This is a genomic window from Pseudomonas bubulae (assembly GCF_900618535.1).
Classification (GTDB): Bacteria; Pseudomonadota; Gammaproteobacteria; order Pseudomonadales; family Pseudomonadaceae; genus Aquipseudomonas; species Aquipseudomonas bubulae.
On sequence record NZ_UYJA01000002.1, the window covers coordinates 111,986 to 896,194 of the forward strand.

General features: G+C 58.2%; 701 protein-coding genes, 23 tRNA genes, 1 other RNA gene, 7 pseudogenes and 2 riboswitches. Of the genes and pseudogenes, 423 read left to right on the forward strand and 309 right to left on the reverse strand.

Annotated elements, in window-relative coordinates; genetic code table 11:
* Window positions 1-36: 36 nt before the first annotated feature.
* On the reverse strand, window positions 37-705 hold the full coding sequence (locus PPTH39_RS07170) for a DNA-3-methyladenine glycosylase (protein WP_094999968.1): 669 nt from the start codon (window positions 703-705) through the stop codon (window positions 37-39).
* A 176-nt stretch (window positions 706-881) separates the two neighbouring features.
* Here PPTH39_RS07170 and PPTH39_RS07175 point away from each other — a divergent pair, with 176 nt between their 5' ends.
* The 13 genes from PPTH39_RS07175 (at window position 882) to PPTH39_RS07235 (ending at window position 13,299) form a co-directional block, all read left to right on the forward strand.
* Window positions 882-2,153 (forward strand): glutamate-5-semialdehyde dehydrogenase, encoded by a 1,272-nt coding sequence (locus PPTH39_RS07175; protein WP_095019051.1) that lies wholly within the window; start codon window positions 882-884, stop codon window positions 2,151-2,153.
* Window positions 2,122-2,844 carry a nicotinate-nucleotide adenylyltransferase gene (gene nadD, locus PPTH39_RS07180; protein ID WP_232527619.1) on the forward strand — a complete coding sequence of 241 codons (723 nt, stop codon included), beginning with the start codon at window positions 2,122-2,124 and terminating at the stop codon, window positions 2,842-2,844. Before PPTH39_RS07175 ends, nadD begins: the two co-directional genes overlap by 32 nt.
* Window positions 2,845-2,916: 72 nt before the next feature.
* Window positions 2,917-3,411: a ribosome silencing factor gene (gene rsfS, locus PPTH39_RS07185; RefSeq protein ID WP_016779261.1), complete on the forward strand. Its 495-nt coding sequence runs from the start codon at window positions 2,917-2,919 to the stop codon at window positions 3,409-3,411.
* 9 nt (window positions 3,412-3,420) lie between these two features.
* A complete protein-coding gene (rlmH, locus tag PPTH39_RS07190; RefSeq protein WP_003444191.1) occupies window positions 3,421-3,888 on the forward strand; it encodes a 23S rRNA (pseudouridine(1915)-N(3))-methyltransferase RlmH in 468 nt (155 codons plus the stop codon).
* A gap of 12 nt (window positions 3,889-3,900) precedes the next feature.
* Complete coding sequence (mrdA, locus tag PPTH39_RS07195) at window positions 3,901-5,796, forward strand: penicillin-binding protein 2 (RefSeq protein WP_095023459.1); 1,896 nt, start codon at window positions 3,901-3,903, stop codon at window positions 5,794-5,796.
* Window positions 5,797-5,827: 31 nt separating this feature from the next.
* On the forward strand, window positions 5,828-6,931 hold the full coding sequence (gene rodA / locus PPTH39_RS07200; protein WP_165446508.1) for a rod shape-determining protein RodA: 1,104 nt from the start codon (window positions 5,828-5,830) through the stop codon (window positions 6,929-6,931).
* A gap of 17 nt (window positions 6,932-6,948) precedes the next feature.
* A complete protein-coding gene (mltB, locus tag PPTH39_RS07205; RefSeq protein ID WP_094999436.1) occupies window positions 6,949-7,959 on the forward strand; it encodes a lytic murein transglycosylase B in 1,011 nt (336 codons plus the stop codon).
* The gene (locus PPTH39_RS07210; protein ID WP_094999435.1) at window positions 7,959-8,948 is read left to right on the forward strand and encodes a septal ring lytic transglycosylase RlpA family protein; all 990 of its coding nucleotides are present in this window, start codon (window positions 7,959-7,961) and stop codon (window positions 8,946-8,948) included. The genes mltB and PPTH39_RS07210 overlap by 1 nt, the downstream gene beginning before the upstream one ends.
* 176 nt (window positions 8,949-9,124) lie before the next feature.
* A complete protein-coding gene (locus PPTH39_RS07215) occupies window positions 9,125-10,282 on the forward strand; it encodes a D-alanyl-D-alanine carboxypeptidase family protein (protein ID WP_094999434.1) in 1,158 nt (385 codons plus the stop codon).
* Between the two features lie 79 nt (window positions 10,283-10,361).
* On the forward strand, window positions 10,362-10,637 hold the full coding sequence (locus PPTH39_RS07220; protein ID WP_016779266.1) for a DUF493 domain-containing protein: 276 nt from the start codon (window positions 10,362-10,364) through the stop codon (window positions 10,635-10,637).
* Window positions 10,637-11,290, forward strand: a complete 654-nt coding sequence (gene lipB, locus PPTH39_RS07225) for a lipoyl(octanoyl) transferase LipB (RefSeq protein WP_094999433.1) — start codon at window positions 10,637-10,639, stop codon at window positions 11,288-11,290. Before PPTH39_RS07220 ends, lipB begins: the two co-directional genes overlap by 1 nt.
* 1 nt (window position 11,291) lies before the next feature.
* Window positions 11,292-12,332: a lipoyl synthase gene (gene lipA / locus PPTH39_RS07230; protein WP_094999432.1), complete on the forward strand. Its 1,041-nt coding sequence runs from the start codon at window positions 11,292-11,294 to the stop codon at window positions 12,330-12,332.
* Between the two features lie 4 nt (window positions 12,333-12,336).
* The gene (locus PPTH39_RS07235; RefSeq protein WP_130871818.1) at window positions 12,337-13,299 is read left to right on the forward strand and encodes a S66 peptidase family protein; all 963 of its coding nucleotides are present in this window, start codon (window positions 12,337-12,339) and stop codon (window positions 13,297-13,299) included.
* A 138-nt stretch (window positions 13,300-13,437) separates the two neighbouring features.
* On the opposite strand, the gene PPTH39_RS07240 is transcribed toward PPTH39_RS07235, so the two are convergent.
* The 5 genes from PPTH39_RS07240 to leuS all read right to left on the reverse strand — a co-directional run bounded on the left by PPTH39_RS07240 (window position 13,438) and on the right by leuS (window position 19,504).
* The gene (locus PPTH39_RS07240; protein WP_095020953.1) at window positions 13,438-14,748 is read right to left on the reverse strand and encodes a lytic murein transglycosylase; all 1,311 of its coding nucleotides are present in this window, start codon (window positions 14,746-14,748) and stop codon (window positions 13,438-13,440) included.
* Window positions 14,749-14,798: 50 nt separating this feature from the next.
* Complete coding sequence (gene arfA / locus PPTH39_RS07245) at window positions 14,799-14,948, reverse strand: alternative ribosome rescue factor ArfA (RefSeq protein ID WP_003444166.1); 150 nt, start codon at window positions 14,946-14,948, stop codon at window positions 14,799-14,801.
* Between the two features lie 174 nt (window positions 14,949-15,122).
* A complete protein-coding gene (gene holA / locus PPTH39_RS07255; protein ID WP_094999429.1) occupies window positions 15,123-16,160 on the reverse strand; it encodes a DNA polymerase III subunit delta in 1,038 nt (345 codons plus the stop codon).
* A gap of 42 nt (window positions 16,161-16,202) precedes the next feature.
* The gene (locus PPTH39_RS07260) at window positions 16,203-16,808 is read right to left on the reverse strand and encodes an LPS-assembly lipoprotein LptE (protein WP_130871820.1); all 606 of its coding nucleotides are present in this window, start codon (window positions 16,806-16,808) and stop codon (window positions 16,203-16,205) included.
* A gap of 89 nt (window positions 16,809-16,897) precedes the next feature.
* The gene (leuS, locus tag PPTH39_RS07265) at window positions 16,898-19,504 is read right to left on the reverse strand and encodes a leucine--tRNA ligase (RefSeq protein ID WP_095039136.1); all 2,607 of its coding nucleotides are present in this window, start codon (window positions 19,502-19,504) and stop codon (window positions 16,898-16,900) included.
* A gap of 235 nt (window positions 19,505-19,739) precedes the next feature.
* Here leuS and PPTH39_RS07270 point away from each other — a divergent pair, with 235 nt between their 5' ends.
* Window positions 19,740-20,024 carry a hypothetical protein gene (locus tag PPTH39_RS07270; RefSeq protein ID WP_094999426.1) on the forward strand — a complete coding sequence of 95 codons (285 nt, stop codon included), beginning with the start codon at window positions 19,740-19,742 and terminating at the stop codon, window positions 20,022-20,024.
* A 157-nt stretch (window positions 20,025-20,181) separates the two neighbouring features.
* Entirely contained in the window at window positions 20,182-20,943 is a 762-nt protein-coding gene (locus tag PPTH39_RS07275) for a YdcF family protein (protein WP_130871821.1), read from the forward strand.
* Between the two features lie 153 nt (window positions 20,944-21,096).
* Here PPTH39_RS07275 and lnt read toward each other — a convergent pair whose 3' ends face one another.
* The 5 genes from lnt to miaB form a co-directional block, all read right to left on the reverse strand.
* A complete protein-coding gene (gene lnt, locus PPTH39_RS07280) occupies window positions 21,097-22,620 on the reverse strand; it encodes an apolipoprotein N-acyltransferase (RefSeq protein WP_130871822.1) in 1,524 nt (507 codons plus the stop codon).
* A 21-nt stretch (window positions 22,621-22,641) separates the two neighbouring features.
* Window positions 22,642-23,481: an HlyC/CorC family transporter gene (locus PPTH39_RS07285; protein ID WP_016779277.1), complete on the reverse strand. Its 840-nt coding sequence runs from the start codon at window positions 23,479-23,481 to the stop codon at window positions 22,642-22,644.
* Window positions 23,482-23,519: 38 nt separating this feature from the next.
* The gene (ybeY, locus tag PPTH39_RS07290) at window positions 23,520-23,981 is read right to left on the reverse strand and encodes an rRNA maturation RNase YbeY (RefSeq protein WP_016779278.1); all 462 of its coding nucleotides are present in this window, start codon (window positions 23,979-23,981) and stop codon (window positions 23,520-23,522) included.
* Window positions 23,974-24,993, reverse strand: coding sequence for a PhoH family protein (locus tag PPTH39_RS07295; protein WP_094999423.1), 1,020 nt, complete (start codon window positions 24,991-24,993; stop codon window positions 23,974-23,976). Before PPTH39_RS07295 ends, ybeY begins: the two co-directional genes overlap by 8 nt.
* A 194-nt stretch (window positions 24,994-25,187) precedes the next feature.
* A complete protein-coding gene (gene miaB, locus PPTH39_RS07300) occupies window positions 25,188-26,516 on the reverse strand; it encodes a tRNA (N6-isopentenyl adenosine(37)-C2)-methylthiotransferase MiaB (RefSeq protein WP_094999422.1) in 1,329 nt (442 codons plus the stop codon).
* Between the two features lie 132 nt (window positions 26,517-26,648).
* On the opposite strand from miaB, the gene PPTH39_RS07305 reads away from it, so the two are divergent.
* Window positions 26,649-26,975 carry a DUF1820 family protein gene (locus PPTH39_RS07305; RefSeq protein WP_016779282.1) on the forward strand — a complete coding sequence of 109 codons (327 nt, stop codon included), beginning with the start codon at window positions 26,649-26,651 and terminating at the stop codon, window positions 26,973-26,975.
* A gap of 35 nt (window positions 26,976-27,010) precedes the next feature.
* Here the strand turns inward: PPTH39_RS07305 and PPTH39_RS07310 are convergent.
* From PPTH39_RS07310 to PPTH39_RS07350, 9 genes and pseudogenes are all read right to left on the reverse strand, one after another.
* A pseudogene (locus PPTH39_RS07310) lies at window positions 27,011-28,129 on the reverse strand (succinylglutamate desuccinylase/aspartoacylase family protein).
* 10 nt (window positions 28,130-28,139) lie between these two features.
* Window positions 28,140-28,850 carry an ABC transporter permease gene (locus PPTH39_RS07315; protein WP_095024987.1) on the reverse strand — a complete coding sequence of 237 codons (711 nt, stop codon included), beginning with the start codon at window positions 28,848-28,850 and terminating at the stop codon, window positions 28,140-28,142.
* Window positions 28,847-29,539, reverse strand: coding sequence for an ABC transporter permease (locus PPTH39_RS07320; protein ID WP_095019043.1), 693 nt, complete (start codon window positions 29,537-29,539; stop codon window positions 28,847-28,849). Before PPTH39_RS07320 ends, PPTH39_RS07315 begins: the two co-directional genes overlap by 4 nt.
* Window positions 29,536-30,333: a transporter substrate-binding domain-containing protein gene (locus PPTH39_RS07325; RefSeq protein ID WP_095020948.1), complete on the reverse strand. Its 798-nt coding sequence runs from the start codon at window positions 30,331-30,333 to the stop codon at window positions 29,536-29,538. Before PPTH39_RS07325 ends, PPTH39_RS07320 begins: the two co-directional genes overlap by 4 nt.
* An 86-nt stretch (window positions 30,334-30,419) precedes the next feature.
* Window positions 30,420-32,474 carry an oxidoreductase gene (locus PPTH39_RS07330; RefSeq protein WP_130871823.1) on the reverse strand — a complete coding sequence of 685 codons (2,055 nt, stop codon included), beginning with the start codon at window positions 32,472-32,474 and terminating at the stop codon, window positions 30,420-30,422.
* Window positions 32,475-33,273: 799 nt separating this feature from the next.
* On the reverse strand, window positions 33,274-33,822 hold the full coding sequence (locus PPTH39_RS07335) for a tetratricopeptide repeat protein (RefSeq protein WP_094999416.1): 549 nt from the start codon (window positions 33,820-33,822) through the stop codon (window positions 33,274-33,276).
* Between the two features lie 223 nt (window positions 33,823-34,045).
* Window positions 34,046-35,329 carry a glutamate-1-semialdehyde 2,1-aminomutase gene (gene hemL, locus PPTH39_RS07340; protein WP_095019041.1) on the reverse strand — a complete coding sequence of 428 codons (1,284 nt, stop codon included), beginning with the start codon at window positions 35,327-35,329 and terminating at the stop codon, window positions 34,046-34,048.
* Between the two features lie 31 nt (window positions 35,330-35,360).
* Entirely contained in the window at window positions 35,361-35,984 is a 624-nt protein-coding gene (gene thiE, locus PPTH39_RS07345; protein ID WP_094999414.1) for a thiamine phosphate synthase, read from the reverse strand.
* 17 nt (window positions 35,985-36,001) lie between these two features.
* Window positions 36,002-36,799 (reverse strand): hydroxymethylpyrimidine/phosphomethylpyrimidine kinase, encoded by a 798-nt coding sequence (locus PPTH39_RS07350; RefSeq protein ID WP_094999413.1) that lies wholly within the window; start codon window positions 36,797-36,799, stop codon window positions 36,002-36,004.
* Window positions 36,800-37,084: 285 nt separating this feature from the next.
* On the opposite strand from PPTH39_RS07350, the gene PPTH39_RS07355 reads away from it, so the two are divergent.
* From PPTH39_RS07355 to PPTH39_RS07375, 4 genes are all read left to right on the forward strand, one after another.
* Window positions 37,085-39,463 carry a hybrid sensor histidine kinase/response regulator gene (locus tag PPTH39_RS07355; RefSeq protein WP_095023448.1) on the forward strand — a complete coding sequence of 793 codons (2,379 nt, stop codon included), beginning with the start codon at window positions 37,085-37,087 and terminating at the stop codon, window positions 39,461-39,463.
* A 74-nt stretch (window positions 39,464-39,537) separates the two neighbouring features.
* The gene (locus PPTH39_RS07360) at window positions 39,538-41,187 is read left to right on the forward strand and encodes an acyl-CoA dehydrogenase family protein (protein ID WP_095023447.1); all 1,650 of its coding nucleotides are present in this window, start codon (window positions 39,538-39,540) and stop codon (window positions 41,185-41,187) included.
* 230 nt (window positions 41,188-41,417) lie between these two features.
* Window positions 41,418-42,890, forward strand: coding sequence for an AMP nucleosidase (amn, locus tag PPTH39_RS07370; RefSeq protein WP_153327098.1), 1,473 nt, complete (start codon window positions 41,418-41,420; stop codon window positions 42,888-42,890).
* A gap of 136 nt (window positions 42,891-43,026) precedes the next feature.
* On the forward strand, window positions 43,027-43,593 hold the full coding sequence (locus PPTH39_RS07375) for a pseudouridine synthase (protein ID WP_165446510.1): 567 nt from the start codon (window positions 43,027-43,029) through the stop codon (window positions 43,591-43,593).
* Here the strand turns inward: PPTH39_RS07375 and PPTH39_RS07380 are convergent.
* The gene (locus tag PPTH39_RS07380) at window positions 43,588-43,797 is read right to left on the reverse strand and encodes a DUF2788 domain-containing protein (protein ID WP_016779292.1); all 210 of its coding nucleotides are present in this window, start codon (window positions 43,795-43,797) and stop codon (window positions 43,588-43,590) included. The two genes, PPTH39_RS07375 and PPTH39_RS07380, sit on opposite strands and share 6 nt — an antisense overlap.
* A 349-nt stretch (window positions 43,798-44,146) precedes the next feature.
* Entirely contained in the window at window positions 44,147-44,626 is a 480-nt protein-coding gene (locus tag PPTH39_RS07385; protein ID WP_029611209.1) for an Lrp/AsnC family transcriptional regulator, read from the reverse strand.
* A 415-nt stretch (window positions 44,627-45,041) separates the two neighbouring features.
* On the opposite strand from PPTH39_RS07385, the gene PPTH39_RS07390 reads away from it, so the two are divergent.
* The gene (locus PPTH39_RS07390; protein ID WP_094999408.1) at window positions 45,042-45,878 is read left to right on the forward strand and encodes a DUF6515 family protein; all 837 of its coding nucleotides are present in this window, start codon (window positions 45,042-45,044) and stop codon (window positions 45,876-45,878) included.
* Between the two features lie 11 nt (window positions 45,879-45,889).
* Here the strand turns inward: PPTH39_RS07390 and PPTH39_RS07395 are convergent, their stop codons facing one another.
* Together PPTH39_RS07395 and PPTH39_RS07400 are read right to left on the reverse strand one after the other, a co-directional pair.
* Complete coding sequence (locus tag PPTH39_RS07395; protein ID WP_094999407.1) at window positions 45,890-46,792, reverse strand: cation diffusion facilitator family transporter; 903 nt, start codon at window positions 46,790-46,792, stop codon at window positions 45,890-45,892.
* A gap of 29 nt (window positions 46,793-46,821) precedes the next feature.
* Entirely contained in the window at window positions 46,822-47,241 is a 420-nt protein-coding gene (locus tag PPTH39_RS07400; RefSeq protein ID WP_094999406.1) for a polyribonucleotide nucleotidyltransferase, read from the reverse strand.
* Between the two features lie 79 nt (window positions 47,242-47,320).
* Between PPTH39_RS07400 and PPTH39_RS07405 the strand changes: the two are divergent.
* The 4 genes and pseudogenes from PPTH39_RS07405 to PPTH39_RS07420 all read left to right on the forward strand — a co-directional run.
* A pseudogene (locus tag PPTH39_RS07405) lies at window positions 47,321-47,740 on the forward strand (DEAD/DEAH box helicase); the annotation flags it as partial.
* 277 nt (window positions 47,741-48,017) lie between these two features.
* Complete coding sequence (gene hrpB / locus PPTH39_RS07410) at window positions 48,018-50,540, forward strand: ATP-dependent helicase HrpB (protein WP_086795795.1); 2,523 nt, start codon at window positions 48,018-48,020, stop codon at window positions 50,538-50,540.
* Between the two features lie 137 nt (window positions 50,541-50,677).
* The gene (locus PPTH39_RS07415) at window positions 50,678-52,297 is read left to right on the forward strand and encodes a dsDNA nuclease domain-containing protein (RefSeq protein ID WP_086795796.1); all 1,620 of its coding nucleotides are present in this window, start codon (window positions 50,678-50,680) and stop codon (window positions 52,295-52,297) included.
* Window positions 52,294-54,483 carry a DEAD/DEAH box helicase gene (locus tag PPTH39_RS07420; RefSeq protein ID WP_086795797.1) on the forward strand — a complete coding sequence of 730 codons (2,190 nt, stop codon included), beginning with the start codon at window positions 52,294-52,296 and terminating at the stop codon, window positions 54,481-54,483. Before PPTH39_RS07415 ends, PPTH39_RS07420 begins: the two co-directional genes overlap by 4 nt.
* Window positions 54,484-54,542: 59 nt before the next feature.
* Here PPTH39_RS07420 and PPTH39_RS07425 read toward each other — a convergent pair whose 3' ends face one another.
* Window positions 54,543-55,007, reverse strand: a complete 465-nt coding sequence (locus PPTH39_RS07425; RefSeq protein ID WP_165446502.1) for a helix-turn-helix domain-containing protein — start codon at window positions 55,005-55,007, stop codon at window positions 54,543-54,545.
* Window positions 55,008-55,326: 319 nt separating this feature from the next.
* Between PPTH39_RS07425 and PPTH39_RS07430 the strand changes: the two genes are divergently transcribed.
* The 6 genes from PPTH39_RS07430 (at window position 55,327) to PPTH39_RS07470 (ending at window position 59,847) form a co-directional block, all read left to right on the forward strand.
* A complete protein-coding gene (locus PPTH39_RS07430) occupies window positions 55,327-55,632 on the forward strand; it encodes a hypothetical protein (RefSeq protein WP_169844806.1) in 306 nt (101 codons plus the stop codon).
* 144 nt (window positions 55,633-55,776) lie between these two features.
* Window positions 55,777-56,505: a metallophosphoesterase family protein gene (locus PPTH39_RS07435; protein WP_086795799.1), complete on the forward strand. Its 729-nt coding sequence runs from the start codon at window positions 55,777-55,779 to the stop codon at window positions 56,503-56,505.
* A gap of 113 nt (window positions 56,506-56,618) precedes the next feature.
* Complete coding sequence (locus tag PPTH39_RS07440; protein ID WP_086795800.1) at window positions 56,619-57,023, forward strand: DUF6957 family protein; 405 nt, start codon at window positions 56,619-56,621, stop codon at window positions 57,021-57,023.
* Between the two features lie 49 nt (window positions 57,024-57,072).
* Window positions 57,073-57,429 (forward strand): hypothetical protein, encoded by a 357-nt coding sequence (locus PPTH39_RS07445; RefSeq protein WP_003444074.1) that lies wholly within the window; start codon window positions 57,073-57,075, stop codon window positions 57,427-57,429.
* A gap of 1,335 nt (window positions 57,430-58,764) precedes the next feature.
* Window positions 58,765-58,869 (forward strand): hypothetical protein, encoded by a 105-nt coding sequence (locus tag PPTH39_RS23700; protein ID WP_228795940.1) that lies wholly within the window; start codon window positions 58,765-58,767, stop codon window positions 58,867-58,869.
* Window positions 58,870-58,935: 66 nt separating this feature from the next.
* On the forward strand, window positions 58,936-59,847 hold the full coding sequence (locus tag PPTH39_RS07470) for a cation diffusion facilitator family transporter (RefSeq protein ID WP_086795802.1): 912 nt from the start codon (window positions 58,936-58,938) through the stop codon (window positions 59,845-59,847).
* A gap of 136 nt (window positions 59,848-59,983) precedes the next feature.
* Here PPTH39_RS07470 and PPTH39_RS07475 read toward each other — a convergent pair whose 3' ends face one another.
* On the reverse strand, window positions 59,984-61,420 hold the full coding sequence (locus PPTH39_RS07475) for a heavy metal sensor histidine kinase (RefSeq protein ID WP_086795803.1): 1,437 nt from the start codon (window positions 61,418-61,420) through the stop codon (window positions 59,984-59,986).
* Window positions 61,417-62,091, reverse strand: a complete 675-nt coding sequence (locus PPTH39_RS07480) for a heavy metal response regulator transcription factor (protein WP_086795804.1) — start codon at window positions 62,089-62,091, stop codon at window positions 61,417-61,419. Before PPTH39_RS07480 ends, PPTH39_RS07475 begins: the two co-directional genes overlap by 4 nt.
* Before the next feature lie 547 nt (window positions 62,092-62,638).
* Between PPTH39_RS07480 and PPTH39_RS07485 the strand changes: the two genes are divergently transcribed.
* From PPTH39_RS07485 to PPTH39_RS07505, 5 genes are all read left to right on the forward strand, one after another.
* A complete protein-coding gene (locus PPTH39_RS07485) occupies window positions 62,639-63,862 on the forward strand; it encodes a TolC family protein (protein ID WP_232527626.1) in 1,224 nt (407 codons plus the stop codon).
* Between the two features lie 87 nt (window positions 63,863-63,949).
* A complete protein-coding gene (locus tag PPTH39_RS07490; RefSeq protein ID WP_003444054.1) occupies window positions 63,950-65,176 on the forward strand; it encodes an efflux RND transporter periplasmic adaptor subunit in 1,227 nt (408 codons plus the stop codon).
* Between the two features lie 26 nt (window positions 65,177-65,202).
* Complete coding sequence (locus PPTH39_RS07495) at window positions 65,203-68,367, forward strand: CusA/CzcA family heavy metal efflux RND transporter (protein WP_003444052.1); 3,165 nt, start codon at window positions 65,203-65,205, stop codon at window positions 68,365-68,367.
* 140 nt (window positions 68,368-68,507) lie between these two features.
* Window positions 68,508-68,705 carry a co-regulatory protein PtrA N-terminal domain-containing protein gene (locus PPTH39_RS07500; RefSeq protein WP_003444050.1) on the forward strand — a complete coding sequence of 66 codons (198 nt, stop codon included), beginning with the start codon at window positions 68,508-68,510 and terminating at the stop codon, window positions 68,703-68,705.
* A gap of 74 nt (window positions 68,706-68,779) precedes the next feature.
* A complete protein-coding gene (locus PPTH39_RS07505) occupies window positions 68,780-69,106 on the forward strand; it encodes a DUF2790 domain-containing protein (RefSeq protein ID WP_086799539.1) in 327 nt (108 codons plus the stop codon).
* Window positions 69,107-69,465: 359 nt separating this feature from the next.
* Here PPTH39_RS07505 and PPTH39_RS07510 read toward each other — a convergent pair whose 3' ends face one another.
* Window positions 69,466-70,791 (reverse strand): OprD family porin, encoded by a 1,326-nt coding sequence (locus PPTH39_RS07510; protein WP_086795806.1) that lies wholly within the window; start codon window positions 70,789-70,791, stop codon window positions 69,466-69,468.
* 303 nt (window positions 70,792-71,094) lie between these two features.
* Between PPTH39_RS07510 and PPTH39_RS07515 the strand changes: the two genes are divergently transcribed.
* Window positions 71,095-72,257, forward strand: a protein-coding gene (locus PPTH39_RS07515) for an IS3 family transposase (protein WP_085994787.1) whose coding sequence is annotated in 2 segments (ribosomal slippage) — window positions 71,095-71,350 and window positions 71,350-72,257 — 1,164 coding nt in all. Because the reading frame shifts where the segments join, the coding sequence is not laid out codon by codon here.
* Between the two features lie 306 nt (window positions 72,258-72,563).
* Here PPTH39_RS07515 and PPTH39_RS07520 read toward each other — a convergent pair.
* The 5 genes from PPTH39_RS07520 to PPTH39_RS07540 form a co-directional block, all read right to left on the reverse strand.
* A complete protein-coding gene (locus PPTH39_RS07520) occupies window positions 72,564-73,226 on the reverse strand; it encodes a COG5 family protein (RefSeq protein WP_086795807.1) in 663 nt (220 codons plus the stop codon).
* Between the two features lie 533 nt (window positions 73,227-73,759).
* Window positions 73,760-75,166 carry a tyrosine-type recombinase/integrase gene (locus PPTH39_RS07525; RefSeq protein ID WP_086795808.1) on the reverse strand — a complete coding sequence of 469 codons (1,407 nt, stop codon included), beginning with the start codon at window positions 75,164-75,166 and terminating at the stop codon, window positions 73,760-73,762.
* Window positions 75,159-75,767: a hypothetical protein gene (locus PPTH39_RS07530; RefSeq protein WP_086795809.1), complete on the reverse strand. Its 609-nt coding sequence runs from the start codon at window positions 75,765-75,767 to the stop codon at window positions 75,159-75,161. The genes PPTH39_RS07525 and PPTH39_RS07530 overlap by 8 nt, the downstream gene beginning before the upstream one ends.
* The gene (locus PPTH39_RS07535; RefSeq protein WP_086795810.1) at window positions 75,754-77,850 is read right to left on the reverse strand and encodes a site-specific recombinase; all 2,097 of its coding nucleotides are present in this window, start codon (window positions 77,848-77,850) and stop codon (window positions 75,754-75,756) included. Before PPTH39_RS07535 ends, PPTH39_RS07530 begins: the two co-directional genes overlap by 14 nt.
* Window positions 77,837-80,110, reverse strand: coding sequence for a hypothetical protein (locus tag PPTH39_RS07540; RefSeq protein WP_086795811.1), 2,274 nt, complete (start codon window positions 80,108-80,110; stop codon window positions 77,837-77,839). Before PPTH39_RS07540 ends, PPTH39_RS07535 begins: the two co-directional genes overlap by 14 nt.
* 88 nt (window positions 80,111-80,198) lie before the next feature.
* On the opposite strand from PPTH39_RS07540, the pseudogene hrpB (PPTH39_RS07545) reads away from it, so the two are divergent.
* Window positions 80,199-82,337 (forward strand): annotated as a pseudogene (gene hrpB / locus PPTH39_RS07545) (ATP-dependent helicase HrpB); the annotation flags it as partial.
* 103 nt (window positions 82,338-82,440) lie between these two features.
* Here the strand turns inward: hrpB (PPTH39_RS07545) and PPTH39_RS07550 are convergent.
* The 3 genes from PPTH39_RS07550 to PPTH39_RS07560 form a co-directional block, all read right to left on the reverse strand.
* Window positions 82,441-83,886 carry an aldehyde dehydrogenase family protein gene (locus PPTH39_RS07550; protein ID WP_130871827.1) on the reverse strand — a complete coding sequence of 482 codons (1,446 nt, stop codon included), beginning with the start codon at window positions 83,884-83,886 and terminating at the stop codon, window positions 82,441-82,443.
* Window positions 83,887-84,069: 183 nt separating this feature from the next.
* Complete coding sequence (locus PPTH39_RS07555) at window positions 84,070-85,152, reverse strand: endonuclease/exonuclease/phosphatase family protein (protein ID WP_095018410.1); 1,083 nt, start codon at window positions 85,150-85,152, stop codon at window positions 84,070-84,072.
* A 91-nt stretch (window positions 85,153-85,243) separates the two neighbouring features.
* Entirely contained in the window at window positions 85,244-85,903 is a 660-nt protein-coding gene (locus tag PPTH39_RS07560) for a YciC family protein (RefSeq protein WP_094999402.1), read from the reverse strand.
* A 175-nt stretch (window positions 85,904-86,078) separates the two neighbouring features.
* Here PPTH39_RS07560 and PPTH39_RS07565 point away from each other — a divergent pair, with 175 nt between their 5' ends.
* The 5 genes from PPTH39_RS07565 (at window position 86,079) to PPTH39_RS07585 (ending at window position 90,427) form a co-directional block, all read left to right on the forward strand.
* On the forward strand, window positions 86,079-86,747 hold the full coding sequence (locus tag PPTH39_RS07565; RefSeq protein WP_094999401.1) for a DUF2076 domain-containing protein: 669 nt from the start codon (window positions 86,079-86,081) through the stop codon (window positions 86,745-86,747).
* 124 nt (window positions 86,748-86,871) lie between these two features.
* The gene (locus PPTH39_RS07570) at window positions 86,872-87,348 is read left to right on the forward strand and encodes an NYN domain-containing protein (protein ID WP_094999400.1); all 477 of its coding nucleotides are present in this window, start codon (window positions 86,872-86,874) and stop codon (window positions 87,346-87,348) included.
* Between the two features lie 28 nt (window positions 87,349-87,376).
* Window positions 87,377-87,988, forward strand: coding sequence for a 3'-5' exonuclease (locus tag PPTH39_RS07575; RefSeq protein ID WP_095018408.1), 612 nt, complete (start codon window positions 87,377-87,379; stop codon window positions 87,986-87,988).
* Between the two features lie 143 nt (window positions 87,989-88,131).
* Window positions 88,132-89,022, forward strand: a complete 891-nt coding sequence (gene yedA / locus PPTH39_RS07580) for a drug/metabolite exporter YedA (RefSeq protein WP_094999398.1) — start codon at window positions 88,132-88,134, stop codon at window positions 89,020-89,022.
* A gap of 67 nt (window positions 89,023-89,089) precedes the next feature.
* Entirely contained in the window at window positions 89,090-90,427 is a 1,338-nt protein-coding gene (locus PPTH39_RS07585; protein WP_094999397.1) for a DEAD/DEAH box helicase, read from the forward strand.
* Window positions 90,428-90,513: 86 nt separating this feature from the next.
* Here PPTH39_RS07585 and PPTH39_RS07590 read toward each other — a convergent pair whose 3' ends face one another.
* Together PPTH39_RS07590 and PPTH39_RS07595 are read right to left on the reverse strand one after the other, a co-directional pair.
* Window positions 90,514-91,755 carry a TIGR03862 family flavoprotein gene (locus PPTH39_RS07590; protein WP_130871828.1) on the reverse strand — a complete coding sequence of 414 codons (1,242 nt, stop codon included), beginning with the start codon at window positions 91,753-91,755 and terminating at the stop codon, window positions 90,514-90,516.
* Between the two features lie 223 nt (window positions 91,756-91,978).
* Entirely contained in the window at window positions 91,979-92,899 is a 921-nt protein-coding gene (locus PPTH39_RS07595) for a histone deacetylase family protein (RefSeq protein WP_095018406.1), read from the reverse strand.
* Window positions 92,900-92,990: 91 nt separating this feature from the next.
* Between PPTH39_RS07595 and PPTH39_RS07600 the strand changes: the two genes are divergently transcribed.
* From PPTH39_RS07600 to PPTH39_RS07610, 3 genes are all read left to right on the forward strand, one after another.
* Window positions 92,991-93,560 (forward strand): GNAT family N-acetyltransferase, encoded by a 570-nt coding sequence (locus PPTH39_RS07600; protein ID WP_095031771.1) that lies wholly within the window; start codon window positions 92,991-92,993, stop codon window positions 93,558-93,560.
* An 85-nt stretch (window positions 93,561-93,645) separates the two neighbouring features.
* Window positions 93,646-94,515 carry an acyl-CoA thioesterase II gene (gene tesB / locus PPTH39_RS07605; RefSeq protein WP_094999393.1) on the forward strand — a complete coding sequence of 290 codons (870 nt, stop codon included), beginning with the start codon at window positions 93,646-93,648 and terminating at the stop codon, window positions 94,513-94,515.
* Window positions 94,512-95,102, forward strand: a complete 591-nt coding sequence (locus PPTH39_RS07610) for an HAD family hydrolase (protein WP_130871829.1) — start codon at window positions 94,512-94,514, stop codon at window positions 95,100-95,102. Before tesB ends, PPTH39_RS07610 begins: the two co-directional genes overlap by 4 nt.
* Before the next feature lie 166 nt (window positions 95,103-95,268).
* Here PPTH39_RS07610 and PPTH39_RS07615 read toward each other — a convergent pair whose 3' ends face one another.
* Together PPTH39_RS07615 and ypfJ are read right to left on the reverse strand one after the other, a co-directional pair.
* On the reverse strand, window positions 95,269-96,255 hold the full coding sequence (locus PPTH39_RS07615; protein ID WP_130871830.1) for an alpha/beta fold hydrolase: 987 nt from the start codon (window positions 96,253-96,255) through the stop codon (window positions 95,269-95,271).
* Window positions 96,256-97,149, reverse strand: a complete 894-nt coding sequence (gene ypfJ, locus PPTH39_RS07620) for a KPN_02809 family neutral zinc metallopeptidase (protein ID WP_094999390.1) — start codon at window positions 97,147-97,149, stop codon at window positions 96,256-96,258. It lies immediately after the preceding gene.
* 201 nt (window positions 97,150-97,350) lie between these two features.
* On the opposite strand from ypfJ, the gene pcaQ reads away from it, so the two are divergent.
* The 3 genes from pcaQ (at window position 97,351) to pcaG (ending at window position 99,715) form a co-directional block, all read left to right on the forward strand.
* The gene (gene pcaQ, locus PPTH39_RS07625) at window positions 97,351-98,280 is read left to right on the forward strand and encodes a pca operon transcription factor PcaQ (RefSeq protein ID WP_095024975.1); all 930 of its coding nucleotides are present in this window, start codon (window positions 97,351-97,353) and stop codon (window positions 98,278-98,280) included.
* A 98-nt stretch (window positions 98,281-98,378) separates the two neighbouring features.
* Window positions 98,379-99,098, forward strand: a complete 720-nt coding sequence (pcaH, locus tag PPTH39_RS07630) for a protocatechuate 3,4-dioxygenase subunit beta (protein WP_016779340.1) — start codon at window positions 98,379-98,381, stop codon at window positions 99,096-99,098.
* 11 nt (window positions 99,099-99,109) lie between these two features.
* Complete coding sequence (gene pcaG, locus PPTH39_RS07635) at window positions 99,110-99,715, forward strand: protocatechuate 3,4-dioxygenase subunit alpha (RefSeq protein WP_094999387.1); 606 nt, start codon at window positions 99,110-99,112, stop codon at window positions 99,713-99,715.
* A gap of 65 nt (window positions 99,716-99,780) precedes the next feature.
* Here the strand turns inward: pcaG and PPTH39_RS07640 are convergent, their stop codons facing one another.
* The gene (locus PPTH39_RS07640) at window positions 99,781-100,665 is read right to left on the reverse strand and encodes a DMT family transporter (protein ID WP_094999386.1); all 885 of its coding nucleotides are present in this window, start codon (window positions 100,663-100,665) and stop codon (window positions 99,781-99,783) included.
* 23 nt (window positions 100,666-100,688) lie between these two features.
* Window positions 100,689-102,017, reverse strand: coding sequence for an MFS transporter (locus tag PPTH39_RS07645; protein ID WP_094999385.1), 1,329 nt, complete (start codon window positions 102,015-102,017; stop codon window positions 100,689-100,691).
* Between the two features lie 244 nt (window positions 102,018-102,261).
* Between PPTH39_RS07645 and quiC the strand changes: the two genes are divergently transcribed.
* The 9 genes from quiC (at window position 102,262) to PPTH39_RS07690 (ending at window position 114,783) form a co-directional block, all read left to right on the forward strand.
* Window positions 102,262-104,172, forward strand: a complete 1,911-nt coding sequence (gene quiC / locus PPTH39_RS07650; RefSeq protein ID WP_095021299.1) for a 3-dehydroshikimate dehydratase QuiC — start codon at window positions 102,262-102,264, stop codon at window positions 104,170-104,172.
* 67 nt (window positions 104,173-104,239) lie between these two features.
* A complete protein-coding gene (locus PPTH39_RS07655) occupies window positions 104,240-104,917 on the forward strand; it encodes a TetR/AcrR family transcriptional regulator (protein WP_095039262.1) in 678 nt (225 codons plus the stop codon).
* 103 nt (window positions 104,918-105,020) lie between these two features.
* Entirely contained in the window at window positions 105,021-105,527 is a 507-nt protein-coding gene (locus PPTH39_RS07660) for an RNA polymerase sigma factor (protein WP_095018398.1), read from the forward strand.
* An 89-nt stretch (window positions 105,528-105,616) separates the two neighbouring features.
* Window positions 105,617-106,615, forward strand: a complete 999-nt coding sequence (locus PPTH39_RS07665) for a FecR family protein (protein ID WP_095023435.1) — start codon at window positions 105,617-105,619, stop codon at window positions 106,613-106,615.
* A gap of 128 nt (window positions 106,616-106,743) precedes the next feature.
* Window positions 106,744-109,515: a TonB-dependent receptor gene (locus PPTH39_RS07670; protein WP_130871831.1), complete on the forward strand. Its 2,772-nt coding sequence runs from the start codon at window positions 106,744-106,746 to the stop codon at window positions 109,513-109,515.
* 102 nt (window positions 109,516-109,617) lie between these two features.
* Entirely contained in the window at window positions 109,618-110,247 is a 630-nt protein-coding gene (locus tag PPTH39_RS07675; protein WP_095018395.1) for a heme acquisition protein HasA, read from the forward strand.
* A 149-nt stretch (window positions 110,248-110,396) separates the two neighbouring features.
* Window positions 110,397-112,142, forward strand: a complete 1,746-nt coding sequence (locus tag PPTH39_RS07680; RefSeq protein WP_095023432.1) for a type I secretion system permease/ATPase — start codon at window positions 110,397-110,399, stop codon at window positions 112,140-112,142.
* On the forward strand, window positions 112,139-113,467 hold the full coding sequence (locus tag PPTH39_RS07685; RefSeq protein WP_130871832.1) for an HlyD family type I secretion periplasmic adaptor subunit: 1,329 nt from the start codon (window positions 112,139-112,141) through the stop codon (window positions 113,465-113,467). Before PPTH39_RS07680 ends, PPTH39_RS07685 begins: the two co-directional genes overlap by 4 nt.
* The gene (locus PPTH39_RS07690) at window positions 113,464-114,783 is read left to right on the forward strand and encodes a TolC family outer membrane protein (RefSeq protein WP_232527621.1); all 1,320 of its coding nucleotides are present in this window, start codon (window positions 113,464-113,466) and stop codon (window positions 114,781-114,783) included. The genes PPTH39_RS07685 and PPTH39_RS07690 overlap by 4 nt, the downstream gene beginning before the upstream one ends.
* A gap of 118 nt (window positions 114,784-114,901) precedes the next feature.
* On the opposite strand, the gene trmA is transcribed toward PPTH39_RS07690, so the two are convergent.
* Together trmA and PPTH39_RS07700 are read right to left on the reverse strand one after the other, a co-directional pair.
* A complete protein-coding gene (trmA, locus tag PPTH39_RS07695) occupies window positions 114,902-115,990 on the reverse strand; it encodes a tRNA (uridine(54)-C5)-methyltransferase TrmA (protein WP_095018391.1) in 1,089 nt (362 codons plus the stop codon).
* Window positions 115,987-117,282 carry an NCS2 family permease gene (locus tag PPTH39_RS07700; protein WP_094999374.1) on the reverse strand — a complete coding sequence of 432 codons (1,296 nt, stop codon included), beginning with the start codon at window positions 117,280-117,282 and terminating at the stop codon, window positions 115,987-115,989. Before PPTH39_RS07700 ends, trmA begins: the two co-directional genes overlap by 4 nt.
* A 210-nt stretch (window positions 117,283-117,492) precedes the next feature.
* Between PPTH39_RS07700 and PPTH39_RS07705 the strand changes: the two genes are divergently transcribed.
* A complete protein-coding gene (locus tag PPTH39_RS07705) occupies window positions 117,493-117,930 on the forward strand; it encodes a DUF4879 domain-containing protein (protein ID WP_094999373.1) in 438 nt (145 codons plus the stop codon).
* A gap of 102 nt (window positions 117,931-118,032) precedes the next feature.
* Here the strand turns inward: PPTH39_RS07705 and PPTH39_RS07710 are convergent, their stop codons facing one another.
* Window positions 118,033-119,262 (reverse strand): MFS transporter, encoded by a 1,230-nt coding sequence (locus PPTH39_RS07710; RefSeq protein ID WP_130871833.1) that lies wholly within the window; start codon window positions 119,260-119,262, stop codon window positions 118,033-118,035.
* 392 nt (window positions 119,263-119,654) lie between these two features.
* Between PPTH39_RS07710 and PPTH39_RS07715 the strand changes: the two genes are divergently transcribed.
* The 3 genes from PPTH39_RS07715 to PPTH39_RS07725 are packed head-to-tail and all read left to right on the forward strand — an operon-like array spanning window position 119,655 to window position 122,330.
* Entirely contained in the window at window positions 119,655-121,094 is a 1,440-nt protein-coding gene (locus PPTH39_RS07715; protein ID WP_094999371.1) for a cytochrome ubiquinol oxidase subunit I, read from the forward strand.
* A gap of 3 nt (window positions 121,095-121,097) precedes the next feature.
* Window positions 121,098-122,105: a cytochrome d ubiquinol oxidase subunit II gene (gene cydB / locus PPTH39_RS07720; RefSeq protein ID WP_095018389.1), complete on the forward strand. Its 1,008-nt coding sequence runs from the start codon at window positions 121,098-121,100 to the stop codon at window positions 122,103-122,105.
* A gap of 57 nt (window positions 122,106-122,162) precedes the next feature.
* A complete protein-coding gene (locus tag PPTH39_RS07725) occupies window positions 122,163-122,330 on the forward strand; it encodes a DUF2474 domain-containing protein (RefSeq protein ID WP_016779358.1) in 168 nt (55 codons plus the stop codon).
* A gap of 180 nt (window positions 122,331-122,510) precedes the next feature.
* Here the strand turns inward: PPTH39_RS07725 and PPTH39_RS07730 are convergent, their stop codons facing one another.
* A complete protein-coding gene (locus PPTH39_RS07730; protein WP_130871834.1) occupies window positions 122,511-123,635 on the reverse strand; it encodes a methyltransferase in 1,125 nt (374 codons plus the stop codon).
* 152 nt (window positions 123,636-123,787) lie between these two features.
* A complete protein-coding gene (locus PPTH39_RS07735; RefSeq protein ID WP_130871835.1) occupies window positions 123,788-124,501 on the reverse strand; it encodes an autoinducer binding domain-containing protein in 714 nt (237 codons plus the stop codon).
* Window positions 124,502-124,868: 367 nt separating this feature from the next.
* On the opposite strand from PPTH39_RS07735, the gene PPTH39_RS07740 reads away from it, so the two are divergent.
* Window positions 124,869-125,645, forward strand: coding sequence for a ferredoxin--NADP reductase (locus PPTH39_RS07740; RefSeq protein WP_094999367.1), 777 nt, complete (start codon window positions 124,869-124,871; stop codon window positions 125,643-125,645).
* Between the two features lie 70 nt (window positions 125,646-125,715).
* Here PPTH39_RS07740 and mscL read toward each other — a convergent pair whose 3' ends face one another.
* On the reverse strand, window positions 125,716-126,129 hold the full coding sequence (gene mscL, locus PPTH39_RS07745; protein WP_094999366.1) for a large-conductance mechanosensitive channel protein MscL: 414 nt from the start codon (window positions 126,127-126,129) through the stop codon (window positions 125,716-125,718).
* Window positions 126,130-126,395: 266 nt separating this feature from the next.
* Here mscL and katB point away from each other — a divergent pair.
* The 6 genes and pseudogenes from katB to yjiA all read left to right on the forward strand — a co-directional run bounded on the left by katB (window position 126,396) and on the right by yjiA (window position 133,562).
* Window positions 126,396-127,937: pseudogene (gene katB, locus PPTH39_RS07750) on the forward strand (catalase KatB).
* 71 nt (window positions 127,938-128,008) lie between these two features.
* Entirely contained in the window at window positions 128,009-128,539 is a 531-nt protein-coding gene (locus tag PPTH39_RS07755; RefSeq protein ID WP_095018386.1) for an ankyrin repeat domain-containing protein, read from the forward strand.
* A gap of 45 nt (window positions 128,540-128,584) precedes the next feature.
* Window positions 128,585-129,952, forward strand: a complete 1,368-nt coding sequence (radA, locus tag PPTH39_RS07760) for a DNA repair protein RadA (RefSeq protein ID WP_083369766.1) — start codon at window positions 128,585-128,587, stop codon at window positions 129,950-129,952.
* Between the two features lie 215 nt (window positions 129,953-130,167).
* Window positions 130,168-132,234, forward strand: coding sequence for a carbon starvation CstA family protein (locus PPTH39_RS07765; protein ID WP_094999363.1), 2,067 nt, complete (start codon window positions 130,168-130,170; stop codon window positions 132,232-132,234).
* Window positions 132,235-132,249: 15 nt separating this feature from the next.
* On the forward strand, window positions 132,250-132,447 hold the full coding sequence (locus PPTH39_RS07770; protein ID WP_007937254.1) for a YbdD/YjiX family protein: 198 nt from the start codon (window positions 132,250-132,252) through the stop codon (window positions 132,445-132,447).
* 146 nt (window positions 132,448-132,593) lie between these two features.
* Window positions 132,594-133,562: a GTPase gene (yjiA, locus tag PPTH39_RS07775; RefSeq protein ID WP_094999362.1), complete on the forward strand. Its 969-nt coding sequence runs from the start codon at window positions 132,594-132,596 to the stop codon at window positions 133,560-133,562.
* A gap of 100 nt (window positions 133,563-133,662) precedes the next feature.
* On the opposite strand, the gene PPTH39_RS07780 is transcribed toward yjiA, so the two are convergent.
* The 3 genes from PPTH39_RS07780 to PPTH39_RS07790 all read right to left on the reverse strand — a co-directional run bounded on the left by PPTH39_RS07780 (window position 133,663) and on the right by PPTH39_RS07790 (window position 139,575).
* Window positions 133,663-134,217 (reverse strand): hypothetical protein, encoded by a 555-nt coding sequence (locus PPTH39_RS07780; RefSeq protein WP_130871836.1) that lies wholly within the window; start codon window positions 134,215-134,217, stop codon window positions 133,663-133,665.
* A 142-nt stretch (window positions 134,218-134,359) separates the two neighbouring features.
* On the reverse strand, window positions 134,360-135,613 hold the full coding sequence (glyA, locus tag PPTH39_RS07785) for a serine hydroxymethyltransferase (RefSeq protein ID WP_088378929.1): 1,254 nt from the start codon (window positions 135,611-135,613) through the stop codon (window positions 134,360-134,362).
* A 98-nt stretch (window positions 135,614-135,711) separates the two neighbouring features.
* Entirely contained in the window at window positions 135,712-139,575 is a 3,864-nt protein-coding gene (locus PPTH39_RS07790) for a bifunctional diguanylate cyclase/phosphodiesterase (RefSeq protein WP_130871837.1), read from the reverse strand.
* A gap of 256 nt (window positions 139,576-139,831) precedes the next feature.
* Between PPTH39_RS07790 and ettA the strand changes: the two genes are divergently transcribed.
* Together ettA and gdhA are read left to right on the forward strand one after the other, a co-directional pair.
* Window positions 139,832-141,499 carry an energy-dependent translational throttle protein EttA gene (ettA, locus tag PPTH39_RS07795; RefSeq protein WP_094999360.1) on the forward strand — a complete coding sequence of 556 codons (1,668 nt, stop codon included), beginning with the start codon at window positions 139,832-139,834 and terminating at the stop codon, window positions 141,497-141,499.
* Between the two features lie 282 nt (window positions 141,500-141,781).
* Window positions 141,782-143,119, forward strand: a complete 1,338-nt coding sequence (gdhA, locus tag PPTH39_RS07800; protein WP_094999359.1) for an NADP-specific glutamate dehydrogenase — start codon at window positions 141,782-141,784, stop codon at window positions 143,117-143,119.
* A 46-nt stretch (window positions 143,120-143,165) separates the two neighbouring features.
* Here gdhA and PPTH39_RS07805 read toward each other — a convergent pair whose 3' ends face one another.
* The 3 genes from PPTH39_RS07805 to PPTH39_RS07815 form a co-directional block, all read right to left on the reverse strand.
* Window positions 143,166-143,459 (reverse strand): chorismate mutase, encoded by a 294-nt coding sequence (locus PPTH39_RS07805; RefSeq protein ID WP_095018382.1) that lies wholly within the window; start codon window positions 143,457-143,459, stop codon window positions 143,166-143,168.
* A 14-nt stretch (window positions 143,460-143,473) separates the two neighbouring features.
* Window positions 143,474-145,327 (reverse strand): Lnb N-terminal periplasmic domain-containing protein, encoded by a 1,854-nt coding sequence (locus PPTH39_RS07810; protein ID WP_094999357.1) that lies wholly within the window; start codon window positions 145,325-145,327, stop codon window positions 143,474-143,476.
* A 79-nt stretch (window positions 145,328-145,406) separates the two neighbouring features.
* On the reverse strand, window positions 145,407-145,895 hold the full coding sequence (locus PPTH39_RS07815) for a DUF3015 domain-containing protein (protein WP_029611228.1): 489 nt from the start codon (window positions 145,893-145,895) through the stop codon (window positions 145,407-145,409).
* 273 nt (window positions 145,896-146,168) lie between these two features.
* On the opposite strand from PPTH39_RS07815, the gene PPTH39_RS07820 reads away from it, so the two are divergent.
* Window positions 146,169-148,607, forward strand: coding sequence for a Lon protease family protein (locus PPTH39_RS07820; protein ID WP_130871838.1), 2,439 nt, complete (start codon window positions 146,169-146,171; stop codon window positions 148,605-148,607).
* A 258-nt stretch (window positions 148,608-148,865) separates the two neighbouring features.
* Window positions 148,866-149,177, forward strand: a complete 312-nt coding sequence (locus PPTH39_RS07825) for a PA4575 family protein (RefSeq protein ID WP_094999355.1) — start codon at window positions 148,866-148,868, stop codon at window positions 149,175-149,177.
* Window positions 149,178-149,185: 8 nt separating this feature from the next.
* On the opposite strand, the gene PPTH39_RS07830 is transcribed toward PPTH39_RS07825, so the two are convergent.
* Window positions 149,186-151,018: a hypothetical protein gene (locus PPTH39_RS07830; RefSeq protein WP_095024964.1), complete on the reverse strand. Its 1,833-nt coding sequence runs from the start codon at window positions 151,016-151,018 to the stop codon at window positions 149,186-149,188.
* Between the two features lie 142 nt (window positions 151,019-151,160).
* Between PPTH39_RS07830 and PPTH39_RS07835 the strand changes: the two genes are divergently transcribed.
* Both PPTH39_RS07835 and PPTH39_RS07840 read left to right on the forward strand, forming a co-directional pair.
* Entirely contained in the window at window positions 151,161-151,649 is a 489-nt protein-coding gene (locus tag PPTH39_RS07835) for a TIGR00645 family protein (RefSeq protein ID WP_016779412.1), read from the forward strand.
* A 124-nt stretch (window positions 151,650-151,773) separates the two neighbouring features.
* Window positions 151,774-152,391, forward strand: coding sequence for an FKBP-type peptidyl-prolyl cis-trans isomerase (locus PPTH39_RS07840; protein WP_016779413.1), 618 nt, complete (start codon window positions 151,774-151,776; stop codon window positions 152,389-152,391).
* 62 nt (window positions 152,392-152,453) lie between these two features.
* Here PPTH39_RS07840 and PPTH39_RS07845 read toward each other — a convergent pair whose 3' ends face one another.
* The 3 genes from PPTH39_RS07845 to PPTH39_RS07855 form a co-directional block, all read right to left on the reverse strand.
* Window positions 152,454-152,726 (reverse strand): PA4570 family protein, encoded by a 273-nt coding sequence (locus PPTH39_RS07845; protein ID WP_094999353.1) that lies wholly within the window; start codon window positions 152,724-152,726, stop codon window positions 152,454-152,456.
* 190 nt (window positions 152,727-152,916) lie between these two features.
* Window positions 152,917-153,258 carry a zinc ribbon domain-containing protein YjdM gene (locus tag PPTH39_RS07850; RefSeq protein WP_130871839.1) on the reverse strand — a complete coding sequence of 114 codons (342 nt, stop codon included), beginning with the start codon at window positions 153,256-153,258 and terminating at the stop codon, window positions 152,917-152,919.
* Window positions 153,259-153,380: 122 nt separating this feature from the next.
* Window positions 153,381-154,349 carry a polyprenyl synthetase family protein gene (locus tag PPTH39_RS07855; RefSeq protein ID WP_095021257.1) on the reverse strand — a complete coding sequence of 323 codons (969 nt, stop codon included), beginning with the start codon at window positions 154,347-154,349 and terminating at the stop codon, window positions 153,381-153,383.
* A gap of 240 nt (window positions 154,350-154,589) precedes the next feature.
* On the opposite strand from PPTH39_RS07855, the gene rplU reads away from it, so the two are divergent.
* From rplU to PPTH39_RS07880, 5 genes are all read left to right on the forward strand, one after another.
* Window positions 154,590-154,904, forward strand: coding sequence for a 50S ribosomal protein L21 (gene rplU, locus PPTH39_RS07860; protein ID WP_007901869.1), 315 nt, complete (start codon window positions 154,590-154,592; stop codon window positions 154,902-154,904).
* Window positions 154,905-154,938: 34 nt separating this feature from the next.
* Entirely contained in the window at window positions 154,939-155,214 is a 276-nt protein-coding gene (rpmA, locus tag PPTH39_RS07865) for a 50S ribosomal protein L27 (protein WP_003443913.1), read from the forward strand.
* A gap of 197 nt (window positions 155,215-155,411) precedes the next feature.
* Complete coding sequence (gene cgtA / locus PPTH39_RS07870; RefSeq protein ID WP_094999350.1) at window positions 155,412-156,638, forward strand: Obg family GTPase CgtA; 1,227 nt, start codon at window positions 155,412-155,414, stop codon at window positions 156,636-156,638.
* Between the two features lie 123 nt (window positions 156,639-156,761).
* Window positions 156,762-157,880 carry a glutamate 5-kinase gene (gene proB / locus PPTH39_RS07875; RefSeq protein WP_019824017.1) on the forward strand — a complete coding sequence of 373 codons (1,119 nt, stop codon included), beginning with the start codon at window positions 156,762-156,764 and terminating at the stop codon, window positions 157,878-157,880.
* Between the two features lie 14 nt (window positions 157,881-157,894).
* Window positions 157,895-158,356, forward strand: coding sequence for a CreA family protein (locus PPTH39_RS07880; RefSeq protein ID WP_094999349.1), 462 nt, complete (start codon window positions 157,895-157,897; stop codon window positions 158,354-158,356).
* Between the two features lie 274 nt (window positions 158,357-158,630).
* On the opposite strand, the gene rpsT is transcribed toward PPTH39_RS07880, so the two are convergent.
* Window positions 158,631-158,909: a 30S ribosomal protein S20 gene (rpsT, locus tag PPTH39_RS07885; RefSeq protein ID WP_003443902.1), complete on the reverse strand. Its 279-nt coding sequence runs from the start codon at window positions 158,907-158,909 to the stop codon at window positions 158,631-158,633.
* 250 nt (window positions 158,910-159,159) lie between these two features.
* Between rpsT and murJ the strand changes: the two genes are divergently transcribed.
* The 6 genes from murJ to ispH all read left to right on the forward strand — a co-directional run bounded on the left by murJ (window position 159,160) and on the right by ispH (window position 166,549).
* Window positions 159,160-160,698 (forward strand): murein biosynthesis integral membrane protein MurJ, encoded by a 1,539-nt coding sequence (gene murJ / locus PPTH39_RS07890; protein WP_095018378.1) that lies wholly within the window; start codon window positions 159,160-159,162, stop codon window positions 160,696-160,698.
* A gap of 118 nt (window positions 160,699-160,816) precedes the next feature.
* Window positions 160,817-161,767, forward strand: a complete 951-nt coding sequence (ribF, locus tag PPTH39_RS07895; RefSeq protein ID WP_094999347.1) for a bifunctional riboflavin kinase/FAD synthetase — start codon at window positions 160,817-160,819, stop codon at window positions 161,765-161,767.
* The gene (gene ileS, locus PPTH39_RS07900) at window positions 161,764-164,595 is read left to right on the forward strand and encodes an isoleucine--tRNA ligase (protein ID WP_095018377.1); all 2,832 of its coding nucleotides are present in this window, start codon (window positions 161,764-161,766) and stop codon (window positions 164,593-164,595) included. The genes ribF and ileS overlap by 4 nt, the downstream gene beginning before the upstream one ends.
* Entirely contained in the window at window positions 164,588-165,106 is a 519-nt protein-coding gene (gene lspA, locus PPTH39_RS07905) for a signal peptidase II (RefSeq protein WP_094999345.1), read from the forward strand. The genes ileS and lspA overlap by 8 nt, the downstream gene beginning before the upstream one ends.
* Complete coding sequence (fkpB, locus tag PPTH39_RS07910) at window positions 165,099-165,536, forward strand: FKBP-type peptidyl-prolyl cis-trans isomerase (protein ID WP_086795845.1); 438 nt, start codon at window positions 165,099-165,101, stop codon at window positions 165,534-165,536. Before lspA ends, fkpB begins: the two co-directional genes overlap by 8 nt.
* 65 nt (window positions 165,537-165,601) lie before the next feature.
* A complete protein-coding gene (ispH, locus tag PPTH39_RS07915; RefSeq protein ID WP_094999344.1) occupies window positions 165,602-166,549 on the forward strand; it encodes a 4-hydroxy-3-methylbut-2-enyl diphosphate reductase in 948 nt (315 codons plus the stop codon).
* On the opposite strand, the gene PPTH39_RS07920 is transcribed toward ispH, so the two are convergent.
* Complete coding sequence (locus tag PPTH39_RS07920; protein WP_232527622.1) at window positions 166,546-167,067, reverse strand: GspH/FimT family pseudopilin; 522 nt, start codon at window positions 167,065-167,067, stop codon at window positions 166,546-166,548. The two genes, ispH and PPTH39_RS07920, sit on opposite strands and share 4 nt — an antisense overlap.
* A gap of 234 nt (window positions 167,068-167,301) precedes the next feature.
* Here PPTH39_RS07920 and pilV point away from each other — a divergent pair, with 234 nt between their 5' ends.
* Genes pilV through thiO form a run of 5 tightly spaced genes read left to right on the forward strand, consistent with a single transcriptional unit; the run spans window position 167,302 to window position 170,323 of the window.
* Complete coding sequence (gene pilV / locus PPTH39_RS07925; protein ID WP_094999343.1) at window positions 167,302-167,544, forward strand: type IV pilus modification protein PilV; 243 nt, start codon at window positions 167,302-167,304, stop codon at window positions 167,542-167,544.
* The gene (locus PPTH39_RS07930; protein WP_130871840.1) at window positions 167,541-168,224 is read left to right on the forward strand and encodes a PilW family protein; all 684 of its coding nucleotides are present in this window, start codon (window positions 167,541-167,543) and stop codon (window positions 168,222-168,224) included. The genes pilV and PPTH39_RS07930 overlap by 4 nt, the downstream gene beginning before the upstream one ends.
* A 40-nt stretch (window positions 168,225-168,264) precedes the next feature.
* Window positions 168,265-168,777: a pilus assembly PilX family protein gene (locus PPTH39_RS07935; protein ID WP_306452861.1), complete on the forward strand. Its 513-nt coding sequence runs from the start codon at window positions 168,265-168,267 to the stop codon at window positions 168,775-168,777.
* Window positions 168,778-168,787: 10 nt separating this feature from the next.
* Window positions 168,788-169,189 (forward strand): type IV pilin protein, encoded by a 402-nt coding sequence (locus PPTH39_RS07940; RefSeq protein ID WP_095018373.1) that lies wholly within the window; start codon window positions 168,788-168,790, stop codon window positions 169,187-169,189.
* Window positions 169,190-169,222: 33 nt separating this feature from the next.
* Window positions 169,223-170,323, forward strand: coding sequence for a glycine oxidase ThiO (gene thiO, locus PPTH39_RS07945; protein WP_095018372.1), 1,101 nt, complete (start codon window positions 169,223-169,225; stop codon window positions 170,321-170,323).
* Between the two features lie 154 nt (window positions 170,324-170,477).
* Here the strand turns inward: thiO and PPTH39_RS07950 are convergent, their stop codons facing one another.
* Together PPTH39_RS07950 and PPTH39_RS07955 are read right to left on the reverse strand one after the other, a co-directional pair.
* The gene (locus tag PPTH39_RS07950; RefSeq protein WP_094999338.1) at window positions 170,478-170,708 is read right to left on the reverse strand and encodes a PP0621 family protein; all 231 of its coding nucleotides are present in this window, start codon (window positions 170,706-170,708) and stop codon (window positions 170,478-170,480) included.
* 118 nt (window positions 170,709-170,826) lie between these two features.
* On the reverse strand, window positions 170,827-171,840 hold the full coding sequence (locus PPTH39_RS07955; RefSeq protein ID WP_094999337.1) for an outer membrane protein assembly factor BamD: 1,014 nt from the start codon (window positions 171,838-171,840) through the stop codon (window positions 170,827-170,829).
* A gap of 148 nt (window positions 171,841-171,988) precedes the next feature.
* On the opposite strand from PPTH39_RS07955, the gene rluD reads away from it, so the two are divergent.
* The 9 genes from rluD (at window position 171,989) to PPTH39_RS08000 (ending at window position 177,375) form a co-directional block, all read left to right on the forward strand.
* Entirely contained in the window at window positions 171,989-172,951 is a 963-nt protein-coding gene (gene rluD, locus PPTH39_RS07960) for a 23S rRNA pseudouridine(1911/1915/1917) synthase RluD (protein WP_094999964.1), read from the forward strand.
* Entirely contained in the window at window positions 172,948-173,682 is a 735-nt protein-coding gene (gene pgeF, locus PPTH39_RS07965; RefSeq protein ID WP_130871841.1) for a peptidoglycan editing factor PgeF, read from the forward strand. Before rluD ends, pgeF begins: the two co-directional genes overlap by 4 nt.
* Before the next feature lie 120 nt (window positions 173,683-173,802).
* Window positions 173,803-176,370, forward strand: coding sequence for an ATP-dependent chaperone ClpB (gene clpB / locus PPTH39_RS07970; protein WP_094999335.1), 2,568 nt, complete (start codon window positions 173,803-173,805; stop codon window positions 176,368-176,370).
* 306 nt (window positions 176,371-176,676) lie between these two features.
* Window positions 176,677-176,752, forward strand: a tRNA-Asn gene (locus PPTH39_RS07975).
* 9 nt (window positions 176,753-176,761) lie between these two features.
* Window positions 176,762-176,838: transfer RNA gene (locus tag PPTH39_RS07980), tRNA-Pro, on the forward strand.
* Between the two features lie 5 nt (window positions 176,839-176,843).
* Window positions 176,844-176,919 (forward strand) — tRNA-Lys (locus tag PPTH39_RS07985).
* 92 nt (window positions 176,920-177,011) lie between these two features.
* Window positions 177,012-177,088 (forward strand) — tRNA-Pro (locus PPTH39_RS07990).
* 119 nt (window positions 177,089-177,207) lie between these two features.
* Window positions 177,208-177,283, forward strand: a tRNA-Asn gene (locus tag PPTH39_RS07995).
* Window positions 177,284-177,299: 16 nt separating this feature from the next.
* A tRNA-Lys gene (locus PPTH39_RS08000) sits at window positions 177,300-177,375 on the forward strand.
* Between the two features lie 118 nt (window positions 177,376-177,493).
* Here the strand turns inward: PPTH39_RS08000 and PPTH39_RS08005 are convergent.
* A complete protein-coding gene (locus PPTH39_RS08005; RefSeq protein WP_095001626.1) occupies window positions 177,494-179,026 on the reverse strand; it encodes an amino acid permease in 1,533 nt (510 codons plus the stop codon).
* Between the two features lie 15 nt (window positions 179,027-179,041).
* Window positions 179,042-179,995, reverse strand: a complete 954-nt coding sequence (gene glsA, locus PPTH39_RS08010) for a glutaminase A (RefSeq protein WP_095001625.1) — start codon at window positions 179,993-179,995, stop codon at window positions 179,042-179,044.
* Window positions 179,996-180,166: 171 nt separating this feature from the next.
* On the opposite strand from glsA, the gene PPTH39_RS08015 reads away from it, so the two are divergent.
* Complete coding sequence (locus tag PPTH39_RS08015) at window positions 180,167-181,564, forward strand: glutamate decarboxylase (RefSeq protein ID WP_095001624.1); 1,398 nt, start codon at window positions 180,167-180,169, stop codon at window positions 181,562-181,564.
* A 147-nt stretch (window positions 181,565-181,711) separates the two neighbouring features.
* Here PPTH39_RS08015 and PPTH39_RS08020 read toward each other — a convergent pair whose 3' ends face one another.
* The 4 genes from PPTH39_RS08020 to PPTH39_RS08035 form a co-directional block, all read right to left on the reverse strand.
* The gene (locus PPTH39_RS08020; RefSeq protein WP_130871842.1) at window positions 181,712-183,013 is read right to left on the reverse strand and encodes an NAD(P)/FAD-dependent oxidoreductase; all 1,302 of its coding nucleotides are present in this window, start codon (window positions 183,011-183,013) and stop codon (window positions 181,712-181,714) included.
* Window positions 183,014-183,079: 66 nt separating this feature from the next.
* The gene (locus PPTH39_RS08025; protein WP_130871843.1) at window positions 183,080-183,253 is read right to left on the reverse strand and encodes a DUF3094 family protein; all 174 of its coding nucleotides are present in this window, start codon (window positions 183,251-183,253) and stop codon (window positions 183,080-183,082) included.
* A 54-nt stretch (window positions 183,254-183,307) separates the two neighbouring features.
* On the reverse strand, window positions 183,308-183,835 hold the full coding sequence (locus tag PPTH39_RS08030; RefSeq protein WP_130871844.1) for an MOSC domain-containing protein: 528 nt from the start codon (window positions 183,833-183,835) through the stop codon (window positions 183,308-183,310).
* Window positions 183,832-184,461, reverse strand: coding sequence for a DUF1780 domain-containing protein (locus PPTH39_RS08035; RefSeq protein WP_095001620.1), 630 nt, complete (start codon window positions 184,459-184,461; stop codon window positions 183,832-183,834). The genes PPTH39_RS08030 and PPTH39_RS08035 overlap by 4 nt, the downstream gene beginning before the upstream one ends.
* 109 nt (window positions 184,462-184,570) lie before the next feature.
* On the opposite strand from PPTH39_RS08035, the gene PPTH39_RS08040 reads away from it, so the two are divergent.
* Window positions 184,571-185,260 carry an energy-coupling factor ABC transporter permease gene (locus PPTH39_RS08040; protein WP_095001619.1) on the forward strand — a complete coding sequence of 230 codons (690 nt, stop codon included), beginning with the start codon at window positions 184,571-184,573 and terminating at the stop codon, window positions 185,258-185,260.
* A 112-nt stretch (window positions 185,261-185,372) separates the two neighbouring features.
* Here the strand turns inward: PPTH39_RS08040 and yacG are convergent, their stop codons facing one another.
* Genes yacG through PPTH39_RS08060 form a run of 4 tightly spaced genes read right to left on the reverse strand, consistent with a single transcriptional unit; the run spans window position 185,373 to window position 188,278 of the window.
* A complete protein-coding gene (yacG, locus tag PPTH39_RS08045) occupies window positions 185,373-185,576 on the reverse strand; it encodes a DNA gyrase inhibitor YacG (protein WP_016779444.1) in 204 nt (67 codons plus the stop codon).
* Window positions 185,573-186,196 (reverse strand): dephospho-CoA kinase, encoded by a 624-nt coding sequence (gene coaE, locus PPTH39_RS08050; RefSeq protein WP_095018262.1) that lies wholly within the window; start codon window positions 186,194-186,196, stop codon window positions 185,573-185,575. The genes yacG and coaE overlap by 4 nt, the downstream gene beginning before the upstream one ends.
* Window position 186,197: 1 nt before the next feature.
* On the reverse strand, window positions 186,198-187,064 hold the full coding sequence (locus PPTH39_RS08055; RefSeq protein ID WP_165446503.1) for a prepilin peptidase: 867 nt from the start codon (window positions 187,062-187,064) through the stop codon (window positions 186,198-186,200).
* Complete coding sequence (locus tag PPTH39_RS08060) at window positions 187,061-188,278, reverse strand: type II secretion system F family protein (protein WP_095020321.1); 1,218 nt, start codon at window positions 188,276-188,278, stop codon at window positions 187,061-187,063. The genes PPTH39_RS08055 and PPTH39_RS08060 overlap by 4 nt, the downstream gene beginning before the upstream one ends.
* Window positions 188,279-188,489: 211 nt before the next feature.
* On the opposite strand from PPTH39_RS08060, the gene PPTH39_RS08065 reads away from it, so the two are divergent.
* The 4 genes from PPTH39_RS08065 (at window position 188,490) to PPTH39_RS08080 (ending at window position 191,230) form a co-directional block, all read left to right on the forward strand.
* A complete protein-coding gene (locus PPTH39_RS08065; RefSeq protein ID WP_095001615.1) occupies window positions 188,490-188,897 on the forward strand; it encodes a pilin in 408 nt (135 codons plus the stop codon).
* Window positions 188,898-189,054: 157 nt separating this feature from the next.
* Window positions 189,055-189,130 (forward strand) — tRNA-Thr (locus PPTH39_RS08070).
* A gap of 115 nt (window positions 189,131-189,245) precedes the next feature.
* Window positions 189,246-190,736: a DNA-3-methyladenine glycosylase 2 gene (locus tag PPTH39_RS08075; RefSeq protein WP_130871845.1), complete on the forward strand. Its 1,491-nt coding sequence runs from the start codon at window positions 189,246-189,248 to the stop codon at window positions 190,734-190,736.
* Window positions 190,737-190,738: 2 nt separating this feature from the next.
* Window positions 190,739-191,230, forward strand: a complete 492-nt coding sequence (locus PPTH39_RS08080) for a methylated-DNA--[protein]-cysteine S-methyltransferase (protein WP_130871846.1) — start codon at window positions 190,739-190,741, stop codon at window positions 191,228-191,230.
* Between the two features lie 122 nt (window positions 191,231-191,352).
* Here PPTH39_RS08080 and nadC read toward each other — a convergent pair whose 3' ends face one another.
* On the reverse strand, window positions 191,353-192,201 hold the full coding sequence (nadC, locus tag PPTH39_RS08090) for a carboxylating nicotinate-nucleotide diphosphorylase (RefSeq protein ID WP_095001607.1): 849 nt from the start codon (window positions 192,199-192,201) through the stop codon (window positions 191,353-191,355).
* A 402-nt stretch (window positions 192,202-192,603) separates the two neighbouring features.
* Between nadC and PPTH39_RS08095 the strand changes: the two genes are divergently transcribed.
* The 3 genes from PPTH39_RS08095 (at window position 192,604) to ampE (ending at window position 195,526) form a co-directional block, all read left to right on the forward strand.
* Window positions 192,604-194,046: a DUF1631 family protein gene (locus PPTH39_RS08095; protein WP_370824315.1), complete on the forward strand. Its 1,443-nt coding sequence runs from the start codon at window positions 192,604-192,606 to the stop codon at window positions 194,044-194,046.
* Between the two features lie 83 nt (window positions 194,047-194,129).
* The gene (gene ampD / locus PPTH39_RS08100; protein ID WP_095001605.1) at window positions 194,130-194,693 is read left to right on the forward strand and encodes a 1,6-anhydro-N-acetylmuramyl-L-alanine amidase AmpD; all 564 of its coding nucleotides are present in this window, start codon (window positions 194,130-194,132) and stop codon (window positions 194,691-194,693) included.
* Window positions 194,690-195,526: a regulatory signaling modulator protein AmpE gene (gene ampE, locus PPTH39_RS08105; RefSeq protein ID WP_095001604.1), complete on the forward strand. Its 837-nt coding sequence runs from the start codon at window positions 194,690-194,692 to the stop codon at window positions 195,524-195,526. The genes ampD and ampE overlap by 4 nt, the downstream gene beginning before the upstream one ends.
* 57 nt (window positions 195,527-195,583) lie before the next feature.
* Here the strand turns inward: ampE and PPTH39_RS08110 are convergent, their stop codons facing one another.
* Together PPTH39_RS08110 and cra are read right to left on the reverse strand one after the other, a co-directional pair.
* On the reverse strand, window positions 195,584-196,366 hold the full coding sequence (locus PPTH39_RS08110; protein WP_130871847.1) for a TatD family hydrolase: 783 nt from the start codon (window positions 196,364-196,366) through the stop codon (window positions 195,584-195,586).
* Window positions 196,367-196,368: 2 nt separating this feature from the next.
* Complete coding sequence (gene cra, locus PPTH39_RS08115) at window positions 196,369-197,364, reverse strand: catabolite repressor/activator (protein ID WP_130871848.1); 996 nt, start codon at window positions 197,362-197,364, stop codon at window positions 196,369-196,371.
* A gap of 339 nt (window positions 197,365-197,703) precedes the next feature.
* Between cra and ptsP (PPTH39_RS08120) the strand changes: the two genes are divergently transcribed.
* The 3 genes from ptsP (PPTH39_RS08120) to PPTH39_RS08130 are packed head-to-tail and all read left to right on the forward strand — an operon-like array spanning window position 197,704 to window position 203,254.
* Window positions 197,704-200,565, forward strand: a complete 2,862-nt coding sequence (gene ptsP / locus PPTH39_RS08120; RefSeq protein ID WP_095026378.1) for a phosphoenolpyruvate--protein phosphotransferase — start codon at window positions 197,704-197,706, stop codon at window positions 200,563-200,565.
* On the forward strand, window positions 200,565-201,506 hold the full coding sequence (gene pfkB, locus PPTH39_RS08125; RefSeq protein ID WP_130871849.1) for a 1-phosphofructokinase: 942 nt from the start codon (window positions 200,565-200,567) through the stop codon (window positions 201,504-201,506). The genes ptsP (PPTH39_RS08120) and pfkB overlap by 1 nt, the downstream gene beginning before the upstream one ends.
* 11 nt (window positions 201,507-201,517) lie before the next feature.
* A complete protein-coding gene (locus PPTH39_RS08130; protein ID WP_095038603.1) occupies window positions 201,518-203,254 on the forward strand; it encodes a PTS fructose-like transporter subunit IIB in 1,737 nt (578 codons plus the stop codon).
* A 246-nt stretch (window positions 203,255-203,500) separates the two neighbouring features.
* On the opposite strand, the gene PPTH39_RS08135 is transcribed toward PPTH39_RS08130, so the two are convergent.
* A complete protein-coding gene (locus tag PPTH39_RS08135) occupies window positions 203,501-206,047 on the reverse strand; it encodes a PepSY domain-containing protein (RefSeq protein WP_130871850.1) in 2,547 nt (848 codons plus the stop codon).
* A 118-nt stretch (window positions 206,048-206,165) separates the two neighbouring features.
* Window positions 206,166-208,478, reverse strand: a complete 2,313-nt coding sequence (locus PPTH39_RS08140) for a TonB-dependent receptor (RefSeq protein WP_130871960.1) — start codon at window positions 208,476-208,478, stop codon at window positions 206,166-206,168.
* 218 nt (window positions 208,479-208,696) lie between these two features.
* Between PPTH39_RS08140 and PPTH39_RS08145 the strand changes: the two genes are divergently transcribed.
* From PPTH39_RS08145 to PPTH39_RS08160, 4 genes are all read left to right on the forward strand, one after another.
* Window positions 208,697-209,377 carry a Fe2+-dependent dioxygenase gene (locus PPTH39_RS08145; RefSeq protein WP_095001596.1) on the forward strand — a complete coding sequence of 227 codons (681 nt, stop codon included), beginning with the start codon at window positions 208,697-208,699 and terminating at the stop codon, window positions 209,375-209,377.
* Between the two features lie 3 nt (window positions 209,378-209,380).
* On the forward strand, window positions 209,381-210,142 hold the full coding sequence (locus tag PPTH39_RS08150; RefSeq protein WP_095024064.1) for a tetratricopeptide repeat protein: 762 nt from the start codon (window positions 209,381-209,383) through the stop codon (window positions 210,140-210,142).
* A gap of 155 nt (window positions 210,143-210,297) precedes the next feature.
* Window positions 210,298-211,563 carry an alpha-xenorhabdolysin family binary toxin subunit A gene (locus PPTH39_RS08155; RefSeq protein WP_232527624.1) on the forward strand — a complete coding sequence of 422 codons (1,266 nt, stop codon included), beginning with the start codon at window positions 210,298-210,300 and terminating at the stop codon, window positions 211,561-211,563.
* A gap of 15 nt (window positions 211,564-211,578) precedes the next feature.
* Window positions 211,579-212,592 carry an alpha-xenorhabdolysin family binary toxin subunit B gene (locus PPTH39_RS08160; RefSeq protein WP_130871851.1) on the forward strand — a complete coding sequence of 338 codons (1,014 nt, stop codon included), beginning with the start codon at window positions 211,579-211,581 and terminating at the stop codon, window positions 212,590-212,592.
* A gap of 37 nt (window positions 212,593-212,629) precedes the next feature.
* Here the strand turns inward: PPTH39_RS08160 and PPTH39_RS08165 are convergent, their stop codons facing one another.
* Both PPTH39_RS08165 and PPTH39_RS08170 read right to left on the reverse strand, forming a co-directional pair.
* A complete protein-coding gene (locus tag PPTH39_RS08165; protein WP_130871852.1) occupies window positions 212,630-213,793 on the reverse strand; it encodes a type III PLP-dependent enzyme in 1,164 nt (387 codons plus the stop codon).
* Window positions 213,794-214,206: 413 nt separating this feature from the next.
* Window positions 214,207-216,441 (reverse strand): TonB-dependent siderophore receptor, encoded by a 2,235-nt coding sequence (locus PPTH39_RS08170; protein WP_130871853.1) that lies wholly within the window; start codon window positions 216,439-216,441, stop codon window positions 214,207-214,209.
* 184 nt (window positions 216,442-216,625) lie between these two features.
* Here PPTH39_RS08170 and PPTH39_RS08175 point away from each other — a divergent pair, with 184 nt between their 5' ends.
* From PPTH39_RS08175 to PPTH39_RS08190, 4 genes are all read left to right on the forward strand, one after another.
* Entirely contained in the window at window positions 216,626-217,384 is a 759-nt protein-coding gene (locus tag PPTH39_RS08175) for a response regulator (RefSeq protein ID WP_095001591.1), read from the forward strand.
* 19 nt (window positions 217,385-217,403) lie between these two features.
* Entirely contained in the window at window positions 217,404-218,810 is a 1,407-nt protein-coding gene (locus PPTH39_RS08180) for an ATP-binding protein (protein ID WP_165446511.1), read from the forward strand.
* A 182-nt stretch (window positions 218,811-218,992) separates the two neighbouring features.
* A complete protein-coding gene (locus PPTH39_RS08185) occupies window positions 218,993-219,868 on the forward strand; it encodes an alpha/beta fold hydrolase (protein WP_095001589.1) in 876 nt (291 codons plus the stop codon).
* A gap of 39 nt (window positions 219,869-219,907) precedes the next feature.
* Window positions 219,908-220,816, forward strand: coding sequence for a LysR substrate-binding domain-containing protein (locus tag PPTH39_RS08190; protein WP_198417404.1), 909 nt, complete (start codon window positions 219,908-219,910; stop codon window positions 220,814-220,816).
* Window positions 220,817-220,837: 21 nt separating this feature from the next.
* Here the strand turns inward: PPTH39_RS08190 and leuD are convergent, their stop codons facing one another.
* The 6 genes from leuD to PPTH39_RS08220 all read right to left on the reverse strand — a co-directional run bounded on the left by leuD (window position 220,838) and on the right by PPTH39_RS08220 (window position 226,495).
* Window positions 220,838-221,452 (reverse strand): 3-isopropylmalate dehydratase small subunit, encoded by a 615-nt coding sequence (gene leuD / locus PPTH39_RS08195; protein ID WP_130871855.1) that lies wholly within the window; start codon window positions 221,450-221,452, stop codon window positions 220,838-220,840.
* Entirely contained in the window at window positions 221,449-222,870 is a 1,422-nt protein-coding gene (leuC, locus tag PPTH39_RS08200; protein WP_130871856.1) for a 3-isopropylmalate dehydratase large subunit, read from the reverse strand. Before leuC ends, leuD begins: the two co-directional genes overlap by 4 nt.
* Window positions 222,871-223,037: 167 nt before the next feature.
* Window positions 223,038-224,195 (reverse strand): osmoprotectant ABC transporter ATP-binding protein OsmV, encoded by a 1,158-nt coding sequence (locus PPTH39_RS08205; RefSeq protein ID WP_095001585.1) that lies wholly within the window; start codon window positions 224,193-224,195, stop codon window positions 223,038-223,040.
* The gene (locus PPTH39_RS08210) at window positions 224,192-224,845 is read right to left on the reverse strand and encodes an ABC transporter permease (RefSeq protein ID WP_095001584.1); all 654 of its coding nucleotides are present in this window, start codon (window positions 224,843-224,845) and stop codon (window positions 224,192-224,194) included. Before PPTH39_RS08210 ends, PPTH39_RS08205 begins: the two co-directional genes overlap by 4 nt.
* Before the next feature lie 14 nt (window positions 224,846-224,859).
* Window positions 224,860-225,753, reverse strand: a complete 894-nt coding sequence (locus PPTH39_RS08215; RefSeq protein ID WP_095001583.1) for a glycine betaine ABC transporter substrate-binding protein — start codon at window positions 225,751-225,753, stop codon at window positions 224,860-224,862.
* A gap of 25 nt (window positions 225,754-225,778) precedes the next feature.
* The gene (locus PPTH39_RS08220) at window positions 225,779-226,495 is read right to left on the reverse strand and encodes an ABC transporter permease (RefSeq protein ID WP_095001582.1); all 717 of its coding nucleotides are present in this window, start codon (window positions 226,493-226,495) and stop codon (window positions 225,779-225,781) included.
* Between the two features lie 339 nt (window positions 226,496-226,834).
* Between PPTH39_RS08220 and PPTH39_RS08225 the strand changes: the two genes are divergently transcribed.
* Both PPTH39_RS08225 and PPTH39_RS08230 read left to right on the forward strand, forming a co-directional pair.
* A complete protein-coding gene (locus PPTH39_RS08225; RefSeq protein WP_130871857.1) occupies window positions 226,835-228,418 on the forward strand; it encodes a peptide chain release factor 3 in 1,584 nt (527 codons plus the stop codon).
* Window positions 228,419-228,724: 306 nt separating this feature from the next.
* Complete coding sequence (locus PPTH39_RS08230; protein ID WP_130871858.1) at window positions 228,725-229,009, forward strand: hypothetical protein; 285 nt, start codon at window positions 228,725-228,727, stop codon at window positions 229,007-229,009.
* Window positions 229,010-229,172: 163 nt separating this feature from the next.
* Here the strand turns inward: PPTH39_RS08230 and PPTH39_RS08235 are convergent, their stop codons facing one another.
* From PPTH39_RS08235 to PPTH39_RS08275, 9 genes are all read right to left on the reverse strand, one after another.
* The gene (locus PPTH39_RS08235) at window positions 229,173-230,147 is read right to left on the reverse strand and encodes a peptide ABC transporter ATP-binding protein (protein WP_095001579.1); all 975 of its coding nucleotides are present in this window, start codon (window positions 230,145-230,147) and stop codon (window positions 229,173-229,175) included.
* Window positions 230,147-231,115: an ABC transporter ATP-binding protein gene (locus tag PPTH39_RS08240; RefSeq protein WP_095001578.1), complete on the reverse strand. Its 969-nt coding sequence runs from the start codon at window positions 231,113-231,115 to the stop codon at window positions 230,147-230,149. Before PPTH39_RS08240 ends, PPTH39_RS08235 begins: the two co-directional genes overlap by 1 nt.
* Before the next feature lie 10 nt (window positions 231,116-231,125).
* Complete coding sequence (locus tag PPTH39_RS08245; protein ID WP_095001577.1) at window positions 231,126-232,037, reverse strand: ABC transporter permease subunit; 912 nt, start codon at window positions 232,035-232,037, stop codon at window positions 231,126-231,128.
* Window positions 232,038-232,047: 10 nt separating this feature from the next.
* Window positions 232,048-233,058, reverse strand: a complete 1,011-nt coding sequence (locus PPTH39_RS08250; protein ID WP_095001576.1) for an ABC transporter permease subunit — start codon at window positions 233,056-233,058, stop codon at window positions 232,048-232,050.
* Between the two features lie 74 nt (window positions 233,059-233,132).
* Window positions 233,133-234,728: an ABC transporter substrate-binding protein gene (locus PPTH39_RS08255; protein WP_095026385.1), complete on the reverse strand. Its 1,596-nt coding sequence runs from the start codon at window positions 234,726-234,728 to the stop codon at window positions 233,133-233,135.
* A gap of 88 nt (window positions 234,729-234,816) precedes the next feature.
* Window positions 234,817-236,181 carry an OprD family porin gene (locus tag PPTH39_RS08260; RefSeq protein ID WP_130871859.1) on the reverse strand — a complete coding sequence of 455 codons (1,365 nt, stop codon included), beginning with the start codon at window positions 236,179-236,181 and terminating at the stop codon, window positions 234,817-234,819.
* Between the two features lie 281 nt (window positions 236,182-236,462).
* Complete coding sequence (locus tag PPTH39_RS08265) at window positions 236,463-238,061, reverse strand: ABC transporter substrate-binding protein (RefSeq protein ID WP_095001573.1); 1,599 nt, start codon at window positions 238,059-238,061, stop codon at window positions 236,463-236,465.
* A 297-nt stretch (window positions 238,062-238,358) separates the two neighbouring features.
* Window positions 238,359-239,984: an ABC transporter substrate-binding protein gene (locus PPTH39_RS08270; protein ID WP_095018283.1), complete on the reverse strand. Its 1,626-nt coding sequence runs from the start codon at window positions 239,982-239,984 to the stop codon at window positions 238,359-238,361.
* 414 nt (window positions 239,985-240,398) lie between these two features.
* Window positions 240,399-241,115 (reverse strand): SIMPL domain-containing protein, encoded by a 717-nt coding sequence (locus tag PPTH39_RS08275; RefSeq protein WP_130871860.1) that lies wholly within the window; start codon window positions 241,113-241,115, stop codon window positions 240,399-240,401.
* Between the two features lie 382 nt (window positions 241,116-241,497).
* Between PPTH39_RS08275 and PPTH39_RS08280 the strand changes: the two genes are divergently transcribed.
* The 5 genes from PPTH39_RS08280 (at window position 241,498) to PPTH39_RS08300 (ending at window position 246,058) form a co-directional block, all read left to right on the forward strand.
* Window positions 241,498-242,760, forward strand: a complete 1,263-nt coding sequence (locus PPTH39_RS08280) for an ATP-binding protein (protein WP_095001569.1) — start codon at window positions 241,498-241,500, stop codon at window positions 242,758-242,760.
* A complete protein-coding gene (locus tag PPTH39_RS08285) occupies window positions 242,753-243,313 on the forward strand; it encodes a response regulator transcription factor (RefSeq protein ID WP_016779485.1) in 561 nt (186 codons plus the stop codon). The genes PPTH39_RS08280 and PPTH39_RS08285 overlap by 8 nt, the downstream gene beginning before the upstream one ends.
* Window positions 243,314-243,453: 140 nt before the next feature.
* Window positions 243,454-245,169: an ABC transporter ATP-binding protein/permease gene (locus PPTH39_RS08290; protein ID WP_130871861.1), complete on the forward strand. Its 1,716-nt coding sequence runs from the start codon at window positions 243,454-243,456 to the stop codon at window positions 245,167-245,169.
* A gap of 55 nt (window positions 245,170-245,224) precedes the next feature.
* On the forward strand, window positions 245,225-245,719 hold the full coding sequence (locus PPTH39_RS08295; RefSeq protein WP_095001567.1) for a hypothetical protein: 495 nt from the start codon (window positions 245,225-245,227) through the stop codon (window positions 245,717-245,719).
* 51 nt (window positions 245,720-245,770) lie between these two features.
* Window positions 245,771-246,058: a PA4642 family protein gene (locus PPTH39_RS08300; protein ID WP_095018285.1), complete on the forward strand. Its 288-nt coding sequence runs from the start codon at window positions 245,771-245,773 to the stop codon at window positions 246,056-246,058.
* A 262-nt stretch (window positions 246,059-246,320) separates the two neighbouring features.
* On the opposite strand, the gene mqo is transcribed toward PPTH39_RS08300, so the two are convergent.
* On the reverse strand, window positions 246,321-247,829 hold the full coding sequence (mqo, locus tag PPTH39_RS08305) for a malate dehydrogenase (quinone) (protein WP_095001565.1): 1,509 nt from the start codon (window positions 247,827-247,829) through the stop codon (window positions 246,321-246,323).
* Window positions 247,830-248,521: 692 nt separating this feature from the next.
* Complete coding sequence (locus PPTH39_RS08310) at window positions 248,522-248,755, reverse strand: hypothetical protein (protein WP_095018287.1); 234 nt, start codon at window positions 248,753-248,755, stop codon at window positions 248,522-248,524.
* 156 nt (window positions 248,756-248,911) lie between these two features.
* Here PPTH39_RS08310 and PPTH39_RS08315 point away from each other — a divergent pair, with 156 nt between their 5' ends.
* Window positions 248,912-249,496 (forward strand): YajG family lipoprotein, encoded by a 585-nt coding sequence (locus PPTH39_RS08315; protein WP_095001563.1) that lies wholly within the window; start codon window positions 248,912-248,914, stop codon window positions 249,494-249,496.
* A gap of 59 nt (window positions 249,497-249,555) precedes the next feature.
* On the opposite strand, the gene PPTH39_RS08320 is transcribed toward PPTH39_RS08315, so the two are convergent.
* Window positions 249,556-249,762 (reverse strand): hypothetical protein, encoded by a 207-nt coding sequence (locus tag PPTH39_RS08320; protein ID WP_016779492.1) that lies wholly within the window; start codon window positions 249,760-249,762, stop codon window positions 249,556-249,558.
* A gap of 146 nt (window positions 249,763-249,908) precedes the next feature.
* Window positions 249,909-251,075, reverse strand: coding sequence for a 1-acyl-sn-glycerol-3-phosphate acyltransferase (locus PPTH39_RS08325; protein ID WP_095020337.1), 1,167 nt, complete (start codon window positions 251,073-251,075; stop codon window positions 249,909-249,911).
* Between the two features lie 105 nt (window positions 251,076-251,180).
* Here PPTH39_RS08325 and PPTH39_RS08330 point away from each other — a divergent pair, with 105 nt between their 5' ends.
* From PPTH39_RS08330 to PPTH39_RS08345, 4 genes are read left to right on the forward strand one after another with little or no spacing between them, the layout of a single operon-like run.
* Window positions 251,181-251,363: a CPXCG motif-containing cysteine-rich protein gene (locus tag PPTH39_RS08330; protein WP_095001561.1), complete on the forward strand. Its 183-nt coding sequence runs from the start codon at window positions 251,181-251,183 to the stop codon at window positions 251,361-251,363.
* Window positions 251,364-251,375: 12 nt separating this feature from the next.
* The gene (locus tag PPTH39_RS08335) at window positions 251,376-251,636 is read left to right on the forward strand and encodes a putative signal transducing protein (protein ID WP_095001560.1); all 261 of its coding nucleotides are present in this window, start codon (window positions 251,376-251,378) and stop codon (window positions 251,634-251,636) included.
* 51 nt (window positions 251,637-251,687) lie between these two features.
* Window positions 251,688-252,314, forward strand: a complete 627-nt coding sequence (locus PPTH39_RS08340) for an SOS response-associated peptidase (RefSeq protein WP_130871862.1) — start codon at window positions 251,688-251,690, stop codon at window positions 252,312-252,314.
* Between the two features lie 34 nt (window positions 252,315-252,348).
* Window positions 252,349-253,167 (forward strand): M48 family metallopeptidase, encoded by an 819-nt coding sequence (locus PPTH39_RS08345; RefSeq protein WP_095001558.1) that lies wholly within the window; start codon window positions 252,349-252,351, stop codon window positions 253,165-253,167.
* Window positions 253,168-253,272: 105 nt separating this feature from the next.
* On the opposite strand, the gene PPTH39_RS08350 is transcribed toward PPTH39_RS08345, so the two are convergent.
* From PPTH39_RS08350 to PPTH39_RS08360, 3 genes are all read right to left on the reverse strand, one after another.
* Window positions 253,273-253,857: a TMEM165/GDT1 family protein gene (locus tag PPTH39_RS08350; protein WP_086799543.1), complete on the reverse strand. Its 585-nt coding sequence runs from the start codon at window positions 253,855-253,857 to the stop codon at window positions 253,273-253,275.
* A 90-nt stretch (window positions 253,858-253,947) separates the two neighbouring features.
* A riboswitch (yybP-ykoY riboswitch) is annotated at window positions 253,948-254,069 on the reverse strand.
* Between the two features lie 49 nt (window positions 254,070-254,118).
* A complete protein-coding gene (locus PPTH39_RS08355) occupies window positions 254,119-255,117 on the reverse strand; it encodes a class I SAM-dependent methyltransferase (RefSeq protein WP_095001557.1) in 999 nt (332 codons plus the stop codon).
* 30 nt (window positions 255,118-255,147) lie between these two features.
* A complete protein-coding gene (locus PPTH39_RS08360) occupies window positions 255,148-256,113 on the reverse strand; it encodes a 2-hydroxyacid dehydrogenase (protein WP_130871863.1) in 966 nt (321 codons plus the stop codon).
* Window positions 256,114-256,193: 80 nt separating this feature from the next.
* Between PPTH39_RS08360 and PPTH39_RS08365 the strand changes: the two genes are divergently transcribed.
* The 3 genes from PPTH39_RS08365 to PPTH39_RS08375 all read left to right on the forward strand — a co-directional run bounded on the left by PPTH39_RS08365 (window position 256,194) and on the right by PPTH39_RS08375 (window position 259,600).
* Complete coding sequence (locus tag PPTH39_RS08365) at window positions 256,194-256,823, forward strand: LysE family translocator (protein ID WP_016779501.1); 630 nt, start codon at window positions 256,194-256,196, stop codon at window positions 256,821-256,823.
* A gap of 141 nt (window positions 256,824-256,964) precedes the next feature.
* Window positions 256,965-258,722: a DUF1302 domain-containing protein gene (locus PPTH39_RS08370; RefSeq protein WP_130871864.1), complete on the forward strand. Its 1,758-nt coding sequence runs from the start codon at window positions 256,965-256,967 to the stop codon at window positions 258,720-258,722.
* 155 nt (window positions 258,723-258,877) lie between these two features.
* The gene (locus tag PPTH39_RS08375) at window positions 258,878-259,600 is read left to right on the forward strand and encodes a YiaD family glycine zipper/OmpA-like lipoprotein (protein WP_095001554.1); all 723 of its coding nucleotides are present in this window, start codon (window positions 258,878-258,880) and stop codon (window positions 259,598-259,600) included.
* 207 nt (window positions 259,601-259,807) lie between these two features.
* On the opposite strand, the gene PPTH39_RS08380 is transcribed toward PPTH39_RS08375, so the two are convergent.
* A complete protein-coding gene (locus PPTH39_RS08380; RefSeq protein WP_016779504.1) occupies window positions 259,808-260,242 on the reverse strand; it encodes a Z-ring associated ZapG family protein in 435 nt (144 codons plus the stop codon).
* A 139-nt stretch (window positions 260,243-260,381) separates the two neighbouring features.
* Here PPTH39_RS08380 and PPTH39_RS08385 point away from each other — a divergent pair, with 139 nt between their 5' ends.
* From PPTH39_RS08385 to zapE, 3 genes are all read left to right on the forward strand, one after another.
* Window positions 260,382-261,017, forward strand: coding sequence for an alpha/beta hydrolase (locus PPTH39_RS08385; protein WP_095001553.1), 636 nt, complete (start codon window positions 260,382-260,384; stop codon window positions 261,015-261,017).
* Window positions 261,018-261,041: 24 nt separating this feature from the next.
* Complete coding sequence (locus PPTH39_RS08390) at window positions 261,042-262,397, forward strand: tryptophan--tRNA ligase (protein ID WP_095001552.1); 1,356 nt, start codon at window positions 261,042-261,044, stop codon at window positions 262,395-262,397.
* 91 nt (window positions 262,398-262,488) lie between these two features.
* On the forward strand, window positions 262,489-263,583 hold the full coding sequence (zapE, locus tag PPTH39_RS08395; protein WP_095001551.1) for a cell division protein ZapE: 1,095 nt from the start codon (window positions 262,489-262,491) through the stop codon (window positions 263,581-263,583).
* Between the two features lie 42 nt (window positions 263,584-263,625).
* On the opposite strand, the gene PPTH39_RS08400 is transcribed toward zapE, so the two are convergent.
* From PPTH39_RS08400 to PPTH39_RS08410, 3 genes are all read right to left on the reverse strand, one after another.
* On the reverse strand, window positions 263,626-264,648 hold the full coding sequence (locus PPTH39_RS08400; RefSeq protein ID WP_095001550.1) for an asparaginase: 1,023 nt from the start codon (window positions 264,646-264,648) through the stop codon (window positions 263,626-263,628).
* A 135-nt stretch (window positions 264,649-264,783) separates the two neighbouring features.
* Window positions 264,784-265,719 (reverse strand): GlxA family transcriptional regulator, encoded by a 936-nt coding sequence (locus tag PPTH39_RS08405; RefSeq protein WP_169916835.1) that lies wholly within the window; start codon window positions 265,717-265,719, stop codon window positions 264,784-264,786.
* Between the two features lie 268 nt (window positions 265,720-265,987).
* Window positions 265,988-267,028, reverse strand: a complete 1,041-nt coding sequence (locus PPTH39_RS08410; RefSeq protein ID WP_095001548.1) for an NADP(H)-dependent aldo-keto reductase — start codon at window positions 267,026-267,028, stop codon at window positions 265,988-265,990.
* Window positions 267,029-267,274: 246 nt separating this feature from the next.
* On the opposite strand from PPTH39_RS08410, the gene rplM reads away from it, so the two are divergent.
* The 7 genes from rplM (at window position 267,275) to PPTH39_RS08445 (ending at window position 272,184) form a co-directional block, all read left to right on the forward strand.
* The gene (gene rplM, locus PPTH39_RS08415) at window positions 267,275-267,703 is read left to right on the forward strand and encodes a 50S ribosomal protein L13 (protein ID WP_007917032.1); all 429 of its coding nucleotides are present in this window, start codon (window positions 267,275-267,277) and stop codon (window positions 267,701-267,703) included.
* A gap of 14 nt (window positions 267,704-267,717) precedes the next feature.
* Window positions 267,718-268,110: a 30S ribosomal protein S9 gene (gene rpsI / locus PPTH39_RS08420; protein ID WP_003216038.1), complete on the forward strand. Its 393-nt coding sequence runs from the start codon at window positions 267,718-267,720 to the stop codon at window positions 268,108-268,110.
* Between the two features lie 255 nt (window positions 268,111-268,365).
* Window positions 268,366-268,959 (forward strand): ubiquinol-cytochrome c reductase iron-sulfur subunit, encoded by a 594-nt coding sequence (gene petA, locus PPTH39_RS08425; protein ID WP_083369776.1) that lies wholly within the window; start codon window positions 268,366-268,368, stop codon window positions 268,957-268,959.
* Window positions 268,959-270,170 (forward strand): cytochrome b, encoded by a 1,212-nt coding sequence (locus PPTH39_RS08430; protein ID WP_016779512.1) that lies wholly within the window; start codon window positions 268,959-268,961, stop codon window positions 270,168-270,170. Before petA ends, PPTH39_RS08430 begins: the two co-directional genes overlap by 1 nt.
* On the forward strand, window positions 270,170-270,949 hold the full coding sequence (locus PPTH39_RS08435; protein WP_095020341.1) for a cytochrome c1: 780 nt from the start codon (window positions 270,170-270,172) through the stop codon (window positions 270,947-270,949). Before PPTH39_RS08430 ends, PPTH39_RS08435 begins: the two co-directional genes overlap by 1 nt.
* Before the next feature lie 186 nt (window positions 270,950-271,135).
* Window positions 271,136-271,753, forward strand: a complete 618-nt coding sequence (locus PPTH39_RS08440) for a glutathione S-transferase N-terminal domain-containing protein (RefSeq protein ID WP_016779514.1) — start codon at window positions 271,136-271,138, stop codon at window positions 271,751-271,753.
* A 17-nt stretch (window positions 271,754-271,770) separates the two neighbouring features.
* On the forward strand, window positions 271,771-272,184 hold the full coding sequence (locus PPTH39_RS08445; protein WP_095001547.1) for a ClpXP protease specificity-enhancing factor: 414 nt from the start codon (window positions 271,771-271,773) through the stop codon (window positions 272,182-272,184).
* 53 nt (window positions 272,185-272,237) lie between these two features.
* Here the strand turns inward: PPTH39_RS08445 and PPTH39_RS08450 are convergent, their stop codons facing one another.
* The 4 genes from PPTH39_RS08450 to PPTH39_RS08465 form a co-directional block, all read right to left on the reverse strand.
* Complete coding sequence (locus PPTH39_RS08450) at window positions 272,238-272,819, reverse strand: BON domain-containing protein (protein ID WP_095001546.1); 582 nt, start codon at window positions 272,817-272,819, stop codon at window positions 272,238-272,240.
* Window positions 272,816-273,409, reverse strand: coding sequence for a phosphoheptose isomerase (locus tag PPTH39_RS08455; protein WP_095001545.1), 594 nt, complete (start codon window positions 273,407-273,409; stop codon window positions 272,816-272,818). The genes PPTH39_RS08450 and PPTH39_RS08455 overlap by 4 nt, the downstream gene beginning before the upstream one ends.
* A gap of 134 nt (window positions 273,410-273,543) precedes the next feature.
* On the reverse strand, window positions 273,544-273,909 hold the full coding sequence (locus tag PPTH39_RS08460; RefSeq protein WP_095001544.1) for a YraN family protein: 366 nt from the start codon (window positions 273,907-273,909) through the stop codon (window positions 273,544-273,546).
* The gene (locus PPTH39_RS08465) at window positions 273,909-275,681 is read right to left on the reverse strand and encodes a penicillin-binding protein activator (RefSeq protein WP_130871865.1); all 1,773 of its coding nucleotides are present in this window, start codon (window positions 275,679-275,681) and stop codon (window positions 273,909-273,911) included. The genes PPTH39_RS08460 and PPTH39_RS08465 overlap by 1 nt, the downstream gene beginning before the upstream one ends.
* Window positions 275,682-275,916: 235 nt before the next feature.
* On the opposite strand from PPTH39_RS08465, the gene rsmI reads away from it, so the two are divergent.
* The 18 genes from rsmI to lpxC all read left to right on the forward strand — a co-directional run bounded on the left by rsmI (window position 275,917) and on the right by lpxC (window position 295,450).
* The gene (rsmI, locus tag PPTH39_RS08470) at window positions 275,917-276,771 is read left to right on the forward strand and encodes a 16S rRNA (cytidine(1402)-2'-O)-methyltransferase (RefSeq protein ID WP_130871963.1); all 855 of its coding nucleotides are present in this window, start codon (window positions 275,917-275,919) and stop codon (window positions 276,769-276,771) included.
* 140 nt (window positions 276,772-276,911) lie between these two features.
* An RNA gene (rnpB, locus tag PPTH39_RS08475) (RNase P RNA component class A) lies at window positions 276,912-277,265 on the forward strand.
* Between the two features lie 358 nt (window positions 277,266-277,623).
* Window positions 277,624-278,079 (forward strand): division/cell wall cluster transcriptional repressor MraZ, encoded by a 456-nt coding sequence (mraZ, locus tag PPTH39_RS08480; RefSeq protein ID WP_095001541.1) that lies wholly within the window; start codon window positions 277,624-277,626, stop codon window positions 278,077-278,079.
* On the forward strand, window positions 278,076-279,023 hold the full coding sequence (gene rsmH / locus PPTH39_RS08485; protein ID WP_165446504.1) for a 16S rRNA (cytosine(1402)-N(4))-methyltransferase RsmH: 948 nt from the start codon (window positions 278,076-278,078) through the stop codon (window positions 279,021-279,023). Before mraZ ends, rsmH begins: the two co-directional genes overlap by 4 nt.
* Window positions 279,020-279,313, forward strand: coding sequence for a cell division protein FtsL (ftsL, locus tag PPTH39_RS08490; protein WP_019823808.1), 294 nt, complete (start codon window positions 279,020-279,022; stop codon window positions 279,311-279,313). The genes rsmH and ftsL overlap by 4 nt, the downstream gene beginning before the upstream one ends.
* On the forward strand, window positions 279,310-281,058 hold the full coding sequence (locus PPTH39_RS08495) for a peptidoglycan D,D-transpeptidase FtsI family protein (protein WP_095018295.1): 1,749 nt from the start codon (window positions 279,310-279,312) through the stop codon (window positions 281,056-281,058). The genes ftsL and PPTH39_RS08495 overlap by 4 nt, the downstream gene beginning before the upstream one ends.
* Window positions 281,058-282,521 (forward strand): UDP-N-acetylmuramoyl-L-alanyl-D-glutamate--2,6-diaminopimelate ligase, encoded by a 1,464-nt coding sequence (locus PPTH39_RS08500; protein ID WP_130871866.1) that lies wholly within the window; start codon window positions 281,058-281,060, stop codon window positions 282,519-282,521. The genes PPTH39_RS08495 and PPTH39_RS08500 overlap by 1 nt, the downstream gene beginning before the upstream one ends.
* On the forward strand, window positions 282,514-283,881 hold the full coding sequence (locus PPTH39_RS08505; RefSeq protein WP_130871867.1) for a UDP-N-acetylmuramoyl-tripeptide--D-alanyl-D-alanine ligase: 1,368 nt from the start codon (window positions 282,514-282,516) through the stop codon (window positions 283,879-283,881). The genes PPTH39_RS08500 and PPTH39_RS08505 overlap by 8 nt, the downstream gene beginning before the upstream one ends.
* Window positions 283,881-284,963, forward strand: a complete 1,083-nt coding sequence (gene mraY / locus PPTH39_RS08510; RefSeq protein ID WP_095001537.1) for a phospho-N-acetylmuramoyl-pentapeptide-transferase — start codon at window positions 283,881-283,883, stop codon at window positions 284,961-284,963. Before PPTH39_RS08505 ends, mraY begins: the two co-directional genes overlap by 1 nt.
* 5 nt (window positions 284,964-284,968) lie before the next feature.
* Window positions 284,969-286,315, forward strand: a complete 1,347-nt coding sequence (murD, locus tag PPTH39_RS08515; RefSeq protein ID WP_095001536.1) for a UDP-N-acetylmuramoyl-L-alanine--D-glutamate ligase — start codon at window positions 284,969-284,971, stop codon at window positions 286,313-286,315.
* Window positions 286,312-287,526 carry a putative lipid II flippase FtsW gene (gene ftsW / locus PPTH39_RS08520; RefSeq protein ID WP_095001535.1) on the forward strand — a complete coding sequence of 405 codons (1,215 nt, stop codon included), beginning with the start codon at window positions 286,312-286,314 and terminating at the stop codon, window positions 287,524-287,526. The genes murD and ftsW overlap by 4 nt, the downstream gene beginning before the upstream one ends.
* A complete protein-coding gene (murG, locus tag PPTH39_RS08525) occupies window positions 287,516-288,586 on the forward strand; it encodes an undecaprenyldiphospho-muramoylpentapeptide beta-N-acetylglucosaminyltransferase (protein WP_095001534.1) in 1,071 nt (356 codons plus the stop codon). Before ftsW ends, murG begins: the two co-directional genes overlap by 11 nt.
* Window positions 288,579-290,039 carry a UDP-N-acetylmuramate--L-alanine ligase gene (gene murC / locus PPTH39_RS08530; protein WP_095001533.1) on the forward strand — a complete coding sequence of 487 codons (1,461 nt, stop codon included), beginning with the start codon at window positions 288,579-288,581 and terminating at the stop codon, window positions 290,037-290,039. Before murG ends, murC begins: the two co-directional genes overlap by 8 nt.
* On the forward strand, window positions 290,036-290,992 hold the full coding sequence (locus PPTH39_RS08535) for a D-alanine--D-alanine ligase (protein WP_088379010.1): 957 nt from the start codon (window positions 290,036-290,038) through the stop codon (window positions 290,990-290,992). Before murC ends, PPTH39_RS08535 begins: the two co-directional genes overlap by 4 nt.
* Window positions 290,993-290,996: 4 nt before the next feature.
* Window positions 290,997-291,863, forward strand: coding sequence for a cell division protein FtsQ/DivIB (locus PPTH39_RS08540; protein WP_095001532.1), 867 nt, complete (start codon window positions 290,997-290,999; stop codon window positions 291,861-291,863).
* Window positions 291,864-291,878: 15 nt separating this feature from the next.
* Window positions 291,879-293,138, forward strand: a complete 1,260-nt coding sequence (ftsA, locus tag PPTH39_RS08545; protein ID WP_016779533.1) for a cell division protein FtsA — start codon at window positions 291,879-291,881, stop codon at window positions 293,136-293,138.
* 73 nt (window positions 293,139-293,211) lie between these two features.
* Window positions 293,212-294,426, forward strand: a complete 1,215-nt coding sequence (gene ftsZ, locus PPTH39_RS08550) for a cell division protein FtsZ (RefSeq protein WP_095001531.1) — start codon at window positions 293,212-293,214, stop codon at window positions 294,424-294,426.
* A gap of 112 nt (window positions 294,427-294,538) precedes the next feature.
* Window positions 294,539-295,450, forward strand: a complete 912-nt coding sequence (lpxC, locus tag PPTH39_RS08555; RefSeq protein WP_019823785.1) for a UDP-3-O-acyl-N-acetylglucosamine deacetylase — start codon at window positions 294,539-294,541, stop codon at window positions 295,448-295,450.
* A gap of 50 nt (window positions 295,451-295,500) precedes the next feature.
* On the opposite strand, the gene PPTH39_RS08560 is transcribed toward lpxC, so the two are convergent.
* From PPTH39_RS08560 to PPTH39_RS08595, 8 genes are all read right to left on the reverse strand, one after another.
* Complete coding sequence (locus PPTH39_RS08560) at window positions 295,501-297,045, reverse strand: GGDEF domain-containing protein (protein ID WP_332835829.1); 1,545 nt, start codon at window positions 297,043-297,045, stop codon at window positions 295,501-295,503.
* Window positions 297,046-297,080: 35 nt separating this feature from the next.
* On the reverse strand, window positions 297,081-298,574 hold the full coding sequence (locus PPTH39_RS08565) for a sensor domain-containing diguanylate cyclase (protein ID WP_130871868.1): 1,494 nt from the start codon (window positions 298,572-298,574) through the stop codon (window positions 297,081-297,083).
* 85 nt (window positions 298,575-298,659) lie between these two features.
* Window positions 298,660-299,979: an OprD family porin gene (locus PPTH39_RS08570; RefSeq protein ID WP_095031980.1), complete on the reverse strand. Its 1,320-nt coding sequence runs from the start codon at window positions 299,977-299,979 to the stop codon at window positions 298,660-298,662.
* A gap of 191 nt (window positions 299,980-300,170) precedes the next feature.
* Window positions 300,171-300,395, reverse strand: coding sequence for a hypothetical protein (locus PPTH39_RS08575; RefSeq protein WP_095001528.1), 225 nt, complete (start codon window positions 300,393-300,395; stop codon window positions 300,171-300,173).
* Window positions 300,396-300,624: 229 nt separating this feature from the next.
* Window positions 300,625-301,968 carry a heavy metal sensor histidine kinase gene (locus PPTH39_RS08580; RefSeq protein ID WP_095018366.1) on the reverse strand — a complete coding sequence of 448 codons (1,344 nt, stop codon included), beginning with the start codon at window positions 301,966-301,968 and terminating at the stop codon, window positions 300,625-300,627.
* A 28-nt stretch (window positions 301,969-301,996) separates the two neighbouring features.
* Entirely contained in the window at window positions 301,997-302,671 is a 675-nt protein-coding gene (locus tag PPTH39_RS08585; RefSeq protein ID WP_095001527.1) for a heavy metal response regulator transcription factor, read from the reverse strand.
* An 8-nt stretch (window positions 302,672-302,679) separates the two neighbouring features.
* Window positions 302,680-305,775, reverse strand: a complete 3,096-nt coding sequence (locus tag PPTH39_RS08590; RefSeq protein WP_095018300.1) for a multidrug efflux RND transporter permease subunit — start codon at window positions 305,773-305,775, stop codon at window positions 302,680-302,682.
* Entirely contained in the window at window positions 305,772-306,917 is a 1,146-nt protein-coding gene (locus tag PPTH39_RS08595; protein WP_130871869.1) for an efflux RND transporter periplasmic adaptor subunit, read from the reverse strand. Before PPTH39_RS08595 ends, PPTH39_RS08590 begins: the two co-directional genes overlap by 4 nt.
* 270 nt (window positions 306,918-307,187) lie before the next feature.
* Between PPTH39_RS08595 and PPTH39_RS08600 the strand changes: the two genes are divergently transcribed.
* From PPTH39_RS08600 to PPTH39_RS08605, 3 genes and pseudogenes are all read left to right on the forward strand, one after another.
* Window positions 307,188-307,415, forward strand: a complete 228-nt coding sequence (locus PPTH39_RS08600; protein WP_095001524.1) for a hypothetical protein — start codon at window positions 307,188-307,190, stop codon at window positions 307,413-307,415.
* A gap of 152 nt (window positions 307,416-307,567) precedes the next feature.
* A pseudogene (locus tag PPTH39_RS23845) lies at window positions 307,568-307,849 on the forward strand (PAS domain-containing protein); the annotation flags it as partial.
* Between the two features lie 258 nt (window positions 307,850-308,107).
* Window positions 308,108-309,154: a methyl-accepting chemotaxis protein gene (locus PPTH39_RS08605; protein WP_416068814.1), complete on the forward strand. Its 1,047-nt coding sequence runs from the start codon at window positions 308,108-308,110 to the stop codon at window positions 309,152-309,154.
* Here PPTH39_RS08605 and PPTH39_RS08610 read toward each other — a convergent pair.
* The 3 genes from PPTH39_RS08610 to norR all read right to left on the reverse strand — a co-directional run bounded on the left by PPTH39_RS08610 (window position 309,151) and on the right by norR (window position 312,400).
* Entirely contained in the window at window positions 309,151-309,624 is a 474-nt protein-coding gene (locus tag PPTH39_RS08610) for a GNAT family N-acetyltransferase (RefSeq protein WP_095001522.1), read from the reverse strand. The genes PPTH39_RS08605 and PPTH39_RS08610 overlap by 4 nt on opposite strands.
* Window positions 309,625-309,629: 5 nt before the next feature.
* A complete protein-coding gene (locus PPTH39_RS08615) occupies window positions 309,630-310,529 on the reverse strand; it encodes a chemotaxis protein (RefSeq protein WP_095001521.1) in 900 nt (299 codons plus the stop codon).
* A 323-nt stretch (window positions 310,530-310,852) separates the two neighbouring features.
* Window positions 310,853-312,400: a nitric oxide reductase transcriptional regulator NorR gene (gene norR / locus PPTH39_RS08620; RefSeq protein WP_095018304.1), complete on the reverse strand. Its 1,548-nt coding sequence runs from the start codon at window positions 312,398-312,400 to the stop codon at window positions 310,853-310,855.
* A gap of 154 nt (window positions 312,401-312,554) precedes the next feature.
* Between norR and hmpA the strand changes: the two genes are divergently transcribed.
* The 12 genes from hmpA (at window position 312,555) to PPTH39_RS08685 (ending at window position 326,318) form a co-directional block, all read left to right on the forward strand.
* Window positions 312,555-313,727: an NO-inducible flavohemoprotein gene (hmpA, locus tag PPTH39_RS08625; protein WP_095018305.1), complete on the forward strand. Its 1,173-nt coding sequence runs from the start codon at window positions 312,555-312,557 to the stop codon at window positions 313,725-313,727.
* 168 nt (window positions 313,728-313,895) lie between these two features.
* Window positions 313,896-314,405, forward strand: a complete 510-nt coding sequence (locus PPTH39_RS08630) for a disulfide bond formation protein B (protein WP_095001518.1) — start codon at window positions 313,896-313,898, stop codon at window positions 314,403-314,405.
* A gap of 811 nt (window positions 314,406-315,216) precedes the next feature.
* The gene (cyoA, locus tag PPTH39_RS08640) at window positions 315,217-316,155 is read left to right on the forward strand and encodes a ubiquinol oxidase subunit II (RefSeq protein WP_095001517.1); all 939 of its coding nucleotides are present in this window, start codon (window positions 315,217-315,219) and stop codon (window positions 316,153-316,155) included.
* Window positions 316,156-316,158: 3 nt separating this feature from the next.
* Entirely contained in the window at window positions 316,159-318,183 is a 2,025-nt protein-coding gene (cyoB, locus tag PPTH39_RS08645; protein ID WP_095001516.1) for a cytochrome o ubiquinol oxidase subunit I, read from the forward strand.
* A 3-nt stretch (window positions 318,184-318,186) separates the two neighbouring features.
* Window positions 318,187-318,810, forward strand: coding sequence for a cytochrome o ubiquinol oxidase subunit III (locus tag PPTH39_RS08650; protein ID WP_095001515.1), 624 nt, complete (start codon window positions 318,187-318,189; stop codon window positions 318,808-318,810).
* Window positions 318,810-319,136: a cytochrome o ubiquinol oxidase subunit IV gene (cyoD, locus tag PPTH39_RS08655; RefSeq protein WP_016779556.1), complete on the forward strand. Its 327-nt coding sequence runs from the start codon at window positions 318,810-318,812 to the stop codon at window positions 319,134-319,136. Before PPTH39_RS08650 ends, cyoD begins: the two co-directional genes overlap by 1 nt.
* An 11-nt stretch (window positions 319,137-319,147) precedes the next feature.
* On the forward strand, window positions 319,148-320,035 hold the full coding sequence (gene cyoE / locus PPTH39_RS08660) for a heme o synthase (protein ID WP_095001514.1): 888 nt from the start codon (window positions 319,148-319,150) through the stop codon (window positions 320,033-320,035).
* A 249-nt stretch (window positions 320,036-320,284) separates the two neighbouring features.
* Complete coding sequence (locus tag PPTH39_RS08665) at window positions 320,285-321,022, forward strand: hypothetical protein (protein ID WP_095018306.1); 738 nt, start codon at window positions 320,285-320,287, stop codon at window positions 321,020-321,022.
* A 696-nt stretch (window positions 321,023-321,718) separates the two neighbouring features.
* Window positions 321,719-322,411, forward strand: a complete 693-nt coding sequence (locus PPTH39_RS08670) for an ABC transporter ATP-binding protein (protein WP_095018307.1) — start codon at window positions 321,719-321,721, stop codon at window positions 322,409-322,411.
* A 5-nt stretch (window positions 322,412-322,416) separates the two neighbouring features.
* The gene (locus PPTH39_RS08675; RefSeq protein ID WP_095018367.1) at window positions 322,417-323,610 is read left to right on the forward strand and encodes an ABC transporter permease; all 1,194 of its coding nucleotides are present in this window, start codon (window positions 322,417-322,419) and stop codon (window positions 323,608-323,610) included.
* Window positions 323,611-323,647: 37 nt separating this feature from the next.
* Window positions 323,648-325,066 (forward strand): TolC family protein, encoded by a 1,419-nt coding sequence (locus tag PPTH39_RS08680; RefSeq protein WP_095025470.1) that lies wholly within the window; start codon window positions 323,648-323,650, stop codon window positions 325,064-325,066.
* Window positions 325,067-325,112: 46 nt separating this feature from the next.
* A complete protein-coding gene (locus tag PPTH39_RS08685) occupies window positions 325,113-326,318 on the forward strand; it encodes an efflux RND transporter periplasmic adaptor subunit (RefSeq protein WP_232527628.1) in 1,206 nt (401 codons plus the stop codon).
* A gap of 129 nt (window positions 326,319-326,447) precedes the next feature.
* Here PPTH39_RS08685 and PPTH39_RS08690 read toward each other — a convergent pair whose 3' ends face one another.
* The 7 genes from PPTH39_RS08690 to PPTH39_RS08720 all read right to left on the reverse strand — a co-directional run bounded on the left by PPTH39_RS08690 (window position 326,448) and on the right by PPTH39_RS08720 (window position 336,541).
* On the reverse strand, window positions 326,448-327,791 hold the full coding sequence (locus tag PPTH39_RS08690; protein ID WP_095025469.1) for a spinster family MFS transporter: 1,344 nt from the start codon (window positions 327,789-327,791) through the stop codon (window positions 326,448-326,450).
* Window positions 327,792-327,831: 40 nt separating this feature from the next.
* Window positions 327,832-329,292, reverse strand: coding sequence for an amidase (locus PPTH39_RS08695; RefSeq protein ID WP_095025443.1), 1,461 nt, complete (start codon window positions 329,290-329,292; stop codon window positions 327,832-327,834).
* A gap of 80 nt (window positions 329,293-329,372) precedes the next feature.
* Complete coding sequence (locus PPTH39_RS08700) at window positions 329,373-330,671, reverse strand: carbohydrate porin (RefSeq protein WP_130871871.1); 1,299 nt, start codon at window positions 330,669-330,671, stop codon at window positions 329,373-329,375.
* A 282-nt stretch (window positions 330,672-330,953) separates the two neighbouring features.
* Window positions 330,954-332,465: a MocR-like pyridoxine biosynthesis transcription factor PdxR gene (gene pdxR, locus PPTH39_RS08705; RefSeq protein ID WP_095020354.1), complete on the reverse strand. Its 1,512-nt coding sequence runs from the start codon at window positions 332,463-332,465 to the stop codon at window positions 330,954-330,956.
* 14 nt (window positions 332,466-332,479) lie between these two features.
* Window positions 332,480-333,874: an efflux transporter outer membrane subunit gene (locus PPTH39_RS08710; RefSeq protein ID WP_130871872.1), complete on the reverse strand. Its 1,395-nt coding sequence runs from the start codon at window positions 333,872-333,874 to the stop codon at window positions 332,480-332,482.
* A 2-nt stretch (window positions 333,875-333,876) separates the two neighbouring features.
* Window positions 333,877-335,466 (reverse strand): MDR family MFS transporter, encoded by a 1,590-nt coding sequence (locus PPTH39_RS08715; RefSeq protein ID WP_095038581.1) that lies wholly within the window; start codon window positions 335,464-335,466, stop codon window positions 333,877-333,879.
* The gene (locus tag PPTH39_RS08720) at window positions 335,459-336,541 is read right to left on the reverse strand and encodes an HlyD family secretion protein (RefSeq protein ID WP_095018314.1); all 1,083 of its coding nucleotides are present in this window, start codon (window positions 336,539-336,541) and stop codon (window positions 335,459-335,461) included. The genes PPTH39_RS08715 and PPTH39_RS08720 overlap by 8 nt, the downstream gene beginning before the upstream one ends.
* A gap of 107 nt (window positions 336,542-336,648) precedes the next feature.
* Between PPTH39_RS08720 and PPTH39_RS08725 the strand changes: the two genes are divergently transcribed.
* Window positions 336,649-337,344, forward strand: coding sequence for a CerR family C-terminal domain-containing protein (locus PPTH39_RS08725; protein WP_095001503.1), 696 nt, complete (start codon window positions 336,649-336,651; stop codon window positions 337,342-337,344).
* Between the two features lie 40 nt (window positions 337,345-337,384).
* On the opposite strand, the gene PPTH39_RS08730 is transcribed toward PPTH39_RS08725, so the two are convergent.
* The 3 genes from PPTH39_RS08730 to tauA are packed head-to-tail and all read right to left on the reverse strand — an operon-like array spanning window position 337,385 to window position 340,132.
* A complete protein-coding gene (locus PPTH39_RS08730; protein ID WP_095018315.1) occupies window positions 337,385-338,254 on the reverse strand; it encodes an ABC transporter permease subunit in 870 nt (289 codons plus the stop codon).
* The gene (locus tag PPTH39_RS08735; RefSeq protein WP_095001501.1) at window positions 338,254-339,090 is read right to left on the reverse strand and encodes a taurine ABC transporter ATP-binding protein; all 837 of its coding nucleotides are present in this window, start codon (window positions 339,088-339,090) and stop codon (window positions 338,254-338,256) included. The genes PPTH39_RS08730 and PPTH39_RS08735 overlap by 1 nt, the downstream gene beginning before the upstream one ends.
* Before the next feature lie 43 nt (window positions 339,091-339,133).
* Entirely contained in the window at window positions 339,134-340,132 is a 999-nt protein-coding gene (gene tauA / locus PPTH39_RS08740) for a taurine ABC transporter substrate-binding protein (protein WP_130871873.1), read from the reverse strand.
* Between the two features lie 184 nt (window positions 340,133-340,316).
* Between tauA and pdxR (PPTH39_RS08745) the strand changes: the two genes are divergently transcribed.
* Complete coding sequence (pdxR, locus tag PPTH39_RS08745; RefSeq protein ID WP_130871874.1) at window positions 340,317-341,831, forward strand: MocR-like pyridoxine biosynthesis transcription factor PdxR; 1,515 nt, start codon at window positions 340,317-340,319, stop codon at window positions 341,829-341,831.
* A 21-nt stretch (window positions 341,832-341,852) separates the two neighbouring features.
* On the opposite strand, the gene aptA is transcribed toward pdxR (PPTH39_RS08745), so the two are convergent.
* Window positions 341,853-343,163 carry an omega-aminotransferase AptA gene (gene aptA / locus PPTH39_RS08750; RefSeq protein ID WP_130871875.1) on the reverse strand — a complete coding sequence of 437 codons (1,311 nt, stop codon included), beginning with the start codon at window positions 343,161-343,163 and terminating at the stop codon, window positions 341,853-341,855.
* A 191-nt stretch (window positions 343,164-343,354) separates the two neighbouring features.
* Between aptA and PPTH39_RS08755 the strand changes: the two genes are divergently transcribed.
* Both PPTH39_RS08755 and PPTH39_RS08760 read left to right on the forward strand, forming a co-directional pair.
* Complete coding sequence (locus tag PPTH39_RS08755; RefSeq protein WP_130871876.1) at window positions 343,355-344,092, forward strand: sulfite exporter TauE/SafE family protein; 738 nt, start codon at window positions 343,355-343,357, stop codon at window positions 344,090-344,092.
* Between the two features lie 20 nt (window positions 344,093-344,112).
* Window positions 344,113-344,871, forward strand: a complete 759-nt coding sequence (locus PPTH39_RS08760) for an SDR family oxidoreductase (RefSeq protein WP_130871877.1) — start codon at window positions 344,113-344,115, stop codon at window positions 344,869-344,871.
* Here PPTH39_RS08760 and PPTH39_RS08765 read toward each other — a convergent pair.
* The gene (locus PPTH39_RS08765; RefSeq protein ID WP_095020361.1) at window positions 344,807-345,649 is read right to left on the reverse strand and encodes a hypothetical protein; all 843 of its coding nucleotides are present in this window, start codon (window positions 345,647-345,649) and stop codon (window positions 344,807-344,809) included. The two genes, PPTH39_RS08760 and PPTH39_RS08765, sit on opposite strands and share 65 nt — an antisense overlap.
* Window positions 345,650-345,801: 152 nt before the next feature.
* A complete protein-coding gene (gene kdgR, locus PPTH39_RS08770) occupies window positions 345,802-346,587 on the reverse strand; it encodes a DNA-binding transcriptional regulator KdgR (RefSeq protein WP_095018322.1) in 786 nt (261 codons plus the stop codon).
* Window positions 346,588-346,798: 211 nt separating this feature from the next.
* Between kdgR and PPTH39_RS08775 the strand changes: the two genes are divergently transcribed.
* The 6 genes from PPTH39_RS08775 (at window position 346,799) to uxuA (ending at window position 354,207) form a co-directional block, all read left to right on the forward strand.
* Window positions 346,799-347,800, forward strand: a complete 1,002-nt coding sequence (locus PPTH39_RS08775) for a sugar kinase (RefSeq protein WP_095001488.1) — start codon at window positions 346,799-346,801, stop codon at window positions 347,798-347,800.
* Between the two features lie 4 nt (window positions 347,801-347,804).
* Window positions 347,805-349,016 carry a D-mannonate dehydratase ManD gene (gene manD, locus PPTH39_RS08780; RefSeq protein WP_095001487.1) on the forward strand — a complete coding sequence of 404 codons (1,212 nt, stop codon included), beginning with the start codon at window positions 347,805-347,807 and terminating at the stop codon, window positions 349,014-349,016.
* A 76-nt stretch (window positions 349,017-349,092) separates the two neighbouring features.
* Complete coding sequence (locus PPTH39_RS08785) at window positions 349,093-350,121, forward strand: Zn-dependent oxidoreductase (RefSeq protein ID WP_095026411.1); 1,029 nt, start codon at window positions 349,093-349,095, stop codon at window positions 350,119-350,121.
* Window positions 350,122-350,258: 137 nt separating this feature from the next.
* Window positions 350,259-351,551 (forward strand): MFS transporter, encoded by a 1,293-nt coding sequence (locus PPTH39_RS08790; RefSeq protein WP_095001485.1) that lies wholly within the window; start codon window positions 350,259-350,261, stop codon window positions 351,549-351,551.
* Window positions 351,552-351,562: 11 nt separating this feature from the next.
* Complete coding sequence (locus PPTH39_RS08795) at window positions 351,563-353,014, forward strand: mannitol dehydrogenase family protein (RefSeq protein ID WP_095020363.1); 1,452 nt, start codon at window positions 351,563-351,565, stop codon at window positions 353,012-353,014.
* 17 nt (window positions 353,015-353,031) lie between these two features.
* Window positions 353,032-354,207 (forward strand): mannonate dehydratase, encoded by a 1,176-nt coding sequence (uxuA, locus tag PPTH39_RS08800; protein ID WP_095018325.1) that lies wholly within the window; start codon window positions 353,032-353,034, stop codon window positions 354,205-354,207.
* Between the two features lie 87 nt (window positions 354,208-354,294).
* Here uxuA and PPTH39_RS08805 read toward each other — a convergent pair whose 3' ends face one another.
* A complete protein-coding gene (locus PPTH39_RS08805) occupies window positions 354,295-355,182 on the reverse strand; it encodes an SDR family oxidoreductase (RefSeq protein WP_095025431.1) in 888 nt (295 codons plus the stop codon).
* A 117-nt stretch (window positions 355,183-355,299) separates the two neighbouring features.
* On the opposite strand from PPTH39_RS08805, the gene PPTH39_RS08810 reads away from it, so the two are divergent.
* Window positions 355,300-356,217, forward strand: coding sequence for a LysR family transcriptional regulator (locus PPTH39_RS08810; protein ID WP_130871878.1), 918 nt, complete (start codon window positions 355,300-355,302; stop codon window positions 356,215-356,217).
* A gap of 122 nt (window positions 356,218-356,339) precedes the next feature.
* Here PPTH39_RS08810 and PPTH39_RS08815 read toward each other — a convergent pair whose 3' ends face one another.
* Window positions 356,340-356,792 (reverse strand): Lrp/AsnC family transcriptional regulator, encoded by a 453-nt coding sequence (locus tag PPTH39_RS08815; protein WP_095018326.1) that lies wholly within the window; start codon window positions 356,790-356,792, stop codon window positions 356,340-356,342.
* 170 nt (window positions 356,793-356,962) lie between these two features.
* On the opposite strand from PPTH39_RS08815, the gene PPTH39_RS08820 reads away from it, so the two are divergent.
* From PPTH39_RS08820 to PPTH39_RS08830, 3 genes are all read left to right on the forward strand, one after another.
* Window positions 356,963-357,580 carry a LysE family translocator gene (locus PPTH39_RS08820; protein ID WP_016779589.1) on the forward strand — a complete coding sequence of 206 codons (618 nt, stop codon included), beginning with the start codon at window positions 356,963-356,965 and terminating at the stop codon, window positions 357,578-357,580.
* A 29-nt stretch (window positions 357,581-357,609) separates the two neighbouring features.
* The gene (locus PPTH39_RS08825) at window positions 357,610-358,170 is read left to right on the forward strand and encodes a DUF924 family protein (RefSeq protein ID WP_130871879.1); all 561 of its coding nucleotides are present in this window, start codon (window positions 357,610-357,612) and stop codon (window positions 358,168-358,170) included.
* Between the two features lie 91 nt (window positions 358,171-358,261).
* Entirely contained in the window at window positions 358,262-358,645 is a 384-nt protein-coding gene (locus PPTH39_RS08830) for a c-type cytochrome (RefSeq protein ID WP_095020368.1), read from the forward strand.
* Here the strand turns inward: PPTH39_RS08830 and PPTH39_RS08835 are convergent, their stop codons facing one another.
* On the reverse strand, window positions 358,646-358,975 hold the full coding sequence (locus tag PPTH39_RS08835; protein ID WP_095001478.1) for a hypothetical protein: 330 nt from the start codon (window positions 358,973-358,975) through the stop codon (window positions 358,646-358,648).
* Window positions 358,976-359,114: 139 nt separating this feature from the next.
* Here PPTH39_RS08835 and PPTH39_RS08840 point away from each other — a divergent pair, with 139 nt between their 5' ends.
* Window positions 359,115-359,492 (forward strand): hypothetical protein, encoded by a 378-nt coding sequence (locus tag PPTH39_RS08840; RefSeq protein ID WP_130871880.1) that lies wholly within the window; start codon window positions 359,115-359,117, stop codon window positions 359,490-359,492.
* Window positions 359,493-359,639: 147 nt separating this feature from the next.
* Here the strand turns inward: PPTH39_RS08840 and PPTH39_RS08845 are convergent.
* Window positions 359,640-359,724: transfer RNA gene (locus tag PPTH39_RS08845), tRNA-Leu, on the reverse strand.
* A 106-nt stretch (window positions 359,725-359,830) separates the two neighbouring features.
* On the opposite strand from PPTH39_RS08845, the gene queA reads away from it, so the two are divergent.
* The 6 genes from queA (at window position 359,831) to PPTH39_RS08875 (ending at window position 365,905) form a co-directional block, all read left to right on the forward strand.
* The gene (gene queA / locus PPTH39_RS08850) at window positions 359,831-360,892 is read left to right on the forward strand and encodes a tRNA preQ1(34) S-adenosylmethionine ribosyltransferase-isomerase QueA (RefSeq protein WP_095025428.1); all 1,062 of its coding nucleotides are present in this window, start codon (window positions 359,831-359,833) and stop codon (window positions 360,890-360,892) included.
* Window positions 360,893-360,903: 11 nt separating this feature from the next.
* A complete protein-coding gene (gene tgt / locus PPTH39_RS08855) occupies window positions 360,904-362,019 on the forward strand; it encodes a tRNA guanosine(34) transglycosylase Tgt (protein WP_083369874.1) in 1,116 nt (371 codons plus the stop codon).
* A gap of 42 nt (window positions 362,020-362,061) precedes the next feature.
* The gene (gene yajC, locus PPTH39_RS08860; protein WP_095001475.1) at window positions 362,062-362,397 is read left to right on the forward strand and encodes a preprotein translocase subunit YajC; all 336 of its coding nucleotides are present in this window, start codon (window positions 362,062-362,064) and stop codon (window positions 362,395-362,397) included.
* 66 nt (window positions 362,398-362,463) lie between these two features.
* Window positions 362,464-364,332 carry a protein translocase subunit SecD gene (gene secD / locus PPTH39_RS08865; RefSeq protein ID WP_095001474.1) on the forward strand — a complete coding sequence of 623 codons (1,869 nt, stop codon included), beginning with the start codon at window positions 362,464-362,466 and terminating at the stop codon, window positions 364,330-364,332.
* 9 nt (window positions 364,333-364,341) lie between these two features.
* Complete coding sequence (secF, locus tag PPTH39_RS08870) at window positions 364,342-365,256, forward strand: protein translocase subunit SecF (RefSeq protein WP_095001473.1); 915 nt, start codon at window positions 364,342-364,344, stop codon at window positions 365,254-365,256.
* Window positions 365,257-365,377: 121 nt separating this feature from the next.
* The gene (locus tag PPTH39_RS08875; protein ID WP_095001472.1) at window positions 365,378-365,905 is read left to right on the forward strand and encodes a glycine zipper 2TM domain-containing protein; all 528 of its coding nucleotides are present in this window, start codon (window positions 365,378-365,380) and stop codon (window positions 365,903-365,905) included.
* A 159-nt stretch (window positions 365,906-366,064) separates the two neighbouring features.
* Here the strand turns inward: PPTH39_RS08875 and suhB are convergent, their stop codons facing one another.
* The gene (gene suhB / locus PPTH39_RS08880) at window positions 366,065-366,880 is read right to left on the reverse strand and encodes a type III secretion system regulator SuhB (protein ID WP_016779599.1); all 816 of its coding nucleotides are present in this window, start codon (window positions 366,878-366,880) and stop codon (window positions 366,065-366,067) included.
* 144 nt (window positions 366,881-367,024) lie between these two features.
* Here suhB and trmJ point away from each other — a divergent pair, with 144 nt between their 5' ends.
* The 21 genes from trmJ (at window position 367,025) to PPTH39_RS08985 (ending at window position 385,830) form a co-directional block, all read left to right on the forward strand.
* Window positions 367,025-367,795 carry a tRNA (cytosine(32)/uridine(32)-2'-O)-methyltransferase TrmJ gene (gene trmJ, locus PPTH39_RS08885; protein ID WP_095018331.1) on the forward strand — a complete coding sequence of 257 codons (771 nt, stop codon included), beginning with the start codon at window positions 367,025-367,027 and terminating at the stop codon, window positions 367,793-367,795.
* Window positions 367,796-367,797: 2 nt separating this feature from the next.
* The gene (gene cysE, locus PPTH39_RS08890) at window positions 367,798-368,574 is read left to right on the forward strand and encodes a serine O-acetyltransferase (RefSeq protein ID WP_095001471.1); all 777 of its coding nucleotides are present in this window, start codon (window positions 367,798-367,800) and stop codon (window positions 368,572-368,574) included.
* A gap of 251 nt (window positions 368,575-368,825) precedes the next feature.
* On the forward strand, window positions 368,826-369,317 hold the full coding sequence (iscR, locus tag PPTH39_RS08895; RefSeq protein WP_003443378.1) for a Fe-S cluster assembly transcriptional regulator IscR: 492 nt from the start codon (window positions 368,826-368,828) through the stop codon (window positions 369,315-369,317).
* A gap of 49 nt (window positions 369,318-369,366) precedes the next feature.
* Window positions 369,367-370,581: an IscS subfamily cysteine desulfurase gene (locus PPTH39_RS08900; protein ID WP_019823684.1), complete on the forward strand. Its 1,215-nt coding sequence runs from the start codon at window positions 369,367-369,369 to the stop codon at window positions 370,579-370,581.
* 96 nt (window positions 370,582-370,677) lie between these two features.
* The gene (gene iscU / locus PPTH39_RS08905) at window positions 370,678-371,064 is read left to right on the forward strand and encodes a Fe-S cluster assembly scaffold IscU (protein ID WP_007929523.1); all 387 of its coding nucleotides are present in this window, start codon (window positions 370,678-370,680) and stop codon (window positions 371,062-371,064) included.
* Window positions 371,065-371,132: 68 nt separating this feature from the next.
* Window positions 371,133-371,456: an iron-sulfur cluster assembly protein IscA gene (iscA, locus tag PPTH39_RS08910; protein WP_016779604.1), complete on the forward strand. Its 324-nt coding sequence runs from the start codon at window positions 371,133-371,135 to the stop codon at window positions 371,454-371,456.
* Between the two features lie 8 nt (window positions 371,457-371,464).
* Window positions 371,465-371,986, forward strand: a complete 522-nt coding sequence (gene hscB, locus PPTH39_RS08915; RefSeq protein ID WP_095001470.1) for a co-chaperone HscB — start codon at window positions 371,465-371,467, stop codon at window positions 371,984-371,986.
* 50 nt (window positions 371,987-372,036) lie between these two features.
* A complete protein-coding gene (gene hscA / locus PPTH39_RS08920; RefSeq protein ID WP_095018332.1) occupies window positions 372,037-373,899 on the forward strand; it encodes a Fe-S protein assembly chaperone HscA in 1,863 nt (620 codons plus the stop codon).
* A 3-nt stretch (window positions 373,900-373,902) separates the two neighbouring features.
* Window positions 373,903-374,244 (forward strand): ISC system 2Fe-2S type ferredoxin, encoded by a 342-nt coding sequence (gene fdx / locus PPTH39_RS08925; RefSeq protein WP_003443365.1) that lies wholly within the window; start codon window positions 373,903-373,905, stop codon window positions 374,242-374,244.
* 12 nt (window positions 374,245-374,256) lie between these two features.
* Window positions 374,257-374,457: a Fe-S cluster assembly protein IscX gene (gene iscX / locus PPTH39_RS08930; protein WP_016779607.1), complete on the forward strand. Its 201-nt coding sequence runs from the start codon at window positions 374,257-374,259 to the stop codon at window positions 374,455-374,457.
* A gap of 94 nt (window positions 374,458-374,551) precedes the next feature.
* Window positions 374,552-374,977, forward strand: coding sequence for a nucleoside-diphosphate kinase (ndk, locus tag PPTH39_RS08935; RefSeq protein WP_016779608.1), 426 nt, complete (start codon window positions 374,552-374,554; stop codon window positions 374,975-374,977).
* 28 nt (window positions 374,978-375,005) lie between these two features.
* A complete protein-coding gene (rlmN, locus tag PPTH39_RS08940) occupies window positions 375,006-376,154 on the forward strand; it encodes a dual-specificity RNA methyltransferase RlmN (RefSeq protein ID WP_130871881.1) in 1,149 nt (382 codons plus the stop codon).
* A 12-nt stretch (window positions 376,155-376,166) separates the two neighbouring features.
* Window positions 376,167-376,925, forward strand: coding sequence for a type IV pilus biogenesis/stability protein PilW (pilW, locus tag PPTH39_RS08945; RefSeq protein WP_130871882.1), 759 nt, complete (start codon window positions 376,167-376,169; stop codon window positions 376,923-376,925).
* A complete protein-coding gene (locus PPTH39_RS08950; protein ID WP_130871883.1) occupies window positions 376,925-377,920 on the forward strand; it encodes a RodZ domain-containing protein in 996 nt (331 codons plus the stop codon). The genes pilW and PPTH39_RS08950 overlap by 1 nt, the downstream gene beginning before the upstream one ends.
* A gap of 3 nt (window positions 377,921-377,923) precedes the next feature.
* On the forward strand, window positions 377,924-379,033 hold the full coding sequence (gene ispG, locus PPTH39_RS08955) for a flavodoxin-dependent (E)-4-hydroxy-3-methylbut-2-enyl-diphosphate synthase (RefSeq protein ID WP_086795918.1): 1,110 nt from the start codon (window positions 377,924-377,926) through the stop codon (window positions 379,031-379,033).
* 22 nt (window positions 379,034-379,055) lie between these two features.
* The gene (hisS, locus tag PPTH39_RS08960) at window positions 379,056-380,345 is read left to right on the forward strand and encodes a histidine--tRNA ligase (RefSeq protein WP_095001465.1); all 1,290 of its coding nucleotides are present in this window, start codon (window positions 379,056-379,058) and stop codon (window positions 380,343-380,345) included.
* A 40-nt stretch (window positions 380,346-380,385) separates the two neighbouring features.
* Complete coding sequence (locus PPTH39_RS08965; RefSeq protein ID WP_095001464.1) at window positions 380,386-381,027, forward strand: tetratricopeptide repeat protein; 642 nt, start codon at window positions 380,386-380,388, stop codon at window positions 381,025-381,027.
* Window positions 381,020-382,171 (forward strand): outer membrane protein assembly factor BamB, encoded by a 1,152-nt coding sequence (gene bamB, locus PPTH39_RS08970; protein ID WP_095018336.1) that lies wholly within the window; start codon window positions 381,020-381,022, stop codon window positions 382,169-382,171. Before PPTH39_RS08965 ends, bamB begins: the two co-directional genes overlap by 8 nt.
* Window positions 382,172-382,309: 138 nt before the next feature.
* Window positions 382,310-383,779, forward strand: coding sequence for a ribosome biogenesis GTPase Der (gene der / locus PPTH39_RS08975; RefSeq protein WP_016779615.1), 1,470 nt, complete (start codon window positions 382,310-382,312; stop codon window positions 383,777-383,779).
* 123 nt (window positions 383,780-383,902) lie between these two features.
* Window positions 383,903-385,051 carry a pyridoxal phosphate-dependent aminotransferase gene (locus PPTH39_RS08980; RefSeq protein ID WP_095024169.1) on the forward strand — a complete coding sequence of 383 codons (1,149 nt, stop codon included), beginning with the start codon at window positions 383,903-383,905 and terminating at the stop codon, window positions 385,049-385,051.
* Window positions 385,039-385,830, forward strand: a complete 792-nt coding sequence (locus PPTH39_RS08985; protein WP_130871884.1) for an amidohydrolase — start codon at window positions 385,039-385,041, stop codon at window positions 385,828-385,830. Before PPTH39_RS08980 ends, PPTH39_RS08985 begins: the two co-directional genes overlap by 13 nt.
* Window positions 385,831-386,041: 211 nt before the next feature.
* Here PPTH39_RS08985 and leuA read toward each other — a convergent pair whose 3' ends face one another.
* From leuA to xseA, 3 genes are all read right to left on the reverse strand, one after another.
* Entirely contained in the window at window positions 386,042-387,721 is a 1,680-nt protein-coding gene (leuA, locus tag PPTH39_RS08990; RefSeq protein ID WP_095001460.1) for a 2-isopropylmalate synthase, read from the reverse strand.
* A gap of 345 nt (window positions 387,722-388,066) precedes the next feature.
* Window positions 388,067-388,891 (reverse strand): peptidoglycan DD-metalloendopeptidase family protein, encoded by an 825-nt coding sequence (locus PPTH39_RS09000; RefSeq protein WP_095018339.1) that lies wholly within the window; start codon window positions 388,889-388,891, stop codon window positions 388,067-388,069.
* Window positions 388,892-388,894: 3 nt separating this feature from the next.
* A complete protein-coding gene (gene xseA, locus PPTH39_RS09005; protein ID WP_095001630.1) occupies window positions 388,895-390,274 on the reverse strand; it encodes an exodeoxyribonuclease VII large subunit in 1,380 nt (459 codons plus the stop codon).
* Window positions 390,275-390,354: 80 nt separating this feature from the next.
* Between xseA and PPTH39_RS09010 the strand changes: the two genes are divergently transcribed.
* The 5 genes from PPTH39_RS09010 to PPTH39_RS09030 all read left to right on the forward strand — a co-directional run bounded on the left by PPTH39_RS09010 (window position 390,355) and on the right by PPTH39_RS09030 (window position 396,781).
* The gene (locus PPTH39_RS09010; RefSeq protein ID WP_130871885.1) at window positions 390,355-391,101 is read left to right on the forward strand and encodes a sulfite exporter TauE/SafE family protein; all 747 of its coding nucleotides are present in this window, start codon (window positions 390,355-390,357) and stop codon (window positions 391,099-391,101) included.
* 172 nt (window positions 391,102-391,273) lie between these two features.
* The gene (locus PPTH39_RS09015) at window positions 391,274-391,822 is read left to right on the forward strand and encodes a sugar ABC transporter ATPase (protein WP_095001456.1); all 549 of its coding nucleotides are present in this window, start codon (window positions 391,274-391,276) and stop codon (window positions 391,820-391,822) included.
* Window positions 391,823-392,105: 283 nt separating this feature from the next.
* A complete protein-coding gene (guaB, locus tag PPTH39_RS09020; RefSeq protein ID WP_016779630.1) occupies window positions 392,106-393,575 on the forward strand; it encodes an IMP dehydrogenase in 1,470 nt (489 codons plus the stop codon).
* Between the two features lie 103 nt (window positions 393,576-393,678).
* Complete coding sequence (guaA, locus tag PPTH39_RS09025; RefSeq protein WP_130871886.1) at window positions 393,679-395,256, forward strand: glutamine-hydrolyzing GMP synthase; 1,578 nt, start codon at window positions 393,679-393,681, stop codon at window positions 395,254-395,256.
* A 307-nt stretch (window positions 395,257-395,563) separates the two neighbouring features.
* Window positions 395,564-396,781 (forward strand): tyrosine-type recombinase/integrase, encoded by a 1,218-nt coding sequence (locus PPTH39_RS09030; RefSeq protein WP_003443327.1) that lies wholly within the window; start codon window positions 395,564-395,566, stop codon window positions 396,779-396,781.
* Between the two features lie 23 nt (window positions 396,782-396,804).
* Here the strand turns inward: PPTH39_RS09030 and PPTH39_RS09035 are convergent, their stop codons facing one another.
* On the reverse strand, window positions 396,805-397,635 hold the full coding sequence (locus PPTH39_RS09035; RefSeq protein WP_003443326.1) for a helix-turn-helix domain-containing protein: 831 nt from the start codon (window positions 397,633-397,635) through the stop codon (window positions 396,805-396,807).
* 109 nt (window positions 397,636-397,744) lie between these two features.
* Between PPTH39_RS09035 and PPTH39_RS09040 the strand changes: the two genes are divergently transcribed.
* Both PPTH39_RS09040 and PPTH39_RS09045 read left to right on the forward strand, forming a co-directional pair.
* On the forward strand, window positions 397,745-397,972 hold the full coding sequence (locus PPTH39_RS09040) for a helix-turn-helix transcriptional regulator (protein WP_003443325.1): 228 nt from the start codon (window positions 397,745-397,747) through the stop codon (window positions 397,970-397,972).
* Between the two features lie 108 nt (window positions 397,973-398,080).
* Window positions 398,081-399,193 (forward strand): replication initiator protein A, encoded by a 1,113-nt coding sequence (locus PPTH39_RS09045; protein WP_003443324.1) that lies wholly within the window; start codon window positions 398,081-398,083, stop codon window positions 399,191-399,193.
* Window positions 399,194-400,157: 964 nt separating this feature from the next.
* Here the strand turns inward: PPTH39_RS09045 and trbL are convergent.
* From trbL to PPTH39_RS23850, 3 genes are all read right to left on the reverse strand, one after another.
* Window positions 400,158-401,831 (reverse strand): P-type conjugative transfer protein TrbL, encoded by a 1,674-nt coding sequence (gene trbL, locus PPTH39_RS09050; RefSeq protein ID WP_003443313.1) that lies wholly within the window; start codon window positions 401,829-401,831, stop codon window positions 400,158-400,160.
* 195 nt (window positions 401,832-402,026) lie between these two features.
* Window positions 402,027-402,767 (reverse strand): P-type conjugative transfer protein TrbJ, encoded by a 741-nt coding sequence (gene trbJ / locus PPTH39_RS09055; RefSeq protein ID WP_003443308.1) that lies wholly within the window; start codon window positions 402,765-402,767, stop codon window positions 402,027-402,029.
* Complete coding sequence (locus PPTH39_RS23850; protein WP_003443306.1) at window positions 402,764-402,997, reverse strand: TraK family protein; 234 nt, start codon at window positions 402,995-402,997, stop codon at window positions 402,764-402,766. Before PPTH39_RS23850 ends, trbJ begins: the two co-directional genes overlap by 4 nt.
* Before the next feature lie 373 nt (window positions 402,998-403,370).
* Between PPTH39_RS23850 and PPTH39_RS09065 the strand changes: the two genes are divergently transcribed.
* Both PPTH39_RS09065 and PPTH39_RS09070 read left to right on the forward strand, forming a co-directional pair.
* A complete protein-coding gene (locus tag PPTH39_RS09065; RefSeq protein ID WP_003443304.1) occupies window positions 403,371-403,745 on the forward strand; it encodes a plasmid mobilization protein in 375 nt (124 codons plus the stop codon).
* Window positions 403,746-403,846: 101 nt separating this feature from the next.
* Window positions 403,847-404,443, forward strand: a pseudogene (locus PPTH39_RS09070) (restriction endonuclease); the annotation flags it as partial.
* Window positions 404,444-404,792: 349 nt separating this feature from the next.
* On the opposite strand, the gene PPTH39_RS09075 reads toward PPTH39_RS09070, so the two are convergent.
* The gene (locus PPTH39_RS09075) at window positions 404,793-405,668 is read right to left on the reverse strand and encodes a LysR family transcriptional regulator (RefSeq protein WP_003443297.1); all 876 of its coding nucleotides are present in this window, start codon (window positions 405,666-405,668) and stop codon (window positions 404,793-404,795) included.
* 132 nt (window positions 405,669-405,800) lie between these two features.
* On the opposite strand from PPTH39_RS09075, the gene lldD reads away from it, so the two are divergent.
* The gene (gene lldD, locus PPTH39_RS09080) at window positions 405,801-406,940 is read left to right on the forward strand and encodes an FMN-dependent L-lactate dehydrogenase LldD (protein ID WP_003443295.1); all 1,140 of its coding nucleotides are present in this window, start codon (window positions 405,801-405,803) and stop codon (window positions 406,938-406,940) included.
* 13 nt (window positions 406,941-406,953) lie between these two features.
* Window positions 406,954-407,982, forward strand: coding sequence for an FUSC family protein (locus PPTH39_RS09085; RefSeq protein ID WP_003443292.1), 1,029 nt, complete (start codon window positions 406,954-406,956; stop codon window positions 407,980-407,982).
* 508 nt (window positions 407,983-408,490) lie between these two features.
* Here PPTH39_RS09085 and PPTH39_RS09095 read toward each other — a convergent pair.
* The 3 genes from PPTH39_RS09095 to PPTH39_RS23705 are packed head-to-tail and all read right to left on the reverse strand — an operon-like array spanning window position 408,491 to window position 409,721.
* On the reverse strand, window positions 408,491-409,033 hold the full coding sequence (locus PPTH39_RS09095) for a hypothetical protein (RefSeq protein WP_095018342.1): 543 nt from the start codon (window positions 409,031-409,033) through the stop codon (window positions 408,491-408,493).
* A 25-nt stretch (window positions 409,034-409,058) separates the two neighbouring features.
* Window positions 409,059-409,385, reverse strand: coding sequence for a hypothetical protein (locus tag PPTH39_RS09100; protein WP_130871887.1), 327 nt, complete (start codon window positions 409,383-409,385; stop codon window positions 409,059-409,061).
* A 24-nt stretch (window positions 409,386-409,409) separates the two neighbouring features.
* Complete coding sequence (locus PPTH39_RS23705; protein ID WP_010655636.1) at window positions 409,410-409,721, reverse strand: hypothetical protein; 312 nt, start codon at window positions 409,719-409,721, stop codon at window positions 409,410-409,412.
* A 116-nt stretch (window positions 409,722-409,837) separates the two neighbouring features.
* On the opposite strand from PPTH39_RS23705, the gene PPTH39_RS09110 reads away from it, so the two are divergent.
* Window positions 409,838-410,395 carry a putative periplasmic lipoprotein gene (locus PPTH39_RS09110; RefSeq protein WP_095018344.1) on the forward strand — a complete coding sequence of 186 codons (558 nt, stop codon included), beginning with the start codon at window positions 409,838-409,840 and terminating at the stop codon, window positions 410,393-410,395.
* Window positions 410,396-410,696: 301 nt separating this feature from the next.
* Complete coding sequence (locus PPTH39_RS09115) at window positions 410,697-411,353, forward strand: trypsin-like peptidase domain-containing protein (RefSeq protein WP_095001449.1); 657 nt, start codon at window positions 410,697-410,699, stop codon at window positions 411,351-411,353.
* 43 nt (window positions 411,354-411,396) lie between these two features.
* On the opposite strand, the gene treR is transcribed toward PPTH39_RS09115, so the two are convergent.
* The gene (gene treR, locus PPTH39_RS09120) at window positions 411,397-412,101 is read right to left on the reverse strand and encodes a trehalose operon repressor (protein WP_095001448.1); all 705 of its coding nucleotides are present in this window, start codon (window positions 412,099-412,101) and stop codon (window positions 411,397-411,399) included.
* 195 nt (window positions 412,102-412,296) lie between these two features.
* Here treR and treP point away from each other — a divergent pair, with 195 nt between their 5' ends.
* From treP to tadA, 7 genes are all read left to right on the forward strand, one after another.
* Window positions 412,297-413,739, forward strand: coding sequence for a PTS system trehalose-specific EIIBC component (gene treP, locus PPTH39_RS09125; protein WP_095001447.1), 1,443 nt, complete (start codon window positions 412,297-412,299; stop codon window positions 413,737-413,739).
* Between the two features lie 130 nt (window positions 413,740-413,869).
* Complete coding sequence (gene treC, locus PPTH39_RS09130; protein ID WP_130871888.1) at window positions 413,870-415,513, forward strand: alpha,alpha-phosphotrehalase; 1,644 nt, start codon at window positions 413,870-413,872, stop codon at window positions 415,511-415,513.
* 38 nt (window positions 415,514-415,551) lie between these two features.
* Window positions 415,552-416,775, forward strand: coding sequence for a maltoporin (locus PPTH39_RS09135; RefSeq protein WP_095001629.1), 1,224 nt, complete (start codon window positions 415,552-415,554; stop codon window positions 416,773-416,775).
* 59 nt (window positions 416,776-416,834) lie between these two features.
* Window positions 416,835-419,360 (forward strand): phosphoenolpyruvate--protein phosphotransferase, encoded by a 2,526-nt coding sequence (gene ptsP / locus PPTH39_RS09140; protein ID WP_130871889.1) that lies wholly within the window; start codon window positions 416,835-416,837, stop codon window positions 419,358-419,360.
* A 2-nt stretch (window positions 419,361-419,362) separates the two neighbouring features.
* Entirely contained in the window at window positions 419,363-419,638 is a 276-nt protein-coding gene (locus tag PPTH39_RS09145; RefSeq protein ID WP_130871890.1) for a PTS transporter subunit EIIB, read from the forward strand.
* 233 nt (window positions 419,639-419,871) lie between these two features.
* On the forward strand, window positions 419,872-421,248 hold the full coding sequence (locus PPTH39_RS09150; RefSeq protein WP_095001443.1) for a multicopper oxidase family protein: 1,377 nt from the start codon (window positions 419,872-419,874) through the stop codon (window positions 421,246-421,248).
* Complete coding sequence (gene tadA, locus PPTH39_RS09155) at window positions 421,248-421,736, forward strand: tRNA adenosine(34) deaminase TadA (protein WP_130871891.1); 489 nt, start codon at window positions 421,248-421,250, stop codon at window positions 421,734-421,736. Before PPTH39_RS09150 ends, tadA begins: the two co-directional genes overlap by 1 nt.
* Window positions 421,737-421,766: 30 nt before the next feature.
* Here the strand turns inward: tadA and cmoB are convergent, their stop codons facing one another.
* From cmoB to lon, 6 genes are all read right to left on the reverse strand, one after another.
* Window positions 421,767-422,723, reverse strand: a complete 957-nt coding sequence (gene cmoB, locus PPTH39_RS09160; protein WP_095020384.1) for a tRNA 5-methoxyuridine(34)/uridine 5-oxyacetic acid(34) synthase CmoB — start codon at window positions 422,721-422,723, stop codon at window positions 421,767-421,769.
* On the reverse strand, window positions 422,720-423,463 hold the full coding sequence (gene cmoA / locus PPTH39_RS09165) for a carboxy-S-adenosyl-L-methionine synthase CmoA (protein ID WP_095001440.1): 744 nt from the start codon (window positions 423,461-423,463) through the stop codon (window positions 422,720-422,722). The genes cmoB and cmoA overlap by 4 nt, the downstream gene beginning before the upstream one ends.
* 84 nt (window positions 423,464-423,547) lie before the next feature.
* Complete coding sequence (locus PPTH39_RS09170) at window positions 423,548-424,183, reverse strand: lysoplasmalogenase (RefSeq protein ID WP_130871892.1); 636 nt, start codon at window positions 424,181-424,183, stop codon at window positions 423,548-423,550.
* 1 nt (window position 424,184) lies between these two features.
* Window positions 424,185-424,577, reverse strand: coding sequence for a protease inhibitor I42 family protein (locus tag PPTH39_RS09175; RefSeq protein WP_130871893.1), 393 nt, complete (start codon window positions 424,575-424,577; stop codon window positions 424,185-424,187).
* Between the two features lie 75 nt (window positions 424,578-424,652).
* Entirely contained in the window at window positions 424,653-425,147 is a 495-nt protein-coding gene (locus PPTH39_RS09180) for a hypothetical protein (protein WP_095001438.1), read from the reverse strand.
* Window positions 425,148-425,357: 210 nt separating this feature from the next.
* Window positions 425,358-427,787, reverse strand: a complete 2,430-nt coding sequence (gene lon / locus PPTH39_RS09185; RefSeq protein WP_095018352.1) for an endopeptidase La — start codon at window positions 427,785-427,787, stop codon at window positions 425,358-425,360.
* Between the two features lie 460 nt (window positions 427,788-428,247).
* On the opposite strand from lon, the gene PPTH39_RS09190 reads away from it, so the two are divergent.
* Window positions 428,248-430,590 carry a putative bifunctional diguanylate cyclase/phosphodiesterase gene (locus tag PPTH39_RS09190; protein ID WP_095031954.1) on the forward strand — a complete coding sequence of 781 codons (2,343 nt, stop codon included), beginning with the start codon at window positions 428,248-428,250 and terminating at the stop codon, window positions 430,588-430,590.
* 65 nt (window positions 430,591-430,655) lie between these two features.
* Here PPTH39_RS09190 and PPTH39_RS09195 read toward each other — a convergent pair whose 3' ends face one another.
* The 3 genes from PPTH39_RS09195 to PPTH39_RS09205 form a co-directional block, all read right to left on the reverse strand.
* Window positions 430,656-433,076 carry a glucose/quinate/shikimate family membrane-bound PQQ-dependent dehydrogenase gene (locus tag PPTH39_RS09195; protein WP_095031953.1) on the reverse strand — a complete coding sequence of 807 codons (2,421 nt, stop codon included), beginning with the start codon at window positions 433,074-433,076 and terminating at the stop codon, window positions 430,656-430,658.
* A 131-nt stretch (window positions 433,077-433,207) separates the two neighbouring features.
* Window positions 433,208-434,572 (reverse strand): carbohydrate porin, encoded by a 1,365-nt coding sequence (locus PPTH39_RS09200; RefSeq protein ID WP_095001628.1) that lies wholly within the window; start codon window positions 434,570-434,572, stop codon window positions 433,208-433,210.
* A 285-nt stretch (window positions 434,573-434,857) separates the two neighbouring features.
* Complete coding sequence (locus PPTH39_RS09205; protein WP_095001434.1) at window positions 434,858-436,894, reverse strand: TonB-dependent receptor; 2,037 nt, start codon at window positions 436,892-436,894, stop codon at window positions 434,858-434,860.
* Window positions 436,895-437,112: 218 nt separating this feature from the next.
* On the opposite strand from PPTH39_RS09205, the gene PPTH39_RS09210 reads away from it, so the two are divergent.
* The gene (locus PPTH39_RS09210; RefSeq protein ID WP_095001433.1) at window positions 437,113-437,343 is read left to right on the forward strand and encodes a VF530 family protein; all 231 of its coding nucleotides are present in this window, start codon (window positions 437,113-437,115) and stop codon (window positions 437,341-437,343) included.
* Between the two features lie 7 nt (window positions 437,344-437,350).
* Window positions 437,351-437,992: a Pr6Pr family membrane protein gene (locus tag PPTH39_RS09215; protein ID WP_095018356.1), complete on the forward strand. Its 642-nt coding sequence runs from the start codon at window positions 437,351-437,353 to the stop codon at window positions 437,990-437,992.
* A gap of 156 nt (window positions 437,993-438,148) precedes the next feature.
* On the opposite strand, the gene PPTH39_RS09220 is transcribed toward PPTH39_RS09215, so the two are convergent.
* From PPTH39_RS09220 to PPTH39_RS09230, 3 genes are all read right to left on the reverse strand, one after another.
* Window positions 438,149-438,931 (reverse strand): siderophore-interacting protein, encoded by a 783-nt coding sequence (locus tag PPTH39_RS09220; protein ID WP_095031951.1) that lies wholly within the window; start codon window positions 438,929-438,931, stop codon window positions 438,149-438,151.
* Window positions 438,928-439,506 (reverse strand): PadR family transcriptional regulator, encoded by a 579-nt coding sequence (locus PPTH39_RS09225; protein WP_095001430.1) that lies wholly within the window; start codon window positions 439,504-439,506, stop codon window positions 438,928-438,930. Before PPTH39_RS09225 ends, PPTH39_RS09220 begins: the two co-directional genes overlap by 4 nt.
* A gap of 113 nt (window positions 439,507-439,619) precedes the next feature.
* Window positions 439,620-442,730, reverse strand: a complete 3,111-nt coding sequence (locus PPTH39_RS09230) for a transglycosylase domain-containing protein (protein ID WP_130871894.1) — start codon at window positions 442,728-442,730, stop codon at window positions 439,620-439,622.
* Between the two features lie 395 nt (window positions 442,731-443,125).
* Here PPTH39_RS09230 and PPTH39_RS09235 point away from each other — a divergent pair, with 395 nt between their 5' ends.
* The gene (locus tag PPTH39_RS09235) at window positions 443,126-444,532 is read left to right on the forward strand and encodes an amino acid permease (RefSeq protein ID WP_095001428.1); all 1,407 of its coding nucleotides are present in this window, start codon (window positions 443,126-443,128) and stop codon (window positions 444,530-444,532) included.
* 100 nt (window positions 444,533-444,632) lie between these two features.
* Here PPTH39_RS09235 and PPTH39_RS09240 read toward each other — a convergent pair whose 3' ends face one another.
* Both PPTH39_RS09240 and PPTH39_RS09245 read right to left on the reverse strand, forming a co-directional pair.
* Window positions 444,633-445,736, reverse strand: coding sequence for an OpgC domain-containing protein (locus PPTH39_RS09240; RefSeq protein ID WP_130871895.1), 1,104 nt, complete (start codon window positions 445,734-445,736; stop codon window positions 444,633-444,635).
* A 190-nt stretch (window positions 445,737-445,926) separates the two neighbouring features.
* Complete coding sequence (locus tag PPTH39_RS09245; protein ID WP_095020390.1) at window positions 445,927-447,546, reverse strand: FMN-binding glutamate synthase family protein; 1,620 nt, start codon at window positions 447,544-447,546, stop codon at window positions 445,927-445,929.
* Window positions 447,547-447,853: 307 nt separating this feature from the next.
* Between PPTH39_RS09245 and PPTH39_RS09250 the strand changes: the two genes are divergently transcribed.
* The 3 genes from PPTH39_RS09250 to PPTH39_RS09260 are packed head-to-tail and all read left to right on the forward strand — an operon-like array spanning window position 447,854 to window position 449,454.
* Entirely contained in the window at window positions 447,854-448,291 is a 438-nt protein-coding gene (locus tag PPTH39_RS09250) for an NUDIX hydrolase (RefSeq protein ID WP_095001627.1), read from the forward strand.
* A complete protein-coding gene (locus PPTH39_RS09255; RefSeq protein WP_095001425.1) occupies window positions 448,291-448,929 on the forward strand; it encodes a LysE family translocator in 639 nt (212 codons plus the stop codon). Before PPTH39_RS09250 ends, PPTH39_RS09255 begins: the two co-directional genes overlap by 1 nt.
* Before the next feature lie 12 nt (window positions 448,930-448,941).
* Window positions 448,942-449,454: a GNAT family N-acetyltransferase gene (locus PPTH39_RS09260; protein ID WP_130871896.1), complete on the forward strand. Its 513-nt coding sequence runs from the start codon at window positions 448,942-448,944 to the stop codon at window positions 449,452-449,454.
* Window positions 449,455-449,506: 52 nt separating this feature from the next.
* On the opposite strand, the gene metR is transcribed toward PPTH39_RS09260, so the two are convergent.
* Window positions 449,507-450,424, reverse strand: coding sequence for a transcriptional regulator MetR (gene metR, locus PPTH39_RS09265; protein ID WP_095001423.1), 918 nt, complete (start codon window positions 450,422-450,424; stop codon window positions 449,507-449,509).
* 107 nt (window positions 450,425-450,531) lie between these two features.
* On the opposite strand from metR, the gene metE reads away from it, so the two are divergent.
* Window positions 450,532-452,844 carry a 5-methyltetrahydropteroyltriglutamate--homocysteine S-methyltransferase gene (gene metE / locus PPTH39_RS09270; RefSeq protein ID WP_095001422.1) on the forward strand — a complete coding sequence of 771 codons (2,313 nt, stop codon included), beginning with the start codon at window positions 450,532-450,534 and terminating at the stop codon, window positions 452,842-452,844.
* Between the two features lie 42 nt (window positions 452,845-452,886).
* Here the strand turns inward: metE and PPTH39_RS09275 are convergent, their stop codons facing one another.
* Genes PPTH39_RS09275 through PPTH39_RS09300 form a run of 6 tightly spaced genes read right to left on the reverse strand, consistent with a single transcriptional unit; the run spans window position 452,887 to window position 460,120 of the window.
* Window positions 452,887-454,278 (reverse strand): sigma-54-dependent transcriptional regulator, encoded by a 1,392-nt coding sequence (locus PPTH39_RS09275; RefSeq protein ID WP_130871897.1) that lies wholly within the window; start codon window positions 454,276-454,278, stop codon window positions 452,887-452,889.
* Window positions 454,275-456,035: a sensor histidine kinase gene (locus tag PPTH39_RS09280; RefSeq protein ID WP_095001420.1), complete on the reverse strand. Its 1,761-nt coding sequence runs from the start codon at window positions 456,033-456,035 to the stop codon at window positions 454,275-454,277. Before PPTH39_RS09280 ends, PPTH39_RS09275 begins: the two co-directional genes overlap by 4 nt.
* Window positions 456,035-457,159 (reverse strand): GNAT family N-acetyltransferase, encoded by a 1,125-nt coding sequence (locus PPTH39_RS09285; protein ID WP_095020393.1) that lies wholly within the window; start codon window positions 457,157-457,159, stop codon window positions 456,035-456,037. Before PPTH39_RS09285 ends, PPTH39_RS09280 begins: the two co-directional genes overlap by 1 nt.
* 15 nt (window positions 457,160-457,174) lie before the next feature.
* A complete protein-coding gene (locus PPTH39_RS09290; RefSeq protein ID WP_095001418.1) occupies window positions 457,175-458,041 on the reverse strand; it encodes an alpha/beta hydrolase in 867 nt (288 codons plus the stop codon).
* The gene (locus tag PPTH39_RS09295; protein ID WP_095001417.1) at window positions 458,038-459,432 is read right to left on the reverse strand and encodes an aspartate aminotransferase family protein; all 1,395 of its coding nucleotides are present in this window, start codon (window positions 459,430-459,432) and stop codon (window positions 458,038-458,040) included. Before PPTH39_RS09295 ends, PPTH39_RS09290 begins: the two co-directional genes overlap by 4 nt.
* A complete protein-coding gene (locus PPTH39_RS09300; RefSeq protein WP_130871898.1) occupies window positions 459,425-460,120 on the reverse strand; it encodes an MtnX-like HAD-IB family phosphatase in 696 nt (231 codons plus the stop codon). Before PPTH39_RS09300 ends, PPTH39_RS09295 begins: the two co-directional genes overlap by 8 nt.
* Before the next feature lie 228 nt (window positions 460,121-460,348).
* Between PPTH39_RS09300 and PPTH39_RS09305 the strand changes: the two genes are divergently transcribed.
* Complete coding sequence (locus tag PPTH39_RS09305) at window positions 460,349-461,113, forward strand: MipA/OmpV family protein (protein WP_130871899.1); 765 nt, start codon at window positions 460,349-460,351, stop codon at window positions 461,111-461,113.
* Window positions 461,114-461,175: 62 nt separating this feature from the next.
* On the opposite strand, the gene PPTH39_RS09310 is transcribed toward PPTH39_RS09305, so the two are convergent.
* The 14 genes from PPTH39_RS09310 to PPTH39_RS09375 all read right to left on the reverse strand — a co-directional run bounded on the left by PPTH39_RS09310 (window position 461,176) and on the right by PPTH39_RS09375 (window position 475,573).
* Window positions 461,176-461,595 (reverse strand): DMT family transporter, encoded by a 420-nt coding sequence (locus PPTH39_RS09310; RefSeq protein ID WP_095001414.1) that lies wholly within the window; start codon window positions 461,593-461,595, stop codon window positions 461,176-461,178.
* 11 nt (window positions 461,596-461,606) lie between these two features.
* Window positions 461,607-461,981 (reverse strand): DMT family transporter, encoded by a 375-nt coding sequence (locus tag PPTH39_RS09315; RefSeq protein ID WP_095001413.1) that lies wholly within the window; start codon window positions 461,979-461,981, stop codon window positions 461,607-461,609.
* A complete protein-coding gene (locus tag PPTH39_RS09320) occupies window positions 461,972-462,898 on the reverse strand; it encodes an arginase family protein (RefSeq protein ID WP_130871900.1) in 927 nt (308 codons plus the stop codon). The genes PPTH39_RS09315 and PPTH39_RS09320 overlap by 10 nt, the downstream gene beginning before the upstream one ends.
* Window positions 462,899-463,077: 179 nt before the next feature.
* Window positions 463,078-463,404 (reverse strand): GlpM family protein, encoded by a 327-nt coding sequence (locus tag PPTH39_RS09325; RefSeq protein ID WP_198417407.1) that lies wholly within the window; start codon window positions 463,402-463,404, stop codon window positions 463,078-463,080.
* Window positions 463,405-463,412: 8 nt separating this feature from the next.
* On the reverse strand, window positions 463,413-464,738 hold the full coding sequence (aauR, locus tag PPTH39_RS09330) for a two-component response regulator AauR (protein WP_095001411.1): 1,326 nt from the start codon (window positions 464,736-464,738) through the stop codon (window positions 463,413-463,415).
* Window positions 464,735-466,639, reverse strand: a complete 1,905-nt coding sequence (gene aauS, locus PPTH39_RS09335) for a two-component sensor histidine kinase AauS (protein WP_130871902.1) — start codon at window positions 466,637-466,639, stop codon at window positions 464,735-464,737. Before aauS ends, aauR begins: the two co-directional genes overlap by 4 nt.
* A gap of 168 nt (window positions 466,640-466,807) precedes the next feature.
* Window positions 466,808-467,542: an amino acid ABC transporter ATP-binding protein gene (locus PPTH39_RS09340; RefSeq protein ID WP_016779681.1), complete on the reverse strand. Its 735-nt coding sequence runs from the start codon at window positions 467,540-467,542 to the stop codon at window positions 466,808-466,810.
* Window positions 467,539-468,213 carry an amino acid ABC transporter permease gene (locus PPTH39_RS09345; RefSeq protein WP_019823564.1) on the reverse strand — a complete coding sequence of 225 codons (675 nt, stop codon included), beginning with the start codon at window positions 468,211-468,213 and terminating at the stop codon, window positions 467,539-467,541. The genes PPTH39_RS09340 and PPTH39_RS09345 overlap by 4 nt, the downstream gene beginning before the upstream one ends.
* A complete protein-coding gene (locus PPTH39_RS09350) occupies window positions 468,213-468,959 on the reverse strand; it encodes an amino acid ABC transporter permease (RefSeq protein WP_016779683.1) in 747 nt (248 codons plus the stop codon). The genes PPTH39_RS09345 and PPTH39_RS09350 overlap by 1 nt, the downstream gene beginning before the upstream one ends.
* A gap of 202 nt (window positions 468,960-469,161) precedes the next feature.
* Window positions 469,162-470,091, reverse strand: a complete 930-nt coding sequence (locus PPTH39_RS09355) for a glutamate/aspartate ABC transporter substrate-binding protein (protein WP_095001409.1) — start codon at window positions 470,089-470,091, stop codon at window positions 469,162-469,164.
* A gap of 330 nt (window positions 470,092-470,421) precedes the next feature.
* On the reverse strand, window positions 470,422-471,960 hold the full coding sequence (gene glpD, locus PPTH39_RS09360) for a glycerol-3-phosphate dehydrogenase (RefSeq protein WP_130871903.1): 1,539 nt from the start codon (window positions 471,958-471,960) through the stop codon (window positions 470,422-470,424).
* 286 nt (window positions 471,961-472,246) lie between these two features.
* Window positions 472,247-473,002, reverse strand: coding sequence for a DeoR family transcriptional regulator (locus tag PPTH39_RS09365; RefSeq protein WP_019823558.1), 756 nt, complete (start codon window positions 473,000-473,002; stop codon window positions 472,247-472,249).
* Between the two features lie 124 nt (window positions 473,003-473,126).
* Entirely contained in the window at window positions 473,127-474,632 is a 1,506-nt protein-coding gene (glpK, locus tag PPTH39_RS09370; RefSeq protein ID WP_095001407.1) for a glycerol kinase GlpK, read from the reverse strand.
* Window positions 474,633-474,721: 89 nt separating this feature from the next.
* Entirely contained in the window at window positions 474,722-475,573 is an 852-nt protein-coding gene (locus tag PPTH39_RS09375) for an MIP/aquaporin family protein (protein ID WP_095001406.1), read from the reverse strand.
* 370 nt (window positions 475,574-475,943) lie between these two features.
* Between PPTH39_RS09375 and ybaK the strand changes: the two genes are divergently transcribed.
* A complete protein-coding gene (ybaK, locus tag PPTH39_RS09380; RefSeq protein ID WP_095001405.1) occupies window positions 475,944-476,414 on the forward strand; it encodes a Cys-tRNA(Pro) deacylase in 471 nt (156 codons plus the stop codon).
* Between the two features lie 16 nt (window positions 476,415-476,430).
* On the opposite strand, the gene PPTH39_RS09385 is transcribed toward ybaK, so the two are convergent.
* Both PPTH39_RS09385 and argF read right to left on the reverse strand, forming a co-directional pair.
* Window positions 476,431-477,540 carry an ABC transporter ATP-binding protein gene (locus PPTH39_RS09385; protein ID WP_095001404.1) on the reverse strand — a complete coding sequence of 370 codons (1,110 nt, stop codon included), beginning with the start codon at window positions 477,538-477,540 and terminating at the stop codon, window positions 476,431-476,433.
* Window positions 477,537-478,457, reverse strand: a complete 921-nt coding sequence (gene argF, locus PPTH39_RS09390; RefSeq protein WP_130871904.1) for an ornithine carbamoyltransferase — start codon at window positions 478,455-478,457, stop codon at window positions 477,537-477,539. Before argF ends, PPTH39_RS09385 begins: the two co-directional genes overlap by 4 nt.
* 512 nt (window positions 478,458-478,969) lie before the next feature.
* Between argF and grxD the strand changes: the two genes are divergently transcribed.
* A complete protein-coding gene (grxD, locus tag PPTH39_RS09395) occupies window positions 478,970-479,311 on the forward strand; it encodes a Grx4 family monothiol glutaredoxin (protein WP_016779691.1) in 342 nt (113 codons plus the stop codon).
* A 91-nt stretch (window positions 479,312-479,402) separates the two neighbouring features.
* On the opposite strand, the gene bfr is transcribed toward grxD, so the two are convergent.
* Window positions 479,403-479,873 (reverse strand): bacterioferritin, encoded by a 471-nt coding sequence (gene bfr / locus PPTH39_RS09400; protein ID WP_016779692.1) that lies wholly within the window; start codon window positions 479,871-479,873, stop codon window positions 479,403-479,405.
* A 198-nt stretch (window positions 479,874-480,071) separates the two neighbouring features.
* Complete coding sequence (locus PPTH39_RS09405) at window positions 480,072-480,290, reverse strand: bacterioferritin-associated ferredoxin (protein ID WP_016779693.1); 219 nt, start codon at window positions 480,288-480,290, stop codon at window positions 480,072-480,074.
* A gap of 278 nt (window positions 480,291-480,568) precedes the next feature.
* Between PPTH39_RS09405 and PPTH39_RS09410 the strand changes: the two genes are divergently transcribed.
* Window positions 480,569-481,171: a peroxiredoxin gene (locus tag PPTH39_RS09410; protein WP_095001402.1), complete on the forward strand. Its 603-nt coding sequence runs from the start codon at window positions 480,569-480,571 to the stop codon at window positions 481,169-481,171.
* 77 nt (window positions 481,172-481,248) lie between these two features.
* Here PPTH39_RS09410 and rnt read toward each other — a convergent pair whose 3' ends face one another.
* Window positions 481,249-481,923, reverse strand: coding sequence for a ribonuclease T (rnt, locus tag PPTH39_RS09415; protein ID WP_016779695.1), 675 nt, complete (start codon window positions 481,921-481,923; stop codon window positions 481,249-481,251).
* Window positions 481,920-482,966 (reverse strand): dihydroorotase, encoded by a 1,047-nt coding sequence (pyrC, locus tag PPTH39_RS09420; RefSeq protein WP_095001401.1) that lies wholly within the window; start codon window positions 482,964-482,966, stop codon window positions 481,920-481,922. The genes rnt and pyrC overlap by 4 nt, the downstream gene beginning before the upstream one ends.
* A gap of 155 nt (window positions 482,967-483,121) precedes the next feature.
* On the opposite strand from pyrC, the gene PPTH39_RS09425 reads away from it, so the two are divergent.
* Window positions 483,122-484,027, forward strand: coding sequence for a flagellar protein MotY (locus tag PPTH39_RS09425; RefSeq protein ID WP_095001400.1), 906 nt, complete (start codon window positions 483,122-483,124; stop codon window positions 484,025-484,027).
* Window positions 484,028-484,154: 127 nt separating this feature from the next.
* Window positions 484,155-485,372 (forward strand): argininosuccinate synthase, encoded by a 1,218-nt coding sequence (locus tag PPTH39_RS09430; RefSeq protein ID WP_016779698.1) that lies wholly within the window; start codon window positions 484,155-484,157, stop codon window positions 485,370-485,372.
* 57 nt (window positions 485,373-485,429) lie between these two features.
* Here PPTH39_RS09430 and PPTH39_RS09435 read toward each other — a convergent pair whose 3' ends face one another.
* Entirely contained in the window at window positions 485,430-486,221 is a 792-nt protein-coding gene (locus tag PPTH39_RS09435) for a hypothetical protein (protein ID WP_130871905.1), read from the reverse strand.
* Window positions 486,222-487,212: 991 nt separating this feature from the next.
* On the opposite strand from PPTH39_RS09435, the gene PPTH39_RS09440 reads away from it, so the two are divergent.
* Window positions 487,213-487,839 carry a response regulator transcription factor gene (locus PPTH39_RS09440; RefSeq protein WP_095002959.1) on the forward strand — a complete coding sequence of 209 codons (627 nt, stop codon included), beginning with the start codon at window positions 487,213-487,215 and terminating at the stop codon, window positions 487,837-487,839.
* Window positions 487,840-487,924: 85 nt separating this feature from the next.
* Here PPTH39_RS09440 and PPTH39_RS09445 read toward each other — a convergent pair whose 3' ends face one another.
* From PPTH39_RS09445 to metG, 4 genes are all read right to left on the reverse strand, one after another.
* On the reverse strand, window positions 487,925-488,107 hold the full coding sequence (locus PPTH39_RS09445) for a PA3496 family putative envelope integrity protein (protein WP_016779702.1): 183 nt from the start codon (window positions 488,105-488,107) through the stop codon (window positions 487,925-487,927).
* Between the two features lie 106 nt (window positions 488,108-488,213).
* A complete protein-coding gene (gene nth / locus PPTH39_RS09450; protein WP_095002960.1) occupies window positions 488,214-488,852 on the reverse strand; it encodes an endonuclease III in 639 nt (212 codons plus the stop codon).
* Window positions 488,853-488,910: 58 nt separating this feature from the next.
* The gene (gene rsxB, locus PPTH39_RS09455; protein WP_130871906.1) at window positions 488,911-489,903 is read right to left on the reverse strand and encodes an electron transport complex subunit RsxB; all 993 of its coding nucleotides are present in this window, start codon (window positions 489,901-489,903) and stop codon (window positions 488,911-488,913) included.
* 204 nt (window positions 489,904-490,107) lie between these two features.
* Entirely contained in the window at window positions 490,108-492,159 is a 2,052-nt protein-coding gene (metG, locus tag PPTH39_RS09460) for a methionine--tRNA ligase (protein ID WP_095019461.1), read from the reverse strand.
* Window positions 492,160-492,340: 181 nt separating this feature from the next.
* Here metG and apbC point away from each other — a divergent pair, with 181 nt between their 5' ends.
* The gene (gene apbC / locus PPTH39_RS09465) at window positions 492,341-493,435 is read left to right on the forward strand and encodes an iron-sulfur cluster carrier protein ApbC (protein WP_095002963.1); all 1,095 of its coding nucleotides are present in this window, start codon (window positions 492,341-492,343) and stop codon (window positions 493,433-493,435) included.
* Window positions 493,436-493,633: 198 nt separating this feature from the next.
* On the opposite strand, the gene PPTH39_RS09470 is transcribed toward apbC, so the two are convergent.
* Entirely contained in the window at window positions 493,634-493,843 is a 210-nt protein-coding gene (locus tag PPTH39_RS09470; protein WP_002554837.1) for a cold-shock protein, read from the reverse strand.
* A gap of 352 nt (window positions 493,844-494,195) precedes the next feature.
* Here PPTH39_RS09470 and dcd point away from each other — a divergent pair, with 352 nt between their 5' ends.
* Complete coding sequence (gene dcd / locus PPTH39_RS09475) at window positions 494,196-494,762, forward strand: dCTP deaminase (protein WP_016779707.1); 567 nt, start codon at window positions 494,196-494,198, stop codon at window positions 494,760-494,762.
* Between the two features lie 93 nt (window positions 494,763-494,855).
* Window positions 494,856-495,062, forward strand: a complete 207-nt coding sequence (locus PPTH39_RS09480; protein WP_095002964.1) for a hypothetical protein — start codon at window positions 494,856-494,858, stop codon at window positions 495,060-495,062.
* Between the two features lie 12 nt (window positions 495,063-495,074).
* On the opposite strand, the gene PPTH39_RS09485 is transcribed toward PPTH39_RS09480, so the two are convergent.
* The 7 genes from PPTH39_RS09485 to PPTH39_RS09515 form a co-directional block, all read right to left on the reverse strand.
* Window positions 495,075-496,196, reverse strand: coding sequence for a succinylglutamate desuccinylase/aspartoacylase family protein (locus PPTH39_RS09485; RefSeq protein ID WP_095019460.1), 1,122 nt, complete (start codon window positions 496,194-496,196; stop codon window positions 495,075-495,077).
* Window positions 496,197-496,361: 165 nt separating this feature from the next.
* On the reverse strand, window positions 496,362-498,824 hold the full coding sequence (locus PPTH39_RS09490) for a penicillin acylase family protein (RefSeq protein ID WP_130871907.1): 2,463 nt from the start codon (window positions 498,822-498,824) through the stop codon (window positions 496,362-496,364).
* An 80-nt stretch (window positions 498,825-498,904) separates the two neighbouring features.
* Complete coding sequence (locus PPTH39_RS09495) at window positions 498,905-499,546, reverse strand: glutathione binding-like protein (RefSeq protein ID WP_095002967.1); 642 nt, start codon at window positions 499,544-499,546, stop codon at window positions 498,905-498,907.
* A 202-nt stretch (window positions 499,547-499,748) separates the two neighbouring features.
* Window positions 499,749-499,958, reverse strand: coding sequence for an SEC-C metal-binding domain-containing protein (locus PPTH39_RS09500; protein ID WP_086795965.1), 210 nt, complete (start codon window positions 499,956-499,958; stop codon window positions 499,749-499,751).
* A 7-nt stretch (window positions 499,959-499,965) separates the two neighbouring features.
* Window positions 499,966-500,451, reverse strand: a complete 486-nt coding sequence (locus PPTH39_RS09505) for an LEA/WHy family protein (RefSeq protein WP_095002968.1) — start codon at window positions 500,449-500,451, stop codon at window positions 499,966-499,968.
* A 22-nt stretch (window positions 500,452-500,473) separates the two neighbouring features.
* On the reverse strand, window positions 500,474-500,950 hold the full coding sequence (locus tag PPTH39_RS09510; protein WP_095002969.1) for a YchJ family protein: 477 nt from the start codon (window positions 500,948-500,950) through the stop codon (window positions 500,474-500,476).
* 4 nt (window positions 500,951-500,954) lie between these two features.
* The gene (locus PPTH39_RS09515; protein ID WP_095019457.1) at window positions 500,955-501,452 is read right to left on the reverse strand and encodes a DUF6231 family protein; all 498 of its coding nucleotides are present in this window, start codon (window positions 501,450-501,452) and stop codon (window positions 500,955-500,957) included.
* A 157-nt stretch (window positions 501,453-501,609) separates the two neighbouring features.
* Here PPTH39_RS09515 and PPTH39_RS09520 point away from each other — a divergent pair, with 157 nt between their 5' ends.
* The 3 genes from PPTH39_RS09520 to PPTH39_RS09530 all read left to right on the forward strand — a co-directional run bounded on the left by PPTH39_RS09520 (window position 501,610) and on the right by PPTH39_RS09530 (window position 503,458).
* Window positions 501,610-502,302, forward strand: coding sequence for a PA1041 family peptidoglycan-binding anchor lipoprotein (locus tag PPTH39_RS09520; RefSeq protein WP_095002971.1), 693 nt, complete (start codon window positions 501,610-501,612; stop codon window positions 502,300-502,302).
* Between the two features lie 126 nt (window positions 502,303-502,428).
* Window positions 502,429-502,707 (forward strand): DUF1145 domain-containing protein, encoded by a 279-nt coding sequence (locus tag PPTH39_RS09525; RefSeq protein ID WP_095002972.1) that lies wholly within the window; start codon window positions 502,429-502,431, stop codon window positions 502,705-502,707.
* The gene (locus PPTH39_RS09530; protein ID WP_095032388.1) at window positions 502,700-503,458 is read left to right on the forward strand and encodes a hypothetical protein; all 759 of its coding nucleotides are present in this window, start codon (window positions 502,700-502,702) and stop codon (window positions 503,456-503,458) included. The genes PPTH39_RS09525 and PPTH39_RS09530 overlap by 8 nt, the downstream gene beginning before the upstream one ends.
* A gap of 743 nt (window positions 503,459-504,201) precedes the next feature.
* Here the strand turns inward: PPTH39_RS09530 and PPTH39_RS09540 are convergent.
* Window positions 504,202-504,666 (reverse strand): CopD family protein, encoded by a 465-nt coding sequence (locus tag PPTH39_RS09540; RefSeq protein WP_095027020.1) that lies wholly within the window; start codon window positions 504,664-504,666, stop codon window positions 504,202-504,204.
* A gap of 98 nt (window positions 504,667-504,764) precedes the next feature.
* Between PPTH39_RS09540 and dinG the strand changes: the two genes are divergently transcribed.
* From dinG to PPTH39_RS09575, 7 genes are all read left to right on the forward strand, one after another.
* Window positions 504,765-506,909, forward strand: a complete 2,145-nt coding sequence (dinG, locus tag PPTH39_RS09545; RefSeq protein WP_095002975.1) for an ATP-dependent DNA helicase DinG — start codon at window positions 504,765-504,767, stop codon at window positions 506,907-506,909.
* A 95-nt stretch (window positions 506,910-507,004) separates the two neighbouring features.
* A complete protein-coding gene (locus tag PPTH39_RS09550; RefSeq protein WP_130871909.1) occupies window positions 507,005-509,356 on the forward strand; it encodes a beta-galactosidase in 2,352 nt (783 codons plus the stop codon).
* 113 nt (window positions 509,357-509,469) lie between these two features.
* Entirely contained in the window at window positions 509,470-510,615 is a 1,146-nt protein-coding gene (locus PPTH39_RS09555) for a serine hydrolase domain-containing protein (protein WP_095002977.1), read from the forward strand.
* A gap of 341 nt (window positions 510,616-510,956) precedes the next feature.
* On the forward strand, window positions 510,957-512,102 hold the full coding sequence (locus tag PPTH39_RS09560; protein ID WP_095002978.1) for a serine hydrolase domain-containing protein: 1,146 nt from the start codon (window positions 510,957-510,959) through the stop codon (window positions 512,100-512,102).
* Window positions 512,103-512,212: 110 nt separating this feature from the next.
* The gene (locus tag PPTH39_RS09565) at window positions 512,213-513,331 is read left to right on the forward strand and encodes an OmpA family protein (RefSeq protein ID WP_130871910.1); all 1,119 of its coding nucleotides are present in this window, start codon (window positions 512,213-512,215) and stop codon (window positions 513,329-513,331) included.
* Between the two features lie 23 nt (window positions 513,332-513,354).
* Window positions 513,355-514,002, forward strand: a complete 648-nt coding sequence (pdxH, locus tag PPTH39_RS09570; RefSeq protein ID WP_095002980.1) for a pyridoxamine 5'-phosphate oxidase — start codon at window positions 513,355-513,357, stop codon at window positions 514,000-514,002.
* A 190-nt stretch (window positions 514,003-514,192) separates the two neighbouring features.
* On the forward strand, window positions 514,193-514,657 hold the full coding sequence (locus PPTH39_RS09575) for an outer membrane lipoprotein (protein ID WP_095002981.1): 465 nt from the start codon (window positions 514,193-514,195) through the stop codon (window positions 514,655-514,657).
* Window positions 514,658-514,730: 73 nt separating this feature from the next.
* On the opposite strand, the gene PPTH39_RS09580 is transcribed toward PPTH39_RS09575, so the two are convergent.
* From PPTH39_RS09580 to PPTH39_RS09600, 5 genes are all read right to left on the reverse strand, one after another.
* On the reverse strand, window positions 514,731-515,330 hold the full coding sequence (locus PPTH39_RS09580; RefSeq protein WP_130871911.1) for a hypothetical protein: 600 nt from the start codon (window positions 515,328-515,330) through the stop codon (window positions 514,731-514,733).
* A gap of 74 nt (window positions 515,331-515,404) precedes the next feature.
* A complete protein-coding gene (gene nhaA / locus PPTH39_RS09585) occupies window positions 515,405-516,583 on the reverse strand; it encodes a Na+/H+ antiporter NhaA (protein ID WP_095002983.1) in 1,179 nt (392 codons plus the stop codon).
* A 358-nt stretch (window positions 516,584-516,941) separates the two neighbouring features.
* Window positions 516,942-518,552 carry an NAD(P)/FAD-dependent oxidoreductase gene (locus PPTH39_RS09590; RefSeq protein WP_095002984.1) on the reverse strand — a complete coding sequence of 537 codons (1,611 nt, stop codon included), beginning with the start codon at window positions 518,550-518,552 and terminating at the stop codon, window positions 516,942-516,944.
* A 90-nt stretch (window positions 518,553-518,642) separates the two neighbouring features.
* Complete coding sequence (locus PPTH39_RS09595; RefSeq protein WP_170943756.1) at window positions 518,643-519,314, reverse strand: COG3650 family protein; 672 nt, start codon at window positions 519,312-519,314, stop codon at window positions 518,643-518,645.
* Between the two features lie 60 nt (window positions 519,315-519,374).
* Complete coding sequence (locus tag PPTH39_RS09600; RefSeq protein WP_095002986.1) at window positions 519,375-519,974, reverse strand: short chain dehydrogenase; 600 nt, start codon at window positions 519,972-519,974, stop codon at window positions 519,375-519,377.
* 104 nt (window positions 519,975-520,078) lie between these two features.
* On the opposite strand from PPTH39_RS09600, the gene PPTH39_RS09605 reads away from it, so the two are divergent.
* Window positions 520,079-520,987, forward strand: a complete 909-nt coding sequence (locus tag PPTH39_RS09605; protein WP_095002987.1) for a LysR family transcriptional regulator — start codon at window positions 520,079-520,081, stop codon at window positions 520,985-520,987.
* On the opposite strand, the gene PPTH39_RS09610 is transcribed toward PPTH39_RS09605, so the two are convergent.
* The 9 genes from PPTH39_RS09610 to PPTH39_RS09650 form a co-directional block, all read right to left on the reverse strand.
* Window positions 520,984-521,487: a DoxX family protein gene (locus PPTH39_RS09610; protein WP_095002988.1), complete on the reverse strand. Its 504-nt coding sequence runs from the start codon at window positions 521,485-521,487 to the stop codon at window positions 520,984-520,986. The two genes, PPTH39_RS09605 and PPTH39_RS09610, sit on opposite strands and share 4 nt — an antisense overlap.
* Window positions 521,484-522,257: an HvfC/BufC N-terminal domain-containing protein gene (locus PPTH39_RS09615; protein WP_130871912.1), complete on the reverse strand. Its 774-nt coding sequence runs from the start codon at window positions 522,255-522,257 to the stop codon at window positions 521,484-521,486. The genes PPTH39_RS09610 and PPTH39_RS09615 overlap by 4 nt, the downstream gene beginning before the upstream one ends.
* Window positions 522,254-523,132, reverse strand: coding sequence for an MNIO family bufferin maturase (gene bufB / locus PPTH39_RS09620; protein ID WP_130871913.1), 879 nt, complete (start codon window positions 523,130-523,132; stop codon window positions 522,254-522,256). Before bufB ends, PPTH39_RS09615 begins: the two co-directional genes overlap by 4 nt.
* 22 nt (window positions 523,133-523,154) lie before the next feature.
* Window positions 523,155-523,457 (reverse strand): BufA1 family periplasmic bufferin-type metallophore, encoded by a 303-nt coding sequence (locus tag PPTH39_RS09625; protein ID WP_095002991.1) that lies wholly within the window; start codon window positions 523,455-523,457, stop codon window positions 523,155-523,157.
* 294 nt (window positions 523,458-523,751) lie between these two features.
* Entirely contained in the window at window positions 523,752-524,453 is a 702-nt protein-coding gene (locus PPTH39_RS09630; RefSeq protein WP_095002992.1) for an ABC transporter ATP-binding protein, read from the reverse strand.
* Window position 524,454: 1 nt separating this feature from the next.
* Entirely contained in the window at window positions 524,455-525,222 is a 768-nt protein-coding gene (gene livG, locus PPTH39_RS09635) for a high-affinity branched-chain amino acid ABC transporter ATP-binding protein LivG (protein WP_095002993.1), read from the reverse strand.
* Complete coding sequence (locus PPTH39_RS09640; protein WP_095002994.1) at window positions 525,219-526,475, reverse strand: high-affinity branched-chain amino acid ABC transporter permease LivM; 1,257 nt, start codon at window positions 526,473-526,475, stop codon at window positions 525,219-525,221. Before PPTH39_RS09640 ends, livG begins: the two co-directional genes overlap by 4 nt.
* Entirely contained in the window at window positions 526,472-527,395 is a 924-nt protein-coding gene (gene livH, locus PPTH39_RS09645; protein ID WP_016779736.1) for a high-affinity branched-chain amino acid ABC transporter permease LivH, read from the reverse strand. The genes PPTH39_RS09640 and livH overlap by 4 nt, the downstream gene beginning before the upstream one ends.
* A 249-nt stretch (window positions 527,396-527,644) precedes the next feature.
* Window positions 527,645-528,772: a branched-chain amino acid ABC transporter substrate-binding protein gene (locus PPTH39_RS09650; protein WP_095002995.1), complete on the reverse strand. Its 1,128-nt coding sequence runs from the start codon at window positions 528,770-528,772 to the stop codon at window positions 527,645-527,647.
* Window positions 528,773-529,132: 360 nt separating this feature from the next.
* Between PPTH39_RS09650 and PPTH39_RS09655 the strand changes: the two genes are divergently transcribed.
* A complete protein-coding gene (locus PPTH39_RS09655; RefSeq protein ID WP_095002996.1) occupies window positions 529,133-529,438 on the forward strand; it encodes a DUF2288 domain-containing protein in 306 nt (101 codons plus the stop codon).
* Window positions 529,439-529,593: 155 nt separating this feature from the next.
* On the opposite strand, the gene PPTH39_RS09660 is transcribed toward PPTH39_RS09655, so the two are convergent.
* The gene (locus tag PPTH39_RS09660; RefSeq protein WP_095039332.1) at window positions 529,594-531,582 is read right to left on the reverse strand and encodes a putative bifunctional diguanylate cyclase/phosphodiesterase; all 1,989 of its coding nucleotides are present in this window, start codon (window positions 531,580-531,582) and stop codon (window positions 529,594-529,596) included.
* 262 nt (window positions 531,583-531,844) lie between these two features.
* Entirely contained in the window at window positions 531,845-534,691 is a 2,847-nt protein-coding gene (gene rapA / locus PPTH39_RS09665; RefSeq protein ID WP_095002998.1) for an RNA polymerase-associated protein RapA, read from the reverse strand.
* Between the two features lie 172 nt (window positions 534,692-534,863).
* On the opposite strand from rapA, the gene PPTH39_RS09670 reads away from it, so the two are divergent.
* The 3 genes from PPTH39_RS09670 (at window position 534,864) to ccoM (ending at window position 535,677) form a co-directional block, all read left to right on the forward strand.
* Window positions 534,864-535,178 carry an aspartate-semialdehyde dehydrogenase gene (locus tag PPTH39_RS09670; RefSeq protein ID WP_095002999.1) on the forward strand — a complete coding sequence of 105 codons (315 nt, stop codon included), beginning with the start codon at window positions 534,864-534,866 and terminating at the stop codon, window positions 535,176-535,178.
* Between the two features lie 79 nt (window positions 535,179-535,257).
* On the forward strand, window positions 535,258-535,419 hold the full coding sequence (locus PPTH39_RS23520; RefSeq protein ID WP_095003000.1) for a hypothetical protein: 162 nt from the start codon (window positions 535,258-535,260) through the stop codon (window positions 535,417-535,419).
* A gap of 147 nt (window positions 535,420-535,566) precedes the next feature.
* Window positions 535,567-535,677: a cytochrome c oxidase subunit CcoM gene (ccoM, locus tag PPTH39_RS23810; protein WP_016779744.1), complete on the forward strand. Its 111-nt coding sequence runs from the start codon at window positions 535,567-535,569 to the stop codon at window positions 535,675-535,677.
* A 255-nt stretch (window positions 535,678-535,932) separates the two neighbouring features.
* On the opposite strand, the gene PPTH39_RS09675 is transcribed toward ccoM, so the two are convergent.
* Together PPTH39_RS09675 and PPTH39_RS09680 are read right to left on the reverse strand one after the other, a co-directional pair.
* Window positions 535,933-537,405 (reverse strand): inorganic phosphate transporter, encoded by a 1,473-nt coding sequence (locus PPTH39_RS09675; RefSeq protein WP_095003001.1) that lies wholly within the window; start codon window positions 537,403-537,405, stop codon window positions 535,933-535,935.
* A gap of 352 nt (window positions 537,406-537,757) precedes the next feature.
* The gene (locus tag PPTH39_RS09680; RefSeq protein ID WP_095003002.1) at window positions 537,758-537,958 is read right to left on the reverse strand and encodes a hypothetical protein; all 201 of its coding nucleotides are present in this window, start codon (window positions 537,956-537,958) and stop codon (window positions 537,758-537,760) included.
* Window positions 537,959-538,659: 701 nt separating this feature from the next.
* Here PPTH39_RS09680 and pcaR point away from each other — a divergent pair.
* From pcaR to pcaC, 9 genes are all read left to right on the forward strand, one after another.
* Window positions 538,660-539,502 (forward strand): pca regulon transcriptional regulator PcaR, encoded by an 843-nt coding sequence (gene pcaR / locus PPTH39_RS09685; protein ID WP_095003003.1) that lies wholly within the window; start codon window positions 538,660-538,662, stop codon window positions 539,500-539,502.
* Between the two features lie 265 nt (window positions 539,503-539,767).
* Window positions 539,768-541,114: a 4-hydroxybenzoate transporter PcaK gene (gene pcaK / locus PPTH39_RS09690; RefSeq protein WP_095019443.1), complete on the forward strand. Its 1,347-nt coding sequence runs from the start codon at window positions 539,768-539,770 to the stop codon at window positions 541,112-541,114.
* Between the two features lie 156 nt (window positions 541,115-541,270).
* A complete protein-coding gene (locus PPTH39_RS09695; protein ID WP_088379144.1) occupies window positions 541,271-542,128 on the forward strand; it encodes a CoA transferase subunit A in 858 nt (285 codons plus the stop codon).
* Entirely contained in the window at window positions 542,125-542,907 is a 783-nt protein-coding gene (locus tag PPTH39_RS09700; protein ID WP_169916892.1) for a CoA-transferase subunit beta, read from the forward strand. The genes PPTH39_RS09695 and PPTH39_RS09700 overlap by 4 nt, the downstream gene beginning before the upstream one ends.
* Entirely contained in the window at window positions 542,904-544,109 is a 1,206-nt protein-coding gene (gene pcaF, locus PPTH39_RS09705; protein WP_170943755.1) for a 3-oxoadipyl-CoA thiolase, read from the forward strand. The genes PPTH39_RS09700 and pcaF overlap by 4 nt, the downstream gene beginning before the upstream one ends.
* Before the next feature lie 134 nt (window positions 544,110-544,243).
* The gene (locus tag PPTH39_RS09710; protein ID WP_016779752.1) at window positions 544,244-545,536 is read left to right on the forward strand and encodes an MFS family transporter; all 1,293 of its coding nucleotides are present in this window, start codon (window positions 544,244-544,246) and stop codon (window positions 545,534-545,536) included.
* A gap of 46 nt (window positions 545,537-545,582) precedes the next feature.
* Complete coding sequence (locus PPTH39_RS09715; protein WP_095003007.1) at window positions 545,583-546,935, forward strand: 3-carboxy-cis,cis-muconate cycloisomerase; 1,353 nt, start codon at window positions 545,583-545,585, stop codon at window positions 546,933-546,935.
* 11 nt (window positions 546,936-546,946) lie between these two features.
* Window positions 546,947-547,738: a 3-oxoadipate enol-lactonase gene (pcaD, locus tag PPTH39_RS09720; RefSeq protein ID WP_095003008.1), complete on the forward strand. Its 792-nt coding sequence runs from the start codon at window positions 546,947-546,949 to the stop codon at window positions 547,736-547,738.
* A gap of 10 nt (window positions 547,739-547,748) precedes the next feature.
* Window positions 547,749-548,141: a 4-carboxymuconolactone decarboxylase gene (gene pcaC, locus PPTH39_RS09725; RefSeq protein WP_095003009.1), complete on the forward strand. Its 393-nt coding sequence runs from the start codon at window positions 547,749-547,751 to the stop codon at window positions 548,139-548,141.
* An 82-nt stretch (window positions 548,142-548,223) separates the two neighbouring features.
* Here pcaC and PPTH39_RS09730 read toward each other — a convergent pair whose 3' ends face one another.
* Genes PPTH39_RS09730 through PPTH39_RS09740 form a run of 3 tightly spaced genes read right to left on the reverse strand, consistent with a single transcriptional unit; the run spans window position 548,224 to window position 553,988 of the window.
* Window positions 548,224-549,675, reverse strand: a complete 1,452-nt coding sequence (locus PPTH39_RS09730; RefSeq protein WP_016779756.1) for an AdeC/AdeK/OprM family multidrug efflux complex outer membrane factor — start codon at window positions 549,673-549,675, stop codon at window positions 548,224-548,226.
* On the reverse strand, window positions 549,672-552,833 hold the full coding sequence (locus PPTH39_RS09735) for an efflux RND transporter permease subunit (protein WP_095003010.1): 3,162 nt from the start codon (window positions 552,831-552,833) through the stop codon (window positions 549,672-549,674). The genes PPTH39_RS09730 and PPTH39_RS09735 overlap by 4 nt, the downstream gene beginning before the upstream one ends.
* Before the next feature lie 3 nt (window positions 552,834-552,836).
* Entirely contained in the window at window positions 552,837-553,988 is a 1,152-nt protein-coding gene (locus PPTH39_RS09740; protein ID WP_095003011.1) for an efflux RND transporter periplasmic adaptor subunit, read from the reverse strand.
* A gap of 265 nt (window positions 553,989-554,253) precedes the next feature.
* Between PPTH39_RS09740 and PPTH39_RS09745 the strand changes: the two genes are divergently transcribed.
* From PPTH39_RS09745 to PPTH39_RS09755, 3 genes are all read left to right on the forward strand, one after another.
* Window positions 554,254-554,910 (forward strand): TetR family transcriptional regulator, encoded by a 657-nt coding sequence (locus PPTH39_RS09745; RefSeq protein ID WP_095003031.1) that lies wholly within the window; start codon window positions 554,254-554,256, stop codon window positions 554,908-554,910.
* A gap of 393 nt (window positions 554,911-555,303) precedes the next feature.
* On the forward strand, window positions 555,304-556,002 hold the full coding sequence (locus PPTH39_RS09750; protein ID WP_095020417.1) for a CoA transferase subunit A: 699 nt from the start codon (window positions 555,304-555,306) through the stop codon (window positions 556,000-556,002).
* A gap of 2 nt (window positions 556,003-556,004) precedes the next feature.
* Window positions 556,005-556,634 carry a CoA transferase subunit B gene (locus tag PPTH39_RS09755; RefSeq protein ID WP_095019809.1) on the forward strand — a complete coding sequence of 210 codons (630 nt, stop codon included), beginning with the start codon at window positions 556,005-556,007 and terminating at the stop codon, window positions 556,632-556,634.
* A gap of 135 nt (window positions 556,635-556,769) precedes the next feature.
* On the opposite strand, the gene fdxA is transcribed toward PPTH39_RS09755, so the two are convergent.
* Together fdxA and mutS are read right to left on the reverse strand one after the other, a co-directional pair.
* Entirely contained in the window at window positions 556,770-557,093 is a 324-nt protein-coding gene (fdxA, locus tag PPTH39_RS09760; protein ID WP_016779762.1) for a ferredoxin FdxA, read from the reverse strand.
* Between the two features lie 129 nt (window positions 557,094-557,222).
* Window positions 557,223-559,802 (reverse strand): DNA mismatch repair protein MutS, encoded by a 2,580-nt coding sequence (gene mutS / locus PPTH39_RS09765; RefSeq protein WP_095003014.1) that lies wholly within the window; start codon window positions 559,800-559,802, stop codon window positions 557,223-557,225.
* A gap of 188 nt (window positions 559,803-559,990) precedes the next feature.
* On the opposite strand from mutS, the gene PPTH39_RS09770 reads away from it, so the two are divergent.
* The 5 genes from PPTH39_RS09770 to recX all read left to right on the forward strand — a co-directional run bounded on the left by PPTH39_RS09770 (window position 559,991) and on the right by recX (window position 563,560).
* Window positions 559,991-560,716 (forward strand): XRE family transcriptional regulator, encoded by a 726-nt coding sequence (locus PPTH39_RS09770; protein WP_095019810.1) that lies wholly within the window; start codon window positions 559,991-559,993, stop codon window positions 560,714-560,716.
* 280 nt (window positions 560,717-560,996) lie between these two features.
* The gene (locus PPTH39_RS09775) at window positions 560,997-561,341 is read left to right on the forward strand and encodes a phage holin family protein (protein WP_095003016.1); all 345 of its coding nucleotides are present in this window, start codon (window positions 560,997-560,999) and stop codon (window positions 561,339-561,341) included.
* Window positions 561,342-561,363: 22 nt separating this feature from the next.
* Entirely contained in the window at window positions 561,364-561,894 is a 531-nt protein-coding gene (locus PPTH39_RS09780) for a CinA family protein (protein WP_186348334.1), read from the forward strand.
* 83 nt (window positions 561,895-561,977) lie between these two features.
* Window positions 561,978-563,084: a recombinase RecA gene (recA, locus tag PPTH39_RS09785; protein ID WP_016779767.1), complete on the forward strand. Its 1,107-nt coding sequence runs from the start codon at window positions 561,978-561,980 to the stop codon at window positions 563,082-563,084.
* 8 nt (window positions 563,085-563,092) lie between these two features.
* On the forward strand, window positions 563,093-563,560 hold the full coding sequence (gene recX / locus PPTH39_RS09790) for a recombination regulator RecX (protein ID WP_095003018.1): 468 nt from the start codon (window positions 563,093-563,095) through the stop codon (window positions 563,558-563,560).
* Between the two features lie 167 nt (window positions 563,561-563,727).
* On the opposite strand, the gene PPTH39_RS09795 is transcribed toward recX, so the two are convergent.
* Window positions 563,728-564,843 (reverse strand): LOG family protein, encoded by a 1,116-nt coding sequence (locus PPTH39_RS09795; RefSeq protein WP_095003019.1) that lies wholly within the window; start codon window positions 564,841-564,843, stop codon window positions 563,728-563,730.
* A 207-nt stretch (window positions 564,844-565,050) separates the two neighbouring features.
* Window positions 565,051-565,461 (reverse strand): PA3611 family quorum-sensing-regulated virulence factor, encoded by a 411-nt coding sequence (locus PPTH39_RS09800; protein ID WP_095003020.1) that lies wholly within the window; start codon window positions 565,459-565,461, stop codon window positions 565,051-565,053.
* 207 nt (window positions 565,462-565,668) lie between these two features.
* Here PPTH39_RS09800 and PPTH39_RS09805 point away from each other — a divergent pair, with 207 nt between their 5' ends.
* The 3 genes from PPTH39_RS09805 (at window position 565,669) to PPTH39_RS09815 (ending at window position 567,816) form a co-directional block, all read left to right on the forward strand.
* A complete protein-coding gene (locus tag PPTH39_RS09805; protein WP_095003021.1) occupies window positions 565,669-566,424 on the forward strand; it encodes a tRNA-uridine aminocarboxypropyltransferase in 756 nt (251 codons plus the stop codon).
* 303 nt (window positions 566,425-566,727) lie between these two features.
* Window positions 566,728-567,378: a response regulator transcription factor ErdR gene (gene erdR, locus PPTH39_RS09810; protein WP_095003022.1), complete on the forward strand. Its 651-nt coding sequence runs from the start codon at window positions 566,728-566,730 to the stop codon at window positions 567,376-567,378.
* A gap of 75 nt (window positions 567,379-567,453) precedes the next feature.
* Entirely contained in the window at window positions 567,454-567,816 is a 363-nt protein-coding gene (locus PPTH39_RS09815; RefSeq protein ID WP_016779774.1) for a diacylglycerol kinase, read from the forward strand.
* Here the strand turns inward: PPTH39_RS09815 and PPTH39_RS09820 are convergent.
* Window positions 567,813-568,739, reverse strand: coding sequence for a LysR family transcriptional regulator (locus PPTH39_RS09820; RefSeq protein WP_095003023.1), 927 nt, complete (start codon window positions 568,737-568,739; stop codon window positions 567,813-567,815). The two genes, PPTH39_RS09815 and PPTH39_RS09820, sit on opposite strands and share 4 nt — an antisense overlap.
* Before the next feature lie 117 nt (window positions 568,740-568,856).
* Here PPTH39_RS09820 and fpr point away from each other — a divergent pair, with 117 nt between their 5' ends.
* Window positions 568,857-569,636 carry a ferredoxin-NADP reductase gene (gene fpr / locus PPTH39_RS09825; RefSeq protein ID WP_019827846.1) on the forward strand — a complete coding sequence of 260 codons (780 nt, stop codon included), beginning with the start codon at window positions 568,857-568,859 and terminating at the stop codon, window positions 569,634-569,636.
* Window positions 569,637-569,757: 121 nt separating this feature from the next.
* Here fpr and tsaA read toward each other — a convergent pair whose 3' ends face one another.
* From tsaA to rimO, 5 genes are all read right to left on the reverse strand, one after another.
* Window positions 569,758-570,453: a tRNA (N6-threonylcarbamoyladenosine(37)-N6)-methyltransferase TrmO gene (gene tsaA / locus PPTH39_RS09830; protein ID WP_095019814.1), complete on the reverse strand. Its 696-nt coding sequence runs from the start codon at window positions 570,451-570,453 to the stop codon at window positions 569,758-569,760.
* A 134-nt stretch (window positions 570,454-570,587) separates the two neighbouring features.
* Window positions 570,588-571,049, reverse strand: coding sequence for a YehS family protein (locus tag PPTH39_RS09835; RefSeq protein WP_095003025.1), 462 nt, complete (start codon window positions 571,047-571,049; stop codon window positions 570,588-570,590).
* 80 nt (window positions 571,050-571,129) lie between these two features.
* Window positions 571,130-571,840, reverse strand: a complete 711-nt coding sequence (locus tag PPTH39_RS09840) for an rRNA pseudouridine synthase (protein WP_130871914.1) — start codon at window positions 571,838-571,840, stop codon at window positions 571,130-571,132.
* Between the two features lie 71 nt (window positions 571,841-571,911).
* Window positions 571,912-572,376, reverse strand: coding sequence for a GNAT family N-acetyltransferase (locus PPTH39_RS09845; protein ID WP_095019816.1), 465 nt, complete (start codon window positions 572,374-572,376; stop codon window positions 571,912-571,914).
* A gap of 104 nt (window positions 572,377-572,480) precedes the next feature.
* The gene (gene rimO / locus PPTH39_RS09850; RefSeq protein WP_130871915.1) at window positions 572,481-573,821 is read right to left on the reverse strand and encodes a 30S ribosomal protein S12 methylthiotransferase RimO; all 1,341 of its coding nucleotides are present in this window, start codon (window positions 573,819-573,821) and stop codon (window positions 572,481-572,483) included.
* A gap of 304 nt (window positions 573,822-574,125) precedes the next feature.
* On the opposite strand from rimO, the gene PPTH39_RS09855 reads away from it, so the two are divergent.
* Window positions 574,126-576,027 (forward strand): potassium transporter Kup, encoded by a 1,902-nt coding sequence (locus PPTH39_RS09855; RefSeq protein WP_130871916.1) that lies wholly within the window; start codon window positions 574,126-574,128, stop codon window positions 576,025-576,027.
* Between the two features lie 170 nt (window positions 576,028-576,197).
* On the opposite strand, the gene PPTH39_RS09860 is transcribed toward PPTH39_RS09855, so the two are convergent.
* From PPTH39_RS09860 to PPTH39_RS09880, 5 genes are all read right to left on the reverse strand, one after another.
* Window positions 576,198-577,478: a virulence factor family protein gene (locus tag PPTH39_RS09860; protein WP_095019817.1), complete on the reverse strand. Its 1,281-nt coding sequence runs from the start codon at window positions 577,476-577,478 to the stop codon at window positions 576,198-576,200.
* Window positions 577,478-580,120 carry a bifunctional lysylphosphatidylglycerol flippase/synthetase MprF gene (mprF, locus tag PPTH39_RS09865; protein ID WP_130871917.1) on the reverse strand — a complete coding sequence of 881 codons (2,643 nt, stop codon included), beginning with the start codon at window positions 580,118-580,120 and terminating at the stop codon, window positions 577,478-577,480. The genes PPTH39_RS09860 and mprF overlap by 1 nt, the downstream gene beginning before the upstream one ends.
* Before the next feature lie 259 nt (window positions 580,121-580,379).
* Window positions 580,380-580,456: transfer RNA gene (locus PPTH39_RS09870), tRNA-Met, on the reverse strand.
* A gap of 161 nt (window positions 580,457-580,617) precedes the next feature.
* Window positions 580,618-580,694 (reverse strand) — tRNA-Met (locus tag PPTH39_RS09875).
* A gap of 193 nt (window positions 580,695-580,887) precedes the next feature.
* Window positions 580,888-580,964: transfer RNA gene (locus PPTH39_RS09880), tRNA-Met, on the reverse strand.
* Window positions 580,965-581,253: 289 nt separating this feature from the next.
* On the opposite strand from PPTH39_RS09880, the gene dinB reads away from it, so the two are divergent.
* A complete protein-coding gene (gene dinB / locus PPTH39_RS09885) occupies window positions 581,254-582,315 on the forward strand; it encodes a DNA polymerase IV (RefSeq protein WP_130871918.1) in 1,062 nt (353 codons plus the stop codon).
* Window positions 582,316-582,428: 113 nt separating this feature from the next.
* Here dinB and PPTH39_RS09890 read toward each other — a convergent pair whose 3' ends face one another.
* The 4 genes from PPTH39_RS09890 to PPTH39_RS09905 all read right to left on the reverse strand — a co-directional run bounded on the left by PPTH39_RS09890 (window position 582,429) and on the right by PPTH39_RS09905 (window position 587,159).
* Window positions 582,429-583,382: a hypothetical protein gene (locus tag PPTH39_RS09890; RefSeq protein WP_095003346.1), complete on the reverse strand. Its 954-nt coding sequence runs from the start codon at window positions 583,380-583,382 to the stop codon at window positions 582,429-582,431.
* A gap of 17 nt (window positions 583,383-583,399) precedes the next feature.
* Entirely contained in the window at window positions 583,400-585,115 is a 1,716-nt protein-coding gene (locus PPTH39_RS09895) for a proline--tRNA ligase (RefSeq protein ID WP_095003347.1), read from the reverse strand.
* Between the two features lie 103 nt (window positions 585,116-585,218).
* Entirely contained in the window at window positions 585,219-586,763 is a 1,545-nt protein-coding gene (locus PPTH39_RS09900) for an AmpG family muropeptide MFS transporter (RefSeq protein ID WP_095003348.1), read from the reverse strand.
* A 42-nt stretch (window positions 586,764-586,805) separates the two neighbouring features.
* Window positions 586,806-587,159, reverse strand: a complete 354-nt coding sequence (locus PPTH39_RS09905; RefSeq protein WP_095003349.1) for an MGMT family protein — start codon at window positions 587,157-587,159, stop codon at window positions 586,806-586,808.
* 141 nt (window positions 587,160-587,300) lie between these two features.
* Here PPTH39_RS09905 and PPTH39_RS09910 point away from each other — a divergent pair, with 141 nt between their 5' ends.
* Window positions 587,301-588,314, forward strand: a complete 1,014-nt coding sequence (locus PPTH39_RS09910; protein ID WP_095003350.1) for a DUF481 domain-containing protein — start codon at window positions 587,301-587,303, stop codon at window positions 588,312-588,314.
* 178 nt (window positions 588,315-588,492) lie between these two features.
* Here PPTH39_RS09910 and PPTH39_RS09915 read toward each other — a convergent pair whose 3' ends face one another.
* The 5 genes from PPTH39_RS09915 to PPTH39_RS09935 form a co-directional block, all read right to left on the reverse strand.
* Window positions 588,493-589,482: a fimbrial protein gene (locus tag PPTH39_RS09915; RefSeq protein WP_095019393.1), complete on the reverse strand. Its 990-nt coding sequence runs from the start codon at window positions 589,480-589,482 to the stop codon at window positions 588,493-588,495.
* A gap of 10 nt (window positions 589,483-589,492) precedes the next feature.
* Complete coding sequence (locus tag PPTH39_RS09920; RefSeq protein ID WP_130871919.1) at window positions 589,493-592,084, reverse strand: fimbria/pilus outer membrane usher protein; 2,592 nt, start codon at window positions 592,082-592,084, stop codon at window positions 589,493-589,495.
* A 99-nt stretch (window positions 592,085-592,183) separates the two neighbouring features.
* On the reverse strand, window positions 592,184-592,861 hold the full coding sequence (locus tag PPTH39_RS09925) for a fimbrial biogenesis chaperone (RefSeq protein ID WP_095003365.1): 678 nt from the start codon (window positions 592,859-592,861) through the stop codon (window positions 592,184-592,186).
* A gap of 93 nt (window positions 592,862-592,954) precedes the next feature.
* Complete coding sequence (locus PPTH39_RS09930) at window positions 592,955-593,476, reverse strand: fimbrial protein (RefSeq protein ID WP_095019395.1); 522 nt, start codon at window positions 593,474-593,476, stop codon at window positions 592,955-592,957.
* Window positions 593,477-594,259: 783 nt separating this feature from the next.
* Window positions 594,260-595,018 (reverse strand): SDR family oxidoreductase, encoded by a 759-nt coding sequence (locus PPTH39_RS09935; RefSeq protein ID WP_095019396.1) that lies wholly within the window; start codon window positions 595,016-595,018, stop codon window positions 594,260-594,262.
* Between the two features lie 52 nt (window positions 595,019-595,070).
* On the opposite strand from PPTH39_RS09935, the gene PPTH39_RS09940 reads away from it, so the two are divergent.
* The 4 genes from PPTH39_RS09940 (at window position 595,071) to groL (ending at window position 598,563) form a co-directional block, all read left to right on the forward strand.
* Complete coding sequence (locus PPTH39_RS09940) at window positions 595,071-595,796, forward strand: HugZ family pyridoxamine 5'-phosphate oxidase (protein ID WP_095003355.1); 726 nt, start codon at window positions 595,071-595,073, stop codon at window positions 595,794-595,796.
* Window positions 595,797-595,867: 71 nt separating this feature from the next.
* On the forward strand, window positions 595,868-596,338 hold the full coding sequence (locus PPTH39_RS09945; protein ID WP_095003356.1) for an FxsA family protein: 471 nt from the start codon (window positions 595,868-595,870) through the stop codon (window positions 596,336-596,338).
* Window positions 596,339-596,579: 241 nt separating this feature from the next.
* Entirely contained in the window at window positions 596,580-596,873 is a 294-nt protein-coding gene (locus PPTH39_RS09955; RefSeq protein WP_016779794.1) for a co-chaperone GroES, read from the forward strand.
* A gap of 49 nt (window positions 596,874-596,922) precedes the next feature.
* On the forward strand, window positions 596,923-598,563 hold the full coding sequence (gene groL, locus PPTH39_RS09960) for a chaperonin GroEL (protein ID WP_016779795.1): 1,641 nt from the start codon (window positions 596,923-596,925) through the stop codon (window positions 598,561-598,563).
* Window positions 598,564-598,789: 226 nt separating this feature from the next.
* Here groL and PPTH39_RS09965 read toward each other — a convergent pair whose 3' ends face one another.
* The gene (locus tag PPTH39_RS09965) at window positions 598,790-600,739 is read right to left on the reverse strand and encodes an LTA synthase family protein (RefSeq protein ID WP_095020922.1); all 1,950 of its coding nucleotides are present in this window, start codon (window positions 600,737-600,739) and stop codon (window positions 598,790-598,792) included.
* Between the two features lie 203 nt (window positions 600,740-600,942).
* Between PPTH39_RS09965 and colR the strand changes: the two genes are divergently transcribed.
* The 5 genes from colR to PPTH39_RS23710 all read left to right on the forward strand — a co-directional run bounded on the left by colR (window position 600,943) and on the right by PPTH39_RS23710 (window position 604,714).
* Window positions 600,943-601,626 carry a two-component system response regulator ColR gene (gene colR / locus PPTH39_RS09970; RefSeq protein WP_016779797.1) on the forward strand — a complete coding sequence of 228 codons (684 nt, stop codon included), beginning with the start codon at window positions 600,943-600,945 and terminating at the stop codon, window positions 601,624-601,626.
* Complete coding sequence (locus PPTH39_RS09975) at window positions 601,616-602,896, forward strand: sensor histidine kinase (RefSeq protein ID WP_095003358.1); 1,281 nt, start codon at window positions 601,616-601,618, stop codon at window positions 602,894-602,896. The genes colR and PPTH39_RS09975 overlap by 11 nt, the downstream gene beginning before the upstream one ends.
* 196 nt (window positions 602,897-603,092) lie before the next feature.
* Complete coding sequence (locus PPTH39_RS09980; RefSeq protein ID WP_130871921.1) at window positions 603,093-603,773, forward strand: class I SAM-dependent methyltransferase; 681 nt, start codon at window positions 603,093-603,095, stop codon at window positions 603,771-603,773.
* Between the two features lie 3 nt (window positions 603,774-603,776).
* Complete coding sequence (locus PPTH39_RS09985) at window positions 603,777-604,493, forward strand: lipopolysaccharide kinase InaA family protein (RefSeq protein ID WP_130871922.1); 717 nt, start codon at window positions 603,777-603,779, stop codon at window positions 604,491-604,493.
* Window positions 604,493-604,714 (forward strand): hypothetical protein, encoded by a 222-nt coding sequence (locus PPTH39_RS23710; RefSeq protein ID WP_095003361.1) that lies wholly within the window; start codon window positions 604,493-604,495, stop codon window positions 604,712-604,714. The genes PPTH39_RS09985 and PPTH39_RS23710 overlap by 1 nt, the downstream gene beginning before the upstream one ends.
* Window positions 604,715-604,890: 176 nt before the next feature.
* On the opposite strand, the gene PPTH39_RS09995 is transcribed toward PPTH39_RS23710, so the two are convergent.
* The 7 genes from PPTH39_RS09995 to PPTH39_RS10025 form a co-directional block, all read right to left on the reverse strand.
* Window positions 604,891-605,988 (reverse strand): DUF1513 domain-containing protein, encoded by a 1,098-nt coding sequence (locus PPTH39_RS09995; protein WP_095003362.1) that lies wholly within the window; start codon window positions 605,986-605,988, stop codon window positions 604,891-604,893.
* 14 nt (window positions 605,989-606,002) lie between these two features.
* On the reverse strand, window positions 606,003-607,067 hold the full coding sequence (locus PPTH39_RS10000; RefSeq protein WP_095019400.1) for an imelysin family protein: 1,065 nt from the start codon (window positions 607,065-607,067) through the stop codon (window positions 606,003-606,005).
* Window positions 607,068-607,093: 26 nt separating this feature from the next.
* The gene (locus PPTH39_RS10005) at window positions 607,094-608,509 is read right to left on the reverse strand and encodes a di-heme oxidoreductase family protein (RefSeq protein WP_095019401.1); all 1,416 of its coding nucleotides are present in this window, start codon (window positions 608,507-608,509) and stop codon (window positions 607,094-607,096) included.
* A 946-nt stretch (window positions 608,510-609,455) separates the two neighbouring features.
* Entirely contained in the window at window positions 609,456-610,802 is a 1,347-nt protein-coding gene (locus tag PPTH39_RS10010; protein WP_095003032.1) for an imelysin family protein, read from the reverse strand.
* Between the two features lie 161 nt (window positions 610,803-610,963).
* A complete protein-coding gene (locus PPTH39_RS10015) occupies window positions 610,964-613,039 on the reverse strand; it encodes a putative bifunctional diguanylate cyclase/phosphodiesterase (RefSeq protein ID WP_416068813.1) in 2,076 nt (691 codons plus the stop codon).
* Between the two features lie 219 nt (window positions 613,040-613,258).
* Window positions 613,259-613,855, reverse strand: a complete 597-nt coding sequence (locus PPTH39_RS10020) for a superoxide dismutase (RefSeq protein WP_130871924.1) — start codon at window positions 613,853-613,855, stop codon at window positions 613,259-613,261.
* A gap of 205 nt (window positions 613,856-614,060) precedes the next feature.
* The gene (locus PPTH39_RS10025; RefSeq protein ID WP_095003035.1) at window positions 614,061-614,663 is read right to left on the reverse strand and encodes a LysE/ArgO family amino acid transporter; all 603 of its coding nucleotides are present in this window, start codon (window positions 614,661-614,663) and stop codon (window positions 614,061-614,063) included.
* A 103-nt stretch (window positions 614,664-614,766) separates the two neighbouring features.
* Between PPTH39_RS10025 and PPTH39_RS10030 the strand changes: the two genes are divergently transcribed.
* The 4 genes from PPTH39_RS10030 to PPTH39_RS10045 all read left to right on the forward strand — a co-directional run bounded on the left by PPTH39_RS10030 (window position 614,767) and on the right by PPTH39_RS10045 (window position 619,133).
* Window positions 614,767-615,663, forward strand: a complete 897-nt coding sequence (locus PPTH39_RS10030; protein ID WP_130871925.1) for a LysR family transcriptional regulator ArgP — start codon at window positions 614,767-614,769, stop codon at window positions 615,661-615,663.
* A 38-nt stretch (window positions 615,664-615,701) separates the two neighbouring features.
* Window positions 615,702-616,700 carry an NAD-dependent epimerase/dehydratase family protein gene (locus PPTH39_RS10035; protein WP_130871926.1) on the forward strand — a complete coding sequence of 333 codons (999 nt, stop codon included), beginning with the start codon at window positions 615,702-615,704 and terminating at the stop codon, window positions 616,698-616,700.
* 29 nt (window positions 616,701-616,729) lie between these two features.
* Window positions 616,730-617,551 carry an ATPase gene (locus PPTH39_RS10040; protein ID WP_095027034.1) on the forward strand — a complete coding sequence of 274 codons (822 nt, stop codon included), beginning with the start codon at window positions 616,730-616,732 and terminating at the stop codon, window positions 617,549-617,551.
* Window positions 617,552-617,810: 259 nt separating this feature from the next.
* Window positions 617,811-619,133 carry an MFS transporter gene (locus tag PPTH39_RS10045; RefSeq protein ID WP_095003039.1) on the forward strand — a complete coding sequence of 441 codons (1,323 nt, stop codon included), beginning with the start codon at window positions 617,811-617,813 and terminating at the stop codon, window positions 619,131-619,133.
* A gap of 82 nt (window positions 619,134-619,215) precedes the next feature.
* On the opposite strand, the gene PPTH39_RS10050 is transcribed toward PPTH39_RS10045, so the two are convergent.
* Window positions 619,216-619,971 (reverse strand): COG4705 family protein, encoded by a 756-nt coding sequence (locus tag PPTH39_RS10050; protein WP_095019407.1) that lies wholly within the window; start codon window positions 619,969-619,971, stop codon window positions 619,216-619,218.
* 379 nt (window positions 619,972-620,350) lie between these two features.
* Here PPTH39_RS10050 and PPTH39_RS10055 point away from each other — a divergent pair, with 379 nt between their 5' ends.
* Both PPTH39_RS10055 and PPTH39_RS10060 read left to right on the forward strand, forming a co-directional pair.
* Window positions 620,351-620,647: a hypothetical protein gene (locus PPTH39_RS10055; protein WP_095003040.1), complete on the forward strand. Its 297-nt coding sequence runs from the start codon at window positions 620,351-620,353 to the stop codon at window positions 620,645-620,647.
* A gap of 188 nt (window positions 620,648-620,835) precedes the next feature.
* Window positions 620,836-621,456 (forward strand): flavin reductase family protein, encoded by a 621-nt coding sequence (locus tag PPTH39_RS10060; RefSeq protein ID WP_095003041.1) that lies wholly within the window; start codon window positions 620,836-620,838, stop codon window positions 621,454-621,456.
* On the opposite strand, the gene PPTH39_RS10065 is transcribed toward PPTH39_RS10060, so the two are convergent.
* The gene (locus PPTH39_RS10065; RefSeq protein ID WP_095003042.1) at window positions 621,457-621,690 is read right to left on the reverse strand and encodes a hypothetical protein; all 234 of its coding nucleotides are present in this window, start codon (window positions 621,688-621,690) and stop codon (window positions 621,457-621,459) included.
* Between the two features lie 34 nt (window positions 621,691-621,724).
* Window positions 621,725-622,039 (reverse strand): putative quinol monooxygenase, encoded by a 315-nt coding sequence (locus tag PPTH39_RS10070; RefSeq protein ID WP_095003043.1) that lies wholly within the window; start codon window positions 622,037-622,039, stop codon window positions 621,725-621,727.
* Between the two features lie 319 nt (window positions 622,040-622,358).
* On the opposite strand from PPTH39_RS10070, the gene PPTH39_RS10075 reads away from it, so the two are divergent.
* Entirely contained in the window at window positions 622,359-623,288 is a 930-nt protein-coding gene (locus PPTH39_RS10075; RefSeq protein ID WP_095003044.1) for an AraC family transcriptional regulator, read from the forward strand.
* On the opposite strand, the gene PPTH39_RS10080 is transcribed toward PPTH39_RS10075, so the two are convergent.
* On the reverse strand, window positions 623,283-624,914 hold the full coding sequence (locus tag PPTH39_RS10080) for a 5-guanidino-2-oxopentanoate decarboxylase (RefSeq protein ID WP_130871927.1): 1,632 nt from the start codon (window positions 624,912-624,914) through the stop codon (window positions 623,283-623,285). The two genes, PPTH39_RS10075 and PPTH39_RS10080, sit on opposite strands and share 6 nt — an antisense overlap.
* A 111-nt stretch (window positions 624,915-625,025) precedes the next feature.
* Between PPTH39_RS10080 and PPTH39_RS10085 the strand changes: the two genes are divergently transcribed.
* Together PPTH39_RS10085 and PPTH39_RS10090 are read left to right on the forward strand one after the other, a co-directional pair.
* The gene (locus tag PPTH39_RS10085; protein ID WP_095025568.1) at window positions 625,026-625,910 is read left to right on the forward strand and encodes a LysR substrate-binding domain-containing protein; all 885 of its coding nucleotides are present in this window, start codon (window positions 625,026-625,028) and stop codon (window positions 625,908-625,910) included.
* A 141-nt stretch (window positions 625,911-626,051) separates the two neighbouring features.
* Window positions 626,052-627,104, forward strand: coding sequence for a Fic family protein (locus PPTH39_RS10090; RefSeq protein WP_095003047.1), 1,053 nt, complete (start codon window positions 626,052-626,054; stop codon window positions 627,102-627,104).
* A 3-nt stretch (window positions 627,105-627,107) separates the two neighbouring features.
* Here the strand turns inward: PPTH39_RS10090 and PPTH39_RS10095 are convergent, their stop codons facing one another.
* Both PPTH39_RS10095 and PPTH39_RS10100 read right to left on the reverse strand, forming a co-directional pair.
* Window positions 627,108-627,725 (reverse strand): NAD(P)-dependent oxidoreductase, encoded by a 618-nt coding sequence (locus PPTH39_RS10095; protein WP_130871928.1) that lies wholly within the window; start codon window positions 627,723-627,725, stop codon window positions 627,108-627,110.
* Between the two features lie 29 nt (window positions 627,726-627,754).
* On the reverse strand, window positions 627,755-628,639 hold the full coding sequence (locus PPTH39_RS10100) for an MBL fold metallo-hydrolase (protein ID WP_130871929.1): 885 nt from the start codon (window positions 628,637-628,639) through the stop codon (window positions 627,755-627,757).
* A gap of 112 nt (window positions 628,640-628,751) precedes the next feature.
* Here PPTH39_RS10100 and PPTH39_RS10105 point away from each other — a divergent pair, with 112 nt between their 5' ends.
* On the forward strand, window positions 628,752-629,657 hold the full coding sequence (locus PPTH39_RS10105) for a LysR family transcriptional regulator (RefSeq protein ID WP_095027038.1): 906 nt from the start codon (window positions 628,752-628,754) through the stop codon (window positions 629,655-629,657).
* 387 nt (window positions 629,658-630,044) lie between these two features.
* Here the strand turns inward: PPTH39_RS10105 and PPTH39_RS10110 are convergent, their stop codons facing one another.
* Window positions 630,045-630,926 carry a helix-turn-helix domain-containing protein gene (locus tag PPTH39_RS10110; RefSeq protein ID WP_095019411.1) on the reverse strand — a complete coding sequence of 294 codons (882 nt, stop codon included), beginning with the start codon at window positions 630,924-630,926 and terminating at the stop codon, window positions 630,045-630,047.
* Between the two features lie 173 nt (window positions 630,927-631,099).
* On the opposite strand from PPTH39_RS10110, the gene pobA reads away from it, so the two are divergent.
* Complete coding sequence (pobA, locus tag PPTH39_RS10115) at window positions 631,100-632,284, forward strand: 4-hydroxybenzoate 3-monooxygenase (protein WP_095003052.1); 1,185 nt, start codon at window positions 631,100-631,102, stop codon at window positions 632,282-632,284.
* A 57-nt stretch (window positions 632,285-632,341) separates the two neighbouring features.
* A complete protein-coding gene (locus PPTH39_RS10120) occupies window positions 632,342-633,859 on the forward strand; it encodes an MDR family MFS transporter (RefSeq protein ID WP_095019413.1) in 1,518 nt (505 codons plus the stop codon).
* A 49-nt stretch (window positions 633,860-633,908) separates the two neighbouring features.
* Here PPTH39_RS10120 and PPTH39_RS10125 read toward each other — a convergent pair whose 3' ends face one another.
* From PPTH39_RS10125 to PPTH39_RS10135, 3 genes are all read right to left on the reverse strand, one after another.
* On the reverse strand, window positions 633,909-635,243 hold the full coding sequence (locus PPTH39_RS10125) for a sigma-54-dependent transcriptional regulator (RefSeq protein ID WP_130871930.1): 1,335 nt from the start codon (window positions 635,241-635,243) through the stop codon (window positions 633,909-633,911).
* A gap of 3 nt (window positions 635,244-635,246) precedes the next feature.
* Window positions 635,247-637,001 (reverse strand): ATP-binding protein, encoded by a 1,755-nt coding sequence (locus tag PPTH39_RS10130; protein WP_130871931.1) that lies wholly within the window; start codon window positions 636,999-637,001, stop codon window positions 635,247-635,249.
* A gap of 73 nt (window positions 637,002-637,074) precedes the next feature.
* Window positions 637,075-637,800, reverse strand: a complete 726-nt coding sequence (locus PPTH39_RS10135; protein ID WP_095024303.1) for a 4'-phosphopantetheinyl transferase family protein — start codon at window positions 637,798-637,800, stop codon at window positions 637,075-637,077.
* Between the two features lie 132 nt (window positions 637,801-637,932).
* On the opposite strand from PPTH39_RS10135, the gene PPTH39_RS10140 reads away from it, so the two are divergent.
* From PPTH39_RS10140 to PPTH39_RS10150, 3 genes are all read left to right on the forward strand, one after another.
* The gene (locus tag PPTH39_RS10140) at window positions 637,933-638,610 is read left to right on the forward strand and encodes a response regulator (RefSeq protein WP_016779832.1); all 678 of its coding nucleotides are present in this window, start codon (window positions 637,933-637,935) and stop codon (window positions 638,608-638,610) included.
* Complete coding sequence (locus PPTH39_RS10145; RefSeq protein WP_130871932.1) at window positions 638,607-639,953, forward strand: ATP-binding protein; 1,347 nt, start codon at window positions 638,607-638,609, stop codon at window positions 639,951-639,953. Before PPTH39_RS10140 ends, PPTH39_RS10145 begins: the two co-directional genes overlap by 4 nt.
* Window positions 639,954-640,276: 323 nt before the next feature.
* Window positions 640,277-641,611: a dicarboxylate/amino acid:cation symporter gene (locus PPTH39_RS10150; protein ID WP_095003057.1), complete on the forward strand. Its 1,335-nt coding sequence runs from the start codon at window positions 640,277-640,279 to the stop codon at window positions 641,609-641,611.
* Between the two features lie 50 nt (window positions 641,612-641,661).
* Here the strand turns inward: PPTH39_RS10150 and PPTH39_RS10155 are convergent, their stop codons facing one another.
* A complete protein-coding gene (locus PPTH39_RS10155; protein ID WP_095019416.1) occupies window positions 641,662-642,156 on the reverse strand; it encodes a SprT family zinc-dependent metalloprotease in 495 nt (164 codons plus the stop codon).
* A 145-nt stretch (window positions 642,157-642,301) separates the two neighbouring features.
* Window positions 642,302-642,904, reverse strand: a complete 603-nt coding sequence (locus PPTH39_RS10160; protein ID WP_095003059.1) for a Yip1 family protein — start codon at window positions 642,902-642,904, stop codon at window positions 642,302-642,304.
* Between the two features lie 268 nt (window positions 642,905-643,172).
* Here PPTH39_RS10160 and ttcA point away from each other — a divergent pair, with 268 nt between their 5' ends.
* Together ttcA and PPTH39_RS10170 are read left to right on the forward strand one after the other, a co-directional pair.
* Window positions 643,173-643,997 carry a tRNA 2-thiocytidine(32) synthetase TtcA gene (gene ttcA, locus PPTH39_RS10165; RefSeq protein WP_095003060.1) on the forward strand — a complete coding sequence of 275 codons (825 nt, stop codon included), beginning with the start codon at window positions 643,173-643,175 and terminating at the stop codon, window positions 643,995-643,997.
* 19 nt (window positions 643,998-644,016) lie between these two features.
* On the forward strand, window positions 644,017-644,688 hold the full coding sequence (locus PPTH39_RS10170) for a DNA-3-methyladenine glycosylase I (protein ID WP_095020929.1): 672 nt from the start codon (window positions 644,017-644,019) through the stop codon (window positions 644,686-644,688).
* Window positions 644,689-644,769: 81 nt separating this feature from the next.
* Here the strand turns inward: PPTH39_RS10170 and PPTH39_RS10175 are convergent, their stop codons facing one another.
* From PPTH39_RS10175 to arsC, 3 genes are read right to left on the reverse strand one after another with little or no spacing between them, the layout of a single operon-like run.
* The gene (locus tag PPTH39_RS10175) at window positions 644,770-645,177 is read right to left on the reverse strand and encodes a DUF2069 domain-containing protein (protein WP_095003062.1); all 408 of its coding nucleotides are present in this window, start codon (window positions 645,175-645,177) and stop codon (window positions 644,770-644,772) included.
* Window positions 645,170-645,775 carry an NAD(P)H:quinone oxidoreductase gene (gene wrbA / locus PPTH39_RS10180; RefSeq protein ID WP_095003063.1) on the reverse strand — a complete coding sequence of 202 codons (606 nt, stop codon included), beginning with the start codon at window positions 645,773-645,775 and terminating at the stop codon, window positions 645,170-645,172. The genes PPTH39_RS10175 and wrbA overlap by 8 nt, the downstream gene beginning before the upstream one ends.
* Window positions 645,772-646,125: an arsenate reductase (glutaredoxin) gene (gene arsC, locus PPTH39_RS10185; protein WP_130871933.1), complete on the reverse strand. Its 354-nt coding sequence runs from the start codon at window positions 646,123-646,125 to the stop codon at window positions 645,772-645,774. Before arsC ends, wrbA begins: the two co-directional genes overlap by 4 nt.
* A 126-nt stretch (window positions 646,126-646,251) precedes the next feature.
* Here arsC and PPTH39_RS10190 point away from each other — a divergent pair, with 126 nt between their 5' ends.
* Complete coding sequence (locus PPTH39_RS10190; RefSeq protein ID WP_095003065.1) at window positions 646,252-646,716, forward strand: TlpA family protein disulfide reductase; 465 nt, start codon at window positions 646,252-646,254, stop codon at window positions 646,714-646,716.
* Between the two features lie 86 nt (window positions 646,717-646,802).
* Here the strand turns inward: PPTH39_RS10190 and PPTH39_RS10195 are convergent, their stop codons facing one another.
* The 4 genes from PPTH39_RS10195 to PPTH39_RS10210 form a co-directional block, all read right to left on the reverse strand.
* Window positions 646,803-647,207, reverse strand: coding sequence for an META domain-containing protein (locus PPTH39_RS10195; RefSeq protein ID WP_095003066.1), 405 nt, complete (start codon window positions 647,205-647,207; stop codon window positions 646,803-646,805).
* A complete protein-coding gene (locus PPTH39_RS10200) occupies window positions 647,204-647,641 on the reverse strand; it encodes a hypothetical protein (RefSeq protein ID WP_095003067.1) in 438 nt (145 codons plus the stop codon). Before PPTH39_RS10200 ends, PPTH39_RS10195 begins: the two co-directional genes overlap by 4 nt.
* Window positions 647,642-647,692: 51 nt before the next feature.
* Complete coding sequence (locus PPTH39_RS10205; protein WP_095003068.1) at window positions 647,693-648,682, reverse strand: 2-hydroxyacid dehydrogenase; 990 nt, start codon at window positions 648,680-648,682, stop codon at window positions 647,693-647,695.
* Between the two features lie 134 nt (window positions 648,683-648,816).
* Window positions 648,817-651,582 carry a response regulator gene (locus tag PPTH39_RS10210; protein WP_095003069.1) on the reverse strand — a complete coding sequence of 922 codons (2,766 nt, stop codon included), beginning with the start codon at window positions 651,580-651,582 and terminating at the stop codon, window positions 648,817-648,819.
* Between the two features lie 202 nt (window positions 651,583-651,784).
* On the opposite strand from PPTH39_RS10210, the gene PPTH39_RS10215 reads away from it, so the two are divergent.
* From PPTH39_RS10215 to PPTH39_RS10245, 7 genes are all read left to right on the forward strand, one after another.
* Window positions 651,785-652,513, forward strand: a complete 729-nt coding sequence (locus tag PPTH39_RS10215; RefSeq protein ID WP_095003070.1) for a response regulator transcription factor — start codon at window positions 651,785-651,787, stop codon at window positions 652,511-652,513.
* The gene (locus PPTH39_RS10220) at window positions 652,503-653,864 is read left to right on the forward strand and encodes a sensor histidine kinase (RefSeq protein ID WP_130871934.1); all 1,362 of its coding nucleotides are present in this window, start codon (window positions 652,503-652,505) and stop codon (window positions 653,862-653,864) included. Before PPTH39_RS10215 ends, PPTH39_RS10220 begins: the two co-directional genes overlap by 11 nt.
* Before the next feature lie 244 nt (window positions 653,865-654,108).
* On the forward strand, window positions 654,109-655,011 hold the full coding sequence (gene cysM, locus PPTH39_RS10225; protein WP_095003072.1) for a cysteine synthase CysM: 903 nt from the start codon (window positions 654,109-654,111) through the stop codon (window positions 655,009-655,011).
* Window positions 655,011-656,363, forward strand: coding sequence for a 23S rRNA (uracil(1939)-C(5))-methyltransferase RlmD (rlmD, locus tag PPTH39_RS10230; RefSeq protein ID WP_095019421.1), 1,353 nt, complete (start codon window positions 655,011-655,013; stop codon window positions 656,361-656,363). Before cysM ends, rlmD begins: the two co-directional genes overlap by 1 nt.
* A 118-nt stretch (window positions 656,364-656,481) precedes the next feature.
* Window positions 656,482-658,737 carry a GTP diphosphokinase gene (gene relA, locus PPTH39_RS10235; protein WP_095003074.1) on the forward strand — a complete coding sequence of 752 codons (2,256 nt, stop codon included), beginning with the start codon at window positions 656,482-656,484 and terminating at the stop codon, window positions 658,735-658,737.
* A gap of 123 nt (window positions 658,738-658,860) precedes the next feature.
* The gene (gene mazG / locus PPTH39_RS10240) at window positions 658,861-659,694 is read left to right on the forward strand and encodes a nucleoside triphosphate pyrophosphohydrolase (RefSeq protein ID WP_095003075.1); all 834 of its coding nucleotides are present in this window, start codon (window positions 658,861-658,863) and stop codon (window positions 659,692-659,694) included.
* A 22-nt stretch (window positions 659,695-659,716) separates the two neighbouring features.
* Window positions 659,717-660,262, forward strand: a complete 546-nt coding sequence (locus tag PPTH39_RS10245; protein ID WP_019827734.1) for a DUF2058 domain-containing protein — start codon at window positions 659,717-659,719, stop codon at window positions 660,260-660,262.
* A 153-nt stretch (window positions 660,263-660,415) separates the two neighbouring features.
* Here PPTH39_RS10245 and PPTH39_RS10250 read toward each other — a convergent pair whose 3' ends face one another.
* The 4 genes from PPTH39_RS10250 to purM all read right to left on the reverse strand — a co-directional run bounded on the left by PPTH39_RS10250 (window position 660,416) and on the right by purM (window position 663,295).
* Window positions 660,416-660,598 (reverse strand): hypothetical protein, encoded by a 183-nt coding sequence (locus PPTH39_RS10250; RefSeq protein ID WP_016779856.1) that lies wholly within the window; start codon window positions 660,596-660,598, stop codon window positions 660,416-660,418.
* A 266-nt stretch (window positions 660,599-660,864) separates the two neighbouring features.
* On the reverse strand, window positions 660,865-661,578 hold the full coding sequence (locus PPTH39_RS10255) for a DUF3108 domain-containing protein (protein ID WP_095019423.1): 714 nt from the start codon (window positions 661,576-661,578) through the stop codon (window positions 660,865-660,867).
* Window positions 661,579-661,586: 8 nt separating this feature from the next.
* Complete coding sequence (gene purN / locus PPTH39_RS10260) at window positions 661,587-662,237, reverse strand: phosphoribosylglycinamide formyltransferase (RefSeq protein WP_095003077.1); 651 nt, start codon at window positions 662,235-662,237, stop codon at window positions 661,587-661,589.
* Window positions 662,237-663,295, reverse strand: a complete 1,059-nt coding sequence (gene purM / locus PPTH39_RS10265) for a phosphoribosylformylglycinamidine cyclo-ligase (RefSeq protein WP_016779859.1) — start codon at window positions 663,293-663,295, stop codon at window positions 662,237-662,239. Before purM ends, purN begins: the two co-directional genes overlap by 1 nt.
* A 371-nt stretch (window positions 663,296-663,666) precedes the next feature.
* Here purM and PPTH39_RS10270 point away from each other — a divergent pair, with 371 nt between their 5' ends.
* The 5 genes from PPTH39_RS10270 (at window position 663,667) to PPTH39_RS10290 (ending at window position 668,276) form a co-directional block, all read left to right on the forward strand.
* Entirely contained in the window at window positions 663,667-664,701 is a 1,035-nt protein-coding gene (locus tag PPTH39_RS10270; RefSeq protein ID WP_095003078.1) for a DUF2066 domain-containing protein, read from the forward strand.
* Between the two features lie 35 nt (window positions 664,702-664,736).
* Window positions 664,737-665,810, forward strand: a complete 1,074-nt coding sequence (locus tag PPTH39_RS10275; RefSeq protein ID WP_095003079.1) for an AI-2E family transporter — start codon at window positions 664,737-664,739, stop codon at window positions 665,808-665,810.
* Between the two features lie 224 nt (window positions 665,811-666,034).
* The gene (hda, locus tag PPTH39_RS10280) at window positions 666,035-666,739 is read left to right on the forward strand and encodes a DnaA regulatory inactivator Hda (protein ID WP_016779862.1); all 705 of its coding nucleotides are present in this window, start codon (window positions 666,035-666,037) and stop codon (window positions 666,737-666,739) included.
* A 225-nt stretch (window positions 666,740-666,964) separates the two neighbouring features.
* Window positions 666,965-667,591, forward strand: coding sequence for a C40 family peptidase (locus PPTH39_RS10285; protein ID WP_130871935.1), 627 nt, complete (start codon window positions 666,965-666,967; stop codon window positions 667,589-667,591).
* A 145-nt stretch (window positions 667,592-667,736) separates the two neighbouring features.
* Entirely contained in the window at window positions 667,737-668,276 is a 540-nt protein-coding gene (locus PPTH39_RS10290; protein WP_095019425.1) for a C40 family peptidase, read from the forward strand.
* Window positions 668,277-668,342: 66 nt separating this feature from the next.
* On the opposite strand, the gene PPTH39_RS10295 is transcribed toward PPTH39_RS10290, so the two are convergent.
* Window positions 668,343-669,650 (reverse strand): PQQ-dependent sugar dehydrogenase, encoded by a 1,308-nt coding sequence (locus PPTH39_RS10295; RefSeq protein ID WP_095003082.1) that lies wholly within the window; start codon window positions 669,648-669,650, stop codon window positions 668,343-668,345.
* Between the two features lie 122 nt (window positions 669,651-669,772).
* Window positions 669,773-670,017, forward strand: a riboswitch (cobalamin riboswitch).
* Window positions 670,018-670,095: 78 nt separating this feature from the next.
* Between PPTH39_RS10295 and cobO the strand changes: the two genes are divergently transcribed.
* From cobO to PPTH39_RS10360, 14 genes are all read left to right on the forward strand, one after another.
* Window positions 670,096-670,707 (forward strand): cob(I)yrinic acid a,c-diamide adenosyltransferase, encoded by a 612-nt coding sequence (gene cobO / locus PPTH39_RS10300; RefSeq protein ID WP_095003083.1) that lies wholly within the window; start codon window positions 670,096-670,098, stop codon window positions 670,705-670,707.
* A 10-nt stretch (window positions 670,708-670,717) separates the two neighbouring features.
* A complete protein-coding gene (locus PPTH39_RS10305; protein ID WP_130871936.1) occupies window positions 670,718-672,031 on the forward strand; it encodes a cobyrinate a,c-diamide synthase in 1,314 nt (437 codons plus the stop codon).
* The gene (gene bluB / locus PPTH39_RS10310; protein ID WP_095003085.1) at window positions 672,028-672,678 is read left to right on the forward strand and encodes a 5,6-dimethylbenzimidazole synthase; all 651 of its coding nucleotides are present in this window, start codon (window positions 672,028-672,030) and stop codon (window positions 672,676-672,678) included. Before PPTH39_RS10305 ends, bluB begins: the two co-directional genes overlap by 4 nt.
* Window positions 672,675-673,583 (forward strand): adenosylcobinamide-phosphate synthase CbiB, encoded by a 909-nt coding sequence (gene cbiB, locus PPTH39_RS10315; protein WP_095019427.1) that lies wholly within the window; start codon window positions 672,675-672,677, stop codon window positions 673,581-673,583. The genes bluB and cbiB overlap by 4 nt, the downstream gene beginning before the upstream one ends.
* Complete coding sequence (gene cobD, locus PPTH39_RS10320; protein WP_095003087.1) at window positions 673,576-674,568, forward strand: threonine-phosphate decarboxylase CobD; 993 nt, start codon at window positions 673,576-673,578, stop codon at window positions 674,566-674,568. Before cbiB ends, cobD begins: the two co-directional genes overlap by 8 nt.
* Complete coding sequence (locus tag PPTH39_RS10325) at window positions 674,565-676,016, forward strand: cobyric acid synthase (protein ID WP_095019428.1); 1,452 nt, start codon at window positions 674,565-674,567, stop codon at window positions 676,014-676,016. The genes cobD and PPTH39_RS10325 overlap by 4 nt, the downstream gene beginning before the upstream one ends.
* Before the next feature lie 94 nt (window positions 676,017-676,110).
* A complete protein-coding gene (gene cobU, locus PPTH39_RS10330; protein ID WP_130871937.1) occupies window positions 676,111-676,632 on the forward strand; it encodes a bifunctional adenosylcobinamide kinase/adenosylcobinamide-phosphate guanylyltransferase in 522 nt (173 codons plus the stop codon).
* Complete coding sequence (cobT, locus tag PPTH39_RS10335; RefSeq protein ID WP_130871938.1) at window positions 676,629-677,684, forward strand: nicotinate-nucleotide--dimethylbenzimidazole phosphoribosyltransferase; 1,056 nt, start codon at window positions 676,629-676,631, stop codon at window positions 677,682-677,684. The genes cobU and cobT overlap by 4 nt, the downstream gene beginning before the upstream one ends.
* Window positions 677,681-678,259 carry an alpha-ribazole phosphatase family protein gene (gene cobC / locus PPTH39_RS10340; protein WP_095019430.1) on the forward strand — a complete coding sequence of 193 codons (579 nt, stop codon included), beginning with the start codon at window positions 677,681-677,683 and terminating at the stop codon, window positions 678,257-678,259. Before cobT ends, cobC begins: the two co-directional genes overlap by 4 nt.
* Window positions 678,259-678,990: an adenosylcobinamide-GDP ribazoletransferase gene (locus PPTH39_RS10345; protein ID WP_130871939.1), complete on the forward strand. Its 732-nt coding sequence runs from the start codon at window positions 678,259-678,261 to the stop codon at window positions 678,988-678,990. The genes cobC and PPTH39_RS10345 overlap by 1 nt, the downstream gene beginning before the upstream one ends.
* 88 nt (window positions 678,991-679,078) lie before the next feature.
* The gene (locus tag PPTH39_RS10350; RefSeq protein WP_095003093.1) at window positions 679,079-679,492 is read left to right on the forward strand and encodes a MarR family winged helix-turn-helix transcriptional regulator; all 414 of its coding nucleotides are present in this window, start codon (window positions 679,079-679,081) and stop codon (window positions 679,490-679,492) included.
* 52 nt (window positions 679,493-679,544) lie between these two features.
* Window positions 679,545-680,753, forward strand: a complete 1,209-nt coding sequence (locus tag PPTH39_RS10355; protein WP_130871940.1) for an MFS transporter — start codon at window positions 679,545-679,547, stop codon at window positions 680,751-680,753.
* Window positions 680,750-680,872 carry a hypothetical protein gene (locus PPTH39_RS23785; RefSeq protein ID WP_254925250.1) on the forward strand — a complete coding sequence of 41 codons (123 nt, stop codon included), beginning with the start codon at window positions 680,750-680,752 and terminating at the stop codon, window positions 680,870-680,872. The genes PPTH39_RS10355 and PPTH39_RS23785 overlap by 4 nt, the downstream gene beginning before the upstream one ends.
* Window positions 680,873-680,926: 54 nt before the next feature.
* Window positions 680,927-681,478: a glutathione peroxidase gene (locus tag PPTH39_RS10360; RefSeq protein WP_165446506.1), complete on the forward strand. Its 552-nt coding sequence runs from the start codon at window positions 680,927-680,929 to the stop codon at window positions 681,476-681,478.
* Window positions 681,479-681,564: 86 nt separating this feature from the next.
* Here the strand turns inward: PPTH39_RS10360 and PPTH39_RS10365 are convergent, their stop codons facing one another.
* From PPTH39_RS10365 to PPTH39_RS10375, 3 genes are all read right to left on the reverse strand, one after another.
* Window positions 681,565-682,866 (reverse strand): OmpP1/FadL family transporter, encoded by a 1,302-nt coding sequence (locus PPTH39_RS10365; RefSeq protein ID WP_095003096.1) that lies wholly within the window; start codon window positions 682,864-682,866, stop codon window positions 681,565-681,567.
* Window positions 682,867-683,012: 146 nt separating this feature from the next.
* The gene (locus PPTH39_RS10370; protein ID WP_095003097.1) at window positions 683,013-683,492 is read right to left on the reverse strand and encodes a hypothetical protein; all 480 of its coding nucleotides are present in this window, start codon (window positions 683,490-683,492) and stop codon (window positions 683,013-683,015) included.
* Window positions 683,493-683,758: 266 nt separating this feature from the next.
* On the reverse strand, window positions 683,759-683,983 hold the full coding sequence (locus PPTH39_RS10375; protein WP_019407963.1) for a hypothetical protein: 225 nt from the start codon (window positions 683,981-683,983) through the stop codon (window positions 683,759-683,761).
* A gap of 972 nt (window positions 683,984-684,955) precedes the next feature.
* Between PPTH39_RS10375 and PPTH39_RS10380 the strand changes: the two genes are divergently transcribed.
* Window positions 684,956-685,279 (forward strand): SEL1-like repeat protein, encoded by a 324-nt coding sequence (locus PPTH39_RS10380; RefSeq protein WP_095003098.1) that lies wholly within the window; start codon window positions 684,956-684,958, stop codon window positions 685,277-685,279.
* Window positions 685,280-685,451: 172 nt separating this feature from the next.
* Window positions 685,452-686,816: a DNA recombination protein RmuC gene (locus PPTH39_RS10385; protein ID WP_165446514.1), complete on the forward strand. Its 1,365-nt coding sequence runs from the start codon at window positions 685,452-685,454 to the stop codon at window positions 686,814-686,816.
* Between the two features lie 113 nt (window positions 686,817-686,929).
* Here PPTH39_RS10385 and PPTH39_RS10390 read toward each other — a convergent pair whose 3' ends face one another.
* The gene (locus tag PPTH39_RS10390) at window positions 686,930-690,400 is read right to left on the reverse strand and encodes a hybrid sensor histidine kinase/response regulator (RefSeq protein ID WP_130871941.1); all 3,471 of its coding nucleotides are present in this window, start codon (window positions 690,398-690,400) and stop codon (window positions 686,930-686,932) included.
* Between the two features lie 241 nt (window positions 690,401-690,641).
* Between PPTH39_RS10390 and PPTH39_RS10395 the strand changes: the two genes are divergently transcribed.
* Together PPTH39_RS10395 and PPTH39_RS10400 are read left to right on the forward strand one after the other, a co-directional pair.
* Window positions 690,642-691,793, forward strand: a complete 1,152-nt coding sequence (locus tag PPTH39_RS10395; RefSeq protein WP_095019435.1) for a TDT family transporter — start codon at window positions 690,642-690,644, stop codon at window positions 691,791-691,793.
* A gap of 115 nt (window positions 691,794-691,908) precedes the next feature.
* A complete protein-coding gene (locus PPTH39_RS10400; protein ID WP_130871965.1) occupies window positions 691,909-693,783 on the forward strand; it encodes an MFS transporter in 1,875 nt (624 codons plus the stop codon).
* A gap of 96 nt (window positions 693,784-693,879) precedes the next feature.
* Here the strand turns inward: PPTH39_RS10400 and sugE are convergent, their stop codons facing one another.
* The 3 genes from sugE to rdgC all read right to left on the reverse strand — a co-directional run bounded on the left by sugE (window position 693,880) and on the right by rdgC (window position 696,331).
* Window positions 693,880-694,194 (reverse strand): quaternary ammonium compound efflux SMR transporter SugE, encoded by a 315-nt coding sequence (gene sugE, locus PPTH39_RS10405; RefSeq protein ID WP_095003103.1) that lies wholly within the window; start codon window positions 694,192-694,194, stop codon window positions 693,880-693,882.
* Window positions 694,195-694,312: 118 nt separating this feature from the next.
* Window positions 694,313-695,278, reverse strand: a complete 966-nt coding sequence (locus tag PPTH39_RS10410; RefSeq protein ID WP_095003104.1) for a bile acid:sodium symporter family protein — start codon at window positions 695,276-695,278, stop codon at window positions 694,313-694,315.
* A gap of 132 nt (window positions 695,279-695,410) precedes the next feature.
* The gene (gene rdgC, locus PPTH39_RS10415) at window positions 695,411-696,331 is read right to left on the reverse strand and encodes a recombination-associated protein RdgC (protein WP_088379231.1); all 921 of its coding nucleotides are present in this window, start codon (window positions 696,329-696,331) and stop codon (window positions 695,411-695,413) included.
* Between the two features lie 160 nt (window positions 696,332-696,491).
* Here rdgC and PPTH39_RS10420 point away from each other — a divergent pair.
* The 6 genes from PPTH39_RS10420 to PPTH39_RS10445 all read left to right on the forward strand — a co-directional run bounded on the left by PPTH39_RS10420 (window position 696,492) and on the right by PPTH39_RS10445 (window position 697,392).
* Window positions 696,492-696,567: transfer RNA gene (locus PPTH39_RS10420), tRNA-Val, on the forward strand.
* 19 nt (window positions 696,568-696,586) lie between these two features.
* Window positions 696,587-696,663: transfer RNA gene (locus PPTH39_RS10425), tRNA-Asp, on the forward strand.
* A 219-nt stretch (window positions 696,664-696,882) separates the two neighbouring features.
* Window positions 696,883-696,958: transfer RNA gene (locus tag PPTH39_RS10430), tRNA-Val, on the forward strand.
* Between the two features lie 19 nt (window positions 696,959-696,977).
* Window positions 696,978-697,054: transfer RNA gene (locus PPTH39_RS10435), tRNA-Asp, on the forward strand.
* A 166-nt stretch (window positions 697,055-697,220) separates the two neighbouring features.
* Window positions 697,221-697,296 (forward strand) — tRNA-Val (locus PPTH39_RS10440).
* A 19-nt stretch (window positions 697,297-697,315) separates the two neighbouring features.
* A tRNA-Asp gene (locus tag PPTH39_RS10445) sits at window positions 697,316-697,392 on the forward strand.
* Window positions 697,393-697,488: 96 nt separating this feature from the next.
* On the opposite strand, the gene PPTH39_RS10450 is transcribed toward PPTH39_RS10445, so the two are convergent.
* The 8 genes from PPTH39_RS10450 to rloA form a co-directional block, all read right to left on the reverse strand.
* Complete coding sequence (locus PPTH39_RS10450; RefSeq protein WP_095027255.1) at window positions 697,489-699,894, reverse strand: TonB-dependent siderophore receptor; 2,406 nt, start codon at window positions 699,892-699,894, stop codon at window positions 697,489-697,491.
* 77 nt (window positions 699,895-699,971) lie between these two features.
* Complete coding sequence (locus PPTH39_RS10455; RefSeq protein WP_095019620.1) at window positions 699,972-700,958, reverse strand: FecR family protein; 987 nt, start codon at window positions 700,956-700,958, stop codon at window positions 699,972-699,974.
* A gap of 6 nt (window positions 700,959-700,964) precedes the next feature.
* Entirely contained in the window at window positions 700,965-701,483 is a 519-nt protein-coding gene (locus PPTH39_RS10460) for a sigma-70 family RNA polymerase sigma factor (protein WP_130871942.1), read from the reverse strand.
* A gap of 205 nt (window positions 701,484-701,688) precedes the next feature.
* Window positions 701,689-702,423, reverse strand: a complete 735-nt coding sequence (locus PPTH39_RS10465; RefSeq protein WP_095003109.1) for a phosphoadenylyl-sulfate reductase — start codon at window positions 702,421-702,423, stop codon at window positions 701,689-701,691.
* 68 nt (window positions 702,424-702,491) lie between these two features.
* The gene (pabB, locus tag PPTH39_RS10470; protein WP_130871966.1) at window positions 702,492-703,835 is read right to left on the reverse strand and encodes an aminodeoxychorismate synthase component I; all 1,344 of its coding nucleotides are present in this window, start codon (window positions 703,833-703,835) and stop codon (window positions 702,492-702,494) included.
* 188 nt (window positions 703,836-704,023) lie between these two features.
* On the reverse strand, window positions 704,024-705,007 hold the full coding sequence (locus PPTH39_RS10475) for an alpha-L-glutamate ligase-like protein (RefSeq protein WP_095003110.1): 984 nt from the start codon (window positions 705,005-705,007) through the stop codon (window positions 704,024-704,026).
* Complete coding sequence (rloB, locus tag PPTH39_RS10480; RefSeq protein WP_095003111.1) at window positions 705,007-706,539, reverse strand: osmotic stress tolerance membrane protein RloB; 1,533 nt, start codon at window positions 706,537-706,539, stop codon at window positions 705,007-705,009. Before rloB ends, PPTH39_RS10475 begins: the two co-directional genes overlap by 1 nt.
* Before the next feature lie 5 nt (window positions 706,540-706,544).
* A complete protein-coding gene (rloA, locus tag PPTH39_RS10485; RefSeq protein WP_095003112.1) occupies window positions 706,545-707,081 on the reverse strand; it encodes a retropepsin-like aspartic peptidase RloA in 537 nt (178 codons plus the stop codon).
* Between the two features lie 280 nt (window positions 707,082-707,361).
* On the opposite strand from rloA, the gene PPTH39_RS10490 reads away from it, so the two are divergent.
* The 6 genes from PPTH39_RS10490 (at window position 707,362) to prpD (ending at window position 715,811) form a co-directional block, all read left to right on the forward strand.
* On the forward strand, window positions 707,362-708,084 hold the full coding sequence (locus PPTH39_RS10490; protein ID WP_095003169.1) for a GntR family transcriptional regulator: 723 nt from the start codon (window positions 707,362-707,364) through the stop codon (window positions 708,082-708,084).
* A complete protein-coding gene (gene prpB / locus PPTH39_RS10495) occupies window positions 708,081-708,968 on the forward strand; it encodes a methylisocitrate lyase (protein ID WP_019827683.1) in 888 nt (295 codons plus the stop codon). Before PPTH39_RS10490 ends, prpB begins: the two co-directional genes overlap by 4 nt.
* A 165-nt stretch (window positions 708,969-709,133) precedes the next feature.
* Entirely contained in the window at window positions 709,134-710,261 is a 1,128-nt protein-coding gene (gene prpC / locus PPTH39_RS10500; protein WP_095032471.1) for a bifunctional 2-methylcitrate synthase/citrate synthase, read from the forward strand.
* A 75-nt stretch (window positions 710,262-710,336) separates the two neighbouring features.
* Window positions 710,337-712,928 carry a Fe/S-dependent 2-methylisocitrate dehydratase AcnD gene (acnD, locus tag PPTH39_RS10505; RefSeq protein ID WP_095003114.1) on the forward strand — a complete coding sequence of 864 codons (2,592 nt, stop codon included), beginning with the start codon at window positions 710,337-710,339 and terminating at the stop codon, window positions 712,926-712,928.
* Window positions 712,929-712,975: 47 nt separating this feature from the next.
* Window positions 712,976-714,166 carry a 2-methylaconitate cis-trans isomerase PrpF gene (prpF, locus tag PPTH39_RS10510; RefSeq protein ID WP_095027251.1) on the forward strand — a complete coding sequence of 397 codons (1,191 nt, stop codon included), beginning with the start codon at window positions 712,976-712,978 and terminating at the stop codon, window positions 714,164-714,166.
* Between the two features lie 160 nt (window positions 714,167-714,326).
* On the forward strand, window positions 714,327-715,811 hold the full coding sequence (gene prpD, locus PPTH39_RS10515; protein ID WP_130871943.1) for a 2-methylcitrate dehydratase: 1,485 nt from the start codon (window positions 714,327-714,329) through the stop codon (window positions 715,809-715,811).
* Window positions 715,812-715,900: 89 nt separating this feature from the next.
* Here the strand turns inward: prpD and ppsR are convergent, their stop codons facing one another.
* Window positions 715,901-716,719 carry a posphoenolpyruvate synthetase regulatory kinase/phosphorylase PpsR gene (gene ppsR / locus PPTH39_RS10520; protein ID WP_016779906.1) on the reverse strand — a complete coding sequence of 273 codons (819 nt, stop codon included), beginning with the start codon at window positions 716,717-716,719 and terminating at the stop codon, window positions 715,901-715,903.
* Window positions 716,720-716,896: 177 nt separating this feature from the next.
* Here ppsR and ppsA point away from each other — a divergent pair, with 177 nt between their 5' ends.
* From ppsA to PPTH39_RS10570, 9 genes are all read left to right on the forward strand, one after another.
* Window positions 716,897-719,272: a phosphoenolpyruvate synthase gene (gene ppsA / locus PPTH39_RS10530; RefSeq protein ID WP_130871944.1), complete on the forward strand. Its 2,376-nt coding sequence runs from the start codon at window positions 716,897-716,899 to the stop codon at window positions 719,270-719,272.
* A 104-nt stretch (window positions 719,273-719,376) separates the two neighbouring features.
* Window positions 719,377-720,336 carry an alpha/beta fold hydrolase gene (locus PPTH39_RS10535; protein ID WP_130871945.1) on the forward strand — a complete coding sequence of 320 codons (960 nt, stop codon included), beginning with the start codon at window positions 719,377-719,379 and terminating at the stop codon, window positions 720,334-720,336.
* A 298-nt stretch (window positions 720,337-720,634) separates the two neighbouring features.
* Entirely contained in the window at window positions 720,635-721,126 is a 492-nt protein-coding gene (gene rraA / locus PPTH39_RS10540) for a ribonuclease E activity regulator RraA (protein ID WP_095003119.1), read from the forward strand.
* Window positions 721,127-721,150: 24 nt separating this feature from the next.
* Window positions 721,151-722,146 (forward strand): CorA family divalent cation transporter, encoded by a 996-nt coding sequence (locus tag PPTH39_RS10545; protein ID WP_130871946.1) that lies wholly within the window; start codon window positions 721,151-721,153, stop codon window positions 722,144-722,146.
* A 62-nt stretch (window positions 722,147-722,208) separates the two neighbouring features.
* Entirely contained in the window at window positions 722,209-722,454 is a 246-nt protein-coding gene (locus PPTH39_RS10550; protein WP_095003121.1) for a CrfX protein, read from the forward strand.
* Window positions 722,455-722,456: 2 nt separating this feature from the next.
* The gene (locus PPTH39_RS10555; RefSeq protein ID WP_095003122.1) at window positions 722,457-723,281 is read left to right on the forward strand and encodes a mechanosensitive ion channel family protein; all 825 of its coding nucleotides are present in this window, start codon (window positions 722,457-722,459) and stop codon (window positions 723,279-723,281) included.
* A 91-nt stretch (window positions 723,282-723,372) separates the two neighbouring features.
* A complete protein-coding gene (gene sigX / locus PPTH39_RS10560; RefSeq protein WP_029611289.1) occupies window positions 723,373-723,963 on the forward strand; it encodes an RNA polymerase sigma factor SigX in 591 nt (196 codons plus the stop codon).
* 106 nt (window positions 723,964-724,069) lie between these two features.
* Window positions 724,070-725,044: an OmpA family protein gene (locus tag PPTH39_RS10565; RefSeq protein WP_095003123.1), complete on the forward strand. Its 975-nt coding sequence runs from the start codon at window positions 724,070-724,072 to the stop codon at window positions 725,042-725,044.
* Between the two features lie 121 nt (window positions 725,045-725,165).
* Window positions 725,166-726,188, forward strand: coding sequence for a quinone-dependent dihydroorotate dehydrogenase (locus PPTH39_RS10570; RefSeq protein ID WP_095003124.1), 1,023 nt, complete (start codon window positions 725,166-725,168; stop codon window positions 726,186-726,188).
* 117 nt (window positions 726,189-726,305) lie between these two features.
* On the opposite strand, the gene rmf is transcribed toward PPTH39_RS10570, so the two are convergent.
* On the reverse strand, window positions 726,306-726,521 hold the full coding sequence (rmf, locus tag PPTH39_RS10575; protein ID WP_095003125.1) for a ribosome modulation factor: 216 nt from the start codon (window positions 726,519-726,521) through the stop codon (window positions 726,306-726,308).
* Window positions 726,522-727,061: 540 nt separating this feature from the next.
* Between rmf and rlmKL the strand changes: the two genes are divergently transcribed.
* Window positions 727,062-729,332 (forward strand): bifunctional 23S rRNA (guanine(2069)-N(7))-methyltransferase RlmK/23S rRNA (guanine(2445)-N(2))-methyltransferase RlmL, encoded by a 2,271-nt coding sequence (gene rlmKL, locus PPTH39_RS10585; RefSeq protein ID WP_095025762.1) that lies wholly within the window; start codon window positions 727,062-727,064, stop codon window positions 729,330-729,332.
* A 190-nt stretch (window positions 729,333-729,522) separates the two neighbouring features.
* On the opposite strand, the gene dacB is transcribed toward rlmKL, so the two are convergent.
* Window positions 729,523-730,989, reverse strand: coding sequence for a D-alanyl-D-alanine carboxypeptidase/D-alanyl-D-alanine endopeptidase (gene dacB, locus PPTH39_RS10590; RefSeq protein ID WP_095003128.1), 1,467 nt, complete (start codon window positions 730,987-730,989; stop codon window positions 729,523-729,525).
* A 233-nt stretch (window positions 730,990-731,222) separates the two neighbouring features.
* On the opposite strand from dacB, the gene PPTH39_RS10595 reads away from it, so the two are divergent.
* Window positions 731,223-731,567, forward strand: coding sequence for a YggL family protein (locus tag PPTH39_RS10595; protein ID WP_095003129.1), 345 nt, complete (start codon window positions 731,223-731,225; stop codon window positions 731,565-731,567).
* Between the two features lie 118 nt (window positions 731,568-731,685).
* Here PPTH39_RS10595 and PPTH39_RS10600 read toward each other — a convergent pair whose 3' ends face one another.
* On the reverse strand, window positions 731,686-732,444 hold the full coding sequence (locus PPTH39_RS10600; RefSeq protein ID WP_095003130.1) for a hypothetical protein: 759 nt from the start codon (window positions 732,442-732,444) through the stop codon (window positions 731,686-731,688).
* Window positions 732,445-732,775: 331 nt separating this feature from the next.
* On the opposite strand from PPTH39_RS10600, the gene PPTH39_RS10605 reads away from it, so the two are divergent.
* The 13 genes from PPTH39_RS10605 (at window position 732,776) to PPTH39_RS10665 (ending at window position 743,606) form a co-directional block, all read left to right on the forward strand.
* A tRNA-Glu gene (locus tag PPTH39_RS10605) sits at window positions 732,776-732,851 on the forward strand.
* 2 nt (window positions 732,852-732,853) lie between these two features.
* Window positions 732,854-732,929: transfer RNA gene (locus PPTH39_RS10610), tRNA-Gly, on the forward strand.
* Window positions 732,930-733,030: 101 nt separating this feature from the next.
* Window positions 733,031-733,106: transfer RNA gene (locus tag PPTH39_RS10615), tRNA-Glu, on the forward strand.
* Between the two features lie 5 nt (window positions 733,107-733,111).
* Window positions 733,112-733,187: transfer RNA gene (locus tag PPTH39_RS10620), tRNA-Gly, on the forward strand.
* A gap of 101 nt (window positions 733,188-733,288) precedes the next feature.
* Window positions 733,289-733,364 (forward strand) — tRNA-Glu (locus PPTH39_RS10625).
* Between the two features lie 5 nt (window positions 733,365-733,369).
* Window positions 733,370-733,445 (forward strand) — tRNA-Gly (locus tag PPTH39_RS10630).
* A 185-nt stretch (window positions 733,446-733,630) separates the two neighbouring features.
* Window positions 733,631-734,572: a fatty acid desaturase gene (locus PPTH39_RS10635; RefSeq protein ID WP_130871947.1), complete on the forward strand. Its 942-nt coding sequence runs from the start codon at window positions 733,631-733,633 to the stop codon at window positions 734,570-734,572.
* 18 nt (window positions 734,573-734,590) lie between these two features.
* Window positions 734,591-735,382 carry a phosphate/phosphite/phosphonate ABC transporter substrate-binding protein gene (locus PPTH39_RS10640; RefSeq protein ID WP_130871948.1) on the forward strand — a complete coding sequence of 264 codons (792 nt, stop codon included), beginning with the start codon at window positions 734,591-734,593 and terminating at the stop codon, window positions 735,380-735,382.
* Between the two features lie 130 nt (window positions 735,383-735,512).
* A complete protein-coding gene (locus tag PPTH39_RS10645; RefSeq protein ID WP_095003133.1) occupies window positions 735,513-736,061 on the forward strand; it encodes a sigma-70 family RNA polymerase sigma factor in 549 nt (182 codons plus the stop codon).
* The gene (locus PPTH39_RS10650) at window positions 736,058-737,077 is read left to right on the forward strand and encodes an ABC transporter substrate-binding protein (protein ID WP_095003134.1); all 1,020 of its coding nucleotides are present in this window, start codon (window positions 736,058-736,060) and stop codon (window positions 737,075-737,077) included. The genes PPTH39_RS10645 and PPTH39_RS10650 overlap by 4 nt, the downstream gene beginning before the upstream one ends.
* A gap of 21 nt (window positions 737,078-737,098) precedes the next feature.
* Window positions 737,099-737,950, forward strand: a complete 852-nt coding sequence (locus tag PPTH39_RS10655) for an ABC transporter permease (protein ID WP_130871949.1) — start codon at window positions 737,099-737,101, stop codon at window positions 737,948-737,950.
* Window positions 737,947-738,768 carry a quaternary amine ABC transporter ATP-binding protein gene (locus PPTH39_RS10660; RefSeq protein WP_095003136.1) on the forward strand — a complete coding sequence of 274 codons (822 nt, stop codon included), beginning with the start codon at window positions 737,947-737,949 and terminating at the stop codon, window positions 738,766-738,768. The genes PPTH39_RS10655 and PPTH39_RS10660 overlap by 4 nt, the downstream gene beginning before the upstream one ends.
* 113 nt (window positions 738,769-738,881) lie before the next feature.
* Window positions 738,882-743,606 (forward strand): dermonecrotic toxin domain-containing protein, encoded by a 4,725-nt coding sequence (locus PPTH39_RS10665; RefSeq protein ID WP_130871950.1) that lies wholly within the window; start codon window positions 738,882-738,884, stop codon window positions 743,604-743,606.
* A gap of 5 nt (window positions 743,607-743,611) precedes the next feature.
* On the opposite strand, the gene PPTH39_RS10670 is transcribed toward PPTH39_RS10665, so the two are convergent.
* Window positions 743,612-744,238, reverse strand: a complete 627-nt coding sequence (locus PPTH39_RS10670) for a hypothetical protein (RefSeq protein WP_095019633.1) — start codon at window positions 744,236-744,238, stop codon at window positions 743,612-743,614.
* Window positions 744,239-744,326: 88 nt separating this feature from the next.
* Between PPTH39_RS10670 and PPTH39_RS10675 the strand changes: the two genes are divergently transcribed.
* Entirely contained in the window at window positions 744,327-745,268 is a 942-nt protein-coding gene (locus PPTH39_RS10675) for a LysR family transcriptional regulator (protein WP_095019651.1), read from the forward strand.
* Window positions 745,269-745,382: 114 nt separating this feature from the next.
* On the opposite strand, the gene PPTH39_RS10680 is transcribed toward PPTH39_RS10675, so the two are convergent.
* Complete coding sequence (locus PPTH39_RS10680; protein WP_083369822.1) at window positions 745,383-745,799, reverse strand: PA2817 family protein; 417 nt, start codon at window positions 745,797-745,799, stop codon at window positions 745,383-745,385.
* Between the two features lie 63 nt (window positions 745,800-745,862).
* A complete protein-coding gene (locus tag PPTH39_RS10685; protein ID WP_095021014.1) occupies window positions 745,863-748,310 on the reverse strand; it encodes an acyl-CoA dehydrogenase in 2,448 nt (815 codons plus the stop codon).
* A 151-nt stretch (window positions 748,311-748,461) separates the two neighbouring features.
* Here PPTH39_RS10685 and PPTH39_RS10690 point away from each other — a divergent pair, with 151 nt between their 5' ends.
* The 3 genes from PPTH39_RS10690 to PPTH39_RS10700 all read left to right on the forward strand — a co-directional run bounded on the left by PPTH39_RS10690 (window position 748,462) and on the right by PPTH39_RS10700 (window position 750,930).
* Window positions 748,462-749,088 carry a glutathione S-transferase gene (locus PPTH39_RS10690; protein WP_095003140.1) on the forward strand — a complete coding sequence of 209 codons (627 nt, stop codon included), beginning with the start codon at window positions 748,462-748,464 and terminating at the stop codon, window positions 749,086-749,088.
* Window positions 749,089-749,221: 133 nt separating this feature from the next.
* Window positions 749,222-750,154 (forward strand): ABC transporter ATP-binding protein, encoded by a 933-nt coding sequence (locus PPTH39_RS10695; RefSeq protein WP_095003141.1) that lies wholly within the window; start codon window positions 749,222-749,224, stop codon window positions 750,152-750,154.
* Window positions 750,151-750,930: an ABC transporter permease gene (locus tag PPTH39_RS10700; protein WP_095003142.1), complete on the forward strand. Its 780-nt coding sequence runs from the start codon at window positions 750,151-750,153 to the stop codon at window positions 750,928-750,930. The genes PPTH39_RS10695 and PPTH39_RS10700 overlap by 4 nt, the downstream gene beginning before the upstream one ends.
* 45 nt (window positions 750,931-750,975) lie before the next feature.
* Here the strand turns inward: PPTH39_RS10700 and PPTH39_RS10705 are convergent, their stop codons facing one another.
* Window positions 750,976-751,491, reverse strand: coding sequence for a DUF2062 domain-containing protein (locus tag PPTH39_RS10705; protein ID WP_095003143.1), 516 nt, complete (start codon window positions 751,489-751,491; stop codon window positions 750,976-750,978).
* Between the two features lie 133 nt (window positions 751,492-751,624).
* Between PPTH39_RS10705 and PPTH39_RS10710 the strand changes: the two genes are divergently transcribed.
* From PPTH39_RS10710 to PPTH39_RS10745, 8 genes are read left to right on the forward strand one after another with little or no spacing between them, the layout of a single operon-like run.
* On the forward strand, window positions 751,625-753,841 hold the full coding sequence (locus PPTH39_RS10710; RefSeq protein ID WP_176465218.1) for a DNA internalization-related competence protein ComEC/Rec2: 2,217 nt from the start codon (window positions 751,625-751,627) through the stop codon (window positions 753,839-753,841).
* Window positions 753,842-753,889: 48 nt separating this feature from the next.
* Window positions 753,890-754,525: a MotA/TolQ/ExbB proton channel family protein gene (locus PPTH39_RS10715; protein ID WP_095003171.1), complete on the forward strand. Its 636-nt coding sequence runs from the start codon at window positions 753,890-753,892 to the stop codon at window positions 754,523-754,525.
* On the forward strand, window positions 754,522-754,950 hold the full coding sequence (locus PPTH39_RS10720) for an ExbD/TolR family protein (protein ID WP_095003145.1): 429 nt from the start codon (window positions 754,522-754,524) through the stop codon (window positions 754,948-754,950). Before PPTH39_RS10715 ends, PPTH39_RS10720 begins: the two co-directional genes overlap by 4 nt.
* Window positions 754,950-755,960: a tetraacyldisaccharide 4'-kinase gene (lpxK, locus tag PPTH39_RS10725; protein ID WP_130871951.1), complete on the forward strand. Its 1,011-nt coding sequence runs from the start codon at window positions 754,950-754,952 to the stop codon at window positions 755,958-755,960. The genes PPTH39_RS10720 and lpxK overlap by 1 nt, the downstream gene beginning before the upstream one ends.
* Window positions 755,961-755,981: 21 nt before the next feature.
* Window positions 755,982-756,167, forward strand: a complete 186-nt coding sequence (locus PPTH39_RS10730; protein WP_086796064.1) for a Trm112 family protein — start codon at window positions 755,982-755,984, stop codon at window positions 756,165-756,167.
* The gene (gene kdsB / locus PPTH39_RS10735; RefSeq protein ID WP_095019638.1) at window positions 756,164-756,928 is read left to right on the forward strand and encodes a 3-deoxy-manno-octulosonate cytidylyltransferase; all 765 of its coding nucleotides are present in this window, start codon (window positions 756,164-756,166) and stop codon (window positions 756,926-756,928) included. Before PPTH39_RS10730 ends, kdsB begins: the two co-directional genes overlap by 4 nt.
* Window positions 756,925-757,944, forward strand: coding sequence for a UDP-N-acetylmuramate dehydrogenase (gene murB, locus PPTH39_RS10740; RefSeq protein ID WP_095032537.1), 1,020 nt, complete (start codon window positions 756,925-756,927; stop codon window positions 757,942-757,944). The genes kdsB and murB overlap by 4 nt, the downstream gene beginning before the upstream one ends.
* 15 nt (window positions 757,945-757,959) lie before the next feature.
* Window positions 757,960-758,571: a transglycosylase SLT domain-containing protein gene (locus PPTH39_RS10745; protein WP_198417405.1), complete on the forward strand. Its 612-nt coding sequence runs from the start codon at window positions 757,960-757,962 to the stop codon at window positions 758,569-758,571.
* A gap of 69 nt (window positions 758,572-758,640) precedes the next feature.
* Here the strand turns inward: PPTH39_RS10745 and rne are convergent, their stop codons facing one another.
* Window positions 758,641-761,904 (reverse strand): ribonuclease E, encoded by a 3,264-nt coding sequence (gene rne, locus PPTH39_RS10750; protein ID WP_130871952.1) that lies wholly within the window; start codon window positions 761,902-761,904, stop codon window positions 758,641-758,643.
* Between the two features lie 720 nt (window positions 761,905-762,624).
* On the opposite strand from rne, the gene rluC reads away from it, so the two are divergent.
* The 3 genes from rluC to PPTH39_RS10770 are packed head-to-tail and all read left to right on the forward strand — an operon-like array spanning window position 762,625 to window position 765,249.
* Window positions 762,625-763,587: a 23S rRNA pseudouridine(955/2504/2580) synthase RluC gene (rluC, locus tag PPTH39_RS10760; RefSeq protein WP_095003150.1), complete on the forward strand. Its 963-nt coding sequence runs from the start codon at window positions 762,625-762,627 to the stop codon at window positions 763,585-763,587.
* Window positions 763,574-764,239 carry an HAD-IA family hydrolase gene (locus PPTH39_RS10765; protein WP_095003151.1) on the forward strand — a complete coding sequence of 222 codons (666 nt, stop codon included), beginning with the start codon at window positions 763,574-763,576 and terminating at the stop codon, window positions 764,237-764,239. Before rluC ends, PPTH39_RS10765 begins: the two co-directional genes overlap by 14 nt.
* A 20-nt stretch (window positions 764,240-764,259) precedes the next feature.
* Complete coding sequence (locus PPTH39_RS10770) at window positions 764,260-765,249, forward strand: S49 family peptidase (RefSeq protein WP_095003152.1); 990 nt, start codon at window positions 764,260-764,262, stop codon at window positions 765,247-765,249.
* Window positions 765,250-765,585: 336 nt separating this feature from the next.
* On the opposite strand, the gene PPTH39_RS10775 is transcribed toward PPTH39_RS10770, so the two are convergent.
* Entirely contained in the window at window positions 765,586-766,164 is a 579-nt protein-coding gene (locus PPTH39_RS10775) for a Maf family protein (RefSeq protein WP_130871953.1), read from the reverse strand.
* Between the two features lie 105 nt (window positions 766,165-766,269).
* Here PPTH39_RS10775 and PPTH39_RS10780 point away from each other — a divergent pair, with 105 nt between their 5' ends.
* The 16 genes from PPTH39_RS10780 to PPTH39_RS10855 all read left to right on the forward strand — a co-directional run bounded on the left by PPTH39_RS10780 (window position 766,270) and on the right by PPTH39_RS10855 (window position 779,513).
* Window positions 766,270-766,797, forward strand: a complete 528-nt coding sequence (locus PPTH39_RS10780) for a YceD family protein (protein WP_016779948.1) — start codon at window positions 766,270-766,272, stop codon at window positions 766,795-766,797.
* 13 nt (window positions 766,798-766,810) lie between these two features.
* Window positions 766,811-766,993: a 50S ribosomal protein L32 gene (rpmF, locus tag PPTH39_RS10785; RefSeq protein ID WP_003442519.1), complete on the forward strand. Its 183-nt coding sequence runs from the start codon at window positions 766,811-766,813 to the stop codon at window positions 766,991-766,993.
* 4 nt (window positions 766,994-766,997) lie between these two features.
* Complete coding sequence (gene plsX, locus PPTH39_RS10790) at window positions 766,998-768,008, forward strand: phosphate acyltransferase PlsX (RefSeq protein ID WP_095003155.1); 1,011 nt, start codon at window positions 766,998-767,000, stop codon at window positions 768,006-768,008.
* A gap of 126 nt (window positions 768,009-768,134) precedes the next feature.
* A complete protein-coding gene (fabD, locus tag PPTH39_RS10795; RefSeq protein WP_095019641.1) occupies window positions 768,135-769,073 on the forward strand; it encodes an ACP S-malonyltransferase in 939 nt (312 codons plus the stop codon).
* 16 nt (window positions 769,074-769,089) lie between these two features.
* The gene (fabG, locus tag PPTH39_RS10800; RefSeq protein ID WP_016779951.1) at window positions 769,090-769,833 is read left to right on the forward strand and encodes a 3-oxoacyl-ACP reductase FabG; all 744 of its coding nucleotides are present in this window, start codon (window positions 769,090-769,092) and stop codon (window positions 769,831-769,833) included.
* Window positions 769,834-770,024: 191 nt separating this feature from the next.
* Window positions 770,025-770,261 carry an acyl carrier protein gene (acpP, locus tag PPTH39_RS10805; protein ID WP_016779952.1) on the forward strand — a complete coding sequence of 79 codons (237 nt, stop codon included), beginning with the start codon at window positions 770,025-770,027 and terminating at the stop codon, window positions 770,259-770,261.
* A 111-nt stretch (window positions 770,262-770,372) separates the two neighbouring features.
* Window positions 770,373-771,617 (forward strand): beta-ketoacyl-ACP synthase II, encoded by a 1,245-nt coding sequence (gene fabF / locus PPTH39_RS10810; RefSeq protein ID WP_029611296.1) that lies wholly within the window; start codon window positions 770,373-770,375, stop codon window positions 771,615-771,617.
* Window positions 771,617-772,435, forward strand: coding sequence for an aminodeoxychorismate lyase (gene pabC / locus PPTH39_RS10815; RefSeq protein ID WP_130871954.1), 819 nt, complete (start codon window positions 771,617-771,619; stop codon window positions 772,433-772,435). The genes fabF and pabC overlap by 1 nt, the downstream gene beginning before the upstream one ends.
* 3 nt (window positions 772,436-772,438) lie before the next feature.
* Complete coding sequence (gene mltG, locus PPTH39_RS10820) at window positions 772,439-773,533, forward strand: endolytic transglycosylase MltG (protein WP_095003158.1); 1,095 nt, start codon at window positions 772,439-772,441, stop codon at window positions 773,531-773,533.
* 12 nt (window positions 773,534-773,545) lie between these two features.
* Window positions 773,546-774,178 carry a dTMP kinase gene (tmk, locus tag PPTH39_RS10825; RefSeq protein ID WP_095003159.1) on the forward strand — a complete coding sequence of 211 codons (633 nt, stop codon included), beginning with the start codon at window positions 773,546-773,548 and terminating at the stop codon, window positions 774,176-774,178.
* Window positions 774,171-775,157: a DNA polymerase III subunit delta' gene (locus PPTH39_RS10830; RefSeq protein ID WP_095019644.1), complete on the forward strand. Its 987-nt coding sequence runs from the start codon at window positions 774,171-774,173 to the stop codon at window positions 775,155-775,157. Before tmk ends, PPTH39_RS10830 begins: the two co-directional genes overlap by 8 nt.
* Before the next feature lie 33 nt (window positions 775,158-775,190).
* Window positions 775,191-775,973 carry a TatD family hydrolase gene (locus PPTH39_RS10835; RefSeq protein WP_095019645.1) on the forward strand — a complete coding sequence of 261 codons (783 nt, stop codon included), beginning with the start codon at window positions 775,191-775,193 and terminating at the stop codon, window positions 775,971-775,973.
* A gap of 446 nt (window positions 775,974-776,419) precedes the next feature.
* Window positions 776,420-777,061, forward strand: coding sequence for a TetR/AcrR family transcriptional regulator (locus tag PPTH39_RS10840; RefSeq protein ID WP_019827947.1), 642 nt, complete (start codon window positions 776,420-776,422; stop codon window positions 777,059-777,061).
* Window positions 777,062-777,186: 125 nt separating this feature from the next.
* On the forward strand, window positions 777,187-778,155 hold the full coding sequence (locus PPTH39_RS10845) for a GTP 3',8-cyclase MoaA (RefSeq protein ID WP_130871955.1): 969 nt from the start codon (window positions 777,187-777,189) through the stop codon (window positions 778,153-778,155).
* A 173-nt stretch (window positions 778,156-778,328) separates the two neighbouring features.
* Window positions 778,329-778,934 (forward strand): DUF4823 domain-containing protein, encoded by a 606-nt coding sequence (locus tag PPTH39_RS10850; RefSeq protein WP_095003163.1) that lies wholly within the window; start codon window positions 778,329-778,331, stop codon window positions 778,932-778,934.
* A gap of 15 nt (window positions 778,935-778,949) precedes the next feature.
* Window positions 778,950-779,513, forward strand: coding sequence for a DUF1285 domain-containing protein (locus tag PPTH39_RS10855; protein WP_095003164.1), 564 nt, complete (start codon window positions 778,950-778,952; stop codon window positions 779,511-779,513).
* Between the two features lie 46 nt (window positions 779,514-779,559).
* On the opposite strand, the gene PPTH39_RS10860 is transcribed toward PPTH39_RS10855, so the two are convergent.
* Window positions 779,560-780,624: an NAD(P)-dependent alcohol dehydrogenase gene (locus tag PPTH39_RS10860; protein WP_095003165.1), complete on the reverse strand. Its 1,065-nt coding sequence runs from the start codon at window positions 780,622-780,624 to the stop codon at window positions 779,560-779,562.
* 179 nt (window positions 780,625-780,803) lie between these two features.
* Here PPTH39_RS10860 and PPTH39_RS10865 point away from each other — a divergent pair, with 179 nt between their 5' ends.
* Window positions 780,804-781,697 (forward strand): AraC family transcriptional regulator, encoded by an 894-nt coding sequence (locus PPTH39_RS10865; RefSeq protein ID WP_130871956.1) that lies wholly within the window; start codon window positions 780,804-780,806, stop codon window positions 781,695-781,697.
* A 155-nt stretch (window positions 781,698-781,852) separates the two neighbouring features.
* Here the strand turns inward: PPTH39_RS10865 and PPTH39_RS10870 are convergent, their stop codons facing one another.
* The gene (locus PPTH39_RS10870) at window positions 781,853-783,517 is read right to left on the reverse strand and encodes an electron transfer flavoprotein-ubiquinone oxidoreductase (RefSeq protein WP_095019830.1); all 1,665 of its coding nucleotides are present in this window, start codon (window positions 783,515-783,517) and stop codon (window positions 781,853-781,855) included.
* A 546-nt stretch (window positions 783,518-784,063) separates the two neighbouring features.
* Between PPTH39_RS10870 and PPTH39_RS10875 the strand changes: the two are divergent.
* Window positions 784,064-784,209: pseudogene (locus tag PPTH39_RS10875) on the forward strand (electron transfer flavoprotein subunit beta/FixA family protein); the annotation flags it as partial.

The following is a 784,209-nucleotide window of genomic DNA, read 5'->3' on the forward strand; positions in this document are numbered from 1 at the left end:
GGCGATGCCATCGCGAGCAAACCCGCTCCCACAGGATCAGTTGTGCTCCAGGGTGATGAAATCCCGCCCCTCAACCTGCCCGCGACGCAGCGGATTACGCGTGCAATACGCAGCGTAGTCAGCATCGACAAAGCGGTACATCAAATGCTCGTCGCGCCCGTGGGGGATGCCCAGACGGGTGGTCTGGATAATTTTCGAAGGTTGTTCTCTGACGTCATCGACCCACAAGCGTTCGGGGTCGAAACATTTTGCATCCCATTCGCGCACCTTCAACCCCAGCGCTTTGCACAGCAGGGTTTGCCCCGCGCACAGTTTGTGTGCAGGCCGGGGGTTGCCTTGGGCGTCCGGGTTGTTGCGTTGCATCTGCGCCAGGCTGTCCGGGCCCGCCAGCTCATCAAGCCAGGGATGGGCCGATTTGATCAGCACTGCGTTGCCGGGGCCGTGGGCGCTGAAATTCAGCGAGTCGCCGCCGCGGGCGTAATACATGTAGATATGCCCGCCATCGAGAAACAGCGCCTTGCGCTTGTCGGTATAGCCCAGCGAGGCGTGGCTGCCTTTGTCGGTGAGGTAATAGGCTTCAGTTTCGATAATCCGGGCGCTGAGCCACAGCCCGTTGACCCGATGGCGAATGACTTTGCCCAGCAGTTGGCAAGCAACAAGCTGGGCATCTCGATCGAAAAAGGCATCAGGCAGCATCATGGGCATGTGCAGGACGGTCAGTGGATAGCTGAAAAGGTGCAGATCATAGCAAGTCATGCTTAATCGGGGCTGAACGCAGTGTATTTGTGGTCCATTTCGACCATCCGCCTGCCACCGCTGTGCGTGAGGCGGCGGGACCGCTATAATCGGCCGCTTTCCTCCCTGCCAAGACCCTTGAGACCATGACTGAGTCCGTTCTTGACTACATGACCCGCCTGGGTCGCGCTGCTCGCGAAGCCTCCCGCGTGATCGGCCGTGCCAGTACGGCGCAGAAAAACCGTGCCCTGCACGGCGCTGCTGCTGCATTGGATGCCGCACGTCTGGAGCTGGTTGCTGCCAACGAACTGGACCTGGCCGCCGGCCGGGCCAACGGCCTTGAGCCGGCCATGCTGGAGCGCCTGGCGCTGACCCCTGCACGCATCGACAGCATGATTGTCGGTTTGCGTCAGGTGGCAAGCCTGCCAGACCCCATCGGCGCGATTCGCGACATGAGCTACCGCCCTTCGGGTATTCAGGTCGGCAAGATGCGTGTACCGCTGGGTGTAGTCGGAATCATCTACGAGTCGCGTCCTAACGTGACCATTGATGCTGCCAGCCTGTGCTTGAAGTCGGGCAACGCAACCATCCTGCGCGGTGGCTCCGAGGCGATTCACTCCAACCGTGCCATTGCAGTGTGCATCCAGCGCGGCCTGGCCGAAGCCGGTTTGCCGCCCGCCGTGGTGCAAGTGGTTGAAGTGACCGATCGTGCCGCTGTCGGCGCGCTGATCACCATGCCCGAGTACGTTGATGTCATCGTGCCTCGCGGCGGCAAGGGGCTGATCGAACGGGTCAGCCGTGATGCCAAGGTGCCGGTGATCAAACACCTGGACGGCATCTGCCATGTATACGTCAGTGCCCATGCCGATCTTGCCAAGGCGCAGCGCATTGCGTTCAACGCCAAGACCTACCGTTATGGCATTTGCGGCGCGATGGAAACCCTGCTGGTGGATCAGGCCGTCGCGGCAGAATTTTTGCCGGCAATGGCTGAACAATTTCGCGCCAAGGGCGTCGAACTGCGCGGTTGCGAGCGTACCCGGGAGTTGATCGACGTGGTTGCCGCCACTGAAGACGACTGGAACACCGAGTACCTGGACGCCATCCTGTCGATTCGTATCGTGGAGGGTCTGGACCAGGCGATTGAGCATATCAATCACTATGGCTCCCATCACACCGACTCGATCGTCACCGAACACCAGGGCGATGCCCGGCGTTTTATGGCCGAAGTGGACTCCAGTTCCGTGATGCTCAACACACCAACCTGCTTTGCCGATGGATTTGAATACGGATTGGGTGCGGAGATTGGCATTTCTACTGATAAGCTGCACGCCCGCGGCCCGGTGGGTCTCGAAGGTCTGACCTGCGAGAAGTACATTGTGGTCGGCGATGGCCAGTTGCGCGGTCAGGAGCCAGTCTGACTTGGTCAAGCTGAAAGCGTCAGCGCCGGCACCTGTGATCGACGTGTTACCCCAGCGCATAGGCGTACTGGGCGGAACCTTCGATCCGGTGCATATCGGTCATCTGCGTGGCGGGCTGGAAGTGGCGGAGATGATGGGGCTCGACGAGCTGCGTCTGACCCCCAACGCCAGGCCGCCGCACCGTGACACCCCCCAGGTGTCAGCCCACGACCGTTTGGCGATGGTCGAGTGCGCTGTCGCAGGAGTGGCTACGCTGGTAGTGGACGCCCGGGAGCTGCAAAGGGACAAACCGTCCTACACGATCGATACACTGGAATTGATGCGGGCCGAGATGGCCGCGTATGACCAGTTGTTTTTACTGTTGGGTTGGGACGCGTTTTGCGGCCTGCCCACATGGCATCGCTGGGAAGAGTTGCTCCAGCATTGCCATATCCTGGTGCTACAGCGCCCGGATGCCGACAGCGAACCGCCGGATGCCTTGCGCAACCTGCTGGCAGCGCGCTCGGTAAGCGACCCGCTGGCCCTGAAGGGGGCAAGCGGACAGATTGCATTCGTTTGGCAGACGCCGCTCGCGGTATCCGCCACCCAGATCCGCCAACTGCTGGCCAGCGGTAAGTCGGTACGTTACCTGGTGCCCGACGCGGTCCTGGCCTACATCGATGCGCACGGGCTTTACCGTGCGTCGAACTGAAAAAGGGTGTGTTTCAAGGCGCCAATTGTCGTGTATTGAAACACCCGAACATACGAGCAAAACGAGTTTTATATGACTGACAAAGATGTAAGCAAAGTAAAGCGCAAAGGCACCTTCAAAAGCGCGCCATTGCCGGAAAAAACCTTCAGCGCCGAGCCTCTCAAGGGTGAAGAGCTGGTCAAGGTTGCTGTTGCCGCCCTGGAAGACGTCAAGGCCCAGGATATCCAGGTCATCGACGTGCGTGACAAGCACAGCATCACTGACTTCATGATCATCGCTACCGGTACTTCGAACCGTCAGATCGGTGCGATGCTCGACAAGATCCGCGAAGCGGTGAAGGCTCTGGGCGTCAAGCCGCTGGGCGAAGAAGGCAAGGGCGACAGCGACTGGGTTCTGCTGGACATGGACGACGTGATCGTTCACATGATGACCGCCAGTGCCCGTCAGTTCTACGACCTGGAGCGTCTGTGGGCCGGTGCTGAACAAAGCCGTGCAGGCAGCGCTGCTCACCACAGCCCGGAAAACACCCATGAGCACTTCCTGAAGCTCAACAAAGACCAAGAGTAAGGGTTCGCTGTGCGCCTGCGTTTGATCGCTGTCGGTTCGCGTATGCCCAAGTGGGTGGAAGAAGGCTGGCATGAATATGCCAAGCGTCTGCCATCCGAGCTGGCACTTGAACTGGTGGAAATACCGCTCAACACCCGTGGCAAGAATGCTGACGTGGCCCGCTTCATCCGCCAGGAAGGCGAAGCCATGCTGGCCAAGGTAGGCCCGGGCGAGCGCATCGTAACCCTCGAAGTGCACGGCAAACCGTGGAGTACCGAGCAGCTGGCGGTTGAGCTTGACCGCTGGCGCCTGGATTCGCGCACGGTGAACTTTATGGTCGGTGGCCCGGAAGGGCTGGCGCCGGAAGTCTGTGCCCGCGCTGACCAGCGCTGGTCGCTGTCGCCATTGACGCTGCCGCACCCGTTGGTGAGGATTCTGATCGGTGAGCAGTTGTATCGCGCCTGGACAGTGCTGTCCGGGCACCCGTATCACAAATAGTCAGCGCTCTGAATGACTCAGCCGATCCGCCTTAAAGACCACGAGAAAGACGCACGCCTTGTGCGCGGACGAGTCGTGGTCGGTGCGATTGTGGTCGTGACGCTGATTTGTGTGCTGCTCGCGCGGCTTTATTACCTGCAGGTGGTGCAGTACGACTACCACTCCACCTTGTCAGAGAACAACCGGGTGCATGTGCAGCCGATCCCGCCTACCCGCGGTCTGATTTTTGACCGTAATGGCGTGGTGATCGCAGACAACCGCCCCAGCTTCAGCCTGAGCATGACCCGCGAACGCTCTGGTGACTGGCAGCAAGTGCTCGACGTTATTGTTGAAGTGTTGCAGCTTGCGCCCGAGGATCGCGCCCTGTTCGAAAAGCGCATGAAGCAGGGGCGGCGGCCGTTTGAGCCGGTGCCCATTCTGTTTGAGCTCAACGAAGAACAGATCGCCCGGATTGCCGTAAACCAGTTCCGCCTGCCCGGGGTTGAAGTGGTTGCGCAACTGGTGCGGCATTACCCTCAAGGCGCGCATTTTGCGCACTCGGTGGGTTACATGGGGCGGATCAACGAAAAAGAGCTTAAAACCCTCGATCCGGTCAATTACAGCGGCACCCACCATATCGGCAAAACCGGCATCGAGCGTTTCTACGAAGCCGAGCTGCATGGCCAGGTGGGTTACGAAGAAGTCGAAACCAATGCCCGTGGCCGCGTGTTGCGAGTACTCAAGCGCACCGACCCGATCCCTGGCAAGGACATCGTGCTCAGCCTCGATATCAAACTGCAGGAAGCAGCTGAAGAGGCGCTGGCAGGGCGTCGTGGTGCAGTGGTGGCACTCAACCCGATGACGGGGGAAGTGCTGGCCATGGTCAGCCAGCCGAGTTTTGACCCCAATCTGTTCGTGACCGGCATCAGCTTCAAGGCCTATGCCGAGCTGCGTGATTCGATAGACCGACCATTGTTCAACCGCATCCTGCGCGGCCTGTATCCGCCGGGCTCGACGATCAAGCCTGCAGTGGCGATTGCCGGCCTGGACAGCGGCGTGATCACCGGCTCCTCGCGGGTGTATGACCCCGGCTATTACCAGCTGCCCAATTACGATCACAAATACCGTAACTGGAACCGTACCGGTGATGGCTACGTCGATCTGGATACCGCAATCATGCGCTCCAACGACACCTATTTTTATGATCTGGCCCACAAGCTGGGGATTGACCGTCTGTCGAGCTACATGAACCAGTTCGGTATCGGCCGCAAGGTCTCGCTGGACATGTTCGAAGAGTCCGCCGGGCTGATGCCGTCCCGCGAGTGGAAACGTGCCACCCGACGCCAGGCCTGGTTCCCGGGCGAGACGCTGATTCTGGGGATTGGCCAGGGCTATATGCAGTCCACCCCCTTGCAACTGGCCCAGGCCACCGCGTTGATCGCCAGCAAAGGCAAGTGGATCCGTCCGCACCTGGCCAAGACCATCGAGGGCGTACCGCCGGTGGACCCGGACCCGGTGCCGGATATTGTCCTGCGTGACCCGTCCAACTGGGCCAAGGTCAACCACGGCATGCAGCAAGTGGTGCATGGCGCTCGCGGCACGGCGCGGGTGGCGGGCGTTGGCGCGCAATACCTGATTGCCGGCAAGAGCGGTACGGCCCAGGTGGTGGCGATCAAGCAGGGCGAAAAATACGACCGTTCCAAGGTGCAGGAGCGTCACCGCGACCACGCCTTGTTCGTCGGCTTCGCGCCGGCCAACAACCCGCAGATCACCGTCTCGGTGATGATTGAAAACGGCGAAGCCGGCAGTCGTGTCGCCTCGCCCGTGGTGCGCAAGGTCATGGATGCCTGGTTGCTGGGTGAAGACGGCAAACTCAAACCCGAGTACGGCGGCCCCGTAAAGGCAGAGGTTCCGGCCAATGATGAGTAATTTTGACCGCATCCTCTCCAGTGAGGACGTGATGCGTCGCCGTGCCACGCTGCTTCAGCGTTTGCATATCGATGGCCCGCTGCTGATTCTGCTGCTGACCCTGGCGGCTGGCAGCCTGTTTGTACTGTATTCGGCCAGCGGCAAAAGCTGGGACTTGCTGAGCAAACAGGCGACTTCGTTCGGTATCGGGCTGGTATCGATGTTTATCATCGCCCAGCTGGAACCGCGATTCATGGCACGCTGGGTACCGATCGGCTATCTGATCGGGGTGATGTTGCTGGTGGTGGTGGATGTCATGGGCCACAACGCCATGGGCGCCACTCGCTGGATCAATATCCCCGGGGTGATTCGCTTTCAGCCCTCCGAGTTCATGAAAATCCTGATGCCCGCGACCATCGCCTGGTACCTGTCCAAGCGAACCTTGCCGCCGCAACTCAAGCATGTGGCGGTCAGCCTGATGCTTATCGGGGTGCCTTTTGCCCTGATTGTGCGCCAGCCCGACCTGGGTACGGCGCTGCTGGTACTGGCAGGCGGTGCATTTGTATTGTTCATGGGCGGTCTGCGCTGGCGCTGGATCCTCAGCGTACTGGCAGCGACGGTTCCAGTGGCGGTGGCCATGTGGATCTTCGTGATGCACGACTATCAGAAGCAGCGCGTGCTGACCTTCCTCGACCCTGAAAGCGACCCGCTGGGCACTGGCTGGAACATTATCCAGTCCAAGGCCGCGATTGGTTCGGGCGGGGTGTACGGCAAGGGCTGGCTACTGGGTACCCAGTCGCACCTGGACTTCCTGCCCGAGAGCCATACCGACTTCATCATCGCGGTGATGGGCGAAGAGTTCGGTCTGGTCGGCATTTGCGCGCTGCTGCTTATTTATCTGTTGTTGATTGGTCGTGGCCTGGTGATCACTGCCCAGGCCCAGACCCTGTTCGGCAAATTGCTGGCAGGCAGTCTGACCATGACGTTTTTTGTTTATGTTTTCGTCAACATCGGTATGGTCAGTGGCCTGCTGCCGGTGGTGGGCGTGCCATTGCCCTTTATCAGTTACGGCGGCACTTCGCTCGTGACGCTGTTATCAGCGTTCGGGGTTTTGATGTCGATCCACACACATCGCAAGTGGATCGCACAAGTTTGATTAAGGTGAATTATTCAATGCAAGCAATGCGTGGCTGGGCTGCTCGATACGCGTCGTGGGTAGGCCTGCTGGGTCTGTTCGGGACCGCACAGGGTGCGCTGGCCGGTGACTACGAAGGCTCGCCCCAGGTGGCTGAGTTCGTAGGCGAAATGACCCGTGATTACGGATTTGCCGGCGAGCAGCTGATGGGCGTGTTCCGCGAAGCCGAGCGCAAGCAGAGCATCCTCGACGCCATTTCGCGCCCGGCCGAACGGGTCAAGCAGTGGAAAGAATACGGCCCGATGTTCTTGACCGACGCTCGCGTCGCCCGCGGTGTAGATTTCTGGCGTGAGCACGAAGCCGTACTGGCCCGCGCCGAGCAGGAATATGGCGTTCCGGCCCAGGTGATTGTGTCGATTATCGGCGTCGAAACCTTTTATGGTCGCAACACCGGTAACTACCGCGTGATCGATGCCTTGTCGACCCTGGGTTTCGATTACCCGCCTCGCGCCGAGTTTTTCCGCAAGGAACTGCGAGAGTTCCTGTTGCTGAGCCGCGAAGAACAGGTTGACCCGCTGACCCTGAAGGGTTCCTATGCCGGAGCCATGGGCTTGCCGCAGTTTATGCCGAGCAGCTTTCGCGCCTATGCCGTGGATTTCGACGGTGATGGCCATATCAATATCTGGAGCAACCCGGACGATGCCATCGGTAGCGTTGCCAGCTACTTCAAACGTCATGGCTGGGTAGCCGGTGAGCCGGTGGTGATTCGCGCCGATGTGACCGGTGATCGCGCCGATGAAGGCCTGACCCAGGGGATCGAACCGGTCAAGACCGTCGGGGAGTTGCGAGCGCTGGGCTGGTCGAGTCATGATGCGTTGCGCGACGATATGCCGGTCACGGCGTTTCGTCTGGAAGGCGCCGACGGCCCTGAATACTGGATGGGCCTGAAAAACTTTTATGCGATCACACGCTATAACCGAAGCGTGATGTACGCCATGGCAGTGCATCAACTGTCCGATCTGCTGGTTCAAGCACGGGGCAACAAGTAATGCCGTTTCTAGCGACCCGTACACCTTTGAAACTCGCCGCCTGCGCCGCTGTTGCGTTGCTGCTGGTGAGCTGCTCGAGCAGTCGCTCGACGCCCCCGCAAACATCGACCGCGGTCAGTTCCAAGCCGGGCCTGGATATCAACCGTGCCCACAAGGACGGTGCGCCGTGGTGGGATGTTGACGTTTCGCGCATCCCCGACGCCACGCCGACCCTGCACACCGGGCCTTACAAGGCGGCGCCGTACTCGGTGCTGGGCAAGACCTATTTCCCGATGCAAGAGTCCAAGACCTATGTGGCCTCGGGCACCGCGTCCTGGTACGGCACCAAGTTTCACGGCCAGAACACCGCCAATGGCGAGGTCTATGACCTGTACGGCATGAGCGCGGCGCACAAGACGTTGCCGCTGCCCAGCTACGTCAAGGTGACCAACCTGGATAACGGCAAGGCCGTGATCCTGCGCGTCAACGACCGTGGCCCGTTTTATTCGGATCGTATTATCGACTTGTCCTACGCTGCTGCCAAAAAGCTCGGCTATGCCGAAACCGGTACGGCCCGGGTCAAGGTTGAAGGTATTGACCCTCAGGCCTGGTGGGCTCAGCGCGGTCGCCCTGCGCCGCTGATGCTCAACGAACCGAAAGTGGCCCAGAACACCGCCCCGACCGTGTCCACCGGTAAGGTTGAACAATGGACGCCGCCCGCACAGCAGCATGCTGCCGATGTGGTTCCGGTCAGTCCAATGGCCAAGGGCCAGGGTACCTACCTTCAGGTCGGTGCCTTTGCCAATCCGGACGCTGCCGAGTTGCTTCGTTCCAAACTCAGTGGCATGGTCAGTACCCCCGTGTTTATCAGTTCGATTGTGCGCAATCAGCAAACCTTGCACCGTGTACGCATGGGGCCAATAGCCTCGGCGGGTGAGGTGGCACAAACACAAAACAGCGTGCGCCTGGCCAATCTGGGCCAGCCGAGCGTTGTGACGTCGGATCAGTAACACCGAACAAAGCGTTGGGCCCTGAGCAGTCGGGGCCCAAACGCAGTTGCAGAGGTCAAGAATAAAAGCCCTTCCAGGGGCCGGGACTGCAACTGAATACGCGGCAGTCAGTCAAACGACTGCCTGTACAGTTTTGCCCGCGAGGGTAAGTTTCCATTAACAACTTCGAGAGACGGATGAACATCACCACCTTTGCCAAACGCCTGTGCCTGCTAGTACCGCTGATCGTCACTCCTGCCGCCTGGGCAGTCGAGATGATGCCGTCGCCACCACAACTTGCAGCCAAGTCCTATGTTCTGATGGATGCCAGCAGCGGTAACGTGCTGGTCGAGAACAACGGCGACCAGCGTCTGCCGCCAGCCAGCCTGACCAAGCTGATGACCGCTTACATCGCGACTCTGGAAATCCGTCGTGGCCAGATCGGCGAAAACGACCCGGTAACTGTCAGCGAAAACGCATGGCGCACCGGTGGTTCGCGGATGTTCATCAAGGTCGGCACCCAGGTCTCGGTCAGCGACCTGCTGCATGGCATCATCATCCAGTCGGGTAACGACGCCAGCGTCGCCCTGTCCGAGCACATTGCCGGCAGCGAAGACGCTTTTGCCGACATGATGAACAAGACCGCCGGTGAGCTGGGCATGTCCAACAGCCACTTCATGAACCCGACCGGCCTGCCGAACCCGGATCACTACTCGTCGGCTCACGACATGTCGTTGCTGGCTCGCGCCATCATCCACGAAGACCCGACTCACTACGCGATCTACTCGCAGAAAGAGTTCTTCTGGAACGGTATCAAGCAGCCTAACCGCAACCTGTTGTTGTGGCGCGACAAAACCGTTGATGGTCTGAAAACCGGTCACACCGACGAAGCCGGCTATTGCATGGTGTCTTCGGCCGTACGTGATGGCATGCGCCTGATCGCCGTGGTGTTCGGCACCAACAGTGAAGCGGCCCGTGCTGCAGAGACCCAGAAGCTGCTGACCTACGGTTTCCGTTTCTTCGAAACCCAGACCTTCTACCAGAAGGGCACCGAGCTGGCTCAGGCTCCGGTCTGGAAAGGCACCACCAACCAGGTCAAGGCTGGCCTGGCGGATGACCTGACCATGACCCTGCCAAAAGGCCAACTGAAAAAGCTGGCTGCAAGCATGACCATGAACCCGCAACTGATGGCCCCTATCGCCAAAGGCGATGTGATCGGCAAGGTTGAGGTCAAACTTGACGACAAGGTTGTGCACAGTGCTGACCTGATCGCCCTTGAGCCCGTCGAGGAAGGTGGTATTTTCCGACGCGTGTGGGATAGCATCCGTCTATTCTTCTACGGGCTGTTCAACTGATTGCACCCACCTGTGTGACCCCGCGCCTACCCTGCGCGGGGCCACCTTTGTTGTTCCGGGCTTACGAGGCCAATACGCCATGAGCGATACCGAAGTAAAGGCGCCAAAGATCGAATTCCCCAACGTGGATTACCCGGTTAAGGTGATCAGCGACACGGGTGTGGGCAATAAGGACAAAATCATCGATATCGTCAAGAAACACGCGACGGTCAACGATGATCGTGTCGATGAGCGCCAGAGCACCAACGGCAAGTACACGACGATCCAGCTGCATATCGTGGCAACTGATCAGGATCAGCTCTACAACATCAACAGCGAATTGCGAGCCACCGGCTTCGTACATATGGTGTTGTGATGTCGCAGGTCTTGGGTATTCGTGAGCTGGGCCAGCTTGATTACGAGCGCACCTGGCTGGCGATGCAGCGTTTTACCGATGAGCGCAAGCTGGTGCCGGACACGCAAGACGAAGTCTGGCTGGTGCAGCACCCGCCGGTGTTTACCCAAGGCCAGGCAGGCAAGGCCGAGCATCTGCTGCTACCGGGAGATATCCCGGTGGTGAAGTCGGATCGCGGTGGCCAGGTGACCTACCACGGCCCCGGCCAATTGGTTGCCTACCTGATGCTCGATGTGCGCCGGCTGGGCTATGGCGTACGTGAGCTGGTCACGCGGATGGAACAGTGCCTGATCGACTTGCTCGCCAGCTATGGCGTGAGCGCTGCAGCCAAGGCCGATGCGCCGGGCGTGTATGTTGATGGCGCGAAAATCGCCTCTTTGGGCCTGCGTATCCGCAATGGCTGCTCCTTCCACGGTCTGGCCCTGAATGTGGACATGGACCTGGAACCGTTTCGACGGATTAACCCCTGTGGCTATGCGGGGCTGGCGATGACCCAGCTGCGTGACCATGCAGGGCCGATTGAATTTGCCGAGGTTGGTGCCCGGCTGCGCTCGCAGCTCGTCAAACACCTCGACTATGCTGAGCAGACGACCCTGACGGGCGGAATCGATTGATATGACTACTGCGCAAGACGCTGTTCAAACCCTGATCCCAACGCTGGATATCTCAGAACGTGCGGCCCGCGCCAGCGAGGCCCGTTCCAAGGTTGAGACCGGCGTCAAGTTGCGCGGTGCCGAGAAGGTTGCGCGTATCCCGGTAAAGATCATTCCGACCACCGAACTGCCGAAGAAGCCTGACTGGATTCGCGTACGCATTCCGGTTTCTCCGGAAGTCGACCGTATCAAGTCCCTGCTGCGTAAGCACAAGCTGCACAGCGTGTGCGAAGAAGCCTCCTGCCCGAACCTGGGCGAATGCTTCTCGGGCGGTACCGCGACCTTCATGATCATGGGTGACATCTGCACCCGTCGTTGCCCGTTCTGTGACGTGGGCCACGGCCGACCGAAGCCACTGGACACCAATGAGCCGGAAAGCCTGGCGATTGCCATCGCTGATCTGCGCCTGAAGTACGTGGTGATCACCTCGGTAGACCGCGATGACCTGCGTGACGGTGGTGCCCAGCACTTTGCCGACTGCATTCGCGAAATCCGCAAACTGTCGCCGGGCGTGCTGCTCGAAACACTTGTTCCGGACTACCGTGGGCGCATGGATGTTGCGCTTGAAATCACCGCAGCCGAGCCGCCAGACGTGTTCAACCACAACCTCGAAACTGTGCCGCGCCTGTACAAGGCTGCGCGTCCGGGCTCCGATTACCAGTGGTCGCTGACCCTGCTGCAACGCTTCAAGCAGATGATGCCGCACATTCCGACCAAGTCGGGCCTGATGCTGGGGCTGGGCGAGACAGACGAGGAAGTGATCGAAGTGATGAAGCGCATGCGCGAACATGACATCGACATGCTGACCCTGGGTCAGTACCTGCAACCGTCGCGCAACCACTTGCCGGTCCAGCGTTTCGTGCACCCGGACACCTTCGCGTGGTTTGCCGAGGAAGGCTACAAGATGGGCTTTAAAAACGTGGCATCCGGTCCGCTGGTACGTTCTTCGTACCACGCTGATGAACAGGCCAAGCTGGTCAAGTCCATGCTGGTGAGTGCCTGATCCCATGAACAACCGGCTCACCGCGCCAGTGTCTTTCAAGGCTCACAGCGCGGTGCCCGCGTTGCCCGCTGGCGGGGTGATCGGCCTGATCGCTCCGGCAGGGCCTGCCGAACTTGATCTGAACCTCGCGACCCAATGGATGCATGCCCGTGGCTATCAGCTGCGGGTATATCCGGGGGTGTGGCAGCGGGAGGGTTATCTTGCCGGCTCTGATGCAGAGCGCTTACGCGACCTGCATGATGCTTTTGCCGATGACAGCGTCGATGCCATTTTCTGCCTGCGTGGCGGTTATGGCAGCCCGCGTTTGCTTGATGGTATCGATTTCGAGCTTCTACGCTCTCACCCCAAGCCTTTTGTCGGCTATAGCGATATCACCGCGCTGCATCTGGCGATCACTCGTTACGCGGGCTTTGTGACCTTTCACGGGCCAATGGTGAACGCTGATCTGCTGGGCAACAAACAACCGCCTACCGAAACTTCATTGCTGCGTATGCTCGGCGGGCAACAGCCGCCCGTGCTGGAGCATCCCGCGGCCTGGCCGTTGACGACCATTGCCCCGGGCTGCGCCAGTGGCCGTTTGCTGGGTGGCAATCTGTCGATGATCTGCGCGGTGATGGGCACGGCGTTTGAACTGGACAGCGAAGACATCATCCTGTTTATCGAAGACGTCAACGAACCGTTGTACCGGGTCGACCGTCTGCTGACGCATTTGCGCCTGGCGGGCAAGCTCGACAGGTTGCGCGGAGTGCTGGTGGGGGACGTGGCCGGGGTTGATGTCGCGGCGCTGGAGCGGTTGCTCACCCAGGAGCTGGGCGGTCTGGGTATTCCGGTGCTGGCCGGTTGGCGCAGCGGGCATTGCGATCCGAACCTGACCTTGCCGATGGGTGCGCAGGTCAGGCTGGATGCGGATCTGCAAGTGTTGGTGCTTGAGCAGGATGTTGTGAAGGTCAAAAGCCCCTCACCCTAACCCTCTCCCGGAGGGAGAGGGGACAGACCGAAGTGATGCAGGATTCAACTCACAACTGTCAGACTGCAGCGATTCTGAAATATCCCCCAATCAGGCCCCCTCTCCCTTCGGGAGAGGGTTGGGGTGAGGGCAGTAACCTCACCGATTACGCAAACTCTCCAGCAGCTTGTGGCTCGGATAGCCGTCTGCTGGCCAACCCATGGCCTGCTGCGCGCTGCGAATAGCCTTGCGGGTATTGGCGCCGATAATGCCGTCTGCATTACCCGCATCATAATTGCGCTGGCTCAGCAGCATTTGCAGTTCGACGCGCTCGGAGCGGCTCAGCGGTCGGTCGTCTTTTGGCCAGTCGGCCAAAATGGTCCCGCCACCGTTGAAACGTTGCGACAACAAGCCCACGGCCAGTGCATAGGATGATGAGTTGTTGTAACGCAAGATGGCGCGGAAGTTATCCAGTACCAGAAACGCCGGGCCACGATAGCCTGCAGGGAGCAGCAGGGCAGCGCTTAACTGCTCTGAGCCTGCCGCGCTGGCAGGTACCTTGACTCCCAGTTTTTGCCATTCGGCAACGCTCTTTTTGATTGCGCCATCTGCCAGGGCGTAATCGAACCCGGCAGGTAGCGTCACTTCAAAGCCCCACGGCTGGCCTTGCTTCCAGCCCGAACTTTGCAGGTAGTGGGCAGTCGAGGCCAGGGCATCTGCCGAGCTGTTCCATATATCACGACGGCCATCACCATCGAAATCCACGGCGTGGGTTTCATAGGTGGTGGGGATGAACTGGGTCTGGCCCATTGCGCCCGCCCACGAGCCGAGCATTTTCTCGGGGCTTATATCGCCTTCCTGAATGATCTTCAGTGCAGCGATCAATTGGCTTTGAGCAAACTCCGGGCGACGCCCTTCATAGGCCAGGGTCGCGAGGGAGCGAATGACTGACTTGTTGCCCTGGAACGAGCCAAAATTGCTTTCCATGCCCCAGACCGAAACCAGCGCCTGGCGATCAACGCCATAACGCTGCTCGATGCGGCCCAGCAGTTCGGCATTCTGCTCCAGCAAACGCTGGCCATTACGTACACGCAAAGGCGACAGGGCACCGTCCAGGTACTCCCAGACCGGGCGGCTGAATTCGGGCTGGCTGCGGTCGGCCTTGATCACGCTCATGTCTGGCGTAATGCCGGCAAAGGCGTTATCGAATACCAGCGGGTTGATTCCGGCTTTAAGCGCCTGGGCGCGGAAATCGGCTTGCCATTCGCTGAAGCTTTGAGTGGGCTGAACAAGAGGGGTGTCGGTGCCTGGCACTGGCGCGCTGCTGATGACCGCAGGTGCCGGAGGTACCACAGGCAAGGTTTGAGCATCGGCTGCGGTCGGTTTCTCTGCGCAGGCGACTAAAAGGATGACGCTGGAAGCAGCGATCAGTTGGCGCATCGGCCAACGGCGTGTATGACGTGAGAGCATGCGCAGGTCCAGGTAATGCAAAACAGAAGCAGACCTTATCATCCCCGCCGTCAGGCAGCCAGAAAGTAAAAAGCCTCCCGGTCTCTCGACTGGAAGGCTTCGCGGCGGTAGCTGCCTTTGCCTTTGGCGGGGCGTTCCTGGCGGCTGCGGAACAGGGGTTGGGCAACAATGGATTTGGCCTTGTTGGGGCGCTTGCTCATGGCATGTGCTCTCGCTTGAGTTGAACAAGCGCAAATCATCGGCCGGTTTTTTCGTATTGTCCACAGGATAGTGATCGGTGGGAGCGGGCTTGCTCGCGTTAGCATCAACGCTATCAGCCTGTCAGGCCGCGACGCCCGTATCGCGAGCAAGCCCGCTCCCACAGAAAGCAGTGTTTATTCAGCTGGCAGATTCAGGCGTTGCCCGCACATCAGCAGCACCAGACGACTCAGGCTGCTCCAGGCAGACCCTGCTGCCTGGCCCTTGATCTGGGCATCGATACGCTGCGCGTCCAACAACAATTGTGCCCAGCGCTGCGCCGAATAACGCTGCAAGGCTTTGCTCATCAACGGTTTGCGCTTGTCCCACACCGGTGGTCGCGCCTGGCTGAACGCCTTGTCCAATGGCGTGCCCTGGCTGTACTGCAGGGCAATATTGGCCAGTACCCGCAGCTCACGCGCCAGGGCCCACAAGATCACAGGAGGCTCTACGCCTTCACCGCGCAAGCCTTCGAGCATACGCAGAGCATGGGCAGCTTCGCCGTTAAGTACCGCATCCACCAGGCCAAACACATCAAACCGCGCACTGTCAGCCACTGCGGCTTGCACGGTTTCGACAGTGATTTGCCCGTCTTCAGCCATTAACTTGAGCTTTTCGATTTCCTGCGCAGCAGCCAGAAGATTGCCTTCGACCCGGGCTGCTATCAGTTCCACCGCATCATGGGTGGCCGACAGCCCGGCCTGCGACAAGCGCTGGCGAATCCATTGCGGCAACTGGTTGGCGTCCACCGGCCAGATCTGCACGAACTGGGTTTGCGCCCCTTCAATCAGCGCCTTGCCCCACTTGGTCTTTTGCGCACTGCCGTCGAGTTTGGGCAGGCTGATCAGCAGCAGGGTGTCTTCGGCAGGGCGCGAGCAGTATTCGATCAACGCCGCAGCACCCTTGTCGCCAGGCTTGCCCGAAGGCAGGCGCAGTTCCAGCAGGCGCTTTTCGGCAAACAGCGACATGCTGGCACCGGCTTGCAGCAGCGTGCCCCAGTCAAAGCTGGCGTCGGCGCTGAACACCTGGCGCTCATCGAAACCCTGCTTGCGGGCGGTACTGCGGATGGCGTCGGCGGTTTCCTGACACAACAACGGGTCATCGCCGCTGATGATGTAGACGGGCGAAAGAGGGCCTTGCAGATGCTTGGCGAGTTGGGCGGGAGCGAGTTTCATAGGACCATAACGATAGCGGGGCGCTTGAGCGCCCCGTATGCCTTACTGGTTTTGCAGTTCGAGAGGCGACTGTTGAGGAGTTTCCTCTTGAGCCTTGCGTGCAGCTTCGATGGCATCGGCTTCAGCCTTGGCCTTCGCTTCGGCTTGCTGTTGCAGTACTTCCAGCTGGGCCGGGGTCAATTGCTCCAGGCGCAGAACCAGTTGCTGGATCAGGTCGCGGCGCATTTCCTTACGGATCATGTCGCCTTCCTGGGTGCTGCCTGCCACGTTACTGCCATCCTGCAGGTAGACTTTGTAGGCTTCAACCTTGTCGCTCAGCAGCGTCAGATGGCTAGGCCCCTGAATTTCGTATTTCACTACGTTGTTCAACTGATACTCGGCGGTACCCGAATTGCCGGTGTAGCTGGCAGAACGCTGGGTTTCCTTCTCGTCGGTCAGAATCAGTTTGTATGGTGCGTTGGCAGTGATTTTCACGCCGCTGTTTTCCAGCACCTGACGCAGCTGGCGCACAGTGTCGCCATAGGCGTTGCGCGCGCTGACATCGAGTTCGGTGATCGTCAGCTGGTTGGTGCCGGTACCGCGCAGTTGAAAGCCGCAGGCGCTCAACAGAACTGCGAGACCCATCACCAGCAAGTTGCGTTTGATCATGTGTTGCTCCCCTTGAAACCAGATGGGCCGACCACGCGGCCCTGAAGGTCTTGTTGGGCGCCCGCGCATGACGCGGGCGCCTGTTCCAGTTAGCTGGCGACGATATTGACCAATTTGCCTGGTACCACGATCACTTTGCGAATCGTCAGGCCTTCTGTAAAGCGCAGTACGTTTTCGTTGGTGCGGGCAGCAGCTTCAACCTCTTCACGGCTGGCAGCAGCTGGCATTTCAATATGCCCGCGCAGCTTGCCGTTGACCTGAATAACCAGTTGCAGGGTGTCTTGAACCAGCGCGGTTTCATCCAGGGTTGGCCATGCAGCGTCGATGATTGCACCTGCATGCCCCAACCGGTTCCACAGCTCATGGCTGATGTGCGGTGTGATCGGCGCCAGTACCAGAGCTACAGTCTCGAGACCTTCCTGCAGCAGGGCACGGTCTTGTTCAGTCGCTTGCGGTGCTTTTTCGAGCACGTTCATCACGGTCATCACCTGGGCGACGGCGGTGTTGAACTTGTGGTGCTGGCCGACGTCCTGGCTGGCTTGCTTGATAGCCTGGTGGATGGCACGGCGAATGACTTTTTGCTCATCGTTCAGGCTGGCGATATCCAGCGCGCCCGGCAGGCCTTGGCCTACATGGGCATGGGCCAGGCGCCATACACGCTTGAGGAAGCGGTGGGAGCCTTCAACACCCGAGTCGGACCATTCCAGGCTTGCGTCAGGCGGCGAAGCAAACATCATGAACAGGCGGCAGGTGTCTGCGCCGTACTGTTCGATCATGTATTGCGGGTCAACACCGTTGTTGAGCGACTTGGACATTTTCTGCGTGCCGCCGATTTCCACCGGCAGGCCGTCACTCTTCAGCGTGGCGCCGATGATCTTGGCCTTGGCATCACGTTCGATTTCCACGTCGTCCGGGTTGAAGTAATCCTTGCCGCCGTTGTCCAGCGTACGGAAGTAGGTCTCGGCGATTACCATGCCCTGGGTCAACAGGTTCTTGAACGGCTCGTTGGAGCTGACCAGGCCTTCGTCACGCATCAGCTTGTGGAAGAAGCGCGCGTACAGCAGGTGCAAAATGGCGTGTTCGATACCGCCGATGTACTGGTCCACCGGTAGCCAGTGGTCTGCTGCCGATTTCTCGACCAGACCACCTTCATAGTGCGGCGAGGCGTAGCGTGCGTAGTACCACGACGACTCGACGAAGGTGTCCATCGTGTCGGTTTCGCGTTTGGCCGGTGCGCCACATTTAGGGCAGCTGCACTCGTAGAATTCAGGCATGCGTGCCAGTGGCGAACCGGCGCCATCGGGTACGACATCTTCTGGCAAGACCACTGGCAGCTGGGCTTCAGGCACTGGTACGTCACCGCAGGTATCGCAATGCACGATCGGGATCGGGCAGCCCCAGTAGCGCTGGCGGCTGATGCCCCAGTCACGCAGGCGGAACTGGGTGCGCGCCTGGCCCAGGCCTTTGGCAGTCAGGGCGGCTTCGATGGCGGCGAATGCGGCGTCGAAATCCAGGCCGTCAAATTCGCCGGAGTTGATCAGCGGGCCGTGCTCGTTGTAAGCGTCCTGCCACGGTGCCGGTGACTCGTCGCCAGCACTGGTACGCACAACCGGCTTGATCGGCAGGTTGTACTTGGTGGCGAATTCGAAATCACGCTCGTCGTGTGCTGGTACAGCCATCACCGCGCCGTCGCCGTAATGCATCAGTACATAGTTGGCGACCCATACAGGAAGCTTTTCGCCGGTCAGCGGGTGCTCGACGAACAGGGAGGTTGGCAGGCCCATTTTTTCCTGGGTTGCCATGTCGGCTTCTGCCACGCTGCCGCCTTTGCACTGGGCGATAAACGCTTGCAGCTCGGGGTTGCCCTGCGCTGCCTGGGTGGCGAGCGGGTGCTCGGCAGCCACAGCGACATAGGTCGCGCCCATCAAGGTATCAGGGCGGGTGGTGAAGACCTTGAGCGCGCCTGCTGCGCCGATGGACTCGACGTTGTAAGGGAACTGCACTTCCATGCCGCGGGATTTGCCAATCCAGTTGCGCTGCATGGTTTTAACCTGCTCGGGCCAGCCCGGCATGTCGTCGAGGCTTTCAAGCAGCTCATCCGCGTAAGCGGTGATCTTGAAGTAGTACATCGGGATTTCGCGTTTTTCGATTACCGCGCCCGAACGCCAGCCACGGCCGTCGATCACTTGCTCGTTGGCCAGAACGGTCTGGTCCACCGGGTCCCAGTTCACGGTGCCGTTTTTACGGTAGATCACACCTTTTTCGAACAGGCGGGTGAACAGCCATTGTTCCCAACGGTAGTAATCCGGCTTGCAGGTCGTGATTTCGCGGGACCAGTCAACGGCCAGACCCAGGCTGCGCAGCTGGGTTTTCATGTAGGCGATGTTTTCGTAGGTCCACTTGGCCGGCGCCACCTTGTTCTTCATGGCGGCGTTTTCAGCCGGCATGCCGAAGGCGTCCCAGCCCATGGGCTGCAGGACGTTCTTGCCAAGCATGCGCTGGTAACGGGAGATCACGTCACCGATGGTGTAGTTGCGCACGTGCCCCATGTGTAGCTTGCCGCTTGGGTACGGGAACATCGATAGGCAGTAGAACGTCTCTTTGCCTAGATCTTCGCTGACTTCGAAGGACTTTTGGTTGTCCCAGAATGATTGGGCGGCGGCTTCTATTTCACGGGGCTGATATTGTTCGTGCATGGCTACTTGTACTGATAAAGGGTGGCCTAATCCTCTTCAACATAGACCGGCGACAGTGTTGCCCGGTCAGGTTGGAGCAGGGGTTACAGGAAGTCCCGTAGCATACATGACCCCGCTCTATCGAGGGAAACCCTGATTGCCTCATCACTCCGTTGGTCGCAGCAGCACGCCGCTTTTACAAGCGCAGCTAAGCTCTCCTGTGGGGGAGATTCATTTCCTTAAATGAGGTGGACGGATGGCAGAGTTGCAACGCAGCGTAGCAACATCGCAAGTGTATGAGCGGCTGATTGATCGTTTGAGTGTGGCTCTTGATTCAGCAAAGACGGCTGTCCAATTACGTGATGAACGCCCAGTCGAGTTGGAATTGCGAGGCTTGAGTCATGCCGAGCTGGAGTTGATCAACCTCTATTTGAACCGGATCGGGCGTGAGGCAATTAAACGCTCGCAAGGCAGCGTGAACATGCAGGATGCCCCCAGGGCCAAGGTTATCTGGCTTAAAGACAGGGTGCAGGGAGCTTAGGCCATACGGCGATTCAAGCCCGGCCTTCAACAAAGCCGCATCAAGAAAGTTGTACCTCCGGGTTGATGCATTACACGTTTGTGTTTGGGTTTCTCACCTGCGTTGTTGATGCGCTCAATCAACCCCCTTAGGCTTCGGGCATCTTTGGAGATGCTCGATGCCTATTCGATACTTTTTAAAACAGCTTCTATTACCCCCTGGCATTTTTCTGTTGCTCCTGGCGCTTGCCTGGTGGCTACGGCGTGCGCGCCCGCGAGTGGCGGGTGTGTTGTTTGCCCTGGGGCTGGGCGGCTTCTGGCTGATGAGTTTGCCAATAATGGTGGAGTGGGGCGCCCGTGTGCTGGAGCGCGAACCACCGCTGGCGCAGAGCGAGTGGTCGACGCTGGCCGCGCGTGCCGATGCCATTGTGGTGCTGGGCTCGGGGCGTGAGCGGGGGGATCCGGCCTGGGGCAGCGATCAGCCCACCGGCATCGGTCTGGAGCGCCAGCGCTATGCCGCCCGACTGGCGAAGGCTTCGGGCTTGCCGGTGTTGACCACTGGCGGTTTGCACTACGGCTCGCCGCCCAGTGAGGCGCAGTTGATGGCGGATTCATTGCGTGATGATTTCGGCGTGCAAGTACGGTGGAAAGAAGAGCAAAGCCGCACAACGTGGGAAAACGCCAAAATGACCGCAGACATTCTGCTGCCGCTGGGGGTCAAGCGGGTGGTCGTGGTGACGCACGGCTGGCATATGTCGCGTTCGGTGTGGAGTTTTGAAAAGGCTGGTTTTGACGTGGTGCCTGCGCCGGTCGGATTTTTCAGTGCCGACAATGCGCGACCGCTGGGGGGCTGGATGCCTGAGTACAAAGCGTTCTGGCAGTCCGGGCTATTGATCAATGAAGCGGTAGGGCAGATTGCCTATCCGTTGTTTTATCGCTGACCCATTAAGCAAAAGCCCCTCACCCTGGCCCTCTCCCGGAGGGAGAGGGGATTAAAGGCAAAAGCAGCTCAACGCAACACCACCTGTCAGCACCCTAACCCTCTCCCTCCGGGAGAGGGTTAGGGTGAGGGTAGAAGACGCAGAAGCACAAGGCTAGACCGTCTTGGCAATCCGGCTGGTGACCAGGGCCCAGCCAATCAGCAGGCTGCACAGGATGATCAGTGGCCATGAGCGCCATTGCAGGTAAGGCGTGAGGTTGTGCATGGGCACCACTTCGCCGTACAGGATGCCTTGCTCGAACTGCGGAATTTGCGTGGTGATTTGCCCAAACGGGTTAATCAATGCCGTGACGCCATTGTTGGTCGCCCGAATCATCCAGCGCCCGGCTTCCAGGGCGCGCATCTGCGCCATTTGCAGGTGTTGCAGCGGCCCAATCGAGGTGCCGAACCAGGTGTCGTTGCTGATGGTCAGCAGGATGTCGCTCTGGGCAGCAAGCCCGGCCACGAAGTCCGGATACACCACTTCATAGCAAATCAATGGCGCGATTTGATAACCTTTGGCCTGCAACATGGCCTGGTCCGCCGGGCCACGGGCAAAGTCCGACATTGGCAGATCAAAAAATGCGATCAGGCCGCGCAGTACATCCTGCAGCGGCACATATTCGCCAAATGGCACCAGCTTCTGCTTCAGGTAAACACCATCGCCCTCGCCCACGGCGGTGATGCCGTTGAAGTAGCGCGGTTCATGTCGCACTTCCTGGCGGATCGGCACGCCGGTAATCAGCGCTGAGTTACGATCGGCGGCAAACCGGCCCATCATGCTCAAAAAGCCTTCAGCGTTCTCTTTGAGGACAGGGACAGCGGTTTCCGGCCAAACGATCAGGTCGACACGTTTGGAACTGAAGGTCATGTCACGGTAAAGGGCCAGCTGTGCATTGACCTGGGCCGGGTCCCATTTCATGCTTTGTTCGATATTGCCCTGGATCGCCGCCACGCTCAGCGGGTCACCTGAAGGGCTGGTCCAGGCGTGGTGCTTGAGGGCCTGGCCGACGGCCCAGGGGCCGATCAGCAAGACCACCCCTGCGGCGACAAAAGCCTTGCGTCTGGCCTTGATCAGGCGTGGCAAATTGCACAGCAGGGCAGCGGTCAGGGCCAGAGTGAAAGACACCAGCCACATGCCGCCCAACGGTGCGAGCCCGGCCAAAGGGCCGTCCAGCTGGCTGTAACCGGAGTACAGCCATGGGAAACCGGTGAGGAACCAGCCGCGGAACGCCTCTTGAGCAACCCATAGCGCAGCAAATGCCAGGGTATCGGCCAACGGCGCTTCATTGCGACGGATCCAGCGCGCCCACACCCAGGCGGGCAGGGCAAAGAACCAGGCGATGGCTGCCGTGAACAACAACATCAGGAAACCGGCCAGCAGCACCGAAGCGCCGCCGAAGTGGTGGATGCTGTAGTAGATCCAGCTGGTGCCCGCGCCAAACAGGCCAAAACCGAAACACCAGCCTCGGCCCAGCGCCTGTTTTGGCGACAGGTCGCGCAAACCGAGATAGAACAGGGCCAGGGCAACCAGTGCCAATGGCCAGATATCGAAGGGGGCCAACGCCAGGGTTGTCAGTGCGCCGGCCACCACGGCCAGCAAGTTACCGGGCCAGCCGGGGGAGGTTATCCAGCGCATTTCAATCCTTGGTATTGAGATTTAGCGGGCAATAGGCGTGAGACGAATCAGATGGATCCGGCGGCTGTCAGCATTGAGGATGCGGAAGCGGTAGGGGCCGATTTCAGTGGTTTCGTTGCGTTTGGGCAAGTGCCCGAATGCGCTCATGACCAGGCCGCCCACGGTGTCGAACTCGTCGTCGGAGAATTCGGTGTCGAAGAACTCGTTGAAGTTCTCGATCGGGGTCAGGGCCTTGATCAGGAAGTCACCGCTGGGCAACGGCTTGATATAGCTGTCTTCTTCGACGTCGTGCTCGTCTTCGATGTCGCCAACGATCTGCTCGAGAACGTCTTCAATCGTCACCAGACCCGCCACGCCGCCGTATTCGTCAATCACGATGGCCATGTGGTTGTGGTTGGCGCGGAACTCGCGCAACAACACGTTAAGGCGCTTGGACTCGGGGACAAATGTCGCCGGACGCAGCAAATCCTTGATGTTGTACTTGTCGCCGTTCTCTTGAAGGATCAGCGGCAGCAGGTCTTTGGCCAGGAGGACGCCAAGGACGTCGTCGTGGCTTTCGCCGATCACCGGGTAGCGCGAGTGCGCCGCGTCAATGATCGCCGGGAGAAATTCGCGGGGGGTCTGGGTTGCCTTGATGCTGATCATCTGCGAGCGAGGAACCATGATGTCCCGTACCTGCAGGTCAGCCACTTGAATGGCACCTTCGACGATGGCCAGCGCTTCACTGTCCAACAGTTTGTTCTGGTGTGCTTCGCGCAGCAGCTCAAGCAGCTCCTGGCGGTTTTTCGGCTCATGGGCAAAGGCCTGGGTCAGCTTACCTAACCATGACTTTTGCCCGTTGCTCGATCGGTCTTCGCTCATAGCGATTTACTCGTATCCCTTGGTAGTTTCAGTGGGTGTTATTCGGTTTCGTCGTCTGCATACGGGTCAGGATGACCCAGTTCTGCAAGCAACGTTCGTTCCAGTGCTTCCATTTCTTCGGCTTCTTCGTCTTCTATATGGTCGTAACCCAGAAGATGCAAGCAACCGTGTATCACCAGATGGGCCCAGTGGGCCTCAAGGCTTTTGCCTTGTTCGGCAGCTTCGCGCTCGACCACGGCCACGCAAATCACCAGATCGCCCAATAGCGGGATATCGAGGAACTCATCAGGCACGTCGGCGGGGAAGGACAGCACATTGGTGGCGTAGTCTTTTTGGCGCCAGGTGTGGTTCAGTTCACGACCTTCGGGTTCGTCTACCAGACGAATGGTCATTTCCGAATCGGCGCTGCGCTGGCGCAAAGCCAGTTCACACCATTGGCGGAACTGGGCTTCGCTGGGGGCACTGGCGTCGGTCGCCAGTTGCAGGTCAAGCTCAAGCATCGTGGCGGTAATCCTTTGCAGCGGGCAGCGCGGCCAGCTTGTCGGCGGCTTCCTGTTCGTAGCGACCGTAGGCCTCGACGATGCGCTGCACCAGCGGGTGGCGCACGACGTCCTTGGACTGGAAGTGGGTAAAGCTGATGCCCGGCACGTCCTTGAGCACTTCAATGACATGGTTCAGCCCCGATTTCGTGCCTTTGGGCAGGTCGATCTGGGTGATGTCACCGGTGATCACGGCGGTCGAGCCGAAGCCGATGCGGGTCAGGAACATTTTCATCTGCTCGACCGTGGTGTTCTGGCTTTCGTCGAGAATGATGAAACTGTTGTTCAGCGTGCGGCCGCGCATGTAGGCCAGTGGCGCGACTTCGATCACCTGGCGCTCGATCAGCTTGGCCACGTATTCAAAACCAAGCATTTCGTACAGTGCGTCGTAGAGCGGGCGCAGGTACGGGTCTATTTTTTGCGACAGGTCACCCGGCAGGAAACCGAGCTTCTCACCGGCCTCAACCGCCGGGCGCACCAGCAGGATGCGGCGGATCTGCTCGCGTTCCAGGGCATCAACTGCGCAGGCCACAGCCAGATAGGTTTTACCCGTACCCGCCGGGCCAATGCCGAAGTTGATGTCGTTGCCCAGGATCTCTTTGACGTAACGCTGCTGGTTGATCCCGCGAGGGCGGATCATGCCCTTTTTGGTGCGCAGCGAAACACTGGCTTCAGCCACCGGGTTGCTGGCGAGGTCTTGTACCGCAGACTCTTGCAGGAACAGGTGAACCATGTCCGGCGAAAGCTCGGTGGCCTTGGTTTCGCGGTACAGGCGGCGCAGCAGGTTTTCTGCCGAAGAAGTGATTTTCGGGTCGCCGATCAGCTCGAACTGGTTACCGCGATTGCGGATTTCGATCGTCAGGCGTTGCTCGATCAAGCGCAGATGCTCGTCGAATTGCCCGCACAGATTGGCGAAACGGCGGGCCTCAAAGGGCTCGAGAAGGAAGCGATGTGGTTCGATGGGTGCGTTCAAGGTCGTATTTAGCCGCCCTTAGGCAATTGATATGAAATTAAGGATAACGCTAGCAGGTCAAGCGTGAAAGGACTTCACCAAATGTTTGATGTGGGAGCGGGTTTGCTCGCGATTGCACCACCGCACTCATCCAGTCGGACCGTGTTGCGTGCATCGCGAGCAAGCCCGCTCCCACAAGGGACGATGGCGTGTGGTCAGTTCAGCAGCGAGCCCCGCAACGAGTGCGGCTGGGCCGCATCAATATGCACATCGGCGAATTGCCCGATCAACTGCGGGTTGTCGCAGCGGAAGTTGACGATGCGGTTGTTCTCGGTCCGGCCCTGCAACTCGCCCGGGTCTTTTTTCGAGTAGTCGGTTACCAGGATCCGCTGGGTCGACCCTACCATCTGGCGGCTGATCTCGAAGCCCTGTTGGTTGAGACGATGTTGCAGCGCGTTCAGACGCTCTTTCTTGCGCTCTTCCGGGGTGTCGTCCGTCAGGTCTGCTGCCGGGGTGCCCGGGCGCTGGCTGTAGACAAAAGAGTAGGAAAAGTCGAAACCCACGTCTTCGATCAGCTTCATGGTCTGTTCAAAGTCTTTTTCGGTTTCGCCCGGGAAGCCGACAATAAAGTCGGAGCTGATGCAGATCCCCGGTACGGCAGCGCGCAGTTTGCGCAGCTTGGACTTGTACTCCAGCGCCGTGTGATTGCGTTTCATCGCCGACAGAATGCGGTCGGAGCCCGATTGCACCGGAAGATGCAGGTGTTTGACCAGTTCCGGGACTTCGGCGTGGGCCTGGATCAGGCTGTCGGAAAACTCCAGCGGGTGGGAGGTGGTGTAGCGGATACGCTCGATACCGTCGATCGCCGCAACCACACGGATCAGCTCGGCAAGGTCGGCGAGGCGGCCACCTTCGGTCAGGCCGCGATAGCCGTTGACGTTCTGGCCAAGCAGGGTCACTTCACGCACGCCGTTTTCAGCCAGGTGGATCACCTCGGCCAATACATCATCGAAGGGCCGGCTGACTTCTTCGCCGCGGGTGTAAGGCACCACGCAGAACGTGCAGTACTTGCTGCAACCTTCCATGACCGACACGTAGGCGCTTGGGCCGTCGATGCGAGGCTCTGGCAGGTGATCGAATTTCTCGATTTCAGGGAATGACACATCAACCTGCGGCAGTTTGGTGATGCGCGCGGCGTCAATCATTTCCGGCAGGCGGTGCAGGGTTTGCGGGCCGAATACCACGTCCACATACGGGGCGCGATCGCGGATCGCCGCGCCTTCCTGGCTGGCCACGCAACCGCCCACGGCGATAACCATGTCGGGGTTGGCCAGTTTCAGTTCGCGCCAGCGACCCAGTTGGGAGTACACGCGGTCCTGGGCACGTTCACGGATTGAACAGGTATTCAGCAGGATGACATCAGCGTCTTCGGCGCGCGCTGTGACTTCCAGGGCCTGATGTTCACCCAGCAGGTCGACCATGCGCGAGCTGTCGTACTCATTCATCTGGCAACCGTGGGTTTCGATGTAAAGCTTCTTGGCCATGGGTGTTCATCAAGTGGTTCAAAGAACCGCACATTATAGGGGTCATAGCCGTTGCTTCCTAGCGTTGTGCGTCTGATGGCTATGCTATAGTTCGCGCCCTCTTTTTTACCTTCAGATGCTTACCCGCCCACCATGACCAAACGTGAAGCTCCAATCTACAAGGTGATTTTCCTCAACCAGGGCCAGGTGTTCGAAATGTACGCCAAGCAGATCTATCAAAGTGATCTGTGGGGGTTTCTGGAAGTAGAGGAATTCGTCTTCGGTGAGCGCACACAAATGGTTGTCGACCCCAGCGAAGAAAAGCTCAAGGCTCAGTTTGAAGGTGTGGTGCGCAGCTTTGTGCCGATGCACTCGATTGTCCGTATCGATGAGGTTGAGCGGCTGGGCACGCCTAAAATCAGTGAAGCCCGTGGTGTCAGCAATGTGATGCCGTTTCCGTTTCCGATGCCGGACAAGTAAGGGCTTTTCTTTCCCTTCCCGCGCTCGCAATTCCTTCATGGCGACAGCAAGTCCCCTTGTCGATACGCCTGCGCCCCGGCGACATGGGCAATGGTCATTCCCGCAGTCGCCATGCGCCGCAATGAGCGGACATAGAGCAAGCCTTCGCGTTGACAGACCACTGGAGTAATACGGTCCGTGATGGGGTCAATGATGTCTGCCACCACAGCCCCCGCCTGCAGGTAGTCACCCACTTGCGCATAAAACACCAGCAAACCCCCCGTGGGGCTGTTCAACGGCTCGACGCCCGCTAGCGGGGTCGGCGGGTTGAGCAATGCCGGAAGTGCTTTTGGCTGCCCTTCGACTGCACCCGCATGGATCAAGTAGTCGATCAGCGCCTGGCTATCGTCACGCGCCAGTTCGTGGGTCACATCCGCCACCCCTCGCAGCTCAACGGTCACGGCAAAGCTGCAGCACGCCAGGGGGAAGCGTGGCGCAAAGCGCGCTTGCATCTGCGCCTAGAACAGGGTGAACCATTCATCGAAGGACTGCCCGCCCGACTCGGTGGCCATAAAGCAGGCTCGGGCCCCCAGGTAACGGGCCAGGGGCTCTACCTGCGGCCAGAAGGCCGGGGCCAGGTACAGGTGCTGCACGGCTTCGAAGTCGCAGTGCAGGTCCAGGACCATATCGGCATCGCACGCCAGGGTCTGCAGGGTCTGACGCAGGGCCTGCACGTGGGTCAGCGGCTGCGTGGCGACCAGGACACGGCGCAAGGCCGAGCGGATCAGTTGCGTATTGTGCTCTGGATCCTGGGTCAACTGGCCCTCGACACTATCGCCCACCTCCTGACTGACATCCACAAAGAAGCGGTTGAAATTCTGTCGGCTTTCGTTATCAAAACGCCCCTGGGGCACGTCCATCAGCACCTGCTCCAGCCCCGCGGGGTTGGCCACGGGCACCAGCACTATGTGCTTGCGCAACAGGCCGGCCTGCTCGAGCTCCAGCATGCGCTGCTTGAGATGCCAGATCACCAGCATGCCCGGCAGCTCGTCCGCGTGCAGCGACGCCTGGATATAGATTTTCCCGTGCTCTGGCGCTGGTCCGTAATGAAAACTATGGATTTGCCGACAGGTGCCCGGTACGGCGGCCAGCACATCATGACGTTGGTGGTGCATGGGGGTTCTCCTATCGGCGCGGGCCGAGAAATGCCAGCCAGCGCCGCTCGGCCAGGCGAAACAGGCCCACCAGGGCAAAGGTGGCGATAAGGTACAGCCCGGCAGCGATGACAAACGAAGGGAAGGTCTGAAGGGTGGCCGCGTTGGCATCCCGGGCGACTTTGAGAATGTCAGGGACCGTGGCGGTGAAGGCCAGGGTGGTGGAGTGCAGCAACAGGATCACTTCGTTGCTGTAAACCGGCAAGGCGCGGCGCAGTGCCTGGGGCATGACGACGCGGCAGTAGAGCTTCCAGCCATTGAAGCCATACGCCCGGGCAGCTTGTACCTCCCCCCGGGCGATTGAACGGATCGCACCGGCGAAGATTTCCGTGGTGTAGGCGCACGTATTGAGGGTGAAGGCCAGCAGGGTGCAGTTGATGGCATCGCGAAAAAATGCGCCCAGCAACGGCTGCGACTGAACGGCGGCAAGGCTGTAGATGCCCGAGTAGCAGATCAACAGCTGGATATACAGCGGCGTGCCGCGAAACAGGTAAGTAAAGCCATGCACCGGCCAGCGCACCCAGCGGTTTTCAGAAACCCGGGCAATGGCCAGCGGGATCGAGAGTACAAAACCCATGCCGATGGAAGCAGTGGTCAGCCACAAGGTCATGGCCAGACCGCTGATCTGCTGGCCATCGCTATACAAAAAAGGCTGCCAATACGACAGCAATACTTCGATCATCGCGCACCCCGCTCGAACCCCACGGCGAAGCGCCGCTCAAGCCTGTGCAATACGCTGTTGGAGGCAACGGCTATCAGCAGGTAGATCACTGCCGCCAGCACCAGGAAGTTAAACAGTTGAAAACTGCTTTTTCCCGCGTCGCTGGCTGCCTTTACCAGCTCGGCCAGGCCGATGATCGACACCAGCGAGGTTGCCTTGAGCAGCACCAGCCAGTTGTTGCCCAACCCCGGCAGCGCAAAGCGCATCATCTGCGGGAACAGCACACGACAAAAACACTGCATCGGGCTCAGGCCGTAGGCCCTGGCAGCCTCAATCTGCCCAAAGGGCACTGCGAGAATGGCGCCGCGCAAGGTTTCAGTGAAGTAAGCACCGTAGATAAAGCCCAGGGTCATCACCCCGGCAGTGAAGGCATCTATCTCTATATAGGCCCAGCCCAGCCTGTCCGTGAGTTGGCCGAGCCAGGTTTGCAGGCCGTAGAAGATCAGCAGCATCAGCACAAGGTCGGGCACGCCGCGGATCAGGGTGGTGTAAAGCCGGGCCATCCATCGCGCCGCACGGCTTGTGGATAACTTGGCTCCTGCGCCCAGCAGCCCCAGAAACAGGCTCAGCAGCAGTGATATCAGCGCCAGCTTGATCGTCATCCAGGTGCCCAGTGCCAGCAATGGCGCGTAAACCTGAAGGCCGCTCATTTATTGCTGTACAGAACAAGATCCCCGAAATACTGCTTTTGCAGCCGTGCGTAGGTGCCATCGGCATGCAGTTGGGCGAGGCCTTTATCGAGCATAGCCTTGAGTGCTTGATTGCCCTTGAGGATGCCAATGGCGCTGGTGCCCGGCATCAGGTCGCTTTCAATCGCCTTGCCGGCCTCAAAGGCAGCACCCTGGGGAGAGCGCAAAAAGCCCAGCTCGGCTTGAACCAGATCCTGGAGGGCCGCGTCCAGTCGCCCGACTTGCAGATCAGCGTAGGCCCGATCCTGATCCGGGTATGCCACGAGTTTCGCCCCGGCCTTGGCCAGCACCGCCTTGGCATAGACCTCCTGGGTGCTGCCCTGCAGGTAGCCGATGGCTTTGCCTTTTACCGCCTGCAGGCTGGCATCCAGGCCAGCGCCTTTTTTGAACACCAGCGCATTGGGCGTGGTCATCACCTCGGACGAGAAATCAATGACCCTTTGCCGCGCCGCCGTCACGGCCATAGTGGCCAGAATGCCGTCGATCTTGCGAGCATTGAGGCTGGGGATCATGCCGTCAAAATCGATTTCGACCCACTTGCAGCTTGCCTGCACGCGCTCGCACAGGGCGTTGCCCAGGTCAATTTCAAAGCCCACCAGTGAGCCGTCGGCACTTTTCGAGGCAAAGGGCGGGTAGGTCGGGTCGGTGCCAAAACGTATGACTTGGTAATCCTTGGCCAGCGCCGGGGCAATGACTACGACACAAGCCAGCACGGCCACCACCAGCAGTGCCAGCATCCACAGTATCTTTTTCATGGGTTGATTCCTTATTGTTGTTGTAATAACCGCCCGTCGGGTCGCTATTGCCCGTCGGGCGACAGGTTGACCACTCAAGAAAGAATTCAAGGCGCCGGCCAGTCTTCCAGCGCCACCAACTCCCGGCGCATGCGAAGCAACCCGGGGGGGGCGTCGAACTCCCGGGCAAAGCGATGCCCGGAGTACACCGCGGCAGCAATTGTGCCCGGAGCCAGGCAATCACCGATCTGGATCACCTGCTGCACACCCCGGGGCTCCGCCTGCAGGGCGTCGAACAGACCCTGCTCAGGCTCGCGGGAGGTCACCAGCAGCACCCCTGCGGCAGGAATGGAACGCGGGCGCCCGGTGTAGGTGCACGCTGCCTGTACACCGTACGGCGTGAGGCTGCACAGCGTATGGGAGGTGATGATGGTGACATCCAGTTCCAGCAAGCGGCGCTGGATCCGGTGCTGTTCAAGGGTATTGTGGGTCCAGGGGGCAACATCTGCGGCCGGGGTGACATACAGCACCTCGACTCCCCGGGCAATCAGGCTCTCGGCCAGTACGCTGCCCATGTAGTAGTGGTCATCGTCGAACACCACCACGGGCGAAGGCAGCACAGCGCCTGCCATCACATCATCCGGCGTGAATACGGGCAGGTTTTCCAGCCCAGGGAGAGGCTGGCGCAACACACGGCCCAGGCCATCGTTGCGCCAACGCGAACCGGTGGCGACAAACACGTGGCTGGCTTCAATGTCGAGAACGTCCTGCACTTCAAGGCGGCTTTCACGGTAGATCTCGACATTGCCCAGACGGCTCAAGGCATCCACCCTGTAATCGACCACCCGCGACCAGCTCGCCAGCCCCGGTAGCCGGGACTCGCTGGCCACGCGTCCGCCCAGGGTGCGAGTGGCTTCAGCCAGCATCACTTCCAGGCCGCGAGCGCCGAGTACCCGGGCACACTCAAGACCGGCAGGGCCTGCGCCGATTACCAGCGCTCGCCCCTCGGCACGCCGGACCGGAACCTGCTCCGGATGCCAGCCGCGTCGCCATTCCTCGCCCATAGTCGGATTTTGTGTGCAGCGCATTGGCGTGCTGGTGTGATCGCCGCTGACGCAAACATTGCAGCCGATGCACTCGCGAATTTCGTCGGTGCGCCCCTGGTCGATTTTGTTGGGCAGGAAAGGATCGGCTATAGAAGGGCGGGCCGCGCCGATCAGGTCCAACACCCCGCGGCGCACCAGCGAGGCCATGGTATCGGGCGAGGTGAAACGTCCTACACCCACCACCGGCTTGCTGGTCAAGGCCTTGAGCCCGGTGAGGAATGCCTCCTGATAACCCTCTGGGGCAAACCGCGAGGTCACGCTGTCATTGGCCCAGTCGGCAACGTTGATATCCCAAAGGTCCGGCAGCTCGGCCAGCATGGAAAACACTTCGACGCCTTCGCTGTCCCGGGTCAGGCCGGCGCAGCCCTGCTGCTCGTCAACGGCCAGGCGCACGGCAACGGCGCAGCGGTCACCGACGGCATCCCGGGTGTCTTCTATCAACTCGCGCAGCAGGCGCACACGATTGAACAGCGCTCCGCCATATTCATCCGTGCGGCGATTGTTGCGTTGCGTCAGAAAGTGGAACGGCAAGCCCAGATCATGGCCAGCGTATACATAAATGATGTCAAACCCTGCATCACGGGCACGCAAGGCCGCAGCCCTGTGCAGCTCGCGCAGTTGCTTGATGTCGGCGCGGCTCATGGCGCGGGCCTGCACCGGGTCGTAGCCGCGCACGGGGGTATTGGAGGGGGCCCAGGGGATTTCGCGGCTGGTGCGATTGGGCGCGGAATAGCCATTGAAGGCCAGTTCCACACCCGCCAGGCTACCGTGCCGGTGAACCGCGTCACACATGCGAGCCAGCGCCGGTATGTCGCGCTTGTCCCACAGGCGTGCTTCGATATAAGGCGAGAATTCGCTCAAGGGGCTGATTTCGCACTCTTCCGTGCAGACAACACCCCACCCGCCCTCGGCCTTTATTGCGCGCATACGTGCCATAGCCGAAGGATGTACATGCCCCATGCCATTACAGTGCGGTACCTGGTAAAAACGATTGCGCGTACGCACGGGCCCTATCTGGACCGGCTCAAACAAAATGTCATATCTCGGATCACGCACAGGTATTCCCCCGTGCCCAAATAGATCGACGCATTTGATACAAAAACAAAGAACAGCGCGTCAATCAAATGAACACACTATTGCCACGTTTAAAGAGTGAACTGCGTGATGACACGCCAATAGCTACTGCGCAGCGCAAGACCGTGGGCAGCGAGAGGAAATCATGAGTTGTTTCTTGTAACGGGTCAAACCCGTTAAATCGAGGGTCGCGGCCTATCATCATATTCTGTTCAAGGCTCTAAAACAGGGCTTTGAACAATGATGGGCATAATAATCATGGGTGAAAACAACGTAATCAAGTTAACTTAAGCTTAAGTAAGGTTAATCTTTATTTGGCGTAAGAATAATTACCTAGATATATATTTAACAGCTTCAAGCTGCAGCGCTCAGCCCATGAATCACCCCGTGTGCATAATGCATAAGACGAGGTTGGTCTTCACGTAGCGTTTGAGGTTGTGCAGGCGCAGCATTAAGTTGAGTTGGGTAAAAAATGTTTTCGGTGGAGGGTTAAGTGATGCGCTATGAAAAATTCATGCGTCGCTCTATTAGTGCCACTCACCATCAGTCGAGTCATGCCCTATTACGGAATAACATTCTTGCGGACTTTGGTGGCTCACAAGCACGCGAGTGACCTGGCGTTGATTTCGTATGTGCTGGCGATTTTTTCTGTAGTGGCCGTGATGCTTTCAATGTCATTGGGGCGACGGGTAATTTAATCGCTGAACATCCGGATGACATCCAGGAAAAGCCGTATCCGGCACAGGCACGTTGTCGCCAGCAAACCAGTAAGGGTTTGAAATCAGGGCAATGGTGAAAACGGCGAGCGGGCGTCGGTAGATTGCAGCTCCTGCAAATACTTGCGGAAGATCTGTCCGAGTATCTGGGTAGCCGTTTCGAGCTGGTCGCGCGGCATTTGCTCGGCCACCATGTCGGCGGTGTCCAGGGCGTCTTCGGCGCCGTTGACCGCAGCCATTTTCAGCACGATATAGGCCTGAATGTTGTTGGCCGGCACGCCTTCGCCTTTGAAAAACATGGTGCCGAGCTGGAACTGGGCCATGGCGTGGCCTTGCAGCGAGGCTTTTTCGAAGTAGCTCAGCGCCTTGTTGAAGTCTTGCGGGGTGTTTTTACCGTCGTAATAGAACTCGCCCAACTCGTATTCGGCTTCTGCATCCCCGGCTTTGGCCGCCTCTTCACAGGCTGCAAGCGCCTCGGCGAGGTCCTCAGGCTGAGTATTGAGGGTGCAGCGACCCATCGCTGGGATCAACAACGAGTTACCGCCTGCCTGGGCAAGCAACGGCTGTAGGAGCAACAGGCAGCCCAGTGCAAGGGCGCGGCCGGTGCGGTTCATGGGAATCGACGTACCTCTGGATGACGGGTTAACCCGATCATGGGATGTATAGGCGCGCATTATGAAATAAGCAGAGGCAACCTTACAAAGTCTTTACTCGTTTTTCTGCTGCCTGAGCGCGATATCCATTGATTTAAGACGATTATGGACGGGTGGGCTAAAAGATCTGCTCATTACTGGCATAAAAGAACGGCAAGGGCGCTCGCCCTTGCCGTTTCTTGGATTATTTCAGTGCAGCAAATGCGCGTTCTGCGGCGTCCAGGGTCAGTTGCAACTCGGCTTCGCCGTGGGCGATCGAGGTGAAACCGGCTTCGAAGGCGCTGGGTGCCAGGTATACGCCTCCTTCGAGCATCAAATGGAAGAAGCGCTTGAACAGGTCGGCATCGCTGGCCATGACGTCGTCAAAGGTGACAATGTCATCGGCGCCGCTGAAGTACAGGCCAAACATACCGCCGGCCTGTGTGGTCACGAAGGGGATGCCGGCCGCGTCGGCGCGCTGTTGCAGGCCATCGAGCAGGCGGGTGGTGTAATCGCTCAGCTCGGCGTGGAAGCCCGGGCGGCTGATCAGGCGCAAAGTGGTCAGGCCGGCGGCCATGGCCAGCGGGTTGCCGGACAGGGTGCCCGCCTGGTAAACCGGGCCCAGCGGCGCGATGTGCTGCATGATCTCGCGTTTGCCGCCAAAGCAGCCGACGGGCATGCCGCCACCGATGATCTTGCCGAAGGTACTCAGGTCCGGCGTCACGCCGTAGTGGGCTTGGGCACCGCCGAGGGCGACGCGGAAGCCGGTCATCACTTCGTCAAAGATCAGAACCACGCCGTGCTGGTCGCACAGGCTGCGCAGACCTTCAAGGAAGCCTGGCGCAGGCGGCACGCAGTTCATGTTGCCGGCAACCGGTTCGACGATGATGCAGGCCACGGTGTCGCCGACTTCGCTCAGCAGCTGTGCAACCGCGTCGATATTGTTGAACTCGGTGGTCAGGGTGTGCTTGGCGAAATCTGCCGGCACGCCAGCCGAGCTTGGCACGCCCTGGGTCAGCAGGCCGGAACCGGCTTTTACCAGCAGGCTGTCGGAGTGACCGTGGTAGCAGCCTTCAAACTTGAGGATATTGTCGCGACCAGTGAAGCCACGGGCCAGACGGATCGCGCTCATGGTCGCTTCAGTGCCGGAGCTGACCATGCGCACCATTTCCATTGACGGTACGATGGAGCACACCAGATCGGCCATTTCGGTTTCCATGGCGGTCGGGGCGCCGTACGACAGGCCGTGCTCCAGTTGCGCACGTACTGCGTCCAGCACGTCAGGGTGGCTGTGCCCAAGAATCATCGGGCCCCATGAGCCGACGTAATCGACATAACGCTTGTCGTCCTCGTCAGTCACGTAGGCGCCTTCGGCGTGTTTGAAGAACAACGGCGTGCCGCCCACGCTTTTGAAGGCACGCACTGGCGAGTTCACGCCACCGGGAATGTGTTTCTGGGCGTTGGCAAACAGGGTTTCGGAACGAGACATGGTGGGCTCTCTCAGAATCAGGATTCGGTATTTAAATAGACAACAAGGTGTTGAAGGCCTTGGCGCGCAGGGTGACTTCCCGGGCACTTTCGGCGCCAAACAGGCCATGCACCACGGCCAGCAGGTCGGCACCGTGGGCCACCAGCGGCGCGGCATTGTCCAGGGTAATTCCGCCTATCACGCAGATCGGCAGGCTGAGGCGGGCGCGGGCCTGGTCCAGGGTCTCAAGGGTAGCGGTTGGCGCCCCGGGTTTGGTGCTGGAATTGAAAAAGCGGCCAAAGGCGACATAACTCGCACCTTCTTTGGCGGCTTGCTCGGCCAGTTCGACCTGGCTGTGGCAGGTCGAACCGATAATTGCCTGTGGCCCCAGCAGGGCGCGGGCAGGGGTCAGCGGGCCGTCGGTCTGCCCCAGGTGCACGCCGACACCCAGGCGGGCGGCCAGCTCGCCATCATCGTTGATGATCAGGTGTGCCTTGTAGCGTTCGCACAACCCGCGCAAGGCTTCGGCCTCGCGCAGTCGGCGGGCGTCGTCAGTGCTTTTGTCGCGATATTGCAACAGGGTCAGGCCGCCATCGAGGGCCGCCTCCACATAGGGCAGCAGTTTGCCAGCCAGCAACTGGCTATCAGTGATCGCATACAGGCCGCGAAGCGTCATGGGGTGAGCCTCATTGGTTACGAGCAAAAATCCAGCGGCAAGCGGCGCGGTACAAATTGCCCTTGCCCCAGTTGCTCTGCATCACGCAGGGTGCGCCATGTGTAATTGAGCGCGGTTTGCACGGCGCTGACCAGTTCTTCACCGATGGCCAGGCGCCCGGCCAACGTGCTGGCCAGGGTGCAACCCGAGCCGTGATAACTGCCCGGCAAGCGATGGCAGGTAAAGGTGTGGCGGCTGCCGTCGCGGCTGTACAGGCGGTTATGCACTTCGTGCTCATCACCGTGACCGCCGGTGATCAGCAGGTGCCGACAAAATGGCAGGAGTTTTTCAGCGCACTCATCGGCGCTGCCATCGGGCAGTTCGGCCAGGATGCGGGCTTCGGGAAGGTTGGGGGTGGCAATGGTGGCCAGGGGGAGCAGGCGTTCGCGCATGGCGTAACCCACTTCGTCCTTGCCCAGTCGTCCGCCACCGCCTGCACGCAGCACCGGGTCACAGACCATCGGCAGATGCGGATTGGCCTGAAGCAGTTCGACTACGGTATCGACCATCTCCAGTGAACCGAGCATGCCCAGCTTGACCGCCGCAACGGTGGAGTCGCCGAGCACGGCATCGGCTTGCGCCAGTACCCACTCGCGATCCAGCACGCGGAAGTCGCGGACATTGACAGTGTTCTGCACAGTCAGGGCGGTCACTACCGGGGCGGCGTGACAGCCTTGAGCCAGCAGGGCTTCGATATCTGCCTGCAAGCCGGCACCACCACTGGGGTCATGGCCGGAGAGACAGAGGACAACGGGGCGAGAACTGTAGATATTCATGGTGCGCGAGCTTACCACCAAACAGTTTTTACGGGCGCTTGCTCGGTGTCAGGTTAGCGGAAGTTTGTAAGCCGTTGCCTGGCCTTAAGAATCTTCGGTCTCAGCGCTTATTTAGCTCTGTAATGCCCGTACTAGAGCCTTTGTGATGAATTGTTAGATGGTGTGTATGTGCCATTAATGGCTATGTTAAAGTGCCTTCAAATTATTAACCGGTCATTCGGTCGACGCGATCTCAAAGGGAATATGGGGTTGCCCGCGTCTTCGAGTGAGCTACGTTGGGGCTGTATGCGCTATTTGCTGATGATGTTGTTGGGCTGGCTACCGATGCTGGCCAGCGCAGTCGCTTTTGACGAATCCACACAAAGCCTGCCCTTGGGCCGCGTGATGCAGGTGTTCGAAGACGCGGGCGGCGAAGCGACTCTGGCAGATGTCACCGCACACGGCGAACTGTTCGAGCCCCATACCAAAGACACGCTGAACAAGGGCTACTCGCACTCGGCCTTCTGGATCAAAGTGGATTTGCACTACCAGCCACAAGACCCGCAGGTGCATCGCACCTGGCTGCTGGAGCTGGCATACCCGCCGCTTGATTCCATCGAGCTTTACCTGGCAGACGCCGCGGGCAATTACCGGCTGGCCGAACGAACGGGCGATGCACTGCCCTTCGACAGTCGTCAGATCAAAGAAAACAACTACCTGTTTGAGCTCAACTTCAGCCCGGGGCAAAGCCAGACGGTGTACCTGCGTCTGGCCAGCCAGGGTTCGGTTCAGGCGCCGCTGACGCTATGGTCGGCCCAGGCCTATCTTGAAGAGCAGCCCGTGCGGATTTACATCCTGGGCCTGATTTATGGCGTGTTGCTGGGGATGCTGGTCTACAACCTGTTTATTTACCTCAGCGTGCGTGACACCAGCTACCTCTACTACATCTTTTATATTGCCTCGTTCGGCCTTTACCAGCTGTCGGTCAACGGTGCGGCAGTGCAGTACTTCTGGCCTGACAGCCCGTGGTGGGCCAATGCCTCCACCCCGTTCCTGATTGGTGCATCGGCGTTTTTTGGTTGCCAGTTCGCCCGCTCCTTCTTGCACACCGCCTCCCACAGCCGCTGGCTTGACCGGGCACTGATGTTGCTGATGGGCGTGGGTGCTCTGGTGATGGTGCTCGCACTGACCACCAGCTATGCCGTGTCGTTGCGCCTGGCCACCGGCCTGGCGCTGGCGTTTATTGTCACCATTTTTACCGCTGGTGTGGTGGCATGGGTACGAGGCCTGCGGGTCGCGCGTTATTTTGTGATCGCCTGGTCGGCCTTCCTGCTCGGGGGGCTGGTCAATACGCTGATGGTGCTGGGTTACCTGCCGAACGTTTTCCTGACCATGTACGCCAGCCAGATAGGTTCGGCAATCGAGGTGGGGCTGCTGTCGCTGGCGCTTGCCGACCGGATCAACGCCATGCGTGACCTGCAGGCGCGTACGCTGCAGGAATCGGGACAGAAACTGGCCGCCATGAACCAGCAACTGGCCCGTACCAACCAGCTCAAAGACGAGTTTCTGGCAACCGTTACCCACGAATTGCGCACGCCCATGAACGGTGTCATTGGCTCTCTGGAATTGATCAAAACCCTGGACATGAGCCCTGAGCTGGAGCAGTACACCAAGACTGCGCAAGGTTCAGCACGAGAAATGATGCACATGGTCAATGGCATCCTGACCCTGACCGAACTGCAGGCCGGACGACTGGTCGCGCAACCCCGGCCCTTCAGCCTGAATGAACTGCTGCAGGGGCTGAGCGATCAGTTCAGGCCGGCGGCACGCAGTAAAGGGCTGGAGTTTTCGTACGAAGTGGGCCGCAACCTGCCGGATCAATGGGTAGGTGATGCGGATAAAATTCGCCAGTGCATGGAGTGCCTGCTGGATAACGCGATCAAGTTCACCCGTGAGGGCGGGGTGATTTTGCGTGTTACCGGTAAACCCGCAGAGACCGGGCGCTGGGCGCTGGCGTTCAATGTAATCGACAGCGGCATTGGTTTTGTTCACCAGGAAGAGGCCGAACTTTATCAGCACTTCTTTCAGGTTGATGGCTCCATGACCCGTGAATATGGCGGCCTGGGTATCGGCCTGGCGATTTGCCGGCGCCTTGTGGAACTGCTCGGCGGGCGCCTGACCCACCATTCCCAGCCGGGGCAAGGCTCACAGTTCCAGCTGTTGCTGGAGCTTGAACCCTCGGTGCAAACCCCGTCGCACACGACTCATTCGGCGTTGCAGCTGAGGGCGCCCGGGGAGTGTGTGGTCTTGCTGGTAGAAGGCCCGGAAAACCCTGTGGTAGTGCGCGCCATGTTGCTCAAACTGGGTTATCGCGTGCTCGGCGTTGACACGGGGCAGGCGGCCATAGAAGCGTTGCGCCGCGAGCGGGTCGATGCGGTGCTGCTGGCGTGCCCGTTGGCCCAGGTCTGTGCTACGTCGATGGGCAGCCAGCTGCTGACATTGGCCGCCTGTGCGCAGTTGCCCGTGCTGGCGCTGTTCGAGTCGCAAGCCCAGGCGCAGCAAGCCCGCGAGCAGGTTGACGGGATCACGGATTATCTGCTGAAACCGCTGCGTTTTGAGGACTTGCAACAGACCTTGGCGCAACGCCTGCTGATCGACAATAACGATAAAAACGCCGAGTTTTAGGCGTTTATGCCCCTTGTTTAGCCGCAGATGCGTGCTTCACTGGCTCATTGGTACGATCCCAAGGAGCCCGCGCAATGAACTTGCATCAATACGCAGAAACCCATCAGGTGACCAATCAACCGCCGTCAATGGACGGCGTGAACCTGTACCGCATTGACCTGCCGTTGCAGTATTGGAGCCAGCATTTCGGCGCGGGATGGGCGCAGGCGCGGATTGACGAGTACGGTGCCCTGGCGGGCGGCCCGCTGATGGCTGCGGGTTTTCTGGCCAATGAAAACAAACCGCAGTTTGTCAGCCATGACCGTTTCGGGCATCGGATTGATCTGGTGGAGTTTCACCCGGCTTACCACGAACTGATGCGCACGGCGATTGAGCATGGTTTGCCGTCCTTGCCCTGGGCCCACCCGCAACCCGGTGCCCATGTGGCCCGCGCATCCATGACCTACCTGCACAGCCAGGCCGAAGCGGGCAGCGGCTGCCCCTTGACCATGACCTTCGCCAGCGTGCCGGCCTTGCGTCTGCAACCGGACCTGGCTGCCATCTGGCTGCCCAAAGTGCTGGCCACTGAATATGACCCGCGTAATGTCGATATCAGCCAAAAGGCCGGCGTGACCCTGGGCATGGCCATGACTGAAAAACAGGGCGGCACCGATGTGCGTGCCAATACCACGCGGGCTTACCCCGTAGGGGCCAAAGGGCCGGGGCAGGCCTATGAACTGCTGGGGCACAAATGGTTCTGCTCGGCACCCATGTGTGACGGCTTTCTGACCCTGGCCCAAACCGAAAAAGGCCTGAGCTGCTTTTTGCTGCCGCGCCATCGCCCGGATGGCCGCCGCAACGAATTCTATATTCAGCGCCTGAAGAACAAACTGGGCAATAGCTCCAACGCCTCCAGTGAAGTTGAGTTTCGTGGGGCATTGGCCTGGATGATCGGCGAAGAAGGTCGTGGCGTGCCGACCATTATTGAAATGGTCGCCATGACCCGGTTCGACTGCATGGTCGGCTCCAGTGCCTTGATGCGTCAGGCGCTGACCCAGGCCAGCCATCATTGCGCCCATCGACTGGTGGGCGGTCGGGTGTTGGCAGACCAGCCACTGATGCAGAACGTATTGGCTGACCTGGCGCTGGAAAGCGAGGCAGCACTGGCCCTGAGCCTGCGCATGGGGCGGGCGCTGGACAATCCGGATGACCCGCATGAGGCCAGGTTTTCCCGGTTGGTGACAGCGGTGGGCAAGTACTGGATCTGCAAGCGGGCTCCAGCCATGATCAACGAAGCGGCCGAATGCATGGGGGGCGCAGGTTATGTCGAAGACAGCATCCTGCCGCGCCTGTATCGCGAGGCGCCGGTCAATTCGACGTGGGAAGGGTCGGGTAATGTGCAGTGCCTGGACGTGTTGCGAGCCTTGTCCAAAGAGCCGGGCGTGCTCGATGCGCTGTTTGCCGAGTTGGGCGACGGGCATGGCGATGTGTGCCTGGGGCAGCACATTGTGCAGCTTAAGGCGGCGCTCAACGACACTGACGATATCCAGTATCGCGCTCGCCAACTGACAGAAGACATCGCCCTTGGCCTACAGGCAAAACTGCTACTTGAGGCTGGTAACAGTGATGTCAGCGACGCCTTTATCGCCAGCCGGCTACAGGGCAGCGGCCGGGTTTACGGCACATTGCCGCGGGGTTTGAATGTGGCAGCCATCGTTGCCCGCGCCACCCCGCAGGTTGCCTGAATATCCCCAACCCTGTGGGAGCTGGCTTGCCTGCGATGCAGACTACGGGTTTTATCTGCCAGACCCGGTCGATGCCATCGCGGGCAAGCCCGCTCCCACAGGGATTTGCGTGAGGCAGCCTATATTCTGTTTATCCCCAGCAGCCACAGGAAATCTTCGGCAGGCAATTTTGTAGCTGCCTTTAGCCATCGATACAGGCAAGATAAAAGCCTGCCCGCTCAGAAGACAGGATGCTTATCGTGACCGAAGCTTTTATTGTCGTTTCCACCGCTGAAGAGGCCGTTGACCGGCTTGCTGCCTTGCACGAGCGCGCAACCACGGCCTTGAGCCAGGCACTCAAGCGTTATCTCAAGGATCGGGTTGAACCCTCTGCGCAAGAACGCGCGCTGTTTCGCTACCCCGAACTGCGTTTGACCTACCGTATCAACGGTGAAGTGCCGACCACCACCCGTGCTTATGCCAAGGTCCAGTTACCGGGCACCTACAGTGTGACCGTCACCCATCCCGCCTCTTTCCGTAATTACCTGCTGGAACAGCTGGTGCCCTTGATGCGCGACTTCACCGTTGAAGTAGAAGTCGGCGTCAGTGAGCAAAATATTCCTTACCCTTATGTGGTCGAGCAAGGTGATGAACTGGCCGGCTCCGGCGTTACCGCTGCCGCGCTGGCGCGGGTGTTTCCGAGCACCGACCTGTCTGCTGCCACCGACGGCATCGCCGATGGCCTGTACGACTGGGAAAACACCGATCCGTTGCCCCTGGCGCTGTTCGACGCCGCCCGGGTCGACTTCTCCCTGCGCCGCCTGGTGCACTATACCGGCAGCGACTGGCGCCATGTGCAGCCGTGGATTCTGCTGACCAACTACCATCGCTATGTTGACCAGTTCATCCTCCATGGCCTTGAGCAATTGCGCGACAACCCGCGCTTTGTACGCATGGTGATGCCGGGCAATGTGATCATCGAAAAATCGATGGACTACGGCGAGGCCCAGGCCATCGCGGCGGGGGTGGTGTGGCATCGCTACCAGATGCCGGCGTATCACTTGCAGGCCAGTGATGGTCATGGCGTGACGCTGGTCAATATTGGCGTCGGCCCGTCCAATGCGAAAAACATTACCGACCACCTGGCCGTGCTGCGTCCGCATTGCTGGCTGATGATTGGTCACTGCGGCGGTCTGCGCCAGTCGCAGACCATCGGCGATTATGTGTTGGCCCACGCCTACATGCGTCGCGATGGCATTCTTGATCGGGTCGTGCCGCCGAACATTCCGATTCCGGCCCTGGCTGAAGTCCAGCTGGCGCTGCAGGAGGCTGCCGCACAGGTTACCGGTGAGCGCGGCGATGAGCTGAAAAAACGCCTGCGTACCGGCACCGTACTGACCTATGACGATCGTAACTGGGAGCTGCGCTGGGCTCAGGAACGTCCGCTGATCAACCTGTCCCGTGCTGTTGCCGTGGACATGGAAAGCGGCACCATTGCTGCCCAGGGTTATCGCTTGCGCGTCCCGTATGGCACGCTGTTGTGTGTGTCGGACAAACCGCTGCACAGTGAAATCAAACTGCCAGGTTCGGCCAATGCCTTCTATGAGCGCGCGGTCAGCCAGCATTTGAAAATCGGCATTGCTGCCGTGGACTTGATGCGCAGCCAGCTCAACTCCCTGCATTCGCGCAAGCTGCGCAGCTTTGATGAACCGCCGTTCCGTTGATCGGTGATGGTCATTTAGCGATCGGGGGACTAGCATTGCCAGCCCTGATCGCTAGATAGCCTTTTTTGTCATGTCTCGTCCCGCCCCACGCCGCCCGGCCTCGAAAACCCCCACCGCGCCAGCTGCCAATCGCCGCGTGGCCAAAGCGCCGCCGTCTGATCCCAAGCTGTACCTGTTCAATAAACCCTTCGATGTGCTGACCCAGTTCAGCGACGAAGGCGGGCGCGCCACGCTCAAGGACTTTATCCCGATTCCGGGCATCTACCCGGCCGGGCGGCTGGACAGGGACAGTGAAGGTTTGCTGCTGTTGACCAATGATGGCCAGCTGCAGGCGCGGATTGCCGATCCCAAGCACAAGTTGCCCAAGACCTACTGGGTGCAAGTCGAGGGCGAGCCCACTGAGGAGCAACTGCAGCAGTTGCGCGATGGTGTCGAGCTCAATGATGGCAAGACCCTGCCTGCCGAAGCGCGTGCCCTGGACGAGCCGCACCTATGGCCGCGCAACCCGCCGGTACGCTTTCGCAAAAGTATCCCGACCGCCTGGCTGGAACTAGTGATTCGTGAAGGTCGCAACCGTCAGGTGCGGCGCATGACCGCGGCAGTGGGCTTGCCGACCTTGCGCCTGGTGCGGGTACGCATTGGTGACTGGAGCATTGAAGGGCTGGAGCAGGGGCAGTACCGGGAAGTTCCGGCGCGGCTATAGGGCTCCGGATTCGATCAGGCCGATGACCACGCTTTTGATGATAAACGCGGCAACGCCCAGGCCGAGGACGAAAAACAGGATCATGGAGCCGAAGCGTCCAGCTTTGGACTTCTTCGCCAGATCCCAGACGATAAAGGCCATGAAAATGATCAGCACGCTGACCAGAATCGTCATCATCCATTCTTCAAGTACGGCAGGATCCATCGGTATTCTCCGGCGATATCGTGGGAAAAAGCCGTAGGAGTATACGCCAGGGAAGTGTGGGGATATTGATCTGGGTAGTGAGAGGATGTCGCTACACCCGTAGCAGCTGCTGAAGGCACGAAGCTGCGTTCGATTGTGAAGCAATCGCAAGATCAGAGTGCGCGTTACAACTGAAGAATCGCGTGGGCTGATTTTACGACTGCTTCGCAGCCGAACGCAGCCTTCGTTCCTCGGCAGCTGCAGGAACACTGCAACTGTGGGAGCGAGCCTGCTCGCGAAGGTCGTTCGCGAGCAGGCTCGCTCCCACAATAGGGCTTGACCTGCAACAGAGTATCTACAGGTTCTATTTTTACGTGCGCAAATGGGTCAGCGGCAGCTCGGTGCTGTTGAGCACCTGATTGAGCACAAAGCTCGAACGCACGCTGGTTACGCCTTCGATACGGGTCAATTCACCTAACAGCAGCTTCTGGTAGTGGTCCATGTCGGCAACCACCACTTTCAGTTGGTAGTCGGCGTCCATGCCGGTCACCAGGCTGCATTCCAGCACCTGCGGCAGGGCGCGGATGCAGGCTTCGAAGTTCTCGAAACGCTCTGGTGTATGTCGGTCCATTCCGATAAGCACGTAGGCTGTAAGGCTCAAGCCCAGCAGTTTGCGGTCGAGCAGCGCCACCTGACGGCTGATGTAGCCGTCATCCTCAAGCTGTTTAACGCGGCGCGAGCAAGGAGATGGCGACAGGCCAATACGTTCGGCCAGTTCCTGGTTAGAGATGCGTGCGTCACGCTGCAATTCCGCCAAAATGCTCAGGTCATACCGGTCGAGTTTGCTCACGAAGTTACCCTTTGTCATAACTATTGCGTGAAAGTATCCACCTTAAGTCAAAAATTGCGCAAGTAATGTTTTATCGAGCAATCTTCGCAATCGCCTGCCGCGGCCAAACGCCTATTCTTTAAACCAGAATCACTGCCCGGACATAGAGTCCACTGCGGCCCGCCGAATCAGGCCAGCCGCGGCCGCCAACCCCACAGGGTTGCCCCGGCCCCCGGGCTACGCACTGTCCAGAAGACGGAGCGAGGTGAGCCAACATCACAAGTGTTGAGCCAGGACAGAAAATTCAAGGGGCGACCGACGGGTCGCCCTTTTTTCGTCTGGCAAAAAATAAGTTGCGTTATGCACTGCCTGGCGTAGAACCGCTTCCTGAAACCCCAGTCTTATCTATAAGCCCTGTCCTTCAGTGAGAAACAGCATGAAATCGCGTATCTGGCGTTTGGCTACAGTTGGCGTGCTCTTTGTGAGCGTCAGCGGCCAGGTGTTGGCCGATGAGCGTGGTGATGGCGGCTGGCAAGGTCGGCCACAGGGTGCAGACAATCATCAGCCGCGGCCGAATCAACAAGGTAATAACCTGCCGATCCAGCCGCGCCCCGACAGGGTTCAGCAGACTCAGTCGCCGAACCGGGGCGGCAATCAGAATTGGTATGGCGGCGGTTACGCTCCTGGCCCGAATAACCGTCATCCCAACGACCAGCGCTGGGCCGGTCGCCCGTCCGGGCATGGCAATGGCTGGGGCCCGGGGCCGCAATATCGCCCGGGTAATGTGGTAGAGCGCTTCCCCGGTCAGCACTGGCAAGTGCCGTATCGCGGCCAGAATTACTACTTTTCAGGCGGCTACTGGTATCGCCCTCAAGGCCCGCGTTACATCGTGGTGCAGCCGCCTTATGGACTGCGCGTAGGGTTTTTGCCTGATTACGCTAGGGAAGTGTGGTTTGGCAGTACCTTGATGTTTCTCGCGGCGGGGGCGTATTACGCCTATCAACCTGCAACTCGCGATTACATAGTGGTCCAGCCGCCGACGGTCTACCAACAGCCCGCGAGCAACAACTATGAGATGGTGGCTTACCCGATGAACGGTCAAAGCCCGGCCCAAATCGGTCAGGACCGTTATGACTGCTATCGCTGGGCTGTGGAGCAAAGCGGCTTCGACCCTGCCAAGGCGACATACGCCCCAGCGGCGCAAGTGGTGCAAGCCTATCGGCAGGCGCAGGGCAGTTGCCTGAGCAGTCGTGGTTATCAAGTGACGTATTGATCTGAAGCCTGCTACGGAGCCTTGCTCAGCCTCGGTTTGACCACTTCCTTCGGGTCTGCATGCACCAGTACTTCGGCCCGCGGATAGACCTGTTCAATGGCTTCAGCCGCGCGGTCACAGATGCTATGGGCTGCGGACAACGTCAGTTCACCCGGCAGCTCCAGGTGAAACTGCACAAACCAGGTATTGCCCGAGATCCGTGTGCGCAGGTCGTGGGCGCCGAGCACGCCGGGCACGCTGCAGGCCAGATTCAGCATGTTTTCACTGACATCCGTGGGTAACTCCTGATCCATCAACACGGCAAAACTCTCACGGGCGATCTGCAGTGCGCTCCACAGGATATACACCGCAATCCCCAGGCCAAACCAGGCGTCCAGCTGCGGGAAACCTACACTGGCCAGCACCAGCGCCAGCAAAATACTGCCATTGAGCATCAGGTCCGAGCGGTAATGCAGCGAGTCGGCGCGCACCGCGTTGGACCCCGTGGCCTTGATCACCCGGTGTTGCAGCACCAGCAGTGCCACGGTCATCAGCAACGAAAAGACAATGACGCCAATTCCGATCCACGGTGCGCCTACCGGCTCCGGGTTTTTCAGCCGTTCCACTGCCTGAAAGGCAATCAGCACTGCACTCACGCCAATAAACAGCGCTTGCGCCATGCCCGCCAGGGACTCGGCTTTTCCGTGACCATATCGGTGATCCTCATCGGCGGGACGCAGCGCGTAATGCACGGCCAGCAAATTGAGAAACGAAGTTACGCCATCGAGCAGCGAGTCGGTCAGGCCGGCGAGCATGCTGATCGAACCACTGAGCCACCACGCGATGGCCTTGGTTACGATCAACAGGCTGGCCACCGCCACTGATGCGCGGGTAGCCAGACGTAACAGGCGGGCGTGTTCCGGGCTGCTGGTCATGGTGCTTTCCTGATGAATGATGACGTGCTTCAGGCTGCTGGCTGCAAGCCATACATAGCCAGTTGCTGGGCACTGCCCCGGTGCTGGATCAGGCGTGGATCGTTCAGCGGGAAGCTGCGGCCCAGTTCGCTTTCAAGGATGGCCTGGAGCTTGGCGTTATCCACCTTGCCGTCTGCGCCGATGGCTTCGCGCAGTTTTTCCGGGGCGATTTGTGCGGTCTTGCCCGGCGGGAAATAAATTGCGCCGGTGGCGAAGTCGACACCGAAGGCGATCAGCCCCGGGATCACATAAAACAGCAGGCCCACGGCATCCAGTACGACGATCATGGGGTCGATCTTGCCGTCGATCTGGCCGCGGCGGTCTGGAAAGAAAATACTGCCGCAAGCAGTCAATTGGGTGAACAGTGCCGCAACCACGACACCGCCGATTACTCGCGAAGGCATACGCATACTTAAAACCTCAAACATGTTCAAAGGACTGGATCATTACTGTTCGCCGTTATACTCGCCGCTCTGTTCTGGAGCCACCATGATTTCTTTGCCGATTGATGAAGTTTTACCTGCACTGCGCCTGGCCCTGGCCGAGCGCCATGAAACCGTGCTCGAAGCGCCGCCCGGCGCCGGTAAAACCACCCGTGTGCCGCTGGCCCTGCTCAACGAGCCCTGGCTGGCCGGGCAGAAGATCCTGATGCTCGAACCCCGGCGCCTGGCGGCCCGTGCGGCGGCCGAGCGGCTGGCCAGTGAACTGGGTGAAAAAGTCGGCGAAACCGTAGGTTACCGTATACGCCTCGACAGCAAGGTCGGCCCCAACACCCGTATCGAAGTGGTCACCGAGGGCATCCTTACTCGACGTCTGCAGCACGATCCGTCGCTGGAAGGGGTGGGCCTGCTGATTTTTGACGAATTCCATGATTTGCTGATTGGTTCGCTTTTAGGCATTTTCTTGTCAGGCTTTAAAGGCAACGCCCACAAGGCGTTGCCTGCTTTTGCTCTTGCTTGAAAGTCAAAGCCCACAAGGCTTTGATGCTCCTGCTCCTGCTCCTGCTCCTGCTCCTGCTCCTGCTCCTGCTCCTGCTCCTGCTCCTGCTTTTGCCCTTGCTTCCGCTCTCGCTATTCCTATCTATAAATCGTGCGCTTAGGTAGCTCACTGATCCTGACTGGCACTATCAAGTCTAAATCATCACTCAACGCCCAGCGTATACTGCTTCCCTGATTTGGGAGCCTTGATGATTTCTCTACCTATTGACCTCGTATTGCCAGAGCTAAGAGACGCCCTGGCCAACCGCAATGAAGTGATCCTTGAAGCGCCACCTGGTGCGGGTAAGACCACCCGAGTGCCTCTGGCGTTGCTGAACGAACCTTGGCTTGGTGGCCAGAAGATCATCATGCTTGAGCCCCGTCGATTGGCTGCTCGGGCTGCTGCTGAGCGATTAGCGAGTGAATTAGGTGAGAAGGTTGGCGAGACGGTCGGATACCGCATTCGCCTTGAAAGCAAGGTAGGGCCGCGCACCCAGATCGAAGTGGTCACCGAAGGTATCCTGGCTCGCCGTCTCCAGGATGACCCTGCGCTGGATGGTGTGGGAGTGGTCATCTTCGATGAGTACCACCTGCGAAACCTCGACTCCGACCTTGCTTTGGCCCTTTGCCTGAGTGGTCGCGAACTGCTGCGCGATGAGCCTCCGCTGAAACTGCTTCTGATGTCCGCAACACTTGAAGGTGCTCGCCTTTCAAAGGTACTGAATGATGCGCCTGTCGTCACTAGTGAGGGGCGGATGTATCCGGTCTCAACGGTTTGGGGCAGTCCTTATCAGCCGAGCGAGCGAATCGATGCGCGAGTAACGGACACCTGCTTGGCAGCCATCAACGAGCAGTCTGGAAGCGTTCTGGTTTTCCTTCCTGGACAGGCCGAGATTCGGCGGGTGGCAGAGACCCTCAAAGAGCAACTGAGCAACCGCCCAGAGGTGATCGTATGCCCGCTGTACGGAGATCTCGACCTGAACGCACAGCGTGCTGCGATAGACCCTGCACCAAAAGGCTCCCGAAAAATCGTGCTGGCCACGAACATCGCCGAGACCAGTTTGACCATCGAAGGGGTGAGGGTAGTGGTGGATAGTGGTCTTGAGCGAGTACCGAAGTTCGATCCTCGCAGTGGGATGACCCGACTCGACACACAGCGTATCTCGAAGGCCAGTGCAACTCAGCGTGCGGGGCGGGCAGGGCGTTTGGAGCCAGGTGTCTGCTATCGCCTGTGGTCGGAGTCCCAGCACGAGCAAGTGGCTGGTTACAGCACCCCTGAGATCCTGCAGGCGGATCTTGCAGCCCTGGCTCTCCAGTTAGCCCTGTGGGGAATGAAGCCGGAGGAAATGACCTGGCTCGACCAACCTCCAACAGCTCCCTTCGCTCAAGCCAGAAACCTGCTGAAGCGACTGGGCGCACTAGACGATTCTGGGCAGCTCACACAACACGGATCAGCCATGAGCGAGCTTCCAGCGCATCCACGGATCGCTCACATGCTCATCAAAGGCAACGCGATGGGGCTGGATGACCTGGCGTGCAACATCGCGGCGCTATTGGGTGAGAAGGACATCTTGCGTGGAGCTGGCGCCGATCTTCATACCAGGCTGAATGGCTTATCAGGCGAGCAACATTCACGTCGAGGTAGTGGCTCCTTCCAGCGGGTGAAACAGTCAGCTCGGCAGTATCGATCCATATTACGTGGAAGGGCCTCCAGCCCTATCAGCGAGCCCGATCACCCACGATGGGTAGGGTGCTTACTGGCGTTCGCCTATCCCGACAGGATCGGCCTCCAGAGACGTGCAAGTGCATCTGAATACCGTCTCTCCAATGGGAGGGCTGCTGTGTTTTCAGAGCCCGATGCTCTCACTAAATATGAGTGGCTAGTAGTGGCTGACCTGGGTAGCCGGCAAGGTCAGCGCGAGGAGCGGATCTACCTGGCGAGCGATCTCGATTCGGCTTTGTTCGATGACGAGCTGGCTGACCTTGTAAGGTCAGTCGATGAGGTTGACTGGGACGAGAGGGAGGGGGTACTCAAGGCTGAGCGGCAACTCAAGGTGGGGCAGTTGGTACTGTCCGCAACCCCTTTGCCAAGTCTTGATGAGCAAGCTCGTTCGCTAGCCTTGGTCAATCTGGTGAGGCGCAAGGGCATCGAGCTTCTGCCTTGGAACCCTGAGTTGCGCCAATGGCAGGCGCGGGTCAATCTGCTGCGTCAGTTGGATATCCAAAATGACCAAGCAGAAAGCAAGTGGCCTGATCTCAGCGATACCAACCTTCTGGACACGCTGGAAGAATGGCTCGCACCGTACCTGGGCAAAGTCTCGAGGCTCAGCCACTTCAGCCAACTGGATCTGTCATCGATTGTCAGGAATCTTCTGCCTTGGCCGCTTCCACAGGAACTAGAGACACAGGCACCTCAGACCATCCAGGTGCCATCTGGGTCGAATATCCGAATCGACTATTCGCATCATTCTCCGATATTGGCTGTAAGGCTGCAGGAGCTTTTTGGTCTGTCAGAAACACCTCGGATTGCCCAAGGTAAACAGCCCCTGACGTTGCATCTTTTGTCGCCGGCGCGGAGGCCTGTACAGGTTACCCAAGATCTAGCCAATTTCTGGCGTAGCACCTACGTGGAAGTGAAGAAGGATCTTAAAGGCAGATACCCGAAACACTACTGGCCCGAAGATCCATTAGTGGCTGAGGCGACTGCCAAAGCCAAGCCCAGGAAGTCCTGACTTTCGGGCCAAATCAGCCTCACGTTAAGCCCGCTTTTTCTCCTCACGTCGCAGGCAAAATAGCCTAAGGCCATTAGGCGTGGACGCCACATGTCTTTTCCCATAGCCTTGGGCATCAAAAATCATGGAAGTAGGTGATGGACTCAAGCAATGCGGGGGGCGTAGCAGCCAAGCTTGGATTCTTGTATCAGGACTGTGCGGCGGCGCTTTTCGTAACCCAGATGCTACTCAACAAGAAGATCCAGGCTGTCAGATGCGAAGTTACAGACGACATCGATATCCTATACGATACTCATACTGAGTTCGTTCAAGTTAAGACTTCTGACAAGCCTCGCTGGTCTATTAGCACGGTTACAAGTCGTACTCGTGGAGCTGATAAAAATCTTATTGCCAACAGTTCAATTGTACACAAGTCGATGCAGTGTGCATTCTCGCCTATTGAGAAATGCAAGTTTCGGATCTTATCTCCTAGAGACTGCAAAGCGCCACTCGACTACTTAGAAATTGAGCTCTCAAAGCGAGACGGTAAGCCTGGCCGACAAAGCCTGATCGATGAGCTCGACGTAAAATTGCGAAAATATATTGCGCCAGCAGGCAATTCTATATCCGACTGGGTTGACTCGTGTTCGTGGGAGGTAATACCTAGCTTAAGGCAAATAGAACTTACAGGTCTTAGTAATATCAGAAATGCTGCCCTTAATCTGTATGGCGTAATTCTAAGTTCGGATTCAATGGTTGAAAGTATCTGGGTTAATATTTTAGTAGCTATGACTAAAATAAGTGCACTCGATAGGCGTGTGTACGTTGAAGATGACAAAACCTACCATAGAGATAATTTTCTTGCTTGGTTCAAGGCCGAGGTCTTGTTTTATGATCGCGGAAATTCTCATTGCAAAGTTTATGTTCATCGCAAACTGCCAGATATCTTAATTCAACTTCAAGCGCCTTTTTTAAGTTCGATTCCAACCAGGAATGGGGTGGCCCTACATCAGCGTTATCAGATGGGGCAGTACCGCTATGAGCACATCGCCAAAAATATTTGTTGTTGGTTTGACGAGCTCCTGTTGAGACCAGGTGAAATTGCTGACTTCATCAGTTCGACTGCTACGGAAAAATACAAATTATTGAGGTCACGTCTCGCTGATAATGCCAGAGACCTTGAGCGGTTTCTTGGAAATGCATTGCTGCATTCGGTCATGAGGCTAAGACATAACAGTCAGCCTATTCCGGCTACCCTTTACCTTGATTCTAAAGATGAAATGCGGGTTTTTGAGAATGTTCACATCGTACAGCGTGCTAAGGGGGGTGATGAGTTATGGCTTGGCATCAGCAAGTTAACAAAAGCCAAGACGTTATCACAGGTTTTAAATGATCTTAGAGATACACTGTACAATGATATTGTAAGCGGTCTGGACGGAGTTAGAGAAAAGGTTCTGGATGTTAAGGAGGACTCATATCTACTTAATCACGATATCGATGATATTCTAGATACCAGTAATTCGTTTGAAGATCATTTAGAACGCCTTCGATTTGTAATTTTTTTCGGCTATGAGTCAAGTTTTCTCACTATTCCTGAGACTAAAGGTCATGAGGCTGATCTGTACCAGGAAGCTTATGACCTCTTCGTTGATTTTATTTCCGATATCACCAAGAGTCCGGAATATTCACAATTTAATTTCGAACTCTATCTCTATCCTGCCCCAAGCTTTGACGACTTATGTGGGTTGGTGGAAAAGAAAATGAGGGATGACATGTGAACAGGGTTTACGACACAGCTCGGCTTCTGCTCGAAACAGAAGGAACATCGGCATTTAGCTATCTTCATGCTGCTGACAAGCTGTTGTCGAATCCCGTTTCATTGCATATGGGTAGGGATTTAGTTATCCGAGCCTTGGACGCTAGGCTGAAGTTTACGAACTATACGCCTTTGCTTCGCAACCTGGTACGCAAGTCTGGGCTGTATCCGTATTTGAAGAAAGAGTTTCAAGAAGTAACGGTCAGCGAAAAAGCGGCTTTAGGGATCTATCAGACTCCATTTTCGGATGAAATTGTTTTCCATTCAATGCAGTTTCAAGTTTTTGAACTGCTTCGATCTGGACGCAACGTTGTTCTAAGTGCACCGACCAGCATGGGAAAGAGCGCAATTGTAGATTCGATAATTGGCTTGGGAATAGTGAGTAGAGTGGTTCTAGTTGTTCCTACTATCGCGCTAGCCGACGAAACGCGCAGGCGCCTTCAGGAGCGGTTCGGCGAACTCTATCAAATCATCCATCACAGTTCTCAGGAAGCGAATGGTGATAAGGTGATTTACGTTCTCACGCAGGAAAGGGTTAATGAACGACAGGATATTTTTGGAATTGATTTCTTCGTAATTGATGAGTTCTACAAGCTTGCATTTCAGCAGCGGGCCAGTGGGAAGATAGACTATGAAAATGAGCGAGTTATCGAGCTTAATATCGCTTTGAGTAAGCTGTTGAGGGCATCTAAGCAGTTTTATATGACCGGGCCTTTTATTAACAGTGTGACAGGCTTAGCGAGTCTCGGCTTCGAGTATACCTTCATCTCCTCCGATTTTAATACCGTGGCTTTGGATGTTGAGTCCTTCGACCTGTCTCCTAATGATGAGGAAGGTAAAGAGGAAGCGGTTCTCTCTATTGCAGACCTGTGTCGTGGTGAGGCGACAATAATTTACTGTAAGTCTTCTGCTGTTGCTGGAGGAGTTGCAAGGTCTTTAGTCAAGTATGGGTTTGGTACTGAGTTTCATAGCCCTCATCTCGACTGGGTCGCCCAAGAGTACGATTCTGATTGGGATTATTGTGTCGCTCTACGAAGCGGAATCGGTCTTCACTTTGGGGGGTTGCCGCGTGCTTTGCAGCAGTACACTATTGATCTTTTTAATCGGGGGGAAATTAACTACCTTATTTGTACTTCGACGATAATCGAGGGGGTGAATACGATTGCAAAAAATGTTGTGATACATGACAACAGGGATGGCAATTTTAGCATTGATAAATTCACACATGGCAACATCAAGGGGCGCGCTGGTCGCATGGGTGTCCATTTCGTAGGAAAAGTTTATTGCCTAGAGGCGATTCCCCAGGACTCATTCAACCAAGAGGTGGATATCCCTCTCGGAATTCAAGATGATACGACGCCAATGAATCTTCTAGTTGGCGTTCAGCCTGAGCATCTTAGTGATTACTCTCAGTCTAGATTCGAACGAGATGAAAATATCGATGAATTTGGTGTGGACTTGTTGAAGCGCCATAGCTCATTCACTCTGGAGGCATTCAGAGAGTTGTATTCTTCTGTCGAGATGTTATTTGAGGAATCCTTTCAGTCGACCATCTTCCATTGGATGCCTTCAAGTGAGTTTCTCAATGTTTTGGCTGAGGCACTAACGAGTTTCCAATCCGGCGCGCTTCGCCGAGTGCGTATCCCAACTAAGAATAGTTCGGTTATCCATGCAAAACTCACAAGTTATCTGTATACCCCTCAGTACGCAGAATACTTTAAGTCACAGATTGTTCAGTCGAAGGCGCGCTTAGAGAAGGGCGAGGTCGATAATCTTTCCACATGTATTAATGATGACCTCAAGGTGGTGGTCAATATTCTGGGGCACACAGTTCCAAAGCTACTCGGTATTCTTGAGGATGTCGTTAAGTTGCATGCTAAAAGGCGTAATATTAATGCGAAGATTGATTATTCAAAACTTCGTGGGGTTTTTGAACATTACCACCTCCCATCTGGCCTGGCTGGCTTGGAGGAAATGGGCGTGCCGGTACAGACGCTCCAGAGGCTCAACACTCTCATGGATGCCCCTCATGACCTAGATGTGGATGAGATGGCTCAATACCTAAGAAACAACGAAGACCGTTGGCGTGGCTTGGGCACTGTGGATCGTTCCTTTTTGACGAGGACGCTTTATCCAAGCTCGAGATGATTGTTTACCGGTTGGCAGTTGATGGAGCGTGGCGCAGTCAAAGGTCAGCCCCCGAAGGATCAATCCTTCTGCCAATACCGCTGAACCGTCGATGTGGGCAGGCCTAGTTCACGGGCAGCTTCCGCTTGGGTCTTGCCCTGCTTTCTCAGGTTAATCACGGCACTGACGCTCTGGGCGTTCGCTCGAGTGCCACGACCGCGCTTTTTCAACGCGCCATCCTGCATTTGATCCTCCATGATATTGAGCCCCCCCGACTCTATGAAGCAAAGGAGTTCCTTTTGCGCCTTTTTCAACTCGGACTCGGGAGATTCTTTGTCACGGATCGCCAAGCACAACGCCATGAGCGTAAGAAGGTTGATGCCGAGCGTCTCGGCCACTTTTACAAGGGTCGGTAGCGTAGCCTGGATTTTCCCTTGTTCCAGCAAGCTTAGGTTGCTCTGGCTGATAGTCCCTGCTAGGGCTTCATAACCTAATCCTTTCAGTTTCCGAATGGTGCGTAGGGTGATGGCTAGCTCTTCCTTCATGTTCAGTATCTCAAAAGGAAGAATAGAGCCACAGTCGTGTAGGCCTACCAAATATCATCTGTTGTTATTGGTGGGCTGCCTCCTTATCATGTCCATTCAATGGGCGGCGCGCTGACCCGCAAATTGGGGATGCTTCAGCAGCTTCCCTATCTGGCTGCCAAATGTATTAGCAGCGTTTATCTAGAGGATCGCCTTGAGCTAAGCCGATCAAAGGTTTGGCAGGGCAAGGACTGGGTTTTTTACCGTGTTTGTAACTTATAACAGTGAGCTGCAGGGGCAATTTAAAGCGCCGGAGAGTGTTCGGATGCTCTGGAGATCAGTGGACATCAGTCGTTGTGAATACTCATTTCTGATCGAAGGCATGGGATGGGAGGATGGATGCATAGGCCCGGTTGCGCATCTCGTCACGGATGTGAGCACCATCCAAATGATGCGCGCAGCAGAGGTTGGTAATTTCCTGAGCGTGAGCAAAATCCATCTTATCCAGCCGCCTGCAACGAATAATCAGGGCTCATACACCATGGAGCCCCTATCCGATATTCGGATTCAGGCCGGTACCGAAAGGAATCCGGTCTACGAGTTCGTAACGGATGTAGGCCGGATCTACACGAGCGCAAGGCAATGAAGTTCCATGATCAGGAGGACACATGGCTGTGACTCTGGATGATGCCACTTAATCTTTTTACGGCGCATCAGCGGTCGCACTAGGCTGGCATGGAACTGCGAGCGGGCTCGTTAGCTACTACCGCTACATAAAGAGAAAAATGCTATGAAGCTGCAAATTTATTCAGATTTGCATAACGAATTCTCGCGATTCGAACCTCCTACCAGCGATGCGGACGTAGTGATTCTCGCTGGCGATATTGATATCAAATCGCGTGGAGTCTCATGGGCGAACGACACATTCCAGTGCCCTGTTATCTATGTGTGTGGCAATCACGAGTATTACGGTGGGCACATAGGTCACACACTGCGAAAGATGAAAAACGCTGCATTGCCCCATGTGCATGTACTCGAAAACGAGATGCTCATTCTCGATGGCACACGCTTTTTGGTCACAACTGCCTGGACGGATTATTCGTCTACGGGTGATGTGGTTGCGGCAAAGCGCGTTGCTTGGGATTCGATGAACGATTTCTTGGTGATTCGAGCCGACTTGGATTACAGGCGCTTACGTCCAGACGATTTGGTCGCTAAATCAATGAGGGCTCGCCGCTGGTTAGCCCAGGAACTCGATAAACCCTTCGACGGTAAAACCGTGGTGGTCACACACCATGCACCAGTGTTGGATCATCTGGGTGACGATCATCCCGGACATCTGGCTGCAGCCTATGCGAACGATTGGTCAGAGTTACTTAGCAAGGCTGATCTTTGGATACATGGGCACACGCATTTTGCAGCAGACTTTTTCAGGAATGGGTGCCGAGTTGTTTCCAATCCGCGGGGTTACCCAGGTCAAAGCACAGGCTTCGATCCTGAGTGCTTGGTGGTGGTTTGAGGGTAAATAGATCTCGTCAGTGTCCTTCATTGGGCTCCGAGTTGATAGATCAAAATTAGCGGGTGTGAGCTTGCTCGAACGGTTGATATTTAGTGTGAATCTAAGGTTTTTGAATGGTCACTTTGAATGAAATCTCGCAGTTACTATACGGAACCGGAGAGGAATCGCCTGGCTGGCAGGACTCTGAAGAAGGACTGATCTCTTTGGCAGCAAAGTCTTTCCCTGGCAAAGCCTTCTGTGTGGTCAAACAGTGGATTTTGATCGATCTCACTGTGACGCCTGAGGAAAGGGAAAAACTGGCGAAGCTCGGTTTACTCCCGGCAACTCTATACGCTCACGAAGTCGTCCTAGACAGTAGAGGCCGCTTTCAGCCTCGGATGTGGGTGCGCAGCAATTTTGGCGTGTCTTTTAGCCAGGGGTGCATGTTTGAAACCAAAAGTACGGTCTACCTTCTCTGGGGATCGGGCCTGAGAAAAGAGGCCAGCGTGGCGACTGCCTTTTCGATGAAGGCAGGGTAAGCGATGCTCTCCGACAATTTAAACAGAGTCGTTTTGGAGCTTGGGTTGGATGCCTGAAGTAATTGAGCTGGAATTTCATAGTAAAGATGTCAGCGAATTTCAGCTGCACCGTTTGGTGCGAGCAAGCTTTCGCAAATACACGGTGCCTGTCACGGCATTCATCAGCGACGCTTTTATTGCAGATGACACATGCGTCGGGGTGTCCTTCGACCATTCGAAGCGTGACGATGCATACCACAGGGTGGATGGTTCCATTCTTCTCACAGGTAAAATTCAGTCAGCGAGAAAAGAGGGCCGGTTTTGGTTGCTCGAGACTCAAGATGGTAATTACGTCATCACTAGCTTCAGGCGAGACCTGGGCAGAGCTAGCTTTTTGAAGCTTCTCCAGTCCGCCGATAGATCCTAATCGGTAGTATGAAAGCCATCATTTGATAACCTGGTAGGGCCGTGTCATATGCCAGATGAACGATGGTCAGTCGTTAGGGCAATAGCCCATTTTGACGAGTTGCTCGACCAGGTGATCACGACTCGCAAACCAGTTTTCGTTGATGGAGAACGCAGGACTGCGGTGTTCATTTCAATGGAGGAGTGGCTGTCGATTCAGGACAAACTCATTGCTCGAGCTCCCTCAAACCTCTGAACTTTCGCTTGCTAGGCCTCTTACGGTTTTAGTCTGCTGCGCTCCGAGTCCACCATGCGGAGCGCTTCAAGCGGCATCTGTCCTGTAACGCTCGCCTTAGCTCAGTAACCGAGCTCGTTCAGCAGCTGTTGCAAAAAAACCACGGCGCCTACGAATCGCGCACAGGATTAGATAGTCGCGGTCGGTATCGGTTGTTGAAATATGCCCGGCGTCCACCAAGCCATGGATGTAGCCTTCAGCTTTTCCTCTCGCCTCCAGCAGGGCTTCGATGGAAGTGCTTTGAAAATGTCGCCAGCAATGAGCTGCCACCGCTTCTTCTGGCGGTTCCCAACGGGGTCGTCGGAAAATTTCGGTGCGTTGATAAGTGTGTTGAAATCGGCAAGTGCGTCAGGTGTGTTCAAAGCGAATTCTCGGAACGGTGATAACTGAGTTGAGGCTATCATGCGCACACTAAGTCGCTTGTTGTTAGCTGGTTTTTGTAGGCGCTGGCGCGAAGGGACGACTTCAATGATGGTGCACGCTATCGGTGGCACCTTTGAACATTGCGGAGCGTACAGGCAGTGTTATTCAGCGATTACATTCTTAGCCCGGAGTTGGTATGGGATATCTCAGCCTAGAGGACATCTACCCGGATGACGTACACAAATATGGCCATATGCGGGTAGGAATGACCGATCTCTACGTTAAAGACAATCACGCCGCTTATGGTGTGGTGACGCGTGGCGAATGCCGCGAGCTGACCAGTAGGTTACTGCGTGACGAAACAGTGCAAATGATCGTTAGCGCTAATCTCGCCGCATTGCCAGAGGACTACGATCCGTGGATTAGGCGGATCGAACGCAATCGCGCCTTACACGCTAGGTATAGGGACAAATTCGATCCATGGGGAGACGACAGACCTTCATGAGGGCTTCGGCGAAGCCCGTATAGCGGTTCGTTCCAAGGATTATGGGGGCGGCTACTGTTGGCTGGAACGTGCGCATATCCTTACGTAACGTCGTACCCTCTTGCATACATAATCCCATGTTTGGATGTTGCGCGTAGGCATCATGACAGGTGGGGTTTCGGGAAGTTTTGGTACAAATAATACGCGTATTTGCAGTGCTGCTATTTTCTAGAGTATGGGTGCCTTGGGGGAACACAGGTCGTGCCAAAATAAGCGCTTTTCAGTTGATGCCTCTCTCCAAAACCGAAATCTCTTCTTGACGAAGATTGACCCGCTGACGATCTTTTGAGTAGTTGCCGCATCCTTTCACCCGCATGGAGAGTCATATGAGCGCTGGTCATAGTCACGGTCAAGCTCGTGCAGGACACGAGAAAAAATTGTGGATCGCTTTGGTGTTAACGACAAGCTTCATGATCGCGGAGGTCATTGGGGCTTTTGTGACAGGCAGCTTGGCGTTGTTATCCGATGCGGCTCACATGCTAACCGATTCCACTGCCTTGGCTATTTCATTGATAGCTATTCAAATTGCCAAACGCGCTGCGGATAAAAAGCGGACATTCGGCTATGCACGATTTGAGATCCTCGCAGCTGCTTTTAACGCGATTTTGTTGTTCATGGTGGCGGTGTACATCTTGTATGAAGCTTATCAGCGGTTTAAAGCCCCGACAGAAATCCAATCGACAGGGATGCTGATCGTCGCAGTGATCGGACTAGTTGTGAACCTTGTTTCAATGCGGTTGCTAATGTCTGCCAGTGCCGAAAGTCTTAACGTAAAAGGCGCGTACCTAGAAGTATGGAGCGACATGTTGGGCTCCATGGGCGTAATAGGGGCGGCATTGATCATTCGTTTTACCGGATTCACTTGGGTTGACTCGATCGTTGCCGCAGCTATCGGCCTGTGGGTGCTTCCCAGAACCTGGGTTTTGCTCAAAGAAAGCATGAACATCCTGTTGCAAGGGGTTCCGGATGGCATCGATATCGCTGAAGTGGAAGCGTGCATCAGGGCGGTTGAAGGCGTTGAGGATATCCATGACCTGCATATCTGGGCCCTGACCAGCGGCAAGAATGTCATGAGTGCTCACCTTGTAATCTTGCGTAGCTCCCGAGCTGAGCAAGATATATTGGCTGAGGTGACTCGGCTGATGAGCGAGGTATTCCATATCAGCCATACGACTCTTCAACTGGAAAACTTGCAGTTTCATGCAACGCTTGAAGAAAACGAAGGCATGCAGCACTAGAGCGGGATCCTGCAAACATCTCATGTCGGAGTAGGGGTTGCTGCGATTTACTCAGAACTCAGCGGACATTAAAAAACCTGACCACAGGCGCATGTCCAGTGGTGCAGGGAGGGTTGCACAGGTTTGTTGCGGGAATTTACCCTTGAACCTTTCTAGCCTGTTGCCAAGTGGTCTGTCCGTCGAGGTTTGGGAAGCTCAGCCTGAAAACGGTCATGCTGCCAGGCATGCTTTGAACATCCGCAGTTCCCTGGTGGAGGCTCATGATCGATCGAACAATAGCTAAGCCAAGACCAGTGCCACCTTCAGCACGCGAGCGACTTGTATCAATCCGATAAAAGCGGTCAAACAAGTGCAACAGATGCTGAGGTTCGATTCCTGCTCCAGGGTTGCCTACAAGTAGCGATACCTGTTCGGCATAGTTTTCAATAACAATTGAAATAGATTGTCCCGCAGGGCAATGGCGAATTGCGTTGGACAATAGATTGGATATTGCTCGCTGTATCATTAACCTGTCGCCAATCGTCTTGCCAGTTCCGGTAACATTCAGGGTGATACGTTTCTCTTCCGCAGACAGTGAAAACAGATCGACCACCTTAAATGCTTCATCTTCTAAGGTAATTGTTTCGAACGGGACAAGTGCCGCGGGATGGCTGACCTGAGCTAAGAAGAGCATATCCGAGACAATTCGCGTGACACGCCCCAACTCCTCGGTGCATGACTCCAGCACAGCTTTGTATTCTTCTGCCGGACGCTCCCGAGAAAGGGTAACCTGGGCCTTGCCCATCAAATTGGTGATCGGGGATCGTAATTCATGGGCTAAGTCATCTGAAAATTGCGACAACTGCTGAATACCGCTGTCGAGCCGGTGCAGCATGAAGTTGATGCCATGAGCCAACTCACTAAGCTCCTGAGGCATTTTAACAACAGAAAGTCGATGGTTGAGATCTTGAGCCGAGATCATGGCGGCGACCTTCCGGAACTCTCTCAGTGGAGAAAGTCCTTGTTGTACTACGGCCCAAGCACTTGCTCCGATGAGTATTAGTAAAAGCGGTAGTGCAATAATCGTCGACCTAAGGTACGCGCTGAGCAGCGCTTCATCGTTCGCACAATCCATCGACAGCAATACGGGAACGCTTACACCGTTCTTTAATGGGATGAGCTTGGATGCGGTAAGGAAGTGTCGACCTTCACCATCTGAATTGGTGGAATAGGAAACCTTGTCAACGGCAGCAGTCGCAGCTTTCAACTCAGTCCGCGGATCCGACAATCCAGGCCCAAATTTCAGTAAGGGCGTCCTGAGGTTTTTCAGATCATAGATGGTCAGATTCAGATTGTCATGTCCCATGACTTGATCCAGTAACGAATGCGGTTTTGAATTTACGTCGGCCGTGTCATCGTATAGCGAGAGGCTATGTTCAACCTGCTTCATCTTATTGATCAGGCTGTTTTTTGCCAACTTATCCAGCTCATGCGTCAGCGCAAAAAAGGCCAAGACAGCCAAAAAAACTACCAACAACGCCCCCAAGATACTTACTGTCAAACCTAGTCGCATTGACAGGCTGACCGGCTTCATACTCGCGCCTCTAATACGTAACCAACACCGCGAAGGGTGTGGATCAACTTGTTATCGAAGGGGTCATCTATTTTGGCCCTCAGCCTACGGATTGAAACCTCGACAACGTTAGTGTCGCAATCAAAATTCATATCCCAGACCAGTGAAATGATTTGGGTGCGAGAAAGCACTTCTCCAGTCTGGCGCATCAGCAAGTGCAACAGCGCAAACTCCTTGGTTGTCAGATCTATGCGCTGCTCACCGCGAAAAGCACGATGACGTCCTTGGTCTAGTTCCAGGTCGGCTACTTTTAGTACATGCGGGACAGGTATGTGCTCACTGCGTCGCATCAGGGTTCGTACCCGTGCAAGTAACTCAGGAAACTCAAACGGTTTAACCAGATAATCATCGGCACCCAAATCTAGTCCGCGTATCTTGTCCGCTAGGCGCCCTCGGGCCGTCAACATCATGACCCGGGCATTACTGCTTTGTCGTAGACGTTCAAGAACACCCCAGCCATCAAGTTCGGGAAGATTAACGTCAAGTATCACCAAATCATAAACATGTTGGCGCGCCAGATGTAGTCCATCCGCGCCATTTATCGCACGATCAACAATGTAGCCACTTTCAGTCAGTCCCTGATGTAAGTATTCGGCAGTTTTGAGCTCGTCCTCAACTACAAGGATTCGCATAACATTTCACCTTCTTAATGACTAGAGTTAAAGGGGGTCAGAAAAGTAATAAACGTATACTGTGGTTTTCTGATTGGTATTGTCTTTTTATAGGATTTTCAATCTTCATATGGTTTGAATAACTTACGAGATGACAGCCTTCACTCTAAAGCCTGTAGCTGCTTTAGGGTCAAGCCAAAGCTGCGGTTTTGAGGCGCCAAAGCTAGGGTTGCGACAATCTGTCGCGGGAAATAATCCAGAGGCTATATATCCATAGAGAGCTCATATGAATACCCCAATTCGACAAGTGCGCTTCGGCAGATAATTGCTGAATTTTTGTTTCATCATATTTCCGCCTTAAGTTTTTCTTTTTTAACACCTCCTATATTAGAGCAAAACCTACAGCAGTAGAGCTGGATAACATATTTGTAATTCTTCAGTCACCTTGTTGATAGATGAAGAACTCTACAGTTATCACGTTGAGAAAATTCGCTTTAAAGGAAGTATAAAATTGCGTTGGCTTAGAAAGTTAATTACCCCCTTGCGTACCATAAAATCCTTGTTGGTAATAGGCCTAAGTTGCACGTTTGCACTATCAGGCACGGCTTTTTCCGCTGGTTCGGTTTCACAGGCGCTGACAATGGATCAAGTGCTTCAAATGGCGTTTGCCAACAACCCTGACCTAGCGGCAGCACAGTGGGAAATTGGTATCACTCAGGGAGATCGGCAGCAGGCGAGCTTGATTCCCAATCCTGAGTTGTCTTGGGAGGCTGAGGATACCCGGCGTAATTCGCGCACTACGACGGTGATGATCAATCAGCCGATCGAGCTTGGTGGTAAGCGAGGCGCTAGGATCGAAGTGGCAAGTCGAGCGCAAGATGCAGCCGAGATTGAATTGGAGCGCAAGCGTAATGTTCTACGTGCCGATGTCATTCAGGCGTTTTACAACACATCTACGGCTCAGCAAAGGTTGCTGTTATCACGTCAATCACTTGAGCTCGCAAAGCGTGGCTTGAATGTAGCTCAAGGTCGCATCAGTAGTGGCAAGTCATCGCCTGTTGAAGGTACGCGAGCAGAAGTCCAGTTGTCGGAGGTACGCCTAGAGCTGAAACGGGCAGAGCGAGAGGAGGCAAATGCCTATCAACAACTCGCTCGAGTCATGGGTGTGCCTTTGCCGGCGTTTGCGTCTGTAAGTGATTCAAGTCAGCCAATGCCAACTGTACCGGAACCTTCGCTGCTCCTTAATCGCATCGGTCAGACTGCGGAGTTACGGTTGGCAAAGCTGCAAATTGACCAGCGTGAAGCCTCACTTGGCTTGGAGAAAGCCCAGCGCATTCCTGACCTAACCGTAAGTTTAGGTAGCCAATACGATGAACGGGAGCGTGAGCGCGTGAATGTCGTAGGGCTGTCGATGCCCATCCCATTATTCAATCGTAATCAGGGCAATGTGTTGGCAGCCGCCCGCCGAACTGATCAGGCCCGCGACCTTCGCAATGCCAGCGAGTTACGCCTGCGCACAGAAATTCAGACCACTCTAGCTCAGTGGAAGACAGCGAACACTGAAATCACGTCGTTCAATCAAACCATCCTGCCTGCCGCGCAAAGTGCTGTAGATACCGCTACCCGTGGTTTCGAAATGGGGAAATTCAACTTCCTAGATGTGCTAGATGCCCAGCGCACCTTAATCAGCGCGCGCGGCCAGTACATCCAGGCCATTGCCGAGGCGACAGACGCCTGGGTGCGTATCGAGCGAATTTTCGGTGATGTCGACAAGCTCACTCATACCCCTTGAATTTCATACAACACTTTTTTAACCGCTACTCAGCATCGCAGTGCCACGGTAATCCGTGACTGCCCACTGAGCTGCGTAGGGAGTCCCATGGATAAAAAACAAATCCTTGTCACCGCACTGACCCTCACGGTGGGCATATGTGTTGGTTCGCTCTGGATGGGTAGCACGTCAACAGCGTCCACCGGCGTACAGACGCAAGAAGAGCAGGGCCACGATGCTGATCACAGCAACGAGGGTGCGGCCAAGGAGTCAGTTGATGGCGGGCATGAAGAAGGGGAAGCAGAAGAAGGTCACCTGACTCTGAGCGACGATCAGATCAGATCTGCCGGCATTCAGTTAATCGAAGCTAAGGAACAGAGCATCAGCCTCTCATTGCCGTTTCCTGGAGAAGTCCGTTTCGATGAAGACCGTACTGCGCATGTGGTACCCCGGGTTCCTGGTGTCGTCGAGTCGGTACATGTCAATCTTGGCCAAACAGTGAAAAAAGGTCAGCTACTAGCCGTGATTGCCAGTCAACAAATTTCTGATCAGCGCAGTGAGCAAGCCGCAGCGCAACGTCGTCTAGAGTTGGCGCGCACTACCTACGAGCGTGAACGCCAGTTATGGCAGGACAAAATCTCTGCCGAACAGGATTTCCTTCAAGCCCGTCAGGCTCTGCAAGAGGCCGAAATCGCTGTCAGCAATGCCCGACAAAAAATCAGCGTACTTAGTGGCAGCTCGGTGATCAGTGGTGGCAACCGGTATGAGCTGCGTGCACCGTTCGATGGCGTTGTGGTCGAAAAGCACTTGGGCCTTGGTGAGGTTGTCAGTGAAACCAGCAATGCTTTTACGCTCTCGGACTTGTCGCATGTTTGGGTGACTTTTGGCGTTTCCCCTAAGGATTTGAGCAAAGTCCTGGTGGGCAAGTCTGTCACGGTTAGTGCCGCTGAGTTGAATGCGGAAGTTACGGGTGCCGTGGCCTACGTTGGGAGTTTACTGGGTGAGCAGACTCGTACCGCCACTGTCCGTGTGTCCATAGCGAATCCGCAAGGGGCTTGGCGTCCCGGGCTGTTCGTAACCGTACTGGTTGATACCGATACCCGGCTGGCGAAAGTCGCAGTACCAGAAGCAGCAATCCAGACGGTCGAGGATAGGCCAACAGTTTTCGTTCGAACTGATGACGGGTTTAAGGCGCAAGCAGTAGTAATAGGTAGTCGTGCAGCAGGTCTGGCTGAGATCACAGAGGGCCTGGAGCCCGGAGCTCAAGTCGCTGCTGCCGGCAGCTTCATTCTGAAATCAGAACTGGGTAAAGCCTCGGCTGAACACGCCCACTGATCCGCCACTTCCACGAGAAGGTTCTCATGTTCGAACGCCTAATCCAATTTGCCATCGAGCAACGCATAATCGTCCTGCTCGCGGTTCTCCTCATGGCCGGACTCGGCATTGCTAGCTACCAGAAGCTGCCGATCGACGCCGTGCCCGACATCACTAACGTCCAGGTGCAAATCAATACTGGTGCCGCAGGTTTCTCGCCACTGGAGACTGAGCAGCGCATCACTTTCCCTATTGAAACCGCCATGGCAGGTCTGCCGGCACTTGAGCAGACGCGTTCACTCTCACGCTCGGGGCTTTCACAAGTCACGGTGATTTTCAAGGAAGGCACCGACCTATTCTTCGCCCGGCAATTGGTCAATGAACGATTGCAGATGGCAAAGGAACAATTGCCCGAAGGCGTGGAAGCTGTCATGGGGCCGATTTCTACCGGTTTGGGTGAGATTTTTCTGTGGACTGTCGAGGCCCAAGAAGACGCCGTAAAAGAGGATGGTAGTCCCTATACGCCGACCGACCTGAGGGTAATCCAAGATTGGATTATTAAACCTCAGCTGCGCAACGTTCCTGGGGTCGCCGAAATTAACACCATTGGCGGATTCGCCAAGGAATACCAGATTGCTCCGGATCCAAAACGCTTGGCCGCTTACAAGCTGACCCTGACAGACATTGTGACCGCGCTGGAAAGCAACAATGCTAACGTAGGAGCCGGCTACATTGAGCGCAGTGGCGAACAACTACTGATTCGTGCCCCTGGCCAAGTGGCGACCACCGACGACATCGCCAATATCGTGATCGCCAACGTCGATGGCACCCCTATACGTATTAAAAATGTGGCGACCGTGGATATTGGGCGTGAAATGCGTACCGGTGCGGCGACCGAAAACGGTCGTGAAGTGGTACTCGGCACGGTGTTCATGCTGATAGGCGAGAACAGCCGTACCGTCTCTCAGGCCGTTGCAGTCAAGCTAGAGCAAATCAACCGTTCACTGCCCAAAGGGGTGGTTGCGATCACTGTTTACGACCGTACTAACTTGGTAGACAAGGCTATTGCCACGGTCAAGAAGAATCTGATTGAAGGTGCAATCCTAGTAATCGCGATTTTGTTCTTATTCCTAGGCAATATTCGCGCAGCACTGATCACTGCCATGGTCATTCCTCTAGCCATGCTCTTTACCTTCACAGGCATGTTCACCAACAAAGTCAGCGCCAACCTGATGAGCCTGGGGGCTCTGGACTTCGGTATTATCGTCGACGGTGCAGTGGTTATTGTCGAAAATGCTATACGGCGCCTCGCCAATGCGCAGCACCATCACGGGCGCCTCCTCACTCGCTCCGAGCGCTTTCACGAAGTGTTTGCAGCAGCCAAGGAAGCCCGTCGACCACTGATTTTCGGGCAGTTGATCATCATGGTCGTTTATCTACCTATTTTTGCCCTGACCGGTGTCGAAGGGAAAATGTTCCACCCCATGGCGTTCACCGTCGTGATCGCCTTGCTAGGCGCGATGCTGCTGTCCGTAACCTTTGTTCCTGCGGCAATTGCCATGTTCGTGACGGGCAAAGTCAAGGAAGAAGAGAACGTGATAATGCGAGGAGCGCGACGGGCTTATGCCCCCGCGCTGGATTGGGTCATGAGTCATCGATCGCTGGCATTTGCCATGGCATTAGGTGTCATCGCTGCGAGTGGCGTGGTCGCCAGTCGAATGGGCAGTGAGTTTGTACCTAGTCTCAGCGAAGGCGATTTTGCACTGCAAGCATTACGAGTACCCGGTACAAGTCTGACGCAATCGGTGGAAATGCAGCAGCGCCTGGAAAAGCTTGTGCTGGAAAAAGTGCCTGAAGTCGAACGGATGTTTGCTCGAACCGGTACTGCAGAGATTGCTTCCGATCCAATGCCGCCGAACATCTCTGATAGTTATGTGATGCTCAAGCCGAAGGATCAATGGCCTGATCCAAGCAAGTCCCGGGAGACGTTGACAGAAGAGATCCAGAAAGCAGCGGCTGCTATGCCCGGTAGCAACTATGAGCTTTCCCAGCCTATCCAACTACGTTTCAACGAGTTGATTTCAGGCGTGCGAAGTGATGTGGCGGTCAAGGTCTTCGGTGATGACATGGCAGTGCTTAACAGTACCGCTGCGAAAATTGCCGCGTCAATGCAGGGGGTCGATGGCGCCTCCGAGGTCAAAGTCGAACAGACAACGGGGCTACCTGTACTGACCATAAACATAGACCGCGACAAAGCCGCACGTTACGGTCTGAACGTTGGAGACGTTCAAGACACCATTGCGGTGGCTGTCGGTGGCCGCCAGGCCGGGACGATGTATGAGGGAGATCGCCGCTTCGACATAGTGGTGCGTTTATCCGACGCCATGCGTAAGGACGTTGAGGGGTTGTCCACACTGCTGATTCCAGTCCCGGCGCTGCTCAATGGCAATGCCGATCAGATCGGTTTTATTGCCCTTTCAGAAGTGGCGACCCTCGATCTTGTACTTGGCCCGAATCAGATCAGTCGTGAGAACGGTAAGCGTCTGGTCATTGTCAGCGCGAATGTACGTGGACGGGATATCGGCTCATTCGTTAAGGAGGCTAGCATCGCCATTGATCAACAGGTAGAGATTCCGGCCGGTTATTGGGCTACCTGGGGTGGGCAGTTTGAACAACTTCAATCAGCTGCCAAACGCTTGCAGATAGTTGTCCCTGTGGCTCTGCTCTTGGTATTCACTCTGCTGTTCATGATGTTTAACAATCTCAAAGACGGCATGCTGGTATTCACCGGGATTCCATTCGCATTGACGGGTGGTGTTATGGCTTTGTGGCTACGTGATATCCCGCTGTCGATCTCGGCGGGTGTTGGTTTCATTGCATTGTCGGGTGTGGCAGTGCTGAACGGTCTGGTGATGATTGCTTTTATCCGCAACCTTCGAGAAGAGGGACATTCGTTGAGTTCTGCGATCAATGAAGGAGCGCTGACGCGGTTGCGCCCAGTATTAATGACAGCTTTGGTGGCATCCCTTGGCTTTATCCCCATGGCTCTAGCTACTGGAACAGGCGCGGAAGTCCAGCGGCCCCTAGCTACCGTTGTGATCGGCGGAATACTGTCCTCAACTGCGTTGACCCTACTGATACTTCCTGCGTTATATCACTGGGCACACCGTAAAGATGAAGAAGCAGACAGCGAAAAACAAGAAATAGTATAGCAGTTTGTTTTTAAAGCCCGCTGCTGATCCTCATTAGCGGGCTATTTATATCAATGATGACGGATATGTAATCTTAGTGCCACCGTATTGATAGCTTCGTATTGATACTCTAATACCAGTATTTAATATGAGGTGTCGAAATGAAAATCGCACAAATTTACGCTCTTGTAGGAGCATTGATTCTTTCTTCCACTGCATTGGCTGAGGGTGGTGGAGACCGGACTATTGCTAGAGCTACTCAAGCTACCGAGCAGGCTATGGAGAAGTTTTTAGCCAAAGAGCTGAAAAAAACTCCTCCGAAAATGTCAGGCGGTGAGAAGGGCCCGATTAGTAAGTAAATGTAGTGGTGCTACACATAAGCCCCGCCCCGATTCCGGTTGCGGGGTTTTTATTGACATGTGAGGTGCAAAAAGTGAAGACTATTAATTATGTTATTTTTATTGTGGTCGCTGCGATCTCTTCAAGCGTATTTGCTAAAGATAGTGACAAGGTTTTTGAAAAAAGAATGAGTGCCAACTCCGTAGCTATGGAGCAGTATGCGATTAGGCATGGAAAAAAAATTCCCGTAGCTAAGCAATATAAATACGGAATGAAATTAGATGTTGTGAATGTAGTTAGCATGGTACGACCAGCGGAAGGGTGCGGGGTGATGCCCGCAGCTATGACATACGAAGACTCTGAAGGAGTACTGAATACAGTCAGATACACAGTGGCCGGAACATGCCGTAAAGGTGGTTAGCCTCTACGCTCTTGGCATAGGGGGTCATATTTTTGACGTGCGTCATAAGACATAAAATGTGGGGGGTGTTTACTGCAGGCATAAAAAAGACGCCCCGAAGGGCGTCTTAAAATACATCGTATTTAGATGAGTAATCTAAAAGTGGATGCGGAGCTTCAACTTGACAGCAGTGAGTTCCAGGTTTTTGCAAGGGTGTTACTTACCTGTAGCAGTCTAGCCAGATGCGCTAGCAGATTGCTATGAACTCCAGTTTACTATAGGTGACTTAAGCTAACAGGAAGATGATTGAAAAATTACATTTTTGAAATTTTCCAGCTAAAACGGAATGTTCGTCTAGGACGATTCATCCTGCGCAGATCTTAAAGAATAGCTAATGGATACTCAATAATCACACGAACCTCATCCAGATCCGACTCAAATGTGGTTGCGCGAGTATTAGCTTGCCGTAGGCGGAAAGACATATCTTTCAAGGTACCTGTCTGAACGACATATTTTACTTCGATGTCACGCTCCCAACGTTTCTGGTCAGTAAGTGGGTTTCCATCCGCATCGCGTCTCATGTACGTCGTATTGGCGTTAGAGTAATCAGCATCAGTGCCACGACCGTAACGCGTCATAAACGACAAGCCAGGCACACCATACGATGTCATGTCGAGGTCGTAGCGAACCATCCAAGAGCGTTCTTTAGGTGAGTTAAAATCACTGTACTGAATTGAGTTATCAAGAAATATTGAGTCCGACTGACGCAGGTAATCGAAGTCGTTATTTCCATTATTTCGCTGATGGGATAGTGCAAGTGTGTGCGCGCCATACTTCACGCCTACTTTACCGCTCCATATGTTATTGTCGAAATCGCCAAGTAATTTTTTTCCTTCATCGACAGCCTTATAATAGTTAAGGCCTCCGAATACGGAAAGCTCATTTGATAATGAGTAGTTTAGCCCGGTGCCAGCATAGTATTGATTCCATGCGTCCTTGAGGCGACTGGAGTAAAGACTAAGGGTGACGTTTTTGTTCAAGTTATAATCGCCACCAAAGTAGCCTACCCAAGGCGAGTTAACAGGCCCGGCATAGAAGGTCGCAAAGTTGTCGCGCATGTTGCTCGAAGCTGGCTGGCTCATGGCATGTAGGCGACCGCCCTGAACGGTCAAACCTTCAATGCTAGTATTTGTTGCTGTGACACCAGTGAAACTTTCCGGTAGTAGTCTTGAGTCGCCAGCAGCCACAACTGGGGTGGATGGGAATACGTCACCGACTTTTACTACGGTGTCAAAGGCGCGAATTTTTGCAGCACCTCCCACTTTTGTGTATTCGTTCCTTGCTTCTCCGTTGCTATTGACTGGAAGGACATCAAATGTACTACGGCCGCCATTACGGCCGCCACCCGTGTCGAGTTTTATTCCAATCATAGCAAACGCATCCACTCCGACACCGATTGTGCCCTGGGTAAATCCAGACTCGAATTTAGCAATAATCGCGTTTGCCCATGCTTCGGAATATCCATTGCCTGTAGGGCTTGACTCACCATTACGATGTTCGCGATTGAAGTAGTAGTTGCGGTTAAGGACGGTAAGACTACTATCCTCTATAAAACCGCCGTTATTTTCTTCCGCACTCACCATGGGCGGCACAGAGCTGACAATCATTGCCATAGCGGCTATCGAAAATTTTGTATTGTTAATCATTAATCACTCCTTCGGTTCGGCAGAACTAGAAAGCTCTTCGGCTGGAATTGTTGTTTGAAGGAAGCTGGTCGCTCCTCCTGTATCATCGCCGAGTTGTATCGTTGCAATCTGTAGATAACGGGGGCATGATTGAGAAATTACAATTTTGTAATATTCGGCGGCTTTCTTGAAGTGTTCACGCGCGTACCGTGCGATCAACCGTTTACGGTTCTGAGTTTTTACAATGCTAGTTGCTACACTGTAGTGGTCTAATGATTCCGGACACCCATTTAGGCGAGAATGTTCGCCAGAACGAGGTGTCAGATGACCAAACAACGCCGTACCTTTTCCGCTGAATTCAAACGCGAGGCTGCTGACCTCGTACTCAAGCAAAATTACAGCTTCATCGAAGCCAGCCGCTCACTAGGCATTGGCGAGTCGGCTCTGCGCCGTTGGGTTGGCCAGCTTCAGCAGGAGCGCGGCGGAGTCACTCCGACCAGTAAAGCGCTGACGCCCGAGCAGCAAAAAATCCAAGAGTTAGAAGCTCGAATCAACCGGCTGGAACGGGAAAAATCTATATTAAAAAAGGCCACCGCGCTCTTGATGGCCGAGGAACACGAGCGTTCGCGTTAATCGATCAACTGCGGGCTCAAGAGCCTGTTGATCTGTTGTGCTCGGTATTTGAAGTAACCCGATCCTGCTACTACACGTACTGCCGAAAACGTCGATTTCCAGATGCCGAGCGGGTGGTTTTGCGCAGCCGTGTGAACGAGCTATTTACCCAAAGTCGAAGCGCTGCGGGCAGCCGAAGCATCATGTTGATGATGAAAGAGGACGGTATACAAATCGGGCGGTTCAAAGTACGTAAGTTGATGCGGGAGATGAACTTGATCAGCAAGCAGCCGGGCTCCCATGCCTACAAAAAGGCTACCGTGGAACGACCTGATATTCCGAACGTGCTTGATCGAGGGTTCACCGTTGCATCTCCAAACAAGGTCTGGTGCGGTGACATTACGTACGTCTGGGCTGAAGGCCGATGGCAATATCTGGCAGCCGTTATAGACCTTTGTGCCCGCCGTGTTGTGGGTTGGGCATTCTCATCCAAGCCCGACGCTGACTTGGTAATCAAGGCGTTGGATATGGCTTACGAGCAGCGTGGCAGGCCGAAAAACGTATTGTTTCACGGCGACCAGGGCAGCCAATACGGCAGCCGAAGTTTCCGCCAGAGACTCTGGCGATACCGCTTCACACAGAGCATGAGTCGACGCGGCAACTGCCATGATAATGCGCCCATGGAACGGCTATTTCGCAGCCTAAAAACTGAATGGATACCGGCAGCGGGCTACATGAGCGCCGCGCAAGCACAACGGGATATCAGCCGGTTCCTGATGGAACGGTATAACTGGCGGCGACCGCATCAATTCAACGAGGGCCTAGCGCCTGCCGTTGCCGAGGAAAAACTTAACGCAGTGTCCGGGATCAGTTGACCACTACAGGTCGCCTCTCTTGGCACTCAGAAACAATCTCCCGCTTTGTTCATGAGTACTCCGCACCTGAATACAAAGCGCCCTTGCTTGCAGCTGGATTTGCCCTCGGGAGTGAAAGCTACCTTCAGCGATTCCTAGAGGGATTGACGCGTTTGTCTAGGTGGTGAGGTAAGTGAGGAGCTGGCAACCTAGGTGCATCATTTCAGTACAACATCCGCTGCTGCGCCGGGATGACATTCGACGTATCAAGCCTGCAGTCCCGTAAAGTCAGGAAATCACTACCGCAATGGGCGAAGCCGCTGGTCGTCAAGCGGCGAAGAAAGTTCTGAATCCATCTTTCAGGGGTAACCAGTTACTGATAGCCAGAGAGATCGCTGTCGAAATCAGAATGCTGAGAATGGCCCATTTCACTGTAGCTTTGACGCCAGACTTACCTTCTTCTTGAACAGGGCGAATGATGTTTTTGTAGATGTGCTCGTAGCCCTCTGAAACGACGCTGATGCTGTCAAAGTGGCTCTGGATCTCGCGCAAAGGGCCAGCCAGAGGCTTGAGAAGGTCGTTTGATGCCACATGTTTTTTGACCTCTTCAATCTGACGCTTTGTGTCGGTGATTCGATTAGTCAGCGAGCTGGGATTGAAGGTAAGGATGTCGGTGATGCGCTTGTCTAGGGCAACGTAGACCGACTCAGTTTTCTCAGCCAACCTGGCTACGTACTGATGCGTGTCATCGTTGACGATGCACAGAATGATTGGCTTGAAGCCGTCCTCGCCGATTTCGGAATAATCAATCACCCCAGCCTCATCGAGCTTATAGAGCAGAAACTCCACTGCATTCCAGTTCCAGACTAGGCTACCCAGGGTGGCCGTGACGTCGGGGTTGTCGAAATCAACGCTTCCTTTTGCGTCTGCATGACGGATCAAGCAGAGAAGGATTCTGAGCTCCTGAAGTGGTGTAATTTGATCGTCCATCGTAGTTCTCATACTTAACCGCTACTCAGCTGTCCAAAAAATAGTCATGAGCGCCCTGAATGCTGCGGCGAACACCGAGCAGCCCCTCGACATACTCGTAGATCGGCAAGCCTATCTTTCGCGAACGGTCTTTTCTTGGAAGGCAAGACGGGTGATTGCAATTGCTATCGATATAGTGCCCAGGCGCTGTGCCGCATTTATCGCACACCCTAATAAAAACTCATAGGTGGCAATGCACTTTAGGTAGAGCGGCATCCGTGTGGACAGTACAGGGATTATCAGTTGGCGCAACCGATGAGCACCTCGACATAATTGTTCCCGATACCATCCTGCAACTTGTGGCCAAAAGCGCAAGCGGAGCGCGCCGGCCCACGATGGGCCAGAGGCTTGAGAATGGAAGCCCGAAGCGTATGGCGTAATGCCCCCGATACGGAACATTAAGTTCCTTTTACCCGTTATGTACCCAGATGGGGGGCACTACGGGGGTCACTGTCCTGCGTGTAGCAGTGGACGGTCGTCATCACCGCCAGGCGTTAAAGAGACTTAAGCTGGCCGTCATACCTAGAAAGCTCCAGATCCCGCAGCGCCATCAACTCGTCACTCCGTCGCATAAACTCATCTGGAGTTATTTTTTTGAGCTTGAATTCGTTGTAAAGAGCATCGGAGTTCTTCTGATAAAGCGTTAACGTATTAGTCTTGTGCACGCTTTCAGCCGCATCACCTATGCTCTTATCTCCTTCGAATACCTTTGTTAGATAGTCTCTGAGAGACTCAATGCTCTTGTGGCCTGTCCACTCCCTAACTTTGCGTAAGAACTCCTTGTCGCTGATAAGTGCTGCTTGGAACTCATCCTTGCTTTCATACTTGTGTCGTTCGACGAGCAATCTGAACAAGTTCGTGATAAAGGCATGGCGGAACATATGCGCGCATGCTTGCTCTTCAATTCCAGCCGATTCTCTGATCTTCGAGACTATCGACGTTATAGTCTCAGGTGCGATCGGTTTTGCTGTTGTTTCAGATATGAGCAAGTAGTCGTTTTGGTTTTCTGGGTATGCTTTGATCAACTTCTGTCTTGCGGCTAAGTATTTTTTGACCTCATTCAATGCAATCGCATTCACCGGAACTTCACGGACAAATGCTTCGCCGCGCTTAAGCGTTACCAGCTTTAGCATTGGATACTTCATCAGCAGGGCATCACGCAGTGACGATGTTGTCAGGGATGCGATTTCCGATCGCCGAGCGCCTGTATGCTGAAGAAGTGTGAGCAGTGCAACGTGTCGCGCTTTGAGGAACTCGGACTTGCCGCTATCATTTACCGCCTGCACCATCTTGTCAATGTTATGCTCAGAAATTGGGCTTCGTGTGTGCTCGCGGAAAGGTAGGGGGAAAGAGTGGTGCGAGATGGTAGTTGTTACTTTGTGTTGATTGTTGAAGGTGCGAATTACTTCTTCGGTGGTTAACTTGATGGTGCCTTTTGGTGATGCGAAGTTGAGGTCGCCATAAAACTCGCCAATCCAAGCTAGGAACTTTAAGCACTCTCTACCTATGTTGATGGTGGTTCTGTCTGCTCTTTTTGGTTTATCAGGTTTTCTAGGGTTGGGCTCTTCAATTAGCTCAATGATGAAATCTTCAAAAAACTTGTCGGTTATGTGATAAGGGTCGACCCTGTAATGCCAGCAGCGTCTTATCAGCTGGCTAATGTTGCTCGCGTACTGGCCTATCGTTCCACCCTTGCTGTCCTGCCTTCGGCCATCAGCAGAAATTTGCTCATGCTTCTTGGATAGTTTTAGCAAATAGAGATTGGCGATATGGCATGGCTCGTTATTTGGCCACTTTATGTATGGGAATTTGTAGAAGGCATGCTTGCGCGTCTTACCTCCGGAAAATCTCTGGAACAGATCTACATGATCTAGCGTTTCCACCAGAAATTCTTCATTCATTTTTCTTACCCTTGGCCGTGATAGATACGACCGATGCCTTCTGTATAGGCGGGATTTGATACATTTCAGGGTTTAGACTGGTTATTGCAGTGATACGCTTTAATATTTCCGCAGCGCGAATCTTGCGCGTAACTTCATCTTGTGCGCTGACTACGCCATCCAGCTTACTGCGGACATCCGATAAGGTTTGCAGGAGTATCAAGTTTGAGCGCTTCTGTACATCAAGGCTGAGATTAAGCTCCGCCAATTGCGCCAGTATCGCCTCTCTAGTTCTATTGTTTTTCGTGGGTGTTTTTTTTTCTTCCTTGTTGATAACCGACGCAGCATTTTTACGTAGGCGATCTATTGCAAGGAATCCACCCGGTATTCGCTCTTCGCTTCTTTGCTTAAATGTGTTTAAACTTATGGGTGATATATGTAGCGTCTCTCCCTCAACGATCGTTTCCAAAGCGAGCTTCGCCAGAGATGCCTGGCTAATAAGGGAGTCCCTTATAACGGCATTTTTGAGGTACTTGTAAGGCGTCGCGATTATCGCTAGTAATAACTTTCTCGTGTTCTCAATCGAGGCGGCTTGAATGGTTTTTCCCTCATCCCATTTCATCTTGTTTCCTCACAACAACAAGTATGTCAACCCGTAAACCGTTATCACTCTCCAGGAAAACTGGCTCCATGGTCATTTGGCCGCTTTCCATAAGAAAGTCAAAGTATTCTGCGAGCTGTTCTGCATCCATTAATGACACGTTTCGGGTGCCGAATTTAGCCTCAATCAGATCAACCACATCAGTATAGTACGTGGCGCCGCCAGAGGCGATACGCTCGCTGAGGGCTTGCGACAAGGTGTTTTGAAGCTCCTTGCCTGGCAGCTCCTCCGTAATGTAATTCCAGATGTGCGCCGGGTCAGTGTGCCCGAACATCCACTGCAGGATGCCTACGTTTGCCCCGTACCCACAATGGAGGAAGATTAAGGCAAAGAACCGCCTCAGTTGGTGTTGGCGGATGTAGTAGCGACGCCCCAAACTGTCGCGCTCGACCTCAAAGTAATCACAAAACAGATCAATATTTTTGTAGTAGAGGTAAACGTCGCAAGGCGTCAAAGAACTTGTGCCTATGATGCCTGGGGACGAAAACAAGGGAAGGTGCTGATCGATGAAGCCGATGCTGATCAGCTCTGTCTGGAAGTCAATGAGCGTCTGAACCATTTCCGCCGCTAGGGGATCAATGGGGCGGGCGTTTCGAGCCCTGCGACCTTTTAGACCCCGACTAGACTTGGCGATAGGGGCGATCAGCCACTTTTTGTCCGCGCTGAGACAGTTGGCAGGATCGAGGCCGCGTAGTTCACAACCCCGTTTCGCCATCGTTGCTCCTACCAACAACTGGATAGATCCGTAATAGACCGCGATGAGTTCCAGTAGCCCTACATTGCCCCGTAGCTTGCTGAAATACAGTTCCTTGCTTTCTTTTAGTTCAGTACCAGGATCCCTTCCGTTGGAGCGAGTTGAAATTCCTAGGTACTGGACGCCAAGTTTAGCGATGGAGGGTTCGAGTAGCGAGAGGATAGTTGTGTCTGGGATGCCTGTGATGTTGACCTTGTGTTTCACGGAATATTTGGCGATGTTCACATAGCTTTCAAGAAGCTGCGGGCCGTATTCAAAGTGGAACTCAATGCCATCTTTGATCGCCTTGAAAATGATTGGGGTTGGGACATTTTTAAAACGGCCCATCGCCGCCCCTGTTACTTTATAGGTTGCAATCTCTCTAAGATCTTCTGGGGTAGGGAGTGGAAAATCTAGGGCAGAGATCTTTTGTAAGATGGTAAAGGCGGTGCGGTACAAGACCAAGTCTCGTTTGGTCATGCGGTCTGGGTTGCCGTTGGTGACCGGGGCGCCATCGACCTCACGAATAAAGCGATCATTACGCCAAATGAAACCTAATATGCTATGCAGGGGCTTGAGTCGCCTTTTTCCAGCCAAAGTATCGTTGTATAGTTGTGCACTGACCCATACTGAGTTGACGTTCACTCCACCATTTGGATGGGTGTGGTACATCTTGTTGATATAAAGCGCGGCTCTTATACGCGGGATCAGCTCCAGAGGGATATCAAGCACGTTCTCTTCGAGCTGAAGAGGTGTTATGTCGGAGATGGAAGGGTAATCCTCCAGGCATTTATCAATTGCCGCTGGGCTAGTTTCCTCCAGAAGCGAAATGCAGTAGTTCGCGAGACGATTGTTCCAATCGTAGGTACTCACAGCGACGTAGCTACTAGTCCCGACCTGCTCGATGATGTCACACATCACGTCATAGGTAAGTGCGCTCAGGCCATGCTCGACCAGCTCCAAGGCTTCGGCGCCTTGAAGGATATGGTCAATGAGCGTGAGCGTTCGTCGAAAAGATGCCGCCTGTGAGGCCCAGCTATTGGTGAAGCCCGGCCCAGCTGAATTTTGAGTCGCTGCTATCAGCCAGCATTGCAACGAGTTGAGTAATTTGACGTGCTGCGGATCCGTTAATAACGAGCCGTTATACAGGTGAACACGCCAATCCAGCTCTTGGTCGTTCTTGAAACCAAAATTATATTTCCACAAAGGATCCCTGAAACTTGAGACAAGCCACGGGGCCGACATGAAGTGTGATATGTCACGTTTCTTGAACAGGCTAGCGAAATGGGCGAGATGTTCAGGATACTGCATGGATCATGCTCTCGTAGGCGCTAGGGTTGCAATTTTTGACGGCGATATCCAGATGCGCTTGCAGTAGCTTGTCGCGACTTTTGAGGATGTATTTCTCGACCGTGTCGCAAACCGCAGCCCAGTATTTGGCCAACCCTCGAACAGTGTGTGGCGTCCTACTGAGATTGATGGCTTCTCTGATGGACATCAGCGCGGTCATGCTTTCAGCAGACACGGAGACACCCACCTCTACAATCTCACCATTGGCTAAGCGATTTTCTTCCCTAGTTTTGAGGTTCTCCGGAACCTCCTTGAGAGTGTACCGGCTCAAAAACTCGTGCAGTTGGTCGAAATCGTCAAAGTTAGAAGCACGAAGCAAATATTCACTGTCTTTCATGGCCTCACAGATGATTCCCTTCTGGAATATGCGCACATATCTGGTCGCGAAGAAGTCGTAGATAGCGGTGGGTAGGTAGGAGTCCAGCAGGTCTCTGTTCATGAAGGCGTGACCGAGCTTTCTGGCAAGTCTTGGCAGGCTATGATTTTGAATGTAATCCGCTACAGCTGACTGAGAGCGAACCCTAGTAATCGAGAGCTTCTTGATAAAGTCCACCAATTCGTCGCCTCTTTTCGCGGTGTGGGGAGACAACCGCTCAATGAAAAATTGTCGCATCATTGCATTCTGTTCGACTGCCGTTCGATTCAGAACGTTGCTGTTAGCAGTTCTCGGATAGTTAAAGCTTGTTCCGCATGTTAGAAATAGTTTTTGCCAAGTCGGATCGCCTTGCTTTTTAAGGTATTGACGGAGTGGTTCCGTGATCTCCTCCACCATACGAACGAGCGCAGCTGCCTTGGGATGCAGCAATATTTTTTGTTCGGAGTTCTTGCTCCCGCGCCTATCCTTGAATCCAATAAGTTCATACCCTTTGTCAGTCTTCAAGAACGAAACCCTTTTGGGGCCGTCCCAAATCACCAAGTCGTCCATGAAGGTAGTAGTAATTTCCGAGTGATATAGGGTGAGTAAGCACTGAAACGGAAGCATACTGTAGGTTGTGGGTAGGCCGAGTTTTAGTGCTAGCGCCGGAAGCCTTATTCCGTAACGACGACGCGAATCATTCGTTGTACACATGCCTTCGTCTTCGAAGGTGCGACAAATATTTGCGAAGCCTAGCTTTTCGAAGTTAAGGCGATTTTGGGGGTTGCGGACAACACGCTCCAGAAGCATGCCGTTCCCAGCTTCTCTGACTCGAATTCGTTGCGCTTTGCGAATTGCCAACGCCTCTGATAGTCCCCATTTTTCGATGCACGACAGATCACTGGTAATCTCTCCATAAAGGAGGTCGATTGCCTGGATGTCCGTGACATGCACGGGTACTTCTGTCAGAAGTTTGTCTTTGATCTCAATGCCATGCTTGTTCTTCTTGATGTTGAACTCGGAGCCTGCCTTACTCTTCCCTGCAGGCAGAACTATTGCGTCTTCGTCAGCCGACCAAACATCGGTTTTGAGGAAGCATCTTATGATCAGGTTTCGCATAGTTCTGAAAGTTCGAGCATTGAGTTCTGGGTCTTCGTTGCGCTCGTATTCAATGTTCTGGTAGTGCCAGAAATAGTGCTCGAAAAAGTCTTCCATCATCTCCGGTGACTGGAACGCTGCCGGAGGGAAACGAAAGCTTTGCTCAGATATGTATTTGGCGAGCTTATTGACCATCGCGCTCGACACTTTGGCGCGCTTCAAAGAGTCGCGTCTGATCGCTTCATGGAAAGCTTTGGTGAACTCAGGGCCGTGCGAGTGATACATCGCAACTAGCTTGAGATAAACCGATTTTCCTTTCTTGCCCTTGACCTTCCACCCACTCCAGAAGGAGACGATCTCCGGGTCTAGCTTGTGCTTGCTCTCTTGCCATGTCTGTTCAAAGTAAGGCAACCGGGCACGAGACCAGATCACTGGCTGCAAGCCGGGAACAAGGTCGACCAGACCAGAAATCATCTCAGTAACAGCAATTGATCGTTGACGAACTATGTACTCTTCAAGCACAGCTATGTCGCCAACGTGAAGGCTTCCAAGAAAGCTTTCGACCAGCCACGTGAGTTTTTCAGCATCAAGGTTTGTCAGGCTGAGGTACTCGCCCAAGCAGTGGCAGTGACAGTCGAAAAGCTGCAGAGCATTCCTATTGTCTCTATCAAGTGTGGTCGGTGACATCAGCAGCTTGTATGCCAGCTCTTCATCAATGGCCTGCAGCGGGTAGTGGGTGACGTAGCCTTTGCTTTTGATGATTGTCACGGTTTTATTTACCCTTGAAGGCTGACTTTATCCTTAAAATGTAGCGGATTTTAAGTATTTGACAATGTGTCAAATCAGCAAACTCAGCGAGCGTAGTCTGGATGCCGATCTGGCGTTGGCCTTGAGCCTCAATGGGCGTGAGCTGTTTCGGGATGAACAGCCGCTGAAAATTCTGCTGATGTCCGCCACTCTTGAGGGCGAACGACTGGCGAGCATTCTCGACGATGCGCCGATCTTGCGCAGTGAGGGCCGCATGTACCCGGTGGCGATGCGCTGGGGGCGGCCGTTTGTGCCCGGTGAATTTATCGAGCCGCGAGTGGTGCAGACCGTACTTGATGCCATCAACGATGAAAGCGGCAGCCTGCTGGTGTTCCTGCCCGGGCAGGCGGAGATTCGTCGGGTCAATCAGCAACTGGCCGACGCGCTGGGTTCGCGCAGCGATATTCTGCTGTGCCCTTTGCATGGAGAACTGGATCTGACGGCCCAGCGTGCGGCCATCGAGCCTGCGCCAAAAGGCCTGCGCAAGGTGGTGCTGGCCACCAATATTGCCGAGACCAGCCTGACTATCGACGGCGTGCGCGTGGTGATCGATGCCGGGCTGGCGCGTGTTCCGCGGTTTGACCCGGGCAGCGGCATGACCCGCCTTGATACCCAGCGCATTTCCCGCGCCAGTGCCACCCAGCGTGCCGGCCGCGCCGGGCGTCTGGAACCGGGTGTGTGTTATCGGCTGTGGTCCGAGGACCAGCACGCGCAGTTGGCGGCCTATGGCAGTGCGGAGATCCTGCAGGCTGATCTGGCCGGGTTGGCGCTGCAACTGGCACGCTGGGGTGTCACTCCCGAGCAACTGATCTGGCTCGATATGCCGCCCTCGGCCAGTTATGCACAGGCCCGACAATTGCTCGATCGGCTGGGTGCCTTGCACGGAGCAAAACTCACCCCCCACGGCGAAGCGATGGCTGAACTGCCTGCACATCCGCGGATTGCCCATCTATTGCTGCGCGGTCAGGACCTTGGGCTGGCCGACATGGCCTGTGATATCGCGGCGTTGTTGGGGGAGCGCGATATCCTGCGCGGCGTCGGAGCGGACCTGCATAGCCGGCTGGCCCTGCTGTCAGGCGAAAGCCGCGCCGCACGGGGCGGGCAGGGCGGTGTGCAGCGGGCCAAACAACTGGCCCGGCAGTATCGCGGGTACTTGCGTGGCAAGGCCAGGCAGCCGGTCGCCGACCCCGACCACCCGCGCTGGCTGGGTGCCTTGCTGGCGCTGGCCTACCCCGATCGGGTCGCCCAACAGCGTAAACCCGGTGGGGCGGAATATCGTCTGGCCAATGGCCGTGCGGCGTTGTTCAGCGAAGTGGATGGCCTGATGAAACAGCCCTGGCTGGTCATCGCCGATTTGGGCAGCCGTCAGGGGCAACGTGAAGAACGCATTTATCTGGCGGCCGAGTTTGATCCTGCCTTGCTCGAGGGTGTTTTGAGCGAGCAGGTCAGCGTTGTCGATCAACTGGACTGGGATGAGCGCGAGGGTGTGCTGCGTGCCGAGCGCCAGCGCAAGGTCGGCGAGCTGGTCCTCAGTCGCGAGCCATTGACCGGGCTCGACGAAGCGGCCCGTACGCAAGCGCTGATCAATCTGGTGCGACGCAAGGGGCTGGAGCTGTTGCCGTGGACGCCCGAGCTGCGCCAGTGGCAGGCGCGGGTAGCGTTGTTGCGTCAACTGGACCTGCAGATCCAGGGGCACAGTGAATGGCCCGACGTCAGCGATGCCGCCTTGCTGGCCGGGCTTGAAGACTGGTTGGGGCCGTATCTGGGGCGTGTGTCGCGGCTCAGTCACTTTGCCAGCCTCGACCTGTCGAGCATTGTGCATAACATGCTCAAATGGCCGCTGCCCCAGCGCCTGGACGAACTGGCGCCCCACCATATCAAGGTGCCTTCAGGGTCTTCGGTGCGGCTGGACTACAGCGAACACCCGCCGATTCTGGCGGTGCGCCTGCAAGAGTTGTTTGGGCTGGCGGACACCCCGCGTATTGCGGGCGGGCGCCAGGTGGTCAAGTTGCACCTGCTTTCTCCGGCAAGGCGTCCGGTGCAAGTAACCCAGGATCTGGCCAACTTCTGGCGAAGTACCTATGCCGAGGTGAAAAAAGATTTGAAGGGGCGCTACCCCAAGCATTACTGGCCCGATGATCCGCTGGTGGCCGAAGCCACGGCGCGGATCAAGCCGCGGAAGCCGTAGCGACCGGGCGTACGCATCGCGAGCAAGCCCGCTCCCACAAAAATTGCGCAGTTCTTGTGGGAGCGGGCTTGCTCGCGATGGCATCAACGCGGTGAGTAAAGCTTCACGACCCGATATAGCTGGTCTTGACCACGGTGTAGAATTCTTGCGCATAGCGGCCCTGCTCGCGCGAGCCATAGGACGAGCCTTTGCGCCCGCCAAACGGCACGTGGTAATCCACCCCCGCCGTGGGCAGGTTGACCATCACCATCCCTGCCTGGGAATGACGCTTGAAGTGATTGGCATATTTGAGCGAGGTCGTGGCAATACCCGCCGACAAGCCAAACTCGGTGTCATTGGCCATCGCCAGGGCGGCTTCGTAGTCTGCAACCTTGATGATATTGGCCACCGGGCCGAACACTTCTTCGCGGCTGATGCGCATGTCGGCCGTGCTGTCGGCAAACAAGGCCGGGGCCAGGAAATAACCCTCGGTATCGCAGGTCACCAGGCTGCCTCCGGCAACCAGGCGGGCGCCTTCGTTGCGGGCGATGTCGATGTAACCCAAATCCTGGTCGAGCTGCGCTCGGGACACCACCGGGCCGATATCAATCCCGGCCTGCAAGGCATGCCCGACCTTGATCGAACGCATGCGCTCGGCCATCGCCTCGACGAATTTGTCGTGGATGCCCGCGGTAACAATCAGGCGGCTGGAGGCGGTGCAACGCTGGCCGGTGGAGTAAAACGCACTCTGCACCGCCAGTTCGACCGCTTGCTTGAGGTCGGCATCGTCGAGGATGACCTGTGGGTTTTTACCGCCCATTTCCAGCTGCACCTTGGCCTGGCGCGACACACAGCTGATGGCGATCTGGCGACCGACGCTCACCGAGCCGGTAAAGCTTATACCGTCCACTTTCGAGCTGTTGACGATAGCGTCGCCGACCACGCGGCCGCTGCCCATCACCAGGTTGAACACGCCTGCCGGGAAGCCTGCGCGAGCAATGATCTCGGCCAGTGCCCAGGCGCAACCCGGTACCAGATCGGCCGGCTTGAACACTACACAGTTGCCATAGGCCAGGGCCGGGGCGATCTTCCAGGCGGGGATGGCGATGGGGAAGTTCCATGGCGTGATCAGGCCAACCACGCCCAGGGCTTCACGGGTGACTTCTACATGCACGCCCGGGCGTACCGAGGGCAGGTAATCACCCGACAGGCGCAGGCATTCACCGGCGAAAAACTTGAAGATATTGCCGGCACGGCTCACTTCACCGATGGCTTCGGGCAGGGTCTTGCCTTCTTCGCGAGCCAGCAGGGTGCCCAGTTCTTGCTTGCGGGCGAGGATTTCGCTGCCGACCTTGTCCAGCGCATCGCTGCGCGCCTGGATGCCGGAGGTCGACCAGGCAGGGAACGCAGCCCGTGCCGCATCAATGGCAGTCTGGACCTGGGCGACGTCAGCCTTGGCATATTCGCCAATCACATCGCTCAGGTCGGAGGGGTTGATATTGGTGCTGTATTCAGTGGCTGTTACCCACTCGCCACCGATGTAATTGTCGAAACGCTTTGAACCAGTCATCAAATTTCTCCACACGTGGACAGGCATCGATTTCCAGTAGTTATACGTCATCGTACGACTTCAGGCAAAAATAATCGGCGCGGCGAAACTGAGCGAGGGAGGGAACCGTCTGATTGGGTTTCAACTGTGGGAGCTAGCCTGCTCGCGAAGACTGTATTCGCGAGCAGGCTAGCTCCCACAGGGTCAGTCTGCAGGCAGCAGCAATCGGGCCAGCACCGGCAGGTGGTCGGAGATGGTCTGGGTGTCTTCCTGGCGCACATAGCCTTCGATGCGCTGCAGCTTGGGGCTGTGGAAGAGGTAGTCGAGCGTACGGTCGGGCTCGTCCGCGTCGGGGAGATTGGGAAAGTGGGTCAGCCACAGTTCGCGGTCGATGCCGGTAGCTTCAGGGTTGCTGGGGATCATCGGGTACTTTTCCCAGAGCAGGTGCAACTCGCTGTCTTGCGAGTAGCCCTGGCGCAATGGCTCGGGCAGGCGCAAGTACTGGCCGATGGGCAGCAGGTTGAAGTCCCCGCCGATCAACCACGGCGTGCCCTGGCCTTCCAGCTTGTCGGCCAGTTCGGCGACAGTCTGCATTTGCAGGCGCAGGTTGCTGTTGTTGGCGGAGGGCGCATCCAGTTGTGTATTGATTGCTGCCAGTTGCCCGCCATCATTGAGCGGCAGGTAGTTGACCAGCAGCGCAGGCCTGGGCTGGAACTGACGGCTGAGAAAGTTGGTATCGGCCAGGGGCAATTGCAGACGTTCTGCGTGTTCGATCTGGAAGCGGCTGAGGGTGACCAGAGAGCGTCCGACACTGCCGAAAATATGCCAGTCGGGCACAAAGTCGGCCTTCCAGGTAAAGGCCTGGGTGCTGCAGGGGTAGAGGTCGATCAGGCGTTCTTGCAGCAGGGCCAGCTGGTTCTGGTAATCGCTGGCCTTGGCGTTGTCATCGACTTCCTGCAACAGCACGAGATCCGGGCGTTCGTCACGTATGACCCGCGCTACCTCATCAAGGCTGAAGGCCATGTCTTCCCGGGTGGGGCGGGTGTCAGGGCCGCTGCCGTCAGCCAGGTTGTACCAGAATACATAGCGCTTGCCGGCCAGGTACTGGATGTTCCACGTCATTACCTTGAGCGCCTGGCCTGGTACCAGCACCGGGGCGGTGCCGGGGCACGTCAGGGGCAGCACCTCGCGGGCACCGGGCCGCCATGTAACGCTATAAACCAGACATGCCAGCAGCGCTGAGATCAGCAGCAAACCTGATGCGGTGCGGCGTAATAAACGTGACATGAGCTCGACTTAATAACGTTACAGGGAAGGCTCGAACATACCCGACGGCAGTGCGGCCTTCCAAGGTTCTTTGTGTAGGAAATTTCTGTTTTTATAGTTCTGACTTTTCGCTGATCAACATAAATAAACGAAACAGTACGACGGAAACAAACAACTGCAAGAAGCTGTTGGCGCTATCGAGTGCCAGCGATAGCAGTGTGTTGTCGTCTTTGGAAAACAGGGTGTAACTGAATTCCTTGAGCAACATCAGAGGGCCCAGTACGGCCAGTATGCAAACGAAAATCCGCCAGAAATGCCCGCGGGTCAGGGTGAAGCTCGACTTCATGGCCGCCAGCGGAGCATCACCACGCAATACCAGTCGGTACTCGGAGAAGGCCAGTACCACGGTCAGGAAAATGCCCGGAATAAAAAACATCGAAAGCCCCAGCACGATCAGCAGCGTGCTGATTGCCGAGAGCAGGGCGAACTTGGGCCAAAGATTAACCGCCGAGGCCAGCAGGTCGCGGTTGCGCGGGCTTTCGCCCTGGCTGCGGGCATCGAGAAACAGGATCAGGGCGGCGGTGTACAGAGGGTACAGCAGCAGCCCGACAACCAGGCCATAACCGGGCGATGCATCCGGGCCTGCGGCGTTGTCGACAATGTGCTGCAGCACAGCTTCAAGGATGACCAGCGGCAGGCACAGCGTTACGATTTGGCTCAGATTGCGCTGGAAGAAGTACAGGGAGTCGCGAAGAACAGTCAGCGGATTCATTGGCAGTTGTCAGCAGTCAAGAGCGGTGCGTCACTTTAACCGATGAGACGCCAAGATGAACAAAAGTTCACGCAGGCCTGATGCTGTTGAAACGGGTTGTAGTGCCCCAATAACGCGTTTGAGCTTCTGCGTAATGCAAGGGGCAGGTTTCTATCTGCAATCGAAAGAGGTTGTCATGAACAGCGAAGAGCAAAGCCTGATTGACGGGTTGTTTACACGGTTGCAGCAGGCCGAGGCAGGATCAGCCCCGCGCGATGCCCAGGCCCAGGCGCGGATCAATGAACATCTGGCGCGTCAGCCTGCGGCAACGTACTACATGGCTCAGGCGCTGCTGGTGCAAGAGGCTGCGCTCAAGCAACTCGACCAGCAGAACAAGCAATTGCAGGCAGAACTGGCTCAGGCGAAGGCTGCTGCGGCACCTGCGCCATCTGGGGGGAGCTTTCTGTCGGGACTTTTTGGCGGTGGCGATCGGGTATCGGCCCCCACGCCCGGCCCAACGTCGGGCACCGGGGGCTGGCGTGATGGCCCGGCAGCGGCTCCTGTCGTGGCCCCTCAACCAGCAGCAGCGGCGCCGGCCCCAGCATTGGGCAGCGGCTTTTTGGGCGGAGCCCTGAAAACGGCAGCGGGTGTGGCGGGCGGCGTGATGCTGGCGCAAGGCATCAGTAGCCTGTTCCACCACAATCAGCAGCCGCAGATTGTCGAGGAGATCATCGAACAACCAGGTTCTGTCAGCGACGCTGGCTGGGGCAGCGGCAACCAGCAATACGCCAATAGCGGCTCGGGAATTGAAGACGTCGGCCTGGACGATGACGGCTTCTTTTCTGACGACGACTCCTACGTTTGACTTCATCGCCCGGTGCCTTATTGCACGCCGGGCGGTTTATCCGCGCAAACCCCCGGCAGGCTGGCATACTGCAGCCTTGTTTTTCAGTTGCGTGCCCGCTGCCCGGGCGCCATGAGGTTTGCCGGTGAAAAAAATTGCGGTCTTCGCGGATGTGCAGAACCTTTATTACACGGTTCGCCAGGCCTATGGCTGCCATTTCAATTACGCCGCCCTGTGGGCTGATATCAGCAAGCGCGGTGAAATTGTCGAAGCCTATGCCTATGCGATTGACCGGGGTGACAGCAAGCAGCAGCAGTTTCAGCAGATCCTGCGCAACCTCGGTTTTATCGTAAAACTCAAACCCTATATCCAGCGCAGCGATGGCTCGGCCAAGGGCGACTGGGATGTGGGCATTACCATCGATATCATGGACTCGGCAGCCAATGTCGACGAAGTGGTACTGGCCTCGGGTGACGGTGATTTCGACCTGCTCCTGGAGCGTATTGCCAGCAAGCATGGGGTTGAAACCGTGGCCTACGGTGTGCCCGGTCTGACGGCCAACTCATTGATTCGCGCTGCCAGCCGCTATGTGCCGATTGAAGGCAATTTGCTGCTTAAGTAACCCTTATTTTTTACAGGATTGACCAGGTTTGGAACGCATCGCGGTAATTGACTTTGAGACCACCGGCATCTCCCCGAGCAGCACCTGCCGGGCCACTGAAATTGCCGTGGTGATTCTTGAGCGCGGTCGCATTGTCGAGCGTTATCAAAGCCTGATGAATGCCGGTGTGCGGGTGCCTGGGTTTATCGAGCAGTTGACCGGCATCAGCAACGCCATGTTGCGCACCGCGCCGTCGGCTGAGCAGGTGATGAACGAGGTCAACGAGTTCGTCGGCATTACCCCGTTGCTGGCGCACAATGCTGCGTTTGACCAAAAGTTCTGGGATTTTGAAATGGGCCGCATCAAGCGCACCCGTTTACAGAACTTCGCCTGTTCATTGTTGCTGGCGCGTCGCCTGATGCCTGCGGCGCCTAACCACAAGCTGGGCACGCTGACCACCTTTGCCGACTTGCCCCACACCGGCAAAGCTCACCGGGCCATGGCCGATGCGGAAATGGCGGCCAACTTGACGGCTCACCTGGCTGAGCAACTGCGCCAGAAGCACGGGTTACGTGAATTGAACCACGACCTGTTGTGCAGCTTGCAGAAAGTCCCGGCGGCGAAGATCAATGAGCATCTCAAGCGGTATCGCGGGTTTTAAAAGCGACCCTCTCCCTTTGGGAGAGGGCTATTTGATCTCCATCGAAAAGTGTACGGCCCCTTTTGGTGCGTTCTGTTACTTATTATTTCCCGGCGCCCTGTCTAAACTCTCCAGTCCCCTGCCTCTGCCCTTGAGCTGCCTTCATGCCTGCCGCACGTCGTTTTCCGCTACAACTGATCGGTGCTTTTTTTGCCTTGTACATCATTTGGGGCTCGACTTATCTGGCTATCCGCATCGGTATTGAGTCCTGGCCCCCGTTGATGATGGCTGGCGTGCGCTTCCTGATTGCGGGCAGCCTGATGTATGGCTTTATGCGCTGGCGCGGTGCCCCCGCACCCACTGCCGTGCAATGGCGTTCGGCAGCCATGATCGGCTTTCTGTTGCTGGCGTGCGGCAACGGCGGTGTGACCCTGGCCGAACACTCGGGCGTAGCTTCCGGCGTCGCCGCCCTGGCCGTAGCCACCGTGCCCCTGTTCACCCTGCTGTTTGGTTACTTCTGGGGCAACCGCAACACCCGCCTGGAATGGGCCGGGATTGTCCTGGGGCTGATCGGCATCGGCATGCTCAACCTGGGCTCCAACCTGCAGGCCAGTCCTATGGGCGCGGCGATGGTGATCTTTGCCGCCGCGGCCTGGGCCTTTGGTTCGGTGTGGAGCCGCCACTTGCCACTGCCAGCCGGGCCAATGGCCAGCGCTGCTGAAATGCTCACCGCCGGTGCCGTATTGCTGGCGGGCAGCCTGCTCAGTGGCGAGCGCATGACTCAAATGCCCACCGCTGCAGGCTGGGGTGCGCTGCTGTATCTGGTGTTCTTCGGCTCGATCATCGCCTTCAGCGCCTATATGTACCTGCTTAAGAATGTGCGTCCGGCGGCGGCCACCAGCTATGCCTACGTCAATCCGGCGGTGGCGGTCATGCTGGGGATTGCCTTTGCCGGCGAGAGCATCGGTTTTGAGGAGTGCCTGGCCATGGCGGTCATCATCAGTGCGGTGGTGTTGATCGGTTTGCCACAGTGGCGCAAGCAGAAACCGGCCTGAATTAGGGTAAACTGCGCGCCATTGCAACTTATGCACCCACGCGCTGACCTTTTTCGACGGTATCCCCATGACATTCGCCACCCTTGGCCTGATCGAACCCCTGCTGCGCGCCCTTGAGACGCTCGGCTACAAGACCCCAACCCCGGTTCAGGCCCAAGCGATTCCCGCAGTACTGGCTGGTCGCGACCTGATGGCTGCGGCCCAGACCGGTACCGGCAAAACTGGCGGTTTCGCTTTACCGTTGCTGCAGTCGCTGACCATGGAAGGCCCGAAAGTGGCCAGCAACTCGGTGCGTGCACTGGTGCTGGTGCCGACCCGCGAACTGGCCGAACAGGTTCACGAAAGCATCCGCCAGTACGCCGAACACCTGCCGTTGAGCACCTACGCGGTGTACGGCGGTGTCAGCATCAACCCGCAAATGATGAAAATGCGCAAAGGCGTTGATGTACTGGTGGCCACACCGGGCCGTCTGCTGGACCTCTATCGCCAGAAAGCGATCAAGTTCAACCAGCTGCAAACCCTGATCCTCGACGAAGCTGACCGCATGCTCGACCTGGGCTTCTCCGAAGAGCTGCGTGATATCTACCGCGCCTTGCCGAAAAAGCGTCAGACCCTGCTGTTCTCGGCGACCTTTTCTGACGCGATCCGCCTGTTGGCCGAGCAGATGCTCGACAACCCGCTGAGCATCGAAGTCAGCCCGCGCAACGTGGCGGCCAGCAGCGTCAAGCAGTGGGTCATCCCGGTCGACAAAAAGCGCAAGGCCGAGCTGTTTTTGCACTTGTTGCGCACCCAGCACTGGAAGCAGGTCCTGGTGTTCGCCAAGACCCGCAACGGTGTCGATGAATTGGTAGGCAAGCTGCAAGGTCTGGGGATCAACGCTGACGGTATTCATGGCGACAAGCCACAGGCCACGCGCCAACGGGCGCTGGACCGCTTCAAGGCCAGCGAAGTGCAGATTCTTGTGGCTACCGATGTGGCTGCCCGTGGCCTGGACATCGAAGACCTGCCGCTGGTGGTCAACTTCGACCTGCCCATCGTGGCCGAAGACTACATCCATCGCATTGGCCGTACCGGTCGTGCCGGTCAGAAAGGCGAGGCCATTTCCCTGGTCTGTGCTGATGAAGTAAACATGCTGTCGGCGATCGAGATGTTGACCCGTCAGACGTTGCCACGCCACGAAGAGCAGGATTTCGAGCCTGAGCACCGAGTGCCTGAAACTGATGCTTCGGGGCAGGTGATCAAAAAGCCGAAGAAGCCGAAAAAACCGAAAACCTCGGGCGGTGGCGGCAAGCGCAATCTGGGCAAATGGGTGGATAGCGGCGAAGCAGCACCTGCCGAGCCATCGGTAAAGCCGGTGCGCAAAGTGCCTGTATTCAACACCGGCCCGCGCAAGCGCAAGCCGTAAGCCCGGTCGAGGCTAAAAACTCCAACTGTGGGAGCGAGCCTGCTCGCGAACGGCCTTCGCGAGCAGGCTCGCTCCCACAGGGACGGTCAACGTTTAGCCTTCAACCAGCTTAATACCCCTAACCCTGCGGCACGACCACTGGCAAAACAGCCCGTGAGCAAGTAGCCGCCGGTGGGTGCTTCCCAATCCAGCATCTCGCCTGCACAAAACACGCCGGGTAATTGCCTGAGCATCAGATTTTCATCCACAGCCTCGAACCGCACGCCACCGGCGCTGCTGATGGCTTCGTCCAAGGGGCGGGCTTTTATCAGCTTCAACGGTAGCGCCTTGATGGCCTGAGCCAGTTGCGCCGGGTCATTGAAGCATTCTGCAGGCGCCAGCTCGCGCAACAGCGCCGCTTTTACCCCATCAATCCCCAGCTGGCTGTGCAAATGCTTGCTCATCGAGCGTGAGCCGCGGGGTTTGGCCAAGGCTACCTGGATTTTATCCACAGGCTTGCCCGGCAGCAGGTCGATCAGGATCGTCGCTTCACCCTGTTGATTGATCGCTTCACGAATCGGCGTCGACCAGGCGTAAATCAAGCTGCCTTCAATGCCTGTGGCGGTAATCACGCATTCGCCCAGGCGCGGCGTGCTGTGTTCCAGGGCAATGGCGATGTTTTTCAGCGGGGCGCCGGCGAACTTGCTGCGCAGCACCTCGCTCCAGCCCGCCACATCAAACCCGCAATTGCTCGGCTGCAAGGGGGCCAGGTCAACGCCGCGCTCAGCCAGCAAGGGCAACCAGGCACCGTCCGAGCCCAGTCGCGCCCAACTGCCACCGCCCAGGGCCAGTAGCACCGCGTCGGGGTTGAGCTGCTTTTGGCCTTCGGGACTGTCCACCAGCAACTGGCCATCGGCCTGCCAACCCAGCCAGCGGTGGCGGGTGTGGATAACTACACCGGACTCGCGCAGGCGCTTGAGCCATGCGCGCAGCAGCGGCGCGGCTTTCATATCGGTGGGGAACACCCGGCCGGAACTGCCGACAAAGGTTTCGATCCCCAACTCATGAATCCACTGGCACAACGCATCGGCATCGAAGGCGCGCAGCAACGGTGCCATCTGCGGTGCGCGTTCGGCGTAGCGCGACAGGAAAGCCGGGTAGGCTTCGGAATGGGTGATATTCATGCCGCCGACCCCGGCCAGCAGAAACTTGCGGCCCACCGACGGCATGCCATCGTAGAGATCGACCTTCATCCCAGCCTGACTCAACACTTCGGCGGCCATCAAACCGGCGGGGCCACCGCCAATAATGGCGACGTGACGGGAAGGGAGTGTGGAGGGTTCAGTCATGGCAGGGCTGCAAATCGGCGAAATAGGCCGGGCATTCTACCTGACTGGGCGGAGCAGATCCCCTGTAGCAGCAGCCTTCGTCCCTCGGCAGCTGCTACAGAGATAGCGATGGCTGTACGAAAAACATACAGCCCTCTGGAGGCCATGTTCTCTGTGCCCTGCAGGCGCTTTCACTCAGGTTATCCACAGGCAGTTCCACAGGCATTGTGGGTAAAATCACACCTCAGTGACAACCTGATGACAGCCAGACCTTCTGTGCACTGTGATGCAATATCCCGTGGCGGCGCGCCAGGGCCTTGCGATCCTTGCTGTATCCGCCGCCAATCACCCCGACCACCGGTATGTCGCGACCCAGGCAGTGGCGCATCACGCTCTCGTCACGGGCCGCCACACCTTCATCGGTGAGCTTCAAATAGCCCAGGGCGTCGTCTTTATGCACATCGACCCCGGCGTCATACAGCACCAGATCCGGTTGATACAACGGCAGCAGGTAATTGAGCGCCTCGTCCACCACTTGCAAATATTCAGCATCGCCCATACCCATAGGCAGGCCGATGTCCCAGTCGCTTTGCGCCTTGCGTGCCGGAAAGTTTTTTTCGCAGTGCAGGGAAACGGTAATGGCATCCGGCGTATGTTCAAGAATTCGCGCAGTACCGTCGCCCTGATGCACATCGCAGTCAAAAATCAGTACGCGGTTTACCCGGCCGCTTTCCAGCATATAGCGGCTGATGATCGCCAGATCGTTGAAGATGCAAAAACCCGCCGGGTGATCGTAGTGCGCGTGATGAGTGCCGCCCGCCAGATGGCAGGCCAGGCCGTGTTCAAGCGCCTGCTCGGCGGCCAGCAGAGATCCGCCCACGGCGCGAACGGTACGTCGCGCCAGTGCCTCGCTCCAGGGCAGGCCCAGGCGGCGTTGATCTTCGCGGGCCAGCTCGCCTGCCATATAGCGCTCGATATAGCTGCGGTCATGGGCCAGGGCGAGGATATCCACAGGGCATAATTCGGGACGCAGCAGCTCTGCATCAAGGGTCAGCCCGGAGTCGACCAGGTGATCGCGTAACAGGCGGAACTTATCCATAGGAAAACGATGCTCCGCTGGAAACTGCGGGCTGTAGTCATCGTGGTAAATCAGCGGCACTGGCATAGGGATTTTCGCGTCGTAACGAGCGCTGGATATTACCAGCGCTGTACACTCTCATCATATGTAAAGCCCGGTAACAAATCGGAGAGGACGGATGGAGCAGATCAAAGAGCTCGAAAGTGCCCGTTTGCACTTGCGCCCCTGGCGTGACACAGACTTGCCCGAGTTCGCTGCCATGTGCGCCGACCCTCAGGTGATGCGCTATTTTCCGGCGCCCCTGAGCCGCCTTGAAAGCGCCGCGCTGATTGGCCGGGTTCGTGGTCACTTTGCCGAATATGGCTACGGGGTATGGGCATTGGAGCGCAAGGACACCGGCGCCTTTATCGGCTTTACCGGGCTGATGAATGTGTCGTTCGAGGCGCCGTTTACCCCTGCCGTAGAAATCGCCTGGCGTCTGGCTCCCGAACACTGGGGCCTGGGTTACGCCAGTGAGGCGGCCTGGGCCGCGTTGCGCTGCGCCTTTGATCGCCTGGCCCTGGACCAGGTGGTGTCGTTTACCAGCGAGCTGAACCTGCCCTCGCAAAAAGTCATGCAGGCGATTGGCATGCAGCACGATGTCGACGGTGATTTTGAACACCCCTTGCTGCCCGCAGGCGACCCGCTCAGGCCCCATGTGCTGTACCGGATCACGCGGGCACAGTGGCTGGAAACCCTGCACGGCTAGGCGGTGTGTTTAGCGGCGCAAGCCGAAAATTTTGACCTGCGTAACGAAGATTACGACGGTAATGCTCTGTGTGAGGAGAATCTGAATGAGCCAAGTGTTGGATGATCTGGTCAATTTGCTGACCCTGGAACCGATCGAAGAGAACCTCTTTCGCGGCAGCAGTCAGGACTTGGGCTTTCGCCAGTTGTTCGGTGGTCAGGTGCTCGGTCAATCGCTGTCGGCCATGAGCCAGACGGTTGAAGACGCCCGCCACGTGCATTCCATGCACGGCTATTTCCTGCGCCCTGGTGATGCCGGTTTGCCCGTGGTGTATCAGGTTGATCGCGTGCGGGACGGCGGCAGCTTCAGCACGCGCCGGGTGACCGCGATCCAGAAGGGCCAGCCGATTTTTACCAGCAGCGCCTCGTTTCAGTACGACGAAGGCGGTTTTGAACATCAGACGACTATGCCCGACGTTGTGGGCCCTGAGAATCTGCCCTCGGAACTGGACATGATGCGCCTGCGTGCGCACCTGATCCCCGAGTCGATGCGGGAAAAACTGCTGTGCGCCAAGCCTATCGAGTTCCGCCCGGTGGTAGGAGAAGACCCGTTCAACCCCAAGGTTACTGATCCGATCAAGTACGTGTGGTTTCGCGCCGACGGCACCTTGCCCGATACCCCGGCGCTGCATAAGTACCTGCTGGCCTACGCCTCGGACTTCGGCTTGTTGACCACGTCCTTGCTGCCCCATGGCAAAGGGGTATGGCAAAACGATATGCAGGTCGCCAGCCTTGATCACGCACTGTGGTTCCATGCCGACCTGCGTGCCGATGACTGGTTGCTCTACGCCATGGACAGTCCATGGGCGGGCAATTCCCGTGGATTCTCCCGTGGCAGTGTCTACAACCGCGCTGGCCAACTGGTGGCTTCGGTCACGCAGGAAGGGTTGATCCGCCATCGCAAGGACTGGGCATGACACTCAAGGACGTCAAACACTGGGTTTTCGACATGGACGGCACCCTGACTGTTGCCGTGCATGACTTTGCCCTGATCCGCCGTGAGCTGGAGATCCCGGCGGATGCCGATATCCTCACTCATCTCAACGGCCTGCCCACCGAGGTGGCGGCGGCCAAACACGCCTGGCTGCTGGAGCATGAACGCGAGCTGGCACAGGCCTCCACCGCCGCGCCGGGCGCGGTTGAGCTGGTGCGCGACCTGGCGGCTCGTGGCTGTCGTCTGGGGATACTGACCCGAAATGCCCAGGAGCTGGCGCATATCACCCTCAAGGCCATTGGCCTGGGCGAATGCTTTGCGCCCGAGGATGTACTGGGCCGGGACAACGCGGCGCACAAACCCGACCCGGACGGCCTGCTGCAACTGGCGCGGGCATGGGATGTAGCAGCGGCGCACATGGTAATGGTGGGGGATTACTACTTTGACCTGGCGTGTGGTCGCGCGGCAGGCAGCAAAACCGTACTGGTCAATGTTCCTGAAAACCCGTGGCCGGAACTGACCGACTGGCATGCCAAAGACTGCTACGCGCTGCGCCGGTTGCTCGGTTAACGAAATACGCGTAGCAGCTGCCGAAGGAACGAGGCTGCGTTCGACGGCGAAGCCGTCGTAAATCCAGGCAGCGCGGTGAGTCAGTTAAACCGTGCACTCAGACTTCACGATCGCTTTGCAATCGAACGCAGCCTCGTTCCTTCGGCAGCTGCTACACAGGGTGCTCTTACTCGCCAAACAACGCCTTCTGACCTTCAGGCGAGGTAAACATCTGATCGCCGTTGTGCCCCACCCCGGGCACTTCAATCAACCGTTGATTGAGCCCTTGTGGATGGCGCTGGGTCAAATACTCAAAGTAGTTCTTGCCCCTTACCAGCCTGAACGCCCCCTGGGCCTCGGCTTCGCAGCCTTTATCAAGCGCCGGGTGGTTGGGGTCGATGTCCTTGGCGCCTAGCAGATAGGTAATGTCGCGCTCTATATAGGCCTGTTCCAACTGTCGGTGTTTTTGCCCATCTGCGTAGGCTGGCAGATCCTTGAGCCCGTATTTCCAGGTATTGAAGCCCGGGCAGTTTGCAGCATCAAAGGTCGGAATCGGTCGCTGTGCATTGAAGTAGGCATAAGAAGACGGGTTGGCCACTACATAGCGCACCTTGATCCCGTCTGCCTGCAAGGCCTTGTCGGCCTGGGCGGTCAGGGCATAGCGCTGCACCACTTGGGCGCCGCCGGAGTGCCCGGCAATCACCACCTCGCGCAAGGCCGGGAAGCGCTTGCGGTCATCAAGACGCTCAAGGATCTGATCCAGTGCCGCGTAGGAACTCAGTGCCTGTGGGCTCACAGCAGGGGCACCGGCCATCCAGTCATTGGCATGCCAGCGCAGCACATTGTCGGGCAAGGTATGGCGCGAGCCATCGCTTTCATTGAGAAACTGCGGTGCAATGACCAGGGTTGTGGACAGCTGCCCGGCCTGCGTCGCGGCTTGCTCGGCGCTGTGTAAATATGTCTGGGCGTTGCGCAGACGACCATGAATCACGATCAGTGCGCGTTGCACCTGAGGCAGTGGCTGTTTCCAGTCCTGACTCACCCCGACACTCAACTCGCCGGGGCCGATCTTGAGATGTTCGGGGCTGAGTTCTTTAACTCCGTGCTCGGCTGCTTGAACCACAGAGCAGGCCAGCATCAGGCCTATTAATGAAGCGATAGAGCGTATTCCCATTTAAAGCCTCGCTGCCGAGAAGGTATCGCACTGGTTGATATTGCCTTGGGCAAAACCGGTCTTGAACCACTTCACCCGTTGTGCCGATGTGCCGTGGGTAAAAGAGTCCGGCATCACACGGCCCTGGCTTTGCTGCTGCAAGCGATCATCGCCAATGGCATTGGCGGCGTTCAAGGCCGATTCTATATCGCCTGCTTCCAGCCAATTGTGACGTTTTTGCGCAAGGTTGGCCCACACCCCGGCCAGACAGTCGGCCTGCAGCTCCTGGCGCACCAGCAAGCCACCATCGCCTTCCATACGCTTGCCTTGTTGACGGGCCATCTGCATTTTCGACGACACACCCAGCAAGGTCTGCACATGATGGCCAACTTCGTGAGCGATCACATAAGCCTGGGCAAAATCGCCAGCAGCCTTGAAGCGTTGGGCCATTTCCTGGAAGAAACTCATATCCAGATAGACCTTTTGGTCGGCCGGGCAATAAAACGGCCCGCTGGCAGCTGTTGCAAAGCCGCAGGCCGAATTGATCTGGCCGCGAAACAGCACCAGGGTCGGGTCTTTATAGCTGCGTCCGGCTTGCTGAAACACTTGGCGCCAGGTGTCCTCTGTGTCACCCAGAATCGCCCGTACAAAATCGGCCTGCTCGTCATTGGCCGCCGGTGCGCGACCGGCTGGCTGGGTGACCTGAGGCGAAGACTGTTCGGTGAGCTGGCCGCTTAACTGTCCGAGGATCTGCATGGGGTCCTGCCCGGTCAACAAACCGATGCCAACAATCACCACCACGGCCATCAAACTCAGACCTTTGCCGCCGCCAAACCGCATCCCGCCACCACCACCGGTGCCTTGATCGCGTACGTCTTCGACATTATCGCTACGTCGACCTTTTTTCCAAAGCATGGGGGAGTCCTCTGATAAATCGTGTGTTCAAGTGTTGTTGCTGAGTCGGGACAATGCCAGCCCGGCTGTCAGACGTTTCTTGGGTGGGGGGCGAGTATGGCATTGCGCTAAAAAGACCTGAACGCCTTAATACAGTTCCGGGCATCGGGCTGAAGTGGTTGAATACGCCACGCCAATCCCCGCCCCGGAGTTGTTAGCCCTGTGAATATCGATACCCGTATCAAGTACCGCCACCTCGTATGCTTTTTGGAGATGGCGCGCCAGGGCAGCCTGGCGCGGGCGGCGGATGTGCTGGCGGTAAGCCAGCCGGCGATGTCAAAAACCCTCAAGGAGCTTGAGGAGTTACTGACGGTCAGCCTGTTTGTACGCAGTAAAAGCGGGGTCACCCTGACCGAGGCCGGGGTGGCCTTTCTGCGTTATGCGACACCTTCGGTGCAGGCCTTGCGTGAAGGTGTGAATGCTCTGCGGGGTGGCGAATACGTGGGCGGTATGGTGCGTCTGGGGGTGTTGTCGACGGTAGAAAGCCTGCTGATACCCGAGTTGGTGCAGCGCCTGCACGCCAGGCATTCGTCGCTGGTGGTGAGCGTCGTGACCGGGCCCAGCGCCTATCTGTTATCGCAGTTACGGGTAGGCGATGTCGATTTGGTAGTGGGGCGCATGACCGATAGCCCGGAAATTCAGGGTATGAATTTTGAGCATCTCTACAGCGAATCCATGACCCTGGTGGTGCGCGCAGATCACCCCTTGATCCGGGGACCGCTGGACCGCAGCCAGCTGGAAAATTACCCGCTGGTTTTGCCATTGGCCAACACCACCATTCGCACCTTTGCCGACAGCCTGTTTGTGCAGTGCGGCATCAGCCAGTCCCGCCAGCGCCTGGAAACCCTGTCGATCACCCTCAGCCGGCGTTATGTGCTGCGCAATGATGCGGTGTGGATCGCCCCGCTGGATGCCGTGCGCCTGGACCTGGCCAGTGGCGAGCTGCAAGAAATCGACCTGGGCCAGCGTGAGCCGGGCGGTTCGATCGGTATTTGCAGCAACGCCCATGTGCCGATGTCGGTGGCAGCGCAAGGGTGTGTCGAGGTTTTGCGTGAATTGGGCCAAGCTTACGGCGAAGGCATTTATCCATAACCATTTAGTTATGGATAGGCCTGGCCTTTTCAATAGTCGTTACGCCCCTGTTGGTTAAAACTGGCGCCCAGCCTTTATAAAAACAACAGGAGATCGACATGTCTGATGCAGACAGCCGGCGCTTTATCATCCGTGACCGCAACTGGCACCCCAAAGCTCTGACCCCTGACTACAAGACTTCCATTGCCCGTTCCCCGCGTCAGGCGCTGGTGAGCATCCCGCAATCGGTGAGTGAGACCAGCGGGCCTGACTTTTCCCACCTTAAGTTCGGCAAGTTCGACAACGACTTGCTGCTGAATTTCAATAATGGCGGTTTGCCGATAGGCGAGCGGATCATCCTGGCAGGTCGCGTGCGCGATCAATATGGCAAGCCGATTCCTCATACCTTGGTGGAAATCTGGCAGGCCAACGCAGGCGGTCGATATCGTCACAAGAACGACCGCTACCTGGCGCCGCTGGACCCAAACTTCGGCGGCGTAGGCCGCACCTTGACCGACAGTGAAGGTTATTACAGCTTTCGCACTGTCAAGCCAGGGCCCTACCCGTGGCGCAACGGGCCAAACGACTGGCGCCCGGCGCATATCCACGTTTCCATCAGTGGCCCCTCGATTGCCACGCGCCTGATTACCCAGCTGTACTTCGAAGGTGATCCGATGATCCCCATGTGCCCGATCGTCAAATCGATTACCAACGCCGATGCCGTGCAGAGCCTGATTGCCCGGTTGGACATGGGCGCGGCCAATCCGATGGATTGTCTGGCCTATCGTTTTGACATTGTGCTGCGCGGTCAGCGCCAGACTCACTTCGAAAACTGCTGAGGAGCCCCGTCATGCCTATCGAACTGCTACCGGAAACCCCATCGCAAACTGCTGGTCCCTACGTGCATATCGGCCTGGCGCTGGCTGCGGCCGGCAACCCGTCGCGTCCAGAGGAAATCTGGAGCGAAATGGCCAGACCCGATGCTGCGGGCGAGCATATTGTGCTGTTTGGCAACGTTTATGACGGTAATGGCCACCTGGTGCGCGACTCTTTTCTGGAGCTTTGGCAAGCCGACCATAAAGGGGTCTATGACGAAAACTTCGACTCGGAAAAAGCCTTCAACAGCTTTGGTCGCACCGCCACCACCTTCGATGCGGGTGAGTGGACACTCAATACTATCAAGCCGGGCGTGGTGAACAACGCAGCTGGCGTGCCGATGGCGCCGCATATCAACGTGTCGCTGTTTGCCCGGGGTATCAACATCCATTTGCAGACGCGGCTGTACTTTAGCGATGAGCCAGAAGCCAATGCCAAGTGCCCGGTGCTTAACCTGATCGAACAGCCGCAACGGCGTGAAACCCTGATCGCCCAGCGTTGCGAAGTAAATGGCAAAACGGCCTATCGGTTTGACATCCGCATTCAGGGCGAAGGCGAGACGGTGTTCTTCGACTTTTAAAAGGATATGAGGCAAATGCAAAATCTGTAGCAGCTGCCTCGTTCCTTCGGCAGCTGCTACGGGAATTATGTGCGGCTGCGCCGCTGCTGCCACGCCGCCGCCAACCCGCTGGCACAGATAATCGCAATACCGACCCGGCTGGCCAGATCTGGTGTGTGGTCAAATAGCAACCAGCCCAATATCCCCGAGAATACGATCTGGCAGTAACTGAATGGCGCCAGCAATGCCGGTGCAGCAACGCGAAACGATTGGGTCAGCAGCAAGTGCGCAGTCATGCCCAGGCTGCCCAAAGCCAGCATTTGCAGGCCGTGGGTCAGGGTTGGCGTTTGCCAGAAAAAAGGCACCAGCGCACTCATCACCAGCACATTGAACAGCCCGGCAAAAAAGTTGCTGGTGGTAGGGCTGTCGTACGCGCTGAGTTTGCGCGTGAGGATTTGATAGCAGCTAAAGCACAACGCCGCCGCCATCGGCAATAACACCGCTGGGGTAAACAGTTCGCCACCCGGGTGGATGATGATGACCACGCCGATAAAGCCGCACACCACCGCCAACCATTGCCCCCGCGTGACCGTCTCGCCCAGCAGCGGCCCGGATAAGGCCGCCACCAGCAGCGGTGCCAGAAAGTTGACCGCGGTATTTTCAGCCAGCGGGATAAACAGCAAGCCATAGGTGAAGAACAGGCCCGAGCCCAGCAGGCAGATAGCCCGCAACACCTGAAGCAAAGGCCGTTTGCTGCGTAGTACACGCAACCCCGACTGCGGCAGAAAGATCCCTGCCATCAATACGGTATGCACCAGGTAACGTGCCCACACCACCATCACCACCGGGTAAAAACCACTGAGGTACTTGGACAGCGCATCGTGGCTGGAGAACAGCGCTGTGGCCGTCACAATCAGCAAGATGCCCTTCAAGGGTTGGTTCACCCCCGAAAGGGGTGTGGGTAATGTCATCGAATACCTCGGTGTTCTATGCGCTAAACCTGCGGGATTTTTCGCGGTGCCATGAAGTACATCCACACTAACGCAATGAAGTACATCGCTGGAATCATGGTGAACAGCAAGGTGTAATTATTGTTGGTGACCGTCAGCACATAGCCCACGAACTGGGTCATAAACATCCCGCCGATCGCAGCGCACATGCCGCCAAAGCCGAACACGGTGCCCATCATATGTTTGGGCGTGTAGTCCATCACCATGCTCCACACGTTGGCCGTCCAGGCCTGGTGCGCACCTAGGGCCAGGGCAATGGCGCCCACGGCGACCCACAGCTGGCTGGAGCCTGCGGCCATGACCACGCCGATGATGCTGATGGCACACAACAGCATCGACACCAGGCGCGCCTTGACTGCCGCCATGCCGCGTTTGATCAGAACCGATGACAGGATCCCGCCGCCCACACTGCCGAAATCGGCAGTGATGTAGATGATGATCAGCGGGATGCCCATTTGCGTCACGCTGATGCCCAGGTTGTATTGCTGGTTCAGGAACGGCGGCAGCCAGTACAGGTAGAACCAGAACACCGGTGCCGTCATGGCGTAGGACAAGGCGAATGCCCATGTGCCGCGCATCTTGAGGATGGTGCCGAACGAGACGGTGGTTTGCTCAGGCTCTTTCTCTTGTTGGATGTAGTCCAGCTCGGCCTTGGTGACGGTCGGGTGCTCTTCCGGGTTGTAGTACTTCAAACCCCAGAAGATCAGCCAGATACCGCCCAAGGCTGCCATGCACAAAAAGGCCGCCTGCCAGCCCCACACATGCAGTACCAGCGGCAACATCATCGGCGTGAACATGGCGCCTACGTTGGTGCCGGCGTTGAAGATGCCGCTGGCCACGGCGCGCTCGCTGGCCGGGAACCACAGGCGCGTGGTTTTTACGCAGGCCGGGTAATTGGCGGCTTCAGTGATGCCGAGGATAAAGCGGCAGATCATAAAGCCCACCGCCGAAGTGGCCAGGCCATGGGCGCCGGTGGCCAGGCTCCACAGCAACACGGCGCAGAAGAACACGCGCTTGACCCCGACACGGTCGATCAGTCGGCCTTGCAGCACGAAGCCGATGGCGTAGCCCACCTGAAACCAGAAGTTGATGTTGGCGTAATCCATCGCCGTCCAGCTCATCTCCTTGGCCAGGATCGGTTGCATTACGCCCAGGGCAGCACGGTCGATAAAGTTGAGGGTGGTGGCGAAAAACACCAGTGCGAGCATGCCCCAACGGGTTTTGCCAGTCGCCAGGGTGCCGCGAATCTTGTCACCGATTCCTGCGTTTGGAGCATGGGCAGAAGTGGTGCGTGCAGTCGGAGAAGGGACCATGGATGTTTACCCGTTTCTTGGAATTTTTATGTGGTGTTGCACAACAAGTGACGCAGGGAGTACGGGCTTGATGGTGGCGAGTGGACAAAAAGTCGTCAATTCAAGATAGGCCATATTGTTCGATAATCGCACGCAAAACTAACCGGTTGGTACAGATTGGTTGCTCAATAATAGGGCGCCCTTAATAATCAAGCCATTAAGAAATGCCGTCGCCTGCAGGCTGCGCCAATCCTGGGAGTTATAAATGAAGCGTTCGATCGCCACGGTTTCCTTGAGCGGCACCCTGCCGGAAAAGCTCGATGCCATTGCGGCGGCAGGTTTTGACGGGGTCGAAATTTTTGAAAACGACCTGCTGTATTATGACGGCAGCCCCCGAGAGGTGCGTCAGATATGTACCGATCTGGGGTTGGAAATAAGCCTGTTTCAGCCGTTTCGTGATTTTGAAGGCTGCCGCCGCGATCGTTTGGCCCGCAACCTCGACCGCGCCGAACGCAAGTTTGACCTGATGCAGGAGCTGGGCACCGATCTGGTGCTGGTGTGCAGCAATGCCGCAACGGATTCGGTGGGTGACCGGCAGATTCTGCTCGATGACCTGAGCCTGCTCGCCGAGCGCGCCGGGGCGCGCAATCTGCGTATTGGTTACGAAGCCCTGGCCTGGGGCCGTCATGTCAACACCTGGCAACAGGTCTGGGACCTGGTGCGCGAGGTCGATCACCCCAACCTCGGCGTATTGCTCGACAGCTTCCACACCCTGTCCCTCAAGGGTGACCCGAGTGGCATTGCGCAGATTCCCGGTGACAAAATCTTCTTTGTACAGATGGCAGACGCCCCGATTCTGGCGATGGATGTGCTGGAGTGGAGCCGTCACTTCCGCTGTTTCCCGGGGCAGGGCGAGTTCGATCTGCCAGGCTTCCTGGCACCGATCATACAAAGTGGCTACACCGGGCCGCTGTCGCTGGAGATCTTCAACGACGGTTTTCGCGCCGCTCCGCCCCGCGCCAATGCGGCCGATGGCTTGCGTTCGTTGCTGTATCTGGAAGAGAAAACCCGCGAGCGGCTTGCCCTGCAAAATGCCCCGGTCGCTACCTTGGAGCCATTGTTCGCCCCGCCCGCTGCCAGCCCGTACGACGGCATCGAGTTTCTCGAATTTGCCGTGGATGAAAGCCAGGGCGCGCAACTGACCCACTGGCTCGAGCGACTGGGTTTCAGCAAGGCCGGGCAGCACCGCTCAAAAAATGTGAGCTTGCTGCGCCAGGGTGATATCAACCTGATCCTCAACGCCGAACCCTATTCTTTTGCCCATAACTTTTTTGAGGCCCACGGTCCATCTTTATGTGCCACTGCCATTCGGGTGCAAGACAGTGCCAGCGCACTGGCCCGTGCCGTGGCCTACAAGGGGCAGCCTTATCGCGGGCTGGTCGGCCCTAACGAACTGGAGCTGGCGGCAGTGCGTGCGCCCGATGGCAGCCTGATTTATCTGGTGGACAAAGACGCTACCGGCAAGCCGTTGTATGAATCTGACTTCAACCTCACGTCAGCCCCATCACCCCAGGGCGGCCTTAAACGCATCGATCATATGGCGATGGCATTACCCGCCGACAGCCTCGACAGCTGGGTACTGTTCTATAAGAGCCTGCTGGATTTCGAAGCCGATGACGAAGTGGTGCTCCCCGACCCCTATGGTCTGGTAAAGAGCCGCGCGCTGCGTAGCCGTTGCAGCTCGATTCGCTTGCCGCTGAACATTTCCGAAAACAGAAACACCGCGATCTCACATGCTCTGTCGAGTTATCGCGGCTCGGGTGTGCACCATATCGCCTTTGAGTGTGACGACCTGTTCGCCGAAGTCAGTCGCGCCAAAGCCGCAGGCGTGCCGCTGCTGGATATCCCGCTCAATTATTACGACGACCTGGCTGCACGCTTCGATTTCGATGACGAATTCCTGAGCAAACTGGCCTATTTCAACGTGCTGTATGACCGCGATGCCCAGGGTGGCGAGCTGTTTCATGTGTACACCGAGGCGTTTGAAGGGCGGTTTTTCTTCGAGCTGCTGCAACGCAAAAATGGCTATGCCGGGTATGGCGCGGCGAACGTTGCGGTGCGCCTGGCGGCGATGGCCAAGTCACGCAGTGGTGCGGTGCGTCAGGCAAAGTTGTAGGGCGACTTCCTTCATGGGGCGGGGCGCCCCATAATCCCGGGCACTCCAACCTGGCCGTGAGCCTTAAATGACCAATACTCCAGAAGTCGATACCGGCGCCACGGCACCGCTAGTCGAACCGCGCAAAAGCCGTAAGAACAACCCTGAAAAGACCCGGGAAAATATCCTGCAAGAAGCCATTGTCGAGTTCGTCGAACAAGGCCTGGCGGGGGCGCGGGTGGATGCGATTGCCGAGCGCACTAAAACCTCCAAGCGCATGATCTATTACTACTTCACCAGCAAGGAGCAACTCTACGTCGAGGTGCTGGAGAAGTTGTACGGCGAAATCCGCAGCATCGAAAGCTGCTTGAATCTGGATCAGCTTGAGCCGGTTCTGGCGATTCAACGACTGGTGGAATTCACCTTCGACCACCACGACATGAATGCGGATTTTGTGCGTATCGTCAGCATCGAAAATATCCACAAGGGCGAGTACATCAAGCGCTCCGAAGGCATCAAGGCCATGAACGACACGATCGTGCAGGCACTTGAAAACATCCTGCAGCGCGGGGTTGAACAACGGGTGTTCCGTGCCGGGCTCAACCCGCTGGATGTGCATTTGCTGGTCAGCTCATTCTGTTTTTACCGCGTATCAAATCGCTACACCCTGGGTGAAATTTTCCAGGTCGACTTCTCTGATCTGCAGGTCAAGCAGCGTCAGCGCGACATGATGTGTGATGCCGTATTGCGCTATTTGCAGGCGTGAACAGGCGGCACACTTTGTACTAATGAAACACAATACCAATTGAAAATCATTCTCGACAAAAAGTAAGATAGCGGCCCCTTTCCTTCATGCTCAGGGAGTCGGTTTGTTGGATACGGATCTCAAGGGCTTGTTCCTCAAGCATGCCAGTACCCTGCGCGGGTATCTGGCGCGCAAGGTACGAGACCCACAGCTGGCCGCGGACCTGGTGCAGGAAAGTTTTCTGCGCATGGCCGAGCGTGACCGCAAAGAGCACATCGACAACTCCCCCGGTTACCTCTATCGCATTGCTGGCAACCTGCTGGTCGATCACATTCGTCAGGAAACCCGGCGCAAGACCGATACGGTCCCCCATGAAGCACTGGCCGAAATCGAAGACGAAATGGCAGGGCTGGAGGCCCAGGCGATGGCTGAACAACAGCGCATGGCTCTAAAGCAGGCATTGTCCGAATTGCCCGAACGCACCCAGGAAATCTTCCGTCTCAACCGCATCGAGGGCATGACCCATGCTCAAGTTGCGCGCCATCTTGAAATTTCCGACAGCTCAGTGCAGAAGCATCTGTCGAAAGCTTTGGCTTACGTCATGCAGCGTCTACAAGAGCCCGAGAAATAACTTTCAAATATGTGGATGAACGGCTTACTGAGTTTTAGCCGGCGAGACGTCACTGCTTATATATAACGAGAAATAGAGATTCACACCTGATGAGCCAAGGCCCCGAACAGCAGAGCATTACTGAAGCGGCCGCCGAGTGGGCGGTGCGTCTGCACGCGGGTGCGTTGAGCGAGGAGGCGCAGGCGCAGCTGGAGCAGTGGCTGGCGGCCGATAAGCGCCATCCAGAGGCCTTGCGCTTTGCCGAGCAGACCTGGGCAGCGCTGGGGGATTTGGCGCTGGAGCCGCGGCCTGTTGCCCATCGCCAGCGACCAGCAGAAGCCCGACCCGCGCCTGTGAGCCGACGTCGACGGCCGTTGCGCTGGGCCGGACGTGCTGCAGTGCTGTCGTTGGTAGTCGCAGTTGGCTGGTTTAGCGGCCCGACGATACTGATACAGATGCAGGCCGACTACCGCACAGGTGCGGGAGAAATCCGCACGGTTCAGCTCGACGACGGCAGCTCGGTACAGCTGGATGCCTCCAGTGCCATCAGCATCGACTACGACACTGGCGAGCGGCGTATCAGCCTGCTGGCGGGTTCGGCGGTGTTTGACGTGGCGCCCATGGACGAAGCCGAAACCCGGCCTTTTGTGGTGCAAAGTGCGGGCGGGCGTACCCGAGCGCTGGGCACGCAATTTGTGGTGGGCCGCGAAAGCCGCGATCAGGCCTGGGTCGGCGTGTTGCAACACAGCGTTGCCGTGAGCCTGCAAACGCCGCCGGCCCAAGGCGCAGCGCAGCAAACCCTTGAGGAGGGCCAGAGCGCCCGCTACAGCGCAGCGCAGGGTGTAGAAAAACTGCCCGGTTTCGACTTGAGCGCAGCCACCAGCTGGCGCCGTGGTGTGCTGGTATTTGACCGCCAGCCATTGGGCCATGTGATCGAGCAGCTCAACCGCTATCGCCCCGGCCAGATCATCTTGGCCAACCCGGCCCTGGCCAGTCGACAGGTCAGCGGCGTATTCCGCCTCGAAATGCTCGACAGCGCCCTGCACACCCTTACCCAGGAGTTGCAGGTGCAGCGCGTCGAACTGGCGGGCGTGAGCCTGGTGTATTGAGCCACCACAAAGCTCTGCAGCGCTTTTTGAAAATTAATCGCAAAAACCTTTACTGACTTTTCCCCCATCTTACGTCTTGCTATTGAGATTCATTCGCAAAGCAGCTCGTAAGCCTGGGGAAAATAAAAATGATGGGTAGTCAGCGCAAAGGGGTGCAATCCGCAAGTCGGTTAGCCTTTGCAGTTCATGTCGGGATTGTCGCCCTGTTGGCGGCGCAAATGCCGGTGCAGGCCGCAGAAAAAGTCAGCAGCGCCGTTCAGCAAGAATTTATCGCCTTCCATATTCCGGCCCAGCCGCTGGACAAGGCCGTGCTGATCTTCGCCGAACAGGCGGGCCTGCAAGTGCTGTTTGACAGCCAGATGCTGCGCGGCCTGAGCTCCGTGGCGCTGAATGGCGACCTTGGCGTGCAGGAAGGCCTGGCGCGCTTGCTGGGCAACAACCCGGTGGAATATCGCTTTACCGGCGAACGGCAGATCACCCTGACCCGCGTCAGCGGCGAACACAACGGCGCCCTGGCCCTGGGCACCACCTCGGTGACGGCCAGTGAGGGTAATACGGCGGATTGGGTTTATCAGACGCCTGAAGGGGTGTCCGTGATTACCAGCGAGCAAATCAACAAGCGCGCCCCCCGCCACACAGCCGACATGCTCGAAGAAACCCCCGGTGTCTACACCGCAGTAGACCAACGCGACCCAGGCTTGTCGGCCAATATCCGGGGTCTTCAGGACTATGGCCGGGTCAACATGAACGTTGATGGCATGCGCCAGGACTTCAGCGTCAATGGTCACCAGCATCGCAACGGCGTGATGCTGATCGATCCGCAGATGATCTCAAGTATTGAAATTGATAAAGGCACTCAGTCGGGCATGGGCGGTGCTGCAGTACTCGGGGGGATCGCCACCTTTAAAACCATCGAAGCCAGTGATTTTTTGAAAAATGGCAAAGAGTTCGGCGGACGTATCCGGGCAGGTAGCGGTATCGGTGAATTGGGCAACGGTACTTATTTCAACGGTGGTGGAGTGTTCGCCATTGGAAACGACATTGGCGATGCCTTGTTTGCCTACAGTGAACGACACTTCGGCAACTACCGTAGTGGCCGGCAAAACGCTGACAACCTGGGGGATGAAATCCGCGTCAAAAAAACTCGCCGCGAAGCCTGGAACAACTGGCTGAACAATGAGGTGGGGGATGCAGGCAGTGTGACGCGCTCGCAGATGGTCAAGTTCGGCCTCAACCTGCCCAATGATCAGCGTGTACAACTGAGCTATCTGAATACCGACAGCGACAGCAATGATTCATGGACCTACGCGATCAACAACGAGACGGACTATGACTACGTCCGCCATAGCAAGAACAATCTGGGCACCGCCAACTTCGGGCTGGACTACAGCTTTAATCCCGACAACGAACTGATCGATTTCAAGGCCAAGCTGTATTACGTCACCACTGAACTGGTGCGTTCCAACGCCGGGCACCAGACAAGCGAAGTAAGGAACAACTACGACCCGTACAAGGACTATTTCCGTACCGATACCTGGGGGCTGCAAGGCGAGAACACCTCACGCTTCAACTTCGATACCTACGGTCTTTTGACCTGGAATTATGGCCTGGAGATGTACCAGGACACCTTCAAGCCAAAGAGCAATAAAGTTGCGGCCTTGAGTGAAGCGGTAAAACCTTATGTTGATGGTGCCGACCCTTCTGGCAAACGCACTATGGCCAGCCTGTTCAGCAATCTGGAGTACAACTACAACGACTGGCTGACCCTCAATGGTGGCTTGCGCTATGACCGTTATCGTCTTGAAGGCAAGACGGGGATGACGCTGTATCGTCAAGAAATCATTCGGTATGAGAATGGTGTGCCGGTGGTTAATCTGGATCCGGCAAAGCGTGTCGAAGATACCTACGACCTGGACGAAGAGAGCGGCCAGTTTTCACCGACGTTCGGTCTTGCGATCAAGCCGGGTGTGGACTGGCTTCAGTTGTATGCACGTTGGGGCAAGGGATGGCGCCCACCGGCGGTGACCGAAGTATTGATGACGGGGCGGCCTCATGGCGGCAATGCCCCTGAACGGGTGTTCCCAAACCCCTTTCTCAAGGCAGAGGAATCCAGAGACTGGGAAGTCGGCTTCAATATATTTAAAGAGTCGTTATTTTTTAATAATGACCGTCTGGGTATGAAGGTTTCTTATTTTGATAACCGAATCAAGAACTTTACGTTTATGCAGTACGGTATCGCGCTGCCTGAAGCATCAAATAATTTTGGTGATCTGGCATACGTTAATAACTTGAATGATACCCGTTTTAGGGGGCTTGAGTATCAGCTCAACTATGATATGGGGCGTGCGTATACCAATTTAAGCTACACCCATATGATTGGTGCTAACGATTTTTGTGCAAATGATCACTATCTTGGGGGCGCCAAAAAAGCCGGAAAAATCCTGAAGAGTTATTTGGAGCGTTATGTAAAGCCGGATGGGACAATGGGCTTTAGAAAAGTGAGCGAGTATGAGTACCTGGATGATGATAAAAGCAACAGCTACGTCGCGTGCGGCGGGATCATGGGCAGCGCGGCGCATATGCCCGCAGACCGGGGATCTTTAACCGTTGGTGCACGCTTTCTGGAGCGACGCCTGGACACGGGTATTCGTTTGCGCTATAGCCGCGGTAACGGTGCCGATATGAATGCCCATAACTATTACAGTATCGAGCAAGCGACCTGGCCTAAGTACAGTGTGTATGACCTGTATGCCAGTTACTGGCCCACTAATGATGTGAACCTCACGTTAGTGCTGGAGAACGCCACTGATGAGGCATATTTCGTTGCCATGGGCGATGCCAATAACTTGAGTTTGGCTCGGGGTCGTACATTGAGCGGAATGCTCGAATACAAATTTTAAAAAACAGCGATTCTGTCGTTGTTAAAGATTTTGCTCGTATTGAGCAAAAGCACGCAGACGTGTGCAGGTTGTCACTAAATCTATCAATGGAAGAAAGTAAATATGACTATCTCAGTAACTTACAACTCTCTGTACGGCGATATTTCGGTTAAGGATGTGTTAAGCGAATGGTCGACCGGTTTCCGCACTGCCGATCATGGCACAGTGAATACCGGTGGTTTCAACACCGGTGGTCGTGCAATGACAGGCGAGCAGTATGCAACTCAGGGTGCCAATGGTTCGAAATACGCCTTTGTGGCTGAGAGCAATACGGATAATGGTTTGAACTACGTGTTTAACCCGAAACTGTCTGCGGGCGACAACATGAACCACTACCTGTGGGGCAACCTGGATAACGTGCAGTTGGGTGAAGTGCTTGGCGGTGGTAAGGGCAGCGACTTTACCTTGGGCGACTACACCGCCTCCTTCAACGGCCTCGACCTGTCTGCCGCCAGCGATGCCGGCCGTGCGGGCAACGCTGTTCAGGACGTGATCTACGGCCTGATGAAAGGCGACGTATCGGGTCTGGAAGGCGTGCTCAACAACCTGCTGAGCGGGTTCGGCCTGAGCACCGATTCAACCTTCGACCAACTGGCGGCAGCTGGCCTGGCTCACGCCGATGCACCACTGGCGGCTGATATCAGCCTGGTGGGCGTGCTGGATGTGGCTCAGGACTGGGCACTGGCGGCGTAACTCCCGCCCACCTCAGTGAACTCCAATCCTGTGGGAGCCGGGCTTGCCCGCGATGGCATCGGCATGGTCTGGCAGTCAGACCGCGCCGCTTGCATCGCAGGCAAGCCAGCTCCCACAGGGTTTTCGGCCCATATCCTCGGAACCTTTCCATGACCCGGCCCAAAGCCAACGAGATGCTGGCTGCCTTGACGGCCTACAAACGTGCTTTTTTCAATATCGGCCTGTTCTCGGCCGTGATCAATTTACTGATGCTGGCCCCGGCCCTGTACATGCTGCAGGTATATGACCGGGTGCTGGCATCGGGCAATCAAATGACCCTGTTGATGCTGACGCTGATGATCCTCGGCCTGTTTGGCCTGATGGGGGCGTTGGAGTGGGTGCGTAGCCAGGTGGTGATCCGCCTCGGCACGCAGATGGACATGCGCTTGAATCAGCGCGTCTACGACGCCGCTTTCGAGGCGCAATTGCGCACCGGCAGTCCGGCAGCAGCGCAGGCGTTGAATGACCTCACCAGCCTGCGCCAGTTCGCGACGGGCAATGCGCTGTTCGCGTTTTTCGACGCGCCGTGGTTTCCGGTGTATCTGTTTGTGATCTTTATGTTCAGCCCCTGGCTGGGGCTGTTGGCCTTGGGCGGCGCGGTACTGTTGATGATTCTGGCGTGGGTCAATCAGCGCGTTTCCCAAGCGCCGCTCAAGGCCGCCAGCGAGTTGTCGGTGCAGGCCACCCAGCAGGCCAGCGCGCATCTGCGCAATGCCGAGGCCATTGAAGCCATGGGCATGCTCGACACCTTGCGCGGGCGTTGGCTGGCGCAGCACACGGCCTTTTTGGCGCAGCAGAATCTGGCCAGCGAAAAAACCGCCACCGTCAGCGCCTGGTCCAAGGGCGTGCGTCTGGCCCTGCAATCCCTGGTGCTTGGCCTCGGTGCCTTGCTGGCGGTGCAGGGGCAGATCACGGCCGGGATGATGATTGCCGGCTCCATTCTGATGGGCCGGGTGTTGAGCCCCATCGATCAGTTGATCGGCGTGTGGAAACAGTGGAGTTCGGCGCGGCTGGCCTATCAGCGTCTCGAAGCCTTGCTGCACAGCTATCCGGCTCGGGCGCAACGCATGGCTTTGCCCGCGCCACGGGGCGAGCTGGCGGTGGAGCAATTGAGCGCCAGTGCGCCCGGCACCCGTCGCGCCACCCTGGCCAACCTGAGTTTTACCCTGCCGGCCGGGCAGGTGCTGGGGGTGATCGGGCCTTCTGGTTGCGGCAAGTCAACCCTGGCCCGGCTGCTGATCGGCGTATGGCAGCCGCTGGCGGGCAAGGTGCGGCTGGACGGTGCCGAGCTGTCGCAGTGGGACAAACACCAGCTTGGCCCGCACTTGGGTTATTTGCCCCAGGACATTCAGCTGTTTGCCGGCACCATCGCGCAAAACATCGCACGCTTTGCCGAGGTGGATGCCGACAAGGTACTGGCCGCCGCGCAACTGGCGGGTGTGCATCAGCTGATTCTGCAATTGCCCGACGGTTATGAAACGCGCCTGGGCGAGGGTGGCGCTGGTTTGTCCGGCGGGCAGAAGCAGCGCATCGGCCTGGCCCGCGCGCTGTACGGTCTGCCTGCGGTGATCGTGCTCGACGAACCCAACTCCAACCTCGATGAAGCCGGGGAGCAGGCCTTGTTGCAGGCCATTACCCAGCTCAAACAGCACAAGCGAACCCTGATTTTGATCACCCACAAACCCAATGTGCTGACCCTCACCGACCAACTGTTGATCCTGCGCGAAGGCCAGCTACAAGCCTTTGGCCCCACGGCCAAGGTGCTCGGCGCGCCCGCTGCAGCTAAACCTGCGGCGCCCAAGCCGGCGATGAACGTGAGCTACCGGCTCGGTACGGCAGAGGCGAACAAGGCATGACGCAGTTAAATGCCAAGGCCGTTGGCGACAGCAATGTGCTGCAACTGGATGACACCCGATATGCGCGCCTGGGCTGGTTGTTGATGCTCGGCGGCTTTCTCGGATTTCTCGGCTGGGCCGCATTGGCACCGCTGGATAAGGGCGTTGCGGTGTCGGGCAAGGTGATGGTTTCGGGCCATCGCAAAGTGGTGCAACACCCCAGCGGCGGGATTGTTGAGCGCATCGATGTGCGCGACGGCGACAAGGTGGTCGCAGGCCAGGTACTGATTCGCTTGAAGGAAACCCCGCTGCTGGGTCAGGCCCAATCCTTGCGCAGCCAGTTTTATGGCTCGCTGGCCAGTGAAGCGCGGCTTAATGCCGAGCGCGACGGTGTGGCCAGTGTGAGCTTTCCCACCGAGTTGACGGCATTGGCGAGCGAGCCGGAGGTGGCGTCCAATCTGGCTTTGCAACGGCAATTGTTCGATAGCCGGCGTCAGGCATTGCTGCTGGATCAGCAGGGTATCGATGAAAGCATCGCGGGCGCCGAGGCGCAGTTGCGTGGGGTACGTGACTCCCAGGCCAGCAAGGTGCTGCAGCGCACGGCCCTGGCCGAGCAGTTACAAGGTTTGCGTGAGCTGGCCCGTGAAGGCTATATCCCGCGCAATCGCCTGTTGGACAGCGAGCGGGTGTACGCCCAGGTGCTGGGTTCGATCAGTGAAGACTACGGTCGCATCGGCCAATTACAGCGACAAGTGCTGGAGATGCGTCTGAAAATTCGGCAACTGGCCGAGGAGTATCAAAAGGAAGTGCGTACGCAACTGGCCGATACCCGGGTTCGCACTGAAGACCTGCGCAATCGGCTGGCGTCGGCCGAGTTTGAGTTGGCCAACAGTCAGTTGCGCGCGCCGGTGGCCGGGATTGTGGTGGGCCTGGATGTGTTTACCGAAGGTGGGGTGATCAAGCCCGGTCAGGCGCTGATGGAAATCGTGCCCCAGGGCGAGCCCCTGCTGGTCGAGGCCCGGGTGCCGGTCGAGCTGGCCGACAAGGTGCACGCCGGGTTGCCGGTGGAGCTGATGTTTTCGGCCTTTAGCCAGAGCACCACGCCGCGGGTGGCGGGGGAAGTGATGCTGGTGTCGGCGGATCGCCAGGTCGATGAACGCACGGACGAGCCGTATTACACACTGCGTGCCCAGGTCACTGAAGCAGGCATGGCCCAGTTGGCAGGGTTGCAGATTCGCCCGGGCATGCCGGTTGAGGCATTTGTGCGCACGGGCGAGCGCTCGATGCTCAATTACCTGTTCAAACCGCTGCTCGACCGTACTCACATGGCATTGGTGGAAGAATGACCGTGCGCCAGTTTGTATGTGGATTATTGATGGTGTGCACGGGGCCGGTGCAGGCATTGGGGTTGCTGGACGCCTACGATCTGGCCGTGCGCAATGACCCGACCTTCCAGGCCGCCATCGAAGAGCGTGCCGCCGGTGAGGAGAACCGCGCCCTTGGCCGCTCCGCGTTGCTGCCGACCCTGTCGTGGAACTACAACAACTCACGCAACGAGTCTGAAGTCACCCAGGCCAGCACCCGGACCGATCGCGACTACCGCAGTTATGCGGCAACCTTGACCTTGCAGCAACCACTGCTGGACTACGAAGCCTACGCACGATTCCGCCAGGGCGCGGCGCAGGCGTTGTTTTCTGATGAACGCTTTCGCAGCAAAAGCCAGTATCTGGCGGTGCGGCTGCTTAATGCCTATAGCCAGGCCTTGCTGGCACAGGAGCGCATTGAACTGAGCCGTGCGCAAAAGCGTGCTTTTGCCGAGCGTTTGCAGCTTAACCAGCGATTGCTCAAGGGCGGCGAGGGCACCCGCACAGATGTGCTGGAAACCCAGGCGCGCCTGAGCATGGCGGTGGCCGAAGAAATCGAGGCGCAAGACAATCAGGACGCAGCCCTGCGGGAGCTGGAGGCGATGCTTGGCGAGCCGTTGCAGATCGGGCAACTGGCCCCGCTGGCGGCGCACTTTGCGATTGCGCCGCTGGAGCCGCAGCGCTTTGAAAGCTGGCGCGAGCTGGCCCTGGCCAATAACCCGGAACTGGCCTCGCAGCAGCATGCGCTGACCTCGGCCGAGTACGAGGTGGAGCGCAAGCGCGCCGGGCATCTGCCCAAACTCAGCTTGTATGCCAGCAGCCGTCAGACCAGTTCTGACTCCGAAAGTACCTATAACCAGAAATACGACACCAACAGTGTCGGCATTCAGCTCACCGTGCCGTTGTTTGCGGGGGGATCGGTGTCGGCATCGACCCGCCAGGCCGCGCGGCAATTGTCCCAGGCCCAGTATGAACTGGACGCGCAAACAGCCAGCACGCTGGTGGACCTGCGCAAGCAGTACAACCTCAATAGCAGTGCTGCGGCCAAGGTGCGGGCCTATGAAATGGCGGTGGAGTCCGCCGGTGCCCTGGTGCAGGCGACGCAGAAAAGCGTGAGTGGCGGCGAGCGGGTCAATCTGGATGTGCTGGATGCCGAGCAGCAGTTGTTCAGTGCCAAGCGGGATCTGGCCGAGGCACGCTATGCGTATTTATTGGCACGGGTACAGCTCAGGTATTACGCGGGGGTATTAAACGAGGGGGATTTGCGGCAGGTGGCGGGGTATTTTCGGGCCCATTAAACATGGCCATATTGCGGCCTTACCATCGCGGGCAAGCCCGCCCCCACAGGTATTGCGCTGATCCTGTGGGAGCGGGCTTGCTCGCGATTCGGTCGACACGGTGTATCAGAACCTGTGTTTACCGACGAACCAGCAACACACCCGATTCCATATGGTGCGTCCACGGAAACTGGTCAAATACCGCGCAGCGCTGGATACGGTGAGTATCGTGCAGTTGGGCGATATTCTCGGCCAATGTCGCCGGGTTGCACGAGATATACAGGATGTTGTCGAAACGGCGGGTCAGCTCACAGGTGTCCGGGTCCATGCCCGCGCGAGGCGGGTCGACGAAGACGCTGCCGAACTCGTAGCTTTTCAGGTCGATGCCCTGCAAGCGACGGAACGGACGTACTTCGTTCAGGGCTTCGGTCAGCTCTTCGGCCGACAAGCGTACCAGCGTGACGTTATCCACAGCGTTGTCGCGCAGGTTGTTCAGCGCGGCGTATACCGACGTCTTGCTGATTTCGGTGGCAAGTACCTTACGCACACGGGTAGCCAGCGGCAGGGTGAAGTTGCCGTTGCCGCAATACAGCTCCAGCAGATCATCCGAACGCTCGCCCAGTGCGTCGTATGCCCAATTGAGCATCTTCTGGTTGACCGTACCGTTTGGCTGGGTGAACGCGCCTTCAGGCTGTTGATACGTGAAGGTGCGGCCTGCCACTTCCAGCTTCTCGACTACATGATCGCGGCCAATCACAACACGTTTGCCCTTGGAGCGACCGATCACGCTGATATCCAGGTCTTTGGCCAACTGCTCGGCGGCGGTTTGCCAGTGCTCGTCCAGCGGGCGGTGATAGCACAAGGTGACCATTGCATCGCCTGCCAGGGTGGTCTGGAACTCCACCTGGAACAACTTGTGGCTCAGGGCCGAACTGGCTTGCCAGGCAGCCTTGAGCTGGGGCATCAGTTGGTTGATGCGCAGGCTGGCGATCGGGAAGTCTTCGATCAGAATCGGTGTGCGCTTGTCGTCCTGGGCAAACATGGCGTAGTGACGCTCACCACCCTCGCGCCACAGACGGAACTCGGCCCGCAGGCGAAAGTGCTTGAGCGGCGAGTCGAACACCTGCGGCTCAGGCGCATCGAAGGGCGCCAGCAGCTCACGCAGACGGTTGGCCTTGGCTTCAAGCTCAACGGCGTAGGTAGCAGAATCAAACGGCAAGGCACTCATGCGTTAAACCAACCCAGCTTGACCACAAACAGAACCGACAAAATGATCAGCGGTGCATTCAACTCGCGGGCGCGGCCCGACAGCAGCTTGATCACGGTCCAGGAAATAAAGCCGAAGGCGATGCCGTTGGCGATGGAGTAGGTGAACGGCATGGCCAGGGCGGTGATTACCACCGGGGCGGCGACAGTTACGTCGTCCCATTCGATTTCTGCCAGGCCGCTCATCATCAGTACGGCCACGAACATCAGCGCAGGCGCGGTGGCGAAAGCTGGAACGCTGGCCGCCAATGGCGAGAAGAACAGCGCCAGCAGGAACATGATGCCAACCACAATGGCGGTCAGGCCGGTACGGCCACCGGCGCTCACGCCCGCTGCCGACTCGATGTAGCTGGTGGTGGTCGAAGTGCCCAGCAGCGAACCGGCCATGGCCGCGGTGCTGTCGGCGATCAGGGCGCGGCCCATTTTCGGCATGTGGCCGTCCTTGCCCATCAGCCCGGCGCGCTTGGCAACGCCGATCAGGGTGCCGGAGTTGTCGAACAGGTCAACAAACAGGAAGGCAAAGATCACGCTGATCAGGCCGATATCCAGCGCGCCTTTGATATCCAGCTGCAGGAAGGTCGGAGCCAGGGAGGGCGGCATCGACACGACACCACCGAAATCGGTCACGCCCATGGCAATCGAGGCAATGGTCACGGCCAGGATGCCAATCAGCACCGCCCCGCGCACTTTCATCGCTTCAAGGGCCACGATCAGGGCAAAGCCCAGGGAGGCGAGGATCACTTTTGGCTGAGCCAGATCGCCCATACCTACCAGGGTAGCCTTGTTGGCAACCACGATACCGGCGTTGCCCAGGGCGATCAGCGCCAGGAACAGGCCGATACCGGCGGCAATGGCCGAGCGCAGCGGTAGCGGGATGCTGTTGATGATCCATTCGCGGATGCGAAAGATCGACAGCAGGAAGAACAGCACTGCCGAGATAAACACTGCGCCCAGCGCGACCTGCCAGGTATGGCCAAGGTGCAGCACCACGGTGTAGGTGAAAAAGGCGTTCAGGCCCATGCCCGGTGCCAGTGCAATCGGGTAGTTGGCGATAATGCCCATGGTGGCTGAACCGATGGCGGCCGCCAGACAGGTGGCAACAAACACGGCGCCCTTGTCCATGCCCGTTTCACCGAGGATGCTCGGGTTTACGAACAGGATATAGGCCATCGCCAGGAAGGTGGTGATACCCGCAAGTATCTCGGTACGCACATTGGTGTTGTGTGCTTTGAGTTGAAACAGCCTTTCCAGCATGCCAGTCCCCGTGGCGCCAAATGCGCCGTGATTAAATCGTTTTCAACAGCAAAGCACAGACGCGGACCGCCTGAAGATTTTCTGTCTGTCGGAAAAAGCCGCGCATCATACCAGCAGCTCGTGGATATGGCTGCTTTGGTTACCTTGCGAGGCCATGTTTTATAACCTTGATGTGGCAGGCATACTGCGTGCCAGTTTTCGGAGGGACCCATGAAGCACTTCATCAAACCTGTTTCAGCCTGTTTTGGCCTCTTTATAAGTGCCGCTGTCAGCGCTGCGCCTGCCATGCCTTTGAGCACTGTCGAGATCCTCAAGGTAGCGTCTGTTTCCTGTGCGGTGGAGGATGTGTCCGATGGTCGCGAGCAGACCCGCTGCGACCATAACGGCCCCCATATCAAGGTCTATGTGCTGGAACGCGGTTACGGCGGCCAGCCGAATGTGACTCTGGACGGCCAGGAAGTGGATGGCGTACGGGCGCCGGTATGCAATCAGGGCGAGGGGCTGGTGGCCTGTAACGGTTCAGGCACCACCGTGGGGCACTTGTACACCTTTGATCTGGGTAACAAGAACGGTGGCTGGTTCGAGTTCAGTAACAGTTCGCTGGTACCGCCGCACAATCGGCTGGGTGTGAAGCTATATATAAGGTAGCAGCGGCTGCAGAAAACCTCCGCCGTGGGAGCGAGCCTGCTCGCGAACGCTTTTCGCGAGCAGGCTCGCTCCCACGGAAGGGCTTGATCGGGAACAGAATATCTAGAGGGTATTGCGCTCTTCCACCATCCGGTCCCGATTGGCCAGCCCCGGGAACAGTTTTATCCACAGCCCGGTAACAATCAGCGTACCGACGCCGCCCAGCACGACAGCAGGCACTGTGCCCAGCCAGTGAGCCGTGGCCCCGGATTCAAACTCCCCCAACTGGTTGGACGCGCCGATAAACAGACCGTTAACCGCGCTCACCCGGCCACGCATCTCGTCCGGGGTCTCCAGTTGCACAAACGAGGCGCGAATCACCATGCTGATCATGTCCGCCGCGCCGAGTACCACCAGTACCGCCAATGAAAACCAGAACGAGGTCGACAGGCCGAAGGCAATGGTGGCAACGCCGAAGACCCCCACAGCGGTGAACATCACGCGCCCCACCTTGCGCTCCACCGGGAATCTGGCCAACCACAATGACATCAGCAAGGCGCCGATCGCCGGTGCCGAACGCAACATGCCCAGACCCCAGGGGCCGGTCAGCAGAATATCCTTGGCAAACACCGGCAGCAGCGCCGTGGCCCCGCCCAGCAGCACGGCAAACAGGTCCAGGGAGATAGCGCCCAGCACGTCCGGGCGACTGCGAATAAAACGTATGCCCGCCAGCAATGAGTCCAGCGTGGCCTTGGCCTTGTTCAACGGCAACTGACGGGCTGGCAGGTTGCTCATCAGCAGTGCCGCAATCAGGTACAGCGCCACGCTCGGGCCATACACCCACACGCTGCCAAAGGCATACAACAGGCCGCCAAACGCCGGTGCGACGATGGTTGCCGATTGTTGTGCCGCTTGTGCCGCCGCCACGGCCCGGGGAAACAGCTCAACTGGCACGATGGAAGGCAGCAGCGCCTGGGTGGCAGGCATTTCGAAGGAGCGGGCCGCGCCGAGCAAAAACGCGAGGATAAAGATCATTTCCCGGGTGATATGGTCGCTGGCACTGCTAATGGCCAGTGTCAGGGCAATCATCGCCTGCAGTGACTGGCACACGGCGGCCACCCTGCGGCGGTCATAGCGGTCGGCCACATGCCCGGTGTGCAGCATGAACAGCAGGCGTGGAGCGAACTCGATCAAGCCCACCCAACCCAGGTCCATCACGTTGCCGGTGAGCTGATAGAGTTTCCAGCCGATGGCCACTGTCAGCATCTGAAATGCACTGGCGGTGAAGATGCGAGCAAACCAGAAGGCCACAAAGGGTCGGTGATGGCGTAGCAGAAGGGGCTGGCTGGTCATGTGGGAGGATCGTGCTGAAGGGTTGGGGGAGGCCGAGATTATCACTGTTTTGTAACAAATAATGACTCAAAACATCATGATCTCCGGGAGCCTGATAAGGGATTTCTGCGATTCCCTGCACTTCTTGCAACGGTCTATATCAAGGGCTGAGGCATCGTGTCACGCGACAACAAACCACATTAGCCGTGTGTCAGGAATGGACTACTCTTTCCACCATGCTTGATCCAGATCAAAACCTCTCCGGTTTTGTCTGAGTGGCCAGTCGGCCAGATCCCTTTTTGTTGTGGTTAAAAAGCGAGCAGCGATTCGCAGCGGCCATGGCTTGCGGGGAAGTTGGATCCGGGCGCGACGCTCGGGTCCTCAACGACCTGATACCTGATAGAGGAAGACTTATGTTCGGTTTGGAGGCTCTCGATCTCGCCCGAATTCAGTTCGCGTTTACCGTGTCGTTCCACATTCTTTTTCCCGCCATTACCATCGGTCTCGCCAGTTATCTCATGGTGCTCGAAGGCATGTGGCTGAAAACCCGTGACGACACCTACCGCGACCTGTACCACTTTTGGTCGAAGATATTCGCCGTCAACTTTGGGATGGGCGTGGTGTCGGGCCTGGTCATGGCCTATCAGTTCGGTACCAACTGGTCGAGGTTCTCGGACTTCGCCGGTGCTGTTACCGGGCCGCTACTGACCTATGAAGTACTCACCGCATTCTTCCTTGAAGCAGGTTTTCTGGGGGTCATGCTGTTTGGCTGGAACCGCGTCGGTCGCGGGATGCACTTTTTCTCGACCGTCATGGTGGCCATCGGCACACTGATCTCGACCTTCTGGATCCTGGCCTCCAACAGCTGGATGCAGACCCCGCAAGGTTTTGAAATCATCGATGGCCGAGTCATTCCGGTGGACTGGCTGGCGGTGATTTTCAACCCGTCGTTCCCTTACCGTCTGGCGCACATGGCCACGGCCGCCTTTGTTGCCACGGCATTTTTCGTCGGTGCCTCGGCCGCCTGGCACCTGTTGCGCGGTCGCAATACACCGGCCATTCGTCGCATGTTCTCGATGGCGATGTGGATGGCCCTGGTGGTTGCGCCGGTGCAGGCCTTTATTGGTGACGCCCACGGCCTGAATACCCTTGAGTATCAGCCGGTGAAAATCGCCGCGATCGAAGGTCACTGGGAAAACAAGCCGGGTGAACCGACGCCGCTGATTCTGTTCGGCATTCCCAACATGAAAACCGAGACCACGGACTACAAGATCGAGGTGCCATACCTGGGCAGCCTGATCCTGACCCATAGTCTGGACAAGCAGATCCCGGCCATGAAGGACTATCCGGCAGCGGATCGTCCGAACTCGACCATCGTGTTCTTCACCTTCCGCATCATGGTTGCGCTGGGCATGTTGATGATCTTTATCGGCCTGTGGAGCGTGTGGCTGCGTAAACGCGGCACCCTCTACGAGAACCGCTGGTTCTTGCGCCTGGTGCTGTGGATGGGGCCATCGGGCCTGATCGCGATCCTCGCGGGCTGGTTTACTACCGAGATTGGTCGTCAACCGTGGGTGGTCTACGGGCTGATGCGCACGGCTGATGCTTCGTCCAACCACAGCGTCACGCAAATGAGCATCACGCTGGTCATGTTTGTCGTGGTGTATTTCTCGCTGTTCGGTGTAGGTCTGGGCTACATGATGCGTCTGGTACGCAAGGGTCCGATCACCCACGAAGGCGATGACGAAACCCACGGTGGCCCAGGCCAGCAACGCACGCCTGCCCGTCCTCTGTCTGCAGCCCATGAGGGTACAGATGAAGGCCACAGCGACAGCCTGACGAAGGGGAATTGAGTCATGGGTATTGATCTGCCACTTATCTGGGCAATCATCATCATCTTCGGGATCATGATGTATGTGGTCATGGATGGTTTCGATCTGGGGATCGGCATCCTCTTTCCCTTTATCAAGGGCGAGAAAGATCGCGATGTGATGATGAACACGGTCGCCCCTGTCTGGGACGGTAACGAAACCTGGCTGGTACTGGGCGGCGCGGCGCTGTTCGGTGCCTTCCCGCTGGCCTACTCGGTCGTGTTGTCGGCGTTGTACCTGCCACTGATCCTGATGCTGATGGGCCTGATCTTCCGCGGCGTGGCCTTTGAGTTCCGCTTCAAGGCACGCCCGGAAAAACGCCATATCTGGGACAAGTCCTTTATCGGCGGTTCGCTGGTGGCGACGTTCTTTCAGGGCGTGGCATTGGGGGCCTTTATTGATGGCCTGCCGGTAGTCAACCGCCAGTACGCCGGTGGCGGGCTGGACTGGCTGTCACCGTTCACGGTGTTCTGCGGTATTGCCCTGATCGTGGCGTACGCCCTGCTGGGTTGCACCTGGCTGATCATGAAGACCGAAGGCGAACTGCAAGAGCGCATGCACAAACTGGGTCGCCCGCTGGCACTGGCCGTACTGGTGCTGATGGGCATTGTCAGCCTGTGGACGCCGCTGGCCCACACAGACATCGCGGCCCGCTGGTTTACCCTGCCTAACCTGTTCTGGTTCCTGCCGGTGCCGATCCTGGTGCTGGTGACCATGTACGGTCTGCTCAAAGCAATCGCGCGCAAGGCCCACTACACGCCGTTCCTGCTGACCCTGGTGCTGATATTCCTGGGTTACAGCGGCCTGGGCATCAGCCTGTGGCCGAATATCATTCCGCCTTCGATCTCGATCTGGGACGCGGCGGCACCGCCGCAAAGCCAGGGCTTCATGCTGGTGGGCACCCTGTTTATCATCCCGTTCATTCTGGGCTACACCTTCTGGAGCTACTACGTGTTCCGCGGCAAGGTGACCCACGAAGACGGTTATCACTAGTAGCAAGTGCCGCTGTGGCCTGAGGGCCACAGCCTTTTCCCCAAGAGGAGGCCCCACATGGCTGGCAAGGATTATCTACACGACGTGCAAGAATGCGAAAAGAAGCCTTTATGGCAACGCATAGGCTGGCTGCTGGTGATCTGGACCGGCAGTGTGGCCACCCTGGCAGTATTTGCCTGGCTGATCCGCATGTTCATGACGGCGGCAGGCATGAAAAGCCACTGACTTCCCATCCCGTTGCCTTGCGGCTACGGTTTTATGACCCGCTTCGGCGGGTTTTTTTTTGTACTGTCTTCTGTGGGAGCGAGCCTGCTCGCGATACAGGCGCTGCGCGCTTGTCGGTTCAATCGAGTCGGCGCTTTCGCGGGCACGCCCGCTCCCACAAGGGGCTTGCAAGGATCAGGTTTACTTGCGCGCCTTGAGGATCACGAACTTGGGCGTGGCGGCCACTTGCTCGACACCACGAAACAGCTTGGCCAGCTTGTTGTGATAGCCCAGGTGGCGATTGCCGACGATATACAGCGCCCCGCCCACCACCAGCGCTTCACGCGCCTGCTGGAACATGCGCCAGGCCAGAAAATCCCCCACCACCTGTTGCTGGTGAAACGGCGGGTTGCACAGCACCACGTCCAGTGAGTCCGGTGCCTGGCTCGCCAGCCCGTCATCGGCCCGCACTGTCACTTCGCGATCACCCAGGGCCGCTTGCCAGTTTTCCCGGGCGGACTGCACGGCCATAAACGACTCGTCGACCAGCGTGTACTGCGCCTGCGGGTTGGCCAGTGCGCTGGCAATGGCGAGCACGCCGTTGCCGCAGCCCAGGTCGGCAACCCGGGCCGAGCCCAGGTTTTTCGGCAGGTGGGGCAGGAACGCCCGGGTACCGATATCCAGGTCTTCGCGGCAGAACACGTTGGCATGGTTGAGCAGCTCGATGGCCGGCTTGTCCAGTCGATAGCGGGTAGGGTAGGGCGAGGTAAATGGTCCCAGGCCCTGTGCTGTGGCGATCAGCAGCCGGGCCTTCTTGACCGCCAGCGAGGCATGCATCGGGCCGATATAACGCTCCAGCAAATCGCCAGCAGCCCGCGGCAGGTGCTTGACCATCGCGCCCGCGATCACTTGGGCACCCGGTGCCAGCTGACCTTGCAGGCGGATCAGTTGTTCTTCAAGCAAGGCCAGGGTCTTCGGCACGCGTACCAGCACGCAGTCGAATGGCCCTGCCAGTGGTTCACTGGCCGGAATGATCGAGACCGCATCGTAGGCATGGCCGTTGCGCACCAGGTTTTTTTCCAGCGCTTGCATGGCCAGGAAGGAGTCACTGCTGCTGGTGACCTGCATTGTGCCCACCAGGCTGATCGCCAGGGCCCCAAAGCTGTCATTGAGCACCAGCACCCGGCTGTTTGCGGGCAGCGCCTGTTCGGCCAAGTGATTAAGCAAATACTCATCCGCCGCATCAAAGGCCTGCAAGGGCTCGTTCTGCTGCTCGGGTTGGCGGATCAGGCGAAGTTGGGCGAAAGGGCTTTCTAGCACGGGCATTTATACAAACTCTGAGGAATCAACTGTTGCATGGCCTGCCCCTGAGGGCGTCTGGCAAGCAGAAGCGTCCGTGGGTTTTACAGGTGGCGGTGATTTTACTTTTTTTTACCGAAGATTACCTGATGGGTTTATTGCCGCTGCGCAGGTCAGGCCTACAACAGGCCTGACTTGGCCGCCATGACCACCGCGGAGGTTTTGTTGTTGGCCCCCAGTTTTTTCATGGCGCTGCTGATGTGAAAGTTCACGGTACGGGTGCTCAGGCCCAGAATCATGCCGATGTCGGAAGCGATTTTACCTTCGGCAGTCCATTTCAATATCTCCAGCTCGCGACAAGACAGGCGGATGATATGAATCTCCAGCCGGTGATGAAGGTGGCAGCGCTCGAGCATGGCACTGTGCAGTTGGTTGCAGAGCCACAACACATTGGCAGCCTTATCTGAAAACTCGTCCTCGGTGACTGGCGTGCTTTTTCTGGCGAGGCTCAACATGCTCACAGCGCCATTGGGGTCGTGTACCGATTGCGACCAGCCATAGGTCAGCCCGCAGTTTTGCGTGGCTCTCCACTGGTCAGGCGTCTCACGAAAGACATCAGAACTCCAGATAATGGGCAGGATCGATAACTGGCAGTGGGTCAGCAGAGGGTTTTTTTGCGAGAGGTGACCTATTTCATATCTATCGACATAGTCATTTGGATGGTTTGTAATTACTTTGCTATTCGTTGTGATGTTTCCAAGGCGAGGAATCATTCGAAAGAAGAAAAAGTCAAAGCCGTATTCTTCTATTCGTTTGAGTGTGTTTGAACAGAGTTCAGCCTCGCTTATGCAAGAAAGGTAATGGTTTTTACTGATTGAATGATGTGCGGTCATAAGGCGCTCCTGCGGCCCGGCAGTAAGTAAGCGGTGTTGTGAGATGGCCCGTTAAGAAGATTTTAGGTGCTGTTTCGAATAATGCTAATTATTCGAAAGTAGGGGTTGGTATGTGAAAACTTTGTTAGTTGTAGATGTGGGTGCTCATGTAATAACAGCATCTAATTATACGTTTTCGGGTGTTTCTATATAGCAGTTGCGTGGGGTTAACGGCACCGGATCCAAAAGCTCAATGCAAAGCTATCTTTCCGGCTGCAGTCCGGGCGGTGTTTGCGATGCGGCTGGATGCCGTAAAGCCATCACAAACCATCGGTTTTTCTCAGGCCCTCTTTGCGCGACACTAGGGCATTCGCCATTGGAGTGCCCCATGACTGCCACTGCAGAAAAATTCACCCAACAGACGCTTCTCGACGTCACACCGCTGACGCCCAGCCTGTTCACGTTGCGTACCACACGTGATCCGGGTTTTCGCTTTCGCGCAGGGCAATTCGCCAGGCTGGGGGTGACCAAGGCCGATGGCAGCACGGTGTGGCGCGCCTATTCAATGGTCTCTTCCCCCCATGACGAGTTTCTGGAGTTCTTTTCGATCGTGGTGCCAGGCGGGGAATTTACCAGTGAGCTCAGTCGCCTGGAAGTGGGTGACACCTTGTTGGTGGAGCGTCAGGCCTACGGCTTCCTGACTCTTGACCGCTTTGTCGACGGTCGTGACCTGTGGCTGTTGGCAACCGGCACTGGCATCGCGCCTTTCCTCTCGATCCTGCAGGATTTTGAGGTGTGGGAAAAGTTCGAGCGCATCGTGCTGGTTTACAGTGCCCGCCATGCCTGCGAAATGGCCTATCAGGAACTGATCGCCGGGTTATGCAGCCGTGAATACCTGGCCGACTATGCGCACAAATTTATCTACATACCGGTGGTTACCCGGGAGCAGGTACCCGGTGCATTGAACGGGCGCATTACTGCATTGATCGAAAATGGCGAACTTGAACACGCCGCAGGTATTGAATTGAGCAGTGAGCACTCACGGGCCATGTTGTGCGGTAATCCGCAAATGATCGATGACACGCGCAAGTTGCTCAAGGCACGGGACATGCAGTTGAGTCTGAGCCGCCGGCCAGGTCAAGTTGCTGTTGAGAACTATTGGTAGTTGTTTTGTATTGTGTGTGACATGAAAAAACAAAGGCGCCCCTGAGGGCGCCGTTGTTTTTATTGAGCACTTATGGCCGGTTATTTTGAACTTTGAGCAAGTCGCGAATTTCGCCCAGTAGTTCCTCTTCTTTAGAGGGCAGCGGTGGTACGCTCGGAGCGACCGCCTCTTCGCGTTTCAGGCGGTTGATTGCCTTTACACCCATAAAGATAGCGAACGCGACGATGATAAAGTCGATCACGCTCTGGATGAATTTGCCGTAGGCCACAACCACTGCTGGCGCATCGCCAACGGCGGCTTTCAGCGTAATGGCCAGGTCACTGAAGTCGACTCCGCCAATCAGCAACCCCAGTGGTGGCATGACCACGTCCCCCACAAAGGACGAAACGATTTTGCCGAATGCCGCGCCGATAATGATACCGACGGCCATATCGACCACGTTCCCTTTGACCGCGAAGGCCTTGAACTCACTTATCACGCCCATAGGTTATTCCTTGTTACAGATGAGGTTGGTGGGTGCAGTGTAAATCAGCATGGCTGATCTTGCCCGTACAGCTGTTTGCGGGTAAGCAATCGACCCGTTTGGCCGTGAGAAGTTTTCTATTGGCTTTCACTACGCGATTGAGTGGCGCAATACCAGACCTTTTTCTCAATGGCCGGCTTGAGACCTTTCTATTTAGAGTTTGCGTTGCATGCCTCTAGCCTTTGGTCAGCGCTCCATTGCGCAACCAATAACCAGAGGACTTACGCATGACCACCCCCCTAGGCTTCGGCGCGCTTTCACAGCGCCGCCTGCTGTGTGTATTAAGCGCCAGCCTGCTGTCGGTTACAGCCCAGGCCGCCACACTGACCCGTGACAACGGTGCCGCTGTCGGTGACAACCAGAACTCCCAGACGGCAGGGGCCAATGGTCCGGTTCTGCTGCAAGACGTGCAGCTGCTGCAAAAGCTGCAGCGTTTTGATCGCGAGCGTATCCCGGAGCGAGTTGTTCACGCTCGTGGCACAGGCGCACACGGCACGTTTACAGTCACCAATGACTTGAGCGACCTGACCAAGGCCAAAGTATTTGCCAAAGGTGAAACCACCCCGGTATTTGTGCGTTTCTCGGCCGTGGTACACAGCGCCCACTCACCAGAAACCCTGCGTGACCCACGGGGTTTTGCCACCAAGTTCTACACCGCGGACGGCAACTGGGACCTGGTGGGTAACAACTTCCCCACCTTCTTTATCCGTGATGCGATCTAGTTCCCGGACATGGTTCACGCCTTCAAGCCTGACCCGCGTACCAACCTGGATGACGACTCGCGCCGTTTCGACTTCTTCTCTCACGTACCGGAAGCCACACGCACCCTGACCGAGCTGTACTCCAACGCGGGTACCCCCGCCAGTTACCGGGAAATGGATGGTAACGGTGTACACGCCTACAAACTGGTCAATGCCAAGGGGGACGTGCGCTATGTGAAGTTTCACTGGAAGAGCCTGCAGGGGTTGAAAAACCTTGATCCGAAACAAGTGACGCAGGTTCAGGGCCAAGACTACAGCCACATGACCAACGATCTGGTTACGCATATCAATAAGGGTGACTTCCCCAAGTGGGACTTGTATGTGCAGGTCCTCAAGCCTGAAGACTTGAAATCCTTTGATTTCGACCCGCTGGATGCCACCAAGATCTGGCCTAACGTGGCTGAGCGAAAAGTCGGGCAAATGGTCCTGAACCGCAACCCGGCCAATGTCTTCCAGGAAACCGAGCAGGTCGCCATGGCCCCGGCCAACCTGGTGCCAGGTATCGAGCCTTCCGAAGACCGTCTGTTGCAGGGCCGGGTGTTTTCTTATGCCGATACGCAGATGTACCGCCTGGGTGCCAATGCCATGCAATTGCCGATCAACGCCCCCCGGGTCGCGGTAAACAATGGCAACCAGGACGGCGCGATGAACCTGGGCCACACCACGTCGGGGGTGAACTACCAGCCAAGCCGCTTGATGCCGCGTGAAGAGCCGCAAGCTGCGCGCTACAGCGAAATGCCATTGGCGGGTACTACCCAGCAAGCGAAGATTCAGCGTGAGCAGAACTTCAAGCAGGCCGGTGATCTTTACCGTTCATTCAGCCAGAAAGAGCGTCAGGATTTGATTGAAAGCTTCGGTGGTTCGCTGGCAACTACAGACGATGAAAGCAAGCACATCATCCTGTCGTTCCTTTACAAGGCCGACCCTGAGTACGGCACTGGCGTAGCCAAAGTGGCCAAGGGCGATCTGAGTCGGGTCAAGGCGCTGGCTGCCAAGCTGGCGGATTAACCCGCAGCCCTCACCCCGATCCTCTCCCTTTTGGAGGGTCGGGGTGAGGGCTTTTGATTCAGGAGAGAAGCATGCGAACGTTTATTTCCCTGGCCTTGCTGTTTTTCAGCGGCCTGAGCCTGGCCGATGGGGCCGACACCCGGGGCCAGCTTCAGGATTACTTTTTTGATGCCGCCCGTCGTGGCGATGTGCCAATGCTCGAGACCTTTATCGAATCCGGCTACACCCTCGATATTCAAGACAGCAAAGGCTATACCGCGCTGATTCTGGCTGCCTATAACGGCCAGCCCAAGGCGGTGGAGCATTTGCTCAAGGCAGGCGCCAATGCCTGCGTGCAGGACAAACGCGGTAACACGGCCCTGATGGGGGCGATTTTCAAGGGTGAACTCAAGATTGCCCACCGCCTGATGGCAGCCGACTGCAACCCTGATCAGCGCAATGGTGCAGGGCAGACGGCGGCCATGTATGCAGGCCTGTTCCAGCGGGTCGAGTTGCTCAAGGATTTATCCCGCAAAGGGGCTGACCTGAATGCCGTAGATGCATCGGGCAACAGTGCCGCTCGGCTGGCCAATGGCGAAATCCGCATGCCCGTAGCGCGCTGACCAAAGCCTAGTGGGCTATCATCGCGGTTTTTCCGTGGAGTTCAGATGGCCAAGCCCAAGCGCATTTACGGCTGCACCGAGTGCGGCGCAACTTTCCCCAAGTGGGCCGGGCAGTGCGGCGAGTGCGGCGTCTGGAACACCCTGGTGGAAACCATCGTTGAAAGCGGGGCTGCGGCGCCGCCCAGCGGCCGTACCGGCTGGACCGGACAACAGGCCCAGCTCAAGACCCTGGCTGAAGTCAGCATCGAGGAACTGCCGCGCTTCTCCACCGCTTCTGGCGAGCTGGATCGGGTGCTTGGCGGCGGTCTGGTGGATGGCTCGGTGGTGTTGATTGGTGGCGATCCGGGGATCGGCAAATCCACCATCCTGCTGCAAACCTTGTGTCAGATGGCTACACGCATGCCTGCGTTGTACGTCACTGGCGAGGAGTCCCAGCAGCAAGTGGCCATGCGCGCCCGGCGCCTGGGGCTGCCGCAGGATCAGCTCAAGGTGATGACCGAAACCTGCATTGAAAGCATCATCGCCACTGCCAAGCTGGAAAAGCCCAAGGTCATGGTCATCGACTCGATTCAGACCATCTTTACCGAGCAACTGCAATCGGCCCCCGGCGGCGTGTCGCAAGTGCGTGAAAGTGCGGCCTTGCTGGTGCGTTATGCCAAGTCCAGCGGCACGGCGATTTTCCTGGTGGGCCATGTGACCAAAGAAGGCGCATTGGCCGGGCCGCGGGTGCTGGAGCATATGGTGGATACCGTACTGTATTTCGAGGGTGAATCCGACGGGCGGCTGCGCTTGCTGCGGGCAGTGAAAAACCGTTTTGGCGCGGTCAACGAGCTGGGCGTATTCGGTATGACCGACAAAGGCCTGAAGGAAGTTTCCAACCCTTCCGCAATTTTCCTTACCCGCGCCCAGGAAGAAGTCCCTGGCAGTGTGGTGATGGCCACCTGGGAAGGGACTCGCCCGATGCTGGTGGAGGTGCAGGCGCTGGTGGACGACAGCCATATGTCCAACCCGCGGCGGGTGACCCTGGGCCTGGACCAGAATCGTCTGGCCATGTTATTGGCCGTATTGCATCGACACGGCGGTATTCCAACCCACGATCAGGATGTTTTCCTGAACGTGGTGGGCGGGGTCAAGGTGCTGGAAACCGCATCGGACCTGGCGCTCATGGCCGCCGTGATGTCCAGCCTGCGTAATCGTCCGTTGCCCCATGATCTGCTGGTGTTCGGTGAAGTCGGCCTGTCGGGTGAGGTGCGCCCTGTGCCAAGCGGCCAGGAGCGGCTCAAGGAAGCGGCCAAGCACGGTTTCAAGCGCGCCATCGTGCCCAAGGGCAATGCGCCCAAGGAGTCGCCGCCGGGGCTGAAAGTCATTGGCGTTACCCGTCTGGAACAGGCGTTGGATGCGTTGTTCGAATAAGCGTTCAAAGGTGTAAAAAATCTGCAAGGGTTGGGCGCGGTATCGGGCTGACAGCCTGGGACAGACAGCGGCGTTGCACGGAAAAAATGTGCAGCACCGCCTGCCAAAAAACCGCAAAAGAAGGCTCTAGACCAATGTTGGGGGCTGGTCTTTAAAGCCAGTAGCGCTAAACTCCGGGTGCAGTCTTTCTTGTCCAACTGGCCGGAATTAAAAAAATGAATAATAAAAATAGCCTGCTCCGCCACATCCCGTGGCTGGTGCTGGCAATTGTAGGAGCCTGCGCCCTTGGCGTAGTGGCATTGCGCCGGGGCGAGGCGATCAACGCCTTGTGGATTGTTGTGGCAGCTGTTGCCATTTATCTGGTTGCTTACCGTTATTACAGCCTGTTTATCGCCACCAAGGTGATGCAACTGGACTCCAGCCGCGCAACACCTGCGGTGCTCAACAACGACGGTCTGGACTATGTGCCGACCAACAAACACATTCTCTTTGGTCACCACTTTGCCGCCATTGCTGGCGCTGGCCCTCTGGTCGGGCCGGTATTGGCCGCGCAAATGGGTTACCTGCCGGGCACACTCTGGCTGATCGCCGGCGTGGTACTGGCCGGTGCGGTGCAGGACTTCATGGTCCTGTTCATGTCCACCCGCCGCAACGGTCGCTCCCTGGGCGACATGGTGCGCGAGGAAATGGGCAAGATCCCGGGCACCATCGCGCTGTTTGGCTGCTTCCTGATCATGATCATCATCCTCGCGGTGCTGGCGCTGATCGTGGTCAAGGCCCTGGCCGAGAGCCCGTGGGGCATGTTCACGGTGATGGCGACCATCCCGATCGCGATGTTCATGGGCATTTACATGCGCTACATCCGCCCGGGCCGCATCGGTGAAATCTCCATCGTCGGTGTGCTGCTGCTACTTGGCTCCATCTGGCTGGGGGGCCAGATTGCGGCGAGCCCCGAGTGGGCGCCGGTGTTCACCTTTACCGGTACGCAAATCACCTGGATGCTCATCGGCTACGGCTTTGTTGCGGCGGTTCTGCCGGTATGGCTGGTACTGGCACCTCGTGACTATCTGTCGACCTTCCTCAAGATCGGCACTATCGTTGCGCTGGCCATCGGCATCCTGGTCACCATGCCCGAGCTGAAAATGCCCGCGCTGACCCAGTTCACCGACGGCACCGGCCCGGTCTGGAAAGGCGGCCTGTTCCCGTTCCTGTTCATCACCATTGCCTGCGGTGCGGTATCGGGCTTCCATGCGCTGATTTCTTCGGGTACTACGCCAAAACTGCTGGATAACGAAAGCAACGCCCGTTATATCGGTTACGGCGGTATGCTGATGGAGTCCTTCGTGGCCATTATGGCGATGGTTGCTGCTTCGGTGATCGAGCCGGGTGTGTACTTCGCCATGAACAGCCCGGCAGCGATTGTCGGCGGTGACGTGGTTACCGTTGCGCAAAACATCACCAACTGGGGCTTTGCCATTACCCCGGATGCGTTGACCGCGCTGGCCAAGGACATCGGTGAAACCACCGTCCTGGCACGTGCCGGCGGTGCACCGACCCTGGCGGTGGGTATCGCGCAGATCCTGCACAACGTGTTGCCGGGTGAAAACACTATGGCGTTCTGGTATCACTTCGCCATTTTGTTTGAAGCCCTGTTTATCCTGACCGCAGTTGACGCCGGTACCCGTGCCGGTCGCTTTATGCTTCAAGACTTGCTGGGCAGCTTTGTGCCTGCACTCAAACGTACCGAGTCCTGGGGCGCCAACTTGCTGGCCACCGGCCTGTGTGTGGCGATGTGGGGCTACCTGCTGTATCAGGGCGTGATCGATCCACTGGGCGGCATCAACACCCTGTGGCCGCTGTTCGGTATCTCCAATCAGATGCTGGCGGGTATCGCGCTGATGCTGGCAACCGTTGTGCTGATCAAAATGAAGCGCCAGCGCTACATTTGGGTGACCATGCTGCCAGCCGTCTGGCTGCTGATCTGCACCACCGTGGCAGGCTTTATCAAGCTGTTCGACGCCAACCCGGCAGTGGGCTTCCTGTCCCTGGCCAACAAATACAGCACTGCGCTGGAAGCCGGCCAGGTGATTGCCCCGGCGAAAAACATCGACCAGATGCAACATGTGATCATCAACGCCTACACCAACGCCGGTCTGACCGTGCTGTTTCTGTTCGTGGTGTTCAGCATTCTGTTCTTTGCGATCAAAGTGGGTGTCGCTGCATGGGGCAGCAAAGAACGTACGGATAAAGAGTCGCCGTACCAAGCCATGCCAGATGCTTGATAGAGGGTTGCAACCATGTTCAATGACCTGAGTCGCCTCGGTAAATACCTCGGTCAGGCCGCACGCCTGATGGTCGGCATGCCCGACTACGACAACTACGTCGAGCATATGCAAACCAAGCACCCGGACAAGCCGGTGATGAGCTACGAGGCGTTCTTTCGTGAACGCCAGGAAGCGCGTTACGGCGGCAAGGGCGGGCCCAAGTGTTGTTAACCCGTCAGGGCTGAGCTGTATCTGACTGTGGGAGCGGGCTTGCTCGCGATAAGAGCGGCGCGGTGTGTCAGTGACACCGTGTCGCCTGAATCGCGAGCGAGGCCGCTCCCACATTTGTTTTTGCGTTATGTTTAAGGAGGCACTGCATGACCTCTCCAATCCCCGTCACCATTCTCAGCGGCTTCTTGGGGGCCGGTAAAACCACCTTGTTGCGTTATTTGCTCAAGGCAGAACACGGCCTGAAAATCGCCGTGATCGAAAACGAATTCAGCGATGCCGGGATCGACACCCAACTGTTGGGGGACGAGCCGGTGCAAGTCATGACCCTGGCCAATGGCTGTGTGTGCTGCACCATCCACACCGACCTGACCAAGGCGCTGTACCTGCTGCTTGAGCGTCTGGACAATGGCGAAATTGCCTTCGACCGCCTGGTGATCGAGTGCACCGGCCTGGCCGACCCGGCACCGGTGGCGCAAACCTTTTTTATCGATGAAGAGCTGCGCGAGCGTTATCTGCTGGACGGCATTATTACCCTGGTGGATGCAGCCCACGCCGATGTGCATTTGAGTCAGACCATTGCCCAGGCGCAGATCGGTTTTGCTGACCGCTTACTGGTGAGCAAGCGCGATCTGGTGGATGACGCCACCTTTGATGCCTTGAGCGAGCGTTTGACCCGTATCAACCGCCGGGCGCCGATCCGCGTGGTTGAGCACGGCAAGATCGATCTGGCCGAATTACTGGATGTGCGCGGGTTTAACCTCAACGCAGACTTGGGGGGTGGCCTGAGCTTGCGCCCGGTACAGCCTGCGGCCTCTATCGACCGTATCTCCAGTCTGGTGCTACGCACCGATAAGCCGCTGGATATCGACAGCCTTAGCGCCTTCATGAACGAGCTGCTGGAAGAGCACGGCAAGCAATTGCTGCGCTACAAAGGCGTGCTGAGCATTGCCGGTGAAGATCGCAGACTGGTGTTTCAGGGGGTGCTCAAGTTGTATGGCTTTGATTGGGACACCGAGTGGGCCGAAGGTGAAGCCCGTGAAAGTGTGATGGTGTTTATTGCCGATGATTTGCCAGAGGCCAAGATTCGCGAGGGTTTTGCCCGGCTTGGGGTTTGAGTGATAGCTGACCCTCTCCCTCCGGGAGAGGGTCAGGGGCTTTTGATTTTTTTGTCTTACTGCAATAACAGCTATTTCGCACAACTTCACGGTTGTAAAATCAATAGGGCACATTTCTTTCAATAATATTTAAAAGAAATACCATTTTTTTATGTTCGGCTGTTTCACCAAGATAGTAATGAGGTGAGCCTTTGGCTTTTCTTACGCCGATATACTTGTTGTTATGGGTTTTAAGTGTGATGAGGGTATGGGCTTCACTCAAGTTCCTCTCTGTCACTGTTCGGTTGTTTTGATCGAGTAGTGTGAAGGCAAGTGGATGCTTTAGTGTCGGACTTCTCGCATAGAGTATATCCATATGGTTCATGGCCAGCCGGTGCCGGTCATACTGGCCAGGGTGTTTGATATGTATTTCATAGCCCTTGGCGGTATGCCGGAAATAAAGCTTGAGCGTAGCCTTGATCCCGCCTGTGGCGTGGGCTTGAATGCCCAAGGCTGCGGAGTCGTCCCTCAACTGGGGTTTGCCGGAGAAGACACCGCCACTGCCCAGCAAGTCAGTTACTATGACCGATTGGCCATGAAGAGCCCCTAAAAGATAAAGGTTATGGTTCGGTATATGCAAGGTGGCGATAAAGGAGTGTTGCGAATCGTTAGTCATTGTCTGAACTCTGCAGTTGATAAGAATGCATAAATTCAGACTAGGCTGTTATTGTTCGGGGGGAGCGGCCAAGTGTTTCAAAATAACAGATGCAATAAAAAGCCCGGCTTGAAAGCCGGGCTTTTTATTCAGCTATTTGCGATCAGTTGCCGTATACCGGCAGCTTGGCGCAGATGGCTTTGACTTTCTCGCGAACGGCGTCGATAACGGCTTCGTTGTTGATATCTGCCAGGATGTCGCAGATCCAGCCAGCCAGCTCACGGCACTCTTCAACTTTGAAGCCGCGAGTGGTGACAGCTGGAGTACCGAAACGCAGACCCGAAGTGACGAACGGGGAGCGTGGATCGTTTGGTACGGAGTTTTTGTTTACGGTGATAAAGGCTTTGCCCAGAGCAGCGTCGGCGTCTTTACCGGAGATTTCCTGCTTGATCAGCGACAGCAGGAACAGGTGGTTTTCAGTACCGCCCGAAACCACGTCAAAACCGCGTTCGATAAATACCGAAGCCATGGCCTGAGCGTTTTTTACCACTTGTTGCTGGTAAGCCTTGAACTCTGGTTGCAGAGCTTCTTTGAAGCACACGGCCTTGGCCGCGATAACGTGCTCCAGCGGGCCGCCTTGCGAACCCGGGAAAACAGCCGAGTTCAGCTTTTTCTCGATGTCGGCGTTGGCCTTGGCCAGGATCAGGCCACCACGTGGACCGCGCAGGGTCTTGTGGGTAGTGGTGGTCACTACGTCAGCGAATGGAACCGGGTTCGGGTAAACGCCAGCAGCCACCAGACCGGCTACGTGTGCCATGTCCACGAACAGGTAGGCGCCAACCTTGTCAGCGATGGCACGGAAACGTGGGAAGTCCAGAACCTGCGAGTAGGCAGAGAAGCCAGCCACGATCATTTTTGGCTTGTGCTCAACGGCCAGGCGCTCAACTTCGTCGTAGTCGATCAGGCCATTGGCGTCGATGCCGTACTGGATGGCGTTGTACAGCTTGCCCGAAGACGAAACGCTGGCACCGTGGGTCAGGTGACCGCCGTGAGCCAGGCTCATGCCCAGGATGGTGTCGCCAGCCGACAGCAGGGCCAGGTAAACGGCGCTGTTGGCCTGGGAACCGGCGTGCGGTTGAACGTTGGCGTAATCGGCGCCGAACAGTTCTTTTGCACGGTCGATAGCCAGTTGCTCTACCACGTCTACGTATTCGCAGCCGCCGTAGTAGCGCTTGCCAGGGTAGCCTTCGGCGTATTTGTTGGTCAGAACCGAGCCTTGAGCTTCCATCACCGCTGGGCTGGTGTAGTTTTCCGAAGCGATCAGCTCAATATGTTCTTCCTGGCGCTGAGCTTCTTGCTCCATGGCGGCAAAAAGGTCGGCGTCGAACTTGGCAAGTGTCAAATCACGGCTGAACATGGCGGTCCTCAAGGATCGGGGGCAGAAAAGGAGGGCATTCTAACTCAATGGGTTTTATCTGGCATATGAATGCGATTCACGGTGAGCAACTATGAGCTTCAAGCTTGTAGATCCGCGCTTGCCGCTTGCAGTTGCTCCACCAATTGGCCCGCCGGCATCGGTCGCCCGAACAGATAGCCTTGCACTTCGTCGCAACCGTGTTCACGCAAGAAATCCAGCTGCTCGTGGGTCTCTACACCTTCGGCGATTACCGCAAGGTTCAGGCTGTGGGCCATGGCGATAATGGCCCTGGCGATTTGCGCGTCCTGCTCGCCGGAGGGCAGGCCGTCGACAAAGGTACGGTCGATTTTCAGTACGTCGATGGGGAATTGCTTGAGGTAGTTGAGCGACGAATAACCGGTGCCAAAGTCGTCCACGGCAATGCTCAGGCCGAGGTTTTTCAGGCTGGCCAGGATATGCAGCGCTTCGCTGACCTCGCGCATGAGGATGCTTTCGGTCAGCTCAAGCTCCAGGCAGGCCGGGGACAGGCCGGTTTCCTTGAGGATATTGGCAATGCGCGTACCCAACTGGCCGTCGGAGAACTGGCGCGCCGATATGTTGACCGAGACTTTGGGCACGCGAACCTTGGCCTGATGCCAGAGCTTGAGCTGGCGACAGGCCTCGGCCAGCACCCAGTCGCCGACTTCGACCACCAGTCCCAGTTCTTCGAGTACCGGGATAAAGTCGCCGGGTGGCACCAGCCCGCGCCTTGAGTGATTCCAGCGCAACAGTGCCTCAACGCCGGTCAGACGTTTGCCGTCGCCGCTGAACTGCGGCTGGTAATAAAGAATGAATTCCTGCTGCTCCAGGGCATGACGCAGGTCGCTTTCCAGTTCAAGGCGCTCAAGAGCGCTGGCGTTCATGTCTGCCTGGTAGAACTGGAAGTTGTTTTTGCCGCGCTCCTTGGCGTGATACATCGCGGTATCGGCGTTTTTCATCAACTGGCTGAGTTCGTTGCCGTCTTGCGGGCTCAAGGCAATACCAATACTGGCAGTTACAAAGAACTCGCGGCTTTCGAGTACAAAGGGCTTTACCAGACTGGCGAGGATCTGTTCGGCCACATTGATAGCGCGGTTCAAGGCCTTCTGACGGGTGGTGCGAGGCTGCAGAAGCAGGGTGAACTCGTCACCGCCCATGCGCGCCACAGTATCGTCGTCACCCACACAGGCAAGCAGGCGGATGGCCATGTCCTTGAGCATGCGGTCGCCGGCTGCGTGGCCCAGGGAGTCGTTGATCGGTTTGAAGCGGTCGAGGTCAAGAAACATCAGCACCACCCACGACTTGTTGCGCTCGGCCTGTTGCAGCGCGGTGTGCAGACGGTCCTGGAACAGGGTGCGATTGGGCAGGTGAGTCAGGGCGTCGTAGTAGGCCAGGCGGTGGATTCGCTGTTCGCTGGCCTTGCGCTCGCTGATATCACTGAAGAAGCACACATAGCTGGCCAGATCGCCTTCATCATCGAGCACTGCCGTGATGCCGACCCAGGCCGGGTAGTGTTCGCCGTTCAGGCGCTTGAGCCAGACTTCACCCTCCCATGTGCCGTGCAAATGCAGTTGCTTGAGCACATAGGCGAGGTGTGCGCGTTGTTGGTCATCGACAGTGAACATGCTTGGTAGCTGGTCGAGGACTTGTGCGACGGCGTAACCGCTGACCCGGCTGAAAGCCTCGTTGGCTTGCACGATATAGCCTGCAGGGTCGGTAATAAGGATGGCCGAGGTGGAGTGTTCAAAAACCGTGGCGGCCATGCGCAGGTCTTTTTCGGCACGGCGTTGCTGGCTCATGTCGCGACCAACACCCAGAATGCCTTCAAAACCGTCGTCTTCATCCCATACCAGCACCAAACGCAGTTCGATGGGCACCTTGTGCCCGTCAGCGCGCAGGCAGTCGAACAGAAACAGCTGGGTTTGTACCTGGGCACGCAAAGCCGACAGTTGCTGGGGCTTGTGCAGTGCGCCACGGATACGCTCGATCAGGTTGTAGATACCCTCCAGCTGTTGCGGCGTGGCAATAATAGACTGCCAGCCATTGTCGAATACCCATTGTGCGTCATAGCCCAGTACAGTCTGTATGGAGGGGCTGAGGTAGTTCATGCGCAGCGAGCTGTCAGTGGAGAAAATCACGTCGCTGATGCTTTCGGCCAGCATCCGGTAGCGTTGCTCGCTGTCGCGCAATGACTCGCTGGCTTCGATCTGGTCGGTGATGTCCTTGGCCACCCCTACAATTCGCGAGACTTGATCACCGGTATGACGGGCAAAGGCTTGCTCACGGATGTCAAAGCGCCGCCAGGTGCCCTGCTGATGGCGAAACCGCAGTTGGCATTGCATCAGTTGCTTGTAGCCGTTTTCCTGCTGCTCTTTGCGCAACTGGTGATAGCGCTCGGCGTCTTCAGGGTGCAACAGCAACTCCCAGAAGTAAGCGCCCATTTCCTGCAGTTCAACAGCGCTATAGCCCAGGGTCTGGCCAAGGTGATGGTTGCTGAAAATGATCCGCTGGCTGATTACATTTTGTACATATAGATGGTCGGGAACGGTTCGCACCACATCGGACCAGAAGCTTTCGCGCTCTTGCAGGGACAGTTCGATCAACTTGCGGCTGGTGATATCACTGATGCTCAAAATGACTGCATGGTAGTCCTGCTGATCCACAGGCAGACGCAGCACCAGCCATAAGTGCTGGTCGCGACCGCTGGCATCGGTCAGTTTTATTTCCAGCTCAAGCTGTTGCTGCTGGTCGAGCACGGCCTCGACGACCTGATAGCCAATGGCTGAACTGCTCAGCGGGCAGCCGTTGATCAGCTTGTGCCAGGCACCTTCTCCTGAATCGACCTCCAGCAGTTGCATGGCTACCTGGTTGACTTCGGTGATGCGCAGTTGCTCGAATAACTGGCGACGATGTTCCGGATGATCGCTGAGCCAATGCTTGAGGGCATCAGTGTCATGGAGTTTTTCGCGCTCAAGAAACCCTGGCAGGCTGGACAGGTCGAGCACGCAGAGGGCGACCCCGGTGCCTTCAAAAATATCGTGGTAACGCCGGCGGCCTTCATGCACCTGGCGCTGGCGGCGGCGCATGTTCAACAGCGCCATAATGGGCAGCAACGAAAACACCAAGCCGAGCAGGCATTTGCCGATCAGTCCGGGCAGCAGCTGCTCGATTGCCTGGCGGTCATTGAACAGCCCGCGCAGTTGCCAGTCGCTGTGGCTGATAGCTGCCAGCAGTACGGTGTCGTCTTCATCGCGCTGGCTCAGGGCCGAGGGGGGCGAGACGTTTTTATCCGCGCGGCTGAGTACCTTGCGGGTCTGGCTGTTTTCCACCAGCCACTGCGGCCGGTTGCTGCTGTTGGCGTTCTGATGCGTGAGGTTTTGCAGCAGGTCCGGGCTCATGCGCAGCAGCCAGTAGCCGTCGATGGCGCCGCTGGGCTGGCGCAGCAACAGGTAGATGATGCTGGCATCACTGTTGTTGCTGAAGTAGTAACCTTCAGTGCGGTTGCGCGACGGGCTGCGTTTGACCCAGTCGGCCAGATACGCAGCGTCGGGGCTGGTCCCGGTACTGTCGAGCAACACTTCGCCGGCTGGACTGAGCAGGGCCAGGCTTTGCAGGGATGGCAAGGACTGGCCCAGTTGCTTGACCAGCGCCTGTTGCTGGCGCTGGTTTCTTGGCGACTTGTCTACGGGCAGCAGATTGAGCGCGGTTTCGGCCCGCAAGGCCATGCTCAGGCCGATATGGTCGGCCAGGTCGGCGCTGTAGTTGATGCTGGTCTGGCGCTCTTGCTGCAGGGTTTCCTGAAACTGCTCGACCAACAGCCAGAACAGCATCGCCAGCAGCAGTAAAACCAGGGTCGCCAATGCACTTTTCAACGTTCCGCGCACAGGTGTCCCGAGTAATTGGCTGGACGCTTTGACACGAGTGGGCGGGGTGACATTGGGCAACTTGTGATCCTGCGATTTGGCGGCAATGGCGCGAGGCCCCCTAAAGGCGCCAAGCATGCCTTGGGTTGTGGCAAAGTGCCAGTCCTCTGGTCTGCGCTGGTTTGCCCTGCATCACGCATTCAGGTAGATTCTGGGGTCTACATTTGTGCTTTTTCTGCGAGCAGGCATTGATCTCGATCAGTCCCTGACTTTCTGCTATGGCCTGATCCGGGCATTGCTCGCGCCTTATTCACCCGTCACTGACCCTAGGTTATCCATGGCTCAATACGTTTTCACCATGCATCGGCTGAGCAAAGTTGTTCCGCCGAAGCGGGAAATCCTGAAAAACATCTCCCTGTCGTTTTTCCCGGGGGCCAAAATCGGCGTACTCGGCTTGAACGGTTCGGGTAAATCCACCCTGTTGAAAATCATGGCAGGCGTTGACACCGAGTTCGACGGCGAAGCCCGTCCGATGCCGGACCTGAACATCGGTTACCTGCCGCAGGAACCGCAGCTGGATCCGAGCAAAACCGTACGCGAAGTGGTTGAAGAAGCCGTTAGCGTGATCAAGGACGCTCAGGCGCGTCTTGATCAAGTGTATGCCGAATATGCCGACCCTGATGCCGACTTCGACAAGCTGGCCGCAGAACAGGCCAAGCTCGAAGCGATCCTGCAAGCAAGCGACGGGCACAACCTTGAGCGCCAGCTGGAAGTTGCAGCCGATGCGCTGCGCCTGCCAGCCTGGGATGCCAAGGTAGAGCACCTGTCGGGTGGTGAGAAGCGCCGTGTTGCCCTTTGTCGCCTGCTGCTGTCGGCCCCGGACATGCTGCTGCTCGATGAACCGACCAACCACCTGGATGCCGATTCGGTCGCCTGGCTGGAGCACTTCCTGCACGACTTCCCGGGTACCGTGGTTGCGATTACGCACGACCGTTACTTCCTGGACAACGTAGCGGGCTGGATTCTGGAGCTTGACCGCGGTGCGGGCATTCCTTACGAGGGCAACTATTCGGGCTGGCTGGAAGCCAAGTCCGATCGTCTGGCCCAGGAATCCAAGCAGCAGTCGGCCCATGAAAAGGCCATGAAAGACGAGCTGGAATGGGTTCGCAAAGGTGCCAAGGCGCGTCAGTCCAAGTCCAAGGCCCGTCTGCAACGTTTCGAAGAACTGCAGTCGCAGGAATTCCAGAAGCGCAGCGAAACCAACGAAATCTACATCCCGGCCGGTCCGCGCCTGGGTGACAAGGTTATCGAGTTCAAGAACGTCTCCAAGGGTTACGGCGATCGCGTGCTGATCGACAACCTGTCGTTCGCCATGCCCAAAGGCGCCATCGTTGGCGTGATCGGTGGTAACGGTGCCGGTAAATCGACCCTGTTCCGCATGCTGATGGGCAAGGAACAGCCGGATTCGGGCAGCATCGAAATCGGTGAAACCGTGCAACTGGCGTGCGTTGACCAGAGCCGTGACGACCTGGATGGCAGCAAGACGGTGTTCCAGGCGATTTCTGACGGTTCCGATGTGATCCGTATTGGTAACTATGAAATCCCGTCGCGTACCTATGTAGGTCGTTTCAACTTCAAAGGTGGCGATCAGCAGAAGTTCGTCAAGGATCTGTCCGGTGGTGAGCGTGGTCGCCTGCACCTGGCCCTGACCTTGAAAGAGGGCGCCAACGTGCTGCTGCTCGACGAACCGTCCAACGACCTTGACGTTGAGACATTGCGTTCGCTTGAAGAAGCACTGCTGGACTTCCCTGGCGCCGCCATTGTGATCTCTCACGATCGGTGGTTCCTTGACCGCGTCGCGACTCACATCCTGGCGTACGAAGACGACTCGCAGGCGATCTTCTTCGAAGGTAACTACACCGAGTACGAAGCTGACCGTAAAAAGCGCCTCGGCGAAGCGGCTACCCTGCCGCACCGTGTGCGTCACAAAAAACTGGCCCAGTAAGGGCGGTTTGCATCACAGAACGGCGCCTTCGGGCGCCGTTTTTTTTGCGCATCACAAACCTTGCCCGCTCCCACAATGGGATTTTGGCGTTTATAAGTTGGTGCGAAACTGGGTACAAGAAGTATTTTTTTGGTGCGCAAAAGCCCGATAAATCGGTGCTATTTATATAAATGCACCATTTAAATTCATAACTGCGACATTTTGCGCTGTCGCGGTGCCACATGAATTGATAAAGTTCCGGTCAATCTCCGTTTAACGACAATAAATTTGCCGAGACTTACCATGATCGAATCCGTCGACCAGTTCCTTGCCCGCCTGAAAAAACGTGACCCGGACCAACCAGAATTCCACCAGGCAGTGGAAGAGGTCCTTCGCAGTCTGTGGCCGTTTCTTGAAGCCAATCCGCATTATCTGACTTCAGGGATTCTTGAGCGCATTTGCGAACCAGAGCGTGCGATCGTGTTCCGCGTTTCGTGGGTAGATGACGAAGGCAAAGTGCGGGTTAACCGCGGCTTCCGTATCCAGATGAACAGCGCCATTGGTCCGTACAAGGGCGGTCTGCGTTTTCATCCGTCGGTGAATCTGGGCGTCCTCAAGTTTCTGGCCTTTGAGCAAACCTTCAAGAACTCCCTGACCTCCTTGCCCATGGGCGGCGGCAAGGGCGGTTCGGACTTCAACCCCAAGGGCAAGAGCGACGCCGAAGTCATGCGTTTCTGCCAGGCCTTTATGAGCGAGCTGTATCGCCATATCGGTTCGGATGTTGATGTGCCAGCAGGCGACATCGGTGTCGGCGCCCGCGAAATCGGCTTTATGTTTGGTCAGTACAAGCGCCTGAGCAACCAGTTCACCTCCGTATTGACCGGCAAAGGCATGAGCTACGGTGGCAGTCTGATCCGTCCTGAAGCTACCGGCTTTGGTTGTGTGTACTTCGCCCAGGAAATGCTCAAGCGCAGCGGCCAGCGCATCGACGGCAAGCGCGTGGCGATTTCGGGCTCGGGTAACGTGGCGCAATACGCCGCGCGCAAGGTCATGGACCTGGGCGGCAAGGTTATTTCGCTGTCGGATTCCGAAGGCACGCTGTATTGCGAAGCCGGTTTGAGCGAAGAGCAGTGGGAAGCGCTCATGGAACTGAAAAACGTCAAGCGCGGCCGTATCAGCGAGTTGGCGGGGCAGTTCGGGGTTGAATTCCTGGCAGGGCAGCACCCGTGGAGCCTGGCGTGTGATATCGCGCTGCCATGCGCTACCCAGAATGAACTGGACGCTGAAGCGGCCCGTACGTTGCTGGCCAATGGCTGCGTGTGCGTGGCTGAAGGTGCGAACATGCCGACCACCCTGGAAGCGGTCGATCTGTTTATCGAAGCAGGTATTTTGTTTGCACCGGGCAAGGCATCCAACGCCGGTGGCGTGGCGGTGAGCGGGCTGGAAATGTCGCAAAACGCCATGCGTCTGCTGTGGACGGCCGGCGAAGTGGACAGCAAGTTGCACAACATCATGCAGTCGATCCACCACGCTTGCGTGCACTACGGCGAGGAAAACGGGCGGATCAACTACGTAAAAGGCGCGAACATTGCCGGTTTCGTCAAAGTTGCCGACGCAATGCTGGCGCAGGGCGTGGTGTAACCCCATCCTGTGGGAGCGGGCAAGCCCGCTCCCACATTGGGGCTGTCTATTTTGCAAGCGTCTTGTGTTCAGCCAGTTCCTGTTCGATAAAGGCCGCGATCATGGCGCGGTAGACGCTTTCAGTGACGTCCGGGTTGGCGCCCAGCTCATCGGCCAACGTCCGCACTTTGCCAATCACCTGCTCAACCCGCTGCGGCGCCCTGACCGCATCGCTGTCTTTTTTAAACCGCGCCGCCTGCGATACGTAAGCCCCGCGCTCGGCGATCAGGCCGACAATCTGGCGATCCAGCCCGTCGATTTTCTCGCGCACCTGCTCGAGGGAATCACAATTAACAACCATGTCTTGAAAACTCCTTAGTAGTGATACCACTTCAGCTCCAGCATCACTTCGTTGATAGGGGTGGTCAGTTTGCTGAACTCACGCTGTGCGCTCAGGCGCAGACCAAGATTTCGCGAAACTTCCCATTGCTGATTAAGGCTCAGGCTACGACGGACTTCACCGTTGGTGAAGTAGTCGCCCTTGGCTTCCAGGCTCAGGTTGCCCACCGGGTTACGCCAAAGAAGCCCGGTATTGAAGCCCGCTGCCGGTGATACAAACGCCGCGAAGTCGTTGTTGTGCTCGATGCGTACCGTACCGAGAGCGAAACCGAGCATATTGTCCGCCAATTGCCAGGTGCCGCCTGCACCGCCATTGACATGACTGACCAGGTTTTCGTCGCCATGTTTGCCGAGTACCCGTTCCAGCCCGCCGCCCACTTGCCATGACCAGGGTTGCAGCAGGTCATTGCGCGGGGTCAGGGAGCGGATATTGGCCAGGTCCAGTTGTTGCACTTGCCACTTGTTGCCTTCGTACTGGCGCAGTTTCAGTTGCAGAATTTCAATCTGCGCGCCCAGGGGAAAGCCCGGTGCGTTGTCGTTGAGGTCGTGGTAAGCCATGCGCAGGCCATATTCGGCAAAGGCCTTGTCGTCACGGCTACCGGCGCCCAGCTGCCAGGTACGCGACTCGTGGCCGTTTTCAGGCAGTTCGGGTTTGTCGACTTGCAGTTCTGGCGCGGGGTTCTGATTGATCGCCCGTAGCAGTTCGAAACTGCGCTGCGAGCGTGCAGGATCGCGCTCAAGGCCATTGGCCCGGTACCGTTCAAGCCGGTAAGCCGCGTCGATAATCAGCGCCTGGCGCGCTTTGGGCAGAGCCTTGAAGGCCGGGGTTTGCAATTGGGCCTGATCGGCGCTGACCTGCAATACCCATTGCTGCTCTTCTGGATCGAGGGCCTTGGCCCGGTCCAGCAGCTCCCGTTCGCGGGACGGGCGGTACTCGATACTTTCAACCAGTCCGGCTTCCTTGACCGCTTTCACGGTGTCGGTGGGGATCGCGGTCAGCGGAAACTGGGTGGTCAGTTGCAGGCCCGGGCGGGCCACTTGCAGCAGCTCCAGCAGGCGGTAGGAGCAGTTTTCGTCAAAGAAGAAATAGTCGAACTGGATCTGTTTGAGTTCCCACACATGTTCAACCATGCGTTGGGTTTCTTCGGGTGTCAGATTAAGGCGGTATTCCCACAGGTCGCGGTTTTCAAGGCTCCGGTACTCCGAGAGTTTCTCTTGATAGGGCACCAGGGCGAACAGGCCCGGATAGCCACCGGCCAAGCCCTTCCAGGCGTACAGGATGCTGTTGTCGGAACCTTCGATATAGGCACCGAAGTTGATCGCGTAGCTGAGCAGGGCGGTCTTGTTGTCCTGCACATCGGCCTGGTCGATGCGTAACAGGGTATGGCCGAACATGGAGGACGGGCTGTTGAGGTAGGCCGCCGGGAAAATCATCACCGTGCTGTGGGGTGCCACGTCCTTGAACCATTGGCTGAACTCTGCGCATTCGGCCTTGGGCAGATCGGTCAGATTCAGTTGGGCCTTGAGCCAGCGGGTACGGGCCGGGTACACGCACTGCGGGTGTTTGTCGCCCAGGCTCAAGGGCGCATACAACGCCTCAACCGTGGCACGCAGTTCGGCATCAGGGTGATGGGCACCCTCGGCGGCGAGAAAGAATTTGTCGTCGCTGACATAGCTTCGCCAGCCGCTCAGCTTGCCGGCTTCGTAGTGCCCCAGCGAAATCCAGAAAGGGTCGTTGGCCAACTGTTGCACACGTTGATCGTCGATATGGGGTGCGGCATACAGCGGGGCGCAGGCACAGAGCGCCAGATAGGCAAGGCGTTTGAGCATGTTCGGCAACTGTTGTCAGACGAAGAGAAGTGAAGCAGGAGAATACCCGCTCCGAGAGGAGCGGGCGGGTCTCATTTACTTACGCAGCGGTGGCGTATTTGGCCAGGCGTGCATCGCCCTTGAGGATGGCCAGAGTATTGCTGTGTACGTCTTCAGCCGTGACATCGGCTTTGCTGAAGATTTGCTGGAAGTGCTCGTGGGTGACGGCGGCGAAATGCTCGCGGTCTTCAGGGGCGACGCCCAGTACCACAGCGTAGGTGGTCAGTGCTTCGCCATTGCCTTTGGCCATGTCTTCGGACAGCTCGTTCATCATGCCATTCATGGCAATCCACGATTTGCCGCCGTAAGTCAGGGCGTCCTTGGTGGTACAGCCGTTGGTGCCGGAGGTCATGCCGAAGGTGGCGTTGCCGGACGTGCCGTTTGTGGTGGATGCCAGGAAGTGGGCAGGAGTGCCGCGCTGGCCTTCAAACAGCATGTTGCCCCAACCGCAGTTAGGGCCGCCCGGTGCCTGGGCCATGGCGTTGAGGGAAACAACTGTAAAGAGAGTACCAAGAAGAATCCGTTTCATAAGCTTTGTTCTCTATAGGTATGCAACCAATGGACAAGGGTTTCTGGCCCTGAAGCGCCAGTACGGGCCGGTTATACCGTCCAGCCGCGTAACAGCTTGGAGTCTAGGCACGATCGGGGGGTTCCGTGGCTTTTTGTAAAACAATCGCTGTTGCTGCACATTTTTGGCCCCTAAACATTGGGGGGCGAGCTTTCCCGTGTTGTTCGCCTTGCCAGTGATGTACAGCCAGCGCCAGAATGCTGCCATCTGCCCCGCCCGATGTAAGGAAGCCCGATGCCTGATTCTGTTGCCACCAGCTTGCGTCTAGCGCCTGATGCGCTAACCCGTCCTTTTTCTGCTGAACAGTTCAGCTTCTCGAACACCAATGATCTGGAGCCTTTTCGCGGCATTCTCGGCCAGGAACGTGCGGTCGAGGCCTTGCAGTTCGGCGTGGCCATGCCACGTCCGGGTTACAACGTTTTTGTCATGGGCGAGCCGGGAACCGGTCGTTTCTCGTTCGTCAAACGCTACCTCAAGGCCGAGGGCAAGCGCCTGAAGTCGCCGAGCGACTGGGTCTACGTCAACAACTTCGATGAGCCCCGTGAGCCGCGAGCCCTGGAGCTGCCGTCCAGTAGCGCTGGTGCCTTTATTGGCGATATCAATCACTTGATCGACAACCTGCTGGCGACCTTCCCGGCAGTGTTTGAACACCCGACGTATCAACAACGCAAAAGCGCGATCGACCGCGGCTTCAATCAGCGTTACGACCGTGCGCTGGATGTGATCGAGCGTCTGGCCCTGGAAAAAGGCGTGGCGCTCTATCGCGACAGCAGCAACGTGGCATTTACGCCGATGAGTGATGGCAAGGCGCTGGATGAGGCCGAGTTTTCGCAATTGCCTGAGGCTGATCGTGAACGCTTCCATGAAGATATTTCCGAGCTGGAGGAGCGACTGAACGAAGAGCTGGCCAGTCTGCCGCAGTGGAGGCGTGAGTCGAACAATCAGCTGCGCCAACTGAACGAAGAAACCATCACCCTGGCCCTGCAGCCGTTGCTGTCGCCGTTGTCGCAAAAATACGCCGAAAATGCCGCGGTTTGCGGTTATCTGCAGGCGATGCAGGTTTACTTGCTGAAAACCGTGGTCGAGCAACTGGTCGACGACAGCAAGACCGACGCCCAGGCGCGCAAGCTGCTTGAAGAGCAGTACCTGCCGAGCCTGGTGGTAGGGCAGCCGCTAAGCGGCGGTGCGCCGGTAGTGTTCGAGCCGCACCCGACCTACGACAACCTGTTTGGCCGTATCGAATACAGCACCGACCAGGGCGCGCTCTACACCACTTATCGGCAGTTGCGTCCGGGCGCCTTGCACCGTGCCAATGGCGGCTTTTTGATTCTTGAAGCCGAGAAAATGCTCAGCGAGCCTTTTGTCTGGGATGCTCTCAAGCGTGCCCTGCAATCGCGCAAGCTGAAGATGGAGTCGCCGCTGGGCGAAATGGGGCGCCTGGCCACCGTGACGCTCAACCCGCAGGTCATCCCCCTGCAGGTCAAGGTCATCATCATCGGTGCCCGCCAGCTGTATTACACGCTGCAGGACCTGGATCCGGACTTCCAGGAAATGTTCCGGGTTCTGGTGGACTTCGACGAAGATATCCCGATGGTTGATGAGAGCCTTGAGCAGTTTGCCCAGTTGCTCACTACACGCACTTCGGAAGAAGGCATGGCACCGCTGACCGCCGGTGCGGTGGCGCGGCTGGCGACCTACAGCGCGCGTCTGGCCGAGCACCAGGGACGTTTGTCGGCGCGTATTGGCGATCTGTTCCAACTGGTCAGCGAAGCGGACTTCATCCGTCACCTGGCGGGCGATGAAATGACCGATGCGGGTCATATCGAGCGTGCGCTCAAGGCCAAGGCAACCCGTACCGGACGAGTCTCGGCGCGTATCCTGGATGACATGCTGGCGGGGATCATCCTGATCGATACCGATGGCGCGGCCGTGGGCAAGTGCAACGGCCTGACGGTGCTGGAAGTCGGCGACTCGGCCTTTGGTGTGCCTGCGCGGATTTCCGCCACGGTGTATCCGGGCGGCAGCGGTATTGTCGATATCGAGCGCGAAGTTAACCTGGGGCAGCCTATCCACTCCAAGGGTGTGATGATTTTGACCGGATACCTGGGCAGCCGTTATGCCCAGGAATTCCCGCTGGCGATTTCGGCCAGCATCGCGCTGGAGCAGTCCTACGGTTATGTCGATGGCGACAGTGCGTCGCTGGGGGAGGCCTGTACGCTGATTTCGGCACTGTCAAAAACCCCGCTCAAGCAGTGTTTTGCCATTACCGGCTCGATCAACCAGTTCGGCGAAGTGCAGGCCGTGGGTGGGGTCAACGAGAAGATCGAAGGCTTCTTCCGACTCTGCGAAGCACGCGGGCTGACAGGCGAGCAGGGCGCGATCATTCCGCAGGCCAACGTGGCTACCCTGATGCTGGACGAGAAGGTGCTGCAGGCAGTGCGTGATGGCAAGTTCCACGTCTATGCCGTGCGTCAGGCCGATGAGGCCCTGAGTTTGCTGGTGGGTGAGCCTGCGGGAGAGCCGGATGCAGAGGGACAATTCCCTGAAGGCAGCGTCAATGCCCGGGTAGTCGAGCGGTTGCGGGTGATTGCTGAAATGATCAACGACGACGACCTCAAGGAAGCCGAAAAGGAGTTGCTGGCGGAAGCCCTGGCAGCGAAAAAACCGGCCTGATCCCTTAAAGCGAAACCTGTGGGAGCGGGCTTGCTCGCGATGCGAACGACGCGGAGGAATGGTTACACCGCGGCAATCCAATCGCGGGCCAGCCCGCTCCCACAGATCTGCGATGCCAATCGACAAAGCCGTTGGTCATTGGTGACTTTTCATACGCAAATTTTCTTCTATTCTCAGGTCATGGACACCACTGTCGTCACCGGATCGATGCAGCCCGTAGTCTGCGGCTGAAGACAGACTCTACCGAGGGTCGCCGTCATGTCGCGCAACCTTTGCCTTACTCGCCAATGCTTGGGCCTGGTGACCCGTATTGAATGCAGCATTCGACCGCTGGCAGGCAACAACGGGATGTGGACACTGCTCTTCGCCGCCGGCCTGGCAGGCGAACAACCCTCAACGATCAAGGCGCAGGGCCCGTTTCCCGGGCCGTTCGTGGCCGAAACCATTCTTGAATCAATCGTTGAAAGCCTGACCCTGCATGGTTATGAACTCGCCAACGACCCGCAGATCTGGTGCCTGCATGTGCAGGCCCAGTTGCGGCAGATCAATGGTGGGCGTTGCCACGGCTAGGCAGCGTTTTATTGTGGCGTGCTGGCTTCAGGGGCTTTGTCGAGTTTGACTTCAAATCCGTACTCGACAGGGTTCAGCGCGGTGCGGGCATAGCTTTCCAGTCGGGTCGGCTGGCCATAAAAGTAGTGCACGTCAAATACGGCCGCCCCATCGGGTTCGCTGCTATGGCTGACTGCGGCCACTTCCTTCAGATAATTACCCGTGTCGTCCTTGGCATAAAAGCGCCAGGCCTCGGCCGGGAACACTTTTTGATCAACGATCAGGGCATTGCCCTTGAGTTCAAGGCCTTTGGGCAGGCGAGTGATATCCAGCTCTTGTTTGTCGATGTCGGCAATAAACAGGGGGATTGAGCCCACCGCATAGGCTGGCGTCTCGGGGAACAGGTTGAGGTCGTAGGTGATAACGCCTGCATGCGGGTCCACATCGAAGGCTTCGGCGGGCAGTTCCAGTGGCTCGCTGCGATTACCGTTGTCGTCTTCAGCAAAAAAGGTCACCGGCGCGTCAGACGTGTCCGGGAGCGTACCGAGCATTTCACCGTTGAAAGTGGCAGGGTGGCTGAACTCAAGGGACGCGGCACTGGCATCGTCCACCGACTGGCTGATCACCACGCTTTTTTCCAGTTGCTCGGGTGCCAGCGTGGCGTCTTTCAAATAGTTGGCGGCCTGATCGTCATACACCACGACGTTGAGCGGCAGGGGCTGTATGTCTTTGCCCAGCACGTTTTTGTCCAGTGTGCGCACAGGCAGGTCGAGGGACTTGCGGGTGACATTGGCGGTGGAGAAATCGAGCACGTTGATGTCGACATTTTCCACTGTACCGTTGAAGTACACCTTGCTGTAGTGATGCGGGTGCTGCTGATCGAAGGCCTTTTGCTCGTTATCCAGTTGTTGCTCGAAAGCGTCACTCCAGGCAGTTTGCTTGAGCATTTCGGCCAATTGCTGCTGATAAAACGCCAGTTGTTCGGCGTTTTCGTTGATTGAGCCTGAGCGTGTCAGGAACTGCCCGGTACGGTCGCGGGCCTGGATGATCAGCGGATTGAGCGGGGTGTCACGCACTTGTTCGGCCAGTGCAGCGCTGTTGACGATATCCACTTCGGCAAAGTTCTTGCCCAGTGCCAGCAGGGTTACGCTGATCGTGCCGTGGGTGCTGGTTTTACCCACGTCCTTGGCAGTGAGGTTGAAATTGACCACTTTGCCCGGCGCGATGACTTCGACTTTGCCGTGCAGTGTCAGGGGTTGAGGTTGTTGGGTGTTGGCGGTTTCAACCCCGTCGATATAGGGGTAAGTGACGGTCAGGTCGTCAGGGTTGCTCAGGTTGGCGCTGGAGGGGCTCAGCTGGATGCCGGGATCGCTCTCGGACCATTCCGGCGCAAAAGGCACCTCTTGCTTGTTGCTCAGGGTTACCGACTGCCATTCCAGCGCATGGGGGAACGGGAACTCGGATGCACTGTTAAGCGGGAACGGGAAGACCGGCTCCAGGTCCGTCAGGTAATCGGAACTTGTATTTTTGCGCAGTACAAACAAACCGTTGATATAGGTATCGGTAAGCGCCTGGCTGCTCGGGTAGTGCTTGAGCACCGCCAGGTCGTCGGCACCGTATTCGGTTTCTATCGGCTTGTCTTGCAGCTTGAGGCGTGCCCGTTCGAGCAACAACAAGGAGCCGCCGAGGTCGGCCACAGCATCCTTGAGCTGCTGATCCTTGATCCCGTCCAGGCTCTGTTCGAACGCTGCGCTGCGTTCCTCAAGGCTGGCCTGCTGATGTTCGTCGTCAGGAGAGCAGCCGCCGACAGCGAGCAAAGCCATCGAAAGCCCAAAACAAGCCAGGGGGAATCGCAGATCCATGGTTCGGTTTTCCTGTCCGTAAACAATGCTGAGAGGGTGGACACTAGCAGAAAATGTTTTTACAGGCTGTTTCCAAGCCTTTAACACAGTGCTTTTCGCACTGATATACTCGCGCCCATTTTGTAATAGCCTGTGAGATTCAATGGAACGCTTTATCGAAAACGCAATGTACGCCTCGCGCTGGATTTTGGCGCCTATTTACTTCGGGCTCTCACTGGGCCTGCTGGCTTTGGCATTGAAGTTCTTTCAGGAAGTGTTTCACGTAATCCCCAACGTGTTTGCGCTAACTGAGTCTGACTTGATCCTGGTCATTCTGTCGCTGATCGACATGGCGCTGGTAGGCGGTTTGCTGGTCATGGTGATGATTTCCGGTTATGAGAACTTTGTTTCGCAACTGGATATCGACGAGCACAAGGAGAAGCTCAGCTGGTTGGGCACCATGGACTCCACCTCGCTGAAGATGAAAGTCGCGGCATCGATTGTGGCCATTTCGTCGATCCACCTGCTGCGGGTGTTTATGGACGCGCGCAATATCGAGACCGAGTACCTGATGTGGTACGTGATTATTCACATGACCTTTGTGGTGTCGGCGTTTGCAATGGGCTATCTGGACAAGCTGACCAAACACTGAAGCCAACCCCGGGCTGCGAAGGCTTTGGGGGCTGTGGTAGTCTGCTGGCCCTTTTTTGGTTCAGGGTGTTCGGGGTCGCGGTTGACGCGGCTTCTTTCCGGCCCCTCCACAGCGGAGCAGTGTTATGTCCGAAGTAAATCTGTCGACCGACGAAACCCGCGTCAGCTACGGCATTGGCCGCCAGTTGGGCGACCAGTTGCGCGACAACCCGCCACCTGGCATCAGCCTGGATGCAATCCTGGCTGGTCTGACTGACGCCTACGCAGGCAAGGAAAGCCGTGTAGGCCAGGAAGAAATGTCGGCTAGCTTCAAGGTGATCCGCGAGATCATGCAAGCTGAAGCCGCTGCCAAGGCAGAAGCTGCTGCGGGCGAAGGCAAGGCTTTCCTGGCTGAAAACGCCAAGAAAGACGGTATCACCACCCTGGCTTCCGGCCTGCAATTTGAAGTGGTAACCGCGGGTGAAGGCGCCAAGCCATCCCGTGAAGACACCGTACGTGTTCACTACCACGGCACCCTGATTGATGGCACTGTGTTCGACAGCTCCTACGATCGTGGTCAGCCGGCTGAATTCCCGGTTGGCGGCGTGATCGCTGGCTGGACTGAAGCCCTGCAACTGATGAACGCCGGTAGCAAATGGCGCATCTACGTGCCGAGCGAACTGGCCTACGGCGCCCAGGGCGTTGGCAGCATTGCTCCGCACAGCGTGCTGGTATTCGACGTAGAGCTGCTGGACGTTCTGTAAGAACCCCGCGTTTTAACGTTGGCTGCGGGTTTGCTGGCAAACCCGCAGCTACACCGGTGCCGTCATATCTGTATCTTGGCGTGGTGCGGGTGAGTGTCAGTCGTGCCGCAAGGGCGCAATGCCCGGGCATAGCAGAACAGAAACAGATTGCGCACCAACTCCTTGAGCACCACCGGCTCGCTGGAATTGAGGCCGTTGAAATCCAGGTCGCCCTGATCCTGTAGCTCGCTTAGTGCTTCTTCTTCCAGTACCGCACAGACTTCCCCGGTTTCCCGATGCAGGATTCGCAGATAAGGGTGTGGACGGTCCAGCCAGGCATCAATTAAATAAGTCATGGTCGTCATCTCCTTGATGAATACCAATGAGAATAATTCTTATTCAATTAATAGCAAGTGCCTATTGGCGGATTTCTGATCTTTCTGCGTTAGAACTGCTGGGGATCAAGGTTGCTGGCTTTTTGATGTTGCTGGGCGGGGGAGGGTGTAGCACCTTCCTGCGCAGGGCACAGGAAGGCATGCAGCAGAATCAGACCTTGCGTACGAACTCGGATTTGAGTTTCATCGGGCCAATGCCATCGATCTTGCAGTCGATATCGTGGTCGCCGTCGCACAGGCGGATATTCTTGACCTTGGTGCCCACTTTAACCACCAGGGAAGTACCCTTGATTTTCAGGTCCTTGATCACGGTGATGGTGTCACCGTCGGTCAGTACGGTGCCTGCGGAGTCTTTGTAGACTTTCATGTCATCGGCTGTTTCAGCGTCGCCACTGGCAGACCACTCGTGGGCGCATTCCGGGCAGATCAGCTGGGCGCCGTCTTCGTAGGTGTATTCGGAATTGCATTTTGGGCAGGGTGGCAACGTGCTCACTCAAAGCTCCTTAAGAGTCAGGATGGCTAAAAGGCACGTATTGTATAGGGTTTTAGTGCGAGGCGGGTAATGGCGGGGCAGATTGACCCTGTGGGAGCGGGCTTGCCCGCTCCCACAGGCAGTCAGTGCGTGCGTGCTACAGCAAACTCGCTCAGCTCAACCAGCGCATCGCGGTATTCGCTTGGCGGCAAGGCTTCGAGGCACACAATGGCGCGGGCCACGAAGTCGCGAGCCAGCCGGGCGGTGTAGTCCAGGGAACCAGAGGCCTCAACGGCTTCGCGAATGCTCTCCAGGTCCTCGATACCGCCTTTCTGGATCGCTTTGCGCACCAGGGCTGCCTGTTCAGGCGTACCTTCACGCATGGTGTAGATCAGCGGCAGGGTCGGTTTGCCTTCGGCCAGATCGTCACCGACGTTCTTGCCCAGGGTTTCGGCATCGCCACGGTAGTCGAGCAGGTCGTCCACCAGCTGGAATGCCACGCCCAGGTGATCGCCAAAGGTGCGCAGCGCTTCGCTCTGCTCTGGCGTGGCACCGGCCAGCGCTGCAGCGCTGTGGGTCGAAGCCTCGAACAGCATCGCGGTCTTGCCGCGGATGACTTCCATGTAGGTTTCTTCGGTGGTGCTGGCGTCGCGCACTTTGGACAGCTGCAATACTTCGCCTTCGGCGATGATGCGGGTGGCTTGCGACAGGATTTTCATCACTGGCATCGAGCCCAGCTCAACCATCATCTCGAAGGAGCGCGAGTACAAAAAGTCGCCGACCAGTACGCTGGGGGCATTGCCCCAGGTAGCATTGGCAGTCTTGCGGCCACGGCGCATGCCCGACATGTCGACCACGTCGTCGTGCAGCAGGGTGGCGGTGTGCAGGAACTCAATGGTGGCGGCCAGCAGGCGCAAGTCGTCGCCTTCGCGACCCAGGGCCTTGCCACACAGCAACACTAATAAAGGACGCAGGCGCTTGCCGCCGGCCGAAGTAATGTAGTCGCCGATTTTTGAGACCAGCGGTACGCGTGAAGTCAGCTGCTTCTTGATGATGCCATCGACGGCGCTAAAATCGTCCGCCACCGCGCGGTAGAAAGCTTGGGGTTGCATCAGCGACAGGTGCTCCAGAAGGGTTGCGCGGCATGCTAGGTCGGGGGGCTGGGCCTGTCAAGGCGGATGGACGGCCCCTTGCAAGCCTGACTTGCCTTGCGTACAATCGCGCACCCTGAACTTCCTGGGCAGCACCTGCCTTACGCAATTGCATCTGGGCCGTTCCAGCCCCATGCAGCCATGCCAGCCAATACCTTTACCTATAAAGCGCTGGGTGAGCAGGATTATCGGAGAAATACCATGTCGTACGCAGTAATCGTTACTGGTGGCAAGCAATACAAAGTAGCTCCAGGTGAATACCTGAAGATCGAAAAACTGGAAATCGCTACCGGCGAATCCGTAACTTTTGATCGCGTTCTGTTGGTCGCCAATGGCGATGACGTGAACATCGGCGCTCCAGTTGTACCTGGCGCCACTGTTGTGGCTGAAGTGATCTCCCAAGGTCGTCACGATAAAGTCCGCATCATCAAGTTCCGTCGTCGTAAGCACCACATGAAGCGTATGGGCCACCGCCAGTGGTACACCGAGATCAAAATCACCGGTATTCAGGCTTAATTTCAGCCTAATTCCTCACTAGGAGAATTGACTCATGGCACACAAAAAAGCTGGTGGTAGTACCCGTAACGGTCGCGACTCAGAAGCCAAACGCCTTGGCGTGAAGATGTATGGCGGCCAGGCTATCATTCCGGGCAACATCATCGTGCGTCAGCGCGGCACCCAATTCCACGCTGGCTACGGCGTTGGTATGGGCAAAGATCACACCCTGTTCGCGAAAGTGGAAGGCGTGATCAAGTTCCAGGTTAAAGGCGCCTTCGGTCGTCGCTATGTAAGCATCGTTCCGAAGACTGCAGTCGTCGCGGCGTAATAGCTTGGTAGCTGGAAGAGCCCTGTCTTGCGACGGGGCTTTTTCGTTTGTGGGGTGAGTCTCTTGCAAAACTGTTTGTATGGGCTGCTGGCGCTGGATTTAACGGTCGTTGATTGAGGTCGCTGCGCTCATTTTTGCAAGAGTCTTATGTCTTGGTTTTTATCGGCTCGTCCTGATGACGAGAGGCGCGTTTTGTTATGAAGTTTGTAGATGAAGTATCGATCAAAGTAAAAGCAGGCGACGGTGGTAACGGTTGCATGAGTTTCCGTCGTGAGAAGTTCATCGAAAACGGTGGGCCAAACGGTGGTGATGGCGGTGATGGCGGCTCGATCTACATGGTCGCCGACGAAAACCTCAACACCCTGGTTGACTACCGTTACACCCGTCACTTTGACGCCCAGCGTGGCTCGAATGGCGGCAGTACGGATTGCACCGGTCGCAAGGGTGAGGATCTGGAGCTGCGTGTTCCGGTCGGCACTACCGTGATCGACGCTGGCACCCAGGAAATCATTGGCGACCTGACCAAGGCCGGCCAGCGTTTGCTGGTGGTGCATGGCGGTTGGCACGGTCTGGGTAATACCCGATTCAAATCCAGTACCAACCGTGCGCCACGCCAGACCACGCCGGGTAAGCCGGGTGAGCAGCGTGACCTGAAACTGGAGTTGAAGGTGTTGGCTGACGTTGGCCTGTTGGGCTTGCCGAATGCCGGTAAAAGTACCTTTATTCGTTCGGTGTCTGCGGCCAAGCCAAAAGTGGCGGATTATCCGTTCACCACCCTGGTGCCAAACCTGGGTGTGGTCAGCGTGGATCGCTGGAAGAGCTTTGTGATCGCCGATATTCCGGGTCTGATCGAAGGGGCTTCCGATGGTGCTGGCCTGGGGATCCGTTTCCTCAAGCACCTGGCGCGTACCCGTCTGTTGTTGCACCTCGTTGACATGGCGCCGGTTGAGGGTAGCGAGAGCGCTGCTGATACCGCGGAAGTCATCGTTAACGAACTGACCAAGTTCAGCCCGTCGCTGGCTGAGCGTGATCGTTGGCTGGTGCTGAACAAGTGCGATTCGCTGCCACAAGACGAGCACGAAGCGCGCGTCAAGGAAGTGGTTGATCGCCTTGAGTGGACTGGCCCGGTTTACGTGATCTCGGCCATTGCCAAGATCGGTACCGAAAAGCTGTGCCACGACATCATGCGTTATCTGGAAGATCGTGCTGATCGTCTGGCTGCTGACCCTGCCTACAAGCAAGAGTTGGCCGAGCTGGATCAGCGTATCGAAGATGAAGCGCGTGCGCAGTTGCAGGCGCTGGATGACAAGCGTGCCCTGCGTCGCAGCGGCGTGAAGAGCGTCCATGACATCGGTGAAGATGACTGGGACGAAGAAGATGTTGATGATGAAGATGGTCCGGAAATCATTTACGTCCGCGACTGATTCGTTGCAGTAAACTACAGCGCCGCTCAATGAGCGGCGTTTTAGCATCTACGATTTGGTAATCAAAAATAATTCCATGGGTGGCGCTCGGTCGCGCTGCTCTCAGGCATAGGTTGGATGATGATGCGGAGCAAGGTGACGGGTGCGCAGCGCTGGGTCGTGAAGATCGGCAGCGCGTTGCTGACAGCGGATGGCAAGGGCCTGGATCGCGCGGCGATGGGCGTTTGGGTTGAACAGATGGTGGCGTTGCACGAGGCTGGCGTAGAGCTGGTGCTGGTGTCTTCGGGTGCGGTTGCGGCCGGAATGAGCCGCTTGGGCTGGACGGTGCGACCGAGTGCCATGCACGAGCTGCAAGCTGCTGCGGCTATTGGTCAGATGGGGTTGGTGCAGGCCTGGGAGTCGAGCTTTGCCGAGCATTCCCGGCATACCGCGCAGATCCTGCTGACCCATGACGATCTGTCTGATCGCAAACGCTACCTCAATGCCCGCAGCACCCTGCGTGCGCTGGTGGAATTGGGCGTGATCCCGGTCATCAATGAAAATGACACGGTGGTCACGGACGAAATCCGCTTCGGTGACAACGATACGCTGGCCGCGTTGGTGGCTAATCTGGTCGAGGCTGATCTGCTGGTGATCCTGACCGATCGCGACGGCATGTTTGATGCTGATCCGCGCAACAATCCTGATGCCAAGATGATCTACGAGGCGCGTGCCGATGATCCGGCGCTGGATGCAGTGGCAGGCGGTACCGGTGGTGCGTTGGGGCGTGGCGGCATGCAGACCAAGTTGCGTGCGGCGCGCCTGGCGGCGCGTTCCGGTGCGCACACGATCATTGTGGGTGGGCGTCTGGAGCGGGTGCTGGATCGTCTCAAGGCGGGCGAGCGACTGGGTACCTTGCTGTCCCCGGAGCGTGGCCTGCTGGCTGCGCGCAAGCAGTGGCTGGCCGGGCACTTGCAGACCCGTGGCACGCTGGTGCTGGATGAAGGCGCTGTGGCGGCCTTGTCCAAGGGCAATAAAAGCCTGTTGCCTGTAGGGGTCAAGGCGGTTCAGGGCGGTTTCCGTCGTGGCGAGATGGTGGTGTGCGTCGCGCCGGACGGGCGGGAGATCGCTCGTGGCCTGGCGAACTACAGTGCTGCCGAGGCGCAAAAAATTATCGGGCAATCGTCGGATGCGATTGTCGGTTTGTTGGGTTATATGGCGGAACCTGAGCTGGTTCATCGCGATAACCTGATTCTGGTTTGAATTTGAGGTGTGGTATGCGCTTGATTGGCGGTTTATTGGGTTTGATGTTGGCGATGCCGCTAATGGCCTCGGCGGAAGAAATTGGCTCGGTGTCGACGGTCTTCAAATTTGTCGGGCCTAATGATCGTATCGTCGTAGAAGCATTCGATGATCCCAAGGTAGATGGCGTGACTTGCTACCTTTCTCGTGCCAAGACGGGTGGCATGAAAGGTGGTCTGGGTTTGGCTGAAGATCGTGCCGAGGCGTCGATTGCCTGCCGTCAGACCGGGCCGATCAGCTTCAAGGGTGACCTGAAAGAGGGTGATGAGGTGTTCAAGGAGCGGACTTCGCTGGTCTTCAAGACCATGCAGGTGGTGCGTTTCCTGGATAAAAAGCGCAATACGCTGGTGTATCTGGTGTACAGCGACCGTCTAATTGAAGGTAGCCCGCAGAATGCGGTGACGGCAATTCCGATTTTGCCGTGGCCACACGAGTAACGGTCTTCAAGAAAAGCCGCGCTGGTCGCGGCTTTTTATTGTGCGGATTTTACCGGCTCTGTAGCAGCTGCCGAAGGAACGAGGCTGCGTTCGGCGGCGGAGCCGTCGTAAAACCGGGTTTTGCTGTGTGTCAGACAAGCTTGGGTTTGAATATTTGCGGTCGCTGCGCAACCGAACGCAGCCTCGTTCCTTCGGCAGCTGCTACAAGGGTGTCGCTTAAATCGCAGGCAATAAAAAACCGACCCTAAGGTCGGTTTTTTAAAAAGCTTATCGCTTAAGCAGCAGTCGCAAGGTTCAACGCCTTGACGTGGCCATTCAGGCGGCTCTTATGGCGAGCAGCTTTGTTCTTGTGGATGATACCTTTATCGGCCATACGGTCGATAACAGGAACAGCCAGAACATAAGCAGCTTGCGCTTTAGCAGCGTCTTTTGCGTCGATGGCTTTAACTACATTCTTGATGTAGGTACGAACCATGGAACGCAGGCTGGCGTTGTGGCTGCGACGCTTCTCAGCCTGTTTTGCACGTTTTTTGGCGGAAGGTGTGTTGGCCACCGTCGAGCTCCTCGAAAGACTTTTGGGAAATAACAAACAAAATAGGCCGCGAATCATGCCGATGACGAGAACTCTTGTCAAGGGCGTTTGATGCGTTCCGCTGAGTGGTGGATCGAGGCAGACGGGATATTTATTTCCGGCGCTTGACCTGTAAACTCGCGAGCTTGGCTCTGTGCTGTTGCGGCGCGCAGTATCGCATAAGTGGGCGCTTTGTTCGCCTGCTCTTTCTCTATAGGCAAAAACTCTTTCAATGAATTTGCTCAAGTCGTTGGCTGCCGTCAGCTCAATCACCATGATTTCCAGGGTTCTGGGCTTCATTCGCGACACCATTATTGCCCGTGCCTTCGGTGCCGGAATGGCCACGGATGCATTCTTTATTGCCTTCAAACTGCCAAACCTGCTGCGCAGGATCTTCGCCGAGGGCGCTTTTTCCCAGGCCTTTGTGCCGATTCTGGCCGAGTACAAAAGCCAGCAGGGCGAGGAGGCGACCCGCACTTTTGTCGCTTATGTCGCCGGGCTTTTGACCCTGGTGCTGGCCATTGTCACCGTGCTGGGCATGGTGGCGGCCCCCTGGGTCATCTGGGCAACGGCCCCGGGGTTCGCCACGACCCCTGAAAAATTCGAGCTCACCAGCGACATGCTGCGGGTCACCTTCCCTTATATCCTGCTGATCTCGCTGTCATCCCTGGCGGGGGCGATCCTCAATACCTGGAACCGTTTTGCGGTGCCGGCCTTTGTGCCGACCCTGCTTAACGTCAGCATGATTGTGTTTGCGTTGTTCCTGACGCCGTATTTCGATCCGCCGGTGATGGCTCTGGGCTGGGCCGTGCTGGTGGGTGGTCTGGCGCAGTTGCTGTTTCAACTGCCACACCTGAAAAAGATCGGCATGCTGGTGCTGCCAAGGCTCAATTTGCGCGATACCGGCGTGTGGCGGGTGATGAAACAGATGCTGCCAGCCATCCTTGGGGTCTCGGTCAGTCAGATCTCTCTGATCATCAATACGATATTTGCCTCATTCCTTGTGGCTGGATCGGTGTCATGGATGTACTACGCGGACCGTCTAATGGAGTTGCCTTCAGGAGTGCTGGGGGTGGCGCTGGGCACCATCCTGCTGCCAACCCTGTCCAAGACCTACGCCAACAAAGACCGTCAGGAGTATTCGCGTATTCTCGACTGGGGCTTGCGCCTGTGTTTTGTGCTGGTGCTTCCATGTTCCCTGGCGCTAGCCATCCTGTCCGAGCCGCTTACCGTTTCGCTATTCCAGTACGGCCAGTTCACGGCGCTGGATGCGGCCATGACCCAGCGTGCATTGATCGCTTATTCGCTGGGCCTGCTCGGAATCATCATTATCAAGGTGTTGGCGCCAGGCTTTTATGCACAGCAAAACATTCGCACGCCAGTCAAAATAGCGGTATTCACCCTGGTGGTGACGCAGTTGCTCAACCTGGTCTTTATCGTTCCGTTGCAGCATGCGGGGCTGGCGTTGGCCATCAGCGTAGGCGCCTGTATCAATGCCGGGCTGCTGTTCTGGCAGTTGCGCCGGCAAAAGCTGTTTGTCGCCCAGCCGGGCTGGACCAAATACCTGTTCAAGCTGGTGCTGGCCGTAGCCGTGATGTCGGCGGTATTGCTGGGCTTGATGCACCTGATGCCGGCCTGGGATCACGGCAATATGCTGGAGCGCTTTATTCGTCTGGGCGGCTTGGTTGTCGCGGGCGTGCTGGCGTATTTCGGTATGCTGCTGCTGTTGGGGCTGCGTTTGAAGGATTTCGCCCGCAAGTCACTTATGTAAGCTAATGACGGGTCAGACGTCGATTTTGTCGAATTGACCCGATTTGCCTTGCGCTGTTGCCTGTCGTACTGGGCCGGGTGTGGTTATAATCGACCACTTTATGAGCAAGAAGCGCGTTATGCAGCTGGTTCTAGGCCTTCACAATCTGCGGCCCCAGCATCGGGGCTGTGTCGCCACTATTGGCAACTTTGACGGTGTACACCGTGGTCACCAGGCTATCCTGGGCCGGCTGCGTGAGCGTGCACTGGAGTTGGGCGTGCCCAGCTGCGTGGTGATTTTCGAGCCGCAGCCGCGCGAATTCTTCGCCCCGGATACGGCTCCTGCACGTCTGGCCCGGTTGCGCGACAAGCTGCAACTGCTGGCAGACGCCGGAGTCGACCGGGTGCTGTGCCTGGCGTTCAATCAACGTCTGTGCAAGCTCAGCGCCGCCGAATTCGTCGATACCATTCTGGTCGACGGCCTGGGCGTGCAGCATCTGGAGGTCGGTGACGACTTCCGTTTTGGCTGCGATCGCGTCGGCGATTTTGACTTTTTGCAGCAGGCTGGCCAGATGCAGGGTTTCACCGTCGAGGCGGCGCAAACGGTTGAGCTTGATGGCGTACGCATCAGCAGCACCAAGGTGCGTGATGCTCTGGCCAGTGCCGACTTCTCCCTGGCAGAGCGTTTGCTGGGGCGCCCTTTTCAAATCGCTGGCCGGGTATTGCACGGGCAAAAACTGGCGCGCCAGTTGGGCACGCCGACCGCCAATATCCAGCTCAAGCGTCGTCGTGTGCCGTTGACCGGGGTGTACCTGGCCAGCGTCGAGATCGACGGTAAAACCTGGCCCGGCGTCGCCAATATCGGCGTGCGGCCAACCGTAGCAGGGGATGGCAGCGCCCATCTTGAAGTACATCTGTTGGATTTCGCCGGCGATCTGTATGGTCGGCGTTTGAACGTGGCATTCCACCACAAGCTGCGTGATGAGCAGCGTTTCGCCTCCCTGGAGGCGCTCAAGACGGCGATCAATGCGGACGTCGCCGCCGCCCGAGCCTTTTGGCTGGGTCAACCGCTTAAAAAGAGCCTGAAATGACCGACTACAAAGCCACGCTAAACCTCCCGGACACCGCCTTCCCAATGAAGGCCGGCCTGCCACAGCGCGAACCGCAAATTTTGCAGCGCTGGGACAGCATTGGCCTGTACGGGAAGTTGCGCGAGATTGGCAAGGATCGTCCGAAGTTCGTACTTCACGACGGTCCTCCGTACGCCAACGGCACTATCCATATCGGTCATGCGCTGAACAAGATTCTGAAAGACATGATCATCCGCTCCAAGACCCTGTCGGGTTTTGACGCGCCGTATGTGCCGGGCTGGGATTGCCATGGTTTGCCGATTGAACACAAGGTCGAAGTGACCCACGGTAAAAACCTGAGCGCGGATAAAACCCGCGAGCTGTGCCGTGCCTACGCCACCGAGCAGATCGAGGGGCAGAAATCCGAGTTCATCCGTCTGGGTGTGCTGGGTGATTTCGCCAACCCGTACAAAACCATGGACTTCAAAAACGAAGCCGGTGAAATCCGTGCTTTGGCTGAGATCGTCAAGGGCGGTTTTGTGTTCAAGGGCCTCAAGCCGGTGAACTGGTGCTTCGATTGCGGTTCGGCCCTGGCTGAAGCTGAAGTTGAATACCAGGACAAGAAGTCTGCGGCCATCGACGTTGCCTTCCCGGTTGCCGACGAAGCCAGGCTGGCAGAGGCCTTTGGTCTGGCGGCACTGAGCAAACCTGCTTCGATCGTGATCTGGACCACCACCCCGTGGACCATTCCGGCCAACCAGGCGCTTAACGTACACCCGGAATTCACCTACGCGCTGGTCGACGTGGGCGACAAGTTGCTGGTACTGGCTGAAGAACTGGTCGAATCGAGTCTGGCGCGTTACAACCTGCAGGGTTCGGTCATCGCCACCACCACTGGCTCAGCGCTTGAACTGATCAACTTCCGTCACCCGTTCTATGACCGTCTGTCGCCTGTTTATCTGGCCGACTACGTTGAGCTGGGTGCTGGCACTGGTGTGGTTCACTCGGCTCCAGCCTACGGCGTAGACGACTTCGTGACCTGCAAAGCCTATGGCATGGTCAACGACGACATCATCAACCCGGTGCAAAGCAATGGCGTTTACGTGCCGTCGCTGGAGTTCTTCGGTGGCCAGTTCATCTGGAAGGCCAACCAGAACATCATCGACAAGCTGATCGAAGTCGGTTCGTTGATGTTCACCGAGACCATCAGCCACAGCTATATGCACTGCTGGCGCCACAAGACGCCGCTGATCTACCGTGCCACCGCCCAGTGGTTTATCGGTATGGACAAGCAGCCGACTGATGGCGATACCTTGCGCACCCGTGCGCTGCAAGCGATCGAAGACACCCAGTTCGTTCCGGCCTGGGGTCAGGCGCGCCTGCACTCGATGATCGCCAACCGCCCGGACTGGTGCATCTCGCGTCAACGCAACTGGGGCGTGCCGATCCCGTTTTTCCTGAACAAGGAAAGCGGCGAGCTGCACCCGCGCACCGTCGAAATGATGGAAGAAGTGGCCAAGCGCGTTGAAGTCGAAGGCATCGAGGCGTGGTTCAAGCTGGATGCTGCCGAGCTGCTGGGCGACGAAGCGCCGCTGTACGACAAGATCAGCGATACCCTGGATGTATGGTTCGATTCGGGCACCACGCACTGGCATGTTCTGCGCGGTTCGCACCCGATGGGTCACGAGACCGGCCCGCGTGCCGACCTCTACCTTGAAGGCTCCGACCAGCACCGTGGCTGGTTCCACTCGTCGTTGCTGACCGGTTGCGCCATCGACAACCACGCGCCGTACCGCGAGCTGCTGACCCACGGTTTTACCGTGGACGAAGCGGGCCGCAAGATGTCCAAGTCGCTGGGCAACGTGATTGCACCGCAAAAGGTCAACGACACCCTGGGCGCCGACATCATGCGTCTGTGGGTTGCCTCGACCGACTACTCGGGCGAAATCGCGGTTTCCGACCAGATCCTGCAGCGCAGTGCGGACGCCTACCGACGTATCCGCAATACCGCACGCTTCCTGCTGTCGAACCTGACCGGTTTCAATCCAGCCACCGACATCCTGCCTGCCGAAGAAATGCTGGCACTGGACCGCTGGGCGGTGGATCGTGCGTTGCTGCTGCAACGTGAGCTGGAGCTGCATTACGGCGAATACCGTTTCTGGAACGTGTACTCCAAGGTGCACAACTTCTGCGTTCAGGAGCTGGGCGGTTTCTATCTCGACATCATCAAGGACCGCCAGTACACCACCGGCGCCAACAGCAAGGCTCGCCGTTCGTGCCAGACCGCGCTGTTCCACATCTCTGAAGCGCTGGTGCGCTGGATCGCTCCGATCCTGGCGTTCACCGCTGATGAGTTGTGGCAGTACCTGCCGGGCGAGCGCAACGAATCGGTGATGCTCAACACCTGGTACGAAGGCCTGACTGAACTGCCGGAAGGCACCGAACTGGATCGCGCCTACTGGGAGCGAATCATGGCGGTCAAGGTTGCGGTCAACAAGGAAATGGAAAACTTGCGCGCAGCCAAGGCCATTGGCGGTAACTTGCAAGCAGAAGTGACCTTGTTCGCCGAAGATCAGCTGGCTGCTGATTTGTCCAAGTTGAGCAACGAGCTGCGTTTCGTGTTGATCACCTCCACTGCCAGCGTTGCGCCTTTTGCGCAGGCTCCAGCAGATGCCGTGGTTACCGAAGTGGCTGGCCTCAAACTCAAGGTGGTCAAGTCGGCCCATGCCAAGTGCGCCCGTTGCTGGCACTGCCGTGAAGACGTAGGCGTTAACCCCGAGCACCCTGAAATCTGCGGTCGTTGTGTAGACAATATCAGCGGCGCTGGTGAGGTACGTCACTATGCCTAATACCAGCACTACCGGGCGCTTCGGGCGCCTGGGCTGGCTCTGGTTGACTGTGCTGGTCCTGGTCATTGACCTGACCAGCAAGGTCTACTTCGACAATTCGCTGCAGATGTACCAGCAGATTGTGGTGATTCCCGACCTGTTCAGCTGGACCCTGGCTTACAACACCGGTGCGGCCTTCAGCTTCCTGGCGGACAGTGCCGGCTGGCAGCGCTGGCTGTTTGCCCTGATCGCGGTCGTGGTCAGTGCCGTGCTGGTGGTCTGGCTCAAGCGTCTGGGGCGCAATGACACCTGGTTGGCCATTGCCCTTGCCCTGATTCTGGGCGGCGCACTGGGTAACCTGTATGACCGTATTGTCTACGGTCATGTGGTCGATTTCATTCTGGTGCATTGGCAAAATCGCTGGTACTTCCCTGCGTTCAACTTCGCCGACAGTGCGATTTGCGTAGGTGCCGTGATGCTGGCACTGGATATGTTCAAAAGTAAAAAGCCCGAGGAACCCGCTCATGACTGAGCAGCGTATTGGTCAGAACACGCAGGTCACTCTGCATTTTGCTTTGCGTCTGGAAAATGGCGACACCGTTGACAGCACCTTCGACAAATCCCCGGCCACTTTCAAGGTGGGTGATGGCAGCTTGCTGCCAGGGTTTGAAGCGGCGTTGTTCGGTTTCAAGGCGGGTGACAAGCGCACACTGGAGATTCTTCCGGAAAACGCCTTTGGCCAGCCTAACCCGCAAAACGTGCAGATCATTCCGCGTTCGCAGTTCAAGGACATGGAGTTGTCGCAAGGTTTGCTGGTGATCTTCAACGATGCGGCCAATACCGAGCTTCCGGGTGTGGTCAAAGAGTTCGATGACGAGCAAGTCACCATTGATTTCAACCATCCGCTGGCAGGTAAAACCCTGACCTTCGACGTGGAAATCAAAGACGTTCAAGCGCTGTAATCCAGTGCCCGGCTGCGGCCGGGCCTGATTGGCATTATTTTTCTGCGCGTCCCACGAGGCCCAGCATGCATATCAAACTCGCCAACCCCCGTGGCTTCTGCGCCGGGGTGGACCGTGCGATTGAAATCGTCAATCGTGCTCTGGAAGTTTTCGGTCCGCCTATCTATGTTCGCCACGAAGTGGTGCACAACAAATTTGTCGTTGAAGACCTGCGTTCCCGTGGCGCTATTTTCGTCGAAGAGCTGGATCAGGTGCCGGACGACGTCATTGTGATATTCAGTGCCCACGGCGTTTCCCAGGCCGTGCGTACAGAGGCTGCCGGGCGTGGTCTCAAGGTGTTCGACGCGACCTGCCCGCTGGTGACCAAGGTGCATATCGAGGTCGCGCGCTATAGCCGTGATGGCCGTGAGTGCATTTTGATTGGCCATGCCGGTCACCCGGAAGTCGAAGGCACCATGGGCCAGTACGACGCCAGTAATGGTGGTGCGATCTACCTGGTCGAAGATGAAAAGGATGTTGCGAACCTGCAGGTCAAAGACCCGGAAAAACTGGCCTTTGTAACCCAGACAACCTTGTCGATGGACGACACCAGTCGTGTGATCGACGCCCTGCGTTCGCGCTTCCCGGCCATTGGCGGACCGCGCAAGGACGATATCTGCTATGCCACGCAAAACCGTCAGGATGCGGTCAAGCAACTGGCTGATGAGTGCGATGTCGTGTTGGTAGTGGGCAGCCCGAACAGCTCCAACTCCAACCGCCTGCGCGAACTGGCGGAGCGTATGCAGACCCCCGCCTACCTGATCGACGGTGCTGAAGACCTGCAAAAAAGCTGGTTCGACGGCGTAAACAGCATCGGTATCACCGCCGGTGCATCGGCCCCAGAGGTACTGGTACGTGGCGTGATTCAACAGCTGCATGCCTGGGGCGCAACCGGTGCCGACGAGCTGGCCGGCCGTGAAGAGAATGTTACGTTCTCCATGCCCAAAGAGTTGCGCGTTCGCGCCATTACCTAAGCGTGCCTGCATAAGGCCTGTGCAGTTTTATCGCTGCGCAGGCTGATGCGCCCGCTCTTGGCCAGCACCACTTGATAGTGGCTCTGTGCAGTCCTTGCCTGACAAACATGCAGTGTCCCGGCTTGAAAGGCGCCTCCAATCAGTTGTGGCTCGCCCAGCGGGTTGAAGCGCACATACCGTTTAACCGGTGTATTGCCCGCAATGGGTATGCGCCCACTGCCCTGTGACTCGACCAGCACCGGGTTGCCCTTGTCCAGATGGCCTTGGCCGCTCAAGTCCAGAATCGTCCTCCAGCCTCGGCTCCAATCTTCTTCGTACGGATAAACCACCACAAATTGTTGGCGTAGCAGTGCTTGTGCGCGTGCATTGCGCAGGCTGCTGGCCAGTTGTTCGGCAGTGATCTGGCGCTGATGCTGCTCGACAAGGGCGCTATAGGCCGGGCTGGCAAAACGGGCCGTAAGCGCCACGATCGTCAGCGTCAGTAGCAGCTGGATCAGACTCATGCCACGTTGATGCATAGCGTCCTCCCTGGACGGTTCAAGTGTGTTTTCTCTGTATAGCGAACTCTGGCACTACAGGTTCACGGCAATGGTTTCATCATGTTTTCTCACCGTTAACAGCTTACGAAGTCAGGCGAAAAATCCGGCTGGTTTGCTTGGCTTCGTCCTGCCGTGCAGAGCAGCGGGGGAGGCTAGGCTTTTGTCTGGGCGGCACAGGGCGTGCCGTCGAACCCTCTGATATGGACGATTCGGATGCCTCGATTAGTTAAAAGTCGACAAGACGGGATGAGCTTGATCGAAGTGCTTATCGCGCTGTTGATTCTGTTTATCAGCCTGATGGGCTCTGCTGCTATGCAACTCAATGCCTTGAAACATACGGCAAGCGCGCTGATAAGCACCCAGGACAGTTTTATTGCCTACAGCAGGCTGGATCAGATGCGCGCGGAGGTTGTCCACCCCTTGTCGAGCGGTCATGCCGGGGCCGGGTCATCATGAGCAATCCCCGTTCAGGTTTTGGCCTGATCGAGCTGATGGTGGCTCTGGCGCTGGGAATGCTGGTAGTGCTGGGCATGACGCAGATTTTCTCAAGCAGCCGTGAGGCTTACTTAAGCCAGCGGTCGTCGGCAAGGCTGCAGGAGGATGCGCGTTATGTGCTGAGTAAACTGGCTCGGGAGATTCGCATGGCGGGCATGTTTGGCTGCCTGTCAGTCGATCGTATTGTTGATGCGCCCTCTGTTTTTAAGACACCGGTCTCCTGGCAGAGGGGGGTGTTGCGCATGATCAGTTCGGACGTGGCGCTTCAGGTTGCCAAGCCTGACTGGACTGTGGTCTCGGACTGCACAAGTTTCGCCCGGGCACATCCCGGGGCAAGGTCGTTTTTGGCTCCCGGTGAAACGGCATTTCCCGTGCGTGAATTGTTTTACCATCATGAGCACGGGCAGTTAAAGATCGGGCCCAATAAAGCGGTGCTGCTCGATAATGTGGCTGCCTTTGACGTGAGTTTTGGCGTGGCCGGGACGGCAGGTTCGCACTCCGTGCTGCGTTATGAGAGTCGTCTGGTCAAAGGTTCCAGCCTGCGCAGCATCCGTATCGGCCTGACATTGCGAGACCGCGCCGGGCGGGTCAAGGACCAGGTCTATCAATTGGAAATCGCTTTGCGTAACCGGCTGGCTTAGGGCACGCATCATGCCTTTGCCATCGATTTGTCAGCGCGGCATGGCACTGCTGGTCAGCCTGGTTTTCATGCTGTTGCTGAGCCTGATCGGGATGGCTGCAATGGTCAGTGCGACCCTTCAGGAAAAAATGTCTGCAGGCGTTCAACATGCCAACCACTCATTTCAGGCCGCAGAAGCGGCGCTTGGCAGCGGGGAGGCCTGGCTTCAGATCCAAGGGGGCAGGGTAATGCCTTGCACTTCGCCAGCAAGCTGTAACCCGCCCCCAGAGGCGCGTACTCAGGCTGTGCCAGGCATCGATCCAGCCTCCGGGGTACGTTGGATAAGCGTTGCGAACGGGCTGTATGGTGTTCAGAACCTTGGGCCAAGCATTACGCCAGCCCATTTGCCAGTGACCACCACTACCCGTTTGTATCGAGTTACCGGTATTGGCTGGCACGGGCAGTCGCGCACCGTACTGGAGAGTATTTATGCGCGTTATCAAGGGCCGGATAACGCTTCGCAAGAGCGTGTTGCCAGGGGTTTTCACCGGGTCATGTGGCGACAGCTGCAATAGGACGCACGAAATGTACAGGTATGCAGCAGGTTTTACCCTGATCGAACTGATGATCGTCGTGGTGATCACCGGTATCCTTGGCGCATTCGTTTATCCGTTGTACGGCGATTATGTAAAGCGGGCTTACCGCTCTCAAGTTGTTGTCCTGTTGACGGAGCAAGCCCAAAGTCTTGAGCGCTTTTACACAAAGAACGCGGTATATAGCGGTATGAAAGACCTTAGTTCAGGCAATCAGCACTACGACATCAGTGCCGATCTCGTCGACCACGGCTACTGGCTGAAGGCGACGCCCAAACAAGGTTCGGCAATGGCGGGGGATTCGTGCGGGAGCTTTACGCTGGCTCACACCGGTATGGCAACGATAACCCAGGCCGCCCCTGGCCTGACACTGCAGCAGTGTTGGGGGCGCTAACGATTGATTTTGAATGACGGGCTGGATTAACAGATGGCTAGGCAGCAACGGGTGGTGATTGTCGGGGGCGGTGTCATAGGCCTGCTGACTGCGTTTAATCTGGCGGCTGATGTAGAGCAGGTGATTGTGCTGGAGCGTGGCGGGGCGGGCCAGGAGTCCTCCTGGGCCGGCGGCGGTATTGTTTCGCCGCTTTATCCGTGGCGCTATAACTGTGCTGTAACGGCCCTGGCGCACTGGTCTCAGGACTTTTATCCGCAATTGGCCGAGCGTCTGTTTGCTTCGACGGGTATTGATCCTGAAGTACACACCACCGGGCTGTACTGGCTGGACCTGGACGATGAGGCTCAGGCGCTGGAGTGGGCCGGGCGCGAAGGGCGACCTCTGGGGGCGGTCGATATGTCGGCAGTCCATGACGCCGTGCCCGTGCTGGGCGGTGGTTATGCACACGCAATTTATATGGCTAATGTGGCCAATGTGCGTAATCCGCGGTTGGTGAAATCGCTGAAGGCTGCACTGCAGGCGATGCCGAATGTCACTGTGCATGAGCAGTGCGAGGTGCTCGGTTTTGTTCGCGAAGGCGAAAGAGTTTGCGGGGTCAATACGGCCCGGGGTGAGATCCGCGGCGATGAGGTGGTGTTGTCGGCGGGGGCCTGGAGCGGTGAGTTGTTGAGCGGGCTGGGGCTGGAGTTGCCTGTGGAGCCGGTCAAGGGGCAGATGATCCTGTACAAATGCGCATCTGACTTTTTGTCGTGCATGGTGCTGGCAAAAGGGCGTTATGCCATTCCCCGCCGCGACGGTCATATCCTGATCGGTAGCACGCTGGAGCATGAAGGCTTTGATAAAACCCCGACCCTTACGGCCCTTGAGAGCCTCAAGGCCTCGGCAGTCGAATTGATCCCGGCCCTGGCCGATGCTGAAGTGGTGGGGCACTGGGCTGGGCTGCGGCCAGGTTCGCCCGAGGGCATTCCGTATATTGGGCGGGTGTCAGGTTTTGATGGTCTGTGGCTCAACTGCGGGCACTATCGCAACGGGCTGGTATTGGCACCGGCGTCCTGCCAATTATTCGCGGACTTGCTGCTGGGGCGTGAGCCGATTATCGACCCGACGCCTTATGCGCCAGAGGGGCGGATTTAAGCGGCTACAAACACAGAGGGATTTCTGTCGATACTCTGTTGTAGATCAAGCCCTATTGTGGGAGCGAGCCTGCTCGCGAACGACCTTCGCGAGCAGGCTCGCTCCCACAGTTGCCGTTTTCCTGTCGTAGCCTGCGGCAGCGACCGCAGGTGGCTTAACCCCTTGGTTTTGGCCCTTGCTCCAGATGCTGCTGGGTGCAATACCACTCTTGTTGCTGGCTCAGGGCGCGGTCACGGGGCAGGTGTACGCCACAGTGGGCGCAGCGCACCATTGGCTGAGCGCTCGGGTCGACCGGTTTTTTGGTCGCGGCCATACCGGTCTTGTATTTGCGCCACAGCCAAACGCCTGCAGCAATCAGCGCTGCCCAGATCAGTAAACGAAGCATGGTAATTCGCTATTCGAGAAAAGATGCACCAGTTTAGCCAAGGACCTGGCAGGCGCACAGCGGTAAATCAAACATAAAAAAAGAGCTCCGAAGAGCTCTTTTTTTATGTGCTGAACGATCAGTCGAACAGGCCCAGGGTCATGTAGCTGAACCAGGAGCGGCTTTTACCTTCAGCTTGCGGTTCTTCGATGATGTCGCCATCGGCATCCTTTGGCTTCAGTTCTGCCGGGATTGCATCCTTGGCATCCTGGTACTGCTTCTGGATATCCATGTTTGCACGGGTTTCACCCGGTGGCAGCGGTGTGCTGGATTCGATCAGGCCCAATGTGGCCTTGCTCAGCCATGAACGGTTGTCCGACTCGGAAACCTGCGGCACAAACTGGCCGTCTACCAGGCTCGGGTGGTCCGGGTAGTTGGTCTTGAGCACTTCAAGGCTGGTGTTGGCCAGCTGGTCGAGATGCATGCGCTGGTAGGACTCAACCATTACCGCCAGGCCGTCGCCGACCGAAGGAGTTTCCTGGAAGTTTTCGACCACATAGCGGCCACGGTTGGCAGCGGCTACATAAGCCTGACGAGTCAGGTAGTAATCGGCTACGTGGATTTCATACGCTGCCAACAGGTTGCGCAGGTAGATCATGCGCTGCTTGGCGTCGGGTGCGTAGCGGCTGTTGGGGAAGCGGCTGGTGAGCTGGGCGAACTCGTTGTAGGAGTCGCGTGCAGCGCCCGGGTCACGCTTGCTCATGTCCAGCGGCAGGAAGCGCGCCAGCAAGCCAACGTCCTGGTCAAAGGAGGTCAGGCCCTTGAGGTAGTAGGCGTAGTCAACGTTCGGATGCTGTGGATGCAGGCGGATAAACCGTTCGGCAGCCGACTTGGCCGCTTCGGGCTCGGAGTTCTTGTAGTAGGCGTAAATAAGTTCAAGCTGGGCCTGGTCGGCGTAGCGACCGAACGGGTAGCGTGACTCAAGGGCCTTGAGTTTGGCGGTAGCACTGGTATAGCTGTGGTTGTCCAGGTCGGCCTGTGCCTGCTGGTACAGCTCCACTTCGCTGAGGTTTTCGTCAACGACTTCTTTAGTCGACGAGCAAGCGGCGGTCAGTGCGAGGATGGCGATCAGCAGCAGGTGTCTCACTTGCATGGCGGCTTGCGTCCCTATGACGGCCGCTGTCTTGGGCGGGTCCGTCCTGTTATGATGAGTGCCCCGTGAAAAGCCTCGGGGCAAAAGACGCCGTATTTAACCACAAGCGCGCAGCCGAAACCAAAGGCTTGGCGCGGTCCTGATGAGCATGTCCGAGAAAATTCAACTTCGCGAAGAGGTGCCGTCCGAACTGGGTGGCCAACGCCTCGATCAAGTCGCCGCACAATTATTCGCTGAGCACTCGCGCTCGCGCCTTTCCGCCTGGATCAAAGACGGCCGCCTTACTGTGGACGGAGCCGTCATACGCCCCCGTGACATCGTACACGGCGGTGCCATCCTGGAGCTGACTGCAGAGCAGGAAGCCCAGGGTGAGTGGATCGCTGAAGACATCCCCCTGGATATCGTCTACGAAGACGATGACATCCTGGTCATCAACAAGCCTGCGGGCCTGGTGGTGCACCCGGCTGCAGGGCATGCCAGTGGTACTTTGCTCAATGCCTTGCTGCATCACGTACCGGACATTATCAATGTGCCGCGTGCGGGGATCGTGCATCGCCTGGACAAGGACACCACCGGTCTGATGGTGGTCGCCAAGACCATTCAGGCGCAGACACAACTGGTTACACAGTTGCAGAGCCGCAGTGTCAGTCGTATCTATGAGTGCATCGTTATCGGTGTCGTGACCGCCGGGGGCAAGATCGACGCGCCTATCGGCCGTCACGGCCAGCAGCGCCAGCGCATGGCGGTAATGGAAGGCGGCAAGCAGGCGGTCAGTCATTACCGTGTGCTTGAGCGTTTCCGTTCCCACACCCATGTGCGGGTAAAGCTGGAAACCGGTCGTACGCACCAGATTCGTGTGCATATGTCTCATATCAACTTCCCGTTGGTCGGAGACCCTGCCTACGGCGGTCGCTTCCGTATTCCGCCGTCTGCCAGCGTGACGATGGTCGAGTCCCTGAAAAACTTCCCGCGTCAGGCGCTCCATGCCCGTTTCCTCGAGCTGGATCATCCGACGACCGGTAAGCGCATGAGCTGGGAATCAGCACTGCCTGACGACTTTGTCTGGCTGTTGACGCTGCTCAAGCAAGACCGTGAGGCATTTATCGGGTGAACACCTTCCTGATTCCTGACTGGCCAGCGCCGGCAGGCATCCGGGCCTGTGTGACCACCCGTGCGGGCGGCGTCAGTGTGGCGCCGTTCGACAGCTTCAACCTGGGCGACCATGTAGGCGACGACCCTGTTGCCGTTGCGCATAACCGCCATCGCCTTACCCATATTTTTGACGTACAGCCCGCCTGGCTTAGCCAGGTTCACGGGGTTGTGGTCGCACCTGCCAATCCCGAACTGATTGTTGAGGCCGATGCCAGCTGGACGGCCACCCCCGGTATTGCCTGTACGGCAATGACGGCGGATTGTTTGCCTGCATTGTTCTGCGATCGTGCTGGCACTCGTGTTGCGGCAGCCCATGCCGGTTGGCGCGGGCTGGCGGCCGGGGTGCTTGAAGCCGCCGCACTAAGCCTCAATGTTGCGCCACAGGAGCTGCTTGTGTGGCTGGGGCCGGCCATTGGCCCCAAGGCATTTGAGGTCGGGGCCGAGGTGCGGGAGGTCTTTGTAAAAGACATGCCCCAGGCCGAAGCCGCCTTTGTGCCCAGCATCAATGCCGGGCGTTTTATGGCCGATATCTATGAGCTGGCGCGTTTGCGTCTGGCCCGCTTCGGTATCACGGCTGTGTACGGCGGGGTTTTTTGCACCGTGACCGACCCGCGTTTCTTCTCCTATCGGCGCAGTCCCAATACTGGCCGCTTCGCATCACTGGTTTGGATCGAAAGACCGTCCAGCTGATCTGCGTCATTTTCCAAACGCTTGAAACTCTCGTAATCGCCCGCATCTACTATGGTATCTGGCAGGTTTCTTCATTCAGGAGTTTCCATCCCTCCGGCCTGCTCATAAGGAAGGTGACGAATGCGTATAGATAGATTAACCAGCAAGTTGCAATTGGCGTTGTCCGATGCTCAGTCATTGGCCGTTGGCCTCGATCATCCGGCCATCGAGCCTGCGCACTTGATGCAGGCATTGCTGGAACAGCAGGGCGGTTCGATCAAGCCGTTGCTGATGCAAGTCGGTTTCGATGTAAACAGCCTGCGTAAAGAGCTGACCAAAGAGCTCGATCAGCTGCCAAAAATTCAGAATCCGACTGGCGACGTAAACATGTCGCAGGATTTGGCACGTCTGTTGAACCAGGCGGATCGTCTGGCGCAGCAAAAAGGCGACCAGTACATCACCAGCGAAGTTGTATTGCTGGCGGCGATGGACGACAACAGCAAGCTGGGCAAGTTGTTGCTGGGTCAGGGCGTGAGCAAGAAAGCCCTGGAAAATGCCATCAACAACCTGCGTGGCGGCGAAGCGGTCAATGACCCGAACGTTGAAGAGTCACGCCAGGCGCTGGACAAGTACACCATTGACCTGACCAAGCGCGCCGAAGAGGGCAAGCTCGACCCGGTGATCGGTCGTGACGATGAAATTCGTCGCACCATTCAGGTCTTGCAGCGCCGTACCAAGAACAACCCGGTACTGATCGGTGAGCCTGGCGTGGGTAAAACCGCGATTGCCGAAGGTCTGGCACAACGGATCATCAATGGCGAAGTGCCTGACGGCCTCAAGGGCAAACGTCTGCTGTCCCTGGACATCGGTGCGCTGATTGCCGGTGCCAAGTTCCGCGGTGAGTTCGAGGAGCGCCTGAAAGCAGTGCTTAACGAGCTGTCGAAGCAGGAAGGGCAAGTCATCCTGTTTATCGACGAATTGCATGTCATGGTTGGCGCCGGTAAAGGCGAGGGTGCCATGGATGCGGGCAATATGCTCAAGCCTGCATTGGCTCGCGGTGAGTTGCACTGCGTGGGTGCGACCACGCTCAACGAGTACCGCCAATACATCGAGAAGGACGCAGCACTTGAGCGTCGCTTCCAGAAAGTACTGGTGGACGAGCCGAGCGAAGAAGACACCATTGCGATCCTGCGTGGCCTTAAAGAGCGTTATGAGGTTCACCACAAGGTAGCGATTACCGACGGTGCGATCATTGCTGCGGTCAAACTCAGCCATCGTTACATCACCGACCGGCAGTTGCCGGACAAGGCGATTGACCTGATGGACGAGGCTGCCAGCCGTATCCGCATGGAGATCGACTCCAAGCCTGAGGTACTGGACCGTCTTGAACGTCGTTTGATTCAACTGAAGGTTGAAGCCCAGGCGTTGAAGAAAGAAGAAGACGAGGCCGCGAAAAAACGCCTCGAGAAATTGCAGGAAGAAATCGAGCGTCACGAGCGCGAATATTCGGACCTCGAAGAGATCTGGACCTCGGAAAAAGCCGAAGTGCAGGGTTCTGCCCAGATCCAGCAGAAAATCGAGCAGGCGCGCCAGGAGCTTGAAGTGGCCCGCCGCAGCGGCAACCTCAACCGCATGGCCGAGTTGCAGTACGGGATCATCCCTGATCTGGAACGCAGCCTGCAGATGGTCGACGAGCACAGCGGCAAAACTGAAAACCAGTTGTTGCGCAGCAAAGTGACTGAAGAGGAAATCGCGGAAGTGGTATCGAAGTGGACGGGTATCCCGGTCTCCAAGATGCTCGAAGGCGAACGCGACAAGCTGATGAAAATGGAAAGCCTGTTGCATGAGCGCGTGATTGGCCAGGACGAGGCCGTAGTGGCTGTGTCCAACGCCGTGCGGCGCTCCCGTGCCGGCCTGAGTGACCCGAACCGTCCTAGCGGCTCGTTCATGTTCCTCGGCCCGACTGGTGTGGGTAAAACCGAGTTGTGCAAGGCGCTGGCCGAGTTCCTCTTTGATACTGAAGAGGCGATGGTGCGGATCGATATGTCCGAGTTCATGGAGAAACATTCCGTGGCTCGACTGATCGGTGCACCACCAGGCTATGTGGGCTACGAAGAAGGCGGTTATCTGACCGAAGCGGTACGGCGCAAGCCTTACTCGGTGATCCTGCTGGATGAAGTCGAGAAGGCTCACCCGGACGTGTTCAACGTGTTGCTGCAAGTGCTGGAAGACGGTCGCCTGACTGACAGCCACGGCCGTACCGTGGACTTCCGCAACACGGTGATCGTGATGACCTCCAACCTGGGCTCTGCACAGATCCAGGAACTGGTAGGCGATCGCGAAGCGCAACGCGCAGCGGTGATGGATGCGGTCAGCACCCACTTCCGTCCGGAGTTCGTGAACCGGATCGACGAAGTGGTGATCTTCGAGCCTCTGGCCCGTGATCAGATTGCTGGCATCGCCGAAATCCAGTTGGGTCGTCTGCGCAGTCGTCTGGCTGAGCGTGACTTGAGCCTTGAGCTGAACCAGGATGCTCTGGACAAGCTGATTGCGGTTGGTTACGACCCGGTTTATGGCGCACGCCCTCTGAAACGTGCGATCCAGCGCTGGATCGAAAACCCGCTGGCACAACTGATCTTGTCCGGTCAGTTCTTGCCTGGCACCACCGTGACAGCCAGCGTGAAGGACGACGAAATCGTCTTCGCATAAGGTTTGAAAGCGGTGTTTTAAGAGAGGCCTCGCTTTGCGAGGCCTTTTTTTTCTAGGGTGTTGATCTGTAAGGAAAACGCTTGTAATATGCGCCCCGCAGCAAGCAACCCGTAATAGCGACTTGGCCCAAACCGAGAAGCCCGCTGGAAGAGCTAAGTAATTGTCTTCTAACGAAAAATAAGGGTTGACAAGGCTTTTAAAGCTTGTAGAATAGCCGACCTCAGAGACGCCAACGCAGCGATGCGAAGAACTCGAAGAGTGTTGCTAAGCAGTAAGGCAGCAACGTTACAAATTGAAATATGTAGTTCCGCGATAGCTCAGTTGGTAGAGCAAATGACTGTTAATCATTGGGTCCCTGGTTCGAGTCCAGGTCGTGGAGCCATTTTCAAGCCGGGGTATAGCGCAGTCCGGTAGCGCGCCTGCTTTGGGAGCAGGATGTCAGGAGTTCGAATCCCCTTACCCCGACCATTTTTGGGTCGTTAGCTCAGTTGGTAGAGCAGTTGGCTTTTAACCAATTGGTCGTAGGTTCGAATCCCACACGACCCACCATTTTTGGCTCCAGTTCGCTGGGGTTAGATCTTAAGATCAGAGGCCAAAAGCACTGATCGAAGAAGGCGCCTCTTGAAGGTGCTTTTTTTTACCGGGGTATAGCGCAGTCCGGTAGCGCGCCTGCTTTGGGAGCAGGATGTCAGGAGTTCGAATCCCCTTACCCCGACCATTTTCTGCCCGGCAGTAATGGGTATAGAAAATAAGGCGCTGATGCCAGTTGCATCAGAGGCCATAAAAGAGCGTCCTTACGGACGCTTTTTTATTGTTGTAAAAGTTGAAATATGCAGTTCCGCGATAGCTCAGTTGGTAGAGCAAATGACTGTTAATCATTGGGTCCCTGGTTCGAGTCCAGGTCGTGGAGCCAGTTTCAAAGAATTTTTGGGTCGTTAGCTCAGTTGGTAGAGCAGTTGGCTTTTAACCAATTGGTCGTAGGTTCGAATCCCACACGACCCACCATGTTCGGCTCCAGTAGCCATAAAAAAAGCGTCCATTGGACGCTTTTTTTATGCCTGTAGGAAACGTAACCCTGTAGTCGCAGCCTTCGTTCTTCGGCAGCTGCTACGAGGTTTTTGCTTCAGCTTGGGTTTGCAGCCTTGTTGTCCGCGTCCTGAAGATCCTGCAGCGCGGCCGAATACTGATCTGCTTCTGCCTTGGGAACCATCTGCCATGACGGCTTGCGCAATGCATAGAATATAAACGGCGGCACGCCTGCGACGATCAATCCCAGCAACAAAATCCCCGCATATTCGAAAAACGGCATGCTGCTGAAACTGTTGGGCGGAATAAAGCCGAAAATCAGCGCCACGCAGGTTGAAAACAACCCCAAGTAGCACCAGCCATGCAGCCCCTTGAGCACATAGCCGCGTTTTACATTGGGCTGTGTTTTACGCAGTTTCATGGCCGCCATAAACATGAATACGTAGATGATCAGGTACATCAGCGCCGCCATCGCACTGATCATCCAGAAGGCATCGGATACATTGTCGAGAAAGATGTAAATCGTCGACAGCAGCGTGACGATAACGGCCTGTAAATACAGAATGTTTTTTTGCACACCTTTTTTGTTCACTTCCTGCATCACAGGTGGAAGCATTCCGGCCTTACCGACGAACAGCAAGCCGGTAGACGGCCCGGCAGTCCAGGCCAGTACCCCGCCCAACGCACCGATAATCAGCAAAATGGCCATGATCGGGGTTGCCCATGGCATGTCGAAGCCCTGGAAGAACGCAGCGTAAGCCTGGATAACCCCGGCGGTAAGGCTGGTTGAGTCAGCGGGTACCACCAGCGAAATCGCCACCGTGGGCGGGATAAACACCAGCAGGATCATAAAGAAGGCCAAGAGAATCGCCCGGGGCATTTCCTTTTGCGGGTTACGCAATTCACGGGCGTGAATGGCGTTCATTTCGATACCGGCAAACGCCAGGAAGTTACTCACAATCAGTACCAGGCCGGTAATGGCGCCGGTAAATTCCTGCCAGAAGTCCGGGTGCAGGTTGCGCGAGCCGGATTTGACTGTGGAGTGGGTATCGAAAATGGCCGGGATCAAGGCATCCCAAGTCAACGGGGTGGCTGATTTATGCCCCAGCACCAGCCAGGCGACGCCGAGCAAAACCAGCAGCGCGGCGGGTAATGCGGTGCCCAGCAGCATGAACCATGACGTCAGCTTCGACAGTGCTGTCAGCCCGTTAAGTGCCACAAATGTCGATAGCCAGTATAAAACGATGATGACGGCGGCAGTAAATACACCGCTTTTGGCCAGTTCAGGGTTGATCAGATACGCCATGGTGCTGGCGCCAAACCCGAGCACAATCGGGTACCAGACCACCACTTGTACCCACATGAACCACATGATGAAAAAGCCCGGGCGGTCGCCGTAGGCTTGTCTTACCCAGCCATAAATCCCGCCGTTCCAGCCTGTGCCCAGTTCAGAAGCGACCAGGGATACCGGAATGAAAAACAGCAGTGCGGGGATGACATAGAGAAAGACCGAGCCCAGGCCATAGACGGCCATGCTGGGTAACGAACGAATACTGGCAACAGCGGCAACCATCATAAAGCAGATGGTCAGCCAGGACATGTAGGTTTTAGCTTTGCTGGTGGTGGCCATAAGTATCCCGCTCCCTTACGCGAATTCGTGCAACAGGCTCAGATTGAGCGTGCGGCTAAGGTATTCGGCGGCCAGTTGACCGCGAACGCTGTTACCGGCTCCGTCCAGTGGCGGGGCAAAGGCGGCGATGGCGCACACCCCCGGAACCACAGCCAGAATGCCGCCGCCGACCCCGCTTTTTCCCGGCAGGCCGACTTTGTAGTACCAGTCCCCGGTGGTGTCATACAGGCCATTCAGGGTCATCTCGGAGAGGATTGGCGCCACGTTGTTGGCCCGAACCGCGCGTTTTCCGCTGATCGGGTTGACGCCACCATTGGCCAGGGTAGCGCCCATGGTCACCAGGTCATGGCAGGTGATCGCCACGGAACATTGACGGGTGTAGACGGCGCACACTTCCATCGGGTCGGCGTACATATAGCCGTAACTCTGCAATAGCCAGGCAATGCCGCGGTTGTGCTGGTTGGTCTTGGCTTCCGATTGATAAACCTCGTCGTTGACCGTCAGTTCACGCCCGGCGAAAAGGTTGTAAGTCGCCTGGATCTGGTCCCAGCGCGCTTGCGCCGTATCGGCTTCGAGGAGGCTGACAGTGGCCATGGCGCCTGCGTTTACAAAGGGGTTGAGCGGTCGGCCCTTATGCAGTTCCAGGGCAATCACCGAGTTGAACGGCTCACCTGTGGGGTCGCAACCGATCTTGCTGCGCAAGGCTTGCGGTCCCACTTCATCGAGTACATGGGCGAGGGTGAATACCTTGGAAATCGACTCGATGGCGAAGGCGTAATCGGTGTCGCCGACTTCTGCATGGGTACCGTCGCAGAACATGATGCTGATGCCGAACAGATGGGATGGCACTGAGGCCAGGTAAGGGATGTAGCTGGCGTTCTTGCCGTGCTGATTGCTGGCAAACCGTTGCAGGGACTGGTCCAGCGCCTGTTTTACCGTGCTGTCTACGGTCGTGGGTCTTTGCTTCATCGTGCTCGCTCCGTGAGTACTATCGAGAATCGAGACTATAGATCGGAAAATGCACGGTGGTCGGAAATCGGACGGCAGACCTCAAATGCTTGGCTATGCTGGCTGGGCCGAAGCTGAGCCAGAGTTGCAACGGCGGGCTCATAGATTGACCAATACTCAAGGAGAGTTCACATGGCACTGCACCGTATCAAGCGCAACAAGGACGTCGACCCCGTATTTGGTTCTTCTGCGCTGGCTCATGCCGCTGCAATCAAGCTGTTCCCCGAGGCTGAGCAAGCGCCGGGTGAGGTTTTCCAACTGGTCCACGATGAGTTGTATCTGGATGGAAACTCCAGGCAGAACCTCGCGACCTTTTGCCAGACGTGGGAAGAGGACGAGGTCCACAAGTTGATGGACCTGTCGATCGACAAGAACATGATCGACAAGGATGAGTACCCGCAGTCTGCGGAGCTGGAAAACCGCTGTATTCATATGCTGGCGGACTTATGGCATTCGCCGGAAGCGGCTACCACCATCGGTACTTCCACCGTAGGCTCCAGCGAAGCCTGCATGCTGGGTGGTCTGGCTGCATTGTGGCGCTGGCGTGCGGTGCGCAAGGCGGCAGGCAAGCCGACAACTACGCCGAATATGGTGTGCGGTCCGGTGCAGGTGTGCTGGCACAAATTTGCCCGTTACTGGGACGTCGAAATTCGTGAAGTGCCGATGTCGGAAGGGCATTGGTTTATGACCCCCGAGGACATGCTGGAGCGGGTCGATGAAAATACCATCGTCGTAGTGCCGACCTTTGGCCAGACGTTCACCGGGCTGTATGAAACCGTAAAGCCGTTATCCGATGCTCTGGATGACTTGCAAAAAAGCACGGGTCTGAATATTGATCTGCACGTCGACGGTGCAAGTGGCGCGATGCTGGCTCCGTTTTGTGCGCCGGATATTCTTTGGGATTTCCGCGTGCCGCGGGTCAAGTCCATCAGTACCTCCGGGCACAAGTTCGGTCTGGCTCCGCTGGGCGCGGGCTGGGTGGTTTGGCGGGATGAAAAGGAACTGCCTGAAGGGCTGGTGTTTCATGTGAATTATCTGGGGGGTGATATGCCTACGTTCGCCCTTAACTTTTCACGTCCGGCCGGGCAGATCATCTCGCAGTACTACAACTTCTTGCGTCTGGGGCGTGAAGGCTATGAGCGTATTCATTCAGCCTGCTACCAGACGGCACAGTTTCTTGCGGCTGAACTGGTCAAGGTCGGACCGTTCGAGATGCTCTATAACGGTGACCCGCAGCTGGGGATTCCGGCGTTGACCTGGCGTCTGAAGCCAGGGGCGAAAACTTCATATTCGCTGTATGACCTGGCAGACCGGTTGCGCACCCGTGGCTGGCTGGTACCTGCGTATAGCTTGCCGGCAAATGTCGAGAACGTAGTGGTGCAGCGGATTCTGGTGAAGCAGGGTATGTCGATCGACATGGCCAAGTTGTTGCTGGAGGACTTTGTGCGCGCGGTGAAATTCTTTGACGAGCATCAGCCCCACGGCTTTAAAGGCCGTGAAGCCGAGGCGGGTAATCACGCGGGGCGCTGATTGCGCGGCGCTGTAGATACTCTGTTGTAGATCAAGCCCTATTGTGGGAGCGAGCCTGCTCGCGAACGACCTTCGCGAGCAGGCTCGCTCCCACAGTTGCAGTTTTTACTGTCGCAGCCTTCGGCAGCGACTACAGAGTAGTCGCACTTAGTGCAGTTTCAGGCGCGGCTCGGTGCCGCGTCCGATCCTGCTGCCCAGCATCAGCATCAAGGTGCGGAAGGTGCCGTACAGCGCCATCTGGTGCATGCGATATAGCGAGATGTAGAACATCCGCGCCAACCAGCCTTCCAGCATAACGGTACCCATCAGGCTGCCCATCAAGTTACCCACAGCCGAAAAGCTCGACAGGGAAATCAGCGAGCCATAATCGCGGTAGGTGTAGTCCGGCAGCTGAGTTTTACCTTCAATGCGCAATTTCAGCGACTTGGCCAGCAACGACGCCTGCTGGTGAGCAGCCTGGGCGCGAGGCGGCACCAGCTTGTCGGTGCCGGGTTGCGGGCAGGCGGCGCAATCGCCAAAGGCAAAAATATTCTCGTCACGGGTGGTTTGCAGGGTAGGGCGTACCACCAACTGGTTGATGCGGTTGGTTTCCAGCCCGGCAATTTCCTTCAAGAAGCCAGGTGCACGAATGCCCGCAGCCCAAACCTTAAAACTTGCAGGAATCACCTGACCATCTTTGGTTATCAAGCTGTCAGCAGTTACTTCGCTGACTGCGGAGTTGGTCAGCACGGTGACCCCGAGTTTTTCCAGGGTTTTATGCACAGGCCCGCCGATACGGTCCGGCAGGGCAGGCAATACCCGTGGGCCCGCTTCGATCAGGGTGATATGCATGTTTTCCGGCTTGATCCGGTCCAGGCCATAGGCTGCCAGTTCGTGGGCGGCATTGTGCAGTTCGGCAGCCAGCTCGACTCCGGTTGCACCTGCGCCGACAATGGCCACGCTGATCTGTTCGAGCGTATCGCTTTGCCCTGCGTGGGCACGCAGGTAATGATTGAGCAGTTGCTGATGAAATTTCTCGGCCTGCTTGCGGGTATCGAGGAACAGGCAGTGTTCGGCCGCGCCTTTGGTACCGAAGTCATTGGTGGTACTGCCCACCGCAATCACCAGGGTGTCGTAACCCAACTCGCGGGCAGGTACCAGTTCCTGGCCGTTTTCGTCGAGGGTTGCCGACAATGAGATCTTTTTCAGTTCACGATCCAGCCCGCTCATGCGGCCCAGCTGGAACTGAAAGTGATTCCATTTGGCCTGGGCGACGTAGTTGAGCTCGTCTTCCGATGAGTTCAATGAGCCGGCAGCAACTTCATGCAGCAGCGGTTTCCAGATATGGGTCAGGTTGGCATCGACCAGCGTGACGCTGGCCTTGCCGCGCTTACCCAGAGTCTTGCCCAGGCGGGTCGCCAACTCCAGGCCGCCGGCGCCGCCGCCGACGATAACAATACGATGGGTCATGGATATCACTCACAAGGCTTGAAAAAAATTCTGTGCCTGAGTGGCCCCGGGCGAGCGCAATGCAGCTCATAGCACCAGGTAACTCAGGAAACGGCTCAAAAGGCCCATGCCGATCACCGCGATCACCACTATGGCAAGGAGCAGCCAGGGCCTGAAAGGGCGGCGCTCAACCTGATTTTGTGGCAATTGAAGGTACTCTTCGACACGCTTCAGATCATCGGGGTTCAGGCGACTGGGCATATTTTTGGCCTCGTCAAATAGACGTTGCTGGGTATGTAAAAGCTACAGCATTGATCAACCGGGATGAAATGAAGCATAGCCGTGCGGGCCTAACGGCTCGACCCGCAGTTCGTCGTCTAGACGAATGATCCCGCTTTCGATTACCCGGGCCGTGATCCCGCCGTGGCCACGTACCGCCTGAAAAGTCCCCTGGCCCAGACGCTGCTCCAGTCGGGCACAAGGCTGACACCAGCCAGTGGTTTCGAAAATGGCCTGGCCAACCTTGAAGCGCCGGCCTTTGAGGCTGAACAGGTTGATTCCGCGGATCACCAGGTTGCGGCGCAAGTCCTGCGCCAGGATCGGTTGATCCGCCGTGCGCCCCAGCAGTGAGCTGATAACGGCCAGGTGTTCCCATTGTATCAGCGTCACCTGGCGAGCATTGCGGGCGCCGGGCCGGGCATGATCGCCGGTCAGCCCGGCGTCGCGGCGGGCTTCAACCGCGTCGAGTTCGAGCATGTCTGCCCGGGACTCGGGGCGTACGCCGATCCAGCACACGCGCCCGGTTTGCGGCACATTGGCAATAAGCGCCTGCAACGGGCTCACAGGCTGATACCCACATCAAAAATAATGCTGCGTCCCAGGTTGTTGCGCAAAAAATCCGGTGCGTCCGGTTGGGCAAACAGCACCCGGGCAAAGGTCGGCCCTACCAGCGACAGCGAGCGCCAGCCCTGGCGCAAATATTCAGTCGGCGGCGGAAAGTGGCTGTTAAGGTCCAGCACTTCGCGCTTGAGGCTGGAAAACGCAATGATATCCAGCTGCCCCAGGTCGATATCGCGCTCTTTGTAGTTAGTGGCTTTTTTATGCAGGGTGGGGCCCAGCCGCTGCAACAGCTTGCTCGCCGGAATCCGTTTGGGCCGTGCTTCGCGACGGACCAATTGGCTCAGGGAGTAGGCGCTGCGCCTGCGCTGCAGTTCCGCGCGCCATTCATCGTTCAGGCGCCGGCCCTCATCGAGGACAAAGAACACCTCGAAGCGTGCATCGCCGAACAGCACATCGGGAGGCTCCTGGCCCGCCTGCCGGAAGTCTTCACTGTGGTAGGGGATATTCAGGCCTTGCAACAGGCGCTGGCAGACCCAACGCTCACGCTCCCATTTGCGGGCATTGGATAAAAAGGCATTGGCTTGCTCGGCCTGAATGGTGAGCAGGCGTAAATAATCTGAGTCGTCCATGCACGCAGCTTAGCCTTGAAACAGGTGTTACTGAAAGTCCGGGTGTAGACTCAGTCGCATCCGACAGGGAGGGTTGAACGGTGTGTTTTGACAAGGCAGGGCAAGGCCGATGATAAGTACACAGGTGTTATCCACACAAACGCTGGTCATCGGCTGGCTGATCTATGTTCCCGTTGTGCTGTGGGCCATCTGGCGTGCTCCCTGGGTTGAGCTGTTTACCGATACGCGGCGCCAGCACCTGTTGTTTGGCACGGTGTTCGGGCTGTTTTTGCTCTGGCTGGTACGGCGTGACTTTGAAGGCGGGGTGTCTTACCACTTTATTGGCCTGACGGTGGTCACGTTGCTGCTCGACTGGCCGCTGGCAGTCGTCGGTGCGCTTCTGGCGCAAGTCGGACTGGTGTTGCTGGGGCGTCAGGAGTTGGCCGCGATGGGTGTCAACGGCGTGCTGCTGATTCTGTTGCCGATAGCAGTGACCGAAGGGTGTGCGCGTATGGTCGAGCGTGCGCAACCGCGTAACCCCTTTGTGTATATCTTTTGCTCGGGTTTTTTTGCCGCAGCGTTGGCGGCGTTGCTGTGCATAGGGGCGGTGCTGGGTGTGTTGTGGCTGGACGGGTTGTTCGTCATGCCGTATTGGCTGGAGGACTTTGTCGGCTATCTGTGGCTGATCATCTTTCCCGAAGCGTTTATCAACGGGATGCTGGTAACGGCACTGGTGGTGTTCTGCCCGGAGTGGCTTGAGACCTTTAACCGCACCCGCTACCTGGCGGCGCCATGGAAGGATGATGGAGAAAAGCCGTAATCGCCGACGCAGGCTGCGAGATGGACCGCAGGGCCTGTGCTCTTTAAAAGCACGACCCCTTCGGGCTCGATCGCAGCCTTCGTACCTAGTCAGCGACTACAGGATTTGGCTTTTAATGTAAGCGCTCGCTCAGGTCTTCGGAAAACAGATCATCTTCAGCATCCGGGCTGACCGGGATCTTGTGTTCCTCGCTGGCCCAGGCACCCAGGTCGATCAGCTTGCAGCGGTCCGAGCAGAACGGGCGAAAAGCGTTGGTGGTATCCCATTGCACGGCTGTGCCACAGGTCGGGCAGTCGATGGTCATAGGTTTGGTCATGGTTGGCCTCCACGCAAAGTTAAATAAAAGTGATGCAGGCGCTCGACCTCAGTCTGCAGCGCCTTCAGATCCTTGTCATTGACCAGCACATCGTCAGCGTGACGAAGGCGATCTTCGCGGCTGGCCTGTGCCTTGAGAATGGCCTGGACTTGCTGTTCGGTGGTGTTGTCACGCACAAGGGTGCGCTGCATCTGCAGGGCTTGCGGTGCATCGATCACCAGGACACGTTGAGTTGTGGTGTATTGGCCGGACTCGATCAGCAGCGGCGAAACCAGAATGGCGTAAGGCGATTTTGCCTGTGCCAGATTGTTTGCGATCTCTTCACGAATCAGTGGGTGCAGCAGTGCTTCAAGCCAGCGGCGTTGCTCGGGGTCGGTGAAGATCAGATGGCGCAATGCGCCACGATTGAGTTGCCCGTCGGCTTGCAGCACCTGTGCTCCAAAGTGTTCGGCAATACTGGCCAGCGCCGGGCGTCCCGGCTCAACGACCCAGCGCGCCGCATGATCGGCGTCCACCACATGTATGCCCAACGCGGCAAAGTGCTCGGCAGCGGCACTTTTACCACTGCCGATACCGCCGGTAAGCCCGAGAATCCAGGGTTTGGAGGGTGGAGTCATCATGTCAAACCGAAACCTGCCAATAGAAGCCGGTTATTTGACCACCCCAGAGCAATGCAATCCAGCCGGCAATTGCCAGATACGGCGCAAAGGGGATCGGGGTACTGGTTTTGGCCCGGCGCATGGCCAAAAGCCCCAGCCCCACCGTCGCCCCCAGCAGTGAAGAGAGCAGGAGGGTTAGCGGCAGAACCGCAACCCCGCCCCATGCCCCGAGTACGGCCAGCAACTTGAAGTCGCCGTAGCCCATGCCGTCCTTGCCGGTGACCAGTTTGAATATCCAGAACACCGACCACAGGCTTGCATAGCCCAGCGCGGCCCCCCATACGGCCTGCCCCAAAGTGGTGAACAGGGAGAAGCTGTTGAGCAACAATCCCAGCCACAGCAGAGGCAAAACCAGCACGTCAGGCACGATTTGATGCTCGATATCGATCAGGCAAATGCCGAATAACCCCCAGGTCAGCAGAAGCATCCAGCCCGCCTGGGCGCCAAAACCGAAATGCCAGGCGACAAAAGCCGACAATACCGCGCAGGTCAGTTCCGTAAGGGGGTAGCGCAGGCTAATGGCACTTTTGCACTGCGAGCATTTGCCACGCAAAAACAGGTAACTCAGTAGCGGGATGTTCTCCCGGACGCGCAGCGAATGCCGGCACTTGGGGCAGTGAGAGCGCGGGCGCAGCAAGTTATACACAGGGCCTTTGGCTGGCTCGGGCAAATCCAGCACCTCGCGGGCCTGGGCTTGCCATTCCTGTTCAAGCATTTTTGGCAATCGCCACGCCAGCACATTGATAAAACTGCCTGCCAGCAAGCCGAGTATCAGCGCGCAGGCAATAAAAGCGTCGGGGTGACGGCTCAGCAAATCAATCATGCTCATATTACCCGGCCAAGGTTGAATATCGGCAAGTACATGGCGATGACCAGCCCGCCAACCATGACTCCAAGTACCACCATGATTATCGGCTCCAGCAAGGTTGTCAGGTTGTCGACCAGAGTGTCGACCTCGCTTTCATAATAGGCGGCAACCTGGTCAAGCATGCTGTCCAATGTGCCGGATTCTTCGCCAATAGCTGTCATCTGGATTGCCATGCCCGGGAATACTCCGGCAGCGGCCATGGCCACATGGATCTGGCTACCCGTTGCAACCTGCTTCTTCAGTCGTAGCACCGCGTCTTTGTACAGGCTATTGCCAGTGGCGCTGGCTACGGAGTTCAGCGCTTCGAGCAATGGCACGCCGGCAGCCAGGGTCGTCGACAGCGTGCGGGCAAAACGGGCCATGGCTGACATGTGCAGCAGATTGCCCATGACGGGCAGTTTCAGAAGCCAGCGATCAACACGCTGGCGCCAGGTTGCGCAGTGCTTGTAGCGATGGTGAAGGCCTGCAAGGGTGATGCCGCAAAAAAACAGGAGCCATAGGCCATGCGCCTGAAGGCTGTCAGACAGGCCGATCACCCACAAGGTAAGCACTGGCAGTTGCGCGTCGAATGAGCGGAAAACGCCCTGGAACTGCGGAACCACTTCGATCAACAAAATGCCGCACACCGCCAGCGCGACCACGAGCACGGCGCTGGGGTAGGTCATGGCTTTTTTGATTTTCTTTTTCAGAGTGGCGGTCTTTTCCCTGTAGGTCGCCACCCGTTGCAGCAACACGTCCAGAGCCCCGGCCAGTTCGCCAGCTTCGACGAGGCTGCAAAACAGAGGATCGAAATGTGCCGGTTTTTTGCGCAGCGCCGCCGACAGGCTGGTGCCTGCGCCGATGTCTTGCTGGAGTTCGGTGACCTGCTGGCGCATGGCACGGCTCTCGAAACCGTTGGCGATAACCTTCAGAGCTTGCTGCATAGTTATGCCCGCGCTGATCAGGGTAGCCAGTTGGCGGGTGAACAGGGTGATATCCAGTGCCGTGACCGATTTGCCCGCATTCAGTGTGTGACTGTAATGGCGGCGGATTTTACTAACGGTAATACCTTGGCGGCGTAGCTGGACCCGAATCATTGTGTGGTGTTCCGCCGTGATTTGCCCGCTGGTTTTAATGCCATTTCGATCGGTGCCTTCCCACCGGTAAAGGCTGTTTTTAACGGCCTGTGTTGCCATGCATCGATCCTTGGAGCGCGGCGCGCCCGGCTGTGCTGTAAGCCCAAAGACTAGATGCACCGAGCCTTGACCCGGCAAGTTGAGAGTGACCAGAAGTGTCAGCGATGCAGTTGTGGAGCAACGGCCCACTAACCTTGATAGCCTGTGCGCACTTTTTTGCCTGCACAGCACTGCCTGGCACCTGTGGGTGCCCCTTTTCTGGAGACTTCATGTGAAACAACAACAAGGCTTCACCCTGATCGAACTGATGATTGTGGTTGCAATTATCGGTCTGATTGCTTCGTTCGCATTTCCGGCTTACCACGAGCACGTGATGAAGACCCGTTTTGCCGAGGTGAACACCATCAGCAATACCTACAAGACTGCCGTCGCCCTGTGCTACAGCCAGACCAATGATCTGATGGCCTGTGATGCGGGCACCAACGGCATCCCGGGGCCGGCCGAAGCGACGGAAAACCTGGCAGCGGGCATGACGGTAGTCGATGGTGTGATTACCATGGCGGGGACCCAGGCAGCAGGCGGCTGGGTCAGCGTATTGGTGCCGACCCCGAGCAATTCGGGGGGCACCCTGAACTGGACGCAAAATGGTACCTGCCTGGCCAGCGGTGCGTGCAAATAGCCCGCGATGGTCGTAATGCCGAGTGTGTGAAGCCTGGGCGCCAAGGGCTCAAGAATATCGCGATTTACCAACAACCTTGGTCAGCAGGCCCGCTCCTGCAGCGGCACACATGCGGCAATTGCCGGTTTTTGCCAGCGCTGCTAGTTTTACTGATACCGCCGGTGTAGCTCAGTCGGTAGAGCAGCGCACTCGTAACGCGAAGGTCGCAGGTTCGATTCCTGTCTCCGGCACCATTTAAAAAGCCATCCGGTCAATGCCGGGTGGCTTTTTCGTTCAGGGGCAGCACCAGGCACTTTGACGTCCGAAAATGGCGAGAATCGGCCAAAACGCGGTGCTATTCTGCGGACCATGAATACAGATAACCGCCTGTCAACGCCCAGTACCGCTGCCTGCGAAATCGCTCGCCTGAGCCGTGATGCGCGGTTTGACGGGGTGTTTTTCACTGCCGTACTCAGCACCCGGATCTACTGCCGCCCCGTGTGTCCGGCCCGTGCGCCAAAAGCCGAAAACGTGGTTTATTACCCCAGCGCGGCAGCGGCTCAGGCCCAAGGCTTTCGCCCCTGTTTACGTTGTCGGCCCGAGCTGGCACCGGGTAATCAGCTTTGGTTGCAGGGCGAGCATCGGGTGTCGCGCGCCTTGACGCTGATTAATGAGGGTTACCTGGCAGAGCACTCGCTGGAAGAGTTGGCTGAGCGCATGGACATCGGTGCGCGGCAATTGCGTCGTCTGTTTGTTCACTATCTCGGGGCGCCGCCGATGGCCGTGCATTCCACCCGGCGCCTGCTGTTTGCCAAGCAACTATTGACCGAAACCGACCTGTCGATCACTGAAGTGGCAATGGCTTCCGGCTTTGGTAGTCTGCGTCGTTTCAATGCGGCTTTTGCCGAAGCCAATCATGCCGAGCCCCGTGCCTTCAGGCGCAGCCCGAAGGCACGGGCAGACAAGGCGCTGGTGTTGCGCCTGGGCTATCGCCCGCCTTACGACTTTGCGGCCTTGCTGGGCTTTCTGCAGACCCGGGCCTTGCCCGGTATCGAACAGGTCGATGGCCACAGTTATCAGCGGGTGTTTGGCAACCCTGAAGCTCCCGGCTGGCTGAGGGTCAGCGCCTGGCCGGGTGAGCAGCATGCATTGCAATTGGAGCTGCGCAATGTGCCGCCGGGGCAAATGCTGGCGGTGGTCACGCGGATTCGGCGCATGTTCGATCTGGATGCCGACCCGCTGGCCATCGCCCGTACCTTGAGTGCCAGCCCGCTGCTGGCGCCTGTGATCGGGCGTTATCCGGGGCTGCGATTGCCGGGGGGCTGGGACGGTTTTGAAGTGGCGGTGCGGGCCGTGCTCGGGCAGCAAGTCAGTGTGGCTGCAGCGCGCACCCTGGCCAGTCGAATCGTGCAGCGCCATGGTGTTGCAATTGAAGCCGACAAGGGCTCGGGGCTGGATCGTCTGTTTCCCGGCCCTGAGCAGCTGGCGCAAGCCGATCTTGGGCAGATGGGCATAACCCAGGCGCGCATCAATACGATCCAGGGCATCGCCCGCGCCCTTGCACAAGGGCGCGTCGACTTCGCCGTGGAGCAACCCCTGGAGCGTTTTATCGAGCGCTGGGTACAACTGCCCGGTATTGGCGAATGGACCGCGCATTACATCGCCATGCGCGTGCTCAAACACCCAGATGCATTTCCGGCCGCCGATCTGATTCTGCGCCGTGAAGCCAACCCCCAGGGTGAGCCGTTAAGTACCAAAGCGCTGCAGGCACTGGCTGAAAGCTGGCGCCCGTGGCGGGCCTATTCCGTGATGTATTTATGGCGCGCAGCTACCGATTCGATTGCAGCGCGCAAGGTGTGAACATGACGCAGATTTACTACGAACAAATGCCATCACCGATTGGGCCACTGTTTCTGGTCGCTGATGATGAAGGGTTGCGCGAAGTGCGTTTCGAGCTGGATCGCCGGCCCCATGTACCACAGGACGGGTGGGTGCATTCGCCACCAAAGCTTGCCGAAGTTCGCCGTCAACTGGAGGAATATTTTGCGGGTGAGCGTCAGACGTTCGACCTGTTTCTCAAACCGCTAGGCACCGACTTTCAGCAGTCGGTATGGCAGGCCCTGACCACCATTCCCTTTGCGGTAACCACCAGTTACGGCCAGATTTCACAGCAGATCCATCGGCCCAAGGCGTCCCGGGCAGTGGGAGCGGCGAACGGGCGCAATCCGATCCCGATCATCATCCCGTGCCATCGGGTGATTGGCAGCAATGGCACCTTGACCGGTTTTGCCGGAGGTCTGGCAGCCAAGCAATGGCTGCTAGAGCATGAGATCAAGTGCCGCCAGCACGGCTGATGCAAAACCTGTGCTTTTTGTGGGAGCGGGCTTGCTCGCGATGCGGGCACCGCGGTGTATCTGGCGAACCCCAGTGAGGCCATCGCGAGCAAGCCCGCTCCCACAGCAAAGGTGTGCAGGGCTTACAGGCTCAACCGCATCGACAGATCCACCGCCTTCACATCCTTGGTCATGGCGCCAATCGAGATGTAGTCCACGCCGGTTTCGGCGATCGGACGCAAGGTCGACTCGTTGATACCGCCGCTGGCTTCCAGCATGGCCTTGCCCGCGTTCAGGCGTACCGCTTCGCGCATGTCATCCATGCTCAGTTCGTCGAGCATGATGATATCCGCACCTGCCGCCAGCGCTTCATTCAGTTCTTGCAGGCTTTCCACTTCGATTTCAACCGGCTTGCCAGGGGCAATCTTGTGCGCGGCACTGATGGCTTGCGCGATACCGCCGCAGGCAGCGATATGGTTTTCCTTGATCAAAAAGGCGTCGTACAGACCAATACGGTGATTGTGGCAGCCACCACAGGTCACCGCGTATTTCTGCGCCATACGCAAACCCGGCAGGGTCTTGCGTGTGTCCAGCAGCTTGACCCGCGTATCGGCCACCTGATCAGCGAGGTGCTGGGCATGGGTGGCGACGCCTGACAGCATTTGCAGAAAGTTCAGCGCGCTACGTTCACCGCTGAGCAGCGAGCGGGCCGGGCCTTCAAGATGAAACAGTACCTGGTCGGGGCTCACGCGATCGCCATCGGCCACCTGCCAATGCACGGCAACCCGAGGATCAAGCTGGCGGAACACAGTGTCGACCCAGGCTGTGCCGCTGATCACTGCTGCTTCACGGGTAATGATCGTGGCTTTGGCCAGGCGCTCGGCCGGGATCAGCCGTGCGGTGATATCGCCGCTGCCAATATCTTCGGCTAACGCACGGCGCACGTTGGCTTCTATTTCGGCAGTGAGGTCGGCCAGGCGTAAATTCGGCATAACGAGCTCCACAAACAAAGTGCGCCGATTATAGGGGCATGCCACCGGTGAACCCAAGGTGTGCGAAGAGTCACATGCAAATACCTGCAATGTGCTGTTTTCGGCACTTTGAACATTAATTTGCACCTGCAATCACTCAAATGAAGAGTCCGCTGGTACAAGCGCCATCTTTTACAAGATAATCCGCCTTGCTATTGGCGCCATAGCTTTGACGTGCTGCCATTGCCCTAAATTCCGATTCACCGGCCAGTGCCCAATGCACTCGCCGGTTTCTGTTAGTGAGCGGCAAAAATGGCTCTGACCACGCGCGTTCACTGGCAAACGAAGAAATCCTTCCGGGAGGCCAGGATGCAAAATGACGGGAAAGTGGGGCCTGGGAGCAGGACCACTAAGGAGTTGGCGATGCACTCGCCGCTTACCCGCCTGCCTGTGATCCTGCTGCAGGTGCATGACAAGGCTGCGCAGCAGTTGCGCAACGAACTGCAGGTGCTGTTCGAAAATGCCGACCAGACCCTGTTTGAAATGGCCGACAAGGCGCAGAGCGATACCGATCAGAGCCTGTTCTTTGAGGCCATGCGCGATGTGCGGCTCAAACGAAAAAGCATTGAACGCGGTTTTCTTGAGCGTCTGTTCGATGCCTTTATCCGTCTGACCCTGCCTGATGTCAGTGAGCCAGCCCTGCAGGTCGTTCCCGCAGGGCATGCGGTGTTCTCGCTGATGGCCGATAACATTGAGCGCGCTCAGGTAACCAATGCAATGGTGACGAAGGTCCTGAGCCGCAACCAGCTGGCTTTGTGTCAGTTGAGCACACGCCTCAACACCCTGAGCTGCATGCCACTGGATGAACAGAACAACCCGCTGGGGCCGGCGATGCTGTGCGAATATTTTTTGCAGGCCGAACGTGACCAGGGCATGGACATCAAGGTCAAGCTGATCATGCTGCGCCTGTTCGACAAGTACCTGCTCAGTCAGACCGGGCAGCTGTACGCCGACGCCAACCAGCTGTTGATTGCCACCGGAGTGCTGCCAGATCTGTCGGACAGGGAGTCGTGCTGCGCCGCCAAAGCCGATATCCATGCCCAGGAATTGCCAGGGGCGGGTGAGGATGCGAGTAACCTGATCGGGCTTTTGTTCGACTACATCAGCGATGATCGCAACCTTTCGCAGCCTTTGAAAAAACTGCTGGGCTTGTTGCGTGAACCCATGCTCCAGATCGCCCGGCGTGATCAGAACTTCTTCAGCTGTGACAGCCATCCGGCCCGGCGTCTGCTCAATGTCATGGCCGATGCAGCCATTGGCTGGGACGCCGGTGCCAATAGTTGCAACGATCCGCTGTACCGCAAGGTCGAGCACGTGGTGCTGCAATTGGCCCGGTACGCGGGCAATAATCCGGCGCTGCTTGAGTCGTTGCTGCATGATTTTTCGATGTTTACCCGCGGCGAGCGCAGCCGCACCGAGCTGCTTGAGCAGCGCACCCGGGATGCCGAACAGGTGCGCTGCCGCCCTGCGGTGCAGCGCAACCCGGTGCGCTCATGGCCTTCACCGGTTCTCGATGAGCAAGCTCAGTTGGGGTTGTTGTTGGTCAGTCAGTTGCGGGTTGGGGCCTGGATCGAACTGCAAGAAGATGAGACCACCCGCCTGCGTTGCAAGCTGATTACGATTCTTGAGCCGGACGGTACGCATATCTTTGTAAACCGTATCGGGGCCAAGGTGCTGGAAAAAAGCCGCAACGATTTAATCGTGCACCTGCGCAATGGCAGTATCCTGCTGGTCGATGACCGACTGTTGATCGATCGGGCTCTGGAGTCGGTGATAGACAGTTTGCGTCAGGCTGGCGGCGAGTAATCGCGTATAGCGCAGATTGCTCCCCATCGATGCGCGCATCGCGGCATACTGGGCCTTTGGTTTTGCCTGTTAAAGGAGCCTGTATGCAGATGGACCCCGCGAGCGGCTGGTTTCAAGGCGTGCGCCATTGCCCGTCACCCAACTTCAATGCGCGCCCGGGTGATGAAATCTCCCTGCTGATCATTCATAACATCAGCTTGCCGCCGGGGCAGTTCGCCACCGGTAAGGTCCAGGAATTCTTCCAGAATCGACTGGACGTCACAGAACATCCTTACTTTGAAGGTATAAGTGCCCTGCGCGTGAGCGCACATTTTCTGATCGAGCGTGACGGCACTGTTACCCAGTTTGTCTCCTGTTTTGATCGCGCATGGCATGCTGGCGTTTCGAGCTTCGAAGGACGTGAGACCTGCAATGATTTTTCTCTGGGCATTGAACTTGAGGGCACCGATGAGCTGCCTTTTACGGATGCCCAGTATCAGGCTCTGACAACCTTGACCCGACAATTGCAGATGCAGTTTCCTGCCATTACCCGGCACAGGATTTGCGGCCATAGCGACGTGGCGCCGGGACGCAAGACGGACCCGGGACCGGCTTTTGACTGGACGCGTTTTCGCAGCGCGTTGCAACACACAGGAGATAAACAATGAGTTTTGTGGTGTTACTGCTGGCGATTGTGGTCGAGAAATTCTCGGGGCTGCGTCAGCGTCTGCAGCGTGATGGCGGCTGGTTGCGCGAGTTGCACAAACTTGAAACCAGCCCAAGGCTTGGCAACAAGCCATGGTGGGTGTTGTTTATCCTGATTGCCTTGCCTGCGGCGGTGCTGGGCTTGCTGCTGGTGGTACTGCATCCGGTGGCTTATGGCCTGTTGGCACTGCCGATACATTTATTGGTGGTGATCTACAGCCTTGGGCGTGGAGACTTGCTGGGGGGGCTCGGGCCGTTTCGTGATGCCTGGCGTCGTGGTGATTTGCAGGCCGCCGCCCATGTTGCCGAGCGTGACCTGAGCATAAATGCGGACAGCGGTGAGCAATTGCTGGAGAGGGTGCAGGGGCATTTGTTATGGCAGGCCTACCAGAGCTTCTTTGCGGTTATTTTCTGGTACTTCCTGCTGGGGCCGGTGGTGATCCTGAGCTATCGCCTGCTGGCCCTGGCGCAGGAGCACAGCCAAAACCCGGCGCTGGTGGAGCGTGCCGGGCAATTGCGCCATGCTTTTGACTGGTTGCCGGTGCGGTTGCTGGCCGCGAGTTTTGCCCTGGTGGGTAATTTTGCAGCGGTTAGCCGGGTGATGTTGCATGAGTTGCTGAGCTGGGACATCAGTGCTGCGCAGCTGATCAACAAAGCCGGCTGCGCAGCTGCTGAAATCCCTGCGCCACAGGCCGGGCCTGAGGGCGTGAGCAGCCTCGACACCCTGTGGGCCTTGCTGCTGCGGGCGGCGGTGTTGTGGTATGCGTGCTTCGCGGTGTGGGCGTTGTTGCTCTGAGATTACACAAGATCTGTAGCAGCCTCGCTCCTTCGGCAGCTGCTACAGGGGTATAAGTCAGCGCTTCCAGCCAAAGACTTCGCAGGCATTGGCTGTTGTCGCCTTTGCCAATTGCTCGGGGCTGATGCCCATTATCTCGGCCAGCGCCCGGCAAATATCAGGCAGGTACTGCGGGCTGTTGCGCTGGTTGGGGTACATGGCCGGGGCCATGCCGGGGGCATCGGTTTCCAGCACGATGGCGTCCAGCGGCAGATCAGGTAGCACTTTGCGCAAGCGCAAGGCTTGTGGCCAGGTGGCAGCCCCCCCCAGGCCCAGCTTGAATCCCAGTTTTATATATTCACGGGCTTCTTCACGACTGCCTGAAAAGGCATGAACAATCCCGCCACGCTGAAGCTTGAAACGCTTGAGGGTGGCGATTACCTGCGCATGGCTGCGCCGAACATGAAGCAGGGCGGGCAGATTAAAGTCGGCGGCCAATTGCAATTGGGCTTCAAACAACTGTTGCTGGATCTGGCGGTCCAGCTCGGGCAGAAAGTAGTCCAGGCCGATCTCGCCCACAGCACACACCTGAGGATGCCCTGCCAGGCGGCTCAGCCATTGCCCCAGTTCAATCATATGCTCGGGGCGATGCTCATTGATGTACACCGGGTGCAGGCCAAACGCGGCATACAGTTGGCTGTCGGTTTGGATCAAGTCCCACACGCTCTGCCAATTACTCTGATAAACCCCCAGAACCACCATGCTCTCAACCCCCAGTGCCCGACTGCCCGCCAGTATCTGTGGGCGGTCGGCGTCGAACTCAGAGAAGTCGAGGTGAGTGTGGGTGTCGATCAGCTGCATGCTCAGGCCTGATGGATACGTTGTTTGAAGTTACGGGCAATGGCATGGATGCCGGGTACGTAGTTTTGCTCTTCAATCGCCGCCAGGGCCAGGTTCAGGGCTGTTTCGGCAATCAGCTTGTGTTGTTGGCCCATAGCATTGACTGGCAGCGGCAGGAAGTCCAGCAACTGGGTGTCACCAAACGTGGCAAGGCGCAATGGCGGGCGCTGGGTCGGGTGCTCCAGCAACGCGTCGAACATCCCTTGCAACAGCACATATGAAGTGGTGATCAGCGCTTCGGGGAAGTGGCCCTGGCGTGCCAGCAAATCATCAATGATCCGCCGTCCACATTCACGGCTGAACGCACTGCCGTGTTCGATCAGGACCTCGCCCTTGAACCCTTCGACCGCTTGCTTGAAACCCGCTTCACGGGCCTGGCTGACGCTCAGTTCGGGGCGTGCACCGATCAACACAATCTGGCGCGGCAAAGGCTGCAACAGACTGCGGGTCAATTGCAGGCTGGCTTCGCAATCATCACTGATTACCGAGCAGAAGCGCTCCGGCTCCAGGGTCCGGTCGATGGCGATGATGGGCATGCCCAGGTCCTGCAACTGGCGGTAGCTGTCATCTTCTTCGGGCAAGCAGCTGGCTACGAACAGGGCATCGCAGCGACGGGCACGAAACAGCTTGAGCAATTGGCGCTCACTGTCCGGTGCATCGTCGGAGCTGGCGATCAGCAACTGATAGCCGCGAGCACGGGCGCCTTGTTCGAGCTGCTTGGCCAGGCGCGCATAACTCGGGTTTTCGAGGTCCGGCAGGATGAACCCCAAGGTGCGCGTGTGTCGGCTGCGCAGCCCGGCTGCCTGCGGGTTGGGAGTAAAGCCGTGCTCCTCGACCACCGCACGTACGCGCTCGACCGTGCTGCTGCTGATGCGCTGCTGTTCGGCTTTTCCATTGATGACATAGCTGGCAGTCGTTACGGAAACACCTGCCAATTGAGCGATATCACTGAGTTTCACGCCGAAAATTCCTTATTTTTTGTAGTACATGTCGACATTGTGAACAATCCTAACCGATAAAGGCAGCCGACCATCGTCTGTCATGGGGGCGCAGTATTTATTTGCGACATCTACCCGCTGCCGCCAGGCAATACGACAAGTTGGACTTCAAGCGCGGGCAATTATGCAGTAACGTGCCGGGTATTCTTGATTAAACGTTTCAGCCTGCGCATTTAAAGGCCTCGAACCCGGCAGTGGTGTGCTTGCCACGCATCAACTGACGCAGCACGGGAAGAGCGACCTAAGCTGACTTAATTCAAAACAATACCGGTTGCCATTGAGTACCGGAAAGGAGAACGCATGCTCGAGCTCACCATAGAGCAGATATCCATGGGCCAGACGGCTGTGGACAAGTCTGCGGCGCTGCAATTGCTTGCCGATAAACTGGTCGCCGATGGCTTGGTAGCCGAAGGCTATCTGAGTGGCTTGCAAGCGCGTGAGGCTCAGGGTTCGACCTTTCTGGGTCAGGGCATTGCCATCCCCCACGGCACGCCCGAAACACGTGAGCTGGTGTTCACCACGGGCGTGCGCCTGTTGCAGTTCCCCGAGGGGGTGGACTGGGGTGATGGCCAGATGGTGTACCTGGCCATCGGTATTGCCGCAAAGTCCGACGAACATTTACGTTTGCTGCAACTGCTGACCCGTGCCCTGGGCGAAACCGATCTGGGTGAGGCCCTGCGTCGCGCCAGCTCCGCCGAAGCCTTGCTTAAACTGCTGCAGGGCGCACCACAGGAGCTGGCGCTGGATGCACAGATGATCGGCCTGGGTGTGTCTGCCGATGACTTTGAGGAACTGGTATGGCGTGGTGCCCGTCTGCTGCGTCAGGCTGATTGCGTGAGCAATGGCTTTGCTGCCGTACTGCAGCAAGTCGATGCGCTGCCGCTGGGCGATGGCCTGTGGTGGCTGCATAGCGAGCAAACCGTCAAACGTCCGGGGCTGGCGTTTGTGACACCGGACAAACCGATGCGCTATCTGGGCCAGCCCCTGAGCGGTCTGTTCTGCCTGGCCAGCCTTGGCGAAGCGCATCAGGCCTTGCTGGAGCGCTTGTGCGCGCTACTGATTGCCGGTCGTGGCCACGAACTGGGCAGTGCCACCAGCCGCCGTGCCGTGCTTGAAGTATTGGGCGGCGAGCTGCCGGCCGACTGGCCAAGTGCCCGTATTCCCTTGGCCAACGCCCACGGCCTGCATGCGCGGCCGGCCAAAGTGCTGGCGCAACTGGCGAAAAGTTTTGAAGGCGAAATCCGCGTCCGGATCGTCGATGGCCAGGATTCGGCGGTATCTGCCAAGAGCTTGAGCAAGCTGCTGAGCCTGGGTGCCCGTCGCGGTCAGGTGCTGGAATTTGTCGCCGAGCCGAATATCGCCAACGATGCATTGCCTGCACTACTGGCTGCGGTCGAGGCAGGTTTGGGCGAGGAAGTCGAGCCGTTGCCGGCGTTGGCTGAAGCCGTGCCCGGTGTCGCCGAAATTGCCACGGTGCTTACCGCCCCGGCGGCTGGCAGCCTGGTGCAGGCGATTGCCGCATCGCCCGGCATTGCCATTGGCCCTGCCCATATACAGGTGCTGCAAACGTTCGATTACCCGCTGCGTGGCGAGTCTTCCGTGGTCGAGCGCGAGCGTCTGCAAAAAGCCCTGAGCGAAGTGCGCAAGGACATTGAAGGCCTGATTACGCGCAGCCAGTCCAAGGCCATTCGCGAAATTTTCATTACCCACCAGGAAATGCTCGACGACCCTGAACTTACCGATGAAGTGGATTCGCGCCTCAAGCAGGGCGAAAGCGCCGAAGCGGCGTGGATGTCGGTGATCGAGGCCGCTGCGCGTCAGCAGGAGTCCTTGCAGGATGCGCTGCTGGCCGAGCGGGCAGCGGACCTGCGGGATATCGGCCGTCGCGTGCTGGCCCAGCTGTGTGGCGTCGAAACCCCGGCCGAGCCTGACCAGCCTTATGTGCTGGTAATGGATGAGGTCGGCCCTTCAGATGTGGCTCGCCTTGATCCGGCGCGGGTGGCAGGCATTTTAACCGCCCGCGGCGGTGCGACCGCGCACAGCGCCATTGTCGCCCGCGCGCTCGGTATTCCGGCCCTGGTTGGCGCGGGCGAAGCGGTGCTGCTGCTGGCGCCGGGCACTGAATTGTTGATTGATGGCCAGCGCGGTCGCCTGCACGTCTCCCCGGATGCCGACGCCTTGCAGCGTGCCACCCAGGAGCGCGACAGCCGTGAGCAGCGTTTGCTGGCAGCCTCTGCCCAGCGCCACGAACTGGCCGTGACCCAGGATGGTCATGCGGTTGAAGTGTTTGCCAATATCGGTGAGAGCAAGGGCGTCGCCACGGCAGTGGAGCAGGGCGCCGAAGGCATTGGCCTGCTGCGCACCGAACTGATTTTCATGGCCCATTCGCAAGTACCGGACGAGGCGACTCAGGAAGCCGAATACCGTCGTGTACTCGACGGCCTGGCTGGCCGGCCGCTGGTGGTACGCACGCTGGACGTGGGCGGTGACAAACCGCTGCCGTACTGGCCGATCGAGAAAGAAGAAAACCCGTTTTTGGGTGTACGTGGCATTCGTCTTACGCTGCAACGGCCGCAGATCATGGAAAGTCAGTTGCGCGCCTTGCTACGTTCAGCCGACAACCGCCCGCTGCGTATCATGTTCCCGATGGTGGGCAGCGTGGCCGAGTGGCGTGCCGCCCGTGACATGACCGAGCGTTTGCGCCTGGAAATTCCAGTGGCTGACCTGCAATTGGGGATCATGATCGAAGTGCCGTCGGCTGCCTTGCTGGCGCCCGTGCTGGCCAGGGAAGTGGACTTTTTCAGCGTCGGCACCAACGACCTGACCCAATACACCCTGGCCATCGACCGTGGCCATCCGACCCTGTCGGCCCAGGCTGACGGCTTGCACCCCGCGGTATTGCAACTGATCGATATCACCGTGCGTGCGGCTCATGCCCACGGCAAATGGGTGGGCGTGTGTGGCGAGCTGGCGGCTGATCCGCTGGCCGTGCCTGTGCTGGTGGGCCTGGGCGTGGATGAGCTGAGCGTTTCGGCGCGCAGCATCCCCGAGGTCAAGGCGCGGGTACGCGAGTTGAGCATGGATCGTCTGAAAACCCTGGCCGCCGAAGCGTTGAGCGTGGGCAGCCCGGATGAAGTTCGTGCGTTGGTGGAGGCGCTCTGATGGCCCGTATTCTGACTGTCACCCTCAACCCGGCACTGGACTTGACCGTGCGTCTTGGGCAACTGGCACCGGGGGAGGTTAACCGTAGCCCGCTGATGCTGACCCATGCTGCCGGCAAGGGCCTGAACGTGGCGCAAGTACTGGCCGATCTGGGCCACACGCTGACGGTAAGTGGCTTTTTGGGTGAGGATAATGCGCAAGCATTCGATGCCCTGTTCAAGCGTCGCGGTTTTGTCGATGTCTTTATCCGTGTGCCGGGCGAAACCCGCAGCAATATCAAGCTGGCTGAAGACGATGGCCGCGTCACCGACCTTAACGGGCCGGGGCCGCAGGTTGGCGCACAGGCGCAGCAAACCTTGCTCGATACCCTTGAGCGCATTGCTCCCGGGCATGACGCGGTCGTGGTGGCTGGCAGTTTGCCCCGAGGCGTCAGCCCGCAATGGCTGCACGATCTGCTGCTGGGCTTGAAGGCTCAGGGCCTGAAAGTGGTCCTGGACACCAGCGGCGAGGCCTTGAAGCAGGGCCTGGCAGCGGGGCCGTGGTTGATCAAGCCCAACACCGAAGAACTCAGCGATGCGCTGGGCCGCGATATCAGCGACCTTGCAGCCCAGGTTGCAGCCGCAACCGCTTTGCAGGCACAGGGCGTTGAGCACGTGGTGATTTCCCACGGTGCTGAAGGCGTGAACTGGTTCAGCCGTGGGCCGGCCTTGCAAGCGTTGCCGCCCAAGGTCAGCGTCGCCAGCACGGTGGGTGCGGGCGACTCACTGTTGGCGGGTATGGTCCACGGTTTGCTCAGCGGCTATAGCCCCGAGCAGACCCTGCGCACCGCCACTGCCATTGCGGCAATGGCCGTTACTCAGATCGGTTTTGGTATCAGCGATGCAGCGCACCTGGCGACGCTCGAAAGCGGCGTTCGCGTTCGCCCCCTGACAGAAGAATAAAAGGAATCCACATGAAATTAGCCATTGTGACGGGCTGCCCCAACGGCATGGTGACCAGCGTGCTGTGCGCCCGTTTGCTTGATGCGGCGGCTCAGCGTCAGGGCTGGAGCACCAGCGTTGAAGTCCACGACCCCAAGCACCCTGAACGTCAGTTATCGGCGGCGACCATCGATGAAGCCGAGTGGGTGTTGCTGGTCAGCAGTACGCCGCTGGATATGCAGCGTTTTATCGGCAAGCGTGTGTTCCAGAGCACGCCGGCCCAGGCCCTGCAAGATGTAGAGGCGGTGTTGCAGCGTGGCGTGGAGGAGGCCGAGGTCTACGTTGCACCTGCGCCAACAGCTGCTGTTGAAAACGCGCAGAAAACTCCAAAAATCGTCGCCATCACCGCCTGCCCGACAGGCGTGGCCCATACCTTTATGGCAGCCGAAGCCTTGCAGCAAGCGGCCAAGCGTTTGGGCTACGACTTGCAAGTCGAGACCCAGGGTTCGGTAGGCGCGCGCAACCCGTTGAGCGCCGAAGCCATTCGCGACGCCGATGTGGTGTTGCTGGCGGCGGATATCGAAGTGCCCACCGAGCGTTTTGCCGGCAAGAAAATCTACCGTTGCGGCACAGGCATCGCCCTCAAGCAAGCCGAAGCCACCCTGAACAAGGCGTTGAGCGAAGGCAAGCAGGAGAGTGCCGCCGCTGCGGGCGGGGCGCCTGCCAAGCAGGAGAAGGCCGGGGTCTACAAGCACCTGCTGACGGGTGTGTCCTTTATGCTGCCGATGGTGGTGGCAGGGGGGTTGCTGATCGCGCTGTCTTTCGTATTTGGCATTGAAGCTTATAAAGAGCCCGGCACGCTGGCGGCGGCGCTGATGCAGATCGGTGGCGATGCCGCATTCAAATTGATGGTGCCGCTGCTGGCGGGTTATATCGCCTACTCGATTGCCGACCGCCCGGGCCTGGCGCCGGGGATGATCGGCGGCTTGCTGGCGAGTACCCTGGGTGCGGGCTTTATCGGTGGGATTATTGCCGGTTTCATCGCCGGTTACTGTGCCAAGGCGATCAACCGTTATGCGCGCTTGCCGCAGAGCCTTGAGGCGCTGAAACCGATTTTGATCATCCCGTTGTTCGCCAGCCTGTTTACCGGTCTGGTGATGATTTACGTGGTGGGCAAGCCGGTTGCCGGAATGCTTGAAGGCCTGACCCACTTCCTCGACAGCATGGGCACCACCAACGCCATCCTGCTGGGTGTATTGCTGGGCGGGATGATGTGCGTAGACCTGGGCGGGCCGATCAACAAGGCGGCCTATGCGTTTTCGGTGGGGCTGCTGGCTTCGCAAAGTTATGCACCGATGGCGGCAACGATGGCGGCGGGCATGGTGCCGCCGATTGGCTTGGGTATTGCCACGTTCCTGGCGCGCCGCAAGTTCGCCCAGACTGAGCGTGAGGCGGGCAAGGCTGCACTGGTGCTGGGGCTGTGCTTTATTTCCGAAGGTGCCATTCCATTTGCTGCCAAGGATCCGCTGCGGGTGATTCCGGCGAGCATCGTGGGGGGCGCGTTGACGGGGGCATTGTCGATGTACTTCGGTTGCAAGCTGATGGCACCGCACGGTGGCTTGTTTGTATTGCTGATTCCAAACGCGATCAACCATGCGCTGCTGTACTTGTTGGCGATCGTGGCAGGTAGTTTGCTGACGGCGGTGGTGTACGCGGTGATCAAGCGTCCGGAGCCGGTTGAAATGGCGCTGGAGACGGCCAAAGCATAAATCAATCCCCGCTCCCACAATGTCACCGCAAATCCAGTGGGAGCTGGTTCGCCTGCGATGCAGGCACTGGGGTCTGTCAGGCAAACCGTGGCGATGCCATCGCGAGCAAGCCCGCTCCCACAATGTCACCGTAAATCCAGTGGGAGCTGGCTTGCCTGCGATGCAGATACTGGGGTCTGTCAGGCAAACCGTGGCGATGCCATCGCGAGCAAGTCCGCTCCCACAAGAGCTGAGCAGCTTGTCCGACTAGTACACATCCCGCCGATAACGCCCTTGCTCGATCAGCTTCTCTACCGCTTCTGCCCCCAGCATGTCGATCAGCGCTTGATCCACACCCGCCGCCATTCCCTGCAAACTGCCACAGATATAAATCGCCGCGCCTTGGTCCAGCCATTGGCGTACCTGCTCGGCAGACTCGCGCAAGCGGTCCTGCACATACACGTTCTGCGCCTGATCCCGTGAAAACGCCAGATCCAGCCGCGCCAGATCGCCACTGGCCAACCAGCCCTGCAGCTCATCGCGGCAATAGAAGTCGTGCTCGGCATTACGCTCGCCAAAGAACAGCCAGTTGCGCTGCTGGCTCTGGGCAATCCGAGCCTTGAGCAAGCTGCGCAGCCCTGCCAGGCCGGTACCATTGCCGAGGAGAATCATTGGCACCGGTTCGGCCGGCAAATGAAAACCGCTGTTGCGGCGCACGCGCAGGCTGATCGCCGAGCCGACTGCGGCATGTTCGGTAAGCCAGCCCGAACCGATGCCCAGGCTGCCATCAGCATGCCGCTCCTGACGTACGATCAACTCCAGCAGACCGTCCTGCGGGATCGAGGCAATGGAGTATTCGCGCATGTTCAACGGGATCAGTGCGTCCACCAGTGCCTGGGCGTGCATGCCCACAAGATGGCCGCGATTTTCCGGCAGTTGTCGGCCAGCCAGGGCCTGAGCCAAAGTTTCCTGCAGGCCATCGAGTTGCACCGGAGTGTCAGCCGACAGCCCCAGCCCCTCCATGAAGTGCTCAACCGCCCAGCTCGATTGCCGCGGCATCACTTCCACCAGATCACCGGCCTGCCACAGGCTGTTGGTGTCAGGCGCGCTGAGCCCCAACAGGTACACCCCCGAGCCACTGCTGCCGGGGTTGAGCAGCTTGCGCTCAGTCAGGGGCCAGTTGTTGTAACCAGGCGCCTGCCAGTTGGCATTCGGCGTGCCTCCGGTCAGTTGGCTAAGCTGCTGTTGCCATTGATGCAGGGCCTCGGCATCGCCGCTGTCCACCTGCACCGGGCTGAACAACGCTTGGGCACCGCGCTCGCTCAGCCAGTGCTGGATCCGCGTGGCAAAACCGCAAAAGTGCGGGTACTGACGATCGCCCAGTGCCAGCACCGAGTACTTGAGGCGGTTCAGTTCCAGAGGCTGGCCGAGGATCTTGCGTTCAAAGCCCCGCGCGCTATCAGGCGCTTCGCCATCGCCAAAGGTGCTCACCACAAACAGCGCGTTGCTGGCCTGTTGTAAATCGTTTTCGCTCAGGGCGGCCAAGGGCTGCACCCGTACCGGCAATCCGGCGGCTTGCAATTGCCCGGCGGTCTGCCAGGCCAGTTGCTCGGCAAAGCCGCTCTGGCTGGCAAAACCGATCAGCCAGGACGGCGTATCGCTGCTCGTAGCGGCAAAACCCTGGCGTGCCTGCTTGATCTGACGCTTTTTACGTCGACGGTCCAGATACAGCAACCAGCCGGTAATAAAGAACAGCGGCATGGTCAGGCTGGCTACGGTCACCAGCACGCGCCCGGTAATGCCCCAGTAACTGCCTGTGTGCAGCGCGTAGATGCTGGTCAGCAATTGTGCCTTGTAGGACTTGTCGTCATAACGATCGACTTTTTTGACGGCACCGGTGGCCGGGTCGAGCACAATCTGGTTGAACGCGCGCTCATGGGGTGAGGTGTTCAACAGGTAGAACACCGTGGCAGTCTGGCCGGCCACTGGCGGCATACGCACGTTGTACATGCTCAGCTCAGGCCCGGCGGTTTTCTGGATGCTGGCCCAAATGGCATCGTAATCGGCGACCGGAGCTGGCCCGGCTGGCCCGCCCTGACCACGGGGGCCGCGACCGCCGCCCTGGCGCTGCTCGCCGCTCGGGGCATCGGACAGGAGTTTTTGCAGGCCCTGGTTGTACCACTCATAGGACCACGACAAGCCGGTCAGTGCGGCCAGCAGATAAAAGACCATGCACCAGGTGCCCGCCACGGCGTGCAGGTCCCAGTTGAAGCTGCGACCTTTTTTCGCCCAGTCCAGGGTCAGCCAGGTGCGCCAGTTAAGCGCCTGGCGCGGCCAGCGCAGGTACAGGCCCGAGAGGCAGAAGAACACCAGCATCAGGGTGCAGGCGCCGGTGATCTGGCGACCGCTCTGGCCCATGGCCAGGAAACGGTGCAATTGCAGCATCAGGTCGAAAAAGCCCTGGCCGTTGGCCTCGCCCTGATAGGTACCGGTATAGGGGTCAACATAACGCAACTGGCCACGACGCTCGCCCGGTGGCGGGGTGAAGAAGATGCGTGCAGCGGTGCCGCTGTCCACGCCCACCCAGAGCATGGCGACTTGCTTGCCCTCGGTGGCCTCGACCCTGCGCACCAACTCGGCCGGTGGCAGCACGCCGCTGTCGAGTTTCTCGACCTTGAGCACTGAAGGGTTGAGCAAGTTCAGCAGCTCGTCCTGAAACGACACCGTGGCACCGGTTATCCCCATCAGGGCCAGAACCAGCCCGGCGGTTATGCCGAAAAACCAGTGCAGCTGAAACAGTGTTTTCTTAAACACAACGACCGCCTTGCTTGCTCAATTGAATTCATCACGGCGCAGTATGCCGTGTACGTCTTTTTACACACAAAAGCCCCGACCATTGAATGGACGGGGCCTGGTTCAGCTCAACTTCGAGTTAGAAGTGGAAGCTGGTGGTCAACAGGGCAGTACGGCCTGCGGCCTGGTTTGCAAAGTGAGTCGAAAAAGCTTTGTCGTAATAAGTCTTGTCGGTCAGGTTTTGCACGTTCAGTTGCAGATCGACGTTTTTAGTCAGCTTGTAGCTGGCCATTGCGTCGTAGCGGGTATAGGACGGTACATAGGTCGAGTTAGCGACGCTGCCGAACACTTCATCCACGTAGAACGCCCCGCCACCTACAGTCAGTTTTGGCGTGATTGCATAGGTAGTCCACAGGCTTGCACTGTTTCGTGGAGTATTAGGCAGTTTGTTGCCATCGTTGGCCTTGTTCAGAGGGCCGCCGTCCTGCTGTTTGCCGTCCAGGTAGCTGTAACCTGCGAAGACTTGCCATTTGTCTGTGATTTTACCGGTTGCAGAGAGCTCGATACCGTCAACACGAGTTTTACCGGCGTTTTCATAAGACGTGCTGTCGACTTGAACGCGAGTGTTTTCTTTCTCTGTGCGGAATATTGCAGCTGCCAGGGACAGGCGGTCGTTGAGCACATCCCACTTGGTACCGATTTCGTAGTTGGTAGTTTCTTCTGGTTCCAGATCGCTGCTGGCAAAAGCACCGCTTCGCTCAGGTGAACCTGTTAAAGAGTTAGTTTCCATGCCTTCACCGAGCATTGAACCAGGAGGCGTCGCCGACGTTGCATACGAAATATAGATGCTGCCGTTAGGGCGTACTTTCCAAACCAGCCCAAGTTGGCCGGAGAAGAAATCGCTCGTGTCGGAACCTTTGTAAGTAACTGGAGCCTTGGTTTTGGAGTCTACGCTGTGGGTCTTGTATTTGGTCTCGAAATGGTCATAACGCAGGCCCATGTTTAGCAGCCATTCTGGTGACAATTCCAGCGTATTCATGGCGTAAATTGCACGTGTAGTACTTGAAGTATTTGTGCCGTCATAATTACGAGAGATTGAACCACTCCATGGATCATTCGGAGTCGGATTGCCGAGCGAGGTGCAGTTGTAACCGCTTGGTGCTCCAATCATTGATTGGTCACAAGTTGTGGCTGTGGAGCCTTTCGTGTTTGTGTCCACGTTGTAAGTCGATCTTTTGCTGGTTTCGCGGCTAAGTTCGATACCCGTGGAAAAACTGTTTTTGAATCCCGCTATATAGACATCGCCAAACAGGTCTGTTTGGTTGGTTGTGGTGGCCGTGTTGCCCACGCGAGTGTTAGCTCTGCGCCATACGCTGCCGTTGTTAACGTTCCCCTTACTGTCATCAGGCTGCGTCAGGATGTAGTCCTGCATGCTATTGCCGTGACGAAGGGTGTTCTTGATGGTCAGGTTGTCATTGAAATCATGCTCAAACGCAAAGGTCGTGATATCCGCGCGGGTTTTGCGGAAATCACGGTCAGTCAGGCCGTAGAAGTTACTGCTGTCGCCACCGTTGTTCGGTTTGTCCGGGCTTGCTGCGGTATGGGTTTTACCCACCGAGTAGCCATACGGAATACCTGAGTCAGGCAGATCGTTGCTTTCCATATGGTAGTAGTCGACGTTGAAGCGGGTATCGGTGCCCAGGCCAAAAGCCAGGGAAGGTGCAATACCCCATCGGTCGTAATTGACGTTGTCCCGACCTGCGACGTTGCTTTCGTGGCTCATCAGGTTCAGACGACCCGCAACAGTGTCACTGAACTGGTAGTTGCCATCCAGGGTGTAGCGCTGGGTCTGATCCGAGCCCCATGTCCATCCGCCGTCCACGGAATTACCCAAGTGGGCTTTTTTGCTGACCATGTTAATGGTGCCGCCAGCCGCGCCGCGACCGCCGAAGGCCGAGTTAGGGCCCTTGGCAACTTCAATGTTCTCTACCGCGAAGATCTCGCGGCTCTGCGCGCCGGTGTCTCGCACGCCATCCAGATAGGTGTCACCCTGAGCATCAAAACCACGGATAAAAGGACGGTCGCCCTGTGGGTTGCCACCTTCGCCTGCGCCGAAGGTGATGCCCGGTACGGTGCGTAATGCGTCCTGTAGCGAGGTAGCTGCTGTGTCTTTGATTAACTGTTGAGGGATGATGGTGATCGAGCGAGGGGTGTCGATCAGGGGGGCGGTGTACTTGGACGAGCTGGCTTTTTCGGTTTGATAAGACTGCTCGGTCTGTTCACCGGTAACTGTGGTCGCGCCAAGGGAAATACTGCTGCCCTGTGCCTTGCTGCCAGTGCTCTCGGCAGCCTGAACCATATGGCCTGCCGAGGTCGCGGTAATCGCGACACCGATGGCCGAAGCCAGTAAACGCGGTGAGCTGACGGGTATTTTTATTTGTTGGCGCGACATTTGAAGATCCCTTCCCCCAGAATTTGAGCCGCGAAATATATGGCAAACAATTCTGACTATCAATTGCGAGGCATTACGATTTGCGCTGAATTTACATTCTTTACAAATTGCCTTTACGGTTTTTTCACACTCGTTCGTCTACAGGTCTCTTAACAAAGTTTTACACAGACAATAAGAATCAATACCATTGCCATCCCTTTGCTATCAGGTATTGCGTCATGTTGCTGCATATCCCCGGCTTGTTCTCCCGTGAAGAGGTGCAGCGCATCCGTGAGGCACTGCAGCAGACGCAATGGGCTGACGGTAAAATCACCGCCGGCTTTCAATCGGCCAAGGCCAAGCACAATCTGCAACTGCCCGAAGACCATCCCCTCGCCAAGGAGATCGGCGCGGCGATGGTAGACAGGCTGTGGAAAAATCCGCTGTATATGTCGGCGGCCCTGCCACACAAGGTCTTCCCGCCGTTGGTGAACTGCTACACCGGGGGCGGCAGTTTCGACTTCCATATCGACAATGCCGTGCGCCAGCCCAAGGGCAGCCCTGAACGGGTGCGTACTGATCTGTCGGCGACCCTGTTTTTCAGTGACCCCGAGGAGTACGACGGCGGCGAACTGGTGATTCAGGACACCTATGGTGTGCAGCAGGTCAAACTGCCTGCTGGCGATATGGTCTTGTACCCCGGTACCAGTTTGCACAAGGTCAATGCCGTTACCCGTGGGGCACGTTTTGCGTCGTTCTTCTGGACTCAGAGCCTGGTACGCGAGGACAGTCAGCGCACGTTGCTGTTTGAAATGGACGGCGCGATCCAGCAACTGACCCGTGACGTTCCTGATCATCCTTCGCTGATCCAGCTCACCGGCACTTATCACAACCTGTTGCGTCGCTGGGCCGAGGTGTAATTCATGAGCTTTCAATTACGCCGCGAAGAAGTACTCAATGGTGACCAGCTGAGCGCCATGTTGAGCGAGAACCCGGCCAAAGCGGCCCAGGCCATTTTGATGGCGGCCAAAGAGGGCATCGTCGATGGTCAGGCGTTGCTGGGGCAGATCCTGCTCGACGGCCAGGGCATCGAGCGCGACCCGGTGCTGGCCAAGCGCTGGTTTCAGATTGCGGCCAATGCCGGCCACTTGATGGCCCGCAACATGCTGGGTCGCTGCTGGGAGCATGGTTGGGGCGGGCCCGTCGACTGCACCCTGGCAAGCCTGGAATATCGACAAGCCGCTGAAGCTGGACTGGATTGGGCGCTCTACAACTACGCCAACTTGCTCGCTACCGGTCGCGGCGTAACCCAAGACCAGAACGCGGCGTACCAGCTGTACCGGGTGGCGGCACAGGCGGGCCATGCCAAGTCGATGAACCTGCTGGGGCGTTACCTCGAAGAAGGTGAGCATTGCCCGGCCGACAAAGCCGAGGCCTGTCTCTGGTACGAGCGCTCGGCACGCGGCGGTGATTTTCGTGGCCAGTTCAGCCATGCCTCGGTACTGGCCGAAGACGGCAATATTGATGACGCGTTGCGCTGGTTCGAGCGTGCCCTGAACGGCGGCAATCTGAACTTCTTGCGGGTGACCCTGGGCACCCTGCTAGAGGCTCGGGAACCCCGTATCCGGGCACTGAGCGATGCCTGGCAAGTGCGTATCGATGCCTTGCAGGGCAACAACGGCTGACCGTGATTACACCGTCAAAGGTAATGCTCGTACGCGGCTTTCAAGCGTGTCCTAGTCAATAACTGTTTATTCGAGTAATTATTAATTTTTATTTTTGTCCCGGTCTTACAGGTACTCGGGTAGTTCTGTTATTGATGGATGCTCTTTGAGAAGTGATGCTGTTCGAACAGGATCATTTTTTAAAGGGAATTAATATGCAGGTTGATAATAAGGCGTTCAGCAACAGTGCTGAGGAGGCCAGATCGCTTGAGAAAATGAGCGCTCTGGAAGCGGCTATCTATTTGCCATCGCATTATATTCAAATGCTGGCCGGTGAAAAAGATTCCGCTGTTTCAAAGGAAGAATTGGGTTTTATTATCCGGCGCAGTGATATTCACAGTGTTCGAGCCTATGTGAGTGAGTCACGCAAGTTACCCGTGGATTACAACAAGATTGTGGCCTGGTTTGGCCTGGACACTACAAGTATTCCGGGGCTAGAACCCGCCAGTATTCAGTCTTTTCATCAACGCGTCGTGCAGCATGCCGGCAGCTGGTCGGCGCTCGAGCGGGAAACAAAGGAACTTGCTCGCCAACTGAACCGGTTCTCGGACAGTTTCATTACCCATGCCAATGGCATCATTGAGTTAATAAACAGGCTGGATTCCGATCGGCTGTTCTCTGGTGGGCTGGACGATCTGACGGCCGCGGAAACCGCGCAGTTGGCTGATGGGCTTAGCTCTACAGAGCTCAAGGCAGTCACCATCATGCGCGAACATGTAAAGTCGATCAAAAGCAGCACCGAGTCCTATATAAAAAGAGCCTACGCAGTGGGGGTATTGGCGGCCGAGTTTGAGCGCGTCCTGTCCGATGAGTTGACTCATGAAGTCAATGCCAAACTGGATGCCTATGCCAAAGCGGGCCTTTCCAGGGACCGTGAAACACTGACTGCGCGCATCAAAGAGCTGGACAGCGAAATCGAGCGATTAATAAGGGATTACAGGTCTCAGGTTTTGTACGGGCACTCAGGGATTTTTCTGGGGCCTATCGGCTTGGCTGTCACAGGCGGGATATTCGGGGTAAAGGCCGAAGCAATACGCACACGAAAAAACAAACTGATTGCCGAGCGTGACATTGCCAGGCAAGGCAGCCAGGAGCAAGAGCAACTCGCGATGGTGCTGGATGCCACCCAGCAGCGTTTTACCGACTTGCGCAGTCGCATGCTGGGAGCGGAAGAGGGCGCCAAGCGTCTGGCGCAAGTATGGAGCTATATCAGTAACTACCTGGATGAAGTTGATCATGAATTGGGGTACGTGGATTCTTTTGCTCGCTTATACAAACTTAAAGTTGATTTTGCACAGCTGCTGAATCCGTGGAAGCGTGTTAAGGATTACAGTGTGCAAATATCCAATGCATTTAATGAGATTATTGAAAAGCGTATTTGAAAAGGAAGTCACAATATGAATGCGGACGTCGATGAAGTGGAGTATGAAACCCCTGATATGCCAGGTGTTTTCAGCGGGCTAAAAAAGTTTAATGCGGTGGCGGTCAGTCATGAATACGATTTTATTCCATCGTTGCAGGAGCGTTTAAGCCTGGCGGCCAGATGCTTGAGTCGTGGTGCGCGCAGTATTGTCGACAAGGTGCGTAGCCTTGAAGTAATGGTGGACAGTGCGGGTTTTGATGAACTGGCGGAACAATGGGCAGCCATTCACACTCATGGCCCATTAACGCCAGAGGCTCGCACCTCTGCAATCCATATTCTGAATGAAACTTTCACTCAGCGAAGCCGGCGCCTGGTGAGTGCTGTTGCGGCGGCCAAAGCGCAAATAGCATTGCGTACTGCCGAAGGCGAGGGACTGAATCTCGAACACTATTCCGATCCGCTGCTGGCGTATGACGTGGCCAGGCTGGATGAACTGGAGCAACAGGCGATTACGCTGCAACTGGAAGAAGATCAATTGCGTGCGGACAAACAGGTTGTCGTCGCGGCTCTGGAGATCCTTCAGTCCAGGACCTGGCTTGATCATGCAAGGGATTTGCTGCCTGGTATTGAACAAATTCAGGTACTTGTGACAACAGCTGCAGTGGGAAAGGTCGAGGCGGATGTGGTGATTGCCGCCATTGAGCGTATAACGCAGTACCTGGGTTTTATTGACAGTGGGTACAGGATGTTTTCGCTGATTGAAGCACGCAACAAAATCACCGACAAACTGGCTGATTTGAGCATGCGTAAATCCAGGGACAAGTCAGACAGGCGCGTGCTCAAGGAGCGCGCTGAAAAAATAAGGCGTCACGCAGAGCTGGTTGAGGCGCGGGCGTACTGGGTCGACAACATGAAGCGGATTGCCAACGGGTTGACCGTGTTTTCCACTCGGGTCAATGCAGCCATTGATGCAAATGAGCACTCGATGGTGCAAGCCTCGGCAGAGCTGGCGGGTTTTCTGCGTTTCTTACGGCACATCAGCCGATAGGGGCTGCCCCCCGCACGCTTGCGCGGGGGGCCAGTTGTTACAGGTAGAACGATTTCAGCGGCGGGAAGCCATTGAACTCAACAGCGCTGTAGCTGGTGGTATAGGCACCGGTCGACAACCAGTACAGGCGATCGCCGATGGCCAGGTTCAGGGGCAGGCCGTATTTGTAGTTTTCGTACATGATGTCGGCGCTGTCACAGGTTGGGCCGGCGATGACCACTTCTTCCATCTCGCCTTTCTTTTCAGTCCAGATCGGGAACTTGATGGCTTCGTCCATGGTTTCGATCAGACCAGAGAATTTGCCCACATCGGTATACACCCAACGCTCGACGGCGGTGCGCGATTTACGTGCGACCAAAACCACTTCACTGACCAGGATGCCTGCGTTGGCGATCAGCGAACGGCCCGGTTCCAGAATGATTTCTGGCAGGTCGTCACCGAAGTCTTCTTTCAGGAAACGAATGATTTCTTCGGCGTAGGTTTCCAGGCTGTTGGTACGGGTGATGTAGTTGGCCGGGAAGCCGCCGCCCATGTTGATCAGCTTGAGGACGATGCCGTCTTCTTCTTTCAGACGCTCGAAGATCACCTTGACCTTGGCGATGGCTGCGTCCCACACGCTAATGTCACGTTGCTGCGAACCTACGTGGAACGAAATGCCGTAAGGCACCAGACCCAGGTCACGGGCCAGAATCAGCAGGTCCATGGCCATATCGGTCTGGCAGCCGAATTTTCGCGACAGAGGCCAGTCAGCGGTGGTCGAACCTTCGGTAAGGATGCGCACGTAAATCTTGGCGCCCGGCGCGGCCTTGGCAATGTTGCGCAAGTCGGCTTCGGAGTCGGTGGAAAACAGACGCACGCCTTTCTCGTAGAAATAACGAATGTCTTTGGATTTCTTGATGGTGTTGCCGTAGCTGATGCGGTCCGGGCTGACGCCGCGGTCCATGACTTTATTCAGCTCATAGATCGACGCGATATCGAAGCTCGAACCTTTGTCGCGCAGCAGATCAATGATTTCGACGGCCGGGTTGGCCTTCACCGCGTAATACACCTTGGCGAATTCGAAGCCTGCGCGCAGGTCGTCGTAAGCCTTGCTGATCATGGCGGTATCGATCACCACGAACGGTGTTTCCTGAGTGTCAGCGAACGCCTTCATTTTGTTGAAGGTGTCGCGCGCGTAATAGTCTTCGACCTGGATCGACATGCTGGGGAACTCCTGTGGCAAACGTCATCAATAAATGGGTGCAGCTGAACATCCTCCGTATCCCCACTTTGGTTCGCCTACTTCCCAAGGCATGTCCGCCGAAAGCAAATAAGGTAAATGGACCTTACTGTCTCGTCGTCAGTACTTGAGCCGGATGGATCGTTTCCAGCATGGATGTTCGGCGCGAACTTTAGGGCGTGACTGCGCTTAGATCAACAAAAAATGTCGCAATTTTATAAGCCTTCGTCGTGGGGCCAAAGTGAGCCATTTAAGTAACCGACCTTGATGACGGTGTGATGTTCCCCCGGTGGCTTTTTTGGCCGTTGCCAAACAGACGAAGCCCGCCATTGGGCGGGCTTCGGTAGTTGCATGTTGAAGCAGGGCTTACCTTGGGGGAAGGAACAGGCCAGGTCTCAAAATGCAGTACTCAGGGTCAAGGACAGGCTGCGCGGATCACCGTATATGGCGCCAGCGTAGAAGCCGTAGCGGGTGTAGTAGGTTTTGTCGAAGAGGTTGTTGGCGTTCAGGGTAACGGCCGTATCCTCGGTGAGGTCGTATTTGGCCATTGCACTCCAGATGGCATAACCTGCCCAGGTCACATCGGTGGGGCCGCGGCTCACACCGTCTGTGGGAATGCCTGCCGGAGTAGAGGTGGCGCGAATGCTGGTTTGCGCGGTGACACCGGTACCCACGGTCAAGCGATCAAGAGCACCCGACAGGCGGTAGGTGGTTGAAGCCTTGAACAGGTGCGACGGGTCACTTTGGCCGTCGGCGTTAAGGCGACGAAAGTGCAGATAGGTGTAGCCACCGTAGACATTCCAGTTGGGCGTCAACGCGCCGGAGACTTCGAGGTCGATACCTTCTGTCTCTACGCCGGTGCCGGTCGTGTAGGCCTGGGCTCCGGTGGGCGTCAGGTTGGCGCCATCGGTCACTGCCTTGTTTTCCTGGCGGGTCAGGAAGTAGGCCGCTTGAGCATTGACCTGACCGTCAAACCATTCTCCTTTAATACCGGTTTCATAACTCTGGCCGCGAATCGGCTCGAGCTTGTTGCCGCTGGCGTTTTCTTCGCTTTGCGGGCTGAAGATATCGGTGTAGCTGGCGTACAGCGAGTAGGTGTCGTTGAGGTCATACACCGCCCCCAGGTAAGGCGTGACGATACCGTTTTGTTGCTGATTGCTGCGCACTCCGGCGGTCGACACCGTGGTGCTGCTGTAATCGCTGATGCGCGCGCCCAGGATCACCGACAACGGATCGGTAATGCTCAGGCGGGTGGCCGCATACATGCCTTGCAGGCGGGTGGTGGTTTTGCTGTGCAGGCCGGTTTTGTAAGCGTTGATCCGGTAGTCGCTATCGACCCCGTTGTGCCAGTCGGTAATCGGGAAACCGTTGTTTGCCCGGAACTGGCACCCCAGCGCGCTAGGGCTGGTGCGGTCATCGCTGACCATATTGCAACGATATTGAGGTGACCAGGCGACGGTGCGACTGTCGTTGTAGCCGAACATGGCCTGGTGGGTGCGTCCGAACAGGCTGAAAGGTCCGGTCACGTCGACTTGTGCCGATTGCTGGGTCGTGTCGGTGGAGCTGTGCAGGCCATTGAGAATGGCCCCGCTACCATCCTGGTTCCAGTAACCGCCGAATGCGCCGCCACCTTTGGAGTTGACCTTGGCCAGCCCGCGGTGATTCAACGCATCGGTGGTGCTTTGCGCCGCTTTGACGTTGAGCGTCCAGTCATTATCAAAGCGATGCTCCAGCGAGCCGAACGCTGTACGCGTGGTGTACTCGCCAAAACTCCAGCTGGGCACCACGTTGGTGCTGCGCGGCAAGCTTGTTTTACTGCCATCGCCGTACCAGATAGGGATGTTCGCGCCCCAGCCGCCGCCCACGATCTTGTAGTACTCATATTGATAGCCGGCACCGAGGGTCGTGGCATCCGTCAGGTCAAACTCGACATTGGCCAGCGCGGCCCGCGAACGCTCGGATTGTTGATCGCGGAAAGAGTTGGCGTCCTCTTGCGTCATGACCAGGCGAGAGCGCAATCGGCCATCTTCAGACAAGGGCAGGTTCAGGTCAGCGCCCAGGCGTCGCTTGTCCCAACTGCCATAGGTGGCGTATGCACTGCCGCCGAACTCGTAGCCAGGGCGTTTGCGGATCAGGTTGACGGTGGCCGATGGGTCGCCGGTGCCGCCCAGCAGGCCATTGGCGCCGCGTACGATGTCGATACGCTCGTACATATCCATGTTCAGCGAGCTGCCTGCGCCACTGAAGTCCGAGCCGCCCTGAAACTGCAGGCCGTCGGTTTTCCAGTTGGTAATCGGATAGCCGCGTGCGCGGTACTCGGTGCGTCCGCCCACTTCTGACTTGCTCATGGTGACGCCGGGTGCGCTGTCCAGCGCTTGCTCGATATTGGTGATCTGGCGGTCTGCCATTTGTTCCTGGGTGATGGTGGTGACCGATTGTGGCGTTTGGCGCGGGGTGAGTTTCATGCCCGTGGAACTGGTGGTGCTCTTGACGGTGTAACCCAGTTGGCCGGTGTTTTCATCGGCTGATGGCTGGGTACCTTCGACATTCAGGGTGTCCAGTTCAATCGTCCCCGCTATTGCCGGTTGGCTGGCCAAGCCGACCATGGCGCTGAGGCTGATAGCGGCCATGAGGGCGGCCTGGTTGCGGGGTGCATTTCGGCGAGCCGGGGTGGTTAGCATCAAAGGTCGTGCTGAGAGATCCGTCATCATGCCCTGCGTTGTCATTGGTAATACTTCGTATTTGCAGATAATGTTTGGTAGCATTTTAGGTATCACGCCGCCAGGCACTATTACGGATATGTGTGGGTATGTAATGGAATGTAATGAGCGCCACGTTTTACCCACGTCAAAACCTCCCGTGGCCGCCAAAACGCTGTTGGTGGTGGATGACGATGATGAAATTCGCGAGTTGTTATGTGATTACCTGAGTGAGAACGGTGACCATGTGCTGGCAGCAGCCGATGGCCTTGAGATGTGGGCGCAGTTGGAGCGCCAGGCTGTCGATCTGGTCGTGCTCGACGTCATGCTGCCGGGAGAGGACGGCCTGAGTCTGTGTCGCCAGCTTCAATCGCGCCCCGGCCTTAGCGTGATCATGCTTTCCGCCAAGGGATCAGCGCTGGATCGCATCATTGGCCTGGAGGTTGGTGCCGACGATTATTTGACCAAGCCTTTCGAGCCCCGTGAGCTGGTGGCCAGAATCAAGGCGGTGCTGCGCCGGCAAGCACGGGCCGAGCCCATCGCGGATCGCCCGGTCACGACCCACCGCGACTTCGTCGGCTATCGCCTCGATTATGTAAAGCGCCTGTTACACACCCCGGGTGGCCAGACCCTGACCTTGCCGCGCTCCGACTTCAGGGTGTTGCGTGATTTGCTCCAGGCCCGTGAACAAGTGTTGTCGCGTGATCAATTGACACTCAGTGCGATGGGACGAGAATACTCGCCCGACGACCGCTCGATCGACATGTGCATCAGCCGTCTGCGCCAGCATTTCAAGGAGGGGCACGTCCAGATACTGACCGTGCGTAATGAAGGTTACCTGCTAAGTGTCTACAGCCCTGAAGCGGCGGTTTAACCAGGTGCGCGATGCTCTGGTGCGGGGGGTGATGCGCCTGTGGCCCAAAACCCTGTTCGGCCAACTGACGCTGATTCTGGTCAGCGGCACGCTGGCTATTCAATTGTTGTCGAGCAGCATCTGGTTCGATGTGCGCTATGCGCAAGTCCTCGAAGCGCCTGTCCGGTTGATGGCCAGCCGAACGGCACAATTGATTAACCAAGACCGTTGCATTGCGGGGCAACCCCAGACAGCACCGGCCAATTACACGGCCAGGTGCCTGGCCACGAAACCCGATACTCAACCCGGCAATGATCGCGCGGCCCGACGCACGGCTTTGCTGTTGAAACAGGCATTGGCGTATGAGTTGGGCTATGCGCCAGCGGTTGAGATGATAGAGGTCGACCTGACCGATGCATCCGGTCAGCCGCTGGTCTGGCGCAGCCTTTTTGGCCTGCAAACGGCCACCGCCCATGTGGATTTCGCGGTGCCCCTGGCCGATGGTCATTGGTTGAGCATCGAGGGGCACGAGTTGCAGGGCTGGAGCGGCGAGTCAGCATGGGCGTTAATTGCCGACTACATTCTGCGGGTCTATGTGGTGCGCATTATTGGCGTCATAGGGATGTGCTGGCTGGCTGTGCGACTGTGCCTGCGCCCTCTAAAACGGCTCAGTGACGCCGCCAATGCGTTGGGCGATAACCTTGATCAGACGCCGTTGGCGATTGAAGGGCCTCTGGAAGTCCGCCAGGCCGCCCAGATGTTTAACACCATGCAGAAACAGATTGTCGCGATGGTCAATGACCAGAGTTTTTTTCTGGCGGCAGTGTCCCACGATCTGCGAACGCCCTTGACCCGCATGCGTTTACGCATTGAGCGGTTGAGCGATCTCGATCAGCGTGAGCGCTTGAAGCAAAACATTTATCAAATGGACAAGATGATTACTCAGGTACTCGTCTATCTGCAGAGTGCCAACCAACACACATGCCAGTTTATTGATCTCGACAGCGTATTGCGCAACCTGTGTACCGAGTTGTCGACACCCGCCGAGCCATTGCCTGTCAGCGGCCGGGGCGGGATGCTCTACGCAAACGGCGTGTTGCTGCACCGTTGCTTGCAGAATTTGCTGGTGAACGCGCAGGCCTATGCCCGGGAAATAACGATTGAGGTCGAGCGCTCGTCAAGCGGTGTGACGTTGCGAGTCAATGATCGCGGGCCTGGTATAGCGCAATCTGTTCTGCATTCAGTCACCGATCCGTTCGTACGTGCGGATACCTCACGCAATGATCAATCTGGCGGTTTTGGACTGGGGCTTAGTATCGCCAGGCGTATTGCCGTCAGCCATAAGGGCAGCCTGGTGCTTGGCAATCGTGAAGGGGGAGGTTTGACCGCCTGTATTTTCTTGCCGCTCAGGGAGGGTGAGGGCGCAAGCGCTCAGGCAAAGGCTTGAGAGCAACTCAACACGTCGGAACTTCAAAAGCCTTGACCCGGGGGGTAGGGAGATCTATTTGAGTCACCGACCTTGATGCCGAGCTGATGTACCACACTTCATGAATCGAGCCGCCACGGTTTGGCCCTTGTCGCCGAATCTGGGAGCTCTAGCATGGGCTGACCATTAGAAGGAGCAGCCTCATGTTCGCCGGTTTTAACACAGTACAGCGCCAGGTCAATGGCGTGCAGATTGCCTTCCGGGTCGGCGGTCACGGGCCGGGGTTGCTGTTGATTCACGGGCACCCGCAGACGCATGTGATCTGGCACAAGGTTGCCGGGCAATTGGCCGAGCACTTCACAGTGGTCGTGGCCGATTTGCGTGGCTACGGTGACAGTGAAAAGCCCGAAGCGGTAGCCGACCATAGCAACTACAGCAAGCGTGAAATGGCCCGTGACTCGCTGAGGCTGATGAGCAGCCTGGGTTTCGAGCAGTTTTCGGTACTGGCCCATGACCGTGGCGCGCGAGTTGCCCATCGTCTGGCGCTGGACCATCCGCAGGCGATTACCCGCCTGGTCATGCTCGACATTGCGCCGACGCTGGCCATGTATGCGCAAACCAATGAGGCCTTTGCCCGTGCTTACTGGCACTGGTTCTTCTTGATTCGCCCGGCGCCGTTGCCTGAACGCCTTATCGAGGCCGATCCTGAGCAGTACCTGCTCAGCGTGATGGGCAGCCGCAGTGCGGGCTTGCAACCGTTTACGGCCCAAGCGCTGGCTGAATACGTGCGCTGCATCAAACTGCCGGGCGCGGCGCGAGGGATCTGCGAAGACTATCGTGCCAGCGCCGGGATTGACCTTGAGCATGACCGCGAGGACATTGCTGCGGGTCGGTATTTGAATATGCCCGTGTTGCTGTTGTGGGGCGCGGAGGGCACGGTGGGGCGTTGTTTCGACCCGCTTGGCGAATGGCAGAAAGTCGCGACCGATGTGCGTGGCCAGGCGTTGCCGTCCGGGCACTACATTGCCGAAGAAGTCCCTGAACTGCTGCTTGAACATGTGCTGCCTTTTCTGCGCTGAGCTATTCTGTACGCTCTTGCCGCCAAGCCGCTCATGACCATGCCGCCAATAAAATACAGTGCGCCGTTGCCTGAAGACCTGCGGGTCTTCCTCACGGTGGTGCGCAAAGGCGGCTTTGCCGCAGCGGCAGAAGAGCTGGGGTTGTCTCCAGCCTATGTCAGCAAACGTATTCAAATTCTCGAAACTACCCTGGGCAGTCGCTTGCTGCATCGCACCAGCCGCCGTATCGCGCTGACCGATGACGGCGAGCGGGTGCAGCGCTGGGCGGTACGGATTCTGGATGATGTTCAGCAGCTACAGGATGAGCTGTCCGAAGCGCATTCGGCCCCGCGTGGACGCTTGCACGTATGCAGTACTTTCGGTTTTGGCCGCAACCATGTGGCGCCTGCCATTTCCTTGCTGGCCGAGCAGTACCCCGAGCTGGAGATTCGCCTCGACGTATTTGATCGAGTGGTGAATATCGTCCATGAAGGCTTCGATCTGGAGATTCATGTGGGCGATGACATTCCGGGCCAGCATATCGGGCGCCGGCTGGTGACCAACAATCGCGTGTTGTGCGCTTCCCCTGACTACCTCAAGCGCCGGGGTGTACCTCAACATCTGGAAGACCTGGGGCAGCACGATTGCCTGGTGCTTAAAGAGCGCGACAACGCGTTTGGCATCTGGCAACTGCAAGGCCCGGAAGGCGAAGCCAGCGTGCGCGTCAGCGGGCCGTTGTCGTCTAACAGTGGCGAGATAGTGTTGCAGTGGGCACTGGACGGGCGTGGCGTGTTGCTGCGCTCGATGTGGGATGTCAGGCCACTGCTGGAACAGGGCAGGTTGGTGCAGGTACTGCCTGAATACTGGCAAAGCGCTGACGTGTGGGCGGTGTACCCGACACGGCTGGCTAACTCGGGCAAGCTGCGGGTGTGTGTGGAGTTTTTGCAGAAGCAGTTGGGGCGGTTGTGACCTCTGCCGTGAGGGCGCTTTTCAGCTCAACCAAGGGTTGGCCTGCAAGTGCCGCTCTTGGAACTCGCGAATCTGCCGACTGCGTTGCAAGGTGCTGCCAATGGCATCCAGTCCCTGCAACAGCGCGGTTTTACGCAGACCGTCGATCTGGAACTCAACCGTTGAACCATCGGCCAGACAAATACTTTGGCTCGGCAGGTCAACGGCAATTTCAGCCGTGTCTGCGTGGCTGATAGTGTGCCCTAGCGCCTGCACCTGCGCCTCTTCCAGGGTAATCACCAACACCCCGTTACGCTGGCAGTTGTCATAAAAGATCCCGGCGAAGCTGCTGCCAATCAAGGCCCGGATACCGAGTTGCTTCAATCCCCAGACCGCATGTTCACGGCTGGAGCCACAGCCAAAATTCCGCCCGGTGACTAAAAAGCGTGCCTCTTGCCAGCCCGGCTGATTAAGGACGAACGCCGGGTTCGGCTCGCCCGAAGGCAGGAAACGCAGGTCAAAAAACAGACCGCGATCCAGTCCGTTGCGATCAATGCCTTTAAGAAACTGCTTGGGCATGATCACATCGGTATCGATGTTGGCCGCGAGCATCGGTGCTGCCTTGCCGCTGACGGTGGTGAAAGGTTGCATGCTCAGACTCTCCCTGACAGTTGGCGAACGTCGACCAGATGGCCGGTAATGGCGGCGGCCGCGACCATCGCCGGGCTCATCAAATGGGTGCGTGCCCCGGCGCCCTGGCGGCCTTCGAAGTTGCGATTGGTACTGGAGGCGCAGCGGTCGCCGGGGGCGAGTACGTCATCATTCATGGCCAGGCACATGGAGCACCCGGACTGGCGCCACTCAAAACCGGCGTCGATAAAGATCGCGGCCAACCCTTCGGCCTCGGCCTGATCACGCACCTGAGTCGACCCCGGCACGATCATCGCCCGCACATGCGTGGCCACTTTCTGGCCGCGCACCACCTGTGCGGCGTCACGTAAATCTTCAATGCGGGCGTTGGTGCACGAACCGATAAAGGCATGGCTGATCACCACTTCATTGAGCGGCGCGCCAGCCTCCAGGCCCATGTAGTTCAAGGCCCGGCGCATGTCCTGACGCAAGATCAAGTCGCTGATCGCCTGCGGGTCCGGCACGCGGCTGCCAATGGCGGCGGCCTGATCGGGGCTGGTGCCCCACGTGACCATCGGTTGCAGGTCAGTGGCGTCCACTTGCACCTCTTGATCGAACTGCGCGTCGGGGTCGCTATAAAGCAGGCACCAATGCTCAACCGCTTGTTCCCACAACTCGCCTTGTGGGGCACGGGGTTTGTCTTTGAGGTAGGCGTACACCTTGTCATCGGGCGCCATAAAAGCACCGCGGGCACCGGCTTCCACGGCCATGTTGCAGATGGTCATGCGCGCTTCGACGCTCAATGCATCGATGGTCGAGCCGGTAAATTCAATGGCATAGCCGGTGGCGCCTGAAGCGCCGATTTTGGCGATCAGGGCCATGATCAGGTCTTTTGACGTCAGCCCCAGGCCCAGCGCGCCCTGGACGGTCACTCGCATGCTTTTCAGACGTTTGTAGACCAGTATCTGAGTGGCCAGCAGGTGCTCGATTTCAGAGGTGCCGATACCAAAGCCGAAGGCACCCAGCGCGCCATAAGTCGTGGTGTGACTGTCGCCTGCGGCGATCATCATGCCGGGCAGGATGAAGCCTTGCTCGGGGGCGATAACGTGTTCGATCCCCTGGCGCTGGTCGAGCACATCGAACAGCTCGATGCCAAACTTTTCGCAGTTCTGTTGCAGATACGACACCTGCAAAGCGCCGCCTGCATCGGCCATGGCGGCCACGCGCACGGGGGCGGTCGGGTTCACATGGTCAACCACCGCCAGGGCGGTTTCCGGGCGCCACACTTCGCGCCCGGCTTCACGCAAACCACTGAAGGCTTGCGGGCTGGTGTATTCGTTAATGACCTGACGGTCTATGTATAGCAAGACGTGACCTTGATCATCGAGCGCGCACACGGTGTGCGCATGAATGTGCTTGTCGTAGAGGGTTTTGGCATGGGGCATGGTGATGGCTCGCAGCGGGAGGCGTGCGAACCATCATAAGGACGCGGGGAGCACCATCAATGGCGATGCAGTGATGGCTCAGAACATGATTCGTGTTGGATACAACAGGTTGTAGCCGCTGCCGCAGGCTGCGCAACCCAGCGCAGTCTGCGGCAACGGCTGCAGGGTCAAGCGGAAGCTATTTCAGCCGGTGAAACAATGCTGGTCTTGGCGCCACGCGAACGACCCGAGCTCAGGTACGCCGCAATCGATTCTTGCGTCACCTCACCCTGGAACACGCGTTCGGCGTCCATCACCGGCAACCACGAGCGGTTGAACTCGTACATGCGCGACAGCAGGATGCGCAAATGTTCTTCCGACGCAGCGGTCGCGGTGAACTCCCGCAGGAACTGGCCACAGGTGCCTGTCTGGCGATGCAGGTCACGACGACGTACATACCCCAGTGCCTTGTTGTCGGCACAGGTGACCACCACATAGCGACGGTCCAGTTCGTCCATCAGTTCCAGGGCTTCGGCCACCGGGGTTTCCGGGCTCACCGATGGCGCGTTGTCCGCGGCATCTTCGGCCTTGACCAGCAGCAGGCGCTTGAGGGTGCTGTCCTGGCCGACAAAGTTGCTCACGAAGTCGTCCGCCGGGTGAGCGAGCAGGGTATCCGGGTGGTCCATTTGCAACAGTTTGCCGCCACGGAAGATGGCGATCTTGTCGCCCAGTTTGATCGCTTCGTCGATGTCGTGGCTGACCATGATTACGGTCTTGTTCAGCGCGCGCTGCATCTCGAAGAATTCGTTCTGGATCATCTCGCGGTTGATCGGGTCCACCGCACCAAACGGTTCATCCATCAGCAGCAGCGGCGCATCGGCCGCCAGGGCGCGAATCACGCCGATTCGTTGCTGCTGACCACCAGACAGTTCGCGCGGATAACGGTTGAGGTATTGCTTGGGCTCCAGCTTGATCATGCTCATCAGTTCGCGGGCACGGTCATGGCACTTTTGCTTGTCCCACCCCAGCAGGCGCGGAACGATGGTGATGTTCTCCTCGATGGTCATGTTGGGGAACAGGCCGATCTGCTGGATCACATAACCAATATTGCGACGCAGGGTTACCGGGTCGAGGTCAGTGGTGTCTTCGCCATTGATAAGGATCTTGCCCGACGTGGGCTTGATCAGACGGTTGATCATTTTCAGCGTGGTGCTTTTGCCGCAGCCCGAAGGCCCGAGGAATACGCAGATTTCGCCTTCATTGACGGTCAGGTTTACCGAGTCCACGGCCTTTACATCTTTGCCGTTGCTTTGGAATGTTTTGCTGAGGTTTTGAAGTTCGATCATTTGAGCAGTCCTTTTGGAGTCAGCGAGCGTTGCAGCCATTGCAGAAGCAGGTCGGCGATGATGGCCAGAACACTGACCAACACGGCGCCTACGATCAGCATCGACATGTCGCTACGGCTGATTGCAGCAAGAATAAGTACACCCAGACCACCGGCACCGATGGTGGCGGCAATGGTCATGACGCCGATGTTCATGACCACGGCGGTACGCACACCGGCCAGAATCACCGGCACGGCGATGGGCAGTTCAACCATGCGCAGGCGCTGGCTGAAGGTCATGCCGATACCGCGAGCGGCTTCGCGAATCCCCGGTTCCACGCCGGTGAGGGCCAGGAAGGTGTTACGCATGATCGGCAGCAGTGAGTACAAAAACACGGCGGTAATGGCCGGCATAGGGCCAAGGCCCTGGCCGAACTTCGAGTAGAACGGCAGCAGCAGGCCGAACAGGGCAATTGAAGGAATGGTCAGCAGCACCGTGGCGCTGGCTTGCAGCGGGCCGGCCAGCGACGGAAAGCGTGTCATCAGCACGCCTAGCGGCACGCCGATCAGGATTGCCAGAATCACGGCAATGCCGACCAGGGTGATGTGCTGCAAGGTCAGATGCAGAACAAGCGACCAGTCCATGTGGGAAAAGGCGTTTAAAAATTCCATGTCTTCTCCTCTTTTCAGTTCAGTGGATGCTGGCGCAGAAAGTCTGCGGCGACTTTGGACGGGCTTTCGTGGTTTACATCGACCCGGGCGTTGAGTTGACGCATGGTTTCATCGTCAAACAGATCGGCCAGTGGCTTGAGCAGCCCCGCAAGGTCGGGGTGCTGATCCAGGTAGGCCTGACGCACTACCGGCGCGGCGGTGTAGTCCGGGAAGTAGTGCTTGTCGTCTTCAAGCAATTTGAGATTGAAGGCGCTCAAGCGACCGTCCGTGGTGTAGACCAGTCCGGCAAACACCTGGCCGTTTTTCAGCGCGGTGTAGACCAGCCCGGCGTCCATCTGGCGGATATTGCGACGGGTCAGGTCCATGTCGTAGAGCTTGACCATACCCAGCAAGCCGTCGGAGCGGTTGGCGAACTCGGTGTCCAGGGCCACCAGCGCATTTTTGTTGTCCGGTTCGCGCATTGCCTTGTTCAGGTCGCTGATGCTGTTGATGCCCGGAAACGCTTCGGCCACCTTTTGTGGCAGTGCCAGCGCATAGGTGTTGCTGAACTTGGACGGATGCAGCCAGACCAGTCCTTGTTTAGCATCGACCTCTTTTACCCGGTCGTAGGATTGCTGGCTGTCGAGTTTGTCGGTGATGTGGTTGTAGGCCACCAGCGAAACGCCGGTGTATTCCCACACCATGTCCAGTTGCCCCGACTCCTGGGCCGAACGCGCCAGGCTGCTGCCCAGCCCGCCGGTGACCTGAGCGTTATAGCCCTTGCTGTTGAGGTATTGCGAAGTGATTTCCGCGAGCAGGGTTTGCTCGGTAAACACCCGCGCCCCAATGCGAATCAAGGGTTTTTCCGCAGCCTGGGCAATTCCTGCACACAGCAGGATGCAGCCTAGTAAAAAGCTAATTTTTTTCATGGTTATTCCTTTGCTCAGCCAGACCTTAAGCAGGTCGCAGACCGCGTTCCAACCACTGGCGGCTGATGAGTATCACCAGGCCGTCGAGCAGCAGTGCCAGCAGCGCAGTACAGGCGGCGCCGAGGATCAGTTGCGGCTGATTGTTGAGGGCAATGCCTGGAAAAATCAGGCTGCCCAGGCTGTTGGCGCCGATCAGGAACGCCAGCGGGGCGGTACCGACGTTGATCGCCAGTGCCACGCGCACACCGCCCATGATGATGGGCACGGCGTTGGGCAACTCGACCCGCCACAGCACCTGGCGCGGGGTCATGCCGATACCGACGGCGGCTTCCTTGAGCGAACCCTGGACGTTTTTCAAGCCTTCGTAGGTATTGCGCACAATGGGCAGCAACGAGGCGAGAAACAGGGCGAAGATGGCAGGGCCGCTACCGATGCCCAGGAAACCCAGGGCAATGGCCAGTACCGCCAGAGGAGGCACGGTGTTGCCGATGTTGAAGACTTGCATGAAGCGTTCCGCACGTCCGGCCATTGAAGGTCGGCTGAGGAAAATGCCGGCAGGTATCCCTACAAGGAGGGCGGCGAGCATTGAAGCGAGTACCAGGTACAGGTGGGCTTGCAGGTAGAACAACAAATCATCTTGATAGTGTTCGATAGTGCTGATGCCGATCCAGTGGACCAACAGGGCCAGAAGCGCGATAACGACCGCGCATCCTATAAGCCCTTTTCCATAGCGATTCGCCATAGACGGACTCCTTTTTTTTCAGTCGGCGAACACATCGTCGTGTGGCAAGGCCATTCCTGGTTGCCGGCAATATGTTCGCGAAGAGCAACAGGTGGTGGCGAAAATGCGCCCTCAACACCTGTCATTAGCGCAGCCTCGTCAGGCTAACTTGCTGATATTTCAGCCCCTGACGCTTTGTCGTATCAGGAGAGTGGACGCCTCCACTGTTTAAAAGGTTCACATTTTTTACGGCACATTGCCACCCTTGTCCGACGAGCCACGGTTCCAACGGTGGCTGTAGGCGCCTGATTTGAGCTATAATCCGCGCCCTTTTTTGAATCAATCGTCAGGCGATTTCCCATGACCAACCAGGCCGCCGAAGTCGCGAAACGCCGCACTTTCGCCATTATTTCCCACCCCGATGCGGGTAAGACCACCATCACCGAAAAGCTCTTGCTGATGGGTAAGGCGATTGCTGTCGCCGGTACGGTGAAATCGCGAAAGTCCGACCGCCATGCCACCTCCGACTGGATGGAAATGGAGAAACAACGGGGTATTTCGATTACCACGTCGGTCATGCAGTTCCCGTATCGCGACAACATGATCAACCTGCTCGACACCCCGGGCCACGAAGACTTCTCCGAAGACACCTACCGCACGCTGACCGCGGTCGACTCGGCGCTGATGGTCCTCGACGGCGGTAAGGGCGTTGAGCCACGTACCATCGCCCTGATGGACGTGTGTCGTCTGCGTGACACGCCAATCGTCAGCTTTATCAACAAACTCGACCGCGATATTCGCGACCCGATCGAGTTGCTGGACGAGATCGAAGCGGTCCTGAAAATCAAGGCGGCGCCGATCACCTGGCCGATCGGCTGCTACCGCGATTTCAAGGGTGTCTACCACCTGGCAGACGACTACATCATCGTCTACACCGCCGGTCATGGGCATGAGCGCACCGAAACCAAAATCATCGAAAAGCTCGATTCCGATGAAGCCCGGGCCCACTTGGGTGACGAGTACGATCGTTTTGTTGATCAACTGGAACTGGTTCAGGGCGCTTGCCATGAATTCAACCAGCAGGAATTTCTCGACGGCCAGTTGACCCCGGTGTTCTTCGGTACCGCACTGGGCAACTTTGGTGTCGACCATGTGCTCGACGCGGTAGTGGACTGGGCGCCGCAGCCGCTGGCCCGTGTTGCCAACGAGCGTACCGTCGAGCCGGTTGAAGAGAAATTCACCGGTTTCGTGTTCAAGATCCAGGCGAACATGGACCCGAAACACCGCGACCGTATCGCCTTTATGCGCATTTGCTCGGGCAAATACGAAAAGGGCATGAAAATGCGCCATGTGCGCACCGGCAAAGATGTTCGTATCGGCGATGCGCTGACGTTCTTCTCCTCCGAGCGTGAACAGCTCGAAGAGGCTTTTGCAGGCGATATCATCGGTTTGCACAACCACGGCACCATCCAGATCGGTGACACCTTCACCGAAGGTGAGAGCCTGAGCTTCACCGGTATTCCGCACTTTGCCCCGGAACTGTTCCGTCGCGTACGTCTGCGCGATCCACTCAAGTCCAAGCAATTGCGCCAGGGCTTGCAGCAACTGGCCGAAGAGGGCGCCACCCAGGTGTTCTTCCCGGAGCGCAGCAACGACATCATCCTGGGCGCCGTGGGTGTGCTGCAGTTCGACGTGGTCGCCAGCCGCTTGAAAGAAGAATACAAAGTGGAATGCTCCTACGAGCCGATCACTGTGTACTCGGCTCGCTGGATTGATTGCGACGATAAGAAGAAGCTCGAAGAGTTCAGCGTCAAAGCTGTGGAAAACCTGGCCGTGGACGGTGGCGGTCACCTGACCTATCTGGCTCCGACCCGCGTCAACCTGGCGTTGATGGAAGAGCGCTGGCCGGATGTGAAGTTCCGCGCTACCCGTGAGCATCACTAAGCACTTCGGTGTCTGGTTGAAATAAAGCGAAGCCCTTGGGCTTCGCTTTTTTTTGCCCGCGAACTTTATAGTCGCTGCCGAAGGCTGCGATCGCGCCCGAAGCAATTTACGACTGCTACGCAGCCGGACGTAGCCTCGCGCTGCTCGTCAACGGCTACAAGTGAGCGTATGGCCCACCACACAGTATCGACAAACGCGGCTGCGTTACTCCGAATGGGTATATCCCAGCCTGTGAGTTTCTGGAAAAGCTGAAAGGGGCGAACTAGGTTTAAAGGGTGCTTTTCTCATAACAGGATGGAAATCGCGATGAAGCTTTTTCAACGCATTGTGCTGTTGCTCAAGGTGCTGGTGCTGCTGACGGTGACTGCCTCGGCGGCTTGGGCGAGCAACCCGCTGAGCAGCACGGGGGCCGGGTTTTCAGTAACAGGCGTGCCGGGGCCGACAATTCATGCCATCTACAAGTCGGATTCCGAACCTGGGGACCAGGGGCAGGGCGGCAGTTCGGGGGATGATGACCAGACCGATGGTGATGGCGGCAGTGACGGTGGGGATAACGGCGATGAGGGCGATGAAGGCGATAGCCAGACGTAATGCATTACCCCTATGTGTAGCAGCTGCCGAAGGCTGCGTTCGATTGCGAAGCAATCGTAAAACCTGAGCTTGCGGTATGTCTGTTACTCCGCGGGCCTCGATTTTACGACGGCTGCGCCGCCGAACGCAGCCTTCGTTCCTCGGCAGCTGCTACGGGTCGTGTTTAGCTCTGCAAAAACTGCTCCGCGTGATGGCAGGCAACCTGGCGGTTGTCGAGCAGGCGCAGTACAGGTTCGTCTGTGCTGCACAACTCGGTCGCATACGGGCAGCGCTTGTGAAAGGCGCAACCTGATGGCGGGTTCAGCGGGTTGGGCAGCTCGCCGACGATCTTGATTTTTGGCTTGAGCGGATCGGGGTGGATCGTCGGCGTGGCCGACAGCAGCGCCTGGGTGTAGGGGTGCAACGGCCGGGTGTAGATCTCTTCCTTGGGGCCCATCTCTACCGGGCGACCGAGGTACATCACCAGTACCGTGTCGGCCACATGTCGCACCACCGCCAGGTTGTGGGAAATGAACACGTAGGCAGTGTTGAACTCCTGCTGCAAATCCATAAACAGGTTAAGCACCTGCGCCTGGATCGACACGTCCAGCGCCGAGGTCGGTTCGTCCGCCACCAGCACCTTGGGTTGCAACATCATGGCCCGAGCCAGGGCGATACGCTGGCGCTGGCCCCCCGAGAACATATGCGGGTAGCGCTGGTAATGCTCGGGGCGCAAGCCGACCTGTTTCATCATGGCCTGGACTTTTTCGCGGCGCTCGCTGGCGCTCAGGCTGGTGTTGATGAGCAGTGGCTCGGCCAGTTGATCGCCGATTTTCTGCCGCGGGTTGAGCGAGGCGTAGGGGCTCTGGAACACCATCTGCACGTCTTTGCGCAGTTGTTTGCGCTCGGCCTTGTTGGCCCCTGCAACTTCTTGCCCGGCAATTTTCAGCGAGCCCGAGGAGGGCTCTTCAATCAAGGTCAACGCGCGGGCCAGGGTGGATTTTCCGCAACCGGACTCTCCCACCACGGCAAGGGTTTTACCGGCTTCCAGTTCAAATGACACGCCGTTGAGTGCGCGCACCAGCGCATGGCCTTTGAACATGCCACGGGATACTTCGTAGTGACGGGTTAGGTCGCGGGCGGTAAGAACAACAGTCATTACGCCACCTCCTGATTCAAGGGGAAGAAGCAGCGCACCTGGCTGTGAGCCTGTTGCTCCAGCGCAGGACGTTGTTGACGACATTGCTCTTGTACATACGGGCAGCGCGGTGACAGCAGGCAGCCTTTGGGCCGGTCATAGCGACCGGGCACGATGCCGGGCAAGGTCGACAGACGGGCAGCGCCCATGCTGTGTTCCGGGATCGCAGCCAGCAGCGCCTCGCTGTACGGGTGCGCGGGCACATCAAACAGCCCCGGCACGTTGCCGACTTCCACGGCCTGGCCGGCGTACATCACGCATACCCGCTGGGCGGTTTCGGCGACTACTGCGAGGTCGTGGGTAATCAGCACCAGGCCCATGTTCTGTTCGCGTTGCAGGCTCAGCAGCAGGTCCATGATCTGCGCCTGGATGGTTACGTCCAGGGCCGTGGTAGGTTCGTCGGCGATCAGCAGTTTGGGTTCACCGGCAATCGCCATGGCAATCGCCACGCGCTGGCTCATGCCGCCTGACAGTTGATGCGGGTAGGCGTCCATGCGGCTGGCAGCCCCCGGGATTTCAACTTTTTCCAGCAGCTCGATGGCCCGTTTGCGCGCCGCCTTGGCGGACATTTTCAGGTGCAGGCGCAGCACTTCCTCGATCTGGAAACCCACGGTGTAGCTGGGGTTCAGTGCGGTCATGGGGTCCTGGAAGACCATCGCCATGTCCTTGCCGACGATCTGCCGGCGCTGACGCGCGCTGAGGGTCAGCATGTTCTTGCCGTCGAAGGTCAGCGCGTCGGCGCTGACGATACCGGGGTGCTCGATCAGGCCCATCAGCGCCATCATGGTCACGGACTTGCCCGACCCCGACTCACCGACAATTGCCAGTACTTCGCCTTTATCCACAGACAGGCTCAGGCCGTCTACCACCGGCACGGCCGTAGCGTCGCCAAAACGGACATTGAGATTCTTGATTTCTAACAGTGACATGGGAATCTCCTCAGGCGGCGTTCTTGAGTTTCGGGTCCAGCGCATCGCGCAGGCCGTCGCCCATCAGGTTGATTGCCAGCACGCTGAGCAAAATGGTCAAGCCAGGCAGGCTGACGACCCACCACGCGCGTTCGATATAGTCGCGGGCCGAAGCCAGCATGGTGCCCCACTCAGGGGTTGGCGGTTGTACGCCGAGGCCAAGAAAGCCCAGTGCTGCGGCGTCGAGGATCGCCGAGGAGAAACTCAGGGTGGCCTGCACGATCAGCGGCGCCATGCAGTTGGGCAGCACAGTGATAAACATCAGGCGCGGCAGACTGGCACCGGCCAGGCGGGCAGCGGTCACATAGTCGCGGTTCAGCTCGCCCATCACGGCGGCACGGGTCAGACGCACGTACGATGGCAACGACACCACGGCAATGGCGATCACGGTGTTGATCAGGCCAGGGCCGAGGATGGCGACAATCGCCACGGCCAGCAGCAAGGAAGGCAGGGCCAGCATGATGTCCATCAACCGCATGATGCCCGGGCCGAGAAGGCGCGGAAAAAAGCCGGCAAACAGGCCCAGGATCACGCCCGGAATCAGCGAGATGACCACAGACGACAAACCGATCAACAGCGACAGCCGTGAACCTTCGATCAGGCGTGACAGCAGGTCGCGACCCAGTTCATCGGTGCCCAGCAGAAATTGCCAGTTGCCGCCTTCCAGCCAGACCGGCGGGGTCAGCAGAAAGTCGCGGTATTGCTCACTCGGGCTATGGGGGGCGACCCACGGGGCGAAGATCGCGCAGAACACGATGATGGTCATGAAAATCAGACCCGCCACAGCGCCCTTGTTCCGGGAGAAGGCATGCCAGAATTCTTTGTACGGTGATGGATAAAGCAGGCTTTGATCCACTTCGGTCGTGCTTGGGGAGGTGCTCATGGTCAGGATCTCAGCGCTGGTGACGGATGCGTGGGTTGGCAAAGCCGTAGAGGATGTCGACTACGAAGTTGACCAGAATCACCAGGCAGGCGATTAGCAGGATGCCGTTTTGCACCACGGGATAGTCCCGGGCGCCAATGGCCTCGATCAGCCATTTACCGATACCGGGCCACGAAAAAATGGTTTCGGTCAGGACTGCACCGGCCAGCAGGGTGCCCACTTGCAGGCCGACCACGGTCAGTACCGGGATCAGGGCGTTGCGCAGGCCGTGCACGAACACCACGCGGGCGGGTGACAGGCCTTTGGCGCGGGCGGTACGGATGTAGTCTTCGCGCAGCACTTCAAGCATGGATGAGCGGGTCATCCGCGCGATCACGGCCAGCGGAATGGTACCCAGCACAATGGCCGGCAGAATCAGGTGGTGCAACGCGTCCCAGAAGGCTTCGGGCTCGTCGCTGAGCAGGGTGTCGATAAGCATGAAGCCGGTTTTGGGCTCTATGTCGTAGAGCAGGTCGATACGCCCGGACACCGGGGTCCAGCCCAGGCCCACGGAGAAGAACATGATCAGGATCAGGCCCCACCAGAAGATCGGCATCGAATACCCCGCCAGGGAGATACCCATCACGCCGTGGTCAAACAATGAGCCGCGTTTGAGTGCCGCGATCACTCCCGCCAGTAGCCCGAGGATGCCGGCGAACAACAGGGCGGCGCTGGCCAGTTCCAGCGTGGCGGGGAACAGTGCGGAAAATTCGCTCCACACGCTTTCACGGGTGCGCAATGACTCGCCCAGATCGCCATGTGCCAGTTTGCTGACGTAGTCGATGTACTGCTCGTGCAGCGGCTTGTTCAGACCCAGGCGCTCCATGGCCTGGGCGTGCATTTCAGGGTCTACCCGGCGCTCACCCATCATGACTTCGACCGGGTCACCCGGGATCATGCGAATCAGGGCAAAGGTGAGCAAGGTGATGCCGAAGAACGTGGGGATCAACAACCCCACTCGGCGGGCAATAAAACTAAACATCGTGTGGTGTTCCTTATCAGCCGGTCAGGCAGGTCCGCCGGGGTTGAGGTAAACCCTGGCGGGTTTTTATTGTTCTACTTCACCTGGGTTGTGGCGAAGTTGTTGTTGGTCAGGGGGCTAAGGGTATAGCCCTCGACGTTTTTGCGCATCGCCGTGAACAGCATAGGATGGGTAACGTTGATCCAGGGTTGGTCCTGATTAAAAATCATCTGTGCCTGTTGATAGAACTCGGCCCGTTGCGAGGGTTCAGTGATACCACGGGCTTTGGTGATCAGGTTTTCGAAGTCCTTGTTGCACCAGCGGGCGTAGTTCTCGCCGTTTTTGGCCGCCTCGCAGCTAAGCAGCGGGGTCAGGAAGTTATCCGGGTCGCCGTTATCGCCGCCCCAACCGGTCGACACCAGATCATGTTCGCCATTTTTGGCGCGTTTGAGCATTTCGCCCCATTCCATGACCCGGATATCCAGCTTGAGGCCGATTTGTGCCAGGTCGGACTGCAGCAACTGCGCACCCAGCATCGGGTTGGGGTTGGTCGGGCCGCCGCCGTTGCGGGTGAATAGGGTCAGTACCGTGCCTTCAGGTACCCCGGCTTCCTTGAGCAAGGCCCGGGCCTTGTCCAGGTCGCGGGGCGGCCGCTGAATGCTGGTGTTGTAGCCCAGCATGGTCGGCGGGTAAGGGTTGACGGCCAGCAGTGCGTTGCCTTCGCCGTGGACGGAGTTCAGATAGGTCTGCTTGTCGAAGGCCATGTCGATGGCTTTGCGTACGCGCACATCGCTCAGGTACTTGTGACTGGTATTCATGGCGATATAGCTGGTCATCAGGGCGGCCAGCTCATCGACCTTGAGGTTGGGGTCCTTGCGGATGTTCTTGACCTCATCAGGCTTGGGGTACAGCGCGATCTGGCATTCGTTGGCCTTGAGCTTTTGCAGGCGCACGTTGCTGTCGGTGGCGATGGCGAAGATCAGCGCATCACTGGGCGGTTTGCCACGGAAGTAGTCCGGGTTGGCCTTGAAGCGTACCTGGGCATCCTTGTTGTAGCGCACGAAGATAAACGGGCCGGTGCCGATCGGCTTGGTATTGAGGTCGGCGGTTTTGCCGGACTTGAGCAACTGGTCGGCGTATTCGGCGGAGTAGATGGAGTTGAACGGCATGGCCACGTCGCGCAGAAACGGCGCTTCAGGGTGGTTGAGAGTGATTTTTACCGTCAGGTCGTCAACTTTCTCGACGCTCTTGAGCAGGTCCTTGAAACCCATGCTTTCAAAGTAGGGGTAACCGACCAGCGACAGTTTGTGCCACGGGTGATTCGGGTCCAGCTGGCGCTGAAAACTCCAGACCACGTCATCGGCGTTCAGGGTTCGGGTCGGTTTGAAATAATCAGTGGTGTGAAACTTTACGTCGGGACGCAGGTGAAATGTGTATTCAAGCCCGTCCGGGCTGATGTCCCAGCGCTCGGCCAGGGCGGGCTCCACATCCGTGGTGCCGGGGGCAAAGTCGACCAGGCGGTTGAGTATGGTCTCGGCCGAAGCATCGGCAGTCACGGCGGTGGTGAACTGAACGATGTCGAACCCTTCAGGGCTGGCTTCAGTGCAGACCACCAGGGTTTTCGCGCTGACACTCACAGTGGTGCAGAGCAGTGCCGCGGCCAGGGCAGTGCGTAGTGGGAATCTTTTCATTGCAACCCTCTCCAGAGTCGGGTGAGCCAGCGTAACGGCTGCGGCTGATTCGTCGAATCAGCCGCAGCCTTCGGGTTTGAGCAGTTTTTTACAGAATGTTGAACGGAATGGTGGTCACCAGGCGGAATTCGTTGATGTTGCCGTCAGACTGGTTTTTGCTGGCGCGGTGCGTGGTGTACGTCGCGCGAATCGCGGTGGCTTTCAGCGGGCCACTTTGGATTGCATAGGACGTGCCAACGCTGTACTCGTAATGGGTTTCGCCGTCCATGTTCTTCACGTCGTAGGCGGTGCCGGTGTACTTGGTGCCGTCGATATCCCAGCCGCGGGCGTGGTAGGCGTTGAACTTGAGGCCCGGAATGCCGTACTGGGCCATGTTGATGCTGTAGGCCAGTTGCAGGGATTTCTCGTTCGGGCCGTTGAAGTCCGAGAGCAGGGAGTTGGCCAGGTAAATACCGTTGGTTTCGTGCAGATAGTCGAAGTATTCGTCGCCGACGATCTGCTGGAACGACAGGCTCAGGGTGTGGGCCTGGTGGGTCAGGGCGAAGGCCAGGCTGTAGGCGTCGTTGTTGATGTTGCCCAGGGCCTTGCTGCCGGTATCCAGGGTCTTGTAGTAGTTGAAGTTGGTATTCAGGCCCAGGGTGGCGTTGTCGCCCATGTCGTGTACGGCGCCGAAGTAGTACTGGTTCCAGAAGTCTTCAACGTGGGTTGCGTACAGCGTGGTCTTCAGGCTCTTGAACGGCTGGTAGTTGAGGCCGGCGACGCTGGCGCGATCGGTTTCAACCCCGGTTGCGCCGTATTCGCTGCGGAACTTGCTCAGGCTCGACTCGGTACGCGGGGACACGCGGTCAAAGGAGCCGGCATCGAACGACAGGTTGTTGAACTCTTCACTGTGCAGGCCCACCCCTTGAAAGCTGGAAGGCAGTGCGCGGTTACCGATCACGTCGATGGTCGGGCTGCTGAAGTTCTGTCGGCCCACGGTCAGCGTGGTGTTGGAAATGCGGGCGCTGAGGTTGGCCAGGCCCAGTTTGCTCCACTGGCCGACGGCGTCGCCGTCGCTGTGGGTCAGGGTGCGGTTGTTTGGCCCGGCGATGTCCTTGGCGTCGCGATCCAGGGCAATGGCGTTGTAAGCCGCGACCTGGGTGCTGAAGCCTACGGTGCCTTCAGTGAAGCCCGACTTGTAGTCGAGGATGGTGCCCTGTACCCAGTTGATCCGGCGCGGGGTGGATTCACGGGTGCCGTGGTTGTTGTAGCTGAAACGGTCATCGCGACGCTTGAGCTCGTTGGCGTACCAGTTGCGGGTAGTGCCGCCCAGGGTCTGGTCTTCGACAAAGCCCTTGGTCTCGTTTTGAGCGCTGCTGGCTTTGAGTTCGGTCGGCATGAATTCATCGGCATTGGCCATCGCAGTGATGCTGCTGATGGACAAGGCCAATAACGCGCGGCTGGTGAGTTTCATGGTTGAGGCTCCTCTTTGGTTTCTTCTTTTTATGGCCGGTCTTTTTTTGTGATGACTCGGCTGTTGTGAAACGATTTAAAGCATTGCAAACGTTTGCCTGGTGCAGATTTGGCGAAGTTTTAGCGGGCCATGGGTTAAGTGACCTGCTGAAAGAGCGGTGTTGTTTGTGATCTCTGTTGTGGGAGCGAGCCTGCTCGCGAAGGTCGTTGGCGATACCGCGCTGCTCTTGAGGACTTCGCGAGCAGGCTCGCTCCCACAGTGGCACTGTTCTATTGGAGTAATCAGTCCTTGAGGCTGACACCTGAGAAGGCGTTACGGCCAAAGGGGCTGACCGTGAACCCTTCGACTTTGGCGCTCAGCGGCTGGTTGACCGTGGAGTGCGCAATGGGGGTGATCGGCACCTGTTGCTTGAGCAACTGCTGGGCCTGTTTATAGAGCACTGTGCGCTGATCGCGATCGGTCACGACCTTGGCATTTTTGACCAGGGTGTCGTACTCCTTGTTGCACCACATGGAGTAGTTGTTGCCACCAATCGCGTCGCAGCTGTAGAGGGTGCCGAGCCAGTTGTCCGGGTCACCGTTGTCGCCGGTCCAGCCAATCAGGCTGATGTCGTGCTCACCGTTTTTGGTGCGCTTGATGTACTCGCCCCATTCATAGCTGACGATCTTGACCTTGAGGCCGATCTTGGCCCAGTCCGACTGCAGCATTTCGGCCATCAGCTTGGCGTTCGGGTTGTAGGGGCGCTGTACGGGCATGGCCCACAGGGTTATTTCGGTGCCGTCCTTGACCCCAGCGGCTTTGAGCAGCTCTTTGGCTTTTTCCGGGTTGTAGGGGGCGTCGGTAATGGTTTCGTCGTAGGACCATTGCGTTGGCGGCATGGCGTTGACGGCTTTTTGGCCTGCGCCCTGATACACCGCCTTGAGGATCTCGTCCTTGTTGACCGCCATGTCCAGGGCCTGGCGCACCTGCAACTGGTCGAACGGTTTGTGCTGCACGTTGTAGGCAATGTAACCGAGGTTGAAGCCGGGCTTTTCAATCACCTGCAGCTTCGGATCGGCCTTGAGGCCGGCAACGTCGGCCGGGCGCGGGTTGAGCGAGACCTGGCATTCGTTTTTACGCAGCTTTTGCATGCGCGCCGAGGCATCGACGCTGATCGAGAAAATCAGGTTGTCGAGCTTGACCTGGCTGGGGGCCCAATAGTCCTTGTTGGCGGCGTAGCGGATGTTCGAGTCTTTCTGATAACGCTGGAACACATACGGGCCGGTGCCGACAGGCTTCTGGTTGATATCGCTGGGCTTGCCGCTCTTGAGCAACTGGTCGGCGTATTCGGCCGACAGGATGGCGGCAAAGCTCATGGCCAGGTTTTGAATAAAGGCGGCGTCTACCGAGTTGAGTTTCATGACCACGGTCATGGGACCGGTTTTTTCGACGCTGGCGATGTTCTTGTCCAGGCTCATGCCGTTGAAGTACGGGAACTCGGTGGGGTAGGCCTTGCGGAAGGGATGGTCCGGGTTGAGCATGCGGTTGAACGTAAAGAGCACGTCATCGGCATCGAAGTTGCGGGTCGGGGTGAACCACTTGGTGGTATGGAACTTGACCCCGTCACGCAGGTGGAACGTCCACGTCAGGCCGTCTTCGGAAACATCCCAGCTCGTTGCCAGGGCCGGAACGGCTGCGGTGCCACCTTTTTCAAATTCAGCGAGACGGTTGTAAATGGGCTCGGCCGCGTCGTTGTCGGTGGCGGTGGTGTACTGCGCGGTGTCAAAACCGGCCGGGCTGCCTTCGGAACAAAACACCAGGCTGTTGGCTGCGTTTGCGAGTGGGCTGCCGGCAAGTACGCCGGCGCCGATCAATACTGATAAAACCAGAGGGTTGCGCATGGCGTTCCCTATCCTTTTTTTATTTTTGAGTCCTGAGCGCGCCTTGATCGAAGGCGTACGGTTCAGGGCGTCGATGCCATCAACTACTGCGCCTCACCCGCTGCAATAGACTGCCCTTGGCCGAAGTTAAGCAGCCGGCGCTCAGCAGTAAATACATGGGATCTGACAATCTTGTAGGAATCGTCTTGGCTTCCTATAGCCTCTGATGTAGTCAGATATGGCTTTAGGCTGTAGGTGATTTCCACCGTCCTGGTAGATAAGTGAATGCAGCCTTGTAGCCGCATTCACCGGTCCTTGTTATTTGCCGACGCTGACCCCGTAGAAGGAGTTCAGGCCAAACGGGCTGATCTTGAAATCTTCTACGTTTTTGCGCATCGGTTGATACACCGTCGAGTGTGCGATAGGTGTCATCGGAATCTGGCTTTTGAGTCGTTGCTGCGCCTGTTGGTACAGTTTTGTGCGCTCTGCAATATCAGTGGTGGCCTTGGCGGCTTTGACCAGTTTGTCGAACTCCGGGTCGCACCATTTGGAGAAGTTGTTGCCTTCCAGCGAGTCGCAGCCAAACAGGGTGCCGAGCCAGTTGTCCGGGTCACCGTTGTCGCCGCTCCAGCCAATCAGCATCGCGCCGTTCTCGCCGCCTTTGGAGCGCTTGATGTACTCGCCCCATTCGTAGCTGGTGATCTTGGCCTTGATGCCGATCTTGCTCCAGTCCGACTGGAGCATTTCAGCCATCAGCTTGGCATTGGGGTTATACGGGCGTTGCACCGGCATGGCCCACAGTACGATCTCGGTGCCTTCCTTGACGCCTGCTTCCTTGAGCAGTTGTTTGGCTTTTTCCGGATCGAAAGGTGCGTCCTTGATGCTGGTGTCATAGGACCATTGGGTCGGTGGCATGGCACCCACCGCCAGTTGGCCTGCACCCTGGTACACCGAGTCGATGATCTGCTGTTTGTTCACCGACATGTCCAGGGCCTGGCGGACCTTGAGCTGGGACATCGGGTTTGGCTCGTTGCTGCCCTTGATCTTGTCCATCACGTTGTAGGCGATGTAACCGAGGTTGAAGCCCGCTTGATGGGGCATCTTCAGATTCGGGTCTTCACTCAGGGCCTTGAGGTCGGCCGGACGCGGGAAGAGGGTGACCTGGCACTCGTTCTTCTTGAGCTTCTGGACGCGTACCGAGGGATCGGTGGTGATGGCGAAGATCAGGTTGTCGATCTTGACGTCTTCTGGCTTCCAGTAGTCCTTGTTGCCGGTGTAGCGGATGTTCGAGTCTTTCTGGTAGCTCTTGAACACAAACGGGCCGGTGCCGATCGGTTTCTGGTTGATGTCGGCAGGCTTGCCTTCCTTGAGCAGTTTGTCGGCGTACTCGGCGGACTGGATGGATGCAAAGTGCATCGCCATGTTCTGGATAAACGCGGCATCGACCGAGTTCAGGGTGAACTTGACGGTCTTGTCGTCGATTTTTTCCACCTTGGCGATGTTTTTATCCATGCCCATGTCGGTGAAATAAGGGAATTCGGTGGGGTAAGCCTTACGGAACGGCATGTCTTTGTCGAGCATGCGGTTGAACGTGAAGAGCACGTCGTCGGCGTTGAAATCGCGGGTTGGCTTGAAGTAAGGGGTGGTGTGGAACTTGACGCCATCACGCAGGTGGAAGGTCCATGTCAGGTTATCTGGCGAGACATCCCAACTGGTCGCCAGGCCGGGCTCAACCTTGGTGCCGCCACGTTCGAACTGGCTCAGGCGGTTAAAGATGGTCTCGGCCGACGCATCAAAGTCAGTACCGGTGGTGTACTGGCCAGGGTCAAAACCTGCCGGGCTGCCTTCAGAGCAAAACACCAGGTTGGAAGCAGCGTGGGCGAAAGGTGCACTTGCCAACAGGCTGGCGCCTACTAAAAACGGAATGACCGCGTGTTTGAACATGGTGGCCTCATGATTTTTGTCATTTTTGGTTTGAGGGCGACCTTATGAGTCGACCCGGCGATACTTATGCACAGCCCATACCCAATGCAATATGTGGAAGCAGTTGAAGCTTGAAAAGGTGGGACGATCGTACAGGAATGTCGCTTTTATATAACTTATGACGCATTTGATCGTTTGCGCATGGCATTTCGACTCATTTGCTTACATCTGCGGGGGGCTTTTGCGACCTTCTTGCACTGTTTTAGGACAGTGTTGTTACTAATCAATACCCCTGTGCGGGAAACATTGTTGTGAAGGGCAGCGCTGCTGCAGGTAATCACCTTGAAATTCTAGAACGATTGCAGGCGTTTTCCCGGGGGCATAAAAAAACCCCTGAAACGGTCTGGCCTCAGGGGTTGGCAGGGCGTATCAGGCTTACTGCATCTGCACTTCAATCACGCCATCGGCACTCATGCTGACTTCACTGGTGCCGGCTTCGACTTCCGGGGTAGGCGCCGAGTCCATCGCCGGGGCTGCGGCCTTCATCATCATTGCGCTGCGCAGGTAAGGTTGCGGGTAGCCGTTGGTGTTGAGGTTCAGGTTGACGATCTTGTAACCCTTGCCGCCCAGGGCGTCGGTGGCCAACTGGGCGCGGGCCTTGAACGCATTGACAGCGTCCTTGAGCAGCGAGTCTTCGCTGGTTTTGCGCGTGGCATTGGCGACGGTGAACTGCATGCTGCCCATTTTCAGGGTTTGCATCAGATCGCCGGTGAGCTTGGACAGAGCTGCAAAATCGGTGCTTTCAAGGCGCAGTTCTGCGCGTTCACGCCAGCCGGTGATCTTCTGGGTTTTGTTGTCGTAAATCGGGTAGCTGTTGCGATTGCCTTGGCGCAGGGTGACTTCCTTGACGGATTTGGCCTGGCCGATGGCTTTGTTCATCGACGTAGTGATTTCTGCGGCCAGCTTGGCGGCGTCGGTATTTTGCGCTTCGGTATAGAGCGTCACGATCATCAAGTCGCGAGGCACTTCCTGGCTGGCTTCGGCACGCAGGGAAATCTGGTTGTAATGAATGTCGTCTGCCAGGGCCGGCAGGCTGGCAAGTGCGCCGATGCTCAGGGTCAAAAGGGCAGCGGTGCGTTGGAAGTTGGACATGGAGGCTCCTTGATTGAGAACAGCAATGGCCATATGACTCTAATCAGTGGCCATCAGTTCGCCCAATTACATTTTCGATACATATGGTCTCCACAGATTGCGTAGCAGCTGCCGAAGGAACGAGGCTGCGTTCGAGCGCGAAGCGGTCGTCAATGCTGAGAACCAGGTTTAACTGATAGATCGCAATGTCTGATTTCGCGACTGCTTCGCAGCCGAACGCAGCCTCGTTCCTTCGGCAGCTGCTACGAGGGCGTTTTTTACGCAGGCTTTTAGCCGCATTTTCATAAAAAACACTGTGGCTGTTTGCCGCACTTTTGCCTGCGGGGCCGCCTGCTTGGTTATACTCCCGGTGATCCGCCTGGAGCGCTCATCAGGAGAGCTCATGCTCGCCCCCGTTCAGTTATTGTCCGCAACACGCCAGAACCTCTGGCGTCTTACGTTTATCCGCATGTTGGTGCTGGCCGCGCAAGCGGGTTCAGTGGGCTTTGCCTATCTGTTCAACCTGCTGCCATTACCCTGGTTTCAGCTCAGCATCACCCTTGGGTTTTCCATGCTGTTGTGCGCGTTTACCGCAATCCGGTTGCGCACCACCTGGCCGGTGACTGAGCTGGAATATGCGCTGCAACTGGCCTGTGACCTGTTTATCCACAGTGCCCTGCTGTACTTTTCGGGTGGCTCGGCCAACCCGTTTGTTTCGTATTATCTGGTGCCGCTGACCATCGCCGCCGTCACGCTGCCCTGGCGCTATTCGCTGGTGCTGACCGGGATTGCGCTGGCGCTGTATACGCTGCTGTTGATGCAGTTCTACCCTATAGATACCGTGCCGTTCTTTCGCGAAAAGCTGCAGATTTATGGCATGTGGTTGAGTTTTGCGCTGTCTGCGGCCGTGATTACATTTTTTGCAGCCAAGATGGGCGAAGAGCTGCGCCGTCAGGAAGAACTGCGCGCCCTGCGCCGTGAAGAAGGCCTGCGCGACCAGCAATTGCTGGCCGTGGCCACGCAGGCGGCCGGTGCAGCCCATGAACTGGGGACGCCGTTGTCGACCATGAGCGTGCTGCTCAAGGAGATGCGTCGCGATCACCTTGACCCGGATTTGCAGGACGATCTGAGCGTGCTTCAGGATCAGGTCAAACTGTGTAAGGAAACCCTGCAGCAACTGGTGCGCGCAGCCGAGGCCAACCGTCGGCTGGCGATCGAGGTTCAGGACGTTACGCAATGGCTGGATGAGGCCCTGAACCGCTGGCACTTGATGCGGCCTGAAGCCACTTATCGCTTCCAGTGCCTGGGCCACGCGCCGGTTCCGCGCCTGGCGCCGCCACCTGACTTGACCCAGGCGCTGCTCAACCTGCTCAACAATGCCGCCGATGCCTGCCCGGAAGGGCTGGAAGTGACAGTCGACTGGGATGCGGTTGATCTGACAATCAGTATTCGTGACCACGGTCCGGGTGTACCGTTGGCCATCGCCGAACAAATTGGCAAACCCTTTTTTACTACCAAGGGCAAAGGCTTCGGTCTGGGCCTATTCTTGAGCAAGGCCAGCGTGACCCGCGCTGGCGGCTCGGTAAAACTCTACAGTCATGAGGATGGCGGTACGCTCACTGAGCTGCGCCTGCCACGTGTCGCCCGAGGAAATGAAAATGAGTGAAGAAATTCAGGTCGAAGGCGAAGAACTGCCGCATTTGTTGTTGGTAGATGACGACGCCACTTTTACCCGTGTGATGGCTCGCGCCATGAGCCGACGCGGTTTTCGCGTGAGCACGGCAGGTTCCGCCGAAGAGGGGCTGATCCTGGCACAACAGGATCTGCCCGATTTTGCCGCGCTGGATCTGAAAATGGACGGCGATTCCGGCCTGGTCCTGCTGCCCAAGCTGCTGGAACTCGACCCGGAGATGCGGGTGGTGATCCTCACCGGTTATTCGAGCATCGCCACCGCCGTTGAGGCGATCAAGCGCGGAGCCTGCAACTACCTGTGCAAACCAGCCGATGCCGATGACGTGCTCGCTGCCTTGCTGTCCCAGCATGCCGACCTGGAAACCCTGGTGCCGGACAACCCGATGTCGGTTGACCGCCTGCAGTGGGAACACATCCAGCGCGTGCTGGGTGAGCATGAAGGCAATATTTCGGCCACTGCCCGCGCCCTGGGCATGCATCGGCGTACCTTGCAGCGCAAATTGCAGAAGCGTCCGGTGCGACGCTGAACGGGAGCTGTAGCATTTGCATTGCGCCTTGCATGCTGACGGCTACAGCTTCTAACCTGTAACAAGACGTGTCCCAGCGTCGTGGGCCGGTTGTCCTGACCGGCTTGCAGGTTGCTCTTTACTCCGAATGAGCCTGAACGATGAATCAGAACGCCGAGCCTTCTGTCGTGAATGATGCTGTGCGTGGGGATTTCATCCCTCGGGTGTGGCGCCTTATAACCCCCTACTGGCGCAGTGAAGAACGCGCCAGGGCGTGGTTGCTGTTGATCGCCGTGGTTGCCTTGTCGCTGGTCAGCGTGGGCATTTCGGTGTGGATCAACCACTGGTACAAGGACTTCTACAATGCCCTGGAAAACAAGGACGCCAAGGCGTTCTGGAGCCTGATCGGCTACTTCGGCATCATTGCCGCGGCGGGTATTGTCGGCGCGGTGTATCGGCTCTATTTGACCCAGATGCTGACCATTCGCTGGCGCCGCTGGCTTACCGAGCAGCACTTCGCACGCTGGCTGGCCCACAAGAACTATTACCAGCTGGAGCAGGGCGGCTATACCGACAACCCTGACCAGCGCATCAGTGAAGATATCAATTCGTTCACCGACAGCACCTTGACCCTGGGCCTGGGGCTGATCCGTAACGTGGTCAGCCTGGTGTCGTTTTCGATCATCCTGTGGGGCGTTTCGGGCAGCATCGAAGTCTTTGGCGTCACCATCCCCGGCTATATGTTCTGGTGCGCGCTGTTGTATGCCGCCGTGGGCAGTTGGCTGGCGCATCTGATCGGTCGGCGGCTGATTGGCTTGAGCAACCAGCAACAGCGCTTCGAAGCTGACTTGCGTTTCTCGATGGTGCGGGTGCGCGAGAATGCCGAGAGCATTGCCTTGTACAACGGCGAAACCAATGAGCATGAGCAACTGAGCACGCGTTTCAACAAGGTCTGGAAAAACTTCTGGACGCAAATGAAGGTACAAAAACGCCTGACGTTTTTCACCGCCGGTTACTCGCAGATCGCCATTATCTTTCCGTTTATCGTCGCGGCCCCGCGTTACTTTTCCGGCAAGATCGAGCTGGGTGAGCTGATGCAAATCAACTCGGCCTTCAGCAATGTGCAAGAGAACTTCAGCTGGTTTATCGATGCCTACGTGACTCTGGCGGCATGGCGTGCCACCTGCGACCGGTTGCTGAGTTTTCGTCAGGCCATGACCGACAACGAGCAGCGCAGCCCGGCGATTGATGTGCAGCATCTGGGCGAAAACTTGCAGATCCATGACTTGAGCCTGGATCTGGCCGATGGTCGCCCGCTGCTGCGTGACGCCAGCCTGCAGGTGCAGGAGGGTGAGAGGCTGATGCTCAGCGGTCGCTCCGGCAGTGGTAAGAGTACCTTGCTGCGGGCGATGGGCGGGCTTTGGCCTAGAGGGGGCGGGGCGATCTGCATGCCCCGCGAGCGTGCGCTGTTTCTGCCGCAAAAACCCTACTTGCCCATAGGCACCTTGCGCGATGCCCTGAGTTATCCACAGACCGGGGACACCTACACCCTTGAGCGTTATGAAGAGGTGCTGCGTACTTGCCGGCTTGAGCACCTGATTCCCAAGCTTGATGAGATCAATCACTGGCAACGGTTGCTGTCCGGTGGTGAGCAGCAGCGCCTGGCTTTTGCCCGCGCGCTGCTGTATCGCCCGCAGTGGCTGTATATGGATGAATCAACCTCGGCAATGGACGAGGAAGACGAGGCCATGGTGTACCAGGCCCTGATCGATCAACTGCCGGGCTTGAGCATTGTCAGCGTGGGCCATCGCAGCAGCCTGGCGCGCTTTCATCCGCAGCATGTGCGGATCGTGGCGGGGCAGTTGGTTGCACAGTAGAAGAGGCGGGCGCGCGACATGCTAGAGTGCTGCTTCCCGTTTTCTGGAACCTGACATGAGTCTTCTATTTCGCAGTGTTGCCCTGAGCCTGCTGCTGGCCAGCCTGCCTCTGGCGGCGGCTCCTGTGGCCACACCGCTGTTGCACGGGCAGTTTCTGCCTGCCGATGATCTGCAAGTGCGCAGCGAAGTACCCGAGCAACAGCAGTTGATGCTGGTGACTTCGTACTCGGTGGTGGTGGGTAGCCAGCGCCAGTCCAATCAGCAGCCTATCCCGGTGACTTCGCCACTGCTGGTGCGCTTGAAGGGCAAGCCGATGAGCCAGGGCGCTACCGTGCGTCAGGTGCTGATTTCATTTGATGGCGAAAGCAAAAGCCTGAAAAAGCCCGTGTTCGACAGCAAGACGCGAACCCTGAGCTTGTCTTATCCACAGAGCCAGTACCGGGTCGTGATTGATTTGCTGCGCAATGACACGCTTTATGTCCAGTTCTTGACCTATGCCAATGGCCATATTTGGGCCGACTTGCACACCGGCAGCGTGCGCGCACGATAAGCCTTGGGTAAACTGCGGGCCCCGTGAAGTATCAACAGGCTGGAGCCGGACATGCGTAAAGACAAAAAGCAGTTGATTGGTGACGAGATCGGCGACGAGCAGATCAAGTTGTTCCTGGACTTTGAGCCTGTGGACGCTACTTCACCGTCGCTGCACAAACTGATCAAGGCTTATCGTGGCCTGCGCATCGATGACTTCGGGCGCTTCCTGGCTTTCTTCAAGGAAGCTGGCTACGACCTGGATGGCAAAGACGAACAGGGTCAGACGTTCGTGGACATCATCAAGGACCAGCGCAATGCTGACGAGTACATCGAGCTGATCAACCAGGCTCGCGGTTGATCCACACCCTGTAGATACTCTGTTGCAGGTCAAGCCCTATTGTGGGAGCGAGCCTGCTCGCGAACGACCTTCGCGAGCAGGCTCGCTCCCACAGTTGCAGTGTTCCTGCAGCTGCTACGGATCTTGTTTCATGTTCTGATTCACGAGTTACCTTGCATTGGGCTTACGCCTTTGCAGTGCCCCGAATCAGGGCAACAAAAAAGCCCCTCGCCCTGAAACAGGGCGAGGGGCTTTTTATGACGTATGAAACGTCAATGTTGCATTAAGCGATACTGGTGCTGGCTGTTTTAGGCGTAACCAGTTCCAGCAGCTCGGAGTTGCGGGTGCTGATTTCGCGGTACAGGTCGGCGTCGGTTTCGAGGACCTTTTCCCGTGCAGGGAAGATTTCCTTGAGCTTGGTCGCCCACTCGCCCGTGGCTTTCTGCGCAAAGCAGCGCTCGATCAGGTCCAGCATGATCGAAACGGTTACCGAGGCGCCCGGCGAAGCCCCCAGCAGAGCGGCCAGCGAACCGTCTTTGGCCGCAACCAGTTCGGTACCGAACTGCAGCACACCGCCTTTTTTCGGGTCTTTCTTGATGATCTGTACCCGTTGCCCGGCAATCTCAAGACGCCAGTCTTCAGCCTTGGCCTGTGGATAGAAACGACGCAGGGACTCCAGGCGTTGTTCCATCGACTGGCGCACTTCGCTGACCAGGTACTTGGTCAGGTCCATGTTGTCGCGAGCCACGGCCAGCATCGGCCCGATATTGCCCAGACGGATCGACATCGGCAGGTCAAGGAACGAACCATGCTTGAGGAACTTGGTGGTGAAACCGGCATAAGGTCCGAACAGCAGCGACTTTTTGCCATCGACCACACGGGTGTCCAGGTGCGGCACCGACATCGGCGGCGAGCCGACGGCAGCCTGGCTGTAAACCTTGGCCTGATGCAGCTTGACCACTTCCGGGTTATCGCAACGCAGCCATTGGCCGCTGACCGGGAAGCCGCCATAGCCTTTGCTTTCTTCGATGCCCGAGGCTTGCAGCAGCGGCAAGGCCGCGCCACCGGCGCCCAGGAATACGAACTTGGCATCAACGTGGCGAGTATTGCCGCTGTTGGTGTCCTTGATGCTTACTGTCCAGCCGTTACCGTTACGCTTGAGGCCGGTGACTTTTTTGCTGTACTTGATCTGGGTGTCCGGTGCACTGGCCAGATGCTTGAGCAGTTGCTGGGTCAGGGCGCCGAAGTTGACATCGGTGCCATGTTCCACACGGGTGGCCGAGATGAGCTGATCCGCAGGGCGGCCCGGCATCATCAGGGGCATCCACTCGGTCATTTTGGCCTTGTCTTCGGTGTATTCCATGTCGGCAAACGCATGGTGCTTGCTCAGCACGTCAAAGCGTTTTTTCAGGAACGACACGCCTTTTTCGCCTTCAACGTAGCTCAGGTGAGGAACCGGGCTGATGAAGGACTTGCAGGAACCGAAGGTGCCTTTTTGCGCCAGGTAGGCCCAAAACTGTTTCGACACTTCGAACTGGGCATTGATATGCACAGCCTTTTTGATGTCGATCGAACCATCAGCCGCCTGCGGCGTGTAGTTCAGCTCACAAAGGCCGGCGTGACCGGTGCCTGCGTTGTTCCACGGGTTGGAACTCTCCGCAGCACCTGAGTCCATTTGCTCAACAACTTCCAGCTTAATGCCGGGGTCGAGCTCTTTGAGCAGTACGGCGAGGGTGGCACTCATGATGCCCGCCCCAACCAGTACTACGTCGACTGCTTCGTTATGCGCCATTAACGCGTCTCCAAAATCTACGGCACCAAATTGACGGCATAGCTGCCAGGTGTCCGGGGCGTGGTTCTGATTAGCCCCGGGCCACTCATGGCCAGGATCGCCATGTCCGATTCTTCGCAATTTCTTGCAACTTTAGCGGACGCCACCAACCGGGCCTTCAAGGTTCATATGAACGCATTTCAGTACTCGGGAGGCAATTCGACTTAATGTCTAGAGCGTCCGTTTGTGCAACCAAATCCGTAAGCGGACAGGCTTTCAGTCTCGTGCTGTGGAGCCGACTTCGATCCTGCTTGGTGAGGCAATATCAGACGCTAATGGTGCATGTTCAGACGCAAAACTTTTCATTTGCTCGCCACACTCTTGTGAAGTTGTGAAACCCGTTTTTTTCACGCTCTCTTGAAGACGTGAACCTCAAAAAAGGGCTACCGCACGCTGGGCACCGAACCAGTGGCCGAACGTTGTGGCAGCTCTGGCAGACCATGCAGAAAGTGGGGTTACGCAATGAAATTCAAGCGCGCCAGCTTCACATGATCTGTGTGGGCGGCTCTCTGTGGGCGGTTTTGGGGTGCCAATACAAGCGCATTAGCGATGTTGCGGGGCCCGATCAGGAGACGTCCTTATAATCGGGGGGAGATTGTAGCGAAGAAACGTGGGCAATTGATCCTGTTAAATGACTTTTATTGGTGCGCCGTTCAGAGGCCCGGCAGCGGGTGCCCTGACGAATGCCTTGCGGGCGAGGCAATACGGGCGTTGGCAGGTAGCACCTGGTGCAACCAGTTAAGGCGGATTTCTTCGATTTCGACCCAGCTGTCGCCGACCGGCGGTTGTTTGCACTGCTTGAAGGCCTGGCAGCGACCTGCCGAATCCAGGCGGGCGAAGCAGCGCTCGGGGCGGTTGAAGCCGAGCAGGGTCAAGAGCATGTTCATGGCGGCACCTGTTGAGTCAGTCGTCGAGACTATGCCCTGTGCAGGTGACATACGGATGAATTGGCGATGACAGGCGGGTGACGGCAAGCCGCTAGTTCGCAGGCGTCCGGCACCCTATACTGACGGCCTGTTATACCCAGTCCTGGAGAGATAAGCATGTTGCAACGCCTGTTGTTCGGTTTGATTACTGTGACCAGTTTGACCCTGGTCGGCTGCGCCCACAGCCCGCAACAACTCAGCCCGCAACCTAAGCTGACCACCCAGCTTGCGCCAGTGGGTCGTGGCCAGCCGGTGGTTGTGCGTGTGGTGGACGGTCGTCCTTCCCCAACCCTGGGGACCCGTGGTGGCATGTACCCCGAGACCAGCGCGATCAGCGTCAGCAGTGCCGACCTGGTTCCCAAGCTGCAAGCCCAGGCTGAAGCAGCCGTGCGCTTGCTGGGTTTCACCCCGACAGCCAATGCGATGAACGCGCCAACGCTGACCGTGACCCTGGCCGAACTCAAGTATCAGTCGCCCAAGGACACCATGTACGTGACTGAAGCCACCATTGGCGCGACCTTCCGTTCCGATGTGAAGAACGGTGGTCGTACCTACAGCGGCCGTTATGGCGCGTCCCTGGATCAGCGCTTCGGCATGGCGCCGAACCAGGAGACCAACACCAAGCTGGTGAGCGATGTGTTGAGTGATGCCCTGACCCGTGTGTTCAAGGACCCGTCCATCGGTCGTTTGCTCAGCGAGTAAGCCGGCAAAATAAAAAAGCCCGAACTCAGTGAGCTCGGGCTTTTTTGTGTTCGAAACATTCAGGCCGCTTCGGCATACAGCTCCAGGCGGCTGACGCCGGTGAGCAGGTCCGTCTCGGGCAGGTCGGCATGGGCGTGGCCGCTCAGGGCGCAGTAAACGAGCCAGTGGCGGTCTTGCACGTTAAAGGCCAAGCCCTCGATCAATGCCTGTTGTTCGTCGCTGGGCGCGATAAGGTAAAGGCGGTCCTGGTTTTCTGCGTGCAGCATGACAAGCTCCGTGTCGGTGTCGAGGGGCCACAGAGTGGCCTCTCAATATGACGATACGGTGACAGCAGAATTTAAGCCCTTCTGTGGGAGCGAGCCTGCTCGCGAACAACCTTCGCGAGCAGGCTCGCTCCCACGGGTTTATTGGGTTACAGCGCCAGGCCAGCCTTGATCCGATACTGGTTACGCACCGGCATCGCGTATTGCAGCACCAGATACGGACGGTGCTCGGCCGGGCAGGCGTCCAGGCGGCGTTGCCATTCTTCCTGGGCCTTGGCCAGTTCTTCGGCACCGAATACCTCTGCGGCCGTCGGCACTTGTAACTCGGGGTCGTGGTCGCTCCACTGCGCATACGCCAGGTAGTGCGCGGGGAACAGGCGGTAGCCACCGAGGATATGACGATCCATTTCGGCGGCCAGCAATTTGCTGTCTTCGAACAACTCGGTCACCGGCGCCCCGAAGTTCACGTGCACGCGACCCTTGTAGCCGGTAATGCCGTTGGCGATGCTGGTGTCGTCCTCGCCAGGAGCCTTGCTGTAGGTGCCGGTAGTGGCGCGGATAAACAGCTCGCGGGCCTTGGCCTGGTCACAGGGGTCGTATTCGTAGCTGATGGAAACCGGGGTCAGGTTCAATGACTGAATGACCTCGGCAAACGGCTCGTTTTTACGGCTCATATGAAACATCTTGAGGATCGCCGAATCGGTACGGTCATCACCGTCCTTGGCCCGGCCTTCAGCCTGGGCGATCCAGATTGACTGGCAGTCGTTGCGGATCGAGTGGTTGATGTATGCCGACAGCAGTTGATAAGCCGCGAGCTTTTCCCGGCGCCCGGTGATCGAGCGGTGCACGATAAAGCTCTTGTTCAGGCGCATCAGATCGCTGACAAACGGCTTTTGCAGCAGGTTGTCGCCAATGGCGATGCGCGGCGTTGGCAGGCCGGCGTGGTACACGGCGTAATTGACGAACGCCGGGTCCATCACGATATCGCGGTGGTTGGCCAGAAACAGGTAGGCGCTGCCGGATTTCAGTTGCTCGACGCCGGTATAGGTTACGCCGTCGGTGGCATGTTCGATGGTGCGATCGACGTACACCTCGACCTTGTCCTGCAGGGCCGCGACCGAATTGACGCTGGCGAACTCTTTGCGCAGGCGATGAGCTATAAGTGGTTTTAACAGCCAACCGAAAGCGCCAGCCAGGCGCGGAAAGCGAAAGTGGGTCAGGATATCCAGAAACGCCTTGTCGCTGAGCAGCCGGGCCAGCACTGCTGGTACTTCGGCGTCGTCGTAAGGTCGGATGCTATCGAATTGGCCCATCATGCTCTCTTGTTGGAAACGACTAGGGTTGGTACGCAGGGCAGGGCAAAAATAATAGCCCTGCTAATAGACCGGCGATTATACGCACAAGTCACTCTGGAGACCGCGATGCTTGAAACTGAACACTATGAATGCCCCTATTGCGGCGAGCCGGCTGAAGCGGTGCTCGACCTGTCGGGGGGTGATCAGAGCTACATCGAAGACTGCCCGGTGTGCTGTCGGCCGATCCTTTTTCACCTTCAGACCGATGGCCATGAATGGATGCTCGATGTGCATACCGAGAATGAGTAGTGAGTGAAGACCATGCAACGCATCTACGAGCCGGAAAACCTGATGGAAGCCGAACTGTTGCTGGGCATGCTGGCCAGTGAAGGGGTCGAGGCCCGGCTACAGGGCCGTGATCTGGTCGGCGCCACGGGGGAGCTGCCGGTGTTCGGCTTGCTCGGCCTGGCGGTGGCCAATGATCGGGCGCAATACGCACGGGAGTTGATCGATGCGTACAATGCCGCGTCACCGGTGGCTGGTGATGAGCCTGAGAGTTTCCCCGATGTGCTGGATTGCTGATGCCAGCGACGGTTTATTCATTGCTATACAAAAGAAGAGTTGTGCTGCCCCATGTGTGGACGTTTTGCCCTGTTTCGCTGGAACCCTGCATTTGCAGCCTTGCCCGGTTTCCCGGCGGATCAGCAGGCCCAGTGGAATATTTCGCCGAATGATTCGGTATTGATTCTGCGCGCCGGTGCTGAGCCTGGCCAGCGAGAGCTGGCGCGAGCGCGCTGGGGCCTGACCCCGGCGTGGCTGACCGACCTGTCACGGACTCCGGCCCATGCCCGTGCTGAAACCGTGGCCGAGCAGCCCATGTTCCGCGATGCCTTGCGTGAGCGCCGCTGCCTGATCCCGGCCAACGGCTTTTATGAATGGCGCGGCACGACCCGTAAACGCCCCTACTGGCTGACGCCGGGTGAAGGCTCCTCGCTGTTTTTTGCCGGTATCTGGGAGGCATACCCCGTTGAGGGGCATGTGTGGCTGAGCACCGCCGTGATTACACTGGCAGCGGCCAGCCAGCGTCGCCCGCTGATTCTGGATGAGGCCGGCCAGCAGGCCTGGCTTGACCCTCAGACTCCGCTGCAGGCCTTGCAGGCGCTGCTGGCCAGTGCGCAGATGCCGCTGCGAGAAAGACCGCTGGCCAATCTGGTCAACGATCCAAAACTCAACGCGCCCGAGTGCCTGACACCGGGTTGAGATACGATACGCGCCATCTTTATGGAGACTTTTGATGGGTAAGTTAGCGGTAGTGTGCGCCGTGGGCGCCGGGTTGTTGCTGGGTGGATGCCAGGCGGTGAATACCACCAATGGCGGCGCCGTGGGCGTAGAGCGCAAGCAGTACATGTTCAGCATGCTGTCGAGCCAGCAGGTTGACCAGATGTACGCCCAGTCGTATCAACAGACCGTCAGCGAGGCGGGCACCAAGGGCGTCCTGGACAAGACCAGCGCCAACGCCAGGCGCCTGCAGGCGATCGCCAACCGACTGATTGCCCAGGCGCCGGCCTTTCGCCCGGATGCCGCGCAATGGAACTGGGAAGTCAACCTGATCAAGAGTGACGAGCTCAACGCCAACTGCGGCCCTGGCGGCAAGATCATCTTTTATAGCGGGATCATCGAGCAACTCAAACTGAGTGACGATGAAATTGCCGCGATCATGGGCCATGAAATCGCCCACGCCTTGCGTGAGCACGGGCGTGAATCCATGTCCAAGGCCTATGGCATCGAAATCGCCAAGCAGGGTGCTGGCGCCTTGTTGGGCCTGGGCCAGGACAGCCTGGGCCTGGCCGACACGGTGGTGAACTACAGCCTGACCTTGCCCAACAGCCGCAGCAATGAAAACGAAGCGGACCTGATCGGTCTGGAGCTGGCAGCCCGTGCGGGCTACAACCCGAATGCGGCGATCACCCTGTGGCAGAAAATGGCTCAGCAATCACAGAATGCGCCACCTGAATTCATGAGCACCCACCCGGCTTCAAGCAGCCGGATTGCTGCGCTGGAGGCGGCCATTCCGAAGGTGATGCCGCTGTATCAGCAAGCGCCGAAATCGTGACGCTTGTTGTGGGAGCGGGCTTGCTCGCGATGGCGTCTACGCGGTTCAACTGAAAGACCGCAGTGCCTGTATCGCGAGCAAGCCCGCTCCCACACAAAGTGTGGGTTACACCCAGCCGCTGATCTGCATCGCCTTGTACACGGCCACTACAGCCAGTACTACGAACGCGGTGGCAGCCAGTCTGCGGATCAGGGTCAACGGCAGTTTGTCAGCGGCAAAGTTGCCCGCCAAAACCACCGGCACGTTGGCAATCAGCATGCCCAGGGTTGTACCGATAATCACCAGCCACAGATCCGGGTATTGTGCGGCGAGCATCACCGTCGCCACCTGGGTCTTGTCACCGATTTCGGCAATGAAGAAGGTGATCAATGTGGTCACGAACGGCCCGTACTTGCGTGCGGTGCTGGCTTCGTCGTCGTCCATCTTGTCCGGCACCAGGGTCCACAGCGCGGTGGCGGTAAAGCTCGCGGCGAGGATCCAGTGCAGCATGGCGTCACTGAAGAACGTGCTGAACCAGGCGCCTACAGCACCGGCGGCGGCATGGTTGGCCAGGGTCGCGACCACGATACCGGCGATTATCGGCCAGGGTTTGCGAAAGCGTGCGGCCAGAATAAGGGCGAGCAGTTGCGTCTTGTCGCCGATTTCGGCCAAGGCAACGATTGCAGTAGGGACAAGCAGGGAATCGAGCATCATCAGGTGGTTTCCAGGGGCGGGTCGACACGGCTATGACACGTACAGCCTCCCCGCCCCGGGTAAGGTGTTCGTGTCATAGGTCTTGTCAAACCCCGGTCCGTCTGTGCGGACACCTGGGTCGCATACGCCATGGTCTGTTGACCAAGTATGTTGACGTATGCCGGACGAGCTTGACGCTCGTGGGAGACTACTCCCCTAGGACGGAGCGGATTCTGCCTAGGCAAATCCGATCCGGCAAGCTCTTATTTTTCCGCAGGCTCAACGGCGCTTGGCGCTGTAAATCCGGAAACCCTGGCCCTCGGCCTTGACCGTGCAGGCACCGAAATGCTCTTCGATCAGCGGTTGATATCGCAGGAAGCTGTTGGCGACAATCCGTAGTTCGCCACCTGATTTCAGATGTTTCACTGCTTTTTGCAGCAAGTTTTCGGTGGCGTGGTAATCGGTATGCACCCCCACGTGGAACGGCGGGTTGCTCAGAATCGTGTTCAAACCCATGGGCGCGGCGTCGATGCCGTTGCCGGTAATCACTTCCCCTTCCAGACCGTTGGCCGCCAGGGTCAAACGGCTGCTGGCGGTGGCGAAGGCATCCACGTCGAGCAGGGTGACGTTGTTGTGCGGGTAGCGGCGCTTGACCGCAGCCCCGAGCACACCCGCACCGCAGCCGAAGTCCAGCACGTGGCCGCTGGGCAACTTGTCCAGATGCTCAAGCAGCAGGGCGCTGCCGCGATCCAGGCGACCGTGGCTGAACACGCCCGGCAGGCTCACGACCTTGAGCGGGCCTTCGGGCAGCGGCAGTTCGTAATGTTGCGCCAGGTCGTGCAGTACCGGCACGGGCGGGGCGTTATCCACCGTCACTTGCCACAGCTGGCAATGCCGCGCGCTATCGAGTTTGCGCGGCTTGCCGAACGGGATCAGTTGCTTGGACGCGCCTTCAATGCCACCCTTTTTTTCACCGACCAGAAACACGTCGGCACCCGGCAGGCGGGCGGCCACGGCTTTGAGCACGTAGTCGCTCAGTTCCTTGGACTTGGGCAGGAACACCACGGCGGTGTCGAACGCCCGCTCAGGGATATCGACACCGAACTGCACACGCCCGGCAAAGCGGGCGTCGAGCGCGGCCTGGTCGCCGGCATGCCAGCACCAGCCATGGGCATCGGGCAGTTCGCCCAGCAGTTCGTCAGCGGGCAAGCCGACCAATAGCACCGAGCCTTGAAAGTATTCAGGCTGACGAAGCAGTACTTCACTGCGCGGATCCATAATCTGCTCCTCAAAAAGGGGCGCAGTCTATCAACTGACGACCCGCAGCGCTGTACCGTTGAAGAACGCTTCGGCATTTTGCGCCAGTTGGCCGACGATGCGCTGGCGTGCTTCACGACTGCCCCAGGCACTGTGCGGGGTGATGATCAGGCGCGGAATGTCGGCCCCCAGCAATGGGTTGCCGTCGCGTGGTGGTTCGACGCTGAGCACGTCGGTGGCCGCGCCACCCAGATGGCCGCTACGCAGGGCGTCGGCGAGTGCCTGTTCGTCGATCATGCCGCCACGTGCGGTATTGACTACAAAGGCCCCGGGTTTGAGCAGTGCCAGTTCGCGGGCGCCGATAAAATTACGCATATGCTCGGTGAGCGGGCAGTGAAAGGTCAGCGCGTCGACCTGGGGCAGCAGTTCGTCCAGCGTCAGGCGCCCGGCACGGGCCGGGCGCCCCGGGATCTGGCCGATCAGCACGCGCATGCCGAAGGCTTCGGCCAGTTTCGCGACCGCACTGCCCAGCTCGCCGTGACCGAACAGGCCCAGGGTCTTGCCCTGCAGCTCGACAATCGGGAAGTCCAGCAGGCAGAACTGTTTGGCTTGCTGCCACTGGCCGTCGGCCACGGCCTTGTTGTAATCGACCAGGCGCGTAGCCAGTGCCAGCAGCAGGCCGAGGGTGTGCTGCGCCACCGATGGCGTGCCGTAGCCCTGGCAGTTGGCAACGATGATCCCTTGGGCGCGGGCGGCCTCAAGGTCAACGTTGTTGGTGCCGGTGGCCGCTACCAGAATCAACTTCAGCTCCGGGCAGGCAGCCAGGGTCTGGGCGTTGAGCAGCGCTTTGTTGCTGATGGCCACACTGGCGCCTTGCAGACGCTCGATCACATTGGCTGGCGTGGTGTCTGCGCACAGCTGCAAGTCGCCGAAGCTGCGACGCAGCGGGTCGAGGTCGAGATCGCCCAGGTCCAGTGAGGTGTAATCAAGGAATACGGCGCGCTGAGTGTTAGTCATCAACTGTACCTTTTGTGCTGTGAAATGAAGGCGTAATGTGGCGAGCCTAACAGAAGAAACAATTTGTAATGGAGCCGTGCATGTACTGGACAGAATTTTTGACCGTAGCCTTGATTCACCTGTTGGCGGTGGCCAGCCCCGGGCCTGATTTTGCCGTGGTAGTACGCGAGAGCGTCACTCACGGCCGCCGTGCCGGGATGTTTACCGCGTTTGGTGTGGGCACGGCGATTTTTGTCCATGTCGGCTATTCATTGCTGGGTATCGGCATCATCGTGTCGCAATCGATTGTGCTGTTCAACGCCCTGAAATGGCTGGCAGCGGCTTATCTGCTGTATATCGGCATCAAGGCACTGCGGGCCAAACCGGCTGATCCTGCGGCGTTGGCGGCCAGCTTGCCGGTGGGCGAGCGCACGGCACGCGGGGCTTTCACGTCGGGCTTTGTGACCAACGGCCTGAACCCCAAGGCGACGCTGTTTTTCCTGTCGCTGTTTACCGTGGTGATCAACCCGCACACCCCACTGTCGATCCAGGCCGGTTATGGCGTGTACCTGGCAGTGGCAACCGGTGTGTGGTTCTGCATGGTCGCGATGCTGTTCAGCCATCAGCGCGTGCGTACAGGCTTTGCCCGCATGGGTCACTGGTTTGACCGCACCATGGGCGCGGTACTGGTGGCATTGGGCGTGAAACTGGCGTTTACCGAGATGCATTGACACACCTCGGTTCCGTAGCAGCTGCCGAGGAACGAAGGCTGCGTCCGGCAGCAGCTACGGGGAGATGGTCGGGTTCTTGTCAAAATCTGGATTTGCTTCATCCTTGCGGGCTTATTGCAGTGTGCCCACGGAGAAGTATCGATGTCCTCAGTCCACCGGTCCTGGCGTCGCGCCAGGCTGGCGCTGGCAGTCAGCCTTGCGTCGACGTCCGCTTGGGGCGTGAGCTTCAATCTCGGCCCGGTTGAGGGGCAGATCGATACCGAGCTGTCCATCGGCGCCAGTTGGTCCACCGCCAGGGCCGACAGCAAACTGATAGGCGCCAACAATGGCGGCACGGGGCAATCGGCCATTTCTGACGATGGCCGCCTTAACTTTAAACGCGGCGAAACTTTTTCGAAAATCTTTACCGGCATGCACGCACTGGAACTCAAGTACGGCGACAGCGGCCTGTATGTGCGTGGCAAGTATTGGTATGACTTCGAGTTGCAGGACGACAGCCGCCCCTTCAAGCCCATCAGTGACTCAGGCCGCCGAGCCAGTGCGCAATCGGCCGGCGCGCAACTGCTCGATGCGTTCGTTTACCACAACTACGCCATTGCCGATCAGCCCGGCGCAGTCCGCTTGGGTAAACAGGTGGTCAGTTGGGGCGAAAGTGCGTTTATCGGTGGCGGCATCAATGCGATCAACCCCACCGACCCTGCCGCCTATCGTCGGCCTGGCACTGAGTTCAAAGATGGCCTGGTGCCGGTCAACCTGTTCTATCTCTCGCAAAACCTGACCGACAACCTGTCGGCTGAAGCCTTTTATCAGCTGGATTGGGAGCCGTCCGAAGCGGACAACTGCGGGACGTTTTTCTCCCGGTCAGACGTGATGGCTGACGGCTGCAGCGGCAATTACCGGGTCATGAGCAAGCGTTCGGCACTCGATGTGGCCGACCTCGCCGCGCTGACCGGTGCCGGGGTTGAGGTGAACGAGGAGGGCGTGCTGGTACGCCGTGGCGCCAATCGTTATGCGCGCAACAGCGGGCAGTTCGGGGTGGCGATGCACTATGTGTTCGAGCCGCTGGGCACCGAGTTCGGTGCCTACTTCATGAACTACCACAGTCGCGACCCGATCCTCAGCGCCAGCGCGGCGCCGCAGTCGGCCTATAACGCGGCAGCAGGCGCCGGAGGGCTGGCGCCGATGGTTGTTGCCGGCAATTCGGGCTATTACGTTGAATACCCTGAAGACATCCGCCTTTACGGCCTGAGCTTCTCCACCACGTTATCCACAGGCACGGCCTGGAAGGGCGAGTTGAGTTACCGTCCCAATGCGCCGGTGCAACTCAACAGCAACGACTTGCTGTACGCCAATGTCACGTTGCTGCCCGGGCTTGCCGATGCATCGCCACTGAGCGTCACTCCCGGCGCAGATGTGCAGGGCTATCGGCGCAAGGAAGTCACCCGGTTCCAGACGTCCCTCAGCCATGTGTTCGACAACGCGATGGGTGCCGATCACCTGACCGTGACCGGTGAAGTGGGGGTGACCCGGGTTGGTGGCCTGGATAGCCCTTCAGGGCTGCGTTACGGGCGTGATCCGGTGTTTGGCTCTGAAGGTAATGACGGCTTCACCACGGCCACCTCCTGGGGCTACCGTGGTCGCGCAGTGTGGGAATACAGAAGCGTTGTTCCCGGGGTGAACCTCAAGCCCAATCTGGGCTGGTCCCATGATGTCAGCGGCTATTCGCCGGGGCCCGATGCCAGCTTCGAAGAGGGCCGCAAAGCCATCTCCCTGGGGCTGGAGGGTGACTATCAAAGCACCTACACCGGCAGCCTGTCGTACACCAATTTTTTTGGTGGGCGCTACAACACCCTCAGCGACCGCGACTTTGTGGCGCTGACGATGGGTGTGAAGTTCTAGGCCGGAATTTGTTGGGAGGCGTTCGGGCGACTATTGTTTGTGGGGTGCGAATGTTTACGACCCAAGGAATTTTTACCGTTGGTCGTGTTCCAAGATTTATAAAGGTCTAATGCCAATGGCCTTTGCCCCTAGAAAGATTGATCAGGAGCTTCACCATGTTCATTTCGCGTCGTTTGATTGTTGCTGCAAGTGCGGTGGCCTTGCTGGCTGGCTGCGCTACGCCTAACCCGTATGACAACCAGGGCCAGGGGTCTTCCGGGACGGGCTTGAGCAAGACTGCCACCTACGGTGGCCTGGGGGCTCTGGCGGGTGCTGTGGCGGGTGCTGCCATCGACCATAACAACCGTGGCAAGGGCGCGCTGATCGGTGCTGCCGTGGCAGGCCTGGGTGCAGCCGGTTATGGCTATTACGCCGACAAGCAGGAAGCAGCCCTGCGTGCGAGCATGGCCAACACGGGCGTTGAAGTTCAGCGTCAGGGCGACAACATCACCCTGGTGATGCCAGGCAACATTACCTTCGCGACCAACTCGGCCAACATTGCGCCCAGCTTCTATCAGCCGCTGAACAACCTGGCGAATTCGCTCAAGCAGTTCAACAACCAGAACCTGATCCAGATCGTGGGTTACACCGACAGCACCGGTAACTACAACTACAACATGCAGCTTTCCCAGCAGCGTGCGCAAAGCGTAGCGACCTACCTGACGTCTCAAGGTGTGAGCGGCCAGTACCTGTCAGTCAAAGGTATGGGTCCGGCTGATCCGATTGCCAGCAACGCCACCGCAGATGGCCGCGCACAGAACCGTCGCGTACAAGTGACACTGGCGCCAATCCCGGGCATGCAATACCAGCAGCCGGGTCAGGTGCAGCAGTACCCTTGATCATTACCTCGTAGCAGCTGCCGAAGGCTGCGTTCGGCTGCGCAGCAGTCGTAAACCCTGAGTGCGGGGTTTGGCTGATATTGCGACGACTTCGTCGTCGAACGCAGCCTGCGGCAGCGGCTACGGGGGGGGCGCAAGACACACAACAAAAAGCCCCGCGATCCTTGCAGATCGCGGGGCTTTTTATTGGGCATCCAGCTGGGGAAATTACTTCTTCAGGCCGTAATGCTCATCCAGCATGCCAGGACCGTTCGGGCTTTTTGGTGCGTAGTCCAATGGCGGCTCGGTGCTGTGCGGCGGGGTGATGCGCTCGCGATGCGGTTGTGGCACATCCGGGTGCAGGGCAGCCAGCAGGCGTTGGCGAGTCTGCTCGTCCAGGGCCAAACGGTTGGCGCCCTCGGCGAGGTGTTCTTGCACGTCCTGATAGCTCTGTGTGAGTTTCTTCACCAGGTTGGCGGTGGTGTTGAAGTGGGTAACCACTTCACTTTGGTAACTGTCAAAACGTTCCTGGATGTCGTCCAGCTGACGCTGCGTGCGGTTAGGCACGGCATTGGGCAGCAGACGAGCAACCAGAAAACCAATGGCGACACCGGCAACCAGGGCGAGAGTCGGCAACAACCAAATCAAGAGCGAGTGTTCCACGAGTCCTTCCTCTATAAACGGCTTTGCTTTACGTTAACGGCTCGGACCTGCGCTGTATACCGCGATGCACTCGCAAATATGTCAGACAGAATCTATCAGCTAGACGAGTCGACCCAATCTGAGGTCACGGAGTTCCCTCTTGCTTACCCGCGAAACCCCCGTAGTAATTGCTGGCCCGGTCGGCCAACTGGAAGCCTTGTACCTTGATTGTGCTGAGCCAAAGGGCCTTGCGCTGCTGTGTCACCCCAATCCGGTACAGGGCGGCACCATGATGAATAAAGTGGTTTCGACCTTGCAACGCACTGCCCGCGATGCTGGCCTGATTACCTTGCGATTTAATTACCGCGGCACCGGCGCCAGTGAAGGCAGCCACGATATGGGCACCGGCGAAGTCGACGATGCCTTTGCAGCAGCCCGGTGGTTGCGCGCCAGACACCCTGACTTGCCGATCACCCTGTTCGGTTTTTCGTTTGGTGGTTTTGTTGCCGCCAGCCTGGGTGGTCGCCTTGAAGCCCAGGGCGAAAAGCTTGAGCGCGTGTTTATGATCGCCCCTGCGGTGATGCGTTTGCGTGACGAAGATGCCTTGCCACATAACTGCCCGCTGACCGTTATCCAGCCTGAAACCGACGAAGTGATCGACCCGCAGCTGGTCTATAACTGGTCAAACGACCTGTCGCGCCCCCATGAGCTGCTGAAAGTGGCAGAATGCGGACACTTTTTTCACGGCAAGCTGCCCGAGCTCAAAGAGTTGGTAGCGCCACGCCTTTCGAATTGATTGCAGCCTGATAAGCGATTACCCATGACCTCTCGTACTCGTATCCTCACCGGCATCACCACCACCGGTACGCCGCACCTGGGCAACTACGCCGGGGCCATCCGCCCTGCGATCGTGGCCAGCCGCGACCCCAACGCCGATTCGTTTTACTTCCTGGCTGACTACCATGCCCTGATCAAGTGCGATGACCCGCTGCGCATCCAGCGTTCGCGTCAGGAAATCGCTGCAACCTGGCTGGCGGCCGGCCTTGATGTCGAGCGTGTGACCTTCTACCGTCAGTCCGATATTCCGGAAATCCCCGAGCTGACCTGGCTGCTGACCTGCGTAGCGGCCAAGGGCCTGCTCAATCGGGCCCATGCCTACAAGGCCTCGGTAGACAAGAACCTGGAAAACGGCGAAGACCCGGATGCGGGCATCACCATGGGCCTGTACAGCTACCCGGTGCTGATGGCTGCGGACATTCTGATGTTCAATGCCAACAAGGTGCCTGTGGGGCGTGACCAGATCCAGCACGTTGAAATGGCCCGTGACATTGGCCAGCGCTTCAACCACCTGTTCGGCAATGGCAAAGAGTTTTTCGCCATGCCCGAAGCGCTGATCGAAGAAAGCGTGGCCACTTTGCCGGGTCTGGACGGTCGCAAGATGTCCAAGAGCTATGACAACACCATTCCGTTGTTCAGCAGCGCCAAGGACATGAAAAGCGCGATTTCGCGCATCGTTACCGACTCCCGTGCACCGGGCGAGGCGAAGGATCCGGACAACTCGCACCTGTTCACCCTGTACCAGGCATTCTCCACGCCTGAGCAGTCGGTTGAGTTCCGCAGCGAGCTGTTGCAGGGCCTGGGCTGGGGCGAAGCGAAAGAGCGCCTGTTCAAGCTGCTGGACGCCGAGCTGGGCGAGTCCCGCGAGCGTTACCACGACTTGATGTCGCGTCCTGATGATATGGAAGACATCCTGCTGGCTGGCGCCCAAAAAGCTCGCAAGATCGCAGCGCCTTTCCTTGTCGAATTGCGAGAAGCCGTTGGCTTGCGCTCGTTTGTCAGTGCCGCGCAAACCACTGCTGCGAGCAAAAAGAAAGCCGCCAAGGGCCCGCGCTTTGTCAGCTTCCGCGACGAAGACGGCAGCTTCCGTTTCCGCCTGCTGGCCGCTGCTGGCGAACAATTGCTGCTGTCGCGCAGCTTTGCCGACGGTAAAACCGCCGGTCAGGTGACCAAGCAGCTGCAATCCGGCGAGCCTCTGGATGTGCGCAGTGATGCGTTGAGCTTCAGTGTCTGGCTGGGCGACACCTGCGTGGCTGACAGCCCGGTATTTGCCGATGCCACAGCCAGAGATGAGGCAATCGAAGCGTTGCGCCTTGCGCTGGTACCCGTTCAAGACTGAGAAAGTGCGACGTTTCGTCTCAGGTTTGATTGCCATTCCCAAGGGTCGTCGCTACAGTGTCGGCCCGTTTTTGTTGCCTTGCTAACGAATTATGACGCCTCTAGAACGATATCAAGCAGATCTGAAACGCCCGGACTTCTTCCACGATGCCGCGCAGGAAAACGCTGTGCGCCATTTGCAGCGCCTGTACGACGACCTGGTCGCTTCCTCGCAGAGCAAGCCGGGCCTTTTCGGCAAGCTGTTCGGCAAAAAGGAGCAGACGCCGGTCAAGGGCCTCTACTTCTGGGGCGGTGTAGGCCGTGGCAAGACATATCTGGTCGATACGTTTTTCGATGCCCTGCCGTTCAAGGAGAAGGTGCGTACCCACTTCCACCGCTTCATGAAGCGCGTGCATGAAGAAATGCGCACCCTCAATGGCGAAAAGAACCCGCTGACCATTATCGCCAAGCGTTTTTCTGACGAGGCGCGGGTGATCTGCTTTGATGAATTCTTTGTGTCGGACATTACCGACGCCATGATTCTCGGCACCTTGATGGAAGAACTGTTCAAAAACGGTGTCACCCTGGTGGCTACGTCGAACATTGTGCCTGACGGTTTGTACAAGGACGGCTTGCAGCGTGCGCGCTTCTTGCCCGCCATTGCGCTGATCAAGCAGAACACCGAAATCGTCAACGTCGACAGCGGCGTCGACTATCGCTTGCGTCACCTTGAGCAGGCCGAACTGTTTCACTTTCCGTTGAACGAAGAGTCCGAGAAGAGCTTGAGAGAAAGCTTCAAGGCGCTGACTCACAACTCCAACAGGGCGATCGAAAACGATGATCTGATCATCGAGAACCGCACCATCCGTGCCTTGCGTACCTGTGATGATGTGGCCTGGTTCGAGTTTCGCGAGTTGTGCGACGGCCCGCGCAGCCAGAATGATTACATCGAGCTTGGCAAGATCTTCAACGCTGTAATCCTCAGCGGTGTAGAGCAGATGGAAGTGAAAACGGACGACATCGCCCGACGCTTTATCAACATGGTCGATGAGTTTTACGACCGCAACGTCAAGCTGATCATCTCGGCTGAAGTCGAGCTGAAAGACCTTTACAAGGGCGGGCGCCTGAACTTCGAGTTCCAGCGTACCCTCAGCCGTTTGCTGGAAATGCAGTCCCATGAATATCTGACGCGGGCGCACAAACCCTAGTCAAAAAAACGGCCTGCATTGCAGGCCTTTTTTATGCCCGCCTCAGGCCTCGGCGGCCTTGAATCCCAGGCGCTGCACGTACTTGGCAATGTCGCGGGCATGCCCGCAACCTATCAGCAGCCATATCAGGATCCGCGCCTTGTACGGGCAGAGAAACCCGCACATCAGCGCGCCGCGGTCGATCAGGTCCATCTCGCTGCCGATAAACCCGTAAGACGCTTCGGCGGTGGGGCCTGAACCTGTTCGTGACGCCACCAGAACCGGAATTTCCGTGGTGACCTGTTCGATCAGGTCGACCCATTCGACACTGACATGCCCGGCCCCGAAAGCACTGACCACCAGCGCGTCATACCCCAGGGCCAGCACATGCTCCAGCAGTACCGTGTCGGCAGACAGTGTTGCTGGCAGCAATGCGACCTTGTGATGAATGCTGCGGGGCATGGGCAGGACAGTGCGTGCGCAGGCTTTACGCAGATAAAGCACGCGATTTTCGAGCATTAGCCCGGCAGGGCCGAAAAACGGCGAGTTGAAGGCGTCCAGCGTTATTGATGAGCATTTGCGCACATGCAGCGGCTGGTGAATCTGGCCGTTCATTACCACTAGAACGCCTCGCTTGCGGCTCTGTGTATCGAGCGCAACCCTGGAGGCATCCAGCAGATTGGCGGGGCCATCTGCGCCGGGATGATCGCTGGGGTGCATGGCGCCGGTCAGCACAAGTGGCACATCGGCATCCCATAACAGGTCAAGGAAGAATGCAGTTTCTTCCAGGGTGTCGGTGCCTTGGGTGATGACGATGCCCAGCGCGCCCAGCTTCACTTGCTCCTGGGCCCAGATCAGCACTTCAAGCAGCAGATTGAAATCCAGGGAGGCGCTGGGAACCAGGCACAGGGTCTCGATATGAACGTCCAGCCCTTCGTGCAGCTGCGAAATGCCGTCAAGCAGTGCTTCGCCAGTGATCACGGGTTGTGCGCCTGAGCCGGGCTGTGTTGTGCGCATGCTCACGGTGCCACCCAGGGCTCCTATGGAAAGGATGGGCAGGGAGTTGTGATTGAGTCTTTGCGCCATGCTGCGTACCTCCGCCAGTGGCCGGTGAAGCCTCTTCTTGTGAGTGCCCCTGGTTGGAGGGCATTTCATCAGAGGCTTTTTGGGCTGGCGGAGAAATCAGATTGTTCCGCTTGGTGTGTAGTACAACGCTTAGATTTAAGCGACCTGATTGAGGCCTGCATGCAGGAACTGCTGACGATACTGGTTTGGTGAAAGCTCTGTGTGTTGGCGAAACAGACGCGCGAAGAAGCTTGCGTCGTCGTAGCCCACGTCATAGCTGATGGTCTTGATGCTTTTGCGGGTGGCCGAGAGCAGGCCCTTGGCGGTTTCTATGCGCAGGCGTTGCAGGTAGTGCAAGGGTTTGTCGCCGGTGGCCAGCTGAAAGCGGCGCATGAAGTTGCGGATGCTCATGCCGTGATCGCGGGCGACATCTTCAAAGCGGAACTTGTCGGCGAAGTGCTCTTCGAGCCAATGCTGGATTTGCAGGATGATCACGTCCTGGTGCAGCTTCTGGCCGCCAAAGCCGATGCGCCCCGGGGTGTAATTGCGCTGTACTTCGTAAAGGATGTCGCGGGCTACGGCCTGGGCGATATTGGCGCCGCAAAAACGCTCGATCATGTAAATGTAGAGGTCGCAGGCTGAGGTAGGCCCGCCGGCGCAATAGAGGTTGTCGGCGTCGGTAAGGTGTTTGTCCTGGTTGAGGTGCACCAGGGGATAGCGCCGGGCAAAGGTGTCGAAGAAACGCCAGTAGGTGGTGGCCTCTTTGCCATCGAGCAGCCCGGCTTCAGCGAGCCAGAAGACTCCGGTGGCTTCAGCGCACAGGACAGCGCCGCGGGCATGCTGTTCGCGCAGCCAGGGCAGTACTTGCGGATAGCGCTGGCAGAGGGTGTCGAAATCGTCACCGAAGGCCGGCAGGATAATGATGTCGCTATCCTCCAGGCCGCCGTCCACAGGGAGCACCACATTGCTGAAGCTGGTGGCCGGTTTGCCGTCGGGGCTGACCAGGCGTGTCTCGAAAGTGGGGGTCAGGCCTTGTCCCAGCTGCTTGCCGTGACGCAGGCTGGCGAGGTGAAAGAAATCCTTGGCATGCATCAGGGTCGACGCGAAAACCCGATCGATGGCCAAAATGCTGACACGCCGCAGCGGCGTGGAGAGTTGATTAGACATAGACATATTTTGATTATTCTTATAGGTGAAATTGGTCAACTTACGGCTGGATCGTCTTATGTTTTTTCCTGTGTGTCCAGAGGTTGCTACTTTTGTGGCCGCGGGCTTGCTCGCGATGGCATCCATGGGGTTTCTCTGAAACACCGCGTCGCCTGCATCGCGAGCAAGCCCGCTCCCGCAAGGGGGCGGTGGTTCAAGGTGCCGGGTTTGGCTGGTCCTTGTGGATGGCGTCGATACCGGCCAGCACCTCATCCGACAGTTTCAGGTCGAAGCTGGCGATATTGCTTTCGAGTTGCTCCATGGTCGTGGCACCAATGATATTGCTGGTGACGAACGGTTGGCGGGTGACGAAGGCCAGGGCCATTTGCGCAGGGTCCAGGCCATGTTCGCGGGCCAGTGCCACGTAACGCTCGCTGGCAGCCACGGCCTGCGGGTTTGAATAGCGCGAGAAGCGGCTGTAGAGGGTCAGGCGGCCTTTTGGTGGTTGGGCGCCGCCACCGTACTTGCCCGAGAGCATGCCGAACGCCAGGGGCGAGTAGGCGAGCAGGCCGCACTGCTCGCGAATGGCGATTTCCGCCAGGCCCACTTCAAAGCTGCGGTTAAGCAGGCTGTAGGGGTTCTGGATCGATACGGCGCGCGGCCAGCCGCGACTTTCGGCCAGTTGCAGGAACTTCATGGTGGCCCACGGCGTTTCATTGGACAGGCCGATGTGGCGGATCTTGCCGGCCCTGACCTGCTCGTCGAGTGCCTCGAGAGTGTCTTCCAGCGGGGTGAAGTCTTCGTCGGCGTTGTGGGTGTAACCCAACTGGCCGAAGAAGTTGGTGCTGCGCTCGGGCCAGTGCAACTGGTAGAGGTCGATCCAGTCGGTTTGCAGGCGCTTGAGGCTGGCGTCCAGGGCTTGCACGATATGGCTGCGGTTGTGCTTGAGGTGGCCGTCACGGATGTAGTCGATGCCGTTGCCGGGGCCGGCGATCTTGCTCGCCAGCACCCAGTCGGCACGATCACCGCGTTCCTTGAACCAGTTACCGATAAAACGCTCGGTGGTGGCGTAGGTTTCGGCCTTGGGTGGCACCGGGTACATTTCGGCGGTGTCGATAAAGTTGATGCCGGCATTTTTGGCGCAGGCGATCTGCTCAAAGGCTTCGGTCTGGGTGTTCTGTTCACCCCAGGTCATGGTCCCGAGGGCGATTGCGCTTACTTTCAGATCGGTACGGCCAAGCTTTCGGTAGTCCATCGGGTGCTCCTTCGGGTAAACAAACATAAAAGCAGGTTGTAATTTTTTGCGCAATCTGGATAATTGCCCACCTCTTTCTGCAGTGGAAGTGATGCGCCGCCTGCCGAAGAATCTTGCCGTTGAACGGACGCGCTGACCCGAGCCCCCGATAGCGTCTGTATCCGGCTGCCTTTGACTTGTCAAAGTACGCACTATTCAGTAAGATCCGCCGTCTAATTTACAGGGCGGCCCCTGAGGCTATAAAGAATGAAAACTTTTACTGCTAAACCAGAAACAGTAAAGCGCGACTGGTTTGTCGTCGACGCTGCTGGTCAGACCCTGGGTCGTCTGGCCACCGAGATCGCGAGCCGTCTGCGTGGCAAGCACAAGCCGGAATACACTCCGCACGTTGACACCGGTGACTACATCGTTGTTATCAACGCTGAGCAAATCCGTGTTACTGGTGCTAAAACCACTGACAAGATGTACTACTCTCACTCCGGTTTCCCGGGCGGGATTAAGTCGATCAACTTCGAAAAGCTGATCGCCAAAGCTCCTGAGCGCGTGATCGAGACCGCGGTTAAAGGCATGCTGCCTAAAAACCCACTGGGTCGCGACATGTACCGTAAGCTGAAAGTCTATGCGGGCGCTGCTCACCCTCATACTGCTCAGCAGCCCCAAGAACTGAAGTTTTAACGGAATAGTTCATTATGTCGGCGACTCAAAACTACGGCACTGGCCGTCGTAAAACCGCAACCGCTCGCGTTTTCCTGCGTCCGGGTACCGGTAACATCTCCATCAACAACCGCACTCTGGAGAATTTCTTCGGTCGCGAAACTGCCCGTATGGTAGTTCGTCAGCCGTTGGAACTGACTGAGACTGTCGAGAAATTCGACATCTACGTCACCGTGATCGGTGGTGGTGTAAGTGGTCAAGCTGGCGCAATCCGCCACGGTATCACTCGCGCACTGATGCAGTATGACGAAACCCTGCGTGGCGCTCTGCGCAAAGCTGGCTTCGTTACTCGCGATGCTCGTGAAGTTGAACGTAAGAAAGTCGGTCTGCGTAAAGCGCGTAAGCGTCCGCAGTACTCGAAGCGTTAATTCGCAGCTTCGTTCAAAAAAGCCCAGCCTCCTTCGGGAGCTGGGCTTTTTTTATGGGCGATGATTTAGCGGTGTGACAACTTGCCACATCCAGCAAACGCCTATACTACAAGGCCTGTAGCCGCCCCAGAGCGGTAATTACCTTGTAAGACTAGGGGCTTTTCATTACCATTCTGCAAAATTTTTATAAGTAATAGATGCATATTTAGTAGATGCCTGATTTAACAGGCCACAAAGCTGATGGGAGAGGACTGAATGAGCAATGACGGCGTAAATGTCGGCCGGCGTCGCTTCCTCGTAGCAGCCACATCCGTGGTGGGTGCTGCAGGAGCGGTGGGGGCGGCGGTCCCGTTCGTGGGGTCGTGGTTTCCCAGTGCCAAGGCGAAAGCCGCTGGCGCACCGGTGAAAGTGAATATTGCAAAGGTTGAGCCAGGTCAGCAAATGATTGCTGAATGGCGTGGCCAGCCGGTATTCATCGTACGTCGCACCGAGGAAATCCTGGCAAATCTGAAGAAGATTGAAGGGCAGCTTGCTGACCCGGATTCCAAGCAATCTGATCAGCCTGCTTATGTAAATCCGGAGCTGCGGTCGATCAAGCCAGAAATTCTGTTGTTGATCGGTATTTGCACCCACTTGGGTTGCTCGCCTACGTTCCGTCCCGAGGTCGCGCCGGTTGATCTTGGCAAGGACTGGGTAGGCGGCTATTTCTGCCCTTGTCATGGTTCGCACTATGATCTGGCCGGCCGCGTCTACAAGGCCCAGCCAGCGCCGCTGAACCTGCCAGTGCCGCCGTACTACTATGAGACGGACAACATTGTCGTCGTTGGCCTCGATGGGGAGAACGCGTAATGAGCAAGTTCATGGATTGGGTAGATGCCCGCTTCCCCGCCACCAAAATGTGGGAAGACCACCTCAGCAAGTATTACGCTCCGAAGAACTTCAACTTCTTCTATTTCTTTGGTTCTCTCGCACTGCTCGTTCTGGTCAACCAGATCGTTACCGGTGTGTGGCTGACCATGAGCTACACGCCATCGGCAGAAGAGGCGTTTGCTTCTGTCGAATACATCATGCGTGACGTCGAATACGGTTCAATCCTGCGCTTGCTGCACTCTACCGGTGCATCGGCGTTCTTTATCGTCGTCTACCTGCACATGTTCCGTGGCCTGCTCTACGGCTCTTACCAGAAGCCCCGTGAGCTGGTCTGGCTGTTCGGCATGATGATTTATCTGGCCCTGATGGCTGAAGCCTTTATGGGTTACCTGCTGCCTTGGGGGCAAATGTCCTACTGGGGCGCCCAGGTGATCATTTCGCTGTTCGGTGCGATCCCGGTTATCGGTAACGACCTGACCCAGTGGATTCGTGGTGACTACCTGATCTCCGGTATTACCCTGAACCGCTTCTTTGCCCTTCACGTCGTGGCCTTGCCTATCGTAATCCTGGGCCTGGTGGTGCTGCACATTCTTGCCCTGCACGAAGTCGGCTCCAACAACCCGGACGGCGTGGATATCAAGAAACACAAAGACGAAAACGGCATACCGCTGGATGGCATTCCCTTCCACCCGTACTACACCGTGAAAGATATCGTCGGCGTAGTGGTATTCCTGTTTATCTTCTGCTCGATTGTGTTCTTCTTCCCGGAAATGGGTGGTTACTTCCTGGAAAAACCGAACTTTGAACAGGCTAACGCCTTTAAAACGCCGGAGCACATTGCCCCTGTCTGGTACTTCACGCCGTTCTACGCGATCTTGCGTGCCATCCCGGACAAGCTGCTTGGCGTGATTGCCATGGGCGCCGCGATTGCCGTGCTGTTCGTGTTGCCGTGGCTTGACCGCAGTCCGGTCAAATCCATGCGCTACAAAGGCTGGATGAGCAAGGTATGGCTGTGGGTGTTCTGCATCTCCTTCGTGATTCTGGGTGTGCTGGGTGTCTTGGCTCCTACCCCGGGCCGCACGCTGCTGTCGCAGGTGTGTACGTTCCTGTACTTCGCCTACTTCATTCTGATGCCGTTCTACACCAGGCTTGAGAAGACCAAACCGGTTCCGGAAAGGGTGACTGGCTGATGAAAAAGCTATTTGCTGTATTGATGTTCGCGGTAATGCCTGTGTTCTCCTTTGCGGCAGAGCAAGGCGTGCAGCTCGACAAGGTCGACATCGATGTTTCTGACAAGGCGGCCCTGCAGGATGGTGCGCGTACGTTCGCCAACTACTGCATGGGTTGTCACAGTGCCAAGTTCCAGCGTTATGAGCGGGTCGCTGATGACCTGGGCATTCCCCATGAGGTCATGCTCGATAACCTGGTGTTCACCGGTGCCAAGATTGGCGACCACATGAACATCGGCATGCAGCCTAACGATGCCAAGGCCTGGTTCGGTGCTGCACCGCCTGACCTTACACTGGTGGCCCGTGTGCGTGGCACGGACTGGCTGTACAGCTACCTGCGTGCCTTTTACGAAGACCCGTCGCGCCCTTGGGGTGTGAACAACAAAGTGTTCCCGAACGTGGGCATGCCCAACGTGCTGGCACCGTTGCAGGGTCGTCAGGTTATCGGTTGCAAGCAAGTACAGATCGTCGAAGACGGCAAGAAGCAGTATGATCCGCTCACCGGCACGCCTTTGACCCATGAAGCGTGCGACCAGCTGACAGTGCTGCCAAAAACCGGCGCCCTGACTGAAGAGCAGTTCGATGAGAAGATCAAGAACCTTGTGACCTTCCTGGCCTACTCGGCCAACCCGGTGAAGCTGGAGCATCAGCGCATCGGTACTTACGTGCTGATCTACCTGGCCTTCCTTTTTGTATTCGCTTATCTGCTCAAGCGCGAATACTGGAAAGATGTGCACTGATATAGTTACACGCAATGCTGTTAATCGTGCGCGCCCAAGGGTGTCTCTGAAAAGGTAACAGTGCAGGGCGGGTGACAGGCGGGGTCAATGACCTTGCCAGTCACCTGGCCTGTGGTTATCAGAGGCTTTCCTTGGGCGCGTTCGTTTTTCCGCTCCCGATAATTTCAACAAGCGAGGAGGACCGCCATGGGCGTGACCAATCGGTTGGCCTGTTACTCCGACCCCGCCGACCACTATTCCCACCGAGTGCGCATTGTGCTCGCAGAGAAAGGTGTCAGCGCCGAGATCATCAGTGTGGAGGCGGGCCGTCAGCCGCCGAAGCTGATCGAAGTGAACCCCTACGGCAGCCTGCCAACCCTGGTCGATCGTGACCTGGCGTTGTGGGAGTCGACTGTGGTGATGGAATATCTGGATGAGCGCTATCCGCATCCGCCGCTGTTGCCGGTGTACCCGGTGGCACGGGCTAATAGCCGTCTGCTGATTCATCGTATTCAGCGCGACTGGTGTGCGCTGGTCGACCTGATTCTTGATTCGCGGACCAAGGAGCCGGCGCGCGTGCAGGCCCGCAAGGAGTTGCGCGAGAGCCTGACGGGTGTTTCTGCATTATTTGCCGACAAACCTTTTTTCCTCAGTGATGAGCAAAGTCTGGTCGACTGCTGTCTATTGCCGATACTCTGGCGTCTGCCTGTTTTGGGTATTGAATTGCCGCGGCCAGCCAAGCCGTTGCTCGACTATATGGAGCGCCAATTTGCGCGTGAGGCTTTCCAGGCGAGTCTGTCTGGTGTCGAACGCGACATGCGCTAAAGCTTTAGGAGCCCTCGATGAATTCAAGTCGACCTTATCTGGTGCGTGCGCTCTACGAGTGGATCGTTGATAACGACTGCACTCCGCACATGCTGGTTAACTCTGACTACCCCAAGGTGCAAGTGCCTGCGGGTTTTGCCAGTGACGGGCAGATTGTCCTCAATGTTTCGCCAACCGCCGTGCGTCAATTGCACATGGACAACGAAGCAGTAAGCTTTGAAGGGCGCTTTGGTGGTGTGCCACACACCTTGTACGTGCCTATTGCAGCCATTCTGGGCGTTTACGCCCGTGAGAACGGCCAGGGCATGGTGTTTGACCTGGAAGAGCCTCTCGAGGCTGATGACGAGGTTGAGCCGGGTGATGATAGTCCGCCGCCAGGCTCCGAGCCGCCGCGACCTACAGGCCGGCCAAGCCTGAAAGTGGTGAAGTAATAAAAAAGGCGACCTGAAAAGGTCGCCTTTTTTGTGTCTGGCAGCCGTGGCCGTCAGTCGATGTACTCAAACAGTTTGACGATTTTCTGCACCCCGGAAACACCTTGCACCAGGCTGGTGGCGCGGGCGGCCTCCTGTTTGGTGACCAGGCCGAGCATGTAGACGATACCGTTCTCGGTGACGATTTTGATGCGTGAGCCAGGGATGGCGCTGTCAGTCAGCATCTGGGTCTTGATTTTGGTGGTCAGCCAGGCGTCGTTGTTGCGCGCCAGGATTGACGAAGGAGCCATGACCTGCAGCTCGTTGTTGACCTTTTTCACCCGCTGGACTGAAGCTGCCGCCTGTTCGGCCTGGGCCTTGAGGTCTGCACGCGGGGTCTGGCCGGCCAGCAGCACGATACCGTTGTAGCTGGTGACGACGATGTGCGAACCGGTATCCAGATCCGGATTGGCCTTGGCCACGTTCACGGCGACCTTGGTTTCGATCAGCGAGTCATCGATTTTACTGCCGAAGGTGCGGGTGCCGCGATCATCCTCGATAGGGGTGTCGCGGGTAGCGGTCAGTACCGAGCTGCAACCGGCGGTCAGACCAAGACACAGGGTCAGGGCTACCAGGCCTAGGCGATTTAAAGTCATTCTTCACTCCCGAACAGTTGGCTGTCGATCAGATCGCACAAGCAGTGGATCGCCAGCAGGTGGACTTCTTGGATGCGTGCAGTGACGCTGGAAGGAACGCGGATCTCCACGTCCTCGGGTAGCAGCAGCGAGGCCATGCCGCCGCCATCACGGCCCGTCATTGCGACCACGATCATTTCGCGATCGTGGGCCGCCTGGATGGCCTGGATGATGTTGGCCGAGTTGCCGCTGGTGGAAATGGCCAGCAGCACGTCGCCGGGCTGGCCCAGGGCGCGGATCTGCTTGGAGAAAATTTCGTTGAAGCTGTAGTCGTTGGCGATCGAGGTGATCGTCGACGTGTCGGTGGTCAGTGCGATGGCAGGCAGGCTCGGGCGCTCGCGCTCGAAGCGGTTGAGCAGCTCGGATGAGAAGTGCTGGGCGTCGCCTGCCGACCCGCCATTGCCGCACGAGAGCATCTTGCCTTCATTGAGCAGTGCGTTAACCATCACCTGGCTGGCTTGCTCGATATGAGGGGCAAGCACTTCCATCGCCTGCTGCTTGGTGTCGATGCTGGCCTGAAAAAGCTGGCGAATCCGGGATTGCATGTCCATCTATGTGACCTTAAGTAGGGCGGCTGGTCGGGCGTGAACCAGGTGTTCCTGGGTGACTTCCCGGCACAAGAATGTGCAGCCCGCAAAGCAAAGCAAAATCGTTGAAAAAGGGAGCTGGAATCGGCCTGGCAGCGCTACTGGCTGTCAAAGGCATTCCGTAGCCAGTTCAGTCGGGGTGTTGTGCTGTCCATCGTCACCACGTCAAAGCGGCACGGGTGATTGGCCCAGCGTGTCTGTTGCTGCAAGAAATGCTGGGCGGCAAGTATCAGTTTTTGACGCTTGCGGCCGTCAATACTGGCCAGTGCGCCACCCCATTGCGCATGTTGACGGTAACGAACTTCGACGAATACTACTGTATCGCCGTCAAGCATGACCAGATCCAGCTCGCCGCGCCTGCATGCCCAGTTCTGTGCCAGCAGGCGCAAACCCTGTTGCTCAAGATGCCGCAGCGCGAGGCGCTCGGCATCCTTGCCAGTTTGCTGGCTTGAGCGTTCGGGCATCAGTTGGCGGTAGCCGGCAGGCGTTGAGGCTGGCCATTGGCGAATTCGGCCCATTGCAGTTGACGTTCTACACGTTGGGTCGGGCTCATGCTCAAGCTGCCGGACATACCGTCGATCCGGCTGTCGGGCAGGGCTTTAAGCTGGCCCAGGCTCGGTGCCAGGCGGTAGGCGTCGATACCCATCGCATACAGGCGGCCCAGGCTGCCGCCTGCTTGCGGCCATTGTGCGGTCACTTGCTGGCGTAGCGGGTTGTTCGGGTCGAGGAGCCAGGGGGTCTCGCAAAAACGGATGCCGTTCATGTCGTTGTACTGGTTCTGGTCGCCGCTGGCGCTGAATACGTGGGAGGTTGCGTATACCGGCAGATCACCTGCGTACTGGTAGTTCAGCGTGGGTTTGATCTGCTGGGCCTGCTGCGGGGTCGCAGCGAGGAACAGGAACTGCATGTCCTGGCGACGCGTTGGTTCGCTCGAGCCGCCGTTTTTGCGCAGTTGCACCAGATCCGCCACTTGCTGGGCAAGGGCTACAGGTTTGTCGATATGTTCAACGCCAACGACGGTGCCGCCATGGGCTTCCCATTCCTGGCGGAATGCCTTGAGCACGCGATCGCCCCACTCACCGACCGGGACCATGGCGCCAGCGCGGGTCAGGCCGTCGGCCCGGGCGCGGCGAGCCACTTCGCGGGCTTCGTCTTCAGCCGCCAGGCCGAACTGAAACAGTTGCGCCGGGCCTTGGGTGCCCTCGCTGTAGTTCAGGGCCAGGGTGGTAATCGGCAGTTGCGGGCGGCTGTTCAGTTGCTTGACCAGGTTTTTTTCCAGTGGGCCAACCACCAGTTGCACGCCGTCGGCTTGTGCCTGGCGGTAGAACTCGTCCAGCGAGGTCAGGCGCGAGCTGTCATAGAACTGAATGCTCGGCGGGTTCTGGCCGGCTTGCTGGGCCTGATAGTGTGCAGCCATAAAGCCATCGCGCAGTGCTTTGCTCACCGAGGCCAGTTGGCCGTCCTGTGGCAGCAGCAGGGCGATCTTGGTCAGGGGCTGGCTGGCCAGCTCCTTGAGCTTGACCAGTGGGGTCGGCAGCTGGATAGCGGCCGGGTGGGCCGGGTTCTGTGCGCGCCATTGATCAATCGCGTTCTGTTGGTCTTGCAGGGTGCCGGCGCTTTTCACCGCCAGGGCCAGGGACATCCAGCCGCTCAGTAGATCATTGCCCTGGGCGTGCAGTTGCTCGGCCGGCAAGCTGGCCACCAGTGCCCAGATAGCGTCGTTGTTGCTGTTGGCGGCATCGCCGGTCAGGTTCGGGCTCAGCGCTGCGCGTTCACGGGCGGCGGCCAGGGCCTGGCCGTCAGCCTCCAGGGCGCGGGCATGTACGGTACGGGTGCGCACTTGCAGGTCGACGGGCAGCTCGCCCAGGATCGATGTGCTTGGATGATTCAGGGCGGCGACTGCGGCCTTGGGATCATTGCGGTTCATCGCCAGTTCGGCTGCCAGGGTGTTGGCAAAAACCTGTTGTGCGGGCTTGAGCTGGTCCAGCGGGACCATGGCCAGGATCTGCGCGGCGCGGGCGTTGTTTTGCTGGCGCAGGGCAAGGTCGGCTGCCGACAGGCGCAACAGGGCGGCTTTTTCCGGATTGGTGCTCTCGGTGGCCTGCTGGAGCAATTGCTCAAGGCTGGCATCCGGGGTCCGTGGAAGTTCGCCAAGGCTGGACGAGGGCGAGCTGGCGCAAGCCGCCAGCAGGGCAGCGAGGCAGAGGGCAGTGAACAGCCGCAGGCAAGCGATCATGTAGTGTTCCTGATACTCGATCAAATGAGTTGGGAAGTGTACCCAAGCACTGGCCGGGGCGCGATGTTAGAGGCAATAAAGCCTGAATTTAGATGCGTTATGTACGTTGTGGCATTAAAAGTTTACCCGGTTGGCGTTTTGCGGCCTGCAGGGTGGGTGCGTTCATGAGGGCTCTACGCGCTACAATGGCGCCTTTAACTCTTATGAGGTGTGCGTTTTGACTGCTCCAGGTGATTTGAATTCCGTTCTTGGCTCACTTTATGTGGTGGCCACGCCCATCGGTAACCTGGACGACATCAGTGCGCGTGCGCTCAAGGTATTGCGTGATGTATCGCTGATTGCGGCCGAAGACACGCGCCACTCCCTGCGCTTGATGCAGCATTTTGGTATCTCCACGCCGCTGGGTGCCTGTCACGAGCATAACGAGCGTGATGAAGGCAGTCGGTTTATCCAGCGTTTGCTGGCGGGTGAAGATGTGGCATTGATCTCGGATGCCGGTACCCCGCTGATCTCCGACCCCGGCTATCACCTCGTGCGTCAGGCGCGCGCTGCCGGGATCAAGGTCGTGCCCGTGCCGGGAGCCTGCGCCTTGATCGCCGCCTTGTCGGCTGCGGGGCTGCCTTCTGATCGCTTTATCTTTGAGGGGTTCCTGCCGGCCAAGGCGGTTGGGCGTCGTTCGCGGCTGCAATTACTTAAGGAAGAGCCGCGCACACTGATTTTTTACGAGGCCCCGCACCGTATTCTTGAGTGCCTGCAAGATCTTGAATTGGTATTCGGGCCCGAGCGCCCGGCATTGCTGGCGCGTGAGCTGACTAAAACATTCGAGACGCTCAAAGGTTTGCCTCTGTCCGAGCTGCGCGCTTTTGTTGAAGGCGACAGTAACCAGCAGCGCGGCGAGTGTGTGGTTCTGGTTGCCGGCTGGACTGCGCCAGAAACGGAAGACGCGGTCAGCAGTGAGGCAATGCGTATTCTCTACTTGCTGCTTAAAGAAATGCCGCTCAAGCGTGCTGCTGCACTTGCAGCTGAAATAACCGGTGAGCGCAAAAACGTGTTGTACCAAGTTGCACTTGAAAAGCAGAAAAGTGAGTAACAATTGATATCGGGTGATGGCACTTTGATATTTCTTTGTGTTCTAGCCCGTGGCTAAAGGCCGCAAGTCAGGCAAATCAACCTGCCTTGCGGCTTTTAACGCTTGTTCTATACGCTCTGTACAGTTAATCTTCGCGCCGGAGAGTCGATTGGACAGTCGCTGCCCTCTATGAAAATTAGGGGGGGGAGGAAAGTCCGGGCTCCATAGGGCGAAGTGCCAGGTAATGCCTGGGAGGCGTGAGCCTACGGAAAGTGCCACAGAAAATAACCGCCTAAGCGCTTCGGCGCCGGTAAGGGTGAAAAGGTGCGGTAAGAGCGCACCGCACGACTGGCAACAGTTCGTGGCTAGGTAAACCCCACTTGGAGCAAGACCAAATAGGGTCCCAAGGCGTGGCCCGCGCTGGGACCGGGTAGGTTGCTAAAGATGTCCAGTGATGGCCATCGTAGACGAATGACTGTTCACGACAGAACCCGGCTTACAGATCGACTCTCCACCTTTTTTTCTTCTGCCTGCGCTGCAGGCAGATTGCTATATTCGCAATTGCCTTATCCCCCCCTGCAATTCATCGCAAGATTATTTCCCGACGTAATGCCGAAAAGTTCTTACTCTTAACAAACTACTTTAAGTTTGAAGTCCAGAGCTTTGAATTTGCGGCGCGTCGCGGGTCAAAAAATCTCTCCGCTTACTGCTCCACGTCTATTTCCCCTCCTAAATCTCCGTTATGTAAGGGTTTTCCTGTAGGCCGCTCCTTGACGGTGGTGTGGGCGCATTCCTATAGTGTGCATAAGTGGTGAAAAGTGGCGTGAAGTGGGTTTTTTAGACGTAAAACGCTAATATTTGGAGATGCGGCCAGTGTTTCGCGGAGCCAACGCAATCAGTCTCGATGCCAAGGGCCGTCTCGCAATGCCGAGCCGGTACCGTGACGAGTTGAATTTGCGCAGTTCCGGGCAACTGATCGTGACCATTGATGCCGTTGATCCCTGCTTGTGTGTGTACCCCCTCGATGAGTGGGAGTTGATTGAAACCAAGCTTCGGGCGTTGCCTTCGCTGCGTGAAGAAAACCGCCGCTTGCAACGTCTGTTGATTGGTAACGCCGTCGACCTTGAGCTCGATGGCAGTGGTCGTTTTCTGGTACCGCCCCGCTTGCGTGAATATGCCCGACTGGACAAGCGCGCAATGCTGGTGGGCCAGCTGAACAAGTTTCAACTGTGGGACGAGGATGCTTGGGAGGCGGTTTCTGCCGCTGACCTTGCAGCCATTCAACAACCGGGCGCGATGCCTGACGAACTGCGTGATTTAATTCTGTGACTATAGATAGCGGCTTCAACCACATCACCGTACTGCTCGACGAAGCCGTAGAGGCTCTCGCCGTACGCCCTGATGGATGCTATCTGGATGGCACCTTCGGTCGCGGCGGACATAGCCGCCTGATACTCCAGAAGCTGGGCCCTGAGGGGCGTCTGCTCGGGTTCGATAAAGATCCACAAGCGATTGCCACCGGGCAAGCGCTGGCGGCCGAAGACGGCCGCTTTGTCATTGTGCAGCGCAGTTTTGCGGAAATGGGATCCGAAATTGCCGAGCGCGGTCTGGCTGGCAAGGTCGACGGCGTGTTGCTTGATCTGGGTGTCTCTTCGCCACAGCTTGACGACCCGGAGCGCGGCTTCAGCTTTATGAATGACGGCCCGCTGGACATGCGTATGGACCCTGATCGCGGTATCAGCGCGGCCGAGTTCGTCAACACTGCCTCCCAGGAGGAAATCGCCCGCGTATTCAAGGAATACGGCGAAGAGCGGTTTTCCGGTCGCATGGCCCGTGCGGTTGTCGAACGTCGCGATATCAAGCCGTTCGAGCGTACAGGCGACCTGGCCGAAGTGCTGAAAGTGGCCAACCCGGCCTGGGAGAAGGGCAAGCACCCGGCGACCCGCACTTTCCAGGGCCTGCGCATTCATGTGAACAACGAACTGGGTGACCTTGAGGCTGGCCTTGAAGCTGCCCTTGAGTCCCTGGCTATCGGCGGCCGCCTGGTCGTTATCAGCTTCCACTCGCTGGAAGACCGCATCGTCAAACTGTTTATGCGCAAACTGGTCAAGGGCGAGCCCGACAACCTGCCGCGCGGCTTGCCCGTGCAGCACGTTGCCTTCGAACCGAAGATCAAGATTCATGGCAAGGCACAGACCGCGTCCGATGCCGAACTCAAAGCCAATCCGCGCTCGCGCAGCGCTGTCATGCGCGTCGCGGAGAAGCTTCGTTGAACAAGCTCTTCGCCAAACCACTTCCCGGCGGAAGTTTTTTCATGCTGCTGTTGTTTATTGGCGTGCTGGTTTCGGCTGTGGGCGTTTCGTATAGCGCCCACTGGAACCGCCAGTTGCTCAACACCCTGTACGGGGAGCTGAGCGTACGGGACAAGGCGCAGGCCGAATGGGGCCGCCTGATTCTCGAGCAGAGCACCTGGACTGCCCATAGCCGCATCGAAACCCTGGCCAGCGAACAACTGAAGATGCGCATTCCTGGCGCAGCAGAAGTTCGAATGGTGGCGCCATGATCAAACTCGAAGGCGCGCTCTATCCGTGGCGTTTTCGTGTGGTGCTGGCATTGCTGGCACTGCTGGTAGGTGCAATCGCGTGCCAGATCGTTTATCTGCAAGTTATCGACCATGACTTCCTCAAGGGCCAGGGCGATGCTCGCAGCTTGCGGCATATCCCTATCCCTGCACACCGTGGCCTGATTACCGACCGCAATGGCGAGCCTTTGGCCGTGAGCACGCCGGTGACCACCCTGTGGGCCAATGCCAAGGAAATGCAGGTTGCCAAAGACCGTTGGCCAGCCCTGGCACACGCGCTTGGGCAAGACCCCAAGGTGCTGACCGCACGCCTGGAACAGCAAGCCAACAAAGAATTTATCTATCTGGTGCGGGGCCTGACTCCCGAGCAGGGCCAGGTGGTGCTCGACCTCAAGGTGCCGGGTGTTTATGGCATTGAAGAGTTCCGTCGTTTCTACCCTGCGGGTGAGGTGACGGCGCATATGGTCGGCTTTACCGATATCGACGATAAAGGACGCGAAGGCGTCGAACTGGCCTATGACGAATGGCTGGCCGGGGTGCCGGGCAAGCGGCAAGTGATCAAGGACCGGCGCGGGCGTCTGATCAAAGACGTGCAAGTGACCAAAAACGCCAAGGCCGGCAAGACCTTGGCGTTGTCGATTGACCTGCGCCTGCAATACCTGGCCAACCGCGAACTGCGCAATGCGCTGGTCGAGAACGGCGCCAAGGCTGGCAGCCTGGTGATCATGGATGTGAAGACCGGCGAGATTCTGGCCATGGTCAACCAACCCACCTACAACCCGAATAACCGTCGCAACCTGCAACCGGCGATGATGCGTAACCGCGCCATGATCGACGTGTTCGAGCCGGGCTCGACGGTCAAACCGATCTCCATGAGTGCCGCCCTGGAAACCGGGCGCTGGAAACCCACCGACAAGGTTGAGGTGTACCCGGGCACCTTGCAGCTGGGCAAATACACCATTCGTGACGTATCGCGCACTGAAGGTCCGGTCCTCGACCTGACCGGCATCCTGATCAACTCCAGTAACGTGGGGATGAGCAAGGTGGCCTTCGATATCGGCGGTGAAGCGATCTTCCGCCAGATGGCCAAGATGGGCCTGGGCCAGGACACCGGTCTGGGCTTCCCGGGCGAGCGTGTGGGAAACCTGCCCAACTACCGTGAATGGCGCAAGGCGGAAACCGCGACCCTGTCTTACGGCTACGGCGTGTCCGTGACCGCGATCCAGCTGGTGCATGCCTTCTCGGCCCTGGCCAACAACGGCAAGCTCGCTCCGCTGACCCTGCTCAAGACAGACAAGGACAAACCTGTTCAGGCCGCTCAGGTCATGCCGGAGCAAGTCGCCAAGACGCTGCAGGGAATGCTCCAGGAAGTAATCGAAAACCCGCGTGGTGTATGGCGTGCCAAGGTTCCGGCGTATCACGTCGGCGGCAAGTCGGGTACGGCGCGTAAAACCACGGGTGGTGGCGTAAAAGGCTACGCAGTGAACTCCTACCGTTCCCTGTTTGCCGGCTTTGGTCCCATGAGCGACCCGCGGTACGCGATCGTCGTGGTGATCGATGAGCCGAGCAAGGCGGGCTACTTCGGTGGTCTGGTTTCGGCACCGGTATTCAGCAAAGTCATGTCCGGTACGCTGCGTCTGATGAACGTGATCCCGGATAACCTGCCAACGGCAGCGGAGCAACAAGCAGCGGCAGCCGCTGCAGCAGCCAAAGGAGGGCGTGGCTAATGTCCCTGAGCCTGAACAAGATTTTTCCTCACGCCGGTCACGATCTGCTGATCCGTGAACTGACCCTCGACAGCCGCAATGTACGCGCAGGTGATCTGTTCCTTGCGGTGCCTGGCGGCAAGCTCGATGGTCGTGAACATATCGCTGACGCCCTTAAGCGCGGCGCTGCTGCCGTGGCCTATGAAGTGGACGGCGCTGATGTGCTGCCTATCTCTGCCGTGCCGCTGATTCCGGTCAAGGGCCTTGCGGCCCAGCTGTCGGATATCGCCGGGCGTTTTTATGGTGAGCCCAGCCGGCATCTGAATCTGGTAGGTGTCACTGGCACCAACGGCAAAACCAGCGTCACTCAGCTGGTGGCCCAGGCGCTTGACCTGCTGGGTCAGCACTGCGGCATCGTCGGCACCTTGGGCACCGGTTTTTATGGCGCGCTGCAAAGTGGCCGTCACACCACGCCAGACCCGATTGCCGTACAGGCCATGCTCGCCGACCTGAAAAAGGCCGGGGCCAAAGCGGTAGCGATGGAAGTTTCTTCCCATGGCCTGGATCAGGGGCGCGTCAGTGCGTTGGCATTTGACGTCGCTGTGCTGACCAATCTGTCCCGCGACCATCTGGATTACCACGGCACGATGGAGGCTTACGCCGCCGCCAAGGCCAAGTTGTTTGCCTGGCCGGACCTGAGCTGCCGGGTGCTGAACCTGGACGATGAATTTGGCCGCCAACTGGCCGCTGAAAAGCATGAGTCGCGCCTGATCAGCTATAGCCTTGAGGACACAGGGGCCACCCTGTACTGCCGTGATGCCATCTTTGATGATGACGGTGTGCGGGCCACCGTAGTGACGGCGCAAGGCGAGCATCTGTTGCGCAGCTCGCTGCTGGGACGCTTCAACCTGAGCAACGTACTGGCTGCCGTTGGCGCCTTGCTCGGGCTGGACTACCCGCTGGACGAAATTCTCAAAGTGCTGCCCAAGCTGGAAGGCTCGGTCGGTCGCATGCAGCGTTTGGGTGGCGGCAACAAGCCGCTGGTGGTGGTTGACTACGCCCACACCCCGGATGCACTGGAAAAAGTACTGCTGGCCCTGCGCCCGCATGCCAAAGGTCAGTTGCTGTGCCTGTTCGGCTGCGGCGGCGACCGTGACCGCGGCAAGCGTCCGTTGATGGCGCAGGTGGTTGAGCGTTTGGCTGATGGTGTTCTGGTCACTGACGACAATCCGCGCACCGAAGCTGCAGGGCAGATCTTCGATGATATCCGTGGCGGTTTCGCTGCGCCGCAGAACGTCACCTTTGTCGCCGGTCGTGGCGATGCCATTGCCCGGATTATTGCCAATGCACAGGCAGAAGACGTGATCGTGCTGGCGGGTAAAGGTCATGAGGACTATCAGGAAATCAACGGCGAACGCCATGACTTCTCTGATCTGGTCGAAGCCGAAAAAGCCTTGAACACTTGGGAGGCTGCCCATGCTTAAGCCTCTGTTGCTCAGTGAAGTGGCTGCTGCCCTGCAGGGGCGTGTGGTAGATGTCGACTGCCGTTTCAGCGGGGTCAGCATCGACAGCCGGGCGATCAGCAAGGGTCAGCTGTTTATTGCGCTGACCGGCCCGCGTTTCGATGGCCACGACTACCTCAATGAAGTGGCTGCCAAGGGCGCTGTTGCCGCGCTGGTTGAGCGCGAAGTGCCGGAGTCGGCGCTGCCGCAACTGGTGGTCAAGGACACCCGCGAAGCTTTGGGTCGCCTGGGTGCGCTCAACCGTGCCGGCTACGACAAACCGGTGGCGGCGATTACCGGCTCAAGCGGCAAGACCACGGTCAAAGAAATGCTCGCCTGCATTCTGCGCACCCGTGGCCCGGTGCTGGCGACCAAGGGCAACCTGAACAACGATCTGGGCGTGCCGCTGACGCTGCTGGAACTGACAGCTGAGCACACGTCTGCGGTTATTGAGCTGGGCGCTTCACGCCTCGGCGAAATTGCCTACACCGTGGCCATGACCCAGCCCCATGTCGCCGTGCTCAACAATGCCGGTACTGCCCACGTGGGCGAGTTCGGTGGCCCGGATAAAATCGTCGAAGCCAAGGGCGAAATCATCGAAGGGCTGAAGGCTGACGGAATCGCTGTCCTGAATCTGGATGACAAGGCATTCGCCATCTGGAATAACCGGGCAGCGGGGCGCAAGGTGCTGAGTTTTGCCTTGAACAACCCTCAAGCCGATTTTTATGCCAGCGATCTGAGCCGTGACGCTCGCGGTTGCCCGGGCTTCACCTTGCACAGCCCGCTGGGTAGCGAGCAGGTCCAACTTAACCTGTTGGGCACCCACAACGTGGCCAACGCACTGGCCGCTGCGGCAGCTGCTCACGCCCTCGGCGTGTCGCTGTTTGGTATCAAAACCGGCCTTGAAGCCGTGTTGCCGGTAAAAGGTCGCGCTGTCGCGCAATTGACCGCCGCGGGCCTGCGAATTATTGATGACACTTACAACGCAAACCCCACCTCAATGTGCGCTGCCGTTGATATACTCGCCGCCTTTTCCGGCCGCACCGTCCTGGTGCTCGGAGATATTGGCGAACTGGGTGAGTGGGCGGAGCAAGGACATCGTGAAGTAGGCGCTTATGCCGCCGACAAAGTTTCAGCGCTCTATGCGGTGGGACCCATGATGGCTCATGCCGTCACTGCTTTTGGACACCAGGCTCGTCACTTCGCCAATCAGGCTGACCTGATCAAGGCGCTTCGCGCTGAGCACGAAACAAACACCACTATTTTGATCAAGGGCTCGCGCAGCGCTGCGATGGAAAACGTCGTTGCGGCTTTGTGCGGTTCCAGCGGGGAGAAACATTAATGCTGCTGCTGCTAGCGGAGTATCTGCAACAGTTCCATAAAGGCTTCGCGGTCTTCCAGTACCTGTCCCTGCGCGGGATCCTCGGGGTGCTGACCGCGTTGACCTTGTCGCTGTGCCTGGGGCCGTGGATGATCCGCACCCTGCAAAACCGTCAGATCGGCCAGTCGGTACGTAATGACGGCCCACAATCGCACCTGTCCAAATCGGGCACTCCGACCATGGGCGGCGCGTTGATCCTGTCGGCCATCGCCATCAGCACCCTGTTGTGGGCTGACCTGAGCAACCGTTATGTGTGGGTCGTGCTGATCGTGACCCTGTTGTTCGGCGCCATCGGCTGGGTGGATGACTACCGCAAGGTAATCGAAAAAAACTCCCGTGGCTTGCCAAGCCGCTGGAAGTATTTCTGGCAGTCGGTGTTCGGTCTGGGCGCGGCGATCTTCTTGTACGTGACGGCGCCAAGCGCGGTAGAAACCACGCTGATCCTGCCCATCCTCAAGGACGCCAGCATTCCGCTGGGCATCGGCTTTGTTGTTCTCACCTACTTTGTGATCGTGGGTTCGAGCAATGCGGTCAACCTGACTGACGGCCTCGATGGCCTGGCGATCATGCCCACCGTGATGGTCGGCGGTGCGCTGGGTATCTTCTGCTACCTGTCGGGCAACGTGAAATTTGCCGACTACCTGCTGATCCCTTATGTACCGGGCGCGGGTGAGTTGATTGTGTTCTGCGGCGCATTGATTGGCGCCGGTCTCGGGTTCCTGTGGTTCAACACCTACCCGGCACAAGTCTTTATGGGTGATGTTGGCGCACTGGCGCTGGGCGCAGCTCTGGGCACTATCGCCGTGATCGTGCGCCAGGAAATCGTGTTGTTCATCATGGGCGGTGTGTTCGTGATGGAAACCCTGTCCGTGGTGATCCAGGTAGCGTCCTTCAAGTTGACCGGCAAGCGGGTGTTCCGCATGGCGCCGATTCATCACCACTTTGAACTCAAAGGCTGGCCTGAGCCACGTGTGATCGTCCGCTTCTGGATCATTACCGTGATTCTCGTACTGGTCGGCCTTGCCACACTGAAGCTGAGGTAGAACCTGTGTCTCTGATCGCTTCTGACCACTTCCGCATCGTTGTCGGCCTCGGCAAGAGCGGCATGTCCCTGGTGCGCTTCCTGGCGCAACGGGGCGTGTCGTTTGCCGTGGCAGATACGCGGGAAAACCCGCCGGAGCTTGCCACGCTGCGCCGTGACTACCCGCAAGTGGAAGTGCGTTGTGGCGAGCTGGATGTCGAATTCCTGTGCCGCGCCGACGAGCTTTACGTGAGCCCCGGCCTGGCCCTGGCGACTCCGGCGCTGCAAGCTGCTGCTGCCCGCGGCGTGAAACTGTCGGGCGACATCGACCTGTTCGCGCGTAACGCGAAAGCGCCTATCGTGGCAATCAGTGGTTCCAACGCCAAAAGCACCGTGACCACCCTGGTCGGTGAAATGGCTGCGGCAGCCGGCAAGCGCGTTGCGGTGGGTGGCAACCTTGGCACGCCGGCACTGGACCTGCTCAGCGATGATATCGAGCTGTACGTGATGGAGCTGTCGAGCTTCCAGCTGGAGACCACCAACCAGCTGGGTGCTGAAGTGGCCACAGTGCTCAATGTCAGCGAAGACCATATGGACCGCTACAGCGGCCTGCCTGCGTACCACCTGGCCAAGCACCGGATCTTCCGTGGCGCCCGGCAGGTGGTGGTCAATCGTCAGGATGCCCTGACCCGCCCGCTGATGAGCGAAGGTCAGCCGTGCTGGACTTTCGGCCTCAGCGCGCCGGACTTCAAGGCCTTCGGCCTGCGTGAAGAAAACGGCGAAAAATACCTCGCTTTCGAATTCCAGAACCTCATGCCCGTGCGCGAGCTGAAAGTGCGTGGCGCACATAATCAGGCCAATGCCCTGGCTGCCCTGGCGCTGGGTCACGCGGTTGGTCTGCCGTTCGACGCCATGCTCGCCAGCCTGCGCAATTTCACCGGTCTTGAGCATCGCTGTCAGTGGGTGCGCGAGCTGGATGGCGTGAGCTACTACAACGACTCCAAGGCCACCAACGTCGGCGCGGCACTGGCTGCTATCGAAGGGCTGGGGATGGACATGGATGGCAAGCTGATCCTTATCGCCGGCGGCGACGGCAAGGGCGCGGATTTCAGCGGCTTGCGTGATTCGGTTGCCAAGCACTGCCGCGCGGCAGTGTTGATAGGTCGTGATGCGGGGCTGATAGCCGACGCCCTTGGCGATGCCGTGCCGCAAGTGCGTGCCGGTTCGCTGGACGAAGCCATCGCACTGAGCCGCTCACTGGCGCAATCGGGTGATGCAGTCTTGCTGTCGCCAGCCTGCGCCAGTTTCGACATGTTCAAAAACTACGAAGAGCGCGGCCAGTTGTTCGCTCGCGCCGTGGAGGTGCTGGCATGATGTTCGGCATCCTCAAACCTTATCCTTCACCGCTGATTACGGGGCGTGGCATCGACCTCGACTTCCCGTTGCTCGCCGGTTGCCTGGCCTTGCTCGGTCTGGGGCTGGTGATGATCACGTCGGCTTCGTCCGAAGTGGCGGCGTTGCAGTCGGGCAACACCCTGTACCACATGATCCGCCACCTGTTTTACATCGTGCTCGGCCTGGGCGCATGCATCATGACCATGATGGTGCCGATCGCGACCTGGCAACGCATGGGCTTCATGTTGCTGATCGGTGCATTCGGTTTGCTGGTGGCCGTACTGATCCCGGGCATTGGCCGTGAGGTAAACGGCTCGATGCGCTGGATCGGTTTCAGCTTCTTCAACGTGCAGCCTTCGGAGATCGCCAAGGTCTTTGTGGTGATCTACCTGGCGGGCTACCTGGTGCGTCAGCAGAAGGAAGTGCGGGATAGCTGGATGGGCTTTTTCAAGCCATTTATCGTGCTGCTGCCAATGGCCGGCCTGCTGCTGATGGAGCCCGACTTCGGAGCCACGGTTGTGATGATGGGCGCCGCTGCTGCCATGCTGTTTCTCGGTGGTGTCGGCCTGTTCCGTTTCGCTCTGATGGTGGCGCTGGCTGTCGGCGCGGTGTTCGTGCTGGTACAGGCACAGCCTTACCGCATGGCGCGTTTGATTACCTTTACCGACCCGTGGTCCGACCAGTTCGGCTCCGGCTACCAGTTGACCCAGGCCCTGATCGCCTTCGGTCGCGGCGAGTGGTTTGGTGTCGGTCTGGGCAACAGTGTGCAGAAGCAGTTCTACCTGCCTGAAGCACATACCGACTTCGTGTTTTCGGTACTGGCAGAAGAGCTGGGTGTTGTCGGCTCGCTGCTGACCGTGGCCCTGTTCGTATTTGTGTGTGTGCGCGGCATGTACATCGGCATGTGGGCCGAGCGCGCCAAGCAGTATTTCTCGGCTTATATGGCCTACGGCCTGTCGTTCCTGTGGATCGGCCAGTTCCTGATCAATATCGGGGTAAACGTCGGCTTGCTGCCAACCAAGGGCCTGACCCTGCCGTTCCTCAGTTATGGCGGCAGCTCGCTGGTGATTTGCTGCGTGTGCATGGGGCTGTTGCTGCGCATCGAGTGGGAGAGTCGAACCCACCTGGGCAGTGAAGAGACCGATTTCAAAGAAAGCGACTTTGCAGAGGAGCCGACCCATGGGCGCTAACGTGCTGATCATGGCGGGCGGCACCGGTGGCCACGTGTTCCCGGCGCTGGCTTGCGCCCGCGAATTCGAAGCCCGCGGCTACACCGTGCACTGGCTCGGTACGCCCCGTGGCATCGAGAATGAACTGGTCGAGCCTGCCGGTTTCAAACTGCACCTGATTAACGTGGCGGGCCTGCGTGGCAAGAGCAAGCTGTCGTTGCTCAAGGCCCCTTTTGTACTGCTCAAGGCGCTGTTTCAGGCGCGCAGGATCATTCGTCAACTCAAGCCGGTGTGTGTGCTGGGTTTTGGCGGTTACGTGACCGGGCCTGGCGGCCTGGCGGCGAAAACCTGCGGTGTACCGGTGATCATTCACGAGCAGAACGCGGTAGCCGGTACGGCCAACCGCCTGCTGGTGCCGATGACCAGCCGGGTGTGCGAAGCCTTTCCCGGCACCTTTGCAGCCTCGCAGACGCTGCGTAGCACCGGTAATCCGGTACGCCCCGAGCTGTTTACCCTGGCGCCTCGGGCTGCGCTCGAAGGGCGCAAGGCGCGCTTGCTGGTACTGGGCGGCAGCCTCGGCGCCGAGCCGTTGAACAAGTTGTTGCCTGAAGCGCTGGCCAAGGTCCCGGCTGACGTTCGCCCTGAAGTGTTTCACCAGGCCGGCAAGCAGCATGACCGGATTACCGCCGAGCGCTATGCCGCGGTCGGCGTCGAGGCTGACGTACAGCCTTTTATCAAGGATATGGCCCATGCCTATGGCTGGGCCGACCTGGTGGTTTGTCGCGCAGGCGCGCTGACCGTCAGTGAACTGGCTGCGGCCGGTCTGCCTTCGCTGCTGGTGCCATTGCCCCACGCGATCGATGACCATCAGAGCCGTAACGCCGACTTTTTGGCACGCGAGGGCGCAGCCTTCCTGATGCCGCAAGCGACAACTGGCGCAGCCGAACTGGCTGCACGCCTGACAGAGGTTTTGATGCAACCGGAACGACTCAACAGCATGGCGGCCAATGCCCGCCGCCTGGCCAAACCCGATGCGACCCGCAACGTTGTAGATATCTGCCTGGAGGTGGCCAATGGTTGAGAATCAAAAAGCTATGCCACAACCGGAAATGCGCCGTATCCGTCGCATCCACTTCGTCGGTATCGGCGGCGTGGGTATGTGCGGTATCGCCGAAGTGTTGCTGAACCTGGGCTATGAAGTGTCGGGCTCGGACCTGAACGCTTCGCCTGTGACCGAGCGGCTCGAGTCCTTCGGCGCACACATTTATATCGGCCACCGCGCCGAGAACGCCGCCAACGCCGATGTGCTGGTGGTATCGAGTGCCGTGAATACCTCCAACCCCGAGGTCGCGAGTGCACTTGAGCGCCGCATTCCGGTGGTGCCTCGTGCCGAGATGCTGGCCGAGCTGATGCGCTATCGCCACGGTATCGCTGTTGCCGGTACCCACGGCAAAACCACTACCACCAGCTTGCTGGCCTCGGTGTTCGCGGCCGGTGGCCTGGACCCGACGTTCGTGATCGGTGGCCGCCTGAATGCAGCCGGTACCAATGCACAACTGGGTACCAGCCGTTACCTGATTGCCGAAGCTGATGAAAGCGATGCCAGCTTCCTGCATCTGCAGCCGTTGGTGGCGGTGGTCACCAATATTGACGCCGACCATATGGCGACCTACGAAGGCGACTTCAACAAGCTGAAGAAGACCTTCGTCGAGTTCCTGCACAACCTGCCGTTCTACGGCTTGGCCGTGCTGTGCCTGGACGATCCGGTGGTGCGTGAAATCCTGCCGCTGGTCAAGCGTCCGACCGTGACCTACGGCTTCAGCGAAAACGCTGACGTACGCGCGATCAATGTGCGCCAGCAGGGCATGCAAACCTTCTTCACCGTGTTGCGCCCTGACCGCGAGCCGCTGGATGTGTCGGTGAACATGCCGGGCAACCACAACGTGCTCAATGCCCTGGCCACCATCTGCATAGCCTCTGATGAAGGCATCAGCGATGAAGCCATCGTTCAGGGCCTGTCGGGCTTTGAAGGGGTGGGGCGACGCTTCCAGGTTTATGGCGAGCTGCCAGTTGATGGCGGCAGCGTGATGCTGGTCGATGACTACGGTCACCACCCGACCGAAGTCGCCGCGGTGATCAAGGCCGTACGTGGTGGCTGGCCGGAACGTCGCCTGGTGATGGTGTACCAGCCGCACCGTTTCAGCCGCACCCGTGACCTGTACGACGATTTCGTCCAGGTACTGGCCGATGCCAACGTATTGCTGTTGATGGAAGTCTACCCGGCTGGCGAAGAGCCGATTCCCGGGGCTGACAGCCGCCAGCTGTGCCACAGCATCCGTCAGCGCGGCCAGCTGGACCCGATCTACATCGAGCGCGGCGTCGAGCTGGCGCCGATCGTCAAGCCGCTGCTGCGCGCTGGCGACATTCTGTTGTGCCAAGGGGCGGGCGATATCGGCCGTCTGGCACCGCAACTTATCAAGAGCCCGCTGTTCGCCGGCGCTGTTGCCGCTACCAGTGAAGGAAAGTTGAAATGACTGCTGCCTATGCCAATCTGTTCTCGACCATTGCCCCAGCCGATTTCGGCCGTGTGGCCGTGTTGTTCGGCGGCAAAAGCGCTGAGCGTGAAGTCTCGTTGAAGTCGGGCAATGCCGTGCTGGGCGCGCTGCAAAGCGCCGGTGTGGATGCCTTCGGTATCGATGTGGGCGATGACTTCATCACCCGTATCACCAGCGAAAAAATCGACCGCGCGTTCATCATCCTTCATGGTCGTGGCGGTGAAGACGGCAGCATGCAAGGCCTGCTGGAGTGCCTGGGCATTCCTTACACCGGCAGCGGCATCCTCGCGTCGGCCCTGGCCATGGACAAGCTGCGCACCAAACAGGTGTGGCACAGCCTGGGTATTCCAACGCCACGTCACGCAGTATTGAGCAGCGAAGCCGATTGTATTTCTGCGGCCAAGGAACTGAGCTTCCCTTTGATCGTCAAACCGGCTCATGAAGGTTCAAGTATCGGTATGGCCAAAGTGAGTAACGTGGACGAGTTGATCGTCGCGTGGGCCGATGCCAGCAAGTACGACTCGCAAGTGTTGGTTGAGCAGTGGATCACAGGTCCCGAGTTCACCATCGCCACCCTGCGTGACCAGGTGTTGCCACCGATTGCCCTGGGTACGCCCCACAGCTTTTACGACTACGACGCCAAGTACGTGGCCAACGATACCCAGTATCGGATCCCGTGCGGCCTCGACAGTGCCAAGGAACAGGAGCTCATGGACCTCACGGCGAAAGCCTGCGAGGCGATCGGCATTGCCGGTTGGGGCCGTCTGGACGTGATGCAGGACACCGCAGGCCAGTTCTGGCTGCTGGAAGTCAACACCGCGCCGGGCATGACCGATCACAGCCTGGTGCCGATGGCGGCCAAGGCGGCGGGTCTGGATTTCCAACAGCTGGTGCTGTCGATTCTGGCGGCAAGTTTAGAGGCGCGGGGTTAAGTCCATGCAAGGTGCATCGCTTCGTCATCAACCACCCGCTCCCGGCCGCAAGCCGGTGCCGCGTGGCGCCAGCCGGATGGTGGCGAAAGAGCCGATGTCGGTGCGTTTGCCAAAAGCCAATTTCGGCTTTTTGAAAGCGTTGTTCTGGCCGGTGCTGCTGGTGGCGCTGGGTTATGGCACCTATGAAGGTGCGCAGCGCCTGATGCCCTATGCCGACCGCCCGATCACCAATATCAACGTGCAGGGCGATTTGACCTATATCAGCCAGCAAGCCGTGCAGCAGCGCATTGCCCCTTATGTGGCAGCGAGCTTCTTCACCGTAGACCTGGAAGGCATGCGCACCGAGCTCGAGCAGATGCCCTGGATTGCCCACGCCGAAGTCCGTCGCGTGTGGCCCGACCAGGTGGTGATTCGCCTTGAAGAGCAACTGCCGGTTGCGCGTTGGGGGGATGAGGCACTGTTGAACAACCAGGGCCAGGCGTTCACCCCGCGTGAGCTGGCCAATTACGAACATTTGCCGCAGCTGTTTGGTCCACAACGGGCTCAGCAGCAGGTGATGCAGCAGTATCAGGTGTTGAGCCAGATGCTGCGTCCGATGGGCTTTTCCATAGCCCGGCTGGAGTTGCGTGAGCGCGGTAGCTGGTTCCTGACCACTGGAGCCGGTAGTGCAGGGCCCGGGATCGAGCTGTTGTTGGGGCGCGATCATCTGGTAGAAAAAATGCGTCGCTTCATAGCCATCTATGAAAAAACGCTGAAAGAACAGATTACAAACATAGCGCGCATCGATTTGCGTTATGCCAACGGATTGGCCGTCGGCTGGCGGGAACCTGTGGCACCCACGATAGCCCAACCCGCTGTCGCGAAGAATTAAGAAGAGGCAGGACCCATGGCAAATGTGCAAAGCGGCAAAATGATCGTCGGCCTCGATATCGGCACCTCCAAGGTGGTTGCGCTGGTAGGCGAGGTCGGTGAAGACGGCACGATCGAAATCGTCGGTATTGGCACGCACCCGTCCCGTGGCCTGAAGAAAGGCGTGGTGGTGAACATCGAGTCCACCGTGCAATCGATCCAGCGCGCCATCGAAGAAGCGCAGCTGATGGCCGGTTGCCGGATTCACTCGGCATTTGTCGGCGTGGCCGGCAATCACATCCGCAGCCTGAATTCCCACGGCATCGTGGCGATTCGTGATCGTGAAGTCAGCACCGCCGACCTTGAGCGCGTCCTCGACGCCGCCCAGGCTGTCGCGATCCCGGCTGACCAGCGTGTGCTGCACACCCTGGCGCAGGACTATGTGATCGATAACCAGGAAGGCGTACGTGAGCCACTGGGCATGTCGGGCGTACGTCTTGAAGCCAAGGTTCACGTCGTGACCTGCGCCGTGAATGCCGCGCAAAACATCGAGAAGTGTGTACGCCGCTGTGGCCTTGAGGTGGACGACATCATCCTTGAGCAGTTGGCATCGGCTTACTCGGTACTGACCGATGATGAAAAGGAACTGGGCGTTTGCCTGGTTGATATCGGCGGCGGCACCACCGACATCGCGATCTTCACCGAAGGCGCGATTCGCCATACGGCAGTGATACCGATTGCCGGTGACCAGGTGACCAACGACATCGCCATGGCGTTGCGTACACCAACGCAATATGCCGAAGAAATCAAGATTCGTTACGCCTGTGCACTGGCCAAACTGGCCGGTGCCGGCGAAACCATCAAGGTGCCAAGCGTGGGCGATCGCCCACCCCGTGAACTGTCCCGTCAGGCCCTGGCCGAAGTGGTCGAGCCGCGTTACGACGAGCTGTTCACCCTGATTCAGGCCGAGCTGCGTCGCAGCGGTTACGAAGACCTGATTCCGGCGGGCATCGTGTTGACCGGTGGTACTTCAAAGATGGAAGGCGCGGTCGAACTGGCCGAAGAGATCTTCCACATGCCGGTCCGTCTGGGTGTGCCGCACAGTTTCAAGGGCCTCACCGACGTTGTGCGCAATCCGATTTATTCCACCGCTGTGGGCTTGTTGTTGTACGGGCTGCAAAAGCAGTCAGACGGTATTTCGATATCGGGTATCAGCAACCGCGACAACTACAGCAGTGACGAACAAAAAGCCCCTGTGCTTGAGCGCCTCAAGCGCTGGGTACAGGGCAACTTTTAAAGCTTGAGCTGTAAACAGATTCAAAGCGGTAGAAGTAGGCGAAAAAAACTAGAGAAATGAAAGGAGAGGGACCATGTTCGAACTCGTAGACAACATCCCGCAAAGCCCGGTAATCAAAGTTATCGGTGTTGGTGGTGGCGGTGGCAATGCTGTTAACCACATGGTTAAGAGCAACATCGAAGGCGTGGAATTCATCTGCGCCAACACAGACGCACAAGCGCTCAAAAGCATTGGTGCGCGTACCATCCTGCAACTGGGCACTGGCGTGACCAAGGGCCTGGGTGCCGGCGCGAACCCTGAGGTCGGTCGTCAGGCTGCCCTGGAAGATCGCGAGCGTATCGCTGAAGTGTTGCAGGGCACCAACATGGTGTTCATCACCACGGGCATGGGCGGTGGTACCGGTACCGGTGCTGCGCCGATCATTGCCGAAGTGGCCAAGGAAATGGGCATCCTCACCGTTGCGGTGGTGACCCGTCCGTTCCCATTCGAAGGTCGCAAGCGCATGCAGATCGCCGACGAAGGTATTCGTCTGCTGTCCGAAAGCGTCGATTCGTTGATTACGATTCCGAACGAAAAACTGCTCACCATCCTGGGTAAAGACGCAAGCCTGCTGTCTGCGTTCGCCAAGGCCGATGACGTATTGGCCGGTGCCGTTCGCGGTATCTCCGACATCATCAAGCGTCCGGGCATGATCAACGTCGACTTTGCCGACGTACGCACCGTGATGAGCGAAATGGGCATGGCGATGATGGGCACTGGCTGCGCCAGCGGTCCGAACCGTGCACGTGAGGCCACCGAAGCGGCCATTCGCAACCCGTTGCTAGAAGACGTGAACCTGGAAGGCGCTCGCGGCATCCTGGTAAACATCACCGCCGGCCCTGACCTGTCCCTGGGTGAGTACTCCGACGTGGGCAGCATCATCGAAGCCTTCGCTTCGGAACACGCAATGGTCAAGGTCGGTACTGTTATCGATCCGGACATGCGTGACGAGCTGCATGTCACCGTGGTTGCTACCGGTCTGGGTGCAAAAATCGAGAAGCCGGTCAAGGTTGTCGACAACACCCTGCAGGCTTCGTACGCAGCTTCGGCAGCACACAGCGCCCCTGTTCGTCAGGAAACCCGTACCGAGCGTCAGGAACAACCGGTGGTCAACTACCGTGATCTGGATCGCCCGACCGTGATGCGCAACCAGGCCCAGCAAGGCGCGACGACTGCTGCCAAGCTCAATCCGCAAGATGATCTGGATTACCTGGACATCCCGGCTTTCCTGCGTCGCCAGGCTGATTAATGAAATCAATCAGGGGTATTAAGGTGATTGGTGTTCAGCAAAGGCTCGGTCTGCTATTATCGCCAGCCTTTGTTGATACCAGTTCGCAATTTGCGCTGAAGCGGCCAATGCCATGATTAAACAACGCACCCTGAAAAATATTATCCGTGCCACAGGTGTCGGCCTGCACTCCGGTGAGAAGGTCTACCTGACCCTCAAGCCTGCGCCTGTGGACACCGGCATCGTGTTTTGTCGTGCAGACCTTGACCCTGTTGTGCAGATCCCTGCGCGCGCGGAAAACGTCGGCGAGACGACGATGTCGACCACGCTGGTCAACGGCGATGTAAAAGTAGACACGGTAGAGCACCTGCTCTCGGCCATGGCTGGCCTGGGGATCGATAACGCCTACGTCGAACTCTCCGCGTCTGAAGTCCCGATTATGGACGGTAGCGCCGGACCTTTCGTGTTCTTGATTCAATCTGCCGGCCTGGAAGAACAGGACGCGCCGAAGAAGTTCATCCGCATCCTGCGTGAAGTGACAGTGGAAGATGGCGACAAGCGCGCCACTTTCGTCCCTTTCGAAGGCTTCAAGGTGAGCTTCGAGATCGATTTCGATCACCCGGTTTTCCGTAACCGCACCCAAAGTGCAACCGTGGATTTTTCCAGCACTTCGTTTGTAAAAGAAGTCAGCCGCGCGCGTACCTTTGGTTTCATGAGTGATATCGAGTACCTGCGCAAGCACAACCTCGCACTCGGCGGTAGCGTGGAAAACGCCATCGTGGTCGACGCGGATGGTGTACTGAACGAAGACGGCCTTCGCTATGAAGACGAATTCGTGAAGCACAAGATCCTCGATGCAATTGGCGACCTTTACCTGTTGGGCAATAGCCTGATCGGTGAATTCAAGGGCTTCAAGTCTGGCCATGCACTGAACAACCAGCTGATTCGCAAGCTGCTTGAACAGACCGATGCGTGGGAAGTCGTGACCTTTGAAGATGCCAGCACTGCACCGATTTCGTATATGCGTCCGGTTGCGGCAGTTTAAGTAAAACTTCTTTCTCTAGTTTTTGAAGGCCACCCTCGGGTGGCCTTTTTTTATGTTTCGTTTTTAGGTTTCAGCGCATTCAGGCCGGTTTCATTGATATCCATCACCCGATTGCGCCCGCGTTTTTTGGCCTGATAAAGCGCTTTGTCGGCAGTGCTGAGCAGTTCTTCCCGGTCGTCGCCGGGTTTGGCGTAGCGGGTGCAGGCGCCCAGGCTCACAGTGAGCTTTTTGGTGGTGGGGTCGACCGGCTCCATTTGCTCAACCGCGGCGCGAATTTTTTCTGCCAGCAGGCGCGTGCCTGCCGCGTCGGTTTCGGTCAGTACTACCGCGAATTCTTCACCACCGTAGCGGGCCACCAGGTCGGCGGGGCGTCGCACATTGGCCTTGATGACCCGGGCGACCTGGCGCAGGGCCTCATCCCCTGCCTGATGACCATAAGCATCGTTGAAGGGCTTGAAGTGGTCGATATCAATCATGATCAGTGACAGCGGCGCGCCTGTACGTTGTGCGCGGCGCCATTCCAGATCCAGGGTCTTGTCCAGCATGCGCCGGTTGGCCAGTCCGGTCAGCGGGTCGGTGGCGGCCATGGCGGCGAGTTCGCCTTCGGCGCGCTGGCGCAGGCGCAATTCGCGTACCAGCAACCAGGTCAGCCACAGCAGGCCCAGGCACAGCAGCAGGGTTGCGCTGCCGATCAGCAGGGCCGTGTGTCGCCAGTTGCTGAATATATGCTCGGTGGACAAAGCCACCACCACCAGCAAGGGTAACTCGCTGATCTGGGCGAAGTTGTAGAGGCGCTGCAGGTGATAGATACCGGACACGGCGGTAAAGCTGCCGTGGCGCTCGGTCAGAAAACGCAGGAAGATCGGCGTGTGCCCTAGGTCCTGGCCGGTATAGAACATGGTGGTGGCCGGGTACTGGATCAGCATGATGCCTTCGCTGCTGACCAGGCTGATATTACCCTTCGGGCCCAGGTCCAGGCCGCGAAACAGGTTCTGGAAGTAGCTCATCTTCATCAGGGCCACGGCGACGCCGCCAAACCTGCCGTCCGGGGTAGTGATCCTGCGGCTGAGTACCAGGCTCCAGTCATTGGGGGCATCGCTGGCAGGCAAGGGGCGGCTGATAAAGATGCCTTCAGTTTGCCCCTTGAGATGAACCTTGAACCAGGACTGTTGGCGAGCGTTGTTGAGCAGGGGCTCGACCGGGCGTGAGCCGGCAATCACCTTGCCGTCGGCATCCAGCACAAAAAAACCGGCATTGGACGGCGCCTCGGCCGCTCTGTCGAAAAGCAGGGGTTGTTGTGTCTGCGGCGAAAGCGAGGCCAGCGCCTGGCTTTGCACCAGGCTGACCAGGCTGTTGAGCGCCGAGTCATAGGTGGAAATGGTATTGCGGATATCACGGCTGATCAGCTGCACGATATTCAAGGCAGAGCGAGCCGCATCATCTTCGGTATTGCGGTATTCCCTGACCAGCAGGTAGCCGACGATGTTCACAATCGCAACCACCGACAAGGCGCTGGCCCAGACCAGCATGCGGCGGGTGATAACCGGTGTGCGCAGATGATATTTAATGGCTTGACCCTCTGAAGAAAAAACCATGTACAGCGGGCCTTTCATTCAAGGCTGGCACTCACTCAGGACAACTCTGCTGCACTGATTACGCAATTGCGCCCGGCCTTCTTGGCCTGATACAGGGCCTGATCGGCGCTGTTGATCAAGCCTGCTAGCTGGTCGCCCGGTTTAACCTGGCAGGTACTGACCCCCATGCTGGTGGTGAGCCGGCGATGGGAGGGCGTTAACGGTTCCAGTTGTTCGACGGCCTGGCGGATGCTCTGTGCCAGGTTGTACGCGCCACTGGCATCGGTATCGCTCAGCACCACTGCAAACTCTTCGCCACCATAACGGGCCGCCAGATCGGTGGAACGGTGCATGCACTGCTGGATAGTCCGTGCCACACGTTTCAAGGCCTCGTCACCGTCCTGATGGCCATAGGTGTCGTTGAAATTCTTGAAATGGTCAATGTCAAACATGATCAGCGACAGCGGCTTGCCTGAGCGCTGCGCCCGCCGCCATTCCTGTTCCAGGGTCTGGTCCAGCTTGCGGCGGTTGGCCAGCCCGGTCAGCGGGTCGGTGGTTGCCAGCGCTTCGAGCTGGCGCTCGGCGCGTTGACGCAAATGCAATTCACGACCCAGCAGCCAGGTGAGCGTAAGCAGGGCGCTACACAACAATAGCGTACCGATACCGACCAAAATGGCGTTGCGCCTCCAGGCGCTGAACACATCCTCAGTGGCCAGTGAGACCACCACAATCAACGGCAGGTCACCGACCTCGGAAAAATTGTACAGCCGCTCATCGCCATCAATGCTGGAGAGGGCGATAAAACTGCCTCTGTGTTCTTGCAGAAAGCGGACAAACACGGGGTTGTTGCTCAGGTTGGTGTGCGCGTCGGCGGATGCCGGTTCCGGATGCTGGGTCAGTGGCGTGCCATCGGTACTGATCAGGCGGATAAACCCATGGGGTTCCAGGTCGAGCCTCTGGAACAGGGTCTTGAAATAATCCAGCTTCATCTGCGCCACAGCGACGCCGAGAAAGCTACCGTCTGGCCCGGAAATCCGCCGGCTGAAGCTGATGCAGCACATACCATCGTTTTGGGCTGAGTCAAAAGGGTGGGAGATAAACAGGTTGGGGCTGTCCGACTCCCGGTGTTCCACAAAACTTGGCCAGTGGCTGAAGTTTTCTTTGGGGCTGACTTCAGTGCGTGAGTCGGCGACCAGGTCGCCTTGGGCATTGAGCAGGTAAAAGCCGCCATTGGCCGGGGTCTGTTCGGCTTTATCGAACAACAGCATATGTTTCAGCGGCAGGGAGACACTGTTCAGGTCGCTGCGTTTAGATACGTCGATCAGTGCGTTGAGCGCTGAGTCGTAGAGATTTACCGTGTTTTGAACGTCACGCCCGACCAACTGCACGATATTGAGGGAAGTGCGGATGGCGGCCAGTTCTGCGGTGCGGTGTTCGCGTACCAGCAGGAAGCTGACGATGCTCAGAATGGCAATGATTGAAACGCTTGTGGCGCCGATCAGCAGGCGTAGGGTCAGCACGTTACTGCGCAAGATATGCTTGATGGCCATGCTCATTGTCGCCCTGGGTTCGGCCCCATAAAATGAACGCAATCATATGAAAAGGCCAGCTTTACGCTGGCCCTTTGTTCATGGATTAAAACACATCAATAGGATAGTCGATGATCACCCGATACTCATCCACATCGCTGTCCACGCTCTGGTAGGCCGTGTTGCCGCGGTTGGTGGCCCAGCGCAGGGTCACTGCCAGATCCTTGGCCTTGCCTTCCTGGATCACGTACTTGAGGCCCAGGTCGCGTTCCCAGTGATGGGCGTTCTTGCCTTCCGGGTTGTACCAGTTGCTGTAGCCGATGCTGTCGGGGTCGGCCTTGGTCAGGTCCAGCTCACCCCGTGAATACGACGCACTGGCGGTCAGGCCGGCGATTCCGAGGCCGGCAAAGTCATACTCATATTGCAGCTTCCAGGAACGCTCGTTCGGGCCGTTGAAGTCCGAATATTGCTGCGAGTTGTCCAGGTAAACGCTGTCGCCCTGATAGATATAGTCGAAAGGCGTGTTGCCATTGACCCGCTGGTACACCGCGGTCACCTTGTGGCCGTCAATGCCGAGGGCCAGGTGCAGGCTGAAGGTGTTGTTGTCGATATCGCCCAGCAGGGCCTTGCCGGTGTCCTGGGTGTGATAGTAGTGCAGGCCGGGGTTGAGGGTGATGCCCTCGCTCATCTCCCAGGTGTAGTCAAAGTCGTAGTAGTACTGGTTCCAGATATCCTGCAACTGGGCGGCGTAGAGGTTGCTGGTGATTTCTGGCACGCCGCTCCAGGACGCGCCGGCCCAGGTGATGTGCTTGCTGCTTTGATCGCCCAGGTCACCGTAGGTGGTGGTCAGGCGGCGCATGCCACTCTGGTTGTAAGGTTTTTCAAAACTGACCTGGCCGCCTTCGAACATCCAGCCTTCGAAGCTGGTGTTGGTCAGGCTGACACCGCGAAAGGTCTGCGGCAACATGCGGGTTTCACCGCCGGCTATTACCGGATTGGTGAGGAACATATCACCGGCTTTGAGCTCGGTATCGAAGGCGCGGATTTTCAGTGCGGCACCGGCAGACGAAAAGGCGGTAGGCGCTTTGCCGTTGCCATCACTGACTGGCAGGATGCTGCTGCCATCGGTGCCACCACCGCCATCGAGCTTGAGCCCGAGCAAGGCGTAGGCATCCAGGCCGAAGCCTACCGTACCCTGGGTGAAGCCCGACTCGAACTTGCCGACAAAACCCTGGCCCCATTCCTTGCTGTCATCAGCATGGGGGCTGCGGATATCGTGGTTCATATAGTAATTGCGGGCGTGGATCTTAAGGCTGGAACCTTCGATAAAACCGTCTTTGGTTGAGTCTTCGTCGGCGTGGGCGTAGGTGGGGATCGTTGCAGCCAGGGCAATGAATAACGGACTGAGTTTGTGTGAGTACTTCACCAGTTTGTTGCTCCTTGAAAGTGGCGGCAGTTTTTATTTTCTTTGCAAATTCTGTTCTTGTTCGAAGGGCTCCCAGTGTTGGCAGCGCTTTTTTTAAAACAAAAAAAAGCCGCTATGATAGCGGCTTTTGAAACAGTCAGTCACATGTGTGACAGATGACCGACTGGGTCGGGAAGTCTGCGAGTGAGCAATCAGCTGTCTTTGGCTTGATCGGAAACACTGGCTTTTGCCTGTGTAGGCTGCGGTTTTGCGTCGTTTTGATGGCGTGCTGTCAGCTCTGCCTGATGCTGTTCAAACGATGCCGCGCGGGCCGCATTTTGTGCGACGAATGCAGGGGACTCTTCCGCCATGGCCAAAGGCGACAACAACAAAGACGACAAAACGAAAACGCTAGCCATACCCATACTGCTGGACATTTCAAAGACCTTCTTGCTTAGCAAGTGCTGTGTGATGGGTTAAATCTATAGCGCCAGGCAGGGGCGAAAAAGCCTTGTTTTAGACAAGGACTTTTGCGTTTTGAGTAACAAATGCGAGGGCCGTGGACTAGAGCCTCGGCAGCTACAGGAAAACTGCAACTGTGGGAGCGAGCCTGCTCGCTCCCACAATAGGGCTTGACCTGCAACAGAGTATCTACAGTGCTACAGGTCAAGCGGGCAGATCCAACCCGAATGTATTGCGCCCGCCGTCGCTGTGCACAAACACCTCGCCGCCATGCATCTGTGCAATCGCCTTGACGATGGCCAACCCCAGCCCGTGGTTGGCACCGCTGTTGTGGCGGGCCGCGTCCACCCGGTAGAAACGCTCGAACAAGCGCGGCAAGTGTTCTGCGGCAATCGGTAGGCCGGGGTTGCTGATGCTGATTATGGCCCGCCCGGAATTCTGCTCGATCGACACCTCGATCGTTTGCCCGGCTTCGGTGTGCTGCACGGCATTGTTCAGCAAGTTGATCAGCGCCCGGCGCAGGTGGGGTTTTTCGATATTGACCCGGGCATCGCCGCTGACCCGCACCACAACCCGGGCGTCTTCAAGAATAAACTCCAGATACTCCAGGGTGGTCGCCACTTCATCAGCCAGGGAGGCGCTCGACAGCTTGCTGGCCTTGCTGCCCTGATCGGCGCTGGCCAGGAACAGCATGTCGTTGATGATGCTGCGCAGGCGCTCAAGCTCTTCGAGGTTCGACTGCAGCACTTCAAAGTAATGCTCGGCCGAACGCCCCCGCGTCAGCGCCACCTGGGTCTGGCCAATCAGATTGGTCAGCGGCGAACGCAGTTCATGGGCCACATCCGCATTGAATGACTCCAGCCGGGTCCAGGCCTGCTCGACGCGGTCCAGGGTCGAATTGAAGGCACTGACCAGTTGGTCCAGCTCCGGAGCCAGCGGTGCCAGGTGCAAACGCCCCGACAGGCGCGGTGGAGCCAGCTTTTGCGCTTCTTCAGACAGCTTGATCAGCGGCTTGAGGCCGATGTGCGCCACCCAATAGCCGAGCAATGAGGCCAGCAGTACGCCAATCGTTGCCAGACTTATCAGGGCAAGCAGCAAGTGATGCTGGGTCTGGCGAAAGGTCTGGGTATCGATGGCAATCAAAAAGCGCAGCGCCGGGCGCTGCTCTTTGGCTGGAATTTCGCTGATCAATACTTTGAACGGGTAGGCCTGGCCGGGCAGGCGCAAGTCCCGCACGCCCACGGGTCCTTGGGCAAATTTGCGCACGGCTGCCTCGGGGTTGCCGTACTCATAGGCCGGGTCTGAACTGATCGCCCAAAACCGGATGCGTTTGTCCTCTTCGCTGAGCAGCTTGAGCTTGGTGCTCATCTTGGCCCAGTGCTCGGCGTTGCCGTAGCGGTTGATCGATGACTCAAGCACGCTGTAGCGGGCATCCAGCTCTGCTTCAGGCAGGCGGCCGATACTTTTGTCGACCTGCTGGTACAGCGCTCCACCAATCAGCACAAACACCAGTAATGCCACCAGGGCGAACATTGCGCTCAGGCGCATGGCGATGGAGTTCAGGGCGGCGGGGCGCTTAAACACTGCGCCGCTCCAGCACGTAGCCCATGCCGCGAATGGTGTGCAGCAGCTTGTGTTCGAATGGCCCGTCGAGCTTGGCGCGCAAGCGTTTGATCGCCACTTCGACCACGTTGGCGTCACTGTCGAAATTGATGTCCCAGACCATCTCGGCAATGGCGGTCTTGGACAGGATCTCGCCCTGACGACGGGCCAGCACGCTGAGCAATGAAAACTCCTTGGCGGTCAGGTCCAGGCGGGCTCCGGCGCGGCTGGCCTTGCGGCTGATCAGATCTATCCACAGGTCGTCGACGGTCACTTGCACCGGTTCGTGACCGCCGCTGCGGCGGGTCAGGGCTTGCAGGCGGGCGACCAGCTCCAGGAACGAGAACGGTTTGCCCAGGTAATCGTCGGCGCCTTCGCGCAAACCGCGTATGCGGTCTTCCACCCGTTCGCGGGCGGTGAGCATGATCACCGGGGTTTGCTTGCGCGCGCGCAAGGCCCGCAGTACGCCAAAGCCATCGAGGCCAGGCAGCATCACATCGAGCACGATCACGGCGTAATCGCTCTCCATTGCCAGGTGCAGACCTTCGATGCCGTCGCGGGCCACATCCACTGTGTAACCCTGCTCGGTCAGGCCGCGGTGCAGGTAGTCGGCGGTTTTTTCTTCATCTTCAATAATCAGAACGCGCATGACCCGCCTCAGTGATTCGTCGCCAGCAAGCTGACGGGTTTGGAACGATGGAACAGTCGTTCAAGCCACAAGTATATGACCGGCGTGGTAAACAGCGTCAGCGCCTGGCTCACCAGCAGCCCGCCGACTACGGCAATCCCCAGAGGCTGGCGCAGTTCGGCGCCGGTGCCGTAGCCCAGCATCAGCGGCAGGGCGCCCAGCAGCGCGGCGAGGGTGGTCATGATGATCGGCCGAAACCGCGTGATACACGCCTGGTAGATAGCCTCTTCGGGGCTCAGGCCACGGGTGCGCTGGGCATCGAGGGCAAAGTCGATCATCAGGATGCCGTTTTTCTTGACGATACCGATCAGCAGCACCAATCCGATCAGCGCCATGATCGAGAAATCCTGGCCACATATCCACAGCATCAGCAGCGCGCCAAGCCCGGCCGAGGGCAGGGTGGAGATGATGGTCAGCGGGTGTACAAAGCTCTCGTACAGCACCCCCAGAATGATATACACCGCCACCAGCGCCGCGAGGATCAACCACGGCTGGCTGGCCAGCGAGCTTTGAAAGGCCTGGGCGGCGCCCTGGAAGTTGCCACTGATGGTGCCGGGCATGCCGATGTCGTTTTTTGCCTGATTGAGCATCAGCACCGCATCGCCCAGGGCCACGCCGGGGGCGAGGTTGAACGACAGGTTGGCGGCCGGGAACATGCCGTCATGGCTGATGGACAACGGCCCGCTGATGGGCGCATCGACCCTGGCCACGGCCGACAGCGGCACCATTTCCCCGGTCAGCGGCGAGCGCAGGTAGAAGTAATTGAGGCTTTCGGCCTTGCCGCGCTGCTGCGCGTCGACTTCCAGAATCACGTTGTACTGGTTGGTCTCGGTCTGGAACTCATTGACCTGGCGCTGACCGAAGGCGTCGTACAGTGCTTCATCGACATCGGTGGCGGTCAGGCCAAAGCGCGCCGCCGCATTACGGTCAATGCTGATATGGGTGATGCTGCCCCCCAGTTGCAGGTCGTTGGACAGATCTCGAAAGGCCGGATTGGCGCGCAGTTTTTCGGTCAGGCGCTGGGTCCAGGTGGTGAGCGTCGGACCATCGTTGCTCTTGAGCACATATTGATACTGACTGCGACTGGGGCCCGAGCTGAGGTTGATATCCTGGCCGGCACGCAGGTACAGCACGATGCCAGGCACCTTGGCCAGTTGCGGGCGAATGCGGTCGATAAATTCGCTGGCCGACACGTCGCGCTGGCCGCGGTCCTTGAGAGCAATCCAGAAGCGGCCGTTGGCGATGGTCTGGTTGCTGCCGGTCACGCCCACGGCATGGGAGAACGCCTGCACGGCCGGGTCGTTGCCGATGATCTCGGCCAGCGCCAGATGCTTTTGCGTCATGTCCGGGAATGAAATGTCGGATGCCGCCTCGGTGGTGCCGAGTACAAAGCCGGTGTCCTGCACCGGAAAAAAGCCCTTGGGGATCAACACATAGCCGGCGATAGCCATGGCCAGGGTCACGGCGAAAATCCCCAGCATCAATCGCTGATGCGCAAGGGCCCGCTTCAGGCCTTTTTCATAGAGGCCCAGCAGGCGCTCGCCAAAGCCCGGCCTGGCATCCGGCTTGTGTTCCGGTGTGCGCATAAACAGCGCGGCCAGTGTGGGCGCCAGGGTCAGCGATACCACCACGGAAATCATGATGGTCGAGGTCGCGGTCAGGGCGAACTCCTTGAACAACCGCCCGACCACCCCGCCCATAAACAGCAGCGGGATAAACGCGGCCACCAGTGAGACGCTGATGGATACCACGGTAAAGCCGATCTCGCTGGAGCCCTTGATCGCTGCGTCGCGCATGCTTTCTCCGGCTTCCAGATGGCGGTGGATGTTCTCCACCACCACAATCGCATCGTCCACCACAAAGCCCACCGCCACCACAATGGCCACCAGCGTCAGGTTATTGAGGCTGAAGCCCAGCACATACATCAGCGCGAAACTGGCGATCAGCGACACGCCGAGTACCGCCGACACAATCAGCGTGGCCGACCACTGGCGCAAAAACAGCGCCATCACCGCAACCACCAGCAGCACGGCGATCAGCAGGGTGATTTCCACTTCATGCAGGGAGGCGCGAATGGTCTTGGTGCGATCGCTCAGCACCGTCACTTCGACCGAAGCCGGGAGCATGGCCTGCAGACCGGGCAGGGCGGCCTGGATGCGGTCTACCGTGTCGACGATATTGGCTCCCGGCTGGCGCGAAATCACCAGGTTGAGCCCCGGCTGGTGGCCCGACCAGGCCTGTACGTAGTCATTCTCGGAACCGTTGATAACCCGTGCCACATCCCGTAGCTGCACGGGGGCGCCATCCTTGTACGAGACGATTAACTGGCCATATTCATCCGCGTCGAACAACTGGTCGTTGGTCGACAGCGTAGAAATGCTCGACGGGCCATACAACGCGCCCTTGGCCAGGTTGAGGCTGGTTTGCTGGATCGCCAGGCGGATATCGGCCAGGGTCAGGCCGATCGCAGCCAGCTTGTCGGCCGAGGCCTGGACGCGGATCGCCGGGCGTTGCTGACCGGTGATATTGATCAGGCCCACACCATCAATCTGGCTGATTTGCCGGGCCAGCAGGGTTTCGACGTAATCGCTCAGTTCAGTGCCGGGCATCTGCAGCGAACTGATGCTGAGGATCAGTACCGGGCTGTCGGCCGGGTTGACCTTCTTCCAGGTCGGCAGGGTCGGCATGTCCTTGGGCAGTTTGCCGGACGCGGTGTTGATCGCTGCCTGAACCTCTTGCGCGGCGGTGTCGATGCTTTTGTCGAGGGTGAATTGCAGGGTCAGGGTGGTCGAGCCCAGGGCGCTGCTGGAGGTCATCTGGGTCATGCCGGGGATGGCGCTGAATTGCACCTCCAGGGGCGTTGCCACCGAAGACGCCATGGTGTCCGGGCTGGCGCCGGGCAATTGCGCAGATACCTGGATGGTCGGGAATTCCGCCTCGGGCAAGGGCGCCACGGGTAACCGGGGAAAGGCAATCAGCCCCACCAGCACCAGGGCGAAGGTCAGCAATACCGTGGCGACCGGGTGATCGACACACCAGGCGGACACCGAGCGGCTGCGGGTCATGGCTGCACCCGGGCAGCCGTTGGCCCGCTCAGGACTTCAACCCGCGAGCCGGACTTGAGCCGCGACTGGCCATCGCTGACCAGTGTGTCGCCGGGGTTGACGCCGGTGATGATGCTCAGTTCGGTGTCCTGAAAAGTCAGCTGCACGGGAACGGTTTCGACCTTGTCGCCGCTGACCCGGTAGACGAAGTAATTATCCAGCCCGCGCTGCACCACTTGCGGTGGCACCACCAGCGCGTTGCGGTCCAGTCCGGTCTGGATTTCGACATTGACCAGCTGGCCCGGCCACAAGCTTTGCGTGGAGTTGTCGAACTGAGCCTTGGCCTTGATTGTGCCGGTGGTTGCCGAGACCTGATTGTCGATCAGGCTAAGGCGGCCCTCGCCCAGTTGCGTGCCGCTACTGCCGGTATTGCCGACAAAGGCTTTGACCCGGGCCGGTTGTTTGGCCGTGAGCAAGTCGTGGAGCAGGGGCAAGTGCTGCTGGGGCAGGGAAAACTCCACGGCAATGGGGGCGATCTGGGTCACGGAAAACAGCCCCTGGGCATCGCTGACCCTTAGAAAGTTACCCGCATCTACTGCGCGAATGCCCACGCGCCCGCTGACCGGGGACTGGATTTGCGTAAAGGACAACTGCACCTGTGCCGCGGCAATCGCCGCCTGATCACCCTTTGCCGAAGCCTTGAGCTGATTGACCAGGGCTTGCTGCTGATCGAGGGTTTGCCGGGACACGCCATTGTCCACGCTCAACAACTGATAGCGCTTGAGGTCGGCCAATGCGACCTGCAGTTGCGCCTGGTTCTGTCCCAGTTGGGCCCTGGCCTGATCCAGGCTGGCCTTGATCGAGCGGTCATCGAGAGTAGCCAGCAGGTCGCCAGCCTTGACCGTCTGGCCTTCCTTGACCCGAATACCCGTGAGGATGCCGTCGATTTGCGGACGTATGATGACGCTGTGCAGCGACAGTACGGCGCCAATCCCGTTGATATAGCGCGGTACATCCTGTTGCAGGACTTGCACGACCCGCACCGGCACTGGCGCGCTACCTGCCGATTTGCCGGGCGCCGGGCGATTGAGCCACCAGACGCTGCTACCCATCAGGGCAATCAGCAGCGTGCCCAGCAAGATTTTTTTGGTTTTATTGGGCATGCCGGATAGACGCCGTGTGCGTGGAATGGGGGCTTATAGAAAGGTTATAGCGTGTGGACCCGGTCATAACGGTGACGGCTAACTGACATTTGTGACAGCTTTAAGGTTTGTAGCAGCTGCCTCGTTCCTTCGGCAGCTGCTACGTCACGGGTTTTCACCACGGGTTGGATTATTTTTACGACCAGCGAGTGCAACCTATACAGGGTGCGCAGGTATACTGGGCGGTCTTGCGCCATCCGGCCTGTTTATTTCCCGTATATCGGAGCTTTCATGACTTCTCCTACACCAACGACCGCTCCTGATGCCGTGAGCACCGAGAACCTCGATACCCCGGAAAAACCGGTCATTCCTGCGTTCACTTTTCCGTTCAAGCCATCGGAGTTTGCCAAGGCCAAGTCCCAGGGCAAGGCGTACTACCAAAAAAGCGGCCTCGGCGGTCATGATAAAACCCCTAACGCGCCCCCTCATGGCACCCGCAAAACCATGGGCAAACGCTAATTTTATGCCCTAAAAAGTGGCAATATGCCATTAGTGTTTGTTCAGGCCTGATTAACTCCTTTAGTCATGCGCCAGATCAGTATTTGCTTAATAGGTGCGCTTAGAGTCGACGACCCTGCCGACTCTTCTCTAATAATCCGAGCGCGCCCGTCATGAAAATCAATCTACCGATTACCGGCCGATCCGTTGATTTTGCCCCCGACGCCAACATCCTCTCCACCACTGATCTCGACAGCACCATCACCTACGCCAACCCTGACTTTATCGAGGTCAGCGGTTATGAACTGAGCGAGTTGCTGGGCACCCCGCACAACCTGCTGCGCCATCCCGACATGCCGCCCGCCGCTTTCAGCCATATGTGGCAGACCCTCAAGGCGGGGCGCTCGTGGATGGGGATGGTGAAAAACCGTTGCAGAAACGGTGATCACTATTGGGTCAGCGCCTATGTCACGCCGGTGATGAAAAATGGCGAGACCGTCGAGTACCAATCCGTGCGTACCCACCCGACTCCTGAACGTGTCGCGGTCGCCGAGGCCCACTACGCCGCTCTACGCTCGGGGCGCAAGCCGCTGTTGCCGGCCGGCTTGCGCCTTGGCTTGGGGGGCAGGCTGGCATTGTTTGTCAGTGCCGTATTTGGCGCCGTTACAGCCGTGGGCACGCTGTGGCTGGCCAGCGTTGACGCACAGGCCGGGCTGTTGATCTGGCTGCTGGGCAGTCTGTTGAGTTCGCTGGCCATTGCCTGGTTGCTGCGGCCTTTGCATGCATTGACCCGTCGCGCCAAAGGCGTTGGCGACAATCCGTTGAGCCAGCAGATTTATACCGGGCGCCGTGATGAGTTCGGCCAGATCGAGTTTGCCCTGCATATGCTTGAGGCCCAGGTCGGCGCTGTGGTGGGGCGTATCGGTGATGTCTCGCAGCGATTGGCCGGGCACGCCAGCGAACTGGTTCAGCATCTGCAAAGCAGCCATGCCAGCACCTTGAATCAACAGTTGGAGACCGATCAGGTGGCCACTGCTATCAACGAAATGGCGGCGAGTGTGGCGCAGGTAGCGATCAACGCCCAGCAGGCGTCGCAAGCAGCCGATCGGGTGCAAAGTGAAACCCGTGAAGGCCATCAGCTGGTGACGCAGAGCCGCAGCACGGTGCAGCACCTGGCGACGGAGCTGGAGCGAGCCACCGAGGTGGTGCATCACCTGGAAAGTCACAGCAGCGATATTTCCTCGGTGCTGGAAGTGATCCGCAGTATTGCCGAACAAACCAATTTGCTGGCGCTCAACGCCGCTATCGAAGCGGCCCGCGCAGGTGATCAGGGCCGCGGCTTTGCCGTGGTGGCCGATGAGGTTCGTGGTCTGGCCCAGCGTACGCAGCAGTCGACCAGTGAAATCCAGGCCATGATCAGCGCTCTGCAAGAAGGTGCCCGGGCGGCGGTGCAGGTCATCCAGCAAAGCAGTGAATACGCTCAGAGCAGTGTCAATCAGACCCAACTGGCCAGTTGCGCGCTGGACGGGATCAGTGCACAAGTTCAGAAGATCACCGAGATGAGTGTGCAGATCGCCTCGGCGGTCGAAGAGCAAAGCGTGGTCAGTGAAGATATCAACCGTAATATCGCCGGGATTCGCAGTGCCTGTGACGTCACTGTGGATGCCGGGCAACAGAGCCATCGCCATTCAGGGGATGTCGCCGAGCTGGCCGCAGGTTTGCGCTCGCTTGCGCAAGAGTTCTGGCAAACCCGGCGCTAAAGCGCCTCGCGCTGGATCAGGGTCATGCCGTGCTTGTCGTACAGGCGCCGGGCGTTGTGGTTGTGCTCCATGACCTTGAGATCCAGACAAGCCTCACGGCGCTGGCGGAAAACGGCAAAGACATGGTTGAGCAGTGCGCCGCCCAAGCCCCGGCCCCGGTGGTGCGGGTGTACCGCCAGATCCTTGAGGTAGGCGCTGGTCCAGGCCTGGGCAACCGCAACGGCCTGGCCCTCCAGGAGGATCACAAAACACAGTGCGGGATCGTACTCGGGGTCATGCTGCAGGCCGTGTTGCCAGTCCTGCAGGGTTTGCATGCTGCCGGTGCCGTCGGTATGGCTCAGGCTGATCAGGGCATGTACCGGTTGCAGCAGCTCCTCGGTGAGCGTTACCAGGGTGAAGCCCTGGGGCCAGTGGGCCGGTGGCAATGGCTGGCGCAAATCTTTGCGCAGCAACAGGCAATACTGGCTCATGCTACTCAGTAACCTTGCTCGGCAACCGTGCGCGCGGCGAGGATCAAGCACTGTGTAAGCTCCGGTGAAGAGAACTTGGTCAGCACCGCATTGGCCCCCGCCAGGCGCGCCTTTTCGCTGTTCATCGCACTGTTGAGCGAGGTGTGCAGCAGCACATACAGATGGGCAAAGTCCGGGGTGTCGCGCACGGTACGGGTAAAGGCGTAGCCATCCATTTCCGACATTTCGATATCCGACACCAGCACGTTGATCTGATCCGGCGTGCCTTGCAGCTCCAGTAACCGCTCGATGGCTTCCTTGGCGCTGCGTGCGGTGTGGCAATGCAGGCCCAGGTTGCGCAGGGTAATGACCGACTGTTGCAGGGCCACCTGACTGTCATCCACCACCAGAATTCGGGCATTGGCCAGCAGTTTTGACTCTTCTTTACTGAGGCTGTCGCTGGCGTCCTCGACCTTGGCCGGGGCGATGCCGTGGATCACTTTTTCGATATCCAGCACTTGCACCAATACACCGTCGACCTGGGTCACACCGGTGATATACGAGCGCTTGCCGGAGCCGTAGGGCGGCGGACGGATATCGGTGCTCAGGCAGTGCACGATTTTGCTCACCGCCTGCACATGCAGCCCCTGTTTGGAGCGGCTGACATCGGTGACGATCAGGCAACCAGCATCCGGGTCGAGCAGCGGCTGCTCGCCGATGGCACGGCTCAGGTCGATTACCGACAGTGCCGCGCCGCGCAACACGGCGATGCCTTTAACATTGGGGTGGGACTCGGGCATTTTGGTCAGCGGCGGACAGGGAATGATTTCACTGACCTTGAGCAGGTTGATCGCCAACAACTTGCCGCTGCGCAGAGTGAAGAGCAGAAGGGAGAGTGAGTCTGCGCGGGCATTGTTCGATGACATAAAAATCTTCTGTGCTGGGAGCGATACGGGGTTATCGACCTGAATGTTACGGGCTTTAACCGGTCGGCATAAATCCCCTTGTAGATACTCTGTTGCAGGTCAAGCCCTATTGTGGGAGCGAGCCTGCTCGCGAACGACCTTCGCGAGCAGGCTCGCTCCCACAGTTGCAGTGTTCCTGCAGCTGTCGAGCCTGCGAGGCTGCGTTCGGCGGCGAAGCCGTCGCGAAATCAGACACTGCGGTGTGCCAGGTAAAGCCGGCTCTCAGGGTTTACGACGGCTGCGCCGCCGGACGCAGCCTGCGTTCCTCGGCAGTTGCTACGGGATCAGGGTTTCAGGCCCAACCGTTTGGCCATGCGGGCCAGGTTTGCCCGGTCAAGCCCCAGCTCCCGCGCCGCACTGGCCCAGTTGTGCTGATGGCGTTCCAGGCAGGTGCTGATCAGCTGGCGCTGGTAATTTTCAGTGGCCTGGCGCAAGTCGCCCACGGCATCCGGCAGGTTCTGGGGGGCGATCGGCGCAGCGCTGGCGCCGGAGGTCGGCAAATCCAGATCCGCCGCCGTCAGGGTCAGGATGCGCGGCCGCGTGCTGCAATTGCCCAAGGCTTTAAGGGCGCTGCGGCCAATCAGGTGTTCCAGTTCGCGCACATTGCCCGGCCAGGAATACTGCACCAGCGCCGCCTGCGCGTCGGGACTCAGGCGCAGGCTGCCCAGGCCCATGCGCGAGCGGTTTTGCTCCAGAAAAAAGCCGCTCAGCAGCAACACATCACGGCCGCGTTCGCGCAAGGCTGGCACCCTGAGCGGGTAAACGCTAAGGCGATGGTAAAAGTCGGCGCGGTAGCGACCGCTGCGCACTTCTTCGGCCAGGTCGCGGTTGGTGGCTGCGATCAGGCGTACGTCGACCCGGTGCTCCTGATCCGAGCCCAGGCGTTGCAACTGCCCGCTTTGCAGCACCCGCAACAGCTTGGCCTGCACGGTCAGCGACAGCTCGCCCACTTCATCCAGAAACAACGTGCCACCGTTGGCAAGCTCGAACTTGCCGCGTCGGTCGTTGGTGGCACCGGTAAAGGCACCGCGCACATGGCCGAACAGTTCGCTTTCAACCAGCGTGTCGGGCAAGGCCGCGCAGTTAAGGCTGATCAGCGGTTTGTCTGCCCGTGGCGAGGCTGCGTGAATGGCCTGGGCCACCAGCTCCTTGCCGACACCGGTTTCACCGGTTATCAGTACCGTCAGATCGCTGCCGCCCACCAGGGCAATTTCTTCCAGTAAGCGTTTGTGCACCTTGCTCTGGCCGATCAGCTCCTTGTTGGGCGAGCCATTGGCTTGCCGATAGAGTTCGGCCTTGCGCTGCTCATCCTCGACCCGCAACGCCAGCCGTTCGATCCGTTGAGCCACATTGACCGTAGCGGCAGCCAGGCTGGCAAAGGCCTGCAGGTCATCCAGCGAGACCGGCTCGAAGCGTTTGGAATCCAGTGCGTCGAGGGTTAGCAGCCCCCATGGGCGCTCTTCGACAAACAGCGGGCAGCCCATGCAGTCGTGGACTTCCAGGTGTTCGGCCAGCCCGTCGACCAGGCCGTCGTAGGGGTCTGGCAGTTCGCAGTTGCTGGGGAAACGGGTGGGCCCTGGACTTGCGAGCAAAGCCTGAAAGCGCGGGTGCTCGCTGACTTTGAAGCGCCGCCCCAGGGTGTCCAGGCTCAAGCCATCAACAGCCAACGGCACCAGCCATTCGCCATCCAGTCGCAGCAGGGCTGCGGCATCGCAAGGCAGCAGGGTGCGCAGCGCGTGCAGCAAGCGGCGATAGCGTTCGCTCTCGGGCAGATCACGGGACAGATCGTCCACCAGCGGCAGCAGGGTGGTCAGTAGCAGTTTTGCAGTCATTTTGACCTCGCGTAGTCTTTATGACTATATAGTAACTCGTGTCAAAATGACTATGTTTGTATTAACTTGCTGATTTTAAAGGGTTTAATTGTTGGCACGGAAACTGATAAGTAAAGGGTAATTGTTGAAGCCTAAGTGCTCAGGAGTCACCCATATGCTTACTGCTCAGGATCGTGCCATCGTTAAATCTACCGTGCCACTGCTGGAAAGCGGCGGTGAAGGGCTGATTACACACTTCTATCGCATGATGCTTTCGGAATACCCGCAAGTGCGTTCGCTGTTCAACCCGGCCAACCAGGCCAGTGGCGACCAGCCGCGAGCACTGGCCAACGGCGTGCTGATGTATGCACGGCACATCGATCAGCTGGACCAGTTGGGCGATCTGGTGGCCCGGATCATCAACAAGCATGTTGCGTTGCAAATCCTCCCTGAGCACTACCCAATTGTTGGCAGCTGCCTGCTGCGGGCTATTGAAGAAGTGCTGGGCAGCGACATCGCGACCCCGCAAGTGCTCAGCGCCTGGGGAGCGGCCTACAACCAGTTGGCCGATATCCTGATCGGTGCCGAAGCTGCCATCTACGACGAAAAAGCTGCAGCACCTGGCGGCTGGCGCGGCGGGCGCGAGTTCAAACTGGCTGCCAAAATCCAGGAAAGTGCTGAAATCACTTCGTTTTACTTCCGCCCGGTAGACCAGCAACCGATCCTCGACTTTGCCCCGGGCCAGTATATCGGTCTGAAACTCATGATCGATGGCGAAGAAGTGCGTCGCAACTACTCACTGTCGGCGCTGGCTCAGGTCGGTCGCTACCGTATCAGCGTCAAGCGCGAGAAGGGTGGGGTGGTGTCCAACTTCCTGCACGACCGTCTGAATGTGGGCGATACCCTGGAACTGTTCCCGCCAGCGGGCGACTTCACCCTGGCCAATAGCGAAAAACCGCTGGTGCTGATCAGTGGCGGTGTGGGCATAACACCGACCCTGGCGATGCTTGAAGCGGCCCTGGCGACAAAACGCCCGATCCACTTTATCCACTGTGCCCGCAATGCCGATGTGCATGCCTTCCGCACATGGATCGATGAACTGGCAGACCAGCATCCGCAATTGAAGCGTTTCTACTGCTATGACGAGCAGGGCGAGTCTGCAGATCATGTAGGGCTTTTGACCGAAGAAGTACTGGCTCAGTGGTTACCGCAAGAGCGTGACCTGGATGCCTACTTCCTGGGGCCAAAAGGCTTTATGGGGGCGGTCAAGCGTCATCTCAAAGCCCTGGGTGTGCCGGAGCAGCAAAGCCGCTACGAGTTCTTCGGCCCGGCAGCCGAGCTGAAGTAGGGCGCGTGGCAGCTGCCGAGGAACGAAGGCTGCTACAAGAAGCAGGCAAGACCTTAATCCCCCATTAATCCCCTTGCGCCACTTTTCCTGCAACGTTCAGATACATCCAGGCCCGGGGTCTGGGTGTAAACTGTGCGGCTTACACATAATCAGGCAAAGGGACGCGGGATGACCAATGACATGTTGCAACTGGGCCGGGAGAAACGCTTCCTGGTCCTGCTCGGGGTGATCTGCCTGGCGCTGATCGGCGGCGCGCTGTACATGCAGATCGTGCTCGGCGAGGCACCTTGCCCGCTGTGTATCCTGCAACGCTATGCACTGCTGCTGATCGCGATCTTTGCCTTTATCGGTGCAGCCATGCCTGGCCGGCGCAGCCTCACCGTGTTTGAAGTGCTGGTGGTGCTCAGTGCCATCGGTGGTATTGCCGCCGCCGGGCGCCACGTCTATATCCTCGCTCACCCGGCCGTGAGCTGCGGTCTTGATGTGTTGCAGCCAATCGTCGATGGTCTGCCGTTGGCAGCCGTGTTCCCCCTGGGGTTTCAGGTCGACGGGTTTTGCTCCACCCCATACCCGCCGGTGCTTGGTCTGTCGCTGGCACAGTGGGCACTGGTGGCCTTTGTAATGACTGCGGTGCTGGTGCCACTGGGCATCTATCGCAACCGGAAACAATCGAGCTGAGCCAGCCACCAATTTTTGCTTGAGCAGCCTCGTGCTTCCTTCGGCAGTGCGGGGCGTTTTTTTGTCCCTGCGCAAATGTAAAGAAGGCGTGATCCTCACGTCGAAAAAGGCTGTGCGACACTGCGACATATTGTCACGCGCAGGGTGTCGCAGGGCTGGTTTTGGTCTGACCAGTGGTCTTTTAAACGTATGACTTCGTGTAACCCAGCTGAGGCATTTTGACGCTGGCAAAGGGGTTGAAATCAGGGTTGCGAGACTCAACGCAAATCGGCTGTAGCCCTTTTTATTTGGGCGTTCAGGCGGGGTCAGGGGGGTGTGTTCATGCGCTAAAAAGGGGCATAAAAGTGCAGGGCTAAAGACGTGCTACAACTCTGTTTCAAGGGGGGGCTTGAACGCTTGGCGTAATAATAGGCAGGGATTGTTACCGTACCCGATAAGAATTATTTCGGGATGAGACATGGTTTATAGAGAGCTACCTAACTACAATCGCCCGCACTGAACGTCCAGCCTGCTCATCCCTGAGCCCAAGCGGGAAGTTGAAGGCCGACTGGGTTGTTCAATACAGGCGTCCCATGCGACTCCCAGGTACTGGCAACCCTTCTAAGTTCCGCACCAAATGGAATTGGTCTGTGACAAGGCCATTGACCACGTATCGAATAAGAAATCACTGCTAACCCGGAATTTTGCCCGTTCGCCTGATGGTGATAGAGCAGGCTTTCATTCAATTCCGGAAAAGAGCCAACCCTTGGCAGGGCGAAGTGTTGGCGAAAAAAACCAACTGCATTGTGCAAGCTGTTTTAGAGGTCGTGAGATGACTAAAAAAAGGTACCCCAGACTCCTTGGCTTATTGCCACTTTTCGGCACGCTGCTGCTGGGAGGTTGCAACATGACATTGCTCGATCCGGTGGGGCAGGTCGGGATCGAAGAGCGGAATCTGATCATCACTGCAACACTGCTGATGCTTCTGGTCGTGGTGCCGGTCATCATTATGACCCTCGTCTTCGCGTGGAAATATCGCGCGTCGAACACCAGCGCTACCTATACACCTAAATGGTCGCACTCCACCAAGATCGAAGTCGTGATCTGGACTGTGCCAATTCTGATCATCATCGCCCTGGGCGTGATCACCTACAAGTCGACCCACGCGCTGGACCCTTATCGTCCGCTCGAGTCCGACGTCAAGCCGATTACCATCGAAGTGGTGGCAATGGACTGGAAGTGGATGTTCATCTATCCGGAACAGGGTATCGCTACCGTCAACAAGATCGTGTTCCCGGCCAACACCCCGGTCAATTTCCGTATCACCTCTGACACGGTCATGAACTCGTTCTTCATTCCAGGCCTGGGCGGTCAGATCTACGCCATGGCCGGGATGACGACCAAGCTGCACCTGATTGCCAACCGCAACGCTGAAATGGAAGGCATCTCTGCCAACTACAGCGGTGCCGGTTTCACGGGCATGAAATTCAAAGCGATCGCGACTACTCAGGCTGATTTCGATGCTTGGGTAAGTGAAGTCAAAGCATCACCTAAACAGCTTGACCAAGCTGAATACGAAGCCTTGAGCAAGCCAAGTCAGAACAACCCCGTTGAACTGTTCTCCTCGTACACACCGAACCTGTTTCAGAAAATCGTCGACAAGTACGAAGGTATGACGCCAGGCAAGCCGGTGAAGCACGAGAAGAAAGAAGTGGCCGGGACCGATGTGGTGGACATGAGTTCGCATTCAGCTGCCGGGGCAGAGGAGTAAACGATGTTTGGTAAATTAAGTTGGGAAGCGGTCCCGTTCCACGAGCCGATCGTGATGGTGACCATCGCCATGATCGCGCTGGGTGGTCTGGCACTGTTTGCAGCAATCACGTATTTCAAGAAGTGGACCTACCTGTGGACCGAATGGCTAACGTCAGTCGACCACAAGAAAATCGGCGTGATGTACATCATCGTCGCCATGGTCATGCTGCTGCGCGGCTTTGCCGACGCAATCATGATGCGTACCCAGCTGGCCATGGCCACCGAGGGTTCGCCTGGCTACCTGCCACCTGAACACTATGACCAGATCTTCACCGCTCACGGTGTGATCATGATCATCTTCATGGCGATGCCATTCTTCACCGGCCTGATGAACCTTGCAGTGCCGCTGCAGATCGGCGCCCGTGACGTGGCCTACCCGTTCCTCAACTCCCTGAGCTTCTGGCTGCTGGTGTCCGGCGTTGTGCTGGTCAACCTGTCGCTGGGCGTCGGCGAGTTCGCCAAGACCGGTTGGGTTGCCTATCCGCCGCTGTCGGGCTTGCAGTACAGTCCGGGCGTGGGGATGGATTACTACATCTGGGCTCTACAGCTATCGGGGTTAGGTACGACGTTAACCGGGGTTAACTTCCTGGCGACCGTACTGAAGATGCGTGCTCCAGGCATGAAACTGATGGACATGCCGATCTTCACCTGGACCTGCACCTGGGCAAACGTCCTGATCGTGGCTTCGTTCCCGATCCTGACCGCTACCCTGGCACTGCTGACACTTGACCGTTACATGGATTTCCACATTTTCACCAATGAACTTGGTGGCAATCCAATGATGTACGTCAACCTGTTCTGGGCGTGGGGTCACCCTGAGGTGTACATCCTCATTCTGCCGGCGTTCGGTATCTTCTCCGAAGTTATCTCCACGTTCACCGGCAAGCGTCTGTTCGGTCACCACTCGATGGTCTACGCCTCCGGCGCGATCTCGGTGCTGGGCTTCATGGTTTGGCTGCACCACTTCTTCACCATGGGTTCGGGTGCCAGCGTCAACGCCTTCTTCGGTCTGGCGACGATGCTGATTTCGATCCCGACGGGGGTGAAGCTATTCAACTGGCTGTTCACCATCTACCAGGGCCGTCTGCGCTTCACCAGCCAGGTTCTGTGGACCCTGGGCTTTATGGTGACCTTCGCCATCGGCGGCATGACTGGCGTACTGCTGGCCATCCCGGGTGCTGACTTCGTACTGCACAACAGCCTGTTCGTTATTGCTCACTTCCATAACGTGATCATCGGCGGCGCAGTATTCGGTTACATCGCAGGCTTCAGCTTCTACTTCCCGAAAGCGTTCGGCTTCAAGTTGAACGAAACCTGGGGCAAGCGCGCGTTCTGGTTCTGGATCGTCGGCTTCTTCATCGCCTTTATGCCGCTCTATGCACTGGGCTTCATGGGCATGACCCGTCGTCTGAACGCCAGCACCAACCCTGAGTGGGTGCCTTACCTGTACGTAGCCCTGTTCGGCGCAGTACTGATTGCCATGGGTATCGCCAGCCAGCTGATCCAGCTGTATGTCAGCGTCCGTGACCGCAACAAGCCAGAGAACGCCTGCGAATTCGGCGATCCATGGAATGCTCACACGCTGGAATGGTCGACTTCGTCGCCACCACCGTTCTACAACTTTGCTGTACTGCCAAAAGTCGACGGTATCGACCCGTTCACCGAAGCCAAGGAAAACGGCACTGCGTACCAGGTTCCGGCCAAGTACTCGCCTATCCACATGCCTAACAACACCGCTACCGGTGTGTACATGGGTGCTTTGCTGACCGTCTTCGGTTTCGCGATGATCTGGCACATCTGGTGGCTGGCCATCGTGGGTCTGGTAGGTACGGTTGTTGTCTTCGTTGCTCACGCCGCCCGTGACGACCAAGGCTACATGGTGCCGGTCGAGACCATCGAGCGTATCGAGGCCGAGCAGCACAAGCGTCTGGTAGCCGCCAAAGCAATTCCGGCTACTCGTGTTGAAACCAAGTTGGAACAGGCTTAAACCATGTCGAACTTAGCGACCACTGCTGGACACGCTCATGGTCACGACCATGAGCATGAGGAACACCACGACGCGGGCGAGACAACCATTTTTGGTTTCTGGCTCTACCTGATGACCGACTGCATCTTGTTTGCATCGATCTTCGCGGTATACGCGGTATTGGTAAACAACGTTGCAGGTGGCCCGTCGGGCCACGACATCTTCGAACTGCCGTACGTACTGGGTGAAACTGCCCTGCTGCTGTTCAGTTCGATCACCTACGGCTTCGCCATGCTGGCGTTGTTCAAGGGCAAGAAACAGCAGGTGCTGTTCTGGCTGGCCATGACCTTCCTGCTCGGTGCAGGCTTCATCGCCATGGAAATCAACGAGTTCCACCTGTTGATCTCCGAGGGCTACGGCCCTAGCCGTTCGGGCTTCCTGTCTGGCTTCTTCACCCTGGTCGGTACCCACGGTCTGCACGTGACCAGCGGTCTGATCTGGATGGCGATCATGATGTACCAGGTGCAGAAAAACGGCCTGACCTCGACCAACAAGACCCGCCTGAGCTGCCTGAGCCTGTTCTGGCACTTCCTGGACGTGGTGTGGATCTGCGTATTCACCGTTGTTTACCTGATGGGGACTTTGTAATGGCTAACGCACATTCCGACGGCGCCAACCACGGCAGCGTGAAGTCCTACGCGATCGGCTTCATCCTGTCGGTGATCCTGACCGTTATTCCGTTCGGGCTGGTGATGTACCCATCGCTGCCCAAATTCACCACCCTGGCGATCGTACTGTTGTTCGCCGTGGTGCAAGTGGTTGTTCACCTGGTGTACTTCCTGCACCTGGACCGTTCGCCTGCACAACGCAACAACGTCACCGCGCTGGTATTTGCTGCGCTGGTAATTGTGCTGCTGGTGGGCTTGTCCCTGTGGATCATGTTCAGCATCCACACTGAAATGATGGCGAAGTGAGGTAAGACCCGATGTCCTTCAAGCACTTTATCCAAATCACCAAACCGGGGATCATTTTCGGTAACGTGCTTTCTGTGGCAGGCGGGTTCTTCCTGGCCTCGAAGGGGCATTTCGATCTTGCCCTGTTCCTGGCTGCGGTAATCGGCACCTCCCTGGTGGTAGCGTCCGGTTGTGTGTTCAACAACTGCATCGACCGCGACATTGACATCAAGATGGACCGCACCAAGAACCGCGTACTGGTTCAAGGCCTGATCTCCCTCAAGGTGGCGCTGGTTTACGCCACCCTGCTGGGGGGCGCCGGCCTGTACCTGTTGTATCGCGTAGCCAACCCGCTGGCGGCTCTGTTCGCCGCGATCGGTTTCGTGATCTACGTCGGTCTGTACAGCCTGTACTTCAAGCGCAAGTCGGTTCACGGCACGCTTATCGGCAGTCTGTCGGGTGCAATGCCTCCGGTCATCGGCTATGTAGCTGTGAGCAACAGCTTCGACATGGCTGCAATGACCTTGCTGGTGATGTTCAGCCTGTGGCAGATGCCGCATTCCTACGCCATCGCGATCTTCCGCTTCAACGATTACCTGGCTGCATCGATTCCGGTGTTGCCAGTGAAGCGCGGGATCAAGGTTGCCAAGAAGCACATCCTGCTCTACATCCTCGCGTTTCTGATCGCGACCCTGATGCTCACCCTCGGCGGTTACGCCGGCATGAGCTACATGGCCGTGGCTGCTGCGATGGGCATGTACTGGCTGTACATGGCGTGGACGGGCTACAAGGCCGTCGACGACAAGGTCTGGGCACGCAAGCTGTTCGTGTTCTCGATCTTCACCATCACCGCGCTGAGCGTCATGATGTCCCTGGATTTCAAAGCGCCTGCCGAGTTGTTACTGACTTACGCGCACTGATCTGTCCAGAGTGAAAAACCCCGCCTTCGTAAGAAGAGCGGGGTTTTTTTATGCGGAAATTCACGTGTGCAAATTGGCTCAGGGGGGGGCTACACACCGGAAATGTTTGGTGGTTGGTTTGTTTTTTTGCTGTTTTCCTACTGATTGAAAAGTCTAGGCCTACATTATTTGTTTTTTTCTGATGCTCAAATACAACGGCTAAATTGAGTTTGTAAATTTGTTCAAAAACTAAATGATCAGGTGCCTATAATGCTTTCAGCTAGTTTTAAAAAAACTATTGCAGTACTTGCTCTCGGGTGTGCGTCTGTGGGGGCCGTATCTTCTGTTCAAGCCGGGAATAAAATGTCCCAGGAACAGCTTCAGAAACTGTTAACCCAGGAATACATTAAAAAAGCTGAGGAGCGAGCGCGTCTTCAAAAACAAGCCCAACTCAGAAATGAAGAGGCACGAAAAAAAGCGGCCGCCGTACATGCAAAAAATGATGCCATCGGCGAACAAATCCGAAAGCGAGTGGCCGCAGATAAAGCACAAAAAGCAGCAGATAAGGCCGCAAAATTAGCAGCACGCAGAGCCGAAACGCTAAAGAGTGCAAAACAAAGCCATGCAGCCAGAAAAGCATCGCAGGTGCCTGTAGGGCCAGCGGTACAGAGCGCATTGGCATTGAGTTGCAGTGCGTCGGGTGTGACTGCGCAAATTGAAGGCGTAAGCTCTATTACTCCGCTTGTTAGCGGGAAGCATACCGTTGTGCAGGTTACAAAATACAAAATCACCCCTGTGGACCGTTCACGTTTTTATGGGAGCGTCTCCGCATCATTTTTTATTACCGGCGAGCAGCTTACTGGGGCGAAGATTTTTAAGATGAGTGATAGCTGGACCCCAGCCAATATTGTACTGCGTACCTATGCACCAGCACCTGAGTTTAGTGTCAACTTATCAGCGAATGGTAAAGTGCAAAAATTTTCCTGCGTTCTGCGTAAGAAATTCTAAGGTTACCAGCGTATAAAATCCGCGGAGGCGTACATAGAGATGCCAGGGTGGTGTTTTGAGCGTGGTTGCACTGCGTGGGGCTGCAGTATTTAAAAAAATAATGAAATACTAGGTCGGCCTTTTTATTCTTTGATTTGTTTGTTCGACTGTTGCGGCGATTGGAACTCAGTTTTAGTTCTGGCTGTTGTTCGGGTTGAGTCAGGAAGACAGTCCGCCCTGATATGGGCTTTCGCTCGATTGTCAGGGAAAAAACGTCATGCTTTTCGGCGCCTGAACACTGAGCTCTGATAATGCGGTACGACCCTTGTGAGTATATAGATGCGATGGCTCGAAAGCTGGCAGCCGAGCTGTTTCTGGTCACTCTGAACCGGCTCGCTTAAAGTTAGCATAAGCGGGTACAAGTTCTATATGTTCTGGGGGCGTATTTTATTGAGCTGGTCGCGTGGTCTTTACCTACATATTGTGAGGCGAGCCCCTACATTTTCTAGTGTCGGCCAGTGATTAAATGTGTTTGCTGGTTAGGCGGTTTTAATTGTAGTGGGCTCAAAGTTTTAAAATTCAGAGATTTTCTATGCCTTCATTTTTATGTGAGCAGCCAACTGTTCTTTGTTCTTCTGGTCGTTTGTCAGTCCCAGCTATTTATGTTTGTGCATGGGTCGAATACAGGTCTGACGGGCAGGGGGGGGCGGTGTTGTCATGAGCAGCCCGGCATGCATTTCAATGAAGGGGGTCAGCAAGAGTTATGCGTGCCAAGGGGGAGGGAGCCCGGTCATAAGCCACGTTGATTTTCATATCGCGGTCGCAGACTCCTGCGCCATTATTGGTCCGTCCGGATCCGGTAAAAGTACATTGTTGAATATAATCGGCCTGCTGGACTTTGCCGACGCGGGTGAGTACCTGTTTATGGGACGCCCTGTCACAAAAAAACAGAGTGACGAGTTGGCAGCCCTGAGAAAGAAGAACATCGGATTTGTCTTTCAGAATTTCAATTTGATCCCCCGTTTAAATGTTGTCGAAAATGTAGCCTTGCCGCTTCGCTATCACGGGGTTGACCGCGGGCAATCTCTGGAACGGGCGATGCTGATGTTGCAACGGGTCGGGATGGCTCATCGCGCAGGCTACAAGCCTGCCGATCTGTCGGGAGGGCAAAAGCAACGCGTCGCTATTGCCCGGGCTCTGGTGGGGCAGCCATCCCTGATACTGGCTGACGAGCCGACCGGCAGCCTGGATGGCCAGACGGCCAGTGAAATTCTCGAGCTGTTGCTGTCGATCCAGAAAGAACAAGGCGTCACATTATTGATTGTTACCCACGACCCACTGGTTGCAGGCCTTATGCGCAGGCAAGTCCGTGTATGTAACGGGCGGGTTGAGGAGGCGGGCAAGTGCTAGCCCTGATGACTTTCCTGCCTCCATCACTGCTGCAAGTGGGCGCAGATGCAGCAGACAGTTTTCGCACGCTGGGCAAGCGCTCGATTCTCGCCTTGTTAGGCATCGTGATAGGTAGCGCCTCGATTATCGCAGTCATCAATATCGGGCATAACGCACGGCAGGAGGTCGCAAGTGTCTTCCACAACATGGGCGTCGATACATTTGCGGTGAGTTTCTCTGTCAAGCAAGGGCGGCAAGCGTCACCTCTCTCTATCGAGGCTGCAACATTCAGGAAGTTGGTCCTGGAAGGTCTGTTGATCGCTCCTGCAGCGATAGTGCCTGCCCAGGCCGGATTTAACCACCGGACTATCAATATCCGCCTGGTAGGAACCGAGCCTTCCCTGTTAGACGTGATGAAACTGTCGTTAGCGTATGGGCGGTTTTTGCATCCCTTTGATCAGGACGAAAATGTGGTTGTGCTTGGTCACGATATCGCAACCTCACTGAGCAGCGATGGAACTCTGATCAAGACCGGTGACTGGCTCAAAATCAATAACTACCTGTTTAGGGTTATCGGTGTATTGCAATCTCGAACGCACTCACTGATCAGTCCGGTCTCCGCCGATCTTTCAGTTTTTGTACCGTTGCAGGCCATGAATCGTGTGGCAAGCGAGGCCAGAATAGATGATTTGGTTGCGCGTATCCCCCTTCACAAAAAAAGTGAAAACGTAGCCTCGACCTTCGGTGAAATGCTGACCCGTACTTTCAAGTCCCGAGACATTGAGGTGGTTACACCTGTGCAAATGATCGAGGGGATGAATAGCCAGAATCGCACTTTCCATTACCTCTTGATGGCCTTGGGGGTCATCACGCTGGTAGGCGGCGGAGTGGCGGTGATGAACGTTATGTATATGAACGTTTCTGAGCGCCGTAGTGAAATAGGTTTACGTATGGCAATGGGTGCCCGCCGTCAGGACATTCGCAATTTGTTTCTGATCGAAGCCGCTGCGCTTAGCGTTTTAGGGGCTGTGTTGGGCGCTGGGCTGGGCATGGCACTGGCTTACATTTATGCCCAAGTATCGGGTTGGGCGTTCGCCATGGCATTCAGCGCCATCCCCTTGGGCGTCACAAGCACGGTTTTGGTCGGCGTGTTCTTTGGTTTGAAACCTGCCATTACGGCTTCTCGCCTGACTCCGGTGGAGGCCCTGCGTGATTATTAAAACAGGACTGATTCTGGCCGTGGTGTGCGGTGTGGCGATGCAATCCTTGGTGGCATCTGCGCAAACAGACGTGCCGGCCCCTAATGCTCCCCCCACAGCCTTGATGAGTCAGCACTCGATTGATTTGTCGTTGGTCGAAGCAGTGTCTCTGGGCTTGCGCCGCAACTACAACATACGCAGCCTTAAACTTCAGCGCGTGCGAGAGAAGTTCGACTTGTTTGTCGCTGATGACATGTTTAACCCCAAGCTCAAGCTCATTGGCACTCACAAACTTTCCAAAGGGAGCGTGGACAGCAGTCGTGCAACAGGTATTGGGCCTTCGGTGAGCCTGCTGGGTGAGTATGGGAGCAACGTGGAATTGAGCTGGAACCAGGAGTTCAATGCCACGAGAAACTCGGGTGATTTGAGCAGTAATGGCCTCGCGTTGACCTTGACTCAACCCTTGCTTCGGGGGGCGGGTAAAAACGTCACAACTGCGCCCTTGCGCTTGGCGAAATTGGCTGAGCAAGTCAACCAGCTTAATTTGAAAGCCAGTGTGTCCCAAACCATTTACGAAATCATTGCGGCTTATCGCGTACTGCTTAAAACCCAGAATCAGGTGACGATCGCCACGCAGGCGCTGGAACGGGCAGTCGCTTTGCTCAAGGTCAACAAGCAACTGATCACAGCAGGACGAGTAGCCGAGTTTGATGTTGTGCAGATCGAGGCGGATATCGCGAGTCAGGAGCTGGCGGTGGAAGATGCAAAGAATCAGTTGGAGGCGAGCCGCTTGTTGCTGCTCAAGCTTTTGGCGCTTGACCTATCAACGCCCGTGCGCGCCAGTGACAGCTTGCGAGTGACCCGGCTTGAACTGGATCAGGCGACGGCATTTAAAGTGGCACAGGCCAAGCAACCCCAGTACTTGAGCACGATTGTGCAGAGCGAACAGGCCTCGATCAACCTGCTGCTTGCCAAAGACAAGGTCCGTTGGGATTTTTCTTTGGTGGCGGGTGCCTCTCAGCAGCGCGATCAACACAGCCTCAACGGTTCTGCCAGGGCCTGGGACACTTACGCGGGGCTCAAACTGGAAATTCCCATCAATGATCTCAGTACTCGCCAGGGCAAGGTCCATGCCCAGACAGCGTTGGAACAACAGCAATTGCTGCTGGAGGAGGCTCGGGTTGATTTGCAGCGCCAGACTACTGACGCAGTACGTAGCCTGAATACCCAGTGGCGTCAGCTTGAAATTTCCCAGCGGGTGATGGACCTGTCCAGGCGCAAGCTGGCGATAGAGAACGACAAATTGAACGCAGGCCGATCCAGCAACTTTCAGATCATCAGTTTTGAGTCAGACCTGCGGGCCGCTGAGGAAGCGAACTTGAGCGCAAAAATTTCATATCTGGATGCCAGGTCCCAGTTGGATGTGCTGTTGGGCGTAATGTTGGAGAGTTGGGAGATCTCACTTGAGAGTTTTTGACAGAATCCAGGCTTCGAAGAGGCGTTGGAAATTTCTCGCAGCGGGAGTGCTGGTATTGAGCTTGATACTGGTATTTATCGTACCCGAAGCCCCGCACGGCACTGACTCCTGGGTAGCGGTTAACAGTCGGAACCTGGAGCATGAAATCGGGCTGGTGGGTAAAGTTGAGCCGGTTGAGACAGCCATTCTCACGGCGCCTTTTGAAGGTTTTGCCTTGGACAACAATTTGAGTCCAGGTATGTATGTTGAAGAGGGGCAGGCTCTGTTGACCCTCGATACCAGGTTGCAGGAAGTCAAAGTAAGGGACGCTTTGGCCAGCAAGTTGAAAGCGCAGCAGACTGCTGCAGCGTTTCGCGTTTGGGATACGGGCTCGGGAGTGAGGCAAGCCAGGCAGGCGCTAAGACTGGCCGAGCTGGCCATGCAGAGGCTTGACCTTGAGCTTGCCCAGGTCAAGACGCTTTATCAGAGCGGCATTGTATCTCGCAACGAGCGAGATACCTTGAAGCAACAACGTGACCAACAATTGCTTGAGGTGACCTCAGCCAAAGCACAGCTCAAAGACATGCTGGCTGTTGGCAAGGGCGAGGGCAAAGTCATAGCTGATATGGAATACCAGAATGCATCCATTGCTCATGAGCGGCTAAACACGATGCTGGAGCAAAAGACGATCCATGCCCCGTTTCCGGGAGTAGTGCTATCCATTGGCGCACCCCAATCGTCAGGGGGCGAGCCGGGGTCTCTTCACAAAGGAGCGTCTTTGGCCCAAGGCCAACAAATACTCAAGTTGGCCAACATATCTGGGCTTAAGGTCGTCACCCAGGTGTTGGAGTCAGACGTCAACAAGTTCTCCCTGAATCAGCCAGTAGCGATCCATGGGGAGGGTTTTTCGGTGCCGAATTTAAACGGTTATGTAAGCGCCATCAGCCAGTTGGCTGTGCCGGATGATAGCAGCAGCTCAGCAAGATTCCCGATCACGATCACCGTCAATGATCCCGAGGATGGTGACCTGAAAAAGGTGAGGCTAGGTATGAGTGCGCACATGACGATCGTGACCTATAGCAATGAAAACAGCTTGGTCATTCCTCACGGTGCAGTTGAGAAGGAAGGGGACGCCTACGTCATACAGTATCGCGAGCGTCTAGACGCACCCGTGGTGCGGCGTGAGGTTACGATCGGCCAATCGACTGTCGAAGGGGTTGAGGTATTCGGTCTGGACCCTGGATTTGTTCGTGTGAAAGCAGACCCTCGGTAACTATTTACATCAGGCTTTTTGAGCGCTAAATATCTGTGGTAACCGGGCTTGCCCGCGATGGCCCCGCCGCAGTCGACCAGATGAGTCGAGTCGCCGGCATCGCAAGCAAGTCTGCCCCCACCAACAGAATTACGCAGTCTGCAGCTTGTTCGTCGGCAACACCGGCAGTACATTGGCAAGACCGGCTGCGATCCCGTACGGCCGCAATACGCTGATCAACAACCCGCTCGCCAGCAGATACCCCCCGGAACAGATGACCAGCGACCAGCGCAGGGCATTGATGCCCATTAGCGGGGTCAGGTGATCACTCAGCACACCCACGGCCAATGGGCCGAAACCTGCACCGATGGCCATGATCCCGAAGTTGTAGAGGGCGATCATGGTTGCGCGGCGCTCAGGCGCCACCAGTTGGGCAATGGCGGTGTAGCTCGGTGCCATCCACCACATGCCGAACACCGACATGCCAAACATGAACACCGTTGCCTGGGGCACTTGCAGCGCACCCAGCGTCCAGGGATGACCGGCCGGGTACAGCGCGAAGGCAATCGACATCGGCAAGGCCAGCAGTGCCCCGACGATCGGCACGCCCAATTGCCAGCGGCTGTCGCGTTGGGCCAGGCAGGCGCTCAACCAGCCGCTGGACAGAGAGCCGATAATGGCCCCCGGCCCGGCCGCCAGGCCCATGATGATGCCTGCGTCCTTGAGCGTCAGCCCGTGGCTGCGTACCAGAAATGCAGTGCTCCAGATACTGAACGCATAACTGGCAAACGCCAGCAGCGCCCCGGCCAGGGCAATACGTACAAAGGTTTTCGACGCCCAGGCCACGCGCATCACTTGCATCACGCTTTCATGGGGCACGGCTGGGCGCGACTCACGGGCTTTCTCCCATAAGCCGCGCAATGGTTCGGCAGCCGTAAACCGCAGCAATACAGCGGCAGCGATACCAGGCAGCGCCATCCAGATAAAGGCTTCGCGCCAGCCGTGGTAGTACGCGATATAGGCGCCCAGGCTCATGCCCAGCAAGGCGCCGATGGGCGCTCCGAGCATAAATACGCTGATGGCCTTGGAGCGCTGATGGGGCGGGTAGAGGTCGGCGATCATCGACATCGATGCTGCGCCGCTGCCCGACTCGCCCACTGCCACGCCGATGCGTGCCAGGGCCAGGGTCCAGAAGTTACTGGCAAAGCCGCAAAGCATGGCCATCACGCTCCAGAACGCACAGCACCAGCCGATCAGGTTGCGCCGATGGCCACGGTCGGCAAAGCGCCCCAACGGGATCGCAAACAGGCAGTAGACCAGAGCAAAGGCCAGACCTGTAAGCAGGCCGATCTGGGTATCGGAAACGTGAAATTCGGCCTTGATCGGTTCAATCACAACGCCCATGACCTGACGGTCGATCAGGCTGACCGCCGAAATCAGGAACAACACAAACAAGGTGTAATGACGGCGAAATCCGGAGATTTGGTTATTCATCATTTCAATCCCATCGAGCAGTGTTCATCGGTTGAGTGGCTTACAGCGGTGCGCGTCGATCAGCCCAGGGGCTTGCCTGTTCGAGTTGCCCGGCCAATTGGAACAACAGGTCTTCGCGGCACCAGCCTGCACTGAACATCATGCCGATGGGCAAGCCGCTGCTGCTGGTGCCCAGCGGCACCGACATGGACGGCTGGCCACTGACATTGGCCAGTACGCTGTAGCCGATGCTGCCGATGATGCCCTGGATGTAGTGCGGGTAATCCTGATCCAGACTGGCCACTTTCAGTTCGGGAGTGATCTGCGAGGTGACCGGACTGAGCAGCAGGTCATAGTCGTCGAACAGGTGTTCCATGCGACTGCCGATCAATTCGAAACTGCGTCGGGCACGGTACAGGTTTTCGGCGGTGGCCGAAGTGGCATTGTTGACCAGATAACGGCTGACGGGCTCCAGCTCGTCAGCGTGCAACGGGCGGCCGAGGACGGTTTCGCGGTCACGCACGGCGGCCAGCAGTGCGGCTGCACCCACGGCGCCGTGAGCGCCGTATACCTGCTGCGGGTCGACGGGCAGGGTCACGGGGTCTACCCGATGTCCGAGACCCAACAGCAGATCAACAGTAGTGTTCAAAACGCTGCGGATATCGGCGTCCAGTTCCAGGCCGGTCATGGCCTGATCGACCACGCCGATGCGCAACGAACCGGGGCTGCGCCGCACTGCCTCGCTGTAGCTTATGGCCTGTGGCGCGAGCCAGTAGGGACTGCCTTTTTCATGACCGTGGCTGACGTCCAGCAACAGTGCCGAGTCGCGCACGCTGCGTGATACCACATGACCGCAACTGGCACCGAACCAGCCTTCGAAGGTGTCCGGGCCCTGAGGGGTGCGATAGCGCGTGGGCTTGAGGCCAAACAGGCCGCAATACGACGCCGGGATGCGAATCGAGCCGCCGCCGTCGGTGGCGTGGGCCACGGGCACGATGCCTGCGGCCACGGCTGCCGCCGCACCGCCGGATGAGCCGCCTGCGCTGTGGGCCAGACTCCACGGATTGCGCGTCTGGCCCCACAGTGAGGATTCGGTGGTGGTGGTCAGGCCGTACTCGGGACTGGTGGTCTTGCCGAAGATCAGCATCCCGGCGGCCTCGTAGCGCTGCACGATGGTGCTGTTGCGCGTTGCCGGCGGCGTGTCGGCCAGCATTCTTGAGCCGTTGGTGGTCAGGGTGCCAGTCAGGTAAGTGTTCAAGTCCTTGAGCAGCATCGGCACCCCGGCCAGTGCTCCCAGCTGCTCGCTGCCGGCGTGGTGACGGGCCCTGAGCACGCTGTTGGCATGCTCGTCGTGGCGCATGTTGACCGCATTGACCAGCGGGTTTACCGCATCGCAGCGCGCCTGGGCGGCGCTGAGCAGCATCCGGGGGGTCAGTTCGCCGGTTTTGACCGCAGCGGCCATGGCTGTGGCGTCCAGCGCCAGATAGTCGCCGGTGGACAGTTGATAACGTTCATCGCTCATGTTCTACGACCTCGCATTAGCACCTGGGCCTGCGCTGCAAAGGACCAGGTGACGGGTATATACGGCTGGGGGCTGGCGCTTTAAAACAGGAAGTTCAGCGATTCCTGGAGCAACAGGGCATCGGAATGGATCGGCGTGAATACCGGGTTCTTGGTGTAGGTCAGACCGCTGATCAAATACACGCCGGGGATCAGGCGGGCCGCATAGGAAGCGGTTACCGCCAGGGTGTAGGGCGCCGCTTCCATGCCATAGCTCCTGGTCACGTCGCGCAGATCCTTGCTGTAGTAGCTCTTGGTCAGGCCCACGGCGGCCATGTCGGCAGGGCGGCTGGCGAACGGGCCGACATTGAAGGCACTGACCTGGAATGCCTTGTTGATGGCGTTGACCGAGTCAGGCGAGTAATCGAGTTTGCTGTCCAGATACCAGCCGCGGGCATCGCCGTAGGGCTTGGTCACCTGGACCGTTTCGGCCAGGTATACGCCGTAGTTGTTGTCCGACTTTTCACCGGTGGTGAACTCGGTGTAATGGCTGGTGTTGTACATGGCCCCTGCGCGCAGCCACATGGCGTTGGAGCTGGCCGACGGCGCCTGTTTGTAGCCGAACTCATTGATCAGCATGGCGCGGGCATCCGGCACCTTGAGGCGCAATCCGCTGGGGTTGAGGTCGACATCCTTCTGGATGCCTGCGGGGCTGACGCTGCGGGTCAGGGCGGTGCTGTTGTAGAAGCGCAGCGACGGGTCACGCACGATCACGTTGACGGTTGGGGTCGGCTCGGTAGCCGACATGCCGACCTGAAATGGCACCACGCTGCTTGGGCCCAGGGCGGCGGTCGAGGCACTGCCCCCCAGCGCCATGCCATAGAACAGGCGCACGCCGGGTATGAAGCCGTATTCCAGTTCCAGCTGGTGATTGAAAAAGGACTGGTTGATGGCAAATACCGAGACGGTTTTGACCCGCGGGTTGGCCGGGGTGTAGGTCGAGTCCACCCAGTTGCCGGCCAGTGTCAGCTGCGCGTCATTGGCAAAACCGATGCGGGTCAGATCGTAAGTCAGGTACAGGTTGAGCGACGTGTTGTAGCTGGGGTTCTGGCCGTTATACACCTGCTTTTTCGCGTTGTTGCCCAATACGTCATAGGTGTAACCGTTATACGAGGTGGCGGTAAAACCGATGCCATGCTCGGCCAGCTCCTTGCGCAGCCCCCACAGGTCCGGCTTGATCCGCGCGCAAATGGGCACGTTCTTGAAGGCCAGTTCGGCGCGGGTCAGCAGCTTTTCATACTGGGCACATTCGGGGGCAGCCGACGTGTCGGCTGCCAGCGCATGCTGGGTAAAAGCGAAGGCGGCAAGGCTGACGGCTAACGGATACTTTGCGTAAAACATAGTGAGAGTTTCCCATCCTTAACGTTTTGTTTTCAGGACGACGCCAAGTGCTTTGGTGGTCAGCAGTAGTACTGCATATCCGTGACCAGCGAATGGGGCCAGCGGGGACTATCGATAGGGCCAGGGGCTGGTAGTGCGACTACCGTGCGGGAGCCGGGGTTGTGGGAGCCGGGCTTGGCCGCGATGGGGGCACTGCGGTGGGCCAGATGCACCGTGTTGCCTGCATCGCGAGCAAGTCCGCTCCCACAGGGGCAACGCAGGCGCTGTTGTGGGGCAAATGGCTCAGCCGCGCACAACTGCAGGTCGTTTCGCGTGGGCGTTGATCACCAGTCCCAGCTCGCGAATGCCGGGGGCAATCAGCTCCTGGGCGATGGAGCCAAAGCCCAGGCGCAGGCAAGGCCGGGGCAGGGTGTCGGGCTCGACGCAAAACGCACTGCTCGGGTCAAACAGCACGCCCTTGGCCAACCCTGCGTAGTACAAGCTCAGCAAGTCGTGCTCGCCGGCCAGCTTGAGCCATAGCGTGGCGCCGCCGCTGGGCATGACAAACTCCGCATCCGGCAGCACTTCACGCAATGCGGTGGCCATCGCCCCGGCCCGCAGTTGCAGTTTTTCCCGGGCCTGTTGCAGCAACCGATCGTAGTGGCCTTGTTGAATAAACAGCGCGGCGGTGATCTGGTTGTTGCCCGGGATCTGGCGGATCATCAGCCGTTGCAGCTGGCGCAGTTGCTCGATCACCGGTGCCGGGGCAACGATGTAACCGATGCCCAGCCCCGGGGACAGCAACTTTGACAAACTGCTGAGGTAGATCACTCGCTCCGCCGGGTCGGTGGCCTTGAGCGCTGGCAGGGCGCGGCCGTCGTATTCGGTCTCGGGGTCATCATCGTCTTCGAAGATCACCTGATCGTGCATCTGCGCATGTTCAAGCAAGGCCTGGCGCCGGCCCAGGCTCATGGTCACACCGGTCGGGCACTGGTAGCCGGGTGTGCAATACAGATAGTCGCAGGCTGCCAGTGCCGGGGATATCTGCAATCCGTGTTCGTCGATGGGCAGCGAGACCATGTGCGCGCCATCGTGGGCAAAGGCATTGCGCGGATCGCGAAAGCCCGGCTCCTCGACCCCGACTACGCTGCCGGGGCGGGCAAACAGGCGCGCGAGCAGGTAAAAACTCTGCTGGCGGCCCAGGGTCAACAACACTTGATCATGGGTGGCGGCAATTCCGCGGCGCGGCAACACGCGGCGGATCAGTTGATCGATCAGCTGGCTGGCGCCGACGTTCTCGCCTTCCTGCCACCAACGATCCACGGCCTTCAATTCCATTGCCTGACGGCTGCACTGGCGCCACTGGGTGAGCGGGAATTGCCGGGGATCGAACTGGCCGTAGATAAAGGGGTAGCGCACTTCACGCCAGGTGGGCGGGCGGTCCATAAACGCCAGCGGGTTGCGCGCCAGGTGCATGCGCGAGGCCCAGTCAGGTGGTTGCGCAGCCTGTTCGGGCAGAGGCCGGGTGGTCTGTGTCGGAGTGATGGCGCCGCATACAAAAAAACCGTCACGGGGCCGCGAATCGACATAACCCTCGGCTACCAGGCGTTCGTAGACCAGTACTGCGGTATTGCGCGAAACCCCGGTCAGCATGGCCAGATCACGGCTCGATGGCAGCCGTGTACCGCCAGGCAAACGCCCGTCGAGCATGGCCGTGACAAACGCGGTGCACAGCTGCACCTGCAGCGGCTCATCGTGCCTGCGCACTTTGGGCAGCAACTGGCGCCACATCAAATCGTGCTGACTGGAGCGCATGGTCTATCCGGAAATCAGGTCGGGGAACGCCACCCTAACCCAAGACTCTTTTGCAGGGCTATGTAGTCCTTGATCAACTGACCGTCATTGTGAACCCGGTCCTGTTCGGCCCGGTAGCGGGTGCGTTCGGCGTCCAGCCAGTCGAGCACGCTACTGGTACCGGCGCGGTATCGCTGTTCGGTCAGGGTGGATGCGCGTACGGCGCTGGTTTCGACCCGGCCCAGGGTGCCCCTGCGCTGGCGTTCGTTACCGTAGCGGGCCAGTGCCACATCGGCATCGCGCAGGGCACCGAGCACGCTGCTGCGGTACCTGGCCAGGGCCTCGTCGCGTCCGGCTTCGGCCTGTTTGACCTGGGCCTGCACGCGGCCAAAGTCCAGCCAGTTCCACTGCAGATAGGGGACACCCAGGGCGCTGAGGTTGTCCTTGCGCAACAGATGGCCCGGCGCGCTGGCGCTGAAACTCAGGGAGCCGAACAGGCTGACCCTGGGAAATGCCGCCGCCTTGTGTTCTCCGATCTGCGCGGTGCTGGAGGCCAGCCGGCGTTCTGCAGCGCGGATGTCGGGGCGCTGTTGCAGCAACTGCGCCGGGTCACCGATATTGACCATGGCGGGCAGTGCCGGCAGCGCGGCTTCGGTGCCCAAACGGGTGTCCAGGGCGCCGGGCTCGAGACCGCTGAGCAAGGCCAGTTCGTCGAGGGATTCAATCACTTCCAGCTCCAGGGCGATGGACGCGGCACGGGTGGTTTCGACCTGGGTGGCGATGCGTTCACGGTCCAGTTCCGAGGCGGTTCCCTGGGCCAGGCGCTGCCCGGTAAAGTCCAGCAACTGGCGCTCAAGCTGTTCGGACTGGCGGGCGATGCGCAGCCGCTGTTGCTGGTCGCGCAGGCCGATATAGGCCTGGCCCACTTCAGCGGCCAGTTGCACATGAGCGTCGGCCAGATCCGCCTGTACGGCATCGGCTTCGGCACTGGCTGCTTCTACCGCGCGGCGGCTGGCGCCGAAAATATCCAGCTCCCAGCTGGCATCAAAACCGCTCAGGTACAGGTGGGTGGCGTCGGTCTGGCTGTCACCCGAGCCGGTGTAAAGCGCCGCTGCCGTGGCCGAGCTTTTGGGCATCTGGTTGCTGCGTTTTTCCGCCAGTCCGGCGCGGGCCTGGCGTAACCGCGCGGCGGCTGCTTGCAGATCGGGGCTGTGGCCCAGTGCACTGTCGATCAACTGGTTGAGCACCGGGTCATTGAGGTCGCGCCACCATTCGGCAACCTGTGCTGTTTGCGCCTGGGTGCCAGCCACCTGACGGGCAAAGTCCCTGTCTTGCAGGTGGCTGTCGGGTGCCGCGTGATAGTCCGGGCCCAAGGTGCAGCCCACCAGCAACAACGGACCCAACAGGCTCAAGGGTTTGCAAGCGATCATGGTCAGTGTCCTGTGTTCAATGGCGTACCGGCAGGCGGTTTTTTTAGAAAGAGGGCGAGGGGCAGACACAAAAGCAAGGCGATGCCGAGCACGTAGAAGGTTTCGCTGTAGGTCATCACTTGCGCCTGAACCTGGATCTGCCCGGCCAGTTGACCCAGTGCCTGGAGCTGGGCATGGGCGAGATCGCCGTGCTCAGCGAAAAAGCCCTGGGCGGACGCTGCAAGCTGAGTGTGAGCTTCGACCGACTGTACGCTTACGGCATCGCGCAAGGTGGCGTCATGGAAGCTGCTGCGCCGCTCGATAAACGTCCCCAGCAGCGCCAGCCCCACCGAGCCGCCGAGGTTGCGCGCCATGTTGTAGATACCCGCAGCCTCACCCGCCTCGTGGGCCGGCACGCAGCTCATGGAGGCCTGATTGAGCGGCATCATCGCCATTACCTGGCCCAGGCCCAGCAGCAGTTGGGTGCGAGTGAAATTCTCGCCCACGCTGTCGGCGGTCAGCCCCATGGCCAACAGGCAACTGCTGGCCAGGCAACCGAGGCCAAGCATGACCATGATGCGGGTATCCACGCGGCCAAGCAGGCGTGGCAAAACAGGCATCATCAAAAACGCCGGCAAACCCGACATCAGCATCACCGCTCCGGATTGCTGAGCATTGAAACCGGCAATATTGCTCAGAAATTGCGGCAGTACAAAAGCCACGCAATACAGTCCGCAGCCCACCACAAATACAATCGCGATCACGCTGGCAAAGCGCGGATTGAGCAGGAGTTTCAGACGCACAATCGGCGTCTTCGACAGCCTCTGGGCAATCAGCAGCAAGGCGATCCCGGACACCGCCAGCAGGCTCAGGCCGATGATGTGCGAAGACTCGAACCAGCGCTCGCGATTGCCTTCTTCGAGTACCACGGTCATGGCGCTAAGGCCCAAGGTCAGGCCGATAATCCCCAGCCAGTCGGCCTTGATAAACGCTTGCCAGTTGCTCGGGCTTTTTTTCAGACCCTGACTGAGCATCACCAGCAGCAAGGCGCACACCGGAATGTTCAGAAAGAAACACCAGCGCCAGCTGAAATTTTCGGTCAGGGTGCCGCCCAATACCGGGCCCAGCAGTGGCCCGAGCAGTACGATCAGGCCGAACATTGTCATGCCGATGGGCATTTGATGGCGCGGTAAGCGGGTGGCCACCAACACCTGCGCCGTGGGAATCATGGCCCCCCCGGCAAAGCCCTGGCCGAGCCGGCCAATGACCATCTGCGGCAAGGTTTCGCTAATGCCGCACAGGATCGAAAACAGACTGAACAGAATCGCGTTGCCGATCAGGAAATTGCGCAGCCCGAACACCCGTGTCAGCCAGGCGGTTAACGGGATCATGACAATTTCAGCCATCAGATAGCCGGTCGAGATCCATGTGCCTTCGGTGCCAGAGGCGCCAATCTGGCCCTGAATCTGAGGCAGGGCGGCGTTGGTGATGGAGATGTCCAGCGTGGCCATCAACGCGCCCAATGCGCCAGCAAAGACCACAATCCAGTCGCTGGTACTGGCGTTTGCCCGGGGCGGTTGCAGCGCTGCGGATGCAGCAACAGCACTAGCCACGATGGGTGTCGACGTCGACAGTGGCCGACAGCCCCGGCATCCACTCAATGCCTTTATCGGCAGAGGGGTTCAGGCGAATGCGCACCGGCACCCGCTGTACGATCTTGGTGAAGTTGCCGGTGGCGTTGTTGGACGGCAGCAGGGCGAACTGTGAGCCGGTACCGGGCGACAGGCTTTCAACCACACCCTCAAATTTTATCCCCGGCCAGGCATCGATATGCACCGCCACGGTCTGGCCGGGGTGCATGCGCTCGATCTGGGTTTCCTTGAAGTTGGCGGTCAGGTAGACCTCATCGAGGGGCACTATGGTCATCAGGCGCGTTCCGGGTTGCAGGTATTGGCCCACCCGCACCGAGCGGCTGCCGACGCGGCCGGCCAGGGAGCTGTAAACCACGGTGTCCTGTTCATCAAGCTTGCTTTGGCGGGTGCTGGCCTGGGCGCTGGCCAGTTGTGCACGGGCTTGTTCAATGGCGGCGCGCTGGGTGTGCAATTGGCGCTGGGCAACGTTCAGTGCCGCCGCCTGGGCAGCCCGCCTTGCGCTGGCCTGACGCAGGGCGTTGCGCAGCTCGGCCATGCGCTCCTGCGTCTCGGCGCCACTTTCGGCCAGGGGCGCGTAGCGTTTGACCTGGGCGGCGGCGTACTGCTCGTTGGCGCTTTCGCCTTCCAGCTGCGCCTGCACCTGGGCAATGGACGCGCCGTGCTGTTCAAGCTCGGCTTCGCCCCGGGCAATATCGGCCTCGGCTGCGCGAATGGCCGCTTCGGATTTTTCCCGCGCAGCCTGATAAGTCCGCACATCGAGGCGCACCAGCGGCTGGCCGACGCTGACGTTCTGGTTGTCGCTGACATACACCTCGCTGACCGTGCCTGCGATCTTGGCGGCTACGCTCAGGCTGTCGGCCTGCAGGTAGGCGTCGTTGGTGCTTTCGATAAAACGCCCCACATTCCACCAGTGTGCACCCCATATGGCAGCACCCAGCAGCGCGCCCAGGCCGAGAGCACCCAGCGCCAGGGTTTTACCAGGCTGGCGTTTGGGCCTGATCTTGATCGATGGGTCTAGGGCCTGATGTGCGGTCATGGTGCTCTCAATTGTTATCGGTTGTAACAATTATTACGATCGGTAAAATTATGTCAATCGATATAAATTCAGGCACACTCCCGTCTTGATCGATCAAGGAGAAGCCCATGACCACGATTCACCGGCGCCGACCTGCCAGCGAAGGCGGCTATACGTGTGGGGATGAAACCAGTGCGCGGATTATCGAAGCGGCCCTCAACCTGTTTGGCGAGCGTGGCTACGAGGGCGCTTCGACCCGCGATATCGCCGAATTGGCGGGGGTTAATGCACCGGCGCTCAATTACTACTTCAAGAACAAGGAAGGGGTGTATAGCGCCTGCACCGAGTACATGGTGGAGCGGATCTGGGATTACCTGGCGCCGACCATCGAAGCGGCCCAGGCGCTGCTGGGCACGCGGCCGGACACCGAACAGCTGATCGACACCTTCTGCGCCATCCAGAGCAAGATTGCCGAATTCATGCTGGTGTCCAACCGTACCAACAGCTGGCGCAAGTTCTATGCGCGGGAGCAGGCGGGGCTGGGCCCCAGCGCCGGTGAAGAAATGATCAGCCAGCGTATAGGCCAGCGCATTATCGGCGTGACCAGCGGAATCATTTCGCGGCTGATGGGCCCGGATGCCAGTGATGAAGAATGCATCCTGCGCTCCATGACCCTGACCGGGCAGTTACTGCCGTTTCACCTGACCCGCACCAGCTCGCTGAAGTCACTGGGCTGGGACACACTGACGGCCGAGCGTTACGCCATGCTGATGGGCATTGTGCGCGAGCAGACCGTGACCCTGTTGCGCGGGTTGGTGCGCTAAGACCTGCAACTGTGGGAGCGAGCCGGCTACGGGTTTTCATTTATCCCCGGCCCTTCCAAGGCACCAGTTTGCGCTCCAGCCAGCGCATGCCCAGATCGAACAGCAGGGCCAGCGCTCCGATCACCAGAATGCCCATGATCACCACATCAGTAGCCATGAACTTGGACGCTGTCAGCACCATAAAGCCCAGCCCGGCCGTGGCCGCGACCATTTCGGCGGCCACCAGGGTGGTCCAGCCAAAGCCGATGGCGATGCGCATGCCGGTCAGAATTTCCGGCAGGGCTGCCGGCATGATCACCTGCCTGAGCACTTGCCCGCGGCTGGCGCCCATCGAATAGGCCGCGTGGATCTGCTCAATGGCCACCGACTTGACCCCGGCCCGGGCACTGAGTGCCAGCGGGGCAAACATCGCCAGGTAGATCAGGAGGATTTTTGAGCCTTCACCGATACCCATCCAGATCACCACCAACGGCAGATAGGCCAGCGGCGGCAGCGGGCGGTAAAACTCCACCAGCGGGTCGAACACGCCTCGGGCCACCCGATTGACGCCCATCAAAATACCCACCGGGATTGCCGTCAGCACCGCCAGCGCAAACGCGCCAAACACCCGCAGGGCACTCCAGCCGATATGTGTCCACAAGCTGGCATCGGCAAATCCGTCGCGGCTGACATCCACGATCTGCGTCCATACCGCCTGGGGCGAGGGCAAAAACAGCGGCTTGATCCAACCGCCATTGGTGGCGAAAAACCACAAGGCGAACACGACACAAATCGTGCCCAGGCTCAGCCCCATACTGGAGCCGTTGCCCGGTGCGCCATATTGCTCGCCCGGCTTTGCCGGCGCGGCGCGGCGCAGTTCATGGAGGGTGCGCAGCACGGCATTGCGTTGTTTTTCGTCCAAAAGGCTCATTACGCTGCCTCCTCGTCACCGTGGATGATGCTCAGGATCTGCTCGCGCAGGGCGATGAAATCGGGGCTGGATTTTACGGCGCGAGCGTCGCGGCACTTGAGAAAGCGCTGGCCGAAATCCACCGAAAACTCGTGGGTGATACGCCCCGGGCGTGGCGACATGATGATCAGTCGGGTGGCCATAAACAGCGCTTCTTCGACGTCATGGGTGATAAAAAACATCATCTTTTGCGTGCGCTGCCAGATCTCCAGGATCAGTTCCTGCAAGCGTTCGCGGGTCAGGGCGTCCAGTGCGCCGAGGGGCTCGTCGAGCAGCAGCATCTTCGGGTCATTGGTCAGTGCGCGGGCAATCCCGACACGTTGCTGCATGCCGCCCGACAGCTGATAAGTGGCGTGATCGCGAAACTCCGCCAACCCGGTCAACTGCAAAAAATGCAGGGCACGTTCTTCGCGTTCGACCTTGGGGATACCGCGCAACTTGAGACCGAAGGCCACGTTGTCGATCACATTCAGCCACGGCAGCAGCGCATGTTTCTGGAACACCACACCGCGTTCTGCGCCGGGGCCGGTGACCTGGTCACGCAGCTCGGCGCCGTCGATGCGCTCGGGCACCTGGCCGTGATAGTCGCCCAGGGTAATTACCCCGCTGCTGGGCTGGATAAACCCGGCCATCAGGTTGAGCAGTGTGGTCTTGCCGCACCCTGAAGCACCCAGGGCGACGACAAAATCACCGGCGGCAATGTCCAGATTGACCCCGGACAGAGCCCTTACCGGCTGACCCTTTTGCTGCCCGGGGTAGAGCACCGACACATCATGAATTTTTAGGCTGAGGGGCATGGCGTGTTCCTCGTCAATTAACTTGATGCCCTGTGGGAGCGGGTTATTGGGCGTTTTGCACAAACGTCGGGTTGATCGCCGCGCTGTAGTCAGGCAGCAAGGCCGGGATTTTCTTTTGAGCTTTCAAGAACTCGGCGGTGGCGGCCAGTGCCTTGGCAGCGCCACCGCCCAGCCACGTCGGGCCGGCCTGTTCGCTGGCCAGCGGGAACTGGTACAGCGCCAGCACCGGTGGTACTTCTTCAGGTTTGGCCCCGGACTGCTTGGCCACGTTGATGACCTGCGGCGAGTCGGCGGTCCAGGATTTTGGCGCCTTGACGTAACCCGCGGTGCTGTCTTGCAGCACCTGGGTGAACGCCTGCATGCCGGGGCCGTTGGCGGCAGCGAATTGTTTATCTACCACCAGGCCGTCGAAGGTGGCCTTGCCCCAGTCGGTCAGTTGGCCCGAAGTCAACAGCACATGGCCGCTTTGCTTGAGACGGCCCAGGGCCGGATCCCAGATAAACGCCGCGTCGATATCACCGCGCTCCCAGGCTGCGGGGATATCCGAAGGTTGCAGGTTGATAACCTTGACCTTGCCGGTCAGGCCGAACTGCTCAAGGGCAAACAACGCGTGAAAGTGGGTGGTGGAGACAAAGGGTACGGCGAGGGTTTTGCCGGCCAGGCCCTGTGGCGCGACGATACCGCTGCCATTGCGTACCACCAGCGCCTCGGCATCGGCAATGTTGTCCAGAATCCAGAACAATTGCGCATCCACACCGCGGCTCACGGCGGCGGCAATCGGGCTGCTGCCGGCGACCCCGATCTGCACATCGCCCGAGGCCATGGCCATCATCACGTCGCCGCCGCTGTCGAAGTTGCGCCACTGGATATCCCAGCCGGTGGCTTGCTCGAACTGCTTTTGCGCGATGGCGTCTTTCCAGGGCGCAAACATGCTTTGCACGCCGATGGTCACGGTCTGAGCCTGGGCAGTGGCTACCAGGCTCAGAGCGGTAAGGGGCAACAAGACGGTGCGACGGATCCATTTGTTCAGGGGCTTGAGCATGGTGAGACTCCGGGCTGGGGGATGTCTGTTTTTTTGTCAGCCCGATCTTAGGCGCTGGCTCGGCGCTTGCTTTAGATCCAGTTGCTGCAAGCTGTGGTGCCAGAGGTCGTTGCAGGCCTTGTGTGGCAAGGGCTGTAGCGCATCTGGTGCGCCATGACGGGGCGCCGGGCCAGGAGCTTGAACCATGTTGGAGCGTTATTTTCGACCCTTCGAAGCTGGCCGGGGCTTACAGGAACAACTGCGCGAGAGCTTGCTCAGCGCGATTCTGGACGGTGCCATGCCGCCCGGTGAGCCGATGCCGTCATCGCGCAAGCTGTGTGAGCTGCTCAACGTGTCGCGTAATACTGTGGTGCTGGTGTATGAGCAGTTGGTGCAGGATGGTTATCTGATCCCATCGGACCGGCGCGGTTTCTTTATCAACGAGAAGTACCTGCGCCAGCAGCTCAATGTCAGCCTCAAACCCGCCACGCAAAAAATCTTCGAGCGCCCCGACCATGCACCGGACTGGGAGGCGCGTCTGCAAAGCAGTTCGTCGCAGTTGCGGGCCATCGTCAAGCCGCGCAACTGGCGTGAGTATCGCTACCCGTTCATCTATGGTCAGGTCGAGGCGGATGAGCAAACCGCTGCCCGCTGGCGCGACTGTTCGCGCATCGCCAGCACTGGCGCACATATGCGCAGTTGGGTCGATGATCAAGTGATGCTCGACGATCCGTTGTTGGTCGAACAGATCGTCCAGCGTGTGTTGCCCAAACGCGGGATCAGCGTGTCGACGCAGGAAGTGATGATCACCATCGGCACGCAGAATTCGCTGTATATGCTCGCCCGGCTGCTGGGCCGCCCGGGGCTGGTGATGGGGCTGGAGGATCCGGGCTATGTGGACGCGCGCAATATTTTCAGCCTGAGTGGCTGCGCGTTGAAACCGCTGCGCATTGATCGCCAGGGGCTGGTGGTCAATGAGCAACTGGCCGACTGCGAGATGGTGTTTTGCACGCCCAGCCATCAGTCGCCCACTGGCGTGACCATGCCGCTGTACCGACGCCTGGAGCTGATGGCCAGTGCCCGTGAAAATGACTTGTTGATCATTGAGGACGATTACGAAAACGAACAGAATTTTTTGGGCAGCAACCATCCGGCTTTGAAGAGTTTTGATGACAGCGGACGGGTGATCTATCTGGGCAGCTTGACCAAAAGCCTGCTGCCGGGGGTACGGTTGGGATTTATTGCCGCGGATGCCGAGCTGATCCATGAACTGCGGGCGCTGCGCCGTTACATCTACCGGCATCCGCCGTCGAACAACCAGCGTACGTTGGCGCTGTTTTTATCGATGGGCCATTACGATGCCCATGCCCGGCGGTTGCGCGATCGGCTGGCGCGCAAGTGGCGGGTGATCAGCCGGGCCATGGCCGAGCATTTGCCGCAACTCAATGCCAGCGGCATGGCGGGGGGCTCGTCGCTGTGGGTCAGTTGCCCGCCGGATGTGGATGCCTGGGTGTTGCAGCGGCTGGTGGCCAGGCGTGGTGTGTTGATTGAGCCGGGGGATATTCATTATTTGAGCGAGCCGCGCCCGCTCAACTGCTTTCGGCTGGGCTTCGGGGCGATTGCCGAAGATCTGATCGAGCCGGGGATTGCGGCGCTGGGTGAAGCGTGGCGCGAGCTGAAAGCCCCTCACCCCAGCCCTCTCCCAGAGGGAGAGGGCTAGGGTGAGGGACTTGCTTTAGCCTTACAAAATCTCCCGCCCCAACGTCTCTCTCAACACTTCAAACATCGCATCCAAATCCGCCCGCCCAGTCACCAGCGCCGGGGCAAAGATGATCGCATCCCCGGTCGTTTTAACATGCAGCCCGGCGTCATACAGCGCCCTCTGCACCCGCGCACCTTTGGCTCCCGGCGCATCCCCCGGCGTCAGCTGTATTCCGCTGAGCAACCCATAACCGCGCAAGTCGCTGACTTGTGGCAGGCCTTGCAACCCGCTCAGGCACTCCAGAAAATACGGCGCCAGTTGCGCGCCCTTGGCAAACAAATCCTCATCCCGGTAAATATCCAGCGAAGCCAGCGCTGCCGCACAGGCCACCGGGTGCCCGGAGTAGGTATAACCGTGGAACAGTTCCGGGCCGCCACCTTTGCTGGCATTGATCACTGTGTCGTAAACCGCCTCGTCCACCGCCACGGCACCCATCGGGATTGCGCCATTGGTCAGGGCCTTGGCCAGGGTGATGAGGTCCGGCTTCACCTCAAAGCTCTGTGCTGCAAACGCCTGGCCGGTGCGGCCAAAACCTGTGATGACTTCATCGAACACCAGCAAAATCCCATGTTTGTCACAGATGTCGCGCAGGCGCTTGAGGTAGCCCACAGGCGGCACATACACGCCGATGGAACCGGCAATCGGCTCCACAAAGCAGGCAGCAATGCTGTCGCCGCCATGCATGGCGATGATCCGCTCCAGGTCGCTGGCCAAGTCGGCGCCCTGCTGCGGTTCGCCCAACTGAAAGCGCTGGTCCTCTTGCCAGGTGTGACGCATATGGCTGACGTGGGGCAGGCCGCCGGTGGCGAAGGCCTGGCGGTTGCGCATCATCCCCGACAGGGCCACGCCGCCAAAGTTGACGCCGTGATAAGCCCACTCGCGGGACACAAACCGGGTGCGCTGGGCTTCGCCGCGGGCACGGTGATAGGCCAGGGCAATTTTCATCGCGCTGTCCACCGACTCGGAGCCGGAGTTGGTGAAAAACAGTTTGTTCAGGCCAGCAGGCAACAAGTCGCTCAAGCGTTCCGCCAGCTCGAAAGACAACGGCGAAGCCCGTTGAAAGTGCGGGGTGAAATCCAGGGTCAGCAATTGCTTGCACACCGCCTCGGCGATCTCGGTACGGCCATGGCCGGCAGCGCTGCAAAACAACCCGGAGCTGCCATCGAGCAGTTCGCGGCCCTCGGCATTCCAGTAACGAACGCCCTCGGCGCGGACGAACAACTGCGGTGCGCGGTGAAACTCACGGTTGTCGGTAAAAGGCATCCATTGGTGGTTCAGATTCGTCGCCATGCATGTCACTCCTGAGGGTCGGTCCGGTGCGGCCAGTTGCTCGCAGACTAGTCACGGCCGGGGGCAATCCTTAGATCCAGATGGGGTTTTCGATAGGGCCAGTTCTGGCCCCATCGAAAGCCCCTACTGGATCTAAGCTCCGGGGCGCGCGGCTGACTACAGTGGCGCCATTGAGCACCCTGGAGCAGCGTATGAACCCTGAAGCAAGTTGGGCCCTGAGTGCGCTGTGCGTACTGGTGGCGGCTGTGGTGCGCGGGCTCACGGGGTTTGGTTTTGCGGCCATTGCCGTGGTCGGGCTGGCGATGCTCGGGTCGCTGCAACAGGCGGTGCCGCTGGTGTTGTTTCTGGAGGTGGCGTCCAGCGTGATGCTGTTGCGCAGTGCCTGGCGCGAGGCGCATTACCCGCTGCTCAAACGCCTGCTGCTGGCGGCCGCGTGTGGAGTGCCGTGCGGTATCTGGTTGCTGACGGGTATCGACAGCGGTGGGCTGACAGTGGGGGTCTACCTGTTGGTGGGGCTACTGGCGATTCTGGGTCTGGCGCGTGTTCGCCTGCCGATGGGCGAGGGTCGCGTCGGTGCCTGGCTGGTGGGGGGCAGCAGCGGGGCGTTGATCGCCGCATTCAGTATTGGCGGGCCGCTGGTAGTGGCGTGGCTCAGCCATTGCGGGCTGCGGGCCCGGGCGTTGCGAGCGACGCTGATCATGTTCTTTTTTGCCGTCGATCTTGCGGCGCTGGCCGGGCTGGCGGTGGCTTCGGCCATCCCCCCCGGCACAGGCCGGCAGGCATTGCTGATGCTGCCTGCGCTGCTGTTGGGGCTGTGGCTGGGGCAACAATTGTTCGCGCGTATCCAGGCCGAACAGGCCGCCCGTTTTACCCAATGGCTATTGCTGGTGCTGGCAGGCGTTGGTCTGCTGGGCCGGTCGTGGTCCTGATCGATCCCAAGGAGCTGTCTATGATGCCGACTGTTTTTATCACGGGTGCCACGTCCGGTTTTGGCGAAGCCTGTGCCCGTCGTTTTGCTGCCGCAGGCTGGTCGCTGGTGCTTACCGGTCGCCGGGCCGAGCGCCTGCATGCACTGGCTGACGAGCTGTGTGCGCAAGCCAGAATCTTGCCGCTGGTGGTGGACGTGCGTGACCGTGTCGCGATGGAGCAGGCCATTGAACATCTGCCTGCGGAATTCAGCAGGTTACGCGGGCTGATCAATAATGCCGGGCTGGCCTTGGGCACCGCGCCAGCCCCCGAGTGCTCGCTGGATGACTGGGAGACCATGGTCGACACCAATATCAAGGGCCTGCTGTATAGCACGCGCTTGCTGCTGCCACGGTTGATCGCTCACGGTACCGGGGCAGGCATCGTCAATCTGGGGTCTATTGCCGGTAACTGGCCGTACCCTGGCAGTCATGTGTATGGCGCGAGCAAAGCCTTTGTGCGGCAGTTCTCATTGAACCTGCGCTGTGACCTGCAGGGTACCGGCGTGCGCGTCACCAACCTTGAACCTGGCCTGTGCGAGAGCGAGTTTTCGCTGGTGCGCTTTGCCGGGGACAAGGCCAAATATGATTCGGTCTACGCCGGCGCCCAGGCGATTCAGCCAGCGGACATAGCCGAAACGATTTTCTGGATTCTCAACCAGCCGGCGCACATCAATATCAACAGCCTTGAGTTGATGCCTGTGAGCCAGTCGTGGAACAACTTTGCGATTGAGCGGGCTTGAGCCCGGCTTTCCAGGGCGTGTACTCGACGCGATAAAACGCGCTGCTCATGCCCTGGGTGTTGGGCACAAAGCCCGGCATGGCGCTCAAGTCCAGTTGCTTGCAGCGCTGAACCAGTCCTGCAAGTAACCCATCGTCATGCCTGAACTCAGAAGGGCGCATGGCGTGCGGATCAAGGCTGGCGGCACATTCGCGCACCTGGCCGGTGCTGTCAGTCATCATCATCAGCGTGGCGACACCAATGCTGTCGATGGGCATCGGCGCGAGCAGTTGCTTGAACAAAAAGTCGTTTTGCGCCTTGTCCTGCAAGGCCGCATCGCGCCGTGCCCGGGTCTCGGGGGAAAGCCCAACCAATGGATACACCAGAACCGGCGCCACGACACTTGCCGTCTTGCTCTTGGGGTCGATCAGTGACGAGGGCAGCTCGGGGAACACCGCTGTCCAGCAGATCGACCGCAGGTCCAGGGCCAGCTTGCGATTGTAGGGGTAAACCCTGGCATCCACTTTCTTGTTGGGTTGAGTGCCGCAGCCAATGATGCGGTTCTTGTCATCGAGGGTCAGCATCAGATTGAAACTGCCATCGCGCCCTTGGGCATTAGCCAGGTCGCCCTCACGGGCGAGCACACTGCTGATCAGTTTTTCATACACACCGCGTTGTACCGCCTGCTCCTTTTCCTGGGCTTGGGTGAGCTTGGGCGGGCTATCGGGGTCAATGGTCGCTGACTGGCAACCTGCAAGCAGCACCGCTGTCAGGGCGAGGGGGAAAGAGGGTTTGAACATGACGATCCTTGTGCGAGAGGCTAGCCGGTGGAGTCCTTGCCGTTTTTTAAACAGCGGGCAGTTTATCGCATTCAAGGTGTTTATTGCAGTTGGGTTGTATTCGCGTTAGCGCAGGGGCTGCGCTTTACCACACAGCGCAACAGCCCCCTACTTTACCCTTGCGGATGCCAGCCCAACTGACTTGAAACCTGCTGCGAGGCTTCCATCAGTTGTTTGACGTAGTCCTGTTTCAGTTCCTCACGAAAGCGAAAGCACGGGAAGGATACGCTCATGCCGCCAATCACATGGCCGAAACGGTCGCGGATGGGGGCTGATAAACAACGCATGTTGTCTTCAAATTCTTCATGGTCTTCGCCATAACCCTGCTGGCGTACCACAGCCAGTTCCTGCAGGTATTCGTCGATGCTGGTGAGGGTGTTGGCGGTACGCCGCTCGAAGCTCTCTTCGCGCAAATGTGCCAGCAACTCATCCTCTTTCAGCCAGGCCATCAGCACCTTTCCGATGCCGGTGCAGTACAGCGGCGCCCGACGGCCGATACGCGAATACATGCGCAGGTTGTATTTGGAGTCGATCTTGTGCACGTAGACGATGCTGCCTTCGTCGAGGATGCCCAGGTGCACGGTTTCCCCGGTCAGTTCGTTGATCCGGCGCATCCCCGGCTCGGCTTCGCGCACGATATCCAGATGGGGCAGGGCCTGGGCACCCAGTTCGAACAACCGCACGCTCAGGCGGTAGCGGTCTTCAGCATCCTGAACCACATAACCACGGGCCTTGAGCGACTGCAAAAAGCGATAGACCGTACTTTTTGACATATCCAGTTTTTGCGCGATTTCGGACACGCCACTCTCTTCCGGGTGCTCGGCCAGCGCTTCAAGCACGGCCATGGTGCGGCCGACTGCAGAGACCAGTTCATTGTTCTGGGTGGTGCTGTTGTCCATGAAGGCTCCAACGCAAATGAAAAAAACAAGGATATACCGTAGGGAAACGAAACGCTGTTTCATTTTTCTTGACGGTGCGGGGATTTTGATTAAACTCGCCCTCAAGCAATGAAATGAAACGCCGTTCCGAAAATAATAATCAGCTCGATGCAAGGACACGATCCGTGCCTGTATCGACGCCAAGCGACCCATAAAAACAAGGCGCGAAGTGATGACGGTAACCCTCGGGCATTGCCCACAGGCCGATTTGCCCCACCCCCGACGAGTCGCTCTGGTGGGCGAGTGCATGATTGAGATGCGCGGTCTGCCAGGAGCGCTTTTCAGCCAGACCTTTGGCGGCGATACGCTCAATGCAGCGGTCTATCTGTCACGTCTGGGTGCTGGCAACGGTATTGTTGCCGACTATGTAACCGCCATCGGCGCAGACGCTTTCAGCGTTGCCATGCGCCAGCTCTGGCGTGATGAGGGTGTCGGCGATCAGCATGTGCGAGTGATCAAGGACGCGCTGCCCGGTTTGTATTTCATCCAGACCGATGACCAGGGTGAACGCCGCTTTGCCTACTGGCGCGGAGAAGCCGCCGCCCGACGGGTTTTCGACGGACCAGAAGCCGACGACGTACTGCGCGCCCTGGCCGACTACGACTATGTGTACCTGAGCGGTATCAGCCTGGCGATCCTCACCGCCGGCGGCCGCGAGCGCCTGATGCAGGCCCTGGGCCAAGCGCGCCAGAGCGGCACGCGCATTGTCTTTGACAACAACTACCGCCCACACCTGTGGCCAGATGCGTCTTCTGCACGCAAGGCGTACAGCGACATGCTGCGCCTGACCGATCTGGCGCTGATCACCTGGGAAGACGATGCTGCGTTGTTCGGCTATGCCGATCCCGAAGCCCTGTTTGGCGCCTATGCCCGGTTTGGTGTGGGCGAAGTGGCTCTCAAGCGTGGCCCGGCTTCGTGCCTTATTCAGTGCCCGACCGGGCGTTTCGAGGTGCCCGCCGAACAGGTGCGGCAGATCGTCGATACCACGGCGGCAGGCGACTCTTTCAGTGCTGCGTACCTTGCCTGCCGCTTGCAAGGCGGTGAGCCGCAACAGGCTGCGCGCTGGGGGCACACGCTGGCCGCAGAAGTGGTGCAGCATCCCGGCGCGCTGATTCCCGCAGCGGCCATGCCAAGCCTGAACATGCCTGTATTTTCTTCTGTCGCCGAGGCCTGAACCGATGAAAATTGTTGAAGCACGCGTGATTGTCACCTGTCCGGGTCGCAACCTGATCACCCTGAAAATCGTCACTGACGAGGGGGTCTACGGCATTGGCGATGCGACTTTGAACGGCCGCGAAATGGCGGTTGTCGCCTACCTCGAAGAACACGTGCTGCCCGCGTTGATCGGACGTGATGCGCGACGTATCGAAGACATCTGGCAGTACCTTTACCGCGGTGCCTACTGGCGCCGTGGCCCTGTGACCATGACCGCCATTGCCGCCGTTGACGTGGCACTGTGGGACATCAAGGCCAAGGCAGCCAACATGCCCCTGTACCAGCTGCTCGGCGGCAAAAGCCGCGAGCGGGTAATGGTCTACGGGCATGCCACGGGCAAGGACATCGAAGGCTGCCTGGCCGAAGTGGCCCGTCATGTGGAACTGGGCTACAAGGCGGTGCGTGTGCAATGCGGCATTCCGGGCATTGCCACCACCTATGGCGTGGCCAAGCGCAGTGGCGAACGCTATGAACCGGCCGACAGCGACCTGCCAGCAGAGCATGTCTGGGACACCGCCAAGTACCTCAATCATGTACCCAAGCTGTTTGCCGCCGTGCGCGAGCGCTTTGGCGATGACCTGCACATCCTGCATGACGTTCACCACCGCCTGACACCGATCGAAGCGGGGCGCCTGGGCAAGGCTGTGGAGCCTTTCAACCTGTTCTGGCTGGAAGACTGCACCCCGGCAGAAAACCAGGAAGCATTTCGACTTATCCGCCAGCACACCACAACCCCGCTGGCGGTGGGTGAAGTATTCAACTCGATTCACGACTGCCGCGAGCTGATTCAGGAACAACTGATCGACTATATCCGCGCCACCCTGGTTCACGCGGGCGGTATTACCCATGTGCGGCGGATCGCCGACTTTGCCGCGTTGTACCAGGTGCGCACCGGCTTTCATGGCGCCACCGACCTGTCGCCGGTGACCATGGGCGCGGCGCTGCATTTCGATACCTGGGTGCCCAACTTCGGCATTCAGGAGCACATGCCCCACGACCCGCTGACTGATGACGTCTTCCCCCATGCCTATCGCTTTGAGGACGGCCATTTCACCCCGGGTGAAACCCCGGGCCATGGCGTCGACATCAACGAAGAACTGGCTGCCAGATACCCCTACAAGCGCGCCAGCCTGCCGGTCAACCGCCTGGAAGATGGCACGCTCTGGCACTGGTAATACCGCTTAAAGCTGATTGCTCGACTGTTTAATAACTATAAAAAACGGGGCGTCATGTCCTGGCAGGAGTTACCCGATGAAAGCGTTTCAAGTAAGAGCTCCCTTTGAATTCGGCCTGGCCCAGGTCGATGTCCCGCAACTGTCTCGCAGTGAAGTCAGGGTCGACGTCGCCTATGCCGGAATCTGCGGTTCGGACCTGCACATCATTCACGGGCAAAACGCCTTTGTGCGCTTCCCTCGGATTACCGGCCATGAGTTTTCCGGAGTGGTCAGCGAAGTGGGTGCAGACGTTACGCAGATCAAGGTCGGCGACCGTGTGTGCATCGACCCGGTGATCAGCTGCGGTACCTGCTACCCGTGCCGCATCAATCGGCCCAATGTGTGCACCCAACTGCAAGTGATCGGTGTGCACCGTGACGGTGGTTTCAGTGAGCAAGTCTGCGTGCCTGCGAGCAATGTTTATCGCCTCCCGGACACTATGTCGCTGAGCCATGCCGCGCTGGTGGAACCGTACTCCATTGCCCTTAACGTGCTGGATCGCATGCAGCCGCACCCCGGCGACAGCCTGCTGATCTACGGCGCCGGGGTGATCGGCCTGACCCTGGTGCAAATGGCCCGGGCATTGGGGCTGACCGACATTACCGTGACTGACGTGATTGACGAGCGCCTGCAAACCGCCCGCGCCCTGGGCGCCAGCCGCACCCTCAACGGCAAGGAAGTGGATGTAGAGGCGACGATGCGCGAGTTGACCCATGGCGAAGGCGTGCCACTGATTGTCGATGCTGCCTGCATCCCGGCGCTGATGCCGCAAATGGTGCGTATTGCCTCACCGGCCGGCCGTATCGGCCTGCTGGGTTTCAGCACCACGCCCACCGATCTGGTGCAGCTGGAAATGATCAAGAAAGAACTGACCCTGGTGGGATCGCGGCTCAACAACCGCAAGTTCGCGCGGGTGATTGAACTGATTGCCAGCGGCAAGTTGCAGGTTCAGGAAATGATCAGCCACCGCATCCAGTTCGATGAAATGCCCGAAGCGATTGCCCTGATCGAAAACCACCCCGAGCAGACCCGCAAGGTGCTGGTGCAACTCAACAGCGCCCTGTAGCCGTTCAGAAGCGCAGCCGCGCTGCGCTTCCGGCGGCTACAGGTCAGGCGTTACGGCTTTCGGCGTCAAGGATTCAACCGATACACGTGCCCCCAGCGGGCACCCTCACCGAATACAAAAACAAGCGGGAGGTTCCAATGTTTGGTCAAGGTCGTACCTTAGTCATCATCATGCTGTTCCTGGCAGGCGTTATTAACTACCTGGATCGCTCGGCATTGTCTGTGGCCGCCCCCTTCATCCAGAAAGACTACGGTCTGACCACGGGTGAGATGGGCATGATTTTCAGCAGTTTTTTCGTCGGCTATGCGGCATTCAACTTTATCGGCGGCTGGGCTGCTGACCGCTACGGGGCGAAAACCACACTGCTGCTGGCCATGGTGCTGTGGTCGTTGTTCAGCGGTCTGACGGTATTGACCGTCGGCTTTATGTCGCTGGTGTTTATCCGCATCCTGTTCGGCATGGGTGAAGGCCCGTTGAGCGTGACCACCAGCAAGATGGTCAACAACTGGTACACCCCCAAGCAACGGGCGCGGGCGCTGGGTTCCTCCATGTCCGGCACCCCGTTGGGGGGGGCGATTTCCGGACCGGTAGTGGGCTTTATCGCCATCAGCTACGGCTGGAAGGTGTCGTTCATCATCATCATGCTGATTGGCCTGGTGTGGGCGGCGGTCTGGTACAAATTCGTCAAGGACAAGCCCACCGGCAAGGTTGCCGAAGAGATTGCGCAAGGCGAAGGCCAGAGCGAGATGGCGGCGCAGCCGGTGCACCCGCTGCGTTACTACCTCAAGCAGCCGACCGTGCTGTTCACCTCGCTGGCGTTCTTTTCGTACAACTACACACTGTTCTTCTTTCTGACCTGGTTCCCCAGCTACCTGACGATGGCCCACGGCCTCAACGTTAAAGAGATGAGTATCGCCACGGTCATTCCATGGTTGCTGGGCTTCCTCGGTTTGGCACTGGGCGGTTTCATTTCCGACTTCGTGTTCAAGAAAACCGGGCGGATGATGTTTTCACGCAAAGTGGTACTGGTGACCTGTCTGCTGGCCTGTGCCGTGTGCATCGGCCTTGCCGGGCTCGTCACCACCCTGTACCCGGCCGTGATTCTGGTGGCCCTGGCGGTGTTCTTTCTGTACCTCACCGGTGCCATTTACTGGGCAATCATCCAGGACACGGTACCTGCTGCCCGCGTCGGCGGAGTCAGTGGCTTCATGCATTTTCTGGCCAACACCTCGGGCATTATCGGTCCGACCCTGACCGGCTTCCTGGTGCAGTTCACTGGTTCGTTCACCAGCGCCTTCCTGTTGGCCGGTGTGCTGACCATCATCGGTGCAGTATGTGTAGCGCGCTATGTCAAACCACTGCCGGTGATCGATGAAGCCGTACCACCAGCAGGCAGCGTCTTGCCGGCTGCCGCCCTGAGCCATCCTTGAGGAGCCTGTCGATGCCTGTGATTCAACCAGTACCCGCAGTGGCCGCAGCAGCTGAAATCGGGATCGTGCATCTGGGCCTGGGGGCGTTTCATCGTGCTCACCAGGCGGTCTATCTGCAACGCCATCACAACCGTCACGGTGAGGGTCCGTGGGGGTTGTGCAGCGCCAACCTGCGTTCCAACCGGACCCTGGTAGAGCAGTTGCGCGAGCAGCAATGCCGTTACTCGGTGGCCGAGTATCGTGACCGCGAGCAGGTGACGTTGCGCGAGATCACGGTATTGCGTGAGGCCCTGTACGCCGGTGATGGCGGCGCGGAACTGGAGCAGCTGTTGCAGCGCATGGCCGATCCGCAGACACGGATTGTGACCCTGACGGTTACCGAAAAAGGTTATTGCCTGAGTCCGGCCACTGGCCAGTTACGCCTGCAAGACCCGGGCGTTATCCACGACCTTGCCCACCCGCAAGCACCACGTACGGCACCGGGGATTGTGCTGGAGGCCCTGCGCCGCCGGTTCCAGGCGGGTATCCCGGCCTTTACCGTGCTGTGCTGCGACAACATGCCGGACAACGGCCAGCGCACCCGTCAGGCGGTCATGGGGTTGGCGGTTAAAGGCAGTGAGCTGGCGCTTTGGATCGGGCAGCACGTGGCATTCCCCGGTTGCATGGTCGACCGCATTGTTCCGGCCATGGATGCGCAAGCGTTCAGCGACCTGCAGCAGCTTGGCTGCCAGGACCCCGCGGCAGTGGTGTGTGAAAGCTTCAGCCAGTGGGTGATCGAGGATCACTTCCCCCAGGGGCGCCCGGACTGGGAGCTGGACGGCGTGCAGATGGTCGCGGATGTGCGGCCGTTCGAGACCATGAAGCTGCGCATGCTCAACGGCAGCCATTCGCTGCTGGCCTATATCGGTTTGCTGGCGGGCCATGAGACGGTATTCGAGGCCATCAGCGATCCTGATTTGCTGTTGTTTATCCAGCGCTATATGGCCCAAGAGGCCGCACCGACGCTGGATATGCCGGCGCAGATCGACGTAACGAGTTATGGCCGTGACCTGTGCGCGCGGTTTGCCAATGACAGCCTGCAACACCGGTTGCGCCAGATCGCCATGGATGGTTCGCAAAAACTGCCGCAGCGCTGGCTCCAGGGTGCACAGGCACTGCTTGAAGCGGGGCGCGACGTTGACTGTATCGCGCTGGGGGTTGCAGCCTGGATTCACTACTGCACCCGGCCTTTGCCGGGCCGTGAAGCCCATGTGGTCGATGACCCGCTAAGCGCCACGTTTGCCGATCTGGCGGGCAGCCTTGACGGGGCACAGCGCGTCGATGCCTTTCTCGATCTGGAGCAGGTATTCCCGCTCGCGCTGTCGGCGCGGCCGGCCTTTCGCGATGCGGTGCAGCGCGCTTACAGCGCCATTGAGCAGGCCGGTATGGCGGCTCAGCTAAAAACTTTTGCAGCACATAACTAACAAGAAGGGAGATAGACATGGAACAGACTTGGCGCTGGTTTGGCCCCCAGGATCCGATTTCACTGGCAGATGTGCGCCAGACCGGAGCCACCGGGATTGTCACTGCCTTGCACGACATCCCCAATGGCCAGGTATGGCCGGTGGCAGCGATTGCGGCACGCAAGCAGATGATCGAAGACGCTGGCCTGACCTGGTCGGTGGTGGAAAGCATTCCGGTGCACGAAGACATCAAGCGCGGCTGTGGTCGCCGTGACGAGTACATCGCCAACTATCAGCAAAGCGTGCGCAATCTGGCGAGTTGCGGCATTGATATCGTCTGCTACAACTTTATGCCGGTGCTGGACTGGACCCGCACCGACCTGGCCTGGGAGATGGATGACGGTGGCTGGGCCCTGCGTTTTGACCAGACCGCCTTTGCCGCATTTGACCTGTTTATCCTCCAGCGCCCGGAGGCGCAGGCCGAGTACAGTGCCGAGGATATCGCGCAAGCCAGGGCCTACTTTGAAAAGCTGACCCCCGAGCAGAATACCAGCCTGGTCAACACGCTGATTGCCGGTCTGCCTGGCGCAGAAGAGCACTACAGCCTGGAAGATTTCCGCGCCTTGCTGCGCACCTACGCCGAGATCGACGAGGCGAAGTTGCGTGAGCACCTGGGGCATTTCTTGCGTGAAGTGATTCCGGTCGCAGAGGAAGTGGGTGTGCGCATGGCCATCCACCCGGACGATCCACCGCGGGCGTTGCTGGGCCTGCCGCGTATCCTGTCGACTGCCGCAGATGCGCAATGGTTGCTGGATGCCGCGCCAAGCCCGGCCAATGGCCTGACTTTTTGCACCGGGTCTTATGGCGTGCGTGAAGACAATGATCTGGTGGCGATGGCCAAACAGTTTGCGCCCTTCATCTACTTCACCCACCTGCGCTCGACCCGCCGCGAGGCCGATCCGCGCAGTTTCCACGAAGCCCATCACCTGGGAGGGGATGTGGACATGGTCGGGGTGATCGGTGCGCTGGTGGCCGAGGATCTGCGCCGTGAACGTGAGGGCGGCCCGCGCTTGCCGCTGCGCCCGGACCACGGTCACCAGTTGCTCGATGACCAGCACCGCAAGAGCAACCCGGGTTATTCGCTGATCGGTCGCCTCAAAGGCCTGGCCGAGATTCGCGGGGTGGAAATGGCGATGCGCCAGCAACTGGCGTGACACCGTTTGCCTTGCACAGCTGACCTGTAGCCGCTGCCGCAGGCTGCGCGCCCCATCGCAGCCTGTGGCAGCGGCGACAGGGATGAATCAATAGGCAAACACCTTGCGGTGCTTTTGCACGAAGTCTTCCCAGCGCACCGGCTGGCGCCCGGTGATCTGGCTGAAATTGTCGAAGGTTTCTTCAACCCCGGGAATTTGCCCGGCGGCCATGCGCGTGAAGTTGTCCTGTACGCAGGTCATATAAGCCATTTCTGCACCTGCCGCGCGCATGTTCTGCACAAATACGTCCGGTGACTGTGCGTCATAACGAAATGGCTGGCCCAGCAGGCGGGTCATGATCGCGGCGATATCGCCATAGGACTGTACGTCGTAGCCCAGTCGATAGGTCTGACCTGCATGCTTTTGCGGGTGCAACAAAGCTTGTGCGGCCACCCGGGCCACATCTTCGCCGTCAACCCAGCTGAACCGCGTATCACCGGTGTACTGCTCGATCACTCCGTTGATGACTGCGCGGGTGCCATCGTAGCTGAGCAGGTTTTGCATAAAGCACTCGGGACGCAAATGGGTAAACGAGAAACCGGACCACTCGATATAACGTTCTACAAACTGGTGCCAGGCCCAGTGGCCGATGGTGGTGTCGTCCCGCCCGCAGGCACCCAGATGCACCAAATGCTGCACGCCGGATTTTTTCGCCTGGTCGATGAATGCCTTGCTCTGGCGCAGCATGTCCACGGTGTAGCCGGTGACCAGCAGGGCGCGGTCGATACCCTCCAGCGCCGGGGCCAGGGTGTGTTCCTGGTCGAAATCCATGATCACGGTGCGAATGCCCTGTGCAGTAAAAGACTGGGCCTTGGCGTGGGAGCGCACGGCCGCGACCAGGGTAATGGTCTTGTCAGCCAGCAGGTTGCGCAGGGTGTCGCCGCCGATCTGGCCGGTGGCGCCGGTGATTAAAACGGTGGGTTTGTGCGAAGTCATAAATACGCCTGATGCTTGAGTAAGTTCGTGGTGTAAAAGCTTACTGGGGAACTGCTGGCGTATTTAGGATGCCTTTTATCTAATAAGATGAACTGAATTCACTAATGAGGGCCGTGCATGTTTGCTTCCGAGCGCCTGAAAGGTATCGATGTATTTGTCTGTGTCGCCGACTCGGGCAGCTTCAGGGCTGCTGCCGAGCGTTTGAACCTGACGGCCTCGGCGATCAGCAAGGGCATCGCCCGGCTGGAAGGCAGGCTTGGGGTGCGCTTGTTCCAGCGCACCACGCGGCGCTTGGCATTGACCGATGGCGGAGCGGCTTTTTACCGGACCTGTATCGGGGTTCTGGCCGAACTGGAGGAGGCCGAGTTGGCCATGCAGGCCGACAATGCCGAGCCGCAGGGCAGGATCCGCATTGACTTGCCGGCGGCCTTCGGGCGTTTGCAGGCGTTGCCGGTGATTTTGCAGTTTGTGCAAAAACACGCACTGCTGCTGCCGCATATTTCGTTCTCCGACCGCTTTATCGACCCGGTCGAAGAGGGTGTGGATATTGTCGTGCGGGTCGGTGGGGCGGATATCTGGCCAGCGGCGCTGGAACATCGCTTTTTGGGGCGCGAGCGGCATGTGTTCTGTGCTGCGCCGGCTTATCTGAGCATTCACGGCACGCCTGTGACCGACCGCGATCTGGAGCATCACCAGTGTGTGGCCTATGGGCGGGCCGACGGCACGGTCAGCCCTTGGAACTTCGCAGGCAGCCGCCCCGGAGAGATAGAGCGCCGGGTGATGCCCGCCAGGTACATCGTAGGAGATGGTGAAGGGCAAGTGATGACGGTGCTGGCGGGATGCGGCATCGCCCAACTGCCCACCTGGCTGATCAAGCAGCATCTGGCTGATGGTTCACTGGTGCAGGTGCTGCCGCATCTGGCGAGCGAGGGGCTGGCGATCAACCTGGTGTGGCCAAAAAGCCGCAAGGCCCTGCCCAAGGTCAGTGCTTTGCTTGATGCCCTGACCGTCGGGCTGATGCCGTTGGCGGATTAATTGGCGGGTTGCACTCGTCCTGTGGGAGCGGGCTTGCTCGCGATTGGATCACTGCGGTTTTACAGTGACAGCGCATCGTCTGCATCGCAGGCAAGCCAGCCCCCACATGTTTTTATGCCGCCTCACAACGGCAGCATCCGGTCCTGAATAACCCGCTTCATTACCAGCGTGGACGTCAGGCGTTGCACATTGGGCAGTGAGGTCAGGCGCTCATCGTAGAGTTGCTGGAACGCCGGCAGGTCGGCGGCGACCACATGCAGCAGGTAGTCCGGGTCACCAAACAGTCTTTGTGCGTCGACGATCTGCGAGGTCTCGATCACTGCCGCTTCAAAATCGGCAATCGCCTGACGGGTCACTTCGCGCAGGGTGACAAACACCATGGCGGAAAAGTTAAGTCCCAGTTCGCCGGGCGCCAGCAGGGCGCGATAGCCAAGAATCACCCCCGAGTCTTCCAGCGCCCGTACGCGCCGATGGCAGGGTGAGAGACTCAAACCCACCCGTTCTGCGAGTTCGGTGAGGGAAAGTCGGCCATCAGCTTGCAGCTGCGCAAGAATATTCCTGTCAATGCGATCCATATGGAAGAACCTTTCCCGTTTATGACTGTTGCTTAGGGTAAACGAAAGATAATCCTGGCGGCATTTGCTTATTCTTCTTTTGCCCGCTGAGACCTTCCCAGAAAGCAGCGGCGCGGGGCTTGTGCCCCATCTCTCATCATCAAAGTTCCAGTGTAGAAAGGAAATGTCCCGTGACTCTCAGCGTCCTGGCCGCGTTTTGGGCGGTATCGTTCTTGTTTATCATCACCCCCGGCGCAGACTGGGCCTATGCGATTTCCGCGGGCATGCGCGGGCGGCTGGTGACGCCAGCGGTGGCGGGTATGCTCTCGGGGCATTTGCTGGCTACGGTGATTGTGGCGGCAGGCGTGGGCGGGCTGGTGGCGCGCAATCCGATGATCCTCAGCGTGCTGACGGTTGCGGGGGCGCTGTATTTGCTCTGGCTGGGTGTGTGCATGCTCAGGGACCCCGCAACCCCCCAGTCCGGGCAGGGGCAGGCGTCTGATTCATGGTCGCGCTGGGCGTGGAAGGGGTTGTGTGTCAGCGGCCTCAATCCCAAGGTGCTGCTGTTGTTTCTGGCGCTTTTGCCGCAGTTCACCGACCCGCTGTCGAACTGGTCGATACCGACACAGATCATTGCCCTGGGCGGGCTGCATGCGGTCAGTTGTGCGCTGGTGTATCTGGCGGTGGGTTTCAGTGCCCACGCCGTGTTGCGCACCCGGCCAGGTGCTGCAAAGAATGTCAGCCGGGTATCGGGGGCGATAATGATCCTGATTGCGGTGGTGCTGCTGGCGGAGCAGGCCTACAGTTGAGGCTTGGCCAACAACCTGAGGAACAAACTGTGGCAGCGACCGGGAAGGATCAGCAAATAACACCGCAGGCGGTAATCGAGTTCTGGAAACAGGCTGGCCCCAGGCACTGGTTTGCCAAGGATGAAGCCTTCGATACCTTGTTTCGCGACACTTTCTACAGCGCTCATTTCCTGGCGGCCAGTCGCAAGTTGGAGCACTGGCTGGCGCAACCTGAAGGCGCCCTGGCGTTGCTGTTGCTGCTGGACCAGTACCCGCGCAATGCCTTTCGTGGAACCGCACATATGTTTGCCACCGACTCGCTGGCGCGCTTTTATGCCCGGGAGATGATCAATGGCGGTATGGACAAGGCGTTCGAGGCCGACTTGCGAGTGTTCTGTTATTTGCCGTTCGAGCATTCCGAAGACAGTGCCGACCAACAGCTGTCCCTGCAACTGCACCACAGTCTTGGGCCGCAAGCCAGCGTCTGGGCTGAAGAACACGCCGTGATCATCCAGCGTTTTGGGCGTTTCCCCCATCGCAATCATGTGCTGGGGCGCGATACCAGCGTGGAGGAACGTACGTTTCTGGATGAAGGCGGGTTTGCCGGGTAAGCCCTGTCTTGACCACCAGCAAGGTGTAACCGCTGGCGGGCAGGCATAATTGCCGCCTGAGCCTGAACACCCTTACCTGATGGAGTGACCGATGAAGTACCCAGCCTTGTTGATCCTTAGCCTTTGTGCCGCGCTGTTGAGTCACGGCGCGATAGCTGCAGGGGATGCCGAAGCGGGGGGCAGGCTGTTCACCAAAACCTGTGGCGGCTGCCACAGCATCGGCGAAAACGCCCGCAATGGTTTTGGTCCGCAACTTAATGGTGTGATCGGACGGCTGGCCGGCACCAGCGAGGGCTACCAGTATTCCGACGCCATGAAAAACTCAGGTGTTGTATGGACGCGGGAAAAACTGGCAGCCTATATAGAAGCACCGAAAAAAGTGGTGAGCGGCACGCGGATGATCTTTTGGGGCATCAGCGATCAAGAGAAAATCGACAATCTGCTGGCCTATATCGAGTCCGTCCAGGGGCAGTGATTACTGCACGTCCTTGAGGTAATCCTTGAGCGTCAGCAGCGCCGGGTGCATTTGCTCCGGGGTCTGCGCACTGCTGAAACCGGCGGCCAGCTTTTGCAGTTCGCGGCCCATGACCGTTTGCGCGCCGCCCAGGGCGTCCAGCGCCAGCGCCACACAGCGCTCGATTTTATCCTGGATGGCGCCCATATCGCCCTTGCGCAGGTCAAAGGCAAAGACATCGCGCTGATAGTCGCTCATGGCCGGGTCGTCGCGCAAAATCGGGCTCGAACCTTCGGACTCGTACGCCAGCTTGAGTGCATAAAGGGCGACTGATTCCAGTGGCAATTCCATCGAAAAGATCCTCTACGTTGATGCCGGGCGGCGATCATCGCTTTTCTGCTGACGAAAAAAAAGGCCAAGGGGCAGCACTAGAGGCTTTCAGCATTTAGGTTGATGCGGTGATACCCTCCGGTTTTTTCAGGGAAGGAAGATGAACATGCGCAAGACAGCGTCAGCCCTGGTAGCTGCAATGGGCTTGCTCGCAGCGGGCGGAGCCGGGGCCTGGACCATGAAGGACGGCGTTATCCAGTTCAGTAACGGCGAAGTGTCTTATTGCGACGGCTGGGCACTTGATGCGGCCTCAATCATGTTGAGTCGACAGGAGGGCAGGCCCGTAGATTATGTCTACGATGCCTACCATGAGCCTTCAGACATCACCAGGAAGATGCGCGTGCTGTTTGTGCGCGATGCCCAGGCATACCCGATAGAAGATACAAAAGAAAAAAAATGGGCTGCTGCAGAAAAGTTCAGCAACAAGGTGAAGGGGCAGTGCTTCAAATCCTATATCGAGCGCGTTCCGCAATCTTGAGCGCCATAACCTGTGGGTGATGGGGGTACGGGCTGAGGGCAAGCAGGTCAGCCCGGGCGGGACAAATCGCAGGCACAAAAAAACCGGCGCGGTGGCCGGTTTCTCTGTGTATCCAGGGTGCATTGAGCGGCACCTTGAATCTATGTTTGGTGCCCCGAGGGAGAATCGAACTCCCACTTCTTTCGAAAACGGATTTTGAATCCGCCGCGTCTACCAATTCCGCCATCAGGGCTCAATGGCGGCGAAGTATAGAGATGAGGTTTAGGTCGGTCAACAACTTATTGGTCTATTTTTGCCAAGTCCGTTAAACTCCCCGGCCCTGCTAGACGAAACCTATCATGCGCGTTGCTGACTTTACTTTCGAACTCCCTGATTCGCTCATCGCACGCCATCCTTTGGCGGAGCGCCGCAACAGTCGCCTGCTGACCCTGGACGGGGAGAGCGGCGTACTGGCACATCGTCAATTCACTGATTTGCTTGAACATTTGCGTCCGGGCGATTTGATGGTGTTTAACAATACCCGGGTGATTCCGGCCCGTCTGTTTGGCCAGAAGGCCTCGGGCGGCAAGCTGGAAATTCTGGTTGAGCGGGTGCTCGACAGCCACCGCGTGCTGGCCCATGTGCGTTCCAGCAAGTCGCCAAAACCCGGGTCGAAGATCCTGATTGATGGCGGTGGCGAAGCCGAGATGCTGGCGCGTCACGATGCGTTGTTCGAGCTGGGCTTTGCCGAAGAGGTATTGCCGCTGCTGGACCGTGTCGGGCATATGCCATTGCCGCCCTATATCGACCGCCCGGACGAAGGTTCGGACCGCGAGCGCTATCAAACGGTCTACGCCCAGCGCCTGGGTGCCGTCGCGGCGCCAACGGCAGGGCTGCACTTTGATGAGCCGCTGATGCAGGCCATCGCCGCCAAAGGCGTCGAGACGGCATTCGTGACCTTGCACGTGGGCGCGGGTACATTCCAGCCGGTGCGGGTCGAGCGTCTTGAAGATCACCATATGCACACCGAGTGGCTCGAAGTGGGCCAGGATGTGGTCGATGCCGTGGCTGCATGCCGTGCGCGCGGCGGGCGGGTGATCGCCGTGGGTACCACCAGCGTGCGTTCGCTGGAAAGTGCCGCGCGTGATGGCGTGCTCAAGCCGTTCAGTGGCGATACCGATATCTTTATCTTCCCCGGTCGACCCTTTCATGTGGTTGACGCGCTGGTGACCAATTTCCATCTGCCGGAATCCACGCTGCTGATGCTGGTTTCGGCATTCGCCGGTTATCCCGAAACCATGGCGGCCTACAAGGCTGCGGTTGAGCATGGGTACCGCTTCTTTAGTTACGGTGATGCAATGTTCATCACCCGCAATCCTGCGCCGACGGCTCCAGCCCCGGCCCCAGAGGATCAAGCATGAGCAACTGTCGTATGTCCTTCGAGCTGCTGGCCACTGATGGCAAGGCTCGTCGCGGTCGTTTGACCTTCCCCCGTGGTGTGGTTGAAACCCCAGCGTTCATGCCGGTCGGTACTTACGGTACGGTCAAGGGCATGCTGCCCCGCGATATCGAAGCGATCGGCGCGCAGATGATTTTGGGCAATACCTTCCACCTGTGGCTGCGCCCAGGCACTGAAGTCATCAAAAAACACGGCGACCTGCACGATTTCATGAAGTGGCAGGGCCCGATCCTGACCGACTCCGGCGGTTTCCAGGTGTTCAGCCTGGGCGCCATGCGCAAGATCAAGGAAGAAGGTGTGACCTTCGCTTCGCCGGTAGATGGTGCCAAGGTGTTCATGGGCCCCGAAGAGTCGATGCAGGTCCAGCGCGATCTGGGCTCTGACGTGGTGATGATTTTCGACGAATGCACCCCGTACCCGGCCGATGAAGACACTGCCCGTGTCTCCATGGAGCTGTCGTTGCGCTGGGCGCAGCGCTCCAAGAATGCCCATGGCGACAACACGGCGGCACTGTTCGGTATCGTTCAGGGCGGCATGCACCAGAACCTGCGCGAGCGCTCGCTCGAAGGCCTGAACAAGATCGGCTTCGACGGCCTGGCCATCGGCGGTTTGTCGGTAGGCGAGCCCAAGCACGAAATGATCAAGGTGCTGGATTACCTGCCGGCGATGATGCCTGCTGACAAACCTCGTTACCTTATGGGGGTTGGCAAGCCGGAAGATCTCGTTGAGGGTGTGCGCCGCGGTGTGGACATGTTCGATTGCGTGATGCCAACCCGCAATGCCCGCAATGGGCATCTGTTTATCGACACGGGTGTCATCAAGATCCGCAACGCGTTCCATCGCCATGATGATTCGCCGCTGGATCCGACCTGCGATTGCTACACCTGCCAGAACTTCTCCCGCGCTTATCTGCATCACCTGGACAAGTGCGGCGAAATGCTGGGTAGCATGCTCAATACCATCCATAATTTGCGCCACTATCAGGTGCTCATGGCTGGTTTGCGCGAGGCTATTCAACAGGGTACATTGGCCACCTTTGTCGACGCCTTCTATGCCAAGCGCGGGCTGCCTGTGCCGCCCTTGGACTGAGTTTCGGACCTTTAAGAAACAACATTGCAACTGGAGTGCTTAATGAGCTTTTTCATCTCTTCCGCTTTCGCGGACGCTGCTGCACCTGCTGCTGCCCCAATGGGTGGCGGTTTTGAATGGATCTTCCTGGTCGGCTTCCTGGTCATCTTCTACCTGATGATCTGGCGTCCACAGGCCAAGCGCGCTAAAGAGCAGAAAGCCCTGTTGGGTAACCTGCAAAAAGGCGACGAAATCGTGACCACTGGCGGCATCGCCGGCAAAATCGTCAAGGTTTCCGATGCTTTTGTTGTCATCGAAGTGTCTGACACTGTCGAGCTGAAAATTCAGAAAGGCTCGGTTGCAGCCACGTTGCCTAAAGGCACGCTGAAAGCGATCTAAGTTTCAACTTTCAACAATCGACGGGGCGCGCAAGGCGCCCCGCGTTTTAAGCGGGCGGCGTGATTGATGCTGAACAAATACCCTCTGTGGAAATACATACTGATCCTGGCAGTGCTGGCGATCGGTTTTATTTATTCCGCTCCCAATCTGTACCCTGATGATCCGGCCATTCAAGTGTCGGGTGCGAGCACGGCCCTGCAGGTCACTCAAGCTGATCTGGATCGCGCAAGCAAGGCGCTGACGGATGCAGGCATTGAAGTCAAGGGTGCTTCCCTGGCCCAGAACGGCAAAGGTGGTTTGCTGCGCCTGGTCAAGAAAGACGACCAGTTGCCAGCCAAGGATGTTGTACGCAAGGCTCTGGGTGACGATTATGTCGTAGCGCTCAACCTGGCACAGACCACGCCACAATGGTTGCGCAGTCTGGGTGCTCACCCGATGAAACTGGGTCTGGACTTGTCGGGCGGTGTGCACTTCCTGCTGGAAGTGGACATGGACAAAGCTGTCGATGCACGCATGAAAGTGTACGAGAGCGATGTCAAAAGCCTGTTGCGTAAAGAAAAAGTGCGTTATCGCAGCCTGCCGCAACTCAACGGTGCCATTCAGTTGGGCTTCACTGATGAAGCTGTCCGTGAGCAAGCGCGTAGCCTGATCCGTAAAAGCTTCAATGATTTCGACATTACCGCTGCAGACCTGAACGGTCAGCCGGTTCTGCGTCTGGCGATGACCCCGGCCAAGCTGGCGGAAATCCGTGAATATTCCATCAAGCAAAACCTGACAACCGTCCGTAACCGGGTCAACGAGTTGGGTGTTGCCGAGCCTCTGGTTCAGCGTCAGGGTGCCAACCGCATCGTGGTTGAGCTGCCGGGCGTGCAAGACACCGCCGAAGCCAAGCGTATCCTGGGCAAGACGGCCAACCTTGAGTTCCGTCTGGCGGCCGAGCCGGGCGCTTCCAAAGCGACGTCCGAAACTTTCGAGTTCCGTGAAGGTAACCGTCCTGGCGCGCAAATCGAGCGTGGTCTGATCATCACCGGTGACCAAGTAACCGATGCTCAGGCAGGCTTTGATGAGCACGGCCGGCCACAAGTGAACATCAAGCTTGATGGTCACGGTGGCGAGCTGATGAGTCGTTCGACGCGCAGCAACGTTGGTCGCAGCATGGCGGTAATCTTCATCGAGCAGAAGCCGGTGACGACTTACACCAAGCAAGTGGTTGACGGTGTCGAGAAGGACGTACCGGTTCAGTCGTTCAAAGAAGAGAAGAAGATCATCAGCCTGGCGACCATCCAGTCGCCGCTGGGCAGTCAGTTCCGGATTACCGGTCTGAATGGCCAGGGTGAGGCTTCCGAGCTGGCACTGCTGTTGCGTGCCGGTGGTCTGGCCGCTCCAATGTACTTCGCTGAAGAGCGCACCATTGGCCCGAGCCTGGGTGCTGACAACATTACCAAGGGTGTCGATGCATCGCTGTGGGGCATGTTGTTCGTGTCGATCTTCATCATCGCCATCTACCGTTTCTTCGGTGTGATCGCGACGGTGGCACTGGCGGGCAACATGGTCTTGCTGCTGGCGCTGATGTCGGTGCTGGGTGCAACCCTGACCCTGCCGGGCATTGCCGGTATCGTGTTGACGATGGGTATGGCGGTCGATGCCAACGTACTGATCTTCTCGCGTATACGTGAAGAGCTGGCCAATGGCATGACACCGCAGCGGGCGATCAACGAAGGTTTCAACCGTGCCTTTACCGCCATCGTTGACTCCAACCTGACAACCCTGCTGGTCGGCGGGATCCTCTTCGCCATGGGTACCGGGCCGGTTAAAGGCTTTGCGGTGACCATGTCGCTGGGTATCTTTACCTCGATGTTCACGGCCATTATGGTCACCCGCGCACTGGTCAACCTGGTGTATGGCGGTCGGGACTTCAAGAAGTTGTGGATTTAAGGGGCTGCCATGTTACGTACAATCAACTTCATGGGCGTTCGCAACGTAGCGTTCGGCGTCACTGTACTGCTTACCGTGCTGGCCTTGTTCAGCATGTTCCACAAGGGCATGAACTACGGCCTGGACTTCACCGGCGGTACGCTTATCGAGCTGACCTACGAGAAGCCGGCTGATCTGACCAAGGTGCGTAACGAACTGGTTTCGGCCGGCTTCCACGATGCCGTGGTGCAGAGCTTTGGTGCGACGACCGACTTGCTGGTGCGTATGCCCGGCGATGATCCGTTGCTGGGCAACAAGGTAGCGGCTGCGCTGGGTCAGGCAGATACCAGCAATCCGGCGGTGATCAAGCGCGTCGAGTTCGTTGGCCCGCAGGTGGGTGAAGAGCTGCGCGACCAGGGCGGCCTCGGCATGCTGATGGCGCTGGGCGGCATCATGCTTTACCTGGCCTTCCGCTTTCAGTGGAAGTTCGCTGTCGGCGCGATCGTGTCCCTGGTTCACGACGTGATCGTGACCATGGGCGTGCTGTCGTGGTTCCAGATCACCTTCGACCTGACGGTATTGGCGGCGGTGCTGGCGATCATCGGTTACTCGCTCAACGACACCATTGTGGTATTTGACCGGGTGCGCGAGAACTTCCGGGTTCTGCGCAAGGCCAGCCTGATCGACAACATCAACATCTCGACCACGCAAACCTTGCTGCGCACCATGGCGACATCGATCTCCACCTTGCTGGCCATTGCCGCATTGCTGATTTTCGGTGGCGACAACCTGTGGGGCTTCTCGATTGCCCTGTTCGTGGGTGTTCTGGCGGGTACTTATTCGTCGATCTACATCGCCAACGTGGTGCTGATCTGGCTGAATCTCAGTGCAGAGGATCTGATCCCGCCTGCGGCGAGTGAGAAGGAAGTCGATGATCGTCCATAACCAATAGTTATCGACGACTGTCACCTAAAAGGCGCGAGTTATTGAACTCGCGCCTTTTTTTGTGCTCCAACTCCAGGATTGGTGTGGGACTGTTCCCACTTAAGATGGTCTGGAGGTTCACGTGAACAAGTCATTGCTGGTGGGTGCTGTACTGGGTGCTGTCGGTGTTACAGCCGGTGGTGCTTTTGCCACTTACAGCTTGGTGAAAGGCCCTGAGTCTGCGCAGGTGCTGGCCGTTGTGCCGGTCAACCAGCAGATCAAAACGCCGCGTGAGGTGTGCAAGGATGTGACTGTGACGCGTCAGGCGCCGGTCAAGGATCAGCATCAGATTGTCGGCAGCGTGATTGGTGCTGTCGCCGGCGGCTTGCTGGGTAATCAGGTGGGCGGCGGTAACGGCAAAAAGATCGCGACGGTTGCCGGTGCGGTGGGTGGCGGTTATGCCGGTAACAAGGTGCAGGAAGGCATGCAGGAGCGTGATACCTACACCACGACCCAGACGCGTTGCAACACGGTCAATGACATCAGCAGCAAGGTCGTCGGCTATGACGTGCGCTATTCGCTCAATGGCAAGGAAGGCAAGGTGCGTATGGATCACGAACCGGGCAATGAAATTGCCGTGGACAAGGAAGGCAAGCTGATCCTGAATTAAATTCTTGTGGGAGCGGGCTTGCTCGCGATGCAGGCAGCGCGGTCTGTCAGGCAAATCGCGGTGATGCTATCGCGGGCAAGCCCGCTCCCACAGGGTGGGGTAATTGCAAGGCCAAAAAAAAGCACCCCGAAGGGTGCTTTTTTTGTCTGCGGTATTCGCTTAGCGTTTCAGCGAGGTTGGCAGGTGAGGCTGGATTGCAGTCAGGACAGCTTTGAAGCACTTGGTGTTACCGGCAACGATATGACCTTTTTCAAGGAAATCGTGGCTACCGGTAAAGTCGCTGACCAGGCCGCCTGCTTCTTGAATCAGCAGTGCGCCTGCAGCCATGTCCCACTCGGACAGGCCCGACTCCCAGAATGCATCGAAACGACCTGCAGCCACGTAGGCCAGATCCAGGCTGGCAGCGCCTGCGCGACGGATACCGGCAGTCTGGCCAACCAGGCTGCGGAACATGCCCAGGTAGTTGTCCAGGTTGTCCATCTGGTTGTCACGGAACGGGAACCCGGTACCCAGCAGGGCGCCTTCCAGGCTGGTACGACCGCTAACACGCAGGCGGCGACCGTTCAGTTGGGCGCCACGGCCACGGCTGGCGGTGAATTCTTCCTGGCGAACCGGGTCAAGAACCACTGCGTGCTCAAGGCGGCCGCGGTATTTGCAGGCGATGCTGACGGCGAAGTGTGGAACGCCGCGCAGGAAGTTGGTGGTGCCATCCAGTGGGTCAATGATCCACAGGTAGTCTTCACCTTCACCGCTGCCTGGGTGCATGCCGGTTTCTTCACCGAGGATGCCGTGCGTCGGGTAAGCCTTGCGCAGGGCGTCGATGATTTTCTGTTCAGCAGCACGATCGACTTCAGAGACGTAATCCTTGGCGTCTTTTTCGTCAACCTTGATGGTATCCAGGCGCTCGATGGAGCGGAAAATCAATTCACTGGCGCTGCGGGCGGCGCGCAGCGCGATATTCAGCATGGGCTGCATGGACGTTTCACCTAAGGTTGTTAAAGAAAGCCGAATATTCTATCAGAAAACTTTGGTAGATGAAGGTTTGCGTTAGCTTTCGTAGCTTATGACGTTTTGCTTAGGTAAGATTTGCTCCCTTTTGCTGGTCTGTGAGCGCTTCCTTTGCTGCCTAATATTCGTGTCGTTCTGGTCAATACCAGCCATCCCGGGAACATCGGCGGTGCTGCGCGTGCCATGAAAAACATGGGGTTGTCGCGGCTGGTTCTGGTTGAGCCGAGGGTGTTCCCGCACCATGAGGCCGACGCGCGCGCCTCGGGCGCCGGTGACATTCTGGAAAATGCACAGGTTGTCGCGACCCTTGAAGATGCCCTGGTGGGCTGCAATCTGGTGCTGGGTACCAGTGCCCGCGACCGTCGTATCCCCTGGCCGCTGCTGGATCCGCGCGAGTGCGGGCAGAAAGTGGTTGCAGAGGCGGCCCAGGGTGCGGAAATCGCGCTGGTGTTCGGTCGTGAAGACTCCGGTCTGACCAATGACGAGTTGCAGCGTTGTCACTTCCATGTGCATATCCCCTCTGATCCCGAATTCAGTTCCCTGAACCTCGGCGCGGCCGTGCAGGTGCTCAGCTACGAGATCCGCATGGCCTGGCTGGCGGCCCAGGGGCAGCCGAGCAAGATCGAGAAAGAAGAGGTGGCGTCCACCAAAAGTGGCGAGCTGGCCACCATGGATGAGCTGGAGCGCTTTTATGAGCATCTGGAGCAAACCCTGGTAGCCATCGAATTCATGGACCCGGAAAAGCCGCGCCACCTCATGGCGCGTCTGCGTCGGCTCTACGGTCGCAGTGCTGTCAGTCGTGCCGAGATGAATATTTTGCGTGGCATTCTCACCGAAACCCAAAAAGCAGCCCGTGGCGAGCTGCTCAAGCGCAAGGATTAATGATGTTCGAGCGTCTGCGTGAAGATATCCAAAGTGTGTTTCACCGTGATCCTGCAGCCCGTAATGCTTTTGAAGTGCTGACGTGCTACCCGGGGATGCATGCGATCTGGATTCACCGCTTGTCGGCGCTGTTGTGGCAGGCTGGCTGGAAGTGGCTGGCTCGTCTGGTGTCCAACTTCGGGCGCTGGCTGACCGGGATTGAAATTCACCCGGGGGCCAAGGTCGGGCGTCGTTTCTTTATTGATCACGGGATGGGTATCGTGATTGGTGAAACCGCCGAAATCGGGGATGACGTGACCCTGTATCAGGGTGTGACCCTGGGGGGTACGAGCTGGAACAAGGGCAAGCGCCACCCCACTCTGGAAAATGGTGTCGTGGTAGGGGCGGGCGCCAAGGTGTTGGGGCCGTTCACTGTCGGGGCGGGGGCCAAGGTCGGTTCCAATGCGGTTGTGACCAAGGCTGTGCCGCCGGGCGCGACCGTAGTGGGTATTCCGGGGCGCATCATTATCAAGAATGACGATGAAACCGAGGCCAAGCGCAAGGCAATGGCTGAGAAAATCGGTTTTGACGCATACGGTGTCAGTGAAGATATGCCGGATCCGGTGGCGCGGGCCATTGGCCAGTTGCTGGATCATCTGCAGGCGGTCGATGGCAAGCTGGATGGTATGTGTGGCGCGCTCAAGGATTTGGGCAGTCCTTACTGTGCGAAAGAGCTGCCTGAGCTGCGCGAAGAAGACTTCGCCTGCGTCAAGGGCAAGGACGAAAGCACGGCGGTCTAGATTCTGGGTGCTGTGGGAGCGAGCCTGCTCGCGATGCTGGCGCTGCAGTCTTTGAGGCTGGTCGAGCTGCCGGCATCGCGAGCAAACCCGCTCCCACAAGATGTGTGTCATGTGCCATTACGCCGCAGACCCTGCTACAATGCGCGCGCTCTTTTGCGGGTAATCCCGACTAAAGTACTAGGTCTAATAGTTGACTTAAATAGTCGGGAATAGCATACTCGCTTCCATTCCGAATTCCGTGGTACCTGTCCATGAGACTGACTACAAAAGGCCGTTACGCCGTAACTGCAATGCTCGATTTGGCGTTGCACGCACAGCACGGGCCGGTGTCCCTGGCCGATATTTCCGAGCGCCAAGGCATCTCGCTTTCCTACCTTGAGCAACTGTTTGCCAAATTGCGCCGCAGCAGCCTGGTTTCCAGTGTGCGTGGCCCGGGTGGCGGCTATCAGCTGTCACGCGACATGCAGGGCATCCAGGTAGCTCAGGTGATCGATGCCGTGAACGAGTCCGTCGATGCCACGCGTTGCCAGGGCCTTGGCGACTGCCATGCCGGCGACACCTGCCTGACCCACCACCTGTGGTGCGACCTCAGCCTGCAAATACACGATTTTCTCAGCGGTATCAGCTTGGCTGACCTTGTCACTCGCCGTGAGGTACAAGAAGTAGCCCAGCGTCAGGATCAGCGCCGCTGTAATGGCAAGGCGCCGCACCTGGATAAGATCGAAGCGTCCGCCGTCGAGTGATTGCATAAAAACGACGGTGCGCCAGCCAGCCTGATTTAGGAGATAGTCCATGAAGTTGCCAATTTACCTCGATTACTCAGCCACTACCCCGGTTGATCCGCGTGTTGCTCAAAAAATGAGCGACTGCTTGCTGGTTGACGGGAACTTCGGTAACCCGGCTTCGCGCTCTCACGTGTTCGGCTGGAAAGCTGAAGAAGCGGTTGAGAACGGGCGTCGTCAGGTTGCTGACCTGGTTAACGCTGACCCCCGTGAAATTGTCTGGACCTCCGGTGCGACCGAGGCCAACAACCTGGCAATCAAAGGTGCAGCGCACTTCTATGCCACCAAGGGCAAGCACCTGATCACCGACAAGATTGAGCACAAGGCCGTTCTCGACACCATGCGTCAGCTTGAGCGTGAAGGCTTTGAGGTGACCTATATCGAGCCGGGCACCGATGGCCTGGTAACGCCGGCCATGGTTGAAGCCGCGATGCGCGACGACACCATCCTGGTTTCGATCATGCACGTGAACAACGAAATCGGCACCATCAACGATATCGCTGCCATTGGTGAGCTGACTCGCTCGCGCGGCGTGTTGTTCCATGTCGATGCGGCACAGTCCACCGGCAAGGTTGAAATCGACCTGGCCAAGCTGAAGGTCGACATGATGTCGTTCTCGGCGCACAAAACCTACGGCCCTAAAGGCATCGGCGCACTGTACGTAAGCCGCAAGCCTCGGGTGCGTATTGAAGCAGCCATGCACGGCGGCGGTCACGAGCGCGGCATGCGTTCGGGTACCCTGGCCACCCACCAGATCGTGGGCATGGGCGAAGCGTTCCAGATCGCCAAAGAAGAAATGGCTGCAGAGAACATCCGTATCAAGGCGTTGAGCGACCGTTTCTTCAAGCAGGTTGAACACCTTGAAGAACTGTACGTCAATGGCAGCATGGTCCACCGCGTTCCGCACAACCTGAACCTGAGCTTCAACTACGTTGAAGGCGAGTCGCTGATCATGGCGCTCAAGGATCTGGCTGTGTCGTCCGGTTCGGCCTGTACTTCTGCTTCCCTCGAGCCGTCCTACGTATTGCGCGCCCTGGGCCGCAATGACGAGCTGGCTCACAGCTCCATCCGCTTTACCTTCGGCCGTTTCACCACCGAAGAAGAAATCGATTACGCCGCGCAGAAGGTTTGCGAGGCTGTTACCAAGCTGCGCGCCCTGTCGCCGCTGTGGGACATGTACAAAGACGGCATCGACATCTCGAAAATCGAATGGGCGGCGCACTAACAATTTAAGTCGCCGTAAGTAGACGCTGTAAGCGCAGCGAACAGCAGCTTTTACAGCGTCTCAAGAGCGACTCTCTGATGAGTGAGGATTAGTACCATGGCTTACAGCGAAAAGGTCATCGACCACTACGAAAACCCGCGCAACGTCGGCAAGATGAACGCGGAAGACCCGGATGTCGGCACCGGCATGGTCGGCGCCCCTGCGTGCGGCGACGTAATGCGCCTGCAAATCAAGGTCAACGAGCAGGGCATCATTGAAGATGCCAAGTTCAAGACCTATGGTTGCGGTTCGGCAATCGCTTCCAGCTCCCTGGCGACCGAGTGGATGAAAGGCAAGACTCTGGATGAAGCAGAGACCATCAAGAACACTCAGCTGGCTGAAGAACTGGCTTTGCCGCCGGTAAAAATTCACTGCTCGGTACTCGCTGAAGACGCCATCAAGGCTGCTGTTCGCGATTACAAGCAGAAGAAAGGTTTGATCTGATCCGTACTGCTTGCGCCCGCAAGTGGCGCAGGCAAGGTGAAGAAACTGGCAAAAGGTAAGGAGTCACGATGGCTATCAGCATGACAGAAGCGGCTGCGCGACACATTCGCCGCTCCCTTGATGGGCGCGGCAAAGGTGAGGGGATTCGTCTGGGTGTTCGCACCACGGGCTGTTCCGGTCTTGCCTATGTGCTGGAGTTTGTCGATGAAGTAGGTGAAGAAGACCAGGTCTTCGAAACCCATGGCGAAAAAGTGATCATTGATCCGAAAAGCCTGACCTATCTTGACGGCACCGAACTGGATTTCGTCAAGGAAGGCCTCAATGAGGGCTTCAAGTTCAATAACCCTAACGTGCGCGGTGAATGTGGCTGCGGCGAAAGCTTCAATATCTGAGGCTGATCGTGGGTACTCCTTGTCATTTTGCTTTGTTTGAGCTGCAACCGGGTTTCAATTTGGACCTCGATCAGCTGGCTGTGCGCTATCGAGAGCTGGCGCGTGGTGTTCACCCGGATCGGTTTGCCGATGCTTCCGAGCGCGAGCAGCGCCTGGCGCTGGAGCAGTCCGCCAGCCTCAATGAGGCCTACCAGACGCTCAAAAGCCCTGCCAAGCGTGCGCGTTACCTGCTTGCGCTGAAGGGGGGCGAGTTGCCGCTGGAAGTCACGGTGCACGATCCCGAGTTCCTGATGCAGCAGATGCAGTGGCGCGAAGAACTTGAAGATTTGCATGACAGCGCCGATATGGCCGGTATTGCAGCATTCAAGCGTCGACTGAAAGTCGCTCAGGAACACCTGAACGACAGCTTCGCAGCGTGTTGGGATGATGCTGCGCAGCGTGAGCAGGCTGAACGCCTGATGCGCCGCATGCAGTTCCTCGACAAGCTAACTTACGAAGTGCGCCAGCTAGAAGAGCGCCTCGACGATTAACTCCGTGCTTCCCTGATGGCACGCCTGATTACAGATAAGTCCTGATTACGATGGCCCTACTGCAGATCGCCGAACCCGGCCAAAGTCCTCAACCGCACCAGCGACGTCTGGCTGTGGGGATCGACTTGGGCACTACCAATTCGCTGGTCGCTGCTTTACGCAGCGGCCTTTCCGAGCCTCTGGCCGACGCCAATGGCAATGTCATTTTGCCGTCTGCCGTGCGCTATCACGCTGATCGCGTCGAGGTAGGCGAGTCGGCACGTCTGGCAGCCTCCAGCGACCCGTTCAATACCGTGCTGTCGGTCAAACGCTTGATGGGACGTGGTCTGTCCGACGTCAAGCAGTTGGGCGAGCAGTTGCCTTACCGCTTTGTCGGCGGTGAGTCGCACATGCCGTTTATTGACACGGTGCAAGGCCCTAAAAGCCCGGTTGAAGTGTCTGCCGAAATCTTGAAGGTGCTGCGTGAGCGCGCCGAAAAGACCCTGGGTGGTGAATTGGTGGGGGCGGTGATTACGGTCCCGGCCTATTTCGATGACGCTCAGCGCCAGGCCACTAAAGACGCGGCCAAACTGGCTGGTCTGAATGTGCTGCGCCTGCTCAATGAGCCGACAGCGGCCGCCGTGGCCTATGGCCTGGACCAGTCGGCTGAAGGCGTGGTGGCTATCTATGATCTTGGTGGGGGTACGTTCGATATCTCGATCCTGCGCCTGACCGGCGGTGTGTTTGAAGTCTTGGCTACCGGCGGCGACAGCGCGCTGGGTGGCGATGACTTCGATCATGCGATTGCCAGCTGGATGGTCGAGCAGGCCGGATTGTCTGCCGACCTTGATCCAGGCACGCAGCGCACCTTGCTGCAGGCTGCCTGCGCTGCAAAAGAAGCGCTGACCGATGCGTCCTCGGTGACGGTTGCCTTTGGTGGCTGGCAGTCCGAGCTGACCCGTGAAGCCTTCGACGCCATGATCGAGCCAATGGTTGCGCGCAGCCTCAAGGCTTGTCGCCGTGCTGTGCGCGACGCCAATATCGAGATTGAAGACGTCCAGGCCGTCGTCATGGTGGGTGGTTCGACCCGTGTACCTCGTGTGCGTGAAGCGGTGGCTCAGATGTTTGGTCGCGAGCCCCTGACCGATATCGACCCGGATCAAGTGGTTGCCATTGGTGCTGCGATCCAGGCCGATACCCTGGCCGGCAACAAGCGCGATGGCGGCGAGCTGCTTCTGCTTGATGTGATTCCGTTGTCCCTTGGTCTGGAGACCATGGGTGGCTTGATGGAAAAGGTTATTCCGCGCAACACCACGATTCCGGTGGCGCGCGCGCAGGACTTCACCACCTATAAAGATGGTCAGACGGCCATGATGATTCATGTGCTGCAGGGTGAGCGCGAGCTGATCAGCGATTGCCGCTCCCTGGCGCGCTTTGAATTGCGTGGCATCCCGCCGATGGTGGCCGGTGCCGCAAAAATTCGCGTGACCTTCCAGGTCGATGCCGACGGTTTGCTCAGCGTGTCGGCCCGCGAGCTGGGTTCAGGTGTTGAAGCCAATATCCAGGTCAAGCCTTCCTACGGCCTGACCGACGGCGAAATCGCCAAAATGCTCAAGGATTCGTTCCAGTACGCCAGCGACGACAAGGTCGCCCGCGTATTGCGCGAGCAGCAGGTGGATGCCCAGCGTCTGATCGAGGCCGTGCAAGCAGCCCTCGAAGTCGATGGCGAGCGTTTGCTGGATGCCGAAGAGCGCATGGTGATCGAGCTGCAGATGCAGGAACTGTCCGAATTGTTGAAAGGCACCGATGGTTACGCCATCGAGCAGCAGACCAAGCGTCTGTCGCAAGTGACCGATGCCTTTGCAGCCCGTCGCATGGACTTGACCGTCAAGGCCGCTTTGTCGGGTCGCAACCTGAATGAAATCGAGGAATAACTGATGCCGCAGATCATTTTTCTGCCACACGCCGAGCACTGCCCGGACGGTATGGTTGTAGAGGCTGAGACCGGCAAGACCATTCTCGAAGTGGCCCACGACAACCACATTGAAATCGAAAGTGCCTGCGGTGGTGTTTGTGCCTGCACCACTTGTCATTGCGTGATTCGCGAGGGTTTCGACTCGTTGAACGAAGCTGACGAGCTGGAAGAGGACTATCTTGATAGAGCATGGGGTCTGGAAGCGACTTCGCGCCTGAGCTGTCAGGCCCGCGTTGGTACTGAAGACATCACCGTCGAGATTCCGAAATACTCGCTCAACCATGCTGCCGAAGCGCCGCACTGATAAGGAATTGGCATGAGCCTTAAATGGGTTGATGTACAGGAAATCGCGATCCAGCTGGCTGAAGCTCACCCGGATGTCGATCCGCTCTCGGTGAATTTCGTCACGCTGCGCAATCTGGTCATGGCGCTGCCGGAGTTCGACGATATCCCTGATCGCGGCGGAGAGAAGGTGCTCGAAGCCATTCAGGGTTTGTGGATCGAAGAAGCCGACTAAGCTTGCAACGCACGTAATTATGCAATACCCAAGAACCCGCGTATAATTCGCGGGTTTAATTTTTCGCTTAAATCACTGTTTCTGGAGTTACACCATGGCTGTTCAACGTACTTTCTCCATCATCAAGCCTGACGCCGTTGCTAAAAACGTTATCGGCAAGATCGTTACCCGTTTCGAAGACGCTGGCCTGAAGGTTGTAGCTTCCAAACTGAAGCAACTGTCCAAAGCTGAAGCTGAAGGCTTCTACGCTGAGCACAGCGAGCGCGGCTTCTTCGGCGACCTGGTTGCTTTCATGATCTCCGGTCCTGTTGTTGTTCAGGTTCTGGAAGGCGAAAACGCTATCGCTCTGAACCGCGAGCTGATGGGCGCTACCAACCCTAAAGAAGCAGCTGCCGGCACTATTCGTGCTGATTTCGCTGAATCCATCGACGCAAACGCTGTTCACGGTTCCGACTCTGAAGCCGCTGCTGCTCGTGAAATCTCGTACTTTTTCGCAGCTACTGAAGTAACCACTCGCTAAGTATTGGCTTGTGAGTGAGGGTGAAGACATGATTGCAACGACTGGCAAAACCAACCTGTTGGGTTTGACTCAACCGGAAATGGAGAAATTCTTCGACTCAATCGGGGAGAAGCGTTTCCGTGCCGGTCAGGTCATGAAGTGGATTCACCACTTTGGCGTCGATGATTTCGACGCCATGACTAACGTCAGCAAGGCCTTGCGCGACAAGCTCAAGGCCATTGCTGAGGTTCGTGGACCCGAAGTCGTCAGCGAGGACATCTCCAGCGATGGCACCCGTAAGTGGGTGGTACGCGTAGAGTCCGGCAGCTGCGTCGAGACCGTTTATATTCCCTCGGGCAAACGTGGCACCCTGTGCGTTTCGTCCCAGGCTGGCTGTGCCCTGGACTGCAGTTTCTGCTCCACCGGCAAGCAAGGCTTCAACAGCAACCTCACCGCCGCCGAAGTGATCGGCCAGGTGTGGATCGCCAACAAATCCTTTGGCAGCGTTCCGGCAACCATCGACCGCGCCATCACCAACGTGGTGATGATGGGCATGGGCGAACCGCTGCTGAACTTCGACAATGTCATTTCTGCCATGCACCTGATGATGGATGACCTGGGCTACGGCATCTCCAAGCGCCGTGTCACCCTGTCTACCTCCGGCGTGGTGCCGATGATCGATGAGCTGGCCAAGCACATTGACGTTTCGCTGGCATTGTCGCTGCACGCACCTAACGACGAACTGCGTAGTCAATTGGTGCCGATCAACAAGAAGTACCCGCTGGCCATGCTGCTTGATTCCTGCCGTCGCTATATGGCGACCCTGGGCGAAAAGCGCGTGCTGACCGTTGAGTACACCTTGCTCAAGGATGTGAACGACCATGTCGATCACGCCCGCGAAATGATCGAGCTGCTTAAAGACACACCGTGCAAGATCAACCTGATCCCGTTCAATCCGTTCCCGCATTCTGGCTATGAGCGCCCGAGCAACAATGCCATTCGCCGTTTCCAGGAGCTGTTGCAGCAGGCTGGCTACAACGTGACCGTGCGCACCACCCGTGGTGAAGACATCGATGCGGCGTGCGGGCAGCTGGTAGGTCAGGTCAATGACCGTACCCGCCGCAGTTCGCGCCTGATCGCGGCGCGTGAGCTCAGTGCTGACGCCGATACAGCGCAAAACGCTACCTCTGCGCCCTGAGAGAGGACATCCATGATCCTGCGCGCTGCGCTCCCGGTCGTTTTGGTCAGCTTTTTGGCTGGCTGCGTGTCATCGGGCGATTCAAGCCCGATGGCTGGCGACAAAGGGCGTAACGAGGCGCGTCAGGCGTATGTTCAGCTGGGTCTGGGCTATTTGCAGCAAGGGATGACCGAGCAGGCCAAAGTCCCTTTGCGCAAGGCCCTTGAGCTCGACAAGACCGACCCGGACACCAACGCCGCACTGGCCTTGGTGTTTCAGGCCGAAATGGAGTTTGCCCTGGCCGAGCAGGCATTCCGTACCGCGTTGAACGGTCGGCCTGCTGATGCCCGGATCCTCAATAATTACGGCAGTTTCCTGTTTGAGCGTCAGCGCTATCAGGAGGCCAGCATGCAGTTTCAAAAGGCGGCAGCAGACAACCTTTATCCGGAACGCTCCCGCATCTACGAAAATCTGGGTATAACGTCACTTGAGTTGGGGCAACCTGAAGCGGGGCGCCAGCAGCTTGAAAAAGCACTGCGCCTGAACCCTCGACAACCCCGTGCGTTGCTTGAAATGGCCGAGATGGCTTATCAGGACAAACAATATGTAACGGCGCGTGACTTTTACGATCGTTTTAGCCTGCTTAGCGGGCAAAATGCACGTAGTCTATTGCTCGGTGCGCGACTGGCGAGTGTTTTCGATGACCGCACCCCAACTGCCAACCATGGCCAGCAACTAAAACGACTCTATCCCGGCACGCCGGAATATCAGCAATACCTGTCGGAGCAATGATGAAAGCGGCGCAACCCGAAGTTCTAGCAGCGACTCGTGTCAATCCCGGTGAGACTCTGCGTCAGGCCCGTGAAAACAATGGCTGGACGCTGGCTGAAGTCGCCTTGAAACTCAACCTCACGGCCAGCTCCCTGAGCAACCTTGAAACGGGCGCGTTCGACAAACTGCCTGGGCATACCTTTGCCCGGGGCTATATCCGGGCCTATGCCAAATTGCTGGGTATGGACCAGGCCGCCCTTGTGCGTGAATTTGACCTGTACACCGGCACTGATGCCAACGGCAGCAACGTGCACAGCCTGGGTCGCATAGAAGAGCCGGTGCGCGTGTCGCATACCATTTTGCGTATCGTCAGCCTGTTGCTGTTGATCGCCGTGGTCGGAGGCGGTTTTATCTGGTGGCAAGACCAGACGTCCATGCGCGCCAAGGACCTGATTGGTCTTGCTCCGGAACACGTCGAAGTCGAAGGGGCTGACGGCACAACCCGCATCCACCCGCTGGACGAACCTGAAGATCAGGCAGTAGCCGAGGCCAAGGCCGAAGGCGAAACACCTCTGGCGGCCGAATCGGCGCCGGAGCAGGGCGCGACCACTGCACTGGCACTGCCGGGTGCTCCCGCTGCCGAGCCCCAGGCACCCGTTGCCGTTCCGGTACAGCCAGTACCTGCTGCTGTTGCGCCAGTTGCGCCAGTTGCGCCAGTAGTGGCACCTGTTACGTCCACCGCGCCTGCGCCCGACACTGCCGCCCCGGTTGCCGGTGCTGGCAAAGTGAGCGTGCAATACACCGCTGATTGCTGGACTCAAGTGACCGACGGCACGGGCAAAGTGCTGTTTGGTGGCTTGAAGCGCAAGGGCGAAAATCTAGAAGTGAGCGGCAAGCCACCCCTGAGCTTGCGCCTGGGCTATGCCCGCGGTGCCCAGGTCAGCTATAACGGCCAGCCTGTGGATGTCGCTCCTTTCACCAGTGGCGAGACTGCTCGTCTGAAGTTGGGTCAATAAGTCATGCACGGCGAATCACCAATCAAACGTCGCGAATCGCGCAAAATCTGGGTCGGTAATGTACCTGTAGGTGGCGATGCCCCTATTGCTGTGCAGAGCATGACCAACAGTGACACCAATGACGTCGCTGCAACCGTTGCGCAAATCAACCGCCTGGAAGCTGCGGGTGTCGATATCGTGCGGGTTTCCGTGCCGGATATGGACGCAGCCGAGGCTTTTGGCCGGATCAAGCAACTGGTCAAGGTGCCATTGGTCGCCGACATTCACTTCGATTACCGCATCGCCCTGCGCGTTGCAGAGTTGGGTGTGGACTGCCTGCGCATCAACCCGGGCAACATCGGTCGCGAAGACCGTGTGCGGGCGGTGGTTGATGCAGCCCGCGATCGCGGTATTCCGATCCGAATCGGCGTCAACGCCGGTTCCCTGGAAAAAGACCTGCAAAAAAAATACGGCGAACCGACGCCTGCCGCCCTGGTCGAATCGGCACTGCGCCACGTTGAGCACCTTGAACGCCTGAATTTCAAGGACTTCAAGGTCAGCGTAAAGGCCTCCGACGTGTTTATGGCGGTTGAAGCCTACCGCCTGCTGGCCAAGGAAATCGTCCAGCCGCTGCATCTGGGCATTACCGAAGCCGGTGGTTTGCGTTCAGGCACAGTGAAATCTGCCGTGGGCCTAGGTATGCTGCTCGCCGAAGGAATTGGCGATACCATCCGCATCTCCCTGGCAGCAGACCCGGTTGAGGAAGTAAAAGTCGGTTACGACATCCTCAAGTCCTTGCACCTGCGCTCGCGCGGCATCAACTTTATCGCGTGCCCGAGCTGCTCGCGGCAGAACTTCGACGTGGTGAAAACCATGAACGAACTTGAAGTTCGCCTCGAAGACCTGCTGGTGCCGCTGGATGTTGCCGTGATCGGTTGTGTGGTCAATGGCCCTGGCGAAGCCAAGGAAGCCCATGTGGGGCTCACCGGTGGTACACCCAACCTGATTTACATCGACGGCAAGCCGTCGCAGAAACTGACGAATGACAATCTGGTGGATGAGCTCGAAAGACTGATCCGGCAGAAGGCGGCCGAAAAGGTCGAAGCTGACGCAGCCGTTATCGCGCGCGGCTAACCAGACGAATAAAGGATTTATTGTGAGCAAGTCTTTGCAAGCCATTCGTGGCATGAACGACATCCTGCCGGAGCAGACGCCTCTGTGGCGCTACTTCGAGAGCAAGGTTTCGCGTTTGCTGGATAACTACGGTTACAAGCAGATCCGCATGCCAATCGTCGAATTCACCGAGCTGTTCAAACGCTCGATCGGTGAAGTGACCGATATCGTCGAAAAAGAGATGTACACCTTCGAGGACCGCAACGGCGATTCGCTGACGCTGCGTCCTGAGGGAACTGCGGCGTGCGTGCGTGCGGTGCTTGAGCACGGCATCACCGGTGGTGGCCAGGTGCAAAAACTCTGGTACATCGGCCCGATGTTCCGTCACGAGCGCCCGCAAAAAGGCCGTTATCGCCAGTTCCACCAGATTGGCGTCGAGGTGTTCAACCTCGATGGTCCGGACATCGATGCCGAACTGATCGTGCTGACCTGGCGCCTGTGGGGCGAGCTGGGTATCCGCGATGCGGTCAAGCTCGAACTCAACAGCCTGGGCACCAGCGAAGCCCGTGCGCGCTATCGTGCCGCCCTGGTCGAGTATTTGTCCTCGCGTCTGAGCGAACTTGACGAAGACAGCCAGCGTCGCCTCAAGTCCAACCCGCTGCGTGTGCTCGACACCAAGAACGCCGATACCCAGGCGGTTCTGGTGGATGCACCGAAACTGGTGGACTACCTGGACGAAGAGTCCCGCGTGCATTTCGAGGGCCTCAAGGCTCGCCTCGATGCCGCCGGCATCCCGTACACGATAAACCCGAAGCTGGTTCGTGGCCTGGACTACTACAGCAAGACCGTATTTGAATGGGTAACCGACAAACTGGGCGCCCAGGGCACCGTGTGTGCGGGCGGTCGTTATGATGGCCTGGTCGAGCAGATGGGCGGCAAGCCTACTGCCGGTGTCGGTTTTGCCATGGGCATCGAGCGCCTGATCCTGCTGCTCGAAACCCTTGAGCAGATCCCCGAAGAAATCGCACGTCAGGTCGATGTTTACCTGTGTGCTTTCGGCGAAGCCGCCGAACTGGCAGCCCTGGCTTTGAGCGAACGCGTTCGTGATCAACTGCCAAACCTGCGCCTGCAGATCAATGCCGGTGCGGGCAGCTTCAAAAGCCAGTTCAAAAAGGCTGACAAGAGCGGTGCACTGTTTGCGCTGATCCTGGGTGACGACGAATTGGCCCAGCAAGTGGTAGGTGTAAAACCCCTGCGTGGCCAGGGCGAACAACAAACGATTGCCTGGGATGCTCTAGCCGAGCACTTGGCCACCTGCATCGTGCAGGGTTGAAGCTGCAAAACAGCCGATTTAGCGAATAAGGAGTGTTGGGGTGTCGAGTAACGAAGATGATCAGCTGGGCGAGTTGAAAGACTGGTGGCAGCGCAACGGCAAACCCCTGCTGACTGGCGGCTTGCTTGCGCTGGTAGTGGTGTCCGGCTGGCAGCTCTGGCACAAATATCAGGCGAATCAGTCGCAAGGTGCGTCGGTTCTCTACCAACAATTGCTTGAAACCACGCTCACCCCTGACGGCAAGCCGGATGTGGCCCGCGTGGCGGATCTGGCCAACAAGCTGAAAAGTGAATACGCAGGCACTGCCTATTCGCAATTTGGCGGCCTGTTTGTGGCCAAGGTGGCGGTGGACAACGGCAAGCTTGATGACGCGGCTACCGAGCTGAAAGTCATTGTCGACAAGCCGGCCAATGCCACTCTGGGCGAAGTGGCGCGTCAGCGTCTGGCTCAGGTACTGGCCGCACAGGGCAAGGTTGACGATGCCCTGAAGCTGCTGGAAGGCGACTCGGACAAGGCATTCCTGGCCAGCCGTGAAGAACTCAAGGGCGACCTGCTGGTGCAGCAGGGCCGTACTGACGATGCGCGTGCAGCCTACGAGAAGGCCAAGGCCGGATTGTCGGATGAAGCAGCAGTAGGCGGCTTGCAAATCAAGCTCGATGACCTGGCCAAAGGGGATGCGTGACGTGATGCGATGGAAACATGCAGCATTGCTGGCTCTGGTCGTTTTGGCCGCGGGTTGCAGCAGCAACAGCAAAAAAGAATTGCCACCGGCGGAGCTGACCGACTTCAAAGAAGAAGTCGTGCTGCAAAAGCAGTGGAGCCGCTCGATCGGTGACGGTCAGGGCAAAACCTACAACATGCTGGTTCCGGCTGTTGAAGGCAATAATATCTACGCTGCTGACGTAACGGGCGTGGTGATGTCTCTGGACCGCATGAACGGCGACGTTGAGTGGAAAAAAGACCTCGATCTGCCTGTTTCCGGCGCAGTTGGCCTGGGCTATGGCCTGGTCATGCTTGGCACCTTGCAAGGTGACGTGATTGCCCTGGATTCCAGCACAGGCGAAGAAAAATGGCGCTCTCGCGTTAACAGCGAAGTGCTTGCACCTCCTGCGACCAACGGTGATGTGGTGGTGGTACAGACTCAGGACGATCGTCTGATCGGTCTGGATGCTGACACCGGCAATCAGCGCTGGACGTATGACAGCACGCCGGGCGTGCTGACCCTGCGTGGTACGGGGGCGCCACTGGTGACCAATCACCTGGCCATCGGCGGTTTGTCGACCGGTAAAGTGGTCGCCCTGGATACGCGCAACGGCGTGCCTGTGTGGGAGCAACGTGTTGCCATCCCGCAGGGTCGCTCCGAGCTTGAACGCATTGTCGATATCGACGGTGGCCTACTGTTGTCTGGCGGTACACTGTACGTCGCCAGCTACCAGGGCCGCATGGCGGCACTGGACATGGAATCGGGTCGCGTGCTCTGGCAGCGTGATGCTTCCAGCTATGCAGGTGTCGCCCAAGGTTTCGGCAGCGTCTACGTCAGCCTGGCGTCGGGCACTGTAGAAGGCGTTGACGAGCGTTCGACCACCTCGCTGTGGAGCAATGATGCTCTGGCACGCCGCCAATTGTCGGCTCCAGAGGTCTTCTCCAGCTATGTGGCAGTCGGTGACATGGAAGGCTATCTGCACCTGCTCAGCCAGGTCGATGGTCGTTTCGTGGGCCGTACCCGCGTTGACAGTGATGGCCTTCGGGCACGTCCGCTGGTGGTCGGTGACATGATTTACGTGTTTGGTAACAGCGGCAAACTGGAAGCCCTGACCATTCGCTAAGGCGTCTATGCTTGAGGCTCTAGGGCCTCGGGCAGCCTTGCTCTGGCAAGGTTTGCGGCACATTTGTGCTGTTCCGAACTCTGGCCGCTGCCTTGCAGCGGCTTTTGTATTTTCTGAAATAACGAAGTGGAGAGCCGCATGGTTCCCGTAATCGCCCTGGTGGGCCGACCAAACGTCGGCAAGTCCACCTTGTTCAACCGCCTGACCAGGACTCGTGACGCCATCGTCGGCGACTTGTCCGGTCTGACCCGTGATCGCCAATACGGTGAGGCCAAGTGGCAAGGGCGTTCCTACATTCTGGTCGACACCGGCGGTATCTCCGGTGACGAGCACGGTATGGACGAAAAAATGGCCGAGCAGTCGCTGCTGGCCATCGAAGAAGCTGACGTCGTTCTGTTCCTGGTAGATGCAAAGGCGGGTTTCACTGCCGCTGACCAGATGATCGGCGAACACCTTCGCAAACGTAACAAGCGCTCCTACGTGGTGGCCAACAAGGTCGACAACATCGACCCGGACATGGCTCGCGCCGAGTTCGCGCCGCTGGGTATGGGCGATGCAATCCCGATCGCCGGTGCCCATGGCCGTGGTATCACGCAGATGCTGGAAATTGCCCTGAGCAACTTCCCGCGTGACGAAGAAGAGCCGGAAGACGGCGAAGAAGAAGTTGTTCTCGAAGGTGAGGAAGCCAAGCGCATTCCGGGCCCTAGCGAAAAAGACGGCATCAAGATCGCAATCATCGGTCGCCCGAACGTCGGTAAATCGACCCTGGTCAACCGCATGCTTGGTGAAGACCGGGTAATCGTCTATGACCAACCGGGTACCACTCGCGACAGTATCTACATCCCGTTCGAGCGTAACGACGAGAAGTACACGCTGATCGACACCGCCGGTGTGCGCAAGCGCGGCAAGATCCACGAAGAAGTTGAAAAATTCTCCGTGGTCAAAACCCTGCAAGCGATCAAAGACGCCAACGTGGTGATCTTTGTGATGGACGCCCGTGAAGGCGTGGTTGACCACGACCTCAACCTGTTGGGCTTTGCCCTGGAGGCCGGTCGGGCTCTGGTTATCGCGATCAACAAGTGGGACGGCATGACCCCTAGCGAGCGCGAGTTCGTCAAGGTCGAGTTGACCCGTCGCCTGTTCTTCGTCGACTTCGCCGATATCCACTTTATCTCGGCGCTGCACGGCACTGGCGTGGGTAACCTGTACCAGTCGGTGCAAAACTCCTTCAAGTCGGCGGTTACCCGCTGGCCGACCAACCGCCTGACCCAGATTCTGGAAGATGCGGTTAGCGAGCACGCGCCACCGATGGTCAACAGCCGCCGGATCAAGCTGCGTTATGCCCACTTGGGTGGTGCCAACCCGCCGATTATCGTGATTCACGGTAACCAGGTTGAGAAGGTGCCGAAGTCTTACGTCCGTTATCTCGAAAACACCTACCGTCGCGTCTTGAAGCTGGTCGGTACGCCGATCCGCATCGAGTTCAAAGGTGGCGAGAACCCGTACGAAGGCAACAAGAACTCGCTGACCGACCGTCAGGTCAACAAGAAACGTCGCATGATGTCGCACCACAAGAAAGCCGAGAAAAATCGCAAAGACAAGCGCTAACCGCGCAAGCTCAAAGCGTAATGAGAAAGGGTCCGAAAGGACCCTTTTTCGTGTCAGGCGTTTGGGCTATCCTCGGTGGGTCCTGTGCCGCAGTCAGTGCCGGGAACTCAACAGGGAACGGCCATGATCACCAGCAAGTTGCCGAACGTCGGCACCACCATCTTCACGCGCATGTCGCAGCTCGCGGCAGAAACCGGCGCACTCAACCTGTCTCAGGGGTTCCCTGACTTCGATGGCCCGCAGGCGTTGCGTGATGCAGTTGGCCAGCACATTGCCAGTGGCCATAACCAGTACTCCCCAATGACCGGCCTGCCTGCGTTGCGTCAGCAAGTGGCGGCCAAGATCGCCCGTAGCTATGGCGCACAGGTGGATGCTGACACTGAAGTGACCATCACCCCCGGCGCTACCCAGGCTATTTTCTGCGCCATTCAGGCCGTGATTCATGCTGGCGATGAAGTCATTGTGTTTGATCCGTGCTACGACAGCTACGAGCCTTCGGTCGAACTGGCGGGTGGCCGTTGTGTGCATGTGCAGTTGGGGTTGAATGACTTTTCGATAGACTGGCAAAAGCTTGAAGATGCGCTGAGCCCGCGCACGCGCATGATCATTCTCAACAGCCCGCACAACCCCAGTGGTGCCTTGATCAGCCGTGCCGAGCTTGACCAGTTGGCCCGCCTGATTGCTGATCGGGATATCTACCTCATCAGCGATGAGGTGTACGAACACCTGGTGTTCGATGGCGTGCCCCATGTCAGTGTTTTGTCCCATCCTGAACTGTACGATCGTGCATTCGTGGTCAGCTCTTTCGGCAAGACGTATCACGTTACGGGCTGGAAAACCGGTTATGTCGTGGCACCGCCGGCTCTGACCGCCGAATTGCGCAAGGTTCACCAGTACGTCAGTTTTTGCGGGGTCACTCCCCTGCAATATGCATTGGCTGACTTTATGAGTGCCCACCCCGAGCACGTTGAAGAGTTGCCCGGGTTTTATCAGGCCAAGCGAGACCTGTTTTGTGATTTGCTGAACCCATCGCGTTTTACTTTCAAACCGGTGGCAGGGACGTATTTCCAGTTGGTGGATTACTCCCGAATTCGTCCGGACCTCAATGATGTCGACATGGCGGTGTGGCTGACCCGTGAGCATGGTGTAGCCACCATTCCGGTGTCGGTGTTCTACCAGGCCCCGCCCGCAGGGCAACGGCTGGTTCGACTGTGTTTTGCCAAACGCGAGGAGACGCTGCGTGAAGCAGCAGAGAAACTATGCGTGATCTAAAGGGATTACCCGATTTAAACGTAGCGCTGGTGCAAACCACGCTGGCCTGGCATGACCCTCAGGCCAACTTCGATCATTTCGACGAGCTGCTCGAGCAGGCTGTTGGCGCTGACCTGGTGGTCTTGCCTGAGATGTTCACCACCGGCTTCAGCATGGAGTCCAGTACCCTTGCTGAGCCCGAAAGCGGCCCGACCACCGAGTGGCTGCGCAAGCAGGCACAAAGGCTCAATGCCGTGGTGACGGGCAGCGTGATTGTGCTCGCGGCGGATGGCAGCCACCGCAACCGCCTGTTGTGGGCGCGTCCGGATGGCGAAGTGCTGCATTACGACAAACGCCACCTGTTCCGAATGGCCGGTGAGCATGAGCATTTCACTCCGGGTGAGCGTCAGGTCCAGTTTGAGGTCAAGGGCTGGCGTGTTCGCCCGCTGATTTGCTATGACCTGCGCTTCCCGGTGTGGAGCTGCGACCCCCATGACACCGACCTGTTGCTGTACACCGCCAACTGGCCGGGTGCGCGGCGGTTGCACTGGAACCGTTTGCTGCCGGCGCGGGCCATCGAAAACCTGTGTTATGTCGCGGCGGTGAACCGGGTGGGCACGGACGGCAAAGGTCTGGTGTATACCGGGGACAGTCATATCCTCGATTTTCAGGGCGAGTCGCTGCTCAGTGCAGGGGAGGCGGACGGGGTGTTTACCATGAGCCTGAATGCGGGCGAATTGGGTGCTTACCGCGAGCGCTTCCCGGCCAACCTGGATGCGGACAGTTTTGATCTGCGCTGATTTGTAGAAGCAGTTATCAGCTTGTGTGTACGACGTAAACCTGTGGGAGCGTGGCTTGCCCGCGATGGCATCACCGCGGTCTGCCTGCCAAATCGCGCCGCCTGAATCGCGAGCAAGCCCGCTCCCACAGGGGCTGGTGATTGCCGGTCATGATGCAATAAAAAGCCCCCAGGGTTCTCACCTTGGGGGCTTTTGCGTTTCAGGCCAACGTTTACGCGGCTTTCGCCTCGGCTTCGCTCAGGGAACGGTTCAGAGCGCTGAACAATGCCTTGAAGCTTGCCGTGGTGATGTTTTCATCAATGCCCACGCCATGCACGGCTCGGCCGCCATTGACCCGCAACTCTATATAAGCCGCAGCCTTGGCGTTGGTGCCAGCACCAATCGCATGCTCGTTGTAGTCCATTATTTCGGCATTGACCGGCAGGCCGGCTACCAGTGCTTCCAGCGCGCCGTTGCCTTTGCCGCTCCAGCGCAGATTGGTTTCGCCGTCGCCTTTGGCCGAGACTTCGACTTCGACCGCACTGTGACCGTTCTCTTCCTGCAAGCGATGGCTGACCAGCGCGTAAGGAGTGTTGGCCTGCAAGTACTCGGTGCGCAGCAAGCTGTGAATCTGCTGAGCAGTCATTTCCAGGCCCAGACGGTCAGTTTCGCGTTGTACCACCTGGCTGAATTCGATCTGCATCCGGCGCGGCAAGCTGATGCCGTATTCCTGCTCCAGCAGGTAAGCGATCCCGCCTTTGCCAGACTGGCTGTTAACCCGAATCACGGCTTCGTAGCTGCGACCGATATCCGCCGGATCGATCGGCAAGTACGGCACTTCCCACAGGGCGTCCGGTTTCTGCTGGGCGAAGCCTTTGCGGATGGCGTCCTGGTGCGAACCCGAGAACGCGGTGTGCACCAGGTCGCCCACATACGGGTGACGCGGGTGCACCGGGATCTGGTTGCACTCTTCGACAACCTTGCGCACGCCATCGATATCGGAGAAGTCCAGCTGCGGATCCAGGCCCTGGGTGTACATGTTCAGGGCCACGGTCACCAGGTCGACGTTACCGGTCCGTTCGCCGTTACCGAACAGGCAGCCTTCAACACGATCGGCGCCAGCCATCAGGCCCAGCTCGGTGGCGGCTACACCGGTGCCACGGTCGTTGTGGGTGTGCAGGCTGATCAGCACGCTGTCACGGCGATTGATATTGCGGCCGAACCATTCGATCTGGTCGGCGTAGATATTCGGCGTCGCGCACTCAACGGTGGCAGGCAAGTTGAGGATCATCTTGTGCTCAGGCGTCGGGTTCCACACTTCGATTACCGCGTCACACACTTCCTTGGCGAACTCCAGTTCGGTGGCGCTGAAGGTCTCTGGCGAGTATTCGAACGTCCAGTGGGTTTCGGGCTGCTGAGCGGCGTATTTGACGAACAGCTTCGCCGCGCTGACCGCGATTTCCTTGATGCCGTCCTTGTCCTGGTTGAACACGATGCGGCGGAAAGCAGGGCAAGTGGCGTTGTACAGGTGGACGATAGCCTTTTTCGCGCCGCGCAGCGATTCGAAGGTGCGGGCGATCAAGTCTTCGCGGCCCTGGGTCAGCACCTGGATAGTGGTGTCGTCCGGTATATGGCCGTCTTCGATCAGGGTGCGGACAAAGTCAAAGTCGGTTTGCGATGCCGCCGGGAACGATGCCTCGATTTCTTTAACGCCTACGCTGACCAGGGTTTTCCAGAAGCGCAGCTTCTTTACCGCATCCATCGGTTCGATCAGCGACTGGTTACCGTCGCGCAAATCGGAACTGCACCAGATCGGCGCCTGGGTGATGGTTTTCGACGGCCAGGTACGGTCGGGCAAGTCAATGACCGGGAAGGCGCGGTACTTGGAAGATGGGTTCTTGAGCATGGTCATCAGGCTATCCTTAATATGCAGGCCTGCGATTCAGACGCGGCGAGCCGGAAAAAAACAAAGCAGAAGGCGAGGCACCGCAACTAGCTTTGCAGTCGTGCACTGACGAGGCAAAGGCTGCGATGTTGGCGAAGCAGAATGAGGACGTGAGGTGTGTTCATAGGCTCAACCCTAACCATTGGCGGGAAAGATGGCAAGCCTATAAAAAATATTGAGATAAATGCTCAATAAGACGAGAGATGCGCGTTTTTATAGCGCATATTGATAAATGTCTTGCTCGATATTGCGTGATTTAAAGGGAGGGCTTGCCTCGCGTGCCACGAGGTGTTTTCCCTTTTTGAGCGCTTCTCAGGGAGTGAAGGCACCAATGAAAATCGCCGGATCAACCCGCGCATCATTGAGGCTGACGTTCCAGTGCATATGCGGGCCCGTGGCCCGACCTGTCGCGCCAACCTTGCCCACCACATCGCCGCGGGCCAGTTGCTGGCCCACGCGGGTGTCGATTTTCGACATATGGCAGAACATGCTGATAAAGCCCTGGCCGTGGTCGACAAACACCGTGTTGCCATTGAAGAAGTAATTGCCGATCAGGATTACCTTGCCCGCTGCCGGGGTCTTGATCGGCGTGCCAGCTGGTACGGCGAAGTCGAGACCGGCGTGAGGGTTGCGCTCTTCGCCATTGAAGAAGCGGCGCACGCCGAACTTGCTCGACAGCGGGCCATTGACCGGTTTGTCCAGCAACAGGTTGCTCGGCGTGTTGGGGCTGAAGGTGCGGTAGGCCTTGATCTGGATCGCCAGCTCGTTGTCGATGCGCTTGATATCGGCCGGGTCGGGATTGACCTGACGCTTGTTTTTCAAGGTGATGTGTTGCTCGGGGTATTTTTTGCTGCCCACCGCAAAGCTCAGGTTGCGCCCGCCGGAGGTGATCTGCTGGCTACCGGGTTTGACCGTCAACGGGATGCCGACAATCGCCCGCCAGGTGTCCTGTTCCTTGATCACCATGACCGGCTTGCCGTCATAGCTGGCCTTGGGCGCCTGGGCGCCGCTGCCCAGCTCAATCACGGCCACCCCTCCGGGCACCGGTTTGTTCAGCAGGCGGGTGATATAGCTGTCAGCCGCCTGAGCATTGAAAGTCAGGCACAGCAACAGCACGGCAGAGAAAAAACGTGGCATTGGTTAATCCAGTAAAGAAAGGGTGACGGGCGTGAGGTGATTGTCCTCAACGCGCACTTGCAGTTCGCCTTCGCCCAGCCTGGCGGTCAAGCGCTGACCGTTTTGCGTTTGCGCGGCCCGGCGAACGGCATTGCCCTTTTCATCGAGCAGGATGCTGTAGCCACGGCCCAGGGTCGCCAGCGGACTGACCACATGCAGGGTTTGCATCTGGTTTTGCAGCTGCATGCGGCGCGCCTTGAGGCCTTCGCGCATGGCCCGGGGCAAGCGCTCGGCCAGGCTGTCCAGACGCTGGCGCAACATGGCCAGCTGACGCCCCGGATGTTGTGCGGCCAGACGGGTTTCGAGGCGGATCAGGCGTTCGCGGCGAGTATTCAGGCTGCGCTCGAAAGCCCGGCGCATGCGCATGTCCAGATCATCCAGGCGTTGGGCTTGCTGACGCAGACGTTCGCCGGGGTGACGCAGGCGTCGCGCCAGGCCGTCGAGGCGCAAGCGGTCGCGCATCAGGCGATCACGAATGCGCATCACCAGGCGCCGATGCAGGCTGTCGATGCGCCGTTGCAGGTCGCTTGAGTCCGGTGCCAGCAGCTCGGCCGCGGCCGAAGGCGTGGGCGCGCGCACGTCTGCCACGAAGTCGGCGATCGAGACATCGGTTTCGTGACCCACGGCACTGACGACAGGGGTAACGCAGGCATCGATGGCGCGAGCCACGGCTTCTTCGTTGAAACACCACAGGTCTTCCAGCGAGCCGCCGCCGCGGGCCAGGATCAGTGCGTCAAAGCCCCGTGCATCGGCCAGCTTGAGGGCACGGACGATTTGCGCCGTGGCTTCGCGGCCTTGAACGGCGGTGGGGATCAGGGTCAGTTCGACTTGTGGCGCACGGCGGCGGAACACGCTGATGATGTCGCGAATCACCGCGCCGGTGGGCGAGCTGACAATACCGATGCGCTGCGGGTGAGCGGGCAGGGCGACCTTGCGTTCGGGGCTGAACAGGCCTTCGGCGCCGAGCTTTTCCTTGAGTGCATCGAAGGCCAGGCGCAGTGCGCCGTCGCCGGCGGGTTCTACAGTGTCGAGGATCAATTGGTAATCGCCACGGCCTTCAAACAGCGAGACCTTGCCGCGCACCTTGACCGCCAGGCCATCCTTGAGCGCCTGACGAACCCGCGCAGCGTTATTGCGAAACAGCGCACAACGCACCTGGGCGCCGCTGTCCTTGAGGGTGAAATATACGTGGCCAGAGGCCGGGCGGGCGAGGTTGGAGATTTCGCCTTCTACCCAGATATTGCTGAACACGTCTTCGAGCAGCACCCGCGCCCGGCCATTGAGCTGGCTGACGGTCAGGACTTCCCGGTCGAGATTGAGTCTTGCAAAGGGGTCTTTAATCATGCGGGTCATCATAAGGGCGGATTGTTATCACTGCACCTGTCTGATAGAAGTCTGCGCACTAAAAACAAGGAAGCAGAGCAATGGATTTGCCGTTTAGTGGTGGTGAGTGGGTGCTGCTGGAGCTGGCCATTGCCCTGGCCTATATCGTCTTTGGTGTGGCCGGGTTCGGCACGGCGCTGGTGGCCGGGCCGATCCTGATTCTGTGCCTGCCGCTGTCGAAAATCATCCCGCTGCTGGTGCTGCTGGATTTTGTGGCGGCCTTTGGTAACTGGCTGCCGTCGCGCCGGGATGTGGTGCGATCCGAGTTGCTGCGCTTGCTGCCGTGCATGGCGATCGGCTGTGTGGTGGGCGTGGTGTTTTTGCTGAACCTTAAATCCGACCTGTTGTTGCTGTTGATGGGGGTTTTTATCACCGCTTACGCCTTGTACAGTTTGGCGGTGAAGGTGAAGCCGGCACGGCTCGCTGCCGGTTGGGCCATCCCCACGGGTATCACCGGCGGGTTGTTTGGTGCGCTGTTTGGCAGTGGCGGTTTTTTGTATGCGCTTTATCTGAATGCCCGCTTGCCCAAAGACGCTGCCCGCGCCACCCAGAGTGCGTTGATCAGTTGCAGCACCGTGGTGCGTCTTACGTTGTTCGTGCTTGCCGGTGTGTATGCCGATGGCGAGCTGTTGTTGCTTGGCGCCTGCCTGTTGCCGGCGATGGCAATGGGGTTGTGGGTTGGCCGCCGGCTGACGCGCAAATTGTCCCGCGAGGCGTTTGTGCGGCTGGTAACGTGGCTGGTGCTGGCCAGCGGCATTGCGCTGATTGCGCGTTATCTGAGTGCTTGACCTCGCGAGGTGAGGCTTTAAGCTGCGCGTCAGCTCTAACTCTGTGGGAGCGGGCTTGCTCGCGATGCAGGCACTGCGGTGCCGCAGCCAGATCGCGTCGATGTGATCGCGAGCAAGCCCGCTCCAGCAGTTGCACTGTGTTGCCCTTATTTCACGTACATGTGCCGTCCCCATGAATTCCCAAAGCATCATCGTTCCAAAAATCTCCACCTTGCCGGTGCATGAGCCGCGTGCCCGGGCCATCGTGCGCTGGCTGGTGCGCAAGAACATCATCGAAGAAGAGCTCACCACCTGCGGCCGTACCGGCAATGGCATGGCCTACGCCATCGCCCCCGGTGCCCGTGAAGTGGTGCTGCACCCCGAGGCTCTGCCTTTCGGGCAGCCGGTCAATGGCCTGGAGATCATCACCAAGCGCTGCATCTACACACCGGCCAAAGGTTTTCTTGAAGAAGCCGGTTGCGCCGAGTGCCGCAAGGAAGTGGGCGAGGCACTGTTTGAAAGCCTCGAAGACTGGATGCCGGGGCGTACCGACAACTTCATCTGTCCGCTGTGCGCCCACGAAGACGACATCAACGGTTTTCTGTTTTTACAGCCGTGTGCGTTTTCCAACCTTGGGTTTATTTTCAACAACTGGGCCGAGGCTGGATTCAAGCAAAGCTTTCTCGACGAGTTCGCCGACTGGCTCGACCAGCCGGTGGCGTGGGTGAAAGTCGAACTCTGAGGTGAAAATTCCGTAGCAGCTGCCGAAGGAACGAGGCTGCGTTCGATTGCGAAGCGATCGTAAGTCCGGGGCACGCGGTTCAGATGAAAAAACGCGTGCTATGGATTTACGACGGCTACGCCGCCGGACGCAGCCTTCGGCAGCTGCTACGGTTCAATTTCTGCCTTCAAAGTCAGCTAATCATTGGCCCTTAGCGCAAAACTCTCTAAAGGTTTCCGTTGAGAGATCCAGGGGTTTTGAGTACAATGGCGCGCTTCCATTTTCCCGCTCGGGAGCCCCAGCGATGCTGCGTATCAGCCAAGAAGCACTCACATTCGATGACATCCTTCTCGTCCCCGGTTATTCCGAGGTTCTCCCGAACGAAGTCAATTTAAAGACTCGTTTGACCCGTGGCATTGAACTGAATATTCCGCTGGTTTCCGCTGCAATGGACACCGTAACTGAAGCCCGTCTGGCAATCGCCATGGCTCAGGAAGGCGGTATCGGTATCATCCACAAGAACATGACCATCGAGCAGCAAGCTCACGAAGTTCGCAAGGTCAAGCGTTTCGAAGCCGGCGTGGTTAAAGAGCCGATCACTATCGAGGCTGATGCCACGGTACGTGAGCTGCTTGAGCTGACCCGCCAGCACAATATCTCCGGCGTTCCGGTACTGCACAATGGCGACCTGGTCGGCATCGTGACATCCCGTGACGTACGCTTTGAAAACCGTCTGGAAGCTACCGTTCGTGACGTGATGACGCCTAAAGAGCGTCTGGTTACGGTCAAGGAAGGCGCCGACAAGGAAGAAGCCCGCGAGCTGTTGCACAAGCACCGTATCGAGCGCGTGCTGATCGTCGACGACAACTTTGCCCTCAAGGGCATGATGACCGTTAACGACATCGAAAAAGCCAAGGCTTACCCGTTGGCCAGCAAGGACGACCAGGGTCGTCTGCGCGTAGGCGCTGCGGTCGGTACCGGCAAGGACACCGCTGATCGCGTGGCTGCCCTCGTGGCTGCCGGCGTTGACGTGGTGGTAGTCGACACCGCCCACGGTCACTCCAAAGGCGTGATCGACCGCGTTCGCTGGGTCAAGCAGAACTTCCCTGAAGTTCAGGTCATTGGCGGCAACATCGCCACTGGCGCTGCTGCCCTGGCCCTGGCTGAAGCCGGCGCTGACGCAGTTAAAGTCGGTATCGGCCCGGGCTCGATCTGCACCACCCGTATCGTTGCCGGTGTTGGCGTTCCGCAAATCAGCGCGATTGCCAATGTGGCCGCTGCCCTTGAAGGCACTGGCGTACCTCTGATCGCCGACGGCGGCATCCGTTTTTCGGGTGACCTGTCCAAGGCCATCGTTGCCGGTGCTTCCTGCGTGATGATGGGTTCGATGTTTGCCGGTACTGAAGAAGCACCAGGCGAAATCGAGCTGTACCAGGGCCGTTCGTACAAGGCTTACCGCGGCATGGGTTCGCTGGGTGCGATGTCGCAATCCCAGGGCTCCTCTGACCGTTACTTCCAGGACTCCTCCGCGGGTGCCGAGAAGCTGGTGCCGGAAGGTATTGAAGGTCGCGTGGCGTACAAAGGCTCGCTGACGGCGATCATTCACCAACTGATGGGCGGTCTGCGTTCTTCGATGGGTTACACCGGCTGTGCCGACATCGAACAAATGCGTACCAAGCCCGAGTTCGTGCGTATCACCGGCGCTGGCATGGCTGAATCCCACGTCCACGACGTGCAGATCACCAAGGAAGCACCCAACTATCGCGTAGGTTGATAGTGGTCGCACCCGGGTTCACACCCGGGTGCGATACGAATTAAGTCACCGGGGCTGTTTGATTCAGCCCCGTGTCGTTTCTGAAATTAATCGAGATTTTGTCATGGCCCTCGACATTCACGCTCACCGCATCCTGATCCTGGACTTCGGTTCCCAGTACACCCAGCTGATCGCCCGCCGCGTGCGCGAAATCGGCGTTTACTGCGAACTGCACCCGTTCGACATGGACGACGCAGCGATCCGCGAATTCGCCCCTAAAGGCATCATCCTGGCCGGTGGCCCGGAGTCGGTACACGAAGCCGGCAGCCCGCGCGCCCCACAAGCTGTATTTGACCTGGGCGTACCGGTTTTCGGTATCTGCTACGGCATGCAGACCATGGCCGAGCAACTGGGCGGCAAGGTTGAAGGTTCCGAGCTGCGCGAGTTTGGTTATGCCCGTGTAGACGTGGTCGGCAAAAGCCGCCTGCTGGACGGCATCGAAGACCATATCGACGCCGACGGCCTGTTCGGTCTGGACGTGTGGATGAGCCACGGTGACAAGGTCACCATAATGCCGTCCGACTTCCACATTCTGGCCAGCACTCCAAGCTGCCCGATTGCCGGCATGTTCAGCGACGAGCGCGGCTACTACGGCGTGCAGTTCCACCCGGAAGTGACCCACACCAAACAGGGTGGCCGCATCCTGTCGCGCTTTATCCTCGACATCTGCGGCTGCGAAGCCCTGTGGACGCCGTCGAAAATCGCCGAAGACGCGATTGCCAACATCCGTGCCCAGGTTGGTACCGACAACGTATTGCTGGGCTTGTCCGGCGGCGTTGACTCCTCGGTAGTAGCAGCTTTGCTGCACAAGGCCATCGGCGACCAGTTGACCTGCGTATTCGTGGACAACGGCCTGCTGCGCCTGCACGAAGGTGAGCAAGTGATGGCCATGTTCGCCGAGAACATGGGCGTCAAGGTGATTCGCGCCAACGCTGCCGACCAGTTCCTGAACAACCTGGCTGGCGAAAGCGACCCGGAGAAAAAGCGCAAGATCATCGGCCGTACCTTTATCGACGTGTTCGATGCCGAATCCTGCAAGCTGGAAAACATCAAGTACCTGGCCCAGGGCACCATCTACCCGGACGTGATCGAGTCGGCTGGCGCCAAGAGCGGCAAGGCTCACGTCATCAAGTCGCACCACAACGTGGGCGGCCTGCCGGATGAAATGAACCTCAAGCTGGTTGAGCCACTGCGTGAGCTGTTCAAGGACGAAGTCCGTCGTCTGGGTCTGGAACTGGGCCTGCCGTACGACATGGTCTACCGTCACCCGTTCCCGGGCCCGGGTCTGGGCGTGCGCATCCTGGGTGAAGTGAAAAAGGAATACGCCGACATCCTGCGTCGTGCTGACCACATCTTCATCGAAGAGCTGCGCAAGGCTGACTGGTACCACAAAGTGAGCCAGGCATTTGTAGTGTTCCAGCCGGTTAAATCGGTTGGTGTTGTAGGCGATGGCCGTCGTTACGCCTGGGTAGTTGCCCTGCGTGCCGTAGAAACCATCGACTTCATGACCGCGCGTTGGGCTCATCTGCCTTACGAACTGCTGGAAACCGTCAGCGGCCGGATCATCAACGAAATCGAAGGCATCTCCCGCGTAACTTATGACGTGTCGAGCAAGCCGCCGGCAACGATTGAGTGGGAATGATTGGACGTCCGGCACTGACCGGCACCAACTAGCAAGAAACACCCTGAAGCCCGCGTAATTGCGGGCTTTTGGTTTTTTGGGTCTGGCAAGTTCTGGCAGCTTTGTGCATCGCCAAGCACCGTGTTTATGTGGCATGGTACGGGGCATTGACTGAGCCAAATGCCATGCTCGGTGTTCGATACCATGTCGCCTTTGTGGGTAAGGGCATGGTATCAAGACTCATAATCCACCCGGTTTTATTGGGTTTTCTCGCGGTTTTGGGTGTGTTTCTGAGCATGGTATTTTTTGAACGGAATTCGCGAGCCTCATGCTGACCGATACCAAGCTACGTAATCTCAAACCGAAAGAAAAACTCTACAAAGTGAACGACCGTGATGGACTTTACGTAGCTGTCACGGCTGCGGGCGCAATCTCGTTTCGCTACAACTACTCCATCAATGGACGACAGGAGACGATCACGTTTGGTCGCTATGGTGTAGGTGGAATCACGCTTGCAGAAGCGCGAGAGCGGCTTGGTGAAGCCAAAAAGATGGTTGCGGCTGGCAAGTCACCTGCCAAGGAGAAAGCCCGTGACAAGGCACGTAGCAAGGGAGCAGAAACGTTTGATGCCTGGGCCGAGAAATGGCTTCGCGGGTATCAGATGGCTGACTCGACCCGTGATATGCGGCGCTCTGTTTATGAGCGTGAGCTGAAACCGAAGTTTGGTAATCAGAAGCTGGTGGAAATCAACCATGAGGACCTGCGAGCGCTGACCGATGCAATCGTGGAGCGAGGTGCTCCAGCAACGGCGGTGCACTCCCGTGAGATCGTAATGCAGGTTTTCCGATGGGCGATTGAGCGTGGCCAGAAGGTCGAGAACCCGGCCGATCTGGTACGTTCTGCGAGCATCGCTAAATTTGAGCCTCGTGACCGCGCTTTGGGTCCAGACGAAATCGCGTTGATGTACCAGTACTTGGACCGTATCGGCACCGCCTCCTCCGTGAGAGCGGCGGCTAAACTGCTGTTGCTCACCATGGTTCGAAAAAGTGAGCTGACCAACGCCACCTGGGATGAGATCAATTTTAGTGAAGCCCTGTGGACCATTCCGAAAGAGCGGATGAAGCGACGCAACCCCCATTTGGTGTTCTTGTCTCGGCAGGTGCTGGATTTCTTCATCGCGTTGAAGACGTTTGCCGGTGGTTCAGAATACGTCTTTCCTTCCCGGTACGATTCTGATCTGCCAATGAGTACCGCAACCATCAATCAGGTACTGACGCTGAGCTATCGGCTCGCGCAGAAAGAAGGGAAGCCGCTGAGTAAGTTCGGACCGCATGATTTGAGACGGACAGCTAGCACGCTGCTGCACGAGGCGGGCTACAACTCAGACTGGATTGAGAAATGTCTTGCACACGAGCAGAAGGGTGTTAGGGCTGTCTATAACAAGGCCGAGTATCGAGAGCAGCGTACTGCGATGTTACAGGACTGGGCCGATATGATTGATGAGTGGACAGCCAATCGGCCCCGTTCGGGCGACGGTTACAGATAATCAAGTTAGAGCTTCGGTCGTTTTTATCTCATTGCCTGTTTTCGCCCCCGTCGCTTGATGGCGGCAGAAACTGCTTGGCGTGATACGCCAAGTTGGCGGGCGATTTCCGCTTGATTCGTAATGCCTTGGTTTAACAAATCATCCATTGAGCTTGTTGGTGACTTGAGTGCCTGGAGCTGGTTATAGGCATTTTTCCTGACTTCTGCCCATGTCTCGATATCCCACCTAGGGAGGACGGCAGCTCCTTGGGACCAGATTTTTTCAATTAAATCCTCATACTCTAGTGTGAACCTCCGGTCGCGCTGGTAAGCGCGGCGAGCTTCATCGCTACGCCGCGGATTGTGAACTTCACAGTAGAGTTTACTCGGTCTCGCTGCGCCCTCGGGATGGGCCGGTAGGGCTGAAGGCCGCAGTAATTCGCCGTGGCGTGCCCAAGTAGAAACTAGCATTCGGCGCTCCACATGCTCACGGAATGCTGCGACCGAAAAGTCCCCGCGCAACTCCTGCATGTCGCAGTATCTCCCCAGCATGCGCGGGGGTTCGTACTTGCCGAACTCTCCCTTCAATGCTCGTTCATAGCGAGCCACCAAGGTATCGGTTTTTTTCCGGGCTTCTGTACGAATAGATTCTGTTAGCGGCACTGCTTTGATATTTCCGCGTTTTAGACGCTTGAAGACCTTTGGCGCCGCCATGCTGATCGCATATTCGGTAGATCGCCAGCATAGCTCGCAGAAGCACCACTCGTAGTGGTTGCTCAACTTCGCACGGATGCGATCAGACGATGTATCGCTTTCTCTAACCAGCACTTTCAGAAGCGGATCGTATGTGCTCGACGCTTTTTCATATTTTCCCATCGCCCGATGATAGCTCTGGATGACAACTAAATTCTAACTTTTTTGCGTCCTGATTCTGGCGTTAGAAGGCATTGTCAAGCATCTGATAACTCTGAAGGAAAGTGACCTCATGGAGAACAAGCCAAAGAGTAAGACGCTCATCAACCGCAAGAAATTGCACGCGATGATCCCGCTTGCTGAGCGCACCATCTACAACATGGAGCAGCGGGGCGAGTTCCCGCGCCGTATCGCACTAACCAGTCGGAACGTTGCGTGGGATCTGACTGAAATCGAAGAATGGATTGACGCGCGCAAATCGTCGGGCACTCACGCTATTCGCCCAGGAATGGGGGTTTAGCCGTGGCGAGTGATGTACTGGCGGTGTCCGGGAATGAACCGCTTGTGCTGAGTTTTATGCTGCCGGTTGTAGATGGATCTGAACTTGATTGCGGGATGAGCTGTTGGCATGCATCGCGTCATATGCTGGGCCAATCCCTTGACTAGCGGCGGCCATGGGCAACTTCTAGTTGGCAGTCTGTTGTCACGGATCGAAGAAAATCACGCCGCGTACCGCAAGAAGCTGGAGGCCGCAGCACTTCCGGGCGAGTCGATTAGGGAAATAGAGGAGCGACTGCGTACCGAAGAAAAAAAGAGGCCTCCACGCCAGGATCTGCCAACGCCAAGGTCGCCAGTTGCAGCTAAAAAGGCGATACCTTGCCCGCGTGAACACGAAAGGCAGGCTGATTCCGTTGTACCTTCGCGGTACGAAGTAAGCGCCCGCGATAGCCGCAGCATGATGGATGTGGCTGTGTTCCGAATATCCAAGCAGAAAAAACGGGCGGGAGAAATCAGCCGCTACAACCTTTCAGACGGTTACGTCGAGGTCACAGCTGGCCCATATGGCATGGCGTCAATTTGGGATTATGACATCGTGCTAATGCTGATTTCTTATCTAACAGAGGCTATGAATCGCTACCGAGAAGGGAAGGGTGAGAAGCCGTGTCGTGTGTTCAAATCGCACGTGTCTGACATTTTGAAATTCTGCCGGAAGGGCGACGGAAGCCGCCAATTTAAAGAAGTAGAGGGTGCTCTAGATCGCCTCAAAGGTACGACTATCAAAAGCGTGCGGGAAAGCTCCCCACGAAACGGTAAGCGCAGCATGCGGGAGGTAGAGTCCGAGGGATTGATTAGCCACTATCGCGTAATTTCGCGTACTGACACCGGCAAGGTGGCCAGTGTCGAGATTGAGGCACCTAACTGGATATATCGGGAAGTCACTTCGGGGGCAAAGCCGGACATTCTGACAGTGCACCCTGATTATTTCCTGATCGAATCGGGAATAGGGCGTTTTGTCTACCGATTGGCGCGCCGTGCCGCAGGTAAAGACGATGCAAAGTGGGCATTTAAAACTCTATATGCGCGTAGCGGCAGCACCGGGACGCTCAAAAAGTTCTCGGAGAACCTGCGCAAGGTCATCGCAACAGATGATTTACCCGAGTACGGCTTGGTGGAAGAAGTTGGCCTGAGTGGGCCGCAGCTTGTAATGATGCGTCGATCAGATAAGAAAATACTGAAATAAGGTCCCTAATAGACGGTACTCCAGAACACTAAAGGCCCGGAGATGGCCATTTTTCCGTTTGAATGTGTACTCCTGTGGATAGACCGTCTATTGGGGGCCATTCACCGTCCATTAGGGGCTGATCCACCGTCTATTAGGGGGCGCATCACCGTCTATCAGGGACTGCATATTGTTGTAAGTGATTGAAATCAATGGGTAATAAAACCGTTTTTCTTCCTAAATCTTTATTTAAATCTATTAAATCTCTTAAAGCCTATTTTGCTTTGGCAGTGTCCGTCCTCTAAGCACCTGCCCTCTCTGATATGAAAAAGCGTTCCCTACGCTCACAAACTGTTGCTTGAGATCGACTGCGGCCGTCGTAGCGCACATCCATATCATCGAACCAGATTCCGGCAGGTCTGCCACCAGACAGATCGTAGAGAGCAACGACGGACACCAAAAAGAGAGCATGTGAGCGATTTCAGGTAATTTGGCAGCCAAGCAGCCAGCACCGACTATTACGTAACACACTGGACGAGCTCTCGATCTATTCAGTGATTTCATTGGCAATGCAAGGGCGCACTTTCTGGCTCGGGCTTCGCACAAGATGGTCTAGAGAGTCTTGGTGGTGTGTAATAGACGGGAATAAAAAGCCCCGCAAAGCGGGGCATGTCATCAATGCTTGGATTCGTTGAGCCTCTGCTGTTCAGCAAGCAGGTCCAGCCGGATTTCGTCGAGGTGCTTGCGTTGACGTCTGGAACCAAAGAATGGCAACAGATGAAGATCGCCCAAGTCGGAAAATGTCTTTATCCCACAGGTACCATCCCCAGTTGCACCTCCGCGTGTAGGCGGATGTAACGTCCGTCAAGCGTATCTAGTAAAGGGCCATGCCCTTTGGCTCGCAGAAGTCGTCCAAGCGCCCAGAAACCTACACCAAGAACGAAGAAGCTACCCAGCATGAAAAAGCCAAACAGAATGTCTGCAATCATGATTGTTCACCCGGTGATTGAGTCTTAGGCGACGGAGCCGCTTCTTTGGTGCCGCTTTCAGTTTCTGCAGCTGTGGCCAAGTCAGCTCCATGTATTACGTTTGCAGGCTCCCTTCCTTCTCCGTTGTCCACGTTGTCACCACCTGAGTTAGGAACAGCTTGTGGAGTACCGGCGCCCAGCGAAATTCCTGCGGTCCCCTCCATACCGGGCACAGACATAGCGGCCATGAGTCCAACTGCTCGGGTTGCGGCTGATGCCACGTTATGGGCAGACAACCCTCCACCATTGTCTTGCGCACCTCCTGCGTACTGCTGAGAGGCTTGCAAGGTCGATTGCAAACTACTGCCGCCCTGATCCTCTTGTGGATTCGTCTGCGGCTGCGCGGCGGCTTTGCCCTTGGAATCGTCGCCGTTGCCTAGCGCAGCTTTCGCCGCCTTTTTGGCTGCCTGCTGCACGCCTTGGCTTGGCTGCGTCAGTGGGCTGCCGCCGCTAGGGCCACTAGAGGCGCTACCGCCGATTTTAGCTCCGGCTGATTTAGCGGCAGAACTACCGCCAGTGCTGGACCCGAGGCCCGAGCTAATAGCGCCAGTGCTGGCTGTGCCACCACCACCGGCAAAGCTGGAGTTGATTGCGCTGGCCAGACCTCCGGTGCCAATACCCCCGGGCGCGGCCGCTACACTTGCGCCACTACCACTACCACTCGCACCGATTGCCCTGGCCGCTGCCGGAGCTAATGCGCCTGCCGTGGCAATGGTAGCCGCCGCGGCTGCTGCACCAGCTACACCAGCCGCGGCCATGCCGCCAATCGCACCGCCGCCACCCGAAGAAACGCCGCTAATCATGCCCGCGATCAGTTCGGGAATGGTCTTGGTCAGGTAGGCGCATACCAGCGATAACCCCACCAAGGTCATCAGAGAGGCTTCGTCATTGGTATAAGCAACCTGCCACTTCTTCGCGACAGTCAGAATCAAGCCGACTATCAACGTCACCATAAATAGCTTGGCACCCACGGAAACTGCGTAGCGAATAACAGCCATCGTGTATTCCCGTGTCCACTGCGATGCGCCGAAAGCCATGAATAGAACAGAGGCGTTGATAACGACATAAGCCTCGACCAATGTCACAAAAATGAATGCCGCGATGAAAGCAAAAGCCATCAGAACGAGGATGGCAGCCAAGGCAACGACGATACTCTGCGAAGGGTTGAAAACGCTCATTCCGGTCAGGATGGCACGAGAAAACTCGACCGCCGTCGCAAACATATCTCCTGGCATTAGCTCAGGGCTTGGCAAGCCTGCTGCATGTGCCCCAGCTTGTCGGAAACTGTTCACAACCGCGCTTGCCCACTCCGTTGAGTGATCGAGCAGTATCAGGAAAAAACCGATGACCATGATGAAGCGGATTAGCTCGCCAACTAGCTCGCCGAAGTCGACTTGTTTGAATACCATCGGGAAGAATGTCCACACAAACTGGATGAGTGCCAGACTCCAAAATAGGTTCACCGCATAGCCATGAAGGCGAGGGGCCCATTCGTTAGAAGCCTCAAGAATCATGTCCAGCAAGCCCTGCATTGAGGTGTCGCTTTGGGCTAGATCGACTCCTGCAGCTGCACTCCCTGCAAGCAGCATTAGAAATAGTCCGCTGCAGCCAGCAATCATAGGTACGCGCATGTCAGTACCCCTTGGCGCCACCGCGACTGTTCGGGCGCTCATTGAATTGTTTGTCGGCGGCATGAGACTGGTTGATCTTTTCGGTAACCACTATGCGGTCATTAGAGATGGAACATATGATGCCGACCAGAGCTGCCCCTCCAAGTCCAGATGCTACACACAGCACAATAAGAAGCCATTTAGAGAACTTCATAGTCAGTACCCCTTCGCGCCGCCGCGAGTATTTGGGCGCTTGTTGAATTGCTCGGAGGCGGCGTCGCCGACCGACTGACGCGCGGTTTCTTGGGCTATGTAATTGCCCTGCAGGGTAATTTGAGTCGCCACCAAGTCGCGCAGTTTCTGAAGCTGCTGCACGTTTGAAGCGGCAATCTCGTTCCCAGCTTGGATGGCCTGCATCCGACCCGATGATGACTGCGAACGGTTCACCAGTTGTTCCAAGTGTGCATCTTCCGTCTCAAATGTGCTGGTATTCATGCCTGCTGCCTGCATAGCTCTTTTTGCGTTATCAAAGCCTTGCGCCGACCATTTTTCGTAGCGATCCGGCATTACGTCAGTCGCCTTACTGCTCGACTGGAGAAATTTCTGCAAATACGCCTCATACCCGGGAAACTGCGTATTGAATTGCGAATCGAGATTCGCCACATTGCGGCCTAATGACTGCGCCCTGTTGTAGATGCTTGTTACACGCTGCATGTCTTGGGTGATCCGGCCAAACATGCTGTTTGGCAACGGAGTCCCCTGCGTGACCATATTGTTGTATTGCTGAACTTGTGTCGAAAGCTGCTCTGCAGTGTTCAACGCCGTATTGACTGCTTCTGCGTACTCGAACATCTGTTGATAGAATGTAGAGCAGTTTGTGCAGTAGATAGCAAAGGCGTTCTGCCATGTAAAAAGCAAAGTAAAAACTGTTATTAATAATCTCCATCCATTTATCATTTTTGTCTCCAATGCGAGCCTGTCATGATAAATGAACGCGATTGCTTGCAATAGCGAGCGACGTAACGTGTGAACTGCACATATCCAAAGCTAAATCGATCAGCGTATTCGGTGTAGAGCCGAGTAAGGGGGTGGCCGAGCAGTATTTTCGTTTCTAACTCCTTCCTGATCGAGAAGAACTCAGCACGGCCAGCTCTTCTTTTGATAGGCTTTAGACTATTACTTTGCATCGACTTTCTCCGTTTGTTCCTATTGGTTTTAGCACGGATAAAAGCCTAGGGAAACATACAATAACTGCGCAGCTAAAATTAATGAAATTTAGCGTGATTGTATGCAGCTCAAGGAAGTTTAAGGCAACTCTAGGCAATTCAATGCGACTGTATGCGATTTAGCGAAATTCAAAGCGATTGATGAGTTTTTAGTTTTAAATCGCATTAAATCGCTTACAACAGTATGGCAAGATGTGTGTTGTACGGGTACGGGCAAGCCCGAACCCATCCAACACCGCCCCTTATTCGCCTGCGGCTCAACGGTATCTTGCTCTGCGAGGCCCGCCGCCGCTGCCTCGTCTAAGAGCGAAAAGCAACAACAGGAGCAGAAGCAATGACAGAGGACACCAAAGGAAAAGCCCAGCCTCGACGGCGCGGAAAGCCGATAGAGGTGTGGGTTACAGATGAGGAAAAGGCGACCATCACTGAGCGTGCCGAAGAGGCTGGTATGTCCCGCTCCGGTTACCTCCGAGCATTGGGTCTGAATACACCCATTCGCTCGGTCGTCGATCTGAAAGCGGTGGCTGATCTTTGCAGAATTAACGGCGACTTGGGGCGGGTTGCCGGTTTGTTGAAGCTGTGGCTTTTGGAGAAAAACGGGCAGGGAGCAAGCTCGGTCGAGATCGAGCGGATGATGGTCGAGTTTCGAGAGCTGCAGGCGGGTGTTCGGGAAAAGATGAGCGCTGTCGTTTTTGTTAGAAAAGCGTAGGGCTTGACGCCGAAACTCTTTGGATTGTGCAATCCAATTCAGTGCTGACAGTTGCTAGAATTGCGCATTTTTCCCGTTAGCCGCTTTGAAAGGAAATGCACATGTCGGCTCTTGCTGCGCTTTTGGATTCTTATCGTTCTGCCTCTGTCACCGAGCGCGAGAAGGGCACCTACTTTGAGGAACTGATCTGCGTTTACTTGCGCAATGAAGCGACCTACCGCGATCTGTACGATCAAGTATGGACGTATGCCGACTGGGCCAAGGAGCAGGGCTTGAGTGGTAAGGATGCATGCATTGATCTTGTGGCTCGTACCCAGGGCACCGGCGAGTATCACGCCATCCAGTGCAAGCTGTTCGCCGAGGACTACAAAGTCCAGAAGAAGGACATCGACAGTTTCTTCACCGCCTCGGGCAAAGCGCCGTTCTCGCACCGCATCATCGTTACCACCACCAACAACTGGAGCGAGCACGCCGAGGATGCCTTGCAGGGCCAACAGCCTCCGGTCAGCAAGATCGATCTGCAAGCCTTGGAAGACAGCCAGATTGACTGGGCCAAGTACCAGTCCAGCAAAGCGGTCGCACTCAAATCCAAGAAGCAACTGCGTGAGCACCAGCAGACAGCATTAAATGCTGTATCTGCGAATGCGCAAGTAGTACTGCCTCCATCACAGTCCGGTATTTTACGCACTGGAACAGGCCTCTAGTGATATCGGGGACCGAAGAGATTGAGAGGGGGTTGTGTGCTACGAAATCCTTTAATTTCTTATGGTGCTCGCTTTCACCTCCTCCGGCGATTTGACAAGCCAACTCAAGAGCGTGCGAGAAATCGGTTTCGGTCAGTTCAAGGTCTAAAGTTTTTAGGACCTTGTCCCATTGTGGAAACGTAAAAACGTGATTGAGTTCGGCTTTGACAATTACCTGCTTCTGATGGCGGGGCAGAGTAGCGAACTCTTCTTCCTTAACTAAAAACCACCCGACCCCTTCACCAGGTAGGCCGGTGTTTTTATTGACTACCAGCGCTTGGATATCCGAGCAAAAGCCATTGCACTATCTCAGCTCTTTGGCCAGATCTAACCAAGCCATTGCAGCCGGAGGCAAATGCGCACCGGCACGCCAAGCGAGTGCAATATTCCAATCCGTGTGTGGCTCTTCAAGAGGTACTAGAGCGATGCCCGCATGTTTATGTTTTTGCGCAAGCATTCGCGGTAAAAATGCCACCCCTAAACCTGCAGCTACCAGGTCGGCGATGAAATCAATCTGCCCGCTGCGGGCCGTCACCCGGGGCACAATCCCTCTTCGATCACAAGCGGCCATAATTAATGCGTTAAGCGCAAACCCCTCATCAAAGAGGATGAATGGCGAATCCGCCAGATCACTGAAGTTCATTCGCTTGCGTCGCGAAAGCGAATGGGCGCTAGGCAGCACAACCACTAAAGGCTCGTTGCGCACTTCCTGATAAGCGAAAGTTTCATCGATCGGAATCAGTAGTGCTGCCAAGTCCACCTCTCCGGCCTCCAGGCACTCACACAGTTTCTTACTACCGTGCTCTATCAGTTCTATATTCACCATCGGATAGCGGCTGCGATAAGTAGCAAACATCTCAGCGAACAATACCCCGGAGCCTACAGGCGGCAAGCCGATCCGCAGCGTACCGCCCTTCAGGTCGCGCAGTTCATTGATCTCTGCGATCAGATCGTTCCGATCTGCGAGTAATACCAGTGCGCGCCGATAGGCAATCTCACCTGCGGCCGTCAACTCGCTTTTATGGCCGATACGGTTCAGCAGTGGCGTACCTAGCTCATCCTCGAGCGTCCTGACTGCCTTGCTGACTGAGGACTGAGTCAAAGACACAACCTCCGCAGCTTGGGAGAAACCTCCCTGGCGCACCACTTCTACAAACACCCGCAGCGTTCTGAGATTCATGTGTATTCCAATAGCGACTCAATTCGAGTAGAAAAAGTTGTTTTTATCATACTCAACAATCCCTTATCGTGAAATTCACTCAGCAACGTCCTACGTCGCTGAAATTTTCTAGAGACCTAGGAGTTGTAGATAATGATTATTTCATCGGCATCCGACTATCGCGAAGCCGCGAGACGCAAATTGCCGCGATTTCTGTTCGACTACATCGACGGCGGCGCCTATGCCGAACACACAATGCGTGCCAATAGCGCTGACCTCGCCAGCATCAGCTTGCGTCAACGCATCTTGAGAAATGTTGACAGTTTGAGTCTCAAGACGACGCTCTTTGGAAAGGAACAGAGTCTGCCGATCATCCTCAGCCCCGTCGGACTGACCGGTATGTATGCCCGTCGTGGTGAAGTACAAGCGGCCAAGGCTGCGGCCACGAAAGGCATTCCCTTTTGCCTGTCCACAGTATCGGTCTGCTCGATTGAAGAGGTTAGTTCCCAGAGTTCGCAATCGATCTGGTTTCAACTCTATGTGCTCAAGGATCGCGGATTTATGCGTAATGCCCTAGAGCGTGCTCAAGCAGCCGGCGTTACCACGCTGGTGTTCACCGTAGACATGCCGACGCCAGGCGCTCGTTACCGTGATGCCCACTCGGGCATGTCTGGGCCACTCGCAGCTTCACGGCGCATCCTGCAAGCCACCACTAGGCCGGATTGGGCGTTTAATGTCGGTATCCTCGGTCGTCCGCATGATTTGGGCAACATCTCCAAGTACCTGGGCAAAGCCACCACCCTGGAAGATTATGTTGGCTGGTTAGGCAATAACTTCGACCCCTCTATCAGCTGGAAGGACCTGGAATGGATCCGCGAGTTTTGGAAGGGCCCGATGATTATCAAGGGCATCCTTGATCCACAGGACGCCAAGGACGCAGTAAGTTTCGGCGCTGATGGCATCGTGGTCTCCAACCACGGCGGTCGCCAATTGGACGGTGTGCTGTCCACCGCTAGGGCTTTGCCTCCCATCGCCGAAGTAGTGGGTGATGACCTGACGGTGCTGGTGGACTCTGGCATTCGTTCCGGGCTGGATGTTGTGCGCATGCTCGCCTTAGGCGCCAAGGCATGCCTGCTGGGGCGCTCGACGGTTTACGCTCTGGCCGCCGACGGACAGCACGGGGTAGAGAATATGCTGGATATCTTCTCGCAAGAAATGCGCGTGGCAATGACGCTCACTGGTGTTACCTCGATTGACAAGATCGATCGAACCGCATTGGTTCCAGTTGAGTAATGAAGGTTCGATCATGTCGCAATCACTGACCGTTAAGATGTTGGAAGCGGTACGCAATGTACCGATTGGCTACGTAGTGTGTGGTGGTGTTGTCTGTACTGTGCCGGCGCTCCTCGCGGCTCGCTTACACAACCCCTTGTTCTGTTGGTCAGCGATTGCCGCATTCTGGAGCTATCTGTCGATTCCGAGCGATAAGTCCCCAAAGGGTTGTATCTTCGGCCTGGTTTTCGGCATCACCGGCGCCGTGGCGTCAGGGCTAGGTGCTTGGACGATGGTATGGCCGCAACTGGCTATAGCACTGTCGGCCCTCTTTGCGTTTGCTGGCGCTTACGCCCAGGTTTGCGGCGCGCGCATTAGCATTCCCGCTTTGCTGACAGCGACGGCATTTGCGGTATCCACTGCATTCCCGGCAAAGGACTTTGCCCAGGGATTTGCTTATGCACGTTACTTTCTATATGGCAGCCTATGGGCTACAGGCTCCGCATTGCTGTTCCAATGGTGTCAGTACGACCAGCCTGATGCTGCAAAGCGGCCAGTTTTATGGTCGGCACTCAGAACAAATTTCACACCGAAATCTAACTTCTTTCTGCATGGGCTTCGCGTTGCGCTGTCGGGAGCACTGTCAGTTTGGTTGGTTCAATTGTGGTCGTTGCATTACGGATACTGGATGACCCTTACGGTGTTTCTGATCATGCAGCCCTACATGCATTCAACGTTGAGGATGTCTCTGGAGCGAGTCGGCGGCACCTTCTTAGGGGGAGCCATTGCTGCCGTTCTTGGTTACGCAATCCATGATCCGTTTTTGTTGGCTGCACTGATACTGCCTGTTTCTATTGGCACCCTGGCAGGGCGCTCTGTGAGCCACATCAGCTATTTGATGTTCCTCACTCCACATTTCATACTGGTCGCGCAGGTTGGCCAGTCAGGAGGATCGGAGCTGGATTTGGTATTTCTACGAATGCTCTACAGCACCGGTGGTGCACTTTTAGCGATCATCGCTTCGCTTGTGATTTTTCCTCGCTGGCAAACGGCTGAGCCGTAGAGGACTAGGGGAGTGTTTCCTAGACCGCCGGTTTGAAAGCCCCTTCCCGTGCAGCCAACCAGTAACACCGCGCAAAAACTCAGTAATAGGCTCCGCGTGAACATGGCGTTCTTCCTCATGGTTTGACTCGGATGTTTGTAGGCCCTGATCGTGCCGTAGTCACGTGCGCCCTATCAAAGAGCGCTATACCCCCTCTACAGGTGCTTGTCATGCGATGAGAGGCGGGAGGGCTGAGCATCTAGAGCGTCGTTCGGGAATGGTTCTTTTCATGGTATGCCTTTTGTTTTGTTTGATAGTTATCTGCTTTTAAAGGTTTTATTGCGCTTGTTGATAATAGAGTGGGAATAATCGGTAGGCCGGCATAGTCCGGCACCCGTGAGCAAGAACACCCTGAAGCCCGCTTAATTGCGGGCTTTTGGCTTTTTGGGTCTGGCAAATTCTGGCAGCTTTGTGCATCGCCAGGCGCCGTGTTTAGGTGGCTTGGTAATGGACCCGCGCTGATTTCGGGCTAGAAGTTATCCATCGCGTGACACATCGACACCTTGCCATCAGGCTTCGGTTCGACAGCGACCCATTGCATGCCGTCAGCTGAAAGCTCATCCAGCAGGAATGAACAGTCCGCCGACATCGATGCCTGCACCCGGTAATCCACCCCGGGCCGAGGTACGAAGGTCATGGTCCTGGCACACTGCCGGGCATATTGCAGGCGCCCCAGGTAATGGAACGCGATCGGCTTGTTCGCCGGCACTACCAGCTCTGACGAGACCGAACCTGCCAACGAATAGATCGGCCCGGCAATGCCGAGGTTTTCACCGTTATGGTCGGGGAAGCCGGATTTCGCCGACGCCATCACCCCCGCGCCGGGCACATTCCAGTCGAGGCAGTCACGCCCCGGCACGGCGCGCACCAGGCCGTCGGTGAGCAGGCGAATACGGGCAGTCTCGCCGCTCTGCGGGGGTATGTAGCCGGTAGACAGCGAACGCACGTTTGCCACTTGGCCGCAGCCGCTGAGCGCTAGCAGAACGGCGGGGATTACAGTGAACAGTCTCATCAGGCAATCGACTCGCAGGGGCAGGTTAAGGCTGGCGGCAGTTCTGGCTGACTGACAGATGCGGCGCAGGTTCATAGGTCACGCGCTGCAAACCATCGGCGTCCTGGAACAGGAAGTACTTGGTGCGACAGTCCTTGAACATTGTCGAGTAACCCTCGGCCCGGAAGCCTTGACCATCTACCTGTTTGGTCACGGTATTGTTGCGGCTGACCACCGCGAGCACACTCTGATAGCTGTCGCCCATGTTTACCCCAGGTTCGCCGGTGATTGCGGCCGAGGAGGCGCAACCACCCAGCGCTGTTGCCGCCAGGGCCAATGCGGCACCATACAGTCCGTTGCGTAGATTGTTCATTCCCTGTGTCCTTTTGGTGACGGATTAACGGCGGCCATCGCACACCGGCGATTCTCCAATACGACCGAGCTTGCACATGTCCAAGTTATCTTTGCGTTTGTAGCCTGCGTCTTTCATGCAATAGAAGTTCAGTAACCTCACATCGATTGGCGACCTGTCTCCTGCGCCATCAACATTGGTATATCCGCACGCACGCATCGCAGCAATGATCCCGGTCTGCGATACGCCCTCCTTGTACCATTTTGTGTAATCCGGAGCCGGCGGTTGAAAGCCCCTTCCCGTGCAGCCAACCAGTAACACAGCGCAAAAACTCAGCAACAGGCTCCTCGTGAACATGGCGTTCTTCCTTGGGTTTTGACGCGGGTAGAGTGTGATGCGCCAACATCGTATAGGGAACTTTCATTCAACAAATGGTTCCATACTGTCCTTCACTCAGACTGTTCAAGGATCGAATGAAAACTTATCTGGCAGTTCCGTTAGCAATCACACTCGCCCTTGTGATGACCGGTTGCAGTAGCCGTAAGGCGGGTGATCTCACTTCAACGCCGGTCGTGCCACTGGTCATGAATGACCATCAAGCCAGCTTGACCTTCCGTACCATCGGCGGGGAGGGTGATCACCCTGTCAGTTACATGTACGGGTATTCCGACGGTCGAATGGATGACGCGGGTGATCGTGTTTATGACACTGCTTACTTCAAGCGCATACCGGCCTATCTGAAGCGAATTGGCGGTGGCACTGACAGCATCAGCAAGCTGGTCGATGCAGACAAAGTGGTGCACGTGGAAGGGACGGTCAAGGCCAAGCAGTTCACCTTCAACGGTATTCCAATGCCTACGCCGTTCGATAAAGAGCAGCCTGTTGCGCAGCAATTCACCCCGCAAGCCAAGAAGAATTACGTGGTTGAAACCGTGATCGCTGACACTTGGGTGATGAACGTGTATGAAGTTTCTCCAACCGGTGAGCGCAAGACCGTTGGCGCTCAAAAAAATGATGGCGCCGCAGACTGATAGTGCATGAAAGGCCTTGAGCCCGGCTTGATATAAAAAGCGATCAACCTTTACTGTTGATCGCTTTTTTTGTGGTCGGCGTTCTGAATCATCAAACTTCCGACGCCAATTATTTGAACGTGGCAATTGCTCGAAATGGCAATTGAGCTTAGTTCGATTGATTCATACGCGTTATTAAAACCTCATCCATAAATAATACATGCCTCAACCAAAACAATTGGTTAGGCGTGCTGTTTTTGCTGTAGTCAAAATACTGACAATCAAAGCCAGTCGCATCCTCCCTATAAGTCGGTGATTTATCATGATCAAGATCATGGCCTTCTTGTTAATAGGAGTTGTCACTGCAGGATGCAACGGATTCGTGAAGCCCGACTTGTCGGGGCCGGTCAATGAAGCTTACTTTCCCGTCTTTTCAGGCTTTCCCATGCCGTATATGTACATGGCCTCGGCCGTGCAATGGAATGAGGACTACGCCGTCACCACTGGGCATACCCCGTTTATCCCCAACGTTGCATACCGTTGCAGCACACGCTGCGATCTGGTCTTTATCAAGCATAAAGCCAATGGCCACTTCCCGGCATGGCGAGCGCCGCAGGTGGGAGAGAGCATCACGGCCGTGGGCGTGAGCCCTTACCTTGTGACCACGACGGGTAAGGGCAAAGTGTATAAAACCCCCTTCAGCAATACCGAAGATCACAGCGGTGACCTGTATGCCATTCATGATGCCCCGCTGGTCAAGGGCATGTCGGGTGGGCCGGTGATCGCCAGTGACGGTTGCGTGGTGGGGATCAATGCCGGTTTTTATTCGACCAGCCTGAACAGTGCTATTACGTTGCCTGAGCTGAAGAGCGCGCAGAGAGTGAGCATTTTTATCCCGTATTCGATTGTTGCCCGCGAATGGGGGATGTTGCAGGCGCAGCTTGATGGGGGGCGTGGGTCGAAGTTTGCGGCCAAGTAAAAAAGCACCCTCACCCCGGAAGGTGAGGGTGCTTTTTTTGATGTCAGCGCCGCGCCACATCCGAAAAGTAGAACTTGTCCAGCGTATGCCGCGACTCGGTGTACTCGAACTGGCGCCCATCCTGTAGAAACGTCTGGTTGCTCACCACGATCACATGGCTCTGACCTTCCAGGTCCAGGTGCTGCTGGTCGTCCTTGCTGCGCGGCACCGCTTCGATGGTGCGCTGGGCATAGCTGATCTGCAGATTCAGGGTCTGCTCGATATAGGCATAGATCGAGTGCTCGGCAATGGCCTGATCCAGCCCCGGAATCAGGTCGCTGACAAAATGGTTGATGTCCAGAATCACCCGCTTGCCATCAATATGGCGCACGCGTTTGATGCGGGTTATCAGGCTGCCCGCTGCAACATCGAACTTCTCGCACAGTGCGCCTTCGAGCGGGAACCGGGTGAACTCCACCACCTCGGTACTGACGTTACCGCCCAGGCGCGGGTAGGTCTCTTGAAAGCTGACGATACCGCCCAGCTGGAACTCGATCGGGCTGGATGACAATACAAAAGTGCCCTTGCCGTGGATCTTCTGGGCAAATCCACGCTCCTGCAGTTGTTCAATCGCCTTGCGCACGGTTCCGCGGCTGGCCCCATAGCTGGCCATCAACTCGGTTTCGGACGGCAGGCGCGCGCCGCGGGCCAGGCGTTCAGTGGTGATACTGGCAAGCAGATCCGTGTAGATCTGATTGTATTTGGTCATGGCGAGGGCTCTATGCCGGTTGGGCTCGGGGCCCGGAACCTTAAGGGTTGGAGGGAAGGCAGCGCAAGTACGCGGCAGAAAAATCACTAACTCGTCTGTACCAGTTGTTGCTTTAACTCGTACAGACGAGTATTTTTTTGCTACGGCGTGCTGCCACAGCGACGCTCCATAATAAAAATTCAAGCGAGACCACGCATGAGCCACGACTATTCCCAGATCGCCCGCGAGCTGCTGCACAGCCTCGGTGGTGCCGCCAACGTTGAGCAGGCCGCGCATTGCGTCACACGCTTGCGCCTGGCCCTCAAGGACCCAAGCCTGGTCGACAGCACCACCCTCAACCAGATCGATCTGGTCAAAGGCTCCTTCTTCACGGGCGGCCTGTACCAGGTGGTGATCGGCCCCGGTGAAGTCGAGAAGGTCTATGCCGCCCTGCGTGAGCAGACCGGCCTGGCAGCCGCCACTATCGCCGACGTGAAGCAGCAGGGCGCCGACAAGGCCAACGCCATGCAGCGTCTGGTGCGTGTGTTCTCCGATGTGTTTATGCCCATCCTGCCCGCCCTGATCATTGCCGGCTTGCTGATGGGGGTTAACAACCTGCTCGGCGCCAAGGGCATGTTTATCGACGGCAAAACCCTGCTCGACGCTTATCCGCAACTGGACGGGGTGTGGAGCCTGATCAACCTCATGGCCAATACCTCTTTTGTATTCCTGCCCGCGCTGGTGGGCTGGTCGGCGGCCAAGCGTTTTGGCGGCAGTGAAATCCTCGGCATTGTGCTGGGCCTGATGCTGGTTCACCCCGACCTGCTCAATGCCTGGAACTACGGCAAGGCCGTGGCCGGGCTGGAGGGCCAGAGCCTGCCGTACTTCAACATCCTGGGCCTGTTCCAGATCGAGAAAGTGGGCTACCAGGGGCAGATCCTGCCGATCCTGATGGCCGCCTATGTGATGAGCGTGATAGAGAAATGGCTACGGGCGCGAGTGCCCAATGCCATTCAATTGCTGGTGGTACCCATTACCACCATCGTCATCACCGGGGTGCTGGCGCTGGCGATCATTGGCCCGGTGACCCGTCACCTCGGCATCCTCATTACCGAAGGCGTAGTGCTGTTGTTCGACGTGGCCCCGGTGCTCGGCGGAATGATTTTCGGCCTGCTGTATGCACCGCTGGTGATTACCGGCATGCACCATATGTTTCTCGCCGTGGACCTGCAATTGATTGCCAACCACGGCGGCACCTTTATCTGGCCGATGATCGTCATGTCCAACCTGGCCCAGGGCAGCGCCGCGCTCGGGGTGTTCTACATGAGCCGCAATGTGCGTGAGCGCAGCATGGCCTCTACCTCTGCAGTCTCGGCGTACTTTGGCATCACGGAACCGGCGATGTTCGGGATCAACCTGCGCTACAAGTTCCCGTTCTATGCGGCGCTGATCGGCTCGGCGCTGGGCAGCATTTTCCTGTCGCTGAACAAGGTGCTGGCTTCGGCCATCGGTGTTGGCGGCTTGCCCGGCTTTATTTCGATCATTCCGCAGTACATCCCGATGTTTGTCATCGGCATGTTGATGGCCATTGTCGTGCCGTTTGTCCTGACCTGCGGCCTGAGCCTGAAAATCATTCGTCCGGGTTATCGCGTCGCGTAGCACATCCACTTTCCTGTAGCCGCTGCCGAAGGCTGCGATGGGCTGCGAAGCTGCCCGTCTTGATAGACGGTCCAGCGGCCCTTATCGCAGCCTGCACCAGCGGCTACAACGTCCAAGCAAGGAACACCCCATGCAAGACTGGCAGCGTTCAGTGATCTATCAGATCTACCCAAAAAGCTTTTGCAGCCACGCGGGCAACGCGACCGGTGACTTGCGGGGGGTGGTCGACAAGCTCGATTACCTGCAGTGGCTGGGCGTCGATTACCTGTGGCTGACGCCGTTCCTGCGCTCGCCCCAGCGCGACAACGGCTATGACATCAGCGATTACTACGCCATAGACCCGAGTTACGGCAGCATGGCCGATTGCGAACTGCTGATCCGCGAAGCCGGTGCCCGTGGCCTCAAGCTGATGCTTGATATCGTGGTCAATCACACGTCCATCGAACACGAGTGGTTCCAGCAGGCGCGCAGCAGCCTCGACAACCCGTATCGCGACTTCTATATCTGGCGCGACCAGCCAAACAACTGGGAGTCCAAATTCGGCGGCTCGGCCTGGGAATACGAGGCGCAAACCGGCCAGTACTATCTGCACCTGTTTGACCACACTCAGGCCGACCTCAATTGGGACAACCCCAAGGTACGCGCCGAGGTCTACAAGCTGATGTGCTTCTGGCGGGACAAGGGCGTGGGTGGCTTTCGCCTGGATGTGATCAACCTGATCTCGAAACCGGCGCATTTCCCCCAGGACGACAGCGACGGCCGCCGTTTCTATACCGATGGCCCCAACGTGCATGAGTACCTGCAGGAGATGCACCGCGAAGTGTTTGCCGGCCACGATCTGGTCAGCGTCGGCGAGATGTCGTCCACCAGCCTTGAGCACTGCATCCGCTACTCGCGCCCTGACAGCCAGGAGCTGTCGATGACCTTCAATTTTCATCACCTGAAAGTCGATTACCCGAACATGCAGAAGTGGGTGCGGGCTGATTTCGATTTCCTGCAGCTCAAGGGCATTCTTTCGGAGTGGCAGGTTGGTATGCAGGCCGGTGGCGGCTGGAACGCGCTGTTCTGGTGTAACCATGACCAGCCGCGTGTGGTTTCGCGTTTTGGCGATGACGGTGAACACCGCGTGGTCTCGGCCAAAATGCTCGCCACGGCGCTGCATTTTTTGCAAGGCACACCCTATGTGTATCAGGGTGAAGAAATCGGCATGACCAACCCCGGGTTCGAGCATATCGAGCAGTATCGCGATGTCGAAACCCTGAATATCTATCGCCTCAAGCGCGAAGCCGGGGTGCCTCACGACGAATGCATGGCTGCGATCAAGCAAAAGTCACGGGACAACGGCCGCACGCCAATGCAATGGGATCATCAGGCCAATGCCGGTTTCAGCAGTGTCGAACCGTGGATTGGCATCCCCGCCAACGCGGCGTTTATGAACGTTGAAGACCAGCGCAATGACCCGGCTTCGGTGCTGCATCACTACCGCGAATTGATTGCCTTGCGCCGCGCAGAGCCCTTGCTGCAACACGGTGTATACCGTCTGTTGTTGCCCGAGCATAAGCAGGTATGGGTCTATGTGCGTCAGGGCGATGGCGAGCGTCTGCTGGTGATCAACAACTTCTATGGCACACCCTGCGATATCGAACTGCCTGAAGGTGTGGTTGACGCGGGGTTGAGCCAGCGGCTGCTGATCAGCAACTACGACGACTGCCCGGTGCGCAGCAGTCGGATTTCACTGCGTCCGTATGAGTCATTTGCCCTGCATCTGCAGTGATTACCGGTTTTACCCATAACAATAAAAAAGGTCGTTCCATGAAATCTTCACTCAACTACAGCATCTGTATCGCCAGCCTGTGCCTGCTGGCACCGTTGTCGGCCAGCGCCCTGGAGTTCGCCGGGTATTTGCGCAGTGGCGTGGGCAACTCGCTCAATGGCGGCAAGCAATCCTGCTTCAAGCTGCCCGGTGCCGAGGCCAAGTACCGGCTGGGCAACGAGTGCGAACAATACGCCGAGCTGGAACTGCGCCAGGACGTGTACAGCTTTGACGATGGCTCGGTACTGAGCGTCGATGGCATGGCCTCGCTGTACAACCAGTACGACCGCCAGCTGACTTTCCAGGGCGACAACGGTTCGGCGCGTCTGCCGCAACTGTACGCGCAGTGGTCGAACCTGCCGGGTCTCAACGGCGGCTCACTGTGGGCCGGGCGCCGTTACTACAAGCGTAACGACATCCATATTTCCGACTTCTACTACTGGAACCAGAGCGCCACCGGTGCCGGTATCGAGGATGTACTGATCGGTGGCCTGAAATACAGCTACGCCCTGTCGCGCAAAGACAACCTGTACCAGGAAAACTATGTGACTCGCCACGACTTCAACGTGGCCGGTTTCAACACCAACCCCGGCGGTGAGCTGGAGTTGGGCCTCAGTTATCTGGACAAGCCCGAGCGCACTGACGCCCACAGTGGCTGGGCCATTACCGCGCAGCATGTGCAGAGCGAGTTTCTGGGGGGCAAGAACAAGTTTGCCGTGCAGTACGGCGAAGGCTCGGGCACCGGCCTGGGCTATACCGGCGACTTTCGCCTGGATAACAGCAGCAAGCGTTATCGCATCGTCGAGTTTTTCGACTGGCAAGTGACGCCGCGTTTCGGCGGGCAGGTGGAGGCGGTGTACCAGAAGGATTTTCGCCCCGACGGCGGCAATCAGGAGTGGCTGTCTTTGGGCGTGCGCCCGACTTACGCGATCAGTGAGCAGTTCAAGCTGGTCACCGAGCTGGGGCACGATCAGGTCAAGGCCGCGGACGGTACGCGCAAGTTGAGCAAGTTCACTTTCGCGCCCACCTGGTCACCCAAGGGCCCAGGTTTCTGGACGCGCCCGGAAGTGCGTTTGTATTACACCTATGCCAGCTGGAACGCTGCGGCACAGCGCGCCGCCAATGAGTTTGATGCAGGCTCGGCGCTCTCCGACAGCGGTGCATTCGGTTCGGCCCGTCACGGTTCCAACGCAGGTTTGCAAGTCGAGTACTGGTGGAAGTAAGCGAGCTGTCGGGGCTCGCGCTCCATCGGCATTTAACCGAATCAACTGCAGGTGAAGTTATGGTCACATCCCAACAAGTGGAATTGCTGGCACCGCTGTCCGGTGTGCTGATGGCGCTGGATAACGTGCCCGACCCGGTGTTTGCCAGTCGCCTGATAGGCGACGGCCTGTGTATCGATCCGACGTCGCAGGTGCTTTGTGCGCCGCTGGCCGGGGTGATCAGTAACTTGCAACACACCGGCCACGCCATCAGCATCACCCATGCCAATGGCGTGCAGGTGTTGCTGCATATTGGTCTGGATACCGTCAACCTGGGCGGCAAGGGCTTTACGGCGCTGGTCGAGGAGGGCCAGCAGGTGACAGCGGGGCAGGCGCTGATCGAGTTCGATGCAGACTACATCGCCCTGCATGCCCGCAGCCTGTTGACGCTGATGCTGGTGGTCAGCGGCGAACCTTTTGTGGCCCTGTCACCAGGTGGCGTTCTGGTCGAAACGGGCCAGCCGCTGCTGCGTCTGCAACTGGGGCAGGCCGAGACAGTGGCCGAGGTGCAAGCCGGCGATATCCAGCGTTCCCAGCCGCAGCGTCTGCCCAACCCCAACGGCTTGCACGCCCGTCCTGCAGCGGTGCTCGCCCAGGCGGCGAAAGGCTTTGCGGCAACCCTTCATTTGCACAAACAGGGCGAGAGCGCCAATGCCAAGTCGTTGGTAGCGATCATGGCCCTGCAGGCGGTTTGCGGCGACAGCGTTTACCTCAGTGCCTGCGGCTCAGATGCCGAGCAAGCGCTCAAGGTGCTGAGTGAACTGCTGGCTGAGGGTTGCGGCGAATCGGTCGTGGCTGTGGCGCCCGAAGCGCAGCCAGTAGCAGTGCCGGAGCCTGTGCCCAGCAACGAATTGCGCGGGGTCTGTGCGTCACCGGGTTCGGCCTTCGGTCATGTTGTGCAACTGACAGAAAGCGTGTTGCAGATCAGCGAACTGGCAACCGACCAGCGCCACGAGCGCGAGCAGTTGCAACAGGCCCTGGCAGGAGCCACCGCGCAGCTGCAAACGCTGTGCGACACCACACAGGGCAAGGCTCAGGCCGAGATTTTCAACGCTCACCAGGAGCTGCTGGAAGACCCCGGTTTGCTGGAGCAGGCTTTCGGGCTGATCGAGCAGGGCAAGAGCGCAGCATTCGCCTGGCAGAGTGCCACACACGAAACCGCGACCCTGTTCAAAGGCCTGGGCAATCGCTTGCTGCCCGAACGCGCGCTGGATCTGGACGATGTCGGCCAGCGCGTACTCAAACTGATACTCGGGGTTCAGGACTGCGCACTGGAGTTGCCGGATCTGGCCATCCTGATTGCCGAGCAACTGACCCCGTCGCAGACCGCAACCCTGGATACCCGCAAGGTTGCAGGCTTTGCCACGGTCGGTGGCGGTGCCAGCAGTCATGTGGCGATTCTGGCCCGGGCGCTGGGCTTGCCGGCACTTTGCGGTATGTCGCCGCAGGTGCTGGCGCTGGCTAACGGAACCGAGGTGTTGCTCGATGCGGATCAGGGGCAGCTGCACCTGGAGCCGGATCCGCAGCGGATCCGCCAGCTCACCCTCCAGCGTGCCCTTCAACATCAGCGTCAGCAGCAGGATTTGCAGCAGGCGGCACAGCCAGCCAGTACCCGTGACGGGGTACGTATCGAAGTCAGCGCCAATATCGCGTCCCTGGCCGAGGCAGAGCAAGCGGTGAGCCTGGGGGCAGAAGGGGTCGGCTTACTGCGCTCCGAGTTCCTTTATCTGGAACGCAGCAGCCCCCCCAGCCATGCCGAGCAGGTTGCCACTTACAGCGCCATCGCCGATGTCGTGGGTACCGGGCACAATCTGGTGGTGCGCACGCTGGATGTGGGCGGCGACAAACCACTGGCCTATGTACCGATGGCACACGAGGCCAATCCATTTTTGGGCATGCGCGGAATCCGCTTGTGCCTTGAGCGTCCACACCTGTTGCGTGAGCAGTTCAGCGCGATTCTGGCCAGTGCCGACCTGACCCGTCTGCACATTATGTTGCCGATGGTCACGCAGCTGTCCGAGTTGCGCATGGCCCGCCAGTTGCTCGAGGAGCAGGCGCTGGCGCTGGGGATCAAGACCCTGCCAAAACTGGGCATCATGATCGAAGTGCCGGCAGCAGCGTTGATGGCGGATCTGTTTGCCCCCGAGGTGGATTTTTTCTCCATTGGTACCAATGACCTGACCCAGTACACCCTGGCGATGGACCGGGACCATCCGCGTCTGGCCAGCCAGGCCGACAGCTTGCACCCGGCGGTGCTGCGCCTGATCGCCACCACTGTCAAGGCCGCCCATGCCCACGGCAAATGGGTCGGGGTGTGCGGCGCACTGGCCTCCGAGACGCTGGCGGTACCATTGCTGCTGGGGCTGGGTGTCGATGAGTTGTCAGTGAGCGTGCCGTTGATCCCGAGTATCAAGGCGCGGGTTCGAGAGCTGGATTTCGTCGCGTGCCAGGCCCTGGCGCAGCGTGTGCTGGGCCTGGAGAGTGCCGGGCAGGTGCGGGCTGCATTGCAGCCATTGGTGCAACCCATGACCGAGTTGGAGTCCTGAACATGTTCGATAAAGCGCCTAAAGCATTCTGGAAGGCCCTGACACCCGATCTGGTGGTGGATGAGCCCGCTAAACCGGTGTCGACACTGGATAAAACGGTGCTGGCTGCGCTGGGCGGTGCCGGCAATATCAAGACCGAACAGCGGGTGGCCTTGACCCGGATCCGTGTGGAGCTGGCCGATATCACCCGCCTGGATCCGCAAGCCCTGCGTGTGGCGGGTGTGCCCGGGATCCTGAGCCTGCCGGGTGGGGTGGTGCATCTGGTGGTGGGGTTGTAAACCCAGTCCTGCGGCCCTTAGGTGGGTGCGGGCTTGCTCGCGATGACAGCACTGTGGTGTACCTGCAACACCGCAGCGATCCAATCGCGAGCAAGCCCGCTCCCACAGGCTGTGTTTGCCTGTCAGCTGTGACCCTTCGCCACCCCGCCCTTACTGTTTCGCAATTGCAGGTGTATCGTATTCGCCTTTTGCGGGCCCAACGCCCGCGCCGGATACGAGAGGTAGTTGAATCCATGTCCTTTACCCGTCGACAAATACTCGGTGGTCTGGCCGGCCTGGTAGTGGTGGGTGTTGGCGCAGGAGGCGCTTCGCGTTACTGGCTGGGCAAGGTGGCTGCCGAGAACGCCGGCCACGATTACGAACTGATCAGCGCGCCACTGGACGTCGAGCTGGTGCCCGGCCATATCACCCAGGCCTGGGCGTTCGGTCCATCGGCTCCAGGTACCGAGCTGCGTGTGCGTCAGGGTGAGTGGCTGCGGGTGCGCTTTATCAACCATCTGCCAGTCGCAACCACCATCCACTGGCACGGTATCCGCCTGCCCCTGGAAATGGACGGCGTCCCCTACGTCTCGCAGCTACCGGTATTGCCCGGAGAATACTTCGACTACAAGTTCCGCGTGCCCGATGCCGGCAGCTACTGGTATCACCCCCACGTCAACAGCAGCGAAGAGCTGGGTCGTGGCCTGGTCGGCCCGCTGATCGTCGAAGAGCGCGAGCCTACCGGCTTCAAGCACGAGCGCACCCTGAGCATCAAGAACTGGCACGTCGATGAAGAGGGCGGCTTCCTGCCGTTCAGCATCACCCGCGAAGCGGCCCGTGGCGGTACGGCGGGGCGTCTGTCGACCATCAATGGCAGCCATGTGCCGACCATCGACCTGCCTGCAGGGCAGATCACCCGCGTGCGTATTCTCAACCTCGACAACACCCTGACCTATCGCCTGAATATCCCCGGCGTGGAAGCGATGATCTACGCGCTGGACGGCAACCCCATCGAGCCAAGGCCGTTGGGCAAGGATTACTGGCTGGGCCCGGGCATGCGTATTTGCCTGGCAATCAAGGCCCCGCCCGCCGGTGAGGAACTGTCGTTGCGTGACGGCCCGGTACGGCTGGGCACTTTGCGTTCGGTTGCCAGCACCGATGCACCGGGCGAGTGGCCACCGGCGTTGCCCGCCAACCCGATTGCCGAGCCCGACGTGGCCAATGCCGAGAAGATCAACTTCAACTTTGAGTGGGTCGGTTCGATGTCCGAGAACCTGGGCCCGGATCAGCCTCCGAGCCTTTGGCAGATCAACGGTGTGGCCTGGGATATCAAGGACAAGACCTGCGCTGACCGACCGATTGCCAAACTCAAGCTGGGTCAGAGCTATATCTTTGAATTGAAGAATATGACCCAGTACCAGCACCCCATCCATTTGCATGGCATGAGTTTCAAGGTGCTGGCCTCCAATCGCAAAAAAATCATTCCGTATTTTACTGACACCTATCTGCTGGGCAAAAACGAACGTGCCCGCGTGGCGCTGGTGGCGGATAATCCTGGCGTGTGGATGTTCCACTGCCATGTGATTGATCACATGGAAACCGGCCTGATGGCCGCTATTGAGGTTTCCTGATGCGACAAGGGCGTCAACCCCTGATTATCGACCGCAGCCGCGATCAAGACTTTATGCGCGAAGCGCTGGCGCTGGCCGCTCAAGGCGCAGCGCTGGGTGAAGTGCCGGTGGGTGCGGTGCTGGTGCAGGACGGTGAAGTCATCGGCCGTGGCTTTAATTGCCCGATCAGCGGCAGCGACCCCAGTGCTCATGCCGAAATGATGGCCATCCGTGATGCAGCGACGGCTGTCAGCAACTACCGGCTCCCGGGCAGCACGCTGTACGTGACGCTGGAGCCATGCAGCATGTGTGCGGGGCTGATCGTGCACGCCCGGGTGGCACGGGTGGTGTATGGCGCGCTGGAGCCCAAGGCCGGGATTGTGCAAAGCCAGGGGCAGTTTTTCTCCCAGGGCTTTTTGAATCACCGGGTGCTGTATGAAGGCGGGGTATTGGCTGAAGAGTGCGGGGCGATCCTCAGCGAGTTCTTCAAGGCCAGAAGGGCTCGCTGAGCCCGCTCCCACAGGGGTGAAGGGCGTGTGTTACTTCCTGGCCACAATCACCGCCCGCATTGGCGCCGGCAGGCCTTCGATGGTTTTGCTGTGGTCGTTCGGGTCCAGGTAGTCGCTCAACGACTGGTACTTCATCCACTCGGTGGCACGTTGTTCTTCAACGGTGGTGACGCTCACGTCGACGCAGCGCACATCGCTGAAACCGGCACGGCGCAACCAGCGCTCCAGCGCCGGGATCGAGGGCAGAAACCACACGTTGCGCATCTGCGCGTAGCGGTCTTCCGGCACTAGCACCTGATTCACGTCACCTTCTATCACCAGGGTTTCCAGCACCAGTTCGCCGCCTTTGACCAGGCAGTCTTTCAGGGCCAGCAGGTGTTCGATGGGCGAACGGCGGTGGTAGAACACACCCATGGAAAATACAGTGTCGAAACCTTCCAGGTTCGGCGGCAGGTCTTCGAAAGGAAACGGCAGGTGCCACGCCGCTTCCTGCTGCAAAAAGCGTTGCACGGCCTGGAACTGGCAGAAGAACAGCCAGTTGGGGTCGACGCCGATTACGCTGTGGGCGCCTGCGCCGAGCATGCGCCACATGTAGTAGCCGTTGCCGCAGCCCACATCGAGGATGCGCTTGCCCTTGAGGTCGACATGCGGCGCGACCCGCGACCATTTCCAGTCCGAGTGCCACTCGGTATCGACGTGAACGCCAAACAGGTCGAACGGGCCTTTGCGCCACGGTGACAGGCCCATCAGGGCTTCGCTCATCTGTGCACGGGTGGCGTCGTCGCAGTCGGTGTCCAGGGTCAGGCCGTTCAACAGGTCGATTTCGCTCGGCTTGACGTCGGGCAAGGCATCCAGCGCGCTTTGCCAGCGCTCCAGGTCGCCGTGGCCTTTCTCCATCTTGACGTCGAGCTGGGCTTGCAGGGTGTTGGCCCATTCAGCCAATGGAGTGCCGGCCAGACGCCGGGCAAGTGGGGACAGATCAATCATGGCAAGGCAATCAACGAGGCAAAGTTAAGACACTGGAACCACGGCACGACTTTCGAGAACCCGGCCGCCAGCAGGCGTTCGCGGTGTTCTTCGAGGCTGTCGGGCTTCATGACGTTTTCGATGGCGCTGCGCTTTTGTGCGATCTCCAGATCGCTGTAGCCGTTGGCGCGCTTGAACGCCACATGCAGATCAGTCAGCAGCCCGTGCTCTTCGGGGTCGCTGAAACGCAGCTTTTCAGAAAGGATCAGGGCACCGCCAGGCAGCAGCGACTGGCGGATACGGCCCAGCAGCGCCAGGCGCTCCTGGGGGGCGATGAATTGCAGGGTGAAGTTCAGCGCCACCACCGAAGCCGGCTCGAACGCCAGGGCCAGGATATCGCCTTCGATGACCTCGACCGGCAGCAGCTCCTGAAACATCGAGTTCTGCCCATTGAGGTACTCGCGGCAGCGCTCGACCATTGCCGCCGAATTGTCCACCGCAATCACCTTGCAGCCTTCAGTGCGCACATGGCGGCGCAGGGCCTGGGTGACGGCGCCCAGTGAGCAACCCAGGTCGTACAGTACGCTGTCGGGCCGGGCGAACTGGGCGGCGAGCACGCCAAGGTTCTCGACAATGGTCGGGTAGCCGGGCACCGAGCGTTTGATCATGTCCGGGAACACCCGCACAACGTCTTCGTTGAAGGCGAAGTCCGGCACCTGGGTCAGGGGCTGGGCGAAAATACGGTCGGGTTCTTTGCTCACGGCGGTTCCGGCGGTGGAATTTTCAAAAGGGGCGGCATTTTAGCCAAGTTAGCGCCGGGATGCGCGGTCTGTCTGATAAAGCGTTCAGCGTTTGCCCTGGGAAAACACCGAGGCGGCAATGCCCCACTGGCCCAGCCAGTAACTGAGGATGATCAGATAGGGCGCGGCGCTGAACGGTTGCACAAAGCGATCGATGCCGATCAGGCTGTCCGAGACCACAAACGCCAGCGCCCCGGCGGCTGCCAGCCAGGCCGAGTGTTTCGGTACGCCGCTGCCGAGGCGGGCGAGGGCGCGCCAGAGCATGGCGCTGATGGCCAGGGCGTAGACGCCCACGGGCACCAGCAAATCGCCCAGACCCTGGCTGGCCATGACACTCAACAAGCTGCCACCGGCAAGCAGTGCCAGGATCAAGGCCGGCACAGCTGCGCGGCGGCAGTCCACCAGGTAGGCCTTGAGATAGGCCAGGTGGGCAAACAAAAACGCCCCAAGGCCAAATACAAACAGGTCCTGTGGCCAGGCCAGCAGAATGTCGCCCAGCAGGGAAAACCCCAGGCCTATGCTGATCCTGTGTCGATAGGGGCTGACAGGCCCGCTGTGCAGCCAGCCGAGCAATGCCAGTACCGGTACGGGCTTGGTCAGCAGGCACAGCACCATGGCGTGCGTGCTGACGCCATAGAGGTAGGTGACAGCTCCCATGATCGCAAGGATCAGCCACGCCATATCAGTTCACCGTAATCGGGCAGTCGAACACCTGCGCGGGTTCGGCTTCGGGTTCCCACGGTTGCTGAGAGGTCAGGCGCAGGCGCCCGCTGCCAGGGGCAAATACCTGAAAGCGCCATGTCGATTGACCACCGCTGCCCAGCAACTGGCCATTATCGCTACTGGTGTAGACCTCCGGGCCCAGGCTGCGCAGCACACCGCCTGCGGAGTCCTGGATGGCCCAGCGGTAGCCGGTGGTGGGGTTGCTCGGCAACGACAGGATCAGTTGCTGGCCCACATACAGTTGCTGGGGGCAGTCGCTTTGATCTTCGAGCGTAACGTTGTGTGCAGGCTGTTGGGCACAGGCCGTCAGCAGGCTGAGGCCAAGCAGGGGGATAAGGCGTACAGGGGGCATTGAAGGCTCCGGTCAGGCAAACACAAGGGCGCAGCATAACCCATGAAGGGAGCTGCGCCATTCGTCGCCTGCCGATCAGAAAGAGGCGTGGGGCGGGCTGATGCTGAATTCGCCGCACATCTCCATGCTGTTGCTGTTGTGGTCCAGGCCTTCCATGGTGAACAGCCGGGCGCTGTAGCAACTCTCGACCACGCTCAGGTGCAGGGTGCCGACATCGGCCTGATTCAAGTGATACACCTGGCGGCCATCGATTTCAACGCACTCGATGTAGGACATGGACAGGATGGGGCCGTGTTCGTCTTTTTGGAACCGGTAGATACCCGACTGGATATTGATATCCAGGGTGAACGCAACCGCGCGATAAGCGGTTGAGCCAAAGTCATCGAACTCACCGGTAATGACGATTTTTTTCTGGCTGCTGGCAAAGGTCATTTCCTGCGCGGTAAACGCGGGACGATCCAGCAGTTCGGCCTTGAGTTCTCCCCGGGTTCTGGGGTTGAAGATTTTTTGTCCTGACTCCTTGAGCCTCAGGACATCCGGGTTCTCATATACAGGATGATGAAGTGCCATATTCTTTTCCTGCATTATTTTTGTGGGAATTGGCTCTATTAAGGATGGGAAATGAACAACCGTCTACTGTCATAAATGACAGTAGACGTGTCTAGTACGCGACTTGCGAGGAATTTTGGATCCAATATGCGAACTGTGTTGCTTTAAGCCCGACTTGCCTGATTGGCCGCAGTGAGGCAATCGCAGGCAAGTCAGGGCCTACAAACGGTTTTAAAACAGCACCTTGGCCACATCGGTAAAGCGCTTGGCAAAGTGTACGGTGATGCCTTCCTTCAGATAATCGGGCAGCTCTTCGAAATGCCCGCGGTTCGGTTCGGGCAGAATCAGTTCGTTGATTTTTTGCCTGCGCGCCGCAATTACTTTTTCGCGCACGCCGCCAATCGGCAACACATGCCCGGTCAGGGTCAATTCGCCGGTCATGGCGATGCCTTTTTTCGGCGGCTGATTGCGAGCCAGCGACAGCAGGGCACTGGCCATGGTCACGCCTGCGCTGGGGCCATCTTTGGGCGTGGCCCCTTCAGGCACATGCAGGTGGACAAAAGCTTCATCGAAGAACTTCGGATCGCCGCCAAATTGCTTCAGGTTTGAGCTGATGTAGCTGTAGGCGATTTCAGCCGACTCTTTCATCACTTCACCCAGTTGCCCGGTCAGCTTGAAGCCGCGATTGAGGGTGTGAATACGTGTTGCCTCGATCGGCAGCGTCGCTCCGCCCATGCTGGTCCAGGCCAGGCCGGTAATCACCCCGGTACCGCTGATGACCTGTTCGTTACGGAACACCGGCATGCCCAGTGAAGCTTCAAGGTCTTTGGGGCCGATCTTGATCACGGCTTTGGGGTCTGCCAGCAGCTTGACCACGGCCTTGCGTACCAGTTTGCCCAGTTGTTTTTCCAGCTGGCGCACCCCGGCTTCGCGGGCATAACCGTCAATCACCGCGCGCAGGGCGCTGTCGCTGATGCTCAGTTTGTCTTTGGCCACGCCTGCTTTTTCGAGCTGTTTTGGCCACAGATGACGCTTGGCGATCGCGACTTTTTCTTCCGTGATGTAACCCGAGAGGCGAATCACTTCCATACGATCGAGCAACGGGCCGGGGATCGAGTCCAGGGTGTTGGCGGTACATACAAACAGCACTTTGGACAGATCAAGGCGCAGGTCGAGGTAATGGTCGAGGAAGTCGACGTTCTGTTCCGGGTCGAGGGTTTCCAGCAAGGCCGAAGCGGGGTCGCCCTGGAAGCTCTGGCCCATCTTGTCGATTTCGTCGAGCATGATCACCGGGTTCATTACTTCAACATCTTTCAGTGCCTGCACCAGTTTGCCCGGCTGGGCGCCGATGTAGGTGCGGCGATGGCCCTTGATCTCGGCCTCGTCGCGCATGCCGCCGACGCTGAAACGGTAGAACGGGCGGCCCAGGGACTCGGCGATCGACTTGCCGATACTGGTTTTGCCCACGCCCGGCGGGCCGACCAGCAGTACGATCGAACCGCTGACCGAGCCTTTGTAGGCCCCGACGGCGAGGAATTCGAGGATGCGATCCTTGATGTCATCAAGGCCGGCATGATGGGCGTCGAGCACCTTGCGGGCGTGTTTGAGGTCGAGCTTGTCTTCACCCAGCACGCCCCAGGGCACCGACGACGCCCAGTCCAGGTAGTTACGGGTCACGGCGTATTCCGGCGACCCGGTTTCCAGGATCGACAGTTTGTTGATCTCGTCATCAATGCGCTTTTGCGCCTGGGCCGGCAGGGTCTTGCCTTCAAGGCGCTGCTTGAACTGTTCGATATCGGCGCTGCGATCATCCTTGGTCAGCCCGAGCTCCTGCTGGATGACCTTGAGCTGTTCCTTGAGGAAGAATTCGCGCTGATGTTCGCCGATCTTAAGGTTAACTTCGGCTGAAATCTCTTTTTGCAGCCGCGCTACCTCGACCTCCTTGCGCAGCATGGGCAGCACTTTTTCCATGCGTTTGAGCATCGGCACGCAATCGAGCACCTGTTGCAGCTCGTTGCCGGTGGCAGACGTCAGGGCCGCTGCGAAATCGGTCAGCGGCGACGGATCATTCGGGCTAAAACGATTGAGGTAGTTTTTCAGTTCTTCGCTGTACAGCGGGTTGAGCGGCAGCAGCTCCTTGATCGCATTGATCAGCGCCATGCCGTAGGCCTTCACCTCGTCGGTGGGCTCCTTGGGCTGCTGCGGGTACTCGACCTCAACCAGATACGGCGGACGGTGATGCTTGAGCCACATGCTGATACGCACGCGGCTCAGGCCCTGGGCCACAAACTGCAACTTGCCGTTTTCGCGGCTGGCGTGATGCACCTTCACCAGGGTGCCGTATTCCGGCAGGCTTTTGGTGTCGAAGTGGCGAGGGTCATCAGGGGGCGTGTCGACAAAAAACAGCGCCAGGGAGTGATGGGGGGATTTGCTGACCAGTTCCAGGGTCTCGGCCCAGGGTTCTTCATTGACGATGACCGGCAGCACTTGTGCCGGGAAGAACGGCCGATTGTGAATCGGAATGATGTAAACCTTGTCCGGCAGATTCTGCTCCGGCAATGCCAATTCAGTCCCTCCAGAATGTGGATGGTGTTCGGATTCAGTGTGTTCTACATCGGTGTACTCAGTGGTGTTGTCCGGAAACTCTTGCTGGTCGCTCATGGGGCACCTGCGCAATTGGGTATGGATGTTAGATGGGGCGCGGTGCCAGTGGTTTCAATGGTGAACAGATTTTCATGTGTAAGGAGAAGAAACCCCGTAGACGGATAGGCGGGTACAGGGAATATTCAACTGTGGGAGCTTGACCGACGATCAGGTCATTCTCGTGCCCGTATTTCATGGTCGCTTCGCAATCAAACCCAGCCTCACGCCTTCCTCGGCGGCAGAACAACTGCTTGCACGTCGATTGAAGAAATAATCCGTCAAACCCCCGTGCGCTAGGCCTTTGTCGCCAACAACTTGACAGTAGACGGCCCGAAATTAATGGGTGATCTTCTGTCTGCAGCAGTTGGATCCATAACAACAAAGATGGATTGGAAGGCCACCGGTATGGCTTTTTCAAGGAAGTCGCGGGAGCGCTTATGTGGCCATTGGCATTCACTCAATGGATTGAGGGCGCAGCATGAAGTTGCGCAACAGTTTTCAGGCGCGTATCAGCCTGTTTCTTGCCTTGCTCCTGCTGTTGGTGATCGGTGCGGTGTACTTCGCCGTTAAAGCCGTGACCATTACCGTGGCCAGCGATCAGGCGCAAGAGCAGCTCAAGACCGGAACCCGGGTGTTCGAGCGCTTTATGGATCTGCGCTGGCGGCGTATCCAGTACGGCCTCAACTGGCTGACCAATGACTCGGATTTCCGTGAGGCGACGATCAAAGGCAGCCCCTCGCTGATAGAGCACGCCCTGCAGGAGTTCGAGGCGAGCCTGCATGGCAGTGAGCTGTTTGTGCTGGATCTGGACGGCAATATCATCACCAGCACCCTCAAGGGCCTGCCAGCGGGGCAGGCATTTCCTTATGCCAAGGCTCTGCGGCTGGCCCGTCGCAACACCCAGACCATGGTCATCGGCATCCTGGCAGGGCGCCCGTACATGCTGGTGCAAGGGGTGGTGCTGGGCCCTTTGCCTGTGGTGCGCGTGGTCTCGGGGATGCCGATGGACGACGTGTTTGCCCATGAATTGAGCTCCCTGAGCAACCTTGAAGTGTCGTTTATGACGGTCAAGCCAGGCGAAAGCGGAATACTGAGCAGCACGCAGCCGGACTTCATGAGCGCCAGCATTATTGAATTCGTGCAGGAGCATACGCCGGGCTCGACAATCCATTTCAGCGAATTCCACGGCCGGCGCTTTCTTGGCCAGATGCTGCAACTCGCCAACTCCGGTGACCCGGGCAACGGCCAAGTCATGGCGGTGCTGCAAAGCCCGCTGGATCAGACGATGCAGGCATTCGACTCGCTGGATCGCAAGTTTCTGTGGATATCCCTGGGGGCTTTGCTGGCTTCATTGCTCGGCGCCTTGTGGCTGGCGCGGGCGGTTTCGCGGCCGGTCAGCCTGTTGGCGGAGGCTGCGCAGCGCATTGGCCGGGGCAACTACGAAACGCCGGTGGAGCTTACACGCAGGGACGAACTGGGGTTTCTGGCCAAGGCGATCAATGCCATGCAAAGCGGGATTGCCGTGCGCGAGCAGCAGTTGGCACATAACGCCCTGCACGACCCGCTTACCGGTTTGCCCAACCGCGCCCTGGCCATGGAACGCCTGGGCAGTGCCATCAGCGCAAGGCGCGGCGTGGTGCTGATTTACCTGGGGATCGAAAATTATCGTGTGATCAATGAGAGCTTCGGCCCCGAGGGTGGGGAGCGGATCATGCGTGAGTCCGCCCGCGTGATGCTCGACGCTCTGCGTGAGCGCGATACGGCGGCACGCATCACCGGCAACGAGTTCTTGTTACTGCTTGAAAGCACCCAGGTCGATGTGGGTGTTGCGCTGGCTGACAGGTTGTACGCATTGCTCAAGCGTCCGCTGAGCATTGATGGGCACGAGGTGTTGCTGGAAGTCTGCATGGGCATTGCGATCTACCCGCTCAATGGGCAGAGCGCTGAAGAACTGATCAGCCGTGCTGCGATTGCATGCCGGGATGCCGCCGCCTTGCCGGGTTATTTGCAGGTGTATCAGCAGGACCGTGACCTCGCCCACCAACGGCAAATCCAGCTGATCCGGGACTTGCGCAGTGCCGCCAGCGATGGCCAGTTGCAGCTGTATTATCAGCCCAAAATGGATATCCGCAGTGGCCATGTGCGCCAGGCTGAAGCGCTGTTGCGCTGGCAACACCCGGAACTGGGCATGGTCTCGCCGGCGGAATTTATTCCACTGGCTGAGCGCACGGGCAGCATGTTCCTGCTGACGGGCTGGGTCATCGAGGAAGGTATCCGTCAGTTGTCCGCGTGGAACCGCAAGGGCCTGCATATGCAGCTGTCGCTGAATATCTCGGCGGAGGATTTGCACGGTGAAAATCTGTTGATGACTGTCGAGCGCCTGCTCAAGCGTTATCAGTTGTCGGCTGAGCAACTGATATTCGAAATCACCGAAAGCACGGCCATGCGCGACCCCGAACACTCGCTCAACGTGCTGGAAAAGTTGCGTGACGGCGGGATCAGCTTGTCGGTGGATGACTTTGGCACCGGTTACTCGTCGCTGGCGCATCTCAAACGCTTGCCGGTGCAAGAGCTGAAAATCGATCAATCGTTTATCCGCAACCTGGACGAAACCAGCGAGGACGCGGTGATCGTGCGTTCGACCATCGAAATGAGCCACAACCTGGGGCTCAAGGTGGTGGCTGAAGGCGTGGAGTATCAGCATACCCTTGAACTGCTCGAGCGCTGGCACTGTGATACGGCCCAGGGCTATCTGATCAGTCGGCCAATGGATGCAGTGGCGTTCGAGGCCTGGGTGTGGAAATTGCGGGCAACGGTTTAAAACCGGGCTCACAAAAAAGGCGGCTATCTCTCGATAGCCGCCTTTTTCAATACCAGCTGTAAATCTTACTCAGCCAGTTTGAACGCCATTACATAGTCACCTTTTTTGGTGCCCAGGCCGCCGTGACCGCCCGCCATGACCAGCACATATTGAGTGCCGTCCTTGCCGGTGTAGGTCATCGGGGTGGTCTGGCCGCCAGCAGGCAGGCGACCTTCCCACAGTACTTTACCGTTGCTTACGTCGTAAGCACGCAGGTACTGGTCAAGGGTACCGCTCAGGAAGGCCACACCACCTGCGGTGGTGAAGGTCCCGCCCAGGCTTGGAACACCCATGGACAACGGGATCGGTACCGGCGAGCTGTCACGCACGGTGCCGTTTTTGTGTTTCCAGATCACTTCGTTGTTGGTCAGGTCGACTGCAGCAACATAACCCCACGCCGGTGCCTGGCAAGGCAGGCCCAGTGGCGACAACAGTGGCTCCAGGATCACGCCGTAAGGTGCGCCTTTGTTCGGTTGAACGCCGGAGGTTTCGCCTTTGCGCGGGCCCATTGCAGCCACGTCGGCCTGCGGAACCAGCTTGGAGGTGAACGCCATGTAGCTCGGGTTCAGGAAGGCAATCTGGCGAACCGGGTCAACCGAAATGCCACCCCAGTCAAACACGCCGAAGTTGCCTGGATACACGATCGAGCCTTGCAGCGATGGCGGGGTGTACATGCCGTCATAGCGCAGGGACTTGAAGTTGATCCGGCACAGCATCTGGTCGAATGGGGTTACGCCCCACATGTCGCGTTCGGTCAAGACCGGAGGAATCATGTTCAGGTCAGAACGTGGCTGTGTCGGTGCAGTGTGGTCACCTTCAACAGCGCCGCCCGGGGCCGGAACCTCGGTGATCGGCACAATGGCTTCGCCAGTGCGACGGTCCATCACGTAGATGCTGCCTTGTTTGGTGGAAGCCAGCAGGGCCGGTTTCACGCCATCGGCGGTTTTCAGGTCCATCAGGGTTGGTTGACCACCTACGTCCATGTCCCACAGGTCATGGTGAGTAAGCGGACGGTACCAGCGGACTTTACCGGTGTTGATGTCCAGGGCGGTGATGCCAGCGGCATAACGCTCGGAATCTTCGGTACGGTCGCCACCATATTGGTCAGGCGTCTGGTTGCCCATCGGCAGGTACAGCATGCCGAGGTCTTCGTCGACAGCGAACATCGACCACATGTTTGGCGAGTTACGGGTGTAGGTTTCGCCTTCAGCAATCGGAGTGGTTTTCTCCGGGTTGCCGCTGTCCCAGTTCCATACCAGCTTGCCGGTACGTACGTCGTACGCACGGATCACGCCCGATGGCTCGTCGTTGGAAATGTTGTCGGTCACGTGGCCGCCAATCACGACCAGATCTTTGGTCACGGCAGGTGGCGAGGTGGAGTAGTAACCACCCGGAGCAAAGGTACCGATGTTGTGACGCAGGTCTACCGCGCCATTGGTGCCGAAGTCTTCGCACACTTTACCGGTGTCGGCGTTCAGGGCGATCAGACGGGTGTCGGCAGTCGGCAGGAACAGGCGGCGCGGGCACGAGTTGCTGGATGTAGCAGCAGCAGCAGGCTCGGCAGCGCTTTGTTCAGTGCTGACTTTGGCGTAGGCGTTTTCGTCGTGATAAGTCACGCCGCGGCAGGTCATGTGTGCCCAGCCTTTGAAGTTTTCAGCGTTCTGAGTGCTGATCTTCGGATCGTAACGCCAGATTTCCTTACCGGTATCCGGGTCAAGGGCTATGACCTGGCTGTGCGGGGTACACACATACAGCATGCCGTTGACTTTCAGCGGGGTGTTCTCGGCGGTTGTTTCGCCGGGATCGCCTTCACCAGGGATGTCACCGGTGCGGAATGTCCAGGCTGGTACCAGCTTGTGGGCATTTTGCGGGGTGATTTCTTTCAGCGGCGAGTAACGGTCACCAAAGGCGGTACGACCGTAGGACTGCCAGTCACCATCGGGCATGGCCGGTGCAGCGTTGGTCATGCCAGGTACGGCATCACGGTCCAGTTGGCCTTTGATTTCACCCGGGCTGGTGAACTGGCTGGCCAGTGCAGCCAGACCGGCCAGCACTACGGCAACGCTCAGTGCGCCGGTGGCAACCGGTGCCGACTGACCGCGCAGGACAGGGCGACGGAACCATGGCAGCAGCAGGACGATACCGATGGCGAACCACATGGCCAGGCGTGGCACCAGTTGCCACCAGTCCAGACCGACTTCCATCAGTGCCCATACGGTGCTGGCGAACAGTACCAGTGCGTACAGGGTCAGTGCTGCGCGGCGCCCGGCAATCAGCAGTGCGCCCGACAAGCCAAAACCGATCCCGGCCAGCAGGTAGTACCACGACCCGCCCAGCGTGACCAGTTTGATACCCCCGGCCAACATGGCCAGGCCCATTAGCAGCAGCAAGATACCGAGAAGGCTCGGTAGCAGGCGGCTTCGACTGAAAGCACCTTCAGTGCTCATAGTGTGGTTCTCCGTTGCGTTTGAGGTGTTCCCGCGAGGGTGGGGTCTTTAAGGGACGAACCGACGCGGGAGTGAATCAGCTAAATAGGTGTTCGATCACAACCTTCAAGGTTGTTGTTGCAGTCCGTTTGTCAGAACGCACTTTGAATTTTCAGACCGCCAATCAGTGCGTCATCCAGCTGGCTGACGCCGCCCGGGTGGCGGATGTACTGCAGGTTCGGTCGAACGGTCAGCCAGTTGGTGACGTGGATGCCGTAGTACAGCTCGGCGCTGTATTCAGTGTCCTGGGGAGGCAGGTAGTCCGGGTTGTCGAAATCGTAGATGGCGCGGGCCTGGTTAGTGGCCTGGGCGTTCTTGCGATAAGCCGGGTTGACGTGAACGCGCGCCATGGCAAAGCCGATATCGTCCTTGGGACGGGCATCGAACACGCCTTTGTAGACGACGCCAGCCTGGACGTAGTTGTCCACGGCATTGGTTTTCTTGTCGTGCATGGTGGCATTGGCAAACACACTCAAGCCCCTCGACTGGTCGCTGGCACGGGTAGTGAGCTGTTGTTGCACGCCCAGCCACATCCCGTGTTTGCTTGAACTGCTGCGATACGCTTCACCGGTCAAGGCTGCTGGCTGGCCGTTGGCATCTTTGTAAGCATCTGTTGCCTTGGCATTACTGTAGTAGTAACCCGCGCGGTATTCCCCTGGCAGGCCATTAATTTTTGGCGTCCACACCAGTTCGATCGGCAGTACTGCGCCCTGGGTGCCGCTGCCGCTGAGCTTGAAGCCGTTGCCGCGATCCAGGTTGGACGGGTTTTGCTCATAGGCACCGACCTGTGCGTACAACTCGGGGGTGAGGTGATACTTGACCCGCAGGGCCCACTGGCTGACGGGCCAGTTGTACCAGATGCTGCCGGCCCAGTTGCCCACCTGTGAGCCGCAGAACGCCAGGTTCTGGAAATCGCAAGGGAACGAGTTGAAATCTTCGCCCTGACCAAAGCGGCCGACTTTGATGTCGAGCTTCTGGTCAAAGAATTTCTGCTGGTACCACATTTGCGTCAGGCGCGTGGTCTGGCCACGGCCCCAGACTTCCTGGGCCGATGTGAAACCGCCCACCCGTGGATCGTTGATGCGGTCATTGCTGATGTTGTTGCCGCTGCGATGGGTGATGGTCAGCTGAAATTCAGCGTCGTCCCAGCCCAGGATCTTTTGCAGGTCCAGGTGCGTGCCCAGGCCGAACTGGTCGCTGTAGCGCGCCGTGCGGTCATGGTCATAGCCGCCGTGCAGGTTGGAGCCGACTTCGCCTACATAGTCGAGGGAAAAGGAGTAACCCTGCTTTTCCAGTTCGCTACGGGTACCACCCCAATCGCCGAGCATCCACTTGGAGTCAGCGTCAAAGGCGGGGGCCGCCTGCACGCAAGTAGCCAGGCCCAGAGCGGTAATGCCGCCGATCAAAGCCAGAGCTTTTTGCCCGGCAACAGGAAGCAGCGCGCTGTGTTTGCGCATATTCAGGAATGTGGACATAGGTCGAGATGCGAGTCTTTATAGGTATGGCTGTGGCAGTGGGTAGCGCTGTCTTTGAGGGCAGGGCTGACACTTCAGAGTTAAGGGCGGAATGAATCGTTTCAGCCCTTTATGCGGAAATGATAAAGCCCCGAAACGTTTAGAAACAGCACTTTAAGTGACATGGATCATTTCTGATTCAGTAACAGTGTGCTGCGACGGTTCGTCCCAGGGCTCTTTTGTCGCGCCCCGACTTGATTGGAGGCCGCGTATTTACTGCTGTGCAGCTTAGAACGTGGTGCGCAGGCCTACCTCGATACCGCGCCCCGGTGCGGGGGCGATGTCACGTAAAATAGAACTGGCATAACGCACGGTCTGGTTGGTCAGGTTGTCGCCTTTGACAAACGCCAGCCACTGGCTGCTGCCCACATCGAAGTGATAACCGGCACTGGCGCCCAGAGTGGTGTAGCCATCAGTGCCCGATTCGTTGGCCGGCACACGGCCCTGATTGCTGGCATGTTCGACGTCAACCCGCGCTTGCCAGCGGTCCATTTCCCACAGCAAGCCGCTGCTCAGGCGCAGCGGGGCAATCCGCGGCAAGGCTTCGCCGGTGTCGAGGTTGGTGGCGCGGGTGTAGTCGCCCGACAGTTCCAGTGCAAACTTGCCATAGGCACTTTCTCCGAGCTTCCAGTGATCCTTGGCCTCAAAGCCGGTGAAACGCGCCCTCACCCCGGAATAGGTGTATTCCGGAATGCCGTCGGCGTCTGGCTCGCCTTCGTCGTTCAGTGTACGACCTGTACCCAGCAGACCGATGTAATTGGAGAAGTGGCTGTAGAACACCCCGATGCTGCCATTGTGGGTGCCATTGTCGAAGCGCAGAGCCAGGTCGCTGGATACGGCTTTTTCCTTCGACAGATTGGCGTTACCTACTTCATAGGTGCCGGTAGCGACGTGGGCGCCATTGGCGTACAGCTCGTAGAACGTTGGTGCGCGTTCGGTGTAGCCCAGGGTGGCCGCCAGCGACCAGATCGGGGTGAGGGTGAACACGGCGCCTGAAGACAGGCTGCCCGCCGTGAAGCTCCTTGAACGGTCCGCCGCGGCAAAGCGCTCATTGCCCTTGGCGTCCGGGTCGACCACGGTGCGCTCAAGGCGCCCGCCGAGGCTCAGTTTGAGGCGCTCGGTGGCCTGCAGTTCTTCAAGCACAAACAGGGCGCCGCTGTTGGTGTCGGTTTGCGGTACGAAAGCTTCTTCACCAAGGGCCGAAAATTCGTTGCGATTGACCTGTGCGCCAATGACACCCTCAACCGGGCCGATTGGTACATGGCGGGCTTCAACGCGGGCTTCGTAGCCCTTGTTCTTGAACGTGGTGCCGACTTCGCCGCCCTCGATTTCGCGGTGCTCGTAATCGGTGTAGCCGGCATCTATTTTCAGCGAGCTGAACGGGCCTTGCAGGTTGCGGATTTCGGAGGCAAAGGCGTAGTGATCCTGCTTCATGCGGATGCGTACGTCCTGCTCGGCCGGTGAGCCGTAGTTGGCGTCGTAAGTGCTGTACGACAAGCCTGCGTAACCATCTTCCCAGGTGTAGGAGCCGCCCACGGCACCGCCGTCCTGCCGGCCATTGCTGTTACCCAGACGGCCTTTTTTCTCGTCACCGTCTTCGCTTTCGGGGGCATGACGGCTGCGGGCATAGCCGGGGATTTTCAGGTCGTTGAACTCGCGGGCGTTGGCATCCAGATGCAGGGCGAAGGTGCCATCACCGGCTTCCAGCTTGCCCGCGCTGCTGCGGGTGGTGTCGGCACCGCCGTAGCGCAGTTCGCCTGCCCCGTGAATGCCGTCGATGGCGGTAGTGGGGATACGGTTGTCGAAGGTGTTGACCACGCCGCCAATGGCGTTGCCGCCGTACAACAGGGCGGCAGGGCCGCGAACAATTTCGATTCGTTCGACGTTGACCGGGTCCAGCGGTACCGCGTGGTCATAAGACAGCGATGAGGCATCCAGAGCGCCGACGCCGTTGCGCAAGATGCGAATACGGTCGCCATCCAGGCCGCGAATGATCGGTCGGCTAGCGCCGGGGCCGAAGTAGGACGAAGACACGCCGGGTTGTTTGTTGAGGGTTTCGCCCAGGCTGCCTTGCTGATTAAGGGTCAGGTCGTCGCCTTCCAGTACCGTTGTGGGTGAGGCCAGCTGGGTGTTGCCCAAGGGGTTCCCGGTAATGACTTGCTGGGGCAGATCGAGGGCGTAGGCCGGGGAGGCGAGCAGCAGTGCGGTGGCGAGCGGCGTTAGACGAAGGCGACGCAAGTGACGCGGGAGTGCAGGGGAGGACATTACAAGTTCCTTGGCAGGGTGACGAAAGAAAGCGGCGCTGAGCGCTCTTTGACTGGACAGGTATGGTTACAATATAACATCACTTTAATCTGTCAAAGCGGAACTTTCATTTCTGCCCCGGGACACGGCTAGACTGGTTGCTTGGCGAATGCACTTCCCCCTGAGCAGGTGCTCGGCTAAGGTGCGCGGCTTTCTCTCTTTTGCTTTAAAGGCCCGGCATGACTGAACCCAACAACAACCCATTGCACGGCGTGACGCTGGAACAGATCCTCACTGCGCTGGTGGCGCATTACCAGTGGCAGGGGCTGGCCGAGCGCATTGATATTCGCTGCTTCAAGAGCGACCCGAGTATCAAGTCGAGTTTGACGTTCCTGCGCAAAACCCCTTGGGCGCGGGAAAAGGTCGAAAAGCTCTATGTGAAATACGCCCGTACCAAGCGCGAGCTTTGATCGGCACATGAGTGCGTTGTCCAGGCACAGGCTCTGCCTGCTGCTGGCGATCCTGGGCTGGAGCGGCCTGGCGATTCAGCTTGAGCTGGTACTGTTCGCCCGCTGGCAGAGCGGTGCGAGTGTGGTGGGTGGGCTGGTGAGCTATTTCAGTTTTTTCACCATTTTGACCAACACCCTGGCCGCCAGCGTACTGACCTGTGCAGCCGATACCCCCCCGTCAAAAGCCAGGGCGTTTTTCTTGCAACCGTGGGTTAGCAGCGGCATTGCTGTCAGCATTATCGTGGTGGGAGCGGCGTATAGTCTGTTGCTGCGCCAACTCTGGCAGCCTGAAGGTCTGCAATGGCTAGCCAATGAGATATTGCATGACGTGATGCCGGTGCTGTTTACGCTGTACTGGTGGTTTTACGTGCCCAAGGGGTTGTTGCGCGTGAGCCATATCGGACTCTGGATGCTGTATCCGCTGCTGTATTTCGCCTACATCCTGTTGCGTGGGCACCTGCTGGGTGTGTACCCGTATCCGTTTGTCGATGTCGAAAAACTGGGCTATTGGCAGACGTTTATCAATGCTGGCGGAATTCTGGCGGGGTTTGTGGCGGTGGCATTGGGGGTGGTGGCGGTGGATCGTCTCAGGGGGCGCAAGTACTTGTAGCAGCTGCCGAAGGAACGAGGCTGCGTTCGGCTGCGAAGCAGTCGTATACACTGAGAACCGGGGTTAACTGGCTCAGCGTGGTGTCTGATATTGCGACGACTACGTCGCCGAACCCAGCCACGTTCCTTCGGCAGCTGCTACGGGGTGTAGGAGCAATTACTCTTCGGTACTGCCATCCAGGCGCCAGTAGCCCACAGCCTTGACGAATTCTTCGTTCAGGCCGTGGGTGTCCAGCAGCACTCGGCGCACTTTGCGCGACAGCGCGCTTTCGGTGGCCACCCAGGTGTACAGCGCACCTTCGGGGATGCTCAATGCTTCGACGGTTTTAAGCAGGTCCTCGCCCGGTACATCACGGTGTACCCAGATCACGTCAACCGCTGCGGCGCTGTGCAGGGGTTGTTCTTCAAGCGCGTTTTCGACCTCGATCACCACCAGGGCACGGCGGTTGGCAGGCAGCTCTTCAAGGCGCCGGGCAATGGCCGGCAGCGCGGTTTCGTCACCGATCAGCAGGTAGCTGTCAAAGATGTCCGGTACTACCATCGAACCGCGCGGCCCGCCGATATGCAGATACTGCCCGGGCGTGGCCTGGGCGGCCCAAGTGGCTGCCGGGCCGTCACCGTGCAGGACAAAATCGATGTCCAGCTCAAAGGTGTTCAAGTCAAAACGGCGTGGGGTGTAGTCGCGCATCGGCGGCATTCCACCTTTTTGCCCGGCGCTCAGTTCCAGGGTTTCCAGCGCTGCCTGTTCTTCGGCGGTCTGCGGAAAAAACAGCTTTACATGGTCATCGCTGCCCAGGCTGACAAACCCCGTCAGCTGTGGGCCTCCCACGGTAATTCGGCGCATGCGCGGGGTCAGGTCGACCACGCGCAGCACTTCGAGTTTACGACGTTTGATTTCATGCATGACCCGGTGAATGGTCTGGGGTGTGGCAGCATTCATTCAGCGTTCTCCTGCGCAGGCTGGGCAGATACAGGGCCATCGACGATGGCTTTGGCGGTGTTGTTGAGCAAGTCGCGTACCCGCAGGATTTCTGCCGGGCTCCAGCGACCGTGGTGCATTTGTAGGGCATGGCGCAGGTTGTGCACCGCCTCGTGAATCTCGGCCGGGCGATCATGGCCGCGCAGTGAGCGCTTGCTGACGTCGATGCGCATCCGCACGCCATCGAGTGCTACCGCCTGATCGGTCAGGTACTGGCGACCGGCATCGGTCACGGTATAGCGTTTTTTTCCGCCTTCGGCGTCGCCCTGAATCAGCTCGCTCTCTTCAAGGAAGGTCAGCGTGGGGTAGATCACGCCAGGGCTGGGGCTGTAGGCACCGTCGAACAAACCTTCGATCTGGCGGATCAGGTCGTAGCCGTGGCAGGGCTGCTCGGCGATCAGCGCCAACAGCAATAACTTCAGATCGCCCGGGGCAAAAACCCGGGGGCCGCGGCCACCGCGTTCGCGACCGGGGCGTTTCTCGAAGCCGTCTTGACCCGCGCCATGTTCGCGGTGATGGGGATGATGGTCTCTCATTGTCTTTTCGCTCTCTCATTAAGTTAGATATAACTTAAGATATATCTTAAGGAATGTAAAAACCCAGTCGACGAACGGTAATGATTCTCAATGGGAGTGCTCCCACAGCTTGGCTATTTCGCTGCGGTTTGTACTGGCGCAGGTGCCAGACACAAGGTGTTGGTGCCTGGTTGCAGATACGGCGTAAGGATCGGTGCCATGCCCTTGAGCACTTGCACCGGCAGTGCCGAGGTGAATTTGAAAGCCTCGGCCGAGCGTCCGGGAACGAACGCAGTCAAGGTGCCGAAGTGATGCTCGCCGATATAAAACACGAAGGTCGCCGTGCGATTGATCGACTTGGAGCTAAGGATACGTCCGCCAGCACCCATGCTTTCGATGCGGTTGTCGCCGGTGCCGGTCTTGCCGCCCATGGCCAGGGGTGTGCCGTCGTCGAGCTTGAAACTGCCCGATACCCGTCGCGCCGTACCGGCATCCACCACTTGCGACAGGGCTTCGCGCAGTGCCGTGGCTACTTCGCTGGGCATGACCCTTACGCCTGCGTCAGGGTCGTTGACCAGGCGGGTTTCATAGGGAGTATCTGCGGCGAAATGCAGGGTATCAATGCGTAATACCGGCAAACGTACGCCATCGTTAAGGATAATGCCCATCAGCTCGGAAAGTGCCGCCGGGCGATCCCCCGAACTGCCCAGTGCGGTGGCGAGAGACGGCACCAGGTGGTCGAAGGGGTAGCCGACTTTTTGCCAGCGCTGATGGATATCAAGGAAGGCTTCGATCTCCAGCATGGTGCGGATGCGGCTGTCGCGGGCGCTCTTGTGCCGGCTTTTAAACAGCCAGCTGTAAACTTCCTGACGCTCATGTTCGCTGGCGTCGACAGCTTGCTGGAAGGTGGCCTGCGGGTTATTGAGCAAATACCCCAGTAACCACAGATCCAGCGGGTGGACTTTGGCGATATAGCCCTGGTCAGGCAGGTTGTAAGCGCCGGGGCCATAGCCTTGGTACAACTTGTCCAGACGCTCGTCGGTGATCTTGTCGTTAGTCAGATGCGAGCGCACGAAGCGGTTGAAGGTAGCCTGATCGGCATGGGGGAACAGGTAACGATGCACTGCCGACATGCGAATGGCGGTGGGGTGCATGCTGTCCAAGAAGGTATCAAGGCGGGCCTTTGAGTCTTTCCCGCGGTATTTTTTCCAGAACTTAAGCATGAAGGTGGTGCCTTCGCGGTCGGCGAAACGACTGAGGTATTCCTGGCGCATCGGGTTGCTGTCGTCACTGAGCAGGTCCGCGTTATTGCTCGGCGACTGATAGCTGGTGTAGCGCACCACGTCGCGCATCAGGCGCACAAAGGGGAGGTTGATCGACTCACGGATCGAATCGCGCAGCGTCGCGATGCGGTTGTTGTCCTGGCTGCGAAAGTTGTGGAAGTGATGCATACCGCCACCGGTAAAAAAGCCTTCGCCGGGGTTGGCCGAGTACTGACGGTTGAGTGCGGCATCCAGCATGGGTGTCAGTTGTGCACCAGGATTTTCGATCAGGTACGCCAGTGCCCAGCGGGTCAGCGGATCCTGGTGGGTGATGGGGATTTTTTTCAGCGTCGTGCCAGGCTGGCCGCCGTAACGGTCATGCAGCTCGGCAATGATCTGCAGATAGGTGGTCAACACCCGCAGTTTGGCGGTGGAGCCCAGTTCCAGTTTGCTGCCTTCATTTATATCGAAGGGCTGGTCGGTGCTGTCGGTCTGTACCCGGGCGCGGGCGCCGTCCGGCGTAAGTTCAAACAGGGTGAAGCTGTAGCGCACTTGCGCGGTACTGGTGGGCGTTAGCAGGTAGGGGCCGAGCAGGCCGATTTTGCCGGCAAATGCCGGGTTTGCCAGCTGGCGCAGGTAGTCACTGACCTGGCCCTGCAAGTCGCCCTGCAAGGTGCTGGTGGCAGACAGGTCCAGGCGGTCGAGGTCATACAGCGGGCGTTTGAGCAGCACCGAAAGGCGGCTGCGGGCTACGCTGATGCCCTTGTTGGTTTCATTCGGTTGCAGGGTTGGCGCCTGCGCCCAGTCGCGGTAAGTCACGCGGCTGGCCAGCGCGGCGGCGGTCAGGGCCGGGTTGATCACATTGTTCTGCGCCAGCAGGCGGATATGGCTGTCGGTCAGTTGCGCGAGCTCATCACGGCCCTTGGCCAGGTAGTGTGAGGGCCGACGTTGGGCGATCATCAGCGACAGCACTTCACGCAGGGCCAGGCCTCTTGATGCGAGGCTTTTTGGGTCAGTGGCGGTACTGCTCAGTTGCTGGTTGATCTGATTGAAATCGGCGCCGTACCACACCCGCAACCCTTCGGCCATGCCGTGAACCTCGCCGTGGCCAGGCACCGCCGACAGTGGCACGCTGTTGAGGTAATCACGCACCACCTTTTGCCGGGCTGGCAGGGTTTGCGGGCCGTTCTGATAGGCACGCACGCTGGCAGAAACCATCTGGCGCAATTTTTCGCCGCCTGAGAGCGTCAGCCCATCGGGAGAGTGCCGATACTTTTCCAGTTGGGTGGCCAGGGTACTGCCGCCCGCAGATTGCCCCGGCAAGTGCAGCAGTTTTGCAGCCTGGGAGTAGGCCGCCATGGCAAAGCGCGGCCAGTCCACGGCAGGGTTGGCCTGGGGTTCATCAGGGTTGAGCAGGTTGCGGTTTTCGATAAACAGCAAACTGTGAACCACCAGCGGGGGGATGCTTGCAAAGCTGGGATACAACTGCTGCGGGTACTTGTACTGATAAAGCGAACTGCCAGCGCAGTCGGTGATCGAGAGTCCGGTCTGAATTTTTTCTGAATAGGGTACGAAAAACCCTTTCTCGCTATAGCTCAAGAGCGCTGGTGAAAAGCGGCTTTGTTGAGTAATGACGTAATCACGTTTTTGAAGGCGTGCCAGAAAGTCGCCCAGTGCGCTGTAACCCAAGCGTTTATCGAAAGGGCCTGCGCCGGGATAAAGCATCGCGTTGCTGGGCCCTTCGTGCATCGAATAGCTGAGCGACGCAGCAAAACGGCTGAACTCGCGGGCTTGCAACTTGGAACTGCGCACCTCCTGGGCCATCACAAACCACAGCACAACCAGGACGGCCAGCACCCCAAGCCCGAGCACAAACCATCCATAACGCCTGGGCTCAGGAGGTTGTGGCGCAGGTGCGGCATCGTCCGTTACAGCTGATGACACACTCGTCTTGCTGGAGTTGGAGTTCCACAGTACGCCCATAGTCGACAGATCCAGGTACGCATATTGGTTGCGCTTGATAGAAGCGTAGACGCTGGCAGATTCAGGTGAAAAATTTGTGAGGCTTATCTGGTGTTTCTATAGGCACGGTCTGCTGAATGGCTCTCATAAATCCAGGGTCGGGATGCATCCACAACGTGGCTTACCCATGTAAGTGCAGGAATAGAGCCTTTGCGGCAGGTAAATAGGTCCTAGGTAGGGGCATGACTGTGCACCAACGCTGTGCAATACTCGCCGCCGATCTCAGCAGGGCATTTCTCTTTTGACCTACCGACCTACAAGGTCCAGGCCGGTCAGGGGGGCAAGACAGCTAACCCGCCCGTCTTTTCGAACGCTCTGTTGATGGATACCCAATAACAATACGAGGTTGTACTTTTATGCCAGTCGGCAACCACCAGCCCCACGCAGATAGCGTGCAGGGCGGTCCACTCAAACGCGAACTGGGCGAGCGCCACATTCGCCTGATGGCGCTTGGTGCCTGTATCGGCGTAGGCCTGTTCCTGGGCTCGGCCAAAGCAATCGAAATGGCCGGACCGGCCATCATGCTGTCCTACATCATCGGCGGCCTGGCCATTTTGGTGATCATGCGTGCACTGGGCGAAATGGCCGTGCACAACCCGGTAGCCGGTTCGTTCAGCCGCTACGCGCAGGACTACCTCGGCCCGTTGGCCGGGTTTCTGACCGGCTGGAACTACTGGTTCCTGTGGCTGGTGACCTGTGTCGCGGAAATCACCGCCGTGGCGGTGTACATGGGCATCTGGTTCCCCGATGTACCGCGCTGGATCTGGGCCCTGGCGGCGCTGATCAGCATGGGCTCGATCAACCTGATCGCGGTCAAGGCGTTTGGCGAGTTCGAGTTCTGGTTTGCCCTGATCAAGATCGTCACCATCATTGCGATGGTCTTCGGCGGTATCGGCATTATCGCGTTCGGCTTCGGCAATAACGGAGTCGCTCTGGGTATTTCCAACCTCTGGGCTCACGGTGGTTTTTTGCCCAACGGGATCCAGGGCGTATTGATGTCCTTGCAGATGGTGATGTTCGCCTACCTGGGCGTCGAGATGATCGGCCTGACTGCCGGCGAAGCCAAGAACCCGCAAAAGACCATTCCGAGTGCGATTGGCTCGGTGTTCTGGCGCATTCTGCTGTTCTACGTCGGCGCACTGTTCGTGATTCTGTCCATCTACCCATGGAACGAAATCGGCACCTCGGGCAGCCCGTTTGTAATGACCTTTGAACGTCTGGGCATCAAGACGGCAGCAGGCATTATCAACTTTGTGGTGATTACTGCGGCATTGTCGTCGTGCAACGGCGGCATTTTCAGCACCGGTCGCATGCTCTACAGCCTGGCGCAAAACGGCCAGGCCCCGGCCAACTTCGCCACCACTGCGAAAAACGGTGTGCCGCGTCAGGCGTTGCTGCTGTCGATTGCCGTGCTGCTGCTGGGGGTTGTGCTCAACTATATGGCGCCGGAGAAGGTGTTTGTCTGGGTGACGGCCATTGCCACCTTTGGCGCAATCTGGACCTGGTTGATGATCCTGCTGGCGCAACTGCGCTTTCGCAAGAGTCTGAGCCCGCAGGAAGCGGCAGCCCTGAAGTACCGTATGTGGTTGTACCCGTACAGCTCTTACGCGGCATTGGGGTTCTTGTTTATGGTGGTCGGGTTGATGGCCTACTTCGAAGAAACCCGAATCGCACTGTTTGTAGGCCCAGCCTTCCTGATCCTGCTGACCGTGCTGTTCTATGTGTTCAAGCTGCAGCCTACGCAGCGCACGCAGACTCACTGACAATGTGGGAGCGGGCTTGCTCGCGATAAAAGCACCTCGGTTGGTCAGACCAACCGCGGCGTTCCCATCGCGAGCAAGCCCGCTCCCACAACAGCTTTCGCTACTTGCGGTTCAGACGCTTGTTCCAGTCCAGCCAGGCCGCCAGCACGGCCATGATCCCCACGCCCATCAGGGCGCTGAATACCTTTACGACAAACCCGTCACCGCCCAGCGCATTGAGCATGTCAGCCAACGGCGCCAGGATCACTCCCAGACAGAACACTTCCAGCGAATAGCGGCCCATGCGGCATGCCTGGCGGGCCACCCGGTTATTCAGCCAGTTGCCGTGGGGCACCACTTTGGCCGCCACATAAGCCAGGGCCAGAAAATGCAGCAGGCGTACCGGTGAAAGGTTGGTCTTGCTGATCGGGTACAGGTACTCGCCCAGCCAGAGCGGCATGAGCGCATCGTGAAACTGCGGCCATCGCCATGACAGTGCCAGCAGGCCGGTCACCAGCAGATAGAGTACTGTTCCCAAAAACACCGGTTGACGCGACAGGGGACGGTTTTGCGCAGCCTTGGGTTGCTGCCCGTGGATCGCTGCTGCACCGCCCAGAATAAACAGAAACTGCCAGGCCATAGGGTTGAAAAACCACACGCCGCCTTCCTGAGCCGCGAGGTTCCACACCGGCGCCAGCAAGTACAGGGCCAGGGACGCGGCAACCACATAGCCTGCCTTGCGCAGCAGCATCGGCAGCACCAGCGGCAAACCCAGCAACAGCACGATATACAGCGGCAGCGGGTCCATCAGGTTGGGTTTGAAGCGCAGCAGCAGTTCGTCGGTGAGGGCCTGTTGCGGATTGCTCAGGAAGTACTGAAGGCCCATTTCCTGCACCAGGTCACGGGTTTCGACATGGTTGTTGGCAAAAAACACGATGCCCATCAGCACCGCCAGCAGGAAGATATGCACCACATACAGCACCCAGGCGCGGCGCAGGATCTTCACGCTGGCGACCAACAAACCGTCACGTTGAGCGATTTTGCCGTAGGCCAGCACGGCGGCATAACCGGCCAGGAATACAAAAATCTCCGCAGCATCGCTGAAGCCGAAATTGCGCACCGTAAATTCGGCCAGCGGGTTGTGCGGGATGTGGTCCCAAAAAATAAAAATCAGCGCCAGCCCGCGAAAAAAATCGATGCGGTGGTCGCGTCCGTTCAGCGTCACGGCGAGTACTCAAACAAAGGGTTTAATTAAGACCGACGGGCGCAGCGGAGGTTGCGCGCCGCGTATCGGCGGCGCGCAGGGTGATGGTATTACGGGTTAAATGCAAAGGTTGGATATTACTGAATGTCTCGAGCTACTGCTCGAACACACCCGCCAGCGCCTTATTTCAGCGCGGCCTGCTGGTGGGCCGTCAGGCCGCCGCTATTTCGTTGGCCTCAAAGCTATCCGAACGGGCCATTTGCCACATGCGTGAATAGAACTCGCCATTGACCTCGCCGGTGAGCAGTTCGCCGGGCTTGAGGAACACATGCAACTGTGAGAACAGTTTGATTTCGGTGGCGGACATGCGTCGTACCAGGTGCTTGGCCTTGAGCTGCGCCGGATGCTCCAGGCCAGCCGCAGCCAGCATTTCGGCCAGGGCCTTGAGGGTGTTCTGGTGGAACTGCACAACCCGTTGGGCCTTGTCCGGCACTACAAGCGCTCGCTGGCGCAAGGTGTCCTGGGTGGCCACGCCGGTGGGGCACTTGTTGGTATGGCAACTCTGCGACTGAATGCAGCCAATGGCAAACATGAAGCCTCGCGCCGAGTTGGCCCAGTCGGCACCGATGGCCAGCACGCTGGCAATATCGAATGCGCTGACAATCTTGCCGCTGGCGCCGAGCTTGATCTTGTCACGCAGGTTCAGGCCCACCAGGGTGTTGTGGACGAACAACAAGCCTTCGCGCAGCGGTGCGCCAATGTGGTCGGTGAACTCTACGGGCGCCGCGCCGGTGCCGCCTTCCTTGCCATCAATCACGATAAAGTCCGGCAGGATACCGGTTTCCAGCATGGCCTTGGCAATGCCCATAAATTCCCATGGATGACCCAGGCAAAACTTGAAGCCTACGGGCTTGCCGCCGGACAGCTCACGCAACTGCGCGATAAATTGCATCAGCTCGATAGGCGTTGAAAAGGCGCTGTGGCGCGAAGGCGAGATGCAGTCTTCACCCATGGGCACACCGCGGGTTTCGGCGATTTCCGCGGTCACTTTATGCTTGGGCAGGATACCGCCATGGCCTGGTTTGGCGCCCTGGCTCATTTTGATTTCAATCATCCGCACTTGTGGCGTGCGAGCCTGGGCGGCAAAACGCTCAGGGTCGAAACGCCCGTCCGAAGTGCGGCAACCGAAGTAGCCACTGCCCAGTTCCCAGGTCAGGTCACCACCATGCTCACGGTGATAGGAGCTGATACTGCCTTCACCCGTGTCGTGGGCAAAGTTACCGAGCTTGGCACCCTGATTGAGGGCGCGGATGGCGTTGGCGCTCAGTGAGCCAAAGCTCATGGCTGAAATATTGAAGATCGACGCCGAGTACGGCTGGCTGCATTGCGGGCCGCCCACCACGATGCGAAAGCTGCTGGGGTCGGTCAACGGGGCCGGGCGCATGGAGTGACCGATAAATTCAAAACCGGGCTGGTAAACGTCAACCAGAGTGCCGAAAGGCTTGTCGGCACTCTCATTCTTGGCTCGTGAGTACACCAGCGAACGTTGCGCCCGTGAGAAGGGCAGCGCATCGCTGTCAGATTCCAGCAGGTATTGGCGAATCTCTGGGCGGATGGCTTCCACCAGATAGCGAATATTGCCCAGGATCGGGTAGTTGCGACGCACGGCGTGGGGGCTTTGCAGCAAATCGAAAATCCCCAGCAGGCTCAAGGCCAGTGACACGGCCGTGAAGGGCCACAGCCACTCATGGTGCATAAAGGGCAGGCTGGCGAGGGTGAAGATGACGCAGAATGCAAAAAACGCATAACGGCTTAACAGTGACAGGCTCATACGGTTTCCTGTTTCAGGCTGGTCTGTTCCGCCGGGCGGTGATGCCTGGCGTGGTCAAGAACAGAAAAAGGACAATAGAACCCTCTCTTTGAGTCGGAGGTTTGCTGGGGGGAGTGTTGGTCATCTATCAAGCAAATGCCAACTCCCTGTCAGATTATTCATTGAACGGGATTTCATCTGTGGCAGCATCCCGACCAAAGTCGGGCACTTCATACAGAAGGCTCGGGTAAAAGTGACATCTGTGTATTTTCAGGGGCGTTGGGTCGTGCAATCCTTCTTGACCTTACTGTTTTGTTGGCCGAATTCCGTGACCTCATTTGAACCCGCAACCTCCAGAATCATTCGTATTGCCGCTGCCGTAGTGATTGGCCTCGATGGGCGGACCCTGCTGGTGCGCAAGCGCGGCACCCAGGCCTTTATGCAACCCGGCGGCAAGATCGATGCCGGTGAGCAGCCGGTCGACGCCCTGGCCCGTGAGCTGGAAGAGGAGCTGGCTTTGGTGATCGACCCGGCCAGCGCGACCTGGCTGGGCCATTTCGCTGCCCCTGCGGTCAACGAACCGGGTTTTGAGGTACAGGCCGAGCTGTTCCTGGTGCATATCAGTCAGCCCGTGGTGGCAGCGGCAGAAATTGAAGAAGTGCAGTGGATCGACCCCGAGGGCGATGGCGGCCTGGTACTGGCGCCGTTGACCCGGGATCTGGTCCTGCCGTTTTATCGCAATGCCTTGCAGTCCCGGACGGCCTGATGATTCCAGCCCATGAATTGCTGATTTTTGCTGCGGCCTGCCTGCTGTTGGTGCTGACGCCAGGGCCGAACATGATCTACCTGATCTCGCGCTCCATCTGCCAGGGGCGCAAGGCAGGCGTCACATCGTTGCTCGGGGTGGTGGCGGGTTTTTTCGTGCACATGTTTGCCGCCGCTGCGGGTTTGACGGCGGTATTTATGGCTGTACCGATGGCCTATGAGGCACTCAAGTGGGCGGGCGCCCTGTATCTGCTGTGGATGGCCTGGCAAGCTGTACGCCCGGGTGCCAGCTCACCGTTCGAAGCCCGGGACCTCGCGCCGGATGCCATGCCGAAGCTACTGACGATGGGCTTTATGACCAGCGTACTCAACCCCAAGGTGGCGGTCTTCTATCTGTCGGTTTTCCCGCAATTCATCAACCCGGAACACGGTTCGATGTTCACTCAGAGTATTGTATTGGGCCTGACTCAAATCAGCGTCAGCTTCACGGTTAACCTGCTGATCGCGCTGTTTGCCAGCGGTATTGCCGTGTGGTTTGTACGCAACCCGCTATGGCTGGCCGTGCAGCGCTATGTGATGGGCGGTGTGCTGGCCGCACTGGCGGTGAGGCTGATGCTGGAACAACGTAAAACCGTATGACCTGGACCCGTAATGGCTATAGAACTGCTTGAACCCGCAAACGCCAAGGCTTATCGCCAACTGATGCTTGAGGCTTATGCGCAGCACCCCGAGGCTTTTGTATCCTCCATAACCCAACGTGAGAAGTTACCGCTGAGCTGGTGGGAAGCAAAACTGGACGATGAACTGAGCGCCCTGTTCGGTGCTTTTGTCGATTCCCGACTGGTGGGCATTGTCGGCCTGGCATTCGAACCCTGGGAAGATGCCCGGCACAAGACCACGTTGTTTGGTTTGTATGTGTCGCAGGCTTTTCGTGGGCAAGGGCTGGGGGAGCATCTGGTGCAGGCGGTGGTTTCACTGGCTGAGCAAGAGCCCGAAACCAAGGTGATCGAACTGACGGTCAGCGTTAACAGCGATGCTGCACTGGCGTTGTACCAGCGCTGCGGTTTTGCACAGTCTGGGCTGGAAGACTGCGCAATTCGGGTGGGGGAGGCCTATTACGACCGGGTGCATATGCGCCGGTTGGTCAATATAGAAGAGAACTGACCGGGCTCTGGGTGGGAGCGGGCAAGCCCGCTCCCAAACTGCCTTGCCGTTGTCAGCGAACCGCACTCACGCCATCCAGCGTCGAAAATGACGTGTCCTTGGCTGTCAGCAAAAAGTCGCGCATATAAGGTGCATCCAGCATGTCGGCGCGAATCGCGGCGTAGAGTGTCGCAAACAGGCCTTTCTCGCCCAGGCGTTTGGCCTTCACATAACCCCGTGAGCTGTATTCATGCAGCGCCCAGTGCGGCATCCCGCAGACTCCCCGGCCGCTGGCTACCAGCTGCATCATCATCACTGTCAGCTCCGAGGTGCGAACCTGCGCAGGTTCTACATCGGCCGGCTCCAGGAAGCGGGTAAAGATGTCGAGGCGATCGCGCTCCACCGGGTAAGTGATCAGAATTTCGCTGCTCAAATCCTCAGGCACGATAAATGGCTTGCTGGCCAATGGATGCTGATTGGCCACTGCTAGCATGGCTTCATAGGTAAATAGCGGCACATAGGTCAGCCCGGCGATTTCCTGCGGGTCGGACGTGACCACCAGATCCAGATCGCCCCGGGCCAGTGCCGGCAAGGGTGCGAAGGCAAAACCGGATGCCAGATCCAGCTCGACCTCGGGCCAGGCATCGCGGAACTGGTCAATGGTCGGCATCAACCACTGGAAGCAGCTGTGGCATTCAATCGCCATATGCAGACGACCGGCCGTTCCGCCAACCAGACGTGCGATATCGCGCTCGGCACCGCGCAGCAGGGGCAGCATGGCATCGGCCAGTTGCAGCAGGCGCAAGCCGCCGCTGGTGAAGCGAACCGGTTTGGTTTTGCGCACAAAGAGGGGCATGCCCATGCGCTCTTCAAGCTCTTTGAACTGGTGGGATAAAGCGGACTGGGTCAGGTGCAGGCGTTCGGCTGCTTCGACCAGACTGTCTGACTCGCGCAACGCGTGCAGGGTTTTGAGGTGACGAATTTCCAGCACAGTGGCTCCATGAGTAACTTTGATGATCAACACGAAAACGTTGAGTTTGTCTCATGTTGTAGCGGGTGTCGATAATAGTGCCATTACTTACACGAAGGAATGTTGTTATGGCCCTGGCACACAATCTTGGTTTCCCCCGCATCGGCGCAGACCGCGAGCTGAAAAAAGCACTCGAAGCCTATTGGAAGGGTGATATTGACCAGGCCGCGCTGAAAGACGTTGGCCGCCAATTGCGTGCCACCCACTGGCAGTTGCAAAAAGACGCAGGCATCGATTTGTTGCCGGTCGGTGACTTTGCCTGGTACGACCAGGTGCTGACCCACTCATTGACGTTCGGCGTGATCCCCCCGCGTTTTTCCAGCACCCTGGACGAGCAGCGCCAGCCAACCCTGGATACCCTGTTTGGCATGGCTCGCGGTGCCAGTCAGAGCTGCTGCGGTGCTGAGCACGGCAAAGGCCAGTATGCCCAGGAACTGACCAAATGGTTCGATACCAACTACCACTATCTGGTACCGGAATTCAGTCAGGACCAGCGCTTTGATCTGAGCTGGAACGAGCTGTTTGAAGAAACGGCAGAAGCACAGGCGCTGGGCCATAAGGTCAAACCCGTGATCATTGGCCCGTTGACCTACTTGTGGCTGGGCAAGGCCAAAGGCAACGAATTCAACAAGCTCGACCTGCTGGAAAACCTGCTGCCGGTTTACGCTCAAATCCTGTCCCGCCTGGCTGAGCAGGGCGTGGAATGGGTACAGATCGACGAGCCGATCCTGTCGCTCGACCTGCCACAGGAATGGAAAAACGCCTTTGAACGCGCGTATCACATTCTTCAATACTCGCCACTCAAGAAGCTGGTTGCCACCTACTTCAGCGGCCTGGAAGACAACCTCGGCCTGGCGGTTGGCCTGCCGGTGGATGGCCTGCACGTGGATCTGGTGCGTGCTCCCGACCAGTTGCATGCCATTCTGGACCGCCTGCCGACTTACAAAGTGTTGTCCCTGGGCCTGGTCAATGGCCGCAACGTGTGGCGCTGCGATCTGGAAAACGCCCTGGCGCAACTGCAGGAAGCCGAAGAGCGTTTTGGCGATAACCTGTGGGTAGCCGGTTCCTGCTCGCTGTTGCACAGCCCGGTGGATCTGGACCGCGAAACCAAACTGGATGCCGAGCTGAAAAGCTGGTTGGCCTTCGCCAAGCAAAAGTGCGCTGAAATTGCAGTGCTGCGTGATGCGCTGAATATCCCGCAAGACCCCAAGGTACAAGAAGCCCTGGCCCAAAGTCGCGCCGTACAACAAAGCCGGGCCAGCTCGCCACGTATTCACAAGGCCGCCGTACAAGCCCGTATTGCAGCGATCACCGACGCCGACAGCCAGCGCCAGTCACCCTTTGCTGCACGGATCGAAGTGCAGCGTGCCCGCTTGAATCTGCCGGCATTCCCGACCACCACCATCGGCTCGTTCCCGCAGACTGCTTCGATTCGTCTGGCGCGTCAGTCTTACAAACAAGGCAAGTTGTCGACCAGCGAATACACCGACGCGATGCACAGCGAAATCCGCAACGCTGTACTGGTCCAGGAACGTTTGGGTCTGGACGTACTGGTACACGGCGAGGCCGAGCGCAATGACATGGTCGAGTATTTCGCCGAGCAACTGGACGGCTATGTGTTCACCCAATACGGCTGGGTACAGAGCTACGGTTCACGTTGCGTAAAACCGGCCATCATCTTCGGCGACCTGAGCCGCCCGCAGGCCATGACCGTTGAGTGGATCAAATACGCTCAGGGCCTGACCGACAAGGTGATGAAAGGCATGCTGACAGGCCCGGTGACCATGCTGATGTGGTCCTTCCCCCGCGAAGACGTATCGCGCAAAGTACAGGCGCAACAACTGGCTCTGGCGATCCGCGATGAAGTGGTGGATCTGGAACAGGCAGGGATCAAAATCGTGCAGATCGACGAAGCCGCGTTCCGTGAAGGTTTGCCGTTGCGCCGTGCACAGTGGCAGGAATACCTGGACTGGGCGGTGGAAGCCTTCCGTCTGTGTGCCTCGGGTGTGGGGGATGAAACCCAGATCCACACCCATATGTGCTACAGCGAGTTCAATGATGTGATCAAGTCGATTGCCGCGATGGACGCGGACGTGATCACCATCGAAACCTCGCGCTCGGACATGGAACTGCTTGATGCATTTGAAGCGTTCGACTATCCGAACGACATCGGCCCGGGTGTGTATGACATCCACTCGCCACGGGTGCCGGAAACGGCTGAGATGATCAAGTTACTGAGCAAGGCAGCGCAGCGTATTCCCGCTGAGCGGCTATGGGTCAACCCCGACTGCGGCCTTAAAACCCGGGCCTGGGCCGAGACTGAAGCGGCACTGATCAACATGGTCGCGGCAGCACGGCAACTACGCTTGCAAGCCGCTTGAGATCAATAGCCCCTCTCCCTCCGGGTGAGGGGCTTTGAGGTGTTACCTGACAATTTTATCGACATGAATATCCAGCTTTTTCAGGCGGTACCAGAAACTGCGCTCGGATATGCCGATTAACTGCGCCGCCGCAGCCTGTACGCCATTGGCCTGTTGCAGGGCACTTAGAATGTAGGCTTTTTCGACTTCGGCCAACGCGGCTTCCAGGTCGGGGGGCACGCTCGGTCCGGGGGCAAGCAAGGCACTGCTCTGGCCGGGTTGGGCACTGAACAGGTAGGGCGGCAGGTCACTGTCCTGGATAGTGCTGCTATTGGCCACAATGGTGGCGCGCTCCACGCAGTTTTGCAGTTCGCGAATATTGCCCGGCCAACTGTACTGGGCCATCGCCTGCAAGGCGCTGGGGCTGAAACCGGTGATGCGTTTGCCTGCGGTAGCACCCAGGTTATGGGCAAAGTGCCGCGCCAGCGAGGCGATGTCTTCAACGCGTTCGCGCAACGCGGGCAGCGGAATCGGGAAGACGTTCAGGCGGTAATACAAGTCTTCGCGAAACTCCTTGTCGGCTACGGCTTGCAGCAGGTTTTTGTTGGTGGCGGCGATGACCCGCACATCCACCTTGCGCTCTCGCGGATCCCCCACTGGCTCGATCACCCGTTCTTGCAGCGCCCGCAGGATTTTTGCCTGCAAGGCCAGGGGCATATCGCCCACTTCATCGAGAAACAGGGTGCCCTTGTCGGCCTGCATAAAGCGCCCGACCCTGTCTGCTACGGCGCCGGTAAACGCGCCTTTGCGGTGGCCGAACATCTCGCTTTCAAGCAGCCCCTCAGGAATCGCCGCACAGTTGACCGCGACAAAGGGTTTGTCGGCGCGGCTGCCGTGTTTGTGGATGGCGCGGGCGACCATCTCTTTGCCGGTACCGCTTTCGCCAGTCAGCAGGATCGTGGCGTTGCTCTCGCGTACCGAGTCGATGGCCTGCAGTACCCGGCGAAAGCTTGGGCTGTCGCCAATCAGGCTGTCGATGTGCTGGTGCTCGTCCAGCTCGGCGCGCATGCGCGCGTTGTCGCGCAAAATGTCGCGAAACTGCAGGGCTTTGCTGACCGTAATATCCAGCTCGTCGATATCAAAGGGCTTGGCGATGTAATCGTAGGCGCCGTTACGTATGGACTGTACGGCGTTTTTTACCGTGCTGTAGGCGGTCATTACAATCACTGGCAGGTTCGGGTAACGCTGTTTGATCTCGGCCAGTAACTGCGGGCTGTCCATGCCGGGCATGCGCCAGTCGCTGATCACCAGGTCGATATCTTCCTGCTCCAGAACTTCAAGTGCCTGCAGGCCGTTGCTGGCAGTGAAGACCTGAATCTGGTTCTGGCTCAGTGCCGAGCTGAGCAAGTCGCAGAGTTTGGGCTCATCGTCGACCACCAGCACGTTATGACTCATGTTTCATCCCCTCCGTGGGCCGGAATGTACAGGTTGAAGGTGGCACCGACGTCTTTCTCGCTGATGCATTCGATGCGTCCGTCGTGGCTGTCCATGATGGAGAACACTTTGGCCAGGCCCAGCCCCGTGCCTGAGGCTTTGGTCGTCACAAAGGGCGTGAAAATACGCTCAAGCATATCGGGTGCGATTCCTTCTCCGGTATCAGCAATGCCTATTACTGTGTAGTCCTCTTCGCGGGAAATGCGTACGGTCAGGCATCCGCCCTCAGGCATGGCGTCGATGGCGTTGATGATCAGGTTCAGGCACGCCTGTTTGAGTTGTCCGGCATCGGCGTACAGGGTCGCACCGGGCGCCTGATCGTCGATGTGGGCATCAATAGTGTGGCTTTCCAGCTCCGGTTTGCAGAAACCCAGAATGTCTTCGACCAGAGGCCGCGCCAGCTGCGGCGCACGCACGGGGGCGCTGGGCTTGGCGAATTCGAGAAACTCGGTGATCAGGTCATTGATGCGGGTCACTTCGCTGACCACGTACTCCAGATGGCGCTTGTCGGTTTCACCCAGATCGGCCCGGCGGTGCAACAGTTGGGTCGCGGTTTTGATAATGCCCAGGGGATTGCGGATTTCGTGGGCCAGGCCCATAGCCACCTCGCCCAGGGCATGCAGGCGGTCGCGGCGACGCAATTGGGCTTCGAGATGATGCAGCTCGCCCAGTCGTGCGGTCATATGGTTGAAGGTGCTGCTCAGCTCGGCCAGTTCGTCGTTGCCCGACACCGCCACGCGTTGGTTGTAGTCCCCGGCAGTGACGGCGCGTACCCCTTCGGAAAGGTCGCGCAACGGCCGGGTAAGGCGTTCGGAAACCAGCCAGCCGACGGTCAGCGACAGTACCGAGCCGACCAGGAAGATCAACGCGAACAGGTTGCTCTGGTTGACCAGCCCCACCAGGCTGCTATGGCGCAGCAGGCCACTGTAGATCACCCCTTGCAGCTCACCGGTGTCGTTGAGGATGGGCCAGTACAAGCCGCTGTAGCGGCTGGTGAATTGTTCGCTGGGCTGACGGGTTTCCCGCAGGGTTTGTTCGATGGCGCCGGGCACCATCAGCTGGCGGTCTTCGAAACGCTGGCTGGAGAATATCTCGGCAAAGCCTGCCGTATTGGACAGGTACAAACGCAAGTCGAGGGAGTGCACGTCGGCCACGCTGGTCAGAAAGCTGCTGTCCATATAGGTAGCCACCAGCAGCTGATAGTTCACTCCATCCTGGCTGGTGGCAAAGGTCGAGACTACGGTGCCGGTTGGCACACCGCCGACATTGATAGTTTGCAGTACAGCGTTGGGGCTCAGGCTGATCTGGTCGACAATGGTGTCGCTGGCGGTACTGAAAATCACTTTGTGGTCGCTGTCACGGATCAGCGCGACCACGTCTATGCCCATGGCTTCGGCGATATCGGCAGTCAGCCGGTCATGGCGGATGGCCTTGCTGGAGGACGGCGGGTGGGCGTGTTGGAGAAGCAGCTTGGCGGCGCGGGCGTTGTCCGCGAGGATTTCGCTGATCTCGTCCTTGACGATTTTGGTCGACTCCTGCAGCCAGACCCGTACGTTACTGTCGAAAATCTGCGACAGGGTGGTCGCTGCCAGTTCGGCAGCAATCATGGTCGGGATCACGCTGACCAGCCAGAACGCCAGCACCAGTTTGCGCTGTACGGTCCAGCGCGACACTTTGAAGGGTTGTGGCTGGCGCGGTGTTTTGGGCGTGGTGGGCATTAGTACTCGCTTATCGCAGCCGCCAGTGCCGGGTCGTGGCGGTCAGGGCGAATGAACAGTTTGACCAGTTTGAGTGCGTTATTGATCAGCCAGTTGCGATGCCGGAAAAACAGCGTATTGCTTTGAAAGGTGCAGCCCAGACGAATCTTGCTCGCGTAGCCGGCCTGACCGCATTCGTACAGGGCAATATTGTGACGTATGCAGTAATCGACATTCACCAGCCAACTCCTGAAGTACAGATTGTAGTCACGGGTGAGCTCAAGGTCGTGACCAAAAAACTTGTCGATCAGACGGTGTTCGTCAATCAACACCAGATTGAACGCCACCAGTTGATCGTCGAGCCAGTACAAAACGCACACTGCCCGGTCGCCGAGTTGTTGGAGGATACCGGTGAAATAGGTCGCTGGTAAGCGCTCCAGTTGCAGATCACTGCGCGCCAGGCTGGCCTCGTACAAGCGCATGATTTCAGGCAAGACGTCGTCAATTGCGTTGCGCCATTCCACCCGTGGGCCAGGCGTACGCAGTTTGCGGCGCATGTCTTTGCGGGTGGACTTGCCCAGCGAGCCAAGGTAGCCGTCCACTGACCCAAAGGGCACGGGCAGCGTCGCACTGGGCAAGCCGGGCATGGCCTGAAAGTCCGCCGCCTTGCAGCTGTGCGCCCAGTCAGCGTCATGGCTGGGGACGTCCTTGACGGCAATCAGACCGATACCCAGGCGGGCCGCATCGGTCTGGGCCAGGGTCAGCAACCGGGCGAGCAGGGCAGGGCGCTGCGCCGCCTGTACATGACTGGCCGTTCCCGCACTGCATTGTTCGGTCACCGGTGAGCCGATGGCGTAAAGCTTTAGCTGCACCAACCCCGGGAGTGCGCGATTGAGTTTTTCGGTAAAGCGTTTGCCGATGCCCTGGACCGTGGTGTCGAGGCGATAGCACGTGGTGAACGCAGTCGCTGCGGCAATCAGGGTGGAACCTTCGAACATCGTCAGGTAACGCCATGCAAAGCCTTCAATCCCGGCTTTTTCGACGGCCATAATGTAATCCCAATCCTCCAGGGCATCTGGAAAACAGTCATTCCAGGCTTCACGGTCGATTGCCTGAATGGATGAAAAGACTTGGGCTGTAATCATGGGGCGTCCTTGGGCTCAGGCCTGCTTGAGGTACTCGACAGGGACCGGTGCCGTGCGGCTGTTTTTCTTGATAAAGGCGTCACTCAGTTCGATCACGCGGCGGTATTGCAGGTCGACGGTGATCATGTGATAGCAGTTGTCGAGCAGCACCTTGGTCACCGGCCCGCCCAGATGGCGTTCGACGTAATCGGCGTTCCAGCGGCTGGTGATATCGTCTTCAATGGAGTGCAGCACCAGAGCTTTGGTGGTGATCGAAGGCATGCGTTTTTTCACCACGGCATTCATCCGGTGCAGTTCACGCACGGTGATCCCTTCCATCGTCAACAACCCGGCATTGCTGCTCTCGCCGGCTTTCATCTGGCGCTCGACAATGGCCCTCAGGCGCTGGTTTTTAATACCGTAGGGCGGCTTTTCCTCAAAGCTGCACAGGTGCACACCAAAGGGGATCTTCATCAGCAGCGGGGTCATAAAGGCCAGCTTGTTGATGCTCCAGCCGTCATAGCGCAAGGTCGTGGAGTACATCAACAGCCCGGCGACCTGGCCCGGGTGTTCGGAGGCCAGGTACATCGACATTACCGCACCCATCGACAGCCCGCCGACGAACACCTGCTGGTGGCGCTGGCGGATCCCGGCAAAGGTCTTGCGCACGCCTTCATACCAGTCCAGCCAGCCGGTGGCCTGCAGGTCGCTGTTGTCACCGCAGTGCCCGGCCAGGGTGGGGACGTACACCGTGCACGTCCCGTCTTTTGCCAGCCCCTGGGCAACCCGACGCAACTCCGTCGGGGTGCCGGTAAGGCCGTGGATCAACAAGACCCCGACCTCACCCGTGCCGAGAACGAAACCGGTGTTGCCTTCGCCCAGATCGATCTCTGCCCCGTTCACCGTTTCATGGCCCGAGCCAGCAGGCGATCGAGCAGGGCGATGCCCAGGTCGATTTCGGCGTAGCTGATTTCCAGCGACGGCGCCAGGGTGATAACGTTCTTGTAGTAGCCGCCCACGTCGAGAATCAGACCCAGACGTTTGCCGTCGATTTCGATATCCCCCTTCATGCCTTCCTCAACCATGAAGTCGAGAGTGGCCTTGTCCGGGGTAAAACCGTCCGGGCCGCAGATTTCGCAGCGCAGGGCCAGGCCCAGGCCGTCGACGTCACCGATGATCGGGTAGCGTTTTTGCAGATCTTGCAGGCCGTCGAGGAAGTACTTGCCCTTGGCCATGACCATCGCGCCATAGTCGACTTCGCTGGTCATCTTGAACATTTCCAGGCCCACCGCAGTACCCAGCGGGTTGGAGGCGAAGGTGGAGTGGGTCGAGCCCGGCGGGAATACCTTGGGGTTGATCAGCTCTTCACGGGCCCAGATGCCGCCCAGCGGGTTGAGGCCGTTGGTCAGTGCCTTGCCGAACACGATGACGTCGGGTTTGACGTCGAAGTGTTCGATCGACCACAGCTTGCCAGTGCGCCAAAAGCCCATCTGGATTTCGTCAACCACCATGAGAATGCCGTGCTGATCCAGTACGTGCTTGAGCTCGCTGTAGAAGTTCATCGGCGGGATTACATAGCCGCCGGTGCCCTGGATCGGCTCGACGTAGAACGCGGCATATTCGCTCTGGCCGACTTTCGGGTCCCACACGCCGTTGTATTCGGTCTCGAAAAGACGGGCGAACTGTTGCACGCAGTGGCTGCCGTACTCTTCCTTGGTCATGCCTTTTGGCCCGCGGAAGTGGTACGGGAACGGGATGAAGTTGGCGCGTTCGCCAAAGTGGCCGTAACGGCGACGGTAGCGGTAGCTCGAGGTGATCGATGAGGCGCCCAGGGTGCGGCCGTGGTAACCGCCCTCGAAGGCGAACATCAGGCTTTTGCCGTTGCTGGCGTTACGCACCACCTTCAGCGAGTCTTCGATGGATTGCGAGCCGCCGACGTTGAAGTGCACACGACCGTCGAGGCCGAACTTGTTTTTGGCGTCGACTGCAATGCGCTCCGACAGCTCGATCTTGCCCTTGTGCAGATACTGGCTGGCGATCTGCGGCAGGGTGTCGATCTGTTGCTTGAGGGCGTTGTTCAGGCGCGGGTTGGAATAACCGAAGTTGACTGCCGAGTACCACATTTGCAGGTCGAGGTAGGCCTGGTCTTCGGTGTCCCACACGTAGGAGCCTTCGCAGCGGCTAAAAATGCGCGGTGGTTCGATGTAGTGAACGGTGTCGCCGTACGAGCAGTACTTGGCTTCTTTTTCCAGAAGAATCTGGTCTTCAGGGGTAGCGATTCGAATATCAGACATGATTGAAGAGTTCCTGCTGTTCACGAGAATAGTGGGGCGCGTTGGCGGCATGGCTCGGCAGTTTGGCGAGCAGGGCCGGGAGTTCGGCAAAGGAGTCAAATTGTGCGTACGGGATACCGTTGCGCTCGCAGTGTTCGGCCAGGCCGTCCCTGGCAAAGACGAAATCGGCGCCAGAGGCCACGCACATGTCGGAGCGGCCATCGCCAATCACCAGCACGCGTTTGCCGTCGGGGGCGGATTTGCACTTGCAGTTGCCCGAGGCGGCACGGCAGGCGTCGCTGGAATAAGGGAAGTCGATGCGCCAACTGTTCTGGTCGACCTGACGCAGGCGGTTGGCCAGGATCGGCAACAGGCTTACGTAGTTACGGGCCAGAATGCGGGCGATGGCTTGTTCGATGCCGTCACTGACGACCTCGATGGAGGAGCCAAGACCGATGACGTGGTCGACGAAGTCGGGGAAGTCAGGGTCAATCTCAACGCTGTCGAAATAGGCCAGCAGCTCGGCAGGCGTGGCTTTGACCAGCGACAGCTGGCGGCTCAGGCATTCACGCGAACCGATGTCACCCTGCAACCATTGGTCTTCGATCGCTTCCCAGCTGGGGTCGGCGAAACGTTGAAGAATGTTGTCGATGACGTCGGTACGGGTAATGGTCCCATCGAAATCACACACGATATGCCATTGCATCATCTGCATTGTCCTGTCGAAAAGGCGCACTTTTTGCGCTTGCCAGAGGACATAGCATTGACTGTGCCAATAATTGAAAGCCCCGTGGGCTGGGGCTCTGCGCGAGTTTTTGGGTGGCAGTCGAGCTTGAAGCTACAATTTTTGTAGCTTGCTACAAACAACATGAGTGCTTGCGCAGGGCGCGCTAAAAAGGGATTGATGCGCGCATAGAACCTCTATGGAACCCTCGTGATGAAAACTCCGGTCTGTGCTTTTTTGCTGCTCACTTTGTTGGGCGTCAGCGCGGCTGCCCATGCCGCAGACGGCCCCAGTGGGGAAGTGGGCATGGGGATTGGCTATCAGCCGTATGACCCAAGCGCCAGCCGCTACCAGACAGTGCCATTGCCGTATTTTGATGTGGACTGGGGCGATGTCAGCCTCAATACCGATGACGGCCTGACCTGGAGTGCTTTCAAGGCCGGCGGCTGGAGCGCAGGGCCCGTGCTCAACTATGTGTCGGGACGCAATGCCAATGGTTCGCTGCGGGGCCTGCGCGATGTTTCAGACATGGCCATGCTCGGCGGCTTTGTGCAGTACAGCCCGGCTGACTTCTGGCGTGTCTATGCACAGCTCGGGCAGGCGGTGGGTGGTGCAGGCGGTCAAGGCGGGGTGCTGGGTCAGGTCGGGGGCGAGTTGGGTTACCCGCTGGGGCTGGGGATTATCGGCAGCAGCCAATTGGCGGTGCACTTTGCTGATGGTCGGCAGATGTCGACCTTTTTTGGCGTAAGTGACAGCGAGGCGCAGGCGTCAGGGATTTCCGCGTACAAGGCCAGTGGCGGCCTCCAGAATGTTACCTTGACCCAGAATTTCGAGTTTCCGCTGACCGCGAACTGGTCGCTGGTGACCAGTGCCAGCTGGACACGCCTGCTGAGGGCGGCGGCGGACAGCAGCATCGTACGCGAGCAGGGCAATGTGAATCAGGGCGCGGTGCAGACGGCGGTCAGTTACAAATTCTGAAGCGGCCCTCCCAACCCTCTCCCGGAAAGAGAGGGTTGGGCTAAGGGAAAGCAGGCAGTGACTCAATGTTCCGGTTCACCATCGGCCAGCAGCGCAATCCCGCCGACAATCACCGCCACGCCTGCCCAGTGCAGTGCGCTGATTTGCTCGCCAAGGCCCAGCCAGGAGCCCATCAGCACCCCGACAAATACCAGTGAACTCAGGGGAAACGCCAGCGACAGGCTGCTGCGGCGCAATATCAGCATCCAGACAAAAAACGCGCCGAAATAACAGGCAATGGCCACCCATACTCCCGGGTTGAGCAGCACGGCCTGGAGCCACTGCAGGGTGAAGTCCATCTGTCCCAATTGATCGCCACCGATTTTGGTGGCTATTTGCCCTGCGCTCTCGAGAGCAATCAACAAGGCCCACAGCACAATCGTGCCCAAACGCCCGTGCAGCCAGCCGTTATCCGGGGCTTTTAACCCGTCAGTGTTTGCCATTGCTCAACTCCTCAAGCTGCGGTGATGCAGACCAGCATCACTCCAAGGGTAATAACCAGGGTGCCCATCCAGCGCCGACGGCTGACGTGTTCGCCCAGGAACACCTTGCCGGCGAATACCACACCGCAATACGCCAGCGCTGCGGCCGGGAATAGCAAGCTCAAGGGTGCCCTCGACAGGGCCTCCAGCCAGACGAAGAACTCAATCACGTAAGCGCCGACCCCAGCCCACAGCATCGGTGCACTAAATACCTGACCCCAGAAGGCATTCAGGCGAAAACCACCCTCCAGTTCCGGCAAGCGGTCCAGTCCGATTTTGAAACACAGCTGGCCGATAACATCGAGCACAATGGAAAACGCCACCAGCGCAATTACGATCAAGGACATGGGAACAGCTCCTCGAATAAGTGGATCAGCGCTTCATTGGTGGTTGAGTTGCGCAGCAGATCGCTTTCACTCCAGCGCCCAGGTGCTGGCTGGTCCGATCGGGCCTCCCAGCGTTTGAGCACATTGCGGTGCGCAGCCTTGGCAAATTCACCGCAAACATCAATACCCAATACCCGCTTGCTGGTGGCCAGGGCACGAAGGGCCTGAAGCAAGTGGGTCAGGCGCATACCGCCCTGGTCCCAGTTGGTGGCGGCGTCTTCGCAGGCGAGTACGTCTTTGTCCACGGTTATCCAGATCGCTTCGGTAGGCAGACTGCGGATCAACTCGTCGAGAAAGGTCGGCCAGTCCTGGTCGGCCAGGTTGCGCCAGTGCAACAGGTTCTCGTGCTGCTCGTGCCCTGCGCCGTCGCCGATTCGGCCCCAGACCTTGGTGGGGGCATGCTGCCAGGGGAATAGTTGCAAATCGCCACGGCACAGGGCCCCGAGATTTGCGCCCTTGAACTGCGGGTTTTGCAGGTCGTCACTGCAGGGGCCGAGGGTGACGATGCGTTTGATGTTCGGCAGCTTCAAGGCGCGGTTGACCCACGAACCGCAATGGCGGCGGGGGGCAAAGCGTACCCAGTCAGGATGGTTGTCGAAGTGGATCAGGGTGATCGGTTCGGGCAAGTCCGCGAGCAAGGCCGGGGTCAGGTGGTGATAGTCGCCGGAGCCTATAAAAAAGATTTCTGGCCGCTGCGTGGAGCGTTTCGGCCGTTGTTGCAGGCGTTCAGCGAAGCGCCGGTAATTGCGTTCGGTGGACCACAGACGCAGTTGCGGCCCCAGTTCCAGCAAGTCCAGGCGTGTGGCACGACCGTCGGTCAGACGTTGCTTAATCGGTGCTTGTGAGGTCAGGCTGTGATCAAGATCGAGAATATTCAAAGTGTGATTTACCCCATGTCATCGCCGCCGATCCAGGCAGGGCGGGCTTTATAGGGTAAATGCAAGGGGCGGGCCAAACGACTTGGCCTGTGGGGGTCGGGGTTGCCAGCGAGGATGTCACTGCTGTTTATCTGGCAAACCGCGTCATTTGTATTGCGAGCAAGCCCGCTCCCATCGTTTCAGTGCAGGCGTACCCAAACGCTGACCAGCACGGTCGCGGCCATTAGCCAGGCTACGGCGGCCAGCGCCAGCGAGACTTCAAGGCGCATGCGATCGACCAGCACGTACAGGGCAGCGAGGTACACGAAGTAAGGAATGATCGACCACATGCCGAACACAATGGTGGTTTTCAGGTCGTCCACCGAGCGGCCTTTGCCGACGATGTAGTGGGCGATCAGGGCAAAGGTTGGAAACAGCGGCACAAGCCCTGCGATGTAGTAGTTTTTGGTTTTGGCCAGCATGGCCAGAATGATCACCACTCCAGCGCCCAGTGCAGCTTTGAGAATCAGATCCATCAGTGCGCGAGCCCGTATTTTTTGACTTTATCAAAGAGGGTGGTCTTGGCCATGCCCAGTTCCTGGCTGGCCTGGGTCAGGTTGCCGCCGCTGCGTTGCAGGGCATCGTTGAGCAGGTTGCGTTCGAACGCTTCCACCGCCTCGGAAAACCCCAGCCCCTGCGCTGCATTGCTCCCCGGCTTTTTGAACGCCGGCAGGCCCAGGGCAAAACGTTCGGCCACGTTGCGCAGTTCCCGCACATTGCCCGGCCAGTCATGACTCATCAGGCTGGACAGGGTCTGGTTATCCAGCTCCGGGGCCGCACGGTCGAAACGCAATGATGATTGCTGCAGAAAGTATTCAAACAGTTGCAGGATGTCTTCGCGGCGTTCGCGCAAAGGAGGCAGCTCAAGTGTGACCACGTTCAGGCGGTAGTACAGGTCGCTGCGAAACTGGCTGGCCTTGCTCAGTTGGTCGAGGTCGGATTTGGTCGCCGCAATAACCCGGCAGTCCACATCGATGCTCTGGTTGGAGCCCAGGCGCTCCAGAGTGCGCTCCTGCAAAACCCGCAGCAGTTTGATCTGCAGGTTGAGCGGCATGCTTTCCACTTCGTCGAGAAACAGCGTGCCGCCATGGGCGTGTTCGATTTTGCCGATGCGGCGTTTGCCTGCCCCGGTAAAGGCGTTGGCTTCGTGGCCGAAAATTTCGCTTTCAAACAGGTTTTCCGGCAGACCACCGCAGTTGAGGGCGACAAATTGCTGGGGCTGGCGGCGGCTGAAGTCGTGCAGGCAGCGGGCGACCAGCTCCTTGCCGGTACCGGTTTCACCTTCAATCAGCACGTTGGCTGAAGTATCGGCGACGTTGGCTATCAGTTCGCGCAACTGCTGCATGGCCGGCGAGCGGCCGATGATGCGTCCTTCAAGTGAATCACGCTCGGCAAGCTGACGGCGCAGCGACCAGACTTCCCGCGCCAGGCTGCGCTGCTCCAGCGCACGACGGGCCACATCAACCAGGCGTTCGGGGGAGAAGGGTTTCTCCATAAAGTCATAGGCACCGTCACGCATGGCGCCCACGGCCATGGAAATATCGCCATGCCCGGTAATCAATACCACCGGCAGGGTGCGGTCGCGGGCCTTGAGGTGCTTGAGCAGTTCAAGACCATCCATTCCGGGCAGGCGGATATCACTGATGACGATACCCGGGAAGTTGTCGCCTACCAGCGCCAGCGCCTGTTCGGCACTGCTGACGCCTTCGCTGCGAATATCTTCGAGCGCCAGCGCCTGCTGGCAGCCGAGCAGAACATGGGGATCGTCTTCAACAATCAGGACCGTCAGGTCGTTATTCATGGCGTGTCGGCCTTAGCAGGTTGTACCAGCGGCAAAAGAAGGACAAATGCGATACCACCGGTGACCGGGAACTCGACGCTGAGGCTGCCGCCGGCAGCAGCGGCCAGGCTGGCCGACAGGGTCAGGCCAAGGCCTAGACCCTGTTCGCCGGGTTTGGTGGTGAAGAAGGGTTCAAAGAGATGTTTGCGTGCTTCTGGCTCGATCCCGGGACCGTTATCGCGCACGCACAGACGGTATTTGGCGTCGTTGGGCTCGCCCGTCAGCCACAGTTGCGGTTGTGTCGCCTGACCTTGCATGGCGTCCAGGGCATTGCCGATCAGGTTGACCAGAATTTGCTCAAGTCGGGTTTGATCAATCTTGAGCGCCACCTCCGTGAAGTCTCGATGCAGTTGCACCCCTGATTCTTCCATGCGGCTGGCGAGCAGTTGCAGGGCGGCGTCAACGGCCTTGCCCAGGCAGGCCTGGCCATGATCGTCACCGCGGCGGGCGAAGGAGCGCAGGTTAGCGGTGATGCGGCCCATTCGGTCGACCAGATTGTTGATGGTGCCGAGGTTGTCCGCGGCGACCTTGAGATCACCGCGTTCAAGAAAGCGCACGGTATTGCCCGACAGCGTGCGCAAGGCCGCCAGCGGCTGGTTCAGTTCATGGGCGATGCTGGTGGACATCTGCCCGATGGCCGCCAGCTTGCCCGCCTGTACCAGTTCATCCTGGGCGCGGCGCAGGGTGTCTTCGGCCTGGCGCCGCTCGCGTATCTGGCCTTTGAGCCGTTCGTTGCTGGCCCGCAGGTGGGTGGTGCGCTCGGTGATCTTGCGCTCCAGCTGGTTGTTGGCCTCTTGCAGGGCTTCCCGTGCAGCCAGTCGGGTGGCTATCACTTTGCGTCGCTCATTCCAGGCAATCAGCAAAAAGGCCAGCAAGGCAAATGCCACCGCCACCAGCATTCCCTGGTTCGCCGCTTCACGGCGCAGGTCTTGCAATGGCGTGAGCAGGGTGATGTCCCAGGGGGTGTCGTTAAGCCTGCGGGTTTGCGCCAGGTAGCTGACTTCCTGGTGGTCGGTCACCACATCGTTACTGCTGGCGAAGGTGACTTTTTCTACGCCTTCGGCGAGGTTTTCCCGCTCCAGCGGTTCCAGCTCGTTGAGCGGCCACCAGTAGTACTGCAGGCTGCGGGCCAGGCGCTCCTTGGTGTCGGCACTGAGCGGGTGGATGGACTTGAGCCGCCGGGTAGGGTCGCTGGACAGGATGATAATGCCGTTCTCGTCGCTGACGTAGGCTTCGAGGCGGGCGCGTTGCCAGCGCTCCTCAAGGGCTTCGAGGCGGACTTTGATCACGGCCACGCCAATGATCTTGCCCTGCTCTTCCAGGCCGTGGGCGAGGTAGTAGCCGGGTTCACCCGAGGTACTGCCAATGCCGTAGAAGCGTCCGGGCTGGCCGCGTACGGCATCCTGAAAATAGGCGCGAAATGACAGGTCCTCGCCCAGATAACTGTCGGTATCCCGCCAGTTGCTGGTAGCCATCACGCGGCCGGTGGTGTCGAGCACATAGATGGCCCGGCTGCGGCTGCGGCGGTTCAGGCCTTCGAGGTATTGGTTGACGGTGACCCGGTTCTGCACGGAGGGATCGGCGAGCAATCGCGAAACGCTGGACTCCAGCTCCAGCAGGCTGGGCAGGTAAGTGTATTTGCCCAGCTCACTTTCAACGGTACGGGCATGCAGTTCCAGTTGGCGTTCGCCGGTTTCGCTCAGGGTACGAATACCGAAGTGTTCACTGATGCGATAGCCCGCGTAGCCCAGGCCGATCGTCAACAGGATGATCAGCAGAGGCAGCAGGAAATGACGGAGCAGGCGAGGTTTCACGGCAAGTGAGGGCGGAGCACCGCGATAAAGAGTGGGGTCGCATTTCATCACAGATGCCTTGGGTCAACCACTGTGCAGTGGTTGACCGTTCACGTAGATCCACTGTGGGAGCGGGCTTGCTCGCGATGGGAGCGGCGCGGTTCATCAGTTAACCAGGATCGCTGCCATCGCGAGCAAGCCCGCTCCCACCCAAGCCGGTGGGAGCTGAACGGGTGTTTAGTGCTGCAGGATCTTGGCGAGGAAGTGCTGGGCACGCTCGGAGCGGGCCGATACATCACCGAAAAACTCTTCTTTCTCACAGTCTTCGACGATTTTGCCCTGATCCATAAAGATCACCCGATTGGCGACCTTGCGGGCAAAACCCATTTCGTGGGTCACGCACATCATGGTCATGCCTTCGTTGGCCAACTGCACCATGACGTCGAGCACTTCGTTGACCATTTCCGGGTCAAGGGCCGAGGTCGGTTCATCAAACAGCATGACGATCGGGTCCATGGCCAGGGCGCGGGCAATCGCCACACGTTGTTGTTGCCCGCCGGAAAGCTGGCCGGGGTGCTTGTGGGCATGGGCCGACAGGCCTACGCGTTCCAGAAGCTCAAGGCCTTTTTTGGTGGCTTCAGCCTTGCTGCGGCCCAATACCTTGACCTGGGCAATGGTCAGGTTTTCGGTGATGGTCATGTGCGGGAACAGTTCGAAGTGCTGGAACACCATGCCAACCCGCGAACGCAGCTTCGGCAGGTTGGTCTTCGGGTCGGCAATGGAGGTGCCGTCAACCACGATGTCGCCTTTCTGGAACGGTTCAAGGGCGTTGACGCACTTGATCAGGGTCGACTTGCCCGAGCCCGACGGGCCACAGACAACGACCACTTCGCCTTTTTTGACTTCAGTACTGCAATCGGTCAGTACCTGGAAGTCCCCGTACCACTTGTTGATGTTCTTGATCGAGATCATACGGCAAACCTTTTTTGCAGACGCTTGACCAGCAGCGAGGCGGAAAAGCTGATGATGAAATACACCAGACCGGCGAAGATCAGGAACTCATTGGAGCGGCCGATGATGTCGCCACTGGAACGCGAGGCATTGAGGAAATCCACCAGGCCAACCGTGTAGACCAGAGAGGTGTCCTGGAACAGGATAATGCTCTGTTGCAGCAGCAGCGGGGTCATTTTGCGAAAGGCCTGGGGCAGGATGATCAGGCGCATGGCCTGGCCGTAGCTCATGCCCAGGGCCTTGGCTGCACCCATTTGACCCTTGGGGATGGCCTGCACGCCTGCTCGCACGATTTCGCAGAAGTAGGCTGCTTCGAACATGACGAAGGCTACCAGGCACGACTCGAACGCCCCGATCGGGGTGTCCTTGCCGGTGATCCAGCGCAGCACGAACGGCACCGCCAGGTAGAACCAGGTAATCACCAGCAGCAGCGGGATGGAACGGAAATAGTTCACGTAAGCGCCGGCCAGGTTGGCCATCCACTTGCTTGACGATAAACGCATCAGGGCCAGCACGGTGCCCAGGGCCACACCACCGACAACGCCCATGACCATCAGCTTGAGGGTCATGATCATGCCGTTCCACAGGCCCGGCAGGGCGGGGACAATCCCGCTGAAATCGAAGAAGTCCATTATTTGCCCCCCAGAGACATGAGACCGGGTACGGCTACTTTTTTCTCGATCAGGCGCATCAACAGCATCAGGCTCATGTTCAGGGTGAAGTAGATCAACGTGGCTAGGGTGAAGGCTTCAAACAGGTTGGCGGAAAACTCGGCCGTCTGTTTGGTTTGCGCCAGCAGTTCCATCAAACCGATCAGCGAAGCCACGGACGAGTTCTTGAACACGTTGAGGAATTCGGAGGTGAGCGGTGGAATGATGATTCGGTAGGCCTGTGGCAGCAGCACGTTCCAGTAGATCTGCGCCATGCTGAAACCCATGGCGCGGGCCGCTGCTTCCTGGCCCCGTGGCAGGGCTTCGATACCGGTACGTACCTGTTCGCAAACACGTGCGGCGGTAAACAGGCCCAGACACACGACAACGCTCAGATAAGCCGAAGTGGTCGGGTTGAGGTCCTGTTTGTACCATTCCTGCAGGTTGGGCGGCAGTAGATCGGGCACCAGGAAGTACCAGATAAACAGCTGCACCAGCAGCGGAACGTTACGGAAGATTTCTACGTATACCGTGGCAATGCCCGCGATAAAGCGGTTCGGCAGGGTGCGCATCACGCCCAGCAGCGAACCCAGGATCAGCGCGACAATCCAGGCGACAACAGCGATAGCGATGGTCCAGCCCAGGCCGGAAATAAACCAGTCGAGATATGTCTCGCTGCCTACGCCGGTGGACTTGAAGAACACGCTCCAGTCCCAATTGTAATTCATGCAGGGTCTCCCCTCAGATGGGTCTATAAACAAGCACTTGCTTCAGGGAATCCGTTCTCACCCGGCAGGGTCGCCGGGCACACTTAGCCCGCTCGATAACCGGCGGGTCGAGTGCTCTCTAATGCAATAAGAAGCTTAGTCCAAAGGTGGTCGACACCCCCGGGCGCAATGGCTTGCGCCCGGGGGTTTCAGCCGGCTGAAATCAGGATTTCTTTTCTTCAGCCGGTTTGTCGTCTGCTGCCTTGTCGGTAGGGGTGGCAATCAACGCTTTGAGCTCATCGCTCATCGGGAACATCAGGTTCAGGCCTTTTGGTGGAATCGGCGACTCGAACCAGGTTTTGTAGGTGTCGTTGATCTTGCCCGACTTGTAGTAGGCAACGATGGCGTCATCCACGGCCTTTTTGAATTCCGGATCGCCTTTACGCAGCATGCAGCCGTAGATTTCGTAAGACTGTGGAGTGCCGGTCACGGCCCAGTCTGTAGGCTTCTTGGCTTTGGCCATTTCACCGGCCAGCAGGGCGTCGTCCATCATGAAAGCAACAGCACGGCCCGACTCCAGCATGTTGAAGGCTTCGCCGTGGTCTTTTGCCGAGATCACGTTCATGCCCATCTGCTTGTCGGCGTTCATCGCCTTGAGGATGCGCTCGGAGGTGGTACCAGCAGTGGTCACGACGTTTTTGCCTTTCAGGTCAGCGAAGTCCTTGTAAGGCGAGTCCTTTTTGGACAGCAGGCGCGTACCGATTTCGAAGATGCCGACCGAGAAGTCGACTTGCTGTTGGCGTTCAACGTTGTTGGTGGTGGAACCACACTCAACGTCAACGGTGCCGTTCTGCACCAGCGGGATACGGGTCTGGGAGGTAACGAGGTTGTACTTGACCTTCAGGTCCGGCATGTCGAGCTGTTTTTTCAGCCCTTCAACGATAGCCAGTTGCACATCATGGGAGTAGCCAACCGGTTTGCCGGAAGCGTCCGCGATGTAGGAGAACGGAATGGAGGAGTCACGATGCCCAAGGGTGATGGTGCCGGATTCTTTGATTTTCTTCAGTGTGCCGGTCAATTCGGCTGCAAAAACTGGAGTGCTAATCAGAGCTGCAGCAATTGCTGCGCCCAAAAGTTGCGGAACGATGCGCATCGATGTTTCCTCGACATTGTTTTTTTTATTGAGCCCGTTTGCAGGCCCTTTTTTACTCAGAACGTCTCAACAGGCTAAACGCTCTGTTTAAGCATTCGGCTTAGAGTGTAGAGCATGAGTCGTGCCAGCCCTGGCATTAAAGTCTAACCTGCTGATTTATAACGAATTAAAGTTTTATGTCGGGACTTCGGTGGCATGCAGATGCCCGGAAAGCCGAATCATTGGGGGGGAGTGCGTTCGGAAAACCGAATGAAAGGCAGGCAGTGCGGGGGGGGGAGGAGCGAAGGCCCGTGCAAGCGGACTCGCTCCCACGGGCCATCTAAACGCGGATTAAGCGGCCTGAACCTTGCGGTGTTTCAGGCCAAGGGTGGTCATGTACTGGCTCAGGTGGGCCTGTTCCTCGGCCGTGGTGAACAACCCAAGCTTGGTGCGGCGCCACAGGATGTCCTGTGCCTCCAGTGCCCATTCCTGGTTGCACAGGTAATCAACCTCACGGCTGTAAAGGCCGCTGCCGATATGCTCGCCCATGTCGCCCAGGCCTTGTGCACCTTCGAGCAAGCTCCAGGAGCGGTTGCCATAGGTGATTGCCCAGCGCTTGGCAATTGCGGCATCCAGCCAGCTGTATTTGCTGACCAGGGCCTCGCTCAGGGCTTTTGGCGTGGTCATGCCTTCGCCGCCGGGTAATGTCGCGCTGGCGGTCCAGCTCGGCTTGATCTGGGTGAAGTAGGGTGTCAGCTGTGCCATGGCCGATTCGGCCAGCTTGCGATAGGTGGTCAGTTTGCCGCCAAATACCGATAGAAGCGGGGCTTCGCCCGCTGCGCCAGACAATGCCAGGGTGTAGTCGCGGGTCACGGCCGAAGGGTTGTCGGACTCGTCATTGCACAGCGGGCGCACGCCGGAGTAGGTGCGCAGAATGTCGCTGCGGCTCACTTGCTGCTTGAAGTGGGCGTTGACCACATTAAGCAGGTAGTCGGTTTCTTCTTCGGTAATGCTGACCTTGGCCGGATCGCCGGTGTATTCGCGGTCAGTGGTGCCGATGATGGTGAACTGGTCCATGTACGGAATGGTAAACACAATCCGCTGGTCTTCGTTCTGCAGGATGAAGGCATTTGGCGCGTCATACAGCTTGGGCGCAATCAGGTGGCTACCCTGGATCAGGCGGATGCCGTAAGGCGAGTCCAGCTTGAGGTCGTCCTTGATGAATTTGGCGACCCAGGGGCCGGCGGCATTGACCAGGGCCTTGCTGCGGATCGAAAACAGGCTGCCATCTGCACGTTCCAGGTTCAACTCCCACAAGCCCTTGTTACGGCGCGCGCCGACGCAACGGGTCTGGGTGTGAACATGGGCGCCTTTTTCCCGCGCGGCCATGGCGTTGAGCACTACCAGGCGCGCGTCGTCGACCCAGCAATCGGAGTATTCAAAGCCTTTGGTGATTTCTGCTTTAAGGGGGCTGTTGGCACCGAACTTGAGGCTGGTTGAACCAGCCAGTTTTTCACGCTTGCCCAAGTGGTCATACAGGAACAGGCCGGCACGGATCATCCACGCCGGGCGCAGGTGCGGTCGGTGCGGTAATACGAAACGCATCGGTTTAACGATATGCGGGGCTTTGGCCAGCAGCACTTCGCGTTCGGCCAGCGCTTCGCGCACCAGGCGGAACTCGTAATGTTCGAGGTAGCGCAGGCCACCGTGGATCAGCTTGCTGCTGGCAGAGGACGTGTGGCTGGCCAGATCGTCCTTTTCGCAAAGGAACACCGAGAGGCCGCGCCCGGCTGCATCTGCCGCAATCCCGACACCATTGATTCCACCACCAATAACGGCGACGTCGTAAACCTCAGCGAGGGGAGTGGCAGGCAAGGTGGTCAGGGGCATGGGTTGGCCTCGCGTTCTTTACGCATATTTGAATTCGAACATTAATGTTCATTTGCGAAAATATTAGCGGATAAAGGCGCGCGCAGCCAGCACCCTTCGATTGAAAAAACTCATCGAAGGGCGTCGAAAGGAAGAATTTCGAACATTTTAGTGTAGGGCAATGATTCTGCGGGAGCAGGCATTGCTCGCAATGCAGGCGCTGCGGCTCATCTGTCAGGTTGCGGTGATGCCATCGCGAGCAAGCCCGCCCCACAGCATCTGAACCCGCATCACTATCTGAGTGCGGTTACACCACTTCCAGACGAATTTTGTTCTGGGCCAGCAGTTGCGCCAGCTCCGGCACGGGCGGCTGGTCGGTGACCAGGCAATCGATCAAGGTGATCGGGCCCAGGCGGACCATTGCATTGCGGCCGAACTTGCTGGAGTCCGCTGCCAGGATAGTTTGTCGGGCATTGGCGATAATCGCCTGGGATACGCGTACTTCCTGATAGTCAAAGTCCAGCAAGCTGCCGTCAGAATCGATACCGCTGATACCAACCAAGGCGAAGTCGAACTTGAACTGGTTGATAAAGTCGACGCTGGCCTGACCGACGATGCCACCATCGCGGCGCACATTGCCGCCGGCGATCAGTACTTCGAAGTCGTCTTTTGCGCTCAGGATCGACGCAACATGCAGGTTGTTGGTGATGATTTTCAGGTGATTGTGGTTGAGCAGCGCCCGGGCAATCGACTCGGTGGTGGTGCCGATATTGATGAAAATCGAGGCGTGATCGGGAATCTGGGCGGCAATGGCTTCGCCAATGCGGCGTTTTTCATCGCGCATCTGGTCGGCCCGCATGGCGTAGGCGGTGTTCTCTACACTGGAGTCATAGGCGGCGCCACCGTGGTAGCGGCGCAACAGGTCGGCTTCTGCCAACTGGTTGATGTCACGGCGAATGGTCTGCGGCGTGACGACGAACAACTGAGCCATTTCCTCGATGCTGACATAACCGCGCTCGCGTACGAGTTCGAGGATCTGCTGTTGGCGTGGAGGCAGATTCATGGAGTTTCCTTTGGGCGGCGAAGCAAATTCACCCATGATGCCGCAGGAAAGCGTCGTCTGCTACTCGCAGGTGCCTCAAGCAACTGCGGGCGCCATAGGCGCCCGCAGATGTAATTGCCCGTACTTAGTTGCTTTCTTCGTGAGGTTCCCAGTCGCGGGTACGGCTTACGGCTTTTTTCCAGCCGGCATAGAGCTTCTCTTTGCAGCTTTCGTCCAGTGCAGGTTCGAACTCGCGCTCGATCACCGCCTTGCCGCGCAGTTCATCCAGGCTGCCCCAGAAGCCGCAAGCCAGACCCGCCAGGTAGGCAGCGCCCAAGGCCGTGGTTTCACGCATTTGCGGGCGTTCAACCTGGGTGCCGAGGATGTCTGCCTGAAACTGCATCAGGAAGTTGTTGGCTACGGCACCACCGTCTACACGCAGGGCTTTGAGGCGTTCGCCGGAGTCCTGTTGCATAGCGTCCAGTACGTCCCGTGTCTGGTAGGCAATCGACTCCAGCGCAGCACGAATGATGTGGTCTACGCGTACACCGCGAGTAAGGCCGAACAGTGCGCCACGGGCATACGGGTCCCAGTAGGGGGCACCGAGGCCGGTGAAGGCAGGCACCAGATACACGCCATTGCTGTCTTTGACTTTATTGGCGAAGTATTCGGTGTCGTGGGCGTCGTTGATGATCTTCAGTTCGTCACGCAGCCATTGCACGGTGGAACCACCGTTGAACACGGCGCCTTCCAGGGCGTAGGCCACTTCGCCGCGGGGGCCGCAGGCGATGGTGGTCAGCATGCCGTGGGTCGACTTCACGGCGTTGGCGCCGGTGTTCATCAGCAGGAAGCAGCCGGTGCCGTAGGTGTTCTTGGCCTGGCCGGGCTCGACGCACATCTGGCCAAACAGCGCGGCCTGTTGGTCGCCGGCAATGCCGCCGATGGCGATACCGCTTTTGGTGCGGCCGTAGATTTCTGAAGACGACTTCACTTCAGGCAGCATTTCGCGCGGGATATCCAGCACCTCCAGCATCTTGGCATCCCACTCCAGAGTGTGGATGTTAAAGAGCATGGTGCGCGAGGCGTTGGTGTAATCGGTAACGTGGGTTTTGCCGCCGGTAAATTTCCAGATCAGCCAGCTGTCGATGGTGCCAAACAGCAGTTCGCCTTTGCGCGCCCGTTCGCGGCTGCCTTCGACGTTGTCGAGGATCCACTTCAGTTTGGTGCCGGAGAAGTACGGGTCGGTCACCAGGCCGGTGGTGTCGCTGATGTATTGCTCGTGACCGTCGCGTTTGAGCTGCTCGCAGATCTCGGTGCTGCGACGGCATTGCCAGACGATGGCGTTGTAGATCGGGCGGCCGCTTTCTTTGTCCCAGACCACCGTGGTTTCGCGCTGGTTAGTAATGCCGATGGCGGCAACCTGGTCATGATGCAGGCCGGCCTGGGCCAGGGCCTCAACCATCACGGCGCTCTGGGTGGCAAAAATCTCCATCGGGTCGTGTTCGACCCAGCCCGGTTGCGGGTAATGCTGTTGGAACTCACGTTGTGCTGTGCACACCACGTTGGCGTCACGATCGAAGATGATCGCTCGCGAACTGGTGGTGCCTTGGTCCAGCGCAATGATGTAGTTCTTATTCTGAGTGTCGGTCATTTGTTAGTGCCTTGCAGAATGAGGGAGGTTGCGGGCGCGAGACAGGTAACGGGCAGTAGGTCTCGTGCGCCCCGTTTCATCAGTCGGTATCAGGATGCCTGGGTCTTTGCAGGCGCAGCGGCTTGGGTAACCGCATCTGCCGGGGCAATGTCAGGCAAGTGCCGGGCAATCATCCCGCGATAAATGGCAGCGCCCAGACAGGCACCTACGATGGGTGCAAAAATTGGAATCAGGAAATACGGGATATCGCGCCCGCCGGTGAACGAGACGTCCCCCCAACCAGCGAAGAAAGTCATCAGCTTGGGCCCGAAATCACGCGCAGGGTTCATCGCAAAACCGGTCAATGGGCCCATCGAGCTGCCAATGACGGCGATCAGCAAGCCGATCAGCAGGGGGGCCAATGGGCCACGGGGCAAGCCGTTTTTGTCGTCGGTCAGGGCCATGATTACGCCCATAAGGATAGCGGTTATCACAAGCTCGACGAGGAAGGCCTGCAGCGTTGTCAGCGAAGGGTGCGGGTAGGTCGAGAATACCGAGGCCAATTCCAGGCTGGCCTGGCTGCCACGTACCATCTGGTGGGCTTGTTCGTAATCGAAGAACAGGTTGCTGTAGAGCGTGTAAACCAACGCCGCTGCGCAAAAGGCCCCTGCGATCTGGGCGAGGATATAGAAAGGCAGTTTACGTTTTTCAAAATCGGTGAACAGGCACAGCGCAATGCTGACCGCCGGGTTCAGGTGTGCGCCGGAAACGCCCGCCGTCAGATAAATCGCCATGCTGACGCCAATGCCCCAGATGATGCTGATTTCCCATAGGCCAAAACTTGCGCCCGCGACCTTGAGAGCCGCAACACAGCCGGTACCGAAGAATATCAAAAGTGCGGTGCCGAGAAACTCGGCCAGGCACTGGCCTGAAAGTGTGGGGTGCTGCGATGCAGTCGACATGTAAAACCTCGTTATTGTTTTTTTTTGACGTCGTCAATCAGGGTGGCAGTGCGCCTGAGCCTGGACCGGGAACTGCGTATTTGTGTTTTACGCTGTCAGGCTGAGTCGTGTGAGTATATTCAGATTCGAAAAAATATAGACAAGAAACACTGCTGTCAAAGGTCGAAAGTGAACGGGTATTCACATTCTGACTTCAGATGAGTGCTTTGGTATTGGTTTTTATGTAAACAAAGACTACGAATTGAGAGGGGTAAAGGTAACTTTTTCGCTACATGCTGGGTCTGTAACCTCGGTTTCAGCGCCTTTTTACGGGGTAATAGCCTAAAATCGGCCATCGTATTTCTTTCTCCTCTGCAAAACTGGAGCTGTCATGACGCCTGCACTGGACCTGCTGAAAAAAGTTCGCGCCGAACATCGGGTACACAGCTATGAACACGACCCCAAGGCGGCATCTTACGGCCTGGAGGCCGCAGAAAAGCTTGGCCTGGAGCCTGCGCAAGTGTTCAAGACGCTGTTGGCCAGCAGTGAAAAGGGCGAGTTGCTGGTTGCCGTCGTACCGGTCGTCGGAAGTCTTGATTTGAAAGCGCTGGCTCAGGCAGCGGGGGTGAAAAAAGTCGAAATGGCGGACCCGGCGGCGGCTCAGCGCTCCACAGGTTATCTGCTTGGCGGGATCAGCCCGTTGGGGCAAAAGAAGCGCCTGCGTACTTTTATTGATAAAAGTGCCGAGGGTTTTTCGACTATTTTTGTCAGCGCCGGACGACGCGGCCTGGAGGTGGAACTGGCGCCTGCGGTGCTGGCAGAGCACACGCAAGCGAAGTTCGCAGAAGTAGGCAGGGCGTAAGCGCTGCCACAGGTTTTTAGTGCGCTGTGCTGAAACGCCTTACACCTGATTCGGATTGCGGGATTTGCGCCGCTATGCTGCCGCTGGTTTGAAACATCACCAGGTGTTCGGCGGCAACGCGAATGCCCACTTCAGCGCCAGGCAAGTGGTCGGCATGACTCGGGAAGATCGACTCCAGCTGGCTGCCTGTCGGCAGTTGCAGGCGATAAAGGGTCGATGCGCCGAGAAATGTCTTGCCGATGATCCGCGCCTTCAAATCGCTGTCCGGTGCGTAGACGATATCGTCCGGGCGCAGCAATACATCCACTGCACCGCCCGTTGGCCAGGTATACGCACGGTTGCCACGCAAGACACCCAGCTCGGTTTGTACCGATTCAGGTGTCAGCAACTGGCCGCGAATAAAGTAGCCCTGACCGATAAAGCTCGCCACAAAGGGAGTCTGAGGTTCGTGGTAGAGGTTGTAAGGGGTGTCCCACTGTTCAAGGCGGCCTTCCTTGAACACGCCAACATGATCGCTGACAGCGAAGGCTTCTTCCTGATCGTGTGTCACCAAAATCGCACTGGTGCCACGGGCTTTCAGGATATCGCGCACTTCGTGGCTGAGCTTGCGGCGCAGCTCGCCATCCAGATTGGAGAATGGCTCATCCAGCAACAGCAGTTGCGGCTCGGGTGCCAGGGCGCGGGCCAGGGCAACGCGTTGCTGCTGACCACCTGATAACTCGTGCGCAAAACGTTTGCCCAGGTTTTTAAGGTTGACCAGCTCAAGCAGCTCTTCGGTCACACGGTCTTTGTTCGGGTGCTTGCGAATGCCGAAGGCAATGTTGTCGGCCACGCTCAGGTGCGGGAACAGGGCGTAGTCCTGAAACACCATACCAATACGACGTTTCTCGGGTGCCAAGGTGAAGCCGGCGCTGGAGATCACTTCGCCTGCCAGCCTGATTTCACCCTGGTGTACCGGTTCGAACCCGGCAATAGCACGCAATGTCGTGGTTTTGCCGCACCCCGAAGAGCCCAGCAAGCAGCCGATATCACCGGCATTGAGATGCAGGTTGAGGTTTTGCACCACGCTCTGGCCCTGATACCCACAGGCCAGATCACGAAGGTTTAGCAATAGCGGCTGACTCATGCGGATTGGTACGCCGGTTGGACAAGGAATTCGAGCAGCGCTTTTTGCGCATGCAGGCGGTTTTCGGCCTGATCCCAGGCCACGGAGCGAGGGTCGTCCAGCAGGTCGACGCTGATCTCTTCGCCGCGATGAGCAGGCAGGCAGTGCATGAACAGCACGTCATCGGCCGCCAGGTCGAGCAGGGCACGGTTGACCTGATACGGGGCAAACAGTTCGAGGCGCTTGGCCGTTTCGTCTTCCTGACCCATTGATGTCCATACGTCGGTGCTCACCAGGTGGGCGCCAATCACGGCATCACGCGGGTCGCGAACGATGGTAACGCGTTCGCCTGCCAGCGCCACGAACTCGGGGTTGGGCTCATAGCCTTGCGGGCAGGCAACACGCAGGTGGAAGTCAAACTGGATAGCCGCTTCTATATAGCTGTTGCACATGTTGTTGCCGTCACCAATCCAGGCCACGGTCTTGCCCTTGATCGATCCGCGATGCTCAAGGAAGGTCTGCATGTCAGCCAGCAGCTGGCATGGGTGCAGGTCGTCCGACAGGCCATTGATAACCGGTACGCGGGAATTGGCCGCAAACTCGGTCAGGGTGCTGTGGGCGAAGGTGCGGATCATGACGGCGTCAAGCATGCGTGACATGACGATGGCGCAGTCGTCTATCGGTTCGCCACGACCCAGTTGGGTATCTCGTGGTGACAGAAAAATGGCCTGGCCACCGAGCTGGATCATGCCAGCTTCAAATGACAGGCGGGTGCGGGTCGATGATTTTTCGAAAATCATGCCCAGTACGCGACCTTTCAAGGGTTCGAACAGAACGCTGCGCTGGCGCAGGTCCTTAAGCTCGATGCCGCGGCGAATCACGCTGACTAGCTCTTCGGGAGTGCAATCCATCAGGGAGAGAAAGTGCCTTGCGCTCATCATTAACTACCTTTTTTTGCAACGATCGCAGATGCTCAAGGCCGGGGTTTTCGGAAAAACGGGCGAGACCTGCGGCGAAAGCCGCACGGGGCGACGAAATAGGGGAAGGCGCGATCTTATAAGGAAATGTCGCGTCTTGCCAATAAGGGTCATATGTATAGAGGTTTGAGCGGGTCTTGCGCTGCATGAGCCACATCAGGCGGTTTGCCTCACCTCAGCTGCCCATTTGTACACTGCCGTGGCGTAGCTTGGCAATTGCGAGGGGGGGGCGAGGTCGTCGTATTTGTCATCGCTGGCGAGGAGCGACGGCTGCGATGGCGTTGGCAGCATTCCTGTCATGAGGCGGGGTTTAACTGCTCGCAGCCATCGTTTCTCGGCAGGGACAACAAGCTTTGTGGAGGGAGCAGGGGCATACTATTGTCTGTCGGGGAGACCGAGCGTCGCGCTCGGCTTTCCGTTACAATGCGCCACCGTGCCGACATCTGCGTCGGAAAGTTCAGCCGAGGTGCTCCATGGATATCATCGAAACTATTAAAGACCAGATTGCCAACAACACCATTCTGCTCTACATGAAAGGCTCCCCGAATGCCCCGCAGTGCGGCTTTTCGGCTAAAGCTGCTCAGGCAGTCATGGGGTGTGGCGAGAAGTTCGCTTACGTGGACATCCTCCAGAATCCTGAAATTCGTGCCAATCTGCCAAAGTACGCCAACTGGCCAACTTTCCCGCAATTGTGGGTAGGTGGCGAGCTGGTTGGCGGTAGCGACATCATGGCTGAAATGGCCGCTGATGGTTCTTTGCAGGCTTTGATCAAAGAAGCTGTCGAGAAAGCCGCAGCAAACAAGACTGAAGCCTGATATCAGTCGCGTCGTGACAGTTGTTTTGTCGCACGCATAAAAAAGCCCCGCCTCTGTGATAAACAAGGCGGGGCTTTTTAATGGGTGTTAGTTACTCACCCATTTGCGATTGCAGGTAATTCTCAATACCCACTTTGTCGATCAGGCCCAACTGAGTTTCCAGCCAGTCGATATGTTCTTCTTCCGACTCAAGAATATCTTCGAGCATTTCCCGGCTGCCAAAGTCACCAACTACTTCACAATGGGCAATGGCGGCCTTGAGGTCGGCGTGGCCAGTCTTCTCGATGCGCAGGTCACACTCCAGCATTTCCTTGGTGTGCTCGCCGATATGCAGCTTGCCCAAGTCCTGTACGTTTGGCAGGCCTTCCAGGAACAGGATGCGTTTAATCAGTTTGTCCGCGTGTTTCATCTCGTCGATGGACTCGTGGTACTCATGCGCGCCCAACTTCTCCAGGCCCCAATCCTGATACATGCGTGCATGCAGGAAGTATTGGTTGATTGCGACCAGTTCGTTGCCGAGAATTTTGTTGAGGTGCTGAATAACCGAAATGTCGCCTTTCATGGCTGGGGCCTGCCTTAATTAACTGTATATAGGGCAGAGTTTGATCCGCACCTTGCAGACTGTCAAACCTAAGTATTTGAATAATAAATGAAAATTAATCGGAATAAGAATGTTTGTGTTCCGCGTCTTGGGCCTAAGCACTTGAATTCTGGGCATAAAAAAACCGGACGCTATGTCCGGTTCTTTGGAATTGGTTAATCAGGCGACTGAAAATTCTGCCGGGAAACTCATGACAGCCTGGCTGGCTTGCAGCGAGGAAAGGGTTTCGCGAACCACTTGCTTGGCCAGACAGGCACATTTGCCACATTGGCTGGCAACACCTGTCGCTTCACGCACTTCACGGTAACTGCAGCAACCGTCGTAGATTGCGTCGCGGATTTTTCCATCGGTGACGCCAGTGCAAAGGCAAACGTACATAAATAAGAACCATCGCTGGTTGGGATTCAATGCCAAGGATCTTAATGTTAACGAGAATGATTGTCAAAGTACCTTGAGTCTCAATTGAGGGTCTCAGGCACTGTGCTGACGAACGGTTCTTTTGAGCGCTTTCGGGCGGGTGAAAAAGGGTGCCTGCCAGTTCCGACGAGCGGTGTATGATGACCGGTCTTTTTACCCGGGAGCTGATTGCCTGGCGTCGTTTTCAACGGCTGCCCAATCAGGTTCTGTTTTTCACGCTGCACACCAGGAGATATCCAATGAGCGTACTCGTAGGCAAACAAGCCCCTGACTTCACCGTCGCCGCCGTACTTGGCACTGGCGAAATCGTTGACAGCTTCACGCTGTCCTCCGCCATCAAAGGCAAATATGGCCTGGTGTTCTTCTACCCACTGGACTTCACTTTCGTATGCCCGTCCGAGCTGATCGCACTGGATCACCGTATTCCTGAGTTCCAGGCGCGCAATGTTGAAGTGGTTGCGGTGTCCATTGACTCCCATTTCACCCACAACGCATGGCGCAACACGCCAGTGAACAATGGCGGCATCGGCCAGGTGAAATACACCATGGCTGCCGACATCAATCACGCCATCTGCAAGGCCTACGACGTTGAAACCGAAGGCGGCGTGGCTCTGCGCGGCGCGTTCCTGATCGACGACAAAGGCGTTGTGCGCTCGCAGATCGTCAACGACCTGCCACTGGGCCGCAACATGGACGAGCTGCTGCGTCTGGTTGACGCCCTGCAATTCCACGAAGAGCACGGCGAAGTTTGCCCGGCCAACTGGAAAAAAGGCGACAAGGGCATGACCGCTTCGACTGCAGGTGTTGCGGCTTACCTGACTGAAAATGCTGACCAGCTGTAATCGTCAGTTTCAGGCATAAAAAAACCGGACCCAGTGTCCGGTTTTTTTATGGTGCGCTGTAAGCCTTTACGACAGAATCAGTCGTTGAAGTCTTTCCAGCCGCCCATTTGTTTCCAGCTGTTTACGATGCCACAGAACAACTCGGCGGTTTTCTCGGTGTCGTAACGGGCCGAGTGTGCTTCACGCCCATCAAAGTCGATGTCGGCGGCCTGGCAGGCTTTTGCCAGGACGGTCTGGCCATAGGCCAGGCCAGCAAGGGTCGCGGTGTCAAAGCTCGAGAACGGGTGGAAAGGGTTGCGCTTCATGTCCAGGCGCGCGACAGCGGCGTTGAGGAAGCCCAGGTCGAAGCTGCTGTTATGCCCCACCAGAATGGCGCGTTTGCAGCCATTGGCCTTCAGGGCCTTGCGCACACCGCGGAAGATATCGGTCAGGGCTGTCTCTTCACTGACGGCCATGCGCAGTGGGTGATCGAGCTTGATACCGGTGAATTCCAGTGCAGCGGCTTCGATATTGGCGCCTTCAAACGGCTCGACACGGTGGAAATAGGTGTGTTCGGGGAACACAAAGCCTCTTTCGTCCATGCCGATCGTTACGGCAGCAATTTCCAGCAATGCATCAGTAGCACTGTTGAAACCGCCGGTTTCAACATCGATTACGACCGGCAGATAACCGCGAAAGCGCTCTGCCATCGGGTGGCGTGGACCGCCGCCATGGCCGCCTTCGTGTTCGTCATCATAATGGTCGTCACTCACAGCTGTTCCTCCAGCAGGCGCCAGCGCAGTGTTTCACCGGCGCGCAGCGGAATTACGGTCAGCTCGCCGAAAGGCAGGCTGGTTGGGGCGGTCCACTCCTGGCGAACCAGGGTGATCTGTTCGTTGCTGGCGGGCAAGCCGTAGAAGCGCGGGCCGTTAAGGCTGGCAAAGGCTTCCAGCTTGTCGAGCGCATTGCGCTGTTCGAACGCTTCGGCGTACATCTCGATGGCCGCATAGGCGGTATAACACCCGGCGCAACCGCACGCCGCTTCCTTGGCGTGCTGGGCGTGAGGTGCCGAGTCAGTGCCCAGGAAAAACTTCTCGCTGCCGCTGGTGGCCGCATCCAGCAGGGCTTCCTGATGGGTGTTGCGCTTGAGGATCGGCAGGCAATAAAAGTGCGGGCGAATGCCGCCAACCAGCATGTGATTGCGGTTGTACAACAGGTGATGAGCGGTAATGGTTGCGCCGACGTTGGCTGAAGCCTCGTTGACGAACTGCACCGCATCCGCGGTGGTGATGTGCTCAAACACGACTTTCAGCGTCGGGAAACGATCTACGACGCGGCGCATATGCTCGTCGATGAAGATCTTTTCGCGGTCAAAGACGTCTACGCCGGCTCGGGTGACTTCACCGTGGATCAGCAAAGGCATGCCGACTTCGGCCATGACTTCCAGAACCGGGAAGATCGCGTCGATACTGGTTACACCGGAGTCGGAGTTGGTCGTTGCCCCGGCCGGATACAGCTTGGCTGCATGGACGAATCCGCTGGCCTTGGCCGTGCGAATGTCTTCTGGCTGGGTACGATCGGTGAGGTACAGCACCATCAGCGGCTCGAAGCGGCTGCCAGCGGGGCGTGCAGCCAGGATGCGCTGGCGATAGGCGTCGGCCTCGGCGGCATTGCGCACCGGGGGTACCAGGTTGGGCATGATGATGGCGCGGCCAAAAGTGCGCGCTACATCCGCGACAGTGTGAGGCAACACAGCACCATCGCGAAGATGTATATGCCAGTCGTCGGGACGCAGCAGGGTCAGGCGGTCAGACATTGGGGATTCCAGGCGGGTCGAACTGAGGTGAATGCTACCGGAAAAGACTCTGGCAGGCACTCGCTATCAAGTTTTGTGATTGCTGACCGATATCTGATGAGCATGCCGTAAATCTGTGGCCTGTTTTTTTGCCGTACAAGCCTGTGGAGCCTCCCGTGCGCCAGCGTTATTTCATCCTGCTCAGTATGTTTGCCAGCCTGCCAGCCATGGCTCTGACTTTTCAGACGCGGCTGGAGAATATCGAGTGGAAAGTGGAAGGTGACAAATTCGAATGCCGTCTGATTCAGCCGATTACCGATTTTGGTTCGGGTGCTTTTGTAAGGCGTGCAGGAGAACAGGCTGTATTTCGTCTTAATGCCTACAACTCAATGTTGGGCGAGGGCTCTGCCAAGCTGTTGGCCGCCGCTGCGCCCTGGCAACCGGGCCGTGGTGATATTGACCTGGGCTCGGTGCGTATTGGCCGTGGGCAGGTGCTTTTCAACAGTTCCCAGGCGCAGGCCGCCAACTTGTTTCGAGGCTTGATTGAGGGGCGCAGCCCCTTGATAAGGCATTATTCTCGTGAGGGCAATGTCTCGGAAGTACGCCTGCTCCCTGTCAGGTTTCGCCAGGCTTACGGCGACTACGAGGCCTGTACCGCAAAGCTTTTACCGAAAAACTTTGAGCAGGTCAGACAAAGCCAGATCGGTTTTCCCGGCGGGGGGATCGAACTGGACGCGGTGGCCCGGGTCAACTTGCAAGTCATGGTCGAATACTTGAAGGCAGACCCTACAGTCAATCACGTCATCCTCGACGGTTATTCCGATAATCAGGGCAATCGCTTGACCAATCGTGAGCTGTCGCGGCGCCGGGCATTGGCGGTAATGGAGTATTTCAAGCAGAACGGCCTGCAGGAGTCGCAGATCACGGTGCGATTCCATGGTGAGCAATACCCCTTGGCGGCGAATACCAGTCGGGTAAACCGGGCGAAAAATCGCCGGGTAAGCGTCCGCCTGGAACGGCTCCCTGTGCCTGAAAAAGCTGCGCCATCTGTAGGTCCCAGCAATCCAGCGGCTATTTCCTGAAGCAACGGTCTCGTCGCGTCTTTGATATAAACTGTCGCTTTGTCGTCTTAAGCTGTCGCGCCTCTGTAAATTCATAGCTGTGGGCGGTAGACTGTTCGGCTTTTCGAACAACCCGTGGAGTGATGGCATGGCGGACGTAAACAAGGTCGTTCTGGCTTATTCGGGCGGCCTGGACACTTCGGTGATCCTGAAGTGGCTGCAGGATACTTATAACTGTGAAGTCGTAACCTTTACCGCTGACCTGGGTCAGGGTGAAGAGGTCGAACCTGCACGTGCCAAGGCGCAAGCCATGGGCGTCAAGGAAATCTACATTGATGACCTGCGCGAAGAGTTTGTTCGTGACTTCGTTTTCCCGATGTTCCGCGCCAACACCGTTTACGAAGGCGAGTACCTGCTGGGTACTTCCATTGCTCGTCCGCTGATTGCCAAACGCCTGATTGAAATCGCCAATGAAACGGGCGCCGATGCCATTTCCCACGGTGCAACGGGTAAAGGTAACGACCAGGTTCGCTTTGAACTGGGTGCCTATGCCTTGAAGCCAGGGGTGAAGGTTATTGCTCCTTGGCGTGAGTGGGACTTGCTCTCCCGTGAAAAGCTGATGGATTACGCTGAAAAGCATGCAATCCCGATCGAGCGTCACGGCAAGAAAAAATCCCCGTACTCGATGGATGCCAACTTGCTGCATATCTCCTACGAAGGTGGTGTGCTCGAAGATACCTGGACTGAGCACGAAGAAGACATGTGGAAGTGGACCGTCTCTCCGGAGAACGCTCCTGACAAGCCGCAGTACCTGGAACTGACCTACCGTAATGGCGACATCGTTGCGCTGGACGGTGTTGAGATGACACCTGCGACTGTTCTGGCAACGTTGAACCGCATTGGTGGCGAACACGGTATCGGCCGTCTGGATATCGTCGAAAACCGTTATGTTGGCATGAAGTCCCGTGGTTGCTATGAAACCCCGGGCGGCACCATCATGTTGCGTGCTCACCGCGCCATTGAGTCGATTACTCTGGATCGTGAAGTCGCTCACTTGAAAGACGAGTTGATGCCAAAGTACGCCAGCCTGATCTACACCGGCTACTGGTGGAGCCCTGAGCGCATCATGCTGCAACAGATGATTGATGCTTCGCAGGTTCACGTTAACGGTGTTGTTCGCCTCAAGCTGTACAAAGGCAACGTGATTGTTACCGGTCGCAAGTCTGACGAGTCGTTGTTTGATGCCAACATCGCAACCTTTGAAGAGGATGGCGGTGCTTACAATCAGGCCGATGCTGCCGGCTTCATCAAGTTGAATGCATTGCGCATGCGTATTGCTGCAAATAAAGGGCGCAAGTTGTTCTAATACAGCTCGCCTGGTAAAGCCCCAGCCAATTGGCTGGGGCTTTTTTTTGCCTGCAATTCAGGTATTTGTTTGGGGGCGGGGTGAGTTAAGCAGGGTGAATCTGTGTGCGTCGGTGTTGTAGCTGATAATGGTTGTATGGTTGATGGATGACGTATGTTTGAAGTTGTCGATGGCCCGTCGAATAGTTTCCTGAGGAATACTGGAGTGCTGGTTGGTAAGCAGTAGCAGTACAGCATGTCTGGGGGGCGTGTTTTTATATTTGCGGGTTGCTTTGTAATAGATATGTAATACCTCTTCGGCAGTGCCTTTATGAGGGGAGAGCAAGTGCAGGTAGTTCAGGTCCATAAGATAAAGTGTTTTTAACTCTGAGCCCTCTCTCCATGCATGACTCTTGGCAAAGAATGTTGCGTGCGCTCTTTCGGGGGGTGGAAACGGGGGAGGGTCTACGTGGTGGACTCTTTGGCCTTGAAGGAAGATGTTATGGGGTCTGTATAAGCTGTACGGGGAGCCTGAAGGGCAGGCGGGTATAAATAGTTGTGCGGATGTACTTGTGCTTGCAAATGAATTGCCTTGCTTCAGGCAAGGGCCAGTCGGCTGAGAGAACCCTTCCGGAGTATTCTCGGCTTTGGATAAGTCAGCGGGGGTATAAAGTGTTTTGTTATTGAAGTTTAAGGTCAGGAAAAACAACGTGATCAAAAGTGATGGGAAAACAATCAGGAACCATACGTATATTTTTTGATGCTCACTGTCGATATAAGGGAGAGAGACTGCAGCGGACGCTTCCGTCAGCATTGAAAAAACAGCGATAACGGTAAGTGGGTGGTTGATTTTTATGGTGTTTTTTATCATGAAAGTGCCTTTTGGTAAAAGTCGGAATGATAAGGAAGAAGGCGCTTCTTGGCGGTGTATGGCCAGCTTGGAGTATCTGTGCAGGGTCAATGTAAGTCGGGTGATTGGTTCAGCGCTTTCTTCAGGGAGTTGCTAGCGCTTTTTAAAATTAGTCGTGTTTTTTTTAAGGCGCAAATCAATTGCATGAGATTGTGTCGCGCCTGGCTGGCGGAATTTATCGATTTCTTGAATAAGAGGTTTGTTTTTGTAGGGGGCTGTCGTTATCAGGTCGGACCTTGTTAAAGGGCGTTAAGTGTTTTTTGTAAAGGGTGTAAGGTTTTTAGTCAGTGACTGATTTGAATGATAAGTCTGAGAGGGGGTTGTAGGTGGATGAACGTATCTATCGAATATTTATTTTTATCTTGGTTGGGTTTGCCTGGGCGAACGTCTTGCCGTTATTTTAGCGTGATTTAATGCTTTAGGTGTTTTCCTAATGATTTGTAGTCCGATTCTGTAAGCATGAAATTGTAATATTTTCCCTTGGAAAAATAGTAGATTTAATTTGAATGAACATTGAGATTTGTCACTGTGTTTTTTGTGGTTTTTAATGTGGGTGGGGCATTTTATTTGGGCGGCAGGCCATGGGGGTGGGGTATGTAGTTGAGTTGTCAGGCTGTTTGGTCAGATTTTTGAATGTGTTTTATATCTGGTTTTTTGAATGTGTCTTAAGTGGGTACGATTTCGTTATCTGTGTGAAAGTGTTGCAGTTCTATGTTGGGTTTTTATTTTAATTCTCGGCGCTTTCTTGAGTTTCGGTCTTCCCATGTCTGGCAGCTTGTGACGAAAGTGTGTGGGGGGCGTTTCAATGGGCGATATCTGTAGGGTTGATCTCCAATATTTGTAGGAAATGTCTTTGGTTGTTGATGCTTGAGGGGGTGCTATGCCCAGTTTGTTGCGACTAGGCTATGGTGCTGGTTCTGAAAATTCGAACAGCGATAAATTGGAATGGCCCATGAATAAAGTGCTGATCGTGGATGATCATCCTGTAATTCGTCTTGCTGTGCGTATGCTCATGGAACGACATGGCTACGAGGTTATTGCAGAGACGGATAATGGTGTGGATGCTTTGCAGCTTACGCGTGAATATGCGCCTGATATCGTAATTCTGGATATTGGAATACCTAGGCTTGACGGGCTTGAAGTTATAGCGCGGTTGTCCACACCGGCAGTGCCTATCAAGGTGCTGGTGTTGACTTCACAAGCCCCGGGTCACTTTTCCATGCGTTGCATGCAAGCCGGTGCAGCCGGTTATGTATGCAAGCAGCAGGACTTGACTGAACTGTTGAGTGCAATCAAGGCCGTACTGTCTGGCTACAGTTATTTCCCGAATCAAGCCTTGCACTCAGTACGTTCAAGCTTGGGGAATGCCAGTGAGGCAGATATGGTCAATCGCCTTTCTGGGCGAGAAATGATGGTGTTGCAGCAGTTGGCACGTGGAAAGAGTAACAAGGAAATTGCGGATGGCATGTTTTTGAGCAATAAAACGGTGAGCACCTACAAAACGCGCCTTTTATTGAAGCTTAATGCCCGTTCACTTGTAGATTTGATTGAGCTGGCACAGCGCAATGGCCTGGTGTGAAGAGAGGGGCTTGAAGATGTAATACCCCAAGCCCCCTGAGCAAAAGCCTCCACAACAGGAGGCTTTTGATGCCGTATCTCCGGGATTACAGGTCGTATCCATAATCTTCCAGCTCTTTTCTGAGCCGTTTTTCTTCCAGCAGTGCGTCAATGGTGCGGCGTTTGGCCAGATTGGTTTTAGCGACCTCGACAACAGGCTCTACGACTTCGTCCGAATCGACGACTGCGAAATCTTCCTCTACTTCCAGTTCTTCTTTGCCAGTGCTCATTCAATTCACTCCAGGCTAAGACAGCTAATGGCGCCCCTTATAGCGATAATCGCTCGTTGGGTAAAAAAGATTTTCTCAATCGATCAGCCCATAGAACGCCTATCACTCAATCATCAGAGGTTTTTTCCTTGAAATCGCACAGGTCTTCTATGCGACAACTGCCGCACCGAGGCTTGCGCGCCTGGCACACGTAGCGCCCGTGCAGGATAAGCCAGTGATGGGCGTCCAGCAGGTAGGGTTTTGGTACGTACTTCATGAGGTTTTTTTCGACCTCCACCACGTTTTTGCCAGGGGCAATACCGGTTCGGTTGCTGACCCTGAAAATATGGGTGTCTACAGCCATTGTCAGTTGCCGGAAAGCTGTATTGAGCACAACGTTTGCCGTTTTACGACCTACCCCGGGCAGTGCTTCAAGCTCTTCTCGGGTCTGTGGGACCTGGCTGCCATGGCGCTCAATCAATAAACGGCAGGTTTCGATCACGTTCTTGGCCTTGCTGTTATACAGGCCAATGGTCTTGATGTAGTGCGACAGTCCTTCCACTCCCAGAGCGTAGATGGCTTCTGGTGTGTTGGCGACCGGAAACAGTTTGGCCATTGCCTTGTTAACGCTGACGTCAGTGGCCTGTGCAGACAGGATCACGGCGATAAGCAGTTCAAAAGGCGATGAATAGGCCAGTTCGGTTTTAGGTTCAGGGTTGTCTTCGTGAAACCGGCGAAATATTTCAAGGCGCTTTACGGCGTTCATGGTTAAAAACTTTCCTGAAGAGCAGTCCGATAAACGGTGGGGCGCTTATATGGTTTTTTCAAGTCTTGCCCGGATCCAGCGCATTGAGTGCGGATTCTGCCTGAGTGACAGTGTCAGCCAAAAGTGTCAGCTCGGTGCCGGACACCTCTTGGCCCATGGCTTTTTTAAGTTCGGCGCGGCGCATGGCCAGCTGGATTTTTGCCCGTTTGAGTTCGGCAGTATTGGCTATCGGTGCGGGTGTGGCGGCCAGGGGCATTGACTCCAGTTGAGCCAGTGCCTGCTGCGCGGATTCAAACTGCTGTTGCAGAATAACCAGCTGAGATTGCTGCTGTGCGGTTGGCGGATGCCCGAAGGCCTTCAACGATTTGTTCAATTGCGCGCGGGCCATGGCCAGAGTGACCTTGGCTTTTTTAAGTGCGGCGTCATTGAGGCTGCCTGATGCTGCCCCGGGGAAATCCGTTTGCGTGCCGCTGAGGGTTCCTGCAGGCGGGCGCTGGGCACGGGCAAGGCGTTCAGCTTGCCTGTGCAGCTCTTCGTGGCGCAGGCGTTCGTCGCGCGACTCGAAGCGCTTGCGGGCATGCTCGCGTTTCTGGTTACGGGCGTTGAACTGCTCTTCATTCTGAGCGAGGCCGCCGACAATCGGGATGACATTGGCAGGCAGCGGGTGCATTTCGATGCAGTCCACCGGGCATGGCGCAACGCAGAGATCGCAACCGGTGCATTCATCGATAATCACGCTGTGCATCAGTTTGGCGGCGCCAAGAATGGCATCGATCGGGCAGGCCTGAATGCATTTGGTGCAGCCGATGCATTCGGCTTCGCGAATATAGGCCACTTGCGGTGGGGCCTGGCCGCGATCGGTATCCAGTTGCAGTACGGGAACCCTGAGCAAGCTGGCCAGTGCAGCAATGGTTTCGGCACCGCCAGGCGGGCACTTGTTGATTGCCTCGCCTTGAGCAATACCTTGCGCATAGGGTTTGCAGCCAGGATGGCCGCATTTCCCGCATTGAGTTTGCGGCAGTAAAGCATCAATACGTTGAATCAGGCTCATGGTGTGATCAGTCCAGCTACAGCGGGTCGCATCTGGGCGACGCTCAACATGCGCAGAGATAAATAGGGGCGTGACGGTCAAGTGTGGGTGCAAGATCGTTCAGCTCGGTAAAGACGGCTGATTATCCGGCATGACGGGAGGGGCGGCTACTGATGAACAGCGTCTGGTGGCCTGCAGGCCACCAGACGGTGCAAAGGGGCAGTGTTACTTGATGCGCTGACCTGGCTTGGCGCCGCTGTCCGGGCTGAGCAGGTAAATTTCTTCACCGCCAGGGCCGGCAGCCATCACCATGCCTTCAGATATGCCAAAGCGCATTTTGCGTGGCTTCAGGTTGGCGATCATCATGGTCAGACGACCTTCAAGCTCGGCCGGGTTCGGGTAGGCGCTCTTGATTCCCGAAAACACGTTGCGTTGCTCGTCGCCAATATCCAGGGTCAGGCGCAGCAGCTTGTCGGCACCTTCAACCGCTTCGGCCTTGAGAATCAGCGCGACGCGCAAGTCCACGGCAGCGAAGGTATCGAACTCGATTTCTGCGGCCAGCGGCTCCTTGACCAGTTCGCCGTTGCCCTGTGGTGCAGCGCTGCCGGTGTCGGTCTGGCTGGCGACCAGGTCTTCTTTCGAAGCATCGGTCATGGCCTGGACCTTGACCGGGTCGATACGGGTCAGCAATGGCTTGAATGCGTTCAATTGGTGGTTGGCCAGCAACACCTGGTGATCGTTCCAGGTCAGGGGGTCGACATTCAGGAATGCCTCTGCATCGGCAGCCAGTACTGGCAGGACCGGCTTGAGGAAGATGATCAGCTGGCGGAAGAGGTTGATGCCCAGTGCGCAGACCGCCTGAACTTCAGCTTGCTTGCCTTCAACTTTGGCCATTGCCCAAGGAGCCTTGTCAGCGATCCAGGCGTTGGCACGGTCGGCCAACGCCATGATTTCACGCATGGCACGGGCGAAGTCACGGGCTTCATAGGCCTCGGCAATGCTGGGTGCGGCGGCCAGGAACGCTTCGGTCAGTTCGGGAGCAGCATTGCCCTCGACCATCACACCGGCGTTACCCTTGTGAATAAAGCCTGCACAACGACTGGCGATATTGACCACTTTGCCGACAAGGTCCGAGTTGACCTTCTGTACGAAGTCTTCCAGGTTCAGGTCCAGGTCATCAACCCCGCGACCCAGCTTGGAGGCGTAGTAGTAGCGCAGGTATTCCGGTGCCAGGTGGTCCAGGTAGGTGCGGGCCTTGATAAAGGTGCCGCGGGATTTGGACATCTTCTGGCCGTTGACGGTCAGGTAACCGTGAACGTTGATGGCAGTAGGCTTGCGATAGCCTGCGCCTTCGAGCATGGCTGGCCAGAACAGGGCGTGGAAGTTAACGATGTCCTTGCCGATAAAATGGTACAGCTCGGCGGTGGAGTCCTTGGCCCAGTACGCGTCGAAGTCCAGATCCGGACGGCGGGCGCAGAGGTTCTTGAAACTGGCCATGTAGCCGATTGGTGCGTCCAGCCATACATAGAAGTACTTGCCTGGCGCGTCCGGGATCTCGAAGCCGAAGTACGGCGCATCGCGGGAGATATCCCACTGTTGCAGGCCGGTATCCAGCCATTCGGCGATCTTGTTGGCTACAGCATCCTGCAGGGCGCCGCTGCGGGTCCAGCTTTTGAGCATGGCATCGAAGTCGGGCAGCTTGAAGAAGAAGTGCTCGGAATCCTTGAGCACCGGAGTGGCGCCGGAGATGGCGGACTTGGGATTCTTCAGATCGGTTGGCGCGTAGGTGGCGCCGCATTTTTCGCAGTTGTCGCCGTACTGATCGTCAGTGCCGCATTTAGGGCAGGTGCCCTTGATGAAGCGGTCGGCCAGGAACATTTTCTTTTCCGGGTCGAAGTACTGGGTGATCGAGCGGGTAGCGATATGCCCGGCTTCGCGCAGCTTGATGTAGATCGCACTCGACAGCTCACGGTTTTCTTCGGCGTGGGTCGAGTGGAAGTTGTCGAAATCGACGAGGAACTCGGCAAAGTCGGCGCTGTGTTCAGCCTGGACGTTGGCGATCAGTTGCTCGGGGGTGATGCCTTCTTTCTCGGCGCGCAACATGATGGCCGAGCCGTGGGCATCGTCTGCGCAGACATAAGTGCACTGATTGCCGCGAAGTTTCTGGAAGCGCACCCACATATCAGTCTGGATGTACTCAAGCATATGGCCAAGGTGAATTGAACCATTGGCATAGGGCAGGGCGCTGGTGACTAAGATATTGCGTGGCTCGGACATGGGGCTCGGCTACTTGATGAGACGGTGGTCGGCCACTATAAAGCGCCGGGCAATATATTTCACCCCGTGCTGGCGTATCTGATCGTTTGTGCTGTTTTTGTGCGGTTCAAAAGCCTGCTGCCGGTGGTTTATTACAGGTACGATAGCGGCCTGTTTTACTCAGTCTTTACGGGAGTTGCCCATGAGCGCAGTTAATCGCGCAGCGGTGGAGGCCGTCCTTCGCCAATACACCGACCCTTATCTGAATCAGGATCCGGTCAGTGCCGGATGCATCCGCAACATAGAGGTTCAGGGTGAGCGCGTCAGTGTTCAGCTTGAACTGGGTTATGCCGCCGGTCTGTTCAAGGGTGGCTGGGCGCAGATCCTGCAAACCGCCATCGAAAACATGGATGGCGTGACCTCGGCCAAGGTCGAGATCAACTGCGTGATTGCGGCGCACAAGGCGCAGGCGCAAATCCCGGGCCTGGCCAATGTGAAGAACATTGTGGCCGTGGCTTCCGGCAAGGGCGGTGTCGGCAAGTCCACCACCGCAGCCAACCTGGCACTGGCGCTGGCCCGTGAAGGTGCGCGGGTGGGGATTCTGGACGCGGATATTTATGGTCCGAGCCAGGGCGTGATGTTTGGCATCGCTGAAGGTACGCGGCCGAAGATTCGTGATCAGAAGTGGTTCGTGCCCATCGAAGCCCATGGCGTTGAAGTCATGTCGATGGCCTTTTTGACTGACGACAACACGCCGATGGTGTGGCGCGGTCCGATGGTGTCGGGTGCGTTGCTGCAGCTGGTGACACAAACGGCCTGGAATGACCTTGATTACCTGGTCATTGATATGCCACCGGGTACCGGCGATATCCAGCTGACCCTGGCACAGAAAGTCCCGGTGACCGGGTCGGTGATTGTGACCACGCCGCAGGATCTGGCTTTGCTGGATGCACGCAAGGGTGTCGAGATGTTCCGCAAGGTCAACATTCCGGTGCTGGGTGTCGTGGAGAACATGGCGGTACACATTTGCTCGAACTGTGGTCACGCAGAGCATCTGTTCGGTGAGGGTGGGGGGGAGAAGCTGGCAACGCAATATGGCGTTGAGGTGCTGGCCTCGCTGCCGCTGTCGATGGAAATCCGCGAGCAGGCCGACAATGGCAAGCCAACAGCGGTGGCTGACCCCAACAGCCCGGTTGCCTTGATCTATCAGGAGCTGGCCCGACAGGTGGGTGCGCGTATTGTCCTGCATGAAGCGGCTTCGCAGGCTATGCCGACCATTACGACCACTGACGACTGAATTGCGATGCAATACCTGTAGTCGCTGACGAGGTACGAGGCTGCGATAAGGCCCCCAGGGCCTTCAGAAATTGGGGCCGCTATGCAGCCCATCGCCGCCTCGTGCCTCTTCAGCGACTACAAAATCGTGCCTGGGTTTATTACGGGCATAAAAAAACCCCGCTTTTAAGGGCGGGGTTTTTTACTGGATCAGTACAAGTTAGATAACTTGAACTTCCTCAGCTTGCATGCCTTTCTGACCGCGAGTAGCGATGAAAGAAACCTGTTGGCCTTCTTTCAGGCTTTTGAAGCCGTCGGATTGGATTGCTTTGAAGTGAACAAACAGGTCGTCACCGGATTGTGGAGTGATGAAGCCGAAGCCTTTTTCATCGTTGAACCACTTAACGGTACCAGTTTGGCGATTAGACATGGTGTAACTCCTTGAACAAAGATAACTGCGACGCAGGAAAAGCCCTGGCCGAGACTGAGTGCAAAGAGCAGGAAAAATTCTTGGAGATGGTTGGATCGAAATTCAACATATCGTGTAGAGATTCTCAGTGACACAAGCAACACAGTGGCGCCACCTTAACGCTTTTTTCCGAACGTGCAAAGGGTCTTTGCGAAGGATTATCCAAAAACGTGACTGACGGTTGCCCTCACACCCTGTATTCAGGGGATCTCAAGCTAATTTCGATATTTTTTCCCCAGATTTTTGAACAGGGCCTTGGGGGGCGGTAAGATGCCCAACAGAATTTTCTACCTCGCTATTCAGGACACCCGCCATGAGCATCAAACCAGACAAGTGGATTCGCCGCATGGCGCAAGAGCACGGCATGATCGAACCTTTCGTCGAGCGTCAGGTGCGTGAAGAAGGCGAGAACCGTCTGATCTCCTACGGCGTTTCGAGCTACGGCTATGACGTTCGTTGCGCAAACGAGTTCAAGGTCTTCACCAATATCAACTCGGCGACCGTTGATCCAAAAAATTTCGACGCGGGCAGCTTTGTCGATGTCACCAGCGACGTTTGCATCATCCCGCCAAACTCCTTCGCCCTGGCACGCACCGTTGAGTACTTCCGTATTCCGCGCAATGTGCTGACCATCTGCCTGGGTAAAAGTACCTACGCGCGTTGCGGCATCATCGTTAACGTGACGCCACTTGAGCCCGAGTGGGAAGGTCATGTGACCCTGGAGTTTTCCAACACCACGACATTGCCGGCCAAGATCTACGCCAATGAAGGCGTGGCACAAATGCTGTTCTTCGAATCTGACGAAGAGTGTGAAGTGTCGTACAAGGACCGTGGCGGCAAGTATCAGGGCCAGCGCGGCGTGACCTTGCCTCGCACCTGACGAACAGAGGGAATTCTTGAGCGCAAATGCACTCTATTGAGTGTATTTCCGGTTACGCATCCAGCGAGCCGGATCATCGCTCAGGAGTGCCTTATGAAGATTGATCCGAGTATCCGCGCCCAACTGGCAAACCTCGAGCCCAATCAGGTCGGGCTGCTGGCCTGGTCTCTGCTGGCCTTTCCACAGCTGCATGCAGGTGGCATCCCCGGCCAGCCTGACCCGGACAGCCCGCAACCGATCGAGCCCGAACCAGGCGTGCCAACGCTGCCTGACGAGCCTCCGCCTGCGCCGGTTGCCTGATCCGGTAGTGGCTCAAGGCGATAGCAGATAACCGCTACGATAGGCTTCGCGGCCTGCCACGTGGGCAATCACCATGCCTGCGGTGGCCATTCGCCGCTGAGAGCGGGCATACAGTAAACCTGCGCTGGCGCAGTAAACCGGTGTGAGCTTGTCGCTGATGGGGTCAATGATCTCGGCAATCAACTGGCCAGCGCACAGATACTCCCCCGGCCTGGCATTGAACACCAGCAGCCCGCCTGCCGGTGTTGCCACGGGCTCTACGCCGGCCAAAGGGGTGGCGGGGTAGAGAAGGGGTGGCAAAGGCACGGATTCTCCGTCAATCGCGCCAAAATCGATCAGATAATCAATCAGCGCCTGGCAGTCGTGCCCTGCATGGCTGTGGTTCACATCTGCCAGGCCGCGTAATTCCAGGGTTACGGAAAAGCTGCCCTGGGGAATCGCATAGCAATGACCGAAACGCTGCTGTAGTTGCCACCACAGCAGGGTGAAGCACTCATCGAACGACAACCCGCCGGAGTCCGTTGCCAGAAGGCTGGCTTGAGCGCCGAGGTGGCGCGCCAGCGGTTCGACCTGCGGCCAGGCTTCAGGCGTGGTGTACAGGTGGGGTACGGCCTCATAGTCGCAGTGCAGGTCCAGCACCATATCGGCATCGCAGGCCAGCGTTTGCAGGGTCAGGCGCTGGGAGTGCAACTGCGTTGTCGGCACTTGCGCTGACAGCAGTTCGCGCAAGCGACGGCGGATTAATTGCAGGTTCTGTGCGGGATCATCGCTGAGCTGGCCTTCAAGCTCATCACCAATCTGCGTGCTCAGGTCCAGGAAGTTACGATTGAAGTTCTGCCCGCTTTGCAGCTCGTAACGCCCCAGCGGGATATCCATCAAGACCTGCTCAAGGCCAGCCGGGTTGGCCACTGGTACCACGACTATCTCAAAGAGCAACCGTCCCGCCGCCTCAAGCTCTGCAAGGCGCTGCTTGAGGTGCCAGGCGACCAGCATCCCGGGCAATTCATCCGCATGCAGTGAGGCCTGGATATAGATCTTGCCTCGGGGCTGGGCAGGCCCGTAATGAAAACTGTGAATAAGCCGTTCAGTGCCCGGGACAGGTGCCAGCAAAGGATGAATTTGATGTCGCTGCATGGAGACGTCCTTGTGAGCCAAGTTCAGATGGCCAGACAGTAGCGCTGTGCCAGTCGCCCCAATCGAAGCATATTATGGGCGACATACAAATGAAAAATTGCACCTTTTACTCAGCATATGCCCTCTCCCGGCTTTGTGCATGAGAGGGCAGGCTGTGGCTCTAGGTTACTTGCCCGGAACCAGGGTCAGACGGGTCTTGCCGTAGGTCTTGTCGAAGTTCTGCGGCTGCATCGGGAAGCTGATGTACTGCCCTTTGAGCCACGGATCGATACCGTCGGTGTAGTGCGGGCTGGCCGGGTTACTCGATTGCCCGGTGCTGTTTTGCGCCATCATCGGTTCGACCTGGCCGAAGTCGATGATCATGCGCATGGCCGGTATCTGCGTCACCTCGAAGTTTGCGCCTGCGAGGTGGTAGGCCGCCGTATTGAGGGTCGTATGATCGCCGCCTGCCATAACGGGGGCGCGAACAGTCTGGCCGTTGGCATTGCGCCATACGTACTGATGCAGCTTGCCCCACTGCCATGCTTTGTGATCGTTACCCATCAGGCTGTCACCGGTGCTGATCGCCCCGGCCAGGCTGCGGGCCAGAATGGCCGGTTTGTCTTCTTTTTGCGTGGTGCGGCTATCGTCCCAGAAAGGACTGTCTTCGCGGCCCAGCAAGTGATCGGCTACCGCCGGGTAAGACAGGTTGCTGTTGGCCACAAATGCCTGCCAGCTGGCGCTGTTCTCGGGGCCCAGTTCATCCAGGAAGATCTGCCGGGTGCTTTCCTGCAAAAACAGTTCGTACACTGCCGCATCGGCCGAGTTGGCGCCGAGCTTGCCGTCAAATGCCATCAGCCGGCCAAGAGCTTCACGGGCTTTGGCCTGTTCTGGCGCGGGCAATGCCGCGATCGCCTGTTTCAGAGGCTGTGCCATGCCGGGGGCGCTGAACATGGTTTTCAGCTTGGCTGCGAACAGCGTGGTCTGGTCGTACTGCATGGCTATCATGCTGCGGGCGTCCTGTTTGCCACTGCCTGCCAGTTGCGCAAGGCGTTCGCTGCGCTCAGGTGACAGCCACGAGTTGGACAGTTGCATGCCGTAGCCATAGGCGGCCGTACGCTGGTTGGCGGTACCCAGCCAGCCTTGGGTCGGGTCCTGGTCGTAGGGGTGCAGCATCGGGTCGGCGTAACCTTCCCAATCGTAGCGGCCATCCCAGCCCGGCGACGGGAACAGGCCAAGCCCTTCACGGCGGTTGGGGTAGAGCCCGGTCACTTGCCAGCCGATATGGTTGGCGTCGGCATACAGCAGGTTCAGCGCCACAGCGCGGATTTCACGGCTGGCATCCGAGGCTTTTTCGCTGTTCTGGGCACGGGACAGGTCAAAAAATGCGTCGAGGGTTTTGTCGCCCTGCAAGTCCGGGGTTTGCAGGGCAAGGCCCAGGCTACTGTTCAGGGCATTGGGGCTGCCCAGGGTGCTGTTGAGCAAAGGCCCGTGGCGGGTTTCGTAAATTACTTCGCGAATCGGACGCTGACCTTTGACGAAAAAGGTTTCGTTGCGCACCGTCGCCGGTAGCCACTTGCCGTTCGCCATGTAGTACAGGCTGCTGCCCTGGCGTTTGAGCTTCTCCAGGAACACATCCTGGTTGTCGCCCATGGCCATGCTCATACCCCATGCCACCTTGCCGTTGAACCCGGCAAACAGGGTCGGCAAGCCCGCAATGGTTGCCCCGGCAGCCTGGTATTTGGGGGCGCGAATCTGCACGTAGTTCCAGGCCGAAGGCACGCCTATGGGTTGATGGATATCGTTGGCCAGCAGGCTCTTGCCACTGCGGCTGCGCTGCGGGCCAATGGCCCAGTCGCTGGATGCCGTGACACCTGGCAGGCTCAGTTGCTTCACCTGTTCAAGGGCCTGGGACACGCCGCTCAAGCCTTGCAACTGGCTGCCCAGGGCCAGGCCCTTGAGCTTGTCGGCTTCGCTGCTGGGCAGGGCTTCGTTGGGATAGGTTGGCATCAGCCAGGGCAGTTTGTCGGTGCCGACTTTTTGCGTAAGGGCCAGGGCGTTGAGTTCTTCTTGCAGGTTGACCGACATGCCGAAGTTCAACAGGCTGAAAATCAGCGCCGAGTCCTCGGGTTTCCAGTACTCGACCTTGTAGCTGGCCTGCGCCAGATCGGCCGGCAATTTGTCGCGGTAGCGGAACAGGTAGGCGTTGACTCCGCGAGCGTAGACTTCGAAAAACTTTTTAAGTCGCGGTGAAGCGCTTTTATAAAGCTCGTCAGCGTTCTTTTTCAGATTGACGGTGCGCATCAACCGGTCGCTTTCCAGTGCATCAACGCCGTTGAGCTCGGCCAAGCGGCCTTGGGCCAGCAAGCGCAAACGCACCATCTGGCTGATTCGGTCACCGGCATGCACATAACCCAGGGTGAACAGGGCGTCATGGAAGCTGCTGCTTTCGATCAGCGGCATGCCCTGGATGTTGCGGCGTACCGACACGTTCTGCGCAAGGCCCTTGAGCGGTTGCACGCCAGAGGCTGGCACCAGGCTTTCAGTGGCATGGTTGTTTATCTGGCAACCGGCCAGGCCCAGCAGGCTGACCATTGCCGCGGCAACGCCGAACCGGGGTAGTAAAGAAGTAAAGGCTGGCGAGGCCATGGCAAAGCTCCTGCGGGGGTGGTGTCATCGAAAGCCGCTACGTTAGTGAGGCCGATGACACCGTGCAAGCGCTATATGCACTACTTCGGCGGGTTGATTTTATCCACCAGTGCGTAGGCACGTTCTGTAGCCGGGCGCGCCTTGACTCGCTGGAACCAGGCCTTCAGGGCCGGGAAATCATCCAGGTTCTGCCCCTGCCATTCATGGGGCACGATCCACGGGTAAATCGCCATGTCGGCGATGCTGTATTCGTCACCCGCAACAAACTCGCGGCCTTCCAGCTGTTTGTTCAATACGCGATACAAACGGGCCGTCTCTTCGGTGTAGCGTTTGATCGCATACGGGATTTTTTCCGGTGCGAAGCGGTTGAAGTGATGATTTTGCCCGGCCATTGGCCCCAGGCCACCCATTTGCCAGAACAGCCATTGCAGGGCCATTTGCCGGCCGCGCAGGTCCTTTGGTAAAAATTGCCCGGTTTTTTCCGCGAGGTACAGCAGGATCGCGCCGGACTCGAACAAGGACAGTGGCTCGCCACCGTCGGCCGGTGCCTGATCAACAATGGCCGGGATGCGGTTATTCGGGGCTATCTTCAAAAAGTCCGGAGCAAACTGTTCATTCTTGCCGATATTGATCGGATGAACCTTGTAGGGCAGGCCAGCTTCTTCAAGAAACAATGAGACTTTGTGGCCGTTGGGAGTGGTCCAGTAATAAAGATCGATCATGAAGGGCTCCAGAAGGGAATGTTCACCCAGCACCTGACGACCATCAGAGGCGGTCATCGACTGTGGGCTGTCAGTTTTACCCCCAAAAGCGCGTCGGATGAAAGCAGGTCATGGTTTGTGACGCACTTTTTCATAAAGCAAAAACACAAACGCCGCACAGGACACTGGATCCTGTGCGGCGTTTGCAAAGCGTCCCGAGGGATCAGGCGCCGTGGCACTTCTTGAATTTCTTGCTGCTGCCGCACGGGCAGGGATCGTTGCGGCCAACGTCTTTCAGCTCGTTGCGCACAGGCTCTTGAGGTGCATGGCCGCAATGCGGGCCATGTACATGACCGTGATCGTGGTCATGGGTGTGGCCATGATCATGATCGTGGTTGCAGTCGGGGCCATGAACGTGGGGTTGTTGGGTCATTGCTCAATCACTCTGGAATAAAATCGCCGGGGATTATCTCGCCTTTGCGCGTCAGGTGCACGTCGTAACCGTAGAACAGCCCGGTTTGCAGTGTGCCCTCGAGTCGGTAGGGGATGGGCTGGTCGGGTGTTTCAAGCAAATTGACCAGCGGGCGCACCTGCGGCCAGAGGTTGGTACGCACCGGTATCACGTACATGGCGCTGCTGTTGGGTTGCACGCTGAACCAGTGTTCGTTCTCACCTTCGGTCAGCTTGATGGTGCCCAGATACACGGCATAGCTCAGGCCGCGTACGGTCAGTGTCGAGTCATTGGGGTTGTCGACCCGAAAATGCAGCCTGAAGCGCTGCTCCAGCAGCTTGGCCTGCACCAGTTCGACTTTTTCCAGATGCACGTCCGGGTCCTTGTCGCCTGAGTCGAACCAGGAGGTGCATCCCGATACCATCAGCAGCATGGCCAGGGCGATTGTTTTTATTGTTCGGGCCCGCACGTCCATTGTTTAACCCTCAGAGTCCAGCCTATTGACCGAAAAAACCGGCACAGCATTTTTTGAACTTCAGCCCGCTGGCGCATGGGCAAGCGTCGTTGCGCCCGACCTTGAGCGGTACGGTGGGGTCGATGAAGTACCAGCGCCCGGCGCTTTGCACAAAGGATGAGCGCTCGCGGTGGCTGTGCTCACCATTGGCGTCGTGCCAGCGTGCAGTAAAGGTCACAAAGGCGTGTTCCGGTTGGCCGCCGAACACTTCGCTGCTTTCAACGGTCAAGCCCAGCCAGGTGCTCTGCGCGCTCCAGTCGGCAATGGACTGGCGATCCAGCCCGGCTTGCTGCACAGGCAGGGTGGTGCTGACCAGGTAGTCGACAAGCCCCAATACATAGGCGCTGTAGCGTGAGCGCATCAGGGTTTCGGCGCTCGGGGCCGGGTGGCCGTCATGATAGTGCCCGCAGCAGGCTTCCAGCAGGTTGCCGCTGCCGCAGGGGCAAATGGATGTGCTCATCGGGTTACCACCAATACTTGCCAAAGTTTTCCGGGTTTGCCCAAAACCTGGCGTTTAGCCAGTCGGGTACTTGTTTGTATTCGCGCAAGTCGTAAGTAAAGAGCGTCAGGACTTGCTCGTCACGCTGAAACCTCTCATTGCTTTGTAAAGCAAGGGCGTAAAAGTCGGTTTCTTTCCAATTGCAGGCTGTGAGATCCGCCAGCACGGCAATGCGACTGGCATTGAGGTTGCGAATGCCGCCCAGCAATTGCAGCCCGCTGTTTTTGGGCAGGTGCTCCAGGCAGTCGATCACCAGTGCCAGGTCAAAGCGTTGCGCTGCCAGGTCTTCGGGCAACGGGCCAGGCGCTGCTCGGGCCACCTGCGCGCCGGGGTGCGCAGCCTCGAAGGCGGCCAGTGCCGGGAAACTGCTGGCCCCGACCACGAGCAGGCGTTGTGGCGCATAACGATCCAGCAAGGCCGCCAGCGCTTGCTGGGGTGTACGTGTAGAAATACCGGGCGTCATCGAAGGTCCTCACTTAGAGCGTCCAAGACTAGCCTGCGCAAGCCGCGCGGCCTAGTGGGCTGTTGCCGCTACTGTCACTTTGCTGGCGCATACCCTGAGCGCAGTCTTTACTTTGCCTTGCATCGGCCAAACGCCGACCCTCAGGAGAGACCCTTTTATGAGCATCATAAGAACAGCAGTACCTCTGGTTGTTCTCACCGGCGTATTAACGGGCTGTGCCGGGTTGCAAAAAACTGACTGGCCCACCTGTGCTGCAGTCGGCGGTGTGGGCGGGGCGGCCTTGGGTGCAATAAAAAGCTCGGCCTGGGCGGGGGGTGGTGCCGTATTCGGTGCGGGCATGGCCGCGGCTTACTGTTGGGTACACGGTGACGGCGATGCGGATGGCGACGGTGTTCCGGACAGTCGCGACAAGTGCCCTGATACGCCCCAAGGCGTGAAAGTCGATGCTGCGGGCTGCCCGATTGTGGCCGTGGTGGTGGTTGAAGAAGTGGTGGTCGTCAAGCAAGAGGCTATTGTAGTACGTGATGTGAATTTCGAATTCAACTCTGCCCGGTTGACTGCGGCGGACAAGGAAAAGCTCAATATCATAGCCGCGCGCCTGAAAAAAGACGCCGCCAACGCCCAGTTGAAGGTCACAGGGTATACCGACAGTGTGGGCAATGAGGCCTACAACCTGAAACTGTCCAAGGCACGGGCGCAGTCGGTGGTTGAGTACTTGATCGACAGCGGTGTACCGCGCAGCCAGTTTGTTTCCGTGGAGGGAGCCGGTGAGTCGAACCCTGTGGCCAGCAATCAGACCCCTGAGGGCCGCGCCCAAAACAGACGTACCGAGATTCTGATCATTCGTTAACCCTTGGTATCGCCGCGGTTTTGCCCGGGCCAGTCGAAGTTGCGGCGAATCTTTTTATGACGGTCTATGGCGTCCTGCTTGTACAAGCCGTTAATGTGCGACAAAGAACATGCTAAAGGCGGATGTATGAGGGTGCTTTGGGGGCTGGGTAAAGCATTGACACTGATAGTTTGGGCCTTGGTGCTGAGTAATCTGTACCAGCCCTTGGTCTACCCGTTCGATGTGCTGATCAACCTTGTTGGCAGCCTGTTGGTGCTGACCCATGTGCTTGAGGTGCTCTTGTTCAAAGGTCGCCTGCAAGGCCGCCGCCATCCCTGGCGTGATCGCCTGTTGATTCTTGTGTTTGGAGTTTTTCACGCACATACCCTTCCTGCCTCCCGCGAACGAGATGCCAGCCATGCGTAAGTTATGTTTGTTGGCTGCCTTGTGCAGCCCTTTTGCTCAGGCCGAGGTCGTCTCGGTCGAGGCCAACTCGATGATGCGCCTGCCCGCTAACGTCAGTGTATTGCGCCTGGAAAAGCTCGATGTTGCTGACTACGGGACGTTATTGATTCCAGCGGGGATCACCCAGGTCTATATCGACCAACTGCAGCTGGGTCGTGAAGCACGCATCACTATCGTTCCTGCCGAGCACGGCATCGCGCTGCGGGTGGCGCGTGCCGAACTGGGCGAGGGCAGCCAGATCAATGCCCGTGGCGCCACCGGTACCTTTGAAAAGCCTGCGCGGCCAGCCCGGGACCTGAGCCTGCGAATTGAGTCACTGCAAGCGCCGCAACTGTCCATTGATGCCCGTGGCGGTACGGGAGCGCCGGGTTTTGCCGGGCTTGATGGCGGTAATGGCGAAGAGCCAGGCTGTACTTGGGGCGCGGCGGGCTCCGGAGCCAATGGCGACAATGGAGGTAACGGGCAACCGGGTGCGGCCGGCGGGCAGGTGCGGGTTGAGCTGCCGCGTGACTACCCGGCCGAGCAGGTCCGTGTGCGGGTTGACGGCGGTACGGGCGGCAAGCCCGGCGAGGCCGGACGGGCTGGCGCAGGCGGCAAAGCCAAGGGCTGTGTGGTGTATCGCACCGATGGCGGCAAGTCCGGCAAGCCGGGCCTGGCCGGGCAGCCGGGGGAAGCGGGTACGGCAGGTGCTGTGACTATCCAGCGGTTGTAACCTGTGCACGGCACGCAATATCCGCTGAGGCGCTAAGCGCAGATTGCGCAACACATTCACTCCGAACAGGCCGGCCGGTCGGCCGCCTCGGGGGCGCTGTGCTTTTGATCTGCCTGCCCTCCCGGGAGGGCGAGTGGAGGTTCTGTGGAGTGGGTCGACCGGCATGGATGCCGGGAGAGCCGCGATGGGCCATGGATGGCCCGTGGGGCGTGCCCACGGAACAGGACCGGAGCGAGTGAACCTGAGCGCAGCGAAGGCCGTACGATGGGGCGCAAGCGCTTTGGTTACTTTGCCGCTTTTGCAAAGTGACTCGCTGTAAGAGCGAAACCAATATTTCAGTTAGACGCAAATGCCGGATATGTAACCGGTGGATCAGTTGATTTGCGGCACAGCTACGTATAAATAAACGACGTGCCTGTCACCAATCAGGCGCGTGCTGCTTCAGTGCGTTACCAGCGTGTCCAGCAACTTGTCGACATAACCCTTGGCCAGCTTTGCAGCGATGGGCCGAGACTATTCCCCGATTTTAAGCGGCGCAAGCGAACGGGATTTTTTAGCAAGTTTCACGGAAACGAAAGCGAAACGTCGTACGAAACGCCTGATATTAAAGGCCAAATGCCTTGCTGTCGTCGTCGCAAACACTGCAAACACGAACCCTCTGATACCCCGTAATTAAATGGTTTTACGACTGCTGCGCAGCCGGACGCCGCCTCGTTCCTTCGGCAGCTACACCCATCCGGCTTTTAAAAAGTCGGCCGAGCCGCCGCAATTGCCACCAACACCAGCCCCACAATCAGATTGCACCCCACCAACCGGCGAATTTTCCCAATTGCCGCTGCCCCGTCAGCCCAAGCCTGGGCTTCGACGGCCTTGCGCAACTCAGGCAACTGCAGCGATTGAATGCGGATAAACAACGCCACCATCACGATGTACAAGCCCATCATGATCTGCACATAGCGCGGCGCCGTTTCAAAACCGTTGAAGCGCATTTGCAGAAGACCTACACCGCTTATCGGCAAAATCACCACTGCGATCCACACCCATACAAAAAAACGTTGGAACACTTCTACCCACAGCTTTAACCGTACCGGGCCTTCAAGGGCCGTGACAGCCGCCGGGCGCAGGATCATCCAGGCGAAAAACATGCCGCCCACCCAGATCAGGGCGGCCAGTACATGCAGGCTGTAGGCGAGGGCAAAGGCGGTCATTGGGGTACTCCGTTCGGCGCGGGATGAATTAGCGGGGTATGATAGCGGTCATTCGAACCACTGAAAATTTATCCAGCGTTTCTTGCGCCCGAAGAACCATGATTAGTACCGAACTCAAAACTCAGATCCAGGGCGCTTACTCGCGTTTTCTCGAATCCAAGAGCCTCAAGCCGCGTTACGGTCAGCGTCTGATGATCGCTGAAGTGGCCAAGGTGCTGGGCGATATCGACACCGACGAAGAAAACCACCGCAGTGGCGACCCGGCTGTGGTCGCCGTAGAAGCGGGCACCGGTACCGGCAAAACCGTGGCTTACTGCCTGGCTGCCATTCCTGTGGCCAAGGCCGCGGGCAAGCGCCTGGTGGTTGCCACGGCAACGGTCGCCCTGCAGGAGCAGATCGTCTACAAGGACCTCCCGGACCTGATGCGCAACAGCGGGCTGAACTTCAGCTTTGCCCTGGCCAAGGGCCGTGGCCGCTATATGTGCCTGTCCAAGCTCGACATGCTGCTGCAAGAGGGCCACGCGCAAACCGCGACGGCGCAGCTGTTCGAGGAAGAAGGCTTCAAGATCGAAGTCGATGAGGCCAGCCAGAAGCTGTTCACCAGCATGATCGAAAAGCTGGCCGGCAATAAGTGGGACGGCGACCGCGACAGCTGGCCCCAGGCCCTTGAAGACCAGGACTGGGCGCGCCTGACCACCGATCACAGCCAGTGCACCAACCGTCATTGCCCCAACTTCGGCCAGTGCGCTTTCTACAAGGCCCGGGAAGGCATGAGCAAGGTGGACGTGATCGTCACCAACCACGACATGGTGCTCGCCGACCTCGCGTTGGGGGGTGGCGCGGTATTGCCTGATCCCCGTGACACGGTCTATGTGTTTGACGAAGGCCATCACCTGCCGGACAAGGCCATTGGCCATTTTGCCCACTACACCCGTTTGCGCTCCACCGCCGACTGGCTGGAGCAAACCGCCAAGAACCTTACCAAACTGTTGGCCCAACACCCGTTGCCCGGCGACCTGGGGCGTTTGCTGGAGCAAGTGCCGGAGCTGGCCAAAGAAATCAAGGCCCAGCAACAGTTCATGTTCACTGCCTGCGAGCAGATCGCCGACTTTAAAGTCGGCGAAGAGCCCGAGGGTCGCGAGCGTCCGCGCCATCGCTTTATTGGCGGCCTGATTCCCGATCACATGCGTGAAATGGGCATCGAGTTGAAAAAAGGATTCTCGCGTCTGACCGACCTGTTCACTCGTCTGACCGAGATTCTCAAGGACGGTATGGATGGCGAGGTCAATATCGGCATCACCAGCAACCAGGCCGAGGAATGGTACCCGCTGTTTGGCAGCCTGCTGTCCCGGGCCCAGGGCAACTGGGAGCTGTGGACCGCCTTTACTGTCGAAGACCCTGAAGACAACCCGCCCATGGCGCGCTGGCTGACCCTGGCGGAAAGCGGTTCGCTGTTTGATATCGAGGTCAACGCCAGCCCCATCCTGGCCGCCGAGATGCTGCGTCGCAACCTGTGGAACGTGGCCTATGGGGTACTCGTGACCTCCGCCACCCTGACAGCACTGGGCACCTTCGACCGTTTCCGCATGCGTGCCGGCCTGCCCAAAACAGCCGTGACGGCGGTGGTGCCCAGCCCTTTCCATCATGCTGATGCCGGTGTGTTGCGAGTGCCTGACCTCAAAGCGGACCCCCGTGACGCTACGGCTCATACGGCGGCGATCATTCGTGACTTGCCCGCGCTGGTCGAAGGCTCGCGGGGCACGCTGGTGCTGTTTTCATCACGCAAGCAGATGCAGGACGTATTCGACGGCCTGGAGCGCGACTGGCGCAAGCAAGTGTTTATCCAGGGTAACCTGTCCAAACAGGAAACCCTCAACAAGCACAAGGCGCGGGTCGATGGCGGGGACTCCAGTGTGTTGTTTGGCCTGGCCAGTTTTGCCGAAGGCGTGGATTTGCCTGGTGCCTACTGCGAGCACGTGGTGATCGCCAAAATACCGTTTTCGGTTCCCGATGATCCGGTCGAAGCGGCCCTGGCCGAGTGGATCGAGGCCCGGGGTGGCAACCCCTTCATGGAGATATCCGTGCCTGATGCCTCGCTCAAGCTGGTTCAGGCTTGCGGGCGTTTGCTGCGTACCGAACAGGATCGCGGCACCATCACCTTGCTGGACCGGCGCCTGGTCACCCAGCGCTATGGCAAGGCGATTCTGAATGCACTGCCGCCGTTCAGGCGCGAAATTTCTTAAGCGCGGGTCGGCGTTATCGTCGACTTTGCTGTCTATGCTTTGACTTTCACCACCTCACAGGCCGATTTTCGGCCGTTTGGGAGAACCAGATCCATATGATTCGCCGTTCGCTGTCTGCTGTTTTTGCGTTGCTGGTCACGACTCCGCTGTTGGCGGCGCCTGCTGGCCAACAAACCCTGTTCAATTTCGTTCGCCCTGCCGATGTGGTGCAAGTGGCGACTACGGATGCGATCTTGCCGCAATACAATGCGGAGCAAACAGCCGAAGGCGAAGTGCTGCGCCGCGTCACCTTCAACCCGGCCGTCGCGCCCAGCCTGCGTTTGACTCCGCAAACCGGGGTATGGGACTGGTCGCAGTCGGGGATGATGACCCTGCGCATCCAGAACGCCATGAACTGGGCACTTACGCTGGACGTGACCGTGCAAAGCAGCAACGGCAAAACCCTGACCAGCCGTGTCGACCTGCCTGCCGGCCCGGCGCAAACCCTGTTGTTGCCGCTAAAAGCCAATTCTCCACACAGCCAGGGCATGCGCGCCGGCCCACCGATGCCGATGACGCTGGATGGCCAGCGCATTCTGCTGGCCAGTAGCCAGGGTGAAATCGATCTGAGCCAGGTGGTGTCGGTAAGTCTGTCGATTGCGCAACCGAACGTCGCGCAGAGCATTCTGCTGGAGCGCTTCGGCGTGCAGGACGGCACAGGCGTAATCAAGGCCGTGTACGGCGCGATCGTCGACGGCTACGGCCAGTCGACCCGCGCCAAATGGCCGGAGCGTGTTGCCAATGACGAACAGCTCAAGGCCGCCGCCGCAAAAGAACAGCAGCAACTCAAAGGCTGGCTGGCCGGGCGTGCCGATCAGGACAAGTACGGCGGCTGGCTGAAGGGCGCGGGGTTTGAGGCGACCGGGTTTTTCCGCACAGAAAAGCGCAATGGCCGCTGGAACCTGATCACCCCTGAAGGTCACCCGTTTTACTCGCTGGGCCTAAATGCCGTAACGGCCAACGACAGCCAGACCTATGTTGCCGGCCGTGAGTGGATGTTTACCGATTTGCCCCATGATGGCACTCCTCTGGCCAGTTTTTACGGCAAGGCGAACAACAATAGCGGCAACGCCTCGACCCAGGGCAGGGGCTTTGACGCCGGGCGCTGGTACAACTTTTATGCCGCCAACCTGCAGCGTATCTACGGTGAACCTTGCGTAACGGCTAAAACTGAACCGGATAGCGCACCGGTGAGCCCTTGTGCACCTCCAGCCTTCGATGCCAAGCGTTGGCAGGCCCGCACCCTGGATCGCCTGCAAGCCTGGGGCTTCAACACCATCGGCAACTGGAGCGACCCCGAACTGGGCCTCAACGATCGCGTGCCCTACACCCTGCCGCTGTCGATTGTGGGGGACTACACCAGCATCAGTACCGGCACCGACTGGTGGGGCGGCATGCCCGACCCGTTTGACCCGCGCTTTGCCATGGCCACCGAGCGCGCCGTGGCCATTGCCGCTCGCGATCATCGCGATGATCCCTGGTTGATCGGTTACTTTGCCGACAACGAACTGGCCTGGGCCGGTCCGGGTAATGACCCGAAATCCCGTTATGCATTGGCCCTGGGCACTTTGCGCATGACCACGGATGTACCCGCCAAGCGGGCCTTCCTCAAGCAGCTGCGTGACAAATACCGCAACCAGCAGGGTCTTTCCAAGGCCTGGGGTATTGAAATTCCGGCCTGGGAGCTGATGGAGGACCCGGGTTTTGAAGGGCCTTTGCCCAACGCCGAGCACCCGCAAATCGAGGCGGATTATCAGTATTTCCAGAAAGTCTTTGCTGACACCTACTTCAAGACCATTTCCGACTCGCTCAAATGGCATGCTCCAAACCACTTGCTGCTCGGCGGACGGTTTGCCGTCAGTACGCCAGAGGCCGTGGCGTCCTGTGCCAAATACTGCGATGTACTGAGCTTCAACTTCTACACCCTGCAACCGCAAGACGGCTATGACTTCGGCAAACTGCGCGAACTGGACAAGCCGGTAATGATCACCGAGTTCAACTTCGGCTCCCGTGACCGTGGCCCGTTCTGGGGCGGCGTCACTGAAGTGGCCAACGAAGAAGCCCGTGGCCCGGCTTACAGCAAGTTCCTCAAACAGGCGGTGGCAGAACCGTCGATTGTTGGCGTGCACTGGTTCCAGTACCTGGACCAGCCGGTCACAGGCCGGTTGCTCGACGGCGAAAACGGCCACTTTGGCATGATCGGTATCACCGATTTGCCGTTTACCGGTTTTGTCGACAGCGTGCGCAAGGCCAATCTGCAGGCCCTTGGCCAGTTGGGCCAGGAGGCCGCCAAGGCCCAGGCCGAAGCCGAAAAAGCCGTCAAGGCGCCTGTGCATGCAACCGATGATGGCAGCGGCGGGCGCTCTGGCGCGGGGCATGCAGGTGGGCACTCGGGCAAGGGGCACTGATTTTCCCTGCCCGATGGGCGGCGATGTATTTCGTCGCCCAGTAGGGGTTTCTTCCTTTTCAATTCCCACTTTAAAACTAAGGTCTTGCATTCCAACTGAATGGAGACTTCGAAATGGAAGCGAAAGGGAAGTGTGCAAGTGGGTTCGAAGCCGTTCAGGAAGCCTTTGAGGCGATCTTCGATGATCCTCAGGAGCGAGGAGCCGGTGTTTGTGTGCAGGTGGGCGGCGAAACCGTTGTCGACTTATGGGCGGGTGTGGCGGATCTGGAGGGCGAGCAGCCCTGGAACCACGACACATTGGTCAACACCTATTGTTGTATCAAACCCTTCACCGCCATCGCGGCACTGATGCTGGTGGAAGAGGGCAAGCTCGAGCTGGATCAGACGGTTGCCCACTATTGGCCGGAGTTTTCCCAGGGCGGCAAGGAGCGCATCACCTTGCGCCAGGTGTTGTGCCATACCTCAGGTATCCCGGCGCTGCGTTTGCCCAGCCGCACGCCCATTATGTACGACTGGGATGCAATGGCCGAAGTCGTCGCGGCAGAACCCTTGTGGTGGGAACCGGGAACCAGTGTCGGTTATGGCGCCACCACCTATGGCTGGATCCTTGGCGAGCTGGTTCGACGGGCCGATGGTCGCGACCCCTGTACCTTTATCCACGAGCGAATCTGCGAGCCCAACGACCTTGAAGTTCATATGGGCGTTGATGCCGAGCACTTTCACCGCATTGCCTTTTTCGAGCGCGCTGAAGGGCGAACGGGTGATAACTACGCCCAGGACTTGCGTGCCGTGATGGTCAGTGAGCCTGAGCATGTCGCGACCCTTGCATTTACCAATCCCGCCATGGGATCACGGCAAACGGCTGACCCGCGCTGGTGGGCCTATCGCCATCCCGGCGTAAATGCCCACGGTACCGCCCATGGCCTGGCCGGGTTTTACAGTGCGCTGCTGGGCGGGCGCCTGGTGGGGCCTGAGCTGCTCGCAGAGTTCACCCGCGAGCACAGTAACGATATGGACCGCACGCTGCTGCGGCCCATGCGTTACGGCCTGGGTTGCATGATGGAGCAGCCGGCGGACCCGGGAGCCTCCCATCGGATGGGGCCAAAGGCATTCGGGCATGTGGGGCTGGGCGGGCCAATCTCCTTTGCCGACCCTGAGCGGGAGGTGAGCTTCGGCTTTGTCACCACCACCATGGGCAGCCATGTGCTGATGGACCCGCGGGTGCAGAAGCTTGCGCCTTTGGTCTACGCCGCGCTGTAGACACACCCTAAGTAGCAGCTGCCGAAGGAACGAGGCTGCGTTCGGCGGCAAAGCCGTCGCGAAATCAGACCCTGCGGTATGTCAGTTATACCCGCAAGTCAGGTTTTACGACGGCTGCGCCGCCGGACGCAGCCTCGCTCCGCGAGTCAGCTGCTACGAGATTTTTGCCATGGGTGTTTTGCCTTTTTTCACAAAAAAAACACGCCCTTGTTGATACTTTGCCCGCCGACTCAACAGCGCACAAAAATTGTGTGCTCAGAGCGCTTTGCTCTGTTTCAAAATCTTACTGGTGCTGGAACAATGCACGCCTTGTAGAGCCATGCTTGATCCAGGAGGTCCGGGTGCAGATTCAGGGTTTTCACGACCTTAACTTCGAAGCAGTACGCGAGGCGTTTGCCGATCTTTTCAATGATCCGCAAGAGCGCGGCGCGGCGTTGTGCATCCAGATCGGTGGCGAAACCGTTCTCGACCTGTGGGCCGGTACCGCTGACAAGGACGGCGAGCAGCCGTGGCACACAGACACCATTGCCAATCTGTTTTCGTGCACTAAACCTTTTACCGCTGTCACGGCGTTGCAACTGGTCGAAGAGGGCAAGCTGGAGCTGGATGTGCCAGTGGCCCGCTATTGGCCCGAGTTCGCTGCTGCCGGCAAAGAGTCCATCACGTTGCGTCAGCTCCTGAGCCATCGCGCGGGTTTGCCGGCCTTGCGCGAATTGATGCCGGCCGAGGCGCTGTATGAATGGCAAACCATGGTCGATGCACTGGCCGCCGAAACCCCCTGGTGGACGCCGGGCGAAGGGCACGGCTATGCCGCGATCACCTATGGCTGGCTGGTGGGCGAGCTGATTCGCCGCGCCGATGGCCGCAGTGCGGGCCAGTCAATCATGGCGCGGACGGCCAGGCCGCTGGGGCTGGACTTCCATGTCGGGCTGGGTGACGAAGAGTTTTACCGGGTGGCTCATGTTGCCCGCAGCAAGGGCAATATGGGGGATGCGGCTGCGCAGCGCCTGTTGAAGGCCATGATGAATGAGCCTTCATCCATGAGTACGCGGGCATTCACCAATCCACCGTCTATTATGACAAGTACCAACAAACCCGAATGGCGCCGAATGGAGCAGCCAGCGGCCAATGGGCATGGTAATGCCCGTAGCCTGGCCGGTTTTTATAGCGGTTTGCTGGACGGCAGCCTGCTTGAAGCCGAAATGCTGGAGCAACTGACCCGCGAGCACAGCGTCGGCGAGGATAAAACCTTGCGCACGCAAACCCGTTTTGGGCTGGGGTGCATGCTGGATCAGCCAACCGTACCCAACGCGACGTTTGGCCTTGGGCCAAAAGCTTTCGGTCATCCCGGGGCTGGGGGGTCGACCGGCTTTGCCGACCCGGATCGCGAGGTGGCCTTTGGATTTGTGACCAATACCCTAGGGCCCAATATATTGATGGATCCCAGGGCGCAAAAACTGGTTAGAGTACTGGCTGAGTGCCTGTAAGCAGGATTTGTAGGCCACAGGTCGGAACTCGGTAGCTTTTCTGTTTTCAATACGTTTTTTATAGTGGGCTTAGTGCCTCTTTAATTCTTAATTCATTGTGTGGATATTCAATGTCATCTAATAAGACCCTCGCTCTGGCTCTTTGCCTGGCTATTACCGGTTGCGCACAAACTCCACAGAATGACGCCGAAGGTGGCCACAAATGGTGGCAGTTGGGCTCGTCCGACCAGGCGTCGACTCCTGCGGATAAAACTGCAACTGTTGCGGCCAAGCCAGCAGACAGCAAAACAACGCCACCGGTAACCAAAACTGCCACCGCCCCAGCGGTCGCAGCCAAAGACAGCGGTTCCAGCTGGTGGCCTTTTGGCTCTGACTCGGCGAAAAAAGACACCCCGGTTGAAAAGGACAAAAAAGTAGCCGTCACCGCCGCGCCTGCCTCTGCAGCAGCCTCTTCGAAAAACTGGTGGTGGCCGTTTGATAGCGATGCCAAAGACGCCAAAACTTCGCCGGTTGGCGTGATCCCGATGCCGGATCCGAAAATTACCCAGGCCTGGCTGGACGAATATGAGCCTCGTCTGCGTACTGCAATCAAGGACACCAACCTGCAACTGGAGCGTCGCGAGAATCTGCTGATTATCGTGGCTTCAGCTGACAGTTCGTTCAAGGCCACCCGCCCGGACTTGCTGATGCCGTCCATGCTTGGCCCGTTTACCCGAGTGGCCAAAGTGGTTGAAGGCGACCCAAAAACCGCCGTGCTGGTGCTGGGGCATGCCGACTCTTCGGGCGCAATGGCGGCCAATACCCGTCTGAGCCTGGACCGTGCCAAATCGGTGGCAGCGATCTTCCGTATGAGCGGTTTGCAAGGTAACCGCCTGACCTTGCGTGGCATGGGTTCGGTGATGCCTCGCGCAGCCAACGACAGCAACGAAGGTCGCGCCCTGAACCGTCGGGTTGAAATCCTGATGACCCCGCAAGCCACCATGGTTGCCCTGGTCAGCAAATACAGCCAGCCAGTCCTCACCTCGGCCGAGCTGGTTGCGGTTCAGCCAGCTGTTGCTCCTTCTGTGGCCAAAAAGAATGCAGCACCGGCCAAGAAAGGCGTCGTAGCCAAAAAGGCTGCACCGGCCAAAAAAGCGGCCAAGCCAGCGCCAGCAAAAAAGCCGGTTGTCGCTAAAGCCAAAGCTGTTGCGGACAAGAAAGTTGCCGCCAACGATCAGGCCAAGAACTGACTGATTCAAGGAAGGATGGGGGCATGACTCAAGCACTGGCGGATATGCGACGTGACTACACCCGTGACGGGCTGGCCGAGGCTCAGGCCCCGGCCGAGCCTTTCGCGCTGTTTCATCAGTGGTTCGGCGATGCGGTGAAAACCGAGCAGCCACCGGTCGAGGCCAATGCCATGACCCTGGCCACGGTGGACGCCCGCGGGCGGCCGCATTGTCGGGTGTTGTTGCTCAAGGGGCTGGATGAACAGGGTTTTACCTTTTTCACCAACTACACCAGTGCCAAGGGCCAGCAGTTGGCCGAGCGCCCGTTCGCGGCCATGACCTTTTTCTGGCCAACCCTTGAGCGTCAGGTACGCATCGAGGGTCAGGTGGTCAAGGTCACTGCGCAAGAGTCCGATGCCTACTATCAGGTTCGCCCGCTGGGCAGCCGGATCGGGGCCTGGGCCTCGCCGCAAAGCCAGGTGATTGCTGATCGCGATGAACTGGTCGAGCTGCTCAAAGCCACCGAGGCGCGCTTCAGTGACAGCCAGCCCCATTGCCCCGAGCACTGGGGCGGTTATCGCTTGCTGCCCGAGCGCATCGAGTTCTGGCAGGGGCGCCCGAGTCGCCTGCACGATCGCCTCAACTATCGGCGTGAGGGGGCAGACTGGGTGCGTGAGCGCCTGGCACCCTGAAGGCACCCTCTACAGCAAGGCGCGCAATGCAAACCGGCTATTTCGCGCTACTCTTTGCGAAGTCTTGTGTGGGCAAACAGCGCTATTGTTACTGTACAGACGCTGAATAAAGCCCTTTTATCCGCCCTGTGCCGTGACAGGTTACCGGCTGCGGAGTTTAATGAATCCCTGTTATTTTGGAGTTGATCCCATGCGTAAGTCCGTTCTGTTGGTTGCAGCATTCTCTACCATGACTGTTTTGTTGGGCGGCTGCACATCGAGCTTGACCGGCGACACCTACTCGCGCGACGAAGCCCGACGTGTACAGACCGTTCGTATGGGCACCATCGTTGCCCTGCGTCCTGTGCAAATTGAAGGCACCAAGACCCCGATCGGCGCTGCGACTGGCGCTATCGTGGGTGGTGTAGGCGGCAGCGCCATCGGTGGCGGTCGTGGCAGCATCGTCACCGCAGTGATCGGCGCCGTGGCCGGTGGTTTGCTGGGCTCGGCAGCCGAGTCGGGCCTGACCAAGACCCAGGGTGTGGAAATCACCGTGCGTGAAGACGACGGCAGCACCCGTGCTTATGTTCAGCAGGTTGAGCCTAACCAGGTATTCCGTACCGGTGAGCGCGTGCGCATCATGACCGTTGACGGTACCAGCCGCGTTACCCAGTAAAACAGGCGACAGCGTAAAAACAAAACCCCGGCCAGTGCTAACTGGCCGGGGTTTTTTATGGCTGTAAAGCAGCTCAGGACGAGTGCTTGAATGCCTGCTCGGCCCCAGACAGCGTTATGGCGATATGGTCCAGCAAGCGTTCTGCCGTGTACTTGGGCATACAGCTGAAGGCCATCACCACCGCCAGCCCCAGTGTCAGGGCAGGTCGAGGGACCTGACTGACGTTGTACTGCCTGAGGCTGAACACAAATACGCAGGCGGCGACAGAGCCTATCAGCGCTCCGGCGATGGCTTCCGGCAAAGGGTGGATGGTGAGGGCGACGTAATTGATGGCGAACCACCAGGTCGCCAGCAACCCGACCCCGAGTGCAGGCCAGCGCAAGCGCTGATCAAGCTGTTGGCACAGCAGGTTGAGCAACACAGTGAAGACCAGGCAAGCATTCATGGCGTGGCCGCTGAATACGGCAATGCCCAGGTCATGCAGGCCAACGCCCCAGCCCTTGAACAGGATCTTGCTGACGCCCACCACCAGGTAGGCAGTCACCAGCACGCCCAACCACAGCAAAGCGATTTTTCTGGATGCGCCCAGCCATAACCAGGCAGCAATCACCAGCGCTGCCGGGAACATCACGGTGATGCCGGCGTATTGCACAATCTGCATTTTATCGACCACGTTTCTCTCTTTTGGTTGTTCACTCAGGCGGGCTGTGTCTCTGTGAGAGCCAGCCTGAGTGAGCAACATCAGGGTTACGCCACCGGCTGTTTACGGCTAAAGAACAGCGTAACACCATAGCCGATCAGTGCTGCGAGGATCGAGCCGGTAAGGATGCCCATACGGTCCATGCCTACATAATCGCTGCCTGCAACGAACGCCAGTGAGCCCACAAACAGACTCATGGTGAAGCCGATGCCGCACAGGATGGCCACGCCAAACACCTGGCCCCAGTTGGCGCCTGCCGGCAGCGCGGCCATGCCGGTCTTGATGGCGATCCAGGTCAGGCCGAACACGCCAAGGGTTTTGCCAATCAGCAAGCCTGCGGCAATGCCCATAGGCACATGGCTGACAAAACTGTGCAGGCTGACACCCGCCAGTGATACACCCGCATTGGCGAAGGCAAACAACGGCAGAATCGCGTAAGCCACCCAGGGATGCAGGGCATGCTCGATGCTCATCAGCGGTGAAGTTTCTGAGTTTTTGGTGCGCAGCGGAATACAGAATGCCAGCGTTACACCTGCCAATGTGGCATGCACACCGCTTTTGAGTACGCACACCCAGAGGATCAGGCCGACGATCATATAAGGTGCGACCTTGATCACTCCCATGCGGTTCATGGCAATCAGCGCGATCAGGCATGCCGCCGCCAGCAGCAGGGACACACCCGACAACTCGCTGGAGTAGAACACCGCAATCACGATGATTGCCCCCAGGTCATCGATGATCGCCAGGGTCATCAGGAACAGCTTCAGCGACACCGGTACACGCTTGCCGAGCAGGGCCAGCACACCGAGGGCAAAGGCGATGTCGGTGGCCATGGGGATGGCCCAACCGCCGAGAGCGTCCGGGTAATCCTTGTTGATGAACCAGTAGATCAGCGCCGGTACCACCATGCCGCCGATTGCCGCCGCGCCGGGCAGCACCACCTGTGAGGGCTTGGACAGCTGGCCTTCGAGCAGTTCGCGTTTGACCTCAAGGCCGATCAGCAGAAAAAACAAGGCCATCAGGCCATCGTTGATCCACAGCAGCGACGGTTTGGCAATTTGCAGGGCGCCGATTTGCACCGCTACCGGCACGTCCAGGAAGGCCGTGTAGTAATGGGAAAGCGGTGAGTTATTGACGATCAGAGCCAGAGCGGCCGCGGCAATCAACAGCAGACCGCTGGCAGCTTCCAACTGAAAGAACCGAGTGAAAGTGCTACGCAGAGGCAAGGTCGCTCTCCATCAATTAGGTAATAAGGTGCGACACCCTAACCTGTGGGGTTAGTGGTTAAAACAAAAACTATATTCTTTTTTGTTATAAGCAACGGCGTGCTCACACACCGCTCAAGAGCCTAGCAGTTGTGTGTCAAATTGAGTCTGATTTGTGCCTGTGAAGGCTGTAGGAAATAGACCCGCTTTGCTGGTTTTTCAGCAAGGATCCCGCCTGAAGAAGGAGAAGGCGGTGGCTGTGTGGGAGCGGGCTTGCTCTCGATACAGGCGCTACGGTCTGCCTGGCAAACCGTGGTGAATGCATCGCGAGCAAGCCCGCTCCTACATGTCAGGGCTGCAGCCCCTACCGAGTCAAAACCTAGGCTTCGATACCCAGAATGTCGCGCGCTACAGCTTCGGCAATACGGATACCGTCGACACCTGCCGACAGAATCCCGCCAGCGTAGCCAGCGCCTTCGCCTGCCGGGAACAAGCCCTTGACGTTAAGGCTCTGCATCGACGCATCACGGGTCATGCGCAGCGGCGACGAGGTACGGGTTTCGATGCCGGTGAGAATGGCATCATGCATCGAGAAGCCCTTGATCTGCTTCTCGAACGCCGGCAGTGCTTCACGGATGGCTTCAATGGCGAAGTCCGGCAGGGCCAGGGCCAAGTCACCCAAAGACACACCCGGCTTATAGGATGGCTCGACGCTGCCCAGGGCCGTGGACGGTTTGCCCGCAATAAAGTCACCCACCAGTTGCGCCGGGGCTTCGTAGTTGCTGCCGCCCAGCACATAGGCGTGGGATTCGAGACGTTCTTGCAGCTCGATGCCAGCCAACGGACCACCCGGGTAGTCTTCAGGCGTAATGCCGACCACGATGCCCGAGTTGGCATTGCGTTCGTTACGCGAATACTGGCTCATGCCGTTGGTCACAACACGGCCCGGTTCGCTGGTTGCCGCAACCACGGTGCCACCCGGGCACATGCAGAAGCTGTACACCGAGCGACCGTTTTTGGCGTGGTGCACCAGTTTGTAATCGGCAGCGCCCAGCTTCGGGTGGCCGGCATACTTGCCCAGGCGCGCACTGTCGATCAGCGACTGCGGGTGCTCGATACGGAAACCTACCGAGAACGGCTTGGCTTCCATATACACGCCACGATCGTGGAGCATGCGGAAGGTGTCCCGGGCGCTATGGCCCAGCGCCATGATCACGTGGCGAGCATTCAGTTGCTCGCCATCTGCCAGGATCACACCGGTCAGTTGACCGTTGTCGATCAGCACATCAGTCACGCGTTGTTGAAAACGCACTTCGCCGCCCAGCGCGATGATCTGCTGGCGCATATTTTCGACCACACCGGTCAGGCGGAACGTACCGATATGCGGCTTGCTGACATAGAGGATCTCGTCCGGCGCGCCGGCCTTGACGAACTCGTGCAGCACCTTGCGGCCGTGGTGTTTCGGGTCCTTGATCTGGCTGTAGAGCTTGCCGTCCGAGAACGTACCGGCACCGCCTTCGCCAAACTGCACATTGGACTCGGGGTTGAGTACGTTTTTACGCCACAGGCCCCAGGTGTCCTTGGTGCGCTGGCGCACTTCGGTACCACGTTCAAGAATGATCGGCTTGAAACCCATTTGTGCCAGCAGCAGCCCGGCGAAAATACCGCAGGGGCCGAAGCCGACCACAATCGGACGCTCGGTCAAATCCTGGGGTGCCTGGCCGACGACCTTGTAACTGACGTCCGGCGCTGGATTGACGTTACGATCGTCGGCGAACTTGAGCAGCAGCGGCGCTTCATCGCGCACACTCACATCGATGGTGTAGATGAAGCACAGTTCGGACGATTTTTTACGCGCATCGTAGCTGCGCTTGAACAAGGTGAAATCGACCAGGTCATCACTTTCGATGCCCAGGCGCTGCAGGATGGCAGGGCGCAGGTCTTCATCGGGATGGTCGATCGGCAGCTTGAGTTCGGTGATTCGTAACATTGACAGTGTCCAGTATCGGGGGCCAGGTAAACCCTGGCAGAACCGCTAATTGTAAGCTGCTTCGGGGCAATATGCGGCAACAGTTATCGGTTAGTCGTTACGGGCGCCACCAAAATAGCCGCAGCCGCGCTGGACCTGACCGTTGATCCGTAGCTCGGCGCTCAGATGTTGCACGCTGCCATTGGCACTGTCGGTGCAGCGTTGTGGGGCCACCCACAGCTCGATGCGCTGATTGTTGGCCTCGGTGGACAGGGAGAAGCGGCCATCGCCGACCTGTTCTTCAACGTAGGGCAGCGCCAGGTCGGGCTGGCCTTCGCGCTTGAGCACCATGCCCTTGCCCCCGGCTTGCACTTCCCAGGCCGGGCCATTGCCGTTGGCGTGCACGGTCACCTGCTTGAAGTTGGGATCCTGGCAGGCGCTGTTGCTGCGCTCCAGGCGGTAGAGTTGCTGCAGCTCGACTTCACCGTCTGTACCGGCTGTTGTGCTGGCGCTAAAACGGCCGCGGATATCGGCGAACAACTTGCCCGGTTTATTGGGCATGTAGGTCGCGTCCTGCACCAGCGTGGTGTCGGCGCTGTCACGAACTACATAGCGCTGTTGGCCGACGCAGGGTTGAAACACCAATTGACCATTGGCCGATACCAGCTCGCCCTGCAGGCGGGTTTGACCTGCGGTGGTGTCGGCAGGTTTGCTGCTGAACATCTGGCAACCGGCAAACACGGGCAGCAAGGCGAACAAAGCTAAGGAACGGGCAAAACGCATCATGGGCACTCCTGAAGGGTGTCGCCACGTTACTCAGCCTCGCGATGCATCACAAGTGATTCAACCTACGGTGAATGTCTGCCCGGTTTGCAAGCCTTCCACGCTTTTGGCGTAAGCCAGGGCCACATCGGCGCCCGATACAGGCTTGAAGCCGCGAAAGTACGGGGCGTATTTGTCCATCGCTTCTTCCAGGACCGTAGGGCTCACCGAGTTGACCCGCAGGCCCCGTGGCAACTCAATGGCGGCTGCTTTTACAAAACCGTCAAGTGCCGCGTTGACCAGCGCCGCCGAACTGCCGGTACGGATCGGCTCGCGGTTGATAACGCCGCTGGTGAAGGTGAACGAGGCCCCGTCGTTGGCAAACTCGCGGCCAATCAGCAGCAGATTGACCTGGCCCATCAACTTGTCCTGCAAACCGAGGGCGAAGTCGCTTTCGCTCATGTCAGCCAGTGCGGCGAACGTGACGTTACCGGCGGCACAGATCAGCGCATCGAAGCGCCCGGTTTGCGCGAAGAGTTGGCGGATTGATTCACTGTCGCTGATATCGACCTGATAATCCCCGCTTTTTCGACCAATTTCTACGATCTCATGGCGCGGTGACAACTCGCGGCGAATGGCAGAACCGATGGTGCCGTGAGCGCCGATCAAAAGGATTTTCATGTTGTGTGCCTTTGTGGATGACGTGAGTGCTCAGTCTAGTGGTGCTTTTTAAGTGGGATAAGCGCACTAATAGGCAACCTTTGGTTTTCATATGGAAACAATCCATGAGTGAAATGGATGATCTGGCTGCGTTCGCGGTCTTGATCGACGCTGGCAGTTTTACCTTGGCCGCCCAGCAACTGGGCTGCAGCAAGGGGCAGCTGTCCAAGCGTATCAGCCAGCTTGAGGCGCAGTTTTCGGTGGTGTTGCTGCATCGCACCACCCGGCGCTTGAGCCTTACGGCGGCTGGCGCGGCGCTACTGCCACAAGCCCAGGCGCTGGTGGTGCAAGTGGAGCGGGCACGTCAGGCACTTGCCCGGCTAAAGGATGATGTTGCAGGCCCGGTACGCATGACCGTGCCCGTATCCTTGGGCGAGACCTTCTTTGATTCGCTGTTGCTGGAGTTTTCCCGCGAATACCCGCAGGTGCAGATCGAGCTGGAGCTCAACAACAGCTATCGCGATATGGTGCGGGAAGGGTTTGATCTGGCGATACGCTCGCAGGTTGCCAGCCATGAACGGCTGGTGGCCAAGCAGGTGCTTAACTGGCACGAGATCACCTGCGCCAGCCCTGCCTATCTTGAGCAATACGGCGAGCCGGTTACGCCGCAAGAACTGGTCGAGCACCGCTGTCTGCTTAACAGCCACTACAGCGGTCGCGAGGAGTGGCACTACCACCGCCAGCATGAACTGCAACGAGTGCGGGTCTCGGGGTCGTTTGCCAGCAATCACTACAGTCTGCTGAAAAAAGCGGCCGTGATCGGTGCCGGCATCGCCCGCTTGCCCTCGTACATGCTTGGCTGCGAGTTGGCTGATGGGCGCCTGCGCGGCTTGTTGCGTGACTATCAAACGCGCAGCAACCCCATGTATCTGGTTCACCCTTATCAAGGCGGTTTGCCCAGGCGTACTCAGGTATTGGCGGATTTCCTGGTGGGCTGGTTCCAGAGTAATGGTGAGGCCATTGACCTGCTTTAACGAAAACGCTGTGCAATCAGATGATCAATCGACAGCGCACCCGGGCCCTTGGCCATCAAGTACAACAAGACCGCGATCCAGGTGCCGTGAGTCGGGTAGGCATCAGGGTATACGAACAGCTGGATGGTCATGCTCATGGCCAGCAGTGCCAGCGCCGAGAACCGGGTGGCCAAGCCCAGCAGGATCAGCACCGGGAAAACATGCTCGCTGAAGGCGGCAGCGTGAGCAGCCACCTCGGGGGAGAGTAGCGGGACTTTGTATTCCGTACTGAACAAGTACAGCGCAGAGTCAGACAGATGCGGCATACCGAGTTGAAAGGTGCCTTCAACCAGATCGATTGCCAAACCTTCAACCTTGGTCTGGCCTGATTTCCAGAACACCGCCGCAATGGAAAAGCGTGCGACAAAGGCGATCAGTGTGTCGGGTATGCAGTGCAACAGCCCGATTGCGCCTCCGATCCAGCGCTGTAGCAGGCCGGGGCTTATTGTTTGAGTATTCATGGCGAGGCCTCGAGGGCGGGTTGTAAGCCGGTGATGGTGTTATTGCTAATCAACAGTGCCAGGGCCTGGCCCAGGTTAAAGTCTGGGTCGGCTTCCAGGGCATGGGCCGCGGCCAACCCCAGGGCATTCCCCGCTTTGAGCAAGTGCACAAATACTGCGCACCCTGAGCTGACCGTGAATACCTCCACGCGCAATTCATTGCGTATTACCAGGACGCTTTGTGGTTGGCGCGTGTCCAGTCCCTGTATCTGTCCCTGGCGTTGGTGCGCCGCCCACAAGGACGCGATGGCGTAGGGTGAATGCAGCGATGCGACACCGGGGTGCAGTTGCAGGTGTAAATGGGGCAGCCCCTCGGGGCTGTTGAGCGCCTGAGCCAGCAGCCCGGGGTTTACGGCGCACACGTCTGCGGCGTGAAAGGCCTGCACACACAAACGCTCAAGGCGAGCCACGTCCGCCAGGTAGGGCACGCTTCTGGCGGGTGCAAAGGCATTGATAAAACCGGCGAACTGGCTGCCATAGGCGCTCATGACCGGGCTGTCGGGTGGGTGTTTTTGAATAAATATCTGCGCCATGGCCTGAAAAAAGGCCTCACCCACCAATTGCGCAACAACGGGATAGCTGGTGGCCAGCGCGTTGATCAGTCCGCTTTGCACATTGTTGCGATATACCGCGAAACGGCGGTCAAGGTCGCCGTTGTAGCAGGCAATGCCTGTGGGGGCGGGCGTGTGTGGATTGAGCAATGCTGCACTGAATGTATCTTGTAGTTTCATGGCTGCACCTGTGCGCTGAACAGGTAGCGGTCAGCCAAGCGGGCTTCCTGAAGCAGTTCGGTGAGAGGGGGCAGATGATTGTCGCGTTCGATCAGGGTGGCCATCGGGCCAATTCGGTCCAGTACTTGCTGGTACAGCGCCCATACCGCTTGATCGACAGGTGCGCCGTGGTTATCGATCAGCAAGCGTTGACCCAGGCTGTCTGCTTCTTCAGCAAAACCCGCCAGATGAACCTCACCTACGGCCTGAAGGGGCAAGGCATCGAGATAGACAACAGGATCGCGGGCGTGGTTGATGCATGACACATACACATTGTTTACATCCAGCAAAAGGCCACAGCCGGTACGGCTTATGACTTCCTGAATAAAACCGGCTTCGTCGAATTGGGCCTCGTCGAACTCGATATAGGTCGCGGGGTTTTCCAGCAGTATCTGGCGCTTCAACACATCCTGTGCCTGGTCCATATGCGCGCATACCCGGTGCAGCGTGGCGGTGTCATAGCGCAAAGGCAGCAGATCATTGAGGAATAATGGCCCGTGGCAGGACCATGCCAGATGTTCGGAAAACATCTGCGGCTGGTAACGCTCGAGCAATAGGCTCAGGCGGCGCAAGTGTTCGGTATTGAGCGGGCTTTCGCCGCCAATCGACAGGCCAACGCCATGAATTGACAGCGGGTAATGTTCGCGGATCAAGCCCAGGTAATGGTGGAAAGGGCCGCCAGCTACCATGAAGTTCTCGGCATGCACTTCAAAGAACCCGATGTCTGGGCGGCTCGCAAGTACATCCACAAAGTGCTCGGCCTTGAGCCCCAGCCCCGCACGAGGCGGGAGCCGGGGCGCACGAGGCGCGATAAGCGAAGCAAGCGGGCTGTGCATTATCAACACTCGGCGGCGCGGATCAGGACTTGCCTTTGTAGGCAGCCAGTTGGCCAAAGCCGGTTGGTGAGGTGTTGCTGGCGGTTTTTTCGCAGGTCCCTTTTGGGACGAGTTTCCAGGCATTGGCCTGATGATCGGTTTTGGCGGAGCCAGCACAGGTAGTGCCAGCGCCGGCGGCGCAATCGTTATGCCCTTTCATGGCAACCCCGAAGCACTTCTCCATGTCGTCGGCAGCCTGAGCGGGCAGGGCGGCAATACTCAGAGCCGACCCCAGAGCAAGAGCCAGGGCTGCGGCAGACAAGGTGCGGGTGGTTTGGTTTTTCATGGTGACTCTCCAGAAATTCCGGTAGCGATTGCTGCCGGGTTACCCAACTAGAGAGGCAAGGGGGGGCGTTGTTACAACTGATCTGAATTATTTTTATGTAGCCGATCGCAGCCTTTGCTCCTCGTCAGCGGCTACAGGAAAAACGTAAACCTGTGGGAACGAGCCTGCTCGCGAACGACCTTCGCGAGCAGGCTCGCTCCCACAATAGGGCTAGATATACAACAGAGTTTCGACAGCTTATGCGTCGTTTAACAAGAAACGGCCCCGAAGGGCCGTTGTGTGTCGCAGGCAGGTTTAGCCGCCCAGGTAGGCGTCACGCACTTTCGGATCGTTGAGCAATTGCTCGCCAGTGCCTTGCATCACCACCCGGCCGTTTTCCAGCACATAGGCACGGTCAGCAATTTTCAGTGCCTGGTTGGCGTTCTGCTCCACCAGAAACACCGTTACACCCTCATTGCGCAGCTGTTCGATGATATCGAAAATCTGCTGAATGATGATCGGTGCCAACCCCAGTGATGGCTCATCAAGCAACAACAGCTTGGGTTTGCTCATCAACGCACGGCCAATGGCAAGCATTTGCTGTTCGCCACCGGACATGGTGCCACCGCGTTGGGTAAAGCGTTCCTTCAAGCGCGGGAACAGGTGCAGAACCTTGTCCATTTGCTCCTCGTATTCCCGTTTTTCGGTAAAGAACCCGCCCATGGCCAGGTTTTCTTCCACGGTCAAACGAGCAAATACCCGACGCCCTTCAGGTACAACGGCGATGCTTTTGCGCATGATCTGGGCCGAGCTCAACCCCACCAGTTCTTCACCCAGGTAGCGAATGCTGCCGCTATGAGCCTGAGGCGAGCCGCACAGGGTCATCATCAGGGTCGACTTGCCGGCACCGTTGGCGCCGATCAGGGTCACAATCTCACCCTGGCGCACCTCTACATTGACGCTGTGCAGGGCCTGGATCTTGCCGTAAAAGGTCGAAACGTTTTCGAATTGCAGCATTTTACGCTTCCCCCAAATAGGCTTTGATCACTTCAGGGTTGTCACGGATCTGTTCCGGCGTCCCGTCAGCCAAAGGCGTGCCCTGGTTGATCACCACGATATGGTCGGAAATGCTCATGACCAGTTTCATGTCGTGCTCGATCAACAGCACGGTGGCGTTGTGCTCATTGCGCAATACGCTGATCAGCGCCTTGAGGTCTTCGGTTTCCTTGGGGTTCAGACCTGCAGCCGGTTCGTCGAGCATCAGGATGCGCGGGCGCGTCATCATGCAACGGGCGATTTCCAGGCGTCGCTGCTGCCCGTAGGCCAGGGTGCCCGCCGGGCGGTTGGCGAACTCGGTCAGGTTGACCTTGTCGAGCCAGTACGCGGCGTAGTCCATGGCATCACGTTCGCTTTTGCGAAATGACGGGGTCTTGAACAGGCCCGACAGGAAGTTGGTGTTGAGGTGGCGATGCTGGGCAATCAGCAGGTTCTCAACCGCGGTCATGTCCTTGAACAGGCGCACGTTCTGGAAAGTGCGGACCACGCCTTTGCGCGCGATCTCATGACCCGGCAGGCCTTCGATCGACTCGCCATCGAGGACGATGCTGCCCGCAGACGGTTTGTAAAAACCGGTCAGGCAGTTGAATACGGTGGTCTTGCCGGCACCGTTAGGGCCGATCATCGACACCACCTGTTTTTCCTTGACGGTCAAGGCTACGCCGTTTACCGCCAACAGGCCGCCAAAGCGCATGCTCAGGCCGCTGACTTTCAGTAACTCGCGGCTCATTTTCGCAGCTCCAGGTGAGGACGTTGCATAGGCAGCAGACCTTGTGGACGCCAGATCATCATCAGCACCATCAGGGCTCCGAACAGCAACATGCGGTATTCGCTGAACTCACGCATCATTTCGGGCAGCAGGATCATGACCACGGCGGCCAGGATGACACCCAGTTGCGAGCCCATGCCGCCCAGTACCACGATGGCCAGGATGATCGCCGACTCAAGGAAGGTGAACGACTCAGGCGTTACCAGGCCCTGACGTGCGGCAAAGAAACTGCCAGCAAAACCCGCAAACGTAGCGCCCAGGGTGAAGGCCGACAGCTTGATCACGGTCGGATTCAGGCCCAGTGCACGGCAGGCGATTTCGTCTTCACGCAGTGCTTCCCAAGCGCGGCCGATCGGCATGCGCAGCAGGCGGTTAATGACGAACAACACCAGCAGTACCAGCACCAGCGCGATCAGGTAGAGGAAAATCACCTTGTTGATCGAGTTGTAGGCGATGCCGAAGTACTCGTGAAAGGTTTGCATGCCCTCGGCGGCGGTTCTGTCGAAGCTCAGGCCGAACAACGTTGGTTTCGGGATGTTGCTGATACCGTTCGGCCCGCCGGTGATGTCCGTCAGGTTACGCAGGAACAGGCGGATGATTTCACCGAAGCCCAGCGTCACGATGGCCAGATAGTCTCCGCGCAAGCGCAACACTGGGAAACCCAGCAGGAAGCCAAAGGTAGCCGCCATCAATCCGGCCAAAGGCAGGCAGATCCAGAAGCTCAGCCCGAAGTAATGCGCGAGCAGGGCATAGGTATAGGCGCCTACGGCATAAAAGCCGACATAACCGAGGTCAAGCAGGCCAGCCAGGCCTACCACGATGTTCAGGCCCAGGCCGAGCATCACATAGATCAGGATCAGTGTGGCGATATCCACTGCACCACGAGAACCGTAGAACGGCCAGATCAATGCCACAACGACCAGACCGAGAATGATCCAGCGTTGAGTGCTGGGCAGGGTCAGGAAGTTGGTGGCCTTGGTGGGCACTTTCGGCAGGCTGGGGGAGTTTCTCCAGGCTGTGGTCAGTTGCTGGTTGAACAACACGCGCACAAACATCAGCAAGGAGCAGATCGCGATCACGCTCAGGGTAAAGGTGCTGGTGTTGTGAACTTCGATGTTGATCCCGACGATAGTCAGTTTCAGGCCGAGTACCGGGTAGGCGACGGCCCAGACCAACAGGGCGCTGAAGAGCGCCGACTTAAGATTCCTAGTCATACTTTTTCAATCTCCGGACGCCCCAGAATGCCGGTCGGACGGAACAGCAGCACCAGTACCAGCAAGCCAAAAGCCACAACGTCTTTGTACTGGTCGCCGAAAATATCGGCACCGAAGGCTTCAGCCACACCCAGCACCAGGCCACCGAGCATCGCGCCAGGAATGCTGCCAATGCCACCCAGTACCGCTGCGGTAAAGGCTTTGAGACCTACCAGGAAACCCGCGTTGGGGTTGATCACGCCGTATTGCACGCTGATCAGCACCGCAGCAACAGCGGCCAGGGCAGCACCGATCACGAAGGTCAGCGCAATAACGTTGTTGGTGTTGATACCCAACAGGTTGGCCATCTTCATGTCTTCAGCGCAGGCGCGGCAGGCACGACCCATGCGGGAGCGTGAGATAAACAGGGTCAGGCCGAGCATGGCGAGGAAAGTGACAACGAAAACCACGATCTGCATGTAGGAGACGATAACTTCGCTGGCACCTCCAGGGCCAAAGGTGAAGCCGCCGGGGATCAGGTTGGGGATCGATTTGTCTTTGGAGTCTTGTGCCAGTAGCACGGTGTTTTGCAGGAAGATCGACATGCCGATGGCCGAAATCAGCGGGATCAGGCGGTTACTGCCACGCAATGGACGGTAAGCAACCCGTTCAATGCTGTAGCCGTAGGCGCTGGTGACCACGATGCTGGCGATAAACGCGGCAGTCAGCAGTAGCGGTACGCTGTCCAGACCCATCATGGTCAGGCCGGCGATGGCGATAAACGCAATATAGGAACCAATCATGTACACCTCGCCATGGGCGAAGTTGATCATTCCAATAATGCCGTAAACCATCGTATAGCCGATGGCGATCAGGGCATAGGTGCTGCCAACGTTGAGGCCGTTAACCAGCATTTGGAAGAAGTGATAGATGTCAGGCATTACAAAGCTCCTAAAAACCTGAGACGCATTTCACTGGTGGAGTCATTTTCCGGCCCGGGCCGTATGGGTTTTCACCCACTTGGAGCACAGGTCTTCTGCCAGCGAACCGCTGGTGACGGTTTTAAAGATTTTCAGGTGGGCAGGCTTTCGGATCACGAAAGCGCGGCCCCATTTCCATGAACCGCGGGCCTGTAAAACAAAACCCACCGCTTGAGCAGTGGGCTTGGTTTTCAGGTCAGGAACCGACCCTTACTGAGGGCTTACTTCAGTTTTTGGCTTGCCGAAGTGCCATTCGTAGACCACGAACTTGAAGTCTTCCACGTCACCCTTGGCGTCAAACTTCAGGTTACCGGTAGGCGTTTTGAACGTACCTTTGTGGATGGCTTCAGCGACTTTGGCCGGGTCTTCGCTTTTCGCCTGCTCGATACCGCCGGCAATCACTTCAACTGCGGCGTAGGCCGGGAACACGAATGGGCCGGTTGGGTCCTGCTTCTTGGCAGCGAAAGCATCAACCAGTGCCTTGTTTTCCGGATCGGCGTCAAACGCTTTTGGCAGGGTGACCAGCAGGCCTTCGGAAGCGCCCTGGGCGATTTGCGAGATGGACTCGTTGCCCACACCTTCAGGGCCCATGAACTTGGCGTTCAGGCCTTTTTCTTTGGCCTGGCGCAGGATCAGACCCAACTCAGGGTGGTAGCCGCCGTAGTAGACGAAGTCGACGTTGGCTTGCTTGAGCTTGGCGATGACCGAGGAATAGTCTTTTTCACCGGCGTTGACGCCTTCAAAGACAGCAACCTTGATGCCTTTGTCTTCGAGGGTCTTTTTAACGGCGCTGGCGATGCCTTCACCGTATTGTTGTTTGTCGTGCAATACCGCAACGACCTTGGGCTTGACGTGATCCGCGATGTAGTTACCGGCGGCAGGGCCCTGGGCGCTGTCCAGACCGATGGTGCGGAAGATCATCTTGTAGCCACGAGCGGTGATTTCCGGGCCGGTGGCGGCCGGGGTAATCATGATGATGCCTTCGTCTTCGTAAATGTCCGAAGCAGGCTGGGTGGAGCTGGAGCACAGGTGACCGACTACGTACTTGATACCGTCATTGACCACTTTGTTGGCAACGGCAACCGCTTGTTTCGGGTCGCAGGCGTCATCGTAGTCAACCGCTTCTAGTTTTTTGCCATCAACGCCGCCCTTGGCGTTGATTTGTTCGATGGCCATTTTTGCGCCAGCAAACTGCATGTCGCCGTACTGAGTCAGAGGCCCGGTTTTAGGGCCGGCAATACCGATCTTGATGGTGTCTGCGGCAAATGAATGGCTGGCGAACCCGGCCAAAACCATAGCGGCAAACAGTTTAGTAATCTGCTTCGTAGCCATCTTTATTGGTGCTCCACTCTTCTGTTGTAATTTTTATAGTCCTGGAAGCCAAGGCAGCCGGACCGGGTCTTCTTGTAGCGAAATTCCCGGTCAATTCCCCTTGCAACTGTACCGGTACAGTGTAGAGCGCCGCTTCAGCGCTTGAATAGCGTGCTGGCGAGGGAAAAAACAGAGAATGTCGCTTAAACGTAAGAAAAAGACAAAATGGCGGCGGATTCATCGGTTGATAGTTATCTGAATGTTGCCATATCAACCGGTTTGACCTTGGCCCTCAGCTCTTGCCACGTTTTATTACCTGTAAAGCCGGGTTTTTCTACCGGGTATGCGGCGTTATCATGACGCCGATTTTTTTCCCCGGTGAAACCCATGAATCAAGAACCTAGCACCCTCTATGCCAAGCTGCTTGGCGAGACCTCAACAATTGAATGGAAAGCGTTGCAACCCTTCTTCGCCAAAGGGGATTTGCTGTGGGTCGAACCCGCTCTGGACTTGATCGAGGCGGCGCAGGCCGTGACTCAGGATGATGCAGAGAAAGTCGCGGCCTGGATGGCATCCGGGCTGCTTGGCAGGATGACTGAGGCGCAGGCGCTAGACGTTCTTGAGCGCGACCCTCAGCTATGGGCAGTGGTGGTTTCACCTTGGGTGATGGTCCAGGAAAGGGCGCAAAATTAAACCTGCGCACCAAGCCGGCGCATTTATTTGCACCGCTGTGAAGAGCCCGGAGTGTGTAGCTCAGTAACCCGTCTTCACGTAGTGGCAATATGCCGTAGAGAAACGCCACAGTCGCCACTGTGGCGTTTTTTTGTGCCTGGGATCTGGCTGTACCGCTATTGGTTGGTAAGTACGAAGGTGGCGTGATCGGGAGCGGGCACAGGGCGCTTGTCGAGTTGTTGAAGAATCTCTGGCAGCGCCTCAAAGGGCACAGGCCGGCTGAGCAGATAGCCCTGGATAAAGTCGCAGCCGAACTGGTTGAGAAATTCGAACTGTTGGATGGTTTCAACCCCCTCGGTGACTACTTGCAGGTGCAGGGTATGGGCCATGAGGATAATGGCCTGAACGATCTCCATGTCCTGGCTGGAGGCCGGGATGTCTTGAATAAAAGTGCGATCAATTTTCAGGGTGTTAAGCGGCAGACGCTTTAGGTAGGCCAGGGATGAATACCCGGTACCGAAATCGTCAATGGACAGGGATACACCCAGCGCACGGATCTGTCGTAACAATTGCGAGGTGCTGCTCAGGTTGCACATCAGGGCGTTTTCTGTGACTTCCAGCTCCAGCCGGTGTGCAGCAACGCCTGATGTGCGCAGGGCGTTTTCGATTTCGTCGGCCAACTCAACCCGTACCAGATTCAGCGCCGAACAGTTAACGGCTATGCCCAGGTGCTGCCAGCCCAGGCGGGAGAGGGCGGCGAGGTCATGACAGGCTTTGCGCAACACCCAATGGTCGAGCCTGGCGATCAGCCCGTTGGCCTCGGCGATGCTGATAAAACGATCAGGGCCGAGCAGCCCGTGTTCGGGATGCTGCCAGCGTATCAGCGCCTCCAGTTTGGCGACCCGGCCACTCTTGAGGTCGAAGATGGGCTGGTAATGCAGGGACAGCCCCTTGTCCTCGTTAAGCGCGTTGCGCAGTTCCTCTTCGATTTGCAGCTCCAGCGAGGCTCGGGTTTTCAGGCTCGGGCTGAAAAAATTGAGGTTGTTACGCCCGCTGCCCTTGGACTGGTAGAGCGCCAGGTCGGCATGCTTGAGCAGTTCGGCACTGGTGGTGCCATCATCCGGGTACACACTGATGCCAATGCTGGTGGTCATGACCATTTGGCGACCTGACAGCTCAATGGGCTCTTTGAGCTTGAGCATGATGCGCTGGGCCATGCCTTGGGCTTCATCGCGCTGGCTCAGGCTGAACAGGATGCAGAACTCGTCTCCGCCAAAGCGTGCAACAACGTCATCGTGGCTGCGGGTAGCGAGCTTGATGCGGGTGGCGATTGTCTTGAGCAATTCGTCCCCGGCATCGTGACCCAGGCTGTCGTTGATGCGTTTGAAGTGGTCAATGTCGAGAAACATTACCGCAAGCCTGGTGTTCCTGGTGGCGCAGTCGATGAGTTTTTCAGCAAACAGCTGATTGAAGCCGCGACGGTTGATCAGATTGGTCAGCGGGTCGTAGTGGGCCACTTGCTGCAAGGATGCGCGCGCCTGGTCGAGCTGGCTGAGCAGGGCATTGACGCGGCGCAGGTCGTGCTCCTTGAGTTGCAGTTTCTTGTCGACAATCGTGGCGCTGATGCAACTGCCAATCAGCAACAGGGTGATCACGGCCAGCACAAGGGCCGGCTGCCAGTTATTGCTGCCTGCATCCGAATTGCCAGCCAGTGTATTGCCAATGAGCAAGTGAGTGCTGAGCAGGCCGCCAGCAGCAAGCATGCACAGGGCATATTTGAATAACTGATGGAGCAGGCGGCTGTTTGGGCGCCAGGCTGTAGTGTTGTCGAGGGTTTGCACAATAATCAGGGCAATCAGCAATGAGCCAAGCGCGATAACAACGCCGTAGCGAGCTTCGAGCGGGGAGTCAAAGGCCAGGATGCAGATGCTGTGCATCGCCCAGATGCCGATGGTCAGGCAAGCGACAGCTATCCATCGCCAAATGGTTCTTGCCGCAGTTTTTTCGGCATTGGCTGCGCGGTCGAGCAGATTCAGCGTGGCCACGCAGGCAGTACAGGCAACGAGCCAGGCGAGAAACAGCAGATAGGGGTTATAGCCGCCGATCAACAGCAGTTGCCCGTTTTCTGCGGATTCGGCCAAAAGTTGCAACCCCGGACTTTCCATTGCACGCCTCGGCGATCCAGATGCGCTAGTCGTTGGGTGCTAGCTTGAGATCGAGTATAGAAGCTGGATTGGCAGTGACAGGGGTGATGGCAAAATGATGGTTATCATTTTGTTATTAGGGCGGGGGTTTATAGTTAGTTACGTTAGATCGGGACTGTCAGAAATGTGGGAGCGGGCTTGCTCGCGATAGGATTAACGCGGTGATTCAGTTTCACCTCATTGATCCTATCGCGAGCAAGCCCGCTCCCACAGCTCATGGGTTTTAACCCGCTACCAGAACCCGAATGGCTTCAAGGCGCAGGGCGGCTTTCTCAAGCATGGCCAGGCTTTGTTCGCGCTGCTTGCGCAGGGCAATCAGTTCGCTCTCGCGCACGCTCGGGTTGACAGCCTGCAGGGCAGTCAGGCGGGCCAGTTCTTCTTCCGTGTCGGCTGCCAGACGGCGCTGGGCTTCGGCCACGCGTTCCGCATGACGTGGCGCGATTTTGGCTTCGCCTGCGTTGATTTTAGGCGTCAGTTGGTCGCGCTGGGCCTGGACGAACTTGTTGGCGCTGGCGCGGGGAACGCTTTCCAGCTGTTCGTTCAAGGTGTCGAAGGCCACGCGCGACGACAGGTCGTTGCCATTGGCATCGAGCAGGCAGCGCAGGGCGGCAGGCGGCAGGTAGCGGCCCAGTTGCAGGGAGCGCGGAGCAACCACTTCACTGACGTAAATCAGCTCGAGCAGGACGGTACCCGGCTTGAGGGCCTTGTTCTTGATCAGGGCGACGGCGGTGTTGCCCATCGAACCCGACAGCACCAGGTCCATACCGCCTTGCACCATCGGGTGCTCCCAGGTGATGAACTGCATGTCTTCGCGCGACAGGGCCTGCTCGCGATCGTAGGTGATGGTCACGCCTTCGTCGTCACCCAGGGGGAAGCTGGCGTCGAGCATTTTTTCGCTGGGCTTGAGGATCAGCGCGTTTTCCGAGTGGTCTTCGCTGTCGATGCCAAAGGCGTTGAACAGGGTTTCCATGTAGATCGGCAGGGTGAACTGATCGTCTTGCTCAAGGATCGCCTCAACCAGTGCTTCACCTTCACCCGAACCACCGGAGTTAAGCTCCAGCAAACGGTCGCGGCCGGTGTGCAGCTCTTGCTCCAGACGCTCACGTTCAACCCGGGCTTCGTCGATCAGTGCTTGCCACTCTTGGTCGTCCGCAGCTTCCAGCAATGGCAGCAAACGAGGACCGAACTGGTGTTGCAGGGCGTTACCGGTCGGGCAGGTGTTGAGGAACGCGTTCAGCGCTTCGTGGTACCACTGGAACAGGCGCTGTTGCGGGCTGGTCTCAAGGTACGGTACGTGCAGCTCGATCACGTGCTTCTGGCCGATCCGGTCCAGACGGCCAATCCGCTGCTCCAGCAAATCCGGGTGGGCCGGCAGGTCGAACAGCACCAGGTGGTGGGCAAACTGGAAGTTACGGCCTTCACTGCCGATTTCGGAACAGATCAACACCTGAGCGCCGAACTCTTCGTCAGCGAAGTAGGCCGCAGCGCGGTCACGCTCAAGAATGTTCATGCCTTCGTGGAAGACCGTTGCAGGAATACCGGAACGCACGCGCAGGGCGTCTTCCAGATCCATCGCGGTTTCGGCGTGGGCGCAGATCACCAGCACCTTGGTGCGCTTGAGCATTTTCAGGGTGTCGATCAGCCATTCGACCCGCGGGTCGAAGTTCCACCAACGCTCTTCATCGCTGGCGTCCGGCTGGGCCTGGAAGCTGACTTCAGGGTACAGCTCGGCGTGTTCGCCCAACGGCAGCTCAAGGTATTCGGCCGGGCACGGCAGCGGGTAGGCATGCAGTTTGCGCTCCGGGAAGCCCTGGATCGCGGCGCGGGTATTACGGAACAGCACGCGGCCGGTGCCGTGGCGGTCAAGCAGTTCGCGCACCAGGCGGGCGCTGGCCTCGGCATCGCCAGCATTGACGGCGGCCAGCAGGGTATCGCCTTCGGCGCCGAGGAAACCGTGGATGGTTTTATGGGCTTCAGGGGACAGGCTGCCTTTATCCAGCAGTTCCTGTACGGCCTGAGCCACCGGGCGGTAGTTTTCGCTTTCGGCGCGGAAGGCGGCCAGGTCGTGGAAGCGGTTCGGGTCCAGCAGGCGCAAGCGCGCAAAGTGGCTGTCCTGGCCCAGTTGTTCCGGGGTTGCAGTGAGCAGCAGCACGCCCGGGATCACGCCGGCGAGTTGTTCAACCAGGCCGTACTCGGGGCTGACGTTGTCTTCGTGCCACACCAGGTGGTGAGCTTCGTCGACTACCAGCAGGTCCCAGTCGGCATCAAACAGCGCTGCCTGGGCCTTGGGATCGTCCACCAGCCATTCCAGGGCAACCAGGGCCAGCTGGCAGTCTTCGAACGGGTTGCTGGCGTCGCTTTCGATAAAGCGCTCTTCGTCGAACAACGCCACTTCAAGATTGAAGCGTCGACGCATCTCGACCAGCCATTGGTGCTGCAGGTTTTCCGGGACTACGATCAATACACGGTTGGCGCGGCCACTGAGCAGCTGGCGGTGGATCACCAGACCGGCTTCGATGGTTTTGCCCAGGCCCACTTCGTCGGCCAGCAAAACCCGAGGGGCGATGCGGTCAGCGACTTCGCGGGCGATATGCAGTTGGTGCGCAATAGGTTGCGCACGTACGCCACCCAGGCCCCACAGCGGCGATTGCAGCTGGCGGCTGGTGTGTTCGAGGGTGTGGTAGCGCAGGGAGAACCAGGACAGCGGGTCGATTTGCCCGGCAAACAGACGGTCACTGGCCAGACGGAACTGGATAAAGTTCGACAGTTGGGTCTCTGGCAGGGTGACGGCTTCGTTTCGCTCGTTGAGGCCGTGGTAGACCATCAGGCCGTCAACGTCCTCAACTTCGCGCACGGTCATCTTCCAGCCTTCGAAGTGGATGATGGTGTCACCCGGCGAGAACCGTACGCGCGTGAGCGGTGCGTTGCGCAGCGAATATTGGCGGGTTTCGCCAGTGGCCGGATAGAGCACGGTCAGCAAGCGACCGTCCTGTGCCAGAACGGTGCCCAAACCTAGCTCTGCTTCGCTGTCACTAATCCAGCGTTGCCCCGGTTGATACTGCTGCGCCATGCTGCCTGACTCCCGCTTTGAAAAAGCCGAGTATATTAACGGATCAAGGGCCTCAGTCCAAAGGACTCTCAAAAAAAGCTGTCCGGTTTGCCAGGGTGTCAGCCCGGTTATCGACCAATGGTTCACGATTGCCGGTTCGCGCAAATAGCCAGAAGACAGGAGAACAATCACCATGCTGCCGTCCATTTTGCCCCTTGGCGCAGTACCGGTTACCTCCGGGCAGGATCCGGTTCGCCCGCGCCCGGACATTCCGCCTGTGGTGCCGGCCCAGGCCAGCTCCAGCGAAAGTGCCATTGACCTCAAGCACAGCGATGCCGACCAGGCCACTTTATTGTTGCGTGAGGAGCAACGGCGTCAGCAGGAACAGCGCCGCCGCGAATCCCGGGAGCAGGGGAGTACGCTCCCGCAGGTGGTTGACGAGGTGCCGGTTGAACCCTTGGCCGATGGCATGCAGCGTCAGGGTGTGTGGGTTGATATCAAGGTCTAGGTGGTTTTTTCTGGTCAGGGCCGAATGTGCATCGCATTATTGGCGTACTGAAACATACTGACAGTGGTCTGATTTGCTTATGAGCCAAGACACCAAGCTGGTTGACCTGGGCGCCGAGCGCGCCAAACGGGTACATGACCTCAATGAAAAGCGCCTGAACGAGGTGCGCAAGGCGTTCGAACAGGCAATGCCGTTGGCAAAAACGGCGAAAAAGCCGAAGAAAAAACCGAAAAAGCGCTGAACTGCCGCGTTTTCGATGATCTGCGTCAACTAACCCCCTCAACTGCCGGCTGGCCGTGGGTCACTATTGATCCCGGTCAAGTTGTGCGCCTGCGTGTCTGGTTAATCTAGCTTCAACAGACACACAAACAGAGCGCAGGAGGCCGTCATGTTTCTCGATAATGTGGTTATCGCCGGAGTACTTACTGTCGGCCTCATGGTTTTGTTTTTCGCCGGTCTGGGCATTTTTATCTGGAAAGACTCGCAGAAGCGCAAATAGCGCCGGGTCTTTCCATGGCATGAGCACGCAAGGCATTTTGGGCGACTTCGGTCGCCTATTTTTTTGCCTGTAATAAATGGGACTTGCCCGAATGCGGTGGGAGCGGACTTGCTCGCGATGCAGGCAACGCGGTCTGTCAGGCAAACTGAGTCGATGCCATCGCGGGCAAGCCCGCTCCCACAGGGTCTGCATAATGACCGGGCATAAAAAAAGGTACGACCCGTGCGGGTCGTACCTTTTTTGTGCGGCGCGCTATCAGGCGAGGACTTTGGAAGCCAGCCAGAACAGCGTTGCAGACAGTGCAATGGTAGCCGGCAAGGTCAGCACCCACGCCATCAGGATGGTTTTGATCGTACCGCCCTGCAGGCCGCTTTTGTTGGCGACCATGGTACCTGCCACGCCCGACGACAGAATGTGCGTCGTCGATACCGGCAGGGAGAAGATATTGGCCATGCCGATGGCGAAAGCCGTGGTGATTTGAGCGGCCATGCCCTGAGCATAGGTCATGCCCTGCTTGCCGATCTTCTCGCCGATGGTTTTAACCACACGCTTCCAGCCCACCATGGTGCCCAGGCCCAGGGCCAGGGCTACAGCCAGGATCACCCAGAACGGTGCGTATTCGGTGGTGGCGGTCAGGTCTTTGCGCAGTTTCTCGAGGTCCGCTTTTTCGCGGGAATCAAGCACTGGCAATTTGCTGACTTTCTTCGCGGTGTCATCCAGGCAAAGCAGGTAGCGGCGGATCTCGATACGCTTTTCAGCCGGGATCGAGTGGTAGTCCGCTACACCTTTGAGCGAGCTCAACAGGGCTGCGATGGTCGGTTCGGTCTGCTGCGGATTGCAGCTGAACTGATCCGGCAGGTCGCCCTTGACGCTTTTGCCCAGGGCCAGGAACTCGGTCAGCGAAGCGTTGTTGCGCTCGTAGAACTGGCTCAGGTGCAAGGTGGCGTCGCGGGTGCGTTCGATCTGATAGGTAGTGCTGTTCAGATCCAGAACGAAAGCGCTTGGCACGATGCCGATCAATACCAGCATGATCAGGCCGATGCCTTTCTGGCCATCGTTGGAGCCGTGCACGAAACTGACTGCCATGGCCGAAATCACCAGCACCAGTCGGTTCCAGAACGGCGGGTGCTTCTTGTCATCCAGCTTGCGGCGCTGCTCAGGGGTCTTGTGCATCTTGGACCCCGGACGCCACCACTTCAGGCCGACCAGTACCAGGCCCGCTACCACGAAACCGGCGATTGGCGAGAACACCAGCGAGGCACCAATATCGATAGCCTTCTGCCAGTTAACCCCGTCACTCACCGGGATGCCGCTGATCAGGGCGTTGGCCAGGCCGACACCGAGGATCGAACCGATCAGGGTGTGTGAGCTTGAGGCAGGAATGCCGAAATACCAGGTGCCAAGGTTCCAGGTGATGGCCGCAGCGAGCAACGAGAACACCATGGCCAGGCCATGTCCGGTGTTTACGTTGACCAGCAGCTCAACCGGCAGCAGGTGGACGATGGCATAGGCCACGCCAACCCCGCCCAGCAACACGCCGAGGAAATTGAACACACCGGAAAAGAACACCGCCAGGTGAGGCGGCATGGCTTTGGTGTAGATGACAGTCGCTACCGCGTTTGCGGTGTCATGAAAGCCGTTGATGAACTCAAACGCGAGAACAAAGGCTAGGGCGAAGAAGAGGCTGATAAGAACCCAGGCGTCCAATCCGCTTAATAGATCGATCATGAAGGTTTTCTGACACGGTCATAAAGGGGGGCGGATTATGCCAGAAAACCCCGCTAATCAATGCACTAGCTGCCCGTTGGTAACATCTATAAATGAAAAAACCTGTAAGAATCCATCGCGAGCTGGCGTAGGCAATTCCCTTCAAGCCACTGATACCAAAGGCTATAGGGCTTTTCCAGGGGCATACGCACGCTGTGGCGCAGGTCTGATTTGGATAGATGAAATTTCTTAAATCAGAGGGGCCGACGCTGCTGGTTCAGGTTCTGATATAGCAAACAGCCATACCCGCTCATGCAAATGGCGAGCACGCAAGAGGCAGCAGGGGCTGTTCTGGTACGTTTTCAGGTGCGGGTCAGGGCTCTTCGGCCTTGAGCTCTTTTTCGATCTTCTGGATTTCTTGAGTGAACGCCTGGTCGAGCAGGCTGGCCCGTTTGCGCCAGGGTTTGCGTCCGGGCTCGGGTTTGGCCGCGTAGGTGGTCACTTCACCACCGTAAAGATCCTTGAATCGTTGTTCCTGTCGCTCAAGTTCTGCGCGCAGTTCGTCTTTTGTCACTGTCTTACCTAATTGAGTTGAGTTTGAACCTGGTGAATCACCGTGCAGGGAGGTTGATTCATATGACGAATGACAGGCAATAAGACAAAGGCCTATAAATAACGTCATGCTTACATACACCACGCTATGCACTCGGCCACGTCATTTACAGAAACATGAGCGTCGCCGTCTCAAGTGTTCACCCCCGGGTGAAACTACACACGATGCAATTGCCGGCAAGCTGCGCGTAGCAATCGAACGCAACGCTCTGGTTGGATCCAATCGGCTGTACGGGCTTGACCTTGTACTCTCAATAACTTGCGCGTTCTCAATAGCTGAGAAGTGCCTCTACTATCGCTGAATAACTTCCTGCGCGTCAACTTCCTGTCGTGACATGTGTTATGAATATTTGTGAATTAGCCTGCGCTTTGCACGCGTGACTCTATTTGATTCGCTGCCGGGTAGTTGGCCATCAAGTTGTTTAAGGCCAGAGCTGAACTTGACCTGAATACATATTAATCAGACGTTTTCTATCATTGAGCGGACGCGCCTGATTGTAATAAAGCCCAGGTTAAAAAAATGTCATCCAACTAAAATGATTCAAGATCGTACAAAATCATGTGTACATTACCTCGCTGCAGCACTGATTGCGATTATCGACTAGCGGTTCGATAATCGCCCGGCATGTCATAACTATAAATAGCTGAAGCTGGGGGTTGGGAATGAATGATCGACTGCACAATGCCGTTGCCAGTATCGCGCCACCGATTGTGGCGTCGCCGGCCAAGCGTATTCAGGCGTTTACCGGTGATCCTGACTTCATGTCGTCGTTGGCCCGTGGCCTGGCGGTGGTGCAGGCGTTTCAGGAACGCAAGCGGCATCTGACCATCGCGCAGATCAGCCACCGCACGGAAATCCCCCGGGCGGCGGTGCGCCGTTGTTTGTACACCCTGATCAAGCTGGGCTATGCGACCACTGACGGGCGTACCTACTCCCTGTTGCCCAAAGTGTTGACGCTGGGCCATGCCTATCTGTCGTCCACGCCGCTGGCCGTGTCGGCTCAGCCTTATCTGGACCGCATGAGCGAGCAATTGCACGAGGCGTGCAACATGGCGACGCTCGAAGGCGATGACATCCTCTACATCGCCCGTTCGGCTACTACGCAGCGGCTGATTTCGGTTGATCTGTCGGTTGGCGGCCGCCTGCCCGCCTACTGCACTTCGATGGGGCGCATTCTGTTGGCGGCGCTGGACGACGTGACCCTGCACGAATACCTGGCCCACGGTGAGTTCCAGGCCAAGACCAGTCGTACCCTGCACACCCGCGAAGCACTGCTGGAGTGTTTGCAACTGGTGCGTGAGCAGGGCTGGTGTGTGGTCGACCAGGAACTGGAACAAGGCCTGCGTTCGATTGCCGTGCCGGTCTACGACGCTTCCGGGCAAGTGCTTGCCGCCCTGAATGTCAGCACCCACGCAGGAAGGGTCACACGCACGGAGCTGGAGCAGCGCTTTTTGCCGATCATGCTCAACGCCAGCCGCGAGCTGAGCACCCAGTTGTTTAGTTGATGGGTGAAAACTAAGCGTTCGATAAACGCACAGTTAAGCGTTTATCGAATTGCATGGCGGCAGTGGGCTGATTAATGTCGGCTCAGCGCTGCCTTGCCGGGCAGGCCAAATAATAATGAGAAGAGGCCAAACGCCATGACACTCCCCCTGACGCTGCCACTGCGCAGTCGCCCGCAGCCCTTCTGATCCCCCGATAACTATTAATGTGAGCCGCTGGCCCCTGGCCGGTTTTCGTTCGCCCTGGTTTTTGACCGGTATAAAAATAATGAATTCACCCCAGTCTTCTGTCGGCAACTGCCTCGATGTGCAGTCCTTTATCAACGCCCAACCCCTGTCGCGCTACCAGTGGCGCGTGGTGATCCTGTGTTTTCTGATTGTCTTCCTCGATGGCCTGGACACAGCGGCCATGGGCTTTATTGCGCCTGCCCTGTCCCAGGACTGGGGGATTGACCGCGCCAGCCTCGGTCCCGTGATGAGCGCCGCGCTGATCGGCATGGTGTTTGGTGCCCTGGGCTCTGGCCCCTTGGCGGACCGCTTTGGCCGCAAGGTGGTGCTGGTGTCGGCGGTGCTGGTGTTTGGTGGCTTCAGTCTGGCCTCGGCCTACGCCAGCAACGTTGACCAACTGCTGGTACTGCGCTTTTTAACCGGGCTTGGCCTGGGGGCCGGCATGCCTAATGCCACTACCTTGCTTTCGGAATACACCCCCGAACGCCACAAGTCTTTGCTGGTAACCAGCATGTTTTGCGGCTTTAACCTCGGCATGGCGGGCGGCGGGTTTGTCTCTGCCAAGTTGATCCCGATGTATGGCTGGCACAGCCTGTTGTTGATTGGCGGCGTGCTGCCGCTGATTCTTGCCGTGGTATTGCTGTTCTGGTTACCGGAGTCGGCGCGCTACCTGGTGGTGCGCAACCGCAGTGTTGAGCGTATTCGCAAGACCCTTGCCCCGATCGACCCTGCCCAGGTGGCCCAGGCGTCAAGCTTCAGCGTGCCGGAGCAGAATACCGTCAAGGCGCGCAACGTCTTTGCAGTGATCTTTTCCGGCACTTACAGCACCGGCACCCTGTTGCTGTGGCTCACCTACTTTATGGGCCTGGTGATCGTTTATCTGTTGACCAGCTGGCTGCCGACGCTGATGCGTGACAGCGGCGCAAGCATGGAGCAGGCGGCATTTATTGGCGCTCTGTTCCAGTTCGGCGGGGTGTTGAGTGCAGTGGGGGTGGGTTGGGCGATGGACCGGTTCAACCCGCACAAAGTGATCGGCATTTTCTACCTGCTGGCCGGGGTGTTTGCCTACGCGGTTGGTCAGAGCCTGGGCAATATCACCGTGCTGGCAACTCTGGTGCTGGTGGCCGGTATGTGCGTCAACGGTGCGCAATCGGCGATGCCGTCGCTGGCCGCACGTTTTTATCCGACCCAGGGGCGGGCCACCGGTGTGTCATGGATGCTCGGCATCGGCCGCTTCGGCGCCATTCTGGGGGCGTGGATGGGCGCGACCCTGCTGGGTCTGGGCTGGAACTTCGAGCAGGTGCTGACCGCGCTGGTGATTCCGGCTGCCCTGGCAACCACGGCAGTGCTTGTCAAAGGCATGGTCAGCCACGCTGATGCAACCTGATAGGCAGCCTGCTAACTATGTGTTCGATTAGCGAACACATAGTCGATTATCGGATTGTTTGGGCCAAAGCCGCGGCTTAATCTGCTGAGCATCCGGTGTCGCCCTGGCGCACCTTCTTCAACCGCAGTGGCCTACAAAAAACGGGAGCTACCCCAGATGGCAGACATCATTTCGTTACACGACGCGGTGAAACAATTTGTGAGCGATGGTGACACCGTTGCCCTTGAAGGTTTCACCCACCTGATCCCGACTGCAGCGGGTCATGAAATCATCCGTCAGGGCAAGAAAGACCTGACTCTGGTGCGGATGACGCCTGATCTGGTGTACGACCAGTTGATCGGTGCCGGTTGTGCACGAAAGTTGATCTTTTCCTGGGGTGGCAACCCTGGCGTTGGTTCCCTGCACCGTTTGCGCGATGCCGTCGAGAAACAGTGGCCACAGCCGCTGGAAATCGAAGAGCATAGCCACGCCGACCTGGCCAATGCCTACGTTGCGGGTGCCTCGGGCCTGCCATTTGCGGTGCTGCGTGCATACGCAGGGTCTGATTTACCCAAGGTCAACCCGCTGATCAAGACCGTCACTTGCCCGTTTACTGGCGAAGTACTGGCTGCAGTACCGGCGGTGCGCCCGGATGTCACGGTGATTCACGCGCAAAAGGCCGACCGCAAGGGCAACGTGCTGCTGTGGGGCATCCTGGGGGTGCAGAAAGAAGCAGCGCTGGCGGCCAAGCGCTGCATTGTCACCGTTGAAGAAATCGTCGACGACCTGCAAGCGCCAATGAATGCCTGCGTCCTGCCAACCTGGGCCTTGAGCGCAGTGTGTCATGTGCCGGGTGGGGCGCACCCTTCCTACGCTCATGGTTATACCGAGCGCGATAACCGTTTCTATCAGGCGTGGGACCCGATTGCTCGCGACCGTGAGACCTTTACTGCCTGGATCAATGAATACATCCACGGCACTGCGAATTTCAGTGAGTTCCAGGCCAAGCTGGCCCGCGCTTCGGAGGCTAAATAATGACCTACACCACCAATGAAATGATGACCGTTGCGGCGGCCCGCCGTTTGAAAAACGGTTCGGTGTGTTTTGTCGGCATTGGCTTGCCTTCCAAGGCGGCTAACCTGGCGCGTCTGACCTCGTCTCCGGATGTGGTGCTGATCTACGAGTCCGGCCCGATTGGGGCCAAGCCTGATGTGTTGCCGCTGTCGATTGGCGACGGTGAACTGGCCGAAACGGCTGACACCGTAGTCTCCACCAGTGAAATCTTCCGTTACTGGCTGCAGGGCGGTCGGGTCGATGTCGGCTTTTTGGGCGCAGCCCAGGTCGACCGTTTCGGCAATATCAACACCACAGTGGTCGGTGACTACCACCAGCCAAAAGTGCGCCTGCCAGGTGCCGGTGGCGCGCCGGAAATCGCCGGTTCGGCGAAAAGCGTGCTGATCATCCTCAAGCAGTCGGCCCGCTCTTTTGTCGACAAACTGGACTTCATCACCTCGGTGGGCCACGGTGAAGGCGGCGACTCGCGCAAGCGTCTGGGCCTTCCGGGTGCCGGGCCGGTGGGCATCATTACCGATCTGTGCACCATGGAACCTGAAGAACAGACCAACGAATTTGTAGTCACTGCCCTGCATCCGGGCGTGACCCGCGAGCAAGTCATTGCTGCCACCGGCTGGGCCATTCGCTTTGCCGATAATGTGGCGCAAACAGCGGCCCCGACCGACGTCGAACTCAGCGCCTTGCGTGACCTGGAAGCGCGCACCGCACTGGCCCACGGTCAGGCTCCGGGAGAAGCATGATGCGCGAAGTCTTTATCTGCGACGCGATTCGTACCCCTATCGGCCGTTTTGGCGGTGGCCTGGCAGGCATGCGCGCCGATGATCTGGCGGCAGCGCCGATCAAGGCGCTGATCGAACGCAATCCGAATGTGAACTGGAACGAAGTCGACGAAGTATTTTTCGGCTGCGCCAACCAGGCCGGTGAAGACAACCGCAACGTGGCGCGCATGGCCGCGTTGCTGGCCGGGCTGTCGGACACCATTCCCGGCGTGACCCTCAACCGCCTGTGTGCCTCGGGTATGGATGCCATCGGCACGGCGTTCCGCGCCATTGCCAGCGGCGAGATGGAGCTGGCGATTGCCGGTGGCGTCGAGTCCATGTCGCGGGCGCCGTTTGTGATGGGCAAGGCCGATGCCGCGTTCTCGCGCAACATGAAACTGGAGGACACCACCATTGGCTGGCGCTTTATCAACCCGCTGATGAAAGCCCAATACGGTGTCGACCCGATGCCACAGACGGCGGACAACGTGGCCGACGAGTACAAGATTTCCCGTGCCGATCAGGACGCTTTCGCCCTGCGCAGCCAGCAACGGACTGCTGCTGCCCAGGCCGCAGGCTACTTTGCCGAAGAAATCGTGCCGGTGCGTATTGCCCATAAAAAAGGTGAGACGGTGGTTGAGCACGACGAGCATCCGCGTGCCGATACCAGCCTGGAAACCCTGGGCAAACTCAAGCCGGTCAACGGCCCGGACAAGACCGTCACTGCGGGCAATGCCTCGGGGGTCAACGATGGCGCCGCGGCGATGATCCTGGCATCGGCCGAGGCGGTCAAACGCCATGGCCTGACCGCTCGCGGTCGGGTTCTGGGCATGGCCAGCGCCGGTGTTGCGCCCCGTGTAATGGGCATTGGCCCGGTACCGGCGGTGCGTAAGCTGGTGGAGCGCCTGGGGTTGGCGGTGAGTGATTTTGACGTGATCGAACTCAACGAAGCCTTCGCCAGCCAGGGCCTGGCCGTTTTACGCGAGCTGGGCCTGGCTGACGATGCGCCGCAGGTAAACCCCAATGGCGGGGCAATTGCCCTGGGTCACCCCCTGGGCATGAGCGGTGCTCGCATCGTCATGACCGCCTTGCACCAGCTGGAAAAAACCGGTGGCAAGAAAGGCCTGGCGACCATGTGCGTGGGCGTTGGGCAGGGTCTGGCATTGGCTATTGAAAGGGTCTGATAGCGCTCAATACTGCCTCTGTGGGAGCGAGCCCGCTCGCTCCCACGGCCTCAGTCGTTCGGCTTATTGCGGTGATGGCGCGAGATGTTGCAATGTGTGTCTGATTGCAACTAAAACCTGATGAGTAAATAAAGATGACAACAGCAACTCACTACACAGGAGAGGAGCGCAAAAAAAGGATTTTTGCGATTGTCGGTGCATCCTCCGGCAACCTGGTCGAATGGTTCGACTTTTACGTTTACGCCTTCTGTGCGATCTACTTCGCTCCCGCTTTCTTCCCCTCCGATGACCCTACGGTGCAGTTGCTGAACACGGCCGGTGTGTTTGCGGCGGGTTTTTTGATGCGCCCCATAGGTGGCTGGCTGTTTGGCCGGGTGGCTGACAAGCACGGGCGAAAGAATTCCATGATGATCTCGGTGCTGATGATGTGCGCCGGCTCACTGGTTATTGCCTTCTTGCCGACCTATGCCTCGATCGGCGCCTGGGCCCCGGCCTTGTTGCTGATGGCACGGCTGTTCCAGGGCCTGTCGGTAGGGGGTGAATACGGCACCACTGCGACCTATATGAGTGAAGTGGCACTCAAGGGCCAGCGCGGCTTCTTTGCTTCCTTCCAGTATGTAACGCTGATCGGCGGGCAACTGCTGGCGGTGCTGGTGGTGGTGATTCTTCAGCAGTTTCTGTCAGAAGACGAACTGCGGGCCTGGGGCTGGCGCATCCCCTTTGTGATCGGTGCCATTGCGGCGCTGATTTCGTTGTTGCTGCGTCGCACCCTGAAAGAAACCACCAGCGCCGAAACCCGCCAGGACAAGGATGCAGGTAGCGTGAGAGCGTTGTTCCGCGACCACAAAGCGGCATTTATTACCGTGCTGGGCTACACCGCAGGCGGCTCGCTGATTTTCTACACCTTTACCACCTACATGCAGAAATACCTGGTCAACACCGCCGGTATGCACGCCAAGACCGCCAGTTACATCATGACCGGGGCGCTGTTCCTTTATATGTGCATGCAGCCGCTGTTCGGCATGCTGGCGGACAAGATCGGCCGGCGTAACAACATGCTCTGGTTTGGCGCGCTGGGTACGCTGTGTACGGTGCCGATCCTGTTGACCCTGAAAACCATCAGCAGTCCCTTCCTGGCCTTTGTCCTGATTACCCTGGCGCTGGCGATTGTCAGCTTCTACACCTCGATCAGCGGCCTGGTCAAAGCCGAGATGTTCCCGCCGCAGGTACGGGCGCTGGGTGTTGGCCTGGCCTATGCCGTGGCTAACGCCATCTTTGGTGGTTCTGCGGAATACGTGGCACTGGGCCTCAAGTCCATGGGCATGGAAAACAGCTTCTACTGGTATGTGACGGTGATGATGGCCATCGCGTTCCTGTTCAGCTTCCGTTTGCCCAAGCAGCCCAAGTACCTGCACCACGATTTGTGATGTGCCCGCGCGCCCGGCTGTGGCGCGCGCTTTCTAAGGAAGGTTTATGAGTGATCAGCTGTTCGATGCGTACTTTACCGCCGAGGCCATGAAGCAAGTGTTTTGCGATCATGGCCGGGTACAGGCCATGCTCGACGTCGAAGCGGCGCTGGCCCGGGCACAAGCCCGGGTCGGGGTGATTCCTCACTCTGCGCTTGCACCGATTACCGCGGCCTGTCGCGCACAACTCTACGATTTTGAAGCGCTGGGCCTGGCGATCGCCAGTGCCGGCAATTCGGCGATCCCGCTGGTCAAGGCCCTGGGCAAACAGATTGCCAGCAGCGCGCCCGAAGCGGAACGTTATGTGCATTTGGGTGCCACCAGCCAGGACGTGATGGACAGCGGTCTGGTCCTGCAATTGCGCGCCGCTCTGGATTTGATCGAGCGTGACATGACGCAGCTGGCGGATGTGCTCGCCGCGCAGGCTCAGCGCTATGCCACAACGCCTTTGGCCGGACGCACCTGGCTGCAGCAGGCTACTCCGGTGACCTTGGGCATGAAAATCGCCAGCTGGCTGGGGGCCGTGACCCGTAGCCGCCAGCGTCTGCACGAGCTCAAACCGCGTTTACTGTGCCTGCAGTTTGGCGGTGCTTCCGGCACCCTGGCAGCCCTTGGCGATCAGGCCATGCCGGTGGCACAGGCGTTGGCTGATGAACTGGGCCTGAGTCTGCCTGAGCAACCCTGGCATACCCAGCGTGATCGTCTGGTGGAATTTGCCGCAGTTCTGGGCCTGATCGCCGGTGGCCTGGGCAAAATCGGTCGGGATATCAGCCTGCTGATGCAGACCGAGGCGGCGGAAGTGTTCGAGCCGTCGGCGCCGGGCAAGGGCGGCTCGTCGACCATGCCGCACAAGCGCAACCCGGTTGGGTCTGCGGTATTGATCGGTGCCGCAACGAGGGTGCCGGGCCTGCTGAGCATTTTGTTCAGCGCCATGCCTCAGGAGCACGAGCGCAGCCTGGGCTTATGGCATGCCGAATGGGAAACCCTCCCCGAGATTTGTTGCGTGGTGTCCGGCGCGCTGGTACAGGCGTTGAATATTGCCCGTGGGCTGGAAGTGGACAGTGAGCGCATGGCGCGCAACCTCGATCTGACCCACGGGCTGGTGCTGGCTGAAGCGGTAAGCATTGTGCTGGCGCAGCGGGTAGGGCGCGAAACCGCGCATCATCTGCTGGAGCAGTGTTGCAAGCGGGCGGTGGCCGAAAAGCGCCATTTACGTGGGGTGCTGGGCGAAGAGCCGCAAATCACCGCGCACCTCAGCGCGCAGGAACTGGATCGCCTGCTCGATCCGGCCCATTACCTTGGTCAGGCGACGACGTGGGTCGAACGTGCGCGGGCTGAACATTTTGCGTTGGTCCTCTAAAGGAGAAACTCGTGGGACGTGTACAACTCGCTGAAGGTGAACTCAACTACCGCCTGGACGGCCCGCAAGGTGCACCGGTGCTGGTGCTGTCCAATTCCCTGGGCACTGATCTGGGGATGTGGGACACGCAGATTGCGGCGTTCGCCGAGCACTTCCAGGTATTGCGCTACGACACCCGGGGTCATGGCCAGTCGTTGGTGACCGAAGGACCGTATAGCATTGAACAACTGGGCGGAGATGTTTTGGCGCTGCTGGATGCACTGCATATCGAGCGCGCGCATTTTTGCGGGTTGTCGATGGGTGGACTGATTGGCCAGTGGCTGGGGATCCATGCCGGTTCGCGGCTGCACAAGCTGGTGGTGTGCAACACGGCTGCCAAAATTGGCGAGCCTGCGGTCTGGAATCCGCGCATCGAGATGGTTTTGCGTGAGGGTGCTGCGGCGATGGCGGGGTTGCGTGATGCCTCCATTGCCCGCTGGTTTACCGCGGACTTCGCCCAGGCCAATCCCGGGCAGGCCAAGCGCATCACCGATATGCTGGCGGCCACTTCGCCCCAGGGCTATGCCGCCAATTGTGCTGCTGTGCGTGATGCAGATTTTCGCGATCAGTTGGGCGCAATCGAAGTGCCCATGCTGGTGATCGCGGGCACTGAAGATGCCGTCACGCCGCCTGCGGGCAGCCACTTCATTCAGGAACATGTGCGTGGCGCGCAGTACGCCGAGTTTTACGCCGCGCACCTGTCCAACGTGCAGGCAGGCGATGCTTTCAGCCAGCGCGTGCTGCAATTTTTGCAGGCAAGCTAAGGAGTTTTTTGTGGACGAGAAACAACGTTACGACGAGGGCATGCAAGTACGCCGTGCGGTGCTGGGTGATGCCCATGTGGATCGCAGCCTCAATGCCCTGACCGAGTTCAACAGCGAGTTCCAGGAAATGATCACCCGCCACGCCTGGGGTGATATCTGGACTCGTCCGGGGTTGGCGCGCCATACCCGTAGCCTGATTACCATCGCGATGCTGATCGGCATGAACCGCAATGAAGAGCTGAAACTGCATCTGCGCGCTGCGGCCAACAATGGCGTGACCCGGGCCGAGATCAAGGAAGTGATCATGCAGAGTGCTATCTATTGCGGGATTCCGGCGGCCAATGCGACGTTTCATCTGGCTGAATCGGTGTGGGATGAATTGGGGGTTGAGTCGCGGGAGTAACAGCGGCTACAGATCAATCTGCATCCCTAGCCTGAAACAACAAACCCGCCATAAGGCGGGTTTGTTGTTTAACCGATACGCATCAAGCCTTGGGTGGCTGATCCGAAACAGGGCGGTTTTGCCCGGTCTGTTCGTACCAGCCGCCACCCAGCGCCTTGTACAGCGTGACTTCACTGGTCAGCTGCGAAAGACGGTCGGTGATCAACGATTGCTGCGCGCTGAACAACGAGCGCTGGGCATCGAGGAAGGTCAGGTTGCTGTCGATGCCAATCCGATAACGACGCTCGGCCAAACGGTAGTAATCCTGGTTGGCGTTGACGAAGTCGGTTTGCGCCTGCAACTGCTGGTTGTAGGTTTGACGCGCTGCCAGACCGTCAGAAACTTCCTGGAAGGCGGTCTGGATTGTTTTCTCGTACTGGGAAACGGTGATCTCTTTCTGGATTTTTGCGTAGTCCAGGCTGGCGCGCAAAGCCCCTGCGTTAAAGATCGGCAAGTTGATTTGCGGTGAGAACAACCAGGTGCCCGAGCCGCCCTTGAACAGCCCCGACAGGTCAGGGCTCAAGGTCCCGGCATTGGCCGTGAGGCTGATGCTCGGGAAAAACGCTGCCCGCGCCGCGCCGATGTTGGCGTTGGCGGCCAGCAACTTGTGCTCGGCTTCAAGGATGTCCGGACGACGTTGCAGCAAGTCCGATGGCAAGCCAGCCGGTACTTCGCTCAACAGGTCGGCTGCCAGCGGTTGGGCTGCCGGCAGGTTGTCCGGGATGGTGCTGCCCAGCAACAGCGCGAGGCTGTTCTGATCTTGCGCCACCTGACGGGTGTAGCGGGCCAGCTGCACCTTGGCGTTTTCCACCGAGGTACGCGACTGGCTGACTTCAAGGGCCGAGGCCACACCGACTTCATTGCTGCGCAAAGTGAGCTTGTAGCTCTCATCGAACGCCTTGAGGGTGTCTTCGGTGAGCTTGAGCAGCTCTTTGTCAGCCTGCCAGGTCAGGTAGGCATTGGCGACGCTGGCCACCAGACTGATCTGGGTGCTGCGTCGGGCTTCTTCGGTTGCAAAGTAGTTCTGCAACGCCTGATCGCTCAGGCTGCGAACCCGGCCGAACAGGTCCAGCTCGTATGCACTGACCCCAAGGGTCGCCGAATAAGAGCTGGTGATGCTCGACTCGCCGGTTTGCGACATGTTGGCCGGAGTACGTTGACGGCTACCGCTGCCAGAGGCCGAAACCGCCGGGAACAGATCGGCGCGCTGGATGCGGTACTGCGCGGCATAGGCGTCGATGTTCAACGCCGCGACGCGCAGGTCGCGGTTGTTGACCAGAGCCGTCTGGATCAGCTGCTGCAGCGCCGGGTCATGGAAAAACTGACGCCAGCCCTGTTCCGCAGCGGCCTTGCTGGCCGCCTCGGTTGGCGAGTAGGCCGGGCCTTGCGGGTATTGCGCCGCTACCGGCGCTTCAGGGCGCTGGTAGTCGGGGATCAGCGAGCAGCCGCCGAGCGTAAACGCTGCAACAGCTACTGCGAGAAGCGACTTGCTCATTGGCCAGCCTCTTGGTTTGGAGTTTTAGTCAGATCCACTTTCTTTTCCGTGTCTTTATTCTTGCCGCCGCCAATGGACGATACGGCCACAAAGAACAGCGGTACCCAGAACACGGCCAGTACGGTGGCGGTGATCATGCCACCGATAACACCGGTACCAATAGCGTGCTGGCTGCCCGAGCCTGCGCCCGTGGAGATGGCCAGTGGAACCACACCCAGTACGAAGGCCAGGGAGGTCATGATGATCGGACGCAGACGCATGCGGCACGCCTCGATCGCGGCATCCACCAGGCTTCGTCCCTGCTCATGCAGTTCCTTGGCAAACTCGACGATCAGAATGGCGTTTTTCGAGGCCAGACCGATGGTCGTTAGCAAGCCCACCTGGAAGTACACGTCGTTGGACAACCCGCGCAGGCTGGTGGCCATAAGCGCACCGATGATCCCCAGGGGTACGACCAGCATCACCGCAATTGGAATCGACCAGCTTTCGTACAGTGCTGCAAGGCACAGGAATACCATCAGCAAGGAAATAGCGTACAGGGCAGGCGCTTGCGAACCTGACAGACGTTCCTCGTAAGACAGCCCCGTCCAGGAAATACCGACACCCGCTGGCAGTTTCTTGGCCAGGGCTTCGACCTCAGCCATGGCTTGACCGCTGGTATAGCCCGGAGCCGGAGCGCCGAGAATTTCCATCGCTTCTACGCCGTTGTAACGCGACAGCTTGGGTGGGCCGTAGATCCACTCGCCCTTGGCGAAGGCCGAGAACGGCACCATGGTTCCCTGATCGTTACGCACGTACCATTTTTTCAGGTCTTCGGGGTTCATCCGCGAGTCAGCTTCGCCTTGCAGGAATACCTTTTTGACTCGACCGTGGTCGATGAAGTCGTTGACATAACTGGCACCCAGACCAATGGACAGGGTGTTGTTGATGTCCGAAATGCTCAGGCCCAGGGCGCGAGCGGCCTCATCGTCGATCAGCAGCTTGTATTGCGGTTCATCGTTCAGACCGTTCGGACGTACGCCCGCCAGGATCTTGCTTTGAGCCGCCATCCCCAGGAACTGATTGCGTGCAGCCATCAGTTTCTCGTGGCCAATGCCGGAGCGGTCTTGCAGGTACACGTCGAAACCGGTGGCGTTACCCAGTTCCATTACAGCAGGCGGGGCAAAAGCGAACACCATTGCATCGCGGTAGCTGGAGAACACTTTCTGCGCCCGTGCAGCCAGTGCAAATACACTGTTGTCGGAATCGCGCTCGCCCCACGGCTTGAGCATGATGAACGCCAGGCCGGAGCTCTGGCCACGGCCGGCGAAGTTGAAGCCGTTTACGGTAAACACCGAAGACACAGCGTCCGACTCATCGGCCAGCAGGTATTCGCGCATCCGGTCGATCACTTGCTGAGTGCGCTCTGCAGTGGTGCCTGCCGGTGTTTGAACCTGTGCAAACAGTACGCCCTGGTCTTCTTCCGGGAGGAAGGAGGTAGGGATACGGGTAAACAGGAACACCATGCCAACCACAATCAGCACATAAGCCAGCAGGTACGGGGCCTTGTGCCGCAGAATGCTGCCGACACCTTTTTCATAGCGTTTCACGCCATTGTCGAAGGTCCGGTTGAACCAGCCGAAGAAACCGCGCTTGTTCTCGCCGTGATCACCCTTCTGGATTGGCTTGAGCATGGTGGCGCACAGGGCCGGGGTGAAGATCAGGGCAACCAGTACCGACAGGCCCATCGCCGAAACGATAGTGATCGAGAACTGGCGATAGATCACACCCGTGGAGCCGCTGAAGAAGGCCATCGGCAGCAATACCGCCGACAACACCAGCGCAATACCTACCAGGGCACCCTGGATCTGCTCCATGGATTTCTTGGTGGCTTCCTTGGGCGGCAGTCCTTCTTCGGACATGACCCGCTCAACGTTTTCAACCACCACGATCGCATCGTCCACCAGCAAGCCGATGGCCAGTACCATACCGAACATGGTCAGGGTGTTGATGCTGAAGCCTGCGGCGGCCAGGATCCCGAAGGTACCCAGCAGTACAACCGGTACTGTCATCGTGGTGATGATGGTGGCGCGGAAGTTTTGCAGGAACAGGAACATCACCAGGAACACCAGTACAACCGCTTCGACCAGGGTGTGCACCACACCTTCGATCGATGCCGAAACCACAGGCGTGGTGTCGTACGGGTAAACGACTTTCATACCTTCCGGGAAGAAGGGTTCCAGGCCGTTGATGGTTTCACGCAATGCCTTTGCCGTGTCCAGAGCGTTGGAGCCCGGGGCCAGCTTAATCGCGATACCCGATGCCGGTTTGCCGTTGAATTGTGCGCTGACGCTGTAGTTCTCACCACCCAGGGCAACATCTGCGACATCGCTCAGGCGTACCTGGGAGCCGTCGGTGTTGACCTTGAGCAGGATCTTTTTGAACTCTTCAGCCGTTTGCAGACGGGTTTTGCCGATGATGGTCGCGTTCAGCTCCTGACCCTTGACGGCAGGCAGGCCGCCCAGTTGCCCGGAGGACACCTGGACGTTCTGTGCGCTGATGGCCGATTTAACGTCCACCGGAGTCAGGTTGTATTTGTTCAGCTTGACCGGGTCGAGCCAGATACGCATGGCGTACTGGGCGCCGAACACCTGGAAGTCGCCCACACCTTCGGTACGGGAGATCGGGTCCTGCATGTTGGAAACGATGTAGTTGGACAGGTCGTCCTTGTTCATGCTGCCGTTTTCAGACACCACGCCAATAACCATCAGGAAGTTTTTCACTGCCTTGGTTACACGGATACCTTGCTGCTGTACCTCTTGCGGTAGCAGGGGGGTCGCCAGGTTGAGCTTGTTCTGTACCTGGACCTGTGCGGTGTCAGGGTCAGTGCCTTGCTCGAATGTGGCGGTGATGCTCATGCTGCCGTCGGAGTTACTTTCCGATGACACATAGCGCAGGTGGTCGATACCGTTGAGCTGTTGCTCGATCACCTGAACCACGGTGTCCTGCACGGTTTGCGCCGAAGCGCCCGGGTAGGTCACGGAGATCGAAATGGCCGGTGGTGCAATGCTCGGGTACTGGTTGATCGGCAACTTCAGGATCGATAGAGCCCCGACCAGCATGATCACCAGGGCTATAACCCAGGCGAAAATCGGACGGTCGATAAAAAATTTCGACATGGTTTATTCCCCTTTACTGCCTGCAGCTTTTTCTGTTGCCGGGGCAGATGCCGGGGTTTCGCCTTGTGGCTTGTCCATGATCTTGACTTCAATGCCAGGCTTGATGAATTGCAGGCCATCAGTAATCAGACGGTCGCCAGGGTTCAGGCCTTTCTCAACCAGCCAGTTGCTGCCAACGGTGCGCGAAGCTTGCAGTACACGCAGCTCAACCTTGTTGTCCGGTCCAACGATCATCGCAGTCGGTTGGCCCTTGAGGTTGTGGGTCACGCCGATTTGCGGTGCCAGAATCGCATTGCTGTCGATGCCTGCTTCCAGCTGCGCGTGGACAAACATGCCCGGCAACAGGGTTTCGTCAGGGTTCGGGAACACTGCGCGCAGGGTGACGGAACCGGTGGTTTCATCAACCGAGACTTCGGCGAACTCTAGGCGACCTTCCTGGCCGTACTCGCTGCCGTCAGGCAGGGTCAGCTTGACCTTGGCGGCGTTTTCACCGGCCTTCTTCAAACGGCCACTGGCCAGGTCGCGGCGCAGTTCGAGCATTTCTACCGAGGACTGGGTCACGTCAACATAGATCGGGTCCAGTTGGGTGATCACGGCCAATGCATTGGCCTGGCCACTGGTGACCAGTGCACCTTCGGTGTACAGCGAGCGACCGATACGACCGGTCAGCGGTGCCAGCACCTTGGTGTAGCGCAGGTTAACCTGGGCGGTGTTCAGCGCGGCTTCTGCTTCCAGGCGGGCGGCTTCGGCGTTGTCGTATTCCTGACGGCTTACGGCTTGCTCGGCGACCAGTTGCTTGTAGCGCTGAGCCAGTGATTTTGCCGATTGCAGGGTGGCGCGGGCGCTGAGTACGGCGCTTTCATAGATCGCCGGATCGATTTGATAGAGCTGCTGGCCGATCTTGACGTCACTGCCTTCTTTAAAGAAGCGCTTGAGGATGATGCCGTTTACCTGCGGGCGTACTTCTGCCGAACGATATGACGCGGTGCGGCCAGGCAGATCGGTGGTCAAGGTAAATGGCTGGGTTTTCAGCGTGACAACGCCGACCTGAGGGATTTGCGGGGCAGGTGCTGCCTCTTCCTTTTTGCATCCGCTGAGCAGCGAAGCAAGGGCGATGGCAGCAACCAGAGCGGTAACAGCTGGCTTGAATTGCATGAAGATCCTCGGGTCAGGCACGCGAAAGCGCACAAGAATAGTGGAAGGGTAAAGAAAGCTGTTCCGGGTGGATAAATAGCTTGCTAAGTAATATACTTACATTCGTGTCTGTTTGTAAATAGTGGGACGCTGTCTCGCCAAGCCTTACAGCGCCATTTTTCATGCGTGTAGTAGACCGGGATAAGGCATAACAAGCGCCACCCGATGTTGGTCCGGGCAAGTGACCGTAGAGGCCCGGATCCTTCTGATTGAGGTTTTTATTGCCATGGTGCGTCGTACCAAAGAAGAAGCTCTTGAGACCCGGAGCAAAATCCTCGAAGCGGCCGAACAGGCCTTCTATGAGCGCGGGGTTGCCCGCACGACGCTGGCTGATATCGCCACACTGGCGGGTGTCACCCGTGGTGCCATTTACTGGCACTTCAGCAACAAGGCCGAGTTGGTTCAAGCCATGCTCGACAGCTTGAATGAGCCTCTGGATGAAATGGCCAGGGCAAGCGAAAGCGAGAACGAAGTCGACCCGCTTGGCTGCATGCGCCAATTGCTGATTCACTTGTTTCGCCAGGTTGCCATTGACCCAAAAACCCGGCGTATCAATGAAATTTTGTTCCATAAGTGCGAATTCACTGACGAAATGTGTGATTTACGGGCTCAACGCCAGATGGCGATGCTCGATTGCAACAGCAGGATCGAGCTGGCCCTGAGCAATGCCATTCATCGTCAACAGCTCCCTGAAAATCTGGATGTTCGCCGTGCTGCCATCTGCCTGCATGCCTATATCGACGGAATACTCGGACAATGGCTGCTGGTTCCCGACAGCTTTGACCTGTACACACACGCGCAATCCTGGGTCGATACGGGGCTGGACATGCTGCGCACAAGCCCAGCTTTAAGAAACTCCGGCAATATCCGAGAGGGAGTCTAGTAGGCTCAAGCAATAAGGCGAGTGAAGATTTTGCCCTTTGGGCCATTTGATGGCAGATGGCATTTATATACGTCTGGCCCGCGGGTTTAAAGTTAGCGAGCTAAGTATTTTGTAGCTAAATTGTTATCGTTTAGTTAAACGTCCCACAGCTAGATGTAATTAATCCTAAGCGATTGCGGATTAAGGATTACTGAACGGCGGCATCTTTCTCGGTTATTTTTTCCAATCAACCCTTCCTGCCTTGGCTTCCCCTACACTTGAGCAACGCTTTGGCCTCAGGCCAGAGCTGCCAGCAACGGGGGAGCGGGCAACTGCCAGGCTGTTTTCCTCTCCCGACTGAAGCAAACAGACTGCGACGGTGTGGTGTGTCGTGGACAATTCGAGGAATAACAAGTGAACAAGATTTACTCGAGTGCTGAATCCGCTTTGCAAGGCCTGGTCGAAGACGGCATGACCCTGGCTGTAGGCGGTTTTGGCTTGTGCGGTATCCCCGAAGCGCTGATCGCGGCTTTGCGCGATACCGGCAAGCGCGAGCTGACGGTGATCAGCAATAACGCCGGGGTTGACGGATTTGGTCTGGGGCAACTGCTGGAAACGCGCCAGATTCGCAAAATGATTTCTTCCTATGTTGGCGAGAACAAAGAGTTCGAGCGCCAGTACCTGGCGGGCGAGCTGGAGCTTGAGTTCACCCCGCAAGGCACCCTTGCGGAAAAGCTGCGGGCGGGCGGGGCGGGTATCCCGGCGTTCTTTACCAAGACTGGCTACGGCACGCTGGTAGCTGAAGGCAAGGAAACCCGGGAGTTCGATGGCGAGTGGTATGTCATGGAGCGTTCACTGCGCGCCGATGTAGCCCTGGTCAAGGCCTGGAAGGCCGATACCTCTGGCAACCTGCTATTCAATAAAACGGCACGCAACTTCAACCCTTTGGCGGCCATGGCGGCCAAGGTGTGTGTGGTGGAAGTGGAAGAGATTGTCGAGGTTGGCGAGATCGAGCCCGATCAGGTGCATTTGCCCGGGATTTACGTACAACGGCTGGTGCTCAACGCTGCGCCGGAAAAACGTATTGAACATCGCACTGTGCGGAGCGCCTGACCATGGCCTGGACTCGTGAAGAAATGGCGCATCGTGCCGCCCAAGAACTGCAGGACGGTTTCTACGTCAACCTGGGTATCGGTTTGCCCACCCTGGTGGCGAACTACATTCCTGAAGGTATGGATGTGTGGTTGCAAAGCGAAAATGGCCTGCTGGGCATTGGTCCGTTTCCGACTGACGATGAGGTCGATGCCGACCTGATCAACGCCGGCAAGCAAACCATCACGACTTTGCCGGGGAGCAGCTTCTTCAACAGTGCCGATTCGTTCGCGATGATTCGTGGCGGTCATATCAACTTGTCGATTCTGGGGGCGATGCAGGTGTCCGAGAAGGGCGACCTGGCCAACTGGATGATCCCCGGCAAGATGGTCAAGGGCATGGGCGGGGCGATGGATCTGGTAGCCGGGGTCAAGCGCGTTGTCGTGCTGATGGAGCACACGGCCAAGGGCGGCACCCATAAACTGCTCAAGCAGTGTGATCTGCCGCTGACGGGCGTGGCCGTGGTCGACCGGATTATCACCGATCTGGCCGTGCTGGATGTGACCGGGCAAGGACTCAAGCTGGTGGAGCTGGCGCCGGGAGTCACCCGCGAGCAGCTTCAAGAGGCCACGGGCTGCGCAATCAACGGTTAGGAGCCAAGCCTCTCGTAGCGGCTGCCGTAGGAACGAGGCTGCTGCTACGCAGACGACTGCCTTCCAGTTTTAAAGTGTTTTCGCCGGGTCAAATACGCAAAAAGCCCCAAAAGGGGCTTTTTGCTTAAACGTGAATCAGCGTTCCAGGTCGACGATCTTGCCTGGTTTGCCATCCCACTCGGCCGCGTCCGGCAGAGGGTCTTTGCGTTCAGTGATATTTGGCCAGATTTCAGCCAGCTCGACGTTCAACTGAATGAAATTCTCCATGCCGGCAGGCACTTCATCTTCAGAGAAGATCGCCTGTGCAGGGCATTCAGGCTCACAAAGCGCGCAGTCAATGCACTCATCCGGGTGAATCACCAGGAAGTTCGGGCCTTCGTAAAAGCAGTCCACCGGACAGACTTCTACGCAGTCGGTGTACTTGCACTTGATGCAGTTGTCGGTGACGACGAAGGTCATTTCTAATTCTCTCCTCAGGCGGCGGCAGCGAAGCCCTTCCAGAACGGGTTCGCCGGGTTCGGGAGTGATATCTAAAGACCAGGCTAAAAGGTCAGTAGCATCCCGAACCGCGCGCGATTCTAGCAGCTTTTAAAGGCGTGTCTTTAATGTGTAGAGCAAATCGAGCGCTTTACGTGGCGTCATGTTGTCCAGATCGGCCCTGGAAAGGTCATCCAGCACCGGGTGCGGCAGGCTGGCAAACAGGTCGCTTTGTTGTGGCGCAGGCTTTTTGCCAGGCTTCGCAAGTGGCACTTCATGGGGCAGGCTGGTGGTCTCCAGGCGGCTCAAATGCTCGCGGGCACGGCTGATGACTTCACTCGGTACCCCCGCCAGTTGCGCCACGGCCAGGCCATAACTCTGGCTGGCCGGGCCCGGCAGAACATGGTGCAGGAACACGATACGTTCATTGTGCTCGGTTGCGCTCAAATGCACGTTGGCGACCAGCGGTTCACTTTCGGGCAGTACCGTCAGTTCGAAGTAGTGCGTGGCAAACAAGGTGTAGGCGCGCAACTGGGCCAGACGTTCTGCTGCAGCCCAGGCCAGGGACAGGCCGTCAAAGGTACTGGTGCCACGACCCACTTCGTCCATCAGCACCAGGCTGCGTTCGGTGGCGTTGTGCAAAATATTGGCGGTTTCGCTCATCTCGACCATAAAGGTCGAACGGCCACCTGCCAGGTCATCACTGGAACCGATCCGGGTAAAAATCCGGTCAACCAGCGACAGCTCGCAACTGGCTGCTGGCACAAAACTGCCGATATGGGCCAGCAATACGATCAATGCAGTCTGGCGCATATAAGTCGATTTACCGCCCATGTTAGGACCGGTAATCACCAGCATGCGGGTGTTGTCATCCAGCCCCAGGTCGTTGGCCACAAACGGCGTAGTCAGCACTTGCTCGACCACCGGGTGGCGACCCTGGCTGATGCGCATGCACGGCTCTTCAACAAAGCGCGGGCAGTTCAGGTCCAGGTTCAGCGCACGCTCGGCCAGGTTGCTCAGCACATCCAGCTCGGCCAGGGCGGCGGCGGTGTCCTGCAGCGGTGCGAGGTGGCCGATCATCTCTTCGAGCAATGCCTCATAGAGCATTTTCTCACGAGCCAGGGCACGGCTCTTGGCCGACAGGGCCTTGTCTTCGAAGGCTTTCAGCTCAGGGGTGATAAAGCGTTCGGCGCCTTTGAGCGTCTGGCGGCGGATGTAATCGGCCGGAGCCTGTTCGGCCTGTTTGCTTGGCAGCTCGATAAAGTAGCCGTGGACCCGGTTGTAACCGACCTTGAGGTTGGACAGGCCGGTGCGGGCTTTTTCTCGGGCTTCCAGGTCAATCAGGAACTGGCCGGCGTTTTCGCTCAGTGCCTGCAACTCGTCCAGCTCGGCGTCATAGCCGGTTTTAAGCACGCCGCCATCGCGGATCACCGCGGGTGGGTTGTCATTGATGGCTTTTTCCAGCAGTGCGCCCAGTTCGGGGTAGGTGCTGGTGATCGTGGCCAGTTGCTGCAAGTGCGGCGCTTCGAGGCCGAGCATGGCGTCTTGCAGTTCCGGCAGCGCGTTCAAGGCATCACGCAGGCGGGCCAGGTCGCGGGGGCGCGCGTTGCGCAGGCCGATACGGGCCAGGATCCGCTCCAGGTCACCGATTTCCTTGAGCTGTGGCTGCAGCTTTTCAAAGCGATAGCCATCGAGCAGGCAGGTAATTGAAGACTGGCGCGCCAGCAGCACGCTCAAATCGCGCAACGGACGGTTCAACCAGCGGGTCAGCAAGCGGCTGCCCATCGAGGTCTGGCAACGGTCGACCACCGATTGCAGGGTATTGTCGCGACCACCGGCCAGGTTGGTGTCCAGCTCCAGGTTGCGGCGGCTGGCGCCGTCGAGCACCACGGTGTCGTCCAGGCGCTCATGGCGCAGGCTGCGCAAGTGGGGCAGGGCCGTGCGCTGGGTTTCCTTGGCATAGCTGAGCAGGCAGCCTGCAGCGCCGATGGCCAGGGTCAGATTTTCGCAGCCAAAGCCTTTTAGATCCTGGGTTGAGAACTGCTGGCACAGGCTTTTCAGGGCCGAGTCACGCTCAAAGTCCCACGGCGCACGGCGACGAACGCCACGACGTTTTTCCGCTGGCAGGCCTTGTGGCCAGTCATCCGGGATCATCAGCTCAACCGGGTTGATGCGCTCAAGCTCTGCCAGCAGGTTTTCCCAGCCCTTGATCTCCAGCACCGAGAAGTTGCCACTGGTGATATCCAGCACGGCGAGGCCAAACAGACGCTCATCGCCCAGCACCGCGGCAATCAGGTTGTCGCGGCGCTCATCCATCAGCGCCTCGTCACTGACGGTGCCCGGGGTGATGATGCGTACGACCTGACGCTCGACCGGGCCTTTGCTGGTGGCCGGGTCGCCGACCTGCTCGCAGATCACTACCGACTCCCCCAGCTTGACCAGCTTGGCCAGGTAACCTTCGGCCGCATGGTAAGGGATCCCGCACATCGGAATCGCCTGCCCGGCAGACTGGCCACGTGCCGTGAGGGTGATGTCCAGCAATTTGGCGGCTTTCTTCGCGTCTTCGTAGAAGATTTCGTAGAAATCGCCCATGCGATAAAACATCAGCTGGTCAGGGTGCTGGTTCTTCAGGCGCCAGTACTGCTGCATCATCGGGGTATGGCTGGACAGGTCGGAAGTATTTTTACTCATCAGGACTTAGGCGGATTCGTTCAGAAGTGGGGGAAAGGCAGGCCGTGGCCTGAGGTTTTCGCAATGGGCGCAAGGTTAACATGTCAGCCCCTTGCATCTACAGGTGCGCACCGGGCGCGCTGACTGGCTGCTATAAATAGAAGAAATAGCATTTGCCATCAATAAACACGGCCAGCACTATTGCCGCCATGTCAAAACGAACTGTTTCAACCGTCCTTAAAGAGCTGCTGGCCCGGCACGGTATCAGCGCGATGGCGCTTCACCGCAGTACGGGAGTACCGCAACCTACGTTGTCGCGAATATTGAGCGGCAAAATTGCCGATCCTTCCGACAGGCATATCTCCAAAATCGCCGAGTATTTCCACATCAGCACCGATCGCTTGCGCGGCCGGGAGGATGTGCGTGTGCCTGAAATCGAGCTGCGCCACCCAGAGTTGCGTGATATTTGCCTGTGGGATGACGACACCCCGGTGGCGGACGATGAAGTGTCCATTCCATTTTTGCGTCAGGTTGAACTGGCCGCCGGCTCAGGGCGCTTTGCCATTGAGGAGAGCGAACGCGCCAGGTTGCGTTTCGGCAAGCGCAGCCTGCGCCATAACGGCGTGGAGTTCGATCAGGCCAAGTGCGTGACCGTACGCGGCGACAGCATGCTGCCAGTCCTGCGCGATGGCGCAACGGTGGGAGTCAATGCGGGCAAACGTACCCTTGACGAAGTGGTTGATGGCGACCTGTATGCGGTCAATCACAATGGCCAGTTGCGGGTGAAACAGGTGTATCGCCTGGCGGGCGGTATTCGTTTGCGCAGTTTCAATCGCGACGAGTTCCCGGATGAGGACTACGCCTACAACGATCTCGAGGATGAACAACTGGTCATTCTTGGTCATGTGTTCTGGTGGGGCATGTACGCCCGCTAACCATAACTCTTGGAACACCCTGTGGGAGCGAGCCTGCTCGCGAATCAGCTTTCGCGAGCAGTATTTTCACCCAACCAACAGACAATTCTCACCGTATTTGCATGTCTTGGCCGACTTGTTGAAATTGTCCGAATAAATATATGCACTGGTGCATTGACTGTATATCCATACATGCATAGTCTTTATTCCATTGCGGCCAACGATGGATCTCAGGCAGGGGTATGACGTTTCAGCCAGACCGGAAATTGGCGCTTATCAATAAGGACACAGGAGTGATCACATGATGAATGAACCGCAAGTCTTACTGGAAATGCCGGTTTTACTGGTCATCCTCCTTGCCTTGGTAGGCGGCGTTTTTGGCGAGATGTGGCGGGCAGACAAGGACGGCACCAGCGGATGGCCACTGATGCGGCGCCTGGCGTTGCGTTCGGGCGCGTGCGTGGTGTGCGGTGTCTCGACCTTTATGCTGCTGTACTCGGCCGGGATGTCGATTCTGGCCGCAGGGGCCCTGGGTTGCCTGACCGCACTGGCCGGTGCAGATGCGGCAATCAGCCTGTACCAGCGCTGGGCCGCGAAGCGGCTCGGGGTAGATGCTGCGCCCGGTGACTCGCGGATCGAGCCGTAACAGGCGCTTTTTGGTGTAGGTTATGGCGCAGACCCGCCATCAGGAGAGGACAGTGGATCAAATATCTCAACTTGCATCTGAACTCGGGCTGCTGTTAAAGGCTCTCAATGCCCAGGTGACAACCGCCGAGTCCTGCACCGGTGGCGGCATTGCCGAGGCCATCACCCGTATTGCCGGCAGCTCCGCGTGGTTTGAGGCGGGGTTTGTGACCTACTCCAACCAGCAAAAGACCCGGCAACTGGAGGTTCCCGAGCCTTTATTCACCCGGGTGGGGGCGGTCAGCCGCGAGGTGGTCGAGGCGATGGTGCAGGGTGCGCAGGGCCAAAGCGGGGCGCGATTTGCCGTGGCGGTCAGTGGTGTGGCCGGGCCGGGGGGCGGTTCGCCCGAGAAGCCGGTCGGCACCGTGTGGCTGGCGTGGGGCGCCGGCGACGAGGTATCCAGCGAGCGTAGGCACTTTGCGGGCAACCGCGATGAGGTGCGCCGGCAAACCGTGATTGCCGCTCTGGAAGGTTTAATACGCCGAACGGTACGAGAAATAAAAAATCAGGGGTAGGCGATCCTCTAACCCTGTGGAATAATACTGGCTACTTATACAGTTATCGGCCGTCGGGCCTTATTGATTACGAGAGGACTTTAATGGACGACAACAAGAAGAAAGCCTTGGCTGCGGCCCTGGGTCAGATCGAACGTCAATTCGGCAAGGGAGCCGTGATGCTGATGGGCGACCAGGAGCGTCAGGCCGTGCCGGCGATCTCCACCGGCTCGTTGGGTCTGGACATCGCACTGGGCATTGGCGGTCTGCCAAAAGGCCGTATTGTTGAAATCTACGGCCCTGAGTCGTCGGGTAAAACCACCTTGACCCTGTCCGTGATTGCACAGGCGCAAAAGGCCGGTGCTACCTGCGCCTTCGTCGATGCCGAGCACGCTCTTGACCCTGAATACGCTGCCAAACTGGGCGTAAACGTTGATGATCTGCTGGTTTCACAGCCTGACACCGGCGAACAGGCACTGGAAATCACCGATATGCTGGTGCGTTCCAATGCGGTTGACGTGATCATCATCGACTCCGTTGCTGCACTGACGCCAAAAGCTGAAATCGAAGGCGACATGGGCGATACCCACGTTGGCCTGCAAGCCCGTCTGATGTCGCAAGCGCTGCGTAAAATCACCGGTAACATCAAGAACGCCAACTGCCTGGTTATCTTCATTAACCAGATCCGCATGAAAATCGGCGTGATGTTCGGCAGCCCTGAAACCACCACCGGTGGTAACGCACTGAAGTTCTACGCTTCGGTACGTCTGGATATCCGCCGCACCGGCGCCGTAAAAGAAGGTGATGTGGTGGTGGGTAGCGAAACCCGCGTGAAAGTGGTCAAGAACAAGGTGGCACCACCGTTCCGTCAGGCTGAATTCCAGATCCTGTACGGCAAGGGTATCTACCTGAACGGTGAAATGATTGACCTGGGCGTACTGCATGGCTTTGTTGAAAAAGCTGGCGCCTGGTACAGCTACAACGGCAGCAAAATCGGTCAGGGCAAGGCCAACTCCGCCAAGTTCCTGGACGATAACCCGGACATCAAGGATGCGCTGGAGAAGCAGCTGCGTGAGAAGTTGCTCGGGCCAAAAACCGATGCCGAACTGGCAGAACTGAAAGTCATGCCAAAAATGAGCAAGGCTGCCAAAGAAGCTGCAGCGCTGGCTGAAGCCGAAGAAATGGAAAACGCCACCGACGGCGATAACTGATCACTGCCATGATTGCCGTCCTGGATACCCCCGTCGCGGTGCGACGGACTGCAATGGATCTGCTCGCGCGACGCGAGCACGGTCGAGTCGAGCTGACGCGCAAGTTGCGTCAGCGCGGCGCTTGCCCCGACATGATCGACGCTGCCCTTGACCGTTTGACGGAAGAGGGGCTGTTGTCCGAGTCTCGTTACCTTGAAAGCTATATCAACTACCGTGCCGGTTCCGGTTATGGCCCTTTGCGAATTCGTGAAGAGCTTGGCCAGCGTGGGCTGGTGCGTGGAGATATAGAGGAGGCGTTGCGAGAATGCGGTTTCGACTGGCAAGAGCGACTGGAAGAGACCTGGCGCCGCAAGTTTTCCGGTCAGTTGCCCGCTGATGCAAAAGAGCGTGCCCGCCAGGGGCGCTTTTTGAGTTACCGCGGTTACCCGCTTGAAATGATCGGCCGCCTGTTAAGCGGCCGAGAGTTTGATGACTGAAGCTGTTGGCGCTCGTACCCTTTAAGGTTCGGATTCAGTGGGCGCCACAAAACCTGTGGGAGCAGGCTTGCCTGCGAAGGCAGCAATGCGGTTTGCCTGCCAGATCGTGCCGCCTGCATCGCGAGCAAGCCCGCTCCCACAGTACCAGCCCACTTACCAATTCCGGCTTAATCAGCCAGCGACTCGTGCATCTGCGCCGTAGGCGCATTATCAGTTGCAGCCCAGTTTTGCGGCAGGTTGATAAAGTCGACCAGTTCGCGCAGCCGTCCCTGATTGCGCCCGCTAAACGCAAAGCCCAGGCAGGTCAGGTGGTTGAGTTTTGGGTCGTCATGTTCAAAGTGGCAGTATTGCTCTTGATGGAAGCCGTCACTCAGGCAGATATCGGCAAACGCCTGCTGTATCTCCTTGAGTGCCTGCACACTGACCGGCCGCTTCATGCGGATCACAAAAGTTTTGTTCAACCAGCGGCTTGAATGGAAGTTGCTGTAGAACTGGTTGATTTCAGCAAGGGCCTCTTCGGCGCTATGCACCAGGCGCATCAACTTCAAATCGTTGGGCAGGATGTACTGGTTGGCTTCCAGCTGGTTGTGAATAAAGTCCAGCGCCCCCTGCCAGAACTTGCCCCCCGGCACATCCAGTAAAACTACCGGCACCAACGGGGTTTTGCCCGTTTGCATCAGGGTCACTACTTCCAGCACTTCATCCAGCGTGCCAAAACCGCCCGGGCACATCACCAGAGCATCTGCTTCCTTGGTGAAAAACAGTTTGCGGGTAAAGAAAAAGTGAAACGCCAGAACATTGGGCGTGCCATTGATGGTGGGGTTGGCCCGTTGCTCGAACGGCAGGGTGATATTGAACCCCAAACTGTGGGCCAGGCCTGCACCTTCATGGGCGGCAGCCATGATGCCAGCGCCGCCGCCGGTAATGACCATCATGTCGGACTTGGCCAGCACGCTGCCCATTTCCCGTGCCAGGGCATAGAGCGGGTGTTCTACCGGGGTTCTGGCCGAGCCGAAGACCGTGACTTTGCGGCGGCCCTTGAACTGCTCCAGGGTGCGAAAGGTTTTTTCCAGTTCGCGAATGGCTTGCAGGGTGATCTTGGCATTCCAGCGATCAAGGTCGTCATGGGCCATGCGCAATACGGTCAGCAGCATCTCGCGGTAAAGCGCCCGGTTAGGGCTGTCGGGTGCAACCCGCTGCAGTTGCTCGTCCACTTCTTGTGCAAGCTCAAGACCCTGCTCCTGGAAAAACAGCGTCAGGGAGTCATTGGATTGATCAGGCATGTATTTCTCCTTCTACGCAACATCCTTGAAAACGCCGCAACCTGAGCAGGCGCTGAGACACTGAGTGTCACAATGATGCTTCGATGATGGTCCTGAGATGTCTTGACTGGCAATAGCTAATTGCCTGACATACATGAAGTTTAGCGGAAGGAGGCAGGGCTGCAGAGCGGGGTCATACGCCGTACGGGGTACGGCGTGGCGGGGGATTTACTTTTTGCGCTGACAGTTTTCAGCGCGGAAATCCTGGATCAGGACCGGGCTGTTGGTTTTGTACTCCCTGAAGCTGTAGCGCAGCGTGGCGCCTTGAGCCATCAGGGTACGGAAACCTGCATTGCTGCACACGCTGCGACCCAGTTGCGGCACGGTCTCTTCTGGGTTGGAGCGCATCTGGGCGGCCAGTGTCGGGCTGGCTTCCAGGTTGTTGATCAGCACAGTGCCGTCTACCGTAAAGCCTTTATCCAGCAGGTCTGCATTGATTGCTCGCGGTTTGCCTTCATTACTTTTCTCTGCAACCTTGAGCAAGGTTTTGTTCAGCTCAAAATCCTTCAGAGAGGCTGCGTGTGCGGCCAGAGGCAGTGCAAGCATTAGAGCGACGGTCGGAATGATATGGCGCAGCATGAATCTCTCCTGATTTCAGTGACGCAGACTTGGACAGGCCATATATCTGTGCGTTCAGTGGCGCGGGAGTATAGGTCAGCATAGCCATGCAGGAAATGCCAAAGGTCATGGAATCGCGCCTCTGGTAAACTTGGCTCCTTTCTATTGTGAATCCGTTTATGCGCCAATTCTGGCGAATGGACGCTTGGCGCCTTTAAAGTAAAAATCATGACCCTGACGACCTTTTCCCCGAATGCTGTAGCCCGTTTACGAGACGAGCGTGAAGAGGAGAGCACCAAGCCCTACCTGGCCCGCGGCTCGCGGGCTCCGCGTTGCCATACCTGCCGTGTGATCGAAAGCCACTGCCTGTGCAGCTGGCGACCCCGGGTCGAGACACGTTCGGGGGTGTGTCTGGTCATGACTAAAAAGGAAGTGTTCAAGCCCAGCAATACCGGCTGGTTGATCGCAGATGTGGTCAAAGACAATTTTGCCTTTATCTGGTCACGCACTGAAACCGACGAAGCCTTGCTGGCGTTGCTGGCCGATCCACAATGGCAGCCGTATCTGGTGTTTCCCGGCGAGTACGTCGCGCCTGAGCGGGTAACGCACACGGTGGATCTGGACAGCAGCAAGCGTCCGTTGTTTATTCTGCTGGATGCCACCTGGACCGAAGCACGCAAGATTTTCCGCAAAAGCCCGTACTTCGACACCTTGCCGATTTTGAGCCTGCTGCCTGAGCGGCTTTCGCGTTACCGCTTGCGCCGCTCTACCCGCAGCGAGCATCTGTGTACCGCGGAAGTTGCCAGCCTGTGTCTTGAACTTGCCGGTGACTCCCAGGCCTCAAGTGCGCTGGATGCCTACTTCGATGTCTTCAGTCAGCATTATCTGGATGCCAAGAACCAGTTGCCGATCAATGAGTCCAGCGCAGCGCACCAGGAACTGGGCGTTTTTGTAAAAGACCTTCCCCAGAATCGGGCTCAATAGACTAAAGAAGTAGCGCTACAATTTTCCAACAGATGTAAGCGCGCAGCATGGCGGGTTTTTCGATGATGGCGCTCTAAGGGGTTCTACGTGGACCCGGGTGTCAGGTTTTCAGCTTGACCACCCTTGTTTCGCTGGGCATGCTTGGCGCCGATTCGGCTATCGCAGCTGTCAAAACACTTATATTTGCCGACGTTTCGCGTAAATCGCGCCCTTTGACGCACAGTCTTTGAGCTTTTGCTCGAGTTGCCTTAGCGAGTGCTGGAATTGATCAGTGCTCGCCTGAAAAACGGGATCATTTAAATAATGGCCACATACGAAATCCTGATTGCCGACGACCATCCACTGTTTCGCAGTGCCCTGCACCAGGCCGTGAGCCTGGGTCTGGGCTCTGATGTTCGCCTGGTAGAGGTCGCCAGTATTGCCGAGCTTGAAGCACAGCTGGCGGTAAAGGCAGATTGGGATCTGGTACTGCTCGATTTGAACATGCCGGGTGCTTACGGTTTCTCCGGCCTGGTGTTGTTACGTGGCCAATACCCGCAAATTCCGGTGGTGATGGTGTCGGCCCAGGAAGAAGCCTCGATCATGGTGCGTTCCCGCGAGTTCGGAGCCAGCGGATTTATTCCGAAATCCAGTTCGCTGGAAGACATCCAGAAGGCCGTACGTGCCGTACTGGATGGTGATGTGTCATGGCCGCCCCAGGCGTTTGAGGATGTTCAGGTCTCGGCCGAGGCCAAAGCGGCCAGCGAAGGGCTGGCCAGCCTGACGCCCCAGCAGTTCCGCGTGCTGACCATGGTCTGCGAAGGTTTGCTGAACAAGCAGATCGCTTATGAGCTAAGCGTTTCCGAGGCAACCATCAAGGCCCATGTTACGGCGATTTTCCGCAAGCTGGGGGTTCGCACTCGCACCCAGGCCGCGCTACTCTTGCAGCAACTTGAATCAATTTCGAGTCATTAATCTGCGAATCTTCACGCTTTTTTGACGAAGCGTGAACTAGCGTTCCCCTCTCATTTTTTGTGCAGTTGCCTATCTATGTCGCCTTTCAAGGGTAAAACCGGTTTTAAACGGATTTTGAATGCTGGCGGTTACTCGCTGGACGGTTTGCGCGCAGCCTTTACGGGCGAGGCGGCTTTTCGGCAGTTGGTGCTGCTCAACGTGATCCTGATCCCGCTGAGCTTCTTGCTAAATGTGAGCCGCGTAGAGCGCGCATTGCTGATCGCTGTGTGCCTGCTGGCATTGATTGTCGAGTTGTTGAACTCGGCCATTGAAGCGGTGGTTGACCGAATCTCCCTCGACCTGCACCCCTTGTCGAAAAACGCCAAGGACATGGGCAGCGCTGCCCAGTTTGTGGTGCTGACCATGATTGCCGTGGTGTGGGCAGTGATCCTGCTTTAAGCAATGGTTGGCAATACGATCTCGTCGCTGCGCTGAACCCCGGCGGTGAAGGCGCGGCACAGCTCCAGAAATTCGCGCATGGCGGATGTCTGATACTTCTTTTTGTGCCAGATAAAGAAGAACTGCCGGGCCAGATCCAGTTCAGGCGTTTCCACTGCCACCAGGCTGCCGCGCCTGAAAGCGTCACGCAACGCCAGGCGTGAGATGCAGCCAATGCCCAGCCCCGACTCAACGGCGCGCTTGATCGCTTCGGTGTGTTCCAGTTCCAGGCGAATATTGAGCGACGTTTGATGATGGCGCATGGCCTGGTCGAACGTCAGGCGAGTTCCCGAGCCTTGTTCGCGCAAAATCCAGGCTTCACGGGTCAGCTCGTCAAGTGTGGCGCGGCCACGAGCCGCCAGTGGATGCTGCGGGGCGCAAAACACCACCAGTTCATCCTCGACCCAGCTCTGCACTTCAATATCCGGGTGGGCGCAATCGCCTTCGATCAGACCCAGATCAATTTCGTAGTGGGCGACTTGTTGCACGATATGAGCCGTGTTCTGAACCACCAGCTTGACCTGACTTTCCGGGTGCGCCTGCATAAAGCTGCCGATCAGCAGGGTGGCCAGGTAGTTGCCGATGGTTAGTGTCGCGCCGACGGTCAATGAGCCAAAACCGGACTTGCCATTAAGCAGGTCTTCGATCTCCTTGGCCTGATCCAGTAATGCGACAGCCTGTGGCAGCAATTGCCGGCCCAGTGCGTTGAGACTCAAGCGCTTGCCGGCACGATCGAACAGCTGGCAGCTGGTCTGGCGCTCCAGTTCGGTGATCGAGGTACTGGCAGCAGATTGTGAAAGGGCCAACAAGCCGGCAGCGCGAGACACGCTCTCTTGTTGGGCGACGGCGACGAAAACCTGGAGTTGTCTGAGAGTAAATCGCATATCGATATAACCGATAACCCTTATCTTGATAATTCAGTTAACAGATATTGTCGCCGCCATTAGAATGCTGTGCAATCGCGCCCATAGTCAGCGCAGGCGAATTTAGGAGCCCCGTACATGAGCAACATGAACCACGAACGTGTCCTCAGTGTTCATCACTGGAACGACACCCTGTTCAGCTTCAAGTGTACCCGTGACCCGGGCTTGCGCTTCGAGAACGGTCAGTTCGTGATGATCGGCCTGCAACAGCCCAATGGCCGTCCGCTTATGCGTGCCTACTCGATTGCCAGCCCGAACTGGGAAGAGCATCTGGAGTTCTTCAGCATCAAGGTGCCTGATGGCCCGCTGACCTCCCAGTTGCAGCACTTGAAGGAAGGCGACGAGATCATCATCAGCAAAAAACCTACGGGTACGCTGGTGCTGGACGACTTGAAGCCGGGCAAGCATCTGTACCTGCTCAGCACCGGCACCGGTCTGGCGCCCTTTATGAGCGTTATCCAGGATCCGGAAACCTACGAGCGTTTCGAAAAAGTGATCCTGTGCCACGGTGTGCGTTACGTCAATGAAGTCGCTTACCGCGAATTCATTACCGAGCACCTGCCGCAGAACGAATTCTTCGGCGAAGCGCTGCGTGAAAAGCTGATCTACTACCCGACCGTGACCCGCGAGCCATTCGAGAATGAAGGCCGCCTGACCGACCTGATGCGCAGCGGCAAGCTGTTCAGCGATATCGGTCTGCCGCCGATCAACCCGCAGGACGACCGTGCCATGTTGTGCGGTAGCCCGAGCATGCTCGACGAGACCAGCGAAGTGCTTAACAGCTTCGGCCTGAAAGTTTCGCCACGCATGCGTGAGCCGGGTGATTACCTGATCGAGCGTGCTTTCGTCGAGAAGTAACAAACGCAGATCGATACAAATGTGGGAGCGGGCTTGCCCGCGATTGTGGAGTGCCAGCCACCGCATGGGTGACTGACAGGCCGTAATCGCGAGCAAGCCCGCTCCCACATTGCGTTTCAGGTCACGGCTTGGGAATCACCTCAAGCACACGGATCAAACCAGGCTCGGGGTAATGCCAGCGTACATCCAGATCCCAGAACTGCGCGCCGTATTCTCGTTCGGCTGTGGGCGTCTGGTAAGCAGGGCGTGGATCTTGCGCCAGGCATTGCTCGATCAGCTCCACCAGCGGCTCCTGAAGGCGCAGGGCTTCCCTGTGGGCCTGTTGCAGGGCGCTGTCGGCCCATTGCACGGGGATCAATACCGGTGCGGCGCTGGCCATGCCATTGCTGGCATCGCTGATGATATCGGCGTAGGGCACATAGGGTTTGATATCCAGAATCGGCGTGCCGTCGAGCAGGTCGATGCCGGAAATCCACAGGCGATTGGCTTCTACCTTGTCCAGCTTGACCACTGACTGGCCGATGCCGTTCGGGCGATGGGTGGCGCGGGTGGCAAACACGCCCATCGACTTGTTGCCGCCCAGGCGTGGCGGGCGCACCTTGAGGCGAGGCTTGTCTTCAAGTGCCTGATGAAACACAAACAGCAACCAGACATGGCTGACCTGCTCCAGGCCCTGCACCGCATCGCCCTGGTCAAAGGGTGCGACCAGTTCCAGCACGCCACGGGCGGCCGGTGCCAGTTGTGGCTGGCGCGGGATGGCGAACTTCTCCTTGAAGCAGGAGCGCACAAAGCCTATGGGGGAGACGGTGTAGGGCATGGGAGATATCGGGCTGGTGGGTCAGAACAGGCTCTTGTGGGAGCGGGCTTGCTCGCGATTCAGACGGCTCGGTCGATCTGAATCACTGCGGTGCTGCTATCGCGAGCAAGCCCGCTCCCTCAGGAGGTGTGTTTTCAGTCGCGAACGCGCAGGGTCAGGCCCTTGAGGAAGTTGCGCAGCAACTGGTCGCCACAGGTGCGGTAGTTGGTGTGGCCGAACTTGCGGAACAGGGCGCTCAGCTCGGGCTTGGACACCGGGAAGCCCGCAGCCTTGAGGATGGCGTGCATGTCGTCTTCCTTCAGTTCGAAGGCCACACGCAGTTTTTTCAGAATGATGTTGTTGGTCACCGGCAGCTCGACCGGCATTGGCGCACGGCTTTCGTCCTTGCCGCGCTTGAAGATCACCAGGCCATCCAGGAAGTGCGCCATCACGTCGTCAGGGCAACGTACAAAACCTTCTTCTTCGTCTTTTTTCAGGTAGGTCAGTACATCTTCCTTGGTAACTTCCAGGCCACCAAGCTTGATGATTTCGACAACCTTGTTGTCGCTGATGTCGAGCATGTAGCGCACGCTGCGCAGTACGTCGTTATGAATCATTTGGGTAATCCTGATATTCAGCAGTGAGCACCGCAGGCATTGCTGCGGTGTCGAAATGTTCGGGGTAGGGCTGTAAGTCGTTAGAACTTTTCTTTGGCGCTCATATAGCGCCATTGGCCTACGGGCAATTTGCCCATCGACACGCCGCCGATACGAATCCGGCGCATGGAAATCACGGTCAGGCCTACCGCCTGGCAGAACAGGGCAATCACACCTGGTTGCGGATTTTTCATCGCAAAACGCAGGCGGTTTTCACTCTGCCAGCTGGCCTTGACCGCAGGCAGCTCGCGACCCTTGTAGGTCATGCCGTGGTTGAGACGGTTCAGACCGTGGGGGGCCATTTCGCCAGAGACCTCGATCACGTATTCCTGCTCGATCTTGCTGGCATCGGCCGTCAGCTTGCGCACGATCTTCCAGTCCTGGGTAAACACCAGCAGGCCGCTGGCGTTGGCTTGCAGCTCATTGCCAACGCTCAGGCGCAGGAAGTGGCCCTTGAGCGGGCGCTTGCCGAAGCGGTGTTCTTCGCTCAGGGTGTCCGGGCCGATCAACGCCATGGCGCTGTCGGTATCCAGGCCTGCCGGGGCGTTGAGCAAAATGGTCACAGGCTCGGGCGCGGTGGCCTTGGCTTCAGGGTCCAGCTCGACTTTCTGGTTGTCGACCTTGAACTGTGGCTCGTCGATGACTTCGCCATCTACCGTGACCCAGCCACCTTCAATGAACAGTTCGGCCTCACGGCGGGAGCAGCCGACGAGTTCGATGAGGCGTTTGGAGAGACGTATCGGTTCAGACATGACAGGGGCCGTAAAGGAATTGGGCGGCTATTGTACCCGCCTGGCGCCGGTTAAGCCCGGCAACATTTGCCTTATGCACGTGCTGGGCGTTTATACCGCAGGTGCAGCAGGGGATAGGGCTGGCCCATGCCGTCTTTTTCGCAGCGCCCGATCACCTCAAACCCCTGTTTGAGGTAAAAGCCGATGGCTTGCGAGTTTTGCTCATTGACGTCGAGGCGTTCAGCATTCAGTTCATTGATGGCGAACATTAACAGGCATTTGCCGATGCCTTGCCCCCGGTAATCCGGGTGAACAAACAGCATTTCAACCTTGCCGGCCGCGACTCCGGCAAAGCCGGTAATGCGTTTGCTGACCGGGTCCTTGCAGCAGATCAGCATGACGGCGTCCAGATATTGGTCTTTGACCAGGCCGCGCAGAAGTTGAATATAGCTGTCAGGTAAAAAATCATGGGTGGCACGAACAGATGCTTCCCATACGTCGGTTAGTTCGGCGAAGTCCGTAAGACGTGGGGTATGAATGACCCATTGTTGTTGCATCGAGCGTGTCTCCTGACACAGGTGTGGAAGGCAATGGGTTTACGATAGCCGTAAAAAAAGCCCTGGCGCGAGAGCGGCAGGGCTTTTTGCGAGGCAGTCGCGAATTAGATCACTTCAGCCCACAGGTCATATTCGTCGGCGTCGGTGACGCGGCACATGATCTTGTCACCCGGCTTGATATCTTTTTCGGTCGCAATAAATACGTTGCCGTCGATTTCCGGAGCATCGAAGAAGCAGCGGCCTACAGCGCCTTGCTCGTCGACTTCATCGATCAGGACTTCGATTTCCTTGCCGATCTTCATCTGCAGGCGTGCTGCGCTGATGGCCTGTTGATGGGCCATAAAGCGATCCCAACGATCCTGTTTGACGTCATCCGGCACGATGGCCGCGTCCAGCAGGTTGGCAGGTGCGCCTTCTACCGGCGAGTACTGGAAGCAACCCACGCGATCCAGTTGAGCTTCGGTCAGCCAGTCGAGCAGGTACTGGAAGTCTTCTTCGGTTTCACCCGGGAAGCCGACGATAAAGGTCGAACGGATGATCAGTTCCGGGCAGATTTCACGCCAGTTCTTGATCCGGGCCAGGGTCTTGTCTTCAAACGCCGGGCGTTTCATGGCCTTGAGCACTTTCGGGCTGGCGTGCTGGAACGGGATGTCCAGATACGGCAGGATTTTGCCGGCGGCCATCAGCGGGATCAGTTCGTCAACGTGCGGGTACGGGTAAACGTAGTGCAGACGCACCCATACGCCCAGCGAGCTCAAGGCTTCGCACAGCTCGGTCATGCGCGTCTTGACCGGAGCACCGTTCCAGAAGCCGGTACGGTATTTGACGTCAACGCCGTAGGCGCTGGTGTCTTGGGAAATCACCAGCAGCTCTTTGACGCCGGCCTTGACCAGGCGCTGGGCTTCGTCGAGCACGTCACCCACCGGGCGGCTGACCAGCTTGCCGCGCATCGATGGGATGATGCAGAAGCTGCAGCTGTGGTTGCAGCCTTCGGAAATCTTCAAGTAGGCGTAGTGACGTGGCGTCAGCTTGATGCCCTGTGGCGGCACCAGGTCGATCAGCGGGTTGTGATCCTGGCGCGGCGGCACCACCTGGTGCACGGCGTTGACTACCTGCTCGTACTGCTGCGGGCCGGTCACGGCCAGTACGCTTGGGTGCACGTCGCGGATATTGCCTTCTTCGACACCCATGCAGCCGGTCACGATGACCTTGCCGTTTTCCTTGATGGCTTCGCCGATCACTTCCAGGGATTCGGCCTTGGCGCTGTCGATAAAGCCGCAGGTGTTGACCACCACGACGTCGGCGTCCTGATAGGTTGAGACGACGTCATAGCCTTCCATGCGCAGTTGCGTAAGGATGCGCTCGGAGTCGACCAGTGCTTTCGGGCAACCCAGGGAAACAAAGCCAACCTTTGGGTTGGCTGGCTTGGCGGTAACGGTGGACATGGCGAACCTCGGTATGTAGTGACGTTACATGCCCGTAAAGGCTGCACGACGAACGGGCGCTTATTGCGCCTCTGATCAAAAAAAGTGCGCAATTTTAGCTATGGTCAACGCACTTGACCAGCGTTATACGGGGATTTGCGACGAGTGCTGCGCTATGCTGCGCGCCGTTGCGAAAGCAGGGTTTTTAACTAACGTGATTTTGTAGGCAGGAGCCGTAGCTAACACTCGGGAAATCAGCGCATGCTGCTGATCAAATGTAGCGCAAGCCATTAAGAAACGCGGTCAATGGTCGTAGGAGTGGTTGATGGGGCAGGCAAGCAGTCAGGCGGCAGAAGACGGTCACTCGAAGGCCAAGCCTATCGGGATGCTGGTTGCAGCGGTCGGAGTGGTGTACGGCGATATCGGTACCAGCCCGTTGTACACCCTCAAAGAGGTGTTTTCCGGCGGCTATGGTGTGCAGGTCAACCATGACGGTGTCTTCGGTATTTTGGCGCTGATCCTTTGGTCGCTGATCTGGGTGGTCTCGATCAAGTACGTGCTGTTTATCCTGCGCGCCGACAACGAAGGGGAGGGTGGCATCATGGCCCTGACCGCACTGGCCAGGCGTGCGGCGTCGCCTTATCCGAAGTTGCGTTCGGTGCTGGTGATCCTGGGGTTGATCGGTGCTGCACTGTTTTACGGCGACAGCATGATTACCCCGGCGATCTCGGTGCTATCCGCCGTAGAAGGGCTTGAGCTGGCATTCGACGGCCTGGAGCATTGGGTCGTGCCGCTGGCCTTGATTGTGCTGGTGCTGCTGTTTTTGATTCAGCGCCATGGCACGGCCAGTATCGGCAAGCTGTTCGGGCCAGTCATGGTGGTGTGGTTTGTGGTGCTGGGCGGCCTGGGGATCCACGGTATCGTTCAGCACCCTGAAGTGCTCAATGCGCTGAACCCGCTATGGGGCGTGCGGTTCTTTGTTTCTCACCCTGGCATGGGCGTTGCCATTCTGGGTGCCGTGGTGCTGGCGCTGACCGGCGCCGAGGCACTGTATGCCGATATGGGCCACTTTGGTCGCAAGCCGATTGCCCGGGCCTGGTTCATCCTGGTGTTGCCGGCGCTGGTGCTCAACTACTTTGGCCAGGGCGCCTTGCTGCTGGAAAATCCTGAGGCGGCGCGCAACCCGTTCTATCTGCTGGCGCCGGCCTGGGCGTTGATTCCTTTGGTCGGGCTGGCCACGCTGGCGACGGTGATTGCCTCCCAGGCCGTGATTTCCGGAGCCTTCTCCCTGACCCATCAGGCAATTCAGCTGGGTTATGTCCCGCGCATGCATATCCAGCACACCTCAAGCGCCGAACAGGGCCAGATCTACATTGGCGCGGTGAACTGGTCGCTGATGGTCGGGGTGATTTTGCTGGTGCTGGGCTTTGAGTCTTCGGGTGCCCTGGCTTCGGCTTATGGGGTGGCGGTCACAGGGACCATGCTGATTACCAGTATTCTGGTGTCGGCAGTGATGTTGCTGTTGTGGAAGTGGCCACCTGTTCTGGCCGTGCCCGTGTTGATCGGCTTTTTGCTGGTGGACGGTCTGTTCTTTATTGCCAACGTGCCGAAAATCTTCCAGGGCGGGGCGTTTCCGGTGCTGGCGGGCATAGTGCTGTTTGTCCTGATGACCACCTGGCGCCGCGGCAAGCAACTACTGGTGGACCGTCTTGACGAAAGCGCGCTGCCACTGCCGCTGTTTATCAGCAGCATCCGGGTACAGCCGCCGCATCGGGTGAAGGGGACGGCGGTGTTTCTGACCGCGCGCCCGGATGCCGTGCCTCATGCGCTGTTGCACAACTTGCTGCACAACCAGGTGCTGCACGAGCAGGTGGTATTGCTGACGGTGGTCAACGAAGACTCGCCGCGAGTGCCCGCTTCGCGACGGTTCGAGGTGGACGCCTATGGTGACGGGTTCTTCCGGGTGATCCTGCACTTTGGCTTTATGGATGAACCGGATGTGCCTGATGCGTTGAAGCTGTGCCATCTTGATGAGCTGGATTTCAGCCCGATGCGCACCACTTACTTCCTTAGCCGTGAGACAGTGATTACCTCCAAACTGGTGGGTATGGCGCGTTGGCGTGAAGCCTTGTTCGCCTTTATGCTCAAGAATGCCAACAGCAACCTGCGCTTCTTCAAGCTGCCGGTTAACCGGGTGATTGAGCTGGGGACGCAGGTCGAGATGTAAACCCGTCCAGGCGCAATAAAAAAGCCCCGGCTCGCGAGAGTCGGGGCTTTTTTGGTTAAGCCGGGGCCTGTAACTGTGGGAGCGGGCTTGCCCGCGATAGCAACGACTCGATCTACCAGATACACCGAGCCGCCTGCATCGCGGGCAAGCCCGCTCCCACAAAGGCTGACTTATTGGGCCGTCGCCTGATGTTTCTTGATCAGGTCCACCAGGCGCTGGGCCAGAGCCGGGTAATTCTCGTCGAAGTGATGGCCGCCGGGCAGCTTGAGGCTTTCGCCGACCGCGGTCTTGGCAGTGCAGCCGCTTTCATCGACTTCTTCTGCGCCATAGATGCACACCACTTTACTGGCTGGCAGCTTGGACATTTCTTCGCCGGTATCCGCTTCTGCGCCAGCCTTGCCCAGCCAGCCATCGACATGGATCTCAAAACTGCCGCTGCGGGCAAAGGCCAGCAGCATGATCGAGTCGACACGCTTTTGCTCCGCTTCAGGCAGGCGGTTGTAGGTGGCCGGCAAAACATCTGCACCAAACGAATAGCCCACCAGTACAAAGCGCTGGGTGCCCCATTTTTGCCGGTAGTGCTGCATCAGCTCGGTGAGGTCGGTGGCGCTTTGCTCGGGGGTCTTGTGCTGCCAGTAGTAGCGCAGCATGTCGATGCCCACCACCGGGTAGCCGATCTTGGCCATCTCGCCCGCCACGTCACGGTCCAGATCCCGCCAGCCTCCATCACCGGAGAGGAACAGGGTCACGGTGCTGTTTTGCTGGCCGGCAGGTACTTCGACCACCGGCATGCTCAGCCCGCCGTTTTCATCGCCCACCAGGATTTTGCGCAGCTCGTTGCTCAGGACTTGTGGGTAGTGAATGTCGTAGTCGCTGATGCTGGTCTGCGCATTCGGTTGATCGCGTACAAAAGCCGCGCTCGGGTCATCAGGGTTGTCGTTCCAGGCCACCAGCCAGTTACCGTGGGTGGCAGTTTTCGGAACGGGCAGTGTGCAGCCGGGTTCTTCCAGCTTGAAACCCACCGATACGGCTTGCGCCTTGTCGTTGGTTTGCGCGGCCAGCCAGCGCCAGGCCAGAGTGGCCCCAGGGCCTATGCCGCTGACCAGGGTTGCAGGCCCCTTGAGCTGCTGTAGCGCGGTTTGCAGTGCTTGCTGTTGCAGGGTGCAGTCGTCCTTGGGCAGGATCACTTGCACCAGTTGCGCCTTGCCTGCGCGGCTGAGGGCCATGAGTTGCTTGTCGTTCAGGGCTTCTTCGGCCGGAGTGGCAATCACCACCCGGGCCTGGGCTCTCTGTCCGGGTGTGACCCTGGTCAGGGTCGAGCCATCGCTCTGGCCCAGGTGTTCAATCGTCGGTTCCGGAGCCGGGCGATTCCACCACCAATAGCCGCCTGCTGCCAGGGCGACCAGAACTATCAAGGCAAGCAACAAAAACCGCCAGGAACGATGTTTCATTAACGTTTCACCAATCCAGTCAAGCCGCCTGCAATCAGGGCGGCGGTATCAGCCAGTGCCACCAGCGGATCAAGTCCGGCGGGTACGGCCATATAACGAGGTTCCCAGTCGGGCTGGAATTTGTCTTTAAAGCGACGCAAACCCTGGAAGTTGTACAGGTGCTCGCCGCGCTGGAACAGCATCGAACCCAAACGTTGGGTCAAGGGTGCGCCGCGACGCGGTTGCAGGCCGGACAGAGGTACCATTCCCAGGCTGAAACGGGCGTATCCATGCTTTTTATAATGCTGAATCAGGCCGACCATCATGAATTCCATGGTCAGTTTCGGCGCGTCCGGGTGGGCACGCATCAGGTCGAGGCTCGACAGCTCATGGCTGTGGGTCTCAAGCAGGTTGGCAAAGGCCACCGGCTTGCCTTCAAAGCGAATGATCGCGATGCGAAAGTGCTTGATGTAGTCCTCGCTGAAGCGCCCGAGTGAGAAGCCTTTTTCCCGCACATTCTTGCCGGTGAGCCAGGCGTCGGAAATGACCTTGAGCTCATCCATTGGTGCCTCACCCGGTTCGTGGATTTCCAGTGATAGGCCGTCACGGGTGCCACGGTTCCAGGTGTAGCGCAGGTCCTTCATCTCTTTGCCCTTGGCTTCGAGATCAAAGCGGTGCAAGTCGACCCGGGCTTCTTCACCGAGCTTGATCGCGGTCAGGCCGATGTCCATATAGAACGGCAGGTTCTCGGCGCGTACCTGATAGAACACGGGGCGGGCATGGACGGTGTCGCACAGGTCGCGAAACTGCCAGATCAACTCGGCACGTTGCTGGGGCGGTCCGATCGGGTCGTACAGCGCCACCAGGCTGCGCCCGCGGCGAGCGTACATCAGGAAGGCGTTGTCGTCGGGGTGGAACAGCAAGGCCTTGTCGCCGGTCAGTGCGAGGCCGCCGTCGGGCTGGTCGGAGGCAAGGATGATCTTGCCGGCCTTTTCCAGTTCGGTGGCATCGGGCAGGTGGATCACCGGGCGGGCGGTGCGCAGCAACCAGGTCAGGGATACGACCACCAGCAGTACCGCGGCACCCAGCAGCGAGCGCAGGCCCCGTGGTGCGTCCGAGTCAAGGGTGAACTGCCACCACAGTTGATGGCTATAAGGAACGTCCTGATAGGCGAACAACAGCAACCAGATCGAGGCGCCCAGTACGCAGACACTGGCCACCAGATATAGCGGTGAAAAGGGCAGTTCGGTCAGGCGGCTCGGGCGGTAGAAAGAGCGGCGGAATAGGCCCAGCAGGCTGGCGGTGAGAACCAGGATAGTGGCTTCCTCCCAGTCGAAGCCTTTCAGCAGGGACAGCACGGCGCCGACCAGCAACAGGATAGTGGTCAGCATCCAGGCGGCGGACAGGCGGCGGCGCAAGCCCTGGGCCAAAAGCAGGCAGAGCACGCCGATCAGGCTGGCGCCAAAGTGCGAAGCGTCGACCAGGCGATGGGGGATCAGAAAACCGATGTGTTCGAGGCGCGTGTCGATTTCCGGTGTGGCACCGGAGAACAGCAAAACCACGCCGGACATGAATACCAGCACGGCCAGTACCGGAGCGGCCAGGCCTGACGCAACCCGCAGGCTTTGGCGGGTGTGAATCAGGCGCTGAGCTTCGGTCATCAGCAGCATCAGGCAGGCAATCAGCAGCGGCAGAATCACATAGATCATGCGATACAGCAGCAGGGCTGCCGCCAATGGTGCGGCGCCGAGCTTGTCGGCGAAGGCTGCCAGCAAGATTGCCTCAAACACCCCGACACCGCCGGGGACGTGGCTGAGCACGCCGGCCGCCAGGGCCAGCAGGTAAACCAGCATAAATGCGCCGAAGGGCGGTGCTTCAGGCAACAGCAGATAGAGCACCGTGGCGGCGGCCGCGACGTCCAGAGCGGTAATGACCAGTTGCAGCAAGGTCAGGCGCGCACTTGGCAGGTGCAATGTGCGGCGGCCGGCCTTGACCAGCAGGTTGTCCGGGATCGGCTGCTCGGGCAGGCGTCGGCGGTAGATTCCTATTGCCAGCAAGGCAAACAGGGCCAGCACCGCAAAAGCGATAGCACCCAATATCCAGGCCGGGATATGCAGGGCGGCGGAGGCTGCGGGCAAATTGCTCAATGTGGCCAGTGCCGCCAGCGGTGGCAGGGCGCAGCCCAGCGATAGGCTGGCAAACAGAGTCATATGGGCGACTTCTGACGCCCCCGCGCCATACCGGGCATATAGGCGATACCGCACAGAGCCGCCGGACAGCAGCGACAGGCCGATGGCATTGCCAATGGCAAAGGCGGTAAAGCCGCCCAGTGCCAGGGTTTTGGGTGGCAGTTTTACCCCCGCATAGCGGCTGGCTGACCACTCATAACCGAGCAGGATGATAAAACCCGCGGCAGTCGCAGCCACGGCACCGAAGAGGGCGGGCTTGGGAACTTCGAGGATCGAGTCATGCAGGGCGTACAGGTCAAGTTCGCTTAACAGATGGCGACACGCAATCAGTGCTATTGCAAATAACAGCAGCGTGAGCGCGAGCCCAATGGGCTGGCGATACTTGCTCAGCAAATCCAGCCAGCGCAAACGGGTCGCGGCTATGGGGTGGGCTGCTGTAACGGCTTCTTTGGGTTCTGGCGAGTTATCGGGCATCAATCACCTCGTGGATCGTGCGCGATAGGATGGAGGCATAGGCTCAAGTTACCAATCCTTTTGGTCAAAATATTTCTAAATGTGTTCAGCCGTTTGCCTGAGGTTCAGGATTGGTCTGAGAAAAAAGGGTAATTGTTGGCGGACAGCATAGATGAACGGACTTTCAGAAATATGACGTTTAATGTCAATAAACGCTTGCCCCTGACTTTTCGAGCGCGCACAAAAAAGGCCACTCTTTCGAGTAGCCTTTTTTGATGTTTGGTTGCGGGAGCCGGATTTGAACCGACGACCTTCGGGTTATGAGCCCGACGAGCTACCAGACTGCTCCATCCCGCGTCTGTGTGGTGGATTCTACAGCGAATCGTTAAGGTGTCAACCCTTAAATCACGTAACCGCTTGAAATACCCGGTTTTAATCCATTCTCTGCATTTGGCAGGAGGAGGGCAAAAACACCCGGGCACAAAAAAGGCCACTCTTTCGAGCAGCCTTTTAATGTTTGGTTGCGGGAGCCGGATTTGAACCGACGACCTTCGGGTTATGAGCCCGACGAGCTACCAGACTGCTCCATCCCGCGTCTGTGGGGCGCACTTTACAGTGATGGGCGGGGGAGTCAACCTTTAATGTATAAATGAGTTAAATAAGATCAAAGCTGGCATTGATTTTGGATATGGGCAGTTCGGTCCGTAGCAGCTGCTACGGGGTGGGTGGCAGCACAAAACACACGCGCACAAAAAAGGCCACTCTTTCGAGTAGCCTTTTTCGATGTTTGGTTGCGGGAGCCGGATTTGAACCGACGACCTTCGGGTTATGAGCCCGACGAGCTACCAGACTGCTCCATCCCGCGTCTGTGGGGTGGATTCTACAGCGATACGCTGGGCTGTCAAACGTTAATTTATAAAAATTCGTTATGCGTCAATTGCTTAGCTAGAAAATACAGCTATAAAAAGACCTGCAGGCCCTGTTCCGTATGGGGTGTAGCTCTATTGAGGGTAGAGATTCGATTGAAAAAAACAATTCAGCTGCGATTTTTCCCGCGTCTGTCGGGGAGAATCAAGACTACTGGTGCTATATACAGTTCGCGGTGACATACTTGCGCCGAGTATTGCCTACCTCCTTGAAGAACACCGCCTTACATGACGCAGCGCAAAATCATCCACGTCGACTGTGACTGTTTCTATGCCGCTATTGAGATGCGTGATGACCCGAGCCTGGCAAACAAGCCGATGGCTGTCGGGGGCTCGGCTGATCGGCGCGGGGTCATCTCGACCTGTAATTATGAAGCTCGGGCTTATGGCGTGCGCTCGGCAATGGCGTCCCGGCATGCGCTCAAGCTGTGCCCGGACCTGGTTATCGTCAACGGCAGGATGGATGCTTATAAAGAAGCGTCCAGAGAGATTCACGGCATCTTGCGCGACTACACCGAGCTGATTGAGCCGCTGTCTCTGGATGAAGCCTATCTGGATGTATCCGACAGCCCGCATTTTGCCGGCAGTGCCACGCGCATAGCTCAGGACATCCGCCGGCGCGTTTCCAATCAGTTGCATATCACGGTGTCGGCCGGGGTGGCCCCCAACAAGTTTCTGGCCAAAATTGCCAGTGACTGGCGCAAGCCCAACGGCTTGTTCGTGATCACCCCTGATCAGGTTGATGATTTCGTGTCTGCCTTGCCGGTCAATAAGCTGCATGGCGTGGGCAAAGTCACGGCGGACAAGCTTGGGCGCCTGGGTATCGAAACCTGCCTGCAACTGCGTGATTGGAACAAACTGGCTCTGGTGCGGGAATTCGGCAGTTTTGGTGAGCGGTTGTGGGGGTTGGCGCAGGGGATTGATGAGCGTCCGGTGCAAAGTGACAGTCGGCGTCAGTCAGTCAGCGTGGAAAACACTTACGATACTGACCTGCCAGATCTGGCCTCTTGCCTGGAGAAACTCCCGGAGTTGCTAGAGACCCTGAACCGGCGTATTGGCCGTATCGACAGCAGTTATCGCCCCGGCAAGCCGTTTGTCAAAGTGAAGTTCCATGACTTTACCCAGACCACGCTGGAGCAGTCCGGTGCCGGGCGCGACCTTGAGAGTTATCAGGGGTTGTTGAGCCAGGCGTTTGCGCGCGGTGCCAGGCCCGTGCGATTGCTCGGGCTGGGCGTGCGTTTGCATGATTTGAACAGTGGTTTTGAGCAGATGGAGCTGTTCAAGGGGTAGGCTGGTTTGCTGGTTGGGGGAGCGGGCTTGCTCGCGATGCTGGCGTGCGGTCTGTCAGGAAAACCGCAGCGATATCATCGCGAGCAAGCCCGCTCCCACATGTCAGAGTTGCGTCAACTGACGCCGGGATCCGCTACCAGTCTCCCGGCATTTTTGGTCAAGGATTGAAGAAATTCACGTTGCAGCTCAGGATCGTTGCGCGTGAGTTCGATCAGACTTTGTTCCAGTTCGCTGGCTTCTTCTTCCAGCCCCAGTTCCGACAGGCGTTTGACCCGATGTACCCATTGGTTGACGTCGTCACCCTCCAGGTCGTCGTAGATCAGGTTATGTGCTTCGAGCAGCTTGCCACGCAGGTGACTGCTGATCGACAGGGTCGAATCGGAATGGGTTTCGTCCTGGGCGTCTTCCACCATGATGGTCAGCTTGCCGACGTGATTGAGATCCTGTTCGGCAAAAGGGCTGTCCAGCAGGTTGAGGCGCAGCACGCCATTGCGGTCTGTGGTCAGCTCGTGGGTCTGTTTGCCAGCCTTGATCACCACCGGGCGTTCGGCCCAGGGCAGGCTTGAATATTCCAGGCGCTTGTCACGCTGAACATCATCAATCCCCGCCAGGTTCTGCTCGGCGCGGCCATGGGACTGCACGTTCATCGCCGGGTTTACCCCTGCAAAGCCGTAGTTGATCCAGTCTTTGGTCACGCTGTCAGGCAGTTGCCCGAACATGAACACATTAAGCACATTGGCACCTACCCCGGCGACAATAGCCACCGCGCCCAACGGAATCTCGTAGACTTCGCGCCAGGGTTGGTATGGGGTGTAGCGGTCGTAATGACGTGTGACATCGAACTCGGTGACCTCGAAGGTCTTCTGTTCATTGATGCGCACACGACGTTGCGGCAGCTCAAGCACAGTTGGCGAGCCGACATCGATCTGCAGGCTGTGGGCGAGCAGTTTGCGCTCGATGCGTTCCTCGTGCTCGCTGCGTTGCGACATGTGATTGGCACAGCCGCTCAGCAGCAGGGCGCCGCACATGGCGGCGCCCCCGAGGGTCAAGGTGTTTCGAGTGAACATGGCGTCTCTATCTGGTTTCAGCGAGCGATACGGGCCTGAAGGAAGGCAAGCACATCAGCAACGGGCAGGGCTTGCGGCTCTGCTTCGGTGCGGCTCTTGTATTCCAGATTGCCTTCAGCCAGGCCACGGTCGCTGACCACGATCCGGTGCGGGATGCCGATCAGTTCCATGTCTGCGAACTTGATGCCGGGGCTGGTTTTCTTGTCGCGATCGTCCAGCAGCACTTCAAAGCCAGCTGCAGTCAGTTCGGCATAGAGCGTGTCGGTAGCTTCACGTACGGCTTCGGTTTCGTAGCGCAGCGGTACCAGGGCAACCTGGAACGGGGCCAGGGCATCGCTCCAGATAATGCCACGCTCGTCGTTGTTCTGCTCGATGGCTGCGGCAACCACGCGGGAAACACCAATGCCGTAGCAGCCCATGGCCAGGGTGACCGGCTTGCCGTTTTCGCCCAGTACCTGGCACTTCATGGCTTCGCTGTACTTGGTGCCCAGCTGGAAGATGTGACCCACTTCGATACCGCGCTTGATTTCCAGCGTGCCTTTGCCGTCCGGGCTAGGGTCGCCGGCCACCACGTTGCGCAGGTCGGCAACGGTCGGTACTGGCAGGTCGCGCTCCCAGTTCACGCCGAAGTAGTGTTTGTCGTCGATATTGGCACCCACACCGAAGTCGCTCATCAGCTCGACCGAGCGATCAATGATGCATGGCAGTGGCAGGTTCAGCGGGCCCAGAGAGCCAGCGCCGGCGCCGATGGCGTCACGCAGTTCGGCATCCGAGGCCATGACCAGCGGGCTGTGCACCAGCGGATGGTTGGCAGCCTTGATTTCGTTGAGTTCGTGATCGCCACGGATCACCAGAGCGATCAGTTTGCCAGCTTCGGCGGCGTGAACGATCAGGGTCTTGACGGTTTTCTCGATTGGCAGGTCATAGCCATCAACCAATTGCGCGATGGTCTTGGCATCCGGTGTGTCGACCAGGCGCAGCTCCTGGGTGGCAGCAGGGCGCGAAGTTTCGGCGGGTACGGCTTCGGCTTTTTCGATGTTGGCCGCGTAGTCGGAACCATTGCTGAACACGATATCGTCTTCGCCGGATTCAGCCAGAACGTGGAACTCGTGGGAGCCGGCACCGCCGATGGAGCCGTTGTCGGCTTCAACCGGGCGGAAGTTCAGGCCCAGGCGGGTGAACACGTTGCAGTAGGCCTGGTGCATACGGTCATAGGTGACCTGCAGCGAAGCGGTGTCTGCGTGGAAGGAGTAGGCGTCCTTCATGATGAATTCGCGGCCGCGCATCAAGCCGAAGCGCGGGCGGATTTCGTCACGGAATTTGGTCTGGATCTGGTACAGGTTGATTGGCAGCTGTTTGTAGCTGTTCAACTCGTTGCGGCACAGGTCGGTGATCACTTCTTCGTGGGTCGGGCCCACGCAGAACTCGCGACCGTGGCGGTCTTTAAGGCGCAACAGTTCAGGGCCGTACTCTTCCCAACGGCCGGACTCCTGCCACAACTCAGCTGGCTGGATACTCGGCATCAGCACTTCCAGAGCGCCTGCAGCGTTCATTTCTTCGCGAACAATGGCTTCGGCCTTGCGCATGATCCGCAGGCCCATGGGCAGCCAGGTGTAGAGGCCCGAAGCAAGTTTGCGAATCATGCCTGCGCGCAGCATCAGCTGATGGCTGATAACGACCGCATCTGAAGGCGTTTCTTTCTGTGTGGCGAGCAAATATTGACTGGTGCGCATGGTTAGCCGGTGCCGTTGCTGATGACTAGAAATGACTCGGCATTGTACGGGCGAGATCTGCCTGCGTACAGGGCGGGCGGGGGAGGTGTGCTCCCCCTCGTGTTTATTGGGCCTTTTCCAGGTCGACAACGGGCTTTTGCCGGGCCCGGCGGCTCTCCTGATACCAGTGCAAGGCAATCAGCAGCAGCGTCGGGATGCCCATCACCGCGGTAATGATAAAGAAGTTGTGATAACCGAACTTCTCGACCATGACCCCCGAGTAACCGCCCATCAAGCGCGGTAGCAGCAGCATGATCGAGCTGAGCAGGGCGTACTGGGTGGCGGAGAATTTGAGGTTGGTCAGACTGGACAGGTAGGCTACGAATGCTGAGGTGGCGAGGCCGGAGCTGAAGTTGTCGAGGGAAATGGTGACAATCAGCATCTGCAGGTTCGGGCCCATATCGGCCAGCAACATGAACAGCAGGTTGGTGCCTGCCGATGCTGCACCACCGATCAACAGAATTGGCAAAATGCCGAAACGCACGATCAACAAGCCGCCCATGCCCGCACCGACAAGGGTCATGATCAGGCCGAAAATCTTGCTGACACCGGCAATCTGATCCTTGGTGAAACCCTGGTCGATATAGAACACGTTGGCCATTACGCCCATGACCGTGTCCGACATGCGGTAAGTGGCAATCAACCCCAGCAGTAGCAGGGCTTGCCAGCGATACCGAACGATAAAGTCATTAACCGGGGTCAGAACCGGAGCCAGGCCGCGTCGTCCGATGGATGAAAGGCACAACACGGTGAGCAGGGTGTACAGGATGGCGCGTAGAAACGCCCGGTCTTCCAGTATCAGGTTCAGCGGGCTGACCCCTTCAAACAACACGCCAGCAAAATCGGTGTTGTAGAGCTGGGTGAACATGGCCGGGACAGATACCAGCAGTACGATCAGTACAAAAACTGACGCCAGCTGATGGCCAAAGCTGTAGCGCCCGGCCGACAGCTGGGTGCGCAACGGTACCGGCGGTTCGCGCATAAACAGGGTGGTGAGCAGTGCGGGGACCATCAGCAGGCCGAACAGCACGTAGGTGCCGGTCCAGGCCGAATGTTTGTAGTTGAAGCCCGTCGAACCGAAGCCTTCGGCAAAGAACAGGGCGCCCGCCGTGGCCAGCAGGGCCGCTACGCGATAACCGGACATGTAACTGGCGGCGAGCGCGGCCTGCCGGTTGTCTTCGGCGATTTCCAGGCGATAGGCATCGACGGCAATGTCCTGGGTCGCCGAAGCGAAAGACACTACAACCGCAATGGCAATCAGCCAGGACAGATGTTTTTGCGGGTCACAAAAGCCCATGCCGATCAGGCCCAGGATAACCAGTGACTGTGACAGCACCAGCCATGAGCGTCGCCGGCCAAGTTTGCCGAGTAATGGCAGGCGCCATTGGTCCAGCAGCGGCGACCACACCCATTTGAAGGCGTATGCCAGCCCGATCAGGCTGGCATAGCCAATGGTTTCGCGGGCCACACCGGCTTCGCGCAACCAGACGGAAAGGGTTGAAAACACCAGCATGTACGGCAAGCCGGCGGCAAAACCGAGCAGCAACAGCACTAGGGTCGAGGGGCTGGAATACGCAGCTAGCGCTTCGCGCCAGGTTTTACGGGGCATGGACTGGAGTCTGCCTCTGGTTGCGGAAACAAAGGGCGCACTCTAACCGCAGTGCTCTATCTGGCGCCAGCCATGGCGTCGCATATCCACGCGATTATTCATGATGCTCAAGCCTTCTGCCCGCAAACGCGCGCGCTGTTCATCACCAGACGGGCTACCTGCAGGCAGACTGATACGACCACCGGCGGCGAGCACCCGGTGCCACGGCAGGCGTGTATCGTCGGGGAGCTGGCTGAGCGTTCGCCCAACCCAGCGCGCTGCGCGACCCAGACCCGCCGCTTCGGCGAGTTGCCCGTAAGTAACCACGTAACCTGCAGGCACCATCATCAAGGTTGAATACAGCGCCGTGCGCCGAATCTCGGCGGGAGTTTGAAGAATGTCTGGCAGTGTATTCAAGGGACACTTCTGGTCAAGATGGGGGTTGTTACAGAACTATAGAATGAACTCCGGCACAATGAGTCGGTCTTTCTTCCTCAAGGGCGTATCCATCCGGATAATGCCGGCATTCTTCCGTTTTTCTGAGTTTCGCATCCGCTTATGTTGTCCAGAACCCTGTTGTGCCTTGTTGTCATGTGCCTTGCTGCGCCCGTGTTTGCCGATACGGTGTGGTTGAAAAACGGCGACCGCCTGAGCGGCAAGATCAAAGTCTTTGATGGCGGCAAATTACTGATTCAGACCGAGTATGCGGGGGCCGTGCCCATTGACTGGAAGCAGGTCAAGACCCTGGAAAGTGATCAGGAATTGCTGGTCAAGCAGGATGCCTGGACCGGTGAAAAGGCCAAGTCATTGCAGGCGGCCGAAGACGGCAGCGTAACCCTGGTCAACGGTGAAGCACCGAAAACCGTAGCTCTGGCCAGTATCCAGCAACTCATCAAGCCCAAACCGCTGGTCGAAGACATGGTCTGGAAAGGCAATGTCGATGTGGCGATGGACTACAAACGGGCGGACAAGGATACCGACGACTACGATCTCGATTTCAAGACCACTGCCCGCCACGGCGCCTGGCGTCATCACGCAGAGGGTGAGTACAACCGCGAGTTTCAGAACGATGTGGTAACCACGGATAACTGGACTGCTGAGTACGCGCTGGATTACTTCATCAGCGACAAGTGGTACTGGCAAGGTCGTTTGACCTATAACCGCGACCGGGTGGAAGACATTTCCCGTCAGCGAACAGTCGGTACCGGCCCCGGCTACCAGTTCTGGGATGACGAATTGGGCGCATTCTCGCTGGGCTCACTGCTCAATCGCACTGATTACGAATACTCTGACGGTAAGAAAGACAACTTCTACTCGCTGGCCATGAAGTGGGATTACAACCGTTACCTGATGGGCAAAACAGTCTCGTTTTTTACCAATGGTGAATTGGGCAAGTCGCTGGAAGGGGAGTCGGACTACAGTCTCGATTCCGAAATCGGCTTGCGTTACAAGGTCACGGAATGGGCATCGCTGAATCTAAAGGCCGAGAAAGACCTGATTGGCAGCTCGAGTGGCTCTGATAACGCCCTCAACAAGACCCGCTATACCGTAGGGTTTGGCGTGGTCTGGTAGTAAAACCGTACGGCATGACTTGAGAGGGCGGGCTTGGATCTTGTGGGGAATCAGAAAACACCCATTTGAATTCCAAGGATGTTGAAATTCACCAATGCCTGCCTCATTAGAGGCAGGGCTCTCCCTCAAAAACTAAGGTTCTGACCTGATATCTAGATGCAACCATCGACTTAAGGTATCAGTTGTAGGTCAGGGTAAATGTTGCCGTGCTGTTTGCCACGCCACCACTTACGCTTGCGCCGGTCTGATAATACCGGGCCGTCAGTGGGATTGAGTAGTTGCCGTCGTTCGTGACGGTCCCTACGGTAATATTAGTCGCCAGCTTTACAGGCGTACTGTTGTGAAGTAATTGTAAACCTATGCCCTTGGCCATGGTCCCGGAAGGGGTGGAGTTCAGCGCCAATACACCCTCGACGGCAGACGCATGGGGGCTGCCGTCCAGTTTGACCTGTACACGAGTGTTTGCATCGCAATTTAGCTCTATGGCGAATGGTGTTTCGGCGGCGACGCTACCGGGCCCAGTAAAAGTGCTCATCGGTATTCCATCGCCCATCGGAACGTTGATGGAAGCGCTGGTGACGGAGCAGGCAACGGGAACAATAGTATTAACGCCCACTAATGTGATGTTGGCGGTATAGAAGTTTCCAACAATGGACGCTCTGGCAATTCTTCCGGTGGTAAGAGTTCCTGCTCCTACGGCACCCGCCTTTGTTTTGATAAGTCTTACACGCATACCGCGGGGGATTGAAATATAATTGTTGGCGCCTAGGGGTTCGTCGTACGGTACGATGTAAGTGTTTGATTCATTATTTGTACTTATCCCGACCCCGTCAATATTGGTGTTGTATATTCGGTTTGCCAGGGGGCTCAGGACAGTAAATATTTCATTTGTCCAGCGGTATGTCCAACTCGTGTTGCACCCGAAAAAGGGATAGGAACTATGATATGGGCCGGTGCTTATTGTCGCCAATACGGTGCCAGCAGGACTGTCCCGCTGAACAATGATAGAACCAAAATTGATATCTTTTCTTATTTCTGAAGTGGCCCCGTTATAGAAAGAACAACTGGCTGTGGCGATGTTCGAAAAGGCAAGAATGAACAATCCGAAAGTAGCGTGACCTCTATGTTTTACGATAAGGTCACTGGCTTTATATTTGGCAAGAGTCATGGTTTTCCGCCTATTGACAGATGCTTGAAAGGGAGCTGATGGCGGGGGTGGCGTTTTGCTCTACAAGCAGCTCAGGCAAGATGAAGTGTGACGTGCATTGCTGGCCAGATTTATCCCCCCATTTTACATGCAGTGCTCCGGACTGCGGCACACCGCTGAGGTATACCTCGCCCTCCAGGCCGACAACGCCCTCATTATTAGAATGAGTTGAGTTCTCCAGCAGTGTCGCGGTAGCGCCAAAAGGTACGGGCTTGCCGCCGTGACTCAAAGAAATCAATACACGCTTGCCAACACGAGTCTTAAAGTCTGCCAATACAAGCGCACCTTTGGTAGGAATCACCGTTTTGGTATTGATCTCAATATCAACGTCGTCAGTGAGTGTTGCGGTGTCAAGCGCTACCCGGTTTTTTCGGTATGTACTGAGATAGGGCACGACAGCATAACCACGCGAGTCGGTTTTTACACCGGTAGTATTCTTTACTTTGGCACCGGCTGCGTCAGGTGCCCGAACCAAGGCCATGGTTTCACCATGTTGTTGTGAAGGCGTGACACCATAAGGGTGGGCTACAATACCGCCTTGCAAGTTGTAATTGACTTGCTGTGATCGGGTGTCGTAGTTATAATCAATCCTGGCTTCTCCATAAGTGCCTTTGTAGTTTGCGTTGGCATTACCGCTACTGCCGACACCTTGGTTTGCGTACCGCTGTTGAATACTGTAGCTCAGGTTGTTGTCTGCCAGTGCGGTGCCGCTCAGGCCTACGTCATGAGCGCTGCTGCCTTGCTTGCTGGCGTTGAAATTGTAACTGGCCCAACTGTTAGGGAGTGTCTTGCCCAAAGGGAACTGAACTTTGAAGGAAAGTTGCTGATCTTTGTTGTTGCGTCCAGTATCAAGCGGTGTCTGGGTGAAAGTATACGCCAAGCCGTAGTTGATGCTGCGGTAACTGAGGTCATAACCTGCCGTCAGGCTGCGTTCATATTTGTTTTGACGCCAGAAGCTTTGCTGGTATCCATTAAGATAGAAGTTTCCTTTGTCTCCAAAAGATTGGTTGATGCTGAGCTGCGTCTTGCTGCGTTTAGTGCTGGTTCCGCGCCAATTATTGAAGTTGTCGGGGTCAATTTCGTTGGCTTCCTGAAAGTCGTAGTAGCCGCTGGTGGAGTAGCGATATCCAGCCAACGTAAAGGTAGTGTCAGTGGTGTTAATGGTTTTTGAATAGAGGAAGCGGTAAGACTGCCCTTGATGGCTGGACCCGTTGCGTAGTTTGGCGTGTGCCTGTGTAGCATCCACAGATACCGCCCCCCAACCTTCCAGCGTATGGCCAATACCAACAGTCGTTGCATTATATTTTCCAGATGCCAGTAAGCCACCATAGAGGGTGTAGTCATAGGGCAGTCCGTAAATCAGCGTGCTTTGCATAAAACTTGGTTTGCTGGCTGCGCTGGCGTTGGAACGATATTGTCCTGCAGTCACTGAATACTTCAGGCGCCCTTCACGTAGCATTACAGGTACCGCAGAAAATGATTGAGTTGAAAGGCGTACGGTGCCATCACTTTCGGTGATTGCAATTTCCAAGTCACCACTGGAGGACGTGGGATACAAGTCAGTGATTGTGAACGCACCCGCCGAGACATAGGTTTGATAAATAATGTAGCCATTTTGTCGCACGGTGACCTGGGCATTACTCTGGGCAATGCCTCGAACAACGGGTGCAAACCCTTTCAGACTGTCAGGGTACATGTTGTCGTCCGAATTTAATTGAATACCGCGGTATAGCACACTGTTGAAAACGTCACTGGGCGTTGAGCTGTCACCCAACGTCAGTTGCCCCTTTAGTGACTGAATATCCTTTTGCGCATAAGTGTCGAGGTTCTGCCAGTTGTTATTTCCGTTACGTGAATTATACGTAGAATAATTACGCAGCCTCCACGCGCCCAAGTTCAGGCCGCTGCGTAAATTTAAATAATAGCTGTCGTTTGTCTTTGAGCGATTATTGCTATTATTATTGAGCGTGTTGGAGCCGCTGAAACTATAGTTCAACAGTGCAGCCGAAAGGCCTTGATCCCATAGCTGAGGATCCACGTAGCCATGAGCCTGGCTTGTGAGTGCGGCTTGGGGGATGCTGATATCCAGCCGCTGCAGTTTGAAATCGAACCGGCTGCTGGCATAGGGGATGTAGTCTGACAATGTACTGATTGCGCTTGTTGAGGGCAGTTGCTGCAAGGCCGGGAAAGCTTCCAGCTTGACCCCCATCTCCTGGAGTTGAGGTGAGGTCAGTTCGGGTTGAAGTGTTCCAGCGATACTCACAAAGTTTACGTCTCGATGGGCTACCCGATTATCATTTAGATATATATCGACACTGTATAGACCTGGTAGTTGCCCGCCCTGGTTGGCGAAGTACTCTAGGTCGATGGGCTTTTGTCCAGGATCACCCATTTCCAGAGCGTGGGGGTTGAAGTATTCCTGCGCAAAAGCTGAAGAGGGCTGGAAGGCGAGTTCTAATGTTGCGGGTATGCTGATCAATAAAGTCAGGTGAGTGCAGTGCAAGAGTGGCGCACGCTGGCGCACCTGGAATTTAAGGGCCTGGTAGAAAGGGGCTTTTTGCATGCGAACGACCTCGATACGACTGCAGTGAAACTCAGTCGCTATCGCTTGGCTGTGTGAAGTTTAGGGTGGCCTGGACAATAAAGTATGCAAAGTACCTGGCTACTGCAGTGCGGCACTTGCGGTGGGGGAAACTCCGCCATAATCGTTGATGGCTTGCCAGCTGACAGGTCCGGTCGCGTCGGGAGGAATCTCCCAGCTGAGCGTTTTTTGTGGGGCAACCATACCGGCATTTTGTATTTCTTTATCTCCCACGCGGACGTGAAAAAAAGAAACATGATACGGCGTTGGATTGTTAACTTTTAGCTGCCTGCCCTGGCGAGTAAAGGTCAATGCCTTGTAAGCTTCGGTCGCATCACCAGGGAGACCAGTAGGACGATAAAAAACCTTGATTCGACTTTTGACCGAAATTTGTAACTGGTTGGAATCGCTTTTCTCCGAGGCTGATATTGTTTTTACATTCACCCAGAATGCCGACTCTTTATCGGCGGGTAACTGCCCTCCCGTATGAATGATGCGCAGGGTGTTTTCTTGGTCTGCGTCAAGGCGAAAGAGGGGCGGCGTTATGATAAAGGGGGCTTTGTTGCTGTCGTGCAGGTTTTCTACCCAGGACTGAATCAGATAAGGCTCTGACGTTCCAGTATTGCTTACCGAGAAGGAAGAGTCTTTTCTTGCGGTGTCATAAATAACTCGAGTGCCTCCTATTACCACTCCCGCCGAAGCAGTATGAGTCAGGCTGGCGAGAGTTAGAGTAATACAGATGGACGTGAGCCATTGCATTGTGTGGTTTTCCTCAAGGTGCCTACCCCTTGCAAGGGGTGGGCACAGGTTGTCAGTACGCATTGAAATTACTCAATGCACGGTGAGTGGGGGCTAGTTGTAGTTGATAGTGAAGTCTGTGCTGCCGTTAGCCGGACCTGAAGTGACCGCCTTGGTAGCCATGTACTTGGCATAAAAAGTAAAGGTAGTGTCACTGGTGGTGGACAGCGTGCTGCTGGTGGAGCTTGTGCCGATCGGAATTTGTGTTGAGGCATCTTTTTCATACAGTGCGATGCCTACACCGGTCGCAACACCTGGCTCAGTCGTAAGTTTCAGGATGCTTGAATTGTCACTGTCTGTGGGGCCGTCGAACTTTACGGTGGCCGTGCTGACGGTAGAAGGGCAACTGGTCAATACGATATCGAATTTAGTGGGTGACGAAGTAACACCGGCGGTGCTCAAGCTGCTCGTGGTGACAGAATTAAGTGGGACTGTCTGAGTGCCAGTCGCTGGCGTCACTGTGCATGCCGCGCTGAGAATAGTGCCCGTAAAGTTGATTGTTCCGTCCGCAGCATTAGCGATGCTTGCAATAGAGGAACCTGTCAGCAGTGTAAGAGCGATGATTTTAATTCGCATGCAGTTATTTCTCATGTCGTTTAGTTAAGTGTGTGGATAGTGCAATATATGAGGTGTTCCTGTTTTGCTGTTAAATTCTGTTACTCTTGTTGGGTGGAGGTTATGTCGCCTTGAATTCCTGGTTGACATCACAGTTTCTCTTTTAAGAGATACTGTGCGGTAGCTGCTTGGGTGTGTATGTTCGTTGTTTGGCTTTTAAATGCTATATGGGCATTTGCTATTGTTCTTGTAAGAGTTTTCTGAGAGGTTGCTGTGGCTAGACTATATAGCCGCTCACAGCAAAACCCCGGCATGAATGCCTGATATAACGGTCATGCCTGCGATGCCAGAGAAAAATAAGACCAATACCTGCATCGGCTACTGTATCAATCAGGTTTGCTCGAATATTCCCGGGATCAAGCCGCAGTAAAATTCCGCCTCAATCCAACAAGTGCGGGCTCGGGTATTGCGGGGCTATGAACTGCGCCTGGAGAGCGGTGGTGATAGGTGGGCAGCGCTAGTCACCCCCACCTTGAACATCGATTTAGCAAGCGTTGTGATTATCGGAGCAACGTTCAGTTCGAGCGAGAGCGTCGAGTGAAAGACTCGGCCGGCAAGGTGTTTGTTATCCGATTTTGATGTGTCGAAAGCCTGTGAATTGGCTTTCTTGGCGGTTTACCGCTTAGTCCGGCATCTGACAGCTTTGCGCTGACGCACTCCGAACGAGGAGAACGGTGAGGCCTGGATTGGGCGTCCAGGCCGTTTCATGATTGAACCCAAGCCTATCTTTGCGGGAGGTGATGCCTAGATCCGCAACCCGCCATCCAGTTCCAGAATGCGCCCGGTGTAGTAGTCGTTTTCAAAAATGTACGCTGCCGAATGAGCGATTTCTTCAACCTTGCCCATGCGCTTGAGCGGAATGCCCGAGGTCATTTTTTCAAGGGCTTCGGGTTTCATGCCCAGGGTCATTTCGGTTTCGATAAAGCCCGGTGCAATCCCGGCTACACGAATGCCGTAACGCGACAGTTCCCTGGCCCAGGTCACGGTGGCAGCAGCAACCCCGGCCTTGGCCGCCGAGTAGTTGGTCTGGCCGACATTGCCGGCACGGGAGATCGACGAGATATTGATGATCGCGCCCTCGCTGTTGAGCTCGATCATTTTCGCCGCTACCTCACGGGTGCACAGGAAAACTCCGGTCAGGTTGACATCAATTACCGCTTGCCATTGCGCCAGGCTCATCTTGGTCATAACGCCATCCTTGACCTTGAGCAGCAGGCCGTCACGCAAAATGCCGGCGTTGTTGACCAGGCCGTTGATCGCACCAAAATCTTCTGCAATTTGACCAACGGTTTGCGTAACCTGTTCTTCGTCAGCGACGTTGCACAGGTAGGCTCGGGCCTCGACGCCGTGCGCCTGGCAGGCTGCCACCGCCAGTTCGAGTTTTTCCGGGTTGAGGTCGACCAGTGCCAGTTTGGCGCCCTTGGCTGCCAGGTACTCGGCCATGGCGCGACCCAGCCCCTGGCAGCCGCCAGTGATAATGATTACTTTGTCTTTAAGTTGCATGAGTGCCCTGATCTCGACCGTTATCTACGGATTTTTATTAAGGAGTCATAAGTTGAGCGTTGAAGCTGCCAAGCATGCCCGAGAATTACTGCTCAAGGAATACCGTGGCGCCCTGGCTACCCAGTCCAAGGCCATGCCGGGATTTCCCTTCGGCTCCGTGGTGCCTTATTGCCTGGATGAGCTGGGGAGGCCACTGATCCTGATCAGCCGCATCGCCCAGCACACCCACAACCTGCGCAAGGATCCCAAGTGTTCACTGATGGTGGGGGAGCGGGGCGCTGAAGAGGTGCAGGCTGTTGGCCGTCTTACCGTGCTGGCCGAAGCCGTGCAATTGAGCGATCCCGCAGCCATTGAAGCCGCAGCCGAGCGTTACTACCGCTACTTTCCCGAGGCGAAGGGCTATGACACTGCCCATGATTTCGATTTCTGGGTGCTCAACCCGGTTCGTCATCGCTACATAGGCGGTTTTGGTGCCATCCACTGGCTGGACCAGGTCACGCTGGCAAACCCTTTCGCCGGGCAGGTCGAGGTGCGGATGGTCGAGCATATGAACAGCGATCACGCCAATGCCATTGAACACTACGTCAAACTGACCGGCCTGCCGCAAACAGCGCCAGCTATGCTGGTGGGCATCGACAGCGAAGGCATGCACCTGCGCATCGGCGAAGGCGTGCACTGGTTGGCTTTTCCGGAGCCTTGCAACACTTCGACACAGGTGCGCGAAGCCTTGGTTTTGCTGGCCCGTGCCAGTGAGTGGCCGAAAAAACAGACGGTCTGACCTTGAATTTGCACAAGCGCGCCGTCATCTAGTCTTGGTTGGAAGATATTCTTCCGGAGAGGAATCATTTGATGCGCGCTTTTCTATTGCTCTTTCTGTTGTTTCCAGTGCTAGAGCTGTACGTCTTTTTCAAGGTCAGCACCGCCATAGGGTTTTTCCCCGCGTTGCTGCTGATCATTGCCGGCTCCATGCTGGGTGTTCTGGTCGTTCGCGTCGCAGGCTTGGCCACGGCGCTCAAAGCGCGCGAAAGCCTGAATCGCGGCGAGCTGCCTGCTCAGCAAATGCTTGAAGGCCTGATGCTGGCGCTGGGTGGTGGACTGTTGGTTCTGCCTGGTTTTATCAGCGATGCGGCCGGTCTGTTGTTGCTGTTCCCGCCAGTTCGCCGGTTTCTGGTCAACCGCCTGCGCAAGCGTGCTGAAGAACAGGCCATCCGCCAGCGTGCGTTTGCCGAAGACTTCGAAGCCGCACGACCACGTGCCCATCAGCCTTTGGGGCGTGAGCCCAATGTGATCGAAGGCGAGTTCGAGCATCGCGATAAATAAGGCTTTGGCGTTATCAACACGGCACCTTGGGTGCCGTGTCTGTTTCAAGTGGCACGCCAGGTTAAAAATTTCGTGGGCGTGCCCTTGTAATAAGTGGATGCGCCCTTATGTAACGGACACCGCAGGGTTTTACTGGCAACAGCAAAATCCCAACCGCGAATCGCACCCGGCATTTCCGGACTTGTAAACCCAGCCGGTATTGACACCGGCCGATGAACACCTCAATTAGGAGAGATCGACAATGAAGCTTCGTCCTCTGCATGACCGCGTCGTAATCCGTCGCAGCGAAGAAGAAAAGAAAACCGCTGGTGGTATCGTTCTGCCGGGTTCTGCTGCTGAAAAAGCTAACAGCGGTGAAGTGATCGCCGTTGGTACGGGTCGCGTTCTGGACAACGGTGAAGTGCGTGCACTGGCCGTTAAAGTGGGTGACAAGGTTGTGTTCGGCCCTTACTCCGGCAGCAACACTGTAAAAGTCGACGGCGAAGACCTGTTGGTTATGGCTGAGAACGAGATTCTCGCTGTAATTGAAGGCTGATTTCCCGCTCCTTTTCCCGTTACTACAAAGTATTTAAGGAAGAACGAACATGGCTGCTAAAGAAGTTAAATTCGGCGACTCCGCCCGCAAAAAAATGTTGGCTGGTGTAAACGTCCTGGCTGACGCAGTAAAAGCGACCCTGGGCCCTAAAGGCCGTAACGTGATCATCGAGAAGAGCTTCGGCGCTCCGACCATCACCAAGGACGGCGTGTCCGTTGCAAAAGAAATCGAGCTGAAAGACCGCTTCGAAAACATGGGCGCGCAGCTGGTTAAAGACGTTGCCTCCCGTGCCAACGATGACGCTGGTGACGGTACTACCACTGCAACCGTTCTGGCTCAGTCGATCGTCAACGAAGGCCTGAAAGCCGTCGCTGCCGGCATGAACCCGATGGACCTGAAGCGCGGTATCGACAAAGCGACCATCGCTATCGTCAAAGAACTGCGTCAACTGGCCAAGCCATGCGCTGACGGCAAGGCAATTGCCCAGGTTGGTACCATTTCTGCCAACTCCGACAGCTCCATCGGCGAAATCATTGCCGAAGCCATGGAAAAAGTCGGTAAAGAAGGCGTGATCACCGTTGAAGAAGGCTCGGGCCTGGAAAACGAACTGTCTGTTGTTGAAGGCATGCAGTTCGACCGTGGCTACCTGTCCCCTTACTTCGTGAACAAGCCAGACACCATGGTGGCTGAGCTGGACGGCCCGCTGATCCTGTTGGTTGACAAAAAGATCTCCAACATCCGCGAAATGCTGCCAGTTCTGGAAGCCGTTGCAAAAGCCGGCCGTCCACTGCTGATCGTGGCTGAAGACGTTGAAGGCGAAGCCCTGGCGACTCTGGTTGTGAACAACATGCGCGGTATCGTTAAAGTCGCTGCTGTCAAAGCACCAGGCTTCGGTGACCGTCGTAAAGCAATGCTGCAGGACATCGCTGTTCTGACTGGCGGTACCGTAATCTCCGAAGAGATCGGCCTGAGCCTGGAAAGCACTACCCTGGAGCACCTGGGTAACGCCAAGCGCGTGATCCTGTCCAAAGAAAACACCACCATCATCGATGGTGCTGGCAACGATGCGGACATCCAGGCGCGTGTTACTCAGATCCGTGCTCAAGTGGCTGATACCACTTCGGACTACGACCGTGAAAAACTGCAAGAGCGTCTGGCCAAGCTGTCTGGCGGCGTTGCAGTGATCAAGGTTGGCGCTGGTTCCGAAGTAGAAATGAAAGAGAAGAAAGCCCGCGTTGAAGACGCTCTGCACGCTACTCGTGCAGCCGTTGAAGAAGGCGTGGTACCTGGCGGTGGCGTGGCACTGGTTCGCGCTCTGCAAGCCATCTCCGAACTGAAAGGCGACAACGCTGATCAGAACGTGGGTATTGCTCTGCTGCGTCGTGCTGTTGAAGCACCTCTGCGCCAGATCGTTGCCAACTCCGGTGATGAGCCAAGCGTAGTTGTCGACAAAGTGAAGCAGGGTTCGGGTAACTACGGTTACAACGCAGCCACTGGTGAATACGGCGACATGATCGAAATGGGTATCCTTGACCCGGCTAAAGTGACTCGTTCGGCTCTGCAAGCGGCTTCGTCGATTGCCAGCCTGATGATCACCACTGAGGCGATGATCGCTGAGATCCAGGAAGACAAACCAGCTGGCGGCATGCCAGACATGGGCGGCATGGGTGGTATGGGCGGCATGATGTAAGCCAGCCTTACCCCGCTACGCAAAAGCCCCGCCTGAGTAATCAGGCGGGGCTTTTTTGTAGGTCTGTTAAAAGCCCCTCACCCTAGCCCTCTCCCAGAGGGAGAGGGGCTTGACCGAGCCGATGCAGGATTCAACTCAATGCATTCAGGCTGTAGAGGGGCTGGGGTTTGCCCCAATCAGCCCCCTCTCCCTATGGGAGAGGGTTGGGGTGAGGGTCGTGGGTCAATTAGCGTTCTGAAACCTGCACATGTCCCTTTTGCGCCGGCTTCCAGCCCAGCAACTGCTGCTTGAAGCCATGACTGGCACCCTGGTAGTAGGCTATTGCCCGCTCAATCAGCGGATCAGTCGCCGCTACCCGCGATTCAATACTGGTGCTCAGCGCATCATCATGGCGGCGCAGCCCCTGACGCGGGCTGAGAATGGCCAGGTCTTTGCCGTCAAACAAGCCCAGGTGCTGGTAGTTGCCCACGACCACGCGCGGCGGCAGCGGGTTGTCCTGCAACAGGTTGCGGCCAAAGAAGGTCGACTGGTAATCCAGGTTCAGCAAGCCGAGCAAGGTGGGCGCCAGGTCGATCTGGCTGGCCAGTTGCGAGTTTTCACGGGCGTCGATCAACTTGGGCGCATAGATAAACAGCGGGATCTGATAGTTGGTGATCGGCAAGTCTTCCTTGCCGGCACTGCCCGCCGTGTGGTCGGCAACGAAGACGAAAATCGTATTGTCGAACCACGGCTTTTTGCGCGCATCGTTGAGGAATTGGCCGATGGCGTAGTCGGTGTATTTCACTGCGCCGTCGCGGCCGTTACCCGATTTGATGTCGATCCGGCCCTCAGGGTAGGTGTAAGGACGGTGGTTGGAGGTCGTCATCAGTTGCAACAAAAACGGTTTTTGTTGCGCGTAATTGGCATCGGCCAGTTTCAGGGTTTCGCGGTACAAGTCTTCGTCAGCCATGCCCCACGCATTTTTGAAGTGGATATCGGCCTCATTAACGCTGCTTTGGTCGACCACGCGGTAGCCGTTACCGCTGAAGAAGGCGTTCATATTGTCGAAGTAACCGCGCCCGCCATAGACGAACACGCTGTCATAGCCCACGCCATTGAGCTGCTGGCCCAGGCTCGCAAAGCCGCTTTCACGGCCGATACGCTTGACGATTGAACGCCCGGGCGTCGGCGGAATGGCCAGGGTAATGGCTTCCAGGCCCCGGTCGGTACGCGTGCCGGTGGCATAAAAGTTGTTGAAGTACAGGCTCTCTTTACGCAGCTGATCCAGATTCGGCGTCAGGTTGCGGCCATCACCGTTGCTGCCCAGGTACTTGGCACTGAGGCTTTCGATGGTCACCAGTACGATATTGGGCTGGCGCACAGCACCCGGGTTATCGATGTTGCGGCGGATATCCAGTGGGTCCTGGCCCACAAAGGTGGCGTTGGGCTCGGTCAGTTCGGCGCGCAACTGTTTGGCCACTACATCGGTGGGCAGGCTGGCGTAAAACTGCTGGTAGTCCAGCTCGTTGTTACGGAATGCGGCGAAGAACTGGTAAGGGCCATTGCTCGCCAGTTCATGCTGGTAGGCGTTGCCGCCCTGACCGCGCGGGCTGTCCTGGTCGAGCAGTTGCAGGCTCAGGCCCGCTACCAGCAGCAGGCCTGCAAAGGTGGCGATACGTCCACCCAGTGTCGGTAGCTCGGCATTCATGGCCGCATTGAACGGTTTACGCACTATCAGGCTCAATACAATGGCAGCCAGGGCGATGGCGCTGAGCAGGATGCCGATTGGATAGGATTCCAGTACGTTATTCAGCACTTCATCGGAGTAGACCAGGTAGTCCACGGCGATAAAGTTGAAACGCACGCCGAACTCATCCCAGAACAGCCACTCGGCCACGCCAGTAAAAAGCATGGCAAACAAGCTGACCGTCAGCAGGCCCTGCAGGAACCACTGGTGGCCGCGGCGACGCCACAGGGCTGGTGGGCATAACAGCAGATAGCCCCCCAGCGGCACGGCGGCATAGGCTAGAAAGCCAAGGTCGTAGAGCAAACCAATGCCAAACACGGGCAGCCAGTTGTTGCCGGCCTCTCCCAGGTGTGTAACTAGCAGAACGCCTCGGGTGATTAGAAAGGTCGCCAGCCAACAGCCAGTCAACAGCAGGAGATAGCGCATAGGCGCGGTGTGCAGCAGACGCATTAGTTGTTTTTCCTTAAACGCGGGGGTGCGAAAGTGTGCCGGCGCCACTGTATTGAGTTTGTGAACCGACAGTAAAAAAAATGTCATTTATGTGAGAGTCGTAACTAAATTGTCTGAGCGCCCTGTGGTGCTGGCCCTGCGGGGTTCTTGGCCTTAAGCTGCGCGGGCCAAGACGGCCGTAACTGTGAACGGAGAGAGTGCCCATGCGAATTCTATTGGTTGAAGACAACCGCGATATCCTCGCCAACCTTGCCGACTACCTGGGTCTCAAGGGCTATACCGTTGACTGTGCGCAAGATGGTTTGTCGGGCCTGCACCTGGCGGCCACCGAGCATTACGACCTGATTGTGCTCGATATCATGTTGCCCGGCATCGACGGCTACACCCTGTGCAAGCGCCTGCGTGAAGATGCCCGTCGCGATACCCCGGTGATCATGCTGACCGCCCGCGACCAGTTGGATGACCGCCTGCAAGGCTTCAAGTCAGGTGCCGATGACTATTTGCTAAAACCCTTTGCCCTGTCCGAGCTGGCTGCCCGCATCGAGGCGGTTTTGCGTCGTGCCCAGGGCGGCGGGCGACGCGAACTGCAGGTCGGCGAGTTGCGTTACGACCTCGATACCCTGGAAGTGACACGCGAAGGCCGTCTGCTCAAGCTCAATCCGGTGGGCTTGAAATTGCTGGCGGTACTCATGCAGAAAAGCCCCCATGTATTGCGCCGCGAAGTGCTGGAAGAAGCCTTGTGGGGCGATGATTGCCCGGACAGCGACAGCCTGCGCAGCCACGTCCACCAATTGCGTCAGGTCATCGACAAGCCGTTCGACAAGCCTCTGTTGCACACCGTACATGGCGTGGGCTATCGCCTCGCCGAGGTTCGTGATGGAGTTTAGGCAAAGTCTTTCCCAGCGGATCATCATCGCTTTTGCATTGATGAGCGCGCTGGTGGCAGGGACATTCGCTGTGGGCATTATTGCCACCGTGCACCTGGTCGAAGAAAAACTCATATCGGCAGGGCTGGGCGGGGATTTGCAGCGCCTGTTGCTGATGGACAACGGCGCGGAGTGGAACCATCGCCCCAAGCCGAGCCAGCTGTTTTATTTCAGTGGCGGGCGTGGCGACTTTGCCCTGCCCAAGGATCTGCGTCATCTGGATCCGGGCTTTCATGAAGTGTTCCGTGACCAGTTGTCGTATCACGCGATGGTAGAAGTGGTCGATGGCCGGCGTTATGTCCTGCTGCAAGACCAGAGCGATTTTGAAGAGCGCGAGCGCGTGTTGTTTGCTGTGGTCGCCGTCGGTTTTGTCCTGGCGCTGGCGCTGGCGGTGTTCCTGGGTTGGACCCTGGCGCGGCGGGTGATGGCTCCGGTTATCCGTCTGGCACGCCAGGTCCGCCATCGCGATCAGTTACTGGGGCTGGCGCCGCCGTTGGCCCCGGATTATGCGGCCGATGAAGTGGGCGAGCTGGCAGTGGCGTTCGATGCCACGCTGGGTCGGTTGCGCGACACCCTGACCCGCGAGCGTTTGTTCACCAGTGATGTCAGTCACGAGCTGCGTACTCCGCTGATGGTGCTGGCCAGTTCCTGCGAGCTGTTGCTGGAAAGCCCGTCGCTGGATCAGCGCAGTCGTTCACAGGTCGAGCGTATTTCCCGTGCCTGTGAGGAAATGCGCGAACTGGTGCAAACCTTCCTCATGCTGGCCCGTGCCCAGCATGAGGATGCCAACATGTCGCCTACGGTGACCTTGACTACCGTGGCCGAAGGCCTGATCAGCCTGTGGCGCGAGCCGATTGAAGCTAAGGGTCTTGAGCTGATCTACGACCCCGGCAATCCGCTGGATACCCGTTATAACGCCACTTTCCTGCATGCAGTCATGGGCAACTTGTTGCGCAATGCCTTGCACTACACCGACAGCGGGTTTATCCGGCTGACCCTGGAACCCAGCGGTTTTGTGGTGGAAGACAGCGGCGTGGGCATCCCTGAAGAAAAGCGCCAGGCGATGTTTCAGCCCTTTGTGCGCGGCAGCGAAAAACGCGGTGAAGGCCTGGGGCTTGGCCTGTCACTGGTGCAGCGCATCTGCGATAGCCAGGGCTGGCGGGTCACACTGACCACCATGGAGCCAAATGGCTGCCGTTTTCGTGTCGAGCTTGGTCCGGCCGAGGTTTGAAGTCTTTTCTGCGGCCTGCGTTCTGCAGGCCGCACACCCCGAAAGTCTGGGCGTAAGTGGCCCTGCGCCAGTACTTTCAACCTGTAAAACCTTGAAATGTTTGTATGAATGGTCTGACAGAATTTTCACCTGTCCATGACCTGATGCACACGTCCCGCTGATTAAGGTAGTGCTCATTAGCTTCTGGAGCACTTGCATGAACTCGGTCATCAAACTCAAATTTTCTGAAAAGTACGACCAGCATCACGCTACGCAATACCTGATCAAGCATCAGGACGGCCTGGCCCGACGTTTGTCGCACAAGCGCGATGAACAATTGGCGCGTCGCGCTTTGCAGCTGGCAGGCGAACCTCAGGTCGTTCTCGATTTGCCTTGTGGCGCGGGCCGTTTCTGGCCGTTGCTGGCACAAATGCCAAGCCGCGAGATCATCGGTGCCGATAACTCGGCGTCCATGCTGGAGGTGGCATCTTTGGCCCAACCCGCCGACGTAGTGAAACGGGTACGGCGCTTGCAGATGTCAGCTTTTGAAATAGATTTGCCTGACAACTCGGTTGACAGTGTTTTTTGCATGCGCTTGTTGCACCACATTGGCGATGCAAGCCACCGGATGGCTCTATTACGGGAGCTTCATCGCGTTAGCCGGGACAGTGTGATTATCTCGTTGTGGGTAGATGGCAATTTTAAGGCCTGGAAACGCAAGCGTCTCGAGCGTCAACGCGCTGCAGAGGCAGATCAATACGGTTACCAAAATCGTTTTGTGTTACCTGCTGCTACAGTGGAGGCGGAATTCAAAAAGGCAGGTTTCACCGTTCAGGACCATTTGGACTTTATTCCGCTCTATGCGATGTGGCGGGTTTACGTATTACGAAAGAGATAACTCATGACCGTTGATTTTGTACAGCAATCCCCCTCTGCGACTGAAGACCCATTCGAGTTTTACTGGAATCAGCAAGGCGAATGGGTTGAAGAGCCCAATCAGCGTCGTGGTGGCGAGAGTGGTGTACAACGGATTCATGATGGTGAAGGGCGCTTGCTCTACGCCAAACGACAGGTGGGGCATACCTACCGTAGCTGGCGTTACCCGCTGGGTCGCCCGACGGTGTTGCGTGAACAGGATGCGTTGCTGGCCTTGAGCGCTTTGTCGGTTGGTGTGCCGGAGCTGGTGTACGGCGGAGCGCAACAAGCAACAGACAAGCAATGGCGTGCATTGCTGGTGACCGTGGGCCTGGAAGGCTTTGTTGAAATCGATAACTGGTACGCCGCCGGTGAGCGCGAGCGCTGCGGTGAAGCGGTACATGACCGAGTGCTTGAAGCGATAGGCCATACCTTGGCTCGTATGCACCTGGGCCGTTGGCAGCACGGCTGCCTGTACGCCAAACATGTCTTTGTACGGGTGACGGGGCAGGGCGAGGGAGCCGAGGTTGACGTGGCTTTGCTGGACCTGGAAAAAAGTCGGCAACGCCTGACGGCCCAAAAAGCCGCTTCCCACGATCTTAAACAACTGCGGCGCCATTCGTCGTGGAGTGCTACAGAGTGGGACAGACTGATCTACTTTTATAAAACAGTGTTTGGCAGCGCTATCAAAGGTTTACGGTGATGAAGCGAGAAATAGCACGAAGTTTGTTTCTGCTGGGTGCCCTGGTCATTGCTGGCGTGGCGTTTGCCGCTTGGGAACAGCCTGTGACTCGAGTGTTGAGCGGGGCCCAAATAGGGGCTCATTGTCCGTTGCCGCGCGTGGTCAAAGCTGCGGTAGCAACCCGGCCCGACCACGACCTGTTGCTGTTTATGTTTGGAATGAGCCAGGGGCTGAAGAAGTAGTAGCCAAGTCCCTGTAGCAGTTGACGAGCCGTGCGAGGCTACGTCCGGCTGCGCAGCAGTCGTAAAGCCATCCAGCGTTGGTGTATCTGATACACCGTGATCTTTGGGTTTACGACTGCTGCGCAGCCGGACGCAGCCTCTTTCCTTAGGCAGCGACTACAAGTGTTTCTGCAGCTCTACATGATATGCAAATGGTTGTCCCAAAGCCCCGAGGGTAAATCCAATGGCTTGGCTATCAGCTCGCTCTGACGGCAATCGTAGAAACGGCAACGGCCCTGGCCGGACGTAACCACAAAGCCATCCTCCACTGCACCCACCCCAGCACAATCCGGTAATGGCGCATCCAGGCGCAGCACGCCACTGTCCAGGTCCCAGATAAAGAACCGATTGCCCCGCGGAGCCGTCAGCGCAACCAGACGCAACTCACTGTGAACCGCGACACTGGCGGTGTAATGGCCCATGGCGCGCAGTTGCTGCTCGGCCACCGGGAAGGGTTCGAATGGCTGGCCGGGACGCTTGATGGCCAACAGTTCCGACAACTCATGGGCATCCCCCATAAATTGCTGGCAAGCGACGATGGTGCCGTCACTGGCAATGCCCAAATGGCGCACACTGTTCATCTGCTGGCTCAGGGTTTCCTGGCTGATCAGGCTGCCATCACGGTGCATCAGCACCAGGCTGGGTTCCATCGCGTTCAGGTTCATTTCGACCCGGCTTTCGGCTTCGGTACGAATACCGCCGTTGGCCACCACCAGTGTTTCACCGTCAGGCATCCACGACACCTGATGCGGGCCGACGCCGTGGGTGGGAATTTCACCGCTGTGGATCAGGCGCTCGCCTTCAAAGCGATAAACCCCAAGCAAGCCACGGCCCGGATCAGTGGTGTCGTTTTCAGTGGTGTACAGCCACTCGCCGTCTTTATGGATGACCGCGTGCCCATAAAAATGCCTGTTGGGCCGGGACGTCAGGGTTTGCAGCAACTCCCCGTCTGTCAGGCTGATCAGGTAGCTTTCGGTACCGGGGCGCCGCGCCACGAACAGGGCAATGGGCAGTGTCGGATGGTTAATGATGTCATGGCAGCGCTGGCCGACCCGGGTGCTGAACACCTGAGTGCCATCCAGACGATAACCAACAGCCAGGTGATTGCCGTCTGCATCGTCGCGGGCACTCAGCAGCAACGGGCTTTGGCCTTTCTGTTTAAACAGTGACCAACCGCCCAGCGTGATTGCGCTGAGCAATAAGCCACCAAGCTTGAGTGCTTGCCTGCGCATCATCGAACCTTCCTTTATCAATCGCCGTCGTTGGCGTTAAAGCCCAGCTGGATGCCCAGGGCCTTGGCCAGTTCGCCTTCGTGCAGGCGGTGAACCACGTTGAGGCTGTCGTAGATGGCGTTGAGCTGGGCGCGCCCGGCATCGTCAGCCAGCAACTCGTTGAGGGTGCGCTGGTTGTCATTGAACAGCTTGAGCGAGGTGGCGTAGGCCGCGTCGATCTTGTCAGCCAACGGCTTTTGTTCAGCGGGTAGCAGGCTGCGCAGGCCCTTGTTGTCGACACCGGCCCAAACGGTCTGGGCTGCGGCCAGGCTGGCGGCCAGGCTTTTGAGTGACGACTCGCTGCGCCATGCATCAGCCTGGAACGGTTGCGGGATGCCTTTGCTCTGGCGGCCCATTGGCGTGCCGAGTTTTTTCTTCAGGGTATCGAGTGCGGTGACCTGCACGCGCAGCACGTCAGCGATGGCTTCGTGGGAGTCGGCGTAGCGCTGGTTGGGGAACTTGCTCATTTGCGCGAGCATGCCGTCCGTGCTGTTCCAGCTGGCCAGAATCTCTTCGGCCAGTTGCTTCTGACGTTCGCCGATGGCAGTCAGCAGCGGGCAGTAACGGGCTTTTTGCGCATCGTCGGCCAGGTTGATATTGCTGTCGAACAGAATGTATTCGTAGGCAGACAGGCCTTGCACCACAACGCTGGACTTGGCCAGGGCCACGGCATCGATCTGCGGCTGAGCGATCACCAGTTGTTCGACCTGACGGCCGACCAGGTTCTTTTTGTCCGGCCAGAACTGTACCTGCCACGAACGATTACCCTCGGCCAGAGGCCCGATCAGCAAAGGTTGCAGCTCGGCCCAGGCTCTTTGCGCATGCAGGAAGTCGGCGCGGGCCGTTTCCAGGGTTTCCTTGCCCTGGCAGTAGGCCAGTGCGCTGACGGCCAACTGGCGGTCAGCTTCAACCCAGCGGCTGTAGGTAGGCAGGATCACTTGTTTGGCGATGGCTGCCGAGGTGACGGCCTGCGGGTCTTGTGGCGAGCAGGCCGCCAGGGCGATGGCGGCAAGGCTGGTGAACAACAGCTTGGGTCGAAACATGTCGGGGTCCCCGATCTTGTAAAGCGTTAAAGAGAGTTCAGGAACGCCAGCAACGCAGCGCGTTGCTCGGCATTAAAGCGTAACACCTGCTGCCTGGCCGGTTCGGCCTCGCCGCCATGCCAGAGCACGGCTTCCAGCAGGTTGCGGGCACGACCATCGTGCAAAAACTGGGTGTGGCCACTTACCGCCTGGGTCAAGCCGATTCCCCACAACGGCGGCGTACGCCAGTCCTGGCCGCTGGCGGCGAATTCGCTGCGGTTATCGGCAAGGCCCGGGCCCATGTCGTGCAGCAGCAAGTCGCTGTAGGGGTGGATGACCTGATTGGCCAGCTCGGGCTCGGCGGCGTTGGCCGATGTGGTGAACGTTGGCGTATGGCATGAGTTGCAGCCGGCCTGGTAGAACAGGTTTTTCCCGGCCAGCACCTGGGGTGCGCCGACATCACGGCGGGCGGGTACGGCCAGGTTACGAGTGTAGAACTCCACCAGGCGCAGAATGTTGTCGCTGACCTCGGGTTCGCCATCGGGGCCATTGCCGTTGGGCGCCTCGAGGCAGGCAGTTTGGGCCTTGGTGCAGTCATCGAAGGGCCTCAGGGAAGTCGTGAGCCCCATATCACCAGAAAAAGCGTGAACATTTTGTTGATTGAGGTTCGGTTGCCCGGCTTTCCAGCCAAAACGACCCAACACTGTCTTTTGTTGCGCGTCATCCCACACCCAGTTTGGGCGCCCGGCAATACCCTCACGTTTGTCGGCATTGGCCAGAATGGCTTCGTTGGGAATGGCCTCGAGCAGCCCCAGGCCGATCATCGGGGGTGCAATGCGGGCCGACATGCGGGTGTCGGGATGCATCGGGCCATAACCCAGCTGGGTAATCTGCAGGGTGGGCTTGCGCAGTTCGACTTCAGTGCCGTCCTTGAAACGCACGGTGACCGGCTCGTAATCGACCCGAACCTTGCCTTCGGGAGCTACACCGGGCACGGCCATATCCTGCAACTGGCCACCATAGACCGGCTCGGGCACGATGCCTGCTTGCTCGATCAGCGTGGCGTAAGCAGGGTCGTTGGGGATCGACAGGCGCACCAGCATCGACACCGAGTTCTTGGCGCCCGGAGCGGGAGGGTGGCCGCGACCATCCTTGATGTGGCAGTTCTGGCAGCCGTTGGTGTTGAACAACGGGCCCAGGCCATCACGGGCGGTGGTGGTGGACGGGGCTATGACCCAGGGGCTGCGAAAGAAGCTGTTGCCGACGCTGAAATCCAGGCGCCGGGTGGGCGACAAGTTGGCCGAAGGCATGGAAAACGAGTTCTGATCGGTTTTGCGCACCGTAGTAGCCCCGCCTGAGCGGGCTTCGCCGGGCTCGGGTTTGGTAAAGCGCGGGGCATTATCACAACCGCCAAGGCACAGGGCCATGAGCAGCAGAGACAGGCGAAGAGGCAACGAAGGCATCAAACGTCCAGATCAGCGAGCAAAATCGAGGGCGCAAAGTTTAGCAGGGAAGGGGAATTGAAATAAGAGGGATTAGCGTTTGCTGTGACTTGGGGCAGACAAATGACCCTGTAGAAACTCTGTTGCCGATCAAGCCCGCCTGTTGTTCGCAAATCCCTCATCCAAACCGGCCGCTCGATCGCCTCGGCCGCTTTTGATCTGGCTTTTGATTTTGATCTGCTGGCCCCATCGGCAGGCCGAGTGGAGGTTCTGCGCAGTGGGTCGACCGGCATGGCTGCCGGGAGAGCCGCGATGGGCCATGGATGGCCCGTGGCGGCGTGCCCACGGAGCGGGACCGGAGCGAGGGAACCTGAGCGCAGCGAAGGCCGTACGCCAGGGGCAAGCCTTTTTGGTTACTTTTTCGGCGTCTGGAAAAAGTGACTCGCTGTAAGAGCGAAACCAATATCCCAGTTAGACATGAATGCCGGATATGTACTCAAAGTTCAAGTTAGAGCCACCAAGTACATATCCATTCGATGTGCCACGGCTCTCTACGGGTTCCGCCCTTACGGCGGCTCACTTTTGTCAAACAGCCACAAAAGTAAGCAAAAAGGCCTTGCCCTACCATACGGCCGCCTCGCCAAGGCTCGCCGGTGCCCTCACTCCGGCACTGTTATGGGGGCACGCCGCGACGGGCCATCCATGGCCCATCGCGGCTGGCGCGGCGTCCTGCCGCGCCACCCCCATAACAGCACCTGCGTTCGGCCTTCTGTGAGGGGCATTCACGTCGCTTGGCTAATCGAGTGGCCACAGCAAAAGCAAAGGCAAAGGCAAAGGCAAAGGCAAAGGCAAAACCTTGTCGTAGCGAGCAGGCTCGATGTTGAAGTTCTCTTGCTCCCGCCGAAGCGGCCTACAAAAAAGGCGACCCGAAGGTCGCCTTATTGTTCATTCACTCAAACGTTGCAGATCAGAAATCGTGATCGGCGTTGTCCGGGTTCAGGTCGCTGATGCCCAGCTTGCCAGCGGCTTGCTCGATGGCACCGGTCTGCTTGACCAGGGCAGCGATGGCATCACGCACAACCTGGTTGCCCGCAGCGTTGTCAGCTGCGATCAACTGGTCGTAGTGCTCGCCCTTGTTGGCGCGGTCAACCATGACCTGGATCTTGGCTTCGGTGTCGGCCAGATCGGATTTGAGCGTGGCGTCGGTAGCCGGGTCAATGACCACCACCAGCGACGACAGGCTTGGGCCGGTCATTTTTGTGCCGTCAGCACGCACGTACTCACCCAGATACACGTTGCGAATGCCCTTGGCATCGTAGAAGTGCGAGTTGTGGGTGTTGTCGCTGAAGCAGTCCTGCTCGTCTTCAGGGGAGTTGGCTTCCAGGGACACTTTCATCCGCTCGCCGGCCAGTTCACCCAGCGACAGGCTGCCCATGCCGAACAGCATTTTGCGCAGGCCGTTTTGTACCGGCTCGGCTTCCAGCGTAGCGCGGTAGTTGTCAGCCACGTTTGGTGCCCAGTTGCCGACCATTTCGTTGAGGTCGTTGACCAGCAGCTGGGTCACGGCTTTCAGATAGGCGCGACGACGATCGTTATGACCACCGGTGGCGCCTTCGCCTTCCAGGTAGTCCGAAGCAGGACGGTTGCCTGCACCCGGGCCCGTACCGTTGAGGTCCTGGCCCCACAGCAGGAATTCGATGGCGTGGTAGCCGGTGGCTACGTTGGCTTCGGAGCCGCCCAGCTCGTTGAGGCTGGCCAGGGTTTCCGGGGTGATTTCGGTTACGTCGACCTTGTCTTCACCAATCTGGATCTGGGGGTTGGCGATGATGTTGGCGTTGGCACCCGGGTTGCCCAGTGCGCCGGCGTAGTTGGCGTCAACGTAGTCGATCAGGCCTTCGTCCAGGGGCCAGGCATTCACCTGGCCTTCCCAGTCATCGATGATGGTGTTACCGAAGCGGAACACTTCGCTCTGCAGGTAAGGCACGCGAGCTTCAACCCAGGCGGCACGGGCAGCTTTGAGGGTCTCGTCGTTGGGCTTGGCCAGGAATGCATCGATGGCGGTTTGCAGTTTCTTGGCAGTGCTTTCGGCATCGCTGTACACGGCGTGAACCATGTCGGCGTAATGGGCAACGACGGCCTTGGCGGCAGCTTCGTCGACTTTTGCCGCCGTGATGTCAGTGGCAGGCGTCGCGGTACTGGTGGCGGCTGCTGGCGTAGGGGTTGCTGCGGTTTTTTCCTTGTCCTTGTCGCCACAGCCGGCGAGTGAGATAGCAATGGCCAGCAGACTGGCGGTAGCCAGAGGCATACGAATCATGGCGAAAATCCTGCTTCGAGAGGTGGGACAAGCGTGCGGCTGCACGCGAAACTGCCACATGATGCGAAAGATATGCATTTTCTGTAAAGGGCTACTGTTGGAAATATTTCTTATTTACTTCAGCTCTGCCCCGGGTCTTTCGTGAATCTCGAAATAAGGACTTACATAATGACGGCCTTGTTACGTCGGGCCTGCTTGAGATAAGCCACCAGCTCCCGTGTCCCAAGGGGTTTGCTGTACAGGTAGCCCTGGCCTTCATGGCAGCCCTCGGCGATCACATAGGCTTCCTGTTCGACCGTTTCGACACCTTCGGCGATGACCTGCATGCCAAGGCTTTTACCGAGCTGGATGATGGCGCGCACGATGGTGGCATCGTCACCGTCATCAATGAGGTCCTGCACAAAGCTTTTATCAATCTTGATTTTGTCCAGCGGCAGGCTTTTGAGGTAACTCAGGGATGAATAACCGGTACCGAAATCATCAATCGCAATCAATGCACCGGAGCGTCGCAGGCTCAGCAGGTGCTGGGCGGCGGTGCTGATGTCTTTCATCAGGCTGGTTTCAGTCACTTCCAGCTCAAGGCTGCGCGGGGCCAGGCGGTGGCGTTGCAGCAGGTTGTTGACCACCCGGGGCAGGTCTATGTGGTGCAACTGCACGGTGGACAGGTTGACGGCCATGCGCAATTCACTGAAACCCAGGTCGTGCCATTCGCGCAGCTGGCCGCAGGCCTGGTCCAGCGCCCATTCGCCAATGGCAATGATGCTGCCGTTTTTCTCGGCCAGCGGGATGAACAGGTCGGGCGGCACCATGCCGTGCTCCGGATGCTGCCAGCGCAGCAGGGCTTCTACGCCGACCACGCGGTGATCGCTGTAGCGGATCTGCGGTTGATAGACCAGGTAAAGCTGGTTGCACAGCAGGGCTTCGCGCAGGTCTTTTTCCAGTTCGCGCATGCGTCGCATCTCGCGGTCGACGCTGGCGATATAAAACTGATAACGGCTGCGCGAATAGCTTTTGGCCAGGGTCATGGTCTGTTCGGCTTTTTGCAGCAACTGCTCGGTGGTATCGCCGTCTTCAGGGAACAGGGTGATGCCGATGGTGGCGCGCAGGCGGATATTTTGCTGGTCAAGGCTGAGCGGCGATTCGAGGTCGTCGAGAATGCTCTGGGCCAGTTCGGCAGCCTCATAGGGCTGTTCGATATGGGCCTGCACCAGGGCAAACTGATCGCCGCCCAGACGCCCAAGCGCACCGAGGCTGCCGCTGTGGGCGCGCAAACGGTCGGCCAGGGCCTGGAGCAACTGGTCGCCGGTTTGATAACCAAACTGTTCGTTGATGCCCTTGAAGTCGTCCAGGCCCACGCACAGCACGGCGACACGCCGTTGCAGGCGGCCGGCATCGGTGAGGATCTTGCCCAGTTGCCCCTGCAATTGCTGGCGGTTGGGCAGGCCGGTCAAAAAGTCGTACTGGGCCATGCGCAGCAACGAACTTTCGGCTTCGTGACGCAAACGGTTGTTGCGCTCGATCGAGGCCAGCAACTGGTTGGATGTATTGACCCACACCCCTAGCTCGTTGTGCTCGTGGCCCTTGAGCAGAGGGATCACATGTTCGCTGGGGCGATCGGGATTGATGCTGGTCAGGTGCCCGATGATTTTTGACAGCGGCTTGGTCAGCAGCCAGTGATAGACCAGATACAACACCAGCCCCATGAGCAGAGCGCGCAACAGGCCGGAAAACAGCATCACCGCCGAATCGGTCAACAGGCCCTGACCGTAAGTTGCGGTGTCGAGGGTGATGCTCAGGTCGCCGTAGTACTCGCTGTATGGGCCTTGGCCAACTAACGGAATGCGGAACCTGTGCTCCTGACCCAGTATCAGGTCGGTCACCCAGCGGCTCGATGAGCTTTGCAACTCGCGGTTTTTTTCGGCCAGCGGCGCTTCATTGGGATGGCCGATGGCAGCCTTGCGCACCGCCGGATCCTGGAACAGACCTTCGATAACCTGCATGGCCATATCGCGATCCAGGCTGTAAAGCGCCTGGGTTGAGGGGTCGCGAAACATGTCGAGGATTCGTTCGGCATCTGCCGTAACGGCTTGTCGGACTTTGTAGGCGTCGAACACGATCTGTGCGCAGCTCAGCACGCCTCCAACGACCACTGCTGAAAGCAGCACGATGCGGAGCAACTTGAGTGACAAGCTGTTTTTGAATTGCCGCTTCAAAGCGCTATTCCCTGTTCCTGCCATTAATGCCTGTGGCCTTGTATGTGAACGATTTTTTGCCAGAGTGCAAGTGACCAATGTGCAGCGCTTGTAACGGCTACTGTGTCGGTATCTTCACCTTGAACTTGAGGCGCAGCCTGAAAAATTCCCGCCGCTTTCATACTAGCTGGCCCGGATTGGATGGGCTTTTTAGCAAGCCAAAAAAAACCCGGCAATGCCGGGTTTTTTTATCTGGAGCGAGACTTAGGCAGTGAAGGGTTTGCCTTCGAACTGCTCAGCAACGAACTTCCAGTTAACGAGGTTCCAGAACGCTTCTACATACTTCGGACGCACGTTGCGGTAGTCGATGTAGTAGGCGTGTTCCCAAACGTCGCAGGTCAGCAGCGGGGTGTCGCCGCTGGTCAGCGGGTTGCCGGCGCCGATGGTGCTGGCCAGGGCCAGGGAACCGTCAGCTTTCTTCACCAGCCAGCCCCAGCCGGAGCCGAAGGTGCCGATGGAAGTCTTGCTGAATTCTTCTTTGAACTTGTCGAACGAACCGAAGGCAGCGTTGATGGCATCAGCCAGCGCGCCAGTCGGTTGGCCGCCGGCGTTTGGCGCCAGGCAGTTCCAGTAGAAGGTGTGGTTCCAGACCTGAGCGGCGTTATTGAAGATACCGCCCGAAGAGGTTTTGACGATCTCTTCCAGGGTTTTGCCTTCGAACTCGGTGCCTGGCACCAGGTTGTTCAGGTTCACGACGTAGGTGTCGTGGTGCTTGTCGTGGTGAAACTCCAGGGTTTCTTTGGAGATGTGCGGCTGCAGGGCATCGTGTGCGTACGGCAGCGGCGGCAATTCGAAAGCCATGATGATTCTCCTAATCAGGTCAGTTGCGATGAGCGCAAGGCCGATCACGGGCGGCCAAACACGCGCCGATGAGTTTTTACTCTTTGCGGCGCAGGGTCAGGATCATAGCACCGGGGTGACGGCATAACCACGCGACAACTGTGTGGGATAGACGTTTCAGCACATGTGGGACTATTTTTTTTTGCCTGTGGGAACAGGGTTATGCTCAGCCTGAAACAATTAACTGCAGCGCCACTGCATACATCATCACCGCTACCAGCAAGTCCAGGATACGCCAGGTGTTTGGCCGTGCCAGCCACGGTGCAAGCCAGGCCGCACCCAGCGCCAGGGTGAAAAACCACATCAGCGAAGCACTGGCCGCGCCCACCACATAAGCGCCGGGCACGCTTTGCTGGGCGCCAAGGGAACCGATCAGCAACACTGTATCAAGGTAAACGTGGGGGTTGAGCAGGGTGACGGCCAGTGCGCTGAGCATCACTGCCTTGAGCGAGCGAGCAGTCTGGCTGGCAGAATGCTCAAGGCTCGATGTGGAAAACGCCCGGCGCAGTGCCTGGGTGCCGTACCAGAGTAAGAACACCGCCCCGCCCCAGCGCGCAACACTGAGTAATAGCGGGTTTTGCGCCAGAAGGGTCGCCAGGCCAAACACCCCGGCCGCCACCAGCAGGGCATCGCACACTACGCAAAATGCCGCCACGGGCAGGTGGTGTTCACGGCGCAGGCTTTGCGCCAGCACAAAGGCATTCTGGGTGCCGATGGCCATAATCAGGCCGAACGCGACCAACAGGCCATTAAGGTAGCTTTGCCACATAAGGATTACTCGTTGTACTGCAGGCGGGGTTGCTGCTGGCTATTCTCCTGCCCTTGGATGTATAAGAAAAACCAATATTGCTGATCGCTCATTAGGAAAACTGATGTTCGACTATAAGTTGCTCTCGGCCCTGGCCGCCGTTGTGGAACAGGCCGGTTTTGAACGGGCGGCGCAGGTGCTTGGGCTGTCCCAATCGGCCATCTCCCAGCGCATCAAATTGCTTGAAGCCCGTATCGGCCAGCCGGTGCTGGTACGCGCGACGCCGCCAAGCCCGACCGAAATCGGCCGGCGCCTGCTCAACCATGTACAGCAAGTGCGTTTGCTGGAGCGTGACTTGCAAAGTGCGGTGCCGGCGCTGGACGATGAAGGTTTGCCCGAGCGCCTGCGCATCGCCTTGAATGCCGACAGCCTGGCCACCTGGTGGGCGCCGGCCGTGGGGGATTTTTGCGCCGAGCAGCACCTGTTGCTGGACCTTGTGGTTGAGGATCAGACCGTTGGCCTCAAGCGCATGCGCGCCGGCGAAGTGGCTGCCTGCCTGTGTGCCAGTGAACGGCCGGTCGCCGGGGCCCGCAGCGTGCTGCTGGGCGCCATGCGTTACCGCGCGCTGGCCAGCCCGGCGTTTATCGCCCGGCATTTTCCGGATGGCGTCAGCGCTGCGCAGTTGCCCAAGACCCCTGCGCTGGTGTTTGGCCCGGATGATTTTCTGCAACATCGTTACCTGGCGGCACTGGGGGTGGACGGCGGCTTCGAGCACCATTTGTGCCCATCCTCAGAAGGCTTCATTCGTTTGACCGAGGCCGGTCTTGGGTGGGGGCTGGTGCCTGAGCTGCAAGTGCGCGAACAATTGGAAAATGGCAGCCTGGTGGAGCTTTTGCCAGATAAGCCCATCGACGTGCCATTGTACTGGCATCATTGGCGCAATGGCGGACAACTGCTGGGGCAACTGACCGAACATTTATCGCGTTCGGCTAGTGCCTTTGGCCTGATAACCGGCGTTTAAAGAGCAAGCAGCACGAATTACAGCATTTGGAGTGATTGATGAAGATTCTGGTCACCGGCGCAAGCGGCTTCATTGGCGGACGCTTTGCGCGTTTTGCCCTGGAGCAGGGCTTTGACGTACGGGTCAGCGGGCGTCGGGCCGAAGGTGTCGAACACCTAGTACGACGCGGCGCTGAATTTATCCCGGGTGATTTGACCGATGGCCTGCTGGTGCGCGACTTGTGCGTGGATGTCGATGCGGTGGTGCATTGTGCGGGGCATGTGGGTGCCTGGGGGCGCTACCAGGACTTCCACCGCGACAACGTGCTGGTGACTGAAAACGTAGTTGAAGCCTGTCTGAAACAGCGGGTGCGGCGTCTGGTGCATTTGTCATCGGCAGCGTTGTACTTCGATGGTCGCAACCACACCGACCTGACCGAAGAACAGTTGCCCAAGCGCTTCAGGCACCCTTTTGCCGCCACTAAAAACCTGGCGGAGCAGAAGGTGTTCGGTGCCCAGGAGTTTGGCCTTGAAGTGATTGCCCTGCGCCCGCGTTTTGTGACGGGGGCAGGGGACATGAGCCTCTTCCCGCGATTGATCAAACAGCAGCGCAAAGGTCGTCTGGCCATTGTTGGCAACGGTTTGAACAAGGTCGATTTCACCAGTATGCAAAACCTCAACGAAGCGCTGATGAGCAGCCTGTTGAGCAGTGCAGCGGCGTTGGGCAGGTGCTACAACATCAGTAATGGCACGCCGATACCGTATTGGGATGTGGTCAATTATGTGATGCGCCAGATGAACGTGCCGCAAGTGACCCGTTATCGTGGTTACGCCACGGCCTACAGCCGTGGCGCGCTTAACGAAGCTGCCTGCAAGTTATGGCCGGGGCAGCCCGAACCGTCACTCTCGCGTTTGGGGGTGCAGATCATGGATAAAGACTTTACCCTCGACATCAGCCGCGCCCGGCACTACCTCGACTACGATCCCAAGGTGAGTCTGTGGTCCGCGCTTGATGAATTCTGTGGTTGGTGGAAAGCTCAGGAATCCCCTTACCGCTAACCGCTTGCCGCCATTTTTAAAGGTTTACGATGCGTAACGATGCCCGCGACGACTTTGACAATGTGCCGACCCTTCGCGCCGATACCGATGACCATGACGAACCGGCGTCCAGCTTTGGTGCCCGTGAGCGCACTACGGTGTATTCGCGCAATACCCCGGTGATCAAGGTCAAGGGTCCGAGTACCGGGCCTTTGTGGGCCATGATCTGCGCCTTGCTGGTGGCCGTTGGCGGGCTGGGCTGGTGGAGCTTCCAGCAGATTTCGCTGATGGAGCAGCAGTTGGTGGCCACCCAGGAGAGCTTTGCCCGTATCAGCGAAGAGGCAGCCGGGCGCCTGCAGGCCATATCCGGCAAGGTGGTTGCCAGTGAATCGACAATCAACAATGGCAGCGAAGCCTTGAAGTTGCAGATCAAGCAGCTAGAAGAACAGCTGCTTGAGCAGAGCAAGCGTCAGCAAGGGCTGGTGGCGGGGCAGCAGGGGGATCTGGATCAGCGCTTTGAGCAAATCAATGCCGCGATGTTGATGCAAGTGACTGCCCAGAAAGAAAGCCAGGCCAGGCTCGAAGCCGATATCAAGAGTCTGGGTACTGAACTGGCCACGCTCAAGACAGGTGTCGCTCAACAGGCCACGGATGTGGCGGCCTTGAAGAAACAGGGCAACCCGGGCGCGGCGGTGGAGCGCCTGGAGCAGGATATGATCGTGCTCAAAAGCGAACTTGAGAACCGCCCCGCACCAGCTCAAGGTGCCAATGCTGCCGAGTTCGATGTGTTCCGTGCCCAGATGACGCGCAACATCAACACCCTGCAAAGCCAGATGCAGAACCTGCAGAAGCAGATCAGCGCTCGACCTTGAGCCTGTGCTGAGGGTTTGCCCCTCACCCCGGCCCTCTCCCGCAGGGAGAGGGGGCTGATGTGTGGCGTCAGTCATACCTGCATGTGCCTGTCGGCGGATTTCCGCTTATTGCAACGCTGAATATCAGCGGATTCCCGCCTACCCATCTCCCGCAAGCCATGTAAACCGTGGTCTCAAGCGTTGGCACAAGTTCTGCTATAGCCCAGCAAGCTCGCGTTTTGACGCGCTATAAAAAAACAATGAAAGAAGGATCCATTCAATGGATAACTCCAGCACCCTGCCTGCCGGGGCCGTGTCTGCGGCGCCTAAAGAAAAGACCACCTCCAGCCGTATCAAATCGATTTTCAGCGGTTCCGTCGGCAATATGGTCGAGTGGTACGACTGGTACGTTTACGCCGCGTTTTCGCTGTACTTCGCCAAGGCCTTCTTCCCCAAGGGCGACACCACCGCACAACTGCTCAACACCGCCGCGATCTTCGCCGTGGGCTTTTTGATGCGCCCGATCGGCGGCTGGCTAATGGGCCTGTACGCGGATCGCAAAGGCCGCAAGGCCGCGCTGATGGCTTCGGTCCTGTTGATGTGCTTCGGTTCGCTGGTAATTGCCCTGTCGCCGGGTTACGAAACCATCGGCGTGTGGGCGCCTGTCCTGCTGGTCTTCGCCCGCTTGCTGCAGGGCCTGTCGGTGGGTGGCGAATACGGCACCTCGGCCACTTACCTGAGTGAAATGGCGACCAAGGAACGTCGCGGTTTCTTCTCGAGCTTCCAGTATGTAACCCTGATCTCGGGGCAGCTTATCGCTTTGGGCGTGCTGATCGTGCTGCAACAGACCCTCACCGAAGAGCAACTGTACAGCTGGGGCTGGCGCGTACCGTTCGTGATCGGCGCCCTGTGTGCCGTGGTCGCGCTGTATCTGCGTCGAGGCATGGAAGAAACCGAGTCGTTCAAAAAAACCAGGGTCAAGCCTAAAGAAAGCGCCATGCGCACCCTGCTGCGCCACCCCAAAGAGCTGATGACCGTAGTTGGCCTGACCATGGGCGGCACGCTGGCGTTCTACACCTACACCACCTATATGCAGAAGTACCTGGTGAACACGGTGGGCATGAGCATCTCGGATTCCACCACCATCTCGGCCGCCACGCTGTTTCTGTTCATGTGCATTCAGCCGCTGGTGGGCGCGCTTTCCGACAAGATCGGCCGTCGTCCGATCCTGATCGCCTTCGGTGTACTGGGTACCCTGTTTACCGTACCGATCCTGACCACTCTGCACACCATTACCACCTGGTGGGGTGCGTTCTTCCTGATCATGGCCGCGCTGATTATTGTCAGTGGCTACACCTCGATCAACGCCGTGGTGAAAGCGGAACTGTTTCCCACGGAAATTCGCGCACTGGGTGTTGGTTTGCCTTACGCACTGACCGTGTCGATCTTCGGCGGTACAGCTGAATATATCGCTCTGTGGTTCAAGAGTGCAGGTATGGAAACCGGTTACTACTGGTACGTGACAGCTTGTATTGCCTGCTCGCTGGCGGTGTACGCCACCATGAAAGACACCCGCAAGCACTCGCGCATCGAGACTGACTGATCGCGCAGTAACACTCGTGGGAGCGAGCCTGCTCGCGAATAAACTTCGCGAGCAGGCTCGCTCCCACCATACCGGTTTACGGTCAGGACAGCTCAGCCACCCCAGGCTGGGTTTGTTTGTTTTTCAGATACGCCGCCCCGGCGATCATGGCCACCAATATCCCCGCCAATACCAGCGAAGAGCCGATGGTGCCGAAGTCCAGCCCACCCTTGTCCAGGGGTTTGGTCAGAAAGTCGCCCAGGGTTGCGCCAAACGGGCGTGTCAGCACGAATGCGATCCAGAACAGCAGCACCGACGAAATTTTGCTGAAGTAACGTGCCAGTACCACGACCCCGATGGTCGCCCCGATAAACAGTGCGCCGCCAGCAAAGCCCAGCCCCGAATCATCCGCCAGGTAGTCACCCAAGGCGGTTCCCAGGGTGTTGGAGAACAGAATCGCCATCCAGTAGAACATCTCGCCACGCCGGCTCTGCACCTGGCTGACATTGAGTGACTCGCCGCTCCATTTCCATAACGCGAATATCGCGATCAGCATCGACACCAGAATCAGCGAGCCAGTGGCATAGCCCAGGCCCAGCGTGCGATCCATAAAGTCCGACAGGGTGGTGCCGGCCGTGCTGGTGGACAGAATAACCAGCCAATACAGCACGGGGTTGTAGGTTTTGGAGAACAGCTGAGTCAATAAGGTCAGCACGAACACGCTGATCAGGATCATCGAGCTGATGGCATAGCCCACATTGAGAGTCATCGACAGCAAGTCGCCGGCGGTTTCGCCCAAGGTTGTGGCGCAAATTTTCATCACCCAAAACGCCAGGGTGATCTGAGGAAGTTTGTTCATTCGGTCAAAGCTCCAGTTTTCGAGGGGTGCAAAGCCGTTTTGATATCGGCTTTTTTGCCGGCTGAAGACTGGTGCTCGCGCAGCAAAAAATGGGTAATGGACTGATGAAAGCCTGTCTGTGAGTGCGATTTATTTGAATTAATAGTCAGTTAATTCTGTTAGCCCACTATCAATCTCAGCAACACCTCTATGGCCGGCAGAACATGTGTGCCGCCCCACAGGGAGCCGGACAGCGTCAGAAGCCTGGCTTTGCGTCGGCGTACACATCGAATTAATCGATTCTTTAGCGCTATTTTTTGCGCTTTTTAATCGAATTAATCGGCGTAGTCTTAAACCCATACCCACTGAACACCCCAAACACGAAACAAGGAGCTTTATCATGAAAACCAAACTTATCCTCGCTGCTGCTTTTTCTGCCCTGGCCTTCAACGCTTTTGCCGCCGATGGTTTCGATAAAACCCATTCGTCGAGCTTTGCTGAAGATGGCTACAGCCGTACAGGTTCTGCTGCAGTTGCTGCTGACGGTTATGACCGCACAGGTTCGGCTACGTTTGCAGAGGACGGCTACGACAAAACCGGCTCGGCCACCTTTGCAGAAGACGGTTTCAGCCGTACCAAATCGGACACCTTCGCTGCTGATGGCTACGATCGCACTCACGGCGCCCACTTCAGCTAACACCTGAATCAGGCACTCCAGCCCGGCCTTGGCCGGGCTTAGTCGTTTTTGGGGGTAAGACAGTGGAGATCCAATCCTTAGCAGCCTCGTTCCTACGGCAGTTGCTACAAAACCTCGCAAGCTTTTGTAATCCCGGCAAATGCCTTGCACTATAGGCCCTCTATCTCAGCCGTTTGCGGACACTTCCCATGCATGACGATATCCATTTCTATGAACCTTCCCAGGGCCACGGCCTGCCCCATGATCCGTTCAATGCCATAGTCGGCCCGCGACCTATCGGCTGGATTTCGTCACAGGATGCCCAGGGCCGTCTGAACCTTGCGCCTTACAGTTTTTTCAACGCGTTCAACTACATCCCGCCGATCATCGGGTTTTGCAGTGTGGGCCGCAAAGACAGTCTCAATAACATTGAACAAACCGGCGAGTTTGTCTGGAACCTCGCCACCCGGCCGCTGGCCGAAGCCATGAACCAGAGCTGTGCCATGGTTGGGCCCGAGGTCAATGAGTTCGAGCTGGCCGGGCTGAGCACCGTACCGTCACGGGTGATCAGCGTGCCACGGGTGGCCGAGACGCCGGTGTCGTTCGAATGCAAGGTCACCCAGATCATTCAGTTGCAACGGGCAGACAAGGAACTGGTGCCGAGCTGGCTGATTCTGGGGGAGGTGGTGGCGGTGCATATTGCCAGGCACCTGCTCAAGGACGGGATTTACGATACCGCGGCCGCCGAACCGATCCTGCGTGGTGGCGGCCCGGCGGACTACTTCCAGCTGGGCCCTGAAGCACTGTTCAAAATGCATCGCCCACGCTGATTACCAAACCAGTTCGGCGTCATCAGTGACGCCTTGCAGGGCTTCAAGTTGCTCGGCCGCGGCGGCATCGGCGGCGGTCGCAGTCTTGAAGGTGTGCTCGGTGAGAATTTTGTGAAAGCGCGGCGCTCCACCTTCGTACAAGGCTTTGACCGCAATCGCTGCGTGATAAACGCCGGGCTCAACCGGAACTACAGCTGATACCGCTTCAAACTGTGCAAATTCTTTACGCGCCATGCTTCAACTCCCGGCCTATGGAAAAACCGGCATTCTACCTGTTCAGCCCGCCCACATCGCTGAAGGTCTGAAAATCGAGACTGTCCACCACTTGCTGGTGCACCAGCGCGCCGTATATTTCCATGAGCGATGAATTGAAATACGCGAGCATCGAGGGTTCATCCTGCCAATAGCCCGCCACCTGCCACAGCTGCGGGTCGTTATCACAATGCTGCAAGGCAAAGTGCAGGCAGCCGGGGGTCTGGAGCGTCGGTTCGATCAACTGGCTCAGGCAAGCCTCGACCCGGGCCGAACACCCTGCGCGGGCGCGAACCAGTGTCAAATGACTGACGGCATTAAGCTGGGGCATGCAGGCCTCCACAAAGCAAAGTGGTGTTGGGGGGAGGTTCAAAGCTTAGGGGCCGGCCCCTGTACGCCGTTAGTCGATTCCTGCCCCAGGCTTGCACGATTCTGCAAAAGCGCACCGAACCGCTGCCTCATGGCATGATCGGGCAAAGGGCCAGTTCATCAGGGTTTCGAGCAAGGTCAAGCGTCTGCAACGGCTTGGGCAGGCCTGTGCCTTCAGGCAATGACAGGATCAGGCAAGACAACGACAGAAATCAGCTACCCCTTGGCCTTGCACAAACTTAAGCTGTGCCTGCCCTGTTGCTTTGATGAGGATGCAACCCATGTCACTGCTGGAACCGCCGCGACCCGCGCTCGAGCCCGCGCTTGAAAAACAGCGCGTGGAACTGGCTGACCTGATTTTTCGCCATGCCCCGCAAGACGGTTCGTTCACCACCGGTGTCGACGCGCTGTTTGTGTCGCGCCACAGTCATCCCAGCGATTTCGCTCCCAGCCTGCCAAAACCCGCGCTGTGCATCATGGCCCAGGGGCGCAAGGAGGTGCGTCTGGCGGACGAGTACTTTGCCTACGACCCGCTCAATTATCTGGTGGTGTCCGTGTCGATGCCGATCAGTGGCCGGGTGCTGGAAATCTCCCCCGAACACCCGGTACTGGCCTTGCGTCTGGATATCGATCCGGTGGAAATCACCACGTTGATCAGCGATGCCGGCCCCCTGGGCGTGCCGTCGCGACCCACCGGGCGCGGGCTGTATGTTGAGCCTATAGACCAGCCAATGCTCGACGCAGTCTTGCGTCTGACACGTCTGCTCGACACACCCAAAGACATTGCCATGCTGGCGCCATTGATTCGCCGTGAGATTCTGTATCGGTTGTTGCGCAGCCCCCAGGGCTATCGCTTGTATGAAATCGCCAGCCAGAACAGCCAGAACCATCGCGTCAGCCGAGCTATTTCCTGGCTTAACGGCAACTTTGAGCAGCCGCTTCGTATCGACAGCCTGGCGCGCGAAGCCAATCTCAGCGTGTCGACCTTGCACCACAGGTTCAAGGCCATGACCGCCATGAGCCCGTTGCAGTACCAAAAGCAGCTGCGTCTCAACGAAGCCCGGCGACTGATGCTCAGCGAGGGGCTCGATGCCTCGGCGGCGGGTTACCGTGTGGGTTACGAAAGCCCGTCGCAGTTCAGCCGCGAGTACAGCCGCCAGTTTGGCGCGCCCCCGGTTCGAGACCTGGCGCGCCTGCGCATGAGCCTATAGCGCCAGCAATTCTTGCCAGCGCGCCTCGTCGATTTCAATCACGCTTGGCCCCAGGCGGTCGGCGGCACTGGCCAGGGCGGCGCGCAATTGCGCCTCGCCCTCGACCACCTGCGCGGCGCAGCCCAGCGCCTTGGCCACAGCGATAAAGTCCGGGGTGTAGATATCGACCCCCACGGGTTCGATGGCGCGATTGAGCATGTATTTTTTGATCTCACCATAGCCCTGGTTATTCCACAGCAGTACGATGATCGGGGTTTGCGCTTCCACTGCGCTGGCCAGTTCGGCGAGGGTAAATTGCAGTCCGCCATCACCTGTCAGGCACAGCACCGGGCCACCCGTTTTGCCATTGGCCCGCCGCCCCAACCAGGCCCCCACTGCCGCTGGCAGGGCGTAGCCGAGGGTGCCGTAGCCGGTCGATGAGTTAAACCAGCGCCGTGGTTGCTCGGGGTTAAACGTCAGGTTGCCGGTGTACACCGGCTGAGTCGAATCGCCGACGCACACGGCATCCGGTAGAACATCGAAAACCGCCTGCAAAAAACGCGTCTGGGCGCGGGTCGGGGCATCCCATTCGGTGGCCAACTGCGTCTGCAGACGGCTGACCCGCACAGCTCCCCACTGCGGATCCCGTGCTGGCAACTGCGCCAGACTTGCCACTAATGCCTCGCTCGCCAGGTTGGCATCGGCCACCAGCGCCAGGGTCGGCGGGTAATTGCGTACGGTCTGGTCCGGGTCGATATCAATACGCAGCAACGCGCCCGGGATCTTGAAGCCGCCAGCAAAAGTCACATCGTAATCGGTCTCGGCCAACTCGGTGCCGATCGCCAGCACCACATCCGCTTCGGCCACCAGCGCGCGGGTGGCGACCAGGGTTTGGGTCGAGCCGATCAACAGCGGGTGAGAGGAGGGCAGCATGCCCTTGGCGTTGATGGTCAGGGCCACCGGCGCGCCCAGTCGCTCGGCCAGTTGCAACAGGGCTGGCGCTGCATCGATGGCGCCGCCACCCGCCAGAATCAGCGGGTGTTTGGCCTGGGCCAGAAGCTGGCCCATCTGTTCAATGGCAGCAGGCGCGGCGCCGGGGCGGGCAATGCTCACCGGTTGGCTGGCGAGCAGGGCGTCGGCATTCTCCACCAGCACGTCCAGAGGTATTTCAATATGCACCGGCCGCGGTCGGCCGGCCTGAAACAGGGCAAAGGCCCGGGCCAGTACGCCTGGTAGTTCCGTCGCCGACATCAGCGTATGGGAAAACGCCGCCACCCCGGCCACCAGCGCGCTCTGGTTCGGTAGCTCGTGCAGCTTGCCGCGCCCGCCGCCCAGTTGGCTGCGCGACTGCACACTGGAAATCACCAGCATCGGGATCGAGTCGCCATAGGCCTGGCCCATTGCGGTGGTGATATTGGTCATTCCCGGCCCGGTGATGATAAAACACACCCCCGGTTTGCCGCTGGTGCGTGCATAGCCGTCGGCCATAAAGCCAGCACCCTGCTCATGACGCGGGGTGATGTGGTTGATCGTCGAACCGGCCAGCCCTCGATACAGCTCAACGGTATGCACTCCCGGAATGCCGAACACCTGTTCGACCCCGTACGCCTCCAGCAACTTGACCAATACTTCGCCGCACGTCGCCATGTGTCCTGTTCCTTTTTTGTTCTGGAAAAGACCATTGAAACGGCCGGCTGTGGTACGCACAACGCAAACGTGCTCATACTAGCCATGTCCTGGACTCATGGCTGACCATTGATGAAACGCCTTCCACCACTTCCTGCGCTGCATACGTTTTTGATCACGGCCCAGTGCTGCAACTTCACCCGTGCCGGCGAACAGTTGCATATCACCCAAGGGGCGGTGAGCCGACAAATTGCCGGGCTGGAAGAGCATCTGGGTTACCCGCTGTTCCACCGCCAGGCCCGTGGCCTGAGCCTGACCGAGCAGGGCCAGGCGCTGTACCCGCGTATCGAACAGGTATTCGACCTGATTGGCGAGGCCGTGGAATACGCCAGCATTCGCCGTACCCCGCTGCAGATCAAGGCACCCACCTGCATGCTGCGCTGGCTGCTACCCAAATTGCTGCATTGGCAAACATTGCGCCCGGATGTGCCGGTGGAACTGACCAGTAGTGTGCAGCACGGGGTGGATTTTCGCCGTGAGGCGTTTGATGCGGCAGTGGTGTACAGCCCGCAGCCAGGGCCCAAGCGACAGGGCAGGCACCTGTTTGACGAACAACTGACCCCGGTGTGTGCCCCGCAGCTGCTGGAGGGTCGCGATGCCATCAACCAGCTGGGCGATCTGACGCAGCACACCCTGCTACATCCCAGCCGAGACCAGCAGGACTGGACCCAGTGGCTGAATGCGGCGGGAGGCGAGGTGTCGGCGATCCGCAAGAGCCAGTACTTCGACACCCTGGACCTGGCCATGACCGTTGCCGCCCAGGGCAACGGTGTTGCGATAGGCGACTGGTCATTGATTGGCGACGACCTCAAGGCAGGCCGACTGGCCATGCCTTTCGATTTCAAAGTGCATACCGGCGCCGCCTACCTGCTGGTGTGCTCACCACGCCACGAGGCGTCGGCGCCGTTGCGCGAGTTGCTGGACTGGCTGGTGGAGCAGACGCGCTGCACGGATTAACCCTGTATCGATACAGCCCATTCTCCTGGTGCGGAAAAAATCGCTGTAACAGTTTAAAGGGGGTATTTCTTGAGTAAATGGGGTAAAAACAGTCAATAAAGCCCCATTTAATCCTTTGGATTACCCTATTTAAGGACGTTTATGCACTCGCTCACCGTCGAACATCTGACCCAACTTCGCTTTGACGGCCTGCAGCTTTCAACCCTGAGGGCGCTGGGCGAGTACAGGGGCAAGCAAAAGCTGTTTGTCGCCCAATCGGCAGAAGCGCTCGCAGATCTCAAGCAGCAGGCAGTAATTGAGTCCGCAGAATCATCCAGCCGTCTGGAGGGCGTAATCGTTTCGCCCAGCCGCCTGAAATCCTTGATGATCAAAAATGCCCAGCCTAAAAGTCGCTCCGAGCAGGAAGTTGCCGGCTATCGGGATGCGCTGTCGCTGATACACGAAGCCTGCGATGCCATGCCTTTCTCGGAAGGCACGGTACGCCAGTTACATACGATTCTTTATCGATACTTGCCACAAGAGGGAGGCAGCTGGAAATCAACCAACAACGACATCATCGAGCGTCATCCTGATGGCAGTCTCAGGGTGAGATTCACACCCACTCCCGCTCATCTGACGCCGATGGCCATGAGTGATCTGCTAAGCCGCTATTACAGCGCAAATCAGCAAAAACTTGCCGATCCACTGGTTTTGGTTCCGTTGTGTGTTTTGGACTTTTTGTGTATCCACCCCTTTGCAGATGGCAACGGTCGCGTTGCACGCCTGCTGACTCTCTTGCTGCTCTATCAGTTTGATTACGTCGTAGGCCGTTTCATCAGCCTTGAGCGGATTTTTGAAGACAGCAAGGAGAGCTATTACGAAACCCTGGAGGCCAGTTCTGTTAATTGGCATTCAGGCACTCACGATGCAGGGCCTTGGCTCAATTACTTTTGGGGCGCGCTGATCAAAGCCTATAAAGAGTTTGAAGCGCGGGTTGGAACCATCGAGAAAAAGTACGGTAACAAGAGCAGCCGCGTTCGCATAGCCGTACTGAACCGTTCACTGCCTTTTTCAATCAGCGAGATTGAGCAGGCATGCCCCGGTACGAGCCGAGACACGGTGCGCCTGGTGTTACGCGCTTTGAAATCCGAAGGTTTGATTGAGTCCACCGGCAAGGGGCGAAGCGCGAAATGGCGCAATCGCCCCGTACCCTGAAACTTAATACCCCACCGTAAAGCGCTGGCGGGAATGCTTGGGCTGTTCGACCTCATCGAGCATGGCGATGGCAAAGTCGGCGAAGCTGATCCAGCTTTTGCCTTCGCTGTTGATCAGCAGGCGGTCGCTGCCCAGACGGAACTTGCCCGTGCGTTCGCCTTCGACAAATTCGGCCGAGGGTGACAGGAAGCTCCAGTCCAGGTCTTTTTCGCCGCGCAAGGTGTCGAGGTAGACGCCGCCTGCCGTGGCTTCAGGCCGGTATTCGTCGGGGAAGCCCGGGCTGTCGATGACTTTGGTGTCACCCGGCAGCAACAGTGAGCCTGCACCGCCCACAAACAGCAGGCGTTTGACCCCGGCTTTTTTTACCGGCTCGATAATGGCCGAGGCCGGCAGGGTCGAGAAATGCGCGGCGCTGAGCACCACATCATGGCCAGCAACGGCGTCCTGCAAGGCCTGGGCGTTGTTGACATCGACATCCTTGACCACCACCCCCGCACGCTCACCCAGTTTTTTCGAGGCATTGCGGGCAATGGCCGTGACGCTGTGACCACGACGCAGGGCTTCTTCCAGCAGTTGGCTGCCGGCACGACCGGTAGCCCCGATGATTGCGATTTTGCTCATGATATTCTCCAGTGAGTAGGTAGTAGCGTTCACCACTGCATTTCGCCTTTGGCCACCTTGGCACTCAGTTCCAGCGAAGATTCTTCGCCCAGGTCCGGGTAGCGTTTTTTCATGGCCGCTATCAATTCGCCCGAGTTGCGGGCCTTGAGCGCCTCTTCGTCAAACGCCTTGATGTAGTCGCGGGTGAAGTACACCGCTTTCAACGAGCGGTCGCTGTCACCCAGGTAATGGCCCGGTACCACGATTTTCGGTTGCAGGCTGTCGATACGTTTAAGGGTGGCCAGCCATTGCTTGTGCGATTGCGGTGTCTGGGTGTCGGCCATCCATACGTGCAGGTTGTCGGCCACTACCACTCCGCCCACCACCGCCTTGATGGAAGGGATCCATACAAAGGTGCGGTCCGGTTGACGTCCGCTCAGGCCGACGATATCCAGTTCACGCCCTTCAAGGTCCAGGGTGTTGCCCTTGAGCACCTGCGGCACGATCAACTGTTGCGGCATATCGGCCCCCATCTGCGGGCCCCAGAACGCCAGCTTGGCGTCTTTGGTCTGGTTGATATGCTCAACCACCGGCCCCGGGGCCACCACCTTGGCGTCAGGGAACGCCTGGGTCAGGGTCTCCAGGCCGAAGTAGTAGTCCGGGTCGCCGTGGCTGATATAGATGGTGGTCAAGTGTTTGCCGCTGGCGCGAATCTTGTCGACCACCTGGCGGGCCTGGGCCTTGCCAAACTGGGCATCGACCAGGATGGCGTCCTTGTCACCACTGATCAGCACCGAAGAAACCGGGAAAATCGCCGCTGCACCGGGGTTGTACACGTCAAGGGTCAAAGGCGCCGGGGCCGCCGCCGCATGGGCTGCAAAACCCAGCATTGCAGCGCTGAGGGCAAAACGGCGAAGGGTGGAAAATCCGCTCATGGGTGATTCCTGAATCAGTGGCCAGGGTTGGCGATGGACAGAGCTTAGTTGCCCGATCGCGAACTAAAAATGCGATGCTTGAACATAGTTTGTTTCAGATATCGGGCAGATCATGGATCGTCTTATTGCAATGCGGGTGTTTGTCACCGTCGTCGACCTCGGTAGCCAGTCTGCGGCAGCCGACCACCTGGATCTGTCGCGCCCCGTGGTGTCGCGTTACCTGGCCGAACTTGAAGAGTGGGTGGGCGCACGCCTGATGCACCGCACCACGCGCAAGCTGAGTCTGACGGCAGCGGGCAATGAAACCCTGCCGCGCTGCCGGCAGTTGCTGGAACTGGCCGACGACATGCAGGCCGCGGTGGATGTGCCCAGTGATGCACCGCGGGGGCTGTTGCGCATCAGCGTCAGCACCTCGTTCGGCCAGGCGCAATTGGCGGCGGCAGTCACCAACTACGTACGGCTTTACCCCCAGGTCAGCATCGACCTGCAGATGCTCGATCGTACCGTGAACCTGGTGGATGAACGCATCGACCTGGCAATTCGTACCAGCAATGACCTGGATCCGAGCTTGATTGCCCGCAAGCTGACCGTTTGTCGCTCGGTGCTGTGCGCATCCCCGGCCTATTTACGCCAACACTCGGCGCCGCAGCAGGTCGATGACCTTAGTGGGCACAACTGCCTGACCCATTCCTACTACGGCAAGAGCATGTGGCATTTCACCTGCGAGGGTGAGGAGGTGTCGGTACCGGTGCAGGGCAATATCAGCGCCAATGAAGCCAGCACCCTGTTGAGTGCCACACTGGCTGGCGCGGGAATTTCGCTGCTGCCCAGCTATCAGGCCGGGGTGTTTGTACAGCGCGGTGAGCTGGTGCGCCTGTTGCCCGAAGCAGAACCGCGCCTGATGAACATCTACGCGGTGTACGCCTCACGTAAACATATGCCGGCCACGCTGCGCAGCATGCTCGACTTCCTCGCCGAGCGCTTTACCGACGAACCGGTGTGGGATAAATATCTATAGATACGCTGTTGCAGATCAAGCCCTATTGTGGGAGCGAGCCTGCTCGCTCCCACAAGTGCAGTTTCCCCTCGCTGCAGCGGCTACAGGAATTACATGTCTAGTCCATTTGAAGGATGAAATCGGGCACGACCACTCGTACAACTGGCATGGCAAGAACCTGTGTCTGAACTAGCCTCAAAGCTGTGACGTCAAGGGAGCCAATGCCATGACTACCAAAACAAAAACAACATGTATGACTGTTTTTATCGTTTTCGCTGCCGCTGTCCTGTTTGCTAGCGCTTGCTACCGCGCCGAGCAAACCCGCCAGGCAGCCGGATTGATCGCCAGTTGCAATGGCGCGCACTGCAATGCCATGTTCAGCGCTCTGAGGTAGGATGCCCCGGAGTGTCAGGGCGGGCTGATTATGTCAGTCCGCCCGGTTCGAAAAGTACTGGGTGATGTCCCACTCAGGCGTCGGAAAAACCGCGCAAAGTACGCCGGATCTGCAAAACCCAGGCTATCAGCCACTTCGCTGATGGTCATCGGTGTATAAATCAAATGACGCTTGGCCTCCAATAACAACCGCTGGTGAATGATCTGCAACGCCGACTGTCCCGCCAGCTCGCGGCAGATGCTGTTCAAGTGCGCCACTGAAATCCCCACCTGATGTGCCAACTGCTCAACACTGGGCTGCTGGCGAAACTGCGCCTCGACCCGTTGATTGAACAGGCCCAGATACTCGTGCCCCCGTGGTAGCAACTGTCGCGCCTCACGCCGCTGGAGCACCTGGCGTGCCACCCACACCAACAGCACGCTGACCAGCGACTGCAGCAGCATTTCGCGGGCAGGGCGTACGCTGTCGTATTCGCTTTGCAGCTCACTGAACAGGTTGTTGAGGTAATCACTGTCCTTGCCTGCGGGGTAACTGGCGACCCGCTGCAACAGACTGATGTTGTCGCCCAGCTGGGCTTGCAACTGCGCCACCAACGGCGCGGCCAGGGTCAGGACAAAGCCTTCTACGTTGGGCGAAAACTCAAACCCGTGTACGCACAAAGGCGGGATAACCTGAACCGCCGATTGCTCCAGGATATGGCGCTGCCCCTCGACCTCAACCTGCGCCCGACCCTGGTGGACATAGAGCAACTGGCACAGGTCGGCGTGCCTGTGCGGGCGGATCTCCCAATCGTGGACGCGGCTGCGCAGCGATATGGTTTCGCAGTGCAGCAGATCGGGGCCGAGCCGGTCTTGCTGCTCGCCATAAAGCTTGAACACCGGGACTGAAGGAATCATTGGCGTCGTACCTGTTGTCGTATCGTCGGCCGATAATCGCACTGATTGGCGAAAAGTACCGGTAATCCCAGGGTTATCACCTTCAATTGCTGCTCTCGCAAGCGAAAAATACAGGCACTAACCTATAAGAATCTACTCACCCCTTGGGGTCGAGTCTGCGAGAGACAACAATAATGAGAACTCAAGTCGCTATTATCGGTGCCGGTCCTTCAGGGCTGCTGCTTGGCCAACTGCTGCACAACGCCGGGATTGATAACGTCATTATCGAGCGCCAGACCGGCGAATATGTCCTCGGGCGGATTCGCGCCGGGGTGCTGGAGCAGGGCATGGTCGACCTGTTGCGCCAGGCCGGTGTCAGCCAGCGCATGGACGCCGAAGGGTTGGTGCATGCGGGCTTTGAGCTGGCGCTGGATGATCGCCAGGTGCATATCGACCTCAAGGGCCTGACCGGCGGCAAGACCGTGATGGTCTATGGCCAGACCGAAGTCACCCGCGACCTGATGGACGCTCGCGAGGCCGTCGGCGCACAAACCCTTTACAGCGCCAGCAACGTCCAGCCCCACGATATGAAAACCGATACGCCTTATGTCACCTTCGATAAAGAGGGCGAAAGCTGGCGCCTGGACTGCGATTACATTGCGGGCTGCGATGGTTTTCACGGGGTGGCGCGCCAGTCGATTCCGAGTGATGTACTGAAAATTTTCGAACGGGTGTATCCCTTCGGCTGGCTCGGTGTATTGGCCGACACTCCACCGGTCAATGACGAACTGGTGTATGCCCGCCACGAGCGCGGTTTTGCCCTGTGCAGTCAGCGCTCGGCCAGCCGTAGCCGTTATTACCTGCAGGTTCCTGCTGGGGAGAAGGTCGAGGACTGGTCCGACCAGCGCTTCTGGGACGAGCTGAAAACCCGCCTGCCCACGGCCCTGGCCGAACGCCTGGTGACCGGGCCTTCCCTCGAGAAAAGTATCGCGCCGCTACGCAGTTTTGTCGTTGAGCCGATGCAGTACGGGCGCCTGTTTCTGCTGGGGGATGCCGCTCATATCGTGCCGCCGACCGGGGCCAAGGGTTTGAACCTGGCGGCCAGCGATGTCAGCACCCTGTTCACTATGTTGTGCAAGGTCTACACCGAGGGCCGCACGGACTTGCTGGAGCGCTATTCCGAGGTGTGCCTGCGGCGTATCTGGAAGGCCGAGCGCTTCTCGTGGTGGATGACCTCGATGTTGCACCGTTTTCCGGACAGCGACGGCTTCAGCCAGCGCATTACTGACAGCGAGCTGGCGTATTTCGTCGACTCCGAGGCAGGCCGCACCACCATTGCAGAAAATTACGTCGGGCTCCCTTACGAAGCTATCGAATAGGATCCTATCGAGTACACTGAGGGCCATCCGATACAAGCTTCGCCTACAGGTGTTCACGTGACCAGTCTGAACCAGCCTCCCCAGGCCAAACCGGCCATTCGCAGCATTTTGATTGCCCTGATGCTGGCGATTTTTCTGGGGGCGCTGGATCAGACCATCGTCGCCGTCTCCATGCCCGCCATTTCCGCCCAGTTCAAGGATGTCAGCCAGCTGGCGTGGGTGATTTCCGGCTATATGGTGGCCATGACCGTGGCGGTGCCGATCTACGGCAAGCTCGGTGACCTGTACGGGCGCCGCCGCCTGATGCTGTTCGGCATGGGCCTGTTTACCCTGGCTTCGCTGTTTTGCGGGCTGGCACAGAACATGGAGCAGTTGGTGCTGGCGCGGATCATTCAGGGCATTGGCGCCGGCGGGATGATTTCTGTCAGCCAGGCGATCATCGGCGATATCGTCCCGCCCCGTGAACGCGGCCGCTACCAGGGGTACTTCAGCAGCATGTATGCCCTGGCCAGCGTTGCCGGGCCGGTGCTGGGCGGTTATATGACCGAGTACCTGTCATGGCGCTGGGTATTCCTGATCAACCTGCCGCTGGGGCTGGCGGCCTGGTGGATCTCCCACCGTACCCTGGTCGGCCTGCCGGTGCCGCAGCGCAAACCCGTGATTGACTACCTGGGCACTATGTTGATGATCCTGGGCCTGACTTCACTGCTGTTGAGCATCACCTTTATCGGTCAGGGCCAAAGCTGGCATGACCAACAGGTCGCAGGCTTTCTGGTGGTGGCGCTGATCGCCCTGGCGCTGTTTGTCTGGCATGAACGGCGCACGCCAGAGCCGTTGCTGCCCATGCACCTGTTTGCCAACCGCCATGCGGTGCTGTGCTGGTGCACGGTATTTTTCACCAGTTTTCAGGCTATTTCGCTGATTGTGTTGATGCCGCTGCGCTATCAGAGCATCACTGGCGCCGGTGCCGACAGCGCGGCCCTGCACCTGTTGCCGCTGGCCATCGGGTTGCCGATGGGGGCTTATTTTGCCGGTCGCATGACTTCGGTAACCGGGCGCTACAAACCGATGATCTTGAGCGGGGCGGCGCTGATGCCCCTGTCCATTTTGGGCATGGCATTCAGCCCGCCCGGCGCCGAGTTGTTGAGCGGGGTGTTTATGCTGTTCAGCGGGATAGCTTCCGGCATGCAGTTCCCGACGTCGCTGGTGGGCGCGCAGAACTCGGTGCAACAGCATGATATTGGCGTGGCGACCAGCACCACCAACCTGTTTCGTGCCCTGGGCGGGGCGATGGGGGTGGCCTTGATGTCGGCCCTGCTGCTGGCATTGCTGCATGACTCGTTACCGGTACCGGTCATGGGCCAGCCGCTGATTGGCGAAGGCAGCTCGGGCAATGTACTGCTCGACAGTCTGAGCGCGGTTCAGGGGCCGGCGCTGCAAAGCCTGAGAGCAGAACTGCTGCTGACCTTCCGTCATCTGTTGAGCATCAGTGCGGCAGTGTCATTGCTGGGGCTGGCGGCGGCGCTGGCGATGCCCGACCAGGTACTGCGCGGGCGTGAGGACAAGGCGCGCTAGGGCTGAACAAAAGCCCCGCGTCCCTCTCCCGAAAGGCCAGGGGGGTGGTTTATTCGGCACTTAAAAATGCTTCACGCGCCAACCCGTGGCGTTGCATTTTCTCATTCAGGGTACGTCGCGGCAGCTGCAGCTCATTGAGCACTGCCTTGATATCACCTTTATGCCGGGTCAGCGCCGCGCGCAGGCACTGCGCCTCGAAGGCTTCCTGTTGCGCCACCAGTGATTGCCCCGTGTCGGTGTCGGGCAATTGCGGCTCGCCCAAACCCAGCACATCCCGCTCGGCTACGTTGGCCAGCTCGCGCACATTGCCTGGCCAGGCATGGCTGAGCAGACGCGACAGCTGCGGGCCGCTCAGCACTTGTGCACTGCGCCCCAGGCGTTCAGCGGCATTGCGTGAAAAGGCGTCGTACAACAAGGGAATATCCTCGCGCCGCTCACGCAGCGGCGCCAGGCGTAATTCGGCCACGGTCAGGCGATAGGCCAGGTCTTCACGAAAGCGTCCGGCGCGGGCTTCGTCGAGCAGGTCGGGTTTGGTGGCGGCAACCACCCGCAAGTTCACGTTGATGCTCTGGTTGGAGCCCAGACGCTCGAGTTTTTGCTCCTGCAGCACTCGCAGCAGTTTGGCTTGCTGGGCCAGTGGCATGCTTTCGATTTCATCCAGAAACAAGGTGCCACCATCGGCGTACTCCAGCTTGCCGATGCGCTTGCCCTGGGCGCCGGTAAAGGCGCCGCTTTCATGGCCGAACAATTCGGCTTCAAACAGTTGCTCGGGGATTGCCGAGCAGTTGAGGGCCACAAAGGGCTTGTCGGCACGTGGGCCAAAATCATGCAGGCAGCGGGCGACCAGCTCCTTGCCGCTGCCGGTCTCGCCGCGAATCAACACATTGACGGGCAGAGGCGCCAGTTCCAGGACCTGACGGCGCAAGGTCTGCAAGCTGCGCGATACCCCAAGCAGGCGCCCGTCGATCTGCTCACGCAGGTCTGCCTGCTCATGCAAGCGGCGGTTTTCCAGTACCAGTTGGCGCTTTTCCAGCGCGCGGCGCAGGCTGCTGAGCAGGGCTTCGGGGCTGAAGGGCTTTTCCAGAAAGTCGTAGGCACCATCACGCATGGCCTCCACGGCCATGGGTACATCGCCATGGCCGGTCAGCAAGATCACCGGCAAATCCGCGTCCAGTTGCTGCAACCGGGTCAGCAGGGCCAGGCCGCCCATGCCCGGCATGCGCACATCGCTGACAATCACTCCGGCAAAATGCGCAGGCAACCGGTGCAGACAGTCTTCGGCGTTGTTGAAAAGCTGCACATCAAAGCCGCTCAAGCTCAGCCACTGTTCGACGGCATTGCGAATACTGGCCTCATCATCGACCACGATCACCGAGTTGAGCATGTCTCAAGATTCCTGTGCGATGGGCAGTGTCAGCGTGAATTGCGCGCCATCAACGTGATTGCAAGCAGTCAGGCGACCACCGATTTCATGAACAATGGCGTATGACACCGCCAGGCCCAAGCCTAATCCATCGCCCACGGGTTTGGTGGTGAAGAACGGGTCGAAAATTTTACCCAAATATTCATCGGCAATTCCGCCGCCGCTGTCAGTGACGGTCAGGCGCCACAGTTGCTGGTCGGCTTCGATACGGATCTCAAGGTGTTTACGCGGTTTGTCGCCCATGGCGTCCAGGGCATTGCGCAGCAGGTTGATCAGTACCTGCTCCAGGCGAATTGCGTCGCCACGCACCCAGGCCGGACGCTGCAGATTGACGCGCAAGTCGATCTGTTCGTCCTTCAGGCGCGGCTCCAGCAGTTGCAGGGACTGATCCACCACATTAGCCAGATCCAGTTTTTCACGCAGGCCGCTGGGGCTTTGCCTTGCGTAGGTTTTCAGGTGGCCGGTGAGGGCGGCCATACGTGTGAGCATCTGCTCCAGGGGTTCCAGGGCTTTGTAGGCGTCATCGATACGACCGTGATCGAGCAACAGGCGCAAGGTCGCCAGCTGCATGCGCTGGGCGGTGAGGGGCTGGTTGATTTCATGGGCCAGCGCCGCTGACATTTGCCCCAGCGCCGCCAGTTTGGCGGATTGCACCAGGCCATCCTGGGCGGTGCGCAGATCCCGGGTACGGGCCTCGACCAGTTGTTCAAGTTCTGCCCGATTGCGCTGGCGCAAACGGGCGAGCCGCCAGCGCTGGAGTAAAAACAGCCCCAGAAATACCAGCGTCAGCCACAGGCCGATTGCCGCCAGGGCGGCATTGCGGCTGTCTTCGGCCGGTATTGCCGGGCGACGCAGCAAGTGCAGCGTCCAGCCCTCGATGTTCAGGGGTTGCGAGCCCCACAGGTAGTCGGCCTGGCCCTGCGGGCCATTGACGCGGCTCAGGTAGCTGTTGTCACCAAAACTGTGCAAGGTCTGCGAGGTCATCAGCGTTAGCGGTTGCTTGTCGTATTGTCGCGTCACGCTGATGGCGCTGCGGTCGCGGTCGTTCAGCTCGCGCAGGTGGCGATAGCGCCAGCCGGGCTGATTGGCAATAAATACAATGCCCCGGTTGTCACTGACCAGCAGCGTGTCGCTGCCGTGGCTCCACTCGCGCTCCAGTTCCGGAAACTCCAGTTTGACCACCATGGCGCCCATAAACCGGCCGTCGGCACCCTGTACCGCGCTGGACATAAAGTAACCCGGTATGCCGCTGGTTACGCCCACGGCATAAAAGCTGCCGGTACCCTGGCTGCGTGTCTGGCTGAAATACGGGCGGAACGCGTAGTTGTGACCGACGTAACTATTGGACGTGTTCCAGTTGCTGGCGGCTACTGCCAGGCCGGTGCTGTCGAGCAACTCCAGTGTCGAAGATTGTGCTGCACCGTTGATACGTTCCAGCTTGCGGTTGAGCAGCGCCTGCACCTGCGGCGTCATGGGGTGCGCCAGTGCGTCCGACAACTCCGGGTCCAGTGCCAGTACGGCTGGCAGGGCGCGATAGCGTTCGATCACCGTGTACAGCGAATTGGCATACAGGCTCAATTGTTCAGGCCCGCGCCTGGCGCTCTCTTCCAGTGCGTGCTGTTTGGCCTGACGCATCGCCCAGCCGCCAGCCAGAATGGCTCCGGCCAGGATCAACAGGCAATACAGCGCCAGACGCAGGGCGCGAGACGTCACAGGCATGGTGGCAAACCGTTCGAACAGGGGCGCGCACGATAGCATGGCGGGCGTATCCCGCGGCCACAGGGCAACGGGGTCAGGCTTTTATCGCCACCACGCTGAGCAGTTGCCCGTCCAGCAGGCAAAACTGCGCATCCAGCTCACTGCCATGTTGCCACTCAGGTGACAAGTCGGTGAGCAGACGCAGGCGTACATGCCCTTGGGGGGTCCAGTTCAACACTTCGGCGTGTTCAAAGTAGAAGCGTTTTTGCACCAGCGGGTATAGCGCCTTGAACAGGCTTTCCTTGACCGAAAACGTCAAGGTGACCAGCAGCGCAATCTGATCTGCAGGCCCGGCGGCCATACGCACAAGCTCATCGGGAGTAAGGATTTCCTTGGCCAGGCGCCTGGCGCGTTCGAGACTGAGCAGGGTTTCCAGGTCGATACCCAGGGCCTGCCAGTCACGTTTAAAGGCTACCAGTGCCCCGGCGCGGCCGTTGCTGTGGGTGATGGCGCCGCTGATATGGTCTGGCCACACGGGCGCGCGGTCTTCACCCAGGGCGGGAGCCACGCAAGTGCCATCCAGTTGCCGCAGCGCTGCGCGGGCGCACAGGCGCCCGGCCAGAAATTCGGCTTGGCGTTTGGCCACTGAGCGTTGAATACTCGCAGGCATATCGATTGCACTGCGGGCAAAGTCGTCGTCTTCAAGCTGTGCCGGGATAAAGTCTGTGCTCAGCCACACACTGGCGGGCAGGACCTCTGGCAAGGGCCAGTCGTCACGCAATGGCGTGCAGCAGGCAGGCAGGGCGGGGAGTCGGTTCATGCCGGGCATTGTGCCGGGGCTTGGCCCGGCTGTGCAATTGTTCAGAGTATGTTCAGGGCACACAACTTACTGTGTGGCTAGGCTGTATGGGACACACGTCCTTCGAGACGCGGATTGGCTTGGGAGAGCGCGATGAAATTGCTGGTGGTTGAAGATGAGGCGTTGCTGCGCCATCACTTGCAAACCCGTCTGACAGAAAGTGGCCATGTGGTCGAAGCGGTGGCCAATGCCGAAGAGGCGCTGTACCAGACCGAACAGTTCAATCATGACCTGGCGATGATTGACCTGGGTTTGCCGGGGCTCGGTGGCCTGGAACTGATTCGCCAGTTGCGTGCCCGGGGCAAGACGTTTCCGATCCTGATTCTCACCGCCCGTGGCAATTGGCAGGACAAGGTCGAAGGGCTGGCAGCGGGCGCTGACGACTATGTGGTCAAGCCCTTTCAGTTCGAAGAGCTGGATGCGCGGCTCAATGCCTTGCTGCGCCGCTCCAGTGGCTTTACCCAGCCGACGATAGTGGCGGGGGCGCTGGTGCTGGACATCAACCGCAAGCAGGCGGTGCTCGACGGCGAGCCGCTGGCGCTGACCGCTTATGAATACCGGATTCTTGAATACCTGATGCGCCATCACCAGCAAGTGGTGGCCAAGGACCGACTGATGGAACAGCTGTACCCGGATGACGAGGAGCGTGATCCGAATGTGATCGAGGTGCTGGTCGGGCGCCTGCGACGCAAGCTGGAGGGGGCAAACGGCTTTAAGCCAATCGATACGGTGCGCGGCCTGGGGTACTTGTTTACTGAGCGCTGCCGATGATTCGTTCGCTTCGCGTTCGATTGATGCTGGCGGCAACCCTGTTGGCCGTGTTGTTTATGCTGGCGCTGTTGCCGGCGATGCAGGGAGCGTTCAGTCTGGCGCTCAAGGACGCCATAGAGCAGCGCCTGGCGTCAGATGTCACCACGCTGATTTCAGCGGCAAAGATGGAAAAGAACCGCCTCAAGATGCCGGCGTTGCTGCCCGATGAGCAGTTCGATCTGCCGGACAGTCGCCTGCTGGGTTATATCTATGACCGCGACGGGCACCTGGTGTGGCGCTCGCGGGCCACTCAGGAAGAAACCATCAATTACCGGCCGCGCTATGACGGGCGCGGCAACGAGTTTGCAAGTATTCGCGAAGATAACGGCGAAGAGTTTTTTGTCTACGACGTTGAGGTCAAGTTGCTCGGTGGCAAAAGTGCTGCCTTCAGCTTTGTCGCCCTGCAACCGATGCGCGAATACAACCGCACACTGGAAGGCCTGCGGGAAAATCTTTATCTGGGGTTCGGCGCAGCTTTGATTGTGCTGCTGGCATTGCTATGGATTGGTCTGACGTGGGGGTTACGTGCCTTGCGACGTTTGAGTCAGGAACTGGATGAAATCGAAACCGGCGAGCGCGACAGCCTCAGCGAGCAGCACCCGCGTGAGCTGCTGCGCCTGACCGGCTCGTTGAACCGCTTGCTGCAAAGCGAGCGCGAACAGCGCTCACGTTATCGCGATTCTCTTGATGACCTGGCCCACAGCCTGAAAACCCCGCTGGCGGTATTGCAGGGCGTGAGCGAAAGCATGGCCCAGCGCCCGGCTGACCGTGAACAGGCCTGGGTCCTGCAAAGCCAGATCGAGCGCATGAACCAGCAAATCGGCTATCAGTTGCAGCGTGCCAGCTTGCGCAAGAGTGGTCTGGTACGTCACCAGGTCGAGCTGCTGCCGGTGGTACAGAGCTTGTGCCATACGCTGGACAAGGTCTATCGCGACAAGGGGGTCAAGGTCAGCTACGACATCCCTGAGCTGAGCCATGTGCCGATCGAGCAGAATGCCTTGTTGGAATTACTGGGCAACTTGCTGGAAAACGCCTACAGGCTGTGCTTGAGCCAGGTACGTATCAGCCTGCACCGTAACGTTCACGGCATTGAGGTCTGCGTCGAAGATGACGGTCCTGGAGTGCCGCCGGATCAGCGTGCGCGCATCCTGCAGCGCGGCGAACGGCTTGACCGCCAGCATCCGGGGCAGGGCATTGGTCTTGCGGTGGTCAAGGACATCATTGAAAGCTATGACGCCACCTTGACCCTGGAAGATTCCTCGTTGGGCGGCGCGGCGTTCAGGATTTATTTCCCGGCGGGCTAATCGACGAACCCTGGTAGCTGCTACGGGAGTACGTGGGGTTCAGGCGGATATCCGCCACCTTCTGCGTTTCAACACGCCCAATGGGCGGAATCCCGCCAAACCCTGACCTGCAAAATATATAAGAATTTTCCTTCAAACTCAGGCGCCATGGGCTATTGCGCGGCATTTGCGCAATGTGGCCCACGGCTTGCATTAAGTGCGAGAGGGCTGCCGTAAGAGCAGCCCCAAAAACAAATCCCTCCAAGTACAGGAGGGTTCGCGCTTTAGGTGTCACCAGTCTCAGACGGAATGATGATTGAGTGATGCACTTGAGGAACTTTGCAATGACGACTCGTCAGCCACTGTACAAATCCCTGTATGTGCAAGTAATCGTAGCGATCGCTATCGGTATCTTGTTGGGCCATTACTACCCGGAAACCGGTGTTGCCCTCAAGCCGTTGGGTGATGGCTTTATCAAACTGATCAAGATGGTCATCGCGCCCATTATTTTCTGTACGGTGGTGAGCGGTATTGCCGGCATGCAGAGCATGAAATCGGTCGGCAAAACCGGCGGCTATGCCTTGCTCTACTTCGAAGTCGTGTCGACTATCGCGCTGTTGATCGGCCTGGTCGTGGTTAACGTGGTTCAGCCTGGCGCAGGCATGCATATTGACGTGTCGACCCTGGATGCCAGCAAAATTGCCGGTTACGTGTCGGCAGGTGCAGACCAGAGCATCGTAGGCTTTATCCTCAACGTGATCCCGTCGACCATTGTTGGCGCCTTCGCCAATGGCGATATCCTGCAAGTGCTGATGTTCTCGGTGATTTTCGGTTTCGCCCTGCATCGCCTGGGTGCCTACGGCAAGCCGGTACTGGACTTTATCGATCGCTTCGCTCACGTGATGTTCAATATCATCAACATGATCATGAAGCTGGCGCCCCTCGGTGCGCTGGGCGCGATGGCCTTCACCATCGGCGCTTACGGCGTAGGCTCGCTGGTTCAGCTGGGTCAGTTGATGATCTGCTTCTACATCACTTGCGTGCTGTTCGTGCTGATCGTGCTGGGCGGTATTGCCCGCGCTCACGGTTTCAGCGTTTTGAAGCTGATCCGCTACATCCGTGAAGAGCTGCTGATCGTACTGGGTACGTCCTCGTCGGAATCGGCCCTGCCACGCATGCTGGTGAAAATGGAGCGCCTGGGCGCGAAGAAATCGGTAGTGGGTCTGGTGATCCCGACCGGTTACTCGTTCAACCTCGACGGTACTTCGATCTACCTGACCATGGCGGCCGTGTTTATCGCCCAGGCGACTGACACCCATATGGATATCACCCATCAGATCACTCTGTTGCTGGTGCTGTTGCTGTCGTCCAAAGGTGCTGCTGGCGTCACCGGTAGTGGTTTTATCGTACTGGCGGCAACCCTGTCGGCTGTAGGGCACTTGCCGGTAGCCGGTCTGGCGCTGATCCTGGGTATCGACCGCTTCATGTCCGAAGCCCGCGCCCTGACCAACCTGATCGGTAACGCGGTAGCAACCCTGGTGGTGGCCAAGTGGGTCAAGGAACTGGACACCGACACCCTGCAAACCGAGCTGAACTCTGGCGGCCGTCCGCTGGAGGATACCCGTCCGCAAGATGATCTGGGTGTGGCTGAAGGCCCGGCCCCGGTGTTGCTCAAGTAAATTTGAGTACATAAAAAAACCCGTCTTCGGACGGGTTTTTTTATGCCTGCTTATTCGACCCGGGTCAGGCCGCTGAACACCAGGGGGTTGCGGCAGCGTCGACACAGGTAGCCGCGGCCTTGTTTGACCAAAGCGTGACGCTGGGCCGAGAACGGGAAGTCGCTGTCAGGGCAGGGGCAACGGTAGATATAGCGGGTGGCGCTGCGACGCTTGATGGCGTAGGTATGACAGCGATTGGGCGGCAGTTCGTACACCCCGCGCATGATTAATTGCCATTCTTCGCCGTGGGGCGAGATGCGCTCGCCAAACAGTTGATGGGCAACCAGGTGCGCCACTTCATGGGGGACGGTCTGCTTGAGGAAGTCTTCGCTGTTTTCACGGTACAGCTGCGGGTTGAAGCGCAGCAGGTTTTCATGCAAATGGGCGACCCCGGCTTTTTGCCCGCGCAGTTTGAAACTGACGACGGGGCGTTTGAAGGGGCGTTTGAAAAACACTTCGGCCTGTTGGAAACAGTCTTCGACGCGGGTATTGAGCAGCTCGGGCATGCGGTTCGGTTCTCCAGAGCCGGCGATTATGCCGCAAGCGCTGGGGTTGCGAACCTGTTGGCGCCCAATGGTCTTCATGAGCCCGTGGAAGCGAGCCTGATCGCGAACAGCAATCACGAGCAGGTTCGCTTCCACGGGTTGTGGCCTAGTTGGTGTAGATCGGCCCGACGCCCAGGCCCCAGACGATCACGGTGAAGGCCATGATCGCCACCAGCACCACCAGGCCCACCGCCAGCACCGAGCTGGAAAACAGGAAGCCTTCGTCCGGGTCGATGCTCATAAAGGTAGGCAGGCCCACGTACAGCAGGTACACCGTGTAGCAAATGGCAGCGGTGCCCACCATCATGCCCAGCCACATATGCGGATACAGCGCCGCCAGCCCGCCGATAAACAGCGGGGTGGCCGTGTAGGTGGCAAAGGCCACGCATCGCGGCAGGCTGGGTTGTGCATCGTAGGTACGGGCCATCCAGTGAATGAATGCGCCCATCACGGCCACGCCCACCAGCATGGCGGCGTAGGACAGCAGGGTCATCCACAGGGCGCTGTCCAGAGTCAGCATCACCGGCGCGCGGTTACCGATTACCCAGCCCACCTGGGTAGTGCCAATAAATGCAGAAATGGCTGGAATCGCTGCCAGAATTAACGTGTGCGTGAAATACATATGGCCGATGCTTTCTTCGGCATCACCACGGATTTCGCGCCACTCTTTATCGGGGTGGGTGAAAAGGCCCACAACGTGATGGATCATGGCTGTCGCTCCTGTATAAGACGCATCGCCCCCAGTGGGACGCGTGCCGGTCGCGCAGCCAGAACGTATTGAGAAGCAGACAGGCGTGCGGCCTTGATGACAAGTATAGGAAACCTGCCGCCCCATAACCTCGGCTCCTTAGAGCTTATTGTGCTGTCAGAGGCGGTCTTATCGCATTGGCGTCTTTAGGCAGGCAAGGGGTTCGTTGACCGGGTATTTTTCGGTAAAATCCCCGGCTTTTGGTCTTAACTCGCGGAATTGAAGCGCTATGGGCACTCACTCGGTCTCTCAAATCAAACTCCAGAAACGCCTGCGTCGATTGACCGGTGAGGCAATTGCCGATTTCAACATGATCGAGCATGGCGACAAGGTGATGGTCTGCCTGTCGGGCGGCAAGGACAGCTACACCCTGCTTGATGTGTTGCTGCACCTGCAGAAAGTCGCGCCGATCCAGTTCGAGATCGTGGCCGTGAACATGGACCAGAAGCAGCCGGGTTTCCCCGAGGACGTGCTGCCGGCTTATCTAAAGTCGCTGGGTGTGGAATACCACATCGTTGAAAAAGACACTTACTCGGTGGTCAAGGAGCTGATCCCCGAAGGCAAGACCACCTGCTCGCTGTGTTCGCGCCTGCGTCGCGGCACCCTGTACACCTTTGCCGATGAAATCGGTGCGACCAAGATGGCACTTGGGCATCATCGCGATGATATCGTCGAAACCTTCTTCCTCAACATGTTCTTCAATGGCAGCCTCAAGGCGATGCCGCCCAAGCTGCGCTCCGATGACGGGCGCAATGTGGTGATTCGTCCGCTGGCGTACTGCAACGAGAAGGATATCCAGGCCTATTCCGACTGGCAGCAGTTCCCGATCATCCCGTGCAACCTCTGTGGCTCCCAGGAGAACCTGCAGCGCCAGGTGGTCAAGGACATGCTCCAGGAGTGGGACCGCAAGACGCCGGGCCGCACCGAGAGTATCTTTCGCAGCCTGCAGAACGTGATCCCGTCGCAGTTGGCGGACCGTAACCTGTTTGATTTCGCGAGCCTGAAGATCGACGAAAGCGCAACGCCGCGTTTCGTCAACCTGCTCAATCTGTAAATTGCCGAGAGGAGAGGGCATGCGCGACTACAAATGGCTGCACGAATACTGTCTGAACCGCTTTGGTTCGTCAGCCGCACTTGAAGCCCAATTGCCTGTCCCGAGAACTGCGGAACAGTTGCGCCATATCAGCGATGATCGCTACCTGTCGACCCTGGCCCTGCGGGTGTTCCGTGCCGGGCTCAAACACAGTGTGGTTGATGCCAAGTGGCCGGTATTTGAAGAGGTTTTTTTCGGTTTCGACCCGGAGAAAGTCGTGCTGATGGGTGCCGAGCATCTGGAGCGGTTGATGCAGGATGCGCGGATCATTCGCCATCTGGGCAAGCTTAAAAGCGTGCCACGCAATGCCCAGATGGTGCTCGACATTGCCCACGAGTACGGCAGTTTTGGCGCGTTTATCGCCCAGTGGCCAGTGACTGATATCGTCGGTTTGTGGAAGTACCTGGCCAAGCATGGGCATCAGTTGGGTGGTTTGTCGGCTCCACGCTTTTTACGCATGGTTGGCAAGGACACCTTTGTGCCAAGTTATGACGTGGTGGCCGCGCTGAACGCGCAGAAGCTGGTGGACAAGGCACCCACCAGCCTGCGTGACCTGGCGATTGTGCAGAACGCCTTCAACCAGTGGCACGCCGAAAGTGGCCGGCCGATGTGCCAGCTGTCACAGATGCTGGCGTTTACGGTGAATCACTAAGCCGCCGAGCAACTTCAATTGTGGGAGCGAGCCTGCTCGCGAAGGCCGTTCGCGAGCAAGCCCGCTCCCACAACAGCTGCATCACTCGCCGCTCAGGCGTCGATCCAGTTGGTAGCGCCAGCGCACAAACAGCAATGCACTGACAAATACCGCCACGCTGGCGGCGATCTCCAGCAGGCCGAACACCTGGCGGTTCGGGTCGAATGCCGCCAGCGCGCCCTTGATCAGGTACAGGTTGACCACATAGCAGGTGAACGAGTGCCCACGGGGGCTGCCCATCAGCATGCCGGGTACCACAAACATCAAGGGCACCAGTTCGATCAGCAGGATCACCCACGGGCGCGCGCCGTGCAGGTTGGCAAACATCAGGTAATAAACACACAGCAGGGCGATCAGGCCAAAGAAGCACGCCAGGCTCACTACCCGCATCAGCCTTACCCGCGGCTGCAGCCACTCGATGGGCGGCAGCACTTTTGGCTTTTTAGCCACGGTTGCTCTCCAGTTTGCGGGCAATGGTGGCCAAACGCTGACCCAAGGCCCGGCACAGGGCGATTTCGTGCTCGTCCAGCCCGCGCTTGCCGTCGGCACCTGCGTGATGGCTCGGGCCATAGGGCGTTCCGCCTGCCGTGGTGTGCAGCAGGGCCGATTCGCTGTAGGGCAGGCCGGTGACCAGCATGCCGTGGTGCATCAGTGGCAGCAGCATCGACAGCAAGGTACTTTCCTGGCCGCCATGCAGGCTGGCAGTGGAGGTGAACACACCGGCCGGCTTGCCCACCAGCGCGCCGGTCAGCCACAGGTTGCTGGTGCCATCCAGGAAGTACTTGAGCGGTGCGGCCATGTTGCCGAAACGCGTCGGGCTGCCCAGGGCCAGCCCCGAGCAGTTTTTCAGGTCGTCGAGGCTGGCGTACATCGCGCCTTCGTCCGGAATGGCCGGGGCCACGGCTTCACATTCGGCAGAAATGGCCGGCACTGTGCGCAGGCGCGCCTCGAGGCCGCCCTGTTCGATGCCTCGGGCAATTTGCCGGGCCATTTCGCTGGTCGAACCGTTGCGGCTGTAGAACAGAACCAGAATATAAGGCGCACTCACGACAGGATCTCCAGGACTTTTTCCGGTGGGCGACCAATCACGGCTTTGTCGCCTGCGACCAGGATCGGCCGCTCGATCAACTTGGGATGTGCAGCCATGACGTCGATCAGCTGCGCGTCAGTGAGACCGCTGTCTGCCAGGTTGAGGGCCTTGTACTCGTCTTCGCCGCTGCGCAGCAATTGCCGTGCGCTGATGTTCAGCTTGGCCAGCAGGTCGCGCAGTTGGGCGGCGCTCAGCGGCGTTTCGAGGTAGCGCACCACGGTAGGGGTCAGGCCGCGGGCTTCGAGGAGTTCGAGCGCACCGCGGGATTTCGAGCAGCGCGGGTTGTGATAAAGCGTCAGATCGGTCATGTGCGGGTCGCATCTTGCGTAAGGTGGCGGCTATTCTACCTGCCTGACGGGCGCGCCTGAACCGTATGCGGTAAATGGCCGCTCGCTGATGTATTTTTGTATGTATTTACCGGGAAGGATCAACGCATGTTTAAGCGACTCATGGCAGCAGTTACCGTCTGCGCCACATTATTGCTGGCCGGCTGCGGAAATGATTATGGGGTCGATCAGCACGGACAGAAGATCGCCTCGGAGCGTCTGGACAAGCAATGGAAGGTCATCAACTACTGGGCCGAGTGGTGTGGCCCGTGTCGTATCGAGATTCCTGAACTCAACTCGCTGGAAAAACAGCTTCAGGGGCAGTCGGTGGGAGTGTTCGGGGTCAACTACGATGGTTTGCAGGGCAAGGAGCTGAGCGACGCGAGTACCGCGCTGGGCATCACCTTTACCGTGCTGGCGCAGGATCCGGCGGAGGTGTTCGATTTGCCACGCAGCGAAGCCTTGCCGGTGACTTATATCCTGGATGAGAAAGGCAAGGTGCGGGCGACCTTGATGGGCGAGCAGACCGCGGCCGGTGTGTTGGCGAAGATCAAGGAATTGAGAGGGGCCTGAGTCGAAGCCATCGCGAACAAACCCGCTCCCACAGGCTGGCACCAGTCTGTGGGAGCGGGCTTGCTCGTGATTCAAGCGCCGCGGTATCAGCCTTCTTCAGGCCAAAGCCGCAGCGGCTTGCCCTGTTCAGGCCAGAATCGCACCTGCTCGATCGGCGATATGTCCCAGCGCTGTACGGTCTGCAAGGCCTCGAAGAATCGCTGCTCCTGCTCCATCAACGCCGGCGCACAGGCCTTGCGGGTACTGCCTACGCCACCAAAGGTCAGCTTGTCGCCGTCGAGGGTGTAAGGTGCGAACCAATGGTTGCAACCGCCACTGCCATAGGCCCGGCCAGCATCGTCCAGGGTGACGGTCAGGTGGCTGTTGTCGATCAGCGGTCGTTCGCCGATCCACTCCAGCACGTAGGTGTGGTTTTGCTGCAACTTCACCGGATCACCCGCACACCCCGTCAGGCTTGCTCCCAGCACGGCCAGCAGGATCAAGCGTTTCATTGCGCGGCCTTTTGGCATTGCGGGCACAGGTGCTTGCTGCCTTCAGTGCTCCAGCCCAGCTCGGCAATCCGCGCCGTGGCTGCGGGCTTTTGCGCCTTGGTGCCGAGTTTGGCGTCGACTGCGAACTCGAACTTCAGCTCTTTGGCGCAAGCATCGCAGTTGACCTGCCATTCATGAATCGCCAATTCGCCGAACACCGGCCCTTTGGTGACGGCAACCCACTGGCCACGCGGGTTGATCAGGTGGCGCACCTTGTCGACGCTCAAACGCATGGACAAGGTCTTGCTGCCCTTGAGGGACACAATCAGCACGTCACCGGCTTGAATCGAGCCGCCGTTGCCGGTGACTTGATACAGGCCCGGCGCCAGAGCGCGGCATTCAATCAGGGTGTGCTGCGGGTTAAGCAGGCTGTAGCGGAAATCGTGTTCGACCATGGGTCCTCCAAGTAAGTCGCTATGCTAGCACGCAGGCATCAAAGTCCAGACTCAACCTTCGATCAGGTTTTGCGCCGTACCGTTTCTCCAGGCTGCGATATTGCTCAAGGTCGTGCTGGCAATTGCATTCAGCGCCTCGCGGGTCAGAAACGCCTGATGGGCCGTGATGATCACATTGGGGAAGGTCAGCAGCCGGGCCAGCACGTCATCCTGCAAGGGCAGGTCGGAGCGGTCCTCGAAGAACAGTTGGGCCTCTTCTTCGTACACATCCAGCCCAAGATAGCCCAATTGGCCACTTTTCAGCGCCTCAATCAGCGCCGGCGTGTCGACCAGCGCCCCCCGTCCGGTGTTGATCAGCATGGCGCCGTGCATGAGGGTGGCCAGGCTGGTGGCGTTGATCAGGTGCTTGTTGTCTGCGGTCAACGGGCAGTGCAGGGAAATGATATGCGAACCGGCCAGCAGTTCGGGCAGGCTGACGTAGCGAGCGCCCAGCGCCAGCAGTTCGGCGTTTGGATAAGGGTCGAAGCACAGCAGCTTGCAGCCGAAACCGGCCATGATCTTGCCGAATGTGGCGCCGATCTGGCCGGTGCCCACCACGCCCACGGTCTTGCCCACCAGATCGAAACCGGTCAGCCCGTGCAGAGTGAAGTCGCCTTCGCGGGTGCGGTTGTAGGCGCGGTGCAAGCGGCGGTTGAGCGCCAGGATAAGGGCCACGGCATGTTCGGCGACGGCGTGGGGGGAGTACGCGGGTACGCGCACCACACTCAGGCCCAGGCGTTTGGCGGCGGGCAGATCCACATGGTTGTAGCCGGCCGAGCGCAGGGCGATCAGGCGGGTGCGGCCAGCAGCCAGTTGCTCCAGCACCGGAGCGCTGAGGTCGTCGTTGATAAACGGACAGATCACTTCGTAGTCATGGGCCAGTGCTACGGTGTCCAGGGTCAGGCGCGCGGGCTGGAAATGCAGTTCGTTACCGTCGTCTTGTGCGGCCGCGATGAAACTGTCGCGGTCGTAGGTCTGGCTGCTGAAAAGAATCGTGCGCATGGGGTCTTCCTTGGTCTGTAACTACAAATCGGCTTTTGTGGGAGCGGGCTTGCTCGCGATGGCATCACGGCGGTTTACCTGACATACCGCGCCGCCCGAATCGCGAGCAAGCCCGCTCCCACACCATGATTTTGCTATGCCGTACTCCGTGCCTCTTTGGCCAAACGGGTGATGGCCAGGTCCAGTTCGTCGAGGGCGGCATCGGCGTTGGGGCTGGTTTGCTTGAGCAGGGTCTCGCTGCGCTGGCAGGCCGCACGCAATTGCGGTACGCCGCAGTAGCGGGTTGCGCCGTGCAAGCGGTGGACGCGTTCGATCAACGCGTTGTTGTCTCTGGCCTCACGGGCCTGGCGGATAGCGTCGCGGTCGGCTTCCAGCGAAGCCAGCAGCATGGCCAGCATGTCGATGGCCAGATCCGCCTTGCCTGCCGCCAGTCGCAGCCCCTCATCGTGGTCGAGGACGAGCAGTTGCGTGGTGTGACGGGCCGGTTCGTGCGAGTTGTCGCTGGCCTGATTGCGCAAGGCCAAGCCCGTCCACTTCAACACCACTTGGGCCAACTGCCGTTCGCTGATCGGTTTGGTCAGGTAGTCGTCCATGCCGCTTTGCAGCAAGGCGCGTTTTTCGTTGGCCATGGCGTGGGCTGTGAGTGCAACGATCGGCAGCGGCGTACAGTGGCGCTCGCTTTCCCACTGGCGCAGGACTTCGGTGGTCTCGCGCCCGTCCATGCCGGGCATTTGCACATCCATCAGCACCAGATCGAAATCGTGTGCCTTGACCGCATCAATGGCGGCATAACCGCTGTCCGCTGCAGTCACCTTAGCGCCCATACCTTCAAGCAGGGTTTGCACCAGCAGCAGATTGGCCGGGTTGTCATCCACACACAGAATGCGCGGCGCGCGGCTGGCCAGCGGTTCGCCGGGTTCGCTGCGGGTTTGTCGCGGGCTGACCAGGTCGGCCAGGGCCCGACGCAGTTTGCGGGTGCAGGCGGGTTTGGCCTGGAGCTGGCTGTGGGGGTTGTCCACCACCGCGTTGAACAGGCCCTGCTCGGTGGTCGGGCACAGAACCAGTACCTTGCAACCCAGGTGCTCGAGATCCCATATGTGCTGGTTGAGACGCTCTGGCGGGGTGTCATTGGCCGTTACGCCCAGAACTGCCAGATCAATAGCCTGGGCGGTCTGGTGAGCGCCGGTCACACAATTGGTGAGGTTTTCCAGAGTAGTGCAGGGCGTGACTTCCAGGCCGCAGTCTTCCAGTTGATGGTGCAGGGCCTGGCGGGCCAAGTCGTGTTTTTCCAGGATGGCTACGCGCCGGCCCAGCAGCGGCGCGCCGGGCAAGTCTTCGACATCATCGCGAGCCTTGGGCAGCCTGACGCTGATCCAGAACACCGAGCCTTCGCCAGGGGTGCTTTCAACGCCGATTTCGCCGCCCATCTGTTCGACCAGTCGCTTGGAAATCACCAGCCCCAACCCGGTGCCGCCGGGCTGGCGAGACAGTGAGTTGTCAGCCTGGCTGAAAGCCTGGAACAGGGCGCGGATATCCTGGGCGGTCAGGCCGATGCCGGTGTCCTGCACGCTGATGCGCAGTTGCACACTGCCGTCGGTTTCATTTTCGTCCTGGTCTTCAAGCATGGCCCGCACCGCGATAGTGCCCTCGCGGGTGAACTTGATGGCGTTGTTGATCAGGTTGGTGAGGATTTGCTTGAGCCGCAGCGGGTCGCCGATCAGCGACAGCGGGGTGTCGCGATACACCAGGCTGACCAGTTCCAGGCCCTTGTCGTGGGCCGAAGGGGCGAGGATGGTCAGGGTGTCTTGCAGCAGGTCGCGCAAATTGAACGGAATGCTGTCGAGCACCAGCTTGCCGGCTTCGATTTTCGAAAAATCGAGAATCTCGTTGATGATGCCCAGCAGGTTGTCGGCCGATTTTTCGATGGTGTTCAGGTAGTCGAACTGGCGCGGGGTCAACTCGCTTTTTTGCAGCAGGTGGGTAAAACCGAGGATACCGTTGAGCGGGGTGCGGATTTCGTGGCTCATGTTGGCCAGAAACTCGGACTTTATACGGCTGGCCTCCAGGGCTTCCTTGCGGGCCAGATCGAGTTCAAGGTTCTGGATTTCGATGGTTTCGAGATTCTGGCGCACGTCTTCGGTGGCCTGGTCGACGCTGTGCTGCAGTTCTTCCTGGGCATTGTGCAGGGTTTCGGCCATGCGGTTGATGCCCGAGGCCAGTTCGTCAAGTTCGTGGCTGCCCAGTGGCGGCAGGCGGGTTTCCAGATGTCCGTCCTTGAGCTGGGCCACGGCTTGTTTGATTTGCCCCAGCGGTGCGTTGATGGTGCGGCTCATGCGCAAGGCCAGCAGGGTGGTCAGCACCAGCCCGGTGACGATCAGCAACAGGCTGGCAAACAGGTTGCGATAGCTGCGCAGCAGCATGCCGTTATGGGACAGCTCCAGTTCGACCCAGCCCAGCAGGCGATGGGCTTCGTTAGGGATCACATCCCCGGCCAGGTTGCGATGGCGGCCAAATACGGGCAATAAATAGCGCGTGGCATCGTTGTCGGTGCGCTGTTGCAGATGGGTACTGCTGCCCAGTGGAGCCTGATTGAGCATGATCGGCCCGGCATGGGCCAGCGGTTCGTGGTTGGCGTTGAGGAACGCCACGGCGCGCACATCCTGTTGTTCCAGAGATTCGGTGGCGATACGGGCCAGCAATGCGGTGTCGTGGCGCCCCATGGCGGGGGCGACCAGGGGGGCGAGTTGTTCGGCGATCATTTCCCCGCGCTGCAACAGTTGCGATTGCAGTTCGGACTGTTGCAGCCAGGTGAAATAGCCGCCGAGCACGCTTGCCATCAAACTGACGGGCAATAGCGTTAACAGCAATACGCGGCCTTTGATACCGAGGTTTTTAAGCACACAACTCTCCAGCCCTGCATTCTTTTAAGAGTGATCCGGGCTTCCCGCCCGGATCAGGTGGCAGTGTAGCCATATGGTGCCCGGCAAATCTTTGAAAATTTGCCATCAATTTCGGTTTATCAGACGGGGTAAAGCCCGTGCCGGTTGCCCGCAGGGGCTCAATCTTGAATAATCGCCGATTGAGAATTACTTGCAGACGCTAATGAATCCCGTAGCTGTTAGCCCCTCGCGCCTACTGACCATTGAAGACGACCCCGTACTGGGCGCCTATCTGCACGAGCAGCTGGGGCGTTGCGGGTTTGACGTTATCTGGTGCCAGAATGGCCTGGAAGGTCTGGCCCGTGCCCGCCAGGAGCACTTTGACGTGGTGCTGATGGATATCCTGCTGCCCGGCATGAATGGCTTGCAGGTGCTGACGCAACTGCGCCAGACCCACGCCTTGCCGGTGATCCTGATGTCGGCGCTGGGTGCCGAGGCCGACCGTATCAGCGGTTTCCAGCTGGGCGCCGATGATTATTTGCCCAAGCCGTTCAGCATGGCCGAACTGCGGGTGCGCATCCAGGCCATCTTGCGTCGAGTGGCCCTGGATCGCATGCCTGGCGCCCCAACGGTGCTGGAACTGCCACCGGCCGAGAGCGGTTTGCTGTTCGACGACGAGGCGTGCGATGTGCGCCGGGGCGAGCAATGGGCCGGGTTGACCCGCAGCGAGTTCCGTCTGCTCGATACCCTGCAGCGCAATGCCGACGAAGTGTTGAGCAAGGCCTTTCTCTATCAGCAGGTCTTGCAGCGCGGCTATGCAGCCCATGACCGCAGCCTGGACATGCATATCAGCCAGATCCGGCGAAAGCTCAAAACTATCGGCTATTACCAGCATGAAGTACGCACGGTGTGGGGCAAGGGCTATGTCCTTAGTGCCAGCGATGCCCCGTAAGGTGCCCGGCAAGAATTCGGTGTTCTGGAAGCTGGCGTGTTTGCTGGTGGTTTTCTGCTTGCTGATGATCTGGCTCAGTTGGTCCTGGGGTCGCTATATGGACAAGCGCACCGGCTTTTTGTCCGAGCAGGCCCACGGCACCCTGGTGCGCTATGCCGGTGAGGCCGAGCGCGCCTGGGAGAGCGCTCAGCAAGCCGGCGTCGACCAGTGGTTGCAGGGCATGGGGCACAGGGAGCCGGGCTGGGTCGGGGTGATTGGTCAGGACCTGCAGTCGCTGAGCAGCTACCCGCTGAGTGATCGAGAAAGTGAGCGGCTGACCTTTTTGCGCGGCCTGGACTGGCCCATCAGCCATATCAAGACGGCGCGGCCATGGATAAAGGTGCCCTTTCCCCGCGACCCGTCGGCGGGCAGCCTGGTGATCGAGTTGCCGCAACGCTTTATGCCCGGGCGCTCCCAGGTGATCTGGCGGATTGTCACCAACGGCGTAATTCCTGGCTTGCTGACCCTGTTGCTGTGCGTGGGCCTGTACCGCGTGCTGATCGTGCCGCTTAACCATCTTCGCGAACAGGCCAATGCCTGGCGGGCTGATCAACTGGGGGCGCGGCTATCGAGCCAGATCACCAGCCGCCAGGACGAACTGGGTGAGCTGGCGCGGGCGTTCGATCAGATGTCCGAGCGCTTGCAGAGTACGGTCTCGCAACAGCAGCAATTGCTCCGCGACTTGTCCCATGAGCTGCGCACGCCCTTGAGCCGTTTGCGGGTAGCCTGTGACAGCGAGCAGGGGGGCGAGGCCTTGCGTGAGCGCCTGGGCCGTGAAGTCGACGGCATGCAACGGCTGGTCGAAGACACCTTGCAACTGGCTTGGCTGGATGCCGAGCGCGGGCCGCTGCCGGTGGAAGACATTCAGGTGCCGGCGCTGTGGGAGATGCTCACCGAAAACGCCCGCTTTGAAAGTGGCTGGCCGCAATCGCGACTGCCTTGTCTGGTGGATGAGCATTGCTGGGTGCGCGGGCATCTCAACAGCCTGGCTCAAGCCATGGAAAATATCCTGCGCAATGCCATTCGCCATTCACCACCCGAGGGTATCGTCAGCCTTGATGGCCGGCGCGAAGGCAATATGTGGCACCTGTGGCTCGATGACCAGGGCGCAGGTGTGGCACCTGAAGAACTGGAGCGGATCTTTGCGCCTTTTACCCGCCTTGATGGCTCGCGTCCCGGCGATGGCGGCTTTGGTCTGGGCCTGAGTATTGCGCGCAATGCCCTGCGGCTGCAGGGTGGCAGTTTGTGGGCAGAGAACCACGGCGGCGGGTTGCGGGTGCATGTTCGTTTGCTTGCCGGACATGCCGCGTAAACGCTCAGGCCGCGGCTGTACAGACATCCCTGTGGGAGCGGGCTTGCCCGCGATGGTATCAGTCCGTTTTACCTGACAGAGCGCGGCGTCAGAATCGCGGGCAAGCCCGGCTCCCACAGGAATTATTGTGATGGGTTTGCGGCGCTTATAGCCTTTAACCATAAGCACCGTACTTTGCGTGATATGGGCTGTCGGCGTTTGTCGGTATGATGTGCGGCCCCGCGGTCTGGATTGCGAATACGCCATGACATTGCAGTACCCAACTATCGCCGATTGCGTCGGCAACACTCCTCTGGTGCGCTTGCAGCGCCTGGCTGGAAACACCACCAACACCTTGTTGCTCAAGCTCGAAGGGAATAACCCTGCAGGCTCGGTCAAGGACCGTCCGGCTCTGTCGATGATTGCCCGCGCCGAAGCGCGCGGCCAGATCCAGGCTGGCGATACCCTGATCGAAGCCACCTCGGGCAATACCGGGATTGCCCTGGCCATGGCCGCGGCGATCAAGGGCTACAAGATGATCCTGATCATGCCCGACAATTCCAGCGCCGAGCGCAAGGCGGCCATGACCGCCTACGGTGCCGAGTTGATCCTGGTCAGTCAGGAAGAGGGCATGGAAGGCGCCCGCGACCTGGCCGACAAGATGCAGGCCCAGGGCCTGGGCAAGGTGCTCGACCAGTTTGCCAACGGTGACAACCCCGAGGCTCACTACACCGGTACGGGCCCGGAAATCTGGCGTCAGACCAACGGTACCATCACCCACTTCATCAGTTCGATGGGTACTACCGGTACCATCATGGGCGTGTCGCGCTACCTCAAGGAGCAAAACCCGGGCGTGCAGATCGTCGGTTTGCAGCCGATGGAAGGCGCTGCCATTCCGGGCATCCGCCGCTGGCCGACCGAGTACTTGCCCAAGATCTACCAGGCCGACCGCGTAGACCGCATCGTCGACATGGCCCAGCGCGAAGCCGAAGACGTCACCCGCCGACTGGCCCGTGAAGAAGGCATTTTCTGTGGTGTGTCCTCGGGCGGGGCGGTGGCAGCGATGCTGCGCCTGAACCAGGAAGTCGAAAACGCGGTGATGGTCGCGATCATTTGTGACCGAGGCGACCGTTATCTGTCGACCGGCATTTACGATGCGCCCAACTGATGGCCAAGCAAGAGAGAGGCCTGCGCTTCCAGCCTGCTGGCGGCACCAAGGCTGCGCAAGTGCCTGCGGGCAAGAAACAGCGTTTGAATATCGAGCGCCTGGCCAACGACGGCCGCGGTATTGCCTTTATTGAAGGGCGTACCTGGTTTGTTTCGGGGGCTCTGGCCGGTGAAGAAGTCGAAGCCCGGGTGCTGGGTGCCCATGGCAAGGTCGTTGAAGCCCGTACCGAGCGTGTTTTCAAGGCCAGCGAGATCCGTCGCCAGGCACCCTGTGCCCATGCGGGCAAGTGCGGCGGCTGCAGCGTGCAGCATTTGCCCCATGAAGAGCAGCTTGCACTGAAACAGCGCATGCTCGCCGAGCAACTGTCCCGCGTGGCCGGTGTCGAACCTCAAGAGTGGGCAGCGCCGCTGACCGGTCCCGAGTTTGGCTACCGCCGCCGGGCACGTATCGCCGTGCGCTGGGATGCGCGGGCCAAGCACCTGGACGTGGGTTTCCGTGCTGCTGGCAGCCAGGACATCGTCGCCATCGATCACTGTTTGGTTCTGGTACAGGCTTTGCAACCTATCATGACCGGGCTGCCCGCCATGTTGCGTCAACTGGGCAACCCCAAGGCACTGGGCCACGTGGAGTTGTTCAGTGGTTCGGCGATTGCGGTTTTGCTGCGCCATATGGCGCCGCTGAGCGCTGCCGACATGCAGGTCCTTGAGGCATTTTGCATTACCCATAACGCCCAATTGTGGCTGCATGGCGAAGGCGAGCCACAGCCGGTCGATTTGACCCGGGCCTTGGGCTATCGTCTGGAAACATGGGATTTGCAGCTGGCGTATCGCCCCGGGGATTTTGTCCAGGTCAATGCCGGCGTCAACGAAGCCATGGTGGCTCAAGCCATAAAGTGGCTTGCGCCACAAGCTGACGAACGGATTCTTGACTTGTTCTGTGGGCTGGGTAACTTCGCATTACCACTGGCACAAAAAGCGCGTGAAGTCGTGGCTGTTGAAGGTGTTGCGACCATGGTCGAACGCGCCGCGCAAAACGCGGTCAGTAACAGCCTGCATAATGCAGTGTTTTTTCAGGCCGATCTGTCACAGCCGCTGGTGGATGCAACCTGGGCCAAAGCCGGCTTCAGTGCCGTACTGCTTGATCCGCCTCGCGACGGCGCTTATGAAGTGGTACGAAAGTTGTCTGGCCTGGGTGCCAAACGTTTGGTGTATGTGTCGTGCAACCCGGCCACCCTGGCGCGCGACACGGTTGAACTGATTAAACAGGGTTACCGGTTAAAACGTGCCGCAATCCTCGACATGTTCCCGCAAACAGCGCATGTCGAGGCGATGGCGTTATTTGAAGCAGACTAGGATGTCTGTCTATTTCAACGGGCCCGCAACCCGCGACGCTATGCCCTGTAGCGCGCGGTTGGGATCAGGGCCTGTGATTTCGGCGCATTGAACCTGCGCTGTAGGGAAGGTAAGCAAGATGGTACAGGTCAGAGCACACCAGCCGATCAACACCGACGGCAGTCTCAACCTCGAGGCATGGCTGGATCATGCGGTGAGTGTCGATGTGGCGCTGGACCGTGAAGCCTTGAAAGAAGCGTGTGAGTTTGCACGCGAGGCCGAGCAGCAAGCCAATGCGGCGAAAAACCTGTGGGCCGAGGGCACCTCAAGCTTTCGTACCGGGTTGGAAATCGCCGAGATATTGGCCGATCTGAAACTGGATCAGGATTCCCTGGTTGCCGCGATTCTCTATCGTTGCGTGCGCGAAGGGCAGGTGCTGTTGCCTGCCGTCAGCCAGCGCTTCGGTCCGGTGGTGGCCAAACTGATTGATGGTGTACTGCGCATGGCGGCCATCAGTGCCAGCCTCAGCCCCCGTCAATCGATGGTGCTGGGCACCCAGGGCCAGGTCGAAAACCTGCGCAAGATGCTGGTTGCCATGGTTGATGACGTGCGCGTGGCACTGATCAAGCTGGCTGAACGTACCTGCGCGATTCGCGCGGTCAAAAATGCCCCGGACGAGAAGCGCAACCGCGTCGCCCGCGAGGTGTTCGATATTTATGCGCCATTGGCGCACCGCCTGGGCATCGGCCACATCAAGTGGGAGCTGGAGGACCTGTCCTTCCGCTATCTGGAGCCCGAGCAGTACAAACAAATCGCCACCTTGCTGCATGAGCGCCGCCTCGACCGAGAGCGCTTTATCAGCGATGTGATGAACCAGTTGCGTACCGAGCTGGAAGCCACCGGCGTGACCGACGCCGACATCAGCGGCCGGGCCAAGCACATCTACTCGATCTGGCGCAAAATGCAGCGCAAGGGCCTGGCCTTCAGCCAGATCTATGACGTGCGTGCCGTACGGGTACTGGTGCCGGAAATGCGCGACTGCTATACCGCGCTGGGCATCGTCCATACCCTGTGGCGGCATATCCCGAAGGAATTCGACGACTATATCGCCAACCCCAAGGAGAACGGCTACCGCTCGCTGCATACTGCCGTGATCGGGCCTGAAGGCAAGGTCCTGGAAGTGCAGATTCGCACCCATGCCATGCACGAAGAGGCCGAGCTGGGGGTTTGCGCGCACTGGCGCTACAAGGGCACTGACGTCAAGGCCGGGTCCAACCAGTACGAAGAGAAAATCTCGTGGCTGCGCCAGGTGCTGGAGTGGCACGAAGAACTGGGCGATATCGGTGGCCTGGCCGATCAGCTGCGCGTCGATATCGAGCCGGACCGGGTGTATATCTTCACCCCTGACGGGCATGCCATCGACCTGCCCAAGGGGGCGACGCCGCTGGACTTTGCCTACCGGGTTCACACCGAGATTGGCCACAACTGCCGTGGTGCCAAGATCAACGGGCGCATCGTGCCGCTCAACTACAGCCTGCAGACCGGTGAGCAGGTCGAGATCATCACCAGCAAGCACGGTACGCCGAGCCGCGACTGGCTGAACCCGAACCTGGGCTATGTCACCACCTCGCGGGCGCGGGCGAAAATCGTCCACTGGTTCAAGTTGCAGGCGCGCGATCAGAACGTCGCTGCCGGCAAAACCATGCTCGAGCGCGAACTCGGCCGTTTGGGCCTGCCGGCGGTGGATTACGAGAAGCTCGCCGACAAGGCCAACATGCGAACCGCCGAGGACATGTACGCGGCGCTCGGGGCTGGCGACTTGCGCCTGGCGCAGTTGATCAACCTGGCCCAGCAACAGGTCGAGCCTGAGCGCGGCAGCGAGCAGATGGAGCTGATCCCGCGTAAGGCCACGGGCTACAAGCCGGGCAAGCGTGGAGACATCCAGATCGAAGGCGTCGGCAACCTGCTGACCCAGATGGCCGGGTGCTGTCAGCCGCTGCCGGGGGATGCGATTGTCGGTTACATCACCCAGGGCCGTGGCGTCAGCATTCACCGCCAGGACTGCGCCTCGGTGCTGCAACTGGGCAGTCGTGAGCCGGAGCGGATGATTCAGGTCAACTGGGGGCCGATCCCGGTCTCGACCTATCCGGTGGATATCGAAATCCGCGCCTACGATCGTTCGGGCTTGTTGCGTGATGTGTCGCAGGTGTTGCTCAACGAACGGATCAACGTGCTGGCGGTCAACACCCGCTCGAACAAGGAAAACAACACCGCGTTGATGACCTTGACCATCGAGATCCCGGGGCTGGATGCGCTGGGGCGTTTACTGGGGCGGATCTCGCAACTGCCGAACATCATCGAAACCCGCCGGATCGGGCGTAGTGAGCCGCGCTGATCCTTTGTGGTAGCGGGCTTGCTCGCGATTGCATCTCCTCGGTGAGTCAGCTGTACCGGGGTGTTCATATCGCGAGCAAGCCGCTCCCACAGGGTGTGGTTAGCGTGTGCCAAAGGATTACAGATGTACAACCTCGACGACCTGCTGCACCTCATGGCCCGCCTGCGTGACCCGCAGTACGGCTGCCCGTGGGATATCAAGCAAACGTACGCCACTATCGTGCCTTATACCCTCGAAGAGGCCTACGAGGTCGCTGACGCCATTGAGCAGGGTGACTTCGAGCACCTGCAGGGCGAACTCGGCGATTTGCTGTTTCAAGTGGTGTATTACAGCCAGCTGGCTCGGGAAGAAGGCCGTTTCGAGTTTGCCGGGGTGATCGACAGCATTACCCGCAAGCTGATCCGCCGTCACCCCCATGTCTTTCCCACCGGTGACCTGTATGCGCCGCTGGATGTGCCTCGCTTGAGCGAAGAACAGGTCAAGGTACGCTGGGATGAGATCAAGGCCGAGGAGCGCGCAGAAAAGTCTACCGCCCCCGAGCAGTTGTCCTTGCTTGACGATGTGCCCGTCGCCTTGCCTGCCCTGTCCCGCGCCGCCAAGCTGCAAAAGCGCGCCGCCCAGGTCGGTTTTGACTGGCCAGCGGCATTGCCGGTGCTGGACAAGGTGCGTGAAGAGCTGGATGAAGTGCTGGAGGCCATGGCCGACAACGATTCGGCGGCCATTCATGACGAAATCGGCGACCTGCTGTTTTCCGTGGTCAACCTGGCCCGTCATCTTAAAGTGGACCCGGAAACCGCCTTGCGTGGTGCCAATGCAAAATTTGATCGACGTTTCCGGTTTATCGAGCAGGCATTGCGCGATACCCTGCGTCCCATTGAAAGTTGCACCCTTGAAGACCTGGACGCCCTGTGGGGTGAAGCCAAGCGCCAGGAAAAGAATTTGCCCAGCTGCGGCTGAGTTTGCCTAAGTGAGTAAGTAGATGAGCATTTCCCTACGCGACCAGTTGCTCAAAGCCGGACTGGTCAACGAGAAGCAGGCCAAGCAGGCCGGCAAAGAAAAACAGAAACAACAGCGTCTGGCCCACAAAGGCCAGATCGAACTGGACGACACCCAGCAGCGTCTGGCTGCCGAAGCCAAGGCCGAGAAGGTCAAGCGCGACCAGGAACTGAACCGCCAGCAGCAGGAGAAGGTCGAGCAAAAAGCCCGTGCTGCGCAGATCAAGCAATTGATCGAAGTATCACGTCTGCCCAAGCTGACCACTGAGGACTACTACAACTTCGTTGATGACAAAAAGGTCAAGCGCCTGTCGGTCAACACCCTGATGCGCAACAAGCTGGCCAATGGCTCGCTGGCGATCGTGCAGCACCAGGGCGGCTACGAAGTCATCCCCCGTGAAGCTGCACTGAAGATTCAGGAGCGCGATCCGCGCCGGATCGTGCAGCTGAATATCCTGGTTGAGCCGAAAACCCCGGAAGAAGACGATCCGTACGCGGCCTATCAGATCCCTGATGACCTGATGTGGTAGTGCTGGCATAACCTGTGGGAGCGAGCCTGCTCGCGAAAGCGTTCGCTGCTCTTCGCGAGCAGGCTCGCTCCCACAGAGTGTTGCGTTGGCGCATAACAAAACAAACCCCGCTTCGGCGGGGTTTGTGTTTTTCAAGACAGTAGTTTCTTCTGCTCAGGCCTGGCGTTTCTGCGCTTCCAGCTTTTCCAGCTCAGCCTTGTAGCTGTGAGCGTCGCTTTCGCGGTGGAACATGCCTACCAGTATGTCTTCTTGATGCACATCCCATAGGTGTACACCGTGGGCTACCAGTTGGTGGAACATACGTGAATCGTCGCGCTCAGTTACTTTGATAGTCATCTGCTTGCTCCAAATTCTGATGAGGGCCTGCGGCAAGGCGTCGCAGGACTTCTTTATAGAATCTGTTAGCTTCCTAAGTAAATAGCTGATTGTCGCGCTGTCATCTTGCAGAAAATCCTTAAACCCTGCAGCCCTTTAAGCACGGGGTGTTTACGGATTTGTTTAATAGTTTTATGAAAAATGTTTCATGTTTTTGGTGTGTTACAGACCAAAAAAACCTCGCCGAAGCGAGGTTTTTTTGAGGCTTGCAGCTAAAGGCTTGTCGCTTAGTTGCCCTTGACCGTTTTGCCATCCACCGTGCCGTCCAGCAGCATGATGTTGTATTCCTTGCCGTCTTTTTCGACCTGGCGCAGTTTGACCAGCAGCGAACCCCAGTTCTTGGCGAACCACATTTCAGTGATGCGCTTGTTCTGTGTCGGGTCGCGTACGCGCTCAACCTTGATTGCGTCGACCTTGCCAGCCTTGGTTTCAACCACTTCAGGGCCGATCACGCGAAAGTCATAGGTGTCGACGTCATTGCCATCAACCACCTGGTAGCTCATGGACTTTTTGCCGGCTTCTACGTCACGCTGCAGTGCCAGCTGGTAGGTGGACTTGTCGAGCATGCCGCTGAGCAAGGGTACTTTGACAGCGTCGCCCTGATCGGTGCCGGTGACCATCTTGGCCGCCCAGTCGAAATCCAGATCGATCTTCTTGGCTTTTCCCAGGCCGCCACGTTCAAAGTGGTAGGTCAGCGGGATCAGCGTGTTTTTCTCGATTTTGAGGGTGCTTTCTTCGTTCAGGCTGGCTACCAGCATTGAAGCCTTGAAATTCAAGGTCCAGATACCATTGTCACCCTTGGTCAGGCTGCGCTCGGCAGAACCGCTCATGGGCAGCTGTTTCCAGTCTGCGGTGTAGCTGGCCTTGAAAGGCTGAAGATCGGCCGCTTGGACTGCTGGAATAGCCAGCAGGCTAAGGGCGAGAAGCAGGGCACGACGCATAAGTTCTCCTAGGTTCGTATCAAGTGGCCGCTGGCCGCAAGTAATTGACCGTCCAATAATGCGCCTCGCTCGTCAAGTGACAAGCGACCTTCGGCAAACCAGCGCACTGCAAGCGGATAAATCCGGTGTTCCTGGGCGTGAACCCGTTGCGCCAGGCTATGTGGCGAGTCATCGGACTCTACCGGTATCACTGCCTGTACGACCAGAGGTCCGCCGTCGAGTTCCTCGGTCACAAAGTGCACGCTGCAGCCGTGCTCACCGTCTCCTGCTTCCAGCGCCCGCTGGTGCGTGTGCAAGCCCTTGTATTTGGGCAGCAGGGAAGGGTGGATATTCAGCAGGCGACCCTGATAGTGACGCACGAATTCTGCGCTGAGAATGCGCATGAACCCGGCCAGAACCACCAGTTTCGGTTTGAATTCGTCGATGACTTTGATCAATGCAGCATCGAAGGCCTCGCGGCCCTCGAATGCCTTGTGATCCAGTACGCGGGTATCGATACCCGCGTCTTTGGCGCGTTGCAGGCCGTAGGCATCCGCGCGGTTGGAGATCACCGCGCGGATTGTTGCCGGGCTGGCCTTGACGTCATCGCTGTCGATCAAGGCCTGCAAGTTGCTGCCGGTGCCTGAAAGCAGCACCACTACATCACAGGTATCAGGCATTAGTGCGCCTTGATGTTTTGCAGCTCAACTTGCGCAGCGCCTTCAGCGGCGGTTGCGATCTGACCGATGACCCAAGGCTGCTCGCCCGCTTCACGCAGTACGTTCAGCGCGGTTTCAACGTCAGCCTGAGCTACGCAGATGACCATGCCAACGCCGCAGTTCAGCACGCGGTGCATTTCGTGCTCGTCCACGTTGCCTTTTTCCTGCAGCCAGTCGAAGACGGCAGGGCGCTGCCAGCTGGCAACGTCAACCACCGCTTGTGCACCTTTTGGCAGTACGCGCGGGATGTTGTCGAGCAGGCCGCCACCGGTGATGTGGGCCATGGCCTTGACCACGCCGGTTTCCTTGATCAGTTTGAGCAGCGGCTTGACGTAGATGCGGGTCGGCGCCATCAGCAGGTCGGTCAGTGGCTTGCCGTCGAGCTGGATGTTTTCGATGTCGGCACCCGACACTTCGATGATCTTGCGGATCAGCGAGTAGCCGTTGGAGTGCGGGCCCGAGGACGGCAAGGCGAGCAGGGCGTCGCCGGCAGCGACCTTGGAACCGTCGATGATCTCGGATTTTTCTACAACGCCAACGCAGAAGCCGGCCAGGTCGTAGTCTTCGCCTTCGTACATGCCTGGCATTTCAGCGGTTTCGCCGCCAACCAGCGAGCAACCGGACAGTTCGCAGCCAGCGCCGATACCGGTTACCACCTGGGTCGCGGTTTCAACGTTGAGCTTGCCGGTGGCGTAGTAATCAAGGAAGAACAGAGGCTCGGCGCCGCATACGATCAGGTCGTTGACGCACATGGCAACCAGGTCGATACCGATGCTGTCGTGCTTGTTCAGGTTCAGGGCCAGGCGCAGCTTGGTGCCGACGCCGTCAGTGCCGGAAACCAGAACAGGCTGCTTGTAGCCAGCCGGAATTTCGCAGAGGGCGCCAAAACCGCCGAGGCCGCCCATCACTTCCGGGCGTGCAGTGCGCTTGGCCACGCTCTTGATGCGTTCGACCAATGCTTCACCGGCGTCGATGTCTACACCGGCGTCTTTGTAGCTCAGGGATGGTTGCTTGCTCATAATCCAGGCCTTTAGGGGGGATTCGGGGGTATCGACCGAGTTCAGGGGGCAGGCTTGCAAGTGCTCAAGGATTGCACCAGAGCATTTGCAGGGTGCCCGGCTGTTGGCGGTCTGCGAAGGCGCGCGATTTTATCAGGCTTGAAGGGCAGCGGCCATCCTCGGGCCGACAGGCAGGGTTATATCTGGCGAAAAAAACCTTTTTTAGTCGTACTTGGGTCTGCGCACAGGCCTGTATAAGGTATAGAGAGGTTGTGTGACCGCGTGAAAACGCGAAACGGGCGTGAATGATTTGGCCGTGGCCGTGTCAGAAGTCTGTTCGAGTGTTTTTATGGCGTCCTTAATAGGCTGCTTTTTGTCATCGGGAATCTTTCATGCGTTTTAGCCAATTTTTAGCCGTGGGCTGTCTGTCTTTTTTCAGCCTGGCCAGTCATGCCGAAATCCTCACCGGTCTTTATCAGGTGCTCGAGCCAGTCACCACCCAGTCACCTGATGAGCGCACCCAGGCTACGCAAAAGGCCCTGGAAACCCTGGTGTTGCGTCTGACCGGAGATGCCGCGGCGATTAAGAGTCCGGCGCTGGAGGCGATTCGCAAAGATCCGCAGCAAATCATCAGTCGCTACGGCTATGACGCCGGCCCGCCGCAAAGCCTGCAAGTGGACTTCGATCCGGTGAGTACCGATCGTGCGTTGCATCAGGCCGGGCTGTCGCTGTGGGGCAGTAATCGCCCTGCGCTGCTGGGCTGGTGGCTGAATGACTCGGTCGAAGGTTCGAGCCTGGTGGGGGACGGTCAGTCAGTGGCCGAGCCGTTGCGTCGTGCCGCGCAGCATCGGGGTTTGCCATTGCGCTTGCCGTTGGCGGATTTGAGTGAACAGCTTGTGGGTACGGCTGAAAATCTTGAGGGCAGCAATCCTGCGCCTTTAAAAGACGCTTCCGAGCGTTATGGTGCGGACGCATTGCTGGCGGTGCATGCTCGTGAAGATGACGGGCAGTGGAGCGCCAAATGGCGTTTGTGGGTAGGTGATCAGCAGGAGCAGGGCAGCGCTCAGGCTCCTGATCAGGCAGCGCTGGCCGATGCCGTGATGCTTGCGGTCAGCCAGCGTCTGGCGCCGCGCTATGCGGTCAAGCCCGGGGTTTCTTCCGAGCAGTTGCTCGAAGTGCAAGGCATGACGTTGCAGCGTTATGCGCAGCTGGGGCATTTGCTTGAGCCTTTTGGTGCGCAACTCAAGAGCGTTGACGGTGATCGTGTTGTGTACCTGGTAAACGGCAGCGCCGAGCAGTTGCGTTCGCAATTGGGGCTGGCGCAGTTGCAGGAAGTACCGGCGGGGCAAGTGCCTGTTGCGGCTGATGGGGGGCAGGCGTCAAGTGTTGCCTCAGGCCCTGCGGCGCAGTTGCGGTTTCGCTGGTAGGTTGATGTCTTCTTTATATAAGGATGGGGTGGCTCATGGCTGATTCGCGACGGTGGGTGTGGTGGGGCGTGGCGTTGGGATTCGCCCTGTTCGTGTATTTCCTGCATCCGATACTCACGCCTTTTCTGGTCGCCATCGTCCTGGCCTATATGTTCGACCCTGTGGTCGATCGACTGGAAAGGTTCGGGCTTTCAAGAACCTGGGGTGTGGTTGCGGTCTTTACCGTGTTCACTGTCATTTTGATGACATTGCTGCTGGTACTGGTGCCGCTGCTGGCCAAGCAACTGTTGAAGCTCTATCAGTTGGCACCGCAGATCCTCGACTGGCTGCAGCACACGGCAATGCCGTGGGTGCAAGCCAAGTTCGGCTTGAGTGACAGTTTCTGGAAGTTCGACAAGATCAAGGCGGCGATCACCGAGCATATGGGGCAGGCGACTGACATTGTCGGAATCGTCCTGTCCAAGGCCACGGCTTCCAGTCTGGCGCTGATCGGCTTTTTGGCCAATCTGGTGTTGATTCCGGTGGTGGCGTTCTACCTGTTGCGTGATTGGAACATCATGATGGCCAAGATTCGCGGTCTGTTGCCGCGGGCTCGGGCAGATCAGATCGTGTCACTGGCCAAAGAGTGCCACGACGTGCTCGGCGCGTTTGTGCGCGGTCAGTTGCTGGTGATGCTGGCGCTGGGGGTGATCTACTCGGCGGGCCTGATGCTGGTCGGCCTCGAGCTGGGGTTGTTGATCGGCTTGATGGCGGGTATAGCGGCCATCGTGCCGTATATGGGCTTTATTGTCGGCATCGGTGCGGCGTTGGTTGCCGGGTTATTCCAGTTTGGCGGGGATCTGTACCCGATGCTCGGCATCGTGGCGGTGTTTATGATCGGCCAAGCCCTGGAGGGCACCGTGCTTACCCCGCTGCTGGTGGGTGACAAAATCGGTATGCACCCGGTGGCGGTGATCTTTGCGATTCTGGCTGGCGGTGAGCTGTTCGGTTTTACCGGTGTATTGCTGGCCTTGCCGGTAGCGGCCGTGATCATGGTGCTGGTGCGCCATGTGCAGGATTTGTATAAGGATTCCCAGGTCTATAAAGGCAGTGAGGATCCGCAGTTGTAGAGGGTGGGTTGTGAAGCGGCGGGGTTGTCGCGAGGCGGCCCGGCCTTCTTTGTGCGTTCGAGGCGGCTCGCAGGCGCCAGAAAAAGCCCAATCAATCCAAGACCTTAACGCAAACCTTTGATTTTGCTCGTGGTCTGTTACATTGTGTGCCCGGCGACACGGGTATAAACTTTTCAAACCTTACACAGAGGCCACTAACGGTTCGCTTGAACTGTTCAGTCAGCATGAAACCGATTCAGCTGCCCCTAGGTGTGCGTCTGCGTGATGACGCTACCTTCATAAACTACTATCCAGGCGCCAATGCCGCTGCACTCGGCTATGTCGAACGTCTGTGCGAAGCCGACGCCGGCTGGACAGAAAGCCTGATTTACCTGTGGGGCAAACATGGCGTAGGGCGTACGCACCTGCTGCAGGCCGCTTGCCTGCGCTTTGAGCAGATGGGCGAACCGGCGGTTTACCTGCCGCTGGCCGAGTTGCTGGATCGCGGCATAGAAATCCTCGATAACCTTGAGCAGTACGAGCTGGTTTGCCTGGATGACCTGCAGGCGGTGGCCGGGCGTGCTGATTGGGAAGAGGCGCTGTTCCATCTGTTCAACCGGCTGCGTGACAGCGGCCGGCGCCTGTTGATTGCAGCCTCCACCTCGCCTCGAGAATTGCCGATCAAACTGGCAGACCTCAAGTCCCGCCTGACCATGGCGCTGGTTTTCCAGATGCGCCCCCTGTCCGATGAGGACAAGCTGCGGGCTTTGCAGTTGCGTGCTTCACGCCGTGGCCTGCACCTGACTGACGAAGTCGGGCATTTCATTCTCACGCGCGGTACCCGCAGCATGAGTGCCTTGTTTGATTTGCTCGAGCGGCTCGATCAAGCGTCCTTGCAGGCGCAGCGCAAGCTGACCATTCCCTTCCTGAAAGAAACCCTTGGCTGGTAGCTCAGCCCTTCAAACATAAGGGTTGTAGTCGGTTTTGACAGTTTCCAGGCGCCAAAAATCCTGCGCGGCCAAAGGGCTGTGGGCGCAAAATCTGTCGTCAGGGGTGTAAAGCCTTAGATGTCACGACGAAACCATCAAGTCACATTTAGATCGATTGAATTTGCAAATGAGGATCATAGAAGGCATAGTCGCGGCTACTTTTTCTAATAAGCCACGGTCGTGCCCATGCTAAAGCGCTTCGCACCCCTCGTGCCCCTCGCACTCGTTACCCTGTTGTTTGGTTGTACTGCTCACACGCCAGTGTCGCAGCAAGTCGTCCAGGCTCAGGTTCAAAAGTCATCTTCGGTCTCGCAAACTTCCGCTCTTTATCAGGAAGAACTGGCAACCGAAAAAGAACTGGCTGAGTTTTCTGCCAACAGCAAGCCTTATGAATTGCCAGCTCTGGCTGACAGCATTCTAGAGCGCGGTATGTCCTTGATCGGTACCCGTTACCGTTTTGGTGGCACCTCCGAGGCAGGCTTCGATTGCAGCGGCTTTATCGGTTATCTGTTCAAGGAAGAGGCGGGCATGCAATTGCCGCGCTCAACCCGCGAAATGATCAACGTAAAAGCACCGCTGGTCGCACGGAATAATTTGAAACCGGGTGATTTGCTGTTCTTCAGCACCAATGGTCGTGGCCGTGTGAGCCATGCCGGGATTTACCTGGGTGATGACCAGTTTATTCACTCCAGCAGCCGCCGCAGCGGTGGTGTGCGGATTGATAACCTGGGTGACAGCTACTGGAGCAAGACCTTTATTGAGGCCAAACGCGCCCTGGCGATGGCCCCTGCGAGCGTCGTAGCCCGCAAGTAAAGTTAATGTGTTACTTGAAGTTCTGCAGCTAAGAGCTAGAATTAAGTCGCAATGTTAAATTTCTGAAGCCGCGAAGGTGCCCCCTCTCGCGGCTTTGGGGTTCGCGGCCTGAGTTGCCGTATCCAGAATCAGGAACATTCTGTTTATGTCGATCATGGCCCGCGTTGCTCTCCTCACTTTAGCAGCACTGCTCAGTGCCTGCGCCAGCCGCACCCCGCCAGCCCCCGTGGCACAAAAGCCGGTTGTGTTTATCACTCATCCCGAAGAAACCTCGCCGGTTGCCGCAGATGTGCTTTTTCGCGCCCTTGGTCTGGTAGGTACGCCTTATCGCTGGGGCGGCAATACCCCGGATTCGGGGTTTGATTGCAGTGGCCTGATCAAGTACGTGTACAACGACGCCGCGGGTATTTCGTTGCCGCGCACTACGCGCGAGATGATCGTGATGCGTGCGCAGAGCATCGGCCAGGACAAGCTGCAAACCGGTGACCTGCTGTTCTTTGCAACCAATGGTGGCTCCCAGGTCAGTCACGCCGGGATCTACGTAGGCGAAGGGCGCTTTGTCCATGCGCCGGCCACGGGCGGTACGGTCAAGCTGGACAGCCTGAACAAGGCCTACTGGCAGAGGGCTTATCTGAATGCCAAGCGCGTGTTGCCGACCGAGCAGCATTTGGCACGTTTGCCCTAAAGCCCCTCAGCCCAGCCCTCTCCCTCCGGGGAGGGCTAGGGTGAGGGCGGCTCTTGATTAGAAAGCCTATTTTCCCGACACCCGCCAAACCTTGTTGCCTACATCATCGGCCACCAACAAGTCACCTTGCTTGTCGATCACCACGCCCACTGGCCGGCCCATGGCTTTTTCGTCGGCGTTAAGAAAGCCGGTCAGCACATCGATCGGCATGCCCTCCGGTTTGCCGCCGGCAAAAGGCACGAAAATCACTTTGTAACCACTGTGGGGTTTGCGGTTCCAGGAGCCGTGCTGGCCGATAAAGGCACCCTGGGTAAAGCCGGGTAAATGGCTGCCTTCGGCAAACGTCAGCCCCAAAGACGCCGTGTGTGGCCCAACGGCGTAATCCGGGGCAATGGCCTTGGCCACCAGTTCAGGGTTTTGCGGGTTGACCCGCACATCCACATGCTGGCCGTAGTAGCTGTAGGGCCAGCCATAGAAGCCGCCATCCTGGACTGATGTGATGTAGTCAGGCACCAGGTCACTGCCGATTTCGTCACGCTCATTAACTGCTGTCCAGAGCTTGCCGGAGGTGGGTTCCCAGTCCATGCCATTAGGGTTGCGCAGGCCCGACGCAAAAATGCGGTGGCTGCCGGTGGCCGGGTCGACTTCCCAGATCGCGGCGCGACCTTGCTCCTTGTCCATGCCATTTTCGCCCACATTGCTGTTGGAGCCGACGGTCACATATAACTTGGTGCCGTCCTTGCTGGCGATCACGTTTTTGGTCCAATGGTGGTTCAGAGGCCCGCCGGGTAAGTCCACCACCTTGACCGGTTTGGCGCTGATGCTGTTTTCACCGGCTTGATAGGGGAAGCGCAACAGCTTGTCGGCATCTGCCACATACAGATCGTTACCCACCAGCGTCATGCCAAAGGGAGAGTTCAGGTTCTCGATAAACACGGTGCGGGTTTCGGCGACGCCATCGTGGTCCGCGTCGCGCAGCAGGGTAATCCGGTTTGCACTTGGCACTCCGGCCCCGGCGCGGGACATGACCTTGTCTGCGATCCAGCCCTTGATGCCCTTGCTGTCATCCGGCTTGGGCGGCGAATTGGATTCGGCCACCAGCACGTCGCCGTTGGGCAGTACATAGAGCCAGCGCGGGTGGTCGAGGTTCTGGGCGAAAGCGGCGACGTGCAAGCCGTGGGCAGCCACTGGGGTGGCATTATCGGGCCAGCCGATGGCGGGGGCGATATTGACCGTTGGAATCAGGGTTTTATTGGGTTCGGGAAGCTTGGGTGATGGGCCGGTACCCTCACTGACTTGCAGGGTCGAGCTTTCGCCGCAAGCGACCAATCCTGCGGCAAGAACAATAACAACGGCGTGCTGGCGCTTGAGCATGTGGTTCTCCATAAGATCTTGTCTGGTAGTAGAGAAGCGTAGCTGTTTAAAGGTTCAGCCCGGGCGCCGGATAAAGCCTTTAGGCGCCGGCTTTAATTGACGCTCCACCCCCAACCCTCTAACCTTCGCGGCTTGTTTCAGGTGCTCTGTGGCCATGGGTCGACAGAGTGAAACAGGGAAGCCGGTGAGGGCGTGTTGGACCTACACAACCGCCACGATCCCGGCGCTGCCCCCGCAACGGTAAACGAGTCAAAGCCACGCTCAGTGCCACTGTGTTTTTTGCACGGGAAGGCGCGTGGACAAGGGTGCACCCTACAGGTGCCGCCCGCTTGTGAGCCCGGAGACCGGCCTGATCCATCCACCACTCTCGCGGCGGGCGATGCAGTGTGTTTTTTTAATTTCCCCCGCCTCCCGTTTGCATCATCGAACCCAACGGAGAGTTGCCATGAATGAATCCCCCGAACGCGACGAACGCCATCAGGCGCGCATGCTGCGCAAAAAAGCGGTTATGGACGAGCGCATTGCCAGCTCGCCCAATGAATGCGGACTGCTGCTGGTATTGACCGGCAATGGCAAAGGCAAGAGCAGTTCTGCGTTTGGCATGCTGGCCCGGGCCATGGGCCACGGCATGCAGTGCGGCGTGGTGCAGTTCATCAAGGGGCGCAACAGCACCGGTGAGGAGATTTTCTTCCGCCGTTTTCCCGAGCAGGTGCGCTACCACGTGATGGGTGAAGGCTTTACCTGGGAAACCCAGGACCGCCAGCGCGATATCGCCGCCGCCGAAGCCGCGTGGGAAGTGTCCCGCGAGATGCTGCGCGATCCGTCCATTGGGTTGGTGGTGCTCGATGAGCTGAATATCGCGCTCAAGCACGGCTACCTCGATCTGGAACAGGTGCTCGCCGACCTGCAAGCCCGTCCGCCCATGCAGCATGTGCTGGTCACCGGCCGTGGCGCCAAACCTGAATTGATTGATCTGGCTGATACCGTGACTGAGATGGCGGTGGTCAAACACGCTTTCCAGGCCGGGATCAAAGCCCAGAAAGGCATCGAATTGTGAGTGTTGAAGTATGAGAGCGTCACGTCATTGCCCGGCGGTGCTGATCGCCGCGCCGGCTTCCGGTCAGGGCAAGACCACGGTTACAGCGGCTTTGGCCCGGTTGCATCGCAATCAGGGGCGCAAGGTGCGGGTATTCAAGTGCGGCCCGGATTTTCTCGACCCCATGATCCTGGAGCGCGCCAGCGGTGCGCCGGTGTATCAGGTGGATTTGTGGATGGTGGGCGCCGAGGAAAGCCGTCGCCTGCTGTGGGAAGCCGCCGGTGAGGCGGACCTGATTTTGATTGAAGGTGTGATGGGGCTGTTTGACGGCACGCCTTCCAGCGCCGATCTGGCACGGCATTTTGGCGTGCCGGTGTTGGGGGTGATTGATGGCACTGCCATGGCCCAAACCTTTGGTGCGCTGGCCCTTGGTTTGGCGCGATATCAGCCGGATCTGCCGTTTGCCGGGGTGCTGGCCAATCGAGTTGGCACCGTACGCCATGCACAGTTGCTCGAAGGCAGCCTGACCGAAGGCTTGCGCTGGTACGGCGCGCTGTCCCGCGAAACCGGCATCGAACTGCCAAGCCGTCATCTGGGACTGGTGCAGGCCAGCGAGCTGAATGATCTGGATGCGCGCCTGGATGCGGCGGCCAATGCCCTGGCCAGCACCTGTGAGGTAGCGCTGCCACCGCCGGTTGAATTCGCTGCGCCTGAGCCGGTGGCCGTCGAGCCGCGGCTGGCAGGTGTGCGAATTGCCGTGGCCCGCGACGAAGCTTTTGCCTTCACTTATGGCGCCAGCCTCGCGTTATTACGTGAGATGGGCGCCGAGCTGGTGTTTTTCTCGCCGATCCGTGACAGCCAGTTACCCGAAGCGGACAGCCTGTATTTGCCCGGTGGTTACCCTGAACTGCATCACCTTGAGCTGTCGCGCAACGTGCCGATGCTCACGGCGATTCGCGCACACCACAGGGCCGGTAAACCGCTGCTGGCCGAGTGCGGTGGCATGCTTTACCTGCTCGATGCCCTGACCGATGTCGAGGGCCAGCGCGCCGAACTGGTTGGCTTGCTGGCAGGGGAGGCGACGATGCAAAAGCGCCTGGCTGCCCTGGCGCTGCAAGCTGTGGACATGCCTGAAGGGCTGTTGCGCGGCCACACCTACCACCACTCGCTGACCAGTACCGAACTTGAGCCTGTTGCTCGCGGCCTGAGCCCCAATGGCGGGCGCGGCGCCGAAGCGGTGTATCGCGAAGGGCGAATGACCGCTTCTTATGTACACTTTTACTTCCCGTCCAATCCTCAGGCCATTGCCGCGTTGTTTGCGCCATGTGCCGTGAAGGTGCCATGAGCGATAACGCATTCAGCCCGCAAGAACGCGCCGCCGTGTACCGCGCCATCGCCGAGCGTCGTGATATGCGCCACTTCAGTGGTGGCACTGTGGCACCCGAGTTGTTGTCGCGTTTGCTGGAAGCGGCGCATCAAGCCCCGAGCGTGGGCTTGATGCAGCCGTGGCGGTTTATCCGCATCACTGACCGCGAGCTGCGCGGCAAGATCCAGGGTCTGGTGGAAGAAGAGCGGGTACGCACCGCGGATGCCCTGGGCCAGCGCTCCGATGAATTCATGACGCTCAAGGTCGAAGGTATCAACGATTGCGCCGAGGTGCTGGTGGCTGCGTTGATGGATGACCGCGAAAAGCACATTTTTGGTCGCCGTACGCTGCCGGAAATGGACATGGCGTCCTTGTCCTGTGCCATTCAAAACCTGTGGCTGGCGGCCCGGGTCGAAGGGCTGGGCATGGGCTGGGTGTCATTGTTCGAACCGCAGGCACTGGCTGATCTGCTGGGGTTGCCTGCCGGGGCCAAGCCGCTCGCTGTACTGTGCCTGGGCCCGGTCGAGGCGTTTTATCCAGCGCCGATGCTGGTCCTGGAAGGGTGGGCGCAAGCGCGTCCGCTCAGTGAACTGGTGTACGAGAATTATTGGGGAGTGAGTCCATGAGTGTGGCGTTGCTGTGCGTTGCCGGGGTGGCGCTGGATGCGTTGCTCGGCGAGCCCAAACGCTGGCATCCGCTGGTTGCCTTTGGCCGTATGGCCGAGCGTATTGAGCAGCGTTTCAATTCCGGCGGCCGTGGCTGGCGCAGTCATGGTGTCACGGCCTGGGTACTGGCAGTGCTGCCGCTGACGATCCTGGCCACGGCCCTGTCCTGGCTGCCTTATATTGGCTGGCTGGTGGACATTGCGGCGCTGTATTGCGCACTGGGCATGCGCAGCCTCGGTGAGCACGTACAACCAGTAGCCGAGGCATTGCGCGCCAATAACCTGGATGAGGCGCGTACGCGGGTGGGTTATCTGGTCAGCCGTCAGACCAGTGAGCTGGATTCTACCGAAGTGGCCCGCGCCGCCACCGAGTCGGTGCTGGAAAACGGCAGCGATGCGGTATTTGCCGCGATTTTCTGGTTTGTGGTCGCGGGTGCGCCAGGGGTGGTGCTCTATCGTTTGAGTAATACCCTGGATGCCATGTGGGGCTATCGCAACGAACGGTTTGAGCGTTTTGGCTGGGCTGCGGCGCGGATCGACGATGTTCTTAACTATATTCCTGCAAGGTTGGTTGCGTTGACCTATGCCGCTTTGGGTAAAACCCGACTGGCCCTGAAGAGCTGGCGCAAGCAGGCACCGCTGTGGGACAGCCCCAATGCCGGCCCGGTCATGGCTGCTGGTGCCGGAGCGCTGGGTGTTGAGTTGGGTGGCCCGGCGATTTATCACGGCGAACTGCATGAGCGCCCGCAATTGGGCGAAGGTGCACCGGCAGACGCCGAGTCGATCGGCCGTGGCTGGCAACTGGTGCAGCGTGGCGTATGGCTGTGGCTGCTGATCCTGTGTGTCTGGAGTGAATTCTATGCTTGAGCACGGTGGGCGTTTGCGCAAGGCGGCGTTGCACTACGGCATTGCCGAGGCGGACTGGCTGGACCTGTCCACCGGCCTGGCGCCCTGGCCCTTTGCTATCCCCCAGGTGCCCGAACGCGCCTGGGCGCGCTTGCCTGAGGCCGATGACGGCCTTGAGCAAGCGGCCTGCGCCTATTACGGCGCGCCGCATGTGCTGGCGGTACCGGGTTCACAGTGTGCCATTCAGTTGCTGCCGCGTTTGCGCCGTAGCGGCAAGGTTGGCGTGCTGTCGCCGTGTTACGCCGAGCATGCCCATGCGTGGCGGCGCAGCGGGCATATCGTGCGGGAAATCATGGAGCAGGAAATCGACTTCTACATCGACACACTGGATGTGCTGGTGGTGGTCAACCCCAACAATCCCACGGGCTTGAGTCTGACCCCGGAGCGCCTGCTGGAGTGGCATGCGCGGCTGATGCAGCGCGGCGGCTGGCTGGTGGTGGACGAAGCCTTTATGGACAACACGCCGCAACTGAGCCTGGCCGCGCATACCCAGCGTACCGGGTTGATCGTATTGCGCTCTTTCGGCAAGTTTTTTGGCCTGGCGGGCGTTCGGCTGGGTTTTGTGCTGGCTGAACTCAAGTTACTCAAGTTGCTGGCCGAGCAAGTCGGTCCCTGGGCGGTCAGCGGCCCGACGCGGATTGTCGGCCAGGCCTGCCTGCTCGACTCCGAGGCCCAAGCTCGTCAGCGCGAACGCAGCGAACTGGCCAGCGGGCGTCTGGAACGTCTGTTGGGCTTGCATGATCTGCCGCCGCAAGGGGGCTGTGCGCTGTTCCAGTGGTTGATCACCTCCCATGCCGATAGCCTTTACGAGTTTATGGCGCACCGCGGCATTTTGCTGCGCCTGTTTACCCACAACAGCAGCGTGCGTTTTGGCCTGCCAGCCGAAGAAGCTGACTGGCTGCGCTTGGAGCAGGCTCTGGCGGCGTACACCAAGGAATCCTTATGAGCACGTTGATGGTGCAGGGCACCACGTCCGATGCCGGTAAAAGCACCCTGGTGACGGCCCTGTGCCGCTGGCTGACCCGTCAGGGCGTGGCGGTGGTGCCGTTCAAACCACAAAATATGGCGCTCAACAGTGCCGTGACGGCCGAAGGCGGTGAAATCGGTCGCGCCCAGGCAGTACAGGCGCAGGCAGCCGGGCTGGCACCGCACACGGACATGAACCCGGTGCTGCTCAAGCCCAATAGCGACACCGGAGCCCAGGTAATCATTCATGGTCGTGCTGTCACCAGCATGAATGCCGTGGCGTATCACGATTACAAGGCCATCGCCATGCAGGCCGTTCTGGCCTCGCACCAGCGTTTGAGTGCGGCGTACCCGGTGGTGATGGTAGAAGGCGCCGGTTCGCCGGCCGAGATCAATCTACGGGCCGGTGATATCGCCAACATGGGCTTTGCCGAAGCGGTGGACTGCCCGGTGGTGCTGATCGCCGATATCAATCGTGGTGGCGTGTTTGCTCATCTGGTCGGTACTCTGGAATTGCTCTCGGACACCGAGCAGGCGCGGGTCAAGGGCTTTATCATCAACCGCTTTCGCGGCGATATTGCGCTGCTCCAGCCCGGCCTCGACTGGCTGGAGCAGCGCACCGGCAAACCGGTGATCGGTGTGCTGCCCTATGTTATGGACTTGCACCTCGAGGCCGAAGACGGCATCGACCAGCGCCAGACCGACAAGGCCGACCAGGTGCTCAAGGTGGTGGTGCCGGTGCTGCCGCGCATCAGCAACCACACCGACTTCGACCCGCTGCGCCTGCACCCGCAAGTGGACTTGCAGTTTGTCGGGCCGGGGCAGCCTATCCCGCCTGCCGACCTGATCATCCTGCCCGGTTCCAAAAGCGTGCGCAGTGATCTGGCCTATTTACGCGCCAATGGCTGGGACACGGTCATCAGCCGTCACTTGCGCTATGGCGGCAAGCTGCTGGGCATTTGCGGCGGTTTGCAGATGCTTGGTGAGCAGGTGCACGACCCGCTGGGCCTTGAAGGCACTGCGGGCAGCAGTGCCGGGCTGGGCTTGCTGGCATTCAGTACCGAACTGGCTGCCGAAAAACAGTTACGCAATGTGCGCGGGCATCTGGCCCTGGAAAACGCCGAGGTCATGGGTTACGAAATCCACGCGGGCGTGACGACGGGGGCTGCTCTGGAGCAACCGGCAGTGCATCTGGATGACGGACGCCGTGAGGGTGCACAAAGCGCGGACGGGCAGATTCTCGGTACTTACCTGCATGGCCTGTTCGAATCCCCTGCCGCTTGCAGCGCGTTGTTGCGCTGGGCCGGTTTGCAGGATGTGCAGGCCGTGGACTACCACGCCCTGCGCGAGCGGGATATCGAGCGGCTGGCGGATCTGGTGGAAAACCACCTGGATACGGCGTACTTGCGCGAACTGTGCGGAATTTGAATCGTGTGGGAGCGAGCCTGCTCGCGAACAATGCCACTTCGCGAGCAGGCTCTCTGCCACAGTGGACTTGCCGCATTTCCAGAGGTTATTTGACATGCTGCAACTGATTTTGGGTGGCGCCCGTTCGGGCAAGAGCCGTCTGGCTGAAAAGCTCGCGGCCGAGTCTGGCTGTGCTGTTACCTATATCGCCACCAGCCAGCCGCTGGACGGCGAGATGAATGAGCGCGTGCGTCATCATCGCGAACGCCGCCCTGAACATTGGGCGCTGATTGAAGAACCGATCGAATTGGCCCGCGTACTGCGCGACAACGCGCGCGCCGATGCTTGCCTGCTGGTTGATTGCCTGACGCTATGGCTGACCAATCTGCTGATGCTTGAAGACCTTCAGCGCCTGAACGCCGAGCGTGATGTGCTGCTGGAATGCCTGGCTGAGCTGCCGGGCGAAATCCTGTTTGTCAGCAACGAAACCGGAATGGGTGTCGTACCGCTGGGCGAATTGACTCGCCGCTATGTCGATGAAGCCGGTTGGTTGCATCAAGCCCTGGCCGAGCGCTGTCAGCGAGTCGTGTTGACAGTGGCTGGCCTGCCCCTGACGTTGAAAGGAACTGCACTATGAGCACCCCCTGGTGGCTGAAGCCCTGCAAACCCGTTGATCGTGACATGCAAGCTGCTGCGGGCGAGCATCAGCAACAACTGACCAAACCCGCGGGCTCGCTAGGTCAACTTGAGGCGCTGGCAGTGCAACTGGCCGGGTTGCAAGGGCGGCTCAAGCCCCGTGTCGATCAACTTTGGATCGGCATTTTCGCCGGCGATCACGGCGTGGTTGCCGAGGGTGTCTCGGCTTATCCGCAGGCGGTGACCGGGCAAATGCTGCATAACTTTGTCAGCGGCGGCGCGGCGATCAGCGTGTTGGCCCGTCAGTTGGGTGCGCAACTGGATGTCGTGGACCTGGGTACGGTCACGCCGATGCTGGAGCTGGCCGGGGTGCGGCACCTGCAGTTGGGTGCGGGTACGGCCAATTTCGTCCAGGCCCCGGCGATGTCTGACAGCCAAGGTTTGAGAGCCCTGCAGGCCGGGCGCGACAGCGTGCTGCGGGCGCAGGCGGCAGGCAGTGAAGTGTTTATTGGCGGTGAAATGGGCATCGGTAACACGGCGTCCGCGAGTGCGGTGGCCAGTGCGTTGCTCGCTTGTCCGGCTTCGCTGTTGACCGGGCCGGGTACTGGCCTGGATGCGGCGGGAGTGAGCCACAAGGCATGGGTGATTGAGCGGGCGCTGGCGTTTCACGAGGGGCATCTCGATGATCCGCTGCAGACCCTGTTTCGTCTGGGTGGCTTTGAAATTGCAGCCCTGGTCGGTGCTTATGTGGCCTGCGCTCAGGAGGGGATTGTAGCGGTGGTCGATGGCTTTATCTGCACCGTTGCGGCCATGGTCGCCGTGCGCCTGAATCCACAGTGTCGTGAGTGGCTGGTGTTCAGCCATCGCGGGGCAGAGCAGGGCCATCGTCATGTGCTCGAGAGCCTGCAGGCCGAGCCACTGCTTGATCTGGGATTGCGCCTGGGCGAGGGCAGTGGTGCTGCGCTGGCGGTGCCGTTGATGCGCCTGGCCTGCGACCTGCACGGGCAGATGGCGACGTTTGCCCAAGCCGCAGTGGCAGATCGCCCGGCATGACCGTACAGCTGGATTTGCTGCGTCATGGCGAAACCGAGCTGGGAGGCGGTTTGCGCGGCAGCCTGGACGACGCCTTGACGGCTCTGGGCTGGACGCAAATGCGTGATGCGGTCCAGGGCAAAGGGCCGTGGGATCGTATCGTCAGCTCGCCGTTGCAGCGTTGTGCATTGTTTGCCCGGGAGTTGAGCGTGCAGCTCGATATTCCCGTGTCTTTCGACAAAGATCTGCAAGAGCTGCATTTTGGTGCGTGGGAAGGGCGCAGTGCTGCGGCGCTGATGGAAACCGACGAGCAGGCCCTGGGCTTGTTCTGGGCTGACCCCTATGCTTTTACTCCGCCCGAGGGTGAGCCAGTGCTGGCGTTTTCGGCGCGGGTGTTGGCTGCCGTCAGCCGTTTGCAGCAACAGTTCGCCGGTGAGCGTTTGCTGGTGGTTTGCCATGGTGGGGTAATGAAACTGTTGCTGGCCCGGGCTCGTGGCTTGCCCCGTGAGCATCTGTTGCAAGTGCCTGTGGGCCACGGCGCGCTCATTGGTTTGCGGGTCGGTGCGGATGATCAGTTGCTCGAGGTTGGCGAGTGATGTTGCCGTTCTGGATTGCCCTGCAGTTTTTAAGCAGCTTGCCGATTCGCTTGCCCGGGATGCCCCAGCCTCAAGAACTGGGGCGCTCTTTGTTGTTTTACCCGCTGGTGGGATTGTTGTTCGGCCTGCTGCTGTACGGCGTTAGCGGGCTGCTGTCCGATGCGCCGTTGATGTTGCACGCCGCCTTGTTGCTGACCCTTTGGGTGTTGCTCAGTGGCGGTTTGCACCTGGACGGCCTGGCTGACAGTGCAGATGCCTGGTTAGGCGGTTTTGGTGATCGTGAGCGTACGCTGACCATCATGAAAGACCCGCGCAGCGGGCCGATTGCGGTGGTTGTGCTGGTGCTGGTGCTGTTGCTCAAGTTTTGTGCGCTGCTGGCGTTGCTGGAGCAGGGCAACGGTACTGCCTTGCTGATTGTCCCTTTGATCGGGCGCAGTGCTTTGCTGGCAGTATTCCTGACTACGCCCTATGTGCGCGCGGGTGGCTTGGGGCAGGCGCTGGCTGATCATCTGCCACGCAAGGCAGGCTGGTGGGTGCTGGGGCTTAGTGCCCTGGTTTGTGTACTGTTGACCGGTTATTCGGGGTGGTGGGCGCTTGGCCTGGCAGCGCTGGGGTTCGTTTGGTTGCGCAGGGTGATGATCCGTCGTTTGGGCGGCACTACCGGTGATACTGCCGGGGCGCTGCTGGAACTGCTCGAAGTGCTGGTGCTGGTAGGATTGGCGCTGATCTGACGGTGCACGTGCCCGCTCCCACAAAAAACCGGGCGGGTGGCGTTACATAAATCTTGATTGTCTTTTATTGCGGGTATATACATACAAAATGTTACCAACCCAGTGTTTATGTACCAATCTGCGACGTGCTGCACGTGGCGTGAGCAGGCACTACGACGGCGCTCTCGATGGCTTCGGGATCAACGTCGCCCAGTATTCCTTGCTGTGCAATCTCAAGCGGCTCGATCAACCGAGCATTTCCACCCTGGCAGAAGCCATGGGGCTGGATCGCAGTACCTTGGGGCGTAATGTGCGGGTGCTTGAGGGCGCCGGGTTGCTGAAAATGACTGAGGGCGCAGACCAGCGTAACCGGCTGGTGTGCCTGACTCGGGCAGGTGAGGACTGCCTTGCGGCTGCCTTGCCGGCCTGGGAGGCCGCCCAGCAGCGCTTGATGGACCGTTTGGGCGAAACCAGGCGTGCGCAGCTGTTGCAACTGTTGGATGAGCTGGCGGGTAAAGACTGAAACTCAGTCGTTTGACTTTAAATGGGTATATACCCGCTTCCGGAGAATAATAATGACAACGGTGTGGCGCAACAGCGCTTGGGTTCTTCTTGGCAGTGCGCTCATTCTGGCATTGTCGTTGGGTGTCAGGCATGGCTTCGGGTTGTTTCTGCCGCCCATGAGCGCGCAGTTTGGCTGGGGGCGCGAGGTGTTTGCATTTGCCATCGCCCTGCAAAATCTGATCTGGGGCTTGGCACAGCCCTTTACCGGGGCGTTGGCTGATCGCTTTGGCGCGGCGAAAGTGGTGATCGTTGGCGGCGTGCTGTATGCCGTAGGGCTGTTGCTGATGGGGTTGGCAGACTCACCGCTGTCGCTGTCGTTGAGTGCGGGGTTGCTGATTGGTATCGGCCTGTCGGGCACATCGTTCTCGGTAATTCTGGGGGTGGTTGGCCGTGCCCTGCCTGCAGAAAAACGCAGCATGGGCATGGGCATCGCCAGTGCCGCAGGGTCTTTCGGTCAATTTGCCATGTTGCCCGGCACCCTGGGCCTTATTGGCTGGCTCGGCTGGTCGACGGCGCTTTTGGTGTTGGGCGTACTGGTAGCGATGATTGTGCCATTAGTGGGCATGCTCAAGGATCGTCCGCTGCCAAGCCTGGGCGGTGAGCAAACCCTCAGGGAGGCCCTGCGTGAGGCCTGCTCGCATTCGGGCTTCTGGCTGCTGGCGTTGGGTTTTTTTGTTTGCGGCTTTCAGGTGGTGTTTATCGGTGTCCACCTGCCAGCCTATCTGGTGGATCAGCATTTGCCGGCGACAGTTGGCACCACGGTGCTGGCGCTGATCGGTCTGTTTAATATCTTCGGTACTTACACGGCTGGCTGGCTCGGCGGGCGCATGTCCAAGCCGCGCTTGCTGACGGCCTTGTACCTGGCGCGGGCGGTGGTGATCGTATTGTTTTTGTGGGCGCCGATCACACAACTCAGCGCTTACCTGTTTGGCATGGCCATGGGCTTTTTGTGGTTGTCGACGGTACCGCTGACCAATGGCACGGTGGCGACCCTGTTTGGCGTGCGTAACCTGTCGATGCTGGGCGGGATCGTGTTTCTCTTCCATCAGATGGGGGCTTTTCTGGGCGGCTGGCTGGGTGGCGTGGTCTATGATCAGACCGGAAGCTATGATCTGATCTGGCAAGTCTCGATTTTGTTGAGCCTGTTGGCGGCTGCCTTGAACTGGCCCGTGCGCGAGCGCCCGGTGGCCCGTTTGCAGGCGCAAGGGAGTTTAGGATGAGTGCAAGCTGGATCTGGTTGGGTGCAGTCAGTGCCGGTGCCTTGTTGCTGGCTCTTGTCTGGTGGGGCTGGCATCAGGGTGGGCTGGCCTTGATGCAGTTGGGTATGGGTGCTTGCTAGTGTAGCGGCGGATGAGTAAGTTCTGAGCTTGCCTCTTTCTCAAGGACACCGATGATGCTTAAGCGCTGGATTGCGATGCCTGTATTGCTGTTGGCCTGCGCCGGTTCGGTCTGGGCGGCGGATTGCCCGCCTTTACTGGAGGGCTCGTTGCCCAAGTTGCGGGCCAAGGAATCGATTGATCTGTGCCAGCGCTTTGCCGGTAAACCGCTGTTGATCGTCAATACCGCGAGTTTTTGCGGATTTGCTCCGCAGTTCAAGGGTCTTGAGGCGTTGAACCAGCGCTACAAGGGCCAGGGGCTGGAGCTGATCGGCGTGCCTTCAGACGACTTCAAGCAAGAGGCCAAGGATGGTGAAGAGACGGCCAAGGTGTGCTACGTCAACTATGGCGTGACGTTCACCATGATCGATCCGCAGCATGTGCGGGGGCCTGATGCCGCGCACCTGTTCAAGGTACTGGCCGAGCAGAGCAATGCGCCGAAGTGGAACTTCTACAAGTATGTGGTGGATCGCCAGGGCAATGTGATTGCCAGCTTCTCCAGTTTAACCAAGCCCGACAGTCCTGAATTGATCGAAGCCATCGACAAGGCCATTGCTTCAAGGCCCTGAATCGCAGCCATTAAAAAGCCCCGCCTCGGTAACGAGAGCGGGGCTTTTTTTGATTCAGCTGGCGAGGGGATTAGCCTCGCGGAGAATCAGAACTTGTAGGTTGCACCTACAGCAAAACCGTTAGCGCTGTTTTCATATTTGGAGCTGTAGTAACTACCGATCTGAGGTTTGGCGTCATCAACCTTGACGGACTCTTCCTTGAGGTAGGAATAAGCCACGTCAATGTTCAGGTTGTCATTGACGGCATAACCGGCACCCAAGCTGAAAATTGTACGGTCGCCGGTAGGGATACGTGGCGAGCGATTTTCATTGTTGGTAGGCGACTGGTCCCAGGTCAGACCGGTACGCAGTACCCACTGCTTGTTCAACTGGTACGAAGTACCGATGGCGTATGCCCAGGTATCGTGCCAGTTCTGCTCTTCCTTGATGGTGCTGAACAGTGCGGGCGATGCGGCGCCGCCGGCAGCGGCAGTTACGCCTTCGTTCTCTACGGTGATGTCTTTCAGGCGGCTCCAGCGAGTCCAGGTAGTACCTGCATAAACCTTCCACGCGTCATTGATTTCTTGTGTAACCGACAGGTCCCAGGATTCAGGGGTGTCGATTTTCAGCGAGGCGTCATAACGGTTGCTTTTCAGGCGGGCAGCCGTGAACGGGTCGCTGCTGGCCGTGACGTTAGTGTGGCCTTCGAGCTTGTATTTAACCTTGGAGTGGTAAGTCAAACCAACGCGAGTGGTATCGGTAGCCTGTACCAATACACCAACGTTAAAGCCCAGAGCGGTATCGTCGCCCTTGATTTTTACATTGCTGTCGCCTGCCCCGGCCAGTGGGTTCGGGGTCAGTCTGACTTCGGACTCGAGTGTACCGGCGATGCGGTTAATGGTCGGGCCAAAGCCGATCGATACCTTGTCGTTGAATGCATAGCTGACGGTAGGTTGCAGGGTTACAACTTTTACTTCGCTTTTGCTGCCGAAGCCGCGGCCCTGGAAGCTGCTTTCGTAGTCGGTCACAAGGCCGAACGGAGCATAAACACCGAAGCCTACGGCCCACTCGTCATTGAGCTTGTTGGTGTAAAAGCCCATAGGGACGGCAGTAAATGGAACCATGTCGCCTTTATTGGTACCCGAGATGCTGCCACGGGCATCCTTGATATCGGTCGAAGCATCAATAACAGCGATACCGCCTGTTACTTGCTGGCCGCTGAGGCGGGACATACCGGCAGGGTTACCGAAAACGGTACTTGCATCGTCGGCAGAAGATGAACGACCTGCGAAGCCGGTCCCCATACCGCTGACGCTTTGTTCGTTGAGTGCGAAGCCGCTAGCGAAAATCTGGCTGGAAGCCAAAGTGACGGCGAGGCCAAGTGTGGTCTTGAGCATTACTTTTTTCATTATTAGAACTCCTTATGATCACCGGACGAAAACTACCAACATTTTTGTGGTTGCGCTATAGGCTAAATCGAAGAAGATAGCGATGTTTTGTAGGACAATCCGACCGGTTTTAAATCATTTACACGTTGTTATAGTAGGTGGGAATCTCAAGCAATCTGGTTGAGAGGTGAGACGCAGCTGTGCCAGGCGTGGGCAAAATCGCGCAAACGTCCATGTGGTTCAAAGGCTTGGCGCCAGATCCTTGCCATGCCCAATAAATCGTCAGCCGCGGGGACAACGACTTTGTGTTGCTCTATCAACAGCCAGGCAATGGCGGTGGCGTAGCGCAAATTAACCGTGAGCTCGATATGAGGGCTGCACAAAAACGCATGCTGACTGGCCAGCCCGCGAACCAGGCTCGCCAGATCCGGGTCGTGGGCCAGGTATTGGTCCCACAGGTCCGCATGGCGTATCTCGCGTATGCAATAAAGGCCGTGACCGTGGCGATCGTGCAGGGCCGAGCCCAGGTGCGACTGGCTGGCCGCAATACCTAGCAACAAAGCTTCTGCATCCGGGTTGTCTTGCCCCAGATACAGAAGCGTTGGCCGGATCACGTAATGGCTCAACTCTCTGGCAGCGATACCCATAAAGTCCTCGAGGCCTGAAAATGACCAGCGAGGCCCATGCGCTTGGCAGCAGTGGATCGGAAGGGGTCGCTGGAAGCGGATCATGCCGCTTGAGTTGAAGTGTAGTGTCAGATTCTCGCTGTAAAGTTATGTTTTTAAAACATTTAAAGCTTCGGTCAGCGGGCTATATATCCGCAAGTAATTAAACAATGCCGGATATTTCTTAAAGTGCAGGCAATAAAAAGCCCTGCTAATCAGGCAGGGCTTGATGTGTAGCGCTCAAGCTATCAGGCAATCAGGGCCTGACGGGTACGCTCGATCACAGCTTGCAGAGGTTCTGCGCTGGAATACTGGTCGGGGTACAGGCGTTCGCTGTGACGGGCAATACCGTGTTCGTTGACCAGGGTGAAACTGAAGCATCCTTTGCGAGCGGCCATAATCAGGCAGTTCATTGGGGCAAAGGCGTTGGTTAGGGTGCGAATGGCATCCTGAGTATGGATTTGAGTAGACATAGTTATTAGGTGTTCCTACAAATGACACGGAATCTGATCCGTGCTGCGTTAAAACGTTCCAGTGACGTCGAGCCATTCTTTGGCTGGACGAAGAACCTGACTGGAACAAAGCCGCCAGTTGGAGCGCATTAAGTATGTGGCGCTTGGGCTGGCAGGTAGGTACTTAGGAGGGCAGGCAGTCACAACAGGAGCTAAGGTTCCGTGCTCCGGGTGAAGATCCTGATCAATTTGCAGGTTGGTTCGGTCAGAGTAAAAGAACTTCGCGATACCCTGTGCGTTTGTGCAGAGGCCGTATCGTCGCAAGATTTACCTGGAAACCATCGAGGGGGTCGATCCCGTTTGTTCAGCTTACGTTCGCTTTTTGCGAGGTGCTGGAGGGATTTGTTCGGCCCGAATTGACTTTCAGCTTGGTACTAACGCTGCGGATACTAACGGGTTGAATTTTTAAACGCAAGTATGCTAGCAAAAATACTTTATGTGGCCATGCCGCAACCTCAGGTTGGCGTGTGGCGCTGACTAGTACATTTCAGCGGTTTCGCCAGTAGCGCGGTGTGTGTGTTCTGTCGGCAACAAGCCCCTTGAATGAAGCGCCGCAGCGGTGCGTCAGCGTGCAAGCCGTGCTCGGTAAAGGCCCGGTTTTTTGCTCTGAATGTGAGCTTGTGCACATTAACAGTGCTGGTGGCAAAATCAGCGCAGATACCCGTGTTTTGCTCTTGCTAGCCTGCCTTGTAAATTTAAGTCAATGAAAAACATCGTTTTTTTTAATTGGTGAAAAAATCGACAGTTTGACCTGAGGCCGCGCGGGGTGGGCGTTTGCGGGGGTTAAAGCAAGGTTGTCCACTGACTTATCCACAGGATCTGTGGATTGTCCAAAGCGCTTGCTCTAGATCAAGGGTATCGACTTTTTTGGGCTTTACCCGGACGAAAAAAGGAGTAGAGTGGCGCGCCTTCTGTTCTGCCCTACAGTGTCGTATGAAGTTCCGCACCGCTACTTCCTCTGTTGCTCGTCCCAATACATCCACTGAAGCACCCAAACGCTTTTCTTTGCGGGTCGCGATCTGGCTGCTGGATAACCCGCGCCTGAGCGCCAGCCCCAGCGTCAAACACGTGGCCGGTCATTTGCTCAAGCAACCTGCCCGCCAGGGCGTGGTGCTGGCGCAAAGCCGTTTGGGCCAGTTGATGTGCCGTGAATGCGGCAGCGCCCGCGATCAGCGCATTGGCCACGAACTGTTGCGTCAGGCCGCTCGCGCCGGTGATCGTCTGGCCCAGCAGGAATTGAACAAGACCCAAGACTGAGCTGTCTTCGGCGCGGCCTGTTGGTTAACCTTGTTCTTTTACCTCGTGCGGAGGGTTTATGGCCCTGGATCTAAGCAGCCTGTTGCTTGGCCTGGCAGCAGCGGGCGTGCCGTTGCTGGCGTTAATCTGGCAGTTGCAACGCAAACTCGGCAGCCATCCCGCTGAGCTGGCGTTGCTCAACGAGCGTTTGAATACGGCGCAGTTGGCCCAGGAAGGTCTGGGCGCCCAGCTAGATGCCTGTCGCGACGAGGTCAGTGACCTGGGTCAGGCCAATGCCGCCAAGCAGGCCGAGCTGGCAGCATTGAGCCGCGAAGTAGAGCTCTTGCAGGTGGAGCGCGACAATGGGCGCGACGCCGCCCATGCCTGGAACCTGGAGCGCAACCAGAAAGAAGTCGAACTGCGGCGCCTGGATGCTCATGCGTCTGGGCTGGCTGCAGAGTTGCGTGAACAGCAAGACAGCCATCAGCAACGACTGAACGACCTGCAGGGTTCCCGGGACGAGCTGCGGGCCCAGTTTGCCGAGCTGGCGGGCAAGATCTTTGATGAGCGCGAGCAGCGTTTCGCCGAAACCAGCAATGAGCGCCTCGGGCAGTTGCTCGATCCGCTTAAAGAACGCATTCAGTCGTTTGAAAAACGCGTCGAAGAAAGCTATCAGCAGGAATCGCGGGAGCGCTTTTCCCTCGGCAAAGAACTGGAGCGCCTGCAACAGTTGAATTTGCGCCTGAGCGATGAGGCGACCAACCTGACTCGCGCCCTCAAAGGCCAGAAGACCCAGGGTAACTGGGGTGAGTTGATTCTGGAGCGGGTGCTGGAGCACGCGGGGCTTGAGAAGGGCCGTGAGTACCAGACTCAGGTCAGCCTCAAGGGGCCGGACGGAGAGCGTTTCCAGCCAGACGTGTTGATCATGTTGCCCGGTGACAAGCAGGTGGTGGTCGACTCCAAGGTCAGCCTGACGGCTTATCAGCAATATGTGGGGGCTGACGACGACGTGATCGGGCAGGCGGCGCTCAAGCAGCATGTGCTATCGCTGCGCAATCATGTGAAAGGGTTGGCCAGCAAGGACTACAAGCGTCTGGAGGGGTTGCACAGCCTGGATTTCGTGTTGTTGTTCGTGCCCATCGAAGCGGCTTTTTCGGCGGCGTTGCAGGCCGAGCCCAACTTGTTTCAGGAAGCATTTGATCGTCATATCGTGATCGTCAGCCCAACCACGCTGCTGGCCACCTTGCGGGTAATCGACAGCCTCTGGAAACAAGAGCGCCAAGGCCAGAACGCCCGCGAAATTGCCGAGCGTGCCGGTTGGCTGTACGACAAGTTTGTTTTGTTTATTCAGGATCTGGATGAAGTGGGCAATCGCCTGCAGCAGCTGGACAAGGCCTACAGCTCAGCTCGCAATAAGCTGACGGAAGGCCGCGGCAATCTGGTCAGCCGCAGCGAACAGCTCAAGCTGCTGGGGGCCCGGGCCAGCAAGAGCCTGCCAGCCGACCTGCTGGAGCGGGCCATGACCGACGAAGAGGGTGTGGCCCACCCGGCGGAATAAGCGGTGTGCAAGGCTTTGTGGGGGCGGGCTTGCTGCGATGGCATCAACCAGGCTCTGCAAGTAAACCGAGTTGGCACTATCGCGAGCAAGCCCGCTCCCACAAGGGCGCTCAGCTAGAGCGGCACATGCCTGCTCAGCAGCGCCCGCAGCACGGCGGGCTTGACCGGCTTGGGCAGATACTCAAGACCGGCCGCATGCACCTCGGCGATCATCTCGGGGCGGCCATCGGCGCTGATGACCACGCCCGGTACAGGCTCGCCCAACTGGGCTCTTAGCCAGCGCATCAGCTCTGTCCCGACCTCGCCATCATCCAGATGGTAATCAACCAGTACCAACTGCGGCCGCACGCCTTCATTAAGCAACGCCGCGCATTCTTCGCGGTTGCGCGCTGTCCAGACCTGGCAGCCCCAGCGTGTCAGCAGGCTTTGCATGCCGATCAGGATGCTGTCTTCATTGTCGATACACAGCACTCGGGCGCCTGTTAGCGGTTGGCCATTCTGCTCGGCGACCACCGGCTGCGGTGCGGCCTGGCTCTTTGCCATCGGCACGCGCACGCTGAATACGCTGCCAAAGCCGGGCCATGAGCGCACTTGCAGGCTGTGCCCAAGTACGTGGCACAAGCCGTCGGCGATGGCCAGGCCCAGGCCCAGGCCTTTTTCGGCGCGGGTCTGGTGGCTGTCGAGGCGTTTGAATTCTTCAAAAATGACCTGCAGTTTGTCTTCCGGGATGCCCGGGCCACGGTCCCACACCTCAAGGCATAGCTCACTGCCGCGTCGGCGCACGCCCAGCAATACCGGGCCCTTGGCGTAGCGGAAGGCATTGGTGAGGAAATTTTGCAGGATCCGGCGCAGCAGTTTGATATCACTGTTGACCCGCACGCGGCTACCGTGAACCCGGAAGCTCAGGCCCTGTTCCTGGGCCTGTGCAGTGAACTCATTGCCCAGGGTTTCGAACAGGTCATTTATGGCAAAAGGCTTGATGTCGGGCGTGATCTTGCCGTTTTCCAGGCGGGAAATATCCAGCAGGTCGCTGATCAGGTCTTCAGCCGAACGCAGTGAGCTGTCCAGATGCTGCACCAGCTTGCGGGCTTCGGCGCTCAAGCCTTCCTCTTGATGAGAAAGAGCAGACGAGAACAGGCGTGCCGCGTTCATGGGCTGCATCAGGTCATGGCTTACTGCTGCCAGAAAACGGGTTTTCGACTGGCTGGCTGTTTCAGCCACGCCTTTGGCTTCGGTTAACGCCTGATTCAACTGCGACAGTTCAAAGGTGCGCTCGGCAACACGTTGCTCCAGGCCTTCATTGGCTTCGGTCAGGGCCTGTTCAGCTTCGCGGAACGCGGTGATGTCGGTGAAGCTCATGACGAAACCGCCGCCGGGCATCGGATTGCCGATCAGCTCGATGACGCGGCCATTGGGGAACAGGCGCTCGGAGGTATGCGCCCGACCCTGGCGCATCCAGTGCAGGCGCCGGGCCACATGCACTTCGGCTTCGCCGGGGCCGCACAGGCCGCGTTCAGCGTTGTGGCGGATAATGTCAGCAATCGGGCGCCCCACGCTGATCAACCCCTCCGGGTAGTCGAACAATTCCAGATAACGTCGGTTCCAGGCCACCAGCTTAAGTGACTGGTCGACCACGCTGATGCCCTGGGTGATGTTTTCAATGGCGCCCTGGAGCAAGGCGCGGTTGAACTGCAGTACTTCGGACGCTTCGTCGGCAATCCGCACCACGTCTTCCAGCTGCATTTCCCGGCCTTCAATCGCCGCTTTTACTACCGCACGGGTAGAGGACGCGCCGAGCACACCGGCCAGTAGCCGTTCGGTGTGGGCGATCCATTCGCCATTGGCGTTCTGGTTAGGGTTAAAGCCCTTGCCCTGACGGTAGGCGAAGCGAATAAAGCTCTGGTGCGCGCGTTCTTCGCCGACAAAGCGTGCGGCGAGGGCCAGCAGGTCATTGATCTGTACCGACAGCATCGAACGACCGCTGGGGTGGCTGCTCAGCTCCTGGCCGATAAAACGTCCGGCCTGCCAGTGTTCTGACACGCGGGTTCGCGACAGCACCGAAACCCAGGCAAACAGGGTGAAGTTGCCTGCCAGTGACAGCACCACACCCTGTGTCAGCGGGCTGATCGAAAGGCCCAGCGGGTTACTGTGCAGCCACGCCAGCCCAGGGAAGTGGCTCAGGTGCCAGCCAAAGCTGTGGGCGATGATCGGCAGTACCAGGGTGTAAAACCAGATAAAGGTGCCCGTCGCCAGTCCGGCGAAAACCCCCCGGCGGTTGGCCTGCTTCCAGTACAGGGCGCCGAGCATGGCCGGCGCCAGTTGGGTGACGGCAGCGAAGGCAATCTGGCCAATGGTGGCCAGGCTGGCGGTCGAGCCCAGCAGGCGGTAGCTGACATAGGCCAGCAGCAGAATCACCACAATCGACACGCGCCGTACCGAAAGCATCCAGTGGCGGAACACCTCGAACGGGCGCTCGGCGTTTTTGTGGCGCAACAGCCATGGCAGCAGCATGTCGTTGGAAACCATGGTCGACAGCGCCACGCTGGCCACGATGACCATGCCGGTGGCCGCCGATGCACCGCCGATAAAAGCCAGCAAGGCCAGCGCCGGGTGGGCCTGGGCCAGGGGCAGGCTGATCACGAATGAATCCGGTAATACCGAGCTTGGCAGCAACATTTGCCCGGCCAGGGCGATGGGCACTACAAACAGCCCGGCGAGAATCAGATAGGCCGGGAACACCCATTTGGCCAGTTGCAAGTCCTGGGGTTCGATGTTTTCAACCACGGTAACGTGGAACTGACGGGGCAGGCAGATAATCGCCATCATGGCCACGCCAGTCTGGACGATCATCGAGGGCCAGTTGACGGTTTCTTTCCAGTACTCCTCAAGCCGCGGTGCGAGCATGGCTTGATTGAACAGATCGTCGAAGCCGTCATACAGCCCATAGGTTACGAAAGCGCCGACGGCGAGAAAGGCGAACAGCTTGACCAGCGACTCAAAGGCAATCGCCAGCACCATGCCGCGGTGGTGCTCGGTGGCATCGAGGTTGCGGGTGCCGAAGAGGATGGTGAACAGCGCCAGCACCAGGGTCACGATCAGCGCCGTGTCCTCGACCCTCGAGCCGGTTGCATCGGCGCCGGCGCCGATCAGCAGGTTGACCCCCAGCACAATGCCTTTGAGCTGCAGGGCGATATAGGGCAGTACGCCCACCAGGCAGATCAATGCCACCACAATGGCCAATGACTGGGACTTGCCGTAGCGGGCGGCAATAAAGTCGGCAATCGAGGTGATGTTCTCCTGTTTGCTGATCATCACCATCTTTTGCAGCACCCAGGGCGCGCATACCAGCAGCAGTACCGGCCCCAGGTAAATCGGCAGGAATGCCCAGAGTTGTTCGGCGGCCTGACCAACGGCGCCGAAGAACGTCCAACTGGTACAGTACACCGCCAGCGACAAGCTATACACCCACGCGCGAACCCGCGGCGGCAGTGGTTTGCTGCGCCGGTCACCATAAAAGGCAATGGCAAACATAATGGCCATATAGGCCAGGGCAACGGCGGCAATCAGCCCGCTGGACAACGACATGGACGCTCCTGAAGGTATAAGGCCGCAAGCAATCCCGCTTGAGACAGCTAGTCTCGCATGATGTTCGGAGCGCGTCAGTGTCGACCATGGTCTGAGCGCGGCCTGGTGTCGCAGGGTTTGAAGTTGGTCGATATGATCTTATATAGGTGTAGTAGATAACAGTTAGAGAAATTACCCGTTATATAGATATTCGATTTGGTTCTACTCTAATTGCACCTCAAACGAGGCTCAGGAGGAACCCATGACTTGCCCAAACAAAGCCAAAGCCGCTTTTCGGCCATTTAGCCACTTGCAGCACCCCCGCGAAGTGATCCGCCAGTTCACCCCGAACTGGTTTGCCGCGACCATGGGTACGGGGGTTTTGGCCTTGGCCCTGGCTCAATTACCGGTGCATATTCCCGGTGTACATGCCTTTGCCGAAGGGTTGTGGTTGTTCAATATCGGTCTGTTTATTCTATTCAGCGTGCTTTATGGCGCGCGCTGGATGTTGTATTTCGACGAGGCGCAGCGCATTTTCGGGCACTCCACAGTGTCGATGTTCTTTGGCACCATCCCCATGGGCCTGGCCACCATCATCAACGGCTTTCTGGTGTTCGGCGTGCCGCGCTGGGGTGACGGCATGGTGCAGGTGGCCGAAGTGCTGTGGTGGATCGATGTGGCCATGGCGCTGGGCTGTGGCGTGCTGATCCCCTACCTGATGTTTACCCGTCAGGATCACAGCATCGACCAGATGACTGCTGTCTGGCTGCTGCCGGTGGTGGCCGCTGAGGTTGCGGCAGCCAGTGGCGGTCTCTTGGCACCGTATCTGAGCGATACCGTCACGCAGTTTCATGTGCTGATTACCAGCTATGTACTGTGGGCGTTTTCGGTGCCGGTGGCATTCAGCATCCTGACCATTTTGATCCTGCGCATGGCGCTGCATAAACTGCCCCACGAGAGCATGGCTGCATCCAGCTGGCTGGCGTTAGGCCCTATCGGTACGGGTGCACTGGGCCTGCTGTTGCTGGGTGCCGATGCCCCGGAAATTTTTGCGGCCAATGGCCTGGCACGAATCGGTGAGATTGTCGAAGGCCTGGGCCTGATCAGCGGGGTGATTCTGTGGGGTGTGGGCTTGTGGTGGATTGTGATGGCGGCATTGATCACTATTCGCTACTTCCGCTCGGGCATCCCGTTCAACCTGGGCTGGTGGGGCTTCACCTTCCCGCTGGGGGTGTACTCGCTGGCCACCCTGCGCCTGGGCAGCATGCTGCACCTGAGCTTCTTTGATGTGGCCGGTTGTGTGTTGGTACTGGCGCTGGCCCTGATGTGGCTGCTGGTCGGCAAGCGCACCGTACAAGGCGCCTATCGCGGCGAGTTGTTTGTCTCGCCCTGCATTGCCGGGTTGAAGAAGTAAAACGTACCCTCGGGTTCTGTGCACCTATGCACAGAACCCGAGCAAGGTTGTGCCCTGAGTGTTACAACGGCCCTCCAAAGAGAAAGCCCTTCAGCGCAACGTGAGTACATGGATGATGAGTCACCCCTCGCAATTCAGCTTGCTAGGCAAGCGCCGCTTCCTGCCTTTTTTCGTGACCCAGGCCCTGGGCGCGCTCAATGACAACCTGTTCAAGCAATCGCTGATTCTGGCCATCCTTTATAAGCTCAATATCGAAGGTGACCGGGGTATCTGGGTCAATCTGTGCGCGTTGCTGTTTATCGTGCCTTTTTTCCTGTTCTCGGCCCTGGCCGGTCAGTTTGGTGAAAAGTACGCCAAGGACCGTCTGATTCGTCTGATTAAGCTGGGCGAAATCGCCATCATGGTGGTTGCAGCCATTGGCTTTGCATTCGACCACCTGGCATTGATGCTGGTCGCGTTGTTCGCGATGGGCACCCATTCGGCGCTGTTCGGCCCGGTCAAGTACTCGATATTGCCGCAGACCCTGCAACCTGAAGAGCTGGTGGGTGGTAATGGCCTGGTGGAAATGGGCACTTTTCTGGCGATTCTGGCGGGCACCATTGGCGCCGGGATCATGCTGTCCTCCGGCAATTACACGGTTATCGTTTCGCTGGTGATTATCGCGGTCGCAGTGCTGGGGTACCTGGCCAGTCGCGCCATTCCGTCTGCGCCGGCAGATACGCCGCAGTTGCGGCTGAACTGGAATATTTTCAGCGAATCCTGGGCCACTCTGCGCCTGGGTCTGAATCAGACGCCTGCGGTATCCCGTTCCGTGGTGGGCAATTCGTGGTTCTGGTTTGTTGGTGCGATCTACCTGACGCAAATCCCGGCCTACGCCAAGGATTGGCTGTCTGGCGACGAGACCGTTGTGACGTTGATCCTTACAGTGTTTTCAGTGGGTATCGCACTGGGGTCGTTGTTGTGCGAGAAACTGTCGGGGCGCAAGGTCGAAATTGGGCTGGTGCCCTTTGGTTCGTTTGGCCTGACCGTATTTGGCCTGTTGCTGTGGTGGCATTCGGGGCTGATGCCGCAAAACATCCAGGCCAACGACTGGCTGGGCGTGCTGGGTTTCAGCCAGGCCTGGTGGGTGCTGCTGGATATTCTTGGGCTCGGCGTGTTTGGCGGCTTCTATATAGTGCCGTTGTATGCGCTGATCCAGTCGCGCACCTCGGAGAGCGAGCGGGCGCGGGTGATCGCGGCCAACAATATCCTCAATGCGCTGTTCATGGTGGTGTCGGCACTGGTCACCATCCTGTTGCTCAGCGTGGCCGGACTGACAATCCCCGAGTTGTTTCTGGTGGTGTCGTTGATGAATATTGCGGTCAACGCCTACATCTTCAAAATCGTGCCTGAATTCAGCATGCGCTTCTTGATCTGGCTGCTGGGCCATTCCATGTACCGCGTGCAGCACAAGCACCTGGAGCTGATCCCCGATGAGGGGGCAGCGTTGTTGGTGTGCAACCATGTCTCATATGTCGATGCATTATTGATAGGCGGCGCAGTGCGTCGTCCGATTCGCTTTGTCATGTATTACAAAATTTACGATTTGCCGGTTCTGAACTTTATCTTCCGTACTGCGGGGACTATTCCCATTGCCGGTCGGGGGGAAGATGAAGCAATCCATGATCAGGCATTCGACAGGATTGCCCGCTATCTGGCTGACGGCGAACTGGTGTGCATCTTCCCTGAGGGCAAGCTCACCACGGACGGACAGATCGACGAGTTCAAGGCGGGGGTGATGCGGATTCTGGAGCGCACGCCGGTGCCGGTGATTCCGATGGCGTTGCAGGGGCTGTGGGGCAGTTTTTTCAGTCGCGATCCGCACAAGGGCTTTTTCCATCGCCTATGGTCGCGGGTGACGCTGGTTGCAGGTACGCCGATAGCGGCCGGGGAGGCCACGCAAAAGCTGTTGCGTGAGCGGGTGATGGCGTTGCGCGGGGCTGTGCAGTAAATCAAAGACACTGTGGGAGCGAGCCTGCTCGCGAAGGGGGACTTGAATACCAGGTCGGCCCAATCGCGAGTAAGCCCGCTCCCACAGTTTTTCGTGCTATGTGCTGACTTTAAGGCCCACCAGGCCGGCAATGATCAGTGCAACACTGGCCAGCCGGAACAACGCCATGGATTCACCAAACAGGATGATCCCGGCAATCACAGTGCCCACCGCGCCAACGCCCGTCCAGATTGCGTAGGCAGTGCCCAGCGGCAGTTCTTTCATGGCCAGACCCAGCAAGCCAAGGCTGATGATCATGGCGCCTACAGTCAGGGCCGTCGGCAACGGGCGGCTGAAACCGTCGGTGTACTTAAGGCCTACAGCCCAGCCAACTTCAAACAGGCCGGCGAAAAACAGAATGATCCAGGACATGGTCTTCTCCATCAACTGATGGGGTCGTCCCCGGAATAATCACTCGATGAGTCGCGAGGTCGTCCTCGCAGTGCGCAGTATATTGCACATGATTATTCCCACAGGCAACCCCGATTTTTCACTCAATAGCAGCCTTGGCTGCTGCCAGGCGATCTTCTTTTTCGCTCATGCGCCGGAAATAGGTCGACAGCAGCGCCCCCGAAATATTGTGCCAAACGCTGAACAGCGCACTGGGCACGGCCGCCAACGGCGAGAAGTGGGCGCTGGCCAGAGCCGCGCCCAGCCCCGAGTTCTGCATGCCGACTTCCAGGGCCAGGGATTTACGCTGGGCCAGGGGCAATTTGAACAGACGGCCGGTAAAGTAGCCGAGCAAATAGCCGAAACTATTGTGCAGTATCACCACGGCCATAATCAGCAAGCCGGACTTGGCGATTTGCGCCTGACTGGCCGCCACCACGGCGGCGACGATAATCACGATGCTGACCACTGACACCAGCGGCAGCACATCGACGGCAAAGCGCACCCGTGCGCCAAGCAGGCGCTGGGCCAGTACGCCGAGCACAATCGGTAGCAACACAACCTGCAGGATCGACCAGAACAGCTCCATAAACGAAACCGGCAGCCAGGCCGACGCCAGCAGCCAGATCAGGGCCGGGGTCAACAAGGGGGCGAGGAGGGTGGTTACGGCGGCAATCGCCACCGACAGCGCCAGATCGCCCCGGGCCAGCCAGGTCATGACATTGGACGAGGTGCCGCTTGGGCAGCAACCGACCAGGATCACCCCAACGGCGATTTCCGGTGGCAGGTGGAACACCTGGCAAAGCAACCACGCCACGCCGGGCATGATCACGAAATGTGCAACCACACCCAGCGCCACACGCCAGGGGTGACGGGCGACTTCGGCGAAGTCATCGAGTTTGAGGGTCAGGCCCATGCCGAACATCACCACGCCAAGCAGCGGCACGATGTAGCCTTTAAGGCCAACAAACCAGGCTGGCTCAAGAAACGCCAGCACGGCAAAAATCAGAACCCAGTAAGCAAAGGTATTACCGACAAAGCGGCTTAAGGCAGCAAGTGCGCGCATGGTGGTCCTTATTGTGGTTGTTCTGGTGGATATGATTGTGGGAGCGAGCCTGCTCGCGAAGATCTCGTGAGCGCCGTGGCGCTAGTTTCGCGAGCAGGCTCGCTCCCACAAAAAAACGATTGCAGCGGGTGTTTAGATGCCCTGTGGGATCTCTTCGCCGCCCAGTGCTTCAAACAGCTGTGGCAAGAACTCGCCGAAGGTCAGCATCATCAGGGTGAAGCTGGCGTCCTGCTGGCCCAGATCGTCATCACCGCCGTCCTGTTCGGCCTGGTCTTGCAGCAGGTCTTCGAACTTCAGGCGTTTGACCACCAGTTTGTCGTCCAGTACGAACGACAGTTTGTCCTGCCAGGCCAGCGACAGCTGGGTTACGACTTTGCCAGTGCTCAAGTGCAGCTGGATTTCGTCGCTGGTCAGGTCCTGGCGTTTGCAGCGGATGATGCCGCCATCTTCATGGGTGTCGCGCAGCTCGCATTCGTCGAGGACAAAGAAGTTGTCGGCGGCTTTCTGGGTCTTGACCCATTCCGTCATCACCGCACTTGGTGCAACCTTGACTGCCAGTGGGCGAACCGGCAGCGAGCCGATCACTTCACGCAGGGTGGACAGTAAATCCTCGGCGCGTTTCGGGCTGGAGGCGTTAACCAGGATCAGGCCCTGTTTTGGCGCGATGGCGGCAAAGGTGGCGGAGCGGCGGATAAAGGCGCGGGGCAGGAAGGCCTGGATGATTTCATCCTTGAGCTGATCGCGTTCCTTTTTGTAGACCTTGCGCATTTGCTCGGCCTCGATCTCTTCGACCTTCTCCTTTAATGCATCACGCACCACGCTGCTCGGCAGGATGCGCTCTTCTTTGCGGGCGGCAATCAGCAGGAAGTCCTGGCTGACGTGAACCAGCGGGGCGTCTTCGCCTTTGCCGAACGGGGCAACGAAACCGTAGGTGGCTACTTCCTGGCTTGAACACGGGCGGGCCAGTTTGGTGGCCAGTGCAGTTTCCAGCACCTGTGCATCAAATGGCAGATCTTGGGTCAGGCGATAGATAAGCAGGTTTTTGAACCACATGGGGTGAATCACTCCTATATACAAAGACGCATTATTCGCTTGATAACCTTAATAGGCCAACCCTGCGCTAAGCCTTTGTAGTGCTTGGGAAAATTATTTTAAAAAGTACTTGCCAGACTATAAGTCGCTCCGTAGAATGCGCGCCACACCGAGAGTGAAAGGGTGATTAGCTCAGCTGGGAGAGCATCTGCCTTACAAGCAGAGGGTCGGCGGTTCGATCCCGTCATCACCCACCATTCGCTCACAGTGTTACGCGCAGCGGTAGTTCAGTCGGTTAGAATACCGGCCTGTCACGCCGGGGGTCGCGGGTTCGAGTCCCGTCCGCTGCGCCATTTTTTTTGCCATAAGCCCCTTGAACGCTTGTGGTTGGGATAAGCCTGATAAATGCAGGTTTACCCGAAAGGCTTCGGTTTGGCAGTTCGCTGCGAAATCAAAGATGCAGGGCGATGGAAACGGATGTTTTTACAAGGTTTTGAAAAAAAGCCAAATAAAAACAACCACTTACACAAATAGTGTGAGAGAATGCGCCCCGCAACGAAAGCGAAGTACAAGGGTGATTAGCTCAGCTGGGAGAGCATCTGCCTTACAAGCAGAGGGTCGGCGGTTCGATCCCGTCATCACCCACCACTTGCTTTCAATGTTACGCGCAGCGGTAGTTCAGTCGGTTAGAATACCGGCCTGTCACGCCGGGGGTCGCGGGTTCGAGTCCCGTCCGCTGCGCCATATTCTGAACACAAGCCCCTTGAACGCTTGTGATCAACAAAAAGCCTGCCTTGTGCAGGCTTTTTTGTGTATGCATGTTTTCTTTGATTGATAAAAAATTCAAATAAAACAACAACTTACGCGAATAGTGTGAGAGAATGCGCCCCGCAACGAAAGTGAAGTACAAGGGTGATTAGCTCAGCTGGGAGAGCATCTGCCTTACAAGCAGAGGGTCGGCGGTTCGATCCCGTCATCACCCACCACTTGCTTTCAATGTTACGCGCAGCGGTAGTTCAGTCGGTTAGAATACCGGCCTGTCACGCCGGGGGTCGCGGGTTCGAGTCCCGTCCGCTGCGCCATATTCTGAACACAGGCCCCTTGAACGCTTGTGATCAACAAAAAAGCCTGCTTAGTGCAGGCTTTTTTGTGCGCGGGTGTTTTGTGGTGTGTGGGGTTTAGAAATCCCAGCGCGTGGTCACCATCACATTGCGAGGGTCACCGTAGTACGACGAGTTATAAAAACCGATATTGGTGTAATACGACTTGTCGAATGCGTTGTTCAGATTGACCGTGGCCGACAGGTTTTTCGAAATCTGATAGCGCGCCATCAGATCAACCAGCCAGTATGGGTCCTGGGAGAATTTTTCCACGGTGCCGCCCTTGTTCCAGTTGGTCAGCATCTGCCAGCCGGTGCTCTGCCAGCGAACGCCGCCGCCCAGGGTCAGTTTGTCCAGATCGCCGGTCAGCTTGTAGCTGGTGTACAGGTTGATCTGGTCTTCCGGTTCCCAGGTCGAGACCTTTGTGCCGCCCTGGTCACGGCTGACCTTGTGGGTGTACCCCGCCTGCAATTGCCAGCCTGGCATCAGTTCACCGGAGATCTCTGCTTCGTAGCCCTTGGTCGTGGCCTTGATACCCTTGTAGGCGTAGTCGATGTCCGGGTTGGTCGGATTGCCGTTGTAGGCCATGTCTGCTTCAGGACGGTTGTCCTGATGCACTTCAAAGTAGGCCAGGCTTGAATTCAGGCGGCCATCAAAGAACTCGCCTTTCAGCCCCAGCTCGTAGTTGGTGCCTTCATCCGGCTCAAGCATCTTGTTGTCGCGATCGCGGTAATACGACTGCGGCAGGAAAATCTCCGTGTAGCTGGTATAGGCCGAAATATTGTCATTGATGTCGTAGATCAGGGCTGCGTACGGCAGCACTTTGCCCGTGTCCTTGGCGTGGCTCGTGCCGGTCAGGGTGTAATTGGCCACCCGGGTGCCCAGCATCAGTTTAAGGTCGTCGGTCAGGCTGAAGCGGCCGGTCACGTAGGTACCGGTCTGGCGTGTTGTTTCATCGTTGTATGAAGTGACATTGCCCCAGTCCGGCTCAAGGCTGTTGCCTTTCCAGTTGTAGTAGTCGTAGGCGTTGTTGACCATATTGGCATTGGTATAGTCCTTGCCAGTCCAGTGTGATTTGGACACCGAACCACCGACGACCAGTTCATGTTCGCGCCCCAGCAGGCTGAACGGACCGGTGGCAAACAGGTCACCGCTATCGCTGACGTATTCGCCGGTGTATTTGCGGGCGAGCATTTTTGCCAGCCCGGTAGTGGCGTCCGGGTCAAGCAGGGCGCCCAGCGGGGCGTTATAGCCGTTGATCTGGTGGTTGTACTGGCCTTTGACTACCCAGCCGTTGGCAAAGTTGTGTTCCAGGGTTGAGAACACCGTGCGGGTGTATTGCTCCCAACTGCTCCATTTGGCGCCATTGTTGAATGAGCGCGGGGTGCTGATCCGGTCACCTTTGGAGTTGAACAGTGATGCGCTGCCTGACCAGCTGGAACCTTTGGGGTTGTTGTCCTGATAATCGGCACCCAGGGTCAGCAGGGTGTCGGGGCTCAGATCCACTTCAAGAATGCCGTAGTAAACCTCGCTGTCACGCTTGTAGTGATCCATGAATGAGTGCTTGTCCTGGTAAGCCGCCACGGCCCGGCCACGCACATTGCCGCTCTCGGTTAATGGCCCGCTGACATCGATTTCGGAGCGGTAGTTTTCCCAGGAGCCTGCGCCCACATCGATATGGGCCTTGAATTCGCGGGTCGGTTTTTTGCGCACCATATTGATGGTACCGCCCGGTCCGCCAGCGCCGGTGAGCAGGCCGGTTGCGCCTTTCAGGATTTCGACCCGGTCATAGATGGCGGTGTCAGTCAGGGTGTGCCCGGCCGAGTACTGCGGGTCTTGCAAGATGGGGATGCCGTCGTACTGGAAGTTCTTGATCGCAAAACCACGGGAGTAATAGCTGGTGCGATCGCTGTCATAGGTGGCCACGGTGATGCCGGGGGTGTGGCGCATCACGTCATCGATGGAGTTCATGCCGAAATCGTCCATGGCCTGGCGGGTCACCACGGAAATGGACTGGGGGGTTTCCCTTGGCGTCAGTACCATGCGTGTTGCTGTCGCGATGGAGCCGGGGGTGTAGGAACCGGTGCCTTCGGTGATAGTCCCGAGCTGGTTGGCGCTGACCTGGGTGGCGCCCAACTCCAGTGCGCCGCCTGCCGCGGGCAGGGCGTCGAGCCTGTAGCCGTTGGCGCCTTTGACCATGGTATAGCCGCTGCCCCGCAACAAGGCTTCGAATCCGTCATGTTCGTTGTAGGCACCCTGCAGGCCCGGAGTCGACAGGCCTTCCAGGTTGCTCGACTGAAAAATGATCGCCACGCCGGCTTGTTGCGCGAAGCGGTTCAGTGCGTTGCTCAGCGGGCCTGCGGGTATGTCGTAGCTCTGTACGGCTGCAGTTTGTGCCTGGGCAGTGGCGGCGTATGCCACGCCAGCCGCCGACGCAACGATCAAGTGAATCGCCAGCGCAAGGGGTTTGTAGGAGGTCAGCATGGAAGACGTAGTCCTTTATGAGTCGTTGTTACCTACCTTGACGGCTGACTCGACAAAAGCGGAACGAATGGGAATTATTATTTTTCAGGGGTGTGCAGCTGGCTGATCACAACCAGCCAGGGTGTGTAGGTTTTGATCTGCAGGGGCAAGGTGTCGGCGATCAGTTGCAACGCCCGGTCGGTATCGTCCAGAGGCAGTACAGCCGAGACGCGCAGGCCGGCCAGGGTGTTGCGATCAAACTGCAGGTGCCCGCGTCGATGGCGGGAAATTTCATCAAGCACCTGAGGCAGCGGCTGATCTTCAACCACCAGTTGATGGCGCTCCCAAGCCTGATCGATGCTGGCCGGGGAGATGCTGCCAGCCAGTTCGACCGAGCCCTGGCGAATCAGCGCCCGGGAGCCTGCACTCACCTCCAGGGTTTGCTGCTCGTTCGCGCTTTGCGCGGCGACGCGAGACTGCAACATGCTCAATACGGTGGTGTCACCCTGGCGCTTGACTACAAAGCGGGTGCCCAGGGCGCGCATGCTGCCTTGGGCTGTTTCCACGAAAAATGGCCGGGCGCTGTCATGGGCGACGTCGACCAGTACTTCACCTTGCAGTAGTTCAATGCGCCGCGCCTGGCCGTCAAAATGTACATTGAGCGCGCTGGTGCCGCTGAGGGTAATGCTCGAGTTGTCGGCCAGGCGCTGTGTTTTCCAGTCATTGGGGCCGGTGCTGATATCGGCCAGCCATTGCTCGGGATAATGGCTTTGCACCAGCAGGGTGGCCGGCAGGGCCAGGCAGCCGGCAATCAGCAGGGCGCGCAAGGCATGTTTGCGTCGGGTGACTGCCTTGCGCCCGGCAAATGCGGCATTGAGCGCTGCCTTGGCTGGCGTCGACTGCTGGCGCAACGCCTGTAGGCGGTTGATGACATCTTGCATGCGCCGGGCTGCGGCGGCGTGTTGCGGGCTTTGCTGTTTCCAGCGCTCGAATTCCAGGCGCAAGCCCTCGCTGAACCCTTCCTCGTGCAGGCGAAGGATCCATTCGGCGGCTTGTTCGTCTATTGAATCGGGCTGTTCGGGCATGCGGGCTCAGGTGTTCAGGCTGTGGCTGCAATGCAGCAGGGCCTGGATAAGGTACTTGCGCACGGTGCGGTCAGACAGGCCCAGTTGCCGGGCGATTTGGCACTGGGTCAGGCCGTCCAGGTAATACAGCACAAAGGCCTGGCGGGCTTTGTCCTGCATGCCTTCGAGAATAAAGGCGATCTGCTCCAGGGCTTCCAGGGTGGTAAGAATTTGCTCGGGTGATTGATAGCCTTCGAGTGCCTCGGCGGTCAGCGCAAGTTCTTGCAAGTAGGCGTTTTCTATCTGTTTGCGGCGCACCTGATCGATGATCAGGCGGCGTGCCGTGGTGCTCAAAAAGGCCCGGGGCTCGCGCAGGGAGGCTACCGATTCGCGGGCATTGAGAATTCGGGCGAAGGTGTCCTGGGCCAGATCGGCGGCATTTTGCGCGCAACCGAGCTTTCTGCGTAGCCAGCCAAACAGCCAGCCGTGATGCTCGCAGTACAGTTCGGTAATAGCGCTCTGGTAGGACGGTTCACCCGAAGACATAGGACGCTGCCTAAATGTTATTGAGAATAATTACCAATTCTCAACGAAAGTCCGGGGTAAACGCAAGGCGGGCGATGAAATGTAACGGTCACTTGCAACTGTGGGAGCGGGCTTGCTCGCGATGGGATCGCCTCGGTGTGGCAGGTACACCGCGTTGTATCCATCGCGAGCAAGCCCGCTCCCACAGAGTGTGGAGGCGGGTGTTTTAGTTCTTCGCGATCAAATTGCCGGCATGCAGCCCGCATTCTTTTTGCGTGGCTTCTTCCCACCACCAGCGGCCTTCGCGCTCGTGCTGGTTGGGCAGTACCGGACGGGTGCAGGGCTCGCAGCCGATGCTGATAAAACCGCGTTCATGCAGGCTGTTGTAAGGCAGCTCCAGCATGCGGATATAGCCCCAGACTTCCTCGCTGGTCATTTGTGCCAACGGGTTGAACTTGTACAGCGTGCGCTCGGGTGTGGAGAACGCGCCGTCAATTTCCAGGGCGGCAACCTGGCTGCGGGTGCCGGGGCTCTGGTCGCGGCGCTGGCCGGTGGCCCAGGCCTTGACCGTCGACAGCTTGCGTCGCAGCGGCTCGATCTTGCGTATGCCGCAGCATTCGCCATGGCCGTCTTTATAGAAGCTGAACAGGCCTTTCTCTTTGACGAAGGGTTCGAGCTTGCTTTGATCCGGCGAGATCAGCTCGATCTGGATCTTGTAATGTTCACGTACCTGTTCGATAAACCGGTAGGTCTCGGGGTGCAGGCGGCCGGTGTCGAGGCTGAACACCTTGACGTTCTTGTTGAGCTTCCAGGCCATGTCCACCAGCACCACGTCTTCGGCGCCGCTGAAGGAGATCCAGAGTTCGTCGCCAAAATGTTCAAAGGCGAGTTTGAGAATATCTTGCGGGGACTTGCTGGCGTATGTCGCGGCGAGTTCGGCGACGTCAAACGGATGGCTCATCAGGCGGCTTCCTGCAGTGAATGGCGCTGGGCGCTCTCTAGTCTCGTGATCTTAGCAAAAAGCGCGGGCTACAGGGTTTGCAGTGTATCGAGCAGTACCTTCACTTTGGTGATGGATTCCTGGTATTCATCCTGCCAGTCGGAGTCGGCCACAATGCCGCCGCCGCCCCAGCAACTGATGCGCCCGTCCTTGACCAGCAGGCTGCGGATGGCGATGGAGCTGTCCATTTCGCCACGCACGTCGAGGTACAGCAGAGAGCCGCAGTAAATGCTGCGTCGGGTGGGTTCCAGCTCGTCGATGATCTGCATGGCGCGGATTTTCGGGGCGCCGGTAATCGAGCCGCCCGGAAAGCTGTCGCCAATCAGGTCCAGGGCGTCTTTGCCATCGGCCAGTTCGCCGATCACGCTGCTCACCAGGTGATGGACGTTGGGATAGCTTTCGAGTGTAAACAACTGCGGCACGCTCACCGAACCGGTGCGGCAGGTGCGCCCCAGGTCGTTGCGCAGCAAATCGACGATCATCAGGTTTTCTGCGCGATCCTTGGGGCTGGCCAGCAGTTCGGCGGCGTTGGCTGCATCTTCGCGGCTGTCTTTGCCCCTTGGGCGGGTGCCTTTGATCGGTCGGGTTTCCACTTGATTCTGACTTATCCGTACAAAGCGCTCAGGAGAGAGGCTCAGGATCGCGTTGTCGCCCGCCAGGCTCATAAAGCCGGAAAAAGGTGTGGGGCAGGCCGCGCGCAATGCGCCATAGGCACTCCAGGCATCGCCCTCGCACTGGCCGCTGAAGCGCTGGGTGTAATTGACCTGATAGCAGTCGCCCGCCTGGATATACCGATGGATCTGTTCCAGAGCCTGCTGGTACTGGCTGGCGCTGATATCCGGTTGCATCGGTTGCTTGAGATTGAATGGCTTGTTGTGCGACGGGGCAGGCTGGCTGAACAACTGGATCAGGCGCTGGCGCTCTGCTGTTTCGAGGTTTGGGTGAAATACAAGCTGGCTGGTGGCTGCATAATGGTCACTGATCAGCGCCCAGGCATACAGGCCCAATTGCGCTTCGGGCAGGTGCAGGTCATCCCGGGCGTTGGCGGGCAGCTGTTCGAGTTGTCGGCCAAAGTCGTAACTCAGGTAACCGATCAGACCGCCAGCAAACGGCAGCTCGTATTCGTCCGGGAGGCTGGCAGCGCCCAGTTGCTTGAGGCCTTCACGCAGGCGTTGCAGAAAGTCTCGTCCCGACTCGTCTGGCTGCAGGGTCAGTTCTGCCTCAGGCCATGCGCTCATCAGGTCAAAGCGACCACGGTCTGCAGTGGGGCGGCCACTGTCGAGCAGCACGGCGCCGGGTGCATTGCGAATGGCCGAAAAATAGTCGGCAGGGTTGGCGAGGTAAGGCAGCGGGTGTACGGAGCAGGTCAACATGCGCAGCAAATCAGCCATCGGAGCGGGGGGCTGATTGTAGTCCTGTGCAGGGTTGCAAATCTATGCGGCTTGTGGGAACTGCGAGAACTGTGGGAGCGGGCTTGCTCGCGATAGAAGTGACGCGGTTTAGCAGGTAAAACGCGTTGATAGCATCGCGAGCAAGCCCGCTCCCAAAGGTGTGAAAACGCTTATTCGGGCGGGTGAATATGGCCGAACAGTTCCTGGGCAAAGCGCACGCGCTCTTCCGGTGTTTCCTTGATGCCTTTGGCGGCCAGTTCTTCGAGGTGGGCCTCGACTGCGTGGGTGCGCAGGGTCAGGCCGCAATCGTTGGCAATCTGGATATTCAGCCCCGGACGGGCGTTGAGTTCCAGAATCAGCGGGCCTTTATCCTGATCGAGAACCATGTCCACGCCGATGTAGCCCAGGCCGCATAACTCGTAGCAACCGGCCGCCAGCTTCATGAAACCGTCCCAGTTGGGCAGTTGCACGCCGTCCACCGCGTTGGTGGTGTCGGGGTGCTTGCTGATGATGTTGTTCAGCCAGGTGCCACGCAGGGTCAGGCCGGTGGCCAGGTCGACGCCAACACCGATGGCGCCCTGGTGCAGGTTGGCCTTGCCGCCCGATTGCCGGGTAGGCAGGCGCAGCATGGCCATTACCGGGTAACCCATCAGCACGATGATGCGGATATCCGGCACGCCTTCGTAGCTGATGCTTTTGAAGATCTGGTCCGGGGTTACCCGGTATTCGATCAATGCCCGGTCCCGGTGACCACCCAGGGAGTACAGACCGGTGAGGATGCTGGAAATCTGATGTTCGATCTCTTCATGGCTGATGATCTTGCCCGAGACGGTACGGAAGCGGTCTTCGAAGCGGTCCGCGATCACCAGAATGCCGTCACCGCCCGCGCCTTGTGCGGGCTTGATCACGAAGTCGTTGCGGTCACCGATGATGTCATCCAGCTTTTCGATTTCTTTCTCGGTGGAAATCACGCCGTACATCTCAGGTACGTGAATGCCCGCTTTGATTGCACGTTCCTTGGTGATGATCTTGTCATCCACAATCGGATACAGGCTGCGTTTGTTGTACTTGAGTACGTAGTCCGCATTGCGCCGATTAATGCCCATGATGCCCCGGGCTTCCAGGGCCTTCCAGGTCTTCCAGAAGCCGAACATCAGGAGTCAGCCTTCAAGAATGCTTTGAAACGCACCAGTTCGGTCAGGCGGTAGCCACGATAGCGACCCATTGCCAGCATGAAGCCCACCATGATCAGCAGGATCGCCGGGAAGGTGAACACGAAGTACACCAGTTCCGGCACGCTCATGACCAGATACGCCAGGGTGGCTGCGAACAGGGTGCCGATCGCGACCTTCATGGCATGCCCGCCACCGCGCTCTTCCCAGGTGATCGACAGGCGCTCGATGGTCATCGTCAGAATCACCATCGGGAACAAGGCGACTGAAAGCCCGCGCTCCAGACCCAGCTTGTGGCTGAACAGGCTGATGGCCGCGATCAGGATAACGACAAAGGTCAGTACTACAGACAGGCGTGGCAGCATCTGCAGCTTCAAGTGTTCAAGGTAGGAACGTAGCGTCAGCCCAAGTGCGGTGATCACCGTAAAGAGGATGATGCCGAAGCCCAGTTGGGTCTCACGGAAGGCCAGGGCAATCAGTACCGGGGTGAATGTGCCCAGGGTTTGCAGGCCGATCAGGTTGCGCAGAATCAGGATCACCAGTACCCCGATCGGGATCATGACCATGATCATGAAGGTTTGCTGGGTCTGCAGCGGCAAGCCGTACAGTGAGTATTCGAGGAAGTTGGCGTCGGTGTTTTCGTCGGTCAGCTTGGCCAGGCGAATGGCGTTCATTTCGCTGTTGTTCAGGCTGAAAGTAACGTTGGCTTTTTTGCCGCCATCGACGGTTACCATCGGTTCGTCGCCGATCCACCACAGCAGGCGGTCGGATGGCAGGCCCTGTTCGCCGGTTTCCGGGTTGAAGTACAGCCAGTCGTTGCCGTTAAAGCTGCGCAGCCACAGTTCCGGGGTTTGCGGCTGATCGGCTACCAGGCGGATGGTGTGGACTTTTTCCATTGGAACGTGGGCAATCGACAGCAGCAGCTCGATGATTTGTGCCTTGTGCGCAGTCGAAGGATCACCCGCCAGCAGCAGTTTCACGTTGTCATCATTGGCATTGCTGACGCGCTTGATGGTTTCGCTGATAAAGGTTTCGACATCGGCCGAGTGCTGGCGGATAGGTGCAAGCAAGGCTTCGGCGGCGATTTTTTCCGGGCCTTCCACGGCGATGCTGTCGCGGAACACCGGGCCTTTGACCTTGGTCTTGTCGCCCGAGTAGCGCTTGGTCAACACCAGGCGGTAGTACAGGGTTTGCTTGCCACTGACCCGGCGTGCCGACCAGGTGACCTTGCGGTTGCCGTCAACCCGGTTGACGCTCACCCCGTAGTTGTTGGAGATAAAGCTCTCGTTGAGGCTGACGTAGTCGCGGTTAAGCGGCGGCACGAACATCTGGATCTTGACCGGGTCTTTGGAGCTGGCGACGAACTCGACCTTGGCGTCGATATTCCACAAGTCGTCCGTGGCGTCTTCGGTCACAGGAATGCCGAGGACGAAAATCTGATAGGCCGTAATCGAAATGCCCAGCACCACAAGGATGGTGATCAAGATTTTCAGGTGAAGGGTAAGAGCGCGCATTTCAATTACTCTGCGGTTTGAGCGTTGGCGACGCAGGCAGGTTTGCCAGCAGCGTATTTAAGGCTTGGGTCGACCAGCGCATCAAAGCGTTTGAGCGCTTCGGAGCCAATCAACAGCGGGTATTGGAACGCACTTCTATCGGTCAAGTTCACTTCGATGGTGCGTAAAGCCTTGCCCATGCAGATTTCCAGGGAAATAACCGGGCGCGAGGTGTAGTTCTTGTCGGACTCAGGATCGTAATCACCCGAGCGTCGCTTGATCTTGCTGACACGGGCCAGCGGGCGTTCGATGGGGTGCGAGTGGGCATCATCGATGGCCAGGTAAAAGCGTACCCAGCTCTCGCCATCACGCTTGAAGCGCTTGATATCTCGGGCGCTGAGCGAGGCGGTCTTGGCGCCGGTGTCGAGTTTGGCCGCCACCTGCAGGTCGATACCTGCCAGCTCAGCGTACTCGTTGAGGCCGTACACGGTTTTTTCGCCAGCCAGGCTCAGGCCGGGTATGCACAGCAGGAAGGCGAGGATATAGAGGGGAAGCAATTTCATAAATCGAAGCACGTCTCTTGCAATCTTCAGTTCAAGGCGACTGGCAGGAGCGCAAGTTTCCTCGTGCGGCTGCCCTATGGATGAGGGCAGGGCGGATGCGGTCGGCATTCTAACATGATGGTTTTATGGCGCCAGCGCCGAGGCGCTTGCAAGCGGCGATCAACCCTGTCGATACAACCAAGGTCGTATTCTTGGATTGTCGACAATGTCGATTTATTCTTTGACTATCAGGGCTGAAATAGCTAATTTCAGCGCTATTGATTTTCAAGGTGTCGACAATATGCTGCAAGCACTGGAACCTGCCACGATCGCCCAGGACGACTCGGAAACCCTTTCCGAGAACGTTTTTCGGCGCATTCAGGCGGCTATTGTCAAAGGCGAAATCGCCCCGGGAAGCAAGATCTCCGAGCCCGAACTGGCGCGCACCTACGGCATCAGCCGCGGGCCATTGCGCGAAGCCATCCATCGCCTTGAAGGCCAGCGTTTGTTGGTGCGCGTCCCCCATGTCGGGGCGCGGGTCGTGTCGCTGAGCCATGCCGAGCTGATCGAACTCTACGAAATTCGCGAGTCCCTGGAAGGCATGGCCTGCCGCCTGGCCGCCGAACGCATGAGTGACGAAGACATCGCCGAGCTACGCCAGGTGCTCGAAACCCATGAGCGCGATGAGGCGTTTCAGGCGGGCGTCGGTTACTACCAGCAAGAAGGCGACTTCGATTTTCATTACAAAATTATTCAGGGCAGTGGCAATCGCACCCTGACGCAAATGCTCTGTGGCGAGTTGTACCAGTTGGTGCGCATGTACCGCATCCAGTTTTCCGCCACGCCCAACCGCCCACATCAGGCGTTTGCCGAGCATCACCGGATTCTCGATGCCATTGCCGATCGCGACGGCGAACTGGCCGAATTGTTGATGCGCCGACATATCGGCGCATCGAAACGCAATATTGCCCGTCATTACCAAGACGGTGCCCAGCAGACAGCCACTCCACGAGGTGAGTCATGAGCAATAAGAACAGTCCAGGCCAGCGTTTCCGTGATGCAGTTGCAAGCGAACATCCTTTGCAAGTGGTGGGTGCGATCAACGCCAATCATGCGCTGCTGGCCAAGCGTGCGGGTTTCAAGGCCATCTATCTATCGGGTGGAGGCGTCGCAGCCGGGTCGCTGGGCGTACCTGATCTGGGTATTACGGGTCTGGACGATGTACTGACTGATGTACGACGCATTACCGATGTATGTGATCTGCCATTGCTGGTGGACGTGGATACCGGCTTCGGCTCTTCGTTTTTCAACGTGTCCCGCACGGTCAAGTCGATGATCAAGTTCGGCGCTGCGGCGATTCACATTGAAGACCAGGTAGGCGCCAAGCGTTGCGGTCATCGCCCGAACAAGGAAATCGTTTCGCTGCAGGAAATGGTCGACCGTATCAAGGCCGCCGTCGATGCGCGTACCGATGACAGCTTCGTGATCATGGCGCGAACCGATGCGCTGGCGGTGGAAGGGCTTGAGTCAGCCCTGGAACGTGCCGCGGCCTGTGTTGAAGCCGGGGCTGACATGGTGTTCCCGGAAGCCATTACCGAGCTTGAGATGTACAAACTGTTTGCCAACCGGGTCAAAGCCCCGATCCTGGCCAATATCACCGAATTCGGTGCCACGCCGCTGTACACCACCGAGCAACTGGCCGGTGCTGACGTATCGCTGGTGCTGTATCCGCTGTCGGCATTCCGGGCCATGAACAAGGCGGCCGAAAACGTCTACACCGCGATCCGCCGCGACGGCACCCAGCAAAACGTGATCGACACCATGCAAACCCGCATGGAACTTTACGATGCCATCAACTACCACGAGTTCGAGCAGAAACTCGATGCGTTGTTTGCCGCGAAGAAGTAACAGAACACTGTGACTCTGTGGGCGCGGGCTTGCTCGCGATAGGGTCACCGCAGTGATTCAGGCAAACCGTGTTGCCTGAATCGCGAGCAGGCTCGCTCCCACACAGGTATGTATTGAACCCAGTAGTTGCCGAATCCCTAACAAATTCAAGATTGGAGAAGCGCAATGGCCGAAGCAAAAGTATTGAGTGGTGCCGGACTACGCGGCCAGGTGGCCGGGCAAACGGCCCTGTCCACCGTAGGCCAGGAAGGCGCAGGCCTCACTTATCGTGGTTATGACGTACGTGAACTGGCGGCCGAAGCGCGCTTTGAAGAAGTGGCTTACCTGCTGTTATATGGCGAACTGCCTACCAGGACCCAACTGGCTGCCTACACGGCCAAGCTGCAAAAGCTGCGCGATCTGCCCCAGGCATTGAAAGAAGTGCTGGAGCGCATTCCCGCCGACGCCCACCCGATGGACGTGATGCGCACCGGTTGCTCGTTCCTGGGCAATATCGAGCCGGAGAAAGACTTCGCCGAGCAACAAGACAAGACCGACCGCCTGCTGGCCGCCTTCCCGGCGATCATGTGCTACTGGTATCGCTTCAGCCATGACGGCAAGCGCATTCACTGCGTAACCGACGAAGAGTCGATCGGCGGCCACTTCCTGCACTTGCTGCACGACAAAAAACCGAGCGAGTTGCACGTCAAGGTGATGAACGTGTCACTGATCCTTTACGCCGAGCACGAGTTCAACGCTTCGACCTTTACTGCCCGTGTTTGTGCCTCGACCTTGTCCGACCTGTATTCATGCATCACTGCAGCGATCGGCTCGCTGCGCGGCCCGCTGCACGGCGGCGCCAACGAGGCGGCGATGGAAATGATCGAACGCTTCGACTCGGCAGAAGAGGCGGTGCAAGGCACCCTCGGCATGCTGGCGCGCAAGGACAAGATCATGGGCTTTGGCCATGCGATCTACAAAGACAGCGACCCGCGTAACGAAGTGATCAAGGGCTGGTCGAAAAAACTCGCCGACGAAGTGGGCGACACCGTGTTGTTCCCGGTCTCCGAAGCGATCGACAAAACCATGTGGGAACAAAAGAAGCTGTTCCCCAACGCCGATTTCTACCATGCCTCGGCGTATCACTTCATGGGTATCCCGACCAAGCTGTTTACCCCGATCTTTGTCTGCTCACGCCTGACCGGCTGGGCGGCGCATGTGTTCGAGCAGCGTGCCAACAACCGCATCATCCGTCCGAGCGCCGAATACATCGGCGTAGAACAGCGCAAGTTCGTGCCAATCGAACGTCGCTGAGTGAGGCCACTGGCTCCCGCTGAAGGTGGGAGCCGGTTCCCTCTTTTGTAACTACCGTGATCGAGTCCTGCGCCAATGAATACTGAATTTCGCAAAACATTACCGGGCACCCGGCTGGATTATTTCGACACCCGTGCGGCCGTCGATGCGATCAAGCCCGGTGCGTACGACACATTGCCTTACACCTCCCGCGTACTGGCCGAAAACCTGGTACGCCGCTGTGATCCTGCCACCCTGAATGCATCGCTGAGCCAGTTGATCGATCGCAAGCGCGATCTCGACTTTCCGTGGTTCCCGGCGCGTGTGGTGTGCCACGACATTCTCGGCCAGACCGCGCTGGTCGACCTCGCCGGCCTGCGTGACGCCATCGCCCAGCAGGGTGGTGATCCGGCCCAGGTCAATCCGGTAGTGCCGACCCAACTGATCGTCGACCACTCGCTGGCGGTGGAATGCGGCGGCTACGACCCCGAGGCGTTCGAAAAGAACCGCGCCATCGAGGACCGTCGCAACGAAGACCGCTTCCACTTTATCGAGTGGACCAAAAAAGCCTTTAAAAACGTTGATGTGATCCCGCCGGGCAACGGCATCATGCACCAGATCAACCTGGAGAAAATGTCTCCGGTGATCCAGGTGCGCGACGGTGTGGCCTTCCCTGATACCTGCGTAGGCACTGACAGCCACACCCCTCACGTGGATTCGCTGGGCGTGATCGCCATTGGTGTCGGTGGTCTTGAGGCCGAAAGCGTGATGCTTGGCCGTGCCTCGTGGATGCGCCTGCCGGAAATCGTCGGCGTCGAACTGACCGGCAAGCTGCAACCGGGCATTACCGCCACCGATATGGTGCTGGCGCTCACCGAGTTCCTGCGCAAGCAGAAAGTGGTCGGTGCCTGGCTGGAGTTCTTCGGTGAAGGTGCCGCAGCGCTGACCCTGGGCGACCGTGCCACCATTTCCAACATGGCTCCTGAATACGGCGCCACGGCTGCGATGTTTTACATCGACCAGCAAACCATTGACTACCTCAAGCTGACTGGTCGTGAAGATCAGCAAGTGCAACTGGTGGAGAACTACGCCAGGGTCAGCGGCCTGTGGGCCGACAGCCTGAAGGGTGCGCAGTACGAGCGCAGCCTGAGCTTTGACCTGTCGTCGGTAGTGCGCAACATGGCCGGACCGAGCAACCCGCACGCCCGTGTGGCCACCACTGATCTGGCGGCCAAAGGCATCGCCGGTCAATGGGACGAAGTGCCGGGGCAAATGCCCGACGGCGCGGTCATCATCGCGGCGATCACCAGCTGCACGAATACCAGCAACCCGCGCAACGTGATCGCTGCGGGCTTGATGGCGCGCAATGCCAACCAGCTTGGCCTGAGCCGCAAACCGTGGGTCAAAACCTCGCTGGCGCCGGGCTCCAAAACCGTGGCCCTGTATCTGGACGAAGCCGGTTTGACCCATGAACTGGAAAAACTGGGGTTTGGCGTGGTGGCATTTGCCTGCACCACCTGCAACGGTATGTCCGGTGCCCTGGACCCGGCCATCCAGCAGGAAATCATCGACCGCGACCTGTACGCCACGGCTGTACTGTCGGGCAACCGCAACTTTGACGGGCGTATTCACCCTTACGCCAAACAGGCGTTTCTCGCCTCGCCGCCGCTGGTGGTGGCCTACGCGATTGCCGGCACTATCCGCTTCGATATCGAGAAAGATGTATTGGGCCTGGACGCCAATGGCAAGGAAATCCGCCTGAAAGACATCTGGCCGAGCGATGAAGAAATCGACGCCGTGGTCAAGGCCGCCGTGAAGCCGGAGCAGTTCCGCCAGGTGTATATCCCGATGTTCGCCATTCATGAAGACACCGGCCCGAAAGTCGAGCCGCTGTATGACTGGCGCCCGCAGAGCACGTACATCCGCCGTCCGCCGTACTGGGAAGGTGCGTTGGCCGGGGCTCGTCCGCTCAAGGGCATGCGCCCGCTGGCGGTACTGCCGGACAACATCACCACAGACCACTTGTCGCCCTCCAACGCCATCATGCTCGACAGCGCCGCAGGCGAATATCTGGCGAAAATGGGCTTGCCGGAAGTCGACTTCAACTCATACGCAACGCACCGCGGCGACCACCTGACGGCCCAGCGCGCGACCTTCGCCAACCCGAAACTGTTCAACGAAATGGTGATCGAGGACGGCAAGGTCAAACAGGGCTCCCTGACTCGCCTTGAGCCCGAAGGGCAGGTGATGCGCATGTGGGAAGCCATCGAAACCTACATGGAGCGCAAGCAGCCGTTGATCATTATCGCGGGCGCCGATTACGGTCAGGGTTCGTCCCGTGACTGGGCGGCCAAAGGGGTGCGCCTGGCAGGGGTCGAGGCCATTGCGGCCGAGGGCTTTGAGCGTATTCACCGTACCAACCTGGTGGGCATGGGCGTGTTGCCACTGGAATTTTTGCCGGGCACCAACCGCAAAACCCTGCAAATCGACGGCAGTGAAACCTACGACGTGATCGGCGAACGCACCCCGCGTGCCACGCTGACCCTGGTGATCACCCGCAAAAATGGTGAGCGCCTGGAAGTGCCGGTGACCTGCCGCCTGGATACTGCGGAAGAAGTCTCGATCTACGAAGCAGGCGGCGTGTTGCAGCGTTTTGCCCAGGACTTCCTGGAATCGGCGACAGCCTAACCCCAGCGCCGGGGCCACGAGCCCCGGCTACTACAGGACTCAGTGATATGGCCTACGCAGCGCAAATCAGAATTCCCGCGACCTATATGCGTGGCGGCACCAGTAAAGGCGTGTTCTTCAGTCTGCTGGACCTTCCCGCCGTGGCTCAGGTACCGGGTGCCGCCCGTGATGCCTTGTTGTTGCGCGTGATCGGTAGCCCAGACCCTTACGAAAAACAGATCGACGGCATGGGCGCTGCCACTTCCAGCACCAGCAAAACCGTGATCGTCAGCAAAAGCCTGCGTGCGGATCATGATGTCGATTACCTGTTCGGTCAGGTCGCGATCGACAAGCCCTTTGTGGACTGGAGCGGCAACTGCGGCAACCTGTCTGCGGCGGTCGGGTCGTTCGCGGTCAGCAGCGGCCTGGTGGATCCCGCTCGTATCCCCCGCAATGGTACGGCGGTGGTACGTATCTGGCAGGCCAATATTGGCAAGACCATCATTGCCCATGTGCCGATCACCGACGGTGCGGTACAGGAAACCGGCGATTTTGAACTCGACGGCGTGACCTTCCCGGCCGCAGAGGTGCAGTTGGAATTTATCAGCCCGGCAGCGGATGAAGAGGGGGCAGGCGGTTCGATGTTTCCAACCGGTAACCTGGTGGACGACCTTGAAGTACCGGGTGTCGGCACCTTGAATGTGACCATGATCAATGCCGGGATTCCGACGATTTTCGTCAATGCGCGGGATATCGGTTACAGCGGTGCAGAGCTGCAGAACGACATCAACAGCGACCCGAAAGCCCTGGCCATGTTCGAAACTATCCGTGCTCACGGTGCGTTGCGCATGGGCCTGATAGACAAGCTTGAAGACGCGGCCAAGCGTCAGCACACGCCCAAGGTCGCCTTTGTTGCCGGGCCTGCGGACTACGTGTCATCCAGCGGCAAGCCGGTCAGTGCCCAGAGTGTGGATTTGCTGGTGCGGGCCTTGTCGATGGGCAAGTTGCACCACGCCATGATGGGCACCGCTGCGGTGGCCATCGGTACGGCTGCGGCGATCCCGGGCACGCTGGTCAACCTGGCGGCCGGTGGTGAACAGCGCGATGCCGTGCGCTTTGGCCATCCCTCGGGCACCTTGCGCGTGGGTGCCGAAGCCCGGCAGGTTGACGGCGAATGGACCGTGACCAAAGCCATCATGAGCCGCAGTGCGCGGGTACTGATGGAAGGCTGGGTGCGGGTGCCAGGTGATTCTTTTTGATCGGGTGAACCCTTTGCCCTCACCCCAACCCTCTCCCTCGGGGAGAGGGCCAGGGTGAGGGGCTTTTGATTCTGATACATCAAACGGGCATTTAGACCCGCAAAATCACGATGAACCTGAGGATGGACACGACCCTTACCCACTCTTTGGAGACTGCCCCATGAGCGCCAACGTCGACCTCAACAACCGCCCCGATTACGACAAGGTTTTGCAGGACATTGCCGATTATGTCCTGTCCTACACCATCACCTCCCCCGAAGCCCTCGATACTGCCCGCAACTGCCTGATGGATACCTTGGGCTGCGGCCTGCTGGCGCTGCGTTTTCCGGAGTGCACCAAGCACCTGGGGCCTTTCGTCGAGGGCACGGTTGTACCTTTTGGCGCGAGGGTCCCAGGTACTTCGTTTCGCCTGGACCCGGTCAAGGCGGCATGGGACATCGGCTGTATCGTGCGCTGGCTGGACTACAACGACACCTGGCTGGCGGCGGAGTGGGGCCATCCTTCGGATAATCTGGGCGGTATTCTGGCGGTAGCCGATCATCTGTCGCAAAAACGTGTAGCCAATGGCGAAGCGCCGATGACGATGCGGGCGGTGCTCGAAGCAATGATCATGGCCCATGAGATTCAGGGCGTGATTGCCCTGGAAAACTCTTTCAATCGTGTTGGCCTGGACCATGTTCTGCTGGTCAAGGTCGCCTCGACGGCGGTGTGCGCCAAACTGATGGGCGCCACTCGCGAGCAGTTGCTGTCGGCGCTGTCCCATGCTTTTGTGGATGGGCAGGCGTTGCGCACCTATCGTCATGCGCCGAACGCCGGATCGCGTAAATCCTGGGCCGCCGGGGATGCGTCGAGTCGCGGGGTGCGTCTGGCTGACATTGCATTACGCGGTGAAATGGGCATCCCCGGGGTGCTGACTGCGCCGCAATGGGGCTTCTACGATGTGCTGTTCAGCCATACCAACAAGGATCTGGCGCTCAAGCCCGAGGACCAGCGCCAGTTCAGCCTGAGCCAGCCCTATGGCACCTATGTAATGGAAAACGTGCTGTTCAAGATCAGCTTCCCGGCCGAATTCCATGCGCAGACTGCGTGTGAAGCAGCGGTGACCTTGCATCCCCAGGTCAAGGACCGCTTGCACGATATCGAGAAAATCGTGATTACAACCCACGAATCGGCGATTCGGATCATTTCCAAGCAAGGCAAATTGGCCAACGCGGCGGACCGTGATCACTGTATTCAATACATGACCGCGGTACCGCTGGCGTTTGGCAATCTGATAGCAGAACACTACGAAGATGATTTTCACGCGGCCCACCCGATCATCGACCAATTGCGGGAAAAAATGGTAGTGGTCGAAAATCCGCGCTACACACGCGAGTACCTGGAGGCAGACAAACGCTCAATTGCCAATGCCATCGAGGTTTTTTTCAGCGATGGCACCAGCACCGGGCAGGTGGAAGTGGAATACCCCATTGGCCATCGTCGGCGTCGTGATGCGGGGATTCCATTGCTGGAGAACAAGTTCAGGGCCAACCTGGCCACCCGTTTTGTGAGCCAGCGGTGTGCGCAGATTTTTACCCTGTGCAAGGATCAGCAGGCGCTGGAGGCCACGCCGGTTAACCGGTTTGTGGACCTGTTGGTGATTTGAGCCAGAAGTGGGAGCGAGCCTGCTCGCGAAGCCGGTAAAGCCCTTTCGCGAGCAGGCTCGCTCCCACAGGTTTCATGTGTTCAGGGCTGTTACTTGAACCGCCGCTCCACGCCTTTTTCGACCAGGATCTTGGCCGAGATTTCTTCCACCGAGAAATGCGTGGAGTTGATATGCGGAATGTTTTCGCGCTGAAACAGGCGTTCAACTTCGCGCACTTCAAATTCGCACTGGGCAAAGCTTGAGTAGCGGCTGTTGGGCTTGCGTTCGTTGCGGATGGCCGTCAGGCGGTCCGGGTCGATGGTCAGGCCGAAGAGCTTGTGTTTGTGTTCACGCAGGGCAGCCGGCAGCTTGAGGCTTTCCATGTCGTCATCGGTCAGCGGGTAGTTGGCAGCGCGGATGCCGAATTGCATGGCCATATAAAGGCAGGTCGGGGTTTTGCCGCAGCGGGACACGCCAACCAGGATCAGGTCGGCCTTGTCGTACTTGTGTGTGCGGGCGCCGTCATCATTGTCGAGGGCAAAGTTCACCGCCTCGATGCGCTCCATATAGTTGGAGTTGTGGCCAATGGAGTGGGACTTGCCCACCGAATACGAGGAATGTTCACCCAGCGCCTGCTCCAGTGGAGCAAGAAAACTGGAGAAGATGTCGATCATGAAGCCATTGGACGTGGCGAGGATTTCGCGAATGTCCTGATTGACGATAGTGTCGAAAATTATCGGGCTGAATCCGTCTTTTTCGGCGGCGTTATCGATTTGTTGTACCATTGCCCGCGCTTTTTCCACGCTGTCTATGTAGGGGCGCGTGAACTTGCTGAAGGTCACATTTTCGAATTGTGCCAGCAAACTCTGGCCCAGGGTTTCGGCAGTAATACCGGTGCCATCGGATATAAAGAAAGCAGATCGTTTCATTTGCGCCTTGGGCCTTAAGCTGGTGACGATTCTTGGATATGATAGGCGCGCTTTTGTCGCGCTACATGACAGGCAGTGTCACTTATTTTCCAGGTCCAGGCCACAATCGCTGTGATGCCTCATGATGAGGGTCCAGCGCCCTGAGCTTTTCCCAACACCGTTAGTGGAGAGATCACCTTGGTAGAGTACGTAGTTTCCCTCGATAAGCTCGGCGCCCATGACGTGGAGCATGTGGGGGGCAAGAACGCATCCCTCGGCGAGATGATCAGTAATCTTGCAGGCGCTGGTGTTTCAGTTCCCGGTGGCTTCGCCACGACTTCTCAGGCATATCGTGATTTTCTCGAACTGAGTGGTTTGAACGACCAGATCCACGCTGCGCTGGATGCGCTCGATGTAGATGACGTCAATGCCCTGGCCAAAACCGGTGCCCAGATCCGTCAATGGATCATGGAAGCCGAGTTCCCGGAGAAGCTTAACGCCGAAATTCGTACCGCCTTTGCCGCTTTGTCCCAGGGCAACCCTGACATGGCCGTTGCCGTGCGCTCCTCGGCCACCGCCGAAGACTTGCCGGACGCGTCCTTTGCCGGTCAGCAAGAAACCTTCCTGAATATCCGTGGCGTTGAAAACGTCATTCGTGCGGCCAAGGAAGTATTTGCCTCCCTGTTCAACGACCGCGCTATTTCTTACCGCGTGCACCAGGGCTTTGACCACAAACTGGTCGCCCTGTCTGCAGGCGTACAGCGCATGGTGCGCTCCGAAACCGGCACCGCGGGCGTGATGTTTACCCTGGACACTGAATCAGGCTTCCGTGATGTAGTGTTTATCACCGGCGCCTACGGCCTGGGTGAGACCGTCGTGCAAGGTGCGGTAAACCCGGACGAATTCTACGTTCACAAACAAACCCTGGAAGCGGGTCTCCCGGCTATTTTGCGCCGCAACTTGGGCAGCAAAGCCATCAAGATGATCTACGGCGACGAAGCCAAGGCCGGCAAGTCGGTCAAGGTGATCGACGTTGAAAAGGCCGATCGCGCGCGTTTCTGCCTGACCGATGCTGAAGTCAGCGAACTGGCCAAGCAAGCCATGATCATCGAGAAGCACTACAAGTGCCCGATGGACATCGAGTGGGCCAAAGACGGCGATGACGGCAAGCTGTACATCGTACAGGCGCGCCCGGAAACCGTGAAAAGCCGCAGCGCCGGCAATGTCATGGAGCGCTACCTGCTCAAGGAAACCGGTACGGTACTGGCTGAAGGCCGCGCCATTGGCCAGCGTATCGGTGCAGGCAAGGTCCGCATCATCAAGGACGTGTCGGAAATGGATAAAGTCCAGCCGGGCGACGTACTGGTCTCCGACATGACCGACCCGGACTGGGAACCCGTGATGAAGCGCGCCAGCGCCATCGTCACCAACCGCGGCGGTCGTACCTGTCATGCGGCGATCATCGCTCGCGAGCTGGGTATCCCGGCCGTGGTGGGTTGCGGCAACGCCACCCAGCTGTTGAAAGACGGCCAGGGCGTTACCGTTTCGTGCGCTGAAGGCGATACCGGGTTTATCTTTGAAGGCGAACTGGGCTTCGATATCAAGAAGAACTCCGTGGACGCCATGCCGGACCTGCCGTTCAAGATCATGATGAACGTCGGCAACCCGGACCGTGCCTTTGACTTCGCGCAATTGCCGAACGCCGGTGTGGGCCTGGCCCGTCTGGAGTTCATTATCAACCGCATGATCGGTGTACACCCCAAAGCCCTGCTGAACTACGATGGCCTGCCACAGGAAATCAAGGACAGCGTCGACAAACGCATCGCCGGCTACAACGATCCGGTGGGCTTCTACGTCGAAAAGCTGGTTGAAGGCATCAGCACCCTGGCCGCCGCTTTTGCACCGAAAAAAGTCATCGTGCGCCTGTCGGACTTCAAGTCCAACGAATACGCCAACCTGATCGGCGGCAAGCTGTACGAGCCTGAAGAAGAGAACCCGATGCTGGGCTTCCGCGGTGCTTCGCGTTACATCAGTGAAAACTTCCGCGACTGCTTCGAGCTTGAATGCCGTGCGCTCAAGCGTGTGCGTAACGAAATGGGCTTTACCAACGTTGAAATCATGGTGCCGTTCGTCCGTACCCTGGGTGAAGCGAGCCAGGTGATAGATCTGCTGGCGGAAAACGGCCTCAAGCGTGGTGAAAACGGTCTGCGCGTGATCATGATGTGCGAACTGCCTTCCAACGCGATCCTGGCTGAAGAGTTCCTGGAGTTCTTCGACGGGTTCTCCATCGGGTCCAACGACCTGACTCAGCTGACCCTGGGTCTGGACCGCGACTCCGGTGTCATTGCGCACCTGTTTGATGAGCGCAACCCGGCGGTTAAAAAGCTGCTGTCCAACGCCATTCAGGCGTGCAACAAGGCTGGCAAGTACATCGGTATTTGCGGCCAGGGCCCGTCCGATCACCCGGATCTGGCGCTATGGCTGATGGAACAGGGTATCGAAAGTGTTTCCCTGAACCCGGACACCGTTCTGGAAACCTGGTTCTTCCTTGCAGAGGGTCAGGCGCAGGCTTGAGTCGTTGAGCGTGGAGCAGGGCAGCCAAAGGGCTGCCCTGCTCTTTATAGGCAATGGTAGGGCGAGTTCCTGTGTGAAATCGCCCTTTTTTGTGCAAGAGCATTATGCAAAGCAGCAGTCTCCTTTTTCCCGTTGCCCTGATCAGCGCTGAGCGTCGGGGCGATCTGAGCGAAGACGTTTATCGCTTGAAACCGGCCAACAGCCCGGATATTTCCGTTGAGCTGGTGGTGACCCGCCTGGGGATGGCCGACGACAGCCAGGTACGCGGCGTGCCGGTCATCCTGTTGCATGGCAGTTTTTCCAATCGGCGTTTTTGGTACTCGCCCAAGGGGGCAGGGCTAGGGGCGTTTTTGGCGCGTGCCGGGTTTGATGTGTGGCTGCCCGAAATGCGTGGCCATGGTCTTTCGTCACGAAATATTAGCTGGGCTAAAAATCGCGTGGCGGACTATGCGCGCTACGACTTGCCAGCCATAGCGGCATTTGTTCGCGAACAAAGCGGGCAAGTTCCGCACTGGCTCGGCCATTCTCAGGGTGCCATCAGTTTGGCCGCGGCCTTGGGGGGCAAGTATCTGAGTGAGCCGGATGTGGCGTCGGCGGCGTTTTTTGGCTGCCAGATCAATCGCCGTTACTGGTCACTGAAAATTCCTCCGATTGAGTGGGGTGCCTATCTGTTGTTGAAGCGCTTCAAGCAACTGTCGGGGACGCGACTCAAGCGTGGCCCGGAAGACGAGCCAGTCAGCATCGCCCTGGAAACCCTGCGCTGGAATGGTTTTATGGGGCGTTTCAAGGACGCCGAGCGCGACTGGTGGGCCGGTTTGGCCGAGGTTCAGGTCCCGGCACTGGTGGTGGCAGCGGTGGGTGATCGGCAAACGCCGGAGTGGGCGTGTCGCAAGCTGTTCGACCAGTTGGGCTCAGAACAGCGCATGTTCGTGTCCCTTGGCCGTGAGCATGGCTTCAGCTCTGATTACAGTCACGTTGAAATGCTGGTCAGCCAGGCTGCGCAGCAGGAAGTGTGGCCATTGGTGCGTGATTGGCTGCTAAAAGGCACTACGAAATCGTTGTAGATACTCTGTTGCAGGTCAGGCCCTCCATTGTGGGAGCGAGCCTGCTCGCGAACGATCTTCGCGAGCAGGCTCGCTCCCACAGTTGCAGTGTTTCTGCAGCTGCTTCGTTCATACGGTAGCTGCTGCGGATGGCGTGTGACCCGATATCGCAAGGTGGTCATAACGTGTTCTTTTATGTGATATTGGTTGCCGCTCGAGGCTTGGACGACTTTTAAAGCCGGGCTTGTCCAAAGCGTCTATAACCCATAGTGCTATCGTTGTTTTCACTGTTGTGCCCACCCTGAACAGGAGCTTTCCCGTGAATCACTACATCACCCCCGATCTGTGCGATGCCTACCCTGAGCTGGTGCAGGTACTTGAGCCCATGTTCAGCAATTTCGGCGGGCGCGACTCCTTTGGCGGCGAGATCGTGACCATCAAGTGCTTCGAGGACAACTCCCGGGTCAAGGAACAGGCTGAACTCAGCGGTGCAGGCAAAGTGCTGGTGGTCGATGGGGGCGGTTCCCTGCGTCATGCCTTGCTGGGCGACATGATTGCAGACAGGGCGGCCAAAAATGGCTGGGAAGGTATTGTTATTTACGGCTGCATTCGCGACGTCGATGTGCTCGCGCAAACCGATCTCGGCGTGCAGGCTTTGGCCAGTCATCCGCTCAAGAGCAACCGTCGCGGTGTGGGCGATGTCAACGTGCCCGTGACGTTTGCGGGTGTCACGTTCCGCCCCGGTGAATTCATTTATGCCGACAATAATGGCGTTATCATTTCGCCAACCGCTCTGAAAATGCCGGGCTAAACGCATTACCACTAAGGATCACGGATGTTCGAGGAAGAAAACGCTCAATGGGGGCTGGTGCATGCGCTGGTGCTGGATGGTGAAGGCGGCGCACGTTCGATTGCGCGCACCGAGCTGAACGACCTTCAGTTGCAGGCCCACGAAAGCCTCTGGCTGCATTGGGATCGCAGTCATCCGCAAACCCAGAGCTGGCTGCGTGATTCCAGTGGCTTGAGTGATTTCAACTGTGATCTGCTGCTTGAAGAAAATACCCGTCCGCGCCTGGTGCCTGCCCCCAACAATGAGCTGCTGCTGTTTATGCGCGGGGTCAACCTGAACCCCGGCGCAGAGCCTGAAGACATGGTTTCACTGCGTATTTTCGGCAGTGCGCAGCGCTTGATCTCATTGCGCATGCGACCATTGCGGGCCACCGATGAGTTGCTCAGTGAGTTTTCCCAGGGTGAAGTCCCGAAAAATCCCTCTGAATTGATCCTGTACCTGGCCCAGCACCTGACATTGAAGGTGCAGGACTTGATCGGCGAACTGTCAGAAATCGTCGATGACGAAGAAGATAAAATAGATGCCGACGAACGGTACACACCTGATCACAACAGCCTCCTGCAGGTTCGTCGAAGGGCAGCCGCCTTGCGTCGATTCCTGGCACCTCAGCGGGATATTTTTGGGCAGCTTACGCGTATCAAATTACCCTGGTTCAGTGCCGATGATGCCGACTACTGGAACGAACTGAACAACAGCCTGACCCGCTATCTGGAGGAGCTCGAACTGACCCGCGAGCGCGTGGGGCTGGTGCTCGAGTCTGAAGACCGGCGTTTGAACGTGCGCATGAGCCGCATCATGTATCGCTTTGGCGTGCTGACGGGGATCTTTCTGCCGATCACCTTTATTACCGGTTTGCTGGGCATCAATGTGGGGGGCGTACCGTTCTCCGATGACTCTTATGGCTTTGCCATAACCTGCGGCGTGATGCTGGTTATCGGGGCGGGGCAATGGTGGTTTTACCGTCGTTTGCAGTGGCTGTGACCGGGTGAATGTGACCCCGGCAAATGTCCCTTCGTCTTTTACTGACTTACCGAGAGGTGCTTATGCACGATCCGTTTGAACAGTCCTTACGTGAAATGCTCAAGGCCGAGCCGTCCAACCGGGATGACGATGCGTGCCTGGGTCGCGTGCTGAAAACCGCCAACCGACAGGTCGGTGCGGGAGACCTTTTCAGCCTGCTGGGCCGCTGGATGCAAGCACTGATGATTGCTTTGAATAGCGGTTCGGCTCATATTGCGCCCGTTTCGCGGCGCAAATCTGCTGCTCGCCCTGTTGATAAGGCTGATTGAACATGGAATTGAATGTCTGGACCCAAAGCCTGGTCGCGGCAATGACTGCCTTGTGGACCAAGATTGCCAACTTTATTCCCAACCTCTTCGGCGCGTTGGTGGTAGTACTGCTGGGCTTCGTGGTTGCCAAACTGCTCGACGCCTTGCTGTCCAAACTGCTTGCCAAGTTGGGCCTTGACCGCCTGATGGGCGGTACGGGCTTGACCAAAATTCTGGCCCGGGTCGGAATTCAGGTGCCCATTTCGACGCTGATTGGCAAAATCGTCTACTGGTTTGTGCTGCTGGTATTCCTGGTTTCTGCGGCGCAGTCTCTGGGCCTGGATCGTGTGTCATCCGCGCTGGATCTGTTGACGGTGTATCTGCCCAAGGTCTTTGGTGCGCTGCTGGTTCTGCTGGCAGGCGTGTTGCTGGCCCAGGTGCTCAACGGCCTGGTGCGTGGCGCTGCCGAGAGCGTGGGCTTCGATTATGCCGGCGGGCTGGGCAGGGTGACCCAGGGGCTGGTCATCATCATCAGCATCTCCGTGGCTATCAGCCAGCTGGAGGTCAAGACCGACCTGCTAAACCATGTGATTGTTATTGTGTTGATTACCGTTGGTCTGGCTATTGCACTGGCAATGGGGCTTGGCAGCCGGGAAATCGCCGGGCAAATACTGGCCGGGATCTATGTGCGTGAGCTGTATCAGGTTGGTCAGGAAGTGCGGATTGGCGAGGTTGAAGGGCAGATCGAAGAAATTGGCACGGTTAAAACCACGTTGCTGACCGATGAGGGTGAGCTAGTCTCCATCTCGAACCGGATCTTGCTGGAGCAGCACGTAACCAGCCGCTAACACGGCAAACCCTGCTAATGTACGCCGCCGCAAAAAAGCCAAGATTGACTGGTTGCGGCGGACATTGACCTGACTGTTGGCACAACTCGTTTTGAATAAAGCACAATCGCTATCCATGCGCTATGACCCCCGCGAGCTCTCTGATGAGGAGCTGGTGGCGCGCTCGCATGATGAGTTGTTTCACGTGACACGTGCCTATGAAGAGCTGATGCGGCGCTATCAGCGTACTTTGTTCAACGTTTGTTCAAGGTATTTAGGGAACGATAGGGACGCTGATGATGTCTGTCAGGAAGTCATGCTGAAAGTGCTGTACGGTTTGAAAAATTTTGAAGGTAAGTCGAAATTCAAGACATGGCTGTATAGCATCACCTACAACGAGTGCATTACACAGTATCGAAAGGAACGGCGAAAGCGTCGCTTGATGGACGCATTAAGTATTGACCCCCTCGAGGAAGCGTCCGAAGAAAAGGCGCCGAAACCTGAGGAAAAGGGCGGACTTGATCGCTGGCTGGTGCATGTAAATCCGATTGATCGTGAGATTCTTGTGCTGCGTTTTGTCGCAGAACTGGAATTTCAGGAAATCGCGGACATAATGCATATGGGTTTGAGTGCGACAAAGATGCGTTACAAGCGTGCTCTAGATAAATTGCGTGAGAAATTTGCAGGCATTGCTGAAACTTAGTTCAGCGCAAATGGCTCTACGTGTAGGCAAGGTCTGATAGACTTGCTGCCGAGTTGTCCCCCGGTATGAGGGACTGCTTTACAATCACCAGATGGGGATTTAACGGATGAAACTGAAAAACACCTTGGGCATTGCCATTGGTTCCTTTGTAGCCGCAACTTCGTTCGGTGCCCTGGCACAAGGCCAAGGCGCGGTCGAGGGTGAACTGTTCTACAAAAAACAGTACAACGACAGCGTCAAGCACGTAGAAGACGGTTACAACCCAGGCGCATCGATCGGTTACTTCCTGACCGACGACGTTTCGTTGAACCTGACCTACGACAAAACCAACCACACCCGTTCGAATGACGGCACTGGCCACCAGAAAATCAAAGGCGACAACTTTGGTCTGAACGCTCAGTACCACTTCGGCACCGTAGGCGACGCTCTGCGTCCATACGTTTCCGGCGGTGTTGCTCACAAGAGCATGACCAACGTTGAGGCTGACGGCCACAGCGGTCGCGACAAGTCGACTTTCCTGACTGCAGGCGCTGGTGTTAAGTGGTACATCACTGATAACCTGTTCGCCCGTGCTGGCGTTGAAGCTGACTACAAACTGGACAACGGCAAGTGGGACTACGCTCCTACCGTTGGTCTGGGTGTGAACTTCGGCGGTAACGGCGGTAAAGTCGCTCCTGCTCCAGTTCCAGCTCCAGCACCAGTTGAGCCAGAGCCAGAAGCTCCGATCGCTGAAGTTGTTCGCGTTGAACTTGACGTGAAATTCGACTTCGACAAGTCGGTTGTTAAATCGCAGTACATGCCTGACATCAACAACGTTGCTGATTTCATGAAGCAGTACCCTGCGACCACCACTACTGTTGCTGGTTACACTGACAGCATCGGTCCAGACGCCTACAACCAGAAACTGTCGCAGCGTCGTGCTGACGCTGTTCGTGCAGCCCTGGTTAACCAAGGTGTTGCAGCCAACCGCGTAGACGCAGTTGGCCATGGCGAAGCCAACCCAGTTGCAAGCAACGCAACTGAAGAAGGCCGTGCCCTGAACCGTCGCGTAGAAGCTACCGTTCAAGCAGAAGCTAAGTAATTTTTAGCTAGGCTGTTCAGAAAAACCCGGCTCAGGCCGGGTTTTTCTTTGCCTGTGATTTAGTGAAGCGCGCAGCTATAATCGCGCTCTCTTCAAGCAACCCTTTGAGTCCTATCAGCCCATGTATAACCTGGCCCGCCAGTTGCTCTTCAAACTCTCCCCTGAAACCTCCCACGACCTGTCCCTGGACTTGATCGGCGCAGGTGGCCGTCTCGGGCTTAACGGTTTGTTGTGCAAGGCGCCGGCAAGGCTGCCAGTGACGGTGATGGGGCTGGACTTCCCTAACCCGGTCGGCCTGGCCGCAGGTCTGGACAAAAATGGTGCGGCCATTGATGGCTTTGCACAACTGGGTTTTGGCTTCGTTGAGATCGGCACCGTGACGCCGCGACCTCAGCCGGGCAATCCCAAACCCCGTATTTTCCGACTGCCTGAAGCGCAAGCGATCATCAACCGCATGGGGTTCAACAACCTTGGCGTCGATCACCTGCTTGCACGGGTTCAGGCAGCCAGGTACAGCGGTATCCTGGGTATCAACATTGGCAAGAACTTCGATACGCCGGTTGAGCGAGCGGTCGATGATTACCTGATTTGCCTGGACAAGGTGTATGAGCACGCCAGCTACGTGACTGTAAACGTCAGCTCGCCTAACACGCCGGGTTTGCGCAGCCTGCAATTCGGTGATTCGCTCAAGCAATTGCTCGAGGCCCTGCAGCTGCGTCAGAACGAGCTGACTCAGCGCCACGGCAAGCGCGTACCGCTGGCGATCAAGATCGCCCCTGACATGACAGACGAAGAAACCGTGCTTGTGGCTCAGGCGCTGCTTGAGACGGGTATGGACGCAGTGATTGCCACCAACACCACGCTGAGTCGTACAGGTGTTGAAGGTATGGAGCATGGCGACGAGGCGGGTGGACTGTCTGGAGCACCGGTTCGTGAGAAAAGTACTCACACGGTGTCAGTACTGGCCGGTGAGCTGGCAGGTCGTATGCCGATCATCGCTGCGGGCGGGATTACCGAGGGCAAACACGCAGCTGAAAAAATCACTGCGGGTGCGAGCCTGGTGCAGATTTATTCGGGCTTTATCTACAAGGGTCCGGCCTTGATTCGCGAGTCGGTTGACGCCATATCGGCCTTGGCGCGCTGATTGGCAGGCAATAAAAAGGGCTCCCCTAAGGAGCCCTTGGGCCGTAGCCCGCCGCCTGGAAAGGGCGGCAAGGTTGAGTCAGTACAGCTTCGAGGTGATGTCGGATTTTGCCCGGAGTTAGCCGACGGCGTGAAGTTCGTTGAGTCTGTGGATGCCCGCAGTGCCTGTCATACCGTCCCAGTTGTCGCCGCGTCCTTCACGCCAGCCGTTAATCCAGGCTTGGCGTACCGACGGTAGAGTAAAAGGGCAAAGCTCGCGGGATTTTCCGTTAACACCGTATTGATATCCGCGAAGGAACGCTTTTTCCAACGGATCACGCTTAAGTCTTCTCATAGGGTATTGCCCTCACTTGTTGACTGTTTATTTAGCGTCGGCCTTCCAGAGGCCGGGGCAGAGTGTTCTGCCGTTGGTGTGCTCGCTGCCGGCGTGGCGAGCATTTTGTCAGGGCCTGTGCGGCCGTAACCTGAGTTGAGTTCTAACCAATGCGCCAAGGCGTGTGAATGATCGTTTTGTCATAAGGACGTAACGATAATGGTGTTAAGGCCATAAGTAAGGTCGCTTTTTGACCACTGAATACGACCAAAGCCTGATAGGCCGAGTGTTTGCAAAGAGGATGCGTTTCATTCCCCGTCGCGAATACCCGCCTCTTTTGCTGGGGGACTATTCGACGAAGGGTCTGTATATGACCTGTTGTTTCCAGATGAATGACCTGCCTCGGCGTCTAAACTGTTCATGCCTGCGGGCATGAGTGATCGCCTCGGTGGAACGGCACAGTTTCGTGCCACGCGAGCGCTCTTCAAGAAAAGCGCTTGATTGAAAACGGAGCGGGCGATGCGTCGCCTTCTCGCTGATAGCTAATAGCCCAGGAATCCCATGTCGGATCGTTACGAACTCTTCCTTACCTGTCCCAAAGGCCTTGAAGGCCTGCTTCTCGAAGAGGCCACCGGCCTTGGTCTTGAGGAAGCCCGCGAGCACACCTCGGCCATTCGAGGCATGGCTACCATGGAGACGGCCTACCGCCTGTGCCTGTGGTCGCGCCTTGCCAACCGTGTGTTGCTGGTACTCAAGCGCTTCCCGATGAAGGACGCCGAAGACCTGTACCACGGTGTGCTGGACGTTGACTGGCAAGACCATATGGTGCCGGATGGCACCCTGGCCGTTGAGTTCAGCGGTCACGGCTCGGGTATCGACAACACCCACTTTGGTGCGTTGAAGGTAAAAGACGCCATCGTCGACAAGCTGCGCACGCCAAGCGGTGAGCGTCCTTCCATCGACAAGATCAGCCCCGACATGCGCATTCACCTGCGCCTGGACCGTGGCGAAGCCATTCTGTCGCTGGATCTGTCAGGCAGCAGCCTGCACCAGCGCGGCTACCGCCTGCAGCAGGGTGCTGCTCCGCTGAAGGAAAACCTCGCGGCGGCCATCCTGATCCGTGCGGGCTGGCCACGTATGGCCGCCGAAGGTGCTGCTCTGGCTGACCCGATGTGTGGTGTAGGTACGTTCCTTGTCGAAGGCGCGATGATCGCCGCCGATATGGCGCCAAACCTCAATCGTATTCACTGGGGTTTCGATGCCTGGCTGGGTCATATACCGGCCATCTGGAAAAAACTTCACGACGAAGCCACCGAGCGTGCCGAAATCGGCATGGCCAAGCCACCGCTGTGGATTCGTGGCTATGAAGCCGATCCGCGCCTGATCCAGCCTGCGCGCAATAACATCGAGCGCGCGGGCCTGAGCCACTGGATCAAGATCTACCAGGGCGAAGTGGCGACCTTCGAGCCGCGTCCGGACCAGAACCAGAAAGGCCTGGTAATCTGCAACCCGCCGTACGGCGAGCGTCTGGGTGATGAGGCGAGCTTGCTTTATCTCTACCAGAACCTCGGCGAGCGTCTGCGCCAGGCCTGCTTGAACTGGGAGGCCGCGGTGTTTACCGGTGCTCCGGATCTGGGCAAGCGTATGGGCATCCGTAGCCACAAGCAGTATTCGTTCTGGAACGGCGCCTTGCCGTGCAAGCTGTTGTTGATCAAGGTGGTGCCGGATCAGTTCGTTACCGGCGAGCGCCGTACCCCCGAGCAGCGTCAGGCTGAGCGCGAACAGGCTGAGTCCGATCTGCCTTCCAACATCGAAGCGCCAACCAAGTACGAGAAGTTCAACAAGAACGGTAACCCGATCAAACCGGCTCCGGTGGTGATCGAGCAGCCGCGCTTGAGCGAAGGCGGGCAGATGTTTGCCAACCGACTGCAAAAGAACCTCAAGGCGCTGGGCAAGTGGGTCAAGCGCGAAGGTATCGACTGCTACCGTGTCTACGACGCCGACATGCCGGAATATGCCATGGCGATCGATCTGTACCACGACTGGGTTCACGTCCAGGAATACGTGGCACCGAAATCCATTGATCCGGTAAAAGCCTCGGAACGCATGTTCGATGCATTGGCAGCCATCCCGCAGGCGTTGAACATCGACAAGAGCCGGGTAATCGTCAAGCGTCGCGAGCGTCAGAGCGGTACCAAGCAGTACGAGCGTCAAAGTGCCCAGGGCAAGTTCACCGAGGTCAATGAAGGCGGCGTGAAGCTGCTGGTGAACCTCACCGACTATCTGGACACCGGTCTGTTCCTGGACCATCGCCCGATGCGCATGCGTATCCAGAAAGAGGCTGCCGGCAAACGCTTCCTCAACCTGTATTGCTACACAGCAACTGCCAGCGTACACGCAGCCAAGGGCGGCGCGCGCAGCACCACCAGCGTTGACCTGTCGAAAACCTATCTGGACTGGGCGCGTCGCAACCTGTCCCTGAACGGTTTTTCGGACAAGAACCGTCTGGAGCAGAGCGATGTGATGGTGTGGCTGGATGCCTGTCGTGAAGAGTACGACCTGATCTTTATCGATCCGCCGACCTTCTCCAACTCCAAGCGCATGGAAGGCATCTTCGATGTGCAGCGCGACCACGTGCAATTGCTGGATCTGGCCATGGCCCGTCTGGCGCCGGGTGGCGTGCTGTATTTCTCCAACAACTTCCGCAAATTCATCCTCGATGAAAATCTGGAAGCGCGTTACGCGGTCGAAGAAATCACTGCCAGCACCATCGATCCGGACTTTGCCCGCAACAGCAAAATCCACCGTGCCTGGAAAATCATGGCCCGGTAATAGCGGCTGAGTACTGGCCTGCCTGCTTCTTGCAGGGGTGGGCCTGTAGTGGGGGCGAGCCTGCTCGCGATGGCATCACCGCAGTTTTGCGCCTGAGCGGGTCGCCTGCTTCGCGAGCAGGCTCGCTCCCACAATGAAAAACGCCCCTGATTGCAAGATCGGGGGCGTTTTTTATTGCCTGGCAAATGTCCTACTGGGCGATGGATACCGCACTGTTAGGAATTTGCGGCTGGCGATACAGGTCGAGCAGAACCTGATCCAGAATCGCCGAAGCGCCCCACGGACGAGGGTCGTTAAGGATGGCCACCACTGCCCAGGTATTGCCGTTGCTGTCGCGACTAAAGCCGGAAATGGCCCGCACGGTGTTCAGGGTGCCGGTCTTGATATGGGCCTGGCCGTTCATGGCCGTGGTTTTCAGGCGCTTGCGCATGGTGCCGTCTTTGCCGGCAATGGGCATGGAACTGATGAACTCGGCAGCGTAGGGGCTTTTCCAGGCAGCCTGTAGCATTTGCGCCATTTCCCGCGCGCTGACGCGCTCTGCACGGGACAGGCCGGAACCGTTCTCCATGATCAAATGGGGTGCGGTAATGCCTTTTTTCGCCAGCCATTGGCGTACTACGCGCTGTGCGGCCTTGGCGTCGTCACCGTCAGCATCGTTGCGGAACTGCGCGCCCAGGCTCAGGAACAGTTGCTGGGCCATGGTGTTGTTGCTGTATTTGTTGATGTCACGAATGATTTCGGCCAGGTCTGGCGAGAACGCGCGTGCCAGCAGCTTGGCATTTTTGGGTACGCTGGCCTGACGGTCCTGGCCTTGAATGCTGCCACCCAGCTCTTTCCAGATAGCGCGTACGGCGCCAGCAGTGTAGGTCGCGTGGTCCAGCAGGGACAGATAGGTCTGCGAGTTGCAGCCATCGGCCAGTTGCCCGCTGACGGTGACCAGTACCGAGCCGTCGGCTTGCGGTACCGGGTTGTAGCGCACGTCGCCGGTGCATTGCTTGGTGTTGACGGCCTTGACCTGGTTGTCGATCTTGATGCTGGCAATTGGTGGTTCGACCGAAATCAGAACCTTGCCCCCATCGTTGCGCGCCACGAAACGCAGGGCCTTGAGGTTGACCATCAGCGAGTCGGGCTTGACCAGGAACGGTTTGTTCTTGTCATTGCCGTCGTCGTTGAATACCGGCAGTTGCGGCTGATTGAAGAAGTTGCGATCGAGTACCAGGTCGCCGGTGATCTGTTGCACACCATTGGCGCGCAGATCGCGCATCAACAGCCAGAGTTTTTCCATGTTGAGCTTGGGGTCGCCGCCGCCCTTGAGGTACAGGTTGCCTTGCAAAATGCCATTGTTCAGCGTGCCATCAGTGTAGAACTCGGTTTTCCATTGATGGGTCGGGCCAAGCATTTCCAGGGCGGCGTAGGTGGTCACCAGTTTCATGGTGGAGGCCGGGTTCATGGATACATCGGCGTTGTAGACAGTGGGAATGCCAGGGCCGCTAAGCGGCAGCAGAACCAGGGACAGGGCGTCGTCGCCCAGTTTGTTGGTCTTGAGCGCTTGCTGAACTTTTGGTGTGAGGGTGGTATTGACAGGGGCGGCGTTGGCGCCGAAGGCCAGTGGCAGAAAAAAGCTGGCGAGAAACAGTGGCCGTAAAGATTTGATCATATTAAGTAAAACCCTGCAGGCGAGGGGGGGAAATACGAGGGCATGATGAAAAGTTCCCTCAATGGTCATAAAAGTATTGGCATTATGCCCCAAGGTTGTCGGGGTTGTGCATCCACCTGTTACAGGGTTTCTCGGATAAAGTATAGAAAACGATGAACCGTTCACACGGAACCGGGCGCCGGGCGGCCGAAGCTGCTAAAGTGCCGCCCGTTATTACTTAAGAGGATTGTTCAATGGCTACTAATCGTTCCCAGCGTCTGCGCAAAAAACTGTGCGTTGATGAATTTCAGGAGTTGGGTTTTGAGCTGAACCTGGATTTCAAAGAAGACCTGTCGGAAGAGGCTATCGATGCATTCCTGGCAGCTTTCCTGGCAGAAGCCATGGAAGCTAACGGCTTGGGTTATGTTGGCGGCGACGACTACGGTCTGGTTTGCCTGCAGAAGCGCGGTTCGGTCAGCGAAGAGCAGCGTGCTGCTGTTGAAGCCTGGCTCAAAGCGCGTCCAGAGCTGACCACCGTTGAAGTTAGCCCGCTGTTGGACGTGTGGTACCCGGAAAAGCCAATCAATCCGGTAGCCTGACGTCAAATATAAAGGCAGCCCAAGGGCTGCCTTTATATGTTTTACCCCTCTGGCCCGTCCTGGGTTTTACATCGCATTCCCTGGTTCCTCCGACAGCTGCACAGGTGGCATGTGTCTGTCAGTCGTAAATCGACTTCTTCTTCCAGTCGGCATCGGCCTCGTCTGTCTTCAAACCTTCAGTCAGCTCGTTGACTTCACCCGTGGTCGGCTCAAGTGCGCTCTGCACTTGTGCGTTGGCGCGTGCCAGTTGTGCTTCGAAATCCTTGATCTGGGCGTTGTACATGGCGGGTACCGGCTGTTTGCGCAAGTACTGTACGGCACGTTCGAAAGCCAGGCGCGCCTGTGCGGGCTGATTTTTCTGCAGGGCCAGCTTGCCCAGATTGTTGAAGAACTCGATATGCAACACCACCAGCAAGTGGCGAATTTCCGTGAGCCACTGCTTGGCTTCGTTGGTCGGCAAAAAACCGTCCTTGGCCGCACGGGTGATTTGCCCGTGGAGTGTTTCAAGCAAAAAACGTACGTCCTTGGCTTTGGCTTCGGTCAGCACCGGGTTGGGCGGGTTGTTGACAGGAATTGACTCGCCCTTGGCAATCAGGCCGCCGAGCTCGGTCACTTGTGCCTTTAATGCCGCGCTGGATTTATCCAGGAGCAACAGGCGCTGTGTCGCATTGAGCTCAAGGCGGGTAAGCAGCAGTTTGAGGGCGGGAGACATCAACTGGCCGGGGAAGGTCTCGTTGACCTCGCTGCAACGACGGATGCGGTCGTTAAGCTCGACCTTGAGGCGGGCTTTCTCCAGTTTGTTGTTTTCCACTATATGGTTGATGTAGACGATGGCAATCAACAGTGCGATCCCGACGACGACAAGCAGGGCGATCATGGTGGGCGTCAACGTTAAAACCTCTTGTGGGTGTAGATGCGCTGTCTCGGTGAAGTCGCAGTGCCTGGCTAGGACGGGGGTGAGGATCGACTGGGCAGCAAACTGCCATCACTGAGGTCCGGCAATCATAACTCCTTGTAGGGTGCCGGAATATAGGCGCCAAGAGCTTGCCTCGAGACTCTGTAGGAAAACGCCTTAATAGGGGGGAAGTCATTGATTTCAATATATTTTCATATTGGGGTTGACGACCTTCCAATCCATCCCTAGAATGCGCGCCAATTGCAGCGTAAAGCGAACAGCCAAACGCATGTAACCAGTGAAGTTGTAGTGTGTCCCCTTCGTCTAGTGGCCTAGGACACCGCCCTTTCACGGCGGTAACAGGGGTTCGAGTCCCCTAGGGGACGCCATTGCGGGAATAGCTCAGTTGGTAGAGCACGACCTTGCCAAGGTCGGGGTCGCGAGTTCGAGTCTCGTTTCCCGCTCCATTTTTAAGCAGCTTTGCTTTCGGGCGAAGTTGAGTGAAAGCCAAGAGACTAACGTTTGTTAGTGATCTGGCACTGAAATGTACGTGTGCATTTCGGGCAACGTCCCCTTCGTCTAGTGGCCTAGGACACCGCCCTTTCACGGCGGTAACAGGGGTTCGAGTCCCCTAGGGGACGCCATTATTGCGGGAATAGCTCAGTTGGTAGAGCACGACCTTGCCAAGGTCGGGGTCGCGAGTTCGAGTCTCGTTTCCCGCTCCATTTTTAAGCAACTTTGCTTTCGGGCGAAGTTGAGTGAAAGCCAAGAGACTAACGTTTGTTAGTGATCTGGCACTGAAATGTACGTGTACATTTCGGGCAACGTCCCCTTCGTCTAGTGGCCTAGGACACCGCCCTTTCACGGCGGTAACAGGGGTTCGAGTCCCCTAGGGGACGCCATTATTGCGGGAATAGCTCAGTTGGTAGAGCACGACCTTGCCAAGGTCGGGGTCGCGAGTTCGAGTCTCGTTTCCCGCTCCAAATTTTGTTTTTTGGAGCAACGCAGTTTCAAAAAACACACAGAAAGCAGCCTTCGGGCTGCTTTTTGCGTTTCCGGGGTTTGCTTTTCGACCCGTACGCAAACACCTCTAAGCTCATAACCAATCGATCTGCAAGAAAACTGCGACTGGCGCAACAAGGATTCAAACCTGTTTTGAGTTCATCAGATGTCGCATTATTTCGATAGCGCCCAACAACGGGACATCCAGGCCTTGTCCCGTACCTTCACCGGTCGAACCCAGTGGCCTACCTGGTTATTGCTGCTTGCCGTTCCCACCGCCTGGTTTGCGTTGCTGCTGGGCAGCCCGGTGCTTGGCGCTGGCTGGACGATTGTGCTGCTGATCCCGGTGGTGGTGCTGTGGATGTCGGTGCAGCACGAACTGCTGCACGGCCACCCCACAGGTTCCAGCAACCTTAACAAGGTGCTGGGCTACGCACCTTTTGCGCTGTGGTACCCCTATACCCTCTATCGCGACAGCCATTTGCAGCATCACCGCGATCATGACCTGACCTTGCCCGGCATTGACTCCGAAAGCCGCTATTTAAGCCAGGCTCACTGGCAGGGCAGTTCCAGTCTGCTGCGTGGTTTGCTCTGGCTGAACAAAACGGTGCCCGGACGCCTGCTGCTGGGCCCGCCCCTGGCATTGTTTGGCATGGCCAGGGAGGAGTTGCATCGCCTGCGCAGCGGCGAGCGGAAAGCCTGGTGCATGTGGCTGACCCACGGTTTTTTCACGATGCTGATGTTTGCCTTCATCGCGTACTGCAGCGAACTGGCTGTTTGGCAGTATGTATTTCTGGTTACCGTGCCGGTTTTGTCAGTGGGCATGGTTCGTTCCTTTTATGAGCACCGTCCCGCATCCCGGCCGGAACAGCGAACGGTACTCAATGAAGCCGGTTGGCCCTGGACCTGGCTGTTCCTGAACCTCAACTTGCATCTGGTGCACCATGATTTACCGGGTTTGCCGTGGTTTTACATGCCCAGGGTCTACCGTGCGCGACGAGAGCAGTGGCAGCAGCGCAGCGGCGGTTTTCTGGTGCAAGGCTACGGTGAACTGATTCGCCGTCACGCGGTGCAGGCGATTGATAGCCCGCAGCATCCGTTCAGTTAATTTCACAAGGTGCCTTCCATGTCTGGCCGTTATGCCGAATTGGCAATGTATGTAGCCCCCCAGCAGGTCAGCGAAGCCAATGAACGCTGGTTGACCCGTGTTCTCGAGCTTTTGCAGCATACCCGTGGCGATGCCCGGGGCCTTGGCCTGCTGGAGTTGTTCAGGGCCCCCGAGTTGTTGCTGAGCCAGACCTGCGGTTATCCGCTGTTGACCCAGTTGCGCGGTCAGGTGCAATTGGTCGGTCGCCCGCATTACGAATGGCCCGACAGCAATGGGGGGGAGCATTGCAGTGTGATTGTCAGCCGTGATGCAGATCCGCGCCGCGATCTGGGCGCTTTCGAGGGCAGCCGCGGGGTGATCAATGATCAGCACTCCAACAGCGGCATGAATCTATTGCGCCATCGCCTTGCGCCCCTGCAGCGCGGTGGGCGCTTTTTTGCCTCCGTGGCCGTCAGCGGCGCGCACCGGCAAAGCCTGCGCTGGGTGCGCGAAGGTTGGGCCGACCTTGCCGCCATCGACAGCGTGACCTATGCCTACCTGGCCCGCTATGCGCCGGCAGAAGTTGCCGGGCTGCGGATTGTGGCGCGTACGGCCTCCAGCCCGACCTTGCCTTACATCACTGCGCTCAGTGCCGGACGTGACGGCGCAGGGCAGATTCGCCAGGCAATGAATACGGCCTTGGAGCAATTACCCGAAGTAGCTCTAACCTTGGGGCTGCGGGAAGTTTTACCAGCCAGTGAAGCGGATTATCAGATGGTTCTCGATTATCGGCAGGAAGCGGCTGAGTTCGGGTATGACGTGTTGCAGTAGTGGAGCCATACTTAATAGCTGAAACGAATAAACAAATGTTTTTTTAGTATTTAAATTGCATAAAACCATTTGCTAGGATCGCCGCACCGGATCACCGGACATACCGTTCTGTTTAATTCCTGGAGCCCCTATGTCCGGCGCCGACATCGCTCACCGCGACCATGTGAGCCAGCTTTATCGCACCCACTATTTGTGGCTGCATGCACGTTTGTGCCGTTACCTCGATTCCAGCAGCTACGCTGAAGACATCGCGGCCGACACGTTTGCCCAGCTTTTAAGCGCACCTCAGGGGCAGGTCATCCGCGAGCCGCGTGCGTTGTTGACGACTATCGCCCGGCGTCTGATCTTTCAACTGTGGCGTCGCCGGGATGTGGAACGGGCCTATCTGATGAGCGTGCAACAGCAAGAACCCCTTCATTTCCCCTCGCCAGAGACCCTGGCCCAGGCAATTCAAGCCTTGCAGATGATTGATGCCCGGCTCGATGGTTTGCCCGACAAGGTAAGGGAAACCTTCGTTCTATCACGGGTCAATGGCCTGACGTATCCCGAAATCGCACAACAGCTGGGCATATCCCGGCGCAGCGTGAGTGACTACATGGTTCGCGCCCTCAAGCGTTGCGCCATGCACGCCACCGCGCAACCCACCTACCGCCCCTCCATAACAAGAGAATCCGCATGAATAACTTGAAAAAATGGCTCGGTGGTCCGCTGCTGGCCTGTGCATTGATCACCCAACCGGTGCTGGCCGAGCAGAAGGCACCGGTTCACTTTGGTGATATCACCTGGGAAAGCGGCAGCCTGATTACCGAAGTGCTGCGCCTGATTACTGAGAAAGGCTACGACGTGGCGACGGACACATTGCCCGGCAGCACAGTCAGTCTGGAAGCAGCACTGGCCAAAAACGATATTCAAGTGATTGGTGAAGAGTGGGCAGGGCGCAGCCCGGTGTGGATCAAGGCCGAAGCTGAGGGCAAGGTGCTGGGGCTGGGCGATATCGTCAAGAACGCCAGCGAGGGCTGGTGGGTGCCGGAGTATGTGATCAAGGGCGACCCTGAAAAAGGCATCAAGGCGCTGGCCCCGGACTTGAAGTCGGTCAACGATCTGGCACGCTACAAAGATGTTTTCCGCGATCAGGAAGACCCTTCTCGCGGTCGCTTTCTAAATAGCCCTACCGGCTGGACCTCTGAAATCGTCAACAGCCAAAAGCTCAAGGCCTACGGGCTGGACAAGGACTTCGTGAACTTTCGTACAGGCTCCGGCGCGGCGCTGGATGCCGAGGTCAGCTCATCGATCAAGCGTGGCAAACCGGTGTTGTTTTACTACTGGTCTCCAACCCCGCTGATTGGCCGCTACAAACTGATAAAACTCGAAGAGCCTGCCTTCGATGCCGAAGCCTGGAAAACCCTGGCCGACGCCAACAATCCCAACCCCAAGGGCACCCGCTCCTTGCCGGCGAAACTGGCGATCGGCGTGTCGACCCCGTTCAGCAAGCAATACCCGCAACTGGTCGAGTTCTACCAGAAGGTCGATTTTCCGATCGATTTGCTGAACACAACCCTGGCGCAAATGAGCGAAAAACGCACCGAACCGCGTAAGGCGGCGCAGGCCTTTTTGCGCGAGCAACCGCAGATCTGGCATGCCTGGGTTACTCCTGAAGCGGCGGCCAAGGTCGATGCGGCGCTTAAAGCGAATTAATTCCTTGAACAAGAGCACCGCATGTTTCCTGAAAATCTGACGTTTTCCATCGCAGGATGGGTCAATGATGGCGTTGATGCGCTGGTGAGCAACTACGGCGATGTGTTTCGGCACATCTCCGACACGCTGCTGTGGGCCATCATCCACCTCGAAAACCTGCTGCGCCTGACCCCGTGGTGGCTGATGCTGATCATCGTCGGCGCCATTGCCTGGCATTCCACGCGCAAAATTTTCAGCACCTTGCTGATTGTCGGCCTGTTGTTCCTGGTAGGTGCTGTTGGCCTGTGGGACAAGCTGATGCAGACCCTGGCGCTGATGCTGGTGGCCACAGTGATTGCTGTGCTGCTGGGCATCCCGCTGGGGATTCTGGCCGCCCGCAGCAACCGTCTGCGTTCGGTGCTGATGCCGCTGCTGGATATCATGCAAACCATGCCCAGCTTCGTGTACCTGATCCCGGTGCTGATGCTGTTTGGCCTGGGCAAGGTGCCAGCGATTTTTGCCACTGTGATTTATGCCGTACCACCGCTGATCCGTCTGACCGATCTGGGCCTGCGCCAGGTCGACCGCGAGGTGATGGAGGCGATCAATGCCTTTGGTGCCACGCCGATGCAACAGTTGTTCGGTGTGCAATTGCCGCTGGCCATGCCCAGCATCATGGCCGGTATCAACCAGACCACCATGATGGCCCTGTCGATGGTGGTGATTGCCTCGATGATCGGTGCACGCGGTCTTGGCGAAGACGTGCTGGTAGGCATTCAGACCCTCAACGTCGGTAAAGGGCTGGAAGCCGGGCTGGCTATCGTGATTCTGGCGGTGGTCATCGACCGCATTACCCAGGCTTATGGCCGACCTCGGCATGGGGATCAGAAATGACCGTCAACAAAATTGAAGTACGCAACGTTTACAAGGTGTTCGGCAATCGCGAAAAGGCCGTGCTGGCGATGATCCGCGCGGGCAAGAGTAAAGACCAAGTGCTGGCCGAAACAGGCTGCGTGGTGGGCATCAATGACATTTCGCTATCGATCAGGGCGGGAGAGGTTTTTGTCATCATGGGCTTGTCCGGGTCAGGCAAGTCCACGCTGGTGCGTCATCTCAATCGGCTGATCGACCCCAGCAGTGGTCAGATCCTGGTCGACGGAGAAGACATTCTGGATTACGACATGCCTGCCTTGCGCCATTTTCGTCGGCACAAGATCAGCATGGTGTTTCAGAATTTTGGCCTGCTGCCTCACCGCAACGTACTGGATAACGTCGCCTATGGCCTGAAAGTCCGGGGCGAGAGCGTCGCGCAATGCCAGCAGCGGGCCCTCCACTGGATTTCCGTGGTCGGCCTGCAAGGTTACGAGCAGGTGTTCATTCATCAGCTGTCGGGCGGCATGCGTCAGCGCGTCGGCCTGGCACGGGCATTGGCCACCGACACCGACATCATCCTGATGGACGAAGCTTTCAGTGCCCTGGATCCTTTGATCCGTGCAGAGATGCAAGATCAGTTGCTGGAATTGCAGCGCACTTTGCAAAAAACCATCGTGTTTATCACCCATGACCTGGACGAAGCGTTGCGCATTGGCAATCGTATTGCCGTACTCAAGGACGGGCAGTTGATCCAGGTCGGCAGCCCGCAAGAGATTCTGCAGGCTCCGGCAGATGACTACGTCGGTCGTTTCGTCCAGCGCCGGCGCACCAGTGCCTGATCCTGTACATATCCAGATACCGCCTGTAATGCGGATTCATTGCGTTTAATCAGCCGATCCGGTTCTGCCTCTCGCGGGCGTAACCCTCGTCTAATTCAACGCGATGAACTGTCATGAAAACACTTTCGACCACCCCTGATGCCATGATCCGCTACTCGGCCCTGAGTAGCTTTGCGGGTCACAGTTTTGCCCTGCGCCCGACGTTTCAAGGTGTCGTTGCCAGCTGGTTCAAGCAAGCGCTACAGGATAAATACCCGGCCCTGAACGTGGATTTTACGCAGCTCGCTATCGCTGAGCCATTGAGCCATGAGAACTCACCGGGCATGCCCAGGCGCTATCGTTTCATGGCCGTTGCGGATGTGATGATTCAGTGCTTTATCGACTCAACGCCGGTGGTGCTTATCCAGGGGGTTCACCGCCTGAGCGTCGATAAAAACGAACTGTCTGCGCATCCATTGGCGGTGAACATGGCGGAGCTGCAAAGCATCATCAACGACCATTCGGGGTTATTGATTGCGGCCTATCAACAGGCGTTGGCCGAATTCTGGAGTGACAGGCAAAACGGCTCATTGGCCCCGCTTCAATGGTTGAGCGAAGTGTTACGGATGGCCCTGGGGGGTGCCGCCCTGATGCAAAACCGCGTGCCTGCCTTGCCTGCCGATCAGGCAGTCGTGCTGGCGGTGGTTGCATCCTTCCCTGACAGGGACAATCGGGCCAGAGGAACCCTCGAAACCCCGGTGCACGCCTATCTGGTCAATATCGACGGTACAGAGAACAACGTTCGGCGGCGCTTTCAACTGCCGGGTGTGGTGCTGATCACCCGGCAAATGCCCGATCACCTGATTGTGCTCGGTTATTCACTGGAGCACGGGGTTGAGTCCTTCAGCTCGGTACAGGCGTTCGCTACCTGCATGCTGACTCGTGTGTTGCAGGTTGCCCCCGTTCGGTTGTTGAGCTGGAGTCTGCATGAGCCCGAGGGGGACTTTATCACCGGCCTGGCCCGCACCTTGCTCGACCAGCAGTTGCGCAACATGGTGCGTGTGGGGCAAGCCGCTCAGGCAGGCAAATGGAGCGTCGGGCGACTGGAGCAGGTGCTGGACGAAGCGGCTGCGATGTTCCCGTTTTTCAGCGAGCAGGAACGCCCGCACCTGGAGAATGTGATCTCCGTATTGCCCGAGTGGCTCAAGCAGGCCAGCTCCGTGGATCAATTGGACTACAGCAGGTTGATGAGCGCAGAAGTGATCTGGCAGCGCCAGACCCGGGGCCGCACCTTTCTGGACGGTATTGATGCATTGCCGGTGTACGCCGAGAAAATGATCAGGCAACGCATCGAGCGCGATCATCCGCGGTCAGGCCTCGATATCTCGCACATTGAGATACATGACGTGGGGGTCGAAAACTTGCAGCTGCCTGTTTTCAGCGACGATGTGCTGTCATTTGTCGAGTTTGTCCTTGGCTACAGAGGCGGCTGGCCAGTCGGCCTGATCGCGGTCAAGGATCGCACAGGCGCCCCAGTACCTGACTGGTTGACCAGTGGCTACGTGAAAAGCCTTGTGGATGAGCTGGATGTGGGAGTGGGCTATATCGCGCTACTCAAGGGTTACCTGGTGGACGACGACAAGCAAGTCATGCAGCGCGAGGCGTTATATGCGGCCCAACTGAGAATTCAATTGCCGCTGTTGGCCCTGGAGAAAAAAATCAGGGGGCAAGCCGGTTTTACCCCGCAGGGCTTGCATGTGGTCACCCAGGTCATGCGCCACGACGCGCAACGGTCGGTCAGCCATGACTATGTGTGCGTGCGGCCCCTGGGCTTTTACGCCTATGAGGGGGCCAGAGTTGATACGGCGGCGAACATGTTTGTCTTCGGCTCGCTGAATATCCAGACAGGGCCCTTTATCCTGTACCGGCCTTTTGCCCCTGAACCCTTGTTGGAGTATGCCAGCTGGCCCGCATTGTTTGACGCCATCAAGCATCCGGGTGAGCTGCAAGAAAGCATATTGACCTGGCTGGACGATGACGCCCGTGGTTATTACGCCGACGGCGGTTTTGCGCGACCGCATCTGGAGAATGTACTGCTGGAGGGTTTTTTGGCCCTGTTGCCACGTCGCCCGGCGACCTTGAGTACGCGTAGCCTGGTGGGCAACTACTACGGGGCGATGTTTGACGCCAACGTCAGTGCGTTGATGAGCATGGCGGACAACCAGACGGTGTCGACCTCTGAGCGTCGCTGGATGCTGCTCAAGCACTATGGCTGGAGCCTGTTTAACGGGTTGACGTTTTTCCTCAGTGGGCCCTTGCAGAAAGCCGCCTGGCTTTTTCAGACCCTGTTGAGCCTTGATAGCGGTTTGCAGGCGCGAATTGATGGCGATAAAGAGGCGGGGCAACAAACGGTTATCGATCTTTTATTCAATATCAGCCTGGCACTTCTGCACGAAGGTCTGAGATTCAAGGCAAAAGCCAATGCCCGGTTACGCTTGAGTGCCCCTGTCGATGAACCGTTGTTTACGATCTATAAACCTGAGGCCCTCCCGGCGGTTGAGCCAGTGTCCGCTAGCGTTATCGCGCAAAAGAAACAGCCCGATATTGAACCCCGTGCTGCCAGCCAGTATTCGTCCCTGGACTTCTCATGGTTCAGTGCTCAGCCCCGTTTGACAGAGCTGCAGCAGGCAAGCCTGGACACTTTTGTGCTGGATCTGGACTTGAGCCAGGGCACGCGCATCGAAGTAGGCCCCTTAAAAGGTGTTATCAACCATGAGGGCAAGTCATATGTGCAGATCGGTGCCAAAACCTATCGCGTTGGCCGTGACGCGGATGGGCTGGTGATCCAGGACGACAGGCAGCCTGAAAGATTTGGCCCGCGCCTGAGAAGGGATGAGGCCGGGCAGTGGCAACTCGATCTGCGTTTGGGATTGCGCGGCGGCGGTCCCAAAAAAACCATTCAGGCATTGCGCGAGAAAAAGACCCAGAAAGTGGCCGCGTTGCAGCAAGAGGCCGAACGCCTGGACGAAGAGCTTCTGAGGCGCGACCGAGTGCTGAAACTGACTGAAGAGTTGCTGACTAAATTTCCCGATCGGCGAGCGACGTTTGTTGATCGCTACGAAGCTGAGCTGGAAGCGTGGCGCGCGGGTGTGCTGGACATGATCAACGTCAAAACCAGGTCGAACCAAATTATCCCCCTGGAGGGCTTTGAGGCCAGAACACAGGAGACTTGGGTACAGCTGACCTTGAGGCTGTTCAAATTACAGAACTACCTGGAAGAAGCGCTCCGTGAACTGCCGGTATCCAACTCCAGGGTCTCTTATACCGCTTCGCTGCTGGAGGTTCTGGCAGAGATAAACAATGGCTCGAGTGCTCCCTATGAGCGCTGGATTACCAACTTGAAACAGGCCGAACGGCTAGAGGCGCGGTTATATAAAAACTCGCTGCGCGAGTGCGATGCCCTTGATGAGGTCAGAACCAGGCCGTTGCCCAGATACAGCGCACTGGAAGAGATAATCAATCAACCCAATCGGGATTATTTCGACCGCCACTGGTCCGCCGCCTACCTGGAAACCCTGTGCGAACTGGTGATCCGCCGTGATGCGGTCAACCTCATACCTGAAGAGCAATATGCATTTGATCTGTTCGGGCAAGGAACATTGATTGATACCGCCTGGTCGCAATTAAGCTTGCGCCGTGAAGAGACGAAGTATCCCGGAGAGCATCTCGATTTCTTCGATAAGACCATCGAAAAATACGACGCAGCGGAAGGCGTTTGCCAGAACCTTGTCAGTCTTGGCTCCGAGCATTTCCGTAATGAATATCTGCCCGACATTATTGAGGTTCTAAGCAGCCTGAGAACGTTTGCAGAAGCCCAGATGCAGAATGTTATCCGTGAGTCCGAAAGCTCCTCTTCTGAAGCAGAAGAGCCCCGGCCAGGCCCCAGTCGCCTGATCAATGAGCCAGGAGCCGGGGCAGGATCGTCCCGCGGGACTCAGCAAGTAATCAAGACCACAAAAAACCTGACGCTGGTAGGGCAGCGTCGTCCTCCGTCCTCGGAGTCTGAAGATGAAATCGTCGATGTGACTGAGGGCATCGATCAAATGAATATCCGCTCCTATCGCAAAACAGAGGCGGGAGAATGGGAAGAAATCGGTAGCAGCAGACCACCCACTCTTCAGGCTTCACAAGCCAAGTCGTTATCCCGACTCCAGGCTGACGCCCGCACGTTGCTGGAGCGGATTTCGGGAGTCATTGCACAGAACAGGGCAAGCGCTGCAACATCCAGAATACCGATCGAAATAGAAGAAATTCTGAGCTTCAAAGCCAGCTCACTCGACGAGGTGGCGCAGAAGATGGAGCGGATTGTGCTCACATCCAGCCCTGAGGTTGAGCCCCTGACTCAAGAGCGCAGAGCTGGCGCTTTGGCATTAATTACCGACCTGAAGGCGGCGGCCGGCAGGTTGCGCGCCGAGGGCCGAAGCCTGCGCATCAGCATTATCAAGCGGCTGCCGCCAACGGGTGCCAACGTCGAGTATTTAAAGGCCCAGGGCGAGGTAAACATTACCCGTGTGGGGAGGCGGCGGTTTTTGTCCAAAGGCCAGCGCAAGGATTATCTTGAGGAATACGCCATTAGCACTTTGGAGGGTAATGAGTTGTGGTTTGCACATTTTCATTACAAGGCAATGGACACACTCGCCGCCGACTTTGACGTGGCCCACTTGAAAACGGCCCAACAGCGCACCCTGAGTGAACAGGCGTTGTACGCCCGGGCACAGAGTTCCCATGACTATATCGCGGTGTATCGCGCCAAACTGGATCGGGCCATGGCGCAGCGGCTTTTTTTATCCCTTCCTTGATTGCGTCAGGCCAGAGCGTAGCGTACTGAGAGCACGCCCTTTTTCTGACTTACGGACAACACGTTGACGGTGCCCAGTTCAGCCAGGGATTGCACATGGGTGCCGCCACATGGATAGCCCGGCAGCTCGCCAAAACGGATGGCGCGCTGCTCCGAGTCCAGGCAGGTATGCCTTTGCAGGTCGGCAGCGATCCATTGTGCCAGGGTGTGCTGTACGGCCTCGGCCTCAAGGGGTTGCGGATTGTCGCCGGCTACAAAGCTTACCCGGCATTCGCCTGGCCAGTGATGGGCTTTGGTGGGTACCCAGCCCAGTTGCTCGCCGCATACACCAATCAAATGCCCGGCCGAATGCAGGCGGGCATGCAACCGACGGCGGGTTTCGTCGACCTGAGCCCGTGCCCGGCCTGTCGGTACGGGCACGCTGACGTGGTGCACGATAGCATCCTGTCCCTGCACAACTTTGATGACCTGGCTGTCGCCGATCCAGCCCGTGTCGCTGGGTTGCCCGCCGCCCTGGGGATGAAAGGGAGTGGCGCAGAGGATGACGGCAAACCCGTCTTCTTGGGGCGCGCAGTGGATGACTTCGACCTCGCAGCTCACGGCGTCGTCATTGAAAAACAGGCGTTGGGTCATGGAGGTGTTCCTGAGCGGGTTTCGTTTTTAGTATAGGGGGGAGTCAGGAGTGTGATAATCCATCAAATTTTCAATGGACCTGTGCGCTGTGAGCATAAATCTCCCGTTGTCATTACTGGCTGAAATGGTCGTGTTTGTGAAAGTGGTCGAGGCAGGCAGCTTCTCTGAAGCCGCTCGTCAGCTTGGCACATCGCCTTCGGCAGTCAGTCGCAGTGTTGCCCGACTGGAAAAAGCCCTGGCCATTCGCTTGCTGCAACGCACAACCCGCAAGCTCGGCCTGACCGATGCAGGTGAAGAGGTTTTCAAACGTTGCGATGAAATGGCCTGTTCGGCTCAGGCGGTGATGGACCTGAGCGGGCGTTTTACCCGGGAGGCCGAGGGGCTCATTCGCCTGAGCGTGCCCAAGGCCGTGGGGCGGTACGTGATACATCCCCATATGCCCGAATTTCTGCGCCGTTACCCCAAGGTTGATGTGCAATTGATCCTCGAGGATCGTTATGTCGATTTGATCGATGACAACATTGACTTGAGCATTCGCATTACCGACCAGCCGCCACCGGGGCTGGTGGGGCGCCAACTGTTCCCGATCGAGCATTTACTCTGTGCCACGCCGCAGTATCTGGCCGGGCACGGGGTGCCGCAGCAGCCTGAGGACTTGCGTGACCATAGTTGCATTTACCTGGGGGAAACCCCGGCTGATGCGCGCTGGAAATTCAGGCAGGGTGGCAGGTCGGTAACGGTGGGGGTGCGCGGACGTTATGCGGCCAATCATACGGGCGTGCGCCTGGATGCGGTGTTGCAGCATATCGGGATCGGCAGCTTGCCGTACTTTACGGCACGCCAGGCGCTGGAGGAGGGGGTGGTGGTGCAGGTGCTGCCCGAGTGGAATTTTATTGCTTCCTACCACGGCGGCGTGTGGTTGCTACAAACGCCCACCCGGTATTTGCCGCCCAAGCTGCGAGTGTTTATCGACTTTCTGGTGGAGCGGATGGCGCAGGAACCGACGCTGGAGATGTGGCGTAATCCGTAGCAGCTGCCGAGGGCTGCGCTGCCGAACGCAGCTGTTGGAACGGCTACAGAGCTTTTGCTTCTTCAAAAAAAGCCCGCCAGGCAAAACCGGGCGGGCTTTTGGGTCGGACTGCGATCAGTGCTGCGGGCTGTCTTGTGTCGTGGGCAGCGCCATCAGTTGTTTTTCCTGATTCCAGTCAAACGGCTCATCGTTCAGTTCGGCTTCGTGGCGGCGCTCTTCCAGGGCCTGATACATGTCCAGCTCTTCATCCGACAGGAAGTTGAAGCAGGCGCCGCCGAAGTACCACAGCAGGTCGCGCGGGACCAGGTGGGCGATCTGCGGATAGCGCTCGATTACCTGGCACATGATGTCCTGGCCCAGGTACTGGCTGTTGATCGGGTCAACCGGCAACGAGCTGCGCATGTCGTCAAAACGCTCCAGGAACAGCGCGTGGCTTTCCTCGGGGATCTGCTCAGCGTCACCGACAGCAACCAGGATGCTGCGCAGAATGTCGAGCAGGACAAGGTTGTGGTTCAGATCGTTGGTGGCCATTGCGGGTGTCCTCTAGGGTAAAACGGGCGCGAGAGTATAAAGCTCATCGCGCTCGCTGTCCTGTTATCGAATCTTTCCTTCTGTGTGGCTGAGTTCTTCCTTGCTGAAGTCATCCACGTCGATGACCTTGCGTCGTGCGGCTTCGGCGGTGCGCAAGGTTTCAGCTTCGGCCGGTTGCAGTACCCCGGCTTGCAGCGCGGCATCGATGGACGGTTCTCCTGCAGCGGGTTTTACCTGGCCACTTTTCAGCGCTTCGTGGAGTTTTTTGTGCAGGGGGCGCGCTTCGCTCAGCAGGTTGCTGGCATGTTGCAGGGCGCCCACAGCGTCATCCGGCGATTGCGGGCGGTAGCAGCCAGCGAGCACTGCTTCAAGTGCCGGATCCCCTTTGGCGCGGCCCAACACTGCAGCGACCTCGGCATCCAGTGCGTCCGACGGACCGGTATGCCGGCGCCCAAACGGAAATACAACGCCGCGCAACAAAAAGCCCAGCGTTCGGCTCGGGAAGTTTTTCAACAGTTCATCCAGTGCGCGCTCGGCGTGGCCCAGGCTTTCTTCCATAGCCCATTTGAACAGCGGATCAAGGTATTGCGGCGAGTCGAGGTCGTGATAACGCTTGAGGGCGGCCGACGCCAGATACAAATGGCTCAGCACATCGCCCAGGCGCGCAGACAAGCGTTCGCGGCGCTTGAGCTCACCGCCCAGCAGCATCATGCTCAGGTCCGCGAGCAGGGCGAACGCCGCCGCCTGACGGTTGAGCGCGCGGAAGTAACCCTGGCTCAACGGGTTGCCGGGCGCAGCTTCGAAACGGCCAATGCCCAGGTTCAACACCAGCGTGCTGGAAGCGTTGCTGATGGCAAAACCAATGTGTTTGAGCAGCAGGGCGTCAAACTCCAGCATGGCTTGATCTTTATCTTCCCGCCCGGCCAAGGCCATTTCCTTCAGCACAAAGGGATGGCAACGGATGGCGCCCTGACCAAAGATCATCAGGTTGCGCGAGAGGATATTGGCGCCCTCTACAGTGATGAAGATCGGAGCCCCTTGCCAGTTACGCCCCAGGTAGTTGTTGGGGCCCATGATGATGCCTTTGCCACCGTGCACGTCCATCGCATGGCTGATGCACTCGCGGCCGCGTTCGGTAAGGTGGTACTTGAGAATGGCCGAAAGAACCGAGGGTTTTTCCCCCAGATCCACCGCGTTGGCGGTCAGCATGCGGGCGCTGTCCATCAGCCAGGCATTGCCGCCGATACGCGCCAGCGCCTCCTGAATGCCCTCGAAGGCGGCCAGTGGCACATTGAACTGTTCGCGTACCTGAGCATATTGGCCGGTCACCAGGCTGGTGAACTTGGCCGCGCCGGTGCCCACTGCCGGCAACGAAATCGACCGTCCCACCGACAGGCAATTCATCAGCATCATCCAGCCTTTGCCGAGCATTTCCTGGCCGCCGATCAGGTAGTCGAGCGGGATAAACACATCTTTGCCCGAGTTCGGGCCGTTCATGAAGGCTGCGCCCAGGGGGAGATGGCGACGGCCGATCTCGACGCCGGGGGTGTCGGTAGGGATCAATGCCAGGCTGATGCCCAGGTCCTCTTTGTCGCCCAGCAGATGGTCCGGGTCATGGGCCTTGAACGCCAGGCCCAGCAGCGTGGCGACGGGGCCGAGAGTGATATAGCGTTTCTCCCAGTTCAGGCGCAGGCCGATAACTTCCTCACCTTGCCATTGGCCTTTGCAAATGATCCCGGTGTCGGGCATTGCCCCGGCATCTGAGCCTGCCAGTGGCCCGGTCAGGGCAAAGCAGGGGATGTCATCACCACGGGCCAGGCGTGGCAGATAGTGGTCGCGTTGTTCATCGGTACCGTAATGCAGCAGCAGTTCAGCGGGGCCCAGGGAATTGGGCACCATTACGGTGGAAGCCAGATCGCCACTGCGGGTGGCCAGTTTCATGGCGACCTGGGAATGGGCGTAGGCCGAGAACCCTTTACCGCCGTAGGCTTTGGGGATGATCAGGGCGAAGAAGCCATGCTCCTTGATGTGCGCCCAGGCCTGCGGTGGCAAGTCCATGGCCTGGCCGATTTCCCAGTCGCTGACCATTGCGCACAACTCTTCGGTGGGGCCGTCAATAAATGCCTGTTCTTCTTCGGTCAGCCGGGCCTTGGGGTAGGCCAGCAGCTGGTTCCAGTCGGGGCGGCCGCTAAACAACTGGCCGTCCCACCACACGGTGCCGGCATCGATGGCATCGCGTTCGGTTTGCGACATCGGCGGCAGGGTCTTCTGGAACCAGTTGAACAGGGGGGCGGTAAAGATTTTGCGACGAAGTTCGGGCAACAGCAGCAGGGCCGTGGGCGCGGCCAGCAGCAGCCAGAGGATTGCCAGCAACCCGCCAGGTACATGGCCGATAACCCCCATGGCCAGTAAATACACCGCGACCACGGCAATGATCGTCAGGGGGGCGATGCGGCGATGGGCCATATAGGCGATGCCAACAATCAGAACCAGTATCCACAACAACAGCATATTCAATCCTCCATGAAATCAGGGGCGTGCACCCTTGTGAGCTTAGTCGCAACTTTCGATCAGGGTTGTAGGGATAGTGACCTCGCGCTGGAGACGGAGTTCGTCATCCCGGCGTAGACTCCTTCGGCGTCTATCAATCAGGAGCCAGATCATGCTGAAAGTGTGGGGTCGCAAGAATTCGTCAAACGTGCGCAAGGCGTTGTGGTGTGTTGAAGAGCTGGCGTTGCCGTATAGCCGGGTAGAGGCGGGCGGCGCCTTTGGGGTGGTCAACAGCCCTGAGTACCGGGCGTTGAACCCTAATGGCCAGGTGCCTGTGATTGAAGAGGACGACGGCTTCGTGCTGTGGGAGTCAAACACCATCGTGCGTTACCTCTCTGCCAGATATGGCTCGGATACGTCATGGTACCCAACCGATGCACGTGTGCGGGCGCAGGCGGACAAGTGGATGGACTGGACCAGCACTTCCTTTGCCGGGGTGTTTCGCACGGTGTTCTGGGGTGTCTTGCGCACGCCGGCCGAGCAGCAGGACTGGGTGGCAATCAACGCCGCAATCAAGGCCAGCGGCGAATTGCTTGCCGTGGCCGATCGGGCACTGGCTGAAAAACCCTACTTGTCCGGTGATGAAATCGGCATGGGTGATATCCCGCTGGGTAGCTTCATTTACGCCTGGTTTGAAATGCCCATCGAACGCCCGCCCCTACCGCACCTGAGTGCATGGTATGAGCGCTTGAAGCAGCGTCCGGCCTATCGAAATGCCGTCATGACCGCGTTGACTTAATAGCCACTATTAATACGGGCGACTGTACTTGTGCGGCGAGGCCAAGCACCATAGGGTCTTGTCGGACTTGTCCTACAGGCTGTTCGCCCTTATTTACAATTCCCCTTTCCCCCATCTTGGTGCGTAATCCGATATGAGTTCCGCTCTGTCCATACGGCAGCTAACCAAAACCTACGGCAACGGTTTCCAGGCCCTGAGTGGTATCGATCTGGATGTCGCCGAAGGTGACTTTTTTGCCTTGCTGGGCCCTAACGGTGCCGGCAAATCCACCACCATCGGCATTCTCTCGACCCTGGTCAACAAGACCGGCGGCACGGTGAATATCTTTGGCCATGATCTTGATCGCAATCCCGCAGCCCTCAAGCGTTCGATTGGTGTGGTTCCGCAGGAATTCAACTTCAACCAGTTTGAAAAGACCTTCGATATCGTCGTGACCCAGGCGGGGTACTACGGTATTCCGGCGAAAATCGCCAAGGAACGAGCCGAAAAATACCTGACGCAGTTAGGGCTCTGGGACAAGCGCGACACGCCATCGCGTTCGTTGTCCGGTGGCATGAAGCGCCGCCTGATGATTGCCCGGGCTTTGGTGCATGAGCCGCGTCTGTTGATCCTCGATGAGCCTACCGCCGGTGTCGACATTGAGCTGCGCCGCTCGATGTGGTCCTTCCTCACCGGGCTGAACGAGCAGGGCACCACCATCATCCTCACCACCCACTATCTGGAAGAGGCTGAGCAGCTGTGCCGCAATATCGGGATCATCGATCACGGCACCATTGTCGAAAACACCAGCATGCGCCAACTGCTTGGACAGTTGCATGTCGAGACCTTTTTGCTCGACTTGAAGCAACCGCTGCAGGCTGCCCCTCAGTTGATCGGCTACCCGAGCCAGTTGCTCGATGCCGCGACCCTGGAGGTCCAGGTCGACAAGGTGGTGGGCATTACCGGTCTGTTCACTCAATTGGCCGCGCAAAATATTGAAGTGGTGAGCTTGCGCAACAAAACCAATCGCCTTGAGGAGTTGTTTGTGTCGTTGGTCGAGAAAAACCTGGCAAAGGTGGCGGTATGAGCTCGGAGCTGCGTCCCAACCTGATTGCGTTGAACACCATTATTTACCGTGAGGTCCGCCGCTTTATGCGGATCTGGCCGCAAACCCTGCTGCCACCTGCGATCACCATGGTTTTGTACTTTGTGATCTTCGGTAACCTGATTGGTCGGCAAATCGGCGATATGGGTGGCTTCACCTATATGGAGTACATTGTGCCGGGTCTGATCATGATGTCGGTGATCACCAACTCCTACGGTAACGTGGTGTCGAGCTTCTTTGGCGCCAAGTTCCAGCGGTCGATTGAAGAGCTGATGGTCTCGCCGGTGTCGCCCCACACGATCCTGATCGGTTTTACCGTGGGCGGGATCTTGCGCGGCCTGATCGTGGGCCTGATCGTGACCCTGCTGTCGCTGTTCTTTACCCATCTGCAGGTGCATCACCTGGGCCTGACCATTGTGGTGGTGGTGCTGACCGCTACGATTTTCTCGTTGCTGGGGTTTATCAACGCCGTTTTTGCACGCAATTTCGACGATATTTCGATTATTCCGACCTTCGTACTGACGCCGCTGACGTATCTGGGCGGGGTTTTCTACTCCATCACCCTGCTGCCGCCGTTCTGGCAGAGCGTGTCGCTGGCCAACCCGGTGCTGCATATGGTCAACGCCTTTCGCTACGGCATCCTGGGCGTTTCGGACATCAAGATCAGTGTCGCGCTGACCTTTATGGTGGTGGCGACCATCGTGCTCTACTTCGGCTGCGCCAGGCTGCTGGTCAGCGGGCGCGGGATGCGTCAGTAGTTGTTGTGACATGCGGATAAAAAAGGCCCCTGTTCGGGGCCTTTTTTATGGGTGTCTGTTTTTGCGGGCTTTCCATTTATGGCTGACCCACCAGCGCCAATAGAGCATGGTCAGGCAATAGGCCAATGCGCCGAGCACCACGCCGCAGACCACCGAGCCCAGCAAGAATGGCTGCCACACAGTAGAGAGCTGGCCGCTGATCCATTCCCAGGTCAGTTCGTCGGGCAGGGTGCGCGCCGGCACGTTCATCAGCCAGGCGCCCAGCTGGTAGGTGCAATAAAACACCGGGGGCATGGTGATGGGGTTGGTCAGCCATACCAGGCCCACGGAGATCGGCATATTGCTGCGAACCCTTATTGCCAGAAAGGCCGCCAGAAGCATCTGGAACGGCATGGGTATAAAGGCCGCGAAAATGCCCACCGCCATTGCCCGGGCCACGGAGTGACGGTTGAGGTGCCAGAGGTTGGGATCATGGAGCAAGGTGCCCAAAAATCGTAAGGACTTGTGTTCCCTGATCAGGGCCGGATCTGGCATGAAACGTTTGATCAAACGCCGTGGCATGGGCCTCTCCCTAGGTCAAGGGGGCAGTATGCCCAAATTCGACAGGATGCCTATTTAGACTTTGTGACAATTTCTTAAGCGCGGCCCCGGGATTCCAGCTAATCCGAGTCAAAGGGATAAGTTGAGTATAGGCATGTACACAGGGATGTTTGCGCTGGCAGCGGGCCTGATCACGCTGCGGTTTTTACCTGGTTTACCGTCTGCCGGGTGGTTGCTGCTGATGGTGACGGCAGGGGTGTTGCTATTGGCCTGCAGGGGCTGGCCGGTGGGGCTTTATGTGCTTGGGCTGTGCTGGGCCTGCTTTCAGGGGCAAAGGGCACTGGATAACCGTCTGGCTGACTCATTCGACGGGCGTACGCTCTGGGTCGAAGGGCGTGTGATCGGCTTGCCGCAGCAGTCTGGAACATCCGTCCGCTTTGAATTGCAGGGGGCAAAGTCGCGCCACGGTGCTTTGCCCGCGACTATCAGGCTGAGCTGGTATGGCGGCCCTGCGGTGAACAGCGGCGAGCGCTGGCGGCTGGCGGTCAAACTCAAGAAACCCAAAGGCTTGCTCAATCCTCAGGGGTTTGATTTTGAGGCCTGGTTACTGGCGCAGCGCATCGGTGCGACCGGTACGGTCAAGCAGGGGCATTTACAGGAGGCTGCCAGTCACGCCTGGCGTGACGGCTTGCGTCAGCGTCTGCTGCGCATTGATGCCCAGGGCCGGGCTTCGTGGTTGGCGGCGCTGGTACTGGGTGATGGATCGGGTCTGAGTCGCGATGACTGGACGTTGTTGCAAGCGACCGGCACGGTGCATCTGCTGGTGATCTCGGGCCAGCATATTGGCCTGTTTGCCGGCTTGATCTATGGATTTATCGCCTTGCTGGCGCGTTATGGGCTGTGGCCACGTCGTTTGCCGTGGTTACCCTGGGCTTGTGCCCTGGCGTTTATTGGCGCCACAGGTTACGGCGTGCTGGCGGGCTTTGAAGTGCCGGTGCAGCGCGCGTGCATGATGCTCGGACTGGTGCTGGCATGGCGTTTGTGGTTTCGGCAACTGGGCGTGTGGCTGCCTTTTTTGCTGGCGCTCAATGCCGTGCTGATCGTCGAGCCGCTGGCGAGTTTGCGGGCTGGGTTCTGGTTGTCATTCAGCGCCGTGGCGGTGCTTCTCTTTACCTTCAGTGGCCGCTTGGGGGCGTGGGGGTGGCAGGCCATGTGGTTGCGCCCTCACGGCCTGATCGCCCTGGGCTTGTTCCCGATGCTGTGGATACTCGATCTGCCCATCAGCCTGACCGGGCCGCTGGCCAACCTGATAGCCGTCCCCTGGATCAGCCTGGCAGTGCTGCCAACAGCTTTGCTGGGGACCTTGCTGTTGCCTGTGCCCTGGCTGGGGGAAAACCTGCTGTGGCTGTCAGGTGGTCTGATCGATGGGTTGGTCCAGGGCTTGAGCCTGCTGGCCGATGTTTTTACGCCGTGGTTGCCCGTATCCGTGCCGATTTACATTTGGCTGTTGAGTGCGGCCGGAGTGCTGATCCTGTTGTTGCCTGCGGGGATGGTCTTGCGGCCGCTGGGTTGGCCGCTGGTGCTGCTGGCGCTGTTTGCGCCCCGTGAACAGATCCCCCGCGGTCAGGTCGAGGTGCTGCAGCTGGATGTTGGTCAGGGTCTGGCGATTGCCTTGCGTACCCGCAATCACACTCTGTTGTACGACGCAGGCCCCAAGTCAGGGAGTCTGGATCAGGGCGAGCGGGTAGTGGTGCCGGTTTTGCGTTCAATGGGGGTGGCCGAACTGGATTTGATGCTGCTCAGTCACGCCGATTCGGATCATGCCGGTGGGGCGCTGGCGGTGCAGCGGGGCGTCAGCGTGAAACGGGTGATTGGCGGCGATGTGCCGGGGCTGGCGGAGCCGTTGCGGGCGCAACCCTGTGTCAGTGGGGAAACTTGGGAATGGGATGGTGTGAGTTTTTCACTCTGGCAGTGGGCGGGGGCCAGCGACAGTAATCAAAAGTCCTGCGTGTTGCAGGTGCAGGCCGGTGATGAGCGGTTGCTGCTGACCGGGGATATCGATGCCAGGGCCGAGCGTGCCTTGCTGCAAAGCCCGCTGGGCGTGCCTACCCGCTGGTTGCAGGCTCCTCATCACGGCAGCAAGACCTCGTCGTCGATGGTGTTTCTCAAGGCCCTGGCGCCTGAAATCGTGCTGATATCACGGGGGCATGGCAATAGCTTCGGTCATCCCCATCCACAGGTGATGGCCCGGTATCTGGCGCTGGGGGTGCAGGTACTGGACAGCGCCGAGCAGGGTGCGGTGAAGTTTCGCCTGGGGGCGTCGGGCAAGGCTGAAAGCATGCGCGACCAACGCCGGTTCTGGCGCGATTGACGCTGCCCCTGTGGTAGAGTGGCACACTTTTTCGAGGGGATTGTCACTGTGTGGGAACTGGTCAAATCCGGCGGCTGGATGATGTTGCCGATCATTCTGAGCTCTGTTGCCGCGCTGGGCATTATTGTCGAGCGTCTGTGGACCCTGCGTGCCAGTCGCGTGACCCCGGAGCATCTGCTCGGTCAGGTCTGGGTCTGGATCAAAGACAAGCAAATGGACAAGGAAAAACTCAAGCAATTGCGTGCCGATTCGCCTCTGGGTGAGATTCTTGCCGCGGGCCTGGCCAACTCCCGTCATGGTCGCGAAATCATGAAAGAGTGCATTGAAGAGGCCGCCGCGCGCGTCATTCATGAGCTTGAGCGCTACCTCAATACCCTGGGCACCATTGCCGCAATGGCACCCTTGCTGGGGCTGCTGGGTACGGTGCTGGGCATGATCGATATTTTCAGCTCGTTCATGGGCTCGGGAATGACCTCCAATGCTGCGGTGCTGGCGGGTGGTATTTCCAAGGCGCTGATCACCACGGCCGCAGGCCTGATGGTGGGTATCCCGGCCGTATTCTTCCATCGTTTCCTGCAGCGTCGTGTTGACGACCTGGTGGTTGGCATGGAGCAGGAGGCAATCAAGCTGGTTGAAGTGGTTCAGGGCGACCGTGAAGTCGATATGGTCGGGAGTAAAGCGTGAAATTTCGCCGCAAGCCACGGGAAACAGTTGATATCAACCTCGCGTCATTGATTGACGTGGTGTTTATCCTGTTGCTGTTTTTTGTCGTGACCACCACCTTCACCCGCGAAACCCAGTTGCGCGTCGATCTGCCGGAGGCTGTCAGCGGTTCACCCAGCGATGAGCAGAATGGCAAGCAACTGGATATCGCCATCAGCGCAGACGGGGTTTTCTCGGTGAATAACCAGTTGTTGCCCAAGAATGATCTGGCCAGCCTGATGGAGGCCCTGCAGAAAGAGTCCGGTGGCGATACCCGTTTGCCGCTGTCGATCAGCGCCGATGGCAAAACGCAACATCAGGCGGTCATCACCGCGATGGACGCGGCCGGCAAGCTCGGCTTTAGCCATTTGCGCATGACCACGGTTGAGGCGCAGACGACTCCCTGATGGCCATGTCCGATCGTTTACTGCGTGCCTGGTATGCCGGGCATCCGCTGCTGATCCTGTTGCGACCACTCGAATGCCTCTACCGACGGGTGGTTGAGCGCAAGCGGGCACGTTTTGTCGCCGGTGAGGGCGAGATCTATCGCCCGCCGGTGCCGTTGATCGTGGTGGGGAACATCACGGTCGGCGGCACCGGCAAAACGCCATTAATCCTGTGGCTGATAGAGCACTGTCAGCGCAAGGGGCTGCGCGTTGGCGTGGTCAGTCGCGGCTATGGCGCGACCCCGCCGCAACTGCCGTGGCGTGTACGCGCCGAGCAAAGTGCTGTGCAGGCGGGGGATGAACCTTTGCTGATCGTGCAGCGCACCGGTGTGCCCCTGATGATCGATCCCGACCGCAGTCGGGCGATCAAGGCGCTACTGGCCAGCGAGCCGCTGGACCTGATCCTGTCGGATGACGGGTTGCAGCACTACCGTATGGCGCGGGATCTGGAGCTGGTGTTGATCGACAATGCCAGAGGCCTGGGTAATGGCCGTTGCCTGCCTACCGGGCCGCTGCGCGAACCGGTCGAGCGCCTGCAGAGCGTTGACGCGGTGCTCTATAACGGCGCTGCCAGCGACCCGCAGGGCGGTTTTGCCTTTGCGTTGCAACCCACCGCACTGGTGAATCTGGTGAGTGGGGAGCGCAAGGCGCTGGACTTTTTTCCTGCGCAGCAGGCTCTGCATGCGGTCGCCGGTATCGGCAACCCGCAGCGTTTCTTCACCACCCTTGAAACGCTACACTGGCGGCCAATTGCTCATGCGTTTGCTGATCACGCGCCTTATAGCGCCGAAATATTGAATTTCTCGCCATCATTACCCGTGGTCATGACCGAAAAGGACGCGGTGAAGTGCCGTGACTTCGCGTCATCCGACTGGTGGTATCTGGCTGTTGATGCAGTGCCTTCCGAGGCCTTTGTGTTGTGGTTTGACCAACAATTGCTGCGTCTTTTACCTGATCGTCTTTTACCCTAACTCATCTCAAGGGGAACATTTATGGACACCAAGCTGCTCGATATCCTCGCCTGCCCTGTTTGCAAAGGCCCGCTCAAGCTCAGCGCCGACAAGACCGAGCTGATCAGCAAGGGCGCAGGCCTGGCTTACCCGATCCGTGATGGCATTCCGGTAATGCTCGAAACCGAAGCCCGCACCCTCACTGCCGAAGAGCGTCTGGATAAATGATCCCGGTTTTTACCGTCGTTATCCCGTCGCGCTATGCCTCGACCCGTTTACCGGGCAAGCCGCTGCAAATGATCGCCGGCAAGCCGATGGTCCAGCATGTCTGGGAGCAGGCCTGTAAAAGCAGCGCGCAACGTGTGGTCGTTGCCACTGACGATATGCGTATTGTCGAGGCCTGCAAGGCGTTCGGCGCCGAGGTGCTGCTGACCCGTGCCGACCATGAATCCGGCACTGATCGCCTGGCCGAAGTGGCTACGCAACTGGGTCTGGCCAGCGATGCCATTGTGGTTAACGTGCAGGGCGATGAGCCGATGATCCCGCCACAGGTGATCGATCAGGTTGCGCTCAACCTGGCGGCCCATGGCGAGGCGAGCATGGCGACCCTGGCCGAGCCTATTGATGATGTCGAGACGCTGTTCAATCCCAATGTGGTCAAGGTGGTCAGTGATATCAACGGGCTGGCGCTGACCTTCAGCCGGGCCACGTTGCCCTGGGCGCGGGATGACTTTGCACTGCACCCGGACGCACTGCCAGCAGGCGTGCCTTACCGTCGACATATCGGCATCTACGCCTATCGAGCGGGCTTCCTGCATGACTTCGTCAGCTGGGGGCCTTGCTGGCTCGAAAACACCGAGCGCCTCGAGCAACTGCGGGCGCTGTGGCATGGTGTGCGTATTCACGTGGCCGATGTGCTTGAAGCTCCGCCTGCCGGGGTAGATACCGTGGAAGATCTTGAGCGCGTTCGGCGTTTGCTGGAGTCATGAGTTTGGACATGCAGGTCAATGCGTCGCTCAAGCCCTTCAATAGCTTTGGTGTTGATGTGAAGGCCAACCTGTTTGCCCAGGCGCACAACGATGATGATGTGCGCCAGGCCTTGCTGTGTGCGGCTGAGCACAAGTTGCCGTTGCTGGTGATTGGCGGCGGCAGCAACCTGCTGTTGACCGGCGATGTGCCAGCGCTGGTTTTGCGCATGGCCAGTCGCGGTATCCGCTTGCTGGAAGATGATGGCGAGCGGGTAGTGGTGGAGGCTGAAGCGGGGGAGGTCTGGCATGCCTTCGTGCTGTGGACCCTTGAGCAGGGCTTGTCGGGCCTGGAAAACCTCAGCCTGATCCCTGGCACCGTGGGTGCCGCGCCGATGCAGAATATCGGCGCCTATGGGGTCGAGATCAAGGATGTATTCGCAGGCCTTACAGCGCTCGACCGACAAACCGGCGAGTTGCGTGAGTTCAGTCTGGCCGAATGCAACTTTGCCTATCGTGACAGTCTGTTCAAGCAGCAGGCCGGGCGCTGGTTGATTTTGCGTGTGCGCTTTGCCCTGAGCAGGGCCATGCATCTGCATCTGGAGTACGGCCCTGTGCGTCAGCGCCTGGCCGAGCAGGGCATTGAGCAGCCGACGGCCTGTGATGTAAGTCGGGCTATCTGCAGTATCCGCAGCGAAAAACTGCCTGACCCTGCGGTGTTGGGCAATGCCGGCAGCTTCTTCAAGAATCCGCTGGTATCGGCAAGCCTGGCGGCGGAATTGAAATTGGCCCACCCCGGCCTGATTGGTTACCCACAAGCCGATGGCCAGGTAAAGCTGGCGGCGGGCTGGTTGATCGAAACTGCAGGCTGGAAGGGCTTTCGTGAGGCGGATGCCGGAGTGCATCGCCTGCAGTCGTTGGTGCTGGTCAACTATGGGTCGGCTACCGGTTTGCAGTTGCTGGCCCTTGCGCAGCGTATTCAGGCAGATATCGAGCAGCGCTTTGCGGTGCAGCTGGAGATGGAGCCCAACCTGTATTAGCGGTCTGGACTATCAATGAAGCACATACCGGCAGGGGCGCTGGCGTTGGCACTGGTGACGTTGACCGGTTGTGTCACTGCTCCGCCCAAAGATCAAAACAACCTGTGCAGTATCTATAGGCAATATCCGGCCTGGTACAAAGACTCGGTAGCGATGCAGGAGCGCTGGGGCACGCCTGTGCATGTTGCGATGGCAATCATGAAGCAGGAAAGCAGCTTCGTTGCCGATGCGCTTCCGCCTCGTGCTTACCTTTTGTGGGTCATCCCGTGGGGCAGGGTCAGCCCGTCCTACGGCTATGCACAGGCTCAGCCTCCGGCATGGCGTGACTTTGAAAACAGCATGGGCAGTTCCGGGTCGCGCGACAATTTCGCTGACGCCATCATGTTTATCGGTTGGTACACCGCGGGTACCCAGCGGCAATTGGGGATCTCCAAGTGGGATACCTATAACCAGTACCTGGCGTATCACGAGGGCAGGGGGGGTTACAGTCGCAATACCTATCGCGCCAAACCCTGGTTGATGCAGGTGGCGCGTAAAGTCGAGCAGCAGTCCAAAACCTATGGTGCACAGCTTGGCCAATGTCGCGGTGAGCTGGATAAAGGTCGTCGCTCGTTCTGGCCTTTTTGATTTACCTCACAGGCATAAAAAAAGCCCCGCCAGTTCAGAACTGGCGGGGCTTTTTAATGGCCTTTGGAATTAGGCGAGGGGTTTATCCTCGTGTGCCTTTTCCTGGGCTACGCCTTCATGCGCAGTTGCCTGAGCGGCCGCTGCAGCAGCTGCCTCTTCACGCTTGCGACGACGTACTTCACGCGGGTCGTTAGGTGCGCGACCGTTGCTTGGGGCGCTGACAACCGGAGCTGCTGCAACCACTACCTCAACCACTTCAGTTGTCACAACAGTCTCAACGGGGGCCGGCTCTACGGCTACTATCGTTTCGACCGCGGCTTCAACGGTTACCACTTCAGGTGCGGCAACAGGCTCTGCTACGGCTTCAGTAACGGCAGGCTCTGCTACTGGCGCGCGCACAACGCGGGCTTCGCGGGCATGCGGTGCTTTTTCGATAACCGGAGTTTCGACCGCTGGTGCTTCCACCACGGCTTCAACCACTGGCTCTGGAGTCGCTGCAACCGGCTGGGCAACGGCCTGGACTTCAGGCTGTGCTTCTTGAGCTGGTGCAACTTCAACTTCAGGCGCCTTGACGGCTTCGATCGGCGTCACTGCTTCTACTGTTGGCGCTTCTACTACCGGTGCTTCTACTACTGGAGTTTCAACAACAGGCGTTTCAGTGGTCGGTGCCTGGGCAGCGACTGCTTCTACTTTGGTTGCTGCTTCGCCAGCGGTTTCAACAGCTGGGGCCTGGGCCGCAGGTGTTTCGACAGCCACAATTTCCTTGTCAGCTTCAACGACGGCCACGGTTTCAGTCGGGGCCGATTCCTGGGCCACTTCTGTTGCGCGTTCTGCCTGCTGGTGCGCCTGGGCTTCAGCAGGAGCGCTGACGACCTGGCTGGCAACGGTTTCAGTCACGGCCACGACGGCTGCTTCAGAGGTGGTTGCAGGAGCGTTCTGGCTGTTGCCTTCTTCGCTGTTCTCTTCCGAGCCTTCAATCACGTTGCCGTTGGCGTCACGCTGACGCTCGCGGCGGTTGCTGCGACGACGCTGGCCACGGGAGCGACGACGTGGACGATCGCCTTCGGCGTTGTCCTGGGTCTCGTCCTGGGACTGCTCTTCACCGTTCAGCACTTCTTCGTCTTCAGCGGCAGCTACAACCTGCTCTTCGCGTGGCGCACGTTCTTCGCGAGGTGCGCGCGGCTGGCGCTCTTCACGCGGCTGACGGGCTGGGCGCTCTTCAGCTACAGCAGTGGTAGCGGCCACAGCGGCTACGGCTGGTGCTGCATCCAGAGGCTCGCGCAGTTCACGTACGCGCTCTTCGCGTTCGCCACGCGGCTTGCGGTCTTCACGTGGTGCACGCGGCGCACGTTCTTCGCGCGGTGGACGCGGTGCGCGCTCTTCGCGAGGGGCTTGAGCCACAACCGGAGTTTCTTCGCGAGCGCTGCGCTCTTCGCGTGGTTCGCGAGCGGCACGCTCTTCACGTGGAGCACGCTCTTCGCGCGGTTTACGTTCTTCGTCACGACGACCGTTGCGGTTACGGCTCTGCTGGCGACCGTTGCGACGTTCTTCGTTGCGTGCAGGGCGCTCAGGGGTTGCCGGCTTCTCGACTACGGTCGGTGCTGCAGGCTCTTCCTTGGAGGCAAACAGGCTTACCAGCGACTTGACCAGGCCCTTGAACAGGCTTGGCTCAGCGATGGTGGCCGCCGGTGCAGGAGCAGGTGCGGCAGCAGCAGCGGCTTCGGTCGGAACCGGTGCCGAGGTGCGTGGCGGTGCTGTTTTAACGGCGGCTTCCTGGCGAACCAGGGTGCGGGTGGCAGCAGCCGGTTGAACTTCTTCCACTTCAGCGGCAGCGGCAGCGATTTCATAGCTGGACTGGTTGGTGTGGGCTTCCGGGCTGTCATCACGCAGGCGCTGAACTTCGAAGTGCGGCGTTTCGAGGTGGTCGTTCGGCAGAATGACGATGCGGGCACGGGTACGCAGTTCGATCTTGGTGATCGAGTTGCGTTTTTCGTTGAGCAGGAACGCTGCAACCGGGATTGGCACCTGGGCGCGGACTTCGGCAGTGCGGTCCTTCAGGGCTTCTTCTTCGATCAGGCGCAGGATCGCCAGCGACAGCGATTCAACATCACGGATGATGCCGGTGCCGTTGCAGCGCGGGCAAACGATGCCGCTGCTTTCGCCCAGGGATGGGCGCAGACGCTGACGGGACATTTCCAGCAGGCCGAAGCGCGAGATACGACCCACTTGTACGCGGGCGCGGTCGGCTTCCAGGCATTCGCGGACTTTTTCTTCCACTGCGCGCTGGTTTTTGGCCGGGGTCATGTCGATGAAGTCGATGACGATCAGGCCGCCGATGTCGCGCAGGCGCAACTGACGGGCGATTTCTTCCGCCGCTTCAAGGTTGGTTTGCAGTGCGGTTTCTTCGATATCGCTGCCTTTGGTGGCGCGGGCCGAGTTGATGTCGATGGACACCAGGGCTTCGGTCGGGTCGATAACGATGGAACCGCCGGAAGGCAGTTCAACGACGCGCTGGAAAGCGGTCTCGATCTGGCTTTCGATCTGGAAACGATTGAACAGCGGAACGCTGTCTTCGTAGAGTTTGATTTTGCTGGCGTACTGCGGCATCACCTGGCGGATAAAGGTCAGGGCTTCGTCCTGGGCTTCAACGCTGTCGATCAGCACTTCGCCGATGTCCTGGCGCAGGTAGTCGCGGATGGCGCGGATGATCACGTTGCTTTCCTGGTAGATCAGGAAGGGTGCGGCGCGATCCAGCGAGGCTTCTTTGATGGCGGTCCACAGTTGCAGCAGGTAATCGAGGTCCCACTGCATTTCTTCACTGCTGCGGCCAAGGCCGGCAGTGCGAACGATCAGGCCCATGTCGGCAGGAGCGATCAGGCCGTTCAGCGCTTCACGCAGTTCGTTGCGCTCTTCACCTTCGATGCGGCGGGAGATACCGCCTGCACGCGGGTTGTTCGGCATCAGGACCAGGTAGCGGCCGGCGAGGCTGATAAACGTGGTCAGGGCTGCGCCCTTGTTGCCGCGTTCTTCTTTTTCGACCTGCACGATAACTTCCTGGCCTTCGCTCAGGACGTCCTTGATGTTGACGCGGCCTTCAGGGGCTTTCTTGAAGTACTCGCGGGAGATTTCTTTGAGGGGCAGGAAGCCGTGGCGCTCGGAGCCGAAATCGACAAAGGCAGCCTCAAGGCTTGGTTCGATGCGAGTAATACGGCCTTTATAGATGTTGGCTTTCTTCTGCTCGCGAGCACCCGACTCGATGTCCAGGTCGTAGAGGCGTTGGCCATCTACCAGTGCAACGCGCAACTCTTCAGGTTGAGTTGCGTTAATCAGCATTCTTTTCATGTTGTACCGTCGGTTTCCGGGCTACCGGAAACGGCGTTCGGCACACACGACTTCTCATGGTCGGTGTCAGGTGCGTCAGGAGTTGTTGGCCACTCCTGTGTACAGCGAGGTTCGACCCTTGGGGGCGAAGTCGCGACTTACGCTTCCTGCTTGCTGTGGTGCTAATGCACCTCTTAAGCAAAAGTCTGGTCAGGAGGAGGAATCAACCGGCGGCTGTGGACGAGATGAAGCGTCTTGATAAAGCCTATTGCTACACAGTCCGGCGGTTGTGCATCTCCACCCTACACGTATCCCTGATAATTCGGGTGCTGCCGCGCGCAGAATCCGCAGCGGGTTGGCATTTACCGTGTTCTCCAAAGGGGAGTTCACGCATCATGGCTAATAAAGGCGTTGTTTCCGAAGCATTCGCTCGAAATTCCCGAGGCTGACTGCACTTTGTGAACTGGCCGTGAATATCGGCGTAAAAGGCGAGTTTGCACTCTGCTTTCCAGGCTCGCTTCAGGCCTCATGTCACCTGCGCTTGTTACAACTCCAGGTCTTGCGTATCCAGCAAAAGCCCCGTAGGACGGCCTCGCGTCCTGATCAAGAGCGTTGGTCAGGGCCGGTTGTTCACCGTTAATCCTCTGTCCAGGCCGCTTTTGGCGGCGTTCGCGACTATAGCAGCAATGATTAAGTGCTTCAATTCCATAAAAAATTGTTATCATTCACGGCATGACGACGACTACCCCCCCGACCCCCAGCGTCCAGCTGCTTGAGGTCTCGCCGGAATATGCCGGCCAACGCATCGACAACTTCCTTCTTGCTCGGCTCAAGGGTGTTCCCAAGACCTTGATTTACCGCATTTTGCGTAAAGGCGAAGTGCGTGTGAACAAGGGCCGGATCAAGCCCGAGTACAAGCTGCAGGCCGGCGATATCGTGCGCGTGCCGCCGGTTCGCGTGCCTGAGCGCGACGAGCCGGTGCCTGTGGCCCAGGGTTTGTTGCTGCGCCTTGAAGCGGCCATTGTCTATGAAGACAAGGCCCTGATTATATTGAACAAGCCAGCAGGCATCGCCGTGCACGGCGGCAGCGGCCTGACCTTTGGCGTGATTGAAGCCTTTCGTCAGATGCGCCCAGACGTCAAGGAGCTGGAGCTGGTGCATCGCCTGGACCGTGACACGTCCGGCCTGCTGATGATCGCCAAAAAGCGCAGCATGTTGCGTCATTTGCACGAGGCCCTGCGCGGCGACGGTATCGACAAGCGTTATATGGCTCTGGTGCGTGGCAACTGGGCGGCGTCCATCAAGCAGGTGCGTGCGCCGCTGATGAAGAGCAACTTGCGTTCGGGTGAGCGCATGGTTGAAGTCAACGAAGACGAAGGCAAAGAGTCGGTCACTGTGTTCAAGGTGCTGCGCCGCTTTGGTGATTTTGCAACCATGGTCGAGGCGCGACCGATTACCGGGCGTACTCACCAGATCCGTGTGCATACCCTGCATGCCGGGCATTGCATTGCCGGCGACAGCAAGTACGGTGATGAGGGGTTCTCCAAGGAAATCCGCGACCTGGGCGGCAAGCGCCTGTTTCTGCATGCCTACATGCTGACCGTGCCGATGCCCGATGGGACTGAAATGAAATTCCAGGCCCCGGTCGATGAAATGTGGGCCAAAACCGTGGAGCGTCTGAGTGCCCCTTACTGAGTACAAGCTGCTCATTTTTGACTGGGATGGCACGCTGGCTGATTCCATTGGTCGGATTGTCACGGCGATGCAGGGTGCGGCGCAACGTGCGGGGCGTCCGGTACGTGATGCGCAGGCGGTCAAGGGGATTATCGGTCTGGGGTTGCCTGAGGCGATCCTGACCCTTTACCCCGACATGCCCCCGGAGCAGGTGATTGCCTTCCGCCAGCACTATGCCGATATTTATATCGCCATGGATGCCGAGCCTTCGCCGTTGTTTGCGGGAGTCCGGGAATCGCTGGAAGCATTCCGTGCCCAGGGCTATCGTCTGGCGGTGGCCACGGGCAAGGCCCGTCGTGGCCTTGATCGTGTGCTCAAGGCCCACGGCTGGGAGGATTTCTTCGATATCACCCGTGCTGCAGACGAGACCGCCAGCAAGCCTGATCCGTTGATGCTCAATCAGATCCTGGCTCATTGCGATGTGTGTCCGCAGCAGGCGTTGATGGTGGGTGATGCGTCCTTTGATTTGCTGATGGCGCGCAATGCGGGTATCGACTCGGTTGCGGTAGGCTATGGTGCTCAATCGATGGAGCGCTTGCTGACGTTCGAGCCCCGGTTGGCAATTGACAGTTTTCCCGAGTTGCGTGCCTGGCTTGATCGCCAGGCTAATTAAGATCTTTGCTGGGGTAGTGCATGGTCGATCAATGGAAGGCGCCCTCTGCGGCTGAAAACACTGTCGGTGGTGACAAAAGCTGGCAGTTGCTGGAAAAAACCCTGTTGGCGGGCATTCAGGAGCAGCGCCGCTCGCGGCGCTGGGGCATTTTCTTCAAGGTGTTGATGTTCTGCTACCTGATTGCGGTGTTGTTGCTGTTTACCCCGTTGGTGAGTATGGAGCGCAGCGCTGTCGGCGGTTCCAGCTACACCGCGCTGATCGATGTGCGTGGTCCGATTGCCGATAAGGAGCCGGCCAGTGCCGACAATCTGGTCACCAGCCTGCAGGCTGCGTTTGACGATCCGCGGGTCAAGGGGGTGGTGCTGCGCATCAACAGCCCGGGCGGCAGTCCTGTGCAGTCGGGTTATGTCTACGATGAAATCCGTCGCCTGCGTGGGCTGCATCCCGATACCAAGGTGTATGCGGTGATTTCCGATCTGGGGGCATCCGGGGCTTATTACATTGCCAGTGCTGCTGATGAGATCTACGCCGACAAGGCCAGTCTCGTCGGGTCGATTGGCGTGACGGCGGCAGGCTTCGGTTTCGTCGGTGCGATGGACAAGCTGGGTATTCAGCGTCGTGCTTACACGTCGGGCGACCACAAGGCGTTCCTGGATCCGTTTGAGCCGGAAAAGCCGGATGAGACCAAGTTCTGGCAGGGTGTGTTGAATGTGACGCACCAGCAGTTCATTGACAGCGTCAAGCAGGGGCGTGGCGATCGCCTGAAAGACAAGGAGCACCCGGAGCTGTTCTCGGGCCTGGTCTGGACGGGGCAGCAGGCGCTGCCGCTGGGGTTGATTGACGGGCTGGGCAATACCAGTTCGGTTGCCCGTGACGTGATCGGCGCCAAGGAACTGGTGGACTTCACGGTGCAGGAATCGGCTTTCGACCGCTTCTCGAAAAAGCTCGGTGCCAGCGTGGCTGAGCAATTGGCCATGTGGATGGGCTTTCAGGGGCCGACGCTGCGCTGATTGTTGAGTGCTTCAAACAAGCCGGCCTGAAAGAGGGCCGGTTTTTTTATGGCTGGCAAAAAGTTTAGAGGCTCTATGTCGCGTAGCAGCTGCCGAAGGAGCGAGGCTGCGTTCGGCGGCGAAGCCGTCGTGAAATCAGCTGGCGCGGTGCGTCGTCGAATTGCGATCATCGGGTTTACGACGGCTTCGCCGCCGAACGCTGTCTTCGTTCCTCGGCAGCTGCAGGAACACTGCAACTGTGGGAGCGAGCCTGCTCGCGAAGGTCGTTCGCGAGCAGGCTCGCTCCCACAATAGGGCTTGACCTGCAACAGAGTATCTACAGAGTGTCCGGCTTATTCATGGCAGGTGTACGCCCTCGGCAAGCAGCATGTCCACCAGTCGGATCAGTGGCAGGCCGACCAGGCTGGTGGCGTCATCGCCTTCGGTGCGCTGAAACAGGCTCACGCCAAGCCCTTCGGCTTTAAAGCTGCCTGCGCAGTCGTAGGGCTGCTCGGCGCGCAGATAGCGTTCGATCTGCTCTGCGCTCAGGCTGCGAATATGTACGGTAAACGGCACGCAGTCGGTCTGATAATGGCCGGTCTGGCTGTTGAGCAGAGTCAGGCCGGTCAGGAAGCTGACGCTGGCACCGCTTGCCGTGGTCAATTGCTGGTGCGCTTTTTCGTGAGTGTGGGGTTTGCCGATGATCCGTCCGTCGAGTACGGCAACCTGGTCCGAGCCGATAATCAGATGATTCGGATGGCTGGCGGCCAGTGCGCGGGCTTTTTCCAGTGACAGGCGCTTGACCAGTTCGATGGCGGTCTCGCCTTGATGATGGCCTTCGTCGATATCCGGCGAGCTGCACGTGAAGGGCAGACGCAGGCGAGACAATAAATCGCGGCGATAAACCGAGCTTGAAGCGAGTAATAAAGGTAGCATGCGCGACTCCTGTAGGCAGTTGACGATTCTAATGCTCGTACGCAATGTCGCACAGACACAATTTCCTTTGACACGTGAAGGGGTCCTCCCTAGAATGCTGCGCCTATGTTGAATGACCCGATTCCACCTCACGTTGACCCGCGCAAATTGGCTGATCGTGGCACTACCCTTCAAGGTGAAGTGTTGCTGGCTGATTTGGAGAGACTCTGCGATCCGCTTTCCGACGATGTCGGTACGGTCCAGGCTAAATTTGTTTTTGAGCGCGACGAACGTAGATCTGTGGTAATACACAGCTCCATCGACGTCGAGGTCAAGATGGTTTGCCAGCGTTGTCTTGAGCTGGTCACCCTGCCGATCCACAGCGAATGCAGTTACGCCGTGGTGAAAGAGGGTGCGAATACCCAGTCGTTACCGAAAGGTTATGACGTGCTGGAACTGGGCGAAGATCCATTGGATCTGCATGCACTGATCGAGGAGGAGCTTTTGCTCGCCTTGCCCATTGTGCCTGCTCATCATCCGGAAGAATGCCAGCAGCCGGCGGGTCTCGATGAGCCCGAACCAGGCGAGGACGAGGTAACGCGGTCCAACCCGTTCAGTGTATTGGCGCAGTTAAAGCGTGACCCAAACGTTTAGGAGTTAATCAATTATGGCTGTTCAGCAGAACAAAAAATCCCGCTCTGCCCGTGACATGCGTCGTTCGCACGATGCTCTTTCGGCTAGCACTCTGTCTGTAGAAAAAACCACCGGTGAAATTCACCTGCGTCACCACGTATCGCCAGAAGGCGTATACCGTGGTCGTAAAGTGATCGACAAGGGCGCTGACGAGTAATCACTTGTCCGCTCAGGTCATCGCGATCGACGCAATGGGCGGGGACTTCGGTCCCCGCAGCATTGTTCAGGCCTGTATTGCCTGCCTGTCTGCTACTCCCTCGCTGCATCTGACCCTCGTTGGTCAACCTTCCCTACTTGAATCCCTGATCGCTGGCCATTCGGCTGTGGATCGCTCGCGCCTGTCGATTGTCCCGGCTTCAGAAGTCATTGCCATGAATGAGCGGCCTTCCCATGCCCTGCGCAGCAAGCCGGACTCGTCCATGCGCGTTGCTCTGGAGTTGCTCCGTGATGGCAAGGTGCAAGCTTGTGTCAGTTCCGGTAACACGGGGGCGCTGATGGCCTTGTCCCGGCATGTGCTCAAGACCTTGCCGGGCATCGACCGTCCAGCGATGGTGGCGGCAGTTCCGACCCAGACCGGCTACTGTCAGTTGCTGGATCTGGGGGCGAATGTCGATTGCACGGCCAGTCAGTTGTTCCAGTTTGCGGTGATGGGCTCGGTGGCGGCGCAGGCGCTTGGTGTGCCTCGTCCGCGGGTCGCCTTGCTCAATATCGGTACCGAGGACGTCAAGGGCAATCAGCAGGTCAAGGAGGCGGCGGCATTGTTGCAGGCGGCGCCGGGGTTGCACTACATCGGTTTTGTCGAAGGCGACGGGGTGTATCGGGGCGAAGCTGATGTGGTGGTGTGTGACGGGTTTGTCGGCAACATCATGCTCAAGTCCAGCGAAGGCCTGGCAACGATGATTTCGAGCCGGCTTGAGGCGGTGTTCAGGCGCAACCTGTTCAGTCGCTTCGTGGGCGTGCTGGCATTGCCGTTGATGCGGCGCTTGCAGGCGGATCTGGCGCCGGCGCGGCATAATGGTGCGAGCTTTCTCGGCTTGCAGGGCATTGTGGTCAAGAGTCACGGTTCGGCAGGTGCTCAGGGCTTTCAAAGTGCAATTGAACGTGCGCTGATTGAAATCCATGAAGACCTGCCAAAGCGTTTGTATGGGCGCCTTGAAGGGTTGTTGCCGTAGGCGTTTTAGCGGTCGGGCGCTTAAATGTGACCGCCCGGTCCAATCAGCCATCCAACTGTCAGTTTCTTGCGTCCGCCACGGCAGGACGTCAATTCTCCGACGACAAGATCATTAGGGGCTTGTTACATGTCTACATCCCTCGCATTCGTCTTTCCAGGGCAGGGTTCGCAGTCCCTCGGCATGTTGGCCGAGCTGGGCGCGGCACATCCGCTGGTCCTGGAAACATTTAAAGAAGCGTCTGACGCCCTGGGTTACGACCTGTGGGCGCTGACCCAGGAAGGTCCTGCCGAGAAGCTGAACCAGACTGATATCACCCAGCCTGCCATCCTTGCGGCCTCGATTGCCCTTTGGCGTCTGTGGCTGGCTGAAGGTGGCAAGCGTCCTGACTTCGTTGCCGGCCACAGCCTGGGCGAGTACAGCGCGCTGGTGGCCGCCGAATGCCTGACCCTGGCCGAGGCGGTCAAGCTGGTCGAGCGTCGTGGTCAGTTGATGCAAGAGGCCGTACCGGCCGGGCAGGGCGCCATGGCGGCGATCCTGGGTCTGGAAGATGCCGATGTACTGGCTGCCTGTGCTGAAGCTGCGCAAGGCGAAGTGGTCAGCGCGGTCAACTTCAACTCGCCGGGTCAGGTCGTGATTGCCGGGGCCAAGGCCGCTGTCGAGCGCGCCATGGAACTGTGCAAGGCCAAGGGCGCCAAGCGTGCCTTGCCGTTGCCGGTAAGCGTACCGTCGCACTGCGAACTGATGCGTCCAGCTGCCGAGCGTTTTGCCGAGTCCATTGAAGCGATCGACTGGAAAATGCCGGCCATTGCCCTGGTGCAGAATGTCAGCGCCGCGGTGGCAGCCGATTTGCCAACCCTCAAGCGCGATTTGCTTGAGCAGCTGTACAAGCCTGTGCGCTGGGTTGAATCGGTTCAGGCCCTGGCGGCCGATGGCCCGGTTGACCTGGTCGAATGCGGGCCGGGCAAGGTCCTGGTGGGCATCAGCAAGCGCTGTGCCGAAGGCGTTACCACTCACAATTTGAATACCCCGGATGCCTTCGCCGCTGCGCGCTTGGCTCTGGTCTGAATCAGGAGAAGCCTGCATGAGCTTGCAAGGTAAAGTTGCACTGGTAACAGGCGCAAGCCGTGGCATTGGCCAGGCAATCGCGTTGGAGTTGGGTCGTCAGGGCGCCATTGTCATTGGTACGGCGACTTCCGCTTCCGGTGCCGAGCGCATCGCTGCCACCCTGAAAGAAAACGGTGTTCAGGGCACTGGCATGGAACTCAACGTGACCAGCAATGAATCGGTTGCTGCGGTACTGGCGAGCATTCAGGAGCAGTTCGGCGCGCCGGCGATCCTGGTCAATAATGCCGGTATCACCCGTGATAACCTGATGATGCGCATGAAAGATGACGAATGGCATGATGTCATCGACACCAACCTGAACAGTCTGTATCGCCTGTCCAAAGGTGTTTTGCGCGGCATGACCAAGGCCCGTTGGGGACGAATTATCAATATTGGCTCTGTTGTGGGTGCCATGGGCAACGCTGGCCAAGTAAACTACGCCGCCGCCAAGGCAGGCCTTGAAGGTTTCGGTCGTGCTCTGGCACGTGAAGTGGGCTCTCGCTCGATCACTGTCAACTCGGTCGCTCCAGGTTTTATCGACACCGATATGACCCGTGAGCTGCCAGAAGCACAGCGCGAAGCCTTGCAGACGCAGATTCCGCTGGGCCGTCTGGGCCAGGCTCAAGAGATCGCAAACGTGGTCGCTTTCCTGGCATCCGACGGTGCAGCCTACGTGACCGGGGCTACAATTCCGGTCAACGGCGGGATGTACATGAGTTAAATGTGGCGGATTGCTTCAAAAAAATGTCATACGAGCTGTCTAAAATCCGTTATAAAGCTGCAATCTTTTTATAGGTGGCCGGTTGTTGCGGGGTGAGTGCAAAGCTTTCAGTTGAAAAACCGAAAAGGCTTTCGATACACTTGCCCACTGGCCAGCTGCCTGAATTTGTCCATTAGGAGTGAAAACAAGGTATGAGCACCATCGAAGAGCGCGTCAAGAAAATCGTTGCCGAGCAACTGGGCGTTAAAGAAGAAGAAGTGACCAATGCCGCTTCCTTCGTTGAAGACCTGGGTGCCGACTCCCTTGACACCGTTGAGCTTGTGATGGCTCTGGAAGAGGAATTCGAGACTGAGATTCCTGACGAAGAAGCTGAAAAGATCACTACTGTACAAGCAGCAATCGACTACGTTACTAGCCACCAGGCGTAATAGTTTGTAATCGTTGCTCGCTGTCATGGAAAAACCGCACTGCCGCTCTGGCGTGCGGTTTTTTCTTTAGGTGTGATGCAAAGTGTCGTCAATAGAATAAAGGAGAGTGCTGTGTCGCGTAGACGCGTCGTAGTCACCGGTATGGGGATGTTGTCGCCACTGGGTGCGGATGTTCCGAGCACCTGGCAAGGCATTCTGGCAGGCCGTAGTGGCATTGGTCTGATCGAACACACGGATCTTTCTGCCTATTCCACCCGTTTTGGCGGCTCGGTACAGGGCTTTAACGTTGAGGACTACCTCTCCGTCAAAGAAGCCCGAAAACTTGACCTGTTTATTCAATACGGTCTGGCAGCCGGGTTTCAGGCTGTGCGCAATTCCGGCCTGGAAGTTACCGACGCCAATCGTGAGCGCATCGGTGTGGCAATGGGGTCGGGTATTGGCGGTCTGACCAATATCGAAGAAACCAGCCGTACCCTGCACGAGCAAGGCCCGCGACGGATTTCTCCGTTTTTTGTGCCGGGCTCGATCATCAACATGATTTCCGGCTTTCTGTCTATCCACCTGGGTACACAGGGGCCTAACTACGCCATCGCCACAGCCTGTACCACCGGTACGCACTGTATTGGCATGGCGGCGCGCAACATTGCCTACGGCGAAGCCGATGTGATGATTGCAGGTGGCGCAGAAATGGCTGCTTGCGGTCTGGGCATGGGCGGCTTTGGTGCTTCCCGTGCGCTGTCGACCCGCAACGACGACCCGACCCGGGCCAGCCGTCCGTGGGACAAGGGCCGTGACGGTTTTGTGCTGTCCGACGGTGCCGGCGCGCTGGTGCTCGAAGAGCTCGAACATGCCAAGGCGCGTGGCGCGACCATCTACGCCGAGCTGATCGGTTTTGGTATGAGCGGTGACGCTTTCCACATGACCTCGCCTCCGGCTGACGGTGCGGGTGCGGCACGCTGCATCACCAATGCCTTGCGTGATGCCCGGGTCAACCCTGATCAGGTGCAGTACATCAACGCCCACGGCACCTCGACGCCTGCCGGTGACCTGGCAGAAGTTTCGGCGATCAAGTCGGTGTTCGGCGATCACGCCTACAACCTGGCCGTGAGTTCGACCAAGTCCATGACCGGTCACCTGTTGGGTGCCGCCGGTGCAGTCGAGGCGATCTTCAGCGTACTGGCCATCAACAGCCAGATTGCGCCGCCGACCATCAACCTCGACGAGCCTGATGAAGGCTGCGACCTGGATTTCGTGCCGCACACGCCGCGCGAAATGCCGATCGATGTGGTGCTGTCCAACTCGTTCGGTTTTGGTGGCACCAACGGCTCGCTGGTGTTCCGCCGGTACGCCGAGTAATGCAAAGCTGGGTCGACGGTCAACCGGCGAGCGCCCTGGCGTCGCTTAAAGACCGTGGGCTGGCCTATGGCGATGGACTGTTCGAGACCATCGCCGTCAAGGCTGGCACGCCGTTGCTGCTGGAGCTGCACCTGCAGCGCCTGGCGCAAGGGTGTTCCCGGCTGGCGATTGTTGCGGATCAAGCACTGATCCGCAGCGAATTGCTGGCTTACGCCCACGCGATGGGCGAGGGCGTCCTCAAGCTCATCCTGACCCGCGGCGACAGCCAGCGCGGTTATGGTATATCCCCCGGGGCCATGCCTCGAAGAATTCTGCAAGCCAGCCCGGCGGCTGCCTGGCCTGAAGCGCACGCGCTGCAGGGTGTCCGGCTGTTTGACTGTGCCACCCGTCTGGCCGAGCAACCGCTATTGGCCGGGCTCAAACACCTCAATCGACTCGAACAGGTCATTGCGCGCTCCGAATGGCAAGACCCGGCCTGTGCCGAAGGGTTGATGCGCGACACTTCGGGGCGGGTGATTGAAGGTGTGTTCAGCAATCTGTTTATTGTGCGTGACGGCGTTTTGCTGACTGCCGACCTGCGCCGCTGCGGTGTGGCTGGCGTGATGCGGGCTGCACTGCTGGCCGAGGCCGGGCGCCTGGGCATGCCTTGCCATGTTACCGATATCAGCCTTGCGCAGTTGCAACAGGCCGATGAACTCTTTCTCTGCAACAGCGTATATGGCATTTGGCCGGTGCGCGCTTTTGCAGACCTTAGCTGGCCGGTGGGGCCGCTGACCCGTAAACTGCAAGGTATTGCTCGCACCTTACTGGATGTCTGATTCGTGAAACGTAAAATCTTGGTGCTGCTGGAGACAGGTCTGGTGCTGGCGGGCTTGCTGCTGGGCGCCAGTGCCTGGAAGCTCAACTCGGCGCTCGACCAGCCGCTGAACCTGACGCAAGAGCAATTGCTCGATGTCCCGGCCGGCGCCACGCCGACTGGCACGTTCAATCGACTGGAAGCTGACGGTACCCTGCAAGACGCATTCTGGCTGCGTCTTTACTGGCGCTTTAACCTTGAAGGCCAGCCTTTGCACAGCGGCGAATATCGCATGACTCCGGGCATGACCGCCCAGGAGTTGATCGGTGTGTGGCAGCGTGGTGAGGTGGTGCAATACAGCCTGACCCTGGTCGAAGGCTGGAACTTTCGCCAGGTGCGTAGCGCCCTGGCCAAACACGAAAAAATCGAACAGACCCTCGACGGCCTGAGCGACAGCGAAGTCATGGCCAAACTCGGGCACGAAGGGGTATTCCCGGAAGGGCGGTTTTTCCCTGATACCTACCGTTTTGTGCGTGGGATGACCGATGCCCAGTTGCTGGAAAAGGCTTACGACCGTCTGGATAAAGTGCTGGCCCAGGAATGGGAGCAGCGTGACCCGGGCGTACCCTATACAACGCCATACCAGGCGCTGATCATGGCTTCCCTGGTGGAAAAAGAAACCGGCGTGCCACAAGAGCGTGGGCAAATTGCCGGAGTATTTGTGCGTCGGATGAAAATCGGCATGCCACTGCAAACCGATCCTACGGTGATCTACGGTCTGGGTGAGCGATACAACGGCAAACTGACCCGCGCCCATTTGCGCGAGCCTACGCCGTACAACACCTACACCATTCCCGGTCTGCCGCCGACACCGATTGCCATGGTCGGGCGTGAGGCCATTTATGCCGCACTGCACCCGGCGGATGGCACCAGCCTGTACTTTGTGGCCAAGGGCGATGGCAGCCACACGTTTTCCGATGACCTGGATGCGCACAACTCTGCTGTGCGTGAATTCCAGATCAAACGTCGGGCCGATTATCGTTCGAGCCCTGCGCCGACCCCCGCTGCTGAACCGGCAAGCGCCCCGGTCGAGCCGCAAAGTCCGAAAGACACTGATTAAGGATTGCCGCTTGTGACTGGCTTGTTTATTACCTTGGAAGGCCCCGAAGGCGCGGGCAAAAGTACCAATCGCGAGTACCTGGCAGAGCGTTTGCGCGCCGCAGGCATCGACGTGGTGCTGACCCGCGAACCTGGCGGCACGCCGCTGGCCGAGCGCATCCGCGAGCTGCTGCTCACGCCCAGCGACGACGCTATGTGTGCCGATACCGAGCTGTTACTGGTGTTCGCTGCCCGCGCCCAGCATCTGGCCGAAGTCATTCGCCCGGCGCTGGCCCGTGGTGCAGTAGTGCTGTGTGATCGCTTTACCGACGCCACCTATGCCTATCAGGGCGGTGGCCGGGGCTTGCCCCGTGAGCGCATCGCAACCCTGGAGACCTTTGTTCAGGGGGCTCTGCGCCCGGATCTGACCCTGGTGTTCGATCTGCCCATCGAAGTCGGCATGGCCCGTGCCAGTGCCCGCGGTCGCCTCGACCGCTTTGAGCAGGAAGGCCGCACCTTCTTTGACGCCGTGCGCAGTACCTACCTTGAACGTGCCAGGCTTGAGCCCGGGCGCTACCGCCTGATCGATGCCGCACAAACCCTGGAGCAGGTGCAGGGCCAGCTCGACGCCCTGTTGCCGCAATTGCTGGGCATGCACCGTGGCTGAGGCTTATCCGTGGCAAGACGGTCTGTGGCAGCAGATGGCCGGGCGCGCGCAGCACGCTCATGCCTACCTGCTGCACGGCCCGGCGGGCATCGGCAAGCGGGCGCTGGCCGAGCGGCTGATGGCCAGCCTGCTGTGCAAGCAGCCGGTCGGGCTTGAGGCTTGCGGTACGTGCAAGTCCTGTTCGTTGCTGGCGGCGGGCAGTCACCCCGACAACTACATTCTTGAGCCTGAAGAGGCTGACAAGGCGATCAAGGTAGACCAGGTGCGTGATCTGGTCAGTTTTGTGGTGCAGACCGCCCAGTTGGGCGGGCGCAAGGTGGTGCTGGTCGAGCCGGTGGAGGCGATGAACATCAACGCCGCCAACGCCTTGCTCAAAAGCCTTGAAGAACCCTCGGGCAACACTGTCTTGCTGTTGGTCAGTCATCAGTCCAGCCGGTTGCTGCCGACCATTCGCAGCCGCTGTGTGCAGCAGGCCTGCCCGTTGCCAAGTGAAGCGCTGAGCCTTGAATGGCTGGCCCATGCGCTGCCCGATATCCCTGAGGCCGAGCGGGTCGAATTACTGACTCTGGCAGCCGGTTCCCCCCTGGTGGCCGTCAAGCTGCAGGCCCAGGGTGTGCGCGAGCAGCGTGCGGCGGTGGTTGAGGGGGTTAAAAAACTGCTCAAGCGCGAGTTGTCGGCCAGTCAGTTGGCTGAAAGCTGGAAAGCCATCCCGCTGCTGTTGCTCTTTGACTGGTTTTGCGACTGGTCGAACCTGATCCTGCGCTATCAACTGACTCAGGACGAGGACGGTCTCGGGCTGGAGGACATGCGCAAAGTGCTGCAGTACCTGGCGCAGAAGACTGCGCAGGACAAAGTCCTGACTATTCAGGACTGGATTCTTGCCCAGCGCCAGAAGGTCTTGAGCAAGGCCAACCTCAACCGTGATCTGTTGCTTGAAGCGTTGCTGGTGCAGTGGGCAGGCCTGCCCGGCCAGCGCTGATCTGACTGAATTGATAAACAGGTAATTTTTTGTATGCTGGTTGACTCCCATTGCCATCTCGATCGTCTTGATCTGAGCGCCCATGACGGCTCGCTGGATGCCGCCCTTGAGGCTGCGCGCCAACGTGGTGTCGGGCATTTTCTATGCATTGGCGTAAGCGCCGACAACGCGGCCGATGTCAAAGCCCTGACTGAGCGCTATGCCGATGTGGACTGCTCGGTGGGCGTCCACCCGCTGGACGTACAACCCGGTGCCGCACCGGCGCTTGACTGGCTGTTGGGCGAGTTGAATCACCCACGGGTGGTGGCCATTGGTGAAACTGGCCTGGACTACCACTACGAGCCTGAAGCAGCCGATTTGCAGCAACTGTCGTTCAGGGTTCACCTGGAGGCGGCACAACAGACCGGCAAGCCGGTGGTGATCCACACCCGCGGTGCCCGCGCCGATACCCTGGCCATGTTGCGTGAGGCAGCGTTGCCGCAGGCCGGTGTGCTGCATTGCTTTACCGAAGACTGGGACATGGCCAGGGCGGCGCTGGACATGGGTTACTACATCTCGCTGTCGGGGATTGTGACCTTTCGCAATGCTGATGCCCTGCGCGATGTGGCCCGTCAGGTGCCTGCCGACCGGCTGCTGGTCGAGACCGACTCGCCTTACCTCGCCCCGATCCCCCATCGTGGCAAGCCAAACCTGCCGCAATACGTGCGTGAAGTGGCTGAGTTTTTGGCGATGTTGCGCGGTGAGTCCTACGAACGCTTTGCAGAGCAAACCACCGAAAACTTCAAGCGCCTGTTCCCGCTGGCACGGGTCAGATGATTGCGTGGCTTTGAGGGGGCGGGCTTGCTCGCGATGGGATCGCTGCGGTGTGTCTGCTAAACCGAGTTGCCTGTGCCGCGAGCAAGCCGGTTCCTACAGGTTTGGCGTTTAACTGAACAGCAGGCAAAAAAAACCCGGGCTCTGGGGAATCCGGGTTAAGACCATTAGGAGTAAAACAAAGGCACACATTCCATTGCGGCCAATATCGGCGCAGCACTTTGGGGGGGATGTCACGCCGACATGATAAGTATTGGTCAGCTTTGTCGAACGTCCAGCCGCAGCTGATCGTTTTTTAAACAGATTTGGAATACCCCAGCTTCGCTTGAGTGCTCATCTAATCGTGGGTAAATCGTTTGAACCCATCGATATGCAGGATGATCCGTGCAATTTAGCGTGACTAATGCATAATACTCCGCTTCGATTTTGACCCGAACAGACCTTTTCTTATGCACAAAGAACCCCGTAAGGTCCGTGAGTTTCGTCGCCGTGAGCAAGAAATTCTCGATACCGCGCTCAAGCTGTTCCTCGACCTGGGTGAAGACAGTGTCACCGTCGAGATGATCGCTGATGCCGTGGGTATCGGCAAAGGCACGATCTACAAGCACTTCAAGTCCAAGGCCGAAATCTACCTGCGCCTGATGCTCGATTACGAGCGCGATTTGAACGAGCTGCTGCATTCCGCCGATGTGGATAAAGACAAGGAGGCGCTGTCCCGTGCCTACTTTGAGTTCCGCATGCGCGACCCGCAGCGCTACCGATTGTTTGATCGCCTTGAAGAGAAGGTGGTCAAGGGCAATCAGGTGCCTGAACTGGTCGAAGAGCTGCACAAGATCCGCGCTTCCAACTTTGAGCGCCTGACCCTGCTGATCAAGGGCCGCATCAGCGAAGGCAAGCTCGAAGACGTGCCGCCTTACTTCCATTACTGCGCGGCCTGGGCCCTGGTGCATGGTGCGGTGGCGCTGTATCACTCGCCGTTCTGGAGCAATGTGCTGGAAGATCAGGAGGGCTTTTTCCAGTTCCTGATGGACATCGGCGTGCGCATGGGCAACAAGCGCAAGCGTGACACCGACACCCCGGCAGTCGAGTAACCACAGCCTGTATTTGCCTTCATGGCTTATGGCCTTGAGGCTTATACTCAGGCTTGGGTCTTGCCAAAACCTGATTTATGAGTCAGGTTTTGCAGCGACCCATTTCCCCCGCGCCGGAGTCATTCATGATCGTTGATCGCCAAGGCAGACGTTTTCGCAATTTGCGGATCAGCCTGACTTCAGCCTGCAACTACGCCTGCACTTACTGCGTACCCAACGGTAAACGGCTGGTGGCGGCACAGGATGAGCTGTCGGCCGAAGCCATGGTGCGCGGCGTGGCCTACCTGATCGAAGCTGCAGGCATCGAGCGCTTGCGCATCACCGGCGGTGAGCCGCTGATCAGCCCCAAGCTCGACACCTTTATGCGTGATGTCGGCCGGCTCGGCCTGGGTGATATCAGCCTGACTACAAATGGCCAATTGCTTGCGCGCAAACTGCCGTTGCTGCTGGACGCGGGCATCGCTCGCATCAACGTCTCCCTCGATACCCTTGACCCAGAAGCATTCCGCCGCATTGCCCGGGGCGGAGACCTGGCAACGGTGCTCGATGGCATGCAACAGGCGCGTGAGGCCGGGATCAAAATCAAGGTCAATATGGTGCCGCTGCGCGGGCAGAACCTGGATCAGGTCATGCCGCTGCTGGAGTACTGCCTTGAGCGTGGTTACGAGCTGCGTTTTATCGAGCTTATGCGCATGGGGCACCTGGCCAGTGATGGCAATGCTTTCCTGCAGCAGTTCGTCAGCCTGCAGCAGTTGTTGGCGCTGATTGGCGAGCATCATGAATACCAGCAGGCTGATGCGCCCATCGACGCCACGGCGGTGCGTTACCAGATTCCCGGGCACGGGTATTTCGGCGTGATTGCCAACGAAAGCGTGCCGTTTTGCCGGACCTGCTCGCGGTTGCGGTTGTCGTCCACGGGGTGGCTGCATGGTTGCCTGTCATCGAGCAATCGCCACTATGTGGGTGATCTGCTGAACAAGCCGCGCCACGAGGCATTGCCAGCGCTGCAAGGTTTATTGATGAAAGCCCTGGGCGACAAACAGGACGTGGCTTTCTCGGGCGGCGCTACGGTGATGAAAATCATCGGCGGCTAACAATCTGTGTGGGAGCGTGCTTGCCTGCGATGCTGGCAAACCGGTCTTGCTGATACTCCGAGTTGATGCCAAAGCGGGCAAGCCCGCTCCCACAGGGGAGGAGGGTGTTGGCGCGTAATCTGCATCTCGGGGCTATTCGCCGGTTTTTTGTCATCGGCTTTCGGGAGAGCGGGATGCGTGGTCTGATTGTGTTGCTGGCTTTTTTGGCGCTGGGCGGCTGCATGAGCGTCAGTGATCTGGGCGAGGGCGCGCGCTATCAAATGAGCGACGCCGGTTTGCTCGATCACAGCAATACACGTCGCAGCAATTCGCTGCGCATTCAGCCTGATTCCTTTATTTATATCGCCCAGGGGCCTTTTGCACCGATCGGCGATCCGTATGTGCGGCCCAATATCGTTGCCGAAGAAGCTTTCAACGGTTTTGTCGAATACTTCCCCATGGTGCGCCGGGCCAAGGAGCCGGTGGGGCTCGATCAGGCGATGACCGAAGCGCGTAATTTTGGCGCCCACTATCTGTTATACACCCGCTTTGCCCGGGCCGATGACCGCATCGGCAACAGCGATGAATGGCTTGATCAGGAGGAAATCAGCCGCCTGGGCATCGACAGTGGGGTGATCCAGCTGATGTTGATCGAAACCAGTACCCAGTACCTGATCGACACCGCCACCATTCGCAGCCGTGGCGGTTTGCTGACGTTCCATGACAACAAGCCCGCCGACCTGATTGGCCCGCCGCTCGCCAAGTACGCCCGCAGCTTGATAGGCTTGAGCGATCAATAAGTCGAGGAGAGCACCATGAGCGAGCCGGTAGACGTCAGCAATTTGCTGGCGCAAATCCCCAGGGCCGACAAGGGGCTGCCGCCCGTTCATTTGTGGGATACCGCCTTTTGCGGGGACATCGATATGCGTATCGCCCGTGATGGCACCTGGTATTACATGGGTACGCCGATCGGTCGCAAGCCAATGGTCAAATTGTTCTCGACCATCATTCGTCGCGATGGTGATGAATATTTTCTGATCACGCCGGTCGAAAAGGTCGGCATCAAAGTGGATGACGCGCCTTTTGTAGCGGTCGCTCTGGACGTGGAAGGGGCGGGGGAGCAGCAAGTGCTGCGCTTTACCACCAATGTCGATGAGTCGGTCAGCGCTGGCAGCGAGCACCCGCTGCGCTTCGTCATTAACCCCGAGACCCAGGAGCCTGCGCCTTACCTGCATGTACGGCGTAACCTTGAAGCGCTGATCCACCGCAATGTGTTCTATCAGTTGATAGAACTGGCGGTGGTTGCTGAAATCGATGGGCAAAACTGGCTGGGCGTGTGGAGCGCTGGCGAATTTTTCCCGATAGGGCTTGAGCCCTAGGCCCAGTGATTGTGGGAGCGGGAAACCCGCTCCCACAAAGACGCATTTAGGCTTTCAGCGTTTTCATATCGATCACAAAGCGGTATTTCACATCGCCTTTCACCACGCGCTCAAAGGCTTCGTTGATGTTTTTGATGTCGAGCATTTCGATATCGCAGGTAATCCCGTGCTCGGCGCTGAAATCGAGCATTTCCTGGGTTTCGGCAATGCCGCCGATCAGCGAGCCGGCCAGTACGCGCCGCTTGAACACCAGGTTGAAGGCGTTCAGTGCCGGCTCAACCGGCTCGATCAGGCCCACCAGAATGTGTACGCCGTCAAAGGTCAGGGTTTCGAGGTACGGGTTCAGGTCGTGCGGCACCGGAATGGTGTCCAGCAGGAAGTCGAAGTGCCCGGCAGCGGCTTTCATCTGCTCGGCATCGGTGGACACGATCACATGGTCGGCGCCCTGGCGACGCGCTTCTTCAGCCTTGGCTTCGGAACGGGTGAACAGGGTCACTTCAGCGCCCAGAGCCTTGGCGAACTTGATGCCCATGTGGCCCAGGCCGCCCATACCCAGAATACCGACCTTGTCGCCCGCTTCCACGCCGTAGTGAACCAGAGGCGAGTAGGTGGTGATGCCGGCGCACAGCAGGGGTGCGGCGCTGGCCGGGTCGAGATTTTTCGGAATGCTCAGTACGAAGTGTTCGCTGACAACCATCTTGTCCGAGTAACCGCCCATGGTCAGGGTGCCGTCGATGCGGTCCGGGCTGGCGTAGGTTTGGGTCATGCCTTCCAGGCAGTATTGCTCCAGGTCTTCCTGGCAGGCCGAGCAGGTGCGGCACGAATCAACCATGCAGCCCACGCCGACCAGATCGCCGACCTTGTGTTTGGTAACTTTGTCGCCAACGGCGGTGACCTTGCCGATGATTTCATGGCCCGGCATCAGCGGGTAAGTCGCGAAGCCCCAGTCATTGCGCGCCTGGTGGATGTCGGAGTGACAGACACCGCAATACAGCACTTCGATCGAGACGTCGTCCGGTCGCGGTGCGCGACGGTTGAACGGCATGGGCGCCAGTGGGGCCTTGGCATTCTGGGCGGCATAACCGATAGCGTTATAAGTAACAGTGGACATGAGAACCTCGCGAAACGTTGACTGTGAACAGGGCGCAATTTTGCGCTTACATGTCTTTCAGGACTATGACGATTCCTCCGTCTGTCATGCCTAATACTCCGGATTGACGGGGTGGCTGCCATTTTATTGACCAATTCTGCGAAGATGCGGCTGTCTATTCCTCCTGCGAACCTTTCTCCATGCTTTTGACCCGTCACCGTGACGAGAACGCCACTCTGGTGTCTCTGATCGAACCTCTGGCGACACAAACCGGTTTTGTGTCGACCTTGTTGCCCGAAGTCCGGGTGGTTTCTGCCTGTCGGGTAGTAGCCCGAATGCCGCAGATTTATGAGCCTAGCCTAATGGTGATTGCTCAAGGCAGTAAGTTGGCCTATCTGGGCCAGCGCACCCTGGAATACGGTGCCGGACATTATCTGGTGCAGGCGCTGGCGGTGCCTTTTGAGTGTGAAACCTTCGCTTCGGAAGAAATGCCATTGCTGGGTGTTGCTATCAGCATCGACCGAGCGGTACTGGGCGAGTTGGTACTGGCCATGGGCCTGGCCCCTGACCGCAGTGCAGTTGCCCAAACTCCGGAGTCGATGACCTCGGCGGTGCTGGATGACGATATGCGCCAGGCGGTCGAGCGCCTGTTGCGTTGCCTGCACGACCCTCTGGAGTGCCGGATCATGGGGCAGGCGAGGTTGCGCGAGGTGCTGTTCGCGGCCTTGCGGGGGCCGCAGGCGGGTGTGTTGCGGGCTTTGGTTGAGCAGCAAGGGCAGTTTGCCCGGGTGGCGGCGTCATTGAGCTACTTGCATGAACACTTCGCACAGCCGCTGAATGTCGAGACATTGGCCCGTTGCGCGAATATGAGCGCGTCGACCTTTCATGAGCATTTCAAGCGCAGCACCTTGTTGTCGCCGGTGCAGTATCTCAAGCGGTTGCGGCTGTTGCGGGCGCAGCAGTTGCTATTGAGTGAGGGGCTGGGGGTGGCGCAGGTGGCGGAGCGGGTGGGCTATCAGAGTACGTCGCAGTTCAGTCGCGAGTACAAGCGCTACTTCGAACGCAGCCCCGGTCATGAAGGGGTGGGGTGCTAGCCAGCCGGTGTGACGGGCGTGGTGTGGGAGCGGGCTTGCTCGCGATGCGCACAGCGCAGTCTGTCAGGCAAACCTGGGCGATCCCATCGCGAGCAAGCCCGCTCCCACAAATCCGGTGGCAATAAAAAAGGCCCCCGAAGGAGCCTTTTTTAGACTTACATGTTCGGGTAAGTCGGCCCGCCGCCACCTTCCGGGGTTACCCAGGTGATGTTCTGTGACGGGTCCTTGATGTCACAGGTTTTGCAGTGCACGCAGTTTTGCGAGTTGATCTGGAAGCGCTTCTCGCCGCTTTCCTGGGTGATCACTTCGTACACACCCGCCGGGCAATAACGCTGAGCAGGCTCGTCGTAGAGCGGCAGGTTGACGCTGATCGGGATGCTCGCGTCGCGCAGCTTGAGATGGCAAGGCTGCTCTTCTTCGTGGTTGGTGCTGGAGATGAATACCGAGCTGAGCTTGTCGAAGCTGAGTTTGCCGTCCGGTTTCGGGTAGTCGATCTTTTTGCAGTCCTTGGCCTGTTTGAGGCAGGCGTAGTCAGGCTTGGTGTCGTGCAGGGTGAACGGCAGTTTGCCGCCGAAGATGTTCTGATCAAGCCAGTTGAAACCACCGCCCACGATAGGGCCGAACTTGTGCAGTGCCGGACCGAAGTTGCGGCTGGCGAACAGTTCGTCGAACAGCCAGCTGGCCTTGAAGGCCTCAACGTAGGTGTTCAGTGCATCACCGCCTTCGGAGTCGGCGAGCAACGAGTCAGCCACGGCCTCAGCTGCGAGCATGCCGGACTTCATCGCGGTGTGGCTGCCTTTGATCTTGGAGAAGTTCAGGGTGCCCAGATCGCAACCGATCAATGCGCCGCCGTTGAAGATCATTTTCGGCAGCGAGTTCAGGCCGCCTTTGCAGATGGCGCGAGCGCCATAGCTGATACGTTTGCCGCCTTCCAGGTACTGCTTGAGCACCGGGTGATGCTTGAGGCGCTGGAATTCGTCGAATGGCGACAGGAAGGTGTTGCTGTAGGACAGATCAACGATCAGGCCAACTACTACCTGGTTGTTTTCCAGGTGATACAGGAAAGAACCGCCGGTGTTTTCGCTGCTGATAATGTCCAGCGGCCAGCCTGCAGTGTGCACCACCAGGCCTGGCTGGTGTTTGGCCGGGTCGATTTCCCAGATTTCTTTCAGGCCGATACCGTAGTGTTGGGCATCTGCGTCGCTGTCGAGCTTGAAGCGCTCGATCAGTTGCTTGCCCAGGTGACCGCGGCAGCCTTCGGCGAACAGGGTGTACTTGCCACGCAGTTCCATGCCCGGGGTGTACAGGCCTTCCTTGGGGTTGCCTTCGCGGTCAACGCCCAGGTCGCCGGTGATGATCCCGCGAACCACATTGTTTTCGTCGAATAGCACTTCTTGAGCAGCGAAGCCCGGGTAGATTTCTACACCCAGGTTTTCGGCCTGCTGTGCCAGCCAGCGGCACAGGTTGCCCAGGGAGATGATGTAGTTGCCTTCGTTGTGCATGGTTTTCGGCACAAACAGGTCTGGCACCTTGGTCGCGGTGCTGTCGCTGCGCAGTACATAAATATCGTCGCGGGTAACGGGAGTGTTGAGCGGAGCGCCGAGCTCTTTCCAGTCCGGGAACAACTCGTTCAGGGCGCGAGGTTCAAAGACCGCACCGGACAGGATATGAGCACCGACTTCGGAGCCTTTTTCAACCACGCAGACGCTGATTTCTTTACCGGCTTCGGCGGCCTTCTGCTTCAGGCGGCAGGCGGCGGACAAACCGGCAGGGCCGGCGCCGACGATGACCACGTCGAATTCCATGTATTCGCGTTCCACAGGTTCTCTCCTACTCAAGGCTCAACGGTATTTTTCTAATTGGAGGTTTGGCGTTTCATCCATTATTCCCTCGACGCAGGCCAAGGACGCAATGGATGAGGCGCCGCTCTCTCTATGAGGTCGGGCATTATATCTACACCACTGGCAGGGTCCAATACAAACGTTTGTTTGAATTCACTGCAACCCAGACAAATCAAAGACGCGCGGCTTAAAACTGGCCCATTTGCTGTATTGACCGCAAATGGTGTTCCGGTCAAGATACGGTCGGTTTTGCGCTCGCCGTAGGCTGATTGTTGGTTTCAAGAGCACCTCTAAAGACAGGGCACAGGCATGAGCCAGTGGGAGCCTGCCATTTTTGCAGCGGAGTTTACACGTCCTTTTGGTGGATGACTTGTTAGTCACATCGGACAGACGGTCGCAGGGGCAGTCGCTGGTACCCGTCTATTAATAAGGCAACGATCTTTGGAGGTGCCCTTGTGCTGACGAGCATCAACCGCCAGGTTCGCCTAGGCGACTTTCTTTTCACCGGAGAGTAACGAGGAATCCATGAAGGTTCTTGTAGCTGTCAAACGAGTGGTCGATTACAACGTTAAAGTGCGCGTCAAAGCGGACAACTCCGGCGTTGACCTCGCCAACGTCAAGATGTCGATGAACCCCTTCTGCGAAATCGCCGTGGAAGAAGCCGTACGCCT

Bases quoted from the DNA above. Each gene is read 5' to 3' on its own strand.
- PPTH39_RS10595 (WP_095003129.1), top strand. From the start codon at position 731,223: ATGGCTACTAATCGTTCCCAGCGTCTGCGCAAAAAACTGTGCGTTGAT.
- PPTH39_RS07470 (WP_086795802.1), top strand. From the start codon at position 58,936: ATGAGCGCTGGTCATAGTCACGGTCAAGCTCGTGCAGGACACGAGAAA.
- PPTH39_RS09440 (WP_095002959.1), top strand. From the start codon at position 487,213: ATGAATAAAGTGCTGATCGTGGATGATCATCCTGTAATTCGTCTTGCT.
- PPTH39_RS08215 (WP_095001583.1), bottom strand. From the start codon at position 225,753: ATGAAAAAAATTAGCTTTTTACTAGGCTGCATCCTGCTGTGTGCAGGA.
- PPTH39_RS09655 (WP_095002996.1), top strand. From the start codon at position 529,133: ATGAATCAAGAACCTAGCACCCTCTATGCCAAGCTGCTTGGCGAGACC.
- PPTH39_RS09600 (WP_095002986.1), bottom strand. From the start codon at position 519,974: ATGAAAATCCTTTTGATCGGCGCTCACGGCACCATCGGTTCTGCCATT.
- PPTH39_RS10195 (WP_095003066.1), bottom strand. From the start codon at position 647,207: ATGAAACGCTTGATCCTGCTGGCCGTGCTGGGAGCAAGCCTGACGGGG.
- PPTH39_RS09225 (WP_095001430.1), bottom strand. From the start codon at position 439,506: ATGAGAGACCATCATCCCCATCACCGCGAACATGGCGCGGGTCAAGAC.
- PPTH39_RS08675 (WP_095018367.1), top strand. From the start codon at position 322,417: ATGACTTTCCTGCCTCCATCACTGCTGCAAGTGGGCGCAGATGCAGCA.
- secD (WP_095001474.1), top strand. From the start codon at position 362,464: ATGCTGAACAAATACCCTCTGTGGAAATACATACTGATCCTGGCAGTG.
- PPTH39_RS09235 (WP_095001428.1), top strand. From the start codon at position 443,126: ATGCCAGTCGGCAACCACCAGCCCCACGCAGATAGCGTGCAGGGCGGT.
- PPTH39_RS07560 (WP_094999402.1), bottom strand. From the start codon at position 85,903: ATGAATCCGCTGACTGTTCTTCGCGACTCCCTGTACTTCTTCCAGCGC.
- PPTH39_RS09075 (WP_003443297.1), bottom strand. From the start codon at position 405,668: ATGAATCTCAGAACGCTGCGGGTGTTTGTAGAAGTGGTGCGCCAGGGA.
- PPTH39_RS09305 (WP_130871899.1), top strand. From the start codon at position 460,349: ATGAAAACTCCGGTCTGTGCTTTTTTGCTGCTCACTTTGTTGGGCGTC.
- PPTH39_RS08580 (WP_095018366.1), bottom strand. From the start codon at position 301,968: ATGCGCCTGAGCGCAATGTTCGCCCTGGTGGCATTACTGGTGTTTGTG.
- PPTH39_RS08145 (WP_095001596.1), top strand. From the start codon at position 208,697: ATGTTGCTGCATATCCCCGGCTTGTTCTCCCGTGAAGAGGTGCAGCGC.
- kdsB (WP_095019638.1), top strand. From the start codon at position 756,164: ATGATCCCGGTTTTTACCGTCGTTATCCCGTCGCGCTATGCCTCGACC.
- PPTH39_RS10070 (WP_095003043.1), bottom strand. From the start codon at position 622,039: ATGCCCCAGCTTAATGCCGTCAGTCATTTGACACTGGTTCGCGCCCGC.
- PPTH39_RS10200 (WP_095003067.1), bottom strand. From the start codon at position 647,641: ATGGTCGAACACGATTTCCGCTACAGCCTGCTTAACCCGCAGCACACC.
- PPTH39_RS23710 (WP_095003361.1), top strand. From the start codon at position 604,493: ATGAAGCGAGAAATAGCACGAAGTTTGTTTCTGCTGGGTGCCCTGGTC.
- PPTH39_RS09230 (WP_130871894.1), bottom strand. From the start codon at position 442,730: ATGGGCGTACTGTGGAACTCCAACTCCAGCAAGACGAGTGTGTCATCA.
- PPTH39_RS07335 (WP_094999416.1), bottom strand. From the start codon at position 33,822: ATGAACCGCACCGGCCGCGCCCTTGCACTGGGCTGCCTGTTGCTCCTA.
- ptsP (WP_095026378.1), top strand. From the start codon at position 197,704: ATGCTCGAGCTCACCATAGAGCAGATATCCATGGGCCAGACGGCTGTG.
- livG (WP_095002993.1), bottom strand. From the start codon at position 525,222: ATGAGCCGCGAGTTACTGAAAGTCAGCGGCCTGAGCATGCGCTTTGGC.
- PPTH39_RS10705 (WP_095003143.1), bottom strand. From the start codon at position 751,491: ATGCCACGGCGTTTGATCAAACGTTTCATGCCAGATCCGGCCCTGATC.
- PPTH39_RS08335 (WP_095001560.1), top strand. From the start codon at position 251,376: ATGCAACGCATCTACGAGCCGGAAAACCTGATGGAAGCCGAACTGTTG.
- PPTH39_RS08080 (WP_130871846.1), top strand. From the start codon at position 190,739: ATGACGCAGATTTACTACGAACAAATGCCATCACCGATTGGGCCACTG.
- PPTH39_RS08130 (WP_095038603.1), top strand. From the start codon at position 201,518: ATGAAATTAGCCATTGTGACGGGCTGCCCCAACGGCATGGTGACCAGC.
- PPTH39_RS10635 (WP_130871947.1), top strand. From the start codon at position 733,631: ATGTCGCATTATTTCGATAGCGCCCAACAACGGGACATCCAGGCCTTG.
- rpmF (WP_003442519.1), top strand. From the start codon at position 766,811: ATGGCTGTTCAGCAGAACAAAAAATCCCGCTCTGCCCGTGACATGCGT.
- PPTH39_RS10865 (WP_130871956.1), top strand. From the start codon at position 780,804: ATGCTTTTGACCCGTCACCGTGACGAGAACGCCACTCTGGTGTCTCTG.
- PPTH39_RS10375 (WP_019407963.1), bottom strand. From the start codon at position 683,983: ATGTCTACTCAAATCCATACTCAGGATGCCATTCGCACCCTAACCAAC.
- pabC (WP_130871954.1), top strand. From the start codon at position 771,617: ATGCAAAGCTGGGTCGACGGTCAACCGGCGAGCGCCCTGGCGTCGCTT.
- ampD (WP_095001605.1), top strand. From the start codon at position 194,130: ATGCAGATGGACCCCGCGAGCGGCTGGTTTCAAGGCGTGCGCCATTGC.
- aauR (WP_095001411.1), bottom strand. From the start codon at position 464,738: ATGAATAACGACCTGACGGTCCTGATTGTTGAAGACGATCCCCATGTT.
- PPTH39_RS10390 (WP_130871941.1), bottom strand. From the start codon at position 690,400: ATGTCGTTGTCCAGCGGGCTGATTGCCGCCGTTGCCCTGGCCTATATG.
- mscL (WP_094999366.1), bottom strand. From the start codon at position 126,129: ATGGGCGTGATAAGTGAGTTCAAGGCCTTCGCGGTCAAAGGGAACGTG.
- PPTH39_RS09610 (WP_095002988.1), bottom strand. From the start codon at position 521,487: ATGAATACTCAAACAATAAGCCCCGGCCTGCTACAGCGCTGGATCGGA.
- PPTH39_RS23520 (WP_095003000.1), top strand. From the start codon at position 535,258: ATGAGCCAAGACACCAAGCTGGTTGACCTGGGCGCCGAGCGCGCCAAA.
- PPTH39_RS10380 (WP_095003098.1), top strand. From the start codon at position 684,956: ATGAAGTTCCGCACCGCTACTTCCTCTGTTGCTCGTCCCAATACATCC.
- PPTH39_RS08950 (WP_130871883.1), top strand. From the start codon at position 376,925: ATGAAAGCGGCGCAACCCGAAGTTCTAGCAGCGACTCGTGTCAATCCC.
- rlmKL (WP_095025762.1), top strand. From the start codon at position 727,062: ATGTCGGATCGTTACGAACTCTTCCTTACCTGTCCCAAAGGCCTTGAA.
- PPTH39_RS10535 (WP_130871945.1), top strand. From the start codon at position 719,377: ATGCAAAGCAGCAGTCTCCTTTTTCCCGTTGCCCTGATCAGCGCTGAG.
- clpB (WP_094999335.1), top strand. From the start codon at position 173,803: ATGCGTATAGATAGATTAACCAGCAAGTTGCAATTGGCGTTGTCCGAT.
- PPTH39_RS07535 (WP_086795810.1), bottom strand. From the start codon at position 77,850: ATGCAGTATCCTGAACATCTCGCCCATTTCGCTAGCCTGTTCAAGAAA.
- uxuA (WP_095018325.1), top strand. From the start codon at position 353,032: ATGGAACAGACTTGGCGCTGGTTTGGCCCCCAGGATCCGATTTCACTG.
- PPTH39_RS07815 (WP_029611228.1), bottom strand. From the start codon at position 145,895: ATGAAACGGATTCTTCTTGGTACTCTCTTTACAGTTGTTTCCCTCAAC.
- PPTH39_RS08630 (WP_095001518.1), top strand. From the start codon at position 313,896: ATGACCAATGACATGTTGCAACTGGGCCGGGAGAAACGCTTCCTGGTC.
- PPTH39_RS10255 (WP_095019423.1), bottom strand. From the start codon at position 661,578: ATGCGTCGTGCCCTGCTTCTCGCCCTTAGCCTGCTGGCTATTCCAGCA.
- PPTH39_RS08365 (WP_016779501.1), top strand. From the start codon at position 256,194: ATGTACTGGACAGAATTTTTGACCGTAGCCTTGATTCACCTGTTGGCG.
- hscA (WP_095018332.1), top strand. From the start codon at position 372,037: ATGGCCCTACTGCAGATCGCCGAACCCGGCCAAAGTCCTCAACCGCAC.
- PPTH39_RS08040 (WP_095001619.1), top strand. From the start codon at position 184,571: ATGATAAGTACACAGGTGTTATCCACACAAACGCTGGTCATCGGCTGG.
- PPTH39_RS07610 (WP_130871829.1), top strand. From the start codon at position 94,512: ATGACACTCAAGGACGTCAAACACTGGGTTTTCGACATGGACGGCACC.
- mrdA (WP_095023459.1), top strand. From the start codon at position 3,901: ATGACTCAGCCGATCCGCCTTAAAGACCACGAGAAAGACGCACGCCTT.
- mraY (WP_095001537.1), top strand. From the start codon at position 283,881: ATGCTGCTGCTGCTAGCGGAGTATCTGCAACAGTTCCATAAAGGCTTC.
- PPTH39_RS09895 (WP_095003347.1), bottom strand. From the start codon at position 585,115: ATGCGCACCAGTCAATATTTGCTCGCCACACAGAAAGAAACGCCTTCA.
- PPTH39_RS07855 (WP_095021257.1), bottom strand. From the start codon at position 154,349: ATGCAACCCCAAGCTTTCTACCGCGCGGTGGCGGACGATTTTAGCGCC.
- PPTH39_RS10060 (WP_095003041.1), top strand. From the start codon at position 620,836: ATGCATGACGATATCCATTTCTATGAACCTTCCCAGGGCCACGGCCTG.
- pcaK (WP_095019443.1), top strand. From the start codon at position 539,768: ATGAATTCACCCCAGTCTTCTGTCGGCAACTGCCTCGATGTGCAGTCC.
- PPTH39_RS07585 (WP_094999397.1), top strand. From the start codon at position 89,090: ATGACATTCGCCACCCTTGGCCTGATCGAACCCCTGCTGCGCGCCCTT.
- PPTH39_RS10650 (WP_095003134.1), top strand. From the start codon at position 736,058: ATGAATAACTTGAAAAAATGGCTCGGTGGTCCGCTGCTGGCCTGTGCA.
- nth (WP_095002960.1), bottom strand. From the start codon at position 488,852: ATGAACGCCGTAAAGCGCCTTGAAATATTTCGCCGGTTTCACGAAGAC.
- PPTH39_RS09910 (WP_095003350.1), top strand. From the start codon at position 587,301: ATGTTGTCCAGAACCCTGTTGTGCCTTGTTGTCATGTGCCTTGCTGCG.
- PPTH39_RS09550 (WP_130871909.1), top strand. From the start codon at position 507,005: ATGATTCGCCGTTCGCTGTCTGCTGTTTTTGCGTTGCTGGTCACGACT.
- PPTH39_RS10150 (WP_095003057.1), top strand. From the start codon at position 640,277: ATGACGACTCGTCAGCCACTGTACAAATCCCTGTATGTGCAAGTAATC.
- PPTH39_RS07685 (WP_130871832.1), top strand. From the start codon at position 112,139: ATGACGCAGTTAAATGCCAAGGCCGTTGGCGACAGCAATGTGCTGCAA.
- PPTH39_RS07805 (WP_095018382.1), bottom strand. From the start codon at position 143,459: ATGGTTGTTAATTGTGATTCCCTCGAGCAGGTGCGCGAGAAAATCGAC.
- PPTH39_RS08075 (WP_130871845.1), top strand. From the start codon at position 189,246: ATGAATACAGATAACCGCCTGTCAACGCCCAGTACCGCTGCCTGCGAA.
- PPTH39_RS10040 (WP_095027034.1), top strand. From the start codon at position 616,730: ATGCGTAACGATGCCCGCGACGACTTTGACAATGTGCCGACCCTTCGC.
- PPTH39_RS09350 (WP_016779683.1), bottom strand. From the start codon at position 468,959: ATGAATTACAATTGGGACTGGAGCGTGTTCTTCAAGTCCACCGGCGTA.
- PPTH39_RS09430 (WP_016779698.1), top strand. From the start codon at position 484,155: ATGGCGGACGTAAACAAGGTCGTTCTGGCTTATTCGGGCGGCCTGGAC.
- prpF (WP_095027251.1), top strand. From the start codon at position 712,976: ATGGCCTACGCAGCGCAAATCAGAATTCCCGCGACCTATATGCGTGGC.
- PPTH39_RS07710 (WP_130871833.1), bottom strand. From the start codon at position 119,262: ATGACCAGCCAGCCCCTTCTGCTACGCCATCACCGACCCTTTGTGGCC.
- PPTH39_RS09740 (WP_095003011.1), bottom strand. From the start codon at position 553,988: ATGCAATTCAAGCCAGCTGTTACCGCTCTGGTTGCTGCCATCGCCCTT.
- tauA (WP_130871873.1), bottom strand. From the start codon at position 340,132: ATGCTCAAGCCCCTGAACAAATGGATCCGTCGCACCGTCTTGTTGCCC.
- fkpB (WP_086795845.1), top strand. From the start codon at position 165,099: ATGACTGAGCAGCGTATTGGTCAGAACACGCAGGTCACTCTGCATTTT.
- PPTH39_RS09180 (WP_095001438.1), bottom strand. From the start codon at position 425,147: ATGGCACTTCATCATCCTGTATATGAGAACCCGGATGTCCTGAGGCTC.
- PPTH39_RS08405 (WP_169916835.1), bottom strand. From the start codon at position 265,719: ATGCATGCCAAGGATTTCTTTCACCTCGCCAGCCTGCGTCACGGCAAG.
- PPTH39_RS07700 (WP_094999374.1), bottom strand. From the start codon at position 117,282: ATGCTGGAAAGGCTGTTTCAACTCAAAGCACACAACACCAATGTGCGT.
- yedA (WP_094999398.1), top strand. From the start codon at position 88,132: ATGCCTGCCGCACGTCGTTTTCCGCTACAACTGATCGGTGCTTTTTTT.
- PPTH39_RS09375 (WP_095001406.1), bottom strand. From the start codon at position 475,573: ATGTCGACTGCATCGCAGCACCCCACACTTTCAGGCCAGTGCCTGGCC.
- PPTH39_RS08755 (WP_130871876.1), top strand. From the start codon at position 343,355: ATGAACCCTGAAGCAAGTTGGGCCCTGAGTGCGCTGTGCGTACTGGTG.
- PPTH39_RS08370 (WP_130871864.1), top strand. From the start codon at position 256,965: ATGTCCTCAGTCCACCGGTCCTGGCGTCGCGCCAGGCTGGCGCTGGCA.
- PPTH39_RS10545 (WP_130871946.1), top strand. From the start codon at position 721,151: ATGTTCGAGGAAGAAAACGCTCAATGGGGGCTGGTGCATGCGCTGGTG.
- PPTH39_RS10640 (WP_130871948.1), top strand. From the start codon at position 734,591: ATGTCTGGCCGTTATGCCGAATTGGCAATGTATGTAGCCCCCCAGCAG.
- ccoM (WP_016779744.1), top strand. From the start codon at position 535,567: ATGTTTCTCGATAATGTGGTTATCGCCGGAGTACTTACTGTCGGCCTC.
- PPTH39_RS10305 (WP_130871936.1), top strand. From the start codon at position 670,718: ATGAGAGCGTCACGTCATTGCCCGGCGGTGCTGATCGCCGCGCCGGCT.
- PPTH39_RS07445 (WP_003444074.1), top strand. From the start codon at position 57,073: ATGCCTGAAGTAATTGAGCTGGAATTTCATAGTAAAGATGTCAGCGAA.
- PPTH39_RS07835 (WP_016779412.1), top strand. From the start codon at position 151,161: ATGGAACGCTTTATCGAAAACGCAATGTACGCCTCGCGCTGGATTTTG.
- PPTH39_RS08155 (WP_232527624.1), top strand. From the start codon at position 210,298: ATGCTGTTCGAACAGGATCATTTTTTAAAGGGAATTAATATGCAGGTT.
- PPTH39_RS10570 (WP_095003124.1), top strand. From the start codon at position 725,166: ATGTATAACCTGGCCCGCCAGTTGCTCTTCAAACTCTCCCCTGAAACC.
- PPTH39_RS08055 (WP_165446503.1), bottom strand. From the start codon at position 187,064: ATGAGCATGATTGATTTGCTGAGCCGTCACCCCGACGCTTTTATTGCC.
- zapE (WP_095001551.1), top strand. From the start codon at position 262,489: ATGACGCCTCTAGAACGATATCAAGCAGATCTGAAACGCCCGGACTTC.
- cgtA (WP_094999350.1), top strand. From the start codon at position 155,412: ATGAAGTTTGTAGATGAAGTATCGATCAAAGTAAAAGCAGGCGACGGT.
- PPTH39_RS07390 (WP_094999408.1), top strand. From the start codon at position 45,042: ATGAAATCGCGTATCTGGCGTTTGGCTACAGTTGGCGTGCTCTTTGTG.
- tadA (WP_130871891.1), top strand. From the start codon at position 421,248: ATGCGACAAGGGCGTCAACCCCTGATTATCGACCGCAGCCGCGATCAA.
- PPTH39_RS09630 (WP_095002992.1), bottom strand. From the start codon at position 524,453: ATGCTGCAATTCGAAAACGTTTCGACCTTTTACGGCAAGATCCAGGCC.
- apbC (WP_095002963.1), top strand. From the start codon at position 492,341: ATGAGCGCAGTTAATCGCGCAGCGGTGGAGGCCGTCCTTCGCCAATAC.
- PPTH39_RS08765 (WP_095020361.1), bottom strand. From the start codon at position 345,649: ATGTTCAAACCCTCTTTCCCCCTCGCCCTGACAGCGGTGCTGCTTGCA.
- PPTH39_RS07415 (WP_086795796.1), top strand. From the start codon at position 50,678: ATGGACTCAAGCAATGCGGGGGGCGTAGCAGCCAAGCTTGGATTCTTG.
- PPTH39_RS08585 (WP_095001527.1), bottom strand. From the start codon at position 302,671: ATGCGCGTTCTGATTATTGAAGATGAAGAAAAAACCGCCGACTACCTG.
- PPTH39_RS09975 (WP_095003358.1), top strand. From the start codon at position 601,616: ATGGAGTTTAGGCAAAGTCTTTCCCAGCGGATCATCATCGCTTTTGCA.
- glpD (WP_130871903.1), bottom strand. From the start codon at position 471,960: ATGCCCCTGACCACCTTGCCTGCCACTCCCCTCGCTGAGGTTTACGAC.
- PPTH39_RS10145 (WP_130871932.1), top strand. From the start codon at position 638,607: ATGATTCGTTCGCTTCGCGTTCGATTGATGCTGGCGGCAACCCTGTTG.
- PPTH39_RS07765 (WP_094999363.1), top strand. From the start codon at position 130,168: ATGAATAATAAAAATAGCCTGCTCCGCCACATCCCGTGGCTGGTGCTG.
- PPTH39_RS10050 (WP_095019407.1), bottom strand. From the start codon at position 619,971: ATGAACAAACTTCCTCAGATCACCCTGGCGTTTTGGGTGATGAAAATT.
- iscU (WP_007929523.1), top strand. From the start codon at position 370,678: ATGGCTTACAGCGAAAAGGTCATCGACCACTACGAAAACCCGCGCAAC.
- PPTH39_RS09040 (WP_003443325.1), top strand. From the start codon at position 397,745: ATGGAGAACAAGCCAAAGAGTAAGACGCTCATCAACCGCAAGAAATTG.
- pdxR (WP_130871874.1), top strand. From the start codon at position 340,317: ATGTTGGAGCGTTATTTTCGACCCTTCGAAGCTGGCCGGGGCTTACAG.
- PPTH39_RS07315 (WP_095024987.1), bottom strand. From the start codon at position 28,850: ATGATCGAAGTATTGCTGTCGTATTGGCAGCCTTTTTTGTATAGCGAT.
- cyoD (WP_016779556.1), top strand. From the start codon at position 318,810: ATGGCTAACGCACATTCCGACGGCGCCAACCACGGCAGCGTGAAGTCC.
- PPTH39_RS08600 (WP_095001524.1), top strand. From the start codon at position 307,188: ATGACTTCTCCTACACCAACGACCGCTCCTGATGCCGTGAGCACCGAG.
- PPTH39_RS09745 (WP_095003031.1), top strand. From the start codon at position 554,254: ATGGTGCGTCGTACCAAAGAAGAAGCTCTTGAGACCCGGAGCAAAATC.
- PPTH39_RS08710 (WP_130871872.1), bottom strand. From the start codon at position 333,874: ATGATCGCTTGCAAACCCTTGAGCCTGTTGGGTCCGTTGTTGCTGGTG.
- PPTH39_RS07170 (WP_094999968.1), bottom strand. From the start codon at position 705: ATGCCCATGATGCTGCCTGATGCCTTTTTCGATCGAGATGCCCAGCTT.
- murB (WP_095032537.1), top strand. From the start codon at position 756,925: ATGAGTTTGGACATGCAGGTCAATGCGTCGCTCAAGCCCTTCAATAGC.
- PPTH39_RS07525 (WP_086795808.1), bottom strand. From the start codon at position 75,166: ATGAATGAAGAATTTCTGGTGGAAACGCTAGATCATGTAGATCTGTTC.
- murJ (WP_095018378.1), top strand. From the start codon at position 159,160: ATGAATTTGCTCAAGTCGTTGGCTGCCGTCAGCTCAATCACCATGATT.
- PPTH39_RS08225 (WP_130871857.1), top strand. From the start codon at position 226,835: ATGACCAACCAGGCCGCCGAAGTCGCGAAACGCCGCACTTTCGCCATT.
- PPTH39_RS10850 (WP_095003163.1), top strand. From the start codon at position 778,329: ATGCGTGGTCTGATTGTGTTGCTGGCTTTTTTGGCGCTGGGCGGCTGC.
- yacG (WP_016779444.1), bottom strand. From the start codon at position 185,576: ATGACCAAACCTATGACCATCGACTGCCCGACCTGTGGCACAGCCGTG.
- PPTH39_RS08240 (WP_095001578.1), bottom strand. From the start codon at position 231,115: ATGTCACTGTTAGAAATCAAGAATCTCAATGTCCGTTTTGGCGACGCT.
- bamB (WP_095018336.1), top strand. From the start codon at position 381,020: ATGCGTGACGTGATGCGATGGAAACATGCAGCATTGCTGGCTCTGGTC.
- PPTH39_RS09280 (WP_095001420.1), bottom strand. From the start codon at position 456,035: ATGCCCACCACGCCCAAAACACCGCGCCAGCCACAACCCTTCAAAGTG.
- PPTH39_RS07425 (WP_165446502.1), bottom strand. From the start codon at position 55,007: ATGAAGGAAGAGCTAGCCATCACCCTACGCACCATTCGGAAACTGAAA.
- PPTH39_RS08735 (WP_095001501.1), bottom strand. From the start codon at position 339,090: ATGCCCCTCAGCCTAAAAATTCATGATGTGTCGGTGCTCTACCCCGGG.
- ribF (WP_094999347.1), top strand. From the start codon at position 160,817: ATGCAGCTGGTTCTAGGCCTTCACAATCTGCGGCCCCAGCATCGGGGC.
- metE (WP_095001422.1), top strand. From the start codon at position 450,532: ATGGCCCTGGCACACAATCTTGGTTTCCCCCGCATCGGCGCAGACCGC.
- PPTH39_RS09780 (WP_186348334.1), top strand. From the start codon at position 561,364: ATGGCGCAGACCCGCCATCAGGAGAGGACAGTGGATCAAATATCTCAA.
- PPTH39_RS07380 (WP_016779292.1), bottom strand. From the start codon at position 43,797: ATGGATCCTGCCGTACTTGAAGAATGGATGATGACGATTCTGGTCAGC.
- PPTH39_RS08400 (WP_095001550.1), bottom strand. From the start codon at position 264,648: ATGGCGCAAAGACTCAATCACAACTCCCTGCCCATCCTTTCCATAGGA.
- PPTH39_RS10130 (WP_130871931.1), bottom strand. From the start codon at position 637,001: ATGCCTGTGACGTCTCGCGCCCTGCGTCTGGCGCTGTATTGCCTGTTG.
- PPTH39_RS08590 (WP_095018300.1), bottom strand. From the start codon at position 305,775: ATGACCCGCAGCCGCTCGGTGTCCGCCTGGTGTGTCGATCACCCGGTC.
- PPTH39_RS10490 (WP_095003169.1), top strand. From the start codon at position 707,362: ATGCTGCAAGCACTGGAACCTGCCACGATCGCCCAGGACGACTCGGAA.
- leuC (WP_130871856.1), bottom strand. From the start codon at position 222,870: ATGCCCCATGCCAAAACCCTCTACGACAAGCACATTCATGCGCACACC.
- PPTH39_RS09190 (WP_095031954.1), top strand. From the start codon at position 428,248: ATGAAGTTGCGCAACAGTTTTCAGGCGCGTATCAGCCTGTTTCTTGCC.
- PPTH39_RS23785 (WP_254925250.1), top strand. From the start codon at position 680,750: ATGAGTGCAAGCTGGATCTGGTTGGGTGCAGTCAGTGCCGGTGCCTTG.
- PPTH39_RS09605 (WP_095002987.1), top strand. From the start codon at position 520,079: ATGAGTGAAATGGATGATCTGGCTGCGTTCGCGGTCTTGATCGACGCT.
- nadD (WP_232527619.1), top strand. From the start codon at position 2,122: ATGGCCAGTTGCGCGGTCAGGAGCCAGTCTGACTTGGTCAAGCTGAAA.
- PPTH39_RS08830 (WP_095020368.1), top strand. From the start codon at position 358,262: ATGAAGTACCCAGCCTTGTTGATCCTTAGCCTTTGTGCCGCGCTGTTG.
- PPTH39_RS07930 (WP_130871840.1), top strand. From the start codon at position 167,541: ATGAGCAATCCCCGTTCAGGTTTTGGCCTGATCGAGCTGATGGTGGCT.
- PPTH39_RS08295 (WP_095001567.1), top strand. From the start codon at position 245,225: ATGAGTCTTCTATTTCGCAGTGTTGCCCTGAGCCTGCTGCTGGCCAGC.
- iscR (WP_003443378.1), top strand. From the start codon at position 368,826: ATGAGACTGACTACAAAAGGCCGTTACGCCGTAACTGCAATGCTCGAT.
- PPTH39_RS09295 (WP_095001417.1), bottom strand. From the start codon at position 459,432: ATGTCTGATATTCGAATCGCTACCCCTGAAGACCAGATTCTTCTGGAA.
- pilV (WP_094999343.1), top strand. From the start codon at position 167,302: ATGCCTCGATTAGTTAAAAGTCGACAAGACGGGATGAGCTTGATCGAA.
- PPTH39_RS10700 (WP_095003142.1), top strand. From the start codon at position 750,151: ATGAGCTCGGAGCTGCGTCCCAACCTGATTGCGTTGAACACCATTATT.
- erdR (WP_095003022.1), top strand. From the start codon at position 566,728: ATGGCCACATACGAAATCCTGATTGCCGACGACCATCCACTGTTTCGC.
- PPTH39_RS09820 (WP_095003023.1), bottom strand. From the start codon at position 568,739: ATGCGATTTACTCTCAGACAACTCCAGGTTTTCGTCGCCGTCGCCCAA.
- PPTH39_RS07220 (WP_016779266.1), top strand. From the start codon at position 10,362: ATGAGCGATACCGAAGTAAAGGCGCCAAAGATCGAATTCCCCAACGTG.
- lpxC (WP_019823785.1), top strand. From the start codon at position 294,539: ATGATTAAACAACGCACCCTGAAAAATATTATCCGTGCCACAGGTGTC.
- PPTH39_RS08265 (WP_095001573.1), bottom strand. From the start codon at position 238,061: ATGCGCAACCCTCTGGTTTTATCAGTATTGATCGGCGCCGGCGTACTT.
- PPTH39_RS08680 (WP_095025470.1), top strand. From the start codon at position 323,648: ATGCAATCCTTGGTGGCATCTGCGCAAACAGACGTGCCGGCCCCTAAT.
- ybeY (WP_016779278.1), bottom strand. From the start codon at position 23,981: ATGCTTGAGCTTGACCTGCAACTGGCGACCGACGCCAGTGCCCCCAGC.
- iscA (WP_016779604.1), top strand. From the start codon at position 371,133: ATGGCTATCAGCATGACAGAAGCGGCTGCGCGACACATTCGCCGCTCC.
- PPTH39_RS09845 (WP_095019816.1), bottom strand. From the start codon at position 572,376: ATGCAACAACAATGGGTCATTCATACCCCACGTCTTACGGACTTCGCC.
- PPTH39_RS07510 (WP_086795806.1), bottom strand. From the start codon at position 70,791: ATGATTAACAATACAAAATTTTCGATAGCCGCTATGGCAATGATTGTC.
- PPTH39_RS07645 (WP_094999385.1), bottom strand. From the start codon at position 102,017: ATGGTCCCTTCTCCGACTGCACGCACCACTTCTGCCCATGCTCCAAAC.
- PPTH39_RS10000 (WP_095019400.1), bottom strand. From the start codon at position 607,067: ATGTTTCGACCCAAGCTGTTGTTCACCAGCCTTGCCGCCATCGCCCTG.
- PPTH39_RS07690 (WP_232527621.1), top strand. From the start codon at position 113,464: ATGACCGTGCGCCAGTTTGTATGTGGATTATTGATGGTGTGCACGGGG.
- hrpB (WP_086795795.1), top strand. From the start codon at position 48,018: ATGATTTCTCTACCTATTGACCTCGTATTGCCAGAGCTAAGAGACGCC.
- PPTH39_RS07740 (WP_094999367.1), top strand. From the start codon at position 124,869: ATGACTGCCACTGCAGAAAAATTCACCCAACAGACGCTTCTCGACGTC.
- PPTH39_RS09855 (WP_130871916.1), top strand. From the start codon at position 574,126: ATGGGGCAGGCAAGCAGTCAGGCGGCAGAAGACGGTCACTCGAAGGCC.
- PPTH39_RS23850 (WP_003443306.1), bottom strand. From the start codon at position 402,997: ATGCAAAGTAATAGTCTAAAGCCTATCAAAAGAAGAGCTGGCCGTGCT.
- PPTH39_RS07435 (WP_086795799.1), top strand. From the start codon at position 55,777: ATGAAGCTGCAAATTTATTCAGATTTGCATAACGAATTCTCGCGATTC.
- PPTH39_RS07955 (WP_094999337.1), bottom strand. From the start codon at position 171,840: ATGCAAGTGAGACACCTGCTGCTGATCGCCATCCTCGCACTGACCGCC.
- rapA (WP_095002998.1), bottom strand. From the start codon at position 534,691: ATGGCGCAGCAGTATCAACCGGGGCAACGCTGGATTAGTGACAGCGAA.
- PPTH39_RS09445 (WP_016779702.1), bottom strand. From the start codon at position 488,107: ATGAGCACTGGCAAAGAAGAACTGGAAGTAGAGGAAGATTTCGCAGTC.
- PPTH39_RS08795 (WP_095020363.1), top strand. From the start codon at position 351,563: ATGCCTGTGATTCAACCAGTACCCGCAGTGGCCGCAGCAGCTGAAATC.
- PPTH39_RS09435 (WP_130871905.1), bottom strand. From the start codon at position 486,221: ATGATAAAAAACACCATAAAAATCAACCACCCACTTACCGTTATCGCT.
- coaE (WP_095018262.1), bottom strand. From the start codon at position 186,196: ATGATGACTCCACCCTCCAAACCCTGGATTCTCGGGCTTACCGGCGGT.
- PPTH39_RS08160 (WP_130871851.1), top strand. From the start codon at position 211,579: ATGAATGCGGACGTCGATGAAGTGGAGTATGAAACCCCTGATATGCCA.
- PPTH39_RS07395 (WP_094999407.1), bottom strand. From the start codon at position 46,792: ATGACCAGCAGCCCGGAACACGCCCGCCTGTTACGTCTGGCTACCCGC.
- PPTH39_RS09555 (WP_095002977.1), top strand. From the start codon at position 509,470: ATGGAAGCGAAAGGGAAGTGTGCAAGTGGGTTCGAAGCCGTTCAGGAA.
- PPTH39_RS09480 (WP_095002964.1), top strand. From the start codon at position 494,856: ATGAAGATTGATCCGAGTATCCGCGCCCAACTGGCAAACCTCGAGCCC.
- PPTH39_RS08720 (WP_095018314.1), bottom strand. From the start codon at position 336,541: ATGACCGCACATCAGGCCCTAGACCCATCGATCAAGATCAGGCCCAAA.
- PPTH39_RS10400 (WP_130871965.1), top strand. From the start codon at position 691,909: ATGAGTCACCCCTCGCAATTCAGCTTGCTAGGCAAGCGCCGCTTCCTG.
- cmoB (WP_095020384.1), bottom strand. From the start codon at position 422,723: ATGATTGATCTGTCCCCACTTGCCCGGCGTCTGGCCGGCACTCCATTG.
- PPTH39_RS08595 (WP_130871869.1), bottom strand. From the start codon at position 306,917: ATGCCCAATAAAACCAAAAAAATCTTGCTGGGCACGCTGCTGATTGCC.
- norR (WP_095018304.1), bottom strand. From the start codon at position 312,400: ATGACTGCAAAACTGCTACTGACCACCCTGCTGCCGCTGGTGGACGAT.
- PPTH39_RS07940 (WP_095018373.1), top strand. From the start codon at position 168,788: ATGTACAGGTATGCAGCAGGTTTTACCCTGATCGAACTGATGATCGTC.
- thiO (WP_095018372.1), top strand. From the start codon at position 169,223: ATGGCTAGGCAGCAACGGGTGGTGATTGTCGGGGGCGGTGTCATAGGC.
- PPTH39_RS08025 (WP_130871843.1), bottom strand. From the start codon at position 183,253: ATGCCCAGTCGCCTGAACCCCGATGATCTGAAGCGTGTCGAAGAGTAC.
- PPTH39_RS07665 (WP_095023435.1), top strand. From the start codon at position 105,617: ATGAGCCAAGGCCCCGAACAGCAGAGCATTACTGAAGCGGCCGCCGAG.
- PPTH39_RS10780 (WP_016779948.1), top strand. From the start codon at position 766,270: ATGTTGAATGACCCGATTCCACCTCACGTTGACCCGCGCAAATTGGCT.
- PPTH39_RS07735 (WP_130871835.1), bottom strand. From the start codon at position 124,501: ATGACCGCACATCATTCAATCAGTAAAAACCATTACCTTTCTTGCATA.
- PPTH39_RS08790 (WP_095001485.1), top strand. From the start codon at position 350,259: ATGTTTGGTCAAGGTCGTACCTTAGTCATCATCATGCTGTTCCTGGCA.
- rloB (WP_095003111.1), bottom strand. From the start codon at position 706,539: ATGCGCGCTCTTACCCTTCACCTGAAAATCTTGATCACCATCCTTGTG.
- PPTH39_RS07490 (WP_003444054.1), top strand. From the start codon at position 63,950: ATGGATAAAAAACAAATCCTTGTCACCGCACTGACCCTCACGGTGGGC.
- PPTH39_RS08175 (WP_095001591.1), top strand. From the start codon at position 216,626: ATGGAATGTAATGAGCGCCACGTTTTACCCACGTCAAAACCTCCCGTG.
- yjiA (WP_094999362.1), top strand. From the start codon at position 132,594: ATGACCTCTCCAATCCCCGTCACCATTCTCAGCGGCTTCTTGGGGGCC.
- pyrC (WP_095001401.1), bottom strand. From the start codon at position 482,966: ATGTCTGACCGCCTGACCCTGCTGCGTCCCGACGACTGGCATATACAT.
- PPTH39_RS09710 (WP_016779752.1), top strand. From the start codon at position 544,244: ATGACAACAGCAACTCACTACACAGGAGAGGAGCGCAAAAAAAGGATT.
- PPTH39_RS10845 (WP_130871955.1), top strand. From the start codon at position 777,187: ATGATCGTTGATCGCCAAGGCAGACGTTTTCGCAATTTGCGGATCAGC.
- PPTH39_RS08310 (WP_095018287.1), bottom strand. From the start codon at position 248,755: ATGAACATGCTCTTGACCCTGCTCGGCTTCAACCGCCCCGAGCGCTGC.
- arsC (WP_130871933.1), bottom strand. From the start codon at position 646,125: ATGACCGATCTGACGCTTTATCACAACCCGCGCTGCTCGAAATCCCGC.
- PPTH39_RS08575 (WP_095001528.1), bottom strand. From the start codon at position 300,395: ATGTCCAGCAGTATGGGTATGGCTAGCGTTTTCGTTTTGTCGTCTTTG.
- purM (WP_016779859.1), bottom strand. From the start codon at position 663,295: ATGAGCAAGCAACCATCCCTGAGCTACAAAGACGCCGGTGTAGACATC.
- PPTH39_RS08315 (WP_095001563.1), top strand. From the start codon at position 248,912: ATGTTGCAACGCCTGTTGTTCGGTTTGATTACTGTGACCAGTTTGACC.
- murG (WP_095001534.1), top strand. From the start codon at position 287,516: ATGGGCGCTAACGTGCTGATCATGGCGGGCGGCACCGGTGGCCACGTG.
- PPTH39_RS10370 (WP_095003097.1), bottom strand. From the start codon at position 683,492: ATGGGTATCGCTGCCAGAGAGTTGAGCCATTACGTGATCCGGCCAACG.
- ispG (WP_086795918.1), top strand. From the start codon at position 377,924: ATGCACGGCGAATCACCAATCAAACGTCGCGAATCGCGCAAAATCTGG.
- PPTH39_RS07500 (WP_003444050.1), top strand. From the start codon at position 68,508: ATGAAAATCGCACAAATTTACGCTCTTGTAGGAGCATTGATTCTTTCT.
- PPTH39_RS08505 (WP_130871867.1), top strand. From the start codon at position 282,514: ATGCTTAAGCCTCTGTTGCTCAGTGAAGTGGCTGCTGCCCTGCAGGGG.
- prpC (WP_095032471.1), top strand. From the start codon at position 709,134: ATGGCCGAAGCAAAAGTATTGAGTGGTGCCGGACTACGCGGCCAGGTG.
- mazG (WP_095003075.1), top strand. From the start codon at position 658,861: ATGTACAACCTCGACGACCTGCTGCACCTCATGGCCCGCCTGCGTGAC.
- PPTH39_RS10855 (WP_095003164.1), top strand. From the start codon at position 778,950: ATGAGCGAGCCGGTAGACGTCAGCAATTTGCTGGCGCAAATCCCCAGG.
- pobA (WP_095003052.1), top strand. From the start codon at position 631,100: ATGAGAACTCAAGTCGCTATTATCGGTGCCGGTCCTTCAGGGCTGCTG.
- PPTH39_RS10475 (WP_095003110.1), bottom strand. From the start codon at position 705,007: ATGTTCGGCTTCTGGAAGACCTGGAAGGCCCTGGAAGCCCGGGGCATC.
- PPTH39_RS09890 (WP_095003346.1), bottom strand. From the start codon at position 583,382: ATGTTCACTCGAAACACCTTGACCCTCGGGGGCGCCGCCATGTGCGGC.
- PPTH39_RS09275 (WP_130871897.1), bottom strand. From the start codon at position 454,278: ATGAGTCATAACGTGCTGGTGGTCGACGATGAGCCCAAACTCTGCGAC.
- PPTH39_RS07600 (WP_095031771.1), top strand. From the start codon at position 92,991: ATGGAGCAGATCAAAGAGCTCGAAAGTGCCCGTTTGCACTTGCGCCCC.
- acnD (WP_095003114.1), top strand. From the start codon at position 710,337: ATGAATACTGAATTTCGCAAAACATTACCGGGCACCCGGCTGGATTAT.
- PPTH39_RS10025 (WP_095003035.1), bottom strand. From the start codon at position 614,663: ATGTGGCAAAGCTACCTTAATGGCCTGTTGGTCGCGTTCGGCCTGATT.
- PPTH39_RS09030 (WP_003443327.1), top strand. From the start codon at position 395,564: ATGCTGACCGATACCAAGCTACGTAATCTCAAACCGAAAGAAAAACTC.
- PPTH39_RS08245 (WP_095001577.1), bottom strand. From the start codon at position 232,037: ATGAGCACCTCCCCAAGCACGACCGAAGTGGATCAAAGCCTGCTTTAT.
- PPTH39_RS10215 (WP_095003070.1), top strand. From the start codon at position 651,785: ATGAATCCCGTAGCTGTTAGCCCCTCGCGCCTACTGACCATTGAAGAC.
- PPTH39_RS08095 (WP_370824315.1), top strand. From the start codon at position 192,604: ATGCACTCGCCGCTTACCCGCCTGCCTGTGATCCTGCTGCAGGTGCAT.
- secF (WP_095001473.1), top strand. From the start codon at position 364,342: ATGTTACGTACAATCAACTTCATGGGCGTTCGCAACGTAGCGTTCGGC.
- PPTH39_RS09670 (WP_095002999.1), top strand. From the start codon at position 534,864: ATGCTGCCGTCCATTTTGCCCCTTGGCGCAGTACCGGTTACCTCCGGG.
- pabB (WP_130871966.1), bottom strand. From the start codon at position 703,835: ATGTTGACCTGCTCCGTACACCCGCTGCCTTACCTCGCCAACCCTGCC.
- PPTH39_RS08535 (WP_088379010.1), top strand. From the start codon at position 290,036: ATGACTGCTGCCTATGCCAATCTGTTCTCGACCATTGCCCCAGCCGAT.
- cysE (WP_095001471.1), top strand. From the start codon at position 367,798: ATGTTCGAGCGTCTGCGTGAAGATATCCAAAGTGTGTTTCACCGTGAT.
- PPTH39_RS08005 (WP_095001626.1), bottom strand. From the start codon at position 179,026: ATGGCCACCACCAGCAAAGCTAAAACCTACATGTCCTGGCTGACCATC.
- PPTH39_RS09045 (WP_003443324.1), top strand. From the start codon at position 398,081: ATGCATCGCGTCATATGCTGGGCCAATCCCTTGACTAGCGGCGGCCAT.
- dacB (WP_095003128.1), bottom strand. From the start codon at position 730,989: ATGATCAAATCTTTACGGCCACTGTTTCTCGCCAGCTTTTTTCTGCCA.
- sugE (WP_095003103.1), bottom strand. From the start codon at position 694,194: ATGTCCTGGATCATTCTGTTTTTCGCCGGCCTGTTTGAAGTTGGCTGG.
- PPTH39_RS09010 (WP_130871885.1), top strand. From the start codon at position 390,355: ATGGATTTGCCGTTTAGTGGTGGTGAGTGGGTGCTGCTGGAGCTGGCC.
- amn (WP_153327098.1), top strand. From the start codon at position 41,418: ATGCTTATCGTGACCGAAGCTTTTATTGTCGTTTCCACCGCTGAAGAG.
- PPTH39_RS09410 (WP_095001402.1), top strand. From the start codon at position 480,569: ATGAGCGTACTCGTAGGCAAACAAGCCCCTGACTTCACCGTCGCCGCC.
- PPTH39_RS08345 (WP_095001558.1), top strand. From the start codon at position 252,349: ATGGGTAAGTTAGCGGTAGTGTGCGCCGTGGGCGCCGGGTTGTTGCTG.
- PPTH39_RS08375 (WP_095001554.1), top strand. From the start codon at position 258,878: ATGTTCATTTCGCGTCGTTTGATTGTTGCTGCAAGTGCGGTGGCCTTG.
- PPTH39_RS08035 (WP_095001620.1), bottom strand. From the start codon at position 184,461: ATGGACGACTCAGATTATTTACGCCTGCTCACCATTCAGGCCGAGCAA.
- PPTH39_RS09835 (WP_095003025.1), bottom strand. From the start codon at position 571,049: ATGATTCATAACGACGTACTGCGCAGCGTGCGCTACATGCTCGACATC.
- PPTH39_RS10105 (WP_095027038.1), top strand. From the start codon at position 628,752: ATGGATCGTCTTATTGCAATGCGGGTGTTTGTCACCGTCGTCGACCTC.
- PPTH39_RS08500 (WP_130871866.1), top strand. From the start codon at position 281,058: ATGTCCCTGAGCCTGAACAAGATTTTTCCTCACGCCGGTCACGATCTG.
- PPTH39_RS08455 (WP_095001545.1), bottom strand. From the start codon at position 273,409: ATGGACATGCAATCCCGGATTCGCCAGCTTTTTCAGGCCAGCATCGAC.
- pdxR (WP_095020354.1), bottom strand. From the start codon at position 332,465: ATGCGCTCCAGTCAGCACGATTTGATGTGGCGCCAGTTGCTGCCCAAA.
- PPTH39_RS07555 (WP_095018410.1), bottom strand. From the start codon at position 85,152: ATGTCACGTTTATTACGCCGCACCGCATCAGGTTTGCTGCTGATCTCA.
- PPTH39_RS09470 (WP_002554837.1), bottom strand. From the start codon at position 493,843: ATGTCTAATCGCCAAACTGGTACCGTTAAGTGGTTCAACGATGAAAAA.
- PPTH39_RS10665 (WP_130871950.1), top strand. From the start codon at position 738,882: ATGAAAACACTTTCGACCACCCCTGATGCCATGATCCGCTACTCGGCC.
- PPTH39_RS09220 (WP_095031951.1), bottom strand. From the start codon at position 438,931: ATGAATGCTGCCACACCCCAGACCATTCACCGGGTCATGCATGAAATC.
- PPTH39_RS10455 (WP_095019620.1), bottom strand. From the start codon at position 700,958: ATGCCCGAACAGCCCGATTCAATAGACGAACAAGCCGCCGAATGGATC.
- PPTH39_RS09575 (WP_095002981.1), top strand. From the start codon at position 514,193: ATGCGTAAGTCCGTTCTGTTGGTTGCAGCATTCTCTACCATGACTGTT.
- mqo (WP_095001565.1), bottom strand. From the start codon at position 247,829: ATGGCGCATAACGAAGCAGTCGACGTAGTACTGGTTGGGGCGGGCATC.
- PPTH39_RS08235 (WP_095001579.1), bottom strand. From the start codon at position 230,147: ATGACTGTTGTTCTTACCGCCCGCGACCTAACCCGTCACTACGAAGTA.
- PPTH39_RS10655 (WP_130871949.1), top strand. From the start codon at position 737,099: ATGTTTCCTGAAAATCTGACGTTTTCCATCGCAGGATGGGTCAATGAT.
- hemL (WP_095019041.1), bottom strand. From the start codon at position 35,329: ATGTCTCGTTCCGAAACCCTGTTTGCCAACGCCCAGAAACACATTCCC.
- cobT (WP_130871938.1), top strand. From the start codon at position 676,629: ATGAGCACCCCCTGGTGGCTGAAGCCCTGCAAACCCGTTGATCGTGAC.
- PPTH39_RS07845 (WP_094999353.1), bottom strand. From the start codon at position 152,726: ATGACTTATTTAATTGATGCCTGGCTGGACCGTCCACACCCTTATCTG.
- rlmN (WP_130871881.1), top strand. From the start codon at position 375,006: ATGATTGCAACGACTGGCAAAACCAACCTGTTGGGTTTGACTCAACCG.
- PPTH39_RS10345 (WP_130871939.1), top strand. From the start codon at position 678,259: ATGTTGCCGTTCTGGATTGCCCTGCAGTTTTTAAGCAGCTTGCCGATT.
- PPTH39_RS08410 (WP_095001548.1), bottom strand. From the start codon at position 267,028: ATGGACTACCGAAAGCTTGGCCGTACCGATCTGAAAGTAAGCGCAATC.
- PPTH39_RS10250 (WP_016779856.1), bottom strand. From the start codon at position 660,598: ATGACTATCAAAGTAACTGAGCGCGACGATTCACGTATGTTCCACCAA.
- PPTH39_RS08185 (WP_095001589.1), top strand. From the start codon at position 218,993: ATGTTCGCCGGTTTTAACACAGTACAGCGCCAGGTCAATGGCGTGCAG.
- PPTH39_RS08060 (WP_095020321.1), bottom strand. From the start codon at position 188,278: ATGGCAACACAGGCCGTTAAAAACAGCCTTTACCGGTGGGAAGGCACC.
- PPTH39_RS10670 (WP_095019633.1), bottom strand. From the start codon at position 744,238: ATGACCCAACGCCTGTTTTTCAATGACGACGCCGTGAGCTGCGAGGTC.
- PPTH39_RS09495 (WP_095002967.1), bottom strand. From the start codon at position 499,546: ATGATCGATCTTTATTACTGGACCACTCCCAACGGCCACAAAGTCTCA.
- arfA (WP_003444166.1), bottom strand. From the start codon at position 14,948: ATGAGCAAGCGCCCCAACAAGGCCAAATCCATTGTTGCCCAACCCCTG.
- rpmA (WP_003443913.1), top strand. From the start codon at position 154,939: ATGGCACACAAAAAAGCTGGTGGTAGTACCCGTAACGGTCGCGACTCA.
- PPTH39_RS09565 (WP_130871910.1), top strand. From the start codon at position 512,213: ATGTCATCTAATAAGACCCTCGCTCTGGCTCTTTGCCTGGCTATTACC.
- PPTH39_RS08760 (WP_130871877.1), top strand. From the start codon at position 344,113: ATGATGCCGACTGTTTTTATCACGGGTGCCACGTCCGGTTTTGGCGAA.
- PPTH39_RS07235 (WP_130871818.1), top strand. From the start codon at position 12,337: ATGAACAACCGGCTCACCGCGCCAGTGTCTTTCAAGGCTCACAGCGCG.
- PPTH39_RS09995 (WP_095003362.1), bottom strand. From the start codon at position 605,988: ATGATGCGCAGGCAAGCACTCAAGCTTGGTGGCTTATTGCTCAGCGCA.
- PPTH39_RS07215 (WP_094999434.1), top strand. From the start codon at position 9,125: ATGAACATCACCACCTTTGCCAAACGCCTGTGCCTGCTAGTACCGCTG.
- ettA (WP_094999360.1), top strand. From the start codon at position 139,832: ATGGCTCAATACGTTTTCACCATGCATCGGCTGAGCAAAGTTGTTCCG.
- PPTH39_RS08285 (WP_016779485.1), top strand. From the start codon at position 242,753: ATGAGTGAAGAAATTCAGGTCGAAGGCGAAGAACTGCCGCATTTGTTG.
- ndk (WP_016779608.1), top strand. From the start codon at position 374,552: ATGGCTGTTCAACGTACTTTCTCCATCATCAAGCCTGACGCCGTTGCT.
- PPTH39_RS07780 (WP_130871836.1), bottom strand. From the start codon at position 134,217: ATGACTAACGATTCGCAACACTCCTTTATCGCCACCTTGCATATACCG.
- dcd (WP_016779707.1), top strand. From the start codon at position 494,196: ATGAGCATCAAACCAGACAAGTGGATTCGCCGCATGGCGCAAGAGCAC.
- PPTH39_RS09915 (WP_095019393.1), bottom strand. From the start codon at position 589,482: ATGACTCTTGCCAAATATAAAGCCAGTGACCTTATCGTAAAACATAGA.
- PPTH39_RS08390 (WP_095001552.1), top strand. From the start codon at position 261,042: ATGACCTCTCGTACTCGTATCCTCACCGGCATCACCACCACCGGTACG.
- PPTH39_RS08615 (WP_095001521.1), bottom strand. From the start codon at position 310,529: ATGTCATCGAACAATGCCCGCGCAGACTCACTCTCCCTTCTGCTCTTC.
- PPTH39_RS10660 (WP_095003136.1), top strand. From the start codon at position 737,947: ATGACCGTCAACAAAATTGAAGTACGCAACGTTTACAAGGTGTTCGGC.
- PPTH39_RS10465 (WP_095003109.1), bottom strand. From the start codon at position 702,423: ATGAGCCATCCGTTTGACGTCGCCGAACTCGCCGCGACATACGCCAGC.
- PPTH39_RS10325 (WP_095019428.1), top strand. From the start codon at position 674,565: ATGAGCACGTTGATGGTGCAGGGCACCACGTCCGATGCCGGTAAAAGC.
- PPTH39_RS10685 (WP_095021014.1), bottom strand. From the start codon at position 748,310: ATGCTGTTGTTGTGGATACTGGTTCTGATTGTTGGCATCGCCTATATG.
- PPTH39_RS09795 (WP_095003019.1), bottom strand. From the start codon at position 564,843: ATGCCTGATCAATCCAATGACTCCCTGACGCTGTTTTTCCAGGAGCAG.
- PPTH39_RS10190 (WP_095003065.1), top strand. From the start codon at position 646,252: ATGTTTAAGCGACTCATGGCAGCAGTTACCGTCTGCGCCACATTATTG.
- rloA (WP_095003112.1), bottom strand. From the start codon at position 707,081: ATGAAATTGCTTCCCCTCTATATCCTCGCCTTCCTGCTGTGCATACCC.
- PPTH39_RS08775 (WP_095001488.1), top strand. From the start codon at position 346,799: ATGACGGTAACCCTCGGGCATTGCCCACAGGCCGATTTGCCCCACCCC.
- PPTH39_RS07810 (WP_094999357.1), bottom strand. From the start codon at position 145,327: ATGCTCAAACGCCTTGCCTATCTGGCGCTCTGTGCCTGCGCCCCGCTG.
- PPTH39_RS08565 (WP_130871868.1), bottom strand. From the start codon at position 298,574: ATGGCCATCAAGCATATCTTGCGCAGTAACGTGCTGACCCTACGCCTG.
- PPTH39_RS09625 (WP_095002991.1), bottom strand. From the start codon at position 523,457: ATGAAAAACCAAACCACCCGCACCTTGTCTGCCGCAGCCCTGGCTCTT.
- PPTH39_RS09210 (WP_095001433.1), top strand. From the start codon at position 437,113: ATGACTGAACCCAACAACAACCCATTGCACGGCGTGACGCTGGAACAG.
- PPTH39_RS10270 (WP_095003078.1), top strand. From the start codon at position 663,667: ATGCGTTTTAGCCAATTTTTAGCCGTGGGCTGTCTGTCTTTTTTCAGC.
- PPTH39_RS08560 (WP_332835829.1), bottom strand. From the start codon at position 297,045: ATGGTTTTTTCTTCAGAGGGTCAAGCCATTAAATATCATCTGCGCACA.
- rmf (WP_095003125.1), bottom strand. From the start codon at position 726,521: ATGAGAAGACTTAAGCGTGATCCGTTGGAAAAAGCGTTCCTTCGCGGA.
- rluD (WP_094999964.1), top strand. From the start codon at position 171,989: ATGTCCGAGAAAATTCAACTTCGCGAAGAGGTGCCGTCCGAACTGGGT.
- PPTH39_RS10350 (WP_095003093.1), top strand. From the start codon at position 679,079: ATGTTACCAACCCAGTGTTTATGTACCAATCTGCGACGTGCTGCACGT.
- aptA (WP_130871875.1), bottom strand. From the start codon at position 343,163: ATGGCGACGAATCTGAACCACCAATGGATGCCTTTTACCGACAACCGT.
- mprF (WP_130871917.1), bottom strand. From the start codon at position 580,120: ATGCCCGATAACTCGCCAGAACCCAAAGAAGCCGTTACAGCAGCCCAC.
- prpB (WP_019827683.1), top strand. From the start codon at position 708,081: ATGAGCAATAAGAACAGTCCAGGCCAGCGTTTCCGTGATGCAGTTGCA.
- glyA (WP_088378929.1), bottom strand. From the start codon at position 135,613: ATGTTCAGCCGTGATTTGACACTTGCCAAGTTCGACGCCGACCTTTTT.
- PPTH39_RS10020 (WP_130871924.1), bottom strand. From the start codon at position 613,855: ATGGCTTTCGAATTGCCGCCGCTGCCGTACGCACACGATGCCCTGCAG.
- grxD (WP_016779691.1), top strand. From the start codon at position 478,970: ATGGATATCATCGAAACTATTAAAGACCAGATTGCCAACAACACCATT.
- PPTH39_RS07935 (WP_306452861.1), top strand. From the start codon at position 168,265: ATGGCACTGCTGGTCAGCCTGGTTTTCATGCTGTTGCTGAGCCTGATC.
- rimO (WP_130871915.1), bottom strand. From the start codon at position 573,821: ATGTCCACCGTTACCGCCAAGCCAGCCAACCCAAAGGTTGGCTTTGTT.
- PPTH39_RS07350 (WP_094999413.1), bottom strand. From the start codon at position 36,799: ATGAATATCTACAGTTCTCGCCCCGTTGTCCTCTGTCTCTCCGGCCAT.
- PPTH39_RS09715 (WP_095003007.1), top strand. From the start codon at position 545,583: ATGAGTGATCAGCTGTTCGATGCGTACTTTACCGCCGAGGCCATGAAG.
- PPTH39_RS09260 (WP_130871896.1), top strand. From the start codon at position 448,942: ATGGCTATAGAACTGCTTGAACCCGCAAACGCCAAGGCTTATCGCCAA.
- holA (WP_094999429.1), bottom strand. From the start codon at position 16,160: ATGAAACTCGCTCCCGCCCAACTCGCCAAGCATCTGCAAGGCCCTCTT.
- PPTH39_RS08980 (WP_095024169.1), top strand. From the start codon at position 383,903: ATGATCACCAGCAAGTTGCCGAACGTCGGCACCACCATCTTCACGCGC.
- PPTH39_RS07615 (WP_130871830.1), bottom strand. From the start codon at position 96,255: ATGGGAATACGCTCTATCGCTTCATTAATAGGCCTGATGCTGGCCTGC.
- PPTH39_RS10015 (WP_416068813.1), bottom strand. From the start codon at position 613,039: ATGGCAGGAACAGGGAATAGCGCTTTGAAGCGGCAATTCAAAAACAGC.
- PPTH39_RS08340 (WP_130871862.1), top strand. From the start codon at position 251,688: ATGTGTGGACGTTTTGCCCTGTTTCGCTGGAACCCTGCATTTGCAGCC.
- PPTH39_RS09385 (WP_095001404.1), bottom strand. From the start codon at position 477,540: ATGAGTCAGCCGCTATTGCTAAACCTTCGTGATCTGGCCTGTGGGTAT.
- PPTH39_RS09805 (WP_095003021.1), top strand. From the start codon at position 565,669: ATGACCCTGACGACCTTTTCCCCGAATGCTGTAGCCCGTTTACGAGAC.
- PPTH39_RS08725 (WP_095001503.1), top strand. From the start codon at position 336,649: ATGACCACGATTCACCGGCGCCGACCTGCCAGCGAAGGCGGCTATACG.
- PPTH39_RS07325 (WP_095020948.1), bottom strand. From the start codon at position 30,333: ATGAAAAAGATACTGTGGATGCTGGCACTGCTGGTGGTGGCCGTGCTG.
- tgt (WP_083369874.1), top strand. From the start codon at position 360,904: ATGTCCTTCGAGCTGCTGGCCACTGATGGCAAGGCTCGTCGCGGTCGT.
- PPTH39_RS08610 (WP_095001522.1), bottom strand. From the start codon at position 309,624: ATGAGCCAGTATTGCCTGTTGCTGCGCAAAGATTTGCGCCAGCCATTG.
- PPTH39_RS08465 (WP_130871865.1), bottom strand. From the start codon at position 275,681: ATGATCGCTTGCCTGCGGCTGTTCACTGCCCTCTGCCTCGCTGCCCTG.
- PPTH39_RS07590 (WP_130871828.1), bottom strand. From the start codon at position 91,755: ATGACTGAACCCTCCACACTCCCTTCCCGTCACGTCGCCATTATTGGC.
- PPTH39_RS09340 (WP_016779681.1), bottom strand. From the start codon at position 467,542: ATGATCTCGATCAAGAACATCAACAAGTGGTACGGGGACTTCCAGGTA.
- bufB (WP_130871913.1), bottom strand. From the start codon at position 523,132: ATGCACAGCCCGCTTGCTTCGCTTATCGCGCCTCGTGCGCCCCGGCTC.
- PPTH39_RS07440 (WP_086795800.1), top strand. From the start codon at position 56,619: ATGGTCACTTTGAATGAAATCTCGCAGTTACTATACGGAACCGGAGAG.
- rluC (WP_095003150.1), top strand. From the start codon at position 762,625: ATGACGACGACTACCCCCCCGACCCCCAGCGTCCAGCTGCTTGAGGTC.
- queA (WP_095025428.1), top strand. From the start codon at position 359,831: ATGCGCGTTGCTGACTTTACTTTCGAACTCCCTGATTCGCTCATCGCA.
- ptsP (WP_130871889.1), top strand. From the start codon at position 416,835: ATGGTCACATCCCAACAAGTGGAATTGCTGGCACCGCTGTCCGGTGTG.
- PPTH39_RS10055 (WP_095003040.1), top strand. From the start codon at position 620,351: ATGAAAACCAAACTTATCCTCGCTGCTGCTTTTTCTGCCCTGGCCTTC.
- PPTH39_RS09035 (WP_003443326.1), bottom strand. From the start codon at position 397,635: ATGGGAAAATATGAAAAAGCGTCGAGCACATACGATCCGCTTCTGAAA.
- PPTH39_RS09920 (WP_130871919.1), bottom strand. From the start codon at position 592,084: ATGCAAAAAGCCCCTTTCTACCAGGCCCTTAAATTCCAGGTGCGCCAG.
- PPTH39_RS07175 (WP_095019051.1), top strand. From the start codon at position 882: ATGACTGAGTCCGTTCTTGACTACATGACCCGCCTGGGTCGCGCTGCT.
- PPTH39_RS07950 (WP_094999338.1), bottom strand. From the start codon at position 170,708: ATGCTTCGTTTACTGATCTGGGCAGCGCTGATTGCTGCAGGCGTTTGG.
- PPTH39_RS10035 (WP_130871926.1), top strand. From the start codon at position 615,702: ATGAAGATTCTGGTCACCGGCGCAAGCGGCTTCATTGGCGGACGCTTT.
- cyoB (WP_095001516.1), top strand. From the start codon at position 316,159: ATGTTTGGTAAATTAAGTTGGGAAGCGGTCCCGTTCCACGAGCCGATC.
- PPTH39_RS08355 (WP_095001557.1), bottom strand. From the start codon at position 255,117: ATGGATCCGCGCAGTGAAGTACTGCTTCGTCAGCCTGAATACTTTCAA.
- PPTH39_RS09945 (WP_095003356.1), top strand. From the start codon at position 595,868: ATGCGCGCTTTTCTATTGCTCTTTCTGTTGTTTCCAGTGCTAGAGCTG.
- PPTH39_RS08730 (WP_095018315.1), bottom strand. From the start codon at position 338,254: ATGAGCCTTTTGGACGAAAAACAACGCAATGCCGTGCTGCGCACCCTC.
- PPTH39_RS08110 (WP_130871847.1), bottom strand. From the start codon at position 196,366: ATGCAGCTGATCGACACCCACACTCACCTCGACTTCTCTGAGTTCGAC.
- PPTH39_RS09310 (WP_095001414.1), bottom strand. From the start codon at position 461,595: ATGGCAAACACTGACGGGTTAAAAGCCCCGGATAACGGCTGGCTGCAC.
- PPTH39_RS08280 (WP_095001569.1), top strand. From the start codon at position 241,498: ATGCTCGCCCCCGTTCAGTTATTGTCCGCAACACGCCAGAACCTCTGG.
- purN (WP_095003077.1), bottom strand. From the start codon at position 662,237: ATGCCTGATACCTGTGATGTAGTGGTGCTGCTTTCAGGCACCGGCAGC.
- PPTH39_RS10275 (WP_095003079.1), top strand. From the start codon at position 664,737: ATGGCTGATTCGCGACGGTGGGTGTGGTGGGGCGTGGCGTTGGGATTC.
- PPTH39_RS10065 (WP_095003042.1), bottom strand. From the start codon at position 621,690: ATGGCGCGTAAAGAATTTGCACAGTTTGAAGCGGTATCAGCTGTAGTT.
- radA (WP_083369766.1), top strand. From the start codon at position 128,585: ATGGCCAAGCCCAAGCGCATTTACGGCTGCACCGAGTGCGGCGCAACT.
- PPTH39_RS08165 (WP_130871852.1), bottom strand. From the start codon at position 213,793: ATGTCGATCCAGGTCGAAGACTATTACGCGCGCGACACCTTCAACAAA.
- PPTH39_RS10550 (WP_095003121.1), top strand. From the start codon at position 722,209: ATGCACGATCCGTTTGAACAGTCCTTACGTGAAATGCTCAAGGCCGAG.
- lldD (WP_003443295.1), top strand. From the start codon at position 405,801: ATGATTATTTCATCGGCATCCGACTATCGCGAAGCCGCGAGACGCAAA.
- PPTH39_RS07830 (WP_095024964.1), bottom strand. From the start codon at position 151,018: ATGGATCTGCGATTCCCCCTGGCTTGTTTTGGGCTTTCGATGGCTTTG.
- PPTH39_RS09245 (WP_095020390.1), bottom strand. From the start codon at position 447,546: ATGAGCCTGTCACTGTTAAGCCGTTATGCGTTTTTTGCATTCTGCGTC.
- PPTH39_RS09590 (WP_095002984.1), bottom strand. From the start codon at position 518,552: ATGTTACGAATCACCGAACTCAAGCTGCCGATCGACCATCCCGATGAA.
- PPTH39_RS09935 (WP_095019396.1), bottom strand. From the start codon at position 595,018: ATGCAACTTAAAGACAAAGTAATCATTATCACTGGCGGCTGCCAGGGG.
- PPTH39_RS07825 (WP_094999355.1), top strand. From the start codon at position 148,866: ATGTCGCGCAACCTTTGCCTTACTCGCCAATGCTTGGGCCTGGTGACC.
- PPTH39_RS07275 (WP_130871821.1), top strand. From the start codon at position 20,182: ATGCCTATTCGATACTTTTTAAAACAGCTTCTATTACCCCCTGGCATT.
- pfkB (WP_130871849.1), top strand. From the start codon at position 200,565: ATGGCCCGTATTCTGACTGTCACCCTCAACCCGGCACTGGACTTGACC.
- PPTH39_RS09115 (WP_095001449.1), top strand. From the start codon at position 410,697: ATGATCAAGATCATGGCCTTCTTGTTAATAGGAGTTGTCACTGCAGGA.
- thiE (WP_094999414.1), bottom strand. From the start codon at position 35,984: ATGACGCTTCGCGGCCTGTATGCGATCACTGATAGCCAGTTGCTGGCT.
- PPTH39_RS09355 (WP_095001409.1), bottom strand. From the start codon at position 470,091: ATGCGCATCGTTCCGCAACTTTTGGGCGCAGCAATTGCTGCAGCTCTG.
- PPTH39_RS10135 (WP_095024303.1), bottom strand. From the start codon at position 637,800: ATGAACCGACTCCCCGCCCTGCCTGCCTGCTGCACGCCATTGCGTGAC.
- PPTH39_RS08435 (WP_095020341.1), top strand. From the start codon at position 270,170: ATGAAAAAGCTATTTGCTGTATTGATGTTCGCGGTAATGCCTGTGTTC.
- PPTH39_RS09485 (WP_095019460.1), bottom strand. From the start codon at position 496,196: ATGCAGCGACATCAAATTCATCCTTTGCTGGCACCTGTCCCGGGCACT.
- leuS (WP_095039136.1), bottom strand. From the start codon at position 19,504: ATGCACGAACAATATCAGCCCCGTGAAATAGAAGCCGCCGCCCAATCA.
- ttcA (WP_095003060.1), top strand. From the start codon at position 643,173: ATGGGCACTCACTCGGTCTCTCAAATCAAACTCCAGAAACGCCTGCGT.
- PPTH39_RS07495 (WP_003444052.1), top strand. From the start codon at position 65,203: ATGTTCGAACGCCTAATCCAATTTGCCATCGAGCAACGCATAATCGTC.
- PPTH39_RS08665 (WP_095018306.1), top strand. From the start codon at position 320,285: ATGCTTTCAGCTAGTTTTAAAAAAACTATTGCAGTACTTGCTCTCGGG.
- PPTH39_RS10460 (WP_130871942.1), bottom strand. From the start codon at position 701,483: ATGTCTTCGGGTGAACCGTCCTACCAGAGCGCTATTACCGAACTGTAC.
- lpxK (WP_130871951.1), top strand. From the start codon at position 754,950: ATGGCCATGTCCGATCGTTTACTGCGTGCCTGGTATGCCGGGCATCCG.
- cobU (WP_130871937.1), top strand. From the start codon at position 676,111: ATGCTGCAACTGATTTTGGGTGGCGCCCGTTCGGGCAAGAGCCGTCTG.
- PPTH39_RS08450 (WP_095001546.1), bottom strand. From the start codon at position 272,819: ATGACTTTAAATCGCCTAGGCCTGGTAGCCCTGACCCTGTGTCTTGGT.
- PPTH39_RS07670 (WP_130871831.1), top strand. From the start codon at position 106,744: ATGATGGGTAGTCAGCGCAAAGGGGTGCAATCCGCAAGTCGGTTAGCC.
- PPTH39_RS08230 (WP_130871858.1), top strand. From the start codon at position 228,725: ATGAAGCTTTTTCAACGCATTGTGCTGTTGCTCAAGGTGCTGGTGCTG.
- PPTH39_RS09840 (WP_130871914.1), bottom strand. From the start codon at position 571,840: ATGTCTGAACCGATACGTCTCTCCAAACGCCTCATCGAACTCGTCGGC.
- PPTH39_RS10450 (WP_095027255.1), bottom strand. From the start codon at position 699,894: ATGCTGACCTCCTACAAACCCCTTGCGCTGGCGATTCACTTGATCGTT.
- PPTH39_RS10690 (WP_095003140.1), top strand. From the start codon at position 748,462: ATGCTGAAAGTGTGGGGTCGCAAGAATTCGTCAAACGTGCGCAAGGCG.
- PPTH39_RS07715 (WP_094999371.1), top strand. From the start codon at position 119,655: ATGTTCGGTTTGGAGGCTCTCGATCTCGCCCGAATTCAGTTCGCGTTT.
- PPTH39_RS07680 (WP_095023432.1), top strand. From the start codon at position 110,397: ATGACCCGGCCCAAAGCCAACGAGATGCTGGCTGCCTTGACGGCCTAC.
- PPTH39_RS09595 (WP_170943756.1), bottom strand. From the start codon at position 519,314: ATGCGTTTTGCCCGTTCCTTAGCTTTGTTCGCCTTGCTGCCCGTGTTT.
- PPTH39_RS10220 (WP_130871934.1), top strand. From the start codon at position 652,503: ATGCCCCGTAAGGTGCCCGGCAAGAATTCGGTGTTCTGGAAGCTGGCG.
- PPTH39_RS10170 (WP_095020929.1), top strand. From the start codon at position 644,017: ATGCGCGACTACAAATGGCTGCACGAATACTGTCTGAACCGCTTTGGT.
- rdgC (WP_088379231.1), bottom strand. From the start codon at position 696,331: ATGTGGTTCAAAAACCTGCTTATCTATCGCCTGACCCAAGATCTGCCA.
- treR (WP_095001448.1), bottom strand. From the start codon at position 412,101: ATGACCAAATACAATCAGATCTACACGGATCTGCTTGCCAGTATCACC.
- leuA (WP_095001460.1), bottom strand. From the start codon at position 387,721: ATGACCATGCTCAAGAACCCATCTTCCAAGTACCGCGCCTTCCCGGTC.
- PPTH39_RS07305 (WP_016779282.1), top strand. From the start codon at position 26,649: ATGACCAAACGTGAAGCTCCAATCTACAAGGTGATTTTCCTCAACCAG.
- rplU (WP_007901869.1), top strand. From the start codon at position 154,590: ATGTCGTACGCAGTAATCGTTACTGGTGGCAAGCAATACAAAGTAGCT.
- petA (WP_083369776.1), top strand. From the start codon at position 268,366: ATGAGCAATGACGGCGTAAATGTCGGCCGGCGTCGCTTCCTCGTAGCA.
- treC (WP_130871888.1), top strand. From the start codon at position 413,870: ATGCAAGACTGGCAGCGTTCAGTGATCTATCAGATCTACCCAAAAAGC.
- PPTH39_RS07565 (WP_094999401.1), top strand. From the start codon at position 86,079: ATGAACAGCGAAGAGCAAAGCCTGATTGACGGGTTGTTTACACGGTTG.
- PPTH39_RS08020 (WP_130871842.1), bottom strand. From the start codon at position 183,013: ATGACCCATCGTATTGTTATCGTCGGCGGCGGCGCCGGCGGCCTGGAG.
- PPTH39_RS09110 (WP_095018344.1), top strand. From the start codon at position 409,838: ATGAAAACTTATCTGGCAGTTCCGTTAGCAATCACACTCGCCCTTGTG.
- PPTH39_RS09405 (WP_016779693.1), bottom strand. From the start codon at position 480,290: ATGTACGTTTGCCTTTGCACTGGCGTCACCGATGGAAAAATCCGCGAC.
- ppsR (WP_016779906.1), bottom strand. From the start codon at position 716,719: ATGAAACGATCTGCTTTCTTTATATCCGATGGCACCGGTATTACTGCC.
- aauS (WP_130871902.1), bottom strand. From the start codon at position 466,639: ATGAAATGCGACCCCACTCTTTATCGCGGTGCTCCGCCCTCACTTGCC.
- PPTH39_RS09985 (WP_130871922.1), top strand. From the start codon at position 603,777: ATGACCGTTGATTTTGTACAGCAATCCCCCTCTGCGACTGAAGACCCA.
- lspA (WP_094999345.1), top strand. From the start codon at position 164,588: ATGCCTAATACCAGCACTACCGGGCGCTTCGGGCGCCTGGGCTGGCTC.
- PPTH39_RS10110 (WP_095019411.1), bottom strand. From the start codon at position 630,926: ATGATTCCTTCAGTCCCGGTGTTCAAGCTTTATGGCGAGCAGCAAGAC.
- PPTH39_RS10600 (WP_095003130.1), bottom strand. From the start codon at position 732,444: ATGATCGCCCTGCTTGTCGTCGTCGGGATCGCACTGTTGATTGCCATC.
- proB (WP_019824017.1), top strand. From the start codon at position 156,762: ATGCGGAGCAAGGTGACGGGTGCGCAGCGCTGGGTCGTGAAGATCGGC.
- nadC (WP_095001607.1), bottom strand. From the start codon at position 192,201: ATGCCGAATTTACGCCTGGCCGACCTCACTGCCGAAATAGAAGCCAAC.
- PPTH39_RS09925 (WP_095003365.1), bottom strand. From the start codon at position 592,861: ATGCAATGGCTCACGTCCATCTGTATTACTCTAACTCTCGCCAGCCTG.
- PPTH39_RS09135 (WP_095001629.1), top strand. From the start codon at position 415,552: ATGAAATCTTCACTCAACTACAGCATCTGTATCGCCAGCCTGTGCCTG.
- lon (WP_095018352.1), bottom strand. From the start codon at position 427,787: ATGAGCGACCAGCAAGAGTTTCCGGACAACACCACTGAGTACACCGAT.
- PPTH39_RS09285 (WP_095020393.1), bottom strand. From the start codon at position 457,159: ATGATTACAGCCCAAGTCTTTTCATCCATTCAGGCAATCGACCGTGAA.
- pcaR (WP_095003003.1), top strand. From the start codon at position 538,660: ATGAATGATCGACTGCACAATGCCGTTGCCAGTATCGCGCCACCGATT.
- glsA (WP_095001625.1), bottom strand. From the start codon at position 179,995: ATGAAGCAAAGACCCACGACCGTAGACAGCACGGTAAAACAGGCGCTG.
- PPTH39_RS09145 (WP_130871890.1), top strand. From the start codon at position 419,363: ATGTTCGATAAAGCGCCTAAAGCATTCTGGAAGGCCCTGACACCCGAT.
- PPTH39_RS09215 (WP_095018356.1), top strand. From the start codon at position 437,351: ATGAGTGCGTTGTCCAGGCACAGGCTCTGCCTGCTGCTGGCGATCCTG.
- PPTH39_RS09815 (WP_016779774.1), top strand. From the start codon at position 567,454: ATGTCGCCTTTCAAGGGTAAAACCGGTTTTAAACGGATTTTGAATGCT.
- fabD (WP_095019641.1), top strand. From the start codon at position 768,135: ATGTCTACATCCCTCGCATTCGTCTTTCCAGGGCAGGGTTCGCAGTCC.
- PPTH39_RS09640 (WP_095002994.1), bottom strand. From the start codon at position 526,475: ATGACTAGGAATCTTAAGTCGGCGCTCTTCAGCGCCCTGTTGGTCTGG.
- PPTH39_RS10085 (WP_095025568.1), top strand. From the start codon at position 625,026: ATGAAACGCCTTCCACCACTTCCTGCGCTGCATACGTTTTTGATCACG.
- yajC (WP_095001475.1), top strand. From the start codon at position 362,062: ATGAGCTTTTTCATCTCTTCCGCTTTCGCGGACGCTGCTGCACCTGCT.
- PPTH39_RS09205 (WP_095001434.1), bottom strand. From the start codon at position 436,894: ATGTCCTCCCCTGCACTCCCGCGTCACTTGCGTCGCCTTCGTCTAACG.
- cobC (WP_095019430.1), top strand. From the start codon at position 677,681: ATGACCGTACAGCTGGATTTGCTGCGTCATGGCGAAACCGAGCTGGGA.
- cbiB (WP_095019427.1), top strand. From the start codon at position 672,675: ATGAGTGTGGCGTTGCTGTGCGTTGCCGGGGTGGCGCTGGATGCGTTG.
- PPTH39_RS10355 (WP_130871940.1), top strand. From the start codon at position 679,545: ATGACAACGGTGTGGCGCAACAGCGCTTGGGTTCTTCTTGGCAGTGCG.
- PPTH39_RS07840 (WP_016779413.1), top strand. From the start codon at position 151,774: ATGTCCGAAGTAAATCTGTCGACCGACGAAACCCGCGTCAGCTACGGC.
- PPTH39_RS07355 (WP_095023448.1), top strand. From the start codon at position 37,085: ATGCGCTATTTGCTGATGATGTTGTTGGGCTGGCTACCGATGCTGGCC.
- PPTH39_RS07655 (WP_095039262.1), top strand. From the start codon at position 104,240: ATGACCAATACTCCAGAAGTCGATACCGGCGCCACGGCACCGCTAGTC.
- PPTH39_RS10555 (WP_095003122.1), top strand. From the start codon at position 722,457: ATGGAATTGAATGTCTGGACCCAAAGCCTGGTCGCGGCAATGACTGCC.
- PPTH39_RS09980 (WP_130871921.1), top strand. From the start codon at position 603,093: ATGAACTCGGTCATCAAACTCAAATTTTCTGAAAAGTACGACCAGCAT.
- PPTH39_RS08140 (WP_130871960.1), bottom strand. From the start codon at position 208,478: ATGTCGCGCCAACAAATAAAAATACCCGTCAGCTCACCGCGTTTACTG.
- suhB (WP_016779599.1), bottom strand. From the start codon at position 366,880: ATGCAGCCCATGCTGAATATCGCGCTGCGCGCCGCCCGCAGCGCCAGT.
- PPTH39_RS08695 (WP_095025443.1), bottom strand. From the start codon at position 329,292: ATGAGCGATGAACGTTATCAACTGTCCACCGGCGACTATCTGGCGCTG.
- PPTH39_RS08350 (WP_086799543.1), bottom strand. From the start codon at position 253,857: ATGCTCGATTCCCTGCTTGTCCCTACTGCAATCGTTGCCTTGGCCGAA.
- rpsI (WP_003216038.1), top strand. From the start codon at position 267,718: ATGTCGGCGACTCAAAACTACGGCACTGGCCGTCGTAAAACCGCAACC.
- ftsZ (WP_095001531.1), top strand. From the start codon at position 293,212: ATGTTCGAACTCGTAGACAACATCCCGCAAAGCCCGGTAATCAAAGTT.
- ybaK (WP_095001405.1), top strand. From the start codon at position 475,944: ATGACGCCTGCACTGGACCTGCTGAAAAAAGTTCGCGCCGAACATCGG.
- PPTH39_RS10140 (WP_016779832.1), top strand. From the start codon at position 637,933: ATGAAATTGCTGGTGGTTGAAGATGAGGCGTTGCTGCGCCATCACTTG.
- PPTH39_RS07640 (WP_094999386.1), bottom strand. From the start codon at position 100,665: ATGACATTACCCACACCCCTTTCGGGGGTGAACCAACCCTTGAAGGGC.
- PPTH39_RS09000 (WP_095018339.1), bottom strand. From the start codon at position 388,891: ATGCCACGTTTTTTCTCTGCCGTGCTGTTGCTGTGCCTGACTTTCAAT.
- PPTH39_RS09100 (WP_130871887.1), bottom strand. From the start codon at position 409,385: ATGAACAATCTACGCAACGGACTGTATGGTGCCGCATTGGCCCTGGCG.
- pcaH (WP_016779340.1), top strand. From the start codon at position 98,379: ATGTCTGATGCAGACAGCCGGCGCTTTATCATCCGTGACCGCAACTGG.
- PPTH39_RS07210 (WP_094999435.1), top strand. From the start codon at position 7,959: ATGCCGTTTCTAGCGACCCGTACACCTTTGAAACTCGCCGCCTGCGCC.
- pdxH (WP_095002980.1), top strand. From the start codon at position 513,355: ATGACTCAAGCACTGGCGGATATGCGACGTGACTACACCCGTGACGGG.
- PPTH39_RS08540 (WP_095001532.1), top strand. From the start codon at position 290,997: ATGCAAGGTGCATCGCTTCGTCATCAACCACCCGCTCCCGGCCGCAAG.
- recX (WP_095003018.1), top strand. From the start codon at position 563,093: ATGATTGCCGTCCTGGATACCCCCGTCGCGGTGCGACGGACTGCAATG.
- PPTH39_RS07520 (WP_086795807.1), bottom strand. From the start codon at position 73,226: ATGGACGATCAAATTACACCACTTCAGGAGCTCAGAATCCTTCTCTGC.
- PPTH39_RS09755 (WP_095019809.1), top strand. From the start codon at position 556,005: ATGGCCTGGACTCGTGAAGAAATGGCGCATCGTGCCGCCCAAGAACTG.
- der (WP_016779615.1), top strand. From the start codon at position 382,310: ATGGTTCCCGTAATCGCCCTGGTGGGCCGACCAAACGTCGGCAAGTCC.
- cydB (WP_095018389.1), top strand. From the start codon at position 121,098: ATGGGTATTGATCTGCCACTTATCTGGGCAATCATCATCATCTTCGGG.
- ileS (WP_095018377.1), top strand. From the start codon at position 161,764: ATGACCGACTACAAAGCCACGCTAAACCTCCCGGACACCGCCTTCCCA.
- PPTH39_RS09150 (WP_095001443.1), top strand. From the start codon at position 419,872: ATGTCCTTTACCCGTCGACAAATACTCGGTGGTCTGGCCGGCCTGGTA.
- PPTH39_RS09170 (WP_130871892.1), bottom strand. From the start codon at position 424,183: ATGGCGTGGCTGATCCTTGCGATCATGGGAGCTGTCACCTACCTCTAT.
- cysM (WP_095003072.1), top strand. From the start codon at position 654,109: ATGACATTGCAGTACCCAACTATCGCCGATTGCGTCGGCAACACTCCT.
- PPTH39_RS07880 (WP_094999349.1), top strand. From the start codon at position 157,895: ATGCGCTTGATTGGCGGTTTATTGGGTTTGATGTTGGCGATGCCGCTA.
- PPTH39_RS08320 (WP_016779492.1), bottom strand. From the start codon at position 249,762: ATGCTGCACGCAGAAAACCAGGACCGCCTTTACCTTATCGCGCCCAGC.
- PPTH39_RS07360 (WP_095023447.1), top strand. From the start codon at position 39,538: ATGAACTTGCATCAATACGCAGAAACCCATCAGGTGACCAATCAACCG.
- PPTH39_RS09345 (WP_019823564.1), bottom strand. From the start codon at position 468,213: ATGGACTTCTTCGATTTCAGCGGGATTGTCCCCGCCCTGCCGGGCCTG.
- pcaF (WP_170943755.1), top strand. From the start codon at position 542,904: ATGATGCGCGAAGTCTTTATCTGCGACGCGATTCGTACCCCTATCGGC.
- prpD (WP_130871943.1), top strand. From the start codon at position 714,327: ATGAGCGCCAACGTCGACCTCAACAACCGCCCCGATTACGACAAGGTT.
- PPTH39_RS10395 (WP_095019435.1), top strand. From the start codon at position 690,642: ATGACTTGCCCAAACAAAGCCAAAGCCGCTTTTCGGCCATTTAGCCAC.
- cobO (WP_095003083.1), top strand. From the start codon at position 670,096: ATGAATGAATCCCCCGAACGCGACGAACGCCATCAGGCGCGCATGCTG.
- PPTH39_RS10745 (WP_198417405.1), top strand. From the start codon at position 757,960: ATGAAGCACATACCGGCAGGGGCGCTGGCGTTGGCACTGGTGACGTTG.
- bfr (WP_016779692.1), bottom strand. From the start codon at position 479,873: ATGAAAGGCGACATTTCGGTTATTCAGCACCTCAACAAAATTCTCGGC.
- PPTH39_RS09365 (WP_019823558.1), bottom strand. From the start codon at position 473,002: ATGAATCTGCCTCCACGCCAACAGCAGATCCTCGAACTCGTACGCGAG.
- PPTH39_RS07755 (WP_095018386.1), top strand. From the start codon at position 128,009: ATGCGAACGTTTATTTCCCTGGCCTTGCTGTTTTTCAGCGGCCTGAGC.
- PPTH39_RS09530 (WP_095032388.1), top strand. From the start codon at position 502,700: ATGCGTAAGTTATGTTTGTTGGCTGCCTTGTGCAGCCCTTTTGCTCAG.
- PPTH39_RS09860 (WP_095019817.1), bottom strand. From the start codon at position 577,478: ATGAAACATCGTTCCTGGCGGTTTTTGTTGCTTGCCTTGATAGTTCTG.
- PPTH39_RS10360 (WP_165446506.1), top strand. From the start codon at position 680,927: ATGCTTAAGCGCTGGATTGCGATGCCTGTATTGCTGTTGGCCTGCGCC.
- PPTH39_RS10680 (WP_083369822.1), bottom strand. From the start codon at position 745,799: ATGGCCACCAACGATCTGAACCACAACCTTGTCCTGCTCGACATTCTG.
- PPTH39_RS10045 (WP_095003039.1), top strand. From the start codon at position 617,811: ATGGATAACTCCAGCACCCTGCCTGCCGGGGCCGTGTCTGCGGCGCCT.
- PPTH39_RS07285 (WP_016779277.1), bottom strand. From the start codon at position 23,481: ATGAGCGAAGACCGATCGAGCAACGGGCAAAAGTCATGGTTAGGTAAG.
- dinB (WP_130871918.1), top strand. From the start codon at position 581,254: ATGACGCAGCGCAAAATCATCCACGTCGACTGTGACTGTTTCTATGCC.
- mltB (WP_094999436.1), top strand. From the start codon at position 6,949: ATGCAAGCAATGCGTGGCTGGGCTGCTCGATACGCGTCGTGGGTAGGC.
- recA (WP_016779767.1), top strand. From the start codon at position 561,978: ATGGACGACAACAAGAAGAAAGCCTTGGCTGCGGCCCTGGGTCAGATC.
- PPTH39_RS08360 (WP_130871863.1), bottom strand. From the start codon at position 256,113: ATGACTAACACTCAGCGCGCCGTATTCCTTGATTACACCTCACTGGAC.
- PPTH39_RS09955 (WP_016779794.1), top strand. From the start codon at position 596,580: ATGAAGCTTCGTCCTCTGCATGACCGCGTCGTAATCCGTCGCAGCGAA.
- glpK (WP_095001407.1), bottom strand. From the start codon at position 474,632: ATGACCGACACTCAGAATAAGAACTACATCATTGCGCTGGACCAAGGC.
- PPTH39_RS09500 (WP_086795965.1), bottom strand. From the start codon at position 499,958: ATGACCCAACAACCCCACGTTCATGGCCCCGACTGCAACCACGATCAT.
- PPTH39_RS10100 (WP_130871929.1), bottom strand. From the start codon at position 628,639: ATGAGCGGATTTTCCACCCTTCGCCGTTTTGCCCTCAGCGCTGCAATG.
- PPTH39_RS08460 (WP_095001544.1), bottom strand. From the start codon at position 273,909: ATGCCCGAACGCTCAAGCCAGCAAACTGGCAAGGATGCCGAGCGCCTC.
- kdgR (WP_095018322.1), bottom strand. From the start codon at position 346,587: ATGGACAACAGCACCACCCAGAACAATGAACTGGTCTCTGCAGTCGGC.
- PPTH39_RS07730 (WP_130871834.1), bottom strand. From the start codon at position 123,635: ATGCCCGTGCTAGAAAGCCCTTTCGCCCAACTTCGCCTGATCCGCCAA.
- PPTH39_RS10775 (WP_130871953.1), bottom strand. From the start codon at position 766,164: ATGCTACCTTTATTACTCGCTTCAAGCTCGGTTTATCGCCGCGATTTA.
- PPTH39_RS08015 (WP_095001624.1), top strand. From the start codon at position 180,167: ATGGCACTGCACCGTATCAAGCGCAACAAGGACGTCGACCCCGTATTT.
- PPTH39_RS09965 (WP_095020922.1), bottom strand. From the start codon at position 600,739: ATGCGTCTGCTGCACACCGCGCCTATGCGCTATCTCCTGCTGTTGACT.
- murC (WP_095001533.1), top strand. From the start codon at position 288,579: ATGGTTGAGAATCAAAAAGCTATGCCACAACCGGAAATGCGCCGTATC.
- PPTH39_RS08840 (WP_130871880.1), top strand. From the start codon at position 359,115: ATGAACATGCGCAAGACAGCGTCAGCCCTGGTAGCTGCAATGGGCTTG.
- pilW (WP_130871882.1), top strand. From the start codon at position 376,167: ATGATCCTGCGCGCTGCGCTCCCGGTCGTTTTGGTCAGCTTTTTGGCT.
- fdxA (WP_016779762.1), bottom strand. From the start codon at position 557,093: ATGACCTTCGTCGTCACCGACAACTGCATCAAGTGCAAGTACACCGAC.
- treP (WP_095001447.1), top strand. From the start codon at position 412,297: ATGAGCCACGACTATTCCCAGATCGCCCGCGAGCTGCTGCACAGCCTC.
- PPTH39_RS10730 (WP_086796064.1), top strand. From the start codon at position 755,982: ATGGACACCAAGCTGCTCGATATCCTCGCCTGCCCTGTTTGCAAAGGC.
- cobD (WP_095003087.1), top strand. From the start codon at position 673,576: ATGCTTGAGCACGGTGGGCGTTTGCGCAAGGCGGCGTTGCACTACGGC.
- PPTH39_RS10030 (WP_130871925.1), top strand. From the start codon at position 614,767: ATGTTCGACTATAAGTTGCTCTCGGCCCTGGCCGCCGTTGTGGAACAG.
- trbL (WP_003443313.1), bottom strand. From the start codon at position 401,831: ATGCGCGTACCTATGATTGCTGGCTGCAGCGGACTATTTCTAATGCTG.
- rplM (WP_007917032.1), top strand. From the start codon at position 267,275: ATGAAAACTTTTACTGCTAAACCAGAAACAGTAAAGCGCGACTGGTTT.
- PPTH39_RS08190 (WP_198417404.1), top strand. From the start codon at position 219,908: ATGCCGCCAATAAAATACAGTGCGCCGTTGCCTGAAGACCTGCGGGTC.
- trbJ (WP_003443308.1), bottom strand. From the start codon at position 402,767: ATGATAAATGGATGGAGATTATTAATAACAGTTTTTACTTTGCTTTTT.
- hda (WP_016779862.1), top strand. From the start codon at position 666,035: ATGAAACCGATTCAGCTGCCCCTAGGTGTGCGTCTGCGTGATGACGCT.
- tsaA (WP_095019814.1), bottom strand. From the start codon at position 570,453: ATGCCCTACACCGTCTCCCCCATAGGCTTTGTGCGCTCCTGCTTCAAG.
- PPTH39_RS07705 (WP_094999373.1), top strand. From the start codon at position 117,493: ATGAAGCACTTCATCAAACCTGTTTCAGCCTGTTTTGGCCTCTTTATA.
- PPTH39_RS10835 (WP_095019645.1), top strand. From the start codon at position 775,191: ATGCTGGTTGACTCCCATTGCCATCTCGATCGTCTTGATCTGAGCGCC.
- PPTH39_RS08785 (WP_095026411.1), top strand. From the start codon at position 349,093: ATGAAAGCGTTTCAAGTAAGAGCTCCCTTTGAATTCGGCCTGGCCCAG.
- PPTH39_RS08330 (WP_095001561.1), top strand. From the start codon at position 251,181: ATGCTTGAAACTGAACACTATGAATGCCCCTATTGCGGCGAGCCGGCT.
- guaB (WP_016779630.1), top strand. From the start codon at position 392,106: ATGCTGCGTATCAGCCAAGAAGCACTCACATTCGATGACATCCTTCTC.
- cyoE (WP_095001514.1), top strand. From the start codon at position 319,148: ATGTCCTTCAAGCACTTTATCCAAATCACCAAACCGGGGATCATTTTC.
- PPTH39_RS08210 (WP_095001584.1), bottom strand. From the start codon at position 224,845: ATGGAATTTTTAAACGCCTTTTCCCACATGGACTGGTCGCTTGTTCTG.
- PPTH39_RS09095 (WP_095018342.1), bottom strand. From the start codon at position 409,033: ATGAGACTGTTCACTGTAATCCCCGCCGTTCTGCTAGCGCTCAGCGGC.
- rodA (WP_165446508.1), top strand. From the start codon at position 5,828: ATGCGTCGCCGTGCCACGCTGCTTCAGCGTTTGCATATCGATGGCCCG.
- xseA (WP_095001630.1), bottom strand. From the start codon at position 390,274: ATGATTAAAGACCCCTTTGCAAGACTCAATCTCGACCGGGAAGTCCTG.
- PPTH39_RS08700 (WP_130871871.1), bottom strand. From the start codon at position 330,671: ATGTTTTACGCAAAGTATCCGTTAGCCGTCAGCCTTGCCGCCTTCGCT.
- rlmD (WP_095019421.1), top strand. From the start codon at position 655,011: ATGGCCAAGCAAGAGAGAGGCCTGCGCTTCCAGCCTGCTGGCGGCACC.
- PPTH39_RS10860 (WP_095003165.1), bottom strand. From the start codon at position 780,624: ATGTCCACTGTTACTTATAACGCTATCGGTTATGCCGCCCAGAATGCC.
- PPTH39_RS09770 (WP_095019810.1), top strand. From the start codon at position 559,991: ATGTCAAAACGAACTGTTTCAACCGTCCTTAAAGAGCTGCTGGCCCGG.
- PPTH39_RS10080 (WP_130871927.1), bottom strand. From the start codon at position 624,914: ATGGCGACGTGCGGCGAAGTATTGGTCAAGTTGCTGGAGGCGTACGGG.
- PPTH39_RS10095 (WP_130871928.1), bottom strand. From the start codon at position 627,725: ATGAGCAAAATCGCAATCATCGGGGCTACCGGTCGTGCCGGCAGCCAA.
- PPTH39_RS10245 (WP_019827734.1), top strand. From the start codon at position 659,717: ATGAGCATTTCCCTACGCGACCAGTTGCTCAAAGCCGGACTGGTCAAC.
- quiC (WP_095021299.1), top strand. From the start codon at position 102,262: ATGAAGCGTTCGATCGCCACGGTTTCCTTGAGCGGCACCCTGCCGGAA.
- PPTH39_RS08810 (WP_130871878.1), top strand. From the start codon at position 355,300: ATGTTTGCTTCCGAGCGCCTGAAAGGTATCGATGTATTTGTCTGTGTC.
- PPTH39_RS07240 (WP_095020953.1), bottom strand. From the start codon at position 14,748: ATGCTCTCACGTCATACACGCCGTTGGCCGATGCGCCAACTGATCGCT.
- PPTH39_RS09200 (WP_095001628.1), bottom strand. From the start codon at position 434,572: ATGCGCAAACACAGCGCGCTGCTTCCTGTTGCCGGGCAAAAAGCTCTG.
- PPTH39_RS10285 (WP_130871935.1), top strand. From the start codon at position 666,965: ATGCTAAAGCGCTTCGCACCCCTCGTGCCCCTCGCACTCGTTACCCTG.
- PPTH39_RS09540 (WP_095027020.1), bottom strand. From the start codon at position 504,666: ATGACCGCCTTTGCCCTCGCCTACAGCCTGCATGTACTGGCCGCCCTG.
- PPTH39_RS09515 (WP_095019457.1), bottom strand. From the start codon at position 501,452: ATGACGCCCGGTATTTCTACACGTACACCCCAGCAAGCGCTGGCGGCC.
- PPTH39_RS10645 (WP_095003133.1), top strand. From the start codon at position 735,513: ATGTCCGGCGCCGACATCGCTCACCGCGACCATGTGAGCCAGCTTTAT.
- PPTH39_RS08150 (WP_095024064.1), top strand. From the start codon at position 209,381: ATGAGCTTTCAATTACGCCGCGAAGAAGTACTCAATGGTGACCAGCTG.
- PPTH39_RS09615 (WP_130871912.1), bottom strand. From the start codon at position 522,257: ATGAAACTACAAGATACATTCAGTGCAGCATTGCTCAATCCACACACG.
- PPTH39_RS09730 (WP_016779756.1), bottom strand. From the start codon at position 549,675: ATGAGCAAGTCGCTTCTCGCAGTAGCTGTTGCAGCGTTTACGCTCGGC.
- PPTH39_RS10005 (WP_095019401.1), bottom strand. From the start codon at position 608,509: ATGCCTTCGTTGCCTCTTCGCCTGTCTCTGCTGCTCATGGCCCTGTGC.
- PPTH39_RS10205 (WP_095003068.1), bottom strand. From the start codon at position 648,682: ATGCGCACGATTCTTTTCAGCAGCCAGACCTACGACCGCGACAGTTTC.
- PPTH39_RS09930 (WP_095019395.1), bottom strand. From the start codon at position 593,476: ATGCGAATTAAAATCATCGCTCTTACACTGCTGACAGGTTCCTCTATT.
- rne (WP_130871952.1), bottom strand. From the start codon at position 761,904: ATGCTGATTAACGCAACTCAACCTGAAGAGTTGCGCGTTGCACTGGTA.
- PPTH39_RS08255 (WP_095026385.1), bottom strand. From the start codon at position 234,728: ATGAAAAGATTCCCACTACGCACTGCCCTGGCCGCGGCACTGCTCTGC.
- fpr (WP_019827846.1), top strand. From the start codon at position 568,857: ATGAGCAACATGAACCACGAACGTGTCCTCAGTGTTCATCACTGGAAC.
- lipB (WP_094999433.1), top strand. From the start codon at position 10,637: ATGTCGCAGGTCTTGGGTATTCGTGAGCTGGGCCAGCTTGATTACGAG.
- PPTH39_RS10295 (WP_095003082.1), bottom strand. From the start codon at position 669,650: ATGCTCAAGCGCCAGCACGCCGTTGTTATTGTTCTTGCCGCAGGATTG.
- PPTH39_RS07530 (WP_086795809.1), bottom strand. From the start codon at position 75,767: ATGAAATGGGATGAGGGAAAAACCATTCAAGCCGCCTCGATTGAGAAC.
- PPTH39_RS09255 (WP_095001425.1), top strand. From the start codon at position 448,291: ATGATTCCAGCCCATGAATTGCTGATTTTTGCTGCGGCCTGCCTGCTG.
- PPTH39_RS08430 (WP_016779512.1), top strand. From the start codon at position 268,959: ATGAGCAAGTTCATGGATTGGGTAGATGCCCGCTTCCCCGCCACCAAA.
- PPTH39_RS07480 (WP_086795804.1), bottom strand. From the start codon at position 62,091: ATGCGAATCCTTGTAGTTGAGGACGAGCTCAAAACTGCCGAATACTTA.
- PPTH39_RS10365 (WP_095003096.1), bottom strand. From the start codon at position 682,866: ATGAAAAAAGTAATGCTCAAGACCACACTTGGCCTCGCCGTCACTTTG.
- gdhA (WP_094999359.1), top strand. From the start codon at position 141,782: ATGATCGAATCCGTCGACCAGTTCCTTGCCCGCCTGAAAAAACGTGAC.
- lipA (WP_094999432.1), top strand. From the start codon at position 11,292: ATGACTACTGCGCAAGACGCTGTTCAAACCCTGATCCCAACGCTGGAT.
- PPTH39_RS10155 (WP_095019416.1), bottom strand. From the start codon at position 642,156: ATGCCCGAGCTGCTCAATACCCGCGTCGAAGACTGTTTCCAACAGGCC.
- PPTH39_RS08690 (WP_095025469.1), bottom strand. From the start codon at position 327,791: ATGAATAACCAAATCTCCGGATTTCGCCGTCATTACACCTTGTTTGTG.
- PPTH39_RS09735 (WP_095003010.1), bottom strand. From the start codon at position 552,833: ATGTCGAAATTTTTTATCGACCGTCCGATTTTCGCCTGGGTTATAGCC.
- hmpA (WP_095018305.1), top strand. From the start codon at position 312,555: ATGCTTACTGCTCAGGATCGTGCCATCGTTAAATCTACCGTGCCACTG.
- PPTH39_RS10840 (WP_019827947.1), top strand. From the start codon at position 776,420: ATGCACAAAGAACCCCGTAAGGTCCGTGAGTTTCGTCGCCGTGAGCAA.
- PPTH39_RS08815 (WP_095018326.1), bottom strand. From the start codon at position 356,792: ATGGATCGCATTGACAGGAATATTCTTGCGCAGCTGCAAGCTGATGGC.
- rsfS (WP_016779261.1), top strand. From the start codon at position 2,917: ATGACTGACAAAGATGTAAGCAAAGTAAAGCGCAAAGGCACCTTCAAA.
- PPTH39_RS08290 (WP_130871861.1), top strand. From the start codon at position 243,454: ATGAATCAGAACGCCGAGCCTTCTGTCGTGAATGATGCTGTGCGTGGG.
- iscX (WP_016779607.1), top strand. From the start codon at position 374,257: ATGAGCCTTAAATGGGTTGATGTACAGGAAATCGCGATCCAGCTGGCT.
- PPTH39_RS08270 (WP_095018283.1), bottom strand. From the start codon at position 239,984: ATGTTCAAACACGCGGTCATTCCGTTTTTAGTAGGCGCCAGCCTGTTG.
- PPTH39_RS07770 (WP_007937254.1), top strand. From the start codon at position 132,250: ATGTTCAATGACCTGAGTCGCCTCGGTAAATACCTCGGTCAGGCCGCA.
- PPTH39_RS10770 (WP_095003152.1), top strand. From the start codon at position 764,260: ATGGTCGATCAATGGAAGGCGCCCTCTGCGGCTGAAAACACTGTCGGT.
- guaA (WP_130871886.1), top strand. From the start codon at position 393,679: ATGGCCCTCGACATTCACGCTCACCGCATCCTGATCCTGGACTTCGGT.
- tesB (WP_094999393.1), top strand. From the start codon at position 93,646: ATGAGCCAAGTGTTGGATGATCTGGTCAATTTGCTGACCCTGGAACCG.
- ampE (WP_095001604.1), top strand. From the start codon at position 194,690: ATGAGTTTTGTGGTGTTACTGCTGGCGATTGTGGTCGAGAAATTCTCG.
- PPTH39_RS09800 (WP_095003020.1), bottom strand. From the start codon at position 565,461: ATGCTGCGCCATATCATTCCGACCGTCGCTCTAATGCTTGCACTGCCT.
- PPTH39_RS10710 (WP_176465218.1), top strand. From the start codon at position 751,625: ATGTACACAGGGATGTTTGCGCTGGCAGCGGGCCTGATCACGCTGCGG.
- PPTH39_RS23705 (WP_010655636.1), bottom strand. From the start codon at position 409,721: ATGTTCACGAGGAGCCTGTTGCTGAGTTTTTGCGCTGTGTTACTGGTT.
- PPTH39_RS10075 (WP_095003044.1), top strand. From the start codon at position 622,359: ATGTCACTGCTGGAACCGCCGCGACCCGCGCTCGAGCCCGCGCTTGAA.
- PPTH39_RS07320 (WP_095019043.1), bottom strand. From the start codon at position 29,539: ATGAGCGGCCTTCAGGTTTACGCGCCATTGCTGGCACTGGGCACCTGG.
- PPTH39_RS07920 (WP_232527622.1), bottom strand. From the start codon at position 167,067: ATGCATCAACGTGGCATGAGTCTGATCCAGCTGCTACTGACGCTGACG.
- PPTH39_RS08440 (WP_016779514.1), top strand. From the start codon at position 271,136: ATGGGCGTGACCAATCGGTTGGCCTGTTACTCCGACCCCGCCGACCAC.
- PPTH39_RS09520 (WP_095002971.1), top strand. From the start codon at position 501,610: ATGAGCATCATAAGAACAGCAGTACCTCTGGTTGTTCTCACCGGCGTA.
- PPTH39_RS08170 (WP_130871853.1), bottom strand. From the start codon at position 216,441: ATGGCCGCTATCAGCCTCAGCGCCATGGTCGGCTTGGCCAGCCAACCG.
- ftsA (WP_016779533.1), top strand. From the start codon at position 291,879: ATGGCAAATGTGCAAAGCGGCAAAATGATCGTCGGCCTCGATATCGGC.
- PPTH39_RS10565 (WP_095003123.1), top strand. From the start codon at position 724,070: ATGAAACTGAAAAACACCTTGGGCATTGCCATTGGTTCCTTTGTAGCC.
- ftsW (WP_095001535.1), top strand. From the start codon at position 286,312: ATGATGTTCGGCATCCTCAAACCTTATCCTTCACCGCTGATTACGGGG.
- bluB (WP_095003085.1), top strand. From the start codon at position 672,028: ATGAGCGATAACGCATTCAGCCCGCAAGAACGCGCCGCCGTGTACCGC.
- PPTH39_RS08250 (WP_095001576.1), bottom strand. From the start codon at position 233,058: ATGTTTAGTTTTATTGCCCGCCGAGTGGGGTTGTTGATCCCCACGTTC.
- PPTH39_RS10090 (WP_095003047.1), top strand. From the start codon at position 626,052: ATGCACTCGCTCACCGTCGAACATCTGACCCAACTTCGCTTTGACGGC.
- PPTH39_RS07270 (WP_094999426.1), top strand. From the start codon at position 19,740: ATGGCAGAGTTGCAACGCAGCGTAGCAACATCGCAAGTGTATGAGCGG.
- PPTH39_RS08220 (WP_095001582.1), bottom strand. From the start codon at position 226,495: ATGGCGAATCGCTATGGAAAAGGGCTTATAGGATGCGCGGTCGTTATC.
- PPTH39_RS08445 (WP_095001547.1), top strand. From the start codon at position 271,771: ATGAATTCAAGTCGACCTTATCTGGTGCGTGCGCTCTACGAGTGGATC.
- PPTH39_RS07400 (WP_094999406.1), bottom strand. From the start codon at position 47,241: ATGCGTATGCCTTCGCGAGTAATCGGCGGTGTCGTGGTTGCGGCACTG.
- acpP (WP_016779952.1), top strand. From the start codon at position 770,025: ATGAGCACCATCGAAGAGCGCGTCAAGAAAATCGTTGCCGAGCAACTG.
- PPTH39_RS07475 (WP_086795803.1), bottom strand. From the start codon at position 61,420: ATGAAGCCGGTCAGCCTGTCAATGCGACTAGGTTTGACAGTAAGTATC.
- livH (WP_016779736.1), bottom strand. From the start codon at position 527,395: ATGCCTGACATCTATCACTTCTTCCAAATGCTGGTTAACGGCCTCAAC.
- PPTH39_RS08900 (WP_019823684.1), top strand. From the start codon at position 369,367: ATGAAGTTGCCAATTTACCTCGATTACTCAGCCACTACCCCGGTTGAT.
- PPTH39_RS09510 (WP_095002969.1), bottom strand. From the start codon at position 500,950: ATGAGCACATCCATTTGCCCCTGCGGCAGCGGCAACCTGCTGGAAGCC.
- PPTH39_RS09175 (WP_130871893.1), bottom strand. From the start codon at position 424,577: ATGCCCCCTGTACGCCTTATCCCCCTGCTTGGCCTCAGCCTGCTGACG.
- fdx (WP_003443365.1), top strand. From the start codon at position 373,903: ATGCCGCAGATCATTTTTCTGCCACACGCCGAGCACTGCCCGGACGGT.
- relA (WP_095003074.1), top strand. From the start codon at position 656,482: ATGGTACAGGTCAGAGCACACCAGCCGATCAACACCGACGGCAGTCTC.
- PPTH39_RS07595 (WP_095018406.1), bottom strand. From the start codon at position 92,899: ATGCCAGTGCCGCTGATTTACCACGATGACTACAGCCCGCAGTTTCCA.
- PPTH39_RS08805 (WP_095025431.1), bottom strand. From the start codon at position 355,182: ATGACTTCGCACAAACCCACCGTTTTAATCACCGGCGCCACCGGCCAG.
- PPTH39_RS07820 (WP_130871838.1), top strand. From the start codon at position 146,169: ATGCCTGATTCTGTTGCCACCAGCTTGCGTCTAGCGCCTGATGCGCTA.
- PPTH39_RS09775 (WP_095003016.1), top strand. From the start codon at position 560,997: ATGATGAATGAACCGCAAGTCTTACTGGAAATGCCGGTTTTACTGGTC.
- PPTH39_RS10010 (WP_095003032.1), bottom strand. From the start codon at position 610,802: ATGATTCGTATGCCTCTGGCTACCGCCAGTCTGCTGGCCATTGCTATC.
- ypfJ (WP_094999390.1), bottom strand. From the start codon at position 97,149: ATGCTTTGGAAAAAAGGTCGACGTAGCGATAATGTCGAAGACGTACGC.
- ispH (WP_094999344.1), top strand. From the start codon at position 165,602: ATGCATATCAAACTCGCCAACCCCCGTGGCTTCTGCGCCGGGGTGGAC.
- PPTH39_RS08670 (WP_095018307.1), top strand. From the start codon at position 321,719: ATGAGCAGCCCGGCATGCATTTCAATGAAGGGGGTCAGCAAGAGTTAT.
- PPTH39_RS09660 (WP_095039332.1), bottom strand. From the start codon at position 531,582: ATGGAAAGTCCGGGGTTGCAACTTTTGGCCGAATCCGCAGAAAACGGG.
- PPTH39_RS08650 (WP_095001515.1), top strand. From the start codon at position 318,187: ATGTCGAACTTAGCGACCACTGCTGGACACGCTCATGGTCACGACCAT.
- PPTH39_RS07260 (WP_130871820.1), bottom strand. From the start codon at position 16,808: ATGATCAAACGCAACTTGCTGGTGATGGGTCTCGCAGTTCTGTTGAGC.
- PPTH39_RS09065 (WP_003443304.1), top strand. From the start codon at position 403,371: ATGACAGAGGACACCAAAGGAAAAGCCCAGCCTCGACGGCGCGGAAAG.
- PPTH39_RS09695 (WP_088379144.1), top strand. From the start codon at position 541,271: ATGGCAGACATCATTTCGTTACACGACGCGGTGAAACAATTTGTGAGC.
- miaB (WP_094999422.1), bottom strand. From the start codon at position 26,516: ATGGCCAAGAAGCTTTACATCGAAACCCACGGTTGCCAGATGAATGAG.
- rsxB (WP_130871906.1), bottom strand. From the start codon at position 489,903: ATGAGCCTGATTCAACGTATTGATGCTTTACTGCCGCAAACTCAATGC.
- PPTH39_RS08495 (WP_095018295.1), top strand. From the start codon at position 279,310: ATGATCAAACTCGAAGGCGCGCTCTATCCGTGGCGTTTTCGTGTGGTG.
- PPTH39_RS07550 (WP_130871827.1), bottom strand. From the start codon at position 83,886: ATGACTGGTTCAAAGCGTTTCGACAATTACATCGGTGGCGAGTGGGTA.
- manD (WP_095001487.1), top strand. From the start codon at position 347,805: ATGAAAATTGTTGAAGCACGCGTGATTGTCACCTGTCCGGGTCGCAAC.
- trmA (WP_095018391.1), bottom strand. From the start codon at position 115,990: ATGAGTGCCTTGCCGTTTGATTCTGCTACCTACGCCGTTGAGCTTGAA.
- fabG (WP_016779951.1), top strand. From the start codon at position 769,090: ATGAGCTTGCAAGGTAAAGTTGCACTGGTAACAGGCGCAAGCCGTGGC.
- PPTH39_RS09900 (WP_095003348.1), bottom strand. From the start codon at position 586,763: ATGCCCCGTAAAACCTGGCGCGAAGCGCTAGCTGCGTATTCCAGCCCC.
- groL (WP_016779795.1), top strand. From the start codon at position 596,923: ATGGCTGCTAAAGAAGTTAAATTCGGCGACTCCGCCCGCAAAAAAATG.
- PPTH39_RS09195 (WP_095031953.1), bottom strand. From the start codon at position 433,076: ATGAGCACTGAAGGTGCTTTCAGTCGAAGCCGCCTGCTACCGAGCCTT.
- PPTH39_RS10290 (WP_095019425.1), top strand. From the start codon at position 667,737: ATGTCGATCATGGCCCGCGTTGCTCTCCTCACTTTAGCAGCACTGCTC.
- PPTH39_RS07725 (WP_016779358.1), top strand. From the start codon at position 122,163: ATGGCTGGCAAGGATTATCTACACGACGTGCAAGAATGCGAAAAGAAG.
- PPTH39_RS09015 (WP_095001456.1), top strand. From the start codon at position 391,274: ATGAATTCCCAAAGCATCATCGTTCCAAAAATCTCCACCTTGCCGGTG.
- PPTH39_RS10160 (WP_095003059.1), bottom strand. From the start codon at position 642,904: ATGATCCATCACGTTGTGGGCCTTTTCACCCACCCCGATAAAGAGTGG.
- cyoA (WP_095001517.1), top strand. From the start codon at position 315,217: ATGACTAAAAAAAGGTACCCCAGACTCCTTGGCTTATTGCCACTTTTC.
- PPTH39_RS09675 (WP_095003001.1), bottom strand. From the start codon at position 537,405: ATGATCGATCTATTAAGCGGATTGGACGCCTGGGTTCTTATCAGCCTC.
- PPTH39_RS08205 (WP_095001585.1), bottom strand. From the start codon at position 224,195: ATGATCGAACTTCAAAACCTCAGCAAAACATTCCAAAGCAACGGCAAA.
- lnt (WP_130871822.1), bottom strand. From the start codon at position 22,620: ATGCGCTGGATAACCTCCCCCGGCTGGCCCGGTAACTTGCTGGCCGTG.
- PPTH39_RS08300 (WP_095018285.1), top strand. From the start codon at position 245,771: ATGCGTAAAGACAAAAAGCAGTTGATTGGTGACGAGATCGGCGACGAG.
- PPTH39_RS10410 (WP_095003104.1), bottom strand. From the start codon at position 695,278: ATGCGCGCACTTGCTGCCTTAAGCCGCTTTGTCGGTAATACCTTTGCT.
- dinG (WP_095002975.1), top strand. From the start codon at position 504,765: ATGATTAGTACCGAACTCAAAACTCAGATCCAGGGCGCTTACTCGCGT.
- metG (WP_095019461.1), bottom strand. From the start codon at position 492,159: ATGTCCGAGCCACGCAATATCTTAGTCACCAGCGCCCTGCCCTATGCC.
- PPTH39_RS08985 (WP_130871884.1), top strand. From the start codon at position 385,039: ATGCGTGATCTAAAGGGATTACCCGATTTAAACGTAGCGCTGGTGCAA.
- argF (WP_130871904.1), bottom strand. From the start codon at position 478,457: ATGAGCGCAAGGCACTTTCTCTCCCTGATGGATTGCACTCCCGAAGAG.
- PPTH39_RS09315 (WP_095001413.1), bottom strand. From the start codon at position 461,981: ATGTCCTTGATCGTAATTGCGCTGGTGGCGTTTTCCATTGTGCTCGAT.
- PPTH39_RS08275 (WP_130871860.1), bottom strand. From the start codon at position 241,115: ATGTCCAACTTCCAACGCACCGCTGCCCTTTTGACCCTGAGCATCGGC.
- pcaG (WP_094999387.1), top strand. From the start codon at position 99,110: ATGCCTATCGAACTGCTACCGGAAACCCCATCGCAAACTGCTGGTCCC.
- PPTH39_RS08260 (WP_130871859.1), bottom strand. From the start codon at position 236,181: ATGAAACTCACCAGCCGCGCGTTATTGGCCTTGTCCATCAGCAGCATC.
- PPTH39_RS09525 (WP_095002972.1), top strand. From the start codon at position 502,429: ATGAGGGTGCTTTGGGGGCTGGGTAAAGCATTGACACTGATAGTTTGG.
- PPTH39_RS09505 (WP_095002968.1), bottom strand. From the start codon at position 500,451: ATGGACGTGCGGGCCCGAACAATAAAAACAATCGCCCTGGCCATGCTG.
- colR (WP_016779797.1), top strand. From the start codon at position 600,943: ATGCGAATTCTATTGGTTGAAGACAACCGCGATATCCTCGCCAACCTT.
- PPTH39_RS08835 (WP_095001478.1), bottom strand. From the start codon at position 358,975: ATGGAATTGCCACTGGAATCAGTCGCCCTTTATGCACTCAAGCTGGCG.
- PPTH39_RS10125 (WP_130871930.1), bottom strand. From the start codon at position 635,243: ATGCTCAACTCGGTGATCGTGGTCGATGATGAGGCCAGTATTCGCAAT.
- PPTH39_RS09300 (WP_130871898.1), bottom strand. From the start codon at position 460,120: ATGATGCAATGGCATATCGTGTGTGATTTCGATGGGACCATTACCCGT.
- PPTH39_RS08325 (WP_095020337.1), bottom strand. From the start codon at position 251,075: ATGATGGGCCAATTCGATAGCATCCGACCTTACGACGACGCCGAAGTA.
- PPTH39_RS09490 (WP_130871907.1), bottom strand. From the start codon at position 498,824: ATGGCCTCGCCAGCCTTTACTTCTTTACTACCCCGGTTCGGCGTTGCC.
- PPTH39_RS07675 (WP_095018395.1), top strand. From the start codon at position 109,618: ATGACTATCTCAGTAACTTACAACTCTCTGTACGGCGATATTTCGGTT.
- mutS (WP_095003014.1), bottom strand. From the start codon at position 559,802: ATGAGTAAAAATACTTCCGACCTGTCCAGCCATACCCCGATGATGCAG.
- PPTH39_RS10695 (WP_095003141.1), top strand. From the start codon at position 749,222: ATGAGTTCCGCTCTGTCCATACGGCAGCTAACCAAAACCTACGGCAAC.
- PPTH39_RS09085 (WP_003443292.1), top strand. From the start codon at position 406,954: ATGTCGCAATCACTGACCGTTAAGATGTTGGAAGCGGTACGCAATGTA.